Below are 922746 nucleotides of genomic sequence, written 5' to 3'. Positions count from 1 at the left end.
CCCCAACATCACCCCCGCCATGCCGACCAGATCAAACCCGCCTACCTTAGCCAGCACATCGATACCGTCATTACGATCCGGTTGATTGACGGCAATTGCTCGCCGCACAACATCGACTTTATTGCCTACTCTTGAAAGCGGCAGGTTAGCGCCGATGCCTACTACATCCTCGGCATCGCTGCCGGTCAGCACGCTGACGATTGCCGCCGCTGGTGTCGTATTTGCCATACCAAGTTCACCGACCCCAAACAGCGTTACGCCATCTTTGGCCAGCTCATGGGTATAGCGAATAACCTCCAGCAGCAGCTCCTCGGCCTGCGAACGACTCATCGCCGGGCCTTGTGCAATATTGCCGCAGCCGCGCGCCACACGCATATTCACCACGCCAGGGATAAGCTCAGCATCGATGCCGACATCAATCACATGTACCTTTGCCCCCGCCTGAGCGGCCAGCACACAAACGCCTGTCGTCCCACGCGTCATATTAGCAGCCTGAATAGCCGTGACGATTTTAGGCGAAACGGCAACCCCTTCATCCCATACACCGTGATCGGCGCACATCACCAGCATCGCTTTGCCATTCACATGCGGTACGCCCTTCAGACCCGGCATTCCGGCCAGTTGCACGGCGAGCGACTCGAGTCGACCAAGACTTCCTGGCGGTTTAAGCAAGCCATCGACATGCTGCTGTGCACGCAGCATCGCAGCACTATCAGGTGAAGGGATTGCGTGGAGTAAAGAGGTTAAAGTCTGCATAAGGGTTCCAGTATGTTGGCTGACTCAGAGCAGAGCCAGCAGGAAAATCAACTCGCCAAGTTCAATGGCTGCGCCCAGCGTATCGCCGGTCTGCCCACCCAACGTGCGTTTTAATAACTGCCCAAGAATAAAAATCGCCACTATCGTGATAACCAGCGCCGCCACGCCGCGCATGCCAGGAAGAAGCACGGCAGCCAGGATCGCCGCAAATCCCAACGTGACGCAGGTTTGACGCCCGGTGACTTTACCGATAAAGACGTTGCCCAGCCCTTCTTCGCGAGCGTAGCGATGTCGATACATCAGCAAAACAGCGGTACCCCGCCCGGCGACACAAGCGGCTGCAAGCGCCGCCAGCATCGGCGTGCCCCGCAAAGCCAGTTCGCTCACCACCAGCACTTTTGCCAGCAACACGAAAATTAACGCCAGTCCACCGTGAGTCCCTAGGCGGCTGTCACGCATGATTTCCAGCATCCGCTCGCGTCGACGGGCCGAAAAAATACCGTCACAAGTATCCGCCAGACCGTCGAGATGAAATCCCCCGGTCAATAACGCCAGCGTGAGGACTGCAAACAGGGCCGCCAACGGCACCCCACACCAGGGCTGCAGCGCCATAAACACCAGCCCCGTCAGCCCTCCCAGCACCATGCCAATTAGCGGGAACATCACAATGCCACGTGAATAGTGCTCGAAATCCAGTCCTTGCGACCAGCGAGCAGGAACGGGCAAGCGACTAATAAAAGAGAGCATTGCCCAGAACAACTTACTCATTTAATTTTGACTCCAATTCCTGATACCACCAGCCAGACCTCATCAGCCGCCGCCGCCAGTCGCTGGTTCACGCGTCCTGCAATATCGCGAAAATGCCGTGCCAGACGGTTCTCCGGAACAATCCCCATTCCGACTTCGTTAGTGACCAGCACAACCCTGGCCGGACAGCGCTGACAGGCCGCAATCAGCGAACGAATTTCATCCTCAATAGATTGCTCCATCGCCGCGTAATCCCAGCTATCCGGGTCGCTGTCACCGCCCAGCGCAAACAGCAGGTTAGTCACCATCGTGGTGATGCACTCCAGCAGAATGGCTTCTTGTGGATCGTTTGCTGCCGTAATCAGTTCATCGAGATGTTGCCAGCGTTCGGCTGTACGCCAGTGCGCAGGACGTCCGTCACGATGATGCTGAATTCGCGCAGCCATCTCCTCATCAAAAATCTGCGAAGTCGCGATATACAAAACGTTTGGAGAGTCTGCGATCAGCGCTTCCGCATGCCGACTCTTGCCGCTTCGCGCGCCGCCAGTCACCAGAATCATCATACTGGCTCCCGGTGTTGCTGCATGATGGTATAAATTTTCTCAATATCGATGTGTTGCCGCATCGCATCCGCCAGCAGATCAAACTGCTGCGATTTATATTGCGCGTAATGGAAGGTGGAATCCAGCGGCGCTAACCCTTTACGTTCTCGCAGGCCATTAACCAGCGCACGGGTAAATTCATCGCTGTCGAACAGACCGTGAAGATAGGTGCCGAACGCCAGGCCATCGGCAGTGACCGCGCCATCAGCCACGTTGCCACCGTCTTTACGCAGCGTCATCACCGACCGGCATTCCTCGGTTAATGCCGTTTCGCCCATATGAATTTCATAACCGCGAACGGATAATCCCGCGGTACCCGCCAGCCAGTCCGGCAGCGAGGAGGACATTTGTCCCTCAACCAGGGTCGTGGTTTTGTGCTGGGCAAAATGCGTTACGGTATTGAGCAAGCCCAGCCCCGGCAACGTACCGAGTCCTGACTCAACTTCATCAATGATGGTTTCGCCGAGCATTTGATAGCCACCGCAAATCCCCACCACGGGTACGTGATTACGATGTAATTGCACCACGCCATGCGCCATCCCGCTTTCACGCAGCCACACCAGATCGCCCAGGGTGTTTTTGCTGCCGGGCAGAATCACCAGATCGGCCCCCGCCAACTCTTCAGGCTGGCGAACATAGCGCACGCGCACATCCGGCTGTGCGGCAAGCGCATTGAAATCAGTAAAGTTAGAAATGTGTGGTATCTGAACAACGGCGATATCGATGTCGCGTTTGTCTGTGCGCAAATATTTGCCCTTTTGCAGCGCAACGCCATCTTCATCTTCCAGATCAACGTCCAGCCATGGCATGACGCCCAGGACCGGAACGCCGGTCAGCGCTTCAATTTGCTCAATCCCGGAATACAGCAACGCCACATCACCGCGAAACTTATTGATGATCACCCCTTTTACCCTGGCGCGTTCATGGTCGTGCAGTAGCGCCAGCGTGCCGTAAATGGAGGCAAACACCCCGCCGCGGTCGATATCCGCCACCAGAACGACAGGGCACTGCGCCATTTCAGCCATCCCCATATTGACGATATCGCGATCGCGCAGGTTAATCTCAGCCGGGCTTCCCGCCCCTTCCAGTACCAGCACATCGAACTCCTGCGCCAGACTGTTATAAACAGACAGGATTTGATCCCGTAGTTTCGGTTTGTACTCGTGGTAGCTCACCGCATCCATATCGGTAGCCACTTTGCCCATCAGCACAACCTGCGCTTTACGATCGCTGGTCGGCTTAAGCAGCACCGGATTCATACGCACATCTGGCGTAATACCGGCGGCCTCAGCCTGAAAAATTTGCGCGCGGCCCATCTCTTTGCCCTCTGGCGTAATGCCAGAGTTCAGCGCCATGTTCTGCGATTTGAACGGTGCGGTACGCAGTCCATCCTGATAAAAAATTCGACACAGACCGGCGACCAACACGCTTTTACCTACATCAGATGCCGTTCCCTGCAACATTATTGCCTGCGTCATGACGCCTCCTTCAGTGCGTTCTCTCGCATACAGCTAAAAAATTCAGCCTCTGTTTTACACAGCGGGAAGCCCAGCTCGGTATGCAGCTTCACCAGCCAGGGCTGAGTTAATCCCGCTTGTTCAATAAGATCCGTCCGGGCAAACACATCACCCGGCGAGCCGTGCGTTAGCACTTCACCCCGGCGTAAAACGTACACTGCATCGCTGACTTCATAGATAAGATCGATATCATGGCTGGAGATAACCACGTGGTTTCCTTGCGCTACGATGCGTTTGATTATCTCAATCATCTGCGTGCGACCCGATGGATCAAGGCCCGCAGTAGGTTCATCCAGTAGCAAATACTGCGCCTGCAACACCAACGCCCCGGCAATCGCCACACGTTTTTTCTGCCCGTGACTTAAACACTGAATTGGTTGATGGCGAAAATGCTGGGCATCAACCAGCGTGAGCGCATCATCCACCCGGCGGGAGATTTCAGCTTCATCCACCCCAAGGTTGCGCAGGCTGAAGGCAATATCGCTGTCGATATCGGTATAAAAAATTTGCTGGTCGGGATCCTGAAATACGGTTGCCACCTGCTGACGCAGCGCCAGTAGGCCGCGCTTGCTGTAATCCAGCGGTTTGCCTTGCCACATCACCGCGCCTTCCTGCGGGCGCAGTAAACCACTCAGGTTCATAAACAGCGTGGATTTCCCGCAGCCATTAGCACCGACCAGCCCGGTGACGGCATGCGTTGAAAAGTCCAGCGTTAGCCCTTTGAGGATCGGGTCATCCTGATAGCGAAACCAAAGCGCTGAAGTGGCAAGCATACTTTTCCTTACAGGTGAAAATCACCCTGATACAGTTTGATATCCAGTGTGGTGGTCATTTGCTGGTAGCGGATCAACACGCGGGTAAACAGCAATCCCACCAGCATCGCCAGCGAGCGATAGCCCAACGGCAAGCTACGATAACCAAAACGTAGCGTTTGTGCGCGATGAATAGCCAGCGCCTCGTCTAACAGGATAAAAATAAAGCGCCAGGTTAGCAGGATCTGCTCAGTGAGCAGGCGAGGAACGTGCGCGCGTTTGAGTAAGATAATTAATTGCGGAAACGGCAGATTCAGGACCAGCCAGAACGTCGCCGCCAGCGCAGCCAGGCTGCGCCAGAAGGTTTCATTGGCGGTGACAAGCCCTGGCGCGCTAACACCTAACCAATAGCTTCCAACGGGGATGCTGGCCAGCAGCGTCTGCGGATCGCGGCTAAAACTAAACAGAATGGTCACGACGCCGACCGTCAGAAAACCAAACGGTAATGCCATCCAGCGACACCAGCGCCAGAAGGAAATGCGCAGCAGCCAGCAGCTCAGCGCGGCAATCAGTAACAGCTCAATACCCTGCCCCAACGGGGGCAGAGTAAACGCCAGAATCATCATCATCAGCCAGAGCAGAAATTTCCGCACGGGTGAGACATGAAACCAGCGACTTTGATAGCTAAGCCTGTCAAGCCCGGTCATCACGGCGTTGCCTGCCCTTGGTGTAACCCAGAATGTAGAAAATCACTGCTGCGCCCAGCGATCCCTGAAGCGTAAACAGCAGGCTTTCAATCTCACCGCTTGCCGGTTCATACAAGGGCTGGAACCACGGCTCATAATGTGGGGCAATTGCCTGAATCTGACTCTCCGCCTCACCGTCTGAGCCGCCGTACTCTCCACCATGGTTGATAAAGAACGGCAGGATCACCAGCGCCACTACCATCCCTAACAAAATCAGCGTCTTTTTCATCGTTAATGTCCTTGAGCGGTAATCAACTGCCGTTTGGTTAACTGGTCATAAATCATTACGGTGAGCAGACCTTCCGCTATCGCAATTGGGATCTGCGTCAGGCAGAAAATCCCCATGAACTTGATGATTGAACCCGTAGCACCGGCGGATGGGTCCGGGAACGCCACGCCCAGTTGCACCGAGGTCACGAAATAGGTGACGAGATCCGCCAGCATCGCGCACAGGAAGACGCAAACATCACGACGCAACCCCGCACGGCAGGCCATTTTCCACACCATGTAACCCACCACCGGGCCAATCACCGCCATCGACATGCCGTTAGCGCCAAGCGTTGTCAAACCACCGTGCGCCAGTAACAGCGCCTGGAACAGCAGGACGATTGCCCCGAGGATTGCCACCACGCCCGGTCCAAACAGGATAACCGCCAGGCCTACCCCGGTAGGGTGCGAGCAACTTCCGGTAACAGAAGGAATTTTCAGCGCCGACAGCACAAAAATAAACGCGCCGCACAGAGCCAGTAACACTTTTTGGTGACTATCTTCCTGCACGATTTGGCGCAGCCGCACCAGCCCGTACCACAGGCACGGCAAAAACAGCAGCCACCAGGCCAGCGCCCACATCGGCGGCAAGAAACCTTCCATTATGTGCATGGCGAACGCTTGTTCAGGAACAACCATCAGTAATAGCGCCGCAGCCAACCCGCTGAAAGACAGCTGTTTTAGCTGTTGTTCAAGCTTCATTGTGCATACTCCCAATGTTTATTGACCAGAATGGTCGAGAAATAAGGCAGCGGCTGATCGTCGCTCACCTCATCGAGATGACGCCAGCACTGTTCACCCGGCAGCGTGGCTTCAGACATCATCAATGCACAGCCCAACAAACCCTCTTGTTGCAGCAGCGCTTTGATGCGCGCAAAACGACCGTATACCTTCATCAGCACCAGACTGTCATGCTGCTTTAACGCCTGCTGGATTTCCGCTTCCGGCGCGGTACAGGAGACCACGGCCAGTGACTGTTGCTCCATGGCGAGCGGCGTTTTTGAGCGCGCTGCAATCGCAGCAAAAGAGGTCACGCCCGGGACGATTTCTAACCAGTCAGGACAGCCAATACGCTGGAGTAAAAAAACCCAGGTGCTGAACAGCATGGCGTCGCCGAGAGTAATAAAGCCCACCTGCTTACCCGCTTCGACTTCCTGAACCAGCGCGGCCGCAACGTCATCCCATACCGCCTCTTTTTCAGCGCTGTCAGCACTCATAGGAAAATGGCAGCAGCGAACTTCGGTCTGCTCGCCGATATATTCACGTACGATCGACAGCGCCAGACTGTCGCCACCTTTACGCCCGGCGGGCGCATAGAGAATATCCAGCGTACCCAGCGTGCGTGCGGCCCGCACGGTGATAAGATCGGAAGCGCCAGGCCCGGTGCTTAATGCGTACAGTTTTCCGCTCATGCTGCTTCCTCCAGCGCCACATTAAGCGCCTGTTGTAAATGCGCCACGAACATAGCGCGAACCGCCGGATTCTCACCCAGACCACTGAGCCACGGCGTAGCCGGTATCCCGGCCGCATTGAACAATGTTTTCCACGAATCCTCTTCGTCAGAGGCCATATCATTGATGGCATGATCGCCAGCAACTAACATCAGCGGCATCAGATGCACCGCCGTCACCCCTTCCTGAGACAAACTTTCAATCAGCACATCGACTTCCGGGTAGCTTTCCACCGCCCCAACCCGCGCCGGGTAGCGCTGTGCCGTCATCATATGGTCGAGGCAGGCATAGGCGGCAAAGGCATGATGGCTGGCACCGTGTCCCATAAACACCACTTTTTCATTTTCGCCAAGCACCGGCATCTGCTGTTGCAGCGCCAGCATCAACTGGGCGTAATCGTCATGGCTGCTCAGCAGCGGAACACCCAGCGTCAGGCGAGAAAAAAGCGGGCGCATGCTTTGCACTTCGCGGACAATTTTTTCGTATTCATCACCGTTGATAATGTGCAACGACTGAATAGCCACGTCCTGATACCCCTGCTCCGCCAGCTTTTGCAGCGCCTGCAGCGGCGTGTTGATCTCAATGCCGTCGCGCTGCTTGAGCTTGCGGATAATCATCCCGGAGGTAAACGCCCGGAACAGGTCGCGGTCAGGGCAACTGGCTGCGAGATCGCGCTCGCAAGCCACAATATTTTTCTCACAGGTGTCGTGATAGCTGGTGCCAAAGCTGACCACCAGAAGCGCCTTTTTCATCTCTAACTCCTTAAGCAGCGGCCAGCCAGCGCGTTAAACGCGCCCCAAAGGCGGCCTGACTTTCCAGTAACTCTTCTCCCGTCACCAACGGTGCCGGACGTGTAATCACGATGCAGGGGATACCAGCATCCAGACAGGGTTGAACTTTTTCCTGATAACCACCTTCCGCACCGGATGCCTTAGTGATCACCACATCAGCCTGACACTGGCGATAAAACGCAGCGTTGAACTCGGCGCTAAACGGCCCGCACAATGCAAAAATCTCACCGACGCCAAATCCCAGGTCCGCGCATTGCTGAATAACCTCGGGTACAGGCAGGACGCGCGCCAGCAGCGTTTTTTCAGGCAACCCTTCGCGCCAGATAGCCAGATCTTTACTGCCGGTCGTCAGCAGCACGCGGTCACCGAAGCGGCGCGCAACCTCGCAGGCTTGCTGAATACTCTGTACGATATAAAGCTGCGGGTGGGTTAAACCGCTCAACTGCTCAGGACGCTGATAGCGGCTCAGCAGTACCCCCGCCGCTTCGCAGGCGTTCATGATGTTGCGGCTCACCACCTCGGCATACGGATGCGAGGCGTCTATCACCCAGCGCGTCCGATTTTCCTGTAGCCAGGCAATCATTTGTTCGCGCTCCAGACGCCCGCAGCGCACCTGACCTTTGATATCTCCCGCCAGCTGCTTCCCCGTTGGAGTCGCAACTGACAGGGTGTAGGCCACATTGGCTGCGTCCAGTTGCTGGCACAGCATGCGCGCATCGCTGGTACCGCCCATGACCAACACATCTCCATAATTCACAGCACATAACCTCGTGGCGTGATCATCAGGCCGTCCTGAACATAGGTTGTTTTGTTGCCAACGATCACAAGGCTGGTCATATCAACCGGTTCAAAGTCCATTTCACCCAGGGTGGTCAACCATTTTTCCTGTTTTTTACGTCCGGCTGACTTCACAATACCCACCGGCGTTTGCGCGCTCTTGCTGGCAGAAAGCAGCTCAAATGCGCGCGCCAGATGTCCTTCGCGACCCCGACTGCGCGGGTTGTAGAAACAGATTACAAAGTCTGCTTCGCCGGCAGCCACTATGCGTTTTTCGATAACTGGCCACGGTGTTAACAGATCGCTCAAGCTGATGTGGCAGAAGTCGTGCATCAACGGCGCGCCCAGCAAAGAGGCGGCGGCAATGCTGGCCGTCATTCCTGGGATCAGCCTGACCTCAACGTCCAGCTTTTGCTTGCTGACAAGCTCAAGCACCAGCCCGGCCATACCGTAAATCCCTGCATCACCGCTGCTGATCAGCGCCACATTGTGACCTGCCTGCGCCAGTTCGATCGCCGCCTGGCAGCGTTCAATCTCTTTGCACATCCCGGTTTTGATCACCTGCTTGTCGCCAGTGAACGCTTTTACCAGGTGGGTGTAGGTTTTATAGCCAACGATGATTTCCGCTGCCTGCAATGCTTCAACGGCTTCCATGGTCATCATTGCCTGCGAGCCAGGGCCAATTCCAATTACGCTTAACATCAGTGTGAAACTCCCAAAGTGATAGTGACGCCCTGTTCTCGCAGGGTCTCGCCTAACAGTTTTCCGTGGCTCAGCAGCCAGGCTGCAGGACCGGAAACGCTTCCTGTACCCACCGTTTTGCGAACAAACGATGAGGCCGGGAAACGGTGTTCATGCTCACGCAGCGCGTCAGCAGTAAAGGTTTCGAAAGGAACGCGACAGCACGAAGCCAGTTGGATAAGTCCCTGTTCATCTTTTTTCAGCGTGATACTGCCAATCGCTTTTAGCGCCAGCGGATCGAGCTGCTGGGCTTCGAGTTGCCTGGCAAGCAGCGCGGCCAGCAACGGGAACGGCGTGTCACGACGACAACCAATTCCGGCCACAACACGTTGTGGCACCAGCTTCCAGTGCGGAACAGGCAGATCGGGCAAATTGGTGCGTAAGGTGATACACACCAGCGCATCCAGTTCAGGAAGCTGATTGAGATCGGTTACCGTGATAAATCCGCGCCGGTCGCAATGACTGACATCCTGCGTCAGTTCATCATCCCACCACAGCCCTACCCGCTTATTACTGACCAGCATCTGATTAACGATCTTCACCGCCGAACGGAAATCACTCATCCGGGCATTCAGTTGAAATGCCAGCGTATCCAGTGCCGCCATATCGTTGACATCCGTCGCAGTGGTGATCACCGGATCGGCGCCCAACATGCCCGCCAGATACCGCGCCAGCGCATTGGCACCGCCCGCGTGACCGGAGAGCAGGCTGATGACATGCTGGGCGCGTTCATCAATGACCACCACCGCCGGATCGCAAAATTTGTCGTTGACCAGCGGGGCCAGCACGCGCACCGCAATGCCGGTCGCACCGATAAAAATCAGCGCCGAGTAATTCGCAAACGCTTCGCGGGCGGTATTCGCAAAGCCGTTTTCGAAAGGAATGAATCCCTCCTCCAGCAGCTTTTCACTGGTAAAACAGGTGACCGGCAGCATGGCCGCCAGACGTTTTGCCAGCGTAACGCCTCCCGGGGTCAGGCAAAAAAGCGCAATTGACTCAGGCTTTACGGTATTCATGGCTAAAGTCCGCCGCATAGAGTTTGGAGTAGTGATACTCCGAGCCCAGGAAATTACCGACCAGAATAAGGGCCGTTTTACGGATGCCCGCATCACGAACCTTGTCGCCAATATCCGCCAGAGTACCGCGCACAGTCTGGCTTTCCGGCCAGGTTGCCTTGTAGATCACCGCCACGGGCGTGGTCGCCGGATAACCGCCTTCAATCAAACGCTCGGCCACACGATGAATACGCTGAACGGACAGATAAATCGCCATAGATGTCTGGTGACTGGCAAATGACTCCAGCTGTTCGCGCTCCGGCACCGGCGTGCGTCCTTCCAGGCGGGTAATGATCAGGCTCTGTGAGACCTCAGGCACGGTATACTCAACGCCCAGCTCCGCCGCCGCACCAAGGAATGCGCTGACGCCGGGCACCACCTGCCAGTCAATCCCGCGTTTGGTCAGTTCCTCGCCCTGCTCGCGCACGGAACCGTACAGCGAAACATCGCCGGTTTGCAGACGCACCACGGTCTTACCCGCTTTCACTCCGGCTTCCATCAGATCAAGGATCTGCTCCAGATGCAGTTCAGCGCTGTCGTGGCATTCAGCACCAGCAGGACAATATTCCAGCAGTTCGGTGTTAATCAGCGATCCGGCGTAGATAACAACCTGCGCCTGCTGTAGCAACCGGTAACCTTTGAGGGTAATCAGCTCGCGATCGCCAGGACCTGCGCCAACAAACCACACGCTACGGGGATCAAAAATCTCAGACATGGTTTCCTTCCTTCTGACAGGCGATAACAAATACGGGGTTATTCGGTTTGAAATAGTGACCACTGCCAAGCGTGGTAAGCGAGGAAACCTGTAGCTGCAGGCAATCCACTCCCGGTACGCCAAGATGGTCCAGATGTGCCAGCGCGGTGTTGAGGTTTTCCTGGAGGATGAATGTCATCACCAGCCGCCCTGCGGGATGCAATTGACGCATTGACCAGTCAATCAGTTCAGTCAAATGGCCACCGCTGCCGCCCATGAAAATAGCATCGGCTTTTTCAGCGATGGTCATCGGCGCAACACCGGGAAAAATATCGATGTTTGCACAGGCAAAATGCTGGCGGTTTTCATCCAGCAACCTGAGCGCCGCCGGGTTACGCTCGATTGCCGTCACGCGCAATCCAGGGTATTGCAGCGCGGCTTCTATCGACACGCTGCCGGTTCCCGCGCCAATATCAATCAGGTGACTGGCGCGGTGTAATTCAAGTTTTGAGAGGGCAAGTGCACGTACCGCTTCTTTGGTCATCGGCACTTTCTCTCCACGTAAAAACAGCTCATCTTTCATCAAGGATCACCACTGCATTCATGTCATAGTCGGCGTTAACTTCGTTCACAGGCAGGAAATGGATCCGTTCGTTTTCCATTGCCAGGTTTTCGCCAATCACCATCCAGCGATGTCCCTTGCCTCGTGCAATGAGCTGCTGCGCAATTTCACGCGGGCCGCACTGCGCATCTGTCACCATCGCCACCTTGTTATGTCGCGCCAGTTCATCGAAACAGACGCTGCGACCATGGCTACTGGTCAGCCACATATCGTTCATATCAATACCGGACTGCGCACACAGGTACTGCACCGCGCTAATACCGGGAATAATGCGCACATTTTCAATACCGAAATGCGCCACCATGCGCGTCCCGATGCCGTAAAACAGCGGATCGCCAGATGCCAGCACCACAACGCGTTGCTCCTGGTGCGCGCAAATCCAGTTCAAAAGTTCGAGAATATTGGCGCCGAGAACAAACTGTTCACCGGTAAAATCCGGGAATTGCTGCAAATGCCGCTTTCCACCGACCAGAACATCAGCCGTTGCGACCGCTTCACGCGCCGCAGGCGTCATCAAATGCAAACCGGCTGGCCCCATCCCTACAACGGTTAACATTGCATCTCCTCAGCAATCTCTGCGACCGGGCGATTACTTCCAAGCACCTGATTATCAAAAGAGAACATGATGGCGTCACAGGTCGGGGGATTTTTGGTAAAGCGCAACGTTTGCAGGACGCGCATACAGATGCGCTTAGCCAGATGGTTGTAAATGTGCTGAAAACCGTATGCTTCTATGTGTTCCATCGCCGCCTCGGTGGTATCGCAGTCGCTGACCAGCGTGAGCAGTTCCAGCGGCGCACCCAGTAACGCGAGGTGGGCCACCAGCGTTTCCATGCGAGCATCGGCAATATGGCTGTGGGTATGAAAGATCCCCGCCGCAATTTTGACGAGCTTACCAGGGTGTCCCACCAGCACAATTTGTCGGAACCCCAGACGTACGGCTTCTTCAATCATGTAGCCGACAAAATTGCTCATAGTGACCACAACCTGGGTGTCGATCCCCATCTGCTCACGCACAAAACGTTCGCCGTGGTTTCCTGGCACCAGTACGACACGCTCCAGCCCCGCCGCTCGCTTAATTTCCAGTTCCAGCGACAGTGAACGTTTCCAGCTTTCTTCTGACATCGGCGTGACGATCCCAGTCGTACCAATGATCGAAATGCCGCCCAGAATGCCAAGGCGGGAGTTGTAGGTTTTTTGTGCCCGCTCTTCGCCTTCCGGCGCGAAAATTTCAATTTGCGCCCCACGATTCGGACCAATCGCCTCACGAACCGCAGACTCAATGGTCTGGCGAGGTGTGCGATTAATCGCCGAACTGCCCACCGGCAGGCCGATCCCTTTGCGGGTTACCGTGCCGACGCCTTCCCCGCCCTGAAGGGTTATCTCTTTGCTATCGTTTAACGTCACGCGGGCAAAAATCAGCATGCCGTGGGTGGCATCCACATCATCGCCACCGTCTTTGCGGATGGCGGCTATCGCCTGCTGTCCTTCGATATGCGGTGACTCTACGTTCAGACACAGCGTCACACCTGATGGCGTCACGATAGAAACCTGATGGATCAGGTGCTGGCGCAATACCATCAGCGCCGCCACTTTTGCCGCCGCCGTCGCGCACGATCCCGTGGTATATCCTTTACGCAGCGCTTTACCGTTGTGCCACACAGGCGTATCGAAGGACTCGCTCATCGCGCCCCCTGCATGTGATAAAGCATGGCGTTGACGATCGCGGCGGCGACGTTACTTCCCCCTTTACGACCTAACGCAGCAATGGCGGGCAGATTGCTTTGGGTCAGTGCATCTTTCGACTCTTCTGCACCGACGAACCCAACCGGTACGCCAACTACGCCACTCACGGCCACATCATGCTCAAGCAGGCGGAACAGCGCTGTCGGCGCGTTGCCAAACACAAACAGCTTTTCACCCTCTTCCTTCACCGCAATGTCAACGGCCGCCATTGACCGGGTAATGCCCTGCTCTTTTGCCGTCCGCACGACCCGCGGGTCGCTGATGTAGCAGCGGCATTCGCCACCGAATTTTGCCAGCAGCGTTTTATTAATCCCGGAAAGGGCCATAGTGGTATCGGTATAAATCACGCTCGAACGGCTAAGCGCCGCACAGAACTGCTCCAGCACATCACTGGAAAACCACAGAATGTCCAGCCAGTCGAAATCCGCTGTCGTGTGAATAACCCGCTTGATAATGGCTTCATGTAACGGGCTGGCAAACTGATAGTCCGGGCGGGTTTCACGGATGATCTCGCCAATAATGTCGAAACTTTTGGCCTCAATCGCCTGGGGTTGCTGGATATATTGCATTGTGTTGTCCTCAGGCCACACCGACCAGCAGCCACCGCAGCGCAATAAACAGCGCCAGTGCCAGCATCGATGCCACCCACATCAATCGAATCGTATGGGAAATGTCGTCTACCGAAATGTCGCGTTGTGCATCACCGATCCACGGTTTCTCAACGCGCTCGCCAAAGTAGTCATTAGGACCACCCAGACGAATTCCTAATGCCCCGGCAACGGACGCTTCTGACCACGCGCAGTTGGGGCTGCTGTGGTTGTAGCGATCGCGCCAGCCAATCTGCAAAGCACGCGTGCCGTCCTGGCGACATAAAAATGCCGCTGCGCCCAACAGCAGCCAACTTAGTCTCGCGGGAATATAATTTGCGACATCGTCCAGACGAGCGCTGACCATACCGATAGCACGGTATTTTTCATGTTTGTAGCCCACCATGGAGTCAAGGGTGTTTACCGCTTTGTAGGCCATCGCCAGAGGCGCACCGCCGAGGAGCAAGAAGAACAGCGGCGCGATGATGCCATCAACGGTGTTCTCAGCCACGGTTTCCACTACACCGCGGTTGATCTGTTGTGGCTGTAATTGCGAGGTATCGCGTCCCACAATCCATGACAGCTTTTCCCGACTTGCAGCAAGGTTACCGGCACGTAGCGGACGCTCGACATCCTGCGCGGCATTTGCCAGGCAGCGCCCGGCCAGCACGGTAAAGATCATCCAGACCTCAACCACCCAACCAAGCCAGGGATGAATAGAGTGCGCCAGCGCCAGTACTCCCCAGGACACAGCCCAGGTCAGCCCAACCACCACAATCCACATCACCGCGCCACCGATGCGTAGCGCACGGTCGCTATGGCAGTAACGCCGAACAACTCGCTGCACTGCAGAAATCAGATTGCCAATCCAGCGCACCGGATGCGGCCAGTTCTGCGGATCGCCGATGATAAAATCAAGCAGCCAGGCAACACACCACGCGAGGATGGTCATAGTGCGCTCCTCGCGGCTGCCAGCCAGTGGTTAAGCATCTGCGGACGTTGAGCAAAATGAACGTGTAGATAGCTGGCAAAGGTATTTCCCACCTGCCAGCCGCCGGACCAGGCTTGCAGCGTTTTGCCATCGCGCACTTTGCGACAGTTCATCACCGCGGAGGTTTCAGGGGTAAAATCGGAGTAGTGGAATTCATGTCCGCGCAGCACTTCGCCTTCTGCAGCTAACAACGTTTGCTGCGCGGCCTGCGCTTCGCAGTAGCCAAATCGGGTCAGACGTTTTCCCATTTTGCTGTGACCGGGAATGATATCCGCCATCAGCCAGGTATCACCCTGGCTGTCTTCCAGCGAACTGCCGAGATACATCAGCCCCCCGCACTCGGCATAAATCGCGACACCCTGCTGGTGCGCCGCCCGCAGTTGGTTAAGCATTGCAACATTACGGGCCAACGCCGCAGCATGTAACTCAGGATAGCCACCCCCCAGCCAGATCATCTGACAGTCGGGTAAACAGGTGTCGTGCAACGGACTAAAACGGACAATTTTAAGCCCCGTGCGCTCCAGTAGCGCAATGTTGTCCGGGTAGTAGAAATTGAACGCTTCGTCATCGGCGATGGCAAGCGTTAGCCCTGCCCCGGCGTCTGCGGCGGGCAACGCTGGCCATTCACCAGCAGGAAGCGTGTCGAACTGGCTTAATCTCAGCAGCGCGTCGATATCAAGGGTTTGCTCCAGCGTCGCGGCAAACGCCTGCCACGGCTGCTGGTTGATAACCGACTCACGCGCGGTAACCAAACCCAGATGACGCTCAGGAAGCGCTACGCCTTCCATACGGGGAACGTAGCCTAATACGGGTACAGCGCAGTAACGCTCAATCGCCACTTTCAGGAGCTGGTAATGCGTTTCGCTGTTAACCCGGTTAACAATAACGCCGGCAATATTCAGGGTTGGATCAAAATGCTGAAACCCCATTACTGTCGCGGCGATCGAGGTGGAAACGGCTTTGCCATCAACCAGTAGGATAACCGGACAGCCTAACTGTTTGGCCATCGCGGCGGTGCTGCAGTAGTTTGGGTCGGTGCCGTATCCGTCATACAACCCCATAACGCCTTCAATAACGGCGATATCCGCATGTTGCATGTGCTCGCGAAATAAAGCATTCAGGGTGGGGACGGGAAGCATGAAGCTATCAAGATTGCGGGAAGCAGTGCCGCATACCGCGGTATGCCAGCCGGTATCAAGGTAATCGGGGCCTACTTTGCAGGGCTGGACGCGTAAACCGCGTTTTTTCAACAAGCTCAACAAGCCCAGCGTCACCGTGGTTTTACCACAGCCGCTTCCGGTACCTGCAAGAACAAAAGCGTGAAAATTGGCCGCCATACCCTGATCCTGTTCAGGGTGGTAGGGGTGTAAAGATACCCAGTCTCTCGACTGTATGCATCTGAACCACCCACTTCCCACCGAAGTTGTTGGTAGTCACTGACAGGCAGGTCTTCTGGCTTAGCGTCATCCTCACCCGTCCTTCCCAATCTTGCGATCAGTGGTCAATGCGGGGTCGTCAGCATCACAGCAGCGGGGGCTGCGGGGGATTCTCACCCCCTTCCCTACCACAAATGTGGCAAACCTGTCAGTTCAAGAGCCTGATTAATTAAGCTCTCTGTTATGAGGTAAATTCACGACCTCATGACAATAATTCAATTTAATATCTTGCCGGGTTCATTCAACCAATTACCTGGCATAAACCCACTTATTCATATGCTCGCATTCTGAATGAAAGTGCCAACAAAGAATAAAGAAAGTCATTCACAGAGACACTGTATCTCATCACAAAAATAAAAACTGGTGCAGTTTATCCCTCTAATACTAATATTTTGTTGCGCTATGACAATTTATTGACTGCTGTCGCTACTTTTCATTTTATAATGACTGGCATAGCGCCCTATATCAAAAATCGGCAATAGCAAAATATTGCCATTTAAGCGGATTCGCCACGTGAAATGACATTTATTTGTTGGCGAAATGCCTGCGGCGTGACCTGATACGTTTGACGAAAAACTTTGCAAAAATAACTGGTTTGCGAAAATCCTAAATTACGCGCAATGCTGGCTATGCTCCAGTCACTGTGGCAAAGCAGCTCTTTTGCACTGGCCATTCGCTGCTGGTTTACCCATGCGTTAAAACCGATACCATGATATTTTTTGAACAATTTGCTGAAATAGTAAGGGCTAAGGTAAACATGAGAGGCGACATCCTCCAGACGCAATTCGTCTGATAAATGCGCATCAATATAACGCAGTGCTTTTTTCATTTTGCTGTCATGAGGATTGGTGCTGCGGTTAGCGCGTACCGGCTCTGACTGCTGCGGGTTATCTTTGATAACCACAAAATTAAGTTGTTTCTTAAGGCAATTTTCTACGATGAGCTTCAGCAGATCCGCTGAGGCGATGACTCGCGAATAGTCCATTTCCGGTACATTACGAAACTCGTTGACCAGTTCGGGATCGGCTTGCCAGCGGTCATCTACATTCAGAATATCAACCAAACCAACATCGTTACTTAAGCGTACCTGGCCACAAAGCACAAACCCTACCAGGTGCCCCGCAATGACCAGCGGAATTGAGAAGTCGGTAAGTCCGGCGTGACAGCGATAGATGCAGGGTTGATCGGATTTAGAGGCTTCCAGCCCTCCACAGCGATCGCTCATACGACAACGGGTACTGTGCTGAGGATGCTGACGCATCAACTGGCAAAAAGGGGTGAAATTAAAAAGCTCAGAAATTTCATCACCGTGAATATTGACAACCACAACGGCCAGACTGGTGGCCTGCGCAAAATCCTGTGCGATTTTATTAATGAGTTCTGAGTTCAGGGCACTCGCAGAAATCATGATAAAACCTCTCAGTTAATTTATTGTTATAAATAAAACATATTATTCACATTCATTTTCACCCTGCCATCCTGAGCATTGATGAAAGTCGTAATTGAACATAACAAAAGTCTCCCATTCTTGGGAGACTTTTTGGGCAGTTCAGGATACCGGATCACGAAAACAGTTTTTACTTTTCAAAAATAAACTTCTTCTGTGAAGCTAGCTCTCATTTTCGTCCAGCTTACACGTATTACACGGTAAATTTTTGCCAATCAAATAACGATAAATTGCTGCACCCGCGCACGCGCCGATGATAGGGGCCACAATCGGTACAATGAAATAAGGGATATCACGCCCGCCGGTCATTGCAACATCTCCCCACCCGGCCATCCAGGCAAACAATTTAGGACCAAAATCACGCGCCGGATTCATCGCGAATCCGGTGAGCGGACCGGTGGATGCGCCGATAACAGCAACCAGAATACCAATCAGCAATGGTGCCAACGGACCTTTAGGTACGCCGTTACCGTCGTCAGTCAGCGCCATGATCATCCCCATAAGAATGGAGGTAATCACCACTTCAACCAACGCTGCCTGCCAGACGCTGAGCGCCGCCGCAGGATAGGTACTAAAAATACTGGCAAGGTGCAGGCTTTCCAGACTGCCGCGCACCATCTGGTGGGCCGACTCATACTCGGTAAACAGACTGCCGTAGAGCAAATAAGCCAGCAAAGCGCCACCAAAGGCCCCCGCGACCTGCGCCACAGTGTAAGGTAAAACTTTGCGCCCCGGAAAACAGGCAAACAGCCACAGTGCGATGGTGATAGCAGGGTTGAGATGCGCGCCAGAAATCCCGGCCGTCAGGTAGACTGCAAGCGAGATCCCCAGCCCCCAAATGATGCAGATCTCCCACAATCCCAGGCTGGCACCTGCGACTTTCAGAGCGCTCAGGCAGCCAATACCAAAAAACAAAAACAGCCCGGTACCCAAAAACTCAGCAATGCATTGCGCTTTTAGTGAATCGTTCATTGTGACACCTTCTAAGCAGAGTTCGTGTCTTTACCAGCGGACTCCTTACTGGCAAGTAGAATACATCGAGGCTTACTATAAAAGGCCGTATCAGCAAATTGTTGGCATTCTGCGGATAGCTTGCCCTTTAAAATCGTGGTGCAATAGCAAATTCTTGCTACGCACTTTATTAAAACATTAGAGACAATCGGGATTACGCGTATTACACGGACATTTTCAAAACAATAAAATATTGCTATTAGCAGAAATCCGTTTTCAAACCACCATCACAATTTCATTTTTTTCGCATAGCAAATGATATTTATAATGTCACCAGAAAAAGTGTAAATGTGGAACTGACATAACTAAATAATCATATCAATAAAATTTAATATATCCATTAAAAACAATAAGTTAAAATAATTAATAGCAATTTTATATCACCTTGCCTCTATTATTTTTTCACTCTCAATTTCAAGTCAGCCATTCTTTTTCCTCGCTTCTTTTTATAGTCATGAACATCGGGACAACCCAGGCGAGGTCTTTATGCAACAAGAAGCGTTAGGAATGGTAGAAACCAAAGGCTTGACTGCAGCCATAGAGGCCGCAGATGCAATGGTGAAGTCAGCCAATGTAATGCTGGTCGGCTACGAAAAAATTGGTTCGGGGCTGGTAACAGTCATTGTCCGCGGCGATGTTGGCGCAGTCAAAGCAGCAACAGATGCAGGTGCCGCCGCAGCACGTAATGTGGGAGAAGTGAAAGCCGTACACGTCATCCCACGCCCTCACACCGATGTAGAAAAAATCTTACCGAAGGGAATTAGCTAATGAGCAGCAATGAGCTGGTTGATCAGATCATGGCGCAGGTGATTGCTCGCGTGGCAACGCCGGAACAGCAAGCTATCCCTGAAAATAATCCTCCAACACGAGAAACGGCTATGGCAGAGAAAAGCTGCAGTTTAACGGAGTTTGTCGGTACTGCGATTGGCGACACCGTCGGTCTGGTAATCGCCAACGTGGACAGCGCCCTACTGGACGCAATGAAACTTGAAAAACGGTATCGCTCCATTGGCATCCTTGGCGCGCGTACTGGTGCAGGCCCGCACATCATGGCCGCAGATGAAGCGGTAAAAGCCACCAATACTGAAGTCGTCAGTATTGAGTTGCCACGTGATACCAAAGGCGGCGCGGGTCACGGTTCGCTGATTATTCTCGGCGGCAACGATGTTTCCGACGTGAAACGCGGAATTGAGGTTGCGCTGAAAGAACTGGATCGCACCTTTGGCGATGTGTATGCCAACGAAGCCGGTCACATCGAGATGCAATACACCGCACGCGCCAGCTACGCGCTGGAAAAAGCCTTTGGTGCACCGATTGGCCGTGCCTGTGGCGTGATCGTCGGCGCGCCGGCATCCGTTGGTGTCCTGATGGCTGATACTGCGCTGAAATCCGCCAACGTGGAAGTAGTGGCCTACAGCTCCCCTGCCCATGGCACCAGCTTCAGTAACGAAGCCATTCTGGTCATTTCAGGCGATTCCGGCGCTGTGCGTCAGGCCGTTATCTCCGCCCGCGAAATCGGTAAAACCGTACTCGGGACCCTCGGCTCAGAACCGAAAAACGATCGTCCGTCCTACATCTGATATCAGTGAGGCTGATTCATGAGATCGAAAAGATTTGAAGCACTGGCGAAGCGCCCTGTGAATCAGGATGGCTTCGTTAAGGAGTGGATCGAAGAAGGCTTCATTGCGATGGAAAGCCCGAACGACCCTAAACCGTCGATTAAAATCGTCAACGGTACAGTCACAGAACTGGACGGCAAATCCGCCAGTGAATTTGACTTAATTGACCATTTCATTGCCCGCTATGGCATTAACCTGGCGCGCGCTGAAGAAGTCATGGCGATGGACTCAGTAAAACTTGCCAATATGCTTTGCGATCCTAACGTGAAGCGCAAAGACATTGTGCCGCTGACCACCGCAATGACCCCGGCAAAAATTGTCGAAGTGGTGTCCCATATGAACGTCGTTGAGATGATGATGGCCATGCAGAAAATGCGTGCTCGCCGTACACCGTCTCAGCAGGCGCACGTCACTAACGTTAAAGATAATCCGGTGCAGATTGCCGCTGATGCGGCTGAAGGCGCCTGGCGCGGATTTGACGAACAGGAAACGACGGTTGCCGTTGCGCGTTATGCACCCTTTAACGCCATTGCGCTGTTAGTCGGCTCACAGGTTGGGCGCCCTGGCGTATTAACCCAGTGCTCGCTGGAAGAGGCGACCGAACTTAAACTCGGTATGTTAGGTCACACCTGTTACGCGGAAACCATTTCTGTTTATGGTACTGAACCCGTCTTTACCGACGGCGATGACACGCCATGGTCGAAAGGTTTCCTCGCCTCTTCCTACGCCTCACGCGGTCTGAAAATGCGCTTTACCTCCGGTTCTGGCTCAGAAGTTCAGATGGGTTACGCCGAAGGTAAATCGATGCTTTACCTTGAAGCCCGCTGTATTTACATCACCAAAGCCGCTGGCGTACAGGGATTACAAAATGGTTCAGTAAGCTGCATCGGCGTGCCTTCCGCTGTGCCATCAGGCATTCGTGCGGTGTTAGCTGAAAACCTGATCTGTTCCTCCCTGGATCTGGAGTGTGCCTCCAGCAACGACCAAACCTTTACCCACTCGGATATGCGTCGTACTGCCCGCCTGCTGATGCAGTTCCTGCCGGGTACTGACTTCATCTCTTCCGGTTATTCCGCTGTGCCGAACTACGACAACATGTTTGCGGGTTCGAACGAGGATGCCGAAGATTTTGACGACTACAACGTTCTCCAGCGAGACCTCAAGGTAGATGGGGGTCTGCGTCCGGTTCGTGAAGAAGACGTTATCGCCATTCGTAATAAAGCGGCGCGCGCACTGCAGGCCGTCTTTGCCGGGATGGGATTACCGCCAATCACTGATGAAGAAGTGGAAGCGGCGACTTACGCCCACGGTTCGAAAGATATGCCGGAGCGAAACATCGTTGAAGATATCAAGTTTGCGCAAGAGATCATCAATAAAAACCGTAACGGTCTGGAAGTGGTGAAAGCCCTTGCTCAGGGCGGGTTTACCGATGTCGCTCAGGACATGCTCAACATCCAGAAAGCCAAGTTAACCGGGGATTATCTGCATACCTCCGCCATTATCGTTGGCGACGGACAGGTGCTATCCGCAGTAAATGACGTCAATGACTATGCCGGTCCGGCAACAGGTTATCGCCTACAAGGCGAACGCTGGGAAGAGATCAAAAACATCCCTGGCGCACTTGATCCCAACGAACTTGGCTAAGGGGTGAAAAATGGAAATCAATGAAAAGCTGCTGCGCCAGATAATTGAAGACGTACTGTCTGAAATGCAAACCAGCGACAAACCCGTCTCATTCCGTGCATCGACAGCGGCTAGCGCTCCACAGGCTGCAGCGGTGCAGGGCGACAGCTTTCTGACCGAGATTGGCGAAGCCAAACAAGGCCAGCAGCAGGACGAAGTGATTATTGCCGTAGGTCCCGCGTTTGGACTGTCGCAAACCGTCAATATCGTAGGGATCCCGCATAAGAACATCTTGCGCGAAGTGATTGCGGGTATTGAAGAAGAAGGCATTAAAGCGCGCGTTATCCGCTGCTTTAAATCTTCCGATGTGGCATTTGTCGCCGTGGAAGGTAACCGTCTGAGCGGTTCCGGGATCTCTATCGGCATCCAGTCAAAAGGCACCACGGTTATCCACCAGCAGGGGTTACCGCCGCTTTCTAACCTGGAGCTGTTCCCTCAGGCACCACTTCTGACGCTGGAAACCTATCGTCAGATCGGTAAAAACGCCGCGCGTTATGCCAAGCGTGAATCTCCGCAACCGGTCCCTACTCTGAATGACCAGATGGCTCGTCCTAAGTACCAGGCGAAATCGGCCATTCTGCACATTAAAGAGACCAAATACGTCGTGACGGGCAAAAACCCGCAGGAACTGCGCGTGGCGCTTTGATAAAGGATAACTCCATGAATACCGACGCAATTGAATCGATGGTTCGGGATGTGCTGAGCCGGATGAACAGCCTGCAAGGCGAGCCCGCGACGCCGGCCGCGGCGAGTTCATCAGCACATACCGCGAAAGTCACGGATTACCCTCTCGCGAATAAACATCCTGAGTGGGTAAAAACCGCAACCAACAAAACTCTGGATGACTTCACGCTCGAAAATGTTCTGAGCAACAAAGTGACGGCGCAGGACATGCGCATCACCCCTGAAACGCTGCGCCTTCAGGCGGAAATCGCCAAAGATGCCGGACGTGACAGACTGGCGATGAACTTCGAGCGTGCAGCTGAGCTAACCGCTGTACCTGACGATCGCATTCTTGAGATCTACAACGCGCTGCGCCCATACCGCTCAACGAAAGACGAGCTGATGGCTATCGCTGACGATCTCGAAAATCGTTATCAGGCAAAGATCTGTGCAGCTTTCGTTCGTGAAGCGGCAGCGCTGTACGTTGAGCGTAAAAAACTCAAAGGCGACGACTAACTCAGGGACAGGATCATGCGATATATAGCTGGCATTGACATAGGCAACTCATCAACGGAAGTCGCTCTGGCTACCCTCGATGAGTCTGGCGCACTGAGCATCACCGGCAGCGCGCTGGCAGAAACCACCGGAATTAAAGGCACATTACGTAATGTGTTTGGTATTCAGGAGGCACTTTCGCTGGCAGCAAAAAATGCCGGTATCAATGTCAGCGATATTTCGCTCATCCGTATTAACGAAGCCACCCCGGTCATTGGTGACGTCGCGATGGAAACGATAACCGAAACCATCATCACTGAATCCACCATGATCGGCCATAACCCTAAAACGCCGGGCGGCGTCGGATTAGGCGTTGGCGTCACTATTACGCCGGAAGACCTGCTCAGCCGTCCGGCGGATACGCCCTATATTCTGGTGGTGTCATCGGCCTTTGATTTCGCCGATGTCGCCACGATGATTAATGCCTCCGTCCGCGCCGGATACCAGTTAACTGGCGTTATTTTGCAGCAGGACGATGGCGTATTGGTCAGTAATCGTCTGACTCACCCCCTGCCTATCGTCGATGAAGTCCTTCATATCGACCGCATCCCGTTAGGTATGCTGGCTGCCATTGAGGTCGCGATTCCCGGAAAAGTCATTGAAACGCTTTCTAACCCTTACGGGATTGCGACCGTTTTTGGCCTCAACGCCGACGAGACTAAAAACATTGTCCCGATGGCGCGGGCGCTGATTGGCAACCGTTCTGCCGTGGTTGTGAAAACACCGTCAGGTGATGTGAAAGCACGAGCCATTCCTGCCGGAAATCTGGAGCTACAGTCACAGGGTCGTACCGTACGGGTCGACGTTGCAGCTGGCGCTGAAGCGATTATGAAAGCGGTTGGCGAATGCCCGAAACTGGATAACGTCATCGGAGAGGCTGGCACCAATATTGGCGGCATGCTGGAGCATGTGCGCCAGACAATGGCTGAATTAACTAACAAACCCAGCCACGAAATTTTTATTCAGGACCTGCTGGCAGTCGATACCTCGGTTCCCGTCAGCGTGACCGGCGGGCTAGCCGGTGAGTTCTCGCTGGAACAAGCTGTCGGCATTGCTTCCATGGTGAAATCAGACCGCCTGCAAATGGCGATGATTGCTCAGGAAATCACGCAAAAGCTCAACATTGACGTCCAGGTTGGCGGCGCCGAAGCCGAAGCTGCCATTCTGGGGGCCTTAACCACCCCCGGCACGACGCGGCCACTGGCTATTCTGGACCTCGGAGCAGGATCGACCGATGCCTCCATCATCAACCCGAAAGGCGAAATTATTGCCACGCACCAGGCGGGTGCGGGCGATATGGTCACGATGATTATTGCCCGTGAACTGGGGCTGGAAGACCGTTATCTCGCTGAAGAGATCAAAAAGTACCCGCTGGCTAAAGTCGAGAGCTTGTTCCATCTTCGCCACGAAGATGGCAGCGTCCAGTTCTTCCCTACACCTCTCCCACCAACGGTTTTTGCCCGCGTATGCGTAGTAAAACCCGATGAACTGGTGCCACTGCCAGGCGAACTGGCGCTGGAGAAAGTCCGGGCCATTCGCCGCAGCGCTAAGGAACGCGTTTTCGTCACCAACGCACTCAGAGCGCTACGTCAGGTGAGTCCGACCGGGAACATTCGGGATATTCCCTTTGTGGTGCTGGTTGGCGGCTCATCCCTGGACTTTGAAGTTCCGCAACTGGTCACCGATGCGCTGGCACACTATCGCCTGGTTGCCGGGCGCGGCAACATTCGTGGCACCGAAGGTCCGCGCAACGCGGTCGCGACAGGGCTGATTATCTCCTGGTACAAGGCATTCGCTCATGGAAAGTAATCTCACCACGCCAGCCATCGTTATCTTCGCCACTGCTGGATGCACTGACGTCTGGAGTGATGTGCTGCTGGGTATTGAAGAAGAAGGGATCCCCTTTGTGATTCAGGAGAGCCCGTCAACTGACGTTATCCACAACGCATGGCTGGCGGCTTGCCAATCGCCACTGCTGGTTGGCATTGGCTGCAGTCGCGAAAAACTGGTCGTGCACTATAAAAACTTACCCACATCAGCGCCACTATTTACGCTGACGTATCAACAAGATAACCATGCCCGACGCAGCATTGGTAATAACGCTGCGCGGCTGGTTAAAGGCATTCCGTTTCGGGAATGCCACTCATAACCCACAGGAGAAAAGCAGTATGAATAACGCACTGGGACTGGTTGAAACAAAAGGGCTCGTCGGCGCTATTGAAGCCGCTGATGCCATGGTGAAATCCGCAAACGTGCAGTTGGTTGGTTACGAAAAAATCGGCTCAGGCCTTATCACCGTTATGGTTCGCGGCGATGTCGGCGCAGTGAAAGCTGCCGTAGATGCAGGAAGCGCTGCAGCAAGCGCCGTTGGCGAGGTGAAATCCTGCCACGTTATCCCACGTCCGCACAGCGACGTTGAAGCCATTTTACCTAAATCCGCATAAATCGTTGCAACCAAGGAGCACAGCGTGAAGCAATCACTGGGATTACTTGAAGTTAGTGGTCTGGCATTAGCCATCAGTTGCGCGGACGTCATGGCGAAAGCCGCCTCCATCACGCTGGTGGGCCTCGAAAAAACCAACGGTTCAGGCTGGATGGTGATCAAGATAATCGGGGATGTGGCCTCCGTCCAGGCGGCCATTTCCACCGGTGTCAGTTTCGCTGACCAGCGAGATGGACTGGTGGCTCACAAAGTCATATCCAGACCAGGGGATGGCATTCTGTCACATAGCGTCACCCCGGAGTCTGAGCCAGCGCCCGCCCCGACACCGGTCGTACCACATGAAGAGATGCCTGAGGACCATGCAGCGCCCGAAGCGCCACAAGATGCAGAGTTGATTAGCTGCAATCTGTGTCTTGACCCTGCCTGCCCCCGTCAAAAAGGCGAGCCGCGCTCTCTTTGTCTGCACTCAGGCAAACGAGGTGAAGCGTGATGGATAAACAGCAACTGGAGACAACGGTCACCAAAGTTCTGGATGAAATGCGTGAGCGCCCTATTCCGCTAGGGATCTCTAATCGTCATATTCATCTATGCGCTGAAGATTACGACCGCTTGTTTCCCAATCACCCTATTAGTGAGAAAAAAGAGCTGCTGCAGCCCGGACAATATGCAGCAGACCAGACCGTCACACTGGTGGGACCAAAAGGTCAGTTAAAAAATGTGCGCTTACTCGGCCCACTGCGTAGCACCAGTCAGGTCGAAATTTCTCGTACCGACGCTCGTACGTTGGGAATTGCTGCTCCACTACGGATGTCAGGCAGTATCGAGGGCACGCCAGGCGTTCGCCTTATCAGTCCATTTGCTGAACTGGACTTAGCATCCGGGGTAATCGTCGCCCAACGCCATATCCATATGTCGCCGCTCGATGCCCTAATCCTGCGCGTTTCCCATGGCGATAAAGTCTCTGTTGCCATTAATGGCGATGAACGTCGACTGATTTTCGATAACGTCGCCGTACGCGTTTCGCCGGATATGCGCCTTGAAATGCATATCGATACCGACGAAGCCAATGCTGCGGGCGCAGATAATCCGCAGGCATTTGCCACACTGGTGAGCCCACGATGAACAACGAACTGCTGCAACGCATTATCGAGGAGGTTGTTTCCCGATTAAAAAAACGCGCGGAAAGCACGCTCTCGCTTAGCGTCGCGCAGTTACGGGAAATCGAACCACGGACATTGTGCTGCCAGTACTCGTCGCTCCACCTCCTGCAGGCGGACCTGCCATTGTTGGAGCAAATTGCCGAGGGCTGCGCGGACAACATGTCGGTGGTAACGATCCACGAAGCGCTGGCATGCGGAGTCCGCGTAAAAATTTCACTACAACACCGATTGTTACCCGCAATCCCCATTAGAAAACTTGCGCGTCTGCCTCTGGAGTTCAGTGACGAGCTGGGGCGAATCATCGTTTTGCATCCTGACAAACTTCTCAGCTATGCCGACGTCGCCCAACTGAAGGGCGGCGTTCTGGTGCTACGTCGTCGATGTGTCGTGACGGCTCTGGCTCAGGACGCCGTCGGTACGCGAAATGTCCAATTAATTAAGCAGGAGTGAGCTATGCATCTGGCACGGGTTACAGGCGTTGTGGTTTCCACGCAAAAATCCCCATCACTGGTGGGGAAGAAACTGTTGCTGGTACGTCGGGTAAGTGCGGACGGAGAGCTTCCCGCGTCCCCTGTGAGTGGAGATGAAGTCGCGGTTGATTCTGTCGGCGCTGGAACTGGAGAACTGGTATTACTCAGCAGTGGCTCCAGCGCCAGACACGTTTTTTCCGGCCCTAATGAGGCCATCGATCTGGCTATCGTCGGCATTGTCGACACGCTTTCTCGTTAGGAGGAACTATGGCGATTTATACCCGCACTGGCGATGCCGGCACAACGGCCCTCTTTACCGGGCAACGCGTGAGCAAAACGCACCCGCGCGTCGAGGCTTACGGTACGCTGGACGAACTTAATGCGGCGCTTAGCCTGTGTGTTTGCGCAGCGAAAAACCCGCAGCACCGCCAGTTACTCGAAAACATTCAACTGCAGCTTTTTTGGTTCAGCGCCGAGCTGGCAAGCGAAAGCGAACAGCCAGCGCCAGAGCAGCGCTACATCAGCTCAGAAGAAATTGCCGCGCTGGAAGCCGCCATTGATACCGCGATGGGGAGAGTGCCCCCCCTACGCAGCTTTATTTTACCTGGCCGCAGCGAAGCCGCCAGCCGTCTGCACTTTGCCCGCACGCTGGCCCGCCGCGCAGAGAGGCGACTGGTCGAACTCTCCACCGAGATTTCCGTCAGACACGTGCTGATGCGTTATATCAATCGCCTCTCCGACTGCTTATATGCGCTTGCACGAGCAGAAGATCATGACGCCCATCAAAACAACATTATTCAGAAAGTAGCGGAGCGTTATCTCGCAGCCATCCGTACATCAGCCACCAGGGAGCCGGCTATGTCTCTGTCTTTTCAGGAACTCCACCAACTCACTCGCGTTGCGGTAACGAGAGCAGAAGAACTTCAGGTTCCGGTCGTCATCAGCATTGTTGATGCGAATGGGACCCAAACGGTGACCTGGCGCATGCCTGACGCATTACTCGTCAGTAGCGAACTGGCACCGAAAAAAGCCTGGACCGCCGTGGCAATGAAAACCGCCACGCACGAGCTGACATCGGAAGTGCAGCCAGGCGCCGCGCTTTACGGTCTGGAAAGCCATATGCAGGGAAAAGTCGTCACCTTCGGTGGCGGGTACGCATTATGGCGTGAGGGGTTACTCCTTGGGGGTCTTGGCATCAGCGGGGGAAGCGTTGAGCAGGATATGGACATTGCAGAAACGGCCATTGCGGCAATTAACGTGAGAACACACCAATGAACACTTCAGAACTTGAAACCCTTATTCGTAACATTTTGAGTGAGCAACTTGCCCCGGCAAAAGCAGAAGTTAAGGGTAATGGAATTTTTCCGTCCGTTAGCGAAGCGATCGATGCCGCTCATCAGGCTTTTCTGCGTTATCAGCAATGTCCATTGAAAACCCGCAGCGCCATCATTAACGCCCTGCGAGAAGAGCTGACGCCTCACCTTGCTTCATTGGCTGCTGAAAGCGCTGCCGAAACGGGAATGGGCAACAAAGAGGATAAGTTCCTTAAAAATAAAGCTGCGTTGGACAATACCCCGGGCATCGAAGATCTCACCACTACGGCGCTTACCGGCGACGGCGGCATGGTGTTATTCGAGTATTCACCCTTTGGCGTGATTGGTTCCGTCGCCCCCAGCACCAACCCGACGGAAACCATTATTAACAACAGCATCAGTATGCTGGCTGCGGGAAATAGCGTTTATTTTAGCCCACATCCAGGTGCAAAAGCGGTCTCACTGAAGCTGATTACCATGATTGAAGATATTGCTTTTCGCTGCTGCGGGATTCGGAATCTTGTCGTCACGGTCACAGAACCCACTTTTGAGGCTACCCAGCAGATGATGGCGCACCCTAAAATCGCAGTTCTGGCGATTACCGGTGGTCCAGGCATTGTTGCTATGGGCATGAAAAGCGGGAAAAAAGTCATTGGCGCAGGCGCAGGCAATCCTCCCTGCATTGTTGATGAAACAGCCGACTTGGTTAAGGCGGCAGAAGATATCATCAATGGCGCATCCTTTGATTACAACCTCCCCTGCATTGCTGAGAAGAGCCTGATTGTTGTTGATGCCGTTGCCGAACGACTGGTTCAACAAATGCAGTCTTTTGGCGCAATGCGACTCAATAGCGAAGAGACAGACAAACTGCGCGCAGTTTGTCTGCCAGAAGGAATAGCCAATAAACAACTGGTAGGGAAAAGCCCGGCAACCTTACTGGAAGCCGCGGGAATACCGGTTCCGGCAAAAGCACCTCGATTACTGATAGGTATCGTCAAGGCTGACGACCCATGGGTTACCAGCGAGCAACTGATGCCAATGCTCCCCATCGTAACGGTGAGCGATTTTGACAGCGCGTTAACGTTGGCCCTGAAGGTTGAAGAGGGATTGCATCACACCGCCATTATGCATTCGCAAAATGTGTCACGTCTGAACCTTGCCGCGCGCACGCTTCAGACCTCCATTTTTGTGAAAAATGGCCCCTCTTATGCTGGGATTGGCGTTGGTGGTGAAGGCTTTACCACCTTCACCATCGCAACGCCGACCGGCGAAGGAACGACATCTGCGCGCACTTTCGCACGCTCTCGTCGTTGCGTGCTGACAAACGGTTTTTCTATTCGCTAATGGGGCCGTTATGAAAAGCTTTTCACTGCAAACTCGATTGTACAGCGGCCAGGGAAGCCTGGATGTGCTTAAGTGCTTCACGAATAAGCATATCTGGATTATCTGCGATGGTTTTCTCGCGCGTTCTCCCCTGATTGAAAAGCTGCGCGACGCGCTGCCAGCGGATAACCGCATCAGCATTTTCAGCGATATCACCCCCGATCCCACCATTAACACGGTAGTACAAGGGATTGCGCAAATGCAGTCCCTACGACCGGACGTCGTCATTGGTTTTGGCGGTGGCTCTGCACTGGACGCCGCAAAAGCCATCGTCTGGTTCAGCCGACAGTTCGGTATTGAGATTGAAACCTGCGTTGCAATTCCCACCACCAGCGGCACGGGATCGGAGGTGACCAGCGCCTGCGTGATTAGCGATCCGGATAAAGGCATTAAGTATCCATTATTTAATAATGCGCTTTATCCGGACATGGCCATCCTTGATCCGACGCTGGTCGTCAGCGTTCCACCAGCCATAACAGCGAATACCGGCATGGACGTATTAACGCATGCGCTGGAGGCTTACGTGTCCACGAAAGCCAGCGACTTCACCGATGCGCTGGCTGAAAAAGCGGCACAAATTGTCTTCCAGTACCTGCCTGTCGCCGTCAGCAAAGGCGACTGCCTGGCAACCAGAGGAAAAATGCACAACGCTTCAACGCTCGCGGGAATGGCATTCAGTCAGGCTGGTCTGGGTATCAATCATGCGATTGCCCATCAGTTGGGCGGCCAGTTTCATCTGCCCCACGGACTTGCCAATGCGCTGCTGCTGACCCATGTCATTCATTTTAATGCCCGCGATCCGCGGGCTGCGAAGCGCTATGCCCGTTTCGCTAAAGCCTGCCACCTATGCCCGGATAACGCGAACGATACGGCGGCACTGAATGCGCTAATTCGTCATATAGAGCTACTCAAAAAACAGTGTGCGTTACCTTCTTTTGCTGACGCGCTTAAAGACGGAAAGCAAGCCTGGTCACAACGTATACCGTCGATGGTTCAGGCCGCGCTGGCTGATGTCACGCTGCAAACCAATCCTCGTGTTGCCGACGCCAGCGCCATGCAGGTACTGCTTGAGGAATTATTATGAAGACAGCCATGACGGCAGAGTCCACGCTTTATGATGCGCAGACAATTCGCGAACGCGTTCGCGCAGCGGGTGTTGTCGGGGCCGGAGGCGCAGGCTTTCCTGCTCACGTAAAATTACAGGCGCAGGTCGATACGTTTCTGGTCAATGCGGCAGAATGTGAACCGATGCTGAAAGTTGACCAGCAATTGATGGCCGTTCAGGCAGAGCGACTTATCCGTGGCGTTCAATATGCCATGACGGCTACCGGGGCCAGGGCCGGTATTATTGCGCTCAAAGAGAAATATCAAAAGGCTATCAATGCGTTAACGCCCCTTCTGCCTGCCGGGATCCGCTTACATATTTTGCCTGATGTCTACCCGGCTGGTGACGAGGTTTTGACCATCTGGATGGCAACGGGCCGGCGAGTTCCGCCTGCCGCGCTGCCGGTCAGCGTCGGCGTGGTGGTCAATAACGTCCAGACGGTGCTCAACATCGCCAGAGCCGTTGAGCAGCAGTATCCGGTTACGCGCCGTACCCTGACCGTTAACGGCGCGGTCGCCAGACCAATCACTCTTACCGTCCCTATCGGAATGTCTTTACGTGAGGTTCTGGCGTTGGCCGGTGGTGTTACCGTTGACGATCCCGGTTTTATTAACGGTGGTCCGATGATGGGCGGCCTGATTACCTCACTGGATACCCCAGTCAGCAAGACCACCGGGGGACTGCTGGTTTTACCAAAGTCTCATGCGTTGATTCAGCGGCGGATGCAGGATGAACGCACCGTGCTTTCCGTCGCAAAAACCGTTTGCGAGCAGTGTCGGTTGTGTACGGATTTGTGCCCAAGGCATTTGATCGGCCATGAATTATCGCCGCACCTGCTGGTTCGCGCGGTTAATTATCAGCAGGCGGCCACACCGCAGTTACTGCTCACGGCCCTGACCTGTTCAGAATGCAATGTATGTGAAAGCGTAGCCTGTCCGGTTGGGATTTCACCGATGCGAATTAACCGCATGCTTAAACGCGAGCTACGGGCGCTCAACCATCGTTATGAAGGGCCGTTAAATCCTGAGGATGAAATGGCGAAGTATCGGCTTATTCCGGTGAAGCGCCTTATTACCAAACTGGGCCTTAGCGACTGGTATCACGATGCGCCACTGACTGAGACTGATTATCCCACGGATAAAACGACGCTGTTGCTACGCCAGCATATTGGTGCCAGCGCCATCCCATGTGTACAGCAGGGCGAACACGTTGTTCGCGGTCAATGCGTTGCCGATGTGCCGTCCGGTGCATTAGGCGCACCTGTCCACGCCAGTATTGACGGTATTGTCAGCGAAATTACTGAGCAATCCATCACGGTAATAAGAGGTTAATCATGTCTCAGGCTATAGGGATTTTAGAACTCACCAGCATTGCCAAAGGAATGGAAGCGGGCGATGCCATGTTAAAAAGCGCGAATGTGAATTTACTGGTCAGCAAGACCATCTGCCCGGGCAAATTTCTGCTCATGCTCGGTGGTGACGTAGGCGCAATACAACAGGCGATCGCCACCGGAACTTCTCTTGCTGGCGATATGCTCGTTGATAGTCTGGTACTACCCAACATTCACGCCAGCGTACTTCCTGCGATCAGTGGACTTAACAGCGTGGATAAGCGTCAGGCCGTTGGCATTGTTGAAACATGGAGCGTTGCGGCCTGCATCTGCGCCGCCGACCGTGCGGTTAAAGCCTCCAATGTCACGCTGGTACGCGTCCATATGGCATTTGGTATTGGCGGCAAGTGCTACATGGTTGTCGCTGGCGATGTGTCTGATGTGAATAACGCAGTGACAGTTGCCAGTGAAAGTGCGGGTGAAAAAGGTCTGTTGGTTTACCGTTCGGTCATCCCTCGTCCGCATGAAAGCATGTGGCGACAGATGGTGGAGGGATAATGGAAAGACAACCCACCACGGATCGTATGATTCAGGAATATGTTCCTGGCAAGCAGGTTACGTTGGCGCATCTTATCGCTAATCCGGGTAAAGATTTGTTCAAGAAACTGGGATTACCAGAGTCGGTTTCCGCAATCGGTATTCTGACGATTACCCCCAGCGAAGCCTCAATCATCGCCTGTGATATCGCCACGAAATCCGGGGCGGTAGAGATTGGTTTTCTCGACCGTTTTACCGGCGCTGTGGTACTGACGGGCGATGTTTCCGCCGTTGAGTACGCGCTGAAACAGGTAACCCGGACGCTGGGTGAAATGATGCGTTTTACCGCCTGTCCCATCACCCGGACATAATCTCATGAAACGCATAATGCTAATTGGCCCCAGCCAGTGCGGTAAAACGTCACTCACGCAGTGCATGCGGGGAGAGGCGCTTCACTATCAGAAGACCCAGGCCATTGTCTGGTCTCCCACAACGATAGACACACCGGGTGAATATCTCGAAAACCGCTGCCTGTACAGCGCGCTGCTGGCCAGCGCCTGTGAAGCAGACATCATCGCGCTGGTTCTCAATGCTGACGCGCCGTGGTCACCTTTTTCTCCAGGTTTTACTGGCCCGATGAACCGACCCGTTATCGGCCTCGTCACCAAAGCCGATTTAGCCAGCCCGCAGCGTATTTCTCTCGTGGAGAGTTGGTTAGTTCAGGCTGGCGCGCAAAAAGTATTTGTCACCAGCGCACTGGAGAATACCGGGGTCGATGAGATGTTCATTTTTCTGAATGCAAAGGAACCTTCATGTCTCACAAAATAATGGCCATTAATGCAGGTAGTTCCTCGCTTAAGTTTCAGCTCCTGGCGATGCCGCAGGGTGAAATGATTTGCCAGGGACTGATCGAGCGTATCGGTATGTCTGATGCGCAGGTCACCCTAAAAGCACCAGCACAAAAATGGCAGGAGACTTTGCCCGTAGCCGATCACCGTGAAGCAGTAACGCTGCTACTGGAAAAACTGCTCAGTCACAATATTATCAGCAGTCTGGAAGAGATCGACGGCGTTGGCCATCGCGTCGCACACGGTGGAGAATCCTTCAAAGATTCCGCACGGGTAACCGATGAAACACTGGCGGAAATCGAACGCCTTGCGGAACTGGCACCGCTTCATAACCCGGTTAATGCCTTGGGGATTGCGATATTTCGCCAGCTAATGCCGAAAACGCCAGCCGTTGCGGTTTTTGACACGGCTTTTCATCAGACCCTTGATGAGCCTTCTTTCATCTATCCCCTGCCCTGGCGCTATTATTCAGAGCTGGGTATTCGTCGTTATGGTTTTCATGGTACCAGCCACAAGTATGTCAGCGCTCAGCTTGCTGAAAAGCTGGGCGTGCCGCTCAGCGCCCTGCGGGTTGTTTGTTGTCATCTGGGCAACGGCAGCAGCATCTGCGCTATCAAAGGCGGACACTCGGTGAATACCTCCATGGGATTTACGCCGCAGTCTGGCGTAATGATGGGCACGCGAAGTGGCGATATTGATCCTTCCATTCTGCCGTGGATTGCCCTGCGTGAAGGCAAAACCCCGCAGCAGCTCAACCAATTGCTCAACAATGAGTCCGGATTACTCGGAGTTTCTGGTGTTTCACCCGACTACCGGGACGTTGAACATGCCGCAGATACGGGCAATCACCAGGCAGCACTGGCGTTGACGCTTTTTGCCGAGCGGATTCGCGCCACTATTGGCAGCTATATTATGCAGATGGGCGGTCTGGATGCGCTGGTGTTTACCGGGGGAATTGGTGAAAATTCAGCGCGTGCTCGCGCCGCGATTTGCCACAACCTGAATTTCTTAGGTCTGGCCGTTGATGAAGAAAAAAATCAGCGTAACGCCACCTTTATTCAAACGGAAAATGCGGTGGTTAAAGTGGCGGTGATTAATACCAATGAAGAGCTGATGATAGCCCAGGACGTTATGCGTTTAGCGATATCAGAAACTGTGACATTGGGCATTCCCGCCTGATATTGCCGCACCGCAAATTGCGGCAAATCATGGTAATAGCGCGATCGCCATGACACTATGCGCCGAGGATTGCTGAACACAAAGGTGAAGACGTGGCTGTTGCGCAATGTCCCGCATCGTGCGGAGAACTTATCCAGGGCTGGATTCTGGGCAGTGAGAAACTGGTCTCCTGCCCGGTCGAATGGTATAGCACCGTTGAGGTCACTTCAGGCTCACCGCTGACAGATGAACGTCCACTTTCTCGGGCAATGGTTGACAGGTTATTACAGCACTGGCAGTACCCGGCGCATCTCAGTCAGGATATCCGGATAGATGTTCAGTCAACCATTCCCATCGCGAAAGGAATGGCCAGCAGCACTGCGGATATTGCCGCCACGGCCATCGCCGCAGCGCATTATCTGGGTCATCAACTGGACGAGCCAACACTGGCACAGCTTTGCGTTTCTCTGGAGCCAACCGACAGCACCGTTTTTCGTAAGCTAACCCTTTTCGATCATAACAACGCTTCCACGCAAATTGGTTGTGAAGCTCAGCCTCAACTCGATCTGCTGGTTCTCGAAAGCCCTGAAACATTGCGTACCGCGGATTATCACCGTATTCCACGTCATTCCGGCTTGCAGGCGGGAGCTGCGGCCCTCCAACGGGCATGGGAAAAAGTACAGGAAGCCTGTATTAGCCAAAATCCTTACCGGTTGGGAGAAGCGGCTACGCTTAGCGCAATCGCCAGCCAACTGCTGTTACCAAAGCCGGATTTTGATTCACTATTAGCACTGGTGGAAGAATGTGATTTATACGGCGTCAACGTCGCGCACAGCGGCAGCGTAGTCGGACTGATGCTGGACAGAAATCGTCATGATGTGGATTACATTAAATGGATGCTGACGCAGAAAAAACTTACTATTCACTGGCCAGAACAGCATTTGTTACGCATGGTAACGGGCGGGGTCGAACTGCAATAAGGGTCGCCGCACGGCAGCGACCCGAACAAGCATAAAATCGTTACTCGGCTTTCGCTTCGCCGTTTTTCACTTCGCCCATGGCTTTCAGCTTTTTAGAGATATCGCGGCGTTCTTTAGAGATCTCGGCGTTTTTGATGATGTAGTCATCAACACGATCTTCATAATCGCTTTTCATGCTGGCAATGATGCCCTGAATCGCTTCCACGCTCATACCAGGCTTGATGTAGTCGCTCAGGTTGTCCAACAGCAGAACGCGTTTCTGGTTGTCACGGATCTTTTTCTCAACGTCCTGGATTTCACGTTGCAGTTTGTTTTTACGACGGAACAGACGAACAAATTCCAGCACGTCCTGGAAAGAAGGCTTGGTAGTTTCCATTTTTACACCCCTGATAATGTGAGATTCGGATTCGTTAAAACAACGGCTAAAGTGGGTCAACATTACTTTCATGCCCGCCATACTTCAAGTTGCATCTGCATCGACAATGCATGGTTGAAACCTGAGTTATCGAGGGTAAAGCCATTGCAGTTACCAATGGTTTTAGCCTTTTTCAGTATCATACCTCTAATCTTTGCTGAATCGAAGCAGCAGTAGAACCAATCCCCTCATCTGCTCTTTATTTGCGCAGTGCGCGACAGATTAAATGTGAGAGTAACTCCAGCTGTCGAGCCATCTCCATGTTCAACCAAACGTAGCCGTGAATGGGCGTTTCTGCGACATTATCGCCTTTATGCTCAGCAATAAGCTGACGCAGCTCTGCCACGGTGTCATTGAGCTTTTCCGTATTGGCAAGCACCGGCTGCGGATTACCTTCATACAAGGCGTGGGTTATTGTCAGTAGTGCCTGCTGGGTCCTGAGCTGAGTTTCACGCAGCGTATGCGCATTCAACATGACAAAGTGGCTGGTACGGCTGGCCCACAGCGCATTAATTTGCAGCTCGAGCATGCAGACCAGATTGCGATTCACCGTCTGAATAGCCTCAAAGATCGACTTTTGAATGCGGGTTTCCTTGCTGGCAGGAGCGATGAGCCCACGCATTTTGACAACGTCGCTCAACAGTTGTTGTAAATGCTTCTCCAGCCGCGGTTGCTCGAGCAGATTGGGGGATAGCGCGGCCTGATACACCCGATTGTACCCCGTGACACAATGCGCCAGTTGGATACGCCAGTGTATAAATGCCCGCTGCGGCCAGATGCCGGTAAACAGCATCGCCAGTAACGACCCCAGAATAACATCACCACCGCGCCATAACGCGGTATTCATATCTCCGGCAGGCGCACCCACGACCACGGCAAGCGTTATGCCAATCAGCAGCGCCTGGTACGGCCTTTTACCCAGCGCCAGCCAGCCGCAGAGAAACATCGCTACCGCGCACCATATCAGCATTAACGGCAGCGAGAAGAGTTCCAGACGCAGGGCAACCAGTCCCAGGACCGAGCCCAGGATCGTGCCACCTATACGTTCAAAGGCCCTGGGAACAACGTTACCCCAAAAAGATATTGGCCCCATAATCACCACCAGCGTGATCAGAGGCCATGTACCTTCGGGAATGTTTAACAGGCGTACCAACAGAAAAGTAAGGAGAAACGCCAGCGCAATGCGAATACCATGCACCACACGATAATGACGATACAAACGAATTTCAAAAGGACTCAGCGATTTGTCTGCACGCACTCATGCACTCCGTCAGGGAATAGCAAAGAAGCGAATTGTACCTGTTTTTAGCGTGAAAAGATCATCCTGATTTACACCCCAAACAGTTACTTCGTCTGCACTGGCACGTACATTTCAATGTCCCAGTAACCGTCCTCCATGCCATTGTTCATATAAACTTCAAAGCAGGGTTTAGCGGCTATCGCATAAGTCGTATCCTGCATCAGGCGCTCGAAGAACTGATACCAAGGCGTCGCAAAATCGTGATTCTCAACGCGCGCAACGGCGACAGCATAGTCGCCACCCGCCAGTTCGGTGAGGATCACCCCTTCGCTGTTTTCCGGGATTTCAAAACCTTCAGGCACAGAAACCACGGTATCACAGCGCAGTTTTTCCGCAGGAACAACATCAGGGTTGTCGTAATAAACGGCTATCCATTCCAACGGTACAATCTGTTTACCGTCGACCCACTTCATTAATTGCTCAAACCCCTGCTTCACCGTTTGTTCCCACGGTCCAACCATATGGAAACCGGCAATCATGCGTTTTTCGACCAGCTTTATCTCGTACTCCATACAACCTCCACTGTTACACTGTATTTATATACAGTGTAATTTCTGGTTATGTCGGCCACAAGGAAATAGTGATTATTATGTGAGCAGATTCGCACTCTTGCCAGTCAGACGCATCAGGAAAAACTACGCCTTGTGGTGGAAATAATCGCTCAGGCGCGAGAAAACGCCGCCTTCGCCGACGGATTCCAGCGTAACCAGAGGCCAATGCGCCACCAGCTTATCCCGATCGTAGAGTTCAATTTCCCCCACACGTTGATGCGCAGCGATGGGAGCAACTAGCTCTTTCTTATCAAGGATATATTTTGCTTTGATGTTAGGGACTTCTGCTTTAGGCAGGGCCATCCAGAAATCCTGCTCGGTTCCGAGGCTGATTTTTTCTTTATCGCCATACCAGATGCGTTCAGTGCCAACCTGCTTACCGCTACGCAAAACCTGCACTGTATCGAAGTTGTGTTGCCCCCATTGCAGCAGTTTACGCGCCTGATCTTCGCGCCCTTTCGCACTCTCCGCGCCCATCACCACCGCAATCAGGCGGCGCTGACCATCGACGGCGGAAGCAATCAGGTTAAACCCGGCACCGGACGTATGCCCTGTCTTCAGGCCATCTACGTTCATGGTTTTATCCCACAACAAACCGTTACGGTTTTGCTGTGTGATGCCGTTCCAGGTAAGGCTTTTCTCACTGTACATATGGTAGAAATCCGGTTCCCCGTGGATGATAGCGCGGGACAGCACGGCCAGGTCGTACGCGGAGCTATGCTGACCCGGCGCATCCAGACCATGTACCGTTTCAAAATGGGTGTCCTGCAGGTTCAGTTTTTGCGCATAGTTGTTCATCATCGCGACAAACTGCGGCTGCCCTCCGGCGATGTAATCCGCCAGTGCCACGCAGGCATCATTACCGGAATCAACAATTAACCCACGGCTGAGGTCACGTACCGAAACGCGATCCCCTTCTTTCAGGAACATCAAGGATGAACCGACAAATACCGGATTATCTTTTGCCCATGCATCGCGCCCGACGGTCACAATATCTGTCGGACTAATACGCTTGCTGTCAATTGCGCGATCGACAACATAGCCAGTCATCAGTTTCGTCAGGCTGGCAGGATTGCGCTGCTGGTGTTCATTACCGGCTGTCAGGATTTGGCCCGTGGTGTAATCCATTAACACCCATGCCCCGGCAGTAATCGCAGGAGGTTGTGGGGCGAAGCTCACGGCATCGCTCGCCCAGGCGGGCGAAAAACTCATCGTTAATAGTGAAGCGGCAATAAACAAACGGCGTTTCAACAGCATGTCCTCAGGAAAGGGAGAAATAGCCGTTCTTTTTACGGAAGTTCTGTCGAACAAACATGGATAAATTGCAAGAAAATGTGACATAAGGCACATTTTCTTGCTATCAGGAAAGGGTTTCAGAGACAAATCTCGCCGGAACTACCCTTTACGCGGCACGGTCTCTGCGTGATGACTGCGATGGCGGTGATAACCATCGATCATACTGCGAAAAATTTGCCCCGGTGTGTCACCCAGCGTGCACAGGTAAATATGCGCGCAGATGAACAGTAAGCCCACAATCGCTAACGCCATATGCAGCACCAGCATCACCGGCCCCGCCCCTACCACCTGCGGGTAGAGACATAGCAACCCGGTGATGATCAGTAGTGGAACCAGTGCGTACATGATGGCCAGGTAGGCCAGTTGTTGCAGCGGGTTAAATTTGTCCTCTGCCGTTGCGGCAAACGGGTGCGGCTCACCTTTCATAATGCCATACAGATAAAAGCGTGTTTGCAGCAGGCAGCGTGATATCAACCCGCTAAATTTCATGCGATAATGGCAGCCGTTGCCGCTGGTTGCGTTTATTAACACAAAGCCAATCCAGAAGGCCAGCAATGCGAAGCCACACCAGGTATGTACCTGCACCATTAAGGCCACCGGTCCGACAGAAAAGTGGCCAAACAGGCCGCTCAGCAGAAGCAGGATAAAGAGCAGCGCATTACCCCAGTGCCAGCGGCGGACCGCCAGCGAATAGAGGTAGTCCCGATGTTCTTCCCCGGTTGCCGTTTTGGGCGCCAGCATCCGACGTAACAGCGCGTGCGTTACCAAGCCCGCAATCATCAGCACAATAATAACGCCTGCATAAATGAGCCACAGTGGCCAGTAGTCCGGCGCATAGTTAAGCTCTGCTCCCCAGATAGAATTCATACATTACCCTCCTGATGGATCTCTTTACGCCGATAGACACTTACCGGGCCGCTACGCGTATCCTGCTGGCGATAAACCTCTTTTTGATTAATCCAGTGCTGAATTTCCGGGTCATCGCGACGACCAAATTTCAGCGCATCCGTCGGACAAACGGAAACGCAGGCTGGCGATTGTCCGACCTCCAGGCGAGTATCGGCGCAGAAGTTACATTTGTCGGCAATCCCCGTTTGTGGGTTGAGGTACCGGACATGGAACGGGCAAGCGGCGACGCAGTAGTCACAACCAATACAGCGAGACTTATCCACTTGCACAATGCCATTTTCGTCACGAAATGAAGCACCGGTAGGACAGACGCTGACGCACGGCGCATCTTCACAATGCTGACAGGAAACGCGAACAAACTGGAAGTGGGACAGCACCTCGGGTTCATGTTCGGGTGAACGGATCTGCACTTGTAGGCGACTAAATCCCTCCGGCACGTCATTCAATACCTTGCAGGCAACCGTACACGCCTGACAGCCAATACAGCGTTTCTCGTCATGCAGCATGACATAAGGGTTTGTTGATTGATTCATGATGTTCTCCTTTCTCATGCCCGACGAAGCGTAACGCCAGCGGTGTGCACCACCGTACCGGAAACCGGACTGGTAACATGCGGAAGCAAATTACCGCAGTGAATACCGTGCGTCGTCGCCGCGGTTTTGGCTCCCGCCTTGGCGCCAAATCCCATATAAACGAACAGCGTATCGGGTCGTATTCCGGCAGTAACCAGTGCTTTGCCTTTTTCCTTACCGGTCGCATTTTCCAGCCAAATCTCATCGCCGTTTTTGATGCCTTTTTCACGGGCCGTTTGCGGGTGGATCCACACCGCGTTATCCCACATCAGCTCACTCAGCAGTGGTACATATTGCGTCGCGCCGTTGGTATGCACCGCCACTTTTCCCTGAATAAAATAGAGTTCATTGTCGCCTTTGAGGGCAAAATTGCGGGCGCGCGGAATACCGTAGCCAGGCAAAAGAGCTTCCAGCTCTTCAGAGTAGAGTTCAATTTTTCCAGACGGGGATTTAAAGCGCAGTTGCTCGCCATAGGTACCGTCGCCGTCAACCGCCACCGCGCCCGGATAACGCGCCACAAACTGACGCACCGCTTCAGGTTCCCGCAGCAGCAGCGGAACCCCCCACTCCCGATATCCTTTCTGACGCAGTTCAGCGGACAGCGCATGATCACCATTAAGCTGGTACAGCTGCCGCGTCTGCATATCCTGCCAGGGGTAGAACTGCCCAAGGCCTAACTGCACGGCCAGTTCTTTCCAGATTTGCCAGCTCGGACGCGCATCCCCAATCGGCTCTACAACCTGCTGGCGCAGGGCATAGGCCGGATTCAGGCCCGACATGTCAGAGACTTCTTCATCGCGTTCAAGGTAGGTGCATTCGGGTAACAGATAATCGGCATATGCCGCGCTTTCGCTTAAATAGACATCGCAACTGACCACCAGATCGAGTTGTTCGACGGTTTTGACCAGATCAGGCCTACAGGTCACTGTTTGGAAAGGATTGTGGCGGGACATAATCCATCCCTTCACCGGATACGGCGTCTGGTTTAACACGGCATCGATGATGCTTTGCACCACGCCGCCGCCCGCCGCGATGTACTTGAATTGTGGGGCAACCAAATCGATGCGCTGCGCCGTTGGCTTGGGCAATTTGGCATCAGGTTTTGCCAGCACCGGAGCGACCTTCTCTCCGGCCAGCTTATTGTAGGTCGCCGCGGCTTTTTTCTGGTACAAGCCGCCTTCACGCTCAATATTTCCCAGCAGCGCATTGAGGGTGAAAATCATACGCCGCATATCAATTTCTTCTTGCGAAAACGTCGCGCGATGGCCAGGACTGACGATAGCATGAGGCGCACAGGCGGCCATTTCGCGGGTGACCCGAACAATAACATCAGCAGGCACATCAGCTTGATTTTGCGCCCATTCCGGCGTGGTCTCTAGTACCGCTTCTGCCAGTTGGTCAAACCCTGTGGTGTAGCGCGCAACGAAGTCCGCGTCATACAGATGTTCATTAATCATGACGTGACACATGGCCATTAACACCGGCAAGTCGCCGCCCGGCTTGAGCGCATGCCATTCATCCGCCTTGCTGGAGAAGACTGACAAACGGGGATCGAAGCTGACCATTTTTGCGCCCTTTTCCTGCGCGGTCATCAGTTCATGCGTTTCGGCAACCTCAATACCTTCATAGAGATTGTGGCCAAAAGAGACCATATAACGGGTATTGGCGATATCCATAGCCAAATCGCCACCCATCATCACTTTGGCGGCAATCGATTTTCCGGCGGGGCATGTCGACGCATGCGTAAAGGTGTTTGGCGATCCAAACGCCGTTGCCAGCTGAAATAAATGACCCGAAAGCGAACCGGATTTGGAAGAGAATACGACCCCCTGAGGACCATGCTGCGCTTTTATTGCCGTCATTTTTTCGGCAATTTCTTTGTAAGCCTGTTCCCAACTAATAACCTGCCATTCTCCGCTGCCGCGAGGCCCTGTGCGTTTCATGGGTTTAACAATACGGTGCGGGTCGTTGACCAGGCTAACACCACTGCCTCCGCGCGCGCAGACACGCGTGCCTTGTTGAGGCGCATTAGGGTTCCCCTGAATAAAAACTGTCTTGTTATTAATTACCTGTGCCTGTATTGGGCAACGATAAGAACACATTTCGCACAAGCTTGGCGTCAGGGATGTTTTCCCCTTAATGCTCTCTGGAGAATTTCGCGCCAGTGCGCCAGGCGGAAAACTGCCTATCGCGCAGGCCGAGCAACCGATACCCACTCCTCGCAAAAAATTACGCCGACTAATGCTCATATAACCTCCTGTTATTAGATATATCCAATTATTATATGGTGTTTAAATTATTAATTTTTAACCTCACTCACATTTCATTAGAATATAGAGCAGTTAACCGCCAAAATAAAAAACCATTGTTTATAAAAGAATTTTAAAATTTCCAGAACACAACAAATCAGCACTAAATAACAATAATGGTTCTCATTTATATTATTTATCAGCTCATAGATTTCAGAAAATTTATTCCAGTAATGTCCCTTAACAGTGCAAAATTTATTAATCAATTCTATTAAATCCTGTTCATCTCAATTTTATTGCGTACATCATTCAGCATTGATAATCGCTTTGCTGATTACCTCGCTATTTTTTGGTATTCTTGGACGAGCGCTAAATTGATCCCGGACATAACTGAACAATGAATGACGGCAAGCAGCAACCTGGTTTTCTCTTTCACGATTACGAGACCTTTGGTACCCATCCGGCGCTGGACAGACCCGCGCAATTTGCGGCTATCCGCACAGATAGCGATTTCAACATCATCGGTGAACCTGAAGTCTTTTATTGCAAACCCGCAGACGACTATCTGCCGCAGCCTGAGGCGGTGCTGATAACCGGTATCACACCGCAGGAAGCGCGTGAAAAAGGAGAAAATGAAGCCGCTTTTGCTGCGCGCATCCACGCCCTGTTCACCGTGCCGAAAACCTGTATCCTGGGCTATAACAACGTGCGCTTCGATGATGAAGTGACGCGCAACATCCTGTATCGCAATTTCTACGATCCCTACGCCTGGAGCTGGCAGCACGATAATTCACGCTGGGATCTGCTGGATGTGATGCGCGCCTGTTATGCCCTGCGTCCTGAAGGAATTAACTGGCCGGAAAACGACGACGGCTTACCCAGCTTTCGCCTGGAGCATTTGACCAAAGCCAACGGTATTGAACATGCCAATGCCCACGATGCGATGGCCGATGTATACGCCACAATTGCCATGGCGCAATTAGTGAAGTCGCGCCAGCCGCGCCTGTTTGATTATCTCTACAGCCATCGCAATAAGCACAAGCTGGCCGCACTGATTGATGTCCCGCAAATGAAGCCGCTGGTCCATGTTTCGGGGATGTTCGGCGCATGGCGCGGCAACACCAGTTGGGTGGCGCCATTAGCCTGGCATCCTGAGAATCGCAACGCGGTGATTATGGTCGACTTAGCCGGTGATATTTCACCGCTGCTGGAACTGGACAGCGACGCGCTGCGTGAGCGGCTCTACACTGCTAAAGCTGATCTGGGAGATAACCCAGCCGTGCCGGTTAAACTGGTGCACATCAACAAATGCCCGGTACTGGCACAGGCGAATACCTTGCGCCCGGAAGATGCCGATCGCCTTGGCATTAACCGCCAGCATTGTCTGGATAATCTCAAAATACTGCGCGAAAACCCGCAGGTTCGCGACAAAGTGGTGGCCATCTTCGCCGATGCGGAACCCTTTACGCCATCAGATAACGTAGACGCACAGTTGTACAATGGTTTTTTCAGCGATGCCGATCGTGCCGCGATGAAAATCGTTCTGGAAACTGAGCCGCGCAATTTACCGGCGCTGGATATCTCCTTTGTCGATAAGCGCATTGAAAAGCTGCTGTTTAACTACCGCGCACGTAACTTCCCCGGAACGCTGGATGAAGCCGAACAGCAGCGCTGGCTGGACCATCGTCGTCAAATATTCACGCCGGAGTTTTTGCAAAATTACGCCAATGAATTGCAGATGCTGAGCCAGCAATATGCAGATAACAAAGGGAAACTGATGCTGCTGAAGTCACTCTGGCAGTATGCGCAAGAGATTGTATAACTCCCACGTATAAAAAAACCGGAGAACATGTCTCCGGTTTTTTTTATCTAAATACAGTTATTACGCGATATCTTCGTCGTACTGTGGCACCGGGTTACGGAAGCTTTTGGTCACGCAAGCCAGGTAAATCAGACCAATAGCGGCCCAGATCAGACCCAGAACCATTGAACTCTCTTCCAGGTTCACCCACAGCGCACCAACGGTCAGCGCACCGCACATTGGCAGGAACAGATACTGGAAGTGGTCTTTCAGCGTCTTGTTACGCTTCTCACGGATCCAGAACTGGGAGATCACCGACAGGTTAACGAAGGTAAACGCCACCAGCGCACCGAAGTTAATCAGCGCCGTCGCCATCACCAGGTCGAAGTTAATTGCCAGCAGAGCAATCGCACCAACCAGAATGATGTTCATGGACGGAGTACGCCATTTCGGGTGGACATAACCGAAGAAACTTTTCGGGAACACACCGTCACGCCCCATCACATACATCAGACGCGCTACGCCTGCATGCGCCGCCATACCTGACGCCAGTACGGTAATGGTAGAGAAAATCAGCGCGCCGACCTGGAAGAACTTACCAGCGACATACAGCATGATTTCCGGCTGCGAAGCGTCCGGATCCTTGAAGCGTGAGATATCCGGGAAGTACAGCTGCAACAGATAGGTGGAGACGATAAAGATCAGGCCACCAATCAGCGCGGTCAGGAAAATCGCCCGTGGGATCACACGTTCAGCGTCTTTGGTCTCTTCAGACAGGTTGCTGATACCGTCAAAACCGGTGAACGAGAAGCACAGGATAGTCGCTCCCGTGATCATCGGGATCACATGCGCATCACCTGACCAGAACGGACGGCTGCTCGCCAGCGTACCGGCACCTTCCCCTTCGAACACGCCATAAACGACCATGCCGAGGATCACTGCAATCAGCACCACCTGCAACAACACGATGACGGTGTTGAAATTCGCAACAGATTTCAGACTGCGCAGGTTAAAGGCGGTCATAAAGGCCACCAGCGCCACCACGAATATCCATGACGGTATCGACGGCACCAGAGCTTCAAAATAAATTTTCGCCAACAGAATGTTGATCATCGGTGCGAACAGGTAGTCCAGCAGTGATGACCAACCCACCATAAAGCCAACGGTCGGGCTAATGGATTTCTGGGCATAAGTGTAGGCAGAGCCTGCAGACGGATAGCGACGCACCAGTTTACCGTAGCTCAGTGCGGTAAAGAGGATGGCGATCAGTGCAAAGGCGTAAGCTGTCGGGACGTGACCATCGGTCATTCCTGATACGATACCGAATGTATCGAACAGCGTCATCGGCTGCATATAGGCAAGGCCCATCATGACAACCGGAACCAGCGTAAGCGTTTTACGTAATTCCACGCGAGAGGTGTTTGGAGTAGCGTTATGCGACATGGTTATCCCCCATTACGGCGAAAACCGTCGCGTAAGCAAAAAATTGCCCCATTTTTTGTTAATCCTCAGCGACAACAACTGTCGATTTTTAAGTAAGTATCTATCCGGTACGAAGCCCGGCCTCTTTTATGAATGATTGGTTTGATGCAAAAAAATAACCGACGCGTATTAAAACGTCGGTTAATGTCATTTTTTGCAAGCGGCGTATTTTGCACTAATTTGGAGAGAAATAACAAGAGATTGAAGCTACTACAAAAGAATATTTTTTCTTAACTGATTGATTTATCAGCAGCCGTTTTAACATACACCCCCGCAATAGCACTATTTGCTAAAATCTCATCCCGCCACCAGGCACTGGCCAACCCGGCAGTCTGTTCATTCCAACCTATCCACACAGGTTCAAAGATAATTTGTGCGACCACCTTTTTCTCAATCAGAGCGCCACTTTCCAGAAATCGCTGTGCCAGGTAGCGCGGAATATAGCCGCATCCCAGACCACTGATTTGCAGTTCCAGCTTGGTTTTGAAGTCAAAAACGGTGATGGCTTCCTGATCGTCAAGCACCTGGGAGCCGGAGACGTTGGCATGCTGTGCATTGTCGCCCACCACAATCGCGCGAAAACGCCGAATAGTGCGACGATTCAACGGCTCCTGTTCCTGCGCCAGCGGATGATGCGACGCAACCACAAACACCTGCTCCAGAACCCCTAGCTGCGCAAAGCCAAATTCGCTCGCGGCAGGCGGCTCATGTGTGGCGCCGACAATAATATCCGCCCGCCCCTGAGTGAGGGCATCCCAGGAGCCGCCCAGCACGCCATTGATAAATTTCAGGCGCGTCACACTGTGGTGTTGATAGAAAGATTCGATGAGTGGGGCCAGCAGCGAAAAGGGAAACGTATCATCTACGCCAATAACCAGTTCATTCTCCCAGCCTTCGTGAAGTTTAATCGCCTGCTTTTCGAGTTCGCGGACGGTGTGCAACACCTCCCGCCCCTTTTCCAGCAGCATCTGCCCGGTACGGGTAAACTTAGCCCGATGTCCGCTGCGATCGAGTAGCTGAATATTAAGATCGCTTTCCAGCTTATGGACGGTGTAGCTCAGCGCAGACGGCGTCTTAAACAATTTTGCCGACGCCGCAGCGAAACTGCCCTCTTTTTCCAACGCATCGAGGATGATAAGAACGTCCAGCAGTGGTTTCATACTCGCCCCCTGGCGGTATCAGCGGCACTCTGCTGGTCTGTCACTCCATCGGCATCACCAGCGGGTCAGGATACTGGTACTCAAACCCAAGCTCGTTACAAATACGGTTGCCATCAATGACTTTACCTTTACCGTTATCCTCATTGCCACGAAATTCCGGCGGCTCCATCCCCAACTGGCGGGCCATCTGTGGATAGAACACATTGCGCGCCGGATGCATAGGCGCACATATATTATAGATGTGTCCCCCTTTTGGCGCTTGCAGCAGCAAAGAGATGGCGGAAACCACATCATCCAGATGCACCAGATTGACGCCATGGTGTCCATCTGGCGCCGTCTTGCCAGCGAAAAAACGACCGGGATGTCTTCCTGGGCCGACAAGTCCGGCCAGGCGCAAAATATCCACCGAAGTGCCGGGTAAATTGTGCAACCAGTCTTCAAGTTCTTTCAAAACGCGACCACTTGCCGTGACCGGGTTACGCGGAGTCCCTTCTTTCACGATGCCTTGTGCATCGCCATAGACCGACGTCGAACTGGTAAAAATAATCCGCGGGATACGGTACGCCAGCGCACTGTCGACCAGTTCCTGCATAGCCTGCAGGTAAAATGTCTCCCCCGGACCGCTACGGCGCGCAGGTAGCGTAATAACCAGCACGTCGGCGTCCATCAGTGCGTCGAGATCGTCTGTCTCACAGACCAGTTCAGGCTCCAGGCGCAGCGAGTAGCTCTCTATACCACTCATGCGGGCCGCTTCCACCCCATCCAATGTGGTTTTGCTGCCGGTAACCTGCCAGCCTCTCGCCGCCAGCGACATAGCTAACGGCATGCCTAACCAACCTAAACCGACAATTGCGACCTTTTTCATGCCTTCTCTCCTGACTTTTGGCCTATAACGCAAGGCTACGCTAGCCCACAGTGGCTGACAATTCATAGTATCAATATGAAATGAATTAATGATCAAAAAAAGCCCTTGCTTTCCGTAGCTAAAGTGGTTTAGGTTAAAAGACATCAAATGAATAAACATTCATCGAGAAAATTTATGACACGCGCTCAATTCAAACACCATCATCACCATCATCCTGACTAGTCTTTCAGGCGATGTGTGCTGGGAGACATTTAAATCTTCCAGCGGTGCATGAGCGTATGAGAAAGCCCCCGGAAGATTTCTTCCGGGGGCTTTTTTTGTGCGTGACCCAAACTGATTCAGACAGGATAACGAGGAATAAAGAATGTTAGATAACACCCGTTTACGCATAGCTATGCAGAAATCAGGTCGTTTAAGCGATGATTCACGCGAATTGCTGGCTCGTTGCGGCATTAAAATTAATCTTCACACCCAGCGCCTGATCGCGATGGCTGAGAATATGCCGATCGATATTCTGCGCGTGCGTGATGATGATATCCCGGGTCTGGTGATGGACGGCGTCGTAGATCTCGGCATCATCGGGGAAAACGTTCTCGAAGAGGAACTGCTCAACCGCCGGGCACAGGGCGAAGATCCGCGCTATTTTACCCTGCGTCGTCTGGACTTCGGCGGCTGCCGTCTTTCGCTGGCTACCCCGGTTGATGAAGCCTGGGATGGCCCGGCAGCGCTGAACGGTAAGCGTATCGCTACCTCTTACCCACACCTCCTTAAACGTTATCTTGATCAAAAAGGGGTGTCGTTTAAATCCTGTTTGTTAAACGGCTCTGTAGAAGTCGCTCCCCGCGCAGGTCTGGCTGATGCGATTTGCGATCTGGTGTCAACCGGAGCCACGCTTGAAGCCAACGGTCTGCGTGAAGTGGAAGTGATTTACCGCTCTAAAGCCTGCCTGATTCAGCGCGACGGCGAAATGGCCGAAGCCAAGCAACAACTGATCGACAAACTGCTGACCCGTATTCAGGGGGTTATTCAGGCTCGTGAATCAAAATACATCATGATGCACGCGCCGAGCGAACGTCTGGACGAAGTCATCGCCCTGCTGCCAGGCGCTGAGCGCCCTACCATTCTGCCACTGGCAGGTGACCAACAGCGCGTAGCCATGCACATGGTCAGCAGCGAAACCCTGTTCTGGGAAACGATGGAAAAACTGAAAGCACTCGGCGCCAGCTCCATTCTGGTGCTGCCGATTGAGAAGATGATGGAGTAATAGCCATGAGCTTCAATACCCTGATCGACTGGAATAGCTGTAGCCCCGAGCAGCAGCGCGAACTGCTGATGCGCCCGGCGATATCCGCCTCTGAAAGCATCAGCCGCACGGTGGCCGAGATTCTTGAGAACGTCAAAAATAACGGCGACCGGGCGCTGCGTGAATACAGTGCAAAGTTTGACAAAACCGAGGTCGGCGCGCTGCGCGTCAGCGAAGAAGAAATTCAGCAAGCCAGTAGCCGCCTGAGCGACGAGCTGAAACAAGCCATGCAGGCGGCGGTGCGTAATATTGATGCGTTCCACACCGCGCAAATTCTGCCGCCGGTGGATATTGAAACTCAGCCTGGCGTGCGCTGCCAGCAGATTACTCGCCCTATCGCCTCCGTAGGCCTGTATATTCCAGGGGGATCGGCACCGCTCTTCTCGACCGTATTAATGCTGGCGACCCCGGCGCGTATCGCCGGCTGCAAAAAAGTGGTGCTCTGCTCACCGCCGCCGATTGGCGATGAAATCCTCTACGCCGCGCAACTGTGTGGCGTAAAAGAGGTGTTCAACGTGGGCGGCGCGCAGGCCATTGCCGCGCTGGCGCTGGGTACCGAGTCTATTCCTAAGGTCGATAAAATCTTCGGGCCAGGCAATGCGTATGTGACCGAAGCCAAACGTCAGGTCAGCCAACGTCTTGACGGCGCGGCTATCGACATGCCTGCGGGCCCGTCTGAAGTGCTGGTTATTGCCGACAGCGGCGCAACGCCTGACTTTGTTGCTTCCGACCTGCTTTCTCAGGCCGAACACGGCCCCGACTCGCAGGTTATCCTGCTGACGCCAGACGCTACGCTTGCCGAAGGCGTGGCCAAAGCCGTTGAACGCCAGCTCGCCGAGCTTTCCCGCGCCGACACCGCACGTCAGGCGCTCGCCGCCAGTCGACTGATCGTCGCCAGAGATCTTGAGCAATGCGTGGCCATCTCTAACGCCTACGGCCCAGAGCACCTGATTATTCAGACCCGTAACGCGCGTGAACTGGTTGACGATATCACCAGCGCTGGTTCGGTATTCCTGGGTGACTGGTCTCCTGAGTCGGCTGGTGACTATGCTTCCGGCACCAACCACGTTCTTCCGACCTACGGCTATACCGCAACCTGCTCAAGCCTTGGGCTGGCTGATTTCCAGAAACGGATGACGGTACAGGAATTAACTCCCCAAGGTTTCTCTGCCCTGGCCTCCACCATTGAAACACTGGCCGCGGCTGAACGACTGACTGCCCACAAAAATGCCGTCACCCTGCGCGTTAACGCCCTGAAGGAGCAAGCATGAGCACTGACAACTTTCTCAGCGTCACTGATTTAGCCCGTAAGAATGTTCGCGAGTTAACGCCCTATCAGTCTGCCCGTCGTCTTGGCGGTAACGGGGACGTGTGGCTCAACGCGAATGAGTACCCAACCGCCGTTGAGTTCCAGCTACGCCAGCAGACGCTGAACCGCTATCCGGAGTGTCAGCCGAAAGCCGTAATTGAGAATTACGCGCAATATGCTGGCGTCAAACCAGAACAGGTGCTGGTCAGCCGCGGCGCAGATGAAGGGATCGAACTGCTGGTGCGCGCTTTTTGCGAACCCGGTAAAGATGCAATTCTCTACTGTCCGCCGACTTACGGCATGTACAGCGTCAGCGCCGAAACGATTGGCGTTGAATGCCGCACCGTCCCGACCCTGGATAACTGGCAGCTGGATTTACAAGGCATCGCGGACAAGCTTGATGGCGTGAAAGTGGTCTACGTATGCAGCCCCAATAACCCAACCGGCCAGCTGATAAATCCGCAGGACCTACGTTCACTGCTCGAAATGACGCAGGGTAAAGCCATCGTGGTCGCTGATGAGGCCTATATTGAGTTTTGTCCGCAGGCTACGCTGGCAGGCTGGCTGTCTGAGTATCCGCATCTGGCAGTATTACGCACGCTGTCCAAAGCGTTTGCTCTCGCCGGTTTACGCTGCGGATTTACGCTGGCGAATGAAGAGGTTATCAATCTGCTGTTAAAGGTGATTGCCCCCTACCCGCTTTCTACCCCGGTAGCGGATATCGCCGCCCAGGCGCTGACGCCACAAGGGATTTCCGCCATGCGCCAACGCGTAGAGCAGATCCTGCAAGAGCGTCAGTATCTGGTGGAGAACCTGAAAACCATTCGCTGTGTAGAGCAGGTTTTTGACTCTGAAACCAACTATGTTCTGGCGCGCTTCACCGCATCAAGCAGCGTATTTAAATCTTTGTGGGATCAGGGCATTATCTTACGAGATCAGAATAAACAACCTTCATTAAGCGGCTGCCTGCGAATTACTGTCGGAACCCGCGAAGAGAGCCAGCGCGTCATTGACGCCTTACGTGCGGAGCAAGTATGAGCCAGAAGTATCTTTTTATTGACCGTGATGGAACCCTGATTTCAGAACCGCCAAGTGACTTTCAGGTCGATCGCTTTGACAAACTCGCCTTCGAGCCGGACGTCGTTCCCGTTTTGCTGAAGCTGCAAAAAGCCGGCTTTAAGCTGGTGATGATTACTAACCAGGACGGACTCGGTACGCAGAGCTTCCCGCAGGCCGATTTTGACGGTCCGCATAACCTGATGATGCAAATATTCACCTCTCAGGGCGTAGCATTCGATGAGGTGCTGATCTGCCCGCACCTGCCAGCGGACGCGTGTGATTGCCGTAAGCCAAAAGTGAAACTGGTTGAGCAGTATCTGGTTGAACAGGCTATGGATGTGGCAAACAGCTACGTCATTGGTGATCGGGCGACCGATATTCAGCTCGCAGAAAACATGGGCATTAGCGGATTACGCTACCACCGTGACACCCTGAACTGGGCGATGATCGGCGAGCAGTTGACCAAGCGAGACCGCTACGCGCACGTTGAGCGTAATACCAAAGAGACACAGATTGACGTCAAAGTCTGGCTGGACCGCGAAGGCCGTAGCAAAATCAATACCGGCGTTGGCTTCTTTGACCACATGCTGGATCAAATCGCCACCCACGGCGGTTTTCGCATGGAAATAGCCGTCAAAGGCGATCTGTATATTGACGATCACCACACCGTTGAAGATACCGGTCTGGCGCTGGGTGAAGCCTTAAAGCTGGCATTAGGCGATAAACGCGGTATCAACCGTTTTGGTTTTGTGCTGCCGATGGACGAGTGCCTGGCACGTTGCGCGCTGGATATCTCGGGGCGTCCGCACCTGGAATACCGCGCGGAGTTTACCTACCAGCGCGTTGGCGATCTGAGCACAGAGATGATTGAACACTTCTTCCGTTCACTCTCTTACACCATGGGTGTCACCTTGCACCTGAAAACCAAAGGGAAAAATGACCACCACCGTGTGGAGAGCCTGTTTAAAGCCTTTGGTCGTACGCTGCGTCAGGCTATTCGCGTAGAAGGCGATACGCTGCCCTCCTCGAAAGGAGTGCTGTAATGAACGTGGTGATCCTTGATACCGGCTGCGCCAACCTGCACTCGGTGAAATCCGCCGTCGCACGCCATGGATACGACCCGGTTGTCAGCCGTGACCCGGACGTAGTGCTGCGTGCCGATAAACTGTTTCTGCCGGGCGTCGGTACCGCTCAGGCGGCTATGGACCAGTTGCACGAGCGTGAACTGATTGAACTGATTAAAGCTTGTACGCAACCGGTACTGGGGATCTGTTTAGGCATGCAACTGCTTGGCCGCCGCAGCGAAGAGAGTAACGGTGTCTCTCTGCTGGGCATTATTGAGCAGGACGTTCCGAAGATGACCGATTTCGGTCTGCCGCTGCCGCATATGGGCTGGAATCGCGTCTATCCGCAGGCGGGAAATCGTCTGTTCCAGGGCATTGAAGATGGCGCGTATTTCTACTTTGTACACAGCTATGCTATGCCGGTGAACCCGTGGACCATCGCCCAGTGCCATTACGGCGAACCATTTACCGCGGCAGTACAAAAGGACAATTTCTTTGGCGTGCAGTTTCACCCTGAACGCTCGGGCGCGGCTGGGGCACAGTTGCTGAAAAACTTTCTGGAGATGTAATGATTATTCCGGCATTAGATTTAATCGACGGCACGGTGGTGCGTCTTCATCAGGGCGATTACGCAACGCAACGTGATTATGGCAACGATCCTCTCCCCCGTTTACAGGATTACGCAGCTCAGGGTGCCGAAGTACTGCACCTGGTTGATTTAACTGGCGCGAAAGACCCGGCGCAGCGGCAGATCCCACTGATTAAAACGCTGGTCGCAGGTGTCAATGTTCCGGTACAGGTTGGCGGCGGTGTGCGTACTGAGGCGGACGTTGCGGCGCTGCTTGACGCAGGCGTGGCGCGCGTGGTGGTAGGTTCGACGGCAGTAAAATCCCCCGAGGTAGTCAAGGGCTGGTTTGCCCGTTTTGGCGCCGACGCGCTGGTACTGGCGCTGGACGTTCGTATTGACGAGCGCGGAAATAAACAGGTAGCGGTTAGCGGCTGGCAGGAAGATTCTGGGGTTTCTCTGGAAGAACTGGTTGAGACCTATTTACCCGTCGGCCTGAAGCACGTGCTGTGCACCGATATCTCCCGCGACGGCACGCTGGCTGGCTCAAACGTCGCGCTTTATGAAGAAGTGTGCGCCAAATATCAGCAGGTAGCATTCCAGTCATCTGGCGGCATTGGAGGGATCGAGGACGTAGCAGCCCTGCGTGGAACCGGCGTACGCGGCGTGATCGTCGGACGCGCCCTGCTGGAAGGTAAGTTCACCGTTGAGGAGGCCATTCAATGCTGGCAAAACGCATAATTCCTTGTCTGGACGTTCGTGATGGGCAGGTGGTAAAAGGCGTCCAGTTTCGCAATCACGAGATTATTGGCGACATTGTCCCGCTGGCAAAACGCTATGCCGATGAAGGCGCAGATGAACTGGTGTTCTACGATATCACCGCCTCCAGCGATGGCCGCGTAGTGGATAAAAGCTGGGTATCTCGCGTGGCGGAAGTGATCGATATTCCGTTCTGCGTTGCCGGTGGCATTAAATCCATCGACGATGCGGCGCGTATCCTCTCCTTCGGGGCGGATAAAATCTCTATCAACTCCCCGGCGCTGGCCGAACCGGAGCTTATCACCCGCCTGGCGGACCGCTTCGGCGTGCAGTGCATCGTGGTGGGTATTGATACCTGGTATGACGCCGAAACCGGAAAATATCATGTTAATCAATATACCGGGGATGAAAGCCGTACCCGCGTCACACAGTGGGAAACGCTGGACTGGGTGCAGGAAGTACAAAAACGCGGCGCAGGCGAAATCGTCCTGAACATGATGAACCAGGACGGCGTGCGTAACGGTTATGACCTGGAGCAACTGAAAAAAGTGCGCGACGTGTGCCATGTACCGCTGATTGCCTCCGGCGGCGCGGGCACCATGGAACACTTCCTTGAAGCATTCCGGGACGCCGACGTTGACGGCGCGCTTGCCGCCTCCGTCTTTCATAAGCAAATTATTAATATTGGCGAATTAAAAGCGTACCTGGCAACACAGGGCGTGGAGATCAGGATATGTTAACGAAGCAACAATGCCGCGAGCTGGACTGGGAAAAAACCGACGGACTGATGCCAGTCATCGTGCAGCATGCGGTTTCCGGTGAGGTACTAATGCTGGGTTATATGAGCCCGGAAGCACTGGATAAAACGCTTGAAAGCGGCAAAGTGACCTTTTTCTCGCGGACCAAACAGCGCCTGTGGACCAAGGGTGAAACCTCCGGTCACTTCCTGAACGTGGTGAGCATCGCGCCCGACTGCGACAACGACACCCTGCTGGTACTGGTTAACCCGATTGGCCCAACCTGCCATAAAGGCACCTCAAGCTGCTTTGGCGACGCCAGCCACCAGTGGCTGTTCCTGTATCAGCTTGAGCAACTGCTGGCCGAACGTAAAACCGCTGACCCGGCAAGCTCCTACACTGCGAAGCTGTATGCCAGCGGCACTAAACGTATTGCCCAGAAGGTAGGCGAAGAAGGCGTAGAGACCGCGCTGGCCGCAACCGTGAACGATCGTTTCGAACTGACCAATGAAGCCTCTGATCTGATGTATCACCTGCTGGTTCTGCTGCAGGATCAGGACCTGGATCTGACGACGGTGATTGAGAATTTACGCAAAAGACATCAGTAATAGACAGATACCGGCACGATGCCGGTATCTTTATTTAACTGAGTGTTTAATCATTTCCGAATAAATCTCTGGTATAGACTTTATCGGCTACATCCAACAGTTCTTCGGCCATCCGGTTAGAGATTATAACATCGGACTCGCTTTTAAATTTAGTCAGATCACGCTCAACCCGCGAATTGAAAAAACTATCATCTGGCAATACAGGCTCATAGATTATGACCGGGATACCTTTCGCTTTAATACGCTTCATAATACCCTGGATAGACGATGCCCGGAAATTATCTGAGCCACTTTTCATAATCAATCGGTAAATACCGACGACCTTTGGCTTTCGTGAAATAATTGCATCAGCAATAAAGTCTTTTCGCGTCCGATTAGCATCAACGATTGCTGAAATAATATTATTTGGTACAGATTTATAGTTGGCGAGTAATTGCTTAGTGTCTTTTGGCAGACAGTATCCACCGTAACCGAATGAGGGATTGTTGTAATGGTTACCAATACGCGGGTCCAGACAAACCCCTTCGATGATCTGTCGAGCATTAAGCCCCAGGGTTTCTGCATAGCTATCAAGTTCGTTAAAATAGGCAACACGCATCGCCAGATAGGTATTTGCAAAGAGCTTGATAGCTTCGGCTTCGGTTGAGTCGGTAAATAGGGTCGGAATATCTTTCTTCAGAGCCCCTTCCTGTAGCAGTGCAGCAAACGTTTCAGCACGGGAAGATCGTTCACCAATTACAATGCGTGAAGGGTACAAATTGTCATATAGCGCTTTACCCTCTCGCAGGAATTCTGGGGAAAAGATGATATTGTCTGAGCTATACTTTTGACGCATCGATTGAGTAAAACCGACAGGAACAGTCGATTTTATTACCATTACTGCATCTGGATTTATTTTAATAACATCCTGTATAACTGACTCGACGCTGCTAGTATCGAAATAATTAGTTTTGGGATCGTAATCTGTTGGGGTAGCAATAATGACAAATTCTGCGCTCTGATAAGCTTCGTTCTTATCCAGTGTGGCTTTGAATGTTATATCTTTTGATTGCAGATACTGTTCTATTTCATGATCAACTATCGGAGATATCCGATTATTTAGCATCTCGACACGGGAAGGAACTATGTCCAGAGCAATGACCTGATGATGTTGGGCGATAAGAAGACCATTTGACAGGCCAACATATCCGGTACCAGAAATGGTGATTTTCATTTCATTTTCTCAGTGTTAACTTTTGCTCATCATGCTTACATGGAGCATGACCTGTGTTAAAAGTTGTAACGTCTGAGTTGATGATGTGTCAATAAAAGACAGTACAATTCAGATTTACTTCATTACTATAGAACTCCTTTCTTAAGCTAGCATTAAGAAAAATTTAAATCAGTAAGGATTAGATAAAAAACCCAGAAACTTAAATCTGGGCTTTAAATAAGTTAAAGTTAATATTTTAGTAAAAGCATTGAAATTAATAAAATTACATATCTAAATTAATAATCTCGACACATATACAAATAGAAGCTTATGAATAAAAATCATTCATAATTAAAAAATCACTCTATCAAGGAGCATACTCTTTTATGTAGTTTCACGAAGAAAAGACCTAACAGCATTCCAAATTGAACTACTGCACACACAACTGAAAAATGCAGATATCGATAGTCAGCAGCTGGAGCAATAAAAAAATGAGGAAGCGAAAATGAAAATATAAGAAGAGTAAGAACAACATTAAAACGCCTCAATTTTTTCGGTAAAAATTTTGTTATAAAAAGTGAAAAAAGAGAGATGGATAAATAAATCCATGGAAAAAACAAATAAGGGTACTCACTTATCGAATTAATATAAATGTCGCTTAATTTATTAGATATAAAAACATATCCCCACGGATTTTTTACGATAACATCAGCCGCAACAAAAGCAGGATAAACAGCCCCCCAACGGAGTAATTCTATAAAATTGTCGAACCTAACCTTAATATAATCCCCAGGGTAGTCTTTGATTGCAGAAATCCATCTAACTTGTAAATCTTTTAAATTATTAGGATCTGTCGTTGCTATATTCCCAGCTAATGATCTGTAAAACATCGTGTCATTTCCTCCTGGAAAATAGAACTCCAGGGCATTATCCTTACTTAACCCAACCTGCTTAGTAATATAATCAGGAAGAAGTACTTTGTTTTCTATTACACCTATGCCAAGTAAATCATAAGATTGTATATACTGCACAGGTGATATTCTATAAACAGGGAGACATTTGGAAATAATAAATGGTATCACCAAAATCAATAACACTGAGAGTAATGAAAATATTAATTTAGACCTTTGACTGCGTACTTCAGTATTTTCTAAAAACCACCATCCGATCAATACAATAGCAACTAAAATTCCATTTGGTTTACACCCGACAGCAAAAGAAAGTAAAAAAATCAAAAGCAAGAAAATACTTTTGTAAAATTTCCCAGAGTCTATGGAATAAAAAACAATACCTATACTAAGAACTGCCAATGAAGTAAATACAGCATCTTTCCATAGTTGTGCCATAATGATTAACACAGAAGGCATGGCGGCCAATAATAAAACAACTATGCTACCCCACCTGAAATATTTCGCTAATGTTTTAGCAATAAAATAGAACCCAACCCAAAATAGCATTAAATTTTGAACTAAAAATGGCCCTGGGCCATCTGATATATAACCGAGAACCCTCCACCACCATGCCATAATTACCGGATGCCATGAATTATAACGTCCTGTAACAGCATTGTCATATTGGAAGATAGAATCTGGGCTCATCCACCCAGGATAAAATGCGTAAATCGAACACATCATCCCACTTATGCATATAATAAGAAGAACAATTTCAATTCTTACACGTCCTTGGGCGAAGCTAAAAATATTCATAATTCCATCCAACCAATCATATATTATAAATATGATACTTTCGTTTCGAAAAAATCATTTTATTAGCTCCGCCTATTAGAATTGTATCGCCCTAAACAAGCTTTAAAAAGGATTACCAAAACACTCAAGTTGCCATTAAAGCTGCTAATTTTAGTTGGAACTTTTCCACTTGGATAAATACGGGAGGTAGGTAATTCGATGCAGCGGAAACCCAATTTGGGTGCGATATAGGAAAGATAAGCTAATAGTTCGTAGGTCATAAAAACGTCACGGAATGGTGCCACACGTTCATCGAGCAGTAATTTGCTGCTGTAGGCACGAAAACCTTGTGTGGTATCCGTCCAGTGAAATCCTGATGAGATACTGAGGACTGGTGCGTGAATATATTTAATCGCGAAATCACGTGTTTTTGGTGTATTCACCGCAACGCCACCATTGACAAAACGCGAGGCCTGAACGAAATCGTAACCTTTCTCAAGCGCATTGAGGAATTCAGGAATTGAAGACGGATCATCTTTATCATTACCATCAATAGTAATGATATTTTTATATCCTTGCTCAAGTACAAACGCATAACCACAGCGTAATTGTGCACTCAACTTTCCTGGACCTGTTTTAAGCACCAATCCAGAAACACCGAGAGATAATAAGCGATTTTTTTCAAGGGAACCGTCAGTACTTCCTCCATCGACGATAATAATATCAGCAATATCATTAATTTTCAGATTACTTATTTTCGTGAGCAAGCTGACAATTCGGTCACCTTCATTAATAACCGGGATCACAACGCATGCGTCATGCTTTTTGTCCGTCCATAAGGTGATATCGTAAGTTGGGACTTCCCAATTTTTTTCATTTTTCATCGATAAATCCATTATTAAGCAGCCTTTGACGTAATCAGCGCTACACCGACGATGACAAACACCACGCCAGCAATAGTCGTCCAGTGGAAGGTTTCATTAAAAACAAGGACAGATAAAACCGCCACTGCGGCAACCGCTCCAGTTGTCAAAACGGGATGGGCAATGTTCAGAGGGAAAACGGCTAATGCAGCAGCATAGAATAAGAATGCTCCACCATAAAGTGCCAAACCTAGCCAGAAAGGCCAGTTACTCAACGACGCTAACGGATCCGCGAGGGAAGGAAATTTACGTGGAGGCATCATTGCCATCTTGATCAGAACGCTTGCCGAGGCATTACATACAATGCCCAAAATAAGAATTAACCATTTCAAGTTAAATACACCTGCTTAACGATAAAGAGAGGTCACGAGTTGAAGCGCGCGACGAATAGAAACTAAATGAGGCTCATTTTTCGTTGCCAGCATTTCAATAGTGGCAGGATGTGCAGGCAATTGTGAGGTAATTGCCGCCGCAATATTTGCATGGTATGAATATGTATCTCCTGGTGGTGCAAGCTGTGCTTCACTGATATGCACATGGCCAATCACGTCTTTTACTTGCGTTACAATAGCAGAAATATCTTCCTGATTAATAATAATCGCTCCGGTGTCAAGCTGCATTTTAATCGCTGGATGATCAATGCCATTAACGACACGACAGGTTTCTAGGCTGGTTGTCATAAAATTCGCACCATAGATACTCGGATTTGGCTCAAGGCAAACAATGACTCCATTGTCTGCGGCGATATCACCAAGCTGACGGAAAAACACCCGTGATGTATTCTGCACCTGATTTACTGACAAACCAGAGCAATTCCGATTTTTAGGTGAGCCGAATACCAAGCGCGTGGCACCTAGCCCTGCGCCGATACGGCATACTGCAGCCAAGTGATCAAGTAGGCTTTTCTGGACATCTTTACTTCCAAATACATTCAGGCCTGTAGTTCCAAATAACAATGCCTGCATGCCAATGATCTCAATGCCTCGTTCCTGCCACCACTCTTTAACTGCAAGAATATCTGATACTGTCGCAATAACAGGATCCGGGAAATACTTCCCAGGCGCAATATCAATCGCATCAACGTTAAATAAGTTCAATAAATTAGCAACTTCTAGATCTTCTTTAACGTCCCAAGCAAGGTTGGAGATTGATATTCTCATTTATTATATTCCTGCACTTTTTTTGGCTCTGACTGCGCATAATGTCTAACAGCCTGCACCGTGTCTTTCACCGAATATTGGTAATGCTCACTGCCCCCATACAGTGGACCATACACGCTGCGCATATCATAGGTAACAGGTTGTGCGGCCTGCTGCACATCAAAATTAATATTGAAACCATCTCGAGCAATTTTCGCCACCGAAACCGGGGCTGCCGTCAGGTGAACAAGATTAATTTTGTTCTCAAGCGCAATATTAATATCGAACCAAAGGTTCACCATAGGATAGAACTGAAAGATGCTACGGCTTTCTATTTTCTCAACGTTATTCTCATTAAGAAAATCAAAAATAATATTCTTACGTAACCCCGGGCCAACCAGGCCTGGAAGTCGGACAATCAGATGCTGTGGGAACCTCTTCGCAACAAACTGCTCAAGGCGATAACGATTCAAACCATACGCATGCAAATCCTGCACATCGATCACGGAGTTCTCGTCAACACCATTGGGCGATTTGAACACATCTACCGTGCTGATGAGGACAAATGTTTTACACTCAATGCTGTCCAGGCAGGCGATAAGCGAATCTATTATCTCTTGATCACCTTTAGGATCGGCATTCGCGATCCATTTTTTCGCTGGCGCACCGGCGCAGACCACCAAATCAAATTTTTTACCCTTAATATCATTAATATTCGTAGAACGGTAAAAATCGTCAAATTTGGTTTGCTTTAAGAGCGTCGTGCCTACAAACCCGGTATAACCAATCAAAGCCTTAGTCATGATCTCTCCAGTATTTAGCGGTCGCGTCCGGTTTGTACCAGATTAGCCTTTTCGACAGTCGCATCATTTAGCACATTAACGCGGTCTTGGTTAACCATGACAGCACTATTTTTCTCAAACACGACGGAATATGCTGCCTGTTCACTTCGGTCATCCAGCAAACGGCTGAGATATTCCCCGAAAAAAGCCAACATAATAAACTGCAGCATAAACAGAATGGACATAAACAAAACCGTGGTGGTCCAACCCTCCACAACATGGCCATTGATTAGATTCACGATAATACTATAAACCGCAAAAAGCAGCGCACTTAGGCTACCTACTGTGCCAACAATTGACATCCATCGCAACGGACGAGAAGAGTTGAAGACCATCAGACGCACTAAATTGCGAAAACCGTATGCGATAGAACGCTTAACATGCGTTTCACTAACAGGCTGATAAGTCAGTTCACTGGCGGGATAGCCCGTTTTCTGAATACGCATATAGAACTGGTGATGAAAACGACCAGTGTCCGTTACCGCATTCACCGCACGGCGACTGAGACAACGAAGACCTGTTGAGTTTTTAGGGATATGGTAATCGATCGCTTTTAAAATACGCGATGCCGTATCACGCATAATGCGGTACGCGCACGGAAGAGACTGAGTTGAGACACCCACAACAACATCGTAGCCGGACTTACACTCTTCCACGGCGCGATGAATGACATCAACAGGATCTGTCAGATGATCATATAGAACCACAAAGTCGCCAATCGCATTCTCAAGACCTGCAGCCCACACCACATCATCATGAACACAGCCCGACAGTTGCAGAAAACGCACGCTCGGAATGGTTTGTAAAATGTTGTCGATCGCAGAGGTTCTTGGTACATCACGATACGGTCCTTTAGAAACAATTAAGATTTCGTAATCGGTGTAATTATCATCAAGTAAGGATTGAATCTGCTGCAATTTATTCGTTAATTCGTTCGATAAATCATGTGTATTTAAAACAACTGAAACAAAAGATTCACTTTTCACTTGAGTAGTCTCTTTATTTTTAAATAACGTTCATATTTTTAATGGCTTCAAAGGCATCGTATACGTTATCTATTTTGCCCCCCATAATACAGTGAAAACCCTGCATTCCGTGATTCGGCCTAAAGAGAATCGGGCGGGAATCATCTGTTTCACTGCGTGGGAGAAGTGTCTTCACTTCCCACAGAGAGCGCTCATAACGGCACTCACTCAAAATTGGCATGTAACGTGAGGCATCTTTAATCATATATTGCCAGGCACTAGTTCTCGTATCGGAATCAAATTTCTCATGTGAATCGAGGTATTTTTCACCGGGCTTATCGTGCCACTCATAATGAGGTGTATAACGCACGTGACTAAATGAATGCAATCCAACGGACGGGAATGGCATCACGGAGAAAAACGGGCCACACATGATGGTAAAACCAGCTTTTTTGCATACTTCCGGCACATCAACCAGGCACATTTCGGTCATCTCGTGCTTCAAGGGGATCAGTTCAATCCCTGAATTATCCAGAAGATAATTCAGATGTGAATAAGTGCAATTGAACACGTGGTCAGCAACATATTCTTGCACTTCACCGGAGCTTATATCTCTGACCAGAGTTTTAATGCCATTTTCCAGTTTTTCGATTTTATCAACGGAATAGCCGCAGTAGAATTCAGCATTTGAACTATCCAGCCTCTTTAACATAAGCTCACGGAGCTTAAAGGCATCGAACGCAAATTCTTTAACCGTAAAACAGGCATTAATCATTTTTGGATTTACCATGTTCTGGATTTTCGCTGGCGCATAATCACAATCAGCACCAATGCGGTCACAGAACATGCGAAACTGGCTGGCAGACACTTTTCCTAACATTTCGCTGATTAAATAGTATTTATCAAAGTCGGAATCAATGCAGTCACGGAATTCATCAACAAAACGTGGGAAAGAGATACGTGAACGTAAAGCAGTCAAAATACTTCTGGGGTAGTGGTAGCCATTATGCACACGCGCCTGGTTGTTATATGATGCGCGGGACATGTAATTCTTCTCTTTTTCGAAAAGTTTCACTCCATGTCCTAAAAGAGAAAATTGCTCAGCGAGGTACATACCAAAAAAACCACCGCCCACAATTATTATATTTTTACGCATGATTGCATTAATGCCTTAAGTAGAACGCATTTATGTTATTCTCTTCAGATATTAAAACCAAGAGATAACTCTAATGCTATAAAAGGTTTACATACAATAAGGCCATCCATTCGGATGGTCTTATTGTTAAAACAGAAGATATAAAACGCTGTTAATTAATCCAGCCATTCCGTATGGAACACACCTTCTTTATCAGTACGTTTATAAGTATGAGCACCAAAATAATCACGCTGGGCCTGAATCAGGTTTGCAGGTAACACTTCGGCACGATAGCTGTCGTAATAAGCGACAGCCGCAGAGAATGTCGGTACTGGGATGCCATTCTGCACGGCATACGCTACAACATCGCGCAGTGCCTGTTGGTATTCATCAGCAATGTTCTTGAAGTACGGGTCGAGCAGCAGGTTCGCGATACCAGCGTTTTTAGCATAGGCGTCTGTGATTTTCTGCAGGAACTGCGCACGGATGATGCAGCCTGCACGGAAGATTTTTGCAATCTCGCCGTAGTTCAGAGCCCAATTATGCTCGTCAGATGCGGCACGCAGCTGTGAGAAACCCTGAGCATAAGACACGATCTTACCGAGGTACAGCGCACGACGTACTTTCTCAATAAATTCTACCTTATCACCCGCAAGCTGAATTTTAGGACCGGACAGGACTTTAGAGGCAGCAACACGCTGATCTTTCAGTGAAGAGATGTAACGTGCAAACACAGACTCAGTAATCAGAGACAGTGGTTCACCGAGATCCAGAGAGCTCTGGCTGGTCCATTTACCCGTCCCTTTATTCGCCGCTTCATCCAGGATGAAATCCACCAAATATTTACCATCTTCATCTTTTTTAGTGAAGATATCTTTGGTGATATCGATCAGGTAGCTACTCAGTTCGCCGTTATTCCACTCGGTGAAGGTGCTAGCCAGTTCTTCATTGCTTAGGTTCAAACCACCTTTCAATAATGAGTAGGCTTCAGCAATCAGTTGCATATCACCGTACTCAATACCGTTGTGTACCATCTTCACATAGTGACCAGCACCGTCGGCACCGATATACGTCACACACGGTTCACCATCTTCTGCAACAGCGGCGATTTTGGTCAGGATTGGGGCAACCAGCTCGTAAGCTTCTTTCTGGCCACCAGGCATAATAGATGGTCCCTTCAGCGCACCTTCTTCGCCACCGGAGACGCCGGTACCGATGAAGTTAAATCCTTCAGCTGAGAGCTCACGGTTACGACGGATAGTGTCCTGGAAGAACGTATTACCGCCATCAATAATGATATCACCTTTATCCAGATGTGGCTTCAGGGAGTCGATAGCAGCATCAGTGCCCGCCCCCGCTTTCACCATTAACAGGATACGGCGAGGTGTTTCAAGAGATTCAACAAACTCTTTTACCGTATAGTAAGGAACCAGTTTTTTCCCCGGATTCTCGGCGATAACCTCTTCCGTTTTTTCACGCGAGCGGTTGAAAACGGACACGGTGTAACCACGGCTTTCGATGTTGAGCGCCAGGTTGCGCCCCATCACAGCCATACCAACGACGCCGATTTGTTGCTTAGACATTATTTACTCCTGTCAGGTGTGTCATTACCAAAACAATCAACTTTTTATTAGTTTATTTAATAAAACGCCTTTTTAGTACCGTGATGACATAATTGATTCAATCAACATATCCAAGAGGATAATTACTCTGCCATCTCCATGAATCAGACAACATTGCGCGTAAATCTCTTTTTGCACGCCACTTTAGTTCTTGTGCAGCTAAATCAGGGTCTGACCAACATTCAGCTATATCACCAACACGCCTATCTTGTATTTTATATTGTATAGCTATGCCCGTGACTTCTTCGAAGGTTTTAATTAATTCCAATACTGAATAACCTTTACCAGTACCGAGATTATAGACTCTATATCCAGATTGGCTATTAATTTTCTTTAATGCGGCGAGATGCCCCTCTGCCAAATCGACAACATGTATATAGTCCCTCACCCCCGTGCCGTCTGGAGTGGGGTAATCATTACCGAAAATATTTAAACTAGGTAAATTACCGATAGCGACTTGCGTAAGGTACGGAACCAGATTATTAGGTATTCCGCTTGGAGACTCACCAATTTCTCCTGAAAAATGAGCCCCAACTGGATTAAAATATCGAAGACTGGTAATATTAAAATATTTATTAGCTTTAACCACATCTTGCAAAACAATCTCACCAAACAACTTTGTTGAGCCGTATGGATTGGTACTTTCTCCAACGGGTGTAGTTTCGCGTAATGGTATTTCTTTTGGTAGGCCATATATGGTTGCTGACGAACTAAAAATCAAGTTATTCACTTTATTTTCTTTCATTACGTCAAGCAGAACCAATAACGACAGCATATTATTATTATAGTAATCAATCGGAAATTTTACAGACTCGCCAACAGATTTAAGTGCAGCAAAATGAATTACCGCCTCTATTTCGTGATTTTTGAATACATTCCCTAGAAAATCCCCATCACATACGTCACCTTTATAGAATTTAGCATTGCGTCCAGTGATTTTAGCTATGCGTTTAAGGCTAAGATCTGAAGAATTTGATAAATTATCAACAACTATTACATCATAATTGCTCTCCAAGAGAGTCAAAACCGTATGTGAGCCAATATATCCGCAACCGCCAGTCACTAGAATACTCATACCTCTCCCTATTATAAACTTGATTCTAAATACTTTATTAAAAAATTGTTTGTCGAAATAAAATCAACATCAACGGAATTAAAATCATGGCAATTATTAGCAAGAATGCATTTTGCTGACGATAATATCTCTGAAGAGTTTGGCAGAACTATTCTTATCGAAGAGCGGAATTGAGGATTTTCATTCAAAAATAGATCTAAACCCACAGATGGTTCTGTAATTATATGAGCTCCACCAACTAAGCCCAAAAGAATTCTGGGTTCGAAATTATCAATATCTTCAGCCGTGATATTGAGAACTATTTTGCTTCTTGAAATAAAAGATGATAATTCTTGCCAATCCAGTCCATTTTCAATCCAGACAAATTTTAAACCGGATTCTTTAAGTTTAGAAAAAGCATCCGTTCTCTTCTGCGAAGCTCTACCAAAAAACAATAAATCGATATCTTTTTTTTCATTTGGATTAAAATACAATTTATTAACCGGCAAGAAATGATATTTAATATCAAATCCTAACGATTCCATAAAAAATTTTCTAGATTTGTCGTAATGGAATAAGTTTGCATGAGGATTAATGTCTTTTAAACAATGCATGAATTTTCTAACTGCAAGCCATTCTGACCTTTTAGTAGAGAATATGTTAGTTGGAAATATCTCACTTGAGAATTCAATTTGATACACATGACTTAGCTTATATAATTGGCTTCTAACTAAATCACCTCTAAAAACCAAAAGAATATCAGGCTTATACTCCTTACAGAAATCAAGGAGAGAAACATTCTGCTTGAACGGGTCATATGAAGAACATTCAAAAACATCATCAGTATAAGCAAAATGAGGAGAAAACCATTCGATAGGGCCGACGTTTAAAACTTTAATTTTAGCCATTATATGTAAACCAATGGAATTTATTAGAATACAGATCACTAAAATTATATTCAATTAATTCTTCTTTATCGAATATAATTTTCTCATTTAATTTAACCTCGACGTGAGTATGCCATCCCAATGTAGATCGTTCAGATTCAGAACGAACCAATCGTTTCGGAGAGTATTTGCTTTTTGCATGTTCAATTGAGCGAATACTATAGTGAAAACGAGGTAATCTAATCGGAAAAACTTTCCTATCTTTGAAAGCAGCATCATGTCCGCCTGCATGGCTCAAATCTATTCTTTCATCTCCCTGATACCAGATTTTGTTCTGCAATCCATATGAAGGAATACTAGAGATACGATAATAGTTAAAATGTGTTACTGGATTACCAACCGTAAAATTATTATCAACTGGCGTAAAATCAAGCATTCTTAACGAAATACAATTAAAGCCTAAGTCTCTAATTGCATTTAAAGCAATACCAATATTAATATTATAAAAAGGAGAGATGGTAATCTCATCACTATCTTGATGTAGAATCCAGCGATGCTTATAATTTAAAGCAATTTCAGACTTCAAATCTAACATCGCCTTCCACTGATAGTCATTTGTAGGACCGTCAAATGGGAATTGCATGGTATCTAGCACAGATGAAATTTCAGACTTTAGTTTAGAGATAATTGACCAAGTGCCATCATCAGACCAGTTATCAATAATGATCTGCTCATATCCTAATTTGTCATTCTGCCGAATAATGTTTTCTATAATATCATGATCGTTATATGTAGTCATTATAATCAGAGGTTTCTCAACTTCTGACTTCAAAACAGAATGCAAACATTTTAAATGTAATTCTTGGTATATATTTTCGTAATAATCATTATTACTACAAGATAATTGTAGTCGATATTTTTTTAACCATTTTGAATATCTATAAAGAGATAATATATTTTCAATAAATGGCATTTTCGATACAAGATAAAAATAAATTGTTCTTGCCGCTTTTGATTTTTTAACCAATTGTTTAATCTTACTTTTCATAAAAAGATGTTCCAAATAATAACTCTAAAATATAATCTTTCCGCACAAGGCTCTCATGCCATTTTCCCATCGGGAATTTTTCAATTCTATTGAATTTACCTGTGAAAAAATTTCTTTTTTTGCAAAAAAACCTCTTACCAATCAAATTAAAGGGATAGACTTTGACGTTTATTTTTTTTATTTCGGTAGAACTTGTCTTCATTATCTTTTTAATACATGAACCTTTGATCGCTGCAATTGATTCTTTATTATGTCCACTAACTAGACTCGTATCACCATACCATAATTTATTGATCTTATTGTGCACCTCAACTTCAGATTTATAAATTATCTCATAATCATTTGTATCTGCCAGTGACAAAAATTCAGATACGCTAACTCTTAAGTTAACAGTTGTAATTTCTTCGTTTTCTTCTTTGAACATATACCATTTATCATCTGATATTTGCATTCCCTTAAAAGTTTTTATGATAAAACGATGTATCGAGATGGGGAGATTTTTTTTATCAAGTTTTGCTATACTGTTTATAACTTCAAAGTTAACGTAACTTCCTATCGGATAATCTGAATACTTGCTAGATATTACAATTAAAGTGGTTTTAGCTTTGAGAAGATTATTCGAAACAGTTAATCCTGCAAAAATCTTATTTGTAAAACCATAATCGTTAAGTAGACGGCAAAACTCATCCAAAGACCATTCAAGTACATGAAATGGGTTAGTTGGAGGTCCATAGTCAAAAAGCCCCCGTTCTTGAACTCTATCTGGAGTAGAAATTACAATTCCTTTTACTAAAAGTTTTACTCTGCTAAAAAATTTCAGTAGCACGCTGGGGTTTCTCAGATGTTCAATAACATCGCTACAAACAATAACAGAGTCGTTAAGAATTTCTTCAGAGATCTCTGGGATATCGAGATCGAAATCTGCTGCTATATACTGAGCAAAATCATATTTCGTTGTGATGTTATCGATTATAAATTGGTGATCAATCATTATTATCTTGCATTCAGATACATAATCTTTAACTTTTAATATTTTTTTCCCATCACCGCAACCAATATCTATTATGAACTTTGCACTTGTACGTTTAACAATTTCAAAAGCAGATTGATAAACATATGGTTGATATGTTATACCTTCTAGGGAATCATGTCCATCGACATAGTTGATTGAATCTAATCTCGGATTATAGTCATCAAAAAGTCGGTAATCTTTATTAATCATTAATCATACATCCCGTGAGTTGAATATACCCTGCCTGAGGAGAATCTGCAGTTTGAGAAATGACAAGTTTAAAGGCATCGTAAACATGAGTGAGAACAATACTATTGCCAGGAACTCCCTCGTCTAAACCCAGTGCGATGAGATAATCACCCGGTCTAAGGGCAGGTATATCAGCTGAGAATTTTACAGTCCCGCATTCCATACCTTTAGGATTTTTTTGGAATAATACATTATCATTATCAGAATTAAAATGTATAACTGGTTGGTTTAGCTCATTAAAAATTCCCATTGCCCAAAGAGGTTTTTCAGGTACATACCCAAGTTTATATTTTGCTTCGACTGTCAATTTAAATGCTTCGCTATCCCACACACTTGGATTAATGACATCGTTTATCATTATTCTGACGGAATCGAAACTAAATCCAGCCTGTGATTCTATATGTTTATTTGCATCAACAAATATATACCCTTCTGTTCCTGAATTTTCATAGTCAGCGTCGTTCTTCTCATTTGATTTAGTTTCTACAGAATCTAAGCCACCCGTCATGTAATTTTCGTATGCTCTGACAACTTTTTTTGGTTCCCCATCTACCTTAACAACGCCATCCTGGAGCCAAATTGCCCTATCGCAAAACAGTTCCACCATGCGGGGACTATGAGAAACAAAAATGAATGTACATCCCTTTTCGCGTAACTTTTCAATTAAACGTAGGCATTTTGTTTGAAATTGTAAGTCCCCAACGGATAACGCTTCATCTACGATTAATATATCAGGCTCCATCTGTGATGCGATGGCAAAAGCTAACCTAATAAACATGCCGCTTGAATAAACTTTTACTGGTTGTTCTATAAACTCACCAATATCTGCAAATGAAATGATTTCGTTCTCTTTTGTTTTTGTTAACTCTACACCATAAATAGTCGCACTTAACTTTATATTTTCTCGGCCACTAAATTCGGGATTAAACCCAGCTCCAAGCTCCAAGAGAGCAGAAACTTTTCCATTAATAGTAATTTTTCCTGATGATGGTGGCAAAATACCCGCAAGGATTTGTAGTAAAGTAGATTTGCCAGCGCCGTTCTTCCCAAGAATACCAACAGATTCACCTTTCTTTACCTTAAGGGAAAAATCTTTAAGAGCATAAAAATCCCTGGCCTTACCTAAATATCCATTACTGAATATATCCATAAAGCGCTGTCGAGAATTGTCATACATTTTATATTTTTTACTTATATTATTTATTTCCAGCGCAAAGTCATAAGACATCAGAAAATCCTCCTTTACATTTTCTAAAGAAAATAAAGCCAACTATTGTGACAATGCAAGAAAAAAATAGTACTTTAGAAAACATAACTACAGATGGGATAATTCCAAATATAGCAACCTCCCGGATCATTTCAATGGTCATTGCTATTGGGTTCAAATGAAATATGAATTGATACTTTTCTGGTACAGATGACATTGGATAAAAAATTGGACATGAAAACATCAATATCATGACGAGAACGCCTATGAACTGCGCAACATCCTTGAAATATACTCCGAGTGCAGAAAAGAACCAACCAGCACCGAGAGAAATCATTATAACTGGCAATAAATATATAGGCATTAAGAGTATAGTTGAGTGTACTTCTCCACCAAAAAATAAAAGAATAAAAATCCAAGCAATAAAACCCATAAAGAAATTAAAAAGGGCAGATATAACATTTACAATTGGCAAAATTTCGATTGGGAATATTATTTTTTTAACAAAGTTTGCATTTCCGCTAATAAGCCACGGAGAACGTGATACGCTATCAGCAAAAATATTATAAGTTAACATACCAATGAATAATATAATTGCAAAATCAGCTTTTGAATTTTCAACTCCAGCCCAACGAGATTTAAATATTGTCCCGAACACAAACGAATAAACCATCAGCAACAATAAAGGAGTTATGATAGCCCATAAGAAACCAAAAAAGGATCCTTTATATTTAGATAAAATATCTCTTTTTGAAAGATCTATTATTAGACGAATATTTTTTCTTGAAATACACATAATTACCGTAAGTTATATTTTGTTGGATAATATTGCGAGGATTAAACCACAGTTTCCCCAGAAAGTTTGACGATAAATCCGTAGTTTAAAGAAAAGACGCACTCTCATAAAAAAATTGCTTTTCCTCATTAAAATAAACAAATTAAATATACGACAATTTTCTTTTGTAAATTTGTCCGTTAATTTTAGCAAATTATGTTCATTAACATCATTGTAAAATTTAAATTCATTGTGTATTAACATTCTAAGTCTGACGATTTTAGCACTAATATTTGTATTAGCTCCAATCAAGTTATTTTCATGCTGTCGATAATCTATATATGCTTTACTATCATATATAATGTGGCTTCCGCAAGCTGAAGCTAACTGATAAACAGTCCAATCATGAGAGATAAAATTTGAGGACACATTGAGATTACATAATATACTATGTAATTCAGAGTTAAAAATCATTGTATTCCCACCAGCTAAGCTTTGTACCAATGAGTTGCGAAACCCAGGGCACTTCCTAAATAATGGTGAGTAACCAATGACATTTCCAAATTGATCAATCAACCTTGTTCTACCACAATATAAAACAGGTTCATTTGATTCCTTTCTATTAATTAACTCAATGCCTGCCTTGAGTTTATCTTTATGCCAGATATCATCTTGATCACAAAATGCATAATAGTCGTATTGTTTATTTATCGATAGTAAAGAAATGAAGTTTTTTGCAAAACCAGCTTTTGGGCCATGTAAAAAAATGATGTTATCGTATCCGTATTCCCTGGCTAAAGTTTTTATTTTTGAAATAGTACCATCAGTTGAACCATCATCAGACACATATAAAACCCAATTCTTATAAGTTTGAGTGAAAATTGATTTTATTTGTTCTTCTATAAACTTCTCGCCATTATATGTGCACATTAAAATTGCGACAGATTTATTAGTTTCCATTTTAATCAAATAACTCGGAAATTGTTAATCTAATCCCTTTGTTATCTTTGTCTGATAGTGTAAGCAGATCAGCAATTGGCCATGATATACTCAAATCGCTATCATCCCACTTAATACAACGTTCAGAAGTAGGTGAGTAATAGTTTGTTGTTTTATAAACAAATTGTGCTTTATTGCTCATAGTCAAAAAGCCATGGGCAAAACCTTCTGGAATCCATAGTTGACGTTTGTTTTCGGCACTCAGATTCACACCAACCCATTGACCAAAAGTTGGTGAGCTTTTACGAATGTCAACTGCCACATCAAATACTTCGCCTTCTATACAGCGTACCAATTTCCCCTGCGCGTGCGGGTTTAGCTGATAATGAAGACCTCGCAAGACACCTTTTTGTGATTGAGAATGATTGTCTTGTACAAACTCAACCTTTCTTCCCACAGCTTCTTCAAAAAATTTTTGATTATGACTTTCAAAGAAAAAGCCACGCTCGTCACTAAAAACTTTAGGCTCAAAAATAAGCACATCAGGAATGTCAGTATTAATAATATTCATTGTATATCTCTATAATTATTTACTAATTATTTCTTTCACAACACGCTTAACACCATTCTTCCAATCAGAGATGTTTACGTCGAAAGCTTGTTGGAATTTTTTATTTGACAAACGTGAATTGTGAGGCCGTACCGCAGGGGTACGATAAGAAGTACTAGGAATACCATTCACCTCTTTTAATGACAATGATACACCTACTTTTTCGGCAACAGAAAATATGTACTTAGCATAATCACACCAGGTCGTTTCACCACTAGCTACTAAGTGATAAACACCATAATGGTTCCGATTATTACGTTCTGTGCGAATGGCTATTGCTGTGCAATCTGCAAGCAAATCAGCACTAGTTGGGGCACCATGCTGATCATTGATAATAGAAAGTACCTCTTTTTCTTTTGCCAGCCGCAGCATTGTTTTTATAAAGTTTTCACCACGGGTGGCATAAACCCAGCTTGTGCGGAAAATAAAATGTCTCGGATTATATCTAGCTATCGCACGTTCACCTGCCAGCTTGGTTTGTCCGTAAACATTTAGAGGTCCAGTATCTTCATCTTCTGTCCGATAATGAGAACCTGAACCGTCGAAAACATAATCAGTTGAATAATGGATAAGCAGCGCATTAATTCTTGCAGTCTCTTTAGCCAATACTTCAACACTTTCAGCATTTAATCGTGCTGCATGTAACTTTTCACTTTCCGCTTTATCGACAGCAGTATGGGCAGCCGCGTTCACAACTACATCAGGTTTAACGCGGCGAATAGTTTCCGCAATACCTTCCAGATTAGTGAGATCGCCGCAAAACTCTCTATCAAAGTAATCAATGGCAATCAACTCCCCCAGTGGCGACAATGCACGCTGTAATTCCCAACCAACCTGCCCATTCTTTCCAAATAACAAAATTTTCATTTGATAAAACACACCAGACTAGATTTGTTCATTTATTAAGGTACGTAAATAACGACCATAATCATTTTTTGCCATTTTTTTAGCTTGATCTGAAACCTGCTCTATGGTCAGCCACCCTTTGCGGAAAGCGATCTCTTCTAGGCAAGCAACCTTCATACCCTGACGTTTTTCAATGGTATGTATAAACTGGGATGCTTCTACCAAGCTGTCATGGGTACCAGTGTCAAGCCATGCAAAGCCACGCCCCAGCAGTTCAACCTGCAGATCCCCCTGATCAAGATACATCTGGTTCAGGGTAGTAATTTCTAGTTCGCCACGAGCGGAAGGCTTAACACGTTTCGCCATTTCCACTACGTTGCTGTCATAAAAGTAGAGGCCGGTGACCGCCCAGTTGGATTTAGGTTTCAGCGGTTTTTCTTCGATAGAGAGAGCTTTGTTATTTCCATCAAACTCAACCACCCCAAAACGCTCGGGATCCTGGACCTGATACCCGAAGACCACTGCCCCGTTGGTTAACTGCGCGGCAGCTTCTAGTTTTTTACCAAAACTCTGACCAAAATAGATATTATCACCGAGTACCAGCGCACAAGGTTCATTGTTAATGAACTCTTCGCCGATGATAAAAGCCTGAGCCAAGCCATCCGGGGACGGCTGCACCTCATAGGAGAGACGGATCCCAAACTGCTCACCATTTCCCAGCAGACGCTGAAATGACGGCATATCTTCCGGTGTTGTAATAATTAAAATGTCACGTATCCCAGCCAGCATCAGCACAGAAATGGGATAAAAAATCATAGGTTTGTCGTAAACGGGTAACAGCTGTTTCGACACCCCCTGAGTAATAGGATACAGACGGGTTCCGGAACCACCCGCTAATACAATGCCTTTCATCATTTTGTCCTGTAATTATTAATCCGTCAGACCCAGACGTTCGCCTGCGTAAGAACCATCCATTACACGTTTCCACCACCCCTGATTGTTGAGATACCATTCAACAGTTTTTCTGATGCCTGACTCGAAGGTCTCTTCAGGAACCCAGCCTAGCTCATCCTGTATTTTGCTTGCATCAATGGCATAGCGTAGGTCGTGGCCGGGGCGATCGGCGACATAAGTAACTAATTGTGAATAGCTACTAATTCCATCAGGTTTGTTAGAAATAATCTCATCGAGAATAGTACAAATCGTGTTGACCACTTCGATATTCTTACGCTCGTTGTGGCCGCCAATATTATAGGTTTCACCCGCCACACCAGTGGTCACGACTTTATACAGCGCACGCGCGTGGTCTTCCACATACAACCAGTCACGAATCTGCTCACCGTTGCCATACACCGGCAGAGGTTTACCGGCCAGTGCATTCAGAATGATTAGTGGAATGAGCTTTTCCGGGAAATGGTACGGACCATAGTTATTGGAGCAGTTGGTCACCAGCGTTGGCATGCCGTAAGTACGGCGCCAGGCGCGAACCAAATGGTCGCTGGATGCCTTGGAAGAGGAATAAGGACTGCTTGGGGAATAAGGCGTTTTTTCTGTAAACAGTGGCAATTCTGTACCGGCAGGAACCTCATCAGGATGAGGTAAATCACCATACACTTCATCAGTTGAAATATGGTGGAAACGAAACGCAGCCTTACGGGGATCATCCAGTTGCGACCAGTATTTTCGCGCGGCTTCAAGCAGTACGTAGGTCCCAACAATGTTGGTTTCAATAAACGCAGCTGGCCCAGTAATAGAGCGATCCACATGGCTTTCAGCTGCAAGATGCATCACCGCATCCGGTTGATGTTCTGCGAAAATGCGCGCCATTGCGTCACCATCACAAATATCCGCACGTTCAAAAACGTAACGGCTATTACTGGAAATCTCAGCCAAAGACTCAAGATTACCTGCGTAGGTTAATTTATCAACATTAACAACAGCATCTTGCGTATTATTTATGATGTGCCGAACAACAGCAGATCCAATAAACCCTGCCCCACCAGTGACCAATATTTTCACGTGAATCTTCCGTTTTACTTTTGCTAATTTAAATAACGCACCGGGCAGACCATAAGATGAGCGAAAAACATGCTTTATCAAGGCACGCTACCGCCCCTGGCTCTATAGCTACCAGCGTACTAGATACAACTACCGTCAATTTCTGTGAAAGCGCGTAGAATAACGTAGTTGAAAATCGTTACCAAGCACAAAATGTTACATCTATTTTCTGCTCAAACCTACAGGGAAACAAGAAAAATCTCGCACTGTTAACCAGCTCCGAAGGTACAAATTTCAACCTTAATCACTGAGTCAATTAGCCAAAAATAAAAAGCAGTGAAGACGAATGAAGCCTATTATCTCTTCTTTTGTCCTCAACTGCCTTTACAGTAAGCAAATTCTTGCACGTCTTATTTATGACTACTTAGTGAGCAACTTTTCAATACTTACGCGGAACTTCGGCCCTTCTTTCAGGTTACGCAGGCCGTACTTAACAAACGCCTGCATATAGCCCATTTTCTTCCCGCAGTCGTAGCTGTCGCCAGTCATCAGCATCGCATCAACCGACTGTTTTTTAGCCAGCTCAGCAATAGCATCCGTCAACTGAATACGCCCCCAGGCACCAGGCTGGGTATGCTCCAGTTCTGCCCAGATATCAGCAGAAAGCACGTAGCGCCCTACTGCCATCAGATCGGAATCCAGAGTCTGCGGCTGGTCTGGTTTTTCAATGAATTCAACGATACGGCTGACTTTACCTTCGTTATCTAAAGGTTCTTTGGTCTGAATAACAGAGTACTCAGACAAATCGCCTTCCATACGCTTAGCCAGCACCTGACTACGCCCGGTTTCATTAAAACGAGCAACCATGGCTGCCAGGTTGTAGCGCAGCGGATCCGCGCTCGCTGTATCAAGAATGACGTCAGGTAATACGACGACAAAAGGGTTATCACCAACAATTGGGCGAGCACAAAGAATTGAATGACCCAGACCCAGTAACTGAGCCTGACGAACGTTCATAATAGTCACGCCTGGAGGACAGATAGACTGCACCTCGGCTAATAGCTGGCGCTTAACACGCTGCTCAAGCAACGATTCGAGTTCGTAAGAGGTGTCGAAGTGGTTCTCAACCGCGTTCTTAGACGCATGAGTCACCAGCACGATTTCTTTGATACCTGCAGCTACAATTTCGTCGACAATGTATTGAATCATCGGCTTGTCTACGATCGGTAGCATCTCTTTAGGGATTGCCTTCGTGGCAGGCAACATGTGCATCCCCAGACCTGCTACCGGAATAACTGCTTTCAAATTAATCATTAAGTCATTCACCTATTCAATTGTTGCTGAATTATAGCTTTTTAGCTTGTTTTAGCCAGTATGAATTACATTACTCCGATGCAGCGTATGTTACGCCGCTTAACTTCGCAATGCAGTAATCTTAATCCCAGGGAGTGTCACTTTAGCCAGGAATGGTCGCAAAGTTACCTCTCCCGTCCCGGGAGTCGAAAATTCACCGCTTCGACATTCACCACCTGATGGTTTACCCGGTCGATGTCAACTGAGCTTTGCCCGGTTTCGTTTACCGCATGGACATTCGCCAGCGAGAGTAATGTGTCCTGTTTTGCCATAAACTTGCCGCGCACATCCTGACGGAGATCGAAGTGCATCTTAAGCGCGGGTCCCGTCGCGGATTGCTGCATAACCCTGATGTTACGTAAAAAAAGGTGCTGTGGTTGGTTATGCAACTCAAGCGTGGCACGTTTCATCTCCACATTGGTAATCGCCACAAATGATGTCGCATTACCAGAGGAGATCTGAATACCGCGCAATTTGTATTCACGTTTCGTATTATCCAGATGGATATTATTTAACTTAAAGTTTTGTGGAATGGATAAATAACGCCCTTTGATTACGCCGTAACCAATGAGCATACCTGCGCTATTCTCCATATTGATATTATCAATTACGAAATTATCACATCCGTAAATAGCGACCGTCGCATTATCAATGCCCGCTTTCTTACTATAATCTGGAGTGATATTTCGCGCGGTAATATTACGAATAATAAAGTGTTTGCCGTTCTCCACATGGACTAACTGTCGGCAGTCGCTACCGGTGATGTTCGCTACCACAAAGTTTTTTACCGCCAGTTCATCGGGATAGGTATTGTCATAGGTACTCCCCGCCAGACCGATGCCGATGCCCCAGTTCACGTTGCCGTTGGTACAGTTGATACGTTCAATGACATGGTCAGAAATGAGGATATTGCTGTCGTTTATCGCCACATTCCACTCGATAGCATCACCCTGTAAATCGCTAAAACGGCTGTTCGTGATCTTTACGCCGTCCATTCGATTATGAAAACCCTGACGCAAAATGCCATAGTTAGCACGCGTGACGGTAATATCATCGATAGTCAGATTACGCATCAGCCTCGAGGTTTTACCGCCGATATAGATTTGCGTCACCGGACCGAAACCGCTCATGGCAATCCCTTTTATCACACAGTCCGACCCCCGCACATCGAGAGTAACGTTCCTCAGGCTCCCGCCCTGCTCGCCCATCACCTTGCATCCATCCTGCAGAACAAAGCGCCCACGGCCATTGCCACTTATTCGCCCTTGCAGGAATAGCGTTTTGCCTGGTGGGATAACGATGGCGGTATTGAGATCCTTACATTCCAGCCCTGTTGGTACGACGACCGTTTGTCCTTCTTTGAACGCCTGCCTGAAAGAGGCCACCCAATCCTGTGGGTTGTAATCCTGAATGTTGACGCTGCCTAGTGATTCTAGCGCCCGAACAACGGGAGAATGCAGCACGACAAGCGCAGAGCCTGCCGTCAGAAAAGTACGGCGTGAGAGTTTTTTCTCTGACATACAACCTCGATTTACATCGTTTGCAGCAGACTGGCTAACTGTTTATTGATCGCTAACTGATTAAATTCAGTTGCAATTTTTTCTCGCGCGCACTGCACAATCGGCTGCACCTGCTCACTGTCGAGCAGGCTAAATGCCGCTAATCGCTCGGCCAGCGCCTGCGCATCGTTTTCCGGTGCCAGCCAGCCAGACTTGCCCGACTCGACCAGTTCAGGGATCCCACTATGGACGGTGGAAATCACCGGGATGCCCACCGCCATCGCCTCCATCAGCGCCACCGGGATCCCCTCCATATCGCCATCCCTTCCGGTAATTGAGGGCAGCAAAAAGACATCGGCCTGCTCAAGCATTTCCTTCACCTGATGACTGGGTTTAAAGCCAGGCATCTCAATCACATCATCAAGTTGATATTGCTCGATCAGCGTACGCAGACGACGCTCCCAGGGGCCAATGCCAAGGATGCGATAACGGAATGCGACGCCCTGCTCTTTCAACTGACGACAGGCTTCGATGGCGACGTGCAGTCCTTTTTTCTCAGTTAACCTGGCGACAGAGATAATCTCCAGCGGGGCGGCAGGCGATTTCAACTGGCGTGGCGTAAAGCGCGTCATATCGATTCCCATGCGCGAGACCGCAATTTTCTGCGGCGGGCACCCCATATTTTTTAAACGTCCGGCCCAGAGGTTGCTAATAGGTAACATCAAATCCCCACGTTCAAACAGTTGCTGATATTCAGGGGTGTAGTGGGCAAGCACATCCCGATGCGAAACATCAATGCCGTGAAATACCGTGGCGATTTTGCCGCGGATCATCCCTAGCTCACGCAGCTTGGCGGCCGTTACGCCTGCGGGTCCAAAATGAGCGATAAACACATCCGCTTCAAACGCCCGCGGGTTCGCGCCACAAATGGCCGCCAAAATCAGATTGCGCGCCTCATCGCCATAGCGTGAAACATTCAGCGCTTTCCAGGTGGCTGCGCGGGTAATACCGCGCAGGGCCGCCACTGCCCTATACTTAAGCTTCGCCAGTTTGCTGTTCGGCTCATTCAGTAACCAGCGCGTTTTTTCACCCAGACGGTAGGTATTAAATGAAGCATGGGTATTTTCAAGATCGCCCTTGTGCAACGCGACAATTTCCACGTCGTAGCCCATGTCGATAAATGCGGTAATCTGATTGAGTACAAAGGTCTCGGAGGAGAGCGGAAATTTAAGCAGGAAAAAGCCAACCTTCATTTTTCCCCCTCAATACGCGTTAAAACCGATTGCACCATGTTCACCCCACGTTCACGCTCACGCCTAACCGCGTCGCCGAGACGTATGTTCAGCTCAGGTAGCTGTCCGAGAGCATCGGCGACCTTTCCTTCCAGGCTGCCATCGAGCAGATGGCGAATATCGACGGCCATCTCTGCTAACCCCAGTTGTTGCATGATCCCTGCCGATTTATGCTCATAATTAATGGCGATGGCTGGCGTCATAAAATTCATCGAGATGATGGCCGAGTGTAAACGAGTCCCCACAGTCAGATCGCATGCAGCCAAAATTTTCCCCATCTCCAGGTCGTTGAGTTCATCCATCACCACGTGATAACGGCCCGGGTCGTTAATATACTGGCGCAGGTTCAACGCCACCATGCGGTCATCTTTGTTGTAACTATCAATACCGGTACAGGTTGACAGCGCTATCACCTGGTAACCTTCATCAAGGATGCGGTTCACTACCCCGGCAAAGGCTTGCTCATAGGCCTGCTGCGTTGTCCCCAGACGCTTATCAAAAGGAGCCAGCTCACGCAGAGTAATGGCAACGGTCTTCTGTTTTGCCGCCATGTGTAACCAGTGCTGTACGGCATAACCAGGCTCATAATCCTCATCATGATTATTTACCAGCCAGGCGGTATCTACCCCGGTTTCGACTTTATCCGTGTTTATTGCACTGCGCTTCATCAGATCCAGACTGACGGATTCACGCAAAATCAACGTATTACAGTGTCCAAAAACGTAGTTCGCCAGTTGATTAAACTGTTCATCCTGGAATGGCCCCACGCTGTGGCCAATCATGTACAGCGGTTTTTTCGCCATAAACGTACACAGGGCATGTTCAAACTGCGGTACGCCATACAGATCGACAAAAAACGATCCGCCGACCTGGATAATGGCGTCGTAGCGCGACAGCAGACGAACAAAATCGGTAAACCCCTGGGCGATCGCGATATTGCGCAGATTACCGGAATCGGTGACACGCGAGAGCAGCACCTGATGCTGATAGCGACGACGCAGCACCTTCTTCACGCGTCCCATAACGCCCGCGGCGTTATTGTGTTGCTTCATCTGCGAATACAGCGGATCGCCCATCACCGGGCGGTTCAGTAACCACGAAGAACTCACCGGATAACGGCTCATAACATCCACTTCAGTCTCAGGACGCAACGCGTTAATGGCATCCAGCAAACCGCGCAGAATCGCGCTATCCCCACGGTTCCCACAGGTATGGTTGCCTAAAATTAATAGTTTCATTATGACCTCTTAAAGCGTTGTTCTTATCCTGCACGAAGCAAGGTTTTCATTTTTTCACTGCGGCAGAGCTGGCGTTTTATTTCCACCACTAACGGATGGCGCGACACCACAATCATCGCCGCGAACGCCAGTGCTCCTGCCGCTACCTGGATCCCCAGCAACGCGCCTGGCGACAGTTGGCTGCGCAGCATTACGTCCAGCGCATAGCTCACCACAAGGGTAGGTAAAGAGAGATATAACGGCAGCCACAGACTGAGCATGTACTGGCGGTAGCTGGAGCCAAGAACAGGTTTGATCATCACGAAGTAACTGAGGATCGTGTTAATCACCTGGACCAGCAAAAAGCCCAGCGTCACGCCAATCGCCCCGGCCTGATGACCACCGATGAAAATGGCGGGAATAAACAGAAAGGTTTTGAACACATTGAATTTGAAGCTGATGTCGACCCGTGCTTTCGCCATCAGCAGTGAACCGATCGGATTCCCCACAGAGCGCAGCAGTCCAACAATGCACAGCAGTTGCAAGACGGGAATAATACCGTTCCACTTCTCGCCAAATACCAGCGGCACCACATTGTTCGACACCACCATCAATCCCAGGAGTACCGGGAAGTTGATGATCCCAACCACCGACAGCAGCTTGTAAAAATTCACCCGTAGCTTTTCACTGTCGTCCTGAATTTTGGCAAACGCCGGAAACAGGACACGGGTAATAATCGGGTTCAGTTTGATCGGAGGGACAACCGCCACGTTCCAGGCGAGATTGAATCCGCCCGCCACACCTGCGCCCAACGTTCTGGCTAAAACCAGCGAGGAAAGGTTGGTATTGAGGTAATTGATAATGCTGTCTGCCGTCAGCCACGCGCCAAAACGCAGATTCGACGAAACGGATGCCAGCGAAAAATGCAGCCCCGGACGGTAAATCCGGCGACCAAAATAGCCGAACAGCAGCGTTCGTAGCGTACAGTTCACCAGATACCCGAGAATGGCCGTCAGCGCGAGCGGCCAGAAATGGGCGCTGACCACGGTAAAGGTAAAACCGGCCAACACCGAACTGGTTTCAATCATGCCAATTTTGTTGAAGGCCAGCTCTTTTTGCATCAGCGCGCGAAACTGCTGCCCGTGCGGTATCACCACAAACGCCAGCGATAAGGTTTTGATGAGTGGCGCCAGTTCGGGATTATTGAGCACGCTGGCAATCGTCCCGCTAAGCAGAAACATCACCACACATACCACCATACCCAGCCCAACGTTGAGCCAGTACAGCGTAGTCAGCTCAAGATAACCGATGTCTTTGCGCTGAATAATTGAGTTGGCAATACCGAAATCCGACAGCGTATCGGCCAGCGCAATGATCACCAGCGACACGGTTAACAACCCAAACTGGTGGTTATCAATAATCCGCGCCAGGACGGTCATCTGGATAAGTCCCAGACCAATAATGATCACCGTAGCAATCGCCGACCACTTTGCGCCATTAAGCGTTTTTTCTCGTAAGCTCATGTTAATACGCCGCTTTGTTCACAAAGCCTTTGAATACCGTCAGAAAAACAATTTTGATATCGAACCACACGCTCCACTCGCGAATGTATTCGAGATCAAACTCCACACGTTTTTCCATTTTTTCCAGCGTATCGGTTTCACCGCGCCAGCCGTTGATTTGCGCCCAGCCGGTAATGCCCGGTTTCACCTTATGGCGTAACATGTACCCCTCGATCAGTTGGCGGTACTGTTCGTTATGCGCCACCGCATGCGGACGTGGGCCGACGATAGACATCCCTCCGGTCAGGACGTTAATAAACTGCGGCAGTTCATCGAGCGACGTCCGGCGCAGGAAATTTCCCACAGGGGTAACGCGCGGATCGTTTTGCGTCGCCTGCGTCACCACCGCGTCGTTCTCCATCACTTTCATCGAGCGAAACTTCCAGACTTTGATCGGCTTCCCGTCCATGCCATAGCGGGTCTGGCGGAAAATCACCGGACCTTTGGAGGTCAGTTTTACCAGCAGCGCAATACCACACAGCACCGGGGAAATAAGCAGCAGGATCAGTGAAGCCAGCACGATATCTTCCGCGCGCTTTAACAGGCGATTAATCCCCGAGAGCGGCGTGTCATACAGCGGCACTACCGGAACGCCGTTCATCTCTTCAATCCGTGAATGCAGAATATTGAAGGTAAAGACATCAGGAATGAGGATCACCGAGCAGGTGGTGTCGGCCAACTCACGCACCAGTTTTTTTACGCTGGCGCCATCGCTCATCGACATGGCGATATAAACGTTATGAATGCGTGAAGCTTTGGCGTCGTCCATCAGTTGTTGCAGATTACCGGCCCAGTCGCGGGAGTTTTTTCCAGGGATTGGGTCGTGATAGACCCCCGCCACTTCAAATCCCAGCCACGGTTCATGGCGAAAACTGTCCAGCAGCATTTGTCCGGCGGGCAGGTCGCCAGCCACCGCCACCCGGCGGGTGTTGTAACCACGATTACGCAGCCACCCCGCACCGTAGCGAATAAACGAACGACTCAACACCAGGCCGACGCTTGAAAGCAGATACCATGCCAGCCAGACGGCGAGACGGTTATCGAAATCGTTATTAAAGGCGATCAGACATGCGCTAAAAATCAGACTCAGCGTCCAGTTTTGTAGTAACAGCACCAGCTCAGTGGAAATTTTGACGCCGCGCCAGGAGCGATAAAAATCCGTTATGCCACCGAGCATCTGAAAAACGACCAGCGTGATCAGCGCCACCAGCAGGTGCATATACAGGAAAGGCAAACCGCTTAATTCGCAGATCACCCACAACCCGCCAAACATGATGGTGATATCTGAAAAGCGTTGCACCATCGAAATTAACGACGCATTGGTTTTGGCGCGTTCGCGCTTTTTTAGATGTGTCATCGTGGTTCCTGTTAGTCACCCTTTGCCCATAAGCGGGCAAAGGAAGCACCGGCATTACTGATTCAGTAACGCCAGAAGAGTGCGCGTTCGCGCTTCCATCAACGGAATATCTCCGCGCGATTCCACGTTCAGGCGCACCACCGGTTCGGTATTGGAAGAGCGTAAATTGAAGCGCCAGTCGACAAACGCCATGCTGATACCGTCCGTTCTGTCCACCGTCAGCGCCTCACGGGAAAAGTGCTGCTCCACACGCGCAATCGCTGCCGCCGGCTCTGCCAGCGTGCTGTTGATTTCCCCACTCGCCGGATAGGCCACCATCCGGTCACGGACCAGTTCACCCAGCGACTGTCCTTTCAGACTCAGCAGTTCCGCCACCAGCAGCCACGGGATCATTCCGCTGTCGCAGTAAGCAAAATCACGGAAATAGTGATGCGCGCTCATTTCACCGCCATAAATGGCATCTTCATGGCGCATGCGCTCTTTGATAAACGCGTGCCCGGTTTTTGACATCACCGGTTTACCGCCTGCTGCCGTCACCACGTCCACGGTATTCCAGGACAGGCGCGGGTCGTGGATAATTTTCGCCCCCGGATTCTTCTCCAGAAACGCTTCTGCCAGCAGGCCGACAATGTAGTAGCCCTCAATGAACTGACCTTTTTCATCGAACAGGAAGCAGCGGTCAAAATCACCGTCGAAGGCAATCCCCATATCCGCACCGTGTTCAATCACCGCATTGCGCGTGTCGGCCCGGCATTCCGGCAGCAGAGGATTAGGAATACCGTTGGGGAAGTTGCCATCCGGCGTATTGTGAATTTTGATGAACTCGACCGGCACACCCAGCGCCTGAAAACGGGCTTCAATGGCGTCAACCACCGGACCTGCCGCACCGTTGCCGGAGTTGAGCACCAGCTTCATCGGTCTCAGGCTGCCGGGATTGATGTAACCCAGCAGGTGGTCGATGTAGGCATCGCGGGTAGTAATACGCTGGTAGTGGCCACGTTTTGTCGCATCAACCGCCGGGAAGTCGTTGGCTTCCGCCAGGCGCTGCACGTCGCGCAGACCGGTATCACCGCTGATGGGCCGCGCCCCTTCCCGCACCAGCTTCATGCCGTTGTAATCCATCGGATTATGGCTGGCGGTCACTTCAATACCGCCGTCAATGCCAAGGTGGAAGGTGGCGAAGTAAATCTCTTCGGTGCCCGACATGCCAATATCCAGCACATTCACCCCCGCATCCTGCAGCCCTTTCGCCAGCGCCAGCTTTAGCGTCTCGCTGGTCAGACGCACATCGCCGCCCAGAACGATAGATTTTGGCTTCAGGAACTCGCCGTAAGCGCGGCCAATGCGCCACGCGATCTCTTCATTCAGCTCTTCGCCCAGCCTGCCGCGAATATCGTAGGCTTTGAAACAGGTTAATTTCGTCATGATTTACCCTTCTTCAGGCAACAGTTAGCCCTCTCCTGACTGGAGATATTTTTCACAAAATGACTAGCCGTTAGTTTTTAGGCCGGATAAGGTGTTCACGCCGCCATCCGGCAACGATGATGTTGTGTTACGCGCGCCCGTAGCGATCCGCAAACCGCACCACATCATCCTCATCGAGGTAAGATCCGGAGCGCACTTCAATCAGATCGAGCGGGATTTTCCCGGGGTTCTCCAGACAATGGGTCGCCCCCAGCGGAATATAGACAGACTCGTTTTCAGCAAGCAGTTTGGTGTCATCATTGATTGTCACCTTCGCGGTACCGGCAACCACAACCCAGTGTTCAGCCCGGTGATGATGCATCTGCACAGACAATCCCTCACCAGGCTTGACGGTAATTCGCTTCACCTGGTAACGCTCTCCGGCATCAATTGAGTCGTACTTGCCCCAAGGACGATAAACTTCGCGGTGAATATGATGCTCATGACGCCCGTCAGCCTTAATTTGCTCTACCACTTTTTTGACGTCCTGCACCGCGTTGCGATCGGCGATCAGCACCGCGTCTTTGGTCTGCACCACCACCAGATCTTTCACCCCGACGGTCGTCACCAGGCCGGATTCGGCATACACGTAACTGTTTTCCGTTTTGTGGCTTATGACATCGCCGTGATGCACATTGCCTTCAGCGGTATGGGCACTGATTTCCCACAGCGATGACCAGGAGCCAACATCGCTCCAGCCTGCGTTCATTGGCATCACCACCGCATCGGCTGTACGTTCCATTACCGCATAGTCCACAGACTCTTCCGGGCAGGCGAGAAACGCCTGTTCATCAACGCGGATAAAATCGAGATCGGGGTCGACCGTGCTCATGGCGTTCTCACAGGCTTCAAGAATGTCGGGACGATACTTTTTCAGTTCTTCCAGGTAACGTCCGGCCCGGAACAAGAACATGCCGCTGTTCCAGTAGTAGTCGCCGCTCGTCACGTAAGCCTGCGCGGTTTCCAGATTGGGCTTTTCAACAAACTGTGCCACCTCAAAAGCCACGGCGTCGGTATTCGTCGGCGAGACTTCCCCCCGGCGGATATAGCCATAGCCGGTTTCCGCCTGGTCCGGCACGATACCGAACGTCACCAGCTTACCCGCTCCGGCATAGGGCATCGCATTGCGAACCGCCTCGCGGAATGCCTCTTCGTCGGCAATCATGTGATCGGCCGCCAAGACCAGCAGCAGCGGATCCTCACCCGGACTTTGACGTTTTGCCGCCAGCGCGGCCAGCGCTATCGCTGGTGCCGTGTTACGCCCGGCAGGTTCGAGAATAATGTTCTCAGTCAGCTTGTGCAGCTGTCGTAGCTGTTCCGCTACGATAAAACGGTGTTGTTCATTACAGATAACCACCGGGCTTTCGCACTCCACGCCGTTCAGACGGCAAATCGTCGTCTGCAGCATGGTGAGATCGCCTTTCAGGCACAGGAACTGCTTTGGGTACAGCACGCGGGACAGTGGCCATAAACGGCTACCCGAGCCACCGGCCATCACCACCGGAAAGAGTTTGCTTTGACTCATCATGTACCCCGTATATCTGCAAGAAATTGACTCAGCACGTTTTCTTTATCCAGCGTGCGTTCGGCATAATCACGTGCCACCGTGTTTACTTTTGGCATCATCAATGCCCGTTTAATACCGCAAACCAGCGCGTTTACCGACTCCGGCTCCACGCACACCGCAATGCCAGGGTGAGCGTCACAAAGCTGACCCAGCTCGGTTTCAGGTTCGGCAGTAATAACTGCGTTACCACCAACAGCGAGGATATTGGTCAATTTGGAGGGCAGTACGGCATCAGCCGCACCACGCTTTTGCACGACCAGATGACAATCCGCAATCTTGAGCAACGCTGGCAGCGCGTCATATGATTGCAGCGGAAAGAACATCACGTTGTTCAGGCCGCGTTCGCTGACCATACTCTCCAGCCGCGCTTTACCACCGCCCTGCCCGACAATCACAAACAGCCAAGGGTGTTCGCTCAACTCGAGCGCTGCGTCTATCACGCTCTCCAGCCCCTGCTTTTCACCGATATTGCCTGAGTAAAGAACGATCTTTTGATCGGCAGGCAATCCCAGTTGCCGGGACAACGCCTGGGCATCGGCGTCGCTCACATCACGAAAGCGCGTCACTTCTGACCAGTTCGGAAAGAAAATAACCTTGTGCGGCGCAACGCCTTTTTCCATGGCTTTGTGCATCATGGAACGGGAAATCGTCGAAATATGGTCCATATTCAACAGCCCACTGCGCTCAAAGGCGCTGGCCAGTTTTGCCACCATACCGCGCGTGCCTTTGCCCGCCATTCCTAGCCCCAACATGGCATCGACTTCGTAATCCTGAACGTGCAATAGCGTACGTGCGCCACAAAGCTTTGCCAGCAGGCGCATGCCCGGCGTGCAAAACAGCGTCGGCACCACGCCGATAATGCGATCCGGCTTCCAGCGACGTTGCGCCAGTAGCGGGAAAAAACTACTCAGGGCGAAACTGCCCAAATGCAGCAGGCGCTTGAGCGTTGAGGGTTGCTCAGGCACATACAGCGGACAACGCCAGACGAGGGCGTCGCCCTCTTCGCGACGGTAGCGCCAGGATGAATAACTGCCGTTTACCTTCCACTGGGGATAATAAGGCGGCGCGGTGATCACCCGAACGTCATGCCCCTGCTGCGCCATCCATTCCACCATTTCACCGGTGTATTTGCCGATACCGGTCAACTCCGGCGAATAGTTGATGCCATACACGAGGATCTTCATAGCCCGGGTACTCCGGCCTGACTTGTTTTACAGAAGTAAGCCCGACTGTTGTCGTGCACGTGGTCACTGACCAGAATCTGTGTAGCCGCCATCCATCGGTACGCATCATGTTGGACATTGGGCAGTTGCAAGTCGTTTTCCGACACCCGCAGACGAAATCCCAGCACGATGTAATGCGTTGAGAAATCATCCCCAGAAAAGTTGTCGTCATAGAAGTGCTGCCAGACACCGTAAAACTCCGCAGCGGACAGCGGTAAACGTAACCCCAGCTCCGTTTCGGTAAGCCGCTCAAAGGCCACGTGCAGCGGTTCATCTTTTTGCACCCGACCGCCGGGCACAAACCAGTAACCCTGCGCCGGACGATTGAGACGCTTACCGAGCAGAAATTCACCGTGGGTGTTTTCCACGATCAAATCGATGGAAATCAGCGGAGTTGAACGTACTACGGTGGCAAAATCCTCATGACGTAAAAACATGCTTACCCCCGGTAGCGCTGCTGGTTTTCAAGGAACCACTGCCAGGTACTGGCAAGCCCCGCTTCCAGTGATATCTCGTGATACCAGCCCAACTGATGCAGACGCGTAACATCGAGCAATTTGCGCGGCGTTCCATCCGGTTTGCTGGCGTCGAACACAACGCGCCCCTTGTAACCCACGACCTGCGCGATGGTTTGCGCCAGTTCGCGGATGGTGCAGTCCACGCCGGTGCCCACGTTGATATGCGACAGCATCGGCTGGGTATATTCCTGCAAGACTTCCTGATCCAGCTCCATCACGTGGATACTGGCCGCTGCCATATCGTCAACATGCAGAAATTCACGCATTGGCGTCCCGCTTCCCCACACCACCACATCCGGCGTATTGTGCTCGCGAGCGTCATGAAAGCGGCGCAGCAGCGCCGGGATCACATGCGAATTACTCGGGTGGAAGTTGTCATGCGGCCCATACAGATTGGTCGGCATCACCGAGCGATAATCGCGGCCATACTGGCGGTTATACGATTCGCACAGCTTGATCCCGGCAATTTTGGCAATCGCATACGGCTCATTGGTCGGTTCCAGCTGCCCCTGCAACAGTTCGCTTTCGGCTATTGGCTGGGTGGCTTGCTTTGGATAAATACAGGATGATCCGAGAAACAGCAGTTTATTCACGTTATGTAAATGCGCAGCATGAATAATGTTGCTCTCAATCATCATGTTTTCATAAATAAAATCAGCAGGATAAGTATTATTCGCCACGATCCCGCCAACTTTAGCCGCTGCCAGATAAACCTGGTCAATACGTTCAGTGGCAAAGAACGCCTGCACCGCACTGGCGTCCAGCAGGTTAAGTTGGTCGCGGGTACGCAACACCAGCTCGACATTATCTCGCTGCGACAATTGTCTGACGATGGCGGACCCCACCATCCCGCGATGGCCCGCCACAAAAATACGTTGTGTCTTCATCCTCAGTACTCCAGCGCGATGGCGACCTCGTAACCGTGCGACTTCAGCAGGGAATGCTTCTTCGCTGCTTCAAGATCGTTGGCAACCATTTCCGAGATCATCTGGCGCAACGTGATTTCCGGCTTCCAGCCCAGTTTTTCATGTGCTTTGGCCGGATCGCCCAGCAGCGTTTCCACCTCTGCCGGACGGAAATAGCGCGGATCGACGGCAATCATGACATCCCCAGGCTTCACACCCGGCGCGTCGTGTCCGGTTACGGAAACCACGATGCCTTTCTCATTCACGCCCTCGCCTTCAAAGCGCAATTTAATCCCCAACTGAGCGACGGCCATTTCCACAAACTGGCGCACGGAATACTGCACGCCGGTGGCAATCACGAAATCTTCCGGCTTGTCCTGCTGCAGCATCATCCACTGCATCCTGACGTAATCTTTGGCATGCCCCCAGTCACGCAGCGAATCCATATTGCCCAGGTACAGACAAGACTCCAGCCCCTGCGCGATATTGGCGATCGCACGCGTAATTTTGCGCGTGACAAAGGTTTCGCCGCGGCGCGGAGATTCGTGGTTAAACAGAATGCCGTTACAGGCATACATACCGTAAGATTCGCGGTAGTTGACGGTTATCCAGTAGGCGTACAGCTTAGCAACGGCATACGGCGAGCGCGGGTAGAACGGCGTGCTCTCTTTCTGCGGGATTTCCTGTACCAGACCGTACAGTTCAGAGGTGGAAGCCTGATAAAAACGGGTCTTCTTTTCCAGCCCGAGGAAGCGGATAGCTTCCAGCAAACGCAAGGTGCCGATAGCATCGACATCCGCGGTGTATTCCGGTGAATCAAACGACACCGCGACATGACTCATGGCGCCGAGGTTATAGACCTCATCCGGTTGCACTTCCTGTAAAATACGGGTCAGGTTGGAGGAGTCCGTCAAATCGCCATAGTGCAGATGGAATTTGGGATTGCCCGAATGCGGATCCTGATAGATGTGGTCCACTCGTTCGGTGTTGAATGATGAAGCGCGGCGCTTAATACCGTGTACTTCATACCCTTTTTCCAGCAGGAACTCTGCCAGGTAAGAACCATCCTGCCCGGTTACGCCAGTGATGAGAGCGACTTTTGACATGTTATTACCTCTTAAATGATCCCCTCAGGGAGTAACTTTCTCGACGCGTTCGCGTGTGACTCTTGCGGGATTTCCCCGACAAACGACATTGGCTGGCAGCGATTTAAATACACTGCTGCGTGCTCCGACGATGGTGCCATCGCCAATCGTCACGCCAGGCGCGACAAAGACATCTGTCGCCAGCCAGCATTTATCACCAACTACAATTGGTGTGGCGTTAATATCAAAATGTTGACTGGCATAATCATGACTCCCGGTGCATAAATAACTTTTTTGCGAAATAACCGCGTGCGCACCAATCGTAATATCACCCAGCGTATATAAAACCGCGTCATCACCCACCCAGGAATAATCTCCCAGGGTTAATTTCCACGGATAAGTAATTTTTACTGAAGGTCGAATAACTACGTTTTTTCCTATTTTTGCGCCAAACATTCGCAATAAAAACGCACGCCAGCGATACATTACCTGTGGGGACCAGCGAAATAATGTGGCTTGCACTGCCCACCATAATTGCACTTTAATGGCACCGCCGCCGCGAAAACCTCCCGGCACGTTGAAGCCGCTTAAATCCTGCATAATGTACCCTTACGCTTTTCCATATAAGGTTTTTGTTTTACCGGTTGTGCGCAGACGTAAATATTCTGACAATCCGGTCCAAAAACCTGGCATGTGTAATATCTGGCGCTGTACCTTTTTTGCATCCCGACACAATTCCAGATTATTCGTCGTTGACACCCCACCCATGGAAAACTCTGACACCAGCCCGCTCAGCTTTTTAAATGCGTAACCTGACTTGTATAATTTGGCTGCCAGTGCGTAATCAGACGATATCTTATATTGCAAATCATAGCGCCAGACATTCAGTCCAGAGAGAGGAAAGAAGATGGCCTGATGGCTGGCGGGAAGGCTGTGATAAATATACCAACCCGGCTTGGCCCGTCGCTTAATTTTGTTACCATTACCGAAATCCAGCAACGCATCGCCAATGACCATCGCTTTATCGCTCTGCGTTTTTAGCTGGCGGATAAAATGAGCAGCATCTGCATGCAGAATATCCCCGGAGTTGAGGAACAGCGCAAACCGCCCGCGCGCCATAGCGATACCTTTGTTCATTGCATCATAGATGCCCTTATCCGGCTCGCTGACAAACCGTAACCGGTGCTCTCCACTGAGCCCTTCAAGAAAGGCCGAGGTACCGTCAGAGGAGCCGCCATCAACAACAATCCACTCAAAACTGATATCACCCGCCTGCGCCAGATGAGCTAACGACGCGTGAGTTTTGACGATCCCTTCCAGATTACGAAAGGCGACGGTAATAATACTGAGCAGCATGCGTTCTACCTCGCTATATTCAGCGCCTTGCGCAAAATAAACGGACATACAATTAAAAATGCGTATTCCGGACTAAATACTGAACCTGTAAAAAACAGCGACAGCGGCGTAAAAAGATAAAGCTGCACCCGATAATTCTGATTATCACCAAACGCATTGATCATCATCTTCATGACTTTCCCCATGTACCACAGGGCTAATATCACCGCGAACCATGAAAAATAAATAATCAGCAGATACAAGCCATTGTCTATCGTTTTACCAACATCTGCACCGTTAAAAATTCCGAATGACGCAACATATTCATAAAGTGAGCCGAATCTCACTACCCCATCAACGTTAAGTAACGAATAACCGACCATTACTAATGGTCCCACGATACGATAATACGATGATGAGCCTTCAGTTCCTAAATCTCCAAGCCGTGTCGCGATGTACGGAAACGCAAATATCACACCAACAACAAACACGCTTAATGAGATTATCGCCAGCGGCAACTTCTTTTTTATCGCATCTTTATTCAGATACTGGAACGCCCACTCCAGGAGGTAAAACAAAATAAATGTCATTACCCCTGAAAACGATCCTGATAATATTATCCCTGCCAGAATCATAGCATCGGACTTAGGCGTTTTGATACCAAACTGTTTGATACTGAGCCAAATTGAGATTAACGCCAGAGCGAAGAATGCCGGTTCGAAATAGAGTGCAGTGGTGCGCTTCCCGCCAAACTTAATAAAGTTCAGAACATAGCTATTACTGTAAATAAGATATTTCGAAATAACTTCCATTAAACTGCTGCCGCCACTAAGAATTATCTGCGCCATTTCCACCGCAGCTAACCCCACCACCAGGCCCACAACCAGCCAGAAAAAACGCAAGATCTTAATGTAGTTATGCGGCGAAATGGTTTTGAAGCGAATACTCCACACCATACCGATAATCACCACGGTATAGACAAACAGCATTGCGGACGTCACGTACTTGCTGGCATCCAGTGATTGTCCGAACAGATAGTTAAACGCCGTCAGTCCGCCCCCCACGCCCAGCGCAATCATTAATTTTTTAATATTGATGCGCTCGACAAACAACAACAGCAGAACGGGCAAGAACGTGACGATAGTTATCGGGAAGCTCTCGCCAAGCTGGGCGAGTTTGACGTTAACCAGCAGATAAAGCAGCGGTAGCACCAGATAGCTACAGATTCTGATAGAACGAGACATACTCCTCCAGCATCTGTTGTCCACTGTATGCCACCCGGCTGCGCTGGCTGAACGCGGCAAGCGACGTGTCAAATACCGCCTGCGCAATGTCTGATCTTTTCAGTTGCACCAGGTGCAAAACGTCCGCTTCGCTGAACGTTTTGCCGCCCGATTTCGCCAGCACTTCCTGCGCGGCATCGCTATGCGTAGCAATAACCGGTACGCCGATGGAAAGCGCTTCACACAGAATCAGCGGGTAGTTATCAACGCGCGAGCTGAACACCAGCCCATCCATCTCGTTAAGCGCGCTCATCAACGTGCGCTTATCGCTCTCAAACCCGTGATTGATGACGTTATCCCCGACAAACGGAGAAAATTTGCCGAAGGTATGCAGCTCAATTTTGTCTCCGAGCGCAATCATCGCTCGCACCAGTTGCTGACTGGTTTTTCCGTCATAGCGCAGGTCATGGGCCACCACGGCGATTTTCGGTCTGCCGCTTTCTTCATGGTTAGCGGGAAGTTCGGCAAGAATGGCTTCCGTTGCCACATCGATGCCGTTGTTAATAATGCGGCAACGACCGACGCCATACAGACTGTTGAATGCGTCGGCCACATGCTGACTGGGCGAGATGAACTGGCAGCCCAGTGCCAGCATGGCGCGAAACATCTGCCGTTTACCAGGCAACTGTTGATGGGCTTTATCGATTTTTACCGGCGGATAGTTACTGAGCGTTGGACATTTCTGACAGCCCGTTTTCCAGCTTTCGCAGCCATCGGTAAAGGCACAGCGCCCGGTCACGCTCCAGTGATCGTGCAGCGTCCAGACGAAGGTGATATCCGGTTTATGCGCCTTCACTTTTTGGCAAAAGGTGACCACCTCTTCCAGATTCAACCAGTAGCTGTGCAACACATGAAAATGCAGTACCAGCGGGCCGGAAGTGCGGGTTACCGTACGGTACAACTTGTCGAGATTGCCAAACATGTCGCGGTTCGCGAAACGAAACAGCGCAATGTTCGCCGCCGACGTCAGACGCGGCGTATGTTTGATAACCTGCGGGTAATTCGCATGGCTGACGCTTTTCTTACCGCCTTTGCCATAGCCGTAGACAAAACGCGATGACAGCCCTTTTTCCAGCGCCCTCAGATGCAAATCTAACGCCACGCCTGCCGCCCCGCCTTCTGCGAGCCGCACATTAAACTGTAATATTTTCATTTTATTATCTTCACCCGCGCCTTCTCGCCCACGACCAGCGTATTGTCCGGGATGCTATCCACTACGACGCTCCCGGCGCCAATCGTCACGTTATCGCCAATGGCAACGCCGCCAAGCAGAGTGACATTGGCCCCCAGCTCAACGCCGTTACCGATGACCGGACAGGACAGATCGTTGCCGCCAAGATTGCCGATGGTGACGCCGTGGCGCAGGGTGAAATCATCCCCCGCCACCACGTGTTTATTGATCACCACCCCATAGCCATGATGGATGGTGAAACGACGACCAATAGATGCAGCTGCCTGGATTTCATAGCCAAACACGCATTCAGTGATAAGGCGATACATCACCAGCACCGGCGCAGCCCACAGGTTGTTCAAGACATTTTTTTTACGCCAGACGGAGCAAAAATGGGCAATCCGATAGGCCACCACCATGCAGCAGGGTCGCAGACTCCAGCCGTTCGCGCGTAAATCTTCCAGCATACTTAGCGTCCTCGCAGTCCGTCGGCCAGGCGCTTACTATTGCGAACAGAAAGCAGCGTCAGCAACGTGCGCCAGTTCATCCGTTTATTGCGGATCTGGTAGAGGGTAAACAGCTGATATTTCTTGCTGGCCCGGTCAAATTTGCCTTTGTGCTTACGGTAGAACTGAAAGTAGCCGGAGAATTTATGCGGGGATGAGGTAATACGCATTTCACCGTGATTCACATGCAGGATCTGCGTTGCCTCTTTTACCTTCCACGGTTTGCCATACGCCACCACCATGCGCAGGAAAATGTCATAATCTTGCGCCGCTTTCAGCGTGGTATCGAACAGGCATGCTTTAAACCGCCAGGCCCAGGTAAACACCTGATTACCAATAATATTGCGCTTATAAAATTTACGGCGCGAATAAACGGCCTTCGGATAGAGCGGCAAACTGGTCGGCTGCGAATATACTTCGCCTTCACAGACATAGTCATTGGCATACAGAAACGCCCGCGTCACCAGATGATGGCGATAATTGAGAAATACGCTCAGGCGGTTCGGCGTCCATTCATCATCATCATCAATACCCGTAATATATTGCCCACTGGCCTGCATGATGGCCTGATTACGCACCGCACAGGCTCCGGAGTTAGTGGGATTACGCGTATACGACACACGCGGATCGTTGAGCTCTTCAACAAATTTCTGCAGTTGCTCATACGAGGAAGAGCAATCATCCACAATGATCATCTCCCAGTGAGGATAGTCCTGGCGCAGTACCGATTTAATCGCCCGGATGGCCAGTTGCTGACGGTTCCAGGTGGGCATATAAATTGAAATTAGCGGGTTGTCTGTCGTCATTTTCGTTTCCCAGATATCCCCGTCATACTTCGAGTTGCATCTGCGTTGGCTTTCCTGCAACTCGAATTATTTAGGGTATAAATATGTTTTTGTGGGCCGCTATCCGGCAATGTTCGTAACCTATTTCGTATCCGAGGTGTACTCGTATTCGTAGTAACCGTAATCCTGATACCCGCTGGCGCGGCGGAAGATCGAGTTCAGGATCACCCCTTTCACCTTAATGCCGTTTTGCTCGAAGCGACTCAGGCTGGTTTCCACCTCTTTCAGCGTGTTGACCGCGTAACGCGCCACCATCAGCGTGGTTCCAACGTGACGACCCACGATAGCCGCGTCGGTCACCGCCAGTATTGGCGGGGTATCGATCAGCACCAGGTCATAGTGCGAGCTGGCCCATGCAATCAGTTCGCCAAAGCGTTCACTCATCAGCAACTCGGAGGGGTTGGGGGGAATTTGTCCGCGAGGGATCAGATCAAAATGTGGAATCGATGTCGGTTTCGCGCTGGATGAGATATCCCCCTTGCCGATGAGGATCTCAGACAGACCGTTAACGTTATTGGTCCCCAGCAGCTCGTGGGTATAGCCTTTGCGCATGTCGCAGTCGATCAACAGCACGCGTTTGTTGGTCTGACTAACGACCGCCGCCAGGTTGGCGCAGACAAACGTTTTACCAATCGACGGGCTGACGCCGGTCAGCATCAAGACGTTGTTGCGCGCCTGCATCATGGCAAAGTGCAGGCTGGTACGCAGGCTGCGGACCGCTTCTATCGCAAGATCCGTCGGATTCCCCACTGCCAGCAACTGGCTTTGTTTGTAGCGTTTCACGCCTTTAATGGTCTGCACGTTATCGCGTGCTTTTTGCCATTCTGATAGCGGAATGCTGGCATACACGCTGATACCATGCTCTTCCAGCGCCTGTGGGCTTTCAATGCCGCGATTAAACAGGGAACGCAGCAGTACGCCCACCACTGAAAGCATCAAACCAAGAATGATGCTACCGAGAATAATCAGCGTCGTTTTCGGCTTCAGCACGCCAGGCTGGGCAATCGCGGGATCGACGATGCGCACATCTCCGACCGTACTGGCCTCGGTAATCTTCAGCTCCTGTTGCTTGTTCAGCAGCTGCATATAGACCTGCTGGCCGGACTCCACGTCACGCGTCAGACGGACAATTTCCTGCTGCGTTTTCGGCATCGCCGTTACGCGCCCGTTCAGCTTGCTTTTCTCATCTTCCAGCGCCTGGCGTTTTTCCAGCAAGGTGCGGTACGCAGGGTGCGCTTTGGTGAACAGCTTGGAAATCTCCGCTTCTTTGAAGGTCAGCTCATTAAGCTGCGCATCAATATTCACCATGGAATCCAGCACCGCTTTGGCTTCCAGCGGCAAATCCACGGAGTCTTTGTCCTGACGAAAGGCATTCAGCTTGTTTTCGGCAACGTCCAGTCGGTTACGCACCTCGGGCAACTGCTTTGCCAGAAACGCCAGACTTTTGGCGGCCTCTTCAGATTTACGCTCCACGTTTTGTTGCAGATAGTTGCGGGTAATACTGTCAAGGATCTGGCGGATTTGCTCGCGGTCTTCGCCGGTAAAGGTCAGGCTCAGTACGCCAGTGTCTTTGCCGGTTTCCGTCACCATCAGATTATTTTGCAAGGTGTTGATCATGCCCAGCGTGGAAAATTTGCTGACGGTAAATTGGCTCTCAGGGCTGGCATGGATCGCCTCAACCAGCATCGTCACGCCGTCATGTTTCAGCACCTGCCCAACCTGCCCCTGGGCGCTAAAACCTCCGTCACTCACCAACTGATAACTTTTGTCATTCAGCACGCTTAGCGTGAAGGTCTGTTCATTCATTGCCTTTGGTAGCGTGAAAATCGTCACGTTAACCGTTTCGTTCTGGCGACCCATCAACCGATCCCAACCCGCGCCAAAAATGGGGAATGTATCTTTGGTAACCGCGATATCCAGATTGAGATCGTCTACCGTTTTCCCCAATACCAGCCGTGACTGGATGAGCTGAATTTCCGCTTCAGAGGCCGGAGGTTTGTTCGACAACGCCGAGCCAATATCCTGCACCAGTGAATTTCCGGTATTTTGCTCAATTTGCACCAGCGCGTCCGCACTGTAGATCGGAGTGGCAAACAGCGTGTAGACCGCTGCGCATAATGCAAATGCCGCAGTAATACCAAGCACCCACCAGCGGGCTTCCACCACCGTTGCCACCAGACGACCAATATCGATTTCATCATTGCCCGTTACCGGCGCAGCAGACTGTTTTACTTTTTCTGTCATTGTTTTCCCTGCTCTGCGTTCAATGCCTGAGCCCATTGGCGTGCAGACCGTTCAAGTAATGCGTACACCGCGTCAAACGCATCACGGCTTTTACGATACGGATCGGGAATTTCGCGCTCGCTGTCCCAGTGACCAAACAGCATCACTTTGCCGCGCATCTCCGGCACCATTTCACACAGGGCAGAGATATGGCGTTTTTCCATGGTCAGGATCAGGTCATACTCCCGGCACATTCGTCCCGAGATCTGCCGGGCACAATGATTCTCCAGTGACAGGTTGTGCGCCTGCGCCACGCTGATGGCGCACGGGTCCGCGCCTTTGCCTACCAACGCCCCGAGACCGGCAGAAGAGACCGTCAGCGCCGGGTGAAATTGCCTTAACAAGCGCTCTGCCGTCGGAGAGCGGCAAATGTTCCCCACACAGACAACTAAGATTTTGTTAAACATGACGATTACCAGTTGTGAAGGTCGCTGGCCGTGTCCGTCATATAGCGAACACCGCTAATAGTCGGCAGCAACTGATTGATCAAACGGTTCCAGCGAGCAACCGGCGCGGTAGTGACGTACACCACATCGTATGGCTGGAGTCGGAATGACGTCGCCATCACCAGCGATGTCGCATCGGACATATCAAGCTGATAGATATTGGCAATCTTGCCATTGTTCCCGCCCTCGCCTTTCAATGGACGAATAACGAAAATGCCGCTGGCGTTGGAGGTGGTCAGGTCGATACCTTCCGCGTTGCCGAGTGCTTCGGTGAGCGTCATGCCGCTGAAGTCCATTTTGAGGGTGCTCTGTTTTTTCACTTCCCCCATTACGAAGACTTTCAAATCGTCATTACGCGGAACAAACAGGATGTCGCCAGGATAGAGCAGACGGTTCTGGCTCAGGTCGCCATTTTGCATTAGCGCTTGCAGTGAAATACGTTGCTCCTGACCTTTATGAGTCAGTACAACGTTGCGCCAGTCTGCCGCCTCGGTGAGACCGCCTGCGGCGTTAATGGCATCGAGAACGGTAAGCGGCACGTTGGTGATGGCCTGCTGGCCGGATTTGTTCACCTGCCCGGAGACATAGGCCTTCTGCGAACGGAAAGCGGCGATATTAACGTCCACCTGCGGGTCAGCAATGTACTTCGCTAAGCGCCCGGTAATATCACTACGAATTTCGGCCAACGTTTTCCCTGACACGCTAACTTTGCCGATGTAGGGGTAAAACATGGTGCCATCAGGCTGCACCCAGTTGCCGGCATCACTTGAGCTACGATACTGCCCGGCCGGCGTGGTGAGTTCAGGATGATCCCAGACGGTGACATTCAGGACATCGCCCGGGCCGACCCGGTACTGATACCCGGAAATCTCTTGGTCGAGAGACATATTAGGCTGCGCAACATTTGGTCGGGGACGTAATTGTTCGACCAGCCGTGGGGTGAGTGGATAAACATTCACCATGCGATCGATATCAAAATCAGCATCCTGCTGTTTAATCACATCTTTGCCCATCGTAGACATATTGCTGCCCGGAAGCACGGTACAACCGTTTATCAAGATTACCGATACCAATACAGGCATCAATTTAAGTTTGGATTTCATCATTGATTATTTATCACTTTGGCAGAGTAATTATCACGTGCGATCTAAATAGCGACTTCGCCTGTACGCATTTACCTTGCCGTTAATTGAAAAGGAATTTAACTGGCATCTGTCCTAAAAAAAAATGAATTCATCTGCGGTCTCTTGACAGAATAATTTAGGCTCGTCTCAGGCGACCAGACACGCTACCGCCCCTGGCTTCATTAGCTACCAATGCACTGATTAATTTAAATTTTTATCTTCCCCTTTATTTTCATCACATTCACAGCGGGAACGCATCAGGAATAGCGCCGCTGGTTGATAAGGAAATATTTATCTTTTGATTATTACCGGAGGAATTGTTGCAGCTAAGCGAATATCAGGCAAGGTAACAAGTTACCGACAACTTGCTTTTAAGATTAATATTAAGCATTGAATTTGTATATTTTTAGGATTTTATTGATATTGACAAAGTCAATATAGAAATATTCCACCTGCGATATTTCTTAAATAGCTTTGGATTAATAATATTATTTCCTGTAGTTACATTAAGGCTAATATCTCGTACCGGGTTGTAATAGGCTACAGAGAAATCCCTCCTCGCCATTGCATTTTTCGCCAGTTTTACCCATGATCGAATTGTGACAATTGTCATACAACTATGGGTATAGCATTTACTATGGAATGGATTGCCGATCCGTCAATCTGGGCCGGACTCGTCACGCTAATCGTGATCGAACTTGTTCTTGGCATTGATAATCTTGTTTTTATTGCCATCCTCGCGGAGAAACTGCCTCCAGCCCAGCGGGATAAGGCGCGTATTACCGGGCTACTGCTGGCGATGGTCATGCGCTTGCTGCTGTTGGCATCAATATCATGGCTGGTAACGCTGACCACGCCGCTGTTCAGCATTCGCGGCCTGAGCTTCAGCGCGCGCGATCTGATCATGCTGTTCGGCGGTTTCTTCCTGCTGTTTAAAGCCACCATGGAGCTAAACGAACGGCTGGAAGGCAAAGACAGCGAGAACCCGACCCAGCGTAAAGGCGCTAAGTTCTGGGGCGTCGTCGCGCAAATAGTCGTGCTGGACGCCATCTTCTCCCTGGATTCCGTCATTACCGCCGTGGGGATGGTCGATCACCTGGCAGTAATGATGGCTGCGGTGATTATTGCCATCAGCCTGATGGTGCTTGCCAGCAAGTCGCTGACGCGCTTTGTCAACAGCCATCCAACTATCGTCATTCTGTGCCTGAGCTTCTTGCTGATGATTGGTTTCAGTCTGGTCGCCGATGGGTTTGGTTTCCATATTCCGAAAGGTTACCTGTACGCCGCCATCGGTTTCTCGGTCATGATAGAAGCATTGAACCAGTTAGCTATCTTTAACCGCCGTCGCTTCCTGTCAGCCAACCATACCCTGCGCCAGCGCACCGCCGAGGCGGTAATGCGACTGCTGAGCGGGCAAAAAGAAGACGCCGAACTGGATGCCGAAACCGCGGCAATGCTGGCAGACCATCATGAAGGCCAAATTTTTGCCCCTCAGGAACGGCGGATGATTGAACGTGTACTGAACCTTAACCAGCGTACTGTCAGCAGCATCATGACCTCGCGCCATGATATTGAACACATAGACCTCAATGCGCCGGAAACAGAAATCCGCGCTTTGCTGGAAAAAAACCAGCATACGCGTCTGGTGGTCACCGGCGAAGATGAGCAGGAAGACTTGCTGGGCGTGGTGCATGTCATCGACCTGCTGCAGCAATCTCTTCGCGGCGAGCCGCTCGACTTACGTGTCTTGATTCGCCAGCCGTTGGTGTTCCCGGAAACTCTGCCGCTGCTTCCGGCGCTTGAGCAGTTCCGTAACGCCCGGACGCACTTCGCTTTTGTGGCCGATGAATTTGGGTCAGTTGAAGGGATTGTAACGCTCAGTGACGTGATGGAAACCATCGCCGGTAACCTGCCAAATGAGGTAGAGGAGATTGACGCCCGTCATGACATTCAGAAAAACGCGGATGGTTCATGGACCGCTAACGGACACATGCCGCTGGAAGATCTGGTGCAGTACGTGCCTATCCCGTTAGATGATAAGCGTGAATATCACACCATTGCCGGACTGTTAATGGAGTATTTGCAGCGCATCCCGAAAACCGGGGAGGAAGTTCAGGTTGGCGACTATCGACTAAAAACCCTGCAGGTGGAAAATCATCGCGTGCAAAAAGTCCAACTGATACCGCTGCACAGTGAAGAAGAGATGGATTACGAGGTGTAAATCACGAGCCGGAGGCGGCATCAACCGCCATCCGGCAATATGAATCAGAGTTTATCCAGCAACTTTTTAACATCTTTACCGTTGCGGGAGTCTTTATTGCGATCGGCCCAGTCGTTAAGGCGACGTTTCGCTTCATCCTGCAAATGCTTACGCAAAATCTGGTCGACCTGCAGACTGTAGTTTAGCGCCTGCCACTGACCGTAGACTCTGAGAGGAACCGGGGTAGCCTTCAGGAAGTTAATCAGCTTACTTTCGCCATCCCAGCCGCCCAGCACGCGAATGTTAAACAGCGTGTCGCAATTCAGCTTCACCAGATCCAGCGTTCCCTTGCCGGTCAGCGCCAGCATCGCCGACTCACCCGCCATGTTATCCAGCGTAACCTCGCCGTTATCCAGCGTCATATCGGTTACGAAATGATCCAACCGGGTCATGTTATCCAGGTTTTGCTGAGCTTTAACATCCCCACCGCTACGTTCGACGGCCTGTTGTATCATCTGCTGGAAGTTCATTCCTTCCATTCGCGTATCGCTCATTTCGACATGGGCCTGCCCTTGCCAGCTATGACGAAACGCCTGGGCATCAATATCTGAGCCAGAGAAATCCCCTGCCAGTGACAGCTTACCGGTGAGGGCGATGGGGTAGTCGAAGGCTTTCAGAATAGTACCAATTTCTACGCCTTCCAGGCGCGGATGGAAGACCGCTCGCGGCTGTCCTTTTCTGGCATCCAGCATACCAGGAAGTGACACCAGTCCGCCGTCACTTTTCCCCTGCAACTGCGTAACGTTCAATAAGCCGAACTGGTTGTCAATTTTTGCCGAGACATTGTCAAACGCCATTTTCCGCCACAGCACTTTGTCAGCTTGCAACGCGATGTCTGCCGAAAATCCCTTCAGTCCCTGATACGAAACGGCATCAACCTGGGAAGCAATGACGGGGCGCGCCAGCGTTGACTGACTCTGACCTTGCTGAACTTCACCGTTCGTCGTCACAGCCTCACGTTGTACGAGCAGATTGTCCAGATTGAGCTGACCAAACTTCAGGTCGACGGCCCATTCTGGTTTTTCCAACAATGTCACATGAACTTGTCCGGCGAGAGAGCTGTCGTTAGCGGTCAAATGAATCTGGCTAAACGCGAGCTGTTTTTTCTCTTCCAGCCACTGCGCCTGAAACTGTCCCTGACCTTTGATCCCCTGCGCCGGTAGATCGGCCCCCTGCAGTTGCCAGCTTAGCTGCTCAATATTCGCGGATAAGTTATGCGGATAGTCGGAGGCATCAACGCTGCCGTTGAAGGATAATGCGAGGTCACGCTGATCGCGGTTAACGCGCCCGGAGAAATCAAACGTGCCACGGTGCTGGTTATCCTGTTCCATGTCCAGACGAATATCGCGAACCGTGACCTGTTCATCGTCTTCATGCTGGAATACCAGAACGCTATCGGCAACACGCAGGCGGGCAATATCAAACGACCATCCTCTGTCTTCAGCCAGGTCGGGCAAGGTATTGTCTTTTGGGGCAACGGGCGCATCTTTGCCGCGCACCGCTTCAGTTTGCGGGGTCAGTTGAATCACCGCGCCTTTGAGCATCACCTGCTTCACACTGAGCTGGTGACTCAACAGCGGCCACAACGCGACGTCAAGACGCATATTGTCGGCACGAATCAGGGGTTCGCTGGCGCCTTCAGCCGTTAAAACCATGCGCCCCGAGAGGATACTCAGTTGAGGCCATACGTGCCAACGCAGCGGGCCATCCAACTGCAGCTGATATCCGCTACGCGCAGCAACCTGCTTGACCATATATGCGCGGAAATCATTCGGATTAACCAACAGTACTAACGCAGAAAAACCGGCCACCAGCACGACCAGTAGAATCATCAGCGTCGTCAGAAATCGTCTCATGCTATCCCCAATGGACTGAAAATACTCAGTCTTTATCGATCCGGCTGGCAACGGCGCCCTGCTGATCGCGATACTTTGCATCCTGACGACGGTTGTAAGGTCGCGCCGCCGGACCGGAAAGCGGTTCGAAGCTTAATGCGCCAATCGGCATGCCAGGACGCAGGGCCAGCGGTAGTTTTCCGGAGTTGTAAAACTCCAGTACGATGCAGCCAGACCAGCCCGGATCGATACGGTGTGCGGTGACGTGTACCATCAGTCCCAGACGCGCCAGCGAAGAACGGCCATCTAACCAACCCACAAGATCGGAAGGCAGTGTCACGGATTCGAACGTCACTGCCAGCGCCAGTTCGCCCGGATGCAGGAAAAATGCCTCGCCGTCTTTGAGGACGATTTCATCACTCATCACGCGATCCAGCGCGGCGCTGACTTCATCTTTCGGTCCGCTCAGATCGATATACGCCGCCGTATGCCCGCGGAACGTACGGAATTTGTTGCCAAGGCGCACATCTACCGTGGCGCCGTTGATTCGCTCGACAGGAGGGCGTGGATTGATCGACAGACGACCTTGATCCAACCAGGCTTCAATATCTCGGTCACATAAACGCATGGCACTTTCTCCTTTCGTGCTTCAACCCCTTAATGCCAGGTGCATTAAGGGTGAACCAGGTTATCACTGAACGGTACACAATTCGCTGAACTTATTCAAAGAACTGACTGATTTTAGCCTTCAGAATATCGATGGCGATGCGGTTTTTACCCCCGCGCGGCACAATGATGTCGGCGTATTGTTTTGAAGGCTCAATAAATTGCAGGAACATTGGACGGACGGTTTTCTGGTATTGCGCCATCACTGAATCCATTGAACGACCGCGTTCGTTCACATCGCGCTTGATACGGCGCATCAGGCAAATATCCAGCGGGGTATCAACAAAAATAGAGAAGTTCATCTCATCACGCAAACGCGCATCCGTCAGCAGCAAAATGCCTTCCAGGATGATGACTTTCTTGGGTTCGATATGAATAGTGTCTTGCGTGCGCGTGTGCTCAACGTAGCTGTACACCGGCAGCTCAATGGCACTACCGCGTTTCAGCGTTTGCAGATGTTGGAACAGCAGGCTGTGATCCATCGCGTTCGGATGGTCGTAGTTGGTTTTTACACGCTCTTCCATCGATAGATGGCTTTGATCTTTGTAATAGCTGTCTTCGGGAATAACGCCAATATGTTCGTCACCGACTTGTTCACGCAATTCGCGATAAAGAGTACTGGCAATAAGACTCTTGCCGGAAGCCGATGCGCCGGCAATGCCGATAATGACGCACTGATGGGACTGATCAGTCATAAATTTAGCGACCTGATTAACCTGGATGTTAGGAAGGGCGGCGCCGAAACGCCAAACGCGGCAATTATAGGGATTTCAGCGGCGCGACGCCAGCCCAGGCTGCACCAATGCCTTCCCTGTCGCAAATTAAAACGGTCATATTTAAAGCATGCGCTACATTTATTCGCCAGCCTTAGTAATTAATAGCTTGAGAGTGTTAATTTATGAGCAGCTGGCGTATAAATTGTAAATTATTTGTACTAGCATAAACCCAGATTAAATGTGATGCGTCCGGCATCTCTACTGGGCGACAACGGCTATTTGGGTAGAGTGGTAATGAGTAAACAATCCCAACATGTTTTAGTTACCTTACCTCATCCTCTACTGCGCCTGGCCAGTTTAGGTCTGGTGGCTTTCATCTTTACGCTGTTCTCGCTGGAACTGTCTCGTTTCGGGGCGCAGCTGGCGCCGCTGTGGTTTCCGACCTCAATCATGATGGTGGCTTTTTACCGTCATGCGGGAAAAATGTGGCCGGGGATCGCGCTGGCGTGCTCATTGGGTAACATCGCGGGTTCTTTGCTCTTCTTCCCCGGCGAGTCGCTTAGCTTTACCTACACGGCCATCAACATTATTGAGGCTGTCGTGGGGGCAATGTTATTGCGCAAACTGCTGCCCTGGTACAATCCTTTACAAAATCTCAACGACTGGGCGCGCCTGGCATTCGGCAGCGCAGTGGTCCCTCCGCTGCTGGGCGGCGTATTACTCTGGTTATTATTACCGCAAGAAACGTCGTTAAATACCTTCCTCATTTGGGTGCTTTCAGAATCCATCGGCGCGCTGGCGCTGGTACCATTAGGTTTACTGTTTAAGCCACATTATCTGCTGCGCCACCGCAATCCGCGATTACTGCTTGAAACTCTGATTACGCTTCTGGTGACGTTAACGTTCAGTTGGCTGTCGATGATGTTCATTCCATGGCCGTTTACCTGCGTTATTGTCCTGTTGATGTGGAGCGCTGTCCGTCTGCCGCGTATGGAGGCGTTTTTAATTTTCCTCAGCACCGTGATGATGGTTTCGCTGATGTTGGCCGCTGACCCTTCGCTGCTCTACACCCCCAAACAGAACATGATGACCAGCATACCGTGGCTGCCGTTTTTGATGATCCTGTTGCCAGCCAATATGATGACCATGGTGATGTACGCGTTTCGGGCAGAACGCAAGCACATCTCAGAAAGCGAAGCGCGCTTTCGCAATGCTATGGAATATTCCGCAATTGGCATGGCGCTGGTCGGGACCGAGGGGCAATGGCTACAGGCCAATAAAGCCTTGTGCCAGTTTCTGGGCTATAGCCAGGAGGAGCTACGTTCGCTCACCTTCCAGCAATTAACCTGGCCGGAAGATTTGAACAATGACCTCGAACAGTTAAACATGCTGGCACGCGGGGAAATTAACAGCTATTCCATGGAAAAGCGCTATTACACGCGCGCGGGCGAGGTGGTATGGGCCTTGCTGGCCGTTTCGCTGGTGCGCCATAGCGACACTACCCCACTCTACTTTATTGCGCAGATTGAGGACATTAACGATCTGAAGCACACCGAGTGGATGAACAAACGGCTGATGGAGCGCATTACGCTCGCTAATGAAGCCGGGGGGATCGGCATTTGGGAATGGGAACTGCAGCCTGATGTGATCAGCTGGGATAAGCGTATGTTCGATCTCTACGAAGTCCCGGCACATATCAAGCCCAGTTGGCAAGTCTGGTATGAATGCGTTGTGCCTGAAGATCGCGAACACGCCGAAAATGTGATTCGCGATTCGCTGGCCGCACGAGCCCCGTTTAAGCTTGAGTTTCGTATCGCGGTAAAAGGTGGCATACGGCATATTCGCTCGTTGGCCAACCGGGTACTGAATAAAGACGGTGAAGTTGAACGCTTACTTGGCATCAATATGGATATGACCGAGGTGAAGCAGCTCAACGAAGCGCTGTTCCAAGAAAAAGAGCGTTTGCATATTACGCTGGACTCCATCGGCGAGGCGGTGATTTGTATTGATGTCGACATGAATGTGACCTTTATGAATCCGGTCGCTGAGAAAATGAGCGGCTGGCAACAGGAAAACGCAATTGGCATTCCGCTCCTGACTGTACTGCGTATTACTTTCGGCGATAACGGTCCGCTGATGGAAAATATCTACAGTGCCGACATGTCACGTAAGGCAATGGAACAAGAAGTCGTCCTGCATTGTCGCAACGGCAACAGTTATGACATTCAGTACAGCATCACGCCCCTCAGCACCCTTGATGGCGGCAGCATTGGCTCGGTGCTGGTCATTCAGGATGTCACCGAGTCACGTAAGATGCTGCGCCAGCTTAGCTACAGCGCTTCGCATGACGACCTGACGCAGTTGGCCAATCGGGTCAGCTTTGAAAACCATCTCAAACAGTTGCTGCATACGGTGCACGACGCACACCAGAGTCATGTGCTGGTTTTTATCGATCTTGATCGTTTTAAAGCGGTGAACGATAGCGCAGGTCATGCTGCAGGCGATGCCCTGCTGCGCGAACTCTCTTCACTGATGCTAAGCATGCTGCGGTCCAGCGATATGCTGGCGCGCCTTGGCGGCGACGAGTTTGGTCTGTTGCTGCCGGATTGTAATATCGAAAGCGCCCGCTTCATCTCAGGTCGCATCATCAGTGCTATTAACGATTACCGCTTCATGTGGGATGGCCGCTTGCACCGCATTGGCGCCAGTGCGGGAATTACGCTGATTGATGACAAAAACCATATTGCGACTGACGTCATGTCTCAGGCGGATATCGCCTGCTACGCGGCGAAAAACAGCGGACGTGGGCGTGTCTGCGTCTATGAACCCCAGCAAAGCCAGGCGCATGCCGCGCGTAGCCAACTGTCATTGGACGAACAAAAGCATACCATTATGCACAGCCCCATGCTGATGATCGCCAGAGGCGTGGCTTCTCCACGTATACCTGAGACGTTTAGCTTCTGGCTTATATCGCTACGCTTAGGGACCGCTGAAGGCGAAGTGATTGAAGAGCAAACATTCCGTACCGGGCTGGTCGATCCCACATTGAATCAAGCGCTCGACCGTCGGGTATTCAGCGAATTCTTCCAGAATGCAGCCCCGGCAGTCGCCAGCAAGGGCCTTAGTGTTGCGCTCCCCCTTTCCGCCGCCGGGCTGCTCAATTCAGAACTTGTTGATGAGCTGCTGGAACAATTGCAACATAGCCCGTTACCGCCACGGCTGCTGCACCTGACCGTTCCGGCCAGCGTCATCAAAACGAATCCAACGCAGGCGATATCCGCCCTGCATCGGCTACGTCAGTTCGGTTGTCGAATTGTGTTAAGTCAGGTCGGTCGTGATTTAGAGCTTTTTGACAATCTGAAATACCACATTGTCGATTACCTGTTGCTTGACAGCGAGCTAAGCGCCAGCGCTCACGGAGACCTGATTGACGAGATGTGGGTGTCCATTATCCAGGGCCATGCCCAGCGTCTGGACATTAAAAGCATCGCCGGTCCGGTGCAGTTGCCGCTTATTATGGATGCGCTTTCCGGCATCGGTATTGATATGATTTATGGCGACATTATTGCCAACGCCCAACCGCTGGATCTGCTACTGAATACCAGTAATTTCGCCATCAACTGACGGTTGCCAGCCATCCGTGTACCAGATATGCAAGAGTGCATAGGAGCGCCAGGGTTTCCAACGCTCTGCATACCGCCGGATCTGGGCTGGCGTCATGCCGGGAAAACGCTGTTTAATCAGATAATCATCCGGCAAAAAAACATCCTTCGCCTGCCAACCACGCAGCGCAAAATAGTTGGCGGTCCAGCGCCCTATTCCGGGAAACGTTTGTAGTTGCTTAACACCTTGCTCAATATCGTCAGGCGCTTCTGTCGCAAGCGTTCCTTCAAGCGTTGCACGCGCCAGGTGAATCAACGCTTCAGCGCGTTTGAGCGGCATCCCTAACGCTTTCAGGTGCAACGGTTCGGCGTCAGCAAGCGCTTCAGGCGTGGGAAAAGAAACATACCCTGGCGCATCCTCCAGCGTGTCGCCATAAGCATGCGCGACTTTCGCTGTCAGTTTTGCCGCCATAGCCACGCTGACTAACTGCCCTAAAATCGCCCGTACCCCTTGCTCAAAAGCATCGACACATCCCGGCAAGCGTAGTCCCGGACGCGCCGCACCAAGGCTTCCCAGCGCGCTGACTATTTGCTGCGGGCAACAGGTAAGATCAAACAAGCGGGTTATTTTCGCCAGGCACTCGGGGGCGGCGGGTTGTAATCCCGAACTTAACGTCACGTGTAGCACATTGGCGTGCAAATCCGGTACGACGCGCACCAGACCCCGATGCTCCCCTACGGACAGGCTTCTGGTATAACTCAGTTCCTCCACCGTTTCGACACCGTCAACCGCACGGGCGGCAAGAAATCCCAGCATCCAGGGCCAGTCATAAGGCGGTTGCCAGCTCAGCGTGAACATTCAGTTTTCCTTTTTATGCAAACCTACAGCATAAACGGTATTCAATCGATGCGCCTTGCTTTCATATTCCAGTTGTCGGAGCGTCAACATTTCGTTAAAGTCACGCCCCTTCTTCACTGGCATGGGGATTTTTACGGTGTTTATTGGTTTTGACTACGGTACGGCAAACTGTTCAGTGGCCGTTATGCGTGATGGGCAGCCTCACCTGCTCAAAATGGAAAATAACAGCACGCTTCTGCCTTCAATGCTGTGCGCGCCAACGCGCGAAGCGGTCAGCGAGTGGCTGTATCGCCATCACGACATCCCAACCACTGACGACGAAACGCAGGCGCTGCTTCGCCGCGCGATGCGCTATAACCGCGAAGAAGACATCGACGTTAACGCCAACAGCGTGCAGTTCGGTCTGGCATCGCTGGGTCAATATATTGAAGACCCGGAAGAGGTGTATTTCGTTAAATCGCCAAAATCATTTTTGGGTGCCAGCGGTCTGAAGCCGCAGCAGGTTGCGCTGTTTGAAGATCTGGTCTGCGCGATGATGCTGCACATACGCAACCAGGCACAAAATCAGTTACCGGAAGCCATCACCCAGGCCGTTATTGGTCGTCCCATCAACTTCCAGGGGTTAGGGGGCGATGACGCCAACGCCCAGGCGCAGGGTATTCTTGAACGTGCGGCTAAACGCGCCGGTTTTCAGGATGTCGTCTTCCAGTACGAGCCGGTAGCGGCTGGTCTGGATTACGAAGCCACGCTGCAGGAAGAAAAACGCGTGCTGGTGGTGGATATTGGCGGGGGTACAACCGACTGTTCACTGCTGCTGATGGGGCCGCAATGGCATCAGCGCGCCGATCGCGAAAACAGCCTGCTGGGGCATAGCGGCTGCCGCGTTGGCGGGAACGATCTGGATATTGCGCTGGCGTTTAAACATCTGATGCCGCTGCTCGGTATGGGGGGAGAAACGGAAAAAGGGATCGCCTTACCTATTCTGCCCTGGTGGAACGCGGTCGCGATCAACGATGTTCCCGCGCAAAGTGACTTCTACAGTAGCGCCAACGGTCGCTTGCTCAACGATCTTGTCCGTGACGCGAAAGAAGCCGATAAAGTCGCCCTACTGCTTAAAGTCTGGCGCGAGCGTCTGAGCTATCGCCTGGTGCGTAGCGCAGAAGAGAGCAAAATCGCGCTTTCCGATCAGACCATTGTGACGGCGGCGATACCGTTTATCAGCGACACGCTGGCAACCGATATCAGTCAACACGGGCTGGAAGCTGCGCTCAATCAGCCCCTGGCGCGCATTCTGGAGCAGGTTCAACTGGCGCTGGAAAACGCGCAGGAAAAACCGGACGTGATTTACCTGACCGGCGGTAGCGCGCGTTCGCCGCTGATTAAAAAAGCCCTCGCCCAGCAACTTCCCGGGATTCCGATCGCGGGGGGCGATGATTTCGGTTCCGTTACTGCCGGACTGGCCCGCTGGGCTGACGTTGTTTTCCGCTAAGCGGCTCGCATGCTGAAAAGTACGCGTATTGACATCACCATTGCTGTGGCTTATTTTCAGGAGTGAGGGTTAGGGAGGGCTTCCCCTCCCCCTGGTGTCTTAGTAAGCCGGTAAGCTAATCACTAAGAGTATCACCAGTATGATGACCTGCTTCATCATAACCCTTTCCTTATTTTGGCCCCTTCCTCGGGAGGGGCTTTCCCGTTCCAGCGTCCCGCTGAAATCTCTGGCTCTCCTCCTTTTTGCCTTATCAGCACTCTAACGCACAATCACGTATTCGCTATCTTCACCACCGATTGTTGCGTAACGCTTCGCAAAGCCGCATTAGCATTCAGACGAATCCCGACAGTGTTTCATAATTCCTCCATTTTTCTCCCTTGTTCGCTGGCTAAACTAGTATCATTCCGCGAATCGTTTCAGGATGAGAAACTTATAACAATGAAAGGCAGTAAAAAATCCCGCTGGGTGATAGCAATCGCGATCGTTGTGGCCACCGTCGCCGCCATCTGGTTCTGGCAAAGCCGTAACGACGCCCAGGAAAACGCACCGGGCGCTACCAAACCAGCGCAGCACACGCCAGGTTCGGGACGGCGTGGAATGCGCTCCGGGCCGTTGGCTCCCGTTCAGGCTGCCACCGCCGCCATGGAAGCCGTTCCGCGTTACCTGACAGGACTGGGTACCATTACTGCCGCAAATACCGCCACGGTACGTAGCCGGGTGGATGGTCAGCTCATTGCCTTACACTTCGAGGAAGGACAGCAGGTAAAAGCCGGCGACCTGCTGGCAGAGATAGATCCCAGCCAGTTCAAAGTTGCTCTGGCTCAGGCGCAGGGCCAACTGGCAAAAGATAAAGCCACGCTGGCAAATGCCCGTCGCGATCTTGCCCGCTATCAACAGCTAGTGAAAACTAATCTGGTCTCCCGCCAGGAGCTGGATGCCCAGCAGGCGCTGGTAAATGAAACATTAGGGACAATCAAAGCCGATGAAGCCAGCGTCGCCAGCGCCCAATTGCAGCTTGACTGGAGTCGGATAACCGCGCCTGTAGAGGGGCGTGTCGGTCTGAAGCAGGTCGACGTCGGTAACCAAATTTCCAGCGGCGATACCACCGGAATCGTCGTCATTACGCAAACCCATCCTATCGACCTGATATTCACCTTGCCTGAAAACGACATTGCCACCGTGTTGCGGGCGCAAAAATCGGGGACTCCGTTAAAGGTTGAAGCCTGGGACCGAACCAATTCGCAAAAACTGAGCGAAGGCGTCCTGCTCAGTCTCGACAATCAGATTGATGCCACGACCGGAACCATCAAAGTTAAAGCCCGTTTTGACAATCAGGATGATGCTTTATTCCCTAACCAGTTCGTTAACGCCCGCATGCTGGTCGACACGGAACAAAACGCCGTGGTGATCCCAACGGCCGCCCTGCAGATGGGCAATGAGGGCCATTTTGTCTGGGTGCTGAACAGCGAGAATAAAGTGAGCAAACATCTGGTTAAACCAGGTATTCAGGATAGCCAAAAAGTAGTGATCGCCGCAGGGTTGTCCGCAGGTGATCGGGTCGTAACCGACGGTATTGACCGCCTGACGGAAGGCGCAAAAGTAGAAGTTGTAGAGGCGCATGACGCCTCAGCTCAGGACGAGAAAACTGCGCCCCGCGGATACGGCAAAAAAGGAGCTAACTCCTGATGCAGGTGTTACCTCCGCACAACACAGGCGGGCCATCACGCCTGTTTATTCTGCGACCGGTCGCCACCACGCTGCTGATGGTCGCGATTTTGCTTGCCGGTATTATCGGTTATCGTTTCCTGCCGATCGCCGCCTTACCGGAAGTCGATTACCCCACGATTCAGGTCGTTACGCTGTACCCGGGCGCCAGCCCGGACGTCATGACCTCGGCGGTAACCGCGCCGCTTGAGCGTCAGTTCGGACAGATGTCCGGCTTAAAACAGATGTCCTCGCAAAGTTCCGGCGGCGCATCGGTCGTCACGTTGCAGTTTCAACTGACACTCCCGCTGGATGTTGCCGAGCAGGAAGTTCAGGCTGCGATTAACGCCGCCACCAATTTATTACCGGGCGATCTGCCCAATCCGCCGGTCTACAGCAAGGTAAACCCGGCAGATCCACCGATCATGACGCTGGCGGTCACGTCCAGCGCCATGCCGATGACGCAGGTGGAAGATATGGTCGAAACCCGCGTCGCGCAGAAAATCTCTCAGGTTTCCGGTGTCGGTCTGGTAACACTTTCCGGCGGGCAACGACCGGCGGTCCGCGTGAAGCTTAACGCACAGGCTATTGCCGCACTCGGTCTGACCAGCGAAACCATCCGTACAGCCATTACCGGGGCTAACGTCAATTCGGCAAAAGGGAGTCTTGATGGCCCAACGCGTGCTGTCACCCTTTCCGCCAACGACCAGATGCAGTCCGCAGACGAATATCGCCAGCTCATCGTGGCCTATAAAAACGGTGCGCCGGTTCGTCTGGGCGATGTCGCCACCGTCGAACAAGGGGCAGAAAATAGCTGGCTGGGCGCATGGGCCAATAAGCAACAAGCCATTGTGATGAATGTTCAGCGCCAGCCTGGGGCGAACATCATCTCCACGGCAGACAGTATCCGTCAAATGCTGCCGCAGCTCACCGAAAGCCTGCCCAAATCAGTTAAGGTCAGCGTGCTTTCGGATCGTACGACCAATATTCGTGCGTCCGTTGCAGACACCCAGTTTGAGCTAATGCTGGCGATTGCGCTGGTGGTGATGATCATCTACCTGTTCCTGCGCAATATTCCGGCGACGATTATTCCTGCGGTCGCCGTTCCATTGTCGCTCATCGGTACTTTCGCGGTGATGGTATTTCTTGATTTCTCCATCAATAACCTGACCCTAATGGCGCTAACCATCGCGACAGGATTCGTAGTGGATGACGCTATCGTGGTTATCGAGAATATTTCACGCTATATCGAAAAAGGCGAAAAACCGCTGACTGCCGCCCTGAAGGGGGCTGGTGAGATTGGTTTTACCATCATCTCTCTGACATTTTCGCTAATCGCCGTGCTGATCCCGCTGTTGTTTATGGGTGATATCGTTGGCCGATTATTCCGCGAGTTTGCCGTTACGCTGGCCGTGGCAATTCTGATTTCCGCCGTCGTCTCGCTCACCCTCACGCCGATGATGTGCGCGCGCATGCTTAATCAGGCCTCGTTGCGTAAGCAAAACCGCTTCTCCCGCGCCTCGGAGCGTATGTTCGATCGCGTCATTGCCGGGTACGGTCACTGGCTGGCAAAAGTGCTGAATCATCCGTGGCTCACGCTGGGCGTGGCGCTCGGCACGCTGGCACTGAGCGTTATGTTATGGGTCTTTATCCCCAAAGGGTTCTTCCCAATCCAGGACAACGGCATCATCCAGGGTACGCTGCAGGCGCCGCAGTCCAGTTCATTTGCCAGCATGGCCCAGCGCCAGCGCCAGGTTTCCGATGTCATCCTTCGAGATCCGGCGGTAGAGAGCCTGACCGCTTTTGTCGGCGTGGATGGTACTAATCCGGCATTGAACAGCGCGCGTCTGCAAATCAACCTTAAGCCGCTGGACGATCGCGACGATCGCGTGCAGAAAGTGATCGCACGCCTACAGGACGCGGTTGACAGAGTACCCGGCGTTGATCTCTATCTTCAGCCCACCCAGGACCTGACGATTGATACCCAGGTCAGCCGGACGCAATATCAGTTTACGCTGCAAGCAACGTCCCTTGACGCCCTCAGCACCTGGGTTCCACAGCTGTTAGAAAAACTTCACCAGCTACCGCAACTGTCCGATGTCAGTAGCGACTGGCAGGACAAAGGGCTGGTGGCGTATGTGAACGTCAATCGCGATAGCGCCAGCCGTTTAGGCATCAGCATGGCGGATGTCGATAACGCCCTGTACAACGCCTTCGGCCAGCGACTGATTTCAACCATCTACACCCAGGCCAACCAGTATCGCGTCGTATTGGAACATGACACCAACAGTACGCCGGGGCTTGCTGCACTGGACACTATCCGTCTGACCAGCAGCGACGGCGGCGTGGTTCCACTTAGCGCAATCGCCAGCATTGAACAGCGTTTCGCTCCGCTGTCGATTAACCACCTCGATCAGTTCCCGGTCACCACCATCTCGTTCAACGTACCGGACGGTCATTCGCTGGGCGATGCGGTGCAGGCAATTCTGGATGCCGAAAAAACGCTCAATCTGCCAGCAAATATTACCACCCAGTTCCAGGGCAGTACGCTCGCTTTCCAGGCCGCACTGGGTAATACCATCTGGTTGATTGTGGCTGCGGTTGTCGCGATGTATATCGTCCTCGGCGTGCTGTATGAGAGCTTTATTCACCCGATTACCATTCTCTCCACGCTACCCACGGCGGGCGTCGGCGCCCTCCTGGCGTTAATGATTGCCGGCAGTGAACTGGACGTCATCGCGATTATCGGCATTATTTTGCTTATCGGTATCGTCAAGAAAAACGCCATCATGATGATCGACTTCGCCCTTGCCGCGGAGCGCGAACAGGGCATGACCCCACGCGACGCTATTTTCCAGGCCTGTCTGCTGCGTTTTCGCCCGATTCTGATGACTACGCTGGCGGCACTGCTCGGCGCGTTGCCGCTGATGTTAAGTACCGGCGTGGGGGCCGAATTACGTCGTCCATTAGGAATTGGTATGGTCGGCGGTCTGCTGGTAAGCCAGGTATTAACCCTGTTTACCACCCCGGTGATTTATCTGCTGTTTGACCGTCTGTCGCTGTACGTGAAAAGCCGCTTCCCGCGTCAGGAAGAGGAAGCGTAAATGAAATTTTTCGCGCTTTTCATTCATCGTCCGGTGGCGACCATTCTCATTTCGGTGGCCATCACCCTGTGCGGGATACTGGGCTTTCGTCTGCTGCCGGTAGCTCCGCTGCCGCAGGTGGATTTCCCGGTGATCATGGTCAGCGCATCATTACCGGGCGCTTCCCCTGAAACGATGGCGTCTTCGGTAGCCACCCCGCTGGAGCGCTCACTGGGGCGCATCGCGGGCGTGAACGAAATGACCTCGAGCAGTTCCCTTGGCAGTACGCGCATTATTCTTGAATTCAAATTCGACCGTGACATCAATGGCGCGGCGCGGGATGTTCAGGCCGCGATTAACGCAGCGCAAAGCCTGCTACCCAGCGGTATGCCAAGCCGCCCCACGTACCGCAAAGCCAACCCTTCCGATGCGCCAATCATGATCCTGACGCTCACGTCGGACACTTACTCGCAGGGTGAGCTGTACGATTTCGCATCAACCCAATTAGCACAGACCATCGCGCAAATCGACGGCGTGGGTGACGTCGACGTTGGGGGCAGCTCTCTGCCTGCCGTGCGCGTAGGGCTTAATCCGCAAGCGCTGTTTAATCAGGGCGTGTCGCTGGACGACGTGCGTAGCGCGATTGCTAACGCCAATGTGCGTAAGCCGCAGGGAGCTATCGAGAATGATACCCACCGCTGGCAGGTACAAACCAACGATGAGCTGAAAACCGCCGCCGAGTACCAGCCGATTATCATCCACTACAATAACGGCGCTGCGGTGCGGCTGGGCGATGTTGCGTCTGTGAGCGACTCGGTGCAGGACGTACGTAACGCGGGGATGACCAACGCAAAACCGGCTATCCTGCTGATGATCCGCAAGCTGCCAGAAGCCAATATTATTCAGACGGTAGACAGCATTCGGGCCAAATTACCGGAGTTACAAACGCTGGTCCCGGCCGCCATCGATCTGCAAATTGCCCAGGACCGTTCACCGACCATTCGCGCCTCGCTGGAGGAAGTCGAACAAACGCTGATTATCTCCGTTGCGCTGGTTATTCTGGTGGTCTTTGTTTTCCTGCGCTCCGGGCGCGCGACCCTGATCCCTGCGGTAGCGGTTCCGGTCTCGCTGATCGGTACCTTTGCCGCCATGTATCTGTGCGGATTCAGCCTGAACAACCTGTCATTAATGGCGTTGACCATTGCCACGGGATTTGTCGTTGATGACGCGATCGTGGTGCTGGAAAATATTGCCCGCCACCTGGAAGCGGGAATGAAGCCACTGCAGGCGGCGCTACAGGGTACGCGCGAAGTGGGATTCACGGTGCTCTCAATGAGCCTGTCGCTGGTAGCGGTGTTCCTCCCGCTGCTGTTAATGGGCGGATTGCCTGGGCGCTTGCTGCGCGAATTTGCCGTCACGCTGTCAGTTGCTATCGGTATCTCGCTACTGGTGTCGCTGACATTAACACCAATGATGTGTGGCTGGATGCTCAAATCCAGCGCCCCGCGTGAACAGTCTCGTAAACGGGGTTTTGGTCGTGTGCTGGTGGCACTGCAACAGAGTTACGGCACTTCGCTTAAGTGGGTGCTGCGCCATACGCGACTGGTGGGCGTGGTGTTACTTGGCACCATTGCGCTGAATATCTGGCTTTATATTTCCATCCCCAAAACCTTCTTCCCGGAGCAGGATACGGGCGTGTTGATGGGGGGGATTCAGGCCGACCAGAGCATCTCTTTCCAGGCGATGCGCGGCAAACTGCAGGACTTTATGAAGATCATCCGCGACGACCCGGCGGTGAATAACGTCACCGGTTTTACCGGCGGTTCCCGGGTTAACAGCGGGATGATGTTTATCACCCTCAAGCCACGCGATGAGCGCGGTGAAACCGCTCAGCAGGTGATCGACCGCCTGCGCGTCGCGCTTGCAAAAGAGCCTGGCGCGAATCTGTTTCTGATGGCGGTGCAGGATATTCGCGTCGGCGGTCGCCAGGCCAATGCCAGCTATCAATACACATTGCTTTCCGACGATCTGGCGGCACTGCGCGAGTGGGAACCGAAGATCCGTAAGGCGCTTGCCGCCCTGCCCCAACTGGCGGATGTCAACTCCGATCAGCAGGACAATGGCGCGGAAATGAACCTGGTCTACGATCGCGACACCATGTCTCGTCTGGGGATCGACGTTGCAGCCGCTAACAGCCTGTTGAACAACGCTTTTGGACAACGCCAAATTTCAACTATTTATCAACCGATGAACCAGTACAAAGTGGTGATGGAGGTCGATCGACGTTACACCCAGGACATCAGCGCGCTGGAAAAAATGTTCGTCATCAACAATGACGGTAAGGCAATCCCGCTATCGTACTTTGCCAAATGGCAACCGGCGAATGCCCCGCTGTCGGTAAACCATCAGGGCTTGTCCGCTGCCTCAACCGTGTCGTTTAACCTGCCAACAGGTTCTTCACTGTCTGAGGCGACAGAGGCTATCAACAGAACCATGACCCAGCTCGGCGTCCCCTCCACGGTTCGCGGTAGCTTTGCCGGCACGGCACAGGTATTTCAGGACACCATGAACTCACAGGTGATCCTGATTATCGCCGCCATTGCCACAGTCTACATCGTTCTGGGGATGCTGTATGAAAGCTATGTCCATCCCCTGACCATTCTCTCCACGCTACCTTCAGCTGGCGTCGGGGCTTTGCTGGCGCTGGAGCTGTTCAATGCCCCGTTCAGCCTAATCGCCCTGATAGGGATAATGCTATTAATTGGCATTGTGAAGAAAAATGCCATCATGATGGTCGATTTTGCGCTGGAAGCGCAGAGAAATGGCAAGCTGCAGCCAGAAGAAGCCATTTTCCAGGCCTGCCTGCTGCGCTTTCGCCCAATCATGATGACCACGCTGGCGGCGTTGTTTGGCGCGCTGCCGCTGGTGTTATCCGCCGGGGATGGCTCCGAACTACGTCAACCTTTGGGGATAACCATTGTCGGCGGGCTGGTCGTGAGTCAACTCCTGACGCTGTACACCACGCCCGTGGTCTATCTCTTTTTCGACCGTCTGCGTCTGCGTTTTTCGCGTAAAAACAGCAAACCGGTAGCAGAGTTATGACAGAACTTCCCGACAGCACCCGCTGGCAACTTTGGATTGTGGCATTCGGCTTTTTTATGCAGTCGCTGGATACCACCATCGTGAATACTGCGCTTCCCTCGATGGCGGCAAGCCTCGGGGAAAGCCCGTTACACATGCATATGGTCATTGTGTCATATGTTTTAACCGTTGCCGTGATGCTGCCCGCCAGCGGATGGCTGGCGGACAAAGTTGGCGTGCGTAATATCTTCTTCACCGCCATCATCCTGTTTACGCTTGGCTCGCTGTTTTGCGCCGGGTCCAGCACACTCAACGAGCTGGTGATGGCGCGCGTCTTACAAGGCGTTGGCGGTGCGATGATGGTGCCGGTCGGCAGGCTAACGGTGATGAAAATCGTCCCACGTGAGCAATATATGGCGGCGATGACGTTTGTCACATTGCCCGGTCAGATTGGCCCGCTACTGGGACCGGCATTAGGCGGTATTCTGGTTGAGTACGCCTCCTGGCACTGGATATTTTTGATTAACATTCCGGTTGGCATTGTCGGCGCGATAGCGACGTTAATGCTGATGCCCAACTACACCATGCAAACCCGACGCTTCGATCTCTCCGGATTTGCGATGCTGGCAGTCGGCATGGCGGTACTGACGCTGGCACTTGATGGCAGTAAAGGAACCGGCATCTCCAGTATCTCGCTGGCAGCGTTGGTTATCTGCGGAGTGCTGGCTATTGCGCTGTATCTGAAACACGCCCATCGTAATCCACGCGCGCTGTTCAGCCTGAATCTGTTTCGCACACCGACCTTCTCGCTGGGTCTTTTCGGCAGTTTTGCCGGACGCATCGGTAGCGGTATGCTGCCGTTTATGACGCCGGTGTTTTTACAAATAGGCCTCGGTTTTTCTCCCTTTCATGCCGGGCTGATGATGATCCCGATGGTGCTCGGCAGTATGGGCATGAAGCGCATTGTGGTGCAGGTCGTTAATCGCTTTGGCTACCGTCGCGTACTGGTCGCTACAACGCTTGGCCTGTCGCTGGTCAGTCTGCTGCTGATGACCACCGCGCTGCTCGGCTGGTATTACGCCCTGCCCTTCGTACTGTTCTTACAGGGAATGGTCAACTCAACGCGCTTTTCATCCATGAACACCCTGACGTTAAAAGACCTGCCTGACGATCTCGCCAGCAGTGGTAACAGCCTGCTGTCAATGATCATGCAGCTATCGATGAGTATCGGGGTGACCATCGCGGGACTGCTGCTAGGCATGTTCGGTCAGCAGCATAGCGTCATCGACAGCGGAAGTACGCATACCGTCTTTATGTATACCTGGCTGTGCATCGCATTCATTATCGCGCTGCCCGCCATTATTTTTGCCCGCGTGCCGAACGACACGCAAACCAACGCGGTGATTTCACGGCGCAAGAGGAGCACCTGATGAAGTTCTGGCGGCCCGGTATCACCGGCAAACTGTTTCTGGCGATTTTCGCCACCTGCATCGTGTTGCTGATCAGCATGCACTGGGCCGTACGCATAAGCTTCGAACGCGGTTTTATTGACTATATCAAGCACGGTAACGAACAGCGGCTGCAAATGCTCAGCGACGCATTAAGCGAGCAGTATGAACAGCACGGCAACTGGCGATTCTTACGCAATAACGATCGGTTTGTTTTTCAGATCCTGCGCTCATTTGAACACGACAACGACGATGATAAACCGGGTCCCGGCATGCCGCCGCACGGCTGGCGTACGCAGTTTTGGGTTGTCGACCAAAATGCCCGCGTGCTGGTCGGTCCGCGTGCTCCGGTCCCCCGTGACGGTATGCGCCATCCGATCCGCGTCAACGGTAGCGAAGTCGGTGCCGTGATTGCCTCTCCCGTGGAACGCTTAACGCGCAATACGGATATCAATTTCGACATGCAGCAAAGACGTTCCAGTTGGCTCATCGTCGCGCTCTCCACGATCCTGGCGGCGCTGGCAACGTTTACGCTGGCGCGCAGTCTGCTGGCCCCGGTCAAGCGGTTGGTAGAAGGCACGCACAAACTGGCGGCTGGTGATTTCACCACTCGCGTTGCGCCGACCAGTACGGATGAGCTGGGCAAGCTGGCGCAGGACTTCAACCAGCTTGCCAGTACGCTGGAAAAAAACCAGCAGATGCGTCGTGACTTTATGGCCGATATTTCTCACGAACTGCGTACGCCGTTAGCGGTGTTGCGCGGTGAACTGGAGGCCATTCAGGATGGCGTACGCCAGTTCACCCCTGACTCCGTTGCCTCTTTGCAGGCTGAAGTGGGTACGCTCACCAAGCTGGTGGACGATCTGCATCAGCTCTCCATGTCTGATGAAGGCGCGCTGGCCTACCAGAAAACATCGCTGGATCTCATCCCCCTGTTGGAAGTGGCAAGTGGCGCATTTCGTGAACGCTTTGCCAGCCGTGGACTGACGATACAACTTTCACTCCCGGACAGCATGACGGTATTTGGCGACAGGGATCGTCTGATGCAGTTGTTCAACAATCTGCTGGAAAACAGTCTGCGCTATACCGACAGCGGCGGCGGGCTGCACATCAGCGCCGAACAACGCGAGCGTATGGTTTTATTAACCTTCGCTGATTCCGCTCCCGGCGTGAGTGACGACCAGTTACAGAAGCTGTTTGAACGCTTTTATCGCACCGAAGGCTCGCGTAACCGTGCCAGCGGTGGTTCCGGGCTGGGGCTGGCAATTTGCGTCAATATCGTACAGGCGCATAATGGTCTGATTCGCGCCGCCCATTCGCCTTTTGGCGGGGTTAGCATTACAGTAACATTACCGCTGGAACGCGATTTACAGAGAGATGTATGACTGAGTTACCCATTGATGAAAACACGCCGCGTATTCTGATCGTGGAAGACGAGCCCAAGCTGGGGCAACTGCTTATCGACTACCTGCGCGCGGCAAGCTACGCTCCTACGCTCATCAGCCACGGCGATCTGGTTCTTCCTTATGTGCGTCAGACGCCGCCCGACCTGATCTTGTTGGATCTGATGCTGCCTGGTACCGACGGCCTGACTCTGTGCCGGGAAATCCGCCGATTCTCTGAAGTCCCCATCATGATGGTAACCGCCAAGATAGAAGAAATTGATCGCCTGCTTGGGCTGGAGATCGGTGCGGATGATTATATTTGCAAACCCTACAGCCCGCGTGAAGTTGTTGCTCGCGTGAAGACGATTCTGCGCCGTTGCAAGCCGCAGCGCGAACTGCAACAGATGGATGCTGACAGCCCGTTGATCGTCGATGAAGGTCGTTTTCAGGCATCCTGGCGTGGGAAAATGCTCGACTTAACGCCTGCTGAATTTCGCTTACTCAAAACGCTGTCGCATGAACCGGGAAAAGTGTTCTCCCGTGAACAGTTGCTCAATCATCTCTATGACGATTACCGTGTCGTTACCGACCGAACCATCGACAGCCATATTAAGAACCTGCGACGCAAGCTGGAATCGCTGGATGCGGAACAGTCGTTTATCCGCGCGGTCTATGGCGTAGGGTATCGCTGGGAAGCCGACGCCTGTCGGATTGCGTAAACACTCCCGTCCTGCAGGACTCCGCGGCTTCGTGGAGTCCTGTTGACTAGCAACTCTCCAAATATCGCTCATACTCTTTGTGGCAACACTGTCGTCAATAACTGTTTGATATAAAACTTTAATCAAGGAGTTCATATGGCTGGTTGGTTTGAATTAAGCAAGAGTAGCGATGATCAGTACCGCTTTGTTCTTAAGGCTGGAAACGGGGAAACGATCCTTACCAGTGAGCTTTACACGACAAAAGGCGCGGCAGAAAAAGGGATCGCATCTGTCCAGGCTAACAGCCCTCTGGCCGAGCGTTACGAGAAAAAAACGGCAGCTAATGGCAAATTGCATTTCAATCTGAAAGCAGCAAACCACCAGATTATTGGTAGCAGTCAACTGTATGCGAATGAACAGTCGCGCGAGACCGGTATTGCTTCAGTTAAGACCAATGGTGTAACTCAGACGATAAAAGATAAAACCTGATAATGACTCGCTCAGCCGGGTAACGCCACGCTGTCGCCCGGCGTTTTTCTTTACCTGTCTTCCCCACAGCGCTACAATGCCCGCCCTTAATATGGGGGCACTCCCCTAACCGCCTCATTGAGTGAGGCGAGTCTGACCTGTCATCAGAACGAGAAAATTATGTTTAAACCGGAACTCCTTTCCCCGGCGGGAACGCTGAAAAACATGCGTTACGCTTTCGCCTATGGCGCAGACGCTGTATATGCGGGCCAACCGCGTTACTCACTGCGCGTACGCAACAACGAATTCAATCACGAAAACCTGCAGCTAGGCATTAATGAAGCCCATGAACTGGGTAAAAAATTCTATGTGGTGGTTAATATTGCCCCGCATAACGCCAAGCTGAAGACCTTCATTCGTGACCTGAAACCGGTGGTGGAAATGGGGCCGGATGCACTGATCATGTCCGACCCCGGTCTGATTATGCTGGTGCGCGAAAACTTCCCTGACATGGACATTCACCTTTCAGTACAGGCTAACGCCGTAAACTGGGCGACGGTGAAATTCTGGAAGCAGATGGGATTGACCCGTGTGATCCTGTCCCGCGAACTGTCGTTGGAAGAAATTGAAGAAATCCGCACCCAGGTGCCGGATATGGAAATTGAGATCTTTGTTCACGGCGCGCTGTGCATGGCTTACTCCGGCCGCTGCCTGCTCTCTGGCTACATCAACAAGCGTGACCCAAATCAGGGTACCTGTACCAATGCCTGCCGCTGGGAATACAACGTGCAGGAAGGCAAAGAAGACGTGGTGGGCAATATCGTGCATAAGTACGAGCCTATCCCGGTACAAAATGTTGAGCCGACGCTGGGTATTGGCGCGCCGACTGACAAAGTCTTTATGATCGAAGAAGCCCAGCGTCCGGGTGAGTACATGACCGCGTTTGAAGACGAACACGGCACTTACATCATGAACTCGAAGGATTTGCGTGCCATTGCCCACGTTGAGCGCCTGACTCAGATGGGCGTGCATTCGCTGAAAATTGAAGGCCGTACTAAATCATACTATTACTGTGCACGTACCGCGCAGGTTTATCGCAAGGCCATTGATGATGCCGCTGCCGGTAAACCGTTCGACCCGCAACTGCTGGAAACGCTGGAAGGTCTGGCGCATCGCGGTTACACCGAGGGGTTCCTGCGCCGCCATACGCATGACGACTATCAGAACTACGAATACGGCTTCTCTGTTTCCGAGCGTCAGCAGTTTGTCGGCGAATTCACTGGCGAACGTAAAGGTGAACTGGCGGCTGTGCTGGTGAAAAATAAATTCACCGTCGGCGACAGCCTGGAGCTGATGACCCCACAGGGCAACATCAACTTTACCCTCGAACAGATGGAAAACGCGAAAGGCGAAGCGATGCCGGTTGCGCCGGGCGATGGTTACACCGTGTGGATGCCTGTACCGGAGGATATCGATCTGAATTATGCATTGTTGATGCGTAATTTTACCGGTGAGTCCACGCGCAACCCACATGCTAAGTAGTTAATTACGGTTATTTTTCAGCGTTCGGAAGATTCTTAGAAATCGATCACATACCGCTTCGTTCATTAAGGGTATTATCCCATCCGCTGAAAAACATAACCCATAAATGCTAGCTGTACCAGGAACCACCTCCTTAGCCTGCGTAATCTCCCTTACGCAGGCTTATTTTTTGCCTGCCGTTTACCCCCCCTATTCAAATCACGACATTCAGGCGAAAAAAAACCGGGCATTACGCCCGGTTGATTAGGTGATTAGATATCAATGTGCTGCTTCTGGCTTGTGCTTTTGCGCACTCTGGAAACCATAAGTCAGCTCATTTTTCTCTTTATCCAGCGCAACGGTCACCTGACCGCCATCCACAAGCGAACCGAACAGCAGTTCGTTAGCCAATGGTTTTTTCAGGTTATCCTGGACAACGCGCGTCATCGGGCGTGCGCCCATTGCGCGGTCATAGCCCTTCTCAGCCAGCCAGTCGCGGGCTTCCTGACTCACTTCCAGAGAGACACCTTTCTGATCCAACTGAACCTGAAGTTCGACGATAAACTTATCAACAACCTGATGAATCACCTCAGTAGAGAGATGATCGAACCAGATAATGTTGTCGAGACGGTTACGGAATTCCGGCGTAAACACTTTTTTGATTTCGCCCATCGCATCAGTACTGTTGTCCTGATGAATCAGCCCAATCGATTTACGCTCGGTTTCACGCACGCCGGCGTTGGTGGTCATGACCAGCACCACGTTGCGGAAATCCGCTTTACGCCCGTTATTGTCGGTCAGCGTACCGTTATCCATCACCTGCAGCAGCAGGTTAAAGACATCAGGATGCGCTTTTTCGATTTCATCCAGCAGCAGTACCGCATGCGGATGCTTAATGACAGCATCTGTCAGCAAACCGCCCTGGTCGAAACCGACATATCCCGGAGGCGCACCAATCAGGCGGCTGACGGTGTGACGTTCCATATACTCGGACATGTCAAACCGCAGTAGCTCAATACCCAGCGCTTTGGACAACTGCACCGTGACTTCGGTCTTACCAACGCCAGTCGGTCCGGCAAACAGGAACGAACCGACAGGTTTATGCTCGTGTCCCAGACCAGCACGGCTCATTTTGATCGCTTCAGTCAGCGCCTCAATGGCCTTATCCTGTCCGAATACCAGCATTTTCAGACGGTTGCCCAAGTTTTTCAGCGTATCGCGATCGCTCTGCGAAACGCTCTTCTCCGGGATCCGCGCAATGCGGGCCACGACGGACTCGATATCCGCCACGTTGACGGTTTTCTTGCGCTTACTGACCGGCATCAGACGCGCCCGCGCGCCCGCCTCATCGATCACGTCAATCGCTTTGTCCGGCAGATGACGATCGTTAATGTATTTCACCGCCAGTTCGACCGCTGCACGCACCGCTTTGGCGGTGTAGCGAACATCATGGTGCGCTTCGTATTTCGGCTTCAGACCGTTGATGATCTGCACGGTCTCTTCTACCGACGGCTCAGTGATATCGATTTTCTGGAAACGGCGTGCTAGCGCGCGGTCCTTTTCAAAGATATTGCTGAATTCCTGATAGGTTGTGGAGCCTATCACACGGATTTTACCGCTGGAGAGCAACGGTTTGATCAGGTTAGCCGCATCCACCTGGCCGCCCGATGCCGCACCCGCGCCGATAATGGTGTGGATCTCATCGATAAACAGAATGCTGTTAGTATCCTGTTCCAGTTGTTTCAGCAGCGCCTTAAAGCGTTTTTCAAAATCGCCACGGTATTTGGTACCCGCCAGCAGCGAGCCGATATCCAGAGAGTAAAGGGTACAATCAGCCATCACTTCCGGCACGTCGCCCTGGACGATACGCCAGGCTAGGCCTTCCGCAATAGCGGTTTTCCCGACGCCAGACTCACCCACCAGCAGCGGGTTATTTTTTCGACGACGGCACAGTACCTGAATGGCGCGTTCCAGCTCTTTGTCCCGGCCAATGAGCGGATCAATTCCGCCCACACGGGCAAGCTGGTTAAGGTTAGTCGTGAAGTTCTCCATACGGTCCTCCCCGCCAGCTTGCTCTTCGTTATTCGGCTGATTACCAGAGTCAGAGGACTGACTTGGTTCGTCTTTGCGCGTGCCATGAGAAATAAAATTCACCACATCAAGGCGACTCACTTCATGCTTACGCAGCAGATAAGCCGCCTGAGATTCCTGCTCGCTGAAGATGGCGACCAGCACATTAGCACCGGTAACTTCATTGCGCCCGGAGGACTGAACATGAAAGACCGCGCGTTGCAACACACGCTGAAAACTCAACGTTGGCTGCGTGTCGCGCTCTTCTTCACTGGCAGGCAATACGGGTGTGGTTTGTTCAATGAAGGCTTCGAGTTCCTGACGCAGCGCCACCAGATCCACAGAACACGCTTCCAGCGCTTCGCGGGCCGATGGGTTACTGAGCAATGCCAGTAGCAAGTGCTCGACGGTCATAAACTCATGTCGGTGCTCGCGCGCTCTGGCGAAAGCCATGTTTAAACTGAGCTCCAGTTCTTGATTGAGCATAGGCACCTCCCCCAATATTTATGCCTGCATTTAGGCTTTTTCTAGCGTACACAGCAACGGATGCTCGTTCTCCCTCGCATACTTGTTCACCATCGCAACTTTGGTTTCAGCCACTTCGGCAGTGAATACGCCGCAAATCGCTTTACCTTGATAGTGAACGGCAAGCATCAGTTGCGTTGCACGTTCTACATCATAAGAAAAGAATTTTTGTAACACGTCAATAACAAACTCCATCGGAGTGTAATCATCATTGACTAATATCACTTTATACATAGATGGCGGTTTTAGCGCGTCGCGCAATTTATCTTCCGCCAGCAGATCGAAATCCAGCCAGTCGTTAGTCTTACCCATTGTCAGTCGTCATCTTCAGTTACGGTTTCCGGCAGAAAATCTTGCCGCTGACAAGCAGCCTATGCGCACAATCAATCTACCTCAAGTATTAGATAACTATCATCTATTAGTGCCATCCGCGACATCTGTCACATAACCGACAATAGCGTTAACTGCTTCAAATTTTGATGCATTTTTACCCTATTCCGTCAGCCTGGCGCTTGACGCCTCGCCTGATTTCTCTAAATTGTAGTTTCGAGAGTTGGCGAGGTTTTGAACAGCCCCCACTCCGCCACCGGTTCATTCCATCTTACTTATATAAGATTTACGAAGGATGTCGAAGCATGGAAACGGGTACTGTTAAGTGGTTCAACAACGCCAAAGGGTTTGGTTTCATCTGCCCCGAAGGCGGCGGCGAAGATATTTTCGCCCATTACTCCACCATTCAGATGGATGGTTACAGAACGCTAAAAGCCGGGCAGTCTGTCCAGTTTGATGTCCACCAGGGGCCAAAAGGCAATCATGCCAGTGTCATCGTGCCTGTCATTGAAGCAGAAGCTGTCGCATAGCTCTTCTGTTTCATTGTGTACATCCCGCAGTCAAAATGCCAGCCTTTGCTGGCTGGCATTTTTATCTCGATGGTATTATTCCCGCGCCAGAGCATCTACCGGATCCAGCCGCGCCGCATTTCGCGCCGGTAGCCAGCCAAACAAAATCCCGGTCGCAGTCGAACACAGAAACGCCGTCAATAAGGCTACGGGTGAGAAACCTATTTCCCAGCCAGGCAGGAATAGCTGAAGCGTAAAGGCGATCAGCATCGACAAGCTAATGCCCAACGCGCCGCCAACCAGACACACCAGCACCGCTTCAATTAAGAACTGCTGCAGTACGTCACTGGCGCGGGCGCCAACCGCCATACGAATGCCAATCTCGCGCGTTCGTTCGGTTACCGAAACCAGCATAATATTCATCACACCAATCCCACCGACCACCAGCGAAATCACGGCCACCAGCGTCAGGAAGAGTTGTAATGTACGTGTGGTCTTTTCGGCGGTTTTCAAGACACCGTCCATATTCCAGGTGAAGAAATCCTTCTTACCGTGGCGTAACGTCAGTAGTCGGGTGAGCTGCTGCTCGGCCTGGGCACTATCAAAACCGTCTTTCACCCGCACGGTGATCGAGTTCAGCCACGACTGCCCCATAATTCGCCCGGACATGGTGCTGTAAGGCAGCCAGACCCGCAGGATCTTGCTACTGCCAAACATCGACTGTTTCTCTTCTGCAACACCAATCACCGTGGCAGGCATATTCCCCACCAGCACGACTTCGCCGACAACTTTCGCTTTGTTGGGGAACAATTGACGACGGGTATTGCTGTCGAGCACCACCACCTGAGCGCGACCCGCCAGTTGTTCAGCGTTAAAAGTGGTCCCTTCGCTAAACGTCATGCCATAGACGTTGAAATAGTCGCCGCTAACGCCATTAGCACTGGCTGCCACGTCGATATTGCCATAGCGTAGCCGCAGGTTTTTCGACACCGCAGGCGTCACCGAACTGACCCAGGGCTGCTTCTGTAACGCCGTTAAATCGTCATACTTCAGCGCCTGTTGATATTGTGGGTCGTCGTCGCCGAAATCTTTGCCAGGATAGATATCGATGGTATTGGTGCCAATAGCGCGAATATCTGCCAGCACCAGCTGTTTAGCCGCATCGCCTACCACCACAATCGACACCACCGAAGCAATACCGATGATGATCCCAAGCATGGTCAGAAGCGTTCGCATTTTATTCGCAGCCATTGCCAGCCAGGCCATAGTGAGCGCTTCGCGAAAACCGCTGACAAACTGCCCCCAGCCGGACGCCGTTTTCACCGTCGGCTCCGCGATATCGCGCCCGGTAGAGGGTTTGTGCGACGGCGGATTGCGCACAATCTCGCCGTCACGAATTTCAATGACGCGTTCGGCCTGTGCGGCGACCAGGCTGTCGTGAGTGACGATAATCACCGTATGCCCGCGATCGCGCAACTGATGCAAAATCGCCATCACCTCTTCGCCTGAATGGCTGTCCAGCGCGCCGGTGGGTTCGTCGGCGAGGATAACCTGTCCCCCGTTCATCAGCGCACGCGCAATACTGACCCGCTGCTGCTGACCACCGGAAAGCTGGGAAGGCTGATAGTCGACTCTGTCGCCCAGACCCAGTCGCTGCAGGAGTTCTTGCGCACGGGCCAGGCGCTGCTTACGTTCGGTGCCAGCATAGACTGCAGGCACCTCAACGTTTTGCGCGGCGGTTAAATGCGACAACAAATGATAACGCTGGAAGATAAAACCGAAATGTTCGCGACGCAGCTGGGCTAACGCATCGCTATCCAGCGTGGAGACATCGCGCCCGGCAACCCGATACGTACCGCTGGTGGGTTTGTCCAGACAGCCGAGAATATTCATCAGCGTCGATTTACCCGAGCCAGACGCCCCGACAATCGCCACCATTTCCCCGGCCTGAATGCTCAAGGATACGTCCTTCAATACCTCGACCTGACCTTCGCCTGACGGATAGCTGCGGCGGATATTGCTCAGTTCAAGCAATGCCGTCATTTTGGCGCTCCAGCGTTGCCCTCACTGGTGATGACTTCATCCCCCTCTTCCAGCCCTTTAACGATCTCCACATCGGTGTCATTACGCGCGCCGATAACCACTTCGCGTTCACGGGTTTCGCCGTTACGCAGCAGCCTGACGTTATAACGATTGTTGCCAATAGGATCGCCCAGCGCCGACAGCGGGATCGTCAGGACATTTTTGACATCCGTGAGCTGGATATGGACCTGCGCGGTCATATCCAGACGCAGGATCCCTTTCGGGTTGGGAACTTCGAAGCGAGCATAGTAGAAAATCGCATCATTCACTTTCTCTGGCGTCGGAAGAACATCTTTGAGCTTACCTTCGTAGCGCGTCTGAGGATCGCCCAGTACGGTAAACCAGGCCTTTTGCCCGGGATGCAGGTGAATCACATCCGCCTCGGAAACCTGCGCTTTCACCAGCATGGTGCTCATATCTGCCAATGTCAGAATGTTAGGCGCCTGCTGGGCAGCAATAACGGTTTGCCCCTGAAGGGTAGTAATTTGCGTGACTTCGCCTGCCATTGGCGCGACGATGCGGGTGTAATCAAGGTTGGTTTTTGCCGTATCGAGAGAGGCTTGATTACGCTTAATTTGCGCATCAATTGTGCCGATTTGCGCCTGTTTGACCGCCATCTGAGTAGCCGCCGTGTCGAGATCCTGCTGCGAGACAGCCTGGGTTTTCGCCAGCTGTTGCTGACGGGAAAGCGTTACCCGCGCCAGCTTCCACTCGGCTTCAGCCTGTAAACGCTGAGCGCGTAATTCCATCAGCGTCGCTTCAACCTCTTTAATCTGGTTTTGCGCCTGTTCAGGATCGATAACGCCAAGCAGTTGATCTTTTTTTACTTTGTCGCCAATGGCGACCGACAGCGTTTTTAACTGCCCGCTTACCTGCGCCCCGACGTCAACTTTACGCAACGCATCCAGTTTCCCGGTTGCCAGTACGCTTTGCTGCAGATCGCCCGGACGCACAATTAACGTTTGATACTGAGGTAAAGGCGCATTAAGCGTTCGCCAAAGTGCAATTATCGCCACAATAATGATGATGGCGAAGAGAAAATAGCGCTTTTTGATTTTTCCCTTGAGCTTCATAAATGTCCCAATTTCCCCCAATACGTCCACCAGAGTGGAGTGGTAAACATCAACGTTAAATAAATAACCGTTGAAAAACGCAAGAATAACAGAGTTATTGATGAATGGTTAAGATCCGCTGTGTTGAAATTAGTACCAGAGTATCCATCGGATTGTTATTATGAGCCAGCTAACTGACAGCACTTTTCATTCTTCAAAACCCGCCACAAGTTTTAGCCTCTTTTGTAGCCTGATGACCGGACATTGGCGCCCTGGAAAATTTTGGCATCAGCGTAGCTTCCGTCGTAAGTTTTTGTTGCGCTCAGCGCTTATGCCACGATTAATGCATGAATGGATGACTGAACTGGCGCAATGGCCTGATCTCGATAGCGTACTGGCACGCCAGCCTCGTCTGCCGGTTCGCCTACATCGCGCCTATCTCGCACAAAACCTTGATCGGAAAATGAAACTGGATGCTGTGCGTTTTCATTACAATGCTATCCGCAGCTCTTTTTCAGCCACGGAATATAAAGCTTATTTAAGTGCGGATGGATTACAACTGGCACAAATTGAAGGCAAAAATAGCGAAATATTTAGCGTAATACTGGGCTCATTTATCTCACTGGATAAAGAAGGTGAAAGTACCATTCTGGTACGCAATAGCGCTGGCGAGACTTTAGCGGAAATGACGTTTACGCTGTGCAATTATCAAGGAAGCAGCACACTGTTTATTGGCGGGTTACAGGGAGGCAGTCGATTACTGCCACATGAAGAAATTCAAAAAGCGACCAAATCATGCTACGGGATTTTCCCTAAACGTATTGTGATGGAAGCCATTTGCTGTTTTGCAGAACAATTGAATATTAAACAAATTCTGGCTGTCAGTAATGAACAGCATATCTTTCGCAGCCCGCGTTACCACGATAAAAACAAGGTGATACTTTCCGACTACAACGCATTTTGGGAGTCGGTTGGCGGTGAGTGCGACAGTCACGGCTATTACCATATCCCACGCACAATGGCGCGAAAAAGCGAAGCGGACATTGCCAGCAAAAAACGCGCGGAATACCGCCGTCGCTACCAGCTACTGGACAGCATCCACTCGCAGCTGTCGTCGATGTTTCGCAACTAATCCGCTCTGCCGCGTGCCAACCACAGCACGCGGGAAAACATTTTTCGCAGCAGCGTTGGCACCGCGTCAACGCCGCGCCGCCCGGCTTCCATCGCCACCTCAATGGCTAAATCTGGTTTTGACGACCTGTGAATCGCCTTCGAGATAATTTTGCGCATATTCATGGGCACGTTTTCGGGGATTTGCGCCACCCTGTGGAATACGTCAGCGAACCCCTGGCGATACATAAAGTGTTCCATGTCCAGCGCGGGAAGCATGGTTAAATGATCGCGCTCTTCTTCTCTGTCGTTATTCAACAAACTCCGCACCGTAGCGGCATACTTTTTCCCGGCTTCATCACCATCAACCAGCACATGCCACTCGATACCCATCCGGCGGGCGAACTTAACCAGCGGCTTAAGGCCGGACTGGGCAAATTCAATGACTTTGATACCTTCCGCATCAAAGTGGTGCCCACACTGGCGGGCCAGTTCGTTAATGACCCAGGTTTCCGTTTCGCCTTCCACCAGCAGCCAACAGCGGGCAAACAACGACGATGCACGGTTAAAACGAATATGAAAGGCAATACGCCGACCATCTTCTGCGCTGATCCCACCTGGCCCAAGCCGCCAGGCGGCGACGCGGGAAGACTCACGCACCAGGCGGACAACGTGTTCCACGGGGGTGAGGGACAGTAACTCACCTGAGTTGGTGGTCGCCACCCGTTGCAGTGGAAGCAAATTCAGCAGGTGCCAGGCAACCGACAGCATAATCGGATGTAAACGCGTTTCAGGATCTTCTACCAACAGTAACGGCCGGGCGTCTTTATCCAGCCTCAGCGTACCTTTGGCCTGTAACAGCGTCGAAAACAGTCCCAACAAGATCACGCGGTGCGTCCGTCCGCCCGGTCTATCAATCATACGGTTGATAATATCCAGATAGCGCCAGCTACGTTGTTCGTTATTGGATCGTCGACGCATCAGACGATAGCGGGACTGACTGGAACCCTGCTCAGAAAAATAGTGTTCCAATAGCTGTACCATGGCCGATAAACCCTGACGTATCTGCCCATCTGTCAGGTTTTGCGGTCGGGTAGCCAGTTCACGTGCCAGAAAATCCAGTTGCCGCGCGGTCACTTCGACATCCGCCGAATCCGGCACAGTACCGTTACGGATCCGTCGCATAAAACGCGCGTCGCGCAGGCGCAGTACTGGCATCAAACGCACGAGGTGCCGCGCCTGATCGTTAATGTCGTCGAGGGGAAGCTGATGGCCCTCGCCATCCAGAAAACTGCGTAACGTCAGAACGCTACCGTCGTCCGCACATTCACCTTCCAGCCGATAGAAAATGCGGTGATAGCCATCCTGACACAGCGTCCAGCTGGCTTCCAGAGGACGATACCTGCGCACGCGGTGGCGACCTGGTTGAGACTCACGAAACGTCAGGATGATATGCAGATGATGTTCCCGGCCTTGTATATCACCCGGCGGGAACCAGAAATCTTCGCGGTCAAAGTGGTACAAATCAGTTTCCGGCGACAGCAACAGGGTTAAAGCATCCAGCAGACTGGACTTACCCCACGCGTTCTCCCCAATCAGCACGTTGCTTTGCTCCAGCATCAACGACAGACGGTTAATACCACGAAATCCAACAATCTCAACGCGTTCGAGAATCATATAGCCTCCGGAAATGCTAACTTTTTCCTTCAAGTTATCAGGAGTATAACGGCAAGCGGGCGCTCAGGACACCCGATATGATCAGGAGGTTAGTCGCAGAAATCAAAAAATATAAGAATATTCTTCTTATGTTTTCCCCGGAATATTATTTCAGAACTCAATCATCGCCGTTTTGCTAATTGAACTATGCTTCATTCATCCAATATTCAAAAAGGAATCACAACATATTGCCTTAAATCAAATTTTTTCATCAATTTAACTGGCGAAGGGATGATGTTTTTTTCTAAAATACCGGCTCTTTCATCATCGTCCCTTTTAGCGATGAATTACCGGGTAAGGAACACGAACCCGGAACTTTTAATTGAGGTGGTTATGTTCAGGAAATTAGCAGCCGAATTCTTCGGTACGTTTTGGCTCGTCTTTGGTGGGTGCGGTAGCGCAGTTCTGGCCGCAGCATTCCCGGAGTTGGGTATTGGATTTGCCGGTGTCGCGCTGGCGTTTGGTTTGACCGTATTAACCATGGCCTTCGCCGTAGGTCATATTTCCGGCGGACACTTTAACCCGGCGGTGACCTTCGGTTTATGGGCGGGCGGTCGCTTCCCGGCAAAAGACGTTATTGGTTATGTTATCGCTCAGGTTGTGGGCGGTATTGTTGCAGCAGCGGCACTGTATCTTATTGCCAGCGGTAAAGCTGGTTTTGACGCAACTGCCAGTGGTTTTGCCTCGAACGGCTTTGGTGAACATTCACCTGGCGGCTATTCAATGCTGTCTGCCGTCGTAATTGAAATTATTTTGACCGCTGGTTTCTTATTAGTGATCCACGGTGCGACCGATAAACATGCTCCGGCAGGTTTTGCACCTATTGCGATTGGTCTGGCGTTAACCCTGATCCACTTGATCAGTATTCCGGTTACCAACACCTCCGTTAACCCGGCACGTAGTACCGCCGTAGCCATCTTCCAGGGCGGCTGGGCATTACAGCAATTGTGGTTCTTCTGGGTTATGCCGATTATCGGTGGGGTCCTCGGCGGTCTTATTTACCGCACTTTGCTGGAAAAACGCGATTAATCGATAACAAAAAAGGCCTGGCGCAAGTCAGGTCTTTTTTTCCCCGCTATATTTCCTTTTATTTGCAACTTTACTCCCTTCTTTGCATTGAGTAGTGTGTGCTGGCGCATTTCGTCTTACTCTCAGCAAGGATCTGGTTTTCATGTTTTCAGGGCTGTTAATCATTCTGGTTCCCCTTATTGTGGGCTACCTTATTCCGCTTCGGCACAGGGCTGCATTAAAACTCATCAATCGCCTGTTGAGCTGGATCGTCTACCTTATTCTCTTTTTTATGGGTATCAGCCTGGCGTTTCTGGATAATCTCGCCAGCAACCTGTTAGCCATTCTTCATTATTCTGCGGTCAGCGTGACGGTCATTTTGCTGTGTAATATCGCGGCGCTGTTCTGGCTGGAGCGTTCGCTGCCCTGGCGACATAACCACAAGCAAGAAAAGCTACCCTCGCGAATTGCGATGGCGCTTGAGTCGCTCCAGCTTTGTGGCGTCGTCGTCGTGGGTTTTCTGCTCGGCCTCACCGGTCTTCCTATTCTGCAGCACGCCACCGAAGCCAGCGAATATACGTTAATCTTTTTACTGTTCCTGGTCGGGATTCAACTGCGCAACAGCGGTATGACCTTAAAGCAAATTGTGCTGAATCGCCGGGGGATGATTGTTGCGGTGGTCGTCGTCGCCAGTTCGATGCTGGCGGGGGTTATTAATGCGTTGATCCTCGGCCTGCCGCTGAAAACCGCGCTGGCGATGGCGTCTGGTTTTGGCTGGTATTCCCTGTCCGGTATTCTGTTAACCGAATCGTTCGGGCCGGTGATTGGTAGCGCCGCCTTCTTTAATGACCTGGCCCGCGAACTGATTGCCATTATGTTGATTCCTGGAATGGTGGGCCGCAGCCGCTCAACCGCGCTGGGGCTATGTGGCGCGACATCAATGGATTTCACCTTACCGGTGCTCCAACGCAGCGGCGGTCTGGAGATGGTTCCGGCAGCCATCGTCCACGGCTTTATTCTGAGTCTGTTAGTGCCTTTGCTGATGGCGTTTTTCTCCGCCTGACGTCAGGACAAATACCTCTCTGGCGGTAGTCATCTACCGCCAAAATTGCGCTAAATCAATCTCCCTGCAAGTTGTAGCAGAAATCCCTTTTATCCCTTCGCGCACAGGCATAACCTTAAACATGTATATTAAATATAACTTTAAAAGGTGTGACCATGTTTTGTGTGCAATGTGAACAAACCATCCGTACTCCGGCAGGAAACGGCTGCTCTTACGCGCAGGGTATGTGCGGTAAAACGGCTGAAACCTCCGATTTGCAGGATCTGCTGATTGCTTCCCTACAAGGTCTGTCTGCATGGGCTGTTAAGGCACGTGAATACGGCATCATCGACCATGAGGTTGATAACTTTGCGCCGCGTGCATTCTTCTCCACGCTGACCAACGTTAACTTCGATTCTCCGCGTATTGTTGGCTATGCCCGTGAAGCTATCGCCATGCGCGACGCCCTGAAAGCGCAATGCCTGAACATCGACGCGAACGCAGCGGTCGCTAACCCGATGGCCGATCTGCAACTGGTCAGCGACGATCTGGGCGACCTGCAACGTCAGGCCGCTGAATTTACCCCGAACAAAGACAAAGCAGCCATCGGCGAGAACATTCTCGGCCTGCGTCTGCTGTGCCTGTACGGCCTGAAAGGTGCGGCAGCTTACATGGAGCACGCGCACGTTCTCGGTCAGTACGACAACGACATCTACGCTCAGTACCACAAAATCATGGCATGGCTGGGAACCTGGCCTTCCGATATGAACGCTCTGCTGGAGTGCTCAATGGAAATCGGCCAGATGAACTTCAAAGTGATGAGCATTCTGGATGCTGGCGAAACCACAAAATACGGCCACCCGACGCCAACTCAGGTCAACGTCAAAGCAACCGAAGGTAAGTGCATCCTGATCTCCGGTCACGACCTGAAAGATCTGTACAACCTGCTGGAGCAGACCGAAGGTACCGGCGTTAACGTCTATACCCACGGTGAAATGCTGCCGGCGCACGGCTACCCGGAACTGCGTAAGTTCAAACACCTGATCGGTAACTACGGCAGCGGCTGGCAGAATCAGCAGGTTGAATTTGCCCGCTTCCCGGGCCCAATCGTAATGACCTCTAACTGCATCATCGACCCAACCGTTGGCGCCTACGATGACCGTATCTGGACTCGTAGCATCGTCGGTTGGCCGGGTGTAAGCCACCTCGAAGGCGACAACTTCGCTCCGGTAATTGCTCAAGCTCAGCAGATGGCGGGCTTCCCGTACAGCGAAATTCCGCACCTGATCACCGTTGGTTTCGGTCGTCAGACTCTGCTGGGCGCGGCGGATACCCTGATCGACCTGGTAAGCCGCGAAAAACTGCGTCACATCTTCCTGGTTGGCGGTTGTGATGGCGCGCGTGGCGAACGTAACTACTTCACTGACTTCGCCACCAGCGTGCCGGACGACTGCCTGATCCTGACTCTGGCGTGCGGTAAATATCGTTTCAACAAACTGGAGTTCGGCGATATCGAAGGCCTGCCGCGTCTGGTCGATGCAGGTCAGTGTAACGATGCATACTCTGCCATCATCCTGGCAGTAACCCTGGCTGAGAAACTGGGCTGTGGCGTGAACGATCTGCCGCTGTCTCTGGTGCTCTCCTGGTTCGAACAGAAAGCGATTGTCATTCTGCTGACCCTGCTGTCTCTGGGTGTGAAAAACATCGTCACTGGCCCGACTGCGCCTGGCTTCTTCACGCCGGACCTGCTGGCAGTTCTCAACGAGAAGTTCGGTCTGCGTTCCGTGACCACCGTTGAAGAAGACATGAAGCAACTGCTGAGCGCGTAAGGAGTAAAGAATGACAATGCCAACTCATCAGTGCCCATGGCGGATGCAGGTTCATCACATCCATCAGGAAACGCCGGATGTATGGACAATTTCGTTGCTGTGCCACGACTATTATCCGTACCGCGCCGGGCAGTATGCACTGGTCAGCGTACGTAATTCAGCGGACACGCTGCGTGCTTACACCCTCTCTTCAACGCCGGGCGTTAGCGAATACATCACGCTGACCATCCGCCGCATTGACGATGGCGCAGGCTCACAGTGGTTAACCCGCGACGTGAAGCGCGGCGACTATATCTGGCTGTCCGATGCAATGGGTGAATTCACCTGTGAAGATAAAGCGGAAGACAGGTTCCTGATGCTGGCCGCTGGCTGTGGCGTCACGCCAATCATGTCAATGCGTCGCTGGTTGGCAAAATACCGCCCACAGGCAGATGTGCAGGTGATCTTTAACGTTCGTTCACCGCAAGATGTCATTTTTGCCGACGAATGGCGCGAGTATCCGGTGACCTTAGTTGCTGAAAACAATGCCACTGACGGTTTTGTTTCCGGCCGACTGACCACCGAACTGCTGCAAAGCGTACCGGACCTGGCTTCGCGCACCGTGATGACCTGCGGCCCGGCGCCGTATATGGATCTGGTCGAGAAAGAAGTCAATGCGCTGGGCGTGACACGCTTCTTTAAAGAGCAGTTCTTCACCCCGGTAGCTGAAGCCGCCACCAGCGGTCTGAAGTTCACCAAACTGCAGCCGGCAAAAGAGTTTTATGCGCCGGTAGGCAGTACGCTGCTGGAAGCGCTGGAAAGCAATAAAGTGCCGGTTGTCGCCGCATGCCGTGCGGGCGTTTGCGGCTGCTGCAAAACCAAAGTGGTTGACGGTAACTACACGGTCAGTAGCACCATGACGCTGACCGACGCAGAAATTGCTGAAGGTTATGTGCTGGCCTGCTCCTGTCATCCGCAGGGTGATTTAGTGCTGGCGTAATTGGCCGATATCTGATGTACAAAAGGCTACCCGGTTATATCGGGTGGCCTTTTTTATGCTGTCAGACGCTGCAAAATTCCGATTTTTTCCCCCTCCCAGGCAAAATACCGTCCTCCTCCTGCGAATTATCGACCACACTTACCTGGCACAGGTTAAGCAAAACCCCGACTACCACGTCGAACTTTCTACAAAGGATCCCCATGAAAAAAGTGGCCATCGTCGGCGTAGGTCCCACCGGAATTTATACGTTTCATGCCCTCGTTGAGCGCGGTGAACCGCTGGAGATACAGCTTTATGAGCAAGCTGAGGAAGCTGGCGTAGGCATGCCTTATAACAGCGACAACAACGCAGACCACATGCTGGCCAATATAGCCAGCATTGAGATCCCGCCGATTTATATCAGTTATCTGACGTGGCTACAGAATCAAAGCGATGAATACCTGGCGCAGTTTCGGCTTGAACGTACATCGTTGCATGAGCGGCAATTTTTGCCCCGCGTGATCCTCGGCGATTATTATCGCGATCGTTTTTTAGCCATTGTCGATAAAGCGCAAAGATCCGGGTTCACAATTCGCGTATATGAATCAAGTAAAGTCACCGACCTGCAAGCAACCCCGACTGGGGTCTCCCTGTGGATCAATCACGCGTCACAGCCCGTCGAAGTGGATTTCGCCGCTATCGCCAGCGGTCATCTGTGGCCAGAAACTGATGCTCAAGCACGCAAGTTTTTCCCCAGTCCGTGGACCGGCCTGATGGAGGCGCGGATTAGCGCTTGCAGGGTGGGTATTCTGGGCACCTCGCTAAGCGCTATCGACGCGGCGATGGCCGTGGTCAGTCAGCATGGTACCTTCACCACCAATACCGACCGTTCACTGCAGTTCACGCGTAAACCCGACAGCCAAAACCTGAAGCTGACCCTGATGTCGCGCAGCGGTGTGCTGCCTGAAGCGGATTTTTACTGCCCTCTTCCCTATGAACCGCTGAATATCGCGACGCAAGAAGAGATTGAAAACACCATTGCCGAGGGCCAAAACGGATTACTGGACCGCATCTTCCGGCTTATTGTGCAACAACTGCAAGACGCGGCGCCAGGGTGGTGCCAACAGGTAGCACTTGCAACGCTTAACGCCGACACATTCCCCGAGGTCTATTTTGCCGACAGGCTCAAGCATGACTCTTTTGACTGGGCGAGGCGTAACCTGGTGGAGGTTGAGCGCAACAAGCAGGAACAACATACCGTCGCCTGGCGCTATACCTTATTGCGCCTACATGAGGTTATTGAAGAGATCGTTCCTTATCTTGATGCTCGCGACGAAAAACGTTTCAGGCACGGACTGGCGCGCGTCTTTATTGATAACTATGCGGCAATCCCGTCTGAATCTATCCGCCGATTGCTGGCTCTGCACGATGCCGGGCTGATTGAGATCCTCGCACTCGGCAAGGATTATGAGCGTACAAATGAGCAGGAAATGACGGTCATTTACCACCACGGTCAGCGCAGTGAATTTGATGTATTTATTGACGCCCGAGGACAACGGGCATTGCAGAGCAAAGATATTCCGTTCCCAACGCTACGCGATCAACTGCTGGCCTGTGGCGATGAGATCCCGGATATCGGCGAAGATTACACGCTGCAAGCGCCGGAAAACGCCCGCAACCGCATCGCCTTTGGCGGACTGCCGTGGCTGATGCACGACCGTCCCTTTATTCAGGGTCTGGTGGTTAGCGCTGAAATAGGCGCCGCGATGGCAAAGGCATTGACGCAACGAGCACTGAAACGTCGGCACAAACTGTGGAGCAGTGACGACATGGATTAGCGGCCAGAGTTAATGGCGAGGCGGAGATAGGTTAACGCGTCCCCGCCTCTGTCTTGATTCTCGGATGGCAAACTATCGCCAGGCCGAGTTTCCGGCAACGGAGAAACGCCCCGCACCCAAAAATGCCACGGCCAGAGCGCCGATGAAGAAATACACCAGACTTTCAATTGCCCATGCGCCGGTTTTATCCAGTGACCAGGTTTCACCCATCCCGACCATCAGCCATGCCACCACCATTGTAAACGCCAACCCCAACGCCGCCGGACGCGTCAGGATCCCAAGAATAATCAGGCACGGTGCCACAACCTCTCCCAGCAGAACGCCATACGCAATAAAGCCAGGGAAACCTTTCGCTATCAGCATGCCACTGATGCCATCAATACCCGCGAACAGTTTATGCAGCCCATGAAACAGCATTAATCCCCCCACGGCAATACGTAACAAAAACTTGCCAAAATCTTCATGAGTCAGTACCCGGTTAACTGTATTTAATAGTTTTATAACCATTTGAATTTATTCCTTGTTTCACCATGTCCAATAACAAACTACGCTTAATACAGGCTTAATGAAACCTGCCGGAAATAAGAGGTAATGATAAGCATAACTATTATCTTCATCTAAACTTGTAACCGGTATCACATTAAAGGAGAAGGAAAACCATGAAACAAACGGTTGCCGCTTTTATTGCTAAAACACTCGAACAAGCTGGCGTTAAACGCATTTGGGGTGTGACGGGTGACTCGCTAAATGGCCTTAGTGACAGTCTGAATCGTATGGGAACGATTGACTGGATGCCAACCCGTCATGAAGAGGTTGCGGCCTTCGCCGCGGGCGCTGAAGCGCAGTTGACGGGAGAACTGGCCGTCTGCGCAGGCTCGTGTGGGCCAGGCAACCTGCACCTGATTAACGGCCTGTTTGATTGCCACCGCAACCACGTCCCGGTGCTGGCAATTGCTGCACACATTCCATCCAGTGAGATAGGCAGCGGTTATTTTCAGGAGACCCACCCGCAAGAGTTGTTTCGCGAATGTAGCCACTATTGCGAGCTGGTTTCCAGCCCTGAGCAGATCCCACAGGTGCTGGCAATTGCCATGCGTAAAGCGGTGCTCAACCGCGGCGTCTCCGTGGTGGTATTACCCGGCGACGTCGCGCTGAAGCCAGCACCAGAAAGCGCCAGCACTCACTGGTATCATGCGCCGCTCCCGGTGGTCACTCCGGAAGAAGAAGAGCTCAGAAAACTAGCGCAACTGCTACGCTACTCCAGCAATATCGCCCTGATGTGCGGCAGCGGCTGCGCCGGTGCGCATAAAGAACTGGTTGAGTTTGCTGCTAAAATAAAAGCGCCGATTGTGCACGCCCTGCGTGGTAAAGAGCATGTTGAGTACGACAACCCTTACGACGTGGGCATGACCGGGCTAATTGGCTTTTCATCCGGCTTCCATACCATGATGAATGCCGACACGCTGATCCTGCTCGGTACCCAGTTCCCCTATCGCCCGTTCTACCCCACCGACGCCAAGATTATTCAGATTGATATCAATCCGGCGAGCATTGGCGCGCACAGTAAAGTTGATATGGCGCTGGTAGGCGATATTACATCCACACTCCGCACCCTGCTGCCGCTGGTGGAAGAAAAAACCGATCGGCAGTTCCTGGATAAAGCGCTGGAACACTATCGTGAGGCGCGTAAAGGGCTGGATGATTTAGCCAAACCCAGCGATAAAGCCATTCATCCGCAGTATCTGGCGCAGCAGATCAGCCACTTTGCCGCTGACGACGCCATCTTCACTTGCGACGTTGGCACGCCAACGGTGTGGGCGGCACGTTATCTGAAAATGAACGGTAAACGCCGTCTGATCGGTTCGTTTAACCACGGGTCGATGGCCAATGCCATGCCGCAGGCGCTCGGCGCGCAAGCGACCGAACCGGGACGTCAGGTTGTCGCAATGTGCGGTGACGGCGGTTTTAGCATGCTGATGGGCGACTTTCTGTCGGTTGTGCAAATGAAGCTGCCGGTGAAGATTATTGTCTTCAACAACAGCGTGTTGGGGTTTGTGGCGATGGAGATGAAAGCTGGCGGTTATCTGACCGACGGCACCGAACTGCACGATACAAATTTCGCACGGATTGCCGAGGCTTGCGGCATCACGGGCATTCGCGTGGAGAAATCCTCAGAGGTTGATGAAGCGCTGCAAAGGGCGATGTCGATTGACGGTCCGGTGCTGGTCGATGTGGTCGTCGCGAAAGAAGAACTGGCGATCCCGCCGCAGATCAAACTCGAACAAGCTAAAGGTTTTAGCCTGTATATGCTGCGCGCAATCATCAGCGGGCGCGGTGATGAAGTGATCGAACTGGCGAAAACTAACTGGCTCAGGTAAAACAGAGGGCATTACCTCACTTAAAAAGGAATGCCCGTGATTGATTTACGCAGTGATACCGTTACCCGACCAAGTCGCGCCATGCTCGAAGAGATGATGGCCGCCCCGGTCGGGGACGACGTCTACGGTGATGACCCTACCGTTAATGCCCTCCAGCAATACGCAGCCGAGCTTGCTGGCAAAGAAGCCGCTATTTTCTTACCCACAGGCACTCAGGCGAACCTGGTGGCTCTCCTCAGCCATTGTCAGCGCGGGGAAGAGTATATCGCCGGTCAGGGCGCGCATAACTATCTCTACGAAGCGGGTGGCGCAGCGGTACTCGGCAGCATTCAACCGCAACCTATCGACGTCATGCCGGATGGCTCTTTGCCGCTGGACAAAGTGGCGGCAAAAATCAAAGCGGACGATATCCATTTTGCCCGCACGCGTCTGCTCAGCCTGGAAAACACCCACAACGGCAAAGTGCTACCACGCGAGTATCTGAAAGAGGCCTGGGAATTTACCCGTGAGCGCAATCTTGCGCTGCATGTCGACGGCGCGCGTATTTTTAACGCCATCGTCGCCTATGGCTGTGAGTTAAAAGATGTCACGCAATACTGCGATTCGTTCACCATTTGTCTCTCCAAAGGTTTAGGAACGCCGGTAGGCTCACTGCTGGTCGGCAGCCACGAGTACATCAAGCGCGCCATTCGTTGGCGTAAAATGACCGGTGGCGGAATGCGTCAGGCCGGTATTCTGGCGGCGGCCGGACTGTATGCGCTGAAAAATAACGTGTCGCGTTTACAAGAAGACCATGACAACGCCGCCTGGATGGCGGAACAACTGCGCGAAGCAGGAGCGGACGTCATGCGCCACGACACCAACATGCTGTTTGTCCGCGTTGGCGAAGAACACGCTGCGGCACTGGGCGAGTACATGAAAGCGCAAGGCGTGCTGATTAACGCCTCGCCGATTGTGCGTCTGGTGATGCATCTGGACGTATCGCGTGAACAGCTTGCTGAAGTCGTCGCCCACTGGCGCGCTTTTTTAACCCGCTAAGGAGATGGGCGTGCCGCAACGGATTTTGGTTCTTGGCGCCAGTGGCTACATTGGTCAGCATCTGGTACAGGCGCTCAGTCAGCAAGGGCATCAGGTGCTGGCTGCGGCACGCCGCATCGAGCGTCTGGAAAAGCAGCAGTTGGCCAACGTCAGTTGCCATAAGGTCGATTTGAATTGGCCAGATAACCTAACGCCGCTGCTGACCGGCGTTGATACGGTCTATTACCTGGTCCATGGCATGGGAGAAGGCGGTGATTTTATCGCCCATGAGCGCCAGGTAGCAATGAACGTGCGCGATGCGCTACGTGATACGCCAGTCAAACAGCTTATTTTCCTGAGCTCATTACAGGCTCCCCGGCATGAACAATCCGATCATCTGCGTGCGCGACAGATAACCGCGGACACCCTGCGCGAATCAGGCGTGCCGATGACCGAATTGCGCGCTGGTATTATCGTAGGGGCAGGTTCTGCCGCCTTTGAAGTGATGCGCGACATGGTCTACAACCTGCCGGTACTCACCCCTCCGCGCTGGGTGCGCTCGCGTACCACGCCTATCGCACTGGAGAATTTAATGTACTACCTGGTGGCGTTGTTGGATCATCCTACACGCCAACACCGCGTACTCGAAGCCGCCGGGCCGCAGGTATTGAGCTATCAGGAGCAGTTCGAGCATTTTATGGCGGTCAGCGGTAAACATCGCCTGCTCATCCCTGTCCCCTTTCCTACCCGCTGGATTTCGGTCTGGTTTTTGAACGTCATAACGTCAGTGCCGCCGACCACGGCCAAAGCGCTGATACAGGGTTTAAAACACGACCTGCTGGCCGATGACACTGAATTACGCACGCTGATCCCGCAAAAGCTGATTGCCTTTGATGACGCGGTGCGCAGCACGTTGAAAGAAGAAGAGAAGCTGGTTAATTCCAGCGACTGGGGTTACGACGCGCAGGCATTTGCCCGCTGGCACCCCGAATATGGCTATTTCGCTAAACAAGCTGGCTTTAGCGTTGAAACCTCCGCCAGTCGGCAGGCACTGTGGCAGGTGGTGAATCGCCTCGGCGGCAAAGAAGGCTATTTCTTTGGCAATATTTTATGGAAAACGCGCGCGGCGTTGGACCTGCTGGTCGGCCATAAGCTGGCGAAAGGTAGACCGCAACACTCTCTGTTGCAGGTTGGCGATACCGTTGATAGCTGGAAAGTTATCATCGTTGAGCCAGAAAAACAGCTGACGCTGCTGTTTGGGATGAAAGCGCCAGGATTGGGTCGACTGAGCTTCACGCTGGAAGATAAAGGCGACCACCGACGCATTGATGTCCGCGCCTGGTGGCATCCGCACGGCATGCCAGGCCTCTTCTATTGGCTGCTGATGATCCCAGCGCATCTGTTCATTTTCAGAGGGATGGCGAAGCGTATTGCTAAACTTGCAGAACAAATCACAGACTCATGATAAAAAGAGCCTGTATTCTTTCATGTTTCCCATTGCATACAGACGAAATTCACGGAAGAATGCGCACGACGTTTTTTAAACACAGTGGATTGATATGAAGGTACTGGTTACCGGAGCCACCAGCGGCTTAGGCCGAAACGCGGTTGAGTTTTTATGCAGCAAAGGCGTCAGCGTCAGAGCTACCGGTCGCAACGAAGCGATGGGCAAGCTGCTGGAGAAAATGGGCGCAGAGTTTGTGCATGCCGATTTGACCGAGCTGGTCTCTTCGCAGGCAAAAGTGATGCTCGCCGGTATCGATACGCTGTGGCACTGCTCCAGTTTTACCTCACCCTGGGGAACTCAGGAAGCTTTCGATCTGGCCAACGTTCGCGCAACCCGCCGTCTGGGCGAGTGGGCCGTGGCCTGGGGCGTTCGTAACTTCATTCATATCTCATCACCGTCGCTCTATTTTGATTATCACCACCATCGCGATATCAAAGAGGACTTCCGCCCCCAACGCTTCGCCAATGAATTCGCCCGCAGTAAAGCGGCTGGCGAAGATGTGATTGCGTTGCTGACACAGGCCAACCCGCAGACCCGTTTTACGGTATTGCGTCCGCAAAGCTTGTTCGGACCACACGATAAAGTCTTTATCCCGCGCCTGGCCCATATGATGTACCACTACGGCAGCATTCTGTTGCCGCACGGCGGAAGTGCGCTGGTGGATATGACCTACTACGAGAATGCGGTGCACGCGATGTGGCTGGCAAGTCAGCAAGCCTGCGATAATCTGCCGTCGGGTCGTGCGTACAACATTACCAACGGCGAGCATCGCACCCTGCGCAGTATTGTGCAGAAACTTATCGACGAGCTAAATATTGATTGCCGTATCCGCTCCGTGCCCTACCCGATGCTGGACATGATTGCCCGCAGCATGGAGCGGTTAGGCAATAAATCCGCGAAAGAGCCAAAGCTTACGCATTACGGCGTCTCGAAGCTGAATTTTGACTTTACGCTGGATACCACCCGCGCTCAGGAAGAATTAGGTTATCAGCCCGTTGTGACGCTGGATGAAGGGATTGAGCGTACCGCGGCCTGGCTGCGTGACCACGGCAAGCTGCCGCGTTAACCCTGCCCGTATTTCTCCAGTAACGCTTCGGCAATCGCCTGAGTTTCTGCATCCGCCACACCGTTCCACAAGGTCGGGCGGAAGTGCATCTGGAAGGCCATAATCACCCGCCGCTGTTCACGCGGCGTCATTTCAGGTTTTACCTCATAACCATAGCGCGACAGCAGATCGAGCAATGATGAGGTTTCTACCGGTGTATCGGGCGCTCGCCCGGCAAGATAAAACGCCACCCGCTGAGCATCCGGCCACGCGCCAATTCCCTGAGCGGCCAGTTCTTCCCATGGAAACAGCGGACCTGGATCGTCCTTGCGCTGCGGTGCGACATCCGCATGGGCCACCACGTTCTGTGGTTTTATGTCATAGCGGGCAATAATATCTTTCGCCAATGGGATTAACGCCTGAATTTGCGCGGGTTCAAACGGCGCAAAATACTTGCTGCCCACCGATTTTTGCCAGCCGCGGTTTTCCAGCTCAATGCCGATCGAGGTATCGTTAATTCGCGTAGCGCCGCGCCAGAAGCTAATCCCCGCATGCCAGGCCAGATCTTTTTCCGGCACCAGTTGCCAGATACGCGGTTTGCCGTGGTAGAGCGGCGGCACTGCCGGGATCAGATAGTGCGAGCTGACGTTTTTATCGGTCAGCGTAGCCAGAGAAGAGTCGAAATCATCGGCCGTGTAATGGATAACCAGCACTTTAATGCGCGGGTAAGCAGCCTGCGCCTGACGACGGGTATCTAACTGATACCCGTCTTTGTCGACAATCCCTTTTTCGCCAGCACATCCTACCAGCAGCAGCGTTAATGCCAGCAGAGACAGCAGACGCTTCATCGGCGAGTTTTCACCGCGGTGCCGCTGACGCTCACCATCAGCATGCTACCGTCTTTGCCTACGGTTTCGTAATCGATATCGATACCGACTACCGCATCAGCACCGAGCGCTTTTGCCTGTTCACCAAGCTCCTGAAAAGCAATCTCACGCGCTTTACGCAGCTCTTTTTCATACGCGCCGGAGCGACCGCCGACGATATCGCGAATGCCGGCGAAGAAATCGCGGAAGATATTCGCGCCTAAAATGGCTTCGCCAGTCACAACACCGCAGTATTCCACGATGCTCTGCCCTTCCAGCGTAGGGGTAGTCGAAAACTGCATGGTAAATCTCCTTTTTGCGCTAAGAGCACGATCTCAAAAGCATTATCGAACCGATCCACTATCATTGAAAGGATATATTCTTTACACAAAATAATTCGAGTTGCAGGAAGGCGGCAAGAGAGTGAATCCCCAGGAGCATAGATAACTATGTGACTGGGGTGAACGCACGTAGCCAACGCACAAGCAACTTGAAGTATGACATGTAAATCAACGTAGAACACTAATAGTAGAAAGCTAATAAGGAAATCATTATGCGCTACTCGAAACTCTCTCTGCTGGTTCCATGTGCACTACTTCTCAGCGCCTGTACTACCGTGACACCGGCCTACAAAGATAACGGCACGCGTAGCGGCTCATGCGTAGAAGGCGGGCCAGACAGCGTGGCTCAACAATTCTATGATTACCGTATTCAGCATCGAAACAATGACATTACCGCCCTTCGTCCGTACCTCAGCGACAATCTGGCGAAACTGCTGAACGATGCCAGCCGTGATAACGCGCATCGCGATCTGTTTAACAGCGATCCGTTCTCTAGTCGCGCTACGTTACCGGACAGTGCCAGCGTCGCCAGCGCATCGACCATTCCGAATAGTGATGCACGCAACATTCCGCTGCGCGTAGAGCTTAAACAGGGTGACCAAAGCTGGCGTGATGAAGTGCTGATGATCCGCGAAGGCCAGTGCTGGGTAGTTGACGATGTCCGCTATCTGGGCGGCAGCGTACACGCGCCAGCCGGGACGCTGCGCCAGTCTGTCGAAAACCGCTAACCGCCCCATTCACCCGCCTGAATCATAACCCCCATAAATTGTCTGGCATTCTGCATAGAATGCCGACAATTATTCTTGCCCACTGGTGGCCCCGCTATTTTGTGCTATGTTTAGATAAGAATGCGGTTTGCATTTAACTTTTAACGCATAAATATTGCATAACTATTCTGTCAAAGGTAGTATCTGCGGCTTCAATAGCTATCAGACTGCCAGTATCGAGTGTCAATGAGTATTCAATTAAACGGCATTAACTGCTTCTACGGCGCACATCAGGCGCTGTTCGATATCACGCTGGATTGCCCTCAGGGTGAAACACTGGTGTTACTTGGCCCAAGTGGAGCCGGGAAAAGCTCGCTGCTGCGCGTACTCAACCTGCTTGAGATGCCGCGCTCGGGCACGCTCTCTATTGCGGGTAACCGTTTCGACTTCACGAAGACCCCGTCAGACAAAGCCATTCGGGAGCTGCGTCAGAACGTGGGCATGGTCTTCCAGCAATACAACCTTTGGCCGCATCTCACGGTTGTGCAGAATCTGATTGAAGCGCCCTGCCGCGTACTGGGTCTGACAAAAGATCAAGCGCTGGCGCGTGCCGAAAAATTGCTGGAACGTCTGCGCCTGAAGCCGTACAGCGATCGCTACCCACTGCATCTCTCCGGCGGCCAGCAACAGCGTGTGGCCATTGCCCGCGCGTTGATGATGGAGCCGCAGGTGCTGCTGTTTGATGAACCTACCGCAGCGCTTGATCCGGAAATTACTGCCCAAATCGTCAGCATTATTCGTGAACTGGCGGAAACCAACATTACTCAGGTGATCGTCACCCACGAAGTGGAAGTTGCACGTAAAACGGCCAGCCGTGTGGTGTATATGGAAAACGGTCATATCGTCGAGTTTGGGGATGCGAGCTGCTTTGCCAACCCGCAAACCGAAGCGTTTAAAAACTATCTCTCTCACTAAGATTCGGGACAATACAATGAAAAAAGTTCTGATTGCCGCGCTAATCGCAGGTTTTAGCCTTTCCGCTACCGCAGCCCAAACCATTCGTTTCGCCACCGAAGCGTCTTATCCTCCGTTTGAATCTATTGATGCGAATAACAAAATCGTAGGGTTTGACGTTGATCTGGCGAATGCGCTGTGTAAAGAGATTGACGCGACCTGTACCTTCACCAATCAGGCCTTCGACAGCCTGATCCCGAGCCTGAAATTCCGTCGTTTTGACGCGGTGATGGCCGGTATGGACATCACGCCAGAGCGTGAAAAACAGGTTCTGTTCACCACCCCGTATTACGACAACTCTGCCCTGTTTGTTGGCCAACAGGGTAAATACACCAGCATTGACCAGTTGAAAGGCAAAAAAGTCGGTGTACAAAACGGTACTACGCACCAGAAATTCATCATGGATAAACATCCGGAAGTGACCACCGTACCGTATGACAGCTACCAGAATGCCAAACTCGATCTGCAAAATGGTCGTATTGACGGCGTATTTGGTGATACCGCAGTGGTGACCGAATGGCTGAAAGACAATCCAAAGCTGGCCGCAGTTGGCGACAAAGTGACGGATAAAGATTACTTCGGTACGGGTCTGGGCATCGCTGTGCGCCAGGGCAATACCGAGCTGCAGCAGAAATTTAACGCTGCGCTGGAAAAAGTGAAGAAAGATGGGACTTACGAGACCATCTACAACAAATGGTTCCAGAAGTAATACTTGATGAATGAATTTTTTCCTTTAGCAAGCGCCGCCGGGATGACCGTCGGCCTTGCCGTTTGTGCGCTGATTATTGGCCTCGCGCTCGCCATGTTTTTTGCCGTCTGGGAGTCAGTAAAATGGCGTCCGGTAGCATGGACGGGCTCAGCTCTGGTCACCATCCTGCGTGGTCTGCCGGAAATTCTGGTGGTTCTGTTCATCTATTTCGGCTCTTCACAACTGCTGCTGACGCTGGCCGATGGCTTTACGATCAATCTCGGGTTTGTACAAATCCCGGTTCAGATGCAGATCGAAAACTTCGACGTCAGCCCGTTCCTGTGCGGTGTTATTGCGCTGTCATTGCTGTATGCGGCTTACGCGTCGCAAACGCTGCGTGGCGCGCTGAAGGCCGTACCACTCGGACAATGGGAATCAGGTCAGGCGTTGGGTTTGTCTAAAGCCGCGATCTTCTTTCGCCTGGTGATGCCGCAGATGTGGCGTCACGCTCTGCCGGGACTGGGTAACCAGTGGCTGGTGTTGCTGAAAGATACCGCGCTGGTCAGCCTTATCAGCGTGAACGATCTGATGCTGCAAACCAAGAGCATTGCCACCCGTACCCAGGAGCCGTTTACCTGGTACATTGTGGCGGCGGCTATTTACCTGGTGATTACGCTGGTGAGTCAGTACATTCTCAAACGCATTGACCTGCGCGCGACACGATTTGAGCGGAGACCAGGCTGATGCTTGAGTATTTACCTGAATTGTTAAAAGGGCTGCATACCAGCCTGACGCTGACGGTCGCCTCCATCGTGGTTGCTCTGGTGCTGGCGCTGGTTTTCACCGTCATCCTGACGCTAAAAACGCCGATTGTGGTCTGGTTGGTTCGCGCCTATATCACGTTGTTTACCGGTACTCCGCTGCTGGTGCAAATCTTCCTGATCTACTACGGGCCAGGGCAGTTCCCGACGCTACAGGAGTATCCGGTACTGTGGCACCTGCTCTCTGAACCGTGGCTGTGCGCCTTAATTGCGCTATCGTTAAACAGTGCGGCTTATACCACTCAACTGTTCTACGGTGCTATCCGCGCAATCCCGGAAGGCCAGTGGCAGTCCTGTGGAGCGTTGGGGATGAGTAAGAAGGATACGCTGGCGATTCTGTTGCCGTACGCCTTTAAACGCGCCCTCTCCTCGTATTCCAACGAAGTGGTGCTGGTGTTTAAAAGTACCTCACTGGCATACACCATCACGCTGATGGAAGTCATGGGCTATAGTCAGCTGCTGTATGGTCGCACTTATGACGTCATGGTTTTCGGCGCGGCGGGTGTGATTTACCTAATCGTCAACGGTTTGCTGACGCTGATGATGCGCTTGATCGAACGTAAAGCACTGGCGTTTGAACACCGGAATTAAATCGGTTTTTATGTCTGATGGCGCTACGCTTATCAGGCTACGATTCATCTTCCGTTGTACACTCTCCGGTGAATATGCATAAAGCCAAAATAAAAAAGACGGACAACAACCTAAATTGTCCGTCTTTTTTTATATCCTTAAAAATAACTAATCATTTTTATTGCATATAAATTCATTAAATGGCATTGTTAATTCACGCCGCAGACACGGTAAATAATCATAAGATTGACAGACGGGAGTTCCACCATGAAAAAGTTAGTACTGGCCGCATTACTTGCTACTTTCGCCGCAGGCGCCTCAGCTGCTGATAAAATTAGTTTCGGTGTATCAGCGACTTATCCGCCATTTGAGTCACTGGATGCAAGCAATAAAATTGTCGGTTTTGACATCGACCTGGCAACGGCACTGTGCAAACAAATGCAGGCTGACTGTACTTTCACCAATCATGCTTTTGATAGCTTGATTCCCGCGCTGAAATTCAAAAAATATGATGCGGTGATTTCCGGAATGGACATCACGCCTGAGCGTAGCAAGCAGGTGGCATTTACTCAGCCTTACTATGCAAACTCCGCGCTGGTGATTGCGAAAAAAGACACCTATAAAACCTTTGCCGACCTGAAAGGGAAACGCATTGGCATGGAAAACGGTACCACGCACCAGAAATACCTGCAGGACAAACACCCTGAAGTGAAAACTGTGGCCTACGACAGCTATCAGAATGCGATTATCGACCTGAAAAATGGTCGTATTGATGGCGTATTTGGCGATACCGCCGTGGTTAACGAGTGGCTGAAAACCAACCCACAGTTAGGTGTAGCCACTGACAAAGTGACCGACCCACAATACTTCGGTACTGGTCTTGGCATTGCGGTTCGCCCGGATAACAAAACCCTGCTGGAAAAACTGAATAGCGCACTGGCCGCAATCAAAGCTGACGGCACGTACCAAAAAATCAGCGATCAGTGGTTCCCACAGTAACGTCCGCCCAATCTGAAAAGCCGCATTCTGCGTAATGCGGTTCAGTTAACGCCTCAGTTTCAGAAAGCATCACCTGTGTTGGCAGAAGTTATGAATATGCTATCTCACGGTAAGGGTTCCGTTCACCTTATGTGCATCGTTTCTCTGAAACACCGATTCCTGTGAACGTGTAAAGGGCGTTCTCCGCCACGCCCTTTACAATCCCGGCTCCCGGCGGGAAAATTGCCACTTCGTGGTCCCCTCCGTTTATTCCTCCAGGCTACCGGGCCGGACGCGAGGCAGCTTCCCTGCAAAACGCGCCCTGAACCCGCATCCCTGCGGGTTCTCCCGGCCTTACGGAAACACGTCGGCAATTTTCAGCCGGACCAGCCCACACCTGACCCCCTGCGTTTTTTATCTGAACAGCAAAACAGAGTTAACTGGAAGTCAGCGCGTTGCAGCGATGACCCCGGTCCGGCTGAAAATCGATGAGGCGTTGACGGCTGACCGGGTCTGCCCGCAGGGATGCGGGCAGAGGGGACGGCCTGCAGGGACGCAGGCCCGGCCCCGACCCGACAGGCAGACGGCATAAGACGAATGAATCGCGTAGCGACGATTTTCCCGCCGGGAGCCTGGGTTGCAAGGGAGGCGGCGGTGAGCCTCCCTTGCACGTTCACGGGTATCTGCGCTTCAGAGAATTGCTACCGCCGAGGTGAACGGAACCCTGAGCAAGAATCACATGTTCCCCATAATGCTTAACTGAACAGTATTGCGCATCCTGCGGCTTTTTTTATCTCTTCGCCTTCGCTTTCAGTCAGTTCTTACGCCATAAACCCATTCCTGGCGTACACTTGTTAAAACGAAAAAAAGTGAGGCAAACGGATGATAGCGTTCCCTGCCAGTTTACTGATCCTCAATGGAAAAAGTGCTGATAATCTCCCCCTGCGTGATGTCATTGCAGAGCTACGCGATGAAGGCGTGGAAATCCATGTTCGCGTTACCTGGGAAAAAGGCGACGCCCAACGCTACGTTGATGAAGCTCGCCAGTTAGGCGTTGCAACGGTGATTGCCGGCGGCGGCGACGGCACAATTAACGAAGTCTCGACGGCGCTGATCCAGTCGCAGGGCGGCAATATCCCGGCGCTCGGTATTTTACCGTTGGGAACGGCGAATGATTTTGCAACCAGCGTAGGCATACCCGACGCCCTTGATAAGGCGTTAAAACTGGCTATCGCCGGAAATGCGACTGATATCGATATGGTTCAGGTCAATGATAAAACCTGTTTTATCAATATGGCGACCGGCGGCTTCGGCACACGCATCACCACCGAGACGCCAGAAAAACTCAAGGCCGCATTAGGTGGCGTATCGTACTTTATTCACGGATTAATGCGCATGGATACGCTCAAACCCGACATCTGCGACATTCGTGGGGAAGATTTTCACTGGCAGGGTAAGGCGCTGGTCATTGGTATCGGTAATGGCCGTCAGGCCGGTGGTGGGCAACAGCTTTGCCCAACGGCGCTGATCAACGATGGTCTGCTGCAACTGCGTATTTTTACCGGCGAAGAGCTGCTGCCAGGGCTGCTTTCGGCGCTCACGCAATCCGAAGACAACCCTAACATCATCGAAGGCGCATCATCGTGGTTTGATATCCGCGCCCCGCACGAGATTACGTTTAATCTCGATGGCGAACCGCTTAGCGGACAAGAATTTCATATTGAAATCCTGCCCGCAGCGCTACGTTGCAGACTGCCGCCGGGTTGTCCGCTACTGCGTTAACACGACGACACCCCAACTGGAATCAGGCAATGGTGACTTTGCTGTCCAGATAAACATCCTGCACGGCGTTAATCAGCTTAACGCCGTCAGCCATGGTTTTCTTGAATGCTTTTCGTCCAAGAATCAGCCCCATGCCGCCAGCACGTTTGTTAATCACTGCTGTACGTACCGCATCGCTCAGATCGGTTTCGCCGCCAGCCGCACCGCCGGAGTTAATTAATCCAGCGCGCCCCATATAGCAGTTCGCCAGTTGATAACGCACCAGATCGATTGGGTTGTCGCTGGTCAGCTTGCTGTAAACGCGATCGTCGGTGTAGCCAAAGTTGACTGCTTTATACCCGCCGTTATTTTCCGCCATTTTCTGCTTAACGATATCCGCCCCGATAGTGGCTGCCAGATGGTTAGCCTGCCCGGTGAGATCGGCGGAAACATGGTAATCCACGCCATCTTTTTTAAACGCGGAGTTACGCAGATACGCCCACAGCACGGTGACCATGCCCAGTTCATGAGCACGCTCGAACGCCGCAGAAATCTCTTCAATCTGGCGACGGGACTCCTCTGAACCGAAATAGATTGTTGCCCCTACCGCAACCGCGCCCATATTGAATGCCTGTTCTACGCTGGCATACAGCGTCTGGTCAAACGTATTGGGGTAGCTCAGCGTTTCGTTGTGGTTAATTTTTACAAGAAACGGAATGCGGTGCGCGTAGCGACGGGAGACGGAAGCCAGCACTCCATAGGTCGATGCCACGCAGTTACACCCTGCTTCGATAGCCAGTTCCACAATATTCTTCGGATCAAAGTACAGCGGGTTAGCCGCGAACGATGCCCCCGCGGAGTGTTCCACGCCCTGATCCACCGGTAGAATCGACAGATAACCTGTCCCGGCCAGTCGGCCCGTGTTATACAGCGTTTGCATATTACGCAGCACCGCTGGCGGACGGTTGTTATCCACCATCACGCGATCGACGTAATCATGTCCAGGCAGGTAAAGTTGGTCAGAAGGAATGGTCATACAACGATGCTGTAAAAGGTTGTCGGCATCTTTGCCAAGCAACTGCGCAATATCAGTCATAGCTATGCTCCCGTAAGTTCCGATTTGAAACCGGAATGTGGATTGTCCTGACCCGCTTTGTTGCGGGCAGCAATAAGCCTGGTACCGACTGCGTTTTTTTTCCATCTTTAGCGCACTTTTCAGCAACTTCTGCTGGCTCGATTCAGGAAGAAATAATGTTAAGGCGGTCAAATTTAGACCTCAAAGGTATTTTAAAGGTATTATCGAATGGTACTATCAGTGCGTACCTTACCTGTCATGAAGGATTTAAAGATGAAAACTACAGTTAAGCTGTCGTTCATGATGTTTATAGAGTGGTTTATCTGGGGCGCCTGGTTTGTACCGCTGTGGCTGTGGCTGAGTAAAAGTGGCTTTAGCGCCGGGGAGATCGGCTGGTCCTACGCCTGTACCGCAATTGCCGCGATCCTGTCGCCCATCCTGGTCGGTTCTGTCACTGACCGTTTTTTCTCCGCGCAAAAAGTGCTGGCGGTGCTGATGTTCGTCGGCGCTATTTTGATGTACTTCGCCGCCCAGCAAACCACCTTCAGCGGATTTTTCCCGCTGTTACTGGCCTATTCGTTGACCTATATGCCGACGATTGCGCTGACCAACAGTATCGCTTTTGCCAACGTCAGTGATGTTGAGCGTGATTTCCCGCGCATCCGTGTGATGGGGACCATTGGCTGGATCGCCTCTGGTTTGGCCTGCGGTTTCTTACCGCAAATGCTTGGCTATAGTGACATCTCCCCTACCAATATTCCTCTGCTTATCACTGCCGGAAGCTCCGCTCTGTTAGGCGTCTTTGCGTTCTTTTTACCGGATACGCCGCCGAAAAGTACCGGCAAAATGGATTTCAAGGTCATGCTGGGTCTGGATGCGCTGATCCTGCTGCGGGATAAGAACTTCCTCGTCTTTTTCTTTTGCTCTTTTCTGTTCGCGATGCCGCTGGCGTTCTATTACATCTTCGCCAACGGTTATCTGACAGAAGTCGGGATGAAAAACGCCACCGGCTGGATGACGCTGGGCCAGTTCTCTGAAATCTTCTTTATGCTGGCGCTACCTTTTTTCACCAAACGCTTTGGCATTAAAAAGGTATTGCTGCTTGGTCTTATTACTGCGGCTATCCGCTACGGATTTTTCGTTTATGGCGGCGCGGAAGAATATTTCACTTACGCTCTGCTGTTTCTCGGCATTCTGCTGCACGGCGTCAGTTACGACTTCTACTACGTCACAGCCTACATTTATGTCGATAAAAAAGCGCCCGTACATATGCGCACCGCGGCGCAAGGGCTTATCACCCTCTGCTGTCAGGGATTCGGTAGCCTGCTCGGTTATCGTCTAGGCGGCGTGATGATGGAAAAAATGTTTGCTTATCAGGAACCGGTGAATGGTCTTACCTTTAACTGGGCTGGCATGTGGGGATTTGGCGCGGTCATGATCGCCGTCATTGCCGTAATGTTTATGATTTTCTTTCGCGAGTCAGATAAAGAAATCACCGCCATTAAGGTGGACGATCGCGATGTAGCGTTGAAACAAGGGGAAGTAAAATGAAAGCAGAACGTATTCTCGGTGCTCTTTATGGGCAGGCGTTAGGGGATGCGATGGGTATGCCGTCGGAACTGTGGCCAAGAACCCGGGTTAAAGCCCATTTCGGTTGGATCGACCGTTTTTTGCCCGGCCCTGCGGAGAATAATGCCGCCTGCTATTTTAACCAGGCGGAGTTCACTGATGACACCTCCATGGCGCTGTGTCTGGCTGATGCCCTGCTTGAGTGCGACGGAGAGATTGTACCCGACGTTATTGGCCGCAATATTCTGGCCTGGGCCGAACGTTTTGATGCTTTTAATAAAAACGTGCTCGGCCCGACCTCAAAAATTGCCCTAAAAGCCATTCGCGACGGCAAACCTGTCGCCGAACTGGAAAATAACGGCGTTACCAACGGAGCGGCAATGCGCGTTTCACCGCTGGGATGTCTGCTCCCCGCGCGCGATCTCGATGCCTTTATCGATGATGTGGCATTAGCCTCCAGCCCGACACATAAATCGGATTTGGCTATCGCTGGCGCAGTGGTGGTCGCGTGGGCGGTATCACGCGCTATCGATGGCGGAAAATGGTCAGAGATTGTCGACGCGCTGCCAGCCATTGCCCGGCATGCGCAGCAAAAAAGGATCACTACCTTTAGCGCATCGCTCTCTGCACGCCTTGAACTGGCGCTGAAAATTGTCCGTAACGCTGACGGCATTGAGTCTGCCTGCGAGCAGTTGTATCAGGTTGTAGGGGCCGGAACCAGTACCATTGAATCCGTGCCATGCGCCATCGCTATGGTTGAGCTGGCGCAGACCGATCCTAACCGCTGCGCCATTCTGTGCGCGAACCTCGGGGGCGATACCGACACCATCGGGGCGATGGCAACCGCCATTTGTGGCGCGCTCCACGGCGTAAGTGCGATTAATCCGGCATTGAAACATGAGCTTGATGCGGTAAATCAGCTGGACTTTATCCGCTACGCCAGTGGATTGATGCGACTGCGCGAGCAGCGGGAGGCACTATGAGCACCACGCGTCTGCAACAACTTCTCCCGCAGTTACGCACACAGCGACCCGTTACGGTGGTGGGTGCGGCGGTGATTGATGTCATTGCCGATGCGTATGCCCTTCCCTGGCGCGGATGTGACATTGAACTCAAACAGCAAGGGGTGAACGTTGGCGGCTGCGCGCTCAATATCGCCGTAGCACTCAAGCGGTTAGGTATCGACGCCAGTAATGCTTTACCGCTGGGTCAGGGGGTGTGGGCCGATATTATCCGCAACCGGATGGCAAAAGAGGGACTGCACAGCCTGATCGATAACGCCGCAGGCGATAACGGCTGGTGTCTGGCTCTGGTCGAGCCGGATGGAGAACGTACCTTTATGTCCTTTAGTGGCGTCGAAAATCAGTGGAACGCTGACTGGCTGGCACAGTTGGAGATCCCACGTCACAGCCTGGTTTATCTCTCGGGCTATCAGTTAGCCTCTCCGTGTGGTGAGTTGCTGGTGCATTGGCTGGAAGAGCTGGAGGAAGTGACGCCGTTTATCGATTTTGGCCCACGCATCGGCGACATTCCCGAGCCCTTACTGGCAAGAATTATGGCCTGCCGTCCACTGGTATCGCTCAATCGGCAGGAGGCGGAAATTGCCGCCGAGCGGTTTGCATTAAGCCAGGATATAGAAGGTTTTGGCGCACAATGGGTGCAACGTTTTGCCACACCGGTGGTGGTACGCCACGATAAAGACGGTGCGTGGTATTTCAGCACCCAAACTTCCGGTTGCGTACCGGCATTTGCGACAGTGGTCGTTGATACCATTGGCGCTGGTGACAGCCACGCTGGCGGCATGCTGGCCGGACTGGCGTCTGGCTGGTCGCTGGCTGACGCGGTACTGCTTGGAAACGCCGTGGCGTCCTGGGTAGTTGGGCATCGCGGCGGCGATTGCGCCCCTACGCGCGAGGCGTTACTCCTCGCACACAAACACGTATAGATCGCTTCGACAATAGCTGATGCTGTATTCAATGGGCCGTTGCTGCTGGTCAAGCGCTACCTGCTTGATCACCAGCACCGGCACTTTGCTGTCCATTTGAATGTGCGCCTGGAACTCTGCGTCAGGCATTCGGGCACTGACACGTGAGCGAGTGCGCTGCGGGAAAATATGCTGGCTGCGAAAATAGTCATACAGTGAAACGCCGATGGCATCCACGTCATGAATTAGATGGGCAGGAACCCATGACTCTTCAATAGAAACCGCATCTTCATCTACGTAGCGAATGCGCTTGAGCAAGAAGACGTCACTCCCCGTGGCAACAGCCAGCTGCTGCGCTACCTCTTCCGGGCAAGGCACAATCCGCTTGTTAACCCACAGCGTATCTGGTTTTTTACCGCGCAACACCACCTGCTGTGAAAAACCACGCGCTTCTTTTAGCGAATACTCGAAGATGTTGTTGATCTGCGTCCCGTAACCGCGGGCGCGCGTCACGACACCTTCTTCTTCCAGGGCCTGCATCGCCTTACGAACCGTAATTCGCGAAACGCCGGTCAACTGGCTGAGATCGCGCTCGCCGGGCAGGATGTTTCCATGCTCCAGAATCCCGCTGCGCACAGCGTTTTTCACCGTTTGCGCAAATTTCATATACAGCGGCGTGTTATCTGCCGCGGAAATACGTTCATTCAGTTGCGCGATAAGCTGGGTATGCGCTTGTTCCATTTATCTTTTTCCTGCAGCCGTTTCTGCAGCCAGTATACTCATTACCACCACGCGTGGAAATGATGCACCGGACCAATTCCCTCACCGACTTCCAGGGTGTCGGCCTGCGCCAATGCCGCTGAAAGCCACAACTTAGCTTCCTGCACTGTCTGTGCCCAGTTGTCATGGCGCGGACGCAGCGCCGCCAGTGCCGCCGATAGCGTACAGCCAGTACCGTGGGTATTTTTGGTCATCACCCTTGGCGCGGTAAAACGCTGCTCGCCATCACGGGTAAAGAGCCAGTCGGGGCTTTGCGCATCCTCCAGATGACCGCCTTTCATCAACACCGCCTCGCAACCCAGCGCCCGCAGCGCCCTTCCCTGCTCTAACATCTCCTGCTCAGTCTGCGCATGGGGAGCCCCGAGCAGCGCCGCAGCTTCGGGTAAATTTGGGGTGATAATCGAAACCTGCGGCAGCAAATGGGTACGCAGCGTTTCAACCGCCGAAGGAGACAGCAACGGATCGCCGCTTTTCGCCAGCATCACGGTATCCAGCACGACATTTTGCACCCGATGGCGACGCAAACGTTCGGCGACCGCTTCAACAATATCCGTTTCCGCCAGCATACCGATTTTAGTGGTGTCGATACGCACATCACTAAATACGGAATCCAACTGTGCGGCGACAAAGTCAGGTTCAATGCGATACACCGACTGCACCCCGAGCGTATTTTGCGCCACCAACGCCGTGATAACCGAGCAGCCGTAAGCGCCAAGCGCCGAGAACGTTTTTAAATCGGCCTGAATACCCGCACCACCGCTTGGATCGGTTCCGGCAATCGTTAATGCGTTAATCCGTTTCATAGTTGCTCCTGCGCGTTCAGGTTATAGAGGGCGTCAATAAATGCCGGGACAAAACTGCCCGGTCCGGTTGATTGCTGAGTGGCTATTTGTCCGGCCTGTTTCATCCAGCTACAGGCGGAGGCGACGTTATCAAGCCGGTCACCGTGCAGGGCGCAACTGGCCGCAACGACCGCCGACAGCGCGCATCCGGTGCCCACCACGCGCGTCATCAACGGATCACCGCCGTTCACGCAGACGGTACGCTGACCATCGGTGACATAGTCAATTTCGCCGGTAACCACGACAATGGTCCCAACCTGACGAGCCAGTGCCTGCGCTGCGGGAAGCGCTGCGGCTGCCGTATCGGTCGTATCCACGCCGCGTCCCCCGCCGTTCATACCCGCCAGTGCTAGTATTTCCGAAGCGTTGCCGCGGATAGCTGCAGGCTGTAGCGCCAACAAATCCAGACAGAAGCGACGACGAAACTCCAGCGCCCCCACGGCAACGGGATCGAGCGTCCACGGAGTTTTAGCAAGTTGTGCCCGCTCAACTGCGGCGCGCATCGCCGTAGCCCGTTCCCGGGTTAAGGTGCCGACGTTAACCAGTAATGCACTGGCAATAGCCGCGAACTGACTGGCTTCCTCAGGCTCGATTACCATTGCAGGTGATGCGCCCAGCGCCAGCAACGTATTGGCCGTAAAGCTTTGCACGACCTCGTTGGTCATGCAGTGTGTGAGAGGGGAAAGCGTTCTAAATTGGTGTAAGGTGTGAGCCGCGAGTGTGCGGCTGTGCAGGTCAGGCTGCATGGTTCAGCTCCTGCCCGCGCGAAGAAGGGACACGAGCAGTGTCAGACTTCCCTACGCTGGCATTATCCAGATCAGGTTGTACACCATGTGATAAACCGCATCTGTTACGGGATACACAGGCACTTGTAAACTTTTAAAAACATATTTACGCGGATTTATCTGGGTGCTTAAATGGGTACATTGTCAAAAATTGGGTAATTGAAATGAAAGCACCGAAGAAAATCACTAAACAATCCCAGGTCGACGCACTAACACTACCCGCCGATAAAAACGTTATGCGGATCGCCGTCATGAACGGCGGGTTAACGGGTCTGTCGCTGGTTTTACGTCGTACGTCTTCCGGCGGCGTCACTGCCAGCTATATCACCCGCCGAGACGGTAAGGATATATCCATTGGCTCTCGCACGTCCTGGACGCTTGCAGCGGCACAGGAGCGCCATCGGGAGATCATGACCAACATGGCGCGTGGAATTGACGCAAGGACGGAAGCGATCTCCGTACCGCACGACCTAAACGCCCTGTTCCGCGCTTATATTAATAATCCTGCTTTTGCGCCTGCTGATTCAACAGTTAAAACCTACGTTTGTACCTGGCAAAAGTATTGTAACCGCTTGTCGGCTTATGGCGAAACCACGATCGAAAACTTCACGCGCGCCAGTGCTCACAGTCTGATCCGTACCGTCGCCGAAAAGCACAGCGTAAACAGCGCTAAAAAACTGCGTGACATTCTGTTAGCACTGCGTCACTACCTGGAAAGCCAGTTCGATATAGAAGCGTTTGAAACGCTTATGACGCTGCAAAAACTGTTAGGCAAAAACAATACCGAGCTTGAACGGTCGCGACAGCCACGCACGAACTATCTGGAAAAAGACCAGCTTCGCGCGTTATGGAAGTATTTGTGCGAAGACGAAACCAGACCTGCGCATCTGGCTGCACGTATGCTTATCTGCGCACCATTGCGTAAAGGTGAAGTTGTCGGCGGGCAATGGGAGGAAGTCGACGAGGATGCGGGCTTATGGCGGATCCCTGGTTCACGTACTAAAACAGGTTTTCCGCTCAACGTGCCGATCAGTCCAGCAATGGAAGAGATATTCGAAGCGGCACGCAGATGCGTTGACGGTGGTTTTATTTTCGGAATCAGTTCGTCGGCGATTAATCACCGCTTGCCGGAAATGCGTGTGGCCTGCGGTAACGCCGAAATGACGGTACATGATTTGCGTCGCACTGCTTCGCAATTGTCGGCTAGCGATGAACTGAACGAACCAGGGAGCGGGTTAACGTTTATTGAGGCGGATCTAATTTTAAACCACGTCAAAGGTGCAAAGAGCCAAGCGAGCGCCATCGCGACCACATATCAACCTGAAACACTACAAAAAATGGTTACTGATGCGATCGCTAAGTACCAGAATTGGTTAGAGAAAGAGATAACAAGCATCCCGTAACACATTGATTTAAATGAAAAAGTTATTGCCTTAGTGAAATGCGATGGCCATACTAAAAACACGTAAATATGCTTATTGAGGTAACTGCTGTGTTTTTAAATAAAACTGAAGTCGCACATCGTATAGGGGTAGGTAGGACCAACGTCGATTACATCATCAAGACTGATCCGACATTCCCTAAACCTGTTCAACTCACCCCATCACGCCCGCATTGGCTGGATGTCGCAATCGATGCCTGGGCGCTAGCGCGCAGTGAGATGGTGAACCAAAAACAGGAAAGAGGCCGCGCAGCATGAGTCAAAAGGGAAATAAAAAAGCCCGTCCTGCCAGACGAGCTTTTTTTAATTGGTCTAAAACGCGTAGTTTAACAACAAGAGGCCTGTATGCCGCGTGCTAAACCAGCTTTAAAAAGTGTACCGAATAACGGGACAAATGACAACCGCCTGAAAGAAGAGAGCGATCGCAGCCTGGAAGAAGCAATCTCCGAAGTTGAAGCGCACTGTGCCGCTGTCGTCGCGGGCAAAAAAGTAGCCGGTAACAGCTACCGTTTAGACGTCGCCAACTGGCGATCTGTCGACCTGATGAATCCGCCAGGGCTGGCGGGCGAAATTGTCGACGCTATCGAAGCACGTAACATGCGACCGTTACGATGGGCGGCAATTCCGGCAGCGCTTCAGCTAATGGCTATCGCCGCAGGGATCGGTAAGCGCAAATCGCTTAACGGCGCAAAGATGAACATTATCACGATCACGATCGCCGAATCCGCAGCCGGTAAAGACGCGGCACAAAGTTTTATCGGCGACGTATTGCTACGTATAAGTAAAACGGCGCACCTGTTCAACCGTCCGCGTACTGACAAAGATATGATAATGAACGCCCTAGACGCCGATGGAAAAGCGCTGTACGTCGTTGACGAAGCCCACGACCTGATCGGCAGCATTAACGATAAAGGTTCTTCTCAGTACACTAAATCTATTGGCCCGCTTATCCTGGCAATGGCTACGGCGAAACTGTACACGCTGTCGGGTACGCATAAACGTGAAGTGAACGCACTGATCAACACGGCGCGCGAAAAGGCCGTTAAACGTCTTGAGCGCATCGATAAGCAGATCGACGCAGACGAAAGCAATAAAGACCTGCACAAAGCACGCGCGGGCCTGGTGAAACAATTAGCGACGCTGGACGTGCAACAAACTATTGTCGACACCGGCATTAAAGATCCGCTCGTCTGTTTAATGTTAAGCAGCACGCCAGGTAATTTCGAAAAAGTAATCGACTACCGTAACATTGCAAGCGGCCTGATCGGTCGTGGCTTGTTGTTTCACTGCGGCGATGAAGCAGCGCGATCACGTGCAGACGAAATAAACGTCGACAGCACTGTCACAGATGCACTTGCCGATCGTGTTCGTGATTTAACGACGTTTGGCAGGTCGTTAAAAGTGCAACCCAATACGCGCGCTTTTTTAAAAACTATCTTCGAATACCTGGAAGACGATGACCGCCGTAACGCGCCGATCGTTGGTGCGCTGTATCGCCGTGCTTATGAACGCGTAATTTCTATCGCGTCGTTGCTGGCTACCGACGAAGGGGAAGTCACCGACGAACACGTTAAATATGCCTTTGCACTTGTAATGCGCAACATCGAAGACGTCACTAGACTGTCACAGCAGAACGAAATCGAAGACATCCAGACCGCGTTACAGCAACGTGTAATTGACGTAATTAAGCATTCGCCGGTAGGCGTTAAGTTTTCGGCGATAAATAAGCAGATTATGCGCCGTAGTGTTTTTGCAGAAGCGGCAGAACGTTCGCGCATTAACGGCTATAAAGATCCGCTCGCGCTTGCGATCGCTGCACTGGAACGACAACGCGTCATTGAATGCGTGGAGATCAGAAACGGTCTAAATATTCGCTTATTACGACGAGCATAATTTATGTAATAAAGCCCGCTTCGGCGGGTTTTTTTATTGGTTTCGCAAAATCTTGTACCCCGTAGCTGTCCCCTTTGCAGCCCGCTACTGGCGCGGTTCTCAGCGATTACAGGGGACATGGGGTACAAACGCATTGTCCCCCTTACAGCCCGCTATTGGCGCGGCCTGGATGGGTAAAGGGTACAATATTTATATAATTTTATTATTATTTATATAAAAGCCTAAAAACCACTGTGTTTTAATTCAGTGGTTTTAATGGGTTCAAAAATATTATTATCCTTTTAGAATCGTTTTTTGTCCCCTTTACCCTTCAAACCCTTGTCACGTCTAGCTTTGAAGGGGTACAGCTTATTGTCCCCCTTTGTACCCTCATTACTTGAAACCCTGTAACCACGCGGGTTTAAGAGGGGACAACATTTTAAACCATCTTTGTACCCCGTTGCATACCCCATAAGCGGTTGTCACTTACCATATACATCACTACGACACCGACGAATCCGCGTCGACCTGTTCCGCGTTTTCGAACAGGTCAAACAGGTCGTTAACAGGTCAATACAAATTTCAGGCATCCGCGATACCCATCGTACGCTTGACGGCGTAAACCACCGCAAAAAAGGAATCACACCGATGCCACGCGCGCCTAAACAACCTGTTAAACAGTCAACCGCTAAAGGTCGGGCTAAAACTCAATTCAAGAAAGGACAAAGCGGGAACCCCGCAGGCAGACCAGCGGGACGCATGAACTTTGACCGCATGATCCGGCTATGGGTCGCCGATCACAACGCAGAACACCCCGATGCGCCGCTGGACGCGTCCGGCCTGCTAAAAAATATCGGCAAACGTGCAGCCAGCGCGAAGGCTGAAACCGTATTTAAATCGTTGCTGGCGCATATGCCGAAGCCATCGATCGACCCCATCAACATGGACGACATCGACTTAAGCGATCTGGACAGTCTGACGGAGCGCCTTGTCGGGCAGTTATTCGGCGGCGCTAACCCGGACAGCATTAAATTCGCGCTTGATTGCGTGCAGCGCCTTTCCGACATTCGCGCCGCTGAAGCGGAACGACGCGCGCTGGAGGCGCTAAGCAAATGAGAACAGGAACAACCGCAGCACGTCTTAAAAACATACGCCAGCGCCTGGCAGCGGCGAACGCAGAGCGGGATCTTGTCGTTGGTAAGCCGACCTGGAATACGCACCCGCAATTTGTCGAAGCGGTGCGAGAATTTAAAATTCATATCGGCGATCCACTTGACGTGTTAGGCCCCGATTGGGAAGCGTTCTTCCTGCCGTGGGAAGTCATGATGGCTGGCTACCCGGATCGCGACCTGCAACGCGAATTTACGCAGCACCGCCAGGCAGACGCGAAGGAGTTAAACCCGCCATCATGGTCATTCGGCGAAATGGTCGTCCGCCAACACAAGGAGGACACCAGCGCATGATCATAAACACCAACCAACCACGACAAACACGCATCGGCATGACCAGGCAAGAACGCGAAGAACGCGCTGCGGCTGCGGCACGTCATCGGCAATTAGACGAACTGCGCGCCCGCGTACGGGCTTCAATGGCGGGCGGCGATGAAACACCGGCAGATCCTGACACGTACCGACAGGCGGGCTTACAGGCCGCTAAAACGTGGGACACTGTCGAACGGCGCGCACCGACAGGCAACCGGCAGATAGTCAAAGGCCGCATCGAGTCGGGTAACGGCGGAAATAAACGCGCAGGAAGCGATGTAACGCCGTTGCGCGGCTTACCGGTACAACCACGCAAAGAGGCAGGCGTGCGCAGCGTGGCGGACGTCCTGCGCACGATTACGACCATTGAACGCACAGGCACGCGCCTTACGGTTATTTATAACGACGGCGAACGCGAAACGCTGGACGATGCACGCACATTCCTGATCGAAATTATTTCTAAAGAATTGCGTCACATCGTTTTACCGCATGAACTCAACGCCGCCGCCGCACACAACGCAATAAGCGGTTGTCAGCTAGCAAGTTACGGGACTAAGTTACTGATTTAGATCGATTTTTTGTCTTTACTTGTCTCTGAGTTGTCCTTAATCTGTCCGTGTCCTGTACGAATAGCAAGCGTGCAGGGCATTGATCCCGCATGTTACCCAAGCCCGAAAGCGTTCACGCCGTTAGTAGGGCTTTTCACCACGGAAGCCGACACCATGCTAACCCCGAAAAAAACCGTAACAGTGTTAACCCTGGACAAAGGCAGCAGCAACGAAACGGAAATCGAGATCCGCAGCATTGTTGACTGTTCCGTCCTGCCACCTGCGGCACGTTCGCAAGCCTGTATGCAGCTTGCGCGCTGGTTCGCCGACAAAGTCGCGGAAGGCGAGAAATTCAGCCTTTGCAACGCGCCCTACGCCCTGGTTAAAGAATTTCGCCGCGCTTCAGAACGGCGAGGCGTGAAAGTTAGCGCCGGTATGCCTCGCAACGAATACGGCGAACTTATCGGCCTGGGTCACATTGAACTGAAACTTAAAGGATCCCATTGATGAAAACGAACAGCGTAGAAACAAAGCGCCACGTACTGAACAGCCAGCCAGGTAAACAGCACGCGTTTACCTGCGCAAGTGTTACCCACGTCGAGATGGCCTTCGCGGGCTATATGGCGCAACATCACCCCGAAGTACGCACCGACGAAGTCGACGGATGGATCACGGCATATGCCAACAAAAACGCAATTGTATAAGGCGCTGAACATGGTCAACGAGAACGAATTACGCGCACGCCGCCACCTGATTATTTTGCTGGCTAACGGCGTACAAGATGCGCTGGTACTGGACGCCGATAAGCTGGACGACCGCATGAATGATTTATTCATTGAGAAGGTCGGATGTCGCAATTTTGACAGCGACAAGGAAGAAGCAAGCTATGTTGAAGGCGTCGAAATGATGATGTTTGTAGACGCTATGCAGCGCCTTACCCGTGCTTAAACAGTCAAACGGAGACTAAACCACCATGACCGCACGCCGCTACATTTACCGCCGCAGTCGCGCAGAAATCGCCCGCACTATTCGCCTCGCAATGAAACGGCGGGAAGAACGACGCACCGCAGCCGCTGCACAAAATACCGTAACCGAAGCCGCCAAATAAGGCGGCTTTTTTCTTCCACTAATAAAGTGACAACCGCTTATGGCTGACTTAACTCAATACCTGGGAGATCGTAAGTGGTCGCCCATTAGTTTCCTGTTCACTGACGCAGGCGACAGCATCTTCCGTATCGACGGGACTAACCTTGCGTCGATGTCGTTCGACTGCGTCGACAACGAAACGCATCATTGGTCGAATAACATTACGGCGTACCCCGTAGAAGGTGGCGTCGACGTAACGGACAACATTAAAGCGCAGCAACGAGAATTAACGTTAACCGGCTTTATCAGCAATACACCGATTCACGGACTACTCGACGAAGTGGCAAACTTCGCCGATAAATTCCTGAATGGTAGAAAGCGCACGGCGGACGCGTACAACCAACTGAAGGCGCTGTCAGAACTTAAAATCCCTGTAACCGTGACCACGCGTTACGAAGTGTATGAAAACATGGCGCTTGCAGACGTGGCGATCGTTCGCAAATCTGACGAAGGCGACGCGCTGGTCGTCGACATGCAATTCCAGCAGATCGAGATCGTCAAAGCGCAAACCGGCAAAGTCCCACCAGGTATCGGCGCGCCTGGTTCACAGTCGGATAACGCCACGAAGACCCGCGCGGGTTCAAAGGTTGATGCCGGTAAGTCGATAGGTCGTTCGATGAAAATTGACGACCCCAACACGCCAGCACCGGTAAAGCATCAACGTTCCGGTTTACTTTCGGCAATCGGCGGACAGGGGCATCACAAATGACCTACGAGCAGATCGCAGCGAGGCTTGCCATTGGTCCCGCTACTGTCGGCGACATTGTCCGGGCAGGTGCAAACGAAGGTCAGATCGCCGACCTGATACGCGCAGGCATCGTCGTGGTACTGCAATTCAGCGAAGATAACGACGCCGTGATCCTCGGCGGATATGCAACGCCGGCCCCGTAATAATTCACGACCGGCCCCGCCATTTTACAGCCCGCTCGACGCGGGCTTTTTTGTGCATATAGTTTTAACTATGACTGTTTAAAGCATCTACATAATTGATGTTTATAATATGTGCATCATATACTCATTACACGTTTTAAGTGATTGCCACTTAAACGCAAAAACGCCGCTACTGCGTCAACAGTAACGGCGTCTTCTAATCTCACAAATGAGGTAAGCATCTGTGAAACTGATCGATACTTTATCGCCTGCGCTGGATGTCGTCCATTACAAGCAAACGCCCTTCCCTACATGCCAGCCGTTCTGCGGGGTACAACGACATGATCAAAAATGATCGCGACGTCGTACGACTGAGGATTCCTGAAGGCAAGAAATCAGTCACGCAGCCAGTGAAAACCACCGCACCCGCTGGCGGGCTGTTCCTCCTAAAACGCATCACCCCTGCCGGTAGCGAGGTGCTAACCTGGTTTTTCAGACACGGCGGCAAACGTTACGCTGTCGGCAACTCAAAAACGGCCTACGCTACTGCCTGCGAGCTTTACGGCTTAAAGGTGGCGCAAGTGCTACGCAACGAAGTAAAACCCGCAGACGTACGCCCACGGTGGACAATGGACACGCTGTTCAACAAGTGGATCGACGCTGAAGGGACTCCAGGCGCAGCGGTAGATCTTTCTCGCCTATGGCGTAAGCACTGGTCGCCAGTATGCGGAAAACTGGTAGCGGTGGAAATGAACTACCGGCGTATTGTGGAGATCGTAAACAATGTGCGCGCGGGTATGATTGATCGTGATGGCAAAGTACAGGCCAACGCCTTAAGCCGTGGCGCGTGCTTTATCCCACGTATGTTCGCCTACGGCTTCAAATACGGTATAGCGAACGAACAAGACGAACCGATCGCCGTTCCGCAAACCCTGAAGGCCAGCATCGACAAAAACCAACTACCTCCGAAGACTGAACCGCGACAGGCTACCTTAACCGCCAACCAGTACCGCGAACTGTTCCACCAGTTACCCGACAGCGACGCAGGTAACGCACTGCGGGTCATTATGCTGACGGGTCGCCGTAAGATGGAAGCGCTGGAAATGACGCGGCAAGAACTGCGGGACGACGTCTGGATCATCCCTGGCAAGCGCACGAAGAACAGCAAACCGCAGGAAGTGCCCGTTACAGACAACCTGCGTGCGGTGCTGTCGCGTTCGACCAGCGAGATCGGTCGACTCTGGCAGGCAGGCGCAACGATGCCGAACCTGGTACTACAGCGCCTTAATATCACGGCGGGTTATGAGGACGACAACGGCGAACGCGTCACCGTACCATGCACGGTGCATGATCTGCGGCGCACTTTTGCCGAACTTCTGCGCACTGAATGTAAGTTAGATCGCGAGACTGTCGATCTGATGCTGGCGCATACGCCGCAGAACGCTGATGCCACGTCGACGGCTTACCAAAAATTAGCGCTTGACCTGAATAGCGAAGCCGTCGCCGCAGGCTGGAGAAAGTGGGACGAGTGGTGTAACGGCGAAATGTGTAAAGCGGAGGGATTTTAAAATGGTCACACGTTTATTTTTAGCGGTAGTCCTGGCAGTGTTCACGGTATCCGCGTTCGCCGAAACAACGGAACGTTGCCGGATTAACTCGGCGGGCGACAAGGTCTGCACAGGCAAGTACGGCAAGATCACGAAGCGATGCCACACATCCGGCAACGGTACAGAAACATGCACCACGTATTAACGGCGTGAACAGTCATTCGCAAACCATTAACGATGAAAGCCCGCTAAAGCGGGCTTTCTACTAAAAATCTAATTATATTATTGGTCGCATCTATCCATGACATTTTTTAAATTTTTTACCAGACCCACAATAGCAAGGATCATTTCTTCCTATTTTTTTCTCATTATTAACTATAGGTGATATCTGAAAAGAATCTATTGGCTTAGGAATGAAATCAGTAAGCACATTATAATCCTTCATCGCGATTTTAGCTAACACTCGCTCTTCTTTTGTTAATGGCTTATCGAACTTGCAATAGACGACATCTTCTGAGCGTCCATCAGAGTCTTTACTTTCTGTTGCAATAATTATTAGTTTTTTTATTTCATTATATTTATATTTTGCTGCCAATGCGTACATTTGAATACAGGAAAAGCGCTCCATTCTGTATTTTTCATATGACAAAAACTCATCTTTCGGAAAGAATAAAAATATATAAAACTTCCCTTCCTCATCAATTGACTGAACAATTCGAGAACTTCTTCTATTTGTTGGTACTTGTTTAAACTTATCCAAAAAAGCATGGGACAAATAGTATCTCGATCTTCTACTTTCTGATGCTAGTTGTCTTACTGTTTCCTCATGGCTTAGAAAATCGTTTTCCATTCCCAAACCTACAGTAGCATTAAGAATTGAATCGGAAAAACGCTGAATAGTTTCATCCCAAAAAACACTGCCTTTTTTCAATGCCTTATAGTAATTATACTTAGAAGATTTCTTCAGCCCTTCCCATTCATGCTCTGCAATTTGAACAAATGTATTGTCTGGAACTATTTTTTCATCGACAATTTCACCGTGACCACTCAAGTAAGCCCCCAAAGTATCATCCTCTCCAGGGCTTAATCCAAGATATCCAGAACGAATTACACGTTCCTTCTCTTTTAAGTAAGCAACAAAGTCAGAAATCGTATCCAATTCGGTAAGTAAAAGTTGTAGAGATACTTCGTCTAGCACATGAACGAATGTTTTATTTGGATTAATATCACCCACAGAGAAAGGTAGCTCTAGAGTTTCCTTCACGTCAGAAAGGAAAATGTTCATAAACGTGCCTGAACTTCCCTCGGCGATACGTCCATAATATTTGGATGCTGGCGCTGTGCTATTACTTGTTACTGCAACAAGAAAAAAACGCATGTTTTTTTCAATTTCTATCGGAAAAGGATGTTTACATTCCTTGTCCAAAAAAAGACGCCCTTTAGTTTCTTTCAAAAACTTTTCCGCACCATATAATTGAGTTGCGGATTCAGTCACAGATCTTTTGAACCATCTCTTCCATGCGACAGAAATATCAATTCCTTCATGGAACTTAATATCTTTATCAGAGAATATTATTACATTATTTTCAAATACCACTAATAAATCACAGACTTCTTTCCCTGATTTATTTTTTGAATATCCTTCGTCACTATAAACATTAGGGTAAGACCATAGACCTATGAAAGCATTGTTCGCTAGCTCAATTAATCTTTTTTCAGTTTTATTAATTCCTTGGCCTTTCTTAATTACCTTTAACATTGTGCACCTTTGTATAAAAATACAACACGATAACGCGCTAATAAAACATCAAGAACAGCACCTAGAAGCCTGAAAGGATTCTCGCTATAAGCTCATCATACTGACGTGCTCTCATCGCTGTATCTGTTGCAATAGGCTAACGTTTCCAATCTACTTTTCAATGAGCTGGTGCAAAAAAGTGCGTTTACCGGTTGTAATCAAAGATGGGTGCTTTTTTGGGTGCATTAGGACGAAGGATGCCGCCAATACAGGCTGTGACATCCCCCAGATCAGGTGGTACGGGTATTTCTCAGCCTTCACCAGGAAGGGCACCCCGAGTCGTTGAAACACAAGTTTCGGTAACAGAATACTGCCTACGCTTGATGATGTAAATTAGCGCAGCACCATGGCCCTCCACGAAATTACGGGGTAAGGTTGCAGCTATTCTGTACATTCATTTACACTTTTTACGAAATGACTGGCGTGATCACAAAAAAGTTCTTGTCAGATGCCCTATAAGCCAGGAATGATACACGACTGATGTTGATGACCCGAACAGGTAAAGAGGATGGGTATGAAGAATAAAATGTTGCTGGGTGCACTCCTGCTTGCAAGCAGCGTCGTCTGGGCCGCACCGGCCGCAACAGCTGCTCCCACCGGAATTGATAAGTATGAGTTGAGCGGTTTCATCGCCGACTTTACCCATTTTAAACCTGGTGACACGGTCCCACCGCTGTACCGTACTGACGAATATGCGATTAAGCAATGGAACCAACGCAACCTGCCAGCCCCTACCGCCGGTACCCACTGGACCTACATGGGTGGTGCGTACGTGCTGATCAACGATGCTGACGGTAAGATCATTAAAGCCTACGACGGCGAGATTTTTTATCATCGTTAATAGAAAAAACACGTACTTTCAGCAAGAAAGTACGTGAAATACCCGCAAATCAATTAGTCATAAGATACTGCAAATATCACTTTACTTTGTATTTCACCAGGCATTAATGATTCCCCTGTCACGCGAACATATTTCGCAGTAATAGGGAAAGTGTACTGATTACTGATTGCTTCCAGTTTGGTCATTCTGTTCATCAGATTATCCCCCTGTTTTAGAGGAGAAGTCGCGGTGCCATTATATATCTGGAACCCCACCCCTTTGGCGCCATTCGCTATCGTGTTTTTTAGTATTTTCCCGCTTTCATCCCAGTCACCGCGCACCACCTTAAAAGTGACGGGATTAGTGGTGACGTTATATATACTTTCGCAATTCAATACCAGATTTGTAGAACCCGATTTGGTATTATTAACCGTGAGCATTTCATTTAATGTGGTATCTGGCATTTTAATTTCGTATCGAGGTAATGAAAACTGACACGTGGTGGGTTTATGCGTTACTGTAAAGCTTAAATTCTGTGTAAAAGCTGAATTACTCGATAAACGTCCGGTAACCCAGCAATAAAGATAAGCTAACCAGTTTGAAGTACAAGAATTATCAGAGGTAATACTTACTGCCGGGTCGCTCAGACTAAACGCATCACCGGATACTGTCTGCTTAATAGTCCCTGAATTTACATATCTTGCTGAGATGGTGAAACTTTTGGTATCCAGCACTTCGCCGGCACTAACCGTTTTCTTACCAATACTTACTGGAAAATCATTGCTGGTCAGATTGATATTAATTAAAACCTTCTTGCCGCTGCCCCCCTGAATTGCAACAATGTAATCCTTGAGCGGTGTTGTATAATATAAGCTATCACTGTTGGCTGTACACACTATGTTGCCACTGGAACTGAGATTAATTTGATTTGTTGCTGTTCCAGATGTCATATCCAGATTAATTGTCGTTAACCCGCCATTTTTTGTCTGAAATGTACACCCGGCATCAGCACCAAAGGATGACAGCAGCAAAAATATCAAAAATACGTATCCTTTCATATCTTGCATCCTTATCGGCAAATATAGACTTTATTCTCATCAATCACCCTATCGAAGGTAATTGTACAGAACTGTCCCTGCTGTTTATTAACTGCAACACGTACCGACGCGGGAATGTCGTTGGTGCGAATAAATAACCGACTACCCTGCCCCACCAAACCAACATTATTACCGATATCATCTTCCACTTCATAACCGAAAGATAACGGAGAGCCGTCCGGACGCTCGGCCAGGAAGTACCAGGGTTTGCGCCGATCGGTTTCAAACTCCGTCATCACGACCGCACCGCGATAGGGTACTGTACCTTTTCGATTGCCCAGTAATGCCACATCGCTATTAGTGTCGGAAAGATCCAGCATCAGCATATTTTCACGGTACGGCGTCAGACTGTCGTAAACCGCGTAACCTTTACTGTTGGTCGTTAGGTAACGATGCCCTTGCACAGCCGCACCCTGTAACCCAGGCGCTTTAACAATGGCGAATGTATCTGAAAGCCGGGGAGTCAGAGCGACGCCCTCAGACCACACCACAATCCCCCCCTGAATATTGCCGCTGGCCTGTTGATACTTATTCGATTGGCTGTAACTACCGCCTACAGTCGCCACTGGCGCGCGCCAGACCATGCTACCGCCCGCCGTTGTCTCGTTCCCCTGTCGTTGCTGACTGAGGTTGGCACCATAGCTGAATTGATCGCGATTACCCGTCACCCCGCTTAAGCTGGTGTTATTCGACTGAAAGCCGTCATTATCAAACGTCGTGGAATTAGAGACGAACAGATCGCGTCGAGGAGTGGAAATACCGTCCCCCCACGAGAACGGGATGGAGATATACAGGTTAAAACGCTTATCCTCGTGGTTATCCTCATCGTACGTTTGACTCACGGCAACGGTATAACTAACTCGCTGCCAGGCGTTAGAGTAGCTAAGCTGATAATCTTTGCCGTTTCCACTGCGTTGCCAATAGTCGCGCCACAGGCCACTGACCGCCAGGGATCCCCAGTTTTCGGGTAACGCTTGATTTATATTCAGTGAAAAACTGTTCTTGCGGCCAAAGTCATTTTGATAGTAGTCCGCAATGTCATAAACGTCGTTTTTATCGCGATTATAGTTATTTTTATTATTCGCCCACACGTAGTCATTAAAGGTACGATAATTCCGCGAGGAATAACGATAAGCTGCAAGTGCAAACTGCGTACCGGTCTGCGTGACATATTTGTTCCATGCAACCTGATAGCTCTGACCATCAAAAACATCACCATTATCCTGCTCGCTATGCGATCGCGTGGCGTCTACCGATACTGCGCCAATGGGGGTATTCCAGCCAGTCCCAAGCACAAATGAAGAATAGTTTTGCGACAGCATTGTACCGCCATAGACCGTTAGCAGATTGTTCAGACCATACTGATAACTCCCTTGCAGGAAATCATACTGATTGCCAGCCCCTTCAATATGGCTACGCCCTGCAGCGAAATCATATTTCGATACGCCAGATTGCAGCATATTTGGCACAGATGAAAAAGGCACCAGATAATGAGATATCGAACCGTTAGCCTCTTTCACACTGACATCTAAATCCGAACCGCCACCAGCGAGTTGTAGATCATCAATAGCAAATGGGCCTGGTGGCACTTCTTTCTGGTAAATAACAAAACCATTTTGTTCGATGGTTACCAGGGCGTTGCTCTGGGCAATCCCACGAACTACAGGGGTAAAATTCTGTTTTGAGTTTGGTAACATTTGCATATCGCGCCAGATACGCACACCACGAAAACGTACGGCATCAAAAATATCTGCCCCGGTATACATGTCACCGGCGCGCAATGTACCAAGAATCGACGGCACACCACGTTCCACATATAACGTGTTGCTCTTCCATTTGCCGTTGCCCTCATTACCTTTCGTATAGTTGTCACTTGAATGCAACTGCCACCCCAGCAGGTTCAACCCGCTATTCAGGTTCACATAGCTGCTTTTATCATCACCACCGTGTTTATAATTACTGTAATACTGGCTGGCGTAATAAGAGGTATAAAAAGCGTTCACCCCGCGATCCCAGGTTTCAGGCGGCATATATCCTGGTTCATATTCAACCACATACGCCTGAGGCACGCTTAAATTTAGAATAAACTCCCCAATGTCATAACTAACACTGCCGCCCTGCACTGCTGCACGCAGCGGCACGCAGCCTTCTTGTTTATCCGTTTTAATGTTCCCGGTGCGAATACCAATTTGCTGCAATTGTGCCCAGGGCAGACATGTCAGTTCGGGATCATCTTTAATATCAATATCGTACCGACCACGCCACTTATTATTAAGATAAACATCCATTTCATATATACCGGGCATTGGCTTATCGCCATCAATTTGATAGCGAGAGATTTTCTCACCATTCAAACCACCGATCATAAAGTGGGTATCAAACGTGTCTTCTTCAGCCCATACGGATGAAGCGGCCAACACCGACAGGATTGACAGTGTAATAGAATTTATCTTTGACATAATCAATCCTTGACTATCTTTCCGTTTTTATTTTTTCACTTAAGTAGTTTCCGTGATCATCAATAAGAGTAACTTTGTAATGATTAACGACAGCAGTGGTGATGACCTTTTTATCTGACCACGGAGCAAGTAATACTGTCTCGCTGTTTATTTTTGAATTACCCACTAGTTCAGGAATAGTAATCCAGTTGGCAGAATTATTTTTGATATTAATGCCACCGCTGATATCTCTGACGCTTAAGCGAGAAAAGCTTTTTTCATCTACACCGGCGATACCCTGCGGGCGATATATAAATTTGATGCGATTCTGCATAGCAAATTTAATCATGTTCTTGCCTTCTGATTCCGCAGAATTAGGAGGAATATCTAACACATTCAGGAAAAAAAGACTTTCACGATCTTCCGGTAGCGTATTTGCCAATTGCTTAATTTTCAGTTGTTGACCAGAGCCTCCGCTGACCTTTGCCACCGGAGGGCTCATTACAAATGGCACGTGGATTTTTTCGGGTGGCAGACTGGTATCTCCGTCATCTATCCAGGATTGAACCAGCGAGCTGCGACTGCCTTCATTCATTAATTGCACGGTAATTTCTTTTTTCTGTGCCGGATAAATGACACGGGTGCCGTAAATGTATATGCCGCCCCACGCAGGCATTACTGTACCGGCCAGTAAAAACACGAGTATTTTTTTCATTATAATTATCCTTACTGCGGAAATAATCGGCGGCCAGAGCCGCCGACAAACAGGATAGTCATCTTAATCAGTAACAACAGTCATCGTCAGCGAAGAGGCCACATCACCAGCGGAGACATCGGCAGAACCAATTTTCGCGTAGCGTGCGCTAAAGTTCAGAGTATATTTATTGTCCGCAGTTTTAGTTAACTCAATACCTGTATCGGGGTTAACCTGTTTAGTAAAATCATCACCATAGTAAACGGTGAAGCCAGCACCATTATTTGCTGCGGTATTTCGTGTAATATATTTATTATTGCTGTCAAATTGAGAACTGGAGAAAGTAATTTTTGGTGCTTTACTTCCTGTACATTCAACCGTCAATGGCACGGTGGTTTTATTTGAGTATCCTTCATAAACACCACCAGCACTTAAGGCATTTAATCTGTCAGCACCAATTTGGTTCATACCAATGGTCGCAGTGGTATCCCCTGTAAATTTACAGGTGGTCCCTACTACCTTACCAGTAATAATCAGTTCACCCTGATCAGAATCAGCAGCAAAAGCCCCAGCGCTCATAACTACAGCGGACAGAACAGCAGCGGAAATAATTGAACGTTTCATCGTATATTCCTTAATGAATTAACTTCTATTGGTTAAGAGGACTTAACCCGTGAAATTAAATTCGCACACCAGAAACGTTACCGCAATGTAAACGCGTTGTTTTATTGATTTAAAACAAATTGCAAAGCGCAATATAATAGAAACAAATCAGTCGATTTTTTTATTCTTTTAAATTAATAAATTTACGAGATTAACTGTCGGAATGGAATTCTTCAGAAAAATGATCAGCCACGTATTATTCACAATAATAATGCATGGCTGATAAAAGACGTTTAATCGTAACGCGTCATCACAATTTGTCGTGTAGCGTCACCGGTGATAGTAACAATTTCAGTTACCGCACCTTTTGTTGGATTTGAAACACCCGCTCTGACGTTTGAAAAGGAAATGGCATTGCCACAGCGTTGCTGCACTTCGTTATTTACAACATCAGCGCTACAGGTGGGTTCAGTTACCCGACCATTGATATTCAGGGTGGCAGTATCTGTGGCGAAAGCAGAAGCGCTCATTCCATAAGCCAAAGTAATAACTCCCAAGAATAAATTTTTTTTCATTACGTTCATTATTCCTGTATCGGTTGGGAAACAGCACACAAGCCGTCTTTCCAGTAGATTATGGATTAACTGCCTCGCTAAGACCAATTGAGATTGTAGATTAATTCGACCAATTTGATCAATTTAAATGATGCATTGAGGGTGTTTATTCAGAAAAAGACATGAATTATACAGTCCGGATAAATAATTGAGTGAGATTTTTCATCCAATATATTCACTGCATCAATGCATTATTGATACAGTGAATATTTGTAACGCTATTAATTACACCGCGCGGAAGGCAATTTCACCCGGGATCACTTCCCCTTGCCAGTAGAGCTGGGCAGCGACACGTCCTGCAAGGTCGCGGTAAATGGCGGTAAATTCGCTGTCAGGACGGCTGATGACCGTCGGCGTACCACGATCCAGGTCTTCACGCAGAGAAATATGCAGCGGCATCTGTCCCAGCAGTTGGGTGTGATACTGCTCAGCCAGTTTCTGCGCGCCACCGGTGCCGAAGATTGGCTCGTGATGACCGCAGTTGCTGCAAATATGCATACTCATATTCTCAACAATACCCAGCACTGGCACTTCGACTTTTTCGAACATCACGATGCCTTTTTTCGCATCGATCAGCGCGATGTCCTGCGGAGTGGTCACCACAACAGCCCCCGTGACCGGAATGTTTTGCGCCAGCGTCAACTGGATATCACCCGTACCCGGCGGCATATCCAGTACCAGGTAATCAAGATCCGGCCATAAGGTTTCTTGCAGCATCTGCAGCAGGGCTTTGCTGGCCATCGGGCCACGCCACACCATCGCATTATCGTCAGTAACCAGATAACCAATAGAGTTTGTCGCCAGGCCGTGAGACATGATCGGCGCCATATGGGTACCGTCTGGAGAGGTTGGACGCTGGTTCTCCGCACCGAGCATCGTCGGGATTGACGGGCCATAAATATCGGCGTCCAGAATCCCTACCTTCGCCCCTTCCGCAGCCAGCGCCAGCGCCAGGTTCACGGCAGTTGAGGATTTACCCACACCACCTTTACCCGAACTGACGGCGATGATGTTTTTTACACCATTAATGCCCGGCTGGTTTTTCACGCGTTTCAGCGTCGCAATGTTATGCGACAGTTTCCAGTCGATCGCTTTCGCACCAGTAATACGCAGCAGATCGGCGCTACATTGCTCTTTTAAGTCCTCAAACGCGCTCTGCCAGACAAACGGCATGACCAGCTCAACGTGCAACGTGTCATCCATCCAGGCGACGTGGTGCAACGCTTTAAGCGTCGTCAGATTATGCTTCAGGGTTGAATGCTGAAAATTCGCCAGCGTCCCGGCAACCATCGCGCGCAGGGTCTCTGGTGATTTGGCCTGGGATTGTGCGTTCATCCCGACTCCTTTTTGTTGTTCTGAAAATACAATAGTCACCAGGTAGTTTACTCCAACCGCAACAATTATTCATTTACGGATAAATGCCCTTATCGCTTGGCGCAGTAATTACCATTTTGGTACTATCAAAGCCCTTTTCACTACAAAAGAAGTAATTGCCCACTATGACTCAAGTCGCGAAGAAAATTCTGGTAACGTGCGCGCTGCCGTACGCCAACGGCTCTATCCACCTCGGCCATATGCTGGAGCACATCCAGGCTGATGTCTGGGTCCGTTACCAGCGAATGCGCGGCCACCAGGTTAACTTCATCTGCGCGGACGACGCACACGGTACGCCAATCATGCTGAAAGCACAGCAGCTTGGGATCACGCCAGAGCAGATGATCGGTGAAATGAGTCAGGAGCATCAGACTGATTTTGCGGGTTTTGACATCAGCTATGACAACTACCACTCTACGCACAGCGAAGAGAACCGTGAGCTGTCTGAGCTGATTTATACGCGCCTGAAGGAGAACGGTTTTATTAAGAACCGTACTATCTCCCAGCTTTACGATCCGGAAAAAGGCATGTTCCTGCCGGACCGTTTCGTTAAAGGCACCTGCCCGAAATGTAAATCTCCGGATCAGTACGGCGATAACTGTGAAGTCTGCGGCGCAACCTACAGCCCGACCGAACTTATCGAGCCGAAATCCGTCGTTTCTGGCGCGACGCCGGTAATGCGCGACTCCGAACACTTCTTCTTTGACCTGCCGTCATTCAGCGAGATGCTGCAGGCCTGGACACGCAGCGGCGCGTTGCAGGAGCAGGTCGCCAACAAAATGCAGGAATGGTTCGAATCCGGCCTGCAGCAGTGGGATATTTCCCGCGATGCCCCATACTTCGGTTTTGAAATCCCGGATGCGCCAGGCAAGTACTTCTATGTCTGGCTGGATGCACCAATTGGCTATATGGGTTCGTTCAAAAACCTGTGCGATAAGCGCGGCGACACGACCAGTTTTGATGAGTATTGGAAGAAAGATTCCGACGCTGAGTTGTATCACTTCATCGGTAAAGACATCGTCTACTTCCATAGCCTGTTCTGGCCGGCGATGCTGGAAGGCAGCAACTTCCGTAAGCCGACCAACCTGTTCGTACACGGTTATGTGACGGTAAACGGTGCGAAGATGTCCAAATCTCGCGGTACCTTCATTAAGGCCAGCACCTGGCTGAAGCACTTTGACGCCGACAGCCTGCGCTACTACTACACAGCGAAGCTTTCTTCACGCATTGATGACATCGACCTGAACCTGGAGGACTTCGTTCAGCGTGTAAACGCCGATATCGTCAACAAAGTAGTCAACCTGGCATCACGTAACGCAGGCTTTATCAGCAAGCGTTTTGACGGCGTACTGGCGGCTGAACTGGCCGACCCGGCGTTGTATAAAACCTTCACTGACGCTGCTGCGGTGATTGGCGAAGCATGGGAAAGCCGTGAATTTGGTAAAGCTATCCGTGAAATCATGGCGCTGGCCGATGTGGCAAACCGCTACGTTGACGAACAGGCTCCGTGGGTCGTTGCTAAACAGGAAGGCCGCGATGCCGACCTGCAAGCGATCTGCTCCATGGGTATCAACCTGTTCCGCGTCCTGATGACTTACCTGAAACCGGTTCTGCCAACGCTTGCTGAACGTGTAGAAGCTTTCCTGAACAGCGAGCTGAGCTGGGATGCCATTAAGCAACCGCTGCTCGGTCACAAGGTCAACACCTTTAAGGCGCTCTACAATCGCATCGACATGAAACAAGTTGAAGCGCTGGTGGAAGCGTCGAAAGAAGAAGTGAAGGCCGCTGCCGCACCGGTAACCGGCCCGCTGGCGGATGACCCGATTCAGGAAACCATTACCTTTGACGATTTCGCCAAAGTTGACCTGCGCGTGGCATTGATTGAAAACGCCGAGTTTGTGGAAGGTTCTGACAAACTGCTGCGTCTGACGCTGGATCTCGGTGGCGAGAAGCGTAACGTCTTCTCTGGTATTCGTTCTGCCTATCCGGATCCGCAGACCCTGGTTGGACGTCAGACAATTATGGTTGCTAACCTGGCACCTCGTAAGATGCGCTTCGGCATTTCTGAAGGGATGGTCATGGCGGCAGGTCCTGGCGGGAAAGATATCTTCCTGTTAAGCCCGGACGAAGGCGCAAAACCTGGCCAACAGGTGAAATAAATCAGACATCTCGAGCGCTGCAACTGCAGCGCTTTTTTTTGCTGAGGGATTTACCTTTAATCTTAAACACACTCCCCCACTCCATTTTCGGACTGCTCAGCCATCGCTATTAGATTTATTCTATACTGCTCTGCTATTAAGGCCGCCCGGCCCAATCATATTCATTAGGGTTATTATTTAGCATTCGATATTCATAAAATGGAGTTTTACATGACAGCGTTACAAAAATTAGTTTCTCTCGCCGTGGCATCGGTTGTGGTTTTTTCCCTGGCGGGTTGTGGTGATAAAGAAGAGACGAAAACATTCAATGCCAATCTTAACGGTTCGGATATCACCGTCTCTTACACCTATAAAGGTGACAAAGTTCTGAAACAAAGCTCCGAAAGTAAAATCAGCTATGCCTCTATCGGCGCTAGCAATAAAGAGGAAGCCGCAAAAGTATTCGACGCGTTAAGCGCCAAATATCAAAATATTGCAGGCGTAGAAGAAAAGCTCACCTATACAGATACCTACGCGCAGGAAAATGTCACTATCGATATGGAAAAAGTCGATATAAAGGCGTTGCAGGCAATTTCCGGAATGAAGCTTTCTGAGAAAGCCGATAAAAATATCAGCATGAAGCAAATGCAAACGGTAATGGAATCGGCGGGTTTTAAAGAAGTGAAATAACACCCTGGCGACCCGAAATTTATCGCGGTCGCCAGCGTCGTTTTACGCTTTCGTTTTGTGCACTCGCGACGTCAAACCCCGCAGGAAGTAACGCAGAAACTGATCGCCGCATTCGCGATAGTTCTTATGGTCCGGCGCGCGCATCATGGCGGTAATTTCCGGCATCGACACACGAAACTTCTGCTCGGTCATAATGGCCAGAATATCATCGGTTTTCAGCGAAAAGGCGATACGCAGCTTTTTCAGCACCGTATTGTTGTTAACACGACGCTCAAGCGCCAGTTCCGGCGCAGAATCGTCTTTTCCACGCAGATGATAAATCAGACCGTTTAAAAATCCGGAGAGAATGATATCCGGGCAGCGAATAAACCCGGCTTCATCTTCTTTTGTCATCCAGGTATCAAAACCTGCGGAGGTGGATTCCATGTCAGCAAGCGCAAGAATACGCACCATGTCGTTATTGTTCGCTTTCAGGGTGTAGCGCAGGCTACGAAGAATATCGTTACTTAGCATAGAGCCTTCAACTGTCGGTGATGCAATGGCGCGCAGTGTATCAGTTTTACAGTCCAATCGCCTCTTTTAGACTTTTAAGATAACGGCGACTTACCGGAACTGTCAGCCCGTTGCGTAAAATCAGTTCGGCCTGACCGTTTTCTTCCAGACGGATCTCCCGCAATTGCGCCATATTCACCAGATACTGCCGATGGCAGCGCAGCAAAGGTGTACGGCTTTCCAGCGTTCTGAGCGTCAGTTCGGTGAAACCTTCTTTACCATCGCTGCTGGTCACATACACGCCGCTCATGCGGCTGCTGATAAACGCCACGTCATCCATTTGCAGCAGATAGATTCGGCTGTGGCCGCTGCACGGAATAAACTTCAGCGCCTGCTGATTCTCCGGCAGTAGCGATACATCCTGCTTCGTGCGCTCCTGACGCAAACGGCTCAGCGTTTTTTCCAGTCGCGCCTCTTCAATCGGTTTGAGAAGATAATCAAACGCGTGTTCTTCAAAAGCTTTCACCGCATATTCATCAAAGGCAGTAAGGAAAACAATATACGGACGATGCTCAGGATCAAGCATGCCAACCATTTCCAGACCGCTGATACGCGGCATCTGAATATCAAGGAACAGGACATCCGGACGCAGTTTATGTACCGCGCCGATGGCTTCCACCGCATTCGAACATTCGCCGACGATCTCGATGTCGCTTTGCGCCTGCAACAGGATCCGCAGATTCTCCCGCGCTAACGGTTCGTCATCGACAATCAGCACTTTGATCATGCCAGTTCCTCCAGAGGAAGTCGTAAAGTGATTCGGGTAAAGCGGTCAGGTTCACACGCTACGCTGATGCCAAAATCGTCGCCAAACCGCTCGCGCAGTCGTTTATCAACCAGATTCATACCCAATCCGCTGGCCTCAGACGTTGGCTGATACAACCCGGCGTTATCTTCAATATCCAGCATCAGATACTGCCCTTCGCGGCGGGCGGTAATCGACACTTCGCCGGTATCCAGTAGCTGAGAGGTACCGTGCTTAATGGCATTCTCCACAATAGGTTGTAGGGTAAAGGCAGGTAATTGCTGATACGAAAGCGCATCTGGCACCGTCAAAGTCACCTGCAGGCGCGACTGAAATCGTGCCTTTTCAATTTGCAGATAGGCATTAACGTGCTCAATTTCATCAGCCAGCGTCACAATCTCCGACGGACGTTTTAAGTTTTTGCGAAAGAACGTCGACAGATACTGCACCAGTTGGCTGGCCTGCTCGCTATCACGTCGGATCACGGCTTTGATGGTGTTGAGCGCATTAAACAAAAAATGGGGGTTCACCTGAGCATGCAGGAGTTTGATTTCCGACTGCGTGAGCATCGCTTTTTGCCGCTCATACTGCCCGGCCAGAATCTGCGCAGAAAGCAGTTGAGCGATCCCTTCCCCCAGCGTGCGGTTGATCGAGCTAAAGAGGCGGTTTTTGGCTTCATACAGTTTGATGGTCCCCATCACCCGCTGGTTTTCCCCCCGCAAAGGGATCACCAGCGTCGAGCCTAATTTGCATTGCGGGTGCAAAGAGCAGCGGTAAGGGACTTCATTCCCATCGGCATACACCACCTCTCCGGTTTCTATCGCCCGTTGGGTGTACGACGACGAAATAGGTTTTCCGGGTAGATGGTGATCGTCACCAATGCCGGTAAATGCCAGCAGCTTCTCGCGGTCGGTAATTGCCACAGCACCGATATCCAGCTCTTCATACAGCACCTGAGCGACCTTCATGCTGTTAACCTCGTTGAACCCCTGGCGCAAAATCCCCTCCGTTGAGGCGGCAACTTTGAGCGCAGTGGCGGAAAAAGCAGAGGTATATTTTTCAAACATAGCCCGTTTATCGAGCAAAATACGCATAAATAAGGCTGCGCCCACGGTATTCGTCACCATCATTGGCGCGGCGATATTACTGACCAGCCGAAACGCATCGTCAAACGGCCGGGCGATTAACAAGATGATCAGCATCTGCACCAGTTCGGCGACAAAAGTAATGGCACCCGCGGTCAGTGGGCTAAAGACTTTATCGGTACGGCCACGACGGGTGAGCACGCTGTGCACCAGCCCGCCGAGCAAACCTTCCACAATGGTCGAAATCATGCAACTGAGCGCCGTCATTCCGCCCATTGAATAACGATGTAAGCCACCGGTTAGACCGACCAAACCGCCGACCACCGGGCCGCCAAGCAGCCCGCCCATCACCGCGCCGATAGCACGGGTATTAGCAATAGAATCATCAATGTGCAGCCCGAAATAGGTGCCCAAAATGCAGAAAATGGAAAAGGTAACGTAGCAAAGCAGCTTGTGCGGGAGCCGGATCGTGACCTGCATCAGCGGGATAAACAAACGCGTTTTGCTCATGAGCCACGCGATAACGAGAAACACACACATCTGCTGAAGCAGCAGCAACACCAGATTAAACTCGTACATACCTGCCAACCACACATCACTTAAAAGCGCGTAACATACATGGGCTGCGCGTAACTTTCTTTGAAGTGTTGCAAAAAAAAAGGAATTTGTGAGAACGATCACTCGAAAGCGCGAGCATGACTACAAATTCACCCATTTATTGATCAAAAAACAGACAAAACTACCTGGTTCGCAAAAGAGCGTCTAAAGTAAAACTGGGACCTCGCGAGCATAAGTGAGACGACGATGGCGCTTTACACAATAGGTGAAGTGGCTTTGCTTTGTGATATCAACCCTGTCACTTTACGCGCGTGGCAGAGGCGTTACGGATTACTGAAACCGCAGCGAACAGACGGCGGGCATCGCCTGTTTAACGACGCGGATATCGACCGGATCCGTGAGATAAAACGCTGGATAAATAACGGCGTTCAGGTCAGTAAGGTGAAAATGTTGCTCAGCAATGAGAACATTGATGTGCATAACGGCTGGCGCGAACAGCAAGAGACGCTGTTGAGCTATTTGCAAAGTAATAATCTGCATAGCCTCAGGATGTGGATCAAAGAGCGCGGTCAGGATTATCCCGCACAAACGCTCAACACCCATTTGTTCATTCCGTTACGCCGCCGCCTGCAATGTCAGCAGCCGATCCTGCAGGCGTTACTGGGGATCCTCGACGGTGTCCTCATCAACTACATCGCGATTTGTCTGGCCTCGGCGCGCAAGAAACAGGGGAAAGATGCCCTGGTTGTCGGCTGGAACATTCATGATACCACCCGCTTATGGCTGGAGGGTTGGGTAGCCAGCCAGCAGGGATGGCGCGTTGACGTCCTCGCCCACTCGCTAAACCAATTGCGACCAGAGCTGTTTGAAGGGCGAACCTTACTGGTCTGGTGCGGCGAAAGCCAAACGCCTGCTCAGCAGCAACAACTGAACGAATGGCGCGCGTTAGGGCACGATATTTATCCGCTCGGTATTTAAAGCTAACCAGGATCGGCTCTTAATATTCTGTTAACAAACGTGTACAATCCTTAGATTCACATAAGGAGTGCATCATGAGCGCAGCTAAAATCGGTGTCATTACCCTCTTCCTGCTGATGGCCATCGGTGGTATCGGCGGCGTCATGCTGGCAGGCTACACATTCATTTTACGTGCCGGGTAAGGTGGCTCGCTAATCGCTCAAACCCGCGGTCAACGATCACCGCAGCCAGCGCGACCAGCAGCGCCCCCTGAATCACATAGGCGGTATTGAACCCGCTCAGCCCGATGATAATCGGCGTGCCCAATGTGTTGGCCCCGACGGTTGAGGCTATCGTAGCGGTGCCGATATTAATAATCACCGACGTGCGAATTCCCGCCAGAATAACCGGTGCCGCCAGCGGCAACTCCACTTTCCGCAGCCGCTGGCCCTGACTCATGCCCATTCCGCTGGCGATATCCATCACGCTGGGAGAAATTCCGCCGAGTCCTGCCAGAGTTGCCTGCAAGATTGGTAACACGCCATACAAAATCAGCGCGATAATCGCGGGTTCAAGCCCAAACCCCATCACCGGTACGGCGATCGCCAGCACGGCGACCGGAGGAAATGTCTGCCCTACGGCGGCAATCGTTTCTACCATCGGCCTGAATTCCGCGCCCCAGGGCCGGGTTACCGCTATTCCCGCTCCGGTGCCAATGATGACGGCAATAAGGCTTGAAATCCCCACCAACGCAAAATGGCTCAACGCCAGCGCCGTAAAACTTTCCTGCTGATACACGGGACGCGGCAGCGCCGGAAATAGCGAGCTAAACAGGACCTGACTGTGGGGCAACCCCACCAACAGGATCAGAAACAGCGCAACAAGCCATAGCAATGGATCAGCAAGACGTTTCACGGGTCGGCGTCTCCGAAAGCAAATCGCGAAAATGAAGCGTCCCGCAGGGTAACCCCTGCGGCGTCACGACCGGCAAGACGTCGCAGCCACGCGCCACGAACACCGACAATGCATCACGTAGCGTCATCTCATCCACCAGCGGCTCGCCGTCTGAGTGTTCACCGCGACGGATAAAATCCCCTACCGTACGCAGCGACAACAGCCTTACGCCCAGTTCACTGCGGCCAAAAAAAGTTTGCACGAAATCATTCGCTGGCGCAGTGAGCATCGACAGCGGCGTGCCTTGCTTCACAACTTTTCCCGCATCCATCAAAATCAGATGCTCCGCCAGTCTCAACGCCTCGTCGATATCATGCGTCACCAGCACAATGGTACGTCCCAATAAACGATGGATACGCGTCATCTCCTGCTGCAGCGCGCCGCGGGTGACCGGGTCCAGCGCGCCAAAAGGCTCATCCATCAGTAGCACCTGCGGATCTGCGGCCAACGCACGCGCAACTCCAACCCGCTGCTGTTGTCCACCGGAAAGCTGATGCGGATAACGGTGGCGCAAACTCGCCTCAAGGCCCAGCAGCGCCATTAGTTCATCTGTTCGGTCATCAATACGTGAACGTGACCACTTTTGCAGCTGCGGTACGGTGGCAATATTCTGCGCGACGGTCCAGTGGGGAAACAAACCAATAGACTGAATCGCGTACCCCATGCGCCGTCGTAACTCCAGCACCGGCAGGCTGCGGATCTCCTCCCCGGCGAAACGGATCTGCCCGCTGTCATGTTCAACCAGCCGGTTGATCATCTTTAGCGTGGTAGACTTGCCCGAACCTGACGTGCCAATTAATACCGAAAAGCTGCCTTCTCCTAACTGCAGGTTCAGGTCGTCGACGGCTTTTTGCTGGCCATAGGTTTTACTGACATGGCGAAATTCAATCATTATTCGATACCTTTAGCAGCGCGATCCCTAAATCAAACAGCGCATCAATCAACACAGCCAGCACAACGACCGGGATCACGCCCAACAGCACTAAATCAACGGCGCTACTGAGCAATCCCTGAAAGACCAGCGCGCCAAATCCCCCTGCACCAATCAGCGCGGCTATCACCGCCATCCCCACCGTCTGGACCATCACCACTCGCAAACTGCGCAAGAAGACCGGCAGCGCCAGTGGAAACTGCACCGAGATAAACCGCTGACGCGCGCTCATCCCCATCGCCCGGGCGCTTTCAAGTACATCGCGTGGAACCTGATTCAACCCGGCCACTACGCCGCGAACCAGCGGTAAGAGCGCATACAGCACCAACGCAATAAGTGCAGGCGTCAGACCGGTTCCCGCTACGCCAAGCGAACCCAGCAAGGGAAAGTGCTTCACCAGTCCGGCAAGCGGCGCAATTAACAGGCCAAACAGCGCGACGGAGGGAATAGTCTGGATAATGTTCAGTACCGCGAATACCGGCCCCTGACGGGAGACAGAAAAAGTACACCAGACGCCCAGCGGCACGCCAATGAGCAGCGCGGGCACCACGGTAGCGAACAGAATCGTCAGATGCTGCGCCAGCGCGTCGTTAAAGACATCCTGGCGGTTGGCATATTCTTTAAGCAGAGAAAGATCGTTAAACGTACCGGAGAGCAGTAACACCAGCGGCAAAATGAATATTTGTGCGTGCAATAACCAACGCCACGACGCCCGTTCGGTGATGCGACGAATGGCGTCACTGGCTGCCAGCAGCATCACTCCCAGCCCTAACCAGAACCCGCTGCCCAGGCTGGTTCTGGCCAGAGGACTACCCGTCTGGGCCAAATACGTTGCCGTTGTGCCGGCGATGACCAGCGCCGCAATCACCAACAGTTGGCTAACGATAAGCGTCAATATATTGCCGGATTTTCCCGGTACAAAGCACAGAAGAAACAGCACCACACAGGCCGCCGCTAATCCCCATGCCATGTCGGGTTGGATATCCCAGAGTTGACGACCTTCACCGGAAACCAGGCGATTGGGAGCATAGCTAATGAAAGGAAGCGCTGCCGCCGCGATGGTAAGAAACACCAGCAGCAACAGCACCCGATTTACTGAAATATTCGACAAAACACCCACCTGCTGCAAACTCCGTTACTTCACCCATCCTTTTTGCTTCAGGTAGTCTGCTGCGACTTTTTTCGCATCCAGCCCCTCCACGGCGATACTGGCATTCAGCCGTTGCAGCGTTTTTTCATCCAGGCTGGCAAATACCGGTTGTAGCCATTCTGCCATTTGCGGGTAGTCCTGCAGCACCGATTCACGCACAACGGGCGCTGGCGCATAAATGGGCTGTACGCCTTGCGGATCGCTTAATGTTTGCAGACCGAGCGCCGCAACCGGACCATCGGTACCGTAGGCCATCGCTGCATTGACCCCTGAGGTCTGCTGCGCCGCCGCTTTAATCGTCACCGCGGTATCCCCCCCCGCCAGCGACAACAGCTGATTCTGGTTCAGTTTGAAATCATAGGCTTTTTCAAAGGCAGGCAGCGCGTCAGCCCGTTCGATAAACTCCGCAGAGGCGGCAAGTTTGAACGTCCCCCCGTCTTTCAGATAACGGCCTAAATCGGCAAGGGACTCAAGCTTATTCTTTTGCGCGACATCCTGGCGAACCGCAATGGTCCAGGTGTTGTTGGCGGGCGCAGGCGTTAGCCAGATCAGCTTATTTTGCTCTGCGTCCAGCTTTTTCACTTTGTCATAACCGGCCTGCGCATTTTTCCACGCAGGATCATTCTCATCTTTAAAAAAGAATGCGCCATTGCCGGTATATTCCGGATAAATATCCAGTTCACCAGAGGTAATTGCCCCACGCACCACCGGAGTGGTACCCAGCTGTACTTTATTAACGGTTTTCACGCCGTGACTTTCGAGCACCTGCAAAATAATGTTGCCGAGCAGCGCCCCTTCGGTATCTATTTTTGAACCGACCGTGACGGGTGACGCGGCCTGTAAGGGCAAGCTGATCGCGGCTAATAACGCCAGCGAACCCACCCAAACTTTTGAAATTATCATGCTGCACTCCTCATTCTTTTACGGCCCTTTTCAGAGACTTGAGGAAAAAGCATAGTCGAAAAATCAAGCCTTAACCTGGCAATTGGGTAGTAACACTGAGAGTTACTCGCGGTAAGGCGATAATACAATAAAAAAAATCCGGCAAACCCAAAGTGAGTTTACCGGATGGTACGATTTCGCGGGCCTGATAAGCGTCACGCTATCAGGCATGATATCAATTACTACAGCAGTTCAAATTCGCCCTGCTTCACTCTGGCGGAATCCACGCCGATAAAGACGTTGAACTTGCCCGGTTCGGCATCGTATTGCATACGCTGGTTCCAGAATTTCAGCGCTTCAACATCAATTGGGAAGCTAACGGTTTGGGTTTCACCCGGCTTAAGATTCACCTTCTCAAAACCTTTCAGCTGTTTTACCGGACGACTCATTGAAGCGGTAACATCCTGCAAATACATCTGAATCACCGTCGCACCTTCGCGTTTGCCGGTGTTGGTCACCTGCACGCTGGCCGTCACGGTCCCGTCACGCTTCATCGTCGGAGAAGAGAGTTTCACATCAGAAACCGTGAATGTGGTGTAGCTCAGGCCATAGCCAAAGGGATACAACGGACCGTTCGCTTCGTCAAAGTAGCGCGACGTGTACTTATTCGGCTTATCGGCATTATACGGGCGACCGGTATTAAGATGGCTGTAATAGACCGGGATCTGTCCGACAGAGCGCGGGAAAGACATCGGCAACTTGCCTGACGGGTTGTAATCGCCAAACAGCACATCGGCGATGGCGTTACCGCCTTCCGTCCCGGCAAACCAGGTTTCGAGGATCGCATCGGCCTGTTGATCTTCCTTAACCAGCGCCAGCGGACGACCGTTCATCAGTACCAGAACCAGCGGTTTACCCGTGGCTTTAAGCGCGGTAATCAGGTCACGCTGACTCTGCGGAATGGTGATATCGGTGCGGCTGGAGGCTTCATGCGCCATTCCCTGCGCTTCACCAACTACCGCGACCACCACGTCAGACTGCTTCGCGGCGTTAACGGCTTCATCAATCATTGCCTGCGGTGAACGCGGGTCAACCTTCACCGCCTCTTCATACTGGTTGAGGAAGTCGACAATGCCTTTGTCGTTGGTGATGTTCGCCCCTTTGGCGTATACCACTTTGCCCTGCTCGCCGATGGCATTTTTAATCCCCGTCAGCACCGTTACCGACTGATCGGCAACCCCGGCAGCAGACCAACTGCCCATCACATCACGCTTGCTGTCGGCCAGCGGACCGACAACCGCTACGGTGGCGGATTTTTTCAGCGGCAATGTTTCCAGACGGTTTTTCAGCAGCACCAGGCTTTCACGCGCCACTTCACGCGCCTCTTTGCGGTGCAAACGGCTTTCCGCGTTGGTGTCCTGCGGGTCAGATTCTTTGGCCCCCAGATGGCTGTACGGATCGTTAAACAGGCCCATATCATATTTCACGTTCAGCACATGACGCGCAGCGTCGTCTAGCTCCGCCATCGTCACCTTACCTGACTTAATCAACCCCGGCAGGTATTTGCTGTAATACTCATCGCTCATGCTCATGTTGATGCCGGACTTGATCGCCACACGCACCGCATCTTCAGGATCGGCGGCGGTGCCGTGCTTAATCAGTTCCTTAATCGCGCCGTGATCGGAAACGGTAATGCCCTTAAAGCCCCACTCATCGCGCAGCACGTCTTTTAACAGCCATGCATCCGAAGTCGCCGGCGTGCCGTTCAGCGAATTAAGCCCCACCATCACCGCACCGCTACCGGCGTCCAGTCCGGCTTTGTACGGTGGCATATAGTCGTTGAACAAACGCTGCGGGCTCATATCGACAGTGTTGTATTCCTTGCCGCCTTCAACCGCGCCATAGGCGGCATAGTGCTTGACGCTGGTCATCACCGAATAGCGATCGGCCGGGCTTTTACCCTGCATCGCTTCCACCATGGTTTTGCCCATCGTGGCGGTCAAATACGTATCTTCGCCAAACCCTTCCGAGGCGCGGCCCCAGCGCGGATCGCGCGAGACATCGACCATCGGCGCCCAGGTCATATTCAGACCATCATCGGCGGCTTCATACGCAGACACCCGACCAACGGTTCTGACCGCATCGAGATTAAAGGAGGATGCCAGACCGAGACTTATCGGGAATACGGTACGCTGACCGTGCAATACGTCGTAGGCAAAAAAGAGAGGGATTTTCAGGCGGCTGAGATCCATCACCTGATCCTGCATTTTGCGGATATCCTGGCGCGTGACGGTGTTAAAAATTGCCCCAACTTGCCCGTCTTTGATCATCTCGCGGATGGCTTCTTTCGGGTTATCAGGCCCGACGCTTATCAAACGGAGTTGCCCAATCTTCTCATCCACGGTCATCTGCTTGAGTAAATCGGTAACGAAGGCATCCCGCGCCTCTGGCGTCAGTGGATGGTTACCAAACAGAGTGTCCGCCAACGCTGGTTGCAATGCCAGACTCACCGCGACACCTACAGAACATAGCCATTTCATGTTGATTCTCTCTTTATTTTTTCCCGACGAGGCAGCGAAAATATAACAAAAACCGCAGTTTGCCGTAAGACTAAACGGGAGCGATAAAGAAAGCTAAGGTTATTCTCCTAATTTTCGAAACCAGCGCGAATCAGTAAAAGACGAACCAGAGACAATATGAATGAGAAAGCGTATTGTCATACAAAGCGCTATGCTTGTTCCTGATATTGAGTCCCACCACAAGGAGTGGAGAATGTCTTCCATTACAACAGATAATAAAGCTTTCCTGAATGAACTGACCCGTCTGGTGGGTCATTCACACCTGCTGACAGAACCTGCTAAAACCGCCCGCTATCGCAAGGGATTCCGCTCCGGCCAGGGCGATGCGCTTGCCGTCGTGTTCCCCGGGTCGCTTTTAGAACTGTGGCGCGTTTTGAGCGCCTGCGTCGCCGCGGATAAAATTATCCTGATGCAGGCCGCGAACACCGGCCTGACCGAAGGATCTACGCCGAGCGGTAATGATTACGACCGCGAGATTGTCATTATCAGCACCCTGCGTCTTGATAAGCTGCACGTCATCGGCAAAGGTGAACAGGTGCTGGCCTATCCAGGAACCACGCTCTATTCGCTGGAAAAAGCGCTCAAACCGTTTGGCCGTGAACCGCATTCGGTAATCGGATCTTCCTGTATCGGCGCTTCGGTTATCGGTGGCATTTGCAACAACTCCGGCGGCTCGCTGGTACAGCGCGGCCCGGCATACACGGAGATGTCGCTGTTTGCGCGTATTGACGAACAGGGAAAATTACAGCTGGTTAACCATCTGGGTATCGAGCTGGGCCAGACCCCGGAGCAGATCCTGAGCAAACTGGATGACGAGCGTATTAGAGATGACGATGTTCGCCACGACGGGCGTCACGCGCACGATCATGACTACGTTACCCGTGTCAGAGATATCGACGCGGACACGCCCGCACGCTATAACGCCGACCCGGATCGCTTGTTTGAATCGTCCGGTTGTGCAGGCAAGCTCGCGGTCTTTGCCGTGCGTCTGGACACCTTCGAAGCCGAAAAAAACCAGCAGGTCTTTTACATCGGCACCAACCAGCCAGAGGTGCTGACGGAGATCCGCCGTCATATTCTGGCAAAATTCGAGCATCTGCCGGTCGCCGGTGAATATATGCACCGCGATATTTACGATATCGCTGAGCAATACGGCAAAGATACGTTTCTGATGATCGACAAGCTCGGCACCGACAAAATGCCGTTCTTCTTCACCCTGAAAGGCCGCACCGATGCGATGCTGGAAAAAGTGAAAATTTTCCGTCCTCACTTCACCGACCGGGCAATGCAGAAATTTGGTCATTTGTTCCCCAGCCACTTACCGGCGCGCATGAAAAGCTGGCGCGATAAGTACGAGCATCACCTGCTGTTAAAAATGGCCGGTGGCGGCGTGGCTGAAGCCCAAAACTGGCTAAGCGAGTATTTCAAAACCGCTGAAGGCGACTTCTTTGCCTGTACGGCGGAAGAAGGCAGCAAGGCGTTCTTGCATCGCTTTGCGGCGGCTGGCGCGGCTCTTCGTTATCAGGCCGTACATGCGGATGAGGTGGAAGATATTCTGGCGCTGGATATCGCGCTGCGTCGTAACGACACCGAATGGTACGAGCATCTGCCCCCAGAGATCGACAGTCAACTGGTGCACAAACTCTATTACGGTCACTTTATGTGTTACGTCTTCCATCAGGATTACATCGTGAAAAAAGGCGTGGATGCGCATGCGCTAAAAGAGCAGATGCTGGAACTCCTGCGCGAGCGTGGGGCGCAGTATCCGGCAGAGCATAACGTCGGGCATCTATATCAGGCGCCGGAAACCTTGACCCGTTTTTACCGTGAGAATGACCCCACCAACAGTATGAATCCGGGTATTGGGAAAACGAGTAAGCAGAAGTTCTGGAAAGAATCGTAAACCTGAAAAAGATAAGCGCTACCGGGCATGTTGCCGGGGCGCTTTGCTTGCCCGGCCTACTGCTACATTCGCTATGCGTAGGCCGGATAAGACATCTTATTTAATCGTTCTGTGCGGTTTGCTCGCCCTTCGCCGAACCTGCCGCCGCCATCTGCGCAGCTTTTTGCTTTTTATAGCTCAGCGCCGCCGCCGGAACCGGCATCACCTTGCCCGTTTCAATCCAGGTACGTAAACGGCTGGCATCGGCAAAGTGAGTATATTTACCAAAGGCATCCATCACCACCAGCGCCACCGGTTTGTTGTTAATCACCGTACGCATCACCAGACAGTGGCCTGCCGCATTGGTAAACCCGGTTTTCGTTAACTGAATATTCCAGTTATCGCGGTATACCAGATGGTTGGTGTTACGAAACGGCAGCGTATACGCAGGGTTGGCAAACGTCGCCATATCTTCACGCGTGGTACTTAGCTGGCCGATCAGCGGATACTGTTTGCTGGCGATCAGCAGCTTGGTTAAGTCACGGGCGGTCGAGACGTTATGAATCGACAAGCCAGTGGGTTCCACAAAGCGTGTCTGAGTCATGCCGAGCGCTTTCGCTTTGGCATTCATGGCTTTGATAAACGCGTTGTATCCGCCCGGGTAATGATGCGCCAGGCTCGCCGCCGCGCGGTTTTCTGATGACATCAGCGCCAGCAATAACATGTCTTTACGGCTGATTTCGCTGTTCAGTCGTACGCGAGAGTAAATGCCTTTCATCTCCGGCGTCTGGCTAATATCGACTTTCAGCTTTTCATTCAGCGGCAGTCGTGCATCAAGCACCACCATCGCCGTCATTAATTTGGTAATCGACGCAATCGGACGCACAAGGTCCGGGTGGTTCGAATAGATAACTTTGTTGGTATTCAGATCAACGATCATCGCGCTACCGGACGCTATCTCAGGTTGAGAAGCCGCTGCGGTAGTTGCCGTTTTCGCCACGGCTTGGGGTGCAAAAGGAACGGCCAGCACCAGGGCAAGGCTTAATAATGAAACTCGGAATTTCAGCATGATGAGATTTCTGATAATGGTTCACGCACGTCACAACGCACACCGCCAGAGATTAAGTATTATCTCAAGCTAGCTCAGGCATCATAGCGATCCGGCAGGTTTGCTGCCACAGGAGAATCGTCTCGAAATGCTGCGTTGCTGACTTTTACGTCAACAACGCAGCGTAGACAGGTTTATCCGTCAGAATAACCGATAGCCGTAACCCCACAGGATTACCGTAATAGCCAGCAGTACCTCCAGTACCAGCACACCGATCGCCAGCGTCGAACTGGAAAAACTCAACCCTTCCTCACGAGTGATATTCAGGAACGTTGGAATGCCGAGATAAAGTAAATAGCCGGTGTAAAACAGCGCGAGAGTCCCGACTAATGCGCACAGCCAGACCAGCGGATAAAGTGCGACCAGCCCGCTTAAAAACAGCGGCGTCGCGACATATCCGGCAAAGACCATACAATGCGCCAGCGACGGACGCTGCGGGTAGTTACGCGCCATCCACCAGATAACCCGGCCCATGACGGCAACGCCCGCCAGCATCACCCCGTAAAACAGAATCGCCATTGCAAATCCAGTCAACAGGGATAATTTCAGGATATTGCCATCGCCAAAATCCCAGCCGATTTGTGTGGTACCGATGAACGCACAAACAACCGGGATTGCCGCCATCAGCAGTACATGGTGGGTATAGTGATGCGAAACGCTTTCGTTTTCGCTGTTGATCACATGCATTTCACGATCGGGATGGGAAAACAGCCCCCAGACATGGTTCATACCGCCCCCTTCTTGTCAGCTCCGGACCTCAACAGTTCAAGTATAATTCAGCTTTGGATTAATTTTTGTACAACAACAAAAATGACGAACCGCTAATTCAGCGCTTTTAAACCCCACGATGATTCACAGGGTGTATGCTTAACGTGGGGAGGTCATCCAGACATATGGATATAAACAGTCTTATTGCACATTACGGTTACGCCGCATTGGTCATTGGCAGTTTGGCCGAAGGTGAAACCATTACCCTGCTGGGCGGCGTGGCGGCACATCAGGGATTACTTAAATTTCCTCTGGTGGTTATCTCTGTGGCCCTGGGCGGGATGATTGGCGATCAATTGCTGTATCTGCTTGGGCGTCGTTACGGTGGAAAAATTTTGCGTCGTTTCTCAAAACATCGCGACAAAATCCGCCGGGCGCAGAAAATGATCCAGCGCCGTCCTTATCTGTTCGTGATTGGCACCCGTTTTATGTATGGTTTTCGCGTGATCGGCCCGTTGCTGATTGGCGCAAGCCATCTGCCGCCTAAAATTTTCCTGCCGTTGAATATTCTGGGGGCGCTGGCGTGGGCGCTGATATTTACCACTCTGGGTTACGTGGGGGGAGAAGTTATTGCGCCGTGGCTACACAATCTCGACCAGCATATTAAGCACTGGATATGGCTGGCTCTGGTGATTGTGCTGGTGCCAGGCGTTCGGTGGTGGTTAAAAAAACGCAGCAGCAAAAGTACGGCCCGATAGCGCGATGTCTACCGGGCGGGTGCGTTACGAAGCGTGGTAGCCGCCCCCCAGCGCACGGTTCAACTGGATTGAGGCATCCAGCCATTGCCCTTGTAAAAGCAGAGCGTTGCACTGTTCACGTAATGCCGGGATCTTTGCCTCACTGACCCGGGAGCCCGCAATAATTCCGGCATTGAAGCGCGCCTGCGCCAGACCCACTACGCGCAGTGCATCATGCTCAATCTGCTGCTGATGCTGATTCTTCTGCGCCAGGGTTTCTACCTGCGATGCTGCACGCGCCACGTCATTCACCGCATCCACCACGGCTTTGTTGTAATTCGCCACCGTCAGGTTGCTTTGCGCTTGAGTAATGTCGAGATTCGCGTTCAGCCTGCCGCTATCAAAGATAGGCAGCGTCAGCCCGGCCGTTACGCCCATTTGCTGCGCGGAATGGCGAAACAAGTCGCTCAGATGTAACGCATCCTGTTGTAAAAATGCCATCAGATTTACATCGGGATAAAACGCCGCTTTCGCCGCATCAATGCTGCTCAGCGATGACTCTATGTACCAGTGCGCCGCCTGCAAATCCGGTCGGCGGGCCAGCAGCGAATAACCTAGCTGGGACGGAAGCTGGCTTTCCACCGCGGGCAGCGGGGTCGAATGGAGTTTCAGGGCTGTGGACTGCGAGTTGGTCAGCGCGCTCAACCGCGCTTCAATCACCTTCATTTTACCGCTGACATCGTTCAGCTGCTGCTCTGTTTTGCTGGAATCGATATCGGTTTCAACGCCTTCCACCGAAGAAGTAAGACCATTTTGATACAGTTGACGATCAACGTTAATGACGTTCTGCTGCTCGGTTTCGATTTGCGTCAACACGGTTTTCAGCCCGGCCTGCGTTTGCCATTCCCAGTAAAGACGAGCCACACCGCTCGCCAGCACCTGTCGCGTTTGCTCGCGCTCGGCTTCACGCGCCTTAACGGCCCCAATACGTGCCGTCACTTCGGCCCGATTTTTACCCCACAGATCCAGATTCCAGCCAGCAGTTAAACCAAAGGTGCCGTTGGTGTACCACGGCCCGGTCGTCCCGGCGGCCGGATCGGTAATGGCAAACGGACCCATCAGCCCTTCGGCTGACATTCTCTGACGCTCCACATCTGCTGAGAAATCGATCTCCGGGCCATCCTGCGCCTCCACAGCCTTAGCCTGCGCCTCCGCCAGTTGAATGCGCTGTTCCGCGACCTGCATATCAGGGGAGTTTCGTAACGTGCTGTCAATCAGCGCATTAAGCTGGGGGTCATGGTATGCCTTCCACCATTGGCTGTCCGGCCAGCCATTTTTTAACGCCGCAGGCAATGTGGTATCGACATTCGCAGCGGGGGTCTGCTGTGACAGAGACTGGCGGTCATCATGCATCGGCGCGCAACCTGACATCAAAATAAAAAGCGGCAACAATGCCGTCGTGACAAAAGCAGAATTACGATTCATGGAGAGACACAGGTAAGAAAAGATGTGCTGAGATTACGACTTGTCGCGTTTCCTTTTTTAGTTACGCGTGGCAATACACCTTTGGCAATAAAAATATATAATCGGAAAAATATACACCCAACAAATAATTTAGATTAATTAATTTTAATAATTTATGGATGGAGACATTATGTCACAGAATATCTATGACGATCCCGAGTTCTTTGCCGGATATGCCACACTGGACCGTTCAGTAAAAGGGCTCGACGGTGCGCCAGAATGGCCGACAATACAAGCGATGCTCCCCGCTCTGCAGGGAAAAAATATCCTCGATTTGGGTTGCGGATATGGCTGGTTTTGCCGCTACGCGCGCGATAACCAGGCGGCCAGCGTAGTGGGACTGGATATTTCACAAAAGATGTTAACCCAGGCGCACAGCATGACGCAGGGTAATGGCATCGTTTATCGACGTGAAGATCTCGAGACGCTTTCCCTGCCGCCAAATTCTTTTGACCTGGTTTATAGCTCACTTGCCCTGCACTATTTGCGCGATATCGCGCGATTATTCGTAACGATTTACCAGTCGTTAACACCGGGAGGCATGTTGGTATTCTCTGCCGAGCATCCCATTTATACTGCACCGCTTAATCAAGGTTGGATAAAAGATAAAACCGGGCAACAGTCCTGGCCGGTCAATCATTATCAGCAGGAAGGCACACGCATCAGTAACTGGTTCGCGGAGGGTGTCAAAAAACAGCACCGTAAGCTGGCGACCTGGATTAATGCGCTGATAGCCGCCGGATTCGAAATCGTTTGTGTCGATGAATGGGGGCCGTCCGCTGAACAGATTGCTGAAAAACCGGCGCTGGATGAAGAAAAAGAGCGGCCAATGGTGTTTCTGCTCAGCGCACGTAAACCGGAGTAAGGTCATTACAGGAAGATTTTCAGAGGCTTTCCTATACTTAACCTGAACTCACCAAAAAAGGAACGCTGATGAAAATCTTACTGTGGATTATTTTAGTTATTTTTCTGATTGGGTTATTGGTGGTAACTGGCGTGTTTAAGATGATTTTTTGAAACAAAGGCCACTCCGGTGGCCGATTAATGTGTTAATGCAATTTAGCGATATCAATGGCCTGAATCGCGCGCGCGATATCCGGTGAATTGTTTAATGCGCGGATTTCCTGAAACAGCGCGGTTGCTTCTGAGTATTCTTTACGCAAATACCCTAACCATTGTTTAATCCGCGCCACGTGATACAGCCCGGTATCACCCTGCTTTTCAAGACGAGTATATTTTTGCAACAGCATCACGACATCAGGCCACGGCATACGCGGCTCGTTGTACTTCACCACACGGCTCAGGTTCGGAATATTTAATGCCCCACGGCCAATCATCACCGCATCGCATCCGCTGATTGCCATACAGTCCTGGGCGCTTTGCCAGTCCCAGATTTCGCCATTCGCGATAACCGGAATGGTAAGCCGCTGGCGGATCTCACCGATCGCCTGCCAGTTGATATGTTCGGCCTTATAGCCCTGTTCCTTGGTTCGGCCATGCACCGCCAGCTCGCTGGCGCCAGCCTGCTGAACGGCATCAGCAATTTCAAACTGCCTGTCGCTGTTGTCCCAGCCCAGACGCACTTTCACCGTCACGGGCAGATGCGCAGGCACCGCCTCGCGCATGGCTTTTGCGCCCCGGTAGATGAGTTCAGGATCTTTTAATAACGTTGCGCCACCGCCGCTGCCGTTGACCAGCTTCGACGGGCAGCCACAGTTCAGATCGACACCAAACGAGCCCAGTTCTACCGCGCGCGCCGCGTTCTCCGCCAGCCACTGCGGATACTGCCCCAGCAACTGTATGCGCACCCGCGTGCCGGATGGCGTCCGGCTATTGTTATGCAGTTCCGGGCAGAGCCGATGGAATACTTTTGCCGGCAGGAGCTGATCTACCACGCGCACAAACTCGGTGATGCACAGATCGTAATCATTCACTTCAGTCAGCAGCTCGCGCACCAGTGAGTCGAGCACGCCTTCCATCGGCGCCAGTAAAACACGCATATCGTCACCCGCAAAAAAAGAGGCGCTATGGTAGCGCCTCCGTTCGGGAGATTAAAGAGGCTCAGCGCGGCAACAGGCAGTTATCTTCTTTCCAGCCGTACAGCCATTCCATACCACGATAAAATTCCGCCTGAGATTTGCCTTTCCACAGCAGATTACGCACCTGGCGCTCGACGCCTGCGGCGTGGTACACACGTCCCATTTCGCGCGTCGACCAGACGATGCGCGCAGTACGCGGAATACGCACCGACTCATACAAGGCAAAGGCATCAGCCGCATCGCCGTCACACTGCTGTAACGCCTTACCGAGAGTGACAGCATCTTCAAGCGCCATACAGGCGCCCTGCGCCATATATTGTGCCACCGGATGCGCAGCATCACCCACCAGCGTAATGCGGTCGGTCCCCCATTTCTCTACCGGTTCGCGGTCAGCGGTGGACCAGCGACGCCATGACGTCGGCTTATCCAGCATCTGGCGCGGACGCGCATGAATACCGGCAAAATAGGAGAGCACTTCCTCTTTACTGCCATCCTTCACCCCCCACTCCTCCTGCTGACGGCTGTGGAAAGTCACCACCAGGTTATACTGCTTGCCGCCACGCAATGGATAGTGCACCAGGTGGCAGTGCGGTCCGGCCCACAGCACCGGCGCGTTAATGCGCAAATCTTCCGGCATATCATCGCAATCAATCACCGCGCGATAGACCACGTGCCCGGTAACGCGTGGCGAATCGCCAATCAGAGACTGACGCACAACCGACTTCACACCGTCACAGCCCACCAAAATATCCGCTGTCCAGTTGTTACCGTGCTCATCAAAGACCGTCACATCATCTTCTGTCTGGCGAATATCAACCACGTTAGTTGAAGTGCGATACTCAACGTTGGGATGAACCAGTGCCGCTTCCCAGACAGAAGCATGAATATCAACCCGATGGATAACCGCATAAGGACCGCCAAAGTGATCGCGGAACGCCTGCCCGGTTTCAATGCGTACAACCTCTTTCGCGTTTACCGCATCCATCATGGTGATGTGATCGGTAAAAACGGCGCGCTTGCGGGCGACGTCACCCACACCAAGGCTGTCCAGAGCAGAAAACGCGTTCGGCCCGAGCTGAATGCCCGCACCAATCTCACCAATCTCGTGCGCTTTCTCCAGCAACATCACTTTAATGCCTTGACGGGCAAGCGATAGCGCGGTCGCCGCGCCGCCAATCCCGCCACCCACGATAATTGCGCGAGTCACTTTAGCCATTGTCGTTCTCCTTATCAGGCTGGAATTTTGTCTTGTTGATTCTCGGGCGCGGCGGCGATAAACGCCGGAAGCTGGATACAGGCATCATATACCGCCTTACAGCGCGGATACCCGCTCAGATCACAGCCCATACGTAACGCGTTCGCCCACTGTGGGATCAGACAGCAATCCGCCAGCGTCGGCGCATCCCCCACGCAGAACGTCCCCGACTGACTCTGGCGCAGCATCTGTTCAACCGCGCTTAACCCTTGCTGGATCCAGTGCGCATACCAGCGTTTTTTATCCTCTTCACTGACCTTTAGCTCTTCGCTCAGGTAGCGCAGTACCCGCATGTTATTCACGGGATGGATATCACAAGCGATGGCATAAACAATTTCCAGCACCCGGCTGCGCGCCGGGAAGTCGGCTGGCAGCAGCGGCGACTGCGGAAAGTGACCATCCAGCCAGTCGGTTATCGCCAGCGACTGCCCGAGTGATTCTCCCTCATCAGTGACCAGCGTCGGTACAAGCCCTACCGGGTTCATCCGCCGGTAGGCCAGCTCGTTCTGCTGACCGATGCGAATGTTGACACCCACCGTCTGGTAATCAAGCCCCTTCAGCGCCAGCGCAATGCGTACGCGATATGACGCGGAGCTGTTAAAGAAACTGTACAGCTTCATCATCCACCTCAGACAATCTTCACAGCGATGGGGGTTAAACCGTCTACATTGCCGGTGATCACATCTCCTTTCACCACTGCGCCCACGCCCTCTGGCGTGCCTGTGTAGATCAAATCACCCGGCTGTAGTTCGAAAAAGCCGGACAGATAGCTAATCGTTTCATTAACGGACCAGATGAGGTGGCGAATATCGCTACGCTGATGATCGTCGCCGTTGACCTGCAACCAGATAGGCGCGTTGTTAACATCCGCACTTTCGCTGGCTTTATGCAGTGGCGCGATGGGGGCTGAGAGATCAAATGCTTTGCCGATTTCCCACGGACGCCCCATCTGGCGCATCTCCATCTGCCTGTCGCGGCGGGTCATATCCAGACCAGTGGCATAGCCCCAGATATATTCGTGCGCTTTTTCCAGGGGTATATCGCTGCCCTTTTTACCGATCGCCACCACCAGCTCTATCTCATAGTGATAGTTATCAGTCTGCGACGGGTATGGCAGCTCGAGGGTTTGACCGGCCGCCACCGGGACCACCGCATCGGCAGGTTTACAGAAGAAGAACGGCGGTTCGCGATCCGGATCAAAACCCATTTCACGCGCATGAGCGGCATAGTTGCGGCCCACGCAGTAAACGCGACGCACGGGAAACTGTTCATTACTGCCAACGACCGGAACGGTAACAGGCGCTTGTGGTTCGAATACGTATTGCGTCATTTTCTCTCTCCCAAATTAATAACGTGCTTCACGGAACAACCCCAGCGCTTCCTGAACCGGTCTGTCCGAAAAACTAAATAAGACGGCATCTTCGTGGGCCTGGAATGACACGCCGTGCCAGGTTGGCACCACGAAGATATCTTTTGGCGAAAAATTGAAGATCTCGGTGCCGATGGTGACCTGCCCGCTTCCTTCCACCACGTGATAGATAGTGCTGTCGGTGGTACGCGCCATCCGCGAGGAAAAGCCCTTCGGCAACAGTTGTAAAAAGGTCCCCATTGAAGGCATGGGATAACCACCGGTTACCGGGTTGACGTAACGCATCTTGTAACCGTCCCACTCATCGGCGTCGCCCATGCGGGTCAGGTCATGCAGCGCTTCACGGCTGCGATCGTAGCGATAGTTGAAAATTGGCGATGAGTTACCCTTCTGATGGCGCAGCGGCAGCATATTGGCCGCGTAGCGTGGTAAGTAATCCCCTTCCTTACGCGTGACCGGCTGCTGATCCTCCGGGTAATCTTCCGCAAAGCCGCAACCCAGCAGATTCACCAGTGGCAGATCCAGACCGTCCAGCCACACCACCGGTTCACTGCCTGGGTTGCCGTGGTCGTGCCAGCGCCACTGTGGCGTCAGAATAAAATCCCCTTCATGCATTTGGGTGCGCTCGCCATCCACGGCAGTAAATGCCCCTTTCCCTTCGACAATAAAGCGCAGCGCAGACTGATTATGCCGGTGACTCGGCGCAACCTCGCCCGGCATGATTAACTGCAATCCGGCGTACAGCGTTGGGGTGATTGAAGACTGTCCGCGCAGCATGGGGTTTTCCAGCACCAGTACGCGACGAATCGCCTCTTTCGCGCCAATCAGATCGCCGCTTTCCAGCAGCAACGGGCGGATCTCCTGATAGTTCCAGTACGCAGGAGCACAATGTGCGTTCGGCGTTGGCGGTACCAGGCGGTGCAGCGACTCCCACAGCGGGGTCAGATTCTGCCCGGAAATATGCTGGTAAAACTGCTGACGGCTGTTCTTAACATCCTGATTAAGTTCTGACATAGAGATTCTCCTTATTTGTTCACGATGCCCACGCGTGACAACGCGTCAGGGACAGAGGCCGACTGGCGGATAACAACCGTCAGCAGCATAAGCATCACCGCGCTGATGGCCGCCGGAACGGCAATAATGAAAAACAGGTTATCGAATGAGAAATTCATCGCCATCATCACGCCGCCGGAGAGCGAGCCGACAATCGCGCCGCAGCGGCCAATCGCATTAGACCAGCTGACGCCCGTGGCCCGGCTCTGCGTCGGATAAAGCGTGGCGGTTAAGGCATTCAGGCCCACCTGCGAACCGCTGATGCCGATGCCGGTGCCAAAAATGGCCAGCGCCATCAGCCACAGGCCGTTCTCGCTCAGACCAATCATGACAATACACACCGCACCCAGCGCATAGCTCACTGCCAGCACGCGGAAAGGGTTGTATTTATCCATCAGCACTCCCAGCACCAGCGCACCGAGCGTACCGCCAATCTGAAAGGCGGCGGTCACCCATGAGGCATGCTGCAGGTCAATTCCGCGATGGTTAAGCAGCGTTGGCATCCAACTGGAGAGCAGATAAATGATCAGCAGGCTCATAAAGAACACCACCCATAACATCAGGGTAATGGGCAACTGTTGCCCGACGAACAGCTGGCGAATGCTGCCTTTGGCAATCGCGGCGCCCTCGTTGAGATAAAATTGGGTATTGTCATAACGTTCCCGGGTGATGGCGCTGACGGTTCTGGCAATCACGTTTTGCGGCAACTGACGACGAACCTGCCAGCGCGGGGATTCCGGCAGCGCAAACAGCAGAGCCACAAACAGCATCAGCGGTAGCACGCCTCCCAGCACCAGGATGCCGTGCCAGCCAATAACCGGCACCAGCTGTGCGCTGACAATCCCGCCCATCGCCGAGCCCAGGGTAAAACCGCAGAACATCATGGTGACCAGTGCGCCACGCCGACGCGCTGGCAGGTATTCTGAGGTCATAGTGATAGTATTTGGCATCGCGCCGCCCAGGCCTAACCCGGTAAGGAAGCGCAAAATAACCAGCGTTTGTAGATCGGGGGAAAAAGCCGAGATCAGGCTCAGTGCGCCGAACAGCGCCACGCAGAGTTCAATCACCCGTTTGCGTCCAAAACGATCCGATAGCGGACCGCAGAGCAGTGCGCCAGCGGTCAGACCCAGCAGGCCTGCGCCAAACAACGGCGCCAGATCTCCGGCCGTCAGTTGCCAGTGGGTGCGAATGTCGGGCGCGATAAAACCAATAGCTGCGGTATCAAAACCGTCGAGCATGACGACCAAAAAACAGCAAATGATAACGCGCCACTGGGTCTTACCGACGGGGGCGGAATCGATCAGTGTTTGTAGCTCACGTTGTTGAGTCATAGTGAATGCCTCAGTGCAGGTAGAGTAGATGTCTGTTTTGTTTTAGGTATGTTGCGACTTTGTACGTTTGGAGATGAAATGTACAATGGCTTTTCATGCAGAGGCATAACCTGGAGGTTATAGCAAATGGCTAACTGGGCGCAGAAACTTAAGTTACACCACCTGCAAACGCTTATTGCGCTGGGCGAACAGGGGAATTTGACTCACGTCGCCCGAATGATGAATATCACCCAGCCAGCGTTGTCAAAATGGTTATCACAGCTCGAAGATGAGATGGGTATCACACTCTTTGAACGTCATAGCAAAGGCTTACGCCCTTCAGAAGGTGGCAAGCTGCTACTGCAGCATGCCCAACGCCTGATCAATGATATGGAACGTTCACAGTATGAAATCGCCCGTTTTAAGCAGGGAGGCCTGGTAGGGAGTCTGAAGATTGGCTGCTCGCCGGTGGCGACGGACTGCGTTTCACAGGCGATACTGGGTTTGCTCACAGAGCTGCCGACCTTGCATCTTAATATTGAAGAGAAGGTGATGACCCCGCTGCTGCACGATCTGCTCGCGGGTTCGGTGGATGTGGTGGTCGGACGCGTCGGTGGCCGGGCGCTTCAGTTGCCGCTCAATTACCAGGTGCTGTATACCGAGCCGGTCTGTTTCGTCGCGCGCCCCGACCATCCACTGGCAAAATATCCCCTGCTCACCTGGCATGATCTGGCTAACTGGCGCTGGATTGTCTGGCCGACGGGAACGCCCATCCGGATAAGCATTGACAACGCGCTGGTAGATAACGGCGTCATGCTACCGGAAAACATCATTGAGTCGGCGTCGATAAACGTCAGCACCAACCTGCTGCAAAGTAGCGACATGATCTCTATTCTTTCTCTACGCCTGGCGCAGCGTTATGCCGCCCAGGGACAGCTGGCTATCCTGAATCTGCCGAAGATTGAACAAAAAGGCAGCGTAGGTGTGTTCTGGCGCAACAATGAAACGCCCACGACCGCCCTGAATCGTTTTCTGTATTACCTGGCACAGGTTTAACGTGAACAGTTAGGGCCATCGCCCGATGTTCCAGATATCTATTTCTTCTATGCTTAGAATTCATGATGTGATCGGTAGCACGTTTTGAAGTTTAATTGTATGATGAATCAGTCTCGTCAAGGGTTTCAACTATGAGCAAAGCACTGAACATTATCTGGCAATATTTGCGCGCATTCGTCCTGATTTATGCCTGCCTCTATGCAGGTATTTTTCTTGCATCGCTACTCCCCATCACCATTCCGGGCAGCATTATCGGCATGCTGATTCTGTTTGTCTTACTGGCTTTGCAGGTGCTACCGGCAAAATGGGTTAACCCCGGCTGCTATGTGCTGATTCGCTATATGGCCCTGCTGTTTGTCCCGATTGGCGTGGGGATCATGCAGTACTTTGATCTGCTCCGTGCGCAATTTGGTCCGGTGGTGGTGTCCTGTACCATCAGTACGCTGGTCGTTTTCCTGGTGGTGAGCTGGAGTTCTCACATTGTGCACGGTGAGCGCAAAATCGTTGGGCAAAAAGGGTCTAAAGAATGATGTCGTATATCTGGTGGTCGTTACCCCTTACGCTGGCGGTATTTTTTGGCGCACGTAAGCTGGCTGCACGATTTAAAATGCCGCTATTGAACCCGCTACTGGTCGCCATGGTGGTGATCATTCCCATTCTGATGCTGACCGGAATTCCCTACGATCACTATTTCAAAGGCAGTGAGGTGCTGAACGATTTACTGCAACCTGCCGTGGTCGCGCTGGCCTATCCGTTATACGAACAGCTGCACCAGATTCGCGCTCGCTGGAAATCAATTATTGCCATCTGCTTTGCGGGGAGCGTTGTGGCGATGGTTACAGGTACAACAATCGCCTTGTTGATGGGCGCATCGCCGCAAATTGCTGCGTCAATCATGCCGAAATCGGTAACCACGCCTATCGCTATGGCAGTGGGAGGCAGCATTGGTGGTATTCCGGCCATCAGCGCCGTGTGCGTCATTTTTGTTGGTATCCTCGGGGCTGTGTTTGGTCATACTTTGCTCAATGCGATGCGTATTCGCACCAAAGCCGCACGTGGACTGGCTATGGGTACCGCGTCGCACGCCCTGGGTACCGCACGCTGTGCAGAGCTGGACTATCAGGAAGGCGCGTTTAGCTCTCTGGCGCTGGTTATTTGCGGCATTATCACCTCGTTGGTCGCCCCATTCCTGTTCCCGATTATTCTGGCCCTGGTCGGTTAACCTTCAATTTTTGGCTAATTATTTGCGATGCGTTGCACATTTTTAATTTAAGTTTCATAAGTTGCATACACAATGAGATTTGGATCACATATAAAGCCGTAACAGGCCCGTAAACTACGATTCCATTACATTGTTATGAGGCATCGCCATGCATCCACGTTTTCAAACTGCTTTTGCCCAACTCGCGGATAACTTGCAATCAGCCCTGGCGCCTGTTCTGGCGGATGCGCATTTCCCCGCCATGCTGACTGCTGAGCAGGTCTCTTTGCTGAAACGCGAATCGGGACTGGACGAAGACGCGCTGGCATTCGCTCTACTGCCGCTGGCTGCGGCCTGCGCGCGTACTCCGCTGTCCAACTTCAACGTTGGGGCAATTTCTCGCGGCATCAGCGGCACCTGGTACTTCGGTGGGAACATGGAGTTCCTTGGGGCGACTATGCAGCAAACCGTTCATGCCGAGCAAAGCGCCATTAGCCATGCCTGGCTGCGCGGTGAAAAAGGGCTCGCCGCCATCACCGTCAACTACACGCCGTGCGGCCACTGTCGCCAGTTTATGAACGAACTGAACAGTGGACTGGATTTACGTATTCATCTGCCGGGACGTGCGCCACACGTGCTGCGCGATTACCTGCCAGACGCCTTCGGACCGAAAGATCTGGAGATTAAAACACTGCTGATGGACGATCAGGATCACGGCTTCGCGCTGCAGGGCGATGCGTTGACCCAAGCGGCTATCACCGCCGCCAACAGATGTCATATGCCGTACAGCAACTCCCCAAGCGGCGTGGCGCTGGAATGTAAAGATGGTCGAATTTTTAGCGGTAGCTATGCGGAAAATGCCGCCTTCAACCCGACCCTGCCGCCGCTGCAAGGCGCGTTAAACCTGTTGAACCTTAACGGTTATGACTACCCGGATATCCAGCGTGCTGTGCTGGCTGAAAAAGTCGATGCGCCGTTGATTCAGTGGGATGCGACCTCCGCTACCCTGAAAGCGCTGGGCTGCAATAATATTGAGCGCGTGCTGCTCGGTTAATTGCCTGGCGCTACGCTTATCTGGCCTGCAATCGCTCCAGGTTGTCGGCCAGATTTGCTGTTGCTACCATCCAACAGGGCCGTTTTGCTGAAAATCCCCTCAATCAGATTGCTGTTTCTTGCGCTACGTCTTCCGGTACAGTAGCCTGATTGAAATTCCATCCAAATAACGAGTTTTCTGCATGTTAAAGCGCGTGTTTTACAGCCTGTTAGTCCTGGTAGGCTTGCTGCTTTTGACTGTGCTTGGGCTCGACAGGTGGATGAGCTGGAAGACCGCTCCCTACATCTACGACGAATTGCAGGATTTACCCTACCGCCAGGTCGGTGTGGTCCTGGGCACGGCGAAATACTATCGCACCGGCGTCATCAACCAGTATTACCGCTACCGCATTCAGGGCGCATTGAACGCCTATAACAGCGGAAAGGTAAACTATCTGCTGCTGAGCGGCGACAACGCACAACAAAGCTACAACGAACCCATGACGATGCGTAAAGATCTGATTGCCGCAGGTGTCGATCCCGCTGATATCGTGCTTGATTACGCTGGGTTCCGGACGCTCGATTCGATTGTACGAACCCGCAAGGTGTTCGATACCAACGATTTCATCATTATTACTCAGCGATTCCACTGTGAGCGCGCCTTGTTTATTGCGCTGCATATGGGCATCCAGGCCCAGTGCTATGCAGTGCCCTCACCAAAAGATATGCTCACCGTGCGGGTACGTGAATTTGGCGCCCGCTTTGGCGCACTGGCCGATCTCTATATTTTCAAACGTGAACCCCGCTTTTTAGGCCCGCTGGTGCCCATCCCTACCATGCATCAGGTACCGGACGATGCACAGGGATATCCGGCGGTCACGCCTGAACAACTACTCGAATTACAAAAGAAACAAGGAAAATAAGCATGGATGTACAAACCCTTTTCGTCGTGTTGGCCTTTCTGCTCATTCCCGTATTTTGTTTTCGCGAAGCATGGAAAGGCTGGCGTTCTGGGGCCGTAGATAAAATTAAAAAGAATGCGCGCGAACCGGTTTACGCTTATCGCAATCAAGAGCCCCTGCAATTTTGGTCTTATGTGCTGGTTTATGCCGGGTGCGGATGTTTATCCTTCGGGATGGTTATTTACTTAGTCTTTTATCGCTAGAGAATTTTCCTTTATATTAGCATTTGAGAATAGCTAATATTTTGATAATAGTTACCATTTCAATGTAAGGGATTAATGCTGCCCGCCAGCATTTCCCTCAGACTATCTTCTATTTGTGAATCCTTTCACAGAATACTCTTCCTGCAGTGCTTAGCCTTAAGAATAGCCTTCACTTTTTATATTTTGTTATTAACGGTTTGCCTTAATTTACTCAAGCATTAAGGAAGAAAATATGCCACAACAAAATTATCTGGATGAGCTCACGCCTGCTTTTACCCCATTATTAGCAATAAAAGAGGCTTCTCGCTGTTTATTATGTTACGACGCCCCCTGTAGTCATGATTGCCCAGCGCAAACAGACCCAGGGAAATTTATTCGTTCTATTTATTTTCGTAATTTTAAAGGCGCTGCCGAAACTATCCGCGAAAATAATGCGCTCGGTGCGGTGTGCGCCCGGGTTTGCCCAACCGAAAAATTATGCCAGCGCGGATGTTCGCGCTCAGGAATTGATAAACCTATCGATATTGCACGTCTGCAACGCTTTATTACCGATTTTGAACAGCAGACCGCAATGAAAATCTATCAGCCGGCAACAAAAACGCTCGGCAAGGTAGCTATCATCGGGGCGGGTCCGGCAGGGTTACAGGCCAGCGTAACGCTAAGTAATCTTGGTTATGATGTGACAATCTTCGAAAAACAGGCCCAGCCAGGTGGCTGGTTGCGTTATGGCATTCCAGAGTTTCGTCTGCCGCAAGCAGTTTTGGATCTTGAAATTGCCCGTATCGTTGAAATGGGCGTGACCATCAAGTGCAATTGTGAAGTCGGCAATGCCCTTTCCATTGAGCAACTCAAAGCAGAATACCGCGCCGTACTGGTTACCGTTGGGATGTCTTACGGTTCAACATTACCTCTGTTTGAGAGGGCGAATCATGTCGAAATCGCCGTCGATTTTCTGCAACGAGCCCGGCAATCCAACGGCGATATTACCGTCGCACAAAGTGCATTAATCATCGGCGGTGGCGACGTGGCGATGGATGTCGCCAGTACGTTGAAGCTGCTGGGCTGCCCGTCAGTCACCTGTGTCGCGCGTGAAGAACTCGCCGACTTCCAGGCCAGCGACAAAGAATTCAGCAGCACACAGGCTTTAGGGGTGTCGATAATTGACGGCTTCACGCCCGTGGCGGTTAGCGGAAATCGAGTCACCTTTAAGCACGTACGCCTGCCAGGAGAACTCACGCTTGAAGCTGAACAGATTATTCTCGCCGTCGGCCAACATGCTCAACTTGATAATTTCGTCGCGTTAAAGCCACAGCGCAATCTTATCGATACGCACAATTATCAAACCGCCGATCCGGCTCTGTTTGCTGCGGGCGATATTGTTAAAGGCGATAAAACCGTTGTTTACGCCGTGAAAACGGGAAAAGAAGCCGCTCAGGCCATTCATCACTATTTAGAGGGAGCTTGCTCATGTTAACGAAAGATCTTTCTATTACTTTTTGCGGCGTCAAATTCCCCAACCCGTTCTGCCTCTCTTCCTCTCCGGTGGGCAACTGCTATGAAATGTGCGCCAAAGCCTATGATAGCGGCTGGGGTGGCATTGTTTTTAAAACGATCGGGTTCTTTATTGCTAATGAAGTCTCCCCACGTTTTGACCATCTCACCAAAGAAGATACCGGCTTTATTGGCTTCAAAAATATGGAACAAATTGCCGAGCATCCGCTGGAGGAGAATCTGGCCGCAATTCGTCGACTAAAACAGGACTACCCGGACAAAGTCCTGATTGCGTCGATTATGGGGGAAAATGAGCAGCAATGGCAGGAACTGGCCCGTCTGGTTGAAGACGCGGGTGCAGACATGATCGAGTGTAACTTCTCGTGCCCGCAAATGACCTCACATGCCATGGGTAGCGATGTCGGGCAAAGCCCTGAGCTGGTTGAAAAGTATTGTCGGGCCGTTAAACGCGGCTCGTCCCTGCCGATGCTGGCGAAAATGACACCGAACATTGGTGATATGTGTGAGGTGGCTCTGGCAGCAAAACACGGAGGTGCCGACGGTATCGCGACCATCAATACGGTTAAATCCATCACGAATATCGATCTGAACCGAAAAATCGGGATGCCGGTCGTCAACGGTAAATCCAGTATTTCCGGCTACTCCGGCAAGGCCGTTAAACCTATTGCTTTGCGATTTATCCAACAACTGCGCATGCACCCTGACCTGCGAGATTTCCCGATTAGCGGCATCGGGGGAATTGAGACCTGGGAAGATGCCGCCGAGTTTTTACTGTTAGGCGCGGCCACGCTGCAGGTGACCACCGGGATCATGCAGTATGGCTACCGGATTGTGGAGGACATGACCAGCGGGCTGTCACATTACCTCGCCGATCAAGGGTTTGACTCACTGGAGGAGATGGTTGGTCTTGCCAATGCCAATATCATCCCCGCGGAGGATCTTGACCGTAGCTACATCGTCTACCCGAACATTCATCTTGATAAATGCGTTGGCTGTGGCCGCTGCTACATCTCCTGTTATGACGGCGGACATCAGGCGATGGAATGGAATGAGGAAACCCGCACACCGCATTGCAACACAGAAAAATGTGTGGGATGCCTGTTGTGTGGTCACGTTTGTCCGGTAGCCTGTATTGAGCTGGGTGAAGTGAAATTTAAACCCGGTGAGAAAGAGCATGCGTTAACGTTGTAACGCTGACAAAAAAGCCCGGTACAGATTACGCTGCACCGGGCTTTTTGCGGTATACGATTACTTCTTACGCGCGTACTTCAGTGAGTCCAGCGCGACCGCGAAGATGATAATGCCGCCCTTGATAATGTACTGCCAGTATGGGTTCACTCCAATGTAGGTCAGACCGTAGTTGATGACGGTGAAGATAATCACACCGGTCACCACGCCAAACACGGTACCGACCCCGCCGCTGAACGACACGCCGCCAACCACGCACGCCGCAATCGCATCCAGCTCATACATAAAGCCGAGGTTGTTAGTCGCCGAGCCGATACGCCCGGCTTCGAGCAAACCGCCGAAGGCATAAAACACGCCAGACAACGCATAGATGATCAGCAGGTTCAGCGCAACGTTGACCCCGGACACTTTCGCGGCTTCTGGGTTTCCGCCGATGGCGAAAATGTTTTTACCGAAGCGGGTCTTGTTCCACAGCACCCAGACAAACGCCACCGCAATCAGCGCATAGAAGGTGATGTAGGAGAGGCGGAAACTACCCAGCGCAATAAAGCCCTGCGCGAAGGTGGAGAATCCGCTGTCAAAGCCAGAAATTGGCGATGCGCCGACAAAGTCGTAGTAGAGGGAGTTGATCCCGTAAACGATGATCATCGTACCCAGGGTGGTAATAAACGGCGTCACATTCAGATAAGCAATGATAATACCGTTCACCAGACCGATAATGGCGCCAATCACGCAAACAATCAGCACCACCACGATGATTGGCATTGTAGCCATTTCCGGGAACACCTTGTTGGCGTTCTCCATCGACTGTAGCAAGGTTGCCGCCACGACTGCCGCCAGGCCAACCTGACGTCCCGCCGACAGATCTGTCCCTTGGGTAACAATCAGCCCGGCCACGCCCAATGCGATAATAATACGCACCGAGGATTGCGTCAGAATATTACTCAGGTTCAGTAAGCTTAAGAAAGTGGGATCCTGGAAAATAATAATCGCCAGCAAAACCAAAAGAACAACGTAAATTCCGCCTTCTTTCAGATAAGTAAGAAAACTTTTCTTATTTAACGCACTCATGAGGAGCCCCTAATCTTAAAGGTGCAAAGACGCAAGACGGAGGATTTCGTTTTGCGTTGTTGTTTTAGTGTCAACAATTCCGGCAACGAGACCATTGCTCATCACCAGAATACGATCGGTAATACCTAGCAGCTCCGGCATTTCAGAGGAAATAATAATAATCCCCTTATCCTTTTTCGCGAGTTCAGCAATCAGCTGATAAATTTCAAATTTCGCGCCGACATCGATACCACGCGTGGGTTCATCTAACATCAGGATTTCTGGCTGCGTTAATAACCAGCGACCAATAACCACCTTTTGCTGATTACCACCGGACAGTGAACCGATTTGTGTTCGATGGCCCGGCGTTTTCACCCTCATTGAGTCAATTACCCACTGGGTATCACTCTTCATGCGGGAATTATCCAGCAGACCAACTTTATTTTTATAGTTTTGGATATTGGAGATTAACGAGTTAAAACCAATATCCAGATACGCGTAAATACCGGTTGAGCGGCGCTCTTCCGTGACCAGCGCAAAACCATGGTTAATGGCCTCATTCGCGCTGTGGTTATTAATCTTTTTGCCGTGTAGCGTAATCGTACCCGATGATTTCTCACGAATACCAAAAAGCGTTTCAACGATATCAGTACGTTTTGCGCCGACCAGCCCGGCAATCCCGAGAATTTCCCCTTTGTGCAAATCAAACGAGATATCACGAATCGACGGCTGACGCAGCGAGGTCAGGTTACGCACTTGCAGAATGACTTCACCGGGTTTGTTTTCTTTATCCGGAAAACGTTGGTTCAGTGAACGGCCGACCATCATGGAGATGATCTTATCCATATCCAGCCCTTCCAGCGGCTGGGTCGCAATCCACTGGCCATCGCGCAGCACGGTAATTTCATCGCATAGCTGGAAGATTTCTTCCATCTTGTGAGAAATATAAACAATACCGCATCCACGCTCTTTCAGCTTACGGATAATGGTAAACAGATGATTAACTTCTTTCTCGGTTAACGATGACGTTGGCTCATCCATGATGACGATTTTTGCGTCATAGGAGAACGCTTTCGCAATTTCAATCATCTGCATTTGAGAAACGGATAATGTACCAACACGCGCACGCGGATCGATATCAATATCCAGCTCATCAAATATCGCTTTGGTATCGCGGTACATTTTGTCCTGATCGACAAACATGCCTTTGGTGGGATAGCGTCCCAGCCACATGTTATCCATCACAGAACGTTGTAATACCAAGTTTAATTCCTGGTGTACCATCGAAATACCATTTTCAAGCGCTTCTTTAGCAGAATGAAAATCGATTTCTTTACCCTGAAATAAAATACTACCGGAATCTTTTTGATAGATACCGAAAAGACATTTCAATAATGTTGATTTCCCCGCGCCATTCTCCCCCATTAAGGCATGAATGGAATGTGGGCGGACTTTTAAATTGACATTATCAAGAGCCTTAACGCCGGGGAAGGACTTGTTGATGCCGGTCATTTCCAACAAGTATTCGCCTGACGACTGAGTATGTGTGCTGACCATAATTATACCTTGTTGGCCTTGCAGAGTGCGTTATTAAGGGCGCAATGACATTGCGCCCAAAGACGGAGTATTTACTTATTGGTAAACTCTGCCAGATTATCTTTATCGACACCTACGTACGGAACGCGAACAATTTTGTTCTCAATTTTCCAGTTAGTGCCATCTGCCGCACCTTTACCGTCAGCCAGGTTTTTCGCCAGATCGAAGGTGGCTTTCGCCTGGTTGTTGGCGTCGTTCAGCACGGTACCAGCCATTGCGCCAGATTTCACCAGAGCCAGCGCTTCAGGCAGCGCATCCACACCAAATACCGGTACGCTGGTTTTGTTGTGCGCTTTCAGCGCTTCAACTGCGCCCATTGCCATCGCATCGTTGTTTGCGATAACCACTTCGATTTTGTTGGCGTTCGGACCGGACATCCACGCATCCATTTTATCTTTTGCCTGAGCGGTATCCCACATTGCAGTATCTAACTGCAGTTGCTCAGTTTTAATGCCTTTATCGTTCAGCTCTTTAATCACGTAAGTGGTACGTGCTTCAGCGTCCGGGTGTCCCGGTTCGCCTTTCAGCAGAACAAACTGAATTTTGCCGTCTTTGTTCAGGTCCCAGTTCGGGTTCGCTGCCCAGTGTTTGGCGATCAAATCACCCTGAATAATACCGGACTCTTTAGAGTCGGTACCGACGTAAAACGCTTTGTCATAGCTGTCCAGCGCCTTACGAGAAGGTTCTTTGTTAAAGAACACGATCGGTACGTTCTGCCCTCGTGCTTTTTCAATGACCGTGCCTGCCGCTGCCGGGTCAACCAGGTTAATCGCCAGTGCTTTAACGCCTTTTGCCAGCAGCACGTCGATCTGGTCGTTTTGTTTGGACTGGTCGTTCTGCGAGTCATTCATCAGCAGTTGTACATCTGGCGCCGCTTTGGCATCTTTTTCAATAGCCTTACGTACTACAGACATAAAGTTATCGTCATACTTATAGATAGTTACACCAATGCGGGTATCAGCAGCGTGCGCAGCCGCGCCGAATAACATGCTTGCCATTACAGCAGACAGGGTCAACACCTTCTTATTCATGGTATCTCCGGTTTTATTATGCAGGGTAGTACTTGAGATAAATGCTCGGCAGGCAGAACGTTACTGAAGTGTTACTGAACGCCGAAGCTCACTTTTAAAAAATATTTCTTCCGTGTCTGGCAACGCTCCAAAAACAGGCTTTAATTTTTGTTTAAGGCACCTTTACCTCGGTGAAAGTGATTATTCACCGTTACATAGTAGTTACAGCGCAACAAACAGTGTCATCATAGCTATCGCATTGTTAATATACTGTGAATTTACTCACATATTGAAAGCGGTTACATCGCGCAACGTTATGAGTTAGTGATCGGTGCCGCATTCTGCCGTAGCGCCACTGAATGGCGACGCACCAGCGTCGGCATAAAGCAATGCGTCGCCTCCGGGTCTAACGTGCCTGCAGCCCCCTGTAGCGCAAGCTCCGTCGCCATTTTTGCCATTGAGGCAATGGGATAGCGTACGGTGGTCAGTTGCGGATCGGTGTAACGCGCGATAGGAATATCATCAAAGCCAATGATAGAAAGGTGTAATGGAATAGCGATGCCGTTGTCTTTTAGCGCGGTCAGCGCGCCGGCAGCCATATTGTCGTTATAGGCGAAAACCGCCGTCAGTTGTAAGTTACGTCCCAGCAGTTCTACCATCGCAGACTCTCCGCCTTGCATATCGGGCGAACCGGTGCCGACCCAACTTTCTGCCGCAACAATCCCCTGCTCTTTCAGGGCTGTTAACCACCCTTCTTTGCGCATGGTGTCATCTTCAATGCGATGGCTTGACGCCAGATAACCGATGCGTTGATGACCATTATTCAGCAGCATTCGGGTCGCCATTTTGGCACCGCTGATGTTATCCAGACAGACGCAGCGGTGGGCGTAACCCGGCACCAGACGATTTATCAGCACCATACCGGGGATCTGATCCATAAACTCGGCGAGTTCCCGATCGCTCAGTGCTTTCGAGTGTACAATCAGTGCGTTACAGCGCTGACGAATCAACACCTCAATGGCATGACGTTCTTTTTCAGCCTCATGATAGCTGTTGCCAATCAGGACATACTTCTGATGCTGCTGGGCAACCATATCCACGGCTTTTACCAGCGCGCCAAAAAAGGCGTCTGATACATCCATGACCACAACACCAATCGTGTCGCTCACCTGCGTCGCCAGCGCTTGCGCGTTGGCATTAGGTCGATAGCCCAGCAGAGTAACTGCCTTCATTACCGCTTCACGCGTATCGGGACTCACCAGCGCACTGTTGTTCAGTACGCGGGAAACGGTCGCTACAGAAACGCCAGACTGTCGTGCCACATCACGTATGGTGATCATATTCACTGCCCTGTTTTAGATTGCGGTTGCCCGCAGACACCCCAGGCTGGGTATTTTGTCAGCACAATGAAACGCACTGCGTGAGAGATGTCACAGGAATGAAAGCGCTTACATCCGTTTTGTTAATGAATGTGATCCAGATCGTTATCTGGATGTACGCGGCAATGATGTCCCCGCAGCACGCAGGGTTAATTGACGCCACAGCCATTCCACCGGGCCCTGGCGGTAAAAACGTAGCCATATGACGGAGAAAAGTAGGTTAACGGCCCAAACCGGAATGACGAAATACAGCAGCTCAAGTCGGTCAAATTTCATAAATAAGCCGACCTGGTAAAACAGCGTGGTGCAGATTAAGGTTTGTAACAGATAGTTAGTTAATGCCATGCGCCCCACACAGGCGATGGCAATGACCCATTTTAAGCGGCTAAGCTGCGGCCAGAAGCCGAACATCAGCGCGGCGTAACCAATGGTTTGCAACGGCGCGCCCAGCTCTCGCGGGGCTTGTAGCAAGAAGGCACACCAGCGATATGCCCAGTCCAGATGCCACTGAGCGACGATAGCAGGCAGGTTAATCGCCATCCCGAGAATGACCAGCAGTACACCGGTGCGTCGGTAATGCTGTAAGCTGTACTGCCCTTTTAACCAACCGCTGCGCATCAATGCCGCGCCGAGCAGCATCATCCCCGCCAGTTGCCAGCCGTACTGTGCGCCCAGCGCCAGCAAGCTATTGGACATCATATCCACGCGATTGCTGACGGCTTCCATTCCACCGTTTATTTTCCAGTATTTTTCATACAGCAACGCTGAGGCATCCGGCGTCCAGGCACGACTGGTTTCACTCCCGGAGATTACCCCCAGCAGCAGCAATACGCCAACGCCCACCAGATAAAGCAGTACGCCGGTGTTAAATAAGCTTTTTACCGACGGCGCATCACGGATCAACCGCCAACAAATCAGGCCGATTAAGCCATATGCCAGCAGGATATCGCCATCCCAGAAGAGTAAACCGTGCATAAAACCCAATAGAACCAGCAGCGTAAGCCGCGACTGGATCCAGCGTTTGCCGCGCGGGAGCAGCATTTGCAGACCGGCACCGAACAGCAGCGCAAACAGCGTGAGGAATTTTACCTGCGCAAAGAGATCGAGCAGCGCCCAGGTCCAGGCGTCGGATAAGGTGATGTTGCCATACCACGCGGGATTGAGGTATGCCGCCTTTGGCAGGCCAAAGGCGCTAATATTGAGAAGCAGGATACCAAGAATGGCGACGCCACGAATAAAATCCAGCGTGACATTACGCTCCATGGTCCCTGCCCTAATCAGTTGTGATGACGTACTGCGCGCAGGAATTCCTGACGCGTGTTCTGGCTGGACTTAAACAATCCGCCAAGAGAAGTGGTCGTGGTCGCACTGGTCGCATCGCGAATGCCACGCGCTTTCACACAGTAATGTACCGCATCAATCGACACCGCCACATTATTCGTCCCGAGAAGCGTTTGCAGCGCGGTGAGAATTTGCTGGGTGAGACGTTCCTGTACCTGCGGACGCTGTGCGAAAAACTGCACAATGCGGTTAATCTTCGACAGACCAATAACCGAATCTTTCGGGATATACGCCACCGTCGCTTTGCCATCGATAGTAACAAAGTGGTGTTCGCAGGTGCTGGTCAGCGTGATATCGCGGACCGTGACCATCTCGTCCACCTTCATTTTGTTTTCAATGACGGTAATTTTCGGGAAGTTGGCGTAGTCGAGGCCGGAGAAAATCTCATCGACATACATTTTCGCAATGCGATGCGGAGTTTCCATCAAACTGTCATCGCTCAAATCGAGATTGAGCAACTGCATTATCTCGGTCATATGGCCCGAGATAAGACGTTTGCGCGTTTCGTTATCCATCTCTTGCACGGGCGGGCGTAGTGGCGTTTCAAGACCACGCGCGACCAGCGCTTCATGAACCAGGGCCGCTTCTTTACTGAGTGATGACATTTCTTCTTCTCCTGCAGGTGGGGCGCCTCTGCCCTGCATGGGGCAAAGTTTTTAGGCTGTGTCACAGCCAGAACATTGTGCGTGAGGCGGCGCACATAATCCAGTATTCACCGCGATAATTATTGAAATTGGCACAGCCTTTCAGCGTAGCGATTTCACTTGTCGTTCTACCCGGCGACGTCGAGTGTTAATGTAAAGTTATATAGATGATGAAGTATGTTTGCTCAATGCGGAAGTGAAAGTTGCTCACAGTGCCATGAATAATCTGTATTATGGTGAGTTCGCAAACATATTCAGGTTCAACACAACAAGGAGCCCCGCATGGAAATGCTTGAAGAGCACCGCTGTTTTGAAGGCTGGCAGCAACGCTGGCGTCACGACTCCGCCACGTTAAATTGCACCATGACCTTCAGTATTTTTCTTCCTCCCCCGCGCGATAACACCCCGCCTCCGGTGCTGTACTGGCTGTCGGGTCTGACATGCAATGATGAAAACTTCACGACTAAAGCCGGCGCACAACGCATTGCGGCTGAGCTGGGCATTGTACTGGTGATGCCGGACACCAGTCCGCGCGGCGAACAGGTTGCCAATGATGATGGCTACGATTTAGGCCAGGGGGCGGGATTTTACCTCAATGCCACCCAACAGCCGTGGGCAACGCATTTTCGCATGTATGACTATCTGCGTGATGAGCTGCCGGCACTGATTCAATCGCAGTTTAACGTCAGCGATCGCTGCGCCATCAGTGGACACTCCATGGGCGGTCACGGCGCATTGATTATGGCGCTGAAAAATCCCGGGAAATACACCAGCATTTCCGCCTTTGCGCCGATCGTAAATCCTTGCCGCGTTCCGTGGGGGGAGAAGGCTTTTAGCGCGTATCTGGGTGAAGATAAATCACATTGGGCCGCGTGGGACAGCTGCGAGTTAATGTTGGCCAGCAAGCCCGCAGACGCGATTCCGACGCTTATTGATCAGGGAGACAGCGATCAGTTTCTCGCCGATCAGCTGCAACCCGCGGTGCTGGCCGAAACGGCCCGTCAAACCGCATGGCCAATGACGCTACGCATCCAGCCAGGTTACGACCATAGCTATTACTTTATTGCGTCGTTTATTGAGGATCACCTGCGCTTCCACGCCCAGTATTTGTTGAAGTAACGCCTGAGTGAGGGCGCCAGCCCTCTTCATTTCTCCATCATTCCTTCACTTTTTCTCCTTTTTTCTTTCTCCACTATCCTATTGATTTAAAAGGCATTACCCTCAAAACAAGATCAAACACAAATGATTTCGATTATCATTTGTGTTTACAAACATTCATACTTTTGTACAATCCATTCGCTTCTTTACTGAAAAGAGTCCTTAAAAGACAAATACATACAATTGTCATGGCCTTTCACATGACGCGCTGATCGTTACCCTAAATAATTCGAGTTGTATGAACGCGCGTAGCCACGCATCTGCAACTTGAAGTATGCCGGGTAAATTCATTTAAATGGAATGATACAAATGACTATACCTCACGTTAAGGCTGTAGCTGCCGCAGTATGCGTCGCCAGTCTCCCATCACTCGGGCATGCCGCTGAACAAGACACCGTGGTGGTTACCGCCACCGGCTTCGAACAGAAAATTCAGGACGCTCCCGCTTCGATATCTGTTATTACCAAGCAGCAGATTGAGGACAAAGCCTATCGCGATGTTACCGATGCGCTAAAAGATGTCCCTGGCGTCGTCGTCACCGGCGGGGGTAGCAGCAGCGATATCAGTATTCGTGGTATGGCTTCGCAATACACGCTCTTCCTGGTCAACGGTAAACGCATCAGCACACGCGGCACACGTCCTAACAGCGACAACTCAGGTATTGAGCAAGGTTGGCTGCCGCCGCTGGAATCCATCGAGCGTATCGAGGTAATCCGTGGCCCAATGTCATCTCTGTACGGCTCCGATGCGATGGGCGGCGTCATTAACGTCATCACCAAGAAAGTGTCGAATACCAAAGCCTGGACCGGCTCTCTGCACGGCGATGCCACTTTCCAGGAAGACAGAGACTCCGGCGATATTTATCAGACCAACGCCTATGCGTCTGGGCCCCTGATTGACGGATTACTCGGCGCGAAAGTGACCGGGTTATTCTCTCATCGGGCTGAGGACAAAATCCTCAATGGCTACAATGAACAGCGTATGCGTAACGGGGGCTTAACCCTGAACTTTACGCCAGATGATAAAAATGACATCGACTTCGATTACGCACGTGAACTGCAGGATCGCGACAGTACGCCAGGCAAATCCATGGCCGAGGAAAGCTGCCGCAACGGAAGCTGCAAGCCCAACAGTAAAAGCGAAAACAAGTATGTGCACACAACGTATTCACTAACCCACAGCGGTTATTACGACGACTTCAACTCCACCAGCTATGTCCAGCAGGAAGAGACCGAAAACCCAGGTCGCCAGATGAAGTCCTACAACACGATTTTCAATAACCAGAACCAGGTCTTCCTTGGGGCGCACACCCTGACGTTGGGCGGGCAATACCGTTATGAAAAACTGAGTGATAACGGCAACCAGCTGCAAGCTGCTGATGGACTGAACAAACTGACCCGCTGGAGCTGGGCGCTGTTTGCTGAAGATGAGTGGGCCGTTACCGATACCTTCACGCTGACTGGCGGTCTGCGTATGGATAAAGATGAAAACTACGGCGACAACTGGACGCCGCGCGGTTATGGCGTATGGCATCTGAGCGATCAATGGACCTTAAAAGGCGGCGTTTCAGCGGGCTATCGCGCACCGGATCTGCGCCAGTCGTCTGCCAGTTGGGGACAGGTCACCGGCGGCGGTAGACTGAACGGCATCATTGTCGGCAACCCGGACCTGAAGCCGGAGAAAAGCCTCAGCGAAGAGATCGGTTTACTGTGGGATAACGGCAACGATCTCAACGCGGGTGTCACGCTGTTCAATACTGACTTCAAAGACAAAATCACCGAAGTGCGCCGCTGTAACAGCAGCTCCGATCCGGCCTGTACCATCGGCAATACCCACTATGACTTCGTCAGCGATCGCGTTAACGTCGATAAAGCCAATATGCGCGGCGTAGAATCCACTTTCGGCTGGAAGATGACTTCCGACATCAACTGGACGGCGAATTACACTTACACGGAATCTGAACAGAAAAGCGGTCAGTTCTCCGGTCAGCCATTGAACAAAATGCCAAAGCATATGTTCAACACCACGCTGGACTGGCAGGCCACGCAGGATCTCGGTTTCTGGAGCCGTCTGAATCTGCGCGGGAAAACGTCTGAATACCTGAGCCGTACCTCCATGGCGCAGGGCACCCCGTCCTATACTCAGGTCGATGTTGGTTTGCGCTACTATGCTAACAAAGATCTGCTGATGACCGCTGGCGTGTATAACGTGCTGGATAAGCAAATCGATTACGATACCTACGACACTGTTCTCGATGGTCGTCGTTACACGGTTGGCCTGACTTACAGCTTCTAAGTCTGGCGCAATAAAAAAACCCCGGCACTCATCATGCCGGGGTTTTTGTTATGCTTTTTATACTGTTATTTCTTCACGCGATCCGGGAATTTCATTTCGCTGTAGCGAACAAAATGAGTTCCTTTCGCCAGCTTATAGCCAAACCAGATAATCAGGAACAGCGGGATACCGATATAGGTTGCCATCACGCCGCCCCAGTCAATGCTATCTTTCAGGAACGCTTCGTAGTTCTGGCCCAGAGTGATAATCAGGCACAGCACAAAGGCGAAGATCGGACCCAGTGGGAAGAAGCCAGAACGGTACGGCAGATCCTTCACATCGCGCCCCTGCAGCACATAACCGCGACGGAAACGATAGTGGCTAATAGCGATCCCCAGCCAGGCGATAAAGCCCGTCATCCCGGAGGTGTTCAGCAGCCAGAGGTACACGGTCTGGTTACCAAACATAGAGGTCAGGAAACACAGCCCCGCCACCACAGTCGTCGCATACAGCGCGTTACGCGGAACACCGCCACGAGACAGTTTGCCGAAAATACGCGGCGCTTTACCGTCGCATGCCAGGGTGTAAAGCATACGCGTGGAGGCATACATCCCGGAGTTACCCGCTGACAGTACCGCCGTCAGGATAACCGCGTTCATTACTGCTGCGGCTGACAGCAGACCCGCATGCTGGAATACCAACGTGAACGGGCTAACGCTGATGTCTTTCACATCGTTGCGCAGCAGGCTCGGATCGGTGTACGGGATAATCAGGCTGATAATCAAAATCGCAAACACATAGAACAGCAGGATTCGCCAAAACACCTGACGCACCGCACGTGGAATGTTCTTTTCAGGATCTTCAGATTCGCCTGCCGCGATACCAATCAGCTCAGTTCCCTGGAAGGAGAAGCCGACGATCATCGCCACGCCAATCATAGCGGCAAAACCCCCGGCAAACGGTGCATCACCGGTCGTCCAGTTGCTCCAGCCCACCGGCTGAGTACCTTTGAAGATACCGAAAATCATCATCACGCCAACCACGATGAAGATAATTACAGTGGTGACTTTGATCAGCGAGAACCAGTATTCCGCTTCACCAAATCCGCGAACGGAAATGTAGTTCAGCAGGAAGATAACGCCGAGGAACAGTGCGCTCCAGATCCAGCCCGGCGTGTCCGGGAACCACCAGCTCATCACCAACTGTGCGGCCACCAGGTCAACGGCAATCGTTACCGCCCAGTTGTACCAGTAGTTCCAGCCCAGCGCGAAACCAAAGCCTTCTTCTACGTAGTTTTGACCGTAAGTGGAGAACGAGCCGGAAACCGGCATATAGGCAGCCAGTTCACCGAGGCTGGTCATCAGGAAGTACACCATCAGACCGATCAGGATATAAGAGAACAACGCGCCGCCAGGACCCGCCGCAGAAATAGTTGCACCAGATGCAACGAAAAGACCTGTACCGATGGAGCCTCCAATGGCAATCATCGTCAGGTGACGCGCCTTCAGTTCACGACGTAGCGTGGGCGCTTCTGTGGTTTTAGTTTCGGAAACCATGTGAAAATGCTATCCATCCAAAAAATGAGGCGCGATTGTAGCAGACGAAATGGCATTCTTCCGGCACAAATGCGCTGTTATAAGAGACCTTCATGACTGGCCGCGGATTATAAGTAAAGCAGAAAACGGGCGGCACAAGGCGGTTAAGACGTAACAGCCATTATGGATAGGGTGACCTGACGAGAGTTAACGCGCTATTCGCCCTACTCAACCTGGTCGCTGTAATATAAAAAACGCGTAATGGCATTAGAGATATGTTTTTGCCGGTGATGAACGCGCCAGAGAGTGCGCACTAAACGCGGTAGTGGCACGGTAATTTCGCTCAGCGTCCCTGCCTGTAACTGCTCCGCAATGACCCGACGCGACAAACAGCTGATCCCGAGACCATGGCGCACCGCATGCTTAATGGCCTCGGAGTTCCCCAACTCCATCGCCATCTGAAATCTTGGCAGATGAGACAACAGCAGGTAATCCACCAGTTCACGCGTCCCCGATCCTCGCTCACGCAGGATCCACGGCGAAGCAGCCAACTGTTCCAGCGTAACGGGCCCCTTTGTGAGCGGTGACGACGGTGCGGCAAACACCACCAGTTCGTCCTCCAGCCACGGTTCAGAGATGATTTCCGTACTGTGACACGGCCCTTCAATCAGCCCGATGTCTACCCGAAAATCCAGCACCGCATTGATCACGTCCTGGCTGTTGCCCACGCTAAGCTCCAGCGGTAAATCGGGGAAGTCCTGGCGATAACGGGCGATCATGGCGGGCAGAATATAATTACCGATGGTGCTACTGGCATAGACCCGAATGGCGCCATTATCTTTGCGAAAAAGCTGTTCGATTTCGGTGGTTTGCTCAAGTAACGCCAGCGCGCGCGGATAAAGCAAGCGTCCGTGTTCGTTAACCACCAGCCGTTTGCCAACACGGTCAAACAGTTGCACGCCAAGTTGCCCTTCCAGATCGGTAAGCGCCGCACTCACCGCCGACTGCGACAATGCCAGCATGACAGATGCCTGGGTCGTTGAGCCGCTTTTTAGTACCTCAGCAAACACTTCAAGTTGTCGCAGGGTGATATGCATAGTCATTTTCCACCGGATAGCCGTTACTTATACCCTAAATAATTCGAGTTGCAGGAAGGCGGCAAGAGAGAGCATCCCCCGGAGCGTACTTAAGTACGTGACTGGGGTGAACGAGCGCAGCCAACGCACATGCAACTTGAAGTATGACGGGTATACCACTTATATAGATTAATTATAAATATATAATCAATTTTATTTTTAAACCACTTCGCCTTACTCTTTTACCCAGATAAAGGAGAAGGATATGACAGAACTCACCTTACAGACTCATCGTCGTACAGCGTGGCATTTTATTCCGGGGCTTGCCCTGAGTGCAGTTATCACTGGGGTCGCCTTATGGGGAGGATCCATTCCCGCCGTCGCAGGTGCCGGGTTCAGCGCCCTCACCTTAGCCATCTTATTGGGGATGATTCTCGGCAACACCGTCTATCCGCACATCTGGAAAAGCTGTGACGGCGGCGTGCTGTTCGCGAAACAACATTTATTACGTCTGGGGATTATCCTCTACGGTTTCCGCCTCACCTTCGCGCAAATTGCTGACGTCGGCGTCAGCGGTATCGTGATTGATGTGTTAACGCTAAGCAGTACCTTTATGATTGCCTGTTTCCTGGGGCAGAAAGTATTTGGTCTGGACCGTCACACCAGTTGGCTGATTGGCGCGGGGAGCAGCATTTGTGGTGCCGCCGCCGTGCTGGCAACCGAACCAGTGGTGAAAGCAGAAGCCAGTAAAGTGACCGTCGCTGTCGCCACCGTGGTTATCTTCGGTACTATCGCTATCTTCCTGTATCCGGCGATGTATCCGTTGCTTTCACACTGGTTTAGCCCAGAAACCTACGGCATTTACATTGGCTCCACCATGCATGAAGTTGCACAGGTTGTGGCTGCCGGGCACGCCATTAGCCCGGATGCGGAAAACGCCGCGGTTATTGCCAAAATGCTGCGCGTCATGATGCTGGCACCGTTCCTTATCCTCCTGGCCGCACGCGTTAAACAACTGTCTCCGGCCACGGGCGGTGAGAAGAGCAAAATAACCATTCCATGGTTTGCCATCCTGTTCATTGTGGTCGCAATTTTTAACTCGTTCCACCTGCTGCCACAGTCAGTAGTGAACATGCTGGTAACGCTGGACACCATTTTGCTGGCAATGGCGATGGCTGCCCTGGGGCTGACCACGCACGTTAGCGCGCTGAAAAAAGCCGGTGCCAAACCGTTACTGATGGCCCTGCTGCTGTTTGTCTGGCTGATTGTGGGTGGCGGTGCGATTAACGTCGCTATCCACGCGCTGATGGCATAAACGATCACGACTCACCTCTATTAACCCGCTATACTCTCCCTTTTTGTATTTGAGTATGGCGGGTTAAATTTATGAAATATATCGGAGCGCACGTAAGCGCCGCTGGCGGTCTGGCTAACGCCGCTATTCGAGCCGCAGAAATCGAAGCGACCGCATTCGCCCTGTTCACCAAAAATCAGCGCCAGTGGCGTGCCGCGCCGCTGACCACCGAAATCATTGATGATTTTAAATCTGCCTGCGAGAAGTATCATTATACTGCCGCCCAGATCCTGCCTCACGACAGTTACCTGATTAACCTCGGTCATCCGGTTAGCGATGCGCTGGAAAAATCACGTGATGCGTTTATAGATGAAATGCAGCGCTGTGAACTGCTGGGCTTATCCTTGCTGAACTTTCACCCGGGTAGCCATTTGATGCAGATCCCGGAAGATGAGTGTCTGGCGCGCATTGCCGAATCCATCAACATCGCCCTTGCTCAGACCCAGGGCGTTACGGCAGTTATCGAAAATACCGCCGGACAAGGCAGCAACCTTGGATTTAAGTTTGAGCATCTTGCCGCCATTATCGACGGCGTCGAAGATAAGTCCCGCGTCGGCGTCTGTATTGATACCTGCCATGCCTTCGCGGCCGGTTACGATTTGCGCTCCGTCGAGGAATGCGAAAAGACGTTTGCGGAATTTGAACGTATTGTCGGCTTCAGGTACCTACGCGGTATGCACCTGAACGACGCCAAGAGCGCATTTGGCAGTCGCGTTGACCGTCACCACAGCTTAGGTGAAGGCAATATTGGCCACGATGCCTTCCGTTGGATCATGCAGGACAATCGTTTTGACGGCATTCCGCTGGTGCTGGAAACGATTAATCCGGATATCTGGGCAGAAGAGATTGCCTGGCTGAAAGCCCAGCAAACAGAAAAAGCGGTGGCATAATCATGAACGACAGGGAAAAGCAGATCCTTAAGATCCTGCGTCGCAATCCGTTGATTCAGCAGAATGAAATCGCCGATATTTTGCAGATCAGCCGTTCACGCGTTGCTGCGCATATTATGGATTTGATGCGTAAAGGCATGATCAAAGGTAAAGGTTATATCCTTACCGAACAGGATTATTGCGTGGTTGTCGGGGCGATCAATATGGATATTCGTGGTGTTGCTGACATCCACTATCCTCAGGCTGCCTCTAACCCTGGTAACATTCACTGCTCGGCAGGCGGCGTGGGACGCAACATCGCCCACAACCTGGCACTGCTGGGCCGTGACGTCCACTTAATTTCCGCTGTTGGCAGTGATTTCTATGGCGAAACATTGCTGGAACAAACGCGTCAGGCCGGTGTTAACGTTTCCAGTTGCATACGCCTGCATGGACATAACACCTCAACTTACCTGTCGATCGCTAATCAGCAGGAAGAGACCGTACTGGCAATTAACGATACCCATATCCTGCAACAATTGACGCCGCAGTTACTGAACAGTTCGCGAGATTTGATCCGCCATTCCGGTGTCGTACTGGCAGATTGCAATCTGACTGCCGAAGCCATTGAGTGGGTCTTTACTATTGCTGATGATATTCCGGTATTCATTGACACCGTTTCAGAGTTCAAAGCGGCAAAAATGAAGACCTGGTTTACGCGTATTCATACGCTCAAACCAACGCAGAAAGAGCTGGCGATTTTGTGGGGTCAACCTATTCATTCAGATGCCGATCGCGTACTGGCCGTTAATAGTCTCCATCAGCAAGGGGTAAAACGAATCTTTGTTTGCCTGGAAGATGAATCCGTTTTTTGCAGCGAAAAGGACGGAGAACAGTTTTTACTGACGCCTCCTGAGCATACGGTTGTAGACAGTTTTGGCGCCGACGATGCTTTTATGGCGGGATTGCTGTACAGCTTTCTGGAAGGTAGTGAATTTCGTGAAAGCGCTCACTTTGCCATGGCCTGCGCGGCATTATCGCGAGCCAGCGTCAGCATCAACAACCCAACCCTCTCAGCAGATAACGCCTTGTATTTGCTGCAAACTGCTTAAATGTAATGCCGGATGGCGCTACGCGTATCCGGCATTATTTTCGCTATGCCAGCCCGATAAAGAAACCGGCTATAGTAGCGCTCATCAGGTTTGACAGCGTTGCTGCTGCCAGCGCGCGCATGCCAAGCTGCGCGATTTCCGGGGCTCGCTGTGGCGCTATCGCCGAAAATGCTCCGACGACAACGCCAATCGAACCAAAGTTAGCGAAACCGCACAGCGCAAACGAGATAATCGCAATGGTCTTCACATCCAGCGTTCCACCCGCTTGCAGATACGGCGAGAAGTTGAGATAAGCGACAAACTCGTTAATCGCCAGCTTCTGCCCAATCAGGCTGCCTGCCAGCGTCGCATCGCCCCAGTCCACACCCATAATCCACGCCAGCGGGGCTAGCGCATAGCCAAAGATCCCTTCCAGAGTGGCGTGACCAAAGCCAAACCACCCACCAATTCCGCCAATAATGCCGTTAATCAGCGCGATAATGGCGACAAATGCCATTACGACCGTCGCCACGCCAGCGGCGATTTTCAGCCCGGTCATCGCTCCGCTCGCCGCTGCTTCGATGATGCTTTTCGGTGGCGTTTCAGTAAATGACAGGTTCTCAAAGGTGACGCGAGATTCTTCAGTTGCCGGACTCAGCATACGCGCGAACAAAATACCGCCAGGAATTGCCATCAACGATGCCGCCAGCAAATAGTCAATCGGAACGCCCATTCCGGCGTAACCAATCATCATTGAGCCAGCAATCGAGGCCATCCCACTACAAATAGCGGTAAACAGCTCATTGCGATTCAGGCGGTCAATAAACGGCTTCACGATCGCCGGGATCTCATTTTGCCCGAGAAAAATCGTCGTTACGGCGACAAATGACTCGATCTTACTGATGTTCAGCGCTTTCTGGAAAATACCGCCGAGGATGCGGATCAACAGCCCCATCACGCCAATGTAGTAGAGAAGACTGATCAGTGCGGTCACAAAAATGATGGCCGGAAGCACCCGAAAAGCAAAGATAAACCCGGCTCCGTCAAACAGCACATCCATTTTTGGCCCTACCAGGGAGCCAAAGATAAATGCGCTTCCCGCGTCACTGTATGACATCACCTTGTGGACACCGAGCGCAGCCTGTTCAACCAGCCATTTTCCCGGCGGGAAATACAGCATAATGCCGCCGATTGCGATTTGCAGTACCAGTGCAGCCCCGACCGTGCGCAGACTTATACGTTTTTTATTTACTGACAGCAGAAACGCGATGGCCAGTAATACCACCATACCCACAACACTTCTCATTATATCCATAATGAAATTCCCTTCATGCCAGGAAACCCGGCGTTATCGCCAGGTTTTGGTAGGTTTGATATTCGCGGGCGACCGCATTCTGCCCGGGAAATTCTGTCAGACGAGGCGCTGATACTCCTTCGCAATTTCACAGGCCAGTACCGCATTGTTGAACACCAGCTGAATATTTGATTTCAGGCTGTCACCACCGGTCAGCTCTGCAACCCGCGCTAACAGGAACGGCGTACTCTCTTTGCCCACAACGCCCTGATCTTCCGCTTCTTTTACCGCCCGATCGATTGCCGCATTAATTTTCTCTTCAGCCATCGCAAACTGCTCTGGGATGGGGTTCGCAACAACCAGACCGCCGTCGAGACCCGTTTGCCATTTCACCGCCATGGCACGGGCAATCTCTTTCGCACTGTCCAGACGGATGCTGACCTCAAATGGACTGGTACGGCAGAAAAATGCTGGCAACGCGTTGGTTTGATAACCAATTAACGGCACACCAAAGGTTTCTAAATATTCAGTAGTTAAGCCGAGATCAAGAATAGATTTCGCCCCGGCACAAATTACCGTGACATTGGTATGCGCCAGTTCTTGCAGATCCGCGGAAATATCAAAGGTATGTTCAGCACCACGATGAACCCCACCTATTCCCCCTGTCGCAAATACTTTAATTCCCGCCAGGGCGGCAATAATCATGGTTGAGGCAACAGTCGTTGCACCATTTTTTCCTGCCGCGACCACAAACGGCAAATCACGACGACTTACTTTCGTAACGCTATGACCTTCTCGCCCAAGCAGCTCAATTTCATCTTTGCTTAAACCAACTTTCATTATTCCGCCAATAATGGCAATGGTCGCAGGAACCGCACCGTGTTTACGAATAGTTTCTTCTACTTCAATCGCTGTCTGGGCATTCTGCGGAAATGGCATACCATGAGAAATAATGGTTGATTCAAGTGCAACAATCGGCTTCTTACTGTTTAATGCTTCCTGTACTTCTGGAGATATTTGTAATAATTCAGAGGAAAGAGTTAATTCAGACATTCTGTGTTCTCCACTAATGAGCTTACATTCGCAACAGACAAATCAGGGTTATTGGTATATTCACAGGCTAACGCCATTGATGAACAACCCTGCGCAAATCGAACCGAATCAATAAAGGGCATGCCGTCTACCCAGCAGGAAGCCAGTCCAGCCATCATCGCATCGCCAGCCCCGGTAACATTAATGACGTGAGTTTTAATCGGCAGCGACCAACCACGACTCCCCGCAATATCACTGTAATAAACACCGTCACCGCCCATGCTGAGCACCAGCCTATTTAAGCCGCGATCATGAAACCAGGCGGCGACTTTACCCACGTCATCACGCCCGGAAAGCGCAATACCGCTTAGCGTTTCGGCTTCAAGCCGGTTGGGTTTAAGAGTGTGAATTTGTCCAAGCCGCTCGCGAATTTTGACGCATTTCCATGCCGATACCGGGTCAACAAACACCGGAACCTCTCCGGCATTTTCCAGCACCCATGCCAGGGCATCTTCGCTGATATTGCAATCGGCGACGATGACTTTCGCCTGCCGAATAAAATCATGATGCTGTGATAAAAAATCTGCTGAAATATGTTCGGTAATGCTCATATCATTAATGGCAACCAACATTTCACCGGTGTTATCAAGCAATGATAAATAACTGGACGTATTCTCTCCGGGAACGATAAGACACTTATCAACATGAACTCCGGATTGATTGGTTTGCGCCAATAACGATTGTCCATAAAAATCATTACCAACCGCCGTCAGTAACCATGAATTTTTCCCCAGCAGCGCGAGATTATGTGAAATGTTACGTCCAACTCCGCCGGGGGTGAATTTTATCTTTCCTGGATTCGAATCCGCATAATTTAGAGAAGCATGCGAATACCCAGCAACATCCATATTGGCCGAGCCAATAGTTACTATGTATTCCTTTTCACGCATAGCACGTCCCCTGGCAATTATCTTGCCACAAATGAGTTCGTTAAAAATAACCAACGCCACACATCAGGTTATTAGAGCACATGTTCACTATCAAACATATGTTCATAGTAAGCGTGTTTTTGACAAAGTAAATCCATATTCAAGATCTAAACTCAATAGATATGAACAGAATCACAATTTTTTATAGATACAGTCTGTAAAGGAAAGAGAAAATGAGAGGTAGTACACAATTCAAGCAGTCTAAAGAGTTTAACTCCGGCATAACCGGAGATTTTTCAGATGCGCCAGACGATCCGGTTCGTATCAACTGAGCGAAACAAGGTCCTCTGGCATATGGTTGTACAAAATCCGCCAGAAGTGCTCAGCCGTTTTATTCAACCGGGTATCCATTCGGTAAATATAAGCCTGAATAGGCACCATCAGTTCCGGCGTCTGCAGACAAACCAGCCGCTTTTCGCGCAGTTCGTTTACGATTGTCCACGCCGGCAACCAGGCGATACCATGCCCATCCAATGCCATATTTTTTAATAACTCACTCATCGAAGACATAAACAGCGTTCGGGCTGAAATGCCGCCTACTTCCGCCAGATGACGGTTTACCAATCTTCCCATGTAGGATGTGCTGGTATAGTTCAGAATCGGCGCCTGCGACTGATAGATATCAAACAACGCCTTACCCTGCGCATCAACTGCACACACGGGGTACAGTTCAGACTCAAAAACCTTCAAGCCGCAGAAAGGTGACTGCATTAAATCTTCATCCCGAAAGGAGATAATAAAATCGCTTTTCCCCTCGCGCAGAGTATTCACCGCCTGAACAACATCAATAGCTTCAACGTGATAGACAAACTCCTCACCCCAGGCCGCCATTGAGTGCACCAATCTGGGCAACATCGTCAGCGACAGAGAATGTGCCGCCGCTATTTTGATATTGGGTACACCCAGTAAATTGTGGCCGCTTAGCTCATCCAGATTACATTCCAGCTGTTGCAACAAACTACGGGTTTGCGAATGAAATAGCTTGCCCTCCTCCGTGAGTTGCAGTGGGCTCGTTGTGCGATCAAAAAGCAGCACACCCACGGCTGATTCGAGCGCCTTGATCCGCCGACTAAATGCCGGTTGGGATATGTTGCGCTCCTCAGCCGCCTGGGAAAAATGACGGCATGCCTCCAACGTCAGAAAGTCATATAACCATTTTGTCTCAATATTTTTCATGCTTATCACGCGGATATTTAAATATGCCTATTAGCCTTAAAGCATCATGCCTGAATAGTTCCGAAGATGACATTCATCATTAGCGCCTGGTGATTCGTTTTTTGCATCAAGGCTTCATTTTTAACATTAACATACTTCTCTCCCTATCGGTTATGACCGGTTGTCCGCCGCGTAACGCGGAGCCTCTGGCCGAATACCGGCCTGCTGAGGTTACACAATAAACCACAGTCATGCGGTTTTTGCATTGAACCATACATTATTGCATTTCTCCTCACGTCTCACTGCTGTTAAACATTATCAGCAGACACAACCCGGCTCTGAATATTAATTATCGGTGAATTGAGGTATATATCGTGAAAGGTTTAATTGGCGTGCTTGGTGGTATGGGACCTGCTGCAACGGTCGATCTGTTTAATAAATTCGTCACTTTTACCGCTGCGCAACGTGACCAGGAACATATCCCCTTAATTATTTCATCTATTCCTGACATTCCTGACCGAACCGACGCGTTAATGCATCATGGTCATTCCCCACTTCCGGCAATGCGCGATTATATGCATAAACTCGAAGATGCTGGCGCCGAGTGTATTGTGATCCCCTGTAACACCGCCCACTTTTGGTTTAATGAATTAAAAGCGTGCTGCCATACAGAGCTGCTCAGTATCGTTGAAACGACCATCAATGAGGTTAAAAACTGTGGGAAATCGCAAATCGGATTACTCGCCACCAACGCCACTTTATACATGGGCCTCTATCAAAAAGGCATAGAATCTCTTGGGTTAACCTGCATCAGCCCTGACTCATCCAGTCAGGAAAAAGTGATGGAAAGCATCTATTGCTTAAAAGCTGGTGATGCTAAGCGGGCACAAACGCTGATGAATGAACAGGCTGAAGCACTCTTCTCACGCGGGGCACAAGTCATCGTGCTCGGATGTACTGAAGTTCCTGTCATTCTTGCTGAAGCCGTCAAAAAGTCACCTGAAAAATATATTGATTCAACCGGTTCGTTGGTTCGTGCCGGTATTAAATGGTACGAGAAACGCGTGGGTAAAAATCACCTTTTGGCACAATGAATGTCCATACCTGTTTAATTGTTGCATTAAATAAAAATCCATTTTAATTACAAATTACTCTCTGGCGGAGGCCATTATGATTTGGCTAGAAATTATCGTAGTGTTGGGCGCAATATTTTTCGGTATCCGCCTTGGCGGAATTGGTATTGGTTTATGTGGCGGGCTGGGGCTGGCTATTTTAACGCTGGGATTTGGGCTGCAAATTGGTTCACCCCCCGTTGACGTTATTCTTATTATTATGACGGTGGTGGTGGCGGCATCGGCGCTACAGGCCGCCGGAGGCATGGATTATCTGGTTCGCATTGCCGGTAATTTTATGCGCCGTAACCCTAAATATATCAATATTATTGCGCCGATTATTACCTGGTCGATGACGATTATGGCGGGAACAGGGTTCATCGTCTTTTCTACTCTGCCGGTGATTGCCGAAGTTGCCAAAGAGTCAGGTATTCGCCCTTCCCGTACGCTCGCAGGCTCCGTAGTCGCTTCGCAGGTGGCGATATCCGGTTCGCCGATCAGTGCCGCAATGGCCGCTATGTTGACTATTATGGAAGGCAACGGTATCAGCTTTATTCAGGTCATGGCGGTATGTCTGCCTGCCTCATTTGTCGCTGCGATGGTCGCCGCTTTTATCGCCTCACGTCAGGGATGTGAGCTACAGGATGATGAAGTCTATCTGGAACGCCTGCAAAAAGGACTGGTGCGTAAATATGCAGGGCAAAACAGCACAACGCCAGGTGCCAGACTGTCAGTCGCCCTGTTTATGCTGGCAACGGTGGTCATCGTTATTCTTGCCGCTTGCCCTCAATTGCGCCCTGGATTCGATGCAGGTAACGCAATGAATACCCGGGATATTATCATTATCTGCATGCTAGCTGCCGCATGTCTGATGGTGGTGCTATGCAAAACATCAACAGACGCGATTGTCCTGACATCCACGTTTCGCGCGGGTATGAGTTCGTTGGCTGTGATTCTGGGGATTGTTACGCTGGGCACAACTTTCATTGATGCCCACTTAACGGGGATAAAGGATATCGCGGGCGATATTCTACGGGCTTATCCGATGCTGTTGGCGCTGGTGCTGTTTGGTACCTGCGCGCTTCTCTATTCGCAGGGAGCCACCACGCCGCTGATTATCCCTCTTGCCGTCGCGCTCGGCGTACCCACATGGGCCATTCTGGCTTCCTATGTCGCAGTGACCGGCGTGTTTGTTCTGCCAACTTATCCAACTTCGCTGGCGGCAATGGAGTTCGACACCACCGGGACAACGCGCGTGGGTAAGTATGTCTTAAACCATCCGTTTATGTTGCCAGGGCTTGGCGGGATCATTGCTGGCGTTGCCTTTGGTTTTATCATCGCGCCAATGATTGCCTGAACCGGTTTAACACTGCCAGGCAGATTTAATGGATAAAAAAAGGGGCAGAGAAATCTCTGCCCCGGATGTCAGCGTTAAATCAGGCCGCCTTTGCCACAACCTCTGCTTCCGGGCGTTTCAGCACCGCGTAGGAGAGACCGGCTACCAGCGTACCGGCAATAATGGCCAGCAGGTATCCAACCACCGGAGTGATTGCGCCAGGGATTAACAGCACGAACAGACCGCCGTGCGGCGCCATCAGCTTAGCACCCACCGCCATAGAGATAGCCCCGGTAATCGCGCCGCCAACGATACAGCAAGGCAAAACGCGCATCGGGTCACGGGCAGCGAATGGGATAGCCCCTTCGGTAATAAAGCACAGGCCCAGTACCAGCGCAGCTTTACCGCCTTCCTGCTGCGCTTTGTCGAACTTACGACGCGCCACCAGCGTTGCCAGCCCCAGGGCCAGCGGAGGCACCATACCCGCCGCCATAATCGCCGCCATCGGCGCATAGGTTTGCGTACTAAGCAGGCCCACACCGAAAGCATACGCCGCTTTGTTAACCGGACCGCCCATATCGGTACACATCATGCCGCCCAGAATCGCTCCAAGCAGCACCGCGTTCGCGGTTCCCATGGTTTGCAGCCAGTGGGTCAGACCTTCCAGAATGCCCGCCACTGGTTTACCGATCAGGTAGATCATGGCCAGACCAACCACCAGGCTTGAGAGCAGCGGAATGATCAGGATCGGTTTCAGCGCTTCCATACTCTGCGGGAGTTTCAGCTTCGTGCTGATGAGCTTCGCCACATAACCGGCAAGGAAACCGGCAATAATCCCGCCAATAAAGCCGGAACCGGTGCTCACCGCCAGCATACCGCCGATAAGACCTGGCGTCAGACCCGGACGGTCAGCGATGGAAAACGCGATGTAGCCCGCCAGAACCGGCACCATCAGCGCGAAAGCTGAACCACCGCCAATCTGCATCAGCGCCGCCGCCAGCGTCCCCTGCTCCTTGAACGCTTCGATACCAAAAGCGAATGAGAGTGCAATACACAGACCGCCAGCAACCACCATCGGCAGCATGTAGGATACGCCCGTCAGCAGGTGACGATACGCGCCAGCGCTCTCTTTCTTACCTTCAGTGGTTGCAGACTGCGCTTTGCCGGCAGGCTGGTACGGCGTTGCTTCTTCCAGCGCTTTATCCAGCTCCTGCTTCGTTTTCTTCAGCGCAAGGCCAGTTGAAGTACGGTACATTGGTTTTCCGGCAAACTTCGCCAGATCAACTTCAATGTCAGCCGCCACAATCACCAGATCCGCCTGAGCCACCTCTTCCGGCGTAATGGCATTGCCTGCGCCAACAGAACCACGGGTTTCAACCTTCACCCACCAGCCACGTTTTTTCGCTTCTGTTTCAATAGCTTCAGCGGCCATAAACGTATGGGCAACGCCAGTTGGACAAGCCGTCACCGCCACCACTCGTTTTGGACCACTACTGGCCACGGACGCTGTCGCAACCGGAGCGCTATAAGGTTTTGCGTGGCCTTTCGCTTCACTGAGGAAAAGTTCAGGATGCGCAACCGCACGACCAATATCGCCCAGCCAGACTTTTTTGCCGTTCAGCGAACTGTCGGCAGGAAGCGTGTCGCCCAGAACAATTGCCAGTTCGGCATCATTAGGATTATCAATAATTTCCAGATGTGCTTTCTGCGCCGCCGCTCCAAGCAGGGTTTTCGCCATATAAGCGCGAGCCTGGCCGAGATTAGCGTCAATAATCAGCAGCGTTTTCATTATGCCTCTCCTGCTGTCAGTTAAACGGTTTTAAGTCGACACGCGCCATCATTGCGGCCAACTGAGGACGATCGGTAATGCCCACATTGCTTTGGCTTACCGCCAGGGCGGCAACAGCGGTTGCCAGACGCAGGGTGTGTTCACTGGATTCACGCATCAGCAGGCCGTAAATCAGGCCACCAACCATTGAATCACCCGCGCCTACGGTGCTTACCACCTCGACTGACGGCGGTTTAGCAATCCACTCACCCGAAGCGTTAACCCACAGAGCTCCTTCCGCGCCAAGTGAAATCACCACATGAGCAATACCCTGCTCGCGCAACGCATGTGCAGCTTCAATCACATCTTTCATTTCTGGCAGCTTACGGCCTGCCCAGATTTCCAGTTCACGACGGTTTGGTTTCACCAGCCACGGTGCCGCTTTCAGACCGGCCACCAGTGCTTCACGACTACTATCAAAGATAATGCAAGGACACTGACTGCGCAGGCGCGTCATCCAGTCGGTGAATGCTTCCGGGCTAACGCCGGTCGGCAAACTGCCGCTGACGCACACCATGTCGAACTGGCCCAGCCAGCTCAGCGAGTCATTCACAAAGCGTTCCCAGTCAGCCGGGGTGACTTCAAAGCCGGAGAAATTGAAGTCGGACACTTCGCCGTCTTTTTCGGTCAGCTTGACGTTGATACGGGTACGCCCCTGTACAACCTGAAAACGGTTGGCGATACCCAGCTCGCTGAACAACTGCTGAAAACCATCCTGGTTGTCTTTACCGAGGAAACCACCCACCGTTACATCGATACCTAAATCTTTCAAAACCTTAGCGACGTTAATCCCTTTCCCTGCCGCGTGCAGACCGGTCGTTTTAACCAGGTTCACTTCACCGCGTTCAATTTCCGGGCAGAAACCCACCAGATCGTAGGCTGGGTTAAGGGTGATAGTAGCAACACGTCTGCTCATTACGCGCCCTCCCCAAGACCCGCCGCGATGGCTTCGCCAATCGCTTTCAGCGCCTGTTCAGCATCTTCACCCTGGGCGGTAAAACGCAGGTGATGTCCTTTCTTCACGCCTAATGCCACAACTTTCATCAGACTGCGTCCATTCGCCGGCTTGCCGGTTCCATCAAGATTTGTCACGGTAATTTCACTGTTAAATTGTTTAATCGTATTCACCAGCATGGTGCCCGGGCGGGCGTGTAAACCATGCTCATTGCGCACAATAAATTCGGCGCTCAGTACATCATCAGTTAAGGCATCATCGCTGGTCAGCAGCGCCAGCACCGTTGCCGCATCGGCTTTCAACAAACGGTCAGCTTTATTATTCAGCAGCAGATCGCCAAGGCGCTTCAGCACCGCAACCGGTTGTTCGTCATTCATGGCGACGGTCACCAGCAGGGCTGCCGCTTCACCTTGTACATCGAACGCTGTTGCTGCGCGGCTGACCGCAATGGCGCTGCGCACATTGCCTTCAGCACAGTCATTCAGCCAGATCCCCTGACCGAGATTCATCGGTTGCTCATTAATGGCTCTGGCCACAAAGGTGGCGTCAACCGCGCCGACCTCTTTCAGCCGTGCGGCGTTGAGCGCCTGCAGCGTGACCAGCGAGTTGGCAACGACGTCCAGCGACAGCGTTTCGTTATCAAGCTTCAACTGTTCGCTTTGCTTTTCCCCCATCAGCAACGCGCGCAACTCTTCCGCCGTGGTCGCAGATTTCAGTTGTTCAGCGACGGAGTCATCGCTCAGCACATGCGTCAGCTGACGCAGTAAACCAAGGTGCTCATCAGAGCTGGCAGCGATGCCGATTGCCACATAAGCAACCTGCCCTTCCCCCCAGATCACACCCTGCGGAAACTGAAACACCTGCACGCCGGTTTTCAGCACCCGATCGCGCGTGTCCGTCGTACCGTGAGGAATAGCAATACCGTTGCCGAGGAACGTGGACGTCTGTTGTTCACGCGCCAGCATGCCATCGACGTAGCCTTCCGCCACGTTACCTGCCAGCACTAAGGCAGCGGCAACCTGGCGAATAGCCTCTTCTTTATTCCCGGCCTGTTCGCCCGGGTGAATATCCTGAACAGATAACTGGAACATGGTTCTCCTCTCCCGCTGATTTGAAACGATTCAGCTAACATGAGAAAAAAGGCGTCACCTGACTCCATCAGTTATGGCAAGATGACGCTGAAACGTTTCAAGAAGTCTTGCTCTTTTTTCTTCAGCACACAAGTAAAGTTGACAAATTACTTGCTGAATTTAGAGATAACGCACATTTTCTCCGCGGAGGAGAAAAAATTGCTGACGCAAAAACGGCGTCAGCCTGTCAGATTCAGCAGCGTCAGCAAACTGCGTACTCTGACTGAAATGCTATTTTGATTTTTGATGCCGATTTTGATTTGGCTCCCTGTTTATTTTCTGACAAGCAGCGTAAACTCCGCGTCTCTTCACATTATTGATATCAAAACATGCACAACACCCCCGTAGCCGCCACACCCAAGGCGTTTGATTTAACGTCTTCGGCGTTCCTGCTTGTCGCATTTCTGACGGGTATCGCCGGTGCGTTGCAGACGCCAACCCTCAGCCTTTTTCTGACGGATGAAGTCCATGCCCGTCCCGGCATGGTCGGGTTCTTTTTTACCGGTAGCGCCGTAATCGGCATTTTGGTGAGTCAGTTTCTGGCCGGACGTTCAGATAAAAAAGGCGATCGCAAAAACCTGATTGTGTTTTGCTGCGTGCTGGGGATGCTGGCCTGCGTGCTGTTCGCCTGGAACCGTAACTATTTTATTCTGCTGTTTGTCGGGGTATTCCTCAGCAGCTTCGGTTCGACCGCCAACCCGCAAATGTTTGCTCTCGCCCGAGAGCACGCCGACCGTACGGGTCGGGAAGCCGTCATGTTCAGTTCAATATTACGTGCGCAGGTTTCGCTGGCCTGGGTGATTGGCCCGCCGCTGGCCTACGCGCTCGCCATGGGGTTTAGCTTTACGGTGATGTACCTCAGCGCGGCGGTGGCGTTTGTTGTCTGCGGCGTAATGGTCTGGCTGTTCTTACCCTCGATGAGTAAAAACGTGCCTCTCGCGACAGGCGCGGTAGAAGCCCCGCGCCGCAATCGACGCGACACGCTGCTACTGTTTGTTATCTGCACGTTAATGTGGGGGACTAACAGTCTCTATATCATTAATATGCCGTTGTTTATTATCAACGAACTGCATCTGCCGGAAAAGCTGGCGGGCATCATGATGGGAACTGCCGCGGGGTTGGAAATCCCAACCATGTTGATTGCCGGATACTTCGCGAAGCGTCTGGGCAAACGCCTGTTGATGAGAATCGCCGTTGTCGCCGGATTTTTCTTTTATGCCGGCATGCTGTTGGCCCACTCTCCGGCGATATTGCTTGGCTTACAACTGCTGAACGCGATTTACATCGGCATCCTCGGCGGGATTGGCATGCTTTATTTCCAGGATCTGATGCCGGGACAAGCGGGTTCAGCCACAACTCTCTATACAAATACCATTCGCGTGGGCTGGATTATTGCCGGATCGTTGGCGGGTATTGCCGCTGAAATCTGGAACTATCACGCGGTATTCTGGTTTGCGTTGGTGATGATCGTCGCCACCGTCGCGTGTCTGACGCGCATCAAAGACGTTTAAGGTGCGGTCAGCGCCTCGAGCTCGATGAGATAGACCATGGCCTGGTGCGTCGTCTGTCCGCACATTTCCGCACTGGGCTGTAAACCGGCGCACACTTTTGGCCGCAGAGGCGAAGCAAAAATTTTACAGCGCAGGGATTCATCCAACTGAACGCATGGTGTGTTAGCGGGCTTGCCTAACATATAATTATTCACTGTTTAAAATTCACATTCCTGCTGTTAGCATCAGGTCTATCTGATCAATCAATACCATCCGAAGGGAATCACACTCAATGAAACCCAAGCTGTATTCGTACGTGCGTTTTTCATCTATGAAACAACGGGAAGGTAACTCCCTGGAGCGTCAGCAAGATACCGCTCTAAAAATTGCGGCCCGTTATAATCTCGAACTTGATACAACGGCTTTCCACGATCTCGGCATGTCTGCGTTCAAAGGAAAAAATGCTCATGAAGGGAAGTTATCGGAGTTCATCAAGCAGATTGGGGCTAAGGTTCCCGTTGGCTCGTGGTTAGTCGTCGAAAATCTTGACCGCATTAGTCGTGATGATGCCTGGAGCGCTTTGGATATATTCAAGAACATACTTAGCAGGGGGATAGTCGTTGTTACTGGCATGGATGAAAAGGTCTATAAGTACGCGGACGTAAAGAATAATCCAACCGATTTAATCATTTCATTGTTGATGTTCACACGCGCCCACGACGAGTCGTTGACAAAAAAGAATCGAGTTGAAGCCCAGGCCCGTTCGTTGATACGACACAACCTGACAAGAGAATCGGGAACACCAGCAAAAGCAATAGAATCCGTCGGTCAGAATGTTTGGTGGGTAGATACAAAATCAGGATACGTTACTCCACATCCTCTATATTTTACCGCAGCTCAGAAGATTATCGAACTTAAACAAAACGGTGAAACTCTTCTTGGAATCCAACGATATCTTAACGAACATTACCCTGCCCCTAAAAAGAGGGTTTATAAAGACCAGACAGGTCAAGCGCTGACACCCAAAACTGAACAATGGGGTAAACATTTGATCAGGACATTTTTGAACCCCACTGTTCACGGACAAAAAACCTTTACGCTGGATAAACGCGATGAATCAGGTGTCATCATATACGATTCCGAATCAGATGAGCCGTTAAAAGAAACATTCATTATCCCTGATTACTACCCTGCTCTTATGTCGGAGGTGGACTACTTGACACTTTCGAAATTAGATCGACACCGCGCCATCACTCGTAATTCATCAAAATATCCAGAAGGTAATCCTGAACCAGAAATCCCGCTACTCTCAGGTATCGGTATTCTTTTTTGCGGAAAATGTGGTTCTTTCATGTTCAAATCTGGTTCAAGTGAAAACAAGTACCGTTATATATGTGGTTCAAAAATCGTTCAGGGTAAACCTTGCGGTAAAAAAGGTTTTACGTCATACCAGCTTGAGCACACTGTTTTGCAACTAATCGCTGATCACGTCTGGAACAACCACCAAGAAGATAAAACGGCTTGGTACGAATCTGAGATTGAAAAGGCATCTGAAGCTGTTAAAAAGCTGCTAAAGCTGGCAACTTTGATAGATGACCTCGAAGAATTGGCAGATCAGATTAATGCCAATAAACAGAAAAAAATAACGCTTGAGCGAGAATATCAACAGTACAAAATCAGCCGCTCAGAAATTCAAACTACTGGCTGGGATCAATTCCGAAATTTCGATGTTCATGACACTAAAAACCCTGATCGTAAGCGAATTAGGCTGAAGATAAAGCAAGCTATCAAACGTATTGATTGCTATGACATTGATGGGCGGTATGGTCATTTTGAAGTAACCTTCGCCGACGAGACAAAACAGAGAATCGTGATTAAGTTCAATCGAAACCGATCACCTGGTGTTTCGTATGTAGAAGCACAGACAGTAAATGATCATGACTTACTAAAAATGCAAGGACTTGTGTTGCACTCCTTCATTGATGAACTGATTTCACCTGAAAAATTTGCACAGCATATTAAGGACAAGCATGAAGTCAGCATTCTAAACCCGACGTTTATAACCAAGCTGGAGGATGGTGTAAACCAAAACGAAGGTAATGGATTGGCTATCAAGTTAGCTAGCACTACAAGTAAATCGTATGTAACTGTCAACGGTATTAAATACGAGATTAACTCGCTGGAAGACTTAGAAAAACTGTTACAGTAAATCACTCTCCCCTTGCATACCTATCAAGGGGAAGCCTACCAACGCCCCCAATAGCCATGTCTCCGTTTCCGTTACATCAAAGCAATCTCGGAATTATACACACCCCAATCGATCGTTTTTATAGATCAATTTTACTTTATTGATAGATTTTACAGATCAATGTAAGATCATGATTCTTCGAGTAGTGTTTCTCACTAGCAAGACTCATGGGATGGTGATCTGCCCCCGATGGAGTGCAATAGAAAGAAGGTATCCAGAATGACTACCCTTATAAAAACGTTTAAAATCATGGCATCAGGCGTTGTTCTCATTTCAGCTATAACCGCCGCCTCCAGTACCGTCTATTTCTTGCCAGAGGCGAAATCAGCAGGTGTCGCCAGCAACGACAAAAACGCCCTGATGTTTCTCGGAATGGACAGGGATGTAAATCTGAAGGGAATATGCTTCGCGATAACAAAGCAATCATCCTCGATCGTGCCGCTGGTAGATATCACTGCTACAACTGATAACGGCAGATTCACGATGCACGGACTACGCCCAAAGAATAACGACGATACGAAGGAATTAGTCTGTTCACTTGGTTCAGAAGCTGGGGATTTCTTGACTGGCATTGCGAAGTCAACCACCGTCAACGTGAAACTAGATTTCAATGGCGAGATCCGCAGTTACAGTTTCAACACTACAGAGTTCAGAAAAATACTGACTGCCAATGGTCAAGGTGTGTGGGACAAAGCAGCTAAAGACTACGCTCAGGGAGTTCGCGCCCCCATTTTCTATAATAACAACCGCGAAGCCACCAAAAACAATGCAGTAACCTCAAATGTCGATACACACAGTTATAAAGCAAGCGATGAGAAACTAAATTCGGTCTGGAAAAACCTTAGCCCTGAAACTAGAAAACGATTACTCCCTTCCCAAAGAGAATGGATAAAGCAAAAATCCGGTTGCAATAATGAACAGAAATGTCTTACCGACATGACGAATAACCGTATTCTTGAACTAGAGTCTGAAAATGAAAAATAATGCACTGACTTTGGTTTTAAAAAACGACTGGATAACTTCGTCTTCTAGTCAAACCTATAACGGGAAATACATGATTGGACATTTTCACTTGACAGATACGTTTATCGTTGAATATATGAAGCTGATACATGGAGTCGAAATACCTGTTTCATGGGTAAGCAGCTGCTTCACTAATACATCAGATACCAATACCCGTAAGGTTATGTATATGGAAGGCTGCGGTATGCTATCTAACGATACAATGAATGAGATCCGTAATGCAGTTAAGTCCCCAACTGACAACGTGAAAATATACCGCAATAGGGAACATATTGTTAAGATAGAAGTTATGGAAAAGCAAAATGAGAGCACACTCTAAACGTCACTTTAAAAAATCGATTGCAACTGTCGCAATCTCCTTCGGGCTTTATGTGTTGAACGGATTATTAATAACACCATGCCAAGCCAGTACATCCGAATCAATACAGGTATCAAACGGAGGCTCAACTTATTTTCAACAAAAACAACAACCATCCAAACCATCAATAATCGATATACTTCCAAGGGCGTATACTACCGGGGAGGTTTATGCGCGGTTTAAAGAACACGAATTCAGGGCAACGAATGATTTCAAGAAGTGTCGTTTGATGGTGATTGGTAAAATTAAAAGCATCGGTACAGCCACTTTCAGCAAAAAACCGTTAGTAACGTTATATGTCCCTGATTCGAATGAAGGATTAAAATTCATTTTCGAAAATACGGATTATGATAACGATAAAGTTGCTGCGTTAAACGTGGGAGATACTGTGATTATTGCCGGAAGGAATGCACGCCCGGGAACATTTGAAGGTATTTTTTTAGATGGCTCGCAAATCATGACGGGTATGATTTCAAAGAAGAAAAGGCAAATGCTGGCTGTAAATGGTGGAGTCTATGACCGGGAAATTTGCCATAAGTAACGTTCTATAGGATTTTCAAATGCAGGGGCGAATCCCCCCTGCATTACTTGCCAACGGATTAAGTTATTTAATCAATACATGTTCTGCTGTTTAGGATTCGATAAAAAAGTATACCCGACCGATAAGTCAGCTTTGTATCCCATTTCATCAGGCACCAGGGGCGGTGGAATGCGGGTTGTTGCCCACAATGTATCCCATTCTGTATCTCATTTGTAGTAGGTGTGTATTTGCTTCTGATCTGACTAACCATTAACAAGTTTCTTGCACATCTACAGCAATGTAACTGGAACAAGTTTACGGGACATTTTGTGTCACGAGAGTCATACTTAACACTAAGATTACGCTTCTCTATTAGTCAAACCATGACTTGAACGTGTACTTGTCCCGCGCTTCCTGCTCTGACATCCCTGTGTAAGCAAAGAACTTTTTAAAGTCTGGTTTCTTAATTGGTTCTATACACTTCAAAAACGCCGCTTGTTTGTTCTCATAAGTCGGCACACCTCCCCATTCCCTGACTCGACTTAACTCAATGTTGCTTTCTGCGATAGCAGGAAACTCAGAAAGAAAGTGATAAAGTTCAACGATTACATGATCTATCAGCGCGATAGAGGTTTCAGTGATGTCAATGAAGCCCCCACAAAGTTTTTTTCCAAGCGTCTGTTGGACATGTTCGAGCGTCAGAATGTCACCATACATCGAAATCTTATCTTTAACTTGTTCGTTCAACTCGTTTCTGTATCTGAGTAAACCCATTGCCTCGTTGTAGTTTCCGAACATAGCCCCTACTCTGACACTGTTTCGCCAGGTTCCCCTTAGCTCTTCAGATGACGGGGTTCTAATCTTCATTCGTAAAATACGATGCTTAATTTTCCATACGACTGACTCATACAGTTTTTTGTTCGCGGTCGGTATTGGACGTATAAAATACAAGCTGTTTGTACTAAATGTTACATCATCAAACTTTGTGATTATCGTTGTAAAAGCACCAGCCCTTACAAGTGGCTCATCACTGTCTATCTTAAGGTAATTGGTTTTGATGGCAACTAGGTTACTCAGGCAATCTTGTGCTAGCGCTACAGCTTGTATGGAAGTAATCAGATTATCTCTAGCGATTTTTTGTTGCTCTTGTCTTTTGTTGATATAGACCGCTGACACCCCTCCCAGAAAGGCTGAAGCAAATGCCATCGTAACAGGGAAGATGTAATCTTTCACATAATCTGTTGTTGGTCGTAATGACTCAATGGCTTTAGATATATCGCTGGTATGCTGGTTTAGAATTAGCCAGTCAGTGAATGTCATGATTTATCCACCGTGTACTTGTAATGCATTTTCTCCTCAGACCCTATTTTGAAATCAGGATTTGCTTGCATAATGAAACACCACAAACCAAGAGCCTTACCTTTGTAATCCTTGGGAATCTCAACAGAGAATACGTCAGGGTCAGCTTTCGGAGTTATAGCAGTCACTTCTTGCTCATATACGGTATGCTCGTTGTATGCTTCAGTTATCATCGAACTGAGGCTACCAAACATGGCAAAACCGTTGCGTTCAAAGTCCTCTAATGATTCAGGGTTAAACGTGAAGCGCACGCTGTGAAGTTTCCCGTTTTCATCCATTTCTCCCTCTGGTTCGCCACATTCCCAGCGACCAAACCGCATCAGGTAGAAAGCAATATTCTTCTCATCGTGATCTTCAATCTCTTTCTCGGCACAGTACATCTTCACGTCACCGCAAATGAAACTTGCACGATTTTCTTCATCGACAGAGGCATCTTTACTATTGTCAGCTACCAGTTCGAAAACAAGAGGGGGCTTAGTCCCGACGTTCACGTCACCGAGCATCGCCATTTCATTGTTTGCAAGCGAATGTATCGGTGTTGTTTCGTACTTGTGTTTCAGTTCAATAAATGAATTCACAGGCAGCAATGTCCACATCCTGAGACAACGGTAATAGATTGCAAAATACAATGGAACACCATTTAGCTCACTATAGCGTTGTAGTTTTGCTACGTAGTCCTTTCTCAGTAGGTATGTTGATGTTGGGTTTGGGACACTAGTATTTTTCACCTCAACGAATATCTGCCGACCGTCCTTCAGGACGAGTCTATAGTCAGGTAGTAAAATATCAGCATCATCAGAAATGACGTCACCAGTGTCTTCAGTTTTTATCAGGCGACACCCTTGTAGTCCGGCGGCAACTTGACCAAAACACGCTTCCATGCGTTTCCCGTGAAGTAGTATCTGATTTTCCTGTGAAGCTTTGAGCGATTCGCCAAACTGTTCAAGAAATTTTTCAGTGTCCTCTGGTGATTTTAGTTTATAGTCATGTTCACGGCTAAATGCTGTAAATACTTCCAGAGCTTCAAATTTTCCAGGATTTCTTACGAGGCGTTTCATCATTTGATGTTCTGTGTTTTTAGGAGGTTACCTAAAATTACACCTGAACAATGATGATGCGCAACAACACTTACAAGGAAGCCCATATAGGGGCGCGATTGGAGAATGAATTTAGCCTAGATTTTTTGACTACCCTGTTTTGTACCATCAAGCCCCCAAATATCCGCAAGGGAAATTGCTGATAAGATATCTCTTTTGGGTATACCTGATAAAGACCATGACATAAAGTCTCAATAGGGTTTAATTTAACTCTATTGACAACAAAACAATGTGATGTATCATATGGGTATTAAATTGATATTTAAAAGAGAATCCATAATGAATGTCCGTATCTACTGTCGCGCATCTACTGAAGGCCAACATGCTGATCGTGCATTAGTTAGCCTGCGCGAATTTGCGCGAAGCAAAAACTGGTTGATTGCCGGAGAATACATTGAGAATGCAAGTGGTGCGAAGCTGGAGCGTATGGAACTGATGCGCCTACTTGCGGAAGCACAGCCTGGCGATTTGCTTCTAATTGAAGCGATTGACCGTCTCAGTCGTCTTCACCATGAAGAATGGGCTGAACTCAAAGCTACGCTGAACAGTAAAGGACTGGTTATTGTATCAATTGACTTACCGACCAGTTGGCAGATAGTTGAAATGTCCGGTAACAACCTTACCAGCGGCATTCTGAGAGCAGTCAATGCCATGCTGATCGATATCCTCGCAACAATGGCACGACAAGATTATGAAACCCGTCGTAAACGCCAAGCCCAGGGGATCGCGAAAGCAAAACAGGCAGGTTTGTATACGGGGAAAGAAAAGGATATGCAAGCCCGTGAAGTGGTACGCGAAATGTTGGCACAGAACGTTAAACCAGCCCACATAATGAAAGCTGCTGATATAAGTCGTGCAACGTTCTACAGGATCAAAAAGGAATTGGTAAGCTAGTTCAAATAAGTGTATCAGCTCGGACTCGAACTGACAGTTACCGCAGAAAGAGTACAATCAAATCTGACTGTCCGCTCTGAGCGATCAGAGGACGTTCCTAATTCCTTTAAACAATCATCCAGGGAGGATATGATAAAAATATTCAGCTATAAAGCCTAAAGGGAATGGACATGACATTGTTTGAGGAATGTAAGGACCTTCTCAAGACAGATTTTAATGTTATGGAAGGGGATGATTTGAGTGCGGTAATGGATATTTTTCTTCAATATCCATGGTATAGCGGTGATCTCAAATGGTCGGAAATGGACTTTAGCGATTATGAACCTAGTCATGAGATGTTTAACGTGAGCGACTTAGGCAATGAAACTGTATTTGTCGTAGCGGATGATGCGAATGTGCCCGTGTTCAGAACCCATCTACAACTCATTGTCGATAATATCTACGATGTCATCGCCCTGTCACCTAAACTATTTATTTTTAACGATAAGATAATGATTAAGCCTTTATTCCCTCATGATCTTATAAGGGTTGGTCTGCGAAAGTGATGAGTAAAAATGCTAACCAGCTCCCCGTTGCTCAACTAAGACTGTTGTTCTCCACGTCCGCTCCTGCTATGGAGCGGACTAACTGACTGAGCAAAAGTTCCGCTGTGAGCGAGCCGCGGGGTTCGCAATGCATACTTATAACAAAATGCCTTGAGACATAGAGAGCTGGCCACCTAAATACAAACCAGGACTAGTCAGGTATGATGATTTTAATTATGTCTTCGTGCTAAATTAAATTATATTGCAAAAAGACAACTTAAGTAACTGGTGTTTGGAAATATAAGTACTTTTACCTAGTCATAATCATATGGAATTGTACCAATTTTGGGAGAATCGGCAAATGTATTTTTTTCGAAAGATACAAATCCTGGTCTATTAATTGTACTACCTCTAGAGGTATCATAGTGAACCGATAATATGCTTTGAAGTATTCTCTGCAACGTGATATGAGGTCTTTTTGTACAATCCACACCCACATATTGAGCATGACCTTCTACAGTCGTGTTGTCCTTTCTAAGTTTAAATATACAAGTCTTATTTGCAACTATAACTTCGTTAATAAGAGTGGAAAAAGACCCTCCATTCTCCTTTGAAATGCTTGAGAATATTTTCGCATTGAGACCTCTCAATGTTTTGATGTCACTATCAAAAGAAAAAATAGCTGTGTGAGGCGTTCTCTTTTTATTTCCAGAGCATAAGGTGGCAGCATCTCTTAATGCTTTAACCTCATGGTGAATGTCATTTGTCTTTAATTTCTTTTTTACGGATATTATACTCACAACACCTTCAGGTGGGACAATACAGAATTCTTCAAATTTTTCATAGATTGGATAATTGGCAACATCATACACTATAATATCTAATTGCCTTGAATGACGATCTGGAAAGTTTTCAACACGAGTATTATCCTCAATTCCTGTTTTAGTTGAGGGGCTAAGAATAAATCCAGACATGGCTTTTAGATTAGAGGGAAGATGGCTATTAAGAAACGATCTTAACAAGGATTCAATATAACGTCCTTCCTCACCTCGGTGATAAGCGCCTTTGGAATTTGTATTAGGCAATAAAGTTTCTATCACACGATATCTTTCCATGATTTCTTTAGCTTCAATATCAAAAAAATTACGAACTCTTAGACCTTTGCTATTTTTTTCCACAGTGTGTTACTCCTTTCAAAAAAGTGGTTAATAATATCAAATTATAAATCGTCCATTTCACTCAATGTGACTATACAAAGAGTGGGATACGAAAGCAATAATCATTCAAATTGATTCGTATAAAATATAAATCCCCAGACATAACTTAGATAGTTTTGCCTTTATTAATAATATTGACCTTCTCCCCTTAGATTGACACAGTATAGAGTTAGAACATCAGCTTCTGGCACAAAGCGGATGGACATATGTGGAATGTTCGCTATGAGTGGAGTGAGGGAAAAGTTGATGCTGCGCAACATATCATCCCATAATGATTGAAAGGTAACGACACCAGGCGTATCAAAAGAGACGGCAACTTTGCCATTCTTTAAGGAAACAGATATATGGCGGACAGAAGACCTCTTAATCCAGGCGTAGTTGTTCCTAAACCCGGCGGTGGTACGCAGCCCCGTGATCGTAACAATGATGGTAGAGTTCGAGAAAAACGCTCGGATGCCGGGAAGCCGCGCAAATAATGACAAGCCGCCTCAGGGCGGCTTAATCCGCCATACCGTGTTGTCTAACCGGTGCCTGTCGTACCAGTAGGCTCTGAACGTTTTGAGATAACAACACCTAACTTTGCAGATACGCATCGTCAGTTCAGTAATGAGCGTCCAGAAGACATTCATAATTAGGTCGCCATGGATGTCGATAACATCGCCGTGTGTCAATCAACGGAGAACAGGTCAGGCGCGCTATGTTATTTTTGCTATAAGTGAATATTTCCTTATTTAGTTCCTTTCAATACAATACGTTAAGTCAGTTTTCTGTATCTCGATTGAGGTTATTATTTATTTTCTTTATAGCAGACCAATACATACCCTCAAAGTTATCATCAATCACATCAATTGTAATAACCTCAACACCGAATGCCTCAAGCAGTCCTTTTTTTTCATCACTGATAGTATGAGTGTAAAAATATATTTTGTTATTAATTGTTGCTTCAGATGAAAAACGGGCTCGCTTATTTAGCACCCACCATATGTCAGTCTCGCTATAGTCTAATGAAAAGCCGATAATGTGTACATTGCTTGAGAAAAATAGATCCACCCATGATGTGTGACAAAATGAAGCATCTCTAAGTTTTTCTAACATCGGTTTAACAGAAACGTCAGCGCCATTAACTTTATGTGAGTAGTTGCCTTTAACATAAGCATCGATTTTGCTCACTGAACCACAATAATGATCTAAACCAAGCATAATAGATTTGGGGTTGTCTATTTCACCATGTATATTCCACAGGAATTTTGAATTATTCTGTGATTCATACATTCGTTTTCTTCTCAAGCTATAAATTTCCTCTGAACTTAGCTTTACTGGCGAAATATCAAGCGCCTTTTCTAAGGCGTAATCATAATTAGTAGTAAGATAATTCTTAAAAGGTAGCGATGCTAACTCCTCAAGAACATCATTTGATCCTTGCTCTCGTAGTTCGTTAGCTATAACATTTTTTATTTCAAGCTCATCTTTTTTTTCGCTTCTATCTGGCGCATGTTTTTCTAGATAGATTCGCTCATACACCATAGTGTTTGGCAACTGGCCGCTTTCGAACTTATTGATACCTTTTATGTTATCGAGTAAATTACTCCAGGTGACGTGATTTTCAGAAAGTCTGTTTATTCCATTACCAAAAAAAAGAGTGTTTGTCATATGTACCATTTGATTTTAACTCGTAAAATATATTGTTGATTTTTTGTGCTAAACTCATTCACGATCATTGTTGCTCCTTTGTCGAGTGAAGAGTTCAAGTGCTCGTTCGTAATTAATTTTATGTTTTCCGTGTGGTGTCGCCTCGATGAACATCCGCATCTCCTGAGGAGAGAAAGAGAATTTCCTCGGCAGTTTTAGCTTTCTTTTTACTGTTCCATCCGCAGAATTACACTGACCACAAATTAGTGTTTCAGGAAACCGAGGCTCTCCTAAGTTCATGTAATCATTAGAATGGTCGTGATGTTTGTGCAATGCAGCAACCCAATCCATAAAGGCGTCAGGCGTATTCGGGAACCGGAGGGTCCATCTCATGATCTGAAATTTGCTGCGTCCACATCCTGGGCAGATCCAAGAGTCTCCCGTTGCTTTCCAGAGTTTATGATAATGGAGTCCTGTATGGTTCAGATATTCTTCATATGTAGGCGTTTTTTTCATGAAAATTTCACGTGCTCCACTCTACGGCACTTCTGCAGTTAGGGTGCTATTCAGGATGGCTTAATCTATATCAATAGCCCATATGTGAACACAATTATGACGACTCCAGAACCGTCCTAATTTATCATCTATTATGGCTATACACTCGATGACATCGAGCAAGACGGGCCTCTTTGCTACCAATAGAAACCCACAAGACTATAAATTGCAGCTCTTTCCGGGCAAGGATTTGTCCCGGGTTAACAATACGCATCCTACTAGTCAGTGGGTTTTTCACATAGGTAGCGAATAGGTATAGCAAAATTTTATGTTGGTTTCACTATAGCTATACAAATCGACCACTGAAACAATCGCATCTGTATTGGACGCGCTTGCAAAGGCAGCTTCCCTTACCAACAACCATACCGTTTGCCCTGGAGGCAGCGCGGGTGTAAAACATGGCGCACTTTAAACAGCTATGTTTCGGAAACAGCCCCATCACTCCCTGCATATGTGCTCTTTGTAAAGCAAACCATGTGTCCATCTGAAAAAATCGGTGTGCACCTGCCTGAATGATTCGCTAGCGAAAAATTAAACGCGAATACCACGAAGTACATTAAGCAGAGCGGGCTCACGCTCAATAAGCCACAGCATTTTTTATGCAATACCCGAGGGTACGCGCCGCTGTTGTTCCCAGCTACGAATCAAATCGACACTGGTCCCCACAACCTCAGCAAATTCTGCCTGCTTCATCCCCTGAATCGCCACGGGTTTAACAGATACCTCAGAGTCAATTAAGATGACTTAAAGAGAGGTTACCATGAGTGGTTAGCGTTATACCGAAGAGTTTAAAATCGCAGCAGTCAAACAGGTTGTTGATTGCTGTCATTCTGTTTCCAGCGCTGAAACACATCTCGATATGGCCATCCACAGCCTTTACGCATGGTTATCCGGTTCGATAATGCGTCAGCTTTTATTAAGAGCTAGCTTCTGAATCGTCCGCTTTTGGCACAGAGCGGACAAGCTCACTGGACTGAAGGTCTGCGGTGAACGAGGAGCGGAGGCTAGCAGTTGAGCTCGTAGCCAAATAGTCGCATTACTAACATTGCGACGTGTTAATCAACGCGGAGCAGATCACGCTGGAATGATATTCCTGTCGCAAGGCTCTAGATAATCCGTATATAATCATTATTCGAATCTTCGATGGAATGAATATGATGACAGAACCTTTAAGTTGGGAGTGCTGGCGCAAGGTTTACTTGAACAAGAAAAACAAAAAAAGAGCCTCGCTTGAACGGTGGGGGCTACGAAACCTACATTCTGTAGAAACTCTTGATCACATTGTTTCTGAAGTTAAAAAAACATACTTAAACAACAATCCATACATTAAAGTCAGCGCAAACTCAGTTTGGGTTGATGGGACACCTCAGGCAAAGTTTACCGTAAGCAAGCACGAAAATGTGAAAAACTCCTCTACGAGTTACGGCAACACGAATCAGGTAAGTCTTAAAGCTAGGAAAGATGAAGTCCTTAACTGCGAACTAGCAGACCTTTTGTTTATCTTCAATGAATTTAACAGCCAAAATGGTTTTAAAAAAGTCCGTGCCGTTTTATTACAGGGCAAGTGCTCAGAAAAAAACAATTTATTGCCGGATGGACCTTCAACAGAAAAAGAAAGGAAGTTACTTGAATCGGTTAACCGGGAAGAATTGCTGACCTTATATCCTGGTACTAAAGCATCTGGTAATGAAATAGGGACGTACAAACTTGGTGGATATCAACCGGGACTCGCTGATTGCGCCAAGTATCTGATGATGCCGAAATATGAAGCGTGGAACTATAAACCCCCTGAAAATACAGGACCTTACGTGATAGGTTGGCCAGAAAATTCGTCAAGTAAAAGTCTCGGTGTAACAAAAAATTACTTAGATGCAATCATCGATGAAATGCTCAAATTTCAAACCATGGGAAGAGAGGTTAAATTCAAAAATGGCGATATAGACAGGACATGCGAATGGTCAAAAATGATAGATGACTTGCTGACAAGTTATCATGGCGTAACTATGAAGGGCTATGATCGTCAAAGGCGTTTCTATAAGTCATCTGGATATATTCCTAGCCATATTCAAAACCTTGGTTTGATGATCGATGATGTCAGTCTTTTGAGCCTCTTACAAATAGATTATGATGATTTTGTCTGGTATTATCGCACTCGTTATGATTATTTTCTAAAAAAATATGGCATTCAGGTTGCAAAGTTAATACAACATAAGTTTGAGCAATATTTAAATTTACTTATTTCAGAGCAGGGACCTATAATTCCGACGATAATTATAAATATTGATTATAATGAAGGTGAATTTTTCCGAGGTTAAATTATCATCAGGCGGAAAATAAAAAGCCCTGTTTATACAGGGTTTCTCTTTTCTGCTCTAGTATCCATTAGAACCCCGCATTTATCACAGGGAAATTTCCGATTTATTTTTTCTTATTTCATAAGATTTGTAAAAAGGACATTGTTATGGCTTATATCATGTGCTCCCAGCTAACTAATATAGCATGGTGTTAGCAAGTTCCGCTTATGGCACGGAGCGGACTGTCAGATTAAGTCCGGCCCTGCGCCACACCTCAGTCAGGCCAAATCTGAGCTAATACAAATAAAGTTATCGTTTGACGGTCGCTGAAAGAACCTCATCCTGTGCCAGTAAAGTAATCACATCTCCGGCGATATCCGGTCTTATGCCAGGCGTTTTGTAAGTCGCATACACCGCAACCGATAATGGACTCCAATTGTGCTTCTCAGCAATACGTTTTACCTCATCGATAACCTTAAACGTATCGTTTTCCAAAGCCAGTCCTAAACGAGCTGTATCCAGATAAACGCGCTGAACTGCGGAGATATACGCGAGCTTTTTAAGTTCTGCGGTAATAATGCGCTGCGCTTCCACACCGATAGAGGAGCCCCCCTCAACGACCCCTGTCAATCCAACAAGCTTACCACCATCACTACGAGTATTGTCATCTTTGTCTCTGTGGAGCGGTACTAAGGCATTCAACTCTACATCCTGTTGAAGTAACTCCAGCAGTTCGGTCAAAAGCTCAGTTTTGATGACACCTTTTAAAGCGGCTGCTCTTTTAGCCAAGCTAATAGGTGACTGCCCCAACCGAGCCGACATTGAAATAAGGCAACTAGCGATTATGAAAATATCGTTTTCCCCGACTAGAGGGGCACACTCGGCACGAAAGGATTGCTCATCACGAAGGAGAGGATTTGCTTTTTCAGGCTTCCTAACTTTTGATTTTGGCTGCTTCTTGCTATAGCCACGCAAGGCATCCTGTGCGCTTCGGGTTAGAATGCTGATACTTTTAATCAGACCCTCATTACCCTTGAGGTTGGCAATCATTTGCTGCATATTTTCGAGCCTGCCAAGCATCTCGGGAACAGCTTTACCCGCAGCGATCTTCTCACTGATATCATTAAGATTTCTTAAAACACCAGTAACAAGCTGCGAGGGAGCAGGAACCGAGGCATGCAGTTGATGGCTTTTTTTGATTTCTTTTTCCATCAACTGGATCGCATGCTTCCAGTCGGTTTGCACACCAGCTTTAAGGGTTCCAAGATTAAGAATAGCGGTTCGAAGACTTTCGCATTTATCTAACGGAATAGGTTCACCATTCTGTTTACCTGTTTTCAGCCAGTAAACTAAGGATACAAAGTCAGCTTTAGCCGTCGCAACAAGTCCATTGATAACACGCTGCCTCGCTTCAGGGGTAAAGTGATTTATTCTCGGCGCTGGCAGACGATCATTTTTGTGCGCTATTGCTCTCTTCATAATGGATATCTCAAGTTGGCTCCATCAACGATAAATCCCGTCTGGGTTCCTGGCAGCAATCAATCCCTCTTACATATCATGTTTTAAGGTAGTGATACCCGCTGCACCATCAAAATATTGTTATATTTTGATCGCTCAGATGGTTGTTCAACTTCCGCTTCTGGCACGGGGCGGAGTGTCAAATTGGGAGAGGATCTGCGCCAAAGCAGTGTCAGGCCAAATCTAATACTTTTTCTTCGATTCTGACCGGACAATGATCATTGAACAAAACGTTCTGCCACTTGTGAAAACATAAACACTCGCTTCAACTTTTGAAGTTATGTCCTGAATTACGAGCGAAGCGAGTTCCGTCAAGCGAAGCGAAGACGGACAGTGAATACTGGTTAAGAAATAGTCAAAAAACTACATTTTTCTCTATATATAAAATATAAAAATTTAAAAGTGTAGTTATGTAGTTAGACACTCACTACGTTCGCGTCCCTCGCTTCGCTCGGAATCTTGAAGTAATGTATGATTCTCTAAGCAAAGCAATTATCGGTGAGCTATCAAGCCACTGATCGAAGCATACAGTTAATCAGGTACAAATCATGCTTTAAAACGCCCTGTGCGAGGCTGCAAGCGATTTTTATGATATGGACAATGGTATTGCACGTCCTGGAAAGAAAAGCGCTCTACGGGCTTCCTGTGCGACATTTACGAATTCAGTGCTTTACTACTTAATTTCGATGTTGAGTACATGCGTGTTCTCTTCCCTGTTTGCAACTTACCGCGTTCTTTTGCCAGGTAAGAAAGCCAGAATATCGGACCTTCAAGTGATGAAGGATATTCACGATGAATGACGTAGTGATCGGGATAGTCCTTCGTAGCTTTAGACAAGTTTACCAGCGTTGCTTTACCACCTGTCAGTTTCATCCAGATTTCCGTAATAATACCAGCGATCCCTCTTTCAGGAGTTCCAAACCACCTTACCGAACGATGTGGAAGTGCAATCCAGCAATGGTAATGGGGCTGTGATGCCTTTTCCTGTTCGCAAACCCAACCGTAAGCAAAATCGATAATAGGTTCCGATAAACCGTTGTTCCCTGACTCCAGGCGGGCACGTAATCGTTTGAACAGTTTGCGTATGTATTCGTTAGAGCGAAAAGGTTGAGCCAATCGAAGACTGTATCCTCTTTGAAACTGGGGAGCACAGCAATGAAACGATACAGGAAAACCAGTATGTAAGATCTGGAAGGGTTATGAATCACGAACGAAGAACATTACAGCTTTAAACAAATACAATTAACGTATATTCAGATCACTGTCTTTTACCTTACCAAATCTACCGACCTAATTATTACCCACGAGTCGCGTAGCGACGAAGTTTCACGAGGCGAAGCCGAAGTGACACACAGCATTTTTGAATGTTAACAGTAAGACCATCACTTGTTCGCTTCGCTCACTGCGTGATACTTCGTCGCTACGCGACTCGTAGTAGTTATATTATGTTATTAAAAATTCTGATTAGGCTGATCCCTGTCATCCGTTCGCTACGCTCACGTCTGAACTCGCTTCGCTCGAGTTCTTTCAGAATTATTGCTTGGGTATGATTTCAACGAGGCGCAGCCGAAGTTGCTATATATTATAACGAAAAATTAAAATAATAAAAAACAATAACATAAAACAATATATGTCCTTTACATGTCTCATTCAAGAGTTTTAACGCAAATAAAAAATCATATATATCAATATGTTATAAATGCATGTCTTTATATGTCACGACTTATGGGACATACAAATTTTGATTGTCCGTGAAAGATGATAAATAATGGCATCAACAACAAATCCAAGTGGATGTAACCATGAAATTGTACTTTACAATCTTTCCCAAAAGAACAGAAAGCGAATCTTATTTTCTTCGCGATTCCAACGTAAAACTGAACCGAGTTGACAATAAAGAAGTTGATTTACATCTCGATTTTGAGCGTTCTTTCTCAACCATAGCCCAAAGACGGGGACTCGATAAAAGCGAAGTAGATCGAGTTAGAAAGATTAAACAACGTCTTCCTCAGCACAAACACATAGGCGTTGCTCGCCTGAGCATAACTATATTAAAAAATCGCCAATCAGCGTTGTGCTACCTTTTCGTCTGTGAAGGCAACGTAGCATACCTGTCAGCACCTGAAATGGTTTTCTGTGGCGAGTCTATGTTCATAAGCTCAACAAAAAGATGCTCGGTTTATGAAACGACCTACAAGGTCACCAAACCCGATTCGAAGCATAGTTACGTTAACCTGCGTTTTGATTCTGAATATAAACTTGTCACGAAAAGACGCGGGCCATCGAAGATTAAAAAATCGTCGCTAACTGCAGCTTCCGACGCCTCCTTATTAGAGGAAGTTCAAACTTTGCGCAAAGAAAATGAGAGGTTAAAAAAACAAAACAATGTCACATAAAATTATAGGTGGACGCCGTTCTCATCCGAAGGCGCTGTTGCCTCTTCCAACTGTATAAGGTAAATCATAGCCTCATCGCGGTTCGTAGCACACATTTCTATTGATGGTTTAAGACTACTGCATATTTTTGGGCGTAGGGGCGACCCAAAGATGCTACACAGGTTATCTTCAGATAACTGAACACATCTTACATTAGCAGGCTTACCCTGCGACATTCCTGGGATTGGGCTTGAAATCGATGGGGCAGTACAACAAGCCCCACAATCGGTACGACATTTCATTACTGATTCCTTGCTCATCGTCCATTGGTCATTGACAGTAACAGAATGTCTTACTGGCTGATAGTCTGCCGTATATGTCCAAATTTTAAAGTAATGTGACTATTCATTTTCAATGTATTGAAAATATGGGAATAGAAGCATAAATACCCCCATATGCTTTTCTTAACCTCTTCATTTTTTCAGTGTAAAATCTTGCTCAGATGCATTTTCATGCAACTTATTACATGGAGTTACTATGGGCTTTTATGTTAAGAAGAGCATTCGCGTTGGACCGATGAGGTTCAACCTATCCAAATCAGGAGTCGGTGCATCTATTGGTATAAAAGGACTGAGGTTTGGTACTGGCCCAAGAGGAAATTACATCCACATCGGCGCTGGCGGGGTCTATTATCGTGCTTCGCTTTCACCAAGTATGCTCCCACAGGACGGCAAGAAGGTTCAACGTGTACCTGATGAATCCCCAGTAGAACATGACAATACGCATGCACCTCTTGAGGAAATCGAGTCATCTCATATCTCGGAAATCGTTGATTCCAGTTCCCGAGAACTGCTTGAAGAGTTGAATAACAAACGTAAGAAGTTACAAATATGGTCCTTCGCTATTTTCCTTTCGATTGCAATTTTACTTTACGGTTTTTCACAGGCATGGCCTGAATGGTGCCTGGCAATAGGATTTATCGCAGGGGGAGCTGTTTCCGTTTTTGCTTACATGTACGATCAGCTAAGAAAGACCACTGTTCTTTTTTATGACTTTGATGACGAAATGATGGCATGTTACCAGCAACTTCATGATAGTGGGGCTATGCTTGCAAGCTGCTCAAAGGTATGGCACGTAGAAGCTTCTGGAGCTGTTTATGACCCTAAATATCATGCCGGAGCAAGTAACTTGCTACGTAGAAAAACAACCTCTATCAGCAAATCAAAGCCTCCATTCGTTAAAACAAATATTGAGACGATTGCCATCAATGTAGGTCGTCAAACATTACATTTCTTTCCAGATAGAGTACTCGTTTTTGACCGTGACGGTGTCGGTGCTGTTAGTTATGACCAACTATTCATTAACGTTGGTAATGGTCAGTTCATTGAAAGCGAAAGTGTGCCTGGAGATGCCTTAGTCGTTGGCAGGACATGGAAGTATGTTAACAAATCGGGTGGTCCTGACAGACGATTTAAAGACAATACAGAAATTCCTATATGTCTATATGAAAATCTTTCGTTCACAAGTCATTCTGGACTAAATGAGTTATTACAGCTGTCTAAAATTGGGTATGGGGAATGTTTTTCACATGCAATTGAAACACTTAGCAAGAAAGTCATATCTTCTTAGTTAAGTCGTTTTTATACTGTGAATAATTGACTATTGGGCTTGCCATCAGGCATGCCGGGGATGGGACTGGAAATTGAAGGCGCGGTGCAACATGCACCACAATCCGGACGGCATTCCATACAGTACTCTCTTTATCGTAAACCATCGGATTGTGCAGGAAGCGCACAGTAACACCTTTTTTGCACCAGCAAAAGCATCAATTCCGCTTGCCTGAATGCCCCGGCGCGAGTAGTTTTACGCGATATTTTAGACACTCCTCATTACAGGATTTTTTCGATGCCAAGAGCGAACGAAATTAAAAAAGGTATGGTACTGAATTACAACGGCAAACTGCTGATTGTAAAAGATATTGATATTCAATCACCAACCGCACGTGGCGCCGCCACGCTGTACAAAATGCGTTTTTCTGATGTTCGTACCGGTCTGAAAGTTGAAGAGCGCTTCAAAGGTGATGACATCGTTGATACCGTCACCCTGAGCCGTCGTGGCGTTGATTTCTCCTATGTCGATGGCAACGAATACGTCTTCATGGATAAAGAAGACTATACCCCGTATACCTTCACCAAAGACCAGATCGAAGAAGAATTGCTGTTCATCCCGGAAGGCGGAATGCCGGATATGCAGGTACTGACCTGGGACGGCCAGCTGCTGGCGCTTGAACTGCCGCAAACGGTAGACCTGGAAATCGTTGAAACGGCTCCGGGCATTAAAGGCGCGTCAGCAAGTGCGCGTAACAAACCAGCGACCATGAGCACCGGTCTGGTTATCCTGGTTCCTGAATATCTGAGTGCAGGTGAAAAAATCCGTATTCATATCGAAGAACGTCGCTACATGGGCCGCGCAGACTAACTTTTCTGCTGCGACAGCGGTGAAAAGGGACAGCATTTGCTGTCCCTTTGTTCTTTTCAGCCCTGGCTGCTGAGGTAAAAATCATCCACCAACAGAGATTCCAGATACAGCTCATCCTCACGCATAAAATGCGTTATGACGTTAACCGCCTGAGGATAAACCCCCTCTTCGTCCCGGTGTAAACAACTTTCCCGTAGCAGGGGTGCCCAGCACATAATGTGATGATGCAAAAAGTAATATTGCGCCGATAACGTCTCCTTTTTGGTAACCATTCTCGCCATCAGTGCCAGCTGTACAGCAATATGGTCGGCAGGCTCGTTGTCCTGCGGGGTCAGCCCATGCTCGACTAACAGCACATTCATTTCCTTGCGTTCTTCAGGCGCGGTCGTATGCGGATAATGCCCCGCATAAGGAGAAACACCGCCAGGAGGTGCCAGCAAAAACAACGAGGCATAGTCCGCCGCCAGCTCCATCTGTCGGCTTTCCCGGCGCAGCGCCCGAACGAGACTACGTTCCAGGTTTTTGACATCAACGGATAACCCAGGGATAGCCGTCAACGACGCCAGCCACTTTCGGCTTTCCCCACTTTCAAGGCGGATGAGTTGCTCCTCGTCCAGCTCACGGAACAGCAGTTGCGAAAACCACTGGTACACCGCCGCCCGCTGTCGATGAATATGATTATGCTGCACTTGCCCCCTCCTCTTTCACAACCTCCGGCCCGCCAAAGCCCGTGACCTGTGGGGCATTCTCCTGGTACCGCTCCACCTCGACCAGCACCGTATGCGCCGAAGGCCCCTGCGCCAGTTGCGATGTACCGATATCCGCACTCAGCACATTCGGATCGCCATAAGTGCATAATGTGCCCGCTTTCCCACCTTCCTGCGGCGAATACCACGCGCCTTCATGAATCCGGACGACGCCAGGCGCGTAATCCGGACTGATCACCACCCCAGCCAGCACCTGGCCTCTGGCGTTAAACACGCGCGCAATATCCCCGGCTTTAAGGCCACGTGCACGGGCATCCGACTCGCTCATGTACAGCGGCTCTCTTCCTGCCACCGCATAGGTGTTACGAAACGCCTCGCTTGAGCACAGCTGGGAGTGCAGACGTTTATCCGGATGGCAGGACTGCAGATGCAGCGGATATTTATCTGTTTTGCTGCCATGGGTACGCTCAAAAGGTTCCATCCACACCGGATGCCCCGGGCAGTCATCGTAGGCAAAGCCCGCGATGGTTTTGCTGTAAATTTCAATCAGACCAGAGGGTGTTCCTAACGGATTGATATCCGGCTGTTCGCGAAATTCTCCATGACGCACCCACGGCTTCCCGGCAGGATATTCAATGTATCCTTCGCCCTGCCAGAAGCTCTCGAAGTTCGGCATACTCACGCCAAGGGACGCTCCCGTTTTCGCGCCCTCATCATAAATGGCTTTTATCCACTGCATTTCATCCCGCTTTTCGCGGTATGTCTCTTCCTGACCAAAGCGTTTGCACAGACCGGCAAAGACATCAAAGTCATGTCGCGCTTCAAACTGCGGTTTAACCACCTGATGTATCGCCATCAGCCCTTTATTCGAGTGTGTACCGAACTGCTCAATGTCATTACGCTCAAAGCGCGTGGTCACAGGCAGGACGATATCGGCAAAACGACAGGATGCTGTCCACTGATGATCCAGAACGACCACGGTTTCCAGCTTCTTCCACGCTTCGATCATGCGGTTACGATCCTGCTGCGCATGGAACGGATTGGCGGCGCTGAAAATCGCCATTTTGATATCAGGGAAAGTTAATGTTTCACCGTTGAAAGCGATCTTTTTGCCTGGCGCCAGCAGACAATCGATCATTCGCGAGGTAGGAATATGCTCTGAAGCGCCGCGGAAATCCGCTTTGTATTTCGCGGCCGGGGGATTGTTGATGCTCCCGAGGCCGGACAGGACGGGACCGGCAGAGGTGACCGTCCCGCCGCCGTTATAGTGCCAGCCAAACCCTACTCCGCCGCCCGGCAAGCCAATTTGGCCAACCATGCTGGCCAGCACCACCAGCATCCACGGATACTGCTCGCCATGGTGCATACGCTGCACGCACCAGCCGCCCATAAACTGTGTCCGGCCTTTGACCAGCAGGCGGGCGAAGTCGCGGATCTGCTCCGCCGTCAGACCGCAGATTTCCGCCGCCCATTCGGCGTTTTTCGGCTGCTTGTCGCTTTCCCCAAGCAGATACGGCAAGAACTGTTCAAAGCCCACGGTATAATCGTTAATGAACGCCACGTCATACAGCTTTTCTTCGTACAGGGTATGCGCCAGCGCCAGCAATAACGCGACATCCGTTTGCGGTCGCAGCGCCAGCTGCTCACAGCCAAGATAGTTTTGCGACTTGCTACGCACCGGATCAACGCTGATAACGCGCATCTTTCCCTGCGCAACCGCTTCTTTAATCTGCTGCCAATAGCCAAACGCATCGTGATCGGGAACCAGGAACTCGATCTGCAGATTCTTGATAGGATCGCAGCCCCACAGCACAATGGTTTGGGTATTTTCGATAACCAGCGGGAGCGACGTTTGCTGCTCATAAACTTCCAGCGAACCAATCACATGCGGCAAAATGACCTGCGCTGCGGCTGCCGAGTAGTCGCCGACGGTCGTTACATAGCTACCGTGCAAGCCGAGTCCCCGATCCATCGCGCCACCGGCCTTATGATATTTGCCAACAATTTGCCAGTCCGCCAGCCCGGTAAAGACACCAGAAGATCCGTAGGTCTTTTGTACCCGCTCCAGCTCTTCATAAACCAGATCCAACGCCTGATCCCAGCTCACACGGACAAAGCGATTATCGCCGCGCTGGTTGCGATCTGACTTTTCACGCTTGCGCAGCCAGTCCAGCCGCACCATCGGGTAGCGCACACGCGATGGGTTGTAGACCACTTCACGCACCGCATTCAGCATATCGCAGGGGTATTTGTCATGTTTGAAGGGGCGGGTATCGACCCATTCACCGTTCACGACTTTGGCTTCAAAAGCGCCAAAGTGCGAGCCAGACTGGATCCATTGCTCCGGGTTTTCACCCGCTGCCCAGACCTTTGAGATCAGTGGATTTGGCCCTAAAGCGCTGACGGCACCGACTGCCAGCATTCCACTTAAAAACCGTCGACGTGACGGATTAAAATCATGAATATCCATAAATTATCCTTTTGAATTGTTAGGTTGAGGTATATCGCTGGCGTGAGTCTGGAGATATTTCAACAACGTACGGTCTTCCACCGGATTAAGCCGGTAGTAGGTGGACATGGATTTCAGTCCGGCGATCCAGCCATTCGCGGAATAACGGGTCGGCGGCGGCGTGCTGTGGCAAGCGCTACAGGTGGATTGCAACATCTGATCGGCGTATTGCCAGAGGGGGTCAATATTGTCGGTAAAACCCTCCGCCGAACTCCAGGCCATCACGCTGACCTGCTGCCACTCCTGATGTGACTCTGGATCAACCTGAGTTTGCTCAACCTTCACATTGCTCATCAGCGAGGCATCTAATACGGCAGCAAAAACGCGTTTACCCATATACTGGGTAATCACCCGTCCCCGTCCTTTGCTTTCCCGCCAGCCGGTCAGCTCTATCTGAACGTTTTTTCCTTCTCTTTTCAGCACACGCACTTGCGTTGCCGGGTACAGCATGGCTTTCCCTGCCGGGCTCTCTGCTGTCGCAGTCAGTGATTTTTCGCCTAACGAATACAGCGTCGTCGCCGTGGGTAACTGCTCTCCCTGACGCTGCAACTGCTTGTAACGATCGCGAAAACCGCTGCTCATATCGGGTTTGTGATGGGCAATGCCTTTGTGACAATCGATACAGTTACTGTCTTTTGCCGCCGCCGCGGTCATTTGCGCCGCTGCATTTGCCGATTGCTTGCCGTGATCCATCGCCTCATAGCTATGGCAGGATTTACACGCCGCTGAATTATTCGCGCTCATGCGCGCCCATTCTCGCTGGGCCAACTCCGCCCGCTTTGCAGCAAATTTTTCCGGGGTATCGATCGAAGGAGAGATAAAGGTGTGGTAGAGGTCGTTTAAGGCTTGCGTTTTACGAACCAGCGTTGGGACGATGCCTGGCGGAATATGACAATCCTTACACTCCGCACGCACACCAGAAGCATTACGAAAATGCACGCTGGTTTTATACTCCTCGCCAGATGTGCGCATCGAGTGACACGATAAACAAAACTCGGTAGAACTGGTGTAATGAACGCCTTGCCACGTTCCCCAAATAGCCAGGGCCATTGCTACCGCCCCGGCGAATGCGCACCATAGTGCGTTTTTTCTTATCCACGACATGCTTGCCTCCATTTTTTTAATAGCGACACGCTAAGGGATAATAAAAATCAAAAATAGAGACAGCGAAGGCAGATTATAGGAACAGCATCCACTCTATGAGGTTCGTCAAATAGTAAAGAGCAGAAGTCCGTAATATAATTACCATCTATAAATAAGGAATTTATCATGCTCAAACTGACTCTCGATAGAGAAAGCCGGACTCCGCTGCAGTTGCAGATATTTCAATTTTATTTACAGGCCATTCAGCGGGGGGATTTGCTGTGTGGAGATAAACTCCCCTCTATTCGCGAGCAGGCTCAGGCATTGAACATTGCCAAAATAACGGTGGTGATGGCCTATGATAAGCTGGTGGCGGCTGGATTAATTAAGAGCCGACACGGCATTGGCTATGAGGTGATATTCACCACGCCTGTACGTGTAACCCCAGCGCATGTGTCCGTACCCCAGGGCTCTCCGCCAGTAACACCAAAAGCGGCCGGGGTCTCTACCGATGTTTACGCAGAGCCTGGGCGGGAGTGCTACTGCCGGATGGGCGTCCCCGATCCCAATGCTTTTCCCTGGGCAAGCTGGCGAAAATGGAATAACGCGCCAAGCGTACTTAAAGAGCAATTGTTTACCCGATATCATTCATCAAATGGATTATTTTCACTGCGTGAGCAACTAGCCAGGTACCTTAATTTATCTCGCGGCATTAATACCCGGGCGGAGAATATCATCATTACCAATGGGATTCAGGAAGGATTGTCGCTGCTCAGTCAAATATTTATTGTTCATCATGCCGTCAGTCAGCAAAAAAAGTGCCACGTTGTGGCCGAATCCCCTTGCTATTCTGGCGCATGGCATCTGTTTAATTATTACGGTGCAGACATTACGTCAATTGCTGTAGATAACCACGGGCTGCAAACAGATAAATTACCCGAATATGAAACCCAGCTTTGCTATGTGACTCCGGCTCACCAGTATCCAATGGGAAGCGTCCTTTCGCTGGAGCGCCGTCAGTCATTATTGACGTGGGCGCAGCGCGTCGGCGCTTATATCCTTGAAGACGACTACGATGCTGTTTTTACCTATGGCGAGAACCCCCTTCCTGCACTGAAAGCTATGGATTATCACAACCGGGTTATCTACATGGGGACATTTTCCAAAACGCTGGGGCCGGGAACGCGTCTTGGCTATCTCATTTGTCCTGATGAACTGCTCCCGGCAGTAAAGAATATGAAAGCGCTCAACAACAACGGCAGTCAGTGGCTATTGCAGCAATTTTTAGCCGAATTAATGCAAAATCAGGTGTTTTACTCGCACATCAGCAAGCTGGCCTGCAACTATGCGGCGCGCCTCAATCTGTTACGCGATGGCCTTTCTGTTCTGTTTCCGTCAGGGAAAATCGCTGGCGCAACGGCGGGTCTGCACCTCTCGTTACGCGTTGACAGACACCCAGATATGATAGCCAGGCTGCAACAGCGCTGCCTGCTGGCAGGGATCCGCTTTGACACTCTGCCAGATATAGAAAATGGCTCAGGTGCCGCATGGCGTAGGGAGAACAGCGATGCTGTTATGTTTTTCGGGTTTGGCGGATTGCAGATACAGCAGATCAAAAAGGTGCTGTCGGTACTGGAGCAGGCGCTAGCGCAGCCTTGATGAATTTCAGGGATCGCGCCTGCGGCACAATCCCTGTTGTTAACCTTACAGCAGATCGCGGAACTGCGTTTGTTTTAACGCCAGCTCAACGCCGCGAACTTCCGCCAGCCCTTTCAGGCGACCAATCGCGGAGTAGCCTGGGTTGGTTTTCTTGTGCAGGTCGTCAAGCATCTGGTGTCCGTGATCCGGACGCATCGGGATAGGACGCAAATCGCCCGCCTTTTTACGGCGCTGTTCTTCGCTCAGGATGGCAGCAACCACCGATACCATATCCACATCGCCTTGCAGGTGCGCACCTTCGTGGAAGGTTTTCGGGTTATCTTCACGGCAGGTGGAGCGCAGATGCGTGAAGTGGATTCGATCGCCAAAGGTTTCGATCATTTTCACCAGATCGTTATCGGCGCGCACGCCGTAGGAACCGGTGCACATGGTGAAACCGTTATTGATGCTGTCGACGGTTTCTTTCAGCCACTGCATATCTTCGATAGTCGAAACAATGCGCGGCAGGCCGAGGATCGGACGCGGCGGATCGTCAGGGTGGACAGCCAGACGCACGCCGACTTCTTCCGCCACAGGCACAATCGCCCGCAGGAATACCGCCATATTATCGCGCAGATCGTCTTTGCTGATGCCGTCATATTCAGCGAGACGAGCACGGAACTGATCCAGCGTATAGCCCTCTTCCGCACCGGGCAGGCCGGCAATGATATTGCGGGTCAGCTTTTCGATATCGGCATCGCTCATAGCATTGAAGTAATTCAGCGCCTGGCGTTGTTCTTCTGCGGTGTAATCCGCTGCGGCGCCTGGGCGCTGAAGAATATGCAGTTCGAAGGCTGCAAAAGCAATCTGGTCAAAACGTAGCGCTTTGGAGCCGTCCGGCAGCTGATATTCGAGATCGGTACGCGTCCAGTCGAGGATCGGCATGAAGTTATAGCACACGGTATCGATGCCGCAGGTCGCCAGATTACGGATACTCTGCTGATAATTGGCAATCCACGTTTGGTACTGGCCTGAACGCGTTTTGATATCTTCGTGGACAGGAATACTTTCCACCACCGACCAGGTCAGCCCTTTTTCAGCCAGAATAGCCTGACGCTGTTGAATCTCTTCTACCGGCCACACTTCACCGTTGGGAATGTGGTGCAAGGCGGTCACAACACCCGTTGCGCCAGCCTGACGCACATCATCAAGCGATACCGGATCGTTAGGTCCGTACCAACGCCAGGTTTGTTCCATTGTTTCACCCCACGAGTTGTTATACCAAATTAAACTACCTGAATGACGACTACCATACAGCCATCCCGGAGATGTTCAACAGATGGCCTATCATTGATTGTTCCAGCTCACATTCCCCGGATAAATGAGGCACACCAATTCAATTTGCTGTCATATAACTTTATACTGCCATTGTTAATTAATGGTTAATCAGGTGTATTTAATGAAAACTATTGCCTCAGCGCCACTGGCGGAAAATGTCATGATGCCGCAGTACGACCGCCAAAAATTAAAAACGCGGATTGTACATTTTGGTTTCGGTGCTTTTCATCGCGCCCATCAGGCGTTATTAACCGACAGGGTGCTGAATGCGCAGGGCGGAGACTGGGGGATTTGCGAGATCAGCCTGTTCAGTGGCGATCGGCTGATGCGTCAGCTTCGCGAACAGGATCATTTATTTACCGTGTTAGAAAAAGGGGTTAACGGCAACCAGCCTATTGTTATCGGTGCCGTTAACGAATGCCTGAACGCCACACTGGATTCGCTGGCGGCCATTATTGAAAAATTCTGCGAGCCTCAGATCGCGATTGTCTCGTTAACCATCACTGAAAAAGGCTACTGCATCGATCCGGCGACGGGTTCGTTAGATCTCTCTAATGCGCGTATTATTCACGATCTGCAGACACCGGCTGAACCGCACTCCGCCCCCGGTATTATCGTTGAAGCGCTGCACCGCCGACGTGAACGTGGACTGCAGCCGTTTACCGTCCTCTCCTGCGATAACATCCCGGACAATGGTCATGTGGTAAAAAATGCCGTACTGGGGATGGCGGAAAAACGCTCTCCTGAGCTGGCGCACTGGATCCAGGAACACGTCAGTTTCCCGGGTACTATGGTGGATCGGATTGTTCCCGCCGCCACCGAAGAGTCGCTGGCTGAAATCGCCCACGAGCTGGGCGTTGCCGATCCTTGCGCAATCAGCTGCGAGCCGTTTATTCAGTGGGTGATTGAAGACAACTTTGTCTGTGGTCGTCCGCAATGGGAAACCGCGGGTGTCCAGATGGTCGAAAACGTCTTGCCGTGGGAACAAATGAAACTGCGGATGCTGAACGGCAGCCATTCGTTTCTCGCTTATCTCGGCTATCTGGCCGGATTCCAGCACATCAGCGACTGTATGCAGGATAGCGCATTTCGTGAAGCCGCTTACCAGCTGATGCTCACCGAACAGGCCCCCACGCTGCAAATTACCGATGTTGATTTAAACCAGTATGCCTTAAGCCTACTGGACCGCTTTGCCAACCCGGCGCTGAAACACAAAACCTGGCAAATCGCGATGGATGGTAGCCAGAAATTACCCCAGCGAATGCTGGAAGGGATCCGCGTGCATTTAGCACGTCAAAGCGAGTGGCCGCTGTTGGCGCTCGGCATCGCAGGCTGGATGCGCTACGTGAGCGGTGTGGATGATTCAGGCGCTACGATTGATATTCGTGACCCGCTCAGTGAGAAAATTGCCGCTCTGGTGGCACAGAGCACTGAATCAGAACGCGTCAGCGCCCTGCTTTCGCTGCATGAGATTTTCTCCGCCGATCTCGTACAGAATCCGCAGTTTGTCGCGGTCATTCAGCAGGCCTGGCAACGTATTGCCCAATACGGTGCACATCAGGCTGTCATTGAAACGTTAAAAAATTAACGATTTCTGCCATTAAACAGGACGAAGCACGTCTTCGTCCCCTCACCCCTTCTCTTTTTCCCCATTTTTCGCCAGGATTGTTAAATGCCATTACGGTAATTTATGATTCTGGAGTAATTGTGACTAAAACCAATCTCATCACTGGTTTTCTCGGCAGTGGCAAAACCACCTCTATTCTTCATCTATTGGCGAACAAGGATCCCGCAGAGAAGTGGGCCGTGCTGGTCAATGAGTTTGGTGAAGTAGGTATTGATGGCGCCCTGTTAGCCGACAGCGGCGCATTGCTAAAAGAGATCCCCGGCGGCTGTATGTGCTGCGTTAACGGTCTACCGATGCAGGTTGGCCTCAATACGCTGCTGCGTCAGGGAAAACCCGATCGATTGCTGATTGAACCCACCGGCCTCGGACACCCTAAACAAATTCTGGATTTACTCACCGCACCTGTTTACGAACCGTGGATCGATCTGCGCGCGACCCTCTGTATTCTTGACCCCCGGCTGTTACTGGATGAAAAAAGCGTCGCCAATGACAATTTCCGCGATCAGCTTGCCGCCGCAGATATCATTGTTGCCAATAAAGCCGACCGTGCCACAGCGGAAAGCGAAAACGCCTTGCAAACCTGGTGGCAACACTACGGCGGCAATCGCCAGTTGGTTCATGCCGACCATGGGCAAATTGACGGGCAGTTACTGGATTTACCCCGACTAAACCTGGCAGAGCTTCCTGCAAGCGCAGAGCACGCCCATAGCCATGCAGACAAAAAGGGACTGGCGGCATTGAGTCTGCCGTCACAGCAGCGCTGGCGGCGCAGCCTGAACAGCGGCCAGGGCCATCAGGCCTGCGGTTGGATTTTTGACGCCGATACGGTGTTCGATACCATCGGTCTGCTGGAATGGTCTCGTCTTGCCCCCGTGGGGCGCGTGAAAGGTGTCATGCGTATAAAGGAAGGACTGGTGCGCATTAACCGCCAGGGAGACGACTGGCATATTGAGACGCAAAACGTCGCGCCACCGGATAGCCGTATTGAACTCATCGCCGATACTGAGACCGACTGGAATACGCTACAGAGTGCATTGTTGAGACTTCGTTTAGACGCTAACGCGTAAGGTTGCCTTCGTTTTTATAGCAATGGTAAACGATGATGAAAACCCGATACCCTCTTATTCTCCTACTCAATATTGCGGGGCTGGCGCTGTTTCTGTCCTGGTATCTTCCTGCCGGACATGGGATCTGGTCTTCATTGGATACGGGCGTTTTCCGCTTCTTTAACCAGAAACTGGTGGAAAGCCCGCAGTTCTTGTGGATTGTTGCTATTACCAATAACCGGGCATTTGATGGTTGCTCATTGCTGGCAATGGGCGCCTTGATGCTGCATTTTTGGCTGAAAGAAACGTCGGAAGGTCGCCGACGCATTGTCGCTATTGGCCTGGTTATGCTGCTCACCGCAGTGGTATTAAATCAGTTAGGCCAGGCGCTTATTCCCGTTAAACGCGCCAGCCCTACTCTGATGCTGGATAATATTTATCGCGTCAGCGAACTGCTGCATATTCCGACTAAAGATGCGTCCAGAGACAGTTTCCCCGGTGATCACGGTATGATGCTGCTTATTTTTTCCGCATTTATGCTGCGTTATTTCGGAAAAGTCGCCGGAATAATCGGCCTTATTATCGCTGTGGTTTTTGCCTTTCCACGCATAATGATTGGCGCTCACTGGCTCACCGATATCGTGATCGGTTCCATGACTGTCGTCTTGATTGGTCTGCCCTGGTGGCTAATGACACCGTTAAGCGACCGATTAGTCACTCTGTTTGCGAATTATCTGCCCGGTAAAAACAAACATTTTTTAAACAAATAACGCACAGTAATTAACATCATCAGGGAAAACTCTGATTCCCTGATGATGCTAGTCGATATTTCATCATTCTGGCTGTCATTCTCCCGTTATCTTATTCATCTTTAAAATGATTGGGTTGCGTCTTTTTTATCCCGATTGTTCTTAATTTAGGCAATGCCGGTTATTCACTTTCTGTATCAATTTTTCTTATAAGAAATCACGTAAATTCACTCGCAATGACCGGACCGATCGGGTAATCTCGAACTCGTTTTGCCTCGCGGGATAATTATTCTCTTCAGGAATAAATTTGTGCGTTCTGCCACAGATTTGACCTTAAAGAATTGTCTCATCGTGCGATGGTAATTAGTCTCGTCACGTTTGGCATTTTTTATAACGATATTTATCGTTAAGGACTTCAAGGGAAAACAAACAAAATGGTCAAATCTCAACCGATTTTGAGATATATCTTGCGGGGCATACCCGCGATAGCAGTTGCGGTTCTGCTTTCTGCATGTAGCACAACGAACACCGCCAGGAATATGCATTCTGAGACGCATGCTGTGGGCAATGGAGATAACTCTTCACTGCAAGCCTCTCAGGATGAATTTGAAAATATGGTCCGTAATATCGATGTTAAATCACGTATTATGGACCAGTATGCTGACTGGAAAGGCGTGCGTTACCGCCTTGGCGGCAGCACCAAAAAAGGTATTGATTGTTCAAGCTTCGTACAACGTACGTTCCGCGAGCAATTTGGTTTAGAGCTTCCTCGCTCAACCTACGAACAACAGGAAACGGGTAAATCCGTTTCGCGCACTAACCTGCGCACAGGCGATCTGGTTCTGTTTCGTGCTGGCTCCACTGGCCGTCACGTCGGTATTTATATCGGCAACAACCAGTTTGTACACGCCTCGACCAGCAGCGGCGTTATCATTTCCAGCATGAACGAACCTTACTGGAAAAAACGTTACAACGAAGCTCGCCGGGTCCTGAGCCGCAGTTAATTTCGTTTGGCAGCTATCCCTTGGCTATCCTGATGAGACATTTTGAAAAGCACTGCTTCGGCGGTGCTTTTTTTTGCTTTGTCTTGTGACTAAGAAAAATCTCACAAGGTGAGTCATTTCAGGTTATATTCATACAGAATAAGCGGTTAACTCAGGTAAACATAAGGAACTATGTTTAAACGCTCCTCTTCATCCAATCAGAAAATCCTGCTTTCCTGTATGTTAACGGGGCTTATCGTCGCGCTCCTGGTGAGTACCCTGCAATTTTTCGTGACCTGGCATAAACGAGACATTAAGTACGACACGCTCCTTTCCGATATCCAGAATTATGTCAGCAGCTACTTCGCCGATCTCAAATCCACCACAGATGACCTTCAGCCACTGGTCGCCAACAGTTGCCAACAAGTCGCTGCTCAACTGACCTCCAGCGCGGCCTTTAGCCTCAACGTTCGCGCATTTTTACTGGTCAAAAACGGCATTGCTTTCTGCTCCTCCGCAACGGGCGCAATGTTCACCCCGATTTTAGATCTGGTCCCAAGCCTCGATATCAGCAGAAATATTGATGTGGAATTACTCCCCGGCACGCCCATGATGCCGAACAAGCCGGCGATAATGATTTGGCACCGGAACCCATCGTTCACTGATAGCGGCGTGTTTACCTCACTGAATATTAATCTGGCCCCTTATCTGCTTTATACCGCCCGACAGGATGATTTTAACGGTATTGCCATAGTCGTCGGTGATAACGCGATTTCAACATTTTCATCACGGATTATTGATGCCTCCGCTCTGCCCCACTCTCACTGGCGGCAGGCGACCCTGGAAGGTATTCCGCTACAGATTCGTTTATATGCCGATGAGTGGACCTATACCGACATCTGGTATTCGATTATGTTGGGATGCATGGCGGGGATTATTGCCGCGCTTCTTCTCTGGTACTACATCTACACCATCCGTTTACGTCCGGGCAAAGATATCCTCAACGCTATCAAACATAACCAGTTTTATGTGGTGTACCAGCCCGTGGTAGAGGTGCAGACACTGGAGGTGAAAGGTGTAGAGGTGTTATTACGCTGGAATCATCCAACAACGGGTGAGATCCCTCCGGATGCTTTTATTCACTACGCCGAATCCCAGAAAATGATTGTCCCGCTGACCCAGCATCTCTTTAAGTTGATAGCCCAGGACGCACCGATGCTGCAAAAAGTGTTACCCGCAGGTGCTAAATTGGGGATCAATATCGCGCCAACGCATCTGCACGGCGAGACGTTTAAAGACGACATTCATCACCTGCAGGCCTCGCTTCCCGCAAACCATTTCCAGATGGTGCTGGAAATCACCGAACGGGATATGCTTAATCAACACGAGGCCACAAAGCTTTTTGAATGGCTTCATTCCGCAGGTTTTGAAATTGCCATTGATGATTTTGGCACCGGTCATAGCGCGCTGATTTATCTGGAACGCTTTACCGTTGACTACCTGAAAATCGATCGCGGCTTTATTAACGCCATTGGAACAGAGACCCTGACCTCTCCGGTTCTGGACGCCGTGTTGACACTCTCTAAGCGTCTTAATATGCTGACGGTGGCTGAAGGGGTTGAAACGCCTGAGCAAGCCCGTTGGCTGCGCGATCGTGGGGTGCATTTTTTCCAGGGATACTGGATTAGCCGACCATTAAAACTTGCTGATTTCGTGCGTTGGATGGCGCAGCCCAATAAGCCGACGTGGTGATCGCAGTATGCGAATCATATACTCTCACTCGCCGCCACATCCCTTATCTTTCAGGCATGATGCCCGTCGGGTTGTGGCAGGAAAAGGAAATCGCATTTAATGATCCCTCGCGTATTGCTGCTGTTTATCGCCCTCATCGGGTTTAGCGCCGAGGCGCAGTCCATCAAAGAAAGCTATGCTTTTGCCGTACTGGGCGAACCGAAGTACGCGTTTAACTTTAATCACTTTGATTACGTCAACCCTGCGGCCCCCAAAGGCGGGCAAATCACCCTCTCCGCCATCGGCACGTTCGATAACTTCAACCGCTATGCGATGCGCGGTAATCCCGGAGCACGTACCGAAACGCTTTACGATACGCTGTTTACTACCTCTGACGATGAACCTGGCAGCTATTATCCGCTCATCGCCGACAGCGCACGCTATGCTGATGACTATTCCTGGGTAGAAATCGCCATCAATCCGCGAGCGCGTTTTCACGATGGCTCCCCCATTACCGCCAGCGATGTCGCATTCACCTTCCACAAATTTATGACTGAAGGCGTGCCGCAATTTCGCCTGGTCTACAAGGGAACAACGGTAAAAGCGATCGCGCCATTAACCGTACGTATTGAATTAGCCAAACCGGGTAAAGAGGACATGCTCAGCCTGTTTTCATTACCCGTGATGCCAGAGAAGTACTGGAAAGATCATAAGCTCAGCGATCCCTTATCATCGCCTCCGCTCGCCAGCGGTCCTTATCGCATCACGAAATGGAAGATGGGTCAGTACATTGTCTATTCGCGCGTCAACGATTATTGGGCCGCTAATCTGCCCGTCAACCGTGGCCGCTGGAACTTTGATACCATCCGCTACGACTACTATCTGGATGACAACGTCGCCTTTGAAGCGTTTAAGGCCGGGGCGTTTGACCTGCGTCTTGAAAACGATGCTAAAAACTGGGCGACACGTTATACCGGTAAAAATTTCGCGAATCATTACATCATCAAAGATGAGCAAAAAAACGAATCCGCCCAGGATACGCGTTGGCTGGCGTTTAATATTCAGCGACCGGTGTTCAGCGACCGACGGGTGCGAGAAGCCATCACCCTGGCCTTTGATTTTGAATGGATGAATAAAGCTCTGTTCTATAACGCCTGGAGCCGGACCAACAGCTATTTTCAGAATACCGAGTATGCCGCTAAAAATTACCCCGATGCAGATGAACTGGTAATACTTGCGCCCTTGAAAAAAGATCTCCCCCCTGAGGTCTTCAGCCAAATTTATCAGCCGCCGAAATCAAAAGGCGATGGCTACGATCGTGACAACCTGTTGAAAGCCGATGCCTTACTGGAGCAGGCCGGATGGGTACTTAAGGGACAGCAGCGCGTAAACAGCGCCAACGGTAAACCCCTGAGCTTTGAACTGTTGCTCCCGGCGGGCAGTAACAGTCAGTGGGTGCTGCCGTTCCAGCACAACCTGCAGCGCTTAGGCATTACAATGAACATCCGCCAGGTTGATAACTCACAAATCACAAACCGGCTGCGCAGTCGTGACTATGACATGATGCCGAGATTGTATCGCGCAATGCCGTGGCCAAGTTCGGACCTGCAAATTCTCTGGGCCTCTGAATATATTGACTCCAGCTATAACGCCCCGGGCGTGCAAAGCCCGGTGATTGATAAACTGATCAACCAAATCATCGCGGCGCAGGGTGATAAAGCCAAACTAATCCCACTCGGTCGGGCACTGGACAGGGTATTAACCTGGAACTACTACATGTTGCCGATGTGGTTTATGGCAGAGGATCGCATCGCCTGGTGGGATAAGTTTTCGCATCCAGCTATTCGCCCCATTTATACCATTGGTCTCGACAACTGGTGGTACGACGTTAACAAAGCGGCGAAACTGCCAGCAGCCAGACGGCAGGGAGAATAAATGGGCGCTTATCTGATTCGACGTCTGCTACTGGTGATCCCAACGCTTTGGGCCATCATCACCATCAACTTTTTTATCGTGCAGATTGCCCCCGGTGGTCCGGTTGAGCAGGCCGTCGCCGCTATTGAGTTCGGACAAAGCGGGGCATTACCCGGCGCGGGTAGTGAAGGCATTCGCGCCAGCCACGCGCAAACCGGCGTAGGCAATATCAGCGACAGTAATTACCGAGGTGGCCGTGGTCTTGACCCGGAAGTGATCGCCGAAATCACTCGCCGTTACGGGTTCGATAAGCCCATTCATGAGCGTTATTTCAAAATGCTCTGGGACTATATTCGTTTCGATTTCGGCGACAGCCTGTTTCGTAGCGCCTCAGTGCTGACGCTTATCAAAGACAGCCTGCCTGTTTCCGTCACACTGGGACTATGGAGTACGCTCATTATCTATCTGGTGTCGATACCGCTTGGGATCCGCAAAGCCGTTCACAACGGCAGCCGATTTGATGTCTGGAGCAGCGCATTCATTATTATTGGCTATGCCATACCGGCTTTTCTGTTTGCGATTTTACTGATCGTCTTTTTTGCCGGGGGCAGCTATTACGACCTGTTCCCGCTTCGCGGACTGGTTTCCGCCAATTTTGATTCCCTGCCCTGGTATCAGAAAGTGACCGACTACCTTTGGCATATTACCCTGCCAGTGCTGGCGACGGTGGTTGGGGGTTTTGCCGCGCTAACCATGCTGACCAAAAACTCATTTCTGGATGAGGTACGCAAACAGTATGTCGTCACCGCGCGCGCCAAAGGGGTCAGCGAGAAAAACATTCTGTGGAAACATGTGTTTCGCAATGCCATGTTGCTGGTAATCGCTGGCTTCCCGGCAACGTTTATCAGCATGTTTTTTACCGGTTCGCTGCTGATTGAAGTGATGTTTTCGCTTAACGGTCTGGGACTACTGGGTTATGAATCCACCGTATCACGTGACTACCCGGTAATGTTTGGCACGCTCTATATCTTCACCCTGATCGGTCTGCTGCTGAATATCCTCAGCGACATCAGCTATACGCTGGTCGATCCCCGTATTGATTTTGAGGGACGCTAATGTCGCGATTAAGCCCCGTCAATCAGGCCCGCTGGGCGCGTTTTCGCCATAACCGTCGCGGCTATTGGTCGCTGTGGATTTTTCTACTGCTCTTCGGCCTTAGCCTGTGTTCAGAACTGATTGCCAATGATAAGCCGCTACTGGTGCGCTACGACAGTAGCTGGTATTTCCCCCTGTTCAAAAACTACAGTGAAAGCGACTTCGGCGGACCATTGGCGACCCAGGCTGATTATCAGGATCCGTGGTTACAGCAGCGCCTGGAAAACCGGGGCTGGATCCTGTGGGCGCCGATACGCTTTGGAGCCACCAGCATTAACTTTGCCACTGATAAGCCCTTCCCTTCCCCGCCTTCTGCACAAAACTGGCTGGGAACGGACGCCAACGGTGGTGATGTGCTGGCACGGATCCTCTATGGCACACGTATTTCTGTCCTGTTTGGATTAATGCTAACCCTGTGCTCCAGCGTGATGGGGATCATGGCTGGCGCAATCCAGGGCTATTATGGTGGCAAGGTGGATCTGTGGGGGCAACGATTCATTGAGGTTTGGTCAGGTATGCCAACGCTGTTTTTGATCATACTGCTGTCGAGCGTGGTCCAGCCAAACTTCTGGTGGCTACTGGGCATTACCGTGCTGTTTGGCTGGATGAGCCTGGTTGGCGTGGTACGCGCGGAATTTTTACGTACCCGAAACTTTGATTACATTCGTGCCGCTCAGGCGCTCGGCGTGAGCGATCGCAGTATTATTCTGCGCCATATGCTGCCCAATGCGATGGTCGCCGCCCTGACCTTTTTACCGTTTATATTATGCGCCTCGATCACCACTCTGACCTCGCTGGATTTTCTTGGCTTCGGCTTACCGCTTGGCTCGCCATCGCTGGGAGAACTCCTGTTACAGGGTAAAAACAACCTGCAGGCACCGTGGCTTGGCATCACCGCGTTTATCTCCGTTGCCCTGCTATTATCGCTACTGATATTTATTGGTGAAGCGGTACGCGACGCGTTCGATCCCAACAAGGCGATTTAAGATGACACAACCGCTGTTAGCTATTGAAAATTTATCGGTAGGTTTTCGCCAACAGGAGACCGTGCGCACCGTGGTCAATACCCTCTCACTGAGGGTTGAAGCCGGGCAAACTCTGGCGCTGGTGGGCGAGTCCGGTTCGGGTAAAAGCGTGACCGCACTTTCTATTCTACGGTTATTACCGACCCCTCCCGCAGTCTACCTTTCCGGCGACATCCGTTTTCATGGCGAATCATTGCTTCATGCCGATGAGCAGACGCTTCGCGGCGTTCGCGGGAATAAAATCGCCATGATTTTCCAGGAGCCAATGGTGTCGCTAAACCCGCTTCACAACCTGGAAAAACAGCTGTATGAAGTGCTGTCGCTGCATCGGGGAATGCGTCGGGAGGCCGCGCGGGCAGAAATACTGACCTGTCTGGATCGGGTCGGCATCCGTCAGGCGGCCAAACGTCTCGCAGACTATCCGCACCAGCTGTCCGGCGGTGAACGCCAGCGCGTGATGATCGCCATGGCGCTGCTGACGCGACCGGAGCTGCTTATTGCCGATGAACCGACCACCGCGCTGGATGTCTCCGTACAGGCGCAAATCCTGCAGTTGCTGCGGGAGCTACAGCGCGAACTGAACATGGGATTACTGTTTATCACCCACAACCTCAGCATTGTGAAAAAACTGGCCGATACCGTTGCGGTGATGCAAAACGGCCAGTGCGTTGAGCAAAATCGAGCAGCACAGCTGCTCACTGCGCCAACGCATCCCTACACGCAGAAATTGTTAAACAGCGAACCTTCCGGCGATCCGGTGCCTGTACCTGCCGGGCAAGCGCCATTGCTGGAAGTGGAAAAACTCTGCGTTGCCTTCCCCATCCGTAAAGGTATCCTGAAGCGCGTGGTGGACCATAACGTTGTGGTTAACAACGTCAGTTTTTCCCTCCGACCCGGTGAAACGCTGGGGCTGGTCGGGGAGTCAGGATCGGGGAAAAGCACTACCGGGCTGGCGTTACTGAGGTTAATCACCTCACAGGGAAGCATTGTGTTCGATGGCCTCGCGCTGCATACCTTAAATCGCCGCCAGCTGTTACCGGTACGTCACCGCATTCAGGTTGTTTTTCAGGATCCCAACTCCTCGCTGAACCCGCGCCTGAGCGTGCTACAGATTATTGAGGAGGGACTACGCGTTCATCAGCCAACTCTGTCAGCCGAACAGCGCGAAGCGCAGGTGAAAGCGGTAATGGCGGAAGTGGGACTGGATAGCGAAACGCGGCATCGTTACCCGGCGGAGTTTTCCGGCGGTCAACGTCAACGCATAGCCATTGCCAGAGCCTTGATTCTCAAGCCTTCCCTGATCATTCTGGATGAACCAACATCGTCGCTCGACAGAACCGTACAGGCGCAAATCCTGACGTTATTAAAGTCTTTACAGGAAAAGCATCGCCTGGCTTATATCTTTATCAGCCATGATTTGCACGTAGTACGCGCGTTATGCCATCAGGTTATTGTGCTAAGGCAGGGAGAGGTCGTGGAGCAAGGACAATGCGAGCACGTATTTAACGCGCCACAGCAGGCATATACGCGTCAGCTGCTCGCGCTAAGCTGACGCTCAAAACGGATTGTTATTTGAAAACGGCTCTGCGATGGCTACGCCGAAATTTTTCAGTCTGCAGGTCGCGGCAAATTCATCCTGGCGATTCACAAACAGGCACGGCTCTCCTTCGCATTCCAACACGGAACAAGGTACCTCAATGTCGCTGAGGGCCTGGCTGAGTTTATGCATGACTGACCACGCGCTGTCACCATCAGGGCTAAGCAATTTGAGCGCCACCAGGCTGTTCTCATTGCTCTGACCGTTTTGCGGAATCGGTTCAACCTTTGAACCTGCGAAACCCACCGACCAACGATAGCACTGTGGCAGACGATGAACGATTGAGAGTTGTAATGTCATCACTTTCTTTCCCTGGAAGTACAATCACTTCACAATTATTTTACATCAATATTAACACATCATTGACAATACGTCTTTAAACAGTTCGTAAACGTTTACACCCTGACTTTATGCCACTTTCCGAACCAAATATTTAAATTTATTCAACGGTTCTGGCATATTTCCGCGCTATATGTACTCGTTTCTGCGATCTAACTCAACCTTTTTAACTACAATGATGTGACTTTTTACATAAATTGATTTTACATAAAATAAACATAAGCGGGGAAATTGATAGATTTGCGGTTGATGTACATCAACTCTGGAGGCCCTATCGCCCCCAGGTTGTGTAATAGATCACCGTTTTTTGGCGCGGCTGGCGTAGAGATAGAAGAGAATTGAGCAGGTAGCGCAAAACGCTATCGACCAGATCATCGGCCAGGCCGAGTTAAAGGTCGCCAGTGACAGCAGCGCCCCAACGATGGCGCCAATGCCAAAACGGAACGTCCCTGCCAGCGATGACGCCGTTCCCGCCATATGAGGAAATTCATCCAGAATGACTGCCATGGCGTTGGATGACACCATCGACACGCAGCCAACAAACGCCGCAACGCCCACCACCAGCGCCCAGAAACCAACCCCGAACAGCGCGCTAAAGACCATCCAGCCCGCCATCACGAACTGGATCCACAGGCCAGTACGGAACATATTCAACGCCCCAACCCGACGAACAAAGCGGCTGTTGATGATGGTCATCACGAACAGGAAAACAATGTTCAGCGCGAAGTAATAGCCGAAATGCTGCGGTGAAACGTGGTTAATCTCAATGTAAACAAAAGGTCCGGCGCTCAGGAACGAGAACATCCCGGCAAAACTAAACCCACTGGCCAGCATATAGCTCAGTACACGCTTGTGGCGAAACAGCGAGGCAAAGTTGCCGAGAGTAGTACGCAAGCGAAACGGCTGGCGGCGCTCAACTGGCAAGGTCTCTTTGATCAGCGTAAAGATCATCACCGACGCCAGAATAGCCGCCACGGCGAGGATCCAAAAGATGTAGTGCCAGCTCAGCCATACCAATACCCAGCCGCCCACGATGGGTGCCAGTAAGGGTGCAATTGTCGTGACCAGCATGACAAATGACATCATGCGCGAAAACTCTTCCTTCGGATAGATATCGCGCATCAAGGCGTTGATAACCACGCTCGCCGCTGCCGCAGCCAGACCATGGAAGAAACGCATCACGATCAGTTGATCGATAGTTTGTGCCAGCGCACAGGCAACTGCCGCCGCCGCAAACACCAGCGTCCCGCCCAGAATCACCGGCTTGCGCCCAATGCTGTCAGCCATTGGACCATAGAGTAACTGCCCCACCGCGAACCCAAGAATATAGGTACTGAGGGTCATCTGCGCGCTACCTGCAGGCACACCAAACTGTTCAGAGATAACAGGTAGTGCCGGAAGATACATATCAATCGACAACGGCATCAGCATGGCTAACAAGCCAAGGATAAAGACAATGGCAATTGACGAGTTCTGCCGGGTGGTCACATTTAGCTCCTGAAATTAACGCGGGGTTAAGTTAACGCTGGCGATTTCTTCTTCGGTCAATGGACGGTATTCACCCGGCTCCAGATCCTCATCAAGCTTGATGTCACCAATCCGTTCACGGTGCAGTTCCACAACGTGGTTACCTACGGCGGCAAACATACGTTTAACCTGATGATAGCGCCCTTCGCTGATGGTCAATCGCACCTGAGTTGGTGTAATAACCTCCAGCACGGCCGGTTTGGTCAGGTCTTTCTCATTATGCAGTTGTACGCCATGGGCAAACTGTTCAGCGGTATCATCTGCCACCGGCGACTCCAGCGTCACCAGATAGGTTTTCTCACAATGGTGACGTGGCGAAGTGATGCGATGCGACCACTGTCCGTCATCGGTCATCAGCACCAGTCCGGTGGTGTCGATATCCAGACGCCCTGCCGCATGCAGTTTGTAGGCAACCGGCTCATCAAGGAAATAGAGCACGGTCGGGTGATCCGGGTCATCCGTTGAGCAAACATAACCCTGAGGTTTATTCAGCATAAAATAGCGCGGGCCATTTTGTTGAATCAGGGAATTGCCGTCATATTCTACGTCGTGTTCTGGCAGCAGCTTAAAGGCACTGTTTTTGACGATTTCACCGTCGACGGTAACGCGGTTAGCACGGATCTCACGCCCGGCAATAGCGCGGCTGACGCCGAGTTGCTGAGCGATAAATTTATCAAGTCGCATGAGTGTGATTTTTGCCTGTAAAAAACAAGAAGCGGGATTGCGCCCGAAAAGTGGGACGATTATCCGCCCAGTATAGCGGCGTTACACCATCCCTCAAGGGAAATGATTCATGGCATACTATACATTGTTGCTGCTTACCTTAATGAGCCCATGATTTTTACTCTTCGCCCGTACCAAAAAGAAGCCGTGGATGCCACGCTCAACCATTTCCGCCACCATCGCACGCCAGCGGTTATCGTCCTGCCAACCGGTGCGGGAAAAAGCCTGGTGATTGCTGAACTGGCCCGCGTGGCGCGTGGTCGCGTGCTGATACTGGCGCACGTTAAAGAACTGGTCGCGCAAAACCATGCCAAATATCGCGCGCTGGGGCTGGAAGCCGATATTTTTGCCGCAGGTCTGAAGCGTAAAGAGAGCCACGGGAAAGTGGTATTTGGCAGCGTACAGTCGGTAGCGCGTAATCTTGACGCCTTTCAGGGAGAATTCTCGCTGCTTATCGTCGATGAATGTCACCGTATTGGTGATGATGACGAGAGTCAGTATCAGCAAATCCTCACTCACCTGACCAAAGTAAATCCCCACTTACGCCTGCTCGGGCTTACTGCCACTCCTTTTCGTTTGGGCAAAGGCTGGATTTATCACTTTCATTATCACGGTATGGTGCGCGGCGATGAAAAAGCGCTGTTTCGTGACTGCATTTATGAATTACCGTTGCGTTACATGATTAAACACGGCTACCTGACGCCGCCAGAACGCCTCGACATGCCGGTAGTGCAGTATGACTTCAGCCGCCTGCAGGCGCAGAGTAACGGCCTGTTTAGCGAAACGGATCTGAATCAGGAACTGAAAAAGCAGCAGCGAATAACGCCGCATATCATCAGCCAGATTGTCGAGTTTGCCCAGACGCGCAAAGGGGTGATGATTTTCGCCGCCACAGTGGAGCACGCCAAAGAAATTCTGGGCCTGCTGCCTGCTGACGATGCCGCGCTAATCACCGGAGACACGCCTGGCGCTGAGCGTGATGTGCTGATTGAAGAGTTCAAAGCCCAGCGCTTTCGCTATCTGGTGAATGTGTCGGTCCTGACCACTGGCTTCGATGCCCCGCACGTCGACCTTATCGCCATTCTGCGCCCGACGGAGTCAGTTAGCCTTTACCAACAAATTGTCGGTCGCGGCCTGCGCCTGGCGCCGGGTAAAACCGACTGTCTGATCCTCGATTATGCCGGTAACCCGCACGATCTTTACGCGCCGGAAGTGGGGGCGCCGAAAGGAAAAAGCGATAACGTTCCGGTGCAGGTGTTCTGTCCCGCCTGCGGGTTTGCAAACACCTTCTGGGGCAAAACAACGGCAGACGGCACGCTGATTGAACACTTTGGCCGCCGCTGTCAGGGGTGGTTTGAAGATGATGACGGCCATCGCGAACAGTGCGATTTTCGTTTTCGTTTTAAAAACTGCCCACAATGCAACGCGGAAAATGATATCGCCGCCCGCCGTTGTCGGGAGTGCGACACGGTGCTGGTTGACCCGGATGACATGCTGAAAGCCGCACTCAGGCTCAAAGATGCGCTGGTCCTGCGCTGTAGCGGCATGGTGTTACAAAACGGCCAGGATGAAAAAGGCGAATGGCTAAAAATCACCTATTACGATGAAGATGGTGCCGACGTTAGCGAACGCTTTCGCCTGCATACTCCCGCGCAGCGTACGGCTTTCGAGCAACTGTTTATTCGCCCGCACACCCGAACGCCCGGCATTCCCTTACGCTGGATAACCGCCGCCGATATCCTCGCCCAGCAGGCGCTGTTACGTCATCCTGATTTCGTGGTGGCGCGCATGAAAGGTCAGTACTGGCAGGTCCGTGAAAAGGTCTTCGATTATGAAGGACGCTATCGTCGGGCACATGAATTACGCGGTTAATCGTACTTTTGATTGATGTACCAGCCGTTTAAGTATAGAATCTCGCCCGCTTTTGCATACGCAAAGCAGATCACTTACCTGTTGCTGGGTCGCCTGTAGCAGGAATTATTAAAGAGAGATTTAAATGTTTACTATCAACGCTGAAGTACGTAAAGAGCAGGGTAAGGGTGCGAGCCGCCGCCTGCGTGCCGCTAACAAGTTCCCGGCAATCATCTATGGTGGCGCAGAAGCCCCGGTTGCTATCGAACTGGATCACGATGCAGTTATGAACATGCAAGCTAAAGCTGAATTCTACAGCGAAGTTCTGACCATCGTTGTTGACGGTAAAGAAGTTAAAGTTAAAGCTCAGGCTGTACAGCGTCACCCGTTCAAGCCGAAGCTGGCACACATCGACTTCGTTCGCGCGTAATCGCTTACAAGTTGAAGAAAAACCCCGCCTCGGCGGGGTTTTTTTATGGGATTTTGTTGGCGGTAAAGATGAATCACGCAAGCCGGATGGGGGCGTTAACGCCCCCATCCGGCAAACGGCTTTATTTCCCGCCCGCGGTACGACGCTGTAGCTGATCGCGCAGGTTCGGCGGCGTACCTTTGATGGTCAAAGTATCTGTGGCTGGATCCCAGAAAATACGCTCACCCAGTAACATGGCGTCGAAGTTGATGGTTAACCCGCCGCCGCTTCCGGCAAATTTGGTTAACTGGCGCAGCGTGCTGCGATCTGCCGGGAAGCTCTCTTCCAGTTCGTAGCCTTTATCAGCGGTAAATTCGCTGAAGCTGACTTCACTGACGCCGGAAAGCTCTTTGGACAGCGACTCCAACTCGATCTCTTCACCGGCCTGCAGTTGCTCGTTGCAGTAGCTGTACACCTGCTGACGCACGTTCTGGCGTTCAGCTTTATCGAGTTGCGCCTCGGCGGTAAAGTCATCGACCGCCTGCAACAGGCCGCGGTTTTGCGCTTTGGCGTTAAGCCCCTCGCTGGCACCCAGGAAGTCCATAAAGAAATCGGCGACTTTGCGCCCTACCCGCCCTTTCAGGAACGTCAGATAGCGCGTGGACTCCGGGTTGGTTTCCCACTCGGTTAAATCAATACGCGCCACGATATCCGCATGATTGATATCCAGATAGTGCGTCGGGTTGATATCCAGATTTTCATTGACGCGCATACTGCTTAAATTGTTCAGCACGGCGACCAGCAGATACTCTACCGCCAGATAGCGGTAATGGCAGAACAGGACAATGCCGCCATCAGCAAAAGGATATTTCGCCAGTTCGTCTCGCAAGCGCCCAGTCGCTGCACGACTAAAGGCCAGAAAATCCTCTTCGCCCTGACGCTGTAAACGCAGCGTTTGCGCCAGTTCACTCTCTGCGCTAAACAGGCCATAAGCTTTATTCTTGGCGCTGTATACCCGATGCAACTCAGCCATCATATCGACAACGGTCGCTGTCGGTTCCAGTAATGAATCGCGCAAGACCAGCTCAAGGTTCTGCTCGTCACGTTTGATAAGCTGGTGCAGGGCAATCTGGTTGATATCCAGACTCATGATAAACTCTCCTTTTAGACCGGGCGGTATTCAACCACCTGCCGGGCAGTGACGCAATAGAAGATAAAAAAGCAGAAAAAAAACTGTCTGTACGGTAATATGTTGCCCTTTCATGAACAGACTGATTTCGATTTATGCCACAAATTTCCCGCTATAGTGACGAACACGTTGAACAACTGCTGAATGAGATGCTCAACGTACTGGAAAAACATAAGGCGCCGACCGACCTTTCCCTGATGGTACTGGGAAATATGGTGACTAACCTTATCAATACAAGCATCGCACCGGCCCAGCGCCAGGCGATTGCCAACTCTTTTGCCCGCGCATTGCAGTCTTCGGTAAACGACGACCAAGCGCATTAAGAGCCTGCTCCGGGGAAACGAACAACAGTTTATGGTAACTCATCGTCAACGCTACCGTGAGAAAGTCTCCCAGATGGTTAGCTGGGGGCACTGGTTTGCCTTGTTCAACATTCTGTTGGCCATGGTGCTCGGTAGCCGTTACCTGTTTGTCGCCGACTGGCCGACAACCCTTGCAGGTCGTGTTTATTCCTACCTGAGCGTTGTCGGGCATTTTAGCTTTCTGGTGTTCGCCACCTATCTGCTGATCCTGTTTCCCCTGACGTTTATCGTCATGTCCCAGAGGCTGATGCGATTCTTATCAGCTATTCTGGCGACGGCTGGCATGACGCTGTTGCTAATCGACAGCGAAGTTTTCACCCGCTTCCACCTGCATCTCAATCCAATCGTCTGGGAACTGGTCATCAACCCAGACCAGAATGAAGCGGCGCGTGACTGGCAGCTGATGTTTATCAGCGTACCGGTTATTCTGTTAATTGAAATGCTGTTTGCGACCTGGAGCTGGCAAAAGCTGCGCAGCCTGACGCGTCGTCGCCATTTTGCCAAACCGTTAGCAGCATTCTTCTTCGTTTCCTTTATCGCCTCGCACGTGGTGTATATCTGGGCGGATGCCAATTTTTATCGCCCGATTACCATGCAGCGTGCGAATCTGCCGCTCTCCTACCCGATGACGGCACGTAAATTCCTGGAAAAACATGGCCTGCTGGATGCGCAAGAGTATCAGCGACGCCTGATCGAACAGGGCAATCCAGAAGCGGTTTCCGTGCAGTACCCGCTCAGCGAACTGCGCTATCGCGATATGGGCACCGGTCAGAACGTGCTGCTGATTACCGTCGACGGTCTGAACTACTCACGCTTTGAAAAACAGATGCCTGCGCTGGCTGAATTTGCCGGGCAGAATATCTCGTTTACGCGTCACATGAGCTCAGGCAACACCACGGATAACGGCATCTTTGGCCTGTTCTATGGCGTTTCGCCAAGCTACATGGACGGCATTTTGTCGACCCGTACGCCTGCGGCGCTGATTACTGCACTGAACCAGCAGGGTTACCAGTTAGGGCTATTCTCCTCGGATGGCTTTACCAGCCCGCTGTATCGCCAGGCGCTGCTGTCAGACTTCTCCATGCCAAGCGTACAAACGCAATCTGACGAACAAACCGCAAGCCAGTGGATTAACTGGCTGGGACGCTACGCGCAGGAAGATAACCGCTGGTTCTCGTGGGTCTCCTTTAACGGGACGAACCTTGATAACAGCAACCAGAAGAACTTTGCCAAACGCTATGCCAGCGCCGCTCAGGATGTGGATGCCAATATTAACCGTATTCTTAGTGCCCTGCGCGACTCCGGTAAACTGAACAACACGGTGGTGATTATTACCGCAGGTCGGGGCGTGCCGCTGACTCAGGAAGAGAACAATTTTGCCTGGTCACGTGGTCATCTGCAGGTTCCGCTGGTTATTCACTGGCCGGGAACACCTGCCCAACGCATCAATAGCCTGACCGATCATACAGACCTGATGACAACGCTCATGCAGCGCCTGCTGCACGTCAGCACGCCTGCTAACGAATACTCGCAGGGGCAGGATCTGTTCAATGCAAACCGCCGCCATTACTGGGTTACCGCCGCCGACGGCAGCACGATGGCCGTTACCACACCAGAGATGACGCTGGTGCTGAACAACAACGGTAATTATCAGACCTATGATTTACGCGGCGAAAAAATAAAAGATCAGAAACCGCAGCTAAGCCTGCTGCTACAGGTTCTGACGGATGAGAAACGATTTATTGCTAACTGATTAATTATAAATCACTTAGCGATGCTTCCCCTTGCATTCGCAGCGGAAAGCAGTAGTATTAGCAGCCATAGCGTCGGCACGTAGCGCAGCCTGGTAGCGCACCGTCATGGGGTGTCGGGGGTCGGAGGTTCAAATCCTCTCGTGCCGACCAAAAATCCCAGAAAAACCAACCTTCATGGTTGGTTTTTTTATGCCCGCGATTCCACGTTCCTTATTATTACCCCGGCCTTTAGCACAGGTTTTACTACTTACCCATGCACAAATTGGGGTAAAATTTACCCTCTCATCAGCGCGATGAAACTAGACGAGTGATGCGCTGAAAACAATAATGATACTAATAAAAACTCAGGAGAATAGTATGCCTGAAGCAACGCCTTTTCGGGTGCTGATTGTCGACGACCACCCACTAATGCGGCGAGGAATTAGTCAATTATTGCAACTGGATCCCGCATTTAACGTAGTCGCGGAAGCAGGTGACGGTGCCAGCGCTATCGATCTGGCTAACCGTCTGGACCTGGATGTGATCCTGCTGGATCTCAATATGAAAGGCATGAGCGGACTGGACACCCTGAATGCGCTGCGCCGGGATGGCGTCACCGCGCAAATTATTATTCTTACCGTCTCGGATGCCGCCAGCGATGTGTACGCCTTAATTGATGCCGGCGCGGATGGTTATTTACTCAAAGACAGCGATCCTGAAGTCTTGCTGGAGGCCATTCGCAGCGGCGCCAAAGGCGGTAAAGCTTTTAGCACACGCGTAAGCGAATATCTGCGCGAACGCGATCTGTTTGGCGCACAAGAAGATCCCTTCAGCATTCTCACCGAACGTGAACTGGATGTATTGCATGAACTGGCTCAGGGGCTGTCGAACAAACAGATTGCATCAGTGCTGAATATTTCCGAACAGACTGTGAAAGTGCATATTCGCAACCTGCTGCGCAAACTCAATGTGCGCTCTCGCGTTGCTGCCACTATCCTGTTTTTACAAACGCGTGGAATGCAGTAATCCCTGAAGAGGCCGGATAGCCCCGATATGCGAAGCGCTATCGGGGCTATTCTGGATACTTATTTCTCCTGCGTCGTTAGCTGCTCCATTGCCTGCTTAATGCTTCGTTCTATTACCGCCCGACGGGTATCGTTGGCAGGTAATAGTTTCAGCATCATCTCCCACGCCGCAACCGCCTCGCCGAAGCGCTGCTGTTCAAAGGCGTTGAAAGCGTACATGCTGAGAACCCGCACGTTGGCATGTTCGCCACGCACCAGTTGGCGTAACAGCTCCCCTCCCCGACGGTTATCATCAGGATCGGAAGAACGGGTCAGCGCTTCCGCATAGCCCAGCGCCGCATCGCTATTTTTAGGATCCAGTCGATAGGCATTGGCATAGGCTTCAGTGGCCGTACTGGCGTTACCGAGTACCATGCCAATGCGTCCAAGCATGATCCAGCCTTCAACATTTGCGGGATCGGCTTGTAAACGCGTGCGCAGCCCCAGCGCCAGACGCGCCATATCTTCTTCATTGAGCGGTTCCGCTTTCGGATCCAACGCCCGCTCCAGCAACGCCGGAGCCTGAGCAGTGGCCTGCTGCCAGACCTGAACCTGCTTATAGCTGCCGGTTTGGTAATAGCTTACTGCGCCAACCACCAGCGCCACCACGATACCAGGCACAAACAACCCGAATCCACCGCGCTTGCCATTCGGAATAACATCGTCAGGAAACGCTTCCTGTTTCACCCGAACGCGTCGGCGAGTACGGGCGAAAATAATCCAGCCCCCCAGACCAATCGCTACCACCGGCATCACCCACAGCAGCACGGTGAGCGGCGTTAACGGCGGATCGTACGTGACGAAGTTGCCGTAGCGCGCCACCATGTAATCGACAATTTCTTTCTGGCTTTTTCCTTCCTGCATTAGTTCGTACACTTTCTGACGCAGGTCGGTGGCAATCATCGAGTTAGAATCGGCAATGCTGTTGTTCTGGCATTTAGGACAACGCAGTTGTTCAGTAAGCTGGCGAAACTGCTGCTCCTGCGCTTCGTCCTTAAACTGCATCACGTCGATAGTCGCAAGCGCGGATCCCGAGATAACCAGCATTAGCAGGCCCAGTAAAAATCTCATTGCGCAGCCTCCTTACTGTACTTGTCCCATAACGGTTTGATCTCGCTCTCCCACACCCGGGCGTTCAGATCGCCGGCATGGCGATAGCGAATAATGCCTTTGCCGTCGATCAGGAACGTCTCCGGAGCACCGTACACGCCAAGATCCAGACCGAGCATACCGTCGCCGTCAAACAGACTTAATGAGTAAGGATTACCCAGCTCTTTGAGCCAGACAATGGCTTTCTGACGATCATCTTTATAGTTCAGACCCACTACCCGCACGCCTTGCGCAGACAGCTGATTCAGATACTGATGCTCGGCGCGACAGGTTGGGCACCAGGTCGCCCAGACGTTCAGCAATACCGGTTTGCCCTGCGTCAGCACATCGGCCTGATAGTGCTGACCCGGATTTTCCAGTGACTCCAGGCGGAATGTCGGAACAGGTTTGCCGATCAGCGCCGATTCCAGATTAGTGGGATCGTCCCCCTGAGCGTTACGCGCGAGCTGCCACAACAGCGCCGCCGCAATGATGAGAAAAATAATAAACGGAATTAACAGTGCGTTGCGCTTCATACAGCCTCCGACGCATTTTTTTGCACCGCGGCGCGAGGACGCGTCCGCTGGCGATAGCGTGGATCAAACAGGCAGAACAACCCGCCCAGCGCCATCAGCAATCCTCCGGCCCAAATCCAGCGAATAAACGGTTTGTAGTACAGGCGTACAGCCCATGCGCCATTATCCAGTTCTTCACCCAGCGCAGCGTACAGATCGCGCGTGAATCCACCGTCAATTGCCGCTTCGGTCATCATCGAACTGGTGCTGTTATAGAAGCGTTTTTCCGCATGCAGCGTGGCTTCCGGCTTACCGTCTCGGGTAACGCCAATAATGGCAACGCCGCCCCGGTAGTTTGGCCCGGTAATATCTTTCACTTCGCGGAAAGTGAACTGATAGTTATGGATACTAACGCTATCACCCGCTTTCATGCGCACATCGCGTTCAACGCTGTAGTTCTGGCTAAAGGCAATACCAACAATGGTAATTGCCAGCCCGACGTGACCCGATACCATGCCCCAATAGCTTGGCGTTAGCTTTGTCCCACGGGAAATACGCAGGAACGCTTCGGACATCGCCAGTACGAATATCCAGCACGCCATCGCCAGCCCCACCACTGTCATGGCGGCAATGCGATCCTCTAGCAGCCACGGCAGCAGCAGTGACAGAACAAGGGTGGTGACAAACGCGATAAGCAATAACGTTTTCAGTTTACGCGGTCGGTCACGGCCCCAGCGCACTAATGGCCCAATCCCCAACAACAGTGCGAACGGCGCCATCAGCCAGGTGAACATGGTGTTGAAAAACGGCTCGCCAATCGAAATGCTGCCCAGTCCCAGCTGTTTGTGCACCAGCGGCAGCAGCGTGCCCAGTAGCACCACCAGCATGGCGGCAATCAGCAGGACGTTATTCCCCAGCAGCAGCGATTCACGCGACCACAGCGCGTTGTTTACCCGTGAGCGAACCTTGTGACCGCGCACCGCAAACAGCAGCAGGGAGCCGCCAATTACCAGCACCATAAAGGCCAGAATAAACATCCCGCGCGACGGATCGGAGGCGAAAGCATGCACCGACACCAGTACGCCGGAGCGCACCAGGAAAGTACCTAACAGACAAAGTGAGAATGCGCAGATTGACAGCAACAGCGTCCAGGCTTTAAAGCTGGCGCGCTGTTCGGTTACCGACAACGAGTGCATCAGCGCCGTTCCCACCAGCCATGGCATAAACGAGGCGTTTTCAACCGGATCCCAGAACCACCAGCCGCCCCAGCCCAGCTCGTAATAGGCCCAGGCCGAACCGAGCACAATGCCCAGCGTCAGAAACACCCACGCCGCCAGCGTCCACGGACGCGAAAAACGGGCGAATGTGCTGTCCAGTCGTCCACTCATCAGCGCAGCAATCGCAAACGCAAAAGCGACCGAGAAGCCGACATACCCCATGTACAGCAGCGGCGGATGGAAAATCAGCCCCGGATCCTGCAACAGCGGGTTCAGGTCACGTCCTTCAATCGGGAAGTTCGGCAACGTGCGGGCAAACGGGTTGGAGGTAAACAGAATAAATAGCAGGAAACCGACGCTGACCATTCCCATGACCGCCAGCACGCGGGCGACGATATCCAGCGGCATGCGCTGGCTGAACGCCGCAACAGCGAACGTCCAGCCGCTCATCAGCAGCACCCACAGCAGCAACGAGCCTTCATGCGCCCCCCACGTCGCCGCCACCCGATACCAGACCGGAAGCTGGGTGTTGGAGTTGCTGGCGACGTAGGTCACGGTAAAGTCATTAACCACGAAGGCGTTGACCAGAATCAGGAACGCCCCCATCACACAGATAAACAGTACCCAGGCAAAGGGACGCGCGGAGGCCATCATCCGCACGTCGCCGCGCGCTACGCCCCACAGCGGATAGACCGACAGCAGTAATGCAACGCCAAGCGCAAGGCACAACAGCGCATTGCCAATTTCAGGCATCATGACGTTTTATCCTTATAAACACTTTCCGGGCGACGGTGGTTTTCCTGCATCGCTTTTTCGACTTCCGGCGGGGTGTAATTTTCATCATGTTTAGCAAGCACTTCTTTGGCCTGCACATGATTTCCCCCGTCCAGTTCGCCCTGAACGACGACGCCCTGCCCTTCGCGGAACAGATCCGGCAGAATGCCTTCATAGGTGACATCCACCACACCTTCGGCGTCATAGATGCTGAAATTCACCTTCAGCGACTGCGGATCGCGCTTTACGCTGCCAGGCATAACCATACCGCCCACGCGCAGGCGCTGGCCGACTTCAGGCATTTGCTGCGTTTCGCGCTTACCGTAGAGTATCTCTCCCGGCGTATAGAACAGATCGATATTGGAACGCAGCGCGTAGAGCACCAGCGAAATGGTCAAAGCCAGACCTGCCAGGACCGCGCAGGCTATCCATAACCGATTTTTACGTCGAATATTCACGCCGCCTCCCGTTGCACTTGCGCCGCGCGCATGCGCGCTTCTCTCGCCCGCTGCTGCGCGACACCGCGTAAGATTGCACGATGCTGTAACGCAGAATGCAGCACCAGCGCCACCAGCGGGACAATGCTCATCGCCACAGCCAGCCAGACATACAAGGCGTAACCGCCCATCGCGAAAAAATCACTCCATGATGCAAATGCAGGGGTCATTGGCGGCCTCTTTTTAAGATCAGTTCGCTCACCCACGGGCGGCGTTTTTCCATCATCAAAATCAGGTTACGCATGCGCATCAGCGCCAGCGTGACAAACAGTAACAGGTAGCCGACGATCGCCAGACGCAGCGGCGCGCGCATTGCCGGATCGATACTCTGCTGCATACGAGTCGACCCCTGATGCAGCGTATTCCACCACTCGACCGAGTAGTGAATAATCGGCAAGTTGACCACGCCAATCAGCACCAGAATGCCGGCAGCGCGACCAGCCAGACGGCGGTCGTCAAAGGCATGCCACAGCGCAATGGCGCCAACGTAGAGAAACAGCAGCACCAGTTCAGAGGTGAGTCGGGCATCCCAGACCCACCAGGTGCCCCACATCGGTTTGCCCCATGCAGAGCCCGTCACCAGCGCAATAAAGGTAAACACGGCACCAATGGGCGCCATCGCGGCCAGCGCCAGATTGGCCATTTTCATCTGCCAGACCAGGCCAATAAACGCGGCAACGGCCATCGATGCATAAATACCCATCGACCAGATTGCTGCCGGAACGTGCAGATAAATAATGCGATAGCTCTGCCCCTGCTGATAATCCGCAGGCGCGAAGCCAAAGCCCCAGATCAATCCGGTTATCAGTACCACCGCGCTGGCAATCGCCAGCCACGGGATAAACCAGCCGCAGATCTGATAGAGCCGAGGAGGCATCGCCAATTGATGAAGTGTTTTCCACATAGTTCAGTCACCAGACTCCGTAAATTAATATCCATTGTGCCGGAGCACCTTGCCCGGCCTGCATATCTCAACTGCGCTACTGCACGCTGATCCGTAACGCCGCAGCTGTGGCAAACGGGCTTAGCGTGGCGCTGCCGACCAGCAACGCGCCCAGAATCGCCATGTACCCTTCAACCGGTAAGTGCATGGAAGCCGCATCCATCGCCGCGGTCGCAAAAATCAGTAAGGGTATGGTGAGCGGAAGTACCAGCACGCTTAACAGCACGCCGCCGCGCTTTAAGCCCACCGTCAACCCCACGCCCGGCGCGCCGAGGAAGCCCAGCGTCGGCGTCCCGAGTAACAAGGTCAGCGCCATAATTTTCCAGCCGTACATATCCATGCCCAGCAGCAACGCCACCAGCGGCGAGAGGATCAGCAGCGGCAGGCCGGTCACGACCCAGTGCGCCATCACTTTCGCCAGCACCACTGCCGGCAGCGGCAGCGGCAGCAGCATCAGTTGCTCAAGGCTGCCGTCCTGCAGATCATCACGAAACAGGCGCTCCAGCGCCAGCAACGACGCCAGCAGCGCCGCAACCCAGATGATGCCCGGCGCAATACGCGCCAGCAGTTGCGGCTCCGGCCCAATGCTCAGCGGGAACAGCGTAATAACAATCAGGAAGAACCATAAAGGATTGGCGATTTCCGCACTATGACGAAACGCAACTCGTAGTTCTAAACGGAAGATTCGCCACATCATTGCGTTGCCCTCTCGCTGGTCAGCGCAATACGTCGCACTTTATCGGTCTCTACATTGAGCGGTTGGTGGGTGGTGAGAATAACAATACCGCCCTGCTCCGTATGCTGCGCCATACGCTGAGTCAGTCGCTCAACGCCGTTCACATCAATGGCGGTAAAGGGTTCGTCGAGGATCCACAGCCGGGCGCGGGTCAGCCACAAACGGGCCAGCGCCACGCGCCGCTGTTGTCCGGCGGAGAGTTGATTCACCGGGATATCTTCATATCCGGCAAGCCCCGCCTGCGCCAGCGCAGCCAGACACTGTGCGACGTCGCCGTCATGGTGGAAGAAACGCAGGTTTTCCAACGCCGAAAGCCGGGTTTTTATCCCCGGCTGATGTCCGATCCACAGCAGTTGTTGATGGTAGCTGTCCCGCACGTGATGCAGCGGTTGCTCTTGCCAGCAAACCTCCCCTGCGTCGGGACGCGCCAGCCCGGTAAGTAACCGCAGCAAAGTGGTTTTCCCTGCGCCGTTGCTGCCGGTAATTTGTACCCATTCCCCTGCGTTGACGCGAAATGACAAATCGCTGAACAGTATTCTGTCATCCCGCTCGCAAAGTAATTCTCTGGCTTCAAGCATACCTGGTTATCTACATCCTGTTAAAATCCCGGTTTGACTTCGCGCATATCAGGCAGTTTGTGCGCTATCCCTTTATGACAGTCAATACAGGTTTGCCCGTCTTTCACGGCCTGGTCGTGCATTTTGGCCGCAACGCCTTTCTGGGCGGTTAAATCCATAAACTCGAAGTTGTGACAGTTTCGACACTCTTGCGAATTGTTATCTTTCATACGCCGCCACTCATTTTGCGCCATCGTTAAACGATGGTCTTCAAATTTCTGCGGTGTATCTATCAGCCCCAGTGCTTTCGCGTACAGCTCTTTACTGGCCTTGATCTTACGAATCATTTTCGGACCCCACTCATGTGGGACGTGGCAATCAGGGCAAGTCGCTCGCACACCACTACGGTTGTTGTAGTGTACGGTTTCCATGTATTCCTGGTACACCGTATTGCGCATTTCGTGACAGCTAATGCAGAACTCTTCTGTATTGGCCTTTTCCATACCGGTATTAAAGCCGCCCCAGAAAATAATGCCGCCCACAAAGCCGATTAACAACAGCGTGCCGAGCGCCAGACGGCTGGGGCGACGCCACCATTGCCAGACGCGCTTAATCCAGCCTGGTTTACGGTTAGAATTTTCCATAATGACCTCTTATTTCCCGTAACCTTTCGAGGGGGTGAAGGTATTTTCAACAATCGGCGCGGCGTCAGCCTGCGGCACGTGACATTGCAGGCAGAAATAACGACGCGGCGCGACTTCAGCCAATACCTTACCGTCGCTGTCCATAAAGTGCGTCGGACTGATACGTGGCGCACCGGTGGTGCGATAGCTTTCCACACCGTGACATTGCAGACAGCGGTTAGTGTTAGTCGTCACCTGATACCCTTCAACGCTGTGCGGAACCATCGGCGGCTGATTCACATAGTTCAGCGGCATACGCACTTGCTCTTTCGGCATGCGAATCGCCCCTTCTTGTGTCCCTGAGACTTCCGGTGACTGGCTCAGATCCACTCCGTTTGCAGCCCAAACGGCCCCACTGACTACCAGGGCCAGCGCAGCCGTCCATTGACTCAGCGCTTTAATCAGGTCATGGCTTTTCATGATTTCGCTCCCGAACTCCATCGTGTTGTTATTGTAAAAACATCCTCAGAACAGACATCCACACAGCGACCGCAGGCCATGCAATCGCGGCTGGTTACCTGCACCGGACTTTGCTCATCCAGCACCGGCGCACGTAGCACATGCGGTTCCGGGCAAACATGAAAACAATCCATACAGCGGTTACATCTGTTACGTTCTTTTGCCGAAACGGTTAATGCTCCTTTACTCCCCACCACGCTATACAGCGCACCCAGTGGGCAAAGATGCCCGCACCAGCCATGCTCAACGACCAGTAGATCAAATAAAAACAGCGCGAGGATCAGCAGCGCCCCGCTGCCAAATCCCATGACCAGGCTCCGTCCGAGCAGAGAGACTGGGTTTATCCACTCCCACAGCAGCGTACCGGTCACGGCGGAACCGACCAGGATAACCACCAGCAGGACGTACCGTATATGGCGCGGCAGGGTTGCAGACTGATTCAGGTCAAACCTTCTGCGCAACCAACTGGCTAAATCGGTGACAGGGTTCATGGGACAAACCCAACTGCAAAACAGTCGCTTACCCGCCAGGGCATACAGCACCGTGATGATGACCGCCCCCGTTAACGCAACCGTCGCCGGTAGGTGCCCGCTGGCCAGGCTTTGCAGGGTAATCAACGGATCGGTGAACGGGATGGAGTCCAGCAACAGGCTGCTACTGTAATTGCCATGCAGGATCCAGACGCCAAGCCACGGGCCGCTAAGGAACATCGCCAGTATCAGAAACTGGCTCAGACGACGCAGCACCAGCCAGCGATGACTCTTCCACCATCCTTTTTTTACCTGCGCTTCACGCCCGGCGTCACGTTTACGATTTGCCATTGTTCCCCTCCAGCCAACCGAAGCGGTAATGGTGTCCTAACTCCCCTTTCGCCAGCGACAGGGGCAGCACTTTTATTGCTGGCTGCTCCAGGACGCACACTTTTTCGCATTTCCCGCAGCCGGTACAGGCATCGCTGTGCACGGTTGGAATAAACCGCGCATGCTTGCCGGTACGCATGTTGCGGTCCAGCTCCAGGGTGATAGCCTCATCGATTTTCGGGCATTCGCGATAGCAAACGTCGCAGCGTAATCCCTGATAGTTGAGGCAGTTTTCGTGATCCAGCAGTACCGCCAGCCCCATGCGTGAATCGTCAATAGATTCAATGTCCCTGTCCAACGCACCGCTGGGGCAAACTTTGGCGCACGGAATGTCTTCACACATTTCGCAGGGAATATCACGCGCGACAAAATACGGCGTACCAGCAGCCAGCCCTGAGGCCAGCGTCGCCAGCTTCAGCGTGTCATACGGGCAGGCCTGAACGCACTGACCACAGCGCACGCAGGCACTGGCGAATGCCTCCTCGCTCAGTGCGCCTGGCGGGCGTAGCCGCACGCCGGTTGCACGTGCGGTTTGCTGTTGCAACCCCAGCGCCACGCCAACGACGGCCAGTCCGCCCGCTGCGCGAACCATATCGCGCAGAAAGCGGCGGCGGCCATTTTGGGGTTTTGCTGACCGGGACATAACGCGTTACACCTTCGCCAGTTTCACAGCGCACTTCTTGAAATCCGTCTCTTTGGAGAGCGGATCCGTCGCATCCAGCGTCAGGTTGTTCACCAGCTGTGCGGCGTCGAAGAACGGCATGTAGACCAGCCCCTGCGGTGGACGGTTACGCCCACGCGTTTCAACTATCGAGATAACTTCACCACGACGGGAAACCACTTTGACTTTGTCGCCACGGCGCAGATCGCGTGCTTTTGCATCCAGCGGATGGATAAACAGCACAGCTTCCGGGAAAGCACGGTGCAGCTCAGGTACGCGACGCGTCATGCTGCCGGTATGCCAGTGCTCCAGCACACGTCCGGTAGACAGCCACAGGTCGTACTCTTTATCCGGCGCTTCTGCGGCAGGTTCAAATGGCAGCGCGAAGATGACCGCTTTGCCGTCCGGCTTACCGTAGAACTTGTAGCTTTCACCCGCTTTCACGTAAGGGTCGTTGCCTTCGCTGTAGCGCCACTGGGTCTCTTTGCCCTCAACGACCGGCCAGCGTAAACCGCGCGCTTTGTGGTAATCGTCAAATGGCGCAAGGTCATGCCCGTGACCGCGACCAAACCAGGCGTACTCTTCGAACAGTCCTTTTTGCAGATAGAAGCCCAGCTCGCGGGATTCATCGTTCAACTGATCTTCAGCCAGTTCAGCCACCGGGAATTTCGTCACTGCAGGCGTGGCAAACAGTACGTCATACAGCGTTTTTCCGCGCAGTTCCGGTTTCTGTGCCAACAGCGCTTCCGGCCACACTTCTTCTGTTTTGAAGCGACGAGAGAACTGCACCAGTTGCCACAGATCCGATTTCGATTCACCCGGCGCTTTAATCTGCTGACGCCAGAACTGTGTACGGCGTTCCGCGTTACCGTAAGCACCTTCTTTCTCTACCCACATCGCGGTCGGCAGGATCAGGTCGGCCGACAGAGCGCTGACCGTCGGGTACGGATCGGAGACGATGATGAAGTTGCGCGGATCGCGCCAGCCCGGCATACGCTCTTCGTTGATGTTCGGACCGGCCTGCATGTTGTTGGTACACATCGCCCAGTAGACATTGAGCTTGCCATCTTTCAGCGCACGGTCTTGCGCCACGGCATGCAGACCGATTTTTGCCGGAATGGTCCCCGCCGGAATATTCCAGTGCTTCTCGCAGATATCGCGGTGTTTTTCGTTCGTAACCACCATGTCCGCAGGCAGACGGTGGGAGAACGTACCGACTTCACGCGCGGTACCGCAGGCGGAAGGCTGACCGGTCAAAGAGAACGGACCACAGCCTGGCTGGGAGATTTTACCGGTCAACAGGTGCAGGTTATAGACCAGGTTGTTGGCCCACACGCCGCGGGTATGCTGGTTGAAGCCCATCGTCCAGTAGGAGATGACTTTTTTCTTCGGATCGGCATACAGCTGCGCCAGCTGTTCCAGCTGATCTTTCGGTACGCCGGTCATTTCGGCGGTTTTATCCAGCGTGTACTCGGCAACAAAGGCTTTGTAAGCCTCAAAGCTCATCGGCTCAGAGGCATCGGATCCCGGGTTTTTCGCCGCTTTTTCCAGCGGATGGGTTGGACGCAGACCGTAGCCGATGTCCGTCACGCCTTTACGCAGATTAACGTGCTTGCTAAAGAAATCCTGGTTGATCGCATTGTTTTGAATGATGTAGTTAGCGATGTAGTTGAGGATCACCAGATCGGTTTGCGGCGTGAAGACCATGCCGTTATCCGCCAGCTCAAAGCTGCGGTGCTGGAAGGTGGAGAGCACCGCGACATTAACATTGGGATCGGACAGACGACGGTTGGTGATGCGCGACCACAGGATCGGGTGCATCTCCGCCATATTCGCGCCCCACAGGACGAAAGCATCTGCATGCTCGATATCGTCATAGCAGCCCATCGGTTCATCCATACCGAAGGTACGCATAAAGCCGACTACCGCTGACGCCATGCAGTGACGCGCGTTCGGGTCGATGTTATTCGAACGGAAACCCGCCTTAAACAATTTGGCAGCGGCATAACCTTCCCAAATCGTCCACTGACCCGAGCCGAACATACCGATAGACTCCGGGCCTTTCTCTTTCAGGGACGTTTTGAATTTCTCTTCCATCACGTCAAAGGCCTGGTCCCAGCTAATCGGGGTGAACTCGCCTTCTTTGTGATACTTACCGTCCTTCATGCGCAGCATCGGCTGCGTTAAACGGTCTTTTCCGTACATGATTTTCGGCAGGAAGTAACCTTTGATGCAGTTAAGCCCACGGTTAACCGGCGCATCCGGATCGCCCTGGCATGCCACAACACGCCCTTGCTGCGTCCCGACCAATACGCCACAGCCCGTCCCGCAAAAACGGCACGGGGCTTTGTCCCATTTGATGGCTTCTTGCTGACCGACTACCGCACGGGCTACGCCCGGCACGCTTAACCCGGCAGCCGCCGCAGCGGCCGCAACGGCGTTAGCTTTCATAAAGCTACGACGACTGAGTTTCATGGTGTTTCCTCACCTTGCTCATCCTGCTGGTGATAAACCAGCGACACCGCCAGCACGCCCGCAACGTTGCGCACTGACTCAATAGTTTTCATTAACGTTTCGCTGTGCTCAGCTTCCACCACCACGATCAGTTGACCGCTTTCCACATCGCTGAGTGCAACTTCGCAACCTGGGAATGAACGCAACTGCGTGGCGATATCATTGATATGCTGACTTTTGGCCTGAACGACCAGGCTGCAGACCTGCCAGTTATTGTCCATGGTTGTACTCCGCGTTAATGGCTGATACCGGGCAGATAGCGACACATGCGCCACATCCGTTACAGTCCTGATTGTCGAGCTGCGGCTGATAAATGCCGGACAGCGTGGGACGAAAGGTTATGGCCATGGGTTCACAGCTATCCTGACAGCGATGACATTCAACGGACTGATGTGCGAGACAGTTTTCCCCAATCGTAAAATTCAGATCCCATGCCCTGGTGTGGCGCGGAAGAAAAAGGGATTCAGAACAGGCCTCTGCGCAGGCATAGCAAAAGCTACACTCGCCGTGTTTGAAATTTACGCTCGGATAACCGCCCTGGCCTCGCTGCAGGATGTCGGTTTCACACGCCTGGATGCAGGCGTCACAACGAAGGCAATGGGCCAGAAAGTGAGAGTCTTCCTTGCTCCAGGGCGGACGGATCCCTGAGTTGGCATTTCGCCAACTGCCTGTCAACATGCCTCGACGGGATAAATCAACCATGACATTGTCCTTCCATAATGACGCCCTTCCCTGGCGGGTTGAACGACATAAAAAACTGCACTATTTATGAGTAGTTATTTTTAGTCGTAAGATATTTCAGGATGTGTTAGAGGTGCATACCCCAATCGGGGTAAATGCTGTTGCCGGATCAAAGGAGTGTTGAGTTGGCGGGAAAAAATGCGCTTTTGCTCACATTTCAATGAGTTATATAACACTGTATATAACGAACCACTCAAAAAGAGAATGATTTTATAATTAAGATTATTCTTAGAATATATCGCTAGTCTGAAAGCAGACTTCTACCAAATACACTTAAAATATAAGTAAATCCAGATTAATCGATTATGTAAATATGTTAACCTGCCCCAGACTCGTTCATAAGACAGAAGAAAGGAAACACTGTGAACAATAAGATGAAAACAATTGTCCCTGCCGTACTTTTCGCCGCCTTTGCCAGCGCCTCTGCATGGGCTGCCAGTAACGATGCCGGCGCTCAGCCGCTGGAAAAAGTCGCCCCTTATCCTAAGGCGGAAAAGGGTATGAAGCGCCAGGTTATCCAGCTTACTCCAGAGAAAGATGAATCTACTCTGAAAGTAGAACTGCTAATCGGACAAACGCTGGAAGTTGACTGCAACCAACACCGCCTGGGCGGAGAACTGGACAGCAAAACGCTGGAAGGTTGGGGATATGACTACTATGTCTTCGACAAAGTGACGTCTCCGGTTTCAACCATGATGGCCTGCCCGGACGGTAAGAAAGAGAAGAAATTTATTACCGCGTATCTGGGTGATGACGGCATGCTGCGCTACAACAGCAAGTTACCGATTGTGGTCTACACGCCGGAGAACGTGGAAGTGAAATACCGTATCTGGAAAGCGGAAGAGAAGATTCAGGACGCAGTCGCGCGATAAGTAAGAATGTGCCGGAGGGCGGCGTACCGCCTTATCCGGCATTTTATTTACAGTGCGATATCCGCTACAGCTTTCTGCTCAGGCTGCGGTTGCGCCTGAGGTTTCAGCTGAGGTTTCGGCGCTTCATCAGCAGCCTGCGGCTTGTCATATTTCAGCCCCAGAACATCACTGGTGTATTGCAGCTCTTGTTCCGTAGCCTCAACGTTACCGTTCAGCTTGGTACCATAAGACGGAATAATGGTTTTCAGTTTCGCCTGCCACTCAGGGCTGGCCACTTTATCTTTAAACACTTTTTCCATCAGATGCAGCATTATCGGCGCCGCGGTTGATGCCCCCGGAGAAGCGCCCAGCAGCGCGGCAATGGTGCCCTCTTTATCGCTGACGACTTCGGTACCCAGACGCAGCACACCGCCCTTCTCCGCATCACTTTTAATGATCTGCACACGCTGGCCCGCCTGCCATAAACGCCAGTCTTCTTTTTTCGCCTGCGGATAGTACTCTTGCAGCGCGGCAAAACGGTCGTCATCGCTGAGCATCACCTGGCTTACCAGATATTTCACCAGATCGAAGTTATCCAGACCCACGTTGACCATCGGCATAAAGTTCGAGGTGGTGGTCGAGCTGAGCAGATCCCACAATGAACCGTTTTTCAGGAACTTGGTGGAGAATGTCGCGAATGGCCCAAACAGCACGACGCGCTTGCCATCAAGGATACGGGTATCGATGTGCGGCACGGACATCGGCGGCGCGCCAACGGAGGCCTGGCCGTACACTTTCGCCAGGTGGCGATTCACCACGTCCGGATTATCCGCAACCAGGAACTGCCCGCCAACCGGGAATCCGGCATAACCTTTCGCTTCCGGAATGTCGGTTTCCTGCAACAGCTTCAGCGCAGCGCCACCGGCACCGATAAAGACAAACTTCGCCTTAATATCATGTTCCGCTTCGTTATTTTTCAGATCGGCGACCGTGACGGTCCAGCTATTGTCGGCATTGCGTTTAAAGCCACGCACTTCGGTACTCAGCTGCAGCGCAAAGTTGGGCTTTTTCTGCAACGAGGCAATCAGCTGGCGCGTGATTTCGCCGTAGTTTACGTCAGTACCAATCTCGGTACGCGTTGCCGCGACTTTCTGCTTCGGATCGCGGCCTTCCATGACCAGCGGCGCCCACTCTTTAATCTGCGCGTGATCTTCGGAATAACGCATGCCACGGAATAACGTGCTCTGCTGCAGTGCGGTGTAACGGGCACGCAGGAAGTTCACGTTCTCGTCACCCCAGACAAAACTCATGTGCGGAACGGTGGTGATAAATGAGCGTGGTTCATGCATTACGCCATTATTGACCTGATAGGCCCAAAACTGGCGGGAGATCTGGAAGGCTTCGTTGATTTCGACTGCCTTTTCAATGCTGATGCTACCGTCGGCCTTTTTAGGCGTGTAGTTCAGCTCCATCAGTGCGGAGTGGCCTGTTCCGGCGTTATTCCAGCCGTTTGAGCTTTCCTGCGCTACACCATCCAGTCGCTCAACCATGGTCATTGACCATTGCGGTTCCAGCTCCTGTAAATAGGTTCCCAGCGTGGCGCTCATGATGCCGCCGCCAATCAACAGTACATCCGTTTCCTGCTCTTCCGCCGCTTTCGCTTTTGCCGCCATCGAGACAACATTCAGCCCAACGGCCATGGTGAAGAGCATGGCAGTCACTTTTTTCATAATGTTAATGCCTTACTTTTAGTATCGCTTTTTTGCTTTTAATGCAGGTGAAAATCGAGCGGTATCAACGTTAACACTTAAGTAAAAATATTTAAATATTGTTTATAAATTATATTTAATTTTTAAAAATGTTATTAATACGTTGATAGTTTATACGGTTATTGACAATCATTTCTGGAAACCGGTCCGTCAGACAGGTACTATGCTGCGCTTTGCTATTCACCGCACGGATGCCTGTCGGTCTGCTTTACCGGGCCATTTTTGACCTAAGAGTAACGATGTCTGCAACTCAACCCTCCTCTGTCGCAGTAGCGGAGCACGCGACGCGCGCAGTGCTGCGCCAACCCCGTTTACTGGTTCGCGAAACGCTGGCCGGTGTGGTAACCGCCCTGGCGCTGATCCCGGAAGTGATCTCTTTTTCCGTTATCGCCGGCGTCGATCCTAATGTCAGCCTGATAGCCTCAGTCGTACTGTGCCTGGCAATGTCATTTTTAGGTGGCCGTCCGGCAATGGTTACCGCAGCGGCAGGATCGGTCGCGCTGGTGATTGGCCCGATGGTGCATCAACACGGCGTCCAGTACATCCTGCCTGCGGTGGTGCTGGCCGGGATTATTCAGATCATGTTTGCCGTATTGGGGATGGCGCGTCTGATGCGATTCATTCCTACAGCCGTCATGACCGGTTTTGTGAACGCGCTGGGTATTTTGATTTTCTTTGCCCAGGTCCCGCATTTCTGGGGTAAAAGCCCGCTAATCTGGGGGCTGTTTGTCCTGACCCTGCTGATTGTGCTGTGGGTTCCGCGGTTTATTAAAGCGATCCCCGCGCCGCTTATCGCCATCGTGCTGCTGACGGTGTTCACTGTCACCTGCGGACAACTATTACCGACCGTCGGTGACGAAGGTTCAATGCGCGGCGGCCTGCCGGGATTCACGCAGTTATTGGTACCGCTCAACCTGCAAACGCTGGCGATTATCTGGCCCTGCGCGCTGAGCATCGCCTTTGTCGGATTAATGGAGTCGCTGTTAACCGCCCGTCTGGTGGATGACCTGACTGTTACGCCGTCGAATAAGAATCGCGAGAGCGCCGGGTTGGGGATAGCCAATATTCTGGCCGGTTTTTATGGCGGCATCGCCGGGTGTGCGATGATTGGTCAAACCATCGTTAACGTCGAGATGGGCAAAGGACACAGCCGCATCTCGACGGTCGCCGCCGGGCTGGTGCTGTTGTTGCTGGTCACTGGGTTAAGCGAAGTAATGGCGAAAATCCCCATGTCGGTGCTGGCGGGAATTATGGTGATTGTAGCGGTGAAAACCTTCAGTTGGCACAGCATCCAGCCCGCTACGCTGCGGCAACTCCCCGTTACTGAAACGCTGGTGATGCTAATGACCGTCGCGGCAACGGTGTCAACCGGCAACCTGGCGCTTGGCGTGGTTGCCGGGGTGATGACGATGCTCATTCTGCCGCGTATCGTCAGAGGCAAACGTGCGGCTACATCAGAAACAGCGTTGCCAGACCGAGAAAAATAAAGAAACCACCGGTATCGGTGATTGCCGTAATCATGACGCTCGAGCCGACCGCCGGGTCGCGCCCGAGCTTCACCATCGTCATCGGAATAATAACGCCCATCAACGCCGCCATCAGCAAATTGAGCATCATCGCCAGGGTCATCACGCCGCCGAGCGCCATGTCATCGTACAGCCACCAGGTAATGCCGCCCATAATTCCGCCCCACACGAGGCCATTAATCAACGCCACGCCCATTTCGCGCAGGATCAAAAACGTCAGGTTTCCCGGCTGAATATTTTGTAGCGCCAGCGCGCGAACAATCATGGTGATGGTTTGATTCCCGGTGTTGCCGCCGATCCCCGCCACAATCGGCATCAGCGAGGCCAGCGCGACCAGTTGCGAAATTGTATGTTCAAAGCCGTCGATCACTCGCGAAGCGATAAAGGCGGTACAAAGGTTAACGGCCAACCACGCCCAGCGGGTTTTTACCGCTTTCGTGACAGGGGCAAACACATCCTCTCCGGCGCTTAAGCCGCCCATTCGACGCAGATCGGTATCGGTTTCTTCATAGACCACATCGACGATCTCATCGATGGTTAAACGGCCCATCAGTTTACCTGAAGAGTCAACGACCGCGGCACTGACCAGGTCGTCACGTTCAAAGGTTCGCGCGGCGTGTTCGGCGATATCTTCCGGAGAAAAGGTGAGCGGATCATCTTCCATCACCTCGCTGACTTTTCGCTGCACGTCATTGAGCAGAATACAGGTGAGCGTCAGTTCCCCGACCAGCACTTTATTGCGGTCGGTCACGAAGAGTTTATCGGTGTTCTCCGGCATTTTTCCCAGCCGCCGCAGGTAGCGTTGCACCACTTCCAGCGTCACGTCCGGACGCACGGTGATAACTTCGAACTCCATAATCGCACCGACGCGATTCTTCTCGTAGTGCAGCACCTGGCGGACGCGCGCCCGCTCCTCGGCCGGTAACGTCGCCAGCAGTCGACCCGTGAGGTTACGAGGGAGGTGCTGAACCAGATAAATCTGTTCGTCGATATCAAGGTATTGCAACGCATCCAGCAGCTCACGGTCGCTCATCTCATCGATCAGGTCGTCCCAGACGTTTTCTGACGCCTCAAGCAGGACGTTACCGCGCTTTTCACTTTCGACCAGCCGCCACAGGGCGTGACGCTCTTCAGAAGGTAATGCTTCGAGGGTATCCGCCAGATCGGGCGGCGGCAGGTGGGCGACCAGCGCCCCTACCTCAGCAATATCGTCGGCTAACGTGCCGACGTCATATTGCTCAGCCAGGGTAAGTTTGCCCAATAGCGTTGAAACAACGGCTTTATCAGTGGTCAGCAGCCAGATAAGACGCGCACGCTCTTCATCACGCAGTCTGGCGCTGTTTTTGTTTGTTACAGGCATTAATCATAAATCCATGATATGAAATATCATTAATCATGATGCCGATTTATGTAAATAACAATAAACAGTGCCGCCGGGTGGATAAAAAACCGGCGGCATGTGGGATCATGCGGTGCGAGCCACCGCGTCACGCGAGGCGGCATCACGCTCATCGCCCAGCAGTTCACTCAACTGTCCGTTACGCATTTCCAGCAGACGATCGGCGTGAATAAAATAGTGATCGTCATGGCTAATGGCGAAGATAGTTTTACCCATTTCTTGCATCAGCGGTAACAGGACCTGATAGAACTCACGACGGAAATGGGGATCCTGATCGGCAGCCCATTCATCCAGCAGAATGATGTCGCGCTCCTCCGCCAAAGCCAGCAGCAGCGCCACGCGTTTCTTCTGCCCTTTCGACAGCTTCAGATTGAGGATGCGACCATCGTTCATCTCCAGCTTGTGACCCATCTTTAGATGTTCCAGCCACTTCGCTACCAGCTGCGGATTGGCTTCTTTACCTTCCGGCCCCAGCAGTTTGTCGAATAGCCAGACGTCGGTAAACACGGCGGAGAACAGCTTGCGATAATCTTCCGGCTTTTCAACAGCCACGGCCTTACCATCAAGCAAAATTTCACCTGACTGCGGCTGGTATAGCCCGGTCAGTAACATCGCCAGCGTAGATTTCCCGCTGCCGTTGCCGCCAATCAGGAAAATCAGTTCACCGCGATGAATCGTCAGATTGACCGGCCCTACGGAAAAGGCATTATCCTGATAGTGGAAAACCACGTTACGCAGTTCCAGCGTTTGCCAGTTTGGAAAAGCGGTTGGGCGCGGGAATTCGGCCTTAAAAGGTGCCAGTGCGAATTTATTCAGCTTGTTGAAAGCCACCTGCGCAGTGAGCAGGGTCGGTAGCGCTCCAACGGCAGAGAGCAGCGGCGTACGCAGGAATAACAGCGTCAGTGAGTAAGTCGCCGCCACGGCGGTATCCGCCCAGCCCAGACTATTGGCCATCCAGAACACCAGGCCAATGGCGCCCAGCATCATAATGTTTGACCAGTTGACCGCGCTCAGGTGGAAGGTATCGGCGCGAATAATATGGTGACGGTACTCTTTGGCATCCGGGACGTACATCTGATTAAAGATATGCTCGGCGCGCTCGCGGTTGAGCGTCAGCTCTTTGCGCCCTTCCAGCACTGTCTGATAATCGTTGTACAACTTGTCTTCGGTTTCGCGCAGGGTAGCCATGTGCTTATACACCCGCGCCACCAGCACAAATCCCCCCCAGATGGTGATTGCCATCCAGATTGCCGTCACCAGCAGCATTTTGGTCGACAGCATCGCCAGATACGCCGCCGATCCGATGGTCAGGATAATCCCCTGCACCAGCTCAGGCAGACGAACAAAGGCGATGGTGATGTTGCGAATGTCGCTGGTTAAACCGGCCAGCAATGAGGCGCTGCCAAGCTGTTCAATACGCTCGACGTGGGTATCCAGAATACGTTTGATAAATTCGCTACGCAGACGGTAGACAAAGTGGTGGCCGAGCGTGGTCAACGCCAGCTGAGAGCCGAGAGTGACAACCATCAATAGCAGCAACAGGCCAAGAAACTCCGGCAGCACCATCAGCGTGGTGTCGACCGTTTCAATCAGACGCTGGTTGATAAACGCAATCAGCCCAATCCCCAACGCGGCGCTGGCGAGGCTGAGCGCCATGACGCTGATAAATGGCCAGCGATACTGCCGCCAGACAAGAAGTAAAAGTTCCATGCGAACAACCCGGACAAGTAATAACAGCCCGCAGTTTAAACATCTCTTCGCTGACATCAATAATAATTCTTATTTTTATTCTTTTTTACCCGCCTGACGAAACGTCAGATTGTAGCGACAGTCTCCGGTCAACGGATGATACCCCGTCTTAAGCGGCTGGATCCCATGATAAAACAGCCGCGAAGTACCGCCCCACACCACCACATCGCCATGTTCCAGCAGCAAACGCTTTAAGGGGTCATTACGGCGCAAGCCGCCAAATTGAAAGATGGCCGGCAATCCTAGCGACACCGAGACAATCGGCGCCCGCAGGTCGGGTTCGTCTTTATCCTGATGTAAGGACAGTTTTGCCCCTGGCGTGTAGCGGTTAATCAGACAGGCATCGGGTTGAAAATCAGCATAGCCCGCCGCCGTCGCTGCCTGTTGGCACAGGTCAGCGAATGCATCCGGCAGCGGCGGCCAGTGCGCGCCGGTTAGCGGATCAAAAGGAGAATAAAGGTAACCATGTTGATCGGTCGTCCAGCCCAGACGACCGCAGTTGGTCATTGCCACCGACATCGTGTAGCCGCCGGGCGTCACCATCTGGCGAAACGGCGACTGTCTGGCGATAGCCGCTATCGCCTGCAGCAGAGACGGTGCGCAGTCAAAAGCGAAGCGTCGCAGAATAACCGCGCCTGACGCCAGCGGCTCCTGCCAGGGTTTCGCATCCGCAAAGAGATCGAGCATTATGTTTCCTCGCCAGTCGTTTCACGTTGCAGTAACTGTGCTTTGCGCGCAATGCCCCACCGGTAGCCCGAAAGCGCGCCATCGCCGCGGATCACCCGGTGACACGGGATGACGATTGCCAGTTTATTCGCCCCACAGGCACTGGCCACCGCACGCACCGCCTTCGGTTTGCCGATGGCGCTGGCCAGTTGCTGGTAGCTCATCGTTTCGCCGCACGGAATTGCGCGCAACGCCTGCCACACCTGCTGCTGAAATGCGGTTCCGCGGATATCCAGCGGCAGCGATAACGGCGCGTCACGTACATTGATTGCGGCGATCACTTCGCGCACGCGCTGCTGAAAATCGGCATCTGCTGGCACATCCTGAGCGGCGGGAAACAGCTCATGCAGATCCGCAACCAACGTAGCGTCATTATCACCAAGTAAGATCGCGCAGATACCGCGTTCGCTTTCCGCCACCAGACAGCGACCCAGAGAGCAATCTGCCAGGGTATAGCGTACAGAAACGTTGTCACCACCTTTACGAAATTGCTTTGCGGTCATGCCTAACGTCTGATCCGCTTTTCGGTAGTAGCTGCTGCTGTCGGGAAATCCGGCGTTGAGAATTGCCTGCGTTACCGGAACGCCTTTCGCGAGGGCATCGCGCAGACGGCGGGCGCGCCAGGACTGCTGCCACGCTTTGGGGGTCATGCCCGTTGTGGCTTTGAACAGGCGATGTAAGTGATACGGGCTCATCGCCACCTGCTGCGCCAGCTCGTCCAGCGTGAGGGGAGATTCCTGCTCCAGTAACTGGCAGGCGTGGGCTATTTTCTCCAGCCGATGCTGGTGGGCGCTGTCTTTATCCGGCTGACAACGTTTACAGGGACGAAAACCGGCGGCCAGCGCCTGCCGGGCATCGGCAAAGAAACTCACATTTTTGCGCAGCGCATGTTTCGCCCGACAGGACGGACGGCAGAAAATGCCGGTAGTCTGGACGGCGAAAACAAACTGACCGTCAGCGTCGGCGTCACGATCCACAACGGACTGCCAGCGGTCATCATCAGTTATGCGTATACGATTTTTCATTATGGACTCCTTTGTTAAGCATAGCGCTTAGCCTCAGTGTGTCCCCATAGCCGGATACAAAAACCCGCAATCTTGCTTTTTAATTTTTTTCGCTGAGCAGGAAGCTTTTAAACTGCGGCGACATCCAGGTTTTAAACCCCTCGCCCTCTTTTATAATCATATAGACCGCGAGTCCTTCACGACGCACCACCTCTTTGGCCTTTTCCGGGCCGAGAACCATCAATCCGGTATCCCAACCGTCAGCCTCCAGCGCCGTTGGTGCGATTACCGTTACAGATACCAGGTTGTGTTCAATCGGACGACCGGTTTGCGGATCAATAACATGGGAAAGGCGCTTACCGTCCAGCTCATAATAGTTACGGTAGCTGCCGGAGGTGCTAATGCCATGCCCGTTAATGTCGACAATCGCCTGCACCGCGTTTTCGCGATCGGTCGGTTTCTGAATCGCGACTCGCCACGAAAGCCCGTCTGCATTCATACCGCGGCTGTTCAATGCTCCACCAACGGATACCAGATAACGGGCGATCCCTTCCTGCTCCATTAATCGTGCCAGATGATCGGCGGCATAACCTTCGCCAACGGTCGAGAGATCCACGTACAGCTCGGGCAAATCTTTTTGCAGGTAGTTCCGATGCGCCTCATTAACAACCTTCAGATGTGAAAGCCCGGTTTGCGCTTTTGCGGCATCAATTTGCGCCTGCGTAGGAATATGCACCGGTTGCTGATCCGGGCCAAAGCCCCACAGATTGACCAACGGACCCACGGTAATATCCATGGCCCCACCGGTTTTTGCGCCAATGCGTAGCGCCGAAGTCACGATATCGGCCATAGCATCATTAACCGGCCATGGCGACAGGCTTTTCGACAGGTTGAAGCGCATTAACGCAGAATCATTTTTATAGGTAGAGAGAAGCTGATCGTCGGCATCCAGCTGAGCCTGGATCTTCGCCTGCAGTTCCCCGGCGCGTTTGGCATCTACGCCCACCGCACTGACCCGCCAGAAAGTGCCCATGGTTTTACCTTCCAGAACGGTGGCAGGTTGTGTGATCTGGGCAGGTTTCGGGGCTTCATCGCACCCGACAAAAAAGATCGTCACAGCCAGTAGTGCTGCGCGATAGAAATTCACTTCCATACGTAATTATCCTCATGCGAACGGGCGCAAGAGTACACCAAAAATCGTTGTTTGTACGACGAAAAAACGGCATTAAAAAAGGCCCCGCAGGGCCTTTTAACGACATGAGCGCAGATTAGAACTGGTAAACCAGACCCAGCGCTACGATATCATCGGTAGAGATGCGAGCATCACGGGTGAACTGGTTGTCATCCAGCAGGTTGATTTTGTAATCAACATAGGTAGACATGTTTTTGTTGAAGTAGTAGGTCGCGCCAACATCAACATATTTCAGGATATCCTGGTCGCCGTAACCATTGTTCAGGTCTTTACCTTTGGACTGCAGGTAAGCCACGGACGGACGCAGACCGAAGTCGAACTGGTACTGCGCAACAGCTTCAAAGTTCTGTGCTTTGTTAGCCCAGCCCAGGTTGCCCGCACGCGTTGCGTTGTAGGTCTGGGTGTACTGTGCTGCCAGGTAAACGTTATTCGCGTCGTATTTCAGACCGCCAGTGTAGGTTTCAGCACGGTCACCGGTACCGAAGTTCAGACGGTTCTGCTCGTCAGTACGTTTGGAGCTGGTGACTGCAGTACCCAGCGCGAAGCCTTCACCGATATCATAAGTGATAGATCCGCCAACGCCGTCGCCGTTCTGACTCAGCGCATCACGACCGTTGCCGGTCACACCAGTCATACCTTCGCCTTCCGGGCTACCGTTTTTACCCTGGTACTGCAGGGCAAAGTTCAGGCCATCAACCAGACCGAAGAAGTCGGTGTTACGATAGGTCGCGAAGCCGTTACCACGCTGCTGCATGAAGTTGTCAGAACCGTAGGTGTCGCCGCCGAATTCCGGCAGAACGTCGGTCCAGGACGTTACGTCGTAAACTACGCCATAGTTACGACCGTAGTCGAAAGATCCTACGTCAGCGAATTTCAGACCAGCAAACGCCACACGGGTCCAGGAGTTGTTTTCGTTTTCAGAGGAGTTACCCTGAATCTGGTATTCCCACTGGCCGTAACCGGTCAGTTGGTCGTTAACCTGGGTTTCGCCTTTGAAGCCGATACGCATATAGGTCTGATCGCCATCTTTAGTGGAGTCATCAGAGAAATAGTGCAGACCGTCTACTTTACCGTACAGGTCTAATTTGTTGCCGTCTTTGTTATAAATTTCAGCCGCATTTGCTGCGCCTGCTACCAGCAGTGCTGGTACCAGGAGGGACAGTACTTTAACTTTCATGTTATTAACCCTCTGTTATATGCCTTTATTGCTTTTTTATGCCACTGCATACTGATTAAGGTCATTAACCAGTCGGCAACTTCATTCTCCGCAAAAACACAGAATAATCCAACACGAATATGATACTAAAACTTTTAAGGTGTTTCATTTATCGGCATAGGTGTTTCAAAATATTAATACGAGGGAACTTTTTTAAAATCAAAAAACAGGCAAAATAAGCACAAATAATCAAGAACTATTTTAATTAAATTTAAAATCAATAGGTTACCTTGAAAATAGTTATAGCACTGAATGACAAAACAAAATCTTCACTCGCAACTAAAATAGACCCGCTATCATCATTAACTTTATTTATTACCGTCATTCATTCATGAATGTCTGTTTACCCCTATTTCAACCGAATGCTTCGCGTTCGGTTTTTTTTTACCCTTCTTTACACAAAACTTACCGTTCTGTGCTACCGATGCAAAACTATAACAACTATTAACTATCTCATTGCGTCGTATTCAGATATAAATCTGATTAATAATTTCTTGTTATTTAATGCTAAATGTATACATTCCGTACAAATATTTGTACCCGCCTTTATCCACTGTACACCTTTGCATTGTCATAGCTGCAACAGAATGGAGCGTAAAAAATGCGGGCCATCCGGCGTGGTGTAAGTGTGGCAATTCATATATTACCCTTTATACTGCCCCATCATCTTTCGCGTCGTTTAACAGGTCATAAACACGAATGAGTCAGTCTGACACAACGGCTTCTACCCGATTCTCCCTGCTACCGGGAAGTATTACCCGTTTCTTCTTATTACTGATCGTTGTGCTGTTGGTGATGATGGGCGTTATGGTCCAGAGCGCCGTCAACACCTGGTTAAAGGATAAGAGCTATCAGATTGTCGATATCACCCATGCCATTCATAAAAGGGTCGATACCTGGCGATACGTGACCTGGCAAATCTATGACAATATTGCCGCCACGGCCAGTTCACCTGGTGCAGAAGGACTGCAGGAAACGCGTCTGAAACAAGACGTCTATTATCTTGAGAAACCGCGCAGAAAGACCGAGGCGCTGATTTTCGGTTCCCATGACAGTTCTACGCTGGAGATGACCCAACGCATCTCAACCTATCTTGATACGCTGTGGGGCGCGGAAAATGTTCCGTGGTCTATGTATTACCTGAATGGTCAGGACAATAGCCTGATCCTTATCTCAACGTTGCCGCTAAAAGATCTGACTTCCGGTTTTAAAGAGTCGACGATTGGTAATATTGTCGATTCACGGCGCGCGGAAATGTTACAACAGGCCAATGCGCTGGATGAACGTGAAAGCTTCTCTTCACTGCGCCGTCTGGCGTGGCAGAACGGGCATTACTTCACGCTACGCACGACCTTTAATCAGCCTGGACATCTGGCAACGGTTGTCGCCTTTGACCTGCCGATTAATGACTTGATCCCACCCGGCATGCCGCTGGACAGCTTCCATCTGGTTCCAGATGCCACGTCAACAACCGAGCATCTGAATGAAAAAGAGTCGCCTGACAGCGTCAGCATTAATTTCAACAACAGTAAAATTGAGATCTCTTCGGCGCTAAACTCAACGGATATGCGGCTGGTGTGGCAGGTTCCGTTTGGCTCATTGCTGCTCGACACCTTACAAAGCATTCTGCTGCCGCTGTTACTCAACATTGCTTTGTTGGCCCTGGCGCTGTTTGGCTATACCACCTTTCGCCACCTCCCTGCCCGTTCCACCGAAGTGGCACCAAACCTTGCGGCAAATAATGAACTGCGTGTTCTGCGCGCCATCAATGAAGAGATTGTGTCCCTGCTGCCTCTGGGCTTGCTGGTGCACGATCAAGAAGCAAACCGCACGGTTATCAGCAATAAAATTGCCGACCACCTGCTACCGCATTTAAATTTGCAAAACATTACCAGTATGGCGGAGCAGCATCAGGGGGTGATTCAGGCCACCATCAATAATGAGCTGTATGAGATCCGGCTGTTCCGCAGCCAGATCTCATCGAGAACGCAGATATTTATTATTCGTGACCAGGACCGCGAAGTGCTGGTTAATAAGAAGCTGAAGCAAGCGCAGCGACTGTATGAGAAAAACCAGCAGGCCCGGGCGGCCTTTATGCAGAATATCGGCAGCGCACTGAAAGACCCGGCGAAAACACTTGCCGCTAATGCTGCCGCACTGAATAGCCCGGACAGCCAGAAACTGGCCAATCAGGCAGACGTTCTGGTGCGTATGGTAGATGAAATCCAGTTGGCCAACCTGCTGGAAAGCGACGCCTGGAAAAGTGAATCGACGCTGTTTTCCGTGCAGTCGTTAATTGATGACGTGGTTCCGGAGGTTCTGCCAGCCATTAAACGTAAAGGGCTGCAGCTACTGATTAAAAATCACCTTAGCGCCCATGATGAACGCCGCGGCGACCGCGATGCCCTGCGCCGTATTTTGCTGTTGCTGATCCAATATGCGGTAACCACCACGCAAATTGGCAAAATCACGCTGGAAGTCGACCAGGATGAGTCGGAGACTGAACGCCTGACCTTCCGCATTCTGGATACCGGGCAAGGTGTCACGTTGAATGAAGTTGATAACCTGCACTTCCCGTTCATCAATGACACCCAGGGCGATCGGTATAGCAAGGCCAACCCGCTGACGTTCTGGTTATGCGATCAGCTCGCCCGCAAGCTAGGTGGACACCTGAACATTAAAGCGCGGGAAGAACTTGGAACACGTTATATAGTCCATGTTAAAATGCCGCTGCACGATCAACATGCTGAAAGTGAAGAGCGTTTGTTAGATGACGTCTGCATAATGGTTGATGTCACCTCTAATGACGTACGCAGCATCGTATTACGCCAACTGGAGAACTGGGGAGCAACCTGCATCACGCCTGATGAGCGGTTGAATAGTCAAGAATATGATCTCTTTTTAACAGATAATCCGTCTAATCTTACTGCCTCAGGCCTTCTTTTAAGCGATGATGAGTCTGGCGTGCGGAAAATTGGCCCTGGTCAGCTGCGCGTCAACTTTAATATGAGCAATGCTATGCAGGAAGCTGTCCTCGAGCTGATAGAAGAGCAACTGGCACAAGAAGAGATCCAGGAACTCCCCCTCGGCGGAGATGAAAACGCCGAACTTCATGCCAGTGGTTACTATGCACTCTTTGTAGACACAGTACCGGATGATGTTAAGAGGTTGTATACTGAGGCAGCAACCAGCGATTTCGCTGCGTTAGCCCAAACGGCCCATCGCCTGAAAGGCGTGTTTGCCATGCTTAATCTGGTACCCGGCAAGCAGTTATGTGAAGCGCTGGAACATCTTATTCAAGAGAAAGATGCTCCAGGTATAGAAAAATACATCAGCGACATTGACGATTACGTCAAGAGCTTGCTGTAGCAAGGTAGCCCAATACATGAACACTATGAACGTAATTATTGCCGATGACCACCCGATTGTACTGTTCGGTATTCGTAAATCACTTGAGCAAATCGAGTGGGTAAACGTTGTCGGCGAATTTGAAGACTCCACTGCACTGATCAACAATTTGCCTAAGTTAGATGCTCATGTGTTGATTACCGACCTCTCCATGCCGGGAGATAAATACGGTGACGGGATCACGTTAATTAAGTATATCAAGCGCCATTTCCCGAGCCTGTCGATTATTGTTCTCACCATGAACAACAACCCGGCAATCCTGAGCGCGGTACTGGATCTCGATATTGAAGGAATTGTCCTGAAGCAAGGCGCGCCAACAGATCTGCCGAAAGCGCTTGCCGCGCTGCAGAAGGGTAAGAAATTCACCCCGGAAAGCGTTTCTCGTCTGCTGGAAAAAATCAGCGCCAGCGGTTACGGCGACAAACGTCTGTCACCGAAAGAGAGCGAAGTTCTGCGCCTGTTTGCCGAAGGTTTCCTGGTTACTGAAATCGCGAAAAAACTCAACCGCAGTATTAAAACCATCAGCAGCCAGAAAAAGTCGGCAATGATGAAACTCGGTGTGGAAAACGATATCGCCCTGTTGAATTACCTTTCTTCCGTCACGCTGAGTCCTTCAGACAAAGAGTAATTCTTTTAACATCGACGTGCCTGATGGCACGGCGTTTATCAGGCCTACGAATGACACGATGTTGTGCGTGTTACGTAGGCCGGATAAGGCAAACGCCCCATCCGGCCTCTTTTATTCCCGCGCCTTTCTCACTCTTTCCGCATAGACCGTCAGCGTTTGCTTCAATACATCTAACGTCACCGGCTTAGACAGACAGCTATCCATACCTGACTCCAGACAACGCTGCTTCTCTTCAGCCAGCGCGTTGGCCGTCACGCCGACAACCGGCAGGGTTAATCCTAACTGGCGAATACGCTGGGTCAGACGATAACCATCCATGTTCGGCATGTTAACGTCGCTCAGCACGATGTCGATATGGTTTTTACTCAGTACATTGAGTGCGTCCACGCCGTCATTCGCGGTTTTACACTGATACCCCAACGATCCCAACTGATCGGCCAGTAAACGCCTGTTGATAGGATGATCGTCGACCACCAGAATCATCATGTCATCGTTAGTTGCAGCAACTTTATCCGGGGCTGGCAACGCCGTTGAAAGCTCTTCACTGCTCAGCTCAAGGCTGTAGATATGCGCCAACAGCGCGGGCAGTTCGTGAGGCGATGCCACGCTGTGCACCCACTCCCCGAGCACCCTTTCCAGCGGAATACCGATATGACGACGGCAGAAAATAACCGCGGCGCGTCCCTGCCACGCCTGGTCCAGCACATCGTCGGCAATCAGCAGGTCATCCGCATCCGGTTGCTGTCCCTCATAGCACTGCACCGTCATCCCGTTACGCGCCAGACTGGATTCAATAAACTGGTACAGCGACGCGTTACGCACCGCCAGCCAGCCACGTTTACCGACAAGCCCTTCGATACCTTTTTTCAGCGGGTACTGCGCGCCATAAAGCGGAATACGCAGCATAAACTGGCTACCCATTCCCGGTTCAGAATCGACGGAAATATCCCCATCCATCATGCTGATCAGTTTTTCACAGATAGCCAAACCAAGCCCGGTACCCTGGAAATTACGCTGTACGCCGGTTCCCACCTGGAAGAAAGGATCAAACAAGCGGACGACCTCTTTGGCTGGGATCCCAACCCCGGTATCACGCACGCGAATACTGAGATAGTCTTCGTTACACTGCACGTGCAGCACAATGCAGCCGGTATCGGTAAACTTGATAGCATTACTCAGCAGATTGGAAATCACCTGCTGCAAACGCATCGGATCACCATTGAGCGCCACCGGTACATTCGGGTCGATAAAGCAGTACAACCCCAGCTGTTTGCGAACCACCAGCGGCAAATAGTTAGCCGTAATATGATTCATTACTTCACGCGGTGAAAACTCGCGCGGTTCAATCTTCAGCTGTTCAGATTCAATTTTCGAGAAATCGAGAATATCGCTGATAATCTTCAACAGCAGGCTGGAAGAGTTGTTCATCGCCGTCACCAGGCGATCCACTCCGTCGGGTAACTCTTTGGTTTGCAACAAATCAAGGTTACCGATAATGCCATACAGCGGCGTACGCAGCTCGTGGCTTACCGTCGCAAGGAACATCGATTTGGACTGGCTCGCCTGCTCCGCCGCCTGCGCCATCTCCTGCAACGACTCTTCCATTTTAACGCGCGCGCTGATGTCAACCAGCACGCAAATTGCCACGTTTTCATTACGATAGCGCGAGTGCACAAAGCTGATTTGCAGATTGGTATTGTTGCTGGTCAGCACATCAACAAAATTGACCTGCTGGCCGCAGATAATTTGCGTTAACCGTTGCCGGTCTTCATGCGTCAGCATATTGAGATAGGTGTGCGCCAGCTCATTACTCAGGATGTTAATGCCATCTATCGTACGCAGAATACAAATCCCAACCGGCGCGGAAGCCACGATTTTACGGTTAAACTGCTCGTGCTCTTCCAGGCGCTGGGCATCGCTTTCCGCAGGAATAAAAATGCGCCGCTCATACATGCGCGTGAGCATAAATAACGCCGCGCCAACCAGCACATTCAGCAGAATAGCATTCAGGATCATCATGCGGATCCGCTCCAGCACCAGGTCGACCGGTACTGAATAAACAATGCTTAGCGATGACGGGGGCAGGTTTTTCTTCAGCACCAGTTCGTGAAAACCCGACGTATAGCCAAACCAGGAGCGCTCCTGCATCCAGCGAGGTTCAGCCTTAATATTCCCCTCGGGGCCGGTGAGCGAAATCAGCGCATGACCATTTTCATCAAGGATGGTCACTCCCATCGGCAAACTGCCCGGCGTGAAAAAGTTCTCCATGCGGATAGGCTGTTCCACACCCAACAGCGCCTGCAGGCGATTAGCGAGATAAACCGGCGTCAGCGCATAGAAATAGCCTATCCCCGGCCGCGGCCCCTGGCTAATCCAGAACAGGTTATTACCGTTTTCGTCCTGCGGTGCATTGCGATACTTAATAATGCGCTCATGCAGCGCCTTCAACGCCCCGTCACGTTCGACAGGCATATCACGCAGACCGAAATTGGCCATGCAAAGGTTGTCGCTGCCGATCAGGAACACACGATTCAAATCATAGGCCGCGGAAAAGTTATCCCGCCAGTAGCGCATAAACCACGCCAGCGATTCCAGCGAACCTCGCCAGGCGTTGCCCATCACCGAGCAGTCGGAGTCGGCAAACAGCGGCTCGAAGTTTGGCACGGCAGTTTTATCATCTCGCGCGCGCAACGACATCACGCCGTTTTCCGCCGTTAAGCGATTCTCCGCGATATATTTCAGCTCTTTAATCACATCAGAGGTGCGCTGAATGTAACGTTGGGCCTGATCGGAACTGAGGTTAAGCTCCTGGTGAATCTCGGACTCTCTCTGGTGCAGCGCATTCACGATGTAGAAAACGGAGGCAAATGCGATTAGCCCCCAGATCAGGAGCGCCAACGCCCTGAACAGATAGCGTGAGACTTTTAGCGTTGAATGAACGGAAGCAAGGTATTTCAAAGGGGCGAAGCTCCGCCTCAGGGCATTAATAGAGTGTGGTTAAGGTAGCGGTAAATGTCCGGCGTCGCAATGCCCTCTCTTTACGGGAATATGATACACCGCTCTGAAACCATTGTCTTAACCCGTGATAATCGTCGTTTGCCTGAAAAACACTGCACGGATGTCAGAATGCGCGACCTGAGATGGCTGGCTCGTCGGTTATACCCACGACGATTACGCAACCAAATGATCATGATGGCCATCCTGATGGTCATCATTCCGACGATATCTATAGGTTATATCGTAGAAACTGAAGGCCGTTCAGCAGTCTTATCTGAAAAAGAGAAAAAACTGTCATCGGTGATAACCCTGCTAAACGATGCGCTGGGCGACCGCTTTAGTCACTACCCAAATTTGCCGCGTGAAGCACGCATTCGCGCGCTTAATCAAGAGCTGGCCCCCATCACCGAGCGCATTACGCAAGCGTTTCCCGGCATTGGCGCCGGGTATTATCACAAAGCGCTGGATGCCATTATCACCTACGCCCCCTCCGCGCTTTACCAAGGCAACGTAGGTATCACCATCACCGAGGATCATCCCGGACGCGAAGTGATGAGTAGCAACGCCCCTGTGGTCTATTCCGGGCGACAGGTTCGCGGCGACATACTCAACTCGATGATCCCAATAGCGCGCCAGGGAGAGGTTATTGGGTATATCTGGGCCAATGAGCTCACCGAAGATATCCGCCAGCAGGCCTGGAGAATGGACGTCAGGATTATTGCCGTACTGGTTGCCGGGCTCATCTGTAGTCTGCTGCTCATCGTGCACTTCTCACGCCGACTCAGTGCGAATATCGACATCATCACCGATGGGCTTTCCACGCTGGCACAAAAAACCCCTACCCGATTGCCTGAACTCCCCGGCGAGTTGGGACAAATCAGCCGTAGCGTCAATGCGCTGGCACAAACGCTACGGGAAACCAAAACCCTTAACGATCTGATCATTGAAAATGCCGCAGATGGCGTGATCGCCATCGACAGGCAAGGCGACGTTACCACCATGAACCCGGCGGCAGAACAGATAACGGGCTACACGCTGCATGAGCTGGTCGGACAGCCCTATGCGACACTCTTTGCCAATACGCAGTTTTATAGCCCGGTACTGGACACCCTTGAGCACGGTACTGAACATGTGGCCCAGGAGATTAGCTTTCCAGGACGTGAACGCACCATTGAGATCAGTGTAACCACCAGTCGGATCCATAACGCACACGGCGAGCTGATTGGCGCGCTGGTTATTTTCTCCGATTTAACCGCCCGTAAAGAGACCCAGCGTCGGCTGGCGCAAACCGAAAGGCTTGCCACCCTGGGTGAGCTGATGGCCGGCGTCGCGCATGAAGTGCGAAACCCGCTGACCGCAATTCGTGGCTACGTCCAGATCATCCGCCAGCAAACCTCGCTGCCGGAACATCAGGAATATTTATCTGTTGTGCTGAATGAAATTGATTCCATCAATAAAGTTATTCAGCAACTGTTAGATTTCTCACGCCCACGACAAAGCCAGTGGCAACAGATTCGGCTCAATGCGCTCATTGAAGAGACGCTAATCCTGGTGCAAACCGCTGGCCTGCAGGCACGGATCGCCTTTACAACGGAATTAGATCCCAACCTGCCGCCGATCGTCGCCGATCGCGAGCTTCTCAAACAGGTGATCCTCAATATTTTAATCAATGCGGTACAGGCGATCGCTGCGCGAGGCGAAATTCGCATCCGTACCTGGCAATACTCGGCCTCGCAACAGGCCGTGATGATTGAAGATAATGGCAACGGTATCGATCTCGCCATACAGAAGAAAATATTCGATCCCTTTTTTACGACAAAAGCATCAGGCACCGGTCTTGGACTGGCGCTGAGCCAGCGCATCATCAACGCGCATCAGGGGGATATCCACGTAACCAGCCAGCCTGGCTGCGGGGCGATATTCACTCTGATTTTACCTCTTAACCCGCAGGGAAATCCGTCAGAATGAAAACGACCTATCGTATTCTCATCGTTGATGATGAAGAAAATGTTCGCCGTATGCTTGCCACCGCATTTTCCCTGCAAGGGCATGAGACACATTGCGCCAGCGACGGGAAAGCCGCGCTGAGCCTGTTTAGCGAAACGCAGCCAGACGTGGTGCTGATGGACATTCGCATGCCGGAGATGGACGGTATCGACGCGCTGAAAGTTATGCGCACGCAGCAACCACGGATCCCCGTCATTCTGATGACCGCTTACGCTGAAGTAGAAACCGCAGTAGAAGCTTTACGTAGCGGCGCATTCGACTACGTGATTAAGCCCTTTGATCTCGACGAGCTAAGCATGGTGATTCAACGCGCATTGCAACTGCAGGAGATGAAACAGGAAATCCGCAATCTGCATAAAGCGTTGACCACCAGCTGGCAGTGGGGACACATTCTGACCACCAGCCCGCGTATGATGGATATCTGTAAAGACACGGCGAAAATCGCCCTCTCCCAGGCAAACGTGTTGATTAGCGGTGAAAGCGGCACAGGAAAAGAGCTGATCGCCCGCGCCATTCACTACAACAGCAAACGCGCCAATGGCCCCTTTATCAAAATTAACTGCGCGGCCCTGCCGGAGTCGTTGTTGGAAAGCGAGCTATTTGGTCACGAAAAAGGCGCGTTTACCGGGGCACAGACATTACGCCAGGGATTGTTCGAACGCGCTCATCAGGGAACTTTATTGCTTGATGAAATTGGCGAGATGCCGCTGGTGCTGCAGGCTAAGCTGCTGCGCATTTTGCAGGAGAGGGAGTTTGAACGCATCGGCGGGCACCAGACCATTCGCGTTGACATTCGAATCGTCGCCGCCACCAACCGCTGTCTGCAAACGATGGTGAAGGAAGGAACGTTTCGCGAAGACCTGTTTTACCGGCTCAACGTTATCCATCTGACTTTGCCGCCCTTACGCGAGCGTCGTGAAGATATTGCCTTATTAGCAAACCACTTTTTACAAAAATTCAGCTCTGAAAATCAGCGGGATATTATCGAAATCGACCCGACGGCGATGTCGATCCTCACCGCCTGGCCCTGGCCCGGTAACATTCGCGAACTGTCAAACGTCATCGAACGTGCAGTCGTTATGAATACCGGTGCGGTGATCTTTGCCGACGATCTCCCCGACCCGTTGCGCAACCCGGTGAGCGCCACAACAGAAACAAAACCGACTTACTCCGGGGAACGCAATCTGAAAGAAGAGATTAAACGTGAGGAAAAACGAATTATCCTCGAAGTCCTCGACAATCAGGACGGCAATCGCACCCGCACGGCGCTGATGCTGGGAATTAGCCGTCGCGCTTTAATGTATAAATTACAAGAGTACGGCATCGACCCATCGGGTTCCTGATACGCAAATTTGCTATGCAGAATTTTGCACACTGCGCAAAATTCTGCATAACCCCTCGTGGTCTCCTTTCACCAAAACCACAAAAATAAACCAATAAATTCAATCAACTAAACATTAATACGTTTCTTTAGTCATTCTGGCACCTTGCTTGCAATTCCCTGAGCGTACCCAAAATGGAGTATGCAAAAAGGGAAACATAATGAAAACAAAACTGATTACCTTACAAGACGCTGCGGGCTTCTTTCGTGACGGCATGACCATCATGGTCGGTGGTTTTATGGGCGTTGGCACACCACCTCGTCTGGTTGAAGCCCTGCTGGAATCCGGCGTCAGAGATCTGACGCTGATTGCTAACGATACCGCCTTTGTCGATACCGGTATCGGCCCCCTGATCGTCAATGGGCGGGTGAGCAAAGTGATTGCCTCGCACATTGGTACAAACCCGGAAACCGGTCGTCGCATGATTGCCGGCGAGATGGATGTACAGCTGGTTCCGCAAGGTACCCTGATCGAGCAGATTCGTTGCGGCGGCGCGGGTCTTGGCGGCTTTCTGACCCCCACTGGCGTTGGCACCATCGTGGAAGAAGGCAAGCAAACCATGACGCTTGAGGGTAAAACCTGGCTGCTTGAACGCCCATTACGCGCCGATTTAGCGCTTATTCGCGCCCACCGCTCTGACATGCTTGGCAACCTCACCTACCAGCTCAGCGCCCGTAACTTTAACCCTCTGATTGCCCTCGCCGCTGATATCACGCTGGTCGAACCGGACGAAATGGTTGAAACAGGGGAGCTGCAGCCTGACCAGATTGTGACCCCCGCCGCCGTTATCGACCATATCGTCATTCCACAGGAGAGCTAATCATGGATGCTAAACAACGTATTGCGCGCCGGGTGGCGCAAGAACTTCGCGATGGCGATATCGTCAACTTAGGTATCGGCCTGCCAACGATGGTAGCTAACTATTTACCTGCTGATATTCACATTACGCTGCAATCTGAGAACGGTTTTCTGGGACTGGGCCCAGTCACCACCGCCCATCCTGACCTGGTGAACGCGGGCGGCCAACCGTGCGGTATTTTGCCGGGCGCGGCGATGTTTGATAGCGCCATGTCGTTCGCGTTGATTCGCGGCGGTCATGTTGATGCCTGTGTGCTTGGCGGGTTGCAGGTCGATGAGCAGGCAAACCTCGCCAACTGGGTGGTTCCCGGCAAGATGGTGCCCGGCATGGGTGGCGCAATGGATCTGGTGACCGGTGCGCGTAAAGTCATTATCGCCATGGAGCATTGCGCAAAAGACGGCTCAGCAAAAATCCTGCGTCAATGCACCATGCCGCTCACTGCACAGCATGCTGTGCATATGCTGGTCACCGAGCTGGCTGTATTCCGCTTTATAGATGGCAAGATGTGGCTGACTGAAATCGTCGAAGGATGCGACATCGCCACGCTATGTGAAAAAACCGAAGCACAGTTTGAAATTGCCGACGATCTGCGCATCCTGCGAGGTGACGCATGATTGGCCGCATCGCCCGCTTTATGACACGGGTAGTCAGCCGCTGGCTGCCCGACCCACTGATTTTCGCCATGTTATTAACGTTGCTGACCTTTGGCATCGCGCTGTGGTTAACGCCGCAGACCCCCATCAGCATGGTGAAATTCTGGGGTGACGGTTTCTGGAACCTGCTGGCGTTTGGTATGCAGATGGCGCTGATCATCGTAACCGGCCATGCGTTAGCCAGTTCCGGGCCGGTGAAAAGCCTGCTGCGTACGGCGGCATCAGCCGCCAAAACCCCCGCTCAGGGCGTCATGCTGGTGACTTTTTTTGGTTCAGTTGCCTGCGTTATTAACTGGGGATTTGGTCTGGTGGTCGGGGCGATGTTCGCCCGCGAAGTTGCTCGTCGGGTACCGGGTTCCGATTATCCGTTACTGATTGCCTGCGCCTACATCGGGTTCCTGACCTGGGGCGGCGGCTTCTCCGGCTCAATGCCTTTGCTGGCGGCAACGCCTGGCAACCCGGTCGAGCACGTAGCGGGCCTCATTCCTGTCGCGGATACCCTGTTCACCGGCTTCAATATTTTCATCACGCTCGGCCTGATTGTGGTGATGCCGTTTATCACCCGGATGATGACGCCAAAACCTTCAGATGTGGTGAGCATCGATCCGAAACTGTTACTGGAAGAAGCTGATTTTCAGAAGAAACTACCGCCAGATGCGCCGCCATCTGAAAAACTGGAAGAGAGCCGCATTCTGGCGCTGATCATCGGTGCATTAGGGATTGCCTATCTGGGTATCTACTTTGCCGAGAAAGGTTTCAACATCACCATCAATACCGTCAACCTGATGTTTATGATTGCCGGTCTGCTGCTGCACAAAACGCCGATGGCCTATATGCGTGCCGTCAGTGCTGCCGCACGGAGTACCGCCGGGATTCTGGTGCAATTCCCCTTCTATGCCGGCATTCAGTTGATGATGGAGCACTCCGGCCTCGGTGGGCTCATTACTGAATTTTTCATCAACGTTGCCAACAAAGATACCTTCCCACTGATGACTTTCTTCAGTTCAGCCCTGATTAACTTTGCCGTGCCATCCGGCGGTGGCCATTGGGTTATTCAGGGACCGTTCGTCATGCCTGCCGCTCAGGCGCTGGGTGCCGATCTTGGCAAATCAGTCATGGCCATCGCCTACGGTGAGCAGTGGATGAACATGGCACAACCGTTCTGGGCGCTACCCGCGCTGGCCATCGCCGGTCTCGGAGTACGCGACATTATGGGCTACTGCATCACCGCCCTGCTCTTCTCCGGCGTCATTTTTGTTATTGGATTGACCTTGTTCTGACGGCAACAACTTAATTAAAGGAACTGAAAAATGAAAAACTGTGTCATCGTCAGCGCGGCACGTACCGCAATCGGCAGTTTTAACGGCGCACTGGCAACTACGGGTGCCGTCGAGCTTGGATCAACCGTCATTAGAGCCGCTCTTGAACGCGCGCACCTTGACCCACAGCGCGTGGACGAGGTGATTATGGGCAACGTGCTGCAGTCAGGACTCGGGCAAAACCCAGCGCGTCAGGCATTATTAAAAAGCGGCCTGTTCGACACCGTTTGCGGCTTTACCGTCAACAAAGTGTGCGGCTCTGGCCTGAAAAGCGTGGCGCTTGCCGCCCTCGCTATCAAGGCCGGACAAGCCCAGGCGATCGTCGCGGGAGGGATGGAAAACATGAGCCTGGCCCCCTACCTGTTAGACGCAAAAGCCCGCTGGGGCTATCGCCTCGGTGACGGGCAATTGTCCGACGTGATTCTGCGCGATGGCCTGATCTGCGCCGAGCATGGTTACCACATGGGGATCACTGCAGAAAATGTTGCCAAAGAGTATGGCATCAGCCGCGAAATGCAGGATGAACTGGCTCTACAGTCGCAGCGTAAAGCCGTTGCCGCAATCGAGTCTGGCGCATTTGAGGCTGAAATCGTGCCCGTCAGCGTGTCATCACGGAAGAAAACCATCATCTTTGAGCGTGACGAATTCCCCAAAGCTGACTCGACGGCCGAAGGCCTCGCCGCATTGCGTCCAGCCTTCGATAAAGCAGGAACCGTCACCGCAGGTAACGCCTCGGGGATCAACGACGGTGCAGCGGCATTAGTGATAATGGAAGAGTCCGCAGCACTGGAGGCTGGGCTGAAGCCACTGGCGCGAATCAAAGCCTGGGCCAGTGGCGGCGTAGCTCCGGCTATGATGGGCATGGGGCCGGTTCCCGCCACGCTGAAGGCACTGCAACTGAGCGGCTTACAGCTTTCTGATATCGATCTGATCGAAGCTAACGAGGCATTTGCTGCTCAGTTTCTTGCCGTTGGTAAAACGCTGGGATTTGATCCGCAAAAGGTTAACGTCAACGGTGGGGCAATTGCGCTGGGACACCCTATTGGCGCCAGCGGCGCGCGAATACTGGTGACGCTGCTGCATGCGCTACAGGCACGGGATCAAACGCTTGGACTGGCCACGCTGTGCATCGGCGGCGGTCAGGGCATTGCGATGATAGTGGAGCGAATGAATTAAAAAAAAGGGCCGGATATTTCCGGCCCTTTTTATCACGTCTTAATTACTCTTCAGCGTCGTCCGCTGCATCGTCATCGCTTTCCGCTTCAGGCGCGATATCCTCGTCCCCTTCAGCAGCGCTACCGTCGATGGAGTCGAGCTCTTCATCATCAACCGGTTCAGCAACGCGTTGCAGACCCACAACGTTTTCATCTTCCGCAGTACGGATGAGGATAACGCCCTGGGTGTTACGTCCTACCACGCTGATTTCCGACACGCGAGTACGCACCAGCGTACCTGCATCGGTGATCATCATGATCTGGTCGGTATCTTCAACCTGCACTGCGCCGACAACGGAACCGTTGCGCTCGGTGACTTTGATGGAGATAACGCCCTGGGTCGCACGAGACTTGGTCGGATACTCTTCCGCCGCCGTACGTTTACCGTAGCCGTTCTGGGTAACGGTGAGGATAGCACCTTCACCGCGCGGAACGATCAGCGATACCACGCTGTCGCTTTCCGCCAGTTTGATACCGCGTACGCCGGTCGCGGTACGTCCCATCGGACGAACAGCCCCTTCTTTGAAGCGCACCACTTTACCGGCAGCAGAGAACAGCATAACTTCGTCACTACCAGACGTCAGGTCAACGCCAATCAGCTCATCGCCTTCGTTCAGGTTAACCGCAATGATACCGGCTGAACGCGGACGGCTGAACTCGGTCAGCGCTGTTTTCTTCACGGTACCGCTGGCGGTTGCCATGAAGACGTTGACGCCTTCTTCGTACTCACGTACTGGCAGAATTGCGGTGATACGTTCGTTAGCTTCCAGTGGCAGCAGGTTGACGATAGGACGTCCACGCGCACCACGGCTTGCTTCCGGCAACTGATAAACCTTCATCCAGTACAAACGACCGCGGCTGGAGAAGCAGAGGATTGTGTCATGGGTGTTAGCCACCAGCAGGCGGTCGATAAAGTCTTCTTCTTTAATTCGTGCTGCAGATTTGCCTTTACCGCCACGACGCTGCGCTTCGTAATCGGTTAACGGCTGATATTTCACGTAGCCTTGATGAGACAAGGTCACGACAACATCTTCCTGGCTAATCAGATCTTCGATGTTGATGTCAGCGCTGTTCGCGGTGATTTCGGTCCGACGTGCGTCGCCGAACTGTTCACGAATCAGCTCCATCTCTTCACGGATGACTTCCATCAGACGGTCGGCGCTGCCCAGAATGTGCAGCAGTTCAGCGATCTGCTCCAGCAGCTCTTTGTATTCGTCGAGCAGTTTTTCGTGCTCAAGGCCGGTCAGTTTCTGCAAACGCAGATCCAGAATGGCCTGGGCCTGCTGTTCAGTCAGGTAGTACTGACCGTCACGCACGCCAAATTCCGGTTCCAGCCATTCAGGACGCGCGGCATCATCGCCGGCACGTTCCAACATGGCAGAAACGTTACCCAGCTCCCACGAACGCGCGACCAGCGCTGCTTTCGCTTCTGCCGGGGTCGGCGCACGGCGGATCAGTTCGATGATCGGATCGATGTTCGCCAGCGCAATCGCCAGTGCTTCAAGGATGTGCGCACGATCGCGGGCTTTACGCAGTTCAAAGATAGTACGGCGGGTTACGACTTCACGGCGGTGACGTACAAACGCAGCAATAATATCTTTCAGGTTCATGATTTTCGGCTGTCCATGGTGCAACGCAACCATGTTGATACCGAAAGAAACCTGCAGTTGGGTCTGGGAGTAGAGGTTGTTCAGAACCACTTCCCCGACTGCGTCGCGTTTCACTTCAATCACGATGCGCATACCGTCTTTGTCAGACTCGTCACGCAGCGCGCTGATACCTTCAACGCGTTTGTCTTTTACCAGCTCGGCGATTTTCTCGATCAGGCGCGCTTTGTTCACCTGATACGGAATTTCATGGACGATGATGGTTTCACGGCCAGTTTTGGCATCCGCTTCGACTTCCGCGCGTGCGCGAATGTACACTTTGCCACGGCCGGTACGGTAGGCTTCTTCAATACCACGACGACCGTTGATGATCGCGGCGGTCGGGAAGTCCGGACCCGGAATATGTTCCATCAGCCCTTCAATGCTGATGTCTTCATCGTCAATGTATGCCAGGCAGCCGTTGATCACTTCCGTCAGGTTGTGCGGCGGAATGTTGGTTGCCATACCTACCGCGATACCGGACGAGCCGTTCACCAGCAGGTTAGGAATTTTGGTTGGCATGACGTCAGGAATTTGTTCGGTGCCGTCGTAGTTATCGACGAAATCCACCGTTTCTTTTTCCAGGTCAGCCATCAGCTCATGGGCGATTTTCGACATACGGATTTCCGTATAACGCATCGCCGCTGCGGAGTCGCCATCGACAGAACCAAAGTTACCCTGACCATCTACCAGCATGTAACGCAAGGAGAATGGCTGCGCCATACGAACAATGGTGTCGTAAACGGCGGTATCACCATGAGGGTGGTATTTACCGATTACGTCACCAACGACACGGGCAGATTTTTTATAGGCTTTATTCCAGTCGTTGCCCAATACGTTCATGGCGTAAAGTACGCGACGGTGAACCGGCTTCAGGCCATCTCGGACGTCCGGCAGCGCACGGCCAACAATGACCGACATCGCATAATCCAGATAGGAGCTCTTCAGCTCTTCCTCAATGTTGACCGGTGTAATTTCTCTCGCAAGGTCGCTCATCTAACCGCTATCCCTCTACTGTATCCCGGATTCAAAGGTCGCAAATTATAACACATCCGTGCAGATTCAGGTAAATGGATTCCCCCTGACAGAGGCTTTATTCATCCCGTCAGGCTGATATACTCATTTGCATCGCAAATTTAGGAGTAGAAGCCCCAATGAATGCCGAAAAACCTCCGGTAACTCACAACGTTGATCAGGAAGAAATTGCCAAGTTTGAAGCAGTCGCGTCACGCTGGTGGGATCTTGAGGGTGAATTTAAGCCACTGCACCGTATTAACCCACTTCGCCTGGGCTATATCACGGAGCGCTCAGGCGGCCTGTTTGGTAAAAAGGTACTCGACGTCGGCTGCGGCGGCGGCATTCTGGCGGAAAGCATGGCGCGCGAGGGCGCAACCGTCACCGGGCTGGACATGGGCTTTGAACCGTTACAGGTAGCAAAACTGCATGCGCTGGAGAGTGGCATCCAGGTGGAATACGTTCAAGAAACGGTTGAAGAACATGCGGAAAAACATGCGCATCAGTATGACGTTGTGACCTGCATGGAAATGCTGGAGCACGTACCGGACCCGCAGTCGGTGGTCAGGGCCTGCGCCAGACTGGTCAAACCGGGCGGGGAAGTGTTTTTCTCCACGCTTAATCGCAACGGCAAATCCTGGCTAATGGCGGTGGTCGGCGCGGAATATATTTTGCGTATGGTGCCGAAAGGCACGCATGATGTGAAAAAATTCATTAAGCCGGCTGAACTGTTAGAGTGGGTTGACCAGACCGTGCTGAAAGAGCGTCATATGACCGGCCTGCACTACAACCCGATCACCAACAGTTTTAAACTCGGCCCCGGCGTTGATGTGAACTATATGCTACACACTACCGCGCAAGCAGATTAACCACCTCCACCCGGCCGGATAAGGCGTGCAACGCCGCAATCCGGCACCGTGCCCGATAGTGCGCAGCTTTCGGGCCTGCGCATCGCCTACCAATCCTGAGTAGGATCGTCAGGGCAATTTTTGCGCCAGGTCATAAGAACTTACCTTGCCTTAGATGAAGAAATCAGCACTCGATCAAATTTTCTATTTTTTTTCTCAATTATTGACATCCTCGCCAGGCCTTATAAGACGCGCACTTAGCGATTATTACCCTTTTGCAACCTCAATTTAACCTCAAAATCAACTCTTGTACTGAAAAGAATCCCTACTAGAATACTCACCATATAGCGTCTACTTTATCAAACAACCCCTACATATAGTATTTATCCACAGACTTAGTCACAACATGACTTTGTGGATAATATGGGGGATATTTTTTCTTTCACGGACAGGTAAAAAACCACATGAATCAGAGTCTGCTGGTGACAAAGCGTGATGGTAGTACAGAGCGCATCAATCTCGACAAAATCCACCGAGTTCTGGATTGGGCGGCAGAAGGACTGAATAACGTATCGATTTCTCAGGTCGAGTTGCGCTCCCACATTCAGTTTTATGACGGTATCAAGACATCCGATATCCATGAAACAATCATCAAAGCTGCCGCCGACCTGATCTCGCGCGAGGCACCGGATTATCAGTACCTGGCTGCTCGCCTGGCAATTTTCCATCTGCGCAAAAAAGCCTACGGCGAGTTTGAACCGCCGAAACTGTTCGACCATGTCGTGAAAATGGTTGAAATGGGCAAATACGACAATCATCTGCTGGAAGACTACACGGAAGAAGAGTTCAAGCAGATGGACTCGTTCATCGTACACGACCGCGATATGACCTTCTCCTACGCTGCGGTGAAGCAGTTAGAAGGTAAATACCTGGTACAAAACCGTGTTACCGGTGAGATTTATGAAAGCGCGCAGTTCCTCTACATTCTGGTAGCGGCGTGCCTGTTCTCTAACTATCCGCGTGAAACGCGTCTGCAATACGTAAAACGTTTCTACGACGCCGTTTCTACGTTTAAAATTTCGCTGCCGACGCCGATTATGTCCGGCGTGCGCACCCCTACCCGTCAGTTCAGCTCCTGTGTACTGATCGAGTGCGGCGACAGCCTGGACTCCATCAACGCCACCTCCAGCGCGATTGTGAAATACGTTTCCCAGCGCGCCGGCATCGGTATCAACGCCGGTCGCATCCGTGCGCTGGGTAGCCCGATCCGCGGCGGTGAAGCGTTCCACACCGGTTGTATTCCGTTCTACAAGCACTTCCAGACCGCGGTAAAATCCTGCTCCCAGGGCGGCGTACGCGGCGGTGCTGCAACGCTGTTCTACCCGATGTGGCACCTGGAAGTTGAAAGCCTGCTGGTCCTGAAAAACAACCGTGGCGTCGAAGGCAACCGCGTGCGTCACATGGACTACGGCGTACAGATCAACAAACTGATGTACACCCGTCTGCTGAAGGGCGGCGACATCACGCTGTTCAGCCCGTCCGACGTTCCAGGCCTGTATGATGCGTTCTTCGCTGACCAGGACGAATTCGAACGTCTGTACACCAAATATGAAAACGACGACAGTATCCGCAAGCAACGCGTGAAAGCCGTTGAGCTGTTCTCACTGATGATGCAGGAACGTGCCTCTACCGGGCGTATCTATATTCAGAACGTTGACCACTGCAACACCCATAGCCCGTTTGATCCAATTGTCGCTCCGGTGCGCCAGTCTAACCTGTGCCTGGAAATCGCCCTGCCGACCAAACCGCTGACCGACGTTAACGACGAAAACGGCGAAATTGCGCTGTGTACGCTGTCCGCATTTAACCTCGGTGCTATCAACAGCCTGGACGAGCTGGAAGAGCTGGCCGAATTGGCGGTGCGCGCGCTGGATGCGCTGCTCGATTATCAGGATTATCCGATTCCTGCCGCCAAACGCGGCGCGATGGGTCGCCGTACGCTGGGTATTGGCGTGATCAACTACGCCTACTGGCTGGCGAAAAACGGTAAGCGTTATTCTGACGGCAGCGCGAACAACCTGACTCACAAAACCTTTGAAGCCATTCAGTATTACCTGATGAAAGCCTCTAACGAGCTGGCGAAAGAGCAAGGCGCGTGCCCGTGGTTTAACGAAACGACCTACTCCAAAGGTATTCTGCCGATCGATACCTATAAAAAAGATCTCGATGCTATTGTCAACGAGCCGCTGCATCTGGACTGGGAACAACTGCGCGAATCCATCAAAACGCACGGTCTGCGTAACTCCACGCTGTCAGCCCTGATGCCATCGGAGACCTCTTCGCAGATCTCTAACGCCACCAACGGTATTGAACCACCGCGCGGCTATGTGAGCATCAAAGCGTCGAAAGACGGTATTCTGCGCCAGGTCGTGCCGGACTACGAACACCTGCACGACGCGTACGAACTGCTGTGGGAAATGCCGAACAACGATGGCTATCTGCAACTGGTAGGTATCATGCAGAAATTTATCGATCAGTCGATTTCCGCCAACACCAACTATGATCCGTCGCGCTTCCCATCCGGAAAAGTACCGATGCAGCAGTTACTGAAAGACCTGCTCACCGCCTACAAATTTGGTGTCAAAACGCTGTATTATCAAAACACCCGTGACGGTGCGGAAGATTCTCAGGACGATCTGGTGCCGTCCATTCAGGACGACGGCTGCGAAAGCGGCGCATGTAAGATCTGATGAACGATGCCGGGTGGCACCAGGCTCACCCGGCCTACAGTAGCTTGGTTTGTAGGCCGGAAAGGGTGCTTGTAACGCCATCCGGCACTCATCCCACAAAGGATTCACATCAATGGCATACACCACTTTTTCACAGACGAAAAATAACCAACTTCTGGAACCGATGTTCTTCGGCCAGCCGGTGAACGTCGCCCGCTACGATCAGCAAAAATATGACATCTTCGAAAAACTGATCGAAAAGCAGCTCTCTTTCTTCTGGCGTCCGGAAGAAGTTGATGTTTCTCGCGATCGCATCGACTTCCAGGCGCTGCCGGAACATGAAAAGCATATCTTCATCAGCAACCTGAAATATCAGACGCTGCTGGACTCCATTCAGGGACGTAGCCCGAACGTAGCGCTACTGCCGTTAATCTCGATCCCTGAGCTGGAAACCTGGGTGGAAACATGGGCGTTTTCAGAAACGATCCACTCCCGTTCCTACACCCACATCATTCGTAACATCGTGAACGATCCGGCGGTGGTGTTTGATGACATCGTCACCAACGAGCAGATCCAGAAACGCGCGGAAGGCATTTCCAGCTATTACGACGAATTGATTGAGATGACCAGCTACTGGCATTTGCTGGGCGAAGGCACGCATACCGTTAACGGTAAAACGGTTGTCGTAAGCCTGCGTGAACTGAAGAAGAAGCTGTATCTGTGCCTGATGAGCGTGAACGCGCTGGAAGCGATCCGCTTCTACGTCAGCTTCGCCTGCTCCTTCGCCTTCGCCGAACGTGAACTGATGGAAGGCAACGCGAAAATTATTCGCCTGATCGCCCGCGATGAAGCCCTGCATTTGACCGGGACCCAGCATATGCTGAACCTGCTGCGCAGCGGCGTGGACGATCCGGAAATGGCGGAAATCGCCGAAGAGTGTAAACAAGAATGCTACGACCTGTTCGTACAGGCCGCGCTGCAGGAAAAAGAGTGGGCGGATTATCTGTTCCGTGACGGCTCAATGATTGGCCTGAATAAAGACATTCTGTGCCAGTACGTTGAGTACATCACCAACATCCGTATGCAGGCTGTCGGACTCGACTTGCCGTTCCAGACCCGCTCTAACCCAATCCCATGGATCAACACCTGGCTGGTGTCTGATAACGTGCAAGTTGCGCCGCAGGAAGTGGAAGTCAGCTCTTACCTGGTCGGCCAGATCGATTCGGAAGTCGATACCGACGACCTGAGTAACTTCCAGCTCTGATGGGCCGCGTTACTCTGCGCATCTCTGGCACACAACTGCTGTGCCAGGATGAACACCCTTCCCTGCTTGCCGCGCTCGAATCGCACAATGTTGAAGTTGAATACCAGTGCCGCGCAGGTTATTGCGGCTCCTGCCGTACCCGTCTGGTAGCGGGACAGGTCGACTGGATTGCCGAACCTCTGGCCTTCATTCAGCCAGGTGAAATTTTGCCCTGCTGCTGTCGGGCAAAAGGCGATATTGAAATAGAGCTGTAACGCGTGGCGGGATAAAAATTACGACTAAAAAAGAGCCGCCGATGGACGGCAGCTCTTTATTTCTCCTGGAGGCAGGTATGGCCACGTTGACGGCAGACGGCCTTATCTAGCCGTTAATAACGTTTGATCCAACCAGGCCTGTGACCGGAGGTGCATCACAGACCTTGTGCCATTACTCTTTATTCAGGAATGTCACTGCTTTGTCGGGGAAGTCGGTGAACAGCCCGTCAACGCCCGCCTTGTTATACAGAATGTCATACAGCTGGTTTACGTCAGTGGTGTAATCCGGCAGTTGATCGGCACGAACGGTATAAGGATGCACCACCATCTTATTCTGATGCGCGTCCTGTACCATACCCGTTAACGAGATATTGCCTTTCTTCGACTTCTCATCAATCAGCATGTGGTAGTCCGGCCCAATGCCGTCCGCATACTGCGCAACTTGCTTCATGGCACCCGGTTTAAACATCCAGTCGTAGTTGTAATTAACCCAACTACCGTCCGGCTTTTTCTCCTGAGTTTCATTCCAGTCAGTGTACGCAATCAACTGTACCAGATTGAGATCCATCCCCATCTTCGGTTCCAGTTCATTCTTAATGCGCTTTAACTCTGCGACATCAAAACACTGTAGATAAACCTTGTCGTTCTTGTCGGTGTACCCGTACTTTTTCAGCACTTCCAGCGTCTTAGCCGCAATGTCCTTCCCTTCCTGATGATGGAACCACGGCGCTTTCATTTCCGGGTAAATGCCAATGTTTTTACCGGTTGAATAATTTAATCCCTGAACGAACTCAATCTCTTCTTCGAAAGTGTGCACACGGAAATCAGATTTACCCATCGGGAAACGCCCCGGGTAGGTCTGGACCTTTTTGCCATTTTCGATATCAAAGCCTTCGGTAAATTTCAGCGATTTAATCTCATCCAGCGTAAAGTCGATAGCGTAGTAGCGCCCATCTTTACGTGCACGATCCGGGAAACGCTCGGCAACATCGGTGACGCGGTCAAGGTAGTGGTCATGCAGGACAACCAGATGGTCGTCCTTGGTCATCACCAAATCCTGTTCCAGGTAATCAGCCCCCTGAGCATAAGCCATCGCTTTTGCTGGCAGCGTATGCTCCGGTAGATAACCGCTGGCGCCACGGTGCGCAATCACGATTTTTTCTGCGGCAACCGCCGCGCTGCTCACCACAATACCTGTCAGCATTAGCGCCACGCTGAGACTTTTCAATGTGGTTTTCATCTATTAGCCCCCGTTACGCTTCAGTGCGATCTCTTCGTGATGGCGTTTTTCGCCAATCATGACGACCACCAGCAGAATAACCGCCAGCACGCTACCGCCAATCATCACCATAAAGCCGCCGTCCCAACCGAAGAAGTCAACGGTATAGCCAACAATGGCGCTCGCCGCTACGGAACCGCCGAGATAACCGAACAGACCGGTAAAGCCAGCCGCCGTACCCGCCGCTTTTTTCGGTGCCAGTTCCAGCGCATGCAGACCAATCAACATTACCGGACCGTAGATCAGGAAGCCGATGATGATCATACAAGCCATATCCACGTTCGGGTTGCCTGCCGGGTTCATCCAGTAGACGATAGTCGCGATAGTCACCAGCGTCATAAAGAACACGCCGGTCGCACCACGGTTGCCACGGAAGACTTTATCCGACATCCAGCCGCACAGCAGCGTGCCCGGAATACCCGCATACTCATACAGGAAGTAGGCCCAGGATGATTTATCCAGCGCGAAATGTTTCACTTCTTTCAGATAGGTCGGGGACCAGTCCAGGATGCCGTAGCGCAGCAGATAAACAAACACGTTGGCGATAGCGATGTACCACAACAGTTTGTTCGGCAGTACGTATTGCATGAAGATCTGCTTCGCAGTCAGCTCTTCTTCCGCTTTCTCGTTGTAATCGTCCGGGTAGTCGTTCTTGTACTCTTCGATAGGCGGCAGGCCACAAGACTGCGGCGTATCACGCATCAGAGCAAAAGCAAACAGCGCGACGACGATCGCACCGAAAGCAGGCATGTACAGCGCCGCTTTCCAGTCATTGAACCAGGCCATACCCAGCAGGAACAACAGAGGAGGCAGACCACCGCCCACGTTGTGCGCACAGTTCCAGACGGAGACAATGCCCCCACGCTCTTTCTGCGACCACCAGTGCACCATGGTACGACCACACGGCGGCCAACCCATTCCCTGGAACCATCCGCAGAGGAACAGCAGCACAAACATAACCGCAATGCTCGAAGTCGCCCACGGCACAAAGCCCATGAACAACATGACAGCGGCGGCCAGAATCAGACCCGCTGGCAGGAAAACGCGCGGATTCGAGCGATCCGAAACGGACCCCATGATGAATTTCGAAAATCCGTAAGCAATGGAGATACCGGATAACGCAAAACCCAGATCGCCACGCGAGAAACCTTGCTCAACCAGATACGGCATCGCAAGGGCAAAGTTCTTACGTACCAGATAGTACGCGGCATAGCCAAAGAATATCCCCAGAAAGATCTGCCAACGTAATCGACGATATGTCGGGTCGATCTCCGCTGCAGGCAAACGCGCCGTGTGTGACGCTGGTTTAAAAATGCTCAACATAGTGTAGCCTCCGTGGCCGTCTTTCATTCGAAGTAAACACTGCAGTTCGTCATTACTACCCTACCGCTCCCAGTGTGGCCGCGATGTTAAGGAAAGATACATAACAAAAATGTGAAACGCTGCACATATTGTTACAGATTTATGACAAATGTTCATAAAGGCGCACGAAATCACGTTTCATTTTCGAATAATGAGCGATTATGCGCGAAATCAAACAATCCATGTTTTTTATGTGGCTAAATGATAAAAAACGAACTGTGAGGAAAAACAATGAAAATTCGCGACTCGCAAACAAGTGACGTGATTATCATTGGTGGAGGAGCAACAGGTGCAGGGATCGCACGCGATTGTGCGCTGCGCGGGTTGCGCGTCATCTTAGTGGAACGCCACGATATCGCCACAGGGGCGACCGGACGTAACCACGGTCTGCTGCACAGCGGTGCACGCTACGCCGTCACCGACGCTGAATCTGCCCGGGAGTGCATCAGCGAAAACCAAATTCTCAAACGTATCGCCCGTCATTGCGTTGAGCCGACGGACGGTCTGTTTATTACCCTGCCGGAAGATGAACTCTCCTTCCAGGCAACCTTTATTCGCGCCTGTGAAGAGGCCGGTATTCGCGCAGAAGCCATTGACCCTAAGCAGGCGCGCATTATCGAACCTTCCGTCAACCCACAGCTGATTGGCGCGGTAAAAGTGCCGGACGGCACGGTTGATCCTTTCCGCTTAACCGCCGCCAACATGCTGGATGCGCGTGAGCATGGCGCAGTAATTTTAACGGCGCATGAAGTGACGGGACTGATTCGTGAAGGGGCAACGGTTTGCGGCGTGAACGTACGCAATCATCTGACGGGTGAGATGCAGTCTCTGCATGCACCGGTAGTCGTCAACGCCGCCGGGATCTGGGGCCAGCGCATTGCGGAATATGCCGACCTGAGCATCCGTATGTTCCCGGCCAAAGGTTCGCTGCTGATTATGGATCACCGCATTAACCAGCATGTCATCAACCGCTGTCGTAAGCCATCTGACGCCGATATCCTGGTGCCCGGTGATACCATTTCGCTGATTGGCACCACCTCACAGCACATCGATTACGATGATATCGACAGCAACCGCGTCACCGCAGAAGAGGTCGATATACTGCTGCGTGAAGGCGAAAAACTGGCGCCGATTATGGCGAAAACGCGCATTTTACGCGCCTACTCCGGCGTGCGTCCTCTGGTAGCCAGCGACGACGATCCAAGTGGCCGTAACGTCAGTCGTGGGATTGTACTGTTCGATCACGCCCAGCGTGACGGACTGGACGGGTTTATCACCATTACTGGCGGCAAATTGATGACCTACCGCCTGATGGCAGAGTGGGCCACCGATGCCGTTTGCCGTAAGCTGGGCAATACCCAACCTTGCACAACGGCAGACACGGCGCTGCCTGGCTCACAAGAATCGACCGAGCATACGCTCAAACGCGTGATCTCATTGCCCGCGCCACTGCGCGGCTCAGCGGTCTACCGTCACGGCGATCGCACCCCTGCGTGGCTTAGCGAAGGTCGTCAGCACCGCAGCCTGGTCTGTGAATGCGAAGCGGTAACTGCAGGTGAAGTGCAGTACGCCGTCGAGAATTTGACCGTCAACAGCCTGCTGGATTTGCGTCGCCGTACCCGTGTTGGAATGGGGACCTGCCAGGGCGAATTGTGTGCCTGCCGCGCCGCAGGTTTGCTGCAACGTTTTAATGTCACCACCGCCGCGCAATCTATCACCCAACTTTCCGATTTTCTCAATGAACGCTGGAAAGGCGTGCAGCCTATCGCCTGGGGAGATGCGCTGCGCGAAAGCGAATTCACACGCTGGGTTTATCAGGGATTGTGCGGTCTGGAAAAGGAGCACCAGGATGAAATTTGATACCGTCATTATCGGCGGCGGCCTGGCCGGACTACTGTGCGGCCTGCAACTGCAAAAAAGCGGTTTACGCTGCACGATTGTCACTCGCGGCCAAAGCGCCCTGCATTTCTCCTCCGGCTCACTGGATTTGCTCAGCAACTTACCCGATGGCCAACCGGTGACGGATATAGAAGCAGGCCTGAATGCGCTGCGCACTCAGGCACCCGCGCACCCGTACAGCACCATCGGAACGCACAACGTCCTGGAGCTGGCCCAGCAGGCGCAAAATCTCCTGGAAGAATGCGGAACGCATTTGCAAGGCAAGGTACATCAGTCACATCAACGCATCACCCCGCTGGGAACGCTACGCTCAACCTGGTTAAGTTCCCCGGAAGTTCCGATCTGGCCGCTGTCCGCGCAGCGTATCTGCGTTGTAGGTATTAGCGGTTTACTGGATTTTCAGGCACATCTCGCCGCGGCGTCACTGCGTCAACGCAATCTCAGCGTCGAGACGGCAGAAATCGATCTGCCTGAGCTGGATGTCCTGCGTGATAACCCGACCGAGTTTCGCGCCGTCAATATTGCGCGCCTGCTGGATAACGAAGATAAATGGTCGCTGCTCTATGACGCTTTACTGCCAGTAGCAAAAACCTGCGACATGATAATTATGCCGGCCTGCTTCGGTCTGGCGGATGAACAACTCTGGCAATGGCTTAACGAGCGTCTCCCCTGCTCGCTGACGCTGTTACCGACCCTACCGCCTTCGGTACTGGGTATGCGTTTGCATAACAAATTGCAGCGCCAGTTTGTGCGCCAGGGCGGCGTCTGGATGCCGGGTGATGAAGTGAAGAAAATCACCTGTCAGGATGGCGTAGTCAGCGAAATCTGGACCCGTAATCATGCCGATATTCCTTTGCGGCCACGTTTCGCCGTGCTCGCCAGCGGCAGCTTCTTCAGCAGCGGGCTGGTCGCCACGCGTGAGGCCATCTACGAACCTATCCTGGGGCTGGATGTACAGCAAACCGCCACCCGCGCCGAGTGGTATGAGCGTGACGTCTTCGACCCACAACCGTGGCAGCAGTTTGGCGTTACGACCGATGCCGGGCTGCGCCCGTCGCTGGCGGGACAAACGATAGAGAACATGTATGCCATCGGTTCCGTTCTCGGCGGATTCGACCCTATCGCCCAGGGTTGCGGAGGCGGCGTGTGCGCTGTTAGCGCCTTACACGCCGCACATCATATTGCGAAACGTGCAGGAGGCCAGCAATGAGCGACACACGTTTTGAAAGTTGTATCAAATGCACGGTGTGCACCACGGCCTGCCCGGTAAGTCGCGTCAATCCGAACTACCCCGGTCCTAAACAGGCCGGACCGGACGGTGAGCGTCTGCGCCTGAAAGATGGCGCGTTATATGACGATGCGCTGAAATACTGCATCAACTGTAAGCGTTGCGAAGTAGCCTGTCCGTCAGATGTGAAGATTGGCGATATCATCCAACGCGCGCGCGCCAAATACGACACAACGCGTCCGTCGCTGCGTAACTTTATCTTAAGCCATACCGATTTGATGGGTAGCGTGTCCACACCATTCGCCCCGATAGTGAATACCGCCACCTCACTCAAACCGGTGCGTCAGTTGCTGGATTACGCGCTAAAAATCGATCATCGCCGTACGCTGCCGAAGTACTCTTTCGGTACCTTCCGCCGCTGGTATCGCAGCGTTGCCGCTCAGCAAGCGCAATATCAGGATCAGGTTGCCTTTTTCCACGGCTGTTTTGTGAATTACAACCATCCGCAGCTCGGCAAAGACCTGATCAAAGTGTTGAATGCGATGGGAACCGGAGTGCAACTGCTGAGCAAAGAGAAATGCTGCGGCGTACCGCTGATTGCCAACGGTTTTACCGATAAAGCGCGTAAGCAGGCGGTGAGCAACGTGGCCTCCCTCAGAGAAGCAATTGACGGCAAAGGCATTCCGGTGATCGCCACCTCATCAACCTGCACCTTTGCGCTGCGTGATGAATATCCGGAAGTGCTGGACGTCGACAACTCAGGTCTACGCGAACACATTGAACTGGCAACCCGCTGGCTGTGGCGCAAGCTGGATGAAGGCAAAACGCTGCCGCTGAAAACGCTGCCGCTGAAAGTGGTCTACCACACGCCATGCCACATGGAGAAAATGGGCTGGACGCTCTACACGCTGGAACTGCTACGACAAATTCCAGGGCTGGAGCTAACGGTGCTGGACTCGCAATGTTGCGGGATTGCTGGGACATACGGCTTTAAAAAGGAAAACTACCCGACATCGCAGTCCATTGGCGCACCGCTGTTCCGCCAGATTGAAGACAGCGGCGCTGATATCGTCGTCACCGACTGCGAAACCTGTAAATGGCAGATTGAGATGTCGACAAGCAAACGCTGCGAACACCCCATCACCCTTCTTGCCAAAGCGTTAGGTTAATTCTGTTGCCCGGTGGCGTTGGCTACCGGGCTTTAGCACCTAATAACTACTTTTCAGCGGTTGAATTGCCGGTCCTGATTTAAACATTGCCAGCCTGCGATCCAGCGCTTCGGTATAAAGCATGGTATCCACGCCTACCGCGACAAAATTTGCTCCCCATTGCAGACATTTCTGCGCCATTGTTGGGTCAACAGCGAGGAAACCGGCTGCTTTTCCGGCTGCGCGGATACGGCGAATGCTTTGCTCAATGATCCGCTGCACCTCCGGGTGTCCGGCATTATCCGGGTAGCCTAACGACGCAGAAAGATCCGCCGGGCCAATAAAGACACCGTCAATACCGTCAACGTCCAGAATGGCATCCAGATTATCCAGTGCCGCTTTGCTTTCGACCTGTACCAGCAGGCAGAGTGATTCATTAGCCTGGGCCATATAATTGTCGATACGCCCCCAGCGCGCCGCCCGTGCCACGCTGGCGCCGACACCACGCTCGCCGAGCGGTGGATAACGAGTCGCGGAAACCACCTGAAGCGCCTGCTCTGCGCTGTCGACCATCGGGACAAGCAGCGTCTGCGCGCCAATATCCAGCACCTGCTTGATCAACGCTTTACTGCCTTCCACCGGGCGAACCACAGGCTGGCTGGCATAAGGCGCAATCGCCTGCAACTGATGGTAAAGATCCTGCACCGTGTTCGGCGCGTGTTCTCCATCAATCAGCAGCCAGTCATAGCCCGACGTCGCGGCAATCTCCGCCATGTAGGAGGTGGTCGAACTGAGCCACAGGCCGACCTGGACTTCCCCTTTGCGTAATCCTTCTTTGAAGGGATTTGATAACAATGCGTTCATAACGATCCTTACAACGTAGATAAGATTAATGATGCGCAGCGCCTGCTTGTGAAACTGAACGGTTCACACTCAGCGTAAAGATGATTAGCGAGCCAATAATCGCGACGCCCGCGAGGACCAGCAGGCCCGCCGCATCGCTGGCAAACACCGTTTCGGCTTTGACGCGCAGAATGGGAGCAATAAAGCCGCCAACGGCACCAAACAGGTTGACGAAGCCGATCCCCGCCGCCAGAGCAGTCCCGGAAAGAAGTTGCGTTGGCATCGTCCAGAACACTGGCTGTACCGCAATGAAACCGACCGCCGCGACGCAGAGCGCCACAATCGCCAGTACCGGTGAAACCAGCCCGGAAAGGCCAATGCCGATTCCTGCCGCCAGCAGCGTCAGCGCGGCAACATTACGCCGGGCCGGTGCGATCGGAGTAGCGGGGAATAAGCCAGGTACCAAACAGCGCCGCCACCCACGGTATTGCCGCCACGACCGAAGCCGTAAAGCCCACTTTTGTCCCTAACAACGCAGCAACCTGAGTTGGCAGGAAGAAGATCAGGCCATACACCGCCACCTGGATCGTCAGATAGATAATCGCCAGTTGCCAGACACGGCCATTACGCAGCGCATCCGACAGGCGTGAAGTGACCTTTTTCTCTTCTTCACTCGCCAGTTGGCTAATAAGTAACGCCTTTTCCTCCGCGCTCAGGAAACGTGCCTGCTGCGGGGTATCATCCAGCCAGAAGAAGGTGAAAATGCCCGCGCCTACCGCCAGTAAACCTTCGATAACGAACATCCAGAACCACCCTGGATGCCCCATAAAGCCGTGCATCTCCAACAGCGCACCGGAAAGCGGCGATCCCAGGGTTAACGCCAGCGGCGCCCCCATGTAGAACAGCCCCATGATGCTGGCGCGGTTACGCTGGGGGAACCACTGGGACGTCAGGTAGATCATACCGGGGAAGAAGCCCGCCTCTGCCGCCCCCAGCAGAGTACGGATAATCAGAAATTTCGATTCAGTATCCGCCCATGCCATCGCCGCAGAGAGGAATCCCCACAGCAACGTGGTGGTACCAATCCAGGTTCTGGCACCAAATTTACGCATCAACAGGTTGGCAGGAACCCCCAGAAAGGCGTAAACCACAAAGAAAATCCCCGCGCCCAACGCATAAGCTTCGTTGCTCAGACCGGTATCAATCTGATAGGTCTCTTTGGCAAAACCGATGTTCGAGCGGTCAAGAAACGCCAGCACATACAGCGCCAGCATAAAGGGAATCAAACGGGCGCGGTTTTTCTTCACCACACCATCAAGTAACGTGGTACTCATAGCAAGATCCTCAAAGAAATGAGGGCGTTGCCGTGGCATTGGCAACGCACTGGTCATTAGTGGCTATAAGGGCGCTTCAGATTGCAGTCGCGGTTAAGCTCGACGCCAAATCCTGGTTTGTCGAGCACCGACTTATGAATGCGGCCATTGACGGGTACCGGTTCGTCCAGAAGGATCGGATCAAACTGTGGACGCATCGTTGAACAATCCGGGCTGGTCATCAAAAACTCGCTGAACGGGGTATTGGGGAACGTGATTACCGCGTGGTGCGAGTAAACCGAGGAACCATGTGGCACCACCAGCTGTCCGCGCGATTTAGCAATAGCGGCAATTTCCACCAGCGTAGTTAACCCACCGCACCAGCCCACATCCGGCTGCATGATATCGATGCCGGTTTCTGAGAGTGTGCGGAAGGACTGCAGCGTCCCGTGGTGTTCACCGCTGGTGACCATCATCCCCGCCGGGGCGTTACGTTTCAGCTCGCGATAGCCTTCATACTGCTGCGGCGGCAGACACTCTTCGATCCACTTCAGATTAGACGGTGCGCAGGCATGGGCCAGTTTGGTGGCATAGTTCACGTCCTGACTCATCCAGCAATCGAGCATCAACCAGAAATCCGGACCGCATTTCTCACGCATGTCGGCTACCATTGCCGCATCTTTGCGGATCCCAGCATCCCCGTCATGCGGCCCCCAGTGGGTCGGCATTTTGCCGCCAATAAAGCCCATTTCTTTCGCCAGATCAGGGCGCGCACCGGTCGCGTAGAATTGAATTTCGTCGCGTACCGCGCCACCCAATAGTTTGTAGACCGGTAAACCCACCACCTTGCCAAACAGATCCCACAGCGCCAGATCCACGCACGAGATGGTGTTCATCACCAGACCGCCGGAGCCGGAGTAGTACATCGTTGCGCCCAGCATCTGGTCGTGAATGAGTTTGATATCACTGACGCATTTCCCTTCAATAAAACGATTGAGATGCTTTTCCACAATAAAGCACCCCATTTCCCCTGCGGTGGAAACAGCAAAACCGGTCTGTCCGTTTTCAGCTTCCACTTCAACAATCAGTGTTCCTAATACGTTGATGCCAAAGGACTGGCGCGATTGCTCATATTCACGATATTTGCTCATTGGCGTGGCGATATGATCGTCAATCCAGTGGTTAGCGCCCTGATCGTGATAGTCGCCGCCGCCAGCGCCTTTATCCGCCGTAGCACCACCGGTAAACCAGGCACGAACGTGTTTAATTTTGGGTAGGGTCATGGTGTTCTCCTTTTTATGAAGCGAGTGAGTCGAAGGGACTTTTCCATCCCAACAGGCGTGAAATATCCCTGGCGCAGGCAATCGCTTTACCGGCCAGATAATCACGGTTCTCTTCGTTAATTTGCAGACGAGTGCCGACCACTGAAATCGCGGCGGTCAGTTCATTGTTAGCGTTAAAAACAGGCGCTGCGACGCAGCGAACATCGGGATAATCTTCGCCATTATCAAAGCTCCATCCACGCTGTCGAATACGCTCCAGCTCGTCATTCAACTGCTGTGGCCTGGTGATAGTGGTCGGCGTTGCCTGTTCCCATATCAGCTGTTCAATAATGGCTTTTCGTGCGGCTGCCGGTTGCCAGGCCAGCAGGCATTTGCCGATACCCGAGCGATAGAGCGAAAGACTTTTCCCTTCGTGGGAGCGCACGCTGATGGTGGATGACGATTCCACTTTCAGAATGTAATACGCGCTTTCGTGGTCGATGATCCCGAGATGGCAAAGTAACCCTGTCTCATCCATCAGTTGTGTCAGCCGCGGACGCGCCAGTTCACGTAAATCCATCTTGCTCAGCGCATGCCCGGACAACTCAACCAGCTTGGTCCACAGGCAGTAATTTTCCTGATGATCAATGCTGATAAAGCGCTGACGCTTCAGTTCATTAAGTAACAGGTACGCGGTGCTTTTTGGAATACCCAACGCCTCTATGATGGTGGCGGCGCTACATGGGCCGATACGCGCAATGAGATTGAGTATTTCGATCGCCCTGGTGAGCGCGGGAACTTTGCTTGATTCCAACATACTGGACTCCAGTCTGAGATACTGGAATCAGTGTGGTAGGTTAAGGGGGTTAAAATTGTGAAGCGCATCAAATCCTCTCGTTCTTCCAGCTGGCTGGAGAAAAAACGAGCATAATTGTGAACTAACGCACGGATTTTTTTACAGAGAGTACAACAGGTTGGACTGATAACGGGAAGGCCAGAATGCCTTCCCATAACAAGCGCGTGAGAGAGTGCAAGTCAGGAAGGCAGCGTCAGGGATTCAACCACTTCTATCCAACCGTGTTCGCTGGCAATATCCTGCCCGTTGAGCCAACGGCGCAGCATATTGAGCGCCATCATTGCGCACACTTCCTGACGCACCGACAAACTATAACGATTAGCGTTCAGCCGTACGCGTAAGGCATGCGTTCCATCAGGCGTTGCCAGCGCAAAGTTAATATGTTCGTTTTCGAAAGCCGATACCGCCAGCGCCAGCCCGGCATAATGGTTGCCGCGTCGTTCGGTTATCCAGTGTGCCGTTTGCGCCAGCGTTTCTTCCTGGGGCGGAACCACTTCGCTCGCCAACAGCGGAGCATTCACGCGCGAAAGCTGCAGCGCTACCAGACCGCCGGTGAATTGTTCGCTTAGCGTCAGGCTGTATTGCCGTTCCTGCAACGTGCGGGCGATTTGCGCGGGTAAACCTTCCGTACCTTCGAAAATCATATTCTGCCCGGCAACCCGCTTCACTTCTGGCCACAGCGCCAGCATCGCTTCCCGTTGGGAATCCGGCCCGGTCAGCTTTAGTTCGATAATCGGCATTGACGAGCGGTAGCCCATTGTCACTCCCGGAGGCAATTGCAGCGGATCCAGGCTCTGCGCCAGCTCGCTTTCAGAACGACCAAAGGTGGTTAATCGCAGGCATAGCGGGGGTTGAGACAGCGAAAAACGCTCACGCAAACGCGGCAGGATCTCATGCTCAACCATGACTTTAAATTCTGATGGCACTCCTGGGGTAAAGAACATCAGGCAGCGGTTAAGCTTCAGGGCAAACCCACACGCGGTTCCTACCGGATTATTGATGAATTCCGCACTGGCAGGTAACTCAGCCTGTTTGCGGTTACTCGGTGCCATCACGCGTCCACGATCGCGGAAATAACGCGTCATCTCGGCGAGCCATGCTTCATGCAGCACCAGCCCTTCACCTTTTGCCGTTGCCGCCGCCAGCGCGCTCAAATCATCGCTGGTTGGTCCCAGACCACCGTTAACGATCAGTACATCGGCATGTTCGCTACGCTCACGCAAAACGGCGACCAAATCATCAAGATTGTCGCCTACCGTGTTGCGACGGGTTAGCGGTAACCCCTGATTAAAGAAAAAATCGGCCAGCCAGGCGGCATTCGTGTCGACGATTTGTCCGTGCAACACTTCATCCCCGGTGGATAGCATCTCCACGTTTAACATCGTGTTCTCCTGCTTTTATGATGAAAACACTATAACGCATGGAGGGGGGAAGGCGCGACTGAACGCCGCGCCGGAAAAATCAGAAACTCGCGTTAACCCCAACGTACGGGCCGTCAGCAATCGCGTTATCGCGGTTACCGTCTTTGCCTGCCAGGTTCAGGTAGCGATAACCGGCTTCAATGCTCAGCGGACGCATAATGGTCAGACGCGCACCTGCATTCGCTTCTTCATAGCTGTCGATACCGCTGGAAAGAGAATCGGGAGAGTAATAATACTCACCAAACAGGCGGAGGCTGTCGCCAATCGGCCACTGCAAACCGCCACCGACCGCCGCCGCGTAACCCTCGTCACCATCATTCGGGTTAGTATAAATGCCTTTCCCACCGACCGTTGCCAGCAGCGGACCGAGAGGAATATTCAGACCCAGTCCCAGACCGGCCGCATCGCCGTCGTCATCGTTATGCATCCAGTTACCGCTGACGGCCAAACCGGTGGTCTCAGTACCCATACCGAAACCCAGGTTGGTGTAGTCTTCGCCAGCCTGGCCGCTGATGCTAATCGCGCTCGCCGACGCGGAAACAAACAGCATACCGGCAAAACCCAACATTAAACTTTTTTTCATTTTCTATCCTTTCCAGCAAGAATCAAAACATAGCCCCAAAACCGGTGAATTGTACTGTCAGATCACGAGGAATCAATGCACTAAAAAAGCGATGCAATAACATATTGTAAGCAAATACTACTCACAAGATTTAGATAAGGTTAAATTCTTGTAGCAATTACGCCACTGAGAGCAGCAGAACGCCATTTTCTACAAACATCCTGTTTTCCCTGCCAAAGCGGCGTTATTCGTCGATGAAGCGTTTTTTCTACCGCCAGCAAAAGGTAAGATGCGTGCACGATGGAATTTTCTATACCTCCCCCTACAAGGATTCGACTTATGCGCCAAAGAACAATTGTTTGCCCATTAATTCAAAACGATGGCTGTTATTTACTGTGCAAAATGGCTGACGACCGCGGTGTGTTCCCCGGTCAGTGGGCGCTTTCTGGCGGCGGCGTTGAACCGGGTGAACGTATTGAAGAAGCTTTGCGCCGTGAAGTAAGAGAAGAGCTGGGCGAACAACTGGTGTTATCAGACATTACGCCATGGACCTTCAGTGACGATGTTCGCACCAAAACGTACGCCGATGGTAGTCAGGAAGAGATTTATATGATTTATCTCATCTTCGATTGTGTGGCGGCTAATCGTGAAGTGAAGATTAATGAAGAATTCCAGGCATTCGCCTGGGTTAAAGCGGAAGATCTCGGCTCCTACGATTTAAATATCGCCACGCGTAAAACGTTAACCTTGAAAGGGTTACTGTAAATCATCATTTTAATAACGGCATATAATTAGCATTCTTAATAGCGGCATTGCGCTCATCAGTCTGCAGATAACAGCAATGTCGCCCAAACGACTCAAGAACCTACATGATCTTTTTTTCATTAAGATAAATAAAAAACACGCTATTCCTCTCTCTTTCCCAAACCTTAAACTCTTAAGGATAAATTAACCTTCCGTCATTACCCTTTGAAGCCTGATGAAATAATTAACGACGCCCCTGTTTATCACTAAAAATAAAACGTCGGTGGCGTTAAATGGCTTGAAGGAATAATGATGTCTGACTTTTTGCCTTTCTCTCGCCCGGCAATGGGGGCTGAAGAACTTGCTGCTGTGAAGACGGTTCTGGACTCTGGATGGATAACCACCGGCCCGAAAAATCAACAGCTTGAAGAAGCCTTCTGCCAGCTCACGGGAAATCAACACGCCGTCGCCGTCTGCTCCGCAACGGCAGGAATGCACATCACGCTGATGGCGCTGGACATCGGTGCAGGTGATGAGGTCATTACACCGTCAATGACGTGGGTTTCTACCCTCAACATGATTGTCCTGCTGGGTGCGACGCCAGTCATGATCGACGTCGACCGCGATACGCTCATGGTCACACCGGAGCAAATTGAGGCCGCCATCACCCCGCGAACCAAAGCCATTATTCCGGTACATTACGCAGGCGCCCCCGCCGACCTGGACGCGATTTATGCCATTGGCGAACGCTATGGCATTCCGATTATAGAAGATGCGGCCCACGCCGTAGGGACGTTGTATAAAGGTCGTCATGTCGGCGCGCGCGGCACGGCAATATTCTCGTTTCACGCCATCAAAAATATTACCTGCGCCGAAGGCGGGTTGATCGTTACCGACGACAGCCAGCTTGCCCAACGGCTTCGCAGCCTGAAGTTTCATGGTCTGGGCGTTGATGCCTTTGATCGACAAACCTATGGCCGGGCGCCGCAGGCCGAAGTGCTTGCGCCAGGGTACAAGTACAACCTCACGGATATCAACGCCGCCATTGCGTTGGTACAGCTAAATAAACTGGAACACCTGAACTCACGCCGGGCGCAAATTGCCCGCGAGTATCAACAGGCGCTGGCCGATACGCCATTTCAACCACTGAGTCTGCCCCAGTGGGCGCACGTTCACGCCTGGCACCTGTTCATCATTCGCGTTGACGAAGCCCGCTGCGGTATGAGCAGAGATGCCTTAATGGAGGCGTTAAAGGCCAAAAATATCGGCACCGGTCTGCATTTTCGTGCGGCCCATACGCAAAAATATTACCGCGAACGCTTCACTACCCTTTCGCTCCCCAATACAGAATGGAATAGCGCGCGCATTTGCTCACTACCGTTATTCCCCGACATGACCGCCGATGACACCCAGCGGGTAATTACGGCACTTCGCGAGATTGCAGGACAATAACCATGTTTGAAGCAGCACCGATCAAAAAAGTCTCGGTGGTCATTCCCGTTTTTAATGAACAGGAAAGCTTGCCAGAGTTAATCAGACGTACCAGCGCTGCCTGCGAAAAATTGGGCAAAGACTATGAAATTTTGCTAATTGATGACGGCAGCAGCGACCATTCCGCACAGCTGATGATGGACGCTTCCCTGGCACCGAACAGCCATATTGTTTCTATTTTATTGAATCGCAATTACGGGCAACACTCGGCGATTATGGCCGGTTTCAGTCATGTCACCGGCGACGTGATCATCACACTGGATGCCGATTTGCAAAACCCGCCGGAGGAGATCCCACGGCTGGTCGCCACCGCAGATGAAGGCTTCGATGTGGTCGGCACGGTACGTCAGAACCGTCAGGACAGCGTATTTCGTAAGACCGCATCGCGAATGATTAACCATCTGATTCAGCGCACCACCGGTAAAGCGATGGGCGACTACGGTTGCATGTTACGCGCTTATCGCCGCCATATCGTCGATGCCATGCTGCATTGCCAGGAGCGCAGCACCTTTATCCCGATTCTGGCCAACATTTTTGCCCGGCGCGCTACGGAAATCCCGGTACACCATGCAGAGCGAGAATTTGGTGACTCCAAATACAGCTTTATGCGTCTGATCAACCTGATGTATGACCTGGTGACCTGTCTGACCACAACGCCACTTCGTATGTTGAGCCTGTTGGGCAGCGTAATCGCCGCCACTGGCTTTATCTTGTCTATCCTGCTTGTGGTTCTGCGTCTGACGCTCGGTCCACAGTGGGCCGCGGAAGGGGTATTCATGCTGTTTGCCGTCCTGTTTACCTTTATCGGCGCACAGTTTATTGGCATGGGTTTACTCGGCGAATATATCGGTCGCATCTATAACGATGTCCGCGCCCGCCCCCGCTATTTTGTTCAACACGTTATCCGCCCACAAACCACGCAGCCAACCGAGGAAAACCGCGCATGAAAGCCATCGTATTTGCCTATCACGATATGGGATGTCAGGGTGTCCAGGCTTTGTTGGATGCCGGTTATGAAATCGCTGCCATTTTCACGCACACCGATAATCCGGGCGAAAAAGCATTTTTTGGATCGGTTTCCCGCCTTGCCGCCAGCGCCGGAATTCCGGTTTACGCCCCGGACGAGGTCAATCATCCCTTGTGGATTGAACGCATTAGCCAACTGGCGCCGGATGTTATCTTCTCGTTCTACTATCGCCATTTACTGAGTGATGAGATCCTCAGTCTTGCGCCTGCGGGGGCTTTTAATCTGCACGGTTCGTTGCTGCCGAAATACCGTGGTCGCGCGCCGCTGAACTGGGTATTGGTCAATGGCGAAACCGAAACCGGCGTCACGCTTCACCGCATGGTCAAACGCGCGGATGCTGGCGCCATTATTGCCCAGCAGCGCGTCGCTATTTCGCCGGATGACGTGGCGTTAACGCTGCACCATAAATTGTGCCAGGCTGCGCGTCACCTGCTGGAACAGGCACTGCCCGCGATTAAAACCGGGGATTATGCAGAACGCCCCCAACAAGAAGCAGATGCTACCTGTTTTGGTCGCCGTACACCGGAAGATAGCTTCCTCGACTGGAACACACCTGCCGCGGAGTTGCATAACCAGGTCCGCGCCGTCAGCGATCCGTGGCCGGGCGCATATAGCTATGTCGGCACACAAAAGTTCACCGTCTGGTCATCGCGCGTTTGCGTAAATAACTCAGCGGCCCAACCGGGTACCGTCATCTCCGTTTCTCCTTTGCTGATCGCCTGTGGCGATGGCGCCCTGGAAATTATTACCGGACAAGCTGGCGATGGTATTGCAATGCAAGGGTCGCAACTGGCGCAGGTTCTGGGCCTGGTTCCAGGCTCCCGCCTGAACAGTCAGTCAGTTACCACCACTAAACATCGTACACGCGTGCTGATCCTTGGCGTCAATGGCTTCATTGGTAACCATCTGACCGAACGCCTGCTGCAAGAAGATCATTACGAAGTGTATGGGCTCGATATTGGCAGTGACGCCATTGGACGTTTTCTGCAGCATCCGCGATTCCACTTCGTCGAAGGCGACATCAGCATTCACTCCGAATGGATTGAATACCATGTAAAAAAATGCGACGTCGTGCTGCCGCTGGTGGCGATCGCAACACCAATCGAATATACCCGCAACCCGTTGCGCGTATTTGAGCTCGATTTTGAAGAGAACCTGAAAATCATTCGCTACTGCGTGAAATACCGTAAGCGCATCATTTTCCCGTCAACGTCCGAAGTCTACGGCATGTGTACCGACAAAGTCTTCGATGAGGACAGCTCGAATCTGATCGTCGGTCCGGTGAATAAACCACGCTGGATCTACTCCGTTTCCAAGCAGTTGTTGGACCGCGTAATCTGGGCGTACGGCGAAAAAGAGGGATTGCGCTTCACCCTGTTCCGGCCATTTAACTGGATGGGACCGCGTCTGGACAGCCTTAACGCCGCGCGTATCGGCAGCTCACGCGCCATTACCCAACTGATCCTCAATCTGGTGGAAGGTTCACCGATTAAGCTGATTGAAGGCGGCAAGCAAAAACGCTGCTTTACCGACATTCGGGATGGTATCGAAGCCCTGTACCGCATCATTGAAAACGAAGGCGGACGCTGCGACGGTGAGATTATCAACATCGGTAATCCGCAGAACGAAGCGAGTATTCAGGAACTGGCAGAAATGCTGCTTACCTGCTTTGAAAAACATCCATTGCGTAACCACTTCCCGCCGTTTGCCGGTTTCCGTGACGTCGAAAGCAGCAGCTACTATGGTAAAGGTTATCAAGACGTTGAACATCGTAAGCCCAACATCCGCAATGCGAAACGCTGCCTGAACTGGGAGCCCACCATTGAGATGCAGGAAACGGTAGAAGAGACGCTGGACTTCTTCTTACGCAGTGTGAATATCACGGAACACACATCATGACCCAAGTCGGCTTGCGCATAGATGTCGATACTTTCAGGGGGACGCGCGAAGGCGTACCCCGCCTGCTGGAGACATTGAACCGACATAACGTGCGGGCAAGTTTTTTCTTTAGCGTTGGACCGGACAACATGGGACGCCACCTCTGGCGTCTTGTGAAACCACAATTTCTGTGGAAGATGCTGCGCTCAAACGCCGCATCACTTTACGGATGGGATATATTGCTGGCGGGAACCGCCTGGCCGGGAAAAGAGATCGGCCTGGCGAACGCGGCGATCATTGCGCAAACCGCCCTGATTCATGAAACTGGTTTGCATGCCTGGGATCACCATGCCTGGCAGGCGCGAAGCGGAAACTGGAATGACAAACAGCTGATTGATGATATTTCACGAGGCATCACGGCCCTTGAAACTCTTATCGGACAACCCGTCACTTGTTCTGCCGTTGCCGGATGGCGTGCCGACGATCGCGTCGTCCACGCCAAAGAAACGTTCCATCTGCGTTATAACAGCGACTGTCGGGGAACGTCGTTATTCCGTCCGGTGCTGACATCCGGGAAAACAGGTACGCCGCAAATTCCCGTCACGCTACCCACCTGGGATGAAGTGGTTGGTCAGGAAGTCCAGGCGGTGGACTTCAACGCTTACATTCTTTCCCACATCCAGATGAGCAGAGGAACACCGGTGTATACCATTCATGCGGAAGTTGAAGGCATCGCCTTTCAGCAGAATTTTGACGAGCTGCTTACTCGCGCCGCAGACATGGGGATAACATTTTGCCCGCTCGGCGACCTGTTACCGGACGATGTCAGTTCGCTGCCAACAGGGCAGATCGTGCGTGGCAAAATACCCGGTAGAGAGGGATGGGTCGGCCGCCAACAACCAGTGAGTGTGACAAGATGAAACTTACTGTCCGCTACACCCTGGCATTTATCGCTTTTATTGCGCTGTATTTTATTCTCCCCATCAACAGCCGCCTGCTGTGGCAGCCTGATGAAACGCGCTATGCCGAAATCAGTCGGGAAATGCTGACCTCTGGCGACGGGATCGTTCCGCACTTTTTAGGGCTGCGGTATTTTGAAAAACCGATTGCCGGATACTGGTTAAACAGCATCGGGCAATGGCTGTTTGGCGCCAATAATTTTGGCGTCAGAGCAGGAGCCATTTTTGCCACTTTGCTGACGGCGCTTATGGTAGCCTGGCTAGCCATGCGGTTGTGGCGGGATAAGCGCACCGCCGTACTCTCTTCGGTTATCTTTTTAACGTTTTTTTCGGTTTACAGCATCGGCACCTACGCGGTACTTGATCCCATCATTGCTCTCTGGCTAATGGCGGGCATGTGCTGCTTTTGGGAGGGGATGCAAGCCACCAGCAGAACGCGCAAAATTACCGCCTTTCTGCTGTTAGGGTTAACCTGCGGCATGGGCGTGATGACCAAGGGTTTCCTGGCACTCGCCGTTCCTGTGCTCAGCGTACTGCCGTGGGTTTTCGTACAAAAGCGCTGGAAAGATCTCATTATCTACGGTCTGCTGGCAGTAGTCGGTTGCATCGTGACTGTGCTGCCTTGGGGAATAGCGATTGCCCGGCGTGAGCCGGATTTCTGGCATTACTTCTTCTGGGTCGAGCATATTCAACGCTTCGCGCAGGAGGATGCCCAACATAAGGCCCCCGTCTGGTACTACATTCCGGTATTGGTGGCTGGCGCATTACCGTGGCTCGGGCTGCTCCCCGGCGCGCTGCGTACGGGCTGGCGTGAATGGGATGTTCCGCGCAGCGCACTGTACCTGTTAAGCTGGATTATCATGCCAATCCTGTTTTTCAGCATCGCGAAAGGAAAACTGCCGACCTATATTCTTTCCTGCTTCGCGCCGCTGGCAATATTGACGGCGCGTTTCGGCCTGCAGGCCGCGCAAAAAGGTGCAACCGCGCTGCGCGTGAATGGCTGGATCAACGTTCTGTTCGGAGTGACCGGCATTGTCGCCACGTTTATTGTTTCTACACTGGGTCCATTAAAGACGCCGGTCTGGTCGCATATCGAAACGTATAAAGTGTTTTGTGCGTGGGGCATTTTTATCATCTGGACGCTCTTTGGCTGGTATACGCTAAATAACCGCGAGAAGAACTGGACGTTCGCAGCGCTGTGTCCATTAGGCCTGGCACTGTTGTTTGGCTTCTCCGTTCCTGACCGGGTGATGGAATCTAAACAGCCACAATTTTTTGTCGAGATGACCAAAGAGTCGCTGGAGTCGAGCCGTTATATTCTCACCGACAGCGTTGGCGTCGCCGCGGGGCTGGCCTGGAGCCTGAAGCGTGACGACATCATAATGTACGGACAAACGGGCGAGTTAAAATATGGCCTTAACTATCCGGATGCCCAGGGTCGTTTTGTCGGTCGGGGGAACTTTGCCGAGTGGTTAGCGCAACATCGTCAGCAAGGAAACATTACGCTCGTGCTTTCAGTCGATAAGGATGAAGATATTAATCGACTTGCTATCCCTCCCGCTGACTATATCGATAATCAGGGGCGTCTGGTCCTGATTCAGTATCGGCCGAAATGATCTGGATAGCCTTAGTTCTCGCCAGCCTGCTCAGCGTCTGCGGTCAGTTATGTCAGAAGCAGGCGTCGCGACCCGTTCCCGTTCGAGCGCGAAAACGCCACATTACGCTATGGATTGGGCTTGCTCTGGCAAGTCTCGGTCTGGCCATGCTGCTATGGCTGGCGGTGCTGCAGAACATTCCGGTCGGCATCGCCTACCCCATGCTGAGTCTTAATTTTGTATGGGTGACTCTGGCTGCCTGGAAAATCTGGCGCGAACCCGTCACCCCGCGCCACTGGCTGGGTGTGGGGTTAATCATCACCGGCATATTTATTCTTGGGAGCGCGGTGTAATGGGCATCTTTTGGGGATTATGCAGCGTTATTATCACTTCAGCCGCCCAGTTGAGTCTCGGCTTTGCGATGGATAATCTGCCGCCAATGCTGCAGCCGCAGCAATTCATTTCTGCCGTATTCTCTCTTAGCGTTGGCGCGTTTGCTCTGTATGCCGGACTGGCAGGGTATTTACTGTCGGTGATTTGCTGGCATAAAGCGCTGCACCAGCTCGCACTGAGCAAAGCGTATGCCCTGCTCAGCCTGAGCTATGTACTGGTGTGGGTTGCATCAATGATCCTGCCCGGCTGGCAGGGAATATTTTCAGCGAAAGCGCTCGCCGGAGTGCTGTGCATCATGGCAGGGCTACTGACGATTTTTTTACCTTCACACCAGCGCCAACCCTGAGATTATTTATCTTCAGACAGTCGTAACAGGCGTTCCCATTCGTCGCACATGTACTGTCTGGCATCAATTATTTTGATTAGCCGTGAGGTATCGCGATTAATGCAATACAGTGCATCTTTCAGCGGTGAAAGGAGGTCTCCGGGCTTAACCCACTCGGAAGATTGCGCCTCAGCCAGCATCTTTAGCGAACCGCCGCCATCACAAAGTACGATATAGAGCCTGCCTGCTTTTTTGTGACAGCAAGACTTCTTCACATGCCATTCCATAGCGCACCTTTTGTTAAAAGATTTCACAACAGGTTACACTTAAGCAGATAAACAAAATGACAATAGCGACGCAATGGCGAAAGTGAGAAATGTAATTACTGTTTGCTTAATTTTAACAATGAAGCACTTACCCAATCTGACAGCGCACGACGAGAGATTTTAATCCCTCCGGATTTTAGTTCGGGTGGCAATGTCAGCCAGCATACCGGTTGCTGAAAGCGGGCCAGCTTATCTTTCACCCACTCAGCCAGATTGGTGTCACCCGCATTGGTGTCATACTCAACGACCGCCACCGGGCGATGACCAAACTCTTTGTCTTCTATCGGCACAATGAAGGCTTGCAGAACATGCGGATGCGCAGCAATCACGCGTTCCACCTCTTCCGGCTGTATGCCTTCCCCGCCGCTAAAGAACAGATTGTCCATCCGACCGACAATGGTTAACTTGCCGTCCTTCAACACCCCGCGATCGCGGGTGGCAAACCAGCCTTCCGCGTTTACTAAAGGAATCAGCTGCCCGTTACGCCAGTAACCTTGCGCCATGCTGGCGGCACGCAGCCAGACTTCACCACCAACGATTCTGACTTCTCTGCCTGCCAGGGGCGACCCCACATCCGCCAGGCCATCCGCTTCTTTCGCACTGACCGTAGAAGCAAACTCCGTTAAACCGTAACCGCACCAGCAGCGAATCCTTTGCTCGCGCGCCTGTTCCGTCAATTCAACAGGAATTGCCGCGCCACCCAGGAGCACTGCTTTGAGCGTTACCGCCGTTTTGTTGACCAGCAGGCGCCACAGCTGCGTGGGCACCAGCGAAGCATGAGTGCATCCAGCCAGCATTTGCTCCAATGGTTGCTTGTCGCGCACGGTCATTCGTGCCCCGGCAAACAACCAACGCCACAAAATACCCTGGCCGGAAACATGAAACAGCGGCAGCGAGAGCAACCAGTCATCTTCAGCGTCAAACGGCATTAATGACAACACGCCCTGCGCGCTTGCCAGATGAGCCTGACAGGTATGCACCGCTGCCTTTGGCAATCCGGTAGAACCTGAGGTTAACGTCATCGTACTCAAACGCTGGGGTAACCACGCGGCGGCATGCTTGCCTGGCACTGCCTGCATCTGCAACGGATGGAGTCCCGTGAGAACATTAGCGGTCTCCAGATCCAGCGCAAAACGCAGCGTTAAGTCCGGGACCAGCGCGTCAAGCAGCGATTGAGGCAGTTGTGGGTTCACAGGTAAAACCCGCGCCCCACATTGCAACAATGCCAGCCAGGCCAGCAAAGCACGCGGATGATTCCAGGCGCGAAGCAGGACGCCATCGCCCTCTTCCACGCCCTGAGCGGCAAAACCGCTGGCCAGATGGTCAACGCGCGTGCAGAGCTCGCTCCAGCTTAATACTTCATCGTTGAGGCGTAGAGCAGGCACCTCTGCACGAACCTGTCGCCAGTGACGCCACGGCCAGTCATCGGGTTGTACCAGGCCCGATATGCTTACGCTATCGGGCATTTCCCGCTGGGTCATAGCAGGCGTTCCAGCGCATCAACATCGATACACGGCAATGCGCTACCCGGCCAGGTGCGTACCTGCTGGCACTGCATCAGGCTCAGGGTATCCAGCCCCGGAATGGTCTGCGGCGTCAGCCAGGCGGCAATTCGCGCCAGTTGGGTTAAGCCCAGGCTCGACTCGATCGACGAACTAATAACAGCGGTGAGACCAAGCGCATGCGCCGCTGCCACCTGTTCGCGCACTTTATCGAGACTGCCCGTCAGCGTAGGTTTGATAACCACTGCCTTGACGCCCTCTTCGGCTTCGAAGATGAAATCCGCTTCACGCAAGCTTTCATCCCAGGCAATGGCAATGCCGGTTTCACGCGCAAAAGCACGAGAGTCATCGCGGGTTTTGCATGGCTCTTCGAGAAAAGCGATGCGCCCGCGGTACTCTGGATTAACGTACTTCGCGAACTGCTGGGCTTTCAACGGCGTCCAGGCTCGGTTGGCGTCAAGTCGCAAATGCAGCTCCGGGATAGCCTCAAGCAGCAGGTTGGCGACCATACCGTCGCGAACCGCTTCATACAGTCCGACCTTGATCTTCGCTACTTTTTCACCCGGCATGTCCGCCAGTTGCAGTACCAGATCATCAGGATCGCCCGTACACAGCGGCGCAGCACGGTAGTCTGCGTCCTCTGGCAATACGCCAGCCAGTTCGGCCAGCGCGCAGCTTGTGCCAAAGGCGACCGAAGGCAGCTGCGGTAAGGAAGAATCCCCCTGTAGCCAGCCGTTGACCCAGGCCAGCAGCTCGGTTTGCGCCTCTTCCCAGCTCTCCTGACTGAAGCCCGGCAGCGGGGAGATCTCTCCCCACCCTTCGCGCTCGCCGTCACAAAGGCGAACGTACAGCCCGTCACGCGTTTTTAACCGCCTGTCGCGCAGAATCACCCCCGCGTCCATGGGGATCTGCCAGCGGTATACCTGCGCGCTACGCATTACGGATTCCGTTTAAATTTGCTGAAATCCGGCTGACGTTTCTGGTTAAAGGCGTTACGGCCTTCCTGACCTTCTTCCGTCATGTAGAACAGCATAGTGGCGTTACCCGCCAGCTCTTGCAGACCAGCCTGACCATCGCAGTCGGCGTTCAGTGCAGCTTTCAGGCAGCGCAACGCCATCGGGCTGTTTTGCAGCATTTCACGACACCAGCGTACGGTCTCTTTTTCCAGATCGGCCAGCGGAACCACGGTGTTCACCAGGCCCATATCCAGCGCTTGCTTCGCATCGTACTGACGGCACAGGAACCAGATTTCACGCGCTTTTTTCTGACCGACAATACGCGCCATGTAAGAGGCACCCCAACCGCCATCGAAGGAACCAACTTTCGGACCGGTCTGGCCGAAGATGGCGTTTTCAGCCGCAATGGTCAGGTCACACATCATGTGCAGCACATGGCCGCCACCGATGGAAAAGCCTGCAACCATCGCCACTACCGGCTTCGGACAGGTACGAATCTGGCGCTGGAAGTCCAGAACGTTCAGGTGATGCACACCGGAATCATCCTGGTATCCGCCGTAGTCACCGCGCACTTTCTGATCGCCACCTGCGCAGAACGCTTTGTCGCCAGCACCGGTCAGAATAATCACGCCAATGTTGTCATCATAGCGAGCATCCGCCAGCGCCTGGATCATCTCTTTCACGGTGACCGGACGGAAGGCATTGCGTACCTGCGGACGATTAATGGTGATTTTTGCGATACCGTCGGTGGATTTCTCGTAGAGAATGTCGGTGTAGCCCTCAGAGCAATCGTGCCATTCTACCGGTGCGTAAAGCATTGTTTCATCAGGATAGATCATAAAATGTCCTATAGTCAGCGATGCAGAATCTGAGCCAGACAGTCCACCACGCCAGCGGGATTGTCCCGATGCGCGTTGTGTCCGGCATTACGAATCACATGGCTTGGTACGGATATTTCCGCCGCCAGAGCGCGGAATTTATCGTCACGTTCACCACATAAATAATAAAACGGAAATGTGCGCGTAGTGAGTTGCGCACGTAAATCAGGTTGTACGGCTAGCGAGGTGGCCTCCAGCATCGCTGCCAGCGTATGCCCGTTATTCTGGCTACGCAGTGCGACCAGCGCTTCTTTTTGCACCGCATTCAGCGAGGAAAAAACTGGCTGTTGATACCAGTCAATAAACACCTCGCACAACGGCTCAGCGCGAAAACGCGCAGCCCAGCGACCATCAGAGAGACGACGCTGAACGCGCGCCTCCTCACTTTGCAAACCTGGATGTCCACCTTCAACCACCAGACCGCACAGTCCTGGCATCTCCTGACAAGCCGCCATCATCGCGACTCTGCCGCCAAGAGAGTAGCCTACTAGCCAGTATTTAAGTATGTTGTAACTAAGCAACGTGTTACGCAGCAAAGCGCTTACGTCGTCGAATCCGCTCACGCTGATGTCAGCGGAGCCACCATGTCCCGGCAGGTCGATATACAGCCGCGAATAATTCTTAAACGCTTCGCCAACCGTCTGCCATTCCCGACAATCACCGGAAAAACCGTGCAGGAAAACCAGCCAGGGAAATCCCGTCTGGCCCACTTTCGCCTGCCCGTGCAGGATCATAGATGGCTTACCTGCGCCAGCAGTTGCTGCAGGGTTTGCGCCCCATCAGTTTCGTTTACCACCAGCTCAATCACCGTTGCCGCTGGAGTACGCCAGGCGTTAGTCAACGCGCTCTCCAGTTGCTCCCAGTTTTCCGGGCGCTGGTATTTAAGGTTAAACATGGCGGCAGCATGCTCAAAATGCACGTTCTGCGGCATCAGGTAGAACCGTTCGCGTTCGCTTGCTGGCGTCGGCAACAGGGAAAAAATTTGCCCGCCGTTATTATTGACCACTATCAGGACAAACGGCGCGGAAACCTGGCGCAATAACGCCAGCGCATTGAGGTCATACAGCGCAGATAAATCGCCGACGATAGCCAGCGTCGATTTCGCGCTGGCGCGCTGTACGCCTGCTGCCGTTGACAGCAGGCCGTCAATGCCGCTCGCGCCACGGTTGCTATAGACCGGGTAACCCGCCGGAAGCTGCGACAGCGCATCAATCAGGCGCACCACCAGACTGTTGCCCACGAACAGTTGCCCCTGCTCCGGCAAGTATTCGCGGATACGGTGGGCTAATTGCGCTTCACCAAACGCGTCGCGACGGGCTTCTACCGCCTGCCAGGCCAGTTGCGCCAGGCGTGGGATCTCCACGCACCAGGGCTGACGTTTCTCCGCCGGATGCAACTCCAGCCAGTCGCCAACCGTCGCTACCAGTCTGCGCCCACGATGGTGAGCCGGATCGAGGCGGCCTTCGATATTATCGACAATCCAGTATTCCTGCGGATCACAGCTGGCCTGCCATTGCAGGAGCCGTTTTCCGGTCAGGCTACTGCCAAGCTGCACCACAATCTGCGCCTGCTGTAATTCAGTGACCGCTTTCGCATTTCCCAGCCACAGGTCGGCGCACGGCAAAGGTTGTCCAGTTTGCGACAGAACATCGCCAATCAGCGGCCAGCCTAGCATCTGCGCCCACTGCGCAACCTTTTTGCCCTCTTCCGCGCTCATGCGGCCTGCAACAACAACGCCGCGTTTTTGTCGCCAGAAAAACCAGTCACGCTGTTTGTCGCTTTCCAGTCGACGCGACTCACGCAGCCAGGGTTTATCATCCTGCCACCAGTCGCCAAGGCGCTGCTGCCAGTCAATCCCCGTTTCGTCCATGTCGCCATACAGCGGTTCCGAAAATGGGCAATTGATATGAACCGCCCCGCTATGCAGCGCAGCTAAGGCGTTATCAATGGTGGATACCAGCCAACTAGCCGGAATGTTCTGGGTCGGGCGCGGTAAAGAGAGCGTTTGCGATGGATGCGAGGCAAACATTCCGGCCTGACGAATCGCCTGGTTAGCGCCGCAGTCGATAAGCTCAGGAGGTCTGTCAGCCGTGAGTAGAATCAGCTTTTCACCGGTCAGGCCCGCTTCAATCAACGCGGGATACAAATTTGCCACCGCCGTACCGGACGTCACAATCACAGCGACAGGCTGCCGGCTGACTTTTGCCAGACCTAAGGCCAGATGCCCAAGGCCACGCTCATCAAAATGAGTATGGTGAATAAAAGCGGGGTTTTCCGCAGCCGCCAGAGTCAACGGTGTAGAACGAGAGCCAGGGGCAATGCAGACATGCCTGACGCCGTGGCGAGTGAGTGCTTCCAGAATGACCGCCGCCCAGCGTCGGTTAAATGCGCTTACTGACATGAGATTGTCCGGTATCAATATTGCGACACAGTATAAAGAATCGAATAAATGGATTTTTGATATGAGTCGGTAATATACAACTCATTACCCTTCCATCTGTAATAAAGTGCGCAGTCCTGCCGCTTTATTGTCTATTTCTTGCCATTCCTGTTCAGGATCTGAACCACGCACGATCCCTGCCCCGGCATACAGGCGTATCACATTTTCACTAATTTTCGCCGACCGTAATGACACGCAAAACTCGCTTTGGCGCAGAGAAAGGTAACCCGCAGAACCGGCATACCACTCGCGTTCAAACGGTTCATTTTGTTGGATAAATTCACGCGCCAGCTCACGCGGAATACCTGCGACTGCCGCCGTGGGCTGGAGTTGCATCAGACAAAGCGTATCATCAGCCTGATTCAGTTCCGTCCAGATACAGCGGCGCAGGTGCTGCACTTTGCGCAGTCTAAGCACCTGCGGCGGCAGCACATCAAGAGTTTGCGTACAGCCTTGCAGACGCTGGCAAATATCTTCGACCACCAGCATATTCTCGCGCTGGTTTTTATCATCTTTCATTAGCCATTCCCCCAACTGCCAGGCCCGATGATCCTCAGGGTGGTTGGCAACGGTTCCCGCCAGCGCCTCGGTGCGCAGCGCCGTGTCACGCCGCCGATACAGCCGTTCAGGGGAAGAACCAAGAAACGCACACTTTGCGGAGAACGCCATAAAGAAATGGTAGCAGTTCAGGTTTAGACGACGACTGGAAGCCATCACGGCCGCGGCGTTAACCGACTGAGAAAACTGTAAATCGGTCGCCCGCGCCAGCACGACCTTATCGAGCTGTTCCCCATTGATCGTTTGCGTGGCGAGCTTTATCAGGTCTGTCCAGCCAGTTTTATCCGGCCAGTTCTGTTCTCCCGTCAAACGCAGACGCAATGCGGGCAGCGGCTTTACGTTGGCGAGCGATGAGATAAACGCCACCGCCTGCGCGGCGTCTTCACGCAGCGACACGTCGCTAAAAAGATGTAAGCGTAAGCTCGCCACCCCGGCGCAACGTCGCCACTCCAGCCGTGGCAATAACAAATGGCCGCGCTGAGGCTCAAAGGCATTCAGGCCCCAGATACGCAGGTCAGGATTATCATTATGCTGATGTAAAAAATGCTGGGCTAATTCGAGCGAGGAAAATGTAGCAACAGCGCCCAGTACGGCGGCTTCTTCATCGCCATTACGCTGTTGCCAGTAAAACTGGGGCCAGACAGGTTGACTGGCCAGCCATCCTAAAGCGTCAAACGCATCATTCAGTGGGAAAGGGATATCGTAAATACGAATTCCAGGTGCTGCTGGTATCTCTTGCGACAAATTACGCATCAGACTTTCCAGCGCAGTAGTGATTGAATGCACGCGGACCTCTCCCTGTTAAAAACCTCACATTATACGGGGTACTGAGCAGAAAAAGCAGTACCCCCAGTTAGGGAGTACGTACAAATGCGCTGACGGAATGGAATTTATCGCCGTGCTAACAATAATCCCATCACTAAACCGACCGTGGCACCAACGCCGATTCCGCGCCAGGGTTTTTCATGCACATAATCATCCGCCCGGCAAACGGCTTTCTTCGCGCGGTAATAGTAGCTGTCAGAGGCGTGGCTGACGCGATTTCTCACCTCTTCTAACGCCCGCTCTGCCCGCGCTTTTAACTCAAGGTATTTTTGATCGGCTGGATCGCCGGAAGAACGCAGCACCTCCTCCAGCGTTTCACTCAATAATTCCAGATCGTCATCGATACGTGATTCATAAGAATGAAAAGACATTTTATTCTCCCTTTCTATTGACGTACCCGCTAACTATAGACAATCAGGCGTGTTTGCGCCTGTTTACGCCTGATGTGCTTCCCGCGCCATTCCGACGTGTGGAATACCGTCTTCGTCATAAATATCCGTGACCGGCACAAAGCCAAAGCGCGCATAGAATGATTGCAAATGTGCCTGCGCCCCCAGATACAGCGCCTTGTGCGGCCAATGCTGCGTACAGGAGGCCAGCGTCTGAGTCATTAGCTGTTGCCCCAATTTTTCACCCCGCAGCGCTTCGCTTACGATCACCCGCCCAATGACGACCGGCTCAAGCTCATCATCGCTTTTCAGAATCCTCGCATACGCCACCAGTTCATCGTTATGCCAACCCAGAATGTGCCGGTTTTCACCACTCAGGTCATCACCATCCACATCCTGATACGGACACCGTTGCTCAACAACAAATACCGCACAGCGAAGCTCAAGAATGGCGTACAGCTGCTGTGTATTGAGCTTTGCATGGTGGAGATCTTGCCAGTGAATCATAGTCTGCCCCTTTGTTGTGATAACCTGAACACCCTGCCTTATTGATGGCGAAAAGTGTAACGCGAAGATGGAATTACTATTTTTAGGCACGTCTGCGGGAGTCCCCACGCGCTCACGCAATGTAACGGCAATTTTACTGAATCTGCAACACCCGACTCAGGCGGGGCTGTGGCTTTTCGATTGTGGTGAAGGAACGCAACATCAGATGCTGACCACGCCATTTAACCCTGGAAAACTCGAGCGTATTTTTATCAGCCATCTACACGGCGATCACCTGTTTGGTTTACCGGGGCTGCTGTGCAGTCGCTCAATGGCCGGGAACGTCCAGCCACTGACGCTTTACGGACCAAAGGGGTTGCGAGAGTTTACCGAAACGGCTTTGCGTTTGAGCGGCTCCTGGACCGATTATCCGCTGGATATTGTCGAAATCACCGCGGGTGAAATTGTCGATGACGGCCTGCGTAAAGTAACGGCGTACCCGCTGGAGCATCCGCTGGAGTGCTACGGTTTTCGTGTTGAAGAGCACGACAAACCGGGGGCACTTGACGCCAGCGCCTTGAAGGCGGCTGGTGTTAAAGCGGGCCCGTGGTTCCAGGATTTGAAAGCCGGGAAAACCATCGTGCTGGAGGATGGTCGAGCGATTAACGGCGCCGTTTTTCTCGGCCCTGCCACCAGAGGAAAATCTGTGGCTATTTTCGGCGACACAGGACCTTGCGCGTCCGCCATTGAACTGGCACGCGGTGTGGATGTGATGGTACATGAAACCACACTGGACTCCTCAATGGAGGAAAAAGCCAACAGCCGCGGTCACAGCTCGACCCGACAAGCCGCCCAGCTGGCGCTTGAGGCCGGAGTGGGACGCCTGATCATGACCCACGTTAGCTCACGCTACGATGAAAAAGGCTGTCAGCGGTTACTCGAAGAGTGCAAAGCGATATTTCCAGACACTGAACTGGCTCACGATTTCGCCATTTTCACCGTTTAATGCTCCATTTTTCCGCCTCAGTGCCGATAACAGTGGAAAGGCTGGCTTTCACACTGAGGACAGGATGAACAATTTCCAGAAAGATATTGATGACAGGACAAACCTAACCCTGTCTAACCGTTTTGAACTGCTGCTGTTTCGCCTTGGCAAATCCGTCGAGGAGCAGAAATCAGAACTGTTTGGCATCAACGTATTCAAACTGCGTGAAATCGTACCGATGCCGACCTTTACGCGTCCCGCAGGTATGAAAGCCCCGTTGCTGGGTATGGTTAACATTCGCGATCAGGTGATCCCGGTGATTGATCTGCCTGCCGTCGCGGGCTGTAAGCCAGAGACCGGACTCAACATCCTGTTGATCACGGAATATGCCCGCAGCGTTCAGGCGTTTGCGGTGGAGTCGGTAGAAAACATTATGCGTCTGGACTGGCAACAAGTGCATACCGCCGAGAAAGCCGTCAATGGTCGCTACATTACCAGTATCGCCTGTCTGGACGACAACAAAGAGACTAACAATCTGGCGCTGGTGCTCGATGTCGAACAGATCCTGTACGACATCGTACCGTCGAACCACGACCTGCGCGCAACAGAGCTGAAAACCAATAAGTTCAACATTACGCCGGGTGCGGTGGCGATTGTGGCTGATGATTCCAAAGTGGCTCGCGCGATGCTGGAAAAAGGGCTTAACGCCATGGAGATCCCACACTTGATGCATGTGACGGGCCAGGATGCGTGGGAAAAGATACAACAGCTATCTGAAGAAGCAGAAGCGGAAGGTAAACCAATCAGCGAGAAGATTGCGCTGGTGCTCACCGATCTGGAAATGCCGGAGATGGACGGTTTTACGCTTACCCGTAAGATAAAAACCGACGAACGCCTGAAGAAGATCCCGGTCGTTATCCACTCCTCACTTTCCGGTAGCGCCAATGAAGATCACGTACGCCGAGTGAAAGCAGATGGTTACGTGGCCAAATTCGAAGTCAATGAGCTGTCTTCAGTCATTCAGGAAGTGATGGATCGCACAGCGAAAGGCATCAGCGGCCCGCTGGTGAGCCGTCAACTTTCGGCCTGACGCTCCAGCAACTTGAAGTATGACGAGTATAGACAGGTAAAAAAAAGAGTCTGGACATTGTCCAGACTCTTTTTCGATCATAGCATGATGAATTACATCAGCGGAGCCGCTAACTGCACGATGCTGATCAACGGTTGCGGGTAGATACCCAGCACCAGTACCAGCAGGGCAGAAATCAACACCACGATACCGCCCGCGCTGTACTGCCAGTTGGACGGCGCATCACGATTCAGCTGCTGCGGTGCGCTCAGGTACAGGCTCACGGCAACGCGCAGGTAGTAGTACAAACCAATCGCGGAACCCACCACCACGGCGGCAACCAGCCACCACAGATTAGCCTGCACACCCACCGCCAGTACGTAGAACTTACCGATAAAGCCCAGCGTCATCGGAATACCCGCCAGAGACAGCATCATCACCGTCATCACCGCCGCGAGGATTGGACGATGCCAGAACAGACCACGGTAGGAGAACAGAGAGTCTGCATCCGGACCGCGGTACGGGCTGGACATCAGGCTGACCACACCGAATGCGCCGAGGCTGCTGAACAGATAACCGGCCAGGTAAACGCCAACCGCTTCCATCGACATCTCGCCGCTCTGCAGGGCAATCAGCGCCACCAGCAGGTAACCGAGGTGAGAGATAGAAGAGTAACCAAGCAGACGTTTGATGTTGGTCTGGCTCAGCGCCATCAGGTTACCGAAGATAATGGAAGCAAAGGCAATCACACCCAGCACGATCCGTACCGCTTCGCTATCACCTACCGGTGCGTACAAGAACAGACGCATCACCACGCCGAAGATAGCGATTTTGCTCGCCGTCGCCAGGAAGGTGGAAACCGGAGCCGGAGCGCCCTGGTATACGTCTGGCGTCCACAGGTGGAATGGAACCAGTGAGAGTTTAAAGCCGAGGCCAACAATCATCAGACCGAAGCCCGCCAGCAGCAGCGGTTCTTGCAGCATACCGTCGCCGAGGCTCTTACCGAGCGCGACAAACGACAGGTTGCCAGACTGCGCGTACACCAGCGCCATACCAAACAGCAGGAAGGAAGACGCTGCGGCAGACAGAATGGTGTATTTGATACTGGCTTCCAGCGAACGTTTCTGACGGAACGCATAGCCAACCAGACCAAACAGCGGCAGAGAGATAAGCTCAATACCAAGGAAGAGCGCCGCCAGATGGTTAGCGTTAGCCAGCAGAATACCGCCGAGCGCGGCAATCAGCACCAGCAGATAGAACTCTTCCCGGTTGTCGTCGTAGCCTTCCAGCCACGGGTAAGCGAAGGTACAGGTGGCAAGACTCGCCAGCAGCACCAGCCCGGTGTAGAGCATGGCGAAACCGTCAACCCGCATCAGCGGGGTGACGTCCATAGCGCCCGCCTGGCCAACAAACCAGAGCGAAACCAGTGCGGCGTTAAGCCCAATGACCGACAGCGTGGCATTGAGGAAGTGATTGCGTCGCCACGCAATGGAGAGCATCACAACCACCACCGTCAAGCCGACGATCAGCAGCGGTAGCAGCGCAATCAGGTGTTGTGGAGTTATTGTCATGGCGATTTACGGCCTTGTAGTAGTAACGGAATTAACAAACCACTGCTGGATGTTGCTCATCGCAGAATGCGAGGTATCCAGAATCGGCTGCGGATAGAAGCCAAGCAGTACCAGAAGCACGACCAGCAACAGGATGATAAACAGCTCACGCAGCGACATCCCTGGCAGTTCAACACTGGCAATCTGGCTCTTCGCCTTACCAAAGTAAGCGCGATGCAGCATCGCCAGCGAGTAAACAGAAGCAAACACCAGACCAAATGTCGAGATCACGGTAATAACCGGAACCACCTGGTAGCTGCCGAACAGAATCATAAATTCGCCAACGAAGTTACCTGTACCCGGCATACCCAGCGTACACACTGCAAAGAACATTGACAGTGCAGGCAACCATTTCATTTTGCCCCACAGGCCGCCCATCATACGCATATCACGCGTGTGCAGACGTTCGTACAGCTGACCACACAGGATGAACAGACCGGCTGCGGACAGGCCGTGCGCGATCATCTGAATCACCGCACCCTGGTATGCCAGCTGGCTGCCGGTGTAGATAGCAATCAGTACGAAGCCCATGTGGGATACGGAGGTGTAAGCAATCAGACGTTTGATGTCGTACTGATTAAAGGCCATCCACGCGCCGTAGAAGATGCCGATGACGCCAAGCCACATTGCGATAGGTGCAAACTCCGCTGACGCATTCGGGAACAGCGGCAGGGAGAAGCGCAGCAGACCGTAGGCTGCGGTTTTCAGCAAGATACCAGCCAGGTCAACGGAACCTGCGGTCGGTGCCTGGGAGTGAGCATCCGGCAACCAGCCGTGCAGCGGAACCACCGGCATTTTCACCGCGAAAGCGATGAAGAAGCCCAGCATCAGCAGGTATTCCACGCCGTGGGACATCGGAGTATTCAGCAATTCTTCATAGTTGAAAGTCCACACGCCGGTCGCTTTGTAGTGCACAAACACCAGCGCCAGGATGGCAATCAACATCACCAGACCACTCGCCTGGGTATAAATGAAGAACTTGGTTGCTGCCGTGATACGCGTTTTACCGTCAGAGGCTTTATGCCCCCATAGCGCGATCAGGAAGTACATCGGCACCAGCATCATTTCCCAGAAGAAGAAGAACAGGAACATGTCGATGGCAAGGAACACGCCGATTACGCCGCCTAAGATCCACATCAGGTTCAGGTGGAAAAAGCCCTGGTATTTTTCGATTTCATTCCAGGAGCAAAGTACCGCCAGAACACCGAGCAGACCGGTCAGCACCACCATCAGCAGCGACAGACCGTCGATAGCAAGATGAATCGAGATGCCAAAGCGTGGGATCCACGGCAGGACAAACTCAGACTGCCACTGCGGAATGCCAGTGGATTGCGTCAGTGAATAGCCGCCCTGCAACCAAAGTTGCAGGCCAAGCGCCAGCGTCAGTCCCATGGTAATCAGCGCGATCCAACGCGGCACCTTCACGCCAAAGCGTTCGGTCTGCCAGCACAGGAAGCCACCGATAAAGGGAATCAATATTAGCCAGGGTAGTAACATGGCGATTTTTATTCCTTTTTAAGGCCCCTAATAGAGGCCTGATTTTCAACGAATTTGGATAAAATTCACTTTACGATCAACGCAGTACCATCAACAGAGCCAGCACAACGACGGCGCCGATGCTCATTGATGCTACATACCAACGCAGATAGCCGTTCTCGCTTAACAACAGGCCTTTACCTGCAAAGCGGGAAAGGATCGCCGGAATGTTCATCATTGCGTTCAGCGGATCGCGTTTCAGCAGCCATGCAACGCCCAGGAACGGCTTGACGAACACTTTGTCGTACAGCCAGTCGAAGCCCCAGGCGTTATACCACCAGGTACCCAGCAGACGGCCTGGCGCACTGTTGGCAATCGACGTCACCAGAGTACGTTTACCCAGCCACAGCCATGCAGCGATCAGAATGCCTGCAATCGCGACGATACCGGAGGTAATTTCCAGGGTCATCACGCGACCATGCTCAAGCTCGGTCGTCGCAGGCAGTACACCCTGCAGCGGTGGCACAATCAGTGCGCCAACGAAGGTGGACAGGATCATCAGCACAATCAGCGGCAGATGATGTGTAATCCCCTTCCCTGCGTGAGCGTGAATTTGCTCTTTACCGTGGAACACGATGAAAATCATACGGAAGGTGTACAGAGAGGTCATAAATGCACCAACCAGACCTGCAACCATCAGATTAATATGACCGTTCGCCATCGCACCGGCCAGAATCTCATCCTTACTGAAGAAGCCTGCGGTAATCAGCGGCAGAGCCGACAGCGCCGCGCCACCGATCAGGAAGCAGAGATACACCAGCGGAATAGACTTACGCAGACCGCCCATCTTGAAGATGTTCTGTTCGTGGTGACAGGCCAGGATAACCGAGCCGGATGCCAGGAACAGCAGCGCTTTAAAGAAAGCGTGCGTCATCAGGTGGAAAATCGCCGCGTCCCACGCCTGAACCCCGAGAGCCAGGAACATATAACCAATCTGGCTCATGGTGGAGTACGCGAGAACGCGTTTAATGTCGGTCTGTACCAGCGCGGCAAAACCAGCCAGTACCAGAGTGATAGCCCCGATAATCCCCACCAGATGCAGGATTTCCGGCGTCATCAGGAACAGGCCGTGAGTACGTGCAATCAGATAGACACCGGCGGTAACCATCGTCGCGGCGTGGATCAGCGCGGAGACAGGCGTCGGACCTGCCATCGCGTCAGCAAGCCATGTCTGCAACGGCAGCTGCGCGGATTTACCCACCGCACCGCCCAGCAGCATCAGGGTTGCCCACATCAGCATGTTGTTACCATCTGCAAAGTGAGCAGGCGCCAGTTCCACCATTTCGCGGAAGTTCAGCGTGCCCAGCTCGTTGTAGAGGATAAACAATGCGAAGGCGAGGAACACGTCACCCACACGGGTCACCACGAAGGCTTTCATTGCCGCAGCGCCATTCTTCGGATCGGTGTAATAGAAACCGATCAGCAGATAGGAGCACAGGCCCACGCCTTCCCAGCCGAGGTACATCAGCAGCAGGTTATCCGCCAGTACCAGAACCACCATGCTGGCGATAAACAGGTTGGTGTAGGCGAAGAAACGGGAGTATCCCTCTTCACCGCGCATATACCAGGAGGCGAACATGTGGATCAGGAAACCCACACCGGTCACCACACTGAGCATGGTCAGCGACAGGCCGTCCAGCACCAGGTTAAAACCGATATTGAAGTCACCGACAGACATCCACGTCCACAGAGGCTGGCTGTAGGCCTGTTGACCATTAGCAAAGAAGTCAACGCCAACAAACGCGGTCACCAGCGCCGCCAGGCCAATCGACCCGACGCCCACAGTCGCGGACAGATTTTCTGACCAACGACCGCGAGAGAACGCCAGTAATACAAAGCCAATAAATGGCAGAATAATGGTTAAGGCAAGCATGTTCATCCACGCATCTCACTTACTGAATCGATGTTCAGGTTCTGGCGACGGCGATGAAGTTGCAGCAACAGCGCAAGTCCAATGCTCGCTTCCGCAGCCGCAAGGCTGATGGCGAGAATATACATCACCTGACCATCGGTCTGGCCCCAGTAGCTTCCGGCGACCACGAAGGCCAGCGCGGAGGCGTTAATCATGATTTCCAGCCCGATCAGCATAAACAGCAGATTGCGGCGGATAACCAGACCGGTTAAGCCCAGTACGAATAAGACAGCCGCGAGGATCAGTCCATGTTGTAAGGGGATCATGCGTGCTCCTCCGTTTTTCTTTTCGCGCGGTCATCGGTGCGATTGCTCAGCACTTCACCAGAACGCTCTTCGCGCCCTACGTGGAAGGCCACAACCAGACCTGCCAGCAGCAGCATCGAAGCCAGCTCGACCGCCAGTACATACGGTCCGAACAGGGAAATACCGACAGCTTTCGCGCTAATTGGCGTCCCGTCGATGCCCTGATCGTTAACACCCAGAATGGCATAAACAATAACCGCCAGCATGATGGCCGACAGAATCGCCGGTCCAATCCACACCTGCGGTTTCAGCCACTGGCGTTCCTGTTCAATTTCAGAACCACCGAGGTTGAGCATCATGACCACAAACACGAACAACACCATGATGGCGCCCGCGTAGACGATTATTTCCAGCGCCCCCGCGAAGTAAGCACCTAACGAGAAGAACACCCCGGAAATCGCCAGCAGCGAAATAATCAGGTACAGCAGTGCGTGTACCGGATTGGTGTGGGTGATCACCCGCAAGGTTGCGAGAATGGCTATCAGGCCACAGATATAAAAAGCGAACTCCATTGCCCCTCTCCTTACGGTAACAGGCTCTTGACGTCGATAGGCTTGGCTTCGTTCTCTGCTTCGCCCTTATCTTTGCCGTCGATTGCCATACCTGCCATCCGGTAGAAGTTATATTCCGGGTATTTACCCGGACCGGAGATCAGCAGATCCTCTTTCTCGTAAACCAGGTCCTGGCGCTTGTACTCACCCAGCTCGAAATCTGGAGTCAGCTGAATAGCCGTTGTCGGACAGGCTTCTTCGCACAGGCCGCAGAAAATGCAGCGTGAGAAGTTAATGCGGAAAAACTCCGGATACCAGCGGCCATCTTTGGTCTCTGCTTTTTGCAAAGAGATACAGCCTACCGGACACGCTACCGCACACAGGTTACAGGCAACGCAGCGCTCTTCGCCGTCCGGGTCACGGGTCAGAACGATACGACCACGAAAACGGGGCGGTAGATAGACCGGCTCTTCCGGGTACATCTGCGTTTCGCGTTTCGCGAACGCATGCAGGCCGATCATCCAGATACTGCGTACCTGGGTGCCGAAACCTACTAACAATTCTTTTAAGGTCATGGTCTTTGTGTCCCTTATTGCGCCTGCCAGAGAATGACAGCCGCCGTTACCAGCAAGTTGACGAGCGTCAGCGGCAGACAGACTTTCCAGCCGAAGGACATTACCTGGTCATAACGAGGACGCGGTAACGACGCACGAATCAAAATGAACATCATCATGAAGAACGCGGTTTTCAGCGCGAACCAGACGAATGGCGGTAAGAACGGACCATGCCAGCCACCGAAGAACAGGGTAACCATCAGTGCAGAAATGGTGACGATGCCGATGTACTCACCCACGAAGAACAGACCGAATTTCATACCGGAGTATTCAATGTGGTAACCGTCGGCCAGTTCCTGCTCGGCTTCTGGCTGGTCAAACGGGTGACGGTGACACACCGCCACGCCCGCGATGGCAAAGGTGACAAAACCAAAGAACTGCGGAATAACGTTCCAGATATCAGCCTGGTTGTTGACGATGTCGGTCATGTTAAATGAACCGGCCTGCGCCACCACGCCCATCAGGGAAAGTCCGAGGAATACTTCGTAGCTCAGCGTCTGCGCAGACGCACGCATCGCACCGAGCAGCGAGTATTTGTTGTTACTGGACCAGCCTGCGAACAGCACCGCGTATACCGCGAGGCCTGCCATCATCAGGAAGAACAGGATCCCGATGTTCAGGTCAGCAACCACCCAGTTCGGGCTCACCGGCACGATGGCGAAAGCCAGCAGCAGCGAGGTGAAGGCGATCATCGGTGCCAGGGTAAAGATGACGCGATCCGAGAATTTCGGGATCCAGTCTTCTTTAAAGAACATCTTGATCATGTCCGCAACCAGCTGGAGCGAACCGCCCCAGCCAACACGGTTCGGTCCGTAACGGTTCTGGAACAGACCGAGCAGACGACGTTCGCCAAAGCTCATGAATGCCCCGCAGGTGACCACCACCAGCAGAATCACGACCGCTTTGAGAACGCTCAGCAGGATCTCAATCAGATCGGGTGTAATCCAACTCATTGTTGTGCCTCCTGCAGATCCTCAAGACGTGCACCAGCCAGAACCGGCGCGATGCCAGGCATACCCATTGGCAAACCAACCTGACCTGCCGTTAATCCTTCAGCGATTTCAACCGGCAGCGTAACCGTGTTGCCATCGTAGCTAAAAGATACGCGCGTACCGGCATTAACACCCAACTTCGCGGCATCAGCCGGGTTGAGTTTGATGTACGGCTGCGGCATACGGGTCTGGAAGACAGGCGCACGCTGGGACATTTCGTCACTACCAAACAGATGATAGTAAGGCGCGACACGCCACTGACCATCCTGAGCCTGGAAGCTCGCCGGAACGGTTGTGAAGTAATCCAGACCATCTGCAGAAGCTTCGATCAGACGCACGCCCGGATCGCCATGACGCAGTTTACCGCCCACTTCATCCTGGAACTTGTTCCACGCCTGTGGGGAGTTCCAGCCCGGAGCCCAGGCAAACGGAATTTGCGAACGCGGCGCAGACGGTTGGTTGTTCCCTTCCATAGAGAAAGCGAACATGGTGTCTTTGTCCTGCGGCTGACGCGGTTCGTGAACGCTGATGTTGGCGCGCATTGCGGTACGACCACTGTAGCGGTGCGGTTCACGTGCCAGTTTCTGTCCACGGATACGGAAGCTTGCATCCGGCGCGGCATCTTTAATACCCGCCAACTGCGGTAACTTCTCAACGACCGCGTCGATAACATGGTCGAGCTGCGTCCAGTCCACTTCACGGCTCTGCACGGTACTGTGCAGCGAGTGCAGCCAGCGCCAGCTTTCCAGCATTACGGTGTTGCTGTCGTAGTAGGATGGGTCATAGACCTGGAAGAAACGCTGGGCGCGACCTTCGTTGTTAATTACCGTACCATCGCTTTCGGCGAAGCTAGCGGCGGAAAGCACCAGATGGGCGTTTTCCATAATAGCCGTGCGCTGATGGTCAACAACCAGTACCAGCGGCGCTTTCGCCAGCGCGGCGTTCACACGCGTTGCTGAAGCATGGCGATGCAGGTCATTTTCCAACACCACAACGGCGTCAGCACGACCGGTTTCCAGCTCGGTCAGCGCGTCGTCGAGGGAACCACCGCCAATCATACCCAGCCCCATACTGTTGACAGAGCGAGCAATCATGGTGATTCCGACGTCTGCGCCACGGCCTTTCAGCGCCTTCGCCACGTTGGCAGCAGCCTGAATCACGTCGGCGCTACCGGCGTTGGTACCGGAAATAATCAGTGGTTTCTTCGCCCCGGCCAGAGCCTGAACGATGACGTCAATTTTGTTCTGCAGGTCACGGTCGATACCGTCAACCGCCGGTGCGTTGTTATCCAGCGCGTGGGCGATCGCGAAACCTAAACGCGCCTGATCTTCAACCGGCGCACGGTAGGTCCATGCCGCGATATCATCCAGACGGGTGTTATCGACGTTGGTAACGAACAGCGGATGCTTGGCGCGCTGGCCAATGTTGAGGATTGCCGCAATCTGCCAGTCGGCCACTTTCTGCGCCGCCGCCATTTCACGCGCTTTACCTTTCACCGCCTGACGCACTGCCAGCGCAACGCGCGCGCCGGTTTGGGTGACATCTTCGCCCAGGACCAGAACCGCATCGTATGACTCGATTTCGCGCAGTGCCGGGGTATGAATACCGCCGTCACGCAACACGCTCAGAGCCAGTTGCAGACGTTCCTGCTCGCCCTGGGCAATACCGGTATAGAAGTTATCCGCACCGACCAGTTCACGCAGCGCGAAGTTACTTTCAACGCTGGCACGCGGGGAGCCGATACCAATCACTTTCTTCGACTGACGCAGAATATCTGCCGCGCCCTGCATCGCCTGTTCGGCGTTCAGCGTGATCAGGTCATCGCCACGACGCTGTACCGGCTGGCGTGGACGGTCTTTCAGGTTCACGTAACCATAGCCAAAACGACCACGGTCGCAGAGGAAGTAGTGGTTAACGGTACCGTTATAGCGGTTTTCGATACGACGCAGTTCACCGTAGCGCTCGCCCGGGCTGATGTTACAACCGATAGAACACTGCTGGCAGATGCTCGGCGCAAACTGCATGTCCCATTTACGGTTATAACGCTCGGAGTGCGTTTTATCGGTGAAGACGCCGGTCGGGCAAATTTCCACCAGGTTACCGGAGAATTCGCTTTCGAGCGTACCGTCTTCCGGACGACCAAAGTAGACGTTGTCATGTGCGCCATAGACGCCCAGATCCGCGCCATCGGCGTAATCTTTGTAGTAACGTACGCAGCGATAGCAGGCGATGCAGCGGTTCATTTCGTGAGAGATGAACGGCCCCAGGTCCTGGTTGCGGTGAGTACGCTTCGTGAAGCGATAGCGACGGAAGCTATGACCGGTCATGACGGTCATATCCTGAAGGTGGCAGTTACCGCCCTCTTCACAGACCGGACAGTCGTGCGGGTGGTTAGTCATCAACCACTCCACTACGCTTTCGCGGAACTGTTTCGCTTCTTCGTCATCAATTGAAATAAAGGTGCCTTCGGTGGCCGGTGTCATACAAGACATCACCAGGCGACCACGCGTGTCTTCCGCGTTTTGATATTGCTTCACCGCACACTGGCGGCAAGCACCGACGCTTCCCAGCGCCGGGTGCCAGCAAAAGTACGGAATATCAAGGCCGAGAGACAGACAAGCTTCCAGCAGGTTGTCCGCTCCGTTGACCTCATATTCTTTGCCGTCTACATGAATCGTAGCCATAGTCAGCATGCTTCCAGTTGGCTCGGTCTAAAACCGAGCGTTAATCGAATTTCTGATCGCGATTCAGGGTTACCCTGCTATTACCAGCGCTCTTTCAGCAGGTTCGGCTGAATACCACCAATCTGATGGGTATTGCTGAAGGACTGCTTGATGCCAGCTTCGAATTCTTCGCGGAAATATTTAATGGCGCTCTGCAGTGGCTCTACCGCACCCGGGGCGTGTGCACAGAAGGTTTTACCCGGGCCGAGGAAACGACACAGTTGCTCAAGCGTCTCGATATCCCCAGGCTGGCCTTCGCCACGCTCCAGCGCGCGCAGAATTTTCACACTCCACGGCAGACCGTCACGGCACGGCGTACACCAGCCGCAGGACTCGCGGGCAAAGAACTCTTCGAGGTTACGCACCAGAGGAACCATGCCAATCTCGTGATCGACGGCCATTGCCAGCGCGGTGCCCAAACGGCTACCGGCTTTACCAATGCTTTCGAATTCCATCGGCAGATCGAGGTGCGCTTCAGTCAGGAAGTCAGTACCCGCGCCGCCCGGCTGCCAGGCTTTGAATTTCAGGCCATCACGCATGCCGCCCGCGTAATCTTCGAGGATCTCGCGCGCGGTAGTACCGAAAGGCAGTTCCCACAGGCCAGGGTTCTTCACGCGACCTGAGAAGCCCATCAGCTTGGTGCCCGCGTCTTTGCTCTGCGAAATGTTCTGGTACCACTCCACGCCGTTCGCGAGGATAGCTGGTACGTTACACAGGGTTTCGACGTTGTTAACGCAGGTCGGCTTACCCCAAGCGCCAGAGCTTGCCGGGAACGGCGGCTTGGAACGTGGGTTAGCACGACGACCTTCAAGGGAGTTAATCAGCGCCGTCTCTTCACCGCAGATATAGCGCCCTGCCCCGGTGTGGACAAACAGTTCGAAGTCGAAACCGGTGCCCATGATGTTTTTGCCAAGCAAGCCGGCTTCGGTTGCTTCGGCAATCGCGCGACGCAGATGCACAGCCGCTTCGATATATTCACCACGCAGGAAGATGTAACCACGGTACGCTTTCAGAGCAAACGCGGAGATCAGCATGCCTTCCACCAGCAGGTGCGGCAGCTGTTCCATCAGCAGACGGTCTTTATAGGTACCCGGCTCCATTTCATCGGCGTTACACAGCAGGTAACGGATGTTCATGGATTCGTCTTTCGGCATCAGGCTCCACTTCAGACCGGTGGAAAAACCCGCACCGCCGCGCCCTTTCAGGCCAGCGTCTTTTACCTGATTAACGATTTCGTCCGGTGACAGCCCGGTCAGGGCCTTACGTGCACCTTCGTAGCCGTTCTTGCTACGGTATTCGTCCAGCCAGACCGGCTGTTTGTCATCACGCAGACGCCAGGTCAGCGGATGCGTTTCGGGAGTACGGATAATGTCTTTCATTTATACCGCTCCAGCAGTTCGGGAATGCCTTCCGGGGTCAGGTGAGCATGAGTATCCTCATCGATCATCATGTTCGGCCCTTTATCGCAGTTCCCCAGGCAACAGGTCGGGAGCAGCGTAAAACGACCGTCAAAGGTCGTCTGCCCCGGCTTGATGTTGAGTTTTTTCTCAAGCGCAGCCTGGATCCCCTGATAGCCGTTGATATGGCACACCACGCTGTCGCAATAGCGGATCACGTGGCGACCTACCGGCTGGCGGAAGATCTGGCTATAGAACGTGGCAACACCTTCTACGTCGCTTGCCGGGATCCCCAGCACATCAGCGATCGCATAGATCGCCCCATCCGGCACCCAGCCACGCTGTTTCTGAACGATTTTCAGCGCTTCAATGGACGCCGCACGCGGGTCTTCGTAGTGGTGCTTCTCGTGCTCAATCGCTTCACGCTCAGCCGCACTCAGCTCAAAAGCCTCGGTTTGTGGTTGTTGATTCTCGTGCATAATTAGCGGTCCACATCTGACATAACAAAATCGATACTACCCAGGTGGACGATAAGGTCGGACACCAGGCTGCCACGTACCGCTACCGGGATCTGCTGCAGGTGCGCATAGCTCGGGGTACGGATACGGGTACGGTAACTCATGGTGCTGCCATCGCTGGTCAGGTAGTAACTGTTAATACCCTTGGTCGCTTCCACCATCTGGAAGGACTCGTTTGCCGGCATAACCGGTCCCCACGAAACCTGCAGGAAGTGGGTGATCAGGGTTTCGATATGTTGCAACGTGCGCTCTTTCGGCGGCGGCGTAGTCAGCGGGTGATCCGCTTTAAACGGGCCTTCCGGCATGTTGTTGAGGCACTGCTCAAGGATGCGCAGACTCTGGCGCAGCTCTTCAACTTTCAGCATCACGCGGGTATAGCAGTCGGACACGCCGCCGCCAACCGGGACTTCAAAGTCAAAGTTTTCGTAGCCAGAGTATGGACGCGCTTTACGCACGTCAAAATCAATACCGGTCGCACGCAGCGCAGCACCGGTACAACCCCAGTCCAGCGCTTCTTTCTTACCGTAAGCGGCAACGCCTTGCGAACGGCCTTTCAGGATGGTGTTACGCAGTGCGGCTTTCTCGTAGGAATCCAGACGTTTTGGCATCCAGTCGAGGAAGTCACGCAGCAGTTTGTCCCAACCGCGCGGCAGATCGTGTGCTACACCGCCGATACGGAACCAGGCCGGGTGCATACGGAAACCGGTGATCGCTTCCACTACGTCATAGATTTTCTGACGGTCGGTAAAGGCGAAGAAGACCGGCGTCATCGCGCCGACGTCCTGGATGAACGTGGAGATGTACAGCAGGTGGCTGTTGATACGGAACAGTTCAGACAACATAACGCGAATCACGTTGACGCGATCCGGCGTGGTGATGCCAGCCAGTTTCTCAACGGCCAGTACGTAAGGCATTTCGTTAACGCAGCCGCCGAGGTACTCGATACGGTCGGTGTACGGAATGTAGCTGTGCCAAGACTGACGTTCACCCATCTTTTCAGCGCCACGGTGGTGGTAGCCGATGTCAGGCACGCAGTCGACGATTTCTTCGCCATCAAGCTGCAGCACAATACGGAACGCACCGTGAGAAGACGGGTGGTTAGGACCGAGGTTGAGGAACATGAAGTCCTCGTTTTCGGAACTACGCTTCATGCCCCATTCTTCTGGTTTGAAGGTCAGTGATTCCATTTCCAGATCCTGTTTGGCTTTAGTCAGCTCAAACGGATCGAATTCGGTCGCACGCGCCGGGTAGTCTTTACGCAGCGGATGACCTTCCCAGGTATGCGGCATCAGCAGACGCGTCAGGTGCGGGTGACCTTCGATGTCGATGCCAAACATTTCCCAGGTTTCACGCTCATACCAGTTGGCGTTCGGGAACAGTTTGGTGAACGTCGGTACGCGCAGGTCGTTTTCAGACAATGCCACCTTGAGCATGATATCGCGATTGCGTTCAATGGAGATCAGGTGATAGAAAACGGAAAAATCCGCGGCAGGTAACCCTTCGCGGTGCGTACGCAGACGTTCGTCCATGCCGTGTAAGTCAAACAGCATGACGTAAGGTTTCGGCAGTCTCTTTAGGAAATCGCCAACTTCCAGTAATTGTTCACGCTTGACCCAAACAACAGGTACCCCGGTGCGAGTCGCCTGAACGGTAAAGGCATCCGGCCCAAAACGGTTGCGCAGTTCGCCAATGACCGGGTCATCAAGGTGATCCCGTGTTTGCCATACAGCGTCTTGCGCGGTTAAGTCGGTCATATTGTTCACCATTGCAAATGGTCCGTGGTGGTCGGCAGTGCTTCGCGCTATTTATGTAGTGATAAGCGAAGGAAGTGCTGCTGCCGACAGGCGCAAATTAAATCTCGTCTGGTGTACGAAGATTCGTTACAGCAATACGTTCGCCGCGTTTACGCTCGCGTTCTGACTGCATATTGGCGCGATAAACGCCCTGATCGCCAACCACCCAGGAGAGCGGACGGCGTTCTTTGCCAATGGAATCTTGCAGCAGCATCAGAGCCTGCATATACGCTTCCGGACGCGGCGGGCATCCCGGGATGTACACATCGACCGGAATAAATTTATCAACGCCCTGCACCACAGAATAGATGTCGTACATACCGCCGGAGTTGGCGCATGCGCCCATGGAAATAACCCATTTCGGTTCCAGCATCTGATCGTAGAGGCGCTGAATAACCGGCGCCATTTTGGTAAAGCAGGTTCCGGCTACGACCATCAGGTCAGCCTGACGCGGCGATGCACGCAGTACTTCCGCACCAAAACGGGCCACATCGTGCACGGCGGTAAACGAGGTCACCATCTCAACGTAGCAGCAGGAAAGGCCAAAGTTATATGGCCAAATTGAGTTTTTACGGCCCCAGTTAACCATGTCATGCAGCTTGCCCATGAACACGTTTTTGTTAACTTCTTGCTCCAGGGGGTCGGTTACGATCTCCTGTTTTTGCAGGGGGTAACGGTCGTTCTCACCGTTAGGATCTATGCGGGTGAGCGTATAATCCATCTTAATGCCTCGCGGTTAGCGTTGACGATTAGCGATACTGTTCGTTTCCGGGTTCATACGCTCGCGGCGTGAACGCGCGGGCGTCCAGTCCAGCGCGCCAATACGCACCAGATAAACCAGACCTGCCAGTAACACAAAAATAAAAATTGCAGCTTCCACAAAGCCAATCCAGCCGCTTTCACGGATAGAAGTTGACCATGCGAACAGATACAGCGCTTCAACGTCGAAGATAACGAAGAACATGGCTACCAGATAAAACTTGGCAGACAGGCGCAAGCGGGCGGTGCCGACCGAGTCGATACCTGATTCAAACGGCACGTTTTTAGATCTCGCGCGCGCGCGACCACCTAAAAACCAGCCGCCGACGAGCATCAGGCAGCACAGGCCAATGGCAACAATAAGAAAGATAGCGAATGCCCAGTGATGAGCGATGATTTCAGTGGATGTTGACATACTCATTGCTTACTCATCAAAAGTAGCGCCAAATTCTCTGCTCTTTTCGGCAGATGAACGCCACATCGATTCATGGGGAGGAATAAAAAAAACCTTACAATCACTGTGAAAAACCATTTTATACAGCTAATTGATGGGGTTTTTTACTCCTTTCTATAACCTTTTGTCAACTTTAACAAAAGTTTCCTCACATTATTTTACACCACTCCAACTTCATTAACATAAAGTGCTATTTAGACCAATTTCGATCGCATCATCGGTCATTTTTAATGTTGTTGAATCGTGTCCGTAGTGAAGTAAAAAAGATAATACTCACCTATTTTGACAGGAATTCACCCAGATGCCTCCCCCTAAATGGGAGTATTTTCTTGATCTGTGACACGCTTTTGTTAATTCACCATAAAAAACAGCAACAATTTCTCTAGTTTTTTAACATGGAAACAATTAGTAACGCTGCTGCTTATTTTTCAACCAGATGTCAGGCCGTTTTTTTACCTTCTGATTTTGTTAAGTTTTAGTATAGCAAATGACATAAAGCGGCAATATTTGCATAAAAAAGGAGCCACTGGATGTTTTTTCATCACCAGTGGCTCTTTTTTACACTAACATTTTAAAACGATTTTTTGTGACGGATTACTCAAAGTCGCCTTCAACAATCAGCGAGTCATCTCCCCCTTCAGGGGTAAACTGATTGTATTGCCAAGGATTTTGATACGTTTGCATCGACTTAAAGATAACTTCTGCCAACTCATTTTGCGTGGACGGATCGCAGCACAACAAATACTCAGTATCAGGCAATGGCGGTAATCCGTCGGCGGCGCCCAGTACGCGTAAATCCGGACTCATCATTTCAACAGGCCGTGCAGTGACGCCGAGCCCTGCTTTTACCGCCGCGCGAACCGCAGGTAAGGTTGAAGCAACATAAGCCAGACGCCACGGGATCTGAGCAGCGTTTAATGTCGCCAGCACGATATCGCGAAACGGGCTCGGATCGTCCAGCAGAACCAACGGTACCGGCTCACCTTTTTGCAGAATATATTCGGCAGCACAGTACCAATGCGTTGGCGAGGTACGCAGATTCAGACATTCAAAATCGCCAGGACGGTTGGTAGTCACAACCAAGTCCACTTCTTGCGACTTCAGCATATCCACCATGTAGGCGTTACGCTTGACCCTCACATCTAGCGCAAGCTTCGGATAAACCGAACTTATCCGGTTGAGCAGGAAAGGCAGTATGGTATCGGCTGATTCATCAGAAGCACCGATAGTTAACACTCCCTGAAGATTATTAAACATTAATGATGAGCATGCCTCATCATTAAAGCGCAGTATTTTTCTGGCGTAACCCAACAGTTGTATACCATGTTCGGTCAGTAGTTTGTTGCGTCCATGGCGCGCGAACAACTCTTTCCCCACGAGTTGCTCAAGACGCTGCATTTGCTGACTCACCGCAGACTGAGTTCGACATACCGCAGTTGCCGCAGCCGCAAAGGTATTCAGGTCGGCAACAGCAACGAAGGTTCTCAGCAGATCGAGGTCGAGGTTAATTATCGGACGATTTGCATTTATCATAGTTTTTCACTTACTCGCGGGTCATACCGGGTTAATGCTGTGCATTTGGAATCAAACAACTCCATTTGTAATGTGCCTCCCTCGCAGTTTCGCTTAGTGTAACCAAGTGAAAATAAGGATGTATTTGGTTTAACAAACGAAACAATTCTCTTTCCTGGCTATTTTAATTCCCGTGATATTCATCGGAATATAGCAACGAGAAAGAGCCGAATTTTTAGCTGCTGGATGATTCTGACTTAGGGAAAACATGTAAATTTTGTAAATTTAAAAAAAAGTTAACGAACAATAATTTACACATTAAAAACTAACTTTTCAGTGTGTTAGGAACAACCAACAAACATTTGAATTATCTTAAAATTCAGACTACTTACCATTTCATGAGACTTATCTTAACCTAAAACCACTATATTTATAAGTGTTATCGTGAATAATTCCAGGCTACCAGGTGTTATGTCAGAGCAGCGGTTTTGCTATTATTGGCCCATTCAATTTAATGTCGTTTAAATATTAAATAATAATTAATTAAGAATTCTTCAATTCATTAATTCTGCTTAACAATGAATTCACACCGTATCACGTACGGATCAGGCCGATAACAGGTCCCGCAGTTAAAACCTCAGTATTTTCGAATTACCTCATCCAGCTTAGACACCCGTGACATTTCGCTTTACAGGCTTAACTTTTTTTGACCAAACAAATCACCACAAACAAACCAATAAAACAAAACATACTACCAATAAAACACATCCAGATAGATTATTATCTCATGATATTTACATTATTTAGTTGTTAACAGTTTATTATCACTTCATAACTTTTCAAAATCTTCTACTAAAGACCCTTCAAAACTCACCGCCGTGGGAGTACATTGTGCTGGGCTGACTTCCATGGCAGGGAGTGGCATTCACAGCTAAAAAGGTCAACGTTCATGTCCCCCATTGAAAAATCCAGCAAATTAGAAAACGTCTGTTATGACATTCGCGGCCCGGTTCTGAAGGAAGCAAAGCGCCTGGAAGAAGAAGGCAATAAGGTTCTGAAACTGAACATCGGCAACCCGGCGCCATTCGGGTTTGAAGCGCCAGATGAAATACTGGTGGATGTGATCCGCAATTTGCCAACAGCGCAAGGATATTGCGACTCCAAAGGCCTTTATTCCGCCCGTAAAGCGATTATGCAGCATTACCAGGCCCGTGGTATGCGCGATGTAACCGTGGAAGATATTTATATCGGCAACGGCGTTTCTGAATTAATTGTGCAGGCTATGCAGGCATTGCTGAACAGTGGGGACGAAATGCTGGTTCCTGCTCCTGATTATCCGCTGTGGACGGCGGCGGTATCGCTCTCCGGCGGTAATGCCGTGCACTACCTGTGTGACGAATCATCAGACTGGTTCCCGGACCTGGATGATATCCGCGCCAAAATCACGCCGCGTACGCGTGGAATCGTCATCATCAACCCAAACAACCCAACCGGCGCTGTTTACTCTAAAGAGCTGCTGATGGAGATTGTTGAGATTGCTCGCCAGAACAACCTCATCATCTTTGCGGATGAGATTTACGACAAAATTCTCTACGACGATGCTGAACACCACTCCATCGCTGCAATGGCGCCGGATCTGCTGACCATCACCTTCAATGGCCTGTCAAAAACCTATCGCGTTGCCGGTTTCCGTCAGGGCTGGATGGTGCTGAACGGGCCGAAGAAACATGCTAAAGGATATATTGAAGGTCTTGAGATGCTGGCCTCTATGCGCCTGTGTGCCAACGTTCCGGCGCAACATGCCATTCAGACCGCGCTGGGCGGATACCAGAGCATCAGCGAATTTATCATGCCTGGTGGGCGTCTGTATGAACAACGCAACCGCGCCTGGGAACTGCTCAATGACATTCCCGGAGTCTCTTGCGTAAAACCGCGCGGCGCGCTGTATATGTTCCCGAAAATTGATGCTAAACGCTTCAACATTCATGACGACCAGAAGATGGTGCTCGACTTCCTGCTGCAGGAAAAAGTACTGCTGGTTCAGGGAACAGCGTTCAACTGGCCGTGGCCGGATCATTTCCGCATCGTCACGCTGCCGCGTATTGACGATATTGAAATGTCGCTGAGTAAATTTGAGCGTTTCCTGTCAGGGTATCACCAGCTGTAATTAAACAAAGGCTGTCGGATGAATGACGAGTATTTGCATCTGACAGCCTTCTCTGCGCAAAATGACTCTTAGGTTGCCATCATATAAGGGTCGTTATGAAGCAGAGCCATTTTTTTGCCCACCTCTCCCGTCTGAAGCTCATTAATCGCTGGCCGCTGATGCGCAACGTGCGCACCGAAAACGTGTCTGAACACAGTCTGCAGGTTGCCATGGTTGCCCATGCGCTGGCCGCGATCAAAAACCGCAAATTTGGTGGTCAGGTTAATGCTGAGCGTATTGCTCTGTTGGCGATGTATCACGATGCGTCAGAAGTGCTGACCGGTGATCTCCCTACCCCGGTGAAATATTTCAACTCGCAGATTGCGCAGGAATATAAAGCGATAGAGAAAATTGCTCAGCAAAAGCTGGTCGATATGGTACCTGATGAACTGCGCGATATTTTTGCGCCGCTCATTGATGAACATGCCTTAAGTGAAGAAGAGAGATCGATTGTTAAACAGGCCGATGCCCTGTGCGCGTATCTGAAGTGTCTGGAGGAACTCTCTGCCGGTAATAACGAATTTCTGCTTGCCAAGACGCGTCTGGAAAAAACGCTGGAGTCGCGACGCAGCGAAGAGATGGACTACTTTATGGACGTGTTTGTCCCGAGCTTTCACCTCTCATTAGATGAAATCAGCCAGGATTCTCCGCTATAAACGCATGACCCGGTGGCGACGACGACATCCCCGTCGCCATCAGACAACAACATCAAAACGGAAACAGCATCGGGATCATCACCACGCACACCGCCATCACAATGATGGTAAACGGTACGCCAATCTTCACGAAATCGCTAAAGCTGTAGTTGCCAGGTCCGAGCACCAGAGTGTTTACCGGGGAAGAGACAGGTGTCATAAAGGCTGCGGATGCCGCCATCGCAATCCCCATCGCAAAAGGATACGGTGAAACGCCCATCGACTTTGCAGCCGCCAGCGCGATTGGCGCCATCAGCACCGCCGTCGCGGTGTTGGAGATAAATAACCCGATAGTCGCACACAGCACGAACAGGCAGCCCAACATCATATACGGGCCATACCCGCCGCCGACATCCATCAGCCCTTTCACCACCAAATCGACACCGCCGGTTTTTTGTAAAGCCAGCGCGAAGGGCATCATCCCGACAATCAAAATAATGCTTGGCCAGTGAATCGCTTTATAGGCACTTTCGGCATCAATACAGCGAAATTTCCCCATCAGCAGACAGGCGATGATCGCAGCCACCGTATTGGGAATTTCATCAGTGAGCATCAGAGCGACCATCAGCACCAGACAGAAAATCGCATGCGGTGCCTGGCTGTGCGCCGGAGAAGCTTCACTGACTTCCTCGGGCATATTCAGCACGACAAAATCACGCCCTTTTTGTCCCAACAGTGTGATGAGCTTCCAGTTGCCCACCACTAATATGATATCGCCCATCAGCAATGGCTCATCCACCACCGCTCCAGCCAGAGCCGCACCATCGCGCTTCAGCCCAACGACATTCAGCCCGTAGCGGGTACGAAAAGCGATTTCCCGTACCGTTTTGCCGATCAATTCCGATTCAGGGATCAGAGAGATCTCGGCCATCCCCACATCAAGCGCCTGCTCCGAGAAGTATTCGCCACGCAGTACCATCGGTTCCAGAAACTGTTCACTGCAAAATTCACGCAGGTCGACATCGGCCGCGGACATATCAATCAGCAATACGTCACGGGCGCGAAACTCAGAAACCCCGTTAACGTCGACTATTACGCGACGAAAGCGACGCCAGCGTTCCACGCCAATCACGTTTGCCCCGTAGCGCTCACGCAGCTTCAGATCATCCAGACGTTGGCCAATCATAGGAGAACCGGGACGAATCGCCAGCCGACGCGCGCGCCCGGTCAGACGATATTCTTTAATCAGATCGCGAAAGGTCCGGCGTTTCCAGCCGTCTCCCGGCTGCCTGGAATCTTCTCCCTTGAGCATAAAGCGCATCAGCAGCATATAAATTATGCCGAGTACCAGAACCACCAGCCCCAGCGGGGTAACGCTAAAAAAGCTGAACCCGTTGAGTCCTTCACGTAACAGTTCACTGTTGACGACCAGGTTAGGCGGCGTCGCCACCAGCGTCATCATGCCGCTTATCAGGCCGGCAAAGCTCAGCGGCATCATCAGGCGTGAAGGGGAAATTTCCATGCGCATGGAAACGCTTAAGACCACCGGAATAAAGATGGCGACCACGCCGGTCGAACTCATAAACGCCCCGAGCCCGGCAACGGTAATCATCAGCAACACCAGCATTTTGACTTCACTGCTGCCAGCCACCTTCACCAGCCAGGCACCCATTACTGTCGCCACCCCGGTACGCACCAGGCCGTCGCCGATAATGAATAATGCCGCTATCAAAATAACGTTAGGATCGCTGAATCCGGAAAAGGCTTCTGTGATGCTCAATGTTCCGCTCAGAACAAAGGCAATGATGACCAGCAAAGCGACCGCGTCCATACGCACTCTGCCAGTGACAAACAAGACGACGGCAATCGCCAGCAATGAGAGAACCCATATCAATTCACCGTTCACAACATATCCTTGTTAAATGAGAGGGATGGATCGATTCTGCCATAAAAAAGCCCCAACAATCTGGGGCTAAATCATGTTCAGGTATTTCTTACCACGACCACATTTCCGTTAGGCTGTTTGGTCACAGAAATATGTTCCAGACTGATCAGCGAAAAATCGACCTCATCCAGACGCGGCGTGTCCACAGGCGCGTTGACCGCTATCACATGACACCCTGCCGCCAGTCCTGAAAGCACCCCAGCGGGCGCATCTTCCACCACCGCGCATTCCTGTGGCGCAAGACCCAGAAGCTGGGCGCCTAACAGATAGGCGTCTGGCTCGGGTTTGCCTCTTTTTACCCGCTCGGCGGTGACAAACACTTCAGGAGCAGGCAGCCCCGCGACACGATGACGCGCTCGTGCGACCGGCATGGATCCGGAGGTCACAATCGCCCATGGAATACCCGCTTTATTGAGGTGGTTGAGTAAATCAACCGCTCCCGGCAGCGCTGTGATCCCCGCGGTTTCCGTCGCTTCGATCTGCTCCAGGCGGGTGAATTCCGCGGCGATCTCAGCCTCAGATTTGCCCACCATAAAGTGTCGCAGGGAGGTAATGGCCTGCTTGCCATGAATAAAGCCGAGCACCTCGGCGTGATCGAGGCCAAAACGATCGGCCCAGTTGCACCACGCGCGTTCTACTGCGGGTAAGGAATCGACCAGCGTTCCATCCAGATCAAACAGAAAACCTTTGCACTGCACGCTCGCCCCCTCAGGCATTAATGATTTGGTTAATTTCATTCGCACTCAGGTGATACTGGCGCGGGCAAGAGTGCCAGACATTCAGCATACGCTGATATTTTTCCCACATCGGGGTCTGGGCGTTGAAGCCATGCGTACCAGCATCAAAGTGGGTATAACGACCTTCTACATTAACCATAAAACGTACGTACCCGAGGTAACGGGCTTCCGTTGCGGCGTCAAAGCCAAGGAAGGTCACGCGACGCTCATCAATAGCCTGCGCGTCCTTAAGATTAGTCCAGGACACATGTAATGCGTGATACATCTCCATAATATCGATAATCGTACGACAGGTTTCTTCCGTCAGCTCACCGAACTCACGATCCAGCTCGCGCATCTGCAAGCCGTAACCGCGTTCAATAATCGTCTGCAAACGACGATAACGCTCGGCGTTAGTGGGATCGAGCATAGTCATCATTTTGTACTGATTAGACAAAATCAGACGTTGAGCGTTGGTCATTTCCATTTGGGACTCCTGTATCACTACTACTGCGATGAAAAAAAAGAAGGCATCTTGTGCCTTCTTTTATATGCGTAATCAGGGGTCAATTACAAATCATCGAGGAAAGTTTTATCCAGTTGTTTGAAGGCGCGCTTAAGCGTGTCAGCCAGCGCCTGATAATCAGGCTTTCCTTCTACCGGAGTGAGCGCCTGCCCGGCTTCTTGCAATTTACCCCGAACTTCGTAGAACCAGTTGAGTATTGAAGGCGGCAACGGCGTTACAGAACGTTTACCCAGCCACCACATGCCCTGCATCGGCAGGCTGAGGGCAAACAGCGCAGTCGCCACGGCCGGTCCCAACTGCCCCCCTAACGCAATTTGCCAGCATAAGGTGAAGACGGCGATAGGCGGCATAAAACGGATCGCGTAACGCGTCATGCGGATCACGCGGTTCTCTACAAACACTGGCGCGAGGCGCTTTTCCATTGGCCACGTCTTCGCATAGTGCTGCCCCCGGCGAAACAAGCTAAAAAAATTGACGGAACGATTATCCGGTGTCGACATGGCGGTTACCTCAACTTCACATATAAAAATTAAAAAATTTGTGCAAAACAACAACTACAAAGGACATCGTTCAAAACATTTTGTCTTTAATACCCACATTCAGGTATCCTGTGCCGGCCTGTAAGGCCTTTAGTCCAAAATCATTGAGTCGTCAAATTGACACATAGTATGCCATTGGCTGAAAAATACGCAAAATGACATAGACTCAAAGGTATTTATTCCATCGTGCCCAAAAAGACTATGGCGCATGATGTTAATCATAAACGTCGGTGTCATCATGCGCTACGCTCTATGACTTCCTGACGTTTTTTTAGCCACGTATCATAAATAGGTACTTCCATGTCGAGTAAGTTAGTACTGGTTCTGAACTGCGGTAGCTCCTCACTGAAATTTGCCATCATCGATGCAGTAAACGGTGAAGAATACCTCTCTGGTTTAGCCGAATGTTTCCATCTCCCAGAAGCACGTATCAAGTGGAAAATGGACGGCGGTAAACAAGAAGCGGCTTTAGGTGCAGGCGCCGCTCACAGTGAAGCGCTGAATTTTATCGTTAATACTATTCTGGCACAAAAACCAGAACTGTCTGCTCAGCTGACTGCGATTGGTCACCGTGTTGTTCACGGCGGCGAGAAATACACCGGCTCTGTGGTTATCGACGATTCTGTTATTCAGGGTATCAAAGACGCAGCCTCTTTTGCACCGCTGCATAACCCTGCACACCTGATCGGTATCGCAGAAGCGCTGAAATCCTTCCCGAATCTGAAAGACAAAAACGTGGCTGTGTTCGACACCGCGTTCCATCAGACCATGCCGGAAGAGTCTTACCTCTATGCTCTGCCATACAGCCTGTACAAAGAACACGGTGTTCGTCGTTACGGCGCGCACGGTACCAGCCACTTCTTCGTAACTCAGGAAGCGGCAAAAATTCTGAACAAACCGGTTGATGAGCTGAACATCATCACTTGCCACCTGGGCAACGGCGGTTCTGTTTCTGCTATCCGTAACGGTAAATGTGTTGATACCTCCATGGGTCTGACCCCGCTGGAAGGTCTGGTGATGGGTACGCGTTCCGGTGACATCGACCCGGCGATCATCTTCCACCTGCACGACACCCTGGGCATGAGCGTTGATCAGATCAACAAAATGCTGACCAAAGAGTCCGGCCTGCTGGGTCTGACCGAAGTCACCAGCGACTGCCGTTATGTTGAAGATAACTACGCGACTAAAGAAGACGCTAAACGTGCAATGGACGTTTACTGTCACCGTCTGGCGAAATACATCGGTTCTTACACTGCGCTGATGGATGGTCGTCTGGATGCAGTTGTCTTCACCGGTGGTATCGGTGAAAACGCAGCGATGGTTCGTGAACTGTCTCTGGGCAAACTGGGCGTTCTGGGCTTTGAAGTTGACCACGAACGTAACCTGGCCGCACGTTTCGGCAAATCTGGTTTCATCAACAAAGAAGGTACCCGTCCTGCGGTGGTTATCCCAACCAACGAAGAACTGGTTATCGCGCAAGACGCGAGCCGTCTGACTGCCTGATTTCACACCGCCAGCCTAGCTGGCGGTGCTGTTTTGTAACCCGTCTACATCGACGGTAACGAAAGAGGATTAACCGTGTCCCGTATTATTATGCTGATCCCTACCGGAACCAGCGTCGGTCTGACCAGCGTCAGCCTTGGCGTGATCCGCGCAATGGAACGCAAAGGCGTTCGTCTGAGCGTCTTCAAGCCGATCTCTCAACCGCGTGCCGGTGGCGATGCGCCAGACCAGACTACCAGCATCGTCCGTGCTAACTCTTCTCTGCCAGCCGCTGAGCCGCTGAAGATGAGCCACGTTGAATCTCTGTTGTCCAGCAATCAGAAAGATGTGCTGATGGAAGAGATCATCGCGAACTACCACGCGAACACTAAAGACGCTGAAGTTGTACTGGTTGAAGGCCTGGTCCCAACCCGTAAACATCAGTTCGCGCAGTCTCTGAACTACGAAATCGCGAAAACGCTGAACGCAGAAATCGTCTTCGTAATGTCTCAGGGTACCGATACCCCGGAACAGCTGAACGAGCGTATTGAACTGACTCGCAGCAGCTTCGGCGGCGCGAAAAACACCAACATCACCGGCGTAATCGTTAACAAACTGAACGCACCGGTTGATGAGCAGGGCCGTACTCGCCCGGATCTGTCCGAGATTTTCGACGACTCTTCCAAAGCGAAAGTGATCAAAGTTGATCCGGCTAAACTGCAAGAATCCAGCCCGCTGCCGGTTCTGGGCGCGGTGCCATGGAGCTTCGATCTGATCGCAACGCGTGCAATCGATATGGCGCGTCATCTGAACGCCACTATCGTTAACGAAGGTGATATCAATACCCGTCGCGTGAAGTCTGTGACTTTCTGCGCACGCAGCATTCCGCACATGCTGGAGCACTTCCGTGCCGGTTCTCTGCTGGTGACTTCCGCCGATCGTCCTGACGTGCTGGTTGCAGCATGCCTGGCAGCCATGAACGGCGTGGAAATCGGTGCCCTGCTGCTGACTGGCGGCTACGAAATGGACGCGCGTATCACTAAACTGTGCGAACGTGCATTTGAAACCGGGCTGCCGGTATTCATGGTGAACACCAACACCTGGCAGACCTCTCTGAGCCTGCAGAGCTTCAACCTGGAAGTTCCGGTTGACGATCACGAACGTATTGAGAAAGTTCAGGAATACGTTGCTAACTACATCAACGCTGACTGGATTGAATCCCTGACCGCGACCTCTGAGCGCAGCCGTCGTCTGTCTCCGCCAGCGTTCCGTTATCAGCTGACCGAGCTGGCACGTAAAGCCGGCAAGCGCGTTGTTCTGCCGGAAGGTGACGAGCCGCGTACCGTTAAAGCGGCGGCTATCTGTGCTGAACGCGGTATCGCAACCTGCGTACTGCTGGGCAACCCGGATGAGATCACCCGCGTTGCGGCCTCTCAGGGCGTTGAGCTGGGCGCTGGCGTAGAAATCGTTGATCCAGATGTAGTTCGCGAAAGCTACGTTGCTCGCCTGGTCGAACTGCGTAAAAACAAAGGTATGACCGAAACCGTTGCCCGCGAACAGCTGGAAGACAACGTGGTTCTCGGTACCCTGATGCTGGAACAGGACGACGTTGACGGTCTGGTTTCTGGTGCAGTTCATACCACCGCGAACACCATCCGTCCGCCGCTGCAGCTGATCAAAACTGCACCGGGTAGTTCCCTGGTGTCTTCCGTGTTCTTCATGCTGCTGCCGGATCAGGTTTACGTATACGGCGACTGCGCGATCAACCCGGATCCGACTGCAGAGCAACTGGCAGAAATCGCGATTCAGTCCGCTGAATCCGCCATTGCCTTCGGTATCGAACCGCGCGTAGCAATGCTCTCCTACTCCACCGGTACTTCTGGTGCAGGTAGCGACGTAGAAAAAGTTCGTGAAGCCACGCGTCTGGCGCAGGAAAAACGTCCTGACCTGATGATCGACGGTCCGCTGCAGTATGACGCCGCCGTTATGGCTGACGTAGCAAAATCCAAAGCGCCGAACTCACCGGTTGCAGGTCGCGCTACCGTGTTCATCTTCCCGGATCTGAACACCGGTAACACCACCTACAAAGCGGTACAGCGTTCTGCCGACCTGATCTCCATCGGGCCAATGCTGCAGGGTATGCGCAAGCCTGTGAATGACCTGTCTCGTGGCGCGCTGGTTGACGACATCGTCTACACCATCGCTCTGACCGCGATCCAGTCTTCCCAACAGCAGCAGTAATCTGTCAAGTCTGCCGGATGTCTTATCCGGCAACACTTCTGCTTATTAAACCGGAAATAGCTTATATTTCCGGTTTTTTTATACCTGTTTTTCCCGTTGGCATATTCTGAAACATTTGCCAGGATGCGCTGCATCAATGAATAACTATTCTCCTGTTTGCATACTTATCCTCTTTTGCATTGCAACAGGGATAGTCTTTCATGTCAGCAGTAACAGAAACACAGCCAGCTAAAAAATGGGCGATGCCCGATACGTTGGTGATTATTTTTTTCGTTGCCATTTTAACCAGTCTGGCGACATGGGTTGTTCCCGTCGGGATGTTCGACAGTCAGGAAGTGCAGTATCAGGTTGATGGACAAACCAAAACCCGTAAGGTGGTCGACCCCCACTCTTTTCGAATTCTGACCAACGACGCGGGCGAAGAGCAGTATCACCGGGTGCAGTTTTTCACCACCGGTGATGAGCGCCCGGGCCTGATGAATTTTCCGTTTGAAGGGTTAACCTCCGGCTCTAAATTCGGCACTGCTGTCGGCATTATTATGTTTATGCTGGTGATTGGCGGCGCATTCGGCATCGTTATGCGTACCGGAACCATCGATAACGGCATCCTGGCGCTCATCCGCCATACGCGAGGAAACGAAGTCCTGTTTATCCCGGTGCTGTTTGTTCTCTTCTCATTAGGCGGCGCGGTGTTTGGCATGGGGGAAGAGGCAGTCGCCTTTGCCATTATTATCGCACCGTTAATGGTACGGTTAGGTTACGACAGTATCACCACCGTTCTGGTCACCTATATTGCGACTCAAATTGGATTCGCCAGCTCATGGATGAACCCGTTCTGCGTGGTCGTCGCGCAGGGGATTGCGGGCGTGCCGGTGCTCTCTGGTTCCGGTCTGCGTATCATTGTGTGGGTGGTTGCGACCCTGATAGGTCTGACCTTCACGCTGGCCTATGCGGCACGCATCAAAAAGAATCCGCTTTTGTCCCGGGTACATGAATCCGACCGTTTCTTTCGCGAACAGCAGGACGACGTTGTGGAACGACGCTTCACGCTGGGCGACTGGCTGGTGCTGCTGGTGCTGACTGCGGTAATGATTTGGGTTGTCTGGGGCGTGATCGTCAACGCGTGGTTTATTCCTGAGATCGCCAGTCAGTTCTTCACCATGGGCCTGGTAATTGGCATCATTGGCGTGGTCTTTCGTCTCAACGGCATGACGGTCAACATCATGGCCTCCTCATTCACTGAAGGCGCACGAATGATGATTGCCCCTGCCCTGCTGGTCGGTTTTGCCAAGGGCATATTACTGCTGGTCGGTAATGGAGAAGCGGGGGAAGCCAGCGTGTTGAACACGCTGCTGCACAGCATTGCCAACGGCATCAGCGGGCTGGATAACGCCATCGCGGCGTGGTTTATGCTGCTGTTCCAGGCGGTGTTTAATTTCTTCGTTACTTCCGGCTCTGGTCAGGCTGCATTGACCATGCCGTTATTAGCACCCTTAGGCGATCTGGTTGGCGTAAACCGTCAGGTCACCGTACTGGCCTTCCAGTTTGGCGACGGATTCAGTCATATTATCTATCCTACATCGGCATCGCTGATGGCAACGTTAGGCGTGTGTCGGGTGGATTTTCGTAACTGGCTGAAGGTAGGCGCCACGCTGTTGGGGCTGCTGTTTATTATGTCCAGCGTGGTGGTAATTGGCGCGCAGATAATGGGTTACCATTAAAAAACGATTGCCCGGCCTACACGATTTCTCGACGCTGTAGGCCGGATGAGCAGATTTTACTCAGCCTCTTCCTGCTTTTCGGCTTTCGCCCCTTCATTCTTAGCGTTGCGGGTCATCCACAGCGCCAGGGCTTTCAGTGAGTCCGGCGTAAATTCGTCGCAGCGCGCGGTAATTTCTTCCGGCGTCAGCCAGCAAACTTCACTAACCTCTTCTTCCTGAAGCGCAAACGGTCCGTGGGAAACACAGCTAAACAGCCCGCCCCATACGCGACAGTTCTGGTCTTCAAAATAAAACTGCCCATGCTCGGCAAACGGCACGCCCGCAATCCCCAGTTCCTCTTCCGCTTCACGGCGCGCTGAATCCAGTAGTTGCTCGTCAGCCTGCACAACACCGCCAGCGGTGGCATCCAGCATGCCGGGCAAAAAATCTTTTGTCTCAGTACGACGCTGAACCAGAATTTTGCCCATACCATCATGCACGACGATATACGTTGCACGATGGCGTAAGCGTTGCGCCCGCATTTGTTCCCGGCTGGATTGTGCAATGACTTCGTTGTCTTCATTCACAATATCCACCCATTCCGTACTTGCCAAACGACGCTGTTCCACCATCAGGAAACCTTCTTTTTTCTTGCGCTCTTACGGCGCGTTTATGTTTGTGGGGTAAATTACGGATTAATCTCGACCTGTGCAATAACACTTTGATCATTGAGTGCCATTACGCTGAGAACATTATCATCCAGAATCCCGTAACTTGCCGCAAAGCCCCCTTTCGGGATGCTTACCGAGCCGGGATTGAAGTGGTAAACATCCCCTTGACGCTCAGCGACGGGCAAATGTGTATGCCCATAAACCAGCACATCTCCCACGTTGAGCGCCGGCATATTTTGCGGGCCAAAAAGATGCCCGTGCGTCAAAAAGAGTCGCTGGTTTTCTGTCAGAATTTGCTGCCACGGCGCGGTCATCGGAAAATGCAGGAGCATCTGATCCACTTCGCTGTCACAATTGCCACGCACCGCGATAATCCGCGCTGCCAGCGCATTCAACCGCTCAGCAACCTGCGCAGGCGCATAGCCTTCCGGGAGCGCATTACGCGGTCCGTGGTTTAAAACATCACCCAATATCACCAGCCATTGCGCACCGCTTGCGGCAAACCGTTCAAGTACGCGTTCCGTGGCTGGCAACGAACCATGAATGTCCGATGCGAACATCAGTTTCATCACTCACTCCTCGTTGAAAAGTACCTTGTAATGATACTGGATTACGCCCCGTTTTTCAGCAGGAACGCTTCGCTGAAAGCGCGATAAAACGCTGGACTGAAGCGCGCTGCCACTGGAAGGCGGCATATTCTGCAAGCGCTTCGGGAACCTCATCGCCGTTAAGGACCAGACGATTCAGCATTAGCGCTAAATCGCAGTCGGCAATACACCATTCGCCAAATAAATTCTGCTTCCCGTTGCTCAATAAATGGCTCGCAGTGGCGAACAATTTCTCCGCACTGACTTTTCCCGCTTCGCTTAACGGACCTTTTTTCACGCCAGCAAAAACCACGTCCGTTGAGCGTTCTTCACGGATAGGCATCAGATCGCTGCGGATCCACGCCTGAACCTGGCGCGCCCGCGCGCGCTTTTGCACATCGTGTGGGTAGATACGCTCCCACTGCGGCGGCGCAAAACTCTCTTCCAGGAACTCAGTAATCGCTGATGATTCGCTCAGCTCGAAACCGTCGATTTCAAGCACCGGTACGCGCCGCGTTAACGCATACCCTTGCCATGAAGGTTGCAAGTGTTCGCCGCTGTTGAGATCAACGGTTTTCAGCGTAAAAGGCAGTCCTTTCTCTTGCAGAGCGACATAAACAGACAGCACGTAAGGGGAGAAAAAATTGGCATCTGACCACAGCGTAATTGCAGATTTGCTCATAATGTCCTCTGAAATGTATTGGCTTGCCTTCAAAATATAGAGTCTTTCTCTCACTGTCACTTGATGAAAACTCACGCACGCCAACAGGCTCTATACTTGTTATGACCCGGTTCATGACAAAACGGACGCTGAAAATGATCGATCTCTATTACACTCCATCGCCAAACGGTCACAAAATCACGCTGTTTCTTGAAGAGGCGCAGCTGCAATACCGTCTGATTCATGTCGATATCAGCAAAGGTAGCCAGTTTCACCCTGATTTTCTGCAAATCTCACCAAACAATAAAATCCCGGCCATTATCGACAGTGCCCCGGTAGACGGCGGAAAGCCCATCAGCCTGTTTGAGTCCGGAGAAATTTTACTCTATCTGGCGGAAAAGAGCGGTAAGCTGCTGAGCGGTGAGTTACGTGAACGCCACACTACGCTGCAGTGGTTGTTCTGGCAGGTCAGCGGCCTCGGACCCATGCTCGGTCAGAATCATCATTTTAGCCACTACGCCCCACAAACGATTCCCTACGCCATTGAAAGATACCAGGTTGAAACCCAGCGCCTGTACAACGTGATGAATAAACGTCTGGAAACGTCCCCCTGGCTGGGAGGCGATCACTACAGCATTGCCGACATTGCCTGCTGGCCGTGGATCCACGCCCATCAGCGTCAGCGCATCGACCTCGACAACTACCCGGCGGTCAATAACTGGCATGAACGCATCCGTACGCGTCCCGCAACGGAACGCGCCATGCAACAAGCACAAAGTGAGAAGCGGTGACGCGATTCGGTTCTCGTGTATCATGCAAAGGTTCATACATGGAGGAAACCTGCAATGTCACAACCTGACGCAATTATTCGTATAAAAAACCTTCGTCTGCGCACTTTTATCGGCATTAAAGAAGAGGAGATCCTTAACCGCCAGGATATCGTCATCAACATTGCCATTCACTATCCGGCAGACAAAGCCCGTACCAGTGAAGATATCAACGACGCGCTGAATTATCGCACTATCACCAAGAGCATCATTGCCCACGTGGAGGGTAACCGCTTCTCATTGTTAGAAAAATTAACTCAAGATGTGCTCGATATCGCACGCGAACATCACTGGGTCACTTATGCTCAAGTAGAGATAGATAAACTTCACGCATTACGTTACGCCGACTCAGTCTCTATGACGCTGAGCTGGCAGCGCTAAAACATAACCCGGGAGGCGACATGCAGATTCTGATTACCGGCGGTACTGGCCTGATTGGACGTCATCTGATCCCCCGCTTGCTGGAACTGGGGCATCAGATAACCGTAGTGACCCGTTCTCCAGATAAGGCGCGTCAGATTCTCGACTCCCGGGTTACGCTGTCCAAAGGGCTGGAAGAGCGGCAAAATCTCAATGACATTGATGCCGTCATTAACCTTGCCGGAGAGCCGATTGCGGACAAGCGCTGGAGTGCCCAGCAAAAGGAACGCCTGTGTCAGAGCCGCTGGGTCATCACGCAGAAGCTGGTCGATTTAATCAATGCCAGCGAGACACCGCCCGCAGTGCTAATCTCCGGTTCCGCTACCGGTTACTACGGCGATTTAGGCGAAGTGGTGGTCACAGAAGAAGAGCCGCCGCATAACGAATTTACCCATAAGCTGTGCGCCCGCTGGGAGCAAATTGCCAGCACCGCGCAAAGCGATAAAACCCGCGTGTGTATGCTGCGCACCGGCGTGGTACTGGCCTCTGCTGGCGGCATTCTGGCGAAAATGGTTCCGCCGTTTCGTCTTGGCTTAGGCGGACCAATTGGCAACGGACGCCAGTATATGGCCTGGATCCATATTGATGATATGGTCAACGGAATTCTCTGGCTGCTGGATAACGATCTGCGCGGTCCCTTCAATATGGTTTCACCGTACCCGGTGCACAATGAGCAGTTTGCCCACGCGCTGGGCCACGCCCTGAACCGTCCTGCCATTCTGCGCGTTCCCGCCACCGCAATGCGGTTGCTGATGGGCGAATCTTCAGTGCTGGTTCTCGGCGGTCAGCGAGCGTTGCCAAAACGCCTGGAAGCGTCCGGTTTCGCGTTTCGCTGGTACGATTTAGAAGAAGCGCTGGCGGATGTCATCCGATAACCCCTAAGCGCTATTCACGGTCGCCGTTGTGGTGGTAAGGTTATAGGCCAGATTTCTGCAATGGCGACGTTATGGCGATAATTTCGACTCCCCGACTTACCCTCTCTTTGTTTCAGTTTTCTGACTGGTCATTTTTCCAGAAACTACGTGAATGTCCTGAAGTCATGCGCTATATGGGCAACATCGCCCCGGTGAAAGATACGCGTCTGTTATTCGCCAGACGCCTTGCCGCACAGCACACTTTTGTCATCCGCGAGCACAACAACCCGACGCCGCTCGGCGATATTGGTCTGCAAATCAGCCATCTCTACCCGCATGAAGCCGACCTCGGCTACGCCATCTTGCCACAGGCGCAGGGGAAAGGTATTGCCAGCGAAGCCGTACGCGCGGTGTGCCAGTACGCCTTCGAGCACGCGGCGGTCACGGCGATAAATGCTTACGCACTGGCGGATAATAAGGGCTCAATACGGATTCTGGAAAAAACGGGGTTCGTGCGTACGCAGGTACTGGAAAAGGCGTATGAGATTGATGGTATCGCCTACGACGACTGGGTTTATCGTCTGGAGTGCGACGCGCTAAAATACCAGGCCCGGAAAGCGTAGCGCCTCCGGGCAGGTGACTTACTTCAACGAACCTTTGAGGAACTGCTGCAAACGCGGACTTTGCGGATTACCAAATACCTGTTCCGGATCGCCCTCTTCTTCAATCTTTCCCTGATGCAGGAAAATCACGTGCGTGGAGACATGACGGGCAAACCCCATTTCGTGGGTCACGACCACCATGGTTTTTCCCTCTTCGGCCAGTTGTTGCATAATGCGCAGCACTTCGCCCACCAGCTCCGGGTCAAGCGCCGACGTGGGTTCATCAAACAGTAACACTTCCGGTTCCATCGCCAGCGCACGAGCAATGGAGACACGCTGCTGCTGACCACCGGACAGATGCACCGGATATTTGCCCTGAGCGCGCTCATCAATACCCACTTTCGCCAGATACTTCACCGCACGTTCGCGAGCTTCCTGCTTGCTCAGCCCCAACACTTGGATCGGCGCTTCCATCACGTTTTCCAGCACCGTCATGTGGCTCCACAGATTAAAGTGCTGAAAGACCATCGTCAGTCGCGTGCGCAGCAAGCGCAGCTGATTTTTGTCTGCAACCTTAAGCTGGCCGTCTTTGTCGCGTACCAGACCAATGTTCTGACCACTGACGACAATCGACCCGGCGCTCGGTTTCTCGAGAAAGTTAATGCAGCGCAGGAAGGTACTTTTACCGGAACCTGACGAGCCAATAATACTGATAACATCACTCGCATTGGCCCGCAGCGATACCCCTTTCAGCACTTCATGTTCGCCGTAGTGCTTATGTAAATCGATAACGTTTAATTTATTTTCAGACATCGTGTTACTCGAATCATTTAGAGGATACATGCTGCAACCAGCGTTTTTCCGCTTTGCGGAACAGACTGATCAGGACATACGAAATAATCAAATACAGAACAGCGGCAATACCGAAGGCGGTAAACGGCTGATACGTTGCCGAGTTGATATCGCGGGCGATTTTCAACAAATCAGGCACCGTTGCGGTAAATGCCAGCGCCGTGGAGTGCAGCATTAAAATAACTTCATTGCTGTAAGCCGGCAGCGCAATACGTAGCGCGGAAGGCAAAATAATGCAGCGATACAGTTTAAACGACGAGAAACCGTAAGCGCGCGCGGCTTCAATCTCACCATGGGGTACGGAACGAATAGCCCCGGCGAAAATCTCCGTGGTATAGGCGCAGGTATTCAGCGTCAGCGCCAGCACGGTGCAATTTAGCCCACTGCGGAAAAACGCGTTGAGGAAGTCCGTGCCTTTGACTATCTCCAGCGTATACATCCCGGAATAAAACACCAGCAACTGGACGTACAGCGGCGTCCCACGAAAAATATAGGTGAACAGCCAGATGGGAAACTGGATAAATTTATTACTGGAAACACGACCAATTGCCAAAAACAGCGCCAGTATCCCGCCCATCACCACCGACGAAATCAGAAGCCACAGGGTGATAGCCACGCCGGTGTAGCGATATCCGTCGGTCCACAGCAGGGACTTCCAGTATTCCTGAATAATCTCAATCACAGGTCAGCCCTCTTCACACCCACGGAATAGCGGCGCTCAAGGTACAGCAGCACACCATTAGAAACAGTGGTAAACACCAGATAGATGACCCCGCACACTACGGCAAAATAGAACGGCTCCCAGGTACTTTTTCCGGCAAGCTGAGTGGCTTTCACCACGTCTTCCAGACCGAGCAACGATACCAACGCAGTGGCCTTAAGAATGACCTGCCAGTTGTTGCCAATTCCCGGTAAGGCATAGCGCATCATCGCCGGGAACATAATGCGGCGAAATATTTGTGAACTGGTAAAACCGAATGCCGTCGCGGCTTCAATATGTCCTTTTGGCACGGCCATAAATGCGCCACGAAATGTTTCGGTAAAATAGGCTCCGTAGATAAACCCGAGCGTAATAATACCCGCGACCATCGGATCGATATCAATCTGGCTGATACCAATTGCATCGGTAAGGGTATTCAGCGCGATTTGTAATCCGTAAAAGATGAGCAGCATTAAGACCAAATCGGGCACGCCGCGGATAAGCGTTGTGTACCCTTCGAAAATAAGCGCCAGCGCCCGGCTTTGCGACAGCTTTGCTGCCGCGCCGACAAGGCCTATCAGAACCGCCAGTACCACCGAGCTAAGTGCCAGCTCCAGCGTAACAATTGCGCCCTGTAAAATAACACCTGAAAAGCCATACAACATGCTGCCTGTCCTGTCGTGTGTGGTGGAGTAATAAGCCTCTTTTGATTTCAGACAAACTGTTAAATGCGGGATGGCGGCTTTGCCTTATCCGGCCTACAAAATTGCTGTAGACCGGATACGCGCAGCGCCATCAGGCATAAATTCAACTCGTCAAAAATCTACGGGCTTTATCAGCACCTGCGGTGATTAACCGCCATAAACATCAAAATCGAAGTACTTTTTCGCCAGCTTCTCGTAAGTACCGTCAGCTCGCATCTCGGCAAAGGCTTTGTTCAGTGCTTCGCGCAGTTCGTTATCATCTTTGCGCAGCCCCATACCGGTACCCACGCCGAATAACTTCTCGTCTTTTACAGATGGGCCGCCGAATTTGTAATCTTTACCGACCGGCTGTTTCAGGAAGCCTTCGCTGGCCGCGACTTCATCCTGGAATGCAGCATCAATACGCCCGGCAGTCAGGTCAGAATAGATATTGTCTTGCCCCTGATAAGAGACAATTTCAATGCCTTTTGGCGCCCAGTGCTCGTTGCCGAAGGTTTCCTGAGTCGTGCCCTGCAGCACTCCAACACGTTTACCTTTCAGCGACTCAATGGTTGGTTGAATAGCAGAATCTTTAGCGACAACCAGACGCGAGTCGGCTGCATAAAGCTTGTCGGTAAAGGCGATTTCCTGCTGACGTTTTTCAGTGATGGAAAGCGAGGACATAATCGCATCGATTTTCTTCGCTTTTAACGAAGGGATAAGCGCGTCCAGCGGGTTTTCCACGAAGGTACATTGTGTATTGATACGTTTGCACAGCTCTTTAGCCAGATCGATATCAAAACCGACTAATTCACCCTGTGCATTTTTCGATTCGAACGGCGCATAAGTAGGATCGGTACCGATACGAATTTTTTGCGGAATGGCTGCAAATGCTGCGGTAGCACTGGAGAAAGCCAGGACCAGAGAAAGAGACAACACCAGTTTTTTCATAACTATCCTCAACAGACTGTCTTTTATAGGGGATCTTTACAGGACCAGGTGCAGTTATCGTGCCATTAATCGGGCCGACAAGGCAAAGCATTCTACCCTGTCGGCGGTATTTATTTGCATGAAAAGCGCTTAAGTATGCACTCATGCTTATTAAGACAGCGACAAAAGCACCAAAACAGTGCACTGAATTTATTATGCACCGTAATGGTTACCCGCAATGGTGCAGTCCATTCCCCGTTGCGGCGTATTAATCGCCGTAGACATTGAAGTTAAAATACTTGCTCGCCATTTTGTCGTAGGTGCCGTCTTTGCGCAGTTCGCCCAGCGCTTTATCGAAAGCAGCTTTCAGCTCTGTATCATCTTTGCGCAAGCCAATCCCGGTGCCGTCACCAAAGTATTTTTTATCTTTCACCGACGGACCAGCAAAAGCGTAGTCCTTACCGGCAGGCTGCTTCAGGAAGCCTTCGCTGGCCGCGACTTCATCCTGCAACGCCGCGTCCAAACGACCCGCTGTCAGGTCAGAATAGATAAGGTCCTGGTTCGCATAGGCCACTACATCTACGCCTTTGCTGCGCCAGTTGTCATTAGCATAGGCTTCCTGAGTCGAGCCTTGCAGTACGCCAACATGTTTACCTTTGAGGGAATCAAGAGTCGGTTGAATTGGGGAATCTTTCGCGGCGATCAGACGTGAGTCTGCTGCGTAAAGTTTGTCTGAGAACGCAATCTCTTGCTGACGCTTCTCAGTGATTGAAAGCGAGGAGATGATGGCATCAATTTTTTTCGCTTTCAGCGACGGGATCAGCGCGTCAAAGTCGCTGGCTACCCAGGTACATTTAATCTGCATGCGCTTACACATCTCATTTCCCAGATCGATATCAAAGCCGACAAAGTCGCCTTTGGCATCTTTAGAGGAAAAAGGTGCGTACGTTGTATCTGTACCAATACGAACCGTCTGCGGAAGTGCTGCGTAGCTGGCCGCGGTGGCGGAGAGTCCTACCAGCAAAGACAAAGCAAGAACCGTCTTCTTCATACATAACCCTCAAGTGGCGTAATTTTATTATGTTTTACGTTGTGTTGTGTGTTTGCAGACTTTTTCATGCAGGTCTTATGCCATTTTCGCGTCGATGAGGATATTCGACGTTAAATATGTTAATAAAACGTTGCAATAATGTCCTGATTTTGAAGATAGCAGGTCTGACGGTTGAACCGCAGCGTTTCGTTGAGTTTTAATGAATTAAATGTTGAGGATATGATCGCGGTTACAAAATTGCCCTGAAACAGGGCAATGGATGTTTCTTTGCACGCTGATGGAACGGTTTTACGCCCCTTGCCAGCGGGTGAACAGATCCTGTGGAAGGGAGATATCAAACTGGTCGAGTACACGGTTAACCGTTTGATTAATCACATCATCTAGCGTTTGCGGGCGATGATAGAATGCCGGGACTGGCGGCATAATCACCGCGCCAATTTCTGCCGCCTGCGTCATCAGTCGCAGATGCCCCAGATGCAGGGGCGTTTCACGCACGCACAGCACCAGCGGGCGGCGTTCTTTCAACACCACGTCTGCCGCACGGGTAAGCAGCCCATCGGTGTAACTGTGGACGATGCCTGAAAGCGTTTTGATTGAACAAGGTAATATTACCATTCCGGCGGTCTGAAAAGAGCCGGAAGAGATACTGGCGGCGATATCGCGCGTATCGTGATTTACATTCGCCAGTGCCTGCACGTCGCGTACAGAGAGGTCTGTTTCCAGCGCCAGCGTCTGTCGGGCAGCAGCACTCATCACCAGATGGGTTTCCACATCAGTAACGTCACGCAAAACCTGCAGCAGGCGCACGCCATAAATCGCGCCACTGGCACCGCTAATCCCTACAATGAGTCGTTTCATTTTTTCGCCCTTACTTGCTTCAGGGCTGACTTTGCAGGTTTTTATGCGCAGTTGCAAGTCAGTCCACTCTATGTGTCCTGACCTGCAACAGAACATTACCCTTCGTTATGCATCTCGAGGTTTTCCGCTTCGTTCTGACGCAAAATTGCTTTGGCATCGTCATTACGCAGGGAGTCAAGGAAATCGAGATATTGCTGGTCGACGTCTTTGGTGACGTACACACCGTTAAACACTGAACATTCAAACTGCTGAATATCCGGGTTCTCAGCGCGGACCGCTTCAATCAGATCGTTCAGATCCTGGAAGATAAGACCGTCTGCACCGATTATCTGGCGAATCTCGTCCACTTCGCGACCATGAGCAATCAGCTCCGTCGCCGTAGGCATATCGATACCATAAACGTTCGGGAAGCGAATTTCCGGGGCCGCAGAGGCCAGATACACTTTCTTCGCTCCGGCTTCACGCGCCATCTCGATAATCTGTTCCGAGGTGGTACCGCGCACGATGGAGTCATCCACCAGCAGCACGTTTTTATCACGGAATTCCGCACGGTTGGCGTTCAGCTTACGGCGCACGGATTTACGGCGCAGCTGCTGACCGGGCATGATAAAGGTACGACCCACGTAGCGGTTTTTCACAAAACCCTGACGGTACGGCTTACCGAGAATACGGGCAATTTCCAGCGCGATATCGCAGGAGGTTTCCGGAATCGGGATCACCACGTCAATGTCCAGATCTTCCCACTCACGAGCAATTTTTTCGCCAAGCTTGGTACCCATATTTACACGGGCGCTGTAGACGGAAATCTTGTCGATAAAGGAGTCAGGACGAGCGAAGTAAACGTATTCAAACAGGCACGGATTGCTGACCGGGTTATCGGCACACTGGCGAGTAAACAGCTGACCTTTTTCGGTGATATACACCGCTTCGCCAGGTGCCACATCGCGCAGGAATTCAAAGCCCAGCGTATCCAGCGCCACGCTCTCGGAGGCCACCATATACTCGGTACGACCATCCCCGATATCGCGTTTACCCAGTACCAGCGGACGGATACCGTTAGGATCGCGGAAGGCAACCATACCGTGGCCAATAATCATCGCCACGCAGGCATAGGCGCCGCGGATCTGGCGGTTGGTTGCCGCAATAGCAGCAAAAATATTATCGGCTTCCAGCGGATAATGGCGGAAGTTATCCAGCTCGCTGGCGAAAATATTCAGCAAAATTTCAGAGTCTGAAGTGGTATTGATGTGGCGGCGCTTTTCTTCAAACAGCTTTTTACGCAGCTCATGCGCATTGGTCAGGTTGCCATTATGGGCAAGCGTGATGCCATACGGTGAGTTGACGTAAAAAGGTTGAGCTTCGGAGGCGCTGGAGCTGCCAGCCGTTGGGTAACGCACATGACCGATGCCCATATTGCCCTGCAAACGCTGCATATGGCGCGCTTCAAAAATATCGCTCACCATTCCGTTTGCTTTACGCAAGCGGAAGCAGTTGTTGGCATCAATGGTGATGATGCCTGCGGCATCCTGACCACGATGCTGGAGCACCGTTAACGCGTCATAAATCGACTGGTTTACCGGCATAACACCGGCGATACCGACAATACCGCACATACGTCTTTTCCTCGTTCAGCAACAACCCAAAGTTTATACTTTGGGCAAGAAACTTGACGAGCTTTGCAGATAGTCAAAGAACCATCTGATGATGAAACTGAACTGCGGGATCAGCTGCGACTTGCTCCAGTCTTCACTTTTCGACAGACCTGTAAAGGTATCGAGAAAGAACAGTATGGCGGCGACGATCAGCGCTCCTCGCAGAGCACCAAAGCAGATCCCCAACACCCTGTCGGTACCCGACAGGCCTGTTTTCTCTACCAGTTGGCCTATCACAAAGTTAACGATAGCGCCGACGATAAGTGTCGCGATAAACAGTATCGCGATAGCAATCCCATTTCGAACGAGTTCGTCTTCAAAGCCCGTAAACCAGACAGACAGGTAAGTGTAGTAATGGCTGGCGACAAAGAAAGCACAACCCCAAGTCACCAACGATAATGCTTCACGAACAAAGCCACGGATCAGGCTAACCAGACAGGAAAAACCAATCACCGCGATAATGGCGTAATCAATCCAGACCATAAGTGTCCCACGATTTAACGCCCTGTCGTCCTGTTCGGGGCGCATTCTAACAGAAAAAGAAAACGTTTGCGTAGGGATTTCCTTTCCACGCGTAAATAAAAATGGCGCTGAAAAAATCTTCAACGCCATACCGTTTTATGCCTCTTCGGGCACTGCCGGATAGCGGTAAAAACACCCTATCCGGCCTGAATTAAGAGCAGCGCCGTGAACAGCGCAATCCCTTAATTAGGGGTATACCCCATCACTACGCCACTCAGACCGGAGATCTTCTGCAGCTCGCCCAGCGAGTTCTTCAGCTTATCTTTGGAGGCGTCAGGTCCTACGAGAATACGGGTTATTTTACCCTGCACCGGCGTTGACGGGGAAGTATATACCCGGAAGCCCGCGCCACGAAGTTTACCCACGATCTCATTGACCTTATCCGCATTTTTCAGCGCACCGAGCTGTACAACGTACGCTTTGCCGGTTGGAGCTGGCGGTTCCACCGCGGCCGGTTTCGGCGCTGGAGCCGGTGCTGGCGTCGGAGCGACGGCAACCGGCTGCGGCTTCGGTTTGGGTTTCGGCTGTTCTACAGGCGCGGGGACAGGATCTAACTCCGCGCTGTTTGCCGTCGTCAAACGTGACGGATCCAACGATGGCGCGGCAGCATCGCCCGCGCGCACCTCTTCAGCCGCCCCTTCCGGTGGCTGCGTCGGCAGCGCCTGCGTGGCTGCAGGCATCATGTCTGGTTCATCGCGATCGCCGGGTTTCGGCACCAGCGGGATCGCCGCAAACTCATCCTGATAATGCTTTTTCTGCCCGTCAAGCAGCCCGGGGAGCACAATCACCCCCAGCGCGACCAGCACAATTGTGCCGACTAATCGATTCTGAAACTTACTCGCCACCGCTTCTCCCCACGTCTATCACTTCCATGACATGTGCGACAGTGTGAAACGATCCACACACCAACACGGTATCTTCTGGCTTCGCCTCAGCTAGCGCCGCAGACCATGCCTGCGCCACGCTGTCATAGGCGTAGCCTTTGCCCAGATGCTCCAGCAGTTGTTCTGCAGTAGCACCACGCGGCCCTTCCAGGGGCGCACAGTACCAGGCGTCAACCACGCTTTTTAACCAGGCTAACGTACCGGCAATATCTTTATCATGTAGCATACCGATAACCGCAAGTACACGCCCGCTTTTCACTAATTTTTTCAGACGGCCGGTCAGATACTCCGCCGCATGCGGGTTATGGGCAACATCAAAAATCACCCGCGGCGACTCGCTCACAATCTGGAAGCGCCCCGGTAAAATCGCCTGTTCAATACCGTCACGAATGGCCTGCTCGCTGACGTTAAGCCCGCTTGCGCGCAGTGCTGCCAGTGCGGTCGCGGCGTTAGGTTGCGGGACCTGCGGCAACGGCAGGTGCGCCAACGTACCGTGATCGTCCGTAAAGGACCAGTCGTTCTCCGTGACCGCATAGCGCCAGTCCACGCCGCAGCGTTGCAAAATCGCCCCGCTCTCTTGCGCAACATCGGCGATGGTGTAAGGCATTTCCGGTTCACCGACGATAGCCGGTTTCTCTGCACGGAAAATTCCCGCCTTCTCACGACCAATGCTTTCGCGATCCGGGCCCAGCCAGTCAGTATGGTCAAGCGCAATGCTGGTGACCACCGCAACATCGGCATCCACGATATTGGTCGCGTCAAGGCGACCGCCTAACCCAACTTCCAGGATGACGACATCCAGTTGGGCCTGTTTAAACAACCAGAGCGCCGATAAGGTACCGTATTCAAAGTAGGTCAGGGAAATGTCGCCACGCGCGTCTTCAATCTCAGCAAACGAGGCGGTATGCGCTGATTCCGGCAGTTCACGCCCCTGCACGCGTACGCGTTCCGTGTAGCGTACCAGATGCGGCGAACTGTAAACGCCAACTTTATAACCTGCTGCGGTCAGCACAGATTCCAACGTACGGCAGGTTGTGCCTTTCCCGTTGGTTCCCGCCACCGTAAAAACAAATGGCGCGGGTTTCAACACACCCAGTTTGCGCGCCACCTGACTTACGCGTTCCAGGCCGAGATCGATGGTTTTACTGTGCAGGTTTTCCAGATAAGAAAGCCACGATGCCAGGGGCGACGCGGCTTGAGGAATACGTTTATTGTCCATGATGGCTGTAGATTCTTTACGTTGAGAAAAGCAAAAGGGCAGCACCAACCGGCCTGCCCTTTTTTACACGTTGTTTTTCACGTTGCAGATGCGTTGGCTGTGCTCGCTCACCCGAATCACTTACCTGTGTAAGCTCATCGGGATTAACTCTCTTATCGCCTGCCTGCAACCCGAAACCCATAGAGTAAACTATCAGGCCTCTGATTCCTGATCGGGAACCGGAGGTACCACCTCGCCTTCACGCGGCTCATCCGGATTCGGCGTAGGAAGATTCATCAGCTTCGCCAGAATGCTTGCCAGTTTCAGGCGCATTTCAGGACGGCGGACGATCATATCGATAGCGCCTTTTTCAATCAGGAACTCGCTACGCTGGAATCCCGGCGGCAGTTTCTCACGTACGGTTTGCTCGATAACACGCGGACCAGCAAAGCCGATCAGTGCTTTCGGTTCTGCAATGTTGAGATCGCCCAGCATCGCGAAGCTAGCAGAAACACCGCCCATTGTTGGGTCGGTCAGTACAGAAATATACGGTAAACCGCGTTCCTGCATTTTCGCCAGCGCAGCAGAGGTTTTCGCCATCTGCATCAGAGACATCAGCGCTTCCTGCATACGCGCCCCGCCAGAAGCGGAGAAGCAGATCAGCGGACAGTTATCTTCCAGCGCCTGCTCAACGGCACGGACAAAACGCGCGCCGACCACAGAGCCCATGGAGCCGCCCATAAACGCGAACTCGAATGCAGCAGCAACGACCGGCATACCGTGCAGCGTGCCTTTCATTACCACCAGCGCATCTTTCTCGCCAGTTTCTTTCTGCGCAGAAGCCAGTCTGTCTTTGTACTTTTTGGAGTCACGAAACTTCAGCACATCTTTCGGCTCAAGCTCGCTACCCAGTTCCACAAGAGAACCTTCATCTAACAGGCTATGCAGGCGATTGCGCGCCGACATGCGCATATGATGGTCACACTTCGGACAGACCTCAAGATTACGTTCCAGCTCAGCACGGTATAAAACCTGACCGCAGCTATCACACTTGGTCCACACCCCTTCAGGAATGCTTGCCTTGCGGGTGGGAGTAATGTTGCTTTTAATTCGTTCAATCCAGCTCATTGGTGACCTTTCTGCCTGAACCCTAGTCAGCTTTGTTATAAGGGGCGCATAATGCCATTTTTGCCCCTAACAGACCATGAATGTTGCACATTAAAACATAACAGCCCGAAACTTTGGATAAAAAAGTGGTCGAACCGCTGAGTTACTTTCTATTTTGCAGCCCGTGACGCAGCGCGTTTATGGCGAATCACTTCAATTATGCCCGGCAATACGGAAAGGACGATGATCGCCACAATCAGTAATTTCAGGTTTTCCTGAACGATCGGCAGATCGCCGAACAGATAGCCTGCATAGGTGAACAGCAATACCCACAGCAGCGCGCCTGCGACGTTATACATCGCAAAATGACGGTAGGACATGTGTCCCATACCGGCAACAAACGGTGCAAATGTACGCACGATAGGTACGAAACGCGCGAGGATAATCGTTTTGCCGCCATGACGCTCGTAGAACGCATGGGTTTTATCCAGGTAACTGCGACGGAAAATTTTAGAGTTCGGGTTACTGAAGAGTTTTTCACCGAACAAACGACCAATCGTGTAGTTCACCGCATCGCCGATAATCGCCGCCACAATCATCAACATCACCATCAGATGAACATTGAGATCGTTAGTTGGCAGCGCAGAAAGCGCGCCAGCGACAAACAGCAGCGAGTCTCCCGGCAGGAACGGCGTCACCACCAGCCCGGTTTCGCAGAACAGGATCAGAAACAGAATCGCGTATACCCAGATACCGTATTCCGCAACCAGCTCCGCCAGATGCACATCAATGTGCAGGATAAAATCGATAAGAAAGTAAATCAGGTCCATAGTTTTGCCTTTATACGACTCAAATTAGTCCGCCAGAAATAGCGGGCCCATAGGCGGTTTTGGCAGGTCGAACCGTTCCGGGTAATCTACTGCAACCAGATACAGTCCTTCCGCTTTCGCCGTTGCCGCTGCCAGCGTTCTGTCCTTCGCCGCTAGCAGTTCTGCTATCCAGCTCTCCGGCTGGTTGTTGGCGCCTACTTCCATCAGGCTGCCGACAATATTCCTGACCATATGATGTACAAAGGCATTCGCTTTAATATCCACCACCACATATGCACCAAAACGTTCAACGTTAATGTGCATCACGTTACGCCACGGTGTGCGCGACTGACACTGCACCGCCCGAAACGAGGTAAAATCATTTTCGCCAATCAAACACTGGGCCGCACGATGCATACGCTCAGCGTCCAGCGGTTCATAGTAATGGGTTACCCCTTTACCTAAAACCGCAGGGCGCAACCGATGATTGTAGATGATGTAGCGATAACGGCGAGCCGTGGCGCTAAATCGGGCATGGAAATCATCGGGTACAGCTTTCACCCAGCGCACAGCGATGTCACCAGGTAAATTCGCATTTACCCCCAGTGTCCAGGCTGCATCTTTACGCTGGGCAGTCGTTTCAAAGTGCACAACCTGCCCTGTGCCATGAACGCCCGCATCCGTGCGTCCCGCACAAAAGACAGTGATGCGTTCATTCGCCACCTGAGAGAGCGCTTTTTCCAGTTTTTCCTGAACGCTACGCACTTCGTTCTGGCGCTGCCAGCCATAATATTTGCTGCCGTCATACTCAATGCCCAGCGCAATTTTATGGGTTGACGGCTGTTGCAGGTCAGACATTAGTACAGGTACTCCTGCACCAGTTTTTCCGCAATTTTCACCGCCATCAACGCACCGCCAAAGCGTACGTTGTCTGCCACAGACCAGAACTGAACCTGTTCCGGCATCCCATAATCGTTATGCACACAGCCAACTGAAAGGTGCGGAGTACCTGACGCATCGCCAACCTGCGTCGGGATATAGGTCTCTTCTGACAACACTACGTCCTCACCGCGTGAAAACGCATCGCGTGCTTCTTCCGCCGCCAACGGACGCAGAGCTTCAAAATTCACCATCTGTGCGTGGCCATAAAATACCGGCGACTGCACGATGCTGGCGGAGATAAGTAGCCCGTCGTCCTGCATAATTTTGCGCACTTCATCGACGATACGACGCTCTTCGCGCACGCTACCTTCGCGATCCGGCAGCATCGGTAGCATGTTGAACGCCAGCTGACGACCAAAGAAATCGTCATCGTCAATCGGGATGCCGTTCAGTAGTTTCGCGCTCTGTCCGGCAAGCGCATCTACGGCTTTTTTACCGTGAGCGGAAGCAGAAATAATATTGGTCACCGTAATACGTGACAGCCCGCCGTCATCAATTAGCGGCTTCAGCGCAGACAGCAGTTGGCTGGTCAGGCTGGAAGGGACCGCAATCACATTGCGGTTGCGGTAATCCGCCAGTACGAACGGGTTAACGTCCGGAACCACCAGCGGAACGTCCGGCTCAAGCGCGAACAGGCCACTACTATCGATAACCAGGCAACCGGCATTGGTCGCTTCTTCCACCCATGCGGCGGTGGCTTCAGCGCCCGCAACAAAAAATGCCAGTTGCGCCTGCGTCCAGTCAAAGTCTACAACGTCCTGAACAAGGACCGATTTACCGTTAAAACGCAGATGCTCACCCGCGCTTTCATTACGCGCCAGCGCATAAATTTCACCGACCGGGAACTGGCGTTCAGCCAGCGTATCGAGCAGGGCTTCGCCTACGGCGCCCGTTGCGCCCAGAATGGCAATATTCCAGCCTTCAGACATGGTGATTTACTCCAGAAATACGTAAGCGTCCCTGTCGCATTATTCGACAGGGAGCATTAAGAAGACATTAATGTGCCGGGTGATAAACAGCGTTAAAACCCAGCTTACACAGCAAGGCAGCAGCCGTTGCGTCGTCACACATCACGTATAAAGACGACCATTCACGGCGCTCAAGATAATTTTTACGCAGCTTATCAAACTCACCCGGAATTCCAGCGACTTTACGCAGCGGCGCATCATCGCGGCGCACATCATACACTAAATGCACCAGCCTTTTCAGCGTTGGCTGATCTAACGGGCCATGCAGAGTGATACGACCAAATTCCGGCGCAGGTAACAGGGTATTGAGCGCAACGTGTTGTTCGCGACCAATAAACTTGCTAAAAGCCTCAAAGACCTGCGTGGTGCCGCGCGCTTTTCCTTCCAGGGTATACCCGGCAATGTGCGCCGTGCCGATATCGGCTTTCTCCAGCAATGCCACATTGAGATCCGGCTCCCCTTCCCAGACATCCAGCACGACGCTCAGCGACTGCCCGGCATTCAATCGGTTCAGCAATGCCGTATTGTCGATGACTGGCCCGCGGCAGGCGTTGATCACAATGGTGCCCGGCTTCAGCCGGCTAATCAGCGCATCATCTGCCAGGTGCAGCGTTTTGTACGGTCCGTCTTTAAACAGCGGCGTATGGAAAGTCAACACATCGGCTTGCTCTACCAGTTCGTCCAGCGAGCGGAAATCTCCCTCGTCACCGCGATCGGCTCGCGGCGGATCGCACAGCAGCGTGCGGATCCCCAGTGCTTCCAGACGTGCCTGCAAACGGCCGCCCACATTGCCCACGCCTACGATGCCTACAGTACGATCGCGTAACGCAAACCCGTCGCGCTCCGCCAGCATCAGCAACGCTGAAAAAACATATTCTACGACCGCAATCGCGTTACAGCCGGGCGCTGCGGAAAAGCCGATCTTCGACTGCGCAAGCCAGGCTTCATCCACATGGTCCGTGCCTGCGGTTGCCGTGCCGACAAATTGAACCGGTTTTCCGCTAAGCAGTGATTCATTTACTTTCGTCACCGAGCGCACCATTAAGGCATCCGCATCATCCAGTTCGGCAACGGGAATCGGGCGACCGGGAACCGCTTTGACCTCCCCCAAACGACTGAACAGTTCGCGGGCATAGGGCATATTTTCATCAACGAGGATTTTCACGTCTTTCGCACCTGTTTGAGAACGAGAGTTAACCGGGCAAGTGTGCCATAATCTCGCCGCCAGGCATACTGCGAGACCTGGTCAGCACAGATTTAAGGAACAGAGATGATGCAGCCCATTTCAGGTACACCCGCACGCCCTCCCGGCGAAGGCCAAAATGCCCCTTCTGCTGCGGGTGAACAACCGTTATCCACGCAACAACGTACCGTGCTGGAACGACTGATTACCCGTCTGATTTCACTCACCCAACAGCAAAGCGCCGAGGTGTGGGCCGGAATGAAGCACGATCTGGGCGTCAAAAGTGATACACCGCTGCAATCACGTCACTTTCCTGCCGCGGAGCAAAACCTGAATCAGCGGCTGGGTGTTGCTCAGCAAAATCATGCTAATCGTCAGGTTCTCTCACAGCTCACTGAATTACTGAGTCAGGGAAATAACCGCCAGGCGGTAAGTGATTTTATCCGTCAGCAGTATGGGCAAACGGCGCTCAGCCAGCTCACGCCTGAGCAGTTGAAGAACGTGCTCACGCTGCTGCAACAAGGGCAGCTTTCTATACCGCAACCGCAACAGCGCCCGGCCACCGATCGTCCGTTATTACCCGCAGAGCACAATACGCTGAACCAGTTGGTTACCAAACTGGCGGCGGCTACGGGAGAGTCAGGTAAGATGATCTGGCAGTCAATGTTAGAGCTGTCTGGCGTAAAAAGCGGTGAGCTGATCCCCGCCAAACAGTTTACTCATCTGGTCACTTGGCTGCAGGCGCGCCAGACGCTCAGCCTGCAAAGCGCCCCGACGCTACAAACGCTCCAGGCAGCCCTGAAGCTGCCATTAGAGCCGAATGAGCTGACGGCAATAAAAGAGTACGCGCAGCAGACGTATCAGATCCAACCACAAACGATTCTGACCACGGTGCAGGTGCAGGACTTGCTGAATCAAATCTTCCTGCGCCGCGTAGAACGGGAACGCGAGCTAAACGATCCGCGCCATCTTCAGCCTATTTACAGCCCGTTCGCGCCGATGATTGAAACGGTTAAATCTCTGTCGGCACGACCGGGACTGCTGTTTGTCGCGTTAATGATCGCATTAGCCATTTTCTGGCTGGTCGCTTAACCTTTGCGCAGCGTAAGCAGCGTCACGACAATCCCCACCACGGCGGATATCGCTCCGGCAAGGAATACAGAGGGATAACCGTACGCGGTGGCCAGCACCCCGGCGACCGGGCCGCTTATGCCGTAGGAGATATCCTGAAACGCGGCGTAACCGCCCAGCGCCGTACCGCGAACCTGCGCGGGCACTCGCTTCACAACCTCTACGCCCAATGCCGGGAAGATAAGCGAACACCCTGCCCCGGTTAGTGCCGCCCCGAGCAGCGCAATCCATGCTGATGGGGCCTGCCACAGCAGAATCAGCCCCGCGGTTTCAACCAGTAAGGAGACAACGGCTACCTTCACGCCTCCGAACCGATCCGGCATCCAGCCAAACAGAATGCGCATCAGCACAAACGCCCCGCCAAACGCGGTCAGGGTGAACCCCGCCATCGTCCAGCCGTTGCTGACAAAATAGAGTGAAATAAACGTACCGATCACCGCAAAGCCAACGCCCTGCAGCGCCAGGCCCAGGCCCGGTTTCCAGATAAGCCCTACCACGCTCCATAACGAAGGGCGTTCTCCTGCATGAGCAGGCACTTTGCGAACGGTGCCGTTGAATGCCCATGCCAGCAGCGGTAATACCATTGTCGTTCCCGCCAGCGCCGCAAAGCCAAAGTGGCTATGGATCAGCAAACCCAGCGGTGCACCGGCGGCCAGCGCACCGTAAATCGCCATCCCGTTCCACGACATCACCTTACCCGAGCGTGTTGGACCGACCAGCCCAAGCCCCCAGGTCAGCGTTCCGGTGAGCAGTTGGCTTTCGCCAAAACCGAGGATCAAACGCCCGACGATTAACAATGCAAATTTTACAGGGACAGAGACAGGCAATAGCGCGGCTAACAGCCACGCCGCGCCCGCCAACCCACAGGCAAACATCCCCTGTAGCGCCGAACGTTTGGCGCCATATTGATCGGCTAAGCGCCCGGCGTAGCCGCGCGTTAATACCGTTGCCAGAAACTGTACGCCTACGGCGATACCAACCATGGTGTTGCCATAGCCCAGCTCCTGATGCACAAACAGAGGAATAACGGGCAAAGGTAGGCCGACCGTCATATAGGTCAGGAAAACTGCAAAAGCGATACGAAACAGCGAAAAGTTCGCCGAAGGTGTTTTTTCTTGTTGGGTTACAGCTGTCATGCGTTACTCCAAAATGCAGAGTAAGGCGAGGAATGTCCACGCCCCCTCTACCTGACTTTCAGGATTAAGGTGCGTTGGATAACGTTAAACGCTTACGCATTATCAGATAGATAATGTTGAGTGCGAAGTCTGCCTGTGAGCCACTAAATTTGTCAACCCTGAAATCTCACCAGGTTGGTTCATGGTAAAGACGACTTTTCGTCTTTACCATGAACCAACCTTTTGCCATTAATTTCTTTCCTTTCTGCCTGTGGAATAAAAAGTTTTCCTTTTGCGCGAAATTTCAGTTTTATTCTGGCAATATTCCAGTGACAAAAAAGAAAGTTACGTTATTTTGTTACTCTGGTTTATACCCTGAAAAAAAATATCGGCACTGATAACACATTTACTTAGGTTCACAGAATGGAACACAAAAGCCAAGACTGGCATTGTGCAGATATTAAAAGTGCACTGAAAAAAAAAGGAATCACGCTCAGAGATCTTTCTCGTGCGGCTGGATTATCGCCCGATTCACTGCGCAATGTATTTACCCGAAGCTGGCCCAGATCGGAACAGATCATTGCGCAGGCGCTCGAAACCTCGCCAGACGTGATTTGGCCATCACGCTATCCACGCCAGCAGCCAGAGGATAAAACAAGTAATACTGAATATTAAATAAATCACTCGTAATTTATCGAGCATATAAATTAATAAATATCCCAGCTTAATATATTGAGAATATTAATAGCACTATTTGCCATTTCCAATTGCGTAAATACTGTTAAAGCATCACGTAATTGCTATTACGTATGTTATTAACAGGAGTCGTTATGAGTTGGGATAAAAAGGTGGCGGTCAATTACGCCAAATCGCACGCGAGTTCACATTCACAAGGGCGCTGTGGGGAATATACCCGCAAAGCCGTCATACACCATTTACAGGAAGAAGTAATGAAAGCCTTTCCACTGATTGTTCTCATCCTGCTGATTTGTGGCTGTACCCCTTCTCACCGTGACAGCACGCAGGATGTGAAACAGTTCTATCTTTCGTGGATGAAGAACTACACTCAGGATCCGGATGCGCCCCGCGATACGCCAGCATTACTGCAACGCTATGTCGCAAAAGAGGTTATCGGGCGTCTGGCGCTAATTGATACGCTTTATGAGCAGGAGATCGTGCAAGCGGACTACTTTATGTATGTGCAGGATTACGCACCGGCATGGATCCCGCTATTGCGGGTTGGACAGGCGCAGCCATTCCTCGGCGGTGAAAAACTGAACCTGCAGTTAGGCACTGAGTCAGCCCCTATTCGACTGGAGGTTTATACCCGTTGGGAGGAAGGACGGTGGAAAATTTATCGTGTCCGGGACGCGGGTCGTCATTACGAGCAGCCCATTTACAATGCCGGAGAGATTACGCGAGCCAGAGCATGGTCCGCTGAGATCGCGCCGGAATACGAAAAAATGCCGAAGTAAACACAGTAAAAAGGGAGCCTGTTAGCTCCCTTTTTTCGTATTCAATCTGAGACTTACGCCTTCAGCTTACGCATAACCAGCGTAGCGTTGGTGCCGCCAAAGCCGAAGCTGTTGGACATCACGGTGGTCAGCGCCTGCTCGGTCGGTTTGGTCACGATGTTCAGACCTGCCGCCTGCTCATCCAGCTCTTCAATGTTGATGCTTGGCGCGATAAAGCCATGTTCCAGCATCAGCAGAGAGTAGATAGCTTCCTGCACGCCAGCCGCGCCCAGTGAGTGACCGGTCATCGCTTTGGTTGCGGAGATTGCCGGGCTGTTGTTGCCAAACACTTCGCGGATTGCGCCCAGTTCTTTCACGTCGCCAACCGGAGTCGAGGTACCGTGAGAGTTCAGGTAGTCGATCGGCGTGTCTACACCGTGCATCGCCATCTGCATGCAACGTACTGCGCCTTCGCCAGACGGAGCAACCATGTCTGCGCCATCGGACGTTGCGCCGTAACCGACGATTTCCGCATAGATGTGCGCGCCACGTGCCAGAGCGTGCTCCAGTTCTTCAACCACGACCATACCGCCGCCGCCAGCAATAACGAAACCGTCGCGGTTTGCGTCATAGGTACGGGAAGCTTTTGACGGATCGTCGTTGTATTTGGTAGACAGCGCGCCCATTGCATCGAATTCACACGCCATTTCCCAGCACAGCTCTTCGCCGCCGCCAGCAAAAACGATGTCCTGTTTGCCCAGTTGAATTTGTTCTACCGCGTTGCCGATGCAGTGCGCAGATGTCGCACAGGCAGAACTGATGGAGTAGTTTACGCCGTGGATTTTGAACGGCGTTGCGAGGCAGGCAGAAACGCCGGACGCCATCGCTTTGGTGACCACATACGGGCCAACCGCTTTCAGACCACGTGGGCTACGCATTGCGTCAGCGCCGAACACCTGAAAACGTGGGGAGCCGCCGCCGGAACCTGCAATCAGGCCAACGCGCGGGTTGTTCTGGTAATCTTCTGCAGCAAGGCCGGCATCAGCCACTGCCTGCTCCATCGATAGGAATGCATAGATGGATGCGTCGCTCATGAAGCGCACTACTTTGCGGTCAATGAGGCCAGTGGTATCCAGTTTTACGTTGCCCCAAACGTGGCTACGCATGCCGGAGTCCTTCAGCTCCTGAGAGAAAGTGATCCCTGAACGTCCTTCACGCAGAGATGCCAGGACTTCCTGCTGGTTATTACCGATGCTGGAAACGATGCCCAAGCCAGTAATCACTGCACGTTTCATTCAATACCTCTGTAAGTCGCACTATTTTAAAGTTTCGAGTGGCACAATAGCGTACACTTGTACGCCGAACAAGTCCGATCAGCCATTTTATGTGGAAATTTGCGCAGCCAGGCACTCATCGCTAAGATCGGGGCACAGCCTGTCAGACGAGTAACTTACGTGAAACAATACGCTATACAACCTGCCAACCTTGAATTCAACGCTGAGGGTACACCTGTTTCCCGAGATTTTGACGATGTCTATTTTTCTAATGATAACGGGCTGGAAGAGACACGTTACGTCTTTCTCGGCGGTAACCATCTCGCCCAACGATTCCCTGCGCATTCACGTCCTCTCTTCGTGGTGGCAGAAAGCGGGTTTGGCACCGGACTTAACTTCCTCACGCTCTGGCAGGCATTTGCCGATTTTCGCGATACCCACCCAGAAGCTACCCTGGAAAGATTACATTTCATCAGCTTTGAAAAATATCCGCTGACGCGTGAAGATCTCACCTTAGCCCACCAGCACTGGCCAGAACTTGCCCCGTGGGCCACGGCACTGCAAGAACAATGGCCGCTGCCGCTGGCGGGATGTCATCGCCTGCTGCTTGATGATGGGCGCGTCACGCTGGATCTGTGGTTTGGCGATATTAACGAACTGACCAGTACGCTGGATGACTCTCTGAATCAAAAGGTGGACGCCTGGTTCCTGGACGGTTTCGCACCGGCAAAAAACCCGGATATGTGGACGCCAACGCTGTTTAACGCGATGGCCCGACTGGCTCGTCCCGGCGGGACGCTGGCAACCTTTACATCGGCAGGCTTTGTACGTCGGGGGTTGCAGGAAGCCGGATTTACAATGCAAAAATGCAAAGGCTTTGGGCGCAAACGCGAAATGCTCTGTGGCGTGATGGAACAGACTCTGACGCTCACGTCCTCGGCGCCATGGTTTGCGCGTACGGGAACAGATAAGCGCGAAGCCGCCATTATTGGTGGAGGAATTGCCAGCGCATTGCTGTCACTGGCGTTATTGCGCCGCGGCTGGCAGGTCACGCTGTATTGCGCCGACGATAAACCTGCCGGGGGCGCATCCGGTAATCGCCAGGGGGCGCTCTACCCCCTACTTAGCAAACATGACGCAGCCATTAATCTTTTTTTCCCCACTGCGTTTACCTTCGCCCAACGACTGTATGACGCCCTCCCCGTTGAGTTCACGCATGACTGGTGCGGCGTGACGCAACTCGCGTGGGATGAGAAAAGCCAGCAAAAAATCACCCAGATGCTGTCCCTTGAACTGCCCGCTGCGCTCGCCGTCGGGGTTGACGCACAGCAGGTTTTACAAACAACAGGTGTGGAAACCGGATGCGGCGGGATTCAGTATCCAGCCGGAGGATGGCTGTATCCGGCGCAGTTAACCGCCGCGGTACTGGACTATGCAACAACCCTGGGATTACGCACCCGCTACCACCATACGCTGACCTCACTGACTCGCCAGACAGCAAGCTGGCAATTGCAGTTTTCCAGTGGAGAAACCGCCTCTCACGCAGCAGTCGTTCTGGCTAACGGCCATCTCATTAGCAGCTTTGAGCAAACGCAGCCGCTACCGGTGTACTCCGTGGGCGGTCAGGTGAGTCATATTCCTACCACACCTGCACTTTCAGCGTTACGTCAGGTGCTGTGCTATGACGGCTACCTCACGCCGCACAACCCGCAAAATCAGCAGCACTGCATTGGCGCCAGCTATCATCGTGGGAGTGAAGAGACAGCGTATCGCGAGGACGATCAGCAACAAAACCGTCAACGCTTAATCGACTGCTTCCCGAACGCTGTGTGGGCAAAAGAGGTAGACGTTAGTGACAATGCCGCCCGCTGCGGGGTGCGCTGCGCCACGCGCGATCACATGCCAATGGTCGGCAACGTCGCGGACTATGACGCCACGCTCAGCCAGTACACCACACTTGCTGCAGACAAAGAGCACGCCGTAAGCGCGCCAGTTTATTCCGATTTATTTATGCTGGGCGCGCTGGGATCGCGCGGGCTGTGTACTGCCCCGCTGTGTGCAGAAATTCTGGCTTCGCAAATGAGCAATGAACCGATTCCCATGGATGCCAGCACGCTGGCGGCGCTAAATCCAAATCGTCTGTGGGTCAGGAAGTTATTGAAGGGTAAAGCGGTGAAATAAAAGGATGGGGTGCCCTCTCGTCATGGCCTGATGACGCTACGCTTATCAGGCCTACAAACACCCCAACAAGGTAGGCCGGATAAGACACCAGAGCGTCGCCATCCGGCACAATTTACCGCAATTATTGTGCAGTAGCCTTCTGGAACAGAGTGTCCCACATTTCTTTCACTAACGCCTGGTCACGCGGCGATAGTTCGCCTGCGCTGATGGCTTTTTCCAGGCTACTGGTCACATTGGCGTACAATGCCTCAGCGGAATGGTCCTCGCCAGCGTCCAGTTCGGCCACGGCCAGCGTCAGGTGTCCACGCAAATAGCCACTGGCAAACAACTCATCATCGCTGGCGTGCTCTACCATATCGTCGATTAATGCCAGAATGCGTGATTCAAACTCCGCGATCATCTTCTTTCCTCATTGTAAACGTGGCAGCGACTTCAGTTGAGCGCTTCGGGCCACGGGAATTGTTCCGCCTTAAGTTCAGGCGTGTGATAATAATTCTGTAACGCGTTAATGAAGCGCGCCGGACGTTCAGGGATCCCCTTGTCCAGGTACTCCATCACCTGAGCATGGACACGGCGCTGGAATACCACGCGATCCGGTTCAAAGTCCCCTTCAAGGTTGTCGCAACTGACGTTAAACGGGTAGCCCGCCGCCATGCAAAACAGCCAGTCAAACGCCTGCGGCTTCACTTCCACGTCTTCAAACTGGCATTGCGTCTTCGCGTCGCGTCCGTCCGGACAGTACCAGTAACCGAAGTCGACCAGTTCACGCCGCGCCTTACCGGCGATGCACCAGTGTGAAATTTCGTGTAACGCGCTGGCGTAATAGCCATGCGCAAAAACGATACGGTGATACGGTAATTCCGCATCCGCAGGAAGATAGATCGGTTCGTCATCGCCTTTAATCAGACGGGTATTAAATTCATCGGCAAAGCAGCCGTTAAAAATCTCAATTAACTGTTCGTAGTGATGGGTATTATTCATTAGTTCATCCCCAGCCAGTGGAGAATCTCCTGTCCATGATTATCATAAAGTAGCTTGGCGCTCATCACGGCGGAGACAATGACGATCATTGGCCGAATGAGTTTTTGTCCTTTACTGAGCACCAGCCGTGAGCCCATCCGTGCGCCAATAAACTGGCCAATGAGCATCACAAATCCGGTCGCCCAAATCACTTTGCCGCCGAGGGCAAACAGCAACAGCCCACCGATATTCGATGTGGCATTTAATACTTTGGCGTGGGCCGTCGATTTCGCCAGGTTGTAGCCGCACAGCATGACAAAGGCCAGCGCGTAGAACGACCCCGCAGCCGGACCAAAAAAGCCATCATAAAAGCCGACGCAGCCCCCGGCCACCAGCGCGAAAGGCAACCCATGCAACCGACGCTGTCGGTCCTCCTCCCCCACTTTCGGCATCAACAGAAAGTAAAGGCCAATACAGATAACCAGAACCGGCAGGATCTGGCGCAGAATATCTGACTGCACGTGCTGAACCAACAGCGCGCCGCTCATTGAGCCGATAAAAGTCATGAAGATATTGAGCTTCTGATCCGCCAGATTAACCACGCCCCGGCGAATAAAATAGAGGGAGGAAGAGATAGATCCTCCACAGGCCTGTAGCTTATTGGTGGCCAGCGCTTGCGCGGGGGGCATCCCGGCCGCCATCAATGCCGGGATAGTGAGTAAACCACCGCCTCCGGCCAGAGAATCAATAAAACCTGCCAGCATCGCCACGAAAAAAAGCACACCTAACAGCAGTGGCGACACCATAAACAGAGAGGCAAAATGATCCATTAGAGTACATGCTCGTCCAGTAGCGCCTGGCAGGAAGGCGGCAACGGCGGCGGTGTCTTCTTCTCAGGCTTGGTGGTTCCAGGTTTCGGAGGTTCGAACCAGCTTTGCAGCTCCGCGCCGCAGCCGTCACCCGGTGGTGGTAACGGTTGATCTTCGCACTCAAGACTGCCGGCAGGACAACGCAACCGTACGTGCATATGCGCACGATGCTGGAACCATGGCCGCACTTTACGCAACCAGTCCCTGTCGGTCCCTGCATCCAGACAAAGTTGCTGCTTAATCGCCGGATTCACGAAAATACGCGTGACTTCATTATCTTTTGCCGCCAGCCTGATCAGGCTGAAAATCTCCGGCTTCCAGAGTGACGGCACGACACGTTTGCCATCCTGTGAGACCAGATCTAACGCCTGCGGCCGCAGCAGTTGCGACTGGGTCCAGCGGGTTTTCGGCAGTTGCAGGAAAATATCTACATCCAGTCCCGTCTGGTGACTGGCGTGACCGCCATTGAATCGCCCACCGGCCGGCATGCCCATATCGCCAATTAACACCGTACCCAGCTCCAGATTGTTGGCCTGATTACTCAGACGCTGGATAAACATCACCAGGTCCGGATGGCCAAAGTAACGGCGCTGATCGGTGCGCATCACCTGATAGTGTTCTGACTGTACAGGCAGCGTATCTGCGCCAACAATACAGCCGTTGGAGAACGCGCCGATAGACTGCGCGCTGCCTGCAACCGGATGGGTAATTTTCTGCCAGGGCGTCGCCGCCAGACAGGCGGTGCTGGCAAAAAGAGCCAGCGCCGCAAGTGCCGTTTTTTTCATCTCTTACCAGCGTGGAATATCGGTCTTCACGTCCGCATTTTGCGCCCGCTGACGCAGCAGGTGATCCATCAACACGATCGCCAGCATCGCTTCGGCGATTGGCACGGCGCGGATCCCAACACACGGATCGTGACGACCTTTGGTGATCATTTCGACTTCTTCACCAAAGCGATTAATAGTGCGCCCTGGAACGGTAATGCTCGAGGTCGGTTTCAGCGCCATATGAGCAATGATTTGTTGCCCACTGCTGATCCCACCAAGAATGCCGCCCGCATGATTACTCTGGAAACCTTCTTTGGTGATTTCATCACGGTTCTGGCTGCCGCGCAGTGCAACAACGTCAAAACCGTCACCAATCTCAACGCCTTTAACGGCGTTAATGCTCATCAGCGCGTGAGCGATATCAGCATCCAGGCGGTCAAATACAGGTTCGCCGAGACCCGCTGGTACGCCGCTTGCAACCACGGTCACCTTCGCCCCGATGGAGTCGCCCTCTTTCTTCAGCCCACGCATCAGTTCGTCCAGCGCCTCGAGTTTATCCGGATCTGGACAAAAGAACGGGTTAAGTTCCACCTGGGACCAGTCTTTGATCTCCAGCGGAATATCACCCATCTGCGTCAGACAGCCGCGAATTTCAACGCCGAATTTTTCCGCCAGATATTTTTTGGCAATCGCTCCGGCCGCAACGCGCATCGCTGTTTCACGTGCGGATGAGCGTCCGCCGCCACGGTAGTCACGCAGGCCATATTTCTGCTCATAGGTATAGTCGGCGTGTCCTGGACGAAAAACGTCCTTAATCGCGCCGTAATCCTGTGAACGCTGATCGGTATTTTCGATCAACAGGCCAATGCTGGTGCCGGTGGTAACGCCTTCGAACACGCCGGAGAGGATTTTCACCTGATCCGGCTCACGACGCTGCGTAGTGTAGCGCGATGTGCCCGGACGGCGTCTGTCGAGATCGTGCTGCAGGTCAGCTTCTGTCAGAGAAATGCCCGGCGGAACACCATCGACAATACAACCGAGCGCCAGCCCGTGTGATTCACCGAAAGTGGTTACGCGAAAGAGTTGCCCAATTGTGTTTCCTGCCATCACGGCTCCGTTATGAGTGTTGTGTATGTGCGCGTGTATTTAGTCTTTATAAATGCTGAAGTGCTCGCGAGCAGCAACTAACTGCTCTTTGGTCAGCATGAATACACCGTCACCGCCGTTGTCGAACTCCAGCCAGGTGAACGGTACATCCGGGTATTGCTCTATCAGATGTACCATGCTGTTTCCGACTTCACAAATCAGAATACCGTTATCTGACAGGTAGTCCGGAGCGTTACCCAGAATGCGACGGGTAAGTTTTAGTCCATCGCTGCCGGACGCCAGACCCAGCTCAGGTTCATGACGATATTCGTTTGGCAGATCGGACATATCTTCCGCATCGACATACGGCGGATTGGTCACAATCAGGTCATACTGGACTTTCAGCAGATCGCGGAACAGATCGGAACGGATCGGCGTAACATGATGGATCAGGCCGTGCTCTTCAATATTGTGTTCGGTCACCGCCAGCGCGTCGGTGGAAATATCCACCGCATCCACTTCAGCCTCCGGGAAAGCATAGGCGCAGGCAATGGCAATACAGCCGCTGCCGGTACACATATCCAGGATATGCTGCGGCTGCTCATTAATAAGGCCCGCAAAGCGGTTATTAATAAGCTCGCCAATCGGCGAACGTGGTACCAACACGCGCTCATCAACATAAAACTCATGCCCGCAGAACCAGGCTTTGTTGGTCAAATAAGCGACCGGAATGCGCTCGTTGACGCGGCGAATCACGCGTTCAACAATGCGATGGCGCTCACTGGAAGTCAGACGCGCGGTACGCATATCTTCTGGAATATCCAGCGGCAGATAAAGTGACGGCAGCACCAGCTGTACGGCCTCGTCCCATGGGTTATCCGTGCCATGGCCATACCAGATGTTCGCCGCGCTAAAACGGCTGACCGCCCAACGCAACATGTCCTGAATGGTATGCAGTTCACTCACTGCTTCATCGACGAAAATTTTATCCACGTATTCCTCCAGGGCATGCTCGTATTAATTTCGGCGGCTAGTTTGCCACGAAGACGGCGATAAATCAGCATTCACACAGGGCCTGAGCGCGAAAATTGCGTTTTAAGCGATCGGATGCCCGCCGAGTCGGGTTAAACTAACGAAAAATAAAAGATGAGACTCTCGAATGAAAAAGAAAACATCGCTCAGCGAGGAGGATCAGACGCTGTTTCGCCAGCTGATGACCGGCACGCGTAAAATGAAACAGGACACCATTGTTCACCGACCGCTACGTAAAAAAATTACCGAGGTTCCGGTTAAAAGGCTGCTGCAGGAACAAGCTGATGCCAGTCACTATTTCTCGGACGAGTTTCAGCCGCTGCTGAATACGGACGGCCCGGTAAGATATCTGCGTGCCGACGTCAGCCATTTCGAACTGAAGAAAATGCGCCGTGGCGATTACTCCCCGGAGCTGTTTCTCGATCTGCACGGGCTGACCCAGCAGCAGGCCAAACAGGAGTTAGGCGCGCTGATTGCCGCCTGTCGTCGTGAGCATGTGTTTTGCGCCTGCGTGATGCATGGTCACGGAAAACATATTCTTAAGCAGCAAACGCCGCTCTGGTTGGCGCAGCATCCGCACGTGATGGCCTTTCATCAAGCGCCAAAAGAGTACGGTGGCGACGCCGCGCTGCTGCTGCTGATTGAAGTGGAAGAGTGGCAACCGCCCGAACTTCCCTGATGCAGAAAAACAGAAAGAGCCGCATTTGCGGCTCTTTGATTTTCCGGATGACGGCTGTGCCTTATCCGATTCCAGGCTTTTTAAATCGCTTTTGCCATTTTCAGGTTACACGGGCTCATCTGCCAGTTAAAAGTACCCTTCCCGCTCTCATCAAGCGTTACGCTGGCAATCGCTGATGTGGTAAACATCGGCGGTGTTTCGCCTGGGCAAAGTTCAGACACCAGATACCCCACTAAAGGTAAGTGAGAGATGACCAGCGCCGTGGCGATACCTTCATTGGCCAGAGCCTGTAAATAGGCGCTGACCAGACCGACATCGCCGCAGGGAGTCAACTCCGGCAAAACATCCACACCGGTTGGCAGGTTCATACACTCCCCCACCACATCCAGCGTTTGTTCGGCTCGTAGGAACGGGCTCACCAGAACACGTTCGATATCCACTTTTTGACCTTTCAGCCAGTTCGCCATCAGGCGAGATTCGTCACAACCACAGGAGGTTAAGGGACGAACCGAATCACTGGCGGCATCGAGGGCTGCGTCGCCGTGACGCATGATAAAAACTTGCATATTGCACCGCTTTTGTTAACCAGAATCACCGACACCTTTATCCACAGCCCCTATTGACCGTGGTAACGATGTGGTGGCCGGCATTGTGCCTTATCCATTCACCGAATGAAACGCTGTTTTTTACCTCAACGGCGTAAGTATAGTCAATCTCTGTTTACATTTTGAGCGCGACCCATACATTCAGTGCGGATTCATCCTACCTTTGACCTCATGAATTCAGGTCAGTTTCCCCATTACTCCAGAATCTTTCACCGCGTTCCGCCATCTGCAATAACTGCTCACACGGCGTAAACCGCGAGCCGTATTGCGTGGTCAGTCGTTGCAGAGCAGCAACCACTTCACCCGCGCCGAGCGAATCCATATACCGGAACGGGCCGCCGAGGAAGGGCGGAAAACCAATACCAAATACAGCGCCGATATCACCATCACGCGCGCTGCGGATAATCTTCTCATCAAAACAGCGTGCTGCTTCATTGAGCATTAACATGACGCACCGCTCGGCTATCTGCGCGGCGGTGAGTCGGCCCTGCCCCTGGACGCCAATAAGCGTATAAATTGCAGGGTCGACCTGTTTTTTGCTTTTACGCCCTTTCGCTCCATAAAGATAGAAACCCCGACCATTTTTTCTACCTTTGCGATCGTCATTCAAAATTGAAGCAACAACATTTGCAGGCGCGCTAAAACGTTCTCCATATGCAGCCTCAAGCACTGGTATAATTTTAGTGCCCGTATCAATTCCGACCTCATCCAAAAGTTGGATTGGCCCGACCGGAAAACCAAACTTAACCAGCGCGGCGTCAATGGCTTCAACCCGCTCGCCTTCGGTCAGCATACGAATAGCTTCGTTAATGTATGGCGCTAAAATGCGGTTAACATAAAATCCGGCCTTATCTCTGACCACTATCGGCGTTTTGCCCTGCTTTTTCGCCAGTTTAACGGTTGTGGCAATTGTCTGCTCAGAGGTCGTGGCATGCGGGATAACCTCGACCAGCGGCATTTTTTCCACCGGGCTAAAGAAGTGCAAACCTATTACTTGTTGAGGCCTGGCAGCGTTCGCCGCAATATCGCCAATCGGCAAAGATGAGGTGTTAGAGGCAAAAATGGTATGAGATGCGCAATTTTGCTCAACTTCTGCCACCATCTGTTGTTTTAACGCCAGATCTTCAAATACGGCTTCAATAACCAGATCGCGATGAGCGAAGCCACGGTAATCGGTTGATCCCGAAATCAGCGCCAGCTGTTTATCACGCTCACTGGCTTTGATATGACGGCGGCGAACCTTCGTTTCAAGCTGATCCCAGCTGTACTTCAGCGCGTGGTTGATTCCCTTGGCATTTATATCTTTGATACGCACTGGCAAGCCGCCTTTACAGGCCGTCACATAGGCAATACCGCCCCCCATCAGACCGCCGCCCAAAATGCCTACACTGTTTAGCGGGCCGGGCTTCACATCACTTCCGGGATCCTTTTTCACATCGGTGTTGGCAAAAAAGATGTGCCGCAGCGCCTGAGACTGAGATGTCATCGCCAGTTCGCCAAACGCGCGGGCTTCGGCGTCGTAACCGCTGCTGCTGCCTTGCGCCAGGCCGGTTTCGATGACCTCAAGGATACGTTCTGTTGCAGGGTAGTTGCCCTGCGTTTTTTGCGCCGTCTTTTTACTGGCCATGCGGAATAACAGCGCCCGCCCCAGCGGCCCCGCTAGCACACGCTCTCGCACCGGCAGAGTTCGGTGTGCGGGACTGTCCTTTTTGGCCAGTTCTACGGCCGCTTCCAGCAAAATGGTATGCGGTACAACTTCATCCACTAAACCCACTTTTAGCGCCTGTTTTGCGCGTAGTTGTTTTCCGGTGAGGATCATATCCAGCGCGGTACTGACGCCAATCAGACGGGGCAACCGCTGGGTACCGCCAGAGCCAGGCAGCAGACCAAGCTGCACTTCCGGTAAACCCAGTACGGTTTTAGCATCATCGGTACAAATACGATTGTGGCACGCCAGCGCCATCTCCAGGCCACCGCCGAGACAGGCGCCATTAATTGCGGCGATAACGGGGATCGGCAAGGCATTAATTTCCGCCATAATCTGCTGCCCCTGGCGTGCCAGCGTTTCAGCTTCCTGCGCGCTGCGACAGCGACCAATCATGTTGATATCCGCCCCGGCAATGAAGTTATCGGGTTTCGCCGAAATGAACACCACGCCGCGTAATGCTTTGTTATCGCGAATTTGTTTCAGAATGACCCGAACCTGGGAGGCAAATTCCGCCTTCAGGGTATTCATTTTCTCTCCGGGCACATCAATGGTGACAACAGCGACGTTATCCAGACGTACGTTTAGCGTAAAAGCCGATGCCATTTCCATTATTCCGCCTCCAGAACCATTGCCGCACCCAGACCACCTGCTGCACAGGCTGTCACTAAACCAAAACCACCGCCACGACGTCGTAACTCATGGAGAGTTTGGGTGATCATGCGAGCACCGGTGGCGGCGAAGGGGTGTCCATAGGCAATCGATCCGCCCAGCACATTAAATTTACTGTCATCGACCTCGCCCGTGGCATGCGCCCTGCCCAGCACTTCGCGGGCAAAACGTTCGCTACCCAGCAGTTGAAGATTCGCCAGCGTTTGTGCGGCAAATGCTTCATGCATATCGATCAGGGTTAAATCAGCCATGGTCAGACCCGCTCTCTCCAGGGCAAGCGGCGTTGACCACGCCGGCCCCAACAGCATGTCCTGCCAGACATCGATGGCGGTAAAGGCAAAACTACGCAGGTATCCCAGCGGCACCAGCCCCAACTCTTTCGCACGCGATTCCGTCATCATAATTACGGCGGCTGCGCCGTCCGTTAGCGGGGTACTGTTCGCCGCGGTAACGGTGCCGTGCTTTCGGTCAAAAGCCGGACGCAGTTTGGCGTAATCGGCCAGCGTAGAGTTACCGCGAATATTGTTATCTTCTGAAAAAGGATCTTTGAAAGGTGGCGCGTAGGTGGTCATCACCTCATCTGCCAGTTTTCCTTCAGACCACGCCTGAGCGGCGCGCTGATGAGAACGGTGCGCCAGGGCATCCTGTTGCTCTCGCGTAATCCCATAAGTTTTGGCCATTTGCTCGGCCGTATCCCCCATGCGTAAACCGGTGGAATACTCGGCGACGGCTGGCGGTACGGGCATCAGGTCACGTAAGCGCAGTCGGGAGAAAAGCTTAAGACGCTGACCGGTGGTCCGGGCCTTATTGACATCCACCAGCACCCGCGCCAGCTTTTTGCTAACGCCAATAGGCAGAACTGACGAGGAGTCCGCACCGCCGGCAATTCCTGCGCGAATAGTCCCCGCCATCAGGCTTTCCGCGACATTCGCCACCGCCTGGAAGCTGGTGGCGCAGGCTCGGCTTACGCTGTAGGCATCGGTGTGCACATTCATCCCGGTTCCCAGCACGATTTCACGAGCAATATTTGGGGCCTCGGGCATTTGCACCACCTGGCCAAAGACCAGTTGCTCAATCACATCAGCAGAAATTTCGCTGCGCGCCAGCAGCTCGCCAACGACCATTTTCCCCAAATCTACGGCGGGAATGCCATGAAACGCGGTTGCCTGGCGGGCAAATGGCGTACGCAATCCGCTTACGATGGCGATGCGATCGCCCTGGCGGGTAACCAGCGGTAAAGCCTGACTCATAACACTCCCCTGTAAAAAATAAAAATAAGTGGTCTGACCTGATCACAGTCTTAACCAATTTTTTACATTTAGCCAAGCAGGGAGAAAAGAAAGTGGGAGCTAAGACACAGTGAATAATCACTGACAGTGACGAAAAAGCCCTTGCTACCGGGTAACAAGGGCTTTTAAAGAAGGGATTAACGCAGACCCAGTTGGAAGATCAGCGTTTCAGCTTCACAGGCAAAAACAAAGTCGATATCCAGACGCACACCTTCAGACTCTTCAGTAAAGGTCGAGGTGATTTGGCAAGGCTCAGATTCCACGCCACGCGCCTTCTCAGTCAGAGCGGCCAGCGTTTCTTCTGCCTCTGCACGATTCGCGAACACACGGCTGTATGACGCGGTGCAATCGGAGTTGTCCATGATGGTGCCAACATCCATACAGCAGCAAACCGGGGTTTCATCAGCACTGCATTTACTCATTGTAGATTTCCTCTGTATTCGCACCTGTGGTGCCAGATAAACGATGGGGATATTTTACGCTCCCATTATTCGCCTCTCCAGTCGTTAATTGTATGAAATGGGATAAGTGACCGAAATCACACTTAAAAATGATCTAAAACAAAAATCACCCAAACAGGTGAGTGTGCATACCCGCAATTTTGCCAGCTGGATCGCGTTTCCGAGATCAGAATTGAAAATATTTATAAACATACTTGCAACATTTCAGCTGGTCAGACCTATACTCTCGGCACTGGTCTGATTTCTAAGTTGTACCTCAGACCCTACACTTCGCGCTCCTGTTACGGTATGTAACATTGTTTGTATAAAAATAAATCAATGAGGTTATGGTCATGAGCCAGAAAACCCTGTTTACAAAGTCTGCTCTCGCAGTCGCAGTGGCAATTATCTCCACACAGGCCTGGTCTGCAGGCTTTCAGTTAAACGAATTTTCTTCCTCTGGCCTTGGCCGGGCATATTCGGGTGAAGGCGCTATTGCAGATGATGCAGGTAACGCCAGTCGTAACCCGGCGCTGATTATGATGTTTGACCGCCCTACTTTTTCAGCGGGTGCGGTGTATATCGATCCAGACGTGAATATTTCCGGTAAATCGCCATATACAGGACGCAGCACCGATGCGGACAACATCGCGCCTACGGCGTGGGTTCCCAATGCTCACTTCGTGATGCCGATCAACGAACAGTTTGGTTGGGGGGCTTCTGTCACGTCAAACTATGGCCTGGCAACCGAATTTAACGACAGCTACATTGTCGGCGAATACGGCGGGAAGACCGATCTTAAAACGGTCAACCTGAACCTGAGCGGTGCCTACCGTCTGAATGATAGCTGGAGCTTTGGCGTTGGTTTTAATGCCGTCTATGCCGATGCAAAAATTGAGCGTTATTCCGGTGAACAAACTGCTGCATTGCCAAAAGTCAGCCAGAAAATTGCCAGCCTGAAAGGTGACGAATGGGGTTACGGCTGGAACGCCGGTATTTTGTACGAGCTGGATAAAAATAACCGCTACGGTTTAACGTATCGGTCTGAAGTCAAAATCGACTTCGATGGCGATTACAAGAGCGGCATCCGCACCCAGGCCAACGCGTTACCTGGCGCAGGCACGGCGTTCCCTTGGGGAACCACCAACGCCACCGTCCCAGGTTCTCTGACGCTTAACCTACCGGAAATGTGGGAACTGTCGGGTTACAACCGCGTTGCACCACAGTGGGCTATTCACTACAGCATGGCTTACACCAGCTGGAGTCAGTTCCAGGAGCTGAAAGCAACCGGCACCAACGGGCAGACGCTGTTCTATAAAGAAGAAGGGTTCAAAGATTCTTACCGCATCGCGCTGGGTACGACTTATTACATGGATAAAAGCTGGACCTTCCGTACCGGTATCGCCTATGACGATAGCCCGGTTCCTGCGAGCAAGCGTTCCATCTCCATTCCAGACCAGGACCGTCTGTGGCTGAGTGCGGGTACCACTTACGCCTTCAATGATGACGCGTCCATTGACGTAGGCGTTTCTTATATGCACGGCCAGAAAGTGACCGTCAAAGAAGGCCCGTATACTTTCGATTCTGAAGGTAAAGCCTGGCTGTTCGGTACCAACTTCAACTACGCATTCTGATTTTCTTCAGATATAAAAAAGGTGAGCTTTTTAGCTCACCTTTTTATTTTCATCCTTCCTTACTCAGAATCGATCTCTTTTAAATCGTCCTGAATATCTTTCGCGTTCGGGTTTTCTTCTGGTTTGAGTTTGCCACCGTTCGCAATAAAGTCATGACGCTGGAAGTAAGCTTCTCGCACCATGATGTAAGGGTCGGAAGATTGGCGCAGCAGACCGTCGGAATCAAGCAGTTGCGCGCGGGTTTCAATCCCTTCAACCGTCCATTTACCTATCGACAACGGCCAGGTCAGCCAGGACAGTACCGGATACAGCGTATCCACCATGTCGCCGCCATCATCACGCAGCGTGAAGCTGCCGTAGAATGGAAGCTGCATATACGGTCCATAACCAACGTCATAGTGGCCTAACGTACTACCAAAACGGTGTGGTTCAACACGCTGTAACTTCGGATTAGCCATACCCGCCACGTCGATAAATCCGCCCATACCTAACAGGGTGTTCAGGAAGAAACGGGTGAAGTGCACCATCCCCTGATAGGGGTCGCCTTGCAGGAAATAGTTGACCATAACGGCCGGCTCTTCAAGGTTGCCGGTAAAATTGCTCAAACCGTTACGCGCCGGCTGCGGGACATAATCACGCCAGGCAACTGCCACCGGTCGAACAACGTATGGATCTAAAACATTAAAGTTGAAGTTGTACATGGTGCGGTTGAACCCTTCAAATGGGTCCGAACGCCCCTGCTGTTCAGTACCAGAGCTCGCACACCCCACCAAAAGTGTGGTTCCCAGCGCAAGCGCCGACAGGCGAAGCTTCATAAGTGTCTCCCTGTGTATTATGGCTATCGCTGATTGCCATCCATGACGGAACGATGACGTATCCGCCTGTTTAGATGTGAGCGATTGTAACAGTACGTCAAATGATGTCTATATACCCTGTGTTACTGATTTGATCATAGCCTGGTAATGCGTACTCCGCGGCGGCTCTATTCTAGCTACCCCAATAAAAACAAACGTTACCATTTTTGCTATCTCAGACTTTCTCCCGCTGATTTTCGGACAAAAGCCGCTACGCTTTAGCAATACGTGCTAATTCAGGATTCGGCTATGAATGACATTGAGAACGAAAAGATTGATCGGCACAGCGACGAACTTCAGGTCGACAGTGACGAAAAGCTAGAGGGTAAAAAGATTGAGGTCGATGAGGACAGACTCCCCTCCCGCGCCATGGCGATCCATGAACATATCCGCCAGGATGGGGAGAAAGAAATGGAGCGCGACGCGATGGCGCTACTGTGGTCAGCCATCGCTGCGGGACTCTCGATGGGCGCCTCGCTACTGGCTAAAGGAATTTTTCATGTGCAACTGGAAGGTGTGCCTGGAGGATTTTTGCTGGAGAACCTCGGTTATACCTTCGGCTTTATAATTGTCATTATGGCCCGCCAGCAACTGTTTACCGAAAATACCGTCACCGCCGTCCTGCCGGTAATGCAAAACCCTACACTCGGCAATTTTGGCCTGCTGATGCGCCTGTGGAGCGTGGTTCTGCTGGGTAATATTATTGGCACCGGGGTTGCGGCATGGGCGTTTGAGCATATGCCGATTTTTGATGAAGAAACCCGCGATGCTTTTGTCAAAATCGGCATGGATGTGATGAAAAACACGCCAACGGAGATGTTTTCCAACGCCATCATTTCTGGCTGGTTAATTGCCACAATGGTATGGATGTTTCCCGCCGCCGGAGCGGCAAAGATTGTGGTTATTATTCTGATGACCTGGCTGATTGCGTTGGGCGATACCACGCACATCGTCGTCGGCTCGGTGGAAATTCTCTACTTGGTCTTTAATGGTACGCTGCACTGGAGTGATTTTTTCTGGCCCTTTGCGCTACCAACGCTCGCCGGGAATATCTGTGGCGGAACGTTTATCTTCGCGCTGATGAGCCACGCGCAGATCCGCAATGATATGAGCAATAAACGCAAAGAAGAAGCCAGGTTGCAAGCCAGGCGGGATGAGCAAAAGCAGAAAAACCAGAAAAAACAGGCTTGAATGGTGACGGTTTGAGCAGTTGGGCGGCCTGAGGCTTACCGTTGTGAGTAAAAAACGCTATACTCGTGCCGCTTCGTCCCCTTAGTTAAATGGATATAACGAGCCCCTCCTAAGGGCTAGTTGCAGGTTCGATTCCTGCAGGGGACACCAGAGACTTGTTCGACAACGTCCTGAGATAACCACCAAACACCTAAAAAACAACAAGTTAACCATAACCTATTGTTCATCAAAAACCGTTAACGTCCGCCTACATCAACCTTGCTTTGTTGGTATATCTGTTGGTATCGTAAGTTCGATATGTTTTGTACCAACACTGGGAGGTGCAATCAATGGCGCTAACTGATGTAAAAGTTAAATCAGCAAAACCTTCCAGTAAGCCAATCAAGCTCACTGACGGGTTTGGTATGCATCTACTTGTGCACCCTAATGGTTCAAAGTATTGGCGCTTTCAATACCGCTTCACTGGTAAACAAAAGATGCTGGCACTTGGCGTCTACCCTGCCGTCTCCCTAGCTGAAGCAAGGGAGAGACGTGACAGTGCCAGAAAACTGATTGCTAATGGCATTGATCCCAGCGAAAAGAAAAAAGCGGAAAAAATTGAAGAGAGTGGCGCTTTAACTTTTGAAACGGTAGCAAGAAGCTGGCATTCCAGCAATAAAACATGGTCAGAAGGCCACCGCACACTGATACTCAACAGCCTAACCACGCATGTTTTTCCGATAATTGGTCAGAGAAATGTTACTGACCTGAAAACTCGTGATTTACTGGTTCCTGTAAAAAAAGCTGAACTGAACGGGCATCTGGAACTGGCCTCACGGCTTCAACAGCGTATCACCGCCATTATGCGCTATGCCGTACATAATGCCCTTATTGAGCATAACCCTGCTTATGATCTGGCGGGAGCAATAGCAACAGCCAAAAGTGTTCATCGTCCAGCCCTTCCCCTTGAACGTATTGCTGAATTGATGGAAAGGATAGAGGCATACAAAGGTAAGGGACTTACCCAATTGGCTGTTCGATTGTGTTTGCTGACCTTTATCCGTTCCAGCGAGTTACGATTTGCGCGTTGGTCAGAGTTTGATTTCAAAAATGCGCTATGGACGATTCCTGCAGAACGAGAACCTCTTAAAAACGTCAAGTTCTCTCATCGCGGCTCAAAGATGAAGACTCCCCATCTGGTACCGCTGAGTAAGCAGAGTCTCGCCGTTCTGAAAGAGATTAAAGCTATCAGTGGCGCTCATAAATTTGTATTCGCAGGTTTTAGCTATGCTGACAAGCCTATCAGTGAAAACACGATTAATAAGGCATTACGTGCTATGGGCTATAACACTCAAAAAGACGTTTGTTGCCACGGATTCCGCACAATGGCCTGTAGCGCTCTGATTGAATCAGGATTATGGTCAAGAGATGCCGTTGAACGACAGATGAGTCACCAAGAACGTAGCTCTGTTCGAGCCGCATACATCCATAAGGCTGAACATCTGGATGAACGCCGCCTGATGCTCCAGTGGTGGGCTGATTTCCTTGATGCCAATAGCAGCAGTATGATCAGGCCGTTTGAGTTTGCCCACAGGAATCAAAGCTAACTGCCTGATAACCCATCATATAACATCATGTAATCCTTTGTTTTAACGATGTTTGAATAGCCATCGCCCTGTGATGGCTACTACACCATTCTATTATGAATTTTCAGCAATATTTGATATTGTAGCAATATTAAATACCGAGGAAATAACCATGATATCAGGTCTTGATGGTGGAATTTTCATCCTTAGCTCTATGGCTAAGGAAAGAGTCAAATCAGGTCTACTTGACAGAGCAACAATAGAAGGCTCTAAAGGCGAGTATACCGTGATTTTTGATGGTTCAGAGTGGGAAGGTAAGCCATTAGTCCTATGCAGCTCCAGACAGCCTTATGAAGCAAGAGTCTTCAAAAGCATAGATGGTGCGGCGGCAGAACTACTACGCATAGGACTAAATGAAGCTTCAATCAAAAACACCATCAAATCGAACACTAAATAATCAGGTTTAAAATGGACATGCAAAAAGAAACGATTTTTTCAGAAGTAGAAACTGCTAACAGTAAGCAGCTTGCTGTTTTGAAGGCTAACTTCCCACAGTGTTTTGATAAGAATGGGGCATTCATTCAAGAAAAGTTGCTTGAGATCGTCAAGTCGTCGGATGTTGAACTCTCTAAAGAATCATACAGCTTAAACTGGCTGGGTAAGTCCTATGCCCGGCTGTTGGCTAACCTACCACCGAAGACGTTGCTCACCGAAGATAAAGACCATAACCAACGTGAAGAGAACAAGAACAGTCAGAATCTGTTGATCAAAGGGGATAACCTCGAAGTATTAAAGCATATGGCGAATGCTTATTCTGAAAAGATTAAAATGATTTATATTGATCCTCCATATAATACTGGTTCAGATGGATTTGTATATAATGATGAGCGTAATTTCACGGCAGAACAGCTTTCTGAATTGGCAGGAATCGATCTTGATGAGGCTACACGAATCCTCAATTTTACCGTCAAAGGTTCAAGTAGTCATAGTGCATGGCTAACATTCATTTACCCCCGTCTTTATATTGCTCGTGAACTTCTCCGCGAAGATGGCGTTATCTTTATTTCAATAGATGATAATGAAATCGCGCAATTAAAACTTTTATGTGATGAAATATTCGGAGAAGAAAACTTTCTATCTCAAATAATAGTACAATCAAATAAGCGTGGCCAAACTTACAAGGAAATAGCTAAATGCCATGAGTATATTTTAGTTTACTATAAATCAAATAAATCAAATCTCGGAGAGTTGGAGAAGGTGGGCGGGACGCTTCCCTTTGAAGATTCTTATGGGCCTTATGATCTTTGGGAGCTGCGAAATCGTAATCCTAAATTTGGAAGGCATAATCGACCAAATCTTTTCTATCCAATATATGTCGATGAAAATCATATAAACGAGGAAGGTCTTTCACGAGTATCCTTAACGAAAACAGCAGAATGTACAACTCCTGTCTATCCAATGAACAGTGAAGGAGGAGAGAGCTGCTGGAGGTGGGGAAAAGATAAACTTCAAAAAGAAGGTATTAATAGTGAACCGCGTATAGTATGGGCAAAAAAGAAACGTGATGGTGGCTGGAATATTTATGAAAAATCAAGAAAAAGCACTACCAAAGCAAAATCTATTTGGCTTGATACTAAATTTATAAATGAGCAAGGCACTATCGAATCAGGTAAACTACAAATGAGTGGTGCTCTTCAATTTCCTAAGCCGTTAGAATTAATGAAGCAATGTATTATTTTAGGGACTGGAGAAGACGACATTATTCTTGATTTTTTTGCTGGTTCCGGCACGACTGCCCATGCCGTTATGGAGCTGAATGCTCAGGAAAACTCTGAAAGAAAATTCATAACAGTTCAGATCCCAGAAAAATGCTCTAAAGATAGCATTGCATTTAAATCAGGTTTTGAAACGATTTTTGATATTACAAAAGAACGACTGAAAAGAGCTTGTGAAAAAATAGGCTTAGAGCATATTGATTACAAGGGTAATTTAGGGTTCAAATCATTTGAAACAGTTGATGATTTTCGGATGAAAGATGAATCTGAGCTAACGCTTTCTAACCATACATTCTTTGATGATGCTGTGTTGACACCTGAACAGTATGACACCCTATTGACTACATGGTGCCTGTATGATGGCAGTTTGCTTACAACACCAATTGAAGATGTTGATCTTAGTGGTTATAAAGCACATTTATGCGATGGTCGTCTGTATCTGATTGCGCCTAATTTCACCAGCGAAGCACTGAAAGCTTTACTTCAAAAGCTGGATTCAGACAAAGACTTTGCTCCTAACAAAGTTGTATTTTATGGCAGTAACTTTGAAAGCGCAAAACAGATGGAACTCAATGAAGCACTGAAAAGTTATGCTAATAAAAAATCTATTGATTTAGATTTGGTGGTAAGGAACTAATCATGTCCAAAGGGTTTACATTCGAAAAAAACTTACCCCATCAAAAAGCTGGCGTTGATGCGGTCATGAATGTTTTTGTTTCCGCCATGCCTCATCAGACGGATCATGTTGCTATCCGCCTGTTAGCTAATCCAGAACTGAATCTATCTGAACAACAATACTACAACAACATTAAAAATATTCAGGAGTTCAATGGCATTGAGCATTCAAAAGATAATTACGATGCCAAAAGCAATGTTATTGATGTTTCAATGGAAACGGGGACAGGTAAAACCTATACCTACACAAAAACAATTTTTGATCTGAACAAATCTTTTGGCATTAATAAATTTATTATTATTGTTCCTACACTTTCAATTAAAGCTGGAACAGTTAACTTTTTAAAAAGTGATGCTTTAAAAGAACACTTCCGAGATGATTACGAGCGTGAACTAAAGACTTATGTAGTTGAGAGTCAGAAAAACTCTGGTAAAAATACAAAATCGTATATGCCTCAAGCTATTCATGATTTTGTTGAAGCCAGCAATTTCAACAAAAAATATATACACGTTCTTGTAATCAACTCAGGAATGATTAACTCCAAGTCTTTAACTGACACTTATGATGTTGGTTTGCTTGATAATCAGTTTGATACACCATTTGCTGCTCTAAGTGCGGTTAAACCATTTATTATTATTGATGAACCTCATAAGTTCCCTACAGCCAAAAAAACATGGGAGAATATTGAGAAATTCAATGCTCAATATATTATTCGTTACGGCGCAACCTTTAGTGAAGGCTATAAAAATTTAGTTTATCGCCTGACAGCCGTAGATGCATTTAATGAAGATCTTGTTAAAGGCATTGATGCTTACATTGAAGATATTGTTGGTGATGGTAGCGCCAACCTCAAGTTCGTAAAATCTGACGGTAAAGAAGCTATTTTTGAGCTTACCGAAAATGGTAACAAAAAAACGTTCAAATTAGCAAAAGATGAATCGCTATCGAAAACACATAGCGCAATTCATGATTTAACACTCGATGCGTTAAATAAAAGCACTGCAGTGTTGAGTAATGGTATTGAACTAAAAATTGGTAGTTCAATAAACCCCTACTCTTACGATCAGACGCTCGCTGATAACATGATGCTTAAAGCTGTCAAAGAACACTTTAAGTTAGAAAAAGAGTATCTGACACAAAGACCACGTATAAAGCCTCTTACTCTTTTCTTCATTGATGATATTGAAGGCTACCGTGATGGTAATGATATTGCCGGAAGCCTGAAAACTAAGTTCGAAGAATACGTTCTGTCAGAAGCGAATGAACTTATAAAAACAGAGAAGGATGAGTTTTATCGAAACTACCTTGAAAAAACTATTCAGGATGTATCTTCTGTTCATGGTGGTTATTTTTCGAAAGATAACAGTGATAAAGATGATAAAATTGAGCAGGAAATCAACGAAATCCTTCATGACAAAGAGCTTCTTTTATCTTTAGAAAATCCTCGCCGTTTCATTTTCTCTAAGTGGACGTTGCGTGAGGGGTGGGATAACCCAAATGTCTTTCAGATTTGTAAGCTCCGTTCGAGCGGTAGCACCACATCTAAACTTCAAGAGGTAGGGCGTGGTTTACGTCTTCCCGTGAATGAATACATGTGCCGAGTGAAAGATCGCAATTTCACACTCAACTACTATGTTGATTTTACGGAAAAAGATTTTGTTGATTCTCTTGTCAAAGAGGTTAACGATAGCTCTTTCAAAGAAACTATACCAAGTAAGTTTACTCAAGAGCTTAAGGATAAAATCTTATCTCAGTATCCTGAACTTTCATCCAGAACACTAATGAATGAAATTTTTGATGCTGAAATCATCGATGAGAATGAAAACTTTAAAGACTCTGGTGCCTATACTCGCTTAAAAGATAAATATCCAGCAGCATTCCCTACCGGAGTTAAACCAAACAAAATCAAAAAATCCACTGATGGTAAAAAACGTACTAAAATGCGTGCTGGCAAGTTCAGTGAACTGAAAGAACTGTGGGATTTGATCAATCAAAAAGCTGTGATTGAATATAAAATTAATAGCGAGAGTGAATTCTTATCCATATTCAAGTCGTTCATGCTCGAAGAAAAAGATAGATTTACTAAATCAGGCGTTCATACTCGCATTGATAGAATTTATATCCATAATGATACGGCAATGTCGAAAAGCATAATTAGTGATGATGATAACTTTGCTAAACTCAACACAATGAGTTATCGAGAATTTCTTGATAACTTATCACAAACTATGTTTGCTAAACACGATACCTTGCATAAGGTTTTTTGTGATATAAAAGACACTATCAATATCACTGACTACCTGAACATTCAAACTATCAGAAAGATTAAATCTGGCTTTAGCAAGTATTTGTTGAACAATTCGTTTAACAAGTTCAGTCTTGGCTACAATGTGATATCAAGCTCTATTCATCCTACAAAGTTGACTAATGCAGATGGTAATCCTTTAAATGAGGTATTATCAAGTGATCTTGGTGTATTGCAGGATAATACAAAATCACCATTGGATTCTTATCTTTTTGAAGAAGTATTTTATGACTCAGAGCTTGAACGGCTCAACATAACAGATGGAGAGATCCAGTCTGTATCTGTTTTCACAAAGATACCGAAGAATTCCATTAAGATCCCGGTTGCGGGTGGTTATACATATTCTCCTGACTTTGCTTACGTTGTTAAAACCACCAAAGGTGATTATCTAAACTTTATCATTGAAACAAAAAACGTAGACGGAAAAGATAGCCTGCGGCTTGAAGAGAAGCGTAAGATTGAACATGCTCAGGCACTGTTCAATCAAATAAGTAAAACGGTCAATGTGGAGTTTAAAACGCAGTTTGCTGATGATAGCATTGCTAATTTAATTAAGAGTAGCATTCATTAATCCTTTCCCCCTCACTGTTCATTCATTAGTGAGGGGGAACTGATATAAATGCGAAAGGATATTTGTGTTTTTTTAAATAGCTGTGAATATAAGAGTATTACTATTACCACCGGCTGAACACTGCGTAGCAGTTTTAGCCACATCCAGCACATCACCTGCTGCTTTCACATTCGCCGCAACTCCTACGCCAACCTCATAGAAATTTCCTGCTGCTGCAGTTACTATTTTGGTACATTCCGCTGCAGGAACATTAGAATAAGTAATATTAAAAGAAGAACCGGGTGCTTTTGATGGACCAGTTGCTGCAGCTCCCAATATAACATCACCTTTAAATGCATTAATTGGCTTCACTGCTGACTCAGAGCCACTCAACATATTATCAGGGAAAATCTTAGCCTGAACTGCCACAGTGTTTGAAAGACCAGTAAAACTTGATGCTGAAGTATATAACGACTTAACACCTGCCTGAATAGTGGCTATATTATTACTTTCTGCCTGCGCACGCTGTGAAGCTTGTACTTTAGGGTAAACGATAAATGCTGCAACCACTAATGCAGATATAATCCCAAGAACCAACAAAAGTTCTAAGAGCGAGAATCCTTTCTTGCTTTTTTTGTATTTAATTAATGCTGCTTTTTTCATTTCCTTTATATCTCCTTAGTTATTTGGATAGATATAAAAGAGATAAACCACATAAAATATAAAACAAGACTTGCATATTCTTTATATGCTCTTATCCGACAAGCGGGCTACCTGATAAAACAAAAAAAGACCAGAGTGATCTAGTCTTTTTTTGGAAGCGAGCTTCGTTGACTTTATTAAAACCATCAAAGATTTACAAGATTGAATATGGAGTTATTCTTCTTTGATAGTGATTAGACATTACAATTTACCTTCTGATATGTCAAATTTAATTGTTTAATTATACACTTATTTTTAAATCCTTTTATATACTCCGTTTCCTTGTGAAATATCGAGTTGAATAATAATAACACTATAGCTTAACTTATATATTACCATGATAAAGTGAACTCACGTTCAACGAATGCCTGATTTACTGACATCTGGATCACTCCATTTGAATATGTGAAACTTCCGGGGTAGCAGCTCCCACATCCATCTCCCCACCAACGGGTTATCCTTTCACTAACCAATTTTATTTCAGGTCGTGTAATACCATCTCGCCAGAAAGTCAAATCAGTATAAACGTCTTTCCTACAACTATTGCTGGAGTTGTTTCCTGCATGACAAGATAAAATTATTTTTAGCGGTTTTGGAGCATCTGCTGCATAATTTATTCTTCGCCAAATCCCATCCTGACAGGAAATAATAGCCCCTGTGGATTCCTTACTGATTAATCCTTGGGTAGGACAGGCTGTTCCTACAACCTCAGTCGAGTTAGGTAAAAAATAGTTTGCGTCGATAGTTTTATCTGAATGAATATTTCCGGTAGCCTCTATATTTCCACTTACCTTCACATATCCACTCAAAATCCCTCCGGTTGTTTGAACATTTTTACCATTATACGCAGTGATGGTATTCGCATCTTTCATATACCATCCTCCACCATATTTCTGAAAATATATACCTCCGTCATTTAATGTTCTGAACCAGTTCTGCGTATATGTCTCACCTCTTGATTGGATATTTTGGGCTGAAACACTGTTATTAGCATTTATTGAACCATTGACCTGAGCACTACCGCCAACACGGATATGTGCACCGACAACTGTATCTCCTGTGGAATTTAGAACATTAGCAGTCGCTGTTCCTGCAGCAGTTATATCTTGGACATTCTTGATGCTTTTACCTCCCATATTAAGATCTCCCGTCATCGGCAATGTGCCATCACGACGAAGATAAACAGAATACATAGAAGAGTCGTATCCTACGCGATAGGCCATCAATCCAGCACTTGTGATATTACTGTAATCTGTAGATGCCTCTTTCCATGCACCCTGTAAACCTGATGCTAACGTTGCTGATTGCGTCATACCACTATCAATACCTGCCGCTTGCATCGCTCGCCCCAATAAATCGTAACGATACTTATCCCCTTCCATCCAAGGCAAAGTCGTTGTAATAAGACCATTAACTACATAGTTAGGTGATATTCCTGAACGTTTTAATATAATTTTATATGAAGATTTTTGTGCATTAATCCCGGTGTATGACGCAGGTAATAACCCTTCATTAACCAGTGTCTGGTATGTAATTTCGCAGCCTGAAGCATTACAGACACGGGGACCCGGATCGCTTGACTGACTGCTGCTTGAAGTCAGAGTGGAAAGTTTATCATATCGGATATTAATATAACCATTAACCGCCTCCCCGACCTGTTTAATTTGCTGACCAACAGCATTAGCTATAATCGTTTCCTGTTCATTTTTCATATCCTGAAAACGCATAAATGCCATCATGCTACCCACACCCAGCACCAATACGAGTTCTAACAGGGAGAACCCTTTCTTATTTTGTTTTTTCATTTTCATCGTCCTTTTTTATTTCACGTATTAATTAATTATCAAAAATAAACAGGAGGTCAAGACCGATGAATATATAATCAATGAAAAGATTAATAACAAAAATTCAAATGAGCCGATTTTATCTCTCTCTATCCGGTTTGTGGTATCATTACAATGATTTTATACATTCAGGATAAAAGACAATGACAGACGCTATTAAAACACTTAATAACATCCGTACTCTTCGCGCTCAGGCACGAGAAACAGAGCTGGCTACACTTGAAGAGATGCTGGAGAAATTAATTTCTATTGTCGAAGACAGACGCCAAGAGGAAACAATCACAAAGCAACAAAATGCTGAACGTCAGGGCAAAATCGAAGCCCTGCGTGCGCAACTGCTTGAAGATGGCATTGACCCGTCTGAGCTGCTGGGTAATGTTAAATCATCACGTCCTGCTGCTGTTCGTGCTCCTCGTCCTGCAAAGTACAAATACATCGACGAAAATGGCGATGAGAAAACATGGACAGGTCAGGGTCGAACACCAAAAGTGATTGCAGCTGCACTGGAAAGCGGTAAGGTTCTGGAAGATTTTGCCATTTGATTAAGAGTTTTAATTTGCTGCCAAGGATGGTGGTAAAAATTGGCTACCGCGCCCTCTGGGGCTTGCTCAACAGCTCCCCAGCCTAAAACAAGTTTTAAGCCGAAGAGCTGTTCGGACGTGAAATGATTTTATGGTCTGAATTTCTTGAGAACTCTTTCAATGTAGATTTGTCCATTAACTTTATACCGTTCGATATCGTGTGTATGTAACGATGAAACTTCTAACAACAAACCAAAGAGTAATTGCTTATCTACCTCACTTATATCACAGTTTAAAACCTTGGCAACCTCTGCACCAAGAATTATTTTTTGTCGTGTGTTTTCTTTTTTACTGTCTCTTTTTTCTTTTGCTTTAAGGTAATTTAATTTATTTTGTGCTCCAGCAATTTTCTGCTCAAGTGTTTTCTTAATTTCCGACCTGCTTCTATCACTCTGAAAAAAATTGCCAGTTAGATAGGTATTTTTTATTTCATCATCACTCATTATTTACTCCATTGATTTATATGGTTATAAGGAATATTAGTTCTAAACTCATCATCTGAAAGCGCTCGTTTGATTGATTTAATCCGGGAACGGAATTGTTTCTTTTCCTGTTTCTTTCTAAATTCAACTCTTATCTCAGTGATTATCTTTTCTGCTTCACTATACGCTTTTTCCAGATCGGTATAGATTCCATTATCAAGTAATCGTTTTGCTTCAAGATCGATGGCTTCATCGTTATTTTTATACATAAAACCTCCTTGTCTTTATTTCCTTAACACCAATTAGCATAATTAATAAATTAATCAATAGTATACAAAAATTATTTTATTATATATCTTCAAGTCTTTTAATGGAATTTAAAATTAACTCTATAACTAACTACATTCAGAAGTAATCATGGTAAGCGCAGTGAATAGTAAGAAAGGGCCAATAGGCCCTTTCTTTGACACTTATGTGCACTCAGGAAGACTCAAAAGGTTATTAGGCTGTTCGCCATCATTTTGTGTTTTTAAATATTTGTTACCAGAAGCGCTAACAGCAACAATCACCCACACTGAATGTCCTCCTGCATTAACATAAAATCTCCATTTCCCAGATTCTATTCCGCTTATAGCCTCTTGCTGTGTGAGCTTCCATCTGGTGCCATCAGCATTCTTACCACCTATATGAGTTATCCTTTCATGAGCACTCTGGCGATTGCTTTTATTGATGCATAATACTTGATGTTCGGACATTTTATCCTCATTATAATTGCTGTATGTAATTAATAAACTGATCATCATTCCTAATGCATCAAACTGCTTTAAGAAATGATGCAGACTGAGTTTAGGCCATATCCTCACGATTTCCAGTCAACAAGAACCTAAATCGCGCACTTTGTAATTATGCAACACAAGTGATAGCAACTACTAACTTAAAATATCTGATACTCTCCGCGTTACTTATTTTTGTTTATATGTGATTTTCATTTCACCTTTCGGTTTTCCACCCTAGTTTTTAAACCTCACCTGTTAATTATATAACGGAGAAGTCATCTCTAAATTTAACTGTTTTATTTATGCTTTAGTTTTTCCCGCCTTACGGCGGGATAAATTAACACTCTTTTTGTCCTTCGGACGCTATCAAAACCCCATTTATGTAATATCGTGGAATACTTCGCCCTTTCATCCAGATTGCGCCGCTTAATTCGGCGGTTTGTTTTACAGTCATTCATATATTTAGTATTAATTAATAAAGGCAAACCTTATACATTGCCGTTATTTTTGAGCCATTTATGGCGATAAAAAATAAAGCAATGCCCACTTACGCATTATCGCTTCGCTCTAATGCCGTGGGGTCTACCGACGGTTGCCTGCCGCAGGCTAAAACCGTTTCCTTCGGAAACAAAATCAAGGTCAACGTCAACCCCGGCGTTTTCCTTACGTAAAACGAAAAGCAGCATTTGGCATTGAGGAATACTTGGATGGCGATATACAGTTTTAAAATGGAGAACATCAGCAGAGGCGAAGGTCAGTCTTCGGTTAACTCTGCTGCATATCGTCACCGTAAAGTTTTCTTCGATAACAGAACGGGTGAAGTTTGTGGTCGCAAAACAGCACATAAAAAGGACCTTGCCTTTGCGCAGATTTTTGCACCTGAACATACCCCTCCTGCTCTGATTGTTGACAGTGAAACACTCTGGAATGCTGTTGAAGCCTCAGAGAAGAGAAAAGATGCCCGCCTTGCCAAAGAGTTTAAGATTGCCCTCCCCGCTGAGCTAACACCAGAGCAGAACATTGAACTCACTGCAGCTTTTGTTCTTGAGCACTTTACCAAGCAAGGCATCATTGCCGATGTTGTTATTCACGATATTAATGGTCATAACCCACATATCCATATCATGGGAACAACCCGTGAGATTCTTTCTACCGGCTTTGGTAAAAAGGTCCGTGAGTGGGATAAGCCTGAAACCCTTGATAGCTGGCGTAAAGGCTGGCAGGACATCTGTAATGGGTTCCTTGACCTGTATGGTCATGATGAACGCATCGATCACCGTTCTATCAGGGTTCAGTATGAGGAAGCCCTAGAACAGGCTATCGCTGCCGCTACCAATGAAGAGAAAGCAATCTGGCTGGCTAAAGCTATTGAAACGAACCGCGATCCAATACTTCATATTCCTCGTGACCGTTGGGGAACTGTTGCAGCTCAGGAACAACGTGCTGCAGAGCAAGCCATACGTGATAAGCTGAAAAAAGAAGCAGGCGAAGCATACTTTACCTTTAAAGATCTTCCATTGGACATCGTTGTTGATGTTGCCAGCTTTAGGGTTCATGCACTGGCTGAACCGGAAGAGGTTGTTATCCCGGATAACACAGGCAGAGCTTCATCTACAGGCTCGCAGAAACCTGTTCTGGTTGCTCCTGCGCCTCATACACGCACTACACTGAAAACCCCATCCTCTTCAACAGCAAGAGCACTTAAACGCGCTCCTGTTAAAGTTAAGAGGAAGAAAGTTGAACCTCGTCAGAGCGGTGTGTTTAAGCGTTTCACGCTGTTGGTAGTAGATTATATAAGAGAGAAATTCGTCTGGGCCAAGAAGAAACCAGCGCCTGTTTCCGTTGATGCTGAACACGATAAGCGTATAGCTGAAAACTATGTGTTTGATGAGGTTCAGGGTATCTATGTCCCTCGCTCTGAGCATGAAAGACGTGCCAGATTTAACAAGGATGACTACAAGCCAACCAAAGATGAGGTCAGACGTTTTCCAAGTCGCCAACCCGAGGCTAAACATGCAGAAAATGATCTTGACTATATACCATCATTTTCGATTGGTAGTAAGCCATCAGTACCTAAGTTGACCCCATTGAGACATAGTGGCAGGAAATAATTTTGCAAAATTTTTAATAACTCGCCATCCTTATTCCACAGATTTTTGTGGTTTACCTATCCCTCGAAAAATAAGGGTATAATATAAATTAGATGATCATACCCCACTTCTCATAACTTTATATTATTTAATACACAAATAGCTTAGTGAAATATAGATTCAAACAGTCAATAATTTATTACTTACCCATTGAAAAATTAGGAATTATCCTATAAAATAACCACTCAAAAAAAATAACGGAGTGGTAATAATGCAGAATCATCTTAACATTCGCGGAGAACCGATACAGAGTGTGTATTCTGAATATCGAAAAGGGAAGTATATTGTCAATCGAAGATATCAACGCAAATTAGTTTGGTCACTATCTGAGAAGCAAAGATTCATAGATTCTTTAATCAAACAATATCCAGTTCCATTATTTTTGGGTGTAGTATTCCAACATAAAGAAAAAGGTTCATGTTTCGAAATACTCGATGGCATGCAGAGACTAGAAGCTATTACTTCTTTCATTGACGGAAAGTTTAGTGTTGATGGTAAGTTTTTTGATCTATCGGTTGTCGCAGAAACCAACCAACTGTTAATCAGTAATGAATTAGTTCAGAACGAACCTAAGCTTGAATTCGACTCATGTAAATCTCTACTTAATTATTTATTACCAATATCGACCTCTTCATATACATCAAATGAACATGTTGATGAAACATTTAGAAGAATAAACACAGGAGGAGTAAGATTATCTACACAAGAAGTACGGCAGGCTGGTAAGACTTGCGATTTTTCACAATTAGTTAGGAGATGCTCAATTTATATAAGAGGTGATGTCTCACATTCTGATATAGTTGAGCTTGGAAAAATGAGAACTATCAGTTTAACAAAAAGCGAAGCTGATTACGGCATTAAAATTAATGATACATTTTGGAATAAACACCATATTGTGACGACAGGGAACGTGCTGGCATCACGAGATGAAGAGTTGGTCGCACATATTTTACTATGCATCCTGCTAGGGAATAAAAGCCAAACAGCAGCGAATTTTCTAAATGATGCGTATCTTCAAAATGCACCCACAAACATAAAAGCTAATGATGCCATAGCCAAGCATGGCATAGAAACGCTATACAAACAATTTACTTTTGTATATGATGAAATTAAGAAGGTCATAAACGAATTTCCTTGTATCTATTCAAAACATTTATACAAAAACAAACCAGTTGGGGTGTCCGATTCTTTCCAAGTCGTTTTTCTTTCTTTTTATGATAGACTTTTCAAGCAAAATAAAAAGATACAGAACTATAAATCATTAGCAAATTTGATGAAAGGTTTAGCCAGTGATTGTATGTCAGGGTTAAGCAATAACAAGAAATGGTCATCGGCTGAGAGAGCCCGAATGATAAGAGCAGTCTCTGGTGTGCTTTCTCCACAATTCATAGCAAGAGAAGGAAACGACCCTCTATCACAATCGTGGGTTGAAAATCTTGAAAATATTTTGAGCCAATCTCGGACCGAAAATGTTTGCTATGATTTCAAAATCGGTTTTTATCCCCTGAATGAATCCAATGTTTTCAATACACATTTACTTTCAAAGATCATCAAAACATTGACAGCAATGGCAAACTCTCACGCCGGTGAAAATTATATTGTTGTAGGTGTTGCCGATAGCGTTGATGATGCAAAAAAACACTCAACAAAATATAATGCAACAGCCAAAAAATGCGGTGATTTTTATATAACAGGAATCAATGATGAAGCAAATAAATATTCAACAAACATTGACAAGCTGCAACAAAAAATAAAGCAGTCAATTGAAAAAGAACCAATAAATGATGCAACGAGAAGATTAATATTGCGTAACATTCTTTTGTGTAAATATTATGACAAGGATGTATTGATACTAAAAATAATTCGCGGTAAAGAACCGATAAAGTATGATGGAAGTATATATATACGCAAAATGGCTAATACAGACCCAACACCAATCCACCAAGACAATGAATTTGAATTTTTTAAAGAGTTTTTAGAACAATCATCTCGCTATCCTTATTTGTAATCTTATTAATTCAAATATACTCCCAGAGAATATTTCTGGGAGTAATTTATAAAATAGCTATTGCATAGTTTAGAGCTTTCGCCTAAACACAAAATTATCAGAGAAAATCACCTTCCCAGCGACAAACCCGACAATGCCAATAATCGGCAAACTGATAGTAGCACCAGCCATGCCTGTAGACATACCTATCAGAATTGACAGTCCAAAGGACAGGAAAATAACAACAAGAGCATACCACTGCGGATAGGCTCTATACAGAACAGTCGCCATGCAGCCGGTGCAGACATGCACACCGCGCTGGCTCTCTTTCAGGCAAAACGGACACTGGATTGTATTGTTTTCCATGATAGCCCCCTTAGATCGCTTTCCAGCCATTGCTGGTTTTAATAAGATTAATCATGCTCTCTTCAGGTTCATTCATACCCTTGACGCTGGAGAACGCTTTTTTGTCCACCCATGAGGGAACATCCGTTAACTTCCATGTATAAGACACGCGAACAACTTTCTGATTACCGTTTCCCGGTTCGGTCCATTCCTTTATCTCAGAAACTTCTCGATGACCGACACAGGCACCGTTCTCACGGTCCCAAAACTCAACCTCTTGGCCTTTATCTGTTACTTCCAGAACATCAACGTTACTAAAGCCGTTAGACTGTTGTGAAACAGTGAGAAGCCCCTGCTCAGCAAGTCCATTCAGGATTTCATCACTGGCACTGTATCCGGGAGAACGGTAGCCACGGTTAACCTTAACCGGAAAACCTTTGTTGAAGACAATGTTGTTGTCCTGCAGGGAGTAACACAGCTTTGATTGTGATAGTTTCGCGTTGATTGCTTTCTCAAAATCGCCTTTTTCACCGCATCCCGTCAAAGCAAGGGCTGTGCAAGTAACGAGTAAAATCTTCTTCATCTTCCTATCCATCCTGATAATCAAAATTGCTTTTATAAAGAGGTATTCTGCAGCGCATCTGTAGTCGTTAAGGCTTGTTCTTACTGGCATAACGTAACAAAACCACCTGATTAACCAATTGATAGGATTCAATTATTTTTGTGGGTCGTCATATCGTTTGTAACGATCAAAATAAAATTAACGATTGGAAATAACTATCATATTTTTATATTCGATCGAATATACCAATTAAAACACCGATCGATAAATCATTTTCAATCGCTATTATCTATCAATAGCTTATTATCGATCTGTAATATCGATCATTATCTTGCTAGAGGAATCGTTAATGAGTAGAGTAAACCAGAGGACCACCAGACAGTTTACGAGCTGATTCAAGTGGATAGAGCGTTGGACCATGAGATAGGCGGTTAATGTCGATTTATGGCCTTTAGATAGCTTTGATTAATGCAACATCAGGGAAAATAACCATGAAGGATGCCGTTAGCTGATTAGATAAAAACTCACAGGCTTTTGATAAGCGGCTTTCTTCGCCACTAATAAATACGATCTATTTCAATGGGTAGCAGCAGTGCAATGCTACCCGGCTTTTTCACGCCTATCTTTACGTTTACTGTTTATATGGAGTTAACATGAAAAAACTGTTTATCGCAGCTCTGGTGATCCTGCCTCTTACCGCTTGCACAACCTACGGCAACAAATCTTTGAAAGACGAATCCCAACAAACGGTAAAAGCCAAAATCGTAAAAGGGAAAACTACTCAGCAAGATGTTATTAACGCATTCGGGGAACCGCAGACACGAGCTACTAATGATGGTCAGGAAATGTGGTCCTACTCCAGCATGTCAGGCGAGAGTCAGATCTCGAACTAGATCCCCGGTCTGGCCCTGCTTAAAAACAGCAACACGGCTCACATGAACTCCCTTGAGATCTGGTTCAAGGGGAATGTTGTTGAACGATATAATTTCAGTCAGACAGCGAGTAAGGTCTCGCGTGGGTTGCTGGATTGATTAATTTACATAGTAGAAAGCATCTTATAAATTAACAAATAAAAATAACATACCAAAGGAAGTCGAACAAACATGACTTCCTTCGGTATTTTTATAGAAATTACCAACCATGTAATAGCTTATCATATAAGCAAGCTAACTTTTTAAAATAACTAGCATAAGTTGATTTATCAGGATTCAGTTTCTCTTCATTATTAATTAAAAACTCTTTAACTAATTTCAGATCTAACTTATTCATCAGAAAAGGCAGATGGATTGCTGCTACTTCTGGTGTGGTATGCTCGATAATATATCTAGTATCTTTATCCTTAAATTTTCTTACAAACGTCCTAAAATATCCTTTACATTGATAACTTGTATCATTTCTTAAAACCCATTTGTCCAAATTATATTTAGATGCTCTATATTGTGCTTCATCAACAATGCCTATTTCTTTAAGGTATTTAAAAACGATTATATTCGGAGAGAATCGACCCGCATTAGGAATAACATTCTGTAAAATGCTATTTGCATCATATGAATTATCCTCATGTAAAAGGTCGTGAAAAAGATTTATATTGTTTATTTGTGTATAACCTAGCTTGCCAATCTCTTCTTCTTTTTTTCGAGCCTCAGCAACACCAACGCCGACAACAAACTCTACATCATCATGTTTTTCAACCTCATCGATGTCAACTACATAAATTTTTGATTCTGTTGAGTTCGACTTAACTACCTCATATAACTGCTCTTTGCAATATCGAAGAATACGGGCTGGGATTTTTCTTTTATTTGTCTCAATAGCTTCATAAACAGGATTTAAATCATCAGTTCTAACTAATGTTATTGGTATCTGTGTTCTTTCGATCGTTGTAAAAGTTTCAGATATTGAATAGTCGGTGAGTCCTTCCTCTCTATCAATGAATATTAAGTTATTGCGTAACTGTGAAATATTATCCTTTCCAATACATATTGAAATCGCACCAAGTAAATCAGTAATGTTTTTATCAGAAAGTGAATAGCCTATAAAAACAACAGGGTGCTCCACAAATATCGTTATCAGCTTTGCTGCTAGGTAAGGATTTTTGTTATTAAATTCATTATAGTCATGATCAGTTAAGATAAGACTTTTAGGCTTATGTGCACTACCGTGTATTTTATATATTTCTGCTATTGATTGCGGATTGGAAAACAATAACTCATTCTGACCAGTATAAACTTTATAGTCTGGGAAAAGCTGCTCAAGAAAACAGTCCCAGTTGGTTGTTATTATTCCATCAACATTGAGCCTTGAAAGTATTTCAATTTCGTCCTGATGCTCGCTATCCTTGATCGGGACTTCTAATGAAGTAGCGAGATAATCACAGATTTCAAAACGTAACGCGGATGTATTATCGGTAACCTTCTTACTATATCTTTCACGACTCCCAGCATATTTTGCGTCACTCCACCATGTAGTATTAAAGTCTTCAGCAATGAGTCTAGCTGCTGTAGGATAAGTTGAATCCCCTGCTGCGAGATAATACTCAAATGGTTTTCCTGAAACACAATAATTATCCAAAAGCCCTTTCCAATCTTTGATTCCTAAATACCGCCGAGAGAAACCAGAACCAACAAATAGGAATGGGCCAGAATTTCTTGTTTTGAAGATTCTGATTAAAGCTTCTTTTAAATCATTTGCGTCCATATCAGCACCTTAAGAAGATGAAAACTTTTAACCAACCATAACCACTTGATATAAAATAATTTTCTGAAAATTACTGCTAGAAGTAGTCTCTGCCGAACTTTGATACGAGGATGTTAAGCCTAATAGGCTGATTTACATATATAATCATATAACTCTACACATCACAACAGAGATCTTAAGTCTATCATTGGCCTGAGCTAATATCTCATAGAGATCGCCCTTCTGCTCATGTTCGGACTCACCGTTACCAAGCATTGCCACATAGACATTGTTCAGATTCCGCATGTGCGCAAGGTTTATAGGTTAACGAACTCGGTCACTGAACGTCATTTTTGTTAAAAAGTTTTCTCCATGAATATTGTCCCACTCTAACGTTTCTTCTGGATATAGAAGCATTTCCCCCTTGGTAGCAATAGCTCCATCCGCACTTTTATCCATCATTTTCGCTTGGGATTTTTTAGCCTGTAATCTTGCGATTAACAGATCAATATCCTCTTGGTCATTAACATCTTCTATCACTGACTGAATCGACCTGCTTTTCACTTCAGCATTGCTATTTGTATCGCGCCTACCAAAATCATTTTCGCTTTGTTCTTCCATTGTTTCTTTCTTTTTTCTAATCTCTGAAACAAAGCGAGCACGATCACCATTGAACACAATAGCAGGATTTATAAAATACCAGTTTTTTTCATTCGTTTTAGCAATAATACGTTTCTCAATAAGTTCTTTTATACCTCTGTAAAAGATAGATTCAGACAAGACGAAGTGATCTATCTTTTCTGCAAGCGACATTGCTTTTTTACAGCTCAGGTAAAAGTGATCTTTACCTATCGCATCCTGATAGATACGGAGAAATATGAAAAACACCTTGTACGCTGTTTTCGTTAAATCAAAATATGCTTTTATCTGGGAAGTGTAGAGCTTAATGAACTCTTCTTTATCGACCTCTTGTGTATGTACTATATTGGCAAAATAAGATTTGCTGGTATCCTTCCTTTCAATAAGTTCTGTTCCTCTTGAAACAGTCAGGTTCTTCTTTCTTGTTTCAATCTTTATCTCTGTCTCAAAGCAAAAAGGATTTAAGCCTAAATCTAAATCAACTTCTATTTCATTCATCACGACATTACCTCTTATTGTTTTATTTATAATTAAATACCATGCACAAAATAGATATCAAGTTTTTTGCATATTTTTTTGCGAAAATATTTTAGAAATCGCAAGTATTCCAGTGACTATAATTTAAAGCACTGTCATTTTTAACCAATAAAATGACATAGAAACTGACTACAGAGTCAGGAAAGCTCACTGTACAGTCAGGAATACTGACCACAGAGTCAGGAACACTGACCGTACAGTCAGTCCCGTTTTTTTGTTCAATCCCTTTTTCAGCAAGGGCTACAAGCCGATTTTGTCTCAATTTAATTTTGCAAGAAGTAAGAGATAATACTTAAGAGGATAAACAGAAACCGGGCGATTTTTATGATCGCCACATGGGGTTTCAACCTTAAAATGGTTAATCATTTTCGGGTTGCATTTTTTATTGCAGAGCTTTCCTTTTTATTACATTAAAATCCTTTTTTTGAAAATCACCACCATCTATGAGCTAACGCTCATGTGCTAAGCACGGCTACGCCCTGACGCTGGCATTAATATATTTTTACTTTCATTAGGTAGTTTCCATACTGGCTAGGAAAGTAAAAAAGGATCGTATTTAGATCGTTTCCTCATCCTGCTTTAAAAAAGATCCCATAGCCGTGTAAAGTGTTAACTCTATAAAACGGGGTATTTACTCTTCACTGAATGAAAAATATGCGCATAAGCAGCACTTCGTGATTGTTCAAGACAATCACATTGCTGAAACAGGGTTCATCCCTGTTAATGATGGATTTATCCATAAATAATTGCGGCGATAGCCGCTATGTATTAAAAGAAAAAAATAACATATCCCTATAACCAAGCAGCGCTTAGTGATTGTATAAAACAATCACTAGCTGTCTATCATTCAAAGTAAAGATATGACAGAAGATAAAACGGAACGAGTTGGCTGGCGCACTCCAAGTTAAAATCATTATATTAAATATTTTTACGGTGAAATTTTTCTGTACTGAAACCAAACATCTTTCTTCGAAAACTCTGTTATATTTGAAAACTACCTAAATCAGTGAGCGTAATCTCACAAAAGTATATTTTATTTCATTTTTTCACATTTATTTTTGACAATGATATGTTCTGCATTATATAAATACAAACAATAATAATAAAAGGAAAAACACATGAACATTGATTACACCAAAATAATGGCATTAAGCAGTGAAGGAGTGGAAGATTACATATGCAGAAATAATTTTACTGATAAGCAAAAGCTAGAGATATACGGATTCCACAATAGAAACCGAAAAGATAAAGCAACAGCAAGTGTAAACAAAGAACATAGCTCTGATATACAACAGAGAATAGTCTATGTTCACGCTTTTTTAGATAATCTGGAAACGCTCGGGAAGAACATGTCAGGTGCAGAATATACAATAATGATCCGTTTATGTAAGCTCATGCAGAATGGAAATTTGATCGCCAGCGTATCACAATCAGCTCTTGCAGAAGAGCTTGCCATGAGTAGATCTAACGTAAGTAAATGCTGGCAGAAACTTATAAATAAAAATATTCTGGTTCAAGAAGGAAAACATACAATGATAAATGCGAATCTATTTCTATAGGGCTAGTACAGGACGTTAAATCCCATAAGTTCAAAAATTACTGAGAACAGTTAGTGAAGGCATAAAAGCGTATTTATCTCAGTTTGCGAAGATACTATATTTATTAGCAACGTTTAAAAAAATAAATAATGAAGATGATAAATCATCTTTCTCTACTCCTGATGTTACAACTCAGTATCAGCAAACAAGATGTTGGATGATTATTCCGAATAAGTCGATAAGGAAGAAGCATGCAATAGTTATTAACATTTAAAAAATAAGAGGGTTTATGAAAAGTAAAATAATAGTGCGTGAGAAAAATTATTTGGGTGGTGTTATAATATTCTTCCAGATGGATGGGGAGAAATATTATTATGAGCCTATATCTTCACATTATGTAAAAAACTCTATTAAAAAGGTTTCATGCATAGATATTGAAGATGAGTATAAACCCTACTTAGACAAACTAAATAGTGATATAGACTTAGAAAGAGATGGTGGCAGCATACTATATGCAGATAATGTTTTGGCATTTAAAAAAGAACCATCATACTCTCTATGTAAAAAAGTATTGAAAAACTCCGGGGTAAATATACAGTATTTAAATAACCCTACACATGAGTTGTGTAATATCGCGATTCAAAACAATGGATACAATCTTAAACATGTTATCCCTTTTATTAAAGAAGAAGACTTAAACGGTTTTTATAGAATTGCAGTGAAGAACAATGGAATGGCTCTTAGGCTAATACCTAACCCTTCGTATGATTTACAGTTAATGGCGGTAAAAAACTGTGGCACTGCCTTAAAATATGTTGATAACCCCACAAGGGAGATAGCTTTAGAGGCAGCAAGAAATCACACCGCTATTTTAGAATTCGAAAACAGAGATATAGTTGAAAAATACATAGATGATGATTTTATTCGTGAGTCTGAAGATATTGAATTTCTTCCCCTCATGATGTTTAGAGAATCCATCAAATTCTTTAAAGAGCTAAAGGTTCATCTGGTGATATTAATGGAATATTTTAAAGCTAAATCATTATCATAAAAGGCTCATGCTGAGCCTTCTTTAGCCCTTGCAAACATTCGTATTAGAGGCAAGCACTCAGTAGATCATTGGAAATAATTTACAGTCTAGATAATTTATTTATCTTTTATTATCATTACCAATTAAATTTTATTCTATTTTTACTTCTCATATCCTGAGAAACAGGTTCAGATAAAGACTGTTTTACATTTTTTAATTTATCTTTAAAACTTATAACCTTTTCATGCGTCTGAGTATAAAGTTTATTAAACACTTCAATGCCCAAAAACTCTATTGCTGCATCTAATGTCCTGCTCATATGATTTTCTCTTTTAACAGCAAAATCAACTTGAGATGCCATTTCTTTAGTTAGCGTCTGAACTCTATTTATATAAGTATCTTTTGCTACTGGATCATTTATATCAGTAGGAAGCATTCCAACAGAAAAATGAGGTGCATCTTTAAATGCTTCCGATCTGGAAACGACTACATCCCTTTCCTTAACATCACCTTCATTTTTTATTTTTTCATTAAATCCTTCTTTGTTAAACCACACCCCCAAAGAACTGGATACTCTCTCAGCATGTTTAACTCTCATTACAGCTCGGTTATCAAACATAGCTGTATGAAGTTCTTCTGAAAGATTTCTGTTGCCTTGCTTGAGTATTTCTTCCTGCACTCTTTTCAATGCAGTATTATCAATGCCAGTATCAATATTGAATATTTTTTCATCAGCCTGTCTTTTAACTTGGTAAAATTGTTCGTTAACGCTTATTATATCATCTAGGTTATCGACTTCTGCCTGTTCTTTCACTATCGCTACAGGTTCTGGTGTTGGTGCTATGTCTAAAGACTCCCCAGCATATAGCTTATTGAAAACTTCAACACCTAAAAGCTGTTTAGCGGCCTCAATGGTATTGTTCATATGGCTTTCTCTACTAACCGCAAAACTAACCTGATACTCCATATCTTTGGTTAATTGCTCTACCCTTTTTATATAAGCATCCTTTACATCTGGTTCATCTATATTATGCTGATACATACCGACAGAAAAATAAGGTGCGTCTTTGAATGCTTCGGATTTAGATGCCACTACGTCTCTTTCTTTTACATCACCTTCTGCTTTTATTTTATTGCTAAAAGCACTTGCATTAAACCATTCGTTCAATGAACTTGAAACTCGCTCCGCATGTTTAACTCTCATTACAGCGCTATTCTCAAGCATTGCTTTATGCAACTCTTCTGCAAGACCTCTATTCCCCTGTTTCAAAACTGCTTGTTGAACCCTTCTTAAGGCTTCATTATCTATTCCTGTATCAGAATTAAATATTTTATTGTTTGCGTCAGCTTTTGCTTTATAAAACCTTTCATTTATTTCTGATATTTCTTCCCACGTACTCTCTTTCATATTATCACCTATATATTTTGTTAATATATTTATTATATTTTAAATTAACAACTAGTAAATATATGATATTGATATCTTTTATTATTTTATAAAATAACATTACGACTCATCAATAAATAAGCCAATTAATTTGACACTTTCCATATATTCAATAAAATATATTAATAATAATTATTATAACGAGGCGATACATGAGAAAAGTTCAATTAGACAATAGCGATTTATTAGCATATTTTGAGACTGTAGAAAAACTAAAACAACAACCCTCGATGGATGAATATCTGGAAGGCTATCGTAAAGTTCGTGATGCTACTCCTTTTGGATCTGAAGTAGATAAATATAGATCTGCTCATAGTGAACTGCGTAGACTGGATAAAAAGAGACAATCGCTCATGGATAGCTTTATTGACGAACTTAATCCTATAAGCAGCTCCGCGGCAAGAACAGCCGCTAAATCATCCGGTAATATTGATGTCATGCATGAGCGCATAATCTGCCAGAAAGCTATTTCAGAAAAAACAGACGCTGAGATTGTTGCACTGGTAGTAAAACAACGCACTGAAGCAGCTCTTGAGTTTCAGCGTTCTGTTGAGCTGAGTCTTAAACAGCTTTCTTCTATCTAATCAGATTTTGAATCATCAAATAAAAACAGAAGAAAAATGTCTATCTAAATGCATGATGCTCTATCCATATTGGCCGCCACACCAATATGGTATCGGCATTTATAATTCATCTGGTGATATACGATCACGCCCCATTTTCTCAAGCAACTGTTGTAATCTCTTGGCTCTCAATTTCTGAGCCTTTTTCTCACCAATCTCCTGATAGTATTCTTCCCGGCGTTCCGCAACGACTTGACGGAACTTCTTCAAAAGCTGTTCCAGTGTTTTCATATCTGTTGTCGCAGCTTCAGCTTGTATTTTTTTATACATATACATAACATGAAATTCATCAATCATAGGTTATCTCCGTTTGATTACAGGATTATTTCCCTCTGCACGAGGGAATATTGCCATGTTTCAATACTGATTCACAGTCATTTTTAACTTCCAGAAAATACGTTCATCCACATCATCCGGTTTGATGTTTTTCAGTACAAGCTCAATGATATGTTCTTTATGCCAGTATAAGATAGTATCTTTCAACTCATCCATATTGATCTCAGATACATCTTTGCCTCTTCCACTTTTAACAGAGTCTTCAACTTCACAAGCAATCAAAACATCATAAAGTATCTCTGATAACATTTCCCCTGTTAAAATATTCATGGCTGTTTCAGGCTGTTTTTCAGAGATGCTATAGATCGTTTCGCAATATCCCTGTAATACATTTGTGATAAGATTTATTGCCATTTTATTGCTTTCATTTAAAACAATCTCTTTCATACTGATTCCTTTTCTTAAGTTAAATATTAGATAAATATTAGATAAATATCGAGAAGATATTAATACTATTTATTAGATACTATTTTGATGATTACAGAACCATATTCCAGATCCATCGCATCATACAGTGTTTCATTTACATAACGATTTAAATCATCTAAAAAGGTCTTATCATTCATTATTTCTTCGACAGAGCTACCTCTTAATGCGATAAATATATCCAAGCTCTCTTGGATAAGGTTCATCACTTTAGGTGTTTTTTCACATAACATACTTACGATTACTGACATATCATTCTTCATCTGTTTTCCCTATTGTTTATAGTTAGCCCCTTCCGGGGCAAGATTAGTTCTTACTTTCTAAAGTTTTCTGAATACCCTACCAGCAGCGCTGCTACTTGTTCAAAGTTGACCTGATTAATATCACCGCTGTTTCCTTCTTGCGTGGTAAATCTCTCAAAGTTATTCTGAATATGGTCAATGACATAAATAACAAATGGACTCATAAAATCCGGATCATCCAGATAGTCATTGGCATCTCCATCGCCATTGACTTCCATAAACATATTCCAGCTTGCGGAAAACGATCTACAAGCAAGATCATAAAAAAGTTCGGTTGATCTATTTTCAATAGTATTTTCTTTAGTCATGTTTATATCCTCATAATTAAATGCTTATTTTATTCATTTCGTTTGGTATTAGCCCCTTGCGGGGCCGAATAGATGACGCCAGCGATTATGTATGTAAAATATAGTGACTCATCATATGATGTATCTGCCTCAGGTTGACAAGCACTTCATCAAAATATACGTTTTTAAGCGATGCTTTATATTTATGTTTTTTCAAGAACTCATTAAAATCTTTCTTACCATTCTCTATTATTGATTTTAAAACACCTTCCATATAACCATCATCTTCAAGATTATGATAGAATCTTTCCCCCATATACTCATGCATACATCGCAAATAGTAGTCATAGTCTTCGCCACTTTTCAGAACAAAGTATTTTGTATCATCATTACTAACATTTATTACTATTTTTTGCACTTTCATTTTCGCTTCCTCTTATATGTTATTTATTATTTTTGCGTGAATCGGAAATAGTATTTTCAATCCATGCATCGATCTCACTTTCCACAAATGCTACAGTTCTTGCCCCTATGATTACCTTATCCGGGAATCGGCCTTCCTTTATAAGCTCATACATTGTGGTTCTACCAAATCCGACTCTTCTCAGCACTTCAGGAATACGGATTAATCTTTTTCCAGCGATTTCATTTCTCATTTGTCTTTTCCTCTGTTGTTTCGACAAGAGCTATAGTAGGAAAAATTGAGATCGCTGGATGCAGAGATTGGCAAACAAGATTTTTTGCGAAAGTGGCAGGGCGTGGTTTAAGGGGAAAATGGGAGTTTGTGGATTTCGCTGGTTTTGAAGAGTGGGGACCAGACTTGACGCCAGTCCCCTACGTGCAGGAAGTGAGTTACTTCCCTTTTTTCTCGTCCTCCTCTTCTTTTTCGTTCATCTTCATCGCTTCGGCTACCTTGATATCCATCATGTAATCGTTTTTACTCAGCCAGAGGTTAAACAACCGATCAAATTCGCGCTTGAGAACTTTTTCAGCAAACGGCTTGTCGGTATCCTTGATTTGAGAGCCGCCTCTGATGACTTCAGAGTCGTTAGGGTAGAGGAGACGGGAAAACTGCTCATAAGAGATCTTGGCATCATTCCGCTTCGCCCAAAGCAGCAGATCAAGCATTGGGATAACCCTGAGATTGATCACCTTTTTGACAGTGCTTAGTCCGAACCGAAACGAACCAATTGCTGGCTCGCCAACTGTATGCTCCTTTCGCCATTCAGGAAGCATTCTTTTGATATGCTCAATAACCTCATCGTCAGTCAGGAACTTAATGTTTAACCACAAAAACAGTGGATGCCCATCATCAAACTCGTCAATGTCTCTCAGCTTCCGCACCCCAACCTCTTTTGATGTCGGGACAGACGATGCATCGGATGAGTAACCTACTCTGTGAAGTAGATCAAGGTCCCGTAGCCGTGCCTCGTAGCGACTAATGTCGTTGACGGTCATATGCCTGACATGCAGCCGCGCATCCACTAAAGGGTTTTTCTTTTTTGTAGTTGGGGCGGTTCTTTCTATCGAACTCGCTAAAAGAGGATGACCAGCCAGAATCTTGGCTTCTTCTTGCAGATAGCGTTCATGCCGAGGGTGCTCTTCTTTACTAAAATCATGTCGGTGCAATGGTACACGCCGACTGATTTCATAACTCAGGTCGTTAACTGTGATCTCTTCAAGAACGTCATAATTGCTTAACTTGAACCACCGCTTAACAGCCTTCATTGTGTCGCTGGCTTTCATCTGTATTACCATTTCCTTGACTACATTAACAGCGTAAACGCTGATTTATCTTTTGGTTACGTCAAGACTCTTGGTGTAGCGGGTTAGGGCACTAAAAGAAAGCGTTTTTTTATCTGAATAGCCCACACTCTCTGTTGCTGGTTCTGTGTTCGATGCTTGTCATTCAGAGATGTTCGAATACGTTCAGTGGCGTAATGAATTGATTTTAATTGACAATATTGTTATTCACGGCTGAAAATGTTGGTACATTTGTTGTTATAAATACTTAAGCATTATTAATTACACCTAAATAACATAGGATTAAGTGAATGTTCGATTCCTGCAGGGGACACTTTTAATTAAATGCATCCGGCTAAATCCTTTCATTTACCTGTCAGTTCATCCCTAAGCCAGGCGATAAAACGGCACATTCCTCACCGTTGCAGTAAGATTGTCGGACACCATTGTCTGCTCAGTAGCTATCCGCATCCCTGATTTTCTCAGCCTCAGTACGTCAGCAGCAATACGTTGGCTGCCAAACCAGAAAAGCCCGTCCAAAGCAGTGACATCAAGACCTGATTCCAGTGCCAGCTTCAGACGCTCACGCGGTGCTTTCACCGTTTTAGCAATTTGCTGATATGGCGCTTCGCTTGAACCTGCACGATTAATGCGTCGAATACGATGCGACAGGCGGTACTGAAATTCATCCGGTATCCCGCCGAGACTCGCTTTCAGGCTGTAAACACAACCAAAGCGTTTGCCGTTAAAGATTACGTTTTTCTGACTAAGCTGCAGCTCTTCACGAACGCTGGCAATCAGTTGCGGGGTACGGAGTAATAACAAACGGAAAGGCAGCTCAAAGCTGGTCACATAGTCCACATTCAATAAAGCAATACGCAGACGCTCTTGCGGACCCGCCTTCATTTCCCGACATTCAGCAATAACATCAGCCCACTGGCCAGCCAGACGGGAACTTTCAGTCGCCTCAGTAAAGCTGTATTTTTCAGTCTGATAATCAATACGTTCGGTCACTCGGAATTCCCTTCTGGCCACATCTCGGTATTGGTTGCTCACTTTACCAGCGACAGACTGCAACCGGAAGCCTGCGAGTATGGTCAGTGGAATGATAGAAACTTCTGCGGAAACGCTTCATTTTTTGATAAATCAATCATTAAAAATATATTTTGACTAAAATCAATTAACCAAAATTATGATTATTGAAGTATAGCCATGATTAATCTTTAGCCAGTTTGTCAGGAATAAGTTCTCCATAAACAGGCTGATTAATACCGGTAATGAGAAACATTATCGGAAATGATTCATCACTCAGAAAAAAGGAATTTATTCATATGATCAGAATCAAGACCAGTATCGCTACTTTGACCCTTTGTACCTTACTGACAGCTCCCGCATGGGGAGACGCGCAATCGCCGATAAGGCTGGTGATCCATGGTGGTGCCGGTACCATTACAAAAGATACCATCACACCAGAACAGGAAAAGCAGTATACAGAAAAACTCACTGAAGCTCTGAATGCAGGTTATGCGGTTCTGAATAAAGGCGGTAGCAGCCTGGAAGCCGTTCAGAAAGCGATTAATGTGATGGAAGATTCTCCTCTCTTCAATGCAGGTAAAGGTGCCGTGTTTACCCACGATGGCCGCAATGCACTGGATGCGTCCATTATGGATGGGAAAACCCGAAAAGCCGGTGCCGTTGCCGGTGTAACCACGGTTAAAAACCCAATTAATGCGGCGTATGCCGTTATGACTCAAAGCCCGCACGTTCTCATGGTCTCGACAGGCGCAGATACCTTTGCAAAAGAACAGGGACTCGCAACCGTTGATCCTGCTTATTTCAAAACAGATTTTCGCTGGCAGCAATTACAGAATGCAATCAAAAAAGAAAAAGTGCTCCTTGATCACGATGGAAAGAGCGCTGCCCTGTTCGCTGATCCAATGATGTATGACTATAAATATGGCACTGTCGGCGCTGTTGCTCTGGATAAAGACGGTAATCTCGCTGCCGGAACGTCTACAGGCGGAATGACCAACAAACGTTACGGACGTGTGGGGGATTCACCTATCATTGGCGCAGGAAATTATGCCGACAATGAAACCGTGGCGGTATCCGCAACCGGCTCAGGAGAAATGTTTATCCGCACGCTGACCGCGTATAACATTGCAGCCCAGGTGAAATACCGCAATACCCCTTTAAAAGACGCAGCGCAGAATGCTCTGGATGAAGTTAAGGCGCTGAATGGCAGCGGTGGAGTAATTGTGCTTGATAAAGCCGGTAATTACACCATGTCCTTCAACTCTGAAGGTATGTACCGGGGAACCATAGGCGATGACGGAAAACCCGTTGTAGACATTTATCGTTAATACTATTTCCCCGCCAGGGGATGAACCGACCCGGTATGTTGTCCGGGTCGGTTAAACGGCGTCAGGTCAGACAACAAAACGATTGACCAGATCCTTCATGGTGACAGACAGATTGTCCAGGCGCTGGCTGTCGCTTGCGGCCTGAGAAACCAACGCCGCGTTTTGCTGCGTGACCTGCTCCATAGGTCGCAGTGCCAGGTTAATCTGAGTTACCCCTTGCGATTGTTCCGTCGCTACACGAGCGATATCCGCAATATATTGCTTCATGCTGGTGGTATTGTCCGCCGCGGCTTCTAGCGCGGTAGCGGACGCCGTAACCCGCTCAACACCCTCACTAATTTTTACCATATTCTGCGCGACCAGCTCGCGGATCTGATTAGCTTCTTTGGCACAACGCTGCGAAAGATTCCGCACTTCACTGGCTACAACCGCAAACCCCCTACCCATCTCTCCTGCCCGTGCAGCTTCCACTGCCGCATTCAGCGCCAGCAAGTTAGTCTGAAACGAAATATCGTCTATCGAGGTCACAATATTCGAGATTTTCTCACTGGAAGAGCGAATATCCCCCATGCTTTGATTTGCCGCACTGGCGACGTTACTGGCCTGGCGGACCTCTTTTTCCAGCCTGATTGTCAGATGCTCCGCTTCGCGGGCATTGTCCGCCGTTTGCGTAATCGTCGTGGAGAGCTGTTCCATACTGGCCACCGCTTGTACTATTGATGCTGCCTGTTCATCCGTGCGTTGGGCCAGGTCCTGATTACCCGCCGTAATGCTGCTGCTGGCATCGGATAAAACCACGGAGCCTTGTTTAATCTCCTGGACGATATGCTGAATACTTTCCAGCATCGTGTTATAGGCGCGATTAAGTGAGGAAAGCTCATCTTTCCCCGGGGTCGCCAGTCGTTGAGTCAGATCGCCGTTCATACCCGCAATCTTGCGGAGCGTGTCACTAAATTGACGATGCATATTGATAGCGATTGCCCCTGCGAACGCCAATGATGCCAGGAGCGCTAACAAGCTGACAATCATATATATTTGCCAGTTTTTTCGTGCATCCTGCGCGAGTTTTTCCGCATTCGTTAACAGAAGATTCGCCGTCACATCTTCTATCTGCCGCATCACTTCAATACGCTGGGTTTGAACCTTGAACCAGACAGTAGGATCGACATCAAATCCACCGTTCGCGGCATGACTAAACGCAGTTTCGCGTAATGAGAGGGCTTTTGACGCTTCTGTGGACTGTAAGCGGCTTTCCAGCATGGCCGCCTGTTCCGGTGGGCTCAGACGCAACGATTGTGCCAGCCAGACGTTCTGTTTACTGACGACATCACTGAGTTGATGTAACTGCCCCTCGGCGAAATGACCGGAGGAAAAGATATTTGACAGCAGCGCGCGTTCAATACCTGCTTGTTCTTTCAAATTCAGCAAATTGTAGTAGGCGGCGAATGCGTTCGCCATCTCGCCTGAATCCGTCAACTGTCCCAACCTGCCCACAAAACTCAGCACATCAGCAATGACATTAGTATAAAACTTAACGACATCTGAGGCCGGAAGCCCCAATCGCGTGACGTTTTCCCGGATGGTGGCAAGCGACAGAATGTTTTTCTTAAACGTGGTGACAGAATTGGCGGCATCCCCTTCTGGTAATGCAGTATCGGACAGTGAACGCACAAAGACCTCGATCTCGCGATCGGTTAAAGCCCGCTGCGCGGTTAACTCATCTTTGAACGTCTTCCCTTCAGCCCCCAGAAATCCGACGCTCATTCCCCGTTCTTTTTGCAGCTCATGCACCACATTTCCGGCACTACGCGCGAGCGCTGTCAGTTGAGCAATATTTTCCATCTGCCGTTCTGTCTCAATGCGCGTCAATATTCCTGAACCAGCAAACCAACATAACGCCAATAATAGTGGTTGTAGCGCGATTATTAACTTCATTTTCATCGGCATTCGATAAACCCACCACATGCCACTTCCCTCCATTATCCATATTTTCATTATGGTTATCGGCGCAATGAGGCTGCACTTTAAATTTGATCAAGAGACAACTGATTGTTTTTTAGATTAAACACCTGCCAAAATAACTCTATTTGATTATGACAATCAGGATAAATCACTGAAATATTTATTTTTATGATATCTATTCTCAAGATAGTTAAATCATTCAGCATATTATTTCTTATTAAAAAACGAGTTAACTATCAACACGATTCGGAAAGGGAGTAAGACACAGAACGGTGACGCCTACTGGAGATAACCGTCGTGGCACGGCCATTTTCTGGCATCCCGCCGAACGTTAAGGTTATAATCCTGACAACGATTTTATTGGATTAGAAGCGACGATGACAAAACTTACCCTACAAGAACAGATGCTTAAGGCAGGTCTGGTCAGCAGCAAAAAAGTGGCCAAAGTGCAAAGAACGGCGAAGAAATCGCGCGTTCAGGCTCGCGAAGCCAGAGAAGCGGTTGAAGAGAATAAAAAAGCGCAAATTGAGCGCGACAAGCAGCTCAGCGAACAGCAGAAACAGGCCGCGCTGTCTAAAGAATATAAAGCCCAGATCAAGCAACTGATTGAAATGAATAAAATCACCATTACTCGTGGCGATATTGGTTACAACTTTACTGATAATAACCTGATCAAAAAAGTCTATGTTGATAAGGTGACTCAGTCTCAGCTGATCAAGGGCCGTCTGGCCATTGCCCGACTGACGGCTGAAAGCGGCAACGATAGCGAATACGCCATTATCCCGGCTGTCGTCGCCGACAAGATTGCGCAGCGCGATGCAAGTTATATTGTTTTAAATTGCGAGCTAAGCCAGGAAGCGAAGGACGAAGACGATCCGTATGCTGATTTTGTCATCCCTGATGATTTGATGTGGTAAGAAAGACAACCAGATAATCACCCGGACTTCCGTTGCCTATTTCGGTGAACGCCAACGCCGCCACCGAAATACTCTCGACGTCCCTTCTCCCCCAATTCTGTCGACTAAAACTTATAGTGTTCTTTGCTCAGCCCGTATTTTCTCATGCGTAAATACAATTTTTTACGCGGGATTTGTAAATACTCCGCCACTTCATTAATGCGCCCCTGATGAATATTTAGCGCTTCAGTAATGATCTGTCGCTCGTACTCTTCAACCCGCCGATCGAGCGGTGTTGGTTCAGGCAGATGCAGCTGCGGATTCGCGGTTTCAGCCAGCGGGAGTAGCCCAACGGCAAAAAGCTCGGCGGCATTCGCCAGTTCCCGGACATTACTTAACCACACGCGACGCCGCATGCCTTTCAGTAACTCCCCTTCAACCTCGGGCACGGGATGGTTCAGGCGCAGACAGGCTTTCTGCAGGTAATGACGAAACAGCGGCTCAATATCATCCGGACGCTGTGACAACGGCTGGCAACCGATTTGCGTCATCGCAAAACAGTAGTAGAGTTCGGCCACAATCTGGTTGGTTGCCGCCAGTTCCACCAACGATGTGTCGCCAATGCCTATCAGACGAAACGGACGCCGCTCCTGGCTTTGTAGATGCACCAGATGGTGCTGCTGTTCACGCGTCAGGCATTCAATATGGCTCAGGACCAGCGTTCCTCCTTGCGCCTGTGCAATAAGGTCATTGAGTAGTCCCGCGTTCCCGGGCGTCAGTTCACCGCGGATAAACGGCCCATCAGCGCTGCGCCCAAGCTGATGCAAATACCGGGCTCCGGTCATACGTCCTGTCCCCGGCTCGCCATAAAACCAGACGGCAATATCCGTTTCCGCCAGGTGTTGCAGACGTTGACGATACTGATTGACCCAGTCACTGTAGCCGAGCAGTTCAACCTGAAGCTTTTGCTGGCAATAATGGCGACGGGCAATCACGGATTGTCTCTGACGCAGCGCATCCTCTACCAGCGACAGCAGTTTGCCGGGGTCGACCGGTTTTTGCAGAAAGTCCCATGCGCCTTTCTTTACTGCCTCCACCGCCATCGGGACATCGCCATGCCCGGTGATAAGCAGAATAGGGAGCTGATTATCATCCTGATGAAACAACGTCATCAGGTCTATTCCATTGCAGCCAGGCATACACACGTCGCTCAGAACAATCCCCGGCCAGTCGGCTTGCAGCCAGTTTCGGGCATCAAAAGGGTTATTGCATGCGTAGACGCGGTACCCCTCTTGTTCAAGCAACAGAGTGTAAGCGTCGAGAACATCGGCATCATCATCAATCAGCAGAACAGAATAGTCATCACACAACATCGTTTACATCCGTCAGATTAAATTGCAGAACGACGCAGGCATTACGCCCCGGTGTCGACGCCAGGCGCAGTTCGCCGTTCATTTGCCCCATTAACGATACACAAATCGATAAGCCAATACCGAGCCCCACATCCTTACTGGTGGTAAACGGCTTTAACAGTGATGGCAATAACGCCTCCGGCCAGCCGGGGCCGTTATCGCAGACAAAGACGCACAATCGGCTGCCCTCAGCCTGCCAGTGAACCTCTATTTGCGCGCCAGTCGGACTGGCATCCAGCGCATTTGCCAGTACGTTTACCAGCACCTGCTGAATACGCACTTCATCACCTGTCACCCATACACTCTGGGCTGGAAGCGTCAGCGTACCCTGCTGTGGCTTATGCCGCATGGCCAACAGTTCCCAGGCGGCGCTGAATGTTTGTCGCAGATCGACCGGATGCAAAGACGCGCCCGGCTCGGCCCGACGTGCAAACTGACGCAGCGAACGGATAATGGCATCAATACGGGTAATCAGCCCCTCCGCTTTGGTTAACGTACTTCTGGCCTGAGCGGATTGTCCTTGTTCAATTGCCCTTCCCGCCGTAAACAGGTACATCGACAGCGCATTCAGCGGTTGGTTAATCTCGTGCGCCAGCGTGGTCATGGTCTGTCCAACCACTGCCAGTTTTGCCGTCTGGATCAGTTCATCCTGCGTTGCCCGGAGATCGGACTCTATCTCCTTGCGCTCTGTCACTTCCTGCTCCAGCTGATTTTTTTGCGCACTCAACTGGCCCAGAGTATGGCGCAGCAATCCTGCGATGCGCCCGAGCTCATCGCGCCCATAAACCGGGATGGTGGCATCCGTTCTGCCAAGACCAATTTGCACCACGGCCTGGTTGAGTGCGGTAAAACGCTTCACCAGACGCGAACGAATAAAGTAATGGTTGAGCCCCCAGGCGAGAAGTAGCGCCAGCAGCGTCGCCAGCAGAATAAGTCCACCGCTGACGCGAACAATTTGTTCCAGCCGCTGGTTAAACATCTGCATTTGCTGATGGCTACTCCCCAACTGCGCCTCAAGCAGTGTTCGAAAGCGCCCGAGCGTTGCCTCTCTGGCATGGTTAGCATCAACGAGCGCTTTTTGCGCGGCGACATAATCGCGCATGGTATCGGGCATTTTATTTTTCATCATCCCGATTTCCAGTAACTCATCAATGGTTTGCCGCAGGGTGATAGTACTGGGCCAGTCATCGAGGGTACGGATATTTTCATCCGCCGTTTTCTTCAGATTCTCCAGATAGCGGATATGATTCTCCACCAGCATCCCGTCGTCGCTACCCGACTTCAGTTCATTGAGCCTGTCGCGTAAATCATCCACGATCTGATTTTCAATTCTTGCCAGGGTGTAAACCTGCTGCTGCTCGTTTTGTACCTCTCTGGCACGTTTGAGATACTGCGCTGCATCGCCGTTTTTGGCCTCAATTTGATCCAGCAACGTCCCCTGCTGCCAGGTAAAATCCTGCACCAGCGAATTCAGCTCGGTAGTAAAATCATCATGTAGCCAGTCGATGCGCGCGGAGAGTTCACTCACCTTTTCGCGCACGAGGAACATGTTGTAGAGCACCCGGTCCAGCTCCGCCATCAGCGCCCGACTGTCTTGCAAAATCACCGCCAACTGCTGTTGTTCTGCCGATTGTAATCCCCGGCTCAGCACCTCAATTTTGTCCAGATGAGAAATAATTTGATTGCGCAGTTGCAGCCTCACCGTGGTGTTGGGGGCCAACAGGAATTCATTAAGCTGATCCACAACCAGGTTGAGATTTCCTTCTATCAAAAAAGCGGAATGTACGCGCGGGAAGTAATCATCAAGTGAATAGCGTATCTGCGAGCTCTGCTCATGCCAGGAGTACAAACTGACGCAGCTTACGCTCAACGTCAGTAATGCGCCCGTCAGAAACGCTCCCCGCAGGCTGCTGCTGATGCTGAGCTGGCGCAGGCGTTGCAGTATCGAACCACCTTTCATTTTAACTCTTCCAGTTTGGATATCGCCTGACGCTGATTTTTAAGAAACCAGAGCTGCCACTCCATCATCTGCTGTTCGGCTACGCTTTTATTCTCAAATTGCGCAAGCCAGGCCTCATCTTCACTACTTCTGGCGTCTATCGGGACGCTGGTCAGTAATGCTCTGATTTCGGGTAGCGGGCGTTTCAGGCGCGCTTCCGCACTGTATAGCGCCCGCCAGGCATCTTTCAGCTGCGCGAGTCGAAAACTGATGGCGGTATCAAACATCCGCTGCACCAGCTGTTGCCGCTTAAGGATCAGCCGATAATTAAGCGCGGGCTGGCTCATCAAAATAGCCTGCTGAGCGGCGCGCGGGTTATCAGGCGCGAGCTGCGTGACCGGATATTTCCCCGTGTTCGCATCCGCAAGGATCCGCTGTCCTTCCGGGCTTAACAGATAGCGGATAAAGCGACGCGCTTCGTTGGGGTGCTGGCTATTCTTGAGTACGGCAACATAGGTGGGTGACACCGCCGAGCGAGGGAAATAGGTAAAAGTAAGGTGCGGATCGTTAAGCAACAGGTTGGCATAGTTATCAATAACCGGCCCCGCCACGCCCAGACCGCTCTTAATTTTGTCGGCCACGCCAAAACTGCGTGATGAAATCGTTACCAGGTTACCGGCGCTGGCCAACAGCGTCGCCCAGCCCTCTTCCCACCCTTTCTGTTGCAGCAGCGACTCAACCATCAGGTGGTTGGTATCGGAACGCGACGGGCTACTCATCAACAGCGCGTTCTGATATTTAGGCTGCGTTAAATCCCCCCAGTCGGCAGGCGGCGGAAGATGCCGCGCCGCCAGCGCAGAACGATTAATCAACAGGCCAAACCCTGATATCGCCACAGCCACGGAGGTCGAGCGAATCGAGTCTGGCACCAGCCGCTGGCTTTCAGGCAGCGCATTATCGAAAGGTGCCAGCTTCTGGTGCTCCTGAAGATGCTGCAACAGCATGGGTGATGAGGTCAAAATCAGATCGACGTTTTCCGCATTCGCAGTATCCAGCAACTGTTCCAGCGAACCGCTGGTCCGGTTTAACGTGCGAATCATCACTGACCCTGGCTCCGTCTGCCAGCGCTGGATAATCCAGGCCGTGGCCCCTGGGGAAAAGGTGGTCGCCATCACCAGCTCTTTACCCAGGACCTGGCAGCTCGCCGACAGCGACATAAAACAGAGCAAGAATGCCCAAAAACGCCCCCGGCCCAACAGTCTGTTTGTGATCCCGTTCATAAATACCAACATGTACAAAAAATAATATTGAGACAAAACTTACCCGTTTATCACCGCTGGGGGGAAGAATAAGGTTATTCGTAGAATAACCAAACGGAAAGTGACGACATCAGTAAAGAATACCCGAAAATGCAGCCTGAATTTGTTAATACCCGCACACGCCGATGATAAAAATGCCCGTGAAAGAATAGAATTGAAAATCCATTATTAAAAAAGAGTCAAAATCTGCCACGCCGCCCGCAAATTGAGTCAATAGTGACACATTTCATCAACTTGAGTTTCTTTGCCGTCTATTTCACTCTTCACTGCGAAAAATCCTGATATTCACATCAATAAAAAATTAGGTGATGATATGTTATCAATATTTAAGACAGGACCAGCGGCGAATAAAGTCCCGGCGGAGAAAGTCCAGGCAACTTATGGCCGATACCGCATTCAGGCATTACTCAGCGTATTTCTTGGCTATCTTGCGTACTATATTGTGCGCAATAACTTCACGCTTTCGACTCCATATCTGAAGGAGCACCTGGATCTCAGCGCTACGCAGATTGGTTTACTCAGCAGTTGCATGCTTATTGCCTATGGGATCAGTAAAGGCATTATGAGCAGTCTGGCAGACAAGGCCAGCCCGAAAGTCTTCATGGCATGCGGCCTGATCCTGTGCGCTATCGTCAACGTAGGCCTGGGGTTCAGTACCGGATTCTGGATATTCGCCGCGTTGGTCGTTTTCAATGGTTTGTTTCAGGGGATGGGCGTTGGCCCTTCATTTATTACCATCGCTAACTGGTTTCCACGTAAAGAACGTGGACGCGTTGGCGCATTCTGGAATATCTCACACAACGTTGGCGGTGGTATTGTCGCCCCGATTGTTGGCGCCGCTTTTGCCATTTTGGGAAGCGAACACTGGCAAAGCGCCAGCTATATTGTTCCGGCCTGTGTTGCCGTACTGTTTGCTTTTATTGTGCTGATGCTGGGGAAAGGTTCACCACGCCAGGAGGGTTTACCGGCTCTGGAACAAATGATGCCAGAAGAAAAAGTCGTATTAAATTCCCGACACGCTGTCCAGGCGCCAGAAAATATGAGTGCCTTCCAGATCTTCTGCACCTATGTATTGCGTAATAAGAATGCCTGGTATGTTTCACTGGTAGACGTCTTTGTCTATATGGTGCGTTTTGGTATGATTAGCTGGCTGCCAATTTATTTATTAACCGAAAAACATTTCTCGAAAGAGCAAATGAGCATAGCTTTTCTGTTTTTCGAATGGGCGGCAATTCCTTCCACATTACTGGCGGGTTGGCTCACCGATAAACTGTTTAAAGGCCGTCGCATGCCGCTGGCCATGATCTGTATGGCGCTGATTTTCGTCTGCCTGATCGGTTACTGGAAAAGTGAATCGCTGCTGATGGTCACTATTTTTGCCGCCATCGTGGGTTGCCTGATTTATGTTCCGCAGTTCCTGGCCTCCGTTCAGACCATGGAAATCGTCCCCAGCTTCGCAGTAGGTTCTGCGGTAGGGTTACGCGGATTCATGAGCTACATTTTTGGCGCATCGCTGGGAACCAGCCTGTTTGGCGTGATGGTCGATAAAATGGGATGGCATGGCGGCTTCTATCTGTTGATGGGCGGGATTGTCTGCTGCATCCTGTTCTGCTACCTCTCTCATCGCGGCGCGCTGGAACTCGAACAACAGCGGAAAAACGCTCAGCAAGAGGAAGCGTCACTCCAGTTGGCTGATGCCCGGTAGCCGATTTCAGTCTCGCAAAAAGTGCCAGCGATGCTGGCACTTCAATACATTCAGATAAAGAATAAATAGCTCAACGTGATAATTTATTGCTTACCGTAACCCACCATAAAGCGGATGATCAAACCGCATGCTGGGGCAAGAAAAAGGAATAATCCGGTAACCATCTCGTTACCATTGGTCAACTGCATAGTAAAAACGTAAATTAATGCCGTGAGTATGGCCATGCCGATAAAAGCACTTATTGACGCCGCAGCCCCCATAACCTGCCAGATATAGCAACTGACGCTCAGAATGCTCAACGCGAGAAAGATCCAAAAATAGAACATAGCGATACCTCCTGTTTGCCGTAAAAATTTACGTAAGTCCTTACACTCCCTTGAGTTTATATTCTAAGACAATTCCCAATGGTTCGCAATTTAAGCAACATTTTCGTTACAAAAATCACTCAATCGCTGACTACTAATTTATTCGACAGCCGTTTATTTAATCGTCATAAAAACAACGCATTATATATCGACTCATTTTTGACCTTAATCGCCGTAAAAACATTTACGCATCTTGATTAATTATTTCTGGCTGACATTAATATTCGGGTGTACATTGAGCGTCCGATCATTCATGCCCCTTCCTGGTTTTGTCCTGACTCAGTTTTACACTCTTTACAGGAACCAATGTCGTTCATGGCGGCCTAACGATCAGTACAGACTGTAAAGCGGCAGACTAAAGAATCTTCGCGATACACCTATTTCGTATCAACAACAGGTGCTTATGTTCCCCCAATGTAAATTTTCACGCGCGTTTTTGCATCCGCGCTACTGGCTCACATGGTTTGGCGTCGGTGTGCTCTGGTTACTGGTACAGCTTCCCTATCCCGTATTGTGTTTTCTTGGTACCCGTACAGGAACGCTGGCTCGTCCATTTTTAAAGCGCCGTGAATCTATTGCTCATAAAAATCTCGAACTCTGTTTCCCAAATCTGTCGCAAGAAGAAAGAGACAAACTGGTCGATGAGAACTTCCGTTCACTCGGCATGGCGCTGCTTGAAACGGGTATGGCCTGGTTCTGGCCGGATCGCCGGGTACGCAAATGGTTTGATGTAGAAGGGCTGGACAACCTGCAACGCGCACAGATGCAAAACCGTGGCGTGATGGTGGTAGGCGTACACTTTATGTCACTCGAGTTGGGTGGTCGCGTAATGGGACTTTGCCAACCGATGATGGCAACCTATCGCCCGCACAACAATAAGTTGATGGAGTGGATCCAAACCCGCGGTCGTATGCGCTCCAACAAGGCCATGATCGGCAGAAATAATCTGCGCGGTATTGTCGGCGCCCTGAAAAAAGGGGAAGCGGTATGGTTTGCCCCCGATCAGGACTACGGTCGTAAAGGGAGTTCATTCGCCCCCTTCTTCGCAGTCAAAAACGTCGCGACCACCAACGGTACTTACGTGCTGTCACGGTTATCGGGCGCAGCGATGCTGACCGTAACCATGGTGAGAAAAGCAGATAACTCCGGTTACCGCCTGTTCATCACGCCAGAAATGGAAGGTTATCCAACAGATGAAAGCCAGGCAGCGGCGTATATGAACAAAATTATCGAAAAAGAGATCATGCGCGCGCCCGAGCAGTATCTCTGGATCCACCGTCGCTTCAAAACTCGCCCGATGGGTGAAGCCTCGTTGTACATCTAAAAAGAAAGGCCGAAAGGCCTTTCTTTTTTTCTGCGCCTGAATTACTTCACGCCCCACTTGTTCTGTAATTCAGCCATTCGCTCATTGTAGTTACGGGCTATACACGCTGGCTTATCCTGCTCTTTCCAGCATTCGTTACGCCCTTTCACCCAGCCGCGTTGCTCTGCTTTGAGCGTCGGGTTATTACTCGATTTCACCAGCGCCTGCTTGTAGGCCCCGTTCAATGCCAAATCCATGGCTGAGAGCGAAGGACTTTGACAGATAACCTCTTCGATACTGCCCTTTGCTACCGCAGAACAGGAAAAAGAAGGCCCGTTGCTGGTCGATTTCTTTGCCCCTGAAAAGTCGATATTGTCTTCAGGCAGGCAAATCCCGTGCTTACGATTAGGCCCGGTCCAGGAAACGTCCGGATTCCCGTCATCTTTACGGGAGATAGACACGGTATTGTTACCGCTTTTTGCTTCCCAGTAATTTTCATTGAAGGCCTTTACCGTCGCCTTAGTGCCATCAATCCAGATATTGCCTTTACCATCACTATTCACACCACCAATACTTGCGCAGCTGAAATTGAATGCCATCGGCGAGGCCGCCATCGACGTCACTGGCGTAAGAACGAGTGCTAACATCATTAATCTGGTCATTTTTAACCTTTTCATAATCTCATTCCGCGAAAAATTAACCGCATTAACATCATGGAGATATGAGAATTCTCCGAGTAAACATTTCGTCGCTCAATAGCAATTTATTACCGACAGAAATTAAACTGTCGCCGAATCACGACACTTGTAAGTTATTAAAATTAAATAAAAAAATGCCTCTTGTCTCACCTCATTTTTAGGCGTACATTAGCGCCGTCTGGAGCATAAAAGCTCAGAATTCTGAGGTGATGCAGACAAGCAAACGAAGGGAATTCTCCATTTCGTTTACGCGTGCATCAGCTCTCTGTCAGGTTAGCATATGTTCATTTAGACGTACCTCAGGTACGCGGAGAGATGAAAAGTGAAATATTTCTTTATGGGCATTTCTTTTATGGTCATCGTTTGGGCCGGTACTTTCGCCCTGATGATCTAAATTAAAAGACGCAGCAAAAAAAACAGGAGCCTGATGGCTCCTGTTTGCTTTTGGGGAAACGTGTTGTTAGTCGGTACTTTCAGTGGCCGATTTTGCACTGGCAGGCAGTAAGCCATCGGCGCGGAACATTGCTTTGATGCCACGGATCGCCTGGCGGGTACGGTCGCGGTTTTCAATTAACGCAAAGCGCACGTGCGTATCGCCATAATCACCAAAACCAATCCCCGGCGAAACACATACCTTCGCCTCGTTCAGCAGTTTCTTGGCAAATTCAAGTGAGCCCATCGCGGCGTATTGCTCTGGGATTTTCGCCCAAACGTACATCGAGGCCTTGGGCATCTCGACCATCCACCCGGCTTCATGCAGCCCCTTAACCAGCACATCTCGACGACGTTTATATTGCTCAGCAATATCCCGCACGCACTGCTGATCGCCTTCCAGCGCGGCGATTGCTGCAACCTGCAACGGAGTAAAGGTTCCATAATCGTGATAGCTCTTAATTCGAGCCAGCGCGTTCACCAGCGTTTTGTTACCTACCATAAAACCGATACGCCAGCCCGCCATATTGTAGCTTTTCGATAGGGTGAAAAACTCCACCGCGACATCACGAGCGCCCGGAACTTCCATAATCGACGGCGCTTTCCAGCCATCGTAGACGATATCGGCATAGGCCAGGTCATGAACCACCAGCACGTCATAGCGTTTAGCCAGGGCCACAACTTTTTCGAAGAACTCCAGCTCGACGCACTGCGCAGTCGGGTTGGAAGGAAAACCTAAGATCATCATCTTCGGTTTCGGGTAGCTTTCGCGAATCGCTCGCTCCAGCTCATTAAAGAAATCAACGCCTTCGACCAGCGGCACTGAACGTACCTGCGCGCCGGCAATCACCGCGCCATAAATATGGATCGGATAGCTCGGGTTCGGTACGAGGACCGTATCGCCGTGATCCAGCGTGGCCAGCATCAGGTGCGCCAATCCTTCTTTCGAGCCAATCGTCACAATCGCTTCGGATTCCGGATCGATCTCAACGTCATAGCGTTCCTGGTACCAACGGGAAATTGCCCGACGCAGACGCGGAATGCCGCGCGAGGTGGAGTAACCGTGCGTATCCGGGCGCTGCGCCACGGTACAGAGTTTTTCGACGATGTGAGGAGGCGTGGCCCCATCCGGGTTCCCCATGCTGAAATCGATAATATCTTCGCCGCGCCGACGCGCAGCCATCTTCAGTTCAGCAGTAATGTTAAAAACGTAAGGGGGAAGACGATCAATACGCGTAAAGCGACGTTCAGGGCGGGAGTCAGCCATAATATCCTCAGATTAACGTTAGCGCCCGGACCGTCCGAGCGACGCTGCCACGATGGTGGCACGTTTAGAAAATAGCCTGAATAATTTCCTTCTGTCGAGAGGCAAAACAAAATATTTTTTATTGAGATAAAAGAGGAATAGTCAGAAAAAATGAGGAAATAAAATTTTTCACACTCCGCTTAAAATTACCACTATTTAACATTTTATTGTTAAATATATTACTTTGTGCGCTCCGTTGACAGGACAGGCATTGTAAATACAACAATCATGCAACAATCCCCTTTTAATATTAAGGTTTTTCCCCATTAGCTACAGGCTGCGGGTGTGCTGGTCATCCAGCCTCAGGTTACCTATCATAGAGGTTTAACCCTTGCGCAAGAGTCACCCGTGCACGAAATATTCAATATGCTGCTGGCGGTATTCGACCGGGCAGCGCTGATGCTGTTCTGTCTGTTTTTCCTGATTCGTATCCGCCTGTTTCGCGAACTGTTGCACAAGTCAGCCCACTCCCCGAAAGAGCTGCTCGCCGTTACCGCGATTTTCTCAATGTTTGCCCTGTTCAGTACCTGGTCCGGCGTACCGGTTGAAGGCTCACTGGTTAACGTACGTATTATCGCCGTCATGTCAGGGGGAATTCTGTTCGGTCCCTGGGTCGGTATCATTACAGGCCTGATCGCGGGCACCCACCGCTACCTGATCGACATCGGCGGCGTAACCGCCCTGCCCTGCTTTATCACCAGCATTCTGGCAGGCTGCATTGCCGGCTGGATCAACCGTAGGATCCCCAAAGCGCAGCACTGGCGTGCGGGTATTTTAGGCGGAATGCTGTGCGAATCTCTGACCATGATCCTCGTCGTCGCCTGGGCGCCCACCACCGAACTGGGGCTGGATATCGTCTCGAAGATCGGCATCCCAATGATTCTTGGTAGTGTCTGCATTGGTTTTATCGTCATGCTGGTGCAAAGCGTGGAAGGCGAGAAAGAAGCCAGCGCCGCGAAGCAGGCTAAGCTGGCTCTGGATATCGCCAACAAAACTCTGCCGCTTTTTCGCCAGGTCAATAGCGAATCGCTTCGCCAGGTGTGCGAAATTATTCGCCATGATATCCATGCTGATGCCGTCGCTATTACCAACACCCAGCACGTGCTGGCCTACGTTGGCGTGGGTGAACTTAACTACCGCGATAACGATGATTTCGTCAGTCCGACTACGCAACAGGCGATCAATTACGGAAAAATCATCATTAAAAACAATGATGAAGCGCACCGTACGCCGGAAATACACTCCATGCTGGTGATTCCGCTTTGGGAGAAAGGTGTTGTCACCGGTACGCTAAAAATCTACTACTGTCACGCCCACCAGATAACCTCCTCGCTACAAGAAATGGCCATCGGCCTGTCGCAAATTATCTCGACTCAGTTGGAAGTCTCCCGGGCGGAGCAGCTACGCGAAATGGCAAATAAGGCAGAGCTGCGTGCGCTACAAAGTAAAATAAATCCCCATTTCCTGTTTAACGCCCTGAACGCAATTTCATCGTCGGTGCGACTGAATCCAGACACAGCGCGCCAGCTGATTTTTAATTTATCGCGCTATCTTCGCTATAATATTGAATTAAAAGACGATGAGCAGATCGACATCAAAAAAGAGCTGTATCAAATCAAGGATTACATCGCCATCGAACAGGCCCGTTTTGGCGACAAGCTGACGGTTATTTATGATATCGATGAAGAGGTAAGCTGTTATATTCCCAGCCTGCTGATTCAGCCGCTGGTAGAGAACGCTATCGTCCATGGGATTCAGCCCTGCAAAGGAAAAGGGGTGGTCACCATCAGCGTTGCGGAGTGCGGTAATCGGGTACGGATTGCCGTGCGGGATACGGGCCACGGTATCGATCCAAAAGTGATTGAACGGGTCGAATCCAATGAAATGCCGGGCAATAAAATTGGTCTGTTGAATGTGCATCATCGCGTTAAGCTGCTCTACGGCGAGGGCCTCCATATCCGCCGTCTGGAGCCAGGCACTGAGATTGCCTTTTATGTGCCTAATCAGCACTCGCCCGCAGCCGCACCGGCCACATTGTTGCTTTAACCAGGAGTGAAGTCGTGAAAGTCATCATTGTTGAAGATGAATTCCTGGCCCAACAGGAACTTAGCTGGCTGATAAAAGAGCACAGCCAGATGGAGATTGTCGGCACATTTGACGACGGTCTGGACGTGCTGAAATATCTCCAGCACAACCGCGTTGACGCCATTTTTCTGGATATCAATATTCCCTCGCTGGATGGCGTCCTGTTGGCGCAAAACATCAGCCAGTTCGCGCACAAGCCCTTTATTGTCTTTATTACCGCGTGGAAAGAGCACGCTGTTGAAGCCTTTGAACTGGAGGCCTTTGACTACATCCTGAAGCCGTATCAGGAATCACGCATCGTCGGCATGCTGCAAAAGCTGGAAGCCGCCTGGCAGCAACAGCAAACGGGAATTTCGCCTGCCAGTCCGGTGACCCGCGAAAACGATACAATCAATCTGATCAAAGATGAGCGGATCATCGTGACCCCGATCAACGACATCTACTACGCAGAAGCCCATGAAAAGATGACGTTTGTCTACACCCGGCGCGAATCGTACGTGATGCCGATGAACATCACTGAATTTTGCAGCAAATTGCCTGCTTCGCATTTCTTCCGCTGCCACCGCTCGTTCTGTGTGAATCTGAATAAAATCCGCGAGATCGAACCCTGGTTTAACAACACCTACATTTTGCGCTTAAAAGATCTGGAATTTGAAATCCCGGTGAGTCGGAGTAAAGTGAAAGAGTTCAGGCAGTTAATGCACTTATAGCGCAGAGAAAGAGCGATGAAAGAGCCAGGCCTCCCCGCAGACCAACAGTTTTTCGCCGATCTGTTCAGCGGCCTGGTATTGAACCCGCAGCGTCTTGGCCGCGTGTGGTTCGCGTCCCAGCCCACCACGTTACCGTCCGGCAGTTTGTGTATTGACCTTCCGCGCCTCGATATCGTGCTGCGTGGCGAATACAGTAATCAACTGGAAAAACAGCAGCATAGCCTGCCTGAAGGCAACATGCTGTTTATCCCGGCGAAAGCAGCGAATTTGCCCGGCAGCGATAAACCCGTGATGCTACTGAGTCTGGTGTTTTCTCCGGCCTGGCTGGGGCTCTCTTTTTACGATAATCGAACGGCATCGCTGTTACGTCCGATCCGCCGTATTGAGTTACCACATCCGCAGCGCGGCGAAGGCGAGGCGATGCTCACCGCATTAACCCATTTAAGCCGCTCTCCTCAGGCCCAGGATATTATTCAGCCGCTGGTGCTTAGCCTGCTGCATCTGTGTCGTAGCGTGGTGAATACCCGCCCTGACACAGAGCGTCCGCGCGCTGAATTTCTCTATCACAGTATGTGTAACTGGGTGCAGGATAACTATGCCCAACCGCTGACCCGGGAAAGCGTAGCGCAGTTTTTTAATATCACGCCCAACCACCTGTCAAAAGTGTTTGCCCAGCACGGCACCATGGGGTTCGTCGAGTACCTGCGGTGGGTCAGAATGGCGAAGGCGCGCATCATCTTACAGAAATACCATCTGTCGATTAGCGAAGTCGCACAGCGGTGCGGGTATCAGGACAGTAATTATTTCTGCCGCCTGTTCCGGCGTCAGTTTGGCCTGACGCCGGGAGAGTACAGCGTACGTTTTCAGTCAGCACGTTAAGTGAGACAACACCAACAGGTTAGTAATATCCGTTTGCATCGTTGTAAAATAACGGCATGTAGCTCCCCCTGCAGGCTTACTCAATAAAGTGAATATGCGATGAAAAACAGACGTGCACTCTCCCTGATGTGTTTTCAGATGCTGGAATCAGGTGCGGATCGTCAGACCGTGAAAAGAGCCCTTACCTCCCGCCGTGTTAAAGCTCGCCAGGCGGTGGTTCTGCTCTGTAAGCAAGAAATGACGCTCTTAAGAGCCGGGAAACTGCCGGTGCCAAACGCGCCACATTGATGATGTCGCTTTCCGGTCGCGCTCTCCAGCCTGCAACCAGATCGTCGCAGGCTGGAGAGCGCTCTTTCAATGAAGCTTAAAACGTCAGTTCCGCCTCCAGCAACGCGAGAATACTGTCGGCATTTTCAGCGGCAAACAACGACTGGCGGAACGGCTTGTTCACCAGCTTACGCGCCAGCTGCGAGAAGACCTTCACGTGGTTAATGCCTTCATCAGCCCCCAGCGTCAGCATGATAACCAGTTCCACTTCGCCCATCTCTGACTGCCAGTCAACGGGATGAGCAAGCCGGGCAATACTGATGCTGGAATGGCGGATCCACTGGGACTTAGTGTGCGGAATAGCCACACCAAAACCGACAGCAGTGGTGACTATCTCTTCGCGCTGCCAGATATCTTCCTCCAGCTCAAACGGATGTTCAGTTCGCCCATTAACACCCAGATTGCCGCACAGGAACTGAATCACCTGCTCTTTGTTACTCAGAGATTCACCAACAAAGATGTTCTCCCGCGCCAGCAGCGGACGCACGTCTTTCTGCGGTGCAAACTGGTTGAGCAGATCTTCTATCTCTTGAGCGCTACGGCACTCACAGGCCCGTATGGCGAGTTCACGGCATGCCTGGCCCTCCAGTTGACGAAGCTGACTTTTCACCGCCGGAATACGTGGACTGCTCATGCTCAGCTCGTCGAGTCCTAAGCCCAGTAGCAGCGGTAAATAGCGTCCTTCGCCCCCCAGTTCGCCGCAAATGCCCACCCATTTACCGCGTTCGTGCGCCACGCGGACAATCTGCTGCAACATTCGCAGGAACGACGGCGTAATCGGGTTGTACAACGGCGAAACGCGCGGGTTATTACGATCGACGGCGTACAGGTACTGGGTCATGTCGTTTGAACCAATACTGAAGAAATCCACCTCATCGCAGAAATGGTCGATGATGTAACACACCGACGGCACTTCAACCATAATCCCCAATGAAATTGTCGGAGCATGGCGTAAACCGACGGCTTTCAGTGCCACCAGCGCTTTTTGCAGTTCGCTTTTTACCCACAAAATCTGGTCAAGGCTGTGCACCATTGGGATCATCAGTTGCGCATTGCCGAAGGTTGCCGCACGTAAGATGGCGCGCAGCTGCGTGCGAAACAGTCCGGCAAACTCTGGATAAATTCGCACCGCGCGGTAGCCCAGGAACGGATTATCTTCCTGCGGAATATTGAGGTAACGGATATTTTTATCCCCCCCAATATCCATGGTGCGAAAGATAACCGGCTTGTCGCCCGCGGCCAATAAGACCTGCTGGTAGGCTTCAAACTGTTCCTGCTCGTCGGGAGCGCTGTCGCGGTCCATAAACAGCATTTCAGTACGAAACAGCCCAATCCCTTCCGCGCCATTGGCAAACGCCCCCGGCGCTTCCAGCGCGGTACCGATATTCGCTGCAACGTCAATACGCTGATTATCTTTGGTCAGCGCGGGCTGGGCGGCATCCAGCGCCTGCCGCCGCTGGCATTCATCGGCCAGCTTCTGCGCAATCGCGTAATAACCGCGAACCGCATCGTCTGGATTGATGGCCAGTACCCCACAGCGGGCATCCAGTACCGCATGCTGGCCTGCATAGCGGCTAATGGCCTCCAGCGGCAAGCCGCTAAGCACCGGAATAGCCGACGCGCGAGCAAGGATTAGGGTGTGCGATGTGCGCCCTGTTTTCTCCAGGATCATGCCTGACAGATGCTGCAAATTGAGGCTTAAAAACTGGCTGGGCGTCAAATCCTCAGCGACCAGAATCGTCGGCTTATTCAGCACCAGCGCATTGCGCGGACGTCTTTCAGGCCAGGTGATGTGCAGCAGTTGTTCGCTGATATCACGGATATCGCTAACGCGCTCGCGCAGGTAATCGCTACCGGAGGCCGACAGCTTGTCGCACACCTGCTCCATATTGGCGATAATCGCCGCCCCTAACCCCAGATGCTGCTCCAGCATTAAGCGACGAATATTCCCGGCAAACTCGTCGTCCTGAATCAGAGACAGATGGGCGCTGAGGATGGTTTTACTCTCACCCTCACGCTCGCGCAGTTGCTGATTGAGCTGTTCGGCAAGCGTCGCCAGACTATGCTCCAGCCGGGTATTGTCTTCCGCACTCGGCGCAATCGCGCGATAGCTTTCCAGATTATCGCTCTGCCAAAGCGTGAGCGAACCTGCCCCCACGCCTCCTGCCAGCACGGTGCCATAAAGAAGGTCTGGGTTGAGGCGAATCAGCGAACGCGGCAACGGATGCGCCGCCAGTTCCGCCGGCGTCGGCTGAACGCTGTCGCTGTCAATAAACCGGTGCAGGAGGTACTCCTCTAGCGCTCGCCGGGCCTGTTCTTCATCGCGACCGGTGATGGTTAAGCTACAACTGTCATTAAACAGCGTCCCGGTGCCAATCAGCGCCAGCGAGCTTTTCGCATCTGCTCTGGCATTCTGGCGATGGTTAAGAAATATCACCTCACTTTGCCACTGGCTGCACTGCTCTTTCAGCTCCCACGCCGGACGCGCATGCAGGCCATTGGGTAGCGGGCAAAGAAATTGAATCGTTAGCATAACAACTCCTGATTAGCGCGAAATCAGCACCTGAAATCCGTCAGATGAACCACGGTTTCGCACGTAAGATGTGAAAGAAGAGCCGACAACAACTGCTGCGTCTGGATGATGTCACGGCAGTCGGCAATCGACGCCGCGCAGTGTCCATGCCGCGTAGCTGGCCCCATGACAACCGTGGGGATCCCCGTACCGCTTACGTGCACCGCCCCGCCGTCAGTGCCGCCGTTACTGAACATGTCAAACTGCAGGGTAATGCCCGCATCGGTGGCCACGCTTTCAACCCACGCGGTCAGCTTTGGCGAGGCAATCAGCGATTTATCGCTTAACACCAGCATCGGGCCATTACCAATCTGCCGATGGTTGGCCGCACCATGATCAAAGTTTTTGGCCCAGCAGGCGGTATCCAGCACGATCGCCACATCCGGGGCGACCGCACGTGCTGCCGTTTGTCCTCCGCGCAGTCCCACTTCTTCACTGGAACTGGCCACCAGCCAGACCTCGCATGGGAGAATGGCGTTATGCCATTCGCGCAGCAGCGCCACCAGCAAATAACATCCAAGTCGATCATCAAAGGCTTTGCCCATGACTCGCTGGTGCGGCAAAACCTGAAACGTCGTGTCAAAGGTGACGCGATCGCCAGGGCGTACGCCGGCCTGAAGTACCTCGTCATAAGACCGCGCGCCAATGTCCACCTGCAGCGCACTGACGTCATTACCGCTGCGCACTCCGTCGAGCAGACCGGGAATTTTGCTCTCTTCACGGGTGGTGATCCGCACCGGCTGCAATTGCCTGGCCGCCATACGCACATTTCCCACCGGCAATACATCGATCGCCCCTTCGCTGGAAATACTGCGCACAATAAATCCCACTTCATCCATATGCGCGCAGATCATTACCTTCGGACCGGTTGATTCATTCAGACGGATCAGCACCGATCCCAGACCGTCAAAGCGCACCTCTTTATGCAGACGATCCGCCTCTTCAAGCAGGATCTGCCGCACTTCCTGTTCTGAAGAGGCGATCGCGTCCGCCTCGCTCAGCGCCTTCAGTAGCGATAAGTCCATTACGCCTCTCCCGTGTGTAACAATGTTTTCGCCATGGTGTAGAGCACCTCGCCGCCGTCTGGCGTAACCAGCACCACATCCTCAATACGCACGCCTCCCTGCCCCGGCAGATAAATACCTGGCTCAACGGTGAGCAGCATGCCAGCCGCCAGAGGCGTCGCGTCGGTGGGGGAAAAACGGGGATTTTCATGCACCTCAATGCCGATAGCGTGTCCGGTATTGTGACCAAACTCATCGCCATAACCCGCCAGCGTAATGACCTGCCTGGCTGCGGCGTCAACCTCATGGCAACGCCGACCTGGTCGAATTGCCGCCACCGCCGCACGCTGCGCCGCCAGGACAATCTGATACACGGAAAACAGCGGGCTTTCTTGCGCTGGCTGGTTTGCGTCTGGGATGCGAAAGGTTCTCGTCATATCCGAACAATAGCCCTGATACTGCGCGCCAAAATCCAGCGTGATGAACTCACCCGCCTCGACACGCTTGTCGCTGGCTTTACCGTGCGGCAGCGCGCCGCGCCAGCCGCTGGCGACAATGGTGTCAAAAGAGGGTTTGTCTGCACCGAGCGTGCGCATGTACCACTCCAGTTCAGCGGCGATTTCGCGCTCACTGAGGCCGGGTTGAATAAAGCGGCGAATATGTTCAGCACTAAGGTCAGCTATCCGACAGGCTTTGCGAATGCAGGCTATCTCCTGCGCCGTTTTTACCTGCCGGAGCACATCCGGCACGGCACTCACTAGTCGGGCACGCAGTTTGCCCGACCATCCATTCACCGTATTCCAGCTTACCTGCTCGCCTTCAAATCCCACCGTCTGCAGCTTTTCGTCAGCAATAATGTGATTCACCCGTGAATACAGCGTCTGCGCGCCATCAAGTAGATGGATCTGATAGCCCTGAGTACGCGTGGCAACATCGGTGTAGTAACGGGCGTCGACCAGAATATGCGCGCTTTGATGGCTGATAAACACAAACCCTGAACCGCTGGAGATCCCCATATGCGGCTGTTTATTCTGCCGCGATGACAGCAGCATCGCATCGAGATGTTGCGCCGTTAGCCAGTCACGCAGCGAGGCAAGTAAGCTCATGGTCACAATCCTTCTAATCAGAGGCTTTCAATCAGCAATTTGCCTTTGCGATACATCATGTTGCGCAGGAACACCACCATCAGCGCCGTAATCACTGCACCTAACAGGATCCCCGCCATATAGACGCCGAGGTTAGTGACCAGCGGCCATGCCCAGATAGCCGATTCCGGGAACCACTGCACCGCCCCCAGCCAGACGGCAGCCGTCGATCCGACAATAGCGCCAACCATATAGGATGGAATTGCCGTGATGGGGCTTTCCAGTGCAAACGGGATCGCCCCTTCGCTGATGCCCATAAACGCGAGGAACATTGCCGTTTTCCCTTGCGGGTAGAGCTGTGCGTTGAACAGGCGTTTGCCAGTTAAGCGCCGGTCGAGAAGCGTAGCCAACCCGAGGCCAATTGGAGGAATCACGATGGCAATAGAGCGTGCGGTTACCGGCAGAACGTGATCGGTAGTAAAGCTGAAGGCGACAAATCCTGCGGCTTTATTAATCGGACCGCCGAGGTCAATCGCCGTTGCCGCAGAAATCCCCATCGCGTACATCAGCGTGCCTTTCTCTCCAGCCGCCATCAGCAGAGAACGAATTCCGCCGTTGATCCACCCGCCAAACGGCGTTATCACGTAATACATCGCCAACATGACGAAGATCGCGGAAAGAATGGGCAGTAAAAAGGTGGTTTTGAATGCCAGCAGGAAATCAGGCAACTGGATTTTTTGGTTCATCCACTTCACCAGATACCCGGCGACAATCGAGATAATCAGCGCGCCAATAAAGGTTGACGGGACGGGAGCACTGGTTGCCCATTGCAGCGTCGCTGGGTCAAAATTCAGTATCTGCGTGGGCTGAGTGGACATCAGTCCACCAATGAACCCCGCCGGAAACGCAAGCTTACCGCCGATAGAGTTGGCGACAAACGCGGCAAACATCGGAATAGCAAAACCAAACAGCACGCCGCCAAAAGATTGCGACAGCCAGGCAAACTTCAGTAATGAGAGATTAAAACCGCTGAATTTTCCGCTGTTCAGCGCATCCATGATGCCGGTGTCAGCAGGTATATCGAGCCAGCTATAGGCGATCAGTTGCGAGAAGGCGAGAATTACCCCGCCCATAATTAACGTCGGTACCATGCGCGAAATACCCGACATCACATGCTGCGGAAGTTCGCCCCAGAAGCTATTGTGGGAGGCCGGTGGATTTTTTATTGCCGCTGCCGCACCAGATGCGCCAGGCACAACGGTTGCACTGCGTTTTTTAATGGCCATACGTAATTCCCTGTCGATGATTATTGTTGTTCAGCGGCAACCATCTCTTCGATCTCTTTGATGATGCCAGCTGCATTTTTTATCGCGTCCTGTAACGTAATTTCGTAGACGTCACGCGACTCAAAACGCTCGTTATCTTCCGGAGTAACGGCAACAGAATGGATGATCAACGTTGCCTCTGCGATATCCTGCGCCGTCAGGCGATTTTGAATTCCGTCCGCACCCTGGGTTTCAATTTTCACTTCATAACCCGCTTCAACCGCGGCTTCTTCCAGCGCCTGAGCCGCCATAAAGGTATGGGCCAGCCCCATTGGGCACGCGCAAACGGCAATCAGTTTTTTGCTCATAATCATTTCCTCGTAATAGTTAACGAGTGAAATTATGGTCCGGGGAAAGTAACGACCGTTATCAGACAAATAATGCTTTTACTGGACAAATAATCCCGTCATTCGGAAATGTGACGAAGGTCGGAAAGGCGGGCGGCAGGCATAAAAAAACCGCGTAATAAACGCGGTTTTGCGGGATATATGTAAGCCGGATAAGCGCTGTGCACCGTCCGGCGTTGGTCTTACAAAATATGGCCCAGCGTCTGGCGCAGATGCGCACCGGAACCAAGCAGGCCCGGGTTATCATGCACGATCAGATATACCGGAATATCCTGTACGTAGGCTTTAAAACGCCCCTTATCTTCAAAACCACCACGGAAACCCGAAGCTTTAAAGAAGTCGAGGAAGCGCGGTACGATGCCGCCAGCGATGTACACACCGCCAAACGTGCCCAGCGTTAACGCCAGATCGCCGCCAAAACGCCCCATGATGACGCAGAACAGCGACAGCGCGCGACGACAGTCGATACAGGAATCAGCCAGCGCACGCCCGGTGATATCCTTCGGCTGCAGATTTTCCGGCAGGCGCCCGTCTGATTTGACGATGGCGCGATACAGATTAACCAGCCCCGGACCTGACAGTACGCGCTCTGCGGAAACGTGACCAATTTCCGCACGCAGGACCTCAAGGATAATCCCTTCTTCTTCGCTGTTAGGCGCAAAATCCACGTGACCGCCTTCACCAGGCAAGCTCACCCAGCGTTTATCTACATGCACCAAATGCGCCACGCCGAGTCCGGTACCTGCGCCATAGACAGCAATCGGCTTGCCTTCAACAGGTTCCGCACCGCCAAACTGGATCAAATGCTCTTTCTTCAGCATCGGGATCGCCATCGACACGGCGGTGAAATCATTGATGATTTCCAGATGACTGAAGCCCAGATTTTTTTTCATCTCAGCAATAGAGAATGCCCAGGTATGGTTGGTCATTGCCACCCAGTCACCGGTAATCGGACAGGCAATGGCAATACAACCATCCTCAACGCTGACGCTATGCTCATCCAGGTATACGCGTACTACCGCCTCGAGGCTTGGGTAATCCAGCCCGGAATAGGTTTTTGCCTGCGAAATCTCGCCGCTGGCAATGTCGCACAGAGCAAGACGCGCGTTGGTGCCGCCAACATCACCTACTAAAGCATATTTTGTCATTCTTCCACTGCTCCGCTAAAGTCAGAATAAATCTTTGCCACACTGTAAATTCATGGGGGCATAACAACAACGCCCTGAAGGCTGATGCCCGTGGAAAATCGATCCAGATCACATAATTACTTTATCGTTTCAGCACCATTTGCAGCGATGCGGTTGCGCAGGCTGTGCAAACTATGTCTATGACTCTGTTTTAAGGAATAGAATATGCTTCATCCACGAGCCAGAACGATGCTCTTGCTATCAACTCCTGCGCTAATTATTGGTATTGCCTCCAGCCTGGTGTTGATCGTTGTGATGAAAGTGGCGTCGGTTTTACAGCAATTTTTGTGGGAACGCCTGCCCGTTAGCATTGGTATTGCCCAGGACTCTCCGCTGTGGATTATCGGCATGCTGACGCTCACGGGGATCATGGTCGGGTTAGTTATTCGCTACAGCCAGGGTCACGCGGGACCGGATCCTGCCTGTGAGCCGTTAATTGGAATGCCGGTCCCCACCTCAGCAATTCCGGGCTTGCTGGCAGCGCTCATCCTCGGCCTGGCGGGTGGCGTCAGTTTGGGTCCGGAACACCCGATCATGACCGTGAATATCGCACTGGCTGTGGCACTCGGCAGCCGTATGTTTCCCCGCATTGCTAAGCTGGACTGGACCATCCTCGCCTCTGCCGGCACCATCGGCGCGCTATTTGGCACCCCCGTTGCCGCCGCGCTGGTCTTTTCACAAACGCTGAATAGCTCGGACAATGTTCCCTTATGGGATCGCCTGTTTGCACCGTTAATGGCCGCCGCCGCGGGCTCGCTGACCACCAGTCTGTTTTTTCACCCCCATTTTTCACTGCCCATCGCGCACTACACGCAGATGCACGTGATCGATATCCTCAGCGGTGCGGTCGTTGCCGCCATCGCCATTGCCGCCGGGATGGTGGCTGTCTGGTGTCTGCCGCGTTTACACCATTTAATGCATCGATTGAAACACCCGGTCCTGATTCTTGGGGCTGGCGGCTTAATCCTCGGCATTTTAGGCGTTATCGGCGGACCGCTTACCTTGTTTAAAGGGCTGGACGAAATGCAGCAAATGGCATTTAGCCAGACGCTGGGAGCATCGGATTATTTCATGCTCGCCGTGATCAAATTGGCGGCATTAGTGGTTGCAGCTGCGAGTGGTTTTCGCGGCGGGCGAATTTTCCCGGCAGTATTCGTTGGGGTCGCGCTTGGCCTGATGCTGCACGCCCACGTTGAAGCGGTGCCAGCGGCCATTACCGTCTCCTGCGCGATTCTTGGACTGGTGCTGGTCGTCACCCGTGACGCCTGGCTGAGCCTGTTTATGGCAGCAGTGGTGGTGCCAGATTCCACCCTGCTGCCGCTGCTGTGCATCGTCATGCTGCCCGCCTGGCTGCTGCTGGCGGGCAAACCGATGATGATCGCCGAGCGTACCGATAAGTAGTTAGCCTCCGTTACGCGTTTCCAGCGCACGGGTCACCGTGCGCAATAGCTCAGGAAGATCGGCTTTCGGTAGTACCACCTCAATTAACGACAATCGTTGCGGATGGGACAAACGGGCCAGCACTTCTTCCAGTTGTACCGCCTGCTCCACACGCCAGCACTCCGCCTGACATTCACGACGAAACGCCTGCGGCACCTGCGTCCAGTTCCAGGCGGCGATATCGTTATAGCGCTGATTTGCCCCATGTATAGCCCGCTCCACGGTATAGCCGTCATTATTTAGCAGCAAAATAACGGGAGATTGCTCGTCTCTGAGCATAGAGCCCAGTTCCTGAATGGTGAGCTGCGCCGCACCATCGCCAATAATCAGGATCACCCGGCGGTCCGGGCAGGCGGTTTGCGCGCCAAATGCAGCCGGGAGCGCGTAGCCGATAGACCCCCACAGCGGCTGAACCAGCACCTCCGCTCCACCGGGTAGCGTGAGCGCAGCCGCACCAAATGCAGCGGTCCCCTGGTCGACGAGGATAATGTCATTGGGTGCCAGATACTGCTGCACCGTATGCCAGAAATTTTCCTGCGTCAGAGGTCCCTTCTCAACCTGAATACGTCTAACTGGCGGGCGTTCTGGCGGCAGTGAAAAGGACATCTCCAGACACAGCTCCCGCAAGGTGGTTACCGCCTGCTCCATCGGGACGTTAAACCAACGGTTTCCAATCCGTGAGGCATGTGGCTGCACCTCAATCGTGCACTCCTGTGGTAGCTGTTGCGTAAACCCGGCGGTCAGAGTGTCAACAAATTGTGTGCCAACACACACTATCGTGTCGGCATCTTCTATCGCCTGACGTACATAGTCGCTGCTGGCTCCAGCGCTGTAGGTGCCGACAAACGCCGGATGACGCTCATCGAATAGCCCTTTGCCCATCAACAACGTGGCGTGGGCCATCGGCGTTTCCGCCATCCAGCGTTGCAATACCGGCTGCAGGCCAAAGCGTTGCGCGAGAACGTCTGCCAGAAGCGCTACGCGCGGGCTGTCCAGTAACCGCTCGCGGGCATGGTAGCGAAACGCTTCTGCCACGCTGCTTTCTGGCTCGCTCAGAGGAACAATCAGGATGTCATTCGGCGGCGTGGTCCGCTGTTTTGCCACATCAGCAGGTAACATCAGATAGCCCGGCCTGCGTTCGATGAGCATTGTTCGCAGCACGCGGTCAATTTCATAACAGGCGTTTTGTTCATCCAGCACTGCGCTGGCCGTTGTCACCGCCTGCTGCATACGATAAAAATGCTGAAAATCACCGTCCCCAAGGGTGTGATGCATCAACTCCCCGCGACGTTGAGCACCGCGACAGGGCGCGCCAACAATATGCAAAACAGGAACATATTCCGCATAACTTCCCGCGATACCGTTAATCGCGCTTAACTCACCCACGCCAAACGTGGTGAGCAGCGCCCCCACCCCGGATACCCGGGCATAGCCATCCGCAGCATAAGCCGCATTCAACTCGTTCGCACACCCGACCCAACGTACGCTGGGATGTTCAATCACGTGGTCAAGAAACTGCAAATTATAATCGCCAGGCACACCAAAGAGATGGCCAACACCACAGCCTGCCAGCCTGTCCAGCAGATAATCAGCAACGGAATACGGGGTTTGCATGACAGCTTTCCTTCTGACGGTAACCTCATGTTGAGTATCGAAGAACTGTGATGACTGTCCAGGAAAGTCGCTGTGAAGGGGGTGGAAAGCAAGATGTACAGTTTTCATCCCTAAATTTAATTGCAGCTGGCCTTGTGTAAACGTATACACTCAAAGTCACACTTTATCTGACAGGAGGCTATATGGCTTATCAGGCTGCTGAAAATCGTTATCAGACAATGGAGTACCGCCGCTGCGGTCAGAGCGGCCTCAAGCTCCCGATTGTATCACTGGGGTTGTGGCACAATTTTGGTGATACCACGCAGGTCGAGAACAGTCGGGCGCTGTTACAGCGTGCATTCGATCTGGGGATCACCCATTTTGATCTGGCGAATAACTATGGTCCACCGCCGGGTTCAGCGGAGCGAAATTTTGGTCGCATCCTGCAGGAAGATTTTTTACCGTGGCGAGATGAGCTGATCATCTCCACCAAAGCGGGTTACACCATGTGGGAAGGCCCTTACGGGGACTGGGGTTCACGCAAATACCTGATTGCCAGCCTCGATCAAAGCCTGAAGCGTCTGGGGCTGGAGTATGTCGATATCTTCTACCACCATCGCCCCGACCCTGAAACACCGCTCAGAGAAACCATGCGTGCACTGGATCATATCGTCCGTCAGGGCAAAGCGCTGTACGTAGGCCTCTCTAACTATCCGGCTGAACTTGCCAGACAAGCGATTGAAATACTCGACGATTTAGGTACGCCATGCCTTATTCATCAGCCCAAATATTCTATGTTTGAGCGTTGGGTCGAAGAGAGCCTGCTGTCGCTTTTACAGGAAAAAGGCGTCGGTAGTATCGCCTTCTCACCGCTGGCTGGCGGGCAGTTAACCGACCGCTATCTGAACGGTATTCCTGCGGATTCTCGCGCCGCAAGCACCAGCCGTTTTCTGAATCCGGACCAGATCACCCCACAAAAACTGGAAAAAGTTCGAGCGCTGAACGCACTGGCAGAGCGACGGGGACAAAAGCTGTCTCAAATGGCGCTCGCGTGGGTTCTTCGGGAAGACAAAGTTACGTCTGTGCTGATTGGCACCAGTAAACCGGCGCAAATTGAAGATGCCGTCGGCATGCTGGCAAACCGTCACTTTACGCCTGAAGAGTGCGCGGAGATTGATGCCATTCTGCGTCGGTTGAAATAAAGACACATTTATTAACAAAAAGTGCTCTCACTTGCGATTTAAGAGTTGTGGCGATGAAACGGGGCTTTACTGCCCCGTAATATTACGTTAACAGGCCGGCTACGGCTCGATCGTGAAGGAGAGAAAACATGTTCAGGTCACTGATTCTGGCGGCAGTCTTAATGGCTTTTACACCGCTGGCCGCGAACGCTGGCGAAATCACCCTGCTGCCATCAATAAAATTGCAAATTGGCGATCGCGATAATTACGGTAACTACTGGGATGGCGGCCGCTGGCGCGACCGTGATTACTGGCACCATAACTATGAGTGGCGCAAAAATCGCTGGTGGCGTCATGACAACGGCTACCATCGTGGCTGGGATAAACGCAAAGCTTATGAACGCGGCTACCGAGAAGGCTGGAATGACCGTGACGACCATCGCGGTCGTGGGCGCGGCGGTCACGGGCATCGTCATTAAGAAAAGGAACCTGTGGTAACAGAGAATTTTTAACAATGGCAAAGGGTTCCGTTCACCGTATGTTCATTGTTTCTCTGAACCCCTCATTCCCGTAACGGGCAAGGGAGGCTCACCGTCTCCCTTGCCACCCAGGCTTCCGGCAGGAAAAATCGTCACTTCGTGATCCATTCGCCTTATGTCGTCTTCCTTCGGATCGCTTCAGTACGCTGACTTTCAGTTCAATCCGTTTCGCTTTAATAAAAAATACCTTTGCAGCTAATCAATCCTTAAGTGACCAGCATTAACCTGCAGGCTGCTTTTTTATGGTCAAATCCTGCGCTTTTTATTTTTCACTATTTGCCCTTGAGCAAAAATCTCCTGAACGTATCTTATCCTCAAGAGAATTCACGTCAGGATTAACTTATGAATGCTAATTTTAAGAATGAAATTCAGACATTCGGTCGATCGCTATTATTACCGATCGCCGTACTGGCGCCAGTGGGGATGGTCATGGGAATTAGCGCTGCGTTAGGGCAGAGCTATATGATTGATAAACTCCCCTTTCTGGGCAATGAAATTTTCAGAGCAATTCTCTCTTCTCTGGGATTAATCAGCAGCGTCGTTTTTAATAATATTCCTTTACTGTTCGCGATGGGTGTCGCCTACGGTATGTCTAAAAAAGAAAAAGGGATTGCTGTATTTGCGTCCGTCGTGGCTTACCTGACTCTGCTTATCGCCATGCATGTGCATCTTAAGCTGGCAGGTACGCTGGCGAAAGAGGATATGGCTTTCGTCGGACAGGGAATGGTATTAGGTATTCAGACGCTGAAAATCGAAGCGCTGGGCGGCATTATTGCCGGGCTGCTGGCAGCTAAAATAACCGACCGTTTTTACCGGCTGCAATTACCTCTCGCTTTCGCCTTTTTCAGCGGTAAAAAATCCGTCGCGATCTTAGCCATTGCTTTTTCCATTCCCGTCGGCTTGATCATTCCTTTTATCTGGGATCTGTTTACCGCAGGTATGCGCGCCATATCAACAATAATGATGGCACCCAACATTGGTGCAGGTATCTATATGACGCTCAATCGCCTGCTGATCCCGTTTGGCCTGCACCACGTCCTCAGTTCCACCGTGCGTTTCACCGCGGCAGGCGGTACGTACCTGATTGACGGGCAGACCTATGTCGGTATTTTGCCCGCTATCAATAAAATCCTGTTTGAGCTTGGTCCCACCCATCCGGCCTGGAAAGAGTATATGCCGACGCTCACCAGCTATCTTGCCTCATCACAAATGCTCACGACGCTGTTCCGCGTTCCGGCGATTGGTCTGGCGATGTACCACATGGCCTATTTCAAGAATAAGAAATTTGCCAAAGGGATGATCCTGACCGTGGTGCTAACCGCCATGCTGGGGAATATTACCGAACCGCTGGAGTTCTCCTTCCTGTTTATCGCGCCAAAACTCTTTATTGTCTATGCGGTACTCTGTGGCTTATTGACCATTCCACTGCAATTACTGGAAGTCTCCATCGGCTATATTCGCGGCACCATTTTTGATTTTGGTATTTTCGGTTTGATGTATGAACACACCCAATGGATTAATTTAATTATCCTCGGCGTGATTAACTTTGTTGTCTTCTATTTCGTCTTCCGCTTTGCGATCGGTAAATTTGATATTAAGACCCCAGGCCGCGAGAGTGAAATCGCTGACAGCACCTTACTGAACAATAAAGAGTACGACAAAGTCGCCGAACTGGTGATTCAGGGGCTGGGCGGGACAGACAATATCAAGCGCGTTGAAAACTGCGTTTCACGGTTACGTATTGATTTGAAAGATCAGAAAAAAATGGACATGGCCATTCTTAAAGAATCTGGCTCGCTGGGAACCTTTATCCCCTCCAGCAACCATGTTCATGTGGTATTCGGCCCACACGTAGAATTTGTCCGTAACGCGGTAGACGACCGCCTCGTCGGTGCGAAATAAATTCAAGGAGATAGTAATGCGTGCACTGTATGATTCAAAAAGCAAAACGATCGACGATCGAGGAATGAAATCTCTGCTCGCACAGCCAGCGCGGGTACAGTCATGGCTCGATGTTGAAGCCGCCCTGGCTCAGGCACAGGCCGGACACGGCATGATCCCCGCCAGCGCCGCAGTCAATATTACCGCTAACTGCCACGTGGATAAGATTGACCTGACGGAAATGGAACGCCTGCTGCGCGAGATTGGTCACGGCTTCGTTCCGGTCATCAAAGTGCTGGTCAAAGCCTGTGACAGTGAAAGCGGAAAATACGTGCATTACGGCGTCACCACGCAGAATATTCAGCAAACAGCACAGCTTTATCTGGCAAAGCAGTTCGATACCATCATGCAGGGTTTTGTGGACGATATTCTGCGTAACCTGGCAAAGATGGCATCTGACCATAAAGCAACGATTATGGCCGGACGTACCCACGGTAAGCACGCGCTGCCCATCACCTGGGGCTATAAAGCCGCCGTGTGGATTGATGAGTTACTGAGCGCCCAGCAGCGCATGCGGGAAGCGGAAAAACGCGTCTTTACCGTGATGATGGGGGGAGCCGTGGGCGCCTTCCACGCGACCGGTGAAACCGGCCGCCAGGTTCAGGATAGCGTTGCCCAAAAGCTGGGAATGCATTCAATGGCGATTCCCTCCCGCAACTCGCGCATTTACCGCACTGAATACATCAGTAATTTGTGCCTGCTGGCGACGACGTTACACAAAATAGCCGAAGAGGTTTATCAGACCTCAAGTGAAGAGTTTGCCGAAGTTTCAGAAGCCTTTACTAAAGGCACCGTTGGCAGCAGCACCATGCCGCAAAAAGTAAATCCTAAACTGGCGAAGGGGATCATCGCCAACGCGCAGAAATTGTACTCAGTAATGACCTCCTGCCTGTATGTCAGCCCACGTCCCTTCGAAGCAGACAGCTCCGCTTACTTTATCTTTGACGGTAATATTCAGGAGAGTATGGAGTTAATGGCTGAGATTGTGATGCGAGCCGAAGAGTTGACGCGGACGCTGGTCATCAATCCTGGTCGTATGCGCCAGAATGTGCAGTTAACGCATGGTCTTATTAATAGCGAAAAAATCATGATGCAGCTGGTGGAAAGGCTGGGCAAAGATGCCGCACATGAACGCGTCTACCAACTGGCAATGCGCAGCACGCATGAAGGCATCCCCTACGCTGATGTGCTGCGTGATGACCCTCTTATTCGCCAGCACTTTAGCGACTCAGAAATTAATACGCTGCTGGATCCTGCTCACTACATCGGCCTTTGCGCAGAAATCGCCGAGGAAACGGCCGCTCGCGTATGGGAGAAAGACAATGGCTGATCCCCTGCTTTCTCTGGCAAGTGAACGCATTGTCACCCCGAATGGAATCGAAAGCGGCTATCTACATATTGAAAGCGGACGTATTTCTGGCCTCGACAGTACGCCACGCGGAAAAATCGTCGATTATCGCCATGCCATGCTGATGCCCGGTTTTGTGGATATTCACGTTCACGGCTGGGGGAGAGGGTCGTTTGCCTGGAGAGGTGAACGCCGTTCTTTGCAGGCGATGAGCCGGGATCTGGTTAACGCCGGGGTTACCGCGTGGCTTGCAACATCAGCCACCCAGCCGGAAACGTTCTTGCTGGAGAGTCTTTCCACCGCCGCAGACTGGATTGCAGACGCAAAAGCGGAAGATGGTGCCGAAGCGGTGGGTATTCATATGGAAGGCCCCTTTATTAACCCTGCATACAGCGGAATGCAGAGCAAGGACGCGATTCAACCACCCGGTATCGAAGGATTCAAACGCTATCAGCACGCCGCGAGGGGAAATATCCGTCTGATGACGCTCGCACCTGAACTGCCGGGCGCCCTGGCGCTAATCCGCTATTTACGCCAGTCAGGCGTCACCGTGTCAGCCGGTCATACCGACGCCACCTTTGATGAAACCACTCTCGCTATTGAAGCCGGTTTAACCCACTTTACCCATGCATTTAGCGCCATGCGCGGGCTGCATCACCGGGAGCCTGGCGTGGTGGGGGCGCTGATGTACCATCAGAATACGTATGCCGAGGTGGCAAAGCAGAGCGGGATTACGTTGCGACCAGAAGTGTTCGACATTCTCTATCGGTTGAAAAAAGATCGCCGGTTGGTCATGGTCAGCGATTGTCTGGGATATGTGGATTTTCCCGAAGGATCTGAATTCCACCATTACCTGCGCCAGGAGACGTTTCGCATTCACAATCATTGTCTTGAAATCACTGACCACAGCGGAAAGCCCCGAACGGTTTCACCCACGGAGTGGTCCGAAGTGTGCAAACTGGAGATGAGCTTTCTGGACTCCGTGAAAAATGTGGTCGACAGGCTGGAAAAAGGCTGGGTTTCAGCCGCGCAGATTGCCTGCCTTAATCCGGCTATCCTGGCGGGTGTTGACGCGAGAAAAGGCAGCCTGACGTCAGGAAAAGATGCCGATATTCTCGTGTTGGGTGCAGAGTTAAACCTGGAAGCCGTCTGGTGTCGCGGCGTTTCGCAACCTCTGGCTAAATAAAAATATCACTGTAATGCGTATCAAGAAAAATTTTTAACGCCTCCTGGCTCATTCCCTGAACCTGCTGAATAAAGTCCTCAGCAGGTATTTTTTTGCGCGCGGAGGGAAGTCCATTTTCGCGTAATAACAGGAGATCGTCCTGCGTGAGCCAGAAATTCACTTTGACATAATCCAGCCCGGCGTAGCGGAGATGACTCGATATCTTGTTTGTAAAGGTAATCAGCAGGTCGAATTCGAGCTGCTGAAGCCGCGCAATCTCATTGATGTTGATGCAGGCGGGGATTTCAATATGGAAGCGGGAGAAAAGCATCTCTTTAAAATAGCCGACCTTACTCTCTGACGAGTTCGTCACAATAATGACCCGCTTTTTCTTTTCACCAACAACCCGATTTTTGAGCGCATACTTTTTGATAATCAGCACCAGGGTTGCCAGGTGAATAGCAGAAAAGGTCGTTTGCCAGTGATGTTCAATCTCCTTCACCGCATACTGGACATGATCCCAGAGCTCAGGATAGCGTCGCTGGACATCATGGAGCTTTTTATCATCGAACCAGAGATGAAATTTATTCTGGATGATGGCGGCATAGATAAAATTATAAATCTCTGCAAACCAGGCGTGCTGATTGTGAATGGTGTTCTCCAGACATCCGGCTAAAGCGTGACAGGTGCGCTTAACGTAAGAGACCAGCCGGGCGTCGTATAATGTGAAGGGGCGATGAGTAAACGTCAGTGAAGCAATCAGCAGATCCAGACAGATATTTTCATCCGCATCAGGCAATACGCCATAAGGAAAGGTTGTCAAAAACTCAGCCGCCGAACTCTCCGTAATTCTGTGTCCCCTGCGGATACGGTGCAGAGCAAGGCTAAGATAGACCAGTAAGTATTTTCTGCCGTTATATCCCAGGGCGATGACCGGACTGATTTTCTCTTCGTAATAGTCTGCCGCCTGGTTTATCTGTGCAGCACACTCATGAAGAAACTGTTCGGCAATCGAACGGCCTGTCGGCTCATTGGCCTGGTGGGCGATAAGTCGGTGATCCTCACCAATTTCGACCGTTTTTAGTATCGTCATGCACGCCGCCAGCCGCAGTTGGAACTCATCCCCCGCAAGCCGGGAGCCCTTACGCGGGATACTTTGCACAATCAGATCGCGTTCCTGCACCAGGCTCATCATGACGGGATTATCATTTTTCACCGTTCCCGCACTGACATAAAATTTTTTGTAATAATCATTTTTATTCACCACATCGTGCAAACAGAGCGCCACAAAGAGATCCTTCACCCTCTCTTCTGCCGTAGTGATATAGCGATTAAACTGGACGCGCGCTAAAAACTGTCGGTATTCGCTGTAGCCAATCCGGGTGGTAATAAACTGATTATCCTGATGTAGCTGGACATTTTCTGGCAGAAGTTCATTGAGCTCTTTCATTGTCCGTTTTAGCGTGGAGAGCGTTTTACCGAAACGCTCGACGGCCTCTTCAACGGGGAGCGGACTGTTGTCCTGGAGATATTTCAGGAAAGAGAGATCAAAGTGATTCATGAACGCCTGCCAGTTAATTATGCAGGGCACATAATAGAGGAAAACCTCAATTAAAACCGTGACCCGTCGCGAGTCACGGTTGATTATAGCCCCATCGCCGTGCCTGCCAGTAGCCAGAGATTGAGCGCCACGACCAGTATCACAATGACCCAGCCAATCTGTTTAACGCAACGACGATTGACCAGATCCCCCATCAGCTTACTGTCGCTGGTGAAGATCAGCAGCGGCACCAGCGCCAGCGCGATACCAAAGCTCAGCAATACCTGGCTCATCACCAGAATACGGGTCGGATCCAATCCCATCAGAATCACAATAAATGATGGCATCATGGTGACGGTACGGCGTACCCATAGCGGAATGTGAAAACGGATAAACCCTTGCATCACCACCTGCCCCGCCAGCGTACCGACCACGGTAGAAGAGAGTCCCGCAGCCACCAGGCTTAAACCAAACACCGTCGCTGCAGCGTGACTCAACAGCGGTTCAAGGGTCAGATACGCCTGATCGAGATCGGCAATACCGGTATGCCCGCTAAAATGAAATGCAGCGGCAGCCGTCGCCATCATCGCCAGATTGACAAATCCGGCAATCGTCATAGCGATAGCCACATCCCATTTAGTGGCCGCATAGCGCTGTTGGCGTGTTCCGCCGTGCAAATGCTGAGTTAAGGAAGAGTGCAGATAAATGACGTGCGGCATGATAGTCGCACCGAGCACCCCAGCGGCCAGGAACACCGCTTCGGAATTAGGCAGGCTTGGGATCACCATTCCCTTACTAAGCTGCGCGAAGTTCGGTTGGGAAAAAACCAGCTCCACAATGTAAGCCGCGGCCACAAACAGCAGCAGGCCGCCAATCACCTTTTCCAGCGGTTTTTGACCGCGACGCTGCAGCATCAGAATTAAGAACGTCGCGATACCGGTGAGTACGGCCCCTTGCAATAAGGAGACGCCGAGGATCAGTTTGAAGCCAATCGCAGCGCCAATAAATTCAGCAAGGTCTGTTGCCATAGCGATAATTTCTGCCTGCACCCAGTAGAACCACACCACCGGGCGAGGATAATGATCGCGAATTTGCTCCGCCAGGTTTTTCCCCGTAGCAATGCCGAGTTTTGCCGACAGCACCTGAATCAGCATCGCCATCAGGTTTGCCCAGACCACCACCCACAGCAATTGATAACCAAAGCTGGCCCCTGCCTGGATATTGGTGGCGAAGTTACCCGGATCGATATAACCGATCGCCGCGATGAACGCAGGTCCCATTAATGCGAGCTTCAACTTGCGCGCTGCCCGCCCACTGCTACTCTCAACGCGATCGTTAGTCATTTTAATGCCTCAGAAACATAGCCTTTGCTATATTTCAAGCTACGCCTAATGAGAATGATTATCAAATTCATTTTAATGGGTGACGTTGATTTCTCTGATAGCGTTTGTCTATGGATCGATAAGGATTCTGGAAATACCGGCGAGATGTTTAATTATTGTTATGAGAATAGCACAATGACATAACTTTTCACTTCCATACTAAACATAACGGAAGTGTATCACCGATCACTAATTTTGAATCTCGTCACAGGTCCTTATTATAGTGTGTGTTTGATCTCGTTTTCTTTATGGTTGTTACATAGAATGTGCACGAAAACTAAACCTGCCTCATATTTGGAGCAAATATGGACCGCGTTCTTCATTTTGTCCTGGCCCTTGCCGTGGTTGCGGTACTCGCACTGCTGGTAAGCAGTGACCGTAAAAAAATCCGCATTCGTTATGTTATTCAATTGCTTGTTATCGAAGTGTTACTGGCATGGTTCTTCCTGAACTCTGATGTCGGTCTGGGCTTCGTGAGAGGCTTCTCCGAGATGTTTGAGAAACTGCTCGGGTTTGCTAATGAAGGGACTAACTTTGTCTTCGGTAGCATGAACGATAAAGGCCTGGCATTCTTCTTCCTGAAAGTGCTTTGCCCGATAGTCTTCATCTCCGCCCTGATCGGTATTTTGCAGCATATCCGCGTACTGCCGGTAATCATCCGCGCGATTGGTTTCCTGTTATCCAAAGTAAACGGTATGGGCAAACTGGAATCCTTCAACGCCGTCAGCTCTCTGATCCTGGGTCAGTCCGAGAACTTTATCGCCTATAAAGATATTCTCGGCAAAATGTCTCGCAACCGTATGTACACCATGGCTGCAACGGCAATGTCGACCGTTTCCATGTCTATCGTCGGCGCCTACATGACCATGCTTGAGCCGAAATACGTGGTTGCGGCGCTGGTTCTGAACATGTTCAGCACCTTTATCGTGCTGTCGCTGATCAACCCTTACCGCGTTGATGCCAGCGAAGAAAATATCCAGATGTCTAACCTGCACGAAGGCCAGAGTTTCTTCGAAATGCTGGGTGAATACATTCTGGCTGGTTTCAAAGTGGCAATTATCGTTGCGGCGATGCTGATTGGTTTCATCGCACTGATCGCTGCCCTGAACGCCCTGTTCGCCACCGTGACCGGTTGGTTTGGCTACAGCATCTCCTTCCAGGGCATCCTGGGTTACATCTTCTACCCGGTTGCATGGGTAATGGGTGTGCCGTCCAGCGAAGCGCTGCAGGTGGGCAGTATCATGGCGACTAAACTGGTTTCCAACGAGTTCGTTGCGATGATGGATCTGCAGAAAATCGCCGCTACGCTCTCCCCGCGCGCAGAAGGCATCCTGTCCGTGTTCCTGGTTTCCTTCGCTAACTTCTCTTCCATCGGTATTATCGCCGGTGCGATTAAAGGCCTGAACGAAGAGCAAGGTAACGTGGTTTCTCGCTTTGGTCTGAAGCTGGTGTACGGCTCTACGCTGGTGAGCGTACTGTCTGCATCTATCGCCGCACTGGTGCTGTAAGCGTAAGACAACATCGCAGTGATAAGACCGGGGAGATTCATATTCTCCCCGGTTTTTTTATGCCTGCGATTCAGCAAACCAAAGAGATAAAGAGTAAGAACTGGCAGGATGCAGAAACAAAAAACCCCCGCTTTTCAGCGAGGGTTTAAATTTTGGTGGAGCTAAGCGGGATCGAACCGCTGACCTCTTGCATGCCATGCAAGCGCTCTCCCAGCTGAGCTATAGCCCCACGATGCTTTTACGTACGTACCAAATTCATTGGGATTAAATTTGGTGGAGCTAAGCGGGATCGAACCGCTGACCTCTTGCATGCCATGCAAGCGCTCTCCCATCTGAGCTATAGCCCCATTACGTAAAGCTTGTCGAGTTGACGGGCGGCATCATATGAATTCCCTTCGCGTGTGTCAACGGCAAAATTAACTCATAGAATTCAATCGCTGAAAAAGCAGTCAAATGAAGAACATTGCGTAACAACTCGCATTCAGTAGTTAAACGCGTCACGGTTTCTACTAAAATGGTGCTATAAAATGAACCACTAATTAACCCCACGACTATTCAGGGAATCGTTATGTTCAAGGAACGGATGACGCCAGAAGAACTTGCTAATCTGACCGGATACAGCCGACAGACCATCAATAAATGGGTGCGCAAAGAAGGTTGGGCGACATCACCAAAACCAGGCGTTCAGGGCGGTAAAGCCCGACTGGTTCACGTCACCGAACAAGTTCGTGAATACATTCGCAGCGCTGAGCGTTCAGCCGAAGGTTTATCAGATAACTTATCGTTATCCGGCGAAACCTCTGTTGAAGCGCTGCTGATTAGGCTCGCTAAAGAAATGACGCCGACAGAACAGAAAATGTTTACCTCACTGATCCTGCGTGAAGGCATTACGGGTTTATTACAGCGTTTAGGGATCCGCGAAAACAAATAATATGAAAAAATTACGCAGCAAAATGACGACCGAAGAGCTGGCGGAATGTCTCGGGGTTGCCAAACAAACCGTCAATCGTTGGATCAGAGAACAAAACTGGACTACCGAAAAGTTTCCCGGCGTTAAAGGTGGTCGTGCCAGACTGATTCATATTGACTCCAGCGTCCGCGCGTTTCTGCTCAATATTCCCGCTTTTCGCAAAGTTCCTGAAGTTTATCAGGCTGAAGAACCGCTGGCAGAATACACCCACGTAGTACGCAGCCACGCGTGTCGCCAGATAATTAGCGCACTGGACAACATGTCCCCAACGGAACAAGAAAAGCTGGCGATGTATATTTCGCGCGAAGGTATTCGCACTTTTCTTACTCGTTTGGGTATTGATGAGTCTGAATAACAGGCAAAAAAAACGGCAGGATACGCTCCTGCCGTTATTTCATCGGTCAATCAGTCTTATTGCTGGCTTTCTCGCTCAGCAATAAACGCCAGCGCTTTATTAATACGCTCAATGCTGCGGGATTTACCAATCGCATGCACCGTAACGTCTAACGCCGGGGACTGACCCGCGCCGGTAACGGCTACGCGCAGCGGCATCCCGACTTTACCCATACCAACTTCCAGCTCATCAGCCGTTGCCTGAATCGCATGGTGCACGTTTTCTGCCGTCCACTCGCTAATCGCAGCCAGCTTGTCACGAACCACTTCCAGCGGCTGACGCGCAACCGGACGCAGGTGTTTCTTCGCTGCATCAGCGTCGAACTCGGCAAAGTCTTCGTAGAAGTAGCGGCAGCTCTGCGCCATCTCTTTCAGCGTTTTGCAGCGCTCACCGAGCAGTTTAACCAGCTCTGACAGCTGCGGGCCTACGCGAGTATCGATATTTTCCTGCTCAATGTGCCATTGCAGATGGGTTGCTACATATTCCGGCGCCAGCGCATTAATATAGTGATGGTTCAGCCACTGCAGTTTTTCAGTGTTAAACGCACTCGCAGACTTGCTCACCGCACCAAGGGAGAACAGTTTGATCATCTCTTCACGGGTGAAAATTTCCTGATCGCCACTGGACCAACCCAGACGCACCAGATAGTTCAGCAGCGCTTCCGGCAGGTAACCGTCGTCGCGGTATTGCATAACGCTGACCGCACCGTGACGTTTGGAGAGTTTTTTACCATCGTCACCGTTGATCATTGATACGTGTGCGTAAACTGGCACCGGCGCGTTCAGCGCTTTCAGGATATTGATTTGACGCGGAGTGTTGTTGATATGGTCTTCACCACGAATAACGTGGGTGATTTCCATATCCCAGTCGTCGACAACAACGCAGAAGTTGTAGGTCGGGGAACCGTCGGTACGGCGAATGATCAAATCATCCAGCTCCTGGTTGCTGAATTCGATCGGCCCACGGATCTGGTCGTCAAAAATAACGGAACCGTCCTGCGGGTTGGCAAAACGTACCACGCAAGGTTCATCAGCGGCATGATGCTCGTGGCCGTGGCGGCAGCGGCCGTCGTAACGCGGCTTCTCACCGTTCGCCATCTGCTCTTCGCGCAGCGCGTCCAGACGCTCTTTAGAGCAGTAGCATTTATATGCGGTGCCTGCTTCCAGCATTTCATCAATCACCGCGTTGTAGCGATCAAAACGTTTGGTCTGGAAGTACGGGCCTTCATCCCATTCCAGATTCAGCCAGTTCATGCCATCCATAATGGCTTCAATAGCTTCCGGAGTGGAGCGTTCGAGATCGGTGTCTTCAATACGCAGCACAAACTCACCGCCATGGTTGCGTGCAAAAAGCCAGGAATAAAGAGCAGTACGCGCACCGCCGACGTGCAGGTAACCTGTCGGGCTTGGCGCGAAGCGAGTTTTGATTTTCATGAAATGGCCTTACGTTTATAAAGATGCCGACAACCGGCAAATCCAGGGAAGATTATCAGGCTCGTATTCTATCACCGTGGTCTGATTCCTCAATGTTGTTCAGGTTGGAACATTACGCTTTGCCATTTTCGTATACAAATCATGCCGCACGGATTGTTTTGCGATCGTTTTGTTTAAATTTACGACGAACGAACAATTTCTTTAGAAAATGCGTTGACTCATTTTCAACTCTCCCTATAATGCGACTCCACACAGCGGGGGTGATTAGCTCAGCTGGGAGAGCACCTCCCTTACAAGGAGGGGGTCGGCGGTTCGAACCCGTCATCACCCACCAACTACTTTATGTAGTCTCCGCCGTGTAAAACAAGAAATTGAGAAGTGGGTGATTAGCTCAGCTGGGAGAGCACCTCCCTTACAAGGAGGGGGTCGGCGGTTCGATCCCGTCATCACCCACCACTTTCTCGCCAGCTGGATTTCTTGTTAAAATATGAAGTACCGAAGTGGGTGATTAGCTCAGCTGGGAGAGCACCTCCCTTACAAGGAGGGGGTCGGCGGTTCGATCCCGTCATCACCCACCACTTCGGGTCGTTAGCTCAGTTGGTAGAGCAGTTGACTTTTAATCAATTGGTCGCAGGTTCGAATCCTGCACGACCCACCAATGTAAAAAGGCGCCCTAAAGGCGCCTTTTTGCTATGCAGAGAAGAACCATTTCCCCTCTGATAACCATCAGCGTGAGCGTTATAACTGATACAACGGATCGCGGGCGCGGGCTGCGGTTAATTCACTGGCCTGCATACGCACCACATCCCACAGCGCCTGAGCAGCGGTTGATAAAGAGCGGTTTTTACGTCGGGCCAGCATCAGTTGCCGTTCAACAACCGGCGTCAGGCGCTTAACCTGCAAGTGACTGCCCTGCGGTAAGGGGAGCGCCAGCGCGGGCAGCACGCTGATGCCAATCCCCGCCTCAACCATCGGAAACAGCGTGGCGGGATGGCCTATCTCCTGAACGATATTGGCATCAATGGAAAAATGGGCCAGCGCAGCGTCGATCAGCGGTCGACTACCGGAAGCATAATCCTGTAGCACCAGGCGTTCGTGATACAAATCCTGCCAGTTCACCCACTCTCGTTGGGCTAACGGATGATCCTGGCGACACAGCAGCAGGAACGGTTCAGACAGCACGGCTTCACACTGCAGATCGGTGACTGCGCCGGGATCAATCACAATGCCAAAATCCACTTCTCCCTGGCGAATACTCTCCAGCACCCACTGCTGTGGCCGGTCGTGCAGCACAAAATCGATAGCCGGATAAAGCTGATTACTCTGGGCAATACACTGCGGAATAAGATGAGCAGAGATCGTCTGGCTGGCGGCAACCCGCACCGTGCCGGTTAACTGCGTACCTACCTGTCCGGCTTCGCGCAGCGTGCTATGCAATTCATCCAGAATACGTTCCAGCCGCGCCGCCAACTGGTGTCCGGCCTCCGTCAGTACCACTTCCCGCGTCGTTCTGTCCAATAACCGCACACCCGTCTGCCCTTCCAGCTCTTTTACACTATGGCTGACCGCCGACTGGCTTAAGCCGATGATATCCCCCGCCCGGCTAAAGCTTTTGGCCTGAGCGACGGTGACAAAGATACGCAACTGACGCAGAGAGTAATTCATCTATTCGATTCATATATGGATGCAATAAATCAATTTTATTTCTCAAACGGAAAAAAGCAAAATGTTGCTACCGAATTTCAGGAGTCTTTATGAAACTTTTTCGTATTCTTGATCCGTTCACGATAACGCTGATTACCGTTGTTTTGCTGGCGTCCTTTTTCCCGGCCGAAGGTGGTTTTGTGCCTTTCTTTGAAGGCTTAACCACCGCCGCCATTGCCCTGCTGTTTTTTATGCACGGGGCGAAACTCTCGCGTGAAGCCATTATTGCCGGTGGTAGCCACTGGCGTTTGCATCTGTGGGTGATGTGCAGCACGTTTGTTGTCTTCCCGGTTTTGGGCGTTCTGTTCGCCTGGTGGGCGCCGGTCAACGTAGACCCGATGCTGTACACCGGTTTCCTGTACCTGTGTATTTTGCCTGCCACTGTGCAGTCGGCCATCGCTTTTACGTCGCTGGCGGGCGGTAACGTTGCCGCCGCCGTTTGTTCTGCTTCGGCCTCCAGCCTGCTGGGTATTTTTCTCTCGCCGCTGCTGGTAGGGCTGGTGATGAATATGCACGGCGCAGAAGGCAGCCTGGAGCAGGTGGGAAAAATCATGTTGCAGCTGCTGCTGCCGTTCGTGCTGGGTCACCTTTCACGCCCGTGGATTGGAAACTGGGTTTCTCGACATAAAAAATGGATCGCGAAAACGGATCAATCCTCTATTTTGCTGGTGGTGTACTCCGCCTTCAGTGAAGCCGTCGTTAACGGGATCTGGCACAAAGTGGGGGTGGGTTCACTGCTGTTTATCGTGGTGGTCAGCATCATTCTGCTGGCAATCGTGATTGGCATAAATGTCTTTGTTGCGCGCAAATGCGGCTTTAACAAAGCTGATGAAATCACGATTGTATTCTGCGGTTCGAAAAAGAGCCTGGCGAACGGGATCCCAATGGCAAATATTTTGTTCCCGACTTCGGTGATTGGGATGATGGTGCTGCCGTTGATGATCTTCCATCAAATACAGCTAATGGTGTGCGCCGTGCTGGCGCGTCGCTACAAGCAACAGACGGACGCATTGCAGGCGCAACAGAAAAGCCGCGCCGCGAAGGCTTAAAGAGGACGTTTCAGGGGCTGCACCAGTTGCGTCAGCCCCTCAGTTTTAATCAGCAGCGTGATTTGCATCAGCTCGCCAAGCTTGCCCGGCGGGAATTCATCCTTACGGGCAAACCACAGCAGATACTCTTCCGGGACATCAATCAACCGACGCCCTTTATATTTGCCAAAGGGCATCACAGTATTGGCGATGTCTACCAGCTGCTGTTTTTCCATCTCAGGCACCCAATAAGCGGATCATTTCAGCTTCATCGATCACGGCAATACCCAGTTCCTGTGCTTTTGCCAGTTTCGAACCCGCCGCTTCACCAGCAATCACCAGATCGGTTTTCTTCGACACGCTACCGGCCACTTTTGCACCTAACTCGGTCAGTCTCGCTTTGGCGTCATCGCGCGACATCAGGCTCAGGCTCCCGGTCAGCACCACTGTTTTACCTGCGAAGGGGCTGTCGATTTCTTCAGCGTTAATGACCACCGGCGCTGGCCAGTGGATCCCCTGCGCCAGCAGTTGAACAATTACCTCGCGGTTGCTCTCTTCGGCGAAGAAATTAAACACGTGCGTCGCCACCACAATGCCGACATCCGGCACTTTTTGCAGCTCTTCAATAGAAGCGGCTTCCAGCGCGTCGAGCGTGCCAAAATACGCCGCCAGACCTGCAGCCGTGGCTTCGCCGACTTCACGAATGCCTAGCGCATAGAGGAAACGGGCAAACGTGGTTTCTTTCGCTTTTTCCAGCGCATTGACCACGTTTTGCGCCGACTTCGGCCCCATACGATCAAGCCCCGTCAGTTTACCGGCGGTCAGGGTGAAAAGATCCGCCGGCGTGTGGACATACTCTTTCTCGACCAGTTGATCGATAATTTTGTCGCCCATACCGTCAACATCGAGCGCGCGGCGGGAAACAAAGTGTTTCAGCGATTCCTTACGCTGTGCCCCACAGATTAAACCGCCGGTGCAGCGAGTGACCGCTTCGCCTTCCACACGTTCAACATCAGAGTTACAAACCGGACAATGCGCTGGAAACACAATTTCGCGGGTATCGTCCGGGCGTTCAGAAAGCACGACGTTCACCACCTGCGGGATGACATCGCCCGCACGGCGAATGACGACTTTATCGCCAATACGCAACCCCAGACGCTCGATTTCATCAGCGTTATGCAGCGTTGCGTTACTGACCAGCACCCCGGCAACCTGGACCGGCTCAAGGCGGGCGACGGGCGTAATCGCCCCGGTACGTCCAACCTGAAACTCAACATCGCGTACGAAAGTCATCTGCTCCTGCGCCGGGAACTTAAAGGCCACAGCCCAGCGCGGCGCGCGGGCAACAAAGCCCAGTTGCTCCTGCAACGCCATAGAGTTGACTTTGATCACCACACCATCGATATCAAATCCCAGCGTTGGTCGGTCTTCTTCAACCTTGTGATAGTAAGCAAGTACTTCCTCCGGGGAGTCGCAAAGCGCCACTCTGTCGCTTACCGGCAGGCCCCACTCTTTAAATTGCAGCAGGCGGCCCAGGTGGGTATCTGGCAGCACGCCGCCTTCCAACACACCAACGCCATAGCTGAAGAAAGTAAGCGGTCGCTTCGCTGTGATACGCGGATCGAGCTGGCGCAATGAACCGGCCGCTGCGTTACGCGGGTTAGCAAACACTTTGTTGCCAGTGCGGCGGGCCTCTTCGTTAATTTTTTCAAATCCGGCCTGCGGCAGGAACACTTCACCGCGCACTTCCAGACGTGAAGGGATGTTTTCGCCACGCAGTTTTAACGGGATTGCGCGAATGGTGCGCACGTTAGAGGTAATATCCTCACCCGTGGTGCCATCACCACGCGTTGCGGCGCTGACCAGCACACCGTTTTCATACAGGATACTGACTGCCAGGCCGTCCAGTTTCAGTTCACAGCACCAGGTCAGTTTATCGGTACTCTTTAGTCTGTCCTGCACGCGCTTGTTGAAGGCGAGAAAACTCTCTTCATCAAACACGTTATCCAGCGACAGCATCGGCACTTCATGACGAATCTGGCTGAACGCGGTTAACGGCGCGGCGCCAACGCGTTGGGTTGGCGAGTCGGGGGTAACAAGGTCCGGATGCTGCGCTTCCAGCTCGCGCAGTTCGCGCATCAGGCGATCGTATTCCGCATCGGGAATTTCCGGCGCGTCCATCACATGGTAGAGATACTCATGATGGCGAAGCGTGGTTCGCAGTTCTGTCAGTTGTTGTTCGATTGATTCCATATCGCACCATCAATGATAAAAAACCCCCGACAGGCGGGGGTTTAGAAAGGAAATGTCACGCCAGAGGAAAATCAGGCGCGAGATTCTTTAACTTCGCGGATGCGGTCCTGATACTCGCGCAGTTTCTGCGGCGTCATCATGCGACGTTGATCGTCGAGCACCACACCACCCACTTCATCGGCAATGTGCTGTGCGGACTGCAGCATCAGCTTAAAGTTTTGCAGCTCGTCCCCGTAGGACGGAACCTGCATAAAAATAGTCACACCAGGGGTGCTGAAGTCGCCCGTCATTTCTGGGTCAAACGTTCCCGGATTAACCATATTAGCGAGGCTGAACAGCGACGGACCGCTGCCATCCGGGCTCAAATGACGATGGAAAATATTCATATCGCCAAATTTGAAACCGGCCTGCTGAATGCTGTTGAGCAGCACTTCCCCGTTGAGCTCGCTACCATGATGAGCCGCAACGTTCATAATGATGACCGCTTCTTTACGCTGCGGTTTTTCAGCAACAGGCGCTTCTTCTACTACCGGCTCGGGCTGCGGTTGATGTTCAACAACAGGCTCTGCTGGCTGGAAGGTCTGCGGCGCAGGTTGCGGTGCTTGCTGAGCAGGTTGCTGAACCTGCGGGGCAACAGGTTGCTGCACAGGTGGCTGCTGAACAGGCTGATGTTGCACCGGCTGCTGAACAGGCTGATGTTGCACCGGCTGCTGCGGTTGTACAGGCTGCTGCTGCTGCTGAACATGCGGCGGCGGTACCGGCGCTTGTGCAGGCTGCTGCGCAGGCTGACGCGGCTGAGCAGACGCATAAGGCGGCTGGTACTGGTGTTGCGGCGACTGAGGAGGAACACCATGTTCCTGCGCATTACCGGGAGCATGATTCACACGATGAACGCGAACTTCACCCACGCCTTCGTCTTCCTCGACGTTGTCGTCGAACGAATCCTCGTCTTCACGTTTAGACTTCATGCGTTTCAGTGGGCGATCGCGGAATATAGAAGACCGCTCTTTACGGCTAGTCCAAAAACCATGTACCAGTAAAGCGATTATGGCGATCGCGCCAACAATGATTAATATCAGACGCAAATCCTGCATCATTATATTCTCTGTTGTTCTAACACCTTGCCACCACGGCAAACATTTACTCACTAAGAGTATTTGTCGATTACGCCAAGTGCAAGTGTACTCTTGGCTTTCACGGCATAAAGATGAACAAAATTGTGCTTTTTGCTGTTTTTTCGAACATTTCCGAACAGCTTAACGCTCAACAACCCGGTAAGATACGCACAGTTTACCAGAGCTTATATAACAAGGAGTACGTCCTGACCATGGTTTCATCATCTGCAGTTGTACCTCGCAGCGGCCTTTATTACTTTTCTCAGGGATGGAAGCTCATCACCCAACCGGGCATTCGTCGTTTTGTTATTCTGCCTTTGCTGGTGAATATCCTGCTGATGGGCGGCGCATTCTGGTGGTTATTTACACAACTCGGTAACTGGGTTCCCGCGCTGATGAGTCACGTCCCTGACTGGCTTCAGTGGCTCAGCTATTTACTGTGGCCGATTGTGACTATTTCCGTGCTGTTGGTGTTCGGCTACCTGTTCTCCACTATCGCCAACTGGATCGCCGCACCGTTTAACGGTCTGCTGGCTGAACAGCTGGAAGCGCGCTTAACGGGCGCAACACCGCCCGACACCGGCATTCTCGGCATTATGAAAGACGTTCCGCGCATTATGAAACGCGAATGGCAAAAGCTGGCGTGGTATCTCCCGCGCGCCTTCGTGTTGCTGATCCTCTATTTTATTCCAGGCATTGGGCAGACCGTCGCCCCGGTCCTGTGGTTCCTGTTCAGCGCGTGGATGCTGGCCATTCAGTACTGCGATTATCCTTTTGATAACCATAAGGTGCCTTTTAAGGAGATGCGCGTCGCGCTGCGCACGCGCAAGGTGACCAATATGCAGTTTGGCGCATTGACCAGCCTGTTCACCATGATTCCGGTGCTCAATCTGTTCATCATGCCGGTAGCGGTTTGTGGTGCCACGGCGATGTGGGTAGACTGCTATCGTGCTAAGCATGCGTTATGGAAGTAATGCAAAAATGTGTAAAAGCGGGCTGGCTTATGCCCGCTCTTATTCCATACTGCTACGCATTATTTCTCATCAGCATATAGATATGCGAATTCCTTACTTCCCCATACTTTCTCAACAGGTATGCTGAAGCGGTATCCCAATTTCATACAGTTAAGGACAGGCCATGAGTAAGATTTTTGAAGATAACTCGCTGACTATCGGTCATACGCCGCTGGTTCGACTGAACCGTATCGGTAACGGACGCATTCTGGCGAAGGTGGAATCACGCAACCCAAGCTTTAGCGTCAAATGCCGTATCGGTGCCAATATGATTTGGGATGCCGAAAAACGTGGTGTACTGAAACCTGGCGTTGAGCTGGTAGAACCGACCAGCGGCAACACGGGGATTGCGCTGGCCTACGTTGCCGCCGCCCGTGGTTACAAACTGACTCTGACCATGCCGGAAACCATGAGCATTGAGCGCCGCAAGCTTTTAAAAGCGCTGGGCGCGAACCTGGTGCTGACTGAAGGCGCAAAAGGTATGAAGGGCGCAATTCAGAAAGCGGAAGAAATCGTAGCCAGCGATCCGGAAAAATTCCTGCTGCTGCAGCAGTTCAGCAACCCGGCGAACCCGGAAATTCACGAAAAAACCACCGGCCCGGAAATCTGGGAAGATACCGATGGCCAGGTTGATGTCTTTATTTCCGGTGTCGGCACCGGCGGTACGCTAACTGGCGTGACCCGTTACATTAAAGGCACTAAAGGCAAAACCGACCTGATCACCGTCGCGGTAGAACCTACTGACTCCCCTGTTATCGCCCAGGCATTGGCGGGTGAAGAACTCAAACCTGGCCCGCATAAAATTCAGGGTATTGGCGCGGGCTTCATTCCTGGCAACCTTGATCTGAAGCTTATCGATAAAGTCGTTGCCATCACCAATGATGAAGCTATTTCTACCGCGCGCCGCCTGATGGAAGAAGAAGGTATTCTGGCGGGGATCTCTTCTGGCGCAGCCGTGGCTGCCGCGCTTAAGCTCCAGGAAGATGAATCCTTTACCAATAAGAATATTGTGGTTATCCTACCGTCATCGGGTGAGCGTTATCTGAGCACTGCACTGTTTGCCGATCTCTTCACAGAGAAAGAACTGCAACAGTAATGCCAGCATGTTAAAAACGCGTAAAAAAGCACCCTTTGGGGTGCTTTTTTGTGGCCTGCTTCAAATTTTCAACTCTCCTGGCATTGATTCAACCCGCCGGAACTGGTATTTAACCAAACTAATTATTTTGATGCGCGAAATTAATCGTTACAGGAAAAGCGCTAGCTGAATCGATTTTATGATTTGGTTCAACTCTTCCTTTCGCGGCATAATGTTTAATGACGAACGAAACGTCAGCGGCAAGAAGTTGCCAGCAACGGATTGCACCGAACTCCTTTTGTGTCGCGTCCAGTTTACGCCGATGCTAACAATACAGGCTAAAGTTGAACCGCCAGGCTAGACTTTAGTTCCACAACACTAAACCTATAAGTTGGGGAAATATAATGTTCCAGCAAGAAGTTACCATTACCGCTCCGAACGGTCTGCATACTCGCCCTGCTGCTCAGTTTGTTAAAGAAGCAAAAGGCTTTACTTCTGAAATTACTGTGACTTCCAACGGCAAAAGCGCTAGCGCCAAAAGCCTGTTTAAACTGCAGACTCTGGGCCTGACTCAGGGTACCGTTGTCACCCTGTCCGCAGAAGGTGAAGACGAGCAGAAAGCAGTTGAGCATCTGGTTAAACTGATGGCTGAACTCGAGTAAGTTCAACGAGTTCTTTTAAATATCAGTCACAAGTAAGGTAGGGTTATGATTTCAGGCATTTTAGCATCCCCGGGTATCGCTTTCGGTAAAGCATTGCTGCTGAAAGAAGACGAGATCGTCATTGACCGGAAAAAAATTTCTGCCGACAAGGTTGATCAGGAAGTTGAACGTTTTCTGAGCGGTCGTGCCAAGGCATCTGCGCAACTGGAAGCGATCAAAACCAAAGCTGGTGAAACGTTCGGTGAAGAAAAAGAAGCCATCTTTGAAGGGCATATCATGCTGCTCGAAGATGAGGAGCTGGAGCAGGAAATCATAGCCCTGATTAAAGATAAGCACATGACGGCTGATGCAGCTGCGCATGAAGTTATCGAAGGTCAGGCCACAGCCCTTGAAGAGCTGGATGATGAATACCTGAAAGAACGTGCGGCTGACGTACGTGACATCGGTAAACGCCTGCTGCGTAACATCCTGGGTCTGGCTATTATCGACCTGAGCGCTATTCAGGAAGAAGTTATCCTGGTAGCCGCAGACCTGACCCCGTCAGAAACCGCACAGTTGAACCTGAACAAGGTGCTGGGTTTCATCACTGACGCGGGCGGACGGACTTCCCATACTTCTATCATGGCGCGTTCTCTGGAACTGCCTGCCATCGTAGGTACGGGTAGCGTCACCTCTCAGGTTAAAAACGACGACAATCTGATTCTGGATGCCGTAAACAACCAGGTTTACGTCAATCCGACCAATGAAGTTATTGAGCAACTGCGCGCCGTTCAGGAGCAGGTTGCTACCGAAAAAGCGGAACTCGCTAAGCTGAAAGATCTCCCGGCTATCACGCTGGACGGACATCAGGTAGAAGTTTGCGCCAACATCGGTACCGTTCGTGACGTTGAAGGCGCTGAGCGTAATGGCGCCGAAGGTGTTGGTCTGTACCGCACCGAATTCCTGTTCATGGACCGTGAATCGCTGCCGACTGAAGAAGAACAGTTTGCCGCGTATAAAGCCGTTGCTGAAGCCTGTGGCTCTCAGGCGGTCATCGTCCGTACCATGGACATCGGCGGCGATAAAGAGCTGCCGTACATGAACTTCCCGAAAGAAGAGAACCCGTTCCTGGGCTGGCGTGCCGTACGTATCGCCATGGATCGTAAAGAGATCCTGCGGGATCAGGTTCGCGCTATCCTGCGCGCCTCTGCTTTCGGCAAACTGCGCATCATGTTCCCAATGATCATCTCTGTTGAAGAAGTGCGCGCACTACGCAAAGAGATCGAAATCTACAAACAGGAACTGCGCGACGAAGGTAAAGCATTTGACGAAAGCATTGAGATTGGCGTGATGGTGGAAACACCGGCAGCGGCAACAATTGCGCGTCATTTAGCCAAAGAAGTTGATTTCTTTAGTATCGGCACCAATGATTTAACGCAGTACACCCTGGCAGTTGACCGTGGTAATGATATGATTTCACACCTTTACCAACCGATGTCGCCATCTGTGCTGACGCTGATCAAGCAAGTTATTGATGCTTCTCATGCGGAAGGCAAATGGACTGGCATGTGTGGTGAGCTTGCAGGCGACGAACGTGCTACACTTCTGTTGCTGGGGATGGGTCTGGACGAATTCTCTATGAGCGCCATTTCTATCCCGCGCATTAAGAAGATTATCCGTAACACGAACTTCGAAGATGCGAAGGTGTTAGCAGAGCAGGCTCTTGCTCAACCGACAACGGACGAGTTAATGACGCTGGTTAACAAGTTCATTGAAGAAAAAACAATCTGCTAATCCACGAGATGCGGCCCAATTTACTGCTTAGGAGAAGATCATGGGTTTGTTCGATAAACTGAAATCTCTGGTTTCTGATGATAAGAAAGACACCGGAACTATTGAGATTGTTGCTCCGCTCTCTGGCGAGATCGTCAACATCGAAGACGTGCCGGATGTAGTTTTTGCTGAAAAAATCGTTGGTGATGGCATCGCTATCAAACCAACCGGTAACAAAATGGTCGCCCCTGTTGATGGCACCATCGGCAAAATCTTTGAAACCAACCACGCTTTCTCTATCGAATCCGACAGCGGCATTGAGCTGTTTGTTCACTTCGGTATTGATACCGTTGAACTGAAAGGCGAAGGCTTTAAGCGCATCGCTGAAGAAGGTCAGCGCGTTAAAGTGGGCGACCCGGTTATTGAATTCGATCTGCCGCTGCTGGAAGAAAAAGCCAAGTCTACCCTGACTCCGGTTGTTATCTCCAACATGGACGAAATCAAAGAGCTGATCAAACTGTCCGGTAGCGTGACAGTGGGTGAAACTCCGGTTATCCGCATCAAGAAGTAATTCTTGCTGCAGAGAAGAATGGCGCCTGATGGCGCCATTTTTTTTATCTGGCAGACCTCAAAATCTGCCGGATAACGCTAAATTTGTGAGGTGACTGGTCGGTAACACGCCTCGCGCATCAGGATTTTCATCCCTTCCGGCCCGCTTTCCAGCATCCGTCGCTCCGAATCCGCCACTAACAGTTCACAATTGTAGCCACCCGCGATGCCAAACATGGCCCGCGCCACACAGATATCTTCCAGCGCCGTTGCCCCGCTGGTGTCAAAATGTCCAACCATACGCCCATTCTGGCGAACCACCAGCCGGTAACTCTTCATCGCGCCTCCCCTGCCGGTGGCAGAATTAACTCATCACAACCGCACAGATTGGTCCATTTCATCACTTCCAGTACGCGCTGTGCTGCATCGTGCGTCGCGGTTGTCAGCGCTTTACCCAGCACAATACCGCTCACCAGTTCAGCACAAAACAGATCGCCAGTTCCCTTCAGATCCGTTTTAACCCGTGGATGAGCGAACACCTCAACCGTTTCAGCCGTCACTACCGCCACGTTAATAATATCTTCGCTATCCCCCGGCGCGCTGGTGATCACCACCCATTTCAGCGTTTCGGTAAGCAGCGATTGCGCCGCCGTGATGGCTTCATCAAGCGTACGACACGGCTTTCCGCTCAGCATTTGCAGTTCAAACACGTTCGGCGTCAGTCCCTGAGCCAGCGGCAGCAGGTGCTGACGGTAGGCCTGCGGAATTTCAGCTTTTACATACATACCGCTGTCCGTATCGCCAATCACCGGGTCGACCAAAATGCACACTGCCGGATGCGTAGCCCGCACCATTTCCAGCCACTGTGCTAACAGAGCGATTTGCTCTGCACTGCCCATATAGCCTGTCGTCACCGCCTTCAGCTCGCGCAAAGCATCACGCTCATTCAAGGCGCGGAGATACCCGCTAAACCAGTCGGCCGGAATAACGCCGCCGTAAAATGTTTCATAATGCGGGGTATTGCTGAACAGCACCGTTGGCACTGCCGTCACGCGTAATCCCTGCGCTTTAATGGCCGGAACGGCGATGCTATTGCCTACGCTGCCATAGACCACCTGTGACTGGACGGCGACGATATCGGTCTGTAACGCCCGATGCTTGTCGCCGAAGAGCACTGACTGAATATCACTCCCCTGCTCCATAAATTTCTCCTCTCGCTGGACAGCGGGCTTACGCCTCACTATTATCGTCATATGCTAAAATTCATTTTGTCATAGGTCAATAATGATCGACGGAAAAACCGCTAACGAAATTTTTGACAGTATTCGTCAACATGTCGCTACAGGCACGTTGGCAGCAGGAGAAACGTTGCCGCCGGTGCGTGAACTGGCAACAGCATTGAACGTTAACCGTAATACTGTCGCGGCGGCTTATAAACGCCTGGTCACCTCCGGGCTGGCACAAAGCCAGGGACGTAACGGCACGGTAATCAAGGGGATTTCAGCCCCCGTTGCGCTGGAAGGCGGCAATCCGGATACCGCGCTTATCGATCTTTCCGGCGGTAATCCAGCCCCCGCGCGTCTTCCCGACCTCAGCCGTTATTTCGCGCAAATAAATAAGAATCCTCGTTTGTACGGTGATGCCGCTGTATCACCCGGCCTTAAGGCGTGGGCCGCGCAATGGATGCAAGATGCGATGCCAGCCAAGGGAGAAATTGATATCACCAGCGGCGCCATTGATGCCATTGAGCGGCTGCTGTGCGCCCATTTACTGCCTGGCGACAGCGTTGTGGTAGAAGATCCATGCTTTTTGAGCAGCATCAACATGCTGCGTTATGCCGGATTCTCCGCCAGTCCGGTCAACGTTGACAGCGAAGGCATGCAGCCAGACATGCTGGAAATCGCGCTACAGAAAGGCGCGCGGGCGGTGATTCTGACGCCGCGCGCCCATAATCCGACAGGATGCAGTCTGAGCGCATCCCGCGCGGCGCAATTGCAGGAAATCCTGGCCCGCTATCCGCAGACGCTGGTGATCGTCGACGACCACTTTGCGCTGCTGTCCGCATGCCGTTGGTATCCGGTGATTGCGAAGGAAACCACACACTGGGCGATTGTCCGCTCAATGTCGAAAACTTTAGGCCCGGATTTACGCCTGGCCATCGTCGCCAGCGATCCACTCACTTCCGCGAAACTGCGTTTACGGCTCAACGCCGGCAGTCAGTGGGTTAGCCATCTGCTGCAGGATCTGGCCTGCGCCTGCCTGAGTGACGAGACTTATCAACACACGCTGGCGCAAACTCAGCAGTTTTACGCCGCCCAGCAGCAAAAGCTGGCAGCGGCTCTGCGGCTTCATGGCATTACGCTGCCCGACAGCGACGGTCTTAATCTGTGGCTGCCGCTAGAAGATAACAGCCAGGCGATCGCTTTTGCGCTGGCAAAGTCCGGCTGGCTGGTACGTGAAGGCGAAGTGTTTGGCGTCAATACGCCTGCGCATGGCTTGCGCATTACGCTGTCAACATTAGCAGACAGCGACATTGATAAGCTGGCGACTGATATCCATCAGGCGCTAAAGCGCTAACAGGAGAGGAAAAGTGCGAGTTCATTTTGTTATTCATGAGTCTTTCGAATCTGCTGGCGCGTACCTGCCGTGGGCCGAATCACGCGGCTATACCATCAGTTGGTCGCGCGTTTACGCCGGAGAAACTGTTCCCGCTAATGCCGATGGCTTCGATATGCTGGTGGTATTTGGTGGGCCGCAGTCACCCCGCACCACGCTCGCAGAGTGCCCATACTTTGACTCTCAGGCAGAGCAACATCTGATAAACCAGGCGATTGCGGCACGAAAAATCGTGGTGGGGATCTGTTTGGGGTCGCAGTTAATCGGCGAAGCACTGGGCGCGAAGGTGTGCCAAAGCCCGGAAAAAGAGATTGGTCACTATCCGATCGCCCTGACCGAGGCAGGCCAACAGCATCCGTTGTTCAGCCATTTCGGCTCACCGCTCAACGTGGGTCACTGGCACAATGACATGCCGGGATTGACCGACCAGGCGACAATTCTTGCCACAAGCGAGGGATGTCCGCGACAAATCGTACAATACGGTAATTTCGTCTATGGTTTTCAGTGCCATATGGAGTTTACCGCCGAAGCGGTCGAAGGATTAATTCAGCACTCTGAGCAAGAACTGGCCGAAGCGAAAGGGAAGCGCTTTATTCGCGCTGTTGAAGAGATGCGCACCTGGGATTACCAGCAGATGAATGAGACGCTGTGGCAATTCCTTGATAAGTTGGTAGAAAAACGTAACGATTGAACAGTGCGGGCCGGAGAAGACGCTTTGCGTCGTCATCCGGTGATCCTGCCGTACGGTTGCCTGCTAGCGCTACGCTTATCAGGCCGACAAATTAAATACCTAATCCCTGGCTGAAATGCTCTTCGCCAAAGACCCCGGTGGAAAGGTAGCGATCGCCGCGATCGCAGATGATCGCCACCACCACCGCCCCCGGTGTCGCGCGCGCCACGCGCAACGCGCCCGCAACCGCGCCGCCAGAACTCACTCCGCAAAAAATCCCTTCGCGAACGGCAAGTTCACGCATGGTGTTTTCCGCATCGTTCTGATGAATATCCAGCACCTCATCCACCAGCGAGGCGTTGAAAATGCCCGGCATATATTCCGCTGGCCAGCGACGAATGCCCGGAATACTACTGCCTTCTTCCGGCTGCAGGCCAACGATGGTGACGGGTTTGTCCTGTTCACGCAGAAAACGCGATACGCCGGTAATGGTGCCTGTCGTCCCCATGCTGGAGACGAAATGGGTAATACGTCCTGACGTCTGCTGCCAGATTTCGGGTCCGGTAGTCGTGTAGTGCGCATACGGGTTATCAGGATTATTAAACTGATCGAGAAGTTTACCTTCTCCGCGCTGCGCCATCTCAAGGGCTAAATCACGCGCCCCTTCCATCCCCTGCTCTTTGGTCACCAGAACCAGTTCAGCCCCGTAAGCACGCATCGCCGCACGTCGTTCCTGGCTCATGTTGTCTGGCATCAGGAGCTTCATGCGGTAGCCTTTCAGCGCGGCAATCATCGCCAGCGCTATACCCGTATTACCGCTGGTGGCCTCAATCAGCACGTCGCCTGGCTGAATTTCCCCGCGCTTTTCCGCTTCAACGATCATCGACAACGCCGCGCGGTCTTTCACTGAACCTGCGGGATTATTGCCTTCCAGCTTGACCCAAATTTCACTGCCGTTATCCGCCGTCAGACGTTGTAATTTCACCAGAGGCGTATTGCCAATTGTTTGTTCTAATGTGTTCACGTTTTCAGCTCAATAAAATGCCGGGTGGCGCTGCGCTTACCCGGCTTACAGGTCATGCACCACCCGTTAAGCCCGGTAAGCGCAGCGCCACCGGATGATAACTATACGAATTAACCTATCAGGCACTTTGCGCCAGGGCAAGTTCCTCTTCACGCGTTTCAATACGCTGGTCGCCATTATACAAACGCGCATTTTGCAGCCCAACAAACAGACGTTCGCCGCGGTTCGGGGAATCATCGCCCTGCATAATCACCGTCAGCGGTTCGTTATACCACCCCAAGGGTTGCACAACTAATTGGGTGTAGTGTCCTTTCGGGCTGGCTTCCAGCACCTGCACCGGCAACGGCGAATCCAGACTGGTACGACGGCTGACGTCCACTTCCCACGGACGCAGGAACAGATCCACCGGGCCCTGATAGCCAGGCGTATAGCCCAACGGCCAGCGATGTGCGCCCACGTGGAATTGTCCACCGCGAATCGTCCCTTGCAGGCGGTTAACTTCACCCATAAATTCCAGGACAAAACGGGTAGCCGGTTCGCGCCATACCTGATCGGGCGCATCGGCCTGCTCGATATGACCCTGGCTCATCACCACCACGCGGTCTGCGACTTCCGTCGCTTCTTCCTGATCGTGGGTAACAAACACGCTGGTGAACTTCAGCTCTTCATGCAACTGACGCAGCCAGCGACGCAGTTCTTTACGCACCTGAGCATCGAGCGCGCCAAACGGCTCGTCGAGCAACAAGATCTGCGGCTCTACCGCCAGCGCACGCGCCAACGCCACGCGCTGCTTTTGCCCACCGGAAAGCTGTGCCGGGAAACGGTCCGCCAGATGAGCCAGTTGAACCATCTCCAGCAGTTTGGTCACTTTTGCTTTGATCGTCGCCGCATTCGGGCGCTCACGCCGTGGCAGAACAGTCAGACCAAAAGCGATATTGTCGAAAACGGTCATATGACGAAACAGTGCATAGTGCTGAAACACGAACCCCACCTTACGGTCGCGGGCGTGCAAACGGCTGACATCAGTGCCGTGGAAACGGATATGCCCGCTGGACTGATGCTCCAGCCCGGCGATGATGCGCAGCAGCGTGGTTTTGCCCGATCCGGAAGGCCCCAACAGAGCGACCATCTGACCTGAAGGAATATCCAGCGAGATATCGTTCAGCACCTGGGTGCGACCAAAAGACTTCTTAATATTGGCAATCTCAATGCTCATGATTTTCCTCCTGCTGCGCGCGTTTCTCCTGGTTTTCCAGGCGCCATTGCAACATGCTCTTCAAAAACAGGGTAATAATCGCCATCAGCGTTAATAGCGCCGCGGCGGTAAAGGAGCCGACTGTGTTGTAGTCCTGCTCCAGTAATTCAATCTGTAGCGGCAAAGACAAGGTTTCACCGCGAATCGAGCCAGAAACCACCGATACCGCGCCGAACTCGCCAATCGCACGGGCGTTGGTCAGCACCACACCGTACAGCAATGCCCAACGGATATTCGGCAGCGTAACGCGACGGAACATTTGCCAGCCGGATGCGCCAAGCAGAACCGCCGCCTCATCTTCATGGCTGCCCTGGCTTAACATCACCGGCACCAGTTCGCGCACCACAAACGGACAGGTCACGAACACCGTCACCAGCACCATTCCCGGCCAGGCAAACATAATTTGCAGGTTGTGTTCATCCAGCCATCCGCCAAGCGGGCCGTTAGAGCCGTAAAACAGCAGATAGACCAGCCCGGCGACCACCGGTGAAACGGCAAACGGAATATCCAGTAACGTGAGCAACAACTGGCGTCCAGGGAAGTTAAAGCGGGTCACCAGCCAGGCCAGTAACACGCCAAACACCAGGTTCACCGGCACCGCAATCAGCGCAATCAGCACCGTCAGCCAGATGGCGTGCAGCATGTCCGGATCAGCCAGGTTCTGTAATACCGGCATCAACCCCTTGCTGAACGCCTGCACGAAGATGTAAACCATCGGCACCAGCAAAATAAACGCGGATACCAGCATGCCCGTGCCGATCAGAAACCATTTCCCCCAGTTGATGCGGGGTGCGCCATAACGTTTCAATTGGGTAATGTCTGCCATCAGTGACCTACCACGCGTCGACCAAAGCGACTTTGCAGGGTGTTAATTGAAAACAGCAGCAGCAACGAAGCCCCGAGGATCACAGATGCAATCGCGCTGGCGGCCGGGTAGTCAAACTCCTGCAAACGAACAAAAATCATCAGCGAGGTCACTTCCGTTTTCCATGCGATGTTTCCGGCGATAAAGATAACCGCACCAAACTCACCGAGACTGCGGGTAAACGAGAGCGCAACGCCCGCGACTAGCGCGGGAGACAGCTCCGGCAGTACCACTTTACGAAAGCTCTGCCAGCGCGTAGCGCCGAGCGTTTCCGCCGCTTCTTCATACTCCGGACCTAACTCTTCCAGCACCGGCTGCACGGTACGCACCACGAATGGAATGCTGGTAAAAGCCATCGCCACCGCAATGCCAAGCCAGGTGTAGGTCACTTTAATATCCAGCTTCGCCAGCCACTCGCCGTAGAAACCGTTGACCGAAAACAGCGATGCCAGCGTCAGACCTGCTACCGCCGTAGGCAGCGCAAACGGCAGATCCATCAGCGCATCCAGCAGCGTACGGCCCGGAAAGCGATAGCGGGTTAAGATCCACGCCATCAGCAAACCAAACACGCCGTTAAAAATCGACGCCACAAACGCCGACAGCAGCGTCACTTTATAAGCCGCCACCACCTGCGGGTTGGTAATCACATCCCAGTATTGCGCCCAGCTCATTTGCGCCAATTGCATCACCAGCGCGCTAAGCGGCAGCAGCAAAATCAGGCAGACAAACAGTAAGCTGGTGCCCAAACTTAAGGTAAAGCCGGGCAGCACGCGTCGGGAAGAAACAGCAAACATTTACTTACGCCCCGCCGCCAACAGTTTGTCCAACTCACCGCCGCTGACAAAGTGCGTTTTCATTACCTCAGGCCACGAGCCAAACCTGTCTTCCACGCGGAAAAGTTCGGTCTGCGGGAATTTATCCTGCAGTTTGTCCATCACCTGCGGATTATTCACGCGGTAGTAGAAATCGGTAATGATGGTTTGCGCCTGCGGGCTGTACAGCCAGTTCAGGTACGCTTTTGCCGCTTTTTCAGTACCGTTAGCCTGCACATTTTTATCTACCCAGGCCACCGGGAACTCCGCCAGAATGTTGACCTTCGGCACCACCACTTCGAAGCCCTGATCTTCATACTGTTTACGGATGTTGTTCACTTCTGATTCAAAGGTGATCAGCACATCGCCCAGACCGCGTTCCACGAATGTGGTGGTTGCCCCGCGACCGCCGGTATCAAACACTTCCACGTTTTTCAGAAACTGGGTCATGAACTGTTCAGTTTTGGCTTTATCCCCACCATCCGCTTTATCTGCCGCGCCCCACGCAGCCAGATAGGTATAACGCGCGTTACCGGAGGTTTTCGGATTCGGGAAAATCAGTTTCACGTCCGGGCGAACCAGGTCGTTCCATTCGTGGATATTTTTCGGGTTACCCTTACGCACCAAAAACGCCATGGTGGAATAGAATGGCGAACTGTTATTCGGCAGACGACTTTGCCAGTCGGCCGGGATCAGCTTGCCTTTGTCATGCAGGATCTGCACATCGGTCACCTGGTTATAGGTCACCACATCGGCTTTCAGCCCCTGCAGAATCGCCAGCGCCTGTTTTGATGACCCGGCATGAGATTGTTTAATCGTCAGTTTGTCACCGCCGTTATCCTTCGCCCATTGCTGTTCAAACGGCGGGTTAAGGGCGGCAAACAGCTCGCGAGAGACATCGTATGAACTGTTCAGCAGCTCCGTTGCCTGCGCCTGACCCACCAGCAACAGCATTGCTGCCAGCGTCAGGGTTCTTTTTTTCAGTAAGTTAACGGCCATTGCGCACCCTTATAAATTTAATGACTTTCTTATGGTCATCATATTTATAACCAGTGCTAAAGGAGTAACGGTTTTATATACCGTTTGATGATTTGAAAGTTGAAAAGAGAATAAGGGTACCTCCTCCCCAGCACACGGGGAGGAGACCGGCATCAATCAGACGCCGACGCTAACGCTTTCAGGCAGGGTGCTGCCGCCATCAATCACGTTTTGCGTGCCAGTTAAGTAACTGGACTCATCCGACGCCAGGAATGCCGCCAGTTCACCAACCTCAAGTGGGCAGGCCAAGCGGCGCATCGGGATCGCTTTTGCCATTTCGACTAATACGGATTCAGGATCCTCCGGATTAGACTGACGAGCGATATTTTCCGCCATCGGCGTACGAACGTAGCCCGGGCAAATAGCATTAACGCGAATGCCGGACTGCGCGTATTCCACCGCCAGAGATTTGGTCAAACCAATGATTGCGGCTTTCGACAGCGCGTAGGCCGTTTCGCCCGGATCGGCAACCATATCGCCGGTCACAGATGACATCATCACAATGCGCCCGTCTTTGCGCGCAATCATCTCCGGCAGAACGGCTTTCGTCACGTTCCAGACACCTTTAATGTTGATATCAATGTGGAAATCGCGATCTTCATCGCTCATATCAAGGAAGTTGCCGAGGCGACATACGCCCGCATTGTTGACCAGAATATCGATTTTGCCTTCAATCTTCTTCGCGCGTTTTACCGCTTCCGTGACCGACGCAAAATCTCTGACGTCAGCGTGAACGGCGGTGCAACGGTGCCCGCGCCCAGCCAACTCATCCGCCAGTTTTTCAATCTCATCGGAGATATCCAGCAGGATTAGGTTCGCGCCATGGCGGGCAAATGTTCTGGCGATCCCTTCGCCAATACCCTGAGATGCGCCCGTAATCAATGCTGTTTTGCCCGTGAGTTTTCCCATTTCAATATTCTCCTTTTGAATATGAAGCATTCGCTTCATTCACGCAGAAGATACAGCAATAACAAATAAGTGCTGAGGAATAGCTCACTAAATCAGGTTAATCTCAGGTAAAAAAAATCCCCGGCGTTGCGGGGACCCAACGGTAAACATGCTCTGACCAGATTAACAGAAGACTTACAGCCGTTTTTCCAGCAAATGTGCTCTCATCAACTCCGATGCCATCTGCGCATCCCCTTTTTTAATATGAAGCAGTATTTCCCTCTGTTTTGCCGCCGTATCAAGAAAATACTGACGATCGTTCGCAGGTAACGATTCCCTTGTTTTCTCAAAATAAGTAATGAGGACATCAGAGAAAACCTGCAGCACCCTGTTGCCACTCGCCTGTAGCAAGAGCAAATGAAAATCTCTATCGTGACGATCGGCCACCTGGGGGTTATCCGCATTCTCTTCAATAAGCCTTAGCTCATTTTCAAGTTTGGAGAGCATCGCCGGGAAAATTCTACGCGTTGCCAGAGGGATAATCGCGCATTCAATCAGGATCCTTGCCTCTGTAAATTCTGTGATATCAAACCCAGACAAATCAAACTGCATTAACAACTGGTGATTTATGTTGTGCTGTTCCAAATTCTTCAAGACGCTGCCACGACGAGGAGATCGTTCCAACATTCCCATCTGCACCAGTGTGCTGAGCGCCTGACGAACTTTATATCTTGATGTATTAAAACGAACGGCAAGCTCAGTTTCAGTTTCAATGCGACCATCAGCATTACGGTTAGCATCATCAAGCAGATAATTTTTAATACTTTCAAACAGTTCGTTTTTGTTATCCATAAACACTCTCGGATTAAAGTGCTGCAAAACTGATGAGTATAAATAATCTAATAAGTTAGATTGCTTAATATACTGTTATGGTAAGATTATAGCCCCTATTATTCAAATTATACCAAGCCATTTGTTAATAAAAAGGAATTAATTATGGTGTTATTCGTAACTCAGTTTGCGATAGTACTTATATGTATCGGTATAGGTGGGCGTTTTGGTGGGATTGGCCTGGGGGCTGCTGGCGGGTTAGGACTCGCTATCCTGACTTTTGGTTTTGGACTCCCTCCCGACTCACCTCCTTTCACTGTTATTTCTATTATCCTTGCGGTTATCACTTGCATCACAATCCTCCAGGCGGCTGGCGGGCTTGATTTATTCGTTACGATGGCAGAACGGATCCTCAGAAAGTGGCCGGGCGCGATCACTTTCCTCGGTCCCGCAGTCGCTTACCTTTTTACTGCTATCTGCGGAACAGGATATGTTGCCTTTTCGGTTTATCCAGTCATTGCTGAAATTGCCGCAGATGCCAGGGTACGGCCAGAGAGAGCCATGTCGATGTCAGTAATCGCTGCCAATTTTGGGCTTATTGCCAGCCCGGTCAGTGCGGTCGTTACAGGGACAATTGCTGTCCTTGCTGGATTACATGTCTCTGCTTTAGATATCTTGCTAGTCACCGTTCCCGGAACGTTCCTTGGCTGCGTTGTCGGCTGCCTGTTCGTCTTTAAAAGAGGTCATGAGCTTAAAAATGATCCGGAATTCCAACGCAGGGTTGCTGAAGGTGAGTTTGAATCAGTAAAAGCTGAAGAGCGAACAGCCAATATAGTGACAAAAGAGGCGAAGAGAGGATTGCTGATTTTCCTTACCGGTATCATTCTGGTCGTACTTATGGGTTCAATTCCTGAATTACGTCCTGAGTGGAATAACGGTACCGAAATGGAGCGTATGAGTATCCCTACCACGCTGCAAATAGTTATGCTGACAACAGCATGTATTATTATGATGGTATGTCGAATTTCTCCGTCAAAACTCGATTCAGGTTCTGTTTTTAAAGCTGGTCTTGTGGGTGTTGTCGCCATATTTGGTCTGTCATGGATGATGAACTCCTTTTTTGAGGCATGGCACGAGTTATTTAACACGGCTTTCCACGGTTTTCAGAATCCAGTCTTGTTCGGCATTATTGTTTTTGGTCTTTCAGCCGTAATTTATAGCCCCGCAGCGACTGCTGTAGCGCTACTCCCCGCTGGCGTGTTAATGGGATATCCGGCAGAAACCCTGGTCGCCCTGCTCCCGCTGACTTGTGGATCATTCATTATTCCAGGGGGGGCACAGATTGGCTGTGTGGCGTTTGATCGTACCGGGACAACTCGAATTGGCAAGTATGTGGTTAATCACAGTTACATGCTACCTGGTCTTGTTACCGTTGTAGCATCAACCCTTTTTTGCTTCCTTTTTTCCAAAATGCTGATGTAGTGAGAGAGCAATTTAATTGTGGTAAACCTTTTCTTCATGGCATCCCCCCTGAATGAATTCAGAGAGGATGCCTGGTACTCACTTCTGAATAGCACCACTGCAATTTTCCATAGAATGTACTTTACAGAACAACCTGAGCAATGAGATAAGCAAAAATTACCTGAGAGATAACCATCACAAAGCCCGGACGAATATAGCTATGGTTGACAACAAAGCGTCCAATCTTTGTGGTACCAGTTCGATCAAATGCAACACAGCCGATTTGATTTGCTCCAGGTATAATAAAGTCACCACAGGTACAAGCAAAAATTGCGATAAGAAACGGGGCTGGAATACCTAAGGTAACACCGAGTGGCATGATGGCGGCTACCGTCGCCGCTGGGCTCATAATGACCAGCGAGAACAAGAATACAACCACACCAAATAGCATTGGTGCATCATTGACAATGCCACCAAAAACCTTAATCAGTTCTGGCTGATAGGCATCAAAAAACGTTGCCGTCATCCATGAAACACCGAGTATTGCTACCACTCCCATCAAACCTGCACGGAAGACTGAGCCGCTATTCAAGGTACTACTTGGTACTTTACTGACAATCATAATAAACAAAGCGGCTGTCAACATGACCATCTGAATAACCATTGGGGTTGACAGTCTTTTTCCATCCCAGGAAGGGAGTAACTCAGTAAAAGAACCTAAAATAAGTACCAGTACCACACCAATCGCAAAGATAACGACACCTTTTTTAGCGCCAGCTGAAGCAACAAATTCTTTTTTCTGCTCAGTATGCATGAACTCATATTCGCCAGCAGCAACTCTCCTCTGGAATTCCGGATCATCCTCCAGCTCTTTTCCGCGTTTATAAACTGAAAAGCTGGTAACAATAGCTGCCATAAAGAATGATGGGAGAGCAATCGTCAGTATTTGCCCAAGGCTAATCCCGGCATATTCATGCAGAATAGCCAGCATCCCAGCGGTTGCCGCACTCATCGGACTGGCAGCAACCGCGACACTGGCCGCAATAACCGTTGCGGACAACGCTCGCTCCGGACGGACCTTTGCTTCAGCAGCTACTTCAGCGACAACCGGATACAAAGAGAAAGCAACGTAAGTAGTTCCACAGAATAGCGTAAATATGGAAGTTAATATGGGGGCAACAAAAGTAATTGCCTGTGGTTTTTTACGGAGTAATTTTTCAGCCACGCGCACAAGATAATCAAGCCCACCAGCGGCCTGTAATACGCTGACAGCGCCAATCACACAAATAATAATTAGCATTGCAGTAATAGATGGTGCGGAGGGTTTTAGTCCAAAACCCAGAACTAATATTGCAACACCAAGTCCTCCACCAGCACCCAGCCCCATTCCGCCATAACGCCCGCCTATACCAATACAGGCGAGCACAATAAATAATTGTATAAAAAATAAAGCATCCATTTTTCACCTCAAAGCGTCTCCCGGATATTGCATCCGGGAGATATTAATTACTATGCTCGGGATTAGTTTAAATATGATTTAGCAATTTCGATCTGTTTTTTAACAGCATCAGTCCCTGTGCCACCATAAGACATTCTTGATTTAATACATGCTTCAAGAGATATACTCTCATAAATATCATTTTCGATTTTATCATCAAATGTGTGGAATTCATCCAGAGTAAGCTCTTCCAACATTTTTCTATGTTTTATACAGTAATTAACAGCACTGCCAACAATATGGTGAGCTTCTCTAAAAGGAATGCCTTTACGAACCAGGTAGTCAGCCATATCGGTTGCGTTTGAAAATCCTCTTGCCGCTGCGCTGCGAGTATTATCTGAAAGAATAACCATTTTTTCGAGCATCGGCGCCATAATTTTCAGACTGGTCTGTAAGGTATCCATAGAGTCATAGACCTGCTCTTTATCCTCACTCATATCAGTATTATAGGCCAGAGGGATACCTTTCATAATGGTCAACATCGCCATTAGATTTCCGTACATACGCCCCCCTTTGCCGCGCATTTTTTCAGCCACGTCGGGGTTTTTCTTCTGTGGCATGATGCTGGAACCGGTACAGAAATCATCTGAAAGCTCAATAAATTTAAAATCCTGACTTGAGAATAAAACCAGTTCTTCTGACAAACGGGTAAGATGCATAAAGCACATAGCAGCGGCGGCAGTGAATTCAACCATATGGTCACGATCGCTGACAGAATCAATACTGTTTTCAGTCGGTTTGTCAAAGCCAAGCTCTTTAGCCGTGAAATCACGATCAATGGGGAAAGTAGTACCGGCAAGGGCTGCTGAACCTAAAGGGCATTCCCCCATGCGTTGATAAAGGTCTGCAAAACGAGTCCAGTCACGGCGTAACATCCAATAATATGCCATTATCCAGTGCGACAGCAGAATAGGCTGACCGGTCTGTAAATGAGTATAGCCAGGCATGATCGCATTAATGTTATTTTCAGCTTTGCTGATAATAACTTTTTGTAGATGAACGATATCCTGCTGAATTTCACGAATAGTCGATCTCATGTGCATTTTCGAATCGACAGTCGTCTGGTCATTACGACTGCGGCCGGTATGTAGCTTCCCACCTACAGGACCAATTATTTCTGTCATACGTCTTTCTATCGCCATATGAATATCTTCATCAACGGTATCAAAAACGAATTGCCCTTCCTCAATCTCTTTATTGACCTGCCTTAACCCGCCAATAATCGCATTCGCTTCATCCTGCGTGATAATCCCCTGACGGCCCAGCATAGTGGCGTGAGCAATACTCCCCTGAATATCAAAAGGGCAGAGACGTTGTTCCAGCATAATTGTCGCATTATAAGATTCGACCAGTTTATTTGTAGGCATATCAAAACGCCCACCCCATAATTTTGTAGACATAAAACCTCCAATGACCCTTTGTTGCAAAATGGTTAAATATAAATTCCGTTATTTTTCGGTCATTTTCAGATTACAAGACAGTCATTTTAATTGTCAACAAATGAAGGCATTAAATCAATTTATAGCGAAATTAATTACACTTATTATTTATTTTGTTTTCATAAATTGCATTAAAAAACCTGATCTTCCTCACATTTAAATTGTGATTTAATTCAGATATATTCAGAATTTTTAAAGTAATAAATTGGTATTAATAGTTTATTAATTCTAAATAATTCCATTTAATACCGTTGTCATAACCGAGAAACTGGCAGGTAAATAATAATGAACGTGGGAGGTGATTTTTCAGGATAAGCGTCAACGCGAGTGCATTATCAGCATAGCGGACGTTGGGTGATTCGGGGGAGAGCTATATTGTGCCAGATGGCGGCATCAGCGCCATCTGGCATAAAAAAATTACAGGGCCAGCAAACGATCCAGCGATGGCGCGAAATAATAGCCGCCGGTCACCGGTTTAGTGAAACGCAGCATCGCATCGCGCTTGCCGTCAGTGTCGCCAAACATGCTCAGCAGTTGCTGCTCGATGTTGTGCAAACGGGCGCAATAGGCACAGAAATAGAGGCCGTGCGTACCGCTGGCGGTGCCGTATGGCAGGCTCTGGCGCACAATTTTCAGTCCTTTACCGTCTTCTTTGAGATCGACGCGGCTCAGGTGAGAAGTAACCGGACGGTCATCACCGTCGATCTCTTCGTTGTCTTCCTTGGTACGCCCAATCATCATTTCCTGGTCATGAATGCTCATGCGGTTAAGCTGCTTCAGGTTATGTTCCCAACGCTGCACAAACACATAGCTGCCACCAGCATCCACGCCATCTTTAATAACCGCAACTTCACGGCGCGTTTCAACGCCTGCCGGGTTTTCCGTTCCGTCAACAAAGCCGCTGAGATCGCGCTCTTCAACCCAACGGAAACCGTGGATCTCTTCTTTGACTTCAATACAGTCGCCAAAGGCTTCCATTGCCGCCTGTGCAACGGAGAAATTCACGTCATGACGCAAAGAGAGAATATGAATCAGCACATCATACTGGGTAGCTGGCGCAAGACCTTTACCGTAAGGGATAAAGTCTTTTAACTCTTCTGCGCCAACGCCGCCGCTCAGTGTACGCCAGGTGTTGTTGCCAAAAGCAACAACCGCGCCCAGATGCGCATCCGGGAACTTCGCTTCAAAGGTCGCCAGCTTATCGGCGAAGGTTTTGCTGGCCCCACGCAGGGCCTCAACGTCGCCTTTAACATTGGCTTCAATCCAAATCGCCGCACGGCAATGTTCTGGCAAAATGCCACTCTGAACCTGAGACATTGTTCCTCCTGAAAAAAAAGATGCCACGACATCGTGGCATTGATGGGCGCTATTCTACCTGTTTTTTTAACAAGCCGATTTGTTCAGACGCAAATTAACGCCGCCAGATAATTTTGCTTACTTTCCATGCTTTCAACGTATCGTCAGACGGCATTAAGCCCTCAGGCCCGCTCCACTCACCGGAAAAGACGTAGCTAATATGTTGACTTCCTTCTGCTTTACATTCAACACCCGCGCTGTCATCGCCAGTCGCCTTCTGACAATTACCAAAGGCTTTAGTGTAAAGGTCGCTAAACGGTGTACCGATTTCGACACCCGCAGAAGAGGGAATATCGCTGTCGACTACATCAATACGGCTAATCGTTCCCTGATTGCCATTGATGACCATCGCCAGCTTGTCATCTTTCATCGCTTCATAAAAGCGCACCACATTACCGTTATCGGTCTTCATCCCGCTACGCAGGCGGTAATCACCGTCCAGCGCATCAGCAATGGTTTTTTCATCCAGCGGCGTAGCGCCAGTCAACGCTCCGACGCCCTGCTCAGTGACCTGCGTTGAAGAACCAAACCAGTTCCACGGATTGGCGGCAGACCAGTTCACCGATGACAACGTTGAACACCCGGTCAATAGCAGCGGCATCGCGCATAAAGTCAAACGCAGTGATTTCATTTCACTTCCTTCCTTATTTATCAACGTTGCTTGGAGTCCGGTTTCGCCAAAAAGTGCCGTTATTCTTTCTCGAGGGAAAAACAGGCGCGCAGACGTTGATTAGTTAACAGCCAGATCAGCGCAACGACATCCGCCACCAGCAGCGCCAGCCCGACGCCGTTGACCGGATCGCCTGCCAGCCACATCACCGGCTGCCAGCACAGCAGCACCAGTTGAGCGAGGATCAGTAATCCTCGCAGCCAGCGCCATACCACCGGAAACGCAAAGCGTCGCCCGCTGAGTAAAAATGCCAATACCGCAGGAACGCCGGGAAGCAAACCCAGCCAGAAAGCGTCGTGATCGGGATAAAACAGATTCAGCAGCGTGTTGCCCTGCTCGCGGGAAGAACCGGCAATCACAAACAGAACCCAAGTGCGCGCCTGCAGCAGCAGCACGCACCAGAAGAGAAAAGGCAGGCGCAGACGCCCATGAGCGTCATAGTCGGCCGGATGAAACTCAGTACTCTTCATCTTCGATCAAACGCTTGCCCAGATTGAGTACATCCGCATGTTCATAACCCAGACGTTCATACATACCCTGTACGACGTCATTATCGTCACGCACCATGATTTGAATCTTCGGACAACCGCGGGCAATGAGCTTTTTCTCCAGCCGGTTGAGCAGCGCATTGGCAATGCCGCGACCGCGAAACTCAGGATGTACGCCCAGGTAATAGGCCGAGCCGCGATGCCCGTCATATCCGCCCATCACCGTACCGACCACCTCGCCATTCACTTCAGCGACCAGGAACAAGCTGACGTCATGATTGACTTTACGCTCAATGTCCATTTCAGGGTCGTTCCATGGACGCAGCAAATCACAGCGCTCCCAGAGGGTGATCACCTCTTCGAAATCTTCCTGGCGAAAAACGCGTATTTCCATGGTATTGGTTACCTTTTCAGGACGTTAAAAAGCGATTATGGCGCGAACGGCTGATTTAGCCAATATCTGACGCGAAGCGGCGGAAAAAATGGCATAATATGGAATTGTCACGTATTGAAATGAAAAGTAAAACAATTCTTATCCCGATCCGTCGCAACGGACAACGCGATACGATATAACGTTTAGAACCTTTTTTTACAACTCAGGCCGTATGAGCACTTTTAAACCACTAAAAACACTCACATCGCGCCGCCAGGTGTTGAAAGCCGGGCTGGCCGCCCTAACGCTGTCAGGCATGTCGCAAGCCATCGCTAAAGAAGAAGCGCTTAAGACCAGCAATGGGCACAGCAAACCGAAAGCGAAAAAAGCCGGCGCTAAGCGCGTTGTTGTCCTTGATCCGGGTCACGGAGGGATTGATACCGGCGCAATTGGTCGCAATGGGTCGAAGGAAAAGCACGTGGTACTGGCAATTGCCAAAAACGTGCGCTCGATTCTACGCAACCAGGGGATTGATGCGCGCCTGACGCGCTCCGGCGATACATTTATTCCGCTTTACGATCGCGTCGAGATCGCTCATAAGCATGGCGCTGACCTGTTCATGTCGATTCACGCCGATGGTTTTACCAATCCGAGCGCTGCAGGTGCGTCGGTCTTTGCGTTGTCCAATCGCGGTGCCAGTAGCGCCATGGCGAAGTATCTGTCCGATCGTGAAAACCGGGCCGATGAAGTGGCCGGGAAGAAGACCACCGATAAAGACCATTTGCTGCAGCAGGTGCTGTTCGATCTGGTGCAAACGGATACCATTAAAAACAGCCTGACGTTAGGCTCGCATATTCTCAAGAAGATCAAGCCGGTACATCGTCTTCACAGTCGCAGCACGGAACAAGCCGCCTTCGTGGTGCTAAAATCACCATCAATTCCGTCGGTACTGGTCGAAACCTCGTTCATTACCAACCCGGAAGAAGAACGTCTGCTAGGCACGGCGGCATTTCGCCAGAAAATCGCCACCGCTATCGCCAATGGCATCATCAGCTATTTCCACTGGTTTGATAACCAGAAAGCACACTCGAAGAAACGTTAACCATGAAGCCCGATGCACAGCGCGTAAAACAGTTCCTGCTCAGCCTGCAAGATGATATTTGCCAGCAGTTATCCGCCGTAGACGGCGCCGAGTTTGTTGAGGATAACTGGCAACGTGAAGCAGGCGGTGGCGGGCGCAGCCGGGTGCTGCGTAACGGCGGTATTTTCGAGCAAGCGGGCGTCAACTTCTCCCACGTTCACGGCGAGGCAATGCCGGCCTCGGCTACCGCCCATCGCCCCGAGCTTGCGGGACGCAGCTTTGAGGCCATGGGCGTCTCGCTGGTGGTACATCCGCAGAATCCCTACATTCCGACCAGTCATGCCAACGTGCGATTTTTTATCGCGGAAAAACCGGGCACTGACCCGGTCTGGTGGTTTGGCGGCGGCTTTGACTTAACGCCCTACTACGGCTTTGATGAGGATGCGGTTCACTGGCACCGCACGGCGCGAGATCTGTGCCAGCCGTTCGGCGAAGACGTTTATCCCCGTTACAAGAAGTGGTGCGATGACTACTTCTTCCTCAAGCATCGCAACGAACAGCGCGGCATTGGCGGGCTGTTTTTCGATGATTTGAATACGCCGGATTTCGACCACGGCTTCGCCTTTATGCAGGCGGTAGGTCAAGGCTATACCGAAGCGTATCTGCCCATCGTTGAGCGCCGCAAAGCAATGAGCTGGGGCGAACGTGAACGCAATTTTCAGCTTTACCGTCGCGGACGCTATGTGGAATTTAACCTGGTGTGGGATCGCGGCACGTTATTCGGTCTGCAGACCGGCGGCCGTACGGAATCGATTCTGATGTCGATGCCGCCGCTGGTGCGCTGGGAGTATGACTGGCAGCCGGAAGCGAACAGCCCGGAAGCCGCCCTTAGCGAGTTTATTCAGGTTCGCGACTGGGTGTAACCCCAGACAATACCAGCCCCCAGGCCGGATAAAACGCATTTGCGTCGCATCCGGCACATTCATCGCATCATGCCCACTGGCGCATGCGCTGATGCAGCGTCAATGAAGGTTTTTCCGCAAACAGCTGCTGGTAGTCGGTGGCAAACTGCCCTAAATGCCAGAATCCCCACTGCATGGCGGCGTCTTTCACCGTCGTACTCTGCGACCACGGGCTTATCAGCTCCCGACGTACGGCGTTCAGGCGAATCCGTTTTAACCAGGCATTCGGACCGATACCAAGGATCGCGTGAAAGGCGTTTTGCAACGTCCGACGGCTGACGTGCAGTTGATTACACAGATCGAGCACGGTCAGCGGTTCTGACATATTTTCCAGCACATATTCGCGCGCACGCGATAGCAAGCGACGATAGCTCTGATGGCTGATGCTCTCAGCCGTGATAATCGGCTGCGCTTCTTCCAGCATAGTGCCCATCGCCAGCAGCAGGTTATCGCCCAGCACTTTGCGTACCGCAGGTTGATGGAGGTTTTCCGGATTTTCGCTAAACGTCGCCAGCGCCTGCTGCACAAAGCCCCATAACGCGGCTTTGTGTTGTTCTTTAACTTCCAGCGCCGACTGGTTGCGCAGCATATGCAGCACTCTTTCCGGGTTATGCAGGAAGTTGGCCTGACGGGCAATCGCCTCTTCCGAAATGACGACACCCAGAATGGTGTAATCATCCGGCGTACTCAGTTCAAACTCTGTCCCGCCAGGGCGGGTGGCAATTTCAGCGTTCCCCAGACACTGGGTGCCAATAAATCCCTGTTCGCCGCGCGTGGCCGGAATACCAAACCAGAAAGAGTTCGGCCAGACAAGACACGACTGACGTAACGCCAGTCCGGTGTATTCACGGAACACCTGAATATCGTCGAGCAGGATTTCCGTGAACTCGCCATGAAATTTTCCCGGATGCAACTGGTCGTAGATCTGCTGCCATGCGGTAATCGTCAGCGCATGCTCATACACATCCGTTGTTCGCCGCTGGTGAACGTTGTCCACCTCCACTTTCGGCGTAAGTTTAACGTCTTCGGGTAATGCTTCATGATAAAGATGGTGCAGGTTTGCAGTACGGTTCTTTTTCATGATCTTTTAAGCCGGAAGCTTCAACGAAGCCCCCGGCCCTCCGACAGGTTAATTTTTTAAGCGATAGCGACTACTGCGTTTACGCAACGCTCCGTCAGAAAAGAGCTGTTCCAGCGCCTTTCTGGCTTCATCAAGTGACCAGCCAAAGTGGGCAGCCACTTCCCCTGCCGTCATTCCTTGACGGACCGATGCCAACAGCGTCAGAAGTTGATCAGAGGATTCAGGCGTCAACGGGGCGTCCTGCGTCTTCTGCGTTTTTACATCTGTTTTCACTTCTGGCTTCTGTTCTGGTTTCTTCGGCTGGCGCTTAAAACCGCCGATCAGCCACTGGGTATCATCGTCCGGTCGGCCGATTTCCTTACGGCTGATAACACGGCCTGTACGCGCAGCAGCGGCGCTACCGGCATCCAGCGCTGCGCGGCACGCCGCCAGATCGCCTTCCACCACCAGCGTCAACCGGCCAGGATCGAGCACTTCGTGGCTAAGCAGGCGCACGTTCGCGGCTTTCAGCATGGCATCCGCCGCATCCACGGCAGCGACCATGCCATCCACTTCCAGTAATCCCAGTGCATTGATCATCACAACCTCTCTTACGCGCGCTGGATTGGGTTACGGGCAATATCCAGAACGGCATCGGCAAAGGCGTTACATGCAGCTTTACAAGCGGCCTGGCTACCGGTCATAAACGCAGCCGAATAGTTGGTTTCTGACGGCGGCGGAACGTAGGTCACCAGTTGTACATCAGCCGATTTCAGCGCAGCATCAATACCAAATGTCGCTTCCAGCGGCGGCGCCACCAGATACGCCATCGGATCGCCAAGCCGGCATCCTGCGGTCGCCGAGAGATACGAGCCGGTACGCGAAACCACATGCGCCAGGAAGGCGGTATCTTCTGCGTCATTCGCCCACTGAAACGCCGCGCCGCTTTCAATATTGGCTACCATCGCGTCCAGACCTGCGCGAACTTCTGCCGGGTTGGGTCCACCGAGCATAATCAGCACTTCACCCGAAGTTGGAGAGGGACTGTGCGCCGCGCCGGCATACAGCGAGCGGCCATAAACCACTTCCACCATTGCCTGTTTTGTCGCTTCGTCTGCGGCAATATACGCCACGTCATCAGAATCTGCTGTGATGAGTCCGAGGCTACGTATATGTGGCGGTAATTTAAGTTCACGGGCAAAACCGTCATTTACCGAGGCAATCACGCGCATTGCGGTGACTGAAGGTCTAATCAAATCTAATGCTGGCATGATGCCTCCTTAACGGGTCATATTGATGCCGGATGCTTTTTGCTCCAGCATGCGCTTGGCCAAATCCACAATGACCGCCGCCGCTTCAACCGGTGGCGTACCGCCCTGGTGAATGTTCGAGATACAGGTACGGTCAGCTTCAACGGTCGTCGCCACACGCGGCGAATAGACGGCGTAGCAAGAAAGGCTTTCCGACTGGCCCAGGCCCGGACGTTCCCCAACCAGCAGGATCACCGCTTTCGCGCCCAGCAGTTCGCCGATCTGATCTTCGATTTTCACGCGACCATAGCGAACAAAGAACGGCGTCCCAACCTTCAATCCGGCCTGTTTTAAGCCAGACAACAGCGGCGGCAGGATCTCTTCGTAGTTAGCGGTGATAGCGTCCGTAGACAGGCCATCAGAGATAATCACCTGCACATCTGGGTTCATTACACACTGTGATTTCAGCGCTTCAATGGCTTCCGCACTCAGACGACGCCCCAGATCCGGACGCGTCAGATACAGGTTTTTGTCACTGATTTCCGAGCGCACTTCCAGCAGCCCCTGGGCTTTTACCCACTCTTCCGGCACTTCTTTCAATACCGTATCTTTCGAACGCGAGTGGTCGGCCAGGAAGCGCAGCAGCGCCTGGGTACGCGGACGTGGACCGGCTCGACCGGTACATACACGCGCCGCAGTGCTGCGACGCAGTTCAGTCAACACCTCTGCGCGGTGCGGATTCTCAACGCCAATCCACGCTTTAGCCTCGGCTGAGCCTAAATCCATCGCACAGCTTTCACCGGTCGGCGCGGCACACTGGGTGGTGCTGCATTGCGCTTGTACTGCCGGCGCTTGAGCCTGCGGCTGCGACTCACCCATTGACGCCATCACGCTGCGTACAATTTCTTCAATCTGTTTTTGATCCATCGTGTGTCATCCCCGCGTCATCAGAAGAACAGTGACGGATCGCCCGCCCGTTTGGTCAGGCGACCGTTTGCCATAATGCCCATGGTTTCCAGCCAGCGTTCAAACTCCGGCGACGGACGCAGGTTCAGCAACTGGCGCACGGTCGCGGTGTCGTGGAAGGCGGTGGTCTGATAGTTGAGCATGATGTCGTCACCGAGCGGCATGCCCATGATGTAGTTGCAGCCAGCGGTGGCGAGCAGAATCATCAGGTTTTCGTTGAGGTTCTGGTCAGCATCAGCATGGTTGGTATAGCAGCAGTCGCAGCCCATTGAGATGCCGCTCAGCTTGCCCATAAAGTGATCTTCCAGACCCGCGCGAATAATCTGACGGTCGTTGTAGAGATACTCCGGCCCGATAAAGCCGACAACGGTGTTCACCAGGAACGGATCGTAGTGACGCGCCAGACCGTAGTTACGTGCTTCCATCGTCACCTGATCGGCGCCGAAGTTAGCGCCAGCAGAAAGCGCAGACCCTTGTCCGGTTTCGAAGTACAGGCAGTTTTCCCCGGCGATACGGTTAAACTCAGCGCCCACTGCACGCGCTTCATCCAGCATGGCCAGCTCAACGCCAAACTCTTTTAAGCCTTTCTCGCTGCCGCAGATACTCTGGAAAATCAGCCCACCCGGCGCGCCGCGACGAATGGCTTCGATCTGGGTAGTAACGTGCGCCAGGACGCAGCCCTGGGTCGGGATATTGAATTTGTCGATGACGCCGTACACGGTATCAAGTACGCGGCTTAAGTTTTCCACGTCATCGGTTACCGGGTTAACGCCAATCACCGCATCGCCCGCCCCGAAGGACAGCCCTTCGTAGATTTGTGCCGCAATACTCTGCACGTCATCACGGGTGTCGTTCGGCTGTAAACGACAGCTGAAGGTGCCCGGCAGACCAATGGTGGTGTTGGCCTTTTTGATCACCGGCATTTTCTTACCGCCGTAGATCAGGTCCGCGTTAGAGCAGATTTTTGCAACCGCTGCGACCACTTCCGACGTTAATCCTTTGCGCGTAAACGCAATGTCATCAACGGAGATTTCATCGCTCAGCACGTACTCGCGCAGCTCGCTGATACTCCAGTTTTTGATGCGGTTATAGGCCGTTTCGTTGACGTCGTCCTGAATGAGACGCGTCACGCAGTCCTCTTCATAGGAAATCACCGGGTTGTTGCGGATATCCGCTACCGTCATTTCCGACAGCACCTGTTTGGCCGCCACTCGCTCTTGCGAACTGGTTGCAGCTACCCCTGCCAGCACATCCCCCGAACGCAGTTCGTTGGCTTTTGCCAGCACCTCTTTAACATCCTTAAACTGATAAACATTGCCGAACAATGTGGTCTTTAGTTTCATAAGTCGTTCCCTCAGGAAGGAAATGCGAGTGATTTCACCGTCACCGGCACAACCGATCCGCCAAAAAGAGGCGTACCAATGTCGATATAGTCCCCCGCCCGGACAACCACCTCATCGATGACTGCCAGCGGGTGTTGCTGTAACTGTGGGCGTAACAGCATGCCCAGGGCTTTACCAAAATCCTGCTCGGCTACCACCAGCAGGGGATGCGGATTCGGATGGCGCGCGACAAAGGCCAGTAGCGCATCAATAACCGTTAACAGCGCGGCGTAGCGCACCGGCAGTGAACCGGGCAGCGCCAGCACGTAAGCGTCTGTTTGCGGGTCCAGATCGAGCTGCATCAGCGCTTGTTGCCAGGCGGCCACCAAATCAGCCTCATCAACCGGAATCGCCACCGGCAGATTGCGCAGCGGAAGCGCCACACCTTCCAGCCAGATGGTGCTGCCCGAAAGCGACAGCGTATGCGCACCGGCGCCAATCACCGTGGCGCGCACGGTTTGCGCCGGGAACTGCACGTTCATCTCACGCAGGCGCGGATGTTCATGCAGCGCCGTCGCTAGCAGCGGCCCAATATCGGAAAAACAGAATGGATCGGCAGGCTGGTTGCGGTAGCACTCGCCCACCCCGCCGGACAACGTAATCACTTCCGGCTTCACGCCCGTCGGCAACAGACCGGTTTGCATCAGCGCCTGCGCCAGCGGTGACAGCGTGCCGTCAATCACCTCAACGATCAGCGCCGCCATCCGTCGAGCCACCTGAACAAGCTGCGCCGCATTGAGGGTCCGGGCGTCGGTGCCAGGGCCAAATACGTCATCAACAATCATCTGTCCTGGCTGATGCGCATGCACCACCCGCCCCTGACCGTCCGTTTCCAGCAGCCGTCCGCCGACGTTCAGGCAGGCCGAACCGCTGACTTTTCCGGCATCGAACAGGACGTAGTTCGACGTCCCGCCACCGATGTCGATATTCAGTACGCGGCACAACTTCTGCTCTGACAGGGTTTGAGCCCCTGCGCCGTGACCGGCAATCACTGATTCCAGATGCGGACCGGCGCTGGCAACCACGAAGTCCCCCAGCGACTGAGAGAGCGTCATCACCGCAGGTCGCGCGTTGCGGGTTTTGGCACTTTCTCCGGTAATGATGATCGCGCCGGAATCGACGGTCTCAGGCGCAATCCCCGCCGCCTGATACTGGGCGAGGATCAGCGCCTTAAGTTCGGCCTCTTTCAGCCCGCCCTGCTTATCAACGGGGGTAAAGAACACCGGGCTTTGCCAGCTAATTTCGCGTTTGATGAATTCGTAACGCGGCACCTGCGACACTGCCGCACGGTTGACCAGCTCAAGGCGCGAGAAGATGACCTGAGTGGTGGTGGTGCCGATATCGATACCGACGCTGAGTAGCTGGCGAGTATTCACGATTGCGCCTCCGGGTTGGTTTCTGCTGGTGCCGGAACATCTTCGTCTTTCGGTACCAACAGCATAGCCACACCAATCGCCGTCACGCCGCCAATCAGCTTGCCGACAATCATTGGGAAGATCATCGCGTTCATGTTGGCCGCGGCGAAACCTAAGTGGTCACCCAGAGCGAAGGCTGCGGAGACCGCAAAAGCGCAGTTGATCACTTTGCCGCGGGTATCCATATTCTTCATCATGCCGAACATTGGGATGTTGTTCGCCAGCGTCGCCACCATGCCCGCAGCCGCAATATTATTGATTTTTAACAGGTTACCAACGCTCATCAGCGGCTTTTCAAACCAGCGGGTCAGCAGCAGTACCATTGGGTACGCCCCCAGCAGCACGCAGGAGATAGAACCGATAACTTCGATGGCGCGCATCACTTCACCCGGCTTGTCACCCGGTGCCATGAAGATAGGATCAAGACCCGGAATCAGTTCCCAGCCGAGCAGGAATTTGATTACCGCTGCCGCCAGACCGATGGTGATCAGCGCCACCAGGAATTTCGCGAAGATCTGGAAGCCGTTGATCATTTTTTCCGGGATGAATTTCAGTCCCAGCGCCACCAGCACGGCAACGATCAGCACCGGGATCATGTTCATCAGGATCAGCGCGAAGGTGAACTCCACCGGCTGCCCGTTGATTTCGACACCGGAGTACATCGCGATCAAACCACCCGCAATACAGCCAATCGGAATGGTGACGATCCCAGCCAGCACGCCCAGCGCCAGATAACGACGGTCAGACGGCTCAATAATCCCCAGCGCAACCGGAATAGAGAAGACCAGCGTCGGCCCCATCATCGCCCCGAGGATCAGGCCAGAGTACAGCCACGCCGCAACGTCGCCGCCCGCCAGTTCTTTCGCTAGGAAGAAGCCGCCCATATCGCACGCCAGCAGCGTTCCGGCAAACATCGACGGGTTCGCGCCCAACATTTCGTACAGTGGAATAATCACCGGCCCGAGCACATGCGCCAGTACCGGTGCCAGCGCGGTCATACCAACCATCGCCAGACCCAGCGCGCCCATCGCCATAAAACCTTCTTCAAACTGGCCGCCCGATCCCTCAATACTCTTACCGAACTTACCGAGGAAGCGTGCCGAACCGCCGAACTGCGACAGGATCCTGTCCACGGCGGCAATCAGCATAAAGAACATCATGATGTACATGATGATTTCGTTAATTCCCATAACCTTCACTCCCTGTCATATGTGTATTTATTGTGCCGCCGCATACAACGCGATAATGTCGGCCTGCGTGGCGGTGCGTGGGTTACTGCGAATACAAATATCCTCCAGCGCGGCGTGAGCCCATGCGCTGTAATGCTCGGGCTTTGCCCCAACGTCAGAGAGTCGTTTGGTCTGGCCCACTTCGCTAATCAGCTCGCTGACGGCGTTGATGGCATCGCGATCGTCCGACTTCTTGTTGGTTAACGCCCGTCCGATATGGCTGAAACGCTCACGACACACCATGCGGTTGAAACCCATTACTGTGGGCAGCAGCATGGCGTTAGCCTGTCCATGTGGGATGTGCAGTGTCGCACCCGGCTGGTGCGCCATCGCGTGACACAGGCCCAGCCCCGCGCTGGAAAACGCCATCCCGGCCATACAGGAAGCCAGTAGCATGCTTTCTCGCGCCGCCAGATCCTGACCATAGCCAACGGCCTTCGGCAGCGATTTACCTATCATCGCAATCGCGCCAATCGCCAGACTGTCGGTAAACGGCGTCGCGTTCAGAGCGCTATACGCTTCAACAGCGTGCGTCAGCGCATCGATCCCGGTCATCGCCGTTACGTGTGCGGGCACACCTTCCGTCAGCGCGGCGTCAAGAATCGCCACATCCGGCATCAGGGTTGCGTGGGCCAGCACTTTTTTAAGCCCGGTCGCAGCGTCGATAATCACCGTGACATTAGTGGTTTCTGAACCCGTTCCGGCGGTAGTCGGTACGGCAATCAGCGGCAGACGCGGGCGTAACGCGCTGCTCTCATCCATGTCTGCCAGCGTCTGGGTGGGATTGGTCACCAGCAACGCCACGGCTTTTGCGGCATCCAATACGGAACCGCCACCAAAGGCCACTACGCCATCGCACTTCGATTCACGCAGTTGCGCGACCGCCGCGCAGACGTCCGTAATGCACGGTTCGCCCACCGGACATGGCCACAGCGTCATCGCCACGCCTTTCATCGCCAGGCTGCGTTCCAGTGCAGCGGTCATCCCCGCCTGGTGCAGGAAACTGTCGACCATGACGAACATATGCGTCAGGCCGCGCGTTTGTGCTTCCTGTCCGCAGGTACTGAGCGCTCCCAGTCCACACAACGTAACCGGTGGAACGCTAAACGTTTTTACGCGTTGCAGATTCAGGGTATCGAATGCCTGAAAGAGCGCGGTCTGCAATTCAGCTTGCATAGATTCCTTCCGCTTTTTCTTTTCCGCTATTTGCAATCGCCAGCGGGGTCATAAACAGGCTGTGCTGGGGTAAATGCACCTGCAGTTCCGGGAAACGCTTACGAAACAGTTCATCAACGCCCGGCTGCATACAGGAACCACCGGCCAGCCATAAATCTGCCACGCCCTGTCCGGCAATATGGTGAGCCACAATTTCCGCCATTTTTTCGTAGACCGGCTTAACCACCGGCCAAATTTCTTTACCGTTGCTGCGTTTGTACTGCTCCGCCTCTTCCAACTGGATGCGACGGTTCCCGGCAAGCGTCAGAGAAATGTGGTGTCCGCCGGTCGCTTCATCGGCGGAGTAAGTCACCTTGCCTCGCTTCACAATCGCAATCCCGGTGGTACCGCCACCGATATCCACCACGCCAGCGTTATCAAGCTGCAACAGGTCTGCCACCGCGGTCGGTTCGTCGAGCACATGACTGACTTCAAGCCCGGCAGATTCCAGCACGTTGATCGATATCCGTGGGTCAGTTCCCGGTGGAAACGAGGTTGCCGCGTGGGTAAAGCGGCAACCCAACTGTTGTTCGAGCGTATCGAGATGGCGACGAACGATGGTCACCGCACCGAAGAAATCCCAGACGATGCCATCGCGCACGACGTCGGCCCAGTCCAGGCAAACCGCAACCGGCTGTCCGTCACTGTCGACAACCATCGACACCACATCACACGTCCCCAAATCCACGCCCAGCCACAGCGGTGAATCGCTCTTTACGGGCGTCTGGTTACATAGCGTTGCCGCTTTTAGCAATCTGGGTGTCAGCCAACGTTGTTCGTCGTGCGCCATGTCGTTCACTCCTTATACAATTCTGAAGGCGTCCACCAACACACAGCGACGCAGACGCACAAACGTGCGTGCGCTGGTCACCCCTTCCCCGGTTGGCGTGGTAATGGTCATCGTGGTCCAGCCTTCGCCGCCGAGTCCAAGACCGGCAATACACGGTCCGTTCTTAACGAAAATGCTGGTATCAATGGCGTTTGCCATGCGGTTCATGTTGTCGATATTGCGCGAGTGCATCGCCGCCGTATGGTGACAGCCGCCTTCAAGCTTGACCGCCAGTTCAATGGCCTCATCGACGTTGGCGACCCGCACGACCGGCAGAACCGGCATCATCAGTTCGGTTACGGCAAACGGGTGAGTCGCAGAGGTTTCGACGAACAACAGCCGGGTTTGCTCCGGTACGTTCAGACCAATCGCCGCAGCGATTTTTCCTGCGTCGCGGCCAACCCAGTCACGACTGACCGTGCCTTTACCGCGTTCATCGACATTTTTCAGCAGCACCGGTTGCAGCTGTTCGGCCTGAGCCGTGGTCAGCTTGACTGCATGCTGGCTTTCCATCAGACGCATCAGCTCATCAGCGACGCTATCGACCACGATCAGCACTTTTTCGTCGGCGCAGATAATGTTGTTGTCAAACGAAGCGCCTTTGACGATCGACTGGGCTGCGCGTGCCAGATCAGCCGTTTCATCAACCACCACCGGCGGATTTCCCGCACCGGCGGCAATCAGACGTTTGTTGGTGTGCTTACGCGCGGCATCCACTACGGCTTCACCGCCGGTCACCACCAGCAGGCCGATGCCTGGGTACTTAAACAGACGCTGGGCGGTTTCGATATCCGGATTGGCCACGGTAACCAGCAGGTTTGCCGGTCCGCCTGCAGCAACTACCGCCTGGTTAAGCAGAGTGATAGCGCGCTGAGACACGCCCTTGGCAGCCGGATGCGGTGCGAAGACCACGCTGTTGCCAGCCGCAATCAGGCTGATGGCGTTGTTAATAACGGTCGCAGCCGGGTTGGTGGACGGTGTCACCGAGGCCACCACGCCCCACGGCGCGTTTTCAATCAGCGTCAGGCCGTTATCACCGGTCAGAACCTGTGGAGACAGGCATTCCACGCCCGGCGTGGCGCGTGCCTGCGCCACATTTTTGGCAAATTTATCTTCAACGCGCCCCATGCCGGTTTCTGTGACGGCAAGTTCCGCTAATTCTCGGGCATGTTTTTCGCCCGCCTCACGTAGAGCCGTGATAGCCAGTTGGCGCATGGCAACGCTTTTCAGCCCTTGCTGGGCCAGTTTTGCTGCCGCCACTGCGTCATCCAGGGAGGCAAAAACGCCCATTTCTTGAACGGCACTGACGGGTTGGCTGCTGTCTTTCATTTTCAGCAGTACCGCTTTCACGACCTGTTCAATATCCTGTTGATTCATGATTTTCTGCCTTATTTATGGAAGATCACCTGACCACCTGCCACCACTTCATCAACAATGCCAATCACGCACAGATCGACAGGTGATGATTCGTTACGGTGCGCCTGACGGGCTGAGCTTCCGCTGACCAGCAGCACCCACTCTCCGGTTCCCGCCCCAATGCTGTCGATAGCAACAGCACATTGCCCGTCGGGATTTCCGCAGGCATCAATCATTTCCACCATCAGCAACTTGTCGTGCGCGAGCCCCTGATGGCGTACGGTACAAACAATTTGTCCTGTGACGATTGCCAGTTTCATACGCGCCTCCGTGGCATATTTCAGGTAAAACCTCCCCCTACCCTCCGCAGAAGGTAATGTGAAAAGGAGAGAGGGTGACGCCAGCAATGAAGTCTGTGGCGTCACATGGACGACTTACATGTCGTTGCTGTCGCCTTTAAAGCTGATCGGGAACACTTCTTCCAGATCGCCATGCGGACGCGGGATTACGTGTACGGAAACCAGCTCACCAATACGCTGTGCAGCAGCAGCACCAGCATCCGTTGCGGCTTTACATGCCGCTACGTCGCCACGGACCATTGCAGTAACCAGACCGCCGCCGATCTGCTTCACGCCGACCAGTTTCACGCGTGCCGCTTTAACCATTGCGTCAGAAGCCTCAATCAGTGCAACCAGGCCCCGGGTTTCAATCATTCCTAATGCTTCCATTGTGTTTTCCTCTCATTAAGGGGTCCAGAACGGGACCTAAACAACCAGTGTGTGTGAGGCGTTTTCACGACTCATGTCAGTCTGACGCGGCACTGCTGCCACCAACGCCAGTTCGATAATTTCCTGTACGCTACAGCCGCGAGAGAGGTCATGAAGCGGTGCGGCAAGCCCTTGGATCAACGGACCTACGGCACGATACCCTCCCAGACGCTGGGCGATTTTGTAGCCAATATTGCCTGCCTCCAGCGATGGGAAGACCATCACATTGGCATTGCCCTTTAACGGACTGGCGGGCGCTTTTTGCGCGGCGACATCCGGAACAAAGGCGGCATCAAATTGCAGTTCCCCATCCACGGTAAGCTGCGGGGCGCGCTCACGAACGATCTCCGTAGCCTGCTGCACGTTAGCGACGTTAGGATGACGAGCGCTGCCTTGACTTGAAAACGACAGCATGGCCACGCGCGGTTCTTCACCGGTGATCGCCTGCCATGTCTGCGCGCTGGCAATCGCAATATCCGCCAGCTGCGCGGCTGTGGGCTGCGGCACGACGCTACAATCGGCAAACCCTAATGCCGGCCCGAGGTACTGCGGCAGCATCAGGAAAATTGACGACAGCGTTTTACAGCCTGGCTGTAACCCAATAATGCGTAACCCAGCGCGCAGCACGTTTGCTGTCGACGATAAATTGCCCGCAATACAGACGTCAGCTTTACCCGCGCTAACCATGGCGGCGGCGAACATCAGCGGATCGTTGAGTTTTTCCAGCGCATCTGCAGGCGTTTTATCTCCCGCGCGGGCCAGCCAGCGCAGCGCAAACTCTTCACGCATGGACTGGTTGCTTTGCGGGTCGATAACCTGAATGCCATCCATCGCCACCCGATGGCTGAGGGCAAACTGGCGCAGCGCAAACGGACTGGCGACGAGAACAGGATGTGCCAGACCGTGCTGATGCAGGTAATTTGCCGCTTTCAACACCCGAACATCCAGCGCATCCGGGAACACCACCCGTGCAGGTGAACGCTGGGCGAGTTGACGAGCACGTTCAATGATCATTGCTTCTCCCCCAGTCGCTGTTGAATTTGGCTAACCGTCAGTGGATGCTTCGCTACGCTCAGAATCATCATCACGTAGACCGTACTGGAAAGGCGATTGAGCGCCTGCATGATGTCCGGTCGCATCACGTCAAAACTACGGGTGATGAATACCTGGGCCGCCACCGTCTCCGTTTCACGGACTTTGGTACGCAGCAGATTAAGCAACGCGCAATCACGGCCATGACTGGCTTCAGGCACCAGATGGTCGTGGTCCAGATAGCGCAGCGGCTGATGCGAAAGCCGGTGTAAATCTTCGTCGCTTAACCCGACGATAGCTTGTGCTGCCAGCGGCTCGTCGATAGCGTCGGCGCGCATAATGTTGCCCAGACGCGAACGGATATCCGCCAGCCACGGCTGCCACGGTTCCGCCAGCTCTATCTGCAACCACACGGCCAGGGCGATGGTGCTGTCCAGCGCGGCGCGAAATCCCAGGCGCGGGTCACTTTTAGCGACCATCTTGTCCGCTGTCAGATGCGTCAGCGTGTCTGCTTTCTTCACCACCGGTTGATGACACAGTTCGCAACTGGCCTGTGGATGCGTATCGCTGCTGGTTAAACCATGCACCGGCTGCGGCTGCTGTGCTTCGTCATCAATAAACAGGCTGCCCTGCTCGTCGATAAACTTAATGCGCAGATGTCGGCTTTCCAGTAATTCCCGGGCAGATGGCGTCAGGCGAGCATCAGCGGGGAGATGAATTTCAGCCCCTTCGCTGAGCGTATGATTCGCTCTGAGCCATGCTTCGGTAATGAAATCCTTCATACATCCGCCTTAGCAGGACTGCCAGTTCGCAGGCCAGGCCACATACAGAAATTTCACCGTCGATGGCGTACCAAATTCGATGCTGGAGCCTTTCGGGATAAACATCACATCCCCGGCTTTAGCAATCATGGTTTCGCCTTCGTGGCGAACGTGCAGCTCGCCTTCCAGAATCATGTCGATTTCGTCGTAGTTCAGCGTCCATGGGAAAAAAGCGTTATCCCACTGCATGAACCCGGCGGCCATGCTGCTACCGTCCTGGTCGGTCACCAGATCGGTTAAACCCACGCAGTGCGGCTGTGCGCCGTCAAAACGACCAAACTTCACGCTGCTGCCGTCGATGACTTTGACGCCGCCTTTGCCGGTCACCGAGTTAAAGCTCGGCTGCATTCCGCCCTGCTCCAGCGACTGTTTCTCCTTCATGACTTTGTCCATCAGTTGGGCGACCAGGCTTTCGGTAAACTGCCCTTCCGGTAACTGCGCAATGATGGTTTCGCGAATGCGCTGGCTTTCCGTTTTGCCATCATCCACCGCAACCGGTGCGGCAGCAGCAACGGTTGGCGCGGATTCATCGCATTCACTGATGGTGACGCCCAGCAGCTCCGCAACTTCGCGCGCCTCCGGGGTGATGATGCTGGCGCGCAGAACAACCGACATTTCCTGTTCGCCGCGTGCGTGGGCCGCACGAATATCGTTAGCTGTGATGAGTTTTTTCACCTGCCCTTTCCTCCTTTTGGCTGAGCTCAGTCAGATAATCCACCAGGTGCTGCACGCTGCGCGGGTCATGGCTGTTGAGTTCGAAAATCGGCTCCTGGAACCCTATCCCGCGAAGTAGTTGTCGCGTTGCGGCGACGTCGGCATCCGGCATGTCCGTTTTGCTGATAACGGCGATTTGTCGTTTACTGGCGCCGATATCCAACAGCCCGGCAGGTAAGCGACTTTCTTTATCATTTGCCGCGTGTATATAAATCAACGTATCAACATCCTGCAGCGTGGTAATTAAGGCGTGATACCAGCGCGGATGGCTAAAATATTCTCCTGGCGTGTCGATATCGCCATTTTCATTAAACTCCACGGCCTGTGTTTTTCTGGCGAGGGAATAATTTCCCTGTAGCGCATTAAAGAGCGTTGTTTTCCCCGCCCCCACCGTACCGACAAACGCAATACGTTTCATCGCCGCCTCTGATTAACTTTTTGTCAGGTTGCACAAAGTGAAATTTAATAACCGACCCAGACCGCTTACCGTCTGTAATAACGCTTCTTCTACCGCGCCTACCGAGCCGTAGATGACCAGCGCACCGCTGAATCGATCGAGAAAGCCGATATGTACATCTGCCGCCTTCATAGCTAAGTCACCGGCAATCATCGCGGTTTCGCCTGGCGTCAGCGTCATGATGCCGATGGCACCCGCTTCGGGAACGCCGATCTTTTTCGCCAGTTCCTCACCAGGGTGCGCAATGAGATGCGCCAGCGTAACCTGTTTCCCCGGCACAAATTCCTGAATAATGCGTTCTTTTTCCATTGCTCACCGCCTCCGCTAAAACTGCCCTCATCGTGGCAATTTTTTGTCAGAGTAAATAACAAAATTCGGCAACCATGTTTAAAAGGTGAAGTGGATCACTAAGAAAGGGGAAATAAAAAGGCGCGGGAGAAACCCGCGCCGGAAATAAATTAAAGTGAAATTACAGCGGTTGAGTTTGGGCTTCTACGACCGCCAGCGCCACCATATTAACGATACGACGAACAGAAGCGATCGGCGTTAATACGTGAACCGGTTTCGCAACCCCCATCAGCACCGGGCCGACCGTTACGCCTTCAGAGCTGGAAACGCGTAGTAAGTTGTAACTAATACGGGCAGCTTCCATATTCGGCATCACCAGAATATTCGCTGAGCCTTTCAGCGGACTGTCCGGCATGCGGTCATGACGGATGCTTTCCACCAGCGCGGCATCGCCGTGCATTTCGCCATCAATCATCAACTCTGGCGCACGCGCCTTAATCAGCTCCAGCGCTTCGCGCATTTTGCTGGCCGACGGACAGTTAGATGAGCCAAAGTTGGAGTGCGACAGCAGCGCTACCTTCGGTTCGATACCAAAGCGACGCACGGTTTCTGCCGCCATCACGGCGATTTCCGCCAGTTGCTCCGGCGTAGGATCGTCGTTAACGTAGGTATCGGCGATAAAGGTGTTACCGCTTGGCAGCAGCAAGGCGTTCATCGCCCCGGCAGTATGCACGCCATCGCGATGACCAAACACCTCTTTCACCACGCTGAAGTGCTCATGGTAGTCGCCAATCGTACCGCAGATCATTGCATCCGCTTCGCCGCGCTGCACCATGATCGCGCCGATCACCGTGGTGTTGGCAATTACCGCACGCTGCGCCTGCTCCTGGGTAATACCACGACGTTTCATAATCTGGTAGTACTCGCTCCAGTACTCCTTAAAGCGCGGATCGGATTCATTGTTGACGATCTCAAAATCGACGCCCGCTTTGATCTGCAGACCCAGTTTCTGGATACGCATTTCGATAACGCTCGGACGACCGATCAGGATCGGTTTCGCCAGACCTAAAGTGATCAGCTCCTGCGTGGCATGCAGTACACGCGCCTCTTCCCCTTCAGTCAGCACCACACGCTTCGGCGCTTTGCGTGCCAGGGAGAAAATCGGCTTCATGAACAGGTTGGTTTTGTAGACGAATTCGGTCAGCTTATCGATGTAAGCATCAAAGTCGGCAATCGGACGCGTTGCCACACCGGAATCCATCGCCGCCTTCGCCACCGCAGGGGCGATTTTGACGATCAGACGCGGGTCGAACGGTTTCGGAATAATGTATTCCGGCCCGAAGCTCAGGTCCTGGTCGCCATAGGCGGAGGCCACCACTTCGCTCTGCTCGGCGTGCGCCAGCTCAGCAATGGCGTGTACCGCGGCCAGTTTCATCTCTTCGTTGATGGCAGTAGCGCCGACGTCCAGCGCGCCGCGGAAGATGAACGGGAAGCACAGGACGTTGTTAACCTGGTTCGGGTAGTCGGAACGGCCGGTGCAAATGATGGCGTCAGAACGCACCTCTTTCGCCAGCGGCGGCAGGATTTCCGGTTCCGGGTTGGCGAGGGCCAGGATCATTGGCGCACGCGCCATCTTCTTAACCATTTCCTGCGTCAGCACTTTCGGACCAGAGCAACCGAGGAAAATATCCGCGCCGTCAATGACATCATCCAGCGTACGCTTACCGTCATCCACCACTGCGTATGCCGCTTTGGTTTCCGCCATGTTTGGTTCACGATCTTTGTAAATCACCCCTTTGGAGTCGCAGACCACAATGTTGTGTTTCTGCATACCCAGCGCCACCAGCAGGTTCATACAGGCAATCGCCGCCGCACCTGCACCGGACACCACCATACGCACATCAGAGATATTTTTCTCAACCACCCGCAGACCGTTAAGGATTGCGGCAGTACTGATGATTGCCGTGCCGTGCTGGTCATCATGGAATACCGGAATATTCATGCGCTCACGGAGTTTTTGCTCAATGTAGAAGCACTCCGGCGCTTTGATATCTTCGAGGTTAATGCCGCCAAACGTTGGTTCAAGCGCCGCTACCACGTTGATAAATTTATCCGGATCGAGTTCATCAACTTCGATGTCGAACACGTCAATCCCGGCGAATTTCTTAAACAGAACGCCTTTACCTTCCATCACTGGTTTACCGGCCAGCGCGCCAATATTACCCAGGCCCAGAACCGCAGTACCGTTGGAAATAACCGCAACCAGGTTGCCGCGTGCGGTGTATTTGTAGGCTGCCAGCGGGTCCTTTTCAATTTCAAGACACGGTGCAGCCACGCCCGGCGAGTAGGCCAACGCGAGGTCGCGCTGGGTTGCCAGAGGCTTGGTCGGAGAAACCTGGATTTTACCGGGTACCGGAAATTCGTGGAAATCGAGGGCGCTTTGTTTTAACTGGTCATCCATCTTGTTGTTCCTTTCACGTATCTATCAAAAAAGTGGCGCGGGTAACCATTCTACTGAGCCGCACATTATCACCTCAGTCAACGGCACAAACTTTGAAGGTCCCCATACTCTCACCATTCAAAGAAAGAATTTGTTATCAATTTATAACATCTATGTTACCTGCTTAAGCCAGCAATACCATGCTTGTCTGCTATGCTTTTTGCTGACAACACCCGCAATTATCTCAAAAGTGTGAATCACAACACGCATCTAACACTTTACTTTTCAAGGAGTATTTCCTATGACCCGTAAAGAGCTTGCCAATGCCATTCGTGCGCTAAGTATGGATGCCGTCCAAAAAGCTAACTCTGGCCACCCTGGCGCACCAATGGGGATGGCCGATATCGCCGAAGTGCTGTGGAACGATTTCCTGCGCCATAACCCGTCCGATCCCACCTGGTACGATCGTGACCGGTTTATTTTGTCCAATGGCCACGCCTCAATGCTGCTTTACAGCCTGTTGCATCTTTCCGGCTACAACCTGCCGCTCGAAGAGTTAAAGAACTTCCGCCAGCTCCATTCGAAGACGCCAGGACACCCGGAAATTGGCTATACGCCGGGCGTGGAGACCACCACCGGACCGTTGGGTCAGGGTTTAGCCAACGCTGTCGGAATGGCGATTGCAGAACGCACGCTGGCGGCGCAGTTTAACCAGCCAGACCACGAGATTGTTAATCACTATACCTGGGTCTTTATGGGCGACGGCTGTCTGATGGAGGGCATTTCTCACGAAGTGTGCTCGCTGGCGGGCACCCTGGGACTTGGCAAACTCATCGGCTTTTACGATCACAACGGCATCTCAATTGATGGCGAAACCGACGGCTGGTTTACCGACGATACCGCGAAACGCTTTGAGGCCTATCACTGGCATGTGGTGCACGAGATTGACGGTCATGACCCTGAGACGGTGAAAAAAGCGATTCAGGAAGCACAGGCCGTTACCGATAAACCGTCGCTGATTATCTGCCGCACGGTGATTGGTTTTGGTTCACCGAATAAAGCCGGGAAAGAAGAAGCGCACGGCGCGGCGCTGGGTGAAGAAGAAGTGGCGCTGACCCGGCAGAAGTTGGGGTGGCATCATCCTGCCTTTGAAATCCCCAAAGAGATTTACCGGGCGTGGGACGCTCGTGAAAAAGGCGAGAAAGCCCAACAGAGCTGGAATGAGAAATTCGCCGCTTATCGACATGCGCATCCGGATCTGGCGGCAGAGTTTTCCCGCAGGATGAGCGGTGGACTGCCGGAAGAGTGGGAAGAAACGACCCAGAAATATATCACCGAACTGCAGGCCAATCCGGCCAAAATCGCCACCCGTAAGGCCTCGCAAAATACCCTGAACGCCTACGGGCCGATACTGCCTGAGCTGCTTGGCGGTTCGGCGGATCTGGCGCCCAGCAACCTGACCATCTGGAAAGGCTCCACTTCTCTTAAAGAGGATCATGCAGGCAACTACATCCACTACGGCGTGCGGGAATTTGGCATGACCGCGATTGCCAACGGTATCGCTCACCACGGGGGCTTCGTACCGTACACCGCAACGTTCCTGATGTTTGTCGAATATGCCCGTAATGCCGCACGCATGGCGGCGCTGATGAAAGCCCGACAAATCATGGTTTATACCCACGACTCGATTGGCCTTGGGGAAGATGGTCCCACGCACCAGGCCGTCGAACAGCTCGCCAGCCTGCGTCTGACGCCTAATTTCAGCACCTGGCGACCCTGCGATCAGGTTGAAGCGGCGGTAGGCTGGAAGCTGGCGGTCGAACGCCATGACGGGCCAACGGCGCTGATCCTCTCGCGGCAAAATCTGGCGCAGGTTGAGCGGACGCCTGAGCAAGTGCAGCAGATTGCCCGCGGCGGCTATGTGCTGAAGGATGGCGGCGGTAAGCCGGATGTTATCCTGATTGCTACCGGTTCAGAAATGGAAATCACGCTGCTGGCGGCGGAAAAACTGACCGGTGAAGGTCGTAACGTGCGAGTGGTTTCTCTGCCCTCAACCGATATTTTCGACGCCCAGGATGAGGCGTATAGGGAATCGGTCCTCCCCTCAAACGTCAGCGCGCGCGTGGCGGTAGAAGCAGGAATTGCCGACTACTGGTACAAATATGTTGGGCTGAAAGGGGCGATTGTCGGTATGACGGGTTATGGGGAGTCGGCTCCGGCAGACAAGCTGTTCCCGTTCTTCGGCTTTACGGTGGATAACATTGTCGACAAAGCGCATAAGGTGCTTAACGTGTGATCCACAGCGTGGGCCAGGCATCTGGCCCATGCCAGTTATCGCAGCTTGGCTCTTGGGCATAGCGCACCAGACGAAAACGCTGGCCGTCGTAGCGCCAGCGGGTCTGGATACCGCAATCTGCCAACCCTCGTCCTTTAGCGAGGGTTACCAGCTCGCGCGACTTCTCATCAAACGTGGCGTTGGTCAGCTCCATATCGCGACTTTCCGCATCCGTTTTAAAAGGCAGGCTTAGCCGTACCGCCCGTGACGTCAACGGGGTAGTACGTGAAACCACCCACGCCAGATCGATGGTGTTATATGCCCCGGCTTCACAGCCGATCATAAGCAGCGCTTTATCATCCGTTAAGGCCGTGACGCGCATCTCGCGACGCAGCGGATCGATCGAACAGCGAATACCGTTGATCCGCCAGTTACCGTAATCCAGCAATTCACTGCGCTCTTGTTGCGTGAGAGGCGTTGGCGTTGGGTTAATCACAGCCACGCCTTTTAAAGCAGGAGCGGGAGGTACGCTGAGCGGAGGCTCGTCGCCTTTTTCGATCCATGCGGTTTCGCTGCCGACCCGTTTTTGCTGGGCGTCGATAAAAAGCAGCGCGGCTTTTAGCCCGACCAGGGACAGGTTTTGCGCCCCTTTTTGCAGGGTTATCGCCTTCGCGTCCTGTACGGTTGTTAAAAATGCGCTGATGGTGGCCGGATCATCGGTCATCAGTTGCCAGGGGGTAATACGCCAGTGTTCACCGCGAAGCGGGAGCGGCGCGCCATCCAGTAGCAGACGTGGCGCAATATCGCTCTCTTTGGCTGTGGGCGATTCCAGCCCACCCAGTTCAATACGCAACACGGCGTCGGTATGTGCCCCGGCACTGCGGCTCAAGGTCATGACCAGGCCGTGATGTTCTCCGGTATTGCGCGCCACGCAAAAGTTTTGGTTATTGCACGTCACCTGCCAGTCAGAAAACGTCTGTTGCGCGGGCGCGGCCCACAGCAAACGGACGGGTAACAACCCGAGCAGGAAAAGTAAAATAACGCGATAGCGCATGGACGGTACAACCCCGAAGTCAAAACACACAGCCTAAGCGGTATCTTCCTTGCGCGACTGATGTGGCTCAATAAGAATCGTCGGATTGGCCGAAAATTTGTAAAGAAATATAAATCCCGCGCATTAGTCCATGAGATGCGACGACTGCAAATAGTTCAGCAATAGCACCGTCTTACCGTCACGGATTTCACCCGTTTTAATCATTTCCAGCGCCTGGGTGAACGGTAGCTCCAGAACCTCAATATCTTCATCTTCCACACCTCCGCCCGCATTTGCCCGCTGGCTGTCGCTGTATTGCGCAATAAAGAAATGAATTATCTCCGTCACGCCGCCCGGCGACATATAGAGCTCAAACAGCTTACGCACTTCCCCCACTTCAAAGCCGGTCTCTTCAATGGCCTCTTTCCGAATGCACGCTTCCGGTTCGTCGTTATCCAGCAGCCCGGCGCAGGTTTCAATCAGTTGACCGCTTTCATTACCATTGACCCAGGTGGCGACGCGAAACTGGCGGATGAGCACCACCGTTTTCTTCTCCGGGTTATACAGCAGGATAGTGGCGCCGTTGCCGCGATCGTAAACCTCGCGTTTGTGACGAATCACCTCTCCATTGCTACGGGTCAGGTCATAGGTGATATTGCGCAGGATGAAGTAGTTATCGGAAAGGACTTTATCTTTGATGAGGGTAATTTTTTGCGACATACCGGCTCCACAGCAAGAAGTGAGAAATAATACTACGCCGTGAAACCGGGTTTGTCTTGGTGCAATGCCGGCCTGATAAGCGAAGCGCCATCAGGCAATTAGGCGGCACAGAGCCGGATAGCAACGCTAACGCGCCTTATCCGGCCTTCTTAGCGACTTAGTGAGATTTGACTGATTTTATGCCCAGCCAGTCGACGATCCCTTGGGCGGCATGCCGTCCTTCCGCCATGGCCGTAACCACCAGATCCGCACCGCGTACCGCGTCACCACCGGCGAAGATTTTCGGGTTACTGGTTTGATAACGGTATGCGCTTTCAACATTGGCGGCTATGCGCCCCCAGTTATCGACCTTAACCCCATGCGTCTCCAGCCACGGCATGCCATGTGGGTGAAAACCAAACGCCATGATCACCGCATCTGCGGGCATGACAAACTCACTCCCGGCGAGGGGAACCGGGCGACGACGCCCCTGCGCGTCCGGCTCGCCAAGCTGGGTACGTAAAAAACGCACGCCGCTGACTCGCCCATCATCATGCAACACCAGCTCAACCGGCTGGACGTTAAACTCGAAGTTAGCCCCCTCTTCCCGGGCGTTCTTCACCTCTTTTTTCGAACCGGGCATGTTGGCTTCATCACGACGATAAGCGCAGGTCACCTGGCGTGCGCCATGACGCAGCGCGGTACGTACGCAGTCCATTGCCGTATCGCCTCCGCCCAGTACAACCACGTTCAGTCCGGCGGTGTCGATAAACGGCTCTTCAGGCAGTTCATCCAGCCCCATCACCTGCTTGGTGTTGGCAATCAGGAACGGTAACGCGTCATAAACGCCAGGCGCGTCTTCATTCGGCAGATCCGCCTTCATGGAACGATAGGTTCCTACGCCCACGAACACGGCATCGTAATCCTCCAGCAGCGCCGACAGCGCCACATCCTTACCCACTTCACAGTTAAGTTCGAAATGAATACCCATGGCGCTGAAGATTTCACGGCGGCGGGCCAGCAGCGATTTGTCCAGCTTGAAGGCCGGAATGCCGAACGTCAGCAAACCGCCGATTTCAGGGTGGCGATCGTATACGGTGGCGCTGACTCCGCTGCGCGCCAGCACATCCGCGCAGGCCAGACCCGCCGGACCCGCGCCGATGATAGCAACGCGCTTATCCACTTTCTGCACGTGGCTTAAGTCCGGTCGCCATCCTTTGCTCAGGGCCCGATCAGAGATGTAACGCTCAATATTTCCGATAGTGACCGCCCCATGCTCGCTACGCACCGTACATGCCCCTTCGCAAAGTCGGTCCTGCGGACATACGCGCCCGGTCACTTCCGGCAGGCAGTTGGTCTGGTGAGAAAGCTCAACCGCCGCATCGATATTCCCGGCTTTGACCAGTTCAATCCACTGCGGAATATGGTTATGCAATGGGCAGGTCCATTCGCAAATACTGTGGTCGCCGCATTTCAGGCAGCGGGACGCTTCCCGTTCCGCCTGCGCCGTACGAAACGGCAGATAGATCTCCTCAAAGCTGGTTTTACGGGCCTCAACTGCCAGCTTATCCGGCTCACCACGCGCAGGCGTCGCCTGCATTTGCTCACGTTTGGTAATTGTATGCGAAACGAAATCGGTGGCGTTGGCATGCCAAGGCTGGCTTTCCAGACTGGCGGTGCGTAGCCTGCGCGCTTTTGACAGACCAGTAAGCGAATTTTCCGTCACCAGTTGTAACGCTTGCGCCGGACAGTTCTCTACGCAGGCAGGTCCCTGTTCGCGTCCCTGACACAAATCGCATTTGTGCGCAGTGGCTTTCACCTTCCCTTTAGCGACTGGAGTGAGTACGATCTGCATCGTGCCGAAAGGACAAGCAACGACGCACGATTTACAGCCAATACACTTTTTCGGGTTCACCTGAACGCTGTCGTTATCATGGCTGATTGCCCCGTTCGGGCAACTTCTGGCGCAGGGCGCATCTTCACAGTGATGGCAGGTTACCGCACTGCGCTGCTGCTGATGCTTGATGACGGTAATTCGGGGCTGGAAATGCCGTTGACTCAGGACATGCTGCTCGCCATTGTGAGCCATGACGCAGGCGACCTCACAGGCATGGCATCCCAGGCACTGCTGGCTATTAACCATAATAAAACGATTCATGGCTTCCTTCTTTTTTGGTTGCAAAAACCTTATTCTTTATATGAGTGTTGTTATTAACCGACACGGAAGGAAGCGGCAATGTTCATTTGCCCAGGAAGCACAACTATTTATCCAGAACCTGTGGCAGATCAATTTATTTCATCGCATATGAAATTGCGTTTCAGTTACCATCCAGTTTCATGGCGTTTTATTAACATTTATCAAATACACCGCATCGTTCGGGCTGTTTTAAGGCGCGACGTGTATTGTGTGAGGATGCACAAGTGACGGTAAAGCGTCCGGTCTCGGCCAGTCTGGCTAAAGCTTTTTTCTACATAGTGCTGTTGTCGATTCTCTCAACGGGTATTGCGCTGCTCACGCTGACCAGCAGCTTACGAGATGCCGAAGCCATCAACGTGGCTGGCTCATTGCGCATGCAAAGTTACCGTCTGGGTTACGATCTGCAAAGCCAAAGTCCGCAGCTTAACGCTCACCGCCAGCTTTTCCAGCAGGCGCTAAACTCGCCAGCACTACAGAACCTGAACGCGTGGTATGTGCCTCAAGCAGTAAAAAGTCGCTATGGGCGTCTACATGCAAACTGGCTGGAAATGAACGCCCGTCTGATCGATGGCGATTTAAATTGGTACCAGAGCAATATCAATAACTATGTCGATCAAATCGATCTCTTCGTGCTGGCGCTGCAGCATTATGCCGAACGCAAAGTGATGCTGGTTTTTGGTATTTCACTGGCGGGCGGGATCGGCATTTTCACCCTCGTTTTCTTTACCTTACGGCGTATTCGCCAGCAGGTGGTGCGTCCGCTGAATAAGCTGGTGGTGGCCAGCCAGCACATTGAACACGGTCAGTTTGACATCCCGTCGCTGGATACTGATTTGCCCAACGAACTCGGGTTGTTGGGCAAGACCTTCAGCCAGATGTCGAGTGAATTACACAAGCTGTACCGCTCGCTGGAAGCGTCTGTCGCTGAGAAGACCCACGATCTCCACGAAGCTAATCGTCGTCTGGAAGTGTTGTATCAGTGCTCTCAGGCGTTAAATACCAGTCAGATTGATGTGTACTGCTTCCGCCATATTTTACAGATCGTCCGCGAGCATGACGCCGCCTATTTCCTGGAACTCACCGTCGGAGATAACTGGCGAATTAGCGAAGGCGCAAAAAGCCCCGAGCTGCCAATGCAGATCCTGCCGGTCACCATGCAGGAAACCGTCTACGGTGAACTGCACTGGCAAAGCCCGAACGTCAATGCTTCTACCCCGCTGCTTAACAGCGTCTCCTCGATGCTGGGTCGCGGGTTGTACTTCAACCAGGCGCAAAAACATTTTCAGCAGCTGTTGTTAATGGAGGAACGGGCGACGATTGCGCGCGAGCTGCACGACTCGCTGGCGCAAGTGCTCTCTTATTTACGCATTCAGCTCACGCTGCTGAAGCGTTCGATTCCCGAAGATAACGCCCCAGCGCAAAGCATTATGGCGGATTTCTCTCAGGCGCTGAACGACGCCTACCGCCAGCTACGCGAACTGCTCACCACCTTCCGCCTGACTTTACAGCAGGCCGATCTCCCCTCCGCCCTGCATGAAATGCTGGAAACGCTGCAAAATCAGACCTCGGCTAAACTGACGCTTGATTGCCGGTTACCTACCCTGGCGCTGGACGCGCAAATGCAGGTGCATCTGCTGCAGATCGTCCGTGAAGCGGTGCTGAACGCGATTAAACATGCCAGCGCAACCGAAATTGCCGTCAGTTGCGTCACCGCGCCGGATGGTAATCACACGGTTTATATTCGCGATAACGGCATCGGCATTGGCGAGCCGCATGAGCCTTCGGGGCACTATGGGTTAAATATTATGCGCGAGCGGGCGGAAAGGCTGAGCGGCACGCTGACTTTCTCTCAACCCTCCGGAGGGGGAACGCTGGTGAGTATCAGTTTTCGTTCGGCAGAATCCGACGGAGAGCTAACGTAAAGAACCGCAAAGCGCCGTCGGTTCTCGATCCAGGCCTGACGGCGTTGGCACGAAAGGTAAGCTGTAAACGGGCATGATAATTTACATTATCTTCTTTTTTTCTCCACGTTTGCCCCGTACCTTGCCGCTAAAGTGAAGCAATTCACACCCATAACGATACGCAGAAACACGAGGTCCCCTTTTAATGGCGAATTTTTTCATCGATCGCCCCATTTTTGCCTGGGTGTTAGCAATCCTGTTGTGCCTGACAGGAGCCCTGGCTATTTTTTCGCTGCCCGTTGAGCAATACCCCGATCTGGCACCGCCAAACGTGCGGGTAACCGCGAACTACCCTGGCGCGTCCGCACAAACCCTGGAAAATACCGTCACCCAGGTTATCGAGCAGAACATGACTGGTCTCGATAATCTGATGTACATGTCGTCGCAGAGCAGCGGGACAGGCCAGGCGTCGGTTACGCTGAGCTTCCTCGCGGGAACCGATCCTGATGAGGCCGTCCAGCAGGTGCAAAACCAGCTGCAATCGGCAATGCGTAAGCTGCCGCAGGCGGTACAGAATCAAGGGGTCACGGTGCGCAAGACCGGTGACACCAATATTCTGACCATCGCCTTCGTCTCCACCGATGGCTCAATGGATAAGCAGGACATCGCCGACTACGTCGCCAGTAATATCCAGGATCCGCTCAGTCGTATAAACGGCGTGGGCGATATTGACGCCTACGGTTCACAATATTCCATGCGTATCTGGCTCGACCCGGTCAAACTTAACAGCTTCCAGATGACCGCCAAAGATGTGACCGATGCTATCGAGTCACAGAATGCGCAGATTGCCGTCGGGCAACTTGGCGGCACGCCTTCGGTGGACAAACAAGCGCTGAATGCGACGATCAACGCCCAGTCGCTGCTGCAGACTCCGGATGAATTTCGCGCGATTACGCTACGCGTCAACCAGGACGGCTCAGAAGTTAAACTGGGTGATGTGGCGATGGTCGAAATGGGTGCGGAAAAGTATGACTATCTCAGCCGCTTCAACGGCCACCCGGCTTCCGGTCTGGGGGTAAAACTGGCCTCCGGCGCCAATGAAATGGCAACGGCGGAGCTGGTTATCGACCGCCTGAACGAGCTCTCACAGTATTTTCCGCACGGGCTGGAATACAAGGTGGCGTATGAAACTACCTCCTTTGTCAAAGCCTCAATTATCGACGTGGTGAAAACGCTGCTGGAAGCGATCGCGCTGGTATTTCTTGTGATGTACCTGTTCCTGCAAAACTTCCGCGCCACGCTGATTCCTACAATCGCCGTACCCGTCGTCCTGATGGGTACTTTTTCCGTCCTCTACGCCTTTGGCTACAGCGTTAACACCCTGACGATGTTTGCGATGGTGCTGGCGATCGGCCTGCTGGTCGATGATGCCATTGTGGTGGTGGAAAACGTCGAGCGAATTATGAGTGAGGAAGGCCTCTCGCCGCGGGAAGCGACGCGGAAATCGATGGGGCAAATCCAGGGAGCGCTGGTCGGTATCGCCATGGTGCTATCGGCGGTGTTTATCCCGATGGCCTTCTTCGGCGGCACTACCGGGGCTATTTACCGCCAGTTCTCGATTACCATCGTCTCCGCAATGGTTCTTTCAGTTCTGGTGGCGATGATCCTCACCCCTGCCCTGTGCGCCACTCTGCTCAAACCGCTACACAAAGGCGAGCATCACGGGCAAACCGGTTTCTTTGGCTGGTTTAACCGGATGTTTAACCGCAACGCCGAACGCTACGAAAAAGGCGTCGCCAGGATCCTGCACCGCAGCCTGCGCTGGATACTGATTTACGGCCTGCTGCTCGGCGGTATGGTTTTCCTGTTCCTGCGCCTGCCAACCTCCTTCCTGCCGCTCGAAGACCGCGGCATGTTTACCACCTCGATACAGTTGCCCAGCGGCTCCACGCAGCAGCAAACATTGAAAGTGGTTGAGGAAGTGGAGAAGTATTACTTCACCCATGAGAAAGACAACATTACGTCGGTCTTTTCCACGGTCGGTTCCGGCCCTGGCGGGAACGGTCAAAACGTGGCGCGGATGTTTGTCCGCTTAAAAGACTGGGATGATCGCGACACCACCACCGGAACCTCTTTCGCCATCATCGAGCGCGCGACCAAAGCCTTTAATAAGATTAAGGAAGCCCGCGTCTTCGCCAGCAGCCCTCCGGCGATTAGCGGTCTCGGGAGCTCTGCCGGTTTCGATATGGAGCTGCAAGATCACGCCGGTGCGGGCCATGATGCGTTAATGGCCGCGCGCGACAAGCTGATTGAGCTGGCCGGGAAAGACGCGTCTCTGACCCGTGTTCGTCATAACGGTCTGGACGACAGCCCGCAGTTGCAAATTGATATCGATCAGCGCAAAGCCCAGGCGCTGGGCGTTTCCATTGATGACATCAACGACACCTTGCAAACGGCCTGGGGCTCCAGCTACGTCAATGACTTTATGGACCGGGGTCGCGTGAAGAAGGTTTACGTACAGGCGGCAGCAAAATATCGCATGCTCCCGGACGACATCAATCTGTGGTACGTCCGCAATAATAGCGGCGGCATGGTGCCTTTCTCGGCCTTTGCCACGTCGCGCTGGGAAACGGGTTCACCGCGTCTGGAACGCTATAACGGCTACTCCGCCGTCGAGATTGTTGGCGAAGCCGCCCCAGGCGTCAGTACCGGTACGGCGATGGACATTATGGAATCGCTGGTCCACCAGTTGCCGACCGGATTCGGACTCGAATGGACCGCGATGTCTTACCAGGAACGGCTGTCGGGCTCTCAGGCGCCAGCCCTGTACGCCATTTCTTTGCTGGTGGTGTTCCTGTGTCTGGCGGCGTTGTACGAAAGCTGGTCGGTTCCCTTCTCCGTCATGCTGGTTGTACCGCTGGGGGTCATTGGCGCGCTGCTCGCTACCTGGATGCGCGGCCTGGAAAACGACGTGTACTTTCAGGTCGGGTTACTCACCGTGATCGGGCTTTCGGCGAAAAACGCAATATTGATTGTTGAATTCGCCAATGAGATGAACGAGAAAGGTCACGACTTGCTCGACGCCACGCTGCATGCCTGTCGCCAACGCTTACGCCCAATTCTGATGACGTCACTGGCGTTTATCTTTGGGGTGTTGCCGATGACCATCAGCAGTGGCGCAGGTTCCGGCGGTCAGCATGCGGTGGGGACTGGCGTAATGGGCGGGATGATTTCAGCCACTGTCCTGGCGATTTACTTCGTTCCTCTGTTCTTTGTGCTGGTACGCAGACGCTTCCCGTTGAAGCCACGCCCAGAATAATCGGACACAAAAAAGGCGACTTACGTTGAGTCGCCTTTTATTATCCTTTGCAGGATATGAATTTCTTCCAGAAAATTATTTACGAAGCATCACTTCGATAAAGTCTTTCCAGTTCCCCAGTTCACGTTCAATCATAACAACCTCTCTTATTATTATGGGCATTCTACGAAATCATCATCATAAAAAGAAGATCATTTAACCAATGGTTGTGATTACATCCTCCAGTGTTCGGGGGTATATGTAATCACTATGCGCTAACCCCATAAATTTTATGTGACTTACTGCAATATTTTGAAATATTCATACATCATCTACGACTTTGGCAATTCTGATGGAAAAACAGGCTGATGCAAACAGGCAAATTCTGATTTTCAGTTTCTCATGAATTTTGGAACTTTCAGGAATCATTATTCACCATTCAACAACAATGTTATATTTTTCTATAACGGTTCGATGACAATATGTATTATTCATGTTTATAGAACACGAGAATAAATATTCAAATTACGTCAATAAGGATTCAAATGTTCACCCTCTACGGCATTAAGAATTGCGATACGATTAAAAAAGCCAGACGCTGGCTGGAAGACAATGGGGTCGACTACCGCTTCCATGATTATCGCGTCGACGGCCTGGACAACGCGTTATTACACGCCTTTATCAGCGAATTAGGTTGGGAGGCGCTGCTCAATACACGTGGAACCACCTGGCGCAAACTGGATGAAGCCACACGTAACCAAATCACCGATGCGTCCTCTGCTGCTGCATTGATGATTGAAATGCCTGCAATTATCAAACGCCCATTGCTCTGCGCGCCGGGTAAGCCTATGCTGCTTGGCTTTAGTGAATCCAGTTATACGCAGTTTTTTAATGAGGTATAGTCTATGTCGTGCCCGGTTATTGAGCTGACACAGCAGCTTATTCGCCGTCCTTCCCTGAGCCCGGATGATGCCGGGTGCCAGGCGTTAATGATTGAACGCCTGCGCGCGGTAGGTTTTACCGTTGAGCGTATGGATTTTGGTGACACACAGAATTTTTGGGCATGGCGCGGCAAAGGTGAGACTCTGGCATTTGCCGGTCACACTGACGTAGTGCCTGTCGGCGATGTCGATCGTTGGATTAATCCACCGTTCGAACCGACCATTCGCGATGGCATGTTGTTCGGGCGTGGCGCAGCCGATATGAAAGGCTCACTGGCGGCAATGGTCGTGGCCGCGGAACGTTTTGTCGCCCAGCATCCGAACCATCAGGGTCGTCTGGCGTTTTTGATAACCTCTGACGAAGAGGCCAGCGCCCAAAACGGCACCGTAAAAGTGGTTGAAGCACTTATGGCACGCAATGAACGACTGGATTATTGTCTGGTTGGCGAGCCGTCCAGCACGGAAATCGTTGGCGACGTGGTGAAAAATGGGCGTCGTGGTTCACTGACCTGCAATCTGACCATTCACGGCGTGCAGGGCCACGTAGCCTACCCGCATCTGGCCGATAACCCGGTACACCGCGCGGCGCCAATGCTTAATGAACTGGTGGCGATTGAGTGGGATCAGGGCAACGAATTCTTCCCGGCGACCAGCATGCAGATTGCCAATATTCAGGCAGGAACCGGCAGCAACAATGTTATTCCCGGCGAACTGTTTATCCAGTTCAACTTCCGTTTCAGCACCGAATTAAACGATGAAATGATTAAGTCCCGGGTGCTGGAGCTGCTGGAGAAACATCAGTTACGTTATACCGTCGACTGGTGGCTTTCCGGTCAGCCGTTCCTGACCGCACGCGGTAAACTGGTGGATGCGGTGGTGAACGCCATTGAGCACTATAATGAGATTAAACCGCAGTTACTGACTACAGGCGGGACGTCCGACGGGCGTTTTATTGCCCGCATGGGGGCACAGGTAGTAGAACTTGGGCCGGTCAACGCCACCATTCATAAAATTAATGAATGTGTTAATGCCGCCGACCTGCAACTGCTTGCCCGTATGTATCAACGTATCATGGAGCAACTCGTCGCCTGATGAGTGTTCCTGTAAGAGGAAATGAGCATGGACTGGCTGGCAAAATACTGGTGGATTCTGGTGTTGGTGTTTCTGGTAGGCGTATTGCTGAACGTGATTAAAGATCTCAAGCGCGTCGACCACAAGAAATTTCTTGCCAATAAGCCGGAGCTTCCCCCGCATCGTGATTTTAACGATAAATGGGATGACGACGACGATTGGCCAAACAAGGATCAACCGAAGAAATAAGCCAACGCAGGCCGAATGGCGGTTTCACATCGCCATCCGGCCTGCGGGTTAAATCATCTCAATCACATCATCATCGTGAGGCTTACCGCCGCTCAGCGCTTCATCAAAGTAGTGCTTCGGTACGGTAAAACGCAGGTGGTCGAGCGCAAACTGCATACTGCGTTCATCAATGGCGTGCCCCAGATTTTCGACGATATCCAGCGTCACATCCCCACCGGCGCGTATTAACGCCTCCTGCGCGGCAACGGCATGAGATAACTCAATCACCCGGTCTTCACCGCCGTGAATCAAATGCACCGTCGTCGCGGTGGTTGCAACCTCCGGCAACGTGGCATAGCGACCATTAAAGGCGATGACCCGCGACGCCAGCCCTGGCTCAGCTTTAATACTCTCAAGCGACATAATCGAGCCCTGAGAAAAACCAATCAGCGCGGTCGCCTGAGGCGAAACGCCGCTTTGCTTCTGCCAGTAGCGAACGGTTTCGATAAAGACCGGCATAATCGCGTCAATACGCGCCTGGCGGTTCTCTTCCGTTACCCCCTGTACCGAAAACCACTGACGCCCGGAAGTCGTACCATAAGGCTCTGCCCCGCCAATGCTGACGATTAGCGCATCCGGAAACAGCGGCGCAAACCAGGAGCCAATTTCGCCCATGGCAACCGGGTTATCGCCGACGCCATGAAACAGCAACAAGAGCTGTTGAGCGGGTTTATCGGGACTTTGAACAACAAAATGGTCATGTTTCATGGCGATCTCCTTAACTGATGAGAATCATTCTACGCCGCTTAACCGCAATGACCATGCCAGGAAATTGAAGAAGTTAGTGAAAAAATTGCCATTGCATAATGCGATTATGTAGCCGTTGCTCACGCTCAGCATCCAGCTGTTTTAAGGCCTGCGCCGCCTCGGCGCGCTGAACTGCCAACAGCGCTTTGCGACCCGATATTTTCAACTGTTGGCACAATTCAGCATCGCTGCGTTGAGCCTGTATACGCCCGCGCAATGCAGGAAGAGGCAACTCGCTGCGCTCAAGCAAACGACTCAGACAACCTAATGATGTCAGTAATGGTCGATGCGCGAAGGCAAACCCAGCCAGCTCACCCCAGTCATCCTCATTAAGCGTAGTCTCTTTCAGTGGTACCAGCGGAATGCGCTCTGCGTTCCACTGCGCAAGAATCTCCGCATCCCGTCGCAGGCGCTGGTGCGCCCGCCAGGCAAGGCATTTTCCCGCTTCGCTGATGGGCAGCACCGCCATAGCGGTATAACAGCCGCTGCTGGCTTCCCGATGATTACCCATCCGTACCAGGACAAAACCGCAACGCTGCCAGAAACGCCATAATTCAGCCGTATAACCAAAGCTGACGGACAGATAGTCGCACTGCGTGCAATAGTGCCGGGCCTGCAGAATCAGCTGTTGCCCAATACCTTCCCTTTGACGCGCGGGATGAACCGCAATTCGACTGACCCGCCGCCCGACAAGCGTCGCTGCCAATGGGTCTCCGCCGTGCGCCGCCAGTGACTGCGCAACCAGATTTCCTCTTGGTCGGCGATATCCGGCCCAGACGGCCTGGCTTAATTCTGCGGATAATCCCCCCTCGTCGACCAGCCAGACGGCACCCGCCACCGAGTCAGCAGCCGAAGCCTGAAGAAAATGCTGACCCGGCGCGTCCATCATTCGCCGCAGATCCAGTGGCGAGGTGCGATAATGCGCGCCGGAAAGCAGCTGATATACCGCTAACGGCAGCGCCGGGTTTGTCTGCCATGAGAGTTGCTCAAATGCCGAGAAGTTAAGCTCCCCCAAGGGGGCATGCGCAAAGGTTTCGTCGTCAAACACCAGCGCATCGCTGACGATTTTCTCCAGCGGACATCCCTGCGCCCAGCGTACGGGTTGTTGCAACTCATAGCGTCGAAGATGAGGGAAGCGGGCGCAGAATTTCAACAAAAAGCCTCTGCCAGTTCCCTCATAGCCCTGTACGGTGGTGGTTAACAGCGTACGAGGGAAACGCGCAACCAGTTGGTGCAGCAGCGGCGCGGGGATCGCGGCGGCTTCATCCACAACCAGCCAGTCTGCGGTTGCAGAACTGCTTAACAGCGCATCCGGGGCCATAAAGCGGTAACCCTCTGCGGCAAATTGCGCCAGCACATCCGTTGCCGCTTTAGCAGGCGCGGTGACAATCGCGGTCCCGTTGATACGTGCTATCAGTTGCCCTGCCAGAGCCGATTTGCCCCGGCCACGTGCAGCTGTGACCGCAGCCACGCCGGGAGGCATATCCAGCAGTTGGGTTAAAATCATCGCCTGTTCTGGCTGAGGGTCACCGGTTGCCGCGTGCCAGACTGCACGAACAGGAAAACGCGGGCTGGAAACTGCGTGATGCTGCTGCCAGTGCAGAGCCTGTCCGTCACGGGAAATCACCCGTTTGACATGTTCAACAAAGTGCGGCGTTGGGATAGGTTCAGCACAGTCGCTCCAGCGCAGTGAATCCACGTCCGGATGCGTGTGCCAGGTATGCCATGGGGGAGTCAGCAAAACCAGCCAGCTCCCGGCGATCAGCGTTCCGCTTAAGGCGGCAAACGCCGCAGCGTCAAATCCCTGCCCGGCGTCAAAAACCGCATGACGAAATTCGCGCCCTAATAACGTTTGCAGCGCCTGTGGCGTACAGTTTGGCTCAGCAGGGGCTTGTGCGCCCACCCATAACCAGTCGCCGGGTAACGTGTCGCGTAGCGCTAAAGCCCGCTCCTGACACCAGTTCCCCTCACCACTGATAATCAGCAGACGACGGATCCCTTCGTGGGCCATCTGTTCGGTTAACGCGCTCAGCGCCGTGTTATCAGACATCCCTGCCTCAGTAGCTTAAATGCCTTTACCAAAAGTATTACATTGTCCCGGATCGCCGCTGTCAAAACCGCGTTTGAACCAGCTAAGCCGCTGCTCAGAAGTGCCGTGGGTAAAGCTGTCCGGCACAACGCGTCCTTGTCCCTGCTGCTGCAGGCGATCGTCGCCAATAGCCTGAGCGGCGTTCAGCGCTTCAGCCAGGTCGCCGGACTCCAGCACGCCCTGCTGCTGCATACTGTTGCCCCAGACGCCAGCAAAGCAGTCCGCCTGCAGTTCCATACGTACGGAAAGACGGTTCACTTCAGCCTGTGAGGCATTCTGCTGCATCTGGCGAACTTTCGGTTCAATACCCAGCAGTTTCTGCACGTGGTGGCCCACTTCATGGGCGATAACATAGCCCTGAGCAAAATCACCATCGGCGCCCAGCTTGTTTTTCATGTCATCATAAAATGAGAGGTCGATATACACCGTGCCATCCGCCGGGCAGTAAAACGGCCCCATCACGGACTGACCCGCGCCACAGCCGGTACGCGTCGCTCCGCGATACATTACCAGCTTCGGCTGTTGGTAGGTCCGGCCCATTTTTTCAAACTGCTGCCCCCAGGTATCTTCCGTGGTGGCCAGAATCACCGAGGTAAATTTTGCTGCTTCATCATCATTTGGGCTGATGGAGTGTGATGATTGCTGTTGGGAAACTGGCTGGCCGGTCATTAATCCGGTGAGATCCACGCCATAATATCCCGCCACCAGCACCACAATCAGCAGGATGATGCCGCCTTTACCACTGGGCAAACGAAAACCAGGGCCGCCTATAGAAGGGCCGCCACCGGAGCTATTTCGTCTGTCTTCCACATTGTCACTTTCACGACGCCCTTGCCAGCGCATAATCACCTCAACTTTTTATTCATTATGATGATGATCGTAGGCGGTTCGGAACAGGATTACCATAAGAAACAGTAATCAAAATCGGCGGGATTGATGAGCCGGAGAGCGATCGCCGGCTCAGGGGAGGGTTAGTCTAACTTCACACCCAGACGATGCGCGACGGCTTCATAGGCTTCGATCAGGCCGCCCAGGCTCTGGCGGAAGCGATCTTTGTCCATTTTATCCAGCGTTTCTTTGTCCCACAGACGGCTACCGTCCGGTGAGAACTCATCGCCCAGGACCACTTCACCTTTATACAAACCAAACTCAAGTTTGAAGTCGACCAGAATCAGACCGGCATCATCAAACATCTTTTTCAGCACGTCGTTGGCTTTGTAGGTCAGCTCTTTCATACGCGCCAGATTCTCTTTGCTCACCCAACCAAAAGTTTCACAATAGGAATCGTTAATCATTGGATCGTGCATAGCATCGTTTTTCAGGAACAGATCAAACAGCGGCGGATTGAGTTCAATACCTTCCTCAACGCCTAAACGCTTAACCAGGGAGCCTGCTGCGCGGTTACGAACCACACATTCAACCGGTACCATCTCCAGTTTTTTCACCAGACATTCAGTATCGGAAAGCAGTCGCTCCATCTGGGTAGGAATGCCCGCTTCTTGCAGTTTAGTCATAATGAAATGGTTGAACTTGTTGTTCACCATGCCTTTACGATCAAACTGTTCAATGCGCGCGCCATCCCCTGCTGACGTATCATTGCGGAATTCGAGCACCAACAGGTCCGGGTTTTCCGTGCTGTATACGGTCTTCGCTTTACCACGATACAACTCAGCTTGCTTTTGCATCTTTATTACTCCTGGGTGTGAATTAACGATAAATATTGCGTTTTTCTGCCGACGCACACGTTTGCGTATCATATCAGAAAAAAAGGGCTGGAGTTATCCAGCCCTTTATTTTTACTTACTGAACGCTGCCTGGAAGACGGCGACCAGCGCGTCGTTCTGGCTTTGCGTCAGGGTATGCCCCTTCGGATCGATAAACTGCAAGCTACTGCGGTTGTCTAAATCACCGACCTGCAGTTTATAGTCGCCGGATACCAGACCCGGATCGCTTGCGCCCAGCTCCTGCCAGTTGCTATCAGACAGTGGTTTGTAGGTCACGGCGATGCTGCCCTGAGAACGGGTGCTGTCGGTCACTTTCATCCCCACTTTCTCAAGCGCTGCCGGCAGACGCTGCCATACCACGTTGAACGGTCCACGTACCACCAGCATCGGTAAACCGGTGTCATCGGCAGCACTTTGAACATCCATGGTGGCGGCAGAGCGGTTCTGCGCGGCATTCGCGGCGTCAGTGGCGTTCTTATCCAGACCAGCGGAGATAACGTTCATCATCTCAGCGCTGTAACGCTGCATTGATGCTGGATCAGCTACGGGTTTACCCGCCTGCTCGAGGTTAATCAGTTTCACCGTTACCGCTTGCTGATAGCCCTGCGGTTTAACCGAGATTTGATAACGTCCACGGTACTGCTCGTCTTCATCCAGACGGTTCCAGTTAACCCAGTCGGTGGTCAACGTCTGGCTGGCATCATCACGTTTGGTGATCGTGTAGTTTTTAGACTGAATGACGCTAACGACCTGTGGCCACAGCGTGTTGCCACGACCATTTTCCACCAGCAATGTCGACGTATCACCCGCGATCTGAGTGCGAGCGCCGGTGACTAGTGCTAACGGCTGAGCCGGCGGGCGAATGTCCAGCGCTTTACCAACGGCACCGCTGCCGTTGGTGACCGGGATATTATAGTCACCCGACATAACTGGCAGAATCATCCCAGCTGGAGCGTGAAGCTCAGCAAGCGGTGCGGCCTCCAGATAGGATTCATCACCGCTCACCTGGCGCTTATAACGCGAGTCAGAACTACAGGCCGCGAGCAACATAACAAGCGAAACACCCGCAACCTTGGCCAGGCGCGACTTTTGTACTGAGTAAGCCATCAAATCTCCCTAAACTTTACAGCAAACCGGCATGCTTAAGCGCCGCTTTGACGATTTCACGAGCATTATCCGTGATTGGCGTCATCGGCAGACGTAGCGTATCGGTCGCCACAAGTCCCAACTCCTTACACGCCCATTTCACTGGGATAGGATTGGGTTCGACAAATAGTTTGTTGTGTAACGGCATCAGACGCTGGTTAATCACCCGCGCCTCGGCAAAGTTCCCGGCTGCCGCCAGTTTGCACATTTCGGCCATATCGCGTGCCGCAACGTTAGACGTCACGGAAATCACACCATGACCACCGAGCTGCATAAAATCCAGTCCGGTCGCGTCATCACCGCTGAGCAGAATAAAGTCGTCTGAAACCAGCTCTTTGATCTGGTGAACGCGACTTAAGTTCCCCGTGGCCTCTTTAATAGCGATAATATTTTTTACTTTCGCCAGGCGACCAACGGTTTCCGGCAACATATCGCAGCCGGTACGGGACGGTACATTATACAGAATTTGCGGCAGGTCAGTATGTTCAGCGATGGCTTTGAAATGCTGGAACAAACCTTCCTGGGTTGGGCGGTTGTAGTAAGGCGTCACCGTCAGGCAGCCGACAACACCACTGTCGTTGAAACGCTGCGTCAGACTAATGGCTTCCGCGGTCGCATTAGCGCCGGTTCCGGCAATCACCGGAATACGCCCGTCGGCCAGCTCCAGGGTCATCATCACCACATCGCCATGTTCATCATGACTCAGGGTGGCAGACTCACCGGTGGTGCCAACCGAAACGATCGCCGAGGTGCCGCTGGCGACATGATAATCAATCAGTTTTTTCAGGCTCGACCGGCAGACTTTACCTTTCTCATCCATCGGCGTAACAAGCGCGACAATACTTCCCGTGAACATGGGCCATCCTCTGTGCAAACAAGTGTCTCAATGGTACGTTTGGTACGACAATAAAAGCAAGCGACCAGAGCCGTTCTGATTGTTGTATGCATGTTTTTTTTATGCTTTCCTTATGATTACCTCACCGCTCAAAGGAAGAACAGGTTTGACATCGTCATCGCAACACTATCTGGTCATTACTGCGCTGGGTGCTGACCGCCCGGGAATTGTGAACACCATCACACGTCATGTCAGCAGTTGCGGCTGTAATATCGAAGACAGCCGACTGGCCATGCTGGGTGACGAGTTCACCTTTATCATGTTGCTGTCGGGCACCTGGAATGCCATTACCCTAATTGAATCAACCTTGCCGTTGAAAGGTGCAGAGCTGGATTTACTGATTGTGATGAAGCGCACGACCGCACGCCCCCGTCCGGCGATGCCCGCTACGGTATGGGTGCAGGTCGATGTTCCTGATTCTCCGCATTTGATTGAACGCTTTACCGCCCTGTTTGACAGCCACCAAATGAATATTGCGGAACTGGTTTCACGCACGCAACCGGCTGAGAACGGAAAGGCGGCACAGCTGTTTATTCAAATTACCGCACATAGTCCTGCGTCACATGATTCGGCAAATATTGAAGATGCGTTTAAAGCACTCTGTACAGAACTCAATGCGCAAGGCAGTATTAACGTCGTCAATTACTCACAGCATGATGAACAGGATGGAGTTAAGTAATGAACCCACTGAAAGCCGGTGATATCGCACCGAAATTTAGCTTGCCGGATCAAGACGGAGAACAAGTAAATTTAACCGACTTCCAGGGACAGCGTGTTCTGGTTTATTTTTACCCGAAAGCCATGACACCCGGCTGTACCGTACAGGCCTGCGGCCTGCGCGATAACATGGATGAGTTAAAAAAAGCAGGTGTTGAAGTGCTGGGAATCAGCACCGATAAACCAGAGAAGCTTTCCCGATTCGCGGAGAAAGAAGTCCTTAACTTCACGCTCCTGTCCGACGAAGATCACCAGGTTTGCGAGCAGTTCGGCGTCTGGGGTGAGAAGTCATTTATGGGCAAAACCTATGATGGCATCCACCGCATCAGCTTCCTGATTGATGCTGAAGGGAAAATTGAGCATGTGTTTGATGACTTCAAAACCAGCAACCACCACGACGTGGTAATGAACTGGCTGAAAGAGAACGCCTGATTTACATTTTGCCAGATAGCGCCTGATGGTGACGCCACGCGTCTTATCAGGCCACCATCCGCATAACTCCGTAGCCGGATAAGGCGTTTACGCCGCCATCCGGCATCAACGTCGTTTATTCAAACGTCCCTTTTACACAGGCTTTTTTCTCTCTGACGACGGCTTTACCCTTCGACCACAGGTGATGAACTTCAAGCGCATCATTGAGCACCAGAATGTCGGCATCGCATCCCACCGCCAGACGCCCTTTATGCTCCAGTCCCAAAAATTCTGCGACCGTTCGCGTCAGCGGACACAGCGCCAGTTCCAGCGGTATGGCATGAACCTTCACCAACTGGCGCACTGTTTCAGCCAGTGATTCAAACCCTGCGACACCGATGCCGGTAAGATTACCGTAGTCATCAAATTCCGGCTGGCTACCGTTGCCGTCTGAACTCAAGGTAATACGCGACAGCGGCACGTTCTGGCGTAGCGCCGTGGCGATAGCCGTGGCCGGGTCGACGGGTTCATCAATGCTGCTGGTAATGTCGATATAACCGCCTTTGCGGGCATACTCCAGCGCCGACTGAAACAACGGTTCCGCACGATTGACGTGTGTGGGCAGCAGCTTGGTAATCGGTACATCGCAGTTGTCGAGGATCTGGTACAACGGCTCCAGCATGCGCGGGCTGTCGCCCATATGGAAGACGCTAATCCCCGGCTTGCGCCCTAACAATCCGCCAACGCGCGACTGCGCCGCCATGTTTGCCAGCGCCGAGGTGTCCGGGGCTGAAGAACGATGGTCCGAAACAGCACATTTCACGCCAATGATTTTATCGATCAGCGCCACATCGCGATCGATACTGCCGGTGATGGTCGGGGAAGGCAGAGAATACGCCCCGGTCAGCATCCATGCGCTGATGCCTTCAAATTCCAGCGCGCGGGTTTTCGCCAGCAGCGATTCAGGGTGACGGGTAATACCATCTGTCCCCAGCAATCCCACCACCGAGGTGACGCCAGCTTCAACCAGCCGCGACAAGCGTACTTCCGGCGTGCGGGTGTGCGGCCCCGCTTCTCCGCCGCCGCCAATCAGATGGACGTGTTGATCGATAAATCCTGGGCACACAATCGCACCGTCAAGATTGATACACTCGCAGCCAGGAAAATCGTCAGGGGAAATCGACGGCGCGATGGCAACAATTTTGCTGTCAGACACCAGTATATCCTGGCGTCCTAAGTCTTCCGGCGCGTACACGTGTCCCTGCTGGAACAACGTCAAATTAAGAATGGAACAGTTCATAACCTTCCTTGTCAGGCAATAACCTGCATAACCCAAATAGAGAGCAGCGCATTAATTACGCATACCGCAATAATAAGCGGGTAATAACGGGGATGGACCCCCGCGGTACCCAGACAGCGTCCCACATTTTGCACCGGATTGCCCATCAGGTAGATAGCCGGTAACAGCACCGTAGCATCATGTCCCGAAAGCGTACCGGCGACAACCAGGCTGGCGCAAACACCGACGCCGCCTCCCATACTCATCACCGCCGCCAGCAGTACGGTAGCAGATTCCCCCGGCAGTCCCCACAGCGCCATTACCGGCTCACATACCCGCCCGACAATCTCGAGCAGTCCCGTCACCTTCAGCGCCTGAATAATCACAAACGCCATTACCACGTTAGGCAACAGGCTGGTTGTTGCAATAGTGAATCCGCGCCGTGCGCCATCGATAAACATATCCATGACGTTTTTACGTACTTGCGTTGTCATCTCACGCCTCCTGCTGCGTACGGCGATTTTCCAGTTGCGCAATCCACAAACGCAGCAGGTTCGCACCCACAAATTTGAAGACAAGGATCACCGCCAGCGGCGTAATCACCGGAACGGTAACCATCGTAAACAACGCGGCACCCGAGGAAAAATAGTTGGTAATACACGCACTGCCGCTGGTTTGCCAGCAGGCAAAAATGGCACGTTCCTGTTCAGTGATAATGCCCTCTTCCGCCATTTCTTTAGTCATCCCTGCCGCAGCATCGGTATTTTGCAAATTCGCAATCAGCGCCAACGAGCAAATACCCGGAATACCGAGTAAAGGGCGCAGGACTGGCGTCATCAGTTGCTGTGCCGCACGCAACCCTCCCAGCCCTTCGGTGACGGAAATTATCCCGAGTGAAAGAATGACGGAAGGCGCCAGCTCAAGCGCGAATAAGAAGCCGTCTTTTGCGCCCATACCGCCCGTGCCGCGAAAAGAGACCGCCGTGTCCCCCGCCGCATTAATCTGCCCAAACGCACCGTTGAGAACGGTGAAATCAAAGACTCGCCACCATTCGGTACTTTTCGCAAACATGCCGGAAAAAAGAATAATCGTAATAAAAAAAGCGAGATATCCGCCCCATCCCACCTTCTGCTGCGTGTGTGTGTTGTGACCCATTTTGTTCTCCTGTTGGCCTTATTCCTTGCGTGACTTAAAGACATCACGCGGGTCAAGTTAAAGACAAACGCAGAGAAAAACGACACCAGAGGAGATTATTCAGAATGTGTGGATAGAGGTCAGACAAGTTCGGCTCCGGCGACATTGCATCGCCGGAGCAAACAGATTAGGGTTCATCAACGACCTGACCATCCGGCCAGGCATGCATTACCGCTTTGATTAACGTCGCCAGAGGAATCGCAAAGAATACGCCCCAGAATCCCCACAGGCCGCCGAATATCACCACTGAGAGAATAATCACCAGCGGATGCAGATTTACCGCCTCGGAGAACAGCACCGGCACCAGCAAATTACCGTCCAGCGCCTGGATTATCAGGTATACGGCAAAACAGCTCCAGAACTCGGTGCCAAGCCCGAACTGGAACAATGCCACACCGACCACCGGAATAGTGACCACGAAAGCGCCGATATACGGGATCAGCACGGAGAAGCCTACCAGCACCGCAAGCAGCAGCGAATAGTTGAGGCCAAACAGCAGGAATCCGAGCCAGGTCGCCACGCCGACCACCACCATTTCCAGCACCTTGCCGCGGATATAGTTGGTGATTTGCTGGTTCATCTCTTTCCACACCTGCCCCGCCAGTCCGCGATTACGCGGCAGCACCCGACGCACTGCGTTCAGCATTTGTCCTTTATCTTTGATCAGGAAGAACACCATCAACGGGACGAGAATCAGATACACCGCCAGCGTCAGCAATCCGACCAGTGAAGCCAGCGAATATTTCACCACCGAATCGCCCATGGTGAGCATTCGCGAGCGCATATTCTCCGCCATCGCATCAATAATGCCCGCATCCATCAGCGCCGGATAACGCCGCGGTAAGGTGGCGGCAAAATCAGACAATTTATTGAGCATGCCGGGCATATCGCGGATCAGGTAGATCCCCTGTTGCCATGCAACGGGCATTACCACAAACGCCATCAGCAGCAAAATACCGACAAACACCACCAACACAATCGATGTTGCCCAACGCCGTGAACAACCAATATGTTCCAGCCGTACTGTCGGCCATTCGAGCAGGTACGCCAGCACAATGGCGACCAGCAGCGGCGCCAAAAGACCGCTAAAAAAGAACAGGATGCCAAAACCGGCAACCAGAATAATCAGCAAGGCGATGGCTTCGGGGTCGCTAAAGCGGCGGCGATACCATTGCATCAACATTTCGAGCATAAAACCCTTCCATGAATCCAATAGCGGGATTGCGATCCCGAATTGTATCGAAATGTCACAAAAAAGACTTCGCTTTTTATAGCGGATTACGCAAAGTGAAAAGTCATTTTTCCTGGGTGTTCATCGTCAGGTTTCGCAGTTACACTCCCTAAGCTTGCGGAGTGTGAACGAAACTTCACGGCATTGGTCAAATGGCTATCTCAAAAAAGAATACAGGACAGAGGTTATGTTCAGGCAGTTGAAAAAAAACCTGGTTGCTACCCTCATTGCTGCACTGACCATCGGTCAGGTTGCGCCCGCATTTGCAGAAACCGCGGACACCCTACCTGATATGGGAACCTCGGCAGGGAGTACGCTTTCCATAGGACAGGAAATGCAGATGGGCGATTATTATGTACGCCAGCTGCGCGGCAGTGCGCCATTAATTAACGATCCGTTGCTGACGCAATACATTAATGCGCTGGGGATGCGTCTGGTCTCGCACGCCGACTCGGTAAAAACGCCCTTCACCTTCTTTTTGATTAACAACGATGAAATCAACGCCTTTGCTTTCTTTGGCGGCAACGTTGTTTTGCACTCCGCACTGTTCCGCTATTCCGATAACGAAAGCCAACTGGCATCGGTTATGGCGCACGAAATTTCCCACGTTACGCAGCGTCACCTGGCGCGTGCAATGGAAGACCAGAAACGCAGCGCGCCGCTAACGTGGGTGGGTGCGTTAGGGTCAATTTTATTGGCGATGGCCAGCCCGCAGGCGGGTATGGCGGCGCTGACCGGTACGCTGGCGGGTACACGTCAGGGGATGATTAGCTTTACGCAGCAAAACGAACAGGAAGCAGACCGCATCGGTATTCAGGTACTGCAACGCTCGGGATTCGATCCCCAGGCCATGCCGACGTTTCTGGAAAAATTGCTCGATCAGGCCCGTTACTCTTCGCGTCCACCAGAAATTTTGCTGACTCACCCCCTGCCAGAAAGCCGTCTGTCGGATGCCCGTAACCGCGCCAACCAAATGCGTCCGGCTGTCGTCCAGTCTTCAGAAGATTTTTATCTGGCCAAGGCACGCACCTTAGGCATGTACAACTCTGGTCGCAACCAGCTGACCGATGACCTGCTGAGTAACTGGTCGAAAGGCAACATACGTGAGCAACGTGCGGCGCAGTATGGCCGGGCATTGCAGGCAATGGAGGCCAGTAAATATGACGAGGCACGTAAAGCACTGCAACCGCTGCTGGCGGCAGATGCTAACAATGCCTGGTATCTCGACCTGGCAACGGATATCGATCTCGGCCAGAAGAAAACCAGCGATGCCATTAATCGGTTGAAAAACGCCCGCGACCTGCGCACCAACCCGGTACTGCAGCTCAACCTGGCAAATGCGTATTTACAGGCCGGGCAAGCCAAAGAGGCAGCGACCATCCTGAATCGCTATACGTTTAACCATAAGGACGACCCTAACGGCTGGGATCTGTTAGCGCAAACGGAAGCCAACCTAAACAACCGCGATCAGGAGCTGGCGGCCCGCGCGGAAGGGTATGCCCTCGCAGGACGTCTGGATCAGGCGATTTCGATGCTCAGCAGCGCAAGCTCACAGGTCAAGCTGGGTAGCCAGCAGCAGGCCAGATACGATGCCCGTATCGACCAGCTACGCCAACTGCAAGAGCGCTTTAAACCGTATACGAAAATGTAATTATCGAACCCTTGCCGGATGGCGATATACAGGCCGGATAAGGTCTTTTGGTCGCCATCCGGCAGGATTGTTATGCAAGGAGAAGTCATGTCAGACGCGATTAAAATCTACCATAACCCACGCTGCTCCAAGAGCCGTGAAACGCTGGAGTTACTGAAGTCTAACGGTGTGGACCCGGAAGTGGTGTTGTATCTGGAAACCCCGGCTGACGCCACAACCCTGCGTGAATTGCTGCAGATGCTGGGCATGTCCAGCGCGCGCGAGCTGATGCGCCAGAAAGAAGATCTCTATAAGTCACTTAATCTGGCGAACGTAAATCTGAGTGAAGATGCGCTGATTCAGGCAATGGTGGAAAACCCGAAATTGATGGAGCGCCCGATTGTGGTTGCCAAAGGCCAGGCGAGAATTGGACGCCCGCCGGAGCAGGTACTGGAAATCATCGGTTAACCTGAAACCTGCCGCAGTCTCTTCGGCTGCGGCGCTTACAGCTTCAGTATCTCTTTTACGAATGGAATGGTCAGCTTACGCTGGGCGGTGATCGATGCATGATCAAGCTGATCCAACGTCATAAACAGCGTACGCATTTCTCGATCCAGACGCTTGAGCAGGAAGCGTCCCACATCTTCCGGCAGTTCAAACCCACGAAGTCTGGCGCGTAATTGCAACGCCTGCAGCTTATCTTCATCGGAAAGCGGCTGCAGCTTGTAGATTTGTCCCCAGTCCAGGCGCGAGGCGAGATCCGGCAACCCCAGATTCAACTGTCTTGGCGGGCGATCGCCTGTGATCAGCAGACGCGTTTTCCCCGACTCCAGGATGCGGTTGTAGAGATCAAAGATCGCCATTTCCCACAGCGAATCCCCGGCCACACATTCGATGTTATCGATGCATACCAGCGATAAATGCTCCATACCGTCGAGCACCTCGGGGACGAACCAGGTACGCTTGTCGAGCGGCACATAGCCTACCGCATCGCCGCGCGCGGACAGTTCCGCACAGGCTGCATGCAGCAAATGACTACGGCCAGCGCCTTCACGCGACCAGAGATAAATATACCCGCTATGGTCCTGACGCAGCACGTTTTGCAGTGCAGCCAGTAAAGAGGAGTTATCCCCCGGCCAGAAACTTGCGAAAGTTTCGTCGTCAGGAAGATAAAGTGGCAAAGAGAGCTGTGCCGGTGTGTTCAGAGATACCTCAACCCAGGATTTCATAAAATCGCGTTGAGTTTAACACAGAAATACGTCGTGATAGAACCGGGCAGCATCGCCGCCCGGTAAGAGATTTACTGTTGCGGACTGTCGGCATCTTCCGCGTCAAGCACGACTTCTTCCGGACGCAGCAGGCTGATAACTTTGAAAATCAGGCTCAGACAAACGCCAACAATGGTCGCCAGCGCCATGCCTTTCAGCTCAGCGGCGCCAATGTGAACTTTCGCACCACTCACGCCGATGATCAAAATAACCGAGGTCAGGATCAGGTTTTGCGCTTTGTTGTAGTCAACTTTTGACTCGATCAGTACGCGAATACCAGAAGCACCAATCACGCCGTACAGCAGCAGCGATACGCCACCCATGACCGGCAGTGGAATGATTTGGATCGCCGCAGCCAGTTTGCCCACACAGGAGAGCAGAATGGCAAAAATTGCCGCGCCGCCGATAACCCAGGTACTGTAAACACGGGTAATCGCCATTACGCCAATGTTTTCGCCGTACGTGGTGTTCGGCGTAGAGCCGAAGAAACCAGAGATAACCGTAGACAGGCCGTTGGCAAACATAGAACGATGCAGGCCAGGATCGCGAATCAAATCTTTTTTCACGATATTCGCCGTTACCACCAGGTGTCCAACGTGTTCAGCGATGACCACCAGCGCCGCCGGCAGGATGGTCAGAATGGCAACCCATTCAAAGCGCGGCGTGTAGAACGTTGGCAGAGCAAACCAGTGGGCCTGCGCAATCGGCGTGGTGTCCACGACCCCCATCACGAAGGAGAGCGCGTAGCCGGCCAGCACCCCAATCAGAATCGGGATAATCGCCATAAAACCGCGGAACAGTACAGAGCCAAATACCGTAACCGCCAGCGTCACCATTGAGATGATGATGGTTTTTGAATCCGGTAATTGCCCCTCTGCTGGCAGTAACCCCGCCATGCCCGCAGCGACGCCAGCCAGCTCCAGACCGATGACGGCAACGATTGCGCCCATCGCCGCAGGAGGGAACATGACATCCAGCCAGCCGGTTCCTGCTTTCTTAACGATGAAAGAAACCAGGCAGAACAGAACGCCGCACATAATGAAACCACCCAGCGCCACTTCATACCCTAACGGCAACAACAGCAGTACTGGGGAAATAAATGCGAAGCTGGAACCCAGATACGCAGGAATTTTACCTTTACAGATAAAGAGATACAGCAACGTACCAATGCCGTTAAACAGGAGAACGGTAGCCGGGTTGATATGGAACAGGACTGGCACCAGTACCGTTGCGCCAAACATGGCGAACAGGTGCTGCAAACTAAGCGGGATTGTCTGTAAAAGCGGCGGTCTTTCACTCACCCCGATAGCACGGCGCGTCATAGTGTTTTCCTCTGAGTGTTGTTTGTTATTAGCCTTGGGTTGTTATATTCAAAAAAAAGCCGACTCTTAAAGTCGGCTTCTTTTCACTTATTCGTTTACTTGGTACCAAAAATCTTATCGCCGGCATCGCCGAGCCCCGGAATAATGTATCCGTGCTCGTTCAACCCCTGATCGATGGAGGCCGTGTACAGCTCAACATCCGGGTGCGCTTTTTCCAGTGCCGCGATACCTTCTGGTGCCGCAACCAGGACCAGCACTTTAATGCTGGTGCAGCCTGCATTTTTCAGCAGGTCGATGGTGGCGATAACGGAACCGCCGGTTGCCAGCATCGGGTCAACGATCAGCGCCATACGCTCATCGATGTTAGATACCAGCTTCTGGAAGTACGGAACCGGCTCCAGCGTTTCTTCGTTACGGTACATACCAACCACGCTGATACGCGCGCTCGGAACGTTTTCCAGTACGCCTTCCATCATGCCCAGGCCCGCACGCAGGATTGGCACAACGGTGATTTTTTTACCTTTGATTTGGTCAACTTCAACCGGACCGTTCCAGCCTTCAATGGTCACCTTTTCGGTTTCCAGACCAGCGGTTGCTTCATAAGTCAGCAGGCTGCCAACTTCCGAGGCGAGTTCACGAAAGCGTTTAGTGCTGATGTCGTTTTCACGCATCAGTCCCAGCTTGTGTTTGACGAGTGGGTGTTTGACTTCCACGATCTTCATACTCTTCTCCTTTCCTCAGACGAGTGGCAACCACAAAAAAAATCGCCGGATTATACCGCTTTTCGTCTCTGGCGCAACACTGGATACGCTTGATATGGATCAACCAAAGTCGTTTGCGTCTGGATGATGAGTATAAAACAAGCCCCGCATTATTGGCGGGGCAGGCTGTCAATACTATGAATTTTATAGATATTCAGCATTGGTCTGGATAACGTTTTGATACCATGAAAAAGATTTCTTCGGCGAGCGTGCTAACGTTCCGCTTCCGTCATTATTTTTATCAACATAGATAAAGCCGTAGCGTTTTTTCATCTCCCCCGTCCCGGCCGAGACTAAATCAATGCAGCCCCACGGGGTATAGCCCATCAGGTCCACGCCATCTTCCACTACCGCTTTTTTCATTTCGCTGATATGTGCGGCCATATAGTCAATACGATAGGAATCATCTACCGAGCCGTCGGCCTGCTGCACGTCAATCGCACCAAAGCCGTTTTCGACGATAAACAGCGGCAGTTGGTAATGATCCCAGAACCAGTTCAGCGAATAGCGCAGACCAACGGGATCAATCTGCCAGCCCCAGTCCGATTTCTGCACGTACGGGTTGGAAACCAGACTTTTCGACTCGTCGTAGTCCAGCTGTGGGTTGTCTACCGTGGCCTGCGTTGCGAAAGACATATAGTAGCTAAAGCCGATGTAATCGACACAACCCTCAGTCAGCGCCTGACGGTCTTCCTCGGTGATATCAAGATCAAAGCCACGCCGGGCAAAGTAGTTGAGAAGATGCTGCGGGTATTTGCCGCGCACATGGACATCGGTAAACCAGTAACGCCGGTGCATGGCGTTCATCGCCATCATCATATCGTCCGGCGCGCAGGTCAGTGGATAGATAGGACACATGGCAATCATGCACCCTATCTGCAATGCCGGGTTAATCTCACGCGCAGCCTTTACCGCCAGCGCGCTTGCCACCAGTTCATAGTGCGCCGCCTGGTACATAACCGGCTCGCGGTCTTCACCGGGCTGGTATTTCAGGCCAGAGTTAGTAAAAGGCGCGAAGTCTTCGTGATAATTTGCCTGGTTGTTAATTTCATTAAACGTCATCCAGAACTTCACTTTGTGCTGGTAACGGGTAAAAACCACTGTGGCAAAACGGACAAAGAAATCGATAAGTTTGCGGTTACGCCAGCCGCCATATTCCGTCACCAGATGGTATGGCATCTCGAAATGCGACAACGTAATCACCGGTTCAATGCCATATTTCAGGCATTCGTCAAACAGGTCATCATAGAACTGCAGGCCAGCCTCATTGGGTTGCGCTTCGTCGCCTAAGGGGAAAATACGCGTCCAGGCAATCGAAGTGCGAAAACATTTAAACCCCATTTCGGCAAACAGTTTAATGTCGTCTTTATAGCGGTGATAAAAATCGATGGCGTCGTGGTTAGGGTAGTTTTTACCGGCAATCACACCGTCAGTGATTTCACGCGCCACGCCATGCGCCCCCGCCGTCATGACATCGGCAACGCTAATTCCTTTTCCACCTTCCTGCCAGCCACCTTCCAGTTGATGAGCGGCTACGGCACCACCCCACATGAAATCTGCTTTAAATCCTGACATACCCTTCCCCTCTCGTGATTACTCTGTGCAAAACGCTGTTGATGAGGTCTGCAACAGAAAACAGAAACCGGTTTCAGTACGATACTGTGTATTCAGCAGGCAGGTTTCAAGCACAAGACTGTACCCGGTTTCATTTTCGTGGCGCAGTTCAAACAAATAGATAAATGATTGTAAAATGCTGAAAAAATCAGCACATAAAACTTGATGCAGAGCAGGCTCGCAAACGTTTGCTTTCCCTGTTAGAATTGCGCCGAATTTAACTTTTACTGCAAGTAAACATGTGGGGAAGCAGGCAGTGACCGATAAAACCTCTCTTAGCTACAAAGATGCCGGTGTTGATATTGATGCAGGTAATGCTCTGGTTGATCGAATCAAAGGCGTAGTAAAGAAAACTCGTCGTCCGGAAGTTATGGGTGGTCTGGGTGGCTTCGGTGCGCTGTGCGCATTGCCGCAAAAATATCGTGAACCGGTACTGGTTTCCGGCACTGATGGCGTCGGCACAAAACTGCGTCTGGCGATGGATCTGAAACGCCATGACACTATCGGCATTGACCTCGTCGCAATGTGCGTCAACGACCTCGTGGTTCAGGGCGCTGAGCCGCTGTTTTTCCTCGACTACTATGCTACCGGCAAACTGGATGTGGATACCGCAGCCAGCGTCATTAACGGTATTGCCGAAGGCTGTCTGCAGTCTGGCTGTGCGCTTGTCGGCGGTGAAACGGCTGAAATGCCGGGGATGTACCACGGCGAAGATTACGACGTGGCAGGCTTCTGCGTTGGCGTCGTCGAAAAATCTGAGATCATCGACGGTTCAAAAGTGGCTGACGGCGACGTACTGATTGCACTCGGCTCCAGCGGTCCGCACTCCAACGGCTACTCTCTGGTGCGCAAAATTGTTGAAGTCAGCGGTTGTGACCCGGAAACCACCGAGCTTGAAGGCAAGCCGCTGGCCGATCACTTACTGGCCCCGACCCGCATTTATGTCAAATCCATTCTGGAACTGATTGAGAAGGTTGATGTGCATGCCATTGCCCACCTGACCGGCGGTGGTTTCTGGGAAAATATTCCCCGCGTTCTGCCAGACAACACGCAGGCTGTGATCGACGAATCTTCATGGCAGTGGCCAGCCGTCTTCAACTGGCTGCAAACGGCGGGTAACGTCAGCCAGCATGAGATGTATCGCACCTTTAACTGCGGCGTAGGCATGGTTATCGCCCTGCCAGCTTCTGAAGTGGACAACGCCCTTGCTTTGCTCAATGAGAAAGGTGAAAACGCATGGAAAATCGGTATCATCAAAGCTTCTGATTCCGAACAGCGTGTGGTCATTGAATGAAAAACATTGTGGTGCTCATTTCCGGCAACGGAAGCAATTTGCAGGCGATAATCGATGCCTGCGAACAGAATAAAATCAATGGCACCATACGTGCAGTATTCAGTAACAAGGCCGATGCGTTCGGCCTTGAGCGCGCACGCGAAGCGAATATTCCTGCACACTCGCTGGAAGCCGCCCAGTTTGCCAGTCGCGAAGCATTCGACCAGCAACTGATACAAGAGATCGACGCTTATGCCCCCGATGTCGTGGTGCTGGCCGGTTATATGCGCATTCTAAGTCCGGCGTTTGTTGCTCACTATTCTGAACGATTGCTGAATATCCACCCGTCTTTATTGCCGAAGTATCCTGGCCTGCACACGCACCGTCATGTTCTGGAAAACGGCGATGAAGAGCATGGCACTTCCGTCCATTTCGTCACCGATGAACTGGACGGCGGACCGGTTATTCTCCAGGCCAAGGTTCCGGTATTTGAAGGCGACAGCGAAGATGATGTCACGGCACGAGTCCAGGCCCAGGAACATACCATTTACCCGCTGGTGGTAAGCTGGTTTACTGATGGCCGCCTGAAGATGCGTGATAACGCAGCATGGCTGGACGGCGTTCGTCTGCCGCCACAAGGCTACGCCGCCGACGAAGAATAAAATCAACCTGTAAACCGGATCTCACCATCCGGTTTACAGGCATAAATACCTTTTCCGGTTAACATCTCCGGTATTCATCTACGCTCCCCCCTTTCTCTTTGCTATCAGACGGTTTATTGTCATATTTTTCTGGCACTGTTGGACATCTGAGAGCAATGCTCGCCATAATAAATCGGTAGTGTCCCGTGAATGAAACGGAGTAAAAGTGGTAATGGGTCAGGAAAAGCTATACATCGAGAAAGAACTCAGTTGGTTAGCGTTCAACGAACGTGTACTCCAGGAAGCTGCTGATAAGTCAAACCCGTTGATCGAACGGATGCGTTTCTTAGGCATCTATTCCAATAATCTCGACGAGTTTTATAAGGTTCGTTTCGCCGAACTGAAGCGCCGAATCATTATTAGCGAAGAACAGGGTTCAAACTCTCACTCCCGCCATCTGTTAGGTAAAATCCAGGCCCGCGTATTAAAAGCCGATCAGGAATTTGACGGCCTGTACAACGAGTTGCTGCTGGAGATGGCGCGCAACCAGATTTTCCTTATCAATGAACGTCAGTTGTCGGTCAATCAACAGAGCTGGTTACGCCATTACTTCAAACAATATCTCCGCCAGCACATTACACCGATCCTGATTAACCGTGAGACGGATTTAGTTCAGTTTCTGAAAGATGACTACACCTATCTGGCGGTGGAAATTATCCGCGGCGATACGATCCGCTATGCGCTGCTGGAAATCCCTTCCGACAAGGTTCCCCGTTTTGTGAATCTACCGCCGGAAACCCCGCGCCGTCGCAAACCGATGATCCTGCTGGACAACATCTTACGCTACTGCCTTGACGACATTTTCAAAGGGTTCTTTGATTACGATGCGCTGAACGCCTATTCGATGAAAATGACTCGCGACGCCGAATACGATTTGGTGCACGAGATGGAATCGAGCCTGATGGAGCTGATGTCGTCCAGTCTGAAACAGCGTCTGACCGCAGAGCCTGTACGTTTTGTCTATCAGCGCGACATGCCGAATGCGCTGGTCGAGGTACTGCGTGAAAAGCTGACGATTTCTCGCTACGACTCGATTGTTCCCGGCGGGCGTTACCATAACTTCAAAGACTTTATTAATTTCCCCAACGTTGGCAAAGCTAACCTGGTGAACAAACCGCTGCCACGTTTGCGCCATATCTGGTTCGATAACGAGAAGTTTCGTAACGGCTTTGACGCCGTTCGCGAACGCGACGTGCTGCTATATTATCCGTATCACACTTTTGAGCACGTTCTTGAACTGTTGCGCCAGGCCTCTTTCGACCCGAGCGTGCTGGCGATAAAAATCAACATCTACCGTGTGGCCAAAGACTCGCGCATCATTGATTCGATGATCCATGCTGCGCACAACGGTAAGAAAGTCACCGTGGTGGTGGAGTTGCAGGCTCGCTTTGATGAAGAAGCCAACATTCATTGGGCCAAGCGTCTTACCGAGGCTGGCGTTCACGTCATCTTCTCCGCGCCGGGCCTGAAAATTCACGCCAAATTGTTCCTTATCTCGCGTAAAGAAGGTGATGAAGTTGTGCGCTATGCACATATCGGGACGGGGAACTTCAACGAAAAAACGGCGCGTCTCTATACCGACTACTCGTTACTTACCGCCGACTCACGCATTACCAACGAGGTTCGTCGGGTGTTCAACTTCATCGAGAACCCGTATCGTCCGGTGACGTTCGATTATCTGCTGGTTTCTCCGCAGAACTCGCGCCGTTTGCTGTACGCGATGATTGACAAAGAAATCGCCAATGCGCAGCAAGGACAGCCTTCCGGTATCACCCTAAAACTGAATAACCTGGTCGATAAAGGCCTGGTTGATCGTCTCTATGCGGCCTCAAGCTCAGGCGTACCAGTAAATTTATTGATTCGCGGCATGTGCTCTTTGATTCCGAATCTGGAAGGCATTAGCGACAATATTCGCGTGATAAGCATAGTTGACCGCTACCTTGAACACGACCGGGTTTATATCTTCGAAAACGGTGGCGACAAGCAGGTATACCTCTCCTCCGCAGACTGGATGACCAGGAATATCGACTATCGCATCGAAGTCGCCACCCCGCTGCTGGACCCGCGTCTTAAGCAACGGGTGCTGGATATTATCGATATCCTGTTCAGCGACACGGTGAAGGCTCGCTTCATCGATAAAGAACTCAGTAATCGCTACGTACCGCGCGGAAACCGCCGTAAGGTTCAGTCACAATTGGCGATATACGACTACATCAAATCACTCGAGCAACCTGACTAACGCTATGCCAATACACGACAAGACTCCACGACCGCAGGAATTTGCTGCGGTCGACCTTGGTTCAAACAGTTTCCATATGGTCATTGCCCGCGTGGTTGATGGCGCAATGCAGATTATCGGACGACTGAAACAGCGCGTTCATCTGGCGGATGGCCTCGGCGAAGATAACAAGCTGAGCGAAGAGGCAATGGAGCGCGGATTAAGCTGCCTGTCGCTGTTCGCCGAACGTCTGCAGGGCTTTCCCCCATCAAGCGTATGCATCGTGGGAACCCATACTTTGCGTCAGGCGCTAAATGCGACCGATTTTCTCAAGCGAGCAGAAAAAGTTATCCCCTACCCGATTGAGATTATTTCCGGTAATGAAGAAGCCCGACTGATTTTTATGGGCGTGGAGCACACCCAGCCGGAAAAGGGTCGTAAGCTGGTTATTGATATCGGCGGTGGTTCAACAGAACTGGTGATCGGCGAAGATTTCGAGCCCAAACTGGTGGAAAGCCGTCGTATGGGCTGCGTCAGTTTTGCTCAGATGTATTTCCCGGGCGGCGCTATTAGTCGGGAAAACTTCCAGCGTGCGCGCATGGCGGCAGCGCAAAAGCTTGAAACCTTAACCTGGCAGTTTCGCATTCAGGGCTGGAACGTTGCGCTGGGCGCGTCGGGCACGATTAAAGCGGCACACGAAGTGCTGCTGGAGATGGGTGAGAAAGATGGTTTTATCACCCCCGAACGCCTGGACAAACTGCGATCCGAAGTGCTGAAGCATGCGTCATTCGATGCGCTCAGCCTGCCGGGGCTGTCTGAAGAGCGAAAAGCGGTGTTTGTGCCGGGACTCGCGATTCTGTGCGGCGTTTTTGACGCACTGGCTATCCGCGAACTCCGCCTTTCTGATGGCGCACTACGCGAAGGCGTGCTGTATGAGATGGAAGGTCGTTTTCGCCACCAGGACGTTCGCAGTCGTACCGCGAGCAGCCTGGCGAACCAGTACAATATCGACAGCGAACAGGCCCGGCGCGTACTGGAAACGACGATGCAAATGTACGACCAGTGGCATACGCAGCAGCCAAAGCTGGCCAATCCACAACTGGAAGCGTTGCTGCGCTGGGCGGCGATGCTGCATGAGGTTGGGCTGAACATCAACCACAGCGGTTTACATCGCCACTCGGCGTATATCCTCCAAAACAGCGATTTACCGGGTTTCAATCAGGAACAACAGCTGATGATGGCAACCCTGGTTCGATATCATCGCAAAGCGGTGAAACTGGATGATTTGCCCCGCTTTACGCTGTTCAAGAAAAAACAGTTTTTGCCGTTAATTCAGCTGTTGCGCCTGGGCGTGCTGCTGAATAATCAGCGACAGGCGACCACCACGCCACCGACGCTGACCCTAATTACCGACGACAACCACTGGACCTTACGCTTTCCGCATGACTGGTTTAGCCAGAATGCGCTGGTGCTGCTCGATCTGGAAAAAGAGCAGCAATACTGGGAAGCCGTTACCGGCTGGCGTCTCAAAATTGAAGAAGAGAGCTCACCCGATATCGCCGCATAAGCTCTCAGCAGGTGCCAGTTCTTCTGGCACCTGTTCTTCCAGCATTTCATGCAACGGCTGCGGTTTACCAATCAGATACCCCTGCATGTAATCAATCCCCAGCGAAATTACCGCACTGCGTATTTCTTCGCTTTCGACGTACTCCGCGACCACCAGCATTCTTTTCATCCGCGCCAGATGGCAAATAGAGGCCACGATTTGATAGTCGAGGCTATTCGAAACGATGTTGCGAATAAAGCTGCCATCAATTTTCAGGATATCGGCATTCACATTCTTCAGCCGCGCATAGCTGGCATATCCGGTACCAAAATCATCAATCGCAATCTGACAGCCCAATGATTGCAGCTGCAGTAACGTTGCCTGCGCCTGTTCCGCATTGGTTAAGGCATTGCTTTCCGTTACTTCAAAAATCAGTTGCCACGGTTCAACTTTGTACTTAATCAGCAGTTGGTTGATGTCATGCGGAAGCCGGGCACGGCATACCGATGTGGGAGATAAGTTAATAGCAAACCGACGAGCGGGCATTTTTTCCCGATTCTGCGCCATAAACTTCAGCGTATTTTCAATCACCCACAGATCGATGCTGGATGACAATCCAAACTCATGCGCTACCGGTAAGAAGCTGTCAGGACCGATGGTTTCACCATCATCCCCCTCTAGCCGCAGCAGAATTTCATGATAAACATCGCCGCGCACGCCTGAAATCGGCTGCGCCATCAGGAAAAAGCGATGGTGCTCCAGCGCCAGCTGCAGACGATTCATCATCGCAACCTTATCTTTCAGGTCACGTTGCAGGTGCATCACGCCTCGGCGCTGCAAATTCTCTGGCGCATTGGTCGCCAGAGAAAGCTCGGCGATGGTGCTTAACTCCCCCAGTAACAAGTAGATGTGATTAACAGGAGAACGGACATAGCAAAAACTAATCCCCACCTGTGGCTGTAAAGGCATGCCATCCCAGATAAAACGAAACTGCTTGATATGCCTGTCCAGTGCGTCAATACGCTCCTGATGCGACTCGGTGTTAAAACGCAGAACTAAATCATTACCCGATAACTGATAGACATGCTCATCTTGTTTCAGCAATGGCTTTACCCACTGGGCAAGTTTTTGCTTGTACTGGATACGCAGCATAATGCCGTAATTTTTCACCAGCAGTTCCATACCCGGAACACTCAAAAAGCAAAGCACTGACCATGGCGCTTTTCTCAAATCCCGGTTCAAAGCGCGCAAATTCGGAATATGCACCATGGGGTCAAAGAAGGCCAGACGATGAGAATGTCTGGCGACAATTCTCTGGCGCGTTGCCAGTACGGCAATAAAATTCACGATGAAGGAGAAAACCAAGTAACTCGATGAGGTAATGGCAAGCTGCACATCGTAACCCGAATACCAGGGCATATAGCGTTGATAATAATGAATTGCTGTAATGAGTACGAGCATCCATATTAACGAAATAAATTTATAACCGTAACGCATTGCTCCCCATAGCATGACGGGCAGCATCAGTGACAAGGTATAATTCGTGCTAAATATCGAGCTTTTCTCATCTAGCGGCATACACAACAATGTCATTAGTATGGTCAATATAATCAACCAGACCGCAAACTCTGTTTTGGTAACTTTGGTATCAAACTGCTGCTTTAATTGAGATAAATAGCCTCTGATATACAAAGGATTACGAATCGTGCGAATGATAAAGTAGCACAGTGGAACCCCAACCAGATTCCCGGCCAGCATGGCCTGATAGTTGATCAACGTGCCGGTATTAAGGGGCATAACGCCCACCATGCCGGATTTGCTCTCATAGACGCCCACAAACGCGGCGAAATGGAAGAATAGCAGAAACAGCGTTGCCGGGCAGAAAACCTGCCAAAACATGTGCTGAAACATCAGGTGGGAGTCACCGTAAGAAACGTTATTCCGCCGGGGAGCAAAAACTTTATACCCTCCCCAACTGAGCACTATCGTAACTATAAAGTGCGAAATTATTGAGAGCATTTCAAATAACCCAACCTGCGGATATTTGTACCAGATGATGGAAATGATAATTCCTGGTAATGCCGCCCAGCCGAAAAACAACATCAGGCTAACCATTAGCGCTAAAGGCAGGTAGAAAAGAATTACGTTCCCGGTACTAATATGGGCATAGGTGTTAGCAGTGCTCAATATAGGCAACAGCAAGGAAGGCAAGATGAGAGGTAACGCCCACCATCTATCTCTAATACCAATATAATTTTTATTGAGTTTCATAGATGCTCAGTAGAATCCCGCACATCCTGCAGGGGGTATTCGGACAGGCATCCCACCTGACGTTAAAACGATAAAGTTAAATACATTAAAATGACTCATCAATTTTAGTTGTCAGCAAAGGGTGATGCTTGATACACATCAATAAATAAGTCCCTCATTAATCAATTATTACTCTTTTCATGGTTTTTTATCGTTATCTCATTATTAATGCAAATAATAATATTAATTTCCATAACATAAATAGATAAAACAACTGAAGCAATTTTACATAAGGAAAAATTGACCATTCCCTCACAGTATGCCTTAATGTGACTATCGCCCTCAGTTGGGTACACTACAAGGAACCTTTTGTGAGCCAGGTTACCAGCCTACGCAAACGACACCGATTTAACAGTCGCATGATCCGGATCGTACTGCTTATCAGCTTTCTTTTCTTCTTCGGACGCTTCGTCTACTCCGCCATAGGTGCGTGGCACCACCACCAGAACAAAAAAGAAACTCAGCAGATCACCCTGCCGCAACAGGCATCTCCTGCACACACTGACGTACGCTGATCGCTCGCGCCGAGGATACCCACAGCATTAAGATTCCTTACCGGATGGCTAATCGCCTGACATTTAACCATCCGGTAAGGGATTTGAGTAATGAAACTTCACGCAGTCTTGCCCGCCCACACGTGCTGATATATCGGATAATCAACCGTGTTTTTCGCACAAATACACAATCTTTTAATCCCACTTCACCGCGCCATTCGCGCTGATTTTTTACGTTCCAGTGTACTGGATATAAAAAAGAGACACTGCGCTCAAATAGACGCTAATTAATATCGCCAGAAAATATCACTGACTAAAACATTCATATTTAGCATAAATTTAAATGCTTATCTGAATTGTTACCGTTATTAAATTCTACAGGGTAATACCCTGAGTATTTTTCATTATTTCCGTAAATAAGAAGCGGTGTTGAATGGAGCGCAGACGTTAAGTGTGTGATTAACCCTACTATCGAGCAGGACTGTCGCATCGATAAAAATTCGCGCAATAAAAAGCCCTCTGTAAAAAGAGGGCTTTTACATACTACCGGTTCAGAAACCGCTAAACGGGAGGAATATTATTCCCACTCAATCGTAGCTGGCGGCTTACCGCTGATGTCATACACCACGCGGGAAATACCGTTAACTTCGTTGATAATGCGGTTAGAGACGCGGCCTAAGAAGTCATACGGCAGGTGCGCCCAGTGCGCGGTCATAAAGTCGATGGTTTCAACAGCACGCAGGGAAACAACCCAGTCGTACTTACGGCCATCGCCCATGACGCCAACGGAACGTACGGGCAGGAACACGGTGAACGCCTGGCTAACTTTGTTGTACAGGTCAGCGTTGTGCAGTTCCTCAATGAAGATAGCATCCGCACGGCGCAGCAGGTCGCAGTACTCTTTCTTCACTTCGCCCAGGACGCGTACACCCAGACCCGGCCCCGGGAATGGGTGACGGTACAGCATGTCGTACGGCAGACCCAGCTCCAGACCAATCTTACGCACTTCGTCTTTGAACAGCTCACGCAGCGGTTCAACCAGACCCATCTTCATCTCTTTCGGCAAACCACCCACGTTGTGGTGAGATTTGATGACGTGCGCTTTACCGGTGGCAGAAGCCGCGGATTCGATCACGTCCGGATAGATGGTTCCCTGCGCCAGCCACTTAACGTCTTCCAGCTTCAGCGCTTCTTCGTCGAAGACTTCCACGAACACGCGGCCAATGATTTTACGTTTAGCTTCCGGATCGTTCTCGCCTTTCAGCGCGTCCAGGAAACGCTTTTCACCTTCAACATGAATGATGTTCAGGCCGAAATGGTCGCCGAACATATCCATCACCTGCTGAGCTTCGTTGAGACGCAGCAGACCGTTGTCGACGAACACACAGGTCAGGTTTTTGCCAATCGCACGGTGCAGCAGCATCGCGGTGACGGAGGAGTCAACGCCGCCGGAGAGGCCGAGGATCACTTTATCAGTGCCAACCTGCTCACGAATGCGGGCAACGGCGTCATCGATAATTTTTGCCGGGGTCCACAGCGCTTCACACTGGCAGATGTCGCGCACAAAACGCTCCAGCATGCGCATCCCCTGACGGGTGTGGGTAACTTCCGGATGGAACTGCACACCGTAGAAACGTTTTTCCTCGTGCGCCATGATGGCAAACGGGCAGTTGTCGGTGCTGGCAACGGTCACGAAACCTTCCGGAATAGCGGTCACTTTGTCGCCGTGGCTCATCCACACGTCCAGCATTGGTTTGCCGTCTGCGGTCAGAGAGTCTTCAATACCGCGGATCAGCGCGCTGTCGGTCTGAACTTCAACCTGCGCATAGCCGAATTCACGTTCGTTAGAACCTTCAACATGACCACCGAGCTGCATTGCCATAGTCTGCATGCCGTAGCACACGCCGAACACAGGCACGCCCGCAGTGAAAACGTATTCCGGCGCACGCGGGCTGTTTTCTTCAGTGGTGCTTTCCGGACCACCGGAAAGAATGATACCGCTTGGGTTGAATTCGCGAATTTGTGCTTCCGTAACATCCCACGCCCACAGTTCACAATAGACGCCCAGTTCACGTACGCGACGAGCAACCAGCTGAGTGTACTGAGATCCGAAATCAAGGATGAGAATGCGATGTTTATGAATATTGTCTGTCATTGACGCTAATTCCGAGGCAAGTGAAACAAATTCGCCCGGCATATAGCCGGGCGCGGAAACTTATCAGGAGCCCATGCGATAGTTAGGGGACTCTTTGGTGATGGTCACATCGTGAACGTGACTTTCCTGAATACCCGCACCGCTGATACGTACAAACTCTGCTTTTGTTCGCAGCGCGTCGATAGTACCACAGCCGGTCAGACCCATACAGGAGCGCAGGCCACCCATCTGCTGGTGAATGATCTCTTTCAGGCGACCTTTATACGCAACGCGACCTTCAATACCTTCCGGGACCAGTTTGTCAGCAGCGTTATCGCTCTGGAAATAACGGTCGGAAGAACCTTTGGACATCGCGCCCAGAGAGCCCATACCACGGTATGATTTGTAAGAACGGCCCTGATACAGTTCGATTTCGCCCGGAGATTCTTCAGTCCCCGCCAGCATAGAGCCAACCATCACTGCAGAAGCACCCGCAGCGATAGCTTTTGCGATGTCGCCGGAAAAACGAATACCGCCATCGGCAATAACCGGGATACCAGTGCCTTCCAGCGCTTCAACGGCGTCAGAAACGGCGGTGATCTGTGGTACACCTACGCCGGTAACGATACGGGTAGTACAGATGGAGCCTGGGCCGATACCGACTTTAACAGCGCTGCAGCCGGCTTCCGCCAGCGCGCGAGCGCCTGCACCAGTCGCAACGTTCCCCCCGATGATCTGCAGATCCGGGTATTTAGCACGAGTTTCACGGATACGCTGCAGTACGCCTTCTGAGTGACCGTGAGAGGAGTCAATCAGCAGAACATCCACGCCAGCGGCAACCAGCGCGTCAACACGCTCTTCGTTACCCGCACCTGCGCCTACAGCAGCCCCAACGCGCAGACGACCATGCTCGTCTTTACAGGCGTTAGGTTTACGTTCCGCTTTCTGGAAATCTTTAACGGTGATCATGCCGAGCAGATGGAAGCTGTCGTCAACAACCAGCGCTTTCTCGACGCGTTTTTCGTGCATTTTGGCAAAGACAACATCGCGTGCTTCGCCTTCACGAACGGTCACCAGACGCTCTTTCGGCGTCATGTAGACGCTAACCGGCTGATTCAGATCAGTCACAAACCGTACGTCACGACCGGTGATGATGCCGACCAGTTCGTTATCTTCAGTCACTACCGGGTAGCCTGCGAAACCGTTACGCTCGGTCAGTTCTTTTACTTCGCGCAGAGTGGTGGTTGGCAGTACGGTTTGTGGGTCGGTCACGACGCCAGATTCGTGTTTCTTCACGCGACGAACTTCTTCCGCCTGGCGCTCAATAGACATGTTTTTGTGGATAAAACCGATGCCGCCTTCCTGAGCCAGGGCAATTGCCAGGCGCGCTTCCGTCACGGTGTCCATTGCTGCGGAGAGCATAGGAATGTTCAGGCGAATGGTTTTCGTCAACTGGGTGCTGAGATCAGCAGTATTCGGCAGAACGGTAGAATGAGCGGGAACGAGGAGGACGTCGTCAAACGTCAGGGCTTCTTTTGCGATACGTAGCATGGGCAATATCTCACCTGGGAGGTTATTAAATATTGCCGCGGCATTATACAGAGCGTAACCGATTGCATCCACACTTTTTTGCAAAAAAACCTTGCGCTCCTCTGTGAGCATGTTACTTTCGACTGAATAACTTGCTGATTTAGAATTTGATCCCGCTCACATGTTATCCTCTCAGACCACCTCAATTTTTACCGTAAGCCGCCTGAATCAGACGGTTCGTTTGCTGCTTGAGCAGGAAATGGGACAAGTGTGGATCAGCGGTGAAATTTCGAATTTCACTCAGCCGTCCTCCGGTCACTGGTATTTCACGCTCAAAGATGACACCGCTCAGGTACGCTGCGCGATGTTTCGCAACAGCAATCGCCGTGTAACGTTCCGACCACAGCACGGTCAGCAGGTACTGGTACGCGCCAACATTACATTGTACGAGCCGCGCGGCGACTATCAGATAATTGTTGAAAGCATGCAGCCAGCGGGCGAAGGATTGCTGCAGCAAAAATATGAGCAACTCAAGGCCAAACTGCAGGCTGAAGGGCTATTCGATCAGCAGTTCAAAAAAACGCTGCCTTCACCGGCCCACTGCGTCGGGGTAATCACCTCTAAAACCGGCGCCGCGCTGCACGATATCCTCCACGTCCTGAAGCGTCGCGACCCTTCCCTGCCCGTTATTATCTACCCGACCGCAGTCCAGGGTGATGATGCGCCAGGGCAGATCGTTCGGGCCATTGAACTGGCGAACGCGCGGGGCGAGTGCGATGTGCTGATCGTCGGGCGCGGCGGCGGCTCGCTGGAAGATTTGTGGAGCTTTAACGACGAACGTGTTGCACGGGCGATCTTTGCCAGCCGCATTCCAGTCGTCAGCGCCGTCGGCCATGAAACCGATGTCACTATTGCCGATTTTATTGCAGATTTACGGGCACCTACGCCGTCGGCGGCGGCAGAAATTGTCAGCCGTAATCAGCTTGAACTGCTGCGTCAAATACAGCATGGTCAGCAGCGTCTGGAGATGGCGATGGACTACTACCTCGCCAATCGTACTCGTCGATTTACCCAGCTTCATCACCGCTTGCAACAGCAGCATCCGCAACTGCGTCTGGCCCGTCAACAGACCGTGCTGGAACGACTGCGTCAGAGAATGAACTTCGCACTTGAGAATAAGATTAAACAGGCAAATCAGCGTCAGCAGCGCATGCTGCAGCGTCTGAATCAGCAAAACCCGCAGCCGCGTATTTACCGTGCGCAAACACGCATTCAGCAACTGGAATACCGCCTGGCGGAAAATATCCGTGCGCGTTTAAGCGAACAGCGCGAGCGTTTTGGCAACGCGGTTACCCATCTTGAGGCAGTCAGCCCACTGGCCACGCTGGCCCGCGGTTATAGCGTGACGACCGCAAAAGAGGGTGAAGTGCTGAAACAGACTAAACAGGTTACAGCAGGTGATGTGCTCACCACCCGCCTGTCTGACGGATGGGTGGAAAGCGAAGTGAGAGCTGTCACGAAGACAAAGAAAACACGCAGGAAAAAACAGGATTAAAGCGGCACAAACGCCACGCGTTTCTTCGAGATAAGGCCATGACCGTTCTGGCAGAAATAATCCACCGCGCCACAGGCTTTAAGCACCTGCAGTGGCTGATTGCACTCCGGGCAGTGCGCTTCTAACTGAATATCTTTATTACAGTTATCACAGTGCGCCATACCGTTTTGCGGCTCCAGCTCTGCATTACAATCCGGGCAAATAATAGACATAGCGACTCCAGTACAGGGATCCATTACTGCGCTGAGTTTAACACGATGCGTTTAATGCCGCCCGCGTAACTGCTGCTGTAACGTTAACAGGCACTCCACTTCCTCCAGCCTGCGCTGCGTCGTGCGGCTCACTTCCTGTGGGCTGCGTTCAAACAGACTTTGCGCGCCCAGAATATGCTCCGCCAGACAATGGGCATATACGCTACCAGGCAGACTCCAGCGTTGTACAACATCACCGTCAATCAATTCGAGCACATCCTCGACACCACGGCGATCATGGCTAATGACACGACCATCGCGCAGACAAAGGCGCAGGCCTTTTTGTCCGCCAGCCGGCCCCGCGTATTTATTCAGCCAGATGTCCAGCGGAATGCCGCTAATCTGTCCCTGCAGATGCGCCTCTCCTTCTGCTGTGGTCAGGTCGCCCTCTACAATATTTCGTCCCAGACGGTCTTTAGCGCTCTTCACCTGCAAGGTCATACTGTCATTACCGCCCAGGTAACGCACTGTTTCACGCAGCATTGCCAGTACATGTGTGCCAATGTCCAGAATCACACCGTCCGGATGACGAAGCTCACGGGTATCCGGCTCACCGGTGGCAAAGTTAAGCGCAATGGGTTCTCCAACAGCGTTAAACCCGCTCGGTTCCTGCAAAAAACCGTCGATTTTAACAATGTGTGAAAAATGAGAGACAAGTGCCTGTTGCGGATTATCGCCCTGCCACTGCGCTCCGAGTTTGCCCAACGCCAGCTGCATTGCGCCATTGCGTGCCATCCAATGGTCGAGTGCCAGCACGCGGTTGGCAGCATCCGGTTGAGCCAGCAGCGTTTTCAGTTTTTCAATTTGGGAAAGCGTGGCGACAATAGGCTTTTCGACCACGATACGAGCGATGGGAGCCGCCAGCGCCTGTTCAAGCACATCGAGGTGATACAGGGATGCGGTGGTAATAAACAGGGTATCAAGCGGCATTGCAAGAAGTTCAGCGAGCGACGCACAGCGTGTCACGTCTGCGGGCTGCTTTGCGGGTTGAACATCAAATCCCACACAGCGTAGTGCATCACCGAACATATTACGTAATGCGGGCAAGTATGCCGTTTCAACGACGGCACCAAGCCCAACAAATCCTAACAGCATGCTCTTACCTCGTTAATTGAATAGCCGGGACATAACGTCTGCCCCGGCACAATCGAGGTGTTATCAGGCGCTAGTTGCCGGTTTAGTTTGCGTATTCTCCAGCATGCGACGAATCGGAACAATGAGGATGATCAGTACCGCAGCACAGATCAGCAGCGCAATCGAGCAGCGTGCGAAGAGATCCGGCAGCATATCCAGTTGGTCAGCCTTCACATGACCGCCAATCAAACCTGCGGCCAGGTTGCCCAGCGCACTGGCGCAGAACCACAGGCCCATCATCTGCCCGCGCATTCTTTCCGGCGCCAGCAGCGTCATTGTCGCCAGACCGATCGGACTCAGGCACAGCTCGCCAAGCGTCAGCATCAGTATACTGCCCACCAGCCAGAATGGAGAAACGCCTGCCCCGCCGTTACTGAGAACGTTTTGCGCCGCCAGCATCATCAGACCAAAGCCTGCCGCCGCAAAGAGGATACCGATAACAAACTTGGTGATGCTACTCGGGCGAATGTTCATGCTTGCCAGCTTCGGCCATGCCCAGCTAAAGACCGGTGCCAGCAGGATAATAAACAGCGCGTTTATCGACTGGAACCAGACCGCCGGAATTTCAAAATCACCGATCATACGGTTAGTGTAGTCGTTGGCGAACAGGTTGAATGAGGTTGGCTTCTGCTCAAACGCGGACCAGAAGAACGCGGCGGAAACCAGCAGGATAAAGCAGACCAGCAGTCTGGCACGCTCTTTACGGTTCAGACCGGCAAAGATGAACAGGTAGATAAAGTAGAGTGCAACGGAGGCTGCAATCACGTACACCAGCATGCTGGCAACCGCGACCGGATTAATTACAATCACGCCCTGCGCTATCAGCGTAACGATAACCGCCGCACCGACGGCCAGCGCCAGCAGCCACGCGCCCACACCGTTACGTTTCACTACCGGGCTATTCCAGGTGGAGTCGAGCCCCACTTCGCTGTCATAGCGTTTCATTGATGGAACGGCAAATACACGGAAAATGATCAACGCCACCAACATCCCGATACCACCGATACCAAAGCCCCAGTGCCAGCCGTGGGTTTTAATCAGCCAGCCGGAAATCAGCGGCGCGATAAACGACCCCATGTTGATGCCCATGTAGAACAGCGAGAAACCGCCGTCGCGACGCGCATCGCCTTTTTTATACAGCGTGCCAACCATGACCGAAATACAGGTCTTAAACAGACCGGAACCGAGCACGATAAACATCAGACCAATAAAGAACAGGTTGTTCCCCATAATGGCGGAGAGCGCAATTGACAGATGGCCGAGGGCAATCAGGATGGAACCGTACCACACCGCTTTCTGTTGGCCGAGCCAATTATCCGCCAGCCAGCCACCCGGCAGCGCAGCGAGGTACATCGTACCGGCAAAGATACCCACAATCGCCGAGGCATTTTCACGTGCCAGCCCCATGCCGCCGTCATAAACGGTAGCAGCCATAAACAGGATCAGTAACGGGCGAATGCCATAAAACGAGAAGCGCTCCCACATCTCTGTGAAGAACAGCGAGCCGAGCGGATAAGGATGGCCGAAGAAAGTTCGGCTTTCTTTTTGATTAACAGAGGATTGCATAATTCTCCCGAAAGTTATGTCGTCGTGTGTGTAAACACCGCGATGTACGCCAGCCAGTTACGTATCTGACCGATTTTTTACATGCAGCGAAAATTTATTTAACCATTTGATAACCTAAGGCTAGTTTTGTCTAGTACCAGCCCCCGGACTTTAAGACGAAAACTCGACAAATGTCTACTTTCTTAGATTTAAACTTGGTAAAAAATGAATAGTGATTGACATCGCACGGGCTGAGGCTGGCGATGGAACTTCGAAAAAAAACCCGCGACAAGCACGGGTTTTTATCAGCATCAGCAACGGTTACTTGCTTTTTTTGATGTGTTTTATCAAACGCTTACGTTTACGCATCTGCGTCGGCGTCAGTGTATTGCGTTTGTTCGCAAACGGGTTTTCCCCTTCTTTGAACTGAATGCGGATCGGCGTCCCCATTACATCCAAAGACTTACGGAAATAGTTCATCAGATAGCGCTTGTAGGAATCCGGCAGGTCTTTGACCTGGTTGCCGTGAATCACCACGATTGGTGGGTTATAACCACCGGCGTGGGCATATTTCAGCTTCACACGACGACCACGCACCAGCGGCGGCTGATGATCTTCTGCCGCCATAGTCATAATACGCGTCAGCATCGCGGTGCTGACGCGACGGGTAGAGCTGTCATACGCTTCGCGGACCGATTCAAACAGATTACCCACGCCGCTGCCGTGCAGCGCAGAGATGAAGTGTACACGCGCAAAATCAATAAAGCCCAGACGGAAGTCCAAAGTCTCTTTGACCTGCTCTTTCACTTCCTGCGTCAGGCCATCCCACTTGTTGACCACAATTACAAGTGAACGCCCACTATTGAGGATAAAGCCCAGCAGCGACAGGTCCTGATCGGAAATACCTTCGCGCGCATCAATCACCAGCATCACCACGTTGGCATCTTCAATCGCCTGCAGCGTTTTGATAACTGAGAATTTTTCTACTGCTTCGGTAATTTTGCCGCGCTTACGCACGCCCGCGGTATCGATGAGAACATATTCGCGCTCATCGCGTTGCATCGGGATATAAATACTGTCACGCGTGGTCCCCGGCATGTCGTAAACCACTACGCGGTCTTCGCCGAGAATACGGTTAGTAAGCGTGGACTTACCTACGTTCGGGCGACCAACAATCGCCAGTTTGATCGGCAGATCCTGCGGGTTGAAGTCATCTTCAGGCTCTTCTTCGCCGTTCTCTTCGGCTTCCAGTTGCGCCCAATATTCTGCATCTTCATCCACCTCTTCCTGAGGAGCAACGTCATCCATCCACGGCAGCAGAACATGCTCCAGCAGGCTGAGAACGCCACGACCATGGGATGCCGCGATCGGATAAATTTCACCCAGACCCAGCGAGTAGAAATCGACGACCGCCTGATCAGGATCGAGTCCGTCAGTTTTGTTGGCTACCAGGAACGTCGGTTTCTGGCGCGAACGCAGATGTTTCGCAATGGCTTCATCCGCAGGCATCAGGCCAGCACGTGCATCTACCATGAACAGCACAACGTCCGCTTCTTCGATCGCCAACAGCGACTGTTCCGCCATGCGGGTTTCTACACCGTCTTCGGTGCCATCAATACCGCCGGTATCAATACAGATAAACTCGCGGCCTTCAATTTCCGCACGACCGTACTTACGGTCACGAGTCAGACCCGGGAAATCCGCAACCAGCGCATCTCGGGTGCGAGTTAGACGGTTAAATAACGTGGATTTGCCAACGTTAGGGCGCCCGACAAGCGCGACCACAGGTACCATGTTTAAAGCCTCATTTAATAAATCATCAGACAACGGGCACATTTTTTGCGCCGTTGTTAAAAACAGTAAAACGGCCCCTGCACCAGGAGCCGTTTTTCAAAGCGAGCGGCCGGGACGATTAACGCGTAATAGAGTACAGCGTACCGTCTTTCGCCTGGATCAGCAGTTTACCATCAGCAGAGACCGGCTCGGTCAGGAAACCAGAGCTGTCAACTTTCTGCTGGGCGACAAAGCGGCCATCGTCAACGTTAATCCAGTGCAGGTAGCCTTCGCTATCACCCACAACCAGATTGCCGTTATACAATACCGGGGACGTCAGCAGACGGTGCAGCAGATCGCTTTGCGTCCACAGCGTCACACCGCCGTCGGTGGTCAGCGCCAGTACACGGTCGTTCTGGTCTACCAGGTAGATACGGTTACCGTCGACGATGAAATCATTCACTGAGCCCAGTTCACGTTTCCACATGATCTGACCGCTGCGCAGATCCAGCGCCGTCAGGTTACCATTATAAGCCAGCGCGTAGACAACGCCATTGACGATAACCGGCGTGGTATCAACGTCGCTCAGACGATCGATTTCCGTTGGACCTGTCGCCTGAGAAATACGCTGCTGCCAAATCATCTGGCCCTGCTGCATCAGCACGGCGCTTACGCGGCCGTTATCACCGCCAACGATAGCTGCGCCAAAGGCGGTCGCTGGGGCAGATTCGCCGCGCAAAGACAGTGAAGGCATGTCGAGGTTAACGGTCCATTTGATAGCGCCATCAGCTTCGTTCAAGGCCTGCAACTGACCGTTACTGGTGTGGATTAATACCACGCCATCGCTCACAACAGGACGAGACAGCGCTTCACCGGCAACTTTCGTCTGCCATGCGGTGGTACCATCGCTGGTGTTCAGCGCATAAACCTGCGCTTTTTCGCTGCCAATGTAAACATGGCCACCGGACACGGTTACACCGCCAGAAAGCTGTGCAGATGCGCGGGAGAACCAGCCGTCTTTCTCACCCAGATTAACAGACCAGACTTCTTTGCCGTCGTCCGCATTCAACGCCTTAACGACGCCAGCGCGATCAGCTGCATAGACAACGTTATCCGCCAGCGCAGGATGAAGATTGGAATAGAAATCACCAATACCGTTACCTACAGAGGTGCTCCAGTCCGTAGACGGAGTAAACTGGTTTTCAACCACCGGTAATGGGGACATCTTAACGACATCTTCTTCGCCACTAAACAGTGAACAGCCGCTCAATAGGGTAACGGAAAGCAGCCCTGGCAGAAGTAATTTACGCAATTGCATCGGGTCCCTCTCAGATGGACAAATTATTGATTTTCATCTGCATCATTTCGCTCAGAGCAGGAGAGGCATCGCTTTTCACGCCCGCTTCCCATGCGCTACGCGCACCTTGTTTATCGCCTTTGCTCAGCAATGCTTCACCGCGCAGGTCGGCAACAATGGCCGTCCACCCTTCACCTTTAATGGTGTCGAGTGTTTTCAGCGCGGTATCAGCCTGTTTAAGCTGAACCTGAACACGAGCCAGACGCAGGTTAATCACCGCTTTGAGATTCTCATCGCTGGTCGCTGCTAAGCCTTGTTGCAGCTGGCTTGCGGCTTTCTCAAGTTCATTTTGGTCAACAAACTGCTGCGCCAGTTCCAGTGAAGCTAACGCGCCGTAGGTATTTTTGTTTTCTGCGGCAAATTTCTCTGCAGCAGGAAGACTATCCGGTTTACCCGCGCTAACCGCAGTCACCGTATTTTGATATGCCAGAGAAGCAGAGCGTGCGGACTCCGTCTGATGGCTGGTCCAGTAACGCCAGCCAACCAGCGCGCCAACCCCTAAAATGACCCCAACAGCCAGCGCTTTGCCGTTTTCAGCAAAGAAGCGTTTTACTGCATCAATCTGGTCGTTTTCGTTCTCGTAAATTTCCACGCTGTCCTTCTCCTTAGCCCAGTAGAGTGCGCAAATGCGCGGCAACGCTATCCTGCGCTACTGCCGTTTGCTCACCAGAGCGCAAATCCTTCACTACAACAGTACCGTCAGCCACTTCGGACTCGCCCAGTACCAGTGCAACGCGGGCGCCCCACTTGTCGGCGCGGGCGAACTGTTTCTTAAAGTTGCCGCCACCGTGGTTTGTCATCAGTTTCACACCAGGAACTTCATCGCGCAGACGTTCTGCAAGCCGCATTGCCGCCGACTGCGTATCCGCCCCCGAAGCGACCAGGTATATATCGACAACAGGATCTGCGTTAAATTCCGGATTAACTGCCTGAACCAACAAAACAAGTCGTTCCAGACCCATGGCAAAGCCTACGGCCGGCGTTGCGCGACCGCCAAGTTGCTCTACCAGACCGTCGTAACGCCCACCGGCACACACTGTACCCTGAGAGCCCAGGCTGCTGGTGACCCACTCAAATACGGTGCGGTTGTAATAATCAAGACCACGAACCAGACGCTGATTGACGGTGTAGGCAATACCTGCGGATTCCAGCAGTTTGCACAGGCCCGCAAAGTGCTCGCGAGAGTCGTCATCAAGATAGTCGCCCAGTGCAGGTGCGTCGTTGAGCAGCGCCTGTACTTCCGGGTTTTTGGAGTCGAGAACGCGCAGCGGGTTAGTGTACATACGGCGCTTGCAGTCTTCGTCCAGTTTCTCTTTGTGCTGTTCCAGGTAGGCGACCAGCGCATCACGGTAGTTAGCGCGGGCTTCAAGCGAACCAATTGAGTTCAGCTCAAGGCTGACATGTTGAGAAATACCCAGCGCGCGCCACCAGCGAGCGGTCAGCATAATCAGTTCAGCATCGATGTCCGGGCCTTGCAGGCCAAACACTTCGACACCCAACTGATGGAATTGACGATAGCGCCCTTTTTGCGGACGTTCGTGGCGGAACATCGGCCCGATATACCACAGACGCTGTTCCTGATTGTACAGGAGACCATGTTCGATGCCGGCGCGTACGCAGCCCGCAGTCCCTTCAGGACGCAACGTCAGGCTGTCGCCATTACGGTCCTCAAAGGTATACATCTCTTTTTCAACCACGTCGGTGACTTCACCGATCGCGCGTTTGAATAACGGGGTCTGCTCTACAATCGGCAAGCGGATTTCACTGTAACCGTAGCTGCCGAGCACGTTTTTGAGAGTGCCTTCAATGCGCTGCCAGATGGCGGTTTCGCCAGGCAGATAATCGTTCATGCCGCGAATGGCTTGAATGTTTTTTGCCACGTTTATTCTCTTTATGAATATAAAAATGAACCCTCAGCGCTAACCCGAACAATGCGGGCGCCATGCGGGTTCAATCATACACGGGAAGCACGCCGCTTCCCATCACGTTGTTATTTTTCAAGCTGCTGCACGTCAATACGACGCGCTTCGTCCAGGATACTCGCTTTGGCGCGAATGCGGGCTTCAAGCTGCGTAATCATATCGTCGTTATCGAGTCGATCCTTACGCACGCCGTCTTCATACAGACCGCTTTTCTTGTTACCGCCCGTCACGCCCAGCGTAGAAACCAGCGCTTCGCCAGGACCGTTCACCACGCAGCCGATGATCGAAACATCCATTGGCGTAATGATATCTTCCAGACGTTGTTCCAGCGCGTTCACCGTACCGATAACGTCGAACTCCTGACGCGAGCAGGTTGGGCAGGCGATAAAGTTGATCCCGCGCGCACGAATGCGCAGCGATTTCAGGATATCGAAGCCAACTTTGATCTCTTCCACCGGATCCGCTGCCAGAGAGACACGCAGCGTATCGCCGATCCCTTCGGACAACAGCAATCCTAAACCGATCGCTGATTTTACCGCCCCGCTGCGTGCGCCACCGGCTTCGGTGATCCCCAAATGCAGCGGTTGATCGATCTGTTTCGCCAGCAGGCGATAGGATTCTACGGCGAGGAAAACATCAGACGCTTTAACGCTGACTTTGAATTGATCGAAGTTCAGACGATCGAGGTGATCCACATGGCGCATAGCGGATTCCAGCAGCGCCTGCGGCGTCGGTTCACCGTATTTTTCCTGCAGATCTTTTTCCAGCGATCCGGCGTTGACGCCGATACGGATAGGAATATTTTTATCACGAGCGCAGTCCACTACCATGCGGATACGCTCTTCATTACCGATATTGCCTGGGTTGATACGCAGGCAATCGACGCCGTATTCCGCCACCTTCAGCGCGATACGATAGTCGAAGTGAATATCGGCAACCAGCGGGACATTAACCTGCTGTTTGATAAGCTTGAACGCTTCTGCGGCATCCATTGTCGGTACAGAGACACGAACAATATCTGCGCCGACGCGTTCCAGCGCTTTGATCTGATTAACCGTCGCTTCCACATCGGTGGTACGCGTATTGGTCATAGACTGTACGGCGATGGGCGCGCCATCGCCGATCGGCACGTTCCCAACGTAAATGCGTGTCGATTTTCTACGTTGAATTGGAGCCTGGTTATGCATTAAAAAATCTCCCGCATTGCCGTCTGTTACTGAGCCGGTGATTGTTCGGCATTAACGGTCAGACGCGCAACCTGGTTAGTTCTGATAAAACGACTCAGATCGACAGGTTTACCCTGGAACTGAATCTGCACTGCCGCCGGAGCGCCAATTTTCAGTTTGTACGGCGCCTGACCCGTCAGATTCAGATTGCCGTCCTTACGCTGCATACCACTGAACAGTTTTTTTCCGGTCGCATCGGTCACTTCCAGCCAGCAATCGGCGGTAAAGTTCATTACCAGTGCGTTAGGATCGGCGGCAGGGGTAGTGACACCCGCCTGGTCAGTCGGCAGCGGCGCCGCGGTAGGTGGCGCAGCAGTTGCGGTATCGACGTTAGCCTGAGAAGGTGCCACAACGGCATTCTGCTGCGCATCAGCGGCAGGTGCCGGGGTTGCAGCAACATCTGGCGTAGGCGTTGCGTCCGCCACCGCGCCATCGTCTGGAGCCGGGGTAGTACCCTGGCCCGCTGTGGCGCTGGTATCTAACGGTACGTTCTGCGCACCATCTTTACCGGCATTCAGCTCAGCGGAGGATTGATCGGCCATGGTGGTGATCTCTTCCTGCTGCGCTTTATGGTTCTGCCACCACCAGGCTCCCGTCAGTCCGACAACGACAAACAGCACCAGCCAGGTAAAGGTCATTAACCAGCCGTCGCGTTTTTTACGACGCTTACCGAGCGAGAAGCTCTGCATCGGTGCGACTTTGGCTGGGCGAATCGGAGCCTGTTTTTCCAGCCCTGGCAACAGTTCTTCTTCAGGAATATGCACCAGACGCGCATAAGAACGGATATACCCGCGCAGGAATGTTGAAGCGAGATCGGCTGGTGCCTTATCTTCTTCAATATCACGTACCGTGGAGACCTTCAGGCAAAGTCGCTCCGCGACTGCCTGCTGGCTGAATCCGAGTTGTTCACGGGCATTGCGCAGACGAACGCCGGTGGATAGTGCTTCATTTTTGTCGTGCGTGGCTTCAGTATTCATTCGCTACAGCTGCGTAAATTTGGGTTCTGATGCCGGCGAGCCACAATGCTCACCCACACCGCGAAACATCTGGTCAGTTAACCTTCGTCAGACAGTATAAAACGGTCAGACTATCAAAGACAAAACAACGTAAACCTGAGGGCTAAAGGCTTGTTGCGCCGTTACATACTGCCTTAAAGTCGACAAAAACGCACCGTTATTATTGACCTGACAACAACAACAAAGAACCTCATTTGGCTTACGTTGCACTACGGTACATGAATTATACCGTAGTGCACCCAACATCAAACGGTCTTGATATCGATAGCGTCGCCCTGCATACGCTTACGCAGAGTACGCTTGGTACGGTCGATAACATCACCCGCCAGTTGACCGCAGGCTGCATCGATGTCATCGCCACGTGTTTTACGCACGATGGTAGTGAAACCATAGCTCATCAACACTTTGGAGAAACGATCGATACGGCTGTTAGAGCTACGGCCATATGGCGCGCCTGGGAACGGGTTCCACGGGATCAGGTTAATCTTACACGGCGTATCTTTCAGCAACTCTGCCAACTGATGCGCGTGTTCAGTACCATCATTGATGTGATCTAACATCACATACTCAATGGTCACTCGACCCTGGTTAGCGTTGGACTTCTCCAGATAACGACGAACTGCGCCAAGGAATGTTTCGATATTGTACTTTTTGTTGATAGGTACAATTTCGTCACGAATTTCATCGTTCGGCGCATGCAGAGAAATCGCCAGCGCGACATCAATCATATCGCCCAGCTTATCCAGCGCAGGGACAACGCCTGAGGTGGAGAGCGTGACGCGACGCTTGGACAGCCCAAAACCGAAGTCATCCAGCATGATTTCCATCGCTGGCACCACGTTGGTCAGGTTGAGCAGCGGCTCACCCATCCCCATCATCACTACGTTAGTGATAGGACGCACGCCGGTAGCTTTCACCGCACCGACGATTTTCGCCGCACGCCAGACCTGACCAATGATTTCCGACACCCGCAGGTTACGGTTAAAGCCCTGTTGCGCCGTAGAGCAGAATTTACACTCTAATGCACAACCGACCTGTGAAGAAACACACAGGGTCGCGCGATCGTCTTCCGGGATATACACGGTTTCTACGCGCTGATCGCCAACCGCGATGGCCCATTTGATCGTACCGTCAGAAGAACGCTGCTCTTCCACCACTTCCGGGGCGCGAATTTCAGCCACTTCTTTCAGCTTGTTACGCAGCACCTTATTGATGTCAGTCATGTCATCAAAGTTGTCGCTGCAATAGTGGTACATCCACTTCATGACCTGATCGGCACGAAACGGTTTTTCACCCATATCTTTGAAGAATTCGCGCATTTGCTGACGGTTCAGATCCAGCAGGTTGATTTTTCCATTTTTATTTGGAACCGCAGGAATGACGACTTCAGAGGTGTTAACTAATTCAGACATAATTTTTTCCGGCCTCGTTGTTACACGTTGTGGCCCGTGGAGGGTTAAAAAGAAACGCCCCGGCAAGCGTTCTGCTCTTCCGGGGCGTTGCATTGTACAAAGTCTGGCGCAGGGATGCCACGTTTGCACGAAGCATTAGCGAAAATAATATGTAAATCGCTAATTCCTCTCCAAAGGATTTCGCATCGCAGGAAAGCGGCACGTTCGAGCCTCCCCGAAAGCATAGAAAACTATGCGATGTGAAAGACTCAGGAGATTAGCGCGTGCGCGGGCAAACCTCGCCTTCACCGAAGAAATAGGCGATTTCACGCGCGGCAGATTCAACGGAGTCGGAACCGTGAGTACCGTTCTCAGTGAAGCTGTCAGCGTAGTCTGCACGCAGAGTACCCGCCAGCGCATTCGCCGGGTTGGTTGCACCCAGCAGATCACGGTGACGCTGTACGGCATTTTCGCTTTCCAGAACAGAAACAACGATCGGACCGGAGGTCATGAATTCAACCAGACCGTCAAAGAACAGCTTACCATCATGCTCAGCATAGAAGCCACGCGCCTGCTCAACGGTCAGGTGCAGCATTTTAGTACCGACAATTTTGAACCCTGCTGCTTCAAAGCGCGCAAAGATGCTCCCAATAACGTTTTTTGCCACCGCGTTTGGTTTGATGATGGAAAAAGTACGTTCAATAGCCATGATTACCTCTGAAAAAGATGTTTTGTTGTTGTTTACCTGGCGCGGATTATAAAGAGCATCCCGGCAATTGACTATTGACGAAGATAACATTTCTTTAAAATAAGATGAATTTTAGCAACAAAAGTCACCTGGTGGTCTACTGCAACGAAAATCTCACCGTCGCCACCTGTCCGGCGTCATCCATCACCAGCAGTTGATAATCCCCTTTGGTCGCCAGCCGTAGCGTAAGACGGCGTCCGCGTTCATCCAGCCGTTCACCGTTAAGAAACCACCAGCGATCGCCAGTCCCACCGCTGGTTTGTACCGGCAATGAGGCCAGCGCAGAGCCGGGTAAACGCTTCACGATCGCGCCATCACGAACCCCTGTCAACTGCAACGGCAGCGAAGCATCCTGCCCCAGCGGCGGACACGTGGCAGAAACCGGCGGTAATCTCGCCCCACGGCGCTCTGACTCCGGCAACCATGGCTCCAGCGGTAAAGGCCAGACGATTAACGTTTGTTCGCGCGCCTGCGGGCAATCCGCCGCCACACGTTTGCCTTCATCATCCAGCCAGACGGGGAAACGAATGCCACTCACACCCTCCTGTTCGGGCAATAACAACGTGGGCGGCTGGCTGCCCTCCAGCAGCCAGGTTGCCAGACGGCGTCGACAGTTGCTGTCTCCCGGAGCAAGTGACTGCCCGCCCGGCCAGCACACTACGCCGCGGCTAACAGATTCAGGGCGCGGATCCTCCGGCTGATTTGTCCCGCGAGAGAGCAAAAGATTGTTGACCTGATTGAGCAGCGGCACGGCGCTGGCAAAACCAAACTGGCCCACCACCGGCGTACCGTCGGGTCTGCCGGTCCAGATCCCCATCACATAACGGGCGTTAACGCCAATCGCCCACGCATCGCGATAGCCATAACTGGTACCCGTTTTCCACGCCAGCGGAACCACTCTGCTCAGCGCGTTATCCGGCAGCGGTTGCGCTTCGTCAGCCATAATGCGGCGAATAATCCACGCCGCGCCTACCGACATCAACGGACGCTCCAGCAGTGGATCGTCTGGCTGCAGGCGCAGTTTTCCCGCTTTTCCCTGACGGGCAAAGGCACTGTACGCCGCCGCCATGTCTTCCAGTCTGGCCCCTGCCCCGCCCAAAATCAGCGACAGATTCGGTGCGGCACCTGCGGGCAGATACAGCGGTAAGCCAACGTTACGTAACGATGCGGCAAAACGCTTCGGGCCATAGGCTTCAAGTACCTGCACGGCGGGTAAATTTAGCGAGCGCACCAGCGCTTCGCTCATACTCACCGGACCATGAAAACCACTGTCAAAATTCCCTGGTCGATAATCTCCGGTTCGACGCGGCACATCCTGCAACAATGAAGCAGGATGAATTAATCCGTCATCCAGCGCCAGACCATAGATAAACGGCTTCAGCACCGAGCCCGGCGAGCGGATCGCATTCACCATATCCACATGGCCAAAGCGGGAGTCGTCATTCATATCTACCGACCCCACCCAGCCACGCACGCTCATATCAGTGTGATCGACCACAATCATCGCCAGCGAACTGCGCGCAGGTAAGCGGCCCTTCCAGTTTTGCGCCAGCTCTTCCAGTTGGCGCTGCAATCCGGCGTCAAGGGTGGTCACGATTTTATCGCTCCGGCTTTTTCCCAGCATCATGCGCGAGAATAACGGCGCTAGCTGCGGCATTTGTCTGGGCGCCAGCCAGACCGGTTCTTCACGTGACTCCTGCACCTGTCTGGCAGGCCAAACGCCCTGCGTAGCCATGCGCTCAAGCACTTTATTGCGCGCCGCTTCAGCGCGATCCGGCCAGCGGTCCGGGCGCAGACGGCTCGGTGCCTGCGGCAACACGGCCAGCAGCGCGGCATCGGAATAACTCAACTGTGCGGGAGATTTACCAAGGTAGGCCCAGCTCGCCGCCCCCACGCCCTGCAGCGTGCCGCCAAACGGCGCACGGTTAAGATATAGCGTCAGGATGTCGCGCTTAGAAAGATGCCATTCCAGCTGCAATGCGCGCCAGAGCTGGCGGAACTTGCCGCCGAAAGTTCGCGGGTGGGGATCGAGCAATCGTGCGACCTGCATGGTGAGCGTACTGCCGCCTGAAACGACGCGACCTGAGGAGAGGTCCTGCCATGCCGCGCGCAGCACTGAAAACGGATTGACGCCGGGATGTTTCCAGAACCAGCGGTCTTCGTAGTTGATTAACGCCTCAAGGTAACGGGGGGACACCTCATCAATAGTCACCGGATAACGCCAGATACCGTCCGCGTCGGCGAAGCGCCATAGCGGCGTACCATCGTAAGCCACCACGACACGTGCCGGATCGACTTCGTGAAGCGGCAGCGGCCAGATTTTATCTGCCGCCCAAACCCACGCTACCAGCAATAGCGCAACGGCTGCCAGCCAGAGCCAGCAGCCGCGTTTCCCCAACCCGCGCATCATTTACGGTCTGACAATCAAAAGCCCCTCTGTCGCACCGGTCGCGCGCCACTGCGGAACATACATTGACTCCACCTGCGGCACAGGAACCTGATAGGTCCCCGGCGTTACCGCCCGCGCCAGATAGACCAGCGTCACCGGCTGTCCTTCGTTGACCGCTACCGCGGCGACAAAGCGATCGTCACGGAACTCAACGTGCTGGATATCCGCCTGCTGCATCTGATTGAGCAAATTCGCTACCTCGCTGCCGCTGTCCTGCAGACTGGCGCTGCCGTTGGCCAGATTCTGGTTTTCCAGCTCCAGGCCGGCTGGCAGTAAGTCAACCACCAGCGCATCCGGCACGTTCTGGCTGGCTTTCACCTCCAGCCAGACCAGTACCAGCTCGCCGCTGCGCAGAGAATCCAGCGCTTTGCTGTTCCCGTCGAGCCCCAGGATCTGACGCTCAATGTGCAGGACGTTGCTGGCAGGCGTCGGCGAGGTTTGCGGGTAACCACTCACATCCAGACGCAGCCACAGCGGCAGATTACCGGTATTGGTGGCGTTCAGCGTAGACAGCGCGTCAGCATCCAGATTACGCGTTTGTGATTTCTCCCCGGCTAACGGCTGTTCTGAGAGTGACGTTTGCGCCTGCCACGAGCCAGGCAAGTCCTGTAACGTACGCGCGGCAAGGAACAGCGCATTGTTTTCCTGAGTAGAGAGCCAGCGCTGCCCAAAGGCCTGTTCTGACAAGGTGTTCAGCAGCGTATTCTGCACGTCAGGTTTAAGCTTGTTCTCTTCCAACAATGCCAGCATCAGCGCGTTGTCACGTAGCTGACTGCCGTAATCCGCCATCCACTGCTGCGCATCGCGACGTGGCGTATTCAGCGCCAGCGTCAACGCTTGTTCACTGCGGTTGGCGTCGCCCATGTTTTTCAGCGCTATCCCCAGTTGCAACAGCGGTAAACCGGAAGCCGCCTGTGCACGACGCTCCCAGATCTCACGCAGCGCGCCAAGCGGGGCTTTCTGCTGACGAGCCAGCACCAGCGCGGCGTAGGCCTGTACGGCAAACCGGCTTGCTGATGCGTCGTCGGTATAGCGAATCGACATCATGCCCGGATCCTGCAAATAGCGCAGCAGCCGCTCGTTACCCCGGTTAATCACCTCTGCCGGGACGCTATAGCCCTGTTCATTCGCGCGAACGAGGAAATCCATCACATACGCGGTCAGCCAGTACTCTTCCGACCCGTTCTTATCCCACAGCGCAAAACCGCCGTTATCACGCTGCATTTGCAGTAAACGAGAGATGCCAATCTCTACTGCCGCACGGCGTTTTTCATCGCTGTCGCCCGCGATACCTAACGCCTTCAACTGCGCGGCATTGGTGTATAAGGATGGGAACAACCCGCTCGCCGTTTGCTCGAGGCAACCGTAAGGGTAAGCTTTCAGTTCACGGATATAGCGCGCCAGATTCAGCGGTGGCTTACCGCTGAACAGCAGTTGTCCCTGCATCGTCACAGGAGAGAAATTCGTCAGTTCTTCGCCCGGAAGCTGCCAGGTTGCGCCCGGCTGAAGTGCGACGCCGTAATTAACAGTTTGCGCCGGGAACGCCGGTCGCACGCCAATTTTCCACTGTTTATGCTGAACAGGCAGCGTTTCACCCGGTAGATTCAGACCGCTAATTTGCGCCTGAATTTCGCCATCGCCAAAGCCCTCCCGCGCACGCACCGGAATAAACAGCGTAGTCCGTACGCCTGGAGCCAGATTCACCGGGGCGGGATCTTGCCCCATCAACTCCAGTAAACCGCTGGCCGCGAGATTAATAATCAGCGTTTGCGGTTTGTCAGTCAGGTTGGTCACGTCCAGCGTCAGGCGCGAGGTATCGCCCCCCGCCAGAAAGCGCGGCATGTTCAGTTCAGTAATTACCGGCGCGGCGACAATCACTTTGCTTTCGCTACTGCCAAAGTCATCCGCCGTCCAGGCTTGCGCCATTACCCGCAGCTCGCCGTTGAAATCACCAATTGGTAACGTCACCGTACCTTCGCCCTGCTCGTTAAGCGTCACTGGCAGCGCCTGTTGCGCCACGATATTGACGTGATTAACCGGTGGCTTGCCGCCGCGTTTTAACTCATCGCCATCACCACCAAAGCGCAGCGCCGCCAGACGTCCTTGCCCTTCGATCACCTGGCCGTAAATATCATAAATATCCGCGCCATAGCGTTTTTGCCCGAAAAACGCCTGCCACGGATCCGGCGTGGCGTAATCGGTAATGTTCAACACCCCGCTGTCAACGGCTGAGACCAGCACGTTAACCTGTTTTGGCACGTCGCCATTTTTAACGCTGGCTTTAATCTTGACGGTCAACGGCTGATTTGGACGCATTTTCGCCGGGCTTTCCAGCGCCAGCGCCAGACGACGGTTTTCATCGCCTAACGGCAAATGCAGTAAGCCGACTGCCCGTTTTGGCGTTGCCGAACGAGACTTGTCGCCAGGACGAACCACCAGCGCGCTGAGATACAAGTCATGGCGATTCCAGGTTTTATCGACCGGGATGGAGATATCAAGACCATCCGTCGGTACGTCTATCTCTTGCCACCACAGCGGGCCTTCGCTGGACTCCACCATCGCGTAACCTTTGCCAGCCGCGGGTGCGGCAATGTGTAGCTTCATGGTATCGCCGGGACGATAGCCGGGTTTATCCAGTTTCAGGGTCACGCGATCGGGACGCACTGCCCCGCTGCCGTCGCTGTTATCCTGCCAGCTATAACCAGCCCAGAAGCGCACGCTGCTCACCGCATCATTCGGAGCTTTCACTTCCAGGCGATAGGCACCCCACTCGACCGGGAAGCTGACTTTACCGGTCTCATCGGCCTTCAGATCCAGGGTCTGCTCACCCTCAACCAGATCTTTTTGATCGAACTGCGATTGCCAGCCCTCACCTTCAGACCAGTTCCAGTAATAATCACGGCGTTCACGGATCAAACGCACCTGTAAACCGGACACCGCTTTTTTCTCGCCTTGCGCATCGGCATACACAATATCAAAAGCGGCATTGCTGTTTTCATCTACGCCAGGCTGATTGACGGTAGTATCGGTGCGGTAGTCATATACGGCTCTCGCCGCAAACTGCGGACGAATACCTGGCAGCGTATCCGCAGGCCAGATGGCTTGTTCAACCCGACGCGTCACCGGACGGCCACCCGACTCCAGCAGGCTGGCTTGCAGAATCACCTGTAACGGAGAATGCGTCTCCTGCCATTGGCTGTTGGTAGTCACTTCGCCGCGACCGTGGTCATCCAGCGTCAACTGAACCTCATCGAGGCTGCGAGAAAGATTTTCTTCGGCAATATTACCAAACTGGAACCCCGGTAATGCCTGCACCGCTTCCCGCAACGGGCGCAGGAAAAGCTGCCCTTGCAGAGCATTGCCGTTGGCGGGCGCGCCGTACAGGTAGTAGCCCACCACCGAAAACTTCACTCCATCAGTTGGAGCCAGCGGCATCTTATTGGCGGTGAGATTGAGCGCCATCCGCTCAGGCATGAAATCTTCGACGTGGAAATCCCACATCCGCGACTGGTTGTCGCCAGTATTGGCACGAATATGCCACATGCCGGTTGGCGCGCTGCTGTCCAGCGGCCAGCTAAAGCGATACAGACCGTTTTCCGGCTGGCTCACTACCGAGCGTAACACCTGTCCGTCGGGCTTAACGACCTCCAGCTTCACCGGCTGGTCAGGCAGCGTTTTGCCGTCGCTATCTCGCAGTAATCCGTTGAGGATCACCGTTTCGCCAGGGCGATAGAGGTCACGGGGGCCAAACATAAAGAACTGCTTGCTGTATCCCGGCGCGCCGGCAATATCAAATTCAGCCAGATCCAACGCCGGGAGCTTCAGGTCCAGCAGCGTGGTTTGCCCGTCTTTACGGGCCAGCAATAAGGCCGCGTCTTTATCGGTTTCCAGCTTGACGTGACCCTGCGCGTCACTGGTCGCCTGCGCCAGCGTCTGCCCTTTTTCGTTGAGTAACGTGACCTCAATACCCTGCTGCGCAGCGCCGTTTTCCAGACTCTGTGTAAAGACATCCAGTTGATTGTGGTAACGGTGCGCAGAGACACCAATGTCACTGAGCGTAAACAGCGTAGCAGCATTGCTGTAGTTATAGTGTCCGGCCTGATTCATCACCGCAATGTAAACGCCTGCTTGCTGCAACGGCTTGATATCGCTCAGTGGCAGTAGCAGCTTCTCTCGGGTGTTACGCTCAGGTTTAAGGTCAAAGCGTCCGGTATAAACCAGCTCCGCCATTTTCAGCAGATTGTCTGACTCCCAGTTTGACAACGAATTACGGTATTCCCACTGGCTGACAAACGCACCGAGCGATTCAGGCTTCACGCGAAAGAAGTTTACATCCACGCTATCAACATTAAGGGCCATCACCGGTAACCCTTCAATCACTTTTCCCGGCAGCAGCGAGCCGCGACTAGCGAACCCTACGCTTGGCTGGACGTCGCGGGTGGTAATATTTTTTTCATAATCGATAGCGAACGTCGCTTTATTCAGCGCCAGCAAATCACGCTCAATGGTAACCACCAGTTCCCGGTTAGGTTCGAGATGGCGTAAGCGTAGCTCTTTTAGATTTGGCGCCAGCTCCCAGGCACCATCCACTTTGCCGCTTTTTTTATCAACAACGTGCACTACGCGAGAAAAATCTTGTTCCGGATCGAGGGGAATGGAAAAGGTTAAAACGAGCGTTGCCGCGCCATCGAGCTGGACCTCGGAGGCATCAAGCAGCGTCAGCGACTTGCCCTGGCTTTGCTGAATCAGCTTTTGTAATTGGGCCTTATCTTTTGCTGGCGCAGTCTGCGGTGCAGGCGCATCAGGCTTCGCAGCCGTCGGTGATTTTTCGTTATTATTATCGCACCCAACCAGTGCCAGCATCAGCATACAGGCCGCTACGCGTAAATGTTTCATTTTTCATCCCTGGCCGTAGTGGCCCGTTAGCTACGTAGAACAACTATTATGCGTCAGATTTTCGGCTATGGAAGCCAGTAACTGTTCTACGTTGTCCTATTTTTTCGTGATTAATGTGGATTCGCCTGACAAATCAGCCTCTTTTACTTGTCGCATTGCCCTAAACATCCGACAATTTGCCAAAACCTGGTAAAAATGGAGATGCCTATGACCACCGCCTTTTTTGTCGCTGCCGATTGGCTTGCCGAACACATTGACGACCCGGAAATACAAATTCTTGATGCCCGGATGGCACCTCCAGGACAGGAAGATCGTGATGTTGGCGAGGAGTATCGTGCAGGCCATATTCCTGGCGCAGTCTTTTTTGATATTGAAGCGCTTTCCGACCATACGTCACCGCTACCGCATATGATGCCGCGACCGGAAGCCTTTGCCGTAGCGATGCGCGAATTGGGCGTTCATCAGGATAAACACCTGGTTGTCTACGATGATGGCAACCTGTTTTCCGCGCCACGCGCATGGTGGATGCTGCGGACATTTGGTGTCGAGAATGTCTCCATTCTGGCGGGCGGTCTGGCTGGCTGGCAGCGCGATGAGCTAATGCTCAAAGAAGGAAATGAGGATTTACCGGAAGGTGAATTTAACGTGGCATTTACACCTGAAGCGGTTGTGCGCGTTACCGACGTACTGCTGGCCAGTCATGAAAAAACGGCGCAGATCGTCGATGCCCGACCGGCTGCGCGTTTTAATGCCGAAGTTGACGAGCCGCGTCCGGGCCTCAAGCGTGGCCATGTGCCTGGTGCGCTTAACGTACCGTGGACAGAGCTGGTTCGTGACGGTGAACTGAAAACTACCGACGAACTAGATGCTATTTTCTTCAGCCACGGCGTAAGCTTTGACCGCCCCATTATCGCCAGCTGCGGCTCAGGCGTCACGGCGGCGGTGGTTGTGCTGGCGCTTGCCACGCTGGGCGTTTCTAACGTCGCATTGTATGACGGCGCATGGAGCGAATGGGGCGCGCGTAACGATTTACCGGTAGAACCGGCTGAGACTCAATAAAATCTGATTTACTCATCTTTTTCACCCACAAAAAAACCGCTCAATGAGCGGTTTTTTGTGCCAGTCCGGTTCGCGGCCTTTCCAGCAGGCTGTGCTGCTTTAGCAACGCAGGCTCATCGTAGCGAACTAATACTCCCTTTTGAGGGAGAAAAAGCCAACTGAGTTAGCGGCAAAATTATTCAGTGCGCGAGGTATTATCCTTCGTGGCGGCTTTCCTTCACTCAGATAATCCGGTTCTGTTTGAAATCGCGCAGGAAACCGCCCCAGCGGCGTTCGTAGAACGGTGCGATGTGCTCAGTGATAAAGTGACTCACGCCCTTCTCACCTTTCTTCACCTGGCAGATATCAATGGGTTCATCACCCGGCAACGTATCGGTCGCGACGCTACCCGCAGCATGGATGATCTCTTCAATATCACCTTCAGCTTCAATACCAATCAGCAGATTCGGCTGGGCTTCCGCACTTTCTTTGATTGAGCAGAGAAATGCGCGTTTTACCGGCTTAATGGTTTTAAACAGCGTGGTCAGTGAGTCAATCATCTGCGCCGGAGGTTCGGCGACTTCAGAAAGGATCAGCGATTCACCACCTTCCAGTACTTCCTGGGTGCTTAGCGGATTACCCTCTTCCCCCATCAGCAGGCTGATTTCACGCGGCATAAACTCTTTGCCGGTCGGCAGTTTAGCGTTGAGAAAGAGCGTTTCGCCAAGCGTCATTTCAAATAGCGTACGCACCGGCATAACGACAAATGCTTGCTCATCTTCAACCGCCTGTTGCAGGGCTTCCAGGGAGGTGAAGAACGGGATCACGGTCGTGCCGTCTTCTTTTTCCCAGTGTTGAAGGTCGAGGGCGCTGTCTTCTACTACCGCCTCGCCTTCTGCGGCAGTACCCGGCACCCAGACGGTGGATTCCAGTAATGTACGGAAAAATGCCGGACGATGCGCAGGCTCTGTCGCTGCTTGCTCCAGCAACGTTTCTAATTCATTTTTTGTTTCGGACATAAGTATCACAAATTGGATGAATACATGTAAGCCGGATAAGCGTAGCGCCATCCGGCAATACAGTCATGAATTATGCGGTCAGCAGATTCGCGATGGTGCGCACACCCAGACCGGTTGCGCCCGCAGACCACTGCTCAACCGGCGCTTTGCGATAGGTTGCAGAGCAATCGATGTGCAGCCAGCCTTGCTGGTAATTTTCCACGAAATGGGACAGGAAGCCCGCCGCGGTGCTGGCACCCGCTGGGTAGGCCGCACTGCCGGTATTGTTCAGCTCGGCAAAATTTGACGGCAGTTGGCTACGGTGGAACTCTGCCAATGGCAAACGCCAGAACGGCTCGTTTTCTTGCGCCGCACTTGCCAACAAACGCGCGGCCAGTTGGTCATCAAAGCTAAACAGCGCGTGGTAATCGTTGCCCAGTGCGGTTTTCGCCGCGCCGGTCAGCGTGGCAGCATCAATGATCAATTCAGGTTTTTGCGCGCTGGCATCGATCAGGCCATCGGCCAGTACCAGACGCCCTTCAGCATCGGTATTCATCACTTCAACTTTTTTACCGTTGCGATAGTGAATGATATCGCCAAGCTTAAAGGCGTTGCCGCTGATCAGGTTATCCGCGCAGCACAGATACAGCTTCACACGCTTGTTCAGGCCACGGGTGATGGCAAACGCCAGCGCGCCGGTGACCGTTGCCGCACCGCCCATATCGGACTTCATTGAGTCCATAAATGCGCTTTGCTTGATGCTGTATCCGCCGGAGTCAAAGGTAATTCCCTTGCCAACCAGGCAGGCATAAACTGGAGCTTCTTTGTCGCCAGTCGGGTTGTAATCCAGCGCCAGCAGCACCGGCGGACGTTCAGAGCCTCGACCCACGGTATGCAGCCCCATGTAGTTCTGCTCGCGCAGATCTTCACCTTTGGTGATACGGTACGAGACGTTGTCGCAGGCCACGCCGCACAGCAGGTCTACCGCGCGTTGCGCCAGCTGTTCCGGGCCCAGCTCTTCTGCAGGTGCGTTAATGGTATCGCGCACCCAGTCAATAATCTTCAGACGGTTATCCAGCTCTTTGCGCTGCGCCTCGTCCAGAGCGGCCCACTCAACTTTGCGGGTGCCTTTTGGTCCTTTGTAACCCTGCCAGAACGCCCAGCTACGTTCGGTATCCCAGCCTTCACCATCCAGTTGGACATGTTTAATACCCAGGCCGTCAATTTTACGCGCGGCGCGCTGGATAAGGCTGAGATCATCTTTTCCGTTCAGGTGCAGGGTAATACCGTCATTATTAATGCTGTATGTCGCCTTTTCACCCCAGCGAGCATCAGCGGGTTGCGTGGAAAGCGTAATTTTCATGGCTTCTGTCATTTTATTTATCCTTATTTCGCGCATACAGGAAAACGGGCCACCCGTGGGCAGCCCGTTGACTTATTCGGCTTCGTCCAGCCAGACCAGTAAAATGGCCTCAAGGATTTTTTCGTTCGATGCCTGTGGATCATCATCGAACTCTTCCAGGTCACAGATCCATTGATGCAGATCGGTGAAACGAACGGTCTTGGGATCGAGATCGGGGAACGCGTCGTACAGCGCCTCGCCGATTTCGCGGCTATCGGTCCACTTCAGTCCCATACTACCCTCTGTTAATGCTCACGTGCATGATTGATTGTGTAACGTGGGATTTCGACCACTAAATCGTCCTCGGTTACCCGTGCCTGACAGCTTAAACGGCTCTCCGGCTCCAGTCCCCAGGCTTTATCCAGCATGTCGTCTTCTTCTTCTGTGCTTTCCGGCAAAGAATCAAAACCTTCACGTACAATGCAGTGGCAGGTCGTGCAGGCACAGGATTTTTCACAGGCGTGTTCAATCTCGATACCGTTACGCAGGGCAACGTCGAGAATGGTTTCGCCGGTCTCAGCTTCCAGAACTGCGCCATCGGGACAGAGATCCTGATGAGGCAAAATAACAATCTTTGGCATATTAAACCTCGTCCACGGAATGGCCTTTCAGCGCGCTACGGACGGATTTGTCCATACGGCGAGCGGCGAATTCCTGGGTTTGTTTGTCTACGTTTTTAATGGCTTGTTCTATCGCGTCAACATCGTCACCCTGTGCTACCTCGCTCAAGTGCGCAGCAGCGGTGTCGATAGCCTGACGTTCTGCGGCGCTTAACAGCGCGGCATCAGCGTTCAGCGCACCGGATAAACTCTCCAGTACGCGTGCCGCTTCGACTTTCTGTTCTGCCAGCATACGAGCTTTAACGTCCTGCTCGGCAAAACTCATCGAATCCTGAATCATGGAGGCGATTTCACTGTCGGTCAGACCGTAGGACGGTTTGACCTGAATCGAGGACTCAACGCCGGTGGATTTCTCCATAGCGGTGACGCTCAGCAGCCCATCAGCATCGACCTGGAAGGTCACGCGGATATGCGCGCCGCCTGCCGGCAACGCCGGGATACCGCGCAGCGCAAAACGCGCCAGTGAACGACAGTCCTGCACCAACTCACGCTCGCCTTGCATCACGTGAATGGACATCGCGGTTTGGCCATCTTTAAACGTGGTGAAGTCCTGCGCACGCGCCACCGGGATAGTGGTGTTACGCGGGATCACTTTCTCCACCAGACCGCCCATGGTTTCCAGTCCCAGAGAAAGCGGGATAACGTCCAGCAGCAGCATTTCGCTGTCCGGTTTATTCCCGACCAGAATATCCGCCTGGATTGCCGCACCGATGGCGACCACTTTGTCCGGGTCGATAGAGGTCAGCGGCGTACGGCCAAAGAATTCACCGACGCGTTCACGTACCAGCGGCACGCGCGTTGAACCACCGACCATTACCACTTCCAGCACATCCTGCGGCTCAACGCCCGCATCTTTCAGCGCACGGCGGCAGGCCAGCAGCGTACGTTTAACCAGTGCGGAAATGAGTTCATTAAAGGTTTCACGGGTGATTTCACCCTGCCATCCTGCCACGTTAACCGTCACAGAATCGGCGTCGCTGAGTGCGATTTTCGCTGCAATCGCGGCATCCAGCAGTTCGCGCTGTACGCGGTTATCGCTGCGATCGGCAACGCCCGCCTGCTCGCGAATGTAATCGGCCAGCAGATGGTCAAAATCGTCGCCGCCGAGCGCGGAATCACCGCCGGTCGCCAGCACTTCAAACACGCCGCGACTCAGGCGCAGAATAGAAATATCAAAAGTACCGCCGCCAAGGTCATAGACCGCGATCACGCCTTCCTGACCGGAATCCAGGCCATAAGCGATCGCCGCAGCGGTCGGTTCGTTCAGCAGACGCAATACGTGCAGGCCCGCCAGACGCGCGGCGTCTTTCGTCCCCTGACGCTGTGCATCGTCAAAGTAAGCCGGAACGGTGATCACTACGCCATCCAGTTCGCCGGACAACGATTCGGTTGCCCGCGCGGCCAGCGCTTTCAGAATGTCAGCGGATACGCGCACCGGATTAAGCAAACCGGCAGCGGTTTCAATCATCGGCAGGCCGTTTTCGCTCGCCTGGAATGAATAAGGCAGATGTGGGTAACGCGCCTGGATATCCGCCAGAGAGCGGCCCATCATGCGTTTTACCGAGCTGACGGTGTTTGCCGTATCCAGCGCAGCATTGGCGCGGGCATCGTAACCGACCGAGTAGCCCTGCTGCTGATAGTGAACCACTGACGGCAACAGGTGGCGACCTTCATGATCTGCCAGCGTTTCGGCCTGGCCGCTGCGTACGGTCGCAACCAGGGAGTTGGTGGTGCCTAAATCGATACCGACCGCCAGACGACGCTGGTGCGGCGCGGCGCTCAGACCAGGCTCACTAATTTGTAATAAGGCCATTTTCGCTTCCGGAAATTAAAAATCGAGCAGTTTTTCTTCGAGTTGTTCTGCACTGCTTCGCAGTTTATCGAGAAAACGCAGCTTACGCACGGTATCTGCCGCTGCGTCCCACGTCTCGCTATCCAGCTGTTCCACCATCAGTTGATGGCGAACGTTGTACATTTCGCTGACGCGTTGCATAAACGCATCCAGCCGTTGATTGTCTTTTGCCTGTTCAATCTCGTCCAGCTCTTCGCGCAGCTCCAGTTGTTCCATCAGAAACGCGGTATCGCGCACCGTGTGCTGCTCGCTGCGGATATCAAAGCCGTGTAAAGACAACAAGTATTCGGCGCGCATCAAAGGATGACGCAGCGTTTGCCAGGCCTGGTTGATAGTGGCGGACTGCGAAACCGCAGCAAGTTGTTCCGCCTGAGAACCGCTGGCGAATTTATCAGGATGATACTGACGTTGCAGATCCTGAAAACGTAGGCTCAGCGCCTGAGTATCGAGCTGATAACGGGCCGGTAAGCCAAAGAGGGTGAAGTAGTCCATAACATTCTCAGGGCATCGATTCTCTGTTGTTCGATGAGGCAAAACCAGAGAGTCAGGTAAAACAAACCCCACGCGCAGGCGACCACGGTGGGGTTATCAGTAAGCGCGTTACACGTGGAAGCTTTCGCCGCATCCACATTCGTCTTTCACGTTCGGGTTAGTGAACTTAAACCCTTCGTTCAGACCTTCTTTGACGAAGTCTAACTGCGTACCGTCGAGGAATTGCAGGCTCTTACCGTCGATCACGACTTTTACGCCTTTGTCTTCAAACACGGTATCTTCAGCCGCCGGCTCGTCAACAAATTCCAGTACATAAGCCATACCTGAGCAGCCGGAGGTTCTCACGCCCAGACGCAGACCAAACCCTTTACCGCGGTTTGCCAGGAAGGTATTTACACGCGCTGCTGCACTGTCGCTTAAGGTAATCGACATAATAAAACCTCAACTCTTAATTATTTTGCTTCACGTTTGCTTTTGTAATCCGCAATCGCGGCTTTAATCGCGTCTTCAGCCAGAATAGAGCAGTGAATTTTCACTGGTGGCAGTTCAAGCTCGTCGGCGATATCGGTATTTTTGATCGCCTGTGCTTCGTCCAGAGATTTCCCTTTTACCCATTCGGTAACCAGAGAGCTGGAGGCAATAGCGGAACCGCAGCCGTAAGTCTTGAAACGCGCGTCTTCAATGATACCCTCATTGTTGACTTTGATCTGCAACTTCATCACGTCGCCACAGGCCGGTGCACCCACCATGCCGCTGCCCACGTTCTCGTCGCTGTTGTCAAAAGAGCCCACGTTACGTGGATTCTCGTAATGATCGATTACTTTTTCGCTATAAGCCATGATGAATTCTCCTTATCGGTACCGATTAGTGATGTGACCATTCAATACTGTTCAAATCCACGCCCTGTTTGAACATTTCCCACAGCGGGGAAAGGTCGCGCAGGCGGCCAATGGAGTTGCGAACCAGATTGATGGCGTAGTCAATCTCTTCTTCGGTAGTGAAACGACCTAAAGAGAAACGAATTGAGCTATGTGCCAGCTCGTCGGTCATCCCCAGCGCGCGCAGCACGTAGGATGGCTCCAGGCTTGCAGAGGTACATGCAGAACCGGAGGATACAGCCAGGTCTTTCAGCGCCATAATCAGCGACTCGCCTTCAACAAAGTTGAAGCTAACGTTGAGAATGTTCGGCGCGCCCTGCTCGAGGTCACCATTGAGGTACACCTCTTCCATATCTTTCACGCCGTTCCACAGACGGTTACGCAGAGTGCGCAGGCGCGCCATCTCGGTTTCCATCTCTTCTTTGGCGATACGGTAAGCTTCACCCATCCCAACGATTTGGTGCACAGGCAGCGTACCGGAACGCATACCGCGCTCGTGACCGCCGCCGTGCATCTGCGCTTCAATACGAATACGCGGTTTACGACGAACGTACAGCGCGCCGATACCTTTCGGACCATAGATTTTGTGGCCGGAGAAGGACATCAGGTCAACTTTCAGTTGGCTCAGATCGATAGGCAGTTTGCCCACGCTCTGGGTCGCATCAACGTGATAGATGATACCGCGGGCACGGCACATTTCGCCGATGGTTGCGATATCCTGTACCACGCCGATTTCGTTGTTAACGTGCATGATGGAGACCAGAATAGTGTCGTCACGCATTGCCGCTTCAAGTTCTTTCAGGTCGATAATGCCGTTACGCTGTGGGGCGAGGTAGGTCACTTCAAACCCTTCGCGCTCCAGCTGACGGCAGGTGTCCAGCACGGCTTTGTGTTCGGTTTTGCTGGTGATGATGTGCTTGCCTTTTTTCTGATAAAAGTTGGCTGCACCTTTAATCGCCAGGTTATCGGATTCAGTCGCACCGGAAGTAAAGACGATTTCACGCGGGTCAGCGCCCACGAGGTCGGCAATCTGGTTACGGGCGATATCTACCGCCTCTTCAGCCTGCCAGCCGAAACGGTGTGAACGAGACGCTGGGTTACCAAAGTTTCCGTCCAGGGTCAGACACTGCATCATTTTCTCGGCAACACGCGGGTCCACCGGCGTGGTTGCGGAGTAGTCGAGATAGATCGGTAATTTCATTGCTCTATAAACTCCGTACATCGCTTCAATGCAAGGAACCAGGCAACCGGCTGGATGTACGACCGAGTTAACGGGGCGTCTGGCACCCCGGCCTGATTCTGAAATACTTTTTACGCTTCATCTTTCTGGCTGCCTTAATGCAACCAGAAGATATTGCGTAATTTTTATTAGGCACGCAGTTTGACGTCGATAGCGTCTTGCGTGCGGGTGCTGCGTGGAGCGTCATGTGTGTGCTGGCGACCAGACACATCCAGGACTTCCTGATTATTCACCAGTTCGCCCAACGTAATGTTGTTGAGGAAACCGGTCAGACGATCGCTCAGATCGCGCCACAGCGCGTGAGTCAGGCATTTATCGCCGCCCTGACAACCGCCTTTGCCCTGGCAACGGGTCGCGTCTACAGACTCGTCAACAGCGCTAATCACTTCACCTACTGCGATGCTGCCGGCATCTTTACCCAGCAGATACCCGCCGCCTGGTCCACGTACGCTGGAAACCAGACCGTTTTTACGCAAACGGGAAAACAGCTGCTCCAGATATGACAGGGAAATTCCCTGACGTTCAGAAATATCAGCCAACGGTACCGGGCCCGTTTCGGAGTTGAGCGCAACGTCCAACATTGCGGTCACGGCATAACGCCCTTTTGATGTCAGTCTCATGTCTTACTTAGCCTCAAACTCGCCCCTGCCCGGGGTTTTTTATTGTAAAATGGGGGTATTGCATAGCAGGGGCAAGTCTGACATTCCCGACTAAATCAGTCAACTATTTACTTGACTAATTTAGTCAGGTATTTAACCTTCAGTGCCATTTTCACTTACCGGATGGCGCTTCGCTAATCCGGCCTGGAAATCGTGCAGCCATCCGGCATCAGGACGCTTACTTGCCTTTATTCTGCTGCTCTATAGAAGCTAAGATTCCGCGCAAAATGTTCAGCTCCTGGCTTTCAGGACGCGCACGAGTGAACAGACGGCGCAGCTTGTTCATCACCTGCCCCGGATGTCCTTCGCGGATAAACCCGGTCGACAGCAGCGTTTGTTCCAGATGACCGTAAAAACGCTCTAAATCATCGACCAGCGGATACTCAGCTTCTTCGTATTCTGCGGTCTTGTCGCTTTCCTGCGTTGCCAGCCAGGCCATGCGAACTTCATAAGAGATGACCTGCACCGCCATCGCCAGGTTGAGCGAGCTGTATTCCGGGTTCGCGGCAATGGCGACGTGATAATGGCACTTCTGCAGCTCTTCGTTGGTCAGGCCAACGCGTTCACGTCCAAACACCAGCGCCACCGGCGAGTTCGTTGCTTCAGAGACGCTTTTTAAACCGCATTCACGCGGATCCAGCATCGGCCACGGCAGCGTACGGGAGCGCGCGCTGGTACCCACCACCAGGCTGCAACCCGCCAGCGCTTCATCGAGAGTATCGACGATCTGCGCGCTGCCGATCACATCGCTGGCACCTGCCGCCAGGGCGATGGCCTGGGAGTCCGGTTTAACCAGTGGATTTACCAGCCACAGATTAGTTAAACCCATGGTTTTCATTGCGCGGGCCACAGAGCCCATGTTGCCAGTGTGAGAGGTTTCCACCAGCACGATTCGAATATTTTGCAGCATTGTATTTCTTCGGCTAAAGATTATTCGGGCATATTATCATAAAACGAAGACATATTCCGAACTCGCTGCTATACTCTGCGCCGTTTTCCCGTTCTTTAACATCCAGTGAGAGAGACCGATGCATCCGATGCTGACCATCGCCGTGCGCGCAGCGCGCAAGGCGGGTAATGTAATTGCCAAACACTACGAAACGCCAGACTCTGTAGAAACCAGCCAGAAAGGCAGCAATGATTTCGTGACTAACGTCGATAAAGCCGCCGAAGCGATTATTATCGAAACAATTCGCAAATCTTACCCACAGCACACCATCATCACCGAAGAAAGCGGTGAGCATGTTGGTGAAGATCAGGATGTTCAATGGGTTATCGATCCACTGGATGGCACTACCAACTTCGTAAAACGTCTGCCGCACTTCGCGGTTTCCATCGCAGTACGCATTAAAGGCCGTACTGAAGTCGCCGTTGTTTACGATCCAATGCGTAACGAACTGTTTACCGCAACCCGCGGCCAGGGCGCACAGCTGAACGGCTACCGTCTGCGTGGCAGCACTGCACGCGATCTGGACGGCACCATCATCGCCACCGGTTTCCCGTTCAAAGCGAAACAGCACGCCACGTCTTACATGAAAATTCTTGGCAAGATGTTTACCGAGTGCGCTGACTTCCGCCGCACAGGTTCTGCTGCGCTGGATCTGGCTTACGTTGCCGCTGCACGCGTTGACGGTTACTTCGAAATCGGTCTGAAACCATGGGATTTCGCCGCAGGTGAGCTGATTGCTCGTGAAGCAGGCGCACTGGTTTGCGACTTCACCGGCGGTCATAACTATATGGCGACTGGCAACATCGTTGCAGGTAATCCGCGCGTAGTGAAAGCCATGCTGGCTAACATGCGTGACGAACTGAGCGACGCGCTGAAGCGTTAATTCAGTACAGCCCGGTGGTGTCATGCTTACCGGGCCACGTGTTGATACAGGCCGGATAAGGCGTAGCGCCATCCGGCTTTGATTAAAACGGTCTAATCCCTCGCCCCACCGGCACCGCGCTCACCCACATCACTACCGCAGCAGCAATCAGCACCGCACCACCGGCTAATGCCAGCGTCGTCCAGCCAATCTGTCGCCACAGCACCGGCGCTTTATGTCCGCTAAGTCTCACCGCCAGCGAGCGGAAACTGTGTACCAGCAAAGCCAGTGACGTAATCGTCAAAGAGGTTCCTGCCGCCATCGCCAGCGCCGACGCCATGCCCCAGCTAAAAACGCCAACCACTTTGCTAAACAGTAAAACCATAATTGCCCCGGAGCATGGCCGCATTCCCATAGACAAAACGATCATCAGCCGGGCGCGCCAGTCATCACCGCTTTGCAGCTGTTCAGGATCAGGCAAATGCTGATGCCCACAGCCACATCCCTCGTGATGCACATGGTGCGGCGTGAAGGCGATAAATTTCGGGCGACGCAGTAACTGGCGCAATTTCTTCAGCGCACGGAGGCACAATAAAACGCCCAACACGCCAACCAGCGCATAACTCCCTTTCTCCAGCCAGAAACTACTCATATGTAGCTGTCGTGCAGGCAACTGCAAAATGGTGAGCACCACAACCACCAGCCCGATGGCGACCAGTCCCTGTAATAAAGATGAGGCCAGCGTCAGGCCAATACTCGACCTCAGCTTCGAGGGATGCGTTGCCAGCCAGGTGGTAATGACGACTTTTCCATGTCCTGGTCCCAACGCATGCAGCACACCATAAAGAAAACTAAACAGCAGCAGCGATCCCCCGGCCTGGGCCGGATTGGCGGCAACGGCTTTCAGCAAACCGCTCATCTGCTGGTTAACGTCGCGCTGCCAGACGACACTCTTCATCATCACCTGCGGCCAGGCCTGCCATAGCCACAGTATGCCGACTGCAGCCAGCAGTAAAAACACCGCCAGCGGCCATAGCGTGAGCCAGCGGCGTCTGGCGGCGCGTTGTTGATAAACTACGGACATTGCAGCGTCACCGTCTGTGCAAACTGTTTACCCAATTCCATATCCTCCGGCGGTGCGTCTTCTTTATCCAGCGACTGCGCAAAGCTCAGCATTTGTTCATTCGGCGTCGGCGTATGTACTGAAATACGGCATTGCTGACTTATGGCCTGCGCCAGCCAGGCATCGCTGTCTTTGTCATAGCTCATATCAACGTAGTAGGTGGGGTCGAAGGTTGAAATGGTATATTTTTGACCGCTCAGCGGCTGAGCTTCTGCCAGCGGCAACACGAACGTCAGCACTGCCTGATGTTCTTCACGCTCCATGCCATATTCCGTCGGCCTGTTTTTAAACTTTACCTTTTTCCCGTCGTGCCACACTTCGGTGAAATAGTGCTGCCCGAGGACGTTGGCCATCACTTCCGCCGCCAGTTTTTTCCAGATCTCATCACCAGGTTTGGCATTTCCCGCATCGTAAAGCAGATCTGCCGAGGTGATTTCATCCATCGTCCAGCGCATTTTTAGCGCGACGAACTGGTCATTCTCGCTCACTATCTCGGTTTTCAAATGGATAAAGCTGTGGGGATGCGCACCTGCGCCAAAGGACAGGATCGCGAGAAACAACGTCATAATGATACGTTTAACGCCTTGCATGAGTTCTCCACGAGAAAAATCTACACCGCCACAAATAATGATGCTGTGTTTGGCGAAAGTGTGCTGAGGATACCATTGAACGAAAAAATGTTGAGCCTCCTTTTCCGGTATCGATTCAGTTCTCAATTTCAACAATTTCTTCTTCAGCAACATCCTCCCAAATACCTTTTCGTCGCCACAACTTAAGTAAAATGATAACAATTTGTTAATTTATGGTTTCGTTTTAATGTTTCATTAACACTAAATTTAAATTCCTGAGTGTATTTCCGTGCAAATTTAACCATTATTTAACTATTAATTTTCCATAAAATTACAATAATGGGCATAGATCACATTCACCAAACTTGTGATTCATTCCCTCTTCCATTCGTTGTTAACTTCACGCCGTGACATGTCCTGCCCCCTACGAAAGGTACAACTATGAAATTCAAACTCGCATTACTCAGTGCAACCCTGGTTTCTGCATGCATGTTGTCCGGCACGTCCTTTGCGGCGGAAAAATATGAAATTGCTGTGGTTGCCAAAGTCACCGGGATTCCGTGGTTTAACCGGATGGAAACCGGTGTTAATGAAGCAGCAAAAAAACTGGATGTGAATGCTTACCAGACCGGGCCTTCCACGCCGGATCCGGCACAGCAGGTCAAAGTGATTGAAGATCTGATCGCCAAAAACGTCAACGCCATCATCGTGGTACCGAATGACGCCAAGGTCCTTGAGCCAGTACTGAAAAAAGCGCGCGATAAAGGCATTGTCGTTCTGACGCACGAATCCCCGGATGAGCAAATTGGCCAATGGGATATCGAAACCATCGATAGTGAAAAATACGCACAGGCCAACGTCGATGAGTTAGCAAAAAACATGGGCGGTAAAGGGGGTTACGCCATCTATGTCGGTTCACTGACGGTGCCGCTGCATAACGCGTGGGCAGATTATGCAATTAAGTACCAGAAAGAAAAATATCCGGAAATGTTTGAGGTCACTTCACGTCTGCCGGTCGCGGAAAGCATCGATAAATCCTACGCCACGACGCTGGACCTGATGAAAACCTATCCACAGATGAAGGGCATTATCGGTTTCGGCTCGCTGGGTCCAATCGGAGCGGGTCAGGCTGTGCAGAAAAAACGCGCCAAAGATAAAATCGCCGTCGTCGGGATCGCAATGCCAGCACAGGCTGCACCTTACCTGATGCGTGGTGATATCAAAAAAGCGCTGCTGTGGGATCCAAAAGACGCGGGCTACGCGCTGGTAACGGTTGCCGATCAGCTGTTGCAGGGCAAAGAAGTTAACGCCGACCTGAGTATCGATGGTTTAGGGAAAGCCGATATCGACACGGAGAAGAAAGTGATCCGCTTTAACAAGATCCTCGAAGTCACCAAAGACAACGCACAATCACTTGGTTTCTAAGGCTTTAGCCAACACCAGGGAACCTTAACGCCGGCCGTCTGGCCGGCGCTATCAACCAAACTAACACTCAGCGTCCATCCGGGCGCTCGCAGGGGTATTGTCCATGGCAGACACCACCGCATTTATCACTCTTGAGAATATCAGCAAACAATTCCCGGGCGTGCTGGCGCTGGATAACGTGAATCTGACGCTGAGAAAAGGCGAAGTTCACTGTCTGGCGGGTCAAAACGGCTGTGGTAAAAGTACCATTATTAAAGTGATCTCCGGAGTTTATCATCCGGAAAAAGGCGCGCAGATTTTACTCGATGGCAAATTGTTCCATCACCTGACGCCGCAGCTCTCTTCCCATTATGGCATTCAGGTTATTTATCAGGACCTGTCGTTGTTCCCTAACTTTAGCGTCGCGGAGAATATCGCGGTCAACCGCTATCTGCCCGGTGGCGATATCTGGGTACGTCGTGGCGCCATGAAGCAGCAGGCGCTGGCAGCCATGAAGCGCATCGGTGTGAACATCGATCCCGATAAAAAGGTTGAAAAACTCTCGATTGCCGACCGACAACTGGTCGCCATTTGCCGGGCGATTGCCGCCGATGCGCGTCTGGTGATTATGGACGAGCCCACCGCCTCACTAACCCGTCAGGAGGTTAATGGCCTGCTACGGGTCGTTAACGAACTAAAAGCTGCCGGAATTTGTGTAGTGTTTGTCAGCCACCGTCTGGATGAAGTGATGGAAGTGGCTGACCGCATCAGCGTGATGCGCGACGGCAAACTGGTGGGCACTTATCCTGCCAGCGAACTCGACAGCCACGAGCTGGCTTTCCTGATGACCGGACAACGCTTCCACTATAGCCCGCTGCCGGAAAGACCCGCTATTGAGCAAGAGCCCCTGCTGGAGCTGCGCAACCTCAGCCGCAGAGGCAAATACCAAAACATTAATCTGTCGCTGCACGGCGGCGAGATTGTCTCCATTGTGGGCCTGCTGGGCGCCGGACGCACCGAACTTTGTCTGAGCCTGTTTGGCATGACGCACCCAGAAAGCGGTGAGATTCGCATTAACGGCCAGCCGGTCACTCTTCGCAATAACCATGATGCCATCAAACATGGGATCGGCTACGTCTCAGAAGATCGCCTGACGCAGGGGCTGATCATGGAGCAGTCGATCTACGACAACACCATCGTCACAGTGTTTGATCAACTGCATACCGGCAGCGGCCTGCTCGATCATCGTAAAGCGCAAAAGCTGGTCGCCGACTTGATCCGCGAGCTGAATATCAAAGTGTCCGATCCACACCTGCCGGTTAAAACCCTTTCCGGCGGTAATGCCCAGCGTATCGCCATTGCCAAATGGGTGGCGACTAATCCCCGCATCCTAATCCTCGACTCCCCTACCGTAGGCGTAGATATCGCCAACAAAGAGGGTATTTACCAGATAGCCCGCGATCTGGCGGAACAGGGTATGGCGGTGCTGATGATTTGCGATGAAATCCCGGAAGCGTATTACAACAGCCACCGCGTGCTGGTGATGCGTCGCGGCAGGCTGGTGGCGGAATTTAATCCTCATCAGTGCCGTGAAGAGGAGATTGCTGAAGTGGTCGAGGTAATCAATGAATAAGATGCATCTCTCCCGTTTAATCGGGCAACATGAGTTTTGGCTGGGCCTGCTGGTTGTGGCCCTTGCCGTTGGGCTGAGCATCAGCACCGATGAGTTCTTGTCTTTGGGGAACCTGACGGATGTGGCTACCAGCTATGCGATTCTCGGCATCCTTGCCTGCGGGCTGTTTGTGGTACTGATTTCCGGCGGGATCGACATCTCATTTCCGGCGATGACCGCGATAGCCCAGTATGCGATGGCCAGTTGGGTTATTGGCCACGGCGGCAACTTCGCGCTGGCATTAATCATCGCGATTGCGGTGGGTCTGCTGCTGGGACTTATTAATGGCTTCCTGGTCTACTGGCTGCGCGTTCCGGCCATCATCATTACCATCGCCACGTTGAACGTTTACTACGGTCTGCTGGTGTACGCCACCAAAGGCACCTGGCTGTACGGCTTTCCGGACTGGTTTATGAACGGCATCAATTGGTTCTCGTTCACCGCGGCGGATGGCTACGACTACGGCTTGACACTGCCCCTGCTGTGCCTTGCGGCTGTGATCATCTTTACCGCCGTGCTGATGAACTATACCCGTCTTGGCCGTCAGGTTTACGCCATGGGCGGTAATCGTGATGCGGCCTCGCGTCTGGGACTGAATCTGCTGAAGCTGCATTTCTACGTGTATGGCTACATGGGCATTCTGGCAGGCGTTGCCGCCGTGGTTCAGGCGCAAATCACCCAGTCAGTTGCGCCCAATTCGCTGCTCGGCTTTGAGTTGACGGTGCTGGCGGCGGTCGTGCTCGGCGGAACCAGCATGAGCGGCGGACGCGGCACATTAACCGGAACCCTGCTCGGCGTGGTCCTGCTGGCCTTCTTACAAAATGGCCTGACGCTGCTCAGCGTCTCCTCTTACTGGCACACCGTGTTCAGCGGCGCCATTATCCTGGTCAGCATTAGCGCCACGGCCTGGAACGAAAAACGCAAACTGGCAAGGGAGCTTTGAGATGAAAACAATCGCCAGATTTTTACCCGGTGATGCCATCATTCGTCTGCAATGCGTCATTATTGTGGTCGTCGCCCTGGTCTTCTCGGCCCTGCTCGGCAGCCGTTTTTTCAGCGTCGCTAACTTCCAGTCGATTGGCTCGCAGCTTCCGATCCTTGGCATGCTGGCCCTCGGGATGGGTATGACCATGCTGACCGGCGGCATAAACCTGTCGATAATTGCAGGAGCGAATGCCTGCTCGCTGGTAATGGCGGCGATTATCGTCACCCATCCGGATAACCCGCTGTTTCTGGTGCTGGCGCTGATGGCAGGCGCTGCCGTGGCGGTCGCAATCGGTACGCTCAACGGCGCGCTGATTGCCTGGGTCGGGGTTTCGCCGATTCTCGCCACGCTCGGCACGATGACGCTTATCTCCGGGCTGAATATTCTGCTTTCCAATGGGACAGTGATTTCCGGTTTCCCGACCGCCATTCAATATCTTGGTAACGCCACGATTGCCGGTATTCCGGTAGCGCTGCTGCTCTTTTTCCTGGTGGCAATCCTGCTGTGGGTACTGCTGGAGCACACCACGCTTGGGCGCAGTCTGTATCTCGTGGGTTCCAATGAACAGGCTACCCGCTACAGCGGCGTAAATACCGTCCGGGTACAAATTTCCGTGTACGTGATTTCTGCCCTGCTCGGCTGGGTCGCCGCCATTCTGATGATGGCGAAATTCAACTCGGCAAAAGCCGGATACGGTGAGTCATACCTGCTGGTCACCATCCTTGCCTCCGTCCTCGGCGGCATCAACCCGGATGGCGGTTTCGGGCGCATTATCGGCCTGGTACTGGCGCTGATTGTGCTGCAAATGCTGGAAAGCGGCCTTAACTTGCTGGGGGTCAGCAGCTATCTGACGATGGCGCTGTGGGGCGCGGTGCTGATCCTCTTTATCGCATTACAGAATCGTAAAGCCTGATTTCAGGAGAAAAAATTATGGCAAGTTACTTTATTGGTGTGGATGTCGGAACCGGAAGCGCCCGTGCCGGCGTGTTTGATCTCAACGGCAGAATGGTCGGCCAAGCCAGTCGGGCTATCGAGATTTACCGCCCGCAGGCCGATTTTGTTGAGCAGTCTTCCGATAACATCTGGCAGGCGGTGTGTAACGCGGTTCGCGATGCGATTAACCAGTCAGATATCAACCCAATCCAGGTGAAAGGTCTGGGCTTTGACGCTACCTGCTCACTGGTGGTGCTGGATAAAGAAGGTAAACCGCTGACCATCAGCCCGTCCGGGCGCAGCGAACAGAACATCATTGTGTGGATGGATCACCGCGCCATTACCCAGGCTGAACGCATTAACGCCCTGCATCATCGGGTGCTGGACTACGTTGGCGGCATTATCTCCCCGGAAATGCAAACGCCCAAGCTGCTGTGGCTGAAGCAGCATATGCCCAATACCTGGGCCAATGCGGGTTACTACTTTGATCTGCCCGATTTCCTGACCTGGCGCGCAACAGGCGATGACACACGCTCATTGTGTTCGACAGTGTGTAAATGGACCTATATGGGCCATGAAGACAAATGGGATGCCAGCTACTTCCGCCAGATTGGTCTGGAAGACCTGCTGGAACATGATGCTGCCAAAATTGGTCGCTACGTGAAAACCATGGGCGAACCGCTCGGTCACGGGCTGTCCGCGCGCGCCGCCAGCGAAATGGGATTGATTCCGGGGACCGCGGTCAGCGTCTCGATAATCGATGCCCACGCCGGCACGCTCGGAACGCTCGGCGCAAGCGGAGTTTCCGGCGAGGTGGCGGATTTTGACCGTCGTGTCGCGCTAATTGGTGGCACCTCCACCGGACACATGGCGATCTCCAAAGAGCCGCGCTTTATCGGCGGCGTCTGGGGCCCTTACTACTCAGCCGTACTGCCGGAATATTGGCTCAATGAAGGCGGGCAGTCAGCAACCGGGGCGTTAATCGACCACGTTATTCAGTCGCATCCGTGTTACGAAACCCTGCTAACGCAGGCTAAGTCTCAGGGGCAAACCATTTATGAAGTGCTGAATGCGCTGCTGCGTAAAATGGCTGGTGAGCCGGAAGATATCGCCTTTTTGACCCGTGACATGCACATCCTGCCCTATTTCCACGGCAACCGCTCGCCGCGCGCTAACCCCACGCTCACGGGAGCAATCACCGGACTGAAGCTGTCCCGCACGCCGGAAGATATGGCGCTCCAGTACCTCGCAACCATCCAGGCCATTGCGCTGGGAACGCGCCATATCATTGAAACGATGAACCAAAGCGGCTACACCATCGATACGATCATGGCCAGCGGCGGCGGGACGAAAAATCCGATCTTCGTTCAGGAGCATGCCAACGCCACCGGTTGCGCCATGCTGCTGCCTGAAGAGAGCGAAGCCATGCTGCTGGGCGGCGCCATGATGGGGACTATCGCCGCAGGCGTGTTCGACACGTTCCCGGAAGCGATGTCGGCGATGAGCCGGATTGGTAAAACGGTCACCCCGCAGACCAATCGCATTAAGCAGTACTACGATCGCAAATATCGGGTATTCCACGAGATGTATCAGAATCATATGAAATACCGCCAACTGATGCAGGAGGACGCATGAGTAACTCCTGGTCTCAGGCCATCGGCGTATTTCAGCTCTATAGCGATGCCCTCGCAGGTCTGGGACAGCATCTGACTGAACCGGTCTGGCAGTCGCTAATGGCGGAGCTGCGCGGTTGCCATGGGAAAATCGTCGTCACTGGCGTCGGTACATCCGGTATTGCGGCGCGTAAAGTCGCGCACATGCTCGCCTGCGTGGAACGTCCGGCGATTTACCTCAACGCGACGGATGCGGCGCATGGCGATCTCGGTTTTTTACGCGCCGACGACCTGGTCATTATGCTATCACGCGGGGGAAATTCGGATGAACTCACCCGACTGCTGCCCGGACTGGCTGCGAGAAATGTGCCCATCCTGAGCGTGACTGAAAACGCCGACTCAGCCATTGCTAAAGCGTCGAGGCTGGTGATTTCCACCGGCGTCCAGCGTGAGGCCGACCCGTTGAACATGTTGGCCACCACCTCAATTTTACTGGTCCTGGCTATCTTTGACGCCGCCTGCGCCTGTCTGATGAGCGAAAGCGGTTACTCAAAAGAGACGCTATTGTCTGTACATCCTGGCGGTGATGTGGGATTAACGCTGAGCCGCAAGCAGTAACACCAGACCGCGCATTTCCACTCGTCTTCTCAACCCGTCACCCTCAGGCGGGTTTTTTTTATGTCTCAATAGAAGATAAAACAGTGAAAAAGCCAGTTAACGCGCTGCGTTCCACTCCTGCTATCTGTTCCGCACGTTAAAAATTCTGTGACGCTCTCCAGCATTCCTGGTGGAAAGCATTCCATTCTCCAAATCTATGAGCAAACTTTAGCTATTCTTATCAAACATACTTACGGGAGATCCTACAGATGATGTCAACGCTTGCCCCACCATCTGTACTTTCCGCTCCCCAGCGCCGTTGCCAGGTGCTGCTGACGCTTTTCCTGCCAGGGCAAATCGCTACAGCTCAAACCTTCAGTCGCCTCAATGGCGTTGATGATGCCATTGTTGAGGAAGATATTATTGGCGCAGGACTCGAAATCCAGCGCTATCACCGACTCGCGATTACCACCGCGCTGAATGGCGGCTATACGATCGAAGGGACCCCGCTAAATCAGCGCCTGTGTCTGTTGCAGTGGCTGCGCCGCGGTCTGCGGATCTGCCCGACTTTTATCGCCCAGCATTTCACACCCACATTAAAAATGGCGCTGAAACAACAAGGTATCGCGCGTACGCTGTATGATGACACCAATCTGCATGCGCTCATTAATCTGTGCTCCCGGCGCTTGCAGAAGCCGTTTGAGTACCATGACATCCAGTTCCTGCGCCTGTATTTACAGTATTGTCTGCTACAGCATCACGCGGGAGTCACCCCGGAATTTAATCCGCACCAGCAACGCTGGGCGCAATCCTGCGCAGAGTATCCGCTCGCGGAGGAAATTGGCCGCCACTGGCAGCGCCACGTCATGCAGAGTGCGCCGCCGGGCGAATCGCTGTTTATGGCGTTGCTGTTCTCAATGCTCCGTATCCCCGACCCAGTGCGCGATAACCACCAGCAGGATCGTCGCCTGCGTCTTGCTATTGCACGGCTGGTGCTGCGTTTTCGCGAGTATGGCAATGTGCGCTTCAGCGATGAGCAAGGACTGAACGATCAGCTGTATATTCACCTTGCCCAGGCGCTTAACCGCAGCGTGTTTGCCATTGGCATTGATAACACGCTGCCGGAGGAGTTCAGCCGACTTTATCCCCGTCTGGTTCGTACTACCCGCGAGGCGATACATGGCTTCGAAGCGGAGTACGATGTACAGTTTTCAGAAGAAGAGATCGGGCTGGTCGCCGTTATTTTCGGTGCCTGGCTGATGCAGGAGAAGGATTTGCACGAGAAGCAGATTATCCTGCTGACCGGCAACAATGAACAACTTGAAGCGCATATTGAGCAACAGCTGCGCGAACTGACGCTGCTGCCGCTCAACGTAAAACATATGCCGATGCAGGACTTTCAAAAACAGGGTACGCCGCGCGGAGTCACGTTGATTATTACGCCGTATACCACGCCGCTGCCGCTGTTTTCACCGCCGTTGATTCATGCGGATCTGGCACTTACGCCGCATCAGCAGCAGCAGATCCGCAAAATCCTCGAATCATAACGTTGCAGGCTGCGCCACCACCTTCGGGCGCAGAAAGATTGCCGGTAGCGCCACCAGCGCCATCACCCAGAATACACCGTTGCCCAGATTCTGGTACAGGTAGCCTGCGAATACGGTCATGATGGCGATGCTGCCGCCCATCGCCACCGCAGAATACACCGCCTGCAAACGTATCACTTCGCTGCCCAGGCGCGTCGCGATATAGCGCATTGCCGCCAGGTGGCAGACGGTAAAGGTTCCGCAATGGAGGATTTGCACCACAATCAGCCACGGTAGCTCAGTGCTCCAGCCCATCAACCCCCAACGTGCCACGCCGCAAACAGCGGAAAGCAGCAGCAAATCGCGCGCGCTAAAGCGGCGGAACAGCTTGTGACTGAGCGCAAAAATAATCACTTCCGCCACCACGCCTAATGACCACAAATAGCCCACCGCCGAAGCGGAATATCCGGCAGACTGCCAGTAGATGGCGCTGAACCCGTAATAAGCGGCATGCGCACCTTGCAACAGACTCACACAGGCCAGAAAACGCCAGCTTTGGGTTATCAACGCACGCCAGGCGGGCCATCCCGCGCTCTCCTGCTGACGGTTTTCCCCTGCTGGCTGCACGCTCGGGCGGATCATCATCCCCAATAGCATCGACGCGACGCCAAGCGACAGCAGGACCAGGATCACCCGATAGTCAAACAGGCTCACCAGCTTGCCAGTCAGCGCGGAGCCAATCACAAAGGCAACGGATCCCCACAGTCTTACCCGACCGTAGTCCATGGTTATCTGTTTTTGCCAGGTGTTGGCCAGCGCGTCGGTCAATGGCACCAGCGGCGAGAAAAACAGGTTAAAGCCGACCATCACCACCATCAGCCACGCCACGTTGGTGCCCGCCCAGAAGGCCAGCGCAAACACCAGCGTCAACAGCGCCAGAATACGTAAAGCGGAGATCAGACGAGAGGGATCGCTTACGCGCGGCGCAATCAGCAAACTGCCGAGAAAACGGGCAATCAGCCCCGCGCCCAGCAGTAAACCGATGGTTTCCGGCGTCAGCCCCAGCCCTTCGAGCCAGACGCTCCAGAAAGGCAGAAAAATACCGTAGCTAAAGAAGTAGGTGAAATAACCGAGCGCCAGCCAGCGCGTGGAATGCAAAGCCATGGGTCCTCCCGTTTTAGAAGCCCTAGTCTAATGACACAAGCCGCATTCTGAAGAGTACTACTGTTCACATTTACCAGATAATTGTGACAAACATCACTTTTAACCAACACTGTTGGCTATCCGAATCCACAATCATTTACACCTGTACAATTTTACAGCAGAAGATGTAATGGGATGAGTAAACAGGAATGCAAGGAAGGGAAAAATTAGCTAAAAAACACGCAACTAAATATCAAGGGCTTAATATCATCACGAGTATAATACTTAGCAAAAACATTCGTTATTATAATATTTCACCCCTCACTAATTTAATATTATTTAATACAATGACAGTTAATTTTCTTATTTTTAATAAATATAATCTGAAAACATCACGCCTTAACTTGCTTATGCACGAATATCGAATACCATCGCCCCGCAATTAATTTTAACCTGTATGTTTTCATAAATTTAATTGTCAATAGGTTTATCGGATAAGAGGGAATTTAATGAACAAAATTACAAAATCTATAGCAGTTAGCCTGATAGCACTTTCTGCGGGAAGCGCATGGGCGACAGATGGCACCATTGAATTTACGGGTGAAATTCTAACCAGCACCTGTGAGTTTTCTAATGGCGACGTCATCAAGGTGGAACTGGGTCACTACGCCGCCGCGCAGTTTAAAGAAATTGGCGACCGCTCCCCGGCGATTCCGGTTGATATTCCGTTAAAAAATTGCCCAACCACCACGTGGAAACACGTTGATGGTACAACGGACAACTCGTTCCAGCTGTGGCTGGAAACGCGCACAGGCAGCACCGTGACTGCGCCCGATCACGACGCTCTGGTCGCCGTTAGCGGCCTGGATACCGCCGCAACAGGCGTGGGTATCCGTATCGACAGAGCCAGCGACGGCAAGCAAATGTCACTGAATAAGCTCACCACGCCGAAAGTTAGTTTTACCCCGGACGCCAATGGCACCACTACCGTAGGGCTGCAAGCCTATTACGTCTCCACCGTTGATTCATCACTGATCACCCCTGGGGAAGCCAACGCCAACGTGGATGTCACCATAGACTACCGCTAATTCCCGTACGTCGTCTCTTTTCTTCCAGCAAGGACGGAAAGAGACGTTTTCTGACGTCTGGTTAAGGATGACTGTGATGAAAAAACACACTATTCTCGTATTATCGATGCTGCTTGGCGGCTGGGTCAGCCAGTGCCTCGCGGGTGGAATTGTGCTAGAGAGAACTCGCGTCATCTACGATGCCGGGAAAAAAGAGGCCGCCCTGCCGGTGGCTAACCGCAGCGAAAACCTGCCCTATTTATTACAGTCGTGGGTCGATAATGCGCAAGGAACGGCGCGTGGTCCTTTTATTATTACGCCACCGCTATTTCGTCTGGATTCGGGCAGCGATTCATCACTACGAATAATTAAATCATCTGAAAACATCATTAATAACAAAGAATCACTTTTCTTTATTAACGTCCGCGCGATCCCGGCAAAAAGCCAGTCTGCCGACAGCGATAATAATATGCTGACCCTGGTATTTAAAACGCGTATCAAACTGTTCTATCGGCCAGCCAATTTAACGGGTAAACCTTACGATGCCTATAAATCTCTCCAATATAAATATAGCAATAATAAGTTAGACATCTATAACCCATCGGCTTATCACGTCGTCTTTGCCGGTATTGCGCTCGGGAAAACCGATCTCACCAGTAAAATCGACTATATCGCTCCCGGCGAGCATAAACAGATCGAGGTTCCCGCTTCTGCAGGGAAAACGGTGCAGTGGGCAGCCATTAACGACTACGGCGGGGCCACCAAAACGGAAACCCGAACGCTGCAATAGCCGTACCCCATGTTGACCATACGATAATAGCTCTCAAGGAATGACAAGCGAAATGGTGCAATTAACACCGCATTTATTAACCACGAAACGGCTCTCTTTCTGGATACATTGCGCGATTGTCAGCGGATGCCTGAGCGCATGCCAGGCCTGGGCCAGCGATCTCTATTTTGACCCGGCGCTGCTGGAAACGGAGAAAAGTGGCCAGCGGGCAGTGGATCTCAACGTATTTTCTCAGAATAACGCCCAGCTCCCTGGTGAATATATTGTTGATATTTATATTAATAAAAAGAAAACGGTACAACGTACGCTGCCGTTCATCGCCGGTAAAGACCACCAACTGATTCCTCAGTTCACCCTTGGGCAGCTACGTGAGTTAGGCTTTAAGATCGACAACTATCCGCAGCTTGCTGAGCAGGACAACCGTACGATAATTGCCGATCTGGCGCAGGCCATCCCCGGCAGCGTCTCTCAGTTCGACTTCAACCACAGCCGGCTGAATCTCAGCGTGCCGCAGATTGCATTGTACCGCGACGCCCGCGGCTATATTGACCCCTCCCGCTGGGACGACGGTATGCCGGTGCTGTTTACCAACTACGCCTTTAGCGGCTCGCAGAACCAATACGAAAGCGATAACACCCAGCACCAGTATCTGAATATGCAAAACGGCGCCAATATCGGCCCCTGGCGGCTGCGCAATTATTCCACCTGGACGCACAACGATAACGACACACGCTGGGAGAGCATTAATAGCTGGTTGCAGCGGGATATCAAAAGTCTGAAATCGCAGCTGGTAATGGGCGAGAGCGCAACGGAAGGCACAGTATTCACCAGCTATCAGTTTACCGGCGTGCGGCTGTACTCCGATGAAACCATGCTGCCCAACAGCCAGCGCGGCTTTGCGCCGACCATTCGCGGTATCGCCAACTCCAGCGCTATCGTCACGGTACGGCAAAACGGCTACACCCTGTATCAAAGCAATGTCCCGGCCGGCGCTTTTGAAATCAACGACCTCTACCCCTCTTCCTTCAGCGGCGATTTAGACGTCACTATCGAAGAGGCCGACGGTAGCGTGCGGCACTTCGTCCAGCCATTCTCCGCGCTACCGCAGATGCAGAGGCCGGGATATCTCAAATACAGCGCCACCGCCGGGCGCTTTCGCGCCGCCAGCTCGCAGGACAGCAACGAACCGGAGTTCCTTGAAAGCACCGCCAGCTATGGCCTGAACAACGTGTTGACCCTGTACGGTGGCCTGAATGCCTCGCAGGACTATCGGGCGCTGGCGCTGGGTCTCGGCTCTACACTCGGCGAACTTGGAGCGGTATCGATGGATGTCAGCCGTGCGGATACCCAGCTTGATAACGATGAAAACTATCACGGCTACAGCTGGCGTACCCAGTACATCAAAGATCTACCGGAAAGCGGCACCAGCGTGTCAGTAAGCTACTATCGCTACACCAGCAGCGGTTATTTCAACTTCTCCGACGCCAACCAGAAGGACATCAGCGCCGACGACCGCCTGCGCAATGAAGCTCAGTTCACCGTCAGCCAGTCGCTGTTTTCTGGTATCAGCTTCTACGCCTCCGGCTCGCAGCAGAAGTACTGGGATCGCGGGGGGCAGGATAAAAACCTGTCCATCGGCCTGAACGGCAATCTATGGGGCGTGAGCTATAACCTCAGCGGCCAGTTCACCGATTCGCAGGACAGCGACAACGATCGCACGCTGTCGCTCAGCCTGAGCGTACCGCTGGATCGCTGGCTGTCGCATGCGCGGGCAACCTGGCGCACCACCGATCAACGCGATCGCGCCACACAGCACGAAGTGGGTATCAACGGCTCGCTGCTGGAAGACCGTCGACTGAGCTATAGCCTCAAACAGCGGCAAAGCGAAGGCGGCGGCGGTGATAGCAGCAGCCTGTACGGCAGCTATCGCTCTGCCTATGGCACCATGAATGCGGGCTACGACTACAGCAGCGATAGCCAGAAGATGAGCTACGGCCTCTCCGGCGGTATTGTCGCCCATCCCCACGGCGTGACGCTGTCGCAGCCGCTGGGTAATGCCTTTGCGCTGATTGACGCCAACGGCGCGGCAGGTATCCGGGTGAAAAACTATCCGGGCATCGCCACCGACTATTTTGGCTATGCCATTATCCCCTATCTGACCGCGTATCAGGAAAACGCCATCTCTCTCGATACCACTATGATGCCGGATAATGTCGATGTGACCGAAACCGTGCGTACCGTGGTGCCTAATCGCGGTGCCGCCGTAACGGCGCACTTTATTGCCCAGACCGGCTACCGCGTGCTGTTGAAACTCACCGATGCGCGAGGGAATGCGCTGCCCTTCGGCGCAGTAGCCAGCAGCCAGACGCAGCAAAGCATCGTCGATGAAGGCGGCGTGCTGTATATCACCGGCGTGAACAATCAGCCGCAGAGGTGGTCCGTGCGCTGGGGCAATCAGCCTGATCAACAGTGCCAGTTTACCTTCAGCCTGCAGGAAGATGCCGCTCGCAGCGCCGCAATACATAATGGGAACGCACTATGTCAATAAAGAATTCGTGGATGAAAAATGGGATTGCCGCCGCGCTGCTGGCGCTATCTATCGCCCCGGTCTACGCGGAGAACGGGTCCTGCGCCGCAGCAGGTCGCTTTAACGCCGATGTCTCCAGCGACTGGACACAAGCCCAGAACGTCGCCGGAACCTCGCTGGAGCTGCCGACACCGCTCTCAGGCGGTGCCTATCAAATTGATTGCGACTGTGGCGCGGGTAGCAAAGTGGCGTTGTTCTATACGGTCACCAGCGCGCTACCCAAAATCGGTCAACTCAGCGGCTTTTACCATCTGAATGATAATCTGGATATTAAAACCGAAGTTGACGATATTCCCGGCGCCACAGCCGTCTTACCGACAAACCGTGACCCATTGAGAGAAAATGGCTCGTATGAAATAAACAACACCAAAGGCAGCGTGTGTACCGACGATCCGGCGGAGAATCGCGCCGCGCCGGTGACGATAGGCGCACGTACCCGTTTTACGCTGTACGTCACCAAACCCTTCTTAGGTGAACTGGTGATTCCAGATACCCCAATCGCCTCCGTACGGGCAGGATGGAGCACGACGACCTCCCCTCCGTCAATGAGCAGCCTGGGAGATATCGCCGAACTGCGCATCCAGGGGAGCATTACCGTGCCTCAGGACTGTAAAATCAACCAGGGCGACGTCATTCAGGTCGATCTCGGTTATATCAACACCAGCCGTTTCACTACTCGTAATGAGATGCCGGACGGCTATACACCAGTCAATTTTGATATTGTCTACGACTGTGGCGATACATCAAGCATCAACAATAAGATGGAAATGAGGATTGATGGCGATGATCTGCTTGATCAGTACACATTAGTCGCCCGCCGCCGGGAGGCCGATAATACCCCAGACATCGGCGTGAGAATGGCTCGTATCGACGACACCCACATCAATATCCCGTTCACAAATGGGTTAATCGGTATCCATCCTTCCAGCCGGGGGGTCATCAGCCTGGAGGCATGGCCGATCAATCTCCTCGGTGGAACGCCAGCCCCAGGTAAATTTAGCGGTACAGCCACGATTACCGTTCTCGTGAAATAGCGGTTACTCTATCCTCTGGCGTTGTGCCAGTTCGATGAATTGCTGCAGGGCGGGCTTTAGCTCGCCCTTCTTCCATGCCATCAACAATGCCAGCGTTGGCGCTTCACCGACGATTGACCGAAAAACCACCTGCCCGGTATTAAAATTATTCATATAACCGGGTATCAAAGTCACCCCCAGCCCCATGCCGACCAGATTCATGGTCACCAGAATATTGGTCGCTACCTGCACAATATTGGGCTGGCTTTTCTGCTGCTGAAACCAGTTTTTGACAATCATCGCTAGCGCCCCGGAATAAGCGGGATCGGTACTGACAAAATTTACGCCGTGTAACTGTTCTGCGGAGATCGCTTGCTCATTGGCTAACGGATGATTCACCGGTAACACCACGACCAGCGGCTCATGAATCAGCTCCAGATAATCCAGCTCCGGGCTGTACACCGGGTGACGCATTAAGCCCACATCCAGTTCTCCGTTGAGGATCCTTTCTTCCTGTTCGGTGGTTATCAGGCTTACCAGCTCAATGTGCGTATCCGGTTGTTTTAAACGAAATAAGGGCAGCACTTTCGGGAGCAAATTCACCTCAGCGGAAGGGACAAAACCAATAGCGAAATGATTATCTTCCTGCCCCGTTTTACGGGCGCGAACTTTGGCATTTTCCGCCTGCTCAAGGATCGCCAGCGCGTCCTGTAAAAAGCACTCCCCCGCCGCCGTCAGCGCAACTTTTCGCTTGTCCCGCACCAGTAACGGAACGCCCACGCAGGTTTCCAGATCGCGGATCTGGCTGCTTAACGACGGCTGAGAGGTATGCAGCTTTTCTGCCGCCCGGGTGAAATTCAGCGCCTGCGCCACCGCCACAAAATAGCGTAAGTGCCTCAGTTCCATGCCCTTCTCCTTGTTATCGAAAAAATGTCTCAACTGGTAGAAATTTACTATTTCACAGATTGATAACTAACCAGCAACATCCTTATGGCACAAAAATAGAAGGTCAATACATCTTATCTTTCAGGATTAAAAAATATGACCACACCCTCAAATTTAGACATCTACCAACTGATCGACACGCAAAACGGTCGTGTAACCCCACGGATTTATACTGACCCAGAAATTTACCAACTGGAGCTGGAGCGCATCTTCGGGCGCTGCTGGCTATTTCTCGCCCACGAAAGCCAAATCCCCAAAGCCGGTGATTTTTTTAACACCTACATGGGCGAGGATGCGGTCGTGGTGGTTCGCCAGAAAGACGGCAGCATCAAAGCGTTTCTCAACCAATGCCGCCACCGGGCGATGCGCGTCAGCTACGCCGACTGCGGGAACACTCGCGCCTTTACCTGCCCGTATCACGGCTGGTCGTACGGTATCAATGGCGAGCTGATCGACGTCCCGCTGGAGCCTCGCGCTTACCCGCAAGGGCTATGCAAATCGCACTGGGGACTGAACGAAGTTCCTAGCGTAGAGAGCTATAAAGGGCTGATTTTCGGCAACTGGGACACCACCGCGCCCACGCTACGCGATTATCTCGGCGACATCGCGTGGTATCTCGACGGTGTGCTTGACCGCCGCGAAGGCGGCACAGAAATCGTCGGCGGCGTACAGAAGTGGACCATCGACTGTAACTGGAAATTTCCCGCCGAACAGTTTGCCAGCGATCAGTATCACGCATTGTTCAGTCATGCCTCCGCTGTGCAGGTGTTGGGGGCAAAAGACGACGGTAGCGATAAACGCCTCGGTGACGGACAAACCGCTCGCCCGGTGTGGGAAACCGCCAAAGATGCACTACAGTTCGGCCAGGACGGGCACGGCAGCGGCTTCTTCTTTACCGAAAAGCCGGATGCCAACGTGTGGGTCGACGGCGAAGTCTCCAGCTACTACCGCGACACCTACGCAGAAGCTGAACAGCGTCTGGGTAAGGTTCGTGCTCTGCGTCTGGCCGGTCACAACAACATTTTTCCAACGCTTTCCTGGCTCAATGGTACCGCTACGTTGCGCGTCTGGCATCCGCGCGGTCCTGATCAGGTTGAAGTGTGGGCGTTCTGTATTACCGATAAAGCCGCCTCTGATGAAGTGAAAGCCGCATTTGAAAACAGCGCTACGCGCGCTTTTGGCCCCGCCGGATTCCTTGAACAGGACGACTCGGAAAACTGGTGTGAAATTCAAAAACTTCTGAAGGGCTATCGGGCGCGTAATAGCAAACTGTGCCTGGAAATGGGGTTAGGTCAGGAGAAACGTCGTGAAGACGGCATTCCGGGGATCACCAACTACATCTTCTCAGAAACCGCCGCCCGCGGCATGTATCAGCGCTGGGCTGATTTACTCAGCAGCGAAAGCTGGCAGGAAGTGCAGGAAAAAACCGCCGCTTACCAGCAGGAGGTGATGAAATGAGTGCTTTAGTTTCCCTGGAACTGCATCACCGCATTACGCAGTTTCTCTACCATGAAGCCAGCCTGCTGGATGACTGGCAGTTTCGCGACTGGCTGGCACAGCTGGATGACGACATTCGCTATACCATGCGCACAACAGTCAATGCCCAGACGCGCGACCGTCGCAAAGGCGTGCAGCCGCCAACCACCTGGATTTTTAACGACAACAAAGATCAGCTTGAACGCCGTATTGCGCGACTGGAAACCGGAATGGCCTGGGCAGAGGAGCCGCCGTCGCGTACCCGGCACCTGATCAGCAACTGCCAGGTCAGTGAAACCGAAGTGCCGGATGTATTCGCCGTGCGTCTTAACTATCTGCTGTATCGCGCGCAAAAAGAGCGCGATGAAACCTTTTACGTCGGCATGCGCATGGACAAAGTGCGCCGTTTACCGGGCGATGAGTGGCGCTTACTGGAGCGTGAGATCGTGCTGGATCAAGCGGTGATCACCTCCCATAACCTGAGTGTATTGTTCTGATGAGTCGTATTTATGCCTGCCCCGTAGGGGATTTGCCGGAGGGTGAAGCGCTCCGGCTCGACACTTCGCCCGTCATCGCGCTGTTCAACGTTGGCGGCGAGTTTTATGCCATTAACGATCGCTGTAGCCACGGTAATGCCTCGATGTCGGAAGGTTATCTGGAAGACGACGCGACGGTGGAATGCCCGCTGCATGCCGCCAGTTTCTGCCTGAAAACCGGTAAGGCGTTGTGTTTACCTGCCACCGATCCGCTGACCACCTACGCGGTGTACGTGGAAGGTAGCGATGTGTTCGTTGATATTCCAGAGGACGCGAGATGAGCGATTTACGCGATAACGTGATCTTTATCACCGGCGGCGGCTCCGGTCTTGGCCTGGCGCTGGTCGAGCGTTTCATTGAGGAAGGCGCGCGGGTCGCCACGCTGGAACTTTCGCCAACCAAAGTCGCCAGCCTGCGCCAACGTTTTGGCGAACATGTGCTGGCAGTAGAAGGCAACGTCACCTGCTACGCCGACTATCAGCGCGCGGTGGATCAAATTCTGGCGCGCTACGGCACCCTGGACTGTTTGATCGGCAACGCCGGGATATGGGATCACAACGCCTCGCTGGTCAATACGCCAGCAGACGCGCTGGAGAGCGGCTTTCATGAGCTGTTTAACGTCAACGTGCTGGGCTATCTGCTGGGCGCAAAAGCCTGCGCCCCTGCGCTTATCGTCAGCGAAGGCAACATCATCTTTACCCTTTCCAACGCGGCGTGGTATCCCGGCGGCGGCGGTCCGTTGTATACCGCCTCTAAACATGCCGCCACCGGGTTGATTCGCCAGTTAGCCTACGAGCTGGCGCCAAAGGTGCGCGTCAACGGCGTCGGTCCGTGCGGCATGGCGACCGATCTGCGCGGCCCACAGGCGCTGGGCCAGGGCGATACGTCGATTATGCAGTCGCTGACGCCGGAAAAAATCGCCGCCATTTTGCCGTTGCAGTTTTTTCCTGAGCCAGCGGATTTTACCGGCCCGTATGTGATGCTGGCGTCAAAGCGCAACAATCGCACATTGAGTGGCGTGATGATCAATGCCGATGCCGGTTTGGGCATTCGCGGTATTCGTCACGTTGCCGCCGGACTGGATCTCTGAGGAGGCGTTATGAGCCATAAAGTTATCGCTATCGTCGGCGGTGGTCAGGCTGCGGCAATGGCCGCCGTCGCACTGCGTCAGCAAGGATTTAACGGCGAATTGCATCTGTTTTCCGATGAGCCGTATCTGCCCTATGAACGCCCTCCGCTCTCCAAAGCGATGCTGCTGGACGAAAATCCACAGCGACAGCCGATCCTGAACGCTGACTGGTGGCTGGAGAACAACGTACAGCTGCATCTTGGCATCACGCTGCGTCAGATTGACCGCACCTCGCGCACGCTGATGCTCGCCGATGGTCAGTCCTACCGCTGGTCGCAGTTGCTGTTGGCGACCGGGGCCGCCGCCAGACCGCTGCCGCTACTGGATAAACTGGGCGAACGTTGCTTTACCCTGCGTCACGCCACAGATGCCGAGCGTCTGTGCGGTGCCTTGCTGCCGGGCAAGTCGATTGTGATTGTCGGTGCGGGCACCATTGGCCTGGAATTAGCGGCCAGCGCGATCCAACGCGGCTGTCGGGTGACGTTAGTGGAGCTGGCCTCAACGGTAATGGGTCGCAACGCCCCAGCTCCGGTGCGCGACTATCTGCTAAACCGCCACCGACAGGCAGGGGGGCGGGTGCTGCTCAACAGCGCCATTGAGCACGCTGAAGCGGGAGAGTTTCTCTCGCTTACCCTGCAAAACGGCGAGACGCTACAGGCCGATGCGCTGGTTTATGGCATCGGTATCGTGGCGAATGATGCGCTGGCTCGCGAAGTGGGGCTGGAGACGGCTAACGGTATTATCGTTGACTCCGCCTGCATCACCTCCGATCCCGCGATTTTCGCCGCCGGTGATGTGGCGATAACGCGCCAGCCTGACGGTTCGTTAGAACGAGTAGAAAGCTGGGAAAATGCCAATAACCAGGCACAGATTGCCGCTGCCGCAATGCTTAATCTGCCGTTGCCGGAGAAGACGCCAGGCTGGTTCTGGACCGACCAATTTAATGACAATCTGCAATTTGTTGGCGATATGCAAGGGCAAACATGGTTATGTCGTGGCAATCCGGATGACGGCAAGGCTATCTGGTTCCAACTGCATGATGGGAAGCTAATTGGCGCAGTAGCGCTCAACAATGGACGCGAAGTGCGCGCACTGCGTAAGTTAATTCATTCAGGACGAGTGGTAAGCGAGGAAGCGCTATGCGATGAAAGCGTGCCGCTGAAGTCGTTGTGATAGCAGCCTGATAAGCGCAGCGCTATCAGGCATTAAAAAAGGCCGCATCAGCGGCCTTTCGTTTTGCGTTAAGCAGAATTACGCGTAAACCGGGAAGCGTGCGCAGATATCCAGAACTTTACCTTTGACGCGCTCGATAACGGCTTCGTCATTGATGTTGTCCAGAACGTCACACATCCAGCCAGCCAGCTCTTTCACTTCCGCTTCTTTAAAGCCACGGCGAGTCACAGCCGGAGAACCGATACGGATACCGGAAGTCACAAACGGGCTCTTCGGATCGTTCGGCACGCTGTTTTTGTTAACAGTGATGTTAGCGCGGCCCAGTGCGGCGTCAGCTTCTTTACCGGTCAGGTTTTTATCAACCAGATCCAGCAGGAACAGGTGGTTTTCAGTACCGCCAGAAACCACTTTGTAGCCACGGTTCAGGAACACTTCCACCATCGCTTTGGCGTTTTTGGCAACCTGCTGCTGGTAAACCTTAAACTCAGGCTCCATCGCTTCTTTCAGCGCCACGGCTTTCGCCGCGATCACGTGCATCAGCGGGCCGCCCTGTGCGCTTGGGAACACCGCGGAGTTCAGCTTTTTGTACAGCTCTTCGTCACCGCCTTTCGCCAGGATCAGGCCGCCGCGCGGACCTGCCAGGGTTTTGTGGGTGGTGGTGGTCACTACGTGTGCGTGTGGAACCGGGTTCGGGTAAACGCCTGCGGCGATCAGGCCCGCAACGTGCGCCATGTCAACGAACAGGTATGCGCCAATGCTGTCGGCGATTTCACGCATTTTTGCCCAATCAACAACGCCGGAGTAAGCAGAGAAGCCGCCGATGATCATCTTCGGCTTGTGCTCTTTGGCCTGCTTAGCCATATCTTCGTAGTCAATTTTACCGGACTCATCAATACCGTAAGGAATAATGTTGTAAAGCTTGCCAGAGAAGTTAACCGGGGAACCGTGAGTCAGGTGGCCGCCTTGCGCCAGGTTCATACCCAGAACGGTATCACCCGGTTGCAGCAGAGCGGTGTAAACAGCGAAGTTAGCCTGGGAGCCGGAGTGCGGCTGTACGTTAGCGTAGTCAGCGCCAAACAGCTCTTTTGCACGATCGATAGCCAATTGCTCAACGATATCAACGTACTCGCAACCGCCGTAGTAGCGCTTGCCCGGATAACCTTCAGCGTATTTGTTGGTCAGCTGAGAACCCTGCGCCTGCATAACACGCGGGCTGGTGTAGTTTTCGGAGGCGATCAGTTCGATGTGCTCTTCCTGACGTACTTTTTCCTGCTCCATAGCCTGCCACAGTTCGGCATCATAATCGGCAATGTTCATTTCACGCTTTAACATCCGCATCTCCTGACTCAGCTAACAATAGAATTTCGGCCTAAAAAGGCAGTCCCGTTGGACGACGGCGAACAGTATAACCGAATCATTCTTCGATAACAGGTCTTGACAAAGGATTTTACGCAAACGATTACCTTCACGGCACGCAAGGCTTTGGAGAACAAAGGTCTGCTGAATTTCAACGGATTTCTTTTCAGGTTTGTGATGCAGATTTTTCACGATGTAACCTTTACAACGCAAAGTTACAAAGAACCATTTACAATGCAGGGGTATTTTTTATAAGATGCATTTGACATACATCATTAAAATTTTAGATAAAGGAAGACCGTATGCTTGACGCACAAACCATCGCTACAGTGAAAGCCACCATTCCCCTGCTGGTTGAAACAGGCCCGAAGCTGACCGCCCATTTCTACGATCGCATGTTTACGCATAACCCAGAGCTGAAAGAAATCTTCAACATGAGTAACCAGCGTAATGGCGATCAGCGGGAAGCGCTGTTTAACGCTATTGCCGCGTATGCCAGCAATATCGAGAACCTGGCGGCGCTGTTGCCTGCCGTTGAGAAAATCGCGCAGAAGCATACCAGCTTCCAAATTAAGCCGGAGCAGTACAACATCGTAGGTGGCCATTTGCTGGCAACGCTGGACGAAATGTTCAGCCCAGGCCAGGAAGTTCTGGATGCATGGGGCAAAGCATACGGCGTGCTGGCGAACGTTTTCATCAACCGTGAAGCGCAGATCTACAGCGAAAATGCCAATAAAAATGGCGGCTGGGAAGGTACCCGTCCTTTCCGCATCGTGGCAAAAAACCCACGCAGTGCGCTTATCACCAGCTTTGAATTTGAACCTGTCGACGGTGGCGCAGTGGCTGAATATCATCCGGGGCAATACCTGGGCGTCTGGCTGAAGCCGGAAGGTTTCCCGCATCAGGAAATTCGTCAGTACTCACTGACCCGTAAACCCGATGGCAAAGGCTACCGTATTGCTGTGAAGCGTGAAGACGGTGGTCAGGTTTCCACCTGGCTGCACAACCATGCGAATGTGGGCGACGTCGTTCACTTAGCTGCACCTGCGGGCGATTTCTTTATGGACGTTGCGACCGATACCCCAGTGTCTCTGGTTTCAGCAGGCGTGGGTCAAACCCCGATGCTGGCGATGCTGGATACGCTGGCAAAAGCGAATCATACGGCGCAGGTTAACTGGTTCCACGCGGCAGAAAATGGCGATGTACATGCCTTTGCCGATGAAGTGAATGAACTGGGCAAAACGCTGCCACGCTTTAGCGCACACACCTGGTATCGTGAGCCAACCGAAGCCGATCGCGCGAAAGGTGCGTTTGATAGCGTTGGTCTGATGGATTTGAACAAACTGGAAGGCGCAATCAGCGATCCGGCGATGCAGTTTTATCTGTGCGGTCCGGTTGGCTTTATGCAGTTTGCCGCGAAGCAGCTGATCGGCCTGGGCGTGAAAAACGAGAACATTCATTACGAATGCTTCGGCCCGCATAAAGTCTTGTAATTACTCATGCCGGATGGCGCTGCGCTTATCAGGCCTACGGGATATTGTAGGCCTGATAAGGTGTTTACACCGCCATCCGGCAAGCACGGCGCGGCTTAGATTGCCGCGTCGTCTTCTTCACCGGTGCGAATACGAATCACGCGTGCCACGTCGAAGACAAAAATCTTACCGTCACCGATTTTACCGGTCTGGGCAGTACGAATAATGGTGTCGACGCAGGTATCGACGATGTCGTCGGTGACCACAATTTCAATTTTTACCTTCGGCAGAAAATCCACCATATATTCCGCACCACGGTACAGCTCAGTATGGCCTTTCTGACGGCCAAACCCTTTCACTTCTGTTACAGTCATACCGGTAATGCCGACTTCAGCCAGCGCTTCGCGGACGTCGTCCAGCTTGAAGGGTTTAATAATCGCATCAATCTTTTTCATGCTATTCCTTGAAAAGGTCGCCTGTCTTTTGATCGAATAAAACTAACATAATCCGCAGATTTATTCTTTGAAATCGTTTGCATCCAGCTCATGGCGAGAGAGCAACTTGTAGAATTCGGTGCGGTTGCGCCCCGCCATTCGCGCCGCATGGGTCACATTGCCCTTGGTAATTTGCAACAGCTTACGCAGGTAGTTGAGTTCAAACTGGTTACGCGCTTCAACAAAGGTCGGCAGCGCGGTGTTCTCCCCTTCCAGCGCCTGCTCCACCAGCGCGTCGCTGATCACCGGCGAAGAGGTCAACGCCACGCACTGCTCAATCACGTTAACCAACTGACGCACGTTACCAGGCCAACTGGCGGTCATTAGTCGTTTCATGGCATCGGTCGAAAAGGCGCGCACGAACGGTTTGTGTCGTTCAGCAGACTGGCGCAGCAGATGGTTTGCCAGCAGCGGAATATCTTCCGTACGCTCGGCCAGCGCCGGGATCTTCAGGCTCACCACGTTGAGGCGATAGTACAAATCTTCGCGAAATTCCCCCCGAGCCATCGCTTTGGGTAAATCGCGGTGGGTCGCGGAAACGATCCGCACATCAATATCGATATCGCGGTTACTGCCCAGCGGCCTGACTTTTCGCTCCTGCAATACACGTAGCAATTTAACCTGCAACGGCGCGGGCATATCGCCAATCTCATCGAGAAACAGCGTTCCGCCTTCCGCGGCCTGAAACAGCCCTTCACGATTGCTCACCGCGCCGGTAAAGGCGCCGCGCGCATGACCAAACAGTTCGGACTCCAGCAGTTGTTCCGGCAATGCGCCGCAGTTAATGGCAATAAAGGGCTTGTGGCTGCGCGGGCTGGCGTTGTGAATGGCCTGGGCAAAAACTTCTTTCCCAGTTCCGCTTTGGCCGTTGATCAATACGCTTACGTCCGATTGCGCCACCATGCGCGCCTGTTCCAGCAGGCGCAGCATCAGTGGGCTGCGGGTGACGATGGACTCACGCCAGCTGTCATCAGCGGCAGGCGCAGACTGTTCCAACGCCCCGTCGATCGCATGGTATAACGCGTCTTTATCCACCGGCTTAGTGAGAAAGCTGAACACCCCTTGCTGGGTCGCCGCAACGGCGTCGGGGATGGAACCGTGAGCGGTAAGGATAATAACCGGCATTCCCGGCTGCACTTTCTGGATTTCAGTAAACAGCTGCATGCCGTCCATTTCATCCATGCGCAGATCGCTAATAACCAGATCCACTTTTTCACGGTTCAGTACCCGCAACCCTTCCTGCCCGCTTTCTGCGGTTACGACGCTGTAGCCTTCGCTGGTCAGGCGCATTCCAAGTAATTTCAACAGGCCGGGATCGTCATCCACCAGCAGCAGATGCGCGGGCTTACGGCTTATCATGGCGTGACCTCATCGGCAGACGACGCTGCGCCTTCCTCGTTATCAGGTGGGGTGAGTTTATCGTTCCCGTGCGGCGCATCAGGGTTGTAACTACCGGCAGGTTTGCGCGTGGAAAGCTGGCGTTCAATATCGGTTAGATTCTCCAGCTTGCGGGTCGTGAGATCGAGCTGAGACTGCAAGTGTTGTTGCTGCTGACGTAACGTATCAAGATCGCTGTCTGATGCCTGCTGAAGCTTGCTGTAGCGCATACGCTCTTCGGCCAGTTGCAACTGCAACGTCTGACTGCTGCGCCAGACCTGATACAGCGGCCGTACCTGTGGCGGAATTTGCGGGCTTAATGCGTCGAGGCGCGTAACCGTCTCCCGCCTTTCAGGCGGCGTAATGTTGGCGTTATCAAGCAGGATCCCGCGCCTGAAAGCCCCCTGCCAGGTATCAGGCATCATCGTGCTGGCTTCACTACGCGCCTGTACCGGCATCAGGCGATTGGCGCAATCCATCGCCCGCAGCCAGTACAGCGGATTGATCTCTGTGGGCTGACCAGACAGCGACCAGATATCGCTACAGTCGGTAGCAAGGTAGTCCGCCAGTTGATGAGGCGGAATTTTCTCCTGCGAAGGGTCGCCGATAATATGATTCACCGCGTTCGGGACGCAGCCTACCAGCGCCAGACACGGCAGGCTTGCGAGGATGACGCGACGGAAAAAATGTCGTTTAAGCATTCGGACAACAACGTATGGCATACTCACCAGACTTAGGTTTATTTTAGTGATTTTTCGCTGCAGATAGCGGCAGTTCTATGCGAAAACAAACGTTTTGCGCATGCTCATCAACCAGATACAGTTTGCCCCGCATACGGCGGATGCAATCTCTGGCAATGCTCAGCCCCAACCCGCTTCCTTTTACCGCCCCTTTTCGCTGATGGCTACCCTGGAAAAAAGGCTCGAAGATCATGGTCTGTTCTGCTTCTGGAATCGGTGTGCCGGTATTCATTACATCAATGTATACCATTGAGCCATGCAAACTGCTGCGGATCCAAATGTTACCGGATTCAGCGCCATAGTGCACCGCATTGGAATAAAGATTGTCCAGCACGCTCATCAATAGCATCGGTTCTGCCAGGCAGGCGTTCACCGCAAGCGCAACATCAGTATGCATCATTTTGGCGCGAGCGGGCAGGCTATGTGCAGAAACAACGCTTTCCACCAGCGGCGCGATTTCCACACGTTCAAGCTCAACCTCGTCATCCGCCAGCTTGCGGTTGTAATCGAGCAGTTGCTCAATCAGTTTTTGCAGGTTGCGGCTACTGTCATCGAGAATTCCGACCACCTCTTTTTGCTCTGGTGTTAACGGCCCAACGACCTGATCGGCTAACAGCTCGGTACCTTCGCGCATACTCGCCAGGGGCGTTTTCAGCTCATGGGAGAGGTGGCGTAAAAACTGATGTCGTTGTGACTCCAGCCAGGAGAGACGTTCGCTCAGCCAGATAATGCGCTGCCCCACGGAGCGCAGCTCCCGGGGTCCCGTAAATAATACGCTATCGCCCAGCGAGCGCCCTTCCCCCAGACGATTGATCATTTTTTCTATGCCCTTCACCGGACCGATTATCATGCGGGTAAACAGCAACACCATCGCCAGGCTGACAAGAAACAGCACCAGCGCCTGCCAGCCAAAGAACTGCCCACGTTCGGCGATTTCCTGCTGTAGCTGCTGCCCACGAGAAAAGACGACCGTGCGCGTCGCTTGTACCATTTCAGTATTGGCACTGGCGAAAGCGTCCAGCCGCGCCGCCGCCACGCTATCAGGACCACTGTTGGTGCACTGCAACTGCGCGAGATCGTTGAGGTCCTGACGCAATGCCTGATAAAGCTTGGTATCCGGCAACACGCCCGCATGAGCATCCAGCATGTCGCTGTAGCGTTTACGTTGGCTCTGGTAAACCTTAGCCAGCGTTGGGTCATCAAGCACACAGTATTGCCGGTAGCTACGCTCCATCTCCAGCGCGGCATTGGTCATCGCTTCACTGCGTCTGGCGTCAATCAGCGTGGTTTGGTTCGTCAGCGCCGCCTGTGCGCTCAGGGCATTCAGACTTTGCCACGCCTGCCAGGCCAAAACTAACAACGGCAGCAGGATAAGCAAAAATGCCAACGTAACCAATTGACGTAAAGATCGGGGGAAAACAGACCAGCGCTTCAAGGCGTTACTCTCAATGGACAGGAATAGGTTGATGCTAACTGAGGGGAACGTCAGATACAACAAAGCCGGGATTAACCCGGCTTTGTTGTGGAATAAGGCGGTGCCTAACTCGACGTTTCGCCCGAAGGTTGATATGAGCGATGCTAATATCAGATGTTGGACGGCAGGCACCTTGTTGTGCGTCATTCGAAGTTTATGTAGCACGTCCCGAAGGGGCTGACATAAGAAGGTGAATGAGCCACTGGGCAATATTATGCAGCATCTGTGCCAATATTCAAAACACTTTATTAACACAATGATAAATATAGAAAATGTTCTTATTCACATGAAAAATAATTTTGGCTATTTTTCACCCTTACTGTCGCCAATCAGCAACACCCGCAGCAGTTAAAAACAAATTCATTGTAAATCATATGATTAAATGTCTCTTTTTAGCGACAACGTAACCCCACCTATGTCGGGATTTCCCGACACTTAAACGCATTGTCGGATAGCGGCATACAAAATGACAGACAAAAAAAAGCCCCTTACACAGAGGGGCTTAAAGGTTATCGAGCTGATTACCCGAGCTGTTTACGCGCGTTGCGGAAGATACGCATCCACGGGCTGTCCTCGCCCCAGTTTTCCGGGTGCCAGGAGTTGCTCACGGTACGGAATACGCGTTCCGGGTGCGGCATCATAATGGTGACGCGACCATTTTCAGTAGTAACGGCAGTAATTCCGTTCGGCGAACCGTTCGGGTTAGCCGGGTAGGTCTCGGTCACCTTACCGAAGTTATCAACGTAGCGCAGCGCCACCAGTCCCTTACTCTCCAGCGCGGCCAGATGCGCGCCGTCACGCACTTCCACACGGCCTTCACCGTGAGAAACGGCAATCGGCATCATCGAACCAACCATATCAGCAAGCAGTAAAGACGGGCTTTGCGTCACTTCGACCAGGCTGAAGCGGGCTTCAAAACGATCGGAGTGGTTACGCACAAAGCGTGGCCACAGCTCGCTTCCCGGGATCAGTTCACGCAGGTTAGACATCATCTGGCAACCGTTACACACCCCGAGCGCCAGCGTTTGCGGGCGATGGAAGAAGGTTTCGAACTCATCACGGACGCGGTTGTTGAACAGAATCGACTTCGCCCAGCCTTCCCCTGCGCCGAGCACATCGCCGTAAGAGAAACCGCCACAAGCGACCAGCGCCTGGAAGTTACCCAGACCGATACGTCCGCCCAGCAGGTCGCTCATATGCACATCGATGGCGTCAAAGCCCGCACGGTGGAAGGCAGCCGCCATTTCGACGTGGGAGTTCACGCCCTGCTCGCGCAGCACGGCCACTTTTGGACGCGCGCCGGTAGCGATGTACGGGGCGGCAACATCTTCGTTGATATCAAACGACAGTTTAACGTTGAGACCAGGATCGGCATCGTTGGTTTTCGCGTCGTGTTCCTGATCGGCACACTCCGGGTTGTCGCGCAGACGCTGCATCTGCCAGGTGGTTTCCGCCCACCACATGCGCAGCGTGGTGCGGCTTTCGCTGAACACCGGCTGACCGTTGGCGCTCAGGGTGAAACGGTCACCCGTTACCGCCTGGCCGAGATAGTGCACGCAATCTGCCAGGCCATGTTGTGCCAGCAACACCTCAACCGCTTCACGGTCAGCAGCGCGAACCTGGATCACTGCGCCCAGCTCTTCATTAAACAGCGCCGCCAGACGATCGTCACCCAGCGAGTGGATATCAGCGTCAATACCGCAGTGACCGGTGAAGGCCATTTCCGCCAGCGTAACCAGCAGTCCGCCGTCGGAACGGTCATGGTAGGCCAGCAGCTTACGCTGCGCGACCAGCGCCTGAATGGCGTCGTAGAAGCCTTTCAGTTGCTCAACGTTACGCACGTCGGCAGGCTTGTCGCCCAGTTGACGATAAACCTGTGCCAGCGCCGTCGCGCCCAGCGCGTTGTGACCAAGACCGAGGTCAATCAGCAGCAGGGCGTTGTCTTCAGTAGAGAGCTGTGGGGTTATCGTGTGGCGCACGTCTTCCACGCGGGCAAAGGCGGTGATCACCAGCGACAGCGGCGAAGTCATTTCACGCTGCTCATTACCTTCCTGCCAGCGGGTTTTCATCGACATAGAGTCTTTGCCCACCGGAATAGTCAGGCCAAGCGCCGGACATAATTCTTCCCCAACGGCTTTTACCGCTTCGTACAGCCCGGCATCTTCACCGGGGTGACCCGCAGCCGCCATCCAGTTAGCCGACAGTTTAATGCGTTTGATATCGCCAATCTGCGTTGCCGCAATGTTAGTCAGCGCTTCACCTACCGCCAGACGCGCAGAGGCCGAGAAATCCAGTAGCGCAACGGGCGCACGCTCACCGATAGACATCGCTTCACCGTAGTAGCTATCCAGGCTTGCGGTGGTGACCGCGCAGTTGGCTACCGGGATCTGCCACGGACCAACCATCTGGTCACGCGCCACCATGCCGGTAACGGTACGGTCGCCGATCGTCACGAGGAACGTTTTCTCAGCGACAGTCGGCAGATGCAGCACGCGGTTAACCGCATCTGCAATCAAGATTTCGCCACGATTCAGGGCGTCGCCTTTGGCTTTCAGCGTCTGCACATCGCGGGTCATTTTCGGGGTTTTACCCAGCAGCACATCCAGCGGCATGTCGATCGGCTGGTTATCGAAGTGGCTGTCGCTCAGTGTGAGATGCTGTTCTTCGGTGGCCTCACCGATCACCGCATACGGCGCGCGCTCGCGCTTACACAGTTCGTCAAACAGCGGTAGCTGGTCAGCGGCAACCGCCAGCACATAGCGCTCCTGGGATTCGTTACACCAGATTTCCAGCGGGCTCATACCCGGCTCGTCGCTAAGAATATCGCGCAGCTGGAACTTACCGCCGCGACCGCCATCGCTTACCAACTCCGGCATGGCGTTAGACAGACCGCCTGCGCCAACGTCATGGATAAACAGGATCGGGTTCGCATCGCCCATCTGCCAGCAGCGGTCGATAACTTCCTGGCAACGACGTTCCATTTCCGGGTTGTCGCGTTGTACCGAAGCGAAATCAAGATCGGCATCAGACTGGCCGGAAGCCATAGAGGAGGCCGCCCCGCCGCCAAGCCCGATGTTCATCGCCGGGCCGCCGAGGACGATCAGCTTGGCGCCAACGACGATCTCACCTTTTTGCACGTGATCGGCACGGATGTTACCGATCCCGCCCGCCAGCATGATCGGTTTATGGTAACCGCGTAGCTCTTCGCCGTTGTGGCTGTTGACCTTTTCTTCATAGGTTCGGAAGTAGCCGGTCAGCGCCGGGCGACCGAATTCGTTGTTAAACGCCGCGCCGCCCAACGGACCTTCGGTCATGATATCGAGCGCAGTAACAATACGGTCCGGCTTACCAAAGTCTTCTTCCCACGGCTGTTCAAAGCCAGGAATACGCAGGTTGGAAACGGAGAAGCCCACCAGCCCGGCTTTCGGTTTTGCACCGCGACCGGTTGCACCCTCGTCGCGGATTTCGCCGCCGGAGCCGGTAGCCGCGCCCGGCCACGGAGAGATAGCCGTCGGGTGGTTGTGGGTTTCAACCTTCATCAGAATGTGGGCTGGCTCCTGATGGAAATCGTAGCGGCCGGTTTTGTGGTCGGCAAAGTAGCGGCCCACTTCAGAACCTTCCATGACCGCGGCGTTGTCTTTATAGGCAGACAGCACGTGGTCCGGCGTGGTTTCGAAAGTGTTTTTGATCATCTTGAACAGCGACTTCGGCTGCTGTTTACCGTCGATAACCCAGTCAGCGTTAAAAATTTTGTGGCGGCAGTGCTCGGAGTTAGCCTGCGCAAACATGTACAGTTCAATGTCGTTCGGGTTGCGTCCCAGTTTGGTAAACGCATCCTGCAGATAGTCGATTTCGTCTTCCGCCAGCGCCAGACCGAGACGCAGGTTAGCGTCGATCAGCGCCTGGCGTCCCTCACCAAGCAGATCAACACTGGAGACCGGCGCAGGCTGGTGATGGACAAACAGTTTTTCGGCATCGTTCAGCGCAGAGAAAACCGTTTCCATCATGCGGTCGTGCAGTTCGTCGGCAACCATCTGCCACTGCTCAGCGGTCAGCGTAGAGGCTTCTACATACCAGGCAATGCCACGTTCCAGACGGCTAATCTGTTGCAGGCCGCAGTTGTGGGCAATATCAGTCGCTTTAGAAGACCACGGGGAGATGGTGCCAGGGCGAGGCGTAACCAGCAGCAGTTTGCCTTCAGGGGCATGGCTGTGAAGAGCAGGACCATATTTCAGCAGGCGTACAAGCTGGGCGTGCTCATCCTCATTCAACGGTGCATTCAGATCGGCAAAATGGACGTACTCGGCGTAAATATTGTGGACCTGGAGGTTGGCAGCCTGAAAACGTGCCAGCAGTTTGTTAATACGGAATGCAGACAGTGCAGGTGAACCACGCAGAATTTCCATCATAAGTCTCTCGTCTTCTAAGCTTTCGGTGTGCCCAAGTGGGGGAAACGGGCGTCATTATAAAGAATCTACCGCGCCGACGAAACCGTTTGCGTCGAAATAAAATCACGACCTTCTCTTATCATCAAATGCGGTCTGGTTTCTGAATAAGTTGCCAACTGACGCAAGTTTAAGCAAAATGCCGCTCATTAATGACGACTTCACTTCTTAATCATCACCACAGCAGGCAGAGACAACGTACGGTTCAGAGAATTAACTAATTGAAAAAATTAAAGATTAATTATCTGTTCATCGGCATATTAACGCTGTTGTTGGCAGCGGCCCTCTGGCCATCTATTCCCTGGTTCGGTAAAGCCGAAAATCGTATCGCCGCCATTCAGTCGCGGGGAGAACTGCGCGTCAGTACCCTCGACTCGCCATTAACTTACGCGACCCTCAACGGCAAGAAATTCGGCCTGGATTATGAACTGACTCAGGCGTTCGCCAACTACCTGGGCGTGAAGTTAAAAGTCACCGTGCGCCAGAACATCAGCCAGCTTTTTGACGACCTGGATAACGGCCATGCCGATCTGTTAGCCGCAGGCCTGGTATATAACAGCGAGCGGGTGAAAAATTACCAGCCCGGCCCAACCTACTATTCGGTTTCACAACAGTTGGTGTATCGGGTTGGGCAATACCGCCCGCGCACTCTTGCCACCGTGAACGAAAATCAACTGACCATCGCCCCGGGGCACGTGGTGGTTAACGATCTCCAGTTGCTTAAAGAGAATAAATTTCCCGATCTGAGCTGGAAGGTGGATGACAAAAAAGGCACCACTGAACTGCTTGATGATGTTATCGCCGGGAAGCTGGATTACACCATTGCCGATTCCGTCGCCATCAGCTTATACCAACGCGTACATCCTGAGCTGGCCGTAGCGCTGGACGTATCTGACGAACAGCCGGTGACCTGGTTTAGTCGCCTGGACGATGACAACACGCTGTCTGCCGCCCTGTTGGATTTTTTTAACACCATGAATGAAGACGGCTCTCTGGCGCGACTAGAAGAAAAGTATCTCGGACATGGCGATGATTTTGACTATGTTGATACCCGCACCTTTTTACGCGCCGTAGACAGCGTATTGCCGGACCTTAAGCCGCTGTTTGAGAAATATGCGCAGGAGATAGACTGGCGACTGCTCGCCGCAATCTCTTATCAGGAGTCGCACTGGGACGCGCAGGCCACTTCCCCGACCGGCGTACGCGGGTTGATGATGCTGACCAAAAATACCGCTCAAAGTCTCGGACTGACCGACCGTACCGATGCCGAACAAAGCATCAGCGGCGGCGCGCGGTATTTGCAGGATATGATGAGTAAAGTGCCCGATACCGTCCCCGAAGGGGAACGCATCTGGTTTGCGCTCGCAGCCTACAACATGGGTTATGCGCACATGCTGGATGCACGGGCGCTGACCGTGAAAACCAAAGGCAATCCGAACAGCTGGTCCGACGTAAAACAGCGTCTGCCGCTGCTCAGCCAAAAGCCGTATTACAACAAGCTGACCTATGGTTATGCGCGTGGCCACGAAGCCTACGCTTATGTAGAAAATATCCGTAAGTACCAGATTAGCCTGGTGGGGTATCTGCAGGAGAAAGAAAAACGGGCGCTTGAAACGCAGCAACTGGCGCAGGATTACCCGGCGGTGACGCCGGCAGAGCTAATAGGTAAAGATGAATTGCCGCTTTCGGCGTTTCTGTCTCAGACGTCGTCAAATTACCTGTCGCACTCCCCTTCCCTGCTGTTTTCACCGCAGAAAAAAGAGGACAAGTAGCCTCGTAGGCCTGATAAGCGCAGCGTCATCAGGCAATCAGACCGGCATTTACAAATTGGCGTTTTTTTTCAGCGCTTTGATTTCCTGACGACGCATGCGGAAGAAATCACTGAGCAACGTGGCGCATTCATCCCGTAGCACCCCTTCGGTCACCTCCACCCGATGATTCATTCCAGGGTGATGCAGTACATCCATTAATGACCCGGCAGCCCCCGTTTTCGCATCGCGCGCGCCAAAAACGACATGGCCGATACGGCTGTGCACCATCGCGCCTGCGCACATCACGCACGGCTCCAGAGTGACATACAGCGTGGTATCCAACAGACGGTAGTTTTGCAGCACCAGGCCGCCCTGACGCAGCGCCATAATTTCAGCGTGGGCAGTCGGATCATGGTGACCAATCGGACGGTTCCAGCCTTCGCCAATCACGCGGTTGTTATGTACCAATACCGCGCCCACCGGGACTTCACGCTCATCCCAGGCGCGCTTAGCCAGCGTTAAAGCATGACGCATCCAGTATTCGTGGCTAAATTCAACTTCAGACAAAGGGGGTAACTCCAGTAATCAAAGCGGGCGCATTATACACAGACGCTATCGTTTACTCTATTCGAGTTGTTGCAGCTCTCCGCGCGGCGTGACGCGCCAGCGATGCTGGCAAAAAGAGAGCAGAGGATTGTCCTGATTACTGTCGCTGTAGCCACTGTAAAGCTGAAGCGGCGCACCAATGTGGCGTTCCAGTTGCGTCACTTTCTCATGGCCCAGACAGCGCAGAGGCAGCACCCACCCGCCGAATCCCCGCGCCATTTTACTGGCGATCAGATTGACACGCGGTAGCCACGGCGTGTCGAAGTACACCTGCTCGACCAGCGACTGCGGGGAGCCAGTAATAAGCCAGATTTCGGCGTCAGAGCTTAACAGGTAGGTTGTCAGCCGCTGCTGCACGAGCGGAAAGGCCGTCACGTTACTGCGAAACCAGCGCACAAAGTCAGCCTGATGCCCTTTCAGACGCGCCTCGCTACGACCAAAAGTGCATCCCCACAACAGCAGGCTCATTGGCCAGCGGGCGGCGCGCCCTTGTATCAGCAGCGCCAGCGCAATCACCGGTAGCAGAGGCAGCACAAGCAACGCGTTCAGCGGCTGGCGACGCAGCAGATAACGTATAAAGCTACCGAACATATCCTGCTGATGTAACGTGCCATCCAAATCAAAAAAAACAACGCGGCGCTGGTGATTGGTCAAACCTTATTCCTCTGGATCGTTGAACCCCAATAGCCAGGTAAACAGGAACCCGGCGATAACTGCTACCAGATAGCCTAACAGATAGAACATCACTTTTCCGGCAACAATCGTCAGTGCCAGCGGCAAACCGGAGATGCCAAAGGTGATAACCGTCGCCACCTTCCAGTAGCTAATCAGCGCCCCGCCTACCGCTCCGCCAAGGCAGGCACAGATAAACGGTTTACCCAACGGCAGCGTGACGCCAAAAATAAGCGGCTCGCCAATGCCCAGCAGCCCGACCGGCAGCGCTCCTTTGATCACTTTCTTTAGCCGCGCATTACGGGTTTTCATCAACACCGCTATCGCAGCCCCTACTTGTCCAACGCCTGCCATCGCCAGGATAGGAAAGAGCGCGTTATAACCGTGTGCCTGTACCAGCTCAACGTGGATGGGCACCAACCCTTGATGAAGTCCGGTGAGCACCAATGGCAGGAAAGTTCCCGCCAGTATGGCACCAACCAGGAACCCGCCGCGGTCGATAGCCCAGGATGCGCCGTGAGCGATAGATTCAGAAATCCAGCCTCCAAGTGGTTGCAGCGCCACAATCGCGATGGCCCCGGTAATGATGGTGGTCAGCAGCGGGTTAAGGATAAGCTCCAGCGATTCCGGCAACAGCTCGCGGAATTTGCGCTCGATCCAACACATCAGCGCAACCACCAGCAGCACTGCGATCACCCCGCCGCGCCCCGGCTGCAACGCTTCGCCAAACAGGGTAATCTGCGCCAGCTGCGGACTGGAGAGGATCCCCGCCATCACCCCGCCCATCGCCAGAGAGCCGCCGAAGACTTTGGCGGTATTCACCCCAACCAGAATATTCATGATGGCAAACACGGCGCTGCCAAATATGCCTATCAGCCCCAGCATATTCGGATAATGGGTCGCAAAATCCCCCACGATATCCGGTCGCTTAAGGATGTTTATAATGCCGGTGATCAAACCGGAGGCGATAAACGCCGGAATAAGAGGGATAAAGACGTTCGCCAGCTTGCGCAGCGCATCGCTCATTGGCGCTTTGTACTTCGCTTTGGCCTCTGATTTGGTGCGCTCGATATTATTCACATCTGCACGCTCGCCGCCACCGGCAATCAGGGAGCGCATGGCATCCACCACCTTGGCAGCTTTACCGGGGCCGACGATTATCTGATGCTGCGCGCCCTGCTTCACGTAACCGCTAACACCGGGCAGTTGCCTGAGACGGGGAATATCAATCTGATCGTCATCCTGAACTTCCACCCTGACGCGGGTCATACAGTTTTCCAGGCGCAGAATATTTTGCTCTCCACCTACGCCCAGCAGAATGTCGCTGGCCAGCACCGCCGTCTTATCCATATACACCTCTTAGTGTTCTAACGCCGCGCGTAAAAAACCCTGGTGAGCGGCAAGCTTTTCGCGGGCGGTAGCGGCATCCAGGCCGGTGAGCGCCATTAAAATCGCTGGCTTAACGTCAAAATCAGTCTGCTTTAACAGCGCTTGCGCCTGTTCACGCGCAATGCCGGTGGCTTCAACCACCATACGGCACGCTCGATCGACCAGTTTGACGTTGGTTGCCTGCATATCCACCATCAGGTTCTGGTACACCTTGCCAAATTTCACCATCGCACCGGTGGAGATCATATTGAGCACCAATTTTTGCGCGGTGCCGGATTTCAGTCGCGTTGACCCGGTCAACGCCTCCGGTCCCACCACCGGGGAGATTGCAATATCCGCTTCATGCGCGACAGGAGAATCCGGATTGCAGGAAATAGCCGCCGTCGTACAACCCACCGAACGCGCATATTTCAGCCCACCAATCACATACGGCGTGCGACCTGAAGCCGCCAGACCAACCACCAGATCCTGTGCGGTAAGGTTGAGTGCGCGCAGATCGTCTTCGCCTAACTGCGGGTTATCTTCCGCACCTTCTACCGCCTTGAGCAGCGCGCCCGGCCCCCCGGCAATCAGCCCAACCACCAGACCATGCGGTACACCGAAGGTCGGTGGGCACTCAGACGCGTCCAGCACTCCAAGACGTCCGCTGGTACCTGCGCCCATGTAAATAATGCGTCCACCGGCTTTTAACGCGTTAGCTGCCGCATCGACCGCGCACGCAACTTGAGGCAGAGTTGCTTTTACTGCTTCCGCTACCAGCGTATCCTGTTGATTAAATCGATGAACCAACTCCAACGTTGAGAGCGCATCCAGATCCATGGTCTGTGGATTGCGGGTTTCTGAAACTAATGCACCGAGATTCATTTTTTGTTCCTTAGGAATTTTTAATTCATAATAATCTGTCATAATGGAATATTATATTCATCCAGGCGAGTGAAATTTTGTTTTGCAATCGCCATCACGTTTTCGCCAGGAGACAGCATGAACTGTTTAATTCGCATTCGTCAGCGTTACCCGGACCTCGCGCAAAGCGATAAAAAACTTGCGGATTATCTTCTTGCTCAGCCGGATACCGCGCGTCATCTCAGCTCACAGCAGCTGGCCTTTGAAGCAGGCGTCAGCCAGTCCAGCGTGGTGAAGTTCGCGCAAAAGATGGGCTTTAAAGGGTTTCCGGCGCTGAAACTGGCGATTAGCGAAGCGTTGGCCAGCAATCCCAACCCTCATTCCATTCCGGTGCATAATCAGATTCGCGGTGACGACCCCATGCGTATGGTGGGCGAAAAACTGATTAAAGAGAACGTGGCGGCGATGCATGCGACGCTGGACGTCAACAGCGAAGAGAAACTGATAGAGAGCGTCACGATGCTGCGCTCAGCCCGGCGCATTATCCTGACCGGGATTGGCGCATCGGGTCTGGTAGCGCAGAATTTTGCCTGGAAACTGCTAAAGATTGGTTTTAACGCGGTGGTTGAACGCGATATGCACGCCCTGCTGGCGGCGGTGCAGGCGCTTTCACCCAACGATCTGCTGCTGGCCATTTCGTATACCGGAGAACGCCGCGAACTCAACCTGGCTGCGGATGAAACGTTGCGCGCCGGAGCCAAAATTCTCGCCATCACCGGATTTACACCTAACGCCCTGCAACAGCGCGCAACTCATTGTCTGTACACGATTGCTGAAGAACAGGCCACGCGCAGCGCAGCGATTTCCTCTACCCATGCGCAAATGATGCTCACTGATTTACTGTTTATGGCGCTGGTGCAGCAAGATCTGGAGCATGCCCCGGAACGCATTCGCCACAGCGAAGCACTGGTAAAAAAACTGGTCTGAGCAAAGAATGCGCGTATAATGCCCGCCCGATTTGTGATGTTTTGAGAGTTTCCTGATGGCCCTGTTAATCACTAAAAAGTGTATCAATTGCGATATGTGCGAGCCCGAATGCCCGAATGAGGCGATTTCGATGGGTGACAGCATTTACGAGATTAACAGCGACAAGTGTACGGAATGCGTAGGCCATTACGACACACCAACCTGTCAGAAGGTGTGCCCGATCCCCAATACTATTTTGAAAGATCCGGCACATGTCGAAACGGAAGAGCAGCTGTGGGATAAGTTTGTACTGATGCACCACGCCGATAAGCTGTAACGTTGCCTGATGACGCTATGCTTATCAGGCCGATGAAACGTTAGCTCTCGATAATCACCGTGGCGCAGGCGTAGTGACGCTCATCGGCCAGCGTCACATGCATATGTGCGACACCGAGTTTTTCCGCCAGTTTTAACGCCTCCCCCCATAACCGCAGACGCGGCTTACCGAGTTCGTCGTTAAAGACCTCAAACTGATTAAACGCCAGACCGTTGCGAATACCGGTACCAAAGGCTTTTGCTGCCGCCTCTTTGACCGCAAAACGTTTCGCCAGAAAGCGCACCGGTTGCTGATGCGTCTCCCAGATTGCCCATTCGTTGTCGCTGAGCACGCGTCTTGCCAGACGGTCGCCGGAACGGGAGATCACCGCTTCGATGCGGGCAATCTCCACGATATCCGTACCTAATCCCAGAATCGCCATTAGCCACGCGCTTCCAGCATCAGGCGCTTCATTTCGACTACTGCATCTTTCAGACCGCTCATCACCGCGCGGCCGATAATGGCATGGCCAATGTTCAACTCGTGCATTTCCGGGATCCGCGCGATGGCTTTAACGTTGTGGTACGTCAGGCCGTGCCCCGCATTCACCTTCAGACCAAGGCTGGCGGCAAAGGTCGCCGCTTTGGCGATACGCGCCAGTTCGCTGGCCTGTTCAGCGTCGGTTTTCGCATCGGCGTAACAGCCGGTGTGAATTTCGATGTACGGCGCGCCGACTTCAGCAGCGGCCTTAATCTGTTCGTCATCAGCATCGATAAACAGCGAAACCAGAATGCCTGCGTCCGCCAGGCGTTTGCAGGCATCACGCATCTTGTCACGCTGACCAGCGACATCCAGGCCACCTTCAGTCGTCACTTCCTGACGTTTTTCCGGCACCAGGCAGCAAAAATGCGGCTTAGTCTCAACGGCAATCGCCAGCATCTCTTCGGTTACCGCCATTTCCAGATTCATACGCGTATCCAGCGTCTGGCGCAAAATGCGCACGTCGCGATCGGTAATATGGCGACGGTCTTCACGCAGGTGCACGGTAATGCCGTCTGCGCCCGCCTGCTCAACGATAAACGCCGCCTGAACCGGGTCAGGGTATGCGGTGCCGCGTGCATTACGTAAAGTGGCAATGTGGTCAATGTTGACGCCTAACAGTAATTCGGCCATGGCAATCCATCCTCGTTAATCATTTTTTGTTTTTACTGCGCGTTTTGGCATAAATTGCCGGAACAGTTCCCGGCTTTTTAACGGCTTACCACCAAGATACGGCTTTAACGCCATGCGGGTAAAGCGTTTCGCGGCGCGAAGCGTATCAGCATCCGGAAATTCCCGCGATTCGAGTGCTTTCAGATGGCGTCCGGTAAAGGTGGCGTTATCAATCACTACGCTTGCGATAAACCCTTTTTCTTCCCGGTAACGATAGGTCATGGTGTCATCCACCGGCTCGCCACTACCCGCACAGTGGGTAAAATCGACGCCGTACCCCAGATGTCCAAGTAAGGCCAGCTCAAAACGACGCAGCGCAGGCTCTGGCGAACCCGTCGCGCCAGCCAGCGCCTGAATACAGTTCAGGTAGTCGAAAAAGAGTTCAGAAAAGCGGGTCTCATACTCAAGTACGCGAGAGATAAGCTCGTTGATATACAAGCCGCTGTACAGTGTGATACCGCTAAGGGGGAGAGCCAGAGAAACGGCTTCGGCACTGCGTAAGGTTTTGACCTCACCACGTCCACCAAAGCGAAGCAACAACGGAGTAAAAGGCTGGAGCGCGCCTTTGAGATTAGAACGTTTGGAGCGCGCGCCTTTAGCCACCAGGCGCACACGACCCGATTCTTCCGTGAAGACGTCCAGCACGAGACTGGTTTCGCTCCACGGGCGGCTATGCAGGACAAAAGCGCGTTGCCATCCTTCCATCATACCCGCCGTCTTTCAAGCTGCAGGTGTGTTGGCTGCGCCCACTCACCCCAGTCACTCACTTGAGTAAGCTCCCGAGGATCTGCGGTCTTGCCGCCTTCCTGCACCTCGAAAGCCATAACCTATGAAAAATTAGACGTCGTCGCCGTAACCGAGGCTACGCAGCGCGCGCTCGTCATCGGCCCAGCCGGATTTCACTTTCACCCACAGCTCGAGGTGAACGGGTGCTTCGAACATCTCCTGCATGTCTTTACGCGCTTCGATGCCGATGGTTTTAATTTTGGCCCCTTTGTTGCCAATAACCATCTTCTTCTGCCCTTCACGTTCAACGAGGATCAGCCCGTTAATATCGTAACCACCGCGTTCGTTAGAGATAAAACGTTCAATCTCCACGGTAACGGAGTACGGCAGTTCAGCCCCCAGAAAACGCATCAGCTTTTCACGGATGATTTCAGACGCCATAAAGCGCTGAGAACGGTCGGTGATGTAATCTTCCGGGAAGTGATGAATGGCTTCCGGCAGGTGCTTACGCACGATGCCCGCAACGGTATCAACATTCAGGCCGGTTTCGGCAGAAATCGGGACGATATCAAGGAAGTTCATCTGGCTTGCCAGGAACTGCAGGTGCGGCAGTAAATCGGCTTTTTCCTGAACGTTGTCCACTTTGTTCACAGCCAGAATAACCGGGGCTTTACCGTCGCGCAGCTTGTTGAGCACCATTTCGTCGTCCGGCGTCCAGCGGGTGCCTTCCACAACGAAAATAACCAGTTCAACATCACCAATCGAGCTGCTTGCCGCTTTGTTCATCAGGCGGTTGATCGCCCGTTTTTCTTCCATATGCAGGCCCGGGGTATCAACATAAATTGCCTGATACGCACCTTCGGTATGGATGCCAACAATACGGTGACGTGTTGTCTGAGCCTTACGTGAGGTAATGGAAATCTTCTGCCCAAGCAGATTATTCAACAGGGTGGATTTGCCGACGTTCGGGCGACCGACGATGGCAATAAATCCGCAGTAAGTTTTCTCTTCGCTCATTCCAGCTCCAGTTTTTTCAACGCCTGTTCGGCGGCAGCCTGCTCAGCCTTACGACGGCTCGAACCTGTGCCAACCACCGGTTCACTCAGGCCGCTGACCTGGCAGTGGATAGTAAATTCTTGATCGTGTGCTTCACCACGAACCTGCACCACCAGATAGGACGGTAGCGGCAGGTGGCGACCCTGCAAATATTCCTGCAGGCGCGTTTTCGGATCTTTTTGTTTATCGCCTGGGCTAATTTCATCCAGACGAGTCTGATACCAGTTCAGGATCAGTTGTTCAACGGTTTGAATATCGCTGTCAAGGAAGACGCCGCCGATCAAAGCTTCAACGGTATCTGCCAGGATCGATTCACGACGGAAACCGCCGCTTTTCAGCTCGCCTGGCCCCAAACGTAAACATTCACCGAGGTCAAACTCACGGGCTAATTCAGCCAGCGTATTGCCGCGAACCAGCGTCGCGCGCATGCGACTCATATCACCTTCATCCACACGCGGAAAACGGTGATACAGCGCATTAGCGATAACAAAGCTCAGAATAGAGTCGCCTAAAAATTCTAAACGCTCGTTATGTTTGCTGCTGGCGCTACGGTGAGTTAATGCCTGCTGCAACAGCTCCTGATGATTAAAAGTGTAGCCCAGCTTCCGTTGAAGCCGATTAATTACGATGGGGTTCATGCGATACCAATAAATGAATGCGTCAACAATTCAGCACACGAAACAGACCTGATATACGCATTTCGCTTAGCCATCCCGCTTCGGCTGAATGCATTTATACACAAACCAACGCTGTTTCGTGTGCCGTGGCAACCTGTCGGTGCCAACCTCAAACTTCGGGGGAATATTCTATACACAACGACAAGGGATGTCGTTAGTCTGCGGGAATTTATCCGAGAAATAATTCACGCTGTCGCCATAATGACGACAACGTGAACGATTATCAGCGATTAGTGAATGCCACCAATACGGCTTAAACGCACACCGGTCGGCCATTCGCCTTCTTGCTTATCGAAACTCATCCAGATAGCGGTCGCTTTACCAACCAGATTCGCTTCCGGCACAAATCCCCAGTAACGGCTGTCCGCGCTGTTGTCACGGTTATCACCCATCATGAAGTAATGTCCCGGCGGGACGATCCAGGTTGCCAACTGCTGGCCTGGCTGGCGGTAATACATCCCCACCTGATCCTGCGCGATTGGCACGGTCAGAATGCGGTGCGTTACCTCACCCAGCGTTTCTTTACGCTCGGAGAGGCGAATACCGTTATCTTTCGTTTCATTCAGCGGAACCTCAAAGAAGCCGCTGGTCGCTTCACCGCCGTTACGACGCGCAAATGTCTGCACAAAATCACTTGGCTGAACATCAGAGTACGTTACCGGCAGCGCGTTTTCACACGCCTGACCGGAACTGCATCCTGGCTGAATAGTTACCTCTTTCGCCACCGGATCGTACGTCACTTTGTCTCCCGGTAAACCGACAGCACGTTTGATGTAGTCCAGACGCGGATCTTCCGGGTATTTAAACACCACGATATCACCACGTTTCGGATGGCCGGTTTCGATCAGCGTTTTCTGGTAAATCGGATCTTTAATCCCGTAGGCAAATTTCTCCACCAGGATAAAGTCACCGATAAGCAGTGTCGGCATCATCGAACCAGACGGGATCTGGAACGGCTCATAAATAAATGAACGCACCACCAGCACAATAGCTAAAACCGGGAAAACGGATGCCCCGGTTTCCAGCCAGCCTGGCTTAGGGGCCACTTTTTTCAGCGTTGCTTTATCCAGTGAATCACCTGCAGCAGCTTGCGCTGCTGCCTGACGCTCCCGGCGTTTAGGCGCGAAGATGAATTTATCTACGCACCATAAAATGCCCGTCACCAGTGTGGCAATCACCAGAATCAGGGCAAACATGTTCGCCATGCCAACTCCTTAAGATTATTTGCTGTCTTTACCGACATGCAGAATGGCGAGGAAGGCTTCCTGTGGCAGTTCGACGTTACCGATCTGCTTCATGCGCTTTTTACCCTCTTTCTGTTTTTGCAGCAGCTTTTTCTTACGGCTGATATCGCCACCGTAGCATTTCGCCAGCACGTTTTTACGCAGTTGCTTAACCGTTGAACGCGCGATGATGTGCGTACCAATGGCCGCCTGGATCGCGATATCAAACTGCTGGCGAGGGATCAGATCTTTCATCTTCTCGACCAGTTCACGACCACGGCTCTGGGAGTTGTCGCGGTGGGTAATCAGCGCCAGCGCATCGACACGTTCGTTGTTGATGAGAACATCAACGCGCACCATGTCAGACGCCTGGAAACGTTTGAAGTTATAGTCCAGCGACGCATAGCCGCGAGAAGTTGACTTCAGACGGTCGAAGAAGTCGAGTACCACTTCCGCCATCGGAATTTCATAGGTCAGCGCCACCTGGTTACCGTGGTAAACCATGTTGGTCTGTACGCCGCGCTTCTCGATACACAGCGTGATGACGTTACCGAGGTAAGCCTGCGGCAGCAGCATATGACACTCAGCAATCGGCTCACGCAGTTCGTAAATGTTGTTCAACGGCGGCAGCTTGGACGGGCTATCGACGTAGATCGTCTCTTTCGCCGTGGTTTCGACTTCGTAGACTACGGTCGGCGCGGTAGTGATCAGATCCAGATCGTATTCACGTTCCAGACGTTCCTGAATGATCTCCATGTGCAGCAGACCGAGGAAGCCACAGCGGAAGCCGAAGCCCAGCGCGGTTGAGCTTTCCGGTTCATAGAACAGGGAGGCGTCGTTGAGGCTCAGCTTGCCAAGCGCGTCACGGAAGTTTTCGTAGTCGTCAGAGCTCACCGGGAACAGACCGGCGTAAACCTGCGGCTTCACTTTTTTAAAGCCTGGCAGCGGCTTGTCCGCCGGGTTACGCGCCTGCGTCAGGGTATCGCCAACCGGTGCGCCCAGGATGTCTTTAATCGCACAAACCAACCAACCCACCTCGCCGCATTTCAGCTCGGTACGGTCAACCTGTTTTGGCGTGAAGATACCCAGACGGTCAGCGTTATAGACCTGACCGGTGCTCATCACTTTAATTTTGTCGCCTTTACGCATGGTGCCGTTTTTAATACGCACCAGTGATACGACGCCCAGGTAGTTATCGAACCAGGAGTCGATGATCAGCGCCTGTAACGGACCTTCCGGGTCGCCTTCCGGCGGCGGGATGTCGCGCACCAGACGTTCAAGAACGTCAGTGACGCCTACGCCGGTTTTCGCCGAACAGCGAACGGCATCCGTCGCATCAATACCGACGATATCTTCGATCTCTTCCGCCACACGCTCAGGATCGGCGGCTGGCAGGTCAATTTTGTTCAGTACCGGCACCACTTCCAGATCCATTTCCATGGCGGTATAGCAGTTAGCCAGGGTCTGTGCTTCGACGCCCTGTCCGGCATCAACCACCAGCAGTGCGCCTTCACAGGCAGCAAGCGAGCGGGAAACTTCATACGAGAAGTCAACGTGGCCCGGGGTGTCGATAAAGTTAAGCTGATAGGTTTCACCATCAGATGCTTTGAAATCGAGCGTCACGCTCTGCGCTTTGATAGTAATACCGCGCTCACGCTCAAGATCCATCGAGTCGAGAACCTGCGCTTCCATTTCACGGTCAGACAGGCCACCGCAGATCTGGATAATACGGTCAGACAGCGTCGATTTACCGTGGTCGATGTGAGCTATGATTGAAAAGTTACGTATGTTCTTCATATAGTGTAATTATTGTGCCTTACGCCCGCCTGAGCAGGCTCTGAGAAGTCGCTGATCTGAGCTTAACGTCTGTTTAAGTGAAACGCCGCATTCTACACTACAACGCTGAGGCGAGGAAATGTTCATAGAGCAAGGATAGCGGGAACTGGAAACAACTTTGCAAAGTCGGTGAAACTTTTGCCGGATGGCGACACAAGCGCCATCAGGCAAAGCTATCACTGTGGGGTTTCGACGCGAATGAGATCGGGTGGGAGAGCAACGTTCAGAATGACCGGCTGCCAGGCTTCGCGCTCAGCAAGCTTACGAGAGTATCCACGGGCAATCAGGAATCCGCCCACGCCCCCCAGCACGGCACCGCTTAATGCCGCAAGGTCGGAACCAAACAGCACCTGGAATAACGCCGCGAAGAGAAAGAGCCCCGCCAACGGAGACATGTAGACCAACATCGCTGAACCCAGCAGGCTACCCTCGGCAATACCCAGTTCAACTTTTTGACCGGGCGCTAAGGGTTCGTCGCTGGGCACCACAATGGTATGCGTGGTCTGCGGCCCAAGTTTGTTCAGCACGCGGCTCCCGCATCCGGCCCGCGAAGCACAGCTGCTACATGATGCTTTAACATCACAGCTGACCGTCGCCAGACCATTTTGCCAGGAGACGACTGTCGCCCACTCTTTAATCATTGTGCAGCCCTGAACTTAATATTGTCCGCGATACGCTTCGCCGTTTGCGGTGGAAGCTCGCCCACAATCGTAATTTCTGCGTTATCACGCACGCTGGTGCTAACCGTTCTACGCCCGGTTCGCAACAGCTGATCGGCGCTGTTTTGCATCGCACGGTTTACGTTTACGGAGAAACTGAACAGGCCATCAGAATATAGGCGCGATTCGATCGGCATGTTATCCATCGTCGGCAGCGGACGTCGACTGCTGGAAACTTCGCTGAAGCCTTGCGGCAACCACGACGGACTCCAGTTGAAGTTGGTTTTTTCGCCCGCAGGAACTGACAGCAACGGCGGTAGATTGGCTTTCGCCAGCGTCTGCATGCTATCGCTAACGCCGTTGTTTACGGTAAACGCGATAACACGGAACTGTTCCAGCGTCTCACCATCACGGTCGAGAAGATCGACGCGCATCGGCAGCTTAGTCTCCGTGTCCATCCAGACGATATAGCTGTAACGCGTACCGTCACGGGCGACTACGCGGATCACTTCACAGAGCCGATCGGCAATGCGGGTGCGACCTACTGAGATAAAGTCATAGTAGGGAGCAAGACGTTTGAAGTCGGTGTAAATCAGAGAGGGCAGAGAGTCAACGATATAGTCGCCGTTCAGCGTGAACGGTTCGAGACCAGGCTCAAAATAGCTGATTTCATTGCCACGCTGCACCACTTCCCGGCGCGGTCCATCCATTTGCAACAGTTGCGCTAGCGGACGGTTATCCAGGCGGGCATGGCGATAACGTAGGGATTCAACACCCTGCTTATTGATGCTGACAAATGACAGCTCATAAGTTAGCGACTGGCTGGCCAGATTCATCTGCTGCAACAACGCCCCGGACGCAGGATTGGCCGAGGCGTTTACAGAGAAAAACAGGCTACCAGCCACAAGTGACATGGCAAACCAAAGTTGCTTCATTACTGCGATTGCGTTCCTAAAGTTTGAATTCCTGGCACCTGCACAGCGGCTTGCTGTGTTTGGGCCTGCTCAAACTGAAGCTGTTCAGAGTGCAGTCGACGTTGCAGTTCGTAGTCCTGCAACATGGCATTAATACGACGACGCTGCTCCTGTACCTGCTGTTGCTGACCGCCGCTGGCCGTCGCGTCAGAGGGTACACCCAGGCTTACCGGACTGGCTTTACCCATCATCGGTAATGTATTAAATACCGGCGTTTCGGGCTGCTGGGACGTTTCAGATTGCCCATTATAGTGCTGGACGCCAACAATAACTGCAAGTGATACACACGCGGCCACACCCATTTGGGTAAGCTGCGCGGCCCATGGACGCATTTTCTTCCAGAATGGCATTTTCTGCCACTGGTGCGGTGCTGGCTGGGCCTCAGGAATCAATGGCACCGTCTGACGTACTGGCTCATCCTGGATGGCAGCCATTACGCGGGCGGAAATATCGAAATGGAGAACGTCGGCGGTATCACCTCGCATGGAATCGCGAATCAGGTGATAACTCTCCCAGGTTTTTTGCATTTCCGGGTCCTGAGTCAGCTCTTTGAGTAACTCAGTATCCAGCGTTTCGCCATCCATTAAAGCGGAAAGTTTTTCTTTCTGCATGCCTAATACCTTTTCCAGTATCCCGCTATCGTCAACGCCTGATAAGCGGTTGAACTTTATTATCAATAGCTTCCCTCGCTCGGAAGATACGTGAACGCACCGTACCTACCGGACAATCCATGATAGCGGCTATCTCTTCATAGCTCAGGCCATCCAGCTCCCGCAAGGTTATTGCCATGCGTAAATCTTCCGGGAGGGACTCAATAGTCCGGAAAACTATCTGTCTCAGTTCTTCTGACAACATTAAGTTCTCAGGGTTCGAAATTTCTTTCAGCGCACCGCCACTTTCGTAATTTTCTGCTTCAATCGCATCAATATCACTGGAAGGTGGACGACGCCCCTGAGCGACCAGGTAATTCTTCGCTGTATTGACTGCAATACGATACAGCCAGGTATAAAAAGCACTATCTCCCCGGAACGAGTCCAGCGCACGATAGGCCTTGATAAATGCTTCTTGTACTACATCGGGTACATCGCCCGACGGTACATAGCGAGAAACCAGACTCGCCACCTTATGCTGATAGCGCACTACCAGTAGGTTAAAGGCTTTCTGATCTCCCTTCTGGACCCGTTCTACCAGGACCTGGTCCGTTAACTGCTCGCTCATCCGAGGTAAAGTCTCCCCAAACCAAATTTCCACGCGCCTTCGAAACGCCACTCCATCAGCTTCACTATGAGCAAGCAAATGCTTAGAGTGCTCAAGTTTCGTAAAGTTCCGTTACGCATTGTTTTTTGTTTGTCATGTTGTAGACAGGTCTTATCTCTCATTATAAGTCTACATAATCCGATCGACGCACTATCTGTTTAGAAATGCCCATTTCACCGCTTGCAGAGTAACCCAACGGCCACTTAATTTCATCACATAATCTGGTGCTAACGGCCTGCTTCACAAAATATTTTTGCTCATTTCGTCCTCGTCATGCTTTTTTTTCATGTTTAGTCACTGCAACACATTTAAAAATAAAACGTGCAGTATCGCGCAATGTGGTGCTATGGTGACCAAACACTGTTTAGTAAATTAAACAAAAATCATGAATACGACTCCTGAATTATCCTGTGACGTGCTGATCATTGGCAGCGGGGCTGCCGGACTCTCACTGGCGCTGCGCCTGGCCGAAAAACATCAGGTTATTGTCCTGAGCAAAGGTCCGGTCAGCGAAGGCTCGACATTTTATGCCCAGGGCGGTATTGCCGCGGTGTTTGATGAAACCGACAGCATCGACTCCCACGTTGAAGATACTCTGATTGCCGGGGCCGGCCTGTGCGATCGCCATGCGGTTGAATTTGTCGCCAGCAATGCCCGCACCTGCGTTCAGTGGCTTATCGATCAGGGCGTCTTATTTGATACGCAGGTTCAGCCCAACGGTGAGGAGAGCTATCACCTGACCCGTGAAGGTGGTCATAGCCATCGACGCATTCTGCACTCTGCGGATGCCACCGGTAAAGAAGTCGAAACCACCCTCGTCAGCCAGGCACAAAATCACCCCAACATACGGGTTCTTGAGCGCAGTAATGCCATCGATCTGATTGTCTCCGATAAAATCGGTCTGCCGGGAACGCGTCGGGTTGTCGGAGCCTGGATCTGGAACCGTAATAAAGAAGCCGTAGAAACCTGCCATGCCAAGTCAGTAGTGTTGGCCACCGGCGGCGCGTCAAAGGTGTACCAATACACCACCAATCCAGATATTTCCTCGGGTGATGGGATTGCGATGGCCTGGCGCGCGGGATGCCGTGTCGCCAATCTGGAATTTAACCAGTTTCACCCGACGGCGCTGTATCATCCGCAGGCGCGCAACTTTCTGCTAACCGAGGCGCTGCGTGGCGAAGGCGCACATCTGAAGCGCCCGGACGGTTCGCGCTTTATGCCCGATTTTGACGAGCGTGGCGAACTGGCTCCCCGCGATATTGTTGCCCGCGCCATCGACCACGAAATGAAGCGCCTGGGCGCTGACTGCATGTTTCTCGACATCAGCCATAAACCGGAAGAATTTGTTCGTCAGCATTTCCCGATGATTTATGAAAAATTGCTGGGACTGGGCATCGATTTGACCAAAGAGCCGGTTCCCATCGTTCCTGCCGCGCACTATACCTGCGGCGGCGTGATGGTGGATGACTTTGGCCGTACAGATGTCGACGGGCTGTATGCGATCGGCGAAGTGAGTTACACCGGCCTGCATGGAGCCAACCGGATGGCGTCAAACTCATTACTGGAGTGCCTGGTTTACGGCTGGTCCGCGGCTGAAGATATCGACAGGCGAATGCCTTATGCTCGCAGCGTCAGCACCCTCCCGGATTGGGATGAAAGCCGGGTAGAAAACCCGGATGAACTGGTTGTGATTCAGCATAACTGGCATGAGCTGCGGCTATTTATGTGGGATTACGTCGGTATCGTGCGCACAACTAAACGTCTGGAGCGCGCCCTGCGCCGTATCACCATGTTGCAACAGGAAATCGACGAGTATTACGCTCATTTCCGCGTGTCGAACAACTTGCTGGAACTGCGCAATCTGGTGCAGGTTGCTGAGCTGATTGTCCGCTGCGCGATGATGCGTAAAGAGAGTCGGGGCCTGCACTATACGCTGGATTATCCAGAACAGCTTCCAGAGGCGGGCCCGTCCATTCTCTCACCGCTAAGTCATCACATGAACAGATAAAACGCCTGGGTCAGCGCCGTGTAACCTTCAGAGTAACGTTGGTCTGGCCCACGGATCACCAGCCTGTCACTAAAGCACTCCCCGGCCTGCGGGGAGAATGCCAGCAGTACCCGATTCGGTAGTCGGGCCTCAGTTTCTGCTACATCCGTGCGCAATCGTAGATGCCAGCCCATGCCCAGTGCCTGCTGGGAAAATGCGTTACCAATCTGTTCGGGCAGCACCACACAGAAAAAACCTTCTTCCGTAATGCTGTCTGCCGCCAGCGTCAGCAATACTTGATGATCGAGCGTGGTGGTGTAGCGAGCCTGCTCGCGCTGCGGCGTGGCACATTCCACTCCCTGTTCATAATAGGGAGGGTTGCTGATGATCAAATCAAAGCGCACGGTCTGGCGCGGTACCCACTGCTGCACATCTTCCGTATGAACGTTCACGCGATGCATCCACGGGGATTGCGCGATGTTCTCCTGCGCCTGCTGCGCGGCATCAACATCAAGCTCCACAGCGTCAATGATGACGTTTTCATCTGTGCGCTGGGCCAGCATCAGCGCCAACAGGCCGCTCCCGGTACCAATATCCAGGATCCGCTTTACGCCAGCAACAGGGGCCCAGGCCCCCAATAAAATGCCGTCCGTTCCGACTTTCATTGCACAACGATCGTGTGCCACAAAAAACTGCTTAAAAGTAAATCCATTACGTCTAAGTACGGATGTAGACTGGGGCATGAAGAACAACCTTCCTGGAAAAAAAACGATAACATAGGATAAAAACAATACCTGAGAAGGTATATCCATACAAACAGATGAAGATTGCAGCCGTAACGTCTATAATCAGCGCCCCACTCAGAGGTAGAACATGACTGTAACGACTTTTTCCGAACTTGAACTCGATGAAAGCCTTCTGGATGCCCTCCAGGAAAAAGGTTTCACTCGCCCGACCGCCATTCAGGCTGCCGCCATTCCGCCTGCGCTCGATGGCCGTGATGTACTCGGTTCTGCGCCGACAGGCACCGGTAAAACGGCGGCATATTTGCTGCCAGCGTTGCAGCACCTGCTCGACTTCCCGCGCAAGAAATCTGGCCCGCCGCGCATTTTGATTTTGACACCGACGCGCGAACTGGCGATGCAGGTTGCCGAACACGCCCGTGAACTGGCGAAGAATACGCATCTGGATATCGCCACGATTACCGGCGGCGTGGCTTACATGAACCACATGGAAGTCTTTAGCGAAAACCAGGACATCGTGGTCGCCACTACCGGTCGTCTGCTGCAGTACATTAAAGAAGAAAACTTTGACTGCCATGCGGTTGAGACACTAATCCTCGATGAAGCAGACCGCATGTTGGACATGGGCTTTGCCCAGGACATCGAGCATATCGCTGGAGAAACCCGCTGGCGTAAGCAAACTATGCTGTTCTCCGCCACGCTGGAAGGCGATGCGATTAAAGATTTTGCTGAGCGTCTGCTGGAGGATCCGGTTGAAGTTTCGGCGGATCCGTCTACCCGCGAACGCAAGAAGATTCATCAGTTTTACTACCGTGCCGATGACATCGAGCACAAAACGGCCCTGCTGATCCATTTGTTAAAACAGCCGGAAGCGACCCGCTCGATTGTTTTTGTACGTAAACGCGAGCGTGTGCACGAGCTGGCAGGCTGGTTGCGCCAGGCGGGCATTAATAACTGCTATCTCGAAGGCGAGATGGTGCAGAACAAACGTAATGAAGCGATCAAACGCCTGACCGATGGTCGTGTGAACGTGCTGGTAGCAACCGACGTTGCCGCTCGTGGGATCGATATTCCTGACGTCAGCCACGTGTTTAACTTCGACATGCCGCGCAGTGGCGATGCCTATCTGCACCGCATTGGCCGTACCGGTCGTGCAGGCCGTAAAGGTACTGCGATCTCTTTGGTTGAAGCCCACGACCATCTGCTGCTCGGCAAAGCGAGCCGCTACATTGACGAGCCACTGAAAGCACGCGTCATCGACGAACTGCGTCCAACCACGCGCGCGCCAAGTGAGAAATCTAACGGTAAGCCATCCAAGAAAGTGCTGGCGAAGCGCGCCGAGCAAAAAGCGAAAGAGAAAGAGAAACCGCGGGTGAAAAAACGTCACCGCGACGCCAAAAATGTCGGCAAACGCCGTAAGCCGAGCGGAGCTGCTACCCAGCAGTCCGACAAAGAGTAAACCGAATGCCGGGCCATTTAGCCCGGCATTTTTTGTGCACAAAAAAGCGGAAGATACGTTGGCATCTTCCGCTTTCAGATTCTCTGCCAGACGGGGTTATTCCCCGTGAGCCTTACAGGCTCTCAGTAAAGGTACGAGCAATAACGTCGCGCTGCTGTTCTGGCGTCAGAGAGTTGAAACGCACGGCATAACCAGAAACACGGATGGTCAACTGCGGATATTTTTCCGGATGCTTAACCGCATCTTCCAGAGTTTCGCGGCGCAGAACGTTCACGTTCAGGTGCTGACCACCTTCCACACGGACTTCCGGCTGTACGTCTACCGGTACTTCACGGTATTCGATCTCACCCAGTTTGCTGACAGCAACGACTTCATCAGCATTGAAACCTGCTTTCGCAACGATGCAGCGTGCTTCGCCTTTTTCGCTGTCCAGCAGCCAGAAAGAGTTCAGCAGGTCGTCGTTTGCAGCTTTAGTAATCTGGATACCTGTAATCATTTGATGCCTCCCCGGCAAAATTATTTGATCTCGGTTGGCCGTCATCCGGCCAATTGGTAAAACCATTGTTGCTTGAGTGTATATATACCCCTCACACATCCTTGAATCTTTGATTTAAATCAATAAAAACCACACATGAAAAGTGGTGATAGGTGGATTTTATTGTTTTACATCAACTTACGCCACATGCGCAGCTAAACTTTTTACATAAATTTTCAACTATCTTTAAGGGGTAGACCCTTGAGAAACGTACAGAATTTTGCGACGCCGAAAGAAGCAGTTAAGCTAGGGGGATTGAAAATTCGCAGGAGAGCGAGATGGCCACCGAATTAACCTGGCACGATGTGCTGGCAGAAGAGAAACAGCAGCCTTATTTTGTTAACACGCTGCATACTGTGGCGGGCGAGCGTCAGTCAGGTATGACAATTTATCCGCCACAAAAAGATGTATTCAACGCTTTTCGCTTTACCGAACTTGGCGACGTGAAAGTCGTCATCCTGGGGCAGGATCCATACCACGGTCCGGGCCAGGCACACGGTCTCGCGTTTTCTGTCCGCCCCGGTATTGCCACCCCGCCCTCGTTGCTGAACATGTACAAAGAGCTGGAAGCAACGATTCCTGGCTTCACACGCCCAACGCACGGATATCTGGAAAGCTGGGCACGCCAGGGTGTGCTGTTACTCAACACCGTGCTTACCGTCCGTGCCGGGCAGGCACATTCGCACGCCAGTCTGGGATGGGAAACATTTACCGATAAAGTCATCAGCCTGATTAACCAACATCGGGAAGGCGTGGTATTCCTGCTCTGGGGTTCACACGCACAAAAGAAAGGTGCGATTATTGATGCGCAGCGTCACCATGTATTGAAAGCGCCGCACCCATCACCGCTCTCTGCGCATCGCGGTTTCTTTGGCTGCAATCATTTTGTACTGGCTAATGAGTGGCTGGAACAGCGAGGTGAAAAGCCGATTGACTGGACGCCGATATTACCAGCAGAAAGCGAGTAAAAAAATGCCAGCGAATCGCTGGCATTTTTATTATCAGGCTTTGTTCTGACGCCACCACTCCGCGAGCAGCACGCCGGTCGCGACAGAAACGTTGAGCGTTTCTACGTTGCCCGTACCGTCTATCGCCACGCACAGGTCGTCGGCTGAGCATGCTGCTTCTGGCAGAGCCTCACGCTCACGCCCTAATACCAGCACCATTTTTTCCGGCAACGTGGTAGTAAACAGCGGCTTGCCTTTCACGCTTGAGGTCATCACTACCGTGTAACCCGCATTACGGAAGTCGTCCAGCACATCGACAATACTGTCACCGGTGATCGGCTGAACGTGCTCAGCTCCGCCTTCAGCGGTGCGGATAGCCGCACCTGATTCCAACAGCGCCGCATCCTGTACCACCACGCCTTTCACACCGAAGTGCGCGCAGCTACGCATCATGCCGCCCAGATTGTGCGGGTTAGCAATGTCTTCCAGGGCCAGCACGCAATCCTGCGCCCCGGCCTGACCAACCCACTGCTTAACAGTGGTACCGTTACGTTTTTTGATCAGGAAACAAACGCCGCCATGGTGTTCAGTGCCGGAGGCTTTCGCCAGCTCGGCTTCGTCAACCACGTGGTAGGCTTTGCGGTTCGCCGCCATCCAGCGTAATGCTTCTTTAAAGCGCGGGGTTACGCTCTGAACAAACCAGGCGCGAACAATAGCGTCCGGACGACTCTGGAACAGAGCCTGACAGGCATTCTCACCGTAAACACGGGTTTCTTCCGCGCGCTGACGACGTAATACTTCAGGATCGATAAAGCTTTTGCCGCTGATACCACCGTGATCGGCTTTGTCTGCTGCATCATCATTCGGTGCGCGGGACACGGTACGCCATGGTGAATCTTCACGTCCACGGTCGCGTTCTACATCGCGGCCACGACCACGTTCACGACCACGTTCGCTGTTCGGACCCTTTCTGTCATCACGGGCAGGGCGACGACCGCCTTCGGCTCGGGAAGTACCGGGGCGACCGCCGCCTTTACCAGTACGTGGATTTTGGGTGCGTTTATCCGAGTCATCGTCACTGCGGACGTACATCACTTTGACCTTGCCGTTTTTATTCTTCAGTTCGTCGCTCATGTTTTTCTCCACCTGCTCTGCGCGAAGCGCGAAGATTACCCGATGTGCACGTCGTTAGCCATTATTTCATTTAAAAGCTAAGGACTATTGTACTCATTGAATAAAACGCATTGTTGTTTAGAACAGACTCCCCGATAATATGTAACATAATAGAAACATACTGGCGTTACTGCCGTGAAGTCCACTCCACTCATCCAGAGGTTAGTTATGAATACCGTTTGTACCAGCTGCCAGGCTATCAACCGCATCCCCGACGATCGTGTCCAGGAAGCGGCTAAATGCGGACGCTGTGGTCACGACCTGTTTGATGGGGAGGTGATCAATGCGACCGGTGAAACACTGGATAAACTGTTAAAAGACGATCTCCCGGTGGTGGTTGATTTTTGGGCCCCCTGGTGTGGTCCATGCCGTAACTTCGCCCCGATTTTTGAAGATGTCGCGGAAGAGCGTAGCGGTAAAGTGCGTTTTGTTAAAGTGAATACAGAAGCCGAGCGTGAACTCAGCGCCCGTTTCGGTATCCGCAGCATCCCGACCATTATGATCTTCAGAAAAGGTGAAATCGTCGACATGCTTAATGGCGCTGTACCTAAAGCCCCGTTTGATAGCTGGCTTAACGAATCATTATAATCTCTACGGGGCGCATCTTGTGCCCCGTTTTCACCTCTGCGACAATAGCGTTTTTCAACGTGTTCTCCCATGACCGATAACGCTGTTCTTCAGTTACGCGCTGAGCGCCTCGCGCGCGCCACGCGCCCTTTCCTTGCCCGAGGTAATCGCATTCGCCGCTGTCAGCGCTGCCTGCTGCCGCTGAAGCTCTGCTTGTGTGCAACGCTGGTGCCGTCTGAGGCCAAAAGCCGCTTTTGTCTGGTGATGTTTGATACCGAGCCGATGAAGCCCAGCAACACGGGACGTTTGATTGCCGATATTTTGCCCGATACCACGGCTTTTCAGTGGTCACGCACCGAACCGCCGCAGGCGTTGCTCGAACTGGTGAAAAATCCGGATTACCAGCCGATGGTTGTATTCCCGGCATCCTATGCGGGCGAAGAGCGTGAAGTGATTTTCGCGCCACCAGCCGGTAAACCACCGTTGTTTATCATGCTTGATGGTACCTGGCCTGAAGCGCGTAAAATGTTCCGCAAAAGCCCGTACCTTGATAACCTGCCGGTGATCTCCGTTGATTTATCGCGACTTTCCGCTTACCACCTGCGTGGCATTCACGCCGAAGGGCAATACTGTACTGCCGAAGTGGCCATTGCGTTGTTGGATCTGGCGGGCGATACGCAAGCCGCGGAGGGGTTGAGCGAACATTTCACTCGCTTTAAAACCCGCTACCTGGCAGGAAAAACTCAACATCAGGGAAGCGTCACAGCAGACTCGCCAGAAAGCGTTTAAAATCATTCGGTCACTGGTGTCATTAAGGAAGCCGATATGAGTCAGCGTGGTCTGGAAGCACTACTGCGACCGAAATCCATTGCGGTGATTGGGGCGTCAATGAAGCCTAATCGCGCAGGTTACCTGATGATGCGTAACCTGCTTGCCGGCGGTTTCAATGGACCTGTTTTACCAGTGACGCCAGCATGGAAAGCGGTGTTGGGCGTCCTGGCCTGGCCCAATATCAACAGCCTGCCTTTTAGCCCAGACCTTGCCGTGTTGTGCACCAATGCCAGCCGCAACCTGGCATTACTCGAAGCGCTTGGCGAGAAAGGCTGTAAAACCTGCATTATTCTTTCAGCTCCCGCATCGCAGCACCTGGAATTGTTGGCCTGCGCCGCACGCTACAACATACGTCTGCTAGGCCCCAACAGCCTGGGACTTCTCGCGCCCTGGCAGGGGCTTAACGCCAGTTTTTCCCCCGTCCCCATCAAGCGCGGTAAGTTGGCATTTATTTCCCAGTCAGCGGCGATTTCCAACACCATTCTGGACTGGGCGCAGCAGCGCGACATGGGTTTTTCCTGGTTTATCGCGCTGGGCGACAGCCTTGATATCGACGTTGATGAACTGCTGGATTACCTGGCGCGCGACAGTAAAACCAGCGCGATATTACTTTATCTCGAACATTTAAGTGATGCCCGGCGCTTTGTCTCCGCCGCCCGTAGCGCCTCGCGCAATAAACCCATTCTGGTGATTAAGAGTGGTCGTAGTCCGGCGGCGCAGCGTTTACTGCATACCAGTGCAGGGATGGACCCTGCGTGGGACGCGGCTATCCAGCGCGCCGGTTTATTACGCGTACAAGACACTCACGAGCTGTTCTCTGCGGTAGAAACCCTGAGCCACATGCGTCCACTGCGCGGCGACAGGCTGATGATCATCAGCAATGGGGCCGCGCCTGCCGCACTGGCATTAGATGAGCTGTGGTCAAAAAATGGTAAGTTGGCGACATTGAGTGAAGATACCTGCCAGAAATTACGCGATGCGTTACCTGAACATATTGATATCGCCAACCCGCTGGACCTGCGTGACGACGCCAGCAGCGAACACTACGTTAAGACGCTGGATATCTTGCTCGCCAGCCAGGATTTCGACGCACTGATGGTAATTCACTCACCCAGCGCAGCCGCCCCGGGAACAGAAAGCGCACAAGCGTTAATCGAGGCGGTAAAACGTCATCCCCGCGGTAAGTTCGTCTCGTTGCTGACCAACTGGTGCGGAGAGTTTTCCTCCCAGGAAGCCCGTAGACTGTTTAGCGAAGCCGGATTACCTACCTACCGCACGCCAGAAGGCACCATCACCGCGTTTATGCATATGGTGGAGTACCGGCGTAACCAGAAGCAACTGCGGGAAACCCCTGCGCTGCCCGACTACCTGACCACCAATACCGCCGAGGCGCATAATCTGTTACAGCAGGCGATTGCTGAAGGAGCAACGTCGCTGGATACCCATGAAGTGCAGCCGATTTTACAAGCCTATGGCTTACACACACTGCCGACGTGGATCGCCAGCGACAGCGCTGAAGCCGTACACATCGCGGAGCAAATCGGTTACCCGGTGGCGCTAAAGCTGCGTTCTCCTGATATTCCACATAAATCAGAAGTTCAGGGGGTAATGCTCTACCTGCGAACGGCAACAGAGGTGCAGCAGGCAGCCAATGCGATTTTTGATCGGGTAAAAATGGCCTGGCCGCAGGCGCGCATTCACGGTTTATTAGTACAAAGTATGGCGAATCGCGCTGGCGCTCAGGAGCTGCGCGTCGTCGTTGAACATGACCCGGTATTTGGCCCGTTGATTATGCTTGGTGAAGGCGGAGTTGAGTGGCGACCAGAAGAGCAAGCCGTGGTGGCGTTGCCGCCATTGAACATGAATCTGGCGCGTTATCTGGTGATCCAGGGGATCAAAAATAAAAAGATCCGCGCTCGCAGCGCATTACGCCCATTGGATATCGCCGGGTTAAGTCAGCTTCTGGTGCAGGTCTCCAATCTGATCGTCGATTGTCCGGAAATTCAGCGTCTGGATATTCATCCGCTGTTGGCCTCCGCCGGTGAATTTACCGCGCTGGATGTCACGCTGGACATTGCCCCTTTCACGGGCGATAACGAAAGCAGGCTGGCTATACGCCCCTACCCCCATCAGCTTGAAGAATGGGTGGAGTTGAAGAACGGCGAGCGTTGCTTGTTCCGCCCTATTTTGCCCGAGGATGAACCTCATCTGCAGCAGTTCATTTCTCAGGTAACAAAAGAAGATCTTTATTATCGCTATTTCAGTGAGATCAACGAATTTACCCACGAAGATTTAGCCAATATGACGCAGATCGACTACGATCGGGAAATGGCCTTTGTTGCGGTACGCTGTAAAAACAATCAGCAAGAGATCCTCGGCGTAACGCGAGCAATCTCGGATCCTGATAACATTGACGCCGAGTTCGCCGTGCTGGTTCGTTCAGATCTCAAAGGGCTTGGACTGGGTCGCCGGTTGATGGAAAAATTAATTGCATATACCCGAGATCACGGACTTAGACGTTTGAATGGTATTACGATGCCAAACAATCGTGGGATGGTCGCCCTGGCCCGGAAACTCGGGTTCGCTGTTGACGTCCAACTCGAAGAGGGAATTGTTGGGCTAACGCTTAATCTGGCCCAATTTGAGGAATCGTGAGTAAGGTACTGGAAATGTTGACCACATTAATAGGTACTGGTGGTATCATTACCCGCTTATGTCGTCTGCATAGCACAGAGGACCCTTCAATGAACAGAGAAGAAATGCACTGTGATGTTGTCAAAATTTAAGCGTAATAAACATCAACAACACCTTGCCCAACTACCCAAGATTTCTCAGTCAGTTGATGATGTAGATTTCTTTTATGCTCCCGCTAATTTCAGGGAGACTCTGCTGGAAAAAATAGCCAGCGCGACGCGACGGATCTGCATTATTGCGCTGTACCTGGAACAGGATGACGGTGGCAAAGGCATACTCGACGCGCTCTATGCGGCAAAACGGCAGCGTCCTGAACTGGATGTCCGGGTGCTTGTCGACTGGCACCGAGCCCAGCGCGGACGTATTGGTGCTGCGGCATCGAATACCAACGCTGACTGGTATTGCCGAATGGCACAAGAAAACCCAGGTATTGATATTCCTGTCTACGGTGTTCCGATTAACACCCGAGAAGCGCTTGGCGTCCTGCATTTTAAAGGCTTTATCATCGATGACAGCGTCCTGTATAGCGGGGCCAGCCTGAATGATGTTTATCTGCATCAGCATGATAAATATCGCTATGACCGTTATCAATTGATTCGCAATGCTCAAATGGCCGATATCATGTTCGATTGGGTCACGCAGAACCTGATGAACGGTCGCGGCGTTAATCGCCTTGATGATATTAATCGCCCTAAAAGCCCGGAAATTAAAAACGACATCCGCCTTTACCGTCAGGAACTGCGCGATGCGTCATTCCATTTTCAGGGTGATGCGGATAATGAACAGCTCTCGGTAACGCCTCTGGTAGGCCTTGGAAAATCCAGTCTGTTAAATAAGACCATTTTCCACCTTATGCCCTGCGCGGAGCACAAGCTCACAATCTGTACCCCTTATTTCAACCTGCCCGCTATACTGGTGCGCAATATCATTCAGTTGCTGCGTGAAGGCAAAAAGGTCGAGATCATTGTCGGTGATAAAACCGCCAACGACTTTTTCATTCCAGAAGATGAGCCATTTAAAATCATCGGCGCGCTGCCCTACCTGTATGAAATTAACCTGCGCCGTTTCCTGAGCAGACTGCAATATTATGTGAATACCGACCAACTGGTCGTGCGCTTATGGAAAGATGATGACAACACCTATCATCTGAAAGGCATGTGGGTTGATGATAAATGGATGCTGCTCACCGGCAACAACCTTAACCCTCGCGCCTGGCGTCTGGATCTGGAAAACGCCATCCTTATCCACGATCCGAAGCAAGAGCTGACTCCCCAGCGCGATAAAGAGCTGGAGCTTATTCGCACGCATACCACCGTCGTTAAGCACTATCGCGACCTGCAAAGCATTGCCGACTATCCAGTCAAAGTGCGTAAGCTCATCCGTCGACTACGCCGTATCCGTATCGACAGATTAATTAGCCGTATTCTGTAACCAAGACCCCGTCCAGTGACGGGGTTTTTCCTATGGAGGCAACGGTGCGCTTGTTTATTCTTTTCAGTATCATGGCCATTTCTGGCTGCAGCCACATGGCAAACGACCGCTGGAGCGGACAAGACAAGGCTCAACACTTTATCGCCTCCGCTATGCTCTCCGCAGTTGGAAACGAATATGCTCAACATCAGGGCAACAGCCGCGATCGCAGCGCGGCTATCGGCCTGATGTTCTCAGTCAGCCTGGGCGCGTCAAAAGAGCTATGGGACAGCCGTCCCGCTGGGAGCGGCTGGAGCTGGAAAGACTTCGCCTGGGATGTTGCAGGTGCGTCTACCGGTTATGCGGTCTGGCAACTGGCACATCACTAGAGGCGCAGACCTTTCCCCTTCCCATGCAGCATCAGCGATACCAAAAATGCGACTATTGCCAGTGCTGTAACGTACCAGAAGAATGTTGTTTCCATACCGACAGACTTCAGGGATAACGCAACATATTCGGCTGAGCCACCAAACAGAGCATTGGCCACCGCATAAGATAATCCAACCCCCAGAGCGCGCACCTGTGCCGGGAACATCTCGGCCTTCAGAATACCGCTGATTGACGTATAGAAACTCACAATCAGCAAGGCACACATCACCAGAGCAAACGCCATATACGAGGACGTCACGCTTTGCAACGCTGTCAGAATGGGGACGGTGAAAATCGCGGCCAACGCGCCAAAACACAGCATTGAAGTACGTCGGCCAATTTTATCTGACAAGGCACCGAACAACGGTTGCACCAGCATAAACACACACAGTGCCGCCGTCATAATCCCACTGGCTACGTTGGCATGCATACCGGCAGTGTTAACCAGGTACTTCTGCATGTAGGTTGTGAACGTGTAAAAACACAGCGAGCCAGCAGCGGTAAAGCCAAGCACCATGATGAAGGCTTTGCGATTACGCCACAGACCTTTCAGAGAACCAGCTTCTTTCAGCGCGCGAACGTCCTGTTTCGAGGTTTCATCCAACTGTCGACGCAGCCATAACGCAACAATAGCCAGTACGGCGCCCAACGCAAATGGAATACGCCAACCCCACGATCTTAGCGCTGAGTCTTCTAACGTTTGCTGTAATATGACCACAACCAGCAGTGCCAGTAACTGCCCGCCGATTAACGTCACGTACTGGAAGGAAGCATAAAAACCTTTCTTCCCTTCAACGGCTACTTCACTCATATAGGTAGCGCTGGTCCCGTATTCACCACCGACAGACAGCCCCTGAAATAACCTAGCCAGCAGCAATAGAGCAGGAGCCCAGGTACCGATGGTTTCATATCCCGGAAGACAAGCGATCACCAGCGATCCCATACACATCATACAAACTGACAGCAGCATCGACTTTTTACGCCCGTGCTTATCCGCGATGCGACCAAACAGCCAGCCGCCAATCGGTCGCATCAGAAAGCCTGCAGCAAAAACTCCGGCTGTTTGTAAGAGTTGCGTGGTGGTGTTTCCTGATGGAAAAAAGATATGAGCAAAATAGAGAGAGCAGAAAGAATAGATATAGAAATCAAACCATTCGACCAGATTCCCTGATGATGCTCCGACAATCGCCCATATACGACGCCGAGTATCGCCGTCTGCCAGCGCCCCGTTCTCAGTTACACTGCTATCAGCCATTAGAATTGTACCCCTGCCAACGATTGCATTAATTTATCAATGGTGGTTGTGTCTTTTTTGGTGAAATAAATGTTATATAATTGTTATAATTTATTATGAGAGAAAGATCACGGTTTTCATTAGCAGAGAAAGGATTCAGATATGTTCGAGAAAGAGAAAAATCGGTTTGAAATAGAGTGGGCTTTTATGGGCTGGATAAAATGGTACGCTGCATCCGGCAGTTCCATTCTCTGCAGACGCAAAAAAGCCCATCCGGCAGGATGGGCTTCTTCACTTATTTGATGCCTGGCAGTTCCCTACTCTCGCATGGGGAGACCCCACACTACCATCGGCGCTACGGCGTTTCACTTCTGAGTTCGGCATGGGGTCAGGTGGGACCACCGCGCTACAGCCGCCAGGCAAATTCTGTCTATCAACACGCTTTTCGCATGTCGATGTCATCTGTAATCAAGCTGAATTTCGATGTCTCTTTCGCCAAAACATCTTCGGCGTTGTAAGGTTAAGCCTCACGGTTCATTAGTATCGGTTAGCTCAACGTATCGCTACGCTTACACACCCGACCTATCAACGTCGTCGTCTTCAACGTTCCTTCAGGACCCTTAAAGGGTCAGGGAGAACTCATCTCGGGGCAAGTTTCGTGCTTAGATGCTTTCAGCACTTATCTCTTCCGCATTTAGCTACCGGGCAATGCCATTGGCATGACAACCCGAACACCAGTGATGCGTCCACTCCGGTCCTCTCGTACTAGGAGCAGCCCCCCTCAATTCTCCAGCGCCCACGGCAGATAGGGACCGAACTGTCTCACGACGTTCTAAACCCAGCTCGCGTACCACTTTAAATGGCGAACAGCCATACCCTTGGGACCTACTTCAGCCCCAGGATGTGATGAGCCGACATCGAGGTGCCAAACACCGCCGTCGATATGAACTCTTGGGCGGTATCAGCCTGTTATCCCCGGAGTACCTTTTATCCGTTGAGCGATGGCCCTTCCATTCAGAACCACCGGATCACTAAGACCTGCTTTCGCACCTGCTCGAGCCGTCACTCTCGCAGTCAAGCTAGCTTATGCCTTTGCACTAACCTCCTGATGTCCGACCAGGATTAGCTAACCTTCGTGCTCCTCCGTTACTCTTTAGGAGGAGACCGCCCCAGTCAAACTACCCACCAGACACTGTCCGCAACCCGGATTACGGGTCTACGTTAGAACACCAGCCATTAAAGGGTGGTATTTCAAGGTTGGCTCCATGCAGACTGGCGTCCACACTTCAAAGCCTCCCACCTATCCTACACATCAAGGACCAGTGTTCAGTGTCAAGCTATAGTAAAGGTTCACGGGGTCTTTCCGTCTTGCCGCGGGTACACTGCATCTTCACAGCGAGTTCAATTTCACTGAGTCTCGGGTGGAGACAGCCTGGCCATCATTACGCCATTCGTGCAGGTCGGAACTTACCCGACAAGGAATTTCGCTACCTTAGGACCGTTATAGTTACGGCCGCCGTTTACCGGGGCTTCGATCAAGAGCTTCTCCTTACGGATAACCCCATCAATTAACCTTCCGGCACCGGGCAGGCGTCACACCGTATACGTCCACTTTCGTGTTTGCACAGTGCTGTGTTTTTAATAAACAGTTGCAGCCAGCTGGTATCTTCGACTGATTTCAGCTCCATGAGTAAATCACTTCACCTACATATCAGCGTGCCTTCTCCCGAAGTTACGGCACCATTTTGCCTAGTTCCTTCACCCGAGTTCTCTCAAGCGCCTTGGTATTCTCTACCTGACCACCTGTGTCGGTTTGGGGTACGATTTTGTGTTACCTGATGCTTAGAGGCTTTTCCTGGAAGCAGGGCATTTGTTACTTCAGCACCGTAGTGCCTCGTCATCACACCTCAGCGTTAACAAGACTCCGGATTTACCTGGAATCTCCGCCTACATGCTTAAACCGGGACAACCGTCGCCCGGCTAACATAGCCTTCTCCGTCCCCCCTTCGCAGTAACACCAAGTACAGGAATATTAACCTGTTTCCCATCGACTACGCCTTTCGGCCTCGCCTTAGGGGTCGACTCACCCTGCCCCGATTAACGTTGGACAGGAACCCTTGGTCTTCCGGCGTGCGGGTTTTTCACCCGCATTATCGTTACTTATGTCAGCATTCGCACTTCTGATACCTCCAGCATGCCTCACAGCACACCTTCAACGGCTTACAGAACGCTCCCCTACCCAACAACACATAGTGTCGCTGCCGCAGCTTCGGTGCATGGTTTAGCCCCGTTACATCTTCCGCGCAGGCCGACTCGACCAGTGAGCTATTACGCTTTCTTTAAATGATGGCTGCTTCTAAGCCAACATCCTGGCTGTCTGTGCCTTCCCACATCGTTTCCCACTTAACCATGACTTTGGGACCTTAGCTGGCGGTCTGGGTTGTTTCCCTCTTCACGACGGACGTTAGCACCCGCCGTGTGTCTCCCGTGATAACATTCTTCGGTATTCGCAGTTTGCATCGGGTTGGTAAGTCGGGATGACCCCCTAGCCGAAACAGTGCTCTACCCCCGAAGATGAGTTCACGAGGCGCTACCTAAATAGCTTTCGGGGAGAACCAGCTATCTCCCGGTTTGATTGGCCTTTCACCCCCAGCCACAAGTCATCCGCTAATTTTTCAACATTAGTCGGTTCGGTCCTCCAGTTAGTGTTACCCAACCTTCAACCTGCCCATGGCTAGATCACCGGGTTTCGGGTCTATACCCTGCAACTTAACGCCCAGTTAAGACTCGGTTTCCCTTCGGCTCCCCTATTCGGTTAACCTTGCTACAGAATATAAGTCGCTGACCCATTATACAAAAGGTACGCAGTCACCCCATAAAGAGGCTCCCACTGCTTGTACGTACACGGTTTCAGGTTCTTTTTCACTCCCCTCGCCGGGGTTCTTTTCGCCTTTCCCTCACGGTACTGGTTCACTATCGGTCAGTCAGGAGTATTTAGCCTTGGAGGATGGTCCCCCCATATTCAGACAGGATACCACGTGTCCCGCCCTACTCTTCGAGTTCACAACACATGCACTTTTGTGTACGGGACTATCACCCTGTACCGTCGGACTTTCCAGACCGTTCCACTACCACACATGCTGATTCAGACTCTGGGCTGCTCCCCGTTCGCTCGCCGCTACTGGGGGAATCTCGGTTGATTTCTTTTCCTCGGGGTACTTAGATGTTTCAGTTCCCCCGGTTCGCTTCATTACGCTATGTATTCACGTAATGATAGTGTGACGAATCACACTGGGTTTCCCCATTCGGAAATCGCCGGTTATAACGGTTCATATCACCTTACCGACGCTTATCGCAGATTAGCACGTCCTTCATCGCCTCTGACTGCCAGGGCATCCACCGTGTACGCTTAGTCGCTTAACCTCACAACCCGAAGATGTTTCGTAAAACACTTCAGTGTTGCGAAAATTTGAGAGACTCGAACACACCGCTTTTCATTTCTTATTACGGAGAAATGAAACAGTGTGTCGTTTCAATTTTCAGCTTGATCCAGATTTTTAAAGAGCAAATATCTCAAACGAGACTCGAAAGTCTGTTTTGAGATACTTCGGTCGGCGACTTTCACTCACACATACCAGCAAGTGGCGTCCCCTAGGGGATTCGAACCCCTGTTACCGCCGTGAAAGGGCGGTGTCCTGGGCCTCTAGACGAAGGGGACACTGAAGTCTCAATCGCAAGACGCCTTGCTATTTACTTTTCATCAGACAATCTGTGTGAGCACTACAAAGGTCGGTTCTTTAAGGTAAGGAGGTGATCCAACCGCAGGTTCCCCTACGGTTACCTTGTTACGACTTCACCCCAGTCATGAATCACAAAGTGGTAAGCGCCCTCCCGAAGGTTAAGCTACCTACTTCTTTTGCAACCCACTCCCATGGTGTGACGGGCGGTGTGTACAAGGCCCGGGAACGTATTCACCGTGGCATTCTGATCCACGATTACTAGCGATTCCGACTTCATGGAGTCGAGTTGCAGACTCCAATCCGGACTACGACATACTTTATGAGGTCCGCTTGCTCTCGCGAGGTCGCTTCTCTTTGTATATGCCATTGTAGCACGTGTGTAGCCCTACTCGTAAGGGCCATGATGACTTGACGTCATCCCCACCTTCCTCCAGTTTATCACTGGCAGTCTCCTTTGAGTTCCCGGCCGGACCGCTGGCAACAAAGGATAAGGGTTGCGCTCGTTGCGGGACTTAACCCAACATTTCACAACACGAGCTGACGACAGCCATGCAGCACCTGTCTCAGAGTTCCCGAAGGCACCAAAGCATCTCTGCTAAGTTCTCTGGATGTCAAGAGTAGGTAAGGTTCTTCGCGTTGCATCGAATTAAACCACATGCTCCACCGCTTGTGCGGGCCCCCGTCAATTCATTTGAGTTTTAACCTTGCGGCCGTACTCCCCAGGCGGTCGACTTAACGCGTTAGCTCCGGAAGCCACGCCTCAAGGGCACAACCTCCAAGTCGACATCGTTTACGGCGTGGACTACCAGGGTATCTAATCCTGTTTGCTCCCCACGCTTTCGCACCTGAGCGTCAGTCTTTGTCCAGGGGGCCGCCTTCGCCACCGGTATTCCTCCAGATCTCTACGCATTTCACCGCTACACCTGGAATTCTACCCCCCTCTACAAGACTCTAGCCTGCCAGTTTCGGATGCAGTTCCCAGGTTGAGCCCGGGGATTTCACATCCGACTTGACAGACCGCCTGCGTGCGCTTTACGCCCAGTAATTCCGATTAACGCTTGCACCCTCCGTATTACCGCGGCTGCTGGCACGGAGTTAGCCGGTGCTTCTTCTGCGAGTAACGTCAATCACTGCGGTTATTAACCACAATGCCTTCCTCCTCGCTGAAAGTACTTTACAACCCGAAGGCCTTCTTCATACACGCGGCATGGCTGCATCAGGCTTGCGCCCATTGTGCAATATTCCCCACTGCTGCCTCCCGTAGGAGTCTGGACCGTGTCTCAGTTCCAGTGTGGCTGGTCATCCTCTCAGACCAGCTAGGGATCGTCGCCTAGGTGAGCCGTTACCCCACCTACTAGCTAATCCCATCTGGGCACATCCGATGGCAAGAGGCCCGAAGGTCCCCCTCTTTGGTCTTGCGACGTTATGCGGTATTAGCTACCGTTTCCAGTAGTTATCCCCCTCCATCGGGCAGTTTCCCAGACATTACTCACCCGTCCGCCACTCGTCACCCAAGGAGCAAGCTCCTCTGTGCTACCGTTCGACTTGCATGTGTTAGGCCTGCCGCCAGCGTTCAATCTGAGCCATGATCAAACTCTTCAATTTAAGTTTGATGCTCGTGAATTAAACTTCGTAATGAATTACGTGTTCACTCAGAGACTTGGTATTCATTTTTCGTCTTGCGACGTTAAGAATCCGTATCTTCGAGTGCCCACACAGATTGTCTGATAAATTGTTAAAGAGCAGTGCCGCTTCGCTTTTTCTCAGCGGCGCGGGGTGTGCATATTACGCCATCCCGCTGGAGAGTCAAGCGTTTATTTTCGCTTTTCTCCGCTGACCCGGCGGTTTGTAATCCGTTGTTCCGTGTCAGTGGAGGCGCATTATAGGGAGTTATTTCAGGCTGACAAGTTAAAAATACAAAAAACTTATCAAGCGACTACTTTTCAACCATTACATTGATTTTTGCTTTGTTTTTAAACAAAAACGAGCCCCGCAGGGCTCGTTTATTGTCGTTTTGTGACTTACTGCACTGCCACAATGCGATCGTCATTCACTTCCAGCCGAATCGTTTTGCCAGGAATCAGCTCACCAGACAGAATTTGCTGCGCCAGCGGGTTTTCGATCTGTTGCTGGATAGCACGTTTGAGTGGACGTGCGCCATACACCGGATCGTAACCATTCGCACTCAGCAGTTTAAGCGCCTCGTCAGAGATATGGATTTCATAGCCACGCTCTTCCAGACGTTTATACAGACGTTGCAGTTGGATCTGTGCAATAGAAGCAATGTGCTGCTCACCCAACGGATGGAATACAACAACTTCATCTATACGATTGATGAATTCCGGGCGGAAATTATGGCTCACGACGCCCAGGACCATATCCTTCATGTGGCCGTAGTCCAGCTCACCGAAGCGTTCCTGAATCAGATCGGACCCCAGGTTCGAGGTCATGATGACAACCGTATTACGGAAGTCGACCGTTCTCCCCTGCCCGTCAGTCAGACGACCATCGTCAAGCACCTGCAACAGAATATTGAACACATCCGGGTGCGCTTTCTCCACTTCATCCAGCAGGATGACAGAGTAAGGACGACGACGTACCGCTTCTGTCAGATATCCACCTTCCTCATAGCCGACATATCCCGGAGGCGCCCCGACCAGACGAGACACCGAGTGTTTCTCCATAAACTCGGACATATCGATACGCACCATGGCATCATCACTGTCGAACATAAAGTTTGCCAGCGCTTTGCACAGTTCAGTTTTACCGACACCGGTTGGGCCGAGGAACAAGAACGAACCAATCGGGCGATTTGGATCGGACAAGCCAGCACGGCTACGACGGATGGCGTTAGAAACGGCTTCCACCGCTTCGTTCTGGCCAATCACGCGGCTGTGCAACTGCTGCTCCATACGCAACAGTTTTTCCCGTTCGCCTTCCAGCATGCGAGCAACCGGGATCCCGGTCCAGCGCGCCAGCACTTCTGCAATTTCTGCATCCGTGACTTTATTACGCAGCAGACGCATGGTTTTGCCTTCAGACTGGGTGGCTGCTTCCAGCTGTTTTTCCAGTTCAGGAATTTTGCCGTACTGCAGTTCAGACATCCGCGCCAGGTCGCCGACACGACGCGCCTGTTCGATGGCGATTTTCGCCTGCTCCAGCTCAGCCTTGATAGTTTGCGTTCCCGAAAGGGATGCTTTTTCAGCTTTCCACTCTTCTTCTAATTCAGAATACTGGCGCTCTTTATCGTCCAGCTCTTCGTTGAGCATATCGAGACGTTTTTTACTCGCCTCATCAGACTCTTTCATTAATGCCTGCTGTTCCAGTTTGAGCTGGATAATACGGCGGTCGAGTCTGTCGAGTTCCTCCGGCTTGGAGTCAATCTGCATACGAATGCTGGATGCCGCCTCATCGATAAGGTCGATAGCTTTGTCCGGCAACTGACGATCGGCAATATAGCGGTGAGACAGCGTAGCTGCCGCAACAATCGCCGGGTCAGTGATCTGCACATGGTGGTGCAGCTCATAACGTTCTTTCAGGCCACGCAGAATCGCGATGGTGTCTTCTACTGAAGGTTCGGCTACAAATACTTTCTGGAAACGACGTTCCAGTGCCGCATCTTTTTCGATGTACTGGCGATATTCATCAAGCGTTGTTGCGCCTACACAGTGCAGTTCCCCGCGTGCCAGCGCAGGTTTCAGCATGTTCCCGGCGTCCATTGCGCCATCGGCTTTACCCGCCCCAACCATGGTATGCAGCTCATCAATAAACAGGATGACATTGCCTTCCTGTTTCGAGAGATCGTTCAGCACGCCTTTTAAGCGTTCTTCAAACTCACCACGATATTTGGCCCCAGCCACCAGCGCGCCCATATCCAGCGCCAGCACACGGCGACCTTTTAAGCCTTCCGGCACTTCACCATTGATAATTCGTTGGGCCAGCCCTTCAACGATGGCCGTTTTACCAACACCTGGTTCGCCGATTAACACCGGGTTATTTTTAGTACGACGCTGCAGTACCTGAATGGTACGGCGAATTTCTTCATCACGCCCGATAACCGGATCGAGTTTGCCCTGCTCGGCACGTTCGGTCAGGTCGACGGTATATTTTTTCAAGGCCTGACGTTGGTCTTCTGCCCCCTGGTCATTCACGCTTTCACCTCCACGCATTTGTTCAATTGCCTGAGTGATATTCGCGGTCGTCGCACCTGCTGATTTTAGTAAATCGGTCAGCGTACCGCGTGACTCAAGCGCCGCCAGTACGAACAGTTCTGACGAAATAAAGTTGTCCCCACGTTTTTGCGCCAGCTTGTCGCAAAGATTCAGTACACGCACCAGATCCTGAGAAGGTTGCACATCACCGCCGGTACCTTCTACCAGCGGCAACCGGCTCAACGCCTGGTCAATGGCTGTACGTAACTGGCCAGCATTAATGCCAGCAGACGTTAATAAAGGACGTACCGATCCCCCTTCCTGATTCAGCAAGGCGCTCATTAGATGAAGTGGTTCGATGAATTGATTGTCGTGCCCCAATGCGAGTGACTGGGCATCGGCAAGAGCAAGCTGGAATTTATTAGTAAGACGATCCAGACGCATAACTCCTCCCATAACAGGTCAAAATTGCTACTGGAGATTAAATGAGGTCATCCCTCAATTATTCAAGGTGAATGACCTGAATTATGTGAAAAGAAAATTACACGTACCGGATCGTCTTGATTCTTTAGGTTATATCAGCCAAATAAAACTTGCCATACGACCCGTGGTATTGTCGCGACGATAAGAGAAGAACGTCTCACTTTCGCTGAAGGTGCAACGGTCGCCACCGTAGATGTTCTCTACTCCGATATTTGCCAGACGCTGACGCGCAAGCTGGTAAATATTCGCCAGATATTTATCACCATGCGGTACAAATGCGAGGTCCGCTTGCGGATCTTTCGCCATGAACGCTGCGCGAACTTCTGCTCCCACTTCAAACGCGTTCGGGCCAATCGCCGGGCCTAGCCAGGCAATAATGTTTTCAGGTTTGTCGGCAAAACACGCCACCGTCTCTTCCAGCACGCCGGCGCATAATCCGCGCCAACCCGCATGTGCCGCCGCGACTTCCGTTCCTGCGCGATTGCAAAACAGCACCGGCAGACAGTCGGCCGTCATCACTGCACACACGGTGCCCGGCGTATTGCTGTAAGAAGCATCCGCACGTTTGGAGGCATAAGGCTCGCCGGTCAGTTTCAGGACATCCTTACCGTGGACCTGCTCCAGCCAGACTGGCTTTGACGGCAGATTGCCCGCAGCAAACAGCCGCTTGCGGTTCTCTTCAACATGCTCCGGGTTGTCGCCGCAATGGGCGCCCAGATTCAGCGAATCATAAGGCGGCATGCTAACACCGCCAATACGGGTAGAACTACACGCAACAACACCTTGCGGTATCGGCCACTGCGGGACAATTAGCTTACTCATAGCCAGGCAATATCATCCTTATGTTCTTCGAAATCAGCGCGCATCACTTCAATCAATTGCACCATATCTTGTGGAATCGGTGCGTGCCATTCCATTTCGATACCTGAAATTGGGTGATATAAACGCAGCATAGTCGCGTGCAGCGCCTGACGATCGAACTTACGCAGCACGGAGATAAATTCGTCAGAAGCGCCTTTCGGTGGACGCGGACGACCGCCGTAGACCTGATCGCCCACCAGCGGATGGGTGATATGCGCCATGTGCACGCGGATCTGGTGCGTACGTCCGGTTTCCAGACGCAGCCGCAGACGCGTGTGCACACGGAAGTGTTCCATAATGCGATAGTGCGTCACCGCCGGTTTCCCCATCGGGTGTACCGCCATGTGCGTACGCTTGGTCGGGTGGCGGCTAATCGGTTCCTCAACGGTTCCGCCTGCCGTCATATGACCAATCGCCACGGCTTCGTACTCACGGGTAATTTCACGCAACTGCAGCGACTCCACCAGACGCGTTTGCGCCGGAACGGTTTTTGCCACCACCATTAATCCGGTCGTGTCTTTATCCAGACGGTGCACGATACCAGCACGTGGAACATCCGCGATTGGCGGGTAGTAATGCAGTAATGCATTCAATACCGTGCCATCAGGATTACCGGCCCCCGGATGCACTACGAGGTCACGGGGTTTGTTGATGACAAGAATATCATCATCTTCATAAACGATATCCAGTGGGATATCCTGAGGTTCAAAACGAACCTCTTCATCAATTTCTGCAGTGATGGAGACGCGCTCTCCACCCAACACTTTTTCTTTCGGTTTATCGCAAAGATTGCCATTTACCAGTACGCGCTGGTCAAGGATCCATTCTTTTATGCGCGATCGCGAATAATCAGGGAACAATTCGGCCAAAGCCTGATCTAAGCGTTGACCGAGCTGATTTTCGGAGACTGTTGCGGTGAGTTCTACTCGTTGTGCCATAAACTGCTTCTTCGTTTAACGTTGGGTTTTACGGCTTTGCCGTTTAATATAGTGTGCTATTGTAGCTGGTCTTAACCGGGAGCAGGAACAGAGAATCTCCCGTAAAACATTTTGAGGAAAGTCAAAACGTCATGACGCGCATGAAATATCTGGTGGCAGCAGCCACGTTGAGCCTGTTTTTGGCGGGTTGCTCTGGTTCAAAGGAAGAGGTGCCCGATAATCCGCCAAATGAAATCTACGCGACTGCTCAGCAAAAGCTGCAGGACGGTAACTGGAAACAGGCAATAACGCAATTAGAAGCGTTGGATAACCGTTATCCATTTGGACCGTATTCTCAGCAGGTGCAATTAGATCTCATCTACGCCTACTACAAAAACGCCGATCTGCCACTTGCTCAGGCTGCCATCGATCGTTTTATTCGTCTTAACCCGACACACCCTAACATTGATTATGTCATGTATATGCGTGGCCTGACCAATATGGCGCTGGATGATAGCGCACTGCAAGGATTCTTTGGTGTTGATCGCAGCGATCGCGATCCGCAACATGCCCGAGCTGCGTTTAATGACTTTTCCAAACTGGTACGTGGCTATCCGAACAGCCAGTACACCACTGACGCCACCAAACGTCTGGTATTCCTGAAAGACCGTCTGGCGAAGTATGAATATTCCGTTGTGGAATACTACACTGCCCGCGGTGCATGGGTTGCCGTGGTAAACCGTGTGGAAGGCATGCTGCGCGACTTCCCGGATACCCAGGCAACACGCAATGCCCTGCCGTTAATGGAAAATGCTTATCGCCAGATGCAGATGAATGCGCAGGCAGAAAAAGTAGCGAAAATCATTGCCGCCAACAGCAGCAATACCTGATTTATCTCAGAATGCAAACGGCAGCCCAAAGGCTGCCGTTTTTTTATCCGTAAACGTCACAACTGAAGCGGTTTAGCTGCAACGCATCTCATCAAATATGGCCTGCTTTCAGGTATTCCTCAAGTAAAAAATCGCTTGTTCCTGCGGTGCCTCACAAAAAGGTTTTCTTGACAAAAAGCGACAAAAAAATGTGATTAATATCACACATTTTGACATTAGGAACGGTATGCTGGAATCACCAAGACGGGAAAGACAAGAGGTAAAATTTATGACAATGAACATTACCAGTAAACAAATGGAAATTACTCCGGCAATTCGCCAGCATGTCGCAGACCGTCTCGCCAAACTCGAAAAATGGCAAACTCATCTGATTAATCCACATATCATTCTGTCTAAGGAGCCGCAGGGTTTCATTGCTGATGCCACCATCAATACACCGAACGGACATCTGGTCGCCAGCGCAAAACACGAGGATATGTACACCGCAATTAACGATTTGATCAACAAGCTGGAACGGCAGCTCAATAAAGTGCAGCACAAAGGCGAAGCCCGTCGTGCAACAACTTCAGTCAAAGACGCCAACTTCGTCGAAGCAGAAGAAGAGTAGTCCCTTACATTGAGTGTATCGCCAACGCGCCTCCGGGCGCGTTTTTTGTTGACAGGGTGAAAACAGTACGGGTACTTTACTGACGTAGCCAAAGGAAAATTACATGAAACTTGTCCCGTTCTTCTTCGCATTCTTTTTTACCTTCCCCTGAATGGGAGGCGTTTCGTCGTGTGATAAAGAATGCGAAGACGAACAATAAGGCCTCCCACAACGGGGGGCCTTTTTTATTGATAACAAGAAAGGCAACACTATGACATCGGAAAACCCATTGCTGGCGCTGCGCGATAAGATCAGCACGCTGGATGAAAAATTACTGGCCCTGCTGGCTGAGCGACGTGGACTGGCCGTAGAAGTTGGCAAAGCTAAGCTGCTTTCGCATCGTCCAGTTCGTGATATCGACCGTGAGCGCGATCTGTTGGACCGACTGATTCAGCTTGGCAAAGCACATCATCTTGATGCTCACTACATCACTCGCCTGTTCCAGCTCATAATCGAAGACTCCGTCCTGACTCAGCAGGCACTGCTCCAGCAGCATCTGAACAAAATTAACCCGCACTCAGCACGCGTTGCTTTCCTTGGGCCAAAAGGGTCATATTCTCATCTTGCCGCACGCCAGTATGCTGCCCGCCATTTTGAACAATTTATAGAAAGCGGCTGCGCGAAATTTGCCGATATCTTTAATCAGGTCGAAACCGGACAAGCTGACTACGCAGTGGTTCCGATTGAAAACACCAGTTCCGGTGGGATTAACGACGTTTACGACCTGCTACAGCACACCAGCCTGTCTATCGTTGGCGAGATGACTATCACGATTGACCACTGCCTACTGGTGTCCGGCACGACAGATCTCGAGACCATTGAAACGGTATATAGCCATCCGCAGCCATTCCAGCAGTGCAGCAAATTCCTGAGTCGTTACCCACACTGGAAGATTGAGTACACCGAAAGCACCTCGGCGGCGATGGAAAAAGTTGCGCAGGCTAACTCACCGCACGTGGCGGCTCTGGGGAGCGAAGCCGGAGGCGTACTATACGGTTTGCAGGTTCTTGAGCATATCGAAGCTAATCAGACGCAAAACATCACCCGCTTCGTGGTACTGGCGCGCAAGGCAATCAATGTTTCCGATCAGGTGCCAGCAAAAACCACGTTGCTGATGGCGACAGGACAACAAGCCGGTGCGCTGGTAGAAGCTCTGCTGGTACTGCGCAACCATAATCTGATTATGACTAAACTGGAGTCACGCCCGATTCACGGCAATCCCTGGGAGGAAATGTTTTATCTTGATATCCAGGCCAACCTGGAATCACCCCAGATGCAAAAAGCATTGAAGGAGTTAGGTGAGATTACGCGCTCGATGAAAGTACTTGGCTGCTATCCAAGTGAGAATGTGGTGCCGGTCGATCCAAGCTAACGTTTGACAATGCCGGATGGCGCTACGCTTATCCGGCATTCTATTTAGCCGATCCTTGTATGACTGATACAACGCATCAGCGTTGCCATCAAGCATCGTATTTATTGGCGACTATCGTTAGCCTGGCGCAACAAAGTACGGCTTTCGTTCTGGAAGCGTTTCGCATAATCACCAAACCAGTGCTCCACCTTACGGAAGCTGTCGATGAACGCTTGCTTATCGCCCTGCTCCAGTAAACCGATCGCCTCACCAAAACGTTGGTAGTAGCGTTTGATCAGCGCAAGGTTACTCTCAGACGACATAATGATATCGGCATAGAGCTGCGGATCCTGGGCAAACAGACGTCCGACCATCGCCAGTTCAAGGCGATAAATTGGCGAAGAGAGTGCCAGTAACTGCTCCAGTTGAACATTCTCTTCCGCTAAATGCAGACCGTAAGCAAAGGTCGCAAAGTGACGCAATGCCTGAATAAATGCCATGTTCTGGTCGTGTTCAACAGCACTGATCCGATGCAGTCTCGCACCCCACACCTGAATTTGTTCCAGAAACCACTGATAAGCTTCCGGCTGACGTCCGTCACACCAGACGACGACCTGCTTTGCCAGACTGCCGCTGTCCGGGCCAAACATGGGGTGTAATCCCACCACCGGGCCGTCGTGCGCCGCCAGCATCGCCTGCAAAGGACCATTTTTCACCGAAGCCAGATCCACCAGGATGCAGTCGGACGGCAGACGCGGTAATTTGGCGATCACCTGCTCAGTGACGTGGATCGGCACGCTGACGATCACCATGCCAGCATCAGAGACGATCTCCGGCGCACGATCCCAGTCCTGCTGTTCCAGGATCCGTACCTGATAACCTGACAGGGTGAGCATTTTTTCGAACAGACGTCCCATCTGACCGCCGCCGCCGACAATCACCACCGGTCGCAGAGAAGGACAAAGCGTTTTAAATCCTTTGTCGTTCTCACTGGAGTAAGACTCGCGCATAACCCGGCGCAGCACATCTTCAATCAGGTCCGGCGGCACGCCAAGGGCTTCCGCTTCCGCCCGGCGGGAGGCCAGCATAGAGGCTTCCCGTTCCGGCACGTAGATAGGCAGCCCAAAGCGGCTTTTTACTTCACCGACTTCGGCCACCAGCTCCAGGCGACGTGCCAGTAAACCCAGCAGCGCCTTGTCGACTTCATCAATTTGATCGCGTAATGCGGTCAATTCAGCAACCATAACCAACCTCTTATGCTACACGCGCCGACAGCTGGCCGTTTAAATCCTGGCTAATTTCACGCAGTAGCGCATCCGTCATTTCCCAGCTAATGCAGGCATCAGTTACAGACACGCCGTATTTCATTTCGCTACGCGGCTGTTCAGAAGACTGGTTGCCTTCGTGAATATTACTTTCAATCATCAAGCCAATGATCGAGCGATTGCCATCTTTGATTTGTGCAATCACGGATTCAGCCACGGCAGGCTGGCGGCGGTAATCTTTATTGGAGTTACCATGACTGCAATCTACCATCAGAGAAGGTCGTAGTCCCGCCTGCTCCATCTCTTTTTCGCACTGGGCGACATCTGCCGGGCTGTAGTTCGGCGCTTTACCACCGCGCAGGATCACGTGACCGTCCGGGTTACCCTGAGTTTGCAGCAGTGCAACCTGTCCGGCCTGGTTAATACCAACAAAGCGGTGCGACTGTGCCGCCGCGCGCATCGCGTTAATGGCGGTCGCCAGGCTACCGTCAGTACCGTTCTTAAAGCCGACCGGCATCGAAAGACCGGAAGCCATTTCGCGGTGAGTCTGCGATTCCGTGGTACGCGCACCGATTGCAGACCAGCTAAACAGATCGCCCAGGTATTGCGGGCTATTGGGATCCAGCGCTTCAGTTGCCAGCGGAAGTCCCATATTCACCAGTTCAAGCAGCAGCTGACGCGCAATTTTCAGGCCGGCTTCAACATCAAAAGAGCCATCCATATGAGGATCGTTAATTAACCCTTTCCAGCCGACGGTGGTACGGGGTTTTTCAAAATAGACGCGCATCACCAGGTAGAGGCTATCGCTGACCTCTGCGGCAAGGGCTTTAAACCGACGAGCGTACTCAATAGCCATTTCAGGATCGTGAATGGAACACGGGCCACATACCACCAGCAGGCGCGGATCGCGACCAGAGATAATATCTGAAATGGTTTTACGCGACTGGGAGATTTGCGCTTCTTGCGCCTGGCTCAGCGGGAATTCAGCTTTCAGCTGCTCCGGAGTCATCAGAACCTGTTCGTCGGTAATATGTACGTTGTTCAGCGCGTCTTTTTGCATGGTGGTGATCCTGTTTAGCTCGTTTGCGATAGTTGATCCTCAGCGAGGAGGTGATAACGATAACACAACAGGTAAAGATTTCAATCCACAAACCGTAAATTTTAATTTACAACACACACTTTAATGACAGAATACGCCCTCCATTTCGTACATTAAAATTTACACCATCCGGTATTGAGATCCACTATGCTTAAAAAAACGAGGGAGTACAGGCAATGAAGCAACTCATCAGCACCCTATTTCTATTACTTCTTAGCGGATGTCAGATAGATCCTTATACCCACGCCCCCACATGGACGGGAACCGCCTGGTACGACGCCGGAATACAAGATGCCATTTCGGGGTATGCCGTTAAAGATAATGAAACTCTTGCCGACAACTACAATGACCCCGAAGTCGATCGTACGGAATATCTTAAGGGTTATGCCGAGGGACAACGTAAAATCTGCCAGCCGGATTTTGTTTACGCCAGAGGTTTGACCGGTAAAACCTTTCCCCCAAGTTGTGATACGGTCGAAAATATTGACCAGTTACACAGTGCCTGGCAAAAAGGAGCAAACGAAGGAGCCACCTCAATAAGATTAAATTAAACAATAGCTTATATTTTATAAATTACTAAGATTTAACTTAAATCACTAATAGCTTTCCACCTGGCATAATGACGGCTTAGGAAAATAATGTTATTTTGTCCTAAATAATCTTGAATGTATTTCGACGTTTTACGGCAAACGCTGGTAGGTAACTATTCATGAGCTATTCTTACCGACTCATACTTCTACTGGCACTGTTCCTGACCGGATTACCGCTATACGCCCAAAGCGTTACGGAAGAAGCAAAATCTGTACGCGCTATGGTTTCCGGCATCGTTAGTTATACGCGCTGGCCTGCATTGTCCGGCCCCCCCAAACTGTGTATTTTCTCTTCATCGCGTTTTTCCAGTGTCCTGGGAGATACCAGTGCCGGAGCATTACCCTATCTTCCCGTCATCATTCGTACGGAACAAGAAATATTAGTTTCGCAGTGTGACGGTTTTTATTTTGGAAAAGAATCCCCTACTTATCAGGTGGAATTAAAGAATAAATATCCGTCTAAGGCATTGCTATTAATTGCCGAACAGAACCCCGAATGCGTTATTGGCAGCGCCTTTTGCCTCATAATTAAAGATGAAGATGTGAGATTTTCCGTAAATATGGATTCCCTTTCACGCAGTGGCGTAAGGGTCAGTCCGGACGTATTAATGCTTGCACGGAATCAGAAGCATGGATAAGGGCCATTCTCCCATAACACGCCCGACGTTTAAGCGGACATTACGGCGTATCAGCATAATCAGCGTTCTGGTAACTATGACGCTGATCTGGCTGCTGCTCAGCATTTCTTCGGTGCTGGCATTGAGACAGTATGCGCAAAAGAACCTGGATCTGACCGCTGCAACCATGACCCGCACGCTTGAAGCAGCATTAGTTTTTTCTGATGGCGTCGCAGCAACTGAAACGCTGGCAGCACTGGGCCAGCAGGGGCAATTTTCCGGTGCAGAAGTTCGTAATAAAAACCAGAAGGTGATCGCCACCTGGCGCTATAACGCGCAGGATACCACTGAAAAAATCAGCGGACTTATCAGCCACTGGCTGTTCCCACAACCGGTCACTCAACCTATTTTGCATAATGGCAACGTCATCGGCGAAGTGCGATTGACTGCGCGCGATAGTGTTATCAGCCATTTCATCTATTTGTCGCTGGCCGTCCTTACCGGGTGCATTCTGTTGGCCTCTGGCATTGCATTAATGCTCACTCGTTATTTACATAATGGCGTCGTGGAAGCCCTGCAAAATATAACTGAGGTGGTACATGATGTTCGTACCAACCGTAACTTTTCACGGCGCGTTTCAGAAGAGCGCATTGAAGAGTTTCACCTTTTTGCCCAGGATTTTAATAGTCTTCTGGACGAGATGGAGGAGTGGCAACTTAAACTGCAGGCAAAGAACGCCCAGCTTTTGCGTACGGCGCTACACGATCCGCTGACCGGCCTGGCGAATCGCGCCGCATTTCGCAGCAGCATTAACGCCCTGATGAATGACCATGCCGCCCACAGCAGCTCCGCACTGTTATTCCTTGATGGTGATAATTTTAAATTTATTAATGATACCTGGGGCCACGCAGCGGGGGATCGGGTCCTGATTGAAGTTGCAAACAGGCTGTCCGAGTTTGGTGGTAATCGACATCACCCATACAGACTTGGCGGCGATGAGTTCGCTATGGTGCTGTACAGCGTTCACTCTGAATACGAAGTTCAGCGGATCTGCGCGGCACTGTCACACGAGTTTAACCGACCTTTTGACCTGCATAACGGTCATCAGGCAAGCATGACACTCAGCATTGGTTTTGCGCTGACGTGGGAACATGCCTCTGCCGAGAAATTACAAGAACTTGCCGATAAAAATATGTATCAGGCCAAAAATTTGCGTTCTGAGCGCATTATTAAAAAATAAGGACTTACACATGCTAAAACGTCTATCATCCCCGTTTCTTCTGCTTTTACTGATTTTGGCAGGCTGTCAGGCACCTCAGGGAAAATTTACCCCGGAGCAAATTGCAGCCATGAAATCGTACGGATTTACCGAAGCTTCCGGAGACTGGTCTCTTGGTCTGTCTGACAACATCCTGTTTGACAAAAACGACTATAAGCTCCGCCCTGAAAGTGAAAAGCAGATCCAGGAAATGGCATCCAAACTGGCAGCTACCGGGTTAAACCATGCGCGTATGGATGGTCATACCGATAACTACGGCGAAGACAGCTACAACGAAGCGCTGTCGCTCAAACGCGCGAATGTGGTTGCCGATGCGTGGGCACAGGGCGCCAACATTCCCCGCACTAATCTGACAACGCAGGGACTCGGGAAGAAATACCCGATCGCCAGTAATCAGACGTCAAAAGGTCGTGCTGAAAACCGCCGGGTTGCAGTCGTGATCGCTACGCCGTAATAAATCTTCAACTGGCTGCGCACCGCGCAGCCATCCAATTGCAATAAAACAAAAGAGTAAGGTCGGAATAAAAAAAGGGCCAGCCTTTCGGCCAGCCCTTTTCTAACAGGATGTCGCTTGCGCGAATCTTAGTTAAGACGCTCTTTGATACGAGCAGACTTACCAGTGCGCTCACGCAGGTAGTACAGTTTAGCTTTACGAACAGCACCACGACGTTTAACAGCAATGCTGTCAACTACCGGAGAGTGAGTCTGGAAGACACGCTCAACGCCTTCGCCGTTGGAAATTTTACGAACAGTGAATGCAGAGTGCAGACCGCGGTTACGAATAGCGATAACCACGCCCTCGAATGCCTGCAGACGTTTTTTGGAACCTTCAACAACCCATACTTTCACTTCCACGGTATCACCCGGACGGAAGGAAGGTACGTCCTGCTTCATCTGCTCTTGTTCAAGTTGCTTAATAATGTTGCTCATAATTTAATCTCTTATCCTGGGTAAACTGATATTTGGGGGTCTCAGACCAGCCCATCATGTTTATGCTGCTGTTGTGCGTGTTCCGTTTTGAACTCCGCCAGCAACCTTGCTTGCTCTTCAGTCAGAGCCAGGTTTTCCAGAAGTTCAGGTCTTCTAAGCCAGGTCCGGCCCAGCGACTGTTTTAAACGCCAGCGACGTATCTCAGCGTGGTTCCCCGACAGTAACACTGCCGGTACTTCCATCTGTTCTAACACTTCAGGTCGGGTATAGTGCGGGCAATCCAGCAACCCATCAGCAAACGAATCTTCGATTGCCGAAGCTTCATGACCCAGAACTCCCGGAATAAACCGAGAAACGGTGTCGATCAGCGTCATTGCCGGTAACTCACCACCGCTGAGAACGTAATCGCCGATTGACCATTCTTCGTCAATTTCGGTTTGAATCACGCGCTCATCTATTCCTTCATAGCGACCACACACCAGAATCAGCTTTTGATTCGTGGCCAGTTCGCTAACGCCCGCTTGATCAAGCTTGCGTCCCTGAGGTGACAGATAAATCACCTTTGCGCCTTCACCAGCCGCAGCTTTTGCTGCATGAATGGCGTCCCGTAAAGGTTGCACCATCATTAACATCCCCGGTCCGCCGCCGTAAGGACGATCGTCCACGGTACGGTGCCGGTCATGAGTAAAGTCACGAGGACTCCAGCTCTGGATGTTCAGCAGGCCATTTTTTACTGCCCGGCCAGTTACCCCGTAATCGGTAATTGCGCGGAACATTTCTGGAAACAGGCTAACGATACCTATAAACACAAGCCAATCCCCATAACGCCGACTTTTACCGTTTATCCGGTGGTTTAAAAACCAGGATCCCAATCTACTTCGATAGTACGAGTAGCGAGATCGACTTTCTTGATAACCTGCCCATCGAGGAACGGTACAAGACGTTCCTTGATACCAAACGCATCTTTCAGGTTTGCCTTAATGACAATGACGTCATTCGAACCGGTTTCCATCATATCGACGACTTTACCGAGATCGTAACCTTCAGTGGTCACTACCTGGCAGCCCATAAGGTCTTTCCAGTAGTAGGAACCATCTTCCAGCGCTGGCAACTGCGAGGAATCCACGACAATTTCGCAATTAGTCAGTAGATTCGCCGAATCACGATCGTCAACGCCTTTCAGCTTGATGATCAGATCCTGATTGTGGTGCTTCCAGCTTTCCATCTGTACTTGCTGCCACTGACCCGCCTTCTGGATAAACCAAGGCTGATAGTCAAAAATGCTTTCGGCGTCTTCAGTGGAAGAAAACACTCTGAGCCAACCACGGATACCGTAAGAAGACCCCATTTTCCCCAAAACGATGGGTTCCACAGGAGCCTGCGCGGCGAGTTGCTTGCTCATCATGACCACCGTGACAGATTAAGCTGCTTTGTTTGCTGCTTTGATCAGCGTAGCTACGCGATCAGAAATAGTCGCGCCCTGGCCAACCCAGTGAGCGATGCGATCCAGATCCAGGCGAGTGCCTTCTTCTTTTTCGCTAGCGATTGGGTTAAAGAAGCCAACGCGCTCGATGAAGCGACCGTTGCGTGCATTACGGCTGTCGGTAACAACAACCTGGTAGAACGGACGCTTTTTAGCGCCGTGACGAGCTAAACGAATAGTAACCATAACATCCTCTTGTGTGAATAAAACACCCAGGCCCCATCGAGGAACGGAGCCCGGGTGTCATATTAAAAGCCCGAAAATTTTACTGATTTCTGGGAAAAAAGCAATCAACATGTGATGAGGCTTTATACCAGGGCGTTACCATTGCAGCCAGTTTGGCGTCGGCGTGCGCGCAGAAAGCGGAACGTACATGCAGTACGTGAGCATTTCGAGCCCACCCCGACGTCAAAAAGGCAAATTAGGTAGCCCGATATATTTATCTACCAGGGAAGCCTGGCGGCATCATACCCTTCATGCCACGCATCATCTTCGCCATACCGCCTTTCTTCATTTTCTTCATCATGCGCTGCATGTCGTCGAACTGTTTCAGAAGGCGGTTTACGTCCTGTACCTGCATACCGCAGCCGGCAGCAATACGGCGTTTACGGGAACCTTTAATGATTTCCGGCTTAGCGCGTTCTTTCATCGTCATCGAGTTGATGATGGCTTCCATACGCACCAGCACTTTATCGTCCATCTGCGATTTCACGTTGTCTGGGATCTGCCCCATGCCCGGCAGCTTGCCCATCAGGCTTGCCATGCCGCCCATGTTTTTCATCTGGTTGAGCTGCTCAAGGAAATCGTTGAGATCGAAGCCGTCGCCTTTTTTCAGCTTGCTGGCTAATTTCTCTGCCTGCGCGCGGTCGACCTTGCTTTCGATATCTTCGATCAGCGACAGCACGTCACCCATGCCGAGAATACGCGAAGCAATACGATCCGGGTGGAACGGCTCCAGCGCTTCGGTTTTCTCGCCGACGCCGAGGAATTTAATCGGCTTGCCGGTGATATGACGAATAGAGAGCGCCGCACCACCACGAGCATCACCATCAACTTTGGTCAGCACGACACCGGTTAACGGCAGCGCTTCGTTGAAGGCTTTTGCGGTATTCGCGGCATCCTGACCGGTCATGGCATCGACCACAAACAGCGTTTCAACCGGCTTAATAGAAGCGTGGACCTGTTTGATTTCGTCCATCATCGCTTCATCAACGTGCAGGCGACCGGCGGTATCCACCAACAGCACGTCGTAGAATTTGAGTTTGGCTTCTTTCAGCGCGGCGTTAACGATATCGACCGGCTTCTGGCCGACATCCGACGGGAAGAAGTCCACACCGACCTGCTCGGCCAGCGTTTCCAGCTGTTTTATCGCCGCCGGGCGATAAACGTCCGCGGAGACCACCAGCACTTTCTTCTTGTGCTTCTCACGCAGGAATTTCCCCAGCTTACCGACGCTGGTCGTTTTACCCGCCCCCTGCAGACCAGCCATCAGCACAACGGCTGGCGGCTGTGCAGCCAGATTCAGGGTCTGGTTTTCTTCGCCCATTGCCGCAACCAGTTCGTTACGGACAATCTTGACGAACTCCTGACCCGGCGTCAGGCTTTTGTTAACTTCATGACCAACCGCTTTCTCTTTTACGCGATTGATAAACTCACGCACTACCGGCAGCGCTACGTCAGCCTCCAGCAGCGCCATGCGCACTTCGCGCAGCGTCTCTTTAACGTTGTCTTCAGTAAGGCGTCCACGGCCACTGATATTGCGCAGCGTGCGCGACAAACGATCGGTTAAATTATCAAACATTGTCTCTCGCCTGGGGTGGAAACGGTCGGTCGCGACAGCGACACATCAACAGAAATTTGTCGCAGTATAACATGAAGCCGCCTTTGTTGTTATGCAACGGTTGGAGCAGCGGTCACGTAACGCTATACTGCTTTTCTTTATCACTGGCCAACTGTCGACACCTATATGCCCGTTTTTGCTCTGCTTGCCCTTGTCGCCTACTCAGTCAGCCTTGCGCTGATTATTCCCGCTCTGCTGCAAAAAAACAGCGGCTGGCGGCGTATGGCTATTCTCTCTGCGGTCGTCGCGCTGGTAAGTCATGCTATCGCCCTGGAAGCGCGAATTCTGCCCGGCGGTGAAAGCGGACAAAACCTGAGTCTGTTGAACGTCGGCTCACTGGTTAGCCTGATGATCTGTACGGTAATGACTATCGTCGCTTCCCGCAATCGTGGCTGGCTATTGCTGCCCATTGTCTACGCCTTTGCGCTAATCAACCTGGCCTTCGCCACGTTTATGCCGAACGAGTTCATCACCCATCTCGAAGCTACACCGGGCATGATGATTCACATCGGGCTATCGCTATTCGCTTACGCCACGCTGATTATCGCCGCACTGTATGCGCTGCAACTGGCATGGATCGACTACCAGTTGAAAAACAAAAAACTGGCCTTCAGCAATGAGATGCCGCCGCTAATGAGTATTGAGCGGAAAATGTTTCATATCACCCAAATTGGCGTGGTTCTGCTGACGCTCACCCTGTGCACTGGCCTGTTTTACATGCATAACCTGTTCAGTACCGAGAACATTGATAAAGCCGTTCTCTCTATCGTGGCATGGTTTGTCTATATCGTTCTGTTGTGGGGGCATTACCATGAAGGCTGGCGCGGACGTCGCGTCGTATGGTTTAACGTCGCAGGCGCAGGCATTCTAACGCTGGCCTATTTCGGCAGTCGTATCCTGCAGCAGTTCGTGAGTTAAATCTTTAAGGAACCCTACGTGGAACACATCTCCACCACCACGCTCATTATCACGCTTCTCATCATGGTGGTCATTTCCGCCTATTTTTCCGGTTCTGAAACCGGAATGATGACCCTGAATCGCTATCGTCTACGTCATCGGGCCAAGCAGGGAAATCGTCAGGCAAAACGCGTTGAAAAGCTACTTCGTAAGCCGGACCGCCTGATAAGCCTGGTGCTCATCGGTAATAATCTGGTGAATATTCTGGCCTCCGCGCTCGGCACCATTGTCGGTATGCGCCTGTATGGCGATGCGGGTGTCGCCATTGCCACTGGGGTACTGACGTTTGTCGTGCTGGTTTTTGCCGAAGTACTGCCCAAGACTATTGCTGCGCTGTATCCAGAAAAAGTCGCCTATCCGAGCAGTGTACTGCTGGCTCCACTGCAGATTCTGATGATGCCGTTGGTGTGGCTACTCAACACCATCACGCGGCTACTTATGCGCATGATGGGCTTCAAAACGGATATCGTGGTGAGCGGTTCGCTGAGTAAAGATGAACTGCGAACGCTGGTGAATGAATCGCGCTCGCAAATTTCACGCCGTAACCAGGATATGCTGCTGTCAGTGCTGGATCTGGAAAAAGTCAGCGTCGATGACATCATGATCCCGCGTAACGAAATCATCGGCATTGATATTAACGATGACTGGAAGTCAATCGTGCGTCAGCTTTCGCACTCTCCACATGGCCGTATTGTGCTGTACCGCGACTCGCTGGACGACGCCATCAGTATGCTGCGCGTACGTGAAGCCTGGCGATTGATGGCAGAGAAAAAAGAGTTCACCAAAGAGACCATGTTACGTGCCGCCGACGAAATTTATTACGTCCCGGAAGGTACGCCTCTCAGCACCCAGCTCATTAAGTTTCAGCGAAACAAGAAGAAAGTGGGTCTGGTTGTTAATGAATATGGCGATATTCAGGGGCTGGTCACGGTCGAAGATATTCTGGAAGAGATTGTCGGCGACTTCACCACTTCAATGTCACCCACGCTTGCCGAAGAGGTAACGCCGCAGAATGATGGCTCGGTGATCATTGACGGCAGCGCCAACGTTCGTGAAATCAATAAGGCGTTTAACTGGCACCTGCCGGAAGATGACGCACGTACCGTGAATGGTATTATTCTTGAAGCGCTGGAAGAGATCCCGGTTGCCGGCACGCGTGTGCGCATCGGACAGTACGATATCGATATTCTCGACGTGCAGGACAATATGATTAAACAGGTGCAGGTATTGCCGGTCAAACCGCTACGGGAAAGCGTGTCGGACCAGTGAGAATAATTCAGGCCGGGTAGCGCGTGAGCATTACCCGGCCTGAAGGCTGATTAGCCTTTGGCTTTCGCCACAGAGACCATCGCGGCGCGGATGGTACGTCCGTTCAGCGTATAGCCTTTCTGCATTACCATCAGCACATTACCGGCAGCAACGTCGTCAGACTCTACCATTGCAATTGCCTGGTGCACGTTCGGGTCCATCGGCACATCGATATCCGCAACCACCTGTACACCAAACTTCGCCACGACATCCAGCATTGACTTACGGGTCAGCTCAATACCTTCAACCATCGCCGCCATAGCGTCATTATCTTTATCCGCAACTTCCAGCGCGCGGTCCAGGCTATCCAGCACCGGCAGCAGTTCGTTGACGAATTTTTCCAGCGCAAACTTATGCGCTTTTTCTACGTCCAGTTCGGTACGACGACGCAGGTTTTCCATTTCCGCTTTGATACGCAACACGCTGTCGCGCTCGCGAGTTTCGGCTTCAGCAAGCTGAGCTTCCAGATTCGCAATTTTTTCATCGCGCGGATCCACCTGCTCAGCAGAAGCGTCTGATTCAACCGCCTCAACTTCTTCGTGCTGATCCATGATAATTTCTTCCGGGGCTTGCCCCTCAGGCGTTTTCTGTTCTTTACTACTCATGAATTTCTCCGCGTTTTTTTCGCATTCATCTCGCTAACTTGGCTTATTATGGGGATCAGATTCAGGGATTCAAGGGAAGTACTCACATTGTCACTAATCTTCGTTACAAGGACCTCGAGAAAATGAACAAACATTTCAAGTGTATTGGCATTGTGGGGCATCCACGTCACCCCACTGCACTGACCACACATGAAATGCTCTACCGTTGGCTGTGCACCAAAGGTTATGAGGTTATCGTTGAGCAACAAATCGCCCACGAACTGCAGCTGAAAAATGTGAAAACCGGCACGCTCGCAGAAATTGGCCAACAGGCAGACCTCGCCGTGGTAGTCGGCGGCGACGGCAATATGCTGGGCGCCGCACGCACCCTGGCACGTTATGACATCAAGGTTATTGGCATTAACCGCGGCAACCTCGGTTTTTTGACCGACCTTGACCCAGACAATGCCCAACAACAGTTAGCTGACGTGCTGGAAGGCCACTACATCAGTGAAAAGCGCTTTTTACTCGAAGCTCAGGTGTGTCAACAGGATTGCCAGAAGCGCATTAGCACTGCCATCAATGAAGTTGTGCTGCACCCCGGGAAAGTGGCGCACATGATTGAATTTGAAGTCTATATCGATGAAATTTTTGCCTTCTCCCAACGTTCAGATGGGCTGATTATCTCGACGCCGACCGGCTCTACCGCCTACTCGCTCTCTGCCGGAGGCCCAATTCTGACGCCTTCTCTGGATGCCATTACGCTGGTACCCATGTTTCCGCATACGCTTTCCGCGCGACCGCTGGTGATCAACAGTAGCAGCACCATTCGCCTGCGCTTTTCTCATCGCCGTAACGATCTGGAGATCAGCTGTGACAGCCAAATCGCCCTACCTATACAGGAAGGTGAAGACGTATTGATTCGCCGCTGTGATTATCATCTGAACCTGATACATCCAAAAGATTACAGCTATTTCAACACATTAAGCACTAAGCTTGGTTGGTCAAAAAAATTATTCTAATTTAACGCCAACCTCTTTACTGTATAAAAAACCAGTTTATACTGTATGAAATTACAGTTATGGTTTTTCATACAGGAAAACAGCTATGTTGGCACAACTGACCATCAGCAATTTTGCTATCGTTCGTGAACTTGAGATCGATTTCCAGAACGGAATGACCGTTATCACCGGTGAGACCGGTGCGGGTAAGTCCATTGCCATTGATGCTCTCGGTTTGTGTCTGGGCGGACGCGCAGACGCAGACATGGTACGTGCAGGCGCCATGCGAGCCGACCTCTGCGCCCGTTTTGCCTTAAAAGATACCCCCGCAGCCCTGCGCTGGCTGGAAGAGAACCAGCTTGAGGAAGGCCGTGAGTGTTTGCTGCGTCGCGTTATCAGCAGCGATGGCCGCTCCCGTGGGTTTATTAACGGAACCGCCGTTCCGTTATCGCAGTTGCGCGAGCTGGGCCAGTTACTTATTCAAATCCATGGCCAGCATGCGCATCAGCTCCTGACAAAATCAGAACACCAAAAATCCCTGCTTGATGGTTACGCCAATGAAGCGTCTCTGACCCAGGAAATGGCTGCGCGCTACCAACTATGGCACCAAAGTTGCCGTGACCTGGCGCATCATCAGCAACAAAGCCTGGAACGCGCAGCCCGGGCGGAATTGTTGCAATACCAGTTAAAGGAACTGAACGAATTCAATCCGCAGCCGGGTGAGTTTGAGCAAATTGATGAAGAGTACAAGCGCCTGGCTAACAGTGGGCAATTACTCACCACCAGCCAACAGGCGCTGGCTATCCTGGCAGATGGTGAAGACATCAATCTGCAAAGCCAACTGTACACCGCAAAACACCTGGTCACTGAACTGGCAGGCATGGACGGCAAACTTTCAGGTATTCTGGATATGCTGGAAGAGGCCACCATCCAGCTCAGCGAAGCCAGCGACGAGCTGCGCCACTATTGCGATCGTCTGGATTTAGACCCTAACCGCTTGTTCGAACTCGAACAGCGTATCTCCAGGCAAATCTCGTTGGCGCGTAAGCATCATGTTGCCCCTGAAGTGCTGCCACAGTTCTATCAGTCGCTGCTGGATGAACAACAGCAACTGGACGATCAGGCCGACTCGCTCGAAACCTTAACCCTGGCGGTGAACAATCACCACCAGCAGGCGCTGGAAACGGCAAAAATGCTGCACCAACAGCGTCAGCATTATGCGCAGGAACTGGGACAACTTATTACAGAGAGCATGCATGCTCTCTCGATGCCGCACGGTGTCTTTTGCATTGATGTGAAATTTGAGGAGCACCATCTGAGCGCAGACGGTGCCGATCGCGTGGAGTTTAAAGTGACCACTAACCCAGGTCAGCCGTTACAGCCAATTGCGAAAGTCGCTTCCGGCGGGGAACTGTCACGTATTGCGCTGGCTATTCAGGTCATTACAGCACGTAAGATGGAAACGCCTGCGCTAATTTTCGATGAGGTGGATGTTGGTATCAGCGGCCCGACGGCTGCGGTAGTGGGTAAAATGTTGCGACAGTTGGGCGAGTCAACGCAGGTAATGTGTGTTACTCACCTGCCGCAGGTTGCGGGCTGTGGTCATCAACATTTCTATGTCAGCAAAGAAACAGATGGCGCGATGACGGAAACACACATGCAGCCGCTTGATAAACGCGCGCGCCTGCAGGAATTAGCCCGTCTACTTGGCGGTAGCGAAGTGACGCGCAATACCCTCGCAAATGCAAAAGAACTGCTGGCGGCATAAACTTTTTTACCTTGTGAAGGTCTGAGTTCAACATAAAATCGCCGACCGACCCGACAGCAAAAGGTTTTAAAGTGGTGAAAGGTCTATTATCATCGGCATATTACATATGAGCCGCGTACTGCTCGGGCCCGAAAAGGAATCAAATCACTATGCGCTGTAAAACGCTGACTGCTGCTGCAGCAGTACTACTGATGTTGACTGCAGGCTGTTCCACTCTGGAGCGAGTGGTTTACCGCCCTGACATCAACCAGGGAAATTATCTGACACCTACCGATGTCGCTAAAGTGCGCACGGGTATGACGCAACAGCAGGTTGCTTATGCTCTGGGTACACCAATGATGTCCGATCCTTTTGGCACTAACACCTGGTTTTATGTGTTCCGTCAGCAACCTGGACATGAAGGCGTAACCCAGCAAACGCTGACGCTGACCTTTAACAGCAGCGGCGTATTGACCAACATTGATAACAAACCCGCTTTGACCGATAACAAGTAGGTTTGAGAGATCAAAAAAAGGTGCTCAATGAGCACCTTTTTTATTGTCTGTTACTTTTTAGCGGATTTCTCTGCTCGCTGTCTGCGCAGCTCTTTTGGGTCAGCAATCAGTGGCCGGTAAATTTCCACCCGATCGCCGTCATGTAGAACATCAGCAAGCTTTACCGGACGGCTGTAGATACCCACTTTATTTTTACTGAGATCGATATCGGTACGTAATTCCAGCAGCCCGGAAGCGCGGATAGCCTCTTCCACCGTTGCGCCCTGCTGCAGCGTTACGCGCTGTAAATACTGTTTCTCGGGTAGCGCGTACGCCACTTCAACGACAATTTTAGCCGACGCTGACACTGTAAACCTCTTTCGCGCGAACCGTGAAGGCCTGCACCATATTTGAAGCCAGTTCTTTAAAGATACGGCCAAACGCCAGCTCGATTAACTTATTGGTGAACTCAAAATCGAGGTGAAATTCAATACGACACGCTTCATGACTCAGTGGCGTAAACTTCCAGCCGCCAATCAGCTTCTTGAACGGCCCATCGACCAGATGCATCAGAATGCTCTGATTACTGGTCAGTTGATTGCGCGTGGTGAACGTTTTACTGATCCCTGCTTTCGAGACATCCACAGCGGCCGTCATTTGTCCCGGAGTCGACTCCAGTACGCGGCTACCGGTGCAACCCGGCAAAAACTGAGGATAGGACTTAACATCATTCACTAGCTGATACATCTGTTCCGCACTGTAGGGTACTAAAGCGGTCCGGCTAATCTGAGGCATAACAATTCCCATCAATATCAATCACACAAATAATACCATTTATCACCCGCTAAAAAAAACGCTATAGCCTAACTCGTGCTAAGATAGCGCCTTGCGCCCCGCTGGATGAAATGGGGTGTTTTTCGATTCCAGATTACCTATACTGAGCGGCATTATGACGAAGAAAAAAGCACACAAACCTGGCTCAGCCACAATCGCGCTAAACAAGCGCGCACGACACGAATACTTTATTGAAGAAGAGTTCGAAGCAGGACTCGCCCTGCAAGGTTGGGAAGTCAAATCCCTGCGCGCGGGTAAAGCCAACATCGGCGACAGCTATGTCATACTCAAAGACGGCGAAGCGTTCCTGTTTGGCGCCAACTTCACGCCAATGGCGGTGGCCTCAACACACGTGGTATGCGACCCCACTCGAACCCGTAAACTGTTGTTAAACCAGCGTGAACTCGACTCCCTGTATGGTCGTATGAATCGTGATGGTTATACCGTCGTTGCGCTTTCGTTGTACTGGAAGAATGCCTGGTGCAAAGTGAAAATTGGCGTTGCGAAAGGTAAGAAACAGCACGACAAGCGCTCTGATGTGAAAGAACGCGAATGGCAGTTAGATAAAGCGCGTATCATGAAAAATGCTGGCCGCTAAATGCTACTCCCCTGTGACCAGTCTCTCCTCCTGAGGCTGGTTCTTATTTTTTAGTTATCGAAAACCACACAATACATTCACCGAGTTTATAGTTTATTTATGCTGAATCGTTCAGATATGAAATAAACCCCCTGTCATTACCGTTGCGGTCTATAGTCCAATAATATAAAAGTTCAAGACCATAGCATTCATATTTCCATTTATTTAATACCACTATTATTACTATTGTTTATTATATTGGCATTCATTTCAATAAAAACAAAATCATTTAAATACAATTAGTTGCCATGAAAACAACCGTTAAAAACAAACTGGAAAGTATCCTTTTCAAATGACTAATTACTTTTTTAATATGGATAAGTTGCAGAATACTTTCTTTCTGACTATATCATCTAATACGAAAGAACTATTCAGCCGAAAGGGCCCAGACGTATTTAATCAATAAACTAACATCTATGTGACCTAATCAATGAAATTACATGTGTAAATTCATCTTTATGATGAACGGAGCCCCTGTCTGCTCATTTTCCCAGCGCGCTGTTGCGGATTAATACTCCCGGCATGCCATCAGGAGTGAACATATGCGTCTACTCGCCGTTGTATCAAAATTAACTGGCGTTTCCACAAATGTTGAAGCCTCTGAAGTTACGCTCAGTTCACCTTCTATCGTGAAACTGTCTGTGTCGCGTGAGGAGGTGAGTCAACTCACGCGCGTTAATCAGGATCTGGTTGTCACACTCCGCTCAGGTGAAACCATCACCATTAAAAATTTCTACCTCGGAAAAGGCGAAGCGCAAAACCAACTTGTTCTGGAGGACAGTAATGGCGCACTGTGGTGGGTTCAGGATACTGACGGAGCATTCCATTTCCAGCACCTGGACGATCTCACACCGCTGATGACGGCCGAAGGCAGTCATGAAGGCGGCGCCGTCTGGCCGTGGGTTCTTGGCGGGATCGCTGTCGCTGGCGGGATTGGCCTCGCTGCGGGTGGTGGTGGTGGCGGCGGCGGTGGTGGGAGTGATAATAACGCTGGAAACGGTAATGCCGGGAACGGCAATGGTAGCGGCGGCAATGGCAACGGTGGCAACGGCGAAGGTAACGGTAACGGTAATGGCGACGGTGACGGTGATGGCGGCACACCGCCAACGACAACCCCTAACAGGCCTGACGTCCCCGTTATCACCAGCATAATCGATAACCAGGACCTGATTACTGGCCCTGTCAATCAGCAGGAATCCACCAACGATAATACGCCGACACTCCAGGGCACCGGCCCCGCGAATGCCACATTACATATTTTTGATAACGGCGTCGAAATAGGCCAGGTCACAATCGATGCCAACGGCAACTGGTCGTTTACGCCATCCTCTCCTCTGGCAGACGGCACACACCAGTTTACCGTCAGCGCTTCAAACGGTGCTGGCAGCAGCGGCATGTCGGACAGTTGGGAAATTATTGTCGATTCGCTTGCCCCCGACGCCCCCGTGGTCACTCAGGAAACCGACAATGTCGGTTCCATTACCGGCTTTATCGCCAATAACGGCGTAACCGACGATGCCACGCCGACGCTCACGGGCACAGGCGAAGTAGGTAGTTTCATCAGCATTTCTGATAACGGCATTCTGATCGGCATGGTCCGGGTGGATGACAATGGGAACTGGACATTTACACCAGACATTCCGCTCAGCGATGGTGTTCACAATCTGACGCTGACGCAAACTGACGCCGCGGGTAACGTGAGCGCGGAAACGCGCGTGCCGACATTCACCGTTGATACCACCCCGCCTGCAGCCGCAGTCATTTCCTCCGTTAATCCGGAAGGTACAACGGTAACCGGTAGCGCTGAGGCGGGAAGCCTGGTCATTATCATCGGCAGTAATAATCAGGTTTTGGGTTCAACTACGGTCGGTCAAACCGGCAATTTCGTCATCGCGATTTCGCCCTCACAGACGCACGGTGAAGCGCTGATCGCGAAAATTCAGGACCAGGCAGGCAACATCGGGCCAGAGACCTCTTTCAATGCCACCAACTCTGGCTACCCGGGCGTGCCCGTTATCGTCAGCATAATGGATGATTTTGCCCCCTCAACCGGACCATTGAGCAATAATCAGGCCACCAACGACCAAACGCCTACGCTCTCAGGTACCGCAGACGCCAACAGCACGGTTAACATTTATAACAATGGGGCGTTTGTCATAAGCGTGCTAGCTGATGCCAGCGGCAACTGGACCTGGACCTCCAACACCAATTTGCAGGACGGCTTATACGCCTTCACCGCCACCGCGACAAACCAGTCAGGTACAGGAGGCATGTCACCAGCGTTCAATATCAACATCGACACCCAGCCACCGTCGCCACCTGATGATCTCAACGTATCTGCGGATGGGACTGTCGTCACCGGAACGACCGATCCAGGCAATACCGTGGTTATCACCGGCAGTGGCGGAACTCAGATCGGCAGCGGCGTCGCCGGAACGGACGGCTCATTTACCATCACCATTAACCCACCACAGACCAATGGCGAAACCATTGAAGCCATCGCAACCGATCCGGCAGGAAACCCAAGCCTGCCAGAAACGGCGCTTGCACCAGACATTACCGCGCCACAGCCCCCAACAAACCTGCTAGTTAATGGCACTGGCGACCAGGTCACCGGCAAGGCCGAACCCGACAGTACGGTCAATATTCTGGATCCAGATGGCAATATCATTGGTACGGCAACTGCCGATACGGATGGGGATTTCACCGCAACGCTGGTTCCGCCGCAAACCAACGGCGAGACCCTTACGGCAAATGCGACCGACACCGCAGGCAACAAGGGCAACGACGCCTCTGTCAACGCACCGGACACCACGGCACCTGATGCGCCAACCGGCGTCACCGTCGCCGGAGACGGCGGTTCTGTAAGCGGACATGCTGAAGCGGGAAGCACCGTCACCGTTAAAGACAGCAACGGTAACCCGATTGGCATAGGCCAGGCTGACAGCGGCGGCAATTTCACCGTGTCTATAGCGCCGTCGCAAAAGAACGGCGAAACGGTAAAAGTCACCGCAACGGACAGCAGCAATAACGAGAGTCAGCCTACCTCCGCGTTGGCTCCGGATATCACTGCACCAAACCAGCCAGTTATTATTGCCGTTACTGATGATGTTGACGATTTCACTGGCCCCATCAATAACAATGAGTTAACCAACGACGATAAACCGAAAATTGAAGGCATCGCCGAAGCAGGTTCGCGGGTCAAAATTTATGATAATGGCACCCTGCTTGCGACCGTTACCGCTGATAACAACGGTAACTGGAACTATACGCCCACCGCAGCACTAAGCCAGGGCGCGCACGTATTTACGGTGACGGCAACAGACGCTGCCAACAACACCAGCAGCGCCGCCAGTTGGAAAATTATTGTCGATAGCATCGCCCCAACCGTTCCAGTAATAACGTTGGTTAACGATGATGTTGGCAGCATTACGGGCAACGTTGCAAATAACGGTTGGGTCACCAACGATAACACGCCAACCCTCTCGGGTACCGGTGAACCAGGTTCACTGGTGAGCCTGTACGATGGCAGTCTGTTGATGACGGTTATTCTTGTCGACAGTTCAGGCACCTGGAGCTATACCGTTCCGGGAAATCAGGTGCTCAGCGATCGCACTCATCAGTTTACGGTATCGGCAACCGATGCCGCCGGTAATGTCATCACCTCACCCACGGTGGTCAGCGTTACCGTAGATACTCAACCGCCAGGCGATCCTGTCATTTTGGCTGCCACCGACGATGTTGGGAATGCGCCGATCGATCTGCCTTCCGGAAGCCGTTCAAACGATACCTTACCAGAGCTGAAAGGAACCGGAATAGCCGGTTCTACAATCACCCTCTATGAGGGTTCCACGCCAATTGGCAGCACAACGGTTTTACCCGCCGGCACCTGGAGTATTCAACTCAGCCAACCGCTCAGTGAAGGCGCACACAATTTATCCGCTATCGCCACGGACGCTGCAGGCAACGCCAGCAATGCCGGGAACTTTACGCTGACGATTGATACCACCCCACCAGTTGCCCCGGTTATCAGCTCCGCAGAAGGTCTGATTGGGACAAATCTACAAACGCTGAGTAACGGCAGCAGTACCAAGAGCTCGAATCCCGAACTCTCCGGAACCGGCGAGCCCGGCGCGAAGATTACGATTTATGATAATGGCGGTTCTATTGGCATCGTCACCGTACAGCCAGACGGCACCTGGACATTTACCCCAACCTCACTCGCCGACGGGCCGCATAAATTTACCGCCACGGCGACTGACGTCGCGGGCAACACGGGGATCCCGTCGGCAAGCTTTACTCTGACAGTAGACAATACGCCTCCCGCACAACCAGCCGCGCCAATCATTACCGACGATGTGGCTCCGGTAACGGGAGTGGTCACTAATGGCAACACCAATGACACCACGCCAACCTTTAGCGGCACGGGGAACGTCGGGGATCTGATTACCCTCTATCTTGCTGGTACTCCCCCATTGCAGGGAACAGCAACAGTAGGTGCAGACGGTACCTGGAGCTTCACTCCGTCAGCACCGGTTGCTCCTGGTAGTTATCAGGTAACTCTCACCGCAACCGATCCAGCAGGCAACGTCAGCCTGCCATCTAACGCCATAACACTGAACATCGACACGACGCCGTCTGCACCTCCGGTGATTATCGCCGCCAACGATAATGTCGGTGACGCCACGGGCGACCTTGCGCCAGATGCCGTGACTGATGACACCACGCCAACCATTCGCGGTACTGGCACAGACGGGGATACCATCACCCTGTATAACGGGGGGACGGTGATCGGTACTACAACGGTGGCTGGCGGAACCTGGAGTATTACGCCAGGGACTGCGCTGGCGAACGGAAGCTACACGTTAAGCGCCACCGCAACCGATCCGGCAGGTAACATCAGCGACAATTCAAACAGCATTTCGTTTACGGTTAACAACACGAAGCTGACGTTGCCGCAGGTAACGGATATCCAGGATAACGTTGGAATCTTTACCGGTTCGCTAACCAGTGGCAGCGTCACGGACGATACCTCCCCGGCCCTCAGCGGGACCGGCACACCGGGCAGTACAGTGTTAATTTTCGATGGCAATAATCCCGTCGCAATTGCTACGGCTACCGTTGCTGCTAACGGCACCTGGAGTGTGGATGTTCCCCTCACGCCGAACGTCACTCACACACTGACGTTCGGCGCAGTGGATGCCGCAGGTAACTCACTGGCTGCAGATAACCCGCTGACGTTGATTGTCGATACGCTGCCGCCTGCAACGCCTACGGTTACCAGCGTAGACCCTAACGGGACGCTGGTAAGCGGTACGGCCGACGCCGGCAGCACCGTGATTATTCGCAGCGGTAACACCATTCTCGGCCAGGGGGTGGCAGACGGTTCTGGTAACTTCTCTGTCACCATTTCGCCAGCGCAAACAACCGGTCAGGCGCTCAACGCCATCGCTCAGGATACCGCCGGAAATCAAAGTGATCCGACAACGTTTAACGCCGCTACCTCCAGCGTTCCGCATCCACCGATTCTTGAGATCGTTGATGACATCGCGCCCATCATGGGGGTGATTGGCAACGGTAAAACCACCAACGACACCTTACCGCTGCTGCAAGGGACCGCAACTGCAGGGGCATCGGTGACTATCTATCAAAATGGCGCATCCATCGCCACGGTAACCGCCGATGCCGTGTCTGGCGCATGGAGTTATCAGCTACCCACTGCGCTGACTAACGGCATTACCTATAACTTCACGGTTTCACAAACGGTGGACGGTACCCCAAGTGGTCTGTCGCCCAACTACGCAATCACCATCGACACCACGCCCCCGCAGGTGCCAACTATCACCAGCATTATTGACGATATTGCCCCCGGCACCGGATCGTTGGATAAAGGGCAAATTACCAACGATTCACGCCCAACGTTTAACGGAACCGGCGAAGCGGGGGCAACCATCACCCTTTACGATAATGGCATCGCTTATGCCACTACCACGGTAAACAGCAACGGATTCTGGAGTTTTACCCCGACCGCTCCGCTGGGAGAAGGCGACCATATCTTTACCGCTCGCGCAACAGATGCCGCAGGCAACCAGGGAGATCCATCCGGTGATTTCCAGATCATTGTCGATACCCTGGTGCCGAATGCCCCCTCTATTGTGACAGTCACGGACAACGTTGGTGCGATTCAGACCCTGACCTCCGGGCAGTTGACCAACGATAATACTCCAACGCTTGCTGGCGTTACCGAGGCGGATTCGCTTGTTACCATCCGCGATAACGGGGCGGTCATCGGCACAACCATCAGCGATGAAAACGGCAACTGGAGCTTTACGCCTGCGCCTGCCCTCGGTGAAGGCAGCCACTCGCTGACTGCCACCGTCACAGATGCCGCGGGCAATATCAGCCCGGCAACGCCGCCGTTTGTGGTTGTCGTCGACACGCTGCCGCCAGCGGCACCGACCATTACCTCCGTAATTGACGATCAGCCTGGCAATACAGCGCTGACCAACGGACAACTGACGAACGATGCGCAGCCTACGCTGAACGGCAAAGGCGAGATCGGTACCATCATCACGATCCGTGATAACGGCGTCGCCATCGGTACAGCGCAGGTGGACGAGTCAGGCAACTGGCGCTTCACACCGGATGCACCGCTGGGACAGGGACAACATATATTCACTACCGTTGCCACCGATCAGGCAGGTAACTCCGGCGGAGTATCATCATCGTTTACTATTGAGCTGGACTCAGTTGCCCCGTCAATCCCGGTCATCAGCTCAGTTCAGGACAGCACCGCACCGACAACAGGCCCGATAACCAACGGGCAGACCACGAATGAATCCCGTCCGGCCCTGAGCGGCACCGGTGAAATTGGCGCGACCATTACCGTCCTGAGCGATGGTCAGCCCATCGGCACCACCACCGTTGGGGCTAACGGCACCTGGAGCTTAACCCCAACGGATGCACTCAGTAACGGCCCGCATACGCTGACCGTCACCGCCACCGACAGCGCCGGTAATACCAGCCAGCCATCCAATAGCTTCACGCTTATCGTGGATACCGTGTTGCCTGGTACGCCAGCGATTACTCAGGTTGCAGATGATGTCGGCCCGCTGATCGGTAATCTGAACAACGGTCAGGCCACGAACGATCCACTCCCGACGCTTAGCGGCACGGCTGAAGCCAATTCCACGGTAAGAGTTTACGATAACGGATCGTTTATCGGCTTTACCTCAGCGGATGGCACGGGCGCCTGGAGCTTCACGCCAGGAACCGAGCTTGGCAACGGTAACCACGCGCTGACAGTGACAGCCACCGACGCTGCCGGAAACGTCAGCCCCACGTCCGCTGGATTTAACATCGTTGTTGATACCGTCGCCCCGCTTGCACCAACGATTATCCAGGCTTTTGATGACGTGCAGCCGGGAACCGGAACGCTGTCGAGCGGGGCCTTTACCAACGACACCCGTCCCGTACTCAACGGCTCGGCGGAAGCCGGTGCCCGGGTAGCCATTTACGATAATGGCACGCTGCTGGCAACGGTAACTGCGGCGATAGACGGCACCTGGGAATATCTGCCTGCCGCGCTGGGTAACGGTCAGCATGTGTTTACCGCTATCGCCACCGATGCCGCCGGAAACGTAAGTCCTACCTCCGGCGGGTTTATTATTAATGTCGACACCATTGCGCCATCCGCCCCGCTGCTGGTCTCAGTGGTGGATGATATCGCAGGCGGCGTGTTCAATGCGGCGCTCAACAACGGACAACTGACCAACGATGCGCGCCCGACGCTGAACGGTACCGCCGAGGCAGGCAGCACCGTCAGCATCTATGATGGAAGCACCCTGCAGGGTACGGCGCTGGTGCAAAGTAATAACAGTTGGTCGTTTACCCCAACTACGCCGCTGACGAATGGATCGCACACCTTCACCGTCACCGCGACTGATGCGGCGGGCAACACCAGCAGTGCGACGGCAGGCTTTAGCGTGGTGGTCGACACCACGGCGCCGACGCGGCCTTCAATCAGCAGCATTATTGACGACGTCGGGCCAAACACCGGGGCGATTGGCGCTAATCAGCCAACCAACGATGCACGCCCAACGTTAAACGGCACCACAGAAGCCAACGCGCGGGTCGATATTTACGATAACGGCAGCTTTGTCATCAGCGTGACGGCGGACGGCAGCGGTAACTGGAGTTACACCCCAACCACCGCGCTGGCACAAGGTACCCACTCCTTTACCATCACCGCAACGGACAGTGCGGGTAATACCAGTGGCATATCGTCTGCGGCAGCGATCGTGGTCGATACCGTCGCCCCGGGCATTCCTACAGGGCTGGCGGTAAACGCCAACGGTACCACGCTCACCGGCGTTGCCGAGCCAAACAGCACGGTCATTATTACCTCCAGCGGTGGAACGGTGCTCGGCACGGCAACCGCCAACGCCTCCGGTAATTTCACCTTCACGCTGAACCCACCGCAAATCAGTGGGCAAACGCTGCAGGTCAGCGCCCAGGATGCCGCAGGCAACATCGGCACGGCGGGTAACGTTCTGGCACCGTTTACTGGCGTACCGCCTGCGCCGGTTATAGCCAGCGTTCTCGATGACGTCGGTACGATCACGGGGCCCGTCGCCCCCGGTAAAACCACCAATGATACGCTGCCAACGCTCAACGGAACGGCGCAGGCTAACGCCATCGTCAGCCTGTACAACAACGGCGTGCTCATGGGCACCACGACCGCAGACGGTAACGGCATCTGGAGCTTTACTCCATCGGGGGCGCTCAGCGAAGGTAACCACGCGTTTACCGCCACTGCAACAAACGCCAACGGCGCAAGCGGATTGTCCAGCTCGTTCAGCGTGATTGTGGACACCACGCCACCGACCGCGCCAACGATACTGATCAGCGCCGATGGCGGCACCGTCAGCGGCGTCGCCGAAGCGGGAAGCACGGTCACTATCTCCCTGCCCGGCGGCACCAGCGTGACGGCAATCGCCAACAGCAGCGGTGTCTACAGCGTCAACCTGCCGGTTCGCCAAATTGAAGGCCAGTCGCTGTCCGCCACGGCGACCGATGCGGCGGGCAATACCTCATCACCGACAAGCGCTATCGCACCGGTATTGCCACTGCTGGCTGAAGACAACGTCACCAGTCTGCCGCTGCAAACCGATGTTATCGTCAGCACCGATCATCAAAGCGATTATGGTTTCCTGCTGGTTAATGCGTTGGGGAATGTCGCCAACGTGCTGGGGAACGATACGGCAAGCGTTAATTTCAGCATCGCTTCTGGCGGCAGCGGATCCATTACGATCAATGCCGCCGCGACCGGTGTGGTGCTGTCGCTGCTAAACACGCTTGAAGTCGTTATCCAGCGCTTTGACACCGGGCTGAATGCCTGGGTAACGGTGGTGGATACCGGGAAACCAGACTTCGCCAGCCTGCTCACCCTGGGCGCCTCGGGCGTAACGCTCAATTACAGCGGGCTGACTGGCGGTGATTACCGCGTGGTCAGTTACAACACCAACCTGCTGGCGACCGGCGCATACACCAGCCTTGATGTCTCGGTGGTGAAAGCCAGCGCAGGGACCATCATCGGCGGTACCACGGAATCCGGGAACATCATTACGGATACCGATCCCGCCAACGGGCAGGATAATGCGCCTTCCGGCACGTTGGTCACCGCCATCACCGACGGTAACGGCAACGTTGTGAATATCCCGGCGGGCGGCATTGATGTGCAGGGGAAATACGGCATCCTGCATATCAATCAGAACGGTAGCTACACCTATACCCTGACCAATACGTCAATCTCGGTGTATGGGCGCTCCGAAAGCTTCACCTACACGCTGACGCATGGCAGCGATCACTCCTCGGCAAAACTGGTGGTAACGCTCGGTCAGGCTCCAACCACCAGCACGGTAACCGCGGCAGACGATGCAGCAGTGCTGACTTACGGAACGCAGGTCATCGCGGTTGACCACTTGCCATCACAACAAACCGGCTTCACGCTCGCCAGCGTCGGACTCGGCAATGTGCTGGACGTCAGTCTGGTCAACGGTCTGACTAACCCGATTAAGTTCAACGTTGACGATGGCGCAACCCGCACGCTGACCGTACAGGCGAATGTTCTCGGCGTGACGCTTGGCGGCTTCGATCTCTATGTTTATCGCTTCAACGAGTCAATTCAGCAGTATGAGCAGTACCGGGTACAGCCAAACTGGGTCACCGCCCTACTGGGCGGAAGTTCGTCAGCGTATACCATTACGCTACCGGGTGGCGATTATCTGTTCCTGCTTAACGCTTCCGGCGGCCTGACGCTGCTGACCAGCTATACCCTGAATATTCAGGCCGATCACACCTACGCCGTCGACAGCCTGAGTGCGACAACCAATGGCAATCTGCTGGTCAACGACTCGGCTCCGGCCAATACCGTTATCACCGAAGTAAACGGTATCGTCGTTAACGGGACGGGCACTACCACTATTAATGGGCAGTACGGCACGCTGACTATCGATGCGAAGGGGAACTACACCTACACGCTAAGAAGCGGACTGGGTGCAGACGGTATCAACACCCCGGACAGCTTCGTGTATAAGGTCAGAGCACCAAACGGCGATACCGGCAGCGCCTCGCTGAATATCAAACCAACGCCGCAGCCGCTGGACGCCGTAAATGACGTCAGCAGCACGATGGCGGTCACCACGCAGGCGGACACCTCCAGATTGTTTGCTGACAACAGCGTCGGGAACGCCAGTTGGAACGCCCAACTCCTTTCTCCCACCTCACAAAATGGCACTGGCGTCATTGAGGTCGCGACGGGAACGGCGGTGCAAAACGCCATACTGCATTTTAACGTTGCTTCAGGTCTGACGCTGGGCGGACTGACCGTCACCTGGGCGCTGTATGACAGCAACAACGTTAAGGTTGCCAGTAACTCATTCAACGGTGGATTGCTCATTGGCGGCAATATCGATATTGCCCTGGGGATCATGTTGCACCCCGGTAACTATCGACTCGACTACACCGGCAGCGTCGGGGCTTTAGGGCTGGGGAATATCACCATCACCCCTAGCGTGAAAGGCACGATAATCGACCTGCAGAACGTCGAAACGTCCGCGGCAAACAGCGTCGCCGGCAACATTTATGATGGGGACCATATTGCCAGCGTGCATACCTTGCTGACGGTGAACGGCACGGGCGGTAGCACCGCCACGCTGGATCCGCTGAGCAGCACGACCAGCGCCATCATTAACGGGCTGTACGGCAAACTGACCATTGGCATTGATGGTCATTACACCTACGCCCTCAACAGCGATGTCTCACTTTCCACCATCCTCACCAAAGAGACATTTACTTACACCCTAAACGATCAGAATGGGCATACCGATACCGCTACGTTGACCATCAACATGAATCCGCAGGTTGTAAGCACCGTAGATGCCGATCGTTTTACCGGCAGTGTCTACGGCGATACGCTGATTTATCACCTGCTCAACGCCAACGACGCTACCGGTGGTAACGTTGGCAATGTTGGCGTTGGACCTACCGATACCTGGACCAACTTCTCGCTGGCCCAGGGTGACAAAATCGATATCGGCGACCTGCTGGTGGGCTGGAACGGGCAGAACGCTACGCTCGGCAACTACCTCACCGTGACCACCAACGGTAACAACACGGTGATTGCCATCGACCGCGACGGTACCGGCAACACCTGGCACTCAACCAATCTCATAACGCTGGAGAACGTACACACCACGCTCGATGAGCTGGTGCAACAAAATCACATTGTGCCCTGAAGCTAACGCATAACGTTAAAGCGCCATAACTACAGCCCCGGATGCCATGACGTCCGGGGCAATAACAGTCGTCGCTGCCGTATTTTGTAAGGGATAAACTATGAGAAATGTCGCGCCTGTTGCCTTACTGCTGGCATTAACGCTCTGTACCCTGCGGGTGAATGCCGAAGATGAACCGCAAATTATTACGCCGGAAGGCCTGGCCACCAGCCAGATGCTGCCCTCGCTGGACGGCGCGGTTGCCGATCTGCCGCTGAGCGCCGCCGCCCCCGGCAGCCTGACGCTCAACGACGCAGTGAGTCGCGCCGTGAGCTGGCATCCTTCTATTCGTGAATCCATCGGCAAACTGCTCTCACAAAATGAGCAGATCGACGTGGCGAAATCAAAATATTACCCGCAGGTTTCTGCCGGGATGAACAACGGTTACAGCAATACTTACACCGATCACGGCTTTAGCCCGGCTTTGGTTATTTCAGTGTCGCAAATGCTGTACGACTTCGGCAAAGTGGCAAGCCAGGTCCGTGCTGAAACCGCCGGATCCGCACAACAGCAGGCGAATGTGTTACTCAGTATTGATACCATCGCCCACGCAACCGCCAACGCGATAGTCCAGGTGCAGACGTGGCAGCAAATGGTGGACGCCGCCGAAGAGCAGCTCAGCGCCTTGAACGGTATTGGTCGGCTGACCCGTCAACGCAATGATGAAGGGGCAACCTCCCTATCCGACGTGGTGCAAACCGATGCGCGTATCGAGTCTGCACGTTCTCAGTTGGCGCAGTATCAGGCCAATCTCGACAGCAGCAAGGCAACGCTGATGAGCTTCCTCGGCTGGAACTCGCTTAACGGCATCAGCAACGAATTTCCGGTCAAACTGGACAGCAGTTGTGATGTGGTCAAACCGGACGATAAGCTGGTTCCCGCGGTGCTGGCGGCATGGGCGCAGGCGAATGTGGCCCAGGCAAATCTCGATTACGCCAACGCGCAGATGACGCCCACTATCTCCCTGGAGCCGTCGGTTCAGCACTATCTCAACGACAAATACCCCAGCCATGAGGTGCTCGACAAAACCCAGTACTCCACGTGGGTAAAAGTCGAGATGCCGCTGTATCAGGGGGGCGGACTCACCGCCAGACGCAACGCCGCCAGTCACGCGGTAGAGTCTGCACAGTACTCCATCCAGCGTACCCGACTTGAAGTGCGGCAGAAATTACTGGAATCCCGCAGCCAGGCGATGAGCCTCGCCACTGCCCTGCAGATCCTGCGTCGCCAGCAACGGCTGAGTGAACAAACGCGCGAGCTTTATCAACAGCAGTATCTGGACCTCGGGTCACGCCCACTGCTCGATGTGCTTAACGCCGAGCAGGAGGTATATCAGGCCCGTTTTGCTGAACTCCAGACTCAAAACCAGCTGCGCCAGCTCCAGTTGAACTGCCTCTATAACACCGGCTCGCTTCGCCAGGCGTTCGCCTTAAATAACCGCAGTATTCAATCGGTGGAGATAAAGCTATGAGCGACGTCGATACACATGCGGAAGATGCGATTGGCGAACACGCCCTGAGCCAGTGGGCGCAGGCAATGACGCATATTGCCAGCCACTATCGCGTTGCCTGTTCGCCCGGCGCAATCCAGGCCAACGCCCCGTGGTTTGCGGGAAAAAGCCGAGCTATGGCCCTGTCGCAGCTGGCGCGTCAGGCAGGGCTGTCATTTCATGCGCTGGATACCGCCACGCAGGCGTTCGGCCAGTGGCGTCTGCCGGTGGTGGCGGAACTGCGCGACGGCCAACTGATGGTGATAGAACATTTCAACGGTGAAGATACGTTGGATGTTTTTATCATCGCCGAAGAGGGCCAGCGTAACCGACTCACAGTTGCAGAACTTCTGCCGGAGATCGTGAGCATTACCGCGCTGCGCCCGCTGTCGGCGCTGAAGGACAGTCGGGTAGACCGCTATATTTCGCGCTTCAGGCCCGACTGGATGCGCGAACTGGTGTTACAGGACATCCGCCCTTACCTGCCAGTCATGATTGCCGCCTTTCTGATTAACGTCCTGTCGCTCGCCGGGATTATCTTTTCGATGCAGGTCTATGATCGGGTGATCCCCGCCCAGTCTTATCCAACGCTGTATGTTCTCTCCACCGGCGTTCTGGTGGCGGTGCTGTTTGGCTTTTTGCTGCGCGAAGCGCGTACCCACATAATGGACCTGCTCGGCAAACGCGCTGATATGCGCATTTCCGATCGCGTGTTCAGCCACGCATTGCGACTGCGCAACAGTGCCGTCCCCCGCTCGACGGGGAGCTTTATTTCTCAACTGCGCGAGCTGGAACAGGTTCGCGAGATGATCACCTCCTCGACCCTGTCGACGATTGTCGATCTACCGTTTTTCTTTTTGTTTATCGTGGTGCTGGCCTTTATCGCCCCGCCGCTGGCGTGGATAGCCCCCGTCGCGGCCCTGCTGATGATCCTGCCTGGTTTGCTGTTACAGAAGAAACTGGCGGTACTCGCCAACCAGGCAGCACATGAATCCACCCTGCGCAACGCGGTGCTGGTCGAGAGCGTTCAGGGGCTGGAAGATATCAAGCTGATGCAGGCGGAAAACCGCTTTTTACAACAGTGGAACAGCTACATCCGTATTACCGGAGAGTCCGGACTGCGCACGCGCAAGCTGACTCAGGGGCTGATTGGCTGGGGCATGTCGGTACAAAGCCTGGTCTACGCCGCCATCATTATGTTCGGCGCGCCGATGGTCATTGAAGGCACAATGACCACCGGGGCGGTGGTGGCCGCGTCGATGCTCGGTTCCAGAATGATTGCCCCGATGGCGAACCTGTGCGGCGTGCTGGCCCGCTGGCAGCAGGTCAAGGCGGCGAAGATGGGGTTAGACAGCATCATGCAGCTTCCCACCGAAACGCAGTACGATGAAGACCGTGTGCATCAGGAGATTTTTCACGGCCATTATCTGTTTGAAAACGCGCACTTTCGCTACCACAGCGACGATCAACGCGTTCCGCTGCGCATCTCGCGTCTGGAGGTCATGCCCGGCGAACGGGTGGCGATCCTCGGGCGTAACGGCGCCGGGAAATCAACACTGCTACAGGCCATGGCGGGCGGCGTGGAGATCGTCCAGGGCGATGTCCGACTCGATAACCTGAGCCTGGCGCAGATCGATATGGCCGATTTACGCCGCAATATCGGTTTTCTCAGTCAGAATGCGCGGCTGTTTTTCGGTACCCTGCGCGAAAATCTGACCCTCGGCGCACCGCATGCCAGCGACGCGCAGATCTTCGAAGCGCTGGAGGTCAGCGGCGCGGCAGCTTTCGTTAAACAACTCGCCAAAGGGCTGGCGCACCCCATTATGGAGGGCGGCAACGGTCTGTCCGGTGGACAACGGCAGTCGATCCTGCTGGCAAGAATGCTGCTGCGATCGCCCAATATCGTGCTGCTCGACGAACCCAGCGCCTCGCTGGATGAACATACCGAACGAGAGTTTATTCAGCGCCTGAACCAGTGGCTGGGCAACCGAACATTGATTGTCGCCACCCATCGCGTGCCGGTTCTGGAGCTGGTCGAGCGCGTAGTGGTGTTAAAAGAAGGTCAACTGGTCATGGATGCCCCGAAAGCGCAGGCGCTGAATGCGAGCCGGGCACCAGCCCCTACTCACGGTCGGGAGTGGAAAAATGAAAACCAATCCGCATGACGCTGCCATGGACGACCTCGATATCCGCCGCGAGCACCGTTTCTCCGGGGCCAGCCGCATTATTCTGCTCAGCACGCTGCTGTTTGCCATCCTGGGTATCTGGGCGTATTTCGGCAAGCTGGATGAAGTCTCGACCGGCAGCGGGAAGGTAATCCCCAGCTCGCGCGAGCAGGTTTTGCAGTCGTTGGATGGCGGCATTCTCGCCGAGCTCACGGTACGCGAAGGAGATAAAGTACAGGCTAATCAGATTGTCGCGCGCCTCGACCCCACTCGCTCTGAGTCCAACGTTGGGGAGAGCGCCGCCCGCTATCGCGCTTCACTGGCTTCCAGCGCAAGGCTCAATGCCGAAGTTAACGATCTGCCGCTCGTTTTTCCCGCTTCACTACGCGCCTGGCCGGATCTCATCGCCTCCGAAACGCGCTTGTATAAAAGTCGCCGCGCGCAGCTCGCTGATTCTATGGCAGAACTGCAGGATGCGCTGGTCTCGGTAAATAAAGAGCTGGCCATAACCCAACGGCTGGAAAAAAGTGGTGCCGCCAGCCACGTTGAAGTGCTGCGTCTGCAACGACAAAAAAGCGATTTAGGATTAAAAATCACCGATCTGCGCTCACAATACTTCGTGCAGGCGCGGGAAGCGCTGTCAAAAGCCAATGCCGAAGTGGATATGCTGGCGGCTATTTTGAAAGGACGCGAGGATTCCGTCACCCGCCTGACCGTGCGCGCGCCGATGCGCGGTATTGTGAAAAACATCCAGGTCACTACCATTGGCGGCGTTATCCCGCCCAATGGCGAGATGATGGAGATTGTACCGCTGGACGATCATCTGCTGATAGAAATCCGCCTGTCTCCGCGCGATATCGCGTTCATCCACCCCGGCCAGCGGGCGCTGGTGAAGATAACCGCTTATGACTACGCGATTTACGGCGGTCTGGAAGGCGTAGTCGAAACTATTTCCCCGGATACTATTCAGGACAAAGTGAAACCGGAAATATTCTACTACCGCGTGTTTATCCGCACCCATCAGGACTTCTTACAGAACAAACTGGGACGCCATTTCTCCATCGTACCGGGAATGATTGCCACAGTGGATATAAAAACAGGTGAAAAAACCATCGTCGACTATTTAATCAAACCGTTTAATCGCGCAAAAGAAGCGCTGCGCGAGCGGTAAATCCTTGAGGATTAGGGGTTGCGGGGGCTGGTCACGCGTGTCACAAGTCTGTTATACTTGCTCTAACACATTGGGGCTGATTCTGGATTCGACGGGATTCGCGAAACCCAAGGTGCATGCCGAGGGGCGGTTGGCCTCGTAAAAAGCCGCAAAAAAATAGTCGCAAACGACGAAAACTACGCTTTAGCAGCTTAATAACCTGCTCTGAGCCCTCTCTCCCTAGCTTCCGCTCTTAAGACGGGGATCAAAGAGAGGTCAAACCCAAAAGAGATCGCGTGGAGGCCCTGCCTGGGGTTGAAGCGTTAAATCTAATCAGGCTAGTCTGGTAGTGGCGTGTCTGTCCGCAGGTGCCAGGCGAATGTAAAGACTGACTAAGCATGTAGTACCGAGGATGTAGGAATTTCGGACGCGGGTTCAACTCCCGCCAGCTCCACCAAAATTCTCCATCGGTGATTACCAGAGTCATCCGATGAAGTCCTAAGAGCCCGCACGGCGCAAGCCCTGCGGGCTTTTTTGTGCCTTGAATTTGTCCCGCGAAGTCCGAAGAGAACTAATTAAATCCGAACCTTTTAGGCACCTTGTTAGGCACCTCATAAAGCTTTATTGTTTTTGAGGTGCCTAAAACTATGGAAACCCGACAATGGCAAGACAAACCAAACCTCTATCCGTTAAAGAAATCGAATCTGCCAAACATAATCAATGTAGCCGTCTCAGGCGCCAAGAAAAACCTGTATGTGGTCGGCTCGGCTGCAGCTTGGGAGGGAACCGGCCTGCAGGTCCTGCAGCGACAACTGGCAGAATCAGCGTGACAATCTCCGAGGTGACCCTCACGTAACGGACCGGCCACTACGTGCCAGCAGCGGAAGTTATTAATAGCATGATGAATGGACCAATGGAGAGCCGATCATCCATACTCTTGTTAATCCAGACTGGAAATATTGTTATCACTAGCCCTACAACACAAGAGTTAACTCTATATTCTGACGCTTTAGAGGAATTTTACTCTGCTAAATAACCACCATCGATTGGATATACTCCTCCGGTACAGAACCCTGAATTGTCTGACAGCAAAAACAGAATGAAGTCTGCTATTTCTTGCATTTTTGCCATCCTTTTCATAGGGTGGCTATTTGCGAAACTACGTACGATATTTTCTGGAAATTCACTCATTCGTGGGGTTTGGACATAGCCCGGAGCGACTGCATTGATTCGAATGCCTTGACATGCAAACTCTAGCGCTGCGGTTTTGGTTAAACCGATTATACCATGCTTAGCCACGGTGTAAGGTGCTAATCCAGGAATGCCAACCAGACCATTTACTGCAGATAAATTAACTATAGAGCCACCAAATTTCATCATCTCAGGTATTTCATATTTTAGGCAGTAAAAAACGCCGCTCAATGAGGTGGCAATGACCTTATCCCAGTTTTCAACCGTCTGCTCGGTTATGTTTTTACCATGTTCACCTGTTAAGCCTGCGTTATTTACAGCACAATCAAGTCTGCCGAAATTTTTGATAACTTCATCTATCATTTGCCGTACTTGTTCGGGCTGTGACACATCACATCCGATCCCCAGCGCTTGTTGTCCCTGTGAAGATAATCGTTTCGCTTTTTGTTTAGCCTGCTCTGACGAGCGGGAGACAATAACGACCTTAGCTCCATGTTTGTGTAATTGCTCTGCGACTGCCTCACCTATACCTGCAGTACTTCCTGTTATGACAGCAACTTTATTCTGGAAATTCATAATTCACCCTATGAAGTCGAATTGAGTCTTTCATCTGGGTTAGTATACAAATTAGCTGTGACAGTTTTTGTCAGTATTCTTTCTCCTCGCAGATTCCTTCTTTTATTCTCCATTTTTTCAATAAAACTGTCCTGCTTTCACTATATATGGAACCCAGTTGTACTATTTCTTCAATTTTGTCAGTTCTAAAATGACGAAAATCATTTCTCATCTCACACCATGCAACCAAAAGCCAGCATGACTCCATATATACCAATCCGATGGGCCATATGACTCGAGAAGAGTAAGTATCTTTCTTGTCACAATACTTTATTTGGATTCTCTTGCGCTTTTTAATAGCATTGCGGATGTCTTCAAAAAAAACCTCATTATTTTCTGAAGGGCCGATCAGATAAGATTGACTCTCAATAAGATTTTTTAATTCACCGGGAATGACAGCGTGGATTTTGGCAAGTGCATTCCTTGCGGTATTTTTAAAATCATAATCCGTATTATGAGATACCCAATTTAACCCAAGCGTAATAGCATTGATTTCTTCATGAGAAAGGTTTAAGGGTGGCAAATGAAAGTCAGACTTAATGATATAGCCAATTCCAGCACCACCTTCAATGCACACGCCTTGATGCTGTAGCGTTTTTATATCTCTGTAAAGGGAGCGCACACTTATTCCTAATCTTTCAGAGAGAGTGGATGCAGTGATCGGATATCTTTGCGCCCTTAATATCTGTAGTAGTTCGAGAAGCCTTTCTGTTCTGGTCATGTTGATAAATCCATCTTGATTCTGAGACAAAATCTTAAAGCATCTGTTCGATAAGCATCTTAGTACAAAGTAAGCGTACACGCTTAAGTTGAACTTCCCCCTGGATTAAGGGTAGCGTTGCATCAACCCGTTGAACTCACACCTCATAGAAGACCTTTAGCCCAGTTAGCCTGTCCGCTGTATGCCAGAGACTCTCTAAAAGTTGATGGTTCGTTTTGCAGGGAGACTTACACATACTTAATATGTCCACGCTTAATAACGACAACCACTTATTATTTAACCTAACACTGAATGCGTCTTTTTGCCCCACCACAAAATTACCGTATTGATCGCTCCCAGCTGCACAAAATGGATAAATACCGTTATCAGCACTTACAGTTTTTTCCTAAAGCCAGCGCTTCGTTCGTGTGCCATGCTTAATCACGCTAATAACTTATAACGCTAAGCGAGGATATTATGAAAAAGACAATTATCGCATTATCTGCAATTCTGCTGGCTTCTCCCGTTATTGCCGCGACGACACACGCAACTGATAATGATGTAGCCGCCGCACACGAAAATGCTAATACCGCAAAAGAAAAACTGCATCAGGCGCAGAATCAGGGCGAAGAGCAACAGTTAAAAGCAAAACATGCTGCAGAAGGTAAACAAGATGACCTGAGCAGTAAAGTGAGTGAAGGCTCACAAAAAGCCTGGAATACAACCAAAGAAGGTACTGAAAAAGGTTGGAATGCAACAAAAGAAGGTACCGAGAAAGGCTGGAATAAGACCAAAGAAGGTGCTGCCTCCGTTGAGAAAAAAGTCAGCGAGTAATCTTCCAGCCATTCAATAATAAAAAGCCGCTTTCGCGGTTTTTTATTATTAGCAATCCTTATAATAAACGTAGAAACGTATTAAAGGGTATTGGTTTACTGAACAGATACCCCTGCCCAAAGCTAACGTTAATCCGTCGCAGCCTCTCCATCTGTTCTTCACTTTCTATTCCTTCCGCCACCAGTGGGATCCTGGCCAGTTCAGACAGGTGAACAATATTGCTGATGATAGTATCACTCACGCCGCCTTTACCCAGTGAGTCGATAAACATCTTATCAACTTTCAAGAACCGCGGCGAAATGCGTTGCAGCGCAGCATAGTTAGAATATCCGGTCCCAAAGTCATCCAGGGCTAGCGCAGCGCCTGCCTCTTTCAGGCGCCTCAGAACACTTTCACGGATCAGATTCTGCTGCCGTTCGGTGATTTCCAGCATTACGCCAATATGAAACAAGTTCATCCGCTGAATAAAGGCGATAGTGGCATCGGTAAATTCATGATCCTCCAGTGAAAGTGGAGGTACGTTAATACCGATATGAAATGGTATATCACACTGAGCCCTAAGGCACCGCATATCAACCTCTACCTGCGTCAACAATTTCAGCGTCAGCACATTGATCAAGCCGCTATGTTCAGCCGTGTGGATAAATTCGTTAGGGGGAATAATTCCCTGCTCAGGGTGATTCCAGCGAACAAGGACTTCAGCCCCGACGATTTTTCCGCAAGCGAGTTCAACGACGGGCTGATAAAACGGAATAAATTCATCATTATTAATCGCACGCTGCAGTATTTTTATCGGTGATATCCGCTGCGCCCGGCGTAAGTGCAAATATAACAGCAAAGACAGAACCACAAATAAAATAAGAAGATAATGATTATCCCGCACATAATCCGCAATGCCATCCTGTGAATCCGTCACAATCCAGAAAGGATAGTTTTGCGAGGCCATCTGCACGAAAGGATGTTTTTCTGGATACAATAAAAAATGCACATCAATTTTTTCTTTACGGGCAAAATCCATAAGAATTTTATCGATCGCCGCTTTATATACTGCAACAGCCACCACCTGCCCCTGAAACGGAAAATAGATTATATACATCTCCGTGTTCAGCCGATAAATCTGTTCAATCATCAGTGAGTGTGTAGTCGTTCCATTGGAAATAATCCCCGGCGACTCTCGACCTTCAAGAGAAGAGCAGTTCCACTCACCGTTCCTGATGATACTGACTGAACGAATCTTCTCGCCAGACGCCGTAAGAAGACGCAATTTTCGTAGCAGATCGTCAGTGCAATTCTCTTGTATATGTGCGCTGGCTAACACAGCCAGTGTATTTACGTCGTCAAATATCGTATCGATTTCTTCGACCAGGCTATTTATCGCGTGTTCTCTGACAAGTTGTCCCTCTCTATCCCATTGCTGCCATGACGTCAGCACACCGGCCAGAAGAAAAAGCAACACCAGCATGATGGGTGTGATTTTCTTGGTTACAGACATGATTAACTCGTGTTGTTGAACAGAGCGCCCCGAAGGACGCTTTTTGAGATTATTTCAGGAGGAAATGGCCAGACTGACATGCGCCAGTCTGGCTGAACTTGCCCGGTAGAATCAGCTTAGAAGTTCCATTTCACACCTACCATCGCAGCGCTGTCGTTATACCCTTTGTCGCCAGCCTGAACCCCGATATTGCCCCACAGATTAAGACGAGGACTCACCTGTCCCTCCACACCCACTTTTACCTCGGCAATATTTTTCGCTCCATCCTGGCGAACATTCACGCCATCCATGGTCGTACTGAAATCGCGTGAATTGTGCAGCCAGTTCAGCTCGGCAAACGGCTGGAATTCACGTTCTTTAGCGTTATCCATCTGGTGATGGCTCTTAATCCAGGTTTTCAGGCCCAGTCTGGTCTGCACATTACCATTACCGTTGCTGGTGATACGGGTACCGTTACTTTCACGATGGTCGTTCGCCTTCACTCCCATCCAGACTGCCTGCGCCTGAGGTTGTATGTACCATTCGTTCAGCGTTCCGTGACTGCCGGCAAACTCGCCCATTTTTTGGGCATATCCCATTTCCAGCGAAGCGGTAACCCCTTTCGATTTGTACGATTCGCCTTGCAGGTCATCGCCTTTAACATTGTTATCAAACCAGCTGTACTGAGCCCAGCTGTCCAGCCAGGCGCCGTTATGCGACGCATCATTGGCATACCACGTGGCATAAACACCGGTGCTGTAGCCATTCACTGAGCCTTTTGAACGATAGCCCGTGCGTGAAGACTGGGTATTGCTGTGATCGTTACCGTAGCCCGCCATCACGCCAAGGTGCCAGCGATCAAGCCCATTCTGGCTCCATTGCGCAATGTCGCCCCCCAGTTGCAATACGTAACGGTTGCTCTGGGTTTTCAACTGGCCGCTACCGTCACGCCAGTTGTTGTGCCCACCGACGTGGCGCATCCACATGCTGGTGACTTTCTGCTCGCCGGTGAGGGCATCGATATACTGCGTTTCGCCCAGACGATCGTGCAAACGGGTGACGAACATGTTGTTGGCTGCCGCCAGGTTAGCCGTGTAGCTGCCGCCTTCCGGACGCAGATCTTTATCGGGATCCGGATCCGGGTTTGGCTGCGGATCGGGGTTGGTTTTACCGCTGGTCAGATACCAGTTGCCGCTGTTTTCATCCTGACCACGTCCAAGGCTGTAGTCATATGCCCCCGCCACAATACGGCCAGCCTGAATAAACTCACCGTCCGATACGCCATCAACATGGATAACTTCGATACCATCAATCGTTGCGGCACCTTTCCCACCGGCGTTAGTGACGCTGACAGAAGTAGTGCCACTGGTATCACCTTTCACCACCAGCTTATCCGTAACGGAATTGTCATCCCCCAGCGCAGTGTTTAAGGAAAGATGACCATCATTACCCGTGTAATTGCCATTGACCACCAGTTGATTACCGGCCTGCTGACCATTCACACCGGTTGCGAGGATACCGCTGTTAACCAGGTTTCCCTCTACAGTGAACAGGAGGTTGTCACCGGTCCCGGTACCCACCTGCAGCACACCGGCGTTATTCACATTACCTGCGACTCCCCCTACGCCCGAGAGCATCCCCGCCGTAGCTATGTTGACCTCGGTACTGGCAAGCGTGACGGGAGATGTGCCGTCACCCAGAACCAGGCCGCCCTGCTCAATATCCGTTTTCCCCGTCCAGGCGGCGTTATCACCGACAGTAATGGATCCGGCTCCCAGCTTGGTCACGTCGCCGCTACCATAAACGTCGTTATTAAGCTGCCAGTCGGTATGACTGTCCAGCACCAGTGAACCGCTATTGCGCACCTCTGCGCTGCCCAGATTTTCTGCGGTGAACGCGGTGAGCCGGGAATCCGCATCAATAGCAAATTGTCCCGTAAAGGCACTATTATTGCCCACCAGCGCGACATCGCTTTCGGTAAGTTCAATCCGTCCGGCATCGCTGATGCTGTTGTAAAGTACACCTGCCGCCTTATTCATCGTCAGCGTTCCCGCCGCCACAATATCGCCCGTGCCGAGACCCAGCGTCGTGTTCATCAGCACGCGTGCGCCTTCTGCAATGGTCGTTTTTGCCGTCAGCGTGCTGTTTTCACCGGTGATGGTCAGCGTATCGCCATTGATGTTTAACGCGCCGCTTCCGGTCAATATTCCATCGGCTGTTCCGCCCTGCTCCAGGGCCAGGCTACCGCCATTGATGTTCAGCAGTGAGTCAGCCCCCGCCGTCAGCTTACCGACAGTCTGGCTATGACCATTCATGTCAAAACCGGTATCGGCGGCCAGACGTAGTTCACCGGTCTGTCCCAGAACATTATCGTTTTTCATCAGCAGGTTGCCGCTGCGCATATCGGTGATACCGGTGTAATCGTTATCCATATTCGACAGCGATACCGTCTGGCCTTTGGCGCTGTCAAACGCCAGATCGCCACTGCCAGTCACGCGAGCGCTCAGATCTGCGGCATTACCGGTTTTTCCGTTCGCATCCAGGACCAGTGCATTGTCTCCGGATGCGAGCAGTTCGACTTGTGTCAGACCATAGCTAATGTACAGTCCATCATCGTTATCCCCTCCGGTGAGGCGATAATCATAGGTTCCATTCGCAACAATCTCGCCATTTTGGCTGATACCGGCTTCAACCCCATCGCTGATGATATTGCCATTGCTATCGGTCAGCGTCAGATTGCCCGCACCGCCGGTGACGGAAGAATCAGATGTTGCCAGTTGAATCAGGGACTGCGCATCGTCCTGCTCAAGAAGAGATAGCGTGGTATCAGCCAGCGGACGATCGTTCGTAATCGTGCCGGTATCAACCTGCACGGTTCCGCGTCCGGAGAGATCCATCGCGCCAGCATGAATTGTTCCTTCGGAACTGCTCTGCCCCGGCGTCACCCCGTCAAAGCTGACGGTGCCGCCGTTAAACGCCAGGCCTCCGATATTTTGCTCACCGGACCCCACGTGGGTGACGTTCCCCTCGCCTACATTTAATGTTGCCTGGCTCAGCGCCTGAGTATTTAATCCAGCCAGCTCAAAGGTGCTGTTCGTTAGCGCCAGCGTACCGTTGAATCCATCTGCCGCATTGTTGCTGGTAAAATCAAACGCATTACCGCTGGCATCAACGGCGACAGTTCCGGTTCCCGCCAGATGGCTATTAAAAGCCAGCGCAGCGTCAGAATTCAGCGACAAGGTGCTGGTCGTATCAATGTTGTAACCCGTACCGGTCGCATCGTTTTGGTTATCACCCAACGCAAAATCAACATTATTAACGGTAAATACTGAACCAGCAGTCAGATCGATATGCTCCATGCCGGTAATAGCATCGGCGTGATTGAGGATGTACTGTGCGTTATTCAACTGAAGTGTATCCTCCCCATCACCACCATTGAGGCTGGTAAACAGCGAGGTTTCTGTCTCTTTGACATCTTTCAGTAGGTACAGATCGTTACCGCTGCCCGTCTTGATGTCGGTTGCGGTACTGCCAGACTCCAGCGTAACGGTGTTATCACCGCTCATCAGGTTAACCTGACCAACAATGCTGGCTCCCGCCGCGTTAGTAAACGCGATGCCTGCCCCCGAGAGCATTTCTACCGCTTTTTGCGACGCATCCAGCGCTTTAATAACGCCTTTATTAATAAACGTTTCCAGGGAACCGTTATCAACATTCACCACCGCGTGGCTGGTCGATTTCGATGTCAACTCACCGGCCTGTTCAACATTTTTGGTCGTGCCACCGACAATCAACGCTTCACCACCGTTAGCGTCGAGTACGTTAACGCTGACGCCCGTTTTCAGGTCGGTTGACGCATTGGTGACGATCCCTTTACCCGCAGCCTGCTCAACATTGATAACCAGATCGCGCGAGTCAGACATATCCAGCGTTTGATTCGTTTCGCTGCCGTCGATATTTTCAAACAGGATCCCCGTACCGCTCCCCGTAACATTAATCGTTCCGGAGTTGGTCTGCGCCAGGGATGCTCCGGTATGAATACCGATTCCATTCCCCACACTGATAGTTGTATCTTTTAGCTGGATACCCGCAATGTTGGCGACGTTTTCAATCGCGCTTCCTTTACCCGTACTGTCCATCGTGATGATGGCTCCATCGACCAGCAGACCTTTCGCACCGGCGGCCAACAAGATACCGTGCGCGTCTCCCGATGCTTTGGTTTCTCCCGAACCCGTCAAACTTAATGACGCATCATTGCCCACGAGATAGGCTGCGGTGCCATCCGTCGCGGTAACCGTCGCATTGTTGTTCACAACGGAATCAGCGCCTTCGATGCTGACCGCCACGCCATTAACCTTGATGTCGCCGTCGTTATTCAACGAACCACCGGAAACCAGCACGCCTGTGCTGCCCGCCTGGTCAAAGTCGATGCTGCCTTTATGGTTGAGCGTACCGCCGTTGCGGGCGATGTAGCCGAAAGCACCATCCGCCGTATTGCTGGTATTCAGCGTGGCGTAACTGGTCAGGATTGAGTCACCTTTCTGATTCTCATCGACATTCCCGGACAAGTCATAATAATTACCGTCCACAATCCCGGCGGTGGTGTCTTTACCGGAAAGTTTCACGATCACCGCGTCTTTGGTGATAACCCCATCCGCTCCGCCTTCAACCCGAATCCCGGTCGCGCCGTCACCCGTGATACTCAGCGATTGCGAGCCGGAATCAAAATGGCTCCCCGTCCCGGTCACCTGCAGAATAGTGCTGTCGGTGCCTGATGCCGTCATTGTCGTACCAGACGACCCGCTGCCATCAAAAGTCGCACCACCTTCTATGCGATATAATGTTGACCCTTCAGTCGAGACATCTTGCGTATTGGTAGAGGAGGCGTTTACTTTTGAACCTTCACCATAAATAAAATAGCCAATCTGGTTTTTACCACTGGTAAATGAGACTTTGCCCGTATCGGTAATATCGATAACTCCGCCGTCACGAACGTGCAGACCAATGGCGTTATCAGCAGCAAGATTCACACTCCCACTCATCGTGAGTTGAGACCCGGTCCCCTCGACCCAGGCACCAATATTTTTTAATGTATTATCCGTGGTACTACCATTGGTGATATTTATCGTGCCCGAATGAAGCGCCTGACTCCCTCCCTGCAGTTCAATACCGCTGGCGCTGTACCCATTGAGGTTAATCGTGCCGCTGTTTACCAGCCCTTTTGCACCGTTAATCCCCATCAGGCCAATATTTTGCGCTGAGCCGATGCCATTGATGTCAATGACGCCGTCCTGGGTAACGTTGATTGCACCAGGAGACGCACTGCCGTTTGCCTGAATGGCAACAGCATTCTCGACTTTTTCTCCGATCGTGATGTTCCCGGTGTTATTGATGGTTCCACTCTTCACAAACATACCAATGGCCGGAAGAGTGACCCGAACGTCACTGCTCGCCTCATCTTTTACCGCTTGTGCAGTGCGTCCGATGTAGAGCGTCCCGTTATTAGTAGCCACTGCATTACGTTGAACAAACACGCCGTAGGTATAGACACCATCGGCAGATTTCGCAGGCTCACCTCCGGTGGCAATATTCATTACTCCGTTATTAATAAAGGTCGCCGTGTCATTCATCAGCACGCCATAGGCGTTATAGATATCCTGATGCGAGGCAAGGTTGATGACGCCGTCGTTCTGTACCTTTGTCGTCCCGGTCGCGAGAATCCCGGTATGGGCGCCAACCCACGCATTTTTCACATCAAGACTGGTACCCGCATCAATAATTCCATTGTTATTTACGATGCTATCACGCGCTGAAACGACATAATCACCACCGGCTGCACCGGCGGCAACCCCCAGTGTGCCGTTGTTATTGAGGGTGGCTCCGTCGGTCAGCGTCACCACGGAGGTATCGCTAAAAACCGCCTGAATATTGGCATCAGCAGAAATATTGACGACAGAGCGCGCACCGGAAGCTTTAATAAAACTGTTCACATCACGATTCGCAGCCTGCAACACCGCATCGCCATCCGGGATATTGGTGTCGAAGTGAATGTTTTTCTGTTCCGTGGTATAGGCTTTATGAAGCTCAGCTTCGTAGTCCGTGGGCGAAAGTTGCCCAGCCTCTACGGCTTTCACCAGAGCATCATTGTAGTTTTTTAAATCATCAAGATTATTAACCGTATACTCGCCAAGCGCGCTGGAGAAGGTGCCGTTATAGGTTGCGGTATCAAAGTTATAATCTTTACCGGTATTTTTCGCGACATTACCAACGTTACCGCTTTGCACGATGGTTTTGGCGTTGTAATTCAGTACCGCGTCTTTAGTGTCACTGGCGCTGCTCTCAACGTTATAAACTCCAGAGACCTTGGTGACAGCATTGAAGATATTTGCCGAGTTCGATGCCCAGCCGCTTTCCGTTGAACCAACATTCACATCAAGCGTGCCGCCTGATGTCACTGTCGCCAGCTTCATATTCACATACTGCCCATCACCGACGCTGACCCCCAGATAAGTCGTCAGATCGCCAACGCTGGTAGAGGCAAAATTATCGCTGTCATACACCTGGACTGTACGCGAAGCCCCGGTGATGGGGTCAACGTATTGAATGCTGTGGGTACGACCACCTAAAGTCGTCTGCGTCAGATTTATATTTTCACTACCTGACGAAATATAACCATTATCCATTGCCTGCTGAATAGTCATCGTTTTAAAGCCCGATGCACCAGAGGCAATGCTGCCATATCCTTTAGTACCGGTGATAATATTCATGTTTTCACCGTCACCGACAACAAGTTGCCCTGCGCCATTAGCGTTAGTCGACGGTAAGTAATCAGGCAAGACGTAGTCAGCGGCAAAAGCATATATTGAATGCGTAGCCAGTACGGCACCTATTATACTTAGCGCAATTCTTGAAATATTAAATTTATGCGTTCCAGATTCAATGCGAGCAGAACTATTGGTTTCCACAGAAGCACCACAACGTTTTGCCAGTTCAGAAACAACAACCGCGCAAGAGTGCGAAACACTCCATACCACTTTAAAAATCTTGTTCATCATTACCATTCCGAATAATTCCACGAATACCCTTCTTGGGAAAAATTCGTGGTCACATAGCATTATGGGATGCTCATAATTACCCAGCGGTCAGATACCTCTTCTCTGGAGTTTTTTCCGCTGAAACATTGAGCGATCTGTACATGACGAATGGTATTACCGCATCAACAACCAATCTATTTATACTGATAAATTTGCAATTTATAGATGTTTTATCTAAAAAGATAAATAATTATAGATTTAAATATCGACACTATTACAGGAACACATAAGCAACTGTTAATGAATTGCATAAAGAATGTAATATGATGAACTAATTTTCGACACAATAAACAAACATTTCAAATTAAATAAAACGCATATTAATTTATTTCATACCCCGTAAAAACATTTATAATCACAGCTCTTAAACAACAAACAACTTATAAGAGAAATCTTATTGCATGGGTTATATTGAAAAACATAACCCATTTGAGTTACTTAAATTATAACTGCGAGAAACAGGGATTTCAGTCAGTCGAAAACACACCTCACGATAAGCAAGTTCCGCGGCATCTGTACCGCCAGGGGTTGAATGTAATAAGTGAAAAATATCAAAGCCTTTCTAATTGTTGTTTAAGACGCTTGATACCATACTATTTTTAGATTATTTTACTTAAGTAACTTTTCGTTTACTCATTATAAAAATGCCACTTACTAAAGTTACTGACAATTTGTAAATCAACCAGAGACTCAGAACTACGCAGTTCTCAAACCGGCGAATGATTATAATGGTCTATCTGAAAATAGTAGCACTCTTATAATTTAAGCAGAGTGAAGCAGGTATTTATACTTAAAATGAACAATTTCATAGTTTTTTATGCCAGAGGGGATATTTTATAATGCTAAAATGCCCCTCCTCCTGCCTCGGCCCTGTCACCTCTCACGATACTGTAGTGAAGAAGAAATACCACTATGGTTTATAATTACGTAATACCCTGTTAATGATGAAAAAATGAAATATCTAATTAACAATGAAGTTACATTTAGGACTGATGATGGCGTTTTGGCGAGTCTGAGTCCGTCGGACAACTCACTCACCCTGTCTATTACCGCAAACAGGATCTTCACCTATCTCCTCGAGCAGGAAGGGAAAGTAGTCTCGAGAGAAGAGATGTTTACGAATGTCTGGGACAAAAATGGTCTGCAAGCCTCAAACAACTCATTAAGCCAGTATATTTCTTTGATTCGTAAAGGATTACAGGAGCTCGGTTGTGAACACGAGATTATTCAAACCGTACCACGGGTCGGCTTTTTCATCGCTGAAGGATTGGTAACCACCATAGAGGAACCGCCTTTGGTTTCCGCGGCGTCCCTCACTCCCGCAAAAGCCACACCTTCCCTGTCAAAACGCGTAAAAATGATGCTGCTTGCAGCTGGGGGTGTCTCATTATTCATGCTTCTTTACCCAGTCAACACATTGTTTAACAGCACTCAAAACCACCTTCCCGTCGTGCAGTTGTATAAACTTGGCAATATCGACCTCTGTCCGGTCTATACCGTTTTTGAAAGCTCACGAGAAGTGGCAACTGCGAAACTTGAAAAAGCCAAAAAAATGGCTGATTTACACCTGAAGTGTCTGGCTGGCGCATTGTTTATTTTCCAGCCTGACGATCTGTACGTCTACGGCGAAAAAGGTCGCATATTTTTATCCCGCTGTACTTTCAATAATGCAGAAAAAACAAAGTTTGCTGGATGCAAGGACCTTTATATCCATGAATACTAAATATAAAACCAAGATATTACTTGCAGGAGCGGCCGTTCTGGTCGCTGTCAGCGCCTTGTTAAGCGCGAATGGAATCACCCTCATTCCAGTCAATCAGGGAATAAGCGTGCATTGCGTCTCCACACTTTCACTACCCGAACTGCCCGGGGGTGGGAAATACGATGGTAGCCTGATGATCCAGTTGCAAACAGATAACACTGGCGTCATTGATTTCTCAGGGATTATTACCACAACCCCACTGGCAGACAACCGCCCAGGACGTCGCCTTATCCTGCAACGCTCCGTCAGTTTTAATTATCGGATAAAAGATAAAGGCGTCGTTTTTCTGCAAGACGTGAAAATGAGTAAACACAGTCTGGATAACGTGTCGGATGAGATGTTTATCCATAATATCTATGACCCGTTCACACCCAGTAAGCGTGCGCAAATATATAAAATTAATAATGCCTACCTGTTAGGCAATACCTTTTCGCCAACGAACGTCTGCGTTAGTAAATCGTAGTAATGTGCCGTAATCCAGGATTGCCTACCCGCCTGGCTAAACCAGAGCAGGGCACGGTAACGCATTGGCCCTGACTCCACGTGTGGCGACAGTAAATCGCTTTCCCTGTCGCCACACACTTTCGCCCTCATCCAGCGACCAGGGAAAATACAGCCTGTTATTACCATAAGCTACAATAATATTAATTTTAGATAATCAACGGCACGTTTGCTGACAATAATGAGCAAAGGGTTATTATTGGCCTGTCTTTTTTTAGCAGGAAAGTAAAATGAAAAAAACAAAAGGGTTGATAATTGTTGCCCTTGCTTTCACCCTGGCGTCATGTGCTTCAATTCCTGAGAATATCAAAGGTAATAATCAACCAGATATACAAAAAAACTTTATCTCCGTGCATAACCAACCGGGATTATATACCGGTCAGCAGGCCCGCTTTGGGGGTAAAGTTATCAATGTGATTAACACCAAAACGGATACATTACTGGAAATCGCCGTTCTGCCACTGAACAACTATGCTAAACCGCAAATAGACGCGAGCTATCAGGGGCGTATTCTTGCCCAGCAGAAAGGTTTTCTCGATCCGGTAAACTACAGAAACCATTTCGTTACTATTTTGGGGACAATTCAAGGAGATGAACCAGGATTCATCAACAAAGTCCCGTACAACTTTGTTAAAGTTGATTTACAAGGCATTCAAGTTTGGCATTTAACGGAGTCAGTCAACACCACCTATAATATGTGGGATTACGGCTATGGCGCGTTCTGGCCTGAACCCATGTGGGGCGCCCCCTATTACGCTAATACAGTAACTCAGGCAACTCCGGAGCTAGTGAAATAATCTCTGTAGTAAGATGGCGCGAATATATTCCGGAGTCGGGTACTGACAAACACCCACCACATCACCCCGCGTTGACCTTATTGCGCCATCCTGCTTCATGAGATCCTTCACTTAGCACGCACTCTTCCTGTTACATATAATTTTACCCGCTAACACTTGAGCGAAAAAATGGGCTTTAGCCATCTCATGCCTGAGCATCTTTTGTTATTTACCGATAACTCTTCCACCCTGCCTGTAATAAAAGAACATTGGTGTTTACGATTTATTCAGGGATTACTATGAACAGAAAATGCTTACTGTTGATACCATTATTTTTTAGTAGCGTCATCATCACCGCCTGCGATAATAAACCTACAGTAAAAACCACCGCGATGGAGCCCGAGGTCGGCGTTGTTACCTTAGCGCCCTCTTCAGTGAATATTAAAAGTGAACTTCCAGGTCGCGCGGTTTCATTCGAGATCGCCGAAATCCGCCCTCAGGTTGGTGGGATCATCATAAAACGCAACTTTATTGAAGGTGATAAAGTCAGCAAAGGAGAGTCACTGTATCAAATAGATCCTGCCCCGCTGCAGGCACGACTGGATTCAGCCAAAGGCGCGCTGGCAAAGGCACTGGCGACGGCCAATAATATGCGTCTGACATTAAATCGGCAGTCAGCGTTAATAAAATCCAATTACGTCAGCCGCCAGGACTACGACACGACACGCTCACAGCTTAATGAAGCAGAAGCCAATGTCGCCGTCGCCAAAGCGGATCTTGAGCAGGCCACCATCAACCTTCGTTACGCTAATGTCACCTCACCGATTGATGGCATCAGCGGTAAATCCTCCGTAACCGTGGGTGCCCTGGTCACCGCAAATCAGGAAAACGCGCTGGTCACCGTTCAGCGGCTGGATCCGATTTATGTTGATTTAACACAGTCAGTACAAGATTTCTTACGCCTGAAAGAAGAGAAAGCCAACGGCAAAATTGCCCAGCAACAAGGCAAAATTCCTGTTGAGCTGATGCTGGAAAACGGCAAACCCTATCGCCATACCGGTACGCTTGAGTTTTCCGATCCCGCCGTCGATGAGACCACCGGATCGGTGACTTTGCGCGCCGTGTTCCCCAATCCTGAAGGTGAAATTTTACCCGGCATGTATGTCACGGCGTTGCTGGACGAAGGCAGCCAGCAGAATGTTTTGATGGTCCCCCAACAAGGGATTACGCATAACGAACAAGGAAAAGCCACCGCGCTGATCCTTGACCAGCAAAACGTGGTGCAACTGCGCGAAATAAACGCCGTGAAGGCCGTTGGCAATCAATGGCTGGTGACCGCAGGATTACGCCCCGGCGATCGGGTCATTGTGTCCGGATTACAAAGAATTCGTCCGGGAATCAAAGCCCGGGTCCTCCCTTCAAAACTGACCACTCCTGACGCGGGAACTGAACAGTAATATTTCAGGTATTAAGGACACTTTCTTCATGGCCAACTTTTTTATTGAGCGCCCGGTTTTCGCCTGGGTGCTCGCCATTATCATGATGTTTACGGGCGGTATCGCGATAATGAACCTGCCGATCGCCCAGTATCCACAAATTGCTCCCCCAACCATTACCATCAGCGCTGCCTACCCAGGGGCAGACGCAAAGACCGTTGAAGACTCCGTAACTCAGGTGATTGAACAGAATATGAATGGTCTTGATGGCCTGATGTATATGTCATCCACCAGCGATGCGGCAGGTAATGCGTCGATTATCCTGACTTTCAAAACGGGCACGTCACCCGATATTGCGCAGGTTCAGGTACAGAATAAACTGCAGCTGGCGATGCCCTCTTTACCGCAGGAAGTACAGCAGCAAGGGATCAGTGTTGATAAATCCAGCAGCAATATTTTGATGGTCGCCGGCTTTATCTCTGATAATAACAGCCTGAGCCAATATGATATTGCCGACTATGTGGCCTCGAACATCAAAGACCCAATAAGCCGCACTGCCGGGGTGGGGAGCGTACAGTTATTCGGTTCGCAATACGCCATGCGTATCTGGCTGGATCCGCAAAAGCTCGACAAGTATAACCTCACACCTCAGGACGTCATTACCCAGCTCAAAGTTCAGAACAACCAGATATCGGGCGGGCAGTTGGGAGGCATGCCTCAGTCAGCCGATCAGCAGCTAAATGCGTCGATAATCGTCCAGACGCGCCTGCAAACTACCGATGAATTTGGCAAGATCTTCCTTAAAGTTCAGCAAGATGGTTCCCAGGTTCTGCTGCGCGATGTCGCGCGAATTGAGCTGGGTGCGGAAAATTATGCAACGGTTGCACGCTACAATGGAAAACCCGCCGCCGGGATTGCAATTAAACTTGCCGCTGGCGCGAATGCCCTGGAAACATCCCAGGCAGTCAAACAGGAGCTGAACAGATTATCGGCCTGGTTTCCGGCCAGCATGAAAACCGTTTATCCCTATGACACCACTCCGTTTATCGAAATTTCGATTCAGGGGGTTTTTCATACTTTGATTGAGGCAATCATTCTGGTATTCCTCGTCATGTATCTGTTTTTGCAAAGTTTCCGCGCAACGCTTATTCCCACAATCGCCGTTCCGGTAGTGATCCTTGGCACCTTTGCGATACTCGACATCGCGGGTTTTTCGATTAATACGCTCACGATGTTTGGCATGGTGCTGGCGATAGGGTTGTTAGTCGATGATGCCATCGTGGTGGTTGAGAACGTAGAACGCATTATTGCCGAAGAACACTTGTCACCAAAAGCGGCGACCCACAAAGCGATGGGCCAGTTGCAGAGAGCGCTGGTCGGTATTGCCGTTGTGTTATCCGCCGTATTTATGCCGATGGCATTTATGAGCGGAGCAACCGGTGAAATTTTCCGTCAGTTTTCTATCACCTTAATCTCCTCCATGCTGCTGTCGGTGTTTGTGGCGATGAGCCTGACGCCAGCACTCTGCGCCATGCTGTTGAAATCCCACGAGGGAGAAAAAGCAAACACACATTTTCTGTTTACCCGTTTCAATCACTTCATGGAGAAATGTACTCAGCACTACACGGACAGCACCCGTAAACTGCTACGTTGCACAGGCCGTTATATGGTCGTGTACTTAGTGATTGGCGCGGGCATGATTGTGCTGTTTCTACGTACCCCGACCTCCTTTTTGCCTGAAGAAGACCAGGGGGTATTCATGACCACCGCGCAATTGCCTTCGGGCTCAACGATGGTGAACACCAGCAAAGTGCTCGGGGAAATAACGGATTACTACCTGACGAAAGAACAGAAAAATGTCGCTTCGGTTTTCACCGTAGGCGGATTTGGTTTCAGCGGCCAGGGGCAAAACAACGGTCTGGCGTTTATCAGCCTTAAACCGTGGTCAGAACGCGTTGGTGAAGAAAACTCAGTTACCGCCATTATTCGACGGGCGATGATGGCCTTAAGCACCATCAATAATGCCGTCGTTTATCCGTTTAATTTACCCGCAGTTGCAGAACTGGGGACGGCTTCAGGGTTTGACATGGAACTGCTGGATAACGGTAACCTTGGGCATGAAAAAATGATGCAGGCCCGAAACGAGCTTCTGGCGCTGGCCAACCAGTCGTCCGGTGAGGTCGACGGGGTGCGCCCGAATGGTCTGGAAGATACACCGATGTTCCGCATTCATGTCAACGCCACGAAGGCAGAAGCCATGGGCGTTGCATTATCGGATATTAATCAGACCATCTCCACGGCGTTCGGTAGTCGCTATGTCAATGATTTCCTGAACCAGGGACGCGTTAAAAAAGTGTATGTCCAGGCCGATACGCCGTTCCGTATGTTGCCGGATAATATTAATCACTGGTACGTACGTAATGCCTCCGGCGCTATGACGCCGCTTTCGGCCTACTCATCCACCGAATGGACCTACGGTTCTCCCCGCCTTGAACGCTACAACGGTCAGCCTGCAATGGAAATTCTGGGCCAGCCGGTCGAAGGGAAAAGCAGCGGCGATGCGATGAAATTTATGGCATCGCTGATAAATAAACTGCCTGCGGGCGTCGGCTATGCCTGGACCGGTCTGTCTTATCAGGAGGCGCTGTCCACAAACCAGGCACCAATGCTGTACGGCATTTCGCTGATCGTCGTGTTTCTGGCACTGGCGGCACTGTATGAAAGCTGGTCGATACCGTTCTCGGTAATGCTGGTTGTGCCAATCGGGGTGGTCGGCGCTTTGCTGGCGACCGACTTGCGCGGCCTGAGCAATGATGTTTACTTCCAGGTAGGCCTGCTCACCACCATGGGGCTCTCGGCTAAAAATGCCATTTTGATCGTCGAGTTCGCCGTCGAGATCATGCAAAAGGAAGGAAAAACGCCGCTTGAAGCCGCAGTAGAGGCCGCGCAAATGCGCTTACGCCCTATTTTGATGACGTCACTGGCCTTTATCTTAGGGGTTATCCCTCTGGCAATAAGCAACGGCGCGGGCTCTGGCGCGCAAAATGCCGTCGGTACGGGTGTTATTGGTGGGATGCTGGCCGCGACAGTGCTGGCGATCTACTTTGTTCCGCTGTTCTTTGTTCTCGTAGAAAACATGCTGGCGCGATTCAAAACACGGCGCTGATTCCCTGCCCTCGTACGTGATTATCCCTGGGATAAGTTTATTAACTCCCAGGGATTCTCAATGCTCTCTCAGAGAAAGGGTTCCGTTCACCTTAAGTTCTTCATTTCATTACAGTGACGATACTGTGACTACGTTAAGAGTGGCATTCTCCACCACACTTGAGTCCCTCTGCTCTGCGGGTAATCAATGCCCGGTGGCGCTTCGCTTATCAGGTCTACGGTTGTTAGCGGGCCCTGTTATCCAGCGAATTTCTCGTGGATAGCAGGGTAAACATTACGGGGATTTTTTCTTGTAGGGTAACAACTAAGGTAGGTACAGAGGTTGTCAATTCTGACTCATGCCAGGCTATCAAAACGGGTAATCAATAGTGCAGACCGGAACCCTTCAGATTTACGGCCAGCTCGCCCAATTTAGTATCAGGGTATCGATGACACATTTTAATCATCTTCGGTACAGCGACAGTTTCCACCTCATGTAGGGGAACATAATCATCGCCTTTAAAGTCCGAATTTTTATTAACAATCACAAAGGCAATTGCTGTCATGTATTGCCGACTCATATCAACGAATTCTTTACAGGTCATATCTTGTGGCGCCGCTTCCGTTGCCTGTGTAGCAAAAGCACGGCTCATCGGCGCCATAACAGAGGCCATAAGAATAGCTGTAGAGACAATCAATTTAATATTCACAATGCGCTCCAGAAGTAGCATTAATTTTTATCGGCGAGTTTTTCAGTTTGTACCAACGACGCATTTCTGCGCAGACTGATAAAAGCCAAAGAACTAAAGATCATCTCAACGCCTATAAAGATGGAGGTAAACACATAAGAACGGTCGGGATCCATATTCAGCCATACGGCTGCAATAAGCAGGTCAAAAATACCGATAAAAATATTCCATCCATAGCCCGGACTGCGGAACATTTTGACGCCGGAAGCAACACGAAAAATCCCGCCAAGAATAAACAGGCAGCAAAAAACCATTGCCAATGAATTCATACCTATCACAGGATTTTCGAGGAAACAGTATCCCAGCAGCAACCATGCGATAGCAAAAAAGGCATAGGTAAATTTGGCTTTCAACTGCTTTTTACCCGAGGAAAACAGGCTGTAAATAGAATAGAAGCCACACACCAGGAACATAAAACCTGTTGCATAGCTTAAGTAAACACCTGCAGCGATTGGATAGATTAAGCAGCAAATGCCGCAAACCAACAACAGCACGGCCATGATTGTGGCGTGTCTTTTATAATGAAATAGTGTTTTTTCATTAAATGCTTTCAGGCTACGCTGATTAAAAACAAACATACATCCTCCGTTACATAGAAACGCAATGTAACCTACTAATAAAAGAGTAATATTCACTTAATACATATCACTTACAATGGGATGATAAGACTTTCACTCCGAATTCGTATATAAGAATAAAGGAATGTCATTATCCGTATAATCCTACACGTGTCAGACGTCTGACACCTGTAAGATTAAACGCTCATTATTCTATCCTGGCTCTGATTCCACTCTTCGAAGTTATTTAATATGCTTATTTCGTTTGGTGAGATATACCAAATTTATTCAGGAGAAAGTAATGAAAAAGATTATTCTTGCAGGTCTGCTTGCAACCATGATGGGCTCAGCCCCGGTACTGGCAGCTACCACTACCACGCCGGCACAAACTGCTACCGCCAATGTACAAAAAGAAGCTGCCGATATTATGCAGGTCGCAGTACAAGGTGCAAACGCGATGCGTGATATTCAGCTTGCCCGTCTGGCCCTGTTTCATGGACAGCCTGACAGTGCTAAAAAATTAACCGATGACGCCGCTTCCCTGCTTGCGGGTGACAGCCACGACTGGGCGAAATTTGTAAAAGCTGCGCCTAAAGCCAAGATGATTGACGATCAGTACGTGATTATTAACGCTACGATTGCGCTGTCAGAAGACTATATTGCCACCCCAGCTAAAGAATCTGCTATCAATACAGCGAATGGCAAAATGGCTAAAGGCGACTGGAAAGGTGCTGTGGATACCTTGCAACTGGCGGGTATCAGCGTGCTTCAGACCCAATACCTGATGCCCCTGAATCAGACGCGTAAAGCCGTTGCCAGCGCTCAAAAACTGCTGTCTTCAGGTAAATACTATGAAGCAAACCTTGTGTTAAAGGGTGCTGAAGAAGGCATTGTGATCGATAGCGAGATGCTGGGCGCAGGCCAGTAATACTCAGCACTACGGAGTGTTGAACCAGGACTTTCTCTCCTGATCGGGTTGCTACGGCAACCCGATCAGGGGGGTTAATGGCTAATCAAACTGTTAATCTCAATCTCAATTTCCCGCATGACGGCAACAATCTTCTGTAATGCTTCCTGGCGTACTGCCAGAGGAAGATCGTCATGTCGCATCGATTCAAAAGGTTCGCATAGCGTCTGAAGAGCAGTAATGCCCAGAATTTGCGCCGAACCATGCAACCGGTGAAGGGCTCGCAAAAACAGCTGGGGTTCGTCTTGCTCAACGGCTTTCTCAGCCGCCTGTAAATCGCTAAACGTTGCCTCGCGGAATGTTTCGAGTATCTCGTTCATTAATGCGCGATCGCCGCCAGTATTTTCCGTCAATACATTGAATTTCAGATGCCGGATTGCACAAGGAGACGAATAACCGGTTTCGATTTTGCTTAATTCATGCGTCAGTGTCTGAATCGACACGGGCTTAAACAGACACAAATTCATGCCGTTTTGCAGACACCTGTCACGTGACTGTGGGAGCGCGCTGGCCGTCAGTCCCCATATTTGTAAATGAGGCTGCTGACGACGTAACGAAGCCGCAAGATCAAACCCGTCCTTCTTCGGCATATTCACATCGGTTATCAACAGGTCGTATGATTTTTTAGCCAGTTTGGCTTCGGCTTCCTCACCATCACACGCTTCATCCACGCTGTAACCAATGGCGTTCAACTGTCGCTTAAGCAGCAGGCGATTGGTCGGGTTGTCATCTGCTATCAAAATAGACAGACACGGCAGCGGCAACAGCGCCCCCGGCGTGTTGCTATCCGGTACAATTGACTGGCGGGCAGTCTCAACCGGCAGCGTTATGGTAAACGTGGTTCCTTGCGCCGGGACGCTCATCAACTCCAGCGTACCGCCCATCAGCGTCACCAGCTCTTTGCAGATAAATAATCCCAGACCAGACCCCGTTTGTTGACGCCCACAGCGCCCCTGAGCGTAGCGACGAAACAGCCCGGCCTGCTCCTCTTCGCTAATCCCGCAACCGGTATCGCTAATGGCGATGGTCAGGGTACCGTGATTCTCCCCGTCAGGTGTTAAACGGGCTGTCACATGAATGCTACCCTGCTCGGTAAACTTGAGCGCATTGCCCACCAGGTTGGTGAGAATTTGCCGCAAAGCTTGTTGATCGACAAACACCCGCTCGTTTGCCGGCAACTGGCTTACGCAAGCAAGCGTAACGCCTTTCTGTCTGGCTAAGGCATCAAAAGAGTGACACTGCAATTCAATGAGCTGCGAGAGATCCGTCCATTGAGGAACAACCTGATATTTACCAGACTCAATCTTATCAACGTCCAGAATCTTACCGATCAGCCCAAGCAGTGACTGGGCTGTCGCTGCGGTAAGAGCAATCGCCTCTTTTCGTTGTGCCGGGCTGAGTTCTGAGCTCGACAGTAATTCCAGAAAGCCCACAATCGAGCTGACAGGGGTACGTAATTCATGGCTCATGCTCGCAAGAAAGCGACTTTTGGCCTTGGTTGCTTCAATCGCTTTATTTTTTTCGGTTTCCAGTTCTTGAGATAATGCCTCTTTGAGATGAAGCTGCTCTTCCAACTGCCGCTGTGATTGTTTTCTTTTATTCACCTCACGGGAGAGTGAGATCCCCCAGATCAGGCTAATTGCTATCAGCAACAGCGCAAACACCACCAGTTGATAGAACTGTTTGCTATACCGACTCCAGAGATCGACCTGCGTATTAGAAATTTTCGACCACTTCTCCGTCATCTGCAAAATCTCACGCGGCGGTATCGCCTGCAGCGCTTTATCCATTACTGACTTCAACATGGGCTCGTGGGGAGAAACCGCAAAGCTCACCGACGCGCCAGGCATATCTGGTAGCCTAAAAAAGTGCATGTTTTTCTGGTAGTCATGATCGACCATGAACCTTGCCGACAATTCGGTAGCAATTGCCGCGTCAACCTTGCCATCCCTGAGCATAGTCATCGCGACGCTGCCAGTATCAGCATCCACCCAGGTGGCCTGCGGGTAGCGTTGTTTCAGGTCACTTTCCAAAACATGTCCGGCGGGCAACGCAATACGGATCGGTGTATTCAGTAACGAATCGGCCGTTTCATCGCGGGAAGTGATAATCACAAATGCCACATTCATCAGCGGATCGCTAAAGGTCGAATTGTGCTGATTTTGATTTGTCAGGGTGATAGTGGGATACATATCCCATCGTTCGCCGCTTATTTGTTTGGTCTGTTCACTTTTGGTGTTGGCCAAAACCGGCTCAAAATCAATCTCCGTTTGCAGATGAATAATATTCAGCAAATCGCCAAGAATTCCACGTAACTCACCGCTGCGATCGACAAGCGTGTAAGGCGGATAATCTGGATTGATAAGAATGCGAATAGTATGTTTCTTCTTCAGCCACGCTTTTTCCTGATCGGTAAAAGGAATAGGCGCATTCAGAAAAGCAAGGTTACCGCGGTTCAGCCAGTTCTGCATGACCTGCATATGAATTTCATTACTGATTGACGTAATGAAACCATCAAGAATATTTCTTAATACTGGCTGGTCGTCCTTCACCACAAAATAATTATATTGCTCTTGTTTATCAAAGTAGTGCGTAATAACCAGTGATTGCGAAAAATATCGGGAGACACAATGACTGCTGGTGATATTGTTCCCAATATAATATTGGTTATCACCGTTCACTACCGATGCCATGGCCTGATACTCGTCGTCGTAAAATGAGACTTTAGCTTCAGGAAAAGCATCCTGGATAACATCAAGAAAAGGACAATCTCGCACACACGCGACGCTAACCGGATGCTCCGAGGTCAGCGGCAGCATAGTGTTTTTTAGCGAGGTCACAAGCGTCGGCCACGTCGTCAGTAATGCCGAAGTGCGCAATAAATGGCCGCCGACATCTTGTCGCCGGGACAGCTGAGTTATCAATGTATCTACATCGTTACTGGCAAGTGCGGTCAGCGCTTCATGCTCATTATCATACTGCTTTATAACAATTTTTATATTGAGATTCTTTTGCATTAGCGCAAGATAATCCGCGTTGACGCCCCGATAATATTCACCGCTATTTTGATAAACAATGGGGGAGACTTCCGGTAACCAGGTGCCAACAACCAAGGTTTTTTTATGCGCTAACCAGTTTGTTTCTTCCCTGTTCAGGCCGATATGTTGTACTGAGGTATTATAGTTACTTTTTAGCTCAACTTGCCGGGCTGAGCTTACACCCGTAGAAAACCCGATGGTAAATATGACCATCAAAAAAATAAACAAGCGTTCCAGCATTACTCTATCCTATTTTATTTCTTTGCGCATAATCATAAATTTCCATTAATGACGAGCAATCTAATTTCTCCATCAAACGGCTTTTATAGGTGCTTACCGTTTTATTACTGATGTTCATTTTGCTGGCAATAGTGCTGTAATCCATACCGTTAAGAATATAACGCAACACTCTCATTTCCTGGGTCGACAACGTATCAAGCTTATCCTGTTCACTGACAGATGAGCCAGTAAAATGCTCAAGGGAAAAGGGAAAATAGCTATACCCATTTTTTGCAGCTTCGATTGCTGCAAGAATATTATTCATACCCTCTTTTTTACTCACAAATCCATTGGCACCATATTCGGCGCTACGTTTGCCGTAAAAAAATTCATTTTTGGCTGAAATGATAATGATTACACCAGCATAGTGCCGCTTTCGCAGTTGCTCCAGCACTTCGATGCCGCTGATGCCCGGAATATCCACATCAATAATCAGTAGCTCCGGCTTAGTTTTCTCAACGGTTTGGACCACATGCTCTCCGCTGTCGAGCTCGGTGGTTACGGTAATACCATTAGTATCGAGTAAGTTGCGGATGGCTATGCGAGCTAATGGGTGATCATCAACGATTATCGCGTTCATTGCGTATAAGAATCCCGATAAATAAAGAGAGGCGATGGCTATCGAGCAGGTGAGCCTTAAGCATTATAATTTATAAAAATAAGGCGTTATCAGGTAAATCCTAACACATTCACACGTATATTTATTAGTTTTTTATAAAAACGAAGAATAAGGTATAAATGCAACACTGCATTTTACAAATTTTAAACCTTGAGCCTATCTAAATATCAAACCATTAACACAACCAAAAGGAATATTCCTACATGTGTAGGATAAATCTCTCATTTATTATGATTCATTCTTAATGGCCGGGGTCATATAACCAGGGGGAGTTTTCATCACAACGGCAAAGGTGTATATGCAGAATAGCTATCTAAGAATCATTTTTATGCCAGGTCAAATCTGGAGAAAAAGATAATAAACCTGCTGATTTGATAGTAAAACGCCCTGTGGCTCAGGAATCAGGCTTTACTGGGCAACGCCCCAATAGCATGGGAGCTTTTCACGGTCAGCGTAACGACGGCAGAACATAACAGCGCGGCAATCATAAAGATAGATGAGTCCGGTAGAGTACCGGACTCTGACAGAGTAACAATGAAATTACAGTGTCCAGTTATAGGGGTTCAGTGCACGGTGAGCCTCTCTTGCACGTTCACGGGTATCTGAGCCTCAGAGAATTGATATCGCTGAGGTGAACGGAACCCTGAGCCGGAATCACATGTTCTCCATACATGCTTAACTGAACGGTATTGCGCGTAGCGCGGGCTTGTGGTGGTTAAGTACAGGGATACTTAATCAAACACACCATTGATAACCGCGGTGACAATTGCCGTGCTCAGTGCAATCAACACCAGATTGTCGCCAACAACCTGCCATTCATAACCCGGGTAATACGGCAGTTGATTCAGCATCGAGGATGGGACACTTTTCTTAGCGATCCCCGGAGGAAGTGGTTTTCCTCGCGCCAGATTTTTGGCGATGCCCGGAGGCAGTGACTTATATCCCGTCAAACCATATCTGACGGCATATTGCCTGGCCACGTTATAGCTAATATCACTATCAACATGGTCCGGCTTGCCATAATTTTTACGCTGTTCCGATTGCGAGTTGTTTTTTGGGCCTGGGTTTCCTTTCTGGCTATGACTGCTATTACCCTTATTCCCACTATTACCATGGTTGCCGCTATTACCATTTCCGTTGCCATTACCGGGGTTAGCCGAAACGGGGATAGCGCACATCGACATCGCGGCAACGGCAACTAAAGCCGTTGCTAAAGTACGGAGCCTGGACATGATGATTCCTTAAGATATGGATACATACAAAATGTATGGTATTGCGTGAATATTGGCTATCGCTATGAATCCGATTTATTGGCAGAAAAACGCTGTCGCTTTGCAAAGTGAGCAGCTTTGATTGACCGTTTTTAAAATCAAAACCCGCCATTCCCGTTAACTCAGATTGGCAAGCGACAGGCACAGGATCTGAGTTTTTGGGAATAACTTCGCGAAAATGGAGAGAAAACGGCGTTTTTTTTCGGTTAAGCTATGTTCATGCTTTGGCGCTACCCATGGTCAGATTCACTATTCAGGAACCCACCCATAATGGCAAAAAGTACCCCGCAGCTGCCGCTCGACCCACATATGTGTCGCAGCTATGAAAAAAAGTCGCGAAGTCCGCTGGCGCTCTACTCAGAGTATCAGCGGATGGACGTCGAGCTGCGGGCTCCGCTGGCCATGACCTACAGCCACTGGCACGGTCAGGTTGAAGTGAATGTGCCGTTTGATGGCGATGTGGAGTACCTTTTCAATGACGAAGTGGTGAAAAGCAAACAGGGCTTTATCACGCTGTTCTGGGCCTGCACACCCCATCAGTTGACGGATGCCGGGCACTGTAAACAGATGGCCATCTTCAACTTACCGATGCATCTTTTTTTGTCCTGGCCGCTGGACAGGGAACTGATTAACCACGTGACGCATGGGATGGTGATTACGTCGCTTGCCTCGCAGCAGCTGAGCGCTTTTGAAGTGCAGCGTTGGCAGAGTGAACTCAACAGCGACAATGAGCAAATTCGTCAATTAGCCATTGATGAGATTGCCCTGATGCTCAAGCGATTTAGCCTCGCTGGCTGGCGGCCTGTGCTGGGTAACAAAACATCGCGCACCCAGAAAAACAGTATTTCACGGCATTCACAGTTTTACGTCAGCCAGATGCTGGAGTTTATTGCCGCAAACTGCGACAAACAGCTTACGGTCGATGCTATTGCCGAACACGTTAAGCTCAACCCAAATTATGCGATGGGCATTTTTCATCGCGTGATGCAACTAACCATGAAACAGTATATTACCGCAATGCGCATCAACCATGTGCGGGCTTTGCTCAGCGATACGGATAAAACAATTCTGGATATCGCTACAATTGCAGGTTTCCGATCCAGCAGCCGTTTTTATAGCTCATTTCATAAATACGTCGGCATGCCGCCGCAGCAGTATCGCAAACTGAGCCAACAGCGCCGAAATCATTCACCTTATGCCGAGGGGTAATTTATTCGTCAAACTCACTCTTACCTTACAACCAAAATATAAACATCAGAATAGCAGGTCAAAATAGATAATCTGCAGCAGTTAATAAAATAGGGTTCAGCCATGAACTCTGGCAACTATGTTACCCAGTTATGGGTGACCTGTAGCAGGTATTTATTTGACGTGTTCAACCATTAACGATTGGGATGGAATTATGGAATTAAATAGCTGCACCGCCAACAACAGAAAGCCATTGTCTTTCTTTTGGTCAGTTTTACCCATGATAGTCATGCTGGGTGGAATTAGCATCGGATATTTTATCTTCAATATTCGAGCTGAACCCATGATCCTCATGGGAACCGCAACCGCCTCGTTTATCGCCATCGCTCACGGCTACACGTGGGATGACATTCTACAATCTATTTGCAATAAAATATCTGAAGCGCTTCCTGTCATATTAATCGTCGCCAGTATCGGTTTCTTAATTGGCGCATGGATGGTGTCAGGCACTATTCCAATGATGATTTATTATGGTCTGAAGTGGATTAACCCGCAGTATTTCTATATTTCAGCATTTATGCTGGGAGCGCTGATCTCAGTCTGTACCGGCACCTCCTGGGGGTCCATCGGAACCGTCGGGATCGCCATGATTGGCGTAGCGATTGGTCTGAATGTTTCGCTGCCCATTGCTGCTGGCGCTATTGTCTCCGGCTGCTGGTTTGGTGATAAGCTTTCTCCGGTTTCTGACTCAACCAACATAGCGGCGCTGGCTGCCGGTGTAAACCTGTACTCGCATATCGGCCATCTGCTGTGGACCACCGGCCCGGGATTTATTATTTGCTGCGTCGTATACAGCTATATGGGCATGGGCATTGATGCCTCATCCAGCGCGCCTGCCAATATCACCAACTTGATGAACGCTATCGGCCAGATTTATCACTTTAACATTCTGCTACTGTTGCCACCGATCATCGTTTTGTATGGCTCACTGTCAAAAAGACCGCCAATCCCGATGCTCTTTTTATCCACAATAGTCTCGATGATTCTGGCATTAGCCTTTCAGCAATTTACCGCATCATCGGTTGGCGAATCCGTGGTTAGCGGTTTTAAGCTCGCGATGCTCACCGGAGATAACCTGCCAACACTGTCATCAGATGTTTCGCGCTTACTGGAACGAGGCGGCGCCATTTCAATGTTTAGCAGCTTCGTCACCGTCTTCAGCGCCTTCAGCTTTGCCGGCGCAATGAGTGCGACAGGCTCTTTACACACCGTGATAAACGCGCTCACGAAAGGCGTTAAATCCACATTCCGCCTGGTGGCCACCACGATTGTGACGACGTTCACCATCTGTGCCTGTACGGCAAATGGAACCTTGCCACTGCTGCTGTGCGGCGATGCCTTTAAAGAAGAATATAAAAAACGAGGGCTTGCGACAAAGAACCTCTCGCGTACTACCGAAGATGCCGGAACCGTTGTCGAACCGATTATCCCCTGGTCTGCCTCAGGCGTTTATTGCGCCACGATGCTGGGCGTGGCGACGCTTGATTATTTGCCATGGGCAATCCTCTGCTACAGCGGCATCATCTTTGCCCTGCTGTGGGCGGCCACCGGTATTGGTATTGCTAAATATGAACCAAATGAAGCTACAGAGCATATGGTTGAGCAAAAATCATAGGCTAATAAATAGCTAAATATTGGCTACCACCAGGGTAAATTTAATATATCAATTAGATATACAGAAATATTCTTCACTGTTGCGTTGCTTAAACTATTTTTCAGAGACTGTCCAGGAGTCAGCAATGTCTTTGTTTGATGATATTGTCATAAGGGATGTTAATTGCCGTAAATACGGTCAATTACAACAGATGTACGGCACCACCGATGTATTACCGCTGTGGATTGCAGATATGGATTTTGTGACGCCAGAGCCAATCATGAGCACACTGCGTTCAGTGGTATCGCAGCCAGTACAAGGCTACAACCTGGATTATCCGCAATGGAAAGAGTCCGTTATTCATTGGTATGCGCAACATTATGATGTCGACATAAAGCCACACTGGTTGCATTTTATTCCCGGCGTCATAAAAACTATCGTGCTCTCTCTGATGGTGTTTACCCGACCAGGTGAGAATATTTTAACCTGTACGCCAATATATGACCCCTACCCTAATCTGGTAAAAACCAGCGGCAGGAATTTGATTCAAACGCGCCTCATTGAGAAAGATGGTCATTACGAATTTGACTGGCATGATTTCAGCGAAAAACTCAAGCAGTGCAAAATATTTCTTTTCCCTTCGCCGCATAATCCGGGCGGTATGGTGTGGTCGCGGGAAACGCTGGAAAAAGTAAGTCACTATTGTCAGCAAGCTGGCGTCATTATTCTCTCTGATGAAGTGCATAGTGATTTAACCCTGCCAGGCAAGCGCCATCTGCCGTTTTTTACTTTAGACGAAGCGACAGGGAGCCAGTCAATCGTGCTGACCTCAATCAGTAAAACCTTCAACACGGCGGCGATCCAGGGCGGAATTGCCATTATTAAAAATGATGAATTACGCCATCAGTTCTATGGTTTCCTGGATAACTGCTACCTTGCCGAGACACATTCATTACAGCAGGCGGCCATTTACAGCGCCTTTACCCATTGTGGCGACTGGCACCAGAAATTATTAGCCTACCTGGCCGACAATGTGGCGTTTGTTAAAAGTGAAATTGAAAAGCACTGTCCCTTAATCTCCATTGTGTATGGCGGCGCATCGTATCTTCTGTTTCTGAACGCGGAAAAAATGAATCTTAGCGATGAACAGCTAAGCGCATTTTTTGTGAAGGAAGCAAAACTGGGTCTGTCACCAGGCGCGCAATATGGCCCCGGCGGAGAGGGTCACATGAGACTCAACGTTGGGTGCCCGCGCTCGGTACTGGTAGAAGCGATGAACCGACTGAAAGCGGCGTACCAAAAACGACAGAACGCGTAGCGCGCATCACACTCTTTGCCCCGCCACGGTGGGGCAAAACTATACAAAGATGTTGCAGAACTGCTATAAAGTTTTTCCGTTCTGTCGGCTGGTGTTAAACTGGAAAGTGTGATCTTCATCATAACCTGCTTAAACAGAGAAAAGAGACACTGCTATGCAACATATCATTGAGGGCTTCCTCAACTTCCAAAAAGAGATTTTCCCTCAACGTAAGGAACTCTTTCGCAGCCTGGCATCCAGCCAGAATCCCAAAGCGCTTTTCATCTCCTGTTCCGATAGCCGCCTGGTGCCAGAACTCGTTACTCAGCAAGAGCCCGGACAGCTTTTCGTTATCCGCAACGCCGGTAATATCGTTCCGTCTTTTGGACCGGAACCCGGTGGCGTATCTGCTACGATTGAATACGCGGTTGTCGCACTTGGCGTGACGGATATCGTCATCTGCGGACACTCCAACTGCGGCGCGATGAAAGCCATTGCTGATAGCCAGCCTCTGGATCCGATGCCCGCTGTGGCTCACTGGTTGCACTATGCCGATGCCGCGAAAGCCGTGGTTGAGAAGAAAACCTGGGATAACCCAATCGATAAAGTTAACGCCATGGTGGAAGAAAACGTTATCGCACAGCTCAACAATATTAAAACGCATCCTTGCGTCGCGGTTGGGCTGCGAAATAATGCGCTTCGTCTGCACGGCTGGGTATATGACATCGAAAGCGGTGAAATCCGTACCCTGGATAAAAACAGCAAAACCTACGTCTCCCTTGCTGATAACCCGCAGGTGCATTTCGAGTAAATCGTCCACTGGAGCAAGGATGCTCTGGAGAGCTTTTACCTACTTTTGTGCTATAGACAAAAAACATGCTTGCGACTAGTTTTAAAATAGCCACTGGTGTTCTCACATCAGTTTTCGCACATTCATACAACGTTGCGACAGGTCTCATGAACTGAGCCGCAAATAGCTGTTCATACATGATGCAGGCGATAAAAAGGAGCGAGTACGAATGCAAGCAAAAATAAAAAGAATAATAAATATGTTATTCTATCATGAGTCGTGGGATATCATGATTATTAAGGATCATGGTACACACTTATTCCCGAATAATACACTGGATATATTAAGTAAATCCGCTGCACAGCAGTTAAAAAAGAAATATACGTTTCAGGCCGATCCTTTTCTTATTGAAAAAGATGATAAACTGTTTGTTTTTTATGAAGCTTTTAGCTTCCGCAACTCGAAAGGCACGCTCCGATGCCGTATTCTTGATCGTGAACTGGTTGAAATTGATGACGTGAAACTTGAAGGTTTTGACGACCTGATGTGTCATTTGTCATTTCCTTTCCTGATTAATATTAACGATCAGCTCTTCATGATTCCTGAATCATCAGAAAGAAAAGAAGTGATACTGTTTCAGTCAGTAGAGTTTCCTACACGCTGGAAGAAAATTAAAGTTCTAATCTCTGACACCGAAGTGACAGATAACATTTTTCTTTCAATGAATGAGACCTGCTATCTTATGTCGACCACCATGGATAATAAAATAATTATTCATTCGGCCGAGCATCTCCACGGACAGTGGCAGAGAATTACTCCTGCATTGAAGGTGAGCAATCATCATCATCGGGGAGCGGGTGCGCCTTATCTTGTCGATAACAAAATGTATTTCTTAACCCAGGAATGCACACCTGAAACATATGGAAAATCTATCTACATCAAAGAATTAGTCACACTGAATGACGCTAATTTTGATGAGAATCTGATCGAACAAATCAATTCGTCGATCAACCACAGTGACGGCGTTCACACGCTAAATTTCTCAAGTAACTATATTGCCTATGATACAAAAATAAATAAGTTCAGTCTGTTGGCAATCTTTAAAAAAATATCCTATAAGTGTATGATAAAATATAGAAACGTATACCTTTCCCGGCAAAATAACTGATCCACTGGATCCTTGGGTGGTATTGGTGGAAAATCGCTCGGGTTTTTAGCATTTTTCTGGAGTCTGTATGGCTATTCTTGTCACTGGTGGTGCAGGTTATATTGGTTCACATACTGTTTTAACGCTACTGGAAAGAGGAGATGATGTCGTTGTCATCGATAATCTGGCAAACGCCAGCCGAATCTCGCTGGACAGGGTCGCGGAACTCACAGGAAGGGAACCCATTGTCTATATCGCTGATGTTCTCGACAGGCAGGCATTAAAAAACATTTTCGCCAACCATAACATCACTGATGTCATTCATTTTGCGGGCCTCAAATCGGTTTCCGAGTCGATAAAAGAACCCCTTGCTTACTACGAAAACAACGTCACTGGAACGCTGGTTTTACTGGATGAGATGCTGGCCGCAGGCGTTAATCGATTCATTTTTAGCTCATCTGCTACGGTATACGGTAATCCGGAAAGCGTGCCGCTGAGCGAGCAATCGCGTACGGGGGGAACCACCAATCCGTACGGTACCTCTAAATTAATGGTCGAACAGATTCTGGCCGATTTCTCCCGCGCGCAGCCCGATTTCCGCATTACCTGCCTGCGCTATTTCAACCCGGTAGGCGCCCATCCATCGGGTCGAATTGGTGAGGATCCCAACGGTATCCCCAATAACCTGGTGCCGTACATCTCCCAGGTTGCGATTGGTAAGCTGAAAACCGTGTCGGTGTACGGTAATGACTATCCAACCCCCGACGGCACCGGCGTTCGTGATTATATCCACGTCATGGATTTGGCGACCGGCCATTTAGCCGCGCTGGATAGCCAGAACAAAGGCGCTGCCTACAAGGTGATTAATCTCGGTACCGGGGTCGGTTATTCTGTGATTAATCTGATTGAGGCGTTTGAAAAAGCGGCGCAGAAAAAAATAAGCTATCAGTTTGTCGACAGAAGGCCCGGCGACATTGCCGAATGTTGGTCTGACCCGTCACTGGCATACAAAGAGTTGGGCTGGAAGGCCATCTACAACCTTGATGAAATGATGCGTGACACCTGGAACTGGCAAAAAAACAACCCGAATGGTTATAACATCTGATGTACCCGGCAACGAGCCTGAGCCTCAGGCTCGTTGCCGTGACGGGCTAGTGTGCCGTTATCGTTGATACGCGATACCAGCCGCTGCTCTGCTTTCCTTCGTTGGCAAAGTTAATTCTTGCCACCCCGGATTTATCCAGCATCGAAACCTCAATGGCGTATTGCCCTTTCGCCAGTCGGCCCGGCATGGGCAATGCGTAGCTAACCTGATAAACGCCCGGGAGCCAACGTCGTATATCATCCGCCGTATTCCCCTGCGCCACCACCTTATTGGCGCTATCCACCACACGAAATGCCAGCGTGTAGGGCAGATAAATCGGTGCGATACCTTCGTTATACCAGGTACTGTTCAACCTTAGCGTTTGACCGCCGTCCCACACGGACTCATGGCTCAAAGACGCTAAGCGAAACCGATAGCCCAGTTTGGTCAGCGCATCATCAACAATCGGTCGATAATCGCTAGGTATCGCTCTCGATTTCAGGTTGATCGTGCTGGCGTGCTGCTTGACCGCCCAGTCAAAAATGCCCTGCACTTCGGCACGCGTATAGTGGAAGGTGTTCTTCCAGTCCTGCATATATGAACAGATTTCCAGACTGACCGGCGCACGTTTCCAGGCATCGTTAAACCCCGAATAGCTCTGCTGTGCTGCCAGTAATCGCTGCGGGTAATCATCGGCCATATGGCTCCAGGAGTCCGAAAATACGCGCAGGTCACCCCAGCAATCCGCCCGCCATCCAGCCCCTCGCGCCACCGCATTCGCCAGGCTTTGCCCACCGCTCATCAACATTATTTTCGGCGTCGAAGGGAAGGCAGAAAAGTGCATTGCGACGTAGCGGTCTAACTGCGCGGTGGTGTACTGCTCCAACAGTGGTTTCAGATCAGGGAAATTGCTGTTATGCCATTCACCCCAGGCCCCCACCATGCCGATATCCACAAAAGCGAGATTCGCATTACCGTCGTAGCGTTTTCCGAATGCGTTCAGCAGACGCTGGCTGTACTCAATAAACAGCGGGTCGCTTAAATCCGGAATAAATGTTTTATTATCGGGCGTCCAACTGCCTTTCACGCCTTTTTTAATCAGCCAATCGGGAATTTTGGTGCCATCCCCCGGATCGGCAAGCACCATAAAGCGCAGCCCGACATTCATCGCGGGACGATGCGCTGCCGCGTATTTGAAGGCATCATCCACCAGCGCAAAATTATACTGACCTTCAACAGGCTCCAGCTCTCGCCAGTAAAATCGCTCGTATTCAAATCCGGTATTGGGATAATCCGCCAGACCCAGCGTTTCACCGTACCCCTGATGAAAACTTGCCACGCCAATCCCCGGATTGGTTAGCGGGCCCGTTAATGCTTTGGGGGTTACGGTCGTTAATGCGGACATAACCGCCAACGGAAAGGACATCAACAACAGCGCAGAAACCCATTTACACTTCATCGCAGTGACGCCCTCCACAGGTTTGTTTACGCTAGCGGTTTTTCAGACTTAACCACCAGTCCCATATACCCACATGAAAATTTTGGAACACATCAATACCTAATGCTGATTTGATCATATACAGCGTCAGCAATACGCAGCAGGTAACGAACAACACGGCTATCAGCAGCAAAAAAGTGAGCAATATTCTCGACAGGGTCGATTCCTGACGATGCTGCCGACGCAAATCTCTGCCAAACAAAAAAACCAGATAATAGCGTTTACTGAAAAAGGGAAAGCTTCGGCGAATATCGATCTGATGCCGCGAAGTCAGAGTCGAGGCCAGGATCGCTTTTTCCACCCCTTCTTTTTGTTCAGGAGTCAACCCTTGCGCAATCGGCTCGTCAAGGTGAGCATAAAATCGTTCGATGACGGGAGGACGATTTTGAGGACTGGTCAAAATTAACCTATATCTTTATCAATTGAGTGATAGACGTTAATCGTCTTTTTGGCAATTTCATGCCAGTTATAGTTTTGCAAATATACACGATAGTCCACGCTATTGGTTGCCGCCCACTCGGTTAATTTTTCGGCCAGGCTTGTCACATCCCCCACCTTAAAATAGGCCTCGGACGGCAGTTGAACTTCGAGGTTAGCCGGAATATCACTGACGACGGCAGGAAGAGAAAATGACATCGCTTCCAGCAGCGCAATGGGCAATCCTTCATGGTATGAAGGCATCACAAACAGCTGGGCCTGCGAAAACACCGCCTGAAGCTCATCACCACGCAAGAACCCCGTCATCACAACGCCAGGCGTGTCCGCGGCAAGCTTTTTGAGGCGAATGCTGTATTCGGTCGGATGATCCGCATCGCCAATTAACACTAACGGCATAGTTAAACCGCTGCGCTGATAGGCGGCGATGGCATCATGCATCCCTTTTTCTTCCACAAATCGCCCAACCACCACGAGGTAGTTTTTCGGCTGCAGCCCAAAGCGGGAGAGCGTATTGTCGATGGTCAGCGCAGATAACGACCGCGGCTCGTTGACGCCATTGTGAATTAAATGCGCATCATAGCGAGCGTGTTTTTTCTGGATCAGTTGATTAATAACCTCAGAAATCACAATCACTTCGTTGGCATATCTCACTGCCCAACGCTCACCCAGCAGCAATATTTTTTTAGCAATGAATCCCCATTTTTGACGATCGTAATCAGGTCCATGGTGGGTGAAAACCACCTTCTTCCCTAACATGCGTAATAATGGGATCACAAGCCCAGGCCCGATAGCATGGACATGCACAATATCCGAATGGTCGATACTTGTCCTAAATGCCGCTAAAACGGAATGGACAATCGCTTCCAGCGAGCGCTTTTTGGGTGCCCACAGCGCGTAGGTTTCAACTTTCTTATATAACGATCGTTTGTAATTTACATACGGCGAGCGTGCAATCACGCAAATATCAACGTCCAACTGCTGCTTAATGGCAGGATATAGATTCTGACAGTGTGTCTCCACCCCACCCAATACATCGGGAATACCACGCGTACCAAAAACCGTTATTTTTTTACTCATACTATGGCCTGCTCAGCAGTTCTTTATAGAGCGCCAGTAGAGTATCCATATGTTTACTCAGCGCATATTTTTCACTCAATCGCGCACGACCCTGTAAGCCCATGACCCGCGCCTTCTCTGGCGAGTCGGCCAGTGCATCCAGCGCATTTGCTAACTCTTGCACATTGCCAGGTTCGAATAAAATCCCTTCGATACCATCACGAATTTGTTCCGGGATGCCGCCGATGCGCGATCCGATCACCGGCTTGCCTAAGGACATCGCCTCTAATATCGCCATAGAACAGTTTTCATAGCATTCTGAAGGAAGGATCACTGCCCGCGCATGCTTAATAAGGTTATCGAGAGCTTCCCCTTGTTGCACATAACCTAAAAACTCAACGTCCGGGTATTGGGCGACTAATTCATCGTGCAGTGGACCGTGCCCTACAATTTTCAGCGGCGCTTTGTTCTGCATTTTCTCATGCGCCGCCAATAACGTTGCCACGCCCTTTTCACGGCTCAGGCGACCGAAGTACAGCATATAGCCCGCATCGCTTACCTCACCCAGAGGACGGCTGTCATCAACGCCATTGACGATGACATCAATGCGCGAATTCGGCAGCGTACGCAACAATACGCCACGTAAAAAGACGCTCGGCGAAACGATCACATCCAGCGCCTGGTAATTTTGCGCAATATATTGCCAGGTCGCCTCTAAAGAGAGCAGGAGGCTTTTTGAAGCAGAGCCTTCCTGGCAACGATACCTGAAGGCATTGAAAACCGTCCCGGTAATACAGGAATCACACACTTTACCGTCGCGCAGCATGGAATAGGCAGGACAGACGATTTTATAGTCATGCGCGGTCAGCACCGTTTTGCAGCCAAAATTGCGGGCCACTTTAATCAACGCTGGCGTTAACTGATGGTAAATGTTATGGAAGTGGACGATATCCGGACGCTCTTTTTGTAGTAGCGCCAGCATCTTTTTGCAGGCTTGCGAATTATGAATAAAGTTAACCGCCGTTTTGAGCCCGCCCAGCAGATTGCTCTCCTGGTGGTAGTCCACATTGCTGACGAAATAATCCGCATAGTCCGAAGGGAAATTGTTCTCATGCTGCATCGAGAAATCAATAACCTGCACTCCGGCCTGTTTCAGCATCTCGCGCTCTTGAAAATAAACGGTTTCCGCGCCGCCTTTAATGAAAAAAAACTTATTCACTAATAAAACTTTCATTGCGCCAGCCTTAGTTATTCATGAATGATTTTACTGTCAGGCGGAGTCAACGGATCGCGTACTGGTTTAGTCAACCCTTTAACAAGTCCCGCAGAAAGCACGGCCAGGTTCATTACGCTCTGCAATCCGTTCAATAACGATCGATTCTGCACGGTTTTCAAGATAATAAAGGCTAGCAAGGGTAGAAATGCAATATCGAAAAGTTCGAGATTGAAGGTCACCGCCGCAATAAACAAGGCAATCAGATACACAGAAAAAATCGCCTCGTTCTTAACCATTTTTAACGCTTTGCCGAAATAAGGTTTTCCCCACGCACAACGTAAAAGCTCGCCCGGTGCCTGATAGTATCCACTTTTCCAGCGGTGCTTCAGCATCTGAAAGGTCGGCATGGTATGCGAAGTATGAATAAAATACGGAATATTCAGACGGCGTAGTTTATAACCCGCATCGAGCAAACGCAGGCCAAGTTCAGCTTCTTCATAAGCGTGCAAATTACGGTTGGTGAGATAACCAATTTTCTCAATCGCAGAGCGGCGATATAACCCACCACCGCCTAAATGGTCGCTATCTCCAAGCGGATAGATTTTACTAATACGCTGCTTACGCGATTTAAATTCATAGTTAACGGCATCGTCCATTTCAACGGTTCCCGCGACACCTGCATATTCCGGCTCAGCCTGCAAAAAAGCGACAGCCTGATCCACAAAGCCCTCTTCCAGCTCCATGTCGCCGTCCATCAGCAACAGATATTCCCCTTCACTATACAGATAACCTAACTGATGCCCGACGCCGCAGCAGCGATCGCCTGGGTCAGTTAAAGAGACCACGGTCACCCCTTTATCGATCGCAAGCTGTTGGGTGTTATCCGTTGACAGGCTATCTGCCACTATAATTTTATGTGGATAATCAACAAGCTGCCTGCGGATACTGTCTATCGTTTTCTCAATACATTCAGATTCATTGAGTGTTTTAATACTCACTGAAATAAACGGTTTTTGGTCCATACAATTACCCTACACAGCGAAGGACGGTTCGACGAATCACTAAACTTGATCCTAGTGATAAATAGAACAGGAATTGTAACATCGGTGTAATCATCAGTATCTGGCTGTAAGGTAAGCTAATTAAGCAACTGATAGCAAAAGCGTTAAACGCCGGTGCAAAGCTCAGCAACTGAAGATCCTGCTGGTCCAGTTGTTCAAGCGTCAGTAATGGCTTTGGCTGACAAACTTTCAGGATATAAATGAATAAGCTAATAAAAAGTAACGTGCCGATCACCCCGACTTCCCACAGCAGCATACTCAGGGAAGTCGAGTCGAGAATTAAGTTATAAATGATATTCAAAAAGCCCGGCGACACCGTACTCCCGCTGTTTGTGGCGTTGAGCCCATAACCAAATAACGTTCCTGAAAGCCCCCACAGATCGTTATTTTTCAACCAGAACAGGAACGTCGTAAAGCGCCCTAACTCCCCCGTAGACATGATGTAGTTCGGGTCAAAAATATAGCTTAAGGAGTCGATGAAAATGCTTAACGAACTTTTCGACGGATCGCCGCCAAACGCGGAAGAATAATAGTACGCGAGGATCACTATCGACAGGCTAATAAGCAGCAGCATGCCCGCCACAATAACCAACAGCGTTTTCAGATTAACCTTACTGACGTCTTTGACGTAGCTCGGTGAGATCCACACCCACGCGAGGAACAGAGGTGACAGCAGAATAACGAACTTCACTTCACCAATAATACATAGCCCGATCCCAAGAACAATGTGCAACGCCATGGACTTGAACGTGGTCAATCCGTGCTTATACTCAGAGACTTTTAACAACATAATCAACAGGCAAAACAGGCCCATCGCAGCAGTGTTACCGCCCCCCATGGGGTCACCGCCAAACGTACCAACCACGGAGTCCCATTTCTCATCTTCGCCACGCACCGCAACGCGCTGGGGAACGACCAGTAAAACCTGATAAATCATTACCGGGATTTGCGCGTAAAACACCCAGTACAGATAGCGCGTTGCACGGTAAATCTGCGACTCCCGGCAAAATCCCAGCAGCAAACAGATCATCACCAGTGACAATGCGATTTCATTTTTAAATGCCACAATCGCGACGGTGATCCCGCCCTGAATCAGCGTCGATGTTCCGGCCAGTATCAGGAACGAAAAATACAACGCCAGGACAATCGTCTCCTGCGCATCCAGCTGCAGCGAGCCATCACGCGTCTGCATCACCAATAATCCCACCATCAACAGGGTCAGGAAAAAGGGGATCCACAGCACCGACTGCATGCCGGTAAAGTATTGCACCAGGCCACACAGGATCAGCGTGACAAAGCTAAAAACCTGTAAATAGTATCCGGTATTCAGCGTCATAGTATCACCGGCTTATCTTTCAGAAGATTGGCTCGCTTATTCATTTTCAGATAAATGAAGGCGTAGCGAATAAATGTCAGTGAAGAAAACAGGATAACCGACGTGGCATAATCTTTATGAAAATAGGGAATGACGACAAATGCGAATAACACAATCGCCAGCTGTTCCAGTTGGATACGCAGAAAATAGCGGTGGGAACCAAAAATAAGCTCAATCACCGTCAGAGGGCTTATCGCCAGCGCCGGGAATAAATAGGGCAACATGTAGCGCGACGTTTCAATGGAGTTAATCCAGTCTTCGCTAAAGCCCAGACGCATCACTATTGGATAGAAAATAAACACCCCGAGAGTACAGATAACCCCCAGAACCAACAGTAGCATCCGCACCCTGGTATATTCCTGATAATTAAAGGTGTTATTTCTGAAGTCGATAGACCACTTGGAAAAAATAGTATTGCGCACTGCGTTGCCGATGATCACCACCGGCGCCAGGCAAAAGCGGCTAACCACGGAAAAATAACCTGCCGTCAGCGCCGAGAACCAAAAGTTAATCAACATAATCGGCAAATTACTGCTGGCCATCGCCAGCACTTCCGCACTACCGACTTTGGTAATGTGATGGATATTTTGTTTGAAAAAATGCCAGTTACTGGCAGGTCGCAAATGTCTGGCCGCCACAGAGCGAATATCAAACGAATGCAAAATACAGCTTATGGTCAGCACCATCGTCGCGCAGGCCCATGACCAATAAAACAGTTGCACCTGATGCGTAACCAGAACCGAAAGTAATACCACCACAGAGACAGAGATGCGCTGGAAAATCAGAAAACGAAAATTGGCCGTGCGCAGCGACAGGTTTTCCGAGATTAAAACCCACGCCGTCGCCAGCGTCAGCAAATAGAGGAACAGGATGTTCTGGTGAAACAGCCACGCTGACAGTACGGCGTACGGTAAGGCAATGATCGTGCTTTGGATCAGGCAAAATACGACGTTCTGTACCAGTTCGTCGTCGTGCTGTTTTGGAATTAAAAGCTGCGATGCAAAGGTACACACCTGCGCGCCCACCACGGCGATGCTGTAATTGAGCGCGTAAAGCCCCACCTCAGCCATATCATACTTGTGCGAAATCAACCAGATAGACAGCGCACCAATCAACTGCGAGATGACTGATGAACCAGCTATCGTGGAAGCGCTCTTCAGTAGACTCATACCCGGCCTGGCGTCGTCATCAGTTGATCGGTACTGAAGTTAAGTGAACGCAGACCCTCCTGGGTTTCAAGATCTTTTTCTTCAACCGCATTGAGTACCGCGCCAATCACCACGCCGTTATTTTCCTCAATCTTATCCAGTGCGCTGGCGATGTGTACCGCCGACCCCACCCCGGCTTTCACAATGAAAACAACCCCATCGACGGCACGTTTGATCAGTTGAACATCCTGACTCTGATTCACAGCAGCAACATCAATAATGATGCGCTGATAATGCGATTTCAGTTCGCGCATTAAGGGTTCAACGTGCTCCGACGACAACATCAGTAAAGAAGAGATGGTGCTCTTGCCGTGCGCAATAAAGTCGAGATTATCACTGAGCGTGATCCGCGCCTGTTCCAGCTGAGTCTCTCCGCGCAGCAGCTCAGCCAGGCCTGCGGATGTGGCTGATGCCAGTTCAGAAGAAAGCCCGCCCGTATTAAAGAAATCTGCATCAATAAGCAGCGTTTTCTGGTCAAAACTAAAGGAGTTCGCTAACAGATTCGCCAACAAAGAACGCCCATCACCGTGTTCCGTCGATGCCACGGCGAGCGTCTGTAATGGACGATTATCCAGCATAATCCGGGTACGGATACCGTGCACAATATCGGCATTCAGCGGGTTCTTCAGGATCATGTCCCGCACTTGCGCACGCCCTGAGGTTCCACTAAAACGACGGATTTCGCCCAGCGGGGTAACGTTGAGGCGCTTTTTCATGCGACTCAGGCTAGCGATTGAGTTATCCATCGCCGCTTTGACAATGAAATACATGATGCTGAACACAACCACCAGCATGACCACCATCACCAACAGCAGTGATTTATTCGGCTTCGCCGGTTTTAATGCAGGAACTGCGGGATCGTATAACACCGCATCGGCATTCACGCCGGACAGCGACAACTCCTGAGTACGCTGATAGAGCGATTTATACAGGTCTTCCATTTTATCTAACGACAGTTTTTGGCCGTTCCAGGCATCCCGTTTTGACGCCATTTTCTGGAAGATCTCTTTCTGCTGTTCCACCTGTTGCTGATAGTTCTTTTCATCCGCCAGCGCCGCCAGATATTGCTGACGTAAGCCGACTTTCAGCTCACCCAACACCCGTCCGGTTTGGCTTTGGATCGACTGAACATCGGCCTCTGCTTTTAAAATGGCGGGGTTTTTTGGCCCATAAACTTTGCGCAGTTCAGACAACGTACGCTGCGCCTGAATCAACGCAATGCGCAGATCCTGAATCTGAGCGTGGTTAGAGACCGAAGGCAGCGAGATAACGCTCTCGGCGGACTTCCCAGCTCCATTCACTTCGTTATAAACGGATTCAGCGGCAACACGACGTTGGGTCGCGTCGGCCAGACGATTGGTCACGATACTTAACTGCTCGGTTTCAAAACCATCTATACCGCGAAAGGTCAACAGCCCGGCATTTTTCAGATAGCTTTCCATCTCTTCTTTTTGCTTCGCTATCGACTTCTGAATCTCTTCCATTTTTTCATAATTCAGTTCGCGGGCTTTCTCTACTTTCTGACGCTTTTGCTCCAGCGTATAGTTGATGAAAGCCTGCGCGACGCCGTTGGCGATATCAGCCGCAACCTGGGGCGAAGTCGATTCATAGGTAATAGAGGCGAGGTTCGTTGTCCGAATACCGATGACATTCAGGTTTTTCGACAACGTTTTCAGCGCCAGCTCCATTCTCAGTTGCCGACTTTCACTGCTATCAGCGCCCTGAGCATCGGCTTTTTCCCCGGTAAATGCCGGGTTTTCATCCAGCTTCATATCGCGAACGGCTTGCTCGAGCACAATTCGTGAATGCATCAACGCATATTGCGTTTCGTAGTAACCACTGCGCGTTGAATCGAAACCATCAACCTGTGGGAACGGAGAAACGTTATCGGCCTGCGCCTTAATCAGCACCGTCGCCGTTGATACATACTTTGAGGACATCATGCTGATTAACGGATAAGCCACGACCCCGGCAACGATACCGGCCAGCGCGATTTTCCAGGCGTTCTTTTTCAGCGCTTTGGCAAAGCGGGAGAATTCAACAGTGCTTTCTCGTTTTTTGCCGTTTTCCACTATTGATAGTTTCATCGTCAGAAGAACCCCATGCCAATAATCACGACATCCCCAGGATGAACAGAGTGCGTTAAATCAACATTCTCAAGCAGCTGATTGCTACCTGACAGGCGAATGTTGATATCTTGACGGTCAGCACGATCTGTAAATCCCCCCGCCTGCGCAATAGATTTCTCGACGGTAAGTCCTGGCTCATAAGCGAATCCATTCGGACTTTTCACCTCGCCAGAAACATAGTATTTACGGAACTCGGCAATACTCACCGTCACCATCGGAGTAGTAAAATAATCTCCAGTCAGGCGTTGAGTTAATTCGTTAGTCACCTGCTCAACAGTTTTATCTTTTAATATAAGAGCACCAACAAACGGGAAATTAATCTCCCCACTCTTATCCAAAATAAACCGCATCGTCATATCGGGTTGACCATGAACAGCGATATTGACAGTATCCCCTGCCCCAAGTCGGTAATCCTGCTGAACAGTAGCAGGATCGTCCATTAATCTCGGGCTGGACGTTGTGCATCCGACCATCAGGATACTGAATAGCAAAACCGCGCACAGTTCTATTATTTTCATTTTAGATCTGAACCTTAGCTTTAAGCATAATCATAGAATTATCATAACCCAACGTTCTGATGACTTCCTGATTGTCGTTGGGACCGATATAAAACGAATCAGTATCCTTATTCGAATTCAACGTATCTATTTGATATTTAATCTCAAAATTGACCGACGGTGTGTAGTCATAGCTCATGGTTACGCTAAATACCCCATCTTTATCATGCCGATCTTTATTCTGTTTTTTATAGTCTTCTGAAGTGTATGAGTAATCCAGCAAGGTAGAGAAACGGTTGCCTAACCAGAAGTGCTGGTAAGAAAGACCATACTGGGTGACTAAAATATATCCCCCAACTTCCGATGGGTCTTTAATGCTTTGCGCTGAGTGCACCGTGAAAACAGACTGTTGTAACGGCTTCCACTCCCCTTTTACATCCCAGTTTAGACCATTAAAATCATGCGAGTTTGCGTTGTTTTCAAATGTCTTGTACAACCATGAAATATTCATGTCGACATTGGTTTTTCCCGTCAACTGTGACTTCAGGCCATACAGTAAATAATACTCATTAGTGTCTTTTTCTGAGTTGTTATCATAGTGACGCTGGTTAGTAATAAAGCTATAGCGAAAACGCGTTCTGGATGTGTATTGGTCAAAAATTTCTGCCACCAGGCTATTTTCGTGCCATTCCTGTTCCTGAATGTAATTGTAGAAATCTTCACTACTCTCCTGGGCGTCAGACGTATTGCCGAACGTCAGTTTTTTGTATAACAACGCCAGTTCCGCTTTCCCGCGCCCATCCGGCGCGCCAAAGCTGTAGCGCAATTCACTGTTAATAAAATTCGTCGTCAGCGGAGATTTAATCCCATACTGCTCGAATTGACCCGGTAGAACCCCCTCAGTGATCCCTCGACCGCGGGATTCGTGCCCAAGCGTATCCTCCAGATTGAGTGTTAAGCCGTGCTTGAGCCCATAGCGCCAGGCACCGTTAAAACGGAAAAAATGATCGTTATAGTTATCAGCGGAATCGCTTGAGTAGTTACGATAATCACCGGAGTACATCAGTAAATACTTATCCTGACCGCGCTCTCCGATCATACTCAAAACGGGCGCTGCGCTCTGAAACGAGGAACCGATAGCATCTCTGCTATGTGGCTGATAAGACACGTTATCATTATAACCATAGTCCACAGCGACCTTGCCCTGGAAGTCGATCCCCGCAAAGCCAATGTGTGATTTCGGTGTTAAATCAGCCCATACGGGCTGCGATATCACGATTCCGGTAATCACGAGTAATTTAGTATGCATTCTTACCGATAAATCCTTTAAAAATAGTTTTAATAATAATTTTTATATCCAACCATAAAGACCAGTTTTGAATGTACTCAATATCGTACTGAACCCTTTTTTCCATCTTATAAAGCGCATCGATTTCCCCGCGGAAACCGTTGATCTGCGCAAGCCCGGTGATCCCAGGCTTAACTTTATGGCGGATCATGTAATTTTCGACCTGTTTACGGTACTGCTCATTATGCGTAACCGCATGAGGTCTGGGACCGACAATCGACATACTTCCCTGCAATACATTGATAAATTGCGGTAGTTCATCCAGTGAGGTGCGGCGTAAGAAACTACCGAATTTGGTTACCCGCGGATCGTTTTTAGTGGCCTGAATAACCGTATCGGCGTTCTCCATAACGCGCATCGAGCGAAACTTCCAGACCTTAATTTTTTGCCCGCTAAGACCATACCGGTCTTGTTTGAAAAAGACTGGCCCGCGGGAAGTGAGTTTGATTCCAATGGCAATGGCCAACATCAGCGAAGAAATCATCACCATAATGATGCTGCCAAGCACCAAATCTTCCGCCCGCTTGATAAACGAACCCGCCCCTTCAAACGGCGAACTAAAAATGCCAATAGTTTGCAGGTTGTGAATGGAGCGCAGCTTGGACATGTTGTTACTGTAGGTGTAGAAGTCAGGAACAATATACGTATCTACGGTGGTGTCTGACATCATCGCCAAAAAATGACGAATGCGTTGTAAAGCTACCATCGGTAAAGCGATGTAGATTTCGTCTATATTTCCCTGCCGGGCTTCCTCAACCAGATTGATCACCGGCCCACGAAAGGGGCTTTTAACCTTATCGACAATATCGCCACAGCGGGATAAGGCGCGCTCATCATAAAAAGCCAGATCTAATGTGATATTAGCGTATTCATCCATTAACGCGTTTTCTGCCGCCAGGCCATTGTCGGTCAGACCAATAATCGCCACGCGCATACTCTTTTTCGTTGAATATTTAAAAATGAAAAAGCGAATGTAATAAAGAAAAGGTAATGGGATGAAGTACCAGTAAATAATCGCTGAATAAAAGGGGGAAGGCAGTTTGTCTAAGTAGCCGAGAGACTCGGGTTCAGCCACCGTCATGCTGACCAGTTCGTTCAGAAAAATCGCCAGTAGTGTACAAAAAACCAAACGTTTTTGATTACGTAAACCGATCGTCTTAATCTTTTGTTGATACATTTTAATGTATTCAGCAAACAGTAAGAAAAAGACTGAGAAGAGAATACTCAGAATGGCAATGGTGTTAAATGGCGCCAGACCTAACAGATGGGCGCTAAAAATTAACGTCGCATTGATTACAATGAAATCGACCAGCTTTAAAAAGACTGGATATCCCTGGCTGCTAATCTTTAGCGATTTTTTAAGCATATCTCAGCCCATTATTTATTGATCTTTAATTGTTTTTTTCTCATTTATGTTGCTAATTATATCACAAGTCTTAAAAACGCAATGGCACACTGTCAGTAAATGTAAAAAACAATGTAATACAATGTGATGGGTTTCGCACCATACAAATGCAACCCAATGATTTAGATGATTATTTATTGGTAATATTTTTTAATTTCATCCTTAAAAAACATGATTAATTGCAACATAAACGTCATTGACAGATCACAATTCATAAGCTACCAGTGGCTAGAATCACATGATGAGCGCCTGACAACGGGTTAACCTTACAAAAAGCAATACTTTGTCCAAACCTCGTTGCACTACGCTCAGTGATGAGAGTCCTGGAGAGCGACAAGAAGAAATCAATAAGTGTATTTATAATTCCCACCATAAAAATAACTTAGTAACACATTTACAAAGCAATGATTAGCAACCTTATTATAAATAAGGTATTTTACGAAGAGTCTGCGATTGCTTTCATTTTCACGCTCAAATTTCAAAAAAAAAACGAATAGTAAAAAAATTTAGTTTAAATAATTGTAGCAACTCCGATGAGTAGAAGCGGCAAGCATGGCTTAAATTAAAACGATAGCCAATCATTGAGAAAATGCGTGTTACATATTACTAATGTCAACATTCTGCATGAACACACCTTTAACATCAGAGTTTACAGCGCTTACCAACACATCAATTTAAAATAAAGAGAAGAGAATAAATGACAGCATTAAAATTTTGTTAAAAGCAGCGTAAATCGCCCCAACGAATTATTGATAACAATGTATACACTTTTGTTAAGATATATATAAAAACACCTTCCAAAGCCATTCAATCATGCCAAAAAATTTTGTTTACTTATTTTTCGCAAATAAATAATATCCGCGCCGGATTACTTGTTGAGCAATTTACGCACGTTAATCATTTCTTTCAAATGAAGTCCTACATCATTTTTTGACGTTGATGAACTCCAGCTGAATCTGTGCCTCTGACAAGTACTTTTCTGGGTAAATAATAAATTTAACGGAGTTATGATGATGAAAACTGCACTTACCAGCAGTGTACTGGTCGCTTTGTTTGCCGCTAATGCTGGCGCAGCAGCGAATTACGTTACCACTGCCGCAACAGGTTCTAAAGCCACCGCGACGGTCCATTTTACCGGTGAAATTGTTGCCAGTACCTGCGTGGTGAGCACAGCAAACCAGCCAGGTAAAACAGTGGCATTGCCACAAGTTACCAGCCAGCTATTTAGCGGCGCGGGCTCTAGCACCGGTAATACTCCGTTTACGTTGCAATTTAGCGGCTGTAGTGGGGTAACTGGAGGAAGCGGCTATGTGGTGGTCTTTACCGGTAAAACCCCTGGCAGTAACGCAGCACTTCTGCAAGCGACTCGTGGTTCGACTCCTGCCACCGATGTTGGCATCGAAGTGGATCAAGCGGGTCATGCCCTTAATTTCGCTTCAGGTAGTAATGAGGTGATATTAACACCAGATCATAATGGCGATGCACAAATCGATCTGGTCGCCAAATATCAGCAAATTGGCGCAACGCTGCCTGCGGCTGGCACGATCACTGCGGATATGAATTACACCGTCATTTATAAATAACGGACGTTGATTGCTATGGATGGCACTCTTCCCTGAACCTGGAAAGTGCACCTGATGAATAAAATATTCTTTTACCTGTTGCTGTGTGTGGTTAGCACCGCTCACAGCGCAATTAATTTGGGTCAAACGCGCGTTATTTATAATGAGAACGATAAAGCGGCGATGTTTGACGTCAACAATAATACAGACAAGCCATATATGGTACAGACGTGGCTGGATAATGGTAATCCGGATGAGACGCCTGCCAATCTGCCAATGTTAATTACGCCCCCGATCCTGAAACTTGACGGCCATAAATCAGCCGTGTTGCGAGCTATTTATCAGGGCAACGGCTTTCCTGAGGATGTTGAATCTGTAGTGTGGATTAATGTGCAGGAAATCCCCACCATCGAGAATGAAGAAAATACCTTACAGCTGGCGCAGCGTATTCGCATCAAACTATTTTATCGCCCTGTTGGGCTGAATATGACGCTACCTGAAGCCGTTGAGAAATTACAGTGGCAGTGCCACGGTCATACTCTGCGGGCGGTCAATGCGACGCCGTTACATATCTCCCTGACGCAATTACATATTAACGGCCAAAACATTGATGCCGACATGATTGATCCGCATGGCGAACGCACGTTTGCGTTGTCACAGCAAAAAGTCAGCCATATCGGTTTTAGCTGGGTAGATGATTACGGCGGCACTAACGCGGTTAATAACGTCCCGGTATCTTGCAATTAAGTTAGGGTTGCACATGATGAAAAAAAATAAGCACCCGCAACGGTACACCCTCTTTACGCTGTCAACGCTGGCCGTGTGCATACCTGCATACGCCAGCAGCACGCCGCAGTTTAATACCCGTTTTGTACATGGTACGCAAAATATTACCTCCGTAGTGCAAATAGCCCGTAATGACGGACTTAGCGAAGGCACGTTTGAATACGATATATATCTTGACCATAGCTTCGTCGAAACGCGCAATGTTGACTTTAAAAGACGTCAACCACAAGGCAAGCCGCAACCTTGCCTGAGCGCGGACGATCTGCGCAAATACGGGATTAAAATCCCCGAGGGTAACGCCGATACCTGCGTGGAGCTCACGGCTCTGATCGCAAACAGTCGCCTGACGGCAGATGCAAACTACCAGCGCATTGATATTTCAGTGCCAGAAGCGTTTCTGCTTTCGACTGCGCATGACGCCGTGCCTGAATCGGCCTATGACGATGGGATTAATGCCGCTTTTGTCGGCTACAACGCCAATACGACGCACCTGATTGAACAGGGCCAGGATCATGACTCTGTTTTTGCCAGTTTTGCCAACGGTATAAACCTGGCGGGATGGCATTTTCGTAACCAGTCTACTTTCAGCTATGCCAGCGGTTCAGGCCGTCAATGGCAGGCGGTTTCCACGTGGGTGGAACGTAATATTATTGCGCTGCGTAGCCGCTTGCGCTTCGGGCAAACATATACGGACGACGATGTGTTTGACAGCATCCAGTTTACCGGGGCACAGCTCACCAGCGATGAAAACATGTTGCCTGATAGCCAACGCGATTTTGCGCCAGTCGTTCGCGGCGTCGCCAATAGCAATGCCACAATAGAAATCCGTCAAAATGGCTATCTGATTTACAGTAAAAACGTCGCGCCAGGCGCGTTTGACATTGACGATATTAACCCCAGCAACCAAAGCGGCGACCTGAACGTCAGCGTTATTGAAGCCGATGGCAGTCGGCGTAATTTCAGTGTGCCTTATTCGGCGGTCCCGAACATGCTGCGTGCAGGTAACAACCGCTTTCAGTTTACGGCAGGGGAATACCGCGACGGTTACAGCGGCGGTTGGCGACCCCGCTTTGTTCAAGGCACATTGAGTTATGGTCTCAGCTTTGGCTCCACGTTGTACGGTGGTTTCCTGACCGCAGAAAGCTATAATGCGATTGCCACCGGGATCGCGCAGGATCTGCACCAGTTCGGCGCGATCTCTTTCGATATCACTACCGCCAGAGCGCAGCTTGCCAGTGGAGATGCGTCCACAGGACAAAGTTACCGTTTCTTATACTCCAAATCGCTGAACCAGTACGGTACGGATTTCCGTCTGGTAGGCTACCGCTACAATACCTCCGGTTATTACAGCTTTAGCGACACCATTAACGAGCATAACAGTTGGTCCTCGGGCTATTACGACATCGCCTATGACGACCCGAATCAACAGTTGCGTTTTCCTGGCGAAGAGCACAACAAAAAGCATTACTACACCACTAACTACAATAATCGCCGCCAACGTTTTGAGGTCTCTGTTAACCAGCGTTTGTGGGATAACGCCTCTCTTTACGTCAGTGCCAGCCAGCAAAACTACTGGCACAACGGGAGTCACGACCGCACGATACAGCTGGGTTACAACGATACACTGGGGAAAATCAACTGGAGCGTTTATGTACAGGATACCCGTAACCAGTACGACTACCAGGACCGCAGTATCAACCTGACGCTTTCCATTCCATTCGATTTCATGGATAGCCGCGGCTTTGTCTCCACCAACATCATGCATAGCCAGCAGAATGGCGACAGCTACTCCACCAGCTACAGCAATACAGCATTTGACGATCGTCTGAGCTGGGGCGTTCAGGGCAGTACCACCGATCGACAGGATTCCTCTGCCGGGGTTAACGCCGCCTGGCAAGGCGACAAGATGAATGTTCAGGGGGGCTACAGCGCAGGACGCAACTACCAGAATATGAATATGGGCATCAGCGGCGGGGCAATGCTGCACGCAGGCGGCGTGACGCTCATGCACTCTCCTGGCGATACCATGGTGTTGGTCGAGGCCAAAAATGCCGACGGTGTCCATATCCAGCAACAAAATGGCGTGGCAATTGACGGTAACGGCTATGCGGTCCTTACCGCCGCAGACGCATGGCATTACAACGTGGTGAGTCTGAATACCGCTGATATTGGTGCCGGGCTGGATATTCCGCAGGCACAGAAAAAAATTGTTCCAACAGAGAAAGCCATCGGCAAAGTGGTGTTTGAAACCTTCAGCGGCCGCAACTATCTGGTCAATGCCGTCATGCCCGGCAATATTGCCCCCCCGGTCGGCGCGAACGTACGAGATACGAAAGGTCGTAGCCACGGTCTGGTCGGTATGCATGGCGCACTGTATGCCAGCGGTGTGGAAGACAATTCTCGCCTGGAAGTGCGCTGGGGCTCCCATGCAAATGAACACTGCTTTATTCAAATGCCGGATAACCATAACCAGCCGGTGAAGAAAATCGGATATACACAAATTACCGCCCAGTGCGTCGGCTCGTAAGGTGCAATCAATGAATCCGTTAAAAATAGTTAAACTCGTGGTGCTGCTTTGTTTGCCGATATTCAGTAGTGCAAGCTATGCGGTTACCTGTACAGCAAACAGCGTCTCCGTACACGTTGATCCCATTAAAATCAGCCACAGTACCACCGCTGGGGACACCGTTTGGGTGTCCAATCCACAAACCGTTAGCGTCACTTGCCGCGACACAGACTATATGCCCCACGGCGAAGCCGCCAGAATCTACATCGACCCTGATCATGAGTTTGCGCATTTTCTGCAGGGAACCAATATGAAACTGGTGGTGAGCATTGATGGTCGCCCCTACGATCAAAGCGCCCAGGCCGTCACCACCCAATATCAGGCAACGTTGCCCCGAGCAGGTTCAGACAACTACTGCAGGAGTAATAACCACAGCCATACCAGTGACTGCCAGGCGCGCTCGCAAACATTTTCTTTCACCTTTAACCTTAGTCTGGTCGCTACCGGAAAACTCCCGGATCCTTTGCCTGCGCTGGCCGGTCGCACCATCAACAAAGTTTTCGTCGTCGACGGTATTGGCAGCATTAACGCCTGCGGTTCGAGCTGCTCCACCAGCAATCCGGCAAAAAACTTTGGCCCCGCGCTTAATGGCCTGAATAACATCAGTTATATCAACTGCGAACCGATCGTCTCTATCAGCTCTGACAAAGGAACGGATACCGTCGAGTTTGGCAGGATCAGCATTACCGAAGCAAAAGTGGGAAAAGATAACAGCCACAGTAAACAGTTTGCCGTTATTGCCGCAGAAGCCGCCGGGAAGCATGAATGTCGCGGTATCAACTACGCGGTAACGTTTACCGGCACCACGAGCAACAGCGGCGCAGTTTTTACCGGTCAGGGGACGCCAGATATCGGCATTACGCTCCAGGATGCTGCACACCCCGGCTCCGGGGACATTATCAGCGGCAACCGTATCGATTTTGCCAGCAGCGCGTTTACCAACCAGAGCGACAGCCGACGCAAAGAGTTCATGGCAACCCTGTTCTGGCTGAAGAATCCTCCCCAACCCGGCACATTTAGTATTCCTGTCAATGCGACGGTGACCTTTAAATAACAGGCGCAGGACGATGCTGATCGTCCTGCGCGTCTCGCACCAGGCATAAAAACCGCAGTCGTATGCTTAACCCGCCTAATGTTTCACTCCGTGATAGCTGAGGGTGCGTGCGGTGCAGACGAGCAATGTCGTTGACCAGCGCCAGGCCTATCCCGGCGCCAGGGACATTACCGACGTTATCAAGGCGATGAAACGGTAGCAGCGCCTGGTGCACCATCTGCTCATCGATACCCGGCCCACTATCTTCAACCACCAGCACCACCGCCTCTCCTTTTCGCAGCAGACGGGCGGTTACCACACCATGCGGCGGCGTGTATTTCAGTGCGTTATCCAGCAGATTCCCGCACAGTTCGCCAAGCAGGACTTCATCGCCCTCAATCCACACCGCATCCTGTTCCCCTTCATAGCCCAGATCGATCCCTTTACTGCGCGCCTGCGCCAGTCGCGTGAAACAACTGCTTTGCACCACCTCATACAAATTAACCGGCGAGAAGTGCCTTTCTCCTTGCTCTTTGCGCTTCACAGCCGACAACTGTAACAGCCTTTCCGTCAGTTGAATGGTGTTGTCCAGCGTGGAGCTCATGGCTTGCAGACTCTCATACCATTGCTGCGGCTGCTGGCTGGCGAGGGCCACCGCCGCCTGAGTTTTTAGCACCGCCAGCGGCGTTTTAAGCTGATGGGAAGCATCCGCGCTGAAGCGCTCCTGGCGAGAGATCAGGCCGCGAAGTCGGTCCAGATAACGGTTGAATGCCACAATCAACAGACGGGTTTCCGACCACGGCAGCAGCTCTGGCAGCGGCGTCAGCAGCCCAGGCTCGCGACGCACCATCAGCGATGACAGCTGGCGCATCGGGCGTAACACCCGACGCAGCAGCCAGCCGACCAGCACCAGCGTGAGCAGCACCAGCAGCCCTTGCGAAACCCACGAGGAAAACAGCAGCTGTCGCGCCAGGTAACGTCGCGATTGCAGCGTTTCGGCGACATAAATCTCGGCCATGCCGATAATACCGCCCTCGTTGACGGGCTGCAGCAGACGCGCCACGCGAATTGCCTCCCCGCGATATTCAGTGTGATAAAACCACGCCAGCGCCGGATAAAGCCGCGTACGCGATGTCGCAGGCGGCATCGCAGGTAAATCGTCATAACCTGAGATAACCTTCCCCGCCGGATCGACCACCTTGTAATACAACCTGTCGTTCATATTCAGCTCAAAGCTGTCCAGCACTACCCACGGCACATTCACTTCCAACTGTTTGTTGTGCACCACCAGTCGCTCGGAGACGGTTCTGGCAGACGAGAGCAGCGTCCGGTCATACGCCTGCGTCGCCGCCTGTAGCGCGCTGACATAGCTGTTAAATGCCGACAGCCCCCACAACAACATGAGCGGCAAACCCAGAAACATCAGCAGTTGCAGGTACAACGATTGGGGTTTAACCCACTTCATCGCTACGCTCCAGTACATAGCCCAGTCCGCGCAGCGTGGCGATGCGCACATCGCTTCCCTGTAGCTTTTTACGCAGACGATGGATGTACAATTCAATGCTTTCGGGGCTGACCTCATCGTTTAGACTGAAGACCTGTTCAAACAACTGCTGACGCGAAACCGGTCGCAATCGACGGTACATCAGCACCGTCAGCAATGCCTGTTCGCGCGGCGTGAGCGCCAGCGGCTGCCCCTGCAACAGAAAATAGCCCTCATCGTGAAACGCCAGTTCACCCAGTTGCTGTATGCCCTGCACCTGCCCCGCGCTGCGGCGTAGCAAAGCCCTCAGCCGCGCATCCAGCTCCTCGATTTCAAACGGTTTTGCCAGATAATCATCGGCCCCGACGTTCAATCCTTTCACCCGATCGGCCACCGCGCTGCGCGCCGTCAGCAGCAGAACAGGAAGCGTCTGCCCGCGTTTGCGCAGGCGCTGAACGACGTCAAGACCATCCAGTCCCGGCATATTGATGTCCAGCACCGCCAGCGCGTACGTTTCGCTATGTAAAAGATGGTCGGCCGCCAGGCCATCAAAAACGCAGTCGACGGCAAAACCGTTTTGCACCAGCGCTTTCTCCAGCCAGTGAGCTAACTCACGGTTATCTTCCGCTAATAAGAGACGCATATCACATCCTGTAAAGTTTCTGCCGCATTGAAAGGGAATTGAAAGGTTAATGTTTTAACAATCACGCAACCGAACTGCTACACATCGGCTCACATAATCACAAAAATCTTCTTCCGTACCCGAAAATCCGGTTTTCCGGCGTGAGGATAAACAATGAAAAAACAGTTACTTCGTACCCTTACTGCAAGCATTTTACTGATGAGTACCTCTGTTCTGGCGGAACAAGCGCCATCGCGCACAGAATGTATCGCCCCTGCTAAACCTGGCGGTGGTTTCGATCTCACCTGTAAGTTGATTCAAGTGAGCATGATGGAAACCGGCGCTATCGAAAAACCGATGCGCGTTACCTACATGCCCGGTGGCGTTGGCGCCGTGGCCTATAACGCGATCGTCGCGCAACGTCCGGCTGAAGCGGGTACCGTAGTGGCATTCTCCGGCGGCTCGCTGCTTAACCTGTCACAAGGGAAGTTTGGTCGCTACGGCGTTGATGATGTCCGCTGGCTGGCAAGCGTCGGCACTGACTACGGCATGATTGCCGTACGCCAGGACTCACCCTGGAAAACGCTGAAAGATCTGCTGACGGCAATGGAGAAAGATCCTAACAGCGTGGTCATTGGCGCAGGCGCCTCTATCGGTAGTCAGGACTGGATGAAGTCGGCGCTGCTGGCGCAAAAAGCCAACGTCGATCCACATAAGATGCGCTATGTGGCCTTTGAGGGCGGCGGCGAACCGGTCACCGCGCTGATGGGGAATCACGTACAGGTGGTTTCCGGCGATCTCAGCGAGATGGTGCCTTATCTTAGCGGCGACAAAATCCGCGTGCTCGCCGTGTTCTCTGATGAACGTTTGCCGGGCCAGTTAGCTAACGTACCAACCGCCAAAGAGCAGGGTTACGACCTCGTGTGGCCCATCATTCGTGGCTTCTACGTTGGACCAAAAGTCAGCGACGCCGAGTATCAGTGGTGGGTTGATGCCTTTAACAAACTCCAGCAGACCGATGAGTTTAAAAAGCAGCGCGATCTGCGCGGCCTGTTTGAATTCAACATGAGCGGTAAGCAGCTCGACGAATACGTGAAAAAGCAGGTCACGGATTACCGTGAGCAGGCGAAAGCCTTCGGTCTGGCGAAATAAGCGCAGAGGCAAAGATGATGAGCGATCGTATTTTTGCAGGTATCTGGCTGTTGCTCTGCATAGCCGGGCTGTTCGTGGCCTGGCAAATCACCAGCGAATACAGCTATGAGCCGGTTGGGCCGCGTCCCTTTCCGCTTGGCATTATCAGCCTGATGCTGGTATGCGCCGTGGCGCTGCTGTTGCGCCATCCCGACACCATCAGTTGGCCCCGCCGTCACGTGCTGCAAAAGCTGCTGACGATGGTGATTGTTCTGTTGATGTACGCCTGGGGTTTCGAATGGCTCGGTTTTCCCATCTCCACCGCCATTCTCACCGTGGTGATTGGCATGCTGTTCGGCGCAACCATTCCGGCTGCGGGTATTTCCGGCGCGGTACTCGGCATTCTGCTGTGGTATGCCTTTGACCGACTGCTTGACGTCACCTTACCACTCGGCGCCTGGCTGGGTTAACGGAGAAACGATGGATACCTGGATTTATCTTTCTCAGGGTTTCGCGGTGGCCATGACGCCGGAAAACCTGGTCATCGCCCTGATTGGCTGTTTTGTCGGTACCATTGTCGGGCTGTTGCCTGGTCTTGGACCCATTAACGGCGTGGCGATCCTGCTGCCTCTGGCGTTCGCTTTGCATCTGCCTGCAGAATCTGCGCTGATCCTGCTGGCTACGGTCTACATAGGTTGTGAATACGGCGGACGTATCTCCTCCATCCTGCTGAATGTTCCCGGCGATGCGGCGGCGATTATGACCGCGCTGGATGGCTACCCGATGGCGCAGCAAGGCCGCGGCGGCGTTGCGCTCTCTATCTCGGCGGTCAGCTCTTTCATTGGTTCGCTTATCGCTATCGGCGGCATCATTCTGTTTGCCCCGGCGTTAGCCCAATGGTCGCTGGCCTTCGGTCCGGCGGAATACTTTGCCTTAATGGTTTTCGCCATTGCCTGCCTCGGCAGCATGATGGCGCAAAACCCGCTGAAATCATTTCTGGCAGCGCTTATCGGTCTCGGCCTTGCGACCGTTGGCGTAGACGCCAATACCGGGGTTTATCGCTTTACCTTTGACAGCGTTCATCTCTCCGACGGTGTGCAGTTTATCGTGGTAGTGATTGGGCTGTTCTCAGTCTCTGAAATACTGTTAATGCTGGAACATACCAGCAGTGGCCAGACGCTGGTGCGTAAAACGGGCCGCATGTTATTTAACGCTAAAGAAGGTGCGCAGTGCGTTGGCGCAACCCTGCGTTCATCGGTGATTGGCTTTTTCGTCGGCGTCCTGCCTGGCGCGGGCGCAACCATTGCCAGCGCTATCACCTACATGACCGAGAAAAAGCTCAGCGGCAATAGCGACAGCTTCGGCAAAGGGGATATACGCGGCGTGGCGGCCCCCGAAGCCGCCAACAACGCCTCGGCCTGTGGCTCCTTTATCCCGATGCTGACGCTCGGCGTACCGGGCTCCGGCACCACAGCGGTGATGATGGGCGCGCTGACGCTGTACAATATCACCCCGGGTCCGGCCATGTTCACCGAACAGCCGGATATCGTTTGGGGGCTGATTGCGGCGCTGCTGATTGCTAACGTGATGCTGCTGGTGATGAACATCCCGTTGATCGGCCTGTTTACCCGTATGCTGACCATCCCCTTGTGGTTTTTGGTACCGGCTATCGCGGCAGTCTCCGCGGTGGGCGTGTATGCCGTCCACAGCACCACTTTCGATCTGGTGCTGATGGTTGCCCTCGGCGTACTGGGCTACATATTGCGCAAAATGCACTTCCCGATGTCGCCGTTGATTTTAGGCTTCGTTCTGGGGGAAATGCTGGAGCAGAACCTGCGTCGGGCGCTGTCTATCAGTAACGGTAATATGGATATTCTGTGGGCCAGCAGCGTGGCGAAAGTGCTGCTGGTGATGGCGGTACTGGTTATCGTGGTCCCGCCAGTACTACGCCTGATTCGTAAACGTAACAGCAAACCACAGGTGGATATCAGCTAATAATATGCCGGGTAGCGGCGCTGACGCGCCTTATCCGGCATTTTCATCTTAATTCCTGAACGGCACTGAGTACGTGCTCAACAAACCGCGTCAGCTTAGGCAGCGGACGCAAATCTTGTCGCCACAGTAGATGAATCGGCCGCGGCTGCGGCGTAAACTTTTCCAGTATCCGAATCAGTTTCCCGGTAGCCAGCTCTTGCGCCAGCAGCACCTCCGGTTGCAATAACAGTCCAGCCCCCGCTACCGCCGCCATACGCAGGCCATGACCATCGTTACAACGCAGGATCGCATCGCGCTTCCATCTGACTTCGCCCGTCACGCCAGGCAGTATCCATTCGTTGCGAGCGGTCCACACGGTATGGGACAGGCACAGATGATCCACCAGATCCGCTGGCGTAAGGGGCGTGCCATGACGGGCAAGATAATCCTTTGATGCACAGATCGCCATACGGTAAGGGCACAGGTATTTCGCCACCACATCAGTCTGATGGATATCGCCAATACGGATCGCCAGGTCGACGCCTTCATTCACCAGATCAACCATCCGGTTGGTCAGATCCAGCTCAATGCGCACCTCTGGCCAGGCCTGTAAAAACGCAGCGGCCAGCGGCGAGATAACGCAAGCGCCAAAAGAAGTAGGCGCGCTAATGCGCAGCGTCCCCGCAGGGGCCAGCCGCAGACGCTCTACCGAACGCTCAGCTATCGACACCTGCTCCAGCACGCGGCGGGCTTCTTCAAAATAGACACGCCCGGCATCGGTCAGGCTCTGGCGGCGAGTATTGCGCTCCAGCAGACGCGTCCCAAGCTGTGCTTCCAGTTGGGTGATATATTTTCCCACCATCACCGCAGACATCTCGAGTCTAGTTGCCGCGGAGGTAAAGCTTCCGCTCTCCACCACGGCGATAAACGTTTCCATGCCGCGCAGCTTATCCATATTACAAACCTCTGGTTAGTAATCATCTAACTTATAGCCAGTTTATCCGATTTCATTTTCATTAAAGAATAGTGGCTCACACTATTCTGGAGGTGGTTATGAAAATCGTCATTATTGGTGCCAGCGGTACAGTGGGGCGCGCAGTCACAGAAACGTTAAGCCGTAAACATGAGGTGATCCGCGTAGGTCGCACGCAGGGAGATTACCAGGTCGATATCACCTCGCAGGAGAGTGTCGGGGCATTGTTTGAAAAAGTCGGTCGGGTAGATGCGATCGTTTCCGCCACCGGCAACCTGTTCTTTGGCCCACTGTCGACAATGACCGACGAGGACTTTAATCAGGGATTACAGGATAAGCTGTTAGGCCAGATACGTCTGGCATTAACCGGGCAACATTTCCTCAATGATGGCGGCTCGATTACGCTGATTAGCGGCATTATCGCCCATGAACCCATCGCACAAGGGGCGAATGCGGCAACGATCAATGCCGGGCTGGAAGGATTTGTGCGCGCTGCTGCCTGTGAGCTAGGTCGTGGCCAGCGCATTAACCTGATAAGCCCAACCGTACTCAGTGAATCCGCCGAAGCATACGATGGTTTCTTCCCAGGCTTTGAAAGCGTCCCCGCCGCTACCGTTGCCAATGCCTATCGCCGCAGCGTGGAAGGCATCCAAACCGGGCGCATTTATAAAGTCGGTTACTGACTTTGCTGCTGCCGTTGAGTTACCCTCAGCGGCAGAATAATTAACTCTTTGTTTTAAAATAACATTACCTATCCTCCCTTCTCCTCTCGCACTTAACCTCATTTTTTATAATGTTAAACAATTGTTGTTTTTGATCACAAATAATAAACAAACAAGCCCATTCTGTGCGCGTTTTTCAAAAATGTAGATATTTTTAATTTATGGCTACGAAACGAGCTGCGCCATATCTCCCTGACAATCTACTGAGAGGAACGATTTGATGAACGCACTGACTGCCGTAAAACCGAACGCTGATGATCCAGCCCAGCACTACAGCGGTTTCACGTTGAAACCATCAGCCCAGTCCCCACGCCTGCTGGAGCTGACTTTTTCCGCTGAGACCACTGAGCAATTTCTGGAAGCCGTAGCGCAGTGGCCGGTGCAGGCACTGGAATACAAATCCTTCCTGCGCTTCAAAGTGGGCAAGATCCTCGACGACCTGTGCGGCAATCAGTTGCAGCCTTTGCTGCTGAAAACGTTGCTCGATCGTGCCGAAGGCGCACTGCTGATCAACGCCGTTGGCGTGGATGATGTGGCACAGGCTGAAGAGATGGTCAAGCTGGCGACGGCGGTAGCGCATCTTATCGGGCGCTCCAATTTTGACGCGATGAGCGGTCAATACTATGCCCGTTTTGTGGTGAAAAACGTTGATAACTCAGACAGCTATCTGCGCCAGCCGCACCGTGTAATGGAGCTGCATAACGACGGAACCTACCTCGAAGAAATCACCGACTATGTGCTGATGATGAAGATTGACGAGCAGAACATGACCGGCGGTAACTCGCTGCTGCTGCACCTCGACGACTGGGAACATCTGGATCAGTACTTTACCCACCCGCTGGCGCGTCGCGCCATGCGCTTTGCCGCACCGCCAAGCAAAAACGTCAGCCAGGAAGTGTTCCATCCGGTGTTTGACGTTGACCAGCAGGGCCGCCCGGTGATGCGCTACATCGACCAGTTCGTCCAGCCTAAAGATTATGAAGAAGGCGTCTGGCTGAGCGATTTGTCCGATGCGTTGGAAACCAGCAAGGCCATTATTTCCGTTCCGGTTTCAGTCGGTAAATTCCTGTTAATCAACAACCTGTTCTGGTTGCACGGTCGCGATCGCTTTACCTCGCATCCCGACCTGCGCCGCGAACTGATGCGCCAGCGTGGTTATTTCGCTTACGCGACAAACCACTACCAGACCCATCAGTAAGCGCGAAGGAATAAAGCGGATGTATGATTTTGTGATTATTGGCGGCGGCATTATCGGCATGTCGACCGCCATGCAGCTGATTGATGTCTATCCGGACGCCAGAATCGCGCTGCTGGAAAAAGAGTCCGGCCCGGCCTGTCACCAGACGGGCCACAACAGCGGCGTAATTCATGCCGGGGTCTATTACACCCCCGGCAGCCTGAAGGCGCAGTTTTGCCTGGCCGGAAATCGCGCCACAAAAGCCTTTTGCGACCAAAACGGCATCCGCTACGACGTCTGCGGAAAAATGCTGGTTGCCACCTCCGAACTGGAAATGGAGCGCATGCGCGCGCTGTGGGATCGCACCGCCGCTAACGGCCTTGAGCGCGAATGGCTGAATGCGCAGGAGCTTCGCGAGCGTGAACCCAACATCACCGGGCTGGGCGGTATTTTTGTTCCGTCGAGCGGGATCGTCAGCTACCGCGAAGTCACCGCCGCGATGGCGAAAATATTTCAGGCCAAAGGCGGTGAGATTATCTACAACGCTGAGGTCAGCGCGCTAAAAGAGCACGCTGCGGGCGTTGTCGTACATACCCTTCAGGGTCAGGAATTTGAGGGAGCGACGCTGATTAGCTGCTCTGGCCTGATGGCGGACCGACTAGTGAAAATGCTCGGCGTTGAACCCGGCTTTATCATCTGTCCGTTCCGTGGCGAATATTTCCGTCTGGCGTCAGAACATAACCAGATAGTCAACCATCTGATCTACCCCATCCCCGACCCGGCGATGCCGTTTCTCGGCGTTCATCTGACCCGGATGATTGACGGCAGCGTCACCGTGGGCCCCAACGCGGTACTGGCATTTAAACGTGAAGGCTACCGTAAACGCGACTTCTCGCTCAGCGATACGCTGGAGATCCTCAGCTCTTCCGGCATTCGTCGCGTGCTGCAAAACAACCTGCGCTCAGGACTTGGCGAAATGAAAAATTCGCTGTGCAAAAGCGGTTATCTGCGGCTGGTACAAAAGTACTGCCCGAGTCTGACGCTCAAGGATCTGCAGCCCTGGCCTGCAGGCGTGCGGGCACAGGCTGTATCACCGGACGGCAAGCTAATCGACGATTTCCTGTTTGTCACCACGCCACGCTCAATTCACACCTGTAACGCGCCTTCTCCGGCAGCAACGTCGGCGATCCCTATCGGCGCGCATATTGTCAGCAAAGTTCATGCGCTGCTGGAGAACCAGAGTAATCCCGGACGCACGCTGCGTGCGGCACGTAGCGTGGAAACATTACACGCCGCATTCACCCGTTAAAACGATTTAGACAGGACGCAATTATGCAACTTAACGATCCAACCTTATTTCGCCAGCAGGCACTGATCGACGGCAACTGGCGTGACGCCAACAGCGGCGAGACCATCGCGGTGACCAACCCCGCCAACGGTCAGCAATTAGGTAGCGTACCGAAAATGGGGGCGGATGAAACCCGCGAAGCGATTAACGCCGCTAACCGCGCTCTGCCCGCCTGGCGTGCGCTGACCGCCAAAGAGCGGGCCAACATCCTGCGCCGCTGGTTCAACCTGATGATTGAGCATCAGGACGATCTCGCCCGTCTGATGACCCTGGAACAGGGTAAACCGCTGGCAGAAGCCAAAGGTGAAATCACCTATGCCGCTTCCTTTATTGAGTGGTTTGCCGAAGAGGGCAAACGTATCTATGGCGATACGATCCCCGGCCACCAGGCCGACAAACGCCTAATCGTCATCAAACAGCCGATCGGCGTTACCGCCGCGATTACGCCGTGGAACTTCCCCGCGGCGATGATTACCCGCAAAGCCGGTCCGGCGCTGGCGGCTGGTTGCACAATGGTGCTTAAACCGGCCAGCCAGACCCCCTACTCCGCACTGGCGCTGGCAGAGCTTGCCAATCGCGCCGGGATCCCGGCAGGCGTTTTCAGCGTGGTGACCGGTTCAGCGAGCGAGGTCGGCAACGAGCTGACTGGCAACCCGCTGGTACGCAAGCTGTCATTTACCGGCTCAACCGAAATTGGCCGTCAGTTAATGCAGCAGTGCGCCAAAGACATCAAAAAAGTGTCGCTGGAGCTGGGCGGCAATGCGCCGTTTATCGTCTTTGACGATGCCGATCTCGATAAAGCCGTGGAAGGCGCACTGGCATCGAAGTTCCGTAACGCTGGCCAAACCTGTGTCTGCGCCAACCGCCTGTACGTGCAGGACGGCGTGTATGACCGTTTTGCCGAAAAACTCCAGCAGGCAGTGAGCAAACTGCACCTCGGCGATGGTCTGCAACCTGACGTCACCACCGGGCCGCTGATCGACGAGAAAGCGGTAGCCAAAGTGCAGGAACACATCGCCGATGCTCTGGATAAAGGCGCGCGCATTATCGCGGGCGGCAAACCTCACGCACTCGGCGGCAACTTCTTCCAGCCCACCATTTTGGTGGATGTGCCTGACAACGCGAAGGTCGCCAAAGAAGAGACGTTCGGCCCGCTGGCTCCGCTGTTCCGGTTTAAGGACGAGGCTGACGTCATCGCTCAGGCCAATGACACCGAGTTTGGTCTGGCCGCCTATTTCTACGCCCGTGATTTGAGCCGCGTCTTTCGCGTTGGCGAAGCGCTGGAATACGGCATTGTCGGGATTAACACCGGCATTATCTCCAACGAAGTCGCCCCGTTTGGGGGAATTAAAGCCTCCGGTCTTGGCCGTGAAGGATCGAAATACGGCATCGAAGACTACTTAGAAATCAAATATATGTGCATCGGCCTTTAATAAAATAAATACTGGAGAACACCTGATGAGCACCAACAAAGAACTTATGCAACGTCGCAGCAACGCCGTTCCCCGTGGCGTAGGACAAATCCACCCTATTTTTGCCGAGCGTGCAGAAAACTGTCGAGTCTGGGACGTTGAAGGCCGTGAATTCCTCGATTTTGCTGGCGGTATTGCGGTGCTGAACACCGGCCACCTGCACCCGCAGATCGTCTCTGCGGTAGAAGCACAGTTGAAAAAGCTGTCCCATACCTGTTTCCAGGTGCTGGCCTATGAGCCGTACCTGGAGCTGTGCGAAATCATGAATAAGAAAGTGCCGGGCGATTTCGCCAAAAAAACCCTGCTGGTGACAACCGGCTCGGAAGCGGTGGAAAACGCGGTGAAAATCGCCCGCGCCGCCACCAAACGAACCGGCACTATCGCCTTCAGCGGCGCTTACCACGGTCGAACCCACTACACCCTGTCGCTGACCGGGAAAGTAAACCCGTACTCTGCAGGAATGGGACTGATGCCGGGCCACGTGTACCGTGCGCTTTATCCTTGCCCGCTGCACGGCATCAGTGAAGACGATGCTATCGCCAGCATTCACCGTATCTTCAAAAATGATGCCGCTCCGGAAGATGTTGCCGCCATCGTGATTGAGCCCGTCCAGGGCGAAGGTGGTTTTTACGCCGCCTCTCCTGCTTTTATGCAACGTCTGCGCGCCATTTGTGACGAGCACGGCATCATGCTGATTGCCGATGAAGTACAGAGCGGCGCAGGCCGTACCGGTACGCTGTTCGCTATGGAGCAGATGGGCGTTGCGCCCGATCTCACCACCTTTGCCAAATCTATTGCTGGTGGCTTCCCGCTGGCGGGAGTGACCGGGCGCGCCGAAGTCATGGACGCTATCCCACCGGGCGGTCTGGGCGGTACCTATGCCGGTAACCCGATTGCCTGTGCCGCCGCCCTGGCGGTACTGAATATTTTCGAACAGGAAAATCTGCTGCAAAAAGCCAACGACCTGGGGCAAACCCTGCGCGAAGGCCTGCTGGCTATCGCGGAAACCCACCGCGAGATTGGCGATGTACGCGGGCTGGGAGCGATGATCGCAATTGAACTGTTTGAAGACGGCGATCACACGAAACCAGACGCCAAACTGACCGCGGAAATCGTCGCGCGTGCGCGCGATAAAGGGCTGATCCTGCTCTCCTGCGGACCTTACTACAACGTACTGCGCATTCTTGTCCCACTGACCATTGAAGATGCCCAAATCCGCCAGGGGCTGGACATTATCGCTCAGTGTTTTGCCGAAGCGAAGCAGGGTTAACACCGCATTCGACCAATAAAAAACGCAATCCTCAGGCCGGATAAGGCGGAGCCGCCATCCGGCAGACAGGGTCAATAACAATAAATACGCGTGCCCCGGCGCGGGAATGCCGGGGTGCTCTCCCAAGTGAAATACTTTCGAGAGGTTTAAAAGATGGGGCAAGTGTCACAATCACATGATTTAGGGGGCGGGCTGAAATCACGCCACGTCACCATGCTGTCTATTGCCGGGGTTATCGGCGCAAGTTTGTTTGTGGGTTCAAGCGTGGCGATTGCAGAAGCCGGTCCCGCAGTATTACTGGCCTATCTGTTCGCCGGATTGCTGGTGGTGATGATTATGCGCATGCTGGCCGAAATGGCCGTTGCCACCCCGGATACCGGTTCCTTTTCCACCTACGCCGATAAGGCCATCGGGCCGTGGGCGGGTTATACCATCGGCTGGCTGTACTGGTGGTTCTGGGTGTTGGTTATCCCGCTGGAAGCGAATATCGCCGCCATCATTCTGCACTCCTGGGTTCCAGGCATTCCTATCTGGCTGTTTTCTCTGGTTATCACGTTGGCATTAACCGGCAGTAATTTGCTGAGCGTCAAAAATTACGGTGAGTTCGAGTTCTGGCTGGCGCTGTGCAAAGTGATTGCCATTCTGGCGTTTATCACTCTCGGCGCGGTGGCGATTAGCGGTTTCTATCCCTATACCGAGGTCAGCGGAGTTTCGCGTCTGTGGGATCAGGGCGGTTTCATGCCCAACGGCTTTGGCGCGGTGATCAGCGCGATGCTAATCACCATGTTCTCCTTTATGGGCGCAGAGATTGTTACCATCGCCGCCGCCGAGTCCGATACCCCGGATAAGCACATCGTCCGCGCCACCAACTCGGTTATCTGGCGTATCTCCATCTTCTATCTGTGCTCTATTTTTGTGGTCGTCGCGCTGATTCCGTGGAACATGCCGGGACTGAAAGAGGTGGGCTCTTACCGCTCGGTGCTGGAGTTACTGCATATCCCACACGCGAAGCTGATCATGGACTGTGTCATATTGCTGTCGGTAACCAGTTGTCTGAACTCCGCGCTGTATACGTCGTCGCGTATGCTTTACTCCCTGAGCCGTCGTGGCGATGCTCCCGCCTTTATGGGTAAAACGAACCGGAGTAAAACGCCTTATGTGGCGGTGTTGCTGTCTACGGGTGCCGCGTTCCTCACCGTGGTGGTCAACTATTATGCCCCGGCCAAGGTGTTCAAATTCCTGATCGACAGCTCCGGCGCCATCGCCCTGCTGGTTTATCTGGTGATTGCAATTTCCCAACTGCGGATGCGCAAAATCCTGCTGGCGCGAGGCGGTGAAATTAAACTGAAAATGTGGCTCTATCCGTGGCTTACCTGGCTGGTAATCGCCTTTATTATCTTTGTGCTGGTGGTGATGCTCTTTCGCCCGGCTCAACAACTGGAAGTTATCTCTACCGGGTTGTTAGCCATAGGAATTATTTGCACCGTGCCTATTATGTCACGCTGGAAAAAACTGCTATCGTGGCAAAAAGCACCGTTGCAAAATACGCATTAAACCTTTTCCCGGCGCAGGCCGGGAAAACCGTTCAGGAGTAAGACCATGACCGCCATTCCCCAACCGACGGCCATTGATGGATACCGCTGGCTGAAAAACGACATCATCCGCGGTGTGTATCAGCCTGATGAAAAACTGCGTATGAGCCTGCTGACCTCACGCTATGAGCTTGGCGTGGGACCGCTACGCGAAGCGCTTTCGCAGTTGGTTGCCGAGCGGCTGGTCACGGTGGTCAATCAGAAAGGGTATCGTGTCGCCCCAATGTCCGAACAGGAGTTGCTCGATATTTTCGATGCCCGCGCCAATATGGAAGCCATGCTGGTCGCGCTGGCCATTGAACGCGGCGGCGACGCCTGGGAAGCTGAAATTCTGGCGCGGGCGCATATGCTCGGCAAGCTTGAAGCCGTTGACGCCAGTGAACAGATGCTCGACGAGTGGGATCAGCGCCATCAGGCTTTTCACTCGGCAATTGTCGCTGGCTGCGGTTCACAGTATCTGCTGCAAATGCGCGAACGGCTATTCGATTTGGCGGCGCGCTACCGGTTTATCTGGCTGCGAAAGACGGTGCTGTCGGTGGAGATGTTGGAAGATAAACACGATCAGCACCAAACGCTGACCGAAGCAATTCTGGCACGCGATGCTGCACGTGCCAGCGAATTAATGCGCCAGCACCTGCTGACGCCCATTCCGATTATTCAACAAGCGATGTCCGGCAAATTGCTGACGCAATAAGCCTGAACTTTCTTATTGTTCTGGAATACGCAAAACCTGCCCTGGATAAATTTTATCCGGGCTTTTCAGCATCGGTTTATTCGCTTCAAATATCTGGTTATACAGGTTGGCGTTACCGTATACCTGTTTGGCAATAGCGCTCAGGGTATCTCCTGATTTTACGGTATAAAACTGGCTTTCACTCGCCGGCGCAGAAGTTTTTACCTGATCGTCGACGCTGGCAATACCAGAGATATTACCAATCGCAATCAGGATTTTTTCTTTCGCTTCCTGACTTAATCCATCGCCAGAAACGGTGGCTTTACCTTCGTTAATTTGGACGTTCACTTTATCCGCATCCGGGATGCCCGTTTTGTTCAGGTGTTCCTGTACCTTTTTTGCCAGATCGGCAGTGTCATGGTTGCCAGTAACCGCATCCCACAGTTTTTCACCCGCATCTTTTACAAAATTAAAGAGTCCCATATCCACCTCGGTAGTTAACAATCAACACCAGGAAGTGTAGCAGAGGAGAAAGGAGCGCAAAGAAAACGGCGCCAGAGCGCCGTAGTAGAAGGGTAATTAGTTACGCGTTTGTATCCAGAAGGCGTGGATCAGACCCGGGATGTAGCCCAGCAGCGTCAGAACAATATTGAGGATAAATGCCCAGCCGAACCCCTTCCCCAGCAGCACGCCAAGCGGGGGCAGAATAATAGTAAAAACGATTCTCCAGAAACCCATACACACTCCATACAAGCAAAAAGTTACTCATTGTTTAAAAAGAGATTTTATCTCTAAGCATAGTCAGTGTACCTAACTCTGCCAGCCTTCCCCTGCTGTTTTACCCTCCTTTACGCTCTTTACGCTGGCGTACGTTGACCGTTTATTTTAGAATAAGCTTAATTTAGAATATACTTAAATACATATGACTGAACTTGAACAACTCCAGGCCAGCGCTGAGCAGGCTGCTGCCCTGCTAAAAGCGATGAGTAACCCGAAAAGGTTGCTGATTTTGTGCATGCTCTGCGGCTCACCCGGTACCAGCGCGGGCGAATTAGCCCGTGTTACCGGCCTGAGTCCTTCCGCCACTTCGCAGCATCTGGCGCGTATGCGTGAAGAAGGCCTGATAGACAGCCAACGCGATGCCCAGCGCATCCTGTACTCCATCAAAAATGCGGCCGTGAATTCACTGATCGCCACATTAAAAACACTGTATTGCCCATAAGGAGCCATCATGACCATTGGGACGATTTCCCCGCGCGAGGCGCAGACGCTGGTCGCACAAGGCGCAAAACTGATTGATATCCGCGATGCTGACGAGTATCTGTACGAGCATATTCCGGGGGCGCATCTGGCGCCATTACCTACGCTAGAGCAGGGATCGCTGCCTGCAAATTTACGCGCCGGGCAGGTGATTTTTCACTGCCAGTCAGGCAAACGTACACAAAACGCGGCGACAAAACTGAACGCTATTGCCGCGCCTGCGCAGGTCTGGTTGTTGGAAGGTGGCATTGACGGCTGGAAAGCCGCAGGTTTTCCGGTGGCAAAAGATCGTTCACAACCGTTACCACTGATGCGCCAGGTGCAGATAGCCGCCGGCAGCCTTGCCTTACTCGGCGTCATTCTGGGCTACACCGTTAGCAGCGCCTTCTTCCTGCTGAGCGGTTTTGTGGGCGCCGGGCTAATACTCGCTGGCGTGACCGGCTTTTGCGGCATGGCGCGATTGCTGGATATCATGCCCTGGAACCGACGTACTCATTAAGCGGTAATCATTGAAACTGCACTGTACCCGCTGATTGACGTGATCTATGGTGAGTTCTGCGATAAATAAAGGAGAGCAATATGTTTAAACCTGGCGATCTGGTTCAACCACGCATGGGTGGACCTAAACTGAAAGTTGTCGAAGTCAATGGCGATCACATTGTGGCGGTACACGCCAGTAATGAAAGCGGCGAAAAATTCACGCTGAAAGCAGCTGACGTGACGCGATATACCGAAGAGGGTGATTTTGGCGTTTGCTGAAAATAAGCGGTGAGGTCGCCCTCACCGCATTAATAATCAGATCAAAAAGTCATCAAGAGATTTACCGGCAGCCAGTGCCTGGGCAATTGGCTTCGGTGTGCGACCTTGTCCGGTCCATGTTTTTGTTTCACCATTGAGATCGGTAAAACGATATTTCGCCGGGCGCGGCTGACGTTTTTTAACTGAACGTGCCGTCGCAGGCGTCATGCTCAGCAGCTCTTCCGGATTGATCCCGTCTGCCTGCATCAGCGCCAGCAAAGTATTAATTTTTTCCTGCTGTTCTGCACGTTGGCGCTGTAGTTGTTCTTCTTCATCGCGGCGTTCTTTGGTCACTACCCTGAATTTTTCAAGCATATCTTCCAGCACATCAACGGAAAATTCACGAGCCATTGCACGCAGCGAGCGGATATTATTTAAGTTTTTTAACATTGAACTCATATTAACAAAACCTCTTTAACGTAAAACATAAAAACGGTATTACCCTAAATATTGTATGCAACTGCTTATTATATTTCCAGTCTAATTTATTCGCATATTACTAATCAAAAAAGCTAATTCGTGTATTTATTGCATCCATTTTGATATCGCCTATGCGATATATTCTATTCCTCTGCTAGTCGCTATAAATATACCTGCAAGGAGTCTCAGGGTATCAGTCGAGAAACAGGCCACAACATCGCGCGGAGCCGGTGCGTATACATATTGCACATTAGTCAACATTGAGAAAAGGAGCGCAAAAAATTCAGAAAAACAAGTTTCCATAACCCATTGATCTAAAATGCCTTTAATTAAATCAGCAACGAAAATACCAAAACGAACAAAAAACAAACCATTGCAGAGCATTTTATCGACAAAAAGGTAATAAATAAAAATTTTAAGCTAGTTGCTAGTTATTATCCAGGCAGATATCCTATTCAAACGCGAAAGCAGCAAGACAAATCACTAGCAAGAAGGTATTCAAAACCTTTTTTTCCCTTTTTACAAGGAGCATTAACATGTTCTCTCCGCAGTCACGCTTGCGTCATGCAGTAGCAGACACGTTCGCGATGGTTGTTTATTGTTCTGTCGTGAACATGTTGATCGAAATATTCCTTTCAGGAATGAGCTTCGAACAGTCTCTGTACTCCAGACTGGTGGCTATCCCCGTCAACATACTGATCGCGTGGCCATACGGCATGTATCGCGATTTGTTTATGCGCGCGGCGCGTAAAGCCACGCAAGCAGGATGGGGGAAAAACCTGGCGGACGTGCTGGCTTATGTCACCTTCCAGTCACCAGTGTATGTGATTATTCTATTGACGGTTGGCGCAGACTGGCACCAGATTACGGCTGCAGTAAGTTCGAACATCGTGGTATCAATGCTGATGGGCGCGGTCTATGGCTACTTTCTTGATTATTGCCGCCGCCTGTTTAAGGTCAGCAGCTATCACCAGGCTAAAGCCTGACAGATCTCTTCGCGACTGGCCCTGCCAGTCGCATTATTAGTTTGAACTAACGTCGCCAAACAACCCACTCAGATAACGCTCAAGCGCAATTCGCGAACTGAAGCCGTGCGGAATACCATAATGTTCGTGAGTCTCTCCGGCTAAATATAGCGGGAATTGCTGGTAGTGATCGCAGGTTTTAATATCCGTCGCAGGTTCCGCCAGCGAAGAGCTGCGCTCTTTTAGCGTGGGATGGATAACTAATGCGGTACGTCCCATACGTGCTTCACGGTTAACGTACACATAATTTTCGCCACGACGATAGCCGTACGTTTTTTGCGTCACTACATCGACGGTAAAGCCCACTTTTTCAAGTACGCGCGCCACCTCATCAGGTCGTAAATACATATATTTTCCTCGTTATCTTTTTTACTGCGGGCTTACCTTACCTGATTCAGCATTAGCAACGCTTTCAGAAAAGTCCATAAACGAGTGGCGATGGTGGGACTAATATCTTAAGAACCGCGCAGAATTATGTCAGCGACATCCGCAGTTGATACGCCGCCTGCTGCGCCATTTCCACCGAGCTGATGTTGGTAAACGACAGCAATATTCCCCCCTTTCCTGCTGAAGTTATTCGCCAGCGGCTTAACGCCTGAACCGCCAGCCCGGCCTGATTCGCTTTGCGCACTAGCGCAACATCATCTCCGTCGACAGTTATCACCAGCTGAATCCCTCCTTCCTGAGGAATGACGTTAAATCCTTGTTCGCTCAGCGCGTTTTCCATCCATTGACGTCGCAGGGCATAATTCTGGCGCATACGTTTTAAGTGCCGCCAGAAGTGGCCATCTTGCATAAAATCCGCCAGCGTTTGCTGCCATAAAACCGGAACGCTACAGGCCGTTAGCGCCGCCTGCTGACGAAAATGTTCGACCTGAGTCAGGGGTACCACCAGCCATGCCGTGCGCAAAGCCGGAAACATCGATTTGCTGAACGTTCCGGCATAAATCACCCGCTGGGGCGCATCCAGACTTTTTAGCGGCGGCAACGGTTTGCCGTGGTAGCGAAATTCACTGTCGTAATCATCTTCAATGATCCACGCCTGCGCCCGAGTCGCCCATTCAAGCAGTTGGTGGCGACGGTCTAATGACAGGGCGACGCCCAGCGGACTTTGGTGTGCGGGTGTGAGCAGCACAAAACGCGCCTGCGGGTAGTCACGGATCCCAGCGCAGACATCCAGGCCATCGGCATCAACTGCCACCGGCATCAGCTCAATGCGCTCCTGAGCCACCACGGGGTGAATCAACGGAAAGCCAGGATCTTCGACCCACATCCCCTCACCGGGTTGAGACAGAGCGCGCAGGATTAACGTCATTGATGCCGCGTAACCTGAAGTAATAAAAATCTGCTCCGGCTGGCACTCAATACTGCGTGAGACGCGCAGGTAATCGACAATCGCCTGACGTAACACCCGTTCGCCGCAAACATCGCCCACGGCCAGGTCAAAACGCGTTTGGGTGCGTAAACGCCGCCCCATCACCCGCGCCCAGACGTCCCGCGGGAAGAGATCGAGTGCGGGTAATCCCATCTGAAAAGGCTGCGGCCTGGGGTTTTCTCCGGCGAAGATAGCGGGAGACACAGGTGCGTTTTCCGGTCGCAGTTGCTCACTGACAAATGTTCCTGCCTGCCCGCGTCGCGCGAGCCAGCCCTGCGCCACCAGTTCTGCATAGGCATTTTCCACCGTCGAACGTGATACCCCCAGCTCCTGGGCCCAGGTCCGACTGGAGGGTAATCTTGTGCCTGGCTTTAGTTCACCTTTCTCAATGGCGTTTTTTAACTGACGGGCGATTTGCTGATAGCGTGGCATTTATGGTCTGCTTTTTTGGCAACAATATGGCTCTCTGTAGCAGTCCATTATAGTGCTACATTGCGGGTCATCCAAACGAGGAGAAATACCATGACAATGTTACGCCAGCCCTATTATGAACTCAGTCCTGAAATCTATAACGCTTTGGTTCAGGCCAGCAAAGCGCTGGAAAACTGCGCGCTGGAACCTACGCTGACGGAACTGATTTACCTGCGAGTCTCGCAAATCAACGGCTGCGCCTTTTGCCTGGAAATGCACAGTAAGGCGCTGCGCAAATCCGGTGTTGCGCAGGCCAAACTGGACGCGCTGGCAGGCTGGCGGGTGAGTCATCACTTCAGCGAGCAGGAGCGTGCGGCACTGGCGTGGGCCGAATCCGTCACCCATATAGCCAGCACCCATGCCGAAGATGACGTTTATCTGCCGCTGCTCGACCATTTTAGCGCGAAAGAGATTAGCGATCTGACGTTTGCTATTAGCCTGATGAACTGCTTTAACCGTCTGGCGGTAGGGATGCGCATGTGATTCTGCGCTGCCGGATGGCGACATAAACGCCATCCGGCAACCTGCCATAGTTTCTATCACTTCCTCCGTAACGCTCATCACCCATGCCCTCATCAATCTAAAATTACCATATCTTGTATGGTTGAATCTTTTTAAAACTACATCTAGTATCTCCTCTATCAAGACACACGCAACCTGACGCCCTCTATCGCGTCATTCTTTTACTTTTAGATGGAAATACGAATCATGCGCATTGTTATTTACACTCGTAACAACTGTGTTCAGTGCCACGCCACTAAGCGGGCGATGGAAAGCCGCGGGTTTGACTTTGAGATGGTAAACGTCGATTTACACCCCGATATGGCGGATCGCCTGCGCGATCAAGGCTTTCGTCAGTTACCGGTCGTGGTCGCAGGGGAAACCAGTTGGTCAGGATTTCGCCCGGACATGATCAACCGTCTGCGCCCGGCTCCTCAAGTGGCCAGCGCATGAGTCAGCTCGTCTACTTCTCCAGCAGCTCCGAAAATACGCACCACTTCATGCAGCGTCTGGGGCTGCCTGCCATCCGCATTCCGCTTAACGAACGCGAGCGGATCCGGGTAGACGAACCTTACATTTTAATCGTGCCCTCCTACGGTGGCGGCGGTACAGCTGGCGCGGTCCCGAGACAGGTGATCCGCTTTTTAAATGATACGCACAACCGGGCGTTAATCCGTGGAGTGATCGCCTCCGGCAATCGCAATTTCGGAGACGCCTACGGTCGCGCGGGTGATGTCATCTCACAAAAATGCGGCGTGCCGTGGCTCTATCGCTTTGAGCTGATGGGCACCCAAAGCGATATCGACAACGTGCAAAAAGGAGTGAGCGAATTTTGGCAACGACAACTGCAGAACGTGTAGAACAGCAGACGCTGGATTATCACGCCCTGAACGCCATGCTGAATCTGTACGATAAGGCCGGGCGCATTCAGTTCGACAAAGACCATCAGGCGGTAGAGGCATTCTTTACCGCCCACGTCCGCCCCAACTCGGTGGCGTTTGCCAGCCAGCAGGCGCGTCTGGACACGTTGGTGGATGAAGGCTATTACGATGCCAGCGTGTTAGCCCGCTACGATCGCGCGTTTGTGCTGAAGCTATTCGCCCACGCCCACGCCAGCGGATTTCGTTTCCAGACGTTCCTCGGCGCATGGAAGTTCTACACCAGCTATACGCTGAAAACGTTCGACGGGAAGCGCTATCTCGAAGACTTTGAGGATCGCGTAACGATGGTGGCGCTCACGCTGGCGCAGGGCGATGAAGCGCTCGCTCTGCAACTGACCGATGAAATGCTCTCCGGGCGTTTTCAACCCGCCACGCCAACCTTTTTAAACTGCGGTAAACAGCAACGCGGCGAGCTGGTTTCCTGCTTCCTGTTACGCATTGAAGACAACATGGAGTCAATTGGACGGGCGGTCAACTCGGCGCTGCAACTCTCCAAACGCGGCGGCGGCGTGGCATTTTTGCTCTCTAACCTGCGTGAGGCGGGTGCGCCCATTAAGCGCATTGAGAACCAGTCCTCTGGGGTGATTCCGGTAATGAAAATGCTGGAGGATGCGTTTTCTTATGCGAATCAATTAGGGGCGCGTCAGGGTGCGGGCGCGGTGTATCTGCACGCGCATCATCCGGATATTTTGCGTTTTCTCGATACCAAACGTGAAAACGCCGACGAGAAAATCCGTATCAAAACGCTCTCGCTTGGTGTGGTGATCCCGGATGTCACCTTCCAGTTAGCCAAAGAAAATGCCCAAATGGCGCTGTTTTCACCGTATGACGTGGAACGAATTTATGGCAAACCATTCGGTGATATCGCCGTAACTGAACGGTATGACGAACTGGTTGCCGACAAACGAGTGCGCAAAAAATACATTAACGCCCGCGATTTCTTCCAGCGGCTGGCCGAGATCCAGTTCGAGTCCGGCTACCCTTACATCATGTTTGAAGACACGGTGAATCGCGCCAATCCGATTGCCGGTCGTATCAATATGAGCAACCTGTGCTCGGAGATTTTGCAGGTTAACAGCGCTTCCACCTACGATGAAAACCTCAATTACGCACAAACAGGGCACGATATATCCTGCAACCTCGGCTCGTTGAATATCGCTCATACCATGGATTCGCCAGACTTTGGGCGCACCGTGGAAACGGCGGTTCGCGGCTTAACGGCCGTTTCGGACATGAGCCATATCCGCAGCGTACCCTCAATTGAGGCCGGGAACAGCGCATCGCACGCTATCGGTCTTGGGCAGATGAACCTGCACGGGTATCTGGCGCGGGAAGGTATCGCCTACGGCTCACCTGAAGGGCTGGATTTCACCAATCTCTATTTCTACACCATCACCTGGCATGCGCTGAATACGTCGATGAAGCTCGCCCGGGAACGCGGCAAAACCTTTGCCGGATTCAGGCAGTCCCGCTACGCCAGCGGTGAGTATTTTAACCAGTATCTGCAGGGCGACTGGCAGCCAAAAACCGCCAAGGTTCGCACACTGTTTGCCGCCAGCGGCATTACGCTGCCAACGCGTGAAATGTGGTCGCAGCTGCGTGAAGATGTCATGCGCTACGGCATTTATAACCAGAATTTACAAGCGGTTCCGCCAACGGGTTCTATCTCCTACATCAACCATGCGACATCAAGCATTCACCCGATCGTGTCAAAAGTGGAGATTCGCAAAGAGGGCAAAACCGGGCGCGTTTACTACCCTGCCCCGTTTATGACCAATGAGAATCTGGCCTTGTATCAGGATGCCTACGAGATTGGTCCACAAAAAATCATTGATACCTACGCTGAAGCAACGCGGCATGTCGATCAGGGGCTTTCACTGACGCTCTTTTTCCCCGATACCGCCACCACTCGTGATATCAACAAAGCGCAGATTTACGCCTGGCGTAAGGGCATCAAATCGCTGTATTACATCCGACTACGCCAGTTGGCGCTGGAAGGAACCGAAATCGAAGGTTGCGTGTCATGCGCGCTGTAAGGAGGACAACATGACATTATCCCGCGTGAGTGCCATCAACTGGAACAAGATTGAGGATGATAAAGATCTCGAGGTTTGGAATCGCCTGACCAGTAACTTCTGGTTACCGGAAAAGGTCCCGCTCTCCAACGATATCCCGGCCTGGCAAACGTTGAACGCCGCCGAACAGCAGCTGACTATCCGCGTTTTTACCGGGCTGACGCTGCTCGACACCATTCAGAACATAGCCGGTGCGCCAGCATTGATGGCCGATTCGTTAACGCCGCATGAAGAGGCGGTGCTATCGAATATCAGCTTTATGGAAGCGGTGCACGCCCGTTCGTACAGCTCAATTTTCTCCACTCTTTGCCAGACCAAAGACGTGGATGCGGCTTACGCGTGGAGTGAAGAAAATACCCCACTCCAGCGCAAGGCGCAGATCATTTTGACACATTACGCAAGCGACGAACCGTTGAAGAAAAAAATTGCCAGCGTGTTTCTGGAATCCTTCCTGTTCTATTCCGGCTTCTGGTTGCCAATGTATTTCTCCAGCCGCGGAAAACTGACCAATACCGCCGATCTCATTCGTCTGATCATTCGTGATGAAGCAGTTCACGGGTATTACATTGGTTATAAATATCAAAAAGGTCTGGAGCACATTTCTGAATCCGCACGCGAGGAGTTAAAGAATTTTGCCCTCGACCTGCTGATGGAATTGTATGATAACGAAGCGCGTTATACGGAAGAATTGTATGCAGAAACCGGCTGGGTGGATGACGTCAAAGCCTTCCTTTGCTACAACGCCAATAAGGCATTAATGAATTTGGGATATGAGGCATTATTCCCGCCAGAAATGGCGGAGGTTAACCCGGCAATCCTTGCCGCGCTGTCGCCCAACGCTGACGAAAACCACGATTTCTTCTCGGGTTCCGGCTCATCATACGTGATGGGAAAAGCTGTCGAAACCGAAGACGACGACTGGAATTTCTAGCGCTCATTTCCGCGGAAAATACCGTACATTTTTCGCGGAAATATTCTAACAGGATCACACTTTTGTCGTGCAAATATAATTGTGTGATCTACACTCAATATCAGTCGCATTATTCGCCTGCATTTCAGCAATTCAGGCGACTTTTCATTGCCATTTACAAAAAATATTACCCCATTCACATTCGCGCTCAGCCCTTATATCACGGGAAGTCCCGCCACATGGCCTTCGGCAATATTCGTGCCACAAACAAATTCAGGGTTGTCTCAGATTCTCAGTATGTTAGGGTAGAAAAAGGTCACTATTTCCATCAGGTAATATATCGATATAAACAAATAACAGGAATCATTCTATTGCATGGCAATTAAATTAGAAGTTAAAAATCTCTATAAAATATTTGGAGAGCATCCGCAGAGAGCTTTCAAATATATTGAAAAAGGACTTTCAAAAGAGCAGATTCTGGATAAAACAGGGCTATCGCTTGGCGTTAAGAACGCCAGTCTGGCCATTGAAGAAGGCGAGATATTTGTCATCATGGGATTATCCGGTTCGGGTAAATCCACAATGGTACGCCTTCTCAATCGCCTGATTGAACCCACCCGCGGGCAAGTATTGATTGACGGCGTAGACATCGCCCGGATATCCGATGCTGAGCTTCGCGAGGTGCGCAGAAAAAAGATTGCGATGGTTTTCCAGTCCTTTGCCCTGATGCCGCACATGACGGTCCTGGACAATACGGCATTCGGCATGGAATTAGCCGGTGTTGGCGCGGATGAACGTCGTGAAAAAGCGTTAGATGCGCTGCGTCAGGTTGGTCTGGAGAATTATGCTCACGGATACCCGGATGAACTTTCCGGAGGGATGCGCCAGCGTGTGGGCCTCGCCCGTGCATTAGCCATTAACCCTGACATCTTATTAATGGATGAGGCCTTTTCTGCCCTCGATCCGTTAATTCGTACCGAGATGCAGGATGAACTGGTAAAACTACAGGCGAAACATCAACGTACCGTGGTCTTTATTTCCCACGATCTCGACGAAGCTATGCGTATTGGCGACAGAATTGCCATTATGCAAAACGGTGAAGTGGTCCAGGTCGGCACGCCAGATGAAATCCTGAATAATCCGGCCAATGATTATGTACGCACCTTCTTCCGCGGCGTTGATATTAGCCAGGTCTTTAGTGCCAAGGATATTTCACGTCGTAGCCCTGAAGGTTTAATTCGTAAAACGCCCGGGGTCGGTCCACGTTCAGCGCTGCAATTATTGCAGGACAAAGATCGCGAATATGGTTACGTGATCGAGCGCGGCAATAAATTCGTCGGCGTTGTCTCTATCGACTCTTTAAAAACAGCATTAAGTCAGGCGCAAGGTATTGAAGCGGCATTGATCGATGAGCCGTTAGCCGTGGATGCACAAACTCCTCTCAGCGAGTTGCTTTCTCATGTCGGCCAGGCCCCGTGCGCGGTGCCGGTTGTTGATGAGGAACAACAGTATGTGGGCATCATTTCAAAACGCATGCTGTTACAGGCTTTAGATCGTGAGGGGGCAAACAATGGCTGATCAAACCAATCCGTGGGATACCACACCAGCGGCCGACAGTGCCGCACAAACCGCCGATGCCTGGAGTACGCCATCAGGCGCGCCAGCTGACGGCGGTGGCGCAGACTGGCTGACCAGCGCACCCGCGCCGGCGCCAGAGCATTTCAATATTATGGATCCGTTCCATAAAACGCTAATCCCGCTGGATAGCTGGGTCACAGAAGGGATCGACTGGGTCGTTACCCATTTCCGTCCAGTTTTCCAGGGCATTCGAGTCCCGGTGGATTATATTCTCAACGGCTTCCAGCAGCTTCTGTTGGGTATGCCAGCCCCGGTGGCGATTATCCTGTTCGCTCTGATTGCCTGGCAGATTTCCGGCGTTGGAATGGGCGTTGCTACGCTGATTTCATTGATTGCAATCGGGGCCATCGGCGCGTGGTCGCAGGCCATGATCACCCTGGCGCTGGTACTAACCGCGCTGCTGTTCTGCGTGGTGATCGGTCTACCGATGGGGATCTGGTTGGCGCGCAGTCCACGGGCGGCAAAAATTGTTCGTCCGCTGCTGGACGCCATGCAAACCACACCGGCGTTCGTCTATCTGGTGCCGATCGTCATGCTGTTTGGTATTGGTAACGTCCCGGGCGTGGTGGTGACGATTATCTTCGCCCTGCCGCCAATCGTACGTCTGACCATTCTGGGTATTAACCAGGTGCCAGCCGACTTGATTGAAGCCTCGCGCTCATTTGGCGCCAGCCCGCGTCAGATGCTGTTTAAAGTGCAGCTCCCGCTGGCGATGCCTACCATTATGGCCGGGGTCAACCAGACGCTGATGCTGGCGCTCTCAATGGTCGTCATCGCGTCGATGATCGCCGTCGGCGGACTGGGTCAGATGGTTCTGCGCGGAATCGGTCGTCTGGATATGGGGCTTGCCACCGTCGGCGGGGTTGGGATCGTGATCCTCGCCATCATTCTCGACCGCCTGACGCAGGCTGTCGGTCGCGACGCCCGTAGCCGTGGCAACCGTCGCTGGTACACCACCGGTCCCGTTGGGCTTATCACTCGCCCATTCACGAAGTAATTCACCCGTTGCCCGGTGGCGTATTGCTTACCGGGCCTATACGTCCCTCCAATAATTAAGGAACAACGATGCGACAGAACGTCATTATTGCCACAGCGTTTGCCACCCTTGTCTCCACCAGCACTTTCGCTGCCGATCTGCCAGGCAAAGGCATCACTGTACAGCCAATCCAGAGCACTATCTCTGAAGAATCCTTCCAGACGCAACTGGTCGCCCGTGCGCTGGAGAAACTGGGTTATACCGTTAACAAAACAAGCGAAGTTGACTACAACGTCGGCTATACCTCCATTGCCTCTGGCGATGCAACTTTTACCGCTGTGAACTGGCAGCCGCTGCATGATGATATGTATGCCGCAGCGGGCGGAGACAAAAAGTTCTATCGCGAGGGGGTATTCGTTACGGGTGCCGCGCAAGGTTATCTGATCGATAAAAAAACCGCTGAGCAGTATAAAATCACCAACATTGCCCAGTTAAAAGATCCGAAGATCGCCAAAATCTTTGACACCAACGGCGACGGAAAAGCAGACATGATGGGCTGCTCGCCGGGCTGGGGCTGCGAAGCGGTGATCAACCACCAGAACAAAGCCTTCGATCTGGAAAAAACCGTCGAGGTCAGCCACGGTAACTATGCGGCGATGATGGCTGACACCATTACCCGCTTTAAAGAAGGCAAACCCATTCTTTACTACACCTGGACACCGTACTGGGTGAGCGACGTTATGAAACCGGGTAAAGATGTGGTCTGGCTGCAGGTGCCGTTCTCTTCCCTGCCAGGCGAGCAGAAAGACATTGATACCAAGCTGCCAAACGGCGCCAACTACGGCTTCCCGGTGAACACTATGCATATCGTCGCCAACAAAGCCTGGGCGGAGAAAAACCCGGCTGCGGCGAAACTGTTTGCCGTCATGAAGCTGCCGCTGGCGGATATCAACGCGCAGAACGCGATGATGCACGACGGGAAGGCATCTGAAGCCGACGTGCAGGGTCACGTTGACGGCTGGATCAAAGCCCACCAGCAACAGTTTGATGGCTGGGTGAAAGAAGCGCTGGCTGCGCAGAAATAACCCCCTCGTAGGTCTGATAAGCGTAGCGCCATCACACCAATGCCGGATGGTGGCGCGATGCGCCTTATCCGGCCTACACGCCCTCCTCCCAACCGCACAATCCATCACCCAACAAATCAGCAACATTTAATCACTTACGTTATGATTGTTTTCTGCAACCCATTTTTCAGTTGAAAACCATGACGAAAACCACTCAGGGACTTAGCCCTTCGCTGATCCTGTTAATGTCTATCGCCACCGGCCTCGCCGTCGCCAGTAACTATTACGCGCAGCCGCTGCTCGACACCATCGCACGTAACTTTTCGCTATCGGCCAGCACCGCTGGCTTTATCGTCACCGCGGCCCAGCTCGGCTATGCCGCCGGCCTGCTGTTTTTAGTACCGCTTGGCGATATGTTTGAACGTCGGATGCTGATCGTCTCCATGACGCTGTTAGCGGCAGGCGGCATGCTTATTACCGCCAGTAGCCAGTCGCTGGGCATGCTGATCCTCGGCACCGCCCTGACCGGGTTGTTCTCGGTAGTGGCACAGATTCTGGTTCCACTGGCGGCGACGCTTGCCACGCCGGATAAGCGCGGTAAAGTTGTCGGCACCATTATGAGCGGCCTGCTGCTGGGTATCCTGCTGGCGCGCACCGTGGCGGGATTACTGGCCAATCTTGGCGGCTGGCGCACCGTATTTTGGGTCGCATCGATATTAATGGCGCTGATGGCGATTGCGCTGTGGCGCGGCCTGCCGAAGATGAAATCAGATACTCATCTCAACTATCCGCAACTGTTAGGCTCCGTATTCAGCCTGTTTATCCATGATAAATTGCTGCGTACCCGCGCGATGTTGGGCTGCCTGACCTTTGCCAATTTCAGTATTCTCTGGACCTCTATGGCGTTTTTGCTCGCCGCGCCGCCGTTTAACTACTCCGAAGGAACGATCGGGCTGTTTGGCCTGGCAGGGGCCGCAGGGGCGTTAGGCGCGCGTCCGGCAGGTGGTTTTGCCGATAAGGGAAAATCACATCTCACCACGACCACAGGTCTGTTATTACTGCTGCTCTCCTGGTGGGCTATCTGGTTAGGGCATAGTTCCGTACCAATGCTGATTATCGGTATCCTGGTCCTGGACCTCACCGTTCAGGGTGTGCATATCACCAACCAAACGGTTATCTATCGCATTCATCCGGACGCGCGTAATCGCCTGACCGCCGGATACATGACCAGCTATTTTATTGGCGGGGCGGCAGGTTCGCTGATTTCGGCCTCCGCCTGGCAGCATGCCGGTTGGGCTGGCGTTTGTCTGGCCGGTACGACCGTTGCCCTACTCAACCTGTTGGTCTGGTGGCGAGGATATCACCGTCAGGAAGCCGTAAATTAAGCATATAGCGTATGTTTACCGCTGATTGGGCTCCGCAGGGTGTTAAGGAGCCCATCAGTCTGCTAAGGTTATAACTCATTGAACCAAGTTATATTAATTTCGGTAATGAAACCTATAACCCTATGGAAAGCCCGATATCCCAGTCTGAACCCAGTTCTGCGACGCTAACTGAAGGATTCAAAGACAGCCTGCCAATAGTCATCAGCTATATTCCGGTCGCTTTTGCATTTGGTCTCAATGCCACTCGCCTTGGCTTTACTCCGGTTGAAAGCGTGTTTTTCTCCTGCATTATCTATGCGGGAGCCAGCCAGTTTGTCATCACCACAATGCTCGCCGCAGGCAGTTCTTTGTGGGTCGCCGCACTGACCGTCATGGCCATGGATGTACGCCATGTTTTGTACGGACCTTCCCTGCGCAGCCGAATCGCCCAGCGACTGAGCAAACCCAAAAGCGCGCTGTGGGCCTTTGGCCTCACCGATGAAGTCTTTGCCGCCGCCACGGCGAAGCTGGTACGGGATAACCGGCGCTGGAGTGAAAACTGGATGATCGGCATTGCGCTATGCTCCTGGGCCTCCTGGGTGTTTGGCACGGTGATCGGCGCGTTTTCCGGCAGTGGTTTACTCAAGGATTACCCGGCAGTTGAAGCGGCGTTGGGCTTCATGCTCCCGGCGCTGTTCATGAGCTTCCTGCTCGCCTCTTTCCAGCGTCAACAAGCACTTTGTGTGACTGCAGCACTGGCCGGCGCGCTGGCTGGCGTCATGCTGTTTTCCATTCCTGCCGCCATCCTTGCAGGCATTGTCTGCGGATGCCTGACGGCTCTTATCCAGTCATTTTGGCAGGGAGGTCCCGATGAGCTATGAGGTCTTGCTGCTTGGCCTGCTGGTCGGCTGCGTTAACTACTGTTTTCGTTATTTGCCGCTCCGTCTTGGAGTGGGCAATGTTCGCCCGACGAAGCGCGGCGCGACGGGCATATTACTCGACACCATTGGCATTGCATCAATTTGCGCCCTGTTGGTGGTGTCTACCGCGCCAGAAGTGATGCACGATTCTCGTCGGTTCGTGCCTACGCTGGTGGGGTTTGTCATACTGGGCGCAAGCTTCTATAAGACCCGCAGCATCATCATTCCAACCTTACTGAGTGCTCTGGGCTATGGATTAGCCTGGAAAATGCTGATTGTCTTATAGATAAAAACAATCATTTTAAATAAATAATACATTTACTTTATTTGTCACTGTCGTTACTATATCGGCTGAAATTAATGAGGTTATACCCAAATGGATAGTTCGTTTACGCCCATTGAACAAATGCTAAAATTTCGCGCCAGCCGCTACGAAGAGTTCCCTTATCAGGAAGTGCTTCTGACTCGTCTATGCATGCACATGCAGGGCAAGCTGCTGGAAAACCGCAATAAGATGCTGAAAGCTCAAGGGATTAACGAGACATTGTTTATGGCGTTGATTACGCTGGAGTCTCAGGAAAACCACAGTATTCAGCCTTCTGAACTGAGTTGCGCGCTTGGCTCGTCACGCACTAACGCAACCCGCATTGCGGATGAGTTAGAAAAACGTGGCTGGATCGAACGTCGCGAAAGCGATAACGATCGCCGCTGTCTGCATCTGCAATTGACCGAGAAAGGCCACGCATTTTTGCAAGAGGTGTTACCGCCTCAGCATAACTGCCTGCATCAGCTTTGGTCATCTCTCAGCACCACCGAAAAAGATCAGCTTGAGCAAATTACCCGTAAACTTCTGACCCGTCTTGACCAGATGGAACAGGATGGCGCGGTATTAGAAGCGTTGCGCTAACGCGCCGACTCGCTCAGAAATCCAGATTTATAAATGAAAAAACCGACAGGCCAGCACGCATACTGCTGGCCTGTCTGATAAACAGGTCGGCTCAGCCGATGTGAAAAAAAAGAAGATCGTGGAGAACAACATGAGCGTAAATGCGGAGACTCAAACCCCGCAGCAACCGGTCAAGAAGAATGGCAAACGTAAAAGTATGCTGCTCCTTCTGACCTTGCTCTTTATTATTATTGCCGTGGCATATGGGATTTATTGGTTTTTAGTACTGCGTCATGTCGAAGAGACAGACGATGCGTACGTGGCAGGGAACCAAGTTCAAATCATGGCGCAGGTATCAGGCAGCGTGACGAAAGTCTGGGCTGATAACACTGACTTTGTAAAACAAGGCGATGTGCTGGTCACCCTCGACCAGACAGACGCAAAGCAGGCATTTGAAAAAGCCAAAACTGCGCTGGCTTCCAGCGTGCGTCAGACGCACCAGTTGATGATCAATAGCAAGCAGTTACAGGCAAGCATTGAAGTGCAGAGAACCGCGCTGGCGCAGGCACAAAGCGACTTTAATCGCCGTGTCCCGCTGGGCAACGCCAACCTGATTGGCCGCGAAGAGCTGCAACATGCGCGTGATGCCGTCGCCAGCGCTCAGGCTCAGCTTGATGTGGCTATCCAACAATATAATGCCAACCAGGCGATGATTCTCGGCAGTAAGCTGGAAGACCAGCCCGCCGTGCAACAGGCTGCCACTGAAGTGCGCAATGCCTGGCTGGCGCTGGAACGAACCAGAATCGTCAGCCCAATGACTGGCTATGTTTCCCGTCGTTCCGTGCAGCCGGGAGCGCAAATTAGCCCGACCACGCCGCTGATGGCGGTCGTTCCAGCCACTAACCTGTGGGTGGATGCCAACTTCAAAGAAACACAGCTCGCGCACATGCGTATCGGTCAACCTGCGACCGTTATCAGCGATATTTACGGCGATGACGTGAAATATACCGGTAAGGTTGTCGGGCTGGATATGGGTACGGGCAGCGCCTTTTCCCTGCTGCCAGCACAAAACGCAACGGGTAACTGGATCAAAGTCGTCCAGCGTCTGCCGGTGCGTATTGAACTAGATGCACAGCAGCTGGCGCAGCATCCGCTGCGTATCGGTTTATCTACGCTGGTTACGGTAGATACCTCAAATCGTGACGGACAAATTCTGGCAAGCCAGGTTCGCACCACGCCGGTATCAGAAAGTAATGCACGGGAAATCAACCTTGCTCCGGTCAATAAGATGATCGAAGAGATCGTGCAGGCCAACGCGGGCTAATTCAAAGGTGCGTGTGATGCAACAGCAAAAACCGCTGGAAGGCGCGCAGCTCGTCATTATGACGATCGCGCTGTCCCTGGCGACATTCATGCAGGTGCTGGACTCCACCATTGCTAACGTGGCGATCCCCACTATCGCCGGGAACCTCGGCTCTTCACTGAGCCAGGGAACCTGGGTGATCACCTCATTCGGGGTGGCGAACGCTATCTCGATTCCGATCACCGGCTGGCTGGCAAAGCGCTTTGGCGAAGTAAGGCTATTCATGTGGTCAACTATCGCCTTCGTCATTGCGTCATGGGCATGCGGGATGTCCACCAGCCTGAACATGCTGATTTTCTTCCGCGTAATCCAGGGGATTGTCGCCGGTCCATTAATTCCGCTGTCACAAAGCTTGTTGCTGAATAACTATCCTCCCGCCAAGCGTTCCATCGCCCTGGCACTATGGTCGATGACGGTGATTGTTGCCCCGATATGCGGCCCTATTCTTGGGGGCTATATCAGCGACAACTATCACTGGGGCTGGATATTTTTCATCAACGTGCCAATCGGTGCTGCGGTGGTATTGATGACTCTGCAAACCCTGCGCGGTCGGGAAACCAAAACCGAGCAGCGGCGCATCGATGCCATTGGTCTGGCACTGCTGGTCATTGGTATCGGCAGTTTGCAGATTATGCTCGACCGCGGCAAAGAGCTGGACTGGTTCGCCTCTCAGGAGATTATCATCCTGACGGTGGTCGCCGTTGTCGCCATCAGCTTCCTGATCGTCTGGGAGCTTACCGACGAGCACCCCATTGTCGACCTCTCACTGTTTAAGTCGCGCAACTTTACCATCGGCTGTCTGTGTATCAGTCTGGCCTATATGCTCTACTTCGGCGCAATCGTCCTGCTGCCGCAGCTGTTGCAGGAGGTATACGGCTATACGGCAACCTGGGCCGGTCTGGCGTCAGCGCCGGTTGGGGTGATTCCGGTGATCTTATCGCCGATTATCGGCCGCTTCGCGCACAAGCTTGATATGCGTCGGTTAGTCACGTTCAGTTTTATTATGTACGCCGTCTGTTTCTACTGGCGTGCGTGGACGTTCGAACCGGGTATGGACTTTGGCGCATCGGCCTGGCCACAGTTTATTCAGGGTTTCGCGGTAGCCTGCTTCTTTATGCCGCTGACGACTATCACGCTGTCCGGCTTACCGCCTGAGCGTCTGGCCGCGGCATCAAGTTTGTCGAACTTTACGCGAACGCTGGCCGGCTCTATTGGTACATCAATTACGACGACGATGTGGACTAACCGCGAGTCACTTCACCATGCGCAGTTAACGGAATCCGTTAATCCTTACAATCCAAATGCGCAGGCAATGTACGATAAGCTGCAGGATTTAGGGATGACGCACCAGCAGGCGTCAGGCTGGATAGCCCAGCAGATCACCAATCAGGGGCTGATTATTTCCGCCAACGAAATCTTCTGGATGTCGGCGGGGATCTTCCTGGTCTTGCTTGGCCTGGTGTGGTTTGCCAAGCCACCCTTCGGTGCGGGCGGCGGCGGCGGTGGCGCGCACTAAATATCTGATAAAAGGGATCTGCGGATCCCTTTTTTATTGCCCCGTAAACCACCTCCCAGGGAGATGGTTTACGGGAGGCAATAAAAAACCCCGGTTATAAGCCGAGGTTAATTTAAATACTGGAACAACTAATCAGTATGACTAAATATGCAGTTCCTGCAGTTTCTCTTTCGGCAGCGCCAGCTCTTCATTGCTGTTAACGCGTACATCATGCTCCAGAATATGACGTGCGATATCCTGTGCTTCGCTAAGAGAGTGCATCTGATACGTGCCACACTGGTAAACGTTCAGCTCCGGGATCTGGTTTTGATCCTGCACTTTCAGCACGTCCGCCATCGCCGCTTTCCACGCGTCGGCAACACGCTGCTCGTCTGGCGTACCAATCAGGCTCATGTAAAAGCCAGTGCGGCATCCCATCGGAGAGATATCGATAATCTCCACGCCGTTGCCGTTGAGATGGTTACGCATAAAACCTGCAAACAGATGTTCCAGCGTGTGGATACCTTTCTCAGGCATCACTTCTTTGTTCGGAATGCAGAAACGCAGATCAAACACGGTGATTGCGTCGCCATGCGGGGTGTTCATCGTTTTTGCAACCCGGACCGCGGGAGCTTCCATCCGGGTGTGATCGACAGTAAAACTATCTAACAACGGCATTTAGCCACCTCCGATAAATTTTTTGAAAATAATCTGAACTCTTTGTTCCGGGGCGAGTCTGAGTATATGAAAGACGCGCATTTGTTATCATCATCCCTGTTTTCAGAGATGAAATTTTGGCCACTCCCGAGTGGCCTTTTTCTTTTGTATCAAGCGTGCTTTTCCAGCCACACGCTAAACGGCTCAGTATCAGCCGCTTCGATCTCCTGCTGACGACGCTTTGAAGCCTCGGTTTCAGCAATAAATTCCGCTTCCTGCAATATTTCTAACGGCTCTTCACGCAGCAGATTTCGGTAAGCCTCACCCAGCGCTTTACCCGTGCCGCCAATGCCTTCATCAATCATAGACCGTAGGATGCGGGCAGAGAAAGTCAGTTCTGGGTTGTCAAAACAGGCAACCAGTTCATCACAGACCTTTTGATACTCCTCTCCCCCATCGATGCTGTCCAGCGTTTGTGCCACGCGTTTCAGATCACGGAACAGATCTTTCCCTACCTTAGGCAGCGGGAACTGGGCTGTTTCACAGCCAATACCTAACGTCAGCCCAGGCTTACGACCTTCAAGAATCACCCGATTCCAGTTTTTACGCGTACACAGCAATTCATCGCTGCTCATTTCCGGGGCATCGGCCAGAGCACACCAGACCATAAACAGATCGAGGAAACGCACCTGCTGCTCGTCCACGCCGATCGGTGAGAACGGGTTGATATCCAGTGAACGAACTTCGATGTACTCAATACCGCCACGCAGAAGCGCGTCAGAAGGCGTTTCGCCACGACGAGTGACGCGTTTCGGGCGAATAGGCGCATACAGCTCATTTTCAATCTGCAGAACGTTGCTGTTGATTTGCAGACGCTTACCGTCCTTCTCCAGACCGATCGCCGCGTACTCCTCGGAAGGGGTTTTAATCGCGCGCTTTAATCCTGCCACATACTCATGCAAATCGTTAAACGTAATTCCGAGATTGCTTTGCGACTTATTGGTATAGCCCAAATCACTCAGGCGCAGCGACGTCGCATACGGCAGGTAATACATCCCACAGTCGGTTTTTTCAAACGGCAGGGTTGTCGGTTTTCCTTGCAGGAAAGAGGAACAAATGGCCGGAGAGGCGCCAAACAGATACGGGATCACCCAACCAAAACGGTAGTAGTTGCGGATCAGACGGAAGTAACCCGCGGAGATCTTCTCTTTAGCATCTTCGCCGTCCGTTACGCCACATTTCGCCTGCCAGAAAGCCATCGGCAATGAGAAATTGTAGTGTACGCCGGAGATAGTCTGCATCAACGCGCCGTAACGGTTTTTGAGGCCTTCACGGTACAGCGTTTTCAGACGACCAGTATTCGACGTACCGTACTGCGCCAGTTCGATATCCTGACCTTCGGCAATATAGCAAGGCATGCTCAACGGCCACATACGCTCGTCGCCCAGATTCCTGGCGGTATACCGATGCAGGTCGCGCATAAATGTGAGCATTTTCTCAATGTCGTCGCCTGGAGGCGTAATAAACTCCAGCAGTGCTTCGGCAAAGTCAGTGGTTATCCATTTATGCGTTAGCGCTGAGCCTAACACCTCAGGATGGCCTGTCGTTGCTAATGACCCATCTGCATTAACGCGCAGCGTTTCGCGCTCCAGCCCACGTTGAATCCCCTTTAACGCCTGAGGATGGTTTTCCAGCCAGGCCAGCGCCTGTGATACGTCCGGGATCAAATTGACCTCCCGCCTGTCAAAATCGTTTTAATTAGCATAATGGTATTGGTTACCCTGAAGGCTATCTCACAACACAATTAGTGCCACCACATAATGCCTTGCGTCGTTACCGCTGCGACAACTACATAGCGCAGCGCCTTGCCAAGGCATAAGAAAAAAAGTACTGGACCCCACGAGATGCGCATCCATCCAGCTAACAGGCACAGTAAATCACCCACAACCGGCATCCAGCTTAATAATAGTGTGACAGCGCCATAGCGCCGCAGCCAGCCAGTGGCTTTTTCTTGCCAGCGCGATGTTTTACGCAATGGAAAGAAACGCCCAAGGATAACGTTAGTTAACCCTCCAAGGCTATTACCCATTGTTGCTGTTAAGACTAAGACCCAGGGATGACTTACCCCAGAGACCAGCAAAGCAACTAAAACAACTTCAGAATTGCCGGGTAATAGCGTAGCGCTGAGAAAACTGCTGGCAAACAGTGACAGGAGCGATAGTCCATCACTCACAATAACCGGACATCCACCGCGTCCATTCCTGCGGCATGCGCCGCCTGCAGTCCAAAATCGGCATCTTCAAATACGACACAGCGCGCCGGAGCAACACCCATACGTTCGGCACAGAGCAAAAACGTATCAGGAGCAGGTTTATGGTGTTGTACGTGATCGGCTGCGACTACAGCATCAAAATAGCGACGCAGCCCAAGGTGTGCGAGCAGAGCTTCCGCAATCGCGCTTTCACTCCCCGTACCTACCGACATAGGACGACGACCATGCCAGGCTTTCACGACGTCAACCAATGGCAAAGGCTGGACGCTATCCAGCAGCATGCTTCTCACCTTGTCGGTTTTTTCACGCGCCAATGCATGAGGGTCAAGATCGGCATGATTCAATTCAATTACCGACTGGGCAATACGCCACGTTGGGGAGCCATTGAGAGCGACCATGGCTTGTTCATCAAAACGTAATCCATAATGCCCCAATACCTCATGCCACGCCTTACGGTGCGTTGGCTCGGTATCCAGGATGGTGCCATCCATATCAAAAATCAAACCCGCATAACGTTCGTACATCGTCTTCTCACAAGCCGAATGACCAGACGTTATTTTATCGTAATTGATTGATTTTGTCGCTGACAGCGAATTAAGGGGTGTTCCGGGAGTATGTGGAAATGATTCAAAGGAGAGAAGATGGTGCATCCGGGAGGATTACTCGGCTGCGCCTCGCCCTGGGGCCGTTGCTGAAGCAACGTTATCCTCCCTGGTGCTCACGATTATCTCGCAGACCATGAAACAACAGTGTTGCTGTTATCTCGGAGAAGATGGTGCATCCGGGAGGATTCGAACCTCCGACCGCTCGGTTCGTAGCCGAGTACTCTATCCAGCTGAGCTACGGATGCATCAGGGAAACTTGCTTTACTGCAGACTTGATGTCGCTGCTAAAGCGCTATCAAGTAAGATGGTGCATCCGGGAGGATTACTCGGCTGCGCCTCGCCCTGCGGGCCGTTGCTGAAGTAACGTTATCCTCCCTGGTGCTCGCGATTATCTCGCAGACCATGAAACAACAGTTTTGCTGTTATCTCGGAGAAGATGGTGCATCCGGGAGGATTCGAACCTCCGACCGCTCGGTTCGTAGCCGAGTACTCTATCCAGCTGAGCTACGGATGCATCGGGAAACTTGCTTTACTGCCGATATTGATATCGTAATGAGCGATATCAAGTAAGAGATGGTGCATCCGGGAGGATTACTCGGCTGCGCCTCGCCCTGTGGGCCGTTGCTGAAGCAACGTTATCCTCCCTAGTGCTCGCGATTATCTCGCAGACCATGAAACAACAGTTTTGCTGTTATCTCGGAGAAGATGGTGCATCCGGGAGGATTCGAACCTCCGACCGCTCGGTTCGTAGCCGAGTACTCTATCCAGCTGAGCTACGGATGCATCAGGGAACTTACTTACTGCAGATTTGATATCACTGCTAAAGTGATATCGATTTTCTGTAACAACGCTAATGCGCTATTGCAGAGAAGATGGTGCATCCGGGAGGATTCGAACCTCCGACCGCTCGGTTCGTAGCCGAGTACTCTATCCAGCTGAGCTACGGATGCAAATGGCGGTGAGGCGGGGATTCGAACCCCGGATGCAGCTTTTGACCGCATACTCCCTTAGCAGGGGAGCGCCTTCAGCCTCTCGGCCACCTCACCAACACGCCTCTTGCGAGTGCTTCGAAGAACTTGTTTCTGCTCATCGTCGCTGCGTGGCGCACATATTACTTTCTGGGACTTATAAGTCAAACAATTTTTCCAGCGCTTTTATCGTTTGCACATTTCACGCGCAATTAGTCTGCAAAAACGGCAAAAAGAGTGTTTTATCAACAGATAAATTGGCAATTTCCTGAGGCAATGAACAAACGGAAAAATCGCAGGGAAAGGCAATACGCGGATGAGAATCGAAAAAATGAGGAAGACGAAGAAGAAAAGAGAAGAAAAGGGATAATTCAATCAGGTTGCGCCTCACCAGAAAGGTGAGACGCGAAAACCTTAGTAACTGGACTGCTGGGATTTTTCAGCCTGGATACGCTGGTAGATCTCTTCACGATGGACAGAAACTTCTTTCGGGGCGTTTACGCCAATGCGCACCTGGTTGCCCTTCACCCCTAAAACTGTCACGGTGACCTCATCGCCTATCATGAGGGTCTCACCAACTCGACGAGTCAGAATCAGCATTCTTTGCTCCTTGAAAGATTAAAAGAGTCGGGTCTCTCTGTATCCCGGCATTATCCATCATATAACGCCAAAAAGTAAGCGATGACAAACACCTAAGTGTAAGCAGTCACGGCATCACATTCTGTTAAACCTAAGTTTAGCCGATATACACAACTTCAACCTGACTTTATCGTTGTCGATAGCGTTGATACAAACGCTGCGGATTGAAGTCCGCAGCGTCGACTTACGCTTATAATTATTACAGTTTTGCGCTGACCCAGCCTTTCACACTGGCTAACGCTGCTGGCAGAGCCGCAGCATCCGTACCACCGGCTTGCGCCATGTCCGGACGACCACCACCCTTACCGCCTACCTGCTGAGCGACCATTCCAACCAGCTCCCCTGCTTTCACGCGATCTGTCACGTCCTTAGACACACCCGCAATCAGAGAAACCTTACCTTCCACTACCGTTGCCAGAACGATAACGGTAGACCCCAGTTGATTTTTCAGATCATCAACCATGGTACGCAACATTTTCGGCTCAACGTCCGCGAGTTCGCTGACCAGCAGCTTCACGCCATTGATATCAACCGCTTTGCTGGAGAGATTTGCACTCTCCTGCGCCGCAGCCTGTTCCTTCAATTGCTGCAATTCTTTTTCGAGTTGACGCGTACGCTCCAGCACGGAACGAACTTTGTCACCAATATTCTGGCTATCGCCTTTCAGCAGTTGCGCAATATCGCTTAAGCGATCGCTCTCAGCATGCACGGTTTGGATAGCGCCTTCACCGGTCACAGCTTCGATACGACGAACGCCCGCCGCAGTGCCTGACTCAGACACAATACGGAACAGACCGATATCACCCGTACGGCTGGCATGAGTACCACCACACAGTTCGGTAGAGAAATCACCCATGCTCAGAACACGCACGTGGTCGTCATATTTCTCGCCAAACAGCGCCATTGCGCCTTTGGCTTTCGCCGCTTCGAGATCCATGATGTTCGTTTCAATCGGCAGATTGCGACGAATTTGCGCATTCACCAGATCTTCAACGGCACGGATTTCAGCAGGCTTCATAGCTTCAGTATGAGAGAAGTCGAAGCGCAGCACTTTATCGTTAACCAACGAGCCTTTCTGTGCCACATGCGTGCCCAGTACCTGGCGCAGCGCCGCGTGCATCAGGTGCGTTGCGGAGTGGTTCAAGCGAATGCGCGCACGACGAGTGTCATCAACATCAGCCTGTACTGCATCGCCAATTTTCAGAGAACCCGCAGACAGCTTACCGATGTGACCAATGGCCTGGCCATATTTCTGCGTGTCGCTCACGGCAAACGCGAAGCCTGCGCCTTTCAGTTCACCCTTGTCGCCAACCTGACCACCAGATTCCGCATAGAACGGAGTCTGATCCAGTACGACAACTGCGTCCTGACCTGCGTTAATTGCGTCTACCGCTTTACCATCAACAAACAGCGCGGTCACTTTGCCATTCAGTTCCAGGTGTTCGTAGCCTTTAAATTCAGAGGCGCCATCAACACGAATCATCGCATTGTAGTCTGCGCCAAAGCCGCTGGCTTCACGCGCGCGACGGCGCTGTTCTTCCATTGCAGCTTCAAAGCCCGCTTCGTCAACCTTAATGTTGCGCTCGCGGCAAACGTCCGCCGTCAGGTCAACCGGGAAACCGTAGGTATCATACAGACGGAATGCGGTTTCACCATCCAGTGTATCGCCGGACAGTTTTGCCAGTTCTTCATCCAGCAGCGCCAGACCACGCTCCAGTGTACGCGCAAACTGCTCTTCTTCGGTTTTCAGAACCTGCTCAACCATAGCCTGCTGACGCTTCAGTTCTTCACCTGCGGAGCCCATGACGTCCACCAGCGGACCAACCAGCTTGTAGAAGAAGGTATCCTTCGCGCCCAGCATGTTGCCATGACGTACCGCGCGACGAATGATACGACGCAGCACATAACCACGGTTTTCATTCGACGGGACAACGCCATCGGCAATCAGGAATGCACAGGAGCGGATATGGTCAGCGATAACGCGCAGCGACTTGTTGCTCAGATCGGTCGCGCCGGTGACTTTCGCCACGGACTCAATCAGTGAACGGAACAGGTCGATTTCATAGTTGGAGTTAACGTGTTGCAGCACGGCCGCAATACGCTCAAGGCCCATACCGGTATCCACGGACGGCTTCGGCAGCGGTTCCATGGTGCCGTCAGCCTGACGGTTGAACTGCATGAAGACGATGTTCCAGATCTCAATGTAGCGATCGCCATCTTCTTCTGCGCTTCCCGGAGGGCCACCCCAAATGTGGTCGCCATGGTCGTAGAAAATTTCGGTGCACGGACCGCAAGGGCCGGTATCACCCATCTGCCAGAAGTTGTCGGAAGCATAAGCCGCGCCTTTGTTATCACCGATACGGATGATACGTTCGCGCGGAATGCCGACTTCTTTTTCCCAGATTTCATAGGCTTCATCGTCAGTTTCATAGACGGTGACCCACAGACGCTCTTTTGGCAGGGCAAACCAGTTTTCACCGGTCAGCAGTTCCCATGCGTATTGAATAGCATCATGTTTGAAATAATCGCCGAAGCTGAAGTTGCCCAGCATTTCGAAGAAAGTATGGTGACGTGCAGTGTAACCGACGTTTTCCAGGTCGTTGTGCTTACCGCCCGCACGTACGCAACGCTGCGAGGTGGTTGCGCGGGAATAATTACGCTTGTCGAGGCCAAGGAACACATCCTTGAACTGGTTCATCCCGGCGTTGGTAAACAACAAAGTAGGGTCATTGTTCGGTACCAGGGAGCTGCTGGCAACTACCTGATGTCCTTTACTATGGAAAAAATCGAGAAACGCCTGACGGATCTCAGCGGTGCTCTTGCTCATAATTATCCTGAAGAAATCAAGCTAACGAAATGTCATTACCAGCATCGGCACGTAAACTGCGCCTCTGGCAATCGAAAAGTGGGAATAAGATAAGTTTTCTTTACTGGGAAGTAAAATCCCGTATGCGCTCAATCGTCAAAATTTCGCCATATTGCCTGAATATCTTCCATCAGATAGCCACGGTAGAGCAAAAAGCGCTGGACCTTTACCTTATCTGAAAAATCTACAGGTAAAGGTTCTCCGTATTTACGAATGGCCTGCGCGCGCGCAAGCCCTGCCCAGTCAATTTCGCACTCGCGCATGGCTCGTTCAACGGCTTCACGCGAAATCCCTTTTTGGTTTAATTCCTGACGCACGCGCGCGGGTCCATAACCTTTACGGCTACGGCTGGAGATAAACTGCTGAACGAAGCGGTCATCATCCAGATAACGACTTTCAATACACCAGGCGATAACCTTGTCGTAATCCTCCGGCGTTGCATCAATGTCTTCCGGTCCATTTTTTCCCATCACCGGAGCGGCCAGCTTACGCCGCAGTTCCTGCTCGCTGTGATCGCGCATCGCCAGTATACGTACAGCGCGGTCAAGAAGTCGGGAATAAGCGGAGCGGCGGGAAGTTGCTTCTGTCATAGTGAGCCTTCAGAAATGGAAAAGGGCTGCATCGTATGCAGCCCTTCTATGTGCGATAACGTCAGATTATCAGAAATCTTCGTTCGTTTCTTTTACATCTTCACCGCTGTCATCAACAGAGAAGTCTGGTTTTGAATCCGGGTTATTGAGCAGTAACTCGCGTACTTTCTTCTCAATTTCCTTCGCAGTTGCCGGGTTTTCCTTCAGCCAGTTAGTGGCATTCGCTTTACCCTGACCAATTTTCTCACCGTTGTAGCTGTACCATGCACCGGCTTTTTCAATCAGCTTCTCTTTCACGCCCAAATCGACCAGTTCGCCGTAGAAGTTGATACCTTCACCGTAAAGAATCTGGAATTCAGCCTGTTTGAACGGCGCTGCAATTTTGTTTTTCACGACCTTAACACGGGTTTCGCTACCAACCACGTTGTCGCCTTCTTTCACCGCGCCAATACGACGGATATCCAGGCGAACAGAAGCATAGAATTTCAGGGCGTTACCACCGGTGGTGGTTTCCGGGTTACCGAACATAACGCCAATCTTCATACGGATCTGGTTGATGAAAATCAGTAGCGTGTTGGACTGCTTCAGGTTACCGGCCAGCTTACGCATGGCCTGGCTCATCATACGTGCCGCAAGGCCCATGTGAGAGTCACCAATCTCGCCTTCGATTTCTGCCTTCGGCGTCAATGCGGCAACGGAGTCGACAACGATAACGTCAACCGCACCGGAGCGCGCCAGCGCATCACAGATTTCCAGCGCTTGTTCACCGGTATCAGGCTGAGAGCACAGCAGGTTGTCGATATCAACGCCAAGCTTGCGCGCATAGACGGGATCCAGCGCGTGTTCAGCATCGATGAACGCACAGGTTTTACCTTCGCGCTGTGCGGCAGCAATAACCTGCAGGGTCAGCGTCGTTTTACCGGAAGATTCAGGCCCGTAGATTTCAACGATACGGCCCATTGGCAAACCGCCCGCGCCCAATGCGATATCCAGAGAAAGCGAACCAGTGGAGATGGTTTCCACATCCATGGAACGGTCTTCACCCAGGCGCATGATGGAGCCTTTACCGAATTGCTTTTCGATCTGACCCAGCGCTGCCGCCAACGCTTTCTGTTTGTTTTCGTCGATAGCCATTAATTACTCCTGTCATGCCGCTTTCGGGTTAAACCGCGAAACGTGATAGATAATGTTCTGTTGGGGCAATTATACTGTATGCTCATACAGTATCAAGTATTTTGTAGAAATTGTTGCCACAGGGTTTGTAACGCGTAGGCGGTCGCCTGTCGACGTACCGCATCGCGATCGCCGCTGAAGCATTCCCGGCGAGTAATCCCCTCGCCGCTCGCGCTGGCAAAAGCGAACCATACCGTCCCCACGGGCTTTTCTTCACTGCCGCCATCTGGCCCCGCAATACCGCTAATCGAAACAGCGAAATGCGCGCGGGCCGCTTTTAGCGCGCCAATCGCCATCTCCACCACCACAGGTTCGCTCACCGCCCCATGCTGGACCAGCGTCTCTTCGCGCACGCCAATCATCTGCGCTTTGGCTTCATTGCTGTAGGTCACAAACCCGCGTTCAAACCAGGCGGAGCTGCCGGCAATATCCGTAATTGCTTTAGCTACCCAGCCGCCGGTGCAGGATTCCGCCGTCGTCACGGTTGCCCCGCGCGCTTTCAACGCCAGGCCAACCTGCTCGCTTAACTGCATCAGTTCACTGTCGGTCATTTCAGCCTCTGTCAGTTAAAAAAATATGCCGGACAAGATAGCACTTTCATAACCAAGATGGGGATGAGGAGACAATTTTACGAGGGGCATTCAGAAAATAGATAAACCGCATTCAAAAGAGTACCGGATAACGCACCAGGATAGCCTATTCGGTCTACAAGGAATTGCCCCTGTAGACCGATAACAAATGATTACTGCACGCGCGCCAGCGCGACCGCCTGACCCAATTGCCACACGGCCATTGCATAGTGGGTACTGTGGTTGTAGCGGGTGATGGTGTAGAAGTTCGGCAGTCCATACCAATACTGATAACCGGTACCGATATCCAGTCGCAGCAGGCTGGCCTGCTGATGATTTCCCAACGACTGCTGCGGCGTCAGGCCCGCGGCAGCAAGTTGAGAAATGCTGTACTGGGTTTTAAAGCCGTTCGCCAGCCCAGGCGCCTGGCCATTCGCCGGAACCGCGACCGTATCGCCTTTTACCCAGCCGTGGCCTTTGAAATAGTTCGCCACGCTACCGATAGCATCAACCGGATCCCACAGGTTAATGTGACCATCGCCATTGAAATCAACGGCATATTGTTTATAGGAAGATGGCATAAATTGGCCGTAGCCCATCGCCCCTGCGAAAGAACCTTTCAAATCGAGCGGATCGTCGCTTTCATCTCGCGCCATCAGCAGGAAGGTTTCCAGTTCACCAGAGAAATATTCCGCACGACGAGGATAGTTAAACGACAACGTCGCTAACGCATCCAGAATCCGCGTTTTACCCATCACGCGGCCCCAGCGAGTCTCTACGCCAATAATGCCAACGATAATTTCCGGCGGTACGCCGTAGACCTGCCATGCACGGTTCAGCGCATCTTCATATTGGTTCCAGAAGGCCACACCGTTTTGTACGTTATCCGGAGTGATGAACTGTTTACGATACCGCAGCCATGCACCGTTAGGTCCGGCTGGCGGTTGAGTCGTCGGCGCCTGGCGGTCCATCAAACGCAATACCGAGTCCAGACGCTTGGCCTGCGACAGGATCTCCTGCAACTGCTGGCGGTCAAAGCCGTGCTTATTCACCATTTTCTCGATGAACTGCTGCGCGTTCGGATTATTGGCAAAATCGCCGCCCGTTTGCATGACATTGTGCTGTGGCTCAAGCAGGAAGCCGCCGGATGGCGTACCCGTAGTCGTTTGAGTCTCTGAAGGTTTAGGTTTGCTGCTACAAGCAGCAAGCAATACGAAAAGGGGAAGTAACGCTACATAACGACGCTTGAACATGAGACATCCATTAAACAAATTCAGCCTGGGAGAAGTATGGTAAAGCATCCTCCGCCACACAAGGAAGCAGTAGTCGCTCTCCTTCACAGAATTTCCCCCCTCTTGCACTCCTGACCGGCACATTTGCGCGTTCTCACGCATAATCTTTCAAATTAAAATATTTATCTTTCATTTTGCGATCAAAATAACACTTTTAAATCTTTCGATCTGATTAAAATTAGTTACCGTTTGGCAAGATAACTAAAACCCCTACAGGAGAGAATAATGATCGACACCATCACACTCGGTGCTGAGTGGTTTATCGGATTGTTCCAGAAAGGCGGAGAGGTGTTTACCGGCATGGTGACCGGTATTCTGCCTCTGCTGATCAGTCTGCTGGTCATCATGAATGCGCTGATTAACTTTATCGGTCAGCAACGTATTGAACGTTTTGCCCAGCGCTGCGCCGGAAACCCGCTGTCCCGCTATCTACTGCTGCCGTGCATCGGCACATTTGTGTTTTGTAATCCTATGACTCTGAGCCTGGGCCGCTTTATGCCGGAAAAGTTCAAGCCCAGCTACTACGCAGCCGCCTCTTACAGCTGCCATTCAATGAACGGCTTATTTCCCCACATCAACCCCGGTGAGCTGTTCGTCTATCTGGGGATCGCCAGCGGACTGACCACGCTGGGTCTTCCGCTCGGCCCGCTGGCGGTGAGCTATTTGCTGGTCGGCCTGGTGACCAACTTCTTCCGCGGCTGGGTGACCGATTTCACCACCACCATCTTTGAGAAAAAAATGGGCATTCAACTTGAGCAGAAAGTACATCTGGCGGGAGCAGCATCATGACGCGTATTCGTATTGAAAAAGGCACCGGCGGCTGGGGCGGCCCGCTTGAACTGGATGCCGTGCCAGGCAAGAAAATTGTCTATATCACCGCCGGGACTCGCCCCGCAATAGTCGACAGGATAGCCAGCCTGACAGGTTGGCAGGCCGTTGATGGCTTCAAAGAAGGCGAGCCGCCAGAGAACGAAATTGGCGTGGCGATCATCGACTGCGGCGGCACGCTACGCTGCGGGATCTATCCAAAACGCCGTATACCAACAGTGAATATTCACGCGACGGGTAAATCCGGTCCGCTGGCCCAATATATTATCGAAGATATCTATGTCTCTGGCGTGAAAGAAGAAAACATTACCGTTATCGGTGAAGCATCCGCTGCGCCAACGCCAGCAAACAGCACGATGGGTCGCGAGTACGACACAAGCAAGAAAATTACCGAACAAAGCGACGGTCTGTTGGCAAAAGTCGGCATGGGAATGGGTTCAGCCGTTGCGGTTCTGTTTCAGGCCGGGCGAGACACTATCGATACCGTCCTGAAAACCATTCTGCCGTTTATGGCGTTCGTCTCGGCGCTGATCGGCATCATTATGGCGTCTGGCCTGGGGGACTGGATTGCCCATGGACTCGCACCGCTGGCCAGCCATCCGCTGGGGCTGGTAACCCTGGCGCTGATCTGCTCTTTCCCGCTGCTGTCCCCTTTCCTCGGCCCTGGTGCGGTCATCGCCCAGGTTATCGGCGTCCTGATCGGCGTACAGATTGGTTTGGGGAACATTCCTCCGCATCTGGCGCTACCTGCCCTGTTCGCCATTAACGCCCAAGCGGCATGCGACTTTATTCCAGTCGGATTGTCGCTAGCCGAAGCGCGCCAGGACACGGTCCGCGTCGGTGTGCCATCCGTACTGGTGAGTCGTTTTCTGACCGGCGCACCGACCGTTCTCATCGCCTGGTTTGTTTCCGGCTTTATTTACCAATAAGAGGCTCTCAAAAATGACCGTGATTTATGAAACCACCATCACCCGCATCGGCCAGAGCGCCCCGGATGCACTCTGCGACCAGATGCTAATTACTTTTCGTGAAGGCGCGCCTGCGGATATCGAAGAATTTTGCTTCATCCATTGCCATGGGGAGCTGAACGGCTCTTTGCAGGCAGGGATCCAATTTGAGCTAGGCCAGCATCACTACCCGGTCACAGCCGTTGGCAGCGTGGCGGAACAAAACTTACGTGAACTGGGGCATATCACTCTGCGTTTTGACGGACTGAGTGAAGCGGAATTTCCCGGCACCGTACACGTTGCGGGCCCCGTACCGGACGGTATCGCACCGGGCTGTATTTTGAAGTTTATTGCTTAAGATTGAAGGAGATAAAGATGAATCAGGTTGCCGTTGTCATTGGTGGAGGCCAGACCCTGGGGGCATTCCTTTGCCGTGGGCTTGCGACAGAAGGGTACCGCGTCGCGGTGGTGGATATCCAAAGCGATAAAGCCGCCAACGTCGCGCAGGAAATTAACGCCGAGTTTGGCGAAGGCACCGCCTACGGTTTTGGCGCTGATGCCACCAGCGAACAAAGTGTGCTGGCGCTGTCGCGCGGAGTGGATGAAATATTTGGCCGCGTCGATCTGCTGGTTTACAGCGCGGGTATCGCAAAAGCCGCGTTTATCAGCGACTTTCAGCTTGGGGATTTCGACCGCTCGTTGCAGGTGAATCTGGTCGGCTACTTTCTCTGCGCACGTGAATTTTCACGCCTGATGATCCGCGATGGCGTCCAGGGACGCATTATCCAGATCAACTCCAAATCAGGGAAAGTGGGCAGTAAACACAACTCAGGCTATAGCGCGGCAAAATTTGGCGGCGTAGGTTTAACCCAGTCGCTGGCGCTGGATCTGGCAGAGTACGGGATCACCGTGCATTCACTGATGCTCGGCAATCTGCTGAAATCACCGATGTTTCAGTCATTATTACCGCAATATGCGACCAAGCTTGGCCTTAAGCCAGACGAAGTCGAGCAGTACTACATTGATAAGGTTCCGCTTAAGCGCGGCTGCGATTATCAGGACGTGCTGAACATGCTGCTGTTTTACGCCAGCCCGAAAGCCTCTTACTGCACCGGTCAGTCCATTAACGTGACCGGTGGTCAGGTGATGTTCTAAGAAACATGATTGCCCGGTGGCGCTGCGCTTACCGGGCCTACACACACCTGGTCGGATAAGGCACAGCCGCCATCCGGCAAAATCAAAGGAGCACATTATGGTTTCCGCACTGATTACCGTCGCCGCTATCGCCTGGTGCCTGCAACTGGCGCTCGGTGGCTGGCAAATATCCCGCTTTAACCGGGCGTTTGATCAACTCTGCCAGCGGGGTCGGGTTGGCGTAGGTCGTTCCGGTGGACGGTTTAAACCCCGCGTGGTGGTCGCCATCGCGCTGGATGAGCAGCAGCGGGTTACCGATTCGTTATTTATGAAAGGTCTTACTGTATTTGCCAGGCCCGGTAAAATTGCCACGATAATGGGCAAACATCTTGATGATTTACAGCCTGATGTGATCTTTCCCCATGATCCGTTAGCGCAGAATGCACTATCATTGGCGCTTAAACTGAAACATGGGTAATTTCGTTGTGAATGCTAATAGCTTGCGAAATTATCATTTTGCAACCTAATAAGTCAGGGTAATCACGCCTATGAAACCTCGTCAGCGACAGGCAGCCATATTGGAGCATCTGCAAAAGCAGGGAAAATGCTCGGTTGAAGAACTGGCCCACTACTTTGACACAACCGGCACGACCATTCGCAAAGACCTGGTCATTCTGGAGAATGCCGGAACCGTCATTCGTACCTATGGCGGCGTGGTATTAAATAAAGACGAATCCGACCCGCCAATCGATCACAAAACGCTAATCAATACGCATAAAAAAGAGCAGATTGCCGAAGCCGCCGTCCGTTTTATTCACGATGGCGACTCGATTATTCTGGATGCGGGCAGCACCGTATTGCAGATGGTGCCGATGCTCACCCGCTTTAGCAACATCACCGTCATGACCAACAGTCTGCACATTGTTAACGCCCTTTCAGAGCTGGACAACGAGCAAACTATCCTGATGCCCGGCGGGACCTTTCGCAAAAAATCTGCGTCATTTCACGGTCAGCTGGCAGAAAACGCCTTTGAGCAGTTCAGCTTTGATAAACTCTTCATGGGCACCGACGGCATTGACCTCAATGCCGGCGTGACCACCTTTAATGAGGTGTTTAGCGTCAGTAAAGCGATGTGCAATGCCGCTCGCGAAGTGATTCTGATGGCTGACTCGTCAAAATTTGGGCGCAAAAGCCCCAATGTTGTGTGCAGTCTGGAAAGCGTCGACAAGCTGATTACCGATGCGGGTATCGACCCAGCGTTTCGTCAGGCGCTGGAAGCAAAAGGGATTGAAGTGATCATAACCGGAGAAACCAATGAGTGATGCACTACTGAACGCGGGCCGTCAGACGTTAATGCTGGAGCTACAGGAAGCCAGCCGACTGCCTGAACGACTGGGCGATGATTTTGTCCGCGCCGCCAATACTATCATCCACTGCGAAGGCAAAGTGATTGTCTCCGGGATTGGCAAATCAGGCCATATTGGCAAAAAAATAGCCGCGACCCTCGCCAGTACCGGCACGCCCGCCTTTTTTGTGCATCCGGCTGAAGCGCTGCACGGCGACTTAGGGATGATTGAAAGCCGTGATGTCATGCTGTTTATTTCCTACTCCGGCGGCGCAAAAGAACTGGATCTCATCATTCCGCGCCTGGAAGACAAGTCCGTCGCTCTGCTGGCAATGACCGGAAAACCGACCTCACCGCTGGGTCTGGCAGCCAAAGCCGTGCTGGATATTTCCGTTGAGCGCGAAGCCTGTCCGATGCGCCTGGCACCGACTTCCAGTACCGTGAACACTCTGATGATGGGCGACGCGTTGGCAATCGCCGTGATGCAGGCGCGCGGCTTTAACGAAGAAGATTTTGCCCGCTCGCATCCGGCGGGTGCGCTGGGCGCTCGTCTGTTAAATAAAGTGCATCATCTGATGCGCCGTGACGATGCCATTCCGCAGGTGACGCTCACCACCAGCGTCATGGACGCGATGCTGGAACTAAGCCGTACGGGTCTTGGCCTGGTGGCAGTCTGCGACGACGAGTCGCTGGTGAAAGGCGTCTTTACCGACGGTGACCTGCGCCGCTGGCTGGTTGGCGGCGGAGCGCTCACCACTCAGGTTAGCGAAGCAATGACCCATAATGGCATTACGCTGCAGGCGCAGAGCCGCGCCATTGACGCCAAAGAGATCCTGATGAAGCGCAAAATCACTGCCGCACCGGTGGTTGATGAAAACGGTAAACTCACCGGTGCTATCAACCTGCAGGATTTCTATCAGGCAGGTATTATCTAATCCTTCAGCCCCAGACGTTTCGCCAGCCGGTGCAGGTTGGCGACGTCTGTTTCCAGCGCCCGCGCACTTGCCGCCCAACTGTGATTATTTTGCGCCAACGCCCGGCGGATCATCTCCCGCTGGAATGACTCCGTTGCCTCACGCAGGTTGCGATGCTGCGGGATCTCCGCAACAACCTCCGCCTGGGGAGCCGGGTTTTCATCCTGCAGGGCAAAATGCTGCGCCTCAAGCACCACTTCATCCCCTGCCCTGGTGGCCCTTGCCAGAACAACCGCCCGGTGAATAGCATGTTCCAGCTCGCGCACGTTCCCGGGCCAGCCATAATTCAACAGATGGCTACGTGCGCCGGGACTTAACACCACGCGGGAAAGTCCCAGCCGCAGCCGACATTGTTCGCAAAAATAACCGGCCAGCAGCACCACATCTTCGCCGCGTTCACGAAGGGGCGGTACGGAAAGGGGAAAGACGCTCAGACGGTGGAACAAATCCGCACGGAAATTCCCGGCCAGCACCTCTTCCCGTAAATCACGGTTCGTTGCCGCCAGCACCCGAACATCCACGCGCAGGCTGCGATCGTCACCCACACGCTGAATATCGCCGTACTGCAACACACGTAGCAACTTAGCCTGTAACGCCAGCGAGAGTTCGCCAATCTCATCGAGAAACAGCGTCCCATTGTCAGCCATTTCAAACTTACCGCTACGATTGCTGATAGCCCCGGTAAAGGCGCCTTTTACGTGACCAAACAGCTCACTTTCCGCTACGGTTTCCGGCAACGCCGCGCAGTTCAGATACACCAGCGGATTCACCGCGCGCGGCGAACCTTCATGGATAGCCTTAGCTACCAGCTCCTTCCCGGTCCCCGTTTCGCCGCTAATCAGTACGTTGAGATCGGATCCCGCCACAATCTCAATCTCTTTTTTCAACTGCAGCATATTGGGCGACAGGCCAATCATTTGGGTTTCAGTCACCTGCTCGAAGGCCGTCGACGGGCCCGGCAACATATTCTGGCTTTCCAGTTGTTCAATCAGCAGCGCATTGCTCAGCGCGCCCGCCGCCAGCGCGGCAATCAGCCTAAGTTCTTCATCGCTGAAAACATCGAATTGATCGGGCTCCATGCAATCCAGCGTTAACGCGCCAATCAGATTTTGACCGGCGAACAGCGGTAAGCCAATGCAGGCGTGTACCTTCAGGCTCTCCTGGCCCGGAATCAGCCCATCGTAAGGGTCTGGCAAATCGCTGTCGGCAGGGAAACGAACCACGTCCCCGGCGCGGGCAATCGCCTCCAGACGAGGATGCCCTTCCAGGGTAAAGCGCCTGCCGAGAACGTCCTGCGCCAGCCCATCGATCGCCAGCGGAATAAACTGTCGCGACTCATAGCGCAGCAATGCCGACGCGTCGCACTCCAGCACCTGACGCAAGGTGGTTATCAGGCGTTGAAAACGGTCCTGATGTCCAATACCGCTTTGTAATTCAATGGCGATACCCGCCAGCACGTCTACGGAAAAACTCATGACGACCTCATTGTCATTTTGACAATTCATATTGTCATATTGACAATAAAATGAATAGTCATTTTGACTACCACCTTATAGGCATTAAAAAACAACCCCTTTAAAATCAATAAATAAAAAGTTGGCACGCAACCTGCAATAAGCAAAACATCTTTTTTAGAAAAATGCTGAATTAATTACTGAGGTTGCTATGTCTATTCTGGTTAAAAATAACATTCATTGGGTTGGCCAACGTGACTGGGAAGTTCGTGATTTCCACGGGACTGAATATAAAACGCTGCGCGGTAGCAGCTACAACAGCTATCTCATCCGTGAAGAAAAAAATGTCCTGATCGATACAGTAGACCACAAGTTTAGCCGTGAATTCGTGCAGAACCTGCGCAGTGAAATTGACCTGGCAGATATCGACTACATCATCATTAACCACGCGGAAGAGGACCATGCCGGTGCGCTGACTGAGCTGATGTCCTGCATCCCTGACACCCCAATTTACTGCACAGCCAACGCTATTGACTCTATCAACGGACACCACCACCACCCGGAGTGGAACTTCAACGTGGTGAAAACCGGCGACTCGCTGGACATTGGCAACGGTAAGCAGCTGATCTTCGTTGAAACGCCGATGCTGCACTGGCCTGACAGCATGATGACCTACATGACCGGCGATGCGGTGCTGTTCAGTAACGACGCCTTCGGCCAGCACTACTGTGATGAACGTCTGTTTAACGACGAAGTTGACCAGACCGAACTGTTCGAACAGTGCCAGCGTTACTACGCCAACATCCTGACGCCGTTCAGCCGTCTGGTTACACCGAAAATCACTGAGATTCTCGGCTTCAACCTGCCGGTGGATATGATTGCCACTTCCCACGGCGTGGTATGGCGCGACAACCCGACACAAATCGTTGAAATGTATCTGAAATGGGCGGCTGACTATCAGGAAGACCGTATCACCATTTTCTACGACACCATGTCCAACAACACCCGCATGATGGCGGACGCCATTGCCCAGGGCATCAACGAAGTTGACCCGAACGTGGCGGTGAAAATCTTTAACGTCGCCCGTAGCGACAAAAACGAAGTCCTGACTAACGTCTTCCGCTCTAAAGGCGTGCTGGTTGGTACTTCAACGATGAACAACGTAATGATGCCAAAAATCGCCGGTCTGGTAGAAGAGATGACCGGCCTGCGTTTTCGTAACAAACGCGCCAGCGCCTTTGGTTCACACGGCTGGAGCGGCGGTGCGGTAGACCGTTTGTCCACACGCTTGCAGGATGCCGGTTTCGAGATGTCGCTGAGTCTGAAAGCGAAATGGCGTCCGGATCTGGACGCGCTGGAACTGTGTCGCCAGCATGGCCGTGAAATCGCACGTCAGTGGGCGCTTGCTCCGCTGCCGGAAACAATCGTCAAAACGGCAACCAAAGAGGAAGAGTGCGCCTGTGCCGCTGCGGCTGCCGCTGATCTTGGTCCAAGCATGCAGTGCAGCGTATGCCAGTGGATTTACGACCCGGCAAAAGGTGAACCGCTGCAGGATGTCGCGCCGGGAACACCGTGGAGCGACGTGCCGGATAACTTCCTGTGCCCGGAATGTTCATTAGGTAAAGACGTCTTCGACGTACTGGCAACGGAGGCAAAATGAGCCGCGGAATTGTCATTATTGGTTCAGGCTTCGCCGCCCGCCAGTTAGTCAAAAATATCCGTAAGCAGGATGCAAATGTCCCGCTGACCCTGATTGCTGCAGACAGTATGGATGAGTACAACAAGCCCGATCTCAGCCATGTTATCAGTCAGTCGCAGCGTGCAGACGACCTCACCCGCCAGTCGGCGGGGGAGTTTGCCGAACAGTTTAATTTGCGCCTGTTCCCGCACACCTGGGTAACCGACATCGATGCCGATGCTCACGTAGTGAAAAGCCAGGAGCAACAGTGGCCATACGACAAACTGGTGCTGGCTACAGGAGCATCTGCCTTCGTACCGCCGATTACCGGACGTGAGTTAATGCTCACATTGAACAGCCAACAAGAGTATCGCGCCTGTGAAACACAACTGCGTGACGCCCAACGGGTGCTGATTGTCGGCGGCGGCTTGATTGGCAGCGAACTGGCGATGGATTTTTGTCGTGCTGGTAAAGCGGTGACGCTTATCGACAACGCCGCCAGCATTCTGGCTTCGCTGATGCCGCCAGAAGTAAGCAGTCGCTTACAGCATCGTCTGACCGATATGGGCGTACACCTGCTGCTGAAATCGCAGCTTCAGGGGCTGGAGAAAACAGAGTCGGGGATTCGCGCCACGCTCGATCGTAGCCGCAGCGTAGAAGTCGATGCGGTGATCGCCGCAACGGGCCTGCGCCCTGAAACCGCGCTGGCGCGTCGCGCCGGATTGAACATCAATCGCGGCGTCTGCGTCGACAGCTACCTGCAAACCAGCCACCCGGACATTTATGCTCTCGGCGACTGTGCGGAAATTAACAGTCAGGTACTCCCGTTCCTGCAACCGATTCAGCTGAGCGCCATGTATCTGGCGAAAAACCTGCTCGGCGGCAATGCGCCATTGAAGTTGCCTGCCATGCTGGTAAAAGTCAAAACGCCGGAATTACCCTTGCATCTGGCTGGGGAAACCCAGCGCCGCGATCTGAACTGGCATATTGCCGCCGAAGCGCAAGGGATGGTGGCCAGAGGGATGAACGATGCAGGCCAGCTATGTGCCTTTGTCGTCAGCGAAGACCGCATGAAAGAGGCCTTTGCGCTGCTGAAAACGCTGCCCGTGTAAGTACAGGATACCGTTGCTTGATTTATTAACCTCACGCACATGGATGTGCGTTGCCACTTGTCGGTATGCCCCGACCTGTAGTTCTTGCCCCGCCAGTCCCGGGGCTTTTTTTATTTTTGCGCCAACGCCCGCGCCGCGGCAATCACGCCCTGCCCCAACGACAACCCGCCGTCGCCCGCCGGTAAACGCTGCGGGAACAGTAAGGTAAAATCATGCAGATAAAACGCCAGCCGGGCTGACAATAAGCGGTTATGCATCACACCTCCGCTGAATACCAGCGTCTTAATCCCCCGCTCTTCGGCCTGCAAACGCATCAGGGTAGCAAACCCACGCGCCAGCGCGTCGTGAAACGCCCAGGCTCTTTCGGCAGGTTTGGCCTGCCAGGTCAGCCATTGCTGCCAAAAAACCGCTAAGTCCAGTTGATTGCCTTCAAGCGGCACCGTGACAGGGTGCTCAACGCCAGCACATTGCGATGCCATCGCCTCCAGCGCGCAGGCCGCCTCACCTTCATAACTCAGCGATTCCGGCGCACATTGAAGCGCGGCGGCAACGGCATCAAACAGCCGTCCGCACGATGACGCCAGCGGTGCGTTAATCCCCCGCTCAATGGCGCGCGCCAGCACGTTCCAGTTTTGATGTTGCAGCACCGATGTTTCCGGGTAGCGCTGCCAGTCAGTAACAAAACGCAGGCACTGCGCGAGCAAATTGCGCCACGGCTGTTTTGCCGCCAGATCGCCCCCTGCCAGCGCTACCGCCGGTAAGCCGCCAAGGTGTTCGCATTCACGATAGTTGACCCGCAAACACTCCCCCCCCCACAGCGCGCCGTTTTCCCCCATGCCGATACCGTCTAACGTCAGAGCAATCACGTCGCCACCATCGAGCGACCAGCCGTGCTCGGCCAGACACGCAGCGGCATGCGCATGGTGATGCAGCACCGTTTCGGTTGGCAGATTCATTTCGCTGGCCCACTGGCTGGAAACATAACCAGGGTGTGCATCATGCACGATACGCTGCGGCGTAAAGTCATAAATGTTCTGGATCAGGCGCAGCGCATCACGCCACTGCTGCTGAATGCCGTCATCGCTGAGATCGCCCAAATGCTGGCTGATAACCGCCTGTTCACCACGCACCAGGCAGAAGGTATTTTTCAGATCAGCGCCCAGGCAAAGCATCGGTGGCACGTCGTGAAATCCTGGCGGCAGCGCTACCGCATCCGGCACGTAACCCCGTGAACGACGCAGCATCTCGCCACTGTCGCGTACCACAGAGTCATCCATCCGCTGCACAATTTCGCGGTTATGCAGCAGGAAACCATCGGCAATTTCGTGTAAATCTTCCAGCGCCTGCGCGTTGGTAATAGCGGGCGGTCTGCCGCTGAGATTGCCGGAGGTCATTACCAACGGACACTTCATCTCTTGTAAGAGCAAATGCTGCAACGGATTCGCTGGCAGCATGACGCCCACTTCCGTTAACCCTGGCGCAATGCCCTCGCTCAATGCTGCGATATAGCGTTTCTGCACCAACACGATCGGCGCGGCTGGGGTTGTCAGCAAACGATGAGCGGGTTCAGGCAGTCCGTCATCACTGGGCAGCATCACTGCCAGAGGTTTTGCCGGACGGTGTTTGCGCAGCCTGAGCAGCGCTACGGCGTCATCATTTCGTGCATCGCACACCAGATGAAACCCACCAATCCCTTTAACGGCCACAATACCGCCTGCTTTTAGGCGCGATACTGCCGCCTGCAACGCCTCTTCTTTCTCCGCCCGCTCACCCGCGCTAAACCATTCGAGGTGGGGACCGCATGCCGGACAGGCAACGGGCTGGGCATGGAAGCGACGGTCGTATGGATCACGATACTCTTTATCGCATTGCGCACAGAGTGGGAATGACGCCATCACGGTAAACGGGCGATCGTAGGGCATGGCGCGGATAATCGTAAACCGCGGGCCACAGTGGGTGCAGTTGATAAAGGGATAACGATAGCGGCGTTCGCTGGGGGTGTTCATTTCAACCAGACATTCTGGACAGGTCGCGGCATCCGGAACGATTTGCGTATTCATCGTTCCGCCAGCACTTTGCCGAATCGAGAAATCGGCAGGCGGCTGCGTCCAGGCGAACGGTTCGCTCTCAACGCTGTCAATGCGCGCCAGCGGCGGGCAGTGTTGATGCAACTGCGCAATAAACTCTGCCGGATCTTCCTGTATACGCACAACCACACCGTCACCGTCGTTACACACATCGCCATGTAGCTGTAACCGCTGCGCCAGTTGCCAGACGTAGGGGCGAAATCCGACGCCCTGTACCTTACCGCGAATACGCAGCTGTACGCCGGAGTGGTTGTTTATTGTCATGATGAATTCCCGCGGTATTGTATCCCTGAAATGTCCGTTTGCCGGATGGCGGCTTCGCCTTATCCGGCACGTATTTTACGCGGATTTTCAGATATCAGAACAGCAAAGATGCTGTGGAATCCAGCGCCGCGCGACGGCGTTTTTCAGCGCTCAGTTGCTCAAGCTTATTGCGATCCACATAAATCAGCGCGTGAGTCGGGCAGACTTCCATACAGGCAGGGCCGGCCTCACGATGGTGGCACAGGTCGCACTTATTGGCTTCGGCTTTTTCTGCCCGGACGTTCAGACCTGCCCCGCTGTTACGAACAACCGGACGCACGACCACTTCCATTGCGCCATAAGGGCAAGCCACAACGCAGGTTTTACACCCAATGCAGCGCTCCTGCATCACGTGGACAAAGCCTTTATCACGGCTGATTGCACCGTTCGGGCAGACGTTAGCGCACGGCGCGTCTTCACACTGGCGGCACAGCGTCGCCGTGGAGACATTAACGCCTTTGATGACGTGAATGCGGGGTAAAAAGGTTTCAGGGGTCAGCGATGCGCAGTCCTGGTTATCCTGATGGGATACCACGCAGGCCACTTCACAGGTACGGCAACCAATGCATTTATTGGCGTCTGCAATGATGAAACGGTTCATCAATTTCTCCAGCAATGACAGATTATCTGCCGAAGCATTCATAAATCGTGCCAGAATTTAATTAACTGTTATTAAAGGTTTTTTATTTTGATGAATGCAGAGAAGCCGTGTCATCGTCACTAGTGACGATGACAAATGACAGCCGTCAGCGCAAAACGAGCGGCGCAACAGAGTCGCGTTGAATGAGTTCACCGGTGAAGGTTTTTGGCGGCGTAAACGCCCCGTCATCCAGCATAAAGATCAGGCGGCCTATCGTTTCCTGGATCATTTCCGTTACCGGGATTTTGACGCTGGAAAGCGCCGGAATAGTGTATGGCGCGATAGCGATATCATCGAAGCCAATCACCGACACCTGAGCAGGGACGCTCACGCCATGCGCGTGCAACTGCTTCATCGCACCGATCGCCATATCATCATTGCTGGCCACCAGCGCGGTAAAATTGACCTGACGCGAAAGCAAAGTATCGACTCCCGCCGCGCCGCAGGCTGGCGTCCATTTCCCTTTAACAATCAAATCATTATTAAGCGGAATGCCATGATGTGCCAGCGCGTCTTTATAGCCTGAAAGTCGCTCCACGCCGGTAGGCGAATCCATCGAGCCAGTAATAAAACCAATCTCTTTGTGCCCGGCGGCAATGAGCTGAGTAACGGCGTTAAAACTGGTTTGCTTTTGATCGCACCACACGCAGTGGCTGGTATTTTTTCGCAGCCGCCGATTAAGCACCATAATCGGCTGGGCGTGGGCGTCGATGATATTGTCTATCTCATCCACGCTAAGAAAACGCGGATAGATCATAATCGCGTCACAGCGCAGGTCGAGCAGGTACTGGATCGCCTGACGCTCTTCCTCTGCGCTGTGCTTACCGTCAGCCAGCAACAACTGGCGTCCCTTATCTTCCGCCATCCGCGCGGTATGAAACAGCAGTTCGCTGAAATAGACGCCGTGATAAAGGGTGTTAGTTACCACCAGACCCAGCGTCTGCGTGGTTTTCGCTGCCAGACTGCGTGCCAGCAAGTTAGGGCGGTAACCACTCTCTTCAATGGCCTGAAACACGCGATCTTTGGTTTCCTGACTGACATAGCCATTCCCGGAAAGCACCCGGGAAACCGTCGCTTTTGACACCCCGGCACGCTTCGCCACCTCCAGCATCGTGGTCATATTACTCATCCCTTTTCTCTCAATGTGACGCAGTGTACTGCACCGTTTCGCCGCTGTCCTTGCTGCTAAATTGCAAACGCTGACATCTGGTGATCGGAGTCACAATTATAAAAAATGATCAAAATTAAAACTTGCCCATTGCGTGTAATTTAAACATGATTTTGTGGAACCGGTTTCCTATCTGCGTTTCATCAACCCAGAAAAGCGACCAACGTGAACGGATAAAACATAACGTACTCTACTGATAAAACAGGATTAAATCCGATGTCCAAAAATTATGCAGCGCTGGCGCGCTCGGTTGTGACGGCTCTGGGAGGCGTGGACAACATCACAGCAGTGACCCACTGTATGACCCGTTTGCGTTTCGTTATCAAAGATGACTCGCAGGTCGACAGCACGACGCTGAAGACGCTCCCTGGCGTGCTCGGCGTGGTGCGCAGCGATAACCAGTGCCAGGTGATCATCGGCAACACCGTTTCGCAGGCGTATCGCGAGGTAGTCAGCCTGTTACCTGCCAATATGCAACCTGCAGAGCCGCAAACCAAACCTCGGCTGACGCTGAAGCGGATTGGCGCTGGGATCCTCGACGCGCTGATCGGCACAATGTCCCCGTTGATCCCGGCTATTATCGGCGGATCAATGCTCAAGCTGCTGGCAATGATCCTCGAAATGACCGGCGTGCTGGTGAAAGGATCGTCCACGCTCACTATTCTGACCGTAATCGGCGACGGTGCCTTCTTCTTCCTGCCACTGATGGTCGCCGCCTCAGCAGCCATAAAATTCAAAACCAACATGTCGCTGGCAATCGCCATCGCAGGCGTACTGGTGCATCCCAGCTTCATCGAACTGATGGCGAAGGCCGCGCAGGGTGAGCACGTTGAGTTTGCCCTGATCCCGGTGACGGCGGTGAAATACACCTACACGGTGATCCCGGCGCTGGTCATGACCTGGTGTCTGTCCTACATCGAACGCTGGGTCGATCGCATCACTCCGGCGGTAACCAAAAACTTCCTTAAACCGATGCTAATCGTGCTGATCGCCGCCCCACTCGCCATCGTCATCATTGGCCCTATCGGTATCTGGATCGGTAGTGCAATTTCAGCGCTGGTTTATACCATTCACGGCTATCTCGGCTGGCTGTCGGTGGCCATTATGGGCGCATTGTGGCCGCTGCTGGTGATGACCGGTATGCACCGCGTCTTCACGCCAACCATTATTCAGACCATTGCCGAAACCGGAAAAGAAGGCATGGTGATGCCGTCGGAAATCGGCGCCAATTTGTCGCTGGGCGGTTCATCGCTGGCAGTAGCATGGAAAACCAAAAACCCGGAACTGCGTCAGACGGCGTTAGCGGCAGCCGCCTCGGCCATCATGGCAGGCATTTCCGAACCCGCGCTGTATGGCGTGGCGATCCGCCTGAAACGCCCACTGATTGCGAGTCTTATCAGCGGCTTTATCTGCGGTGCCGTTGCCGGAATGGCCGGACTGGCGAGCCACTCCATGGCGGCTCCAGGCTTGTTCACCAGCGTACAGTTTTTCGATCCAGCCAATCCGATGACCATCGTTTGGGTGTTTGGCGTGATGGCGCTGGCGGTCGTGCTTTCCTTTGTATTAACACTGCTCCTCGGCTTTGAAGATATTCCTGTCGAAGATGCAGCCGCGCAGGCCAGAAAAAACCAAGCCGCGCAACCAGGCAATATCAATAGAGCCAGCATTTGACTGGTATGAACTGAGGTTAACTATGTCTGTTTTTCCGCAAGGATTTTTATGGGGCGGCGCACTGGCCGCCAACCAGTCTGAAGGGGCATACCGGGAAGGCGGCAAAGGGCTGACCACCGTCGATATGATCCCCCACGGCACAAACCGCATGGCCGTCAAACTGGGTCAGGAAAAACGCTTTACGCTGCGGGATGGCGAATTTTATCCCAGCCATCAGGCAATCGACTTTTATCATCGCTATAAAGAAGATATCGCGCTGATGGCGGAAATGGGGTTTACGGTTTTTCGTACTTCCATTGCCTGGAGCCGTCTCTACCCCAACGGCGACGAGCTGACGCCTAATGAAGAGGGTATCGCGTTTTACCGGGCCGTGTTTGCCGAGTGTAAAAAATACGGTATTGAGCCGTTAGTTACGCTGTGTCACTTTGATGTGCCGATGCATCTGGTCAGCGAGTATGGCTCCTGGCGTAACCGCAAAATGGTAGAGTTCTTTACCCGCTACGCCCGTACCTGCTTCGAGGCCTTTGACGGTCTGGTGAAGTACTGGCTAACGTTCAACGAAATCAACATTATGCTGCACAGCCCTTTTTCTGGCGCCGGACTGGTGTTTGAAGAAGGTGAAAATCAGGATCAGGTGAAATATCAGTCCGCCCACCACGAACTGATTGCCAGCGCCCTGGCAACTAAAATTGCCCATGAAATTAATCCGCAAAACCAGGTCGGCTGTATGCTGGCGGGCGGTAATTTTTATCCTTATTCCTGTAAACCGGAAGATGTGTGGACCGCGCTGGAAAAAGACCGCGAAAACCTGTTCTTTATTGATGTGCAGGCGCGCGGGGCTTACCCCGCTTACTCTGCCCGTGTGTTTCGCGAAAAAGGCGTGGTGATAGAAAAAGCGGCGGAAGATGACGATATCCTGAAAAACACCGTCGATTTCGTCTCGTTTAGCTATTACGCATCGCGCTGCGCCTCCGCTGAAATGAATACTGGCAATACCAGCGCCGCTAACGTGGTGAAGTCGCTGCGTAATCCGTACATTGCCGCCAGCGAATGGGGCTGGGGCATCGACCCACTCGGTCTGCGCATCACCATGAATATGATGTATGACCGCTACCAGAAGCCGTTGTTTCTGGTGGAAAACGGGCTGGGGGCGAAAGATGAGATCGATGCTAACGGCGAAATCAATGACGACTATCGCGTTAGCTATTTACGCGAGCACATTCGCGCCATGGCAGATGCTATTGAAGATGGCGTGCCGCTGCTGGGCTACACCACCTGGGGCTGTATCGATTTGGTTTCAGCCTCAACCGGTGAGATGAGCAAACGCTACGGTTTTGTGTATGTGGACCGCGATGACGCGGGCAACGGCACGTTAGCGCGTAAACGCAAAAAATCGTTCTGGTGGTATAAGAAAGTGATTGCGAGCAACGGGACCGATCTGGAATAACAATGTTGCCGGATGACGGATGACGCCGCTATCCGGCAACACGTATTATTCAGAATATATATACCCGCTGTCTGTTATCATTTTTATTGTACAACTTTAGGATTTTGCAGCAGCGGCAAAGGCGCTTCGCCCAACGCGTGGACCTGACCAATAATTGTCGCGCTCCGGCCAATCTGTAATGACTCAACATTCGTACTATTATGGGAGCCAAACTGGAACTGAATCACGTTGTTCATTTTATTATTTTCGTCTTTCAGGCTGACAAGATAAGAATAAGCATTGGAAATACCATTAATCTTACGAATATCAATGACCACGCCCCGCAGCTTCACCCATTCACCAAGATAGTCCTTATTGGCTTTAACAGGATTTAAGGTATAGGGCGCGACAAAATCAGCGACGGACAAGGTTGGCATTGACGCAGTTGACGACTCCCCCGGTTGAAATAATCGGTCTCCCGCAGAGAAGAACGCGTCAGCCGCCGTCTCGCACCCGCTAAGAAGAGAGGAAATAATAATTAAATTTACCAAACGAATACCTGAACGCATAAATAACTCCTGTATATTAACTTCCCATATATTCAAATTCTAAATAATTCGAGCATATAACCTCCCTGAACAACGCCGAAATATAATATAACTCCCGTATTAGTAAAAGAAGAGAATATTCCCCCCCAACTATTATCAACTTCTCATCTTTTTCATTATTTGCATTCTATTTTCTGGATCTGCCTTCCAGTTTCGGGTTTGCCCTCCCGCCTTTTTACTGGCATTTTATTCAGTAGTTTTCCATCTCTTTATTTGTAACAAGGGAGTGTTTATGTCTGGTAAAAATGGCAATGCCGAAGCGGTTATCAACAAGCCATTACGTCATTTTAAAGTCAGCTATGTCAGAGTACGGCATGAAGATCGCAAAACCGGTTTTACACGACGTATAAGCCGCCATGCTTCACTCACGATGAACGGAGACTGGCTGGAACAGGCGGGGTTCCCGACGGGCACGTCGGTAAAAGTATCGGTTACGCAGGGGAAATTAATTATTGAACAAGCAGGTGAATAGTCTGTTTCGAGGGTGTCGACGTTATCCGGATGGTGGTAATGCGACACACCATCCGGTATTCAGTGCCCTCAGGCTCAGGCTTCCGGTGCCTCTAATTCAGCGAACCCACCGTGTCCTTCCCACCCGGATAATCGCTGATAAACGGTATCTACCGCATCTTTGATCGGCTGTGTCATCGGGTAGTAAAAACCGACAATATCCGGCTGGATGCCAAGGAAAATCACCTCGCCAACGTCGTCTTTCAGCTGATTGACCAGGTAGTTCAGCGGCATGTTGTGGGTGGTCATCATGAACATCTCGGCAATATCATCAGGATCGATAATGCGGATTTCACCAGGGTTTAGCCCCATGTCGGTAGCATCCACAATCAACAGACGCTGCGGGCGCAACTCACGGATGGCGACGATGTCGTTTTCCGGCGCGCTACCGCCGTCGATGACAACCCATTGTCCTTGAGGATTTGCAGCACACATTTCGGCCAACAGCGGCCCCGCGCCGTCATCGCCCATCATGCTGTTACCCACACATAATAAAACGTCAGTCACGATGTCTCCTCACCATCAGATAGATGGCGCTTTCCTGGTGGATATCGTGCAGCATGCTAAGCATCAGCTTGCTCCACTCCTGCTGCTGCGGGGTCTGCACGGCACGCGCATCATCGAACGCGCGCGCCAGCATCTGCACATGGTTGAAATCAATGACGATCTCGCCGTACTTCGGCACGCCTTCCATTTTCCGGCGGGCTTCACTGCCTTCGGCAAGTGTGGCAATCCACGCCAGATATTCATCCCACGGACAGGTTAACGCCGCTTCCAGGCAATCGATGATCCCAAGGTGGTGACCAATCGCCAGGCTGTAATAGACAACCTGCTGCGCCTCAGCGGGCGTTGCATCGTTCTCATCAATAAACTTACGGCTCAGTTGACTGAACACCACCGTTTCACTCATCGGATACGCGCCTCTTCGACAACATGATTAAGATGCGTGACGATCTCGGTCAGACGCGGATCATTTTCCGCTTCCAGCCAGCGCGCCACCTGATGCTCGCCCTGCCCTAACTGTGTCATATAGTCATCAGCAATCTGGCGACCATAGCGGTAGCCCGCCAGACGGCGGGCTTCACGATCCACCTTCACGCGCAGCGGCTGAACCATGTCCGGATGCAGAATTTCAGCCGGCTGTTCGTCCAGTTCACCTGGCGCACGCGCGTGAATTTTTTGTTCCAGCAGACCCAGCGCCATTGCAAAACCGTACAGCGTAGCCGCAGGCGTTGGCGGACAGCCAGGAATATACACATCCACCGGTACGATTTTATCCGTGCCGCCCCATACGCAGTATAAGTCGTGGAAGATACCGCCGCTGTTACCGCAGGCACCGTAAGAGATACAAATTTTCGGATCTGGCGCAGACTGCCAGGCGCGCAGCGCCGGAGAGCGCATGGCACGCGTTACCGCGCCGGTAAACAGCAGGATATCCGCATGGCGCGGTGATGGTACAACTTTGATACCAAAACGTTCGGCATCAAACAGCGGAGAAAGCGTAGCGAAGATTTCGATTTCACAGCCGTTGCAGCCGCCGCAGTCCACACGGTAAACGTACGCTGAACGCTTGATGCTTTTAAGCAGCGATGCTTTCATGCTGGCAATGGATTCATCCACCGTCATCGGTACCGGAATACCGTTGGCGTCACGTGGGCCTAATAAATTGCTCATCAGTTGGCCTCTTTCATATGGCGAGTCAGTTCAATACGGTCAGACGGCACCAGGCATTTCTGGCGCTTACAATCCGGGCAGGTCTCAAAGCTTTCACGGTGGTTTTCCGCACGGCTGTCGCCGTTGTGCTTAAGTAGCGCAATGGCGTAATCGATCTCTTTTTGTACCGCAAACGGGCGGTTACATACGCGACAATTACACAGCGCAAAGCGGGACTGCTGCAGGAAATCCTCTTTCTTCCACACCGCCAGTTCATACTCCTGCGACAGCTTGATTGCCGCCGTCGGGCAGACTTCTTCGCAGCGGGCGCAGAAGATGCAACGGCCGAGGTTGAATTGCCACGCCAGCTCATGGGTGACCAGATCGGTTTCTACCGTCAGTGCATTCGACGGGCACGCATTCACACAGGCCGCACAGCCAATGCACTGCTGCGGATTGTGTTCCGGTTTGCCACGGAAGTTTTTATCGACCGCAATCGGCTCCAGCGGATACGACGATGTCGGCGCCCCGGTTTTGATGACTTTTTTGATAAAGGTAAACATGGCGATTCCTTATTTCAGCGGCGAGTTTTTACGCTCGATGCTGTAGCGCTCAAGTTCTTTGTACGGCACGACTTTGCTCTTCTTCTTACGCACATCGACCACGGTCATACGGTCGGTACAGGAGTAGCAAGGATCGAGGCTACCGATAATCAGCGGGGCATCGGAAACGGTGTTGCCACGCAGCATGTAGCGCAGCGTCGGCCAGTTGGCGTAAGTCGCCGCGCGACAGCGCCAGCGATACAGTTTCTGGTTGTCGCCAGTCATACTCCAGTGGATGTCATCCCCGCGCGGCGCTTCAGCAAAGCCCAGCGCAAAGCGGTGTGGAATGTAGGTAAAACCTTCCACAGCCAGCGGGCCGCCTGGCAGGTTGTCCAGACCAAAGTCGATCATATTCAGTGCGGTGTAGACTTCATTGATACGGACTTTCAGACGAGAAATAACGTCGCAACCCTGCTCACTGTGAACTTCCATCGGCAGCAGACCATAGCCCACAAACGGGTGATCGGCGCGGGTGTCACGCGCATGGCCGCTGGCGCGTACCATCGGGCCGACGTTACTGAAGTCACGGGCAATTTCCGGATCCAGACGACCAATACCTACGGTACGCTGTTCCATGTTCGGCGTGCTGAGCAGCATATCGACCAGTTCCTGCACGTCACGACGCATCTGCTGCGCCAGTTGACGGGTCTGGATCATATCCTCTTTCAGCAGATCACGACGAATACCGCCGATCAGGTTCAGACCGTAAGTTTTACGTGCCCCGGTGAGGATCTCCGCCATCTTCATGGAGGTTTCACGCACGCGGAAGAACTGCATAAAGCCGGAGTCAAAACCGGTAAAGTGACAGGCCAGGCCGAGGTTCAGCAGGTGCGAGTGCAGGCGTTCAACTTCCAGCAGAATGGCGCGGATCATCTGCGCACGTTCCGGCACGACGATGCCCATCGCGTTCTCGACGGAGGTGGTATAGGCGGTGCTGTGCGCAAAGCCGCAAATGCCGCACACGCGGTCGGACAAGAAGGTCACTTCGTTGTAACCCATGCGGGTTTCCGCCAGCTTCTCCATGCCGCGGTGGACATAGAACAGACGGTAGTCGGCGTCGATGATGTTCTCGCCGTCAACAAACAGACGGAAGTGACCGGGTTCATCAGAGGTGACGTGCAGTGGGCCAATCGGCACTACATTATTTTTCTTGTCTCCCAGTTCGTTGATGAACTCGTAGGTTTCAGCATCGGTAGTCGGCGCGGGGCGCTGGCGATAATCCATGCTGTCTTTACGCAGCGGGTAGAGTTCGTCCGGCCAGTCATCCGGCAGTACCAGACGACGCTCATCGGGCAAACCAACCGGGATCAAACCGTACATATCGCGCACTTCGCGCTCGCCCCAGACCGCAGCAGGCACGCGCGGCGTGACGGACGGGAACTCCAGCTTATTGGCATCGACCTCAACGCGCACGGTAATCCAGCACTTGGTTCCCTGCTCCATCGACAGCACGTAGTAAACGGCATAATGACCGCACAGCTGACGTTCGTCGTTACCAAACAGCACGGACAACCAGCCGCCCTGTTTGTAGTACAGGAACTCCACCACTTCCGGCAGGTAGTTCACCTTGACGGTGATCGTCAACTGATCTTTGGTCTGCCAGGCTTCATCCAGCACGACGCCCGGGAAGGCCTGGTGCAGCGCCGCGAGATATTGTTGACCTAATTTTTCTTCAGACATGCTCAAACTCTCTTAAATCACGCCACCAGCAAGGAGACGAACGCTAAAAACGCAAACCCAAAACCGGCCCAGGTCACGCGTGAAGTGGCGCAAAAACGCAGACGCGCCATGCTGTTTTCGAACAGGGCGATGACCAGCACGCCGAGAACCAGTTTGACGACGGCAATCACCAGCGCCAGTAGCAGCCCACCCGAGGTGAAGGTTTCCATCTGTCCCCACGGCAGGAACACGCCAACGAACATTTGCAGAACGACCAGTTGCTTAAGGCTAATGCCCCATTTCAGCACCGCAAAACCGCTGCCGCTGTATTCGGTCAATGGACCTTCCTGCAGCTCCTGCTCTGCCTCTGCCAGATCGAACGGCAGTTTGCCCATTTCGATAAAGGTGGCGAAAGCACAGGCGCACAGCGCCAGAATCAACGGAATGCTGCGTGCAACTGGCCAGTGATAAATGGTATCGGCGATATTGCTGATATGCGTTGAGCCAGCAACCTGCGCCGCAACCCACAGACCCAGCAGCAGGATAGGTTCAACCAGCACGCCGAGCATCGCTTCGCGGCTGGCGCCAATAGCGGTAAACGGGCTACCGGTATCCAGGCCCGCGATAGAGAAGAAGAAGCGGGCGATGGCGAACAGGTAAATTAAGGTGATCAGATCGCCCAGTTGCGGCAGCGGTGAGCCAACGGTCACTACCGGCAACGCGGTGGCGATAGTCAGCATCACACCCACCATCACAAACGGCGTCAGGCGGAAAACCCAACTGGAATCCGCAGGCGCAATGCTCTGACGGCCCAGCAGTTTGATAATGTCGCGGTATTCCTGCAAAACGCCCGGACCGCGGCGATTGTGCAAACGCGCACGTGCCACGCGGGTAATACCGGACAGCAGCGGCGCAACGGCAAACAGCACCAGCGCCTGAATTAACGGATATAAAACACTCATTCTCAGGCTCCTCGTGAAACCACAATCACCACCAGTACCGCCAGCTCAATCAGCGCCAGGCGACGGAACAGCACCGGTGCAGCCGCATTCTGCCAGCCCGGAACCAGTGATACCGGATTCAGCCATTTGCGCAGTTTGAGTACCGGTGCAAAGGCTTCTTTCACCGGCATGGCAAAACCGTGTGCGGTAATGACCATTGACTGCTCGTGATCGTAACCACACACCCATGCCGCACCGCGTGAACGCGATGGCAGACGGTTGCCTTTGAAAATCGCCATGATGATGAACGGCAGCAGCGGACATGCGATCAGCAGCAGCGTGATCATTGGCTGAGAAACGGTGGTGTTCGCGGTTTCCAGCGGCAGCGGAACGGCAGCGGAGATCATCGGCAGCAGCCACGGCGCAGCAACGCCCCCAATCACGCAGCAGATAGCCAACGCGACTACGCTAACGCCCATCAGGATTGGCGCGCAGCAGGCATTTTCAGCTTCCTTCGTGCGCGGTGCGCCAAGGAACGTAACGCCATAGACTTTCGCCATACACATCACCGCCAGCGCGCCGGTAATCGCCAGTCCTACCGCCAGCAACGGTCCTAACAGACGACCGACAAACGCGCCGCTGTTGCCAAGCTTAAAGAAGGACTGGTAGATAACCCACTCACCGGCAAAACCGTTCAGCGGCGGCAGTGCGGCCATCGCCATCAGGCCAACCAGCATCGCCAGAGATATAACCGGCATACGTTTACCGATACCGCCTAGTTTTTCGATATCACGATGACCGGTACGGAACCAGATGCTGCCTGCGCCCAGGAACAGAACGCTTTTGAACAGGCTGTGGTTTACCAGGTGGTACAGACCGCCGGTCAAACCCAGCGCAATCAGCGCAGGTTGATTCAGGGAAATTCCGGTTACGCCAGCGCCCAGACCCAGCAGAATAATGCCGATGTTTTCCAGCGTGTGGTATGCCAGCAGACGCTGAATGTTGTGTTCCATCAGTGCATACAGACCGCCGACAAACGCGGTGATCATTCCCAGCACCAGCAGCGTAATGCCCCACCACAGCGGCGCGTTACCGCCCAGCAGCGACAGGGAGAGAATACCCAGCAGCCCCACCTTCATGACGACGGTAGAGAACAGAGCCGCAGCCGGTGCGCTGGCGTTGGCGTGTGCCTGTGGCACCCATCCGTGCAGCGGAATAATCCCGGCCAGCAGGCCAAAACCCGCCACGCCCAGCAGCCAGATATCAGACCCGAGCGGCAGCTCCTGTGCGCGCAGGTCAAGCAGGCGCAGCTCCAGGGTGCCGTAGCGTTGCCACACCAGGTAGCAGGCAATAGCCAGCAGCAGCGTGCCGACGCGGCCCAGCGCAAACCACAGTTTGCCCTCTTTGCTGCAGCCGGTGAGGAACACGGCACACAGCGCCATGATTTCCGCCATCACCACCAGCGTTCCGAGGTTGCTGGCAACCACCGCACATACCGCCGCGGCCATCAGCAGATTCACCAGCAGCCCGTTGGCTTTTACCTGCGGATGACGATGCCAGTCAATGTTGTACAGGCTGACAAACAGGCCGCACAGGCCCAGCGTAATCAGCCAGATAGCGTTCAACGGGGTAATTTGCACACTGTGACCAATAAACGGCATCACACCGCTTAAAGCCAGTGCATTAACCAGTACGGTGAAACCCGCAGCCGCCGTACACAGGCTGCCAACCGCACCGCCAACCCCGGCAATCCAGCCGCTCAGCGGTTTGTGAAATGAAAACAGAAATGCCAGAACCGCAGCCGCCGTAAACCAGGCTACGCCGCTGTTAATCAGTGAAATTGCGCTCATTTTGCATCCCCACTCTGAGCCTGCTGAAACAAGGTGAGATCGCCGAAGTCGGTATTAAAAGTCAGCTCACGCTTACGTTTGCTGGCGCGGGCAATATCCACGTTACTCACCAGGTGCAGGGCTTTGGTCGGGCACATGCGTACGCAGGCCGGACCAAGCTCGTCAAAACTGCACAGATCGCATTTCACCGCGATGGCACGAATACCCGGAACCCAGTCCAGCAACGTGCTCACGCGGGCAGGCGCTGGCGGAGCCGGAGGCGCTTTTGGCGTATTGGCGTTTGCCGGGATATGCAGCGGACGGCTACCGGAAAACTCAATCGCGCCAAACGGACAGGCGATCCCGCACAGTTTGCAGCTTACACACAGGCTTTCATTCAGTTGCACGGCACCATCAACGCGATTAATCGCATTAACCGGACAAACGGTGGCGCAAGGCGCATCTTCGCAATGATGGCAAAGCTGCGGGGCGGATTCTTTTTCATTTAACATCACTTTCAGGCGCGGCATTGACTGCAGGCCATGCTGGCGATGTGTCTCTGAGCAGGCGGCTTCACAGGTGTGGCAGCCGATGCAAAGAGTGGAGTCAGCAATTACAAAACGATTCACCAGGCATTCCTCAGGTGATAGTCATTTTTGACGAAAACATGTCTGGAAAATGTCATTTCGACATTTTTCGACATGCCCATTCCCTAAACGTCGTGACGCAGTATGAAAGTGCATCATGACAAAAGTGGGCACACCCAAGGCTTAAGCCGGGCTATGTCCCTCAATCAGCTGGCTTAAATTCACCGGCATATTGTTCTCAACAGCGGTATAGAGGCTGTCGTAGACGGTGGCGATTTTTTCGAGATAGTGCTCCAGCACCTGCTCGCGATCGCGGTTGCTGATACGCTCATCAACCTTACCATCGATGGTCAACTCAGCCTGTGCAATCAGTTGCTTATCATCACCGTCTTTCGTTTCAACGTAGTACTCGATGGTGTGGCTGTTAAAGCCGTCCGCCAGCGTGACGTAGATAGTGAAGTGTTCAAAAAGGACGAAGCAGAGATCCTTGTCCGGTGCGCAGCTCATTGCATGATGCAAACGCGCTTTTGACAGGGTGATCCCCTGAACCAGCGAGTTGCAGTAAATACGCCACTGGTCCTGTAGGCGACGATGCCGTTCAGCGATGTAATCGGCTTTTTCGCTTATTTCCCAAATAGTCATGTCAGGTTACCCGTTTAGCAGAGATGAACAGCTTTAAGCACATTTCATGCCAAAATTAAAAACCTTGATTTTCATATAGATAAAAAATCAAAGAGCGGTGACGACATGTCATTTCGTCATCGTCGTCATTGTCACGATAGAAAAAATTCAAGCTGGCATGTTTATTGCTTTTAATACGGCAACTTCATAGGAGGCGGTATGCACGAAATAACCCTCTGCCAACGGGCACTGGAATTGATTGAACAACAGGCCACGCAATACGGTGCTCAACGAGTAACTGGGGTCTGGCTCAAAATTGGCGCATTTTCTTGCGTAGAAACCAGCGCTCTCGCCTTTTGTTTTGATCTGGTATGCCGCGGGACCCTTGCAGAAGGTTGTAAACTCCACCTCGAAGAACAAGAAGCCGAATGTTGGTGCGAATCTTGTCAGCAATACGTCACCTTACTGACGCAACGCGTGCGCAGATGTCCGCAATGCAACAGCGATATGCTGAGAATTGTGGCCGATGACGGCTTACAGATTCGACGTATTGAAATAGATGAAACTCCAGCGTCGGATGCCGACGCCTAAGCGTCATCATCCGGCAACGGAAGTATCGCAAGTAATAAATCAGGAGTGAGCGATGTGTACGACATGTGGTTGCGCTGAAGGCAACCTTTATATAGAGGGTGATGAGCATAATCCCCACTCGGCGTTTCGCAGCGCGCCATTTGCCCCAGCGGCTCGTCCGGCGCTGAATATTACCGGGGTGAAGACCTCCAGTTTCACACCGAGCCAGACCGAAGAAGGCGATTTGCATTACGGTAACGGTGAAGCAGGCACCCACGCGCCTGGCATGAGTCAGCGCCGAATGCTGGAAGTGGAAATTGACGTGCTGGATAAAAACAACCGTCTGGCCGAGCGCAACCGCGCACGCTTTGCTGCCCGTCAACATCTGGTATTAAACCTTGTCTCAAGCCCAGGCTCCGGTAAAACCACGCTGCTGACCGAAACGCTGATGAAGCTCAAAGACAGCGTGCCTTGCGCCGTCATTGAAGGCGACCAGCAGACGGTTAACGATGCCGCCCGTATTCGCGCCACAGGTACGCCCGCCATCCAGGTCAACACCGGTAAAGGTTGCCACCTTGACGCACAAATGATTGCTGACGCCGCGCCACGTTTGCCGCTTGAAGACAACGGCATCCTGTTCATTGAAAACGTCGGGAACCTGGTTTGCCCGGCCAGCTTCGACCTCGGAGAACGCCATAAAGTGGCGGTGCTTTCCGTCACCGAAGGCGAAGACAAGCCGCTGAAATACCCGCATATGTTTGCCGCCGCGTCGCTGATGCTGCTCAACAAAGTAGACCTACTGCCGTACCTCAATTTTGACGTAGAAAAGTGCATCGCCAGCGCCCGGGAAGTGAACCCGGAAATTGAGATTATCCTGATTTCCGCCACCAGTGGCGAAGGCATGGACCAATGGCTCTCCTGGCTGGAGACGCAGCGATGTGCATAGGTGTTCCGGGTCAAATCCGCACCATTGATGGCAACCAGGCCAAAGTCGACGTTTGCGGTATTCAGCGCGACGTCGACCTGACGCTGGTCGGAAGCTGCGATGAACACGGTCAACCCCGTCTGGGCCAGTGGGTACTGGTCCACGTCGGCTTTGCCATGAGCATCATTAATGAAGCTGAAGCGCGCGACACGCTCGACGCGCTGCAAAACATGTTTGACGTTGAGCCGGATGTCGGCGCGTTGTTGTATGGCGAGGAAAAATAATGCGTTTTGTTGACGAATACCGCGCACCAGAACAGGTGATGCAGTTGATAGAGCACCTGTGTGAACGTGCCGCACACCTCCCCTACACTGCTGAACGCCCGCTGCGCATCATGGAAGTGTGTGGTGGCCATACCCACGCTATCTTCAAGTTCGGTCTCGACCAATTGCTGCCTGACAACGTCGAGTTTATTCATGGCCCGGGCTGCCCGGTTTGCGTTCTGCCGATGGGCAGAATCGACAGCTGTGTGGAAATCGCCAGCCATCCGGAAGTGATTTTTTGCACCTTTGGCGATGCGATGCGCGTTCCGGGTAAACAAGGTTCTTTGCTACAAGCCAAAGCGCGCGGCGCGGATATCCGCATCGTCTATTCACCGATGGATGCGCTGAAGCTGGCGCAGGAAAACCCAACGCGTAAGGTTGTGTTCTTTGGCCTGGGTTTTGAAACCACAATGCCAACCACCGCCATCACCCTTCAGCAGGCAAAACAGCGTGACGTGCAGAATTTTTACTTTTTCTGCCAGCACATCACACTTATCCCTACGCTGCGCAGCCTGCTGGAACAGCCGGACAACGGCATCGACGCCTTCTTAGCGCCGGGCCATGTCAGCATGGTGATTGGCACTGATGCCTATAATTTCATTGCTTCAGATTTCCATCGTCCGTTGGTGGTCGCCGGTTTTGAACCGCTCGATCTGCTGCAGGGCGTGGTGATGTTGATTGAACAGAAGATTGCCGCACATAGCCAGGTCGAAAACCAGTATCGCCGCGTGGTGCCGGACGCCGGTAACCTGTTAGCGCAACAGGCCATCGCCGAAGTGTTCTGCGTCAATGGCGATAGCGAATGGCGCGGTCTGGGCGTCATTGAATCCTCTGGCGTTCACCTGACGCCAGACTATCAGCGCTTTGATGCCGAAGCGCATTTCCAGCCAGCGCCGCAGCAGGTGTATGACGATCCGCGCGCGCGTTGCGGCGAGGTATTGACCGGCAGATGCAAACCGCATCAGTGCCCGCTATTTGGCAAAACCTGTAACCCGGAGACCGCGTTTGGCGCTCTGATGGTCTCCTCAGAAGGCGCATGTGCCGCCTGGTATCAGTATCGTCAGCAGGAGTGTGAAGCATGAACAGCGTACAACTCGCCCACGGTAGCGGCGGTCAGGCTATGCAGCAGTTGATCAACAGTCTGTTTATGGAGGCTTTTGCTAATCCGTGGCTGGCGGAACAAGAAGATCAGGCCCGTCTGGACCTGGCGCAACTGGTTGCAGAAGGCGATCGTCTGGCGTTTTCAACCGACAGCTATGTTATCGATCCGTTGTTCTTCCCGGGTGGCAATATCGGCAAGCTGGCCATCTGCGGTACGGCTAACGACGTGGCGGTCAGCGGCGCGATCCCTCGCTATCTCTCCTGCGGTTTTATCCTCGAAGAGGGTTTGCCGATGGAGACGTTGAAAACCGTCGTCAACAGTATGGCGGCGACCGCGCGTGAAGCGGGCATCGCCATCGTGACCGGCGATACCAAAGTCGTGCAGCGCGGCGCTGCAGACAAGCTGTTCATCAACACGGCCGGAATGGGGGCGATCCCCGCCAACATTCACTGGGGCGCACAGACCCTCGGCCCAGGCGATGTGCTGCTGGTCAGCGGTACGCTTGGCGATCACGGCGCAACTATCCTTAACCTGCGCGAACAGCTGGGTCTTGATGGCGAACTGGTCAGCGACTGCGCGGTATTGACACCGCTTATCCAGACGCTGCGTGATATTCCCGGCGTGAAGGCGCTGCGTGACGCGACCCGTGGCGGCGTGAATGCGGTAACGCATGAGTTTGCCGCCTCATGCGGGTTTGGTATTGAGCTGTCTGAAGCGGCCCTGCCCGTGAAGCCCGCGGTGCGTGGCGTTTGCGAACTGCTGGGTCTGGATGCGCTTAACTTTGCTAACGAAGGCAAGCTGGTGATTGCCGTTGAGCGTCAGGCTGCTGAAACGGTGCTTGCCGCGCTGCGCGCACATCCGTTAGGACGCGATGCCGCAATGATTGGTGAAGTGGTAGAACGCAAAGGTGTGCGTCTTGCCGGACTCTACGGCGTGAAACGCACTCTCGATTTACCACACGCCGAACCATTACCTCGTATATGCTAACAGCCGGTTGGCAGCAAGCTGTAGGCCGGGTAAGACGCATTTGCGTCGACATCCGGCCTTAACGCTGCATTATCACCTGATGGCGTTTTGCCGATCGGGTCTACGGTTCGTGTAGCTGGACCAGTCCGGCAATAATTTACGACTTATACCTATAATTCATTTACCGTTTTCGCACCGTTCTGCGGTGCTTTTCCTGGAAAAGCAATATGTCGTATACACCGATGAGTGACCTCGGACAGCAAGGCCTGTTCGATATTACTCGTACATTATTACAGCAGCCCGACCTGCCGTCTCTCAGCGAGGCGCTTTCGCAACTGGTCAAGCGTTCAGCGCTGGCCGACTGCGCGGCTATTGTCTTATGGCAGGCACAAACGCAGCGTGCGCGTTATTTTGCGACGCGTGAAAATGGTAACCCCATCGATTATGAAGACGAAACGGTGCTGGCGCATGGCCCGGTACGCCGTATTTTGTCTCGCCCCGATGCGCTGCACTGCAACTATCACGAGTTTAGCGAAACCTGGCCACAGCTGGCCTCTGGCGGACTGTATTCTAAATTTGGTCACTATTGCCTGCTACCGCTGGCAGCAGATGGGCGAATCTTTGGCGGTTGCGAATTTATCCGTAACGAAGACCAACCGTGGAGTGAAAAAGAGTACAACCGGCTGCAGACCTTCACCCAAATAGTCGGTGTCGTTGCTGAACAAATTCAAAGCCGGGTCAGCAACAATGTCGATTACGATCTCCTGTGCCGTGAGCGTGATAACTTTCGCATCCTGGTCGCCATCACCAATGCTGTGCTCTCCCGCCTGGATATTGATGAGCTGGTCAGCGAAGTCGCCAAAGAGATCCATCACTACTTCGACATTGATGCCATCAGCATCGTGTTACGCAGCGATCGCAAAAACAAGCTCAGCATTTATTCCACTCACTATCTGGATGAACATCATCCGGCACACGAACAAAGTGAAGTGGACGAAGCCGGCACGCTCTCTGAACGGGTCTTCAAAAGTAAAGAGATGCTGCTGATTAACCTGAGCGAACGCGATACCCTGGCCCCTTACGAAAGAATGTTGTTCGAAACCTGGGGCAACCAGCTACAGACTCTGTGCCTGCTGCCGCTGATGTCCGGCAATAATATGCTCGGCGTACTTAAGCTGGCGCAATGTGAAGAGAAAGTATTCACCACCGCCAATCTCAAACTGCTGCGCCAAATCGCAGAACGCGTGGCGATCGCCGTGGATAACGCCCTCGCCTACCAGGAGATCCACCGCCTGAAGGAGCGGCTGGTCGATGAAAACCTGGCGCTGACTGAACAACTCAACAACGTGGAGAGTGAGTTCGGAGAAATCATTGGCCGCAGCGAAGCGATGTACAGCGTACTCAAACAGGTCGAAATGGTGGCGCAAAGCGACAGCACTGTCCTGATTCTTGGTGAAACCGGGACGGGTAAGGAGCTGATTGCACGAGCAATTCACAACCTGAGCGGACGTAACGCCCGTCGGATGGTGAAAATGAACTGCGCGGCAATGCCTGCCGGATTGCTGGAAAGCGATCTGTTTGGCCATGAGCGTGGCGCATTTACCGGGGCCAGCACGCAGCGGATTGGACGCTTTGAACTGGCGGACAAAAGTTCGTTATTTCTCGATGAAGTTGGCGACATGCCGCTGGAGCTTCAGCCCAAGCTGCTGCGCGTTCTGCAGGAGCAGGAGTTTGAACGTCTGGGCAGCAATAAGCTGATCCAGACCGACGTTCGCTTGATCGCTGCCACTAACCGCGATCTGAAAAAGATGGTCGCCGATCGCGAGTTTCGTAACGATCTCTACTATCGACTGAACGTCTTCCCGATCCATCTGCCGCCGCTGCGCGAGCGCCCGGAAGATATTCCGCTGCTGGTGAAAGCCTTCACCTTCAAAATTGCCCGCCGGATGGGGCGCAATATCGACAGCATTCCCGCCGAAGCCCTGCGTACGCTGAGCAACATGGAATGGCCGGGTAACGTGCGCGAGCTGGAAAACGTCGTAGAACGCGCGGTTCTGCTCACCCGGGGCAACGTGCTGCAACTGTCCTTGCCGGATGTAATCGCTATGGCGCCGTCTACGCCGCCGGTGGCGACCGAAGTCGCGCAGGATGGCGAAGATGAATACCAGCTGATAATGCGCGTTCTGAAAGAAACCAATGGCGTTGTCGCCGGTCCTAAAGGCGCGGCACAAAGACTGGGGTTGAAACGCACAACGTTACTCTCGCGCATGAAGCGCTTGGGCATTGATAAGGACGCACTGGTTTAACGGATTATTGCCCGATAGCGCTACGCTTATCGGGCCTACGCCACTGGTGCGTTTGTCTTTGTCGGCCGGGTAAGGCGCAGCCGCCATCCGGCATAGAATTGCTAAATCACTTCTTCCGCTGGTATTTCTCGGGTAACTCCGGCACCGGACGTTTGTCATCAATCAGATGACGCACGGTCAGGATCGGATGACGCCAGAGCATTCTGGGTCCAGCCCAACGCATAATTTGCTTCATCTCTTCGCGTTTAGCGGGCTGGTAACAGTGCACCGGACACTGTTTGCAGGCCGGTTTTTCCTCACCAAATACGCATTTATCCAGGCGCTTTTGCGCATAGGCAAACAACGCATCGTAATGCCCCGGTTCATCTGAAGCCTGCGGACACTGGCTCTCATACAGCGAGATCATTCTCTGGATCGTCATTTTCTCACGTGCAATACGTTTGCCGGACATGATGCCTCCATAATTAAGTTGCATAAATAATACACCTTAACTAAGCGCAGGACTATTACCTGGCGGTGATACATTCCTTAGCACACTACGCAAATAAGAATTATTTTCATTTGTTTATGCCATGTGCTATATAACATAGCAAAGGCTATATTCGATGATAAATTAACCACTTTGTTGTGAGGGATACTATGCCGCATCTGCCCCATCTGAAGTCATTTCTCCTTGCCAGCGTGTTAACGGCGCTTACGCTGTCACCTGCCTGGGCGAAAGAAAAGTTCAAAGTGATAACCACCTTTACGGTGATTGCCGATATGGCAAGCAATGTGGCAGGTGACGCGGCGGACGTCAGTTCCATCACCAAACCCGGGGCAGAAATTCACGAATATCAACCCACACCGGGAGATATTAAACGGGCGCAAGGCGCACAGCTTATTCTCTCCAACGGCCTTAACCTCGAACTATGGTTTGCCCGCTTCTACCAAAATTTGTCCGGCGTACCGGAGGTCATGGTCTCAAATGGCGTGCAGCCAATGGGTATCAGCGAAGGGCCATACAACGGCAAACCGAATCCGCATGCCTGGATGTCAGCGGAGAACGCGCTTATCTACGTGGATAACATTCGCGATGCGCTGATGAAATACGATCCCGACCATGCCGCAACCTACCAGAAAAATGCGGAGAATTATAAAGCGAAAATCCAGCAAACTCTGGCGCCACTGCATGCAGAACTGGCGAAGCTCCCTGCAGATAAACGCTGGCTGGTCACCAGCGAAGGCGCATTCTCTTACCTCGCGCGTGATAACGGCCTGAAAGAGCTGTATCTATGGCCGATCAATGCCGATCAGCAAGGCACGCCCAAGCAGGTACGCAAAGTGATCGATGCGATCAGAAAACATCAAATCCCTACCGTATTTAGCGAAAGCACCGTGTCCGACAAACCTGCGCGTCAGGTCGCCCGCGAGTCTGGCGCGTATTACGGCGGCGTGCTGTATGTCGATTCGCTCAGCGCTGCCGATGGTCCGGTACCGACCTATCTGGATTTACTGCGCGTGACGACAGAAACCATCGTCAGCGGCATCAACGACGGGTTAAGGAGCCAAAAATGAGTCAATCTGCGATTACCGTGAATCAGGTTACGGTGACGTATCGCAACGGCCACACCGCGCTGCGGGATGCCACTTTTCAGGTTCCGGGCGGCTCAATTGCCGCTCTGGTCGGCGTAAACGGTTCGGGAAAATCAACGCTTTTTAAAGCGCTGATGGGTTTTGTCCGGTTGGCGAAAGGGGAAATATCTATTCTGCAACAACCGGTTAATAAGGCGCTCAAACAGAATCTTATCGCCTATGTCCCCCAGTCAGAAGAGGTGGACTGGTCGTTTCCGGTACTGGTGGAAGATGTAGTGATGATGGGCCGCTTTGGCCATATGGGGTGGCTGCGTCGACCAAAACAAATCGACCACGACTGCGTGGATGCGGCGCTGGCGCGGGTAGATATGCTGGACTATCGCCATCGCCAGATAGGTGAACTGTCCGGCGGGCAGAAAAAACGCGTTTTTCTGGCAAGAGCCATCGCACAGGACGGGCAGGTTATTTTACTGGATGAACCCTTCACCGGCGTGGATGTGAAAACCGAGGCCCGGATCATCGATCTGCTGCGTGAACTGCGTGATGAAGGCCGGACCATGCTGGTCTCTACCCATAATCTGGGATCCGTCACCGAATTTTGCGATTACACGGTGATGATTAAGGGCACGGTGCTGGCAAGTGGGCCAACCGAAACCACCTTTACCCACGAGAATCTCGAGCTGGCATTCAGCGGCGTTCTGCGTCACGTCGCGCTGAGCGGCGGTGAACAACACGTGATTACCGATGATGAACGTCCGTTTATTTCGCGACGCGCGGCAAGCGAGGGGGAGCAATCATGAACTGGCTGACGGAGCCGTTTGGCTACCAGTACATGCTCAACGCCATGTGGGTTTCGGCGATGGTCGGCGGCCTGTGCGCATTTCTCTCCTGCTATCTGATGCTCAAAGGCTGGTCGCTGATTGGCGATGCGCTGTCGCACTCGATCGTTCCAGGCGTGGCCGGAGCCTATATGTTAGGGCTTCCCTTTGCGCTGGGCGCATTTCTTTCCGGTGGACTGGCGGCGGGCAGCATGCTGTTTCTCAATCAGCGTTCACGCCTGAAGGAAGATGCCATTATCGGGCTGATTTTTTCGTCCTTTTTCGGTATCGGGCTGTTTATGGTGTCGCTTAATCCGATGTCGGTAAACATCCAGACCATTATTCTGGGTAACATCCTGGCGATTGCGCCGGAAGATATCCTGCAACTGGCGATCATCGGCGTGGTTTCGCTGACCATTCTGTTTTTGAAGTGGAAAGATCTGATGGTGGTCTTTTTTGATGAAAACCACGCGCGGTCTATCGGTCTGAATCCGGGTCGGCTGAAGCTATTGTTTTTTACGCTGCTCTCCGTTTCCACGATCGCCGCACTGCAAACCGTCGGTGCCTTTCTGGTGATTTGCCTGGTGGTTACGCCCGGTGCGACGGCCTGGCTGCTGACCGATCGTTTTCCTCGCCTGCTCACCATCGCCGTGGCGCTCGGCAGCCTGACCAGCTTTTTCGGCGCCTGGCTAAGCTACTGGCTGGACGGTGCAACCGGCGGAATTATCGTCGTTCTGCAAACGCTGCTGTTCCTGCTGGCATTTGTCTTCGCACCAAAACACGGTCTGCTGGCAAATCGCCGCCGCGCCCGTCTGGTGAACAAGGAGCAAGTATGATCTTAACAACGCTGCTGGAACCTTTTCAGTTTAGCTTTATGGTTAATGCGCTGGTCATCTCTACCATCGTCGCTGTGCCCTGCGCGCTGCTGTCGGTATTTTTAGTACTCAAAGGCTGGGCGCTGATGGGCGATGCCATGAGTCATGCGGTTTTCCCAGGGATTGTCCTGGCGTGGATTGCGGGCATCCCGCTGGCAATTGGCGCGTTTATCGCCGGTCTGTTCTGCGCGGTGGCAACCGGATACCTCGACGATAACAGCCGCATTAAGCGCGACACCATCATGGGTATTGTTTTCTCCGGGATGTTTGGTGCGGGTCTGGTGCTGTACGTCTCTATCCAGTCAGAAGTCCATCTCGATCATATTCTGTTCGGCGACATGCTGGGCGTATCGTTAAGCGATATCATGCAAACCGCGGTTATTACTCTGGGGATCGCGCTTATCATCGGACTTAAATGGAAAGATTTGCTGCTGCATGCGTTCGACCCACATCAGGCAAAGGCCAGTGGGCTTAACACCGCACTGCTGCATTACGGCCTGTTGTGCATGATCGCCCTGACGATTGTCGCCACGCTAAAATCGGTAGGGATTATTTTGTCAATTTCATTACTGATTGCACCTGGCGCCATCGCGATTTTAATGACGCGGAAATTTTCCCACGCCTTATGGCTGGCGGTGGCGATGTCGGTCATTACCTCATTTATGGGCGTGTACCTGTCATTTTTCATCGACAGCGCGCCGGCTCCCACCATCGTCGTACTATTTTCTCTGCTGTTTGTGATTACCTTTATTTATGCAACCCTGCGCGATCGGCGTTTAGAGAATCAGCTTCAGCTGCAGGATCCGTAAATTATGGGTCAGCTAATGTTCTTGATATTAATATAGCCTCCGCCAGGAGGTTATATTATCGGCAGATTACAGCATCGTGATGATACGTTTAAATAAACGGATTATAGATTACTCTAACGTGAACAACGGTTTTGGCTTGCCAATGTGGTATCCCTGTAACCACCCGACATTCATGTGTTCCAGGTGCATCTGGATTTCGGCACTTTCAACAAACTCGGCGACAACCTGCATACCTTTCATTGCCGCAACCCGGCAGAAAGATTCGATGATATAGCGACTAACCTCACATTTTATAATCCCACGAACGAAAGACCCATCAATCTTCAAAATATCTGCTTCAATGTTCATCAGGCGTTCATAGCTTGCAAACCCGGCACCGAAGTCATCAATCGCGATCCGACATCCCAATTGACGTAGTAAGCGTAGTGTATCTGCCGTGTGTTCTTTATCTGACAGGGTATCAGCCTCGGTTATCTCAAAAATAATCCGTTGCGGTATCACCACATATTCCTGCAACAACGCAGTTATCTTTGCAACGATACCTGAACGACATAGCGTCACTGGCGCCAGGTTAATGGAAAAACAACTCAGCGGATGGTAGCGCATGTACTTCAGGGTGTTCTCAATAACCCAAAGATCGATATCGGGTGCTAACCCTGTGTCGCGTGCAACCGACAGAAAATGGTCAGGGGAAAGAAATTCCCCGTGCTCATTGAGCATGCGGATCAATATCTCATGATAGGATTCATCACCACGAGTACTGACGATAGGCTGGGCCAGCAGGACAAAGGTATTGTGATCCAACGCGTTTTGCAGTGCAGCGCGAACATCCGTTGTATCGGTAGTAGGTTTGCCAAACAGTCGGCTATGCTGTGCCTCAAGGTTTTCCGGCCTGCCGTTGGTCATTGGCGATATGACTTTTGTTATTATTGGAGGGAACATCATATTCATATCAAATTAATAAATAAATACTAATTTATAGATAAAAATGGACATTCCGCGTAGCTGGCATCAGCGGTGAAGAAAAAGACAAAAACCAACATACTGATAATCAACAAAAATCACAAACCCAGTTTTTTCATTATCATTCCAGCTGAGTGCAAAAAAAACACGTCAGATGCTTTTAATGTTAACTTTAACATACAAAAAAAGAGAGTTTCCCTCGCTTCATAATTATTTTTCCGTCACTCACTAACTCCTGCAATACTTTGTGGATAGCACTGCGTGAGATATGATTTCGAGCGAGAATGAATGTATACACAGATGTGTTTTCACGCATCTCAGGCTCCATCGACCAAATATATTTCAGGTGTTCAATAATCAATTCACGGATAGTACGATGCGATTGCAATTTTTCTCGTTGAAAATAGCGTTGCAGATGTAGCGTTAAAATATCAAATGCATGTTTCCAAAGATTCTTCGCAGTGAACAAAAGTTCGGCATTGAGTGCACTCATGGCCCACATTTCACAATCGGTATCACAACGTAAATAGTGTCCGGCAACTTCCGTACGCATTTGTGGCAAGCCGAGGATGGCCGGTGCAGATATACTTACCATCACTAAATCATTTTCCACACGATGAACAGAGACGGCCCCTTTCTCCAGAAACAAGATATTTCCATCACTCTTCAGATCAATACGCTGGCGTTTTTTGCGTAAGGACAGCCAGGCATTATCTGACTTTTTCATTTCATCACCAACAAGCACTACAGCATTTTCAATATCTTTCTGGAACATGGGACTCTCTACCGCAAATTATGGCTTTGTCAAAACGAGGGTGGATTTTTACTCAACACGAAAAATAAATGTCAGCTCACCAACAAGCTGACATTTATTCCCATCTACATCTACCACCGGCATTCCCTGGTGCCGTTGACGCGTTCAGACTCATGCTGTTTTCGCGTGGTGGCGCCAGGCAGTATATGACGCTGTCCATAAAGAATTAATGACAATCATCTTTGTCGTCGTTATTTCATCTTTCTGTTCTTTGCAACGTAGCCAAAAAGATACAATACATTGATTTATATATAGTTTATTTTCATTAAAAAGTTATCATTGTTGTTATATTATGATACTAAATTGAAACACTTCGCGGTTCTCGCTGCAGGGTCGGGTCCATACTGGTGGTCTTTATGGGCTAAGTGGTATCATGACTCGCCAACCGCCTGGCGCACCAGCAAGAGTAGAAACATCATGTCTGAGACTGGCAATGTCAGTTATCTGATTGAAAAAATAATAATATTTACGCCAGCTACACAATCTCTGGCGCGGATAGATCAACCCAATCAGCGGATAAAACTCAAACACTCGGCGTCATTATGTCTTTTATTACTTATTCAACATCGCGGGCAAGTGGTTTCCCAAAACGAACTACTGGAATTCGGCTGGGGTAAAAATCACCGCCAGGTGAGCTTCAACGCCTTTTATCAAAGCATTCTCTCTTTGCGCAAAAGTTTGCTGCAGCTGGAACTGGAGCAACCGCTTATCACCACGATCCCCCGCAAAGGGCTGATCATCCAGGAAGAGTTCAATATTCAGGTGATTGAAACTCCGGAGGAGAGCGTATCTTTTACAGCAGAACCCTTAGTGCCGGATGCCGCCATAGAAGAACTGTCAGATGACACAGCGCGCCAACCTTTGATAACCACTGCTGAAATGGTAATACTTGCTATTACCCTGATAATTTGTGTGCTTATAATGTATCCGTGGCAAACCAGTGATAACTATTTCTCCGGCTATATCACCGCAGACAACGCCCCCACTGACTGTCAGTATTATTTTAATAATGATGCCAGTAATTTCTCCCGACATACGGCATTTATCAACAAAAATCCTGGGTTGTGTCAGAGCCATAAATTTATCTATATCACCACCTACCCTGAATCCAAAAAATTATCCGTGCTTGTATGTCGCTCACCGATGAAAAACAGGCAGGAAAACGCCTGTCAGTCAGTTTATTACCCACGGTATGATAGCTAATGAATTTTTATTCCCGAACGCCCCGCATCCAGACTGGTATTATCCTGCTGCTTTGTTTTGCTGCGCTAATTGTTACCGCCGTCTACCGGTACAGTAAAAACAATGGTCAGTTACATAATCTGACCTGTCGGTCTGCCATCGAGATTGTACGCAATACAAGCTCATTCCGAGGGATCATTGATATCAAAACCGGCGGCAGCAAAGGTATTGTGAATATTGATGGCATTATCAAAGATGCCGAAAATAATGAGCAGACCGTGCAACGCATGGTACTTTTTACACAATCCAGCTACGGCTCAAGCCCGGTTTGGATTTCGCAGAAAATCCAAATCTCCAATCGCGAAACAGCACCCGCCAGTCTCATTCAGGAACTCCTCCCCGACTTCTTCCTGAGCAACACCAGCGTATCCAACGTCGATTTTTTTGCGCTGAATAGAGAGACGTATTTGATTACCAAAGAGGGGATCCCCTATCTGTACTGCCAGAATTATGCGTTGCCGGAAAATGAATAATCAATAAGCGAAGATTAAAAAAAAGCAAAAACGATTTGAAAGAGTCACTTGATACGGACTTCATGAACCACACGGCAATGATGTCTTGGTGTGTTAATGCTGATTAATAAAGATTATTTTCTCTCATAATATAAAAACCCTATTCTAACCTACACTACCATAACTCGCTGATTATGCGAACATTGTTACCCTGCTCGTCCAGCGTTATAACTTTCTGGTTTTCCAATAATCCCTTCCCTCTCTGACCGCCAGTAACAAATGTCACCGACAGTTGTATATTGATGCAACGATGATTTTATAGCTCGGGCGACTTTTCAGGCGCAGAGTTAGCGGTGAAATTTGACGGTGTGCCAAGCTGATATTCTGCAATGCGGCACAATCATCCGGTCAGACAGGTATTGAGCATGTTCATAACCCGATTGATTGCCCTGCCCGGGAGTCCACTTTAGCCCAGGGCCGACACAGTAATTGTATCTAACTCGTTTATTTTATTAAGTTTTTGATAACAATTAGTTAATTAATTTATTCATTCGCCTATTCCGCTGTTCTGCAAAAACGTCATTTGCAGCTTTTGTCCATCATCTAACCAGTAATTACTTTCTTAACGCTAGCCTCTTCACCCCCTCGCTCATGATATAAATTTATAAACAACATTAAAAATAGCGTTTTAATCTTAAAAAAACAATTTAATCGATATTTACATTTACCGAATATTCAAACAATGGTCTTATATTCCAACCTTACAGCGTGACGCGAAATGTTGTTCTGCAACCGAATGCGCCACTCCAGAGAAGGTGAAATGAATCATCAACATCTGTTCAGATGCCAGGGATGATGTAGCGCGAACCAGGGAGCAGGGAAAAAGTTTCACGCTACTGACAAAAGTAAATTTGATTATGAAAATGGGATATAGACAAATGTTTAACAAAACATTCATCGTAGTGGCATTGATGGTTTCCGGCTCTGCATTTGCAACTGAATCAACCGGCGTAGCGGGTGGCACCATTACCTTTAACGGTTCAGTGTCCGATACCACCTGTAACGTGGTGACCAATAACGGTTCAGACTTCACGGTAAACCTTTCCCCTATCGCTGTGGGTGATATGGGCACCACCGCCGGTGTTGTTAAAACCAACGCCAAAGACTTCACCATGAATCTGAAAAACTGCTCTGCGGCATCGGACGAAGCTAAAACGCTTAAAATCACTTTCAGCAGCAGCAACCTGTCGGATGACGCTAAATACCTGAAAAACTACAGCGACAATGGCGCCGAGGGTGTGGGTATTGCGCTAACCAAAGACGGTAACACTGCCGTACCGTTTGATACCGCTTTCGATACTGGTCTGAGTTCCGCTGACGCTGCCACCGAAGATGGCGTCACACTGACCATGTATGCCAACTACTACAACTACGGTGGCGCGGCCGTAACAACCGGTAAAGTAGTTACTGACGCAACTTATTCCTTCAGCTACGACTAACTCATTCAGCCGGGGTCTCCCCGGCTCTCCTCTACGACATTATGAAAACTCTGATATTTTTTCTTGCGGCTACGTTCATTTCCATGAATGCCAGCGCAAGCGTTGTGATCAACGAAACGCGTGTTATTTATCCGGCCAGCGCCAAATTTGTGTCGGTGCAACTGGTAAACGACAGCGAACAAACCCATCTGGTGCAGTCCTGGATTGACGAGGGCGATGCTTCCGCCGCGCCGGAGAAAGTCAAAGTGCCGTTTTCTCTGCTGCCTCCGGTCGTAAAAATGAGCGGGCACGCCGGACAGGCTCTGAAAATCTCGGCGATGAACACCCATTCGCTGCCAAAAGACCGCGAAAGTGTGTTCTGGCTTAACGTTCTGGATGTCCCTCCCGTCCCTGAAGGGAGTGGCGATAGCTACCTACAAGTGGCCATTCGCAATCGTATAAAACTGTTCTATCGTCCGGATCAACTGAGCGACCTCGACAGCAGCGTGGCGGAGAAAATTACCGTTTCGACTTCTGGCGGTCACACTTGCCTGAAGAATAATTCGCCATATTACATGACCATCCCTCAGGTCGTGACCTGGCAGGGGGGCGAGCTAAAGCAAAGCCGAAAAGATAATTTACTGGCTGAGACTGCGTTTATACCGCCGTTTGGCTGCGCGCTGGTATCCAGCAAAATTCAGTCCGGTGGGCAATATCGCCTTACCTGGCTTGATGATTATGGCGCAAAGAGATTCAGCACTATTCACTGATATCCCAGATAAATGACTCCAGGTTCAATTCTGATGAAAAACAGTTCTCTGTTTCGTATAAGTTTGCTAGTTCACTCTGTCAGCCTCGCGATATTTTCATACGGCGCGTTGGCGGAGGATTTTAATAGCAGCCTGCTGGTAGGTAATTCAGCAGATATGGACTGGAGTAATTCTCGGCTGGTTATGACGCCGGGGGCTTATGATTTGGATGTTTATGTGAATAACGTCTGGCGCGGGAAATTTAATATTTCCGTCGCTAATGACGATAAAGGTACTCTGCTTATTAATAAAGACGACGCATCTCTACTGGATATTCAGGGGCTGGATGATATTGTAAATAAAAGCACCGCTGAAAAGCTCGACGTTAATACCCTGCTACACGGAGGGAAAAGCGCCCTGATACCCGGCACACTGCGTTTGGATTTAGAAGTACCTCAGGCTTTCGTAAAAGAATATAGCCGTAACTGGGTGTCACCGCAAAAATGGGATCAGGGAATTAATGGCCTGTATACCAATTACAATTTCAACTATTACAATTTTCACGGCCTGCAGAATGGCTATAGTGACAGCGATAATCTGTATTTATCGCTGAACAGCGGACTAAACATGTATGGCTGGCATTTTCTCGATAGCTCATCGTGGATGCGCTACAGCGCAATGAACAAAGGTAGCTGGATAAATACCACGCGTTTTGTTGAAAAACCAATTGCGGCAATCGATTCGGTACTGCGCATTGGTCGAAGCTATACGACGTCTGATTATTTTGACACGGTCCGTTTTCGTGGGGTGACACTGAATAAAAGTCGTCAGATGTTACCGGACAGCGAAAACGTTTATATGCCAGTGATCGAAGGTGTTGCAACCAGTTCTGCGGTGGTCAGTATCTCCCAGGATGGTCATATCATCCACCAGATCAATGTCCCGCCAGGTCCCTTTGCCATCCGCGATCTGATGCCTACCGGCTCACGCAGCGATTTATCCGTCGAGGTAAAAAACACCGGCGGCAACATTGAGCGCTTCATTGTGCCATTCTCCTCGATCCCGGATATGCAGCGCCCCGGCAGCAGCGACTATCAGATTAACGTCGGGGCGGTGGACATGCGCAACGTCGACGAAAGCAGCCATTTTACCCAGGTGAGCTATTCACGTGGGGTGAATAACTACCTCACCGCGTCAGCGGGCGGGATCTGGAGCCAGAATTATCAGTCTCTGCTTCTGGGAGGAGCGGTTTCCATCCCCTACGCTGGGTCACTCTCGGCTTCCGTGGAGGAGTCGCAGTATCGTCTGCCTGGCGATAGCCGTCGCCATGGAGAAAAATACGCGCTGTCCTGGAGTAAATACTTCCCGACCCGTACCAATATTTCGCTGGCTTCGTATTATTACCGTACTCAGGATTACGCTTCTTTTAGCGATTATATCCTGACCAAATCCAATATTAAGGATTATGGCGGAACGGGCACCTCAACGATCAACAGCAAACAAGCCTTTAGCGCCAATATTAATCAGCCGCTGGGGGAACAATTTGGAAGACTGTCGCTTTCAGCCTACTGGCGCGATTACTGGCGCGGTCAGAAAAGTAGCCGTCAGTACAACCTGACCTGGAGCAATGCTAGTCACGGCGTCAACTACTCGGTTTCGCTGCGCCGCTCGGAGGTTACGCAGTCCTATTACGACTATGAAACCAATTATGAAGGCGACCTGGTGAGCGCGTTGCGTTCACGCGGTAAGACGGAAAACAACCTCTATTTTTCTGTCACGATACCGATGTCGATATTCGGCAGCGGCGGCAGCCTGTCTTCTCATGCCAGCGTGCAGAACGGCAAATATTCCTCTTCTGATGTCAGCATGAGCGGGAATATGCATGATGTTGACTACAGCCTGATGCTGAGCCACGACAGTGACAACGATTCGCGGGCAGCCGATCTCTACACCAGTTGGAAAAATGACTATACCAGCATGAACAGCGGCGCGACGCTGGCCCGTGAATATCGCCAGCTAAGCCTGGGTGCCAGCGGCAATCTGCTGGCATGGAAGGGTGGGCTGCTGGCGTCTCCTCATAACGGACGTAATTTTGTCATTATTGAAGCGCCTGGAGTGGTGAACGCGGTCGTTAACGGCGATACCTCCGCACACACCAACAGCAAAGGTATCGCCCTCATCACCAGCGCGACACCGTACCGACAGAATAATTTCCATCTGGAGCAGGATGGGACCCAAAAAAGCGACGTCGACCTTGAAGGTAATTTACTCAATGTGGCGCCGTACGAAGGCAGTATCAGCTGGCTGAAGTACAAAACTGACACGCGCAGACTCTTCACTTTTGATGTGCAAACCGCTGAAGGGGGTCAGTTGCCGTTTGGCGCGGTTGTCAGCGGTGCCGGGAATGAAGAAGTCGGCTATGTCGCACAGGGGAGTCAGATTTTTATTAAGTCAGAGACACTTCCCGCCAGCCTGAAAGTGAATATCAGCAAAGGCAAGACTAAAAAATTCTGCACTATTTCCCAGCCTGCAGAGCATGCTGAAAATATTTGTCGCTAACTCAGTTTACTCAGCTAACAGAATCAATCATGAAAAAATTATTTTATCTTATGGTTACGGCCATAATACTGACTGCACTCCCAATATTATCTGCACAAGCACAGTCGCAGGCTCAGTCTCGCGGTGTAACAGGCGATACCTGCCGTAATTCCGGCATACTTTTTACCAGCGTCGCAGAATCGGATAAGTCGCTAAATCTTTCATCGGCTTTCGTGAATTCAAACGTCGTTGAATATTCCTATACCACCAGTTGGTCGGGTAGTATGACCTGTACTTACGGGAATATTGGGATCGGTGGTCTGGCGCAAGACCACTTATATTATTTTACCGGTTTCAACGGTTCTCCTGTTTATTTGAATTTCAACAGTGCGGATGGTGAAAGTAGCTACTGGATAAAATTAACGTCCACCATTAGTGGCGATACCAAAGTGACTGTCAGCGGTATCGTGGGCATTCACTCTCTGTCATATCAGACACAATATACGCTACGAGCAGAATTAATGTCGGCTCCGCCTGTGGGCATGGAAAGCTATACCAAAACCACAACCAGCGGCGCACTGTCGGTCATACCTGCGGTGATGAGCGGTACCGGAAGCGGCTCCAGCTCACCGTTCCTTTCCAGCAAAACATATGCTTATCGCGCCTGGTCCAATATGATGTCTGAAACCGCACGCAAAAGCTGGAATACCGATTATTTTATTGCTTATGAGAAGCTGACGATTCAGTTTGAGCCAAAAGAAACAACCTGCAATATGACGCGGGACATGAGCGTGAAATTACCCCCCGCTCCGTTTAGCGTCCTGAAAAAAAATGGAAAGGCAGATGGTGCCGATTTCACGATCCCGCTGAAGTGCGGCAACCTGGCCGGAATTAAAACGTCTACCCGCAATGTTAAGGCCTGGTTATCCAGCAATGATTTAGTCAGTTCTGATACCAGCTACCAGATAATGGTCAACGATGAAACCACGGCGGGAGGGGTAGGTATTGCCATTCGTAGCCGGATGTTTATGGGTGACTATGATGAGGTGCAAATATCCAGTAGCAATAATATGGAACATGCCTCACAAATATTAGATATCGCTAAAGATGATGATATAAGCAATACGCAATACATTTATCTTCATGCTTATTACAAAGTTTATAACGCATCAGCATTATCAACCGGTAGCGTGGTGGCGACTGCGCAGATAATGTTTGGCTACGATTAACCCCCCTATTTTACTGTGGCCCAGACGGGCTACAGTAAGTTTTTAATTTAATTCTCTTAAAGGATTTTATGAAAATATCTGTTCAAACCGTGCTTGATCTTCTGCACAGCATTATGCACCCGCTTTCTCCTGAACTGGTGCATCATTTGCAACGCACGGGTCTCATTTGCTGGTATCTCGGGAATCGAGCCGGTTTTGACAGTGCAGCCATCAATAACGCCTGGCTTGCGGGTATGTTGCACAATATCGGGGCGCTGAGCAAAGTGCATCCCTTCAGTGGCGCCCATGGTAAAGCCTTTATTGAAGAGCATGGACGACTTGGCGCCTCAATGATGTCCGGCGTACGTTTTTTACAGCCAGTGACCGCAATTCTTGAAACGCGCCACGCGGATGCCTTGGGTTACACGCAGAATACAATGCTAAATACCTGGCATCTGGTGCATCTGGCCGATGAGTTTGAGCTGTGGCTGCGCGGGATTGAAGGTGACTATGTGGCCCAACGGCATAATATTGTTTCCGGTTTTCTGGCCAGTAGCCCACTATGGCCATCGTGCCTGGTCGAGGCGCTACAGGACGCCAGCCATGAGGATGGTTTCTGGTTTCGCCTGAGTTCGCCCTCATTACAACAGGTGCTGCGTGTTATCAGCCCGCTCAATGATGTGGTGCTGGATCACCATGATTTTCTGGAGGTCTGCCTGCTGATTTCGAATATCGTCGATAAATACAGCAGCTTTACGCAGACTCACAGCACCAGCGTGGCTCACGTGGCGGCGAAGCTTGCAGAGCTGTACGGCTGCGATCGCTACACCCAGGATAAAATCCGCATCGCGGGGTACCTGCACGATATTGGCAAGCTGGGTATTCCACTGGAAATCCTCGAGAAGCAGGGAAAGCTGGAGCCGGACGAGTACGCGCAAATGAAGCGCCACAGCTATAAGACGCTGGAGATGCTACATCCCATTGAAGAGCTGGGTGAAATCGTACACTGGGCGGCAAGACATCATGAACGCCTCGACGGCAGCGGCTATCCTTTTCGTCTGGGTGCGGCTGCGCTGGATATCCCTTCGCGTATTATTGCTGTGGCTGATGTTTTCACCGCGATGACCGAGAACCGCCCCTATCGTCAGGGGATGTCCAGCGAAAAAGCATTGATTATTCTGGAGGAAGAGGCGTCAAATTTTCGTCTGGATCGGGACATTGTCGATCTGCTAAGCCATAATATTGCAGTGCTCAGACCTTTGGTTGCGATGTACTAAGCCAGGCATAACCCGAAATCGCAGCCGCGCAGAATGCATATTGTATAAATTTACCGAAAGAAAACGCGAATGAAATATTTGATAGCCAATAGAGTCATTTACGATAGCGAGAGCGGGGAACTTGTGGTCAAGGAACCCGGAAACGAGCAAAGTAAAAGGCTAACAAATACCGCTAACCGTATTCTTTCGTTACTGATTGCATCGCCAGGCCGGGTACTTGAACGTGATTATCTTCTGGATAAAGTCTGGGAGGAAGCGGGCCATCCGGGTTCCAGTTCATCGCTGAGCCAGTACATTAGTATCCTCAGAAAAACATTAACATCCTTAATATTCATTGAGGAAATTATTATAGCCGTACCCAAGGTGGGCTTTTACTTCTCACCGGAAATCGCCGTTGAACTGCAGAATGATGAAGAAATGGTGAGTACCACACCTCTTCCGGTATCCCTGCGTAAGGCGGCAACGAAGGATAAAAAAAACCTCTGGCTGATCGCGGCTATCGCGTTTTTGCTGCTGGCCAACCTTTGGATACTCAGCCAGAAACAGGGTTCACCGCGTTTTGCAGCCGAATACAGTATTGGTGAAATCGGGAACTGCAAATTTACTGCCTATGAAGATTTATCGGAGGAAGTTGACCCTCAGGTCATGAATATTATCCGTCAGCTACAGCCTGAACTTGAGCTAAAGTGCGCCCGGAAACCCGCGCAGATTATGGTTTATTTTCAACCCAGTGTTCTTTACGGTAGTCATGGTCGGTTTTTCTACTCTTATTGTCCAACAGATAAGGCAACAGCAAAAATTGTCTATTGTGAGAACTATTATGCTTTTAACTGGAAATTAAAATGAAGCTGATGACAACCTTAGTGCTGGCAGTGGTCGCGTTGATTTGTCTGTTAACATGGCAACTAAGCCTGCGATCGGGTGTTTATTTTGACAAACGCTGCTTTGCGAATATCACCTATGTTGACGCTTCGGATCACGCTCTCTTATTCAAAGGAAATATCACGTTTGAATTTAACAAGAACGAAACGGGCGTATTTAATCTTTCCGGCAACATTGACTATCAGGGGCGTCAATATCGATTGTCGCGTTATATAACATTTACCTACCATAACGTCAGCGGCAACCAGTATCGTATGAATACGACGACAAAAGATATCATGGCTCACGATAATGTGCCGGAAGACATTACCCTGCTGACAACAAAAATATTTGGGATGGAAGGGGAGTACGTTATTTCCTTAGACAAAAAAGACAATAACTATATTACGATTGCAAATACCTTATCACCCTTAATGAACTGTGTGATTCAATAACAGGGATAGTGTTATACATTCACTATGAAAAGAAATAATTGTGTCAATTGTGAAGAGTGCGGTTTTGCAGAACTGTGCTCTGCCTATCTGTTCAGGCAGAAAGATCCATTGTTTATCCGCAATCTGGAGACAAAAAAGAAGATTGCCAGAGGTGAATATATTTATCGTCGGGGAGAGAAAATAGACGCGCTATATGCCCTACGTAGCGGGGCCGCTAAGGTTTACGATACGCGCGGGCAGCTGATGGGGATCGTTTTGCCAGGACAGGTGATGGGCGTGGAGGAGCTGCACATCGGGTACAGTCAGCAGGATATTCAAGCCGCAACGGAAATAGAAGTTTGCGTACTGAGAAGCGATCATTTCTACGAAATGAGCCAGCTGATGCCAGGATTTACAGATTTTATTGTCAGGATCCTGTCACGTTCGGCGCAGGAAAAACAGCAATTTATTTCAGTATTGACCAAAAGTGATACCTTGCAGAAGGTTCAATATTTCCTGCAACTGTTGTCTCGCACTTATAAAGAGTATGGCTTTGAGCATCTCAACCTTGAGTTACCGATCAGTAAGAAAGAACTGGCCCAGGTTCTGGGCATTTCGATATCCACCTTGTCGCGTACCCTGGATAGCCTGAAGGATCAGGGGATTATTTCCATGCTAAATAAAAAAGAGATAACGCTAATGGTGTCAGACAAAAAATAGCGTCTGAATGAGGATGTTTTTGTAATTTCTTAGTTTCATCTCAAAAAATCAGTAAATCATTTATTGTCCAGTGTATCCCTTTGAGGAAAGCACCGGACTCATTTTCCTTAAAAACAAAGAGTTAAGGTTTTTCCCAATGTCGTTTGTCATATTCTCTGATGATATTTTTTTTACCCGGTCTGCGGGAGGGCTGATGCCAATAGATAGCCTGCGCGAAGAGAACTTATGTATTATTGATATTGAATCTTTCTTCAGCTTGCATGATATTAAACATCGTGTTTGCAATGAACTGACCGACGGCTATTCTATCATTTTTGTAAAAGGCCGTGGAATGTTATCAAAGGTGCTTTCATCACTTGAGGGTATCTCCAGAACCGCCTCTGTAACGGAGTTTATCCGGTATATTAATGAAGGCCGAAGATATACTGTCTATCATATACTCACCATAATTGATTCTTTGCGGGAGCTACGTAACCTTACCCATACCGAGATTTCCGTAGCCTGTGCGTTACGCCGACAAATAAATATTACTGCCACATCCCAACTTCTGCACTGCTCAACGAAAGCAGTGTATCAGCGGGTATCAGCCTTGGCTCAGAAAATGAACCTCAGATACGGTACCCAAATCCAGTATTTCTTGTACCGCGAATATACCATTGAGGAACTCCAGCAGATAAATTGCATGAAACATCGTCCTGATACCGGTGTATTCCAGAATAATGGATCGACCCCACATCTGTAAGCAGATTCGATCCTCACGACGAGGCCTGTCTAATGGCCTCCGGACTGAGGTATCGCCCCGGTTGTCGTACAGGTTGAATCACTACGGATTTAACAGACACCTCAGAGTCATTTATGGACTTATCTTTGTCGCCAGGCTTCATCATTTCTACCGCTTTAAACGAAAGTAGCTTTCCCTCTTGTTTTCCTGCCATAAAGACTCCGTTATCATGCACCTTATGCAGTCATGAACATCAAGGTAGGTTACTCTGTATATGCCCATATTTTACCCAAGTATAGGTTGGCAAGGCACACGTTACCCCACCTTTAAATGTAGGATTTCATGATATTCGATGAGACAACGTGAAACTTAATGATAACCAAAAAATCACTAACTCATTAAAAATTAAGAAAATGGACATCATAAACCAATGAGTACAATAGAAAACTTAGACTCCCACACCCCCATGATGCAGCAGTATCTCAAGCTGAAGGCTCAGCACCCGGAAATACTGCTGTTTTACCGCATGGGCGACTTTTACGAACTGTTTTATGACGATGCGAAACGCGCGTCTCAACTGCTTGATATCTCCCTGACCAAACGCGGCGCATCTGCGGGCGAGCCAATCCCGATGGCAGGCATTCCTCATCATGCGGTAGAAAACTACCTCGCCAAGCTGGTCAATCAGGGTGAGTCCGTTGCTATTTGTGAACAGATTGGCGATCCGGCGACCAGCAAAGGCCCGGTTGAGCGCAAAGTGGTACGTATTGTCACACCAGGCACCATCAGTGATGAAGCGTTGTTGCAGGAACGCCAGGACAACCTGCTGGCCGCCATCTGGCAAGACAGTAAAGGGTACGGCTACGCTACGCTGGATATCAGCTCCGGGCGTTTTCGTGTCAGTGAACCCGCTGACCGCGAAACCATGGCCGCGGAATTGCAGCGCACCAACCCCGCTGAATTGCTGTATGCCGAGGATTTTGCCGAAACCTCGCTGATAGAGGGACGTCGCGGCCTGCGTCGTCGTCCGCTGTGGGAATTTGAAATTGATACCGCCCGTCAGCAGTTAAATCTGCAGTTCGGCACGCGAGATCTGATTGGCTTTGGCGTGGAAAACGCCCCACGCGGATTATGCGCTGCCGGCTGTCTGCTGCAATACGTAAAAGATACCCAACGCACCTCGCTGCCGCATATTCGTTCCATCACCATGGAGCGTCAGCAGGACAGCATCATCATGGACGCCGCCACACGCCGCAATCTGGAAATCACCCAGAACCTGGCGGGCGGGGTGGAAAACACGCTGGCTTCAGTACTCGACTGCACCGTGACACCGATGGGTAGCCGTATGCTCAAGCGCTGGCTGCATATGCCGGTCCGCGACACCAAAATCCTCACCGAGCGCCAACAGACCATCGGCGCGCTGCAGGATACCACCAGCGAATTACAACCCGTGCTGCGTCAGGTAGGCGATCTGGAACGTATTCTGGCGCGTCTGGCCCTGCGTACTGCGCGCCCGCGCGATCTGGCCCGTATGCGTCATGCCTTCCAGCAATTACCCGAACTGCGCGCGCAGCTGGAAAACGTAGACAGTGCCCCCGTGCAGATGCTGCGCGAGAAAATGGGTGAGTTTACTGAGCTGCGTGAACTGTTGGAACGTGCCGTCGTGGAAGCTCCGCCAGTGCTCGTACGTGACGGCGGCGTCATTGCCCCAGGCTACAATGAAGAGCTTGATGAATGGCGAGCGCTGGCTGATGGCGCCACGGACTACCTCGACAGACTGGAAATCCGCGAACGCGAACGCACCGGTCTGGACACGCTGAAAGTAGGATTTAACGCCGTGCACGGCTACTACATTCAGATCAGCCGTGGGCAAAGTCATCTGGCGCCAATTAACTACGTACGCCGCCAGACATTGAAAAACGCCGAACGCTACATTATTCCGGAACTGAAAGAGTACGAAGACAAAGTTCTGACCTCAAAAGGCAAAGCGCTGGCGCTGGAAAAACAGCTGTATGACGAACTGTTCGACATGCTGCTGCCACACCTGGCTGATTTGCAACAGAGCGCCAGCGCGCTGGCGGAGTTGGACGTGCTGGTCAACCTCGCGGAGCGTGCTTATACCCTGAATTACACCTGTCCGATCTTCACCGATAAACCCGGCATTCGTATTACCGAGGGACGTCATCCGGTGGTTGAACAGGTGCTGACCGAGCCGTTTATCGCCAACCCGCTTAACCTCTCGCCTCAGCGACGGATGCTGATCATCACCGGCCCAAACATGGGGGGTAAAAGTACCTATATGCGCCAGACTGCGTTGATTGCGCTACTGGCCTATATCGGTAGCTACGTTCCGGCACAGAAAGTCGAGATCGGGCCTATCGATCGTATCTTTACCCGCGTGGGCGCGGCGGATGATCTGGCATCAGGTCGTTCCACCTTCATGGTAGAAATGACCGAAACCGCCAACATTCTGCATAACGCGACCGAGAACAGTCTGGTGCTGATGGATGAGATTGGACGCGGCACCTCCACCTACGACGGCCTGTCGCTGGCATGGGCATGCGCAGAAAATCTGGCAAATAAAATCAAAGCATTAACTTTATTTGCGACCCATTACTTCGAACTGACGCAGTTACCGGAGAAAATGGAGGGTGTCGCTAATGTGCATCTGGATGCGTTAGAGCACGGCGATACCATCGCCTTCATGCACAGCGTGCAGGATGGCGCGGCGAGCAAGAGCTATGGTCTGGCAGTCGCTGCCCTGGCTGGCGTACCGAAAGAGGTGATCAAACGCGCGCGGCAAAAACTGCGCGAACTGGAAAGCATTGCGCCAAATGTTGCCGCAACCCAGGTCGACGGTACGCAGATGTCGCTGCTGTCAGTACCGGAAGAAACGTCACCCGCCGTTGATGCGCTGGAAAATCTCGACCCGGATTCACTAACGCCTCGCCAGGCGCTGGAGTGGATCTACCGGTTGAAAAGTCTGGTGTAGCAAAAAGAGCCCGATAGCAGTAGCCCTAAAGAAAAAGGCCAGTCCCAATGAGACTGGCCTTTCTTGATAGAACTTGTGCTTACTCGCGGAAAAGCGCTTCGATATTCAGTCCCTGAGTCTGCAGAATTTCACGCAGACGACGCAGACCTTCAACTTGAATCTGGCGAACACGTTCACGAGTGAGACCAATTTCACGGCCCACATCTTCCAGTGTCGCAGCTTCGTACCCCAGCAGACCAAAACGACGTGCCAGCACTTCACGCTGTTTGGCGTTCAGTTCGAACAGCCATTTGACGATGCTCTGTTTCATATCATCGTCTTGCGTGGTGTCTTCCGGACCGTTTTCCTTTTCATCGGCCAGAATATCCAGCAACGCTTTTTCGGAATCGCCACCCAGCGGGGTGTCTACCGAGGTAATGCGCTCGTTGAGTCGGAGCATACGGCTGACGTCATCAACCGGTTTATCCAGTTGTTCAGCAATCTCTTCTGCACTCGGTTCGTGGTCCAGTTTATGCGACAACTCACGCGCGGTACGCAGATAGACGTTCAGCTCTTTTACAATGTGAATCGGCAGTCGGATCGTACGGGTTTGGTTCATAATCGCCCGTTCGATCGTCTGGCGGATCCACCAGGTTGCGTATGTTGAGAAGCGGAACCCACGTTCCGGGTCAAACTTCTCGACGGCACGGATAAGCCCTAAATTGCCCTCTTCAATCAGGTCCAGCAATGCCAGACCACGATTGCCATAACGACGAGCAATTTTCACCACCAGACGCAGGTTACTTTCAATCATGCGACGGCGAGATGCGACATCTCCACGCAGTGCGCGACGCGCAAAATAAACTTCTTCTTCGGCTGTTAACAGTGGTGAATAACCAATCTCACCAAGGTAAAGCTGAGTCGCGTCCAACACACGCTGTGTGGCCCCCTGCGATAACAGCTCTTCTTCAGCCAGGTCGTTATCACTGGGTTCCTCTTCACTCAAGGCTTTTTCATCAAAAGCCTCTACTCCGTTCTCATCAAATTCCGCATCTTCATTTAAATCATGAACTTTCAGCGTATTCTGACTCATAAAGGTGGCTCCTACCCGTGATCCCTAACGGAACTAGCACGTGAAAGCCTGGTTCCGCCTAATTATCGCTGCGGTAAATAGCGCAGCGGGTTTACGGATTTCCCCTTGTAACGAATTTCAAAATGCAAGCGTGTTGAACTGGTTCCGGTGCTACCCATGGTAGCTATTTTCTGCCCCGCCTTGATTTCTTGTTGTTCCCGGACCAGCATTGTATCGTTATGGGCGTAGGCGCTCAGGTAATCATCGTTATGTTTGATGATAATAAGATTACCGTAACCACGCAGCGCATTACCGGCATAGACGACGCGTCCATCTGCGGTCGCGACAATAGCCTGTCCTTTGCTGCCTGCAATGTCGATCCCTTTATTGCCACCTTCGGTAGCCGCAAAGTTTTCGATCACTTTGCCGTCAGTCGGCCAGCGCCATGTAGAGATTGGCGAGCTTGTCGACGTTGAGCTTGCAGTTGATTCGGTTGTGCTAACTGCTGGAGCCGTTACAGGCGCTGTGACCACAGTCCCAGCAGGCTTGTTGTTCGGCAACATTTTGTTAGCACTTTGTTCACCTGAATCCTCAGAATACGTAATTGTTGGTTTCGAAGCAACAGCAACGGTGGAATTTTGTGCAGGGTTGGTCACAACTCCTTGCTGTGCTGCATCCGCCTGGGTGATGGCATTGCCACCGGTAATCGGTGCACCAGACGCGTTGCCCACTTGCAGAGTTTGACCGACATTCAGGCCATACGGGGCCGGAACGTTATTGCGTTGTGCGAGGTCACGGAAATCGTTCCCGGTGATCCAGGCAATATAGAAAAGGGTATCGCCTTTCTTAACAGTATAGGTACTGCCGCCCGTGTAGCTACCTTTCGGAATATTCCCATACTTACGATTGTATACAATACGACCGTTTTCCATCTGCACAGGCTGTTGAGCAACAGGCTGGATTTGCGTTGGCTGTGTAGTTGGTTGCTGCACCGACTGGATCTGTGGCGTCTGCTGTACTGTCGACGTCGAGCCCATTTTGGGTGGAGGCGTAATCAGCATGCCAGAACTGGTGTTCGTTGATGCACTACCGTTAACCGAGCTGACCGGCGCTGGTGGATTCGAGGTGTTTGAACAACCAGCCAACCATAGTGAAACCAGTGACAATGCCGCAATGCGGCGAACGGTAAATTTGTGGCTTCCCGCGCTCATTTATCCCCCAGGAAAATTGGTTAAAACCAGTGACGTAATCACCGTGCAAGGCCCCGTCACAATACGCTTACTCTTTCGAGAATAACCAGGAAAACTCCAGGTATTCAGCAGCGCTATCTACGCAAGCTCCCCTTTCACTAAGGGAACGAAACGTACGGCCTCCACGGTATCGATAATAAATTCGCCTCCCCGACGACGCACCCGCTTCAGAAACTGGTGCTCATCGCCCACGGGTAAGACGAGAATGCCGCCCTCATCCAGTTGCATCATCAATGCGGTTGGGATCTCGGGCGGCGCTGCCGTTACAATGATAGCGTCAAACGGAGCTCGCGCCTGCCAGCCTTGCCATCCATCACCATGACGGGTCGAAACATTATGTAAATCAAGCTGCTTCAGGCGGCGACGCGCCTGCCATTGCAAACCTTTAATGCGCTCAACGGAGCACACATGATGCACCAGGTGCGCCAGAATCGCCGTCTGGTAGCCAGAGCCAGTACCAATTTCCAGCACCCGAGACTGCGGCGTTAGCTCAAGCAGTTCGGTCATTCGCGCAACCATATAAGGCTGCGAAATCGTCTGCCCCTGACCAATCGGCAGGGCAATATTGTCCCAGGCCTTATGTTCAAACGCCTCATCAATGAATTTTTCACGCGGCACGGCGGCGAGCGCATCGAGGACAAGCTCATCTCTGATGCCCTGCGCACGTAATTGTTCAAGAAGAGTGTGTACGCGTCTGCTTACCATTGCGTGTCGACTCCCACGCTGTCTAACCAGTCAGAAACCACCTCATGCGCGCCGTATGCGGTTAAATCGACATGCAGCGGCGTGATAGAAACATAGCCTTCATCGACGGCGGCAAAATCCGTATCCGGCCCGGCGTCGCACTTTTCGCCCGGTGGCCCGATCCAGTACAGCGTATTACCGCGTGGGTCCTGCTGTGGAATAACCTGATCCGCCGGATGGCGACTGCCGCAGCGCGTGACGCGAATACCTTTAATCTGATCCAGCGGTAAATCCGGCACGTTGATATTCAAAATGCGACCGGTGCGCAGCGGTTCACGACCCAGCGCCCGTAAGATACGACAGGTTACTGCGGCAGCAGTATCGTAGTGTTTATGGCCATCAAGTGAGACAGCCAGCGCCGGGAACCCCAGATGACGACCTTCCATTGCCGCCGCAACGGTACCGGAATAGATAACATCATCACCCAGATTAGGACCCGCATTAATACCAGAAACGACAATGTCCGGACGCGGACGCATTAATGCGTTCACGCCCAGATAGACGCAGTCGGTGGGCGTACCCATTTGTACGGAAATATCGCCGTTATCATAGGTAAAGGTGCGAAGTGAAGATTCCAGCGTCAGCGAGTTAGACGCGCCACTGCGGTTACGATCCGGGGCAACCACCTGTACGTCAGCAAACTCACGCAGCGCTTTCGCCAGCGTTTGTATACCGGGTGCGTGGACCCCATCATCGTTACTCAGCAATATACGCATAATCACCCATTGTGTTAATAAGTTCCCTTACAACACTGGTGGCGAAGCTACCTGCCGGTAGCCAGAAGCGTAACTCGACGGTTACGTCATCCCACCAGTTCCAGCTCAATTGTTGTGGATACAGCAACATAGCGCGACGCGACGCGTCGACTTTCTCGCGCAATAACAGAGACTGCAGCGCGGTTTCATCAGCAACAGCGGCTTTTTCAAACGCCAGTGCGTCGCGCTGAGTTCCCCACTCACCGCTGCCCGGTAATGCCGCTGTGATCATCAATTCTTTCTCATCGACGCGACGCTGTAATTCAGTGTGTTCTTCCTGTGTGGCGACAAACCAGCTTCCGCGTCCGGATAATTGTAGCGCATCGCCGTCAACAACTTGATTAAAGTCTGTTTTTTTCAAGCGTTCACTGACTATCTGATTAAACAACGCGCTACGGGCCGCCGACAACCAAAAACTGCGTTTATTGCGATCGCGCACCGGCGCATCGCTTTGTGCCCAGCGCAGCGCCCCTTGCAGGTTGCTACCGCCAATACCAAAACGCTGAGCGCCAAAATAGTTCGGTACGCCGCGTTCGCTAATCGCCTGCAAACGCGCTTCAACGTCATTTCGCTCGCTCACTTCACGCAACACCAGCGTAAATTCGTTGCCTTTCAGCGCCCCTAAACGCAGCTTACGCTTGTGGCGCGCGTACTCCAGAACTTTACAGCCTTCGAGCTCAAATTTGCTTAGATCAGGCATTGCATTGCCCGGTACACGCGCGCACAGCCACTGTTCCGTGACCGCATGCTTATCTTTCTGCCCAGCAAAGCTCACTTCACGGGCGTGAATTTTCAGGAATTTCGCCAGCGCGTCAGCCACAAAACGGGTGTTACAACCGTTTTTCAGGATGCGCACCAAAACATGCTCGCCTTCGCCATCCGGTTCGAAGCCTAAATCTTCGACGACAACAAAGTCTTCCGGATTCGCTTTCAGGACGCCATGGCCCAGTGGTTTGCCATGGAGATACGTCAGATCGTCAAACACAGTCATTTCGGTGCCTTAATGAGTAACGCCACTGCTTCACAGGCAATCCCTTCCCCACGCCCGGTAAAACCGAGTTTTTCCGTGGTGGTCGCTTTCACGTTAACATCATCCATATGGCAGCCGAGATCTTCGGCAATAAACACGCGCATTTGCGGAATGTGCGGCAGCATCTTCGGTGCCTGAGCAATAATTGTCACATCCACATTACCAAGCGTATAGCCTTTGGCCTGAATACGCCGCCAGGCTTCTCGCAATAATTCACGACTATCGGCACCTTTAAAGGTCGGGTCGGTGTCAGGGAAGAGTTTACCGATATCCCCCAGCGCAGCCGCGCCCAGCAGAGCATCGGTTAGCGCGTGTAACGCCACATCGCCATCAGAATGCGCCAGCAATCCTTTTTCATACGGGATGCGCACACCACCAATGATAATTGGGCCTTCTCCGCCAAAAGCGTGTACGTCGAAACCGTGTCCAATTCGCATTATGTCTTCTCCTGGTGGGTAGTCCGGGTCAGATAAAATTCGGCCAACGCCAAATCCTCTGGACGCGTTACTTTAATATTATCAGCCCGTCCTTCAACGAGCTGAGGATGTAAGCCGCAATATTCCAGCGCCGAGGCCTCATCCGTAATGGTTGCGCCTTCGAGGAGCGCACGGGTCAGGCAGTCGTGCAACAGCTCGCGAGGGAAAAACTGCGGCGTCAACGCGTGCCATAAATCGGTGCGATCGACCGTATGGGCAATGTCTGTTCGGCCCGGCTCCGCGCGCTTCATCGTGTCGCGTACTGGTGCCGCCAGGATCCCGCCGGTGCGGCTGGTCTCACTGATTGCCAGCAAACGGGCTAAATCATCCTGGTGCAGACACGGACGCGCGGCGTCATGCACCAGTACCCAACTGGCCTCACCTGCGGCTTGCAAACCGGCAAGGACAGAATCGGCACGCTCGTTGCCGCCATCCACTACGGTAATTTGCGGATGCGCGGCGAGTGGAAGTTGGGCAAAGCGGCTGTCGCCTGGGCTGATAGCGATAACGACTCGCGTCACCCGGGGATGAGCCAGCAGCGCATCAACCGAGTGTTCAAGAATGGTTTTATTGCCAATAGAGAGGTACTGCTTAGGACACTCTGTTTGCATTCGGCGGCCAAACCCGGCAGCCGGCACCACGGCGCAAACGTCCAATAAAGTGGCTGCCATGTTAAATCCCTGGACGGTTTATCGATTGTTTTGCCCTGCAGTCTGAGCGCGTTTAGACGCGTCAGGCACCAGACGATAAAAGGTTTCGCCCGGCTTAGTCATGCTGAGTTCGTTGCGCGCGCGCTCCTCAATAGCCTCTTGTCCGCCATTGAGATCGTCAATTTCGGCAAAGAGCTGATCGTTACGTGCTTTAAGTTTCGCGTTCGTAGCTTGCTGCGCAGCAACATCATCGTTGACGCGACTATAGTCATGTATGCCGTTCTTACCGAACCACAGCGAATACTGCAGCCAGACCAATAAAGCCAGCAACAGCAGCGTTAGTTTACCCATCCTGCCCCCTGAAAAACGGCATTAACATCCCATAACTTCCGCAGACAACTTTACATCAACGGTCGGGAATGCCGCGACAACGCGGGCAAATGTACCACATTTGCCCGTTGTTACGTATACCCCGTGTAAGGAGAACATAATCTCATTGTTGGTTACGGTTTGAATTATGACCAGAGAGTGAACTACATCAGCGATTGTTAAAAAAAGGCGTTTGCCTAACCCAACAACCACAGAAATAGCGCGCCAAACATCGCCCCAACCACCAGTAGGGTGCAGGTAATGCTCAGCAGCAACAGCCCCTTCAATAGGGAGTGCAGCGCAATACCCGCGACAATCGCCACGGGCAGCAATGCGAGGAAAAAGGGCCAGGTATAAATGAAGAAAAAGAGTGTGTTAGGGCCATAAATCAGAAACGGAATCCCCAGCGCCAACAGCCACGCGATAAAGCCGACCACAGCACCCGGTAGTGACCAGGTGGTTTCATCGTCGGCGGCGAAGGTATCTGACTCTGTAATAGTAATGTTATGGCTGTTACGCATATCTAATCCTGTGACCGTGACTGACCGGGCATACAAGCTCGGGTGTCTCAGGATCTGATAATATCTTCCTGCCTCAGCAGGTCTAATAATTGGGGTACCAAATTTGTTACCAATTGTTCACCATCAAGATGAATCTCTGGCGATTCAGGCGCTTCGTATACCGAATCAATTCCGGTGAAATTGCGCAACTCACCCGCCCGCGCTTTTTTATACAGCCCTTTTGGATCGCGTAATTCGCACGTTGCCAGCGGCGTATCCACAAAAACCTCAATAAAACGCCCTTCACCAACGCGTTCACGGACCATTTTGCGTTCGGCGCGATGCGGAGAGATAAAGGCGGTCAACACCACAAGGCCCGCGTCCACCATCAGGTTAGCCACCTCGCCAACCCGACGAATATTCTCCTTACGATCGGCATCGCTAAACCCAAGATCGCTGCACAGGCCGTGGCGCACGTTATCGCCATCCAACAAATAGGTACTCACTCCCAGCTTGTGCAACGCCTCTTCCAGCGCCCCTGCGACCGTGGATTTACCGGAACCAGACAGCCCGGTAAACCACAGCACAACACCACGATGACCGTGGCGTTGTTCCCGCTGTTGCGGTGTAACAGGATGGGCATGCCAGACGACGTTTTCGTCATGCAGCGCCATTATTTTCCTCCCAGCAGATCGCGCGCGCCCCAGTGCGGGAAATGGCGACGCACTAACGCATTAAGCTCCAGCTCAAACGCGCTGAACTGAGAAGCCGCGGCGTGATCCTGGACGATTGGCTCACGTACCAGCCCCGCGCCAACGGTAACGTTGGTCAGGCGGTCAATGATAATCAGCCCGCCCGTAACCGGATTCTGCTGATAGGTATCCAGCACCAGCGGCTCATCAAAAGTCAGATTAACCAGACCGATGCCGTTTAGCGGCAACGCTTCAACATCACGTTGGGTCAGGTTATTAATATCAATCTGGTACTGCACGTTATCAACGCGTGCGCGGGTCTTCTTACCGGCGACTTTGATGTCGTAGCTCTGCCCAGGCGACAACGGTTGTTCCGCCATCCACACCACATCAACGGCAGCGCTTTGTACCGCAGGTAACGCTTCACCGGCATCAAGTAGCAGGTCGCCACGGCTGATATCGATCTCATCTTTCAATACCAGGGTGATCGCTTCACCCGCATGTGCTTGCTGTAAATCGCCATCAAAGGTTACGATCCGCGCCACGCTCGACTCAACGCCGGATGGCAGCACTTTGACGCGTTGCCCTACCTTCACACTACCGGAGGCCAGCGTCCCGGCATAACCACGAAAATCCAGATTAGGTCGGTTCACATACTGCACCGGGAAGCGCATCGGCTGAGTATCAACTATGCGCTGGATCTCAACGGTTTCCAGTACTTCCAGTAGCGTCGGACCGCTGTACCACGACATGCTGGCGCTTTGTGAAGCCACGTTGTCGCCTTCCAGTGCAGAGAGCGGCACAAACCGGATATCCAGGTTGCCCGGCAACTGTTCAGCAAAAGTAAGATAGTCTTCGCGAATGCGGTTAAATGTCTCTTCGCTAAAGTTCACCAGATCCATTTTGTTGATCGCCACCACCAGGTGTTTGATCCCAAGTAGCGTGGAGATAAAGCTGTGACGACGGGTCTGATCCAGCACGCCTTTACGCGCATCGATCAGCAGGATCGCCAGGTCGCAGGTCGACGCACCGGTCGCCATGTTGCGGGTGTACTGCTCATGGCCGGGAGTATCCGCAATAATAAATTTACGCTTCTCGGTAGAGAAATAACGGTAAGCCACGTCGATGGTGATGCCCTGCTCGCGCTCGGCTTGCAAGCCGTCAACCAATAACGCCAGATCGAGCTTTTCGCCCTGAGTACCGTGACGTTTACTGTCGTTGTGCAGCGATGAAAGCTGGTCTTCATAAATCTGACGCGTGTCGTGCAGCAGGCGACCAATCAGGGTGCTTTTCCCGTCATCCACGCTACCGCAGGTTAAAAAACGCAGCAGGCTTTTGTGTTGCTGGGCGACCATCCAGGCTTCAACGCCGCCTTCATTAGCAATTTGTTGTGCAAGTGTCGTGTTCATGGCGGCTCCTTAGAAATACCCCTGACGTTTCTTCAGCTCCATGGAGCCCGCCTGGTCGCGGTCAATCACGCGGCCCTGACGTTCACTGGTGGTTGAGACCAGCATCTCTTCGATGATTTCCGGCAGCGTCTGCGCATTCGACTCCACCGCGCCTGTTAACGGCCAGCAGCCGAGCGTACGGAAACGCACCATGCGTTTTTTAATCACTTCCCCCGGTTGCAGATCGATTCTGTCGTCATCAATCATCATCAGCATGCCGTCGCGTTCCAGCACCGGACGCTCCGCCGCCAGGTACAGCGGCACGATGTCGATATTTTCCAGCCAGATGTACTGCCAGATATCCTGTTCAGTCCAGTTGGAGAGCGGGAATACGCGAATGCTTTCGCCTTTGTTAATCTGTCCGTTGTAGTTATGCCACAGTTCCGGACGCTGATTTTTAGGGTCCCAGCGATGAAAACGATCGCGGAAAGAATAAATGCGCTCCTTGGCACGCGATTTCTCTTCGTCACGACGAGCGCCACCGAACGCGGCGTCGAAACCGTATTTGTTCAACGCCTGCTTCAACCCTTCGGTTTTCATAATATCGGTATGCTTGGCGCTACCGTGAACAAACGGGTTGATGCCCATCGCCACCCCTTCCGGGTTTTTATGCACCAGCAGTTCACAACCGTAGGCTTTCGCCGTGCGGTCACGAAACTCGTACATCTCGCTGAATTTCCAGCCGGTATCAACGTGCAGCAGAGGGAACGGCAACGTGCCAGGATAAAACGCTTTACGCGCCAGATGCAGCATTACGCTGGAATCTTTGCCGATGGAATACATCATCACCGGATTCGAAAACTCGGCGGCCACCTCACGAATAATATGGATGCTTTCCGCTTCCAGTTGCCGCAGGTGGGTAAGTCGTTTTTGATCCATAACCGTTCCTATGTAATGCCGTTATTTTGCTAACGATGCTCAGATAACCTGACTATAGGGAGGGCAAGAGGGCGAATGAAATTACGAATTGGAATGAGTAGTTCCTCAAAGGAATAACGATCCGGAAAAGCAAATATCAAAAAGTGCTTAAGCTACCGAATTTCGGGCATTTAGGAGCAAATGAAATTGTTTTACCTCGATCACGGTTTCATACTAGCGGCTAAAAATTTCTGCTTGGTATTTAAGGACTCATTATGTTTTCCGCAACGCGCCCCCTTCTTGCAATCCTGGCGCTCGGCGCGTGCTTTATCCTTCCCGCACAGGCAACATCTTCCAAACCTGGAGATATCGCAAATACCCAGGCTCGATATATCGCAACGTTTTTCCCAGGCCGAGTAACGGGCTCTCCGGCAGAAATGTTGTCTGCTGATTATATTCGTCAGCAATTTCAGCAGATGGGCTACAGCAGTGATATTCGAACATTTAATAGCCGTTATGTTTATACCGCCAAAAATAACCGTAAAAACTGGCATAACGTCACGGGAAGTACCGTTATTGCCGCACATGAGGGTAAAGCGCCACAGCAGATTATTATCATGGCGCACCTCGACACCTACGCCGCACAGAGCGACGCCGATTCCGATGCCAATCTGGGTGGATTGACCCTGCAAGGTATTGATGACAACGCCGCAGGACTTGGCGTGATGCTGGAACTGGCGGAAAAACTCAAAGACGTGCCGACGCAGTACGGCATTCGATTTATCGCCACCAGCGGCGAGGAAGAAGGCAAACTGGGCGCGGAGAACATCCTGAAGCGAATGAGCGCCGCCGAGAAGAAAAATACGCTGCTGGTTATCAACCTCGATAACCTGATCGTCGGCGATAAGCTCTATTTCAATAGCGGTAAGAAAACCCCGGAAGCGGTGCGAAAATTGACGCGTGACCGGGCGCTGGCCATCGCGCACAGCCGCGGTATCGTAGCCAGCACCAATCCGGGGCTGAACAAAAACTATCCGAAAGGTACTGGATGTTGTAACGATGCAGAGGTCTTCGACGATGCGGGCATTGCCGTGCTCTCCGTTGAAGCAACCAACTGGAGTCTGGGCAAGAAAGATGGCTATCAACAGCGCGCCAAAAGCGCCTCGTTCCCGGCAGGCAACAGCTGGCACGATGTGCGACTGGATAACCAGCAGCATATCGATAAAGCCTTACCGGGCAGGATAGAGCACCGTAGCCGCGACGTGGTACGCATTATGCTCCCGCTGGTAAAAGAACTGGCAAAGGCGGGAAAATCCTCGTAACCCATCCAGCCACATAATATTTCTGCTTTCAAAGTGGATTATCCCCGCTGGCGCGGGGAACACGGTTCGTTTTTGATGTGTACTTCAGGATGTTCCGGTTTATCTCCGCTGGCGCGGGGAAAACGACATGGTTTCGGACACCATCAGAACCTCCGGCGGTTTATCCCCGCTGTCGCGGGGAACACAAAACATCCATCACATCACGCGGGACTTCCAGCGGTTTATCCCCGCTGGCGCGGGGAACACTTTACTATCGAGTTTTGAACAGTCGAGGTGATCGGTTTATCCCCGCTGGCGCGGGGAACACCATTTCGGCCGCAACGATTTGCCGCATCAACTCGGTTTATCCCCGCTGGCGCGGGGAACACAAATTCAGCGGCATCAGGGGTGTGTTTGCGTTCGGTTTATCCCCGCTGGCGCGGGGAACACACCGCCTCATTCTGTCGAGGTTTTCTACCGCCCGGTTTATCCCCGCTGGCGCGGGGAACACTATCACCACTGAATCACTGTCACTGGGAATGGCGGTTTATCCCCGCTGGCGCGGGGAACACAATAATTGAGGCGGGGTCGTAGCTCGTTTTTGCGGTTTATCCCCGCTGGCGCGGGGAACACTGAGTATGTATTTATGGGATTATGGGATTGAGCGGTTTATCCCCGCTGGCGCGGGGAACACGTGAGAGTACCGGCCAGTTCGTAACGGCAGCGCGGTTTATCCCCGCTGGCGCGGGGAACACCCGGGCGGCCTGTGGCCTGCTCAATCCCGGTGCGGTTTATCCCCGCTGGCGCGGGGAACACAAAATGTTTAATCTCTGAATTTTGGAAAAAATCGGTTTATCCCCGCTGGCGCGGGGAACACGGAGAGTGTCAGTTGCGATTGCGTCACCAGCTCGGTTTATCCCCGCTGGCGCGGGGAACACTTCAATACCGTTATGAGTAGAGATTAAACGGACGGTTTATCCCCCGCTGGCGCGGGGAACACAAGCAGTACCGGTGCCCAGTCAGCCCGCGCCGCGGTTTATCCCCGCTGGCGCGGGGAACACGAATATTCCGCAGCGTCAGTATCTTGGCCTGTCGGTTTATCCCCGCTGGCGCGGGGAACACTCCATTCCTCGTTAAATATGACCTGCGGCATACGGTTTATCCCCGCTGGCGCGGGGAACACGTCGGCAATCATCTCAGGTGTCAGCTCTCCACCGGTTTATCCCCGCTGGCGCGGGGAACACTTTTTCCCTGAACAACCCACAAATACCCGTCTCGGTTTATCCCCGCTGGCGCGGGGAACACTCATGCTGATTGCTCCTGGTTTTCAGTTAAATCGGTTTATCCCCGCTGGCGCGGGGAACACCCGTGAATGGGCTATCCGCTGCACTCACGAAGCGGTTTATCCCCGCTGGCGCGGGGAACACTTTGATTAATTGTGCTGCCGATTTGTGGTTTTCGGTTTATCCCCGCTGGCGCGGGGAACACTTTTCGTTCAGGGGGACATTCTCATAGTCCCGCGGTTTATCCCCGCTGGCGCGGGGAACACGGCGGTCAATTTTTGCGCGGTGAGTACAGTGTCGGTTTATCCCCGCTGGCGCGGGGAACACTGATTCTCTGATTCCGGCTGAGGCTACTGCGGCGGTTTATCCCCGCTGGCGCGGGGAACACGGCGGTCAAATTTCGCTCAGTGAGTACAGTATCGGTTTATCCCCGCTGGCGCGGGGAACACTTTACGGAGGCGTTTAAGAAATAAAGTGAGGTCGGTTTATCCCCGCTGGCGCGGGGAACACCGTCACCATTGAAGCCGCAGAAGGCGTGACCACCGGTTTATCCCCGCTGGCGCGGGGAACACAATTACGGCTCCCGCGTTGTTGAAGTTGAGGACGGTTTATCCCCGCTGGCGCGGGGAACACGCTGAGCGCTATGCCCGTAAAGCGGCTGGCCGCGGTTTATCCCCGCTGGCGCGGGGAACACGAACGCTTTCATTCGCGGTATCGCCGCACTCAGGGTTTATCCCCGCTGGCGCGGGGAACACTCTAAAACTATATCACTGATCTAAAAGGGATTATAGCCGTAGAAAAATTCCACCAAATTTTCCACATTATTAAAGAACTATAACCCATTGATTTTACGAAGGATGGAATGACACTAACCTTAATCCATCCAGTTCCACCGCCATGCGCCTGTTTTCACCCCATGTTTGAAAATCAAAACCAGACTCATTATTCACAGCCCAAGCCATAACAACATTACCTTCGTCTGCCAGGGTCGTGACCTGATGCCAGATCATTTCTCGCACCTTACGTGAGGTATCGCCAACGTAAACACCTGCGCGAACTTCTAATAACCAGACAGCCAGACGACCGCGCAAACGAGCAGGAACATTTTCGGTGACAACAACAAGCATACTCATGCGCTACCCCCTGTGCCCTGCATCGCCCAATGAAACAGGCTCAGGGATCGCCGGAGGTTGGGCATCTGCAAAAGGTTTAGGGATTTCAATTTCCCCGGCAGCCAGTACTTCCTCAATCAATGGGATGATCCGCACCAGCGTTTTCTGGCTGCGGAATATATCCCGACAGGCCAGACGAACCTCTTTATCTGGACTGACTGGCGCACGGGCAGCAATCTCGAAAGCAACCGGAACAACACCATCAAATTTGACGATATCAGCAATGTCATACACAAAAGAGAGCGGCTTACCTGAATGCACAAAACCAATAGCAGGTGCATAACCTGCGGCTAATACCGCCGCTTCGGTAATACCATAAAGGCAGGATGTGGCAGCACTAATACACTGATTAACCGTGTCGCCCTTTTTCCAGTCTTTAGGATCGTAACGTCGACCATGCCACTTCACACCGTAGCGCTCTGCCAGCAGAGCATAGCTCTGGCGTACCCGCGCGCCTTCGATGCCGCGGAGTTGTTCAACGGAGCGACGGCTGGGAGCAGGCTCACCAAAACGCAATTCGAACATTTTACGCACCACTTTCAGCCGGAGTTCTTCATCCAGCGCCAGCTTTGCCTGATACAACAGTCTGTCTGAACGCGCGCCTCCCGGCTGTCCGCAGGCGTACAGTCGTACACCTGCTTCACCAACCCATACCAGTAAGGTGCCCGTGGTTGCCGCCAGTCGCACTGCGGCATGAGAAACGCGCGTGCCTGGCTCCAGCATAATGCAGGCTATCGATCCCACCGGAATATGCGTTCGTATTCCCGTTTTGTCGATCAGCACGAACGCACCGTCGATCACATCAATCTGCCCGTATTGCAGAAAGATCATTGAGGTACGATCTTTCATTGGGATGGGTGACAAAGGTAAATAAACCACAACGACACCTCTATAGATATCAAACAAAATTAATGACTTCAGGCGATTGACAACAAACCACACCCCATCGCTTTTGCAGGCCCAATTCCTTGTATCAATATTTGATTGAACTTATCAGTATCCGAGACCGTCAGAAATCCATCAAAACAAACTGGCTGGATTTTTCCATTCCGGTTGTTTTTCTGAAAAAATAAGGCTTTCTCCTGGGTAATGCGACATTGTTCCAGAACAGCAATACCCGATAATTTCCGTTGTAACCATGCAGTCTGTTCACCTTCATCGATTAAAGGCACACGGCAACTTTTCACTTCTCCACGACTATTTTGCCGACGTTGAGCGTCCTTAATCGTTTTGACCGGATTAGCTCTCAGCCTGAAACGTAATCTGGCATTTTTTTCTAATCTAAAACCAAGCGGCTTACTCGCAACTACCTGAGCAACGATTGCATCACAAGGTGAAAGCATTGATTGCAGTAGTACCACGCCCCCCTTCCCGGTATGCAATTCTTCCAGACGGAAAAGGAAATCACGTGACATATCAGCGCGATCCGGGAAAAGTTGCCATAAGGCTCGATGAAGTTGATAAGGATCTCTGGCCCATCGCCAGTTAACAAAAATTTTACTCAGATACATTTCTTTTCCCCTTAATGACAAACCACTCCCTTGAGGCAAACTGACGGGGTAATGAAATGATAGGTTCATCCCTCATGCGAAAACGTTGATTTGCCGAACCAACGGCCTCTTCACAATAGATGTCCCCACCTGTCGGCGCATAATTCATCAGCGCATTTTCAGGATCTACCGCCTGGCAATCACCAACAAAAAGCGGCTCTGTCATAGGGCAAGAGCGTCGCCCCAGATAAGGTGTAAAATAAGGTTTACGAACGGCTTCGCTAAGCATTTCAACGTTAAAATCAGTCGATGGCAGACACCACACTGCCACCGTAAATGACGCGTCGCACAAATACTCACGCCAGGTTTGTATTGTCTGGTGGCATTTCAAACCAACGTAGTCTTCGCGCGCATCCTGGACCGTATGGTAGTCAATAATTTTTGTTACCTTTAACGGGTGGCTATCAACCATTTTCTGGTCACAGCGGATAGCAAAACGTACGCTGTTCGCAAGCTTTTGCAGGCTGTCCTTATTATTACGCCGAATCCCAAGGCATGCCCCCAGCAACCCAAGTAATCCACTACGCGTAGGAAAAGCCGCCGTTGGCCGCGTACCTTCGAATGTCGGTAATCCCCAGAATTGCATCGGACCCGCAAGGCGCAGAATCAGATACCGGTTCATAATCAAACCTCACCGCTATTACGGATCCACTGCTTCAGTTGCTCAAGGCTCTCCATCTTAGCGACTCCAGCAGGCAAACTGTCGCCGGTTAGCAAGAATTCAGCAGCAGGTCCGGTCAGGCCATAACCTTTCGAGACGCGTTCCCAGTATTCAGTGAATGCCTCAATTGAAGGTTTCAGATACCCCTCTTTGGCCTTAACCGGACACTCAAATGCATTAGCGAGCGAGAGAGGGAAATCAGAGAAATTAACCATCACTAAATCAGCAGGGTTAAACGCAGCAAAGGTACGTTGTTTGGCATTCGGTGTTTCAGTTGCCAGCATATGTGCCAGATGGGAAGCAATTTCCAGAACCTTACTACGATCAACACTACCGAGATTTTCCTGCAACTGACTGATATTCAGACTAGCGTAACGATAAAACACACCGGAGGAGAATTCTTGAGTATCGAGGTGCCCAGATCCCTGTGAGTCCAAATCATCTACTGCGGTAAACCAATCAATACCGGACTCAACAGCATGTGTGGTTATTGAATGAGCAACTGACATTGCTCCATCAATTGTTGTCATTAAACCTGATGTAGCCATACGACCAGATAATGCAATATCAAGCGTCTTATTGAGTGCGCCTTGAATTGCGCAGATATTATCTTTCATACGCTTCATAACTATTTTTGTGAGAAACTCATCCTTAACTTCCTCATCACTTTTCCTTGGCTTCGTCTTAGAAACCTTTCTCTTCTGCTCTTTTTCGATCGCTTTAGCTAAGTTTTCTTCTTCTTTTTCAGCTAATGGAGATTGATAAATATCCTGGACCATCCCACAAACAATCCGAAATTCTTCCACTGACCAAGGGGCTACAGCTGTTTTTTTCGATTTGACTGGAGCATCTGAATCGCCAGACATTTCTTCGTCCTCAGATTCATCTTCATTATCAACAACCCGGCTTACAAATAACTGAATCGTTTTATCAATCCAACATTTTTCGAGTGCCTGTTCTTCGCCCTCATTAATTTTTTGAGTAAGAGTATCAGCTAACAGCTCCAACTTTCGTGTTCGAACACTTGACTCCCCCAAATGCCGCGAGTAGTACTCACTTTTCCTTATTGCCCTCTTCAGACTCTGGCTGGAGATACGTACCCGGCGCTTACCACCAAAGACAGCATCTTTCTGCATATTCATATCGTCGCGGTTCAGGCATGAAGGGCTGTGGGAAATAAGAATGTGGAAATTGATAAAATTATTCATGAACGTATCCTTACTGATTTTTCTTTTGAGGGCTTGCAATTACAAAATCTTCCAGAAGCTGACGGCGCTCTTTTGGACTCCACCAGATAAGCTGGTTAGCAAAATCCGGCCAATATAAAATCGGCTCCGCATGTGCTAACAAGCGGCGCAGCTGTACCATATCAGCAGGCCATTCAGAGCGAAGAAGCTGAAAAACCCGACGCTCATTGATACGCTGCTGACTATTTGCCAACGCTTTACCTACGCTAATACCATATTTTTCCTCAGCTTCCTTTTCTTTATGGCAAACAGCATTTCTGCCTGCTGTAAGGCAAAATACCATGCGTAATAACGGTTTTTGATTCACTGGGTTATCCCAACCAAAGGAAGAAACCAACCGATAAAAAACCGGAATATCTTTTAACTCATCGGGTTCTGAAACCCGCCGGAGTTGAGCCCTGGCTCCGTTATCAAGCTGTTCCCATGCACGGTAAAGCGCCATGGTGTTAATCGACATTGTTATTACCTCCTTCTGGTTGTAATGCACAAAGATGTTTGTACAAACTTCGACGAGCAACGGCCAACGTAAGAGCCAGCTTAGGATGGTGTATATAGGGGGCCGTAGCGTCCTCGAATAAGCGTTCACAAACTTGATGAAGGTTCCTTCTCAGGTGTTCCAGAGCGTTGTCCGCATTCTCATATTCCAACGACGCAAGCAGATCAGGAATAATTAACTCACTTTGACGATAATAGTGACGCTCAGCGCTTTCATGCACCTTGATACCAGCACCTTTAACCTCACTGTTCTTGATACGCTTTGAAAATGTATCAAGTGCATTATGCAACGCAGCCTTATAACTCAATCCGGTAGTCACGATTTCATTAATAAGTTCCGGAAACTGCTGCCACCCTTGGTTAAAGGCTAATACCTCATGCCGCCGTTCAAGTATTGATGCTTTTTGGGTACGATAACCGCCAATAATGAGGTGTAATCTTTGACCACGAAGCAACTCTTGCGCCTGTTCAACAACAGCAGCGACACGATGGCCTTCACTCTTCGACGCTTCTTTTTCTACCAGAATACGGCTTATCTGGGTCCATGACGGTATCGAGGAAATAAAAGCAAGAAACTTCTGTTCGGGTTGGCCTTTTTTAACTTGTAACAAACGGGGGGAGTGTGGATGAGGCCATATTTCTTCAACGTTAAAGCTAAATTTTTCTTTCAGGAAACCATCATAACGCTGTTCGGCATTCTGACCGCAACCACTGCAAATTCCACCCGCTATTGTCGGGCATAGTTCAATATGTGCAGGCTGCCAGAATAGTCCCCTGAATAAACCAATACTGGCTGCCGGAATTTTTTCCCCGCTTTTGATCGGATCCTGCCAGACGAAACGATCATTTTGAGGTAACTCGCTATCCAGAAATATTTCCAGGTGCTGAGTAGTAAGCACATTAAGCCACACGGTAGTACGCAGATCGTTTCCCTGTACCAGGGTGGTTACTGGGGATCCACCGCGTAACCCACTCTTGAATCCACCGCCAAACCCGGGTGCATTATTTGCCTGATTAAAAAGCGCAATTGCCGTACATCCACCGCAAAGTGCGTTCCCCTGTCCTGGTTCGTTAACAAAAGCACAGTTTGTTGCTCCGGTTAATCCCACCAATAACTTATCCATCCCTGTAGCCTCTTTTGCCGCCACACCTTTTGTCTGCATAAAAGGCGCATCAGGATGGTTAAGCTGGAAAACCCCATTCCAGCCAGACACAGCATCGGTAAAGAGTGAATCAGAAAGTGGGTTGCTGAGGCGCTGCCGAAGCACCGGGTAATCCTGCACAGGTAAAATGACCTGAACCAAACAAATCAATAGCTGTAGTGCAGCCAACTCCATGTCATCACGAGGTAAACAGAGCCCCCATGACTGCGAACCACAAAGCAGAGTCTGTAACGTAATTATCTGCGGAGAACCGCCATGTAAAGGACGGACCGGTATCCATTTATCATTCAGAAGATCCATTCTGTTTTCCTTTTTGATTTTTTACTGGTCTCTCAAAACAACAACCAACGCCAGCACCACTGCGACTAAAGCAATAAACCTAATCTTGCCTCTATCATTCAAACTCTTCCTCGCGCTAAGCAGGGATGGTTCTTACCATCCCTGTCTCCACGGTGTAAGTGAGGGAAAACCGTTTCCCCTGGTATTGCCAGCCCCCTGAATCAATGTTTCCTTCCAGCCATAGCAACCCATCCTCATCAACTTTTTCAGTAAAGACCTCCTCCCAATGATGCGGCACGCCAACACGATTCAACATTAAGGCTTCACGCAGCAAATAATTATCCAGTTGTTCAACAAGTTGCCCATTTAATAAACATTTCCCCTGAGATGTCATCACGTAAGGTATTATCGGTAAGCTCATTTCACCATCACGCGTCACAGCACGAACGTTCTGATCGTCATCCGTCAGCACGGTATTCTCAGCCCAGTCCAGCATCAAACGAACACAATGCCTTTTAGCGAATTCCTTTTTCTGATACTCATCCATTCCGGCTGTTACCCATTCCGGCTCATTCATTTCCTCCGCATCGTCGTAAATCGGCTCAATCCAGCCACGATATGCCAGCGGGAAAACCAGAGGGTTATCACCTAAAGCCTCAATATATTGCTGGGTGCGCCACATCACGCGGGTATGGCTGTAGATCAGATTATGTGCGCCATAATCATCACCATCCGGGAGTAAAACGGTGGCTTTCGGAACAGAAAAGGCCGCCGGTCGCCAGTTCTCTTTATGGCGATGTAAGCGCCCCAACCGTTGGAATAAGTGATCCACAGGACACAATTGCGTAATTAACCAGTCAAAGCAGACATCTAAACTGGCTTCAATTACCTGGGTTGATACCAGGATCCGCCCGCAGCTACGATCGCCTTTCTTACCAAAATAGCTCAGCACCCCGCGCTCTTTTTTCTGACGATCAATCAACGTAAACCTGGCATGAAATAACATCACCTGAATATCTGTATCGGCCTGTGCCTGAATCTGCCAGAACACACGCTGCGCCACATCAACCAGGTTACAAATAATGCAGACTTGCGCTCCTGAGCGTGCGGCGGCAACCATCCTTTCGATCAACGTTGAGTCTGGCATTAACTCCGCAACATGGAGCGCTTCAAGGTAAAGCTGGAAAGCAGGAGGCAAATGTTCAGGTTTATGCTGCAAATCGAGTTGCTCTGCCCGTTGCGCATCGCACCAGCTAATTAGCGGATAAGGTTCAGGAAGAGGCAAGCGCCGCGTTACGACAGAATCAGATTTACCATGAGAAAGCAGGCGCTGGCGCTGTTTCGCCGACAAGGTTGCGGAAAGCAGAATCGCACTTCCTCCGGCTGCAAGTTGCTCACTTAAAACAGCATCGAGTAATCCATTCATATAGCTATCGTACGCATGAACTTCATCAACGATTAAAACGCTGCGTCCGGTGCCCAATCCCCGAATAAAACGATGACGGACAGGTAACACCGAAACAAGCACCTGGTCGATGGTGCACACGCCTACCTGTCCAAGAAAAACACGTTTATGCCCCTGGGAAAGCCACTCACAGCACTGGCTCCAGGCCTCCTCCCCCTGTGGGTTAGCACCTGCGTGTTTTAATGCCTTAAAGGTTGGGTTAAAGTCAGCATTGCCATGTGCCAGAACAATATTCGGATGTTCAAATATCTGGAGCGCCAACGTTCCCATCCGTTCCAGCATCGCATTCGCAGTAGCCTGCGTCGGCAAAGCAAAAATAATGCTATCGGCCAGATCGTTATCCAGTAATTTCCAGGCATAAGCCAATGCAGTTTCCGTTTTTCCTGAGCCTGTCGGTGCTTCAATTAATGTCACACCAGAGGCGACAGGTATCTCATCAACCAATATTTGTAGTTGTCGTGGAACATACCCTTTTTCAAGCAACGCCTGCGTACCAGAATAAGAGCTCACCGTCGTCAGTAAGCCACTGCGTTCTATAACTAGCGCCGCATCTTCCTCATACCGTTTTATAAAATAAGATTTTAATGCTTCGTCGCTTTTCGGCAGGGTTGCACAGAACTGAAAAGTATCTTCACTGCGCCAGGAGCCCAACCAATCGGAAACTGAACAAAATCCTGCTAAAAGCGTTGATGCCTTCGGGGGAATACTTTTCAGTGTGAGGCTGGCAGGTTGCAAAAATAACAGTTCGAGAACCTTGATCCATTCCCAACGCGCCGCTTTATCTCGCGCAGCGAAAGATTGAAAGAGGTGAGGCATTTCGTACTGACTTGATGAAATATGTGCTGCTTGCCGCACGTAGCCATGATGACCTGTCACGGCTTCAATCCAGGGAAACCAGGAAGCGTAAGGATGTGCAGATGGTTCATCAAAACTTAAGAAACCGTTATGATTTATTGTGGGTTGAAAGTCTTCAATAAACCAAAATAAACCGCCCACTCCGTGATCAAAATGTCGGCAAGTCTCCAGTGAAGGGCGTTTTAGCTTACCGTCTTCCGGATGTAACTCCAGCCATGTTGCGCACACCTTGCACTGGAAGCGAATGTCCCATTTGCCGAGATCATGCAGGGCAGTAAAAAACAGCAGCCATGCACGAATTTCGCTCTCTGTCGCCAATCGATCGCAGCAAAAATGACGACGCATGGCAACACTATGATCCCACCAGTACGCCGCTACCGCCGCCACATCCAGACAGTGATAGGGCAGCAAATGGTATGCATCCCCCTGGTCGTGAATATTTTCCTTTTTACTGGTTTTTCCCCAGTAAGCAAAATAAGGTGCGTAATTAGCCATTTATTAATAACAAGTCCGAATCCAAATATATTAAGAGAATTACAGACTAAGAAATAATATCGGTGATCAGAATCACACCTTAACGCGCAAAATAAAGTATTTATGCAAGATAATAATAAATATGAATAAGATGAATTATATAAATAAGCACCAGAAATATTTCCCTCTATTTTCCGGTGCTGATAAGACGATCACCCTTCATGCAATCCGCACTCGCGCTTCAATCCGAAGAACCGCGTCTCTTCTTCCGCCATACCCGGCTCCCACTTACGGGTGGTATGGGTATCACCAACTGACAGATAGCCCTGATCCCACAGTGGATGGTATTTCAGGCCGTGCTTTTGCAGGTACTGGTAAACGGTACGGTTGTCCCAGTCGATGATCGGCAGCACTTTAAACACGCCGCGCTGGATAGCCAACACCGGCAAATGCGCCCGGCTGCCCGACTGCTCGCGGCGCAGACCGGCAAACCAGGTTTGCGCATTGAGTTCTTTAAGCGCGCGGTTCATCGGCTCGACTTTGTTGATCTCATTGTATTTCTCAATGCCTTCAACGCCCTGCTCCCACAGTTTGCCGTAGCGCGCTTCCTGCCAGGCCGCGCTCTCCTTCGCCCGGTAGACTTGCAGATTAAGCTTGAGCTTGTCCGTTAACTCATCAATAAACTGGTAGGTTTCCGGGAACAAATAGCCCGTATCGGTGAGGATCACCGGGATATCCGGGTGAATCTGATTCACCAGGTGCAGGCTTACTGCCGCCTGGATACCAAAGCTTGATGACAGTACATATTCACCAGGCAGGTTTTCCAGCGCCCACGCCACGCGCCCTTCGGCGCTCAATTTTTCCAGTTGGTCGTTGGTTTGTGCCAACGCCATAACGCGTTCAACCTTCGGCAGCGCGTTCAACGCGTTGAGATCGAGTTTGGACATAAATTCCTCGCTGTTTACCTTGCCTGATGGCGCTGCGCTTATCAGGCCTACAGATTCAGCAGACCCGATAAGTCAATTTCACTTTATTCCCAGAAATCCCGGGCGGGATCGAGCACCGGGCGAATGATGCCCGCACGCACCGTAAAATCACCGAAGCCTTCACCCGCTTCGCGCTCTTTCGCCCAGCGCCCAACCAGTTCGTCAACGGAGTCGAGAATTTCCGATTCCGTAATATTTTCGCGATACATACGCGGAATGCGCGTGCCCATGCGGTTACCGCCAAGGTGTACGTTGTAGCGCCCCGGGGCTTTACCCACCAGGCCCAGTTCCGCCAGCATCGCGCGGCCGCAGCCGTTCGGGCAGCCTGTAACGCGCATCACGATATGCTCGTCAGGAATGCCGTGTTTTTCGAGAATAGCTTCCACTTTATCAGTGAACGATGGCAGGAAACGTTCGGCCTCCGCCATCGCCAGCGGACAGGTCGGGAACGACACGCAGGCCATCGAGTTTTCACGCTGCGGCTTCACCGCATTCATCAATCCGTGATCACGCGCCAGCTTCTCGATCTTCGCTTTTTGGCTTTCCGGCACACCAGCAATGATCAGGTTCTGGTTGGCGGTGATGCGGAAATCCCCTTTGTGGATCTTCGCGATCTCCAGCAGGCCGGTTTTCAGCGGACGGCCCGGATAATCCAGGATACGGCCGTTTTCAATAAACAGCGTCAGGTGCCAGTTATTGTCGATCCCTTTTACCCAACCAATACGATCGCCGCGACCGGTGAACTCGTACGGGCGGATAGGCTCAAATTTAATACCCGCGCGACGCTCCACTTCCTCTTTGAACGTGTCGATACCAACGCGTTCAAGCGTGTATTTGGTTTTGGCGTTTTTACGATCGGTACGATTACCCCAGTCGCGCTGCGTTGTCACCACAGCTTCTGCTACCGCCAGGGTGTGCTCCAGCGGCAGATAGCCGAACTCGCTCGCGGTGCGGGCGTAGGTTTTCTTATTGCCGTGCTCAATCGACAAACCACCGCCGACCAGCAGGTTAAAGCCCACCAGCTTGCCGTTTTCGGCAATCGCTACGAAGTTCATGTCGTTGGCGTGCAGATCGATGTCGTTCTGCGGCGGGATTACAACCGTGGTTTTAAACTTACGCGGAAGATAGGTTTGACCGAGGATCGGCTCTTCGTCGGTGGTCGCTACCTTCTCCTGATCCAGCCAAATTTCTGCATAGGCGCGAGTACGCGGCAGCAGATGTTCGGAGATCTTCTTCGCCCATTCATAGGCTTGGGCGTGCAGCTCGGACTCGTACGGGTTAGAGGTACACAGAACGTTACGGTTCATGTCGTTGGCGGTCGCCAGCGCGTCCAGCCCGACCGAATGCAGCATCTGGTGTACCGGCTTAACGTTCTTCTTCAGAATGCCGTGAAACTGGAAGGTCTGACGGTTGGTCAGACGAATGCTGCCGTAAATCGTGTTGTCATGGGCGAACGTGTCGATCGCCTGCCACTGTTTGGTGGTGATCACCCCACCCGGCAGACGGCAGCGCAGCAGCATCGCGTGACGCGGCTCCAGCTTTTGCTCAGCTCGTTCGGCGCGGATATCGCGGTCATCCTGCTGGTACATACCGTGAAAACGGATCAGCAGGAAGTTATCGCCTTTGAAGCCGCCAGTCAGGCCGTCGTTTAAATCTTCGGCAATCGTACCGCGCAGATAGTTGCTTTCCAGCTTCATACGCTCAGCGTCGGACAGCTTGCCTTCGACCACCAATGGTCCTGGGTATTTTTCGCTCATTAGTAGACATCTCGCTGATAACGGCGCTCAATGCGCAGCTCACTTAAAAATTCATCCGCCGCTTCGATATCCATAGCACCGAATTCGGCAATCACTTCCAACAAAGCCTGCTCAACGTCTTTCGCCATGCGATTGGCGTCGCCGCAGACATAAATGTGGGCACCGTCGTTTATCCAGCGCCACAGTTCCGCACCTTGTTGGCGCAGTTTATCTTGTACGTAGACCTTTTCTTTTTGATCGCGCGACCAGGCGAGATCGATGCGGCTCAGTACGCCCTCTTTGACGTAACGCTGCCATTCCACCTGGTACAGGAAATCTTCGGTAAAGTGTGGGTTGCCAAAAAACAGCCAGTTTTTGCCTTCGGCTCCGTCAGCCGCACGCTGCTGCATAAATGCACGGAACGGCGCAATCCCCGTGCCCGGTCCAATCATAATCACCGGTGTCTGCGGGTTAGCCGGCAGGCGGAAGTTATCGTTGTGTTCGATGAACACGCGCACTTCGCCCTCTTCTTCCACGCGATCGGCGAGGAAACTGGACGCGCCACCAGCACGGGCACGACCTTCAATGTCATAACGCACCACGCCCACGGTGACGTGCACTTCGCTTTCCACTTCCGCCTGGGAAGAGGCAATAGAATACAAACGCGGCGTCAGCGGTCGCAGAAGATCAACCAACGTTTGGGCGTCCAGTTGCGCTGGGGAGAAGCGCACCATATCGACGATTGGCGTGGTTGCGGCGTAATGCTGCAATTGCGCTTTGTCGCCCACCAGCGGCAGCAGAGAGTCGCTACGGGTTAAAGTGGCGTAGTTCTCGACGATATTGCCGGTGTTAACCGTCAGCTCGAAATGCCACTGCAGCGCTTCGGTGAGCGACAGGGTTTTGCCGTCAACCGTGACCGGCTCATCTCCTTTCAGCCACAGCAATTCAACCAGCTCTTTGACCAGCTCAGGATCGTTCTGATACCAGACTCCTAAGGCATCGCCCGGCTGGTAGCGCAGGCCGGAATCGCCGAGATCGATTTCAATATGGCGCACATCTTTTTCCGAGTCGCGACCAGTGATTTTCTGATTCACCGCAAGCGACGCCGTCAGTGGTGTTTCTTTGGTGTACGGGCTGGTGTGTACTTCATTTACCGCACCGCTCGCAGCAACTTGCACAGACGATGCCGCAGGGGCACGCGCTTTCAGGACATCAACCAGACGGGCACGCCATTCGGCTGCCGCGCCCTGGTATTCGACGTCGGCATCCACGCGGTCAAGCAAACGTTCACCGCCCAGCTCAGCCAGTTTTGCATCGAAGTCTTTTCCTGACTGACAGAAAAACTCGTAAGAAGTGTCACCAAGACCAAACACGGCAAAAGCGGTGTTATCGAGCTTCGGCGCTTTTTTCGAGAACAGGAATTTATGCAACGCTACGGCTTCTTCCGCCGGTTCACCTTCCCCTTGCGTCGACGCCACTACGATCAGCAATTTCTCATTGGCGATTTGTTTGAATTTATAGTCGCCAGCATTGATGAGAGTGACGTTGAGCTTTGCAGCGATCAGATCATCGCGCAGAGCTTCCGCCACACGACGCGCATTACCGGTTTGCGAGGCGGAGATAAGCGTAATGCCAGGCATTTCAGCAGCAGGCGCAGGAGTCGCCGCATTGCTGCCTGGCTGCTGATTCAGCACGCCCCAAAAATAGCCAGAAACCCACGCAAGCTGTGCGGGAGTGAAATCAGTCGTGGCCGCCTGAAGGCGTGCCAGTTGCTCCGGGTTTAGCGGTAGCAGAGCGGAAGGTGGGACCTGTGTCGTCATGCGTTGTCATGTTCCAGTAAGCAAAGCGGATTTCAGCAATAAAACCCAAACTGAAGATAAGGTTAACGGCGGGGATAGTAACAATTAAAGAAGGGATAGAAATAACAAATAACCAAATGAACTAACCTTTTTTAGTTATAGTTATTAACAGCAAAACAGATTGGATAACCATATGATATATCAATAATTATTAAATATTACCATCATGAATAGGTCGTTCTGATACTCAGCGCCCTTTTAACTAATGATAAAATTCGCTCTTTACGGTACCCTACGGCGGTTTTTCGCATTCTTGAGAGTAAAAAATGTCCACCACCTTGTTTAAAGATTTCACCTTCGAAGCCGCTCACCGCCTGCCGCATGTACCGGAAGGGCATAAGTGTGGCCGCCTGCATGGTCACTCATTTATGGTGCGTCTTGAAATTACCGGTGAAGTCGATCCGCATACCGGTTGGATCATGGATTTTTCTGAGTTAAAAGCCGCGTTTAAGCCAACTTACAACAGACTCGATCACTACTATCTGAACGATATTCCTGGCTTAGAAAACCCAACCAGTGAAGTACTGGCCAAATGGATTTGGGATCAGGTTAAACCGGTTGTCCCTCTGCTGAGTGCCGTAATGGTGAAAGAGACCTGCACAGCAGGCTGCGTGTATCGCGGGGAATGATTGTATCGTCTGTGGCGACGGTCAATTTTCCTTAACTAACACTCTGTTAGGGTTATGTGCTCTGGATATCTGGAGCACAATATGTCTGACGATTTCGATATTATTATTATCGGTGCAGGGATAGCGGGCACCGCTTGTGCTTTACGCTGCGTGCCCGCTATGTGGTACTGGCGGAAGGGGCAACAACCTGCTGGCCGAGCGTTATGGATTCCTGCCTCGTCCCTCGACAACCGCAATGGCATTAAAGAGACTTTGGCGCTGGATAAAGGGAATTTCCGCGATTTAACCCAGCACACCGATGTGATCCTGAAAAAGTCGTATGAAGTGTTGCATGGCGGCCTGGATAACGTTAATTCGATTCAGAGCTGGTCTAACGCATAAGGTTGTCCGGCCTGCATGTAGCACTCAATGCAGGCCGATAAACCCATTATCATCAGGCAATATTCAGATATTTATGGGTCTGCATCGACAGACGCCAGTTCCGCGCAATACAAGTATCAATACACAAACGCGTGGCATCTTCTTTCTGGCTGATTGGCTGTAAGGCGATGATACGCGGTTTGTCGTCGCTCAACGTAGCCAGCAGTTCATCCAGCGCTTCAATATCGCGAACGCGACCAACCGGATGTTTGATTTCATTCGCACGCTCCAGCGCCTGCGACAGCACATCATAACCGCCGCGCATATTCACCTTCGGCGATACGGTCACCCAGGTATTCGGCGTACAGCGCACTTCGTGGGTACCGCTGGTTTCAATCTGGCAGCTAAAGCCGTTCTTTTCCAGCAGGTCTGTCAGCGGCATCAGGTCATGAATGCAGGGCTCGCCACCGGTTATCACCACGTGACGGGCGGTATAGCCCTGACGCAAAATGACCGCCAGCAGATCCTCGCTGCTCGCCGCGCCCCATTTATCGCTCTCTTTGGTCTTAGCCAGGATGCTGTACAGGGAAACTTCCCGATCCTCAAGCTTATCCCAGGTGTGTTTGGTATCGCACCAGGCACAGCCAACCGGGCATCCCTGTAAACGAATAAAAATGGCGGGGACGCCGGTAAAGTAACCCTCACCTTGCAGGGTCTGGAACATCTCGTTAATCGGGTACTGCATAGTCATCTCTGTGAGGGGGATAAAGCATAAGTATCGCAGATTTCGGTCATCAGGTCATGTACGGGAGCCGCCGCGCCTCTGTGGCTTCAGGTGCTGTCGCCAGCGGTGATGATTTAATATTTTGAAGGTATGTTGTTTATCGCTCTGAGCAGGCCTTTTTCAGTCTCGATATAATTTCCAGTCTTCAGCTGAGCCAGTATCTTCATGATGCTGCTGCGTGACAGAAAGGTACGGCTTAAAATATAAGAAACAATGCTGACATTATTTCTCACTTCTTCTGTTTCATCCATCAGTTCATAGAGCTGATAGCATATAATCTCATAAGAAGATAATGCCGAGATCTTCGTGCAGTGATCGAACATTCTTGTCGCACTATAAATTAATAGCGCGGCTACGCCTTTCCACAGGTTACTCCTGTCGATAATCCGGTTAGCATCGGCAATAGAAAGAACGCTAATATCAGAAGTCTCATTCGTTCTGATATAGAAATAATCATGCTCCAGCAACTGCGTACTTAAGCCAAATATATAGGGAGCTGATTCTGAATTTAAGGCAATACCGTCGGCATGGCGATAAAGCGTAATGTTACCGTGATGAAGTAAAAAACATTTATGCTCCCCTTCCACTCTAAAGTTAAGTGACTGCTTATTGGCGAGCGTCAACTTATTGGCTGAAGGTGTAAGGATACTTATCAGTTGATTGATATCAGCCAGAGGCTTTTTGTGTCTGATGCTGTAACTTATTGAGGTGGCTCTTTTTTTATTATTCACAAATAAATCCCTCCATAGGCTTATGAACATCCCCCTAACGCACTCCCCTCACATAAACGATAATTATGATAATTGTTTTAGATTTTT

Annotated in this window: 824 protein-coding genes, 14 tRNA genes, 3 rRNA genes, 1 other RNA gene, 11 pseudogenes, 1 CRISPR repeat array, 1 riboswitch and 2 other annotated features (1 of these 857 cut by a window edge); of the genes and pseudogenes, 365 read left to right on the top strand and 488 right to left on the bottom strand. The window is 51.6% G+C overall.

Translation table 11 applies throughout. The features are described from left to right. The 22 genes from cobT to pduF form a co-directional block, all read right to left on the bottom strand. Positions 1–756, bottom strand: partial view of a nicotinate-nucleotide--dimethylbenzimidazole phosphoribosyltransferase gene (gene cobT / locus HVZ52_RS08920; RefSeq protein WP_016156857.1) — the 5' portion only. 309 nt of this gene lie to the left of the window's left edge; the window shows 756 of its 1065 coding nt (coding positions 1–756); its start codon is at positions 754–756; its stop codon lies off the left edge, out of view. Between the two features lie 24 nt (positions 757–780). Continuing rightward, entirely contained in the window at positions 781–1524 is a 744-nt protein-coding gene (cobS, locus tag HVZ52_RS08915; protein WP_181599152.1) for an adenosylcobinamide-GDP ribazoletransferase, read from the bottom strand. Further along, positions 1521–2066, bottom strand: a complete 546-nt coding sequence (cobU, locus tag HVZ52_RS08910) for a bifunctional adenosylcobinamide kinase/adenosylcobinamide-phosphate guanylyltransferase (protein ID WP_016153512.1) — start codon at positions 2064–2066, stop codon at positions 1521–1523. Before cobU ends, cobS begins: the two co-directional genes overlap by 4 nt. Further along, positions 2063–3583 carry a cobyric acid synthase gene (locus HVZ52_RS08905; RefSeq protein ID WP_016153513.1) on the bottom strand — a complete coding sequence of 507 codons (1521 nt, stop codon included), beginning with the start codon at positions 3581–3583 and terminating at the stop codon, positions 2063–2065. Before HVZ52_RS08905 ends, cobU begins: the two co-directional genes overlap by 4 nt. Then, on the bottom strand, positions 3580–4395 hold the full coding sequence (locus HVZ52_RS08900) for an energy-coupling factor ABC transporter ATP-binding protein (RefSeq protein WP_046275697.1): 816 nt from the start codon (positions 4393–4395) through the stop codon (positions 3580–3582). Before HVZ52_RS08900 ends, HVZ52_RS08905 begins: the two co-directional genes overlap by 4 nt. A gap of 8 nt (positions 4396–4403) precedes the next feature. Continuing rightward, positions 4404–5081, bottom strand: coding sequence for an energy-coupling factor ABC transporter transmembrane protein (locus HVZ52_RS08895; RefSeq protein WP_016156861.1), 678 nt, complete (start codon positions 5079–5081; stop codon positions 4404–4406). After that, positions 5068–5349 (bottom strand): energy-coupling factor ABC transporter substrate-binding protein, encoded by a 282-nt coding sequence (locus HVZ52_RS08890; protein WP_006683999.1) that lies wholly within the window; start codon positions 5347–5349, stop codon positions 5068–5070. The genes HVZ52_RS08895 and HVZ52_RS08890 overlap by 14 nt, the downstream gene beginning before the upstream one ends. Before the next feature lie 2 nt (positions 5350–5351). Then, positions 5352–6089, bottom strand: a complete 738-nt coding sequence (gene cbiM, locus HVZ52_RS08885) for a cobalt ECF transporter S component CbiM (protein ID WP_016153516.1) — start codon at positions 6087–6089, stop codon at positions 5352–5354. After that, a complete protein-coding gene (locus HVZ52_RS08880) occupies positions 6086–6799 on the bottom strand; it encodes a cobalt-factor II C(20)-methyltransferase (protein WP_181599151.1) in 714 nt (237 codons plus the stop codon). Before HVZ52_RS08880 ends, cbiM begins: the two co-directional genes overlap by 4 nt. Beyond that, the gene (locus HVZ52_RS08875; protein ID WP_181599150.1) at positions 6796–7590 is read right to left on the bottom strand and encodes a sirohydrochlorin cobaltochelatase; all 795 of its coding nucleotides are present in this window, start codon (positions 7588–7590) and stop codon (positions 6796–6798) included. Before HVZ52_RS08875 ends, HVZ52_RS08880 begins: the two co-directional genes overlap by 4 nt. A 10-nt stretch (positions 7591–7600) precedes the next feature. Continuing rightward, on the bottom strand, positions 7601–8386 hold the full coding sequence (locus tag HVZ52_RS08870; protein ID WP_181599149.1) for a cobalt-precorrin-6A reductase: 786 nt from the start codon (positions 8384–8386) through the stop codon (positions 7601–7603). Further along, entirely contained in the window at positions 8383–9108 is a 726-nt protein-coding gene (locus HVZ52_RS08865; protein ID WP_003030278.1) for a precorrin-3B C(17)-methyltransferase, read from the bottom strand. Before HVZ52_RS08865 ends, HVZ52_RS08870 begins: the two co-directional genes overlap by 4 nt. After that, complete coding sequence (gene cbiG, locus HVZ52_RS08860; protein ID WP_016153520.1) at positions 9108–10163, bottom strand: cobalt-precorrin 5A hydrolase; 1056 nt, start codon at positions 10161–10163, stop codon at positions 9108–9110. Before cbiG ends, HVZ52_RS08865 begins: the two co-directional genes overlap by 1 nt. Then, complete coding sequence (locus HVZ52_RS08855) at positions 10144–10917, bottom strand: cobalt-precorrin-4 methyltransferase (protein ID WP_003030275.1); 774 nt, start codon at positions 10915–10917, stop codon at positions 10144–10146. The genes cbiG and HVZ52_RS08855 overlap by 20 nt, the downstream gene beginning before the upstream one ends. Then, positions 10910–11479: a decarboxylating cobalt-precorrin-6B (C(15))-methyltransferase gene (locus HVZ52_RS08850; protein ID WP_016153521.1), complete on the bottom strand. Its 570-nt coding sequence runs from the start codon at positions 11477–11479 to the stop codon at positions 10910–10912. The genes HVZ52_RS08855 and HVZ52_RS08850 overlap by 8 nt, the downstream gene beginning before the upstream one ends. Then, positions 11469–12074 carry a cobalt-precorrin-7 (C(5))-methyltransferase gene (locus HVZ52_RS08845; protein WP_019077093.1) on the bottom strand — a complete coding sequence of 202 codons (606 nt, stop codon included), beginning with the start codon at positions 12072–12074 and terminating at the stop codon, positions 11469–11471. The genes HVZ52_RS08850 and HVZ52_RS08845 overlap by 11 nt, the downstream gene beginning before the upstream one ends. Then, positions 12068–13204 (bottom strand): cobalt-precorrin-5B (C(1))-methyltransferase CbiD, encoded by a 1137-nt coding sequence (cbiD, locus tag HVZ52_RS08840; protein WP_016153523.1) that lies wholly within the window; start codon positions 13202–13204, stop codon positions 12068–12070. The genes HVZ52_RS08845 and cbiD overlap by 7 nt, the downstream gene beginning before the upstream one ends. Beyond that, positions 13201–13833: a cobalt-precorrin-8 methylmutase gene (locus HVZ52_RS08835; protein ID WP_008785140.1), complete on the bottom strand. Its 633-nt coding sequence runs from the start codon at positions 13831–13833 to the stop codon at positions 13201–13203. The genes cbiD and HVZ52_RS08835 overlap by 4 nt, the downstream gene beginning before the upstream one ends. 10 nt (positions 13834–13843) lie before the next feature. Continuing rightward, entirely contained in the window at positions 13844–14803 is a 960-nt protein-coding gene (gene cbiB, locus HVZ52_RS08830; protein ID WP_049270760.1) for an adenosylcobinamide-phosphate synthase CbiB, read from the bottom strand. Then, positions 14800–16179 carry a cobyrinate a,c-diamide synthase gene (locus HVZ52_RS08825; protein WP_181599148.1) on the bottom strand — a complete coding sequence of 460 codons (1380 nt, stop codon included), beginning with the start codon at positions 16177–16179 and terminating at the stop codon, positions 14800–14802. Before HVZ52_RS08825 ends, cbiB begins: the two co-directional genes overlap by 4 nt. An 87-nt stretch (positions 16180–16266) precedes the next feature. Beyond that, positions 16267–16442: riboswitch (cobalamin riboswitch) on the bottom strand. Between the two features lie 332 nt (positions 16443–16774). Further along, positions 16775–17686, bottom strand: coding sequence for a regulatory protein PocR (pocR, locus tag HVZ52_RS08820; RefSeq protein ID WP_016153526.1), 912 nt, complete (start codon positions 17684–17686; stop codon positions 16775–16777). A 201-nt stretch (positions 17687–17887) separates the two neighbouring features. Further along, positions 17888–18697, bottom strand: coding sequence for a propanediol diffusion facilitator PduF (pduF, locus tag HVZ52_RS08815; protein WP_016153527.1), 810 nt, complete (start codon positions 18695–18697; stop codon positions 17888–17890). 525 nt (positions 18698–19222) lie between these two features. On the opposite strand from pduF, the gene pduA reads away from it, so the two are divergent. From pduA to HVZ52_RS08710, 21 genes are all read left to right on the top strand, one after another. Continuing rightward, on the top strand, positions 19223–19504 hold the full coding sequence (pduA, locus tag HVZ52_RS08810) for a propanediol utilization microcompartment protein PduA (protein WP_003030255.1): 282 nt from the start codon (positions 19223–19225) through the stop codon (positions 19502–19504). Further along, positions 19504–20316, top strand: coding sequence for a propanediol utilization microcompartment protein PduB (gene pduB, locus HVZ52_RS08805; protein ID WP_016153528.1), 813 nt, complete (start codon positions 19504–19506; stop codon positions 20314–20316). Before pduA ends, pduB begins: the two co-directional genes overlap by 1 nt. Before the next feature lie 18 nt (positions 20317–20334). Further along, a complete protein-coding gene (pduC, locus tag HVZ52_RS08800) occupies positions 20335–21999 on the top strand; it encodes a propanediol dehydratase large subunit PduC (RefSeq protein WP_003030249.1) in 1665 nt (554 codons plus the stop codon). Positions 22000–22009: 10 nt separating this feature from the next. Beyond that, positions 22010–22684, top strand: a complete 675-nt coding sequence (pduD, locus tag HVZ52_RS08795) for a propanediol dehydratase medium subunit PduD (RefSeq protein WP_047357936.1) — start codon at positions 22010–22012, stop codon at positions 22682–22684. Between the two features lie 14 nt (positions 22685–22698). Beyond that, positions 22699–23217 carry a propanediol dehydratase small subunit PduE gene (pduE, locus tag HVZ52_RS08790; protein ID WP_016156871.1) on the top strand — a complete coding sequence of 173 codons (519 nt, stop codon included), beginning with the start codon at positions 22699–22701 and terminating at the stop codon, positions 23215–23217. Positions 23218–23232: 15 nt separating this feature from the next. Beyond that, on the top strand, positions 23233–25065 hold the full coding sequence (locus tag HVZ52_RS08785; RefSeq protein WP_181599147.1) for a diol dehydratase reactivase subunit alpha: 1833 nt from the start codon (positions 23233–23235) through the stop codon (positions 25063–25065). Further along, positions 25055–25405, top strand: a complete 351-nt coding sequence (locus HVZ52_RS08780; protein ID WP_016156873.1) for a glycerol dehydratase reactivase beta/small subunit family protein — start codon at positions 25055–25057, stop codon at positions 25403–25405. The genes HVZ52_RS08785 and HVZ52_RS08780 overlap by 11 nt, the downstream gene beginning before the upstream one ends. 19 nt (positions 25406–25424) lie before the next feature. After that, positions 25425–25700: a propanediol utilization microcompartment protein PduJ gene (gene pduJ, locus HVZ52_RS08775; RefSeq protein WP_001057752.1), complete on the top strand. Its 276-nt coding sequence runs from the start codon at positions 25425–25427 to the stop codon at positions 25698–25700. Between the two features lie 24 nt (positions 25701–25724). After that, positions 25725–26189 (top strand): BMC domain-containing protein, encoded by a 465-nt coding sequence (locus tag HVZ52_RS08770; RefSeq protein ID WP_094761565.1) that lies wholly within the window; start codon positions 25725–25727, stop codon positions 26187–26189. Then, complete coding sequence (locus tag HVZ52_RS08765) at positions 26189–26821, top strand: phosphate propanoyltransferase (protein WP_016153533.1); 633 nt, start codon at positions 26189–26191, stop codon at positions 26819–26821. Before HVZ52_RS08770 ends, HVZ52_RS08765 begins: the two co-directional genes overlap by 1 nt. Further along, on the top strand, positions 26818–27309 hold the full coding sequence (gene pduM, locus HVZ52_RS08760) for a microcompartment protein PduM (RefSeq protein WP_047415490.1): 492 nt from the start codon (positions 26818–26820) through the stop codon (positions 27307–27309). The genes HVZ52_RS08765 and pduM overlap by 4 nt, the downstream gene beginning before the upstream one ends. Positions 27310–27312: 3 nt before the next feature. After that, a complete protein-coding gene (locus HVZ52_RS08755) occupies positions 27313–27588 on the top strand; it encodes a EutN/CcmL family microcompartment protein (protein ID WP_003030211.1) in 276 nt (91 codons plus the stop codon). Positions 27589–27596: 8 nt separating this feature from the next. Next, a complete protein-coding gene (pduO, locus tag HVZ52_RS08750; RefSeq protein WP_103928342.1) occupies positions 27597–28604 on the top strand; it encodes a two-domain cob(I)yrinic acid a,c-diamide adenosyltransferase PduO in 1008 nt (335 codons plus the stop codon). Continuing rightward, the gene (gene pduP, locus HVZ52_RS08745; protein ID WP_046275686.1) at positions 28601–29986 is read left to right on the top strand and encodes a CoA-acylating propionaldehyde dehydrogenase PduP; all 1386 of its coding nucleotides are present in this window, start codon (positions 28601–28603) and stop codon (positions 29984–29986) included. The genes pduO and pduP overlap by 4 nt, the downstream gene beginning before the upstream one ends. Positions 29987–29996: 10 nt before the next feature. Continuing rightward, entirely contained in the window at positions 29997–31109 is a 1113-nt protein-coding gene (locus HVZ52_RS08740; protein ID WP_181599146.1) for a 1-propanol dehydrogenase PduQ, read from the top strand. Continuing rightward, positions 31106–32461, top strand: a complete 1356-nt coding sequence (gene pduS / locus HVZ52_RS08735) for a cobalamin reductase PduS (protein WP_181599145.1) — start codon at positions 31106–31108, stop codon at positions 32459–32461. Before HVZ52_RS08740 ends, pduS begins: the two co-directional genes overlap by 4 nt. 2 nt (positions 32462–32463) lie before the next feature. Further along, positions 32464–33018 carry a propanediol utilization microcompartment protein PduT gene (gene pduT, locus HVZ52_RS08730; RefSeq protein ID WP_046275683.1) on the top strand — a complete coding sequence of 185 codons (555 nt, stop codon included), beginning with the start codon at positions 32464–32466 and terminating at the stop codon, positions 33016–33018. Next, entirely contained in the window at positions 33018–33368 is a 351-nt protein-coding gene (pduU, locus tag HVZ52_RS08725; RefSeq protein WP_016156881.1) for a propanediol utilization microcompartment protein PduU, read from the top strand. Before pduT ends, pduU begins: the two co-directional genes overlap by 1 nt. Before the next feature lie 4 nt (positions 33369–33372). Then, a complete protein-coding gene (pduV, locus tag HVZ52_RS08720; RefSeq protein WP_049270742.1) occupies positions 33373–33825 on the top strand; it encodes a propanediol utilization protein PduV in 453 nt (150 codons plus the stop codon). Then, on the top strand, positions 33810–35024 hold the full coding sequence (locus HVZ52_RS08715) for an acetate/propionate family kinase (RefSeq protein ID WP_029139585.1): 1215 nt from the start codon (positions 33810–33812) through the stop codon (positions 35022–35024). Before pduV ends, HVZ52_RS08715 begins: the two co-directional genes overlap by 16 nt. A 92-nt stretch (positions 35025–35116) precedes the next feature. After that, positions 35117–35983 carry an L-threonine kinase gene (locus HVZ52_RS08710; RefSeq protein ID WP_046275680.1) on the top strand — a complete coding sequence of 289 codons (867 nt, stop codon included), beginning with the start codon at positions 35117–35119 and terminating at the stop codon, positions 35981–35983. A 40-nt stretch (positions 35984–36023) separates the two neighbouring features. On the opposite strand, the gene HVZ52_RS08705 is transcribed toward HVZ52_RS08710, so the two are convergent. The 7 genes from HVZ52_RS08705 to phsA form a co-directional block, all read right to left on the bottom strand. Next, positions 36024–36359, bottom strand: a complete 336-nt coding sequence (locus HVZ52_RS08705) for a DUF496 family protein (protein ID WP_003834176.1) — start codon at positions 36357–36359, stop codon at positions 36024–36026. Positions 36360–36597: 238 nt separating this feature from the next. Beyond that, positions 36598–37656 carry an FUSC family protein gene (locus tag HVZ52_RS08700; RefSeq protein ID WP_016156885.1) on the bottom strand — a complete coding sequence of 353 codons (1059 nt, stop codon included), beginning with the start codon at positions 37654–37656 and terminating at the stop codon, positions 36598–36600. 86 nt (positions 37657–37742) lie between these two features. Then, positions 37743–38210 carry a DNA gyrase inhibitor SbmC gene (gene sbmC, locus HVZ52_RS08695; RefSeq protein ID WP_075848383.1) on the bottom strand — a complete coding sequence of 156 codons (468 nt, stop codon included), beginning with the start codon at positions 38208–38210 and terminating at the stop codon, positions 37743–37745. Between the two features lie 123 nt (positions 38211–38333). Continuing rightward, a complete protein-coding gene (gene dacD, locus HVZ52_RS08690) occupies positions 38334–39506 on the bottom strand; it encodes a serine-type D-Ala-D-Ala carboxypeptidase DacD (protein WP_047415460.1) in 1173 nt (390 codons plus the stop codon). A gap of 138 nt (positions 39507–39644) precedes the next feature. Continuing rightward, positions 39645–40412, bottom strand: a complete 768-nt coding sequence (gene phsC, locus HVZ52_RS08685; protein WP_181599144.1) for a thiosulfate reductase cytochrome B subunit — start codon at positions 40410–40412, stop codon at positions 39645–39647. Next, a complete protein-coding gene (gene phsB / locus HVZ52_RS08680) occupies positions 40409–40987 on the bottom strand; it encodes a thiosulfate reductase electron transport protein PhsB (protein WP_016153548.1) in 579 nt (192 codons plus the stop codon). The genes phsC and phsB overlap by 4 nt, the downstream gene beginning before the upstream one ends. A 14-nt stretch (positions 40988–41001) precedes the next feature. Further along, complete coding sequence (phsA, locus tag HVZ52_RS08675; RefSeq protein WP_181599143.1) at positions 41002–43275, bottom strand: thiosulfate reductase PhsA; 2274 nt, start codon at positions 43273–43275, stop codon at positions 41002–41004. Between the two features lie 397 nt (positions 43276–43672). On the opposite strand from phsA, the gene sbcB reads away from it, so the two are divergent. Beyond that, on the top strand, positions 43673–45097 hold the full coding sequence (sbcB, locus tag HVZ52_RS08670; RefSeq protein WP_181500255.1) for an exodeoxyribonuclease I: 1425 nt from the start codon (positions 43673–43675) through the stop codon (positions 45095–45097). Between the two features lie 60 nt (positions 45098–45157). Here the strand turns inward: sbcB and plaP are convergent, their stop codons facing one another. The 3 genes and pseudogenes from plaP to HVZ52_RS08650 form a co-directional block, all read right to left on the bottom strand. After that, entirely contained in the window at positions 45158–46519 is a 1362-nt protein-coding gene (plaP, locus tag HVZ52_RS08665) for a putrescine/proton symporter PlaP (protein WP_016153551.1), read from the bottom strand. A 214-nt stretch (positions 46520–46733) separates the two neighbouring features. Then, positions 46734–47718 (bottom strand): annotated as a pseudogene (locus tag HVZ52_RS08655) (LysR substrate-binding domain-containing protein). A gap of 40 nt (positions 47719–47758) precedes the next feature. Then, positions 47759–48583 carry an SDR family oxidoreductase gene (locus HVZ52_RS08650; RefSeq protein WP_181500254.1) on the bottom strand — a complete coding sequence of 275 codons (825 nt, stop codon included), beginning with the start codon at positions 48581–48583 and terminating at the stop codon, positions 47759–47761. A 174-nt stretch (positions 48584–48757) separates the two neighbouring features. Between HVZ52_RS08650 and hisL the strand changes: the two genes are divergently transcribed. The 9 genes from hisL to hisIE all read left to right on the top strand — a co-directional run bounded on the left by hisL (position 48758) and on the right by hisIE (position 55987). Further along, complete coding sequence (gene hisL / locus HVZ52_RS08645; RefSeq protein WP_100250077.1) at positions 48758–48805, top strand: his operon leader peptide; 48 nt, start codon at positions 48758–48760, stop codon at positions 48803–48805. After that, positions 48781–48903 (top strand) — a sequence feature (His leader region). (Overlaps the previous gene by 25 nt.) Positions 48904–48947: 44 nt before the next feature. Next, the gene (hisG, locus tag HVZ52_RS08640) at positions 48948–49847 is read left to right on the top strand and encodes an ATP phosphoribosyltransferase (protein ID WP_003834191.1); all 900 of its coding nucleotides are present in this window, start codon (positions 48948–48950) and stop codon (positions 49845–49847) included. Between the two features lie 5 nt (positions 49848–49852). Then, the gene (hisD, locus tag HVZ52_RS08635) at positions 49853–51157 is read left to right on the top strand and encodes a histidinol dehydrogenase (RefSeq protein WP_181599142.1); all 1305 of its coding nucleotides are present in this window, start codon (positions 49853–49855) and stop codon (positions 51155–51157) included. Next, the gene (hisC, locus tag HVZ52_RS08630) at positions 51154–52233 is read left to right on the top strand and encodes a histidinol-phosphate transaminase (protein ID WP_016156893.1); all 1080 of its coding nucleotides are present in this window, start codon (positions 51154–51156) and stop codon (positions 52231–52233) included. The genes hisD and hisC overlap by 4 nt, the downstream gene beginning before the upstream one ends. Beyond that, positions 52230–53297, top strand: coding sequence for a bifunctional histidinol-phosphatase/imidazoleglycerol-phosphate dehydratase HisB (gene hisB / locus HVZ52_RS08625; protein WP_016153556.1), 1068 nt, complete (start codon positions 52230–52232; stop codon positions 53295–53297). The genes hisC and hisB overlap by 4 nt, the downstream gene beginning before the upstream one ends. Further along, positions 53297–53887 carry an imidazole glycerol phosphate synthase subunit HisH gene (hisH, locus tag HVZ52_RS08620; protein ID WP_003030129.1) on the top strand — a complete coding sequence of 197 codons (591 nt, stop codon included), beginning with the start codon at positions 53297–53299 and terminating at the stop codon, positions 53885–53887. The genes hisB and hisH overlap by 1 nt, the downstream gene beginning before the upstream one ends. After that, positions 53887–54624 (top strand): 1-(5-phosphoribosyl)-5-[(5-phosphoribosylamino)methylideneamino]imidazole-4-carboxamide isomerase, encoded by a 738-nt coding sequence (hisA, locus tag HVZ52_RS08615; protein WP_047415448.1) that lies wholly within the window; start codon positions 53887–53889, stop codon positions 54622–54624. Before hisH ends, hisA begins: the two co-directional genes overlap by 1 nt. After that, positions 54606–55382 (top strand): imidazole glycerol phosphate synthase subunit HisF, encoded by a 777-nt coding sequence (gene hisF / locus HVZ52_RS08610; RefSeq protein ID WP_019077116.1) that lies wholly within the window; start codon positions 54606–54608, stop codon positions 55380–55382. The genes hisA and hisF overlap by 19 nt, the downstream gene beginning before the upstream one ends. Further along, on the top strand, positions 55376–55987 hold the full coding sequence (gene hisIE / locus HVZ52_RS08605; protein WP_181599141.1) for a bifunctional phosphoribosyl-AMP cyclohydrolase/phosphoribosyl-ATP diphosphatase HisIE: 612 nt from the start codon (positions 55376–55378) through the stop codon (positions 55985–55987). The genes hisF and hisIE overlap by 7 nt, the downstream gene beginning before the upstream one ends. Positions 55988–56033: 46 nt before the next feature. Here the strand turns inward: hisIE and ugd are convergent, their stop codons facing one another. The 41 genes from ugd to HVZ52_RS08400 form a co-directional block, all read right to left on the bottom strand. Beyond that, on the bottom strand, positions 56034–57200 hold the full coding sequence (gene ugd, locus HVZ52_RS08600; protein ID WP_181599140.1) for a UDP-glucose 6-dehydrogenase: 1167 nt from the start codon (positions 57198–57200) through the stop codon (positions 56034–56036). A gap of 338 nt (positions 57201–57538) precedes the next feature. Next, positions 57539–58885, bottom strand: a complete 1347-nt coding sequence (locus HVZ52_RS08595) for a hypothetical protein (protein WP_249417951.1) — start codon at positions 58883–58885, stop codon at positions 57539–57541. Positions 58886–58947: 62 nt separating this feature from the next. After that, the gene (locus tag HVZ52_RS08590) at positions 58948–59748 is read right to left on the bottom strand and encodes a glycosyltransferase family 2 protein (RefSeq protein WP_181599139.1); all 801 of its coding nucleotides are present in this window, start codon (positions 59746–59748) and stop codon (positions 58948–58950) included. 14 nt (positions 59749–59762) lie between these two features. Continuing rightward, the gene (locus HVZ52_RS08585; RefSeq protein WP_181599138.1) at positions 59763–60119 is read right to left on the bottom strand and encodes a multidrug transporter; all 357 of its coding nucleotides are present in this window, start codon (positions 60117–60119) and stop codon (positions 59763–59765) included. Between the two features lie 15 nt (positions 60120–60134). Further along, positions 60135–60947, bottom strand: coding sequence for a TIM barrel protein (locus HVZ52_RS08580; protein ID WP_181599137.1), 813 nt, complete (start codon positions 60945–60947; stop codon positions 60135–60137). After that, on the bottom strand, positions 60944–61729 hold the full coding sequence (locus tag HVZ52_RS08575) for a pyridine nucleotide transhydrogenase (RefSeq protein ID WP_103283978.1): 786 nt from the start codon (positions 61727–61729) through the stop codon (positions 60944–60946). Before HVZ52_RS08575 ends, HVZ52_RS08580 begins: the two co-directional genes overlap by 4 nt. Positions 61730–61743: 14 nt before the next feature. Then, on the bottom strand, positions 61744–62754 hold the full coding sequence (locus tag HVZ52_RS08570; protein ID WP_137367257.1) for a glycosyl transferase family 2: 1011 nt from the start codon (positions 62752–62754) through the stop codon (positions 61744–61746). Positions 62755–62773: 19 nt separating this feature from the next. Further along, a complete protein-coding gene (locus HVZ52_RS08565) occupies positions 62774–63889 on the bottom strand; it encodes an FAD-dependent oxidoreductase (RefSeq protein WP_181599136.1) in 1116 nt (371 codons plus the stop codon). Positions 63890–64044: 155 nt separating this feature from the next. Then, complete coding sequence (gene gndA, locus HVZ52_RS08560) at positions 64045–65451, bottom strand: NADP-dependent phosphogluconate dehydrogenase (protein WP_181599135.1); 1407 nt, start codon at positions 65449–65451, stop codon at positions 64045–64047. A 97-nt stretch (positions 65452–65548) separates the two neighbouring features. Continuing rightward, entirely contained in the window at positions 65549–66565 is a 1017-nt protein-coding gene (galE, locus tag HVZ52_RS08555) for a UDP-glucose 4-epimerase GalE (protein ID WP_181599134.1), read from the bottom strand. Positions 66566–66576: 11 nt separating this feature from the next. Continuing rightward, complete coding sequence (locus tag HVZ52_RS08550; RefSeq protein WP_181599133.1) at positions 66577–67452, bottom strand: hypothetical protein; 876 nt, start codon at positions 67450–67452, stop codon at positions 66577–66579. Continuing rightward, a complete protein-coding gene (locus HVZ52_RS08545) occupies positions 67445–68479 on the bottom strand; it encodes a glycosyltransferase family 2 protein (protein WP_181599132.1) in 1035 nt (344 codons plus the stop codon). Before HVZ52_RS08545 ends, HVZ52_RS08550 begins: the two co-directional genes overlap by 8 nt. Continuing rightward, complete coding sequence (locus HVZ52_RS08540; RefSeq protein ID WP_181599131.1) at positions 68469–69701, bottom strand: class I SAM-dependent methyltransferase; 1233 nt, start codon at positions 69699–69701, stop codon at positions 68469–68471. The genes HVZ52_RS08545 and HVZ52_RS08540 overlap by 11 nt, the downstream gene beginning before the upstream one ends. After that, positions 69694–70968, bottom strand: coding sequence for an ABC transporter ATP-binding protein (locus tag HVZ52_RS08535; protein WP_181599130.1), 1275 nt, complete (start codon positions 70966–70968; stop codon positions 69694–69696). Before HVZ52_RS08535 ends, HVZ52_RS08540 begins: the two co-directional genes overlap by 8 nt. Next, positions 70958–71743: an ABC transporter permease gene (locus HVZ52_RS08530; RefSeq protein WP_181599129.1), complete on the bottom strand. Its 786-nt coding sequence runs from the start codon at positions 71741–71743 to the stop codon at positions 70958–70960. Before HVZ52_RS08530 ends, HVZ52_RS08535 begins: the two co-directional genes overlap by 11 nt. A gap of 12 nt (positions 71744–71755) precedes the next feature. Continuing rightward, positions 71756–72682 (bottom strand): glycosyltransferase family 2 protein, encoded by a 927-nt coding sequence (locus tag HVZ52_RS08525; protein ID WP_181599128.1) that lies wholly within the window; start codon positions 72680–72682, stop codon positions 71756–71758. A 1-nt stretch (position 72683) separates the two neighbouring features. Further along, complete coding sequence (gene rfbC, locus HVZ52_RS08520) at positions 72684–73232, bottom strand: dTDP-4-dehydrorhamnose 3,5-epimerase (protein WP_181599127.1); 549 nt, start codon at positions 73230–73232, stop codon at positions 72684–72686. Between the two features lie 15 nt (positions 73233–73247). Continuing rightward, positions 73248–74138, bottom strand: a complete 891-nt coding sequence (rfbD, locus tag HVZ52_RS08515; RefSeq protein ID WP_181599126.1) for a dTDP-4-dehydrorhamnose reductase — start codon at positions 74136–74138, stop codon at positions 73248–73250. Between the two features lie 18 nt (positions 74139–74156). Further along, a complete protein-coding gene (gene rfbA, locus HVZ52_RS08510; protein WP_181599281.1) occupies positions 74157–75029 on the bottom strand; it encodes a glucose-1-phosphate thymidylyltransferase RfbA in 873 nt (290 codons plus the stop codon). An 18-nt stretch (positions 75030–75047) separates the two neighbouring features. Further along, on the bottom strand, positions 75048–76136 hold the full coding sequence (rfbB, locus tag HVZ52_RS08505; protein WP_181599280.1) for a dTDP-glucose 4,6-dehydratase: 1089 nt from the start codon (positions 76134–76136) through the stop codon (positions 75048–75050). Between the two features lie 399 nt (positions 76137–76535). Next, entirely contained in the window at positions 76536–77429 is an 894-nt protein-coding gene (gene galF, locus HVZ52_RS08500) for a GalU regulator GalF (RefSeq protein WP_181599125.1), read from the bottom strand. Between the two features lie 164 nt (positions 77430–77593). Beyond that, positions 77594–78988, bottom strand: a complete 1395-nt coding sequence (gene wcaM / locus HVZ52_RS08495) for a colanic acid biosynthesis protein WcaM (RefSeq protein ID WP_181599124.1) — start codon at positions 78986–78988, stop codon at positions 77594–77596. Positions 78989–78999: 11 nt separating this feature from the next. Then, complete coding sequence (gene wcaL / locus HVZ52_RS08490; protein ID WP_049040305.1) at positions 79000–80220, bottom strand: colanic acid biosynthesis glycosyltransferase WcaL; 1221 nt, start codon at positions 80218–80220, stop codon at positions 79000–79002. After that, positions 80217–81497, bottom strand: coding sequence for a colanic acid biosynthesis pyruvyl transferase WcaK (gene wcaK, locus HVZ52_RS08485; protein ID WP_181599123.1), 1281 nt, complete (start codon positions 81495–81497; stop codon positions 80217–80219). The genes wcaL and wcaK overlap by 4 nt, the downstream gene beginning before the upstream one ends. Positions 81498–81520: 23 nt before the next feature. Beyond that, complete coding sequence (wzxC, locus tag HVZ52_RS08480; protein WP_181599122.1) at positions 81521–82999, bottom strand: colanic acid undecaprenyl disphosphate flippase WzxC; 1479 nt, start codon at positions 82997–82999, stop codon at positions 81521–81523. Between the two features lies 1 nt (position 83000). Next, entirely contained in the window at positions 83001–84395 is a 1395-nt protein-coding gene (gene wcaJ, locus HVZ52_RS08475) for an undecaprenyl-phosphate glucose phosphotransferase (protein ID WP_181599121.1), read from the bottom strand. Positions 84396–84449: 54 nt separating this feature from the next. Then, positions 84450–85820 carry a colanic acid biosynthesis phosphomannomutase CpsG gene (gene cpsG, locus HVZ52_RS08470; RefSeq protein WP_016156915.1) on the bottom strand — a complete coding sequence of 457 codons (1371 nt, stop codon included), beginning with the start codon at positions 85818–85820 and terminating at the stop codon, positions 84450–84452. A 127-nt stretch (positions 85821–85947) separates the two neighbouring features. Next, positions 85948–87384 carry a mannose-1-phosphate guanyltransferase gene (cpsB, locus tag HVZ52_RS08465; RefSeq protein ID WP_181599279.1) on the bottom strand — a complete coding sequence of 479 codons (1437 nt, stop codon included), beginning with the start codon at positions 87382–87384 and terminating at the stop codon, positions 85948–85950. Next, complete coding sequence (gene wcaI / locus HVZ52_RS08460) at positions 87384–88610, bottom strand: colanic acid biosynthesis fucosyltransferase WcaI (protein ID WP_181599120.1); 1227 nt, start codon at positions 88608–88610, stop codon at positions 87384–87386. Before wcaI ends, cpsB begins: the two co-directional genes overlap by 1 nt. After that, entirely contained in the window at positions 88607–89086 is a 480-nt protein-coding gene (locus HVZ52_RS08455) for a GDP-mannose mannosyl hydrolase (RefSeq protein ID WP_153690222.1), read from the bottom strand. The genes wcaI and HVZ52_RS08455 overlap by 4 nt, the downstream gene beginning before the upstream one ends. Before the next feature lie 2 nt (positions 89087–89088). After that, complete coding sequence (locus tag HVZ52_RS08450; RefSeq protein ID WP_047499637.1) at positions 89089–90054, bottom strand: GDP-L-fucose synthase; 966 nt, start codon at positions 90052–90054, stop codon at positions 89089–89091. Positions 90055–90056: 2 nt separating this feature from the next. Then, positions 90057–91178: a GDP-mannose 4,6-dehydratase gene (gmd, locus tag HVZ52_RS08445; protein ID WP_181599119.1), complete on the bottom strand. Its 1122-nt coding sequence runs from the start codon at positions 91176–91178 to the stop codon at positions 90057–90059. Between the two features lie 24 nt (positions 91179–91202). Further along, positions 91203–91757: a colanic acid biosynthesis acetyltransferase WcaF gene (wcaF, locus tag HVZ52_RS08440; RefSeq protein WP_181599118.1), complete on the bottom strand. Its 555-nt coding sequence runs from the start codon at positions 91755–91757 to the stop codon at positions 91203–91205. A 9-nt stretch (positions 91758–91766) separates the two neighbouring features. After that, positions 91767–92513 (bottom strand): colanic acid biosynthesis glycosyltransferase WcaE, encoded by a 747-nt coding sequence (gene wcaE / locus HVZ52_RS08435; RefSeq protein WP_019077134.1) that lies wholly within the window; start codon positions 92511–92513, stop codon positions 91767–91769. A 5-nt stretch (positions 92514–92518) separates the two neighbouring features. After that, positions 92519–93736: a colanic acid polymerase WcaD gene (wcaD, locus tag HVZ52_RS08430; RefSeq protein ID WP_016153589.1), complete on the bottom strand. Its 1218-nt coding sequence runs from the start codon at positions 93734–93736 to the stop codon at positions 92519–92521. After that, positions 93711–94928 (bottom strand): colanic acid biosynthesis glycosyltransferase WcaC, encoded by a 1218-nt coding sequence (wcaC, locus tag HVZ52_RS08425; protein ID WP_181599117.1) that lies wholly within the window; start codon positions 94926–94928, stop codon positions 93711–93713. The genes wcaD and wcaC overlap by 26 nt, the downstream gene beginning before the upstream one ends. Continuing rightward, positions 94925–95413: a colanic acid biosynthesis acetyltransferase WcaB gene (gene wcaB, locus HVZ52_RS08420; RefSeq protein ID WP_181599116.1), complete on the bottom strand. Its 489-nt coding sequence runs from the start codon at positions 95411–95413 to the stop codon at positions 94925–94927. The genes wcaC and wcaB overlap by 4 nt, the downstream gene beginning before the upstream one ends. 2 nt (positions 95414–95415) lie before the next feature. Beyond that, positions 95416–96258, bottom strand: a complete 843-nt coding sequence (gene wcaA, locus HVZ52_RS08415; protein WP_181599115.1) for a colanic acid biosynthesis glycosyltransferase WcaA — start codon at positions 96256–96258, stop codon at positions 95416–95418. Between the two features lie 120 nt (positions 96259–96378). After that, positions 96379–98541: a tyrosine-protein kinase Wzc gene (gene wzc, locus HVZ52_RS08410; protein WP_181599114.1), complete on the bottom strand. Its 2163-nt coding sequence runs from the start codon at positions 98539–98541 to the stop codon at positions 96379–96381. Continuing rightward, entirely contained in the window at positions 98538–98987 is a 450-nt protein-coding gene (gene wzb / locus HVZ52_RS08405; RefSeq protein WP_016156925.1) for a low molecular weight protein-tyrosine-phosphatase Wzb, read from the bottom strand. The genes wzc and wzb overlap by 4 nt, the downstream gene beginning before the upstream one ends. A 5-nt stretch (positions 98988–98992) precedes the next feature. After that, positions 98993–100132: a polysaccharide export protein gene (locus tag HVZ52_RS08400; protein ID WP_046275963.1), complete on the bottom strand. Its 1140-nt coding sequence runs from the start codon at positions 100130–100132 to the stop codon at positions 98993–98995. A gap of 655 nt (positions 100133–100787) precedes the next feature. Here HVZ52_RS08400 and HVZ52_RS08395 point away from each other — a divergent pair. Next, a complete protein-coding gene (locus HVZ52_RS08395; protein WP_019077138.1) occupies positions 100788–102371 on the top strand; it encodes a TerC family protein in 1584 nt (527 codons plus the stop codon). Between the two features lie 44 nt (positions 102372–102415). Here HVZ52_RS08395 and asmA read toward each other — a convergent pair whose 3' ends face one another. From asmA to udk, 3 genes are all read right to left on the bottom strand, one after another. Next, positions 102416–104266 carry an outer membrane assembly protein AsmA gene (gene asmA, locus HVZ52_RS08390; RefSeq protein WP_181599113.1) on the bottom strand — a complete coding sequence of 617 codons (1851 nt, stop codon included), beginning with the start codon at positions 104264–104266 and terminating at the stop codon, positions 102416–102418. A 25-nt stretch (positions 104267–104291) separates the two neighbouring features. Continuing rightward, positions 104292–104873, bottom strand: a complete 582-nt coding sequence (gene dcd, locus HVZ52_RS08385) for a dCTP deaminase (RefSeq protein ID WP_016153598.1) — start codon at positions 104871–104873, stop codon at positions 104292–104294. A gap of 91 nt (positions 104874–104964) precedes the next feature. Then, positions 104965–105606, bottom strand: coding sequence for a uridine kinase (gene udk, locus HVZ52_RS08380; protein ID WP_003036776.1), 642 nt, complete (start codon positions 105604–105606; stop codon positions 104965–104967). 315 nt (positions 105607–105921) lie between these two features. On the opposite strand from udk, the gene HVZ52_RS08375 reads away from it, so the two are divergent. Beyond that, entirely contained in the window at positions 105922–109251 is a 3330-nt protein-coding gene (locus HVZ52_RS08375) for a diguanylate cyclase (protein ID WP_181599112.1), read from the top strand. On the opposite strand, the gene alkA is transcribed toward HVZ52_RS08375, so the two are convergent. After that, positions 109219–110088, bottom strand: coding sequence for a DNA-3-methyladenine glycosylase 2 (gene alkA / locus HVZ52_RS08370; RefSeq protein WP_142417512.1), 870 nt, complete (start codon positions 110086–110088; stop codon positions 109219–109221). The two genes, HVZ52_RS08375 and alkA, sit on opposite strands and share 33 nt — an antisense overlap. Before the next feature lie 136 nt (positions 110089–110224). On the opposite strand from alkA, the gene yegD reads away from it, so the two are divergent. After that, positions 110225–111577: a molecular chaperone gene (yegD, locus tag HVZ52_RS08365; protein ID WP_046275425.1), complete on the top strand. Its 1353-nt coding sequence runs from the start codon at positions 110225–110227 to the stop codon at positions 111575–111577. A 99-nt stretch (positions 111578–111676) separates the two neighbouring features. Here the strand turns inward: yegD and HVZ52_RS08360 are convergent, their stop codons facing one another. Beyond that, positions 111677–111736 (bottom strand): type I toxin-antitoxin system Ibs family toxin, encoded by a 60-nt coding sequence (locus HVZ52_RS08360; RefSeq protein ID WP_109017525.1) that lies wholly within the window; start codon positions 111734–111736, stop codon positions 111677–111679. Positions 111737–112015: 279 nt separating this feature from the next. On the opposite strand from HVZ52_RS08360, the gene HVZ52_RS08355 reads away from it, so the two are divergent. From HVZ52_RS08355 to yegQ, 8 genes are all read left to right on the top strand, one after another. Then, complete coding sequence (locus HVZ52_RS08355; RefSeq protein ID WP_181599111.1) at positions 112016–113263, top strand: MdtA/MuxA family multidrug efflux RND transporter periplasmic adaptor subunit; 1248 nt, start codon at positions 112016–112018, stop codon at positions 113261–113263. After that, positions 113263–116385 (top strand): MdtB/MuxB family multidrug efflux RND transporter permease subunit, encoded by a 3123-nt coding sequence (locus tag HVZ52_RS08350; RefSeq protein WP_094761710.1) that lies wholly within the window; start codon positions 113263–113265, stop codon positions 116383–116385. The genes HVZ52_RS08355 and HVZ52_RS08350 overlap by 1 nt, the downstream gene beginning before the upstream one ends. Continuing rightward, positions 116386–119466, top strand: a complete 3081-nt coding sequence (gene mdtC, locus HVZ52_RS08345) for a multidrug efflux RND transporter permease subunit MdtC (protein WP_181599110.1) — start codon at positions 116386–116388, stop codon at positions 119464–119466. Further along, a complete protein-coding gene (locus tag HVZ52_RS08340; protein ID WP_016153605.1) occupies positions 119463–120875 on the top strand; it encodes an MFS transporter in 1413 nt (470 codons plus the stop codon). Before mdtC ends, HVZ52_RS08340 begins: the two co-directional genes overlap by 4 nt. Continuing rightward, the gene (gene baeS / locus HVZ52_RS08335; RefSeq protein ID WP_016153606.1) at positions 120875–122278 is read left to right on the top strand and encodes a two-component system sensor histidine kinase BaeS; all 1404 of its coding nucleotides are present in this window, start codon (positions 120875–120877) and stop codon (positions 122276–122278) included. The genes HVZ52_RS08340 and baeS overlap by 1 nt, the downstream gene beginning before the upstream one ends. Then, entirely contained in the window at positions 122275–122997 is a 723-nt protein-coding gene (gene baeR, locus HVZ52_RS08330; RefSeq protein ID WP_019077149.1) for a two-component system response regulator BaeR, read from the top strand. The genes baeS and baeR overlap by 4 nt, the downstream gene beginning before the upstream one ends. 135 nt (positions 122998–123132) lie before the next feature. Then, positions 123133–123465: a YegP family protein gene (locus HVZ52_RS08325; RefSeq protein WP_019077150.1), complete on the top strand. Its 333-nt coding sequence runs from the start codon at positions 123133–123135 to the stop codon at positions 123463–123465. A 159-nt stretch (positions 123466–123624) separates the two neighbouring features. Next, on the top strand, positions 123625–124986 hold the full coding sequence (gene yegQ / locus HVZ52_RS08320) for a tRNA 5-hydroxyuridine modification protein YegQ (protein ID WP_046275427.1): 1362 nt from the start codon (positions 123625–123627) through the stop codon (positions 124984–124986). 258 nt (positions 124987–125244) lie between these two features. On the opposite strand, the gene clpA is transcribed toward yegQ, so the two are convergent. Together clpA and clpS are read right to left on the bottom strand one after the other, a co-directional pair. After that, on the bottom strand, positions 125245–127521 hold the full coding sequence (clpA, locus tag HVZ52_RS08315; RefSeq protein ID WP_016153651.1) for an ATP-dependent Clp protease ATP-binding subunit ClpA: 2277 nt from the start codon (positions 127519–127521) through the stop codon (positions 125245–125247). Positions 127522–127551: 30 nt separating this feature from the next. Then, positions 127552–127872, bottom strand: coding sequence for an ATP-dependent Clp protease adapter ClpS (gene clpS / locus HVZ52_RS08310; RefSeq protein WP_003036810.1), 321 nt, complete (start codon positions 127870–127872; stop codon positions 127552–127554). A 323-nt stretch (positions 127873–128195) separates the two neighbouring features. Between clpS and cspD the strand changes: the two genes are divergently transcribed. Beyond that, positions 128196–128420, top strand: coding sequence for a cold shock-like protein CspD (gene cspD, locus HVZ52_RS08305; protein WP_003036813.1), 225 nt, complete (start codon positions 128196–128198; stop codon positions 128418–128420). A 75-nt stretch (positions 128421–128495) separates the two neighbouring features. Here the strand turns inward: cspD and macB are convergent, their stop codons facing one another. Together macB and macA are read right to left on the bottom strand one after the other, a co-directional pair. Then, positions 128496–130442: a macrolide ABC transporter ATP-binding protein/permease MacB gene (gene macB / locus HVZ52_RS08300; RefSeq protein ID WP_181599109.1), complete on the bottom strand. Its 1947-nt coding sequence runs from the start codon at positions 130440–130442 to the stop codon at positions 128496–128498. After that, positions 130439–131554, bottom strand: coding sequence for a macrolide transporter subunit MacA (gene macA, locus HVZ52_RS08295; RefSeq protein WP_131379616.1), 1116 nt, complete (start codon positions 131552–131554; stop codon positions 130439–130441). Before macA ends, macB begins: the two co-directional genes overlap by 4 nt. 160 nt (positions 131555–131714) lie before the next feature. On the opposite strand from macA, the gene HVZ52_RS08290 reads away from it, so the two are divergent. Next, positions 131715–132665 (top strand): VirK/YbjX family protein, encoded by a 951-nt coding sequence (locus tag HVZ52_RS08290; RefSeq protein ID WP_016156939.1) that lies wholly within the window; start codon positions 131715–131717, stop codon positions 132663–132665. Here HVZ52_RS08290 and HVZ52_RS08285 read toward each other — a convergent pair. Next, positions 132662–134320 carry an ATP-dependent endonuclease gene (locus HVZ52_RS08285; protein ID WP_016153655.1) on the bottom strand — a complete coding sequence of 553 codons (1659 nt, stop codon included), beginning with the start codon at positions 134318–134320 and terminating at the stop codon, positions 132662–132664. The two genes, HVZ52_RS08290 and HVZ52_RS08285, sit on opposite strands and share 4 nt — an antisense overlap. A gap of 372 nt (positions 134321–134692) precedes the next feature. Between HVZ52_RS08285 and aqpZ the strand changes: the two genes are divergently transcribed. From aqpZ to HVZ52_RS08260, 5 genes are all read left to right on the top strand, one after another. Further along, complete coding sequence (gene aqpZ / locus HVZ52_RS08280) at positions 134693–135388, top strand: aquaporin Z (RefSeq protein WP_003840208.1); 696 nt, start codon at positions 134693–134695, stop codon at positions 135386–135388. Positions 135389–135530: 142 nt separating this feature from the next. After that, positions 135531–136430, top strand: a complete 900-nt coding sequence (locus HVZ52_RS08275) for a lysine exporter LysO family protein (protein ID WP_016153656.1) — start codon at positions 135531–135533, stop codon at positions 136428–136430. A gap of 155 nt (positions 136431–136585) precedes the next feature. Then, positions 136586–138238, top strand: a complete 1653-nt coding sequence (hcp, locus tag HVZ52_RS08270) for a hydroxylamine reductase (RefSeq protein WP_016153657.1) — start codon at positions 136586–136588, stop codon at positions 138236–138238. 10 nt (positions 138239–138248) lie between these two features. Then, positions 138249–139217 (top strand): NADH oxidoreductase, encoded by a 969-nt coding sequence (gene hcr / locus HVZ52_RS08265; RefSeq protein WP_016153658.1) that lies wholly within the window; start codon positions 138249–138251, stop codon positions 139215–139217. 200 nt (positions 139218–139417) lie between these two features. Continuing rightward, entirely contained in the window at positions 139418–141034 is a 1617-nt protein-coding gene (locus tag HVZ52_RS08260) for an FAD-NAD(P)-binding protein (RefSeq protein ID WP_181599108.1), read from the top strand. Between the two features lie 72 nt (positions 141035–141106). Here HVZ52_RS08260 and HVZ52_RS08255 read toward each other — a convergent pair whose 3' ends face one another. Next, positions 141107–141541, bottom strand: a complete 435-nt coding sequence (locus tag HVZ52_RS08255; protein WP_016156945.1) for a DoxX family membrane protein — start codon at positions 141539–141541, stop codon at positions 141107–141109. A gap of 152 nt (positions 141542–141693) precedes the next feature. Between HVZ52_RS08255 and poxB the strand changes: the two genes are divergently transcribed. The 4 genes from poxB to HVZ52_RS08235 all read left to right on the top strand — a co-directional run bounded on the left by poxB (position 141694) and on the right by HVZ52_RS08235 (position 147002). Beyond that, positions 141694–143412: a ubiquinone-dependent pyruvate dehydrogenase gene (gene poxB, locus HVZ52_RS08250; RefSeq protein ID WP_155574501.1), complete on the top strand. Its 1719-nt coding sequence runs from the start codon at positions 141694–141696 to the stop codon at positions 143410–143412. A 36-nt stretch (positions 143413–143448) separates the two neighbouring features. After that, positions 143449–144450, top strand: coding sequence for a low-specificity L-threonine aldolase (gene ltaE, locus HVZ52_RS08245; RefSeq protein WP_181599107.1), 1002 nt, complete (start codon positions 143449–143451; stop codon positions 144448–144450). Between the two features lie 10 nt (positions 144451–144460). Further along, positions 144461–145894: an SDR family oxidoreductase gene (locus HVZ52_RS08240; protein WP_053388865.1), complete on the top strand. Its 1434-nt coding sequence runs from the start codon at positions 144461–144463 to the stop codon at positions 145892–145894. Between the two features lie 94 nt (positions 145895–145988). Next, positions 145989–147002, top strand: a complete 1014-nt coding sequence (locus HVZ52_RS08235) for an NAD(P)-dependent oxidoreductase (protein ID WP_016153664.1) — start codon at positions 145989–145991, stop codon at positions 147000–147002. Here the strand turns inward: HVZ52_RS08235 and HVZ52_RS08230 are convergent. After that, positions 146999–147829, bottom strand: a complete 831-nt coding sequence (locus tag HVZ52_RS08230) for an N-acetylmuramoyl-L-alanine amidase (RefSeq protein ID WP_181599106.1) — start codon at positions 147827–147829, stop codon at positions 146999–147001. The genes HVZ52_RS08235 and HVZ52_RS08230 overlap by 4 nt on opposite strands. Further along, a complete protein-coding gene (locus HVZ52_RS08225; RefSeq protein ID WP_001160725.1) occupies positions 147826–148149 on the bottom strand; it encodes a heavy metal-binding domain-containing protein in 324 nt (107 codons plus the stop codon). Before HVZ52_RS08225 ends, HVZ52_RS08230 begins: the two co-directional genes overlap by 4 nt. A gap of 251 nt (positions 148150–148400) precedes the next feature. On the opposite strand from HVZ52_RS08225, the gene HVZ52_RS08220 reads away from it, so the two are divergent. From HVZ52_RS08220 to yegS, 7 genes are all read left to right on the top strand, one after another. Continuing rightward, a complete protein-coding gene (locus HVZ52_RS08220; protein ID WP_115190452.1) occupies positions 148401–148916 on the top strand; it encodes a lipoprotein in 516 nt (171 codons plus the stop codon). 225 nt (positions 148917–149141) lie between these two features. Next, positions 149142–149870 (top strand): arginine ABC transporter ATP-binding protein ArtP, encoded by a 729-nt coding sequence (gene artP, locus HVZ52_RS08215; protein WP_016156950.1) that lies wholly within the window; start codon positions 149142–149144, stop codon positions 149868–149870. A 16-nt stretch (positions 149871–149886) separates the two neighbouring features. Further along, positions 149887–150618: an arginine ABC transporter substrate-binding protein ArtI gene (artI, locus tag HVZ52_RS08210; protein ID WP_003027298.1), complete on the top strand. Its 732-nt coding sequence runs from the start codon at positions 149887–149889 to the stop codon at positions 150616–150618. Positions 150619–150624: 6 nt separating this feature from the next. Then, positions 150625–151341, top strand: coding sequence for an arginine ABC transporter permease ArtQ (gene artQ, locus HVZ52_RS08205; RefSeq protein ID WP_016153668.1), 717 nt, complete (start codon positions 150625–150627; stop codon positions 151339–151341). Further along, entirely contained in the window at positions 151341–152009 is a 669-nt protein-coding gene (gene artM / locus HVZ52_RS08200) for an arginine ABC transporter permease ArtM (protein WP_016153669.1), read from the top strand. The genes artQ and artM overlap by 1 nt, the downstream gene beginning before the upstream one ends. A gap of 246 nt (positions 152010–152255) precedes the next feature. Next, entirely contained in the window at positions 152256–152987 is a 732-nt protein-coding gene (gene artJ / locus HVZ52_RS08195) for an arginine ABC transporter substrate-binding protein ArtJ (protein ID WP_181599105.1), read from the top strand. Between the two features lie 861 nt (positions 152988–153848). Continuing rightward, the gene (gene yegS, locus HVZ52_RS08190; protein ID WP_016156953.1) at positions 153849–154748 is read left to right on the top strand and encodes a lipid kinase YegS; all 900 of its coding nucleotides are present in this window, start codon (positions 153849–153851) and stop codon (positions 154746–154748) included. A gap of 22 nt (positions 154749–154770) precedes the next feature. Here the strand turns inward: yegS and fbaB are convergent, their stop codons facing one another. Beyond that, positions 154771–155823, bottom strand: a complete 1053-nt coding sequence (gene fbaB, locus HVZ52_RS08185; RefSeq protein ID WP_016153672.1) for a class I fructose-bisphosphate aldolase — start codon at positions 155821–155823, stop codon at positions 154771–154773. 252 nt (positions 155824–156075) lie between these two features. Between fbaB and HVZ52_RS08180 the strand changes: the two genes are divergently transcribed. The 3 genes from HVZ52_RS08180 to HVZ52_RS08170 are packed head-to-tail and all read left to right on the top strand — an operon-like array spanning position 156076 to position 159316. Next, positions 156076–157353, top strand: coding sequence for a nucleoside permease (locus tag HVZ52_RS08180; protein WP_049269027.1), 1278 nt, complete (start codon positions 156076–156078; stop codon positions 157351–157353). Next, positions 157350–158354 (top strand): ADP-ribosylglycohydrolase family protein, encoded by a 1005-nt coding sequence (locus HVZ52_RS08175; RefSeq protein WP_019077202.1) that lies wholly within the window; start codon positions 157350–157352, stop codon positions 158352–158354. The genes HVZ52_RS08180 and HVZ52_RS08175 overlap by 4 nt, the downstream gene beginning before the upstream one ends. Further along, positions 158351–159316, top strand: a complete 966-nt coding sequence (locus HVZ52_RS08170; protein ID WP_181599104.1) for a PfkB family carbohydrate kinase — start codon at positions 158351–158353, stop codon at positions 159314–159316. Before HVZ52_RS08175 ends, HVZ52_RS08170 begins: the two co-directional genes overlap by 4 nt. Here the strand turns inward: HVZ52_RS08170 and HVZ52_RS08165 are convergent. From HVZ52_RS08165 to thiM, 3 genes are read right to left on the bottom strand one after another with little or no spacing between them, the layout of a single operon-like run. Then, positions 159290–160036: a GntR family transcriptional regulator gene (locus tag HVZ52_RS08165; protein WP_016153677.1), complete on the bottom strand. Its 747-nt coding sequence runs from the start codon at positions 160034–160036 to the stop codon at positions 159290–159292. The two genes, HVZ52_RS08170 and HVZ52_RS08165, sit on opposite strands and share 27 nt — an antisense overlap. A 41-nt stretch (positions 160037–160077) precedes the next feature. Next, positions 160078–160878: a bifunctional hydroxymethylpyrimidine kinase/phosphomethylpyrimidine kinase gene (gene thiD, locus HVZ52_RS08160; protein WP_181599103.1), complete on the bottom strand. Its 801-nt coding sequence runs from the start codon at positions 160876–160878 to the stop codon at positions 160078–160080. Further along, complete coding sequence (gene thiM, locus HVZ52_RS08155; RefSeq protein ID WP_103766534.1) at positions 160875–161663, bottom strand: hydroxyethylthiazole kinase; 789 nt, start codon at positions 161661–161663, stop codon at positions 160875–160877. Before thiM ends, thiD begins: the two co-directional genes overlap by 4 nt. Before the next feature lie 203 nt (positions 161664–161866). Between thiM and HVZ52_RS08150 the strand changes: the two genes are divergently transcribed. From HVZ52_RS08150 to HVZ52_RS08095, 12 genes are all read left to right on the top strand, one after another. Then, positions 161867–163105: an integrase family protein gene (locus tag HVZ52_RS08150; RefSeq protein WP_181599102.1), complete on the top strand. Its 1239-nt coding sequence runs from the start codon at positions 161867–161869 to the stop codon at positions 163103–163105. Between the two features lie 383 nt (positions 163106–163488). Beyond that, complete coding sequence (locus HVZ52_RS08140) at positions 163489–165036, top strand: hypothetical protein (RefSeq protein ID WP_181599101.1); 1548 nt, start codon at positions 163489–163491, stop codon at positions 165034–165036. A 627-nt stretch (positions 165037–165663) separates the two neighbouring features. Then, positions 165664–166131: a DUF5681 domain-containing protein gene (locus HVZ52_RS08135; protein WP_075849084.1), complete on the top strand. Its 468-nt coding sequence runs from the start codon at positions 165664–165666 to the stop codon at positions 166129–166131. Next, a complete protein-coding gene (locus HVZ52_RS08130) occupies positions 166128–166478 on the top strand; it encodes a hypothetical protein (protein ID WP_075849082.1) in 351 nt (116 codons plus the stop codon). Before HVZ52_RS08135 ends, HVZ52_RS08130 begins: the two co-directional genes overlap by 4 nt. Beyond that, positions 166475–167065, top strand: coding sequence for a hypothetical protein (locus HVZ52_RS08125; protein WP_181599100.1), 591 nt, complete (start codon positions 166475–166477; stop codon positions 167063–167065). Before HVZ52_RS08130 ends, HVZ52_RS08125 begins: the two co-directional genes overlap by 4 nt. A 153-nt stretch (positions 167066–167218) precedes the next feature. Continuing rightward, the gene (locus HVZ52_RS08120; RefSeq protein ID WP_181599099.1) at positions 167219–167551 is read left to right on the top strand and encodes a hypothetical protein; all 333 of its coding nucleotides are present in this window, start codon (positions 167219–167221) and stop codon (positions 167549–167551) included. Continuing rightward, entirely contained in the window at positions 167551–167748 is a 198-nt protein-coding gene (locus HVZ52_RS08115) for a hypothetical protein (RefSeq protein ID WP_181599098.1), read from the top strand. Before HVZ52_RS08120 ends, HVZ52_RS08115 begins: the two co-directional genes overlap by 1 nt. Next, the gene (locus HVZ52_RS08110; protein WP_181599097.1) at positions 167723–167992 is read left to right on the top strand and encodes a hypothetical protein; all 270 of its coding nucleotides are present in this window, start codon (positions 167723–167725) and stop codon (positions 167990–167992) included. Before HVZ52_RS08115 ends, HVZ52_RS08110 begins: the two co-directional genes overlap by 26 nt. Positions 167993–168017: 25 nt before the next feature. Beyond that, on the top strand, positions 168018–168152 hold the full coding sequence (locus HVZ52_RS23130; protein ID WP_256435912.1) for a hypothetical protein: 135 nt from the start codon (positions 168018–168020) through the stop codon (positions 168150–168152). 39 nt (positions 168153–168191) lie between these two features. Continuing rightward, positions 168192–168899, top strand: coding sequence for a phage baseplate protein (locus tag HVZ52_RS08105; protein WP_181599096.1), 708 nt, complete (start codon positions 168192–168194; stop codon positions 168897–168899). Beyond that, complete coding sequence (locus HVZ52_RS08100) at positions 168896–169081, top strand: hypothetical protein (RefSeq protein ID WP_181599095.1); 186 nt, start codon at positions 168896–168898, stop codon at positions 169079–169081. The genes HVZ52_RS08105 and HVZ52_RS08100 overlap by 4 nt, the downstream gene beginning before the upstream one ends. A gap of 320 nt (positions 169082–169401) precedes the next feature. Continuing rightward, positions 169402–170628 carry a tyrosine-type recombinase/integrase gene (locus HVZ52_RS08095; RefSeq protein WP_181599094.1) on the top strand — a complete coding sequence of 409 codons (1227 nt, stop codon included), beginning with the start codon at positions 169402–169404 and terminating at the stop codon, positions 170626–170628. Positions 170629–170902: 274 nt separating this feature from the next. Here HVZ52_RS08095 and HVZ52_RS08090 read toward each other — a convergent pair whose 3' ends face one another. Further along, complete coding sequence (locus tag HVZ52_RS08090) at positions 170903–172366, bottom strand: SEC-C metal-binding domain-containing protein (RefSeq protein ID WP_181599093.1); 1464 nt, start codon at positions 172364–172366, stop codon at positions 170903–170905. A gap of 547 nt (positions 172367–172913) precedes the next feature. On the opposite strand from HVZ52_RS08090, the gene HVZ52_RS08085 reads away from it, so the two are divergent. Continuing rightward, a complete protein-coding gene (locus HVZ52_RS08085) occupies positions 172914–173246 on the top strand; it encodes an RcnB family protein (protein ID WP_019077205.1) in 333 nt (110 codons plus the stop codon). Between the two features lie 53 nt (positions 173247–173299). Here HVZ52_RS08085 and HVZ52_RS08080 read toward each other — a convergent pair whose 3' ends face one another. The 6 genes from HVZ52_RS08080 to apbC all read right to left on the bottom strand — a co-directional run bounded on the left by HVZ52_RS08080 (position 173300) and on the right by apbC (position 180006). Beyond that, positions 173300–174283, bottom strand: coding sequence for a fimbrial protein (locus HVZ52_RS08080; RefSeq protein ID WP_046275443.1), 984 nt, complete (start codon positions 174281–174283; stop codon positions 173300–173302). 11 nt (positions 174284–174294) lie between these two features. Continuing rightward, positions 174295–176781, bottom strand: a complete 2487-nt coding sequence (locus HVZ52_RS08075; RefSeq protein WP_181599092.1) for a fimbrial biogenesis outer membrane usher protein — start codon at positions 176779–176781, stop codon at positions 174295–174297. A 13-nt stretch (positions 176782–176794) separates the two neighbouring features. After that, positions 176795–177475: a fimbrial assembly chaperone gene (locus HVZ52_RS08070; protein WP_049041084.1), complete on the bottom strand. Its 681-nt coding sequence runs from the start codon at positions 177473–177475 to the stop codon at positions 176795–176797. 63 nt (positions 177476–177538) lie between these two features. Then, positions 177539–178078 carry a fimbrial protein YehD gene (gene yehD, locus HVZ52_RS08065; protein WP_016156961.1) on the bottom strand — a complete coding sequence of 180 codons (540 nt, stop codon included), beginning with the start codon at positions 178076–178078 and terminating at the stop codon, positions 177539–177541. A gap of 272 nt (positions 178079–178350) precedes the next feature. Continuing rightward, positions 178351–178632: a DUF2574 family protein gene (locus HVZ52_RS08060; protein ID WP_016153685.1), complete on the bottom strand. Its 282-nt coding sequence runs from the start codon at positions 178630–178632 to the stop codon at positions 178351–178353. A gap of 264 nt (positions 178633–178896) precedes the next feature. After that, positions 178897–180006, bottom strand: coding sequence for an iron-sulfur cluster carrier protein ApbC (apbC, locus tag HVZ52_RS08055; RefSeq protein WP_016153686.1), 1110 nt, complete (start codon positions 180004–180006; stop codon positions 178897–178899). 164 nt (positions 180007–180170) lie between these two features. Here apbC and metG point away from each other — a divergent pair, with 164 nt between their 5' ends. Continuing rightward, positions 180171–182204 (top strand): methionine--tRNA ligase, encoded by a 2034-nt coding sequence (gene metG, locus HVZ52_RS08050; RefSeq protein ID WP_016156963.1) that lies wholly within the window; start codon positions 180171–180173, stop codon positions 182202–182204. Between the two features lie 210 nt (positions 182205–182414). Next, on the top strand, positions 182415–182873 hold the full coding sequence (locus HVZ52_RS08045; protein ID WP_047416218.1) for a YehR family lipoprotein: 459 nt from the start codon (positions 182415–182417) through the stop codon (positions 182871–182873). 42 nt (positions 182874–182915) lie between these two features. Here the strand turns inward: HVZ52_RS08045 and HVZ52_RS08040 are convergent, their stop codons facing one another. Genes HVZ52_RS08040 through HVZ52_RS08030 form a run of 3 tightly spaced genes read right to left on the bottom strand, consistent with a single transcriptional unit; the run spans position 182916 to position 185834 of the window. Beyond that, positions 182916–183386 carry a DUF1456 family protein gene (locus HVZ52_RS08040; protein ID WP_016153689.1) on the bottom strand — a complete coding sequence of 157 codons (471 nt, stop codon included), beginning with the start codon at positions 183384–183386 and terminating at the stop codon, positions 182916–182918. Between the two features lie 46 nt (positions 183387–183432). Continuing rightward, complete coding sequence (gene btsR / locus HVZ52_RS08035) at positions 183433–184152, bottom strand: two-component system response regulator BtsR (RefSeq protein ID WP_016153690.1); 720 nt, start codon at positions 184150–184152, stop codon at positions 183433–183435. Beyond that, entirely contained in the window at positions 184149–185834 is a 1686-nt protein-coding gene (locus tag HVZ52_RS08030; protein WP_016153691.1) for a sensor histidine kinase, read from the bottom strand. Before HVZ52_RS08030 ends, btsR begins: the two co-directional genes overlap by 4 nt. Positions 185835–186059: 225 nt before the next feature. On the opposite strand from HVZ52_RS08030, the gene mlrA reads away from it, so the two are divergent. Both mlrA and HVZ52_RS08020 read left to right on the top strand, forming a co-directional pair. Continuing rightward, positions 186060–186791 carry an HTH-type transcriptional regulator MlrA gene (mlrA, locus tag HVZ52_RS08025; RefSeq protein ID WP_016153692.1) on the top strand — a complete coding sequence of 244 codons (732 nt, stop codon included), beginning with the start codon at positions 186060–186062 and terminating at the stop codon, positions 186789–186791. Positions 186792–186865: 74 nt separating this feature from the next. Next, complete coding sequence (locus tag HVZ52_RS08020; protein ID WP_003027354.1) at positions 186866–186973, top strand: protein YohO; 108 nt, start codon at positions 186866–186868, stop codon at positions 186971–186973. On the opposite strand, the gene HVZ52_RS08015 is transcribed toward HVZ52_RS08020, so the two are convergent. The 5 genes from HVZ52_RS08015 to bglX form a co-directional block, all read right to left on the bottom strand. Then, entirely contained in the window at positions 186954–187685 is a 732-nt protein-coding gene (locus HVZ52_RS08015) for an ABC transporter permease (protein WP_049269039.1), read from the bottom strand. The genes HVZ52_RS08020 and HVZ52_RS08015 overlap by 20 nt on opposite strands. Continuing rightward, positions 187669–188616, bottom strand: a complete 948-nt coding sequence (locus HVZ52_RS08010) for an ABC transporter ATP-binding protein (RefSeq protein ID WP_016153694.1) — start codon at positions 188614–188616, stop codon at positions 187669–187671. The genes HVZ52_RS08015 and HVZ52_RS08010 overlap by 17 nt, the downstream gene beginning before the upstream one ends. Next, positions 188609–189775 (bottom strand): ABC transporter permease, encoded by a 1167-nt coding sequence (locus HVZ52_RS08005; RefSeq protein ID WP_275943311.1) that lies wholly within the window; start codon positions 189773–189775, stop codon positions 188609–188611. Before HVZ52_RS08005 ends, HVZ52_RS08010 begins: the two co-directional genes overlap by 8 nt. Before the next feature lie 15 nt (positions 189776–189790). Then, on the bottom strand, positions 189791–190708 hold the full coding sequence (locus HVZ52_RS08000) for an ABC transporter substrate-binding protein (protein ID WP_016153696.1): 918 nt from the start codon (positions 190706–190708) through the stop codon (positions 189791–189793). Positions 190709–190929: 221 nt separating this feature from the next. After that, the gene (gene bglX / locus HVZ52_RS07995; protein WP_016153697.1) at positions 190930–193227 is read right to left on the bottom strand and encodes a beta-glucosidase BglX; all 2298 of its coding nucleotides are present in this window, start codon (positions 193225–193227) and stop codon (positions 190930–190932) included. Positions 193228–193459: 232 nt separating this feature from the next. Here bglX and dld point away from each other — a divergent pair, with 232 nt between their 5' ends. Next, positions 193460–195169: a D-lactate dehydrogenase gene (gene dld, locus HVZ52_RS07990; protein WP_181599090.1), complete on the top strand. Its 1710-nt coding sequence runs from the start codon at positions 193460–193462 to the stop codon at positions 195167–195169. A gap of 100 nt (positions 195170–195269) precedes the next feature. Here dld and pbpG read toward each other — a convergent pair whose 3' ends face one another. Continuing rightward, positions 195270–196217, bottom strand: coding sequence for a D-alanyl-D-alanine endopeptidase (gene pbpG / locus HVZ52_RS07985; protein WP_016153699.1), 948 nt, complete (start codon positions 196215–196217; stop codon positions 195270–195272). Between the two features lie 180 nt (positions 196218–196397). Continuing rightward, entirely contained in the window at positions 196398–196985 is a 588-nt protein-coding gene (locus tag HVZ52_RS07980) for a Yip1 family protein (protein ID WP_016153700.1), read from the bottom strand. Positions 196986–197149: 164 nt separating this feature from the next. Between HVZ52_RS07980 and HVZ52_RS07975 the strand changes: the two genes are divergently transcribed. Beyond that, complete coding sequence (locus tag HVZ52_RS07975; protein ID WP_016153701.1) at positions 197150–197722, top strand: DedA family protein; 573 nt, start codon at positions 197150–197152, stop codon at positions 197720–197722. 24 nt (positions 197723–197746) lie between these two features. Here HVZ52_RS07975 and mdtQ read toward each other — a convergent pair whose 3' ends face one another. Further along, positions 197747–199186, bottom strand: coding sequence for a multidrug resistance outer membrane protein MdtQ (mdtQ, locus tag HVZ52_RS07970; protein WP_065554085.1), 1440 nt, complete (start codon positions 199184–199186; stop codon positions 197747–197749). A gap of 169 nt (positions 199187–199355) precedes the next feature. Between mdtQ and HVZ52_RS07965 the strand changes: the two genes are divergently transcribed. Next, positions 199356–200090, top strand: a complete 735-nt coding sequence (locus tag HVZ52_RS07965) for a class I SAM-dependent methyltransferase (protein ID WP_181599089.1) — start codon at positions 199356–199358, stop codon at positions 200088–200090. 184 nt (positions 200091–200274) lie between these two features. Here HVZ52_RS07965 and dusC read toward each other — a convergent pair whose 3' ends face one another. From dusC to HVZ52_RS07935, 6 genes are all read right to left on the bottom strand, one after another. Continuing rightward, positions 200275–201225, bottom strand: coding sequence for a tRNA dihydrouridine(16) synthase DusC (gene dusC / locus HVZ52_RS07960; protein WP_019077218.1), 951 nt, complete (start codon positions 201223–201225; stop codon positions 200275–200277). 61 nt (positions 201226–201286) lie between these two features. Then, positions 201287–202480, bottom strand: coding sequence for a 3-hydroxybenzoate 6-monooxygenase (locus tag HVZ52_RS07955; protein ID WP_181599088.1), 1194 nt, complete (start codon positions 202478–202480; stop codon positions 201287–201289). A 14-nt stretch (positions 202481–202494) separates the two neighbouring features. Next, positions 202495–203139: a maleylacetoacetate isomerase gene (gene maiA / locus HVZ52_RS07950; RefSeq protein WP_181599278.1), complete on the bottom strand. Its 645-nt coding sequence runs from the start codon at positions 203137–203139 to the stop codon at positions 202495–202497. Positions 203140–203147: 8 nt separating this feature from the next. Continuing rightward, positions 203148–203849, bottom strand: coding sequence for a fumarylacetoacetate hydrolase family protein (locus HVZ52_RS07945; protein ID WP_016153707.1), 702 nt, complete (start codon positions 203847–203849; stop codon positions 203148–203150). Between the two features lie 15 nt (positions 203850–203864). Continuing rightward, entirely contained in the window at positions 203865–204902 is a 1038-nt protein-coding gene (gtdA, locus tag HVZ52_RS07940) for a gentisate 1,2-dioxygenase (protein ID WP_019077221.1), read from the bottom strand. Between the two features lie 11 nt (positions 204903–204913). Beyond that, a complete protein-coding gene (locus HVZ52_RS07935) occupies positions 204914–206272 on the bottom strand; it encodes an aromatic acid/H+ symport family MFS transporter (protein WP_103284019.1) in 1359 nt (452 codons plus the stop codon). A 126-nt stretch (positions 206273–206398) separates the two neighbouring features. Here HVZ52_RS07935 and HVZ52_RS07930 point away from each other — a divergent pair, with 126 nt between their 5' ends. The 8 genes from HVZ52_RS07930 (at position 206399) to preA (ending at position 213408) form a co-directional block, all read left to right on the top strand. Then, positions 206399–207307 (top strand): LysR substrate-binding domain-containing protein, encoded by a 909-nt coding sequence (locus HVZ52_RS07930; RefSeq protein WP_016153710.1) that lies wholly within the window; start codon positions 206399–206401, stop codon positions 207305–207307. 131 nt (positions 207308–207438) lie between these two features. Next, on the top strand, positions 207439–207837 hold the full coding sequence (locus HVZ52_RS07925) for a CidA/LrgA family protein (protein ID WP_016153711.1): 399 nt from the start codon (positions 207439–207441) through the stop codon (positions 207835–207837). Further along, a complete protein-coding gene (locus HVZ52_RS07920) occupies positions 207834–208529 on the top strand; it encodes a CidB/LrgB family autolysis modulator (protein ID WP_016153712.1) in 696 nt (231 codons plus the stop codon). The genes HVZ52_RS07925 and HVZ52_RS07920 overlap by 4 nt, the downstream gene beginning before the upstream one ends. A gap of 148 nt (positions 208530–208677) precedes the next feature. Continuing rightward, positions 208678–209562: a cytidine deaminase gene (cdd, locus tag HVZ52_RS07915; protein WP_181599087.1), complete on the top strand. Its 885-nt coding sequence runs from the start codon at positions 208678–208680 to the stop codon at positions 209560–209562. A 181-nt stretch (positions 209563–209743) separates the two neighbouring features. After that, the gene (gene sanA / locus HVZ52_RS07910) at positions 209744–210463 is read left to right on the top strand and encodes an outer membrane permeability protein SanA (protein ID WP_016153714.1); all 720 of its coding nucleotides are present in this window, start codon (positions 209744–209746) and stop codon (positions 210461–210463) included. Positions 210464–210465: 2 nt separating this feature from the next. Beyond that, positions 210466–210705 (top strand): DUF2542 family protein, encoded by a 240-nt coding sequence (locus HVZ52_RS07905; protein ID WP_016153715.1) that lies wholly within the window; start codon positions 210466–210468, stop codon positions 210703–210705. 232 nt (positions 210706–210937) lie between these two features. Then, positions 210938–212179, top strand: coding sequence for an NAD(P)-dependent oxidoreductase (locus HVZ52_RS07900; protein ID WP_181599086.1), 1242 nt, complete (start codon positions 210938–210940; stop codon positions 212177–212179). After that, a complete protein-coding gene (gene preA, locus HVZ52_RS07895; protein ID WP_181599085.1) occupies positions 212173–213408 on the top strand; it encodes an NAD-dependent dihydropyrimidine dehydrogenase subunit PreA in 1236 nt (411 codons plus the stop codon). The genes HVZ52_RS07900 and preA overlap by 7 nt, the downstream gene beginning before the upstream one ends. A 57-nt stretch (positions 213409–213465) precedes the next feature. On the opposite strand, the gene mglC is transcribed toward preA, so the two are convergent. From mglC to folE, 6 genes are all read right to left on the bottom strand, one after another. Next, positions 213466–214476 (bottom strand): galactose/methyl galactoside ABC transporter permease MglC, encoded by a 1011-nt coding sequence (gene mglC, locus HVZ52_RS07890; protein WP_003027393.1) that lies wholly within the window; start codon positions 214474–214476, stop codon positions 213466–213468. Between the two features lie 15 nt (positions 214477–214491). Continuing rightward, complete coding sequence (mglA, locus tag HVZ52_RS07885) at positions 214492–216012, bottom strand: galactose/methyl galactoside ABC transporter ATP-binding protein MglA (RefSeq protein WP_016153718.1); 1521 nt, start codon at positions 216010–216012, stop codon at positions 214492–214494. Between the two features lie 71 nt (positions 216013–216083). Beyond that, complete coding sequence (mglB, locus tag HVZ52_RS07880) at positions 216084–217082, bottom strand: galactose/glucose ABC transporter substrate-binding protein MglB (RefSeq protein ID WP_016153719.1); 999 nt, start codon at positions 217080–217082, stop codon at positions 216084–216086. A gap of 293 nt (positions 217083–217375) precedes the next feature. Beyond that, a complete protein-coding gene (gene galS / locus HVZ52_RS07875; RefSeq protein ID WP_016153720.1) occupies positions 217376–218401 on the bottom strand; it encodes an HTH-type transcriptional regulator GalS in 1026 nt (341 codons plus the stop codon). 144 nt (positions 218402–218545) lie between these two features. Further along, positions 218546–219703, bottom strand: a complete 1158-nt coding sequence (yeiB, locus tag HVZ52_RS07870) for a DUF418 domain-containing protein YeiB (RefSeq protein ID WP_016153721.1) — start codon at positions 219701–219703, stop codon at positions 218546–218548. Between the two features lie 14 nt (positions 219704–219717). Then, positions 219718–220386 carry a GTP cyclohydrolase I FolE gene (folE, locus tag HVZ52_RS07865; protein ID WP_003027410.1) on the bottom strand — a complete coding sequence of 223 codons (669 nt, stop codon included), beginning with the start codon at positions 220384–220386 and terminating at the stop codon, positions 219718–219720. A 321-nt stretch (positions 220387–220707) separates the two neighbouring features. Here folE and fghA point away from each other — a divergent pair, with 321 nt between their 5' ends. Both fghA and HVZ52_RS07855 read left to right on the top strand, forming a co-directional pair. Then, a complete protein-coding gene (gene fghA, locus HVZ52_RS07860) occupies positions 220708–221544 on the top strand; it encodes an S-formylglutathione hydrolase (protein ID WP_181599084.1) in 837 nt (278 codons plus the stop codon). A gap of 348 nt (positions 221545–221892) precedes the next feature. Beyond that, entirely contained in the window at positions 221893–223878 is a 1986-nt protein-coding gene (locus tag HVZ52_RS07855) for a ligand-gated channel protein (protein WP_016156980.1), read from the top strand. Positions 223879–223943: 65 nt separating this feature from the next. Here HVZ52_RS07855 and lysP read toward each other — a convergent pair whose 3' ends face one another. Next, complete coding sequence (gene lysP, locus HVZ52_RS07850) at positions 223944–225413, bottom strand: lysine-specific permease (protein ID WP_047500979.1); 1470 nt, start codon at positions 225411–225413, stop codon at positions 223944–223946. A 203-nt stretch (positions 225414–225616) separates the two neighbouring features. Further along, positions 225617–226489 (bottom strand): DNA-binding transcriptional regulator YeiE, encoded by an 873-nt coding sequence (gene yieE, locus HVZ52_RS07845; protein ID WP_181599083.1) that lies wholly within the window; start codon positions 226487–226489, stop codon positions 225617–225619. A gap of 244 nt (positions 226490–226733) precedes the next feature. On the opposite strand from yieE, the gene HVZ52_RS07840 reads away from it, so the two are divergent. From HVZ52_RS07840 to HVZ52_RS07830, 3 genes are all read left to right on the top strand, one after another. Next, complete coding sequence (locus HVZ52_RS07840) at positions 226734–227783, top strand: YeiH family protein (protein ID WP_016153726.1); 1050 nt, start codon at positions 226734–226736, stop codon at positions 227781–227783. Positions 227784–227854: 71 nt separating this feature from the next. Next, complete coding sequence (gene nfo, locus HVZ52_RS07835) at positions 227855–228712, top strand: deoxyribonuclease IV (protein ID WP_046275457.1); 858 nt, start codon at positions 227855–227857, stop codon at positions 228710–228712. A 2-nt stretch (positions 228713–228714) separates the two neighbouring features. Next, positions 228715–229803 carry a sugar kinase gene (locus tag HVZ52_RS07830; protein WP_047359177.1) on the top strand — a complete coding sequence of 363 codons (1089 nt, stop codon included), beginning with the start codon at positions 228715–228717 and terminating at the stop codon, positions 229801–229803. A gap of 43 nt (positions 229804–229846) precedes the next feature. On the opposite strand, the gene HVZ52_RS07825 is transcribed toward HVZ52_RS07830, so the two are convergent. The 4 genes from HVZ52_RS07825 to hypT form a co-directional block, all read right to left on the bottom strand. Next, on the bottom strand, positions 229847–231097 hold the full coding sequence (locus HVZ52_RS07825; RefSeq protein ID WP_016153729.1) for a NupC/NupG family nucleoside CNT transporter: 1251 nt from the start codon (positions 231095–231097) through the stop codon (positions 229847–229849). A 96-nt stretch (positions 231098–231193) separates the two neighbouring features. Further along, positions 231194–232129: a pseudouridine-5'-phosphate glycosidase gene (locus HVZ52_RS07820; protein WP_019077232.1), complete on the bottom strand. Its 936-nt coding sequence runs from the start codon at positions 232127–232129 to the stop codon at positions 231194–231196. Continuing rightward, positions 232117–233058, bottom strand: coding sequence for a pseudouridine kinase (locus tag HVZ52_RS07815; RefSeq protein ID WP_181599082.1), 942 nt, complete (start codon positions 233056–233058; stop codon positions 232117–232119). Before HVZ52_RS07815 ends, HVZ52_RS07820 begins: the two co-directional genes overlap by 13 nt. 303 nt (positions 233059–233361) lie before the next feature. After that, positions 233362–234273 carry a hypochlorite stress DNA-binding transcriptional regulator HypT gene (hypT, locus tag HVZ52_RS07810; protein WP_016153733.1) on the bottom strand — a complete coding sequence of 304 codons (912 nt, stop codon included), beginning with the start codon at positions 234271–234273 and terminating at the stop codon, positions 233362–233364. A 353-nt stretch (positions 234274–234626) separates the two neighbouring features. On the opposite strand from hypT, the gene HVZ52_RS07805 reads away from it, so the two are divergent. Together HVZ52_RS07805 and HVZ52_RS07800 are read left to right on the top strand one after the other, a co-directional pair. Further along, entirely contained in the window at positions 234627–235346 is a 720-nt protein-coding gene (locus tag HVZ52_RS07805) for an amino acid racemase (protein ID WP_049281984.1), read from the top strand. A 76-nt stretch (positions 235347–235422) separates the two neighbouring features. Further along, positions 235423–236721, top strand: coding sequence for an anaerobic C4-dicarboxylate transporter (locus tag HVZ52_RS07800; protein WP_016153735.1), 1299 nt, complete (start codon positions 235423–235425; stop codon positions 236719–236721). Between the two features lie 79 nt (positions 236722–236800). On the opposite strand, the gene fruA is transcribed toward HVZ52_RS07800, so the two are convergent. Genes fruA through fruB form a run of 3 tightly spaced genes read right to left on the bottom strand, consistent with a single transcriptional unit; the run spans position 236801 to position 240574 of the window. After that, the gene (gene fruA, locus HVZ52_RS07795; protein WP_016153736.1) at positions 236801–238489 is read right to left on the bottom strand and encodes a PTS fructose transporter subunit IIBC; all 1689 of its coding nucleotides are present in this window, start codon (positions 238487–238489) and stop codon (positions 236801–236803) included. A 16-nt stretch (positions 238490–238505) separates the two neighbouring features. Then, positions 238506–239444, bottom strand: coding sequence for a 1-phosphofructokinase (gene fruK / locus HVZ52_RS07790; RefSeq protein WP_003834544.1), 939 nt, complete (start codon positions 239442–239444; stop codon positions 238506–238508). Beyond that, positions 239444–240574 (bottom strand): fused PTS fructose transporter subunit IIA/HPr protein, encoded by a 1131-nt coding sequence (gene fruB, locus HVZ52_RS07785; RefSeq protein WP_049042010.1) that lies wholly within the window; start codon positions 240572–240574, stop codon positions 239444–239446. Before fruB ends, fruK begins: the two co-directional genes overlap by 1 nt. A 368-nt stretch (positions 240575–240942) precedes the next feature. On the opposite strand from fruB, the gene setB reads away from it, so the two are divergent. Next, positions 240943–242124: a sugar efflux transporter SetB gene (gene setB / locus HVZ52_RS07780; protein WP_016153738.1), complete on the top strand. Its 1182-nt coding sequence runs from the start codon at positions 240943–240945 to the stop codon at positions 242122–242124. On the opposite strand, the pseudogene HVZ52_RS07775 reads toward setB, so the two are convergent. Further along, positions 242121–242300 (bottom strand): annotated as a pseudogene (locus HVZ52_RS07775) (YkgJ family cysteine cluster protein); the annotation flags it as partial. The gene setB and the pseudogene HVZ52_RS07775 overlap by 4 nt on opposite strands. Positions 242301–242395: 95 nt before the next feature. On the opposite strand from HVZ52_RS07775, the gene HVZ52_RS07770 reads away from it, so the two are divergent. From HVZ52_RS07770 to HVZ52_RS07755, 4 genes are all read left to right on the top strand, one after another. Then, a complete protein-coding gene (locus tag HVZ52_RS07770; protein ID WP_181599080.1) occupies positions 242396–244312 on the top strand; it encodes a recombinase family protein in 1917 nt (638 codons plus the stop codon). A gap of 258 nt (positions 244313–244570) precedes the next feature. Next, on the top strand, positions 244571–245335 hold the full coding sequence (locus tag HVZ52_RS07765; protein ID WP_181599079.1) for a lysozyme inhibitor LprI family protein: 765 nt from the start codon (positions 244571–244573) through the stop codon (positions 245333–245335). Then, positions 245325–245693, top strand: coding sequence for a hypothetical protein (locus tag HVZ52_RS07760; protein WP_181599078.1), 369 nt, complete (start codon positions 245325–245327; stop codon positions 245691–245693). Before HVZ52_RS07765 ends, HVZ52_RS07760 begins: the two co-directional genes overlap by 11 nt. After that, positions 245677–246273, top strand: coding sequence for a hypothetical protein (locus tag HVZ52_RS07755; protein WP_045143232.1), 597 nt, complete (start codon positions 245677–245679; stop codon positions 246271–246273). Before HVZ52_RS07760 ends, HVZ52_RS07755 begins: the two co-directional genes overlap by 17 nt. A 351-nt stretch (positions 246274–246624) precedes the next feature. Here the strand turns inward: HVZ52_RS07755 and HVZ52_RS07750 are convergent, their stop codons facing one another. Both HVZ52_RS07750 and HVZ52_RS07745 read right to left on the bottom strand, forming a co-directional pair. Beyond that, positions 246625–247572, bottom strand: a complete 948-nt coding sequence (locus HVZ52_RS07750; RefSeq protein ID WP_060571597.1) for a hypothetical protein — start codon at positions 247570–247572, stop codon at positions 246625–246627. Beyond that, positions 247569–248672 carry a hypothetical protein gene (locus HVZ52_RS07745; protein WP_181599077.1) on the bottom strand — a complete coding sequence of 368 codons (1104 nt, stop codon included), beginning with the start codon at positions 248670–248672 and terminating at the stop codon, positions 247569–247571. Before HVZ52_RS07745 ends, HVZ52_RS07750 begins: the two co-directional genes overlap by 4 nt. A gap of 315 nt (positions 248673–248987) precedes the next feature. Between HVZ52_RS07745 and HVZ52_RS07740 the strand changes: the two genes are divergently transcribed. Further along, positions 248988–249602 (top strand): recombinase family protein, encoded by a 615-nt coding sequence (locus tag HVZ52_RS07740; RefSeq protein ID WP_181599277.1) that lies wholly within the window; start codon positions 248988–248990, stop codon positions 249600–249602. Positions 249603–249772: 170 nt separating this feature from the next. Beyond that, entirely contained in the window at positions 249773–250147 is a 375-nt protein-coding gene (locus HVZ52_RS07735; RefSeq protein ID WP_048216548.1) for a hypothetical protein, read from the top strand. 293 nt (positions 250148–250440) lie between these two features. Here HVZ52_RS07735 and HVZ52_RS07730 read toward each other — a convergent pair whose 3' ends face one another. The 3 genes from HVZ52_RS07730 to HVZ52_RS22920 all read right to left on the bottom strand — a co-directional run bounded on the left by HVZ52_RS07730 (position 250441) and on the right by HVZ52_RS22920 (position 253488). Beyond that, positions 250441–251304 (bottom strand): DUF6602 domain-containing protein, encoded by an 864-nt coding sequence (locus tag HVZ52_RS07730; protein WP_127341218.1) that lies wholly within the window; start codon positions 251302–251304, stop codon positions 250441–250443. A gap of 798 nt (positions 251305–252102) precedes the next feature. Then, entirely contained in the window at positions 252103–252993 is an 891-nt protein-coding gene (locus HVZ52_RS07725; protein ID WP_181599076.1) for an SIR2 family protein, read from the bottom strand. A 54-nt stretch (positions 252994–253047) separates the two neighbouring features. Beyond that, positions 253048–253488 carry a hypothetical protein gene (locus tag HVZ52_RS22920; protein ID WP_220132810.1) on the bottom strand — a complete coding sequence of 147 codons (441 nt, stop codon included), beginning with the start codon at positions 253486–253488 and terminating at the stop codon, positions 253048–253050. 1193 nt (positions 253489–254681) lie between these two features. On the opposite strand from HVZ52_RS22920, the gene HVZ52_RS07715 reads away from it, so the two are divergent. Then, positions 254682–255842, top strand: a complete 1161-nt coding sequence (locus HVZ52_RS07715; RefSeq protein ID WP_181599075.1) for a lysogenic conversion protein — start codon at positions 254682–254684, stop codon at positions 255840–255842. A gap of 288 nt (positions 255843–256130) precedes the next feature. Here the strand turns inward: HVZ52_RS07715 and HVZ52_RS07710 are convergent, their stop codons facing one another. Then, entirely contained in the window at positions 256131–257300 is a 1170-nt protein-coding gene (locus HVZ52_RS07710) for a hypothetical protein (RefSeq protein WP_181599074.1), read from the bottom strand. 693 nt (positions 257301–257993) lie between these two features. Beyond that, positions 257994–258434: pseudogene (locus HVZ52_RS07705) on the bottom strand (inovirus-type Gp2 protein); the annotation flags it as partial. 707 nt (positions 258435–259141) lie between these two features. Here HVZ52_RS07705 and HVZ52_RS07700 point away from each other — a divergent pair. Further along, positions 259142–259735, top strand: a complete 594-nt coding sequence (locus HVZ52_RS07700) for a hypothetical protein (protein WP_181599073.1) — start codon at positions 259142–259144, stop codon at positions 259733–259735. A gap of 2 nt (positions 259736–259737) precedes the next feature. Here the strand turns inward: HVZ52_RS07700 and HVZ52_RS07695 are convergent, their stop codons facing one another. Further along, complete coding sequence (locus HVZ52_RS07695; RefSeq protein WP_071681929.1) at positions 259738–260016, bottom strand: YkgJ family cysteine cluster protein; 279 nt, start codon at positions 260014–260016, stop codon at positions 259738–259740. 235 nt (positions 260017–260251) lie between these two features. On the opposite strand from HVZ52_RS07695, the gene HVZ52_RS07690 reads away from it, so the two are divergent. Next, positions 260252–261343, top strand: coding sequence for a DUF4236 domain-containing protein (locus HVZ52_RS07690; protein WP_181599072.1), 1092 nt, complete (start codon positions 260252–260254; stop codon positions 261341–261343). Positions 261344–261378: 35 nt separating this feature from the next. Here HVZ52_RS07690 and HVZ52_RS07685 read toward each other — a convergent pair. Continuing rightward, positions 261379–261462: pseudogene (locus HVZ52_RS07685) on the bottom strand (YkgJ family cysteine cluster protein); the annotation flags it as partial. A gap of 157 nt (positions 261463–261619) precedes the next feature. Here HVZ52_RS07685 and yeiP point away from each other — a divergent pair. Beyond that, the gene (gene yeiP / locus HVZ52_RS07680; RefSeq protein WP_016153740.1) at positions 261620–262192 is read left to right on the top strand and encodes an elongation factor P-like protein YeiP; all 573 of its coding nucleotides are present in this window, start codon (positions 261620–261622) and stop codon (positions 262190–262192) included. Between the two features lie 56 nt (positions 262193–262248). Here the strand turns inward: yeiP and torD are convergent, their stop codons facing one another. The 3 genes from torD to torC are packed head-to-tail and all read right to left on the bottom strand — an operon-like array spanning position 262249 to position 266512. Next, a complete protein-coding gene (gene torD, locus HVZ52_RS07675) occupies positions 262249–262881 on the bottom strand; it encodes a molecular chaperone TorD (RefSeq protein WP_181599071.1) in 633 nt (210 codons plus the stop codon). Then, a complete protein-coding gene (gene torA, locus HVZ52_RS07670; RefSeq protein WP_181599070.1) occupies positions 262871–265369 on the bottom strand; it encodes a trimethylamine-N-oxide reductase TorA in 2499 nt (832 codons plus the stop codon). The genes torD and torA overlap by 11 nt, the downstream gene beginning before the upstream one ends. 3 nt (positions 265370–265372) lie before the next feature. Further along, complete coding sequence (gene torC / locus HVZ52_RS07665; protein WP_049042001.1) at positions 265373–266512, bottom strand: pentaheme c-type cytochrome TorC; 1140 nt, start codon at positions 266510–266512, stop codon at positions 265373–265375. 165 nt (positions 266513–266677) lie between these two features. Here torC and HVZ52_RS07660 point away from each other — a divergent pair, with 165 nt between their 5' ends. Then, positions 266678–268150: a PLP-dependent aminotransferase family protein gene (locus HVZ52_RS07660; protein ID WP_046275464.1), complete on the top strand. Its 1473-nt coding sequence runs from the start codon at positions 266678–266680 to the stop codon at positions 268148–268150. A gap of 45 nt (positions 268151–268195) precedes the next feature. Here HVZ52_RS07660 and uxuA read toward each other — a convergent pair whose 3' ends face one another. Next, on the bottom strand, positions 268196–269386 hold the full coding sequence (gene uxuA, locus HVZ52_RS07655) for a mannonate dehydratase (protein ID WP_016156994.1): 1191 nt from the start codon (positions 269384–269386) through the stop codon (positions 268196–268198). A gap of 202 nt (positions 269387–269588) precedes the next feature. Here uxuA and HVZ52_RS07650 point away from each other — a divergent pair, with 202 nt between their 5' ends. The 9 genes from HVZ52_RS07650 (at position 269589) to yejF (ending at position 281249) form a co-directional block, all read left to right on the top strand. Continuing rightward, positions 269589–271055, top strand: coding sequence for a fructuronate reductase (locus tag HVZ52_RS07650; RefSeq protein ID WP_181599069.1), 1467 nt, complete (start codon positions 269589–269591; stop codon positions 271053–271055). A 119-nt stretch (positions 271056–271174) separates the two neighbouring features. Next, positions 271175–272161, top strand: coding sequence for a GTP-binding protein (locus tag HVZ52_RS07645; protein ID WP_016153747.1), 987 nt, complete (start codon positions 271175–271177; stop codon positions 272159–272161). 35 nt (positions 272162–272196) lie between these two features. Then, the gene (locus HVZ52_RS07640) at positions 272197–272910 is read left to right on the top strand and encodes a phosphatase PAP2 family protein (protein ID WP_019077242.1); all 714 of its coding nucleotides are present in this window, start codon (positions 272197–272199) and stop codon (positions 272908–272910) included. A 413-nt stretch (positions 272911–273323) separates the two neighbouring features. Beyond that, complete coding sequence (gene mepS / locus HVZ52_RS07635) at positions 273324–273893, top strand: bifunctional murein DD-endopeptidase/murein LD-carboxypeptidase (protein ID WP_003027474.1); 570 nt, start codon at positions 273324–273326, stop codon at positions 273891–273893. A 171-nt stretch (positions 273894–274064) separates the two neighbouring features. Further along, positions 274065–275624 (top strand): cyclic di-GMP phosphodiesterase, encoded by a 1560-nt coding sequence (locus tag HVZ52_RS07630; RefSeq protein WP_016156997.1) that lies wholly within the window; start codon positions 274065–274067, stop codon positions 275622–275624. Between the two features lie 99 nt (positions 275625–275723). Further along, positions 275724–277538 carry an extracellular solute-binding protein gene (locus HVZ52_RS07625; RefSeq protein ID WP_047500957.1) on the top strand — a complete coding sequence of 605 codons (1815 nt, stop codon included), beginning with the start codon at positions 275724–275726 and terminating at the stop codon, positions 277536–277538. Further along, complete coding sequence (locus tag HVZ52_RS07620) at positions 277539–278633, top strand: microcin C ABC transporter permease YejB (RefSeq protein ID WP_016153751.1); 1095 nt, start codon at positions 277539–277541, stop codon at positions 278631–278633. Further along, complete coding sequence (locus HVZ52_RS07615; protein WP_016153752.1) at positions 278633–279658, top strand: ABC transporter permease; 1026 nt, start codon at positions 278633–278635, stop codon at positions 279656–279658. Before HVZ52_RS07620 ends, HVZ52_RS07615 begins: the two co-directional genes overlap by 1 nt. A gap of 1 nt (position 279659) precedes the next feature. After that, complete coding sequence (yejF, locus tag HVZ52_RS07610; protein ID WP_047500955.1) at positions 279660–281249, top strand: microcin C ABC transporter ATP-binding protein YejF; 1590 nt, start codon at positions 279660–279662, stop codon at positions 281247–281249. A gap of 3 nt (positions 281250–281252) precedes the next feature. On the opposite strand, the gene HVZ52_RS07605 is transcribed toward yejF, so the two are convergent. From HVZ52_RS07605 to rsuA, 3 genes are all read right to left on the bottom strand, one after another. Continuing rightward, a complete protein-coding gene (locus HVZ52_RS07605; RefSeq protein WP_029139605.1) occupies positions 281253–281597 on the bottom strand; it encodes a YejG family protein in 345 nt (114 codons plus the stop codon). Positions 281598–281930: 333 nt separating this feature from the next. Continuing rightward, on the bottom strand, positions 281931–283121 hold the full coding sequence (locus HVZ52_RS07600) for a Bcr/CflA family multidrug efflux MFS transporter (protein WP_016153755.1): 1191 nt from the start codon (positions 283119–283121) through the stop codon (positions 281931–281933). A 15-nt stretch (positions 283122–283136) separates the two neighbouring features. Further along, on the bottom strand, positions 283137–283844 hold the full coding sequence (gene rsuA, locus HVZ52_RS07595; protein ID WP_016153756.1) for a 16S rRNA pseudouridine(516) synthase RsuA: 708 nt from the start codon (positions 283842–283844) through the stop codon (positions 283137–283139). A gap of 150 nt (positions 283845–283994) precedes the next feature. On the opposite strand from rsuA, the gene HVZ52_RS07590 reads away from it, so the two are divergent. Both HVZ52_RS07590 and rplY read left to right on the top strand, forming a co-directional pair. Beyond that, positions 283995–285755 carry a DEAD/DEAH box helicase gene (locus HVZ52_RS07590; protein ID WP_032931694.1) on the top strand — a complete coding sequence of 587 codons (1761 nt, stop codon included), beginning with the start codon at positions 283995–283997 and terminating at the stop codon, positions 285753–285755. A 124-nt stretch (positions 285756–285879) separates the two neighbouring features. Beyond that, positions 285880–286164 carry a 50S ribosomal protein L25 gene (gene rplY, locus HVZ52_RS07585; protein ID WP_016153758.1) on the top strand — a complete coding sequence of 95 codons (285 nt, stop codon included), beginning with the start codon at positions 285880–285882 and terminating at the stop codon, positions 286162–286164. 121 nt (positions 286165–286285) lie between these two features. Here rplY and yejK read toward each other — a convergent pair whose 3' ends face one another. Then, positions 286286–287293, bottom strand: coding sequence for a nucleoid-associated protein YejK (gene yejK, locus HVZ52_RS07580; protein ID WP_047416257.1), 1008 nt, complete (start codon positions 287291–287293; stop codon positions 286286–286288). A gap of 134 nt (positions 287294–287427) precedes the next feature. Here yejK and HVZ52_RS07575 point away from each other — a divergent pair, with 134 nt between their 5' ends. The 4 genes from HVZ52_RS07575 to narP all read left to right on the top strand — a co-directional run bounded on the left by HVZ52_RS07575 (position 287428) and on the right by narP (position 290453). Next, entirely contained in the window at positions 287428–287655 is a 228-nt protein-coding gene (locus HVZ52_RS07575) for a YejL family protein (RefSeq protein ID WP_003027506.1), read from the top strand. 31 nt (positions 287656–287686) lie between these two features. Further along, complete coding sequence (gene yejM / locus HVZ52_RS07570) at positions 287687–289447, top strand: LPS biosynthesis-modulating metalloenzyme YejM (RefSeq protein WP_016153760.1); 1761 nt, start codon at positions 287687–287689, stop codon at positions 289445–289447. A 74-nt stretch (positions 289448–289521) separates the two neighbouring features. Then, positions 289522–289598, top strand: a tRNA-Pro gene (locus HVZ52_RS07565). 207 nt (positions 289599–289805) lie between these two features. Further along, a complete protein-coding gene (narP, locus tag HVZ52_RS07560; RefSeq protein ID WP_016153764.1) occupies positions 289806–290453 on the top strand; it encodes a nitrate/nitrite response regulator protein NarP in 648 nt (215 codons plus the stop codon). A 59-nt stretch (positions 290454–290512) separates the two neighbouring features. Here narP and HVZ52_RS07555 read toward each other — a convergent pair whose 3' ends face one another. The 15 genes from HVZ52_RS07555 to napF all read right to left on the bottom strand — a co-directional run bounded on the left by HVZ52_RS07555 (position 290513) and on the right by napF (position 302698). Further along, positions 290513–291562 carry a cytochrome c-type biogenesis protein CcmH gene (locus tag HVZ52_RS07555; RefSeq protein ID WP_181599068.1) on the bottom strand — a complete coding sequence of 350 codons (1050 nt, stop codon included), beginning with the start codon at positions 291560–291562 and terminating at the stop codon, positions 290513–290515. Continuing rightward, positions 291559–292116, bottom strand: a complete 558-nt coding sequence (dsbE, locus tag HVZ52_RS07550; RefSeq protein WP_003834613.1) for a thiol:disulfide interchange protein DsbE — start codon at positions 292114–292116, stop codon at positions 291559–291561. Before dsbE ends, HVZ52_RS07555 begins: the two co-directional genes overlap by 4 nt. Next, positions 292113–294068, bottom strand: coding sequence for a heme lyase CcmF/NrfE family subunit (locus HVZ52_RS07545; RefSeq protein ID WP_016153766.1), 1956 nt, complete (start codon positions 294066–294068; stop codon positions 292113–292115). The genes dsbE and HVZ52_RS07545 overlap by 4 nt, the downstream gene beginning before the upstream one ends. Next, a complete protein-coding gene (gene ccmE, locus HVZ52_RS07540; protein ID WP_016153767.1) occupies positions 294065–294544 on the bottom strand; it encodes a cytochrome c maturation protein CcmE in 480 nt (159 codons plus the stop codon). The genes HVZ52_RS07545 and ccmE overlap by 4 nt, the downstream gene beginning before the upstream one ends. Then, positions 294541–294753 (bottom strand): heme exporter protein CcmD, encoded by a 213-nt coding sequence (ccmD, locus tag HVZ52_RS07535; RefSeq protein ID WP_016153768.1) that lies wholly within the window; start codon positions 294751–294753, stop codon positions 294541–294543. Before ccmD ends, ccmE begins: the two co-directional genes overlap by 4 nt. Next, positions 294750–295487 (bottom strand): heme ABC transporter permease, encoded by a 738-nt coding sequence (locus tag HVZ52_RS07530; RefSeq protein WP_016153769.1) that lies wholly within the window; start codon positions 295485–295487, stop codon positions 294750–294752. The genes ccmD and HVZ52_RS07530 overlap by 4 nt, the downstream gene beginning before the upstream one ends. A 76-nt stretch (positions 295488–295563) precedes the next feature. Next, positions 295564–296223 (bottom strand): heme exporter protein CcmB, encoded by a 660-nt coding sequence (ccmB, locus tag HVZ52_RS07525; protein ID WP_003027542.1) that lies wholly within the window; start codon positions 296221–296223, stop codon positions 295564–295566. Further along, entirely contained in the window at positions 296220–296840 is a 621-nt protein-coding gene (ccmA, locus tag HVZ52_RS07520) for a cytochrome c biogenesis heme-transporting ATPase CcmA (RefSeq protein ID WP_016153771.1), read from the bottom strand. Before ccmA ends, ccmB begins: the two co-directional genes overlap by 4 nt. A gap of 20 nt (positions 296841–296860) precedes the next feature. After that, on the bottom strand, positions 296861–297463 hold the full coding sequence (gene napC, locus HVZ52_RS07515) for a cytochrome c-type protein NapC (protein ID WP_003027548.1): 603 nt from the start codon (positions 297461–297463) through the stop codon (positions 296861–296863). A 9-nt stretch (positions 297464–297472) separates the two neighbouring features. Then, on the bottom strand, positions 297473–297922 hold the full coding sequence (gene napB / locus HVZ52_RS07510; RefSeq protein ID WP_016153772.1) for a nitrate reductase cytochrome c-type subunit: 450 nt from the start codon (positions 297920–297922) through the stop codon (positions 297473–297475). Further along, positions 297919–298782 (bottom strand): quinol dehydrogenase ferredoxin subunit NapH, encoded by an 864-nt coding sequence (gene napH, locus HVZ52_RS07505; RefSeq protein ID WP_049041119.1) that lies wholly within the window; start codon positions 298780–298782, stop codon positions 297919–297921. The genes napB and napH overlap by 4 nt, the downstream gene beginning before the upstream one ends. Then, positions 298769–299464: a ferredoxin-type protein NapG gene (gene napG, locus HVZ52_RS07500; protein WP_016153774.1), complete on the bottom strand. Its 696-nt coding sequence runs from the start codon at positions 299462–299464 to the stop codon at positions 298769–298771. Before napG ends, napH begins: the two co-directional genes overlap by 14 nt. 6 nt (positions 299465–299470) lie before the next feature. Beyond that, a complete protein-coding gene (napA, locus tag HVZ52_RS07495) occupies positions 299471–301957 on the bottom strand; it encodes a nitrate reductase catalytic subunit NapA (RefSeq protein ID WP_016157007.1) in 2487 nt (828 codons plus the stop codon). Continuing rightward, complete coding sequence (napD, locus tag HVZ52_RS07490) at positions 301954–302217, bottom strand: chaperone NapD (RefSeq protein WP_016153776.1); 264 nt, start codon at positions 302215–302217, stop codon at positions 301954–301956. Before napD ends, napA begins: the two co-directional genes overlap by 4 nt. Continuing rightward, on the bottom strand, positions 302207–302698 hold the full coding sequence (gene napF / locus HVZ52_RS07485; protein ID WP_016157008.1) for a ferredoxin-type protein NapF: 492 nt from the start codon (positions 302696–302698) through the stop codon (positions 302207–302209). Before napF ends, napD begins: the two co-directional genes overlap by 11 nt. Positions 302699–303111: 413 nt before the next feature. Between napF and eco the strand changes: the two genes are divergently transcribed. Then, positions 303112–303609: a serine protease inhibitor ecotin gene (gene eco / locus HVZ52_RS07480; protein WP_029139607.1), complete on the top strand. Its 498-nt coding sequence runs from the start codon at positions 303112–303114 to the stop codon at positions 303607–303609. 47 nt (positions 303610–303656) lie between these two features. Here eco and mqo read toward each other — a convergent pair whose 3' ends face one another. Beyond that, positions 303657–305318 carry a malate dehydrogenase (quinone) gene (mqo, locus tag HVZ52_RS07475; RefSeq protein ID WP_016153779.1) on the bottom strand — a complete coding sequence of 554 codons (1662 nt, stop codon included), beginning with the start codon at positions 305316–305318 and terminating at the stop codon, positions 303657–303659. 278 nt (positions 305319–305596) lie between these two features. Between mqo and HVZ52_RS07470 the strand changes: the two genes are divergently transcribed. Next, the gene (locus HVZ52_RS07470) at positions 305597–306844 is read left to right on the top strand and encodes a SulP family inorganic anion transporter (RefSeq protein WP_181599067.1); all 1248 of its coding nucleotides are present in this window, start codon (positions 305597–305599) and stop codon (positions 306842–306844) included. Here HVZ52_RS07470 and mgtE read toward each other — a convergent pair. The 6 genes and pseudogenes from mgtE to HVZ52_RS07440 all read right to left on the bottom strand — a co-directional run bounded on the left by mgtE (position 306807) and on the right by HVZ52_RS07440 (position 314130). Then, complete coding sequence (gene mgtE, locus HVZ52_RS07465) at positions 306807–308243, bottom strand: magnesium transporter (protein ID WP_016153782.1); 1437 nt, start codon at positions 308241–308243, stop codon at positions 306807–306809. The genes HVZ52_RS07470 and mgtE overlap by 38 nt on opposite strands. A 105-nt stretch (positions 308244–308348) precedes the next feature. Continuing rightward, positions 308349–309992 (bottom strand): multidrug ABC transporter permease/ATP-binding protein, encoded by a 1644-nt coding sequence (locus HVZ52_RS07460; protein ID WP_016157011.1) that lies wholly within the window; start codon positions 309990–309992, stop codon positions 308349–308351. 56 nt (positions 309993–310048) lie between these two features. Further along, positions 310049–310718: pseudogene (alkB, locus tag HVZ52_RS07455) on the bottom strand (DNA oxidative demethylase AlkB). Further along, on the bottom strand, positions 310718–311782 hold the full coding sequence (gene ada / locus HVZ52_RS07450) for a bifunctional DNA-binding transcriptional regulator/O6-methylguanine-DNA methyltransferase Ada (protein WP_181599066.1): 1065 nt from the start codon (positions 311780–311782) through the stop codon (positions 310718–310720). Before ada ends, alkB begins: the two are co-directional and overlap by 1 nt. A gap of 79 nt (positions 311783–311861) precedes the next feature. Continuing rightward, on the bottom strand, positions 311862–312914 hold the full coding sequence (gene apbE, locus HVZ52_RS07445; RefSeq protein WP_181599065.1) for an FAD:protein FMN transferase ApbE: 1053 nt from the start codon (positions 312912–312914) through the stop codon (positions 311862–311864). Between the two features lie 115 nt (positions 312915–313029). Then, positions 313030–314130 carry a porin OmpC gene (locus HVZ52_RS07440; protein ID WP_016153787.1) on the bottom strand — a complete coding sequence of 367 codons (1101 nt, stop codon included), beginning with the start codon at positions 314128–314130 and terminating at the stop codon, positions 313030–313032. Positions 314131–314868: 738 nt separating this feature from the next. Here HVZ52_RS07440 and rcsD point away from each other — a divergent pair. Together rcsD and rcsB are read left to right on the top strand one after the other, a co-directional pair. After that, positions 314869–317538 carry a phosphotransferase RcsD gene (gene rcsD, locus HVZ52_RS07435; protein ID WP_016157016.1) on the top strand — a complete coding sequence of 890 codons (2670 nt, stop codon included), beginning with the start codon at positions 314869–314871 and terminating at the stop codon, positions 317536–317538. Positions 317539–317554: 16 nt separating this feature from the next. Next, positions 317555–318205: a response regulator transcription factor RcsB gene (gene rcsB / locus HVZ52_RS07430; RefSeq protein ID WP_003027592.1), complete on the top strand. Its 651-nt coding sequence runs from the start codon at positions 317555–317557 to the stop codon at positions 318203–318205. A gap of 111 nt (positions 318206–318316) precedes the next feature. Here the strand turns inward: rcsB and rcsC are convergent, their stop codons facing one another. After that, the gene (gene rcsC, locus HVZ52_RS07425; protein ID WP_181599064.1) at positions 318317–321163 is read right to left on the bottom strand and encodes a two-component system sensor histidine kinase RcsC; all 2847 of its coding nucleotides are present in this window, start codon (positions 321161–321163) and stop codon (positions 318317–318319) included. A 168-nt stretch (positions 321164–321331) separates the two neighbouring features. Between rcsC and atoS the strand changes: the two genes are divergently transcribed. From atoS to HVZ52_RS07395, 6 genes are all read left to right on the top strand, one after another. Further along, complete coding sequence (gene atoS, locus HVZ52_RS07420; protein WP_142417550.1) at positions 321332–323170, top strand: two-component system sensor histidine kinase AtoS; 1839 nt, start codon at positions 321332–321334, stop codon at positions 323168–323170. Further along, positions 323167–324552, top strand: coding sequence for an acetoacetate metabolism transcriptional regulator AtoC (gene atoC / locus HVZ52_RS07415; protein ID WP_019077262.1), 1386 nt, complete (start codon positions 323167–323169; stop codon positions 324550–324552). The genes atoS and atoC overlap by 4 nt, the downstream gene beginning before the upstream one ends. 199 nt (positions 324553–324751) lie before the next feature. Further along, complete coding sequence (gene atoD / locus HVZ52_RS07410) at positions 324752–325411, top strand: acetate CoA-transferase subunit alpha (protein WP_016153792.1); 660 nt, start codon at positions 324752–324754, stop codon at positions 325409–325411. Between the two features lie 2 nt (positions 325412–325413). Then, the gene (locus HVZ52_RS07405; protein ID WP_016157021.1) at positions 325414–326064 is read left to right on the top strand and encodes a 3-oxoacid CoA-transferase subunit B; all 651 of its coding nucleotides are present in this window, start codon (positions 325414–325416) and stop codon (positions 326062–326064) included. Next, positions 326061–327383, top strand: coding sequence for a TIGR00366 family protein (locus HVZ52_RS07400; protein ID WP_016153794.1), 1323 nt, complete (start codon positions 326061–326063; stop codon positions 327381–327383). The genes HVZ52_RS07405 and HVZ52_RS07400 overlap by 4 nt, the downstream gene beginning before the upstream one ends. A 30-nt stretch (positions 327384–327413) precedes the next feature. Beyond that, complete coding sequence (locus HVZ52_RS07395) at positions 327414–328598, top strand: acetyl-CoA C-acetyltransferase (RefSeq protein ID WP_181599063.1); 1185 nt, start codon at positions 327414–327416, stop codon at positions 328596–328598. 43 nt (positions 328599–328641) lie between these two features. Here the strand turns inward: HVZ52_RS07395 and gyrA are convergent, their stop codons facing one another. Then, a complete protein-coding gene (gene gyrA, locus HVZ52_RS07390) occupies positions 328642–331278 on the bottom strand; it encodes a DNA topoisomerase (ATP-hydrolyzing) subunit A (RefSeq protein ID WP_016153796.1) in 2637 nt (878 codons plus the stop codon). Between the two features lie 158 nt (positions 331279–331436). On the opposite strand from gyrA, the gene ubiG reads away from it, so the two are divergent. From ubiG to yfaE, 4 genes are all read left to right on the top strand, one after another. Next, positions 331437–332165, top strand: coding sequence for a bifunctional 2-polyprenyl-6-hydroxyphenol methylase/3-demethylubiquinol 3-O-methyltransferase UbiG (gene ubiG, locus HVZ52_RS07385; protein WP_016157023.1), 729 nt, complete (start codon positions 331437–331439; stop codon positions 332163–332165). A 443-nt stretch (positions 332166–332608) separates the two neighbouring features. Then, the gene (gene nrdA, locus HVZ52_RS07380; RefSeq protein WP_016153798.1) at positions 332609–334894 is read left to right on the top strand and encodes a class 1a ribonucleoside-diphosphate reductase subunit alpha; all 2286 of its coding nucleotides are present in this window, start codon (positions 332609–332611) and stop codon (positions 334892–334894) included. A gap of 112 nt (positions 334895–335006) precedes the next feature. Next, positions 335007–336137, top strand: a complete 1131-nt coding sequence (gene nrdB / locus HVZ52_RS07375) for a class Ia ribonucleoside-diphosphate reductase subunit beta (protein ID WP_016153799.1) — start codon at positions 335007–335009, stop codon at positions 336135–336137. Continuing rightward, positions 336137–336391, top strand: coding sequence for a ferredoxin-like diferric-tyrosyl radical cofactor maintenance protein YfaE (gene yfaE / locus HVZ52_RS07370; protein WP_016153800.1), 255 nt, complete (start codon positions 336137–336139; stop codon positions 336389–336391). Before nrdB ends, yfaE begins: the two co-directional genes overlap by 1 nt. A 172-nt stretch (positions 336392–336563) precedes the next feature. Here the strand turns inward: yfaE and glpQ are convergent, their stop codons facing one another. Further along, positions 336564–337631 carry a glycerophosphodiester phosphodiesterase gene (glpQ, locus tag HVZ52_RS07365; protein ID WP_181599062.1) on the bottom strand — a complete coding sequence of 356 codons (1068 nt, stop codon included), beginning with the start codon at positions 337629–337631 and terminating at the stop codon, positions 336564–336566. A 3-nt stretch (positions 337632–337634) separates the two neighbouring features. After that, positions 337635–338993 (bottom strand): glycerol-3-phosphate transporter, encoded by a 1359-nt coding sequence (gene glpT / locus HVZ52_RS07360; RefSeq protein WP_016153802.1) that lies wholly within the window; start codon positions 338991–338993, stop codon positions 337635–337637. Between the two features lie 270 nt (positions 338994–339263). Between glpT and glpA the strand changes: the two genes are divergently transcribed. From glpA to glpC, 3 genes are read left to right on the top strand one after another with little or no spacing between them, the layout of a single operon-like run. Then, complete coding sequence (gene glpA / locus HVZ52_RS07355) at positions 339264–340892, top strand: anaerobic glycerol-3-phosphate dehydrogenase subunit A (protein ID WP_016157025.1); 1629 nt, start codon at positions 339264–339266, stop codon at positions 340890–340892. After that, positions 340882–342141: a glycerol-3-phosphate dehydrogenase subunit GlpB gene (gene glpB / locus HVZ52_RS07350; RefSeq protein WP_181599061.1), complete on the top strand. Its 1260-nt coding sequence runs from the start codon at positions 340882–340884 to the stop codon at positions 342139–342141. The genes glpA and glpB overlap by 11 nt, the downstream gene beginning before the upstream one ends. Further along, complete coding sequence (gene glpC, locus HVZ52_RS07345; protein ID WP_181599060.1) at positions 342138–343328, top strand: anaerobic glycerol-3-phosphate dehydrogenase subunit GlpC; 1191 nt, start codon at positions 342138–342140, stop codon at positions 343326–343328. The genes glpB and glpC overlap by 4 nt, the downstream gene beginning before the upstream one ends. Before the next feature lie 39 nt (positions 343329–343367). Here the strand turns inward: glpC and yfaU are convergent, their stop codons facing one another. The 6 genes and pseudogenes from yfaU to HVZ52_RS07315 all read right to left on the bottom strand — a co-directional run bounded on the left by yfaU (position 343368) and on the right by HVZ52_RS07315 (position 349585). Then, positions 343368–344171: a 2-keto-3-deoxy-L-rhamnonate aldolase gene (gene yfaU / locus HVZ52_RS07340; RefSeq protein ID WP_151222479.1), complete on the bottom strand. Its 804-nt coding sequence runs from the start codon at positions 344169–344171 to the stop codon at positions 343368–343370. A gap of 25 nt (positions 344172–344196) precedes the next feature. Next, a pseudogene (locus tag HVZ52_RS07335) lies at positions 344197–345484 on the bottom strand (MFS transporter). Between the two features lie 56 nt (positions 345485–345540). Beyond that, positions 345541–346746: an L-rhamnonate dehydratase gene (rhmD, locus tag HVZ52_RS07330; protein ID WP_181599059.1), complete on the bottom strand. Its 1206-nt coding sequence runs from the start codon at positions 346744–346746 to the stop codon at positions 345541–345543. A gap of 13 nt (positions 346747–346759) precedes the next feature. Beyond that, a complete protein-coding gene (locus HVZ52_RS07325) occupies positions 346760–347542 on the bottom strand; it encodes an IclR family transcriptional regulator (RefSeq protein ID WP_016153810.1) in 783 nt (260 codons plus the stop codon). Between the two features lie 218 nt (positions 347543–347760). Further along, positions 347761–348963, bottom strand: a complete 1203-nt coding sequence (locus tag HVZ52_RS07320) for a nicotinamide mononucleotide deamidase-related protein YfaY (protein WP_131405180.1) — start codon at positions 348961–348963, stop codon at positions 347761–347763. A gap of 79 nt (positions 348964–349042) precedes the next feature. After that, on the bottom strand, positions 349043–349585 hold the full coding sequence (locus tag HVZ52_RS07315) for a YfaZ family outer membrane protein (protein WP_016153812.1): 543 nt from the start codon (positions 349583–349585) through the stop codon (positions 349043–349045). 318 nt (positions 349586–349903) lie between these two features. Between HVZ52_RS07315 and nudI the strand changes: the two genes are divergently transcribed. From nudI to arnF, 8 genes are all read left to right on the top strand, one after another. After that, complete coding sequence (gene nudI, locus HVZ52_RS07310; protein WP_016153813.1) at positions 349904–350329, top strand: nucleoside triphosphatase NudI; 426 nt, start codon at positions 349904–349906, stop codon at positions 350327–350329. Between the two features lie 291 nt (positions 350330–350620). Next, positions 350621–351760 carry a UDP-4-amino-4-deoxy-L-arabinose aminotransferase gene (gene arnB / locus HVZ52_RS07305; RefSeq protein WP_181599276.1) on the top strand — a complete coding sequence of 380 codons (1140 nt, stop codon included), beginning with the start codon at positions 350621–350623 and terminating at the stop codon, positions 351758–351760. A gap of 2 nt (positions 351761–351762) precedes the next feature. Then, positions 351763–352746 (top strand): undecaprenyl-phosphate 4-deoxy-4-formamido-L-arabinose transferase, encoded by a 984-nt coding sequence (gene arnC / locus HVZ52_RS07300; protein WP_181599058.1) that lies wholly within the window; start codon positions 351763–351765, stop codon positions 352744–352746. Continuing rightward, positions 352743–354725, top strand: a complete 1983-nt coding sequence (gene arnA / locus HVZ52_RS07295) for a bifunctional UDP-4-amino-4-deoxy-L-arabinose formyltransferase/UDP-glucuronic acid oxidase ArnA (RefSeq protein ID WP_181599057.1) — start codon at positions 352743–352745, stop codon at positions 354723–354725. The genes arnC and arnA overlap by 4 nt, the downstream gene beginning before the upstream one ends. Then, positions 354722–355624, top strand: a complete 903-nt coding sequence (gene arnD, locus HVZ52_RS07290; protein ID WP_047359217.1) for a 4-deoxy-4-formamido-L-arabinose-phosphoundecaprenol deformylase — start codon at positions 354722–354724, stop codon at positions 355622–355624. The genes arnA and arnD overlap by 4 nt, the downstream gene beginning before the upstream one ends. After that, positions 355621–357279: a lipid IV(A) 4-amino-4-deoxy-L-arabinosyltransferase gene (gene arnT, locus HVZ52_RS07285; RefSeq protein WP_181599056.1), complete on the top strand. Its 1659-nt coding sequence runs from the start codon at positions 355621–355623 to the stop codon at positions 357277–357279. Before arnD ends, arnT begins: the two co-directional genes overlap by 4 nt. Further along, positions 357276–357611, top strand: coding sequence for a 4-amino-4-deoxy-L-arabinose-phosphoundecaprenol flippase subunit ArnE (gene arnE / locus HVZ52_RS07280; protein ID WP_016153819.1), 336 nt, complete (start codon positions 357276–357278; stop codon positions 357609–357611). The genes arnT and arnE overlap by 4 nt, the downstream gene beginning before the upstream one ends. Next, the gene (gene arnF, locus HVZ52_RS07275) at positions 357611–357997 is read left to right on the top strand and encodes a 4-amino-4-deoxy-L-arabinose-phosphoundecaprenol flippase subunit ArnF (RefSeq protein WP_016153820.1); all 387 of its coding nucleotides are present in this window, start codon (positions 357611–357613) and stop codon (positions 357995–357997) included. Before arnE ends, arnF begins: the two co-directional genes overlap by 1 nt. A 2-nt stretch (positions 357998–357999) precedes the next feature. Here the strand turns inward: arnF and pmrD are convergent, their stop codons facing one another. From pmrD to HVZ52_RS07230, 9 genes are all read right to left on the bottom strand, one after another. Beyond that, positions 358000–358263 carry a signal transduction protein PmrD gene (gene pmrD, locus HVZ52_RS07270; RefSeq protein ID WP_103928404.1) on the bottom strand — a complete coding sequence of 88 codons (264 nt, stop codon included), beginning with the start codon at positions 358261–358263 and terminating at the stop codon, positions 358000–358002. A 95-nt stretch (positions 358264–358358) separates the two neighbouring features. Continuing rightward, the gene (menE, locus tag HVZ52_RS07265) at positions 358359–359783 is read right to left on the bottom strand and encodes an o-succinylbenzoate--CoA ligase (RefSeq protein ID WP_153646189.1); all 1425 of its coding nucleotides are present in this window, start codon (positions 359781–359783) and stop codon (positions 358359–358361) included. Beyond that, positions 359780–360742, bottom strand: coding sequence for an o-succinylbenzoate synthase (gene menC, locus HVZ52_RS07260; protein ID WP_181599055.1), 963 nt, complete (start codon positions 360740–360742; stop codon positions 359780–359782). Before menC ends, menE begins: the two co-directional genes overlap by 4 nt. Next, entirely contained in the window at positions 360742–361599 is an 858-nt protein-coding gene (gene menB, locus HVZ52_RS07255; protein WP_003027671.1) for a 1,4-dihydroxy-2-naphthoyl-CoA synthase, read from the bottom strand. Before menB ends, menC begins: the two co-directional genes overlap by 1 nt. A 14-nt stretch (positions 361600–361613) precedes the next feature. Continuing rightward, positions 361614–362372: a 2-succinyl-6-hydroxy-2,4-cyclohexadiene-1-carboxylate synthase gene (menH, locus tag HVZ52_RS07250; protein ID WP_181599054.1), complete on the bottom strand. Its 759-nt coding sequence runs from the start codon at positions 362370–362372 to the stop codon at positions 361614–361616. After that, positions 362369–364039, bottom strand: a complete 1671-nt coding sequence (gene menD / locus HVZ52_RS07245) for a 2-succinyl-5-enolpyruvyl-6-hydroxy-3-cyclohexene-1-carboxylic-acid synthase (protein WP_181599053.1) — start codon at positions 364037–364039, stop codon at positions 362369–362371. Before menD ends, menH begins: the two co-directional genes overlap by 4 nt. Before the next feature lie 84 nt (positions 364040–364123). Continuing rightward, complete coding sequence (gene menF / locus HVZ52_RS07240; protein WP_181599052.1) at positions 364124–365422, bottom strand: isochorismate synthase MenF; 1299 nt, start codon at positions 365420–365422, stop codon at positions 364124–364126. Positions 365423–365526: 104 nt separating this feature from the next. Further along, positions 365527–365832, bottom strand: coding sequence for a stress response protein ElaB (elaB, locus tag HVZ52_RS07235; RefSeq protein ID WP_003027683.1), 306 nt, complete (start codon positions 365830–365832; stop codon positions 365527–365529). Positions 365833–365895: 63 nt separating this feature from the next. Continuing rightward, entirely contained in the window at positions 365896–366357 is a 462-nt protein-coding gene (locus HVZ52_RS07230) for a GNAT family N-acetyltransferase (protein ID WP_016153827.1), read from the bottom strand. Between the two features lie 67 nt (positions 366358–366424). Between HVZ52_RS07230 and rbn the strand changes: the two genes are divergently transcribed. Both rbn and HVZ52_RS07220 read left to right on the top strand, forming a co-directional pair. Beyond that, on the top strand, positions 366425–367342 hold the full coding sequence (rbn, locus tag HVZ52_RS07225; RefSeq protein ID WP_181599051.1) for a ribonuclease BN: 918 nt from the start codon (positions 366425–366427) through the stop codon (positions 367340–367342). Between the two features lie 64 nt (positions 367343–367406). After that, complete coding sequence (locus HVZ52_RS07220) at positions 367407–368411, top strand: chemotaxis protein (protein ID WP_016157041.1); 1005 nt, start codon at positions 367407–367409, stop codon at positions 368409–368411. Positions 368412–368503: 92 nt separating this feature from the next. Here the strand turns inward: HVZ52_RS07220 and nuoN are convergent, their stop codons facing one another. The 14 genes from nuoN to lrhA all read right to left on the bottom strand — a co-directional run bounded on the left by nuoN (position 368504) and on the right by lrhA (position 385027). Beyond that, positions 368504–369961 carry an NADH-quinone oxidoreductase subunit NuoN gene (gene nuoN / locus HVZ52_RS07215; protein ID WP_016153830.1) on the bottom strand — a complete coding sequence of 486 codons (1458 nt, stop codon included), beginning with the start codon at positions 369959–369961 and terminating at the stop codon, positions 368504–368506. 6 nt (positions 369962–369967) lie between these two features. Then, entirely contained in the window at positions 369968–371497 is a 1530-nt protein-coding gene (nuoM, locus tag HVZ52_RS07210; RefSeq protein ID WP_016153831.1) for an NADH-quinone oxidoreductase subunit M, read from the bottom strand. 76 nt (positions 371498–371573) lie between these two features. Then, positions 371574–373415 carry an NADH-quinone oxidoreductase subunit L gene (gene nuoL, locus HVZ52_RS07205; RefSeq protein WP_016153832.1) on the bottom strand — a complete coding sequence of 614 codons (1842 nt, stop codon included), beginning with the start codon at positions 373413–373415 and terminating at the stop codon, positions 371574–371576. Beyond that, entirely contained in the window at positions 373412–373714 is a 303-nt protein-coding gene (nuoK, locus tag HVZ52_RS07200; RefSeq protein ID WP_006683663.1) for an NADH-quinone oxidoreductase subunit NuoK, read from the bottom strand. Before nuoK ends, nuoL begins: the two co-directional genes overlap by 4 nt. Next, positions 373711–374265 (bottom strand): NADH-quinone oxidoreductase subunit J, encoded by a 555-nt coding sequence (gene nuoJ, locus HVZ52_RS07195; protein WP_016153833.1) that lies wholly within the window; start codon positions 374263–374265, stop codon positions 373711–373713. The genes nuoK and nuoJ overlap by 4 nt, the downstream gene beginning before the upstream one ends. Before the next feature lie 11 nt (positions 374266–374276). Then, positions 374277–374819, bottom strand: coding sequence for an NADH-quinone oxidoreductase subunit NuoI (gene nuoI / locus HVZ52_RS07190; protein ID WP_005129470.1), 543 nt, complete (start codon positions 374817–374819; stop codon positions 374277–374279). Positions 374820–374833: 14 nt separating this feature from the next. Beyond that, entirely contained in the window at positions 374834–375811 is a 978-nt protein-coding gene (gene nuoH / locus HVZ52_RS07185; RefSeq protein ID WP_016153834.1) for an NADH-quinone oxidoreductase subunit NuoH, read from the bottom strand. Next, positions 375808–378534, bottom strand: a complete 2727-nt coding sequence (nuoG, locus tag HVZ52_RS07180; RefSeq protein WP_032931989.1) for an NADH-quinone oxidoreductase subunit NuoG — start codon at positions 378532–378534, stop codon at positions 375808–375810. The genes nuoH and nuoG overlap by 4 nt, the downstream gene beginning before the upstream one ends. Before the next feature lie 80 nt (positions 378535–378614). After that, complete coding sequence (gene nuoF / locus HVZ52_RS07175) at positions 378615–379952, bottom strand: NADH-quinone oxidoreductase subunit NuoF (RefSeq protein ID WP_016153836.1); 1338 nt, start codon at positions 379950–379952, stop codon at positions 378615–378617. Continuing rightward, positions 379949–380449 carry an NADH-quinone oxidoreductase subunit NuoE gene (gene nuoE / locus HVZ52_RS07170; RefSeq protein WP_003028069.1) on the bottom strand — a complete coding sequence of 167 codons (501 nt, stop codon included), beginning with the start codon at positions 380447–380449 and terminating at the stop codon, positions 379949–379951. Before nuoE ends, nuoF begins: the two co-directional genes overlap by 4 nt. A 2-nt stretch (positions 380450–380451) precedes the next feature. Beyond that, positions 380452–382254 (bottom strand): NADH-quinone oxidoreductase subunit C/D, encoded by a 1803-nt coding sequence (gene nuoC, locus HVZ52_RS07165; RefSeq protein ID WP_016153837.1) that lies wholly within the window; start codon positions 382252–382254, stop codon positions 380452–380454. A gap of 85 nt (positions 382255–382339) precedes the next feature. After that, entirely contained in the window at positions 382340–383002 is a 663-nt protein-coding gene (gene nuoB / locus HVZ52_RS07160) for an NADH-quinone oxidoreductase subunit NuoB (RefSeq protein WP_003028075.1), read from the bottom strand. A 15-nt stretch (positions 383003–383017) separates the two neighbouring features. Next, on the bottom strand, positions 383018–383461 hold the full coding sequence (nuoA, locus tag HVZ52_RS07155) for an NADH-quinone oxidoreductase subunit NuoA (RefSeq protein WP_003028077.1): 444 nt from the start codon (positions 383459–383461) through the stop codon (positions 383018–383020). Between the two features lie 627 nt (positions 383462–384088). Continuing rightward, positions 384089–385027, bottom strand: a complete 939-nt coding sequence (gene lrhA / locus HVZ52_RS07150; RefSeq protein ID WP_181599050.1) for a transcriptional regulator LrhA — start codon at positions 385025–385027, stop codon at positions 384089–384091. A 928-nt stretch (positions 385028–385955) separates the two neighbouring features. On the opposite strand from lrhA, the gene alaA reads away from it, so the two are divergent. Both alaA and yfbR read left to right on the top strand, forming a co-directional pair. Continuing rightward, entirely contained in the window at positions 385956–387173 is a 1218-nt protein-coding gene (gene alaA / locus HVZ52_RS07145) for an alanine transaminase AlaA (RefSeq protein WP_005129483.1), read from the top strand. A gap of 95 nt (positions 387174–387268) precedes the next feature. Continuing rightward, the gene (gene yfbR, locus HVZ52_RS07140; RefSeq protein WP_003028083.1) at positions 387269–387868 is read left to right on the top strand and encodes a 5'-deoxynucleotidase; all 600 of its coding nucleotides are present in this window, start codon (positions 387269–387271) and stop codon (positions 387866–387868) included. Between the two features lie 52 nt (positions 387869–387920). Here the strand turns inward: yfbR and HVZ52_RS07135 are convergent, their stop codons facing one another. The 4 genes from HVZ52_RS07135 to yfbV all read right to left on the bottom strand — a co-directional run bounded on the left by HVZ52_RS07135 (position 387921) and on the right by yfbV (position 391534). Further along, positions 387921–389753: an SLC13 family permease gene (locus HVZ52_RS07135; protein ID WP_016153839.1), complete on the bottom strand. Its 1833-nt coding sequence runs from the start codon at positions 389751–389753 to the stop codon at positions 387921–387923. A gap of 77 nt (positions 389754–389830) precedes the next feature. Beyond that, positions 389831–390508, bottom strand: coding sequence for a sugar phosphatase (locus HVZ52_RS07130; RefSeq protein ID WP_181599275.1), 678 nt, complete (start codon positions 390506–390508; stop codon positions 389831–389833). Further along, positions 390501–390995, bottom strand: a complete 495-nt coding sequence (locus HVZ52_RS07125) for a YfbU family protein (protein WP_016153841.1) — start codon at positions 390993–390995, stop codon at positions 390501–390503. Before HVZ52_RS07125 ends, HVZ52_RS07130 begins: the two co-directional genes overlap by 8 nt. Positions 390996–391078: 83 nt before the next feature. Next, a complete protein-coding gene (gene yfbV, locus HVZ52_RS07120; RefSeq protein ID WP_016153842.1) occupies positions 391079–391534 on the bottom strand; it encodes a terminus macrodomain insulation protein YfbV in 456 nt (151 codons plus the stop codon). Between the two features lie 339 nt (positions 391535–391873). On the opposite strand from yfbV, the gene ackA reads away from it, so the two are divergent. The 3 genes from ackA to yfcC all read left to right on the top strand — a co-directional run bounded on the left by ackA (position 391874) and on the right by yfcC (position 397017). After that, positions 391874–393076, top strand: coding sequence for an acetate kinase (gene ackA / locus HVZ52_RS07115; protein ID WP_016153843.1), 1203 nt, complete (start codon positions 391874–391876; stop codon positions 393074–393076). A 75-nt stretch (positions 393077–393151) separates the two neighbouring features. Continuing rightward, positions 393152–395296, top strand: a complete 2145-nt coding sequence (gene pta, locus HVZ52_RS07110; protein ID WP_016153844.1) for a phosphate acetyltransferase — start codon at positions 393152–393154, stop codon at positions 395294–395296. A 200-nt stretch (positions 395297–395496) separates the two neighbouring features. Next, complete coding sequence (gene yfcC / locus HVZ52_RS07105; protein WP_016157044.1) at positions 395497–397017, top strand: putative basic amino acid antiporter YfcC; 1521 nt, start codon at positions 395497–395499, stop codon at positions 397015–397017. Between the two features lie 56 nt (positions 397018–397073). On the opposite strand, the gene yfcD is transcribed toward yfcC, so the two are convergent. From yfcD to yfcF, 3 genes are read right to left on the bottom strand one after another with little or no spacing between them, the layout of a single operon-like run. Continuing rightward, positions 397074–397628, bottom strand: a complete 555-nt coding sequence (gene yfcD / locus HVZ52_RS07100) for an NUDIX hydrolase YfcD (protein WP_006683645.1) — start codon at positions 397626–397628, stop codon at positions 397074–397076. Between the two features lie 56 nt (positions 397629–397684). Then, positions 397685–398236, bottom strand: coding sequence for a phosphodiesterase (gene yfcE / locus HVZ52_RS07095; protein ID WP_016153846.1), 552 nt, complete (start codon positions 398234–398236; stop codon positions 397685–397687). A gap of 55 nt (positions 398237–398291) precedes the next feature. Next, entirely contained in the window at positions 398292–398936 is a 645-nt protein-coding gene (gene yfcF, locus HVZ52_RS07090) for a glutathione transferase (RefSeq protein WP_046275573.1), read from the bottom strand. A gap of 134 nt (positions 398937–399070) precedes the next feature. On the opposite strand from yfcF, the gene yfcG reads away from it, so the two are divergent. From yfcG to HVZ52_RS07070, 4 genes are all read left to right on the top strand, one after another. Then, positions 399071–399706: a GSH-dependent disulfide bond oxidoreductase gene (yfcG, locus tag HVZ52_RS07085; protein WP_016153848.1), complete on the top strand. Its 636-nt coding sequence runs from the start codon at positions 399071–399073 to the stop codon at positions 399704–399706. A gap of 54 nt (positions 399707–399760) precedes the next feature. Then, positions 399761–400123, top strand: a complete 363-nt coding sequence (folX, locus tag HVZ52_RS07080; RefSeq protein ID WP_016153849.1) for a dihydroneopterin triphosphate 2'-epimerase — start codon at positions 399761–399763, stop codon at positions 400121–400123. A 20-nt stretch (positions 400124–400143) separates the two neighbouring features. After that, a complete protein-coding gene (locus tag HVZ52_RS07075) occupies positions 400144–401037 on the top strand; it encodes a TIGR01777 family oxidoreductase (protein ID WP_016153850.1) in 894 nt (297 codons plus the stop codon). 71 nt (positions 401038–401108) lie between these two features. Further along, entirely contained in the window at positions 401109–401639 is a 531-nt protein-coding gene (locus HVZ52_RS07070; protein WP_181599049.1) for a GNAT family N-acetyltransferase, read from the top strand. An 18-nt stretch (positions 401640–401657) separates the two neighbouring features. On the opposite strand, the gene hisP is transcribed toward HVZ52_RS07070, so the two are convergent. The 15 genes from hisP to pdxB form a co-directional block, all read right to left on the bottom strand. Next, a complete protein-coding gene (gene hisP / locus HVZ52_RS07065; RefSeq protein ID WP_181599048.1) occupies positions 401658–402431 on the bottom strand; it encodes a histidine ABC transporter ATP-binding protein HisP in 774 nt (257 codons plus the stop codon). Between the two features lie 13 nt (positions 402432–402444). Then, a complete protein-coding gene (hisM, locus tag HVZ52_RS07060) occupies positions 402445–403152 on the bottom strand; it encodes a histidine ABC transporter permease HisM (protein ID WP_003028116.1) in 708 nt (235 codons plus the stop codon). Beyond that, the gene (locus HVZ52_RS07055) at positions 403149–403835 is read right to left on the bottom strand and encodes a histidine ABC transporter permease HisQ (protein ID WP_016153853.1); all 687 of its coding nucleotides are present in this window, start codon (positions 403833–403835) and stop codon (positions 403149–403151) included. The genes hisM and HVZ52_RS07055 overlap by 4 nt, the downstream gene beginning before the upstream one ends. 186 nt (positions 403836–404021) lie before the next feature. Beyond that, on the bottom strand, positions 404022–404804 hold the full coding sequence (gene hisJ / locus HVZ52_RS07050; protein WP_003028120.1) for a histidine ABC transporter substrate-binding protein HisJ: 783 nt from the start codon (positions 404802–404804) through the stop codon (positions 404022–404024). Between the two features lie 247 nt (positions 404805–405051). Then, positions 405052–405834 (bottom strand): lysine/arginine/ornithine ABC transporter substrate-binding protein ArgT, encoded by a 783-nt coding sequence (gene argT, locus HVZ52_RS07045; RefSeq protein ID WP_101700096.1) that lies wholly within the window; start codon positions 405832–405834, stop codon positions 405052–405054. 288 nt (positions 405835–406122) lie between these two features. Beyond that, the gene (locus HVZ52_RS07040) at positions 406123–406692 is read right to left on the bottom strand and encodes a UbiX family flavin prenyltransferase (RefSeq protein WP_019077299.1); all 570 of its coding nucleotides are present in this window, start codon (positions 406690–406692) and stop codon (positions 406123–406125) included. Positions 406693–406787: 95 nt separating this feature from the next. After that, entirely contained in the window at positions 406788–408305 is a 1518-nt protein-coding gene (gene purF / locus HVZ52_RS07035) for an amidophosphoribosyltransferase (protein WP_005129677.1), read from the bottom strand. Positions 408306–408338: 33 nt separating this feature from the next. Further along, complete coding sequence (gene cvpA, locus HVZ52_RS07030) at positions 408339–408827, bottom strand: colicin V production protein (protein ID WP_005129678.1); 489 nt, start codon at positions 408825–408827, stop codon at positions 408339–408341. A 221-nt stretch (positions 408828–409048) separates the two neighbouring features. Then, entirely contained in the window at positions 409049–409711 is a 663-nt protein-coding gene (gene dedD, locus HVZ52_RS07025) for a cell division protein DedD (RefSeq protein ID WP_016153857.1), read from the bottom strand. Beyond that, the gene (gene folC, locus HVZ52_RS07020) at positions 409701–410969 is read right to left on the bottom strand and encodes a bifunctional tetrahydrofolate synthase/dihydrofolate synthase (RefSeq protein ID WP_047500877.1); all 1269 of its coding nucleotides are present in this window, start codon (positions 410967–410969) and stop codon (positions 409701–409703) included. The genes dedD and folC overlap by 11 nt, the downstream gene beginning before the upstream one ends. Positions 410970–411161: 192 nt before the next feature. Next, entirely contained in the window at positions 411162–412076 is a 915-nt protein-coding gene (accD, locus tag HVZ52_RS07015; RefSeq protein WP_016153859.1) for an acetyl-CoA carboxylase, carboxyltransferase subunit beta, read from the bottom strand. Positions 412077–412225: 149 nt separating this feature from the next. After that, positions 412226–412885: a DedA family protein gene (locus HVZ52_RS07010; RefSeq protein WP_016153860.1), complete on the bottom strand. Its 660-nt coding sequence runs from the start codon at positions 412883–412885 to the stop codon at positions 412226–412228. 24 nt (positions 412886–412909) lie between these two features. After that, positions 412910–413722: a tRNA pseudouridine(38-40) synthase TruA gene (gene truA, locus HVZ52_RS07005; protein ID WP_016157050.1), complete on the bottom strand. Its 813-nt coding sequence runs from the start codon at positions 413720–413722 to the stop codon at positions 412910–412912. Next, a complete protein-coding gene (locus HVZ52_RS07000; RefSeq protein ID WP_131405184.1) occupies positions 413722–414735 on the bottom strand; it encodes an aspartate-semialdehyde dehydrogenase in 1014 nt (337 codons plus the stop codon). The genes truA and HVZ52_RS07000 overlap by 1 nt, the downstream gene beginning before the upstream one ends. Positions 414736–414802: 67 nt before the next feature. Further along, a complete protein-coding gene (gene pdxB / locus HVZ52_RS06995; protein ID WP_016153863.1) occupies positions 414803–415939 on the bottom strand; it encodes a 4-phosphoerythronate dehydrogenase PdxB in 1137 nt (378 codons plus the stop codon). Positions 415940–416047: 108 nt separating this feature from the next. On the opposite strand from pdxB, the gene flk reads away from it, so the two are divergent. After that, complete coding sequence (gene flk / locus HVZ52_RS06990) at positions 416048–417049, top strand: flagella biosynthesis regulator Flk (protein ID WP_016153864.1); 1002 nt, start codon at positions 416048–416050, stop codon at positions 417047–417049. Here flk and HVZ52_RS06985 read toward each other — a convergent pair. Next, the gene (locus HVZ52_RS06985; RefSeq protein WP_016153865.1) at positions 417046–418224 is read right to left on the bottom strand and encodes an MFS transporter; all 1179 of its coding nucleotides are present in this window, start codon (positions 418222–418224) and stop codon (positions 417046–417048) included. The two genes, flk and HVZ52_RS06985, sit on opposite strands and share 4 nt — an antisense overlap. Positions 418225–418626: 402 nt before the next feature. Here HVZ52_RS06985 and HVZ52_RS06980 point away from each other — a divergent pair, with 402 nt between their 5' ends. The 3 genes and pseudogenes from HVZ52_RS06980 (at position 418627) to HVZ52_RS06975 (ending at position 419678) form a co-directional block, all read left to right on the top strand. Continuing rightward, positions 418627–418878 carry a helix-turn-helix domain-containing protein gene (locus tag HVZ52_RS06980; protein ID WP_181599047.1) on the top strand — a complete coding sequence of 84 codons (252 nt, stop codon included), beginning with the start codon at positions 418627–418629 and terminating at the stop codon, positions 418876–418878. 155 nt (positions 418879–419033) lie between these two features. Further along, positions 419034–419129: pseudogene (locus HVZ52_RS23010) on the top strand (hypothetical protein); the annotation flags it as partial. 24 nt (positions 419130–419153) lie between these two features. After that, positions 419154–419678 carry a YbjP/YqhG family protein gene (locus HVZ52_RS06975; protein ID WP_115191202.1) on the top strand — a complete coding sequence of 175 codons (525 nt, stop codon included), beginning with the start codon at positions 419154–419156 and terminating at the stop codon, positions 419676–419678. Between the two features lie 53 nt (positions 419679–419731). Here HVZ52_RS06975 and fabB read toward each other — a convergent pair whose 3' ends face one another. Next, positions 419732–420952 (bottom strand): beta-ketoacyl-ACP synthase I, encoded by a 1221-nt coding sequence (gene fabB / locus HVZ52_RS06970; RefSeq protein ID WP_016157055.1) that lies wholly within the window; start codon positions 420950–420952, stop codon positions 419732–419734. 159 nt (positions 420953–421111) lie between these two features. Here fabB and mnmC point away from each other — a divergent pair, with 159 nt between their 5' ends. Next, a complete protein-coding gene (gene mnmC / locus HVZ52_RS06965; RefSeq protein ID WP_181599046.1) occupies positions 421112–423112 on the top strand; it encodes a bifunctional tRNA (5-methylaminomethyl-2-thiouridine)(34)-methyltransferase MnmD/FAD-dependent 5-carboxymethylaminomethyl-2-thiouridine(34) oxidoreductase MnmC in 2001 nt (666 codons plus the stop codon). Positions 423113–423233: 121 nt separating this feature from the next. On the opposite strand, the gene HVZ52_RS06960 is transcribed toward mnmC, so the two are convergent. The 6 genes from HVZ52_RS06960 to prmB are packed head-to-tail and all read right to left on the bottom strand — an operon-like array spanning position 423234 to position 427787. Beyond that, positions 423234–423512 (bottom strand): YfcL family protein, encoded by a 279-nt coding sequence (locus tag HVZ52_RS06960; protein WP_016157057.1) that lies wholly within the window; start codon positions 423510–423512, stop codon positions 423234–423236. 32 nt (positions 423513–423544) lie between these two features. Further along, complete coding sequence (locus HVZ52_RS06955; RefSeq protein WP_005129723.1) at positions 423545–424093, bottom strand: elongation factor P hydroxylase; 549 nt, start codon at positions 424091–424093, stop codon at positions 423545–423547. Further along, positions 424093–424902 carry a sulfite exporter TauE/SafE family protein gene (locus HVZ52_RS06950; protein WP_016153874.1) on the bottom strand — a complete coding sequence of 270 codons (810 nt, stop codon included), beginning with the start codon at positions 424900–424902 and terminating at the stop codon, positions 424093–424095. The genes HVZ52_RS06955 and HVZ52_RS06950 overlap by 1 nt, the downstream gene beginning before the upstream one ends. Continuing rightward, entirely contained in the window at positions 424902–425726 is an 825-nt protein-coding gene (gene mepA / locus HVZ52_RS06945) for a penicillin-insensitive murein endopeptidase (RefSeq protein ID WP_181599045.1), read from the bottom strand. The genes HVZ52_RS06950 and mepA overlap by 1 nt, the downstream gene beginning before the upstream one ends. A gap of 3 nt (positions 425727–425729) precedes the next feature. Next, positions 425730–426815, bottom strand: coding sequence for a chorismate synthase (gene aroC / locus HVZ52_RS06940; RefSeq protein ID WP_003028170.1), 1086 nt, complete (start codon positions 426813–426815; stop codon positions 425730–425732). Positions 426816–426854: 39 nt separating this feature from the next. Next, positions 426855–427787 carry a 50S ribosomal protein L3 N(5)-glutamine methyltransferase gene (prmB, locus tag HVZ52_RS06935; protein ID WP_003028173.1) on the bottom strand — a complete coding sequence of 311 codons (933 nt, stop codon included), beginning with the start codon at positions 427785–427787 and terminating at the stop codon, positions 426855–426857. Positions 427788–427953: 166 nt separating this feature from the next. Between prmB and smrB the strand changes: the two genes are divergently transcribed. Further along, positions 427954–428505, top strand: coding sequence for an endonuclease SmrB (gene smrB, locus HVZ52_RS06930; RefSeq protein WP_016153877.1), 552 nt, complete (start codon positions 427954–427956; stop codon positions 428503–428505). An 80-nt stretch (positions 428506–428585) separates the two neighbouring features. Here smrB and sixA read toward each other — a convergent pair whose 3' ends face one another. From sixA to HVZ52_RS06910, 4 genes are all read right to left on the bottom strand, one after another. Next, on the bottom strand, positions 428586–429071 hold the full coding sequence (gene sixA, locus HVZ52_RS06925) for a phosphohistidine phosphatase SixA (RefSeq protein ID WP_003028179.1): 486 nt from the start codon (positions 429069–429071) through the stop codon (positions 428586–428588). A gap of 208 nt (positions 429072–429279) precedes the next feature. Then, positions 429280–431427 carry a fatty acid oxidation complex subunit alpha FadJ gene (gene fadJ / locus HVZ52_RS06920; RefSeq protein WP_181599044.1) on the bottom strand — a complete coding sequence of 716 codons (2148 nt, stop codon included), beginning with the start codon at positions 431425–431427 and terminating at the stop codon, positions 429280–429282. Then, positions 431427–432737, bottom strand: a complete 1311-nt coding sequence (gene fadI / locus HVZ52_RS06915) for an acetyl-CoA C-acyltransferase FadI (protein ID WP_016153879.1) — start codon at positions 432735–432737, stop codon at positions 431427–431429. Before fadI ends, fadJ begins: the two co-directional genes overlap by 1 nt. A gap of 176 nt (positions 432738–432913) precedes the next feature. Continuing rightward, entirely contained in the window at positions 432914–433198 is a 285-nt protein-coding gene (locus tag HVZ52_RS06910; RefSeq protein WP_003834838.1) for a YfcZ/YiiS family protein, read from the bottom strand. Between the two features lie 371 nt (positions 433199–433569). Here HVZ52_RS06910 and fadL point away from each other — a divergent pair, with 371 nt between their 5' ends. Continuing rightward, complete coding sequence (fadL, locus tag HVZ52_RS06905) at positions 433570–434850, top strand: long-chain fatty acid transporter FadL (RefSeq protein ID WP_046275562.1); 1281 nt, start codon at positions 433570–433572, stop codon at positions 434848–434850. A gap of 59 nt (positions 434851–434909) precedes the next feature. Here the strand turns inward: fadL and mlaA are convergent, their stop codons facing one another. Further along, the gene (gene mlaA, locus HVZ52_RS06900) at positions 434910–435665 is read right to left on the bottom strand and encodes a phospholipid-binding lipoprotein MlaA (protein WP_003028190.1); all 756 of its coding nucleotides are present in this window, start codon (positions 435663–435665) and stop codon (positions 434910–434912) included. Positions 435666–435953: 288 nt separating this feature from the next. On the opposite strand from mlaA, the gene HVZ52_RS06895 reads away from it, so the two are divergent. The 6 genes from HVZ52_RS06895 (at position 435954) to HVZ52_RS06870 (ending at position 443787) form a co-directional block, all read left to right on the top strand. Continuing rightward, positions 435954–436895 carry a formate/nitrite transporter family protein gene (locus HVZ52_RS06895; protein WP_047416338.1) on the top strand — a complete coding sequence of 314 codons (942 nt, stop codon included), beginning with the start codon at positions 435954–435956 and terminating at the stop codon, positions 436893–436895. Positions 436896–436970: 75 nt separating this feature from the next. Further along, positions 436971–437045, top strand: a tRNA-Arg gene (locus HVZ52_RS06890). A gap of 179 nt (positions 437046–437224) precedes the next feature. Continuing rightward, on the top strand, positions 437225–438481 hold the full coding sequence (locus HVZ52_RS06885) for an integrase arm-type DNA-binding domain-containing protein (protein ID WP_104696731.1): 1257 nt from the start codon (positions 437225–437227) through the stop codon (positions 438479–438481). A gap of 73 nt (positions 438482–438554) precedes the next feature. Continuing rightward, a complete protein-coding gene (locus HVZ52_RS06880) occupies positions 438555–438917 on the top strand; it encodes a hypothetical protein (RefSeq protein ID WP_226865030.1) in 363 nt (120 codons plus the stop codon). Between the two features lie 17 nt (positions 438918–438934). Beyond that, on the top strand, positions 438935–440872 hold the full coding sequence (locus HVZ52_RS06875) for a site-specific DNA-methyltransferase (RefSeq protein ID WP_181599043.1): 1938 nt from the start codon (positions 438935–438937) through the stop codon (positions 440870–440872). A gap of 2 nt (positions 440873–440874) precedes the next feature. Beyond that, positions 440875–443787, top strand: coding sequence for a type III restriction-modification system endonuclease (locus HVZ52_RS06870; protein ID WP_181599042.1), 2913 nt, complete (start codon positions 440875–440877; stop codon positions 443785–443787). Positions 443788–443859: 72 nt separating this feature from the next. Here HVZ52_RS06870 and HVZ52_RS06865 read toward each other — a convergent pair whose 3' ends face one another. Continuing rightward, entirely contained in the window at positions 443860–444429 is a 570-nt protein-coding gene (locus HVZ52_RS06865) for a type 4 pilus major pilin (RefSeq protein ID WP_101705197.1), read from the bottom strand. A gap of 371 nt (positions 444430–444800) precedes the next feature. Further along, complete coding sequence (pilV, locus tag HVZ52_RS06860) at positions 444801–446273, bottom strand: shufflon system plasmid conjugative transfer pilus tip adhesin PilV (RefSeq protein ID WP_181599041.1); 1473 nt, start codon at positions 446271–446273, stop codon at positions 444801–444803. A gap of 182 nt (positions 446274–446455) precedes the next feature. On the opposite strand from pilV, the gene HVZ52_RS06855 reads away from it, so the two are divergent. After that, positions 446456–446854: an H-NS family nucleoid-associated regulatory protein gene (locus HVZ52_RS06855; RefSeq protein WP_181599040.1), complete on the top strand. Its 399-nt coding sequence runs from the start codon at positions 446456–446458 to the stop codon at positions 446852–446854. Positions 446855–446982: 128 nt separating this feature from the next. On the opposite strand, the gene HVZ52_RS06850 is transcribed toward HVZ52_RS06855, so the two are convergent. From HVZ52_RS06850 to HVZ52_RS06840, 3 genes are all read right to left on the bottom strand, one after another. After that, the gene (locus HVZ52_RS06850) at positions 446983–447336 is read right to left on the bottom strand and encodes a conjugal transfer protein TraD (RefSeq protein ID WP_181599039.1); all 354 of its coding nucleotides are present in this window, start codon (positions 447334–447336) and stop codon (positions 446983–446985) included. Then, on the bottom strand, positions 447336–447584 hold the full coding sequence (locus HVZ52_RS06845; RefSeq protein ID WP_181599038.1) for a hypothetical protein: 249 nt from the start codon (positions 447582–447584) through the stop codon (positions 447336–447338). The genes HVZ52_RS06850 and HVZ52_RS06845 overlap by 1 nt, the downstream gene beginning before the upstream one ends. 201 nt (positions 447585–447785) lie before the next feature. Next, complete coding sequence (locus tag HVZ52_RS06840) at positions 447786–448070, bottom strand: DUF3892 domain-containing protein (RefSeq protein ID WP_181599037.1); 285 nt, start codon at positions 448068–448070, stop codon at positions 447786–447788. A 728-nt stretch (positions 448071–448798) separates the two neighbouring features. On the opposite strand from HVZ52_RS06840, the gene mobQ reads away from it, so the two are divergent. Together mobQ and HVZ52_RS06830 are read left to right on the top strand one after the other, a co-directional pair. Then, the gene (gene mobQ / locus HVZ52_RS06835; RefSeq protein WP_181599036.1) at positions 448799–450202 is read left to right on the top strand and encodes a MobQ family relaxase; all 1404 of its coding nucleotides are present in this window, start codon (positions 448799–448801) and stop codon (positions 450200–450202) included. 250 nt (positions 450203–450452) lie between these two features. Further along, a complete protein-coding gene (locus HVZ52_RS06830; protein ID WP_181599035.1) occupies positions 450453–452249 on the top strand; it encodes a DUF262 domain-containing protein in 1797 nt (598 codons plus the stop codon). A gap of 69 nt (positions 452250–452318) precedes the next feature. Here HVZ52_RS06830 and HVZ52_RS06825 read toward each other — a convergent pair whose 3' ends face one another. After that, positions 452319–452594 carry a hypothetical protein gene (locus HVZ52_RS06825; protein ID WP_181599034.1) on the bottom strand — a complete coding sequence of 92 codons (276 nt, stop codon included), beginning with the start codon at positions 452592–452594 and terminating at the stop codon, positions 452319–452321. A 10-nt stretch (positions 452595–452604) separates the two neighbouring features. Continuing rightward, positions 452605–453156 carry a membrane lipoprotein lipid attachment site-containing protein gene (locus tag HVZ52_RS06820; protein ID WP_181599033.1) on the bottom strand — a complete coding sequence of 184 codons (552 nt, stop codon included), beginning with the start codon at positions 453154–453156 and terminating at the stop codon, positions 452605–452607. A 632-nt stretch (positions 453157–453788) separates the two neighbouring features. On the opposite strand from HVZ52_RS06820, the pseudogene HVZ52_RS23155 reads away from it, so the two are divergent. Beyond that, a pseudogene (locus HVZ52_RS23155) lies at positions 453789–454166 on the top strand (hypothetical protein). A gap of 100 nt (positions 454167–454266) precedes the next feature. Here the strand turns inward: HVZ52_RS23155 and HVZ52_RS06810 are convergent. Further along, positions 454267–455832, bottom strand: coding sequence for an SIR2 family protein (locus HVZ52_RS06810; RefSeq protein WP_085831766.1), 1566 nt, complete (start codon positions 455830–455832; stop codon positions 454267–454269). A 303-nt stretch (positions 455833–456135) separates the two neighbouring features. Then, positions 456136–456948: a hypothetical protein gene (locus tag HVZ52_RS06805; protein ID WP_085831779.1), complete on the bottom strand. Its 813-nt coding sequence runs from the start codon at positions 456946–456948 to the stop codon at positions 456136–456138. A 1157-nt stretch (positions 456949–458105) separates the two neighbouring features. Between HVZ52_RS06805 and HVZ52_RS06800 the strand changes: the two are divergent. Beyond that, a pseudogene (locus HVZ52_RS06800) lies at positions 458106–458759 on the top strand (hypothetical protein). A gap of 55 nt (positions 458760–458814) precedes the next feature. After that, positions 458815–459576, top strand: a complete 762-nt coding sequence (locus tag HVZ52_RS06795) for a hypothetical protein (RefSeq protein ID WP_126502053.1) — start codon at positions 458815–458817, stop codon at positions 459574–459576. A 115-nt stretch (positions 459577–459691) separates the two neighbouring features. On the opposite strand, the gene HVZ52_RS06790 is transcribed toward HVZ52_RS06795, so the two are convergent. Next, complete coding sequence (locus HVZ52_RS06790) at positions 459692–460963, bottom strand: hypothetical protein (protein WP_181599031.1); 1272 nt, start codon at positions 460961–460963, stop codon at positions 459692–459694. Between the two features lie 191 nt (positions 460964–461154). On the opposite strand from HVZ52_RS06790, the gene HVZ52_RS06785 reads away from it, so the two are divergent. Next, a complete protein-coding gene (locus HVZ52_RS06785) occupies positions 461155–461586 on the top strand; it encodes a DUF4756 family protein (protein WP_181599030.1) in 432 nt (143 codons plus the stop codon). A 99-nt stretch (positions 461587–461685) separates the two neighbouring features. On the opposite strand, the gene HVZ52_RS06780 is transcribed toward HVZ52_RS06785, so the two are convergent. The 8 genes from HVZ52_RS06780 to HVZ52_RS06745 all read right to left on the bottom strand — a co-directional run bounded on the left by HVZ52_RS06780 (position 461686) and on the right by HVZ52_RS06745 (position 465733). Next, positions 461686–461922 carry a DNA-binding protein gene (locus HVZ52_RS06780; protein ID WP_047361952.1) on the bottom strand — a complete coding sequence of 79 codons (237 nt, stop codon included), beginning with the start codon at positions 461920–461922 and terminating at the stop codon, positions 461686–461688. A gap of 60 nt (positions 461923–461982) precedes the next feature. Then, positions 461983–462348: a hypothetical protein gene (locus HVZ52_RS06775; protein WP_103180571.1), complete on the bottom strand. Its 366-nt coding sequence runs from the start codon at positions 462346–462348 to the stop codon at positions 461983–461985. A gap of 65 nt (positions 462349–462413) precedes the next feature. Further along, the gene (locus HVZ52_RS06770) at positions 462414–462650 is read right to left on the bottom strand and encodes a hypothetical protein (protein WP_117071644.1); all 237 of its coding nucleotides are present in this window, start codon (positions 462648–462650) and stop codon (positions 462414–462416) included. A gap of 50 nt (positions 462651–462700) precedes the next feature. Next, positions 462701–462997: a hypothetical protein gene (locus HVZ52_RS06765; protein WP_069484051.1), complete on the bottom strand. Its 297-nt coding sequence runs from the start codon at positions 462995–462997 to the stop codon at positions 462701–462703. A gap of 85 nt (positions 462998–463082) precedes the next feature. Next, positions 463083–463400, bottom strand: coding sequence for a hypothetical protein (locus HVZ52_RS06760; protein ID WP_117071645.1), 318 nt, complete (start codon positions 463398–463400; stop codon positions 463083–463085). A 19-nt stretch (positions 463401–463419) separates the two neighbouring features. After that, positions 463420–463632, bottom strand: a complete 213-nt coding sequence (locus HVZ52_RS06755; protein ID WP_101705180.1) for an AlpA family transcriptional regulator — start codon at positions 463630–463632, stop codon at positions 463420–463422. Positions 463633–463828: 196 nt separating this feature from the next. Continuing rightward, positions 463829–464722, bottom strand: coding sequence for a DUF6387 family protein (locus tag HVZ52_RS06750; protein WP_181599029.1), 894 nt, complete (start codon positions 464720–464722; stop codon positions 463829–463831). 384 nt (positions 464723–465106) lie between these two features. Beyond that, the gene (locus tag HVZ52_RS06745; protein WP_149381358.1) at positions 465107–465733 is read right to left on the bottom strand and encodes a DNA-binding protein; all 627 of its coding nucleotides are present in this window, start codon (positions 465731–465733) and stop codon (positions 465107–465109) included. Positions 465734–466050: 317 nt separating this feature from the next. Here HVZ52_RS06745 and HVZ52_RS06740 point away from each other — a divergent pair, with 317 nt between their 5' ends. Continuing rightward, positions 466051–467082, top strand: coding sequence for an isoaspartyl peptidase/L-asparaginase (locus HVZ52_RS06740; RefSeq protein WP_181599028.1), 1032 nt, complete (start codon positions 466051–466053; stop codon positions 467080–467082). 66 nt (positions 467083–467148) lie between these two features. On the opposite strand, the gene HVZ52_RS06735 is transcribed toward HVZ52_RS06740, so the two are convergent. Then, entirely contained in the window at positions 467149–469047 is a 1899-nt protein-coding gene (locus HVZ52_RS06735; RefSeq protein WP_181599027.1) for a methyl-accepting chemotaxis protein, read from the bottom strand. Positions 469048–469421: 374 nt separating this feature from the next. Here HVZ52_RS06735 and HVZ52_RS06730 point away from each other — a divergent pair, with 374 nt between their 5' ends. Further along, positions 469422–469961 carry a DUF2058 domain-containing protein gene (locus HVZ52_RS06730; protein ID WP_016157066.1) on the top strand — a complete coding sequence of 180 codons (540 nt, stop codon included), beginning with the start codon at positions 469422–469424 and terminating at the stop codon, positions 469959–469961. Between the two features lie 104 nt (positions 469962–470065). Here HVZ52_RS06730 and pgtA read toward each other — a convergent pair whose 3' ends face one another. The 3 genes from pgtA to pgtC are packed head-to-tail and all read right to left on the bottom strand — an operon-like array spanning position 470066 to position 474508. Continuing rightward, positions 470066–471313 carry a two-component system response regulator PgtA gene (gene pgtA, locus HVZ52_RS06725; RefSeq protein WP_016153887.1) on the bottom strand — a complete coding sequence of 416 codons (1248 nt, stop codon included), beginning with the start codon at positions 471311–471313 and terminating at the stop codon, positions 470066–470068. Further along, positions 471303–473297: a two-component system sensor histidine kinase PgtB gene (pgtB, locus tag HVZ52_RS06720; RefSeq protein ID WP_181599274.1), complete on the bottom strand. Its 1995-nt coding sequence runs from the start codon at positions 473295–473297 to the stop codon at positions 471303–471305. Before pgtB ends, pgtA begins: the two co-directional genes overlap by 11 nt. 11 nt (positions 473298–473308) lie before the next feature. Continuing rightward, positions 473309–474508: a phosphoglycerate transport regulator PgtC gene (pgtC, locus tag HVZ52_RS06715; protein WP_019077323.1), complete on the bottom strand. Its 1200-nt coding sequence runs from the start codon at positions 474506–474508 to the stop codon at positions 473309–473311. Positions 474509–474923: 415 nt separating this feature from the next. Between pgtC and pgtP the strand changes: the two genes are divergently transcribed. Continuing rightward, on the top strand, positions 474924–476315 hold the full coding sequence (gene pgtP, locus HVZ52_RS06710; RefSeq protein ID WP_181599026.1) for a phosphoglycerate transporter PgtP: 1392 nt from the start codon (positions 474924–474926) through the stop codon (positions 476313–476315). 83 nt (positions 476316–476398) lie between these two features. Here pgtP and HVZ52_RS06705 read toward each other — a convergent pair whose 3' ends face one another. After that, positions 476399–476641 carry a DUF2545 family protein gene (locus tag HVZ52_RS06705; protein WP_016153891.1) on the bottom strand — a complete coding sequence of 81 codons (243 nt, stop codon included), beginning with the start codon at positions 476639–476641 and terminating at the stop codon, positions 476399–476401. A 442-nt stretch (positions 476642–477083) separates the two neighbouring features. Between HVZ52_RS06705 and lpxP the strand changes: the two genes are divergently transcribed. Further along, the gene (gene lpxP / locus HVZ52_RS06700; RefSeq protein ID WP_019077327.1) at positions 477084–478004 is read left to right on the top strand and encodes a kdo(2)-lipid IV(A) palmitoleoyltransferase; all 921 of its coding nucleotides are present in this window, start codon (positions 477084–477086) and stop codon (positions 478002–478004) included. A gap of 41 nt (positions 478005–478045) precedes the next feature. On the opposite strand, the gene HVZ52_RS06695 is transcribed toward lpxP, so the two are convergent. Continuing rightward, entirely contained in the window at positions 478046–478660 is a 615-nt protein-coding gene (locus HVZ52_RS06695) for a lysozyme inhibitor LprI family protein (RefSeq protein WP_016153893.1), read from the bottom strand. 343 nt (positions 478661–479003) lie between these two features. Here HVZ52_RS06695 and ypdK point away from each other — a divergent pair, with 343 nt between their 5' ends. After that, positions 479004–479075, top strand: coding sequence for a membrane protein YpdK (gene ypdK / locus HVZ52_RS06690; protein ID WP_010723117.1), 72 nt, complete (start codon positions 479004–479006; stop codon positions 479073–479075). A 66-nt stretch (positions 479076–479141) separates the two neighbouring features. On the opposite strand, the gene alaC is transcribed toward ypdK, so the two are convergent. Then, on the bottom strand, positions 479142–480380 hold the full coding sequence (alaC, locus tag HVZ52_RS06685; RefSeq protein WP_016153894.1) for an alanine transaminase: 1239 nt from the start codon (positions 480378–480380) through the stop codon (positions 479142–479144). Between the two features lie 387 nt (positions 480381–480767). Between alaC and HVZ52_RS06680 the strand changes: the two genes are divergently transcribed. The 4 genes from HVZ52_RS06680 to HVZ52_RS06665 all read left to right on the top strand — a co-directional run bounded on the left by HVZ52_RS06680 (position 480768) and on the right by HVZ52_RS06665 (position 484381). Then, positions 480768–482465 (top strand): sensor histidine kinase, encoded by a 1698-nt coding sequence (locus HVZ52_RS06680; RefSeq protein WP_029139619.1) that lies wholly within the window; start codon positions 480768–480770, stop codon positions 482463–482465. A 14-nt stretch (positions 482466–482479) separates the two neighbouring features. After that, a complete protein-coding gene (gene ypdB, locus HVZ52_RS06675; protein WP_019077329.1) occupies positions 482480–483214 on the top strand; it encodes a two-component system response regulator YpdB in 735 nt (244 codons plus the stop codon). A 15-nt stretch (positions 483215–483229) separates the two neighbouring features. Continuing rightward, positions 483230–484093 (top strand): AraC family transcriptional regulator, encoded by an 864-nt coding sequence (locus tag HVZ52_RS06670; RefSeq protein WP_181599025.1) that lies wholly within the window; start codon positions 483230–483232, stop codon positions 484091–484093. Positions 484094–484192: 99 nt separating this feature from the next. After that, positions 484193–484381, top strand: coding sequence for a hypothetical protein (locus tag HVZ52_RS06665; RefSeq protein ID WP_032931709.1), 189 nt, complete (start codon positions 484193–484195; stop codon positions 484379–484381). Positions 484382–484457: 76 nt separating this feature from the next. Here HVZ52_RS06665 and ptsP read toward each other — a convergent pair whose 3' ends face one another. The 6 genes from ptsP to glk form a co-directional block, all read right to left on the bottom strand. Further along, positions 484458–486953, bottom strand: a complete 2496-nt coding sequence (ptsP, locus tag HVZ52_RS06660; protein WP_181599024.1) for a phosphoenolpyruvate--protein phosphotransferase — start codon at positions 486951–486953, stop codon at positions 484458–484460. 23 nt (positions 486954–486976) lie between these two features. Then, positions 486977–488017 (bottom strand): aminopeptidase, encoded by a 1041-nt coding sequence (gene ypdE / locus HVZ52_RS06655; RefSeq protein ID WP_181599023.1) that lies wholly within the window; start codon positions 488015–488017, stop codon positions 486977–486979. Beyond that, complete coding sequence (ypdF, locus tag HVZ52_RS06650) at positions 488017–489102, bottom strand: aminopeptidase (RefSeq protein WP_181599022.1); 1086 nt, start codon at positions 489100–489102, stop codon at positions 488017–488019. Before ypdF ends, ypdE begins: the two co-directional genes overlap by 1 nt. A gap of 17 nt (positions 489103–489119) precedes the next feature. Next, positions 489120–490367: a PTS fructose transporter subunit IIC gene (locus HVZ52_RS06645; protein WP_137380934.1), complete on the bottom strand. Its 1248-nt coding sequence runs from the start codon at positions 490365–490367 to the stop codon at positions 489120–489122. Between the two features lie 20 nt (positions 490368–490387). Then, positions 490388–490714, bottom strand: coding sequence for a fructose PTS transporter subunit IIB (locus tag HVZ52_RS06640; RefSeq protein ID WP_003028254.1), 327 nt, complete (start codon positions 490712–490714; stop codon positions 490388–490390). 221 nt (positions 490715–490935) lie between these two features. Continuing rightward, the gene (gene glk / locus HVZ52_RS06635; RefSeq protein ID WP_016153902.1) at positions 490936–491901 is read right to left on the bottom strand and encodes a glucokinase; all 966 of its coding nucleotides are present in this window, start codon (positions 491899–491901) and stop codon (positions 490936–490938) included. Between the two features lie 204 nt (positions 491902–492105). Between glk and HVZ52_RS06630 the strand changes: the two genes are divergently transcribed. Further along, a complete protein-coding gene (locus HVZ52_RS06630; protein ID WP_053389666.1) occupies positions 492106–493341 on the top strand; it encodes an ion channel protein in 1236 nt (411 codons plus the stop codon). On the opposite strand, the gene HVZ52_RS06625 is transcribed toward HVZ52_RS06630, so the two are convergent. Next, complete coding sequence (locus HVZ52_RS06625; protein ID WP_181599021.1) at positions 493342–494994, bottom strand: thiamine pyrophosphate-binding protein; 1653 nt, start codon at positions 494992–494994, stop codon at positions 493342–493344. A 182-nt stretch (positions 494995–495176) separates the two neighbouring features. On the opposite strand from HVZ52_RS06625, the gene mgrA reads away from it, so the two are divergent. From mgrA to HVZ52_RS06600, 5 genes are all read left to right on the top strand, one after another. Beyond that, positions 495177–496175 carry an L-glyceraldehyde 3-phosphate reductase gene (mgrA, locus tag HVZ52_RS06620; RefSeq protein ID WP_181599020.1) on the top strand — a complete coding sequence of 333 codons (999 nt, stop codon included), beginning with the start codon at positions 495177–495179 and terminating at the stop codon, positions 496173–496175. Positions 496176–496303: 128 nt separating this feature from the next. Continuing rightward, positions 496304–496633: a DUF2502 domain-containing protein YpeC gene (gene ypeC, locus HVZ52_RS06615; protein WP_016153906.1), complete on the top strand. Its 330-nt coding sequence runs from the start codon at positions 496304–496306 to the stop codon at positions 496631–496633. A 402-nt stretch (positions 496634–497035) separates the two neighbouring features. After that, the gene (locus HVZ52_RS06610; protein ID WP_016153907.1) at positions 497036–498595 is read left to right on the top strand and encodes a PTS transporter subunit EIIC; all 1560 of its coding nucleotides are present in this window, start codon (positions 497036–497038) and stop codon (positions 498593–498595) included. Between the two features lie 16 nt (positions 498596–498611). After that, a complete protein-coding gene (locus tag HVZ52_RS06605) occupies positions 498612–499964 on the top strand; it encodes an adenylosuccinate lyase family protein (RefSeq protein WP_047499818.1) in 1353 nt (450 codons plus the stop codon). Continuing rightward, positions 499957–501168 carry an amidohydrolase family protein gene (locus HVZ52_RS06600; protein WP_181599019.1) on the top strand — a complete coding sequence of 404 codons (1212 nt, stop codon included), beginning with the start codon at positions 499957–499959 and terminating at the stop codon, positions 501166–501168. The genes HVZ52_RS06605 and HVZ52_RS06600 overlap by 8 nt, the downstream gene beginning before the upstream one ends. Here HVZ52_RS06600 and HVZ52_RS06595 read toward each other — a convergent pair. Then, entirely contained in the window at positions 501161–502708 is a 1548-nt protein-coding gene (locus tag HVZ52_RS06595; RefSeq protein WP_181599018.1) for a hypothetical protein, read from the bottom strand. The two genes, HVZ52_RS06600 and HVZ52_RS06595, sit on opposite strands and share 8 nt — an antisense overlap. 83 nt (positions 502709–502791) lie before the next feature. Continuing rightward, entirely contained in the window at positions 502792–504030 is a 1239-nt protein-coding gene (locus HVZ52_RS06590) for an Nramp family divalent metal transporter (protein WP_016153911.1), read from the bottom strand. Positions 504031–504374: 344 nt separating this feature from the next. On the opposite strand from HVZ52_RS06590, the gene nupC reads away from it, so the two are divergent. Next, positions 504375–505577, top strand: a complete 1203-nt coding sequence (nupC, locus tag HVZ52_RS06585; RefSeq protein ID WP_016153912.1) for a nucleoside permease NupC — start codon at positions 504375–504377, stop codon at positions 505575–505577. A gap of 153 nt (positions 505578–505730) precedes the next feature. Here the strand turns inward: nupC and HVZ52_RS06580 are convergent. Together HVZ52_RS06580 and HVZ52_RS06575 are read right to left on the bottom strand one after the other, a co-directional pair. Then, a tRNA-Ala gene (locus HVZ52_RS06580) sits at positions 505731–505806 on the bottom strand. 42 nt (positions 505807–505848) lie between these two features. After that, positions 505849–505924: transfer RNA gene (locus HVZ52_RS06575), tRNA-Ala, on the bottom strand. Positions 505925–506145: 221 nt separating this feature from the next. Here HVZ52_RS06575 and HVZ52_RS06570 point away from each other — a divergent pair. Both HVZ52_RS06570 and HVZ52_RS06565 read left to right on the top strand, forming a co-directional pair. Beyond that, positions 506146–506508, top strand: coding sequence for a YfeC-like transcriptional regulator (locus HVZ52_RS06570; protein ID WP_181599017.1), 363 nt, complete (start codon positions 506146–506148; stop codon positions 506506–506508). A 1-nt stretch (position 506509) separates the two neighbouring features. Next, positions 506510–506902, top strand: coding sequence for a YfeC-like transcriptional regulator (locus HVZ52_RS06565; RefSeq protein WP_016153914.1), 393 nt, complete (start codon positions 506510–506512; stop codon positions 506900–506902). A gap of 56 nt (positions 506903–506958) precedes the next feature. Here HVZ52_RS06565 and gltX read toward each other — a convergent pair whose 3' ends face one another. Continuing rightward, positions 506959–508374 carry a glutamate--tRNA ligase gene (gltX, locus tag HVZ52_RS06560; protein WP_005130009.1) on the bottom strand — a complete coding sequence of 472 codons (1416 nt, stop codon included), beginning with the start codon at positions 508372–508374 and terminating at the stop codon, positions 506959–506961. A 258-nt stretch (positions 508375–508632) separates the two neighbouring features. Here gltX and HVZ52_RS06555 point away from each other — a divergent pair. The 4 genes from HVZ52_RS06555 (at position 508633) to HVZ52_RS06540 (ending at position 509032) form a co-directional block, all read left to right on the top strand. Then, positions 508633–508708: transfer RNA gene (locus HVZ52_RS06555), tRNA-Val, on the top strand. A gap of 46 nt (positions 508709–508754) precedes the next feature. Then, a tRNA-Val gene (locus HVZ52_RS06550) sits at positions 508755–508830 on the top strand. A gap of 46 nt (positions 508831–508876) precedes the next feature. After that, positions 508877–508952: transfer RNA gene (locus HVZ52_RS06545), tRNA-Val, on the top strand. A gap of 4 nt (positions 508953–508956) precedes the next feature. Beyond that, a tRNA-Lys gene (locus tag HVZ52_RS06540) sits at positions 508957–509032 on the top strand. Between the two features lie 80 nt (positions 509033–509112). Here HVZ52_RS06540 and HVZ52_RS06535 read toward each other — a convergent pair. Then, positions 509113–510039, bottom strand: coding sequence for a LysR family transcriptional regulator (locus HVZ52_RS06535; protein ID WP_016153919.1), 927 nt, complete (start codon positions 510037–510039; stop codon positions 509113–509115). Positions 510040–510128: 89 nt separating this feature from the next. Here HVZ52_RS06535 and HVZ52_RS06530 point away from each other — a divergent pair, with 89 nt between their 5' ends. Then, on the top strand, positions 510129–511127 hold the full coding sequence (locus HVZ52_RS06530) for a bile acid:sodium symporter family protein (protein ID WP_016153920.1): 999 nt from the start codon (positions 510129–510131) through the stop codon (positions 511125–511127). On the opposite strand, the gene HVZ52_RS06525 is transcribed toward HVZ52_RS06530, so the two are convergent. The 3 genes from HVZ52_RS06525 to zipA all read right to left on the bottom strand — a co-directional run bounded on the left by HVZ52_RS06525 (position 511124) and on the right by zipA (position 514456). Next, the gene (locus tag HVZ52_RS06525; RefSeq protein ID WP_019077344.1) at positions 511124–511342 is read right to left on the bottom strand and encodes a DUF3820 family protein; all 219 of its coding nucleotides are present in this window, start codon (positions 511340–511342) and stop codon (positions 511124–511126) included. The two genes, HVZ52_RS06530 and HVZ52_RS06525, sit on opposite strands and share 4 nt — an antisense overlap. A gap of 1 nt (position 511343) precedes the next feature. Continuing rightward, entirely contained in the window at positions 511344–513359 is a 2016-nt protein-coding gene (gene ligA / locus HVZ52_RS06520) for an NAD-dependent DNA ligase LigA (protein ID WP_181599016.1), read from the bottom strand. A gap of 71 nt (positions 513360–513430) precedes the next feature. Then, complete coding sequence (zipA, locus tag HVZ52_RS06515) at positions 513431–514456, bottom strand: cell division protein ZipA (RefSeq protein ID WP_181599015.1); 1026 nt, start codon at positions 514454–514456, stop codon at positions 513431–513433. A 230-nt stretch (positions 514457–514686) separates the two neighbouring features. Here zipA and cysZ point away from each other — a divergent pair, with 230 nt between their 5' ends. The 5 genes from cysZ to crr all read left to right on the top strand — a co-directional run bounded on the left by cysZ (position 514687) and on the right by crr (position 519547). Further along, the gene (cysZ, locus tag HVZ52_RS06510) at positions 514687–515448 is read left to right on the top strand and encodes a sulfate transporter CysZ (protein ID WP_016153924.1); all 762 of its coding nucleotides are present in this window, start codon (positions 514687–514689) and stop codon (positions 515446–515448) included. Positions 515449–515611: 163 nt separating this feature from the next. Continuing rightward, positions 515612–516583 carry a cysteine synthase A gene (gene cysK / locus HVZ52_RS06505; RefSeq protein ID WP_005121957.1) on the top strand — a complete coding sequence of 324 codons (972 nt, stop codon included), beginning with the start codon at positions 515612–515614 and terminating at the stop codon, positions 516581–516583. Positions 516584–516966: 383 nt separating this feature from the next. Then, complete coding sequence (gene ptsH / locus HVZ52_RS06500; RefSeq protein WP_002913505.1) at positions 516967–517224, top strand: phosphocarrier protein Hpr; 258 nt, start codon at positions 516967–516969, stop codon at positions 517222–517224. Between the two features lie 45 nt (positions 517225–517269). Beyond that, a complete protein-coding gene (gene ptsI, locus HVZ52_RS06495; RefSeq protein WP_181599014.1) occupies positions 517270–518997 on the top strand; it encodes a phosphoenolpyruvate-protein phosphotransferase PtsI in 1728 nt (575 codons plus the stop codon). A gap of 40 nt (positions 518998–519037) precedes the next feature. Continuing rightward, positions 519038–519547, top strand: a complete 510-nt coding sequence (gene crr / locus HVZ52_RS06490; RefSeq protein WP_000522253.1) for a PTS glucose transporter subunit IIA — start codon at positions 519038–519040, stop codon at positions 519545–519547. Between the two features lie 77 nt (positions 519548–519624). On the opposite strand, the gene HVZ52_RS06485 is transcribed toward crr, so the two are convergent. Both HVZ52_RS06485 and pdxK read right to left on the bottom strand, forming a co-directional pair. Continuing rightward, on the bottom strand, positions 519625–519864 hold the full coding sequence (locus tag HVZ52_RS06485; protein WP_016153926.1) for a hypothetical protein: 240 nt from the start codon (positions 519862–519864) through the stop codon (positions 519625–519627). After that, positions 519861–520727 carry a pyridoxine/pyridoxal/pyridoxamine kinase gene (gene pdxK / locus HVZ52_RS06480; RefSeq protein WP_181599013.1) on the bottom strand — a complete coding sequence of 289 codons (867 nt, stop codon included), beginning with the start codon at positions 520725–520727 and terminating at the stop codon, positions 519861–519863. The genes HVZ52_RS06485 and pdxK overlap by 4 nt, the downstream gene beginning before the upstream one ends. A gap of 82 nt (positions 520728–520809) precedes the next feature. Between pdxK and ptsJ the strand changes: the two genes are divergently transcribed. Together ptsJ and HVZ52_RS06470 are read left to right on the top strand one after the other, a co-directional pair. Then, a complete protein-coding gene (gene ptsJ / locus HVZ52_RS06475; RefSeq protein WP_019077349.1) occupies positions 520810–522102 on the top strand; it encodes a transcriptional regulator PtsJ in 1293 nt (430 codons plus the stop codon). A gap of 13 nt (positions 522103–522115) precedes the next feature. Then, positions 522116–522832, top strand: a complete 717-nt coding sequence (locus tag HVZ52_RS06470; protein ID WP_016157091.1) for a GMP synthase — start codon at positions 522116–522118, stop codon at positions 522830–522832. A 91-nt stretch (positions 522833–522923) separates the two neighbouring features. Here HVZ52_RS06470 and cysM read toward each other — a convergent pair whose 3' ends face one another. The 7 genes from cysM to HVZ52_RS06435 form a co-directional block, all read right to left on the bottom strand. Continuing rightward, the gene (gene cysM, locus HVZ52_RS06465) at positions 522924–523835 is read right to left on the bottom strand and encodes a cysteine synthase CysM (RefSeq protein ID WP_016153930.1); all 912 of its coding nucleotides are present in this window, start codon (positions 523833–523835) and stop codon (positions 522924–522926) included. A gap of 118 nt (positions 523836–523953) precedes the next feature. Further along, the gene (gene cysA, locus HVZ52_RS06460; RefSeq protein WP_016153931.1) at positions 523954–525051 is read right to left on the bottom strand and encodes a sulfate/thiosulfate ABC transporter ATP-binding protein CysA; all 1098 of its coding nucleotides are present in this window, start codon (positions 525049–525051) and stop codon (positions 523954–523956) included. Further along, the gene (gene cysW / locus HVZ52_RS06455) at positions 525041–525916 is read right to left on the bottom strand and encodes a sulfate/thiosulfate ABC transporter permease CysW (RefSeq protein ID WP_053388614.1); all 876 of its coding nucleotides are present in this window, start codon (positions 525914–525916) and stop codon (positions 525041–525043) included. The genes cysA and cysW overlap by 11 nt, the downstream gene beginning before the upstream one ends. Beyond that, complete coding sequence (gene cysT / locus HVZ52_RS06450) at positions 525916–526749, bottom strand: sulfate/thiosulfate ABC transporter permease CysT (RefSeq protein WP_003038061.1); 834 nt, start codon at positions 526747–526749, stop codon at positions 525916–525918. Before cysT ends, cysW begins: the two co-directional genes overlap by 1 nt. Beyond that, a complete protein-coding gene (locus HVZ52_RS06445) occupies positions 526750–527766 on the bottom strand; it encodes a sulfate ABC transporter substrate-binding protein (protein WP_016153933.1) in 1017 nt (338 codons plus the stop codon). A gap of 156 nt (positions 527767–527922) precedes the next feature. Beyond that, positions 527923–528714 carry an SDR family oxidoreductase UcpA gene (ucpA, locus tag HVZ52_RS06440; protein ID WP_016153934.1) on the bottom strand — a complete coding sequence of 264 codons (792 nt, stop codon included), beginning with the start codon at positions 528712–528714 and terminating at the stop codon, positions 527923–527925. Between the two features lie 174 nt (positions 528715–528888). Beyond that, positions 528889–529545: an FCD domain-containing protein gene (locus HVZ52_RS06435; RefSeq protein ID WP_016153935.1), complete on the bottom strand. Its 657-nt coding sequence runs from the start codon at positions 529543–529545 to the stop codon at positions 528889–528891. Between the two features lie 144 nt (positions 529546–529689). Between HVZ52_RS06435 and HVZ52_RS06430 the strand changes: the two genes are divergently transcribed. After that, entirely contained in the window at positions 529690–531006 is a 1317-nt protein-coding gene (locus HVZ52_RS06430) for an anaerobic C4-dicarboxylate transporter family protein (protein ID WP_181599012.1), read from the top strand. A gap of 121 nt (positions 531007–531127) precedes the next feature. Here the strand turns inward: HVZ52_RS06430 and HVZ52_RS06425 are convergent, their stop codons facing one another. From HVZ52_RS06425 to HVZ52_RS06400, 6 genes are all read right to left on the bottom strand, one after another. Further along, positions 531128–532444: an anaerobic C4-dicarboxylate transporter family protein gene (locus HVZ52_RS06425; protein ID WP_016153937.1), complete on the bottom strand. Its 1317-nt coding sequence runs from the start codon at positions 532442–532444 to the stop codon at positions 531128–531130. A 62-nt stretch (positions 532445–532506) separates the two neighbouring features. Beyond that, a complete protein-coding gene (gene argH, locus HVZ52_RS06420; protein WP_019077352.1) occupies positions 532507–533883 on the bottom strand; it encodes an argininosuccinate lyase in 1377 nt (458 codons plus the stop codon). 456 nt (positions 533884–534339) lie between these two features. After that, positions 534340–535239: a porphyrinogen peroxidase gene (gene yfeX / locus HVZ52_RS06415; protein WP_047358218.1), complete on the bottom strand. Its 900-nt coding sequence runs from the start codon at positions 535237–535239 to the stop codon at positions 534340–534342. Between the two features lie 94 nt (positions 535240–535333). Next, the gene (locus tag HVZ52_RS06410; RefSeq protein WP_016153940.1) at positions 535334–535909 is read right to left on the bottom strand and encodes an RpoE-regulated lipoprotein; all 576 of its coding nucleotides are present in this window, start codon (positions 535907–535909) and stop codon (positions 535334–535336) included. A 59-nt stretch (positions 535910–535968) separates the two neighbouring features. Beyond that, on the bottom strand, positions 535969–536418 hold the full coding sequence (locus tag HVZ52_RS06405; protein ID WP_016157098.1) for a DUF2919 domain-containing protein: 450 nt from the start codon (positions 536416–536418) through the stop codon (positions 535969–535971). Continuing rightward, complete coding sequence (locus HVZ52_RS06400) at positions 536405–536830, bottom strand: GNAT family acetyltransferase (protein ID WP_003038048.1); 426 nt, start codon at positions 536828–536830, stop codon at positions 536405–536407. Before HVZ52_RS06400 ends, HVZ52_RS06405 begins: the two co-directional genes overlap by 14 nt. Before the next feature lie 211 nt (positions 536831–537041). Here HVZ52_RS06400 and amiA point away from each other — a divergent pair, with 211 nt between their 5' ends. Both amiA and hemF read left to right on the top strand, forming a co-directional pair. Further along, a complete protein-coding gene (gene amiA / locus HVZ52_RS06395) occupies positions 537042–537911 on the top strand; it encodes an N-acetylmuramoyl-L-alanine amidase AmiA (protein ID WP_016153942.1) in 870 nt (289 codons plus the stop codon). 2 nt (positions 537912–537913) lie between these two features. Next, entirely contained in the window at positions 537914–538813 is a 900-nt protein-coding gene (hemF, locus tag HVZ52_RS06390; protein ID WP_019077353.1) for an oxygen-dependent coproporphyrinogen oxidase, read from the top strand. 67 nt (positions 538814–538880) lie between these two features. On the opposite strand, the gene eutR is transcribed toward hemF, so the two are convergent. The 18 genes from eutR to maeB form a co-directional block, all read right to left on the bottom strand. Continuing rightward, entirely contained in the window at positions 538881–539933 is a 1053-nt protein-coding gene (gene eutR / locus HVZ52_RS06385; RefSeq protein ID WP_019077354.1) for an HTH-type transcriptional regulator EutR, read from the bottom strand. Between the two features lie 48 nt (positions 539934–539981). Then, entirely contained in the window at positions 539982–540512 is a 531-nt protein-coding gene (gene eutK, locus HVZ52_RS06380; RefSeq protein ID WP_016157100.1) for an ethanolamine utilization microcompartment protein EutK, read from the bottom strand. A gap of 11 nt (positions 540513–540523) precedes the next feature. Next, a complete protein-coding gene (eutL, locus tag HVZ52_RS06375) occupies positions 540524–541183 on the bottom strand; it encodes an ethanolamine utilization microcompartment protein EutL (RefSeq protein ID WP_016153946.1) in 660 nt (219 codons plus the stop codon). Positions 541184–541192: 9 nt separating this feature from the next. Further along, a complete protein-coding gene (gene eutC / locus HVZ52_RS06370; RefSeq protein ID WP_016153947.1) occupies positions 541193–542089 on the bottom strand; it encodes an ethanolamine ammonia-lyase subunit EutC in 897 nt (298 codons plus the stop codon). Positions 542090–542109: 20 nt separating this feature from the next. Then, positions 542110–543471: an ethanolamine ammonia-lyase subunit alpha gene (gene eutB, locus HVZ52_RS06365; RefSeq protein ID WP_181599011.1), complete on the bottom strand. Its 1362-nt coding sequence runs from the start codon at positions 543469–543471 to the stop codon at positions 542110–542112. Positions 543472–543482: 11 nt separating this feature from the next. Then, on the bottom strand, positions 543483–544886 hold the full coding sequence (gene eutA, locus HVZ52_RS06360; protein WP_016153949.1) for an ethanolamine ammonia-lyase reactivating factor EutA: 1404 nt from the start codon (positions 544884–544886) through the stop codon (positions 543483–543485). Then, the gene (gene eutH / locus HVZ52_RS06355) at positions 544883–546115 is read right to left on the bottom strand and encodes an ethanolamine utilization protein EutH (RefSeq protein ID WP_016153950.1); all 1233 of its coding nucleotides are present in this window, start codon (positions 546113–546115) and stop codon (positions 544883–544885) included. Before eutH ends, eutA begins: the two co-directional genes overlap by 4 nt. 27 nt (positions 546116–546142) lie before the next feature. Further along, entirely contained in the window at positions 546143–547330 is a 1188-nt protein-coding gene (eutG, locus tag HVZ52_RS06350) for an ethanolamine utilization ethanol dehydrogenase EutG (protein WP_016153951.1), read from the bottom strand. After that, positions 547320–548159 (bottom strand): ethanolamine utilization protein EutJ, encoded by an 840-nt coding sequence (eutJ, locus tag HVZ52_RS06345; protein WP_016153952.1) that lies wholly within the window; start codon positions 548157–548159, stop codon positions 547320–547322. Before eutJ ends, eutG begins: the two co-directional genes overlap by 11 nt. 12 nt (positions 548160–548171) lie before the next feature. Beyond that, positions 548172–549575, bottom strand: a complete 1404-nt coding sequence (locus HVZ52_RS06340; RefSeq protein ID WP_016153953.1) for an aldehyde dehydrogenase family protein — start codon at positions 549573–549575, stop codon at positions 548172–548174. 11 nt (positions 549576–549586) lie between these two features. Then, positions 549587–549874 (bottom strand): ethanolamine utilization microcompartment protein EutN, encoded by a 288-nt coding sequence (eutN, locus tag HVZ52_RS06335; RefSeq protein ID WP_016153954.1) that lies wholly within the window; start codon positions 549872–549874, stop codon positions 549587–549589. A 114-nt stretch (positions 549875–549988) separates the two neighbouring features. Next, positions 549989–550282 carry an ethanolamine utilization microcompartment protein EutM gene (eutM, locus tag HVZ52_RS06330; RefSeq protein ID WP_003835054.1) on the bottom strand — a complete coding sequence of 98 codons (294 nt, stop codon included), beginning with the start codon at positions 550280–550282 and terminating at the stop codon, positions 549989–549991. A gap of 36 nt (positions 550283–550318) precedes the next feature. After that, positions 550319–551335 carry a phosphate acetyltransferase gene (gene pta / locus HVZ52_RS06325; RefSeq protein ID WP_016153955.1) on the bottom strand — a complete coding sequence of 339 codons (1017 nt, stop codon included), beginning with the start codon at positions 551333–551335 and terminating at the stop codon, positions 550319–550321. Then, positions 551332–552135, bottom strand: a complete 804-nt coding sequence (eutT, locus tag HVZ52_RS06320; RefSeq protein WP_080859843.1) for an ethanolamine utilization cob(I)yrinic acid a,c-diamide adenosyltransferase EutT — start codon at positions 552133–552135, stop codon at positions 551332–551334. Before eutT ends, pta (HVZ52_RS06325) begins: the two co-directional genes overlap by 4 nt. A gap of 9 nt (positions 552136–552144) precedes the next feature. Then, entirely contained in the window at positions 552145–552849 is a 705-nt protein-coding gene (eutQ, locus tag HVZ52_RS06315; protein WP_137351741.1) for an ethanolamine utilization acetate kinase EutQ, read from the bottom strand. After that, a complete protein-coding gene (gene eutP, locus HVZ52_RS06310; RefSeq protein ID WP_016153958.1) occupies positions 552827–553306 on the bottom strand; it encodes an ethanolamine utilization acetate kinase EutP in 480 nt (159 codons plus the stop codon). Before eutP ends, eutQ begins: the two co-directional genes overlap by 23 nt. Before the next feature lie 12 nt (positions 553307–553318). Next, positions 553319–553654, bottom strand: a complete 336-nt coding sequence (gene eutS, locus HVZ52_RS06305; RefSeq protein WP_003037995.1) for an ethanolamine utilization microcompartment protein EutS — start codon at positions 553652–553654, stop codon at positions 553319–553321. Positions 553655–553814: 160 nt separating this feature from the next. Then, positions 553815–556094: an NADP-dependent oxaloacetate-decarboxylating malate dehydrogenase gene (maeB, locus tag HVZ52_RS06300; RefSeq protein WP_016153959.1), complete on the bottom strand. Its 2280-nt coding sequence runs from the start codon at positions 556092–556094 to the stop codon at positions 553815–553817. 280 nt (positions 556095–556374) lie between these two features. Here maeB and tkt point away from each other — a divergent pair, with 280 nt between their 5' ends. Beyond that, positions 556375–558369 (top strand): transketolase, encoded by a 1995-nt coding sequence (gene tkt / locus HVZ52_RS06295; RefSeq protein WP_181599010.1) that lies wholly within the window; start codon positions 556375–556377, stop codon positions 558367–558369. Here tkt and HVZ52_RS06290 read toward each other — a convergent pair. The 3 genes from HVZ52_RS06290 to aegA form a co-directional block, all read right to left on the bottom strand. Then, positions 558359–559402 (bottom strand): DUF1176 domain-containing protein, encoded by a 1044-nt coding sequence (locus HVZ52_RS06290; protein ID WP_016153961.1) that lies wholly within the window; start codon positions 559400–559402, stop codon positions 558359–558361. The genes tkt and HVZ52_RS06290 overlap by 11 nt on opposite strands. Positions 559403–559525: 123 nt before the next feature. Further along, positions 559526–560101 carry a GDP-mannose pyrophosphatase NudK gene (gene nudK / locus HVZ52_RS06285; protein ID WP_016157107.1) on the bottom strand — a complete coding sequence of 192 codons (576 nt, stop codon included), beginning with the start codon at positions 560099–560101 and terminating at the stop codon, positions 559526–559528. 157 nt (positions 560102–560258) lie between these two features. Continuing rightward, on the bottom strand, positions 560259–562238 hold the full coding sequence (gene aegA / locus HVZ52_RS06280; protein ID WP_181599009.1) for a formate-dependent uric acid utilization protein AegA: 1980 nt from the start codon (positions 562236–562238) through the stop codon (positions 560259–560261). Between the two features lie 263 nt (positions 562239–562501). Between aegA and narQ the strand changes: the two genes are divergently transcribed. Both narQ and acrD read left to right on the top strand, forming a co-directional pair. Next, positions 562502–564199 carry a nitrate/nitrite two-component system sensor histidine kinase NarQ gene (narQ, locus tag HVZ52_RS06275; protein WP_016157109.1) on the top strand — a complete coding sequence of 566 codons (1698 nt, stop codon included), beginning with the start codon at positions 562502–562504 and terminating at the stop codon, positions 564197–564199. 184 nt (positions 564200–564383) lie between these two features. Beyond that, positions 564384–567497, top strand: coding sequence for a multidrug efflux RND transporter permease AcrD (gene acrD, locus HVZ52_RS06270; RefSeq protein WP_047501604.1), 3114 nt, complete (start codon positions 564384–564386; stop codon positions 567495–567497). A gap of 75 nt (positions 567498–567572) precedes the next feature. Here acrD and ypfM read toward each other — a convergent pair whose 3' ends face one another. Continuing rightward, the gene (ypfM, locus tag HVZ52_RS06265; RefSeq protein WP_001386977.1) at positions 567573–567632 is read right to left on the bottom strand and encodes a protein YpfM; all 60 of its coding nucleotides are present in this window, start codon (positions 567630–567632) and stop codon (positions 567573–567575) included. 389 nt (positions 567633–568021) lie between these two features. Between ypfM and HVZ52_RS06260 the strand changes: the two genes are divergently transcribed. The 3 genes from HVZ52_RS06260 to HVZ52_RS06250 are packed head-to-tail and all read left to right on the top strand — an operon-like array spanning position 568022 to position 569737. Continuing rightward, positions 568022–568378 (top strand): ArsC family reductase, encoded by a 357-nt coding sequence (locus HVZ52_RS06260; RefSeq protein WP_181599008.1) that lies wholly within the window; start codon positions 568022–568024, stop codon positions 568376–568378. 3 nt (positions 568379–568381) lie between these two features. After that, positions 568382–569509: a succinyl-diaminopimelate desuccinylase gene (gene dapE, locus HVZ52_RS06255; RefSeq protein WP_016153967.1), complete on the top strand. Its 1128-nt coding sequence runs from the start codon at positions 568382–568384 to the stop codon at positions 569507–569509. 27 nt (positions 569510–569536) lie between these two features. After that, complete coding sequence (locus HVZ52_RS06250; protein WP_003835080.1) at positions 569537–569737, top strand: YpfN family protein; 201 nt, start codon at positions 569537–569539, stop codon at positions 569735–569737. Positions 569738–569785: 48 nt separating this feature from the next. Here HVZ52_RS06250 and ypfH read toward each other — a convergent pair whose 3' ends face one another. The 6 genes from ypfH to dapA all read right to left on the bottom strand — a co-directional run bounded on the left by ypfH (position 569786) and on the right by dapA (position 576338). Continuing rightward, on the bottom strand, positions 569786–570484 hold the full coding sequence (gene ypfH / locus HVZ52_RS06245) for an esterase (protein ID WP_016153968.1): 699 nt from the start codon (positions 570482–570484) through the stop codon (positions 569786–569788). Between the two features lie 73 nt (positions 570485–570557). Further along, positions 570558–572573, bottom strand: a complete 2016-nt coding sequence (locus tag HVZ52_RS06240; protein WP_181599007.1) for a GNAT family N-acetyltransferase — start codon at positions 572571–572573, stop codon at positions 570558–570560. A gap of 15 nt (positions 572574–572588) precedes the next feature. Continuing rightward, positions 572589–573455, bottom strand: a complete 867-nt coding sequence (locus HVZ52_RS06235) for a neutral zinc metallopeptidase (RefSeq protein ID WP_016153970.1) — start codon at positions 573453–573455, stop codon at positions 572589–572591. A gap of 128 nt (positions 573456–573583) precedes the next feature. After that, the gene (gene purC / locus HVZ52_RS06230) at positions 573584–574297 is read right to left on the bottom strand and encodes a phosphoribosylaminoimidazolesuccinocarboxamide synthase (RefSeq protein WP_003835086.1); all 714 of its coding nucleotides are present in this window, start codon (positions 574295–574297) and stop codon (positions 573584–573586) included. 111 nt (positions 574298–574408) lie between these two features. Continuing rightward, positions 574409–575443 carry an outer membrane protein assembly factor BamC gene (gene bamC / locus HVZ52_RS06225; protein WP_016153971.1) on the bottom strand — a complete coding sequence of 345 codons (1035 nt, stop codon included), beginning with the start codon at positions 575441–575443 and terminating at the stop codon, positions 574409–574411. A 16-nt stretch (positions 575444–575459) separates the two neighbouring features. Next, complete coding sequence (gene dapA / locus HVZ52_RS06220; RefSeq protein ID WP_016153972.1) at positions 575460–576338, bottom strand: 4-hydroxy-tetrahydrodipicolinate synthase; 879 nt, start codon at positions 576336–576338, stop codon at positions 575460–575462. Positions 576339–576483: 145 nt separating this feature from the next. On the opposite strand from dapA, the gene HVZ52_RS06215 reads away from it, so the two are divergent. Then, on the top strand, positions 576484–577056 hold the full coding sequence (locus HVZ52_RS06215) for a glycine cleavage system transcriptional repressor (RefSeq protein WP_003037954.1): 573 nt from the start codon (positions 576484–576486) through the stop codon (positions 577054–577056). Beyond that, positions 577056–577526 carry a thioredoxin-dependent thiol peroxidase gene (gene bcp, locus HVZ52_RS06210; RefSeq protein ID WP_003835095.1) on the top strand — a complete coding sequence of 157 codons (471 nt, stop codon included), beginning with the start codon at positions 577056–577058 and terminating at the stop codon, positions 577524–577526. Before HVZ52_RS06215 ends, bcp begins: the two co-directional genes overlap by 1 nt. A 115-nt stretch (positions 577527–577641) precedes the next feature. Here bcp and iadA read toward each other — a convergent pair whose 3' ends face one another. From iadA to HVZ52_RS06190, 4 genes are all read right to left on the bottom strand, one after another. Next, the gene (gene iadA / locus HVZ52_RS06205) at positions 577642–578805 is read right to left on the bottom strand and encodes a beta-aspartyl-peptidase (RefSeq protein ID WP_181599006.1); all 1164 of its coding nucleotides are present in this window, start codon (positions 578803–578805) and stop codon (positions 577642–577644) included. 11 nt (positions 578806–578816) lie between these two features. Continuing rightward, a complete protein-coding gene (locus HVZ52_RS06200; RefSeq protein ID WP_003037948.1) occupies positions 578817–579278 on the bottom strand; it encodes a YjiG family protein in 462 nt (153 codons plus the stop codon). Between the two features lies 1 nt (position 579279). Continuing rightward, positions 579280–579939 (bottom strand): nucleoside recognition domain-containing protein, encoded by a 660-nt coding sequence (locus HVZ52_RS06195; protein WP_016153974.1) that lies wholly within the window; start codon positions 579937–579939, stop codon positions 579280–579282. A 166-nt stretch (positions 579940–580105) separates the two neighbouring features. Beyond that, positions 580106–581170: an AI-2E family transporter gene (locus HVZ52_RS06190; protein WP_016153975.1), complete on the bottom strand. Its 1065-nt coding sequence runs from the start codon at positions 581168–581170 to the stop codon at positions 580106–580108. A gap of 226 nt (positions 581171–581396) precedes the next feature. On the opposite strand from HVZ52_RS06190, the gene bepA reads away from it, so the two are divergent. Together bepA and arsC are read left to right on the top strand one after the other, a co-directional pair. After that, complete coding sequence (bepA, locus tag HVZ52_RS06185; RefSeq protein WP_016157117.1) at positions 581397–582860, top strand: beta-barrel assembly-enhancing protease; 1464 nt, start codon at positions 581397–581399, stop codon at positions 582858–582860. A gap of 87 nt (positions 582861–582947) precedes the next feature. After that, on the top strand, positions 582948–583307 hold the full coding sequence (gene arsC / locus HVZ52_RS06180; RefSeq protein WP_115190349.1) for an arsenate reductase (glutaredoxin): 360 nt from the start codon (positions 582948–582950) through the stop codon (positions 583305–583307). 35 nt (positions 583308–583342) lie between these two features. On the opposite strand, the gene HVZ52_RS06175 is transcribed toward arsC, so the two are convergent. The 4 genes from HVZ52_RS06175 to HVZ52_RS06160 all read right to left on the bottom strand — a co-directional run bounded on the left by HVZ52_RS06175 (position 583343) and on the right by HVZ52_RS06160 (position 587765). Continuing rightward, positions 583343–584044 carry a DnaA inactivator Hda gene (locus tag HVZ52_RS06175; protein ID WP_200049399.1) on the bottom strand — a complete coding sequence of 234 codons (702 nt, stop codon included), beginning with the start codon at positions 584042–584044 and terminating at the stop codon, positions 583343–583345. A 95-nt stretch (positions 584045–584139) separates the two neighbouring features. After that, positions 584140–585429 (bottom strand): uracil permease, encoded by a 1290-nt coding sequence (gene uraA, locus HVZ52_RS06170; RefSeq protein WP_016157119.1) that lies wholly within the window; start codon positions 585427–585429, stop codon positions 584140–584142. 95 nt (positions 585430–585524) lie between these two features. Next, complete coding sequence (gene upp / locus HVZ52_RS06165) at positions 585525–586151, bottom strand: uracil phosphoribosyltransferase (RefSeq protein ID WP_003835110.1); 627 nt, start codon at positions 586149–586151, stop codon at positions 585525–585527. Positions 586152–586334: 183 nt separating this feature from the next. Next, positions 586335–587765 (bottom strand): 6-phospho-beta-glucosidase, encoded by a 1431-nt coding sequence (locus HVZ52_RS06160; RefSeq protein ID WP_181599005.1) that lies wholly within the window; start codon positions 587763–587765, stop codon positions 586335–586337. A 295-nt stretch (positions 587766–588060) separates the two neighbouring features. Here HVZ52_RS06160 and purM point away from each other — a divergent pair, with 295 nt between their 5' ends. From purM to ppx, 4 genes are all read left to right on the top strand, one after another. After that, positions 588061–589098 carry a phosphoribosylformylglycinamidine cyclo-ligase gene (purM, locus tag HVZ52_RS06155; RefSeq protein WP_016157121.1) on the top strand — a complete coding sequence of 346 codons (1038 nt, stop codon included), beginning with the start codon at positions 588061–588063 and terminating at the stop codon, positions 589096–589098. Further along, positions 589095–589739: a phosphoribosylglycinamide formyltransferase gene (gene purN / locus HVZ52_RS06150; RefSeq protein ID WP_181599004.1), complete on the top strand. Its 645-nt coding sequence runs from the start codon at positions 589095–589097 to the stop codon at positions 589737–589739. The genes purM and purN overlap by 4 nt, the downstream gene beginning before the upstream one ends. Before the next feature lie 211 nt (positions 589740–589950). Beyond that, positions 589951–592017, top strand: a complete 2067-nt coding sequence (gene ppk1 / locus HVZ52_RS06145; RefSeq protein WP_003835119.1) for a polyphosphate kinase 1 — start codon at positions 589951–589953, stop codon at positions 592015–592017. A 4-nt stretch (positions 592018–592021) separates the two neighbouring features. Then, entirely contained in the window at positions 592022–593563 is a 1542-nt protein-coding gene (gene ppx, locus HVZ52_RS06140) for an exopolyphosphatase (protein WP_047358231.1), read from the top strand. Here the strand turns inward: ppx and HVZ52_RS06135 are convergent. Continuing rightward, a complete protein-coding gene (locus tag HVZ52_RS06135; protein WP_049041563.1) occupies positions 593543–595813 on the bottom strand; it encodes a sensor domain-containing phosphodiesterase in 2271 nt (756 codons plus the stop codon). The two genes, ppx and HVZ52_RS06135, sit on opposite strands and share 21 nt — an antisense overlap. A 350-nt stretch (positions 595814–596163) precedes the next feature. Between HVZ52_RS06135 and HVZ52_RS06130 the strand changes: the two genes are divergently transcribed. Next, the gene (locus HVZ52_RS06130) at positions 596164–596367 is read left to right on the top strand and encodes a YfgG family protein (RefSeq protein WP_181599003.1); all 204 of its coding nucleotides are present in this window, start codon (positions 596164–596166) and stop codon (positions 596365–596367) included. A gap of 556 nt (positions 596368–596923) precedes the next feature. Here HVZ52_RS06130 and guaA read toward each other — a convergent pair. Further along, positions 596924–598501, bottom strand: coding sequence for a glutamine-hydrolyzing GMP synthase (gene guaA / locus HVZ52_RS06125; RefSeq protein ID WP_181599002.1), 1578 nt, complete (start codon positions 598499–598501; stop codon positions 596924–596926). 63 nt (positions 598502–598564) lie between these two features. Continuing rightward, the gene (gene guaB / locus HVZ52_RS06120; RefSeq protein WP_019077375.1) at positions 598565–600031 is read right to left on the bottom strand and encodes an IMP dehydrogenase; all 1467 of its coding nucleotides are present in this window, start codon (positions 600029–600031) and stop codon (positions 598565–598567) included. A gap of 160 nt (positions 600032–600191) precedes the next feature. On the opposite strand from guaB, the gene xseA reads away from it, so the two are divergent. Continuing rightward, a complete protein-coding gene (gene xseA / locus HVZ52_RS06115) occupies positions 600192–601565 on the top strand; it encodes an exodeoxyribonuclease VII large subunit (protein ID WP_080860045.1) in 1374 nt (457 codons plus the stop codon). Here xseA and HVZ52_RS06110 read toward each other — a convergent pair. The 13 genes from HVZ52_RS06110 to HVZ52_RS06050 all read right to left on the bottom strand — a co-directional run bounded on the left by HVZ52_RS06110 (position 601562) and on the right by HVZ52_RS06050 (position 621273). After that, on the bottom strand, positions 601562–601777 hold the full coding sequence (locus tag HVZ52_RS06110; RefSeq protein ID WP_019077377.1) for a zinc ribbon domain-containing protein: 216 nt from the start codon (positions 601775–601777) through the stop codon (positions 601562–601564). The genes xseA and HVZ52_RS06110 overlap by 4 nt on opposite strands. A 51-nt stretch (positions 601778–601828) precedes the next feature. Continuing rightward, on the bottom strand, positions 601829–602911 hold the full coding sequence (locus HVZ52_RS06105) for a Gfo/Idh/MocA family oxidoreductase (RefSeq protein WP_101700126.1): 1083 nt from the start codon (positions 602909–602911) through the stop codon (positions 601829–601831). A 63-nt stretch (positions 602912–602974) separates the two neighbouring features. Further along, the gene (locus tag HVZ52_RS06100) at positions 602975–604516 is read right to left on the bottom strand and encodes a peptide MFS transporter (RefSeq protein ID WP_016157127.1); all 1542 of its coding nucleotides are present in this window, start codon (positions 604514–604516) and stop codon (positions 602975–602977) included. A gap of 300 nt (positions 604517–604816) precedes the next feature. Next, entirely contained in the window at positions 604817–606289 is a 1473-nt protein-coding gene (der, locus tag HVZ52_RS06095; RefSeq protein WP_016153996.1) for a ribosome biogenesis GTPase Der, read from the bottom strand. Between the two features lie 118 nt (positions 606290–606407). Continuing rightward, entirely contained in the window at positions 606408–607586 is a 1179-nt protein-coding gene (gene bamB, locus HVZ52_RS06090) for an outer membrane protein assembly factor BamB (RefSeq protein WP_016153997.1), read from the bottom strand. A 10-nt stretch (positions 607587–607596) separates the two neighbouring features. Next, positions 607597–608217: a YfgM family protein gene (locus tag HVZ52_RS06085; protein ID WP_016157128.1), complete on the bottom strand. Its 621-nt coding sequence runs from the start codon at positions 608215–608217 to the stop codon at positions 607597–607599. Positions 608218–608230: 13 nt separating this feature from the next. Then, positions 608231–609505 carry a histidine--tRNA ligase gene (gene hisS / locus HVZ52_RS06080; protein WP_019077380.1) on the bottom strand — a complete coding sequence of 425 codons (1275 nt, stop codon included), beginning with the start codon at positions 609503–609505 and terminating at the stop codon, positions 608231–608233. A 110-nt stretch (positions 609506–609615) separates the two neighbouring features. After that, positions 609616–610734, bottom strand: a complete 1119-nt coding sequence (gene ispG, locus HVZ52_RS06075) for a flavodoxin-dependent (E)-4-hydroxy-3-methylbut-2-enyl-diphosphate synthase (protein ID WP_016154000.1) — start codon at positions 610732–610734, stop codon at positions 609616–609618. Positions 610735–610760: 26 nt separating this feature from the next. Further along, positions 610761–611750: a cytoskeleton protein RodZ gene (gene rodZ / locus HVZ52_RS06070; RefSeq protein ID WP_181599001.1), complete on the bottom strand. Its 990-nt coding sequence runs from the start codon at positions 611748–611750 to the stop codon at positions 610761–610763. Between the two features lie 284 nt (positions 611751–612034). Next, positions 612035–613201 (bottom strand): bifunctional tRNA (adenosine(37)-C2)-methyltransferase TrmG/ribosomal RNA large subunit methyltransferase RlmN, encoded by a 1167-nt coding sequence (locus HVZ52_RS06065; RefSeq protein ID WP_016154002.1) that lies wholly within the window; start codon positions 613199–613201, stop codon positions 612035–612037. A 256-nt stretch (positions 613202–613457) separates the two neighbouring features. Further along, entirely contained in the window at positions 613458–613889 is a 432-nt protein-coding gene (gene ndk, locus HVZ52_RS06060) for a nucleoside-diphosphate kinase (protein WP_181599000.1), read from the bottom strand. 136 nt (positions 613890–614025) lie between these two features. Continuing rightward, complete coding sequence (gene pbpC / locus HVZ52_RS06055; protein WP_181598999.1) at positions 614026–616338, bottom strand: peptidoglycan glycosyltransferase PbpC; 2313 nt, start codon at positions 616336–616338, stop codon at positions 614026–614028. Beyond that, positions 616339–621273, bottom strand: a complete 4935-nt coding sequence (locus tag HVZ52_RS06050) for an alpha-2-macroglobulin (RefSeq protein ID WP_181598998.1) — start codon at positions 621271–621273, stop codon at positions 616339–616341. Between the two features lie 207 nt (positions 621274–621480). On the opposite strand from HVZ52_RS06050, the gene sseA reads away from it, so the two are divergent. Next, positions 621481–622332, top strand: coding sequence for a 3-mercaptopyruvate sulfurtransferase (gene sseA / locus HVZ52_RS06045; RefSeq protein ID WP_016154005.1), 852 nt, complete (start codon positions 621481–621483; stop codon positions 622330–622332). 221 nt (positions 622333–622553) lie between these two features. On the opposite strand, the gene sseB is transcribed toward sseA, so the two are convergent. From sseB to trmJ, 11 genes are all read right to left on the bottom strand, one after another. Then, a complete protein-coding gene (gene sseB / locus HVZ52_RS06040; protein ID WP_016157136.1) occupies positions 622554–623330 on the bottom strand; it encodes an enhanced serine sensitivity protein SseB in 777 nt (258 codons plus the stop codon). A gap of 70 nt (positions 623331–623400) precedes the next feature. Then, positions 623401–624684: an aminopeptidase PepB gene (gene pepB, locus HVZ52_RS06035; RefSeq protein WP_016157137.1), complete on the bottom strand. Its 1284-nt coding sequence runs from the start codon at positions 624682–624684 to the stop codon at positions 623401–623403. Between the two features lie 60 nt (positions 624685–624744). Then, positions 624745–624945, bottom strand: coding sequence for a Fe-S cluster assembly protein IscX (gene iscX, locus HVZ52_RS06030; RefSeq protein ID WP_003037694.1), 201 nt, complete (start codon positions 624943–624945; stop codon positions 624745–624747). 11 nt (positions 624946–624956) lie between these two features. Continuing rightward, on the bottom strand, positions 624957–625292 hold the full coding sequence (fdx, locus tag HVZ52_RS06025; protein ID WP_003037690.1) for an ISC system 2Fe-2S type ferredoxin: 336 nt from the start codon (positions 625290–625292) through the stop codon (positions 624957–624959). 1 nt (position 625293) lies between these two features. Further along, entirely contained in the window at positions 625294–627144 is a 1851-nt protein-coding gene (hscA, locus tag HVZ52_RS06020; RefSeq protein WP_016157138.1) for a Fe-S protein assembly chaperone HscA, read from the bottom strand. A 15-nt stretch (positions 627145–627159) separates the two neighbouring features. Beyond that, the gene (gene hscB, locus HVZ52_RS06015; protein ID WP_016154008.1) at positions 627160–627675 is read right to left on the bottom strand and encodes a co-chaperone HscB; all 516 of its coding nucleotides are present in this window, start codon (positions 627673–627675) and stop codon (positions 627160–627162) included. A 108-nt stretch (positions 627676–627783) separates the two neighbouring features. Beyond that, positions 627784–628107: an iron-sulfur cluster assembly protein IscA gene (gene iscA / locus HVZ52_RS06010; protein WP_003835203.1), complete on the bottom strand. Its 324-nt coding sequence runs from the start codon at positions 628105–628107 to the stop codon at positions 627784–627786. Positions 628108–628127: 20 nt separating this feature from the next. Beyond that, on the bottom strand, positions 628128–628514 hold the full coding sequence (gene iscU / locus HVZ52_RS06005) for a Fe-S cluster assembly scaffold IscU (RefSeq protein ID WP_002913991.1): 387 nt from the start codon (positions 628512–628514) through the stop codon (positions 628128–628130). Between the two features lie 25 nt (positions 628515–628539). Next, positions 628540–629754: a cysteine desulfurase gene (iscS, locus tag HVZ52_RS06000; protein ID WP_016154009.1), complete on the bottom strand. Its 1215-nt coding sequence runs from the start codon at positions 629752–629754 to the stop codon at positions 628540–628542. Between the two features lie 167 nt (positions 629755–629921). Continuing rightward, the gene (iscR, locus tag HVZ52_RS05995) at positions 629922–630413 is read right to left on the bottom strand and encodes a Fe-S cluster assembly transcriptional regulator IscR (RefSeq protein ID WP_005120405.1); all 492 of its coding nucleotides are present in this window, start codon (positions 630411–630413) and stop codon (positions 629922–629924) included. Between the two features lie 217 nt (positions 630414–630630). After that, positions 630631–631362 (bottom strand): tRNA (cytosine(32)/uridine(32)-2'-O)-methyltransferase TrmJ, encoded by a 732-nt coding sequence (gene trmJ, locus HVZ52_RS05990; protein ID WP_016157139.1) that lies wholly within the window; start codon positions 631360–631362, stop codon positions 630631–630633. 118 nt (positions 631363–631480) lie between these two features. On the opposite strand from trmJ, the gene suhB reads away from it, so the two are divergent. Further along, entirely contained in the window at positions 631481–632284 is an 804-nt protein-coding gene (suhB, locus tag HVZ52_RS05985; RefSeq protein ID WP_016157140.1) for an inositol-1-monophosphatase, read from the top strand. A gap of 82 nt (positions 632285–632366) precedes the next feature. Here suhB and HVZ52_RS05980 read toward each other — a convergent pair whose 3' ends face one another. Then, positions 632367–633347 carry a nickel/cobalt transporter gene (locus HVZ52_RS05980; RefSeq protein ID WP_181598997.1) on the bottom strand — a complete coding sequence of 327 codons (981 nt, stop codon included), beginning with the start codon at positions 633345–633347 and terminating at the stop codon, positions 632367–632369. Further along, positions 633338–633976 carry a DUF1007 family protein gene (locus HVZ52_RS05975; protein ID WP_019077386.1) on the bottom strand — a complete coding sequence of 213 codons (639 nt, stop codon included), beginning with the start codon at positions 633974–633976 and terminating at the stop codon, positions 633338–633340. Before HVZ52_RS05975 ends, HVZ52_RS05980 begins: the two co-directional genes overlap by 10 nt. Before the next feature lie 420 nt (positions 633977–634396). Here HVZ52_RS05975 and HVZ52_RS05970 point away from each other — a divergent pair, with 420 nt between their 5' ends. The 7 genes from HVZ52_RS05970 (at position 634397) to csiE (ending at position 642706) form a co-directional block, all read left to right on the top strand. After that, positions 634397–635380, top strand: a complete 984-nt coding sequence (locus tag HVZ52_RS05970) for an autoinducer 2 ABC transporter substrate-binding protein (protein WP_003037665.1) — start codon at positions 634397–634399, stop codon at positions 635378–635380. A gap of 103 nt (positions 635381–635483) precedes the next feature. Beyond that, positions 635484–636992: a sugar ABC transporter ATP-binding protein gene (locus tag HVZ52_RS05965; RefSeq protein ID WP_016154014.1), complete on the top strand. Its 1509-nt coding sequence runs from the start codon at positions 635484–635486 to the stop codon at positions 636990–636992. Further along, on the top strand, positions 636985–637974 hold the full coding sequence (locus HVZ52_RS05960; protein ID WP_008785467.1) for an ABC transporter permease: 990 nt from the start codon (positions 636985–636987) through the stop codon (positions 637972–637974). Before HVZ52_RS05965 ends, HVZ52_RS05960 begins: the two co-directional genes overlap by 8 nt. 1 nt (position 637975) lies before the next feature. Then, positions 637976–638929 carry an ABC transporter permease gene (locus tag HVZ52_RS05955; RefSeq protein WP_047416445.1) on the top strand — a complete coding sequence of 318 codons (954 nt, stop codon included), beginning with the start codon at positions 637976–637978 and terminating at the stop codon, positions 638927–638929. A gap of 17 nt (positions 638930–638946) precedes the next feature. Then, positions 638947–640584, top strand: coding sequence for an FGGY-family carbohydrate kinase (locus HVZ52_RS05950; protein ID WP_181598996.1), 1638 nt, complete (start codon positions 638947–638949; stop codon positions 640582–640584). Beyond that, positions 640581–641180: an SIS domain-containing protein gene (locus HVZ52_RS05945; RefSeq protein ID WP_181598995.1), complete on the top strand. Its 600-nt coding sequence runs from the start codon at positions 640581–640583 to the stop codon at positions 641178–641180. Before HVZ52_RS05950 ends, HVZ52_RS05945 begins: the two co-directional genes overlap by 4 nt. Positions 641181–641428: 248 nt before the next feature. Then, positions 641429–642706 (top strand): stationary phase inducible protein CsiE, encoded by a 1278-nt coding sequence (gene csiE, locus HVZ52_RS05940; protein ID WP_181598994.1) that lies wholly within the window; start codon positions 641429–641431, stop codon positions 642704–642706. Here csiE and HVZ52_RS05935 read toward each other — a convergent pair. Continuing rightward, positions 642701–643849 carry a 3-phenylpropionate MFS transporter gene (locus tag HVZ52_RS05935; RefSeq protein ID WP_181598993.1) on the bottom strand — a complete coding sequence of 383 codons (1149 nt, stop codon included), beginning with the start codon at positions 643847–643849 and terminating at the stop codon, positions 642701–642703. The genes csiE and HVZ52_RS05935 overlap by 6 nt on opposite strands. 488 nt (positions 643850–644337) lie before the next feature. Between HVZ52_RS05935 and HVZ52_RS05930 the strand changes: the two genes are divergently transcribed. The 4 genes from HVZ52_RS05930 (at position 644338) to HVZ52_RS05915 (ending at position 649306) form a co-directional block, all read left to right on the top strand. After that, positions 644338–644916, top strand: a complete 579-nt coding sequence (locus HVZ52_RS05930; protein ID WP_049270012.1) for a fimbrial protein — start codon at positions 644338–644340, stop codon at positions 644914–644916. Positions 644917–644992: 76 nt separating this feature from the next. Next, the gene (locus HVZ52_RS05925; protein ID WP_049041542.1) at positions 644993–645685 is read left to right on the top strand and encodes a molecular chaperone; all 693 of its coding nucleotides are present in this window, start codon (positions 644993–644995) and stop codon (positions 645683–645685) included. A 52-nt stretch (positions 645686–645737) separates the two neighbouring features. Then, positions 645738–648233, top strand: a complete 2496-nt coding sequence (locus HVZ52_RS05920) for a fimbria/pilus outer membrane usher protein (protein ID WP_181598992.1) — start codon at positions 645738–645740, stop codon at positions 648231–648233. Beyond that, the gene (locus HVZ52_RS05915; RefSeq protein ID WP_181598991.1) at positions 648224–649306 is read left to right on the top strand and encodes a fimbrial protein; all 1083 of its coding nucleotides are present in this window, start codon (positions 648224–648226) and stop codon (positions 649304–649306) included. The genes HVZ52_RS05920 and HVZ52_RS05915 overlap by 10 nt, the downstream gene beginning before the upstream one ends. 3 nt (positions 649307–649309) lie before the next feature. On the opposite strand, the gene hcaR is transcribed toward HVZ52_RS05915, so the two are convergent. Further along, positions 649310–650191, bottom strand: a complete 882-nt coding sequence (gene hcaR / locus HVZ52_RS05910) for a DNA-binding transcriptional regulator HcaR (RefSeq protein ID WP_181598990.1) — start codon at positions 650189–650191, stop codon at positions 649310–649312. 135 nt (positions 650192–650326) lie between these two features. On the opposite strand from hcaR, the gene hcaE reads away from it, so the two are divergent. The 5 genes from hcaE to hcaD are packed head-to-tail and all read left to right on the top strand — an operon-like array spanning position 650327 to position 654544. Next, positions 650327–651688, top strand: a complete 1362-nt coding sequence (gene hcaE, locus HVZ52_RS05905) for a 3-phenylpropionate/cinnamic acid dioxygenase subunit alpha (protein WP_181598989.1) — start codon at positions 650327–650329, stop codon at positions 651686–651688. After that, complete coding sequence (gene hcaF, locus HVZ52_RS05900) at positions 651685–652203, top strand: 3-phenylpropionate/cinnamic acid dioxygenase subunit beta (protein WP_016154024.1); 519 nt, start codon at positions 651685–651687, stop codon at positions 652201–652203. The genes hcaE and hcaF overlap by 4 nt, the downstream gene beginning before the upstream one ends. Continuing rightward, positions 652203–652523: a 3-phenylpropionate/cinnamic acid dioxygenase ferredoxin subunit gene (hcaC, locus tag HVZ52_RS05895; protein ID WP_016154025.1), complete on the top strand. Its 321-nt coding sequence runs from the start codon at positions 652203–652205 to the stop codon at positions 652521–652523. The genes hcaF and hcaC overlap by 1 nt, the downstream gene beginning before the upstream one ends. Continuing rightward, positions 652520–653332, top strand: coding sequence for a 3-phenylpropionate-dihydrodiol/cinnamic acid-dihydrodiol dehydrogenase (hcaB, locus tag HVZ52_RS05890; protein WP_181598988.1), 813 nt, complete (start codon positions 652520–652522; stop codon positions 653330–653332). Before hcaC ends, hcaB begins: the two co-directional genes overlap by 4 nt. A 9-nt stretch (positions 653333–653341) precedes the next feature. Next, entirely contained in the window at positions 653342–654544 is a 1203-nt protein-coding gene (hcaD, locus tag HVZ52_RS05885; protein WP_181598987.1) for a phenylpropionate dioxygenase ferredoxin reductase subunit, read from the top strand. A 78-nt stretch (positions 654545–654622) separates the two neighbouring features. Here the strand turns inward: hcaD and glyA are convergent, their stop codons facing one another. Continuing rightward, on the bottom strand, positions 654623–655876 hold the full coding sequence (glyA, locus tag HVZ52_RS05880) for a serine hydroxymethyltransferase (RefSeq protein ID WP_003835277.1): 1254 nt from the start codon (positions 655874–655876) through the stop codon (positions 654623–654625). Positions 655877–656202: 326 nt separating this feature from the next. Here glyA and hmpA point away from each other — a divergent pair, with 326 nt between their 5' ends. Beyond that, on the top strand, positions 656203–657393 hold the full coding sequence (gene hmpA, locus HVZ52_RS05875) for an NO-inducible flavohemoprotein (protein ID WP_181598986.1): 1191 nt from the start codon (positions 656203–656205) through the stop codon (positions 657391–657393). A 95-nt stretch (positions 657394–657488) separates the two neighbouring features. Here hmpA and glnB read toward each other — a convergent pair whose 3' ends face one another. From glnB to purL, 5 genes are all read right to left on the bottom strand, one after another. After that, the gene (glnB, locus tag HVZ52_RS05870) at positions 657489–657827 is read right to left on the bottom strand and encodes a nitrogen regulatory protein P-II (RefSeq protein ID WP_002914032.1); all 339 of its coding nucleotides are present in this window, start codon (positions 657825–657827) and stop codon (positions 657489–657491) included. Between the two features lie 60 nt (positions 657828–657887). Continuing rightward, entirely contained in the window at positions 657888–659222 is a 1335-nt protein-coding gene (gene glrR, locus HVZ52_RS05865; RefSeq protein ID WP_304412487.1) for a two-component system response regulator GlrR, read from the bottom strand. Further along, the gene (gene qseG, locus HVZ52_RS05860) at positions 659222–659965 is read right to left on the bottom strand and encodes a two-component system QseEF-associated lipoprotein QseG (RefSeq protein WP_181598985.1); all 744 of its coding nucleotides are present in this window, start codon (positions 659963–659965) and stop codon (positions 659222–659224) included. The genes glrR and qseG overlap by 1 nt, the downstream gene beginning before the upstream one ends. A gap of 22 nt (positions 659966–659987) precedes the next feature. Continuing rightward, on the bottom strand, positions 659988–661418 hold the full coding sequence (gene qseE / locus HVZ52_RS05855) for a two component system sensor histidine kinase QseE/GlrK (RefSeq protein WP_181599273.1): 1431 nt from the start codon (positions 661416–661418) through the stop codon (positions 659988–659990). Positions 661419–661978: 560 nt separating this feature from the next. Continuing rightward, positions 661979–665866 carry a phosphoribosylformylglycinamidine synthase gene (gene purL / locus HVZ52_RS05850; RefSeq protein WP_181598984.1) on the bottom strand — a complete coding sequence of 1296 codons (3888 nt, stop codon included), beginning with the start codon at positions 665864–665866 and terminating at the stop codon, positions 661979–661981. A 257-nt stretch (positions 665867–666123) separates the two neighbouring features. Here purL and mltF point away from each other — a divergent pair, with 257 nt between their 5' ends. Next, positions 666124–667674, top strand: coding sequence for a membrane-bound lytic murein transglycosylase MltF (gene mltF / locus HVZ52_RS05845; RefSeq protein WP_016157165.1), 1551 nt, complete (start codon positions 666124–666126; stop codon positions 667672–667674). Positions 667675–667722: 48 nt separating this feature from the next. Here mltF and tadA read toward each other — a convergent pair whose 3' ends face one another. From tadA to murQ, 4 genes are all read right to left on the bottom strand, one after another. Continuing rightward, positions 667723–668187 (bottom strand): tRNA adenosine(34) deaminase TadA, encoded by a 465-nt coding sequence (gene tadA, locus HVZ52_RS05840; RefSeq protein ID WP_230675888.1) that lies wholly within the window; start codon positions 668185–668187, stop codon positions 667723–667725. A 90-nt stretch (positions 668188–668277) separates the two neighbouring features. After that, positions 668278–668913: a phosphatidylglycerophosphatase C gene (gene yfhb / locus HVZ52_RS05835; protein ID WP_016157167.1), complete on the bottom strand. Its 636-nt coding sequence runs from the start codon at positions 668911–668913 to the stop codon at positions 668278–668280. 3 nt (positions 668914–668916) lie between these two features. Next, on the bottom strand, positions 668917–670281 hold the full coding sequence (locus HVZ52_RS05830) for a PTS transporter subunit EIIC (protein ID WP_181598983.1): 1365 nt from the start codon (positions 670279–670281) through the stop codon (positions 668917–668919). Between the two features lie 9 nt (positions 670282–670290). After that, complete coding sequence (gene murQ, locus HVZ52_RS05825; protein WP_019077406.1) at positions 670291–671184, bottom strand: N-acetylmuramic acid 6-phosphate etherase; 894 nt, start codon at positions 671182–671184, stop codon at positions 670291–670293. 117 nt (positions 671185–671301) lie between these two features. Between murQ and HVZ52_RS05820 the strand changes: the two genes are divergently transcribed. Both HVZ52_RS05820 and HVZ52_RS05815 read left to right on the top strand, forming a co-directional pair. Beyond that, the gene (locus tag HVZ52_RS05820) at positions 671302–672150 is read left to right on the top strand and encodes a MurR/RpiR family transcriptional regulator (RefSeq protein WP_016154045.1); all 849 of its coding nucleotides are present in this window, start codon (positions 671302–671304) and stop codon (positions 672148–672150) included. Between the two features lie 55 nt (positions 672151–672205). After that, positions 672206–672466, top strand: coding sequence for a YfhL family 4Fe-4S dicluster ferredoxin (locus HVZ52_RS05815; protein WP_003037590.1), 261 nt, complete (start codon positions 672206–672208; stop codon positions 672464–672466). A gap of 40 nt (positions 672467–672506) precedes the next feature. Here HVZ52_RS05815 and acpS read toward each other — a convergent pair whose 3' ends face one another. The 12 genes from acpS to rseD form a co-directional block, all read right to left on the bottom strand. Continuing rightward, positions 672507–672887 carry a holo-ACP synthase gene (gene acpS, locus HVZ52_RS05810; RefSeq protein ID WP_003037588.1) on the bottom strand — a complete coding sequence of 127 codons (381 nt, stop codon included), beginning with the start codon at positions 672885–672887 and terminating at the stop codon, positions 672507–672509. Then, positions 672887–673618, bottom strand: coding sequence for a pyridoxine 5'-phosphate synthase (pdxJ, locus tag HVZ52_RS05805; protein WP_016157172.1), 732 nt, complete (start codon positions 673616–673618; stop codon positions 672887–672889). The genes acpS and pdxJ overlap by 1 nt, the downstream gene beginning before the upstream one ends. Positions 673619–673633: 15 nt before the next feature. Further along, positions 673634–674362 (bottom strand): DNA repair protein RecO, encoded by a 729-nt coding sequence (gene recO, locus HVZ52_RS05800; RefSeq protein WP_016154047.1) that lies wholly within the window; start codon positions 674360–674362, stop codon positions 673634–673636. Positions 674363–674494: 132 nt separating this feature from the next. Beyond that, entirely contained in the window at positions 674495–675400 is a 906-nt protein-coding gene (gene era / locus HVZ52_RS05795; RefSeq protein ID WP_003037581.1) for a GTPase Era, read from the bottom strand. Next, complete coding sequence (gene rnc, locus HVZ52_RS05790; RefSeq protein WP_003037579.1) at positions 675397–676077, bottom strand: ribonuclease III; 681 nt, start codon at positions 676075–676077, stop codon at positions 675397–675399. The genes era and rnc overlap by 4 nt, the downstream gene beginning before the upstream one ends. Positions 676078–676346: 269 nt before the next feature. Next, positions 676347–677321: a signal peptidase I gene (lepB, locus tag HVZ52_RS05785; protein WP_016154048.1), complete on the bottom strand. Its 975-nt coding sequence runs from the start codon at positions 677319–677321 to the stop codon at positions 676347–676349. Between the two features lie 15 nt (positions 677322–677336). Further along, positions 677337–679136 (bottom strand): translation elongation factor 4, encoded by a 1800-nt coding sequence (gene lepA, locus HVZ52_RS05780; protein WP_003037577.1) that lies wholly within the window; start codon positions 679134–679136, stop codon positions 677337–677339. 215 nt (positions 679137–679351) lie between these two features. After that, entirely contained in the window at positions 679352–679816 is a 465-nt protein-coding gene (gene rseC, locus HVZ52_RS05775; protein ID WP_080860016.1) for a SoxR-reducing system protein RseC, read from the bottom strand. Further along, positions 679813–680769 (bottom strand): sigma-E factor regulatory protein RseB, encoded by a 957-nt coding sequence (gene rseB, locus HVZ52_RS05770; RefSeq protein WP_003847063.1) that lies wholly within the window; start codon positions 680767–680769, stop codon positions 679813–679815. Before rseB ends, rseC begins: the two co-directional genes overlap by 4 nt. Next, positions 680769–681419: an anti-sigma-E factor RseA gene (gene rseA / locus HVZ52_RS05765; protein ID WP_019077408.1), complete on the bottom strand. Its 651-nt coding sequence runs from the start codon at positions 681417–681419 to the stop codon at positions 680769–680771. The genes rseB and rseA overlap by 1 nt, the downstream gene beginning before the upstream one ends. A 31-nt stretch (positions 681420–681450) precedes the next feature. Then, positions 681451–682026: an RNA polymerase sigma factor RpoE gene (gene rpoE / locus HVZ52_RS05760; RefSeq protein ID WP_003037573.1), complete on the bottom strand. Its 576-nt coding sequence runs from the start codon at positions 682024–682026 to the stop codon at positions 681451–681453. After that, positions 682023–682145 carry a rpoE leader peptide RseD gene (rseD, locus tag HVZ52_RS05755; protein ID WP_223306697.1) on the bottom strand — a complete coding sequence of 41 codons (123 nt, stop codon included), beginning with the start codon at positions 682143–682145 and terminating at the stop codon, positions 682023–682025. Before rseD ends, rpoE begins: the two co-directional genes overlap by 4 nt. A 305-nt stretch (positions 682146–682450) precedes the next feature. Here rseD and nadB point away from each other — a divergent pair, with 305 nt between their 5' ends. After that, positions 682451–684073 (top strand): L-aspartate oxidase, encoded by a 1623-nt coding sequence (nadB, locus tag HVZ52_RS05750; RefSeq protein WP_181598982.1) that lies wholly within the window; start codon positions 682451–682453, stop codon positions 684071–684073. Here nadB and trmN read toward each other — a convergent pair. Next, positions 684058–684795: a tRNA(1)(Val) (adenine(37)-N(6))-methyltransferase TrmN gene (gene trmN / locus HVZ52_RS05745; protein WP_016154053.1), complete on the bottom strand. Its 738-nt coding sequence runs from the start codon at positions 684793–684795 to the stop codon at positions 684058–684060. The genes nadB and trmN overlap by 16 nt on opposite strands. Positions 684796–684925: 130 nt before the next feature. On the opposite strand from trmN, the gene srmB reads away from it, so the two are divergent. Continuing rightward, positions 684926–686254 (top strand): ATP-dependent RNA helicase SrmB, encoded by a 1329-nt coding sequence (gene srmB, locus HVZ52_RS05740; protein WP_016157176.1) that lies wholly within the window; start codon positions 684926–684928, stop codon positions 686252–686254. Between the two features lie 112 nt (positions 686255–686366). Here the strand turns inward: srmB and grcA are convergent, their stop codons facing one another. Next, positions 686367–686750, bottom strand: coding sequence for an autonomous glycyl radical cofactor GrcA (gene grcA / locus HVZ52_RS05735; protein ID WP_003037563.1), 384 nt, complete (start codon positions 686748–686750; stop codon positions 686367–686369). Between the two features lie 317 nt (positions 686751–687067). Here grcA and ung point away from each other — a divergent pair, with 317 nt between their 5' ends. Continuing rightward, on the top strand, positions 687068–687757 hold the full coding sequence (gene ung / locus HVZ52_RS05730) for a uracil-DNA glycosylase (protein ID WP_046275239.1): 690 nt from the start codon (positions 687068–687070) through the stop codon (positions 687755–687757). Between the two features lie 33 nt (positions 687758–687790). Here the strand turns inward: ung and HVZ52_RS05725 are convergent, their stop codons facing one another. Continuing rightward, positions 687791–688870, bottom strand: a complete 1080-nt coding sequence (locus tag HVZ52_RS05725; protein ID WP_046275240.1) for a tRNA/rRNA methyltransferase — start codon at positions 688868–688870, stop codon at positions 687791–687793. A 207-nt stretch (positions 688871–689077) separates the two neighbouring features. Here HVZ52_RS05725 and trxC point away from each other — a divergent pair, with 207 nt between their 5' ends. The 5 genes from trxC (at position 689078) to HVZ52_RS05700 (ending at position 694800) form a co-directional block, all read left to right on the top strand. After that, complete coding sequence (gene trxC / locus HVZ52_RS05720) at positions 689078–689497, top strand: thioredoxin TrxC (RefSeq protein WP_003037559.1); 420 nt, start codon at positions 689078–689080, stop codon at positions 689495–689497. A gap of 69 nt (positions 689498–689566) precedes the next feature. After that, the gene (gene tapT, locus HVZ52_RS05715) at positions 689567–690265 is read left to right on the top strand and encodes a tRNA-uridine aminocarboxypropyltransferase (RefSeq protein ID WP_016154057.1); all 699 of its coding nucleotides are present in this window, start codon (positions 689567–689569) and stop codon (positions 690263–690265) included. A gap of 36 nt (positions 690266–690301) precedes the next feature. Beyond that, positions 690302–692962 carry a protein lysine acetyltransferase gene (pat, locus tag HVZ52_RS05710; RefSeq protein ID WP_016157179.1) on the top strand — a complete coding sequence of 887 codons (2661 nt, stop codon included), beginning with the start codon at positions 690302–690304 and terminating at the stop codon, positions 692960–692962. Between the two features lie 114 nt (positions 692963–693076). Then, positions 693077–694432 carry a CDP-diacylglycerol--serine O-phosphatidyltransferase gene (gene pssA / locus HVZ52_RS05705; RefSeq protein WP_003835350.1) on the top strand — a complete coding sequence of 452 codons (1356 nt, stop codon included), beginning with the start codon at positions 693077–693079 and terminating at the stop codon, positions 694430–694432. Between the two features lie 44 nt (positions 694433–694476). Then, entirely contained in the window at positions 694477–694800 is a 324-nt protein-coding gene (locus HVZ52_RS05700) for a YfiM family lipoprotein (protein WP_181598981.1), read from the top strand. On the opposite strand, the gene HVZ52_RS05695 is transcribed toward HVZ52_RS05700, so the two are convergent. Further along, positions 694797–696095 (bottom strand): MFS transporter, encoded by a 1299-nt coding sequence (locus tag HVZ52_RS05695; protein WP_181598980.1) that lies wholly within the window; start codon positions 696093–696095, stop codon positions 694797–694799. The genes HVZ52_RS05700 and HVZ52_RS05695 overlap by 4 nt on opposite strands. 141 nt (positions 696096–696236) lie before the next feature. Between HVZ52_RS05695 and HVZ52_RS05690 the strand changes: the two genes are divergently transcribed. Then, positions 696237–696377: a hypothetical protein gene (locus HVZ52_RS05690; RefSeq protein ID WP_168188435.1), complete on the top strand. Its 141-nt coding sequence runs from the start codon at positions 696237–696239 to the stop codon at positions 696375–696377. Between the two features lies 1 nt (position 696378). On the opposite strand, the gene rrf is transcribed toward HVZ52_RS05690, so the two are convergent. The 7 genes from rrf to rluD all read right to left on the bottom strand — a co-directional run bounded on the left by rrf (position 696379) and on the right by rluD (position 706247). Beyond that, a 5S ribosomal RNA gene (gene rrf, locus HVZ52_RS05685) occupies positions 696379–696494 on the bottom strand. A gap of 96 nt (positions 696495–696590) precedes the next feature. Beyond that, a 23S ribosomal RNA gene (locus HVZ52_RS05680) occupies positions 696591–699497 on the bottom strand. A gap of 219 nt (positions 699498–699716) precedes the next feature. Then, positions 699717–699792 (bottom strand) — tRNA-Glu (locus tag HVZ52_RS05675). An 85-nt stretch (positions 699793–699877) separates the two neighbouring features. Next, a 16S ribosomal RNA gene (locus HVZ52_RS05670) occupies positions 699878–701419 on the bottom strand. Together the 16S, 23S and 5S rRNA genes with 1 tRNA gene alongside form the textbook arrangement of a ribosomal RNA operon. A gap of 416 nt (positions 701420–701835) precedes the next feature. After that, positions 701836–704409, bottom strand: a complete 2574-nt coding sequence (clpB, locus tag HVZ52_RS05665; RefSeq protein ID WP_181598979.1) for an ATP-dependent chaperone ClpB — start codon at positions 704407–704409, stop codon at positions 701836–701838. 129 nt (positions 704410–704538) lie between these two features. Then, complete coding sequence (gene yfiH / locus HVZ52_RS05660) at positions 704539–705270, bottom strand: purine nucleoside phosphorylase YfiH (protein ID WP_016154062.1); 732 nt, start codon at positions 705268–705270, stop codon at positions 704539–704541. Continuing rightward, on the bottom strand, positions 705267–706247 hold the full coding sequence (gene rluD / locus HVZ52_RS05655; protein ID WP_016154063.1) for a 23S rRNA pseudouridine(1911/1915/1917) synthase RluD: 981 nt from the start codon (positions 706245–706247) through the stop codon (positions 705267–705269). The genes yfiH and rluD overlap by 4 nt, the downstream gene beginning before the upstream one ends. A gap of 131 nt (positions 706248–706378) precedes the next feature. Here rluD and bamD point away from each other — a divergent pair, with 131 nt between their 5' ends. The 4 genes from bamD (at position 706379) to pheA (ending at position 709134) form a co-directional block, all read left to right on the top strand. Continuing rightward, positions 706379–707116, top strand: a complete 738-nt coding sequence (bamD, locus tag HVZ52_RS05650) for an outer membrane protein assembly factor BamD (protein ID WP_016154064.1) — start codon at positions 706379–706381, stop codon at positions 707114–707116. A gap of 268 nt (positions 707117–707384) precedes the next feature. Then, positions 707385–707723 (top strand): ribosome-associated translation inhibitor RaiA, encoded by a 339-nt coding sequence (gene raiA, locus HVZ52_RS05645; RefSeq protein WP_003031244.1) that lies wholly within the window; start codon positions 707385–707387, stop codon positions 707721–707723. A gap of 102 nt (positions 707724–707825) precedes the next feature. Then, positions 707826–707951, top strand: a sequence feature (Phe leader region). Then, positions 707827–707874, top strand: a complete 48-nt coding sequence (gene pheL / locus HVZ52_RS05640) for a pheA operon leader peptide PheL (protein ID WP_100250063.1) — start codon at positions 707827–707829, stop codon at positions 707872–707874. (Overlaps the previous feature by 48 nt.) Positions 707952–707973: 22 nt before the next feature. Next, positions 707974–709134: a bifunctional chorismate mutase/prephenate dehydratase gene (pheA, locus tag HVZ52_RS05635; protein WP_181598978.1), complete on the top strand. Its 1161-nt coding sequence runs from the start codon at positions 707974–707976 to the stop codon at positions 709132–709134. Between the two features lie 101 nt (positions 709135–709235). On the opposite strand, the gene tyrA is transcribed toward pheA, so the two are convergent. Beyond that, entirely contained in the window at positions 709236–710357 is a 1122-nt protein-coding gene (tyrA, locus tag HVZ52_RS05630; protein ID WP_016154066.1) for a bifunctional chorismate mutase/prephenate dehydrogenase, read from the bottom strand. Positions 710358–710367: 10 nt separating this feature from the next. Continuing rightward, positions 710368–711438, bottom strand: coding sequence for a 3-deoxy-7-phosphoheptulonate synthase AroF (gene aroF, locus HVZ52_RS05625; RefSeq protein WP_016154067.1), 1071 nt, complete (start codon positions 711436–711438; stop codon positions 710368–710370). A gap of 215 nt (positions 711439–711653) precedes the next feature. Between aroF and HVZ52_RS05620 the strand changes: the two genes are divergently transcribed. The 4 genes from HVZ52_RS05620 to HVZ52_RS05605 all read left to right on the top strand — a co-directional run bounded on the left by HVZ52_RS05620 (position 711654) and on the right by HVZ52_RS05605 (position 714417). Beyond that, positions 711654–712028, top strand: a complete 375-nt coding sequence (locus HVZ52_RS05620; RefSeq protein WP_016157184.1) for a DUF2799 domain-containing protein — start codon at positions 711654–711656, stop codon at positions 712026–712028. 158 nt (positions 712029–712186) lie between these two features. After that, complete coding sequence (locus HVZ52_RS05615; protein ID WP_181598977.1) at positions 712187–712705, top strand: YfiR family protein; 519 nt, start codon at positions 712187–712189, stop codon at positions 712703–712705. Continuing rightward, complete coding sequence (gene dgcN / locus HVZ52_RS05610) at positions 712698–713924, top strand: diguanylate cyclase DgcN (protein ID WP_181598976.1); 1227 nt, start codon at positions 712698–712700, stop codon at positions 713922–713924. The genes HVZ52_RS05615 and dgcN overlap by 8 nt, the downstream gene beginning before the upstream one ends. A 10-nt stretch (positions 713925–713934) precedes the next feature. Further along, on the top strand, positions 713935–714417 hold the full coding sequence (locus HVZ52_RS05605; RefSeq protein ID WP_016154071.1) for an OmpA family protein: 483 nt from the start codon (positions 713935–713937) through the stop codon (positions 714415–714417). Positions 714418–714545: 128 nt separating this feature from the next. On the opposite strand, the gene rplS is transcribed toward HVZ52_RS05605, so the two are convergent. From rplS to ffh, 5 genes are all read right to left on the bottom strand, one after another. Then, positions 714546–714893: a 50S ribosomal protein L19 gene (gene rplS / locus HVZ52_RS05600; protein WP_002914145.1), complete on the bottom strand. Its 348-nt coding sequence runs from the start codon at positions 714891–714893 to the stop codon at positions 714546–714548. Positions 714894–714934: 41 nt separating this feature from the next. Next, positions 714935–715702, bottom strand: a complete 768-nt coding sequence (gene trmD, locus HVZ52_RS05595) for a tRNA (guanosine(37)-N1)-methyltransferase TrmD (protein WP_181598975.1) — start codon at positions 715700–715702, stop codon at positions 714935–714937. Positions 715703–715746: 44 nt separating this feature from the next. Beyond that, positions 715747–716295 (bottom strand): ribosome maturation factor RimM, encoded by a 549-nt coding sequence (rimM, locus tag HVZ52_RS05590; protein ID WP_181599272.1) that lies wholly within the window; start codon positions 716293–716295, stop codon positions 715747–715749. Between the two features lie 18 nt (positions 716296–716313). Then, positions 716314–716562, bottom strand: a complete 249-nt coding sequence (gene rpsP, locus HVZ52_RS05585) for a 30S ribosomal protein S16 (protein WP_003031228.1) — start codon at positions 716560–716562, stop codon at positions 716314–716316. A 253-nt stretch (positions 716563–716815) separates the two neighbouring features. Then, on the bottom strand, positions 716816–718177 hold the full coding sequence (ffh, locus tag HVZ52_RS05580; protein WP_003031226.1) for a signal recognition particle protein: 1362 nt from the start codon (positions 718175–718177) through the stop codon (positions 716816–716818). 165 nt (positions 718178–718342) lie between these two features. On the opposite strand from ffh, the gene HVZ52_RS05575 reads away from it, so the two are divergent. Both HVZ52_RS05575 and HVZ52_RS05570 read left to right on the top strand, forming a co-directional pair. Continuing rightward, positions 718343–719134: an inner membrane protein YpjD gene (locus tag HVZ52_RS05575; protein ID WP_003031224.1), complete on the top strand. Its 792-nt coding sequence runs from the start codon at positions 718343–718345 to the stop codon at positions 719132–719134. 18 nt (positions 719135–719152) lie between these two features. Then, complete coding sequence (locus HVZ52_RS05570; protein ID WP_181598974.1) at positions 719153–720442, top strand: HlyC/CorC family transporter; 1290 nt, start codon at positions 719153–719155, stop codon at positions 720440–720442. Between the two features lie 50 nt (positions 720443–720492). Here HVZ52_RS05570 and grpE read toward each other — a convergent pair whose 3' ends face one another. After that, positions 720493–721086, bottom strand: a complete 594-nt coding sequence (gene grpE / locus HVZ52_RS05565) for a nucleotide exchange factor GrpE (RefSeq protein ID WP_003031221.1) — start codon at positions 721084–721086, stop codon at positions 720493–720495. A 122-nt stretch (positions 721087–721208) separates the two neighbouring features. Between grpE and nadK the strand changes: the two genes are divergently transcribed. From nadK to bamE, 3 genes are all read left to right on the top strand, one after another. Continuing rightward, positions 721209–722087: an NAD(+) kinase gene (gene nadK, locus HVZ52_RS05560; RefSeq protein ID WP_016154073.1), complete on the top strand. Its 879-nt coding sequence runs from the start codon at positions 721209–721211 to the stop codon at positions 722085–722087. Between the two features lie 85 nt (positions 722088–722172). After that, on the top strand, positions 722173–723834 hold the full coding sequence (gene recN, locus HVZ52_RS05555; protein ID WP_016157188.1) for a DNA repair protein RecN: 1662 nt from the start codon (positions 722173–722175) through the stop codon (positions 723832–723834). Between the two features lie 149 nt (positions 723835–723983). Then, complete coding sequence (gene bamE, locus HVZ52_RS05550; protein WP_003826401.1) at positions 723984–724328, top strand: outer membrane protein assembly factor BamE; 345 nt, start codon at positions 723984–723986, stop codon at positions 724326–724328. A gap of 50 nt (positions 724329–724378) precedes the next feature. On the opposite strand, the gene HVZ52_RS05545 is transcribed toward bamE, so the two are convergent. Further along, positions 724379–724675: an RnfH family protein gene (locus tag HVZ52_RS05545; RefSeq protein WP_003839823.1), complete on the bottom strand. Its 297-nt coding sequence runs from the start codon at positions 724673–724675 to the stop codon at positions 724379–724381. Further along, the gene (gene ratA / locus HVZ52_RS05540) at positions 724659–725102 is read right to left on the bottom strand and encodes a type II toxin-antitoxin system toxin RatA (RefSeq protein WP_003031213.1); all 444 of its coding nucleotides are present in this window, start codon (positions 725100–725102) and stop codon (positions 724659–724661) included. Before ratA ends, HVZ52_RS05545 begins: the two co-directional genes overlap by 17 nt. Positions 725103–725256: 154 nt before the next feature. On the opposite strand from ratA, the gene smpB reads away from it, so the two are divergent. From smpB to HVZ52_RS05505, 7 genes are all read left to right on the top strand, one after another. Then, positions 725257–725739, top strand: coding sequence for an SsrA-binding protein SmpB (gene smpB, locus HVZ52_RS05535; protein ID WP_003031211.1), 483 nt, complete (start codon positions 725257–725259; stop codon positions 725737–725739). A 581-nt stretch (positions 725740–726320) separates the two neighbouring features. Further along, positions 726321–737576: a BapA/Bap/LapF family large adhesin gene (locus HVZ52_RS05530; protein ID WP_181598973.1), complete on the top strand. Its 11256-nt coding sequence runs from the start codon at positions 726321–726323 to the stop codon at positions 737574–737576. Between the two features lie 100 nt (positions 737577–737676). After that, positions 737677–739086, top strand: a complete 1410-nt coding sequence (locus HVZ52_RS05525; RefSeq protein WP_046275995.1) for a TolC family outer membrane protein — start codon at positions 737677–737679, stop codon at positions 739084–739086. Beyond that, positions 739083–741269, top strand: a complete 2187-nt coding sequence (locus tag HVZ52_RS05520) for a type I secretion system permease/ATPase (RefSeq protein WP_181598972.1) — start codon at positions 739083–739085, stop codon at positions 741267–741269. Before HVZ52_RS05525 ends, HVZ52_RS05520 begins: the two co-directional genes overlap by 4 nt. A 7-nt stretch (positions 741270–741276) precedes the next feature. Continuing rightward, a complete protein-coding gene (locus HVZ52_RS05515; RefSeq protein ID WP_181599271.1) occupies positions 741277–742440 on the top strand; it encodes an HlyD family efflux transporter periplasmic adaptor subunit in 1164 nt (387 codons plus the stop codon). Between the two features lie 72 nt (positions 742441–742512). Further along, positions 742513–742876: a transfer-messenger RNA gene (gene ssrA / locus HVZ52_RS05510) on the top strand. Positions 742877–743066: 190 nt separating this feature from the next. Next, positions 743067–743249, top strand: coding sequence for a hypothetical protein (locus tag HVZ52_RS05505; RefSeq protein ID WP_181598971.1), 183 nt, complete (start codon positions 743067–743069; stop codon positions 743247–743249). Between the two features lie 190 nt (positions 743250–743439). Here HVZ52_RS05505 and HVZ52_RS05500 read toward each other — a convergent pair whose 3' ends face one another. Further along, positions 743440–744186, bottom strand: a complete 747-nt coding sequence (locus HVZ52_RS05500) for an SDR family NAD(P)-dependent oxidoreductase (protein WP_016157243.1) — start codon at positions 744184–744186, stop codon at positions 743440–743442. Between the two features lie 70 nt (positions 744187–744256). Beyond that, positions 744257–744946, bottom strand: coding sequence for a YafY family protein (locus tag HVZ52_RS05495; protein WP_075847593.1), 690 nt, complete (start codon positions 744944–744946; stop codon positions 744257–744259). Positions 744947–745402: 456 nt separating this feature from the next. On the opposite strand from HVZ52_RS05495, the gene HVZ52_RS05490 reads away from it, so the two are divergent. Beyond that, on the top strand, positions 745403–745759 hold the full coding sequence (locus HVZ52_RS05490) for a hypothetical protein (protein WP_016157245.1): 357 nt from the start codon (positions 745403–745405) through the stop codon (positions 745757–745759). Between the two features lie 58 nt (positions 745760–745817). Here HVZ52_RS05490 and HVZ52_RS05485 read toward each other — a convergent pair whose 3' ends face one another. Both HVZ52_RS05485 and HVZ52_RS05480 read right to left on the bottom strand, forming a co-directional pair. Continuing rightward, entirely contained in the window at positions 745818–747251 is a 1434-nt protein-coding gene (locus tag HVZ52_RS05485; protein ID WP_077249782.1) for an EAL domain-containing protein, read from the bottom strand. 116 nt (positions 747252–747367) lie between these two features. Next, positions 747368–754282, bottom strand: a complete 6915-nt coding sequence (locus tag HVZ52_RS05480; RefSeq protein ID WP_249417958.1) for an autotransporter outer membrane beta-barrel domain-containing protein — start codon at positions 754280–754282, stop codon at positions 747368–747370. A gap of 994 nt (positions 754283–755276) precedes the next feature. On the opposite strand from HVZ52_RS05480, the gene HVZ52_RS05475 reads away from it, so the two are divergent. The 5 genes from HVZ52_RS05475 (at position 755277) to HVZ52_RS05455 (ending at position 761965) form a co-directional block, all read left to right on the top strand. After that, on the top strand, positions 755277–756047 hold the full coding sequence (locus HVZ52_RS05475; RefSeq protein WP_016154092.1) for a winged helix-turn-helix domain-containing protein: 771 nt from the start codon (positions 755277–755279) through the stop codon (positions 756045–756047). Next, positions 756037–756549: a hypothetical protein gene (locus tag HVZ52_RS05470; protein WP_016157248.1), complete on the top strand. Its 513-nt coding sequence runs from the start codon at positions 756037–756039 to the stop codon at positions 756547–756549. The genes HVZ52_RS05475 and HVZ52_RS05470 overlap by 11 nt, the downstream gene beginning before the upstream one ends. 268 nt (positions 756550–756817) lie before the next feature. After that, on the top strand, positions 756818–757384 hold the full coding sequence (locus HVZ52_RS05465) for a Slp family lipoprotein (RefSeq protein ID WP_181598969.1): 567 nt from the start codon (positions 756818–756820) through the stop codon (positions 757382–757384). A gap of 278 nt (positions 757385–757662) precedes the next feature. Next, entirely contained in the window at positions 757663–758820 is a 1158-nt protein-coding gene (locus HVZ52_RS05460; protein WP_181598968.1) for an efflux RND transporter periplasmic adaptor subunit, read from the top strand. A 28-nt stretch (positions 758821–758848) separates the two neighbouring features. Beyond that, positions 758849–761965 (top strand): efflux RND transporter permease subunit, encoded by a 3117-nt coding sequence (locus tag HVZ52_RS05455; RefSeq protein WP_049040330.1) that lies wholly within the window; start codon positions 758849–758851, stop codon positions 761963–761965. A gap of 361 nt (positions 761966–762326) precedes the next feature. On the opposite strand, the gene HVZ52_RS05450 is transcribed toward HVZ52_RS05455, so the two are convergent. Then, complete coding sequence (locus tag HVZ52_RS05450; RefSeq protein WP_249417957.1) at positions 762327–762617, bottom strand: HdeA/HdeB family chaperone; 291 nt, start codon at positions 762615–762617, stop codon at positions 762327–762329. A 56-nt stretch (positions 762618–762673) separates the two neighbouring features. Further along, a complete protein-coding gene (locus HVZ52_RS05445) occupies positions 762674–763270 on the bottom strand; it encodes a DUF308 domain-containing protein (protein ID WP_047358942.1) in 597 nt (198 codons plus the stop codon). A 280-nt stretch (positions 763271–763550) separates the two neighbouring features. Between HVZ52_RS05445 and HVZ52_RS05440 the strand changes: the two genes are divergently transcribed. After that, positions 763551–764177, top strand: a complete 627-nt coding sequence (locus tag HVZ52_RS05440) for a YfdX family protein (RefSeq protein ID WP_016154099.1) — start codon at positions 763551–763553, stop codon at positions 764175–764177. A gap of 74 nt (positions 764178–764251) precedes the next feature. Here the strand turns inward: HVZ52_RS05440 and HVZ52_RS05435 are convergent, their stop codons facing one another. The 3 genes from HVZ52_RS05435 to HVZ52_RS05425 form a co-directional block, all read right to left on the bottom strand. Beyond that, positions 764252–767494, bottom strand: a complete 3243-nt coding sequence (locus HVZ52_RS05435) for a transporter substrate-binding domain-containing protein (protein WP_181598966.1) — start codon at positions 767492–767494, stop codon at positions 764252–764254. A 4-nt stretch (positions 767495–767498) separates the two neighbouring features. Then, a complete protein-coding gene (gene evgA / locus HVZ52_RS05430; protein WP_016157256.1) occupies positions 767499–768113 on the bottom strand; it encodes an acid-sensing system DNA-binding response regulator EvgA in 615 nt (204 codons plus the stop codon). A gap of 770 nt (positions 768114–768883) precedes the next feature. Further along, complete coding sequence (locus HVZ52_RS05425) at positions 768884–769384, bottom strand: anti-virulence regulator CigR family protein (RefSeq protein ID WP_016154103.1); 501 nt, start codon at positions 769382–769384, stop codon at positions 768884–768886. Positions 769385–769693: 309 nt separating this feature from the next. Here HVZ52_RS05425 and melR point away from each other — a divergent pair, with 309 nt between their 5' ends. From melR to galE (HVZ52_RS05395), 6 genes are all read left to right on the top strand, one after another. Next, positions 769694–770632 (top strand): transcriptional regulator MelR, encoded by a 939-nt coding sequence (gene melR, locus HVZ52_RS05420; protein WP_016154104.1) that lies wholly within the window; start codon positions 769694–769696, stop codon positions 770630–770632. A gap of 193 nt (positions 770633–770825) precedes the next feature. Then, complete coding sequence (gene nhaC, locus HVZ52_RS05415) at positions 770826–772286, top strand: Na+/H+ antiporter NhaC (protein ID WP_181598965.1); 1461 nt, start codon at positions 770826–770828, stop codon at positions 772284–772286. 124 nt (positions 772287–772410) lie between these two features. Further along, entirely contained in the window at positions 772411–773583 is a 1173-nt protein-coding gene (locus HVZ52_RS05410; RefSeq protein WP_181598964.1) for a PatB family C-S lyase, read from the top strand. A gap of 154 nt (positions 773584–773737) precedes the next feature. Next, entirely contained in the window at positions 773738–774373 is a 636-nt protein-coding gene (locus HVZ52_RS05405) for a carbonic anhydrase (protein ID WP_016154107.1), read from the top strand. A 208-nt stretch (positions 774374–774581) separates the two neighbouring features. After that, a complete protein-coding gene (locus tag HVZ52_RS05400; protein WP_016154108.1) occupies positions 774582–775520 on the top strand; it encodes a hypothetical protein in 939 nt (312 codons plus the stop codon). A 67-nt stretch (positions 775521–775587) separates the two neighbouring features. Continuing rightward, positions 775588–776604, top strand: coding sequence for a UDP-glucose 4-epimerase GalE (gene galE, locus HVZ52_RS05395; RefSeq protein ID WP_016154109.1), 1017 nt, complete (start codon positions 775588–775590; stop codon positions 776602–776604). A 46-nt stretch (positions 776605–776650) separates the two neighbouring features. On the opposite strand, the gene HVZ52_RS05390 is transcribed toward galE (HVZ52_RS05395), so the two are convergent. From HVZ52_RS05390 to HVZ52_RS05340, 11 genes are read right to left on the bottom strand one after another with little or no spacing between them, the layout of a single operon-like run. After that, positions 776651–778042 carry a DUF4832 domain-containing protein gene (locus HVZ52_RS05390; protein ID WP_181598963.1) on the bottom strand — a complete coding sequence of 464 codons (1392 nt, stop codon included), beginning with the start codon at positions 778040–778042 and terminating at the stop codon, positions 776651–776653. A 31-nt stretch (positions 778043–778073) separates the two neighbouring features. Then, positions 778074–778481: a hypothetical protein gene (locus tag HVZ52_RS05385; protein WP_016154111.1), complete on the bottom strand. Its 408-nt coding sequence runs from the start codon at positions 778479–778481 to the stop codon at positions 778074–778076. Positions 778482–778483: 2 nt separating this feature from the next. After that, a complete protein-coding gene (locus HVZ52_RS05380) occupies positions 778484–779596 on the bottom strand; it encodes a glycosyltransferase family 4 protein (RefSeq protein WP_019077506.1) in 1113 nt (370 codons plus the stop codon). A 1-nt stretch (position 779597) separates the two neighbouring features. Then, a complete protein-coding gene (locus HVZ52_RS05375; RefSeq protein ID WP_049270980.1) occupies positions 779598–780809 on the bottom strand; it encodes a glycosyltransferase family 4 protein in 1212 nt (403 codons plus the stop codon). 14 nt (positions 780810–780823) lie between these two features. After that, positions 780824–781813, bottom strand: a complete 990-nt coding sequence (locus tag HVZ52_RS05370; protein ID WP_016154114.1) for a glycosyltransferase — start codon at positions 781811–781813, stop codon at positions 780824–780826. 4 nt (positions 781814–781817) lie between these two features. Then, positions 781818–783188 carry a hypothetical protein gene (locus tag HVZ52_RS05365; protein ID WP_016154115.1) on the bottom strand — a complete coding sequence of 457 codons (1371 nt, stop codon included), beginning with the start codon at positions 783186–783188 and terminating at the stop codon, positions 781818–781820. Then, complete coding sequence (locus HVZ52_RS05360; protein WP_181598962.1) at positions 783185–784396, bottom strand: oligosaccharide flippase family protein; 1212 nt, start codon at positions 784394–784396, stop codon at positions 783185–783187. The genes HVZ52_RS05365 and HVZ52_RS05360 overlap by 4 nt, the downstream gene beginning before the upstream one ends. Beyond that, the gene (locus HVZ52_RS05355; RefSeq protein ID WP_137367368.1) at positions 784393–786522 is read right to left on the bottom strand and encodes a tyrosine-protein kinase domain-containing protein; all 2130 of its coding nucleotides are present in this window, start codon (positions 786520–786522) and stop codon (positions 784393–784395) included. The genes HVZ52_RS05360 and HVZ52_RS05355 overlap by 4 nt, the downstream gene beginning before the upstream one ends. Before the next feature lie 2 nt (positions 786523–786524). Next, complete coding sequence (locus HVZ52_RS05350; protein WP_016154118.1) at positions 786525–787082, bottom strand: polysaccharide biosynthesis/export family protein; 558 nt, start codon at positions 787080–787082, stop codon at positions 786525–786527. Between the two features lies 1 nt (position 787083). Then, on the bottom strand, positions 787084–788370 hold the full coding sequence (locus HVZ52_RS05345) for an outer membrane beta-barrel protein (RefSeq protein WP_181598961.1): 1287 nt from the start codon (positions 788368–788370) through the stop codon (positions 787084–787086). Further along, on the bottom strand, positions 788360–789775 hold the full coding sequence (locus HVZ52_RS05340) for an undecaprenyl-phosphate glucose phosphotransferase (protein WP_047499487.1): 1416 nt from the start codon (positions 789773–789775) through the stop codon (positions 788360–788362). Before HVZ52_RS05340 ends, HVZ52_RS05345 begins: the two co-directional genes overlap by 11 nt. Positions 789776–790821: 1046 nt before the next feature. Between HVZ52_RS05340 and HVZ52_RS05335 the strand changes: the two genes are divergently transcribed. From HVZ52_RS05335 to HVZ52_RS05320, 4 genes are read left to right on the top strand one after another with little or no spacing between them, the layout of a single operon-like run. Continuing rightward, complete coding sequence (locus tag HVZ52_RS05335; RefSeq protein WP_249417950.1) at positions 790822–791397, top strand: fimbrial protein; 576 nt, start codon at positions 790822–790824, stop codon at positions 791395–791397. A 54-nt stretch (positions 791398–791451) separates the two neighbouring features. Continuing rightward, positions 791452–792123 carry a molecular chaperone gene (locus HVZ52_RS05330; protein WP_049043329.1) on the top strand — a complete coding sequence of 224 codons (672 nt, stop codon included), beginning with the start codon at positions 791452–791454 and terminating at the stop codon, positions 792121–792123. Positions 792124–792136: 13 nt separating this feature from the next. Further along, entirely contained in the window at positions 792137–794689 is a 2553-nt protein-coding gene (locus HVZ52_RS05325) for a fimbria/pilus outer membrane usher protein (RefSeq protein ID WP_049270964.1), read from the top strand. A gap of 10 nt (positions 794690–794699) precedes the next feature. After that, a complete protein-coding gene (locus HVZ52_RS05320) occupies positions 794700–795782 on the top strand; it encodes a fimbrial protein (RefSeq protein WP_181598960.1) in 1083 nt (360 codons plus the stop codon). On the opposite strand, the gene HVZ52_RS05315 is transcribed toward HVZ52_RS05320, so the two are convergent. Both HVZ52_RS05315 and tctD read right to left on the bottom strand, forming a co-directional pair. Further along, a complete protein-coding gene (locus HVZ52_RS05315) occupies positions 795775–797226 on the bottom strand; it encodes a sensor histidine kinase (protein WP_181598959.1) in 1452 nt (483 codons plus the stop codon). The genes HVZ52_RS05320 and HVZ52_RS05315 overlap by 8 nt on opposite strands. Then, positions 797213–797887: a transcriptional regulator TctD gene (gene tctD / locus HVZ52_RS05310; RefSeq protein ID WP_016157281.1), complete on the bottom strand. Its 675-nt coding sequence runs from the start codon at positions 797885–797887 to the stop codon at positions 797213–797215. Before tctD ends, HVZ52_RS05315 begins: the two co-directional genes overlap by 14 nt. Before the next feature lie 153 nt (positions 797888–798040). On the opposite strand from tctD, the gene HVZ52_RS05305 reads away from it, so the two are divergent. The 3 genes from HVZ52_RS05305 to HVZ52_RS05295 are packed head-to-tail and all read left to right on the top strand — an operon-like array spanning position 798041 to position 800992. Beyond that, positions 798041–799018, top strand: coding sequence for a tripartite tricarboxylate transporter substrate binding protein (locus tag HVZ52_RS05305; protein ID WP_080859118.1), 978 nt, complete (start codon positions 798041–798043; stop codon positions 799016–799018). A 14-nt stretch (positions 799019–799032) separates the two neighbouring features. Then, a complete protein-coding gene (locus HVZ52_RS05300; protein ID WP_016154128.1) occupies positions 799033–799467 on the top strand; it encodes a tripartite tricarboxylate transporter TctB family protein in 435 nt (144 codons plus the stop codon). Positions 799468–799477: 10 nt separating this feature from the next. Next, on the top strand, positions 799478–800992 hold the full coding sequence (locus HVZ52_RS05295; protein ID WP_047499477.1) for a tripartite tricarboxylate transporter permease: 1515 nt from the start codon (positions 799478–799480) through the stop codon (positions 800990–800992). A 43-nt stretch (positions 800993–801035) separates the two neighbouring features. Here the strand turns inward: HVZ52_RS05295 and HVZ52_RS05290 are convergent, their stop codons facing one another. After that, the gene (locus tag HVZ52_RS05290) at positions 801036–801926 is read right to left on the bottom strand and encodes a LysR family transcriptional regulator (RefSeq protein WP_016157283.1); all 891 of its coding nucleotides are present in this window, start codon (positions 801924–801926) and stop codon (positions 801036–801038) included. A gap of 98 nt (positions 801927–802024) precedes the next feature. On the opposite strand from HVZ52_RS05290, the gene HVZ52_RS05285 reads away from it, so the two are divergent. The 7 genes from HVZ52_RS05285 (at position 802025) to csiR (ending at position 810219) form a co-directional block, all read left to right on the top strand. Beyond that, positions 802025–802627, top strand: coding sequence for a short chain dehydrogenase (locus HVZ52_RS05285; RefSeq protein ID WP_016154131.1), 603 nt, complete (start codon positions 802025–802027; stop codon positions 802625–802627). A 259-nt stretch (positions 802628–802886) separates the two neighbouring features. Further along, positions 802887–803864: a glutarate dioxygenase GlaH gene (gene glaH, locus HVZ52_RS05280; RefSeq protein WP_181598958.1), complete on the top strand. Its 978-nt coding sequence runs from the start codon at positions 802887–802889 to the stop codon at positions 803862–803864. Positions 803865–803883: 19 nt separating this feature from the next. Further along, positions 803884–805152 carry an L-2-hydroxyglutarate oxidase gene (gene lhgO, locus HVZ52_RS05275; RefSeq protein WP_181598957.1) on the top strand — a complete coding sequence of 423 codons (1269 nt, stop codon included), beginning with the start codon at positions 803884–803886 and terminating at the stop codon, positions 805150–805152. Positions 805153–805175: 23 nt separating this feature from the next. Beyond that, positions 805176–806624 (top strand): NADP-dependent succinate-semialdehyde dehydrogenase, encoded by a 1449-nt coding sequence (gene gabD / locus HVZ52_RS05270; protein WP_181598956.1) that lies wholly within the window; start codon positions 805176–805178, stop codon positions 806622–806624. Between the two features lie 25 nt (positions 806625–806649). Continuing rightward, a complete protein-coding gene (gene gabT, locus HVZ52_RS05265) occupies positions 806650–807933 on the top strand; it encodes a 4-aminobutyrate--2-oxoglutarate transaminase (protein ID WP_046274853.1) in 1284 nt (427 codons plus the stop codon). A 153-nt stretch (positions 807934–808086) separates the two neighbouring features. Continuing rightward, positions 808087–809487: a GABA permease gene (gene gabP, locus HVZ52_RS05260; protein WP_181598955.1), complete on the top strand. Its 1401-nt coding sequence runs from the start codon at positions 808087–808089 to the stop codon at positions 809485–809487. Positions 809488–809532: 45 nt separating this feature from the next. Beyond that, positions 809533–810219, top strand: a complete 687-nt coding sequence (gene csiR / locus HVZ52_RS05255; protein WP_047358821.1) for a DNA-binding transcriptional regulator CsiR — start codon at positions 809533–809535, stop codon at positions 810217–810219. A 12-nt stretch (positions 810220–810231) separates the two neighbouring features. Here csiR and lysM read toward each other — a convergent pair whose 3' ends face one another. Together lysM and HVZ52_RS05245 are read right to left on the bottom strand one after the other, a co-directional pair. After that, positions 810232–810681 (bottom strand): peptidoglycan-binding protein LysM, encoded by a 450-nt coding sequence (gene lysM, locus HVZ52_RS05250; RefSeq protein ID WP_016154138.1) that lies wholly within the window; start codon positions 810679–810681, stop codon positions 810232–810234. A gap of 96 nt (positions 810682–810777) precedes the next feature. After that, a complete protein-coding gene (locus HVZ52_RS05245) occupies positions 810778–810936 on the bottom strand; it encodes a YqaE/Pmp3 family membrane protein (protein ID WP_003037242.1) in 159 nt (52 codons plus the stop codon). A 184-nt stretch (positions 810937–811120) separates the two neighbouring features. Between HVZ52_RS05245 and HVZ52_RS05240 the strand changes: the two genes are divergently transcribed. The 3 genes from HVZ52_RS05240 to HVZ52_RS05230 all read left to right on the top strand — a co-directional run bounded on the left by HVZ52_RS05240 (position 811121) and on the right by HVZ52_RS05230 (position 812217). Further along, positions 811121–811420, top strand: coding sequence for a metalloregulator ArsR/SmtB family transcription factor (locus HVZ52_RS05240; protein ID WP_016154139.1), 300 nt, complete (start codon positions 811121–811123; stop codon positions 811418–811420). Between the two features lie 9 nt (positions 811421–811429). Further along, a complete protein-coding gene (locus HVZ52_RS05235; RefSeq protein ID WP_049270949.1) occupies positions 811430–811957 on the top strand; it encodes a rhodanese family protein in 528 nt (175 codons plus the stop codon). An 80-nt stretch (positions 811958–812037) separates the two neighbouring features. Next, positions 812038–812217, top strand: a complete 180-nt coding sequence (locus HVZ52_RS05230) for a hypothetical protein (RefSeq protein WP_016154141.1) — start codon at positions 812038–812040, stop codon at positions 812215–812217. A gap of 36 nt (positions 812218–812253) precedes the next feature. Here the strand turns inward: HVZ52_RS05230 and stpA are convergent, their stop codons facing one another. Next, complete coding sequence (stpA, locus tag HVZ52_RS05225) at positions 812254–812655, bottom strand: DNA-binding protein StpA (RefSeq protein WP_019077523.1); 402 nt, start codon at positions 812653–812655, stop codon at positions 812254–812256. Between the two features lie 557 nt (positions 812656–813212). Here stpA and alaE point away from each other — a divergent pair. Further along, positions 813213–813662 (top strand): L-alanine exporter AlaE, encoded by a 450-nt coding sequence (gene alaE / locus HVZ52_RS05220; protein WP_016154144.1) that lies wholly within the window; start codon positions 813213–813215, stop codon positions 813660–813662. Between the two features lie 36 nt (positions 813663–813698). Here the strand turns inward: alaE and HVZ52_RS05215 are convergent, their stop codons facing one another. Further along, on the bottom strand, positions 813699–814049 hold the full coding sequence (locus HVZ52_RS05215) for a DUF2002 family protein (RefSeq protein ID WP_016154145.1): 351 nt from the start codon (positions 814047–814049) through the stop codon (positions 813699–813701). Between the two features lie 124 nt (positions 814050–814173). Next, positions 814174–815508: a PLP-dependent aminotransferase family protein gene (locus tag HVZ52_RS05210; protein ID WP_053389458.1), complete on the bottom strand. Its 1335-nt coding sequence runs from the start codon at positions 815506–815508 to the stop codon at positions 814174–814176. Positions 815509–815598: 90 nt separating this feature from the next. On the opposite strand from HVZ52_RS05210, the gene HVZ52_RS05205 reads away from it, so the two are divergent. The 14 genes from HVZ52_RS05205 (at position 815599) to emrB (ending at position 829701) form a co-directional block, all read left to right on the top strand. Further along, entirely contained in the window at positions 815599–816030 is a 432-nt protein-coding gene (locus HVZ52_RS05205) for a carboxymuconolactone decarboxylase family protein (protein ID WP_016154147.1), read from the top strand. A gap of 225 nt (positions 816031–816255) precedes the next feature. Then, complete coding sequence (gene nrdH / locus HVZ52_RS05200) at positions 816256–816501, top strand: glutaredoxin-like protein NrdH (RefSeq protein WP_016157297.1); 246 nt, start codon at positions 816256–816258, stop codon at positions 816499–816501. Then, positions 816498–816908 (top strand): class Ib ribonucleoside-diphosphate reductase assembly flavoprotein NrdI, encoded by a 411-nt coding sequence (gene nrdI, locus HVZ52_RS05195; RefSeq protein ID WP_181598954.1) that lies wholly within the window; start codon positions 816498–816500, stop codon positions 816906–816908. The genes nrdH and nrdI overlap by 4 nt, the downstream gene beginning before the upstream one ends. Continuing rightward, on the top strand, positions 816881–819025 hold the full coding sequence (gene nrdE / locus HVZ52_RS05190) for a class 1b ribonucleoside-diphosphate reductase subunit alpha (RefSeq protein WP_047358818.1): 2145 nt from the start codon (positions 816881–816883) through the stop codon (positions 819023–819025). Before nrdI ends, nrdE begins: the two co-directional genes overlap by 28 nt. A gap of 10 nt (positions 819026–819035) precedes the next feature. Then, positions 819036–819995 (top strand): class 1b ribonucleoside-diphosphate reductase subunit beta, encoded by a 960-nt coding sequence (nrdF, locus tag HVZ52_RS05185; protein WP_016157300.1) that lies wholly within the window; start codon positions 819036–819038, stop codon positions 819993–819995. Between the two features lie 354 nt (positions 819996–820349). Then, positions 820350–821552, top strand: a complete 1203-nt coding sequence (proV, locus tag HVZ52_RS05180) for a glycine betaine/L-proline ABC transporter ATP-binding protein ProV (RefSeq protein ID WP_016157301.1) — start codon at positions 820350–820352, stop codon at positions 821550–821552. Next, positions 821545–822609 carry a glycine betaine/L-proline ABC transporter permease ProW gene (proW, locus tag HVZ52_RS05175; RefSeq protein WP_016157302.1) on the top strand — a complete coding sequence of 355 codons (1065 nt, stop codon included), beginning with the start codon at positions 821545–821547 and terminating at the stop codon, positions 822607–822609. Before proV ends, proW begins: the two co-directional genes overlap by 8 nt. 68 nt (positions 822610–822677) lie before the next feature. Next, the gene (proX, locus tag HVZ52_RS05170) at positions 822678–823673 is read left to right on the top strand and encodes a glycine betaine/L-proline ABC transporter substrate-binding protein ProX (protein ID WP_016154154.1); all 996 of its coding nucleotides are present in this window, start codon (positions 822678–822680) and stop codon (positions 823671–823673) included. Positions 823674–823852: 179 nt separating this feature from the next. After that, positions 823853–825037, top strand: coding sequence for an MFS transporter (locus HVZ52_RS05165; protein ID WP_047358817.1), 1185 nt, complete (start codon positions 823853–823855; stop codon positions 825035–825037). A 122-nt stretch (positions 825038–825159) separates the two neighbouring features. After that, positions 825160–825897, top strand: coding sequence for an AzlC family ABC transporter permease (locus tag HVZ52_RS05160; RefSeq protein ID WP_019077531.1), 738 nt, complete (start codon positions 825160–825162; stop codon positions 825895–825897). Continuing rightward, positions 825887–826222, top strand: a complete 336-nt coding sequence (gene ygaH, locus HVZ52_RS05155) for an L-valine transporter subunit YgaH (protein WP_016154157.1) — start codon at positions 825887–825889, stop codon at positions 826220–826222. The genes HVZ52_RS05160 and ygaH overlap by 11 nt, the downstream gene beginning before the upstream one ends. Before the next feature lie 90 nt (positions 826223–826312). Further along, entirely contained in the window at positions 826313–826843 is a 531-nt protein-coding gene (gene emrR / locus HVZ52_RS05150; RefSeq protein ID WP_003037300.1) for a multidrug efflux transporter EmrAB transcriptional repressor EmrR, read from the top strand. Between the two features lie 130 nt (positions 826844–826973). Further along, positions 826974–828146: a multidrug efflux MFS transporter periplasmic adaptor subunit EmrA gene (emrA, locus tag HVZ52_RS05145; RefSeq protein WP_016154158.1), complete on the top strand. Its 1173-nt coding sequence runs from the start codon at positions 826974–826976 to the stop codon at positions 828144–828146. A 16-nt stretch (positions 828147–828162) separates the two neighbouring features. Further along, a complete protein-coding gene (emrB, locus tag HVZ52_RS05140) occupies positions 828163–829701 on the top strand; it encodes a multidrug efflux MFS transporter permease subunit EmrB (protein WP_016154159.1) in 1539 nt (512 codons plus the stop codon). Between the two features lie 141 nt (positions 829702–829842). Here the strand turns inward: emrB and luxS are convergent, their stop codons facing one another. The 15 genes from luxS to mltB all read right to left on the bottom strand — a co-directional run bounded on the left by luxS (position 829843) and on the right by mltB (position 841272). After that, positions 829843–830358, bottom strand: a complete 516-nt coding sequence (luxS, locus tag HVZ52_RS05135; RefSeq protein WP_016154160.1) for an S-ribosylhomocysteine lyase — start codon at positions 830356–830358, stop codon at positions 829843–829845. Between the two features lie 149 nt (positions 830359–830507). Further along, positions 830508–832064 (bottom strand): glutamate--cysteine ligase, encoded by a 1557-nt coding sequence (gshA, locus tag HVZ52_RS05130; RefSeq protein ID WP_016154161.1) that lies wholly within the window; start codon positions 832062–832064, stop codon positions 830508–830510. A 77-nt stretch (positions 832065–832141) separates the two neighbouring features. Beyond that, the gene (locus HVZ52_RS05125) at positions 832142–832570 is read right to left on the bottom strand and encodes a YqaA family protein (RefSeq protein WP_003825961.1); all 429 of its coding nucleotides are present in this window, start codon (positions 832568–832570) and stop codon (positions 832142–832144) included. After that, positions 832567–833133, bottom strand: coding sequence for a fructose-1-phosphate/6-phosphogluconate phosphatase (gene yqaB, locus HVZ52_RS05120; RefSeq protein WP_016157305.1), 567 nt, complete (start codon positions 833131–833133; stop codon positions 832567–832569). Before yqaB ends, HVZ52_RS05125 begins: the two co-directional genes overlap by 4 nt. A 249-nt stretch (positions 833134–833382) precedes the next feature. Further along, positions 833383–833459: transfer RNA gene (locus HVZ52_RS05115), tRNA-Arg, on the bottom strand. Positions 833460–833651: 192 nt separating this feature from the next. Further along, positions 833652–833728: transfer RNA gene (locus HVZ52_RS05110), tRNA-Arg, on the bottom strand. A gap of 192 nt (positions 833729–833920) precedes the next feature. Then, positions 833921–833997: transfer RNA gene (locus HVZ52_RS05105), tRNA-Arg, on the bottom strand. 90 nt (positions 833998–834087) lie between these two features. Continuing rightward, positions 834088–834164, bottom strand: a tRNA-Arg gene (locus HVZ52_RS05100). Between the two features lie 3 nt (positions 834165–834167). After that, positions 834168–834260 (bottom strand) — tRNA-Ser (locus HVZ52_RS05095). 336 nt (positions 834261–834596) lie between these two features. Further along, positions 834597–834782 carry a carbon storage regulator CsrA gene (csrA, locus tag HVZ52_RS05090; protein WP_000906486.1) on the bottom strand — a complete coding sequence of 62 codons (186 nt, stop codon included), beginning with the start codon at positions 834780–834782 and terminating at the stop codon, positions 834597–834599. A 238-nt stretch (positions 834783–835020) separates the two neighbouring features. After that, positions 835021–837648 carry an alanine--tRNA ligase gene (gene alaS, locus HVZ52_RS05085; RefSeq protein WP_047357857.1) on the bottom strand — a complete coding sequence of 876 codons (2628 nt, stop codon included), beginning with the start codon at positions 837646–837648 and terminating at the stop codon, positions 835021–835023. 128 nt (positions 837649–837776) lie between these two features. Continuing rightward, entirely contained in the window at positions 837777–838277 is a 501-nt protein-coding gene (recX, locus tag HVZ52_RS05080; protein ID WP_016157307.1) for a recombination regulator RecX, read from the bottom strand. Between the two features lie 69 nt (positions 838278–838346). Then, positions 838347–839411: a recombinase RecA gene (gene recA / locus HVZ52_RS05075; protein WP_016154166.1), complete on the bottom strand. Its 1065-nt coding sequence runs from the start codon at positions 839409–839411 to the stop codon at positions 838347–838349. Between the two features lie 92 nt (positions 839412–839503). Then, a complete protein-coding gene (gene pncC, locus HVZ52_RS05070) occupies positions 839504–840001 on the bottom strand; it encodes a nicotinamide-nucleotide amidase (protein ID WP_016154167.1) in 498 nt (165 codons plus the stop codon). Between the two features lie 191 nt (positions 840002–840192). Further along, positions 840193–841272 (bottom strand): lytic murein transglycosylase B, encoded by a 1080-nt coding sequence (gene mltB / locus HVZ52_RS05065; RefSeq protein ID WP_032947148.1) that lies wholly within the window; start codon positions 841270–841272, stop codon positions 840193–840195. A 264-nt stretch (positions 841273–841536) separates the two neighbouring features. Here mltB and srlA point away from each other — a divergent pair, with 264 nt between their 5' ends. The 7 genes from srlA to gutQ all read left to right on the top strand — a co-directional run bounded on the left by srlA (position 841537) and on the right by gutQ (position 846500). After that, a complete protein-coding gene (gene srlA / locus HVZ52_RS05060) occupies positions 841537–842100 on the top strand; it encodes a PTS glucitol/sorbitol transporter subunit IIC (protein WP_016154169.1) in 564 nt (187 codons plus the stop codon). Next, positions 842097–843068, top strand: a complete 972-nt coding sequence (locus HVZ52_RS05055) for a PTS glucitol/sorbitol transporter subunit IIB (protein ID WP_016154170.1) — start codon at positions 842097–842099, stop codon at positions 843066–843068. Before srlA ends, HVZ52_RS05055 begins: the two co-directional genes overlap by 4 nt. A gap of 13 nt (positions 843069–843081) precedes the next feature. Then, positions 843082–843444, top strand: coding sequence for a PTS glucitol/sorbitol transporter subunit IIA (gene srlB / locus HVZ52_RS05050; protein ID WP_016157310.1), 363 nt, complete (start codon positions 843082–843084; stop codon positions 843442–843444). Positions 843445–843461: 17 nt separating this feature from the next. Then, a complete protein-coding gene (gene srlD, locus HVZ52_RS05045; protein WP_003037345.1) occupies positions 843462–844241 on the top strand; it encodes a sorbitol-6-phosphate dehydrogenase in 780 nt (259 codons plus the stop codon). 97 nt (positions 844242–844338) lie between these two features. Beyond that, a complete protein-coding gene (gutM, locus tag HVZ52_RS05040; RefSeq protein WP_016154172.1) occupies positions 844339–844698 on the top strand; it encodes a transcriptional regulator GutM in 360 nt (119 codons plus the stop codon). 70 nt (positions 844699–844768) lie between these two features. Then, positions 844769–845542, top strand: coding sequence for a DNA-binding transcriptional repressor (locus tag HVZ52_RS05035; protein ID WP_003037350.1), 774 nt, complete (start codon positions 844769–844771; stop codon positions 845540–845542). Continuing rightward, positions 845535–846500, top strand: a complete 966-nt coding sequence (gutQ, locus tag HVZ52_RS05030) for an arabinose-5-phosphate isomerase GutQ (protein WP_016157311.1) — start codon at positions 845535–845537, stop codon at positions 846498–846500. Before HVZ52_RS05035 ends, gutQ begins: the two co-directional genes overlap by 8 nt. On the opposite strand, the gene norR is transcribed toward gutQ, so the two are convergent. Next, positions 846497–848014 carry a nitric oxide reductase transcriptional regulator NorR gene (gene norR, locus HVZ52_RS05025; protein ID WP_153646964.1) on the bottom strand — a complete coding sequence of 506 codons (1518 nt, stop codon included), beginning with the start codon at positions 848012–848014 and terminating at the stop codon, positions 846497–846499. The two genes, gutQ and norR, sit on opposite strands and share 4 nt — an antisense overlap. A gap of 190 nt (positions 848015–848204) precedes the next feature. Here norR and norV point away from each other — a divergent pair, with 190 nt between their 5' ends. Next, positions 848205–849653, top strand: coding sequence for an anaerobic nitric oxide reductase flavorubredoxin (gene norV / locus HVZ52_RS05020; RefSeq protein WP_016154175.1), 1449 nt, complete (start codon positions 848205–848207; stop codon positions 849651–849653). Further along, a complete protein-coding gene (norW, locus tag HVZ52_RS05015) occupies positions 849650–850783 on the top strand; it encodes an NADH:flavorubredoxin reductase NorW (protein WP_149381273.1) in 1134 nt (377 codons plus the stop codon). Before norV ends, norW begins: the two co-directional genes overlap by 4 nt. Before the next feature lie 110 nt (positions 850784–850893). Here norW and hypF read toward each other — a convergent pair whose 3' ends face one another. From hypF to HVZ52_RS05000, 3 genes are all read right to left on the bottom strand, one after another. Beyond that, entirely contained in the window at positions 850894–853134 is a 2241-nt protein-coding gene (gene hypF / locus HVZ52_RS05010; RefSeq protein ID WP_181598953.1) for a carbamoyltransferase HypF, read from the bottom strand. Positions 853135–853228: 94 nt separating this feature from the next. Further along, a complete protein-coding gene (gene hydN / locus HVZ52_RS05005; protein WP_003037366.1) occupies positions 853229–853774 on the bottom strand; it encodes an electron transport protein HydN in 546 nt (181 codons plus the stop codon). 145 nt (positions 853775–853919) lie between these two features. Continuing rightward, a complete protein-coding gene (locus HVZ52_RS05000) occupies positions 853920–854933 on the bottom strand; it encodes a LacI family DNA-binding transcriptional regulator (protein WP_181598952.1) in 1014 nt (337 codons plus the stop codon). Between the two features lie 264 nt (positions 854934–855197). Between HVZ52_RS05000 and ascF the strand changes: the two genes are divergently transcribed. After that, positions 855198–856652, top strand: coding sequence for a PTS cellobiose/arbutin/salicin transporter subunit IIBC (ascF, locus tag HVZ52_RS04995; protein ID WP_046274835.1), 1455 nt, complete (start codon positions 855198–855200; stop codon positions 856650–856652). A 22-nt stretch (positions 856653–856674) separates the two neighbouring features. After that, complete coding sequence (locus HVZ52_RS04990) at positions 856675–858099, top strand: 6-phospho-beta-glucosidase (RefSeq protein ID WP_181598951.1); 1425 nt, start codon at positions 856675–856677, stop codon at positions 858097–858099. An 83-nt stretch (positions 858100–858182) separates the two neighbouring features. Here the strand turns inward: HVZ52_RS04990 and HVZ52_RS04985 are convergent, their stop codons facing one another. Further along, the gene (locus tag HVZ52_RS04985; RefSeq protein ID WP_181598950.1) at positions 858183–858647 is read right to left on the bottom strand and encodes an OB-fold putative lipoprotein; all 465 of its coding nucleotides are present in this window, start codon (positions 858645–858647) and stop codon (positions 858183–858185) included. A gap of 271 nt (positions 858648–858918) precedes the next feature. Here HVZ52_RS04985 and HVZ52_RS04980 point away from each other — a divergent pair, with 271 nt between their 5' ends. Next, positions 858919–859158: a SymE family type I addiction module toxin gene (locus HVZ52_RS04980; RefSeq protein ID WP_016154182.1), complete on the top strand. Its 240-nt coding sequence runs from the start codon at positions 858919–858921 to the stop codon at positions 859156–859158. Positions 859159–859232: 74 nt separating this feature from the next. Here the strand turns inward: HVZ52_RS04980 and hycI are convergent, their stop codons facing one another. The 9 genes from hycI to hycA all read right to left on the bottom strand — a co-directional run bounded on the left by hycI (position 859233) and on the right by hycA (position 867109). Continuing rightward, on the bottom strand, positions 859233–859703 hold the full coding sequence (hycI, locus tag HVZ52_RS04975; RefSeq protein ID WP_181598949.1) for a hydrogenase maturation peptidase HycI: 471 nt from the start codon (positions 859701–859703) through the stop codon (positions 859233–859235). Continuing rightward, complete coding sequence (locus HVZ52_RS04970) at positions 859696–860106, bottom strand: formate hydrogenlyase maturation HycH family protein (protein WP_003037385.1); 411 nt, start codon at positions 860104–860106, stop codon at positions 859696–859698. The genes hycI and HVZ52_RS04970 overlap by 8 nt, the downstream gene beginning before the upstream one ends. Next, entirely contained in the window at positions 860103–860870 is a 768-nt protein-coding gene (hycG, locus tag HVZ52_RS04965; protein WP_003037388.1) for a formate hydrogenlyase subunit HycG, read from the bottom strand. Before hycG ends, HVZ52_RS04970 begins: the two co-directional genes overlap by 4 nt. Then, the gene (hycF, locus tag HVZ52_RS04960; protein WP_181598948.1) at positions 860870–861412 is read right to left on the bottom strand and encodes a formate hydrogenlyase subunit HycF; all 543 of its coding nucleotides are present in this window, start codon (positions 861410–861412) and stop codon (positions 860870–860872) included. Before hycF ends, hycG begins: the two co-directional genes overlap by 1 nt. Before the next feature lie 9 nt (positions 861413–861421). Continuing rightward, the gene (gene hycE, locus HVZ52_RS04955) at positions 861422–863131 is read right to left on the bottom strand and encodes a formate hydrogenlyase subunit HycE (RefSeq protein WP_016154186.1); all 1710 of its coding nucleotides are present in this window, start codon (positions 863129–863131) and stop codon (positions 861422–861424) included. Positions 863132–863148: 17 nt separating this feature from the next. Then, on the bottom strand, positions 863149–864072 hold the full coding sequence (locus HVZ52_RS04950; RefSeq protein ID WP_181598947.1) for a respiratory chain complex I subunit 1 family protein: 924 nt from the start codon (positions 864070–864072) through the stop codon (positions 863149–863151). Positions 864073–864074: 2 nt separating this feature from the next. Continuing rightward, complete coding sequence (gene hycC, locus HVZ52_RS04945) at positions 864075–865901, bottom strand: formate hydrogenlyase subunit 3 (protein ID WP_075847533.1); 1827 nt, start codon at positions 865899–865901, stop codon at positions 864075–864077. Next, the gene (gene hycB / locus HVZ52_RS04940) at positions 865898–866509 is read right to left on the bottom strand and encodes a formate hydrogenlyase subunit HycB (protein WP_016154189.1); all 612 of its coding nucleotides are present in this window, start codon (positions 866507–866509) and stop codon (positions 865898–865900) included. Before hycB ends, hycC begins: the two co-directional genes overlap by 4 nt. A gap of 141 nt (positions 866510–866650) precedes the next feature. Further along, entirely contained in the window at positions 866651–867109 is a 459-nt protein-coding gene (gene hycA / locus HVZ52_RS04935) for a formate hydrogenlyase regulator HycA (protein ID WP_016154190.1), read from the bottom strand. Positions 867110–867307: 198 nt separating this feature from the next. On the opposite strand from hycA, the gene hypA reads away from it, so the two are divergent. The 6 genes from hypA to flhA all read left to right on the top strand — a co-directional run bounded on the left by hypA (position 867308) and on the right by flhA (position 873280). Then, positions 867308–867679, top strand: a complete 372-nt coding sequence (hypA, locus tag HVZ52_RS04930) for a hydrogenase maturation nickel metallochaperone HypA (protein ID WP_019077546.1) — start codon at positions 867308–867310, stop codon at positions 867677–867679. A gap of 52 nt (positions 867680–867731) precedes the next feature. Continuing rightward, the gene (gene hypB / locus HVZ52_RS04925; protein WP_181598946.1) at positions 867732–868604 is read left to right on the top strand and encodes a hydrogenase nickel incorporation protein HypB; all 873 of its coding nucleotides are present in this window, start codon (positions 867732–867734) and stop codon (positions 868602–868604) included. Continuing rightward, on the top strand, positions 868595–868867 hold the full coding sequence (gene hypC / locus HVZ52_RS04920) for a hydrogenase 3 maturation protein HypC (protein ID WP_003037411.1): 273 nt from the start codon (positions 868595–868597) through the stop codon (positions 868865–868867). The genes hypB and hypC overlap by 10 nt, the downstream gene beginning before the upstream one ends. Then, entirely contained in the window at positions 868867–869988 is a 1122-nt protein-coding gene (gene hypD / locus HVZ52_RS04915) for a hydrogenase formation protein HypD (protein ID WP_019077547.1), read from the top strand. The genes hypC and hypD overlap by 1 nt, the downstream gene beginning before the upstream one ends. After that, on the top strand, positions 869985–870995 hold the full coding sequence (gene hypE, locus HVZ52_RS04910; protein ID WP_016157324.1) for a hydrogenase maturation carbamoyl dehydratase HypE: 1011 nt from the start codon (positions 869985–869987) through the stop codon (positions 870993–870995). The genes hypD and hypE overlap by 4 nt, the downstream gene beginning before the upstream one ends. A gap of 206 nt (positions 870996–871201) precedes the next feature. Then, positions 871202–873280, top strand: a complete 2079-nt coding sequence (gene flhA / locus HVZ52_RS04905; RefSeq protein WP_047357866.1) for a formate hydrogenlyase transcriptional activator FlhA — start codon at positions 871202–871204, stop codon at positions 873278–873280. Positions 873281–873386: 106 nt separating this feature from the next. Here flhA and HVZ52_RS04900 read toward each other — a convergent pair whose 3' ends face one another. Continuing rightward, a complete protein-coding gene (locus tag HVZ52_RS04900; protein ID WP_003825888.1) occupies positions 873387–873731 on the bottom strand; it encodes a nitrous oxide-stimulated promoter family protein in 345 nt (114 codons plus the stop codon). 188 nt (positions 873732–873919) lie between these two features. On the opposite strand from HVZ52_RS04900, the gene HVZ52_RS04895 reads away from it, so the two are divergent. Genes HVZ52_RS04895 through sitD form a run of 4 tightly spaced genes read left to right on the top strand, consistent with a single transcriptional unit; the run spans position 873920 to position 877357 of the window. Beyond that, entirely contained in the window at positions 873920–874837 is a 918-nt protein-coding gene (locus tag HVZ52_RS04895) for a metal ABC transporter substrate-binding protein (protein ID WP_019077550.1), read from the top strand. Next, on the top strand, positions 874834–875655 hold the full coding sequence (gene sitB, locus HVZ52_RS04890) for an iron/manganese ABC transporter ATP-binding protein SitB (protein ID WP_016154198.1): 822 nt from the start codon (positions 874834–874836) through the stop codon (positions 875653–875655). The genes HVZ52_RS04895 and sitB overlap by 4 nt, the downstream gene beginning before the upstream one ends. Continuing rightward, on the top strand, positions 875652–876509 hold the full coding sequence (sitC, locus tag HVZ52_RS04885) for an iron/manganese ABC transporter permease subunit SitC (RefSeq protein WP_016154199.1): 858 nt from the start codon (positions 875652–875654) through the stop codon (positions 876507–876509). Before sitB ends, sitC begins: the two co-directional genes overlap by 4 nt. Continuing rightward, on the top strand, positions 876506–877357 hold the full coding sequence (sitD, locus tag HVZ52_RS04880) for an iron/manganese ABC transporter permease subunit SitD (protein ID WP_016154200.1): 852 nt from the start codon (positions 876506–876508) through the stop codon (positions 877355–877357). The genes sitC and sitD overlap by 4 nt, the downstream gene beginning before the upstream one ends. Before the next feature lie 108 nt (positions 877358–877465). Here sitD and HVZ52_RS04875 read toward each other — a convergent pair whose 3' ends face one another. Continuing rightward, complete coding sequence (locus HVZ52_RS04875; protein WP_181599269.1) at positions 877466–878263, bottom strand: EAL domain-containing protein; 798 nt, start codon at positions 878261–878263, stop codon at positions 877466–877468. A 229-nt stretch (positions 878264–878492) separates the two neighbouring features. After that, positions 878493–879095 (bottom strand): helix-turn-helix domain-containing protein, encoded by a 603-nt coding sequence (locus HVZ52_RS04870; RefSeq protein WP_181598945.1) that lies wholly within the window; start codon positions 879093–879095, stop codon positions 878493–878495. Positions 879096–879551: 456 nt separating this feature from the next. On the opposite strand from HVZ52_RS04870, the gene HVZ52_RS04865 reads away from it, so the two are divergent. The 12 genes from HVZ52_RS04865 (at position 879552) to mutS (ending at position 893806) form a co-directional block, all read left to right on the top strand. After that, positions 879552–880337, top strand: a complete 786-nt coding sequence (locus HVZ52_RS04865; RefSeq protein ID WP_181598944.1) for a winged helix-turn-helix domain-containing protein — start codon at positions 879552–879554, stop codon at positions 880335–880337. Further along, the gene (locus HVZ52_RS04860; RefSeq protein ID WP_131346665.1) at positions 880337–880849 is read left to right on the top strand and encodes a hypothetical protein; all 513 of its coding nucleotides are present in this window, start codon (positions 880337–880339) and stop codon (positions 880847–880849) included. The genes HVZ52_RS04865 and HVZ52_RS04860 overlap by 1 nt, the downstream gene beginning before the upstream one ends. A gap of 917 nt (positions 880850–881766) precedes the next feature. Next, a complete protein-coding gene (locus HVZ52_RS04855) occupies positions 881767–882327 on the top strand; it encodes a fimbrial protein (protein ID WP_181598943.1) in 561 nt (186 codons plus the stop codon). A gap of 83 nt (positions 882328–882410) precedes the next feature. Continuing rightward, positions 882411–883076, top strand: a complete 666-nt coding sequence (locus tag HVZ52_RS04850; protein ID WP_223952813.1) for a fimbria/pilus periplasmic chaperone — start codon at positions 882411–882413, stop codon at positions 883074–883076. Positions 883077–883109: 33 nt separating this feature from the next. Beyond that, the gene (locus HVZ52_RS04845; protein WP_181598942.1) at positions 883110–885614 is read left to right on the top strand and encodes a fimbria/pilus outer membrane usher protein; all 2505 of its coding nucleotides are present in this window, start codon (positions 883110–883112) and stop codon (positions 885612–885614) included. A gap of 29 nt (positions 885615–885643) precedes the next feature. Continuing rightward, the gene (locus HVZ52_RS04840) at positions 885644–886822 is read left to right on the top strand and encodes a fimbrial protein (protein WP_181598941.1); all 1179 of its coding nucleotides are present in this window, start codon (positions 885644–885646) and stop codon (positions 886820–886822) included. Between the two features lie 68 nt (positions 886823–886890). Continuing rightward, positions 886891–888078, top strand: a complete 1188-nt coding sequence (locus HVZ52_RS04835; RefSeq protein WP_047414275.1) for an HD domain-containing phosphohydrolase — start codon at positions 886891–886893, stop codon at positions 888076–888078. A 69-nt stretch (positions 888079–888147) separates the two neighbouring features. Then, entirely contained in the window at positions 888148–888924 is a 777-nt protein-coding gene (locus tag HVZ52_RS04830) for a winged helix-turn-helix domain-containing protein (RefSeq protein ID WP_181598940.1), read from the top strand. Beyond that, a complete protein-coding gene (locus HVZ52_RS04825) occupies positions 888921–889394 on the top strand; it encodes a hypothetical protein (RefSeq protein ID WP_047414279.1) in 474 nt (157 codons plus the stop codon). Before HVZ52_RS04830 ends, HVZ52_RS04825 begins: the two co-directional genes overlap by 4 nt. Before the next feature lie 24 nt (positions 889395–889418). Continuing rightward, positions 889419–890093 (top strand): Crp/Fnr family transcriptional regulator, encoded by a 675-nt coding sequence (locus HVZ52_RS04820; RefSeq protein ID WP_181598939.1) that lies wholly within the window; start codon positions 889419–889421, stop codon positions 890091–890093. A 136-nt stretch (positions 890094–890229) separates the two neighbouring features. Continuing rightward, positions 890230–890835, top strand: a complete 606-nt coding sequence (locus HVZ52_RS04815) for a hypothetical protein (RefSeq protein ID WP_181598938.1) — start codon at positions 890230–890232, stop codon at positions 890833–890835. 409 nt (positions 890836–891244) lie between these two features. After that, entirely contained in the window at positions 891245–893806 is a 2562-nt protein-coding gene (mutS, locus tag HVZ52_RS04810; RefSeq protein ID WP_047499414.1) for a DNA mismatch repair protein MutS, read from the top strand. Positions 893807–893885: 79 nt separating this feature from the next. Here the strand turns inward: mutS and rpoS are convergent, their stop codons facing one another. Together rpoS and nlpD are read right to left on the bottom strand one after the other, a co-directional pair. Next, a complete protein-coding gene (rpoS, locus tag HVZ52_RS04805) occupies positions 893886–894878 on the bottom strand; it encodes an RNA polymerase sigma factor RpoS (protein WP_000081498.1) in 993 nt (330 codons plus the stop codon). A 62-nt stretch (positions 894879–894940) separates the two neighbouring features. Further along, positions 894941–896023 (bottom strand): murein hydrolase activator NlpD, encoded by a 1083-nt coding sequence (nlpD, locus tag HVZ52_RS04800; RefSeq protein ID WP_230330220.1) that lies wholly within the window; start codon positions 896021–896023, stop codon positions 894941–894943. Here nlpD and HVZ52_RS23005 point away from each other — a divergent pair. After that, complete coding sequence (locus HVZ52_RS23005) at positions 895926–896153, top strand: hypothetical protein (RefSeq protein WP_223307949.1); 228 nt, start codon at positions 895926–895928, stop codon at positions 896151–896153. The genes nlpD and HVZ52_RS23005 overlap by 98 nt on opposite strands. 32 nt (positions 896154–896185) lie before the next feature. Here the strand turns inward: HVZ52_RS23005 and HVZ52_RS04795 are convergent, their stop codons facing one another. The 10 genes from HVZ52_RS04795 to cysD form a co-directional block, all read right to left on the bottom strand. After that, a complete protein-coding gene (locus HVZ52_RS04795; protein ID WP_003034172.1) occupies positions 896186–896812 on the bottom strand; it encodes a protein-L-isoaspartate(D-aspartate) O-methyltransferase in 627 nt (208 codons plus the stop codon). After that, on the bottom strand, positions 896806–897567 hold the full coding sequence (gene surE / locus HVZ52_RS04790; protein WP_181598937.1) for a 5'/3'-nucleotidase SurE: 762 nt from the start codon (positions 897565–897567) through the stop codon (positions 896806–896808). The genes HVZ52_RS04795 and surE overlap by 7 nt, the downstream gene beginning before the upstream one ends. Continuing rightward, a complete protein-coding gene (truD, locus tag HVZ52_RS04785; protein WP_016154208.1) occupies positions 897548–898597 on the bottom strand; it encodes a tRNA pseudouridine(13) synthase TruD in 1050 nt (349 codons plus the stop codon). The genes surE and truD overlap by 20 nt, the downstream gene beginning before the upstream one ends. Continuing rightward, complete coding sequence (ispF, locus tag HVZ52_RS04780) at positions 898594–899073, bottom strand: 2-C-methyl-D-erythritol 2,4-cyclodiphosphate synthase (RefSeq protein ID WP_016154209.1); 480 nt, start codon at positions 899071–899073, stop codon at positions 898594–898596. Before ispF ends, truD begins: the two co-directional genes overlap by 4 nt. Further along, positions 899073–899783: a 2-C-methyl-D-erythritol 4-phosphate cytidylyltransferase gene (gene ispD, locus HVZ52_RS04775; protein ID WP_046274807.1), complete on the bottom strand. Its 711-nt coding sequence runs from the start codon at positions 899781–899783 to the stop codon at positions 899073–899075. Before ispD ends, ispF begins: the two co-directional genes overlap by 1 nt. Before the next feature lie 18 nt (positions 899784–899801). Further along, positions 899802–900113, bottom strand: coding sequence for a cell division protein FtsB (ftsB, locus tag HVZ52_RS04770; protein ID WP_003034163.1), 312 nt, complete (start codon positions 900111–900113; stop codon positions 899802–899804). A gap of 215 nt (positions 900114–900328) precedes the next feature. Continuing rightward, positions 900329–900652, bottom strand: a complete 324-nt coding sequence (locus HVZ52_RS04765; RefSeq protein WP_016154211.1) for a DUF3561 family protein — start codon at positions 900650–900652, stop codon at positions 900329–900331. A 47-nt stretch (positions 900653–900699) separates the two neighbouring features. Then, positions 900700–901305, bottom strand: coding sequence for an adenylyl-sulfate kinase (gene cysC, locus HVZ52_RS04760; protein WP_019077557.1), 606 nt, complete (start codon positions 901303–901305; stop codon positions 900700–900702). Further along, positions 901305–902732, bottom strand: coding sequence for a sulfate adenylyltransferase subunit CysN (cysN, locus tag HVZ52_RS04755; protein WP_115190298.1), 1428 nt, complete (start codon positions 902730–902732; stop codon positions 901305–901307). The genes cysC and cysN overlap by 1 nt, the downstream gene beginning before the upstream one ends. A 9-nt stretch (positions 902733–902741) precedes the next feature. Then, the gene (gene cysD / locus HVZ52_RS04750) at positions 902742–903650 is read right to left on the bottom strand and encodes a sulfate adenylyltransferase subunit CysD (protein ID WP_003034152.1); all 909 of its coding nucleotides are present in this window, start codon (positions 903648–903650) and stop codon (positions 902742–902744) included. 254 nt (positions 903651–903904) lie between these two features. On the opposite strand from cysD, the gene HVZ52_RS04745 reads away from it, so the two are divergent. After that, entirely contained in the window at positions 903905–904951 is a 1047-nt protein-coding gene (locus HVZ52_RS04745) for an aminopeptidase (protein WP_019077559.1), read from the top strand. Between the two features lie 34 nt (positions 904952–904985). Next, positions 904986–906968: a CRISPR direct-repeat array (repeat unit 29 nt; unit sequence CGGTTTATCCCCGCTGGCGCGGGGAACAC). 93 nt (positions 906969–907061) lie between these two features. Here HVZ52_RS04745 and cas2e read toward each other — a convergent pair. The 11 genes from cas2e to cysJ form a co-directional block, all read right to left on the bottom strand. Continuing rightward, a complete protein-coding gene (cas2e, locus tag HVZ52_RS04740) occupies positions 907062–907346 on the bottom strand; it encodes a type I-E CRISPR-associated endoribonuclease Cas2e (protein WP_046274804.1) in 285 nt (94 codons plus the stop codon). A gap of 3 nt (positions 907347–907349) precedes the next feature. Continuing rightward, complete coding sequence (cas1e, locus tag HVZ52_RS04735; protein WP_181598936.1) at positions 907350–908264, bottom strand: type I-E CRISPR-associated endonuclease Cas1e; 915 nt, start codon at positions 908262–908264, stop codon at positions 907350–907352. 38 nt (positions 908265–908302) lie between these two features. Further along, entirely contained in the window at positions 908303–908896 is a 594-nt protein-coding gene (gene cas6e, locus HVZ52_RS04730) for a type I-E CRISPR-associated protein Cas6/Cse3/CasE (RefSeq protein ID WP_046274803.1), read from the bottom strand. Continuing rightward, positions 908883–909557 (bottom strand): type I-E CRISPR-associated protein Cas5/CasD, encoded by a 675-nt coding sequence (gene cas5e / locus HVZ52_RS04725; RefSeq protein ID WP_181598935.1) that lies wholly within the window; start codon positions 909555–909557, stop codon positions 908883–908885. Before cas5e ends, cas6e begins: the two co-directional genes overlap by 14 nt. Before the next feature lie 2 nt (positions 909558–909559). Then, positions 909560–910804 carry a type I-E CRISPR-associated protein Cas7/Cse4/CasC gene (cas7e, locus tag HVZ52_RS04720; RefSeq protein WP_046274801.1) on the bottom strand — a complete coding sequence of 415 codons (1245 nt, stop codon included), beginning with the start codon at positions 910802–910804 and terminating at the stop codon, positions 909560–909562. Between the two features lie 10 nt (positions 910805–910814). Continuing rightward, positions 910815–911306 carry a type I-E CRISPR-associated protein Cse2/CasB gene (gene casB / locus HVZ52_RS04715; protein WP_249417956.1) on the bottom strand — a complete coding sequence of 164 codons (492 nt, stop codon included), beginning with the start codon at positions 911304–911306 and terminating at the stop codon, positions 910815–910817. Next, positions 911290–912801 carry a type I-E CRISPR-associated protein Cse1/CasA gene (gene casA, locus HVZ52_RS04710; protein WP_181598934.1) on the bottom strand — a complete coding sequence of 504 codons (1512 nt, stop codon included), beginning with the start codon at positions 912799–912801 and terminating at the stop codon, positions 911290–911292. The genes casB and casA overlap by 17 nt, the downstream gene beginning before the upstream one ends. A gap of 115 nt (positions 912802–912916) precedes the next feature. After that, positions 912917–915595, bottom strand: coding sequence for a CRISPR-associated helicase/endonuclease Cas3 (gene cas3, locus HVZ52_RS04705; RefSeq protein ID WP_181598933.1), 2679 nt, complete (start codon positions 915593–915595; stop codon positions 912917–912919). Positions 915596–915786: 191 nt separating this feature from the next. Further along, entirely contained in the window at positions 915787–916521 is a 735-nt protein-coding gene (gene cysH / locus HVZ52_RS04700; protein WP_181598932.1) for a phosphoadenosine phosphosulfate reductase, read from the bottom strand. Between the two features lie 83 nt (positions 916522–916604). Next, positions 916605–918317 carry an assimilatory sulfite reductase (NADPH) hemoprotein subunit gene (gene cysI / locus HVZ52_RS04695; RefSeq protein ID WP_016154216.1) on the bottom strand — a complete coding sequence of 571 codons (1713 nt, stop codon included), beginning with the start codon at positions 918315–918317 and terminating at the stop codon, positions 916605–916607. Further along, positions 918317–920116: an NADPH-dependent assimilatory sulfite reductase flavoprotein subunit gene (gene cysJ / locus HVZ52_RS04690; RefSeq protein ID WP_181598931.1), complete on the bottom strand. Its 1800-nt coding sequence runs from the start codon at positions 920114–920116 to the stop codon at positions 918317–918319. Before cysJ ends, cysI begins: the two co-directional genes overlap by 1 nt. A gap of 305 nt (positions 920117–920421) precedes the next feature. On the opposite strand from cysJ, the gene queD reads away from it, so the two are divergent. The 3 genes and pseudogenes from queD to HVZ52_RS23000 form a co-directional block, all read left to right on the top strand. Further along, positions 920422–920784: a 6-carboxytetrahydropterin synthase QueD gene (queD, locus tag HVZ52_RS04685; RefSeq protein ID WP_016154218.1), complete on the top strand. Its 363-nt coding sequence runs from the start codon at positions 920422–920424 to the stop codon at positions 920782–920784. An 81-nt stretch (positions 920785–920865) separates the two neighbouring features. Then, positions 920866–920934 (top strand): annotated as a pseudogene (locus tag HVZ52_RS04680) (carbohydrate kinase); the annotation flags it as partial. Between the two features lie 105 nt (positions 920935–921039). Continuing rightward, positions 921040–921165, top strand: a pseudogene (locus HVZ52_RS23000) (hypothetical protein); the annotation flags it as partial. A 52-nt stretch (positions 921166–921217) separates the two neighbouring features. Here HVZ52_RS23000 and queE read toward each other — a convergent pair. Continuing rightward, positions 921218–921889: a 7-carboxy-7-deazaguanine synthase QueE gene (gene queE, locus HVZ52_RS04675; protein WP_043017395.1), complete on the bottom strand. Its 672-nt coding sequence runs from the start codon at positions 921887–921889 to the stop codon at positions 921218–921220. A 113-nt stretch (positions 921890–922002) separates the two neighbouring features. Continuing rightward, positions 922003–922659 carry a winged helix-turn-helix transcriptional regulator gene (locus HVZ52_RS04670; protein WP_046276166.1) on the bottom strand — a complete coding sequence of 219 codons (657 nt, stop codon included), beginning with the start codon at positions 922657–922659 and terminating at the stop codon, positions 922003–922005. Positions 922660–922746 lie beyond the last annotated feature (87 nt).

It is taken from the genome of Citrobacter sp. RHB36-C18, assembly GCF_013814485.1.
In the GTDB taxonomy this organism is placed as follows: domain Bacteria; phylum Pseudomonadota; class Gammaproteobacteria; order Enterobacterales; family Enterobacteriaceae; genus Citrobacter; species Citrobacter braakii.
Note: the sequence above shows the minus strand (reverse complement) of the source record. Positions and strands in the feature narration are given on the sequence as shown.

Bases quoted from the DNA above. Each gene is read 5' to 3' on its own strand.
- cobS (WP_181599152.1), bottom strand. From the start codon at position 1,524: ATGAGTAAGTTGTTCTGGGCAATGCTCTCTTTTATTAGTCGCTTGCCC.
- cobU (WP_016153512.1), bottom strand. From the start codon at position 2,066: ATGATGATTCTGGTGACTGGCGGCGCGCGAAGCGGCAAGAGTCGGCAT.
- HVZ52_RS08905 (WP_016153513.1), bottom strand. From the start codon at position 3,583: ATGACGCAGGCAATAATGTTGCAGGGAACGGCATCTGATGTAGGTAAA.
- HVZ52_RS08900 (WP_046275697.1), bottom strand. From the start codon at position 4,395: ATGCTTGCCACTTCAGCGCTTTGGTTTCGCTATCAGGATGACCCGATC.
- HVZ52_RS08895 (WP_016156861.1), bottom strand. From the start codon at position 5,081: ATGACCGGGCTTGACAGGCTTAGCTATCAAAGTCGCTGGTTTCATGTC.
- HVZ52_RS08890 (WP_006683999.1), bottom strand. From the start codon at position 5,349: ATGAAAAAGACGCTGATTTTGTTAGGGATGGTAGTGGCGCTGGTGATC.
- cbiM (WP_016153516.1), bottom strand. From the start codon at position 6,089: ATGAAGCTTGAACAACAGCTAAAACAGCTGTCTTTCAGCGGGTTGGCT.
- HVZ52_RS08880 (WP_181599151.1), bottom strand. From the start codon at position 6,799: ATGAGCGGAAAACTGTACGCATTAAGCACCGGGCCTGGCGCTTCCGAT.
- HVZ52_RS08875 (WP_181599150.1), bottom strand. From the start codon at position 7,590: ATGAAAAAGGCGCTTCTGGTGGTCAGCTTTGGCACCAGCTATCACGAC.
- HVZ52_RS08865 (WP_003030278.1), bottom strand. From the start codon at position 9,108: ATGTTAAGCGTAATTGGAATTGGCCCTGGCTCGCAGGCAATGATGACC.
- cbiG (WP_016153520.1), bottom strand. From the start codon at position 10,163: ATGAATACCGTAAAGCCTGAGTCAATTGCGCTTTTTTGCCTGACCCCG.
- HVZ52_RS08855 (WP_003030275.1), bottom strand. From the start codon at position 10,917: ATGTCTGAGATTTTTGATCCCCGTAGCGTGTGGTTTGTTGGCGCAGGT.
- HVZ52_RS08850 (WP_016153521.1), bottom strand. From the start codon at position 11,479: ATGAAAGATGAGCTGTTTTTACGTGGAGAGAAAGTGCCGATGACCAAA.
- HVZ52_RS08845 (WP_019077093.1), bottom strand. From the start codon at position 12,074: ATGTTAACCGTTGTAGGGATGGGGCCAGCCGGTTTGCATTTGATGACG.
- cbiD (WP_016153523.1), bottom strand. From the start codon at position 13,204: ATGAGCGAGTCCTTCGATACGCCTGTGTGGCACAACGGTAAAGCGCTG.
- HVZ52_RS08835 (WP_008785140.1), bottom strand. From the start codon at position 13,833: ATGCAATATATCCAGCAACCCCAGGCGATTGAGGCCAAAAGTTTCGAC.
- cbiB (WP_049270760.1), bottom strand. From the start codon at position 14,803: ATGACCATCCTCGCGTGGTGTGTTGCCTGGCTGCTTGATTTTATCATC.
- HVZ52_RS08825 (WP_181599148.1), bottom strand. From the start codon at position 16,179: ATGGCGGCCAATTTTCACGCTTTTGTTCTTGCAGGTACCGGAAGCGGC.
- pocR (WP_016153526.1), bottom strand. From the start codon at position 17,686: ATGATTTCTGCGAGTGCCCTGAACTCAGAACTCATTAATAAAATCGCA.
- pduF (WP_016153527.1), bottom strand. From the start codon at position 18,697: ATGAACGATTCACTAAAAGCGCAATGCATTGCTGAGTTTTTGGGTACC.
- pduA (WP_003030255.1), top strand. From the start codon at position 19,223: ATGCAACAAGAAGCGTTAGGAATGGTAGAAACCAAAGGCTTGACTGCA.
- pduB (WP_016153528.1), top strand. From the start codon at position 19,504: ATGAGCAGCAATGAGCTGGTTGATCAGATCATGGCGCAGGTGATTGCT.
- pduC (WP_003030249.1), top strand. From the start codon at position 20,335: ATGAGATCGAAAAGATTTGAAGCACTGGCGAAGCGCCCTGTGAATCAG.
- pduD (WP_047357936.1), top strand. From the start codon at position 22,010: ATGGAAATCAATGAAAAGCTGCTGCGCCAGATAATTGAAGACGTACTG.
- pduE (WP_016156871.1), top strand. From the start codon at position 22,699: ATGAATACCGACGCAATTGAATCGATGGTTCGGGATGTGCTGAGCCGG.
- HVZ52_RS08785 (WP_181599147.1), top strand. From the start codon at position 23,233: ATGCGATATATAGCTGGCATTGACATAGGCAACTCATCAACGGAAGTC.
- HVZ52_RS08780 (WP_016156873.1), top strand. From the start codon at position 25,055: ATGGAAAGTAATCTCACCACGCCAGCCATCGTTATCTTCGCCACTGCT.
- pduJ (WP_001057752.1), top strand. From the start codon at position 25,425: ATGAATAACGCACTGGGACTGGTTGAAACAAAAGGGCTCGTCGGCGCT.
- HVZ52_RS08765 (WP_016153533.1), top strand. From the start codon at position 26,189: ATGGATAAACAGCAACTGGAGACAACGGTCACCAAAGTTCTGGATGAA.
- pduM (WP_047415490.1), top strand. From the start codon at position 26,818: ATGAACAACGAACTGCTGCAACGCATTATCGAGGAGGTTGTTTCCCGA.
- HVZ52_RS08755 (WP_003030211.1), top strand. From the start codon at position 27,313: ATGCATCTGGCACGGGTTACAGGCGTTGTGGTTTCCACGCAAAAATCC.
- pduO (WP_103928342.1), top strand. From the start codon at position 27,597: ATGGCGATTTATACCCGCACTGGCGATGCCGGCACAACGGCCCTCTTT.
- pduP (WP_046275686.1), top strand. From the start codon at position 28,601: ATGAACACTTCAGAACTTGAAACCCTTATTCGTAACATTTTGAGTGAG.
- HVZ52_RS08740 (WP_181599146.1), top strand. From the start codon at position 29,997: ATGAAAAGCTTTTCACTGCAAACTCGATTGTACAGCGGCCAGGGAAGC.
- pduS (WP_181599145.1), top strand. From the start codon at position 31,106: ATGAAGACAGCCATGACGGCAGAGTCCACGCTTTATGATGCGCAGACA.
- pduT (WP_046275683.1), top strand. From the start codon at position 32,464: ATGTCTCAGGCTATAGGGATTTTAGAACTCACCAGCATTGCCAAAGGA.
- pduU (WP_016156881.1), top strand. From the start codon at position 33,018: ATGGAAAGACAACCCACCACGGATCGTATGATTCAGGAATATGTTCCT.
- pduV (WP_049270742.1), top strand. From the start codon at position 33,373: ATGAAACGCATAATGCTAATTGGCCCCAGCCAGTGCGGTAAAACGTCA.
- HVZ52_RS08715 (WP_029139585.1), top strand. From the start codon at position 33,810: ATGTCTCACAAAATAATGGCCATTAATGCAGGTAGTTCCTCGCTTAAG.
- HVZ52_RS08705 (WP_003834176.1), bottom strand. From the start codon at position 36,359: ATGGAAACTACCAAGCCTTCTTTCCAGGACGTGCTGGAATTTGTTCGT.
- sbmC (WP_075848383.1), bottom strand. From the start codon at position 38,210: ATGGAGTACGAGATAAAGCTGGTCGAAAAACGCATGATTGCCGGTTTC.
- dacD (WP_047415460.1), bottom strand. From the start codon at position 39,506: ATGCTGTTGAAACGCCGTTTGTTTATTGCCGCTTCACTATTAACGATG.
- phsC (WP_181599144.1), bottom strand. From the start codon at position 40,412: ATGAATTCTATCTGGGGAGCAGAGCTTAACTATGCGCCGGACTACTGG.
- phsB (WP_016153548.1), bottom strand. From the start codon at position 40,987: ATGAATCAATCAACAAACCCTTATGTCATGCTGCATGACGAGAAACGC.
- phsA (WP_181599143.1), bottom strand. From the start codon at position 43,275: ATGAGCATTAGTCGGCGTAATTTTTTGCGAGGAGTGGGTATCGGTTGC.
- sbcB (WP_181500255.1), top strand. From the start codon at position 43,673: ATGAATGACGGCAAGCAGCAACCTGGTTTTCTCTTTCACGATTACGAG.
- plaP (WP_016153551.1), bottom strand. From the start codon at position 46,519: ATGTCGCATAACGCTACTCCAAACACCTCTCGCGTGGAATTACGTAAA.
- HVZ52_RS08650 (WP_181500254.1), bottom strand. From the start codon at position 48,583: ATGAAAAAGGTCGCAATTGTCGGTTTAGGTTGGTTAGGCATGCCGTTA.
- hisG (WP_003834191.1), top strand. From the start codon at position 48,948: ATGTTAGATAACACCCGTTTACGCATAGCTATGCAGAAATCAGGTCGT.
- hisD (WP_181599142.1), top strand. From the start codon at position 49,853: ATGAGCTTCAATACCCTGATCGACTGGAATAGCTGTAGCCCCGAGCAG.
- hisC (WP_016156893.1), top strand. From the start codon at position 51,154: ATGAGCACTGACAACTTTCTCAGCGTCACTGATTTAGCCCGTAAGAAT.
- hisB (WP_016153556.1), top strand. From the start codon at position 52,230: ATGAGCCAGAAGTATCTTTTTATTGACCGTGATGGAACCCTGATTTCA.
- hisH (WP_003030129.1), top strand. From the start codon at position 53,297: ATGAACGTGGTGATCCTTGATACCGGCTGCGCCAACCTGCACTCGGTG.
- hisA (WP_047415448.1), top strand. From the start codon at position 53,887: ATGATTATTCCGGCATTAGATTTAATCGACGGCACGGTGGTGCGTCTT.
- hisF (WP_019077116.1), top strand. From the start codon at position 54,606: ATGCTGGCAAAACGCATAATTCCTTGTCTGGACGTTCGTGATGGGCAG.
- hisIE (WP_181599141.1), top strand. From the start codon at position 55,376: ATGTTAACGAAGCAACAATGCCGCGAGCTGGACTGGGAAAAAACCGAC.
- ugd (WP_181599140.1), bottom strand. From the start codon at position 57,200: ATGAAAATCACCATTTCTGGTACCGGATATGTTGGCCTGTCAAATGGT.
- HVZ52_RS08595 (WP_249417951.1), bottom strand. From the start codon at position 58,885: ATGAATATTTTTAGCTTCGCCCAAGGACGTGTAAGAATTGAAATTGTT.
- HVZ52_RS08590 (WP_181599139.1), bottom strand. From the start codon at position 59,748: ATGAAAAATGAAAAAAATTGGGAAGTCCCAACTTACGATATCACCTTA.
- HVZ52_RS08580 (WP_181599137.1), bottom strand. From the start codon at position 60,947: ATGAGAATATCAATCTCCAACCTTGCTTGGGACGTTAAAGAAGATCTA.
- HVZ52_RS08575 (WP_103283978.1), bottom strand. From the start codon at position 61,729: ATGACTAAGGCTTTGATTGGTTATACCGGGTTTGTAGGCACGACGCTC.
- HVZ52_RS08565 (WP_181599136.1), bottom strand. From the start codon at position 63,889: ATGCGTAAAAATATAATAATTGTGGGCGGTGGTTTTTTTGGTATGTAC.
- gndA (WP_181599135.1), bottom strand. From the start codon at position 65,451: ATGTCTAAGCAACAAATCGGCGTCGTTGGTATGGCTGTGATGGGGCGC.
- galE (WP_181599134.1), bottom strand. From the start codon at position 66,565: ATGAGTATTCTAGTGACTGGCGGTTGCGGATATATTGGCTCACATACG.
- HVZ52_RS08550 (WP_181599133.1), bottom strand. From the start codon at position 67,452: ATGGCTAAAATTAAAGTTTTAAACGTCGGCCCTATCGAATGGTTTTCT.
- HVZ52_RS08545 (WP_181599132.1), bottom strand. From the start codon at position 68,479: ATGAAAAGTAAGATTAAACAATTGGTTAAAAAATCAAAAGCGGCAAGA.
- HVZ52_RS08540 (WP_181599131.1), bottom strand. From the start codon at position 69,701: ATGATTAATAAAGATTACCGACTTTTTGATGACTATAATCCGAGATTA.
- HVZ52_RS08535 (WP_181599130.1), bottom strand. From the start codon at position 70,968: ATGTCTTATGACTTTGCGCTGGAAATAAATAATATAAGTAAAAAATAT.
- HVZ52_RS08530 (WP_181599129.1), bottom strand. From the start codon at position 71,743: ATGTGTATTTCAAGAAAAAATATTCGTCTAATAATAGATCTTTCAAAA.
- HVZ52_RS08525 (WP_181599128.1), bottom strand. From the start codon at position 72,682: ATGGAAACTAATAAATCTGTCGCAATTTTAATGTGCACATATAATGGC.
- rfbC (WP_181599127.1), bottom strand. From the start codon at position 73,232: ATGAATATTATTAATACTGACATTCCTGATGTGCTTATTTTTGAGCCT.
- rfbD (WP_181599126.1), bottom strand. From the start codon at position 74,138: ATGAAAATTTTGTTATTTGGAAAGAATGGGCAGGTTGGTTGGGAATTA.
- rfbA (WP_181599281.1), bottom strand. From the start codon at position 75,029: ATGAAAGGCATTGTATTAGCGGGTGGTTCCGGAACCCGTCTGTATCCT.
- galF (WP_181599125.1), bottom strand. From the start codon at position 77,429: ATGATTAATTTGAAAGCAGTTATTCCGGTAGCAGGTCTGGGGATGCAC.
- wcaM (WP_181599124.1), bottom strand. From the start codon at position 78,988: ATGTCAGAGAAAAAACTCTCACGCCGTACTTTTCTGACGGCAGGCTCT.
- wcaL (WP_049040305.1), bottom strand. From the start codon at position 80,220: ATGAAGGTTGGCTTTTTCCTGCTTAAATTTCCGCTCTCCTCCGAGACC.
- wcaK (WP_181599123.1), bottom strand. From the start codon at position 81,497: ATGAAACTATTAATTTTAGGCAACCATACCTGTGGGAACCGTGGGGAT.
- wzxC (WP_181599122.1), bottom strand. From the start codon at position 82,999: ATGAGCTTACGAGAAAAAACGCTTAATGGCGCAAAGTGGTCGGCGATT.
- wcaJ (WP_181599121.1), bottom strand. From the start codon at position 84,395: ATGACACATCTAAAAAAGCGCGAACGCGCCAAAACCAATGCGTCGTTA.
- cpsG (WP_016156915.1), bottom strand. From the start codon at position 85,820: ATGACGAAATTAACCTGTTTCAAAGCCTACGATATTCGCGGCAGGCTG.
- cpsB (WP_181599279.1), bottom strand. From the start codon at position 87,384: ATGAGTCAAAGCAAACTCTTTCCGGTGGTGATGGCCGGTGGCTCGGGT.
- wcaI (WP_181599120.1), bottom strand. From the start codon at position 88,610: ATGAAGATCCTCGTGTATGGCATCAACTATTCGCCGGAGTTGACCGGT.
- HVZ52_RS08455 (WP_153690222.1), bottom strand. From the start codon at position 89,086: ATGTTTTTACGTCATGAGGATTTTGCCACCGTAGTACGTTCAACTCCG.
- HVZ52_RS08450 (WP_047499637.1), bottom strand. From the start codon at position 90,054: ATGAAGACACAACGTATTTTTGTGGCGGGCCATCGCGGGATGGTGGGG.
- gmd (WP_181599119.1), bottom strand. From the start codon at position 91,178: ATGTCAAAAGTCGCTCTCATCACTGGCGTAACCGGGCAGGATGGTTCT.
- wcaF (WP_181599118.1), bottom strand. From the start codon at position 91,757: ATGCAGGATTTAAGCGGCTTCAACGTGCCGGGAGGTTTTCGCGGCGGC.
- wcaE (WP_019077134.1), bottom strand. From the start codon at position 92,513: ATGCTGCTCAGTATTATTACCGTCGCCTTTCGTAATCTGGAAGGGATC.
- wcaD (WP_016153589.1), bottom strand. From the start codon at position 93,736: ATGTCTCGTTCTATCAGAATCTGTAGCTATCTGGTGCTACCGCTGCTT.
- wcaC (WP_181599117.1), bottom strand. From the start codon at position 94,928: ATGAAAATATTACAGTTTAATGTGCGGCTCGCAGAAGGCGGGGCGGCA.
- wcaB (WP_181599116.1), bottom strand. From the start codon at position 95,413: ATGCTGGAAGATTTACGCGCGAACGGCTGGAGTCTGCGACCCTGCTGC.
- wcaA (WP_181599115.1), bottom strand. From the start codon at position 96,258: ATGACGACAGACAACCCGCTAATTTCAATTTATATGCCCACCTGGAAC.
- wzc (WP_181599114.1), bottom strand. From the start codon at position 98,541: ATGACAGAAAAAGTAAAACAGTCTGCTGCGCCGGTAACGGGCAATGAT.
- wzb (WP_016156925.1), bottom strand. From the start codon at position 98,987: ATGTTTAACAAAATCTTAGTTGTCTGTGTGGGGAACATTTGCCGCTCT.
- HVZ52_RS08400 (WP_046275963.1), bottom strand. From the start codon at position 100,132: ATGATGAAATCCAAACTTAAATTGATGCCTGTATTGGTATCGGTAATC.
- HVZ52_RS08395 (WP_019077138.1), top strand. From the start codon at position 100,788: ATGGAATGGATTGCCGATCCGTCAATCTGGGCCGGACTCGTCACGCTA.
- asmA (WP_181599113.1), bottom strand. From the start codon at position 104,266: ATGAGACGATTTCTGACGACGCTGATGATTCTACTGGTCGTGCTGGTG.
- dcd (WP_016153598.1), bottom strand. From the start codon at position 104,873: ATGCGTTTATGTGACCGAGATATTGAAGCCTGGTTGGATCAAGGTCGT.
- udk (WP_003036776.1), bottom strand. From the start codon at position 105,606: ATGACTGATCAGTCCCATCAGTGCGTCATTATCGGCATTGCCGGCGCA.
- HVZ52_RS08375 (WP_181599112.1), top strand. From the start codon at position 105,922: ATGAGTAAACAATCCCAACATGTTTTAGTTACCTTACCTCATCCTCTA.
- alkA (WP_142417512.1), bottom strand. From the start codon at position 110,088: ATGTTCACGCTGAGCTGGCAACCGCCTTATGACTGGCCCTGGATGCTG.
- HVZ52_RS08355 (WP_181599111.1), top strand. From the start codon at position 112,016: ATGAAAGGCAGTAAAAAATCCCGCTGGGTGATAGCAATCGCGATCGTT.
- HVZ52_RS08350 (WP_094761710.1), top strand. From the start codon at position 113,263: ATGCAGGTGTTACCTCCGCACAACACAGGCGGGCCATCACGCCTGTTT.
- mdtC (WP_181599110.1), top strand. From the start codon at position 116,386: ATGAAATTTTTCGCGCTTTTCATTCATCGTCCGGTGGCGACCATTCTC.
- HVZ52_RS08340 (WP_016153605.1), top strand. From the start codon at position 119,463: ATGACAGAACTTCCCGACAGCACCCGCTGGCAACTTTGGATTGTGGCA.
- baeS (WP_016153606.1), top strand. From the start codon at position 120,875: ATGAAGTTCTGGCGGCCCGGTATCACCGGCAAACTGTTTCTGGCGATT.
- baeR (WP_019077149.1), top strand. From the start codon at position 122,275: ATGACTGAGTTACCCATTGATGAAAACACGCCGCGTATTCTGATCGTG.
- HVZ52_RS08325 (WP_019077150.1), top strand. From the start codon at position 123,133: ATGGCTGGTTGGTTTGAATTAAGCAAGAGTAGCGATGATCAGTACCGC.
- yegQ (WP_046275427.1), top strand. From the start codon at position 123,625: ATGTTTAAACCGGAACTCCTTTCCCCGGCGGGAACGCTGAAAAACATG.
- clpA (WP_016153651.1), bottom strand. From the start codon at position 127,521: ATGCTCAATCAAGAACTGGAGCTCAGTTTAAACATGGCTTTCGCCAGA.
- clpS (WP_003036810.1), bottom strand. From the start codon at position 127,872: ATGGGTAAGACTAACGACTGGCTGGATTTCGATCTGCTGGCGGAAGAT.
- cspD (WP_003036813.1), top strand. From the start codon at position 128,196: ATGGAAACGGGTACTGTTAAGTGGTTCAACAACGCCAAAGGGTTTGGT.
- macB (WP_181599109.1), bottom strand. From the start codon at position 130,442: ATGACGGCATTGCTTGAACTGAGCAATATCCGCCGCAGCTATCCGTCA.
- macA (WP_131379616.1), bottom strand. From the start codon at position 131,554: ATGAAGCTCAAGGGAAAAATCAAAAAGCGCTATTTTCTCTTCGCCATC.
- HVZ52_RS08290 (WP_016156939.1), top strand. From the start codon at position 131,715: ATGAGCCAGCTAACTGACAGCACTTTTCATTCTTCAAAACCCGCCACA.
- HVZ52_RS08285 (WP_016153655.1), bottom strand. From the start codon at position 134,320: ATGATTCTCGAACGCGTTGAGATTGTTGGATTTCGTGGTATTAACCGT.
- aqpZ (WP_003840208.1), top strand. From the start codon at position 134,693: ATGTTCAGGAAATTAGCAGCCGAATTCTTCGGTACGTTTTGGCTCGTC.
- HVZ52_RS08275 (WP_016153656.1), top strand. From the start codon at position 135,531: ATGTTTTCAGGGCTGTTAATCATTCTGGTTCCCCTTATTGTGGGCTAC.
- hcp (WP_016153657.1), top strand. From the start codon at position 136,586: ATGTTTTGTGTGCAATGTGAACAAACCATCCGTACTCCGGCAGGAAAC.
- hcr (WP_016153658.1), top strand. From the start codon at position 138,249: ATGACAATGCCAACTCATCAGTGCCCATGGCGGATGCAGGTTCATCAC.
- HVZ52_RS08260 (WP_181599108.1), top strand. From the start codon at position 139,418: ATGAAAAAAGTGGCCATCGTCGGCGTAGGTCCCACCGGAATTTATACG.
- HVZ52_RS08255 (WP_016156945.1), bottom strand. From the start codon at position 141,541: ATGGTTATAAAACTATTAAATACAGTTAACCGGGTACTGACTCATGAA.
- poxB (WP_155574501.1), top strand. From the start codon at position 141,694: ATGAAACAAACGGTTGCCGCTTTTATTGCTAAAACACTCGAACAAGCT.
- HVZ52_RS08235 (WP_016153664.1), top strand. From the start codon at position 145,989: ATGAAGGTACTGGTTACCGGAGCCACCAGCGGCTTAGGCCGAAACGCG.
- HVZ52_RS08230 (WP_181599106.1), bottom strand. From the start codon at position 147,829: ATGAAGCGTCTGCTGTCTCTGCTGGCATTAACGCTGCTGCTGGTAGGA.
- HVZ52_RS08225 (WP_001160725.1), bottom strand. From the start codon at position 148,149: ATGCAGTTTTCGACTACCCCTACGCTGGAAGGGCAGAGCATCGTGGAA.
- HVZ52_RS08220 (WP_115190452.1), top strand. From the start codon at position 148,401: ATGCGCTACTCGAAACTCTCTCTGCTGGTTCCATGTGCACTACTTCTC.
- artP (WP_016156950.1), top strand. From the start codon at position 149,142: ATGAGTATTCAATTAAACGGCATTAACTGCTTCTACGGCGCACATCAG.
- artI (WP_003027298.1), top strand. From the start codon at position 149,887: ATGAAAAAAGTTCTGATTGCCGCGCTAATCGCAGGTTTTAGCCTTTCC.
- artQ (WP_016153668.1), top strand. From the start codon at position 150,625: ATGAATGAATTTTTTCCTTTAGCAAGCGCCGCCGGGATGACCGTCGGC.
- artM (WP_016153669.1), top strand. From the start codon at position 151,341: ATGCTTGAGTATTTACCTGAATTGTTAAAAGGGCTGCATACCAGCCTG.
- artJ (WP_181599105.1), top strand. From the start codon at position 152,256: ATGAAAAAGTTAGTACTGGCCGCATTACTTGCTACTTTCGCCGCAGGC.
- yegS (WP_016156953.1), top strand. From the start codon at position 153,849: ATGATAGCGTTCCCTGCCAGTTTACTGATCCTCAATGGAAAAAGTGCT.
- fbaB (WP_016153672.1), bottom strand. From the start codon at position 155,823: ATGACTGATATTGCGCAGTTGCTTGGCAAAGATGCCGACAACCTTTTA.
- HVZ52_RS08180 (WP_049269027.1), top strand. From the start codon at position 156,076: ATGAAAACTACAGTTAAGCTGTCGTTCATGATGTTTATAGAGTGGTTT.
- HVZ52_RS08175 (WP_019077202.1), top strand. From the start codon at position 157,350: ATGAAAGCAGAACGTATTCTCGGTGCTCTTTATGGGCAGGCGTTAGGG.
- HVZ52_RS08170 (WP_181599104.1), top strand. From the start codon at position 158,351: ATGAGCACCACGCGTCTGCAACAACTTCTCCCGCAGTTACGCACACAG.
- HVZ52_RS08165 (WP_016153677.1), bottom strand. From the start codon at position 160,036: ATGGAACAAGCGCATACCCAGCTTATCGCGCAACTGAATGAACGTATT.
- thiD (WP_181599103.1), bottom strand. From the start codon at position 160,878: ATGAAACGGATTAACGCATTAACGATTGCCGGAACCGATCCAAGCGGT.
- thiM (WP_103766534.1), bottom strand. From the start codon at position 161,663: ATGCAGCCTGACCTGCACAGCCGCACACTCGCGGCTCACACCTTACAC.
- HVZ52_RS08150 (WP_181599102.1), top strand. From the start codon at position 161,867: ATGAAAGCACCGAAGAAAATCACTAAACAATCCCAGGTCGACGCACTA.
- HVZ52_RS08140 (WP_181599101.1), top strand. From the start codon at position 163,489: ATGCCGCGTGCTAAACCAGCTTTAAAAAGTGTACCGAATAACGGGACA.
- HVZ52_RS08135 (WP_075849084.1), top strand. From the start codon at position 165,664: ATGCCACGCGCGCCTAAACAACCTGTTAAACAGTCAACCGCTAAAGGT.
- HVZ52_RS08130 (WP_075849082.1), top strand. From the start codon at position 166,128: ATGAGAACAGGAACAACCGCAGCACGTCTTAAAAACATACGCCAGCGC.
- HVZ52_RS08125 (WP_181599100.1), top strand. From the start codon at position 166,475: ATGATCATAAACACCAACCAACCACGACAAACACGCATCGGCATGACC.
- HVZ52_RS08120 (WP_181599099.1), top strand. From the start codon at position 167,219: ATGCTAACCCCGAAAAAAACCGTAACAGTGTTAACCCTGGACAAAGGC.
- HVZ52_RS08115 (WP_181599098.1), top strand. From the start codon at position 167,551: ATGAAAACGAACAGCGTAGAAACAAAGCGCCACGTACTGAACAGCCAG.
- HVZ52_RS08110 (WP_181599097.1), top strand. From the start codon at position 167,723: ATGCCAACAAAAACGCAATTGTATAAGGCGCTGAACATGGTCAACGAG.
- HVZ52_RS23130 (WP_256435912.1), top strand. From the start codon at position 168,018: ATGACCGCACGCCGCTACATTTACCGCCGCAGTCGCGCAGAAATCGCC.
- HVZ52_RS08105 (WP_181599096.1), top strand. From the start codon at position 168,192: ATGGCTGACTTAACTCAATACCTGGGAGATCGTAAGTGGTCGCCCATT.
- HVZ52_RS08100 (WP_181599095.1), top strand. From the start codon at position 168,896: ATGACCTACGAGCAGATCGCAGCGAGGCTTGCCATTGGTCCCGCTACT.
- HVZ52_RS08095 (WP_181599094.1), top strand. From the start codon at position 169,402: ATGATCAAAAATGATCGCGACGTCGTACGACTGAGGATTCCTGAAGGC.
- HVZ52_RS08090 (WP_181599093.1), bottom strand. From the start codon at position 172,366: ATGTTAAAGGTAATTAAGAAAGGCCAAGGAATTAATAAAACTGAAAAA.
- HVZ52_RS08085 (WP_019077205.1), top strand. From the start codon at position 172,914: ATGGGTATGAAGAATAAAATGTTGCTGGGTGCACTCCTGCTTGCAAGC.
- HVZ52_RS08080 (WP_046275443.1), bottom strand. From the start codon at position 174,283: ATGAAAGGATACGTATTTTTGATATTTTTGCTGCTGTCATCCTTTGGT.
- HVZ52_RS08075 (WP_181599092.1), bottom strand. From the start codon at position 176,781: ATGTCAAAGATAAATTCTATTACACTGTCAATCCTGTCGGTGTTGGCC.
- HVZ52_RS08070 (WP_049041084.1), bottom strand. From the start codon at position 177,475: ATGAAAAAAATACTCGTGTTTTTACTGGCCGGTACAGTAATGCCTGCG.
- yehD (WP_016156961.1), bottom strand. From the start codon at position 178,078: ATGAAACGTTCAATTATTTCCGCTGCTGTTCTGTCCGCTGTAGTTATG.
- HVZ52_RS08060 (WP_016153685.1), bottom strand. From the start codon at position 178,632: ATGAAAAAAAATTTATTCTTGGGAGTTATTACTTTGGCTTATGGAATG.
- apbC (WP_016153686.1), bottom strand. From the start codon at position 180,006: ATGAACGCACAATCCCAGGCCAAATCACCAGAGACCCTGCGCGCGATG.
- metG (WP_016156963.1), top strand. From the start codon at position 180,171: ATGACTCAAGTCGCGAAGAAAATTCTGGTAACGTGCGCGCTGCCGTAC.
- HVZ52_RS08045 (WP_047416218.1), top strand. From the start codon at position 182,415: ATGACAGCGTTACAAAAATTAGTTTCTCTCGCCGTGGCATCGGTTGTG.
- HVZ52_RS08040 (WP_016153689.1), bottom strand. From the start codon at position 183,386: ATGCTAAGTAACGATATTCTTCGTAGCCTGCGCTACACCCTGAAAGCG.
- btsR (WP_016153690.1), bottom strand. From the start codon at position 184,152: ATGATCAAAGTGCTGATTGTCGATGACGAACCGTTAGCGCGGGAGAAT.
- HVZ52_RS08030 (WP_016153691.1), bottom strand. From the start codon at position 185,834: ATGTACGAGTTTAATCTGGTGTTGCTGCTGCTTCAGCAGATGTGTGTG.
- mlrA (WP_016153692.1), top strand. From the start codon at position 186,060: ATGGCGCTTTACACAATAGGTGAAGTGGCTTTGCTTTGTGATATCAAC.
- HVZ52_RS08020 (WP_003027354.1), top strand. From the start codon at position 186,866: ATGAGCGCAGCTAAAATCGGTGTCATTACCCTCTTCCTGCTGATGGCC.
- HVZ52_RS08010 (WP_016153694.1), bottom strand. From the start codon at position 188,616: ATGATTGAATTTCGCCATGTCAGTAAAACCTATGGCCAGCAAAAAGCC.
- HVZ52_RS08000 (WP_016153696.1), bottom strand. From the start codon at position 190,708: ATGATAATTTCAAAAGTTTGGGTGGGTTCGCTGGCGTTATTAGCCGCG.
- bglX (WP_016153697.1), bottom strand. From the start codon at position 193,227: ATGAAATGGCTATGTTCTGTAGGTGTCGCGGTGAGTCTGGCATTGCAA.
- dld (WP_181599090.1), top strand. From the start codon at position 193,460: ATGTCTTCCATTACAACAGATAATAAAGCTTTCCTGAATGAACTGACC.
- pbpG (WP_016153699.1), bottom strand. From the start codon at position 196,217: ATGCTGAAATTCCGAGTTTCATTATTAAGCCTTGCCCTGGTGCTGGCC.
- HVZ52_RS07980 (WP_016153700.1), bottom strand. From the start codon at position 196,985: ATGAACCATGTCTGGGGGCTGTTTTCCCATCCCGATCGTGAAATGCAT.
- HVZ52_RS07975 (WP_016153701.1), top strand. From the start codon at position 197,150: ATGGATATAAACAGTCTTATTGCACATTACGGTTACGCCGCATTGGTC.
- mdtQ (WP_065554085.1), bottom strand. From the start codon at position 199,186: ATGAATCGTAATTCTGCTTTTGTCACGACGGCATTGTTGCCGCTTTTT.
- HVZ52_RS07965 (WP_181599089.1), top strand. From the start codon at position 199,356: ATGTCACAGAATATCTATGACGATCCCGAGTTCTTTGCCGGATATGCC.
- dusC (WP_019077218.1), bottom strand. From the start codon at position 201,225: ATGCGTGTTTTACTGGCGCCGATGGAAGGCGTGCTCGACTCACTGGTG.
- HVZ52_RS07955 (WP_181599088.1), bottom strand. From the start codon at position 202,480: ATGGCTAAAGTGACTCGCGCAATTATCGTGGGTGGCGGGATTGGCGGC.
- maiA (WP_181599278.1), bottom strand. From the start codon at position 203,139: ATGAAGCTGTACAGTTTCTTTAACAGCTCCGCGTCATATCGCGTACGC.
- HVZ52_RS07945 (WP_016153707.1), bottom strand. From the start codon at position 203,849: ATGACGCAATACGTATTCGAACCACAAGCGCCTGTTACCGTTCCGGTC.
- gtdA (WP_019077221.1), bottom strand. From the start codon at position 204,902: ATGTCAGAACTTAATCAGGATGTTAAGAACAGCCGTCAGCAGTTTTAC.
- HVZ52_RS07935 (WP_103284019.1), bottom strand. From the start codon at position 206,272: ATGACTCAACAACGTGAGCTACAAACACTGATCGATTCCGCCCCCGTC.
- HVZ52_RS07930 (WP_016153710.1), top strand. From the start codon at position 206,399: ATGGCTAACTGGGCGCAGAAACTTAAGTTACACCACCTGCAAACGCTT.
- HVZ52_RS07925 (WP_016153711.1), top strand. From the start codon at position 207,439: ATGAGCAAAGCACTGAACATTATCTGGCAATATTTGCGCGCATTCGTC.
- HVZ52_RS07920 (WP_016153712.1), top strand. From the start codon at position 207,834: ATGATGTCGTATATCTGGTGGTCGTTACCCCTTACGCTGGCGGTATTT.
- cdd (WP_181599087.1), top strand. From the start codon at position 208,678: ATGCATCCACGTTTTCAAACTGCTTTTGCCCAACTCGCGGATAACTTG.
- sanA (WP_016153714.1), top strand. From the start codon at position 209,744: ATGTTAAAGCGCGTGTTTTACAGCCTGTTAGTCCTGGTAGGCTTGCTG.
- HVZ52_RS07905 (WP_016153715.1), top strand. From the start codon at position 210,466: ATGGATGTACAAACCCTTTTCGTCGTGTTGGCCTTTCTGCTCATTCCC.
- HVZ52_RS07900 (WP_181599086.1), top strand. From the start codon at position 210,938: ATGCCACAACAAAATTATCTGGATGAGCTCACGCCTGCTTTTACCCCA.
- preA (WP_181599085.1), top strand. From the start codon at position 212,173: ATGTTAACGAAAGATCTTTCTATTACTTTTTGCGGCGTCAAATTCCCC.
- mglC (WP_003027393.1), bottom strand. From the start codon at position 214,476: ATGAGTGCGTTAAATAAGAAAAGTTTTCTTACTTATCTGAAAGAAGGC.
- mglA (WP_016153718.1), bottom strand. From the start codon at position 216,012: ATGGTCAGCACACATACTCAGTCGTCAGGCGAATACTTGTTGGAAATG.
- mglB (WP_016153719.1), bottom strand. From the start codon at position 217,082: ATGAATAAGAAGGTGTTGACCCTGTCTGCTGTAATGGCAAGCATGTTA.
- galS (WP_016153720.1), bottom strand. From the start codon at position 218,401: ATGATCACCATACGTGATGTGGCACGACAGTCTGGCGTTTCTGTAGCG.
- yeiB (WP_016153721.1), bottom strand. From the start codon at position 219,703: ATGGAGCGTAATGTCACGCTGGATTTTATTCGTGGCGTCGCCATTCTT.
- folE (WP_003027410.1), bottom strand. From the start codon at position 220,386: ATGTCATCACTCAGTAAAGAAGCGGCCCTGGTTCATGAAGCGCTGGTC.
- fghA (WP_181599084.1), top strand. From the start codon at position 220,708: ATGGAAATGCTTGAAGAGCACCGCTGTTTTGAAGGCTGGCAGCAACGC.
- HVZ52_RS07855 (WP_016156980.1), top strand. From the start codon at position 221,893: ATGACTATACCTCACGTTAAGGCTGTAGCTGCCGCAGTATGCGTCGCC.
- lysP (WP_047500979.1), bottom strand. From the start codon at position 225,413: ATGGTTTCCGAAACTAAAACCACAGAAGCGCCCACGCTACGTCGTGAA.
- yieE (WP_181599083.1), bottom strand. From the start codon at position 226,489: ATGCATATCACCCTGCGACAACTTGAAGTGTTTGCTGAGGTACTAAAA.
- HVZ52_RS07840 (WP_016153726.1), top strand. From the start codon at position 226,734: ATGACAGAACTCACCTTACAGACTCATCGTCGTACAGCGTGGCATTTT.
- nfo (WP_046275457.1), top strand. From the start codon at position 227,855: ATGAAATATATCGGAGCGCACGTAAGCGCCGCTGGCGGTCTGGCTAAC.
- HVZ52_RS07830 (WP_047359177.1), top strand. From the start codon at position 228,715: ATGAACGACAGGGAAAAGCAGATCCTTAAGATCCTGCGTCGCAATCCG.
- HVZ52_RS07825 (WP_016153729.1), bottom strand. From the start codon at position 231,097: ATGGATATAATGAGAAGTGTTGTGGGTATGGTGGTATTACTGGCCATC.
- HVZ52_RS07820 (WP_019077232.1), bottom strand. From the start codon at position 232,129: ATGTCTGAATTAACTCTTTCCTCTGAATTATTACAAATATCTCCAGAA.
- HVZ52_RS07815 (WP_181599082.1), bottom strand. From the start codon at position 233,058: ATGCGTGAAAAGGAATACATAGTAACTATTGGCTCGGCCAATATGGAT.
- hypT (WP_016153733.1), bottom strand. From the start codon at position 234,273: ATGAAAAATATTGAGACAAAATGGTTATATGACTTTCTGACGTTGGAG.
- HVZ52_RS07800 (WP_016153735.1), top strand. From the start codon at position 235,423: ATGATTTGGCTAGAAATTATCGTAGTGTTGGGCGCAATATTTTTCGGT.
- fruA (WP_016153736.1), bottom strand. From the start codon at position 238,489: ATGAAAACGCTGCTGATTATTGACGCTAATCTCGGCCAGGCTCGCGCT.
- fruK (WP_003834544.1), bottom strand. From the start codon at position 239,444: ATGAGCAGACGTGTTGCTACTATCACCCTTAACCCAGCCTACGATCTG.
- fruB (WP_049042010.1), bottom strand. From the start codon at position 240,574: ATGTTCCAGTTATCTGTTCAGGATATTCACCCGGGCGAACAGGCCGGG.
- setB (WP_016153738.1), top strand. From the start codon at position 240,943: ATGCACAACACCCCCGTAGCCGCCACACCCAAGGCGTTTGATTTAACG.
- HVZ52_RS07770 (WP_181599080.1), top strand. From the start codon at position 242,396: ATGAAACCCAAGCTGTATTCGTACGTGCGTTTTTCATCTATGAAACAA.
- HVZ52_RS07765 (WP_181599079.1), top strand. From the start codon at position 244,571: ATGACTACCCTTATAAAAACGTTTAAAATCATGGCATCAGGCGTTGTT.
- HVZ52_RS07760 (WP_181599078.1), top strand. From the start codon at position 245,325: ATGAAAAATAATGCACTGACTTTGGTTTTAAAAAACGACTGGATAACT.
- HVZ52_RS07755 (WP_045143232.1), top strand. From the start codon at position 245,677: ATGAGAGCACACTCTAAACGTCACTTTAAAAAATCGATTGCAACTGTC.
- HVZ52_RS07750 (WP_060571597.1), bottom strand. From the start codon at position 247,572: ATGACATTCACTGACTGGCTAATTCTAAACCAGCATACCAGCGATATA.
- HVZ52_RS07745 (WP_181599077.1), bottom strand. From the start codon at position 248,672: ATGATGAAACGCCTCGTAAGAAATCCTGGAAAATTTGAAGCTCTGGAA.
- HVZ52_RS07740 (WP_181599277.1), top strand. From the start codon at position 248,988: ATGAATGTCCGTATCTACTGTCGCGCATCTACTGAAGGCCAACATGCT.
- HVZ52_RS07735 (WP_048216548.1), top strand. From the start codon at position 249,773: ATGACATTGTTTGAGGAATGTAAGGACCTTCTCAAGACAGATTTTAAT.
- HVZ52_RS07725 (WP_181599076.1), bottom strand. From the start codon at position 252,993: ATGACAAACACTCTTTTTTTTGGTAATGGAATAAACAGACTTTCTGAA.
- HVZ52_RS22920 (WP_220132810.1), bottom strand. From the start codon at position 253,488: ATGAAAAAAACGCCTACATATGAAGAATATCTGAACCATACAGGACTC.
- HVZ52_RS07715 (WP_181599075.1), top strand. From the start codon at position 254,682: ATGATGACAGAACCTTTAAGTTGGGAGTGCTGGCGCAAGGTTTACTTG.
- HVZ52_RS07710 (WP_181599074.1), bottom strand. From the start codon at position 257,300: ATGAAGAGAGCAATAGCGCACAAAAATGATCGTCTGCCAGCGCCGAGA.
- HVZ52_RS07700 (WP_181599073.1), top strand. From the start codon at position 259,142: ATGAAATTGTACTTTACAATCTTTCCCAAAAGAACAGAAAGCGAATCT.
- HVZ52_RS07695 (WP_071681929.1), bottom strand. From the start codon at position 260,016: ATGAAATGTCGTACCGATTGTGGGGCTTGTTGTACTGCCCCATCGATT.
- HVZ52_RS07690 (WP_181599072.1), top strand. From the start codon at position 260,252: ATGGGCTTTTATGTTAAGAAGAGCATTCGCGTTGGACCGATGAGGTTC.
- yeiP (WP_016153740.1), top strand. From the start codon at position 261,620: ATGCCAAGAGCGAACGAAATTAAAAAAGGTATGGTACTGAATTACAAC.
- torA (WP_181599070.1), bottom strand. From the start codon at position 265,369: ATGGATATTCATGATTTTAATCCGTCACGTCGACGGTTTTTAAGTGGA.
- torC (WP_049042001.1), bottom strand. From the start codon at position 266,512: ATGTCGTGGATAAGAAAAAACGCACTATGGTGCGCATTCGCCGGGGCG.
- HVZ52_RS07660 (WP_046275464.1), top strand. From the start codon at position 266,678: ATGCTCAAACTGACTCTCGATAGAGAAAGCCGGACTCCGCTGCAGTTG.
- uxuA (WP_016156994.1), bottom strand. From the start codon at position 269,386: ATGGAACAAACCTGGCGTTGGTACGGACCTAACGATCCGGTATCGCTT.
- HVZ52_RS07650 (WP_181599069.1), top strand. From the start codon at position 269,589: ATGAAAACTATTGCCTCAGCGCCACTGGCGGAAAATGTCATGATGCCG.
- HVZ52_RS07640 (WP_019077242.1), top strand. From the start codon at position 272,197: ATGAAAACCCGATACCCTCTTATTCTCCTACTCAATATTGCGGGGCTG.
- mepS (WP_003027474.1), top strand. From the start codon at position 273,324: ATGGTCAAATCTCAACCGATTTTGAGATATATCTTGCGGGGCATACCC.
- HVZ52_RS07630 (WP_016156997.1), top strand. From the start codon at position 274,065: ATGTTTAAACGCTCCTCTTCATCCAATCAGAAAATCCTGCTTTCCTGT.
- HVZ52_RS07625 (WP_047500957.1), top strand. From the start codon at position 275,724: ATGATCCCTCGCGTATTGCTGCTGTTTATCGCCCTCATCGGGTTTAGC.
- HVZ52_RS07620 (WP_016153751.1), top strand. From the start codon at position 277,539: ATGGGCGCTTATCTGATTCGACGTCTGCTACTGGTGATCCCAACGCTT.
- HVZ52_RS07615 (WP_016153752.1), top strand. From the start codon at position 278,633: ATGTCGCGATTAAGCCCCGTCAATCAGGCCCGCTGGGCGCGTTTTCGC.
- yejF (WP_047500955.1), top strand. From the start codon at position 279,660: ATGACACAACCGCTGTTAGCTATTGAAAATTTATCGGTAGGTTTTCGC.
- rsuA (WP_016153756.1), bottom strand. From the start codon at position 283,844: ATGCGACTTGATAAATTTATCGCTCAGCAACTCGGCGTCAGCCGCGCT.
- HVZ52_RS07590 (WP_032931694.1), top strand. From the start codon at position 283,995: ATGATTTTTACTCTTCGCCCGTACCAAAAAGAAGCCGTGGATGCCACG.
- rplY (WP_016153758.1), top strand. From the start codon at position 285,880: ATGTTTACTATCAACGCTGAAGTACGTAAAGAGCAGGGTAAGGGTGCG.
- yejK (WP_047416257.1), bottom strand. From the start codon at position 287,293: ATGAGTCTGGATATCAACCAGATTGCCCTGCACCAGCTTATCAAACGT.
- HVZ52_RS07575 (WP_003027506.1), top strand. From the start codon at position 287,428: ATGCCACAAATTTCCCGCTATAGTGACGAACACGTTGAACAACTGCTG.
- yejM (WP_016153760.1), top strand. From the start codon at position 287,687: ATGGTAACTCATCGTCAACGCTACCGTGAGAAAGTCTCCCAGATGGTT.
- narP (WP_016153764.1), top strand. From the start codon at position 289,806: ATGCCTGAAGCAACGCCTTTTCGGGTGCTGATTGTCGACGACCACCCA.
- HVZ52_RS07555 (WP_181599068.1), bottom strand. From the start codon at position 291,562: ATGAGATTTTTACTGGGCCTGCTAATGCTGGTTATCTCGGGATCCGCG.
- dsbE (WP_003834613.1), bottom strand. From the start codon at position 292,116: ATGAAGCGCAACGCACTGTTAATTCCGTTTATTATTTTTCTCATCATT.
- HVZ52_RS07545 (WP_016153766.1), bottom strand. From the start codon at position 294,068: ATGATGCCTGAAATTGGCAATGCGCTGTTGTGCCTTGCGCTTGGCGTT.
- ccmD (WP_016153768.1), bottom strand. From the start codon at position 294,753: ATGACCCCTGCATTTGCATCATGGAGTGATTTTTTCGCGATGGGCGGT.
- HVZ52_RS07530 (WP_016153769.1), bottom strand. From the start codon at position 295,487: ATGTGGAAAACACTTCATCAATTGGCGATGCCTCCTCGGCTCTATCAG.
- ccmB (WP_003027542.1), bottom strand. From the start codon at position 296,223: ATGATGTGGCGAATCTTCCGTTTAGAACTACGAGTTGCGTTTCGTCAT.
- ccmA (WP_016153771.1), bottom strand. From the start codon at position 296,840: ATGCTTGAAGCCAGAGAATTACTTTGCGAGCGGGATGACAGAATACTG.
- napC (WP_003027548.1), bottom strand. From the start codon at position 297,463: ATGGAAAATTCTAACCGTAAACCAGGCTGGATTAAGCGCGTCTGGCAA.
- napB (WP_016153772.1), bottom strand. From the start codon at position 297,922: ATGAAAAGCCATGACCTGATTAAAGCGCTGAGTCAATGGACGGCTGCG.
- napH (WP_049041119.1), bottom strand. From the start codon at position 298,782: ATGGCAAATCGTAAACGTGACGCCGGGCGTGAAGCGCAGGTAAAAAAA.
- napG (WP_016153774.1), bottom strand. From the start codon at position 299,464: ATGTCCCGGTCAGCAAAACCCCAAAATGGCCGCCGCCGCTTTCTGCGC.
- napA (WP_016157007.1), bottom strand. From the start codon at position 301,957: ATGAAACTCAGTCGTCGTAGCTTTATGAAAGCTAACGCCGTTGCGGCC.
- napD (WP_016153776.1), bottom strand. From the start codon at position 302,217: ATGGACAATAACTGGCAGGTCTGCAGCCTGGTCGTTCAGGCCAAAAGT.
- napF (WP_016157008.1), bottom strand. From the start codon at position 302,698: ATGGTTGATTTATCCCGTCGAGGCATGTTGACAGGCAGTTGGCGAAAT.
- eco (WP_029139607.1), top strand. From the start codon at position 303,112: ATGAAAACAATTGTCCCTGCCGTACTTTTCGCCGCCTTTGCCAGCGCC.
- mqo (WP_016153779.1), bottom strand. From the start codon at position 305,318: ATGAAAAAAGTGACTGCCATGCTCTTCACCATGGCCGTTGGGCTGAAT.
- HVZ52_RS07470 (WP_181599067.1), top strand. From the start codon at position 305,597: ATGTCTGCAACTCAACCCTCCTCTGTCGCAGTAGCGGAGCACGCGACG.
- mgtE (WP_016153782.1), bottom strand. From the start codon at position 308,243: ATGCCTGTAACAAACAAAAACAGCGCCAGACTGCGTGATGAAGAGCGT.
- HVZ52_RS07460 (WP_016157011.1), bottom strand. From the start codon at position 309,992: ATGGAACTTTTACTTCTTGTCTGGCGGCAGTATCGCTGGCCATTTATC.
- ada (WP_181599066.1), bottom strand. From the start codon at position 311,782: ATGAAAAATCGTATACGCATAACTGATGATGACCGCTGGCAGTCCGTT.
- apbE (WP_181599065.1), bottom strand. From the start codon at position 312,914: ATGGAAGTGAATTTCTATCGCGCAGCACTACTGGCTGTGACGATCTTT.
- HVZ52_RS07440 (WP_016153787.1), bottom strand. From the start codon at position 314,130: ATGAAAGTTAAAGTACTGTCCCTCCTGGTACCAGCACTGCTGGTAGCA.
- rcsD (WP_016157016.1), top strand. From the start codon at position 314,869: ATGAGTCAGTCTGACACAACGGCTTCTACCCGATTCTCCCTGCTACCG.
- rcsB (WP_003027592.1), top strand. From the start codon at position 317,555: ATGAACACTATGAACGTAATTATTGCCGATGACCACCCGATTGTACTG.
- atoS (WP_142417550.1), top strand. From the start codon at position 321,332: ATGCGCGACCTGAGATGGCTGGCTCGTCGGTTATACCCACGACGATTA.
- atoC (WP_019077262.1), top strand. From the start codon at position 323,167: ATGAAAACGACCTATCGTATTCTCATCGTTGATGATGAAGAAAATGTT.
- atoD (WP_016153792.1), top strand. From the start codon at position 324,752: ATGAAAACAAAACTGATTACCTTACAAGACGCTGCGGGCTTCTTTCGT.
- HVZ52_RS07405 (WP_016157021.1), top strand. From the start codon at position 325,414: ATGGATGCTAAACAACGTATTGCGCGCCGGGTGGCGCAAGAACTTCGC.
- HVZ52_RS07400 (WP_016153794.1), top strand. From the start codon at position 326,061: ATGATTGGCCGCATCGCCCGCTTTATGACACGGGTAGTCAGCCGCTGG.
- HVZ52_RS07395 (WP_181599063.1), top strand. From the start codon at position 327,414: ATGAAAAACTGTGTCATCGTCAGCGCGGCACGTACCGCAATCGGCAGT.
- gyrA (WP_016153796.1), bottom strand. From the start codon at position 331,278: ATGAGCGACCTTGCGAGAGAAATTACACCGGTCAACATTGAGGAAGAG.
- ubiG (WP_016157023.1), top strand. From the start codon at position 331,437: ATGAATGCCGAAAAACCTCCGGTAACTCACAACGTTGATCAGGAAGAA.
- nrdA (WP_016153798.1), top strand. From the start codon at position 332,609: ATGAATCAGAGTCTGCTGGTGACAAAGCGTGATGGTAGTACAGAGCGC.
- nrdB (WP_016153799.1), top strand. From the start codon at position 335,007: ATGGCATACACCACTTTTTCACAGACGAAAAATAACCAACTTCTGGAA.
- yfaE (WP_016153800.1), top strand. From the start codon at position 336,137: ATGGGCCGCGTTACTCTGCGCATCTCTGGCACACAACTGCTGTGCCAG.
- glpQ (WP_181599062.1), bottom strand. From the start codon at position 337,631: ATGAAAACCACATTGAAAAGTCTCAGCGTGGCGCTAATGCTGACAGGT.
- glpT (WP_016153802.1), bottom strand. From the start codon at position 338,993: ATGTTGAGCATTTTTAAACCAGCGTCACACACGGCGCGTTTGCCTGCA.
- glpA (WP_016157025.1), top strand. From the start codon at position 339,264: ATGAAAATTCGCGACTCGCAAACAAGTGACGTGATTATCATTGGTGGA.
- glpB (WP_181599061.1), top strand. From the start codon at position 340,882: ATGAAATTTGATACCGTCATTATCGGCGGCGGCCTGGCCGGACTACTG.
- glpC (WP_181599060.1), top strand. From the start codon at position 342,138: ATGAGCGACACACGTTTTGAAAGTTGTATCAAATGCACGGTGTGCACC.
- yfaU (WP_151222479.1), bottom strand. From the start codon at position 344,171: ATGAACGCATTGTTATCAAATCCCTTCAAAGAAGGATTACGCAAAGGG.
- rhmD (WP_181599059.1), bottom strand. From the start codon at position 346,746: ATGACCCTACCCAAAATTAAACACGTTCGTGCCTGGTTTACCGGTGGT.
- HVZ52_RS07325 (WP_016153810.1), bottom strand. From the start codon at position 347,542: ATGTTGGAATCAAGCAAAGTTCCCGCGCTCACCAGGGCGATCGAAATA.
- HVZ52_RS07320 (WP_131405180.1), bottom strand. From the start codon at position 348,963: ATGTTAAACGTGGAGATGCTATCCACCGGGGATGAAGTGTTGCACGGA.
- HVZ52_RS07315 (WP_016153812.1), bottom strand. From the start codon at position 349,585: ATGAAAAAAAGTTTAATGTTGGGTTTTGCCGGTATGCTGTTTGTTTCC.
- nudI (WP_016153813.1), top strand. From the start codon at position 349,904: ATGCGCCAAAGAACAATTGTTTGCCCATTAATTCAAAACGATGGCTGT.
- arnB (WP_181599276.1), top strand. From the start codon at position 350,621: ATGTCTGACTTTTTGCCTTTCTCTCGCCCGGCAATGGGGGCTGAAGAA.
- arnC (WP_181599058.1), top strand. From the start codon at position 351,763: ATGTTTGAAGCAGCACCGATCAAAAAAGTCTCGGTGGTCATTCCCGTT.
- arnA (WP_181599057.1), top strand. From the start codon at position 352,743: ATGAAAGCCATCGTATTTGCCTATCACGATATGGGATGTCAGGGTGTC.
- arnD (WP_047359217.1), top strand. From the start codon at position 354,722: ATGACCCAAGTCGGCTTGCGCATAGATGTCGATACTTTCAGGGGGACG.
- arnT (WP_181599056.1), top strand. From the start codon at position 355,621: ATGAAACTTACTGTCCGCTACACCCTGGCATTTATCGCTTTTATTGCG.
- arnE (WP_016153819.1), top strand. From the start codon at position 357,276: ATGATCTGGATAGCCTTAGTTCTCGCCAGCCTGCTCAGCGTCTGCGGT.
- arnF (WP_016153820.1), top strand. From the start codon at position 357,611: ATGGGCATCTTTTGGGGATTATGCAGCGTTATTATCACTTCAGCCGCC.
- pmrD (WP_103928404.1), bottom strand. From the start codon at position 358,263: ATGGAATGGCATGTGAAGAAGTCTTGCTGTCACAAAAAAGCAGGCAGG.
- menE (WP_153646189.1), bottom strand. From the start codon at position 359,783: ATGACCCAGCGGGAAATGCCCGATAGCGTAAGCATATCGGGCCTGGTA.
- menC (WP_181599055.1), bottom strand. From the start codon at position 360,742: ATGCGTAGCGCGCAGGTATACCGCTGGCAGATCCCCATGGACGCGGGG.
- menB (WP_003027671.1), bottom strand. From the start codon at position 361,599: ATGATCTATCCTGATGAAACAATGCTTTACGCACCGGTAGAATGGCAC.
- menH (WP_181599054.1), bottom strand. From the start codon at position 362,372: ATGATCCTGCACGGGCAGGCGAAAGTGGGCCAGACGGGATTTCCCTGG.
- menD (WP_181599053.1), bottom strand. From the start codon at position 364,039: ATGTCAGTAAGCGCATTTAACCGACGCTGGGCGGCGGTCATTCTGGAA.
- elaB (WP_003027683.1), bottom strand. From the start codon at position 365,832: ATGTCTTTTCATTCTTATGAATCACGTATCGATGACGATCTGGAATTA.
- HVZ52_RS07230 (WP_016153827.1), bottom strand. From the start codon at position 366,357: ATGATTCACTGGCAAGATCTCCACCATGCAAAGCTCAATACACAGCAG.
- rbn (WP_181599051.1), top strand. From the start codon at position 366,425: ATGGAATTACTATTTTTAGGCACGTCTGCGGGAGTCCCCACGCGCTCA.
- HVZ52_RS07220 (WP_016157041.1), top strand. From the start codon at position 367,407: ATGAACAATTTCCAGAAAGATATTGATGACAGGACAAACCTAACCCTG.
- nuoN (WP_016153830.1), bottom strand. From the start codon at position 369,961: ATGACAATAACTCCACAACACCTGATTGCGCTGCTACCGCTGCTGATC.
- nuoM (WP_016153831.1), bottom strand. From the start codon at position 371,497: ATGTTACTACCCTGGCTAATATTGATTCCCTTTATCGGTGGCTTCCTG.
- nuoL (WP_016153832.1), bottom strand. From the start codon at position 373,415: ATGAACATGCTTGCCTTAACCATTATTCTGCCATTTATTGGCTTTGTA.
- nuoK (WP_006683663.1), bottom strand. From the start codon at position 373,714: ATGATCCCCTTACAACATGGACTGATCCTCGCGGCTGTCTTATTCGTA.
- nuoJ (WP_016153833.1), bottom strand. From the start codon at position 374,265: ATGGAGTTCGCTTTTTATATCTGTGGCCTGATAGCCATTCTCGCAACC.
- nuoI (WP_005129470.1), bottom strand. From the start codon at position 374,819: ATGACCTTAAAAGAATTGTTAGTAGGTTTCGGCACCCAGGTACGCAGT.
- nuoH (WP_016153834.1), bottom strand. From the start codon at position 375,811: ATGAGTTGGATTACACCCGATCTGATTGAGATCCTGCTGAGCGTTCTC.
- nuoG (WP_032931989.1), bottom strand. From the start codon at position 378,534: ATGGCTACGATTCATGTAGACGGCAAAGAATATGAGGTCAACGGAGCG.
- nuoF (WP_016153836.1), bottom strand. From the start codon at position 379,952: ATGAAAGACATTATCCGTACTCCCGAAACGCATCCGCTGACCTGGCGT.
- nuoE (WP_003028069.1), bottom strand. From the start codon at position 380,449: ATGCACGAGAATCAACAACCACAAACCGAGGCTTTTGAGCTGAGTGCG.
- nuoC (WP_016153837.1), bottom strand. From the start codon at position 382,254: ATGGTGAACAATATGACCGACTTAACCGCGCAAGACGCTGTATGGCAA.
- nuoB (WP_003028075.1), bottom strand. From the start codon at position 383,002: ATGGATTATACGCTCACCCGCATAGATCCTAACGGTGAGAACGACCGT.
- nuoA (WP_003028077.1), bottom strand. From the start codon at position 383,461: ATGAGTATGTCAACATCCACTGAAATCATCGCTCATCACTGGGCATTC.
- lrhA (WP_181599050.1), bottom strand. From the start codon at position 385,027: ATGATAAATGCAAATCGTCCGATAATTAACCTCGACCTCGATCTGCTG.
- alaA (WP_005129483.1), top strand. From the start codon at position 385,956: ATGTCCCCCATTGAAAAATCCAGCAAATTAGAAAACGTCTGTTATGAC.
- yfbR (WP_003028083.1), top strand. From the start codon at position 387,269: ATGAAGCAGAGCCATTTTTTTGCCCACCTCTCCCGTCTGAAGCTCATT.
- HVZ52_RS07130 (WP_181599275.1), bottom strand. From the start codon at position 390,508: ATGCCTGAGGGGGCGAGCGTGCAGTGCAAAGGTTTTCTGTTTGATCTG.
- HVZ52_RS07125 (WP_016153841.1), bottom strand. From the start codon at position 390,995: ATGGAAATGACCAACGCTCAACGTCTGATTTTGTCTAATCAGTACAAA.
- yfbV (WP_016153842.1), bottom strand. From the start codon at position 391,534: ATGTCGACACCGGATAATCGTTCCGTCAATTTTTTTAGCTTGTTTCGC.
- ackA (WP_016153843.1), top strand. From the start codon at position 391,874: ATGTCGAGTAAGTTAGTACTGGTTCTGAACTGCGGTAGCTCCTCACTG.
- yfcC (WP_016157044.1), top strand. From the start codon at position 395,497: ATGTCAGCAGTAACAGAAACACAGCCAGCTAAAAAATGGGCGATGCCC.
- yfcD (WP_006683645.1), bottom strand. From the start codon at position 397,628: ATGGTGGAACAGCGTCGTTTGGCAAGTACGGAATGGGTGGATATTGTG.
- yfcE (WP_016153846.1), bottom strand. From the start codon at position 398,236: ATGAAACTGATGTTCGCATCGGACATTCATGGTTCGTTGCCAGCCACG.
- yfcF (WP_046275573.1), bottom strand. From the start codon at position 398,936: ATGAGCAAATCTGCAATTACGCTGTGGTCAGATGCCAATTTTTTCTCC.
- yfcG (WP_016153848.1), top strand. From the start codon at position 399,071: ATGATCGATCTCTATTACACTCCATCGCCAAACGGTCACAAAATCACG.
- folX (WP_016153849.1), top strand. From the start codon at position 399,761: ATGTCACAACCTGACGCAATTATTCGTATAAAAAACCTTCGTCTGCGC.
- HVZ52_RS07075 (WP_016153850.1), top strand. From the start codon at position 400,144: ATGCAGATTCTGATTACCGGCGGTACTGGCCTGATTGGACGTCATCTG.
- HVZ52_RS07070 (WP_181599049.1), top strand. From the start codon at position 401,109: ATGGCGATAATTTCGACTCCCCGACTTACCCTCTCTTTGTTTCAGTTT.
- hisP (WP_181599048.1), bottom strand. From the start codon at position 402,431: ATGTCTGAAAATAAATTAAACGTTATCGATTTACATAAGCACTACGGC.
- HVZ52_RS07055 (WP_016153853.1), bottom strand. From the start codon at position 403,835: ATGTTGTATGGCTTTTCAGGTGTTATTTTACAGGGCGCAATTGTTACG.
- hisJ (WP_003028120.1), bottom strand. From the start codon at position 404,804: ATGAAAAAACTGGTGTTGTCTCTTTCTCTGGTCCTGGCTTTCTCCAGT.
- argT (WP_101700096.1), bottom strand. From the start codon at position 405,834: ATGAAGAAGACGGTTCTTGCTTTGTCTTTGCTGGTAGGACTCTCCGCC.
- HVZ52_RS07040 (WP_019077299.1), bottom strand. From the start codon at position 406,692: ATGAAACGACTCATTGTAGGGATTAGCGGTGCCAGTGGCGCGATTTAT.
- purF (WP_005129677.1), bottom strand. From the start codon at position 408,305: ATGTGCGGTATTGTCGGTATCGCCGGTGTTATGCCGGTAAACCAGTCG.
- cvpA (WP_005129678.1), bottom strand. From the start codon at position 408,827: ATGGTCTGGATTGATTACGCCATTATCGCGGTGATTGGTTTTTCCTGT.
- folC (WP_047500877.1), bottom strand. From the start codon at position 410,969: ATGGACAATAAACGTATTCCTCAAGCCGCGTCGCCCCTGGCATCGTGG.
- accD (WP_016153859.1), bottom strand. From the start codon at position 412,076: ATGAGCTGGATTGAACGAATTAAAAGCAACATTACTCCCACCCGCAAG.
- HVZ52_RS07010 (WP_016153860.1), bottom strand. From the start codon at position 412,885: ATGGACCTGATTTACTTTCTTATCGATTTTATCCTGCACATTGATGTG.
- truA (WP_016157050.1), bottom strand. From the start codon at position 413,722: ATGTCTGACCTGCAACAGCCGTCAACCCATAAAATTGCGCTGGGCATT.
- HVZ52_RS07000 (WP_131405184.1), bottom strand. From the start codon at position 414,735: ATGTCTGAAGGCTGGAATATTGCCATTCTGGGCGCAACGGGCGCCGTA.
- flk (WP_016153864.1), top strand. From the start codon at position 416,048: ATGCAGCCCATTTCAGGTACACCCGCACGCCCTCCCGGCGAAGGCCAA.
- HVZ52_RS06985 (WP_016153865.1), bottom strand. From the start codon at position 418,224: ATGACAGCTGTAACCCAACAAGAAAAAACACCTTCGGCGAACTTTTCG.
- HVZ52_RS06980 (WP_181599047.1), top strand. From the start codon at position 418,627: ATGGAACACAAAAGCCAAGACTGGCATTGTGCAGATATTAAAAGTGCA.
- HVZ52_RS06975 (WP_115191202.1), top strand. From the start codon at position 419,154: ATGAAAGCCTTTCCACTGATTGTTCTCATCCTGCTGATTTGTGGCTGT.
- fabB (WP_016157055.1), bottom strand. From the start codon at position 420,952: ATGAAACGTGCAGTGATTACTGGCTTGGGCATCGTTTCCAGCATCGGT.
- HVZ52_RS06960 (WP_016157057.1), bottom strand. From the start codon at position 423,512: ATGATCGCGGAGTTTGAATCACGCATTCTGGCATTAATCGACGATATG.
- HVZ52_RS06955 (WP_005129723.1), bottom strand. From the start codon at position 424,093: ATGAATAATACCCATCACTACGAACAGTTAATTGAGATTTTTAACGGC.
- HVZ52_RS06950 (WP_016153874.1), bottom strand. From the start codon at position 424,902: ATGGATCATTTTGCCTCTCTGTTTATGGTGTCGCCACTGCTGTTAGGT.
- mepA (WP_181599045.1), bottom strand. From the start codon at position 425,726: ATGAAAAAAACGGCACTTGCGGCGCTGGCTCTTTTTGCCAGCACCGCC.
- aroC (WP_003028170.1), bottom strand. From the start codon at position 426,815: ATGGCAGGAAACACAATTGGGCAACTCTTTCGCGTAACCACTTTCGGT.
- smrB (WP_016153877.1), top strand. From the start codon at position 427,954: ATGAAAAAGAAAACATCGCTCAGCGAGGAGGATCAGACGCTGTTTCGC.
- sixA (WP_003028179.1), bottom strand. From the start codon at position 429,071: ATGCAAGTTTTTATCATGCGTCACGGCGACGCAGCCCTCGATGCCGCC.
- fadJ (WP_181599044.1), bottom strand. From the start codon at position 431,427: ATGGAAATGGCATCGGCTTTTACGCTAAACGTACGTCTGGATAACGTC.
- fadI (WP_016153879.1), bottom strand. From the start codon at position 432,737: ATGAGTCAGGCTTTACCGCTGGTTACCCGCCAGGGCGATCGCATCGCC.
- HVZ52_RS06910 (WP_003834838.1), bottom strand. From the start codon at position 433,198: ATGAGTAAATGCAGTGCTGATGAAACCCCGGTTTGCTGCTGTATGGAT.
- fadL (WP_046275562.1), top strand. From the start codon at position 433,570: ATGAGCCAGAAAACCCTGTTTACAAAGTCTGCTCTCGCAGTCGCAGTG.
- mlaA (WP_003028190.1), bottom strand. From the start codon at position 435,665: ATGAAGCTTCGCCTGTCGGCGCTTGCGCTGGGAACCACACTTTTGGTG.
- HVZ52_RS06895 (WP_047416338.1), top strand. From the start codon at position 435,954: ATGAATGACATTGAGAACGAAAAGATTGATCGGCACAGCGACGAACTT.
- HVZ52_RS06885 (WP_104696731.1), top strand. From the start codon at position 437,225: ATGGCGCTAACTGATGTAAAAGTTAAATCAGCAAAACCTTCCAGTAAG.
- HVZ52_RS06880 (WP_226865030.1), top strand. From the start codon at position 438,555: ATGGCTACTACACCATTCTATTATGAATTTTCAGCAATATTTGATATT.
- HVZ52_RS06875 (WP_181599043.1), top strand. From the start codon at position 438,935: ATGCAAAAAGAAACGATTTTTTCAGAAGTAGAAACTGCTAACAGTAAG.
- HVZ52_RS06870 (WP_181599042.1), top strand. From the start codon at position 440,875: ATGTCCAAAGGGTTTACATTCGAAAAAAACTTACCCCATCAAAAAGCT.
- HVZ52_RS06865 (WP_101705197.1), bottom strand. From the start codon at position 444,429: ATGAAAAAAGCAGCATTAATTAAATACAAAAAAAGCAAGAAAGGATTC.
- pilV (WP_181599041.1), bottom strand. From the start codon at position 446,273: ATGAAAAAACAAAATAAGAAAGGGTTCTCCCTGTTAGAACTCGTATTG.
- HVZ52_RS06855 (WP_181599040.1), top strand. From the start codon at position 446,456: ATGACAGACGCTATTAAAACACTTAATAACATCCGTACTCTTCGCGCT.
- HVZ52_RS06850 (WP_181599039.1), bottom strand. From the start codon at position 447,336: ATGAGTGATGATGAAATAAAAAATACCTATCTAACTGGCAATTTTTTT.
- HVZ52_RS06845 (WP_181599038.1), bottom strand. From the start codon at position 447,584: ATGTATAAAAATAACGATGAAGCCATCGATCTTGAAGCAAAACGATTA.
- HVZ52_RS06840 (WP_181599037.1), bottom strand. From the start codon at position 448,070: ATGTCCGAACATCAAGTATTATGCATCAATAAAAGCAATCGCCAGAGT.
- mobQ (WP_181599036.1), top strand. From the start codon at position 448,799: ATGGCGATATACAGTTTTAAAATGGAGAACATCAGCAGAGGCGAAGGT.
- HVZ52_RS06830 (WP_181599035.1), top strand. From the start codon at position 450,453: ATGCAGAATCATCTTAACATTCGCGGAGAACCGATACAGAGTGTGTAT.
- HVZ52_RS06825 (WP_181599034.1), bottom strand. From the start codon at position 452,594: ATGGAAAACAATACAATCCAGTGTCCGTTTTGCCTGAAAGAGAGCCAG.
- HVZ52_RS06820 (WP_181599033.1), bottom strand. From the start codon at position 453,156: ATGAAGAAGATTTTACTCGTTACTTGCACAGCCCTTGCTTTGACGGGA.
- HVZ52_RS06810 (WP_085831766.1), bottom strand. From the start codon at position 455,832: ATGGACGCAAATGATTTAAAAGAAGCTTTAATCAGAATCTTCAAAACA.
- HVZ52_RS06805 (WP_085831779.1), bottom strand. From the start codon at position 456,948: ATGAATGAAATAGAAGTTGATTTAGATTTAGGCTTAAATCCTTTTTGC.
- HVZ52_RS06795 (WP_126502053.1), top strand. From the start codon at position 458,815: ATGAAAAGTAAAATAATAGTGCGTGAGAAAAATTATTTGGGTGGTGTT.
- HVZ52_RS06790 (WP_181599031.1), bottom strand. From the start codon at position 460,963: ATGAAAGAGAGTACGTGGGAAGAAATATCAGAAATAAATGAAAGGTTT.
- HVZ52_RS06785 (WP_181599030.1), top strand. From the start codon at position 461,155: ATGAGAAAAGTTCAATTAGACAATAGCGATTTATTAGCATATTTTGAG.
- HVZ52_RS06780 (WP_047361952.1), bottom strand. From the start codon at position 461,922: ATGATTGATGAATTTCATGTTATGTATATGTATAAAAAAATACAAGCT.
- HVZ52_RS06775 (WP_103180571.1), bottom strand. From the start codon at position 462,348: ATGAAAGAGATTGTTTTAAATGAAAGCAATAAAATGGCAATAAATCTT.
- HVZ52_RS06770 (WP_117071644.1), bottom strand. From the start codon at position 462,650: ATGAAGAATGATATGTCAGTAATCGTAAGTATGTTATGTGAAAAAACA.
- HVZ52_RS06765 (WP_069484051.1), bottom strand. From the start codon at position 462,997: ATGACTAAAGAAAATACTATTGAAAATAGATCAACCGAACTTTTTTAT.
- HVZ52_RS06760 (WP_117071645.1), bottom strand. From the start codon at position 463,400: ATGAAAGTGCAAAAAATAGTAATAAATGTTAGTAATGATGATACAAAA.
- HVZ52_RS06755 (WP_101705180.1), bottom strand. From the start codon at position 463,632: ATGAGAAATGAAATCGCTGGAAAAAGATTAATCCGTATTCCTGAAGTG.
- HVZ52_RS06750 (WP_181599029.1), bottom strand. From the start codon at position 464,722: ATGAAAGCCAGCGACACAATGAAGGCTGTTAAGCGGTGGTTCAAGTTA.
- HVZ52_RS06740 (WP_181599028.1), top strand. From the start codon at position 466,051: ATGATCAGAATCAAGACCAGTATCGCTACTTTGACCCTTTGTACCTTA.
- HVZ52_RS06735 (WP_181599027.1), bottom strand. From the start codon at position 469,047: ATGTGGTGGGTTTATCGAATGCCGATGAAAATGAAGTTAATAATCGCG.
- HVZ52_RS06730 (WP_016157066.1), top strand. From the start codon at position 469,422: ATGACAAAACTTACCCTACAAGAACAGATGCTTAAGGCAGGTCTGGTC.
- pgtA (WP_016153887.1), bottom strand. From the start codon at position 471,313: ATGTTGTGTGATGACTATTCTGTTCTGCTGATTGATGATGATGCCGAT.
- pgtC (WP_019077323.1), bottom strand. From the start codon at position 474,508: ATGTCGCTGTCGGCGAGCTGCCAGGTCCTGGGTAAAGAGCTGGTGATG.
- pgtP (WP_181599026.1), top strand. From the start codon at position 474,924: ATGTTATCAATATTTAAGACAGGACCAGCGGCGAATAAAGTCCCGGCG.
- HVZ52_RS06705 (WP_016153891.1), bottom strand. From the start codon at position 476,641: ATGTTCTATTTTTGGATCTTTCTCGCGTTGAGCATTCTGAGCGTCAGT.
- lpxP (WP_019077327.1), top strand. From the start codon at position 477,084: ATGTTCCCCCAATGTAAATTTTCACGCGCGTTTTTGCATCCGCGCTAC.
- HVZ52_RS06695 (WP_016153893.1), bottom strand. From the start codon at position 478,660: ATGAAAAGGTTAAAAATGACCAGATTAATGATGTTAGCACTCGTTCTT.
- alaC (WP_016153894.1), bottom strand. From the start codon at position 480,380: ATGGCTGACTCCCGCCCTGAACGTCGCTTTACGCGTATTGATCGTCTT.
- HVZ52_RS06670 (WP_181599025.1), top strand. From the start codon at position 483,230: ATGAAAGAGCCAGGCCTCCCCGCAGACCAACAGTTTTTCGCCGATCTG.
- HVZ52_RS06665 (WP_032931709.1), top strand. From the start codon at position 484,193: ATGAAAAACAGACGTGCACTCTCCCTGATGTGTTTTCAGATGCTGGAA.
- ptsP (WP_181599024.1), bottom strand. From the start codon at position 486,953: ATGCTAACGATTCAATTTCTTTGCCCGCTACCCAATGGCCTGCATGCG.
- ypdE (WP_181599023.1), bottom strand. From the start codon at position 488,017: ATGGACTTATCGCTACTGAAGGCGCTGAGCGAGGCGGACGCGATCGCC.
- ypdF (WP_181599022.1), bottom strand. From the start codon at position 489,102: ATGAGCTTACTTGCCTCGCTGCGTGACTGGCTAACGGCGCAACATCTC.
- HVZ52_RS06645 (WP_137380934.1), bottom strand. From the start codon at position 490,367: ATGGCCATTAAAAAACGCAGTGCAACCGTTGTGCCTGGCGCATCTGGT.
- HVZ52_RS06640 (WP_003028254.1), bottom strand. From the start codon at position 490,714: ATGAGCAAAAAACTGATTGCCGTTTGCGCGTGCCCAATGGGGCTGGCC.
- glk (WP_016153902.1), bottom strand. From the start codon at position 491,901: ATGACAAAATATGCTTTAGTAGGTGATGTTGGCGGCACCAACGCGCGT.
- HVZ52_RS06630 (WP_053389666.1), top strand. From the start codon at position 492,106: ATGCTTCATCCACGAGCCAGAACGATGCTCTTGCTATCAACTCCTGCG.
- HVZ52_RS06625 (WP_181599021.1), bottom strand. From the start codon at position 494,994: ATGCAAACCCCGTATTCCGTTGCTGATTATCTGCTGGACAGGCTGGCA.
- mgrA (WP_181599020.1), top strand. From the start codon at position 495,177: ATGGCTTATCAGGCTGCTGAAAATCGTTATCAGACAATGGAGTACCGC.
- ypeC (WP_016153906.1), top strand. From the start codon at position 496,304: ATGTTCAGGTCACTGATTCTGGCGGCAGTCTTAATGGCTTTTACACCG.
- HVZ52_RS06610 (WP_016153907.1), top strand. From the start codon at position 497,036: ATGAATGCTAATTTTAAGAATGAAATTCAGACATTCGGTCGATCGCTA.
- HVZ52_RS06605 (WP_047499818.1), top strand. From the start codon at position 498,612: ATGCGTGCACTGTATGATTCAAAAAGCAAAACGATCGACGATCGAGGA.
- HVZ52_RS06600 (WP_181599019.1), top strand. From the start codon at position 499,957: ATGGCTGATCCCCTGCTTTCTCTGGCAAGTGAACGCATTGTCACCCCG.
- HVZ52_RS06595 (WP_181599018.1), bottom strand. From the start codon at position 502,708: ATGAATCACTTTGATCTCTCTTTCCTGAAATATCTCCAGGACAACAGT.
- HVZ52_RS06590 (WP_016153911.1), bottom strand. From the start codon at position 504,030: ATGACTAACGATCGCGTTGAGAGTAGCAGTGGGCGGGCAGCGCGCAAG.
- nupC (WP_016153912.1), top strand. From the start codon at position 504,375: ATGGACCGCGTTCTTCATTTTGTCCTGGCCCTTGCCGTGGTTGCGGTA.
- HVZ52_RS06570 (WP_181599017.1), top strand. From the start codon at position 506,146: ATGTTCAAGGAACGGATGACGCCAGAAGAACTTGCTAATCTGACCGGA.
- HVZ52_RS06565 (WP_016153914.1), top strand. From the start codon at position 506,510: ATGAAAAAATTACGCAGCAAAATGACGACCGAAGAGCTGGCGGAATGT.
- gltX (WP_005130009.1), bottom strand. From the start codon at position 508,374: ATGAAAATCAAAACTCGCTTCGCGCCAAGCCCGACAGGTTACCTGCAC.
- HVZ52_RS06535 (WP_016153919.1), bottom strand. From the start codon at position 510,039: ATGAATTACTCTCTGCGTCAGTTGCGTATCTTTGTCACCGTCGCTCAG.
- HVZ52_RS06530 (WP_016153920.1), top strand. From the start codon at position 510,129: ATGAAACTTTTTCGTATTCTTGATCCGTTCACGATAACGCTGATTACC.
- HVZ52_RS06525 (WP_019077344.1), bottom strand. From the start codon at position 511,342: ATGGAAAAACAGCAGCTGGTAGACATCGCCAATACTGTGATGCCCTTT.
- ligA (WP_181599016.1), bottom strand. From the start codon at position 513,359: ATGGAATCAATCGAACAACAACTGACAGAACTGCGAACCACGCTTCGC.
- zipA (WP_181599015.1), bottom strand. From the start codon at position 514,456: ATGATGCAGGATTTGCGTCTGATATTAATCATTGTTGGCGCGATCGCC.
- cysZ (WP_016153924.1), top strand. From the start codon at position 514,687: ATGGTTTCATCATCTGCAGTTGTACCTCGCAGCGGCCTTTATTACTTT.
- cysK (WP_005121957.1), top strand. From the start codon at position 515,612: ATGAGTAAGATTTTTGAAGATAACTCGCTGACTATCGGTCATACGCCG.
- ptsH (WP_002913505.1), top strand. From the start codon at position 516,967: ATGTTCCAGCAAGAAGTTACCATTACCGCTCCGAACGGTCTGCATACT.
- ptsI (WP_181599014.1), top strand. From the start codon at position 517,270: ATGATTTCAGGCATTTTAGCATCCCCGGGTATCGCTTTCGGTAAAGCA.
- crr (WP_000522253.1), top strand. From the start codon at position 519,038: ATGGGTTTGTTCGATAAACTGAAATCTCTGGTTTCTGATGATAAGAAA.
- HVZ52_RS06485 (WP_016153926.1), bottom strand. From the start codon at position 519,864: ATGAAGAGTTACCGGCTGGTGGTTCGCCAGAATGGGCGTATGGTTGGA.
- pdxK (WP_181599013.1), bottom strand. From the start codon at position 520,727: ATGGAGCAGGGGAGTGATATTCAGTCAGTGCTCTTCGGCGACAAGCAT.
- ptsJ (WP_019077349.1), top strand. From the start codon at position 520,810: ATGATCGACGGAAAAACCGCTAACGAAATTTTTGACAGTATTCGTCAA.
- cysA (WP_016153931.1), bottom strand. From the start codon at position 525,051: ATGAGCATTGAGATTGCCAATATTAAGAAGTCTTTTGGTCGCACCCAG.
- cysW (WP_053388614.1), bottom strand. From the start codon at position 525,916: ATGGCAGACATTACCCAATTGAAACGTTATGGCGCACCCCGCATCAAC.
- cysT (WP_003038061.1), bottom strand. From the start codon at position 526,749: ATGTTTGCTGTTTCTTCCCGACGCGTGCTGCCCGGCTTTACCTTAAGT.
- HVZ52_RS06445 (WP_016153933.1), bottom strand. From the start codon at position 527,766: ATGGCCGTTAACTTACTGAAAAAAAGAACCCTGACGCTGGCAGCAATG.
- ucpA (WP_016153934.1), bottom strand. From the start codon at position 528,714: ATGGGAAAACTCACGGGCAAAACAGCATTGATTACGGGCGCATCTCAG.
- HVZ52_RS06435 (WP_016153935.1), bottom strand. From the start codon at position 529,545: ATGGATAACAAAAACGAACTGTTTGAAAGTATTAAAAATTATCTGCTT.
- HVZ52_RS06430 (WP_181599012.1), top strand. From the start codon at position 529,690: ATGGTGTTATTCGTAACTCAGTTTGCGATAGTACTTATATGTATCGGT.
- HVZ52_RS06425 (WP_016153937.1), bottom strand. From the start codon at position 532,444: ATGGATGCTTTATTTTTTATACAATTATTTATTGTGCTCGCCTGTATT.
- argH (WP_019077352.1), bottom strand. From the start codon at position 533,883: ATGTCTACAAAATTATGGGGTGGGCGTTTTGATATGCCTACAAATAAA.
- yfeX (WP_047358218.1), bottom strand. From the start codon at position 535,239: ATGTCTCAGGTTCAGAGTGGCATTTTGCCAGAACATTGCCGTGCGGCG.
- HVZ52_RS06410 (WP_016153940.1), bottom strand. From the start codon at position 535,909: ATGAAATCACTGCGTTTGACTTTATGCGCGATGCCGCTGCTATTGACC.
- HVZ52_RS06405 (WP_016157098.1), bottom strand. From the start codon at position 536,418: ATGAAGAGTACTGAGTTTCATCCGGCCGACTATGACGCTCATGGGCGT.
- HVZ52_RS06400 (WP_003038048.1), bottom strand. From the start codon at position 536,830: ATGGAAATACGCGTTTTTCGCCAGGAAGATTTCGAAGAGGTGATCACC.
- amiA (WP_016153942.1), top strand. From the start codon at position 537,042: ATGAGCACTTTTAAACCACTAAAAACACTCACATCGCGCCGCCAGGTG.
- hemF (WP_019077353.1), top strand. From the start codon at position 537,914: ATGAAGCCCGATGCACAGCGCGTAAAACAGTTCCTGCTCAGCCTGCAA.
- eutR (WP_019077354.1), bottom strand. From the start codon at position 539,933: ATGAAAAAGAACCGTACTGCAAACCTGCACCATCTTTATCATGAAGCA.
- eutK (WP_016157100.1), bottom strand. From the start codon at position 540,512: ATGATCAATGCACTGGGATTACTGGAAGTGGATGGCATGGTCGCTGCC.
- eutL (WP_016153946.1), bottom strand. From the start codon at position 541,183: ATGCCAGCATTAGATTTGATTAGACCTTCAGTCACCGCAATGCGCGTG.
- eutC (WP_016153947.1), bottom strand. From the start codon at position 542,089: ATGGATCAAAAACAGATTGAAGAAATTGTACGCAGCGTGATGGCGTCA.
- eutB (WP_181599011.1), bottom strand. From the start codon at position 543,471: ATGAAACTAAAGACCACATTGTTCGGCAATGTTTATCAGTTTAAGGAT.
- eutH (WP_016153950.1), bottom strand. From the start codon at position 546,115: ATGGGAATTAACGAAATCATCATGTACATCATGATGTTCTTTATGCTG.
- eutG (WP_016153951.1), bottom strand. From the start codon at position 547,330: ATGCAAGCTGAATTGCAGACCGCGCTCTTTCAGGCATTCGATACCCTG.
- eutJ (WP_016153952.1), bottom strand. From the start codon at position 548,159: ATGGCGCACGACGAACAACGTTGGCTGACACCCAGATTGCTAAAAGCG.
- HVZ52_RS06340 (WP_016153953.1), bottom strand. From the start codon at position 549,575: ATGAATCAACAGGATATTGAACAGGTCGTGAAAGCGGTACTGCTGAAA.
- eutN (WP_016153954.1), bottom strand. From the start codon at position 549,874: ATGAAACTGGCAATCGTCACAGGACAAATTGTTTGTACCGTACGCCAT.
- eutM (WP_003835054.1), bottom strand. From the start codon at position 550,282: ATGGAAGCATTAGGAATGATTGAAACCCGGGGCCTGGTTGCACTGATT.
- pta (WP_016153955.1), bottom strand. From the start codon at position 551,335: ATGATCATTGAACGTGCTCGTCAACTCGCCCAGCGTTCACCTGCACGG.
- eutT (WP_080859843.1), bottom strand. From the start codon at position 552,135: ATGAAGGATTTCATTACCGAAGCATGGCTCAGAGCGAATCATACGCTC.
- eutP (WP_016153958.1), bottom strand. From the start codon at position 553,306: ATGAAACGTATTGCGTTTGTCGGTACGGTGGGGGCGGGGAAAACAACG.
- eutS (WP_003037995.1), bottom strand. From the start codon at position 553,654: ATGGAAAAAGAACGCATTATTCAGGAATTTGTGCCGGGGAAACAGGTT.
- maeB (WP_016153959.1), bottom strand. From the start codon at position 556,094: ATGGATGACCAGTTAAAACAAAGCGCCCTCGATTTCCACGAATTTCCG.
- tkt (WP_181599010.1), top strand. From the start codon at position 556,375: ATGACCCGTAAAGAGCTTGCCAATGCCATTCGTGCGCTAAGTATGGAT.
- HVZ52_RS06290 (WP_016153961.1), bottom strand. From the start codon at position 559,402: ATGCGCTATCGCGTTATTTTACTTTTCCTGCTCGGGTTGTTACCCGTC.
- nudK (WP_016157107.1), bottom strand. From the start codon at position 560,101: ATGTCGCAAAAAATTACCCTCATCAAAGATAAAGTCCTTTCCGATAAC.
- aegA (WP_181599009.1), bottom strand. From the start codon at position 562,238: ATGAATCGTTTTATTATGGTTAATAGCCAGCAGTGCCTGGGATGCCAT.
- acrD (WP_047501604.1), top strand. From the start codon at position 564,384: ATGGCGAATTTTTTCATCGATCGCCCCATTTTTGCCTGGGTGTTAGCA.
- HVZ52_RS06260 (WP_181599008.1), top strand. From the start codon at position 568,022: ATGTTCACCCTCTACGGCATTAAGAATTGCGATACGATTAAAAAAGCC.
- dapE (WP_016153967.1), top strand. From the start codon at position 568,382: ATGTCGTGCCCGGTTATTGAGCTGACACAGCAGCTTATTCGCCGTCCT.
- HVZ52_RS06250 (WP_003835080.1), top strand. From the start codon at position 569,537: ATGGACTGGCTGGCAAAATACTGGTGGATTCTGGTGTTGGTGTTTCTG.
- ypfH (WP_016153968.1), bottom strand. From the start codon at position 570,484: ATGAAACATGACCATTTTGTTGTTCAAAGTCCCGATAAACCCGCTCAA.
- HVZ52_RS06240 (WP_181599007.1), bottom strand. From the start codon at position 572,573: ATGTCTGATAACACGGCGCTGAGCGCGTTAACCGAACAGATGGCCCAC.
- HVZ52_RS06235 (WP_016153970.1), bottom strand. From the start codon at position 573,455: ATGCGCTGGCAAGGGCGTCGTGAAAGTGACAATGTGGAAGACAGACGA.
- purC (WP_003835086.1), bottom strand. From the start codon at position 574,297: ATGCAAAAGCAAGCTGAGTTGTATCGTGGTAAAGCGAAGACCGTATAC.
- bamC (WP_016153971.1), bottom strand. From the start codon at position 575,443: ATGGCTTACTCAGTACAAAAGTCGCGCCTGGCCAAGGTTGCGGGTGTT.
- dapA (WP_016153972.1), bottom strand. From the start codon at position 576,338: ATGTTCACGGGAAGTATTGTCGCGCTTGTTACGCCGATGGATGAGAAA.
- bcp (WP_003835095.1), top strand. From the start codon at position 577,056: ATGAACCCACTGAAAGCCGGTGATATCGCACCGAAATTTAGCTTGCCG.
- iadA (WP_181599006.1), bottom strand. From the start codon at position 578,805: ATGAACTGTTCCATTCTTAATTTGACGTTGTTCCAGCAGGGACACGTG.
- HVZ52_RS06200 (WP_003037948.1), bottom strand. From the start codon at position 579,278: ATGACAACGCAAGTACGTAAAAACGTCATGGATATGTTTATCGATGGC.
- HVZ52_RS06195 (WP_016153974.1), bottom strand. From the start codon at position 579,939: ATGGGTCACAACACACACACGCAGCAGAAGGTGGGATGGGGCGGATAT.
- HVZ52_RS06190 (WP_016153975.1), bottom strand. From the start codon at position 581,170: ATGCTCGAAATGTTGATGCAATGGTATCGCCGCCGCTTTAGCGACCCC.
- bepA (WP_016157117.1), top strand. From the start codon at position 581,397: ATGTTCAGGCAGTTGAAAAAAAACCTGGTTGCTACCCTCATTGCTGCA.
- arsC (WP_115190349.1), top strand. From the start codon at position 582,948: ATGTCAGACGCGATTAAAATCTACCATAACCCACGCTGCTCCAAGAGC.
- uraA (WP_016157119.1), bottom strand. From the start codon at position 585,429: ATGACGCGCCGTGCTATCGGGGTGAGTGAAAGACCGCCGCTTTTACAG.
- upp (WP_003835110.1), bottom strand. From the start codon at position 586,151: ATGAAGATCGTGGAAGTCAAACACCCACTCGTCAAACACAAGCTGGGA.
- HVZ52_RS06160 (WP_181599005.1), bottom strand. From the start codon at position 587,765: ATGTCAGGATTTAAAGCAGATTTCATGTGGGGTGGTGCCGTAGCCGCT.
- purN (WP_181599004.1), top strand. From the start codon at position 589,095: ATGAAAAACATTGTGGTGCTCATTTCCGGCAACGGAAGCAATTTGCAG.
- ppk1 (WP_003835119.1), top strand. From the start codon at position 589,951: ATGGGTCAGGAAAAGCTATACATCGAGAAAGAACTCAGTTGGTTAGCG.
- ppx (WP_047358231.1), top strand. From the start codon at position 592,022: ATGCCAATACACGACAAGACTCCACGACCGCAGGAATTTGCTGCGGTC.
- HVZ52_RS06135 (WP_049041563.1), bottom strand. From the start codon at position 595,813: ATGAAACTCAATAAAAATTATATTGGTATTAGAGATAGATGGTGGGCG.
- guaA (WP_181599002.1), bottom strand. From the start codon at position 598,501: ATGACAGACAATATTCATAAACATCGCATTCTCATCCTTGATTTCGGA.
- guaB (WP_019077375.1), bottom strand. From the start codon at position 600,031: ATGCTACGTATCGCAAAAGAAGCCCTGACGTTTGACGACGTCCTCCTC.
- xseA (WP_080860045.1), top strand. From the start codon at position 600,192: ATGTTATCCTCTCAGACCACCTCAATTTTTACCGTAAGCCGCCTGAAT.
- HVZ52_RS06110 (WP_019077377.1), bottom strand. From the start codon at position 601,777: ATGTCTATTATTTGCCCGGATTGTAATGCAGAGCTGGAGCCGCAAAAC.
- HVZ52_RS06105 (WP_101700126.1), bottom strand. From the start codon at position 602,911: ATGCTGTTAGGATTTGTTGGGCTTGGTGCCGTCGTTGAAACGGCATAC.
- HVZ52_RS06100 (WP_016157127.1), bottom strand. From the start codon at position 604,516: ATGCAATCCTCTGTTAATCAAAAAGAAAGCCGAACTTTCTTCGGCCAT.
- der (WP_016153996.1), bottom strand. From the start codon at position 606,289: ATGGTACCTGTGGTCGCGCTTGTCGGGCGCCCTAACGTTGGCAAATCC.
- bamB (WP_016153997.1), bottom strand. From the start codon at position 607,586: ATGCAATTGCGTAAATTACTTCTGCCAGGGCTGCTTTCCGTTACCCTA.
- ispG (WP_016154000.1), bottom strand. From the start codon at position 610,734: ATGCATAACCAGGCTCCAATTCAACGTAGAAAATCGACACGCATTTAC.
- rodZ (WP_181599001.1), bottom strand. From the start codon at position 611,750: ATGAATACTGAAGCCACGCACGACAAAAATGAAGCACTATCCACCGGC.
- HVZ52_RS06065 (WP_016154002.1), bottom strand. From the start codon at position 613,201: ATGTCTGAATTAGTTAACACCTCTGAAGTCGTCATTCCTGCGGTTCCA.
- ndk (WP_181599000.1), bottom strand. From the start codon at position 613,889: ATGGCTATTGAACGTACTTTTTCCATCATCAAACCAAACGCGGTGGCA.
- pbpC (WP_181598999.1), bottom strand. From the start codon at position 616,338: ATGATGCGCGGGTTGGGGAAACGCGGCTGCTGGCTCTGGCTGGCAGCC.
- HVZ52_RS06050 (WP_181598998.1), bottom strand. From the start codon at position 621,273: ATGAAACATTTACGCGTAGCGGCCTGTATGCTGATGCTGGCACTGGTT.
- sseA (WP_016154005.1), top strand. From the start codon at position 621,481: ATGACCACCGCCTTTTTTGTCGCTGCCGATTGGCTTGCCGAACACATT.
- sseB (WP_016157136.1), bottom strand. From the start codon at position 623,330: ATGTCCGAAACAAAAAATGAATTAGAAACGTTGCTGGAGCAAGCAGCG.
- pepB (WP_016157137.1), bottom strand. From the start codon at position 624,684: ATGACAGAAGCCATGAAAATTACGCTTTCCACGCAACCCGCTGATGCT.
- iscX (WP_003037694.1), bottom strand. From the start codon at position 624,945: ATGGGACTGAAGTGGACCGATAGCCGCGAAATCGGCGAGGCGCTGTAC.
- fdx (WP_003037690.1), bottom strand. From the start codon at position 625,292: ATGCCAAAGATTGTTATTTTGCCTCATCAGGATCTCTGTCCCGATGGC.
- hscA (WP_016157138.1), bottom strand. From the start codon at position 627,144: ATGGCCTTATTACAAATTAGTGAGCCTGGTCTGAGCGCCGCGCCGCAC.
- hscB (WP_016154008.1), bottom strand. From the start codon at position 627,675: ATGGACTACTTCACCCTCTTTGGCTTACCGGCCCGTTATCAGCTCGAT.
- iscA (WP_003835203.1), bottom strand. From the start codon at position 628,107: ATGTCGATTACCTTAAGCGACAGTGCAGCAGCGCGTGTAAATACCTTC.
- iscU (WP_002913991.1), bottom strand. From the start codon at position 628,514: ATGGCTTATAGCGAAAAAGTAATCGATCATTACGAGAATCCACGTAAC.
- iscS (WP_016154009.1), bottom strand. From the start codon at position 629,754: ATGAAATTACCGATCTATCTCGACTACTCCGCAACCACGCCGGTGGAC.
- iscR (WP_005120405.1), bottom strand. From the start codon at position 630,413: ATGAGACTGACATCAAAAGGGCGTTATGCCGTGACCGCAATGTTGGAC.
- trmJ (WP_016157139.1), bottom strand. From the start codon at position 631,362: ATGCTGCAAAATATTCGAATCGTGCTGGTGGAAACCTCTCACACTGGC.
- suhB (WP_016157140.1), top strand. From the start codon at position 631,481: ATGCATCCGATGCTGACCATCGCCGTGCGCGCAGCGCGCAAGGCGGGT.
- HVZ52_RS05980 (WP_181598997.1), bottom strand. From the start codon at position 633,347: ATGTCCGTAGTTTATCAACAACGCGCCGCCAGACGCCGCTGGCTCACG.
- HVZ52_RS05975 (WP_019077386.1), bottom strand. From the start codon at position 633,976: ATGCAAGGCGTTAAACGTATCATTATGACGTTGTTTCTCGCGATCCTG.
- HVZ52_RS05970 (WP_003037665.1), top strand. From the start codon at position 634,397: ATGAAATTCAAACTCGCATTACTCAGTGCAACCCTGGTTTCTGCATGC.
- HVZ52_RS05965 (WP_016154014.1), top strand. From the start codon at position 635,484: ATGGCAGACACCACCGCATTTATCACTCTTGAGAATATCAGCAAACAA.
- HVZ52_RS05960 (WP_008785467.1), top strand. From the start codon at position 636,985: ATGAATAAGATGCATCTCTCCCGTTTAATCGGGCAACATGAGTTTTGG.
- HVZ52_RS05955 (WP_047416445.1), top strand. From the start codon at position 637,976: ATGAAAACAATCGCCAGATTTTTACCCGGTGATGCCATCATTCGTCTG.
- HVZ52_RS05950 (WP_181598996.1), top strand. From the start codon at position 638,947: ATGGCAAGTTACTTTATTGGTGTGGATGTCGGAACCGGAAGCGCCCGT.
- HVZ52_RS05945 (WP_181598995.1), top strand. From the start codon at position 640,581: ATGAGTAACTCCTGGTCTCAGGCCATCGGCGTATTTCAGCTCTATAGC.
- csiE (WP_181598994.1), top strand. From the start codon at position 641,429: ATGATGTCAACGCTTGCCCCACCATCTGTACTTTCCGCTCCCCAGCGC.
- HVZ52_RS05935 (WP_181598993.1), bottom strand. From the start codon at position 643,849: ATGGCTTTGCATTCCACGCGCTGGCTGGCGCTCGGTTATTTCACCTAC.
- HVZ52_RS05930 (WP_049270012.1), top strand. From the start codon at position 644,338: ATGAACAAAATTACAAAATCTATAGCAGTTAGCCTGATAGCACTTTCT.
- HVZ52_RS05925 (WP_049041542.1), top strand. From the start codon at position 644,993: ATGAAAAAACACACTATTCTCGTATTATCGATGCTGCTTGGCGGCTGG.
- HVZ52_RS05920 (WP_181598992.1), top strand. From the start codon at position 645,738: ATGGTGCAATTAACACCGCATTTATTAACCACGAAACGGCTCTCTTTC.
- HVZ52_RS05915 (WP_181598991.1), top strand. From the start codon at position 648,224: ATGTCAATAAAGAATTCGTGGATGAAAAATGGGATTGCCGCCGCGCTG.
- hcaR (WP_181598990.1), bottom strand. From the start codon at position 650,191: ATGGAACTGAGGCACTTACGCTATTTTGTGGCGGTGGCGCAGGCGCTG.
- hcaE (WP_181598989.1), top strand. From the start codon at position 650,327: ATGACCACACCCTCAAATTTAGACATCTACCAACTGATCGACACGCAA.
- hcaF (WP_016154024.1), top strand. From the start codon at position 651,685: ATGAGTGCTTTAGTTTCCCTGGAACTGCATCACCGCATTACGCAGTTT.
- hcaC (WP_016154025.1), top strand. From the start codon at position 652,203: ATGAGTCGTATTTATGCCTGCCCCGTAGGGGATTTGCCGGAGGGTGAA.
- hcaB (WP_181598988.1), top strand. From the start codon at position 652,520: ATGAGCGATTTACGCGATAACGTGATCTTTATCACCGGCGGCGGCTCC.
- hcaD (WP_181598987.1), top strand. From the start codon at position 653,342: ATGAGCCATAAAGTTATCGCTATCGTCGGCGGTGGTCAGGCTGCGGCA.
- glyA (WP_003835277.1), bottom strand. From the start codon at position 655,876: ATGTTAAAGCGTGAAATGAACATTGCCGATTATGATGCCGAACTGTGG.
- hmpA (WP_181598986.1), top strand. From the start codon at position 656,203: ATGCTTGACGCACAAACCATCGCTACAGTGAAAGCCACCATTCCCCTG.
- glnB (WP_002914032.1), bottom strand. From the start codon at position 657,827: ATGAAAAAGATTGATGCGATTATTAAACCCTTCAAGCTGGACGACGTC.
- qseG (WP_181598985.1), bottom strand. From the start codon at position 659,965: ATGCCATACGTTGTTGTCCGAATGCTTAAACGACATTTTTTCCGTCGC.
- purL (WP_181598984.1), bottom strand. From the start codon at position 665,866: ATGATGGAAATTCTGCGTGGTTCACCTGCACTGTCTGCATTCCGTATT.
- tadA (WP_230675888.1), bottom strand. From the start codon at position 668,187: ATGCGTCATGCTTTAACGCTGGCTAAGCGCGCCTGGGATGAGCGTGAA.
- HVZ52_RS05830 (WP_181598983.1), bottom strand. From the start codon at position 670,281: ATGGATAAGACGGCGGTGCTGGCCAGCGACATTCTGCTGGGCGTAGGT.
- murQ (WP_019077406.1), bottom strand. From the start codon at position 671,184: ATGAATCTCGGTGCATTAGTTTCAGAAACCCGCAATCCACAGACCATG.
- HVZ52_RS05820 (WP_016154045.1), top strand. From the start codon at position 671,302: ATGAACTGTTTAATTCGCATTCGTCAGCGTTACCCGGACCTCGCGCAA.
- HVZ52_RS05815 (WP_003037590.1), top strand. From the start codon at position 672,206: ATGGCCCTGTTAATCACTAAAAAGTGTATCAATTGCGATATGTGCGAG.
- acpS (WP_003037588.1), bottom strand. From the start codon at position 672,887: ATGGCGATTCTGGGATTAGGTACGGATATCGTGGAGATTGCCCGCATC.
- pdxJ (WP_016157172.1), bottom strand. From the start codon at position 673,618: ATGGCCGAATTACTGTTAGGCGTCAACATTGACCACATTGCCACTTTA.
- recO (WP_016154047.1), bottom strand. From the start codon at position 674,362: ATGGAAGGATGGCAACGCGCTTTTGTCCTGCATAGCCGCCCGTGGAGC.
- era (WP_003037581.1), bottom strand. From the start codon at position 675,400: ATGAGCGAAGAGAAAACTTACTGCGGATTTATTGCCATCGTCGGTCGC.
- rnc (WP_003037579.1), bottom strand. From the start codon at position 676,077: ATGAACCCCATCGTAATTAATCGGCTTCAACGGAAGCTGGGCTACACT.
- lepB (WP_016154048.1), bottom strand. From the start codon at position 677,321: ATGGCGAACATGTTTGCCCTGATTCTGGTGATTGCCACACTGGTGACG.
- lepA (WP_003037577.1), bottom strand. From the start codon at position 679,136: ATGAAGAACATACGTAACTTTTCAATCATAGCTCACATCGACCACGGT.
- rseC (WP_080860016.1), bottom strand. From the start codon at position 679,816: ATGATTAAAGAGTGGGCGACAGTCGTCTCCTGGCAAAATGGTCTGGCG.
- rseB (WP_003847063.1), bottom strand. From the start codon at position 680,769: ATGAAGCAACTTTGGTTTGCCATGTCACTTGTGGCTGGTAGCCTGTTT.
- rseA (WP_019077408.1), bottom strand. From the start codon at position 681,419: ATGCAGAAAGAAAAACTTTCCGCTTTAATGGATGGCGAAACGCTGGAT.
- rpoE (WP_003037573.1), bottom strand. From the start codon at position 682,026: ATGAGCGAGCAGTTAACGGACCAGGTCCTGGTAGAACGGGTCCAGAAG.
- rseD (WP_223306697.1), bottom strand. From the start codon at position 682,145: ATGCGTAACGGAACTTTACGAAACTTGAGCACTCTAAGCATTTGCTTG.
- nadB (WP_181598982.1), top strand. From the start codon at position 682,451: ATGAATACGACTCCTGAATTATCCTGTGACGTGCTGATCATTGGCAGC.
- trmN (WP_016154053.1), bottom strand. From the start codon at position 684,795: ATGCCCCAGTCTACATCCGTACTTAGACGTAATGGATTTACTTTTAAG.
- srmB (WP_016157176.1), top strand. From the start codon at position 684,926: ATGACTGTAACGACTTTTTCCGAACTTGAACTCGATGAAAGCCTTCTG.
- grcA (WP_003037563.1), bottom strand. From the start codon at position 686,750: ATGATTACAGGTATCCAGATTACTAAAGCTGCAAACGACGACCTGCTG.
- ung (WP_046275239.1), top strand. From the start codon at position 687,068: ATGGCCACCGAATTAACCTGGCACGATGTGCTGGCAGAAGAGAAACAG.
- HVZ52_RS05725 (WP_046275240.1), bottom strand. From the start codon at position 688,870: ATGAGCGACGAACTGAAGAATAAAAACGGCAAGGTCAAAGTGATGTAC.
- trxC (WP_003037559.1), top strand. From the start codon at position 689,078: ATGAATACCGTTTGTACCAGCTGCCAGGCTATCAACCGCATCCCCGAC.
- tapT (WP_016154057.1), top strand. From the start codon at position 689,567: ATGACCGATAACGCTGTTCTTCAGTTACGCGCTGAGCGCCTCGCGCGC.
- pat (WP_016157179.1), top strand. From the start codon at position 690,302: ATGAGTCAGCGTGGTCTGGAAGCACTACTGCGACCGAAATCCATTGCG.
- pssA (WP_003835350.1), top strand. From the start codon at position 693,077: ATGTTGTCAAAATTTAAGCGTAATAAACATCAACAACACCTTGCCCAA.
- HVZ52_RS05695 (WP_181598980.1), bottom strand. From the start codon at position 696,095: ATGGCTGATAGCAGTGTAACTGAGAACGGGGCGCTGGCAGACGGCGAT.
- HVZ52_RS05690 (WP_168188435.1), top strand. From the start codon at position 696,237: ATGTTCGAGAAAGAGAAAAATCGGTTTGAAATAGAGTGGGCTTTTATG.
- clpB (WP_181598979.1), bottom strand. From the start codon at position 704,409: ATGCGTCTGGATCGTCTTACTAATAAATTCCAGCTTGCTCTTGCCGAT.
- yfiH (WP_016154062.1), bottom strand. From the start codon at position 705,270: ATGAGTAAGCTAATTGTCCCGCAGTGGCCGATACCGCAAGGTGTTGTT.
- rluD (WP_016154063.1), bottom strand. From the start codon at position 706,247: ATGGCACAACGAGTAGAACTCACCGCAACAGTCTCCGAAAATCAGCTC.
- bamD (WP_016154064.1), top strand. From the start codon at position 706,379: ATGACGCGCATGAAATATCTGGTGGCAGCAGCCACGTTGAGCCTGTTT.
- raiA (WP_003031244.1), top strand. From the start codon at position 707,385: ATGACAATGAACATTACCAGTAAACAAATGGAAATTACTCCGGCAATT.
- pheA (WP_181598978.1), top strand. From the start codon at position 707,974: ATGACATCGGAAAACCCATTGCTGGCGCTGCGCGATAAGATCAGCACG.
- tyrA (WP_016154066.1), bottom strand. From the start codon at position 710,357: ATGGTTGCTGAATTGACCGCATTACGCGATCAAATTGATGAAGTCGAC.
- aroF (WP_016154067.1), bottom strand. From the start codon at position 711,438: ATGCAAAAAGACGCGCTGAACAACGTACATATTACCGACGAACAGGTT.
- HVZ52_RS05620 (WP_016157184.1), top strand. From the start codon at position 711,654: ATGAAGCAACTCATCAGCACCCTATTTCTATTACTTCTTAGCGGATGT.
- HVZ52_RS05615 (WP_181598977.1), top strand. From the start codon at position 712,187: ATGAGCTATTCTTACCGACTCATACTTCTACTGGCACTGTTCCTGACC.
- dgcN (WP_181598976.1), top strand. From the start codon at position 712,698: ATGGATAAGGGCCATTCTCCCATAACACGCCCGACGTTTAAGCGGACA.
- HVZ52_RS05605 (WP_016154071.1), top strand. From the start codon at position 713,935: ATGCTAAAACGTCTATCATCCCCGTTTCTTCTGCTTTTACTGATTTTG.
- rplS (WP_002914145.1), bottom strand. From the start codon at position 714,893: ATGAGCAACATTATTAAGCAACTTGAACAAGAGCAGATGAAGCAGGAC.
- rimM (WP_181599272.1), bottom strand. From the start codon at position 716,295: ATGAGCAAGCAACTCGCCGCGCAGGCTCCTGTGGAACCCATCGTTTTG.
- rpsP (WP_003031228.1), bottom strand. From the start codon at position 716,562: ATGGTTACTATTCGTTTAGCTCGTCACGGCGCTAAAAAGCGTCCGTTC.
- ffh (WP_003031226.1), bottom strand. From the start codon at position 718,177: ATGTTTGATAATTTAACCGATCGTTTGTCGCGCACGCTGCGCAATATC.
- HVZ52_RS05575 (WP_003031224.1), top strand. From the start codon at position 718,343: ATGCCCGTTTTTGCTCTGCTTGCCCTTGTCGCCTACTCAGTCAGCCTT.
- grpE (WP_003031221.1), bottom strand. From the start codon at position 721,086: ATGAGTAGTAAAGAACAGAAAACGCCTGAGGGGCAAGCCCCGGAAGAA.
- nadK (WP_016154073.1), top strand. From the start codon at position 721,209: ATGAACAAACATTTCAAGTGTATTGGCATTGTGGGGCATCCACGTCAC.
- recN (WP_016157188.1), top strand. From the start codon at position 722,173: ATGTTGGCACAACTGACCATCAGCAATTTTGCTATCGTTCGTGAACTT.
- bamE (WP_003826401.1), top strand. From the start codon at position 723,984: ATGCGCTGTAAAACGCTGACTGCTGCTGCAGCAGTACTACTGATGTTG.
- ratA (WP_003031213.1), bottom strand. From the start codon at position 725,102: ATGCCTCAGATTAGCCGGACCGCTTTAGTACCCTACAGTGCGGAACAG.
- smpB (WP_003031211.1), top strand. From the start codon at position 725,257: ATGACGAAGAAAAAAGCACACAAACCTGGCTCAGCCACAATCGCGCTA.
- HVZ52_RS05530 (WP_181598973.1), top strand. From the start codon at position 726,321: ATGCGTCTACTCGCCGTTGTATCAAAATTAACTGGCGTTTCCACAAAT.
- HVZ52_RS05525 (WP_046275995.1), top strand. From the start codon at position 737,677: ATGAGAAATGTCGCGCCTGTTGCCTTACTGCTGGCATTAACGCTCTGT.
- HVZ52_RS05520 (WP_181598972.1), top strand. From the start codon at position 739,083: ATGAGCGACGTCGATACACATGCGGAAGATGCGATTGGCGAACACGCC.
- HVZ52_RS05515 (WP_181599271.1), top strand. From the start codon at position 741,277: ATGGACGACCTCGATATCCGCCGCGAGCACCGTTTCTCCGGGGCCAGC.
- HVZ52_RS05505 (WP_181598971.1), top strand. From the start codon at position 743,067: ATGGAAACCCGACAATGGCAAGACAAACCAAACCTCTATCCGTTAAAG.
- HVZ52_RS05500 (WP_016157243.1), bottom strand. From the start codon at position 744,186: ATGAATTTCCAGAATAAAGTTGCTGTCATAACAGGAAGTACTGCAGGT.
- HVZ52_RS05495 (WP_075847593.1), bottom strand. From the start codon at position 744,946: ATGACCAGAACAGAAAGGCTTCTCGAACTACTACAGATATTAAGGGCG.
- HVZ52_RS05490 (WP_016157245.1), top strand. From the start codon at position 745,403: ATGAAAAAGACAATTATCGCATTATCTGCAATTCTGCTGGCTTCTCCC.
- HVZ52_RS05485 (WP_077249782.1), bottom strand. From the start codon at position 747,251: ATGTCTGTAACCAAGAAAATCACACCCATCATGCTGGTGTTGCTTTTT.
- HVZ52_RS05480 (WP_249417958.1), bottom strand. From the start codon at position 754,282: ATGAACAAGATTTTTAAAGTGGTATGGAGTGTTTCGCACTCTTGCGCG.
- HVZ52_RS05475 (WP_016154092.1), top strand. From the start codon at position 755,277: ATGAAATATCTAATTAACAATGAAGTTACATTTAGGACTGATGATGGC.
- HVZ52_RS05470 (WP_016157248.1), top strand. From the start codon at position 756,037: ATGAATACTAAATATAAAACCAAGATATTACTTGCAGGAGCGGCCGTT.
- HVZ52_RS05465 (WP_181598969.1), top strand. From the start codon at position 756,818: ATGAAAAAAACAAAAGGGTTGATAATTGTTGCCCTTGCTTTCACCCTG.
- HVZ52_RS05460 (WP_181598968.1), top strand. From the start codon at position 757,663: ATGAACAGAAAATGCTTACTGTTGATACCATTATTTTTTAGTAGCGTC.
- HVZ52_RS05455 (WP_049040330.1), top strand. From the start codon at position 758,849: ATGGCCAACTTTTTTATTGAGCGCCCGGTTTTCGCCTGGGTGCTCGCC.
- HVZ52_RS05450 (WP_249417957.1), bottom strand. From the start codon at position 762,617: ATGGCCTCTGTTATGGCGCCGATGAGCCGTGCTTTTGCTACACAGGCA.
- HVZ52_RS05445 (WP_047358942.1), bottom strand. From the start codon at position 763,270: ATGTTTGTTTTTAATCAGCGTAGCCTGAAAGCATTTAATGAAAAAACA.
- HVZ52_RS05440 (WP_016154099.1), top strand. From the start codon at position 763,551: ATGAAAAAGATTATTCTTGCAGGTCTGCTTGCAACCATGATGGGCTCA.
- HVZ52_RS05435 (WP_181598966.1), bottom strand. From the start codon at position 767,494: ATGCTGGAACGCTTGTTTATTTTTTTGATGGTCATATTTACCATCGGG.
- evgA (WP_016157256.1), bottom strand. From the start codon at position 768,113: ATGAACGCGATAATCGTTGATGATCACCCATTAGCTCGCATAGCCATC.
- HVZ52_RS05425 (WP_016154103.1), bottom strand. From the start codon at position 769,384: ATGTCCAGGCTCCGTACTTTAGCAACGGCTTTAGTTGCCGTTGCCGCG.
- melR (WP_016154104.1), top strand. From the start codon at position 769,694: ATGGCAAAAAGTACCCCGCAGCTGCCGCTCGACCCACATATGTGTCGC.
- nhaC (WP_181598965.1), top strand. From the start codon at position 770,826: ATGGAATTAAATAGCTGCACCGCCAACAACAGAAAGCCATTGTCTTTC.
- HVZ52_RS05410 (WP_181598964.1), top strand. From the start codon at position 772,411: ATGTCTTTGTTTGATGATATTGTCATAAGGGATGTTAATTGCCGTAAA.
- HVZ52_RS05405 (WP_016154107.1), top strand. From the start codon at position 773,738: ATGCAACATATCATTGAGGGCTTCCTCAACTTCCAAAAAGAGATTTTC.
- HVZ52_RS05400 (WP_016154108.1), top strand. From the start codon at position 774,582: ATGCAAGCAAAAATAAAAAGAATAATAAATATGTTATTCTATCATGAG.
- galE (WP_016154109.1), top strand. From the start codon at position 775,588: ATGGCTATTCTTGTCACTGGTGGTGCAGGTTATATTGGTTCACATACT.
- HVZ52_RS05390 (WP_181598963.1), bottom strand. From the start codon at position 778,042: ATGAAGTGTAAATGGGTTTCTGCGCTGTTGTTGATGTCCTTTCCGTTG.
- HVZ52_RS05380 (WP_019077506.1), bottom strand. From the start codon at position 779,596: ATGAGTAAAAAAATAACGGTTTTTGGTACGCGTGGTATTCCCGATGTA.
- HVZ52_RS05375 (WP_049270980.1), bottom strand. From the start codon at position 780,809: ATGAAAGTTTTATTAGTGAATAAGTTTTTTTTCATTAAAGGCGGCGCG.
- HVZ52_RS05370 (WP_016154114.1), bottom strand. From the start codon at position 781,813: ATGGACCAAAAACCGTTTATTTCAGTGAGTATTAAAACACTCAATGAA.
- HVZ52_RS05365 (WP_016154115.1), bottom strand. From the start codon at position 783,188: ATGACGCTGAATACCGGATACTATTTACAGGTTTTTAGCTTTGTCACG.
- HVZ52_RS05360 (WP_181598962.1), bottom strand. From the start codon at position 784,396: ATGAGTCTACTGAAGAGCGCTTCCACGATAGCTGGTTCATCAGTCATC.
- HVZ52_RS05355 (WP_137367368.1), bottom strand. From the start codon at position 786,522: ATGAAACTATCAATAGTGGAAAACGGCAAAAAACGAGAAAGCACTGTT.
- HVZ52_RS05350 (WP_016154118.1), bottom strand. From the start codon at position 787,082: ATGAAAATAATAGAACTGTGCGCGGTTTTGCTATTCAGTATCCTGATG.
- HVZ52_RS05345 (WP_181598961.1), bottom strand. From the start codon at position 788,370: ATGCATACTAAATTACTCGTGATTACCGGAATCGTGATATCGCAGCCC.
- HVZ52_RS05340 (WP_047499487.1), bottom strand. From the start codon at position 789,775: ATGCTTAAAAAATCGCTAAAGATTAGCAGCCAGGGATATCCAGTCTTT.
- HVZ52_RS05335 (WP_249417950.1), top strand. From the start codon at position 790,822: ATGATGATGAAAACTGCACTTACCAGCAGTGTACTGGTCGCTTTGTTT.
- HVZ52_RS05330 (WP_049043329.1), top strand. From the start codon at position 791,452: ATGAATAAAATATTCTTTTACCTGTTGCTGTGTGTGGTTAGCACCGCT.
- HVZ52_RS05325 (WP_049270964.1), top strand. From the start codon at position 792,137: ATGATGAAAAAAAATAAGCACCCGCAACGGTACACCCTCTTTACGCTG.
- HVZ52_RS05320 (WP_181598960.1), top strand. From the start codon at position 794,700: ATGAATCCGTTAAAAATAGTTAAACTCGTGGTGCTGCTTTGTTTGCCG.
- HVZ52_RS05315 (WP_181598959.1), bottom strand. From the start codon at position 797,226: ATGAAGTGGGTTAAACCCCAATCGTTGTACCTGCAACTGCTGATGTTT.
- tctD (WP_016157281.1), bottom strand. From the start codon at position 797,887: ATGCGTCTCTTATTAGCGGAAGATAACCGTGAGTTAGCTCACTGGCTG.
- HVZ52_RS05305 (WP_080859118.1), top strand. From the start codon at position 798,041: ATGAAAAAACAGTTACTTCGTACCCTTACTGCAAGCATTTTACTGATG.
- HVZ52_RS05300 (WP_016154128.1), top strand. From the start codon at position 799,033: ATGATGAGCGATCGTATTTTTGCAGGTATCTGGCTGTTGCTCTGCATA.
- HVZ52_RS05295 (WP_047499477.1), top strand. From the start codon at position 799,478: ATGGATACCTGGATTTATCTTTCTCAGGGTTTCGCGGTGGCCATGACG.
- HVZ52_RS05290 (WP_016157283.1), bottom strand. From the start codon at position 801,926: ATGGATAAGCTGCGCGGCATGGAAACGTTTATCGCCGTGGTGGAGAGC.
- HVZ52_RS05285 (WP_016154131.1), top strand. From the start codon at position 802,025: ATGAAAATCGTCATTATTGGTGCCAGCGGTACAGTGGGGCGCGCAGTC.
- glaH (WP_181598958.1), top strand. From the start codon at position 802,887: ATGAACGCACTGACTGCCGTAAAACCGAACGCTGATGATCCAGCCCAG.
- lhgO (WP_181598957.1), top strand. From the start codon at position 803,884: ATGTATGATTTTGTGATTATTGGCGGCGGCATTATCGGCATGTCGACC.
- gabD (WP_181598956.1), top strand. From the start codon at position 805,176: ATGCAACTTAACGATCCAACCTTATTTCGCCAGCAGGCACTGATCGAC.
- gabT (WP_046274853.1), top strand. From the start codon at position 806,650: ATGAGCACCAACAAAGAACTTATGCAACGTCGCAGCAACGCCGTTCCC.
- gabP (WP_181598955.1), top strand. From the start codon at position 808,087: ATGGGGCAAGTGTCACAATCACATGATTTAGGGGGCGGGCTGAAATCA.
- csiR (WP_047358821.1), top strand. From the start codon at position 809,533: ATGACCGCCATTCCCCAACCGACGGCCATTGATGGATACCGCTGGCTG.
- lysM (WP_016154138.1), bottom strand. From the start codon at position 810,681: ATGGGACTCTTTAATTTTGTAAAAGATGCGGGTGAAAAACTGTGGGAT.
- HVZ52_RS05245 (WP_003037242.1), bottom strand. From the start codon at position 810,936: ATGGGTTTCTGGAGAATCGTTTTTACTATTATTCTGCCCCCGCTTGGC.
- HVZ52_RS05240 (WP_016154139.1), top strand. From the start codon at position 811,121: ATGACTGAACTTGAACAACTCCAGGCCAGCGCTGAGCAGGCTGCTGCC.
- HVZ52_RS05235 (WP_049270949.1), top strand. From the start codon at position 811,430: ATGACCATTGGGACGATTTCCCCGCGCGAGGCGCAGACGCTGGTCGCA.
- HVZ52_RS05230 (WP_016154141.1), top strand. From the start codon at position 812,038: ATGTTTAAACCTGGCGATCTGGTTCAACCACGCATGGGTGGACCTAAA.
- stpA (WP_019077523.1), bottom strand. From the start codon at position 812,655: ATGAGTTCAATGTTAAAAAACTTAAATAATATCCGCTCGCTGCGTGCA.
- alaE (WP_016154144.1), top strand. From the start codon at position 813,213: ATGTTCTCTCCGCAGTCACGCTTGCGTCATGCAGTAGCAGACACGTTC.
- HVZ52_RS05215 (WP_016154145.1), bottom strand. From the start codon at position 814,049: ATGTATTTACGACCTGATGAGGTGGCGCGCGTACTTGAAAAAGTGGGC.
- HVZ52_RS05210 (WP_053389458.1), bottom strand. From the start codon at position 815,508: ATGCCACGCTATCAGCAAATCGCCCGTCAGTTAAAAAACGCCATTGAG.
- HVZ52_RS05205 (WP_016154147.1), top strand. From the start codon at position 815,599: ATGACAATGTTACGCCAGCCCTATTATGAACTCAGTCCTGAAATCTAT.
- nrdH (WP_016157297.1), top strand. From the start codon at position 816,256: ATGCGCATTGTTATTTACACTCGTAACAACTGTGTTCAGTGCCACGCC.
- nrdI (WP_181598954.1), top strand. From the start codon at position 816,498: ATGAGTCAGCTCGTCTACTTCTCCAGCAGCTCCGAAAATACGCACCAC.
- nrdF (WP_016157300.1), top strand. From the start codon at position 819,036: ATGACATTATCCCGCGTGAGTGCCATCAACTGGAACAAGATTGAGGAT.
- proV (WP_016157301.1), top strand. From the start codon at position 820,350: ATGGCAATTAAATTAGAAGTTAAAAATCTCTATAAAATATTTGGAGAG.
- proW (WP_016157302.1), top strand. From the start codon at position 821,545: ATGGCTGATCAAACCAATCCGTGGGATACCACACCAGCGGCCGACAGT.
- proX (WP_016154154.1), top strand. From the start codon at position 822,678: ATGCGACAGAACGTCATTATTGCCACAGCGTTTGCCACCCTTGTCTCC.
- HVZ52_RS05165 (WP_047358817.1), top strand. From the start codon at position 823,853: ATGACGAAAACCACTCAGGGACTTAGCCCTTCGCTGATCCTGTTAATG.
- HVZ52_RS05160 (WP_019077531.1), top strand. From the start codon at position 825,160: ATGGAAAGCCCGATATCCCAGTCTGAACCCAGTTCTGCGACGCTAACT.
- ygaH (WP_016154157.1), top strand. From the start codon at position 825,887: ATGAGCTATGAGGTCTTGCTGCTTGGCCTGCTGGTCGGCTGCGTTAAC.
- emrR (WP_003037300.1), top strand. From the start codon at position 826,313: ATGGATAGTTCGTTTACGCCCATTGAACAAATGCTAAAATTTCGCGCC.
- emrA (WP_016154158.1), top strand. From the start codon at position 826,974: ATGAGCGTAAATGCGGAGACTCAAACCCCGCAGCAACCGGTCAAGAAG.
- emrB (WP_016154159.1), top strand. From the start codon at position 828,163: ATGCAACAGCAAAAACCGCTGGAAGGCGCGCAGCTCGTCATTATGACG.
- luxS (WP_016154160.1), bottom strand. From the start codon at position 830,358: ATGCCGTTGTTAGATAGTTTTACTGTCGATCACACCCGGATGGAAGCT.
- yqaB (WP_016157305.1), bottom strand. From the start codon at position 833,133: ATGTACGAACGTTATGCGGGTTTGATTTTTGATATGGATGGCACCATC.
- csrA (WP_000906486.1), bottom strand. From the start codon at position 834,782: ATGCTGATTCTGACTCGTCGAGTTGGTGAGACCCTCATGATAGGCGAT.
- alaS (WP_047357857.1), bottom strand. From the start codon at position 837,648: ATGAGCAAGAGCACCGCTGAGATCCGTCAGGCGTTTCTCGATTTTTTC.
- recX (WP_016157307.1), bottom strand. From the start codon at position 838,277: ATGACAGAAGCAACTTCCCGCCGCTCCGCTTATTCCCGACTTCTTGAC.
- recA (WP_016154166.1), bottom strand. From the start codon at position 839,411: ATGGCTATCGACGAAAACAAACAGAAAGCGTTGGCGGCAGCGCTGGGT.
- pncC (WP_016154167.1), bottom strand. From the start codon at position 840,001: ATGACCGACAGTGAACTGATGCAGTTAAGCGAGCAGGTTGGCCTGGCG.
- mltB (WP_032947148.1), bottom strand. From the start codon at position 841,272: ATGTTCAAGCGTCGTTATGTAGCGTTACTTCCCCTTTTCGTATTGCTT.
- srlA (WP_016154169.1), top strand. From the start codon at position 841,537: ATGATCGACACCATCACACTCGGTGCTGAGTGGTTTATCGGATTGTTC.
- HVZ52_RS05055 (WP_016154170.1), top strand. From the start codon at position 842,097: ATGACGCGTATTCGTATTGAAAAAGGCACCGGCGGCTGGGGCGGCCCG.
- srlB (WP_016157310.1), top strand. From the start codon at position 843,082: ATGACCGTGATTTATGAAACCACCATCACCCGCATCGGCCAGAGCGCC.
- srlD (WP_003037345.1), top strand. From the start codon at position 843,462: ATGAATCAGGTTGCCGTTGTCATTGGTGGAGGCCAGACCCTGGGGGCA.
- gutM (WP_016154172.1), top strand. From the start codon at position 844,339: ATGGTTTCCGCACTGATTACCGTCGCCGCTATCGCCTGGTGCCTGCAA.
- HVZ52_RS05035 (WP_003037350.1), top strand. From the start codon at position 844,769: ATGAAACCTCGTCAGCGACAGGCAGCCATATTGGAGCATCTGCAAAAG.
- gutQ (WP_016157311.1), top strand. From the start codon at position 845,535: ATGAGTGATGCACTACTGAACGCGGGCCGTCAGACGTTAATGCTGGAG.
- norR (WP_153646964.1), bottom strand. From the start codon at position 848,014: ATGAGTTTTTCCGTAGACGTGCTGGCGGGTATCGCCATTGAATTACAA.
- norV (WP_016154175.1), top strand. From the start codon at position 848,205: ATGTCTATTCTGGTTAAAAATAACATTCATTGGGTTGGCCAACGTGAC.
- norW (WP_149381273.1), top strand. From the start codon at position 849,650: ATGAGCCGCGGAATTGTCATTATTGGTTCAGGCTTCGCCGCCCGCCAG.
- hypF (WP_181598953.1), bottom strand. From the start codon at position 853,134: ATGACAATAAACAACCACTCCGGCGTACAGCTGCGTATTCGCGGTAAG.
- hydN (WP_003037366.1), bottom strand. From the start codon at position 853,774: ATGAACCGTTTCATCATTGCAGACGCCAATAAATGCATTGGTTGCCGT.
- HVZ52_RS05000 (WP_181598952.1), bottom strand. From the start codon at position 854,933: ATGACCACGATGCTGGAGGTGGCGAAGCGTGCCGGGGTGTCAAAAGCG.
- ascF (WP_046274835.1), top strand. From the start codon at position 855,198: ATGTCCAAAAATTATGCAGCGCTGGCGCGCTCGGTTGTGACGGCTCTG.
- HVZ52_RS04990 (WP_181598951.1), top strand. From the start codon at position 856,675: ATGTCTGTTTTTCCGCAAGGATTTTTATGGGGCGGCGCACTGGCCGCC.
- HVZ52_RS04985 (WP_181598950.1), bottom strand. From the start codon at position 858,647: ATGCGTTCAGGTATTCGTTTGGTAAATTTAATTATTATTTCCTCTCTT.
- HVZ52_RS04980 (WP_016154182.1), top strand. From the start codon at position 858,919: ATGTCTGGTAAAAATGGCAATGCCGAAGCGGTTATCAACAAGCCATTA.
- HVZ52_RS04970 (WP_003037385.1), bottom strand. From the start codon at position 860,106: ATGAGTGAAACGGTGGTGTTCAGTCAACTGAGCCGTAAGTTTATTGAT.
- hycG (WP_003037388.1), bottom strand. From the start codon at position 860,870: ATGAGCAATTTATTAGGCCCACGTGACGCCAACGGTATTCCGGTACCG.
- hycF (WP_181598948.1), bottom strand. From the start codon at position 861,412: ATGTTTACCTTTATCAAAAAAGTCATCAAAACCGGGGCGCCGACATCG.
- hycE (WP_016154186.1), bottom strand. From the start codon at position 863,131: ATGTCTGAAGAAAAATTAGGTCAACAATATCTCGCGGCGCTGCACCAG.
- HVZ52_RS04950 (WP_181598947.1), bottom strand. From the start codon at position 864,072: ATGAGTGTTTTATATCCGTTAATTCAGGCGCTGGTGCTGTTTGCCGTT.
- hycC (WP_075847533.1), bottom strand. From the start codon at position 865,901: ATGAGCGCAATTTCACTGATTAACAGCGGCGTAGCCTGGTTTACGGCG.
- hycA (WP_016154190.1), bottom strand. From the start codon at position 867,109: ATGACTATTTGGGAAATAAGCGAAAAAGCCGATTACATCGCTGAACGG.
- hypA (WP_019077546.1), top strand. From the start codon at position 867,308: ATGCACGAAATAACCCTCTGCCAACGGGCACTGGAATTGATTGAACAA.
- hypB (WP_181598946.1), top strand. From the start codon at position 867,732: ATGTGTACGACATGTGGTTGCGCTGAAGGCAACCTTTATATAGAGGGT.
- hypC (WP_003037411.1), top strand. From the start codon at position 868,595: ATGTGCATAGGTGTTCCGGGTCAAATCCGCACCATTGATGGCAACCAG.
- hypD (WP_019077547.1), top strand. From the start codon at position 868,867: ATGCGTTTTGTTGACGAATACCGCGCACCAGAACAGGTGATGCAGTTG.
- hypE (WP_016157324.1), top strand. From the start codon at position 869,985: ATGAACAGCGTACAACTCGCCCACGGTAGCGGCGGTCAGGCTATGCAG.
- flhA (WP_047357866.1), top strand. From the start codon at position 871,202: ATGTCGTATACACCGATGAGTGACCTCGGACAGCAAGGCCTGTTCGAT.
- HVZ52_RS04900 (WP_003825888.1), bottom strand. From the start codon at position 873,731: ATGTCCGGCAAACGTATTGCACGTGAGAAAATGACGATCCAGAGAATG.
- HVZ52_RS04895 (WP_019077550.1), top strand. From the start codon at position 873,920: ATGCCGCATCTGCCCCATCTGAAGTCATTTCTCCTTGCCAGCGTGTTA.
- sitB (WP_016154198.1), top strand. From the start codon at position 874,834: ATGAGTCAATCTGCGATTACCGTGAATCAGGTTACGGTGACGTATCGC.
- sitC (WP_016154199.1), top strand. From the start codon at position 875,652: ATGAACTGGCTGACGGAGCCGTTTGGCTACCAGTACATGCTCAACGCC.
- sitD (WP_016154200.1), top strand. From the start codon at position 876,506: ATGATCTTAACAACGCTGCTGGAACCTTTTCAGTTTAGCTTTATGGTT.
- HVZ52_RS04875 (WP_181599269.1), bottom strand. From the start codon at position 878,263: ATGACCAACGGCAGGCCGGAAAACCTTGAGGCACAGCATAGCCGACTG.
- HVZ52_RS04870 (WP_181598945.1), bottom strand. From the start codon at position 879,095: ATGTTCCAGAAAGATATTGAAAATGCTGTAGTGCTTGTTGGTGATGAA.
- HVZ52_RS04865 (WP_181598944.1), top strand. From the start codon at position 879,552: ATGTCTGAGACTGGCAATGTCAGTTATCTGATTGAAAAAATAATAATA.
- HVZ52_RS04860 (WP_131346665.1), top strand. From the start codon at position 880,337: ATGAATTTTTATTCCCGAACGCCCCGCATCCAGACTGGTATTATCCTG.
- HVZ52_RS04855 (WP_181598943.1), top strand. From the start codon at position 881,767: ATGTTTAACAAAACATTCATCGTAGTGGCATTGATGGTTTCCGGCTCT.
- HVZ52_RS04850 (WP_223952813.1), top strand. From the start codon at position 882,411: ATGAATGCCAGCGCAAGCGTTGTGATCAACGAAACGCGTGTTATTTAT.
- HVZ52_RS04845 (WP_181598942.1), top strand. From the start codon at position 883,110: ATGAAAAACAGTTCTCTGTTTCGTATAAGTTTGCTAGTTCACTCTGTC.
- HVZ52_RS04840 (WP_181598941.1), top strand. From the start codon at position 885,644: ATGAAAAAATTATTTTATCTTATGGTTACGGCCATAATACTGACTGCA.
- HVZ52_RS04835 (WP_047414275.1), top strand. From the start codon at position 886,891: ATGAAAATATCTGTTCAAACCGTGCTTGATCTTCTGCACAGCATTATG.
- HVZ52_RS04830 (WP_181598940.1), top strand. From the start codon at position 888,148: ATGAAATATTTGATAGCCAATAGAGTCATTTACGATAGCGAGAGCGGG.
- HVZ52_RS04825 (WP_047414279.1), top strand. From the start codon at position 888,921: ATGAAGCTGATGACAACCTTAGTGCTGGCAGTGGTCGCGTTGATTTGT.
- HVZ52_RS04820 (WP_181598939.1), top strand. From the start codon at position 889,419: ATGAAAAGAAATAATTGTGTCAATTGTGAAGAGTGCGGTTTTGCAGAA.
- HVZ52_RS04815 (WP_181598938.1), top strand. From the start codon at position 890,230: ATGTCGTTTGTCATATTCTCTGATGATATTTTTTTTACCCGGTCTGCG.
- mutS (WP_047499414.1), top strand. From the start codon at position 891,245: ATGAGTACAATAGAAAACTTAGACTCCCACACCCCCATGATGCAGCAG.
- rpoS (WP_000081498.1), bottom strand. From the start codon at position 894,878: ATGAGTCAGAATACGCTGAAAGTTCATGATTTAAATGAAGATGCGGAA.
- HVZ52_RS04795 (WP_003034172.1), bottom strand. From the start codon at position 896,812: ATGGTAAGCAGACGCGTACACACTCTTCTTGAACAATTACGTGCGCAG.
- surE (WP_181598937.1), bottom strand. From the start codon at position 897,567: ATGCGTATATTGCTGAGTAACGATGATGGGGTCCACGCACCCGGTATA.
- truD (WP_016154208.1), bottom strand. From the start codon at position 898,597: ATGACTGTGTTTGACGATCTGACGTATCTCCATGGCAAACCACTGGGC.
- ispF (WP_016154209.1), bottom strand. From the start codon at position 899,073: ATGCGAATTGGACACGGTTTCGACGTACACGCTTTTGGCGGAGAAGGC.
- ispD (WP_046274807.1), bottom strand. From the start codon at position 899,783: ATGGCAGCCACTTTATTGGACGTTTGCGCCGTGGTGCCGGCTGCCGGG.
- ftsB (WP_003034163.1), bottom strand. From the start codon at position 900,113: ATGGGTAAACTAACGCTGCTGTTGCTGGCTTTATTGGTCTGGCTGCAG.
- HVZ52_RS04765 (WP_016154211.1), bottom strand. From the start codon at position 900,652: ATGCGTAACAGCCATAACATTACTATTACAGAGTCAGATACCTTCGCC.
- cysC (WP_019077557.1), bottom strand. From the start codon at position 901,305: ATGGCGCTGCATGACGAAAACGTCGTCTGGCATGCCCATCCTGTTACA.
- cysN (WP_115190298.1), bottom strand. From the start codon at position 902,732: ATGAACACGACACTTGCACAACAAATTGCTAATGAAGGCGGCGTTGAA.
- cysD (WP_003034152.1), bottom strand. From the start codon at position 903,650: ATGGATCAAAAACGACTTACCCACCTGCGGCAACTGGAAGCGGAAAGC.
- HVZ52_RS04745 (WP_019077559.1), top strand. From the start codon at position 903,905: ATGTTTTCCGCAACGCGCCCCCTTCTTGCAATCCTGGCGCTCGGCGCG.
- cas2e (WP_046274804.1), bottom strand. From the start codon at position 907,346: ATGAGTATGCTTGTTGTTGTCACCGAAAATGTTCCTGCTCGTTTGCGC.
- cas6e (WP_046274803.1), bottom strand. From the start codon at position 908,896: ATGTATCTGAGTAAAATTTTTGTTAACTGGCGATGGGCCAGAGATCCT.
- cas5e (WP_181598935.1), bottom strand. From the start codon at position 909,557: ATGAACCGGTATCTGATTCTGCGCCTTGCGGGTCCGATGCAATTCTGG.
- cas7e (WP_046274801.1), bottom strand. From the start codon at position 910,804: ATGAATAATTTTATCAATTTCCACATTCTTATTTCCCACAGCCCTTCA.
- casA (WP_181598934.1), bottom strand. From the start codon at position 912,801: ATGGATCTTCTGAATGATAAATGGATACCGGTCCGTCCTTTACATGGC.
- cas3 (WP_181598933.1), bottom strand. From the start codon at position 915,595: ATGGCTAATTACGCACCTTATTTTGCTTACTGGGGAAAAACCAGTAAA.
- cysH (WP_181598932.1), bottom strand. From the start codon at position 916,521: ATGTCCAAACTCGATCTCAACGCGTTGAACGCGCTGCCGAAGGTTGAA.
- cysI (WP_016154216.1), bottom strand. From the start codon at position 918,317: ATGAGCGAAAAATACCCAGGACCATTGGTGGTCGAAGGCAAGCTGTCC.
- cysJ (WP_181598931.1), bottom strand. From the start codon at position 920,116: ATGACGACACAGGTCCCACCTTCCGCTCTGCTACCGCTAAACCCGGAG.
- queD (WP_016154218.1), top strand. From the start codon at position 920,422: ATGTCCACCACCTTGTTTAAAGATTTCACCTTCGAAGCCGCTCACCGC.
- queE (WP_043017395.1), bottom strand. From the start codon at position 921,889: ATGCAGTACCCGATTAACGAGATGTTCCAGACCCTGCAAGGTGAGGGT.